At 44.1% G+C, this 922,746-nt stretch carries 714 protein-coding genes, 11 tRNA genes, 3 rRNA genes, 1 other RNA gene, 260 pseudogenes and 1 other annotated feature (1 of these 990 only partly in view); of the genes and pseudogenes, 451 read left to right on the top strand and 538 right to left on the bottom strand.

Going from position 1 to position 922,746, the window contains the following annotated elements:
* Positions 1-174 precede the first annotated feature (174 nt).
* A complete protein-coding gene (locus PKHYL_RS08285; RefSeq protein ID WP_240366446.1) occupies positions 175-411 on the bottom strand; it encodes a hypothetical protein in 237 nt (78 codons plus the stop codon).
* Positions 412-683: 272 nt separating this feature from the next.
* Complete coding sequence (locus PKHYL_RS08290) at positions 684-965, bottom strand: hypothetical protein (protein ID WP_240366447.1); 282 nt, start codon at positions 963-965, stop codon at positions 684-686.
* Between the two features lie 259 nt (positions 966-1,224).
* Here PKHYL_RS08290 and PKHYL_RS08295 point away from each other — a divergent pair.
* The 6 genes and pseudogenes from PKHYL_RS08295 to PKHYL_RS08320 all read left to right on the top strand — a co-directional run bounded on the left by PKHYL_RS08295 (position 1,225) and on the right by PKHYL_RS08320 (position 5,347).
* Positions 1,225-2,388, top strand: a pseudogene (locus PKHYL_RS08295) (IS3 family transposase).
* The gene (locus PKHYL_RS08300; RefSeq protein ID WP_240366448.1) at positions 2,388-2,678 is read left to right on the top strand and encodes a hypothetical protein; all 291 of its coding nucleotides are present in this window, start codon (positions 2,388-2,390) and stop codon (positions 2,676-2,678) included. Before PKHYL_RS08295 ends, PKHYL_RS08300 begins: the two are co-directional and overlap by 1 nt.
* 122 nt (positions 2,679-2,800) lie before the next feature.
* Positions 2,801-3,034: a hypothetical protein gene (locus PKHYL_RS08305; RefSeq protein WP_240366449.1), complete on the top strand. Its 234-nt coding sequence runs from the start codon at positions 2,801-2,803 to the stop codon at positions 3,032-3,034.
* A 93-nt stretch (positions 3,035-3,127) separates the two neighbouring features.
* Entirely contained in the window at positions 3,128-4,054 is a 927-nt protein-coding gene (locus PKHYL_RS08310) for an IS30 family transposase (protein ID WP_025643743.1), read from the top strand.
* 391 nt (positions 4,055-4,445) lie between these two features.
* Positions 4,446-4,847 carry a PepSY domain-containing protein gene (locus tag PKHYL_RS08315; RefSeq protein WP_240366450.1) on the top strand — a complete coding sequence of 134 codons (402 nt, stop codon included), beginning with the start codon at positions 4,446-4,448 and terminating at the stop codon, positions 4,845-4,847.
* 149 nt (positions 4,848-4,996) lie between these two features.
* On the top strand, positions 4,997-5,347 hold the full coding sequence (locus PKHYL_RS08320) for a response regulator (protein WP_240366451.1): 351 nt from the start codon (positions 4,997-4,999) through the stop codon (positions 5,345-5,347).
* 36 nt (positions 5,348-5,383) lie between these two features.
* Here the strand turns inward: PKHYL_RS08320 and PKHYL_RS08325 are convergent.
* A pseudogene (locus PKHYL_RS08325) lies at positions 5,384-6,458 on the bottom strand (IS3 family transposase).
* Positions 6,459-6,565: 107 nt separating this feature from the next.
* Here PKHYL_RS08325 and PKHYL_RS08330 point away from each other — a divergent pair.
* From PKHYL_RS08330 to PKHYL_RS08345, 4 genes are all read left to right on the top strand, one after another.
* Positions 6,566-6,706, top strand: coding sequence for a hypothetical protein (locus PKHYL_RS08330; protein WP_240366452.1), 141 nt, complete (start codon positions 6,566-6,568; stop codon positions 6,704-6,706).
* A 133-nt stretch (positions 6,707-6,839) separates the two neighbouring features.
* The gene (locus PKHYL_RS08335) at positions 6,840-7,160 is read left to right on the top strand and encodes a hypothetical protein (protein WP_240366453.1); all 321 of its coding nucleotides are present in this window, start codon (positions 6,840-6,842) and stop codon (positions 7,158-7,160) included.
* Between the two features lie 64 nt (positions 7,161-7,224).
* On the top strand, positions 7,225-8,496 hold the full coding sequence (locus tag PKHYL_RS08340) for a sensor histidine kinase (protein ID WP_240366454.1): 1,272 nt from the start codon (positions 7,225-7,227) through the stop codon (positions 8,494-8,496).
* A gap of 205 nt (positions 8,497-8,701) precedes the next feature.
* Positions 8,702-9,154 (top strand): transposase, encoded by a 453-nt coding sequence (locus tag PKHYL_RS08345; RefSeq protein ID WP_093071340.1) that lies wholly within the window; start codon positions 8,702-8,704, stop codon positions 9,152-9,154.
* Here PKHYL_RS08345 and PKHYL_RS08350 read toward each other — a convergent pair.
* Positions 9,118-10,337, bottom strand: a protein-coding gene (locus PKHYL_RS08350; protein ID WP_093071339.1) for an IS3 family transposase whose coding sequence is annotated in 2 segments (ribosomal slippage) — positions 9,118-10,055 and positions 10,055-10,337 — 1,221 coding nt in all. Because the reading frame shifts where the segments join, the coding sequence is not laid out codon by codon here. The genes PKHYL_RS08345 and PKHYL_RS08350 overlap by 37 nt on opposite strands.
* Positions 9,946-10,062: a sequence feature (AL1L pseudoknot), on the bottom strand. Its footprint overlaps the gene before it by 117 nt.
* A gap of 130 nt (positions 10,338-10,467) precedes the next feature.
* Here PKHYL_RS08350 and PKHYL_RS08355 point away from each other — a divergent pair.
* The 7 genes from PKHYL_RS08355 (at position 10,468) to PKHYL_RS18765 (ending at position 15,467) form a co-directional block, all read left to right on the top strand.
* Positions 10,468-10,731, top strand: a complete 264-nt coding sequence (locus tag PKHYL_RS08355; RefSeq protein ID WP_240366455.1) for a patatin-like phospholipase family protein — start codon at positions 10,468-10,470, stop codon at positions 10,729-10,731.
* Between the two features lie 133 nt (positions 10,732-10,864).
* A protein-coding gene (locus PKHYL_RS08360) for an IS3 family transposase (protein WP_240366456.1) occupies positions 10,865-12,029 on the top strand; the annotation gives its coding sequence in 2 pieces (ribosomal slippage) (positions 10,865-11,127 and positions 11,126-12,029; 1,167 coding nt in all).
* Positions 12,030-12,111: 82 nt separating this feature from the next.
* A complete protein-coding gene (locus PKHYL_RS08365) occupies positions 12,112-12,753 on the top strand; it encodes a CBASS cGAMP-activated phospholipase (RefSeq protein WP_269778317.1) in 642 nt (213 codons plus the stop codon).
* Entirely contained in the window at positions 12,746-13,030 is a 285-nt protein-coding gene (locus PKHYL_RS08370) for a cyclic GMP-AMP synthase DncV-like nucleotidyltransferase (RefSeq protein WP_240366458.1), read from the top strand. Before PKHYL_RS08365 ends, PKHYL_RS08370 begins: the two co-directional genes overlap by 8 nt.
* Positions 13,021-14,091 (top strand): CBASS cGAMP synthase, encoded by a 1,071-nt coding sequence (locus PKHYL_RS08375; RefSeq protein WP_240366459.1) that lies wholly within the window; start codon positions 13,021-13,023, stop codon positions 14,089-14,091. Before PKHYL_RS08370 ends, PKHYL_RS08375 begins: the two co-directional genes overlap by 10 nt.
* A 221-nt stretch (positions 14,092-14,312) precedes the next feature.
* Positions 14,313-15,125 (top strand): hypothetical protein, encoded by an 813-nt coding sequence (locus tag PKHYL_RS08380; protein WP_240366460.1) that lies wholly within the window; start codon positions 14,313-14,315, stop codon positions 15,123-15,125.
* A 93-nt stretch (positions 15,126-15,218) separates the two neighbouring features.
* Complete coding sequence (locus PKHYL_RS18765) at positions 15,219-15,467, top strand: ThiF family adenylyltransferase (RefSeq protein ID WP_442966151.1); 249 nt, start codon at positions 15,219-15,221, stop codon at positions 15,465-15,467.
* Between the two features lie 456 nt (positions 15,468-15,923).
* On the opposite strand, the pseudogene PKHYL_RS08385 reads toward PKHYL_RS18765, so the two are convergent.
* Positions 15,924-16,998 (bottom strand): annotated as a pseudogene (locus tag PKHYL_RS08385) (IS3 family transposase).
* A 40-nt stretch (positions 16,999-17,038) separates the two neighbouring features.
* Here PKHYL_RS08385 and PKHYL_RS08390 point away from each other — a divergent pair.
* Both PKHYL_RS08390 and PKHYL_RS08395 read left to right on the top strand, forming a co-directional pair.
* A complete protein-coding gene (locus tag PKHYL_RS08390) occupies positions 17,039-17,446 on the top strand; it encodes a Mov34/MPN/PAD-1 family protein (RefSeq protein WP_240366461.1) in 408 nt (135 codons plus the stop codon).
* A gap of 230 nt (positions 17,447-17,676) precedes the next feature.
* Positions 17,677-18,318: pseudogene (locus PKHYL_RS08395) on the top strand (IS5 family transposase); the annotation flags it as partial.
* Positions 18,319-19,172: 854 nt separating this feature from the next.
* On the opposite strand, the gene PKHYL_RS08400 reads toward PKHYL_RS08395, so the two are convergent.
* From PKHYL_RS08400 to PKHYL_RS08415, 3 genes and pseudogenes are all read right to left on the bottom strand, one after another.
* Positions 19,173-19,616, bottom strand: a complete 444-nt coding sequence (locus PKHYL_RS08400; protein ID WP_240366462.1) for a type II toxin-antitoxin system death-on-curing family toxin — start codon at positions 19,614-19,616, stop codon at positions 19,173-19,175.
* Between the two features lie 46 nt (positions 19,617-19,662).
* A pseudogene (rhuM, locus tag PKHYL_RS18770) lies at positions 19,663-20,027 on the bottom strand (RhuM family protein).
* Positions 20,028-20,236: 209 nt separating this feature from the next.
* A complete protein-coding gene (locus PKHYL_RS08415; RefSeq protein ID WP_156770951.1) occupies positions 20,237-20,410 on the bottom strand; it encodes a hypothetical protein in 174 nt (57 codons plus the stop codon).
* A 238-nt stretch (positions 20,411-20,648) separates the two neighbouring features.
* Here PKHYL_RS08415 and PKHYL_RS08420 point away from each other — a divergent pair, with 238 nt between their 5' ends.
* A complete protein-coding gene (locus PKHYL_RS08420) occupies positions 20,649-20,846 on the top strand; it encodes an HPP family protein (RefSeq protein WP_227517172.1) in 198 nt (65 codons plus the stop codon).
* Positions 20,847-20,941: 95 nt separating this feature from the next.
* On the opposite strand, the gene PKHYL_RS08425 is transcribed toward PKHYL_RS08420, so the two are convergent.
* Entirely contained in the window at positions 20,942-21,490 is a 549-nt protein-coding gene (locus PKHYL_RS08425) for an aminotransferase class I/II-fold pyridoxal phosphate-dependent enzyme (protein ID WP_240366464.1), read from the bottom strand.
* Positions 21,480-22,343, bottom strand: a complete 864-nt coding sequence (locus tag PKHYL_RS08430; RefSeq protein ID WP_240366465.1) for an aminotransferase-like domain-containing protein — start codon at positions 22,341-22,343, stop codon at positions 21,480-21,482. Before PKHYL_RS08430 ends, PKHYL_RS08425 begins: the two co-directional genes overlap by 11 nt.
* 211 nt (positions 22,344-22,554) lie before the next feature.
* On the opposite strand from PKHYL_RS08430, the gene PKHYL_RS08435 reads away from it, so the two are divergent.
* Together PKHYL_RS08435 and PKHYL_RS08440 are read left to right on the top strand one after the other, a co-directional pair.
* Positions 22,555-23,145 carry an EamA family transporter gene (locus tag PKHYL_RS08435; RefSeq protein ID WP_240366512.1) on the top strand — a complete coding sequence of 197 codons (591 nt, stop codon included), beginning with the start codon at positions 22,555-22,557 and terminating at the stop codon, positions 23,143-23,145.
* Positions 23,120-23,461, top strand: coding sequence for an EamA family transporter (locus PKHYL_RS08440; RefSeq protein ID WP_240366466.1), 342 nt, complete (start codon positions 23,120-23,122; stop codon positions 23,459-23,461). The genes PKHYL_RS08435 and PKHYL_RS08440 overlap by 26 nt, the downstream gene beginning before the upstream one ends.
* Here PKHYL_RS08440 and PKHYL_RS08445 read toward each other — a convergent pair.
* Positions 23,458-23,709: a DarT1-associated NADAR antitoxin family protein gene (locus tag PKHYL_RS08445; RefSeq protein ID WP_240366467.1), complete on the bottom strand. Its 252-nt coding sequence runs from the start codon at positions 23,707-23,709 to the stop codon at positions 23,458-23,460. The genes PKHYL_RS08440 and PKHYL_RS08445 overlap by 4 nt on opposite strands.
* Positions 23,710-24,445: 736 nt before the next feature.
* Here PKHYL_RS08445 and PKHYL_RS08450 point away from each other — a divergent pair.
* The 5 genes and pseudogenes from PKHYL_RS08450 to PKHYL_RS17475 all read left to right on the top strand — a co-directional run bounded on the left by PKHYL_RS08450 (position 24,446) and on the right by PKHYL_RS17475 (position 28,739).
* The gene (locus PKHYL_RS08450; RefSeq protein WP_240366468.1) at positions 24,446-24,616 is read left to right on the top strand and encodes a hypothetical protein; all 171 of its coding nucleotides are present in this window, start codon (positions 24,446-24,448) and stop codon (positions 24,614-24,616) included.
* Entirely contained in the window at positions 24,613-25,719 is a 1,107-nt protein-coding gene (locus tag PKHYL_RS08455) for a tyrosine-type recombinase/integrase (RefSeq protein WP_240366469.1), read from the top strand. The genes PKHYL_RS08450 and PKHYL_RS08455 overlap by 4 nt, the downstream gene beginning before the upstream one ends.
* A gap of 233 nt (positions 25,720-25,952) precedes the next feature.
* Positions 25,953-27,077: pseudogene (locus PKHYL_RS17465) on the top strand (phosphoenolpyruvate carboxylase).
* Positions 27,078-27,091: 14 nt separating this feature from the next.
* Positions 27,092-28,465, top strand: coding sequence for a phosphoenolpyruvate carboxylase (locus tag PKHYL_RS17470; protein WP_269778318.1), 1,374 nt, complete (start codon positions 27,092-27,094; stop codon positions 28,463-28,465).
* Positions 28,431-28,739 carry a phosphoenolpyruvate carboxylase gene (locus PKHYL_RS17475; protein ID WP_269778309.1) on the top strand — a complete coding sequence of 103 codons (309 nt, stop codon included), beginning with the start codon at positions 28,431-28,433 and terminating at the stop codon, positions 28,737-28,739. The genes PKHYL_RS17470 and PKHYL_RS17475 overlap by 35 nt, the downstream gene beginning before the upstream one ends.
* 181 nt (positions 28,740-28,920) lie before the next feature.
* Here PKHYL_RS17475 and PKHYL_RS08465 read toward each other — a convergent pair whose 3' ends face one another.
* Positions 28,921-29,895 (bottom strand): hypothetical protein, encoded by a 975-nt coding sequence (locus PKHYL_RS08465; RefSeq protein ID WP_071001560.1) that lies wholly within the window; start codon positions 29,893-29,895, stop codon positions 28,921-28,923.
* A gap of 240 nt (positions 29,896-30,135) precedes the next feature.
* Here PKHYL_RS08465 and PKHYL_RS08470 point away from each other — a divergent pair, with 240 nt between their 5' ends.
* From PKHYL_RS08470 to PKHYL_RS08495, 6 genes and pseudogenes are all read left to right on the top strand, one after another.
* Complete coding sequence (locus PKHYL_RS08470) at positions 30,136-31,149, top strand: LysR family transcriptional regulator (RefSeq protein ID WP_071001559.1); 1,014 nt, start codon at positions 30,136-30,138, stop codon at positions 31,147-31,149.
* A gap of 350 nt (positions 31,150-31,499) precedes the next feature.
* Positions 31,500-32,752: pseudogene (locus tag PKHYL_RS08475) on the top strand (NRAMP family divalent metal transporter).
* 360 nt (positions 32,753-33,112) lie between these two features.
* A complete protein-coding gene (gene prpB / locus PKHYL_RS08480; protein WP_071001557.1) occupies positions 33,113-34,006 on the top strand; it encodes a methylisocitrate lyase in 894 nt (297 codons plus the stop codon).
* A gap of 61 nt (positions 34,007-34,067) precedes the next feature.
* A pseudogene (gene prpC / locus PKHYL_RS08485) lies at positions 34,068-35,196 on the top strand (bifunctional 2-methylcitrate synthase/citrate synthase).
* 310 nt (positions 35,197-35,506) lie between these two features.
* Positions 35,507-38,115: pseudogene (gene acnD / locus PKHYL_RS08490) on the top strand (Fe/S-dependent 2-methylisocitrate dehydratase AcnD); the annotation flags it as partial.
* A gap of 201 nt (positions 38,116-38,316) precedes the next feature.
* Positions 38,317-38,556, top strand: coding sequence for a type II toxin-antitoxin system Phd/YefM family antitoxin (locus tag PKHYL_RS08495; RefSeq protein WP_093070906.1), 240 nt, complete (start codon positions 38,317-38,319; stop codon positions 38,554-38,556).
* A gap of 101 nt (positions 38,557-38,657) precedes the next feature.
* Here the strand turns inward: PKHYL_RS08495 and PKHYL_RS08500 are convergent, their stop codons facing one another.
* Positions 38,658-39,503: a hypothetical protein gene (locus tag PKHYL_RS08500; RefSeq protein WP_240364928.1), complete on the bottom strand. Its 846-nt coding sequence runs from the start codon at positions 39,501-39,503 to the stop codon at positions 38,658-38,660.
* Positions 39,504-39,572: 69 nt separating this feature from the next.
* Between PKHYL_RS08500 and prpF the strand changes: the two are divergent.
* The 5 genes and pseudogenes from prpF to PKHYL_RS17480 all read left to right on the top strand — a co-directional run bounded on the left by prpF (position 39,573) and on the right by PKHYL_RS17480 (position 45,089).
* A pseudogene (gene prpF / locus PKHYL_RS08505) lies at positions 39,573-40,807 on the top strand (2-methylaconitate cis-trans isomerase PrpF).
* Positions 40,808-40,926: 119 nt separating this feature from the next.
* A pseudogene (locus tag PKHYL_RS08510) lies at positions 40,927-42,698 on the top strand (ABC transporter ATP-binding protein).
* 72 nt (positions 42,699-42,770) lie between these two features.
* Positions 42,771-43,397, top strand: coding sequence for a GNAT family N-acetyltransferase (locus PKHYL_RS08515; protein WP_093070929.1), 627 nt, complete (start codon positions 42,771-42,773; stop codon positions 43,395-43,397).
* Positions 43,398-43,549: 152 nt separating this feature from the next.
* Positions 43,550-44,599, top strand: a complete 1,050-nt coding sequence (gene prpD / locus PKHYL_RS08520) for a 2-methylcitrate dehydratase (RefSeq protein ID WP_269778125.1) — start codon at positions 43,550-43,552, stop codon at positions 44,597-44,599.
* Positions 44,600-44,625: 26 nt separating this feature from the next.
* Positions 44,626-45,089 (top strand): annotated as a pseudogene (locus PKHYL_RS17480) (hypothetical protein).
* A 39-nt stretch (positions 45,090-45,128) separates the two neighbouring features.
* On the opposite strand, the gene PKHYL_RS08525 reads toward PKHYL_RS17480, so the two are convergent.
* The 3 genes from PKHYL_RS08525 to PKHYL_RS08535 are packed head-to-tail and all read right to left on the bottom strand — an operon-like array spanning position 45,129 to position 45,908.
* On the bottom strand, positions 45,129-45,368 hold the full coding sequence (locus tag PKHYL_RS08525; protein WP_240364930.1) for a hypothetical protein: 240 nt from the start codon (positions 45,366-45,368) through the stop codon (positions 45,129-45,131).
* Between the two features lie 41 nt (positions 45,369-45,409).
* Entirely contained in the window at positions 45,410-45,586 is a 177-nt protein-coding gene (locus tag PKHYL_RS08530; RefSeq protein WP_240364931.1) for a hypothetical protein, read from the bottom strand.
* Positions 45,573-45,908: a KR domain-containing protein gene (locus tag PKHYL_RS08535; RefSeq protein WP_240364932.1), complete on the bottom strand. Its 336-nt coding sequence runs from the start codon at positions 45,906-45,908 to the stop codon at positions 45,573-45,575. The genes PKHYL_RS08530 and PKHYL_RS08535 overlap by 14 nt, the downstream gene beginning before the upstream one ends.
* 203 nt (positions 45,909-46,111) lie before the next feature.
* Between PKHYL_RS08535 and PKHYL_RS08540 the strand changes: the two genes are divergently transcribed.
* From PKHYL_RS08540 to PKHYL_RS08550, 3 genes and pseudogenes are all read left to right on the top strand, one after another.
* On the top strand, positions 46,112-47,500 hold the full coding sequence (locus tag PKHYL_RS08540) for a DUF2868 domain-containing protein (protein ID WP_071001547.1): 1,389 nt from the start codon (positions 46,112-46,114) through the stop codon (positions 47,498-47,500).
* A gap of 121 nt (positions 47,501-47,621) precedes the next feature.
* Entirely contained in the window at positions 47,622-48,560 is a 939-nt protein-coding gene (locus PKHYL_RS08545; protein ID WP_240364933.1) for a sterol desaturase family protein, read from the top strand.
* A 417-nt stretch (positions 48,561-48,977) separates the two neighbouring features.
* A pseudogene (locus PKHYL_RS08550) lies at positions 48,978-50,296 on the top strand (DUF3482 domain-containing protein).
* A gap of 156 nt (positions 50,297-50,452) precedes the next feature.
* Here the strand turns inward: PKHYL_RS08550 and PKHYL_RS08555 are convergent.
* The 3 genes and pseudogenes from PKHYL_RS08555 to PKHYL_RS08565 all read right to left on the bottom strand — a co-directional run bounded on the left by PKHYL_RS08555 (position 50,453) and on the right by PKHYL_RS08565 (position 53,639).
* A complete protein-coding gene (locus PKHYL_RS08555; RefSeq protein ID WP_240364934.1) occupies positions 50,453-51,478 on the bottom strand; it encodes an ArsA family ATPase in 1,026 nt (341 codons plus the stop codon).
* Positions 51,479-51,530: 52 nt separating this feature from the next.
* Entirely contained in the window at positions 51,531-51,842 is a 312-nt protein-coding gene (locus PKHYL_RS08560; protein WP_093070887.1) for a cory-CC-star protein, read from the bottom strand.
* Positions 51,843-51,957: 115 nt separating this feature from the next.
* Positions 51,958-53,639: pseudogene (locus PKHYL_RS08565) on the bottom strand (carbon starvation CstA family protein).
* A 307-nt stretch (positions 53,640-53,946) separates the two neighbouring features.
* Here PKHYL_RS08565 and PKHYL_RS08570 point away from each other — a divergent pair.
* Entirely contained in the window at positions 53,947-54,615 is a 669-nt protein-coding gene (locus PKHYL_RS08570; RefSeq protein ID WP_071001543.1) for a hypothetical protein, read from the top strand.
* Positions 54,616-54,707: 92 nt separating this feature from the next.
* A pseudogene (locus PKHYL_RS08575) lies at positions 54,708-55,272 on the top strand (hypoxanthine-guanine phosphoribosyltransferase).
* Between the two features lie 81 nt (positions 55,273-55,353).
* Here PKHYL_RS08575 and PKHYL_RS08580 read toward each other — a convergent pair.
* The 9 genes and pseudogenes from PKHYL_RS08580 to PKHYL_RS08655 form a co-directional block, all read right to left on the bottom strand.
* Positions 55,354-55,653: an ATP-binding domain-containing protein gene (locus PKHYL_RS08580; protein ID WP_240364936.1), complete on the bottom strand. Its 300-nt coding sequence runs from the start codon at positions 55,651-55,653 to the stop codon at positions 55,354-55,356.
* Positions 55,590-56,792, bottom strand: coding sequence for an AAA family ATPase (locus PKHYL_RS08585; RefSeq protein WP_240364937.1), 1,203 nt, complete (start codon positions 56,790-56,792; stop codon positions 55,590-55,592). The genes PKHYL_RS08580 and PKHYL_RS08585 overlap by 64 nt, the downstream gene beginning before the upstream one ends.
* 199 nt (positions 56,793-56,991) lie before the next feature.
* Positions 56,992-57,552, bottom strand: a complete 561-nt coding sequence (locus tag PKHYL_RS08590; protein ID WP_240364938.1) for a hypothetical protein — start codon at positions 57,550-57,552, stop codon at positions 56,992-56,994.
* Positions 57,553-57,626: 74 nt separating this feature from the next.
* Positions 57,627-62,159: pseudogene (locus PKHYL_RS18775) on the bottom strand (UvrD-helicase domain-containing protein).
* 175 nt (positions 62,160-62,334) lie between these two features.
* A pseudogene (locus PKHYL_RS18780) lies at positions 62,335-65,654 on the bottom strand (hypothetical protein); the annotation flags it as partial.
* Between the two features lie 176 nt (positions 65,655-65,830).
* Entirely contained in the window at positions 65,831-66,055 is a 225-nt protein-coding gene (locus PKHYL_RS17495; RefSeq protein WP_269778129.1) for an exodeoxyribonuclease V subunit gamma, read from the bottom strand.
* 29 nt (positions 66,056-66,084) lie between these two features.
* Positions 66,085-66,318, bottom strand: coding sequence for a hypothetical protein (locus PKHYL_RS08645; RefSeq protein WP_240364942.1), 234 nt, complete (start codon positions 66,316-66,318; stop codon positions 66,085-66,087).
* The gene (locus PKHYL_RS08650; RefSeq protein ID WP_240366568.1) at positions 66,287-66,427 is read right to left on the bottom strand and encodes a hypothetical protein; all 141 of its coding nucleotides are present in this window, start codon (positions 66,425-66,427) and stop codon (positions 66,287-66,289) included. The genes PKHYL_RS08645 and PKHYL_RS08650 overlap by 32 nt, the downstream gene beginning before the upstream one ends.
* Positions 66,393-66,836 carry an exodeoxyribonuclease V subunit gamma gene (locus tag PKHYL_RS08655; RefSeq protein ID WP_240364943.1) on the bottom strand — a complete coding sequence of 148 codons (444 nt, stop codon included), beginning with the start codon at positions 66,834-66,836 and terminating at the stop codon, positions 66,393-66,395. Before PKHYL_RS08655 ends, PKHYL_RS08650 begins: the two co-directional genes overlap by 35 nt.
* A 411-nt stretch (positions 66,837-67,247) precedes the next feature.
* On the opposite strand from PKHYL_RS08655, the gene PKHYL_RS08660 reads away from it, so the two are divergent.
* From PKHYL_RS08660 to PKHYL_RS18785, 5 genes and pseudogenes are all read left to right on the top strand, one after another.
* On the top strand, positions 67,248-67,748 hold the full coding sequence (locus PKHYL_RS08660) for a hypothetical protein (protein WP_071001538.1): 501 nt from the start codon (positions 67,248-67,250) through the stop codon (positions 67,746-67,748).
* Between the two features lie 73 nt (positions 67,749-67,821).
* On the top strand, positions 67,822-68,655 hold the full coding sequence (locus PKHYL_RS08665) for a hypothetical protein (protein ID WP_071001537.1): 834 nt from the start codon (positions 67,822-67,824) through the stop codon (positions 68,653-68,655).
* Between the two features lie 70 nt (positions 68,656-68,725).
* Positions 68,726-68,801 (top strand) — tRNA-Arg (locus PKHYL_RS08670).
* Between the two features lie 166 nt (positions 68,802-68,967).
* A complete protein-coding gene (locus PKHYL_RS08675; RefSeq protein ID WP_240364944.1) occupies positions 68,968-69,402 on the top strand; it encodes a tyrosine-type recombinase/integrase in 435 nt (144 codons plus the stop codon).
* 109 nt (positions 69,403-69,511) lie between these two features.
* Positions 69,512-70,152: pseudogene (locus tag PKHYL_RS18785) on the top strand (transposase); the annotation flags it as partial.
* Here PKHYL_RS18785 and PKHYL_RS08690 read toward each other — a convergent pair.
* From PKHYL_RS08690 to PKHYL_RS17510, 8 genes and pseudogenes are all read right to left on the bottom strand, one after another.
* Positions 70,133-70,618: a DUF305 domain-containing protein gene (locus tag PKHYL_RS08690; protein WP_058025818.1), complete on the bottom strand. Its 486-nt coding sequence runs from the start codon at positions 70,616-70,618 to the stop codon at positions 70,133-70,135. The pseudogene PKHYL_RS18785 and the gene PKHYL_RS08690 sit on opposite strands and share 20 nt — an antisense overlap.
* Before the next feature lie 27 nt (positions 70,619-70,645).
* Positions 70,646-71,341 (bottom strand): annotated as a pseudogene (locus PKHYL_RS08695) (copper resistance protein B).
* Positions 71,289-71,669 carry a hypothetical protein gene (locus tag PKHYL_RS17500; RefSeq protein WP_269778130.1) on the bottom strand — a complete coding sequence of 127 codons (381 nt, stop codon included), beginning with the start codon at positions 71,667-71,669 and terminating at the stop codon, positions 71,289-71,291. Before PKHYL_RS17500 ends, PKHYL_RS08695 begins: the two are co-directional and overlap by 53 nt.
* Positions 71,670-71,694: 25 nt before the next feature.
* Entirely contained in the window at positions 71,695-72,360 is a 666-nt protein-coding gene (locus PKHYL_RS17505) for a multicopper oxidase domain-containing protein (protein ID WP_269778131.1), read from the bottom strand.
* Positions 72,266-73,396, bottom strand: a complete 1,131-nt coding sequence (locus PKHYL_RS08705; protein WP_269778132.1) for a multicopper oxidase domain-containing protein — start codon at positions 73,394-73,396, stop codon at positions 72,266-72,268. Before PKHYL_RS08705 ends, PKHYL_RS17505 begins: the two co-directional genes overlap by 95 nt.
* Positions 73,397-73,513: 117 nt before the next feature.
* Positions 73,514-74,087, bottom strand: a pseudogene (locus tag PKHYL_RS08710) (DUF411 domain-containing protein).
* A gap of 200 nt (positions 74,088-74,287) precedes the next feature.
* Positions 74,288-74,881, bottom strand: coding sequence for a c-type cytochrome (locus tag PKHYL_RS08715; RefSeq protein WP_071001532.1), 594 nt, complete (start codon positions 74,879-74,881; stop codon positions 74,288-74,290).
* A gap of 230 nt (positions 74,882-75,111) precedes the next feature.
* Positions 75,112-75,246 carry a hypothetical protein gene (locus PKHYL_RS17510; RefSeq protein ID WP_269778133.1) on the bottom strand — a complete coding sequence of 45 codons (135 nt, stop codon included), beginning with the start codon at positions 75,244-75,246 and terminating at the stop codon, positions 75,112-75,114.
* 189 nt (positions 75,247-75,435) lie between these two features.
* On the opposite strand from PKHYL_RS17510, the pseudogene PKHYL_RS08720 reads away from it, so the two are divergent.
* Together PKHYL_RS08720 and PKHYL_RS08725 are read left to right on the top strand one after the other, a co-directional pair.
* Positions 75,436-76,157: pseudogene (locus tag PKHYL_RS08720) on the top strand (heavy metal response regulator transcription factor).
* A gap of 1 nt (position 76,158) precedes the next feature.
* Positions 76,159-77,629, top strand: a pseudogene (locus tag PKHYL_RS08725) (ATP-binding protein).
* Positions 77,630-77,935: 306 nt separating this feature from the next.
* On the opposite strand, the pseudogene PKHYL_RS08735 reads toward PKHYL_RS08725, so the two are convergent.
* Positions 77,936-78,082: pseudogene (locus PKHYL_RS08735) on the bottom strand (IS3-like element ISPar2 family transposase); the annotation flags it as partial.
* 245 nt (positions 78,083-78,327) lie between these two features.
* On the opposite strand from PKHYL_RS08735, the gene pqqA reads away from it, so the two are divergent.
* The 6 genes and pseudogenes from pqqA to PKHYL_RS08765 all read left to right on the top strand — a co-directional run bounded on the left by pqqA (position 78,328) and on the right by PKHYL_RS08765 (position 82,680).
* On the top strand, positions 78,328-78,402 hold the full coding sequence (gene pqqA, locus PKHYL_RS08740; protein ID WP_143007430.1) for a pyrroloquinoline quinone precursor peptide PqqA: 75 nt from the start codon (positions 78,328-78,330) through the stop codon (positions 78,400-78,402).
* 77 nt (positions 78,403-78,479) lie between these two features.
* Entirely contained in the window at positions 78,480-79,391 is a 912-nt protein-coding gene (gene pqqB / locus PKHYL_RS08745) for a pyrroloquinoline quinone biosynthesis protein PqqB (RefSeq protein WP_071001528.1), read from the top strand.
* 21 nt (positions 79,392-79,412) lie between these two features.
* The gene (pqqC, locus tag PKHYL_RS08750; RefSeq protein ID WP_290127425.1) at positions 79,413-80,180 is read left to right on the top strand and encodes a pyrroloquinoline-quinone synthase PqqC; all 768 of its coding nucleotides are present in this window, start codon (positions 79,413-79,415) and stop codon (positions 80,178-80,180) included.
* A pseudogene (pqqD, locus tag PKHYL_RS08755) lies at positions 80,177-80,474 on the top strand (pyrroloquinoline quinone biosynthesis peptide chaperone PqqD). The gene pqqC and the pseudogene pqqD overlap by 4 nt, the downstream one beginning before the upstream one ends.
* Positions 80,471-81,622 carry a pyrroloquinoline quinone biosynthesis protein PqqE gene (gene pqqE / locus PKHYL_RS08760; protein WP_071001526.1) on the top strand — a complete coding sequence of 384 codons (1,152 nt, stop codon included), beginning with the start codon at positions 80,471-80,473 and terminating at the stop codon, positions 81,620-81,622. Before pqqD ends, pqqE begins: the two are co-directional and overlap by 4 nt.
* 11 nt (positions 81,623-81,633) lie before the next feature.
* Positions 81,634-82,680 carry a dipeptidase gene (locus PKHYL_RS08765; protein ID WP_197496708.1) on the top strand — a complete coding sequence of 349 codons (1,047 nt, stop codon included), beginning with the start codon at positions 81,634-81,636 and terminating at the stop codon, positions 82,678-82,680.
* Positions 82,681-83,158: 478 nt separating this feature from the next.
* On the opposite strand, the pseudogene PKHYL_RS08770 reads toward PKHYL_RS08765, so the two are convergent.
* The 8 genes and pseudogenes from PKHYL_RS08770 to PKHYL_RS08800 form a co-directional block, all read right to left on the bottom strand.
* A pseudogene (locus tag PKHYL_RS08770) lies at positions 83,159-83,739 on the bottom strand (IS1595 family transposase).
* Between the two features lie 45 nt (positions 83,740-83,784).
* Positions 83,785-84,639 carry an SDR family NAD(P)-dependent oxidoreductase gene (locus PKHYL_RS08775; protein WP_156770949.1) on the bottom strand — a complete coding sequence of 285 codons (855 nt, stop codon included), beginning with the start codon at positions 84,637-84,639 and terminating at the stop codon, positions 83,785-83,787.
* Between the two features lie 286 nt (positions 84,640-84,925).
* Positions 84,926-85,108 carry a hypothetical protein gene (locus PKHYL_RS08780; RefSeq protein ID WP_240364946.1) on the bottom strand — a complete coding sequence of 61 codons (183 nt, stop codon included), beginning with the start codon at positions 85,106-85,108 and terminating at the stop codon, positions 84,926-84,928.
* Complete coding sequence (locus PKHYL_RS08785) at positions 85,080-85,769, bottom strand: M14 family metallopeptidase (RefSeq protein WP_442966152.1); 690 nt, start codon at positions 85,767-85,769, stop codon at positions 85,080-85,082. The genes PKHYL_RS08780 and PKHYL_RS08785 overlap by 29 nt, the downstream gene beginning before the upstream one ends.
* Before the next feature lie 18 nt (positions 85,770-85,787).
* Positions 85,788-86,107, bottom strand: a pseudogene (locus tag PKHYL_RS18790) (M14-type cytosolic carboxypeptidase); the annotation flags it as partial.
* Between the two features lie 269 nt (positions 86,108-86,376).
* Positions 86,377-86,796 carry a DODA-type extradiol aromatic ring-opening family dioxygenase gene (locus tag PKHYL_RS18795; protein ID WP_442966063.1) on the bottom strand — a complete coding sequence of 140 codons (420 nt, stop codon included), beginning with the start codon at positions 86,794-86,796 and terminating at the stop codon, positions 86,377-86,379.
* 5 nt (positions 86,797-86,801) lie between these two features.
* A complete protein-coding gene (locus tag PKHYL_RS18800) occupies positions 86,802-87,200 on the bottom strand; it encodes a DODA-type extradiol aromatic ring-opening family dioxygenase (RefSeq protein WP_442966064.1) in 399 nt (132 codons plus the stop codon).
* Between the two features lie 135 nt (positions 87,201-87,335).
* Positions 87,336-87,701, bottom strand: a complete 366-nt coding sequence (locus tag PKHYL_RS08800; protein WP_240366518.1) for a DoxX family protein — start codon at positions 87,699-87,701, stop codon at positions 87,336-87,338.
* Positions 87,702-88,174: 473 nt separating this feature from the next.
* Between PKHYL_RS08800 and PKHYL_RS08805 the strand changes: the two genes are divergently transcribed.
* Positions 88,175-88,531 (top strand): hypothetical protein, encoded by a 357-nt coding sequence (locus PKHYL_RS08805; protein ID WP_240364948.1) that lies wholly within the window; start codon positions 88,175-88,177, stop codon positions 88,529-88,531.
* Positions 88,500-89,171: a phosphatase PAP2 family protein gene (locus tag PKHYL_RS08810; RefSeq protein WP_240366519.1), complete on the top strand. Its 672-nt coding sequence runs from the start codon at positions 88,500-88,502 to the stop codon at positions 89,169-89,171. The genes PKHYL_RS08805 and PKHYL_RS08810 overlap by 32 nt, the downstream gene beginning before the upstream one ends.
* 811 nt (positions 89,172-89,982) lie before the next feature.
* On the opposite strand, the pseudogene PKHYL_RS08815 reads toward PKHYL_RS08810, so the two are convergent.
* Positions 89,983-90,579, bottom strand: a pseudogene (locus PKHYL_RS08815) (IS1595 family transposase).
* A 190-nt stretch (positions 90,580-90,769) separates the two neighbouring features.
* Between PKHYL_RS08815 and PKHYL_RS17515 the strand changes: the two are divergent.
* Together PKHYL_RS17515 and PKHYL_RS17520 are read left to right on the top strand one after the other, a co-directional pair.
* Positions 90,770-91,315 carry a LysR family transcriptional regulator gene (locus PKHYL_RS17515; protein ID WP_269778134.1) on the top strand — a complete coding sequence of 182 codons (546 nt, stop codon included), beginning with the start codon at positions 90,770-90,772 and terminating at the stop codon, positions 91,313-91,315.
* Positions 91,299-91,685 carry a LysR substrate-binding domain-containing protein gene (locus tag PKHYL_RS17520; protein ID WP_269778135.1) on the top strand — a complete coding sequence of 129 codons (387 nt, stop codon included), beginning with the start codon at positions 91,299-91,301 and terminating at the stop codon, positions 91,683-91,685. Before PKHYL_RS17515 ends, PKHYL_RS17520 begins: the two co-directional genes overlap by 17 nt.
* 145 nt (positions 91,686-91,830) lie before the next feature.
* On the opposite strand, the gene PKHYL_RS08825 is transcribed toward PKHYL_RS17520, so the two are convergent.
* From PKHYL_RS08825 to PKHYL_RS08855, 7 genes and pseudogenes are all read right to left on the bottom strand, one after another.
* Complete coding sequence (locus PKHYL_RS08825) at positions 91,831-92,478, bottom strand: hypothetical protein (RefSeq protein WP_240364949.1); 648 nt, start codon at positions 92,476-92,478, stop codon at positions 91,831-91,833.
* A complete protein-coding gene (locus tag PKHYL_RS08830; RefSeq protein WP_240364950.1) occupies positions 92,475-92,825 on the bottom strand; it encodes a porin in 351 nt (116 codons plus the stop codon). The genes PKHYL_RS08825 and PKHYL_RS08830 overlap by 4 nt, the downstream gene beginning before the upstream one ends.
* Before the next feature lie 222 nt (positions 92,826-93,047).
* Complete coding sequence (locus PKHYL_RS08835) at positions 93,048-93,503, bottom strand: acyl-CoA thioesterase (protein ID WP_240364951.1); 456 nt, start codon at positions 93,501-93,503, stop codon at positions 93,048-93,050.
* A 128-nt stretch (positions 93,504-93,631) separates the two neighbouring features.
* A complete protein-coding gene (locus PKHYL_RS08840) occupies positions 93,632-95,356 on the bottom strand; it encodes a fatty acid--CoA ligase (protein ID WP_240364952.1) in 1,725 nt (574 codons plus the stop codon).
* 61 nt (positions 95,357-95,417) lie between these two features.
* The gene (locus PKHYL_RS08845; RefSeq protein ID WP_240364953.1) at positions 95,418-96,620 is read right to left on the bottom strand and encodes a 3-oxoadipyl-CoA thiolase; all 1,203 of its coding nucleotides are present in this window, start codon (positions 96,618-96,620) and stop codon (positions 95,418-95,420) included.
* A gap of 66 nt (positions 96,621-96,686) precedes the next feature.
* Entirely contained in the window at positions 96,687-98,273 is a 1,587-nt protein-coding gene (locus tag PKHYL_RS08850; protein ID WP_240364954.1) for a 3-hydroxyacyl-CoA dehydrogenase, read from the bottom strand.
* Between the two features lie 69 nt (positions 98,274-98,342).
* Positions 98,343-99,119: pseudogene (locus tag PKHYL_RS08855) on the bottom strand (enoyl-CoA hydratase).
* Positions 99,120-99,502: 383 nt separating this feature from the next.
* Between PKHYL_RS08855 and PKHYL_RS08860 the strand changes: the two are divergent.
* The 6 genes and pseudogenes from PKHYL_RS08860 to PKHYL_RS18810 form a co-directional block, all read left to right on the top strand.
* A pseudogene (locus tag PKHYL_RS08860) lies at positions 99,503-100,656 on the top strand (acyl-CoA dehydrogenase family protein).
* 116 nt (positions 100,657-100,772) lie between these two features.
* Positions 100,773-102,041, top strand: coding sequence for an MFS transporter (locus PKHYL_RS08865; protein ID WP_201571644.1), 1,269 nt, complete (start codon positions 100,773-100,775; stop codon positions 102,039-102,041).
* Between the two features lie 280 nt (positions 102,042-102,321).
* Complete coding sequence (locus tag PKHYL_RS08870; RefSeq protein ID WP_240364955.1) at positions 102,322-103,167, top strand: IclR family transcriptional regulator; 846 nt, start codon at positions 102,322-102,324, stop codon at positions 103,165-103,167.
* A 131-nt stretch (positions 103,168-103,298) separates the two neighbouring features.
* Positions 103,299-104,399, top strand: a pseudogene (locus tag PKHYL_RS08875) (NADH:flavin oxidoreductase/NADH oxidase).
* A 385-nt stretch (positions 104,400-104,784) separates the two neighbouring features.
* A pseudogene (locus tag PKHYL_RS18805) lies at positions 104,785-104,955 on the top strand (transposase); the annotation flags it as partial.
* Positions 104,956-105,015: 60 nt separating this feature from the next.
* Positions 105,016-105,209, top strand: a pseudogene (locus tag PKHYL_RS18810) (IS3 family transposase); the annotation flags it as partial.
* Positions 105,210-105,469: 260 nt separating this feature from the next.
* On the opposite strand, the gene PKHYL_RS08885 reads toward PKHYL_RS18810, so the two are convergent.
* Positions 105,470-106,117, bottom strand: coding sequence for a glutathione S-transferase (locus PKHYL_RS08885; protein WP_083328808.1), 648 nt, complete (start codon positions 106,115-106,117; stop codon positions 105,470-105,472).
* A 200-nt stretch (positions 106,118-106,317) separates the two neighbouring features.
* Here PKHYL_RS08885 and PKHYL_RS17525 point away from each other — a divergent pair, with 200 nt between their 5' ends.
* The 7 genes from PKHYL_RS17525 (at position 106,318) to PKHYL_RS08905 (ending at position 110,802) form a co-directional block, all read left to right on the top strand.
* Positions 106,318-106,866 (top strand): thermostable hemolysin, encoded by a 549-nt coding sequence (locus PKHYL_RS17525; RefSeq protein ID WP_269778136.1) that lies wholly within the window; start codon positions 106,318-106,320, stop codon positions 106,864-106,866.
* Positions 106,867-106,907: 41 nt separating this feature from the next.
* Complete coding sequence (locus tag PKHYL_RS17530; protein WP_269778137.1) at positions 106,908-107,168, top strand: thermostable hemolysin; 261 nt, start codon at positions 106,908-106,910, stop codon at positions 107,166-107,168.
* 56 nt (positions 107,169-107,224) lie between these two features.
* A complete protein-coding gene (locus tag PKHYL_RS17535; RefSeq protein ID WP_269778138.1) occupies positions 107,225-108,247 on the top strand; it encodes an AMP-binding protein in 1,023 nt (340 codons plus the stop codon).
* A complete protein-coding gene (locus PKHYL_RS17540; protein WP_269778139.1) occupies positions 108,234-108,851 on the top strand; it encodes an AMP-binding protein in 618 nt (205 codons plus the stop codon). The genes PKHYL_RS17535 and PKHYL_RS17540 overlap by 14 nt, the downstream gene beginning before the upstream one ends.
* Positions 108,852-109,184: 333 nt before the next feature.
* A complete protein-coding gene (locus tag PKHYL_RS08900; protein WP_240364957.1) occupies positions 109,185-109,874 on the top strand; it encodes a TauD/TfdA family dioxygenase in 690 nt (229 codons plus the stop codon).
* 77 nt (positions 109,875-109,951) lie between these two features.
* Positions 109,952-110,224, top strand: a complete 273-nt coding sequence (locus tag PKHYL_RS17545; protein WP_269778140.1) for an SDR family NAD(P)-dependent oxidoreductase — start codon at positions 109,952-109,954, stop codon at positions 110,222-110,224.
* Complete coding sequence (locus PKHYL_RS08905; RefSeq protein ID WP_269778141.1) at positions 110,221-110,802, top strand: SDR family oxidoreductase; 582 nt, start codon at positions 110,221-110,223, stop codon at positions 110,800-110,802. The genes PKHYL_RS17545 and PKHYL_RS08905 overlap by 4 nt, the downstream gene beginning before the upstream one ends.
* Positions 110,803-110,840: 38 nt before the next feature.
* Here the strand turns inward: PKHYL_RS08905 and PKHYL_RS08910 are convergent, their stop codons facing one another.
* The 6 genes and pseudogenes from PKHYL_RS08910 to PKHYL_RS08935 all read right to left on the bottom strand — a co-directional run bounded on the left by PKHYL_RS08910 (position 110,841) and on the right by PKHYL_RS08935 (position 114,435).
* On the bottom strand, positions 110,841-111,539 hold the full coding sequence (locus PKHYL_RS08910) for a VIT1/CCC1 transporter family protein (RefSeq protein WP_071001507.1): 699 nt from the start codon (positions 111,537-111,539) through the stop codon (positions 110,841-110,843).
* Positions 111,540-111,617: 78 nt separating this feature from the next.
* Positions 111,618-112,151 carry an ATP-binding protein gene (locus tag PKHYL_RS08915; RefSeq protein ID WP_240364958.1) on the bottom strand — a complete coding sequence of 178 codons (534 nt, stop codon included), beginning with the start codon at positions 112,149-112,151 and terminating at the stop codon, positions 111,618-111,620.
* 13 nt (positions 112,152-112,164) lie between these two features.
* Positions 112,165-112,659: a histidine kinase dimerization/phospho-acceptor domain-containing protein gene (locus tag PKHYL_RS08920; protein WP_240364959.1), complete on the bottom strand. Its 495-nt coding sequence runs from the start codon at positions 112,657-112,659 to the stop codon at positions 112,165-112,167.
* 54 nt (positions 112,660-112,713) lie between these two features.
* Positions 112,714-113,103 (bottom strand): hypothetical protein, encoded by a 390-nt coding sequence (locus PKHYL_RS08925; protein WP_240364960.1) that lies wholly within the window; start codon positions 113,101-113,103, stop codon positions 112,714-112,716.
* Positions 113,104-113,163: 60 nt separating this feature from the next.
* A pseudogene (locus PKHYL_RS08930) lies at positions 113,164-113,836 on the bottom strand (response regulator).
* Positions 113,837-113,874: 38 nt separating this feature from the next.
* A complete protein-coding gene (locus PKHYL_RS08935; RefSeq protein WP_071003598.1) occupies positions 113,875-114,435 on the bottom strand; it encodes a cytochrome b/b6 domain-containing protein in 561 nt (186 codons plus the stop codon).
* 720 nt (positions 114,436-115,155) lie between these two features.
* Here PKHYL_RS08935 and PKHYL_RS08940 point away from each other — a divergent pair.
* From PKHYL_RS08940 to PKHYL_RS08970, 7 genes are all read left to right on the top strand, one after another.
* Positions 115,156-115,350, top strand: coding sequence for a hypothetical protein (locus PKHYL_RS08940; RefSeq protein WP_240364961.1), 195 nt, complete (start codon positions 115,156-115,158; stop codon positions 115,348-115,350).
* Positions 115,351-115,383: 33 nt separating this feature from the next.
* On the top strand, positions 115,384-115,860 hold the full coding sequence (locus PKHYL_RS08945) for a TonB-dependent receptor plug domain-containing protein (RefSeq protein ID WP_240364962.1): 477 nt from the start codon (positions 115,384-115,386) through the stop codon (positions 115,858-115,860).
* Positions 115,861-115,913: 53 nt separating this feature from the next.
* Entirely contained in the window at positions 115,914-117,254 is a 1,341-nt protein-coding gene (locus PKHYL_RS08950; RefSeq protein WP_240364963.1) for a TonB-dependent receptor, read from the top strand.
* Between the two features lie 211 nt (positions 117,255-117,465).
* On the top strand, positions 117,466-119,013 hold the full coding sequence (locus tag PKHYL_RS08955) for an ATP-binding cassette domain-containing protein (protein ID WP_240364964.1): 1,548 nt from the start codon (positions 117,466-117,468) through the stop codon (positions 119,011-119,013).
* Complete coding sequence (locus PKHYL_RS08960; RefSeq protein WP_240364965.1) at positions 118,994-119,260, top strand: hypothetical protein; 267 nt, start codon at positions 118,994-118,996, stop codon at positions 119,258-119,260. The genes PKHYL_RS08955 and PKHYL_RS08960 overlap by 20 nt, the downstream gene beginning before the upstream one ends.
* A gap of 124 nt (positions 119,261-119,384) precedes the next feature.
* The gene (locus PKHYL_RS08965; RefSeq protein ID WP_240364966.1) at positions 119,385-121,628 is read left to right on the top strand and encodes a TonB-dependent siderophore receptor; all 2,244 of its coding nucleotides are present in this window, start codon (positions 119,385-119,387) and stop codon (positions 121,626-121,628) included.
* A 198-nt stretch (positions 121,629-121,826) separates the two neighbouring features.
* On the top strand, positions 121,827-122,573 hold the full coding sequence (locus PKHYL_RS08970; RefSeq protein WP_071001503.1) for a siderophore-interacting protein: 747 nt from the start codon (positions 121,827-121,829) through the stop codon (positions 122,571-122,573).
* A 75-nt stretch (positions 122,574-122,648) separates the two neighbouring features.
* Here PKHYL_RS08970 and PKHYL_RS08975 read toward each other — a convergent pair.
* From PKHYL_RS08975 to hppD, 4 genes and pseudogenes are all read right to left on the bottom strand, one after another.
* Positions 122,649-124,055: pseudogene (locus PKHYL_RS08975) on the bottom strand (Na+/H+ antiporter NhaC family protein).
* A 102-nt stretch (positions 124,056-124,157) separates the two neighbouring features.
* Complete coding sequence (locus PKHYL_RS08980; RefSeq protein ID WP_442966065.1) at positions 124,158-124,460, bottom strand: 4a-hydroxytetrahydrobiopterin dehydratase; 303 nt, start codon at positions 124,458-124,460, stop codon at positions 124,158-124,160.
* Between the two features lie 155 nt (positions 124,461-124,615).
* Positions 124,616-125,557: a phenylalanine 4-monooxygenase gene (phhA, locus tag PKHYL_RS08985; protein ID WP_083328803.1), complete on the bottom strand. Its 942-nt coding sequence runs from the start codon at positions 125,555-125,557 to the stop codon at positions 124,616-124,618.
* 140 nt (positions 125,558-125,697) lie between these two features.
* A pseudogene (gene hppD, locus PKHYL_RS08990) lies at positions 125,698-126,812 on the bottom strand (4-hydroxyphenylpyruvate dioxygenase).
* Positions 126,813-126,974: 162 nt separating this feature from the next.
* Between hppD and PKHYL_RS08995 the strand changes: the two are divergent.
* The 5 genes and pseudogenes from PKHYL_RS08995 to PKHYL_RS09015 all read left to right on the top strand — a co-directional run bounded on the left by PKHYL_RS08995 (position 126,975) and on the right by PKHYL_RS09015 (position 132,016).
* Positions 126,975-127,921: pseudogene (locus PKHYL_RS08995) on the top strand (LysR substrate-binding domain-containing protein).
* A gap of 157 nt (positions 127,922-128,078) precedes the next feature.
* Positions 128,079-129,274, top strand: a pseudogene (locus PKHYL_RS09000) (amino acid aminotransferase).
* Between the two features lie 199 nt (positions 129,275-129,473).
* Positions 129,474-130,764, top strand: a pseudogene (gene fahA / locus PKHYL_RS09005) (fumarylacetoacetase).
* A 96-nt stretch (positions 130,765-130,860) separates the two neighbouring features.
* Positions 130,861-131,436 carry a VOC family protein gene (locus tag PKHYL_RS09010; protein ID WP_071001498.1) on the top strand — a complete coding sequence of 192 codons (576 nt, stop codon included), beginning with the start codon at positions 130,861-130,863 and terminating at the stop codon, positions 131,434-131,436.
* A gap of 244 nt (positions 131,437-131,680) precedes the next feature.
* The gene (locus tag PKHYL_RS09015) at positions 131,681-132,016 is read left to right on the top strand and encodes a hypothetical protein (protein ID WP_240364967.1); all 336 of its coding nucleotides are present in this window, start codon (positions 131,681-131,683) and stop codon (positions 132,014-132,016) included.
* Positions 132,017-132,024: 8 nt separating this feature from the next.
* Here the strand turns inward: PKHYL_RS09015 and PKHYL_RS09020 are convergent, their stop codons facing one another.
* Complete coding sequence (locus tag PKHYL_RS09020) at positions 132,025-132,882, bottom strand: IclR family transcriptional regulator (RefSeq protein WP_071001496.1); 858 nt, start codon at positions 132,880-132,882, stop codon at positions 132,025-132,027.
* 139 nt (positions 132,883-133,021) lie between these two features.
* Here PKHYL_RS09020 and maiA point away from each other — a divergent pair, with 139 nt between their 5' ends.
* A complete protein-coding gene (gene maiA, locus PKHYL_RS09025) occupies positions 133,022-133,669 on the top strand; it encodes a maleylacetoacetate isomerase (RefSeq protein WP_197496765.1) in 648 nt (215 codons plus the stop codon).
* 135 nt (positions 133,670-133,804) lie between these two features.
* Here maiA and PKHYL_RS09030 read toward each other — a convergent pair whose 3' ends face one another.
* The 6 genes from PKHYL_RS09030 to PKHYL_RS09055 form a co-directional block, all read right to left on the bottom strand.
* A complete protein-coding gene (locus PKHYL_RS09030; RefSeq protein WP_156770947.1) occupies positions 133,805-134,044 on the bottom strand; it encodes a hypothetical protein in 240 nt (79 codons plus the stop codon).
* Positions 133,974-134,183, bottom strand: coding sequence for a hypothetical protein (locus tag PKHYL_RS09035; protein ID WP_071001494.1), 210 nt, complete (start codon positions 134,181-134,183; stop codon positions 133,974-133,976). The genes PKHYL_RS09030 and PKHYL_RS09035 overlap by 71 nt, the downstream gene beginning before the upstream one ends.
* Positions 134,184-134,227: 44 nt before the next feature.
* The gene (locus PKHYL_RS09040; RefSeq protein WP_071001493.1) at positions 134,228-134,431 is read right to left on the bottom strand and encodes an ESPR domain-containing protein; all 204 of its coding nucleotides are present in this window, start codon (positions 134,429-134,431) and stop codon (positions 134,228-134,230) included.
* 244 nt (positions 134,432-134,675) lie between these two features.
* Positions 134,676-136,109, bottom strand: a complete 1,434-nt coding sequence (locus PKHYL_RS09045) for a sensor histidine kinase (protein WP_240364968.1) — start codon at positions 136,107-136,109, stop codon at positions 134,676-134,678.
* Between the two features lie 198 nt (positions 136,110-136,307).
* Positions 136,308-136,670 carry a response regulator transcription factor gene (locus PKHYL_RS09050; protein ID WP_240364969.1) on the bottom strand — a complete coding sequence of 121 codons (363 nt, stop codon included), beginning with the start codon at positions 136,668-136,670 and terminating at the stop codon, positions 136,308-136,310.
* Positions 136,671-136,692: 22 nt separating this feature from the next.
* Positions 136,693-136,956, bottom strand: a complete 264-nt coding sequence (locus tag PKHYL_RS09055; protein ID WP_240364970.1) for a response regulator — start codon at positions 136,954-136,956, stop codon at positions 136,693-136,695.
* 275 nt (positions 136,957-137,231) lie between these two features.
* Between PKHYL_RS09055 and PKHYL_RS09060 the strand changes: the two genes are divergently transcribed.
* Complete coding sequence (locus tag PKHYL_RS09060) at positions 137,232-137,747, top strand: Spy/CpxP family protein refolding chaperone (RefSeq protein WP_240364971.1); 516 nt, start codon at positions 137,232-137,234, stop codon at positions 137,745-137,747.
* A 111-nt stretch (positions 137,748-137,858) separates the two neighbouring features.
* Here PKHYL_RS09060 and PKHYL_RS09065 read toward each other — a convergent pair whose 3' ends face one another.
* From PKHYL_RS09065 to PKHYL_RS09080, 4 genes are all read right to left on the bottom strand, one after another.
* Positions 137,859-139,442 carry a hypothetical protein gene (locus PKHYL_RS09065; RefSeq protein WP_240364972.1) on the bottom strand — a complete coding sequence of 528 codons (1,584 nt, stop codon included), beginning with the start codon at positions 139,440-139,442 and terminating at the stop codon, positions 137,859-137,861.
* 55 nt (positions 139,443-139,497) lie between these two features.
* Entirely contained in the window at positions 139,498-139,677 is a 180-nt protein-coding gene (locus PKHYL_RS09070; RefSeq protein WP_240364973.1) for a hypothetical protein, read from the bottom strand.
* On the bottom strand, positions 139,596-141,614 hold the full coding sequence (locus tag PKHYL_RS09075; protein ID WP_240364974.1) for a hypothetical protein: 2,019 nt from the start codon (positions 141,612-141,614) through the stop codon (positions 139,596-139,598). The genes PKHYL_RS09070 and PKHYL_RS09075 overlap by 82 nt, the downstream gene beginning before the upstream one ends.
* Before the next feature lie 418 nt (positions 141,615-142,032).
* Positions 142,033-142,206: a hypothetical protein gene (locus tag PKHYL_RS09080; RefSeq protein WP_240364975.1), complete on the bottom strand. Its 174-nt coding sequence runs from the start codon at positions 142,204-142,206 to the stop codon at positions 142,033-142,035.
* A gap of 60 nt (positions 142,207-142,266) precedes the next feature.
* On the opposite strand from PKHYL_RS09080, the gene ggt reads away from it, so the two are divergent.
* The 5 genes and pseudogenes from ggt to cysE all read left to right on the top strand — a co-directional run bounded on the left by ggt (position 142,267) and on the right by cysE (position 150,303).
* Positions 142,267-143,862, top strand: coding sequence for a gamma-glutamyltransferase (ggt, locus tag PKHYL_RS09085; RefSeq protein WP_240364976.1), 1,596 nt, complete (start codon positions 142,267-142,269; stop codon positions 143,860-143,862).
* A 296-nt stretch (positions 143,863-144,158) separates the two neighbouring features.
* Positions 144,159-147,874: pseudogene (gene dnaE / locus PKHYL_RS09090) on the top strand (DNA polymerase III subunit alpha).
* Between the two features lie 71 nt (positions 147,875-147,945).
* The gene (locus PKHYL_RS09095) at positions 147,946-148,326 is read left to right on the top strand and encodes an Hpt domain-containing protein (RefSeq protein ID WP_071001485.1); all 381 of its coding nucleotides are present in this window, start codon (positions 147,946-147,948) and stop codon (positions 148,324-148,326) included.
* A pseudogene (locus PKHYL_RS09100) lies at positions 148,326-149,203 on the top strand (RNA methyltransferase). The gene PKHYL_RS09095 and the pseudogene PKHYL_RS09100 overlap by 1 nt, the downstream one beginning before the upstream one ends.
* Positions 149,204-149,391: 188 nt before the next feature.
* On the top strand, positions 149,392-150,303 hold the full coding sequence (gene cysE / locus PKHYL_RS09105; RefSeq protein ID WP_093069160.1) for a serine O-acetyltransferase: 912 nt from the start codon (positions 149,392-149,394) through the stop codon (positions 150,301-150,303).
* A 377-nt stretch (positions 150,304-150,680) separates the two neighbouring features.
* Here cysE and PKHYL_RS09110 read toward each other — a convergent pair whose 3' ends face one another.
* From PKHYL_RS09110 to pheA, 6 genes and pseudogenes are all read right to left on the bottom strand, one after another.
* Entirely contained in the window at positions 150,681-151,058 is a 378-nt protein-coding gene (locus PKHYL_RS09110) for a hypothetical protein (protein ID WP_240364977.1), read from the bottom strand.
* On the bottom strand, positions 151,055-151,435 hold the full coding sequence (gene folB / locus PKHYL_RS09115; protein WP_240364978.1) for a dihydroneopterin aldolase: 381 nt from the start codon (positions 151,433-151,435) through the stop codon (positions 151,055-151,057). Before folB ends, PKHYL_RS09110 begins: the two co-directional genes overlap by 4 nt.
* A gap of 57 nt (positions 151,436-151,492) precedes the next feature.
* Positions 151,493-152,444, bottom strand: a pseudogene (gene rarD / locus PKHYL_RS09120) (EamA family transporter RarD).
* 225 nt (positions 152,445-152,669) lie between these two features.
* Positions 152,670-154,956: pseudogene (locus tag PKHYL_RS09125) on the bottom strand (bifunctional prephenate dehydrogenase/3-phosphoshikimate 1-carboxyvinyltransferase).
* Positions 154,957-155,176: 220 nt separating this feature from the next.
* Positions 155,177-156,317 (bottom strand): annotated as a pseudogene (hisC, locus tag PKHYL_RS09130) (histidinol-phosphate transaminase).
* A 95-nt stretch (positions 156,318-156,412) separates the two neighbouring features.
* On the bottom strand, positions 156,413-157,585 hold the full coding sequence (gene pheA / locus PKHYL_RS09135; RefSeq protein ID WP_186474609.1) for a prephenate dehydratase: 1,173 nt from the start codon (positions 157,583-157,585) through the stop codon (positions 156,413-156,415).
* 779 nt (positions 157,586-158,364) lie between these two features.
* On the opposite strand from pheA, the pseudogene PKHYL_RS18125 reads away from it, so the two are divergent.
* From PKHYL_RS18125 to PKHYL_RS09150, 3 genes and pseudogenes are all read left to right on the top strand, one after another.
* Positions 158,365-159,306, top strand: a pseudogene (locus PKHYL_RS18125) (transaldolase).
* Positions 159,307-159,408: 102 nt separating this feature from the next.
* Positions 159,409-159,630 carry a hypothetical protein gene (locus PKHYL_RS09145; RefSeq protein WP_240364979.1) on the top strand — a complete coding sequence of 74 codons (222 nt, stop codon included), beginning with the start codon at positions 159,409-159,411 and terminating at the stop codon, positions 159,628-159,630.
* Positions 159,627-159,860, top strand: a complete 234-nt coding sequence (locus PKHYL_RS09150; RefSeq protein ID WP_240364980.1) for a hypothetical protein — start codon at positions 159,627-159,629, stop codon at positions 159,858-159,860. The genes PKHYL_RS09145 and PKHYL_RS09150 overlap by 4 nt, the downstream gene beginning before the upstream one ends.
* 85 nt (positions 159,861-159,945) lie before the next feature.
* On the opposite strand, the gene PKHYL_RS09155 is transcribed toward PKHYL_RS09150, so the two are convergent.
* A complete protein-coding gene (locus PKHYL_RS09155; RefSeq protein ID WP_083328800.1) occupies positions 159,946-160,512 on the bottom strand; it encodes an adenine phosphoribosyltransferase in 567 nt (188 codons plus the stop codon).
* Between the two features lie 349 nt (positions 160,513-160,861).
* Between PKHYL_RS09155 and PKHYL_RS09160 the strand changes: the two genes are divergently transcribed.
* Entirely contained in the window at positions 160,862-161,026 is a 165-nt protein-coding gene (locus PKHYL_RS09160; protein ID WP_057759803.1) for a rubredoxin, read from the top strand.
* Between the two features lie 27 nt (positions 161,027-161,053).
* Positions 161,054-162,102, top strand: a pseudogene (locus tag PKHYL_RS09165) (alpha/beta fold hydrolase).
* A 14-nt stretch (positions 162,103-162,116) separates the two neighbouring features.
* Here the strand turns inward: PKHYL_RS09165 and PKHYL_RS09170 are convergent.
* A complete protein-coding gene (locus PKHYL_RS09170; RefSeq protein WP_240364981.1) occupies positions 162,117-162,704 on the bottom strand; it encodes a WG repeat-containing protein in 588 nt (195 codons plus the stop codon).
* The gene (locus PKHYL_RS09175) at positions 162,655-162,918 is read right to left on the bottom strand and encodes a WG repeat-containing protein (protein ID WP_240364982.1); all 264 of its coding nucleotides are present in this window, start codon (positions 162,916-162,918) and stop codon (positions 162,655-162,657) included. Before PKHYL_RS09175 ends, PKHYL_RS09170 begins: the two co-directional genes overlap by 50 nt.
* 685 nt (positions 162,919-163,603) lie before the next feature.
* Here PKHYL_RS09175 and PKHYL_RS09180 point away from each other — a divergent pair.
* Positions 163,604-164,530: pseudogene (locus tag PKHYL_RS09180) on the top strand (DMT family transporter).
* Positions 164,531-164,674: 144 nt separating this feature from the next.
* On the opposite strand, the pseudogene PKHYL_RS09185 reads toward PKHYL_RS09180, so the two are convergent.
* Positions 164,675-165,999: pseudogene (locus PKHYL_RS09185) on the bottom strand (solute carrier family 23 protein).
* Between the two features lie 643 nt (positions 166,000-166,642).
* On the opposite strand from PKHYL_RS09185, the pseudogene PKHYL_RS09190 reads away from it, so the two are divergent.
* Positions 166,643-168,079, top strand: a pseudogene (locus tag PKHYL_RS09190) (L-serine ammonia-lyase).
* 118 nt (positions 168,080-168,197) lie between these two features.
* Here the strand turns inward: PKHYL_RS09190 and PKHYL_RS09195 are convergent.
* The 3 genes and pseudogenes from PKHYL_RS09195 to xthA all read right to left on the bottom strand — a co-directional run bounded on the left by PKHYL_RS09195 (position 168,198) and on the right by xthA (position 171,214).
* Positions 168,198-168,596 (bottom strand): DUF4377 domain-containing protein, encoded by a 399-nt coding sequence (locus tag PKHYL_RS09195; protein ID WP_058024290.1) that lies wholly within the window; start codon positions 168,594-168,596, stop codon positions 168,198-168,200.
* Between the two features lie 397 nt (positions 168,597-168,993).
* Positions 168,994-170,217 carry a bifunctional glutamate N-acetyltransferase/amino-acid acetyltransferase ArgJ gene (gene argJ, locus PKHYL_RS09200; protein WP_240364983.1) on the bottom strand — a complete coding sequence of 408 codons (1,224 nt, stop codon included), beginning with the start codon at positions 170,215-170,217 and terminating at the stop codon, positions 168,994-168,996.
* 173 nt (positions 170,218-170,390) lie between these two features.
* Positions 170,391-171,214: pseudogene (gene xthA / locus PKHYL_RS09205) on the bottom strand (exodeoxyribonuclease III).
* A 230-nt stretch (positions 171,215-171,444) separates the two neighbouring features.
* Here xthA and PKHYL_RS09210 point away from each other — a divergent pair.
* The 6 genes and pseudogenes from PKHYL_RS09210 to PKHYL_RS09235 all read left to right on the top strand — a co-directional run bounded on the left by PKHYL_RS09210 (position 171,445) and on the right by PKHYL_RS09235 (position 178,268).
* On the top strand, positions 171,445-171,624 hold the full coding sequence (locus PKHYL_RS09210) for a hypothetical protein (protein ID WP_240364984.1): 180 nt from the start codon (positions 171,445-171,447) through the stop codon (positions 171,622-171,624).
* A gap of 10 nt (positions 171,625-171,634) precedes the next feature.
* Positions 171,635-172,030 (top strand): acyl-CoA thioesterase, encoded by a 396-nt coding sequence (locus tag PKHYL_RS09215; protein WP_240364985.1) that lies wholly within the window; start codon positions 171,635-171,637, stop codon positions 172,028-172,030.
* 205 nt (positions 172,031-172,235) lie between these two features.
* The gene (locus PKHYL_RS09220) at positions 172,236-172,871 is read left to right on the top strand and encodes an ABC transporter ATP-binding protein (RefSeq protein ID WP_240364986.1); all 636 of its coding nucleotides are present in this window, start codon (positions 172,236-172,238) and stop codon (positions 172,869-172,871) included.
* A 103-nt stretch (positions 172,872-172,974) separates the two neighbouring features.
* Complete coding sequence (locus PKHYL_RS09225) at positions 172,975-173,751, top strand: ABC transporter permease (protein WP_240364987.1); 777 nt, start codon at positions 172,975-172,977, stop codon at positions 173,749-173,751.
* Positions 173,752-174,319: 568 nt separating this feature from the next.
* Positions 174,320-176,017 (top strand): AMP-binding protein, encoded by a 1,698-nt coding sequence (locus PKHYL_RS09230; RefSeq protein ID WP_240364988.1) that lies wholly within the window; start codon positions 174,320-174,322, stop codon positions 176,015-176,017.
* 560 nt (positions 176,018-176,577) lie between these two features.
* Positions 176,578-178,268, top strand: a pseudogene (locus PKHYL_RS09235) (AMP-binding protein).
* Between the two features lie 93 nt (positions 178,269-178,361).
* Here PKHYL_RS09235 and PKHYL_RS09240 read toward each other — a convergent pair.
* The 5 genes and pseudogenes from PKHYL_RS09240 to sohB form a co-directional block, all read right to left on the bottom strand.
* The gene (locus PKHYL_RS09240; RefSeq protein ID WP_186474628.1) at positions 178,362-179,231 is read right to left on the bottom strand and encodes an SDR family oxidoreductase; all 870 of its coding nucleotides are present in this window, start codon (positions 179,229-179,231) and stop codon (positions 178,362-178,364) included.
* Positions 179,232-179,390: 159 nt separating this feature from the next.
* Complete coding sequence (locus PKHYL_RS09245) at positions 179,391-180,152, bottom strand: histidine phosphatase family protein (protein ID WP_071001466.1); 762 nt, start codon at positions 180,150-180,152, stop codon at positions 179,391-179,393.
* Between the two features lie 42 nt (positions 180,153-180,194).
* Positions 180,195-181,437 (bottom strand): annotated as a pseudogene (locus PKHYL_RS09250) (phosphotransferase family protein).
* A 189-nt stretch (positions 181,438-181,626) separates the two neighbouring features.
* Positions 181,627-182,891 (bottom strand): annotated as a pseudogene (locus tag PKHYL_RS09255) (acyl-CoA dehydrogenase family protein).
* A gap of 251 nt (positions 182,892-183,142) precedes the next feature.
* A pseudogene (gene sohB / locus PKHYL_RS09260) lies at positions 183,143-184,123 on the bottom strand (protease SohB).
* 359 nt (positions 184,124-184,482) lie between these two features.
* Here sohB and aspS point away from each other — a divergent pair.
* The 4 genes and pseudogenes from aspS to PKHYL_RS09280 form a co-directional block, all read left to right on the top strand.
* Positions 184,483-186,297 (top strand): annotated as a pseudogene (gene aspS, locus PKHYL_RS09265) (aspartate--tRNA ligase); the annotation flags it as partial.
* A 93-nt stretch (positions 186,298-186,390) separates the two neighbouring features.
* On the top strand, positions 186,391-187,392 hold the full coding sequence (locus PKHYL_RS09270) for a lysophospholipid acyltransferase family protein (protein ID WP_240364990.1): 1,002 nt from the start codon (positions 186,391-186,393) through the stop codon (positions 187,390-187,392).
* A 108-nt stretch (positions 187,393-187,500) separates the two neighbouring features.
* A complete protein-coding gene (locus tag PKHYL_RS09275) occupies positions 187,501-188,295 on the top strand; it encodes a glycosyltransferase (protein WP_212563590.1) in 795 nt (264 codons plus the stop codon).
* A gap of 117 nt (positions 188,296-188,412) precedes the next feature.
* The gene (locus PKHYL_RS09280; protein ID WP_240364991.1) at positions 188,413-189,258 is read left to right on the top strand and encodes a hypothetical protein; all 846 of its coding nucleotides are present in this window, start codon (positions 188,413-188,415) and stop codon (positions 189,256-189,258) included.
* A gap of 10 nt (positions 189,259-189,268) precedes the next feature.
* Here the strand turns inward: PKHYL_RS09280 and PKHYL_RS17560 are convergent, their stop codons facing one another.
* Together PKHYL_RS17560 and PKHYL_RS09285 are read right to left on the bottom strand one after the other, a co-directional pair.
* The gene (locus PKHYL_RS17560) at positions 189,269-189,400 is read right to left on the bottom strand and encodes a hypothetical protein (protein ID WP_269778143.1); all 132 of its coding nucleotides are present in this window, start codon (positions 189,398-189,400) and stop codon (positions 189,269-189,271) included.
* Between the two features lie 29 nt (positions 189,401-189,429).
* Positions 189,430-190,389, bottom strand: coding sequence for a glycosyltransferase (locus PKHYL_RS09285; RefSeq protein ID WP_240364992.1), 960 nt, complete (start codon positions 190,387-190,389; stop codon positions 189,430-189,432).
* 289 nt (positions 190,390-190,678) lie between these two features.
* Here PKHYL_RS09285 and PKHYL_RS09290 point away from each other — a divergent pair.
* The 4 genes and pseudogenes from PKHYL_RS09290 (at position 190,679) to PKHYL_RS09305 (ending at position 194,640) form a co-directional block, all read left to right on the top strand.
* Positions 190,679-191,677: pseudogene (locus PKHYL_RS09290) on the top strand (Stealth CR1 domain-containing protein).
* Positions 191,678-191,770: 93 nt separating this feature from the next.
* Positions 191,771-192,936 (top strand): annotated as a pseudogene (locus PKHYL_RS09295) (nucleotide sugar dehydrogenase).
* Positions 192,936-193,949 (top strand): NAD-dependent epimerase, encoded by a 1,014-nt coding sequence (locus tag PKHYL_RS09300; RefSeq protein ID WP_240364993.1) that lies wholly within the window; start codon positions 192,936-192,938, stop codon positions 193,947-193,949. The pseudogene PKHYL_RS09295 and the gene PKHYL_RS09300 overlap by 1 nt, the downstream one beginning before the upstream one ends.
* A gap of 100 nt (positions 193,950-194,049) precedes the next feature.
* Positions 194,050-194,640 (top strand): hypothetical protein, encoded by a 591-nt coding sequence (locus PKHYL_RS09305; RefSeq protein ID WP_240364994.1) that lies wholly within the window; start codon positions 194,050-194,052, stop codon positions 194,638-194,640.
* 224 nt (positions 194,641-194,864) lie between these two features.
* Here PKHYL_RS09305 and PKHYL_RS18815 read toward each other — a convergent pair whose 3' ends face one another.
* The 9 genes and pseudogenes from PKHYL_RS18815 to glnE form a co-directional block, all read right to left on the bottom strand.
* Positions 194,865-195,119: a glycosyltransferase gene (locus PKHYL_RS18815; protein WP_442966066.1), complete on the bottom strand. Its 255-nt coding sequence runs from the start codon at positions 195,117-195,119 to the stop codon at positions 194,865-194,867.
* 63 nt (positions 195,120-195,182) lie between these two features.
* Positions 195,183-195,395, bottom strand: coding sequence for a hypothetical protein (locus tag PKHYL_RS09310; protein ID WP_240364995.1), 213 nt, complete (start codon positions 195,393-195,395; stop codon positions 195,183-195,185).
* Between the two features lie 122 nt (positions 195,396-195,517).
* Positions 195,518-195,901 carry a hypothetical protein gene (locus PKHYL_RS09315; RefSeq protein WP_240364996.1) on the bottom strand — a complete coding sequence of 128 codons (384 nt, stop codon included), beginning with the start codon at positions 195,899-195,901 and terminating at the stop codon, positions 195,518-195,520.
* A 135-nt stretch (positions 195,902-196,036) separates the two neighbouring features.
* Complete coding sequence (locus tag PKHYL_RS09320; RefSeq protein ID WP_240364997.1) at positions 196,037-196,345, bottom strand: glycosyltransferase; 309 nt, start codon at positions 196,343-196,345, stop codon at positions 196,037-196,039.
* Positions 196,305-196,514, bottom strand: a complete 210-nt coding sequence (locus PKHYL_RS18820) for a glycosyltransferase (RefSeq protein WP_442966067.1) — start codon at positions 196,512-196,514, stop codon at positions 196,305-196,307. Before PKHYL_RS18820 ends, PKHYL_RS09320 begins: the two co-directional genes overlap by 41 nt.
* Positions 196,515-197,181: 667 nt before the next feature.
* Positions 197,182-198,045 (bottom strand): annotated as a pseudogene (locus tag PKHYL_RS09325) (glycosyltransferase).
* Positions 198,046-198,207: 162 nt separating this feature from the next.
* Positions 198,208-198,954, bottom strand: coding sequence for a glycosyl transferase (locus PKHYL_RS09330; RefSeq protein WP_240364998.1), 747 nt, complete (start codon positions 198,952-198,954; stop codon positions 198,208-198,210).
* Between the two features lie 105 nt (positions 198,955-199,059).
* Positions 199,060-199,987 (bottom strand): annotated as a pseudogene (locus PKHYL_RS09335) (branched-chain amino acid transaminase).
* 312 nt (positions 199,988-200,299) lie between these two features.
* Positions 200,300-203,163 (bottom strand): annotated as a pseudogene (glnE, locus tag PKHYL_RS09340) (bifunctional [glutamate--ammonia ligase]-adenylyl-L-tyrosine phosphorylase/[glutamate--ammonia-ligase] adenylyltransferase).
* Positions 203,164-203,561: 398 nt separating this feature from the next.
* On the opposite strand from glnE, the gene tusD reads away from it, so the two are divergent.
* Genes tusD through PKHYL_RS09360 form a run of 4 tightly spaced genes read left to right on the top strand, consistent with a single transcriptional unit; the run spans position 203,562 to position 205,141 of the window.
* Positions 203,562-204,026 (top strand): sulfurtransferase complex subunit TusD, encoded by a 465-nt coding sequence (gene tusD / locus PKHYL_RS09345; RefSeq protein WP_212563599.1) that lies wholly within the window; start codon positions 203,562-203,564, stop codon positions 204,024-204,026.
* Between the two features lie 52 nt (positions 204,027-204,078).
* Positions 204,079-204,402, top strand: coding sequence for a hypothetical protein (locus PKHYL_RS09350; RefSeq protein WP_071001450.1), 324 nt, complete (start codon positions 204,079-204,081; stop codon positions 204,400-204,402).
* A 53-nt stretch (positions 204,403-204,455) separates the two neighbouring features.
* The gene (locus PKHYL_RS09355; RefSeq protein WP_071001449.1) at positions 204,456-204,785 is read left to right on the top strand and encodes a hypothetical protein; all 330 of its coding nucleotides are present in this window, start codon (positions 204,456-204,458) and stop codon (positions 204,783-204,785) included.
* Positions 204,782-205,141, top strand: coding sequence for a TusE/DsrC/DsvC family sulfur relay protein (locus PKHYL_RS09360; protein WP_240365000.1), 360 nt, complete (start codon positions 204,782-204,784; stop codon positions 205,139-205,141). The genes PKHYL_RS09355 and PKHYL_RS09360 overlap by 4 nt, the downstream gene beginning before the upstream one ends.
* Positions 205,142-205,233: 92 nt before the next feature.
* On the opposite strand, the gene PKHYL_RS09365 is transcribed toward PKHYL_RS09360, so the two are convergent.
* The gene (locus tag PKHYL_RS09365) at positions 205,234-205,794 is read right to left on the bottom strand and encodes a tRNA (cytidine(34)-2'-O)-methyltransferase (protein WP_240365001.1); all 561 of its coding nucleotides are present in this window, start codon (positions 205,792-205,794) and stop codon (positions 205,234-205,236) included.
* 293 nt (positions 205,795-206,087) lie between these two features.
* Here PKHYL_RS09365 and PKHYL_RS09370 point away from each other — a divergent pair, with 293 nt between their 5' ends.
* On the top strand, positions 206,088-206,195 hold the full coding sequence (locus tag PKHYL_RS09370; RefSeq protein ID WP_240365002.1) for an entericidin A/B family lipoprotein: 108 nt from the start codon (positions 206,088-206,090) through the stop codon (positions 206,193-206,195).
* A gap of 101 nt (positions 206,196-206,296) precedes the next feature.
* On the opposite strand, the pseudogene hemW reads toward PKHYL_RS09370, so the two are convergent.
* Positions 206,297-207,568, bottom strand: a pseudogene (gene hemW, locus PKHYL_RS09375) (radical SAM family heme chaperone HemW).
* Positions 207,569-208,088: 520 nt separating this feature from the next.
* On the opposite strand from hemW, the gene PKHYL_RS09380 reads away from it, so the two are divergent.
* The 4 genes and pseudogenes from PKHYL_RS09380 to accC all read left to right on the top strand — a co-directional run bounded on the left by PKHYL_RS09380 (position 208,089) and on the right by accC (position 212,449).
* The gene (locus PKHYL_RS09380; protein WP_240365003.1) at positions 208,089-208,577 is read left to right on the top strand and encodes an EVE domain-containing protein; all 489 of its coding nucleotides are present in this window, start codon (positions 208,089-208,091) and stop codon (positions 208,575-208,577) included.
* A 345-nt stretch (positions 208,578-208,922) separates the two neighbouring features.
* Positions 208,923-210,293 (top strand): annotated as a pseudogene (locus PKHYL_RS09385) (MATE family efflux transporter).
* 276 nt (positions 210,294-210,569) lie between these two features.
* Entirely contained in the window at positions 210,570-210,962 is a 393-nt protein-coding gene (locus tag PKHYL_RS09390; RefSeq protein WP_240365004.1) for an acetyl-CoA carboxylase biotin carboxyl carrier protein, read from the top strand.
* 125 nt (positions 210,963-211,087) lie between these two features.
* Complete coding sequence (accC, locus tag PKHYL_RS09395; RefSeq protein ID WP_071001443.1) at positions 211,088-212,449, top strand: acetyl-CoA carboxylase biotin carboxylase subunit; 1,362 nt, start codon at positions 211,088-211,090, stop codon at positions 212,447-212,449.
* A 238-nt stretch (positions 212,450-212,687) separates the two neighbouring features.
* Here the strand turns inward: accC and PKHYL_RS09400 are convergent, their stop codons facing one another.
* Positions 212,688-213,233, bottom strand: a complete 546-nt coding sequence (locus tag PKHYL_RS09400; RefSeq protein ID WP_240365005.1) for a hypothetical protein — start codon at positions 213,231-213,233, stop codon at positions 212,688-212,690.
* Positions 213,234-213,512: 279 nt separating this feature from the next.
* A pseudogene (leuA, locus tag PKHYL_RS09405) lies at positions 213,513-215,296 on the bottom strand (2-isopropylmalate synthase).
* A 221-nt stretch (positions 215,297-215,517) separates the two neighbouring features.
* Here leuA and PKHYL_RS09410 point away from each other — a divergent pair.
* A pseudogene (locus tag PKHYL_RS09410) lies at positions 215,518-216,004 on the top strand (Lrp/AsnC family transcriptional regulator).
* A gap of 22 nt (positions 216,005-216,026) precedes the next feature.
* Here PKHYL_RS09410 and PKHYL_RS09415 read toward each other — a convergent pair.
* The 5 genes and pseudogenes from PKHYL_RS09415 to PKHYL_RS09435 form a co-directional block, all read right to left on the bottom strand.
* Positions 216,027-217,283: a YbfB/YjiJ family MFS transporter gene (locus PKHYL_RS09415; protein ID WP_240365006.1), complete on the bottom strand. Its 1,257-nt coding sequence runs from the start codon at positions 217,281-217,283 to the stop codon at positions 216,027-216,029.
* A 127-nt stretch (positions 217,284-217,410) separates the two neighbouring features.
* Positions 217,411-218,753: pseudogene (locus PKHYL_RS09420) on the bottom strand (ABC1 kinase family protein).
* An 81-nt stretch (positions 218,754-218,834) separates the two neighbouring features.
* Positions 218,835-219,625 (bottom strand): annotated as a pseudogene (locus PKHYL_RS09425) (HesA/MoeB/ThiF family protein).
* Positions 219,626-219,669: 44 nt separating this feature from the next.
* Positions 219,670-220,542 carry a peptide chain release factor N(5)-glutamine methyltransferase gene (gene prmC / locus PKHYL_RS09430; RefSeq protein WP_240365007.1) on the bottom strand — a complete coding sequence of 291 codons (873 nt, stop codon included), beginning with the start codon at positions 220,540-220,542 and terminating at the stop codon, positions 219,670-219,672.
* Positions 220,543-220,590: 48 nt separating this feature from the next.
* A pseudogene (locus PKHYL_RS09435) lies at positions 220,591-222,128 on the bottom strand (AmpG family muropeptide MFS transporter).
* Positions 222,129-222,984: 856 nt separating this feature from the next.
* On the opposite strand from PKHYL_RS09435, the pseudogene katG reads away from it, so the two are divergent.
* The 8 genes and pseudogenes from katG (at position 222,985) to PKHYL_RS09475 (ending at position 230,723) form a co-directional block, all read left to right on the top strand.
* Positions 222,985-225,174 (top strand): annotated as a pseudogene (gene katG, locus PKHYL_RS09445) (catalase/peroxidase HPI).
* Between the two features lie 328 nt (positions 225,175-225,502).
* Positions 225,503-226,432 (top strand): LysR substrate-binding domain-containing protein, encoded by a 930-nt coding sequence (locus PKHYL_RS09450; protein ID WP_240365009.1) that lies wholly within the window; start codon positions 225,503-225,505, stop codon positions 226,430-226,432.
* A gap of 313 nt (positions 226,433-226,745) precedes the next feature.
* On the top strand, positions 226,746-227,765 hold the full coding sequence (locus PKHYL_RS09455; RefSeq protein WP_240365010.1) for a hypothetical protein: 1,020 nt from the start codon (positions 226,746-226,748) through the stop codon (positions 227,763-227,765).
* Positions 227,719-228,720: a hypothetical protein gene (locus PKHYL_RS09460; RefSeq protein WP_240365011.1), complete on the top strand. Its 1,002-nt coding sequence runs from the start codon at positions 227,719-227,721 to the stop codon at positions 228,718-228,720. Before PKHYL_RS09455 ends, PKHYL_RS09460 begins: the two co-directional genes overlap by 47 nt.
* A complete protein-coding gene (locus PKHYL_RS09465; protein WP_240365012.1) occupies positions 228,704-229,075 on the top strand; it encodes a hypothetical protein in 372 nt (123 codons plus the stop codon). Before PKHYL_RS09460 ends, PKHYL_RS09465 begins: the two co-directional genes overlap by 17 nt.
* Positions 229,072-229,194, top strand: coding sequence for a hypothetical protein (locus PKHYL_RS17565; protein WP_269778144.1), 123 nt, complete (start codon positions 229,072-229,074; stop codon positions 229,192-229,194). The genes PKHYL_RS09465 and PKHYL_RS17565 overlap by 4 nt, the downstream gene beginning before the upstream one ends.
* A 281-nt stretch (positions 229,195-229,475) precedes the next feature.
* Positions 229,476-230,495: an LLM class flavin-dependent oxidoreductase gene (locus PKHYL_RS09470; RefSeq protein ID WP_240365013.1), complete on the top strand. Its 1,020-nt coding sequence runs from the start codon at positions 229,476-229,478 to the stop codon at positions 230,493-230,495.
* Positions 230,496-230,525: 30 nt separating this feature from the next.
* Complete coding sequence (locus PKHYL_RS09475) at positions 230,526-230,723, top strand: hypothetical protein (protein ID WP_240365014.1); 198 nt, start codon at positions 230,526-230,528, stop codon at positions 230,721-230,723.
* Positions 230,724-230,780: 57 nt separating this feature from the next.
* On the opposite strand, the pseudogene PKHYL_RS09480 reads toward PKHYL_RS09475, so the two are convergent.
* From PKHYL_RS09480 to ispF, 5 genes and pseudogenes are all read right to left on the bottom strand, one after another.
* Positions 230,781-231,740, bottom strand: a pseudogene (locus PKHYL_RS09480) (AEC family transporter).
* Between the two features lie 240 nt (positions 231,741-231,980).
* Entirely contained in the window at positions 231,981-233,876 is a 1,896-nt protein-coding gene (gene mnmG / locus PKHYL_RS09485) for a tRNA uridine-5-carboxymethylaminomethyl(34) synthesis enzyme MnmG (protein WP_223332893.1), read from the bottom strand.
* A 400-nt stretch (positions 233,877-234,276) separates the two neighbouring features.
* Positions 234,277-234,675 (bottom strand): hypothetical protein, encoded by a 399-nt coding sequence (locus PKHYL_RS09490; protein WP_240365015.1) that lies wholly within the window; start codon positions 234,673-234,675, stop codon positions 234,277-234,279.
* Positions 234,676-234,954: 279 nt separating this feature from the next.
* Positions 234,955-235,305: a Grx4 family monothiol glutaredoxin gene (grxD, locus tag PKHYL_RS09495; protein ID WP_071001428.1), complete on the bottom strand. Its 351-nt coding sequence runs from the start codon at positions 235,303-235,305 to the stop codon at positions 234,955-234,957.
* A gap of 117 nt (positions 235,306-235,422) precedes the next feature.
* Entirely contained in the window at positions 235,423-235,926 is a 504-nt protein-coding gene (ispF, locus tag PKHYL_RS09500; RefSeq protein WP_058025333.1) for a 2-C-methyl-D-erythritol 2,4-cyclodiphosphate synthase, read from the bottom strand.
* 374 nt (positions 235,927-236,300) lie between these two features.
* Here ispF and mnmA point away from each other — a divergent pair.
* A pseudogene (mnmA, locus tag PKHYL_RS09505) lies at positions 236,301-237,414 on the top strand (tRNA 2-thiouridine(34) synthase MnmA).
* 237 nt (positions 237,415-237,651) lie between these two features.
* Complete coding sequence (purB, locus tag PKHYL_RS09510; RefSeq protein WP_240366520.1) at positions 237,652-239,016, top strand: adenylosuccinate lyase; 1,365 nt, start codon at positions 237,652-237,654, stop codon at positions 239,014-239,016.
* A gap of 152 nt (positions 239,017-239,168) precedes the next feature.
* Here purB and PKHYL_RS09515 read toward each other — a convergent pair whose 3' ends face one another.
* On the bottom strand, positions 239,169-239,390 hold the full coding sequence (locus tag PKHYL_RS09515; protein ID WP_240365016.1) for an NF038104 family lipoprotein: 222 nt from the start codon (positions 239,388-239,390) through the stop codon (positions 239,169-239,171).
* A 131-nt stretch (positions 239,391-239,521) separates the two neighbouring features.
* Here PKHYL_RS09515 and PKHYL_RS09520 point away from each other — a divergent pair.
* Positions 239,522-240,695, top strand: a pseudogene (locus tag PKHYL_RS09520) (JmjC domain-containing protein).
* A 188-nt stretch (positions 240,696-240,883) separates the two neighbouring features.
* Here the strand turns inward: PKHYL_RS09520 and PKHYL_RS09525 are convergent.
* The 3 genes and pseudogenes from PKHYL_RS09525 to PKHYL_RS09545 form a co-directional block, all read right to left on the bottom strand.
* On the bottom strand, positions 240,884-241,576 hold the full coding sequence (locus PKHYL_RS09525; protein ID WP_071001423.1) for a 1-pyrroline-5-carboxylate dehydrogenase: 693 nt from the start codon (positions 241,574-241,576) through the stop codon (positions 240,884-240,886).
* Positions 241,577-241,587: 11 nt separating this feature from the next.
* Positions 241,588-244,836: pseudogene (gene putA, locus PKHYL_RS18825) on the bottom strand (bifunctional proline dehydrogenase/L-glutamate gamma-semialdehyde dehydrogenase PutA).
* Between the two features lie 706 nt (positions 244,837-245,542).
* Positions 245,543-246,838, bottom strand: a complete 1,296-nt coding sequence (locus tag PKHYL_RS09545; protein ID WP_093069039.1) for an NCS2 family permease — start codon at positions 246,836-246,838, stop codon at positions 245,543-245,545.
* Between the two features lie 547 nt (positions 246,839-247,385).
* Here PKHYL_RS09545 and tolQ point away from each other — a divergent pair.
* The 8 genes and pseudogenes from tolQ (at position 247,386) to PKHYL_RS17570 (ending at position 253,104) form a co-directional block, all read left to right on the top strand.
* On the top strand, positions 247,386-248,108 hold the full coding sequence (gene tolQ / locus PKHYL_RS09550) for a protein TolQ (RefSeq protein ID WP_058025342.1): 723 nt from the start codon (positions 247,386-247,388) through the stop codon (positions 248,106-248,108).
* A pseudogene (tolR, locus tag PKHYL_RS09555) lies at positions 248,105-248,565 on the top strand (protein TolR). The gene tolQ and the pseudogene tolR overlap by 4 nt, the downstream one beginning before the upstream one ends.
* Before the next feature lie 57 nt (positions 248,566-248,622).
* Positions 248,623-249,417 (top strand): hypothetical protein, encoded by a 795-nt coding sequence (locus PKHYL_RS09560; RefSeq protein WP_240365020.1) that lies wholly within the window; start codon positions 248,623-248,625, stop codon positions 249,415-249,417.
* Positions 249,417-249,647, top strand: a complete 231-nt coding sequence (locus PKHYL_RS09565) for a cell envelope integrity protein TolA (RefSeq protein WP_240366521.1) — start codon at positions 249,417-249,419, stop codon at positions 249,645-249,647. The genes PKHYL_RS09560 and PKHYL_RS09565 overlap by 1 nt, the downstream gene beginning before the upstream one ends.
* 277 nt (positions 249,648-249,924) lie before the next feature.
* The gene (locus tag PKHYL_RS09570) at positions 249,925-250,674 is read left to right on the top strand and encodes a hypothetical protein (protein WP_240365021.1); all 750 of its coding nucleotides are present in this window, start codon (positions 249,925-249,927) and stop codon (positions 250,672-250,674) included.
* 332 nt (positions 250,675-251,006) lie between these two features.
* On the top strand, positions 251,007-251,219 hold the full coding sequence (locus tag PKHYL_RS09575) for a hypothetical protein (protein WP_240365022.1): 213 nt from the start codon (positions 251,007-251,009) through the stop codon (positions 251,217-251,219).
* Between the two features lie 479 nt (positions 251,220-251,698).
* A complete protein-coding gene (locus PKHYL_RS09580) occupies positions 251,699-252,613 on the top strand; it encodes a uracil-xanthine permease family protein (protein ID WP_269778145.1) in 915 nt (304 codons plus the stop codon).
* Positions 252,589-253,104, top strand: coding sequence for a solute carrier family 23 protein (locus PKHYL_RS17570; protein ID WP_269778146.1), 516 nt, complete (start codon positions 252,589-252,591; stop codon positions 253,102-253,104). Before PKHYL_RS09580 ends, PKHYL_RS17570 begins: the two co-directional genes overlap by 25 nt.
* A 106-nt stretch (positions 253,105-253,210) precedes the next feature.
* Here PKHYL_RS17570 and PKHYL_RS09585 read toward each other — a convergent pair whose 3' ends face one another.
* Positions 253,211-253,834, bottom strand: coding sequence for a TetR/AcrR family transcriptional regulator (locus tag PKHYL_RS09585; RefSeq protein WP_240365023.1), 624 nt, complete (start codon positions 253,832-253,834; stop codon positions 253,211-253,213).
* Between the two features lie 504 nt (positions 253,835-254,338).
* On the opposite strand from PKHYL_RS09585, the gene uraD reads away from it, so the two are divergent.
* The 7 genes and pseudogenes from uraD to PKHYL_RS09620 all read left to right on the top strand — a co-directional run bounded on the left by uraD (position 254,339) and on the right by PKHYL_RS09620 (position 259,569).
* A complete protein-coding gene (gene uraD, locus PKHYL_RS09590) occupies positions 254,339-254,860 on the top strand; it encodes a 2-oxo-4-hydroxy-4-carboxy-5-ureidoimidazoline decarboxylase (RefSeq protein ID WP_093069023.1) in 522 nt (173 codons plus the stop codon).
* Positions 254,861-254,978: 118 nt separating this feature from the next.
* Positions 254,979-255,347: a hydroxyisourate hydrolase gene (uraH, locus tag PKHYL_RS09595; RefSeq protein WP_093069021.1), complete on the top strand. Its 369-nt coding sequence runs from the start codon at positions 254,979-254,981 to the stop codon at positions 255,345-255,347.
* Positions 255,348-255,440: 93 nt separating this feature from the next.
* Positions 255,441-256,275, top strand: a pseudogene (locus tag PKHYL_RS09600) (urate hydroxylase PuuD).
* Complete coding sequence (locus PKHYL_RS09605; protein ID WP_240366569.1) at positions 256,209-256,760, top strand: hypothetical protein; 552 nt, start codon at positions 256,209-256,211, stop codon at positions 256,758-256,760. Before PKHYL_RS09600 ends, PKHYL_RS09605 begins: the two are co-directional and overlap by 67 nt.
* Before the next feature lie 82 nt (positions 256,761-256,842).
* A pseudogene (gene puuE / locus PKHYL_RS09610) lies at positions 256,843-257,822 on the top strand (allantoinase PuuE).
* Positions 257,823-257,968: 146 nt separating this feature from the next.
* Positions 257,969-259,042 (top strand): annotated as a pseudogene (gene alc / locus PKHYL_RS09615) (allantoicase).
* Positions 259,042-259,569: an ureidoglycolate lyase gene (locus PKHYL_RS09620; RefSeq protein WP_093069012.1), complete on the top strand. Its 528-nt coding sequence runs from the start codon at positions 259,042-259,044 to the stop codon at positions 259,567-259,569. The pseudogene alc and the gene PKHYL_RS09620 overlap by 1 nt, the downstream one beginning before the upstream one ends.
* 141 nt (positions 259,570-259,710) lie before the next feature.
* Here PKHYL_RS09620 and PKHYL_RS17575 read toward each other — a convergent pair whose 3' ends face one another.
* The 11 genes and pseudogenes from PKHYL_RS17575 to PKHYL_RS09670 form a co-directional block, all read right to left on the bottom strand.
* The gene (locus PKHYL_RS17575; protein ID WP_269778147.1) at positions 259,711-260,250 is read right to left on the bottom strand and encodes an amidohydrolase family protein; all 540 of its coding nucleotides are present in this window, start codon (positions 260,248-260,250) and stop codon (positions 259,711-259,713) included.
* On the bottom strand, positions 260,192-261,004 hold the full coding sequence (locus tag PKHYL_RS17580; RefSeq protein WP_269778148.1) for a guanine deaminase: 813 nt from the start codon (positions 261,002-261,004) through the stop codon (positions 260,192-260,194). Before PKHYL_RS17580 ends, PKHYL_RS17575 begins: the two co-directional genes overlap by 59 nt.
* Positions 261,005-261,229: 225 nt before the next feature.
* Positions 261,230-261,373: an XdhC family protein gene (locus PKHYL_RS09630; protein ID WP_240365024.1), complete on the bottom strand. Its 144-nt coding sequence runs from the start codon at positions 261,371-261,373 to the stop codon at positions 261,230-261,232.
* 7 nt (positions 261,374-261,380) lie between these two features.
* Entirely contained in the window at positions 261,381-261,767 is a 387-nt protein-coding gene (locus PKHYL_RS09635) for an XdhC family protein (RefSeq protein ID WP_240365025.1), read from the bottom strand.
* 1 nt (position 261,768) lies between these two features.
* Positions 261,769-264,816 (bottom strand): xanthine dehydrogenase molybdopterin binding subunit, encoded by a 3,048-nt coding sequence (gene xdhB, locus PKHYL_RS09640; RefSeq protein ID WP_240365026.1) that lies wholly within the window; start codon positions 264,814-264,816, stop codon positions 261,769-261,771.
* 97 nt (positions 264,817-264,913) lie between these two features.
* Positions 264,914-266,287 (bottom strand): annotated as a pseudogene (locus tag PKHYL_RS09645) (FAD binding domain-containing protein); the annotation flags it as partial.
* A gap of 68 nt (positions 266,288-266,355) precedes the next feature.
* Positions 266,356-266,619 carry a 2Fe-2S iron-sulfur cluster-binding protein gene (locus PKHYL_RS09650; RefSeq protein ID WP_240365028.1) on the bottom strand — a complete coding sequence of 88 codons (264 nt, stop codon included), beginning with the start codon at positions 266,617-266,619 and terminating at the stop codon, positions 266,356-266,358.
* A gap of 977 nt (positions 266,620-267,596) precedes the next feature.
* Entirely contained in the window at positions 267,597-268,208 is a 612-nt protein-coding gene (locus tag PKHYL_RS09655) for a flavodoxin family protein (protein WP_240365029.1), read from the bottom strand.
* A gap of 103 nt (positions 268,209-268,311) precedes the next feature.
* Positions 268,312-268,812: a laccase domain-containing protein gene (locus PKHYL_RS09660; RefSeq protein WP_240365030.1), complete on the bottom strand. Its 501-nt coding sequence runs from the start codon at positions 268,810-268,812 to the stop codon at positions 268,312-268,314.
* Positions 268,697-269,308 (bottom strand): laccase domain-containing protein, encoded by a 612-nt coding sequence (locus PKHYL_RS09665; RefSeq protein WP_240365031.1) that lies wholly within the window; start codon positions 269,306-269,308, stop codon positions 268,697-268,699. The genes PKHYL_RS09660 and PKHYL_RS09665 overlap by 116 nt, the downstream gene beginning before the upstream one ends.
* 113 nt (positions 269,309-269,421) lie before the next feature.
* Positions 269,422-270,537 (bottom strand): RluA family pseudouridine synthase, encoded by a 1,116-nt coding sequence (locus PKHYL_RS09670; RefSeq protein WP_406947891.1) that lies wholly within the window; start codon positions 270,535-270,537, stop codon positions 269,422-269,424.
* Positions 270,538-271,561: 1,024 nt separating this feature from the next.
* Here PKHYL_RS09670 and PKHYL_RS09675 point away from each other — a divergent pair.
* The 5 genes and pseudogenes from PKHYL_RS09675 to rpoD all read left to right on the top strand — a co-directional run bounded on the left by PKHYL_RS09675 (position 271,562) and on the right by rpoD (position 277,372).
* Positions 271,562-272,569 (top strand): outer membrane protein assembly factor BamD, encoded by a 1,008-nt coding sequence (locus PKHYL_RS09675; protein ID WP_240366522.1) that lies wholly within the window; start codon positions 271,562-271,564, stop codon positions 272,567-272,569.
* A gap of 138 nt (positions 272,570-272,707) precedes the next feature.
* A pseudogene (locus tag PKHYL_RS18830) lies at positions 272,708-272,995 on the top strand (CHC2 zinc finger domain-containing protein); the annotation flags it as partial.
* A 424-nt stretch (positions 272,996-273,419) separates the two neighbouring features.
* Positions 273,420-274,339 (top strand): annotated as a pseudogene (locus tag PKHYL_RS18835) (DNA primase); the annotation flags it as partial.
* Between the two features lie 312 nt (positions 274,340-274,651).
* On the top strand, positions 274,652-274,861 hold the full coding sequence (locus PKHYL_RS18840) for a hypothetical protein (RefSeq protein ID WP_240365034.1): 210 nt from the start codon (positions 274,652-274,654) through the stop codon (positions 274,859-274,861).
* Positions 274,862-275,446: 585 nt separating this feature from the next.
* Positions 275,447-277,372, top strand: a pseudogene (gene rpoD, locus PKHYL_RS09705) (RNA polymerase sigma factor RpoD).
* A gap of 201 nt (positions 277,373-277,573) precedes the next feature.
* Here rpoD and PKHYL_RS09710 read toward each other — a convergent pair.
* Together PKHYL_RS09710 and PKHYL_RS09715 are read right to left on the bottom strand one after the other, a co-directional pair.
* Positions 277,574-278,647: pseudogene (locus tag PKHYL_RS09710) on the bottom strand (IS3 family transposase).
* A gap of 69 nt (positions 278,648-278,716) precedes the next feature.
* Positions 278,717-278,878: pseudogene (locus tag PKHYL_RS09715) on the bottom strand (STAS domain-containing protein); the annotation flags it as partial.
* 174 nt (positions 278,879-279,052) lie between these two features.
* On the opposite strand from PKHYL_RS09715, the gene PKHYL_RS17590 reads away from it, so the two are divergent.
* From PKHYL_RS17590 to yfaE, 13 genes and pseudogenes are all read left to right on the top strand, one after another.
* Entirely contained in the window at positions 279,053-279,535 is a 483-nt protein-coding gene (locus PKHYL_RS17590) for a bestrophin family ion channel (RefSeq protein WP_269778149.1), read from the top strand.
* A 16-nt stretch (positions 279,536-279,551) separates the two neighbouring features.
* The gene (locus PKHYL_RS17595) at positions 279,552-279,977 is read left to right on the top strand and encodes a bestrophin family protein (protein ID WP_269778150.1); all 426 of its coding nucleotides are present in this window, start codon (positions 279,552-279,554) and stop codon (positions 279,975-279,977) included.
* 276 nt (positions 279,978-280,253) lie between these two features.
* Positions 280,254-280,544: a YbeD family protein gene (locus tag PKHYL_RS09725; protein ID WP_058024867.1), complete on the top strand. Its 291-nt coding sequence runs from the start codon at positions 280,254-280,256 to the stop codon at positions 280,542-280,544.
* A gap of 496 nt (positions 280,545-281,040) precedes the next feature.
* Positions 281,041-283,001, top strand: a pseudogene (nrdA, locus tag PKHYL_RS09730) (class 1a ribonucleoside-diphosphate reductase subunit alpha).
* A gap of 8 nt (positions 283,002-283,009) precedes the next feature.
* Positions 283,010-283,315 (top strand): hypothetical protein, encoded by a 306-nt coding sequence (locus PKHYL_RS18130; RefSeq protein ID WP_332835871.1) that lies wholly within the window; start codon positions 283,010-283,012, stop codon positions 283,313-283,315.
* A 131-nt stretch (positions 283,316-283,446) separates the two neighbouring features.
* On the top strand, positions 283,447-283,638 hold the full coding sequence (locus tag PKHYL_RS09735; RefSeq protein ID WP_240365035.1) for a hypothetical protein: 192 nt from the start codon (positions 283,447-283,449) through the stop codon (positions 283,636-283,638).
* A gap of 507 nt (positions 283,639-284,145) precedes the next feature.
* Positions 284,146-285,033 (top strand): hypothetical protein, encoded by an 888-nt coding sequence (locus PKHYL_RS09740; protein WP_093070956.1) that lies wholly within the window; start codon positions 284,146-284,148, stop codon positions 285,031-285,033.
* Positions 285,034-285,099: 66 nt separating this feature from the next.
* The gene (locus tag PKHYL_RS09745) at positions 285,100-285,348 is read left to right on the top strand and encodes a hypothetical protein (protein ID WP_240365036.1); all 249 of its coding nucleotides are present in this window, start codon (positions 285,100-285,102) and stop codon (positions 285,346-285,348) included.
* Positions 285,349-285,497: 149 nt separating this feature from the next.
* A complete protein-coding gene (locus PKHYL_RS09750; RefSeq protein WP_240365037.1) occupies positions 285,498-285,686 on the top strand; it encodes a type II toxin-antitoxin system Phd/YefM family antitoxin in 189 nt (62 codons plus the stop codon).
* Positions 285,676-285,983, top strand: a pseudogene (locus PKHYL_RS09755) (type II toxin-antitoxin system RelE family toxin). Before PKHYL_RS09750 ends, PKHYL_RS09755 begins: the two are co-directional and overlap by 11 nt.
* Before the next feature lie 15 nt (positions 285,984-285,998).
* Positions 285,999-286,370 carry a hypothetical protein gene (locus PKHYL_RS09760; protein WP_071001398.1) on the top strand — a complete coding sequence of 124 codons (372 nt, stop codon included), beginning with the start codon at positions 285,999-286,001 and terminating at the stop codon, positions 286,368-286,370.
* A gap of 87 nt (positions 286,371-286,457) precedes the next feature.
* Positions 286,458-287,591, top strand: a complete 1,134-nt coding sequence (nrdB, locus tag PKHYL_RS09765; RefSeq protein ID WP_071001397.1) for a class Ia ribonucleoside-diphosphate reductase subunit beta — start codon at positions 286,458-286,460, stop codon at positions 287,589-287,591.
* Between the two features lie 136 nt (positions 287,592-287,727).
* Complete coding sequence (gene yfaE / locus PKHYL_RS09770; RefSeq protein WP_240365038.1) at positions 287,728-287,961, top strand: class I ribonucleotide reductase maintenance protein YfaE; 234 nt, start codon at positions 287,728-287,730, stop codon at positions 287,959-287,961.
* Between the two features lie 159 nt (positions 287,962-288,120).
* Here the strand turns inward: yfaE and PKHYL_RS09775 are convergent.
* Positions 288,121-289,453, bottom strand: a pseudogene (locus tag PKHYL_RS09775) (S1C family serine protease).
* 391 nt (positions 289,454-289,844) lie between these two features.
* Here PKHYL_RS09775 and PKHYL_RS09780 point away from each other — a divergent pair.
* The 3 genes and pseudogenes from PKHYL_RS09780 (at position 289,845) to PKHYL_RS09790 (ending at position 292,893) form a co-directional block, all read left to right on the top strand.
* A pseudogene (locus PKHYL_RS09780) lies at positions 289,845-290,679 on the top strand (Nif3-like dinuclear metal center hexameric protein).
* Between the two features lie 1,007 nt (positions 290,680-291,686).
* Positions 291,687-292,304 (top strand): hypothetical protein, encoded by a 618-nt coding sequence (locus tag PKHYL_RS09785; RefSeq protein WP_240365040.1) that lies wholly within the window; start codon positions 291,687-291,689, stop codon positions 292,302-292,304.
* On the top strand, positions 292,261-292,893 hold the full coding sequence (locus PKHYL_RS09790) for a transglycosylase SLT domain-containing protein (RefSeq protein WP_240365041.1): 633 nt from the start codon (positions 292,261-292,263) through the stop codon (positions 292,891-292,893). The genes PKHYL_RS09785 and PKHYL_RS09790 overlap by 44 nt, the downstream gene beginning before the upstream one ends.
* Here PKHYL_RS09790 and PKHYL_RS17600 read toward each other — a convergent pair.
* The 4 genes and pseudogenes from PKHYL_RS17600 to PKHYL_RS09825 form a co-directional block, all read right to left on the bottom strand.
* Positions 292,894-295,940, bottom strand: a pseudogene (locus PKHYL_RS17600) (LysM peptidoglycan-binding domain-containing protein).
* 145 nt (positions 295,941-296,085) lie between these two features.
* Entirely contained in the window at positions 296,086-296,544 is a 459-nt protein-coding gene (locus PKHYL_RS09820) for a nuclear transport factor 2 family protein (protein ID WP_442966153.1), read from the bottom strand.
* 309 nt (positions 296,545-296,853) lie between these two features.
* Positions 296,854-297,096 carry a hypothetical protein gene (locus tag PKHYL_RS18845; protein ID WP_442966068.1) on the bottom strand — a complete coding sequence of 81 codons (243 nt, stop codon included), beginning with the start codon at positions 297,094-297,096 and terminating at the stop codon, positions 296,854-296,856.
* Between the two features lie 13 nt (positions 297,097-297,109).
* The gene (locus tag PKHYL_RS09825; RefSeq protein WP_442966069.1) at positions 297,110-298,036 is read right to left on the bottom strand and encodes a CNNM domain-containing protein; all 927 of its coding nucleotides are present in this window, start codon (positions 298,034-298,036) and stop codon (positions 297,110-297,112) included.
* A gap of 610 nt (positions 298,037-298,646) precedes the next feature.
* Here PKHYL_RS09825 and yajC point away from each other — a divergent pair.
* From yajC to PKHYL_RS09880, 11 genes and pseudogenes are all read left to right on the top strand, one after another.
* On the top strand, positions 298,647-298,976 hold the full coding sequence (gene yajC / locus PKHYL_RS09830; protein WP_071001390.1) for a preprotein translocase subunit YajC: 330 nt from the start codon (positions 298,647-298,649) through the stop codon (positions 298,974-298,976).
* A 234-nt stretch (positions 298,977-299,210) separates the two neighbouring features.
* Positions 299,211-301,040, top strand: a pseudogene (gene secD / locus PKHYL_RS09835) (protein translocase subunit SecD); the annotation flags it as partial.
* Between the two features lie 15 nt (positions 301,041-301,055).
* A pseudogene (secF, locus tag PKHYL_RS09840) lies at positions 301,056-302,308 on the top strand (protein translocase subunit SecF).
* Positions 302,309-302,541: 233 nt separating this feature from the next.
* A complete protein-coding gene (locus tag PKHYL_RS09845; protein WP_240365045.1) occupies positions 302,542-302,796 on the top strand; it encodes a hypothetical protein in 255 nt (84 codons plus the stop codon).
* Positions 302,797-302,906: 110 nt separating this feature from the next.
* Complete coding sequence (locus tag PKHYL_RS09850) at positions 302,907-303,149, top strand: MATE family efflux transporter (RefSeq protein ID WP_240365046.1); 243 nt, start codon at positions 302,907-302,909, stop codon at positions 303,147-303,149.
* A 145-nt stretch (positions 303,150-303,294) separates the two neighbouring features.
* Positions 303,295-303,528: a hypothetical protein gene (locus PKHYL_RS09855; protein ID WP_240365047.1), complete on the top strand. Its 234-nt coding sequence runs from the start codon at positions 303,295-303,297 to the stop codon at positions 303,526-303,528.
* Positions 303,525-303,734 carry a hypothetical protein gene (locus PKHYL_RS09860; RefSeq protein ID WP_240365048.1) on the top strand — a complete coding sequence of 70 codons (210 nt, stop codon included), beginning with the start codon at positions 303,525-303,527 and terminating at the stop codon, positions 303,732-303,734. Before PKHYL_RS09855 ends, PKHYL_RS09860 begins: the two co-directional genes overlap by 4 nt.
* Positions 303,731-303,940, top strand: a complete 210-nt coding sequence (locus tag PKHYL_RS09865; protein WP_240365049.1) for a hypothetical protein — start codon at positions 303,731-303,733, stop codon at positions 303,938-303,940. The genes PKHYL_RS09860 and PKHYL_RS09865 overlap by 4 nt, the downstream gene beginning before the upstream one ends.
* Before the next feature lie 215 nt (positions 303,941-304,155).
* Positions 304,156-304,431: an AzlC family ABC transporter permease gene (locus PKHYL_RS09870; protein ID WP_240365050.1), complete on the top strand. Its 276-nt coding sequence runs from the start codon at positions 304,156-304,158 to the stop codon at positions 304,429-304,431.
* 16 nt (positions 304,432-304,447) lie between these two features.
* Positions 304,448-304,804, top strand: a complete 357-nt coding sequence (locus PKHYL_RS09875; RefSeq protein WP_240365051.1) for a hypothetical protein — start codon at positions 304,448-304,450, stop codon at positions 304,802-304,804.
* A pseudogene (locus PKHYL_RS09880) lies at positions 304,794-305,146 on the top strand (AzlD domain-containing protein). Before PKHYL_RS09875 ends, PKHYL_RS09880 begins: the two are co-directional and overlap by 11 nt.
* Positions 305,147-305,271: 125 nt before the next feature.
* On the opposite strand, the pseudogene purF reads toward PKHYL_RS09880, so the two are convergent.
* The 11 genes and pseudogenes from purF to PKHYL_RS09940 all read right to left on the bottom strand — a co-directional run bounded on the left by purF (position 305,272) and on the right by PKHYL_RS09940 (position 316,135).
* Positions 305,272-306,807 (bottom strand): annotated as a pseudogene (gene purF, locus PKHYL_RS09885) (amidophosphoribosyltransferase).
* Between the two features lie 287 nt (positions 306,808-307,094).
* Positions 307,095-307,510 (bottom strand): annotated as a pseudogene (locus PKHYL_RS18850) (CvpA family protein).
* A 30-nt stretch (positions 307,511-307,540) separates the two neighbouring features.
* A complete protein-coding gene (locus PKHYL_RS09900; RefSeq protein WP_058024983.1) occupies positions 307,541-308,575 on the bottom strand; it encodes a quinone-dependent dihydroorotate dehydrogenase in 1,035 nt (344 codons plus the stop codon).
* A 224-nt stretch (positions 308,576-308,799) separates the two neighbouring features.
* Positions 308,800-309,201, bottom strand: coding sequence for a DUF4870 family protein (locus PKHYL_RS09905; RefSeq protein ID WP_093070974.1), 402 nt, complete (start codon positions 309,199-309,201; stop codon positions 308,800-308,802).
* 281 nt (positions 309,202-309,482) lie between these two features.
* Positions 309,483-310,052 carry a type II secretion system protein GspM gene (gene gspM, locus PKHYL_RS09910; protein WP_071001383.1) on the bottom strand — a complete coding sequence of 190 codons (570 nt, stop codon included), beginning with the start codon at positions 310,050-310,052 and terminating at the stop codon, positions 309,483-309,485.
* Positions 310,053-310,085: 33 nt separating this feature from the next.
* The gene (gene gspL / locus PKHYL_RS09915; protein ID WP_071001382.1) at positions 310,086-311,381 is read right to left on the bottom strand and encodes a type II secretion system protein GspL; all 1,296 of its coding nucleotides are present in this window, start codon (positions 311,379-311,381) and stop codon (positions 310,086-310,088) included.
* Between the two features lie 160 nt (positions 311,382-311,541).
* A complete protein-coding gene (locus PKHYL_RS09920; protein ID WP_058024979.1) occupies positions 311,542-312,000 on the bottom strand; it encodes a SixA phosphatase family protein in 459 nt (152 codons plus the stop codon).
* 60 nt (positions 312,001-312,060) lie between these two features.
* Complete coding sequence (locus tag PKHYL_RS09925) at positions 312,061-313,224, bottom strand: NAD(P)H-dependent glycerol-3-phosphate dehydrogenase (RefSeq protein ID WP_442966070.1); 1,164 nt, start codon at positions 313,222-313,224, stop codon at positions 312,061-312,063.
* Between the two features lie 277 nt (positions 313,225-313,501).
* Positions 313,502-314,161: pseudogene (locus PKHYL_RS09930) on the bottom strand (nitroreductase family protein).
* Positions 314,162-314,295: 134 nt separating this feature from the next.
* Positions 314,296-315,395 (bottom strand): annotated as a pseudogene (zapE, locus tag PKHYL_RS09935) (cell division protein ZapE).
* Between the two features lie 90 nt (positions 315,396-315,485).
* A pseudogene (locus tag PKHYL_RS09940) lies at positions 315,486-316,135 on the bottom strand (alpha/beta hydrolase).
* Positions 316,136-316,425: 290 nt separating this feature from the next.
* Here PKHYL_RS09940 and PKHYL_RS09945 point away from each other — a divergent pair.
* From PKHYL_RS09945 to xseB, 3 genes are all read left to right on the top strand, one after another.
* Positions 316,426-316,794, top strand: a complete 369-nt coding sequence (locus PKHYL_RS09945; protein WP_071001377.1) for a hypothetical protein — start codon at positions 316,426-316,428, stop codon at positions 316,792-316,794.
* A gap of 227 nt (positions 316,795-317,021) precedes the next feature.
* Positions 317,022-318,554, top strand: coding sequence for an exodeoxyribonuclease VII large subunit (gene xseA, locus PKHYL_RS09950; protein ID WP_240365053.1), 1,533 nt, complete (start codon positions 317,022-317,024; stop codon positions 318,552-318,554).
* Positions 318,555-318,612: 58 nt separating this feature from the next.
* Positions 318,613-318,858 (top strand): exodeoxyribonuclease VII small subunit, encoded by a 246-nt coding sequence (gene xseB / locus PKHYL_RS09955; RefSeq protein ID WP_071001376.1) that lies wholly within the window; start codon positions 318,613-318,615, stop codon positions 318,856-318,858.
* Position 318,859: 1 nt separating this feature from the next.
* Here xseB and pncB read toward each other — a convergent pair.
* The 6 genes and pseudogenes from pncB to PKHYL_RS09995 all read right to left on the bottom strand — a co-directional run bounded on the left by pncB (position 318,860) and on the right by PKHYL_RS09995 (position 327,091).
* A pseudogene (gene pncB, locus PKHYL_RS09960) lies at positions 318,860-320,085 on the bottom strand (nicotinate phosphoribosyltransferase).
* Between the two features lie 295 nt (positions 320,086-320,380).
* Positions 320,381-322,128: pseudogene (gene msrAB / locus PKHYL_RS09965) on the bottom strand (bifunctional peptide-methionine (S)-S-oxide reductase MsrA/peptide-methionine (R)-S-oxide reductase MsrB).
* A 314-nt stretch (positions 322,129-322,442) separates the two neighbouring features.
* On the bottom strand, positions 322,443-323,336 hold the full coding sequence (locus tag PKHYL_RS09970; protein ID WP_071001373.1) for an ATP-binding cassette domain-containing protein: 894 nt from the start codon (positions 323,334-323,336) through the stop codon (positions 322,443-322,445).
* Between the two features lie 63 nt (positions 323,337-323,399).
* A pseudogene (locus PKHYL_RS18855) lies at positions 323,400-325,326 on the bottom strand (glycine betaine ABC transporter substrate-binding protein).
* Between the two features lie 345 nt (positions 325,327-325,671).
* Positions 325,672-326,778, bottom strand: a pseudogene (locus tag PKHYL_RS09990) (aldehyde dehydrogenase family protein).
* Positions 326,762-327,091 carry a hypothetical protein gene (locus PKHYL_RS09995; protein WP_240365057.1) on the bottom strand — a complete coding sequence of 110 codons (330 nt, stop codon included), beginning with the start codon at positions 327,089-327,091 and terminating at the stop codon, positions 326,762-326,764. Before PKHYL_RS09995 ends, PKHYL_RS09990 begins: the two are co-directional and overlap by 17 nt.
* Before the next feature lie 460 nt (positions 327,092-327,551).
* Between PKHYL_RS09995 and lipB the strand changes: the two are divergent.
* The 3 genes and pseudogenes from lipB to PKHYL_RS10010 all read left to right on the top strand — a co-directional run.
* Positions 327,552-328,261: pseudogene (lipB, locus tag PKHYL_RS10000) on the top strand (lipoyl(octanoyl) transferase LipB); the annotation flags it as partial.
* Between the two features lie 335 nt (positions 328,262-328,596).
* A pseudogene (locus tag PKHYL_RS10005) lies at positions 328,597-329,126 on the top strand (inorganic diphosphatase).
* Positions 329,127-329,361: 235 nt separating this feature from the next.
* On the top strand, positions 329,362-329,541 hold the full coding sequence (locus tag PKHYL_RS10010) for a hypothetical protein (RefSeq protein WP_240365058.1): 180 nt from the start codon (positions 329,362-329,364) through the stop codon (positions 329,539-329,541).
* A gap of 442 nt (positions 329,542-329,983) precedes the next feature.
* On the opposite strand, the gene PKHYL_RS10015 is transcribed toward PKHYL_RS10010, so the two are convergent.
* The 7 genes from PKHYL_RS10015 to PKHYL_RS10045 form a co-directional block, all read right to left on the bottom strand.
* Entirely contained in the window at positions 329,984-330,556 is a 573-nt protein-coding gene (locus PKHYL_RS10015) for an MFS transporter (RefSeq protein WP_240365059.1), read from the bottom strand.
* A gap of 17 nt (positions 330,557-330,573) precedes the next feature.
* Positions 330,574-330,951 (bottom strand): hypothetical protein, encoded by a 378-nt coding sequence (locus PKHYL_RS10020; RefSeq protein WP_240365060.1) that lies wholly within the window; start codon positions 330,949-330,951, stop codon positions 330,574-330,576.
* Positions 330,929-331,201 (bottom strand): hypothetical protein, encoded by a 273-nt coding sequence (locus PKHYL_RS10025; protein WP_240365061.1) that lies wholly within the window; start codon positions 331,199-331,201, stop codon positions 330,929-330,931. The genes PKHYL_RS10020 and PKHYL_RS10025 overlap by 23 nt, the downstream gene beginning before the upstream one ends.
* A 151-nt stretch (positions 331,202-331,352) precedes the next feature.
* On the bottom strand, positions 331,353-332,009 hold the full coding sequence (locus PKHYL_RS10030) for an amidohydrolase (RefSeq protein ID WP_240365062.1): 657 nt from the start codon (positions 332,007-332,009) through the stop codon (positions 331,353-331,355).
* Positions 331,999-332,433 (bottom strand): M20 metallopeptidase family protein, encoded by a 435-nt coding sequence (locus PKHYL_RS10035; RefSeq protein ID WP_240365063.1) that lies wholly within the window; start codon positions 332,431-332,433, stop codon positions 331,999-332,001. The genes PKHYL_RS10030 and PKHYL_RS10035 overlap by 11 nt, the downstream gene beginning before the upstream one ends.
* Before the next feature lie 10 nt (positions 332,434-332,443).
* Entirely contained in the window at positions 332,444-332,917 is a 474-nt protein-coding gene (locus PKHYL_RS10040) for a pyridoxal-phosphate dependent enzyme (RefSeq protein ID WP_240366525.1), read from the bottom strand.
* The gene (locus PKHYL_RS10045; protein ID WP_240365064.1) at positions 332,844-333,488 is read right to left on the bottom strand and encodes a pyridoxal-phosphate dependent enzyme; all 645 of its coding nucleotides are present in this window, start codon (positions 333,486-333,488) and stop codon (positions 332,844-332,846) included. Before PKHYL_RS10045 ends, PKHYL_RS10040 begins: the two co-directional genes overlap by 74 nt.
* Before the next feature lie 235 nt (positions 333,489-333,723).
* Here PKHYL_RS10045 and PKHYL_RS10050 point away from each other — a divergent pair, with 235 nt between their 5' ends.
* A complete protein-coding gene (locus PKHYL_RS10050) occupies positions 333,724-334,650 on the top strand; it encodes an IS30 family transposase (protein WP_025643743.1) in 927 nt (308 codons plus the stop codon).
* A 67-nt stretch (positions 334,651-334,717) separates the two neighbouring features.
* Here PKHYL_RS10050 and PKHYL_RS10055 read toward each other — a convergent pair whose 3' ends face one another.
* From PKHYL_RS10055 to PKHYL_RS10065, 3 genes are read right to left on the bottom strand one after another with little or no spacing between them, the layout of a single operon-like run.
* On the bottom strand, positions 334,718-335,212 hold the full coding sequence (locus PKHYL_RS10055) for a M20/M25/M40 family metallo-hydrolase (protein ID WP_240365065.1): 495 nt from the start codon (positions 335,210-335,212) through the stop codon (positions 334,718-334,720).
* Positions 335,213-335,231: 19 nt separating this feature from the next.
* Positions 335,232-335,498 carry a hypothetical protein gene (locus tag PKHYL_RS10060; protein WP_240366571.1) on the bottom strand — a complete coding sequence of 89 codons (267 nt, stop codon included), beginning with the start codon at positions 335,496-335,498 and terminating at the stop codon, positions 335,232-335,234.
* Entirely contained in the window at positions 335,458-335,961 is a 504-nt protein-coding gene (locus PKHYL_RS10065) for a M20/M25/M40 family metallo-hydrolase (RefSeq protein ID WP_240365066.1), read from the bottom strand. Before PKHYL_RS10065 ends, PKHYL_RS10060 begins: the two co-directional genes overlap by 41 nt.
* Positions 335,962-336,247: 286 nt before the next feature.
* Between PKHYL_RS10065 and PKHYL_RS18860 the strand changes: the two genes are divergently transcribed.
* The 3 genes from PKHYL_RS18860 (at position 336,248) to PKHYL_RS10075 (ending at position 337,080) form a co-directional block, all read left to right on the top strand.
* Positions 336,248-336,322 (top strand): AsnC family transcriptional regulator, encoded by a 75-nt coding sequence (locus tag PKHYL_RS18860; protein WP_442966154.1) that lies wholly within the window; start codon positions 336,248-336,250, stop codon positions 336,320-336,322.
* A gap of 19 nt (positions 336,323-336,341) precedes the next feature.
* Positions 336,342-336,710, top strand: a complete 369-nt coding sequence (locus PKHYL_RS10070) for an Lrp/AsnC family transcriptional regulator (RefSeq protein ID WP_240365067.1) — start codon at positions 336,342-336,344, stop codon at positions 336,708-336,710.
* Between the two features lie 232 nt (positions 336,711-336,942).
* A complete protein-coding gene (locus PKHYL_RS10075) occupies positions 336,943-337,080 on the top strand; it encodes a hypothetical protein (RefSeq protein ID WP_201568295.1) in 138 nt (45 codons plus the stop codon).
* A 407-nt stretch (positions 337,081-337,487) separates the two neighbouring features.
* Here PKHYL_RS10075 and PKHYL_RS10080 read toward each other — a convergent pair.
* Positions 337,488-338,323 (bottom strand): annotated as a pseudogene (locus tag PKHYL_RS10080) (SDR family NAD(P)-dependent oxidoreductase).
* Positions 338,324-338,573: 250 nt separating this feature from the next.
* Here PKHYL_RS10080 and PKHYL_RS10085 point away from each other — a divergent pair.
* A complete protein-coding gene (locus PKHYL_RS10085) occupies positions 338,574-338,981 on the top strand; it encodes a DUF1622 domain-containing protein (RefSeq protein ID WP_240365068.1) in 408 nt (135 codons plus the stop codon).
* A gap of 27 nt (positions 338,982-339,008) precedes the next feature.
* Here PKHYL_RS10085 and dusB read toward each other — a convergent pair.
* The 4 genes and pseudogenes from dusB to PKHYL_RS18870 all read right to left on the bottom strand — a co-directional run.
* Positions 339,009-339,988 (bottom strand): annotated as a pseudogene (gene dusB / locus PKHYL_RS10090) (tRNA dihydrouridine synthase DusB).
* 223 nt (positions 339,989-340,211) lie between these two features.
* Positions 340,212-342,258 (bottom strand): annotated as a pseudogene (locus tag PKHYL_RS18135) (BCCT family transporter).
* Between the two features lie 318 nt (positions 342,259-342,576).
* Positions 342,577-342,741: an HIT family protein gene (locus PKHYL_RS18865; protein ID WP_442966172.1), complete on the bottom strand. Its 165-nt coding sequence runs from the start codon at positions 342,739-342,741 to the stop codon at positions 342,577-342,579.
* A pseudogene (locus PKHYL_RS18870) lies at positions 342,736-343,019 on the bottom strand (HIT domain-containing protein); the annotation flags it as partial. The pseudogene PKHYL_RS18870 and the gene PKHYL_RS18865, both read right to left, overlap by 6 nt.
* 224 nt (positions 343,020-343,243) lie before the next feature.
* Here PKHYL_RS18870 and PKHYL_RS10120 point away from each other — a divergent pair.
* The 5 genes and pseudogenes from PKHYL_RS10120 to PKHYL_RS17610 all read left to right on the top strand — a co-directional run bounded on the left by PKHYL_RS10120 (position 343,244) and on the right by PKHYL_RS17610 (position 347,578).
* Entirely contained in the window at positions 343,244-343,489 is a 246-nt protein-coding gene (locus PKHYL_RS10120) for a hypothetical protein (RefSeq protein WP_240365073.1), read from the top strand.
* A complete protein-coding gene (locus tag PKHYL_RS10125; protein ID WP_240365074.1) occupies positions 343,453-343,998 on the top strand; it encodes a hypothetical protein in 546 nt (181 codons plus the stop codon). Before PKHYL_RS10120 ends, PKHYL_RS10125 begins: the two co-directional genes overlap by 37 nt.
* 193 nt (positions 343,999-344,191) lie before the next feature.
* Positions 344,192-346,077 (top strand): annotated as a pseudogene (ilvD, locus tag PKHYL_RS10130) (dihydroxy-acid dehydratase).
* 255 nt (positions 346,078-346,332) lie between these two features.
* Positions 346,333-346,866, top strand: coding sequence for a cation:proton antiporter domain-containing protein (locus PKHYL_RS17605; RefSeq protein ID WP_269778151.1), 534 nt, complete (start codon positions 346,333-346,335; stop codon positions 346,864-346,866).
* Positions 346,835-347,578: a cation:proton antiporter domain-containing protein gene (locus tag PKHYL_RS17610; RefSeq protein ID WP_269778152.1), complete on the top strand. Its 744-nt coding sequence runs from the start codon at positions 346,835-346,837 to the stop codon at positions 347,576-347,578. Before PKHYL_RS17605 ends, PKHYL_RS17610 begins: the two co-directional genes overlap by 32 nt.
* Positions 347,579-347,634: 56 nt before the next feature.
* Here PKHYL_RS17610 and PKHYL_RS10140 read toward each other — a convergent pair whose 3' ends face one another.
* From PKHYL_RS10140 to PKHYL_RS10155, 5 genes and pseudogenes are all read right to left on the bottom strand, one after another.
* A complete protein-coding gene (locus tag PKHYL_RS10140; RefSeq protein ID WP_422631358.1) occupies positions 347,635-349,074 on the bottom strand; it encodes a serine hydrolase domain-containing protein in 1,440 nt (479 codons plus the stop codon).
* 201 nt (positions 349,075-349,275) lie between these two features.
* Entirely contained in the window at positions 349,276-349,602 is a 327-nt protein-coding gene (locus PKHYL_RS18140; protein WP_332835872.1) for a beta-lactamase hydrolase domain-containing protein, read from the bottom strand.
* A complete protein-coding gene (locus tag PKHYL_RS18145) occupies positions 349,562-349,816 on the bottom strand; it encodes a hypothetical protein (RefSeq protein WP_332835873.1) in 255 nt (84 codons plus the stop codon). The genes PKHYL_RS18140 and PKHYL_RS18145 overlap by 41 nt, the downstream gene beginning before the upstream one ends.
* 66 nt (positions 349,817-349,882) lie before the next feature.
* A pseudogene (locus PKHYL_RS10150) lies at positions 349,883-350,795 on the bottom strand (MaoC family dehydratase).
* 305 nt (positions 350,796-351,100) lie between these two features.
* Positions 351,101-352,502, bottom strand: a pseudogene (locus PKHYL_RS10155) (3-oxoacyl-ACP reductase).
* Between the two features lie 568 nt (positions 352,503-353,070).
* Between PKHYL_RS10155 and PKHYL_RS10160 the strand changes: the two are divergent.
* The 3 genes and pseudogenes from PKHYL_RS10160 to PKHYL_RS10165 all read left to right on the top strand — a co-directional run bounded on the left by PKHYL_RS10160 (position 353,071) and on the right by PKHYL_RS10165 (position 355,973).
* Positions 353,071-354,694 (top strand): annotated as a pseudogene (locus tag PKHYL_RS10160) (acetyl-CoA C-acetyltransferase).
* A gap of 229 nt (positions 354,695-354,923) precedes the next feature.
* A complete protein-coding gene (locus tag PKHYL_RS17615; protein WP_269778153.1) occupies positions 354,924-355,409 on the top strand; it encodes a hypothetical protein in 486 nt (161 codons plus the stop codon).
* Positions 355,381-355,973 (top strand): annotated as a pseudogene (locus tag PKHYL_RS10165) (hypothetical protein). Before PKHYL_RS17615 ends, PKHYL_RS10165 begins: the two are co-directional and overlap by 29 nt.
* Positions 355,974-356,096: 123 nt before the next feature.
* Here PKHYL_RS10165 and PKHYL_RS10170 read toward each other — a convergent pair.
* The 11 genes and pseudogenes from PKHYL_RS10170 to rsmG all read right to left on the bottom strand — a co-directional run bounded on the left by PKHYL_RS10170 (position 356,097) and on the right by rsmG (position 366,024).
* Positions 356,097-356,342, bottom strand: a complete 246-nt coding sequence (locus PKHYL_RS10170; protein ID WP_240365075.1) for a PilZ domain-containing protein — start codon at positions 356,340-356,342, stop codon at positions 356,097-356,099.
* A 219-nt stretch (positions 356,343-356,561) separates the two neighbouring features.
* Positions 356,562-357,530 (bottom strand): DNA polymerase III subunit delta', encoded by a 969-nt coding sequence (locus tag PKHYL_RS10175; RefSeq protein WP_442966071.1) that lies wholly within the window; start codon positions 357,528-357,530, stop codon positions 356,562-356,564.
* Entirely contained in the window at positions 357,523-357,693 is a 171-nt protein-coding gene (locus PKHYL_RS18875) for a hypothetical protein (protein ID WP_442966072.1), read from the bottom strand. Before PKHYL_RS18875 ends, PKHYL_RS10175 begins: the two co-directional genes overlap by 8 nt.
* 86 nt (positions 357,694-357,779) lie before the next feature.
* Entirely contained in the window at positions 357,780-358,592 is an 813-nt protein-coding gene (gene kdsB / locus PKHYL_RS10180) for a 3-deoxy-manno-octulosonate cytidylyltransferase (protein ID WP_071001357.1), read from the bottom strand.
* A gap of 45 nt (positions 358,593-358,637) precedes the next feature.
* Positions 358,638-359,771: pseudogene (gene lpxK, locus PKHYL_RS10185) on the bottom strand (tetraacyldisaccharide 4'-kinase).
* 66 nt (positions 359,772-359,837) lie between these two features.
* Positions 359,838-361,626: pseudogene (msbA, locus tag PKHYL_RS10190) on the bottom strand (lipid A export permease/ATP-binding protein MsbA).
* A 76-nt stretch (positions 361,627-361,702) separates the two neighbouring features.
* Positions 361,703-362,134 carry an ExbD/TolR family protein gene (locus PKHYL_RS10195; RefSeq protein ID WP_058024949.1) on the bottom strand — a complete coding sequence of 144 codons (432 nt, stop codon included), beginning with the start codon at positions 362,132-362,134 and terminating at the stop codon, positions 361,703-361,705.
* A 72-nt stretch (positions 362,135-362,206) separates the two neighbouring features.
* Positions 362,207-362,919, bottom strand: a pseudogene (locus tag PKHYL_RS10200) (MotA/TolQ/ExbB proton channel family protein).
* A 102-nt stretch (positions 362,920-363,021) separates the two neighbouring features.
* A pseudogene (locus tag PKHYL_RS18880) lies at positions 363,022-364,164 on the bottom strand (ParB/RepB/Spo0J family partition protein).
* Between the two features lie 104 nt (positions 364,165-364,268).
* A pseudogene (locus PKHYL_RS10210) lies at positions 364,269-365,049 on the bottom strand (ParA family protein).
* Between the two features lie 259 nt (positions 365,050-365,308).
* A pseudogene (gene rsmG / locus PKHYL_RS10215) lies at positions 365,309-366,024 on the bottom strand (16S rRNA (guanine(527)-N(7))-methyltransferase RsmG).
* 404 nt (positions 366,025-366,428) lie between these two features.
* Here rsmG and PKHYL_RS10220 point away from each other — a divergent pair.
* From PKHYL_RS10220 to PKHYL_RS17620, 4 genes and pseudogenes are all read left to right on the top strand, one after another.
* A pseudogene (locus PKHYL_RS10220) lies at positions 366,429-369,157 on the top strand (AAA family ATPase).
* Between the two features lie 183 nt (positions 369,158-369,340).
* Positions 369,341-370,467: pseudogene (locus PKHYL_RS10225) on the top strand (helix-turn-helix transcriptional regulator).
* Between the two features lie 105 nt (positions 370,468-370,572).
* On the top strand, positions 370,573-370,935 hold the full coding sequence (locus tag PKHYL_RS10230; protein ID WP_240365076.1) for a TerD family protein: 363 nt from the start codon (positions 370,573-370,575) through the stop codon (positions 370,933-370,935).
* Between the two features lie 101 nt (positions 370,936-371,036).
* Complete coding sequence (locus tag PKHYL_RS17620; RefSeq protein ID WP_269778154.1) at positions 371,037-371,168, top strand: hypothetical protein; 132 nt, start codon at positions 371,037-371,039, stop codon at positions 371,166-371,168.
* Between the two features lie 109 nt (positions 371,169-371,277).
* Here PKHYL_RS17620 and PKHYL_RS10235 read toward each other — a convergent pair.
* Together PKHYL_RS10235 and PKHYL_RS10240 are read right to left on the bottom strand one after the other, a co-directional pair.
* Positions 371,278-372,283 (bottom strand): annotated as a pseudogene (locus PKHYL_RS10235) (ion transporter).
* Between the two features lie 308 nt (positions 372,284-372,591).
* Positions 372,592-372,819 carry a hypothetical protein gene (locus tag PKHYL_RS10240; RefSeq protein WP_143007428.1) on the bottom strand — a complete coding sequence of 76 codons (228 nt, stop codon included), beginning with the start codon at positions 372,817-372,819 and terminating at the stop codon, positions 372,592-372,594.
* 484 nt (positions 372,820-373,303) lie between these two features.
* On the opposite strand from PKHYL_RS10240, the gene PKHYL_RS10245 reads away from it, so the two are divergent.
* Entirely contained in the window at positions 373,304-373,930 is a 627-nt protein-coding gene (locus PKHYL_RS10245; RefSeq protein WP_071001346.1) for an OmpW/AlkL family protein, read from the top strand.
* Positions 373,931-374,091: 161 nt separating this feature from the next.
* On the opposite strand, the pseudogene PKHYL_RS18885 reads toward PKHYL_RS10245, so the two are convergent.
* Both PKHYL_RS18885 and aceE read right to left on the bottom strand, forming a co-directional pair.
* A pseudogene (locus tag PKHYL_RS18885) lies at positions 374,092-375,786 on the bottom strand (2-oxo acid dehydrogenase subunit E2).
* A 25-nt stretch (positions 375,787-375,811) separates the two neighbouring features.
* A pseudogene (gene aceE, locus PKHYL_RS10260) lies at positions 375,812-378,616 on the bottom strand (pyruvate dehydrogenase (acetyl-transferring), homodimeric type).
* 600 nt (positions 378,617-379,216) lie between these two features.
* Between aceE and PKHYL_RS10265 the strand changes: the two are divergent.
* The 7 genes from PKHYL_RS10265 (at position 379,217) to PKHYL_RS10295 (ending at position 390,517) form a co-directional block, all read left to right on the top strand.
* The gene (locus PKHYL_RS10265; protein ID WP_240365078.1) at positions 379,217-381,175 is read left to right on the top strand and encodes a hypothetical protein; all 1,959 of its coding nucleotides are present in this window, start codon (positions 379,217-379,219) and stop codon (positions 381,173-381,175) included.
* Positions 381,176-381,495: 320 nt separating this feature from the next.
* Positions 381,496-381,960, top strand: a complete 465-nt coding sequence (locus tag PKHYL_RS10270) for a hypothetical protein (protein ID WP_093070858.1) — start codon at positions 381,496-381,498, stop codon at positions 381,958-381,960.
* Between the two features lie 66 nt (positions 381,961-382,026).
* A complete protein-coding gene (locus PKHYL_RS10275) occupies positions 382,027-384,132 on the top strand; it encodes a beta strand repeat-containing protein (RefSeq protein ID WP_240365079.1) in 2,106 nt (701 codons plus the stop codon).
* Between the two features lie 139 nt (positions 384,133-384,271).
* Entirely contained in the window at positions 384,272-384,556 is a 285-nt protein-coding gene (locus tag PKHYL_RS10280) for a hypothetical protein (RefSeq protein WP_240365080.1), read from the top strand.
* Complete coding sequence (locus tag PKHYL_RS10285) at positions 384,553-384,807, top strand: hypothetical protein (RefSeq protein ID WP_240365081.1); 255 nt, start codon at positions 384,553-384,555, stop codon at positions 384,805-384,807. Before PKHYL_RS10280 ends, PKHYL_RS10285 begins: the two co-directional genes overlap by 4 nt.
* Entirely contained in the window at positions 384,782-389,608 is a 4,827-nt protein-coding gene (locus tag PKHYL_RS10290) for an SdrD B-like domain-containing protein (RefSeq protein WP_240365082.1), read from the top strand. Before PKHYL_RS10285 ends, PKHYL_RS10290 begins: the two co-directional genes overlap by 26 nt.
* A 123-nt stretch (positions 389,609-389,731) precedes the next feature.
* Positions 389,732-390,517: a hypothetical protein gene (locus tag PKHYL_RS10295; protein WP_093070864.1), complete on the top strand. Its 786-nt coding sequence runs from the start codon at positions 389,732-389,734 to the stop codon at positions 390,515-390,517.
* Between the two features lie 70 nt (positions 390,518-390,587).
* Here PKHYL_RS10295 and PKHYL_RS10300 read toward each other — a convergent pair.
* From PKHYL_RS10300 to glpK, 6 genes and pseudogenes are all read right to left on the bottom strand, one after another.
* Positions 390,588-391,277: pseudogene (locus tag PKHYL_RS10300) on the bottom strand (TetR/AcrR family transcriptional regulator).
* Positions 391,278-391,514: 237 nt separating this feature from the next.
* Positions 391,515-391,724 carry a hypothetical protein gene (locus PKHYL_RS10305; RefSeq protein WP_240365083.1) on the bottom strand — a complete coding sequence of 70 codons (210 nt, stop codon included), beginning with the start codon at positions 391,722-391,724 and terminating at the stop codon, positions 391,515-391,517.
* Positions 391,721-391,984, bottom strand: coding sequence for a hypothetical protein (locus PKHYL_RS10310; protein WP_240365084.1), 264 nt, complete (start codon positions 391,982-391,984; stop codon positions 391,721-391,723). Before PKHYL_RS10310 ends, PKHYL_RS10305 begins: the two co-directional genes overlap by 4 nt.
* Before the next feature lie 46 nt (positions 391,985-392,030).
* Positions 392,031-392,534: an endonuclease/exonuclease/phosphatase family protein gene (locus tag PKHYL_RS10315; RefSeq protein WP_240365085.1), complete on the bottom strand. Its 504-nt coding sequence runs from the start codon at positions 392,532-392,534 to the stop codon at positions 392,031-392,033.
* A 299-nt stretch (positions 392,535-392,833) separates the two neighbouring features.
* A complete protein-coding gene (locus PKHYL_RS10320) occupies positions 392,834-393,346 on the bottom strand; it encodes a hypothetical protein (RefSeq protein ID WP_071001334.1) in 513 nt (170 codons plus the stop codon).
* Positions 393,347-393,594: 248 nt separating this feature from the next.
* Positions 393,595-395,202: pseudogene (glpK, locus tag PKHYL_RS10325) on the bottom strand (glycerol kinase GlpK).
* 804 nt (positions 395,203-396,006) lie between these two features.
* Here glpK and PKHYL_RS17625 point away from each other — a divergent pair.
* The 9 genes from PKHYL_RS17625 to PKHYL_RS10360 all read left to right on the top strand — a co-directional run bounded on the left by PKHYL_RS17625 (position 396,007) and on the right by PKHYL_RS10360 (position 402,335).
* Positions 396,007-396,888, top strand: a complete 882-nt coding sequence (locus PKHYL_RS17625; protein ID WP_269778155.1) for a TolC family protein — start codon at positions 396,007-396,009, stop codon at positions 396,886-396,888.
* On the top strand, positions 396,851-397,372 hold the full coding sequence (locus PKHYL_RS17630) for a TolC family protein (RefSeq protein WP_269778156.1): 522 nt from the start codon (positions 396,851-396,853) through the stop codon (positions 397,370-397,372). The genes PKHYL_RS17625 and PKHYL_RS17630 overlap by 38 nt, the downstream gene beginning before the upstream one ends.
* Positions 397,276-397,674 (top strand): TolC family protein, encoded by a 399-nt coding sequence (locus tag PKHYL_RS10335; protein WP_240366526.1) that lies wholly within the window; start codon positions 397,276-397,278, stop codon positions 397,672-397,674. The genes PKHYL_RS17630 and PKHYL_RS10335 overlap by 97 nt, the downstream gene beginning before the upstream one ends.
* 210 nt (positions 397,675-397,884) lie before the next feature.
* Positions 397,885-398,370 carry a YihY/virulence factor BrkB family protein gene (locus PKHYL_RS17635; RefSeq protein ID WP_269778157.1) on the top strand — a complete coding sequence of 162 codons (486 nt, stop codon included), beginning with the start codon at positions 397,885-397,887 and terminating at the stop codon, positions 398,368-398,370.
* Between the two features lie 31 nt (positions 398,371-398,401).
* Positions 398,402-398,707 carry a YihY/virulence factor BrkB family protein gene (locus PKHYL_RS17640; protein WP_269778158.1) on the top strand — a complete coding sequence of 102 codons (306 nt, stop codon included), beginning with the start codon at positions 398,402-398,404 and terminating at the stop codon, positions 398,705-398,707.
* A 245-nt stretch (positions 398,708-398,952) separates the two neighbouring features.
* The gene (locus PKHYL_RS10345) at positions 398,953-399,954 is read left to right on the top strand and encodes an HlyD family secretion protein (RefSeq protein ID WP_240365086.1); all 1,002 of its coding nucleotides are present in this window, start codon (positions 398,953-398,955) and stop codon (positions 399,952-399,954) included.
* A gap of 9 nt (positions 399,955-399,963) precedes the next feature.
* On the top strand, positions 399,964-400,398 hold the full coding sequence (locus PKHYL_RS10350; RefSeq protein ID WP_240365087.1) for an ABC transporter permease: 435 nt from the start codon (positions 399,964-399,966) through the stop codon (positions 400,396-400,398).
* 31 nt (positions 400,399-400,429) lie between these two features.
* Complete coding sequence (locus tag PKHYL_RS10355) at positions 400,430-401,251, top strand: ABC transporter permease (protein ID WP_240365088.1); 822 nt, start codon at positions 400,430-400,432, stop codon at positions 401,249-401,251.
* Complete coding sequence (locus tag PKHYL_RS10360; RefSeq protein WP_240365089.1) at positions 401,196-402,335, top strand: ABC transporter permease; 1,140 nt, start codon at positions 401,196-401,198, stop codon at positions 402,333-402,335. The genes PKHYL_RS10355 and PKHYL_RS10360 overlap by 56 nt, the downstream gene beginning before the upstream one ends.
* A 231-nt stretch (positions 402,336-402,566) precedes the next feature.
* On the opposite strand, the pseudogene sthA reads toward PKHYL_RS10360, so the two are convergent.
* Both sthA and ppsR read right to left on the bottom strand, forming a co-directional pair.
* Positions 402,567-404,215: pseudogene (gene sthA / locus PKHYL_RS10365) on the bottom strand (Si-specific NAD(P)(+) transhydrogenase).
* Positions 404,216-404,373: 158 nt separating this feature from the next.
* Positions 404,374-405,270: a posphoenolpyruvate synthetase regulatory kinase/phosphorylase PpsR gene (gene ppsR, locus PKHYL_RS10370; RefSeq protein ID WP_071001320.1), complete on the bottom strand. Its 897-nt coding sequence runs from the start codon at positions 405,268-405,270 to the stop codon at positions 404,374-404,376.
* 598 nt (positions 405,271-405,868) lie between these two features.
* On the opposite strand from ppsR, the pseudogene ppsA reads away from it, so the two are divergent.
* From ppsA to PKHYL_RS10410, 8 genes and pseudogenes are all read left to right on the top strand, one after another.
* Positions 405,869-408,249: pseudogene (gene ppsA / locus PKHYL_RS10375) on the top strand (phosphoenolpyruvate synthase).
* A gap of 113 nt (positions 408,250-408,362) precedes the next feature.
* Entirely contained in the window at positions 408,363-409,343 is a 981-nt protein-coding gene (locus PKHYL_RS10380; RefSeq protein WP_093070994.1) for an RDD family protein, read from the top strand.
* Between the two features lie 265 nt (positions 409,344-409,608).
* Positions 409,609-410,013: a 30S ribosomal protein S6 gene (gene rpsF, locus PKHYL_RS10385; protein WP_071001316.1), complete on the top strand. Its 405-nt coding sequence runs from the start codon at positions 409,609-409,611 to the stop codon at positions 410,011-410,013.
* 16 nt (positions 410,014-410,029) lie between these two features.
* Positions 410,030-410,260: a 30S ribosomal protein S18 gene (rpsR, locus tag PKHYL_RS10390; protein ID WP_010198808.1), complete on the top strand. Its 231-nt coding sequence runs from the start codon at positions 410,030-410,032 to the stop codon at positions 410,258-410,260.
* A 20-nt stretch (positions 410,261-410,280) separates the two neighbouring features.
* Positions 410,281-410,787: a 50S ribosomal protein L9 gene (gene rplI, locus PKHYL_RS10395; RefSeq protein WP_093070991.1), complete on the top strand. Its 507-nt coding sequence runs from the start codon at positions 410,281-410,283 to the stop codon at positions 410,785-410,787.
* 322 nt (positions 410,788-411,109) lie between these two features.
* Positions 411,110-411,349, top strand: a complete 240-nt coding sequence (locus PKHYL_RS10400; RefSeq protein ID WP_093070989.1) for a hypothetical protein — start codon at positions 411,110-411,112, stop codon at positions 411,347-411,349.
* A gap of 404 nt (positions 411,350-411,753) precedes the next feature.
* Positions 411,754-412,893: pseudogene (locus tag PKHYL_RS10405) on the top strand (GntP family permease).
* Positions 412,894-413,139: 246 nt separating this feature from the next.
* Entirely contained in the window at positions 413,140-414,192 is a 1,053-nt protein-coding gene (locus tag PKHYL_RS10410; RefSeq protein WP_240365090.1) for a glycerate kinase, read from the top strand.
* 169 nt (positions 414,193-414,361) lie between these two features.
* On the opposite strand, the gene PKHYL_RS10415 is transcribed toward PKHYL_RS10410, so the two are convergent.
* Together PKHYL_RS10415 and PKHYL_RS10420 are read right to left on the bottom strand one after the other, a co-directional pair.
* Positions 414,362-414,523 (bottom strand): hypothetical protein, encoded by a 162-nt coding sequence (locus tag PKHYL_RS10415; protein WP_240365091.1) that lies wholly within the window; start codon positions 414,521-414,523, stop codon positions 414,362-414,364.
* A 71-nt stretch (positions 414,524-414,594) separates the two neighbouring features.
* Positions 414,595-415,233: a LysR family transcriptional regulator gene (locus PKHYL_RS10420; RefSeq protein ID WP_240365092.1), complete on the bottom strand. Its 639-nt coding sequence runs from the start codon at positions 415,231-415,233 to the stop codon at positions 414,595-414,597.
* Positions 415,234-415,341: 108 nt separating this feature from the next.
* Between PKHYL_RS10420 and PKHYL_RS10425 the strand changes: the two genes are divergently transcribed.
* Both PKHYL_RS10425 and PKHYL_RS17645 read left to right on the top strand, forming a co-directional pair.
* A complete protein-coding gene (locus tag PKHYL_RS10425) occupies positions 415,342-415,842 on the top strand; it encodes a lactoylglutathione lyase family protein (protein ID WP_071001310.1) in 501 nt (166 codons plus the stop codon).
* A gap of 259 nt (positions 415,843-416,101) precedes the next feature.
* A complete protein-coding gene (locus PKHYL_RS17645) occupies positions 416,102-416,227 on the top strand; it encodes a hypothetical protein (RefSeq protein ID WP_257785220.1) in 126 nt (41 codons plus the stop codon).
* A gap of 188 nt (positions 416,228-416,415) precedes the next feature.
* Here the strand turns inward: PKHYL_RS17645 and PKHYL_RS10430 are convergent, their stop codons facing one another.
* From PKHYL_RS10430 to PKHYL_RS10445, 4 genes and pseudogenes are all read right to left on the bottom strand, one after another.
* Positions 416,416-416,637 carry a RidA family protein gene (locus tag PKHYL_RS10430; protein ID WP_240365093.1) on the bottom strand — a complete coding sequence of 74 codons (222 nt, stop codon included), beginning with the start codon at positions 416,635-416,637 and terminating at the stop codon, positions 416,416-416,418.
* Positions 416,610-416,756, bottom strand: coding sequence for a hypothetical protein (locus PKHYL_RS10435; RefSeq protein WP_240365094.1), 147 nt, complete (start codon positions 416,754-416,756; stop codon positions 416,610-416,612). Before PKHYL_RS10435 ends, PKHYL_RS10430 begins: the two co-directional genes overlap by 28 nt.
* 51 nt (positions 416,757-416,807) lie before the next feature.
* Positions 416,808-418,054 (bottom strand): annotated as a pseudogene (locus PKHYL_RS10440) (NAD(P)/FAD-dependent oxidoreductase).
* A gap of 264 nt (positions 418,055-418,318) precedes the next feature.
* Positions 418,319-420,517: an ATP-dependent helicase gene (locus PKHYL_RS10445; RefSeq protein ID WP_071001308.1), complete on the bottom strand. Its 2,199-nt coding sequence runs from the start codon at positions 420,515-420,517 to the stop codon at positions 418,319-418,321.
* A 442-nt stretch (positions 420,518-420,959) separates the two neighbouring features.
* Here PKHYL_RS10445 and ychF point away from each other — a divergent pair.
* The 4 genes and pseudogenes from ychF to PKHYL_RS10465 all read left to right on the top strand — a co-directional run bounded on the left by ychF (position 420,960) and on the right by PKHYL_RS10465 (position 425,029).
* Positions 420,960-422,052, top strand: a pseudogene (gene ychF / locus PKHYL_RS10450) (redox-regulated ATPase YchF).
* A gap of 183 nt (positions 422,053-422,235) precedes the next feature.
* Positions 422,236-422,748 carry a hypothetical protein gene (locus tag PKHYL_RS10455; RefSeq protein WP_071001306.1) on the top strand — a complete coding sequence of 171 codons (513 nt, stop codon included), beginning with the start codon at positions 422,236-422,238 and terminating at the stop codon, positions 422,746-422,748.
* A gap of 78 nt (positions 422,749-422,826) precedes the next feature.
* Positions 422,827-424,243: pseudogene (locus PKHYL_RS10460) on the top strand (deoxyguanosinetriphosphate triphosphohydrolase).
* Positions 424,244-424,347: 104 nt separating this feature from the next.
* Positions 424,348-425,029: pseudogene (locus PKHYL_RS10465) on the top strand (TetR family transcriptional regulator).
* Between the two features lie 21 nt (positions 425,030-425,050).
* Here the strand turns inward: PKHYL_RS10465 and gspK are convergent.
* The 8 genes and pseudogenes from gspK to tsaA all read right to left on the bottom strand — a co-directional run bounded on the left by gspK (position 425,051) and on the right by tsaA (position 433,053).
* Positions 425,051-426,097, bottom strand: coding sequence for a type II secretion system minor pseudopilin GspK (gene gspK / locus PKHYL_RS10470; protein WP_071001304.1), 1,047 nt, complete (start codon positions 426,095-426,097; stop codon positions 425,051-425,053).
* A 48-nt stretch (positions 426,098-426,145) separates the two neighbouring features.
* Positions 426,146-426,973 (bottom strand): type II secretion system minor pseudopilin GspJ, encoded by an 828-nt coding sequence (gene gspJ / locus PKHYL_RS10475; RefSeq protein WP_071001303.1) that lies wholly within the window; start codon positions 426,971-426,973, stop codon positions 426,146-426,148.
* A gap of 2 nt (positions 426,974-426,975) precedes the next feature.
* On the bottom strand, positions 426,976-427,479 hold the full coding sequence (gene gspI, locus PKHYL_RS10480) for a type II secretion system minor pseudopilin GspI (protein WP_227517161.1): 504 nt from the start codon (positions 427,477-427,479) through the stop codon (positions 426,976-426,978).
* Positions 427,479-428,168, bottom strand: a complete 690-nt coding sequence (locus tag PKHYL_RS10485; RefSeq protein ID WP_240365096.1) for a prepilin-type N-terminal cleavage/methylation domain-containing protein — start codon at positions 428,166-428,168, stop codon at positions 427,479-427,481. The genes gspI and PKHYL_RS10485 overlap by 1 nt, the downstream gene beginning before the upstream one ends.
* A 303-nt stretch (positions 428,169-428,471) precedes the next feature.
* Positions 428,472-429,155: a TetR/AcrR family transcriptional regulator gene (locus PKHYL_RS10490; RefSeq protein ID WP_071001302.1), complete on the bottom strand. Its 684-nt coding sequence runs from the start codon at positions 429,153-429,155 to the stop codon at positions 428,472-428,474.
* 234 nt (positions 429,156-429,389) lie between these two features.
* Positions 429,390-430,178: pseudogene (locus PKHYL_RS10495) on the bottom strand (TatD family hydrolase).
* A 174-nt stretch (positions 430,179-430,352) separates the two neighbouring features.
* Positions 430,353-432,137: pseudogene (locus PKHYL_RS10500) on the bottom strand (GspE/PulE family protein).
* A 58-nt stretch (positions 432,138-432,195) separates the two neighbouring features.
* Positions 432,196-433,053: a tRNA (N6-threonylcarbamoyladenosine(37)-N6)-methyltransferase TrmO gene (tsaA, locus tag PKHYL_RS10505; protein ID WP_071001299.1), complete on the bottom strand. Its 858-nt coding sequence runs from the start codon at positions 433,051-433,053 to the stop codon at positions 432,196-432,198.
* A 427-nt stretch (positions 433,054-433,480) separates the two neighbouring features.
* On the opposite strand from tsaA, the gene PKHYL_RS10510 reads away from it, so the two are divergent.
* Together PKHYL_RS10510 and PKHYL_RS10515 are read left to right on the top strand one after the other, a co-directional pair.
* A complete protein-coding gene (locus PKHYL_RS10510) occupies positions 433,481-434,269 on the top strand; it encodes a ferredoxin--NADP reductase (protein ID WP_240365097.1) in 789 nt (262 codons plus the stop codon).
* A gap of 124 nt (positions 434,270-434,393) precedes the next feature.
* Positions 434,394-434,480: transfer RNA gene (locus tag PKHYL_RS10515), tRNA-Leu, on the top strand.
* Positions 434,481-434,592: 112 nt separating this feature from the next.
* Here the strand turns inward: PKHYL_RS10515 and PKHYL_RS10520 are convergent.
* Positions 434,593-434,802 (bottom strand): hypothetical protein, encoded by a 210-nt coding sequence (locus PKHYL_RS10520; RefSeq protein ID WP_240365098.1) that lies wholly within the window; start codon positions 434,800-434,802, stop codon positions 434,593-434,595.
* Between the two features lie 508 nt (positions 434,803-435,310).
* Between PKHYL_RS10520 and dinB the strand changes: the two genes are divergently transcribed.
* The 10 genes and pseudogenes from dinB to infA all read left to right on the top strand — a co-directional run bounded on the left by dinB (position 435,311) and on the right by infA (position 443,898).
* The gene (dinB, locus tag PKHYL_RS10525; protein WP_075107379.1) at positions 435,311-436,396 is read left to right on the top strand and encodes a DNA polymerase IV; all 1,086 of its coding nucleotides are present in this window, start codon (positions 435,311-435,313) and stop codon (positions 436,394-436,396) included.
* Between the two features lie 268 nt (positions 436,397-436,664).
* A pseudogene (queA, locus tag PKHYL_RS10530) lies at positions 436,665-437,789 on the top strand (tRNA preQ1(34) S-adenosylmethionine ribosyltransferase-isomerase QueA).
* Positions 437,790-437,927: 138 nt separating this feature from the next.
* The gene (locus tag PKHYL_RS10535) at positions 437,928-438,998 is read left to right on the top strand and encodes a type IV pilus assembly protein FimV (RefSeq protein WP_240365099.1); all 1,071 of its coding nucleotides are present in this window, start codon (positions 437,928-437,930) and stop codon (positions 438,996-438,998) included.
* 23 nt (positions 438,999-439,021) lie between these two features.
* Positions 439,022-439,360: a type IV pilus assembly protein FimV gene (locus tag PKHYL_RS10540; RefSeq protein ID WP_240365100.1), complete on the top strand. Its 339-nt coding sequence runs from the start codon at positions 439,022-439,024 to the stop codon at positions 439,358-439,360.
* On the top strand, positions 439,290-439,652 hold the full coding sequence (locus PKHYL_RS10545) for a hypothetical protein (RefSeq protein ID WP_240365101.1): 363 nt from the start codon (positions 439,290-439,292) through the stop codon (positions 439,650-439,652). The genes PKHYL_RS10540 and PKHYL_RS10545 overlap by 71 nt, the downstream gene beginning before the upstream one ends.
* An 88-nt stretch (positions 439,653-439,740) precedes the next feature.
* Entirely contained in the window at positions 439,741-441,423 is a 1,683-nt protein-coding gene (locus PKHYL_RS10550; RefSeq protein WP_071001293.1) for a FimV/HubP family polar landmark protein, read from the top strand.
* Between the two features lie 185 nt (positions 441,424-441,608).
* Positions 441,609-442,196 carry an asparaginase domain-containing protein gene (locus tag PKHYL_RS10555; RefSeq protein ID WP_240365102.1) on the top strand — a complete coding sequence of 196 codons (588 nt, stop codon included), beginning with the start codon at positions 441,609-441,611 and terminating at the stop codon, positions 442,194-442,196.
* Positions 442,145-442,681 (top strand): hypothetical protein, encoded by a 537-nt coding sequence (locus tag PKHYL_RS10560; RefSeq protein WP_240365103.1) that lies wholly within the window; start codon positions 442,145-442,147, stop codon positions 442,679-442,681. The genes PKHYL_RS10555 and PKHYL_RS10560 overlap by 52 nt, the downstream gene beginning before the upstream one ends.
* A 43-nt stretch (positions 442,682-442,724) precedes the next feature.
* A pseudogene (gene truA, locus PKHYL_RS10565) lies at positions 442,725-443,565 on the top strand (tRNA pseudouridine(38-40) synthase TruA).
* Between the two features lie 111 nt (positions 443,566-443,676).
* Positions 443,677-443,898: a translation initiation factor IF-1 gene (gene infA, locus PKHYL_RS10570; RefSeq protein ID WP_021814850.1), complete on the top strand. Its 222-nt coding sequence runs from the start codon at positions 443,677-443,679 to the stop codon at positions 443,896-443,898.
* Positions 443,899-444,154: 256 nt separating this feature from the next.
* On the opposite strand, the gene PKHYL_RS17650 is transcribed toward infA, so the two are convergent.
* The 6 genes and pseudogenes from PKHYL_RS17650 to leuC form a co-directional block, all read right to left on the bottom strand.
* On the bottom strand, positions 444,155-444,319 hold the full coding sequence (locus PKHYL_RS17650) for a L,D-transpeptidase (protein ID WP_269778159.1): 165 nt from the start codon (positions 444,317-444,319) through the stop codon (positions 444,155-444,157).
* A 101-nt stretch (positions 444,320-444,420) separates the two neighbouring features.
* A pseudogene (locus PKHYL_RS10575) lies at positions 444,421-445,419 on the bottom strand (peptidoglycan-binding protein); the annotation flags it as partial.
* Positions 445,420-445,713: 294 nt separating this feature from the next.
* Positions 445,714-446,817 (bottom strand): 3-isopropylmalate dehydrogenase, encoded by a 1,104-nt coding sequence (gene leuB / locus PKHYL_RS10580; RefSeq protein WP_071001290.1) that lies wholly within the window; start codon positions 446,815-446,817, stop codon positions 445,714-445,716.
* Between the two features lie 39 nt (positions 446,818-446,856).
* Entirely contained in the window at positions 446,857-447,519 is a 663-nt protein-coding gene (locus tag PKHYL_RS10585) for a hypothetical protein (protein WP_240365104.1), read from the bottom strand.
* A 210-nt stretch (positions 447,520-447,729) separates the two neighbouring features.
* Positions 447,730-448,378, bottom strand: a pseudogene (gene leuD / locus PKHYL_RS10590) (3-isopropylmalate dehydratase small subunit).
* A 141-nt stretch (positions 448,379-448,519) separates the two neighbouring features.
* Positions 448,520-449,935 (bottom strand): annotated as a pseudogene (gene leuC / locus PKHYL_RS10595) (3-isopropylmalate dehydratase large subunit).
* A gap of 472 nt (positions 449,936-450,407) precedes the next feature.
* Between leuC and PKHYL_RS10600 the strand changes: the two are divergent.
* Positions 450,408-451,280, top strand: a complete 873-nt coding sequence (locus tag PKHYL_RS10600) for a LysR family transcriptional regulator (protein ID WP_071001286.1) — start codon at positions 450,408-450,410, stop codon at positions 451,278-451,280.
* A 472-nt stretch (positions 451,281-451,752) separates the two neighbouring features.
* Positions 451,753-453,251, top strand: a pseudogene (putP, locus tag PKHYL_RS10605) (sodium/proline symporter PutP).
* 464 nt (positions 453,252-453,715) lie between these two features.
* Here putP and PKHYL_RS10610 read toward each other — a convergent pair.
* From PKHYL_RS10610 to PKHYL_RS10620, 3 genes and pseudogenes are all read right to left on the bottom strand, one after another.
* Positions 453,716-455,070, bottom strand: a pseudogene (locus tag PKHYL_RS10610) (outer membrane protein transport protein).
* Between the two features lie 369 nt (positions 455,071-455,439).
* Complete coding sequence (locus tag PKHYL_RS10615; protein ID WP_071001280.1) at positions 455,440-456,651, bottom strand: OmpP1/FadL family transporter; 1,212 nt, start codon at positions 456,649-456,651, stop codon at positions 455,440-455,442.
* A gap of 219 nt (positions 456,652-456,870) precedes the next feature.
* Entirely contained in the window at positions 456,871-457,128 is a 258-nt protein-coding gene (locus tag PKHYL_RS10620) for a SlyX family protein (RefSeq protein WP_058024131.1), read from the bottom strand.
* Between the two features lie 241 nt (positions 457,129-457,369).
* Here PKHYL_RS10620 and PKHYL_RS10625 point away from each other — a divergent pair.
* From PKHYL_RS10625 to PKHYL_RS10655, 6 genes and pseudogenes are all read left to right on the top strand, one after another.
* Positions 457,370-459,309, top strand: a pseudogene (locus PKHYL_RS10625) (ATP-binding cassette domain-containing protein).
* Positions 459,310-459,824: 515 nt separating this feature from the next.
* Positions 459,825-460,410, top strand: a pseudogene (petA, locus tag PKHYL_RS10630) (ubiquinol-cytochrome c reductase iron-sulfur subunit).
* A 22-nt stretch (positions 460,411-460,432) separates the two neighbouring features.
* Positions 460,433-461,639: pseudogene (locus PKHYL_RS17655) on the top strand (cytochrome b).
* Positions 461,639-462,353, top strand: a pseudogene (locus PKHYL_RS10645) (cytochrome c1). Before PKHYL_RS17655 ends, PKHYL_RS10645 begins: the two co-directional pseudogenes overlap by 1 nt.
* A 196-nt stretch (positions 462,354-462,549) precedes the next feature.
* Positions 462,550-463,164, top strand: a complete 615-nt coding sequence (locus tag PKHYL_RS10650) for a glutathione S-transferase N-terminal domain-containing protein (RefSeq protein WP_071001275.1) — start codon at positions 462,550-462,552, stop codon at positions 463,162-463,164.
* A 132-nt stretch (positions 463,165-463,296) separates the two neighbouring features.
* A pseudogene (locus tag PKHYL_RS10655) lies at positions 463,297-463,730 on the top strand (ClpXP protease specificity-enhancing factor).
* Between the two features lie 105 nt (positions 463,731-463,835).
* On the opposite strand, the gene dcd reads toward PKHYL_RS10655, so the two are convergent.
* The 8 genes and pseudogenes from dcd to PKHYL_RS10700 form a co-directional block, all read right to left on the bottom strand.
* Positions 463,836-464,411, bottom strand: coding sequence for a dCTP deaminase (gene dcd / locus PKHYL_RS10660; protein WP_058024138.1), 576 nt, complete (start codon positions 464,409-464,411; stop codon positions 463,836-463,838).
* Positions 464,412-464,523: 112 nt separating this feature from the next.
* Positions 464,524-464,859 (bottom strand): DUF2804 family protein, encoded by a 336-nt coding sequence (locus PKHYL_RS10665; protein ID WP_240365105.1) that lies wholly within the window; start codon positions 464,857-464,859, stop codon positions 464,524-464,526.
* An 8-nt stretch (positions 464,860-464,867) separates the two neighbouring features.
* On the bottom strand, positions 464,868-465,644 hold the full coding sequence (locus tag PKHYL_RS10670) for a DUF2804 family protein (protein WP_240365106.1): 777 nt from the start codon (positions 465,642-465,644) through the stop codon (positions 464,868-464,870).
* 71 nt (positions 465,645-465,715) lie between these two features.
* Positions 465,716-466,096 carry a hypothetical protein gene (locus tag PKHYL_RS10675; protein ID WP_240365107.1) on the bottom strand — a complete coding sequence of 127 codons (381 nt, stop codon included), beginning with the start codon at positions 466,094-466,096 and terminating at the stop codon, positions 465,716-465,718.
* A gap of 93 nt (positions 466,097-466,189) precedes the next feature.
* Positions 466,190-467,422 (bottom strand): iron-sulfur cluster carrier protein ApbC, encoded by a 1,233-nt coding sequence (apbC, locus tag PKHYL_RS10680; protein WP_071001272.1) that lies wholly within the window; start codon positions 467,420-467,422, stop codon positions 466,190-466,192.
* Between the two features lie 209 nt (positions 467,423-467,631).
* Positions 467,632-468,431, bottom strand: a pseudogene (locus PKHYL_RS18890) (3-hydroxybutyrate dehydrogenase).
* 42 nt (positions 468,432-468,473) lie between these two features.
* Positions 468,474-469,104: pseudogene (locus tag PKHYL_RS10695) on the bottom strand (3-oxoacid CoA-transferase subunit B).
* Positions 469,105-469,229: 125 nt separating this feature from the next.
* Positions 469,230-469,943, bottom strand: coding sequence for a CoA transferase subunit A (locus PKHYL_RS10700; RefSeq protein ID WP_071001269.1), 714 nt, complete (start codon positions 469,941-469,943; stop codon positions 469,230-469,232).
* 357 nt (positions 469,944-470,300) lie between these two features.
* Between PKHYL_RS10700 and PKHYL_RS10705 the strand changes: the two are divergent.
* The 9 genes and pseudogenes from PKHYL_RS10705 to PKHYL_RS10765 all read left to right on the top strand — a co-directional run bounded on the left by PKHYL_RS10705 (position 470,301) and on the right by PKHYL_RS10765 (position 486,019).
* Positions 470,301-471,717: pseudogene (locus PKHYL_RS10705) on the top strand (GntP family permease).
* A 363-nt stretch (positions 471,718-472,080) separates the two neighbouring features.
* Positions 472,081-474,179 (top strand): annotated as a pseudogene (gene metG, locus PKHYL_RS10710) (methionine--tRNA ligase).
* 1,256 nt (positions 474,180-475,435) lie between these two features.
* A pseudogene (locus PKHYL_RS10715) lies at positions 475,436-476,498 on the top strand (ABC transporter substrate-binding protein).
* 132 nt (positions 476,499-476,630) lie between these two features.
* Positions 476,631-477,663: pseudogene (locus PKHYL_RS10720) on the top strand (ABC transporter substrate-binding protein).
* 441 nt (positions 477,664-478,104) lie between these two features.
* A pseudogene (locus PKHYL_RS10725) lies at positions 478,105-479,005 on the top strand (ABC transporter permease).
* A 64-nt stretch (positions 479,006-479,069) separates the two neighbouring features.
* Positions 479,070-479,863, top strand: a pseudogene (locus PKHYL_RS10730) (ABC transporter ATP-binding protein).
* Between the two features lie 189 nt (positions 479,864-480,052).
* A pseudogene (locus tag PKHYL_RS18895) lies at positions 480,053-482,386 on the top strand (FdhF/YdeP family oxidoreductase).
* Positions 482,387-482,476: 90 nt separating this feature from the next.
* The gene (locus PKHYL_RS10760) at positions 482,477-483,439 is read left to right on the top strand and encodes a formate dehydrogenase accessory sulfurtransferase FdhD (protein WP_071003567.1); all 963 of its coding nucleotides are present in this window, start codon (positions 482,477-482,479) and stop codon (positions 483,437-483,439) included.
* Positions 483,440-484,351: 912 nt separating this feature from the next.
* Entirely contained in the window at positions 484,352-486,019 is a 1,668-nt protein-coding gene (locus PKHYL_RS10765; RefSeq protein ID WP_093068989.1) for a sodium:solute symporter family protein, read from the top strand.
* Positions 486,020-486,220: 201 nt separating this feature from the next.
* On the opposite strand, the gene PKHYL_RS10770 is transcribed toward PKHYL_RS10765, so the two are convergent.
* From PKHYL_RS10770 to PKHYL_RS10980, 44 genes are all read right to left on the bottom strand, one after another.
* On the bottom strand, positions 486,221-486,865 hold the full coding sequence (locus tag PKHYL_RS10770; protein ID WP_240365115.1) for a phage baseplate protein: 645 nt from the start codon (positions 486,863-486,865) through the stop codon (positions 486,221-486,223).
* Positions 486,856-487,299, bottom strand: coding sequence for a phage tail protein (locus PKHYL_RS10775; protein ID WP_332835969.1), 444 nt, complete (start codon positions 487,297-487,299; stop codon positions 486,856-486,858). The genes PKHYL_RS10770 and PKHYL_RS10775 overlap by 10 nt, the downstream gene beginning before the upstream one ends.
* Positions 487,218-487,439 carry a hypothetical protein gene (locus PKHYL_RS10780; RefSeq protein ID WP_240365116.1) on the bottom strand — a complete coding sequence of 74 codons (222 nt, stop codon included), beginning with the start codon at positions 487,437-487,439 and terminating at the stop codon, positions 487,218-487,220. Before PKHYL_RS10780 ends, PKHYL_RS10775 begins: the two co-directional genes overlap by 82 nt.
* Complete coding sequence (locus PKHYL_RS10785; RefSeq protein ID WP_240365117.1) at positions 487,432-488,241, bottom strand: baseplate assembly protein; 810 nt, start codon at positions 488,239-488,241, stop codon at positions 487,432-487,434. The genes PKHYL_RS10780 and PKHYL_RS10785 overlap by 8 nt, the downstream gene beginning before the upstream one ends.
* A gap of 19 nt (positions 488,242-488,260) precedes the next feature.
* Positions 488,261-488,626, bottom strand: coding sequence for a GPW/gp25 family protein (locus PKHYL_RS10790; RefSeq protein WP_240365118.1), 366 nt, complete (start codon positions 488,624-488,626; stop codon positions 488,261-488,263).
* A 163-nt stretch (positions 488,627-488,789) separates the two neighbouring features.
* The gene (locus tag PKHYL_RS10795; protein ID WP_240365119.1) at positions 488,790-489,113 is read right to left on the bottom strand and encodes a hypothetical protein; all 324 of its coding nucleotides are present in this window, start codon (positions 489,111-489,113) and stop codon (positions 488,790-488,792) included.
* Positions 489,114-489,168: 55 nt separating this feature from the next.
* A complete protein-coding gene (locus PKHYL_RS10800; RefSeq protein WP_240365120.1) occupies positions 489,169-489,327 on the bottom strand; it encodes a hypothetical protein in 159 nt (52 codons plus the stop codon).
* The gene (locus PKHYL_RS10805; protein ID WP_240365121.1) at positions 489,324-490,304 is read right to left on the bottom strand and encodes a phage late control D family protein; all 981 of its coding nucleotides are present in this window, start codon (positions 490,302-490,304) and stop codon (positions 489,324-489,326) included. Before PKHYL_RS10805 ends, PKHYL_RS10800 begins: the two co-directional genes overlap by 4 nt.
* Entirely contained in the window at positions 490,297-490,554 is a 258-nt protein-coding gene (locus PKHYL_RS10810; RefSeq protein WP_240365122.1) for a tail protein X, read from the bottom strand. The genes PKHYL_RS10805 and PKHYL_RS10810 overlap by 8 nt, the downstream gene beginning before the upstream one ends.
* Positions 490,551-491,321, bottom strand: a complete 771-nt coding sequence (locus PKHYL_RS10815) for a phage tail protein (protein WP_240365123.1) — start codon at positions 491,319-491,321, stop codon at positions 490,551-490,553. Before PKHYL_RS10815 ends, PKHYL_RS10810 begins: the two co-directional genes overlap by 4 nt.
* Positions 491,318-492,703, bottom strand: a complete 1,386-nt coding sequence (locus PKHYL_RS10820; protein WP_269778161.1) for a phage tail tape measure protein — start codon at positions 492,701-492,703, stop codon at positions 491,318-491,320. Before PKHYL_RS10820 ends, PKHYL_RS10815 begins: the two co-directional genes overlap by 4 nt.
* Positions 492,704-492,707: 4 nt before the next feature.
* On the bottom strand, positions 492,708-493,640 hold the full coding sequence (locus PKHYL_RS17665) for a phage tail tape measure protein (protein ID WP_269778162.1): 933 nt from the start codon (positions 493,638-493,640) through the stop codon (positions 492,708-492,710).
* Between the two features lie 10 nt (positions 493,641-493,650).
* Positions 493,651-493,809 (bottom strand): GpE family phage tail protein, encoded by a 159-nt coding sequence (locus tag PKHYL_RS10825; RefSeq protein WP_240365124.1) that lies wholly within the window; start codon positions 493,807-493,809, stop codon positions 493,651-493,653.
* Positions 493,766-494,083, bottom strand: coding sequence for a phage tail assembly protein (locus PKHYL_RS10830; protein ID WP_240365125.1), 318 nt, complete (start codon positions 494,081-494,083; stop codon positions 493,766-493,768). Before PKHYL_RS10830 ends, PKHYL_RS10825 begins: the two co-directional genes overlap by 44 nt.
* Positions 494,084-494,223: 140 nt before the next feature.
* Positions 494,224-494,748 (bottom strand): phage major tail tube protein, encoded by a 525-nt coding sequence (locus tag PKHYL_RS10835; protein ID WP_240365126.1) that lies wholly within the window; start codon positions 494,746-494,748, stop codon positions 494,224-494,226.
* Between the two features lies 1 nt (position 494,749).
* On the bottom strand, positions 494,750-495,400 hold the full coding sequence (locus PKHYL_RS10840; protein ID WP_240365127.1) for a phage tail sheath family protein: 651 nt from the start codon (positions 495,398-495,400) through the stop codon (positions 494,750-494,752).
* Positions 495,382-495,633 (bottom strand): hypothetical protein, encoded by a 252-nt coding sequence (locus PKHYL_RS10845; RefSeq protein ID WP_240365128.1) that lies wholly within the window; start codon positions 495,631-495,633, stop codon positions 495,382-495,384. Before PKHYL_RS10845 ends, PKHYL_RS10840 begins: the two co-directional genes overlap by 19 nt.
* The gene (locus PKHYL_RS10850; protein ID WP_240365129.1) at positions 495,602-495,964 is read right to left on the bottom strand and encodes a hypothetical protein; all 363 of its coding nucleotides are present in this window, start codon (positions 495,962-495,964) and stop codon (positions 495,602-495,604) included. The genes PKHYL_RS10845 and PKHYL_RS10850 overlap by 32 nt, the downstream gene beginning before the upstream one ends.
* Positions 495,965-495,978: 14 nt before the next feature.
* Positions 495,979-496,332 carry a hypothetical protein gene (locus PKHYL_RS10855; protein ID WP_240365130.1) on the bottom strand — a complete coding sequence of 118 codons (354 nt, stop codon included), beginning with the start codon at positions 496,330-496,332 and terminating at the stop codon, positions 495,979-495,981.
* Between the two features lie 23 nt (positions 496,333-496,355).
* Entirely contained in the window at positions 496,356-496,562 is a 207-nt protein-coding gene (locus PKHYL_RS10860; protein WP_240365131.1) for a hypothetical protein, read from the bottom strand.
* Positions 496,562-497,536: a hypothetical protein gene (locus PKHYL_RS10865; protein ID WP_240365132.1), complete on the bottom strand. Its 975-nt coding sequence runs from the start codon at positions 497,534-497,536 to the stop codon at positions 496,562-496,564. The genes PKHYL_RS10860 and PKHYL_RS10865 overlap by 1 nt, the downstream gene beginning before the upstream one ends.
* Position 497,537: 1 nt before the next feature.
* On the bottom strand, positions 497,538-498,116 hold the full coding sequence (locus tag PKHYL_RS10870) for a hypothetical protein (protein WP_240365133.1): 579 nt from the start codon (positions 498,114-498,116) through the stop codon (positions 497,538-497,540).
* 9 nt (positions 498,117-498,125) lie between these two features.
* On the bottom strand, positions 498,126-498,575 hold the full coding sequence (locus PKHYL_RS10875; RefSeq protein ID WP_240365134.1) for a Gp37 family protein: 450 nt from the start codon (positions 498,573-498,575) through the stop codon (positions 498,126-498,128).
* Positions 498,576-498,600: 25 nt separating this feature from the next.
* Positions 498,601-499,062 (bottom strand): gp436 family protein, encoded by a 462-nt coding sequence (locus PKHYL_RS10880; protein ID WP_240365135.1) that lies wholly within the window; start codon positions 499,060-499,062, stop codon positions 498,601-498,603.
* Positions 499,062-499,622 (bottom strand): hypothetical protein, encoded by a 561-nt coding sequence (locus tag PKHYL_RS10885; RefSeq protein WP_240365136.1) that lies wholly within the window; start codon positions 499,620-499,622, stop codon positions 499,062-499,064. The genes PKHYL_RS10880 and PKHYL_RS10885 overlap by 1 nt, the downstream gene beginning before the upstream one ends.
* A gap of 81 nt (positions 499,623-499,703) precedes the next feature.
* A complete protein-coding gene (locus PKHYL_RS10890; RefSeq protein WP_240365137.1) occupies positions 499,704-500,627 on the bottom strand; it encodes a major capsid protein in 924 nt (307 codons plus the stop codon).
* A gap of 60 nt (positions 500,628-500,687) precedes the next feature.
* Positions 500,688-501,053 (bottom strand): capsid cement protein, encoded by a 366-nt coding sequence (locus PKHYL_RS10895; protein WP_240365138.1) that lies wholly within the window; start codon positions 501,051-501,053, stop codon positions 500,688-500,690.
* A 44-nt stretch (positions 501,054-501,097) separates the two neighbouring features.
* Positions 501,098-502,213, bottom strand: coding sequence for a hypothetical protein (locus PKHYL_RS10900; RefSeq protein ID WP_240365139.1), 1,116 nt, complete (start codon positions 502,211-502,213; stop codon positions 501,098-501,100).
* Between the two features lie 239 nt (positions 502,214-502,452).
* Complete coding sequence (locus PKHYL_RS10905; protein ID WP_240365140.1) at positions 502,453-502,953, bottom strand: phage virion morphogenesis protein; 501 nt, start codon at positions 502,951-502,953, stop codon at positions 502,453-502,455.
* An 8-nt stretch (positions 502,954-502,961) separates the two neighbouring features.
* Positions 502,962-503,708, bottom strand: a complete 747-nt coding sequence (locus PKHYL_RS10910) for a phage head morphogenesis protein (protein ID WP_240365141.1) — start codon at positions 503,706-503,708, stop codon at positions 502,962-502,964.
* Positions 503,705-504,118 (bottom strand): phage portal protein family protein, encoded by a 414-nt coding sequence (locus PKHYL_RS10915; protein ID WP_240365142.1) that lies wholly within the window; start codon positions 504,116-504,118, stop codon positions 503,705-503,707. Before PKHYL_RS10915 ends, PKHYL_RS10910 begins: the two co-directional genes overlap by 4 nt.
* Entirely contained in the window at positions 504,096-505,235 is a 1,140-nt protein-coding gene (locus PKHYL_RS10920; RefSeq protein WP_240365143.1) for a phage portal protein family protein, read from the bottom strand. The genes PKHYL_RS10915 and PKHYL_RS10920 overlap by 23 nt, the downstream gene beginning before the upstream one ends.
* Positions 505,236-505,553 (bottom strand): hypothetical protein, encoded by a 318-nt coding sequence (locus PKHYL_RS10925; RefSeq protein ID WP_240365144.1) that lies wholly within the window; start codon positions 505,551-505,553, stop codon positions 505,236-505,238. It abuts the gene before it with no gap.
* 69 nt (positions 505,554-505,622) lie between these two features.
* A complete protein-coding gene (locus tag PKHYL_RS10930) occupies positions 505,623-507,506 on the bottom strand; it encodes a phage protein Gp27 family protein (RefSeq protein ID WP_240366529.1) in 1,884 nt (627 codons plus the stop codon).
* Positions 507,404-507,838 carry a hypothetical protein gene (locus PKHYL_RS10935; protein ID WP_240365145.1) on the bottom strand — a complete coding sequence of 145 codons (435 nt, stop codon included), beginning with the start codon at positions 507,836-507,838 and terminating at the stop codon, positions 507,404-507,406. Before PKHYL_RS10935 ends, PKHYL_RS10930 begins: the two co-directional genes overlap by 103 nt.
* Positions 507,839-507,841: 3 nt before the next feature.
* Positions 507,842-508,171 carry a hypothetical protein gene (locus PKHYL_RS10940; RefSeq protein ID WP_240365146.1) on the bottom strand — a complete coding sequence of 110 codons (330 nt, stop codon included), beginning with the start codon at positions 508,169-508,171 and terminating at the stop codon, positions 507,842-507,844.
* Positions 508,155-508,367 (bottom strand): hypothetical protein, encoded by a 213-nt coding sequence (locus tag PKHYL_RS10945; protein WP_240365147.1) that lies wholly within the window; start codon positions 508,365-508,367, stop codon positions 508,155-508,157. Before PKHYL_RS10945 ends, PKHYL_RS10940 begins: the two co-directional genes overlap by 17 nt.
* Complete coding sequence (locus PKHYL_RS10950) at positions 508,360-508,668, bottom strand: hypothetical protein (protein WP_240365148.1); 309 nt, start codon at positions 508,666-508,668, stop codon at positions 508,360-508,362. Before PKHYL_RS10950 ends, PKHYL_RS10945 begins: the two co-directional genes overlap by 8 nt.
* Positions 508,668-509,165 carry an N-acetylmuramidase family protein gene (locus PKHYL_RS10955; RefSeq protein WP_240365149.1) on the bottom strand — a complete coding sequence of 166 codons (498 nt, stop codon included), beginning with the start codon at positions 509,163-509,165 and terminating at the stop codon, positions 508,668-508,670. The genes PKHYL_RS10950 and PKHYL_RS10955 overlap by 1 nt, the downstream gene beginning before the upstream one ends.
* An 84-nt stretch (positions 509,166-509,249) precedes the next feature.
* Positions 509,250-509,420 carry a hypothetical protein gene (locus tag PKHYL_RS10960; protein WP_240365150.1) on the bottom strand — a complete coding sequence of 57 codons (171 nt, stop codon included), beginning with the start codon at positions 509,418-509,420 and terminating at the stop codon, positions 509,250-509,252.
* 258 nt (positions 509,421-509,678) lie between these two features.
* Positions 509,679-510,458 carry a hypothetical protein gene (locus PKHYL_RS10965; RefSeq protein WP_240365151.1) on the bottom strand — a complete coding sequence of 260 codons (780 nt, stop codon included), beginning with the start codon at positions 510,456-510,458 and terminating at the stop codon, positions 509,679-509,681.
* 54 nt (positions 510,459-510,512) lie between these two features.
* Positions 510,513-510,728 carry an excalibur calcium-binding domain-containing protein gene (locus PKHYL_RS10970; protein WP_240366530.1) on the bottom strand — a complete coding sequence of 72 codons (216 nt, stop codon included), beginning with the start codon at positions 510,726-510,728 and terminating at the stop codon, positions 510,513-510,515.
* A gap of 73 nt (positions 510,729-510,801) precedes the next feature.
* Positions 510,802-511,302 (bottom strand): hypothetical protein, encoded by a 501-nt coding sequence (locus tag PKHYL_RS10975; RefSeq protein ID WP_240365152.1) that lies wholly within the window; start codon positions 511,300-511,302, stop codon positions 510,802-510,804.
* 420 nt (positions 511,303-511,722) lie between these two features.
* Complete coding sequence (locus PKHYL_RS10980; protein WP_240365153.1) at positions 511,723-512,142, bottom strand: helix-turn-helix domain-containing protein; 420 nt, start codon at positions 512,140-512,142, stop codon at positions 511,723-511,725.
* Between the two features lie 153 nt (positions 512,143-512,295).
* Between PKHYL_RS10980 and PKHYL_RS10985 the strand changes: the two genes are divergently transcribed.
* The 20 genes from PKHYL_RS10985 to PKHYL_RS11070 all read left to right on the top strand — a co-directional run bounded on the left by PKHYL_RS10985 (position 512,296) and on the right by PKHYL_RS11070 (position 521,285).
* Positions 512,296-512,547, top strand: a complete 252-nt coding sequence (locus tag PKHYL_RS10985) for a DNA-binding protein (RefSeq protein WP_240365154.1) — start codon at positions 512,296-512,298, stop codon at positions 512,545-512,547.
* The gene (locus PKHYL_RS10990; protein WP_240365155.1) at positions 512,544-512,696 is read left to right on the top strand and encodes a hypothetical protein; all 153 of its coding nucleotides are present in this window, start codon (positions 512,544-512,546) and stop codon (positions 512,694-512,696) included. Before PKHYL_RS10985 ends, PKHYL_RS10990 begins: the two co-directional genes overlap by 4 nt.
* Positions 512,693-512,911: a hypothetical protein gene (locus tag PKHYL_RS10995; protein ID WP_240365156.1), complete on the top strand. Its 219-nt coding sequence runs from the start codon at positions 512,693-512,695 to the stop codon at positions 512,909-512,911. Before PKHYL_RS10990 ends, PKHYL_RS10995 begins: the two co-directional genes overlap by 4 nt.
* On the top strand, positions 512,895-513,179 hold the full coding sequence (locus tag PKHYL_RS11000) for an HVO_A0114 family putative DNA-binding protein (RefSeq protein ID WP_240365157.1): 285 nt from the start codon (positions 512,895-512,897) through the stop codon (positions 513,177-513,179). The genes PKHYL_RS10995 and PKHYL_RS11000 overlap by 17 nt, the downstream gene beginning before the upstream one ends.
* Positions 513,180-513,186: 7 nt before the next feature.
* On the top strand, positions 513,187-513,873 hold the full coding sequence (locus PKHYL_RS11005; RefSeq protein WP_240365158.1) for a DUF3102 domain-containing protein: 687 nt from the start codon (positions 513,187-513,189) through the stop codon (positions 513,871-513,873).
* 10 nt (positions 513,874-513,883) lie between these two features.
* A complete protein-coding gene (locus PKHYL_RS11010) occupies positions 513,884-514,198 on the top strand; it encodes a hypothetical protein (protein ID WP_240365159.1) in 315 nt (104 codons plus the stop codon).
* A gap of 34 nt (positions 514,199-514,232) precedes the next feature.
* Positions 514,233-515,966: a transposase gene (locus PKHYL_RS11015; protein WP_240365160.1), complete on the top strand. Its 1,734-nt coding sequence runs from the start codon at positions 514,233-514,235 to the stop codon at positions 515,964-515,966.
* A gap of 11 nt (positions 515,967-515,977) precedes the next feature.
* Positions 515,978-517,165 carry an ExeA family protein gene (locus PKHYL_RS11020; protein ID WP_240365161.1) on the top strand — a complete coding sequence of 396 codons (1,188 nt, stop codon included), beginning with the start codon at positions 515,978-515,980 and terminating at the stop codon, positions 517,163-517,165.
* A 21-nt stretch (positions 517,166-517,186) separates the two neighbouring features.
* Positions 517,187-517,468, top strand: a complete 282-nt coding sequence (locus tag PKHYL_RS17670) for a DUF3164 family protein (RefSeq protein ID WP_269778163.1) — start codon at positions 517,187-517,189, stop codon at positions 517,466-517,468.
* Positions 517,449-517,820, top strand: a complete 372-nt coding sequence (locus PKHYL_RS17675) for a DUF3164 family protein (RefSeq protein ID WP_269778164.1) — start codon at positions 517,449-517,451, stop codon at positions 517,818-517,820. The genes PKHYL_RS17670 and PKHYL_RS17675 overlap by 20 nt, the downstream gene beginning before the upstream one ends.
* Before the next feature lie 10 nt (positions 517,821-517,830).
* Entirely contained in the window at positions 517,831-518,103 is a 273-nt protein-coding gene (locus PKHYL_RS11030) for a hypothetical protein (RefSeq protein ID WP_240365162.1), read from the top strand.
* A 50-nt stretch (positions 518,104-518,153) separates the two neighbouring features.
* Positions 518,154-518,375: an HU family DNA-binding protein gene (locus PKHYL_RS11035; protein ID WP_442966073.1), complete on the top strand. Its 222-nt coding sequence runs from the start codon at positions 518,154-518,156 to the stop codon at positions 518,373-518,375.
* Positions 518,365-518,427 (top strand): hypothetical protein, encoded by a 63-nt coding sequence (locus PKHYL_RS18900; protein WP_442966155.1) that lies wholly within the window; start codon positions 518,365-518,367, stop codon positions 518,425-518,427. The genes PKHYL_RS11035 and PKHYL_RS18900 overlap by 11 nt, the downstream gene beginning before the upstream one ends.
* Before the next feature lie 44 nt (positions 518,428-518,471).
* The gene (locus PKHYL_RS11040) at positions 518,472-518,753 is read left to right on the top strand and encodes a Gp49 family protein (RefSeq protein ID WP_240365163.1); all 282 of its coding nucleotides are present in this window, start codon (positions 518,472-518,474) and stop codon (positions 518,751-518,753) included.
* An 87-nt stretch (positions 518,754-518,840) separates the two neighbouring features.
* Entirely contained in the window at positions 518,841-519,551 is a 711-nt protein-coding gene (locus PKHYL_RS11045) for a DUF2786 domain-containing protein (RefSeq protein ID WP_240365164.1), read from the top strand.
* A gap of 10 nt (positions 519,552-519,561) precedes the next feature.
* A complete protein-coding gene (locus PKHYL_RS11050) occupies positions 519,562-520,011 on the top strand; it encodes a gp16 family protein (protein WP_240365165.1) in 450 nt (149 codons plus the stop codon).
* A gap of 97 nt (positions 520,012-520,108) precedes the next feature.
* Positions 520,109-520,477 (top strand): Mor transcription activator family protein, encoded by a 369-nt coding sequence (locus PKHYL_RS11055; protein WP_240365166.1) that lies wholly within the window; start codon positions 520,109-520,111, stop codon positions 520,475-520,477.
* 212 nt (positions 520,478-520,689) lie between these two features.
* Complete coding sequence (locus PKHYL_RS11060) at positions 520,690-520,824, top strand: putative transporter small subunit (protein ID WP_208855952.1); 135 nt, start codon at positions 520,690-520,692, stop codon at positions 520,822-520,824.
* Between the two features lie 176 nt (positions 520,825-521,000).
* Positions 521,001-521,074: transfer RNA gene (locus PKHYL_RS11065), tRNA-Cys, on the top strand.
* A gap of 124 nt (positions 521,075-521,198) precedes the next feature.
* A tRNA-Leu gene (locus PKHYL_RS11070) sits at positions 521,199-521,285 on the top strand.
* A gap of 83 nt (positions 521,286-521,368) precedes the next feature.
* Here PKHYL_RS11070 and PKHYL_RS11075 read toward each other — a convergent pair.
* The 12 genes and pseudogenes from PKHYL_RS11075 to PKHYL_RS11135 form a co-directional block, all read right to left on the bottom strand.
* Positions 521,369-521,668 (bottom strand): AtuA-related protein, encoded by a 300-nt coding sequence (locus PKHYL_RS11075; RefSeq protein ID WP_071003550.1) that lies wholly within the window; start codon positions 521,666-521,668, stop codon positions 521,369-521,371.
* Positions 521,665-522,861, bottom strand: a pseudogene (locus tag PKHYL_RS18905) (acyclic terpene utilization AtuA family protein). The gene PKHYL_RS11075 and the pseudogene PKHYL_RS18905 overlap by 4 nt, the downstream one beginning before the upstream one ends.
* Positions 522,836-523,009, bottom strand: a complete 174-nt coding sequence (locus PKHYL_RS18910) for an acyclic terpene utilization AtuA family protein (RefSeq protein ID WP_442966074.1) — start codon at positions 523,007-523,009, stop codon at positions 522,836-522,838. Before PKHYL_RS18910 ends, PKHYL_RS18905 begins: the two are co-directional and overlap by 26 nt.
* A 22-nt stretch (positions 523,010-523,031) precedes the next feature.
* Positions 523,032-524,320, bottom strand: a pseudogene (locus tag PKHYL_RS11095) (CitMHS family transporter).
* A gap of 513 nt (positions 524,321-524,833) precedes the next feature.
* Complete coding sequence (locus PKHYL_RS11100; RefSeq protein ID WP_240365169.1) at positions 524,834-525,277, bottom strand: aminotransferase class I/II-fold pyridoxal phosphate-dependent enzyme; 444 nt, start codon at positions 525,275-525,277, stop codon at positions 524,834-524,836.
* A complete protein-coding gene (locus tag PKHYL_RS11105) occupies positions 525,243-525,848 on the bottom strand; it encodes an aminotransferase class I/II-fold pyridoxal phosphate-dependent enzyme (protein WP_240365170.1) in 606 nt (201 codons plus the stop codon). Before PKHYL_RS11105 ends, PKHYL_RS11100 begins: the two co-directional genes overlap by 35 nt.
* A complete protein-coding gene (locus tag PKHYL_RS11110) occupies positions 525,799-526,110 on the bottom strand; it encodes a GntR family transcriptional regulator (RefSeq protein WP_240365171.1) in 312 nt (103 codons plus the stop codon). The genes PKHYL_RS11105 and PKHYL_RS11110 overlap by 50 nt, the downstream gene beginning before the upstream one ends.
* Positions 526,111-526,441: 331 nt before the next feature.
* Positions 526,442-528,071, bottom strand: a pseudogene (locus tag PKHYL_RS11115) (long-chain fatty acid--CoA ligase).
* 664 nt (positions 528,072-528,735) lie between these two features.
* On the bottom strand, positions 528,736-528,981 hold the full coding sequence (locus PKHYL_RS11120; protein ID WP_093068926.1) for a hypothetical protein: 246 nt from the start codon (positions 528,979-528,981) through the stop codon (positions 528,736-528,738).
* 67 nt (positions 528,982-529,048) lie between these two features.
* A complete protein-coding gene (locus tag PKHYL_RS11125) occupies positions 529,049-529,300 on the bottom strand; it encodes a hypothetical protein (protein WP_058024156.1) in 252 nt (83 codons plus the stop codon).
* Between the two features lie 376 nt (positions 529,301-529,676).
* Positions 529,677-530,036: a transfer-messenger RNA gene (gene ssrA, locus PKHYL_RS11130) on the bottom strand.
* A gap of 85 nt (positions 530,037-530,121) precedes the next feature.
* The gene (locus PKHYL_RS11135; RefSeq protein WP_071003544.1) at positions 530,122-530,793 is read right to left on the bottom strand and encodes an alpha/beta hydrolase; all 672 of its coding nucleotides are present in this window, start codon (positions 530,791-530,793) and stop codon (positions 530,122-530,124) included.
* A gap of 420 nt (positions 530,794-531,213) precedes the next feature.
* On the opposite strand from PKHYL_RS11135, the gene PKHYL_RS11140 reads away from it, so the two are divergent.
* The 5 genes from PKHYL_RS11140 to PKHYL_RS11160 all read left to right on the top strand — a co-directional run bounded on the left by PKHYL_RS11140 (position 531,214) and on the right by PKHYL_RS11160 (position 535,709).
* Positions 531,214-532,584, top strand: a complete 1,371-nt coding sequence (locus PKHYL_RS11140) for a glycerophosphodiester phosphodiesterase family protein (RefSeq protein ID WP_071003543.1) — start codon at positions 531,214-531,216, stop codon at positions 532,582-532,584.
* 226 nt (positions 532,585-532,810) lie between these two features.
* Complete coding sequence (locus PKHYL_RS11145) at positions 532,811-533,590, top strand: response regulator (protein ID WP_071003542.1); 780 nt, start codon at positions 532,811-532,813, stop codon at positions 533,588-533,590.
* A 16-nt stretch (positions 533,591-533,606) separates the two neighbouring features.
* A complete protein-coding gene (creC, locus tag PKHYL_RS11150; RefSeq protein WP_240365172.1) occupies positions 533,607-535,232 on the top strand; it encodes a two-component system sensor histidine kinase CreC in 1,626 nt (541 codons plus the stop codon).
* A complete protein-coding gene (locus tag PKHYL_RS11155; protein ID WP_240365173.1) occupies positions 535,232-535,378 on the top strand; it encodes a hypothetical protein in 147 nt (48 codons plus the stop codon). Before creC ends, PKHYL_RS11155 begins: the two co-directional genes overlap by 1 nt.
* Positions 535,379-535,508: 130 nt before the next feature.
* Entirely contained in the window at positions 535,509-535,709 is a 201-nt protein-coding gene (locus tag PKHYL_RS11160) for a hypothetical protein (protein ID WP_212563687.1), read from the top strand.
* Positions 535,710-535,842: 133 nt separating this feature from the next.
* On the opposite strand, the gene aroC is transcribed toward PKHYL_RS11160, so the two are convergent.
* The gene (gene aroC / locus PKHYL_RS11165; protein WP_071003539.1) at positions 535,843-536,946 is read right to left on the bottom strand and encodes a chorismate synthase; all 1,104 of its coding nucleotides are present in this window, start codon (positions 536,944-536,946) and stop codon (positions 535,843-535,845) included.
* 103 nt (positions 536,947-537,049) lie between these two features.
* Complete coding sequence (gene prmB, locus PKHYL_RS11170; protein WP_071003538.1) at positions 537,050-538,225, bottom strand: 50S ribosomal protein L3 N(5)-glutamine methyltransferase; 1,176 nt, start codon at positions 538,223-538,225, stop codon at positions 537,050-537,052.
* Between the two features lie 339 nt (positions 538,226-538,564).
* Between prmB and PKHYL_RS11175 the strand changes: the two genes are divergently transcribed.
* Genes PKHYL_RS11175 through PKHYL_RS11185 form a run of 3 tightly spaced genes read left to right on the top strand, consistent with a single transcriptional unit; the run spans position 538,565 to position 539,968 of the window.
* Positions 538,565-539,260 carry a hypothetical protein gene (locus PKHYL_RS11175; RefSeq protein WP_240365174.1) on the top strand — a complete coding sequence of 232 codons (696 nt, stop codon included), beginning with the start codon at positions 538,565-538,567 and terminating at the stop codon, positions 539,258-539,260.
* Positions 539,261-539,265: 5 nt separating this feature from the next.
* Entirely contained in the window at positions 539,266-539,466 is a 201-nt protein-coding gene (locus PKHYL_RS11180) for a hypothetical protein (RefSeq protein WP_240365175.1), read from the top strand.
* Positions 539,456-539,968 carry a L,D-transpeptidase gene (locus PKHYL_RS11185; RefSeq protein ID WP_240365176.1) on the top strand — a complete coding sequence of 171 codons (513 nt, stop codon included), beginning with the start codon at positions 539,456-539,458 and terminating at the stop codon, positions 539,966-539,968. Before PKHYL_RS11180 ends, PKHYL_RS11185 begins: the two co-directional genes overlap by 11 nt.
* Before the next feature lie 160 nt (positions 539,969-540,128).
* Here the strand turns inward: PKHYL_RS11185 and PKHYL_RS11190 are convergent, their stop codons facing one another.
* Positions 540,129-540,341, bottom strand: coding sequence for a hypothetical protein (locus PKHYL_RS11190; protein ID WP_071003537.1), 213 nt, complete (start codon positions 540,339-540,341; stop codon positions 540,129-540,131).
* A 365-nt stretch (positions 540,342-540,706) separates the two neighbouring features.
* Between PKHYL_RS11190 and PKHYL_RS11195 the strand changes: the two genes are divergently transcribed.
* The 7 genes and pseudogenes from PKHYL_RS11195 (at position 540,707) to PKHYL_RS11225 (ending at position 547,884) form a co-directional block, all read left to right on the top strand.
* Positions 540,707-541,264: a hypothetical protein gene (locus PKHYL_RS11195; RefSeq protein WP_240365177.1), complete on the top strand. Its 558-nt coding sequence runs from the start codon at positions 540,707-540,709 to the stop codon at positions 541,262-541,264.
* 17 nt (positions 541,265-541,281) lie between these two features.
* A complete protein-coding gene (locus PKHYL_RS11200; RefSeq protein ID WP_240365178.1) occupies positions 541,282-541,863 on the top strand; it encodes a DUF389 domain-containing protein in 582 nt (193 codons plus the stop codon).
* On the top strand, positions 541,826-542,344 hold the full coding sequence (locus PKHYL_RS11205) for a hypothetical protein (protein WP_240365179.1): 519 nt from the start codon (positions 541,826-541,828) through the stop codon (positions 542,342-542,344). Before PKHYL_RS11200 ends, PKHYL_RS11205 begins: the two co-directional genes overlap by 38 nt.
* Before the next feature lie 146 nt (positions 542,345-542,490).
* Positions 542,491-545,163 (top strand): annotated as a pseudogene (gene alaS, locus PKHYL_RS11210) (alanine--tRNA ligase).
* A 316-nt stretch (positions 545,164-545,479) separates the two neighbouring features.
* Entirely contained in the window at positions 545,480-546,766 is a 1,287-nt protein-coding gene (locus tag PKHYL_RS11215) for an aspartate kinase (protein ID WP_058024167.1), read from the top strand.
* 411 nt (positions 546,767-547,177) lie between these two features.
* Positions 547,178-547,345, top strand: a pseudogene (gene csrA, locus PKHYL_RS11220) (carbon storage regulator CsrA); the annotation flags it as partial.
* Between the two features lie 164 nt (positions 547,346-547,509).
* Positions 547,510-547,884, top strand: coding sequence for a HopJ type III effector protein (locus tag PKHYL_RS11225; protein WP_071003534.1), 375 nt, complete (start codon positions 547,510-547,512; stop codon positions 547,882-547,884).
* Positions 547,885-547,964: 80 nt separating this feature from the next.
* On the opposite strand, the gene PKHYL_RS11230 is transcribed toward PKHYL_RS11225, so the two are convergent.
* Positions 547,965-548,276 (bottom strand): YeaC family protein, encoded by a 312-nt coding sequence (locus PKHYL_RS11230; RefSeq protein WP_240365180.1) that lies wholly within the window; start codon positions 548,274-548,276, stop codon positions 547,965-547,967.
* Between the two features lie 83 nt (positions 548,277-548,359).
* Positions 548,360-549,268, bottom strand: coding sequence for an NAD(+) kinase (locus PKHYL_RS11235; protein ID WP_237182806.1), 909 nt, complete (start codon positions 549,266-549,268; stop codon positions 548,360-548,362).
* A gap of 368 nt (positions 549,269-549,636) precedes the next feature.
* On the opposite strand from PKHYL_RS11235, the pseudogene PKHYL_RS11240 reads away from it, so the two are divergent.
* A pseudogene (locus PKHYL_RS11240) lies at positions 549,637-550,359 on the top strand (Bax inhibitor-1/YccA family protein).
* 100 nt (positions 550,360-550,459) lie between these two features.
* Here the strand turns inward: PKHYL_RS11240 and PKHYL_RS18180 are convergent.
* Positions 550,460-553,256 (bottom strand): annotated as a pseudogene (locus tag PKHYL_RS18180) (heavy metal translocating P-type ATPase).
* A 437-nt stretch (positions 553,257-553,693) separates the two neighbouring features.
* On the opposite strand from PKHYL_RS18180, the pseudogene mrcB reads away from it, so the two are divergent.
* From mrcB to purH, 7 genes and pseudogenes are all read left to right on the top strand, one after another.
* Positions 553,694-556,199: pseudogene (mrcB, locus tag PKHYL_RS18185) on the top strand (penicillin-binding protein 1B).
* Between the two features lie 45 nt (positions 556,200-556,244).
* On the top strand, positions 556,245-557,195 hold the full coding sequence (locus PKHYL_RS11285) for a tetratricopeptide repeat protein (protein WP_240365188.1): 951 nt from the start codon (positions 556,245-556,247) through the stop codon (positions 557,193-557,195).
* Entirely contained in the window at positions 557,126-558,052 is a 927-nt protein-coding gene (gene prmA / locus PKHYL_RS11290) for a 50S ribosomal protein L11 methyltransferase (RefSeq protein WP_071003526.1), read from the top strand. The genes PKHYL_RS11285 and prmA overlap by 70 nt, the downstream gene beginning before the upstream one ends.
* Positions 558,053-558,262: 210 nt before the next feature.
* Positions 558,263-558,820, top strand: a complete 558-nt coding sequence (locus PKHYL_RS11295; RefSeq protein WP_240365189.1) for a hypothetical protein — start codon at positions 558,263-558,265, stop codon at positions 558,818-558,820.
* A gap of 64 nt (positions 558,821-558,884) precedes the next feature.
* Positions 558,885-559,439 carry a DUF3426 domain-containing protein gene (locus PKHYL_RS11300; protein WP_240365190.1) on the top strand — a complete coding sequence of 185 codons (555 nt, stop codon included), beginning with the start codon at positions 558,885-558,887 and terminating at the stop codon, positions 559,437-559,439.
* A gap of 247 nt (positions 559,440-559,686) precedes the next feature.
* The gene (gene fis, locus PKHYL_RS11305) at positions 559,687-559,950 is read left to right on the top strand and encodes a DNA-binding transcriptional regulator Fis (protein ID WP_227674247.1); all 264 of its coding nucleotides are present in this window, start codon (positions 559,687-559,689) and stop codon (positions 559,948-559,950) included.
* A gap of 149 nt (positions 559,951-560,099) precedes the next feature.
* A pseudogene (gene purH, locus PKHYL_RS11310) lies at positions 560,100-561,682 on the top strand (bifunctional phosphoribosylaminoimidazolecarboxamide formyltransferase/IMP cyclohydrolase).
* Between the two features lie 463 nt (positions 561,683-562,145).
* On the opposite strand, the gene PKHYL_RS11315 reads toward purH, so the two are convergent.
* From PKHYL_RS11315 to PKHYL_RS11325, 3 genes are all read right to left on the bottom strand, one after another.
* The gene (locus PKHYL_RS11315) at positions 562,146-562,916 is read right to left on the bottom strand and encodes a hypothetical protein (protein WP_240365191.1); all 771 of its coding nucleotides are present in this window, start codon (positions 562,914-562,916) and stop codon (positions 562,146-562,148) included.
* Between the two features lie 27 nt (positions 562,917-562,943).
* On the bottom strand, positions 562,944-563,972 hold the full coding sequence (locus PKHYL_RS11320; RefSeq protein ID WP_240365192.1) for a SurA N-terminal domain-containing protein: 1,029 nt from the start codon (positions 563,970-563,972) through the stop codon (positions 562,944-562,946).
* A 386-nt stretch (positions 563,973-564,358) separates the two neighbouring features.
* Complete coding sequence (locus PKHYL_RS11325; protein WP_045445077.1) at positions 564,359-564,631, bottom strand: HU family DNA-binding protein; 273 nt, start codon at positions 564,629-564,631, stop codon at positions 564,359-564,361.
* Between the two features lie 505 nt (positions 564,632-565,136).
* Here PKHYL_RS11325 and PKHYL_RS11330 point away from each other — a divergent pair.
* The 11 genes and pseudogenes from PKHYL_RS11330 to fdx all read left to right on the top strand — a co-directional run bounded on the left by PKHYL_RS11330 (position 565,137) and on the right by fdx (position 572,347).
* Positions 565,137-565,322, top strand: a complete 186-nt coding sequence (locus tag PKHYL_RS11330; RefSeq protein WP_240365193.1) for a hypothetical protein — start codon at positions 565,137-565,139, stop codon at positions 565,320-565,322.
* A gap of 16 nt (positions 565,323-565,338) precedes the next feature.
* Positions 565,339-565,782: a hypothetical protein gene (locus PKHYL_RS11335; RefSeq protein ID WP_240365194.1), complete on the top strand. Its 444-nt coding sequence runs from the start codon at positions 565,339-565,341 to the stop codon at positions 565,780-565,782.
* 469 nt (positions 565,783-566,251) lie between these two features.
* Complete coding sequence (locus PKHYL_RS11340; RefSeq protein WP_071003521.1) at positions 566,252-566,761, top strand: Rrf2 family transcriptional regulator; 510 nt, start codon at positions 566,252-566,254, stop codon at positions 566,759-566,761.
* Positions 566,758-567,984 carry an IscS subfamily cysteine desulfurase gene (locus PKHYL_RS11345; RefSeq protein ID WP_071003520.1) on the top strand — a complete coding sequence of 409 codons (1,227 nt, stop codon included), beginning with the start codon at positions 566,758-566,760 and terminating at the stop codon, positions 567,982-567,984. Before PKHYL_RS11340 ends, PKHYL_RS11345 begins: the two co-directional genes overlap by 4 nt.
* A 169-nt stretch (positions 567,985-568,153) precedes the next feature.
* Positions 568,154-568,564 (top strand): Fe-S cluster assembly scaffold IscU, encoded by a 411-nt coding sequence (gene iscU / locus PKHYL_RS11350; RefSeq protein ID WP_058024183.1) that lies wholly within the window; start codon positions 568,154-568,156, stop codon positions 568,562-568,564.
* 222 nt (positions 568,565-568,786) lie between these two features.
* A pseudogene (gene iscA / locus PKHYL_RS11355) lies at positions 568,787-569,106 on the top strand (iron-sulfur cluster assembly protein IscA).
* A 139-nt stretch (positions 569,107-569,245) separates the two neighbouring features.
* Positions 569,246-569,377, top strand: coding sequence for a hypothetical protein (locus PKHYL_RS17680; RefSeq protein ID WP_269778165.1), 132 nt, complete (start codon positions 569,246-569,248; stop codon positions 569,375-569,377).
* Positions 569,313-569,594, top strand: coding sequence for a hypothetical protein (locus tag PKHYL_RS11360; RefSeq protein ID WP_240365195.1), 282 nt, complete (start codon positions 569,313-569,315; stop codon positions 569,592-569,594). Before PKHYL_RS17680 ends, PKHYL_RS11360 begins: the two co-directional genes overlap by 65 nt.
* Positions 569,581-569,829, top strand: a complete 249-nt coding sequence (locus PKHYL_RS11365; protein ID WP_240365196.1) for an iron-sulfur cluster co-chaperone HscB C-terminal domain-containing protein — start codon at positions 569,581-569,583, stop codon at positions 569,827-569,829. The genes PKHYL_RS11360 and PKHYL_RS11365 overlap by 14 nt, the downstream gene beginning before the upstream one ends.
* 219 nt (positions 569,830-570,048) lie before the next feature.
* A pseudogene (gene hscA, locus PKHYL_RS11370) lies at positions 570,049-571,921 on the top strand (Fe-S protein assembly chaperone HscA).
* A gap of 86 nt (positions 571,922-572,007) precedes the next feature.
* Positions 572,008-572,347 (top strand): annotated as a pseudogene (gene fdx / locus PKHYL_RS11375) (ISC system 2Fe-2S type ferredoxin).
* Positions 572,348-572,447: 100 nt separating this feature from the next.
* On the opposite strand, the gene PKHYL_RS11380 reads toward fdx, so the two are convergent.
* The 5 genes and pseudogenes from PKHYL_RS11380 to PKHYL_RS11400 all read right to left on the bottom strand — a co-directional run bounded on the left by PKHYL_RS11380 (position 572,448) and on the right by PKHYL_RS11400 (position 580,036).
* A complete protein-coding gene (locus tag PKHYL_RS11380; protein ID WP_240365197.1) occupies positions 572,448-573,647 on the bottom strand; it encodes an adenylate/guanylate cyclase domain-containing protein in 1,200 nt (399 codons plus the stop codon).
* 558 nt (positions 573,648-574,205) lie between these two features.
* Complete coding sequence (locus PKHYL_RS11385) at positions 574,206-574,637, bottom strand: HIT domain-containing protein (RefSeq protein WP_057759208.1); 432 nt, start codon at positions 574,635-574,637, stop codon at positions 574,206-574,208.
* A gap of 168 nt (positions 574,638-574,805) precedes the next feature.
* Positions 574,806-578,516: pseudogene (gene mfd / locus PKHYL_RS11390) on the bottom strand (transcription-repair coupling factor).
* A gap of 206 nt (positions 578,517-578,722) precedes the next feature.
* A complete protein-coding gene (gene rraA, locus PKHYL_RS11395; RefSeq protein ID WP_240366531.1) occupies positions 578,723-579,205 on the bottom strand; it encodes a ribonuclease E activity regulator RraA in 483 nt (160 codons plus the stop codon).
* 128 nt (positions 579,206-579,333) lie between these two features.
* Positions 579,334-580,036: pseudogene (locus PKHYL_RS11400) on the bottom strand (NAD-dependent epimerase/dehydratase family protein).
* Between the two features lie 464 nt (positions 580,037-580,500).
* On the opposite strand from PKHYL_RS11400, the gene rpsT reads away from it, so the two are divergent.
* Positions 580,501-580,767, top strand: a complete 267-nt coding sequence (gene rpsT, locus PKHYL_RS11405) for a 30S ribosomal protein S20 (RefSeq protein ID WP_071003512.1) — start codon at positions 580,501-580,503, stop codon at positions 580,765-580,767.
* Positions 580,768-580,908: 141 nt separating this feature from the next.
* Here rpsT and PKHYL_RS11410 read toward each other — a convergent pair.
* From PKHYL_RS11410 to PKHYL_RS11505, 20 genes and pseudogenes are all read right to left on the bottom strand, one after another.
* Positions 580,909-581,744, bottom strand: a pseudogene (locus PKHYL_RS11410) (histidine phosphatase family protein).
* 154 nt (positions 581,745-581,898) lie between these two features.
* Positions 581,899-582,480, bottom strand: coding sequence for a metallophosphoesterase (locus PKHYL_RS11415; RefSeq protein WP_240365199.1), 582 nt, complete (start codon positions 582,478-582,480; stop codon positions 581,899-581,901).
* Positions 582,481-582,502: 22 nt separating this feature from the next.
* The gene (locus PKHYL_RS11420) at positions 582,503-582,697 is read right to left on the bottom strand and encodes a hypothetical protein (RefSeq protein ID WP_240365200.1); all 195 of its coding nucleotides are present in this window, start codon (positions 582,695-582,697) and stop codon (positions 582,503-582,505) included.
* A gap of 212 nt (positions 582,698-582,909) precedes the next feature.
* Positions 582,910-583,608, bottom strand: a complete 699-nt coding sequence (gene pyrF, locus PKHYL_RS11425; protein ID WP_093068898.1) for an orotidine-5'-phosphate decarboxylase — start codon at positions 583,606-583,608, stop codon at positions 582,910-582,912.
* A 73-nt stretch (positions 583,609-583,681) separates the two neighbouring features.
* Positions 583,682-584,089, bottom strand: a complete 408-nt coding sequence (locus tag PKHYL_RS11430; RefSeq protein WP_093068896.1) for a lipopolysaccharide assembly protein LapA domain-containing protein — start codon at positions 584,087-584,089, stop codon at positions 583,682-583,684.
* Positions 584,090-584,157: 68 nt separating this feature from the next.
* Complete coding sequence (locus PKHYL_RS11435) at positions 584,158-584,451, bottom strand: HU family DNA-binding protein (protein WP_442966075.1); 294 nt, start codon at positions 584,449-584,451, stop codon at positions 584,158-584,160.
* 308 nt (positions 584,452-584,759) lie between these two features.
* Positions 584,760-586,447 (bottom strand): annotated as a pseudogene (gene rpsA / locus PKHYL_RS11440) (30S ribosomal protein S1).
* A gap of 299 nt (positions 586,448-586,746) precedes the next feature.
* Complete coding sequence (cmk, locus tag PKHYL_RS11445) at positions 586,747-587,514, bottom strand: (d)CMP kinase (RefSeq protein ID WP_093068892.1); 768 nt, start codon at positions 587,512-587,514, stop codon at positions 586,747-586,749.
* Between the two features lie 188 nt (positions 587,515-587,702).
* Complete coding sequence (gene tadA / locus PKHYL_RS11450; RefSeq protein ID WP_227674246.1) at positions 587,703-588,194, bottom strand: tRNA adenosine(34) deaminase TadA; 492 nt, start codon at positions 588,192-588,194, stop codon at positions 587,703-587,705.
* An 81-nt stretch (positions 588,195-588,275) separates the two neighbouring features.
* Positions 588,276-589,015 (bottom strand): annotated as a pseudogene (locus PKHYL_RS11455) (uracil-DNA glycosylase).
* Positions 589,016-589,330: 315 nt separating this feature from the next.
* Positions 589,331-591,726, bottom strand: a pseudogene (gene clpA / locus PKHYL_RS11460) (ATP-dependent Clp protease ATP-binding subunit ClpA).
* 779 nt (positions 591,727-592,505) lie between these two features.
* Complete coding sequence (locus tag PKHYL_RS11465) at positions 592,506-592,835, bottom strand: ATP-dependent Clp protease adaptor ClpS (protein ID WP_442966076.1); 330 nt, start codon at positions 592,833-592,835, stop codon at positions 592,506-592,508.
* A 160-nt stretch (positions 592,836-592,995) separates the two neighbouring features.
* Entirely contained in the window at positions 592,996-593,745 is a 750-nt protein-coding gene (locus tag PKHYL_RS11470) for a hypothetical protein (protein ID WP_240365201.1), read from the bottom strand.
* 220 nt (positions 593,746-593,965) lie between these two features.
* A pseudogene (gene argC, locus PKHYL_RS11475) lies at positions 593,966-595,032 on the bottom strand (N-acetyl-gamma-glutamyl-phosphate reductase).
* A gap of 215 nt (positions 595,033-595,247) precedes the next feature.
* A pseudogene (hemE, locus tag PKHYL_RS11480) lies at positions 595,248-596,383 on the bottom strand (uroporphyrinogen decarboxylase).
* A gap of 129 nt (positions 596,384-596,512) precedes the next feature.
* A pseudogene (proB, locus tag PKHYL_RS11485) lies at positions 596,513-597,684 on the bottom strand (glutamate 5-kinase).
* Positions 597,685-597,762: 78 nt separating this feature from the next.
* A pseudogene (cgtA, locus tag PKHYL_RS11490) lies at positions 597,763-598,968 on the bottom strand (Obg family GTPase CgtA).
* A 289-nt stretch (positions 598,969-599,257) separates the two neighbouring features.
* Positions 599,258-600,699: pseudogene (locus PKHYL_RS11495) on the bottom strand (glyceraldehyde-3-phosphate dehydrogenase).
* A gap of 344 nt (positions 600,700-601,043) precedes the next feature.
* Positions 601,044-602,227, bottom strand: a pseudogene (locus PKHYL_RS18195) (lipocalin family protein).
* A 433-nt stretch (positions 602,228-602,660) separates the two neighbouring features.
* Positions 602,661-603,773 carry an NUDIX domain-containing protein gene (locus tag PKHYL_RS11505; protein WP_240365202.1) on the bottom strand — a complete coding sequence of 371 codons (1,113 nt, stop codon included), beginning with the start codon at positions 603,771-603,773 and terminating at the stop codon, positions 602,661-602,663.
* 327 nt (positions 603,774-604,100) lie between these two features.
* On the opposite strand from PKHYL_RS11505, the gene hemP reads away from it, so the two are divergent.
* Positions 604,101-604,259 (top strand): hemin uptake protein HemP, encoded by a 159-nt coding sequence (gene hemP, locus PKHYL_RS11510; RefSeq protein ID WP_379542873.1) that lies wholly within the window; start codon positions 604,101-604,103, stop codon positions 604,257-604,259.
* 133 nt (positions 604,260-604,392) lie between these two features.
* Here hemP and PKHYL_RS18915 read toward each other — a convergent pair.
* The 4 genes and pseudogenes from PKHYL_RS18915 to PKHYL_RS11540 all read right to left on the bottom strand — a co-directional run bounded on the left by PKHYL_RS18915 (position 604,393) and on the right by PKHYL_RS11540 (position 612,919).
* Positions 604,393-609,385: pseudogene (locus PKHYL_RS18915) on the bottom strand (translocation/assembly module TamB domain-containing protein).
* Between the two features lie 100 nt (positions 609,386-609,485).
* The gene (locus PKHYL_RS11530) at positions 609,486-610,538 is read right to left on the bottom strand and encodes an autotransporter assembly complex protein TamA (protein ID WP_240365206.1); all 1,053 of its coding nucleotides are present in this window, start codon (positions 610,536-610,538) and stop codon (positions 609,486-609,488) included.
* Positions 610,492-612,573: a hypothetical protein gene (locus PKHYL_RS11535; RefSeq protein WP_240365207.1), complete on the bottom strand. Its 2,082-nt coding sequence runs from the start codon at positions 612,571-612,573 to the stop codon at positions 610,492-610,494. The genes PKHYL_RS11530 and PKHYL_RS11535 overlap by 47 nt, the downstream gene beginning before the upstream one ends.
* Positions 612,554-612,919 carry a hypothetical protein gene (locus PKHYL_RS11540; RefSeq protein ID WP_240365208.1) on the bottom strand — a complete coding sequence of 122 codons (366 nt, stop codon included), beginning with the start codon at positions 612,917-612,919 and terminating at the stop codon, positions 612,554-612,556. The genes PKHYL_RS11535 and PKHYL_RS11540 overlap by 20 nt, the downstream gene beginning before the upstream one ends.
* Positions 612,920-613,371: 452 nt before the next feature.
* Between PKHYL_RS11540 and PKHYL_RS11545 the strand changes: the two are divergent.
* The 7 genes and pseudogenes from PKHYL_RS11545 to cydB all read left to right on the top strand — a co-directional run bounded on the left by PKHYL_RS11545 (position 613,372) and on the right by cydB (position 622,715).
* Positions 613,372-614,704: pseudogene (locus PKHYL_RS11545) on the top strand (MFS transporter).
* Positions 614,705-614,893: 189 nt separating this feature from the next.
* Positions 614,894-615,531: pseudogene (gene coq7, locus PKHYL_RS11550) on the top strand (2-polyprenyl-3-methyl-6-methoxy-1,4-benzoquinone monooxygenase).
* Between the two features lie 198 nt (positions 615,532-615,729).
* On the top strand, positions 615,730-616,908 hold the full coding sequence (locus tag PKHYL_RS11555) for a tetratricopeptide repeat protein (protein ID WP_071003489.1): 1,179 nt from the start codon (positions 615,730-615,732) through the stop codon (positions 616,906-616,908).
* 370 nt (positions 616,909-617,278) lie between these two features.
* The gene (locus PKHYL_RS11560; protein ID WP_240365209.1) at positions 617,279-617,998 is read left to right on the top strand and encodes a hypothetical protein; all 720 of its coding nucleotides are present in this window, start codon (positions 617,279-617,281) and stop codon (positions 617,996-617,998) included.
* Between the two features lie 101 nt (positions 617,999-618,099).
* Positions 618,100-619,746, top strand: coding sequence for an esterase/lipase family protein (locus tag PKHYL_RS11565; protein WP_240365210.1), 1,647 nt, complete (start codon positions 618,100-618,102; stop codon positions 619,744-619,746).
* A 467-nt stretch (positions 619,747-620,213) separates the two neighbouring features.
* Positions 620,214-621,699: pseudogene (locus PKHYL_RS11570) on the top strand (cytochrome ubiquinol oxidase subunit I).
* Complete coding sequence (cydB, locus tag PKHYL_RS11575) at positions 621,699-622,715, top strand: cytochrome d ubiquinol oxidase subunit II (protein WP_071003483.1); 1,017 nt, start codon at positions 621,699-621,701, stop codon at positions 622,713-622,715. Before PKHYL_RS11570 ends, cydB begins: the two are co-directional and overlap by 1 nt.
* A 429-nt stretch (positions 622,716-623,144) precedes the next feature.
* Here the strand turns inward: cydB and murU are convergent.
* A pseudogene (murU, locus tag PKHYL_RS11580) lies at positions 623,145-623,878 on the bottom strand (N-acetylmuramate alpha-1-phosphate uridylyltransferase MurU).
* 49 nt (positions 623,879-623,927) lie between these two features.
* Positions 623,928-625,043: an aminoglycoside phosphotransferase family protein gene (locus tag PKHYL_RS11585; RefSeq protein ID WP_442966077.1), complete on the bottom strand. Its 1,116-nt coding sequence runs from the start codon at positions 625,041-625,043 to the stop codon at positions 623,928-623,930.
* A gap of 379 nt (positions 625,044-625,422) precedes the next feature.
* Here PKHYL_RS11585 and PKHYL_RS11590 point away from each other — a divergent pair, with 379 nt between their 5' ends.
* The 4 genes and pseudogenes from PKHYL_RS11590 (at position 625,423) to PKHYL_RS11610 (ending at position 630,020) form a co-directional block, all read left to right on the top strand.
* Complete coding sequence (locus PKHYL_RS11590) at positions 625,423-625,971, top strand: hypothetical protein (RefSeq protein WP_240365212.1); 549 nt, start codon at positions 625,423-625,425, stop codon at positions 625,969-625,971.
* A 154-nt stretch (positions 625,972-626,125) separates the two neighbouring features.
* Positions 626,126-628,469 (top strand): annotated as a pseudogene (locus tag PKHYL_RS11600) (LPS-assembly protein LptD); the annotation flags it as partial.
* 156 nt (positions 628,470-628,625) lie between these two features.
* A complete protein-coding gene (locus PKHYL_RS11605; protein WP_240365215.1) occupies positions 628,626-629,234 on the top strand; it encodes a SurA N-terminal domain-containing protein in 609 nt (202 codons plus the stop codon).
* Between the two features lie 135 nt (positions 629,235-629,369).
* Positions 629,370-630,020 (top strand): peptidylprolyl isomerase, encoded by a 651-nt coding sequence (locus PKHYL_RS11610; protein WP_240365216.1) that lies wholly within the window; start codon positions 629,370-629,372, stop codon positions 630,018-630,020.
* A 531-nt stretch (positions 630,021-630,551) separates the two neighbouring features.
* On the opposite strand, the pseudogene PKHYL_RS11615 reads toward PKHYL_RS11610, so the two are convergent.
* Positions 630,552-631,681 (bottom strand): annotated as a pseudogene (locus PKHYL_RS11615) (endonuclease/exonuclease/phosphatase family protein).
* Between the two features lie 455 nt (positions 631,682-632,136).
* Between PKHYL_RS11615 and asd the strand changes: the two are divergent.
* Positions 632,137-633,268 (top strand): annotated as a pseudogene (gene asd, locus PKHYL_RS11620) (aspartate-semialdehyde dehydrogenase).
* 101 nt (positions 633,269-633,369) lie between these two features.
* Here the strand turns inward: asd and PKHYL_RS11625 are convergent.
* Positions 633,370-633,681: an SOUL family heme-binding protein gene (locus PKHYL_RS11625; RefSeq protein WP_071003469.1), complete on the bottom strand. Its 312-nt coding sequence runs from the start codon at positions 633,679-633,681 to the stop codon at positions 633,370-633,372.
* Positions 633,682-633,781: 100 nt separating this feature from the next.
* Here PKHYL_RS11625 and tgt point away from each other — a divergent pair, with 100 nt between their 5' ends.
* Positions 633,782-634,933 carry a tRNA guanosine(34) transglycosylase Tgt gene (tgt, locus tag PKHYL_RS11630; RefSeq protein WP_071003467.1) on the top strand — a complete coding sequence of 384 codons (1,152 nt, stop codon included), beginning with the start codon at positions 633,782-633,784 and terminating at the stop codon, positions 634,931-634,933.
* Between the two features lie 122 nt (positions 634,934-635,055).
* Here tgt and PKHYL_RS11635 read toward each other — a convergent pair.
* From PKHYL_RS11635 to rimO, 12 genes and pseudogenes are all read right to left on the bottom strand, one after another.
* Positions 635,056-636,407: pseudogene (locus tag PKHYL_RS11635) on the bottom strand (sodium-dependent transporter).
* 316 nt (positions 636,408-636,723) lie between these two features.
* A pseudogene (lpxA, locus tag PKHYL_RS11640) lies at positions 636,724-637,504 on the bottom strand (acyl-ACP--UDP-N-acetylglucosamine O-acyltransferase).
* A gap of 173 nt (positions 637,505-637,677) precedes the next feature.
* A pseudogene (gene fabZ / locus PKHYL_RS11645) lies at positions 637,678-638,215 on the bottom strand (3-hydroxyacyl-ACP dehydratase FabZ).
* A gap of 52 nt (positions 638,216-638,267) precedes the next feature.
* Positions 638,268-639,283 (bottom strand): annotated as a pseudogene (gene lpxD / locus PKHYL_RS11650) (UDP-3-O-(3-hydroxymyristoyl)glucosamine N-acyltransferase).
* 146 nt (positions 639,284-639,429) lie between these two features.
* Positions 639,430-641,845 (bottom strand): annotated as a pseudogene (gene bamA / locus PKHYL_RS11655) (outer membrane protein assembly factor BamA).
* 262 nt (positions 641,846-642,107) lie between these two features.
* Positions 642,108-643,483: pseudogene (gene rseP, locus PKHYL_RS11660) on the bottom strand (RIP metalloprotease RseP).
* A 147-nt stretch (positions 643,484-643,630) separates the two neighbouring features.
* Positions 643,631-644,839: a 1-deoxy-D-xylulose-5-phosphate reductoisomerase gene (gene ispC, locus PKHYL_RS11665; RefSeq protein WP_071003456.1), complete on the bottom strand. Its 1,209-nt coding sequence runs from the start codon at positions 644,837-644,839 to the stop codon at positions 643,631-643,633.
* Between the two features lie 170 nt (positions 644,840-645,009).
* Positions 645,010-645,819, bottom strand: coding sequence for a phosphatidate cytidylyltransferase (locus PKHYL_RS11670; protein WP_071003455.1), 810 nt, complete (start codon positions 645,817-645,819; stop codon positions 645,010-645,012).
* Between the two features lie 176 nt (positions 645,820-645,995).
* A complete protein-coding gene (uppS, locus tag PKHYL_RS11675) occupies positions 645,996-646,754 on the bottom strand; it encodes a polyprenyl diphosphate synthase (protein WP_240365217.1) in 759 nt (252 codons plus the stop codon).
* Positions 646,755-647,027: 273 nt separating this feature from the next.
* Positions 647,028-647,579, bottom strand: a pseudogene (gene frr / locus PKHYL_RS11680) (ribosome recycling factor).
* 128 nt (positions 647,580-647,707) lie between these two features.
* Entirely contained in the window at positions 647,708-648,433 is a 726-nt protein-coding gene (gene pyrH, locus PKHYL_RS11685; protein ID WP_071003450.1) for a UMP kinase, read from the bottom strand.
* A 172-nt stretch (positions 648,434-648,605) separates the two neighbouring features.
* Positions 648,606-650,201 (bottom strand): 30S ribosomal protein S12 methylthiotransferase RimO, encoded by a 1,596-nt coding sequence (gene rimO / locus PKHYL_RS11690; protein ID WP_240365218.1) that lies wholly within the window; start codon positions 650,199-650,201, stop codon positions 648,606-648,608.
* A 135-nt stretch (positions 650,202-650,336) separates the two neighbouring features.
* Here rimO and PKHYL_RS11695 point away from each other — a divergent pair, with 135 nt between their 5' ends.
* The 3 genes and pseudogenes from PKHYL_RS11695 to PKHYL_RS11705 all read left to right on the top strand — a co-directional run bounded on the left by PKHYL_RS11695 (position 650,337) and on the right by PKHYL_RS11705 (position 653,849).
* Complete coding sequence (locus PKHYL_RS11695) at positions 650,337-651,707, top strand: two-component system sensor histidine kinase NtrB (RefSeq protein WP_240365219.1); 1,371 nt, start codon at positions 650,337-650,339, stop codon at positions 651,705-651,707.
* 208 nt (positions 651,708-651,915) lie between these two features.
* Positions 651,916-653,544, top strand: a pseudogene (locus PKHYL_RS11700) (sigma 54-interacting transcriptional regulator).
* Between the two features lie 220 nt (positions 653,545-653,764).
* A tRNA-Leu gene (locus tag PKHYL_RS11705) sits at positions 653,765-653,849 on the top strand.
* Between the two features lie 405 nt (positions 653,850-654,254).
* Here the strand turns inward: PKHYL_RS11705 and PKHYL_RS11710 are convergent.
* From PKHYL_RS11710 to PKHYL_RS11720, 3 genes are read right to left on the bottom strand one after another with little or no spacing between them, the layout of a single operon-like run.
* Entirely contained in the window at positions 654,255-655,268 is a 1,014-nt protein-coding gene (locus PKHYL_RS11710; protein WP_240365220.1) for a phage portal protein, read from the bottom strand.
* Positions 655,261-656,847 carry a terminase large subunit domain-containing protein gene (locus tag PKHYL_RS11715; protein ID WP_240365221.1) on the bottom strand — a complete coding sequence of 529 codons (1,587 nt, stop codon included), beginning with the start codon at positions 656,845-656,847 and terminating at the stop codon, positions 655,261-655,263. The genes PKHYL_RS11710 and PKHYL_RS11715 overlap by 8 nt, the downstream gene beginning before the upstream one ends.
* Positions 656,831-656,950 (bottom strand): hypothetical protein, encoded by a 120-nt coding sequence (locus PKHYL_RS11720; protein ID WP_240365222.1) that lies wholly within the window; start codon positions 656,948-656,950, stop codon positions 656,831-656,833. Before PKHYL_RS11720 ends, PKHYL_RS11715 begins: the two co-directional genes overlap by 17 nt.
* A gap of 270 nt (positions 656,951-657,220) precedes the next feature.
* Between PKHYL_RS11720 and PKHYL_RS11725 the strand changes: the two genes are divergently transcribed.
* From PKHYL_RS11725 to PKHYL_RS11855, 29 genes and pseudogenes are all read left to right on the top strand, one after another.
* On the top strand, positions 657,221-658,057 hold the full coding sequence (locus PKHYL_RS11725) for a GPO family capsid scaffolding protein (protein ID WP_240365223.1): 837 nt from the start codon (positions 657,221-657,223) through the stop codon (positions 658,055-658,057).
* A gap of 54 nt (positions 658,058-658,111) precedes the next feature.
* A pseudogene (locus tag PKHYL_RS17685) lies at positions 658,112-658,756 on the top strand (P2 family phage major capsid protein).
* Entirely contained in the window at positions 658,753-659,127 is a 375-nt protein-coding gene (locus tag PKHYL_RS17690) for a P2 family phage major capsid protein (RefSeq protein ID WP_269778166.1), read from the top strand. The pseudogene PKHYL_RS17685 and the gene PKHYL_RS17690 overlap by 4 nt, the downstream one beginning before the upstream one ends.
* 45 nt (positions 659,128-659,172) lie before the next feature.
* A complete protein-coding gene (gpM, locus tag PKHYL_RS11735; protein ID WP_240365224.1) occupies positions 659,173-659,928 on the top strand; it encodes a phage terminase small subunit in 756 nt (251 codons plus the stop codon).
* Between the two features lie 2 nt (positions 659,929-659,930).
* Entirely contained in the window at positions 659,931-660,227 is a 297-nt protein-coding gene (locus PKHYL_RS11740) for a Gp49 family protein (protein WP_093071410.1), read from the top strand.
* A gap of 106 nt (positions 660,228-660,333) precedes the next feature.
* The gene (locus PKHYL_RS11745) at positions 660,334-660,786 is read left to right on the top strand and encodes a head completion/stabilization protein (RefSeq protein WP_240365225.1); all 453 of its coding nucleotides are present in this window, start codon (positions 660,334-660,336) and stop codon (positions 660,784-660,786) included.
* On the top strand, positions 660,786-660,992 hold the full coding sequence (locus PKHYL_RS11750) for a tail protein X (RefSeq protein ID WP_093071408.1): 207 nt from the start codon (positions 660,786-660,788) through the stop codon (positions 660,990-660,992). Before PKHYL_RS11745 ends, PKHYL_RS11750 begins: the two co-directional genes overlap by 1 nt.
* A complete protein-coding gene (locus tag PKHYL_RS11755; RefSeq protein WP_240365226.1) occupies positions 660,983-661,390 on the top strand; it encodes a hypothetical protein in 408 nt (135 codons plus the stop codon). Before PKHYL_RS11750 ends, PKHYL_RS11755 begins: the two co-directional genes overlap by 10 nt.
* Positions 661,377-661,706 carry a hypothetical protein gene (locus PKHYL_RS11760; protein WP_240365227.1) on the top strand — a complete coding sequence of 110 codons (330 nt, stop codon included), beginning with the start codon at positions 661,377-661,379 and terminating at the stop codon, positions 661,704-661,706. Before PKHYL_RS11755 ends, PKHYL_RS11760 begins: the two co-directional genes overlap by 14 nt.
* The gene (locus PKHYL_RS11765; protein ID WP_240365228.1) at positions 661,703-662,311 is read left to right on the top strand and encodes an N-acetylmuramidase family protein; all 609 of its coding nucleotides are present in this window, start codon (positions 661,703-661,705) and stop codon (positions 662,309-662,311) included. Before PKHYL_RS11760 ends, PKHYL_RS11765 begins: the two co-directional genes overlap by 4 nt.
* Entirely contained in the window at positions 662,308-662,739 is a 432-nt protein-coding gene (locus PKHYL_RS11770; RefSeq protein WP_240365229.1) for a phage tail protein, read from the top strand. Before PKHYL_RS11765 ends, PKHYL_RS11770 begins: the two co-directional genes overlap by 4 nt.
* A 2-nt stretch (positions 662,740-662,741) precedes the next feature.
* Complete coding sequence (locus tag PKHYL_RS11775; protein WP_240365230.1) at positions 662,742-663,185, top strand: phage virion morphogenesis protein; 444 nt, start codon at positions 662,742-662,744, stop codon at positions 663,183-663,185.
* 85 nt (positions 663,186-663,270) lie between these two features.
* A complete protein-coding gene (locus PKHYL_RS11780) occupies positions 663,271-663,879 on the top strand; it encodes a phage baseplate assembly protein V (RefSeq protein WP_240365231.1) in 609 nt (202 codons plus the stop codon).
* Entirely contained in the window at positions 663,872-664,261 is a 390-nt protein-coding gene (locus PKHYL_RS11785; protein ID WP_240365232.1) for a GPW/gp25 family protein, read from the top strand. The genes PKHYL_RS11780 and PKHYL_RS11785 overlap by 8 nt, the downstream gene beginning before the upstream one ends.
* A 55-nt stretch (positions 664,262-664,316) precedes the next feature.
* Complete coding sequence (locus PKHYL_RS17695) at positions 664,317-664,769, top strand: baseplate J/gp47 family protein (protein ID WP_269778167.1); 453 nt, start codon at positions 664,317-664,319, stop codon at positions 664,767-664,769.
* A complete protein-coding gene (locus PKHYL_RS11790) occupies positions 664,696-665,151 on the top strand; it encodes a baseplate J/gp47 family protein (protein ID WP_269778168.1) in 456 nt (151 codons plus the stop codon). Before PKHYL_RS17695 ends, PKHYL_RS11790 begins: the two co-directional genes overlap by 74 nt.
* Positions 665,144-665,674 (top strand): phage tail protein I, encoded by a 531-nt coding sequence (locus PKHYL_RS11795; RefSeq protein ID WP_240365233.1) that lies wholly within the window; start codon positions 665,144-665,146, stop codon positions 665,672-665,674. The genes PKHYL_RS11790 and PKHYL_RS11795 overlap by 8 nt, the downstream gene beginning before the upstream one ends.
* Before the next feature lie 21 nt (positions 665,675-665,695).
* Positions 665,696-666,685, top strand: coding sequence for a phage tail-collar fiber domain-containing protein (locus PKHYL_RS11800; protein ID WP_240365234.1), 990 nt, complete (start codon positions 665,696-665,698; stop codon positions 666,683-666,685).
* A 36-nt stretch (positions 666,686-666,721) separates the two neighbouring features.
* The gene (locus tag PKHYL_RS11805) at positions 666,722-667,357 is read left to right on the top strand and encodes a hypothetical protein (RefSeq protein WP_240365235.1); all 636 of its coding nucleotides are present in this window, start codon (positions 666,722-666,724) and stop codon (positions 667,355-667,357) included.
* A gap of 17 nt (positions 667,358-667,374) precedes the next feature.
* The gene (locus PKHYL_RS11810; protein WP_240365236.1) at positions 667,375-667,683 is read left to right on the top strand and encodes a hypothetical protein; all 309 of its coding nucleotides are present in this window, start codon (positions 667,375-667,377) and stop codon (positions 667,681-667,683) included.
* 10 nt (positions 667,684-667,693) lie between these two features.
* On the top strand, positions 667,694-668,671 hold the full coding sequence (locus PKHYL_RS11815; RefSeq protein ID WP_240365237.1) for a hypothetical protein: 978 nt from the start codon (positions 667,694-667,696) through the stop codon (positions 668,669-668,671).
* A gap of 43 nt (positions 668,672-668,714) precedes the next feature.
* The gene (locus PKHYL_RS11820; RefSeq protein ID WP_240365238.1) at positions 668,715-669,254 is read left to right on the top strand and encodes a hypothetical protein; all 540 of its coding nucleotides are present in this window, start codon (positions 668,715-668,717) and stop codon (positions 669,252-669,254) included.
* A gap of 12 nt (positions 669,255-669,266) precedes the next feature.
* Complete coding sequence (locus PKHYL_RS11825) at positions 669,267-669,866, top strand: phage tail sheath C-terminal domain-containing protein (RefSeq protein WP_240365239.1); 600 nt, start codon at positions 669,267-669,269, stop codon at positions 669,864-669,866.
* 38 nt (positions 669,867-669,904) lie between these two features.
* Positions 669,905-670,432 carry a phage major tail tube protein gene (locus PKHYL_RS11830; protein WP_240365240.1) on the top strand — a complete coding sequence of 176 codons (528 nt, stop codon included), beginning with the start codon at positions 669,905-669,907 and terminating at the stop codon, positions 670,430-670,432.
* 82 nt (positions 670,433-670,514) lie between these two features.
* Complete coding sequence (locus PKHYL_RS11835) at positions 670,515-670,841, top strand: phage tail assembly protein (protein ID WP_240365241.1); 327 nt, start codon at positions 670,515-670,517, stop codon at positions 670,839-670,841.
* 8 nt (positions 670,842-670,849) lie between these two features.
* Positions 670,850-670,966 carry a GpE family phage tail protein gene (locus PKHYL_RS11840; RefSeq protein ID WP_075106269.1) on the top strand — a complete coding sequence of 39 codons (117 nt, stop codon included), beginning with the start codon at positions 670,850-670,852 and terminating at the stop codon, positions 670,964-670,966.
* A 79-nt stretch (positions 670,967-671,045) separates the two neighbouring features.
* Entirely contained in the window at positions 671,046-673,586 is a 2,541-nt protein-coding gene (locus PKHYL_RS11845; RefSeq protein WP_240365242.1) for a phage tail tape measure protein, read from the top strand.
* 20 nt (positions 673,587-673,606) lie between these two features.
* A complete protein-coding gene (locus tag PKHYL_RS11850) occupies positions 673,607-674,032 on the top strand; it encodes a phage tail protein (protein WP_240365243.1) in 426 nt (141 codons plus the stop codon).
* 289 nt (positions 674,033-674,321) lie between these two features.
* Positions 674,322-675,329: a contractile injection system protein, VgrG/Pvc8 family gene (locus PKHYL_RS11855; RefSeq protein ID WP_240365244.1), complete on the top strand. Its 1,008-nt coding sequence runs from the start codon at positions 674,322-674,324 to the stop codon at positions 675,327-675,329.
* A gap of 1 nt (position 675,330) precedes the next feature.
* Here the strand turns inward: PKHYL_RS11855 and PKHYL_RS11860 are convergent, their stop codons facing one another.
* Genes PKHYL_RS11860 through PKHYL_RS11870 form a run of 3 tightly spaced genes read right to left on the bottom strand, consistent with a single transcriptional unit; the run spans position 675,331 to position 676,505 of the window.
* Positions 675,331-675,819, bottom strand: a complete 489-nt coding sequence (locus tag PKHYL_RS11860; protein WP_240365245.1) for a WYL domain-containing protein — start codon at positions 675,817-675,819, stop codon at positions 675,331-675,333.
* 44 nt (positions 675,820-675,863) lie between these two features.
* On the bottom strand, positions 675,864-676,202 hold the full coding sequence (locus PKHYL_RS11865; RefSeq protein ID WP_240365246.1) for a DUF2511 domain-containing protein: 339 nt from the start codon (positions 676,200-676,202) through the stop codon (positions 675,864-675,866).
* A 27-nt stretch (positions 676,203-676,229) separates the two neighbouring features.
* Positions 676,230-676,505 (bottom strand): Arc family DNA-binding protein, encoded by a 276-nt coding sequence (locus PKHYL_RS11870; RefSeq protein ID WP_240365247.1) that lies wholly within the window; start codon positions 676,503-676,505, stop codon positions 676,230-676,232.
* 127 nt (positions 676,506-676,632) lie between these two features.
* On the opposite strand from PKHYL_RS11870, the gene PKHYL_RS11875 reads away from it, so the two are divergent.
* The 4 genes from PKHYL_RS11875 to PKHYL_RS11890 are packed head-to-tail and all read left to right on the top strand — an operon-like array spanning position 676,633 to position 678,650.
* The gene (locus PKHYL_RS11875; protein WP_240365248.1) at positions 676,633-676,803 is read left to right on the top strand and encodes an Arc family DNA-binding protein; all 171 of its coding nucleotides are present in this window, start codon (positions 676,633-676,635) and stop codon (positions 676,801-676,803) included.
* Positions 676,804-676,805: 2 nt separating this feature from the next.
* On the top strand, positions 676,806-677,141 hold the full coding sequence (locus PKHYL_RS11880) for a hypothetical protein (protein ID WP_240365249.1): 336 nt from the start codon (positions 676,806-676,808) through the stop codon (positions 677,139-677,141).
* 1 nt (position 677,142) lies between these two features.
* Positions 677,143-678,000: a BRO-N domain-containing protein gene (locus PKHYL_RS11885; protein WP_240365250.1), complete on the top strand. Its 858-nt coding sequence runs from the start codon at positions 677,143-677,145 to the stop codon at positions 677,998-678,000.
* An 11-nt stretch (positions 678,001-678,011) separates the two neighbouring features.
* Entirely contained in the window at positions 678,012-678,650 is a 639-nt protein-coding gene (locus tag PKHYL_RS11890) for a hypothetical protein (RefSeq protein WP_240365251.1), read from the top strand.
* A 55-nt stretch (positions 678,651-678,705) separates the two neighbouring features.
* Here the strand turns inward: PKHYL_RS11890 and PKHYL_RS11895 are convergent, their stop codons facing one another.
* A complete protein-coding gene (locus PKHYL_RS11895; RefSeq protein ID WP_240365252.1) occupies positions 678,706-679,158 on the bottom strand; it encodes a helix-turn-helix domain-containing protein in 453 nt (150 codons plus the stop codon).
* Positions 679,159-679,277: 119 nt separating this feature from the next.
* On the opposite strand from PKHYL_RS11895, the gene PKHYL_RS11900 reads away from it, so the two are divergent.
* The 15 genes from PKHYL_RS11900 (at position 679,278) to PKHYL_RS11970 (ending at position 686,475) form a co-directional block, all read left to right on the top strand.
* Positions 679,278-679,478 carry a hypothetical protein gene (locus PKHYL_RS11900; protein WP_240365253.1) on the top strand — a complete coding sequence of 67 codons (201 nt, stop codon included), beginning with the start codon at positions 679,278-679,280 and terminating at the stop codon, positions 679,476-679,478.
* 24 nt (positions 679,479-679,502) lie between these two features.
* Positions 679,503-679,736 carry a hypothetical protein gene (locus tag PKHYL_RS11905; protein ID WP_240365254.1) on the top strand — a complete coding sequence of 78 codons (234 nt, stop codon included), beginning with the start codon at positions 679,503-679,505 and terminating at the stop codon, positions 679,734-679,736.
* A 36-nt stretch (positions 679,737-679,772) separates the two neighbouring features.
* Positions 679,773-679,934 (top strand): hypothetical protein, encoded by a 162-nt coding sequence (locus PKHYL_RS11910; protein WP_240365255.1) that lies wholly within the window; start codon positions 679,773-679,775, stop codon positions 679,932-679,934.
* A gap of 12 nt (positions 679,935-679,946) precedes the next feature.
* Complete coding sequence (locus tag PKHYL_RS11915) at positions 679,947-680,138, top strand: ogr/Delta-like zinc finger family protein (RefSeq protein WP_075106284.1); 192 nt, start codon at positions 679,947-679,949, stop codon at positions 680,136-680,138.
* A 29-nt stretch (positions 680,139-680,167) separates the two neighbouring features.
* A complete protein-coding gene (locus tag PKHYL_RS11920) occupies positions 680,168-680,767 on the top strand; it encodes a hypothetical protein (protein ID WP_240365256.1) in 600 nt (199 codons plus the stop codon).
* Positions 680,758-682,914, top strand: a complete 2,157-nt coding sequence (locus tag PKHYL_RS11925; protein WP_240365257.1) for a toprim domain-containing protein — start codon at positions 680,758-680,760, stop codon at positions 682,912-682,914. The genes PKHYL_RS11920 and PKHYL_RS11925 overlap by 10 nt, the downstream gene beginning before the upstream one ends.
* A 19-nt stretch (positions 682,915-682,933) precedes the next feature.
* Positions 682,934-683,209, top strand: coding sequence for a hypothetical protein (locus tag PKHYL_RS11930; RefSeq protein WP_240365258.1), 276 nt, complete (start codon positions 682,934-682,936; stop codon positions 683,207-683,209).
* 60 nt (positions 683,210-683,269) lie between these two features.
* Positions 683,270-683,443: a hypothetical protein gene (locus PKHYL_RS11935; RefSeq protein ID WP_240365259.1), complete on the top strand. Its 174-nt coding sequence runs from the start codon at positions 683,270-683,272 to the stop codon at positions 683,441-683,443.
* Positions 683,444-683,454: 11 nt separating this feature from the next.
* Positions 683,455-683,640 (top strand): hypothetical protein, encoded by a 186-nt coding sequence (locus PKHYL_RS11940; RefSeq protein ID WP_240365260.1) that lies wholly within the window; start codon positions 683,455-683,457, stop codon positions 683,638-683,640.
* On the top strand, positions 683,641-683,880 hold the full coding sequence (locus PKHYL_RS11945) for a hypothetical protein (RefSeq protein ID WP_240365261.1): 240 nt from the start codon (positions 683,641-683,643) through the stop codon (positions 683,878-683,880).
* A 34-nt stretch (positions 683,881-683,914) separates the two neighbouring features.
* Positions 683,915-684,172 carry a hypothetical protein gene (locus PKHYL_RS11950; protein ID WP_240365262.1) on the top strand — a complete coding sequence of 86 codons (258 nt, stop codon included), beginning with the start codon at positions 683,915-683,917 and terminating at the stop codon, positions 684,170-684,172.
* 202 nt (positions 684,173-684,374) lie between these two features.
* Positions 684,375-684,632, top strand: a complete 258-nt coding sequence (locus PKHYL_RS11955; RefSeq protein WP_240365263.1) for a hypothetical protein — start codon at positions 684,375-684,377, stop codon at positions 684,630-684,632.
* Between the two features lies 1 nt (position 684,633).
* The gene (locus PKHYL_RS11960) at positions 684,634-684,831 is read left to right on the top strand and encodes a TraR/DksA C4-type zinc finger protein (RefSeq protein ID WP_093071453.1); all 198 of its coding nucleotides are present in this window, start codon (positions 684,634-684,636) and stop codon (positions 684,829-684,831) included.
* Positions 684,832-684,833: 2 nt separating this feature from the next.
* Complete coding sequence (locus tag PKHYL_RS11965; protein WP_240365264.1) at positions 684,834-685,073, top strand: hypothetical protein; 240 nt, start codon at positions 684,834-684,836, stop codon at positions 685,071-685,073.
* Between the two features lie 391 nt (positions 685,074-685,464).
* On the top strand, positions 685,465-686,475 hold the full coding sequence (locus tag PKHYL_RS11970) for a tyrosine-type recombinase/integrase (protein ID WP_240365265.1): 1,011 nt from the start codon (positions 685,465-685,467) through the stop codon (positions 686,473-686,475).
* A gap of 633 nt (positions 686,476-687,108) precedes the next feature.
* Here the strand turns inward: PKHYL_RS11970 and PKHYL_RS11975 are convergent.
* Together PKHYL_RS11975 and PKHYL_RS11980 are read right to left on the bottom strand one after the other, a co-directional pair.
* Entirely contained in the window at positions 687,109-687,804 is a 696-nt protein-coding gene (locus PKHYL_RS11975) for a serine/threonine-protein kinase (RefSeq protein ID WP_240365266.1), read from the bottom strand.
* Positions 687,805-687,958: 154 nt separating this feature from the next.
* Positions 687,959-688,129, bottom strand: a complete 171-nt coding sequence (locus PKHYL_RS11980; protein ID WP_240365267.1) for a hypothetical protein — start codon at positions 688,127-688,129, stop codon at positions 687,959-687,961.
* Between the two features lie 81 nt (positions 688,130-688,210).
* Here PKHYL_RS11980 and PKHYL_RS11985 point away from each other — a divergent pair, with 81 nt between their 5' ends.
* A complete protein-coding gene (locus tag PKHYL_RS11985; protein ID WP_240365268.1) occupies positions 688,211-689,155 on the top strand; it encodes an ATP-binding protein in 945 nt (314 codons plus the stop codon).
* A gap of 96 nt (positions 689,156-689,251) precedes the next feature.
* On the opposite strand, the gene PKHYL_RS11990 is transcribed toward PKHYL_RS11985, so the two are convergent.
* From PKHYL_RS11990 to gyrA, 8 genes are all read right to left on the bottom strand, one after another.
* A complete protein-coding gene (locus PKHYL_RS11990) occupies positions 689,252-690,382 on the bottom strand; it encodes a ribonuclease Z (RefSeq protein ID WP_240365269.1) in 1,131 nt (376 codons plus the stop codon).
* A gap of 398 nt (positions 690,383-690,780) precedes the next feature.
* Positions 690,781-690,924: a hypothetical protein gene (locus tag PKHYL_RS11995; protein WP_240365270.1), complete on the bottom strand. Its 144-nt coding sequence runs from the start codon at positions 690,922-690,924 to the stop codon at positions 690,781-690,783.
* 7 nt (positions 690,925-690,931) lie between these two features.
* A complete protein-coding gene (locus PKHYL_RS12000; RefSeq protein ID WP_240365271.1) occupies positions 690,932-691,132 on the bottom strand; it encodes a hypothetical protein in 201 nt (66 codons plus the stop codon).
* Complete coding sequence (locus PKHYL_RS12005) at positions 691,120-691,449, bottom strand: glutathione S-transferase N-terminal domain-containing protein (protein ID WP_240365272.1); 330 nt, start codon at positions 691,447-691,449, stop codon at positions 691,120-691,122. Before PKHYL_RS12005 ends, PKHYL_RS12000 begins: the two co-directional genes overlap by 13 nt.
* 296 nt (positions 691,450-691,745) lie before the next feature.
* On the bottom strand, positions 691,746-692,303 hold the full coding sequence (locus tag PKHYL_RS12010) for a hypothetical protein (RefSeq protein ID WP_240365273.1): 558 nt from the start codon (positions 692,301-692,303) through the stop codon (positions 691,746-691,748).
* A 207-nt stretch (positions 692,304-692,510) separates the two neighbouring features.
* Positions 692,511-693,224 (bottom strand): hypothetical protein, encoded by a 714-nt coding sequence (locus tag PKHYL_RS12015; protein ID WP_240365274.1) that lies wholly within the window; start codon positions 693,222-693,224, stop codon positions 692,511-692,513.
* On the bottom strand, positions 693,202-693,582 hold the full coding sequence (locus PKHYL_RS12020) for a hypothetical protein (protein WP_240365275.1): 381 nt from the start codon (positions 693,580-693,582) through the stop codon (positions 693,202-693,204). The genes PKHYL_RS12015 and PKHYL_RS12020 overlap by 23 nt, the downstream gene beginning before the upstream one ends.
* A gap of 140 nt (positions 693,583-693,722) precedes the next feature.
* Positions 693,723-696,464: a DNA gyrase subunit A gene (gene gyrA / locus PKHYL_RS12025; RefSeq protein WP_071003431.1), complete on the bottom strand. Its 2,742-nt coding sequence runs from the start codon at positions 696,462-696,464 to the stop codon at positions 693,723-693,725.
* 573 nt (positions 696,465-697,037) lie between these two features.
* On the opposite strand from gyrA, the gene PKHYL_RS12030 reads away from it, so the two are divergent.
* Together PKHYL_RS12030 and PKHYL_RS12035 are read left to right on the top strand one after the other, a co-directional pair.
* Complete coding sequence (locus PKHYL_RS12030) at positions 697,038-697,319, top strand: hypothetical protein (RefSeq protein WP_058025545.1); 282 nt, start codon at positions 697,038-697,040, stop codon at positions 697,317-697,319.
* Positions 697,320-697,375: 56 nt separating this feature from the next.
* Complete coding sequence (locus PKHYL_RS12035) at positions 697,376-698,227, top strand: methyltransferase domain-containing protein (RefSeq protein ID WP_071003429.1); 852 nt, start codon at positions 697,376-697,378, stop codon at positions 698,225-698,227.
* 33 nt (positions 698,228-698,260) lie between these two features.
* On the opposite strand, the gene PKHYL_RS18920 is transcribed toward PKHYL_RS12035, so the two are convergent.
* The 13 genes and pseudogenes from PKHYL_RS18920 to PKHYL_RS12090 all read right to left on the bottom strand — a co-directional run bounded on the left by PKHYL_RS18920 (position 698,261) and on the right by PKHYL_RS12090 (position 708,809).
* Positions 698,261-698,872, bottom strand: coding sequence for a TOBE domain-containing protein (locus PKHYL_RS18920; RefSeq protein WP_442966156.1), 612 nt, complete (start codon positions 698,870-698,872; stop codon positions 698,261-698,263).
* Positions 698,873-698,968: 96 nt separating this feature from the next.
* Positions 698,969-699,666 (bottom strand): annotated as a pseudogene (locus PKHYL_RS18925) (ABC transporter ATP-binding protein); the annotation flags it as partial.
* A 33-nt stretch (positions 699,667-699,699) separates the two neighbouring features.
* A pseudogene (locus tag PKHYL_RS18930) lies at positions 699,700-701,377 on the bottom strand (ABC transporter permease).
* 161 nt (positions 701,378-701,538) lie between these two features.
* Positions 701,539-702,670: pseudogene (locus PKHYL_RS17705) on the bottom strand (extracellular solute-binding protein).
* 557 nt (positions 702,671-703,227) lie between these two features.
* Entirely contained in the window at positions 703,228-703,950 is a 723-nt protein-coding gene (locus PKHYL_RS12060) for a 16S rRNA (uracil(1498)-N(3))-methyltransferase (protein WP_071003423.1), read from the bottom strand.
* The gene (locus PKHYL_RS12065; protein ID WP_269778171.1) at positions 703,947-704,972 is read right to left on the bottom strand and encodes a 3-deoxy-D-manno-octulosonic acid transferase; all 1,026 of its coding nucleotides are present in this window, start codon (positions 704,970-704,972) and stop codon (positions 703,947-703,949) included. The genes PKHYL_RS12060 and PKHYL_RS12065 overlap by 4 nt, the downstream gene beginning before the upstream one ends.
* A gap of 19 nt (positions 704,973-704,991) precedes the next feature.
* A pseudogene (locus tag PKHYL_RS17710) lies at positions 704,992-705,114 on the bottom strand (glycosyltransferase N-terminal domain-containing protein); the annotation flags it as partial.
* Positions 705,092-705,265 (bottom strand): glycosyltransferase N-terminal domain-containing protein, encoded by a 174-nt coding sequence (locus PKHYL_RS17715; RefSeq protein ID WP_269778172.1) that lies wholly within the window; start codon positions 705,263-705,265, stop codon positions 705,092-705,094. The gene PKHYL_RS17715 and the pseudogene PKHYL_RS17710, both read right to left, overlap by 23 nt.
* Positions 705,266-705,285: 20 nt before the next feature.
* Positions 705,286-705,549, bottom strand: a complete 264-nt coding sequence (locus PKHYL_RS12070) for a hypothetical protein (RefSeq protein WP_240365277.1) — start codon at positions 705,547-705,549, stop codon at positions 705,286-705,288.
* Positions 705,550-705,668: 119 nt separating this feature from the next.
* Positions 705,669-705,950, bottom strand: coding sequence for a hypothetical protein (locus tag PKHYL_RS12075; protein ID WP_240365278.1), 282 nt, complete (start codon positions 705,948-705,950; stop codon positions 705,669-705,671).
* Entirely contained in the window at positions 705,934-706,623 is a 690-nt protein-coding gene (locus PKHYL_RS12080) for a hypothetical protein (RefSeq protein WP_240365279.1), read from the bottom strand. Before PKHYL_RS12080 ends, PKHYL_RS12075 begins: the two co-directional genes overlap by 17 nt.
* A complete protein-coding gene (locus PKHYL_RS12085) occupies positions 706,598-707,170 on the bottom strand; it encodes a hypothetical protein (protein WP_240365280.1) in 573 nt (190 codons plus the stop codon). The genes PKHYL_RS12080 and PKHYL_RS12085 overlap by 26 nt, the downstream gene beginning before the upstream one ends.
* Positions 707,171-707,279: 109 nt before the next feature.
* Complete coding sequence (locus PKHYL_RS12090) at positions 707,280-708,809, bottom strand: cardiolipin synthase (RefSeq protein WP_227517156.1); 1,530 nt, start codon at positions 708,807-708,809, stop codon at positions 707,280-707,282.
* Positions 708,810-709,340: 531 nt separating this feature from the next.
* Here PKHYL_RS12090 and PKHYL_RS12095 point away from each other — a divergent pair.
* A tRNA-Val gene (locus tag PKHYL_RS12095) sits at positions 709,341-709,416 on the top strand.
* Positions 709,417-709,469: 53 nt separating this feature from the next.
* Positions 709,470-709,546: transfer RNA gene (locus PKHYL_RS12100), tRNA-Asp, on the top strand.
* Positions 709,547-709,871: 325 nt separating this feature from the next.
* Here the strand turns inward: PKHYL_RS12100 and PKHYL_RS18935 are convergent.
* From PKHYL_RS18935 to PKHYL_RS12120, 5 genes are read right to left on the bottom strand one after another with little or no spacing between them, the layout of a single operon-like run.
* Positions 709,872-710,180, bottom strand: a complete 309-nt coding sequence (locus PKHYL_RS18935; protein ID WP_442966157.1) for a 5-methylcytosine restriction system specificity protein McrC — start codon at positions 710,178-710,180, stop codon at positions 709,872-709,874.
* Between the two features lie 32 nt (positions 710,181-710,212).
* Complete coding sequence (locus tag PKHYL_RS12105) at positions 710,213-711,145, bottom strand: 5-methylcytosine restriction system specificity protein McrC (RefSeq protein ID WP_269778173.1); 933 nt, start codon at positions 711,143-711,145, stop codon at positions 710,213-710,215.
* The gene (locus PKHYL_RS12110) at positions 711,142-712,521 is read right to left on the bottom strand and encodes an AAA family ATPase (RefSeq protein WP_071003414.1); all 1,380 of its coding nucleotides are present in this window, start codon (positions 712,519-712,521) and stop codon (positions 711,142-711,144) included. Before PKHYL_RS12110 ends, PKHYL_RS12105 begins: the two co-directional genes overlap by 4 nt.
* The gene (locus PKHYL_RS12115) at positions 712,500-713,261 is read right to left on the bottom strand and encodes a hypothetical protein (RefSeq protein WP_240365281.1); all 762 of its coding nucleotides are present in this window, start codon (positions 713,259-713,261) and stop codon (positions 712,500-712,502) included. Before PKHYL_RS12115 ends, PKHYL_RS12110 begins: the two co-directional genes overlap by 22 nt.
* Positions 713,245-713,490, bottom strand: coding sequence for a hypothetical protein (locus PKHYL_RS12120; protein WP_240365282.1), 246 nt, complete (start codon positions 713,488-713,490; stop codon positions 713,245-713,247). Before PKHYL_RS12120 ends, PKHYL_RS12115 begins: the two co-directional genes overlap by 17 nt.
* A gap of 732 nt (positions 713,491-714,222) precedes the next feature.
* Between PKHYL_RS12120 and PKHYL_RS12125 the strand changes: the two genes are divergently transcribed.
* From PKHYL_RS12125 to PKHYL_RS12150, 6 genes are all read left to right on the top strand, one after another.
* On the top strand, positions 714,223-714,618 hold the full coding sequence (locus tag PKHYL_RS12125) for a hypothetical protein (RefSeq protein ID WP_240365283.1): 396 nt from the start codon (positions 714,223-714,225) through the stop codon (positions 714,616-714,618).
* Between the two features lie 137 nt (positions 714,619-714,755).
* On the top strand, positions 714,756-715,250 hold the full coding sequence (locus PKHYL_RS12130; protein ID WP_240365284.1) for a hypothetical protein: 495 nt from the start codon (positions 714,756-714,758) through the stop codon (positions 715,248-715,250).
* On the top strand, positions 715,228-715,650 hold the full coding sequence (locus PKHYL_RS12135) for a hypothetical protein (protein WP_240365285.1): 423 nt from the start codon (positions 715,228-715,230) through the stop codon (positions 715,648-715,650). The genes PKHYL_RS12130 and PKHYL_RS12135 overlap by 23 nt, the downstream gene beginning before the upstream one ends.
* Before the next feature lie 71 nt (positions 715,651-715,721).
* A complete protein-coding gene (locus PKHYL_RS12140; RefSeq protein ID WP_240365286.1) occupies positions 715,722-715,997 on the top strand; it encodes a hypothetical protein in 276 nt (91 codons plus the stop codon).
* Between the two features lie 10 nt (positions 715,998-716,007).
* Positions 716,008-716,934: an IS30 family transposase gene (locus tag PKHYL_RS12145; RefSeq protein ID WP_025643743.1), complete on the top strand. Its 927-nt coding sequence runs from the start codon at positions 716,008-716,010 to the stop codon at positions 716,932-716,934.
* A 62-nt stretch (positions 716,935-716,996) separates the two neighbouring features.
* Positions 716,997-717,314 carry an ankyrin repeat domain-containing protein gene (locus PKHYL_RS12150; RefSeq protein WP_240365288.1) on the top strand — a complete coding sequence of 106 codons (318 nt, stop codon included), beginning with the start codon at positions 716,997-716,999 and terminating at the stop codon, positions 717,312-717,314.
* A 91-nt stretch (positions 717,315-717,405) separates the two neighbouring features.
* Here PKHYL_RS12150 and PKHYL_RS12155 read toward each other — a convergent pair whose 3' ends face one another.
* The 6 genes from PKHYL_RS12155 to PKHYL_RS12180 all read right to left on the bottom strand — a co-directional run bounded on the left by PKHYL_RS12155 (position 717,406) and on the right by PKHYL_RS12180 (position 722,245).
* Positions 717,406-719,025, bottom strand: coding sequence for an SAVED domain-containing protein (locus PKHYL_RS12155; protein ID WP_240365289.1), 1,620 nt, complete (start codon positions 719,023-719,025; stop codon positions 717,406-717,408).
* 3 nt (positions 719,026-719,028) lie between these two features.
* Positions 719,029-719,541, bottom strand: a complete 513-nt coding sequence (locus PKHYL_RS12160) for a Mov34/MPN/PAD-1 family protein (RefSeq protein ID WP_240365290.1) — start codon at positions 719,539-719,541, stop codon at positions 719,029-719,031.
* Positions 719,526-720,413, bottom strand: coding sequence for a ThiF family adenylyltransferase (locus PKHYL_RS12165; protein WP_240365291.1), 888 nt, complete (start codon positions 720,411-720,413; stop codon positions 719,526-719,528). The genes PKHYL_RS12160 and PKHYL_RS12165 overlap by 16 nt, the downstream gene beginning before the upstream one ends.
* Positions 720,414-720,529: 116 nt before the next feature.
* Positions 720,530-721,216, bottom strand: coding sequence for a hypothetical protein (locus tag PKHYL_RS12170; RefSeq protein ID WP_240365292.1), 687 nt, complete (start codon positions 721,214-721,216; stop codon positions 720,530-720,532).
* Positions 721,206-721,586 (bottom strand): hypothetical protein, encoded by a 381-nt coding sequence (locus tag PKHYL_RS12175; RefSeq protein ID WP_240365293.1) that lies wholly within the window; start codon positions 721,584-721,586, stop codon positions 721,206-721,208. The genes PKHYL_RS12170 and PKHYL_RS12175 overlap by 11 nt, the downstream gene beginning before the upstream one ends.
* 2 nt (positions 721,587-721,588) lie before the next feature.
* Positions 721,589-722,245, bottom strand: coding sequence for a nucleotidyltransferase domain-containing protein (locus PKHYL_RS12180; RefSeq protein ID WP_240365294.1), 657 nt, complete (start codon positions 722,243-722,245; stop codon positions 721,589-721,591).
* Between the two features lie 295 nt (positions 722,246-722,540).
* Between PKHYL_RS12180 and PKHYL_RS12185 the strand changes: the two genes are divergently transcribed.
* Positions 722,541-723,896 (top strand): site-specific DNA-methyltransferase, encoded by a 1,356-nt coding sequence (locus PKHYL_RS12185; protein ID WP_332835883.1) that lies wholly within the window; start codon positions 722,541-722,543, stop codon positions 723,894-723,896.
* Positions 723,897-724,134: 238 nt separating this feature from the next.
* Positions 724,135-725,209 (top strand): IS3 family transposase gene (locus PKHYL_RS12190; RefSeq protein ID WP_240365295.1). Its coding sequence is split into 2 segments (ribosomal slippage): positions 724,135-724,830 and positions 724,832-725,209, totalling 1,074 coding nucleotides; the frame shifts between segments, so codons are not numbered across the junction.
* A gap of 519 nt (positions 725,210-725,728) precedes the next feature.
* Here the strand turns inward: PKHYL_RS12190 and modB are convergent.
* The 12 genes and pseudogenes from modB to surE all read right to left on the bottom strand — a co-directional run bounded on the left by modB (position 725,729) and on the right by surE (position 736,500).
* Positions 725,729-726,430, bottom strand: coding sequence for a molybdate ABC transporter permease subunit (gene modB, locus PKHYL_RS12195; protein WP_071003402.1), 702 nt, complete (start codon positions 726,428-726,430; stop codon positions 725,729-725,731).
* Between the two features lie 46 nt (positions 726,431-726,476).
* Positions 726,477-727,316, bottom strand: a complete 840-nt coding sequence (gene modA, locus PKHYL_RS12200; RefSeq protein ID WP_071003400.1) for a molybdate ABC transporter substrate-binding protein — start codon at positions 727,314-727,316, stop codon at positions 726,477-726,479.
* Positions 727,309-727,797 carry a molybdenum cofactor biosynthesis protein MoaE gene (locus PKHYL_RS12205; RefSeq protein WP_240365296.1) on the bottom strand — a complete coding sequence of 163 codons (489 nt, stop codon included), beginning with the start codon at positions 727,795-727,797 and terminating at the stop codon, positions 727,309-727,311. Before PKHYL_RS12205 ends, modA begins: the two co-directional genes overlap by 8 nt.
* Before the next feature lie 52 nt (positions 727,798-727,849).
* Positions 727,850-728,131: a MoaD/ThiS family protein gene (locus PKHYL_RS12210; protein ID WP_071003397.1), complete on the bottom strand. Its 282-nt coding sequence runs from the start codon at positions 728,129-728,131 to the stop codon at positions 727,850-727,852.
* A gap of 76 nt (positions 728,132-728,207) precedes the next feature.
* Positions 728,208-728,713 (bottom strand): annotated as a pseudogene (gene moaC, locus PKHYL_RS12215) (cyclic pyranopterin monophosphate synthase MoaC).
* Between the two features lie 42 nt (positions 728,714-728,755).
* Positions 728,756-729,385, bottom strand: coding sequence for a molybdenum cofactor guanylyltransferase (gene mobA, locus PKHYL_RS12220; protein WP_240365297.1), 630 nt, complete (start codon positions 729,383-729,385; stop codon positions 728,756-728,758).
* 416 nt (positions 729,386-729,801) lie between these two features.
* Positions 729,802-730,331: pseudogene (gene moaB, locus PKHYL_RS12225) on the bottom strand (molybdenum cofactor biosynthesis protein B).
* Between the two features lie 111 nt (positions 730,332-730,442).
* Positions 730,443-731,542: pseudogene (gene moaA / locus PKHYL_RS12230) on the bottom strand (GTP 3',8-cyclase MoaA).
* 122 nt (positions 731,543-731,664) lie between these two features.
* A pseudogene (locus PKHYL_RS12235) lies at positions 731,665-732,960 on the bottom strand (molybdopterin molybdotransferase MoeA).
* Between the two features lie 355 nt (positions 732,961-733,315).
* On the bottom strand, positions 733,316-734,614 hold the full coding sequence (locus PKHYL_RS12240; protein ID WP_240365299.1) for a lytic murein transglycosylase: 1,299 nt from the start codon (positions 734,612-734,614) through the stop codon (positions 733,316-733,318).
* A 68-nt stretch (positions 734,615-734,682) separates the two neighbouring features.
* Positions 734,683-735,472 (bottom strand): annotated as a pseudogene (locus PKHYL_RS18940) (M23 family metallopeptidase).
* Between the two features lie 191 nt (positions 735,473-735,663).
* A complete protein-coding gene (surE, locus tag PKHYL_RS12250; protein ID WP_240365300.1) occupies positions 735,664-736,500 on the bottom strand; it encodes a 5'/3'-nucleotidase SurE in 837 nt (278 codons plus the stop codon).
* A gap of 786 nt (positions 736,501-737,286) precedes the next feature.
* On the opposite strand from surE, the gene PKHYL_RS12255 reads away from it, so the two are divergent.
* Positions 737,287-737,721: an MCR_0457 family protein gene (locus PKHYL_RS12255; RefSeq protein WP_058025084.1), complete on the top strand. Its 435-nt coding sequence runs from the start codon at positions 737,287-737,289 to the stop codon at positions 737,719-737,721.
* Positions 737,722-738,231: 510 nt separating this feature from the next.
* Positions 738,232-739,397, top strand: a pseudogene (locus PKHYL_RS12260) (D-alanyl-D-alanine carboxypeptidase family protein).
* 362 nt (positions 739,398-739,759) lie between these two features.
* Here PKHYL_RS12260 and PKHYL_RS12265 read toward each other — a convergent pair.
* From PKHYL_RS12265 to ndk, 12 genes and pseudogenes are all read right to left on the bottom strand, one after another.
* Positions 739,760-740,005 (bottom strand): hypothetical protein, encoded by a 246-nt coding sequence (locus PKHYL_RS12265; protein WP_240365301.1) that lies wholly within the window; start codon positions 740,003-740,005, stop codon positions 739,760-739,762.
* 8 nt (positions 740,006-740,013) lie between these two features.
* A complete protein-coding gene (locus PKHYL_RS12270) occupies positions 740,014-740,265 on the bottom strand; it encodes an ATP-binding protein (RefSeq protein ID WP_240365302.1) in 252 nt (83 codons plus the stop codon).
* A gap of 207 nt (positions 740,266-740,472) precedes the next feature.
* Positions 740,473-741,540, bottom strand: coding sequence for a histidine kinase dimerization/phospho-acceptor domain-containing protein (locus tag PKHYL_RS12275; protein ID WP_240365303.1), 1,068 nt, complete (start codon positions 741,538-741,540; stop codon positions 740,473-740,475).
* Between the two features lie 181 nt (positions 741,541-741,721).
* Positions 741,722-743,144, bottom strand: a pseudogene (der, locus tag PKHYL_RS12280) (ribosome biogenesis GTPase Der).
* Between the two features lie 397 nt (positions 743,145-743,541).
* Positions 743,542-744,681: an outer membrane protein assembly factor BamB gene (gene bamB / locus PKHYL_RS12285; protein ID WP_240365304.1), complete on the bottom strand. Its 1,140-nt coding sequence runs from the start codon at positions 744,679-744,681 to the stop codon at positions 743,542-743,544.
* 158 nt (positions 744,682-744,839) lie between these two features.
* Positions 744,840-745,634 (bottom strand): YfgM family protein, encoded by a 795-nt coding sequence (locus PKHYL_RS12290; RefSeq protein WP_240365305.1) that lies wholly within the window; start codon positions 745,632-745,634, stop codon positions 744,840-744,842.
* Positions 745,635-745,704: 70 nt separating this feature from the next.
* Positions 745,705-747,005, bottom strand: a pseudogene (hisS, locus tag PKHYL_RS12295) (histidine--tRNA ligase).
* 122 nt (positions 747,006-747,127) lie between these two features.
* Positions 747,128-748,244, bottom strand: a pseudogene (gene ispG, locus PKHYL_RS12300) (flavodoxin-dependent (E)-4-hydroxy-3-methylbut-2-enyl-diphosphate synthase).
* A gap of 117 nt (positions 748,245-748,361) precedes the next feature.
* Entirely contained in the window at positions 748,362-749,183 is an 822-nt protein-coding gene (locus PKHYL_RS12305; RefSeq protein ID WP_320157875.1) for a helix-turn-helix domain-containing protein, read from the bottom strand.
* Positions 749,174-750,109 (bottom strand): tetratricopeptide repeat protein, encoded by a 936-nt coding sequence (locus tag PKHYL_RS12310; protein WP_240365306.1) that lies wholly within the window; start codon positions 750,107-750,109, stop codon positions 749,174-749,176. Before PKHYL_RS12310 ends, PKHYL_RS12305 begins: the two co-directional genes overlap by 10 nt.
* Positions 750,110-750,324: 215 nt before the next feature.
* A pseudogene (gene rlmN, locus PKHYL_RS12315) lies at positions 750,325-751,555 on the bottom strand (23S rRNA (adenine(2503)-C(2))-methyltransferase RlmN).
* Positions 751,556-751,855: 300 nt separating this feature from the next.
* Entirely contained in the window at positions 751,856-752,287 is a 432-nt protein-coding gene (ndk, locus tag PKHYL_RS12320; RefSeq protein WP_058025095.1) for a nucleoside-diphosphate kinase, read from the bottom strand.
* A gap of 346 nt (positions 752,288-752,633) precedes the next feature.
* Here ndk and PKHYL_RS18215 point away from each other — a divergent pair.
* From PKHYL_RS18215 to PKHYL_RS12355, 6 genes and pseudogenes are all read left to right on the top strand, one after another.
* Positions 752,634-753,694, top strand: a pseudogene (locus tag PKHYL_RS18215) (RNA-guided endonuclease InsQ/TnpB family protein); the annotation flags it as partial.
* 83 nt (positions 753,695-753,777) lie between these two features.
* A pseudogene (locus PKHYL_RS12335) lies at positions 753,778-754,386 on the top strand (IS607 family transposase).
* Entirely contained in the window at positions 754,383-754,490 is a 108-nt protein-coding gene (locus tag PKHYL_RS12340) for a helix-turn-helix domain-containing protein (protein ID WP_240365309.1), read from the top strand. Before PKHYL_RS12335 ends, PKHYL_RS12340 begins: the two are co-directional and overlap by 4 nt.
* Entirely contained in the window at positions 754,450-754,692 is a 243-nt protein-coding gene (locus tag PKHYL_RS12345; protein WP_240365310.1) for a hypothetical protein, read from the top strand. Before PKHYL_RS12340 ends, PKHYL_RS12345 begins: the two co-directional genes overlap by 41 nt.
* The gene (locus tag PKHYL_RS12350) at positions 754,679-755,539 is read left to right on the top strand and encodes an RNA-guided endonuclease InsQ/TnpB family protein (protein ID WP_240365311.1); all 861 of its coding nucleotides are present in this window, start codon (positions 754,679-754,681) and stop codon (positions 755,537-755,539) included. Before PKHYL_RS12345 ends, PKHYL_RS12350 begins: the two co-directional genes overlap by 14 nt.
* Before the next feature lie 166 nt (positions 755,540-755,705).
* Entirely contained in the window at positions 755,706-755,903 is a 198-nt protein-coding gene (locus tag PKHYL_RS12355) for a transposase (RefSeq protein ID WP_240366532.1), read from the top strand.
* Between the two features lie 280 nt (positions 755,904-756,183).
* Here the strand turns inward: PKHYL_RS12355 and PKHYL_RS12360 are convergent.
* Together PKHYL_RS12360 and PKHYL_RS12365 are read right to left on the bottom strand one after the other, a co-directional pair.
* A pseudogene (locus PKHYL_RS12360) lies at positions 756,184-757,473 on the bottom strand (adenylosuccinate synthase).
* 147 nt (positions 757,474-757,620) lie between these two features.
* Positions 757,621-758,820: an ATP phosphoribosyltransferase regulatory subunit gene (locus PKHYL_RS12365; protein WP_442966158.1), complete on the bottom strand. Its 1,200-nt coding sequence runs from the start codon at positions 758,818-758,820 to the stop codon at positions 757,621-757,623.
* A gap of 585 nt (positions 758,821-759,405) precedes the next feature.
* On the opposite strand from PKHYL_RS12365, the gene PKHYL_RS12370 reads away from it, so the two are divergent.
* Together PKHYL_RS12370 and corA are read left to right on the top strand one after the other, a co-directional pair.
* A complete protein-coding gene (locus PKHYL_RS12370) occupies positions 759,406-759,795 on the top strand; it encodes a DUF2237 family protein (protein WP_058024362.1) in 390 nt (129 codons plus the stop codon).
* A 155-nt stretch (positions 759,796-759,950) separates the two neighbouring features.
* A pseudogene (corA, locus tag PKHYL_RS12375) lies at positions 759,951-761,106 on the top strand (magnesium/cobalt transporter CorA).
* 64 nt (positions 761,107-761,170) lie between these two features.
* On the opposite strand, the gene PKHYL_RS12380 reads toward corA, so the two are convergent.
* The 30 genes and pseudogenes from PKHYL_RS12380 to PKHYL_RS12520 all read right to left on the bottom strand — a co-directional run bounded on the left by PKHYL_RS12380 (position 761,171) and on the right by PKHYL_RS12520 (position 788,177).
* Complete coding sequence (locus tag PKHYL_RS12380; protein WP_240365313.1) at positions 761,171-761,689, bottom strand: phosphate-starvation-inducible protein PsiE; 519 nt, start codon at positions 761,687-761,689, stop codon at positions 761,171-761,173.
* Between the two features lie 96 nt (positions 761,690-761,785).
* Positions 761,786-762,665 (bottom strand): annotated as a pseudogene (gene folD / locus PKHYL_RS12385) (bifunctional methylenetetrahydrofolate dehydrogenase/methenyltetrahydrofolate cyclohydrolase FolD).
* A 230-nt stretch (positions 762,666-762,895) separates the two neighbouring features.
* Positions 762,896-764,321, bottom strand: a pseudogene (locus PKHYL_RS12390) (capsule assembly Wzi family protein).
* A 111-nt stretch (positions 764,322-764,432) separates the two neighbouring features.
* Positions 764,433-764,618, bottom strand: coding sequence for a hypothetical protein (locus PKHYL_RS12395; protein ID WP_240365314.1), 186 nt, complete (start codon positions 764,616-764,618; stop codon positions 764,433-764,435).
* Positions 764,596-765,456: pseudogene (locus tag PKHYL_RS12400) on the bottom strand (DegT/DnrJ/EryC1/StrS family aminotransferase); the annotation flags it as partial. The pseudogene PKHYL_RS12400 and the gene PKHYL_RS12395, both read right to left, overlap by 23 nt.
* Before the next feature lie 291 nt (positions 765,457-765,747).
* Complete coding sequence (locus PKHYL_RS12405; RefSeq protein WP_240365316.1) at positions 765,748-766,401, bottom strand: NAD-dependent epimerase/dehydratase family protein; 654 nt, start codon at positions 766,399-766,401, stop codon at positions 765,748-765,750.
* Positions 766,402-766,567: 166 nt separating this feature from the next.
* Positions 766,568-766,870, bottom strand: a complete 303-nt coding sequence (locus PKHYL_RS18945) for an ATP-grasp domain-containing protein (RefSeq protein ID WP_442966159.1) — start codon at positions 766,868-766,870, stop codon at positions 766,568-766,570.
* Entirely contained in the window at positions 766,851-767,411 is a 561-nt protein-coding gene (locus PKHYL_RS12410) for an ATP-grasp domain-containing protein (protein WP_240365317.1), read from the bottom strand. Before PKHYL_RS12410 ends, PKHYL_RS18945 begins: the two co-directional genes overlap by 20 nt.
* 374 nt (positions 767,412-767,785) lie before the next feature.
* On the bottom strand, positions 767,786-768,124 hold the full coding sequence (locus PKHYL_RS12415; RefSeq protein WP_240365318.1) for a metallophosphoesterase: 339 nt from the start codon (positions 768,122-768,124) through the stop codon (positions 767,786-767,788).
* A gap of 120 nt (positions 768,125-768,244) precedes the next feature.
* Positions 768,245-768,771, bottom strand: a pseudogene (locus tag PKHYL_RS12420) (sugar transferase); the annotation flags it as partial.
* Positions 768,768-769,905, bottom strand: a pseudogene (locus PKHYL_RS12425) (glycosyltransferase family 4 protein). The pseudogenes PKHYL_RS12425 and PKHYL_RS12420, both read right to left, overlap by 4 nt.
* 192 nt (positions 769,906-770,097) lie before the next feature.
* Positions 770,098-770,277, bottom strand: coding sequence for a hypothetical protein (locus PKHYL_RS12430; protein ID WP_240365319.1), 180 nt, complete (start codon positions 770,275-770,277; stop codon positions 770,098-770,100).
* A gap of 954 nt (positions 770,278-771,231) precedes the next feature.
* Positions 771,232-771,462, bottom strand: coding sequence for a glycosyltransferase (locus PKHYL_RS17720; protein WP_269778174.1), 231 nt, complete (start codon positions 771,460-771,462; stop codon positions 771,232-771,234).
* A gap of 61 nt (positions 771,463-771,523) precedes the next feature.
* Positions 771,524-771,667 carry a glycosyltransferase gene (locus PKHYL_RS18950; protein ID WP_442966078.1) on the bottom strand — a complete coding sequence of 48 codons (144 nt, stop codon included), beginning with the start codon at positions 771,665-771,667 and terminating at the stop codon, positions 771,524-771,526.
* A 258-nt stretch (positions 771,668-771,925) separates the two neighbouring features.
* On the bottom strand, positions 771,926-772,255 hold the full coding sequence (locus PKHYL_RS12440; RefSeq protein WP_240365320.1) for a hypothetical protein: 330 nt from the start codon (positions 772,253-772,255) through the stop codon (positions 771,926-771,928).
* A 43-nt stretch (positions 772,256-772,298) separates the two neighbouring features.
* A pseudogene (locus PKHYL_RS17725) lies at positions 772,299-773,307 on the bottom strand (NAD-dependent epimerase).
* Positions 773,304-774,472: pseudogene (locus tag PKHYL_RS12455) on the bottom strand (nucleotide sugar dehydrogenase). Before PKHYL_RS12455 ends, PKHYL_RS17725 begins: the two co-directional pseudogenes overlap by 4 nt.
* A 294-nt stretch (positions 774,473-774,766) precedes the next feature.
* Positions 774,767-775,524, bottom strand: a protein-coding gene (locus tag PKHYL_RS12460; protein ID WP_240365322.1) for an IS5 family transposase whose coding sequence is annotated in 2 segments (ribosomal slippage) — positions 774,767-774,858 and positions 774,858-775,524 — 759 coding nt in all. Because the reading frame shifts where the segments join, the coding sequence is not laid out codon by codon here.
* Between the two features lie 757 nt (positions 775,525-776,281).
* Complete coding sequence (locus tag PKHYL_RS12465; protein WP_240366533.1) at positions 776,282-776,851, bottom strand: glycosyltransferase; 570 nt, start codon at positions 776,849-776,851, stop codon at positions 776,282-776,284.
* Between the two features lie 502 nt (positions 776,852-777,353).
* Positions 777,354-777,761: a polysaccharide pyruvyl transferase family protein gene (locus PKHYL_RS12470; protein WP_240365323.1), complete on the bottom strand. Its 408-nt coding sequence runs from the start codon at positions 777,759-777,761 to the stop codon at positions 777,354-777,356.
* Between the two features lie 266 nt (positions 777,762-778,027).
* Positions 778,028-778,549, bottom strand: a complete 522-nt coding sequence (locus PKHYL_RS12475) for a polysaccharide pyruvyl transferase family protein (RefSeq protein WP_240365324.1) — start codon at positions 778,547-778,549, stop codon at positions 778,028-778,030.
* A gap of 298 nt (positions 778,550-778,847) precedes the next feature.
* The gene (locus PKHYL_RS12480; protein ID WP_240365325.1) at positions 778,848-779,141 is read right to left on the bottom strand and encodes a hypothetical protein; all 294 of its coding nucleotides are present in this window, start codon (positions 779,139-779,141) and stop codon (positions 778,848-778,850) included.
* Positions 779,142-779,516: 375 nt separating this feature from the next.
* The gene (locus PKHYL_RS18955; protein WP_442966079.1) at positions 779,517-779,813 is read right to left on the bottom strand and encodes an oligosaccharide flippase family protein; all 297 of its coding nucleotides are present in this window, start codon (positions 779,811-779,813) and stop codon (positions 779,517-779,519) included.
* Positions 779,814-779,898: 85 nt separating this feature from the next.
* Complete coding sequence (locus tag PKHYL_RS12485; protein WP_240365326.1) at positions 779,899-780,933, bottom strand: NAD-dependent epimerase/dehydratase family protein; 1,035 nt, start codon at positions 780,931-780,933, stop codon at positions 779,899-779,901.
* A gap of 39 nt (positions 780,934-780,972) precedes the next feature.
* Positions 780,973-782,250, bottom strand: coding sequence for a Vi polysaccharide biosynthesis UDP-N-acetylglucosamine C-6 dehydrogenase TviB (tviB, locus tag PKHYL_RS12490; protein ID WP_240365327.1), 1,278 nt, complete (start codon positions 782,248-782,250; stop codon positions 780,973-780,975).
* 40 nt (positions 782,251-782,290) lie between these two features.
* Positions 782,291-783,808: a polysaccharide biosynthesis protein gene (locus PKHYL_RS12495; RefSeq protein ID WP_240365328.1), complete on the bottom strand. Its 1,518-nt coding sequence runs from the start codon at positions 783,806-783,808 to the stop codon at positions 782,291-782,293.
* Between the two features lie 7 nt (positions 783,809-783,815).
* Positions 783,816-784,268 (bottom strand): hypothetical protein, encoded by a 453-nt coding sequence (locus tag PKHYL_RS12500; RefSeq protein WP_240365329.1) that lies wholly within the window; start codon positions 784,266-784,268, stop codon positions 783,816-783,818.
* Positions 784,269-784,324: 56 nt separating this feature from the next.
* Positions 784,325-786,603, bottom strand: a pseudogene (locus tag PKHYL_RS18960) (GNVR domain-containing protein).
* Positions 786,604-786,648: 45 nt separating this feature from the next.
* Positions 786,649-787,079 (bottom strand): annotated as a pseudogene (locus tag PKHYL_RS12515) (low molecular weight protein-tyrosine-phosphatase).
* 12 nt (positions 787,080-787,091) lie between these two features.
* Positions 787,092-788,177 carry a polysaccharide biosynthesis/export family protein gene (locus PKHYL_RS12520; RefSeq protein WP_058024345.1) on the bottom strand — a complete coding sequence of 362 codons (1,086 nt, stop codon included), beginning with the start codon at positions 788,175-788,177 and terminating at the stop codon, positions 787,092-787,094.
* Positions 788,178-788,763: 586 nt separating this feature from the next.
* Here PKHYL_RS12520 and rluB point away from each other — a divergent pair.
* A pseudogene (gene rluB, locus PKHYL_RS12525) lies at positions 788,764-789,653 on the top strand (23S rRNA pseudouridine(2605) synthase RluB).
* Positions 789,654-789,791: 138 nt separating this feature from the next.
* Here rluB and PKHYL_RS12530 read toward each other — a convergent pair.
* The 3 genes from PKHYL_RS12530 to PKHYL_RS12540 form a co-directional block, all read right to left on the bottom strand.
* On the bottom strand, positions 789,792-790,343 hold the full coding sequence (locus PKHYL_RS12530; protein ID WP_186474894.1) for a hypothetical protein: 552 nt from the start codon (positions 790,341-790,343) through the stop codon (positions 789,792-789,794).
* A 67-nt stretch (positions 790,344-790,410) separates the two neighbouring features.
* Positions 790,411-791,079, bottom strand: a complete 669-nt coding sequence (locus PKHYL_RS12535) for a hypothetical protein (RefSeq protein ID WP_240365332.1) — start codon at positions 791,077-791,079, stop codon at positions 790,411-790,413.
* Between the two features lie 208 nt (positions 791,080-791,287).
* A complete protein-coding gene (locus tag PKHYL_RS12540; protein WP_186475400.1) occupies positions 791,288-792,037 on the bottom strand; it encodes a hypothetical protein in 750 nt (249 codons plus the stop codon).
* 180 nt (positions 792,038-792,217) lie between these two features.
* Here PKHYL_RS12540 and PKHYL_RS12545 point away from each other — a divergent pair.
* A pseudogene (locus tag PKHYL_RS12545) lies at positions 792,218-792,819 on the top strand (LysE/ArgO family amino acid transporter).
* 119 nt (positions 792,820-792,938) lie between these two features.
* Here the strand turns inward: PKHYL_RS12545 and PKHYL_RS12550 are convergent.
* From PKHYL_RS12550 to PKHYL_RS12560, 3 genes and pseudogenes are all read right to left on the bottom strand, one after another.
* Positions 792,939-793,545: pseudogene (locus PKHYL_RS12550) on the bottom strand (MarC family protein).
* A gap of 253 nt (positions 793,546-793,798) precedes the next feature.
* A complete protein-coding gene (gene nadC, locus PKHYL_RS12555) occupies positions 793,799-794,659 on the bottom strand; it encodes a carboxylating nicotinate-nucleotide diphosphorylase (protein ID WP_186474897.1) in 861 nt (286 codons plus the stop codon).
* A gap of 170 nt (positions 794,660-794,829) precedes the next feature.
* Positions 794,830-795,859 (bottom strand): annotated as a pseudogene (locus PKHYL_RS12560) (NUDIX hydrolase).
* 351 nt (positions 795,860-796,210) lie between these two features.
* On the opposite strand from PKHYL_RS12560, the pseudogene nadA reads away from it, so the two are divergent.
* The 5 genes and pseudogenes from nadA to PKHYL_RS18970 all read left to right on the top strand — a co-directional run bounded on the left by nadA (position 796,211) and on the right by PKHYL_RS18970 (position 800,418).
* Positions 796,211-797,349: pseudogene (gene nadA, locus PKHYL_RS12565) on the top strand (quinolinate synthase NadA).
* Positions 797,350-797,432: 83 nt separating this feature from the next.
* Positions 797,433-797,816: an FAD-dependent oxidoreductase gene (locus tag PKHYL_RS17730; RefSeq protein WP_269778175.1), complete on the top strand. Its 384-nt coding sequence runs from the start codon at positions 797,433-797,435 to the stop codon at positions 797,814-797,816.
* Positions 797,717-799,312, top strand: a complete 1,596-nt coding sequence (locus PKHYL_RS17735) for an L-aspartate oxidase (protein ID WP_269778176.1) — start codon at positions 797,717-797,719, stop codon at positions 799,310-799,312. The genes PKHYL_RS17730 and PKHYL_RS17735 overlap by 100 nt, the downstream gene beginning before the upstream one ends.
* Positions 799,313-799,508: 196 nt before the next feature.
* Positions 799,509-799,859, top strand: a complete 351-nt coding sequence (locus PKHYL_RS18965) for a hypothetical protein (protein ID WP_240365333.1) — start codon at positions 799,509-799,511, stop codon at positions 799,857-799,859.
* A 38-nt stretch (positions 799,860-799,897) separates the two neighbouring features.
* Positions 799,898-800,418, top strand: a pseudogene (locus tag PKHYL_RS18970) (lysine exporter LysO family protein).
* Between the two features lie 43 nt (positions 800,419-800,461).
* On the opposite strand, the gene PKHYL_RS12590 reads toward PKHYL_RS18970, so the two are convergent.
* The 5 genes from PKHYL_RS12590 to PKHYL_RS12605 form a co-directional block, all read right to left on the bottom strand.
* Positions 800,462-801,076, bottom strand: coding sequence for an OmpA family protein (locus PKHYL_RS12590; RefSeq protein WP_240365334.1), 615 nt, complete (start codon positions 801,074-801,076; stop codon positions 800,462-800,464).
* Positions 801,061-801,342, bottom strand: coding sequence for an OmpA family protein (locus PKHYL_RS18975; RefSeq protein WP_442966160.1), 282 nt, complete (start codon positions 801,340-801,342; stop codon positions 801,061-801,063). Before PKHYL_RS18975 ends, PKHYL_RS12590 begins: the two co-directional genes overlap by 16 nt.
* The gene (locus PKHYL_RS12595; RefSeq protein ID WP_240365335.1) at positions 801,338-801,679 is read right to left on the bottom strand and encodes a hypothetical protein; all 342 of its coding nucleotides are present in this window, start codon (positions 801,677-801,679) and stop codon (positions 801,338-801,340) included. Before PKHYL_RS12595 ends, PKHYL_RS18975 begins: the two co-directional genes overlap by 5 nt.
* Positions 801,680-801,760: 81 nt before the next feature.
* Positions 801,761-803,020 (bottom strand): FAD-dependent oxidoreductase, encoded by a 1,260-nt coding sequence (locus PKHYL_RS12600; protein ID WP_186474903.1) that lies wholly within the window; start codon positions 803,018-803,020, stop codon positions 801,761-801,763.
* Positions 803,021-803,185: 165 nt separating this feature from the next.
* The gene (locus PKHYL_RS12605) at positions 803,186-804,493 is read right to left on the bottom strand and encodes a UbiH/UbiF/VisC/COQ6 family ubiquinone biosynthesis hydroxylase (protein ID WP_186474904.1); all 1,308 of its coding nucleotides are present in this window, start codon (positions 804,491-804,493) and stop codon (positions 803,186-803,188) included.
* A 587-nt stretch (positions 804,494-805,080) separates the two neighbouring features.
* Here PKHYL_RS12605 and PKHYL_RS12610 point away from each other — a divergent pair.
* The 3 genes and pseudogenes from PKHYL_RS12610 (at position 805,081) to ybeY (ending at position 807,070) form a co-directional block, all read left to right on the top strand.
* Positions 805,081-806,178 (top strand): annotated as a pseudogene (locus tag PKHYL_RS12610) (PhoH family protein).
* A 285-nt stretch (positions 806,179-806,463) separates the two neighbouring features.
* The gene (locus tag PKHYL_RS18225) at positions 806,464-806,781 is read left to right on the top strand and encodes a hypothetical protein (RefSeq protein WP_332835887.1); all 318 of its coding nucleotides are present in this window, start codon (positions 806,464-806,466) and stop codon (positions 806,779-806,781) included.
* Positions 806,738-807,070 carry an rRNA maturation RNase YbeY gene (ybeY, locus tag PKHYL_RS18230; RefSeq protein WP_332835888.1) on the top strand — a complete coding sequence of 111 codons (333 nt, stop codon included), beginning with the start codon at positions 806,738-806,740 and terminating at the stop codon, positions 807,068-807,070. The genes PKHYL_RS18225 and ybeY overlap by 44 nt, the downstream gene beginning before the upstream one ends.
* 11 nt (positions 807,071-807,081) lie before the next feature.
* Here the strand turns inward: ybeY and PKHYL_RS12620 are convergent, their stop codons facing one another.
* The 3 genes from PKHYL_RS12620 to PKHYL_RS12630 all read right to left on the bottom strand — a co-directional run bounded on the left by PKHYL_RS12620 (position 807,082) and on the right by PKHYL_RS12630 (position 809,022).
* Complete coding sequence (locus PKHYL_RS12620; protein WP_240365336.1) at positions 807,082-807,747, bottom strand: mechanosensitive ion channel family protein; 666 nt, start codon at positions 807,745-807,747, stop codon at positions 807,082-807,084.
* On the bottom strand, positions 807,719-807,958 hold the full coding sequence (locus tag PKHYL_RS18980) for a mechanosensitive ion channel family protein (protein WP_240365337.1): 240 nt from the start codon (positions 807,956-807,958) through the stop codon (positions 807,719-807,721). The genes PKHYL_RS12620 and PKHYL_RS18980 overlap by 29 nt, the downstream gene beginning before the upstream one ends.
* A gap of 176 nt (positions 807,959-808,134) precedes the next feature.
* Positions 808,135-809,022, bottom strand: coding sequence for an energy transducer TonB (locus tag PKHYL_RS12630; protein ID WP_227517151.1), 888 nt, complete (start codon positions 809,020-809,022; stop codon positions 808,135-808,137).
* A gap of 332 nt (positions 809,023-809,354) precedes the next feature.
* Between PKHYL_RS12630 and PKHYL_RS12635 the strand changes: the two genes are divergently transcribed.
* A complete protein-coding gene (locus PKHYL_RS12635; RefSeq protein WP_227517150.1) occupies positions 809,355-810,134 on the top strand; it encodes a hypothetical protein in 780 nt (259 codons plus the stop codon).
* 99 nt (positions 810,135-810,233) lie between these two features.
* On the opposite strand, the gene PKHYL_RS12640 is transcribed toward PKHYL_RS12635, so the two are convergent.
* The 15 genes and pseudogenes from PKHYL_RS12640 to ndhC all read right to left on the bottom strand — a co-directional run bounded on the left by PKHYL_RS12640 (position 810,234) and on the right by ndhC (position 827,537).
* Entirely contained in the window at positions 810,234-811,061 is an 828-nt protein-coding gene (locus PKHYL_RS12640; protein ID WP_058024558.1) for a ferredoxin--NADP reductase, read from the bottom strand.
* Positions 811,062-811,236: 175 nt separating this feature from the next.
* A pseudogene (nuoN, locus tag PKHYL_RS12645) lies at positions 811,237-812,716 on the bottom strand (NADH-quinone oxidoreductase subunit NuoN).
* Positions 812,717-812,719: 3 nt separating this feature from the next.
* A pseudogene (gene nuoM, locus PKHYL_RS12650) lies at positions 812,720-814,343 on the bottom strand (NADH-quinone oxidoreductase subunit M).
* Between the two features lie 5 nt (positions 814,344-814,348).
* Positions 814,349-816,223, bottom strand: a complete 1,875-nt coding sequence (gene nuoL / locus PKHYL_RS12655) for an NADH-quinone oxidoreductase subunit L (RefSeq protein ID WP_240365338.1) — start codon at positions 816,221-816,223, stop codon at positions 814,349-814,351.
* A gap of 4 nt (positions 816,224-816,227) precedes the next feature.
* Positions 816,228-816,536 (bottom strand): NADH-quinone oxidoreductase subunit NuoK, encoded by a 309-nt coding sequence (gene nuoK / locus PKHYL_RS12660; protein ID WP_025653102.1) that lies wholly within the window; start codon positions 816,534-816,536, stop codon positions 816,228-816,230.
* Between the two features lie 98 nt (positions 816,537-816,634).
* Entirely contained in the window at positions 816,635-817,366 is a 732-nt protein-coding gene (nuoJ, locus tag PKHYL_RS12665; RefSeq protein ID WP_240365339.1) for an NADH-quinone oxidoreductase subunit J, read from the bottom strand.
* Positions 817,363-817,910, bottom strand: a pseudogene (nuoI, locus tag PKHYL_RS12670) (NADH-quinone oxidoreductase subunit NuoI). The gene nuoJ and the pseudogene nuoI overlap by 4 nt, the downstream one beginning before the upstream one ends.
* A gap of 55 nt (positions 817,911-817,965) precedes the next feature.
* A pseudogene (nuoH, locus tag PKHYL_RS12675) lies at positions 817,966-818,959 on the bottom strand (NADH-quinone oxidoreductase subunit NuoH).
* Between the two features lie 53 nt (positions 818,960-819,012).
* Complete coding sequence (locus PKHYL_RS12680) at positions 819,013-820,941, bottom strand: molybdopterin-dependent oxidoreductase (RefSeq protein ID WP_240365340.1); 1,929 nt, start codon at positions 820,939-820,941, stop codon at positions 819,013-819,015.
* On the bottom strand, positions 820,829-822,079 hold the full coding sequence (nuoG, locus tag PKHYL_RS12685; protein ID WP_240365341.1) for an NADH-quinone oxidoreductase subunit NuoG: 1,251 nt from the start codon (positions 822,077-822,079) through the stop codon (positions 820,829-820,831). The genes PKHYL_RS12680 and nuoG overlap by 113 nt, the downstream gene beginning before the upstream one ends.
* A gap of 10 nt (positions 822,080-822,089) precedes the next feature.
* Entirely contained in the window at positions 822,090-823,514 is a 1,425-nt protein-coding gene (gene nuoF / locus PKHYL_RS12690; protein ID WP_071003281.1) for an NADH-quinone oxidoreductase subunit NuoF, read from the bottom strand.
* A complete protein-coding gene (gene nuoE, locus PKHYL_RS12695; protein ID WP_058024550.1) occupies positions 823,511-824,020 on the bottom strand; it encodes an NADH-quinone oxidoreductase subunit NuoE in 510 nt (169 codons plus the stop codon). The genes nuoF and nuoE overlap by 4 nt, the downstream gene beginning before the upstream one ends.
* Positions 824,021-824,187: 167 nt before the next feature.
* Positions 824,188-825,964: pseudogene (gene nuoC, locus PKHYL_RS12700) on the bottom strand (NADH-quinone oxidoreductase subunit C/D).
* Between the two features lie 143 nt (positions 825,965-826,107).
* Positions 826,108-826,776, bottom strand: coding sequence for a NuoB/complex I 20 kDa subunit family protein (locus PKHYL_RS12705; RefSeq protein ID WP_058024548.1), 669 nt, complete (start codon positions 826,774-826,776; stop codon positions 826,108-826,110).
* Between the two features lie 137 nt (positions 826,777-826,913).
* Positions 826,914-827,537, bottom strand: a complete 624-nt coding sequence (ndhC, locus tag PKHYL_RS12710; protein ID WP_093070712.1) for an NADH-quinone oxidoreductase subunit A — start codon at positions 827,535-827,537, stop codon at positions 826,914-826,916.
* Between the two features lie 762 nt (positions 827,538-828,299).
* On the opposite strand from ndhC, the pseudogene PKHYL_RS12715 reads away from it, so the two are divergent.
* The 6 genes and pseudogenes from PKHYL_RS12715 (at position 828,300) to PKHYL_RS12740 (ending at position 835,642) form a co-directional block, all read left to right on the top strand.
* Positions 828,300-830,333: pseudogene (locus tag PKHYL_RS12715) on the top strand (UvrD-helicase domain-containing protein).
* A 119-nt stretch (positions 830,334-830,452) separates the two neighbouring features.
* Complete coding sequence (mgtE, locus tag PKHYL_RS12720) at positions 830,453-831,844, top strand: magnesium transporter (protein WP_167669402.1); 1,392 nt, start codon at positions 830,453-830,455, stop codon at positions 831,842-831,844.
* Positions 831,845-831,970: 126 nt separating this feature from the next.
* A complete protein-coding gene (gene dut / locus PKHYL_RS12725) occupies positions 831,971-832,435 on the top strand; it encodes a dUTP diphosphatase (RefSeq protein ID WP_071003269.1) in 465 nt (154 codons plus the stop codon).
* A gap of 177 nt (positions 832,436-832,612) precedes the next feature.
* Positions 832,613-834,469 (top strand): phosphomannomutase, encoded by a 1,857-nt coding sequence (locus PKHYL_RS12730; RefSeq protein ID WP_071003267.1) that lies wholly within the window; start codon positions 832,613-832,615, stop codon positions 834,467-834,469.
* Positions 834,470-834,543: 74 nt separating this feature from the next.
* A pseudogene (gene argB, locus PKHYL_RS12735) lies at positions 834,544-835,444 on the top strand (acetylglutamate kinase).
* Between the two features lie 24 nt (positions 835,445-835,468).
* Entirely contained in the window at positions 835,469-835,642 is a 174-nt protein-coding gene (locus PKHYL_RS12740; RefSeq protein ID WP_197496697.1) for a hypothetical protein, read from the top strand.
* 85 nt (positions 835,643-835,727) lie between these two features.
* On the opposite strand, the gene PKHYL_RS12745 is transcribed toward PKHYL_RS12740, so the two are convergent.
* Positions 835,728-836,099, bottom strand: a complete 372-nt coding sequence (locus PKHYL_RS12745) for an arsenate reductase (RefSeq protein ID WP_240365342.1) — start codon at positions 836,097-836,099, stop codon at positions 835,728-835,730.
* A gap of 236 nt (positions 836,100-836,335) precedes the next feature.
* Here PKHYL_RS12745 and leuS point away from each other — a divergent pair.
* The 7 genes and pseudogenes from leuS to PKHYL_RS12780 all read left to right on the top strand — a co-directional run bounded on the left by leuS (position 836,336) and on the right by PKHYL_RS12780 (position 845,358).
* A pseudogene (gene leuS / locus PKHYL_RS12750) lies at positions 836,336-839,023 on the top strand (leucine--tRNA ligase).
* A gap of 50 nt (positions 839,024-839,073) precedes the next feature.
* The gene (locus PKHYL_RS12755) at positions 839,074-839,787 is read left to right on the top strand and encodes an LPS-assembly lipoprotein LptE (RefSeq protein ID WP_240365343.1); all 714 of its coding nucleotides are present in this window, start codon (positions 839,074-839,076) and stop codon (positions 839,785-839,787) included.
* A 161-nt stretch (positions 839,788-839,948) separates the two neighbouring features.
* Positions 839,949-841,033 (top strand): annotated as a pseudogene (locus PKHYL_RS12760) (DNA polymerase III subunit delta).
* A 258-nt stretch (positions 841,034-841,291) separates the two neighbouring features.
* Positions 841,292-842,611: an efflux RND transporter periplasmic adaptor subunit gene (locus PKHYL_RS12765; protein WP_093070736.1), complete on the top strand. Its 1,320-nt coding sequence runs from the start codon at positions 841,292-841,294 to the stop codon at positions 842,609-842,611.
* Positions 842,612-842,861: 250 nt separating this feature from the next.
* On the top strand, positions 842,862-844,811 hold the full coding sequence (locus PKHYL_RS12770; RefSeq protein WP_228724661.1) for a MacB family efflux pump subunit: 1,950 nt from the start codon (positions 842,862-842,864) through the stop codon (positions 844,809-844,811).
* A 193-nt stretch (positions 844,812-845,004) separates the two neighbouring features.
* A tRNA-Lys gene (locus tag PKHYL_RS12775) sits at positions 845,005-845,080 on the top strand.
* A gap of 202 nt (positions 845,081-845,282) precedes the next feature.
* Positions 845,283-845,358 (top strand) — tRNA-Lys (locus PKHYL_RS12780).
* 92 nt (positions 845,359-845,450) lie between these two features.
* Here the strand turns inward: PKHYL_RS12780 and PKHYL_RS12785 are convergent.
* A complete protein-coding gene (locus tag PKHYL_RS12785; RefSeq protein WP_240365344.1) occupies positions 845,451-846,221 on the bottom strand; it encodes an MBL fold metallo-hydrolase in 771 nt (256 codons plus the stop codon).
* Positions 846,222-846,476: 255 nt separating this feature from the next.
* Positions 846,477-848,562 (bottom strand): annotated as a pseudogene (locus PKHYL_RS12790) (catalase).
* A 424-nt stretch (positions 848,563-848,986) separates the two neighbouring features.
* Between PKHYL_RS12790 and PKHYL_RS12795 the strand changes: the two are divergent.
* Both PKHYL_RS12795 and PKHYL_RS12800 read left to right on the top strand, forming a co-directional pair.
* On the top strand, positions 848,987-849,187 hold the full coding sequence (locus PKHYL_RS12795; RefSeq protein WP_240365345.1) for a hypothetical protein: 201 nt from the start codon (positions 848,987-848,989) through the stop codon (positions 849,185-849,187).
* Positions 849,181-849,777, top strand: a complete 597-nt coding sequence (locus PKHYL_RS12800) for a dienelactone hydrolase family protein (protein WP_240365346.1) — start codon at positions 849,181-849,183, stop codon at positions 849,775-849,777. The genes PKHYL_RS12795 and PKHYL_RS12800 overlap by 7 nt, the downstream gene beginning before the upstream one ends.
* A 99-nt stretch (positions 849,778-849,876) precedes the next feature.
* Here the strand turns inward: PKHYL_RS12800 and PKHYL_RS12805 are convergent, their stop codons facing one another.
* The 3 genes from PKHYL_RS12805 to PKHYL_RS12815 all read right to left on the bottom strand — a co-directional run bounded on the left by PKHYL_RS12805 (position 849,877) and on the right by PKHYL_RS12815 (position 851,483).
* Positions 849,877-850,536 (bottom strand): DUF938 domain-containing protein, encoded by a 660-nt coding sequence (locus PKHYL_RS12805; RefSeq protein WP_240365347.1) that lies wholly within the window; start codon positions 850,534-850,536, stop codon positions 849,877-849,879.
* A gap of 67 nt (positions 850,537-850,603) precedes the next feature.
* Positions 850,604-851,065 carry a flavodoxin family protein gene (locus PKHYL_RS12810; protein WP_240365348.1) on the bottom strand — a complete coding sequence of 154 codons (462 nt, stop codon included), beginning with the start codon at positions 851,063-851,065 and terminating at the stop codon, positions 850,604-850,606.
* Between the two features lie 4 nt (positions 851,066-851,069).
* Complete coding sequence (locus PKHYL_RS12815; protein WP_212563808.1) at positions 851,070-851,483, bottom strand: OsmC family protein; 414 nt, start codon at positions 851,481-851,483, stop codon at positions 851,070-851,072.
* 146 nt (positions 851,484-851,629) lie between these two features.
* Between PKHYL_RS12815 and PKHYL_RS12820 the strand changes: the two genes are divergently transcribed.
* Positions 851,630-852,370: an IS630 family transposase gene (locus PKHYL_RS12820; RefSeq protein ID WP_240365349.1), complete on the top strand. Its 741-nt coding sequence runs from the start codon at positions 851,630-851,632 to the stop codon at positions 852,368-852,370.
* Between the two features lie 110 nt (positions 852,371-852,480).
* On the opposite strand, the gene PKHYL_RS12825 is transcribed toward PKHYL_RS12820, so the two are convergent.
* From PKHYL_RS12825 to PKHYL_RS18985, 8 genes and pseudogenes are all read right to left on the bottom strand, one after another.
* On the bottom strand, positions 852,481-852,879 hold the full coding sequence (locus tag PKHYL_RS12825) for a hypothetical protein (protein ID WP_240365350.1): 399 nt from the start codon (positions 852,877-852,879) through the stop codon (positions 852,481-852,483).
* Between the two features lie 270 nt (positions 852,880-853,149).
* Positions 853,150-853,264 (bottom strand): 5S ribosomal RNA (gene rrf / locus PKHYL_RS12830).
* Positions 853,265-853,426: 162 nt separating this feature from the next.
* Positions 853,427-856,283 (bottom strand): 23S ribosomal RNA (locus PKHYL_RS12835).
* Between the two features lie 351 nt (positions 856,284-856,634).
* Positions 856,635-856,710: transfer RNA gene (locus PKHYL_RS12840), tRNA-Ala, on the bottom strand.
* Between the two features lie 97 nt (positions 856,711-856,807).
* Positions 856,808-856,884 (bottom strand) — tRNA-Ile (locus tag PKHYL_RS12845).
* Between the two features lie 73 nt (positions 856,885-856,957).
* Positions 856,958-858,496 (bottom strand): 16S ribosomal RNA (locus tag PKHYL_RS12850).
* The 16S, 23S and 5S rRNA genes sit together here with 2 tRNA genes alongside, the layout of an rRNA operon.
* A 1,002-nt stretch (positions 858,497-859,498) precedes the next feature.
* Complete coding sequence (gene pssA / locus PKHYL_RS12855; RefSeq protein ID WP_240366535.1) at positions 859,499-860,302, bottom strand: CDP-diacylglycerol--serine O-phosphatidyltransferase; 804 nt, start codon at positions 860,300-860,302, stop codon at positions 859,499-859,501.
* 148 nt (positions 860,303-860,450) lie between these two features.
* Positions 860,451-861,340 (bottom strand): annotated as a pseudogene (locus PKHYL_RS18985) (23S rRNA (adenine(2030)-N(6))-methyltransferase RlmJ).
* A 140-nt stretch (positions 861,341-861,480) separates the two neighbouring features.
* Between PKHYL_RS18985 and PKHYL_RS12875 the strand changes: the two are divergent.
* The 3 genes and pseudogenes from PKHYL_RS12875 to PKHYL_RS12885 all read left to right on the top strand — a co-directional run bounded on the left by PKHYL_RS12875 (position 861,481) and on the right by PKHYL_RS12885 (position 865,975).
* A complete protein-coding gene (locus tag PKHYL_RS12875; protein WP_186474999.1) occupies positions 861,481-862,236 on the top strand; it encodes a 2OG-Fe(II) oxygenase in 756 nt (251 codons plus the stop codon).
* 61 nt (positions 862,237-862,297) lie between these two features.
* A pseudogene (gene dapE / locus PKHYL_RS12880) lies at positions 862,298-863,511 on the top strand (succinyl-diaminopimelate desuccinylase).
* Positions 863,512-863,788: 277 nt separating this feature from the next.
* Entirely contained in the window at positions 863,789-865,975 is a 2,187-nt protein-coding gene (locus PKHYL_RS12885; RefSeq protein WP_071003240.1) for a TonB-dependent receptor family protein, read from the top strand.
* Positions 865,976-866,357: 382 nt separating this feature from the next.
* On the opposite strand, the gene PKHYL_RS12890 is transcribed toward PKHYL_RS12885, so the two are convergent.
* The 6 genes and pseudogenes from PKHYL_RS12890 to PKHYL_RS12915 form a co-directional block, all read right to left on the bottom strand.
* Positions 866,358-866,861, bottom strand: coding sequence for a GyrI-like domain-containing protein (locus PKHYL_RS12890; protein ID WP_186475001.1), 504 nt, complete (start codon positions 866,859-866,861; stop codon positions 866,358-866,360).
* A 62-nt stretch (positions 866,862-866,923) separates the two neighbouring features.
* Complete coding sequence (gene iscX, locus PKHYL_RS12895; protein ID WP_011279849.1) at positions 866,924-867,133, bottom strand: Fe-S cluster assembly protein IscX; 210 nt, start codon at positions 867,131-867,133, stop codon at positions 866,924-866,926.
* Between the two features lie 283 nt (positions 867,134-867,416).
* Positions 867,417-867,818 carry a thioesterase family protein gene (locus PKHYL_RS12900; protein WP_240365354.1) on the bottom strand — a complete coding sequence of 134 codons (402 nt, stop codon included), beginning with the start codon at positions 867,816-867,818 and terminating at the stop codon, positions 867,417-867,419.
* Between the two features lie 175 nt (positions 867,819-867,993).
* A pseudogene (locus PKHYL_RS12905) lies at positions 867,994-869,393 on the bottom strand (NAD(P)(+) transhydrogenase (Re/Si-specific) subunit beta).
* Positions 869,394-869,408: 15 nt separating this feature from the next.
* The gene (locus PKHYL_RS12910) at positions 869,409-869,771 is read right to left on the bottom strand and encodes a proton-translocating transhydrogenase family protein (RefSeq protein ID WP_442966080.1); all 363 of its coding nucleotides are present in this window, start codon (positions 869,769-869,771) and stop codon (positions 869,409-869,411) included.
* Between the two features lie 55 nt (positions 869,772-869,826).
* Positions 869,827-870,981 carry an NAD(P) transhydrogenase subunit alpha gene (locus PKHYL_RS12915; protein WP_240365355.1) on the bottom strand — a complete coding sequence of 385 codons (1,155 nt, stop codon included), beginning with the start codon at positions 870,979-870,981 and terminating at the stop codon, positions 869,827-869,829.
* A 478-nt stretch (positions 870,982-871,459) separates the two neighbouring features.
* Here PKHYL_RS12915 and yaaA point away from each other — a divergent pair.
* Positions 871,460-872,271 (top strand): annotated as a pseudogene (yaaA, locus tag PKHYL_RS12920) (peroxide stress protein YaaA).
* Between the two features lie 209 nt (positions 872,272-872,480).
* Here the strand turns inward: yaaA and groL are convergent.
* Together groL and groES are read right to left on the bottom strand one after the other, a co-directional pair.
* Positions 872,481-874,085 (bottom strand): annotated as a pseudogene (gene groL, locus PKHYL_RS12925) (chaperonin GroEL); the annotation flags it as partial.
* A gap of 164 nt (positions 874,086-874,249) precedes the next feature.
* Positions 874,250-874,540, bottom strand: a complete 291-nt coding sequence (gene groES / locus PKHYL_RS12930; RefSeq protein WP_058024926.1) for a co-chaperone GroES — start codon at positions 874,538-874,540, stop codon at positions 874,250-874,252.
* Positions 874,541-874,997: 457 nt separating this feature from the next.
* On the opposite strand from groES, the gene PKHYL_RS12935 reads away from it, so the two are divergent.
* Positions 874,998-875,753 carry a DUF3108 domain-containing protein gene (locus tag PKHYL_RS12935; protein WP_071003777.1) on the top strand — a complete coding sequence of 252 codons (756 nt, stop codon included), beginning with the start codon at positions 874,998-875,000 and terminating at the stop codon, positions 875,751-875,753.
* A gap of 112 nt (positions 875,754-875,865) precedes the next feature.
* Here PKHYL_RS12935 and PKHYL_RS12940 read toward each other — a convergent pair whose 3' ends face one another.
* Entirely contained in the window at positions 875,866-876,318 is a 453-nt protein-coding gene (locus PKHYL_RS12940; RefSeq protein WP_223334802.1) for a hypothetical protein, read from the bottom strand.
* 127 nt (positions 876,319-876,445) lie between these two features.
* Positions 876,446-877,063, bottom strand: coding sequence for an NAD(P)H:quinone oxidoreductase (wrbA, locus tag PKHYL_RS12945; protein ID WP_075106955.1), 618 nt, complete (start codon positions 877,061-877,063; stop codon positions 876,446-876,448).
* A gap of 256 nt (positions 877,064-877,319) precedes the next feature.
* On the opposite strand from wrbA, the pseudogene PKHYL_RS18990 reads away from it, so the two are divergent.
* The 6 genes and pseudogenes from PKHYL_RS18990 to PKHYL_RS17745 all read left to right on the top strand — a co-directional run bounded on the left by PKHYL_RS18990 (position 877,320) and on the right by PKHYL_RS17745 (position 885,220).
* Positions 877,320-878,924 (top strand): annotated as a pseudogene (locus tag PKHYL_RS18990) (YihY/virulence factor BrkB family protein).
* Positions 878,925-879,090: 166 nt separating this feature from the next.
* Positions 879,091-881,780 (top strand): annotated as a pseudogene (locus PKHYL_RS12960) (M66 family metalloprotease); the annotation flags it as partial.
* A gap of 456 nt (positions 881,781-882,236) precedes the next feature.
* Positions 882,237-883,529, top strand: coding sequence for a DUF2254 domain-containing protein (locus PKHYL_RS12965; RefSeq protein WP_240365357.1), 1,293 nt, complete (start codon positions 882,237-882,239; stop codon positions 883,527-883,529).
* Between the two features lie 4 nt (positions 883,530-883,533).
* Positions 883,534-883,806 carry a hypothetical protein gene (locus tag PKHYL_RS12970; RefSeq protein ID WP_240365358.1) on the top strand — a complete coding sequence of 91 codons (273 nt, stop codon included), beginning with the start codon at positions 883,534-883,536 and terminating at the stop codon, positions 883,804-883,806.
* 138 nt (positions 883,807-883,944) lie between these two features.
* Positions 883,945-884,655, top strand: a complete 711-nt coding sequence (locus PKHYL_RS17740) for a cation:proton antiporter domain-containing protein (protein ID WP_269778177.1) — start codon at positions 883,945-883,947, stop codon at positions 884,653-884,655.
* On the top strand, positions 884,600-885,220 hold the full coding sequence (locus PKHYL_RS17745; RefSeq protein WP_269778178.1) for a cation:proton antiporter domain-containing protein: 621 nt from the start codon (positions 884,600-884,602) through the stop codon (positions 885,218-885,220). The genes PKHYL_RS17740 and PKHYL_RS17745 overlap by 56 nt, the downstream gene beginning before the upstream one ends.
* A gap of 87 nt (positions 885,221-885,307) precedes the next feature.
* On the opposite strand, the gene PKHYL_RS12980 is transcribed toward PKHYL_RS17745, so the two are convergent.
* From PKHYL_RS12980 to PKHYL_RS12990, 3 genes and pseudogenes are all read right to left on the bottom strand, one after another.
* Complete coding sequence (locus PKHYL_RS12980) at positions 885,308-885,793, bottom strand: DUF2127 domain-containing protein (RefSeq protein WP_227517148.1); 486 nt, start codon at positions 885,791-885,793, stop codon at positions 885,308-885,310.
* Between the two features lie 56 nt (positions 885,794-885,849).
* Entirely contained in the window at positions 885,850-886,944 is a 1,095-nt protein-coding gene (locus tag PKHYL_RS12985; protein ID WP_240366537.1) for a dihydroorotase, read from the bottom strand.
* 175 nt (positions 886,945-887,119) lie between these two features.
* Positions 887,120-888,192, bottom strand: a pseudogene (locus PKHYL_RS12990) (aspartate carbamoyltransferase catalytic subunit).
* A gap of 385 nt (positions 888,193-888,577) precedes the next feature.
* Between PKHYL_RS12990 and PKHYL_RS12995 the strand changes: the two are divergent.
* Together PKHYL_RS12995 and PKHYL_RS13000 are read left to right on the top strand one after the other, a co-directional pair.
* Positions 888,578-889,561: a class 1 fructose-bisphosphatase gene (locus PKHYL_RS12995; RefSeq protein ID WP_240365359.1), complete on the top strand. Its 984-nt coding sequence runs from the start codon at positions 888,578-888,580 to the stop codon at positions 889,559-889,561.
* A 93-nt stretch (positions 889,562-889,654) separates the two neighbouring features.
* A pseudogene (locus PKHYL_RS13000) lies at positions 889,655-890,448 on the top strand (TrmH family RNA methyltransferase).
* 259 nt (positions 890,449-890,707) lie between these two features.
* Here PKHYL_RS13000 and PKHYL_RS18995 read toward each other — a convergent pair.
* The 9 genes and pseudogenes from PKHYL_RS18995 to PKHYL_RS13040 form a co-directional block, all read right to left on the bottom strand.
* Positions 890,708-891,046 carry an electron transfer flavoprotein subunit alpha/FixB family protein gene (locus PKHYL_RS18995; protein WP_442966161.1) on the bottom strand — a complete coding sequence of 113 codons (339 nt, stop codon included), beginning with the start codon at positions 891,044-891,046 and terminating at the stop codon, positions 890,708-890,710.
* Between the two features lie 99 nt (positions 891,047-891,145).
* Positions 891,146-891,538 (bottom strand): annotated as a pseudogene (locus tag PKHYL_RS19000) (electron transfer flavoprotein subunit alpha/FixB family protein); the annotation flags it as partial.
* Positions 891,539-891,742: 204 nt separating this feature from the next.
* Positions 891,743-892,491, bottom strand: a pseudogene (locus tag PKHYL_RS13010) (electron transfer flavoprotein subunit beta/FixA family protein).
* A 457-nt stretch (positions 892,492-892,948) separates the two neighbouring features.
* Positions 892,949-893,512 carry a DUF421 domain-containing protein gene (locus tag PKHYL_RS13015; RefSeq protein ID WP_240365360.1) on the bottom strand — a complete coding sequence of 188 codons (564 nt, stop codon included), beginning with the start codon at positions 893,510-893,512 and terminating at the stop codon, positions 892,949-892,951.
* 239 nt (positions 893,513-893,751) lie between these two features.
* Positions 893,752-893,963: pseudogene (locus tag PKHYL_RS13020) on the bottom strand (cold-shock protein).
* A 488-nt stretch (positions 893,964-894,451) separates the two neighbouring features.
* Positions 894,452-894,664, bottom strand: coding sequence for a hypothetical protein (locus PKHYL_RS13025; protein WP_240365362.1), 213 nt, complete (start codon positions 894,662-894,664; stop codon positions 894,452-894,454).
* 352 nt (positions 894,665-895,016) lie between these two features.
* Positions 895,017-895,978: pseudogene (gene ilvC, locus PKHYL_RS13030) on the bottom strand (ketol-acid reductoisomerase).
* Positions 895,979-896,170: 192 nt separating this feature from the next.
* Positions 896,171-896,668, bottom strand: a complete 498-nt coding sequence (ilvN, locus tag PKHYL_RS13035; protein WP_071003178.1) for an acetolactate synthase small subunit — start codon at positions 896,666-896,668, stop codon at positions 896,171-896,173.
* 12 nt (positions 896,669-896,680) lie between these two features.
* Positions 896,681-898,380: pseudogene (locus PKHYL_RS13040) on the bottom strand (acetolactate synthase 3 large subunit); the annotation flags it as partial.
* Between the two features lie 964 nt (positions 898,381-899,344).
* Here PKHYL_RS13040 and PKHYL_RS13045 point away from each other — a divergent pair.
* A complete protein-coding gene (locus tag PKHYL_RS13045; protein ID WP_240365363.1) occupies positions 899,345-899,842 on the top strand; it encodes a DUF4124 domain-containing protein in 498 nt (165 codons plus the stop codon).
* Between the two features lie 18 nt (positions 899,843-899,860).
* On the opposite strand, the gene PKHYL_RS13050 is transcribed toward PKHYL_RS13045, so the two are convergent.
* Positions 899,861-901,684 (bottom strand): NAD(P)H-hydrate dehydratase, encoded by a 1,824-nt coding sequence (locus PKHYL_RS13050; RefSeq protein ID WP_240365364.1) that lies wholly within the window; start codon positions 901,682-901,684, stop codon positions 899,861-899,863.
* Positions 901,685-901,920: 236 nt separating this feature from the next.
* Here PKHYL_RS13050 and queG point away from each other — a divergent pair.
* Positions 901,921-903,083, top strand: a pseudogene (gene queG, locus PKHYL_RS13055) (tRNA epoxyqueuosine(34) reductase QueG).
* Between the two features lie 138 nt (positions 903,084-903,221).
* On the opposite strand, the gene lysM reads toward queG, so the two are convergent.
* The 6 genes from lysM to PKHYL_RS13085 form a co-directional block, all read right to left on the bottom strand.
* Positions 903,222-903,731, bottom strand: a complete 510-nt coding sequence (lysM, locus tag PKHYL_RS13060) for a peptidoglycan-binding protein LysM (RefSeq protein ID WP_071003170.1) — start codon at positions 903,729-903,731, stop codon at positions 903,222-903,224.
* Positions 903,732-903,989: 258 nt separating this feature from the next.
* On the bottom strand, positions 903,990-904,226 hold the full coding sequence (gene acpP, locus PKHYL_RS13065) for an acyl carrier protein (protein WP_071003168.1): 237 nt from the start codon (positions 904,224-904,226) through the stop codon (positions 903,990-903,992).
* Positions 904,227-904,490: 264 nt separating this feature from the next.
* On the bottom strand, positions 904,491-905,219 hold the full coding sequence (gene fabG / locus PKHYL_RS13070) for a 3-oxoacyl-ACP reductase FabG (RefSeq protein ID WP_058025367.1): 729 nt from the start codon (positions 905,217-905,219) through the stop codon (positions 904,491-904,493).
* A complete protein-coding gene (gene fabD, locus PKHYL_RS13075; protein WP_240365365.1) occupies positions 905,216-906,100 on the bottom strand; it encodes an ACP S-malonyltransferase in 885 nt (294 codons plus the stop codon). Before fabD ends, fabG begins: the two co-directional genes overlap by 4 nt.
* Positions 906,101-906,605: 505 nt before the next feature.
* Positions 906,606-906,746, bottom strand: coding sequence for a 50S ribosomal protein L32 (rpmF, locus tag PKHYL_RS13080; protein ID WP_240365366.1), 141 nt, complete (start codon positions 906,744-906,746; stop codon positions 906,606-906,608).
* 357 nt (positions 906,747-907,103) lie between these two features.
* A complete protein-coding gene (locus PKHYL_RS13085) occupies positions 907,104-907,697 on the bottom strand; it encodes a YceD family protein (protein ID WP_071003164.1) in 594 nt (197 codons plus the stop codon).
* Between the two features lie 182 nt (positions 907,698-907,879).
* Here PKHYL_RS13085 and PKHYL_RS13090 point away from each other — a divergent pair, with 182 nt between their 5' ends.
* Together PKHYL_RS13090 and PKHYL_RS13095 are read left to right on the top strand one after the other, a co-directional pair.
* Positions 907,880-908,623, top strand: coding sequence for an elongation factor P hydroxylase (locus tag PKHYL_RS13090; protein ID WP_071003162.1), 744 nt, complete (start codon positions 907,880-907,882; stop codon positions 908,621-908,623).
* Between the two features lie 232 nt (positions 908,624-908,855).
* Positions 908,856-909,476 carry an L-threonylcarbamoyladenylate synthase gene (locus PKHYL_RS13095; RefSeq protein ID WP_071003160.1) on the top strand — a complete coding sequence of 207 codons (621 nt, stop codon included), beginning with the start codon at positions 908,856-908,858 and terminating at the stop codon, positions 909,474-909,476.
* Positions 909,477-909,678: 202 nt separating this feature from the next.
* Here PKHYL_RS13095 and rplQ read toward each other — a convergent pair whose 3' ends face one another.
* The 26 genes and pseudogenes from rplQ to rplD all read right to left on the bottom strand — a co-directional run.
* Positions 909,679-910,038 carry a 50S ribosomal protein L17 gene (rplQ, locus tag PKHYL_RS13100; RefSeq protein WP_025644362.1) on the bottom strand — a complete coding sequence of 120 codons (360 nt, stop codon included), beginning with the start codon at positions 910,036-910,038 and terminating at the stop codon, positions 909,679-909,681.
* A gap of 19 nt (positions 910,039-910,057) precedes the next feature.
* A complete protein-coding gene (locus PKHYL_RS13105) occupies positions 910,058-911,065 on the bottom strand; it encodes a DNA-directed RNA polymerase subunit alpha (protein ID WP_071003158.1) in 1,008 nt (335 codons plus the stop codon).
* A gap of 81 nt (positions 911,066-911,146) precedes the next feature.
* Positions 911,147-911,788 (bottom strand): 30S ribosomal protein S4, encoded by a 642-nt coding sequence (gene rpsD / locus PKHYL_RS13110; RefSeq protein WP_025644367.1) that lies wholly within the window; start codon positions 911,786-911,788, stop codon positions 911,147-911,149.
* A gap of 48 nt (positions 911,789-911,836) precedes the next feature.
* Positions 911,837-912,226 (bottom strand): 30S ribosomal protein S11, encoded by a 390-nt coding sequence (gene rpsK / locus PKHYL_RS13115; RefSeq protein ID WP_025644368.1) that lies wholly within the window; start codon positions 912,224-912,226, stop codon positions 911,837-911,839.
* Positions 912,227-912,246: 20 nt separating this feature from the next.
* A complete protein-coding gene (gene rpsM, locus PKHYL_RS13120) occupies positions 912,247-912,603 on the bottom strand; it encodes a 30S ribosomal protein S13 (protein ID WP_025644369.1) in 357 nt (118 codons plus the stop codon).
* Between the two features lie 263 nt (positions 912,604-912,866).
* Complete coding sequence (gene rpmJ / locus PKHYL_RS13125) at positions 912,867-912,983, bottom strand: 50S ribosomal protein L36 (RefSeq protein ID WP_025644371.1); 117 nt, start codon at positions 912,981-912,983, stop codon at positions 912,867-912,869.
* 31 nt (positions 912,984-913,014) lie between these two features.
* Positions 913,015-914,345, bottom strand: a pseudogene (secY, locus tag PKHYL_RS13130) (preprotein translocase subunit SecY).
* A 19-nt stretch (positions 914,346-914,364) separates the two neighbouring features.
* Positions 914,365-914,806 (bottom strand): annotated as a pseudogene (rplO, locus tag PKHYL_RS13135) (50S ribosomal protein L15).
* Positions 914,806-914,976: a 50S ribosomal protein L30 gene (rpmD, locus tag PKHYL_RS13140; RefSeq protein ID WP_240365367.1), complete on the bottom strand. Its 171-nt coding sequence runs from the start codon at positions 914,974-914,976 to the stop codon at positions 914,806-914,808. The pseudogene rplO and the gene rpmD overlap by 1 nt, the downstream one beginning before the upstream one ends.
* Before the next feature lie 28 nt (positions 914,977-915,004).
* Positions 915,005-915,520, bottom strand: a complete 516-nt coding sequence (rpsE, locus tag PKHYL_RS13145; protein WP_071003153.1) for a 30S ribosomal protein S5 — start codon at positions 915,518-915,520, stop codon at positions 915,005-915,007.
* 2 nt (positions 915,521-915,522) lie between these two features.
* Positions 915,523-915,874 (bottom strand): annotated as a pseudogene (gene rplR, locus PKHYL_RS13150) (50S ribosomal protein L18).
* Between the two features lie 11 nt (positions 915,875-915,885).
* Positions 915,886-916,420, bottom strand: a pseudogene (rplF, locus tag PKHYL_RS13155) (50S ribosomal protein L6).
* 176 nt (positions 916,421-916,596) lie between these two features.
* Positions 916,597-916,995, bottom strand: a complete 399-nt coding sequence (rpsH, locus tag PKHYL_RS13160) for a 30S ribosomal protein S8 (RefSeq protein WP_058025570.1) — start codon at positions 916,993-916,995, stop codon at positions 916,597-916,599.
* Positions 916,996-917,006: 11 nt separating this feature from the next.
* Positions 917,007-917,313, bottom strand: a pseudogene (rpsN, locus tag PKHYL_RS13165) (30S ribosomal protein S14).
* Between the two features lie 12 nt (positions 917,314-917,325).
* Entirely contained in the window at positions 917,326-917,862 is a 537-nt protein-coding gene (gene rplE / locus PKHYL_RS13170; RefSeq protein WP_057758706.1) for a 50S ribosomal protein L5, read from the bottom strand.
* A 21-nt stretch (positions 917,863-917,883) separates the two neighbouring features.
* Positions 917,884-918,201, bottom strand: coding sequence for a 50S ribosomal protein L24 (gene rplX / locus PKHYL_RS13175; RefSeq protein ID WP_058025572.1), 318 nt, complete (start codon positions 918,199-918,201; stop codon positions 917,884-917,886).
* An 8-nt stretch (positions 918,202-918,209) separates the two neighbouring features.
* A complete protein-coding gene (gene rplN / locus PKHYL_RS13180; protein WP_010196702.1) occupies positions 918,210-918,578 on the bottom strand; it encodes a 50S ribosomal protein L14 in 369 nt (122 codons plus the stop codon).
* Positions 918,579-918,761: 183 nt separating this feature from the next.
* Positions 918,762-919,037, bottom strand: coding sequence for a 30S ribosomal protein S17 (rpsQ, locus tag PKHYL_RS13185; RefSeq protein WP_021813375.1), 276 nt, complete (start codon positions 919,035-919,037; stop codon positions 918,762-918,764).
* Positions 919,034-919,231, bottom strand: a complete 198-nt coding sequence (gene rpmC, locus PKHYL_RS13190) for a 50S ribosomal protein L29 (RefSeq protein ID WP_025644397.1) — start codon at positions 919,229-919,231, stop codon at positions 919,034-919,036. Before rpmC ends, rpsQ begins: the two co-directional genes overlap by 4 nt.
* Positions 919,231-919,645, bottom strand: a pseudogene (gene rplP / locus PKHYL_RS13195) (50S ribosomal protein L16). The gene rpmC and the pseudogene rplP overlap by 1 nt, the downstream one beginning before the upstream one ends.
* 3 nt (positions 919,646-919,648) lie before the next feature.
* Positions 919,649-920,377, bottom strand: a complete 729-nt coding sequence (gene rpsC, locus PKHYL_RS13200) for a 30S ribosomal protein S3 (protein ID WP_240365368.1) — start codon at positions 920,375-920,377, stop codon at positions 919,649-919,651.
* A gap of 3 nt (positions 920,378-920,380) precedes the next feature.
* Positions 920,381-920,718 (bottom strand): annotated as a pseudogene (rplV, locus tag PKHYL_RS13205) (50S ribosomal protein L22).
* Positions 920,719-920,721: 3 nt separating this feature from the next.
* Positions 920,722-920,993 (bottom strand): annotated as a pseudogene (gene rpsS, locus PKHYL_RS13210) (30S ribosomal protein S19); the annotation flags it as partial.
* A 12-nt stretch (positions 920,994-921,005) separates the two neighbouring features.
* Positions 921,006-921,833, bottom strand: coding sequence for a 50S ribosomal protein L2 (gene rplB / locus PKHYL_RS13215; RefSeq protein ID WP_058025575.1), 828 nt, complete (start codon positions 921,831-921,833; stop codon positions 921,006-921,008).
* A gap of 11 nt (positions 921,834-921,844) precedes the next feature.
* Positions 921,845-922,195 carry a 50S ribosomal protein L23 gene (gene rplW, locus PKHYL_RS13220; protein WP_071003149.1) on the bottom strand — a complete coding sequence of 117 codons (351 nt, stop codon included), beginning with the start codon at positions 922,193-922,195 and terminating at the stop codon, positions 921,845-921,847.
* Positions 922,192-922,746, bottom strand: the 3' portion of a protein-coding gene (gene rplD / locus PKHYL_RS13225) for a 50S ribosomal protein L4 (protein WP_058025577.1). 48 nt of this gene lie beyond the right edge of the window; the window shows 555 of its 603 coding nt (coding positions 49-603); the start codon falls outside the window, past its right edge — the gene reads right to left on this strand; its stop codon occupies positions 922,192-922,194. Before rplD ends, rplW begins: the two co-directional genes overlap by 4 nt.

Below are 922,746 nucleotides of genomic sequence, written 5' to 3' on the forward strand. Positions count from 1 at the left end.
ACTAGTTTTTCATCATGAGTCTATGTAAACATCCCTCAAATAACTCCGAACACATGGGCTTTCTAGATTTTTTCATCTTCGCTTATGCTCTGTTCTACAGGCAATATTGGGAATTGAGTCGGCAGGACTAATAATAGTATTTAGTTTTACACGATCCTTTAATTTTTTTTTGTGCTAAAAAGCAAAAGATTTACCTGTTCGCTCAGCTTCCAGCTGTATTTGATATATCTCTTCACCAGAAATTGGGTTATCTCTTGCATCTATCATCGTCGAAAAATGATAAGTAGCTTCCTCTTCATTATCTGAACGACACGTATGCTCAAGTATATCGTCAAAATCGACACTTACAGCATCTTGCATGCCTGAGCCAATGGCCCCAAAATCATGTTTAAACCAGTCGCTTTGTTCCATAGTATTTTTTTAATACGAATAGATCTTGATCAGTGAATGGGACATGAAATTCGTTGAAGTTGATGAATTGCCTACCATCAATTCTCATTTGAAAATGATAATGAGGGTAGTCAATTGAGGTTCCTATGTGTCCTTCAAAATCATTCTTAGAACAGTCAAACGTCCATTCAATGTTTTTCCACTTAACTGTATATGACAGAATCTTCCTATCTGACCTTTCTTCTTCAAGATCATTAATATTCGAAATTAAACGCTCTTGATTTGCGCACCATCTAATAAATGCAGCGATACTCCCATAGCCGTATTTTTCGTAGATTTTTGGGAAGTCTTTTTCTTAAACTTGCATTGTCGTAGTAACCAATGTAGACATGGATCATCTTTGCTGATAGTTTTGAAGGGCTTATTACATAGATAGCAAATATCCTTTTATAACCAACCTTAAAAGCCTGCGCTTGCCTTTGATGTTCTTCATCATTCAAACGATTTATCTCTTCTATTTTCTCAGAAGACATCTTTTCAAAAACGTTTCTATATTTTTCAGTATCATGCTTCATAAGACTTACCTTTGATATTTAATTATATACTGTCAAATCACTACTCGTCTCATCCAGCACTTCGATCAGTGATGTGAGTTTATTACTAGTAATGTTATACCCAAAGCGATACACCTCCTGAGAAAGTAACTCCTGTTGTTTCCATGTGATAATATCTTGATCAATACCATCCACTTTTTCAAGCAGCGCATATAATGATGTATGCTGAAAAAACGGACAAAAATATTTGGTAAACTTGTAATCTAAACAGGAGTTTACCATGAGTAAGAAAAGAGTAGAATACAGCGACACCTTCAAAGCCGAAGCCATCGCCAAAATCAAAGAAAATAACGGCAACATCAGTCAAACGGCTAAGGAGCTAGGGATACCCATGAACACACTAGCGAACTGGCACAGGAAAGCAGAAAGCGGCGTACTTGCAGGCACACAAAACTATAACCCTGAACTCATAGCCGCCTTGGATGAAATCAAAGACCTTAAAAAACAACTAAAAATCGCTCAAGAAGAACGAGAAATTCTAAAAAGGCAACGGCGTACTTTGCCAAGAACCAGTAGCCAAGTACGCCTTTATGCAAGAGAATCGATTAAAATACTGCATACAACGTATGGCGACCCTATTTGAAGTCAGCCTATCAGGCTACTATGACTGGCTAAAGCGAGGCATCAGCAAGCGAAAACAGCACCACAACCGCTGTGAATTACTGGTCAAATCCGCTCACATGGATACCAAAGAAAGCTACGGTCATGAACGCTTACATCAGCATTTAACTAACCAAGGACATGACATCAGCCTTTACATGGTGCGACAAATTAAGCAAGAACATAGTATTTACTGCAAGCGTCACAAGCGATTTAAAACGACTACTGACTCAAATCACAACAAGCCTGTTTATCCAAACTTGCTAGAACAGCAATTTGACGTGGTAGCACCCAATATTGCCTGGGTCAGCGATATAACGTATATCTGGACCAATGAAGGCTGGTTATATCTAGCAGCGGTCAAAGACTTGTATAGCAAAGAAATCGTGGGCTATGCCCTAAATAAACGCATGACCTCTGATTTAGTATGCCAAGCGTTAAACAATGCCATCAAGTATAAACGACCCGCTAAAGGGCTTATCGTGCATTCTGATAGGGGTAGCCAATATTGCAGTTATCAGTACCGCCAAATCATTCAAAAGCATGGCTTAGCTGGCTCTATGAGCCGAAAAGGCAATTGCTACGATAATGCCCCGATTGAGAGTTTCTGGGGTCAGCTAAAAAATGAGCTGATTTACCACAAGGTCTATGAAACTCGTCAGCAAGCCATCGCTGATGTTACAAGATATATTGAGATTTTTTACAACCGTCAACGGATACAAAAGGGTTAGGATTTAAGTCGCCTGCTCAAGTATTCCAAGACTTTTACCGTCAGGCTGCCTGATGAAATCTACCAAGTGTTTTTCTCCGTTGTTGACAGCAGAGGTCATTGTTTGCAATGATCAATTTACTAAATATTTTTTAGAGATCGCTGCTAATATTTGCTGTGGAAAAAGCACTTTTGACAGCAAAGTGCGTAAGGAGTTTCGGGGGCTTTCAAGCAATATAGCTGATACGCCAAATGACGTTGATATTCCTAACAATGAAAAGCTGGAGCTGCGATTAGTGCTAAAGCACCAGCATCATAGTTATATTGACTTAGCCGCTCAAGCAAAAACAAGATATATATTATAAGTGACTTTATAAACACCTCACCTATAAGGCCTATATTTGATGCTTTAAAAAAGTCGGAAGCTAAAAAATATTATTATTACTCTAAGAAATCAAGTTATATCGATCATTCAGAAATTGTTGAGATGCATGATGATCTGAAGTCTGCCGACTCTCTATCTCAATTGGGTGCGCATCATTCCAATAGTCATGCCAAGGTATTAGCTTGGGATAATAATGACTTGCTGATTACTAGCTTAAATTGGCTGTCTGCAAGTGCCCCTAATAACCTTGTAGAGATTTACCATGAAATAGGTGTTTATGTTCAAGGTTGGGATGTAGCTAAAGATTTTATTAAAGTATTTAGAAGCTTAGATTAACACATGAAGTGCAATACCAAATGCAAGGTGAAAAAAGACCTAGATGCGCTAGCATCAAAGTTTTTATCCACCGACCAAAGTGAGATTGCAACCATGAGCTATACACATCTAAGCCTAGGTGAACGATACCAGATTTATGCCCTTAAAGGGGCAAAACATAGTATTAATTTTATAGCGAGGGTGTTAAACAGAAGTCCCAGTACCATATCAAGAGAGCTTAGGCGTAATAAAAGCCTACGAGGTTACCGAGCAAAGCATGCTAATAACAAGGCTTGTGACAGACGGGCTAACAACGCCACAACTATTGTGACTGACCTCTGGGCATGGGTGACAGACAAGCTTAAAGAGAACTGGAGTCCTGAGCAAATATCTGGCGTTCATGCTGGTATCAGTCATATGAGCATTTATCGCTATATTTGGCGTGATAAGAGGCAGGGCGGTACATTGTGGCAGTGTCTCAGACGTAAAGGAAAACCATACCGGCAGCGTCTAACCGCTGAGACTCGAGGCCGTATCAATGACAGAGTCTCGATTCATGAGCGCCCTTGTATTGTTGAAGAACGCTCACGTATTGGAGATTGGGAAGCGGATACCGTTATCGGTCAGCATCACAAGCAAGCGATTGTCACGCTCGTTGAACGTAAAACGGGGCTGCTGAAGATGAAGCGTGTGGGTCATAAAACAGCACAGCAAGTATCAGAGGCAATGATAGAACTCTTAGCGCCAGTGAGGTTGCAGGTTAAGACCATTACCTCTGACAATGGTAAAGAGTTTGCTCAGCATAAGAAGGTGAAACAAAAGCTCTTTAGCCCTTTCTTCTTTGCCGATGCTTATGCGTCATGGCAGCGAGGAACCAACGAGAATACCAATGGCCTTATCAGAGAGTACTTGCCTAAGGGTTGTGACTTTAGACAAGTCTCTGATAATGAAATACAGGACATTGAGAACAAACTAAACAACAGACCAAGAAAACGATTAGGGTTTAAAACGCCTATGCAGGCGTTCTATAATATTAATTAGCGTTGCACTTGGTGTGTTAATCTAAGTAATAAAATATTACTCTGTATAAGGATTATCGAAAGAGCAACAGCATTATAGCCCAAAAATATGAGTAGCTAACTGAACGCTTATTCTACGCTAAGCTTCTTCTATGTCTTGTTTTGTATGATGGACTCATATCGACACTTCTGACAACTTTGATAATGAGTCGTCAGACATGAACCTTAAATACGGAGTAAACACGATGAAAAACTATCAACCCTAAGCAAATCCCTACTTATTGCTCTTAGCGTTCTAGGTATTGGTACTCTCGCTGTTGCCTCAGGTCAAATACCTGCTATTTCAGGCGCAAAGACGAGTGACGCAGTCGCGATAGCACAGAGTAAAATCAGTCTAGAGCAAGCCGTCGCTATTGCACAAAAAAACAGTCAAAGGAGACTTAATTAGCGCTGAGTTTGACCAAAACGATTATATGGCAAGTGGCGAGTATGAAATCAAGCTTATCAATGATGGAGTGGAGCATGAAGTAAAAATTGACGCCAGTAGCGGCAAAGTTCTAAAATCTAAGCAGGAAAAAATAGATCAAGACGACTTAGCAGAATATAACGCTATGAGGCAAGCCCAAATAACCCTAACCCAAGCCATGCAAAAAGCAACGCAAAGTGTTGGTGGCAAAATTACTGAAGCAGAGTTTGATTTTGATAACGGTATACCCGCTTATGAGATTGAAATAGCTAAAGGGATGGACATAAATAAACTGATAATCGATAGCATGAATGGTCAGGTTGTCAGCAGTCAGTTAGATGATGATTAATATTTTAAAACTTGGTTGAATATAGCTTAACAACGGCTCTACTCTGTACACTAGTATCGATTAGAGCTTTTTAGTTTGAGGACGCTATAAAAAGTGTCACTATAGATAAATATTTTTTAATCCTACTAGTCACATAATAAGGATATCCCATGCGCGTATTGGTAGTCGAAGATGACTTGATGATTGGCGAGAGTCTGAGCGAAGCCTTGCAAGATGAGGCTTATACGGTTGATTGGGTCAAAGACGGTCGTCAAGCCATACTGACATTAAGGGTGCAACCTTATGACATCATCTTATTAGACTTAGGTCTTCCAGAAGTTGATGGCATGGGCGTGTTGACTGCTATTCGCGATGCCAAGATTGAAACACCAGTGTTGATACTCACCGCGCGTGATCAATTAAAAGATAGAATTGCAGGCTTAGACTCAGGGGCTGATGATTATGTCGTCAAGCCTTTTGAGTTAGGAGAAGTCTTTGCACGCATGAGAGTACTTATGTAAATACCCCATTCTTAACACAACATCATCGTAGAATTATTAAGCCACCTGCCTGTACTCAGCAGGTGTCATATCATTAAGTGAATCATGGGGTCTTTCGTTGTTATAAACCTTGATCCAGTCTTCAGTCAGCATATTGACCTCGTTTAAATTGTTGAAAAGGTAGCAATCTAAAACCTCATTGCGATAACTGCGATTAAACCGTTCAATATAAGCGTTCTGATAAGGACAGCCAGGCTCGATATAATCAATATAGATGCCATGAGCTGATGCCCAATCAGTGAATACCCTGGATGTAAACTCACTGCCGTTATCCACACGAATTTGCTTAGGATAACCATGCCACTCAGCCAGCTGATCAAGGTAGCGAATCACTCGGAGTGAGGGAATACTGGTACCAATATCAATGCCTAATACCCTCACGGTTATAATCATCAATCACATTAAAGGTTCGAAAGCGAATATTGTTGTGTAGTCTGTCGCTCATGAAGTCCATTGACCATGTATGCCCCAATGCATTTGGCACACTTAGCGGCTGAGGGTTACGTGTTGGTAAGCGTTTTTAGACTTGCGGCGTAGGTTTAAGTTTAACGCTGTATAAACTCGATGTACGCGCTTATGATTCCATGAATAGCCAAGCTTACGTATACGTTTAAAGCACTTTGGAAAGCCCCAGCGATTGTGCTTGTCAGTAAGCTCATTTAAGACATCAACAATCTCACTATCATCAAATAGCTTAGGCTTATAGTAGTAAGCGGTTCGACTCATGCAGACCACCTGACAACTCACTGCAATGCTGACATCATACTGCGCCTGTAATTCTTGCGCCCAGACTTTGCGCTCGGGTACAGGCGCTATAGCTTTTTATGATCTCTTCCTGCATTTGCGCTTTGAGGCTTAAATCAGCATACATCTGTTTGAGCCTACGGTTTTCTTCTTCAAGCTCTTTTAATCGCTTAACATCAGAAGCTTCCATACCACCGTACTTGGAGCGCCATTTATAGAAAGTCGAGCTAGCAATCCCGTATTTACGGCACAGCTCTTTAGCAGGTATTCCAGCTTCTGCTTCTTTTAAAATGGATACTATTTGGGTCTCAGTCATTCGTTTGCTCATATCAAAACTCCTTATGGGTATTTTATAAGAAATTCTACGTTTGAGCTGTGTTATTTTAGGGGATAGTTACACTTATTCGCCGTGCCCAAGGCAAGGCTGATAATCAAGTGACGGTTGGCAATTTAAGTTTAGATACCGCGCACAAACGGGTCATGATGGATGGTAGCCCTATCGATTTAACCGCAAAGGAGTACATGCTTCTCACTACCTTTATGCTATCGCCTGAAAAAGTCATGTCCAAAAAATGAGCTTGAGGATTCGTTATATGGCTGGGGCGGCGAAGTTGAAAGTAACGCCATTGAGTTTTTGATTCATAGTTTACGCAAAAGGTCGGACAAGATAGAATCAAAAATGTTCGTGGCCTTGGATGGTATATCAGCAATGCCTAAATTTCGTAAGCCCTTTAACTCATTACAGTTCCAACTTATCTTTTGGTCTGTTGTGTCATTATTACTACTGGCAATAGTGGCTGGTGGTTATGGATTTTGGTACAGCTATAACGAGATAAATGACTTTCAGGATGATAACTTAAAAAATACTGCTGCCTTATTAGAGCAGTCGCTTAATATTAGTGGTTTAAATAATAATGCTGCTTATTCATACAGTGACGAGCATGCCCGCAGCAACATTCACTTTGATACCGATGACGATGATGGTGCGATCACCGTTGATATAGTCATACTCTCCGCCCTCACTCAATAACGGGGTAGAAGATTATCAGAACGTTCAAAGCGATGATGAGCATGATTACTCAGAACCTATACCGTTGGCATTAGTAAATAGCGTTCCACAAGGGATAAGCGATCAAAACATTGACGGTCATTCTTGGCGAACCTATAGAAATGATGTCAAGATTGAGTCTTTAGATACTGATGAAGAAGTGGCTCTAATTTTGCGCCAACAGACAGATTTACAGGATGATTTAGCCAAAGCTAGTGCCTTACAGTCTTTTTTACCCCTTATTATCGGTATAGCATTATTACTGCTTTTACTGCCTTTTATCATGTGGCGCATGATGAAACCTGTGCGTCAATTGCATCATGAGATAAGCGCACGTAATGAGAATGACCTAAGTCCTTTATCGATTGGTAGACTGCCCTCTGAATTGCTGCCACTAGCCGAATCGTTAAATAGATTATTGGCTATAGTCAAAATTAGTATTGAACGTCAGCAACGCTTTATCGCTGATGCTGCCCATGAACTGCGCTCGCCGCTGACTGCCATCTCACTACAATTACAACGATTACAGCGTATTAGTAATGATAACGTTATGTCGGAAGGCCTCGATAAACTGGCTATTCGCTTGAGGCGTAATCAAAGTTTGGTTGAGCAATTATTAACGCTCGCTCGTGCTGGTAATATCAATACCGAGCTTGGTACCGAGACAACAGCAACCAATGTTAAATCTATTATCGAACAAGTCATAGGGTTACTCATTCCTATTGCTGATAATAAGAACATCGAACTAACTGTCGACTTACAGTCAAGTAGCAAAGTAAAGATAGATGAGACATCATTATTAATGCTCATAAAAAACCTGATTCAAAACGCTATTATTTATACGCTAGATAATGGTCAAGTCATGGTTAAACTCTATCAACTTGAGCAAAACTCAGGCAGTTTGGATAAATCGGCTTTAAATGCTCAATATAATTTTGGCTCACATGTGATTCAATCTGGGAAATTAAATGATATATCCAAGACGCTAGATAACAAATTAGTATTACAGATCATAGATTCAGGCGCAGGCATTGACCCTAGTGATTATGAGAAAGCTTTTGAACCCTTTATACGGCTTAATCAAGTGATTAGTGCAGCTGATCAATTTAGCGACAGTAAACTTAACAATAGTATAAGCGCTTCAAGATCAGATAGCGCAAGTAAGCAATCACAGGAAATAGAAGGTACAGGACTTGGGCTCTCTATTGTTAAATCAATCTGTGAGCAGGCAGGTATCGATGTCTTTATGAAGGACTCTAATTCTGAGATTTTAAACTTACATGATAATCGAGGACTTTGTATAACTTTGATCTTTTAAACTCATACATAGAAATTTTAATAGATCTAAATAGTTGCATCTTCACACTTTCTTAACATCTCTATTGATAATTTAGTGACATCTACAACGTAACATTAAATTTGTTTACTAATAGAGTGAATCTAACGTAAGCATCCGACCATCCCATCTTTTCCTCACTTAAAATGCGAGATAGTGTCCACGATTAATAATCGTGGACACTAACATGACAACACAACCACCTAACAAACCCAAACGTAGAACTTACAGTGCTGAGTTTAAAGAACTTTTAGTACAAGAAGCTGAAGGTTCAGGGCGATCAATTGCCAGTATCGCTCGAGACCATGGCATCAACCAGAACCTTCTCCATAACTGGAAACGTCAGCATCACCGCAACAAGACTGAAACTGGCATATTACCTGCTGCCATAAACAGTCCTGCTGATCCAAACTCCTGCTTTATCCCAATCCGCCTTGAACCTCAAGCAACTCATCTGTCCTCACCCTCCGTCATACAAAACATCAAGCTGCAAATCAGAGCCCCAGGACCTGGGTCCATAAGCCTTACTATTGCCCAAATAGACACCCAAAGTTTGATTGACCTTGAACCGCCCCGACTTTATCGGAGGCTGATTTACTTTAGTCAGGCAGCAATGCCTGACAGGATTAAATTATCATAATACCGCTTTTCAAACTCAAAGGGCGACACATATCCAATCGTGCTATGCAGTCGTGTTTTGTTAAACCAATCGACCCATTCAAGGGTTGCCAGTTCAACATCGTTCACACTAGACCAGCTCTCTTTCAAATAATGAATCACCTCAGACTTGTACAGCCCATTGACCGTTTCAGCCAGTGCGTTGTCATAAGAATCACCCGTAGTGCCAACAGAGGCAATCACACCGCAGTCAGCCATCTTATCTGTGTAGCGAATGGATAAATACTGAACCCCTCGATCACTGTGATGAATCACATCTTTGGGATTATTCCTATCTGCTACCACTTGATTGAGCGCGGCCATCACCATATCGGTGTTCATGCGATTGGATACTTTCCAGCCCACAATGGCACGAGCGAACACATCAATAATAAAAGCAGTATAAACCCAGCCACTCAGTGTCTTGATATAGGTAAAATCTGCAACCCAAAGCTGATTAGGACGATGGGCATTAAAGTTACGATTGACCAAGTCGTCAGCACGCTTTTGGTCGTCACGGCTGTTGGTGGTAATCTTACCCTTACCGCGCCAGATGCCTTGCATACCATACTGCTTCATTAAACGCTCGACGGTGCAACGAGCAACCTTTACGCCATCAGCCTTCATCTGCTGCCAGACTTTACGAACACCGTAACGGCATTTACTGTCTTGCCAAATACGTTTAATCTCTCTGAGATAATAGTCATCATGCTGACTGCGTAATGAGCGCTTCTCAGGGCGGTCCTCTAAGTCTTTAGCACGGTAGTAGGTTGATGGGGCAATCGGTAGTACTCTACAAATCAGCTCGACCCCATAACTACCTCTATAGTCATCAATAAACTGAACCATTATCTGGGTGGACGGCCCTTCTCCGCCTGGGCTTCAAGACCAGCAGCCTTACGTATAATCTCATTGGCTTGCTTGAGCTCTTTGTTCTCTCGTTCAAGCTCTTTGATACGCTCTTTGTCACTTTGAGCTTGTACTGAGGCAGGAATAGTTTGATCTATGTGCTTTTTATGCCATGACCGCAGGGTTTCAGGCGTACAGCCAATCTTAGGTGCAATTGCTTGAATAGCTGACCAGGTGGAAGGATAGTCGCTTAATGCTTCAATCAGCATGCGAACGGCGCGGTCTTTAATCTCGGGGGTGTAGTGTCGTGTTTTCATCGTTGTATTCTCTCAGAATGTTGAGTCTCCGACAATACCGGGGCGGTTCATTATGTAGCGAAATATTGTTGGTAATACCTTGAAAATTTAAAAGATAAACCAATATATATAAATTATAAGGAGATTACGTATGGTCCATGATGATTCATTTCGAATACTAACTTTAACTGGTGGAGGTTTTCGAGGTTTGTACACCGCTAAAGTTCTAGAAGAGCTGGAAAACGAGTATGGTTATCCTATAGGTAGATTTTTTAACTTAATCGCCGGTACTTCTATAGGTGGAATCCTAGCTCTTGCAGTTGCTGCTGAAATACCCATGTCAGATGTGGTTAAGCTTTTGAACAACATGGTGATAAGATTTTTAAGAAAAGAAAGGCTAATCTATTTTCGATAAAACGTTCTACTTATAGCATTGATGTGTTGAAAGAGCAGCTAGAGATAATGTTTAAGGAAGACAAGCTATGAGCTATGCTGAAGAAACCGTAGAGGTAAACTTGGTAAACTAAGCGTATTAATCGGAGTTTACCATGACCAAGAAAGTAAGAACCTACAGTGACGAATTTAAAGCAGAAGCCGTTAAGAAGATAGCAGACAATAACGGTAATGTTTCAGCCACAGCCAAGCAACTTGGCATAGCGATGCAAACGTTATCGAACTGGCAGAACAAAGCCAATCAAGGCAAGCTTATTGGCACAGAACAATATGATCCTGATCTTATGAGTGCTCTTCAAGAAATAAAGCAGCTCAAGCGGCAGCTTAAAGTAGCCGAAGAGGAGCGCGAAATTCTAAAAAGGCGACGGCGTACTTCGCGAGAAACAGTTAGTCAGGTACGCCTTTATCAAAGACAACCAGTTCCTCTTTCGCATCATCACTATGTGCCGTGTGTTAAGGGTTAAGCCATCAAGCTATTACGACTGGCTAAGTCGTGATCTCAGCGACCAACAGATACATCGCAACCAATCTGAATTACTGGTTAAAGCGGCTCACAATGAAACGAAAGAACGTTATGGCGCAGATCGACTGCATGCTCATCTAAGCGAGCAAGGCCATAACATTAGCCTGTATATGATAAGAAGCATCAAAGAGCAACACGGCATTAAATGTCGTAGTCATAAGCGCTTTAAAGTCACCACCGACTCCAATCACAACAAGCTGGTCTATCCAAACGTACTGGATCAGAAGTTTGATGCTAAGCGCCCTAACGAGTCGTGGGTCAGCGACATCACCTATATCTGGACGAATGAGGGTTGGCTGTACTTAGCAGGGGTCAAAGACTTATACACCAAAGAGCTGGTCGGTTACGCTATTAACAAGCGTATGACCGCAGATTTAGTTTGCAAAGCACTAAATATGGCCATCAAGAATAAACGTCCAAACAAAGGGCTAATCGTTCACTCTGACAGAGGCAGCCAGTATTGCAGTCACGCCTACCACAAGACCATTAAGCAGCATCAATTTATAGGCTCAATGAGCGGCAAAGGCAACTGTTTCGATAACGCTCCGATAGAAAGCTTCTGGGGCGTATTAAAGAATGAATTAGTATATCATCAAGACTATAAAACAAGGTTCACAGCCATCAATGATATTATCAGTTATATCGAGCTGTACTACAATCAGACGAGGATTCAAAAGGGTTTGGGCTATCAATCGCCAAGACAGGTGTGGTTTGATTATTATCGTCAGGCTGCGTAATTAAAATCTCCCAAGTTTATGTGTACGGATTTGACGGCAGGGGTCACTAGGCAGTCTTAAACATAACGTTATTATACCAGCCATCAACTTTTCTGTAGGTAAGCCAGTAGTATTTAAAACTCCCCATCATCATACATTCAAGCGTGATAAGCATCATTTAATTGTTGATGTGGCATTGGCTACTTCAGCTGCTCCCATATACTTTCCTAAGTACGTATTCGACAATACTCAATATGTAGACGGTGGACTGTTTGCCAATAATTCAAGCATGTTAGCAATTCACGAAGCGCAGTATTTCCTAAATGCTAAGCAAGAGAATATTCTACTTCTTAATGTTGGCACCCTATCTTCACGTATTTCAGCAAACCCCAAAACAAACAAATTAGGTGGAATGTTAGACTGGGCACATGGTAAAAATTTGAGCAATGCACCGAAAAATATTATCGAACTCACCTTGTCCACACAACAGCAAATGATGACATTTATTACCCAGCATCTGCTAAAAGAAAGGTACTTAAGTATTGACGAAAATTTAACAAACGAAGCTGCCAACTATGTATCACTAGATAGAGCGGATGCTGCTGCTAAAGAAGTACTGTTATCAACAGCTATGCAAAATTCAAAAGAAGCTCTTGGTAAAGAACTTATAAAAACAATTTTCTTGAAACCAGTCGAACTTCACAACACAGCCATACAACCAAATACTGAGGATTCAAATGAGTGATAACCTTAAAACAAACAACTTACATAGTGTTTTCAAAAACGATACTGATGGTTTTTTCAAGAAGCTTTTACCTAAAGGCGAGCAGTTCCAAGTGTTCAAAGACTGCAAAGATCAGATTAAGGCTGTTATAGAAATACAAGTTGAAAAAGTATATGGTGTCAGACCAAAATTTAGACTCCAAGGTTCCTGGGCGTATGGTGTATGTAATGCCCCAGCACTCCCTGAGCAAGAAATGGATTTTGATTACGGTTGTTATCTACCAGAGTCATGTTTTTAGAAGGTCAAAGCGCTGAAGTGGCTAATAAGCTCTTTGAAACTGTAGAAGAATGTCTGGATATACTATGTAATGATAATGGTTGGGAATTGGATAAAGAACATAAAAATTGCATTCGAATTAGAGGCTTTATGCCTCAAGGTCAACCCAAAGCACATTTTGATATTCCGTTGTATGCTCTACCAAACGAGATGTTTGATGATTTAACAGATGCTAGCGTTAAGCAAGACTCTTCAACAGTTAGTAAAGAAGAGGCTTCTTACGATAGTATCCAAGAAAGCAGAAGCTTTGATTTTTCAGAGGATGTAGATCCTAATAACTTATCATTATTCTTTAATGAAAGTACATTTAGTGGTACAACTTTATCTGCCAACTTATCTTACTCTCCCTCTTATGATTCTATGATCACTGAAGATTCTAGTAAGGCTAATGCAAAGAATATTAAGAAGCGTTCAAAAATAAAAAACGTAAGTCTAATACAACGAGATGAAGATGAATGGCTCGTTTCAGACTGTGAAAAGGTACGTGAATGGTTTTTAGCAGAATGTGAAAAATATCCCAATACTGGACAACAACTTCGTGCAGTCATTAGGTATTTAAAGTCATGGCGTGATTATAATCAATATCAAAAGGCTCCTAGCTCTGTTTCATTGATGATAATTGCTACTGAACACTATCAGCATTTGCAGCAAAGAGATGATAGAGCGCTTTTTGAAATACTTTTGAATTTAGAACATGCACTTAAAAACGATATAAAATGCAAGTATATTGAAGGACATTCTACAGAAGACTTTAATAGAGCAAATAATGAACAACGAGAAGAGAATGCTGAGCTGGCATCAGAGCTTTGTAGTGGCTTTGATAGAGTTCTTCATAAATCCCAAAATGAGAATACCTGCCTCAACATATTAGAAAGCTTGTTTGGTGAGAGAATACCATCTAACAGACCTGATTTAGTAACGATTAATGTCGATACCAAGGCTTCAGTCGCAACCGTTGTTGACAATGCACCTGTACAGGTTGCTGCTGAGTCTGCATCAATAAAGCCTCAAATCGGTGGGTAGAGCATTGCAAAAACAGATGTCTTTGTACGATATAATCTCTGGTATAAATGACAATTTTTGTAATTGGAGATACACAAAAGGTAGGCGACCATCATCGGCTAATAGTCGTGATAAATCAATGTATGATGGTTGGTTTACTTCTTTTGAAACTAAGGATAATACAAACTTTCAAATACTGATTCAGGTAGAAGATTGGGACTTCGTTAGTTTGCCAAACGTGTATGTTAAAGCTCCTCTTCCTGATTATATTCAAAACCTTTTACCCCTTGCTCATTTTTCTCATTGATAAACGCGAGTATAAAGGCGATTGGTATTATTCAGTTTGCTATAGTTTACATGATGCTTATGAGCTTAAAATTTCAGACCCTTTAGGAGTTTTAGGCTGGGTTCTAGATAAAACTAAAATTATTATAGAAGCGCTTATTAAGAACAAGCGTCATAGGTCTGATGAGTTTCTAAGAGAGTTGACCCCGATATGGCAAAGTATAGCAAGTTACCATTCTAGTAATTTAATTAAATCTAACGATGCAGCTGTACAGTCGATCCACGATCTTTTGTTGCCTGTAATTTATGACTTGAAGCAAGGGTGGCATCTTGTTCCTTGGATAGTTAAAGACGGGCATATAGAAGCAAATACGTTAATTATTCATATTCCTAGTAAACAACTTGCTAAAATACCTTCTATGCCTTCTGTATTTATTGATGTGAAAAGTAGCAAAGGTATACCACTCAAGTATTTCTTACTATGGCTCAAACAGTGGAGTCATGTAGCCTTTAGACTGATAGTCAGTGAAATTGCATCCAATATTGAGCGACATAGAGAGACAACATTATATTTTCCAGTGTGTCTTGTCGTCGATAAACAATTACTGTCATTGTGCATAGAGCTAGAAAATCTAAAAGAGTTAGTATCTGGTAGCGCTAGTAAGCACTTAAAATTAGCAAACCATTCCAAGCTACTCTCTAATTCTAAAGTAGTTTTTAGCAGTGCTGTAAACCTTACTCCCAATTTTTTTATTTACGAGGAACCTTGACAATTTGGAACAACCAAACTTAATAGGTAAGAATATTGCCCTACTAGGGATGCGGGAGCGATTGGTGGTTATTTAGGATTATCTTTAGCACGCCTGGGCGCTGGTGCGAGTGGTGGAAAACTCACGTTGATAGACAGCGACATCTTCCAAGAGGAGAATATTGGTAGACATGCACTTGGTAAAGCGTATCTTCATAGAATGAAAGCTAGCGCGTTAAAGCAAGAAATAGCTCAGCAGATACCTGACCTAAATATCGAGGTACATAATATCAACGCTTGTAATAGGAGTATTTTAAAAATATTTCAAACTATGATCTTATTATCGATGCTACTGCCAAAATAGAAGCATCTGAAACAATCAATAAGTTTTTCTTTGATTCAGACGGCAAGACACCCCCATTGATTCATAGTTGGATTAGAGGCAATGGAGAGTGTGTTCAAGCTTTGTATAATGATAAAGATACAAATTATGCCTGTCGGTCCTGTATAAATAAAAGTGGTAATTCGATACGTGAAGAATATGACGCCCTAAAAGGTATGACTGCTGCAAGGTCTTTCATGGCATGTGCCGATTTTACACCTTTGCTGTATCAGCAAGTATGTCAGCTGCTGCTTTAACAATTGATATGATTTTGGACTGGCTACAAGGAGATGTTAGTCCAAGATATCGAACTCGTTATACTGAGAAATGGATGGGGAGAAAATAGAAAGTAAAGATTACGCTCCTTCTCTTGAATGCCATATATGTAAAATTAACTTGTAAATACCCCATTCTTAACACAACATCATCGTAGAATTATTAAGCCACCTGCCTGTACTCAGCAGGTGTCATATCATTAAGTGAATCATGGGGTCTTTCGTTGTTATAAACCTTGATCCAGTCTTCAGTCAGCATATTGACCTCGTTTAAATTGTTGAAAAGGTAGCAATCTAAAACCCTCATTGCGATAACTGCGATTAAACCGTTCAATATAAGCGTTCTGATAAGGACAGCCAGGCTCGATATAATCAATATAGATGCCATGAGCTGATGCCCAATCAGTGAATACCCTGGATGTAAACTCACCGCCGTTATCCACACGAATTTGCTTAGGATAACCATGCCACTCAGCCAGCTGATCAAGGTAGCGAATCACTCGGAGTGAGGGAATACTGGTACCAATATCAATGCCTAATACCCTCACGGTTATAATCATCAATCACATTAAAGGTTCGAAAGCGAATATTGTTGTGTAGTCTGTCGCTCATGAAGTCCATTGACCATGTATGCCCCAATGCATTTGGCACACTTAGCGGCTGAGGGTTACGTGTTGGTAAGCGTTTTTAGACTTGCGGCGTAGGTTTAAGTTTAACGCTGTATAAACTCGATGTACGCGCTTATGATTCCATGAATAGCCAAGCTTACGTATACGTTTAAAGCACTTTGGAAAGCCCCAGCGATTGTGCTTGTCAGTAAGCTCATTTAAGACATCAACAATCTCACTATCATCAAATAGCTTAGGCTTATAGTAGTAAGCGGTTCGACTCATGCAGACCACCTGACAACTCACTGCAATGCTGACATCATACTGCGCCTGTAATTCTTGCGCCCAGACTTTGCGCTCGGGTACAGGCGCTATAGCTTTTATGATCTCTTCCTGCATTTGCGCTTTGAGGCTTAAATCAGCATACATCTGTTTGAGCCTACGGTTTTCTTCTTCAAGCTCTTTTAATCGCTTAACATCAGAAGCTTCCATACCACCGTACTTGGAGCGCCATTTATAGAAAGTCGAGCTAGCAATCCCGTATTTACGGCACAGCTCTTTAGCAGGTATTCCAGCTTCTGCTTCTTTTAAAATGGATACTATTTGGGTCTCAGTCATTCGTTTGCTCATATCAAAACTCCTTATGGGTATTTTATAAGAAATTCTACGTTTGAGCTGTGTTATTTTAGGGGATAGTTACAAACTGATTTGGTTCCATATGTTTAATAATTCTTGGGAATTTTCTAGTACTTCTCCCGTAAATGCTGTTTTGATGCAGCCTTCGGTACTTGAAAAAATAGATCAATGGAGACAAAAGGGTTTTCTGAGTCAGGCGGAAGCTTGTGGTATCTTACTTGGTGAGCGAAAAGGTTTTAAGGGAAAAGAACAATATCTGAATATCACAGATATAACGTTACCTTATAACACTGATATTAGAAAACCAACAGCGTACATAAGGAATACTGAAGGTCATCAAGCTTATCTAGATGAGTTACATAAACAAAGTAAAGGTAGAATACAGTATTTAGGCGAGTGGCATAGTCACCCTCAAAACGTAGCAACTCCCCTCTTCGATTGACTATAGAGAATGGCATAAAACCTGCTTAAATTTTCCCAATCTACCTTTAGTGTTCTATATAGCAGGAGTAACAGAAGACTGGATGGGTATCCAAGCTGATCAATCAATATATCTGCCTAAAACTTTGTAGTAATAATTTCTGATGTTGTTACCATCACTAAGACCTATTTGCTATTTTTAATTTATTAGGGTGTGTTGACATATATAGAATAATTGATAATCATAGTGTTATGACTAGATTAACACTAAGTGATGCCCAGTGGGCAAAGATAGCACCGTATTGTGCAGGTAAAGAGACCGATGTTGGTAGAACAGCGGTAAATAATCGACTATTTATCGAAGCTGTTCTATGGATTGTCCGAACAGGTAGTCCGTGGCGAGACTTACCCCCTGAATTTGGTAACTGGAACAGTGTTTATAAGCGCTACCGTCGATGGGTAAAAAGCGATAGATTCAGCAAGCTATTTAATGCTCTGAATGACTCAGATTTAGAGTATGCCATGATTGATGGCACTATTGTTAAGGTACATCGTCATGGACAAGGCGCAAAAGGGGGCTTGTCATCAGGCAATTGGCAAATCAAGAGGCGGTATGACCACTAAAATCATGGCAATGGTTGATGCATTAGGCAACCTTGTTGATTTTACTTTATTGAAAGGACAACAGCATGACATGGCTGGCGTTAAACCTTTAATTAAAGACAAAGAGTTTGGTGCATTGCTTGCTGATAGAGCCTTTGACACGGATTGGCTACTGCTAGACTTAGAAGAGCGTGGTAGCAAAGCGGTCATACCCCTAAACGCTCTCGTTTAAAGCAACGAGATTTCGATAAAGAAATGTACAAGTGGCGTCACTTAATCGAGAACTTCTTCTGACGGTAATTGTCAACACACCCTAGTTTGCATCAATATTTATTTTACTCTCTTATACTTCATAAATTTATTTCTATTATTTGTAATTAACTCTGTATCATTGTTTTGGAGTATTTATAGTGAATCGCACAGGGATAGTCGCTCGCTGCTTCAATTAGCATGTGAACGGTGCGTTCTTTAATCTCAGGAGTGTAGGTTTGTCTTTTAATTGTCGTAATCTCTCAGAAGTTGAGTCTCCGACAATCCCGGTGAGGTTCATTCTACCTTAAATAATAATATCAGAGCTCTTATCACGCGCACCTACGAAAGTTTATCAAAGCTATTGAACTGGCAAAATATCACTCTATCTTTTGGGTGATCATCGAAAAATTCTTGATAAGTAGACTCAAGTCTTCGAATACTTATCTACTTTCATATACACTCTATAATAAATGAGAATTGTGGTACACAGTCTAAGTCAGATATTAAGGTTCATGAACCATTTATTTTCCTCCTCACTATAGAGCATTGTTTTTACTAGCTAATCATCTCTGTTAACTCGTGAACCTGACTTTAGGTACGCATAAGTTAAATAAGACATCTCGAGTAATTTATTTATGGAACCCATGATACTATCACAGCATAAATAAACTCTTATTTGATTAAGTTGTTAGCTATTAGAATTTAAAGATATTCTATCTAGCACTGCTCAATAGAATACTTTCTTGCTCCACATAAACAATCACCGTATAGAAAGACAGACACTATCCTTAATATCTGTCTTTCTATACGATGATACGAATCACAAAATAAAGCCAATCATAGTTATAATCGTTATCAGTTTTCTAACGACAGCATATTCATAATTAGCTTGATCAAAGTTTCTTTTGACTGGGGTCAGACTCAGCAACCAATAAGGTTAACGCGGCAAGTCCAGTATCATTAATCACTGTATCGCCTTTACTGTCAAGTAGGCGCTGATTGCGATGCAAAAAGTCGATAAATAAAAATGCGCCGCTACGCTTATTACCATCAGTAAAGACGTGATTTTTGACCATAAAATAGAGTAAATGCGCCGCCTTGCTCTCAATTGTCGGATAAGCTGGCTCACCAAACACCGTTTGCTCTAATGTCGCCAAGATACTGTCCAAGCCATCGCCGCGCGGTTTGGCAAACAATACTGTCGCCTCACCTCGTGCTATCAGCTGCGCCTTTAGATGCGTGAGCGCTGCCATGGCCTCAACTGTACTGGGCAGAATACCGCCTGCCTGTCCTACTGGCGCATTGAGCAAGCCTTCGTCATAACGCTGTAACCACAAAAACGTCTGTGTGTAGCGGCTGATAATCTCAATGAGTCCGCGCCCTTCATCGGTGTGTAGCTCGGGGCTTTGGGCAGTTTTTTTTGATGAGGGCTAGGGCTTGCTGTAGCTCGGCGGCGTTTTTGTCAAAGCGTTGTTCATTGATGGCATAGCCTTGTAGTAAGTACTCACGCAAACGCTGAGTCGCCCATATCCGAAACTGCGTGCCTTTTTGGAATTGACCCGATAACCCACCGAGATAATGGCATCTAGATTATAAAAACGAATCTTACGGCGTACTTGGCGCGACCCTTCTTGGCGAACTACCGAGGATTCCTCGGTAGTTGCTGTTTGATCTAATTCGCCTTCTTTGTAAATGTTTTTTAGATGTAGTCCTATGGTATCTGAATCTTTGTCAAACAAGGTTGCCATTTGCGCTTGCGACAGCCACAGCGTCTCCTGCTCTAGGCGAATCTCAATCTGCGTTTGCCCATCATCGGTGGTGTATATTTCAAACTGATTGTCAGTGTTGGTGATGTCCAATTATGCCTCCTTTACCATGGCGACAGCATCTGTTCTAATACCGATACTACCAGCCAATACCTAAGACAAGCTATTTTATTAATTCTATAAAAAGCTCATTATTCAGTGGCAGTGGTTTTTTGATCGGTTTGCGCTGTCACAATAAGGCCTTCACCCCATACAAATAAAGTATCGGCTTTCTGCTGAGGGTGATGAGCGCCTACTCGCTCAAACTGAGCAAATAACCATTGTCTAACCTCCCTTTTGTGTTGATTGGCGATTTGATGCGGCATAGACTCAGCAGCTTAATATTCGGCGCACGCATTGATAAACATACATCCGTGAAAACCCTCTGATGAGCTCCAGTCGGTCAAAAATCCCAAACAGCTCCTAGCAACGTCTTCTGCTGGTTTGACATCCCATTTCTCACAATAACCTTTTAATTGCATCATAAACATCTGGTGATGATAGTGGCTTGGTGGCACACTTGCTACTGCATCCCTTGCAGTGGTACGCAATAGTTTAGCACTGATGATGTTTCTAGGATCATTCGGTGCCAGCTATTTACTTATCTTTGCCTATTCTGCCAGCCCCTTTGCATGGCCAAGAAATGTCATCGGTGGACATGTTATCGCAACCTTTACAGGGCTTGTATTTATGACACTATTTGGTATTCAATGGTGGAGTATGGCAATGGCGGTCGGTACGGCCATTGCCATAACAACCTAGGTAAGAATAGCCAGTATCCAACCTATTGGTGGTAAATATTCACTGTAAGTAAAGACATCGTAGGCTGAACAGACATAGCAGGCAGGCTGGTATTGTCAATGATTCAAATAATCGCCCAGCCAAGCCAAAAATGCATCACTGCTCGTCGATACGTTCAGGCGCAGATAGGTTGAGGCACTGGCATCTGGATGAAATAAATGCCCCGGTGCCACTAGCCAGCCATCGCTATAGGCATCTAGTGCCAGCTGGCTGGTGTCTTGATGCGTATCCACCCACACAAAGAGGCCTGCCTGCGTATGCTCAGGATAGACAAGTCCGATCTTAGGCAATGCTATGCGCATCCGCTCATGCGCACGATATAACTGCTGCTGGCCTTTTTTGATTTGCCTGCGGTATTCACCATGCGTCCATAAGTGGTGAATCACGCGCTCACCAAACTCTGGCGTACTCATATTACTCAAGGTTTTGATACGCAGCACATCATCAATGAAATGATCGGGACAGACCAGTAAGCCAACGCGCCAGCCTGATGACATCGACTTTGAAAATCCTGTCGCATAAAACACGCGCTCGAACTGGTCAAGACTAGCATAACGCAGGACTTGACCACTCGGCAAAAACGCGGCGTATAAGTCATCCCTCAAAAATATACGCGTCGTATTGATGAATAAGATTAAGCACTTGATGCGCCCGCGCAGGATGCAGATTATAAGAGGTGGGATTGTGTAGCACGCTGTTGGTCAAATACAGCTTTGGATGATACGTTTCAAACAGCTGTTGCATCTGCTCAATATCGGGGCCTTGGTGATCGCGCTCGACCGCGACAACATTGAGTCCCTGCTGTTGTAGACAGCTCGATAACCAAAACCAGCCCGGCCCATCGACCATCACCGTATCACCGACCTCAGTCAATAGTTGGGCAATCATAGTAATGGCGTGTGATATGCCTGCGGTGGTCATGACATTGTCTGTATAGGTCTGCATACCTAGCACATTCAGCTGCTGCACCAGTTGCTGACGCAGCGGCAAATAGCCTTGCACCGCGCTATAGTCATAGATGAAGCCGTCTGCTTGCTGGGTGACCTGCCGTATCGCCCACTCCATCTTGTCATTACGTATCCAGTCTCTAGGTAGCGTGCCCACGCCTGGGGATCGGTGATGCGGAATATCGCTCGACACTTGCTGTACCAGCCAGCGAGTATCTATGACTGGCTGCTTGGGGGCAACTTTTTTGTCACGGTTGGGCGGTACTAGTCTTGTCTGCTCATTCACATAATAGCCTGAGCTTGGCTTGGCGACCAAGACATTGGTTGCCACCAGTTGCTCATAAGCTTGCACAACGGTGAAGCTCGATATACCCATGAGTTTGGATAGTTTTCGCACCGATGGCACACGCTGGTTGGGCAAGTAAATTTGCCAATCAATGCGCTGCTTTAGCCATTCAGCGACGGCAGCAGTCTTTGTTAAGTTAGGATTGAGCTTGTAGTTTTCGACCATGATAAAAGTACTTATCGTTGATAATAAAAATCTAAAAATTGTCACGCTAAGAGCGACTATACACTTTGTTCATCATAAGTGAAACTGTATCGGGTTTGTTGTGGTCATATAAACTATAGTTGAGACATTCCATATGGATCGTCATTATTTAGGATGACACTATGAACCCGATATACACTGCACTGGCTGTACTGGTTACCTTTATTTGGGTGTGAACTTCACCTTTATTGCATGGGGATTAGAGAGCTTCCCGCCACTAATGCTCACTGCCCTACGCTTTTTCTTTACCGCAGTGCCCTTGGTGTTTTTTCTTAAACCGCCTACCTTTAACCGTACCTTACTCATCTATGCTATCGGTACCTTTGTCATGCAATATGCCTTTGTATTTACGGCCATGCATCTAGGTGCGTCACCGGGTTTGACGGCGTTGTTGCTACAAATGCAAATTTTTATCACTGTGTTGTTGGCGTACTTTATCTTGGGTGAAGCAGTCAGTCGCATGCAAGTCATCGGTATGATGGTTGGGGTATTGGGCCTTGGTGTGATTGCGCTCAATCTCGGCGGAGATATGCCTGTGGCTGGATTTGTCTGCATTTTGATTGCCGCAGTGGGCTGGAGCTTTGGCAACATTGCATCCAAGCAAGCCTCAGCACAAGCGACCTTAAAAGCGGCACAACAAAAAACAGCAACAGCACCTACCACCGTTAAAAACAAAACCTCTGCTTTGTCTGCTCTTGCACTGGTCGCATGGGGCGCTCTGATCGCTTGCGTGTTTTTTGACGTTATCTTCGCTTATATTTGAGACCGATGCATGGCAGCTGGCAACCTTTACCGAAGCGTCGATGAAGTCGTGGCTGTCGCTTGGGTTTATCGTGTATATCTCAACCCTAGTCGGCTTCGGACTCTGGGCACATCTACTCAGTCAAAATACTGCCTCCAAGGTTATGCCATTTGCTCTATTAGTGCCGGTATTCGGTATGACAACGTCCGTAGTGCTTACGGGCGAAGTTGTAACGTGGTGGAAAATGCTGGCAATGATATTGATATTGTCGGGGTTATTACTAGCAAATGTGAAATTTGGGATAAGGAAAAAACCTGCTCATAAGTACGGAGTCTAATAGTTCACTCTTAGATAAATGGATAAACGATAGTTAGTGATCTTTAAACTAAACGGACTCAGCGGAAAGCTCAGCTTATTGCCAGATTTACTGGATAACTCCAAAACATGCTTAAAACCGTATTTTTTACGAATGACTTGATGCATATCATTGGTAGATTTTTTCTTTTGTCTGGTCGCAAATCCCACATGGCGTTCAAATCTGACCATGTCTGTTTTTACTAGATTGTCGCTGTTGACTCTCGGCATAAAGACAGGCTTATGCTCTACCCCATTTTGTCTGTGTGCCATAGGGTGATTTTTTTTGCTCCATAATAGGCTGCCTTATATCCATCGTCTTTTATAAATTTTCAGTTATCTTTTCGGTCATCGCTACTTGGTTTATAGATGCTAAATCCAAACGCCGCGCGCACAACGAGAACGAGGCAGTTTATCTTATTATGCATCATTTATCTGCCCTATTTTAAATTTACCAATAGACTTGCTGAGTTTTGTTTTTATGAATACTTAGAAAATTGGCTTTTAGTCGTTTTACGTGCCTGCACTGATATTAGACCTTAAAACAGTACCTTCCAGATTTGCACAGAATAGTACTATGACCCTGATTTTTATATTCTGTGCGTGTACGCGACCGTGTTTTTTTTAATAAATCCGCGCTATCGTTTACCAAATGGACGATTCGCCTTATAAATCCCTCCAAGTATGTGCCGAAATGATGAGCAAAAAAACGGTGCTCAACCCAATAAGCGCGCGGTCTACTCCTTATTTCCTCAATATGCTACAATTATCCCCAAGTGAGCCTTGGGGATAAATTAACATTGTATGCCTTTAGAATAAGGACTTATTTTGTGTATTAATAAATATCAGTGTCCATCGCGGTGTCCAAGTATTATGTAGATAATTGCCCCACTAAACAAAGCAGTTATCACTGATTATATTTTTATCGTATCTCTCATTTTTTATTATAGTAATTACGGATAAGAACATGGCTGTCGACAACATAAATGATATCAATAAACTTGAATGTCGAGATAAGGATTACTCGGTCAGTGTTTCAGGTATCGCGGGTCTAAGTCTACGTGTCTATCCAAACGGTAAAAAGAATACTATCTGCGCTACTCTCATCCACATATCGATGGCAAGCGGCCCAGAATGATGCTCGGCAAGGTTGAGGACATCAGTCTATATGAGGTCAAGTACAAAGCAGAGACCATACTTAATACAGTCGCAAACGGCTCTGACCCTAAAGCCATACAGCAAAAAGAGCAAGTGAATAAGTATGCTCACCTAAAGAACGCCACGTTCGCTGACATTGCGCAAGCATGGCGAGATCACAAAACATCCAGTCGTCAGCAAAGCAAATCAAAAAAACCTGCGTTTAGTGAGTCGACACTCAAATTTTGGGATTTGTGCTTGGGATACATGTGCCGTGATATTGGCGATTTAAGGATGAATGATATCACCAGTGAGATGATATTAAGTGTGTGTGAAGCAATCCAACATAACGACAATCAAGCGACCTTCGTTGGCGCCAGTACTCGGCTGTATACGGAAAAAGTATTTTCATTCGCTGTCGCACGAGGATTATGCGATAAAAATGTAGCGATTGACACCCGTGGCGAGTTGGCACCTGCCAATTCAGGCAATCACTTGCCAGCTATTACCAAGCCCGATCAGTTTGCGACGCTGTTACATGATATGTCCAATTTTAAAGGGGCAAACAAGCTTACATTAGAAGCCATGAATTTATTGCCTTATGTGTTTGTCCGTAGTATTGATTTGCGCTCTATGCGCTGGCAGGATATCGACTGGGATAATGATACATGGGCATTCTCCCCGACCAAAGGCGAAGGTCGCGACGACATGGTATCGCACTTAGTCGTGCCATTAGCGACGCAAGTGATTGCGCGATTACGAAACATTCAATCTATCACAGGACATAAAGAGTATGTCTTTGCCTCAATGCGCGGTTCAAGCAATGCTTATATCAGCAAAGCCACAATGGTACAGATATTTCACCGGCTTGGATACAAAGACGTGCAATGCGCGCATGGCTTTCGGGCCTCGGCCAAAACCTTGCTTATGGAACAGCCAGAGTTACGCTACTCAGACATCGTTACAGAATTACAGCTGGGTCACAGGATAAAAGACACGCACGGCGGGGCTTACAACAGACTTGATGAAATCGATACCAGGGTACAGATGATGCAAGATTGGGCGGATTATATAGATAAGCTGCGAGATTACGCTAAGACGTAAGCCAAGTGAACTTGCGCTAAGAATCGTTTGAAAAATAGACGGAGCGTTAAATACACTATAATATGACGAACATCAATTGATAAAAAATTGCTTTGAGCGTCAGACATAACTACCCATTCATGTTAAATTGTAAAAAACGGTAAGGATGTCTGTAGAGATAAAAAATCTATGATAGCCCTAATATTATACTCGTTAACACTGTACTCACTCATTTAATAAGAAGGTTGTTAAGGATGACTTTAGATAATAACGTACTACGTAAACGCACCAGCTTATTGGGTTCATTGCTAGGCGATGCCATTTCTCGCCAATCTGGAGAGCAGACAATAGAGACCATTGAGACCCTGCGTAAAGGTTTCATTCAACAGCGCCGTGAGCCAAATGAGGCACATAAACAGCAGCTTATCGACTTTATTGCGTCTTTGGACAATCAAACTTTAAAAAACGTCATACGTGGATTTTCTATCTATTTTTTCCCTAGCCAATCTAAGCGAAGAAAACTACTTGCGTGAGCAGCGTCATGAGCTGCGTATGCAATCGGAGCAAAGCTGGAGGGGTCATTTCGCCGTACTTTACTTGAATGTCGTGAACGCAATATCGAGCCGGCTCAAATGCAAGAGCTTATTGATCAGCTCAAATTTATACCTGTATTTACGGCGCATCCTACCGAAGCGCGTCGCCGTACCACAATGAATATCTTACAAAGTCTATTCACGCACAGCGAAGCTTTAAACAATGTGTCTGAAAACAGTTTCGCCTACGAACAAGCCAAAGAGCAAACCGCACAGACGATTGATCTACTATGGTCATCAGATGAGGTGCGCACCCGCAAGCCGCTGGTCTATGACGAGATTAACAACGGCCTGCATTACTTTAACGCCAGCTTATTTAATGCCATTCCCAAAGTATATCGCAATATCAAAAAAGCCATTGTCGATATCTATCCAGAGCTCACCGACTATCCACTGCCTGCCTTTATGAGCTTTGGTTCATGGATTGGCGGTGATAGAGATGGCAATCCTTTTGTGACGTTTGAGACCACAGAGCTTGCCGTCTTAATGCATGCGGATACCGTACTGCGTCACTATCAAGTACTACTCAAAAAACTGCGCCGCCAGCTCATTCATAGTGACACTATTGTCACCGTGTCTCCCGACGTATATGCCAAGATCAAAAGTTATGATGAGCTCGATCAGCGTGTATTTGATTACAACCTCGATGATTACGGCAACGAGCCATACCGCCGTCTGCTTTCTTTAATACTCACTAAGGTCAATGCCACCAATCGCCGCATTCAAAGCAAAGGGACTGACATCGAGGCTGAAAAGACGCATACGCCAATCCAGAAGAGCTGCTAGAGGACTTACGTATTATCCGCCAAAGTGTCGCTACTCACGACAAGGCGCATGCAGATGGGTTGTTGCTCGATGTGATTCGCCTGGTAAAAACTTGCGGCTTTCATTTGGCGGCGCTCGATATCCGTCAAGAGTCGTCTTATCATGGTGAAGTGATTGCAGATATCTTTGCGAGTGCTTCCAACCTGCCTGATTATCAAACGCTAAGCGAAACCGAACGTCAAGAGTGGCTCACACGCTTGTTAGAAAAACCGGGTACGCCGCTCATCTATACTGATAACCTAACAGACAAAACGCGTGAGCAATTGTCATTGATGAATTCGGTCGCCACCTTACGCAAATTGGTGGGACAGGCGACTTTTGGCAGCTATGTTATCTCAATGACGAACAATGCCAGCCAGCTACTAGAAGTGTTGCTGTTAATGCGATTTGCAGGCTTATGTACGATTGATGCTGACGGTCAATTGTCTGCTGATCTACCTGTCGCACCGTTGTTCGAAACCATCGAAGATCTTAAAAACATCGATAAAATCTTGCCTGCTGTGTTAGACAATCCACTATATCGCGGATTGCTACAGAATACAGATAATACGCAAGAGATCATGCTAGGTTATTCGGACTCATCAAAAGATGGCGGTATCATCACCTCGGCTTGGCAGCTGTATAGTGCGCAGCAAACCATTAATAGTATTGCTGAGCAATATGGTATAAAAACACGGTTATTCCATGGTCGCGGCGGTTCGGTGAGTCGCGGCGGCGGATCAACGCACAAAGCCATTGCGGCACAGCCGGCTGGCACGTTACATGGTCAGATTAAAGTGACCGAACAAGGCGAAGTGCTTTATGCCAAATATGCCAATACGGATACTGCCGTGTTTGAGCTGACCATGGCAATCACGGGTACACTCAAAGCCTGCTCGACAAGATTTGTCGTGCAACCGACTGAGTTACCAGAGTATGAAGCCTTGTTTGCACGGTTAGCAGAAGCAGGCGAACAACGTTATCGAGAGCTGACCGATCATACGGAAGGGTTTTATAAATTCTACTCACAAGTGACCCCAGTACAAGAAATCTCCTTACTGAACATTGGCTCACGTCCTGCCCATCGCAAAAAAGGCTTGCCAAGTAAAACCACATTGCGAGCGATTCCTTGGGTATTTGGCTGGTCGTTAGCACGCTTTACCCTACCTGCTTGGTATGGCGTTGGTAGTGCTCTGCATAGTGTCAGAGACAACGAGATTTTGATGAAAGAGATGAATGCGCGCTGGCCATTTTTTAGTGTCTTTATCAGTAATATCGAGATGGCTTTTACCAAATCTGAGATGAATATTGCACAAGCATATAGCCAGTTGTGTGATGACGAGGGCGCTACGCGAACAGATCATGAGTGAGGTGCTCGATGAGCATGAGCTGACTTCTTCCGGTCTGAATTCTTTGCTAGATCAAGAAACGCTTTTATCTGGTCAGCGAAACCTTGCGGCATCTCTGCAGTGGCGAGATGCTTATTTGGATCCTATCAACTATATCCAAATCGAGCTGTTGAAGCGTGCTAGACAACAAAATGAAGATACGACAGATAACCACAAAGATGGCGATCTCAATGTAGAAGACCCATTAATCCGTAGTATTAACGCACTGGCAGCGGGTTTACGTAATACGGGGTAAGAGACGATACGACTGACCAACGAGAATATTCTGATAGATTGCTACTGTCATAGTTATTTTCAGTGTGCTTGCCAGCACGATGGTGATAAAAAAATGTACCGTCGCCCATTATTTTTCCGTGGCACGGTACAAGGTACTATATGCCTCTGCTGTAATTAAAATGCGCCTAAACCTAACTATTCTAATCGTTAGTCTCACGATATAACGTGGTTTGTGACTCTTGCCTAAAGTCTTCATAGGTAATGGCAGCATCACTCTCTGGAGCTGGAGAGGGTTCTATAGGCTCAACTTCAGCTGCGGGCACGTTTTGTTCGCTATTGTCTGCATTAATCGATTGTGCTGACACTAACGGCTCCTCGACCGTATTGGCGTCATTAGGTAATGGATCGTCATCGCTATTTACTACAGGTTCGGCGCCGACCACTGGCGTGCTAGTGGTAGCCGCAGGCGCTGTCCCATTTAAGCCACTATCATTGCTAACAGTAGTATCAGAAATAGAAGTCGATAAAAATCCTGTAAAAATAAGGATAAGTACGACAATAGCAATAAGTAGTGAACCAAAAATCATACCAATAATGAGAGGTTTTTTACTACTGACCACTTTCTTTTGTGGTTTTATAGCATCCCTATGATCTGGTTCCAATGGGTTGGATTTAGTATCTAAAGGATCATCGATCGTTGTGTTAGATAAAGGCATCGCTTGATCGAGAACGACAGAAGATGGCTTTTTTTCTTCATTATTCTTACTTAAATCACTATTTAAGTTATGGTCAACACCAGCATAATTATCCATTCGTGTATCTGACACCTTGTTTTGTGTCGATGCATTTTGACCTAAAAAATCAAAAGTAGCGTTTGTTGTGCCGATGTCGACAAACTCTAATCTTGGCTCTTTATCGTTATTTTCATCTTCGAATAGTTGCAACTCTTCTACGCTTAGAGGCTCAAAAGCAGGTAACTTACTTGCCGTTTTTAAGGATGTTGAATCATCACTGTCATTATGGGTGTCATTTTGGGTATCATTTTCAGCGCTTTGGACTCGACTGATAAAACGTTCGTAAATATTGTTTTTGACACGCTTACGCGATTTTTTATGAACGAGTTGAGACAACTCTTCGTCAAAATCAGTACCGATGTCTTTTTTTTCGTCGTTCATAAAATAAAACCAAGCCAGTTTATACTACTGACAGTAAATGACTGATAAAATGAAGTTGTGATTTTTATTGCTAAAATGTAACAGCATCACTAGTCCCCAATATAGTTGCTCACACCCCTATCTTCAAGCACAATTTATTTTAGGTCGCTAATATTTGCACAGCTCGTCTTAAGTAATGAGGTAGAAGCTTATTAAAAAGGTTTGTATAGAGACAACATATACCATAACAGGCTTAATAACATGGATTTAAAACAGCTCAATGCATTTATTGCTGTCGCGAATTTGCGCAGCTTTAGTGCAGCCGCAGAAAAGACAGGACTGTCACAGCCAAGTTTGAGCCGCCTGCTGAAACAGCTTGAGACCGATATGGATGTCGTGCTTATCGATCGTTACCACAGGCCATTACATCTGACTGAAGCGGGCGAATTTTTTTACGATAAGATAAGCACCATACTGACAGAAATCGAGACCGTCACGAGTATGACCCAGCGTTTATCAGCGCCAAGTAGTGCGCTAAACATCGGCTTTGTGCCGTCAGTATTATATGGGTTACTCCCTGAAATCATCGCCATGCTCAAGCAGTCCAATTCTGATATAGAGGTCAACCTCAAAGATATCAGCTCTTATCAGCAAATGGAGGCACTCAAATCTGGTGAGATTGATATCGGTTTTGGGCGTTTTGCCCATCAAGATCCATGGATTCAACAAATATTACTGCGTCATGAGCGCTACGTGGTGGCCTTACCAAAGTCGCATCCTCTTGCCCATGTAAAGGAGCAGCGTTTGATAGATTTGGCAAATAATCGCTTGATTTTATACCATCAAACGCATTTGCCGATTGCCACCACACTACCAACATCAGAGTCCATCAAAGCAAAGCAGGAAGCCAATACAAAAACCAGACGTGTCATCAATGAAAAATCTGCACTTAGCGAGCCGATTACGGAGCCGTTGTTACATTTGTTTGCACAATACGGTATCTCACCCTTTGTGACCACCACGGTGAGTGACTTGCAAGTAGCTCTAGGCTTAGTCGCTGCGGGCGAAGGTATCACGCTTGTACCTGCCAGCTTAACCACCGTACGTACAGAACAAATCAGCTATCAGCGTTTGGTACACGAAAACGTCACCTCTCCTATTTATTTGCATACTCTCAAAGACTTTGTGCATCCAAGTATCTCTGAGTTATTGAATGCTATCTATCAGGTCTATGAAGAACGAGGCATCACCTACCGGCGACAAAAATTTGTGTAACGTCCTTAAATGACCAGATATTGCGTGGATATTGTGTTATAAAGAAACGCCAAAAATAATCTGCCCTAATACTTGATATTATCAGATTAATATGCCAACCAAAAAGAATGGCAATGCAAACAAATAGTAATAACTATCACTGTTAATAAATAGAATAATCATTCTCCTGAATCGTATTGGTGTGCTAAAGTCGATACAAGATTAATCGTTTTATAAAAAAGCACGTATAAACATGTCTAAAGCGGTTGTCTAGTGATCACTGGCAAACTGACACAGGTAAGTGATGTTTTGCCGTTTTAACCATTTCGAGGTATTCATGTCCACACAACCACTCAACAACCCAAGTACCACTGACGATATCGTTACTGAGCAACAAGAAGGCTTTTAGTTGGCGTATCTTTGGCCCCGGTATTTTGATGGCGACCGCTGCAATCGGTGGCTCGCATCTGATTTCATCGACGCAGGCTGGTGCTATATATGGCTGGCAGTTGGCGATTATGATTGTTTTAGCCAACGTATTTAAATATCCGTTTTTCGCTTTGCAACCGATTATGTTTACGATACGGGCGGAGAGCTTGATTGCAGGCTACGCCAAGCGCTCAAAAGTGTATCTTTGGGTATATTTTATCCTCTCTATCTTATCAGCGGTCATCAGTACGGGTGCGGTCTCGCTAATTGCAGCGGTGATTTTAGGCTTTATGCTACCCGCCTCTCTTGAGTTATCGACGATGGTGCTGTCTATGATCATCGTAGCCGTCTCTTGGTTCTTTTGATAGCCGGTCATTATAAATTGCTCGATGGCGTGACTAAATGGATTATGATTGCTTTGACGGCAGCTACCGTTGCCGCAGTCATGATTGCCGCTGGCAAGCCCACGGTTATGGCAGCAGATTTTATTGCTGTGTCTCCTTGGAACCTAGCGACACTCGGTTTCATCGTCGCACTCATGGGCTGGATGCCAGCACCGCTTGAGTTTGCCGCGATTACTTCTATGTGGACCTCTGCCAAAGTCAAAACCGATCACACCACGCACAAGCAAGGCTTGCTCGACTTTAATGTCGGTTATGCCGTTTCAGCGATTCTAGCCTTGTTTTTCTTATCGCTTGGTGTGTTTGTCCAGTATGGTTCAGGACAAGAGATTGAGTTGGTCGGCGGCGCTTATATCAACCAGTTAATCAATATGTATACGGCAACTATCGGTGAATGGTCACGATTGCTGGTAGCGTTCGTCGCCTTCATGTGTATGTTTGGCACCACGATTACTTGTGCCGACGGCTACGGCCGTGCCAATGCTGAGTGCTGGCGTTTGCTAAAAGGCGAAAGCGAAATCAATAAAAAGCAAATCGCTTTTTGGACGACATACGCTATCGGTGGCGGGCTTGTGATTATTACGTTCTTCACGGGACAATTGGGTGCAATGCTTAAGTTTGCCATGATATCGGCGTTTGTCTCTGCGCCTATCTTTGGCTGGCTCAACTACTCATTGGTTAAGAAACATAAAAAACTGTCCGCCGGTATGAACGCTCTGTCTATCGCAGGCTTGATATTCTTGGCAGGATTTGCCTTATTGTTCTTAGCCAATTTGGCAGGTTTATTTGCTTAAACTTAGTCTTTTTTTAAGCTCATGATAAATAAAGCCCTAATAGCTCAGCTGTTAGGGCTTTTTGGTAGGAACAGGACAATTTGTAGAGCAATATGCCCGTTATAATTGTAACTAAATGTAAATTATAAAGCCTCTTAATATTTGAATATTTGGCTAATATGAATACTTATGATAGCGAAGTATTGAAAAATACATAATGCTATTTGTTTTATGAATAATATTAAATTAACTACAATTAATCATTAAATATAATAAACAATAATCTACAAGCTAACCTTTGCAGACGTGGATAATTGGGTATAATCAGTGACAACAACGAGATTATTTTATATCCATACAAGCTCATGAAAGGATACTCACATGACCTCACTCTCAGCAGGTGCACGCTTTCGCAGTGCGCTTAAACAAAAAAATGATAATAACCAGCCACTACAAATTGCAGGCGCGATCAATGCCTACACCGCGATGATGGCGACCCAAGTCGGTCACCAAGCGCTGTATCTCTCTGGTGGCGGTGTGGCAAACGCGTCATTTGGTTTACCTGACTTGGGTATGACCAGCCTTGATAACGTGCTAGAAGACGCTCGCCGTATTACGGATGCAGTCGATACCCCGCTACTTGTCGATATTGATACCGGCTTTGGCGGTGCGTTCAACATTGCTCAAACCATCAAAAAAATGGAAAAGGCAGGCGTGGCAGCCGTCCATATCGAAGACCAAGTCGCGCAAAAGCGCTGTGGTCACCGTCCTAACAAAGAAATCGTCAGTATCTCAGAAATGGTTGATCGCCTAAAGGCGGCATTGGATGCGAAAACGGATTCTGATTTTGTGGTGATGGCTCGTACTGATGCGTTATCAGTCGAGGGCTTAGACGCTGCTGTTGAACGTGCCGTTGCCTTTGCCGAAGCAGGTGCAGACATGATCTTTGCAGAAGCGCTGACCGATATCGAGATGTATCGTAAATTTACCGATGTACTCGACATTCCCGTCCTCGCCAATATGACCGAGTTTGGTCAAACCGATCTGTATACCACTGACCAGCTGTACGGTGTGGGCGTCGATATGGTGCTGTACCCACTATCCGCTTTCCGCGCCATGAATAAAGCGGCATTGAATGTCTATCAGCACTTGCTCGATGACGGTACGCAAGAAAAAGTCGTCGATACCATGCAGACGCGCATGGAGCTTTATGATTTCTTAAACTATCACGAGTTTGAGCAAACCTTAGACAAGCTGTTTGCGGACAATAAATAATCATAATAAGCAGTATTTTCACTTAACAATATAAAAAGCTACCCACAAAAGGAATGTAGACATGGCAGCACAGAAAGAACTTTCAGGTGCAGGACTTCGCGGACAAGTCGCTGGCAAGACAGCATTATCGACCGTTGGCAAATCGGGCTCTGGTCTGACCTATCGCGGCTATGACGTATCAGAGCTGGCGGATAAATGTATTTTTGAAGAAGTCGCGTATTTACTGCTATACGGTAATTTACCTACGCAAAGCGAGCTTGAGAATTATCAAGCTAAGCTCAAAAGCCTGCGCGGCCTACCACAAGCATTAAAAGACGTGCTTGAACGTATTCCAAGCGATGCGCATCCAATGGATGTGCTACGTACTGGTTGCTCAATGCTGGGCAACCTTGAGAGCGAAACGGATTTCGCTCAGCAAAACGATAAAACTGATCGTATGCTTGCCGCATTCCCCCTCAATCATCAACTACTGGTACCGCTTTAGCCATGATAACGTGCGTATCGAGACTGAGACGGATGATGCGACCATCGGCGGTCATTTTTTGCATCTGCTCAAAGGTGAAAAACCAAACGAGCTGCACGAAAAGGTCATGAACGTGTCGCTTATCTTGTATGCAGAGCACGAGTTCAACGCCTCGACCTTTACTGCGCGTGTCTGTGCGTCTACTTTATCTGATATCCATTCTTGTATCACTGGCGCAATCGGTTCACTACGTGGTCCATTGCATGGCGGCGCGAATGAAGCGGCGATGGATATGATTGAGGGCTTTAGCTCAGCTGATGAAGCCGAGACAGAGATGATGGCCATGCTAGCACGTAAAGACAAAATCATGGGCTTTGGTCATGCCATCTATAGCGAATCAGATCCACGTAACGTCGTCATCAAACAATGGTCTGAAAAACTGGCCGCTGATGTTGGTGACGAGGTGCTCTACCCTGTGTCTGTGCGTGTTGAAGACGTGATGTGGCGCGAGAAAAAATTGTTTGCCAATGCTGACTTTTTCCATGCATCAGCCTATCACTTTATGGGTATCCCAACCAAACTCTTCACGCCAATATTTGTCTGTTCACGCTTGACTGGCTGGGCCGCTCACGTATTTGAGCAACGTGCCAACAACCGTATCATTCGCCCAAGTGCCGAATATACGGGTGAAGAGCTGCGTCCTGTACCAGATATGAGTGCGCGTTAAGTTGATTTCTTTTAAGTAGCTATTGTTACGTACTTATTATCAGCTAGCGGCAGTGCTAGCTGATACAGGTATGTCGATTGAGCCTAGCTATGATATTTTTAGGTTTGATCGTCATACGCTATTTTTTTATAGATCATGCCATCTTAACTTTCAATATCGATTCTTTAGCAAAGCCTGCAATAACGAACGATGATTTTGCTAAAGGAATGAATTTTTATCTAATATCGACGTTTAACTACTTATCAAAATTAGCCAACAGCCAAAGGTGACTTATGGACAACGCCCTCGTACAACCCATGAACGATGAGTTCAAAAACCACTTCCTGATACTGACCTTTACTACTTTGACACTCGCGAAGCGGTCGAGCGCATCGAAGCAGGTGCTTATGACAAGCTACCGTTCTGCTCAAAAGTATTGTGTGAGAACCTAGTGCGCCGTTGCCCACCAGAGGATTTAACGGCAGCGTTAAAGCAGCATATCGAGGGTAAGCAAGATTTAGATTTTCCTTGGTACCCTGCCCGCGTCGTTTGTCATGATATCTTGGGTCAGACGGCCTTTGTTGATTTAGCAGGCTTGCGTGATGCCATCGCTGAGCAAGGCGGTGATCCGTCTAAGGTAAACCCTATCGTGCCCACTCAGCTGATCGTTGACCATTCATTGGCCGTTGAGCACGCAGGCTTTGAAGAAGACGCCTTTGAGAAAAACCGTGCGATTGAAGAGCGCCGTAACGATGACCGTTTTCACTTCATCAACTGGTGCCAGTATGCCTTTGACAATGTCAACGTCGTACCACCGGGTAACGGCATCATGCACCAGATCAACCTAGAGAAAATGTCACCTGTTGTACAAATCGTACACAATAAAGCGGGTGAAAAAGTCGCATTCGCTGATACGTTGGTCGGTACGGATAGCCACACGCCGATGGTCGATGCCCTAGGTGTGATCTCAATCGGTGTGGGCGGTCTAGAAGCCGAAAGCGTCATGCTAGGTAACCCCTCTTATATGCGCCTGCCTGATTATGTGGGTGTTAAATTAACAGGCAAGCTGCAAAAGGCATTACTGGTACGGATCTCGTACTGGCGATGACGGAGTTCTTGCGTGATGCAGGTGTGGTCTCTACCTATATTGAGTTCTTTGGTGACGGTGCACGCCAGCTAAGTGTCGGTGACCGCGCCTCTATCTCCAACATGACGCCTGAATATGGCGCCACTGCTGCGATGTTCTATATCGATGAGCAAACCATTGACTATCTACGTCTGACGGGTCGTTCTGAGGAACAGATTAAACTGGTTGAGCAGTATGCTAAGCAAACGGGTCTATGGGCTGATGGCATGGAAAAGCCGAATACGCACGCGTCCTTGAGTTTGATTTGTCATCAGTCGGTCGTAACATGGCAGGCCCGTCGCGTCCCCATGCCCGTGTATCTACTGATGATTTGGTAGCCAAAGGCATCGCCCACGCGCCTGATCAAAAACTCCCTGAACCAAAAGATGGTCTCATGCCAGATGGCGCAGTGATTATCGCGGCGATTACCAGCTGTACCAATACCTCAAATCCACGAAACATGGTGGCCGCAGGTCTTGTCGCTCGTAACGCGAATGCCAAAGGACTATTGCGTAAACCGTGGGTTAAGTCCTCACTCGCACCCGGCTCAAAAACGGTCAAAATGTATTTAGAAGAAGCAGGTCTAATGCCAGAGCTACAAGAAATCGGTTTTGATGTAGTAGGCTTTGCCTGTACGACGTGTAACGGTATGAGCGGTGCACTTGACCCTGACATCGAGCAAGAAATCATCGACAATGATTTGTTCACCACGGCAGTGCTATCTGGTAACCGTAACTTTGACGGTCGTATCCATCCGTATGCCAAGCAAGCATTTTTAGCATCGCCGCCACTGGTTATCGCTTATGCCATCGCTGGTAACATCCGTTTTGATATTGAAAAGACTCGTTGGGTAAAGACCAAGACGGCAATGATGTCTATCTAAAAGACATCTGGTTTGATGACGAAGAAGTGGATGCCATTGTTGCTTCTGCTGTTAAGCCTGTGCAGTTTAATGCCGTATATATCCCCATGTTTGATGAGGCCAAAAAGATACGGGCAAAGCGTTAAGCCCATTGTACGACTGGCGTGAAATGACCACGTATATTCGCCGTCCGCCGTATTGGGAAGGTCAAATGGCAGCGATGAACAAACTAAAAGGTATGCGTCCGCTTGCCGTATTAGGTGATAACATCACAACCGATCATATGTCGCCATCAAATGCTATTCTTGGTACGTCCGCAGCTGGCGAGTATTTGGACACTATGGGCTTGCCTGCCGAAGACTATAACTCATACGCGACCCATCGCGGCGACCATTTAACCGCGCAACGTGCCACCTTTGCCAACCCTAAACTATTGAACGAAATGGTACGCGATGAAGATGGTGAAGTTATCCAAGGCTCACTGGCGCGTGTTGAGCCAGAAGGTCAAGTCATGCGCATGTGGGAGGCGATTGAAACCTACATGAACCGTGAGCAGCCGCTGATCATCATCGCAGGTGATGGCTATGGTCAAGGCTCAAGCCGTGACTGGGCGGCCAAAGGCGTCCGTCTCGCTGGTGTGGAAGCGGTTGTCGCTGAAGACTTTGAGCGTATTCATCGTCAAAACCTCGTTGGTATGGGCGCACTACCCGTGCAGTTTGCGCCTGGTATCAACCGTGAGACGCTCAACATCGATGGTACAGAAATCTTCGATATCGAAGGAGATGTCTCTGCTGGCGGCGATATGACACTGGTCATTCATCGCAAAGACGGCAGTGTTGATAAAGCGCCTGTTATCTGCCGATTAGATACGGCTGATGAAGTAAAAATGTACAACGCTGGCGGTATGCTACAACGCTTTGCTAAAGAGTTCTTAGCGGGTGAAGTGGCCTAAGCGTTTTGAGCGTTTAAGATTTAGCTTGTAAGTAATACAGAGCCGATGTTGTATAGAGTGTCTATATGGCATCGGTTTTTTTAAGCTTATACTCTCTAACTATTTGAGTTTGGCGTAGGCTGGGTTTTTAACCCAGCATCACAATTTTGCAGAGTTACTATAGATTGTATTTTATTAAAATTTTATATTAAGAAAAATATTATGAAAGTTATCAGCTTTACAGACGCTAATAAAGACTTTAAAGCCGTTTTAGATACGGTGAATGATGGTACCGATGCAGTAGTCATAAATCGTCAAAACGATAATGATGCGGTTGTTATGTCGAGTGCTCATTACAATGGTTTGATGGAGACACTGTATTTATTAAAGTCATCTGCTAATGCTGCCCATTTGGCTAAATCTATTGAGCAATATCGGTCTAAAAGTCGCATCACTGACTAATGTAATAATAAAAATTCGTCAACGGAAAGTACTTTTAGTTTTAGGAGCCAACGAAAGCGTAACAGGCTTTCGTTTTTGCCTAAATTTGTAATCCTCTGAAATTATATAGTCAAAGTGCCAAGCAGTTCCAGCATGAGCTGCATCACGCATAGAGGCAGCGTGGAAACCTTTTTTATTAGTATCGTTTTGGAACTTATCAGAATAATAACCGATCCAATTAAGGAAGTTAAAAAGAATTCAATCTTAGTTTCTATATTATTTGCATCAAATTGAAATATATTTATGAAGTGAGGGTCATAATCACACAAAGCTTTAATGATAACGAACATAGCTTGTTCAGGTTCTATTGACTTAATTTCAGTATCTATTTTGATACATTCTCTAAAATTAACTGGATCAAAATCTGGCAGCTCATTGCTCATGCTAGAAAAATAATTGATTGTAAATTCGACTGCTTTTTTTGAAAAATATTTATTTGCTTTCCTCAGAATGGGTATTTTATTATCTAAGTATGAGAAAGGTATACTGACAGCTTCGCCAAGCATACTATTAAAACTATCTTTGGTAGTTATTCCAATATCTATACCATTGATTCTTTTAATAAATTTTTCCTTACTAGTGTGAAGACTTCTAGAAAACTTACCTTCATGCACTTTGACAAAATTTTTATATATAACATTCACATTGTGTTCATTGGGTGTGAACAGCCTGTCCCAATAAATTGCGTTTAGTAGCTTGAGAGCTTTTAGGTGTTCATCTATATAAATATCGTTATCTATATTATAGATTTCCATTAAAGTTACACGTGAGTAAACTACGGTGTATTTATTAGAAGTCAATAGTTTTAATATTTGGATATACTTCAAATCATTTGTATAAAGCTTATCAACTCTTAACTCTGTTAAAACATTTTGATCTAAATAGATTGTTTTCTTAGTTTCAACCATAGTTAAATCACTTCAATATAATTAAATAATTAATATCACTATTGTAACATCATTAAAAGGACTCTCAAAATGACCAAATCAAAATTTGCCCCGCAAATCCCCGTCCCTGCCACCTATATGCGCGGCGGTACCTCAAAGGGTACGTTTTTTAAATTATCTGATTTACCTGAGCGATGCCAAGTTGCTGGCGAGTCACGTGATAAGTTTTTGCTGCGCGTCGTCGGTAGCCCAGATCCTTACGGTAAGCAGATCGATGGCTTAGGCAATGGCAGCTCTAGTACCTCAAAGACCGTTATCTTATCGGCCTCAGACAGACCAGATCATGACGTGAATTATCTGTTTGGACAAGTTAATATCGCAAAGCCCATGATTGATTGGGCGGGTAACTGTGGTAACTTAACTGCAGCCGTCGGTGCCTGTGCCATTAATATGGGTCTAGTTGATGCCGACAAAATTGCTAATAGTATCGATGACAATGCTGAAAGTGGAATTTGTGAAGTGCGTATCTGGCAAGAAAATATTGGTAAAACCATTATTGCCCATGTGCCAGTCTATAAAGATGCAAATGACAAAGTACAGGTTCAAGAGACGGGCGATTTTGAATTAGACGGTGTCACCTTCCCAGCAGCTGAAGTCAAAATTGAGTTTATCGATCCGGTTGATGCCACCAGCGACATGTTCCCGACGGGCAATTTGGTCGATGATTTCGATGTATCAGGCTGCGGTCTAAATGCTGATAGCATCAAAGCGACCTTCATTAGTGCAGGTATCCCAACCATCTTTATAAACGCAGAAGATTTGGGCTTTACGGGTACTGAGCTACAAGGCGACATTAATAGTGATAGTGAGCTACTTACCAAGCTTGAAAAATCCGTGCCACAGGCGGCGTGGCGATGGGATTATTTAAAGATGTGAGCGAGGCGCAAACCAGCCAACACATTCCTAAAATCGCATGGGTTGGTAACGCACAGAGCTATAGCGCCTCTAGTGGTAAATCGGTCGATGCAGACGAGATTGATCTAGTCGTCCGTGCCATGAGTATGGGTCAACTGCATCACGCCATGATGGGGACAGCAGCAGTCGCTATTGCTGCAGCAGCAACCACGCAAGGCACGCTTGTTAACAAAGCTGCTGGTGGTGGCGACTTGTCAGAGGTACGTTTTGGTCATCCATCAGGGACATTGCTCGTTGGCGGAAAAACCGAACTGGTCGATGGGCGCTGGCAAGCCAAAAAAGTGTCGATGAGTCGTTCAGCAAGGCGTATCATGGTTGGTGAAGTTTTTGTGCCTGCGGATGCATTTTAAGCGTCGTCATGGCTTATTTCAATTTGTGATAGAGTTTTATGCCGACATCTCCCCAACCTCGCCGCGCACAGTTAGACAAAAAACCGCCAGTCGAGAAAAAAAGAACGGCGGGCGCTGCTGTGGGATATCCTCAAAAACTGGCGGTATTTGCTAAGCCTTATCGCTTACTTATTATCGCCACCTTAGCGCTGACTGCTCTAGGCTCCTTTACCGCGCAGGTCAATGCTTTTGTGTTGCGTTATGCTGTCGATACTTTGACTGAGATTGCCACGCTTGCCGAGCCATGGCAGGCAGGTCTGCGTATGCTGACCATTATCAGTGCGGTACTCTTAACCAAAGAGATATTATCGATATTCATCTCGTTTGGGCAAAGCTTCTTCGGCGAAAAGATTCGTATCAATCTATCACGTGATTTATCGCAAAAAATCATTGAGCGCATCTTGACCTATCGGATGGCATTTTATACCAGTAGCGAAAACGACAGCGGCAAGTTGCAAACCCGTATTGATTATGGCGTCAGCAGCTTAACCAGTTTAGTGCAAAACTTCTTTATCGATATGCTACCGCTGTTTGCCAATGCAATCGTGGCGCTTATCATCATGTTTTCGACCAATTTTTGGATAGGCTTGGTCGGTCTTATTATCATTCCCATTTACTTTTCATCAGCCAAAAACAAGCCAAGCGCCTACAAGGGTTTCGTCGGCAAATGCGCGGGTTTCGCGAAGCCAAAAGCGGACTGGTTATCTCGCTTATCAACTCAATTAGTGTGGTGAAATCCTTTGTCCGTGAGTCGATAGAAGCAGAAAAGCACTTAGCCATTCAAAAGGAAATGACCGATAATCAGCTGCGTATTCGCAGTATTGGTTTTGTTTATGATGCCATCAAAACCTTTATCGAGCAGATTGGTGTGGTGGTTATTATCTTGCTCACCGCGTATTTTGTCCTACAAGGTGAGATGACCATTGGTATGATTTTGTTTCATGTCATGCTGTTTCAAAATGTCGCCGCCCCTATCCGTCAATTACACCGCATCTACGACCAGATAAATAATGCATTGACCTATGCCGAAGGTTTTTTTGATATTTTAGAAGATGACAGCCAAGTCGAGAGCATCGCTGGTATCAGTAGCGACAACCTAAAAGGTCATATCGAGCTTAAACATGTCGACTTTACTTATCCGAATGGGACGCAAGCGCTCAAAGACGTCAGCTTCACTATTAGGCCCAACCGTATCACGGCGCTGGTTGGCCTCTCTGGCGCTGGCAAGAGCACGATTATCAATCTATTGGTCAAATTCTACGCCCCAGACGCTGGCACGATCTGCCTAGACGGGCATGATTTGGCTGACTGTGATACTCATGAGCTGCGTCAAAACATTGGTCTGGTGCTACAAAGCAATCATATATTTTCGGGCACGATCAGTGAAAATATCCGCTATGGCGATATGAACGCTAGCATTGATGACATCATTGCAGCGGCAAAAAAAGCTTCGATACACGATCAAATTATGGGGTTAGCTGATGGCTACGAGAGTACTGCCAAGTCGTTATCAGGTGGGCAGCAGCAGCGTATCGCGCTGGCAAGGATGTTTTTAAAAGATCCACCGATTGTGTTTTTGGACGAGCCGACCGCCAGTCTCGATGCTATCGCCAGTCAGCAAGTCAAAAAAAGCCTTGATCTGATCAAAAAAGATCGTACCGTTATTATGGTTTCGCACAATATTGCTCAGATTATCGACGCCGATGATCTGGTAGTCATAGAGAATGGCGAAGTGGTTGAGACAGGTACCCATGAGGTACTTTATGCCCAACGCGGCAAATACTTTGAGATATTTAGTGCCATGTCTGATAGCTTAAATTTAGACAAAATCAGTCAGACCCTACAGGGTTAGGGAATGGTTAATGACTGCCTAAATCGTTATAATGCCCCTATTTTACCGCCTATTGCCAGAAGCTTGCCCATTATGAATTGTGAATTTTCTATCAAAACCTTTGATGAGCTGACCTCAGTTGACCTTTACCATATCCTAAAAGCACGCTCGCAAGTGTTCGTCGTCGAACAAAACTGTGCTTATCAAGATATGGATGAGGTCGATTTTGATTGCTTGCATTTGATTGCTCATCAAAACGCTGCATTGGTCGGATATTGCCGTATCATTCCACCTGAATTCAATAAACTAAAATCCAATCTATCGGTCGCCGACCCAGCCGCGAAGACCAACCACACTGCCATGCCTGCCATCGGTAGAGTGCTTGTGTTATCAGAGCACAGAGGTGATGGCCTAGCGCGGCAAATAATGACGCAAGCTATTGCTCATTGCCGCAAAAAATACGGTAAAAAGCGTCCGATTATTATCTCGGCACAGGCCTACCTGCTCAGTTTTTATGAGTCTTTGGGTTTTGTACCTGAAGGTGAGCATTATCTTGAAGATAATATTGAGCACGTGAAGATGGTGCTATACGTTGCTAAGAAAAACAAAGTAAGAAAAGAAAGTGTGGATACTGCGTCAACCACAACCAAAGTTTTAAGCTTCCTGCTGTTTATTATAGCAGCGCTGTTTATTTTAGGTCTGCTCTATTTGATGATTTAAACGGCCTACAAAGTTTTACTTCTTAACACGATTCAGTCTGGTTGTTCCATATTGAGTATGCTACTTTTGAATGATAACCGCTTTAAAAGGATGACTGCGAGCATGGGTCAACAAAGCGAAAAGTTAGCACACTCAAGGAAGAGGAAACAACCATGTCAAATACCCATTCAGATACAGCCCATTCAAATACAAATGAGGCAACGGTAGAGAGCAATATCCGTCCAGAATATGACGATGAAATCCAAAAAATCGCCGATTATGTGCTCAATTATTCCATAGATAACGAGTCACCAAGCCCCACTGATGCATGGCGTACTGCTCGCCACTGTCTCATGGATACCATCGGCTGCGGACTACTGGCACTGCGCTTCCCTGAGTGTACCAAGCACTTGGGGCCTGATTGCCCTGATCAAATAACGCCGCATGGCGCTCGCGTCCCTGGCACATCCTATAGACTAGACCCCATCAAAGCCGCTTTTGACATCGGCTGTATGGTACGCTGGCTTGACTATAATGATACGTGGCTCGCTGCTGAGTGGGGTCATCCGTCTGATAACTTGGGCGGCATCTTGGCGGTCACCGACTATATCAGTCAAAAAAACATCAGCCAAGGGCAAGCACCTCTGACCATGAAAGCCGTGCTCGAGGCGATGATCATGGCGCATGAAATTCAAGGCGTCATGGCACTCGAAAACTCATTCAACCGCGTGGGTCTTGATCATGTGTTTTTGGTAAAATTAGCCTCAACTGCGGTCGTCGCCAAACTATATCAGCTGCCACGCGAGCGCATCATGGCCGCCATCTCACAAGCCATTGTCGATGGTCAGGCACTGCGCACCTATCGTCATGCACCCAACGCGGGCAGCCGAAAATCATGGGCGGCAGGTGATGCAACCAGCCGCGCGGTTCGGCTGGTAGATATCACTGCACGTGGTGAAATGGGTATCCCTGGCGCACTAACCGCACCGCAATGGGGGTTTTATGATGTGCTGTTTAGCCATACCAATAAGGATCTTGCGACCAAACCCGAAGACGAGCGTCGATTTACCTTTCAACGTGACTTTGGCAGTTATGTGATGGAGAATATCTTATTTAAAATCAGCTTTCCCGCTGAATTTCATGCGCAGACTGCTTGTGAAGCGGCGGTTATTTTGCACCCACATGTGAGAGGTCGAATTGATGAGATCGAAAAATTGTTCTAACCACGCATGATTCAGCAATTCGCATCATCTCAAAAGAGGGCGCGCTTGCTAACCCAGCTGATCGGGATCACTGCTTACAATATATGGTGGCTGTTCCCTTATTGACAGGCGATCTGATGGCGGAGAACTATGAAGATGACTATCATGAAGAGCATTTATCAATCGATGAGCTACGCGAAAAATGGTGGTAGAAGAAGACGCACAGTATTCAAAAGATTACCATGACCCCAGTAAGCGCTCTATTGCCAATGCCATTCAAATATTCTTCAAAGATGGTAGTAGCACAGAAAAAGTCGCCATCGAGTATCCTATCGGTCATAAACGCCGCCGTGCCGAGGGCATTCCTATACTTGAGGCAAAGTTCCGAGCCAGTCTGGCCACCCGCTTTATCGACAGTCGTTGTCAGCAAATCATTGAGCTGTGTAACGATCAAGAAAAATTGGAGCAAACGCCAGTGAATGAGTTTATGGACTTATTTATGGCTTACTAATGACTCAGTGACTAATATCTCATTCTGTTGACGTATTGACTACCAAGGTATCGACTCTCCTGCCCAATCGACAAAACTGCCTGATTGGGCAGCCTTCATCCCTGATAGCACTTCCAATAAACACTCGGCGCTATACGCTGGCGAGAATAGATGTCCTTCAGCGACATTGCCTTGAAACGGCGCGGACAGTTGAGTATTCACGGTTCCCGGTTGCATAACGACTACGCACACCTCTTTGAGTGATCGGCCCCATTCGATACTCAAGTTTTTCATCCCCATATTGAGCGCCGCCTTGCTCATTCTATAACTATACCAGCCGCCTAGCTGATTGTCCGTGATACTACCGACACGAGCTGATATGGTCGCAAAATAGCTGGATGCTCAGCGCTGCGTTCAGCTTTGGCGAGCAACGGTTTGATATGCTTGGCTATCAGCAAGCTTGCTAGTGCATTGATTTGCATGTTCTGTAAAAAGAACTCCGTTTCAATCTGCCTCAAGGCCTTTTCTGGCTGCGCCGTCTTGGTATGGAGTAATCCCACGCAGTTGATTACCCAATCGACATGACCCATTGTCTGCTTGATGGTGTCGGCCGCTTTTTTGGATGCTGTCTTCGTCACTGATATTCATGGGTATCCAGTGTAGATTTTCTGCTTCAAAGTTCGGCTCACTGCGATGATAAGTGGCGAATACTTGTGTACTATGTCTTTTAGCAGATGCGCCGTCAGTTTGATCGGCAGCTGACTCTTGTACCAGCTGCTTGACCATGGCCTGACCAATACCGCCCGTTCCGCCGATGATAAGATAGGTTTTATTATTCATATGCTACCCTCACTCTTTTTATACAGCTCTTAGCACGTGTTGGTTTGTTTATTCATTTTGGCTGATTTTACGAGTGTTTACTATGATAAAAATCATAGACATTATTCTCATTCTATATACGCTACAATACTTTTTAGCGATTAAACCCGCATTTTTGCTTTCCATTATTTATATTGACGTTCTTATACGGATATCAGCGCCTTATGCTATCACCCCAAGACCAACTGACCGAGCTAGTACGTGCCTTAGAGACTGATCAGCACGTCTTTGCCACTGACCCGTTACTGATCACGGAAAAGCTACAGAGTGAGGATGGCACACCTATCCAAAAGCTGCATCGACGGGCCTCACGCATCGATAGCAATGGCGCGCTTGCGCGGGTACTGGGCAAAATAGATGGCCGCATAAAAGGCATCATGATCGTCATGAGTGTGGTGTGGTGCATCTCGGGATTTTTGGGACTGTTCACGCTATTGCAGTCCAATGTGGTGAACTTCTTTTATGTCTTGGTTTGCTTGCTTGGTTTTCATACTATTATGCTTGGTGGCTGGCTGGTGATGACACTCATCAATCGAGACCAGCGAGACCAGCAAGCGCCCAGTTGGTTTGCCAGCTTTGTCAGTCCCAGCTATCTCATACGCGGCAAAGACGATGTGACCAAAGCGGCCGTCGATCTGTATGAGCGCCAATTACAGCATAGCGGTATGCGCTGGTATTTGGGCCGGTTTAGCCATCAGTTATGGCTTGCGACGTTGACTGGCATGCTGCTTGCGATTATATTTTTATTGATTGTGCGTCAGTATAGCTTTAGCTGGGAGTCGACCCTACTCTCTGATCAGGCGCTGGTGAGCTTAACGCAAATACTCGGCTGGCTACCAGGCATGGTTGGTTTTGATGTGCCAGATAGTACAGCGATTGCGCAAAGCAGGTTGGTCACAGAAGCGATGCCATTGTCTGTGGCGCGGCAGTGGGCAGGATTGCTAGTCGGTAGCTTGCTGATGTACGGTATTGTCCCGCGTGCGATAGCGTGGGTATTTTGTGCTTTGATGTTCCGCCGCAAAAAAATGCGCTTGGATATCAAGCAACCGTATTATCAAAAGATCATAAATTTTTGGCAGCGTCAGGTGGTTGATGCAGATGACTTTACGGAAGCACCCGCACCTGTCGCGCCCAAAGCGGCGGTAAGTGCAGGCAAGAAACTGGTCGCCTTGCTTGAATATCCTTCAAATCAGGATAAATGGTGGCAGTCAGGGTTGACTAATGACCGTCATGATTTTTCAGAATCAAGTGAGATTGAGAATTTTGGTATCGTTGATGATCGTGAGGATATGGCACGGCTAAAAAACTACTTAGACGAGCACCCTGTGCAAGTCCTATTAGGTATCCATAGCAAAGCGCTGCCTGACCGCGGTACGCTACGCAAACTTGATCAAATCGCCGCTCATGCAAAAGATGGTCTTATTGTACAGCTGCTTAGTGATGCTGATTTGACACATGAGGATGAACCAGTGGATAAGCAAGCTGTACGCTATCAGCAGTGGCAAACAGCGCTCTCTGCGCGAAAAATTGGCTTGGTAGATATTGATTCTTAAAGTTTTTGAATGCGATACTTAATAAAAATTATTTTTATAAAAAGGACAAAATAAATCAGTAATATAGAAAATAGTTATCTCTTGGGTAACAAGGATGTTTTATAGTGGCTAGGAGCCAAATATGTCAACAGACAACACCCTCTTAACATCAGGTGAGTATGGTCAGATATTGGATAATTACAAAGAGGCGTTAAACCAAAGTATCTTAACCGCTGCACCAGAGTCATGGCAGCCAATGCTGGCAAGTATCTTACCTGCTCACTGGCAAGAATGGCTGTTACCGCTAGCTGGTGGCCCATTTTTCTTATTGTTTTTGGCAGAGTGGTTTTATCAGTCTAAGCGTGGGAAAAATGAAAGCTTTAGCTGGCGCCGTGCGATGACCAATTTTAGCTTGGGCGGCTCTTATCTCGGATTTGAATTGATTGTCCAAGCACTTATTGTGCTGCCTATTTGCCTGTGGCTATATCAATACCGACTGTTCACTATTGAGGTGAAATGGCTGACAGCCATACCCATATTTGTCGCGGTTGAGTTCAGCTATTACTGGTTTCACCGTGCCTCACACCGCATGAATTGGTTTTGGTCAGCGCATGTCGTGCACCATTCAGATGATAAGATGAACCTATCCACTGCCATGCGTCAAAGCTTGCTGTACTCGGTGACAGGCTGGTGGTTATTTTTCGTCCCGCTGATGTTGTTGGGTGTGCATCCTATCTGGGTATTTTTCTTTTATGCGTTAGATTTGATTTATCAGTTCTTTATCCATACCGAGACGGTGGGAAAATTTCCAAAATGGGTTGAGTATATTTTTGACACCCCATCCAACCACCGCGCCCATCATGGTACTAATGACGAATATATTGACCAAAATTATGGCGGCGTTCTTATTATTTTTGATCGCTGGTTTGGCACTTATGTAGAAGAAGACGCCGTCAATAATCCCGTCAAATATGGGGCTGTTGGTGAGACCAGTCACGATAATATTATTGGTCTGATATTTGGGGTGTTTTACCGAATGTGGCAGCGGTTTTTCGTGCCAAGGGCATTAAGAAAAAATTAAGGTACTGCTGCGCCCACCTACAGCAATCTCATAGCGTATCATGGATACATAAAATACAGTTTACGATATGGACACTACGCATCCAGAACCAACATACCACCAAATTTGTATTACAATAAATGGCTAAATTTCGATCTTCAATAACAATAAGACGCGACTATGAATAATGACAATAAAAAAGAAAATTACGAGCATCACACGCCTACAGGTCTTTTTTGCAGACAAGGCGTTGCCCAGCGACTCAAATAATAACGCCAAGACCTCGCATTCGACAGTGTCAAAAACGGCCGCCCAGTCTAGGGTAACTCATGATAATCAATCCATATCAACTGAATCAGTACCGCCAGCTACAACCACAAAAAACCAAAATGTGACAAAAAAACCATCGCCAGTGGTGAGGCGCTAAAATTGGCGGTCGTGGGACACACCAATACCGGTAAGACCTCCATATTGCGCACGTTACTGCGTGATGTCTATTTTGGTGAAGTCAAAAATGAAGCGGCGACCACGCGTCACGTCGAGCAAGCCAAACTCACAGATAGCCAAACCGGTGAAGACTTGGTCATACTATATGATACCCCTGGCCTAGAGGACGCTTCAGGGCTGATGGATTGGCTAGAATACAATACGGCCAGTCGCCGTGATGGTATTGAGCGTTTGAAGCAGTTTTTGGCATCAGATATCGCTCAAGGTGCAGATAGCAGTGTTCTAGACAGCTATGATTATAGCCAAGAAGCAAAAGTGATTCGTCAGCTGCTGGCAAGTGATATGGCCATCTATGTGGTAGATGCTCGTGAGCCAGTATTGGGCAAGTATAAAGATGAGCTGGCGATTTTATCGTGGGCAGCCATTCCGGTGATGCCTGTCTTTAACTTTACCGACAGTCAGAATGCCAATATTGATGATTGGCAAACCATGCTGGCTAGACGCAATCTACATATCTCCACACGTTTTGATTCCGTTGCTTTTGAATTTGAAGATGAGATGCATCTTTGGCAAAACCTCGCCACCATGCTCACTCATTCTGAGATGCTCGAGCAATTGATGCAGCGCCGGACTGAAGATTGGGCGCAGTTGTATGATGAGGCCAATATTATTATTGCTGACTTTTTATTGAATGTCGCTTCTTTTGTACGCGAGATCAATGAAGATGACGATCCGATGCCTGTCTTAGCGCAAATGCAAGAAGCGGTGAGGCAAAGTGAGCGTGCGATGCAGCACAATTTACTTAACCTCTATAAGTTTTATGACAATGCCGTTGCAGCAACCCCGCTTGAATTGCAAGCCTATCAGCAAGACCCATTCGACCCTGAGTTACTCAAGAGCTATGGTATCCGTACCACTTCTGGCGCAGCAGCGGGTGCGCTGTTAGGGTTGGTATTGATGCAGCAGCGCTAGGTACGACATTGGGCTTGGGTGCAGCGATAGGTGGTATCGCAGGCGGGTTACTATCTAACACCAGTAGTATTGCCGATAGGATCACTGGGGTAAAACGCTTATATATCGATCCTGCGACGTTGACATTGCTAGCAACGCGAGCGATCGACTTGCTCACTGCCCTACGCCATCGCGGCCATGCTGCGACTGATGCCACCAGCTATTATATAAAGGCGAGAAAAGCAGCCTTGAGACATCGTCAGATGATGGTAGTTACCACAATGATAGCAACAGCAATACTGATGAAGATAGCAACCCGATTACCGTATGGCCTGCGAATAAATTACCTAGTGAGCTAAAAAAGGCTCGCGGCAAACCGCAATGGTCATCGCTTAGCAGTGGTAAGTCTGAACAGGCGCAGCTGCTGCGCGCAGATATGGCATGGTCGCTATCGGGTAAGCTGCAATCGTACAAGCGTGAGTCGTAGTTATTTACCGTTCTATCGTTTGCTGCATCTAGCCTAGCAATGTACTCAATGCCTCTGTGCCACGTACGTCTGTTTGCTGCAGATAAATTGGATACAGCGGATATTTAGAAAAATTGTTTTCAATATCCTGCAGCAAATCCTGCTGACGCTCAGCACGGCGGCGCCAAAACTCATCCGACTGCGTTGTTGATATCAACTGATTGACTACTATTGCTGCGGGCGTGAGCTTGCTGTCCTCTAGCTGTTCGATAGCCCGTTTGGTCTCAGCCAACGGCAACACGTCAGCCGTCATAACCAACATAATTGCTGTTTGTGTACGATCATGCAGCAGCAGTCCTGCTTGACGAAACAACTGCTTGCGCTTTTCTAGCACGGATACCGCTTGCTCCCAGCGATCAGGCTTTTTTTGCGGCAAACGGATTGGCCACATGGTTCTTTTGAGCGCTATCCGTTTGACTGCTTTTTGATTGTGACTGTCCAAATGCGTCGCTACTGAGCGCAGCTTGGCTTGCCGTCGTTGCTGAGCAAGCAGTCCATCTGTCCATGCACCCATCATCTCTGGTAGTACTAGCAACCGTAGCGTATGCCCTGTCGGTGCAGTATCAAAGATAATATGCTCATAGCCTGCATCTGCCGCTTCGACTAAATGCTGGCACATGGATTCGAGCATCGCTGCTTCTTGGGCACCGGGTGCTGATTTTGATAGTCTCAGATGCTCACGAATTTTGGGCATCATATCTGGATTGGCATAGGAATTAATCGTACGCTCAACTTGAGAAAAGTGCTCGTCAACGATTACATCAGGATTTAACTCAATGGCATCTAAATAAGGTGATATTGCTGTTTTTGCGTTATTAAGCTGTGTATCCAACACGTCGCCCAAGCTGTGTGCTGGATCGGTTGAGACAATCAGCGTCTTTTGCTGCTGGCTTGCGTAATAACTGGCAAGTGCGGCGGCAGTCGTGGTTTTTCCCACACCGCCCTTACCGCCAATAAATATAATCGGTTGTGCTTTTAGTTGTTCTACTAATGTATGTAGAGGATGTAATGCCATATTTTTATCTCATTTCTTATATTATTTTTATTTTTCAATCATAAATAAACGATTAGCAGCAGCCAACATGGTCAAATGGGCATCTATCCATACCCATGCGCGTGTGCCACTCGTGAAAGTTTTCTAAAAATAACGGCTGTAACTCTAAGGTATAAAAGCTGGCAGGATTATCAATGCCTAAGCTTTCAGCAAACATCAGCAGCATAAAGAAATCTTCTTCATCACGGGCAGCACGTGCCATCGTTTGGCGATAAGGTGCATGATAAAACTCATTGAGTCCTGCCACAAATCGTTGCCACCATGGTTGAGTACTCTCTGGTGGTTGGGCGTTTTCTATATCATTTGATGTGTTTTTATTTTCCATAATTCGCTTATACCCTACTTATTTCTTATTACCTATCATGCCTATGTGATACAAAAAACGCCAGCAATTGCTGCTAGCGTTTTTAAGTTGATAAATATTTAGTATGGTTTAGCGTTTAAATGTCACCGCTTTTGCCTTTGTGTATCGACCATTCTTTGCGTAATACAGACAGACTCTCAAACGTTACTAAGATGGTTGCTATCAAGATAATGATATCCATAATGATAAGCAGCCAATTGCCATCAGTGAAGAAAGTTTTGAGCTGAATAAGTAGTGCAAATACCGTCATGACTAGCAAGAACGACAATGGCGCTAAAGTGTACCAAACTGTTCTGCCTTTACGTAACAAGATAACCGTTACGATCATTAGTGTTAACGCCGCCATTAGCTGATTAGTCGTACCAAATAGTGGCCAGATAATCATACCACCAGCACCATCAATACCGCCCGCGCCGAATGCTAATAGCAAGCAGCTGCCGACAGCAAGCAATGTTGCGACCACGCTTTTATTGAGGACTGGCAGGTTATAAAACTCACCGAACTCTTGGAAAATATAGCGTTGCAGGCGTACACCAGTATCCATAGTGGTACCTGCAAACAAGGCAGCCATGACCGTAAGCATCGTCTGTGATAGTACCATGTCAATGCCAACACCCGCATTTAATATGGTCGCACCACCATCAATGAAGGCACCGATAGAACCGTCGCCAAATTTTTGATAGACCGCTTGCCAATCACCAAGGGTAGCAAAACCTGCGGTTGCTGCTAGAATTGCGCCGAGTGCCAGCATACCTTCACCTAGCGCACCAAAATAACCAACGAAACGCGTGTCTTCTTCTTTATCAATCTGCTTAGACGTCGTCCCTGTCGCAACCAATCCGTGGAATCCTGATATCGCCCCACAAGCAATCGTCACAAACAACAGCGGCATTATTGATGGCGTGCCAACTGGCAGTGCTGTGTTTATTGCTGGCGCGACAATATTTGGCGTGCCGATAAAGATAGCTGCATACAATAAAATCAAACCAACGAACAGCTGCAAACCATTAATATAATCACGAGGTTGCAGCAGCATCCATACGGGCAACAACGAAGCAATCGCCGCATAGGCGAATAAAATAAGAATCCATACAGCGTTATCAGGTAAGCCCATTACGGTCTCAGGTAACACAATCGGGAACATAGGGCCAAGATAGATCAGCCCATATAAAGCGCTTACCCCGAGAATAGATACCCAAACCAAATTCATCTTGTAGCGATAAATACACTGACCGATGATAAAGGCAACCACTAAGGCGCCCCAAACAGGCAGTACAGCAGATGGCGTTTTGATCATCATATTAGCGATAGCAACACCAAACACCGCGTTGACCATCAATAGTAATAAGAAAATCACAACCATCATCAAACTGCGGACACGTGTGCCCATGACTGTACCCGCAATAGAGCCAATTGACTGTCCCCTATTGCGCATACTTGCCCAAATGGCCGACATATCATGTACACCAGCCATAAAAATCGTACCGAGCACCACCCAAATGATGGCAGGTACCCAGCCCCAAATAACCGCAATTGCGGGACCGATAATCGGTGCAGCGCCTGCCACCGAGGTAAAATGGTGCCCCATAGTACATATTTATTGGTAGGAACATAATCGACCCCATCTTTCATCGTATGCGCTGGCGTGGGGCGACTGTTATCCAATGCTAAAACTTTAGTAGCAATGAATTTTGAGTAAAACACGTAGCCACAAAGCATAGCAGCAACGCCGAATATCAGTACAATAGCACTATTCATCTTATCTCTCCCTAGACAAGTAGTAGGTAGTCTTATAAGTTCAAGCTTTTTAAATCAAAATATAAAAAATATGCTAAATTAGTGTGCAGCGAGTCATTCATATAAACCGACCCGTCACCGAATAAATTGTAAAAATCATGTGTGATAAATATTAGCCAACAAATTTTCACATTGTACAATTAAGGTGCGTCACTAAGTAGCATATAGCGTGGTGAGTCTTTGTTTCAAATTCCGGTTAAATGGTAACCGATTTCACGGCAAATGTAACGCAAGTAAGACATGAAAAACAACAAATAAAGGAAGCATAATGGCACATTATTTTGGTTTCGTACCTTCAGATAAATTAAAAGTATTAATCAGCGAGGCCGAACAAGTCGTTGCTTCAAATGAGCAAGTAGAATATTACCCTTACCGAGACGCGCTCACTCATCAGACTGCACGAGATCTAACGGACAATTTGTTAGTCGGTTTGGTTGAGATTATTCCAAATCCTGAGCGTCAAGCGGCCATGCGCAAGATTGTTGCCACCATTGAACGTGCCACAGATACCCTACTCAATATCTTGTTAGGTAAAGAAAATAACGAAGATGTGCTGCCAAGCTTTCACTTTCTAAAAGATCAGGCAACTTTTATTGATAATGAAGGCGTAAAACGTATTGGCTTTAAGTTGTCAGAAGCAGATGCTAGAACTATCGTTGAAGGCTTTGCTGCTATCACACCAGAGCACGTAGATAGAGCCAAGTTTAAAACAGCGCTCGAAACCATGAATGACGCGACATTAACCCACTTCGTCAGCCGCTACGCTGAAACGTTAAAATTAGGTATGATCAAACGCAAATCAGTGCCAGTTGCCAAATCTGCGATTGATAAAGGAATGAATATGGCGCTTAACAAGCTACTACCTGATCTACCAAATGACTCTCTCAATCGTTTGGCGAATTATTACCGTCCATTTATCATTGAAAAACCAGAGTAATTGCTAAATTTTGATCAAATGGTCATATAACATTGGGAAAATTTACCAAAACTTGTTAAAATACTTGGCATTTTTCACCAAAGGTGCGCCCGATGACCCAAATCAGCAATCAAGAAATCGAAAAAACATTACGTAACTCAGAGTGCCTGATCAGCAGCATTGAAGTTGCTGCCGCTTATGAGCGCTTGGCCGCTCAGCTTAACCTACACTACGCTGGTTTGAACCCAATTGTGATGGTTGTTATGAACGGTGGATTAATTCCCGCTGGTCAATTATTGACGCATCTGACATTCTATCATCGTATGCATTATATCCATGCGACACGCTATCGTGACAACGAAGGTACTGACGATCTTGATTGGAAATTCAAGCCTGATGTGAGTATCGAAGGCGAGCATGTCTTGTTGATTGATGATATTTTTGATGAAGGCATTACTCTAAAGGCTGTTGTCGAAGAGCTAAATAAAGAAAAACCATTATCTCTCGAGGTCTTGTGTGCTGCTAAACAAGCAGCATGACCGCAAAGTTGCCGATTTTGATGTTGATTTCGTTGGTATTAATGTCGCAGATCGTTATGTCTATGGCTGTGGTATGGACTTCCATGGTTACTTGCGTCACCTGCCAGGTATCTATGCTATCAAAGAAGATAAGGTTTAAGTCTTACCTCTAAGTGACTAACAATATCTAAGTTCAAAAAAAGCATCCAATTTGGATGCTTTTTTGAACTTAGAATGATAATCATAAGTACTCAAACTGTAGGGACAAACCGGTATGTCTTTCGGTCGGTGTTTGGACAGCTTTCTCAAAAGCGTGTTTCGTACTGTATATCGTCACTTGTTTTTTGGCACGAGTCACCGCTGTATAAATAAGCTCCTTGCTTAATAATCTTGCATGACTATCATCAAACGTAATTGCGACATGATCAAATTCAGATCCCTGCGACTTATGAATCGTCATAGCGTATGCAGTAGCAACTACCTCCTCGTTGAGTAGATTGACCGCAATCCCTTGGGTCTTATTTTCAAAAAATACTTCCAATTGATTTCGTTCATCTGATGTCTGTAAGCAAAACCAATATCACCATTAAATAACCCTAATTCATAGTTATTCTGCAAAATCATAATAGGGCGACCGTGGAACCATGCGTTTTGACCCAGTGGGAGCTTTAGTTCAGTGAGATGCCATTGGGTGAGATAATTATTGATGTAATGATCGCCCCACTCACCATTGTGACCAGCAGTTAATATTCTGAACTCACTAAATATTTCCATCAATGATGCAATAGTGTTTTTTATTGATTCTGGCATAGATTTTTCTATTGGATTTCTTAGTAAATTTTTAACTATTTCTATATATGGTTGATAAATTTGGGAGATCTTTAAGATATTTTTTTCATTGCTTAGGCTATTTTTTATTTGATTGCTTGGTACAGAGTCTACTTGCAACGTATTCACGTATTGGAAACTCAAGGCATCGTCTTGCCTTAATAATTGCCAAATAGTTTGAAGATTTGTCTCTGCTCTATTGATTTGGATAGCCAGCTTGCCAATACCTGAGTCCGCGCCAAATCGGCGACTCTCAGTCAGCTCTGCATGAATGGATTGTAGCAATGGTATGCAGCATAAATCCGCCAATACCGCCCCTGCATCGACTGCTGCCAACTGGTTAGCATCACCTAACAGTATGAGCCTTGCGCCTGGTTTCACTGCACTCACCAAGTAATTAGCCAACTCAACCCCTAGCATCGACGCTTCATCAACAATGATAATATCTTCGCCAAGTGGATTATCGGCATTGTAACGAGGTCTGCCCGTCCGCCCAATACCTAGCAAACGGTGAATGGTTTTGGCTTCTTGCAGCTGCAAATTAATGCCCGCTGTATCCAAAGCAGCTTGTAAAGACTCTTGCATACGCTGTGCAGCCTTACCAGTAGGCGCTGCTAGTGCGAGACTCGCACTATCCGTACTAAATCTAATATTTTCAGAACCCTCTCCTCCACTCTCTGTCGCTTGTTGCAGTGCAATAACTAACTGAGCAACGGTGTATGTTTTACCTGTCCCTGGACCACCGGTAATGATACTAAACGCGTTGTTATTAGCGACATTAATTGCTTTTATTTGATTTTCGTGAAGGCTTTCAGGTATTGTTATTGGTAAAGGCTTTACTTTTTGATTCAAGATATTGTTAATATTTTTGCCAAATTAAATTCGGCCTGCCATGCGCGATGTAGCCAAAAAGTAATAGATTCTTTTGAATTTTGGCTGTTAGTTATGTCGTAAATGATAGGTTGGTTATTATTGCTTAGGCTATTTTCTTCATTGTTACTATTAGTGTTAGCCTTAACCTCAGCAAACAAAGCATGCTTATTAACTAGATTTATGAAAAATTAAAGTCGGTATTTTTTAGTAGCTGAAATACCTTGGCAATTGTATCAAAACGCTTGGTTAGCATGTCCTTTTCATGATTACTCAGCGCCAACTGTATCCATAGCTGATTCCGCTTATCAAATAATGTGCTTAGCAATGTAAATATCGACGTTTCGGCGGTAGATTGATCTTCTGGTTGAGTATTTGATTTGGTATCTATGAGCGCAAAGATTGGCATTGCTAGCACCTCTAATAACTGTTGCTGCCAAGTGTATAATGTGACTGACTCATTATTGATTTCACCTTGCAATACCTCTTCATGCTCAGAGGACTTAATGGTCAGTACGGTATGGCCCTCTTCTAAATGCGTCGCTAACATCATGAACAATGCGTTAAATAAATAATCGTCTTCTTTCTTATCAGCTTGTTTGCTCTCATTATTCGCTTTTGCATACGTTGCGTCGTACGCTATACGCGTTTGCTCACGGCGTAGCAAAATATAATCACTGATATTACTGGCCCAGCTTTCTTGTAAGCCCATTGCTGCACTGCTTTTATTATTATTGCTCATGATATATTTGTCTCTATTTTGACCTGTTTGATCTTTTTTAGAATCTTTGATTAATGATAGTCGTTAGGTATGATCTACCAATCAGGTACACCAAATAGCGCATCTAAACCTTTGATAAAATCGATTGGTATATCCCACGTCACAAGTCCATAACGGCCGTTATGTGGTGATTCGCTCGTCTTAATAGCCTCTTGTGATACGGTAGCAGTTGCTTGAGCGTCGGGGCTATATACCCCTCTTAGAAAGACATATTCTACCGCCCCTAAATACCTAGACTCATTGCCTACATAATCAGCAATTCTCATCGAAAGGAATCGATGCAAAGCTACTTGATAAATTGCTGCTTGTAGCCAGTAGCCTGCTTTTGTCATAGCCTTTCTGAGTGTATTTTCATTGTAATCGCTTAGGCTATTTCCTAAAAAATTACTCTTATAATCGACCACATAGTACTTGCCAGCATACTCATAAACCAAATCAATCTCACCACGCAAGTAACGATACAAGTGCGTTCTATTTTGCGGTACAAGATTGACATGCTTGTCTGTCTCATCAGGTAGATACTGTTGAAATAACTGACTGATATCCTCTGCTTTAAAGCGCTCTGACAGCCCCATATTGAACTCTAATTCAGCAAAGCGTTGCTCTTCGTTGAGAGAATAAAGTGGCTGATTGGACGCTAGCAGCGGAGTACGCAGCACTTCTTCAATCCAAGCAATCAAGGCCTCATGCTTTGTCGTATCTATTGCATCAGCGTTAAATGAGACAGAACTCTCTTCTCGGTTACCTTGTGCTCTACGGCTTTGGTGTTCAGCACTGCTATACATCAGCGGTAATTGATAACTACTGACCGCTCTATCGATCACCCCAGACCACTGGGATTTATTAGTGAAATCGATTTTTTCAAATATCTCATGTAAAAACGTACCTGCATTAGCACCTTTTACAAAGGTAAAGCGAATATCCTCTTCTGACTTGAGACTTAGCTCATCAATTTTTTCGAGAGACGTATTACTATCAAGGCTACTATTAGGATAAGGCTCTAACGACATTGCAGCGTCTGCCATATCAATGTCTATCGCATCATCAATACGCTCATCAACAACAGCCATTGCTTGTGTTGATTCGTCTAGCTGACGAGCCAAAGCTGTAAAGCTGGTCTTAGCCCAACCATAAAAATAACTCGTTTTCATGACCTCAGCAAAAGGAACATACTCAATCGCTTGTGTCGTGGGTTCGATGGTAAGTTTGGTATCTGTTGACGTTACTGTCTTAGTATAGTGACTATTATAGAACTCATTAATATTATGACCTCTAAGCATACCTATCGTGCCTTTTAGCCTATCAGGTAATTCAAACTTTGCGTCTGGAGAATCAAACCAATAAAATACCGGTTTTAGCTCAAATCCTGTTTTGTTGCTTGGATCTCGCAGCACGATATAAAGCTGCTCGCTAGCCCGCGTAAATGCCACATAACCAAGTCGGCGCAGCTCATCAAAGCCTTCTTTTGTTTCGATATCAGTATAATAGTCCTCTACCGTAGCAGAGCCTTGCAATGGTGAGAAGCGGCGCTGATTACCTATAAATTGATCCTTTGCTGATTGCTGCACTAACGCTGAAGGTGCTTGCTGAGCATTATATAGATACAGACCATACTTCTCATTATTACCTGATTTCCTACTGGCATCTCCCATACCCAGTACATAGACTATCGGAAACTCAAGCCCTTTTGATTTATGAATGGTCATGAGCTGCACGCCAGACTCTGTGGGTAGCGGATACTGCTTCGCCCAATCGCTGTTGGGTGCAGCCTCTATGTGCTGCCTAAACCAAGCTAATAGCTCATGCTCACCCATGCCTAGGCCATACTGCGCCAACACATCCATGATATGACGCAAATCCATGATATGTCGATCGCCATCTGGATGAGCGGCTAGTGCTTGCCAAACGCCTTGTGTCTGTATGGGGCTTTTATCTAGTAAGTAATGTAGCGCCGACAAAACACCAAAATGCTGCCAGCGCTGTGCCCCTTCCTTTAGATACGTAATAAAATCTTGATAGCTCTTTTTATGTTCTGTATTTTGAACATCGCTACTATTTAGATTGATACTATTAAGTCTATCGTCACTCTCAGCCACGCCTGACTCATGATCCGTCATCATGGCTTTGATATCGTTGATACTTAGGCCATATAGATGACTGGTTAAGACCCGATTAATCATGTCATGACGATACGGATAGAGCATGGCGCTCAGTAGCGCTGCGACATCTTCTGCCATAATCGTCTCGAAGATACTGACGTCACTGGTGGTCAGGGTTGGGACGCCTAGTTTGACCAACTCGTCTTCAACCTGCTTTAAATCTTTTTTGGTACGTGCCAACACTCCAATATCACTAGGCTGAATCGGCCTATCTTTTAATGTCTGACCACTACTGAGCAAGCTAGCAATATGACGAGCGGTGATTTCATACTCATCATAATCAAGCTCACCATCTTTACCATTAGGCAGGTGCAAGATGCTCACCGGCTGAGCAGAAAGCACTTCCGTCACCAAGCTACTATCTTTTGCGTCTGAATCCCTAAACCAAGATAGTTTACTCTTGGCTTCCTCACCTTCTTTTTTCTTTCCTAGCTTTCGTATGCTGGTAATAAATATCACTGCCCAACTGTGCCAGCTTGTTGTCAGCAGTCGTTGCTGTCGGCATACCAAACCAGCAGTTTAGTGCATGAATCACCCCTGCATTTGAGCGACGGTTGGTGTTGAGCGTCCAAATGGTACTTTTGTCAAACTGCCCTTTCATATAATTATAGTTGGTCACGTCACCGCCACGGAACCCATAGATCGCCTGCTTTGGGTCACCAACCAGTAGCAAAAACTCATGGCTGGATTTTTTTGGTAGTGGATTGCTTGTCATTATCCGACTGTTTACGTTTACGCTTTGGCAAATAGATACTTTCGATCATAATGGCTTGCTCGCCATTGATATCTTGCGACTCATCAATTAATGCAATGGGGTAATGGTGACGTATATAACGTGCTAGCTTATCGCCTTGCCGACCTGTTAGTGCTTGGTTTAAGCGCACCATCTGCAGACTAAAGGTGGTCTCCCCTCGCTCCTCTAAAATCACTGGCAGTCTATTGCGTACCGCAAGCACGATATGACGGTTGAGGTTGGCTAAAATCAATAAAATATACTGATTTAACCTTTCGATCATATCCAAGAGCGCCATTAATGTACTAATGGTCTCTAACTCAAAAAGGGTCTGGTGCTCTTTCTCCCTATTCTTATTAAAGTTTTTAATTTTGCCATCTTCATTTGGATATCTGGCATCCTGCAAAGACGTCAATATCTTGTTTTCACGCTCATTCAAGTAGCTGCTAAATGTCAGCTGATATTGGACTACTTTTTGATGAACATCGACAAGAGCATCAAAATGATTGGTTAAATTAGAGTTTCCACGAAACCCTTGAGATTTTCTATAATCGGGGTTTAGATAGGGCTGAATATCTGCCAAATCTAACTGGGCAAACTCATCAATCAATTTCTCATACGCATCAAAAATCAAATCCTTGCTCTAGTTTTATCTCATCAATCGGCGCAGAAATAAAATTCAGCGAGCGAGAAACAAAATTTTTATGATCACCTACTGCTGTCAGCTTACCTTGCTGATCCATAAGCGCATACAGTTTGGGCTGCTCATGATACAAACGGCTTTGAAACTGACGCAGCTCATCATGGATAATACTATCGGTAACCTGCTCGATACTACTGTCTTCTATAATCGCCATGCCTTGCTGATGACCGGTTTCACTACTGTACTCGGTCAGCCACTTTTGCGCCAAGCTATCGAGCGTCCCGACAAACAGCTTATCCAACGTGGTTAACACTAATGCAGTACGCCGGATCGCCTCCGCCATCGGATAGCTATACACATGATCTAATAGATAACCGACTAAATGTAGGTTAATGGGATCGTCCATAATAGCGTTTAAGCGTGCATGTTTGGCTTGCTCTTTTAACCAATCTTCACGCGCTTTTTTTGACTTGCGCGCGCTTTTCTCGAGCCACCTGCTGAGCATGTTTATGGTCATGGTCAATATCTTGATTAAACTCATCAGCCTCTGTTTTAGCATTTGATTCGATACTTGAGTCGTTGCTTGTTGGCTTATCCTTGTTATTCTTGTTATCGCCCCTATCAGGCAGTACCTGCAATATATTGGGATATAAGTTATCTTTGTTCTTGGTATCTGCACTCAGGTTATTGACCCATTGTAATAGCTGATAAAACTCTACCAAACGATCATGGATACGCTGACGCATCTCGGCAGCGGCGGCTCGAGTAAAGGTGGTGGCAATGATTTGCTCTGGCGCACGCCTCGCTTCAATCAGGAGACGCAGCACAATGCCTGTCAGCGTCCACGTTTTGCCTGTACCTGCTGAGGCTTCGATAAGATGCCTTCCCGTTAATGCAACAGCAACCGCCGGTGTTACTTCTTCTTTTCCTCAACTATAGCCCCTGAGTCACCCGAAACATCTGGATGATCGTCAGATAAATTTGGTTGTACAGTAGGTTCGATAATGTCGGTTGTGTCAGTAAAATCTGTCATATAAGCGCATACTTTTAATTATTATCTATAAAATCTAGAGGATAAAAGAAAACTAAAACAACTGCTATATAGTCAATCAATATTAAAAGTGGTACAAGGCAGACGAGTACAAGCACTACAGTAGTAGGCTAAACGAGTCTAACGCTGTAACACTTTAATAGTGGTTCGACTATAGCTAATTGTCTAACCCATCTAATGCGGTAAACATCGGCCTATACAGTGGTTGCGCCAAGGTGGTCAACGCTGCTGATAAGGCTCTAAAGGCATCTTGGTCACGCAGTACATATTGCCAAATAGCATGCTGAGAGCAAGTATCGTATACCGTGTCTGAGTTATAATTAGGTCTTAGCCAATCTGAGAAGTCTGCCCGTTTTGGCCAATAATTGCTATTTTCATTATCATCTGCTTGCGATTTTGAGCACTTAGCCAGATAATTGAGCGCATACTCAGGCAGTAATGTGATGGGGTTTGACCCGATAGATTGCCAAAAATCGCCCATTTCATCAGTTCTATCACTGCATCTTCATAGACGATTGGGCTTAGCTTAAATGCGATGACATTTTTGTAGGCATCTACTTTTGAGCTGGATTTATTAAAGCGCCAAATACTCACGCCATCATTTGCTGCCACTTGCTCAGCCGTGGTGCATCTGGCTACTTGCCAGTATAGATGGGACAACCAAAACTTAAGGAGATGTTTTGGACTGGCAGAATTAGGCAGTATATTTAACCATTGCTTAGGTGATTGCTCGGCATAGGTCATGCCTGCCTGAATATGAGCGTTTTTATCATCGTTATCTGATGATACTGATATTGGTGATAGCCTTGGCGTTAACAGCGGCACTAGGCCTTTTATTTTGATAGATTTGGGTAGGATTTTTAGCCATGCGTCTGTGTCTATTTGACTGTTTGCGTCGCTATTTACACGATTAAGTATAGCTGCCAGCTCTATCTGAACGGGGTGCTCTGCGGTGGGTGTCAGTAAATGCAAAGCTGGCATGTCCTCTGTTCTACCTGCATTAGGTACGACACATTCACCAAAACCATTAGTGATCAACTGCTCTTCAAACTCTAGGCACTGCTGCTGTAATTGTTGTTGCTGATTGGGCAACGTGGTTTGGCGTGCTACCCCTGCTGGTATGATTTTTGATACATCAACGTTGAGCTATCTTGCTGGACCGTATTGTCAGTACGCTTATCGGCGGCCAGCCCTTTAATCAAATGATCTTTAATCTGATAAGTTGTCAGGGTGATCCAAAAACAATGGCTCTTGATGCGTCATCGCTTCCTCACCTTGTACCACATGCACTTTTTGGAGACCGTAAAAACGCTTTGGCAGGATGGCGCACTTGATACACCAGCATACCCTCAATATCTATCCGCCAATATTAAATACGGTATCACGCACCATTCGGGTGAGCGCCTGAGTCCTATCGTTCATATCATTAGCAGCAGTAGTATCGAGTCCCAGCATATTGGCTAATGTAGACACGATTTGATGATTTATGTTCCCCAGTCCACCCAAGCGATGACCCAGCATTTGAGCAATGGCTTCGTACTGTGTTTTTGTGGGTAAGTCAATCAGTTGTGGAAGCTCGCTAGCTCTTCTTTTCTGTAGTGTCTCAAAAACAGCCTGCCATAGCGGCGCCGGAGGAAATTGTTTTTCTGAGCCAGCTTGGTTTTGCGCATGGCTTTATTTAGCAACCTATCTAGCTCATCGGCTACAGCAGTATCAGGGTTACTATCGCTAACATCATCAGACGTATTGCTAGGATCAACATTGATATTGGACGTATCAGCCTTTTGCTCAGAAGCTCCTTCAATATCTGCTTCAAACAAGCTCTTGTGAAAAGGTAGTGCTGGATGCTCAGTGACCAGCCATTGCTTTATGAGCTTTGGTAAATAACGCTTAAGGCTTTCTGCCGTTGAATCAATACTTTCAGGCAAAGTATCAAGCGAGTTGACCTGCCACTGCACCTCACCCTTGCAAAAACTGTAATAATTCACTCACAGGATTCGCTGGCAGATGCTCGTGAGTGTCAGTCAAGCTTTGACCATTGTAGAATATCCAGCATGCACTACGCGCACATAGTAGCGCATCCAAAATGCCCCATTATCATCGTCCTCGCTGACTCTATCACCGCGCCGTGAATTGGTCGCTTTCATCAAATCATATCGGTTGTCTCGGTCGCGTCCAGGAAACTCAGAGATCCATATTGAGCATGACCACCAGCTCAAAAGGGACGTTCCGTAGTGCACCAAATCGACCAAAGTAATCACGCCTGTCGGCTCAGCACTGACTTGCTGGCTTTCAAGCTCAGCTTCGATACTGTCTAGCATAAAGCTCAGCTTGAGCGGTAATTGCTCGACCCCTGCCAGCCTTTGCTCCACCCTCTACCCTACTGCTATCACCACTAGAATATTGTCTATAATGACGATTGGCACGTAAGCTTGATTTAAAGCCATTCATCGCATTATAAATAGCGCGCATCGTACGCGTTTGATCGACATCGCCAAAGTATCGATGAATCACTTGGGTCTCAATCTGATCTAGCCAATCTTCCGCTTTCATTTTTTGTGTATGGTCATCACGTCGTGCCACCAGACCAGTATAAATACGGCAAAGCGCTTCTACAATCATGGCGTCATTTAGACTCACTTGCGCGAGTGGTAAGCTCATCTCAGGTACAGCTGTACTTGGCCATTCATCTTCATGCAAAGGGTATAAACAATCACTCAGACCCGCCTCTGGCATAATTAATCCCAAAGTCAGTCTGTCTAACGCTTGTGCGAAGCTAAAGCGATAATCATAGTCGTTGACGTCTAGGGTCTGCTTTAGATGCAGCTCATCAAACCCGCGGATAAATCCAGCTTCCACCAACAAATCACAACCACGGCTCATTTGCTCATGGGTCAACCCAAAACTCTCAAATAAGGGTGGCAGCATCAGCCAGTCCAACACCTCAGCCGCTTCAAAACGAGCGCTATGACTGCCAAGCAGCTTATAAAACCCAATAATCGCTTCCCATAACTGGCGAATATCAGCATCGACAACACCAGTCACCTTCGCAGGCAAGGTCAGGCCATCTTGTCCCCCACCATTGACGAAAATAGAGCTAATTAGCGCATGATGACGCTCAACATCAGGTAGCAACACCACAATGTCTGATATATGGCGTTTTTTCTCACCAGATTTGATGGGCTCATTGAGCCAGCGTCCAATCATAATGCGCAGTACTTCAAGTTGGCGCTGTAAATTATGACAAGAATGAATGCTTAGGCTATTATCTTGAGAAGAGATAGCCCAAAAACGGTCTTTTTCAAAGCGCTTATTCTCTAGTACCTCATCGTCGTACCATGACGTTTCTTGCTCAAAGTCCAATGCTATCTGATTGCTAACAGCTTCTGAAACTTTTGCGGCTGTTGCTTGTTGGGTTGATTGCTCGTCAAGCATCAACACATCGTTTTGCAAACGGTGCAATAAACTTGGGCCGTTTTCTACTGCTTGCAACCTATCATCATCACTGTTACTGGCACTGCCATCGATGACGCTACCAGTTTCATCATCAAACCTATCACTAAAGTTATCTTGCCACTCCACCAGCGCCTCTTGGTATTGCTCATTACCTGACAAATTGGCCAACATGGCAAAAGTATCACGAGACTGCTTGCCTAAACGCGACAGCAAACTGTGCCCGTAATCACGTAAAAACACGCTTTGGGATTAATAATCTGCTGACGCTGTAGCCACGCTTTATCAACAATATCTGCCCAAAATAACTTTGAGGGATTGTAGTGTAGTAACGTGATGTCCATATATTTTGACAAGCGCTGCAAAAAATCAAGCTCAGTCTGTGGCAATTGCTGAATGGTAAAAATACGCAATACTTTGGGCAACTGCTCACGTTCATTTGCTTTGTTATCTTTTAAGGCTGACCAAAAGTATTCTCAATGGCCACGCGGTGCTGATGTACATCCGCAAATAGATGCGACCACAAAAAGCGCTGCGCAATCTCAAGCTCTACATAGTGCGCCACTAACCATTCAGGCGTACCGCGTGCATACTGATCAAACCGTAGGGACAACGCATCTTTATCTGCGATCAGCTTGTCTACATCAAGTGGCTTGTTATCCGACCATAGCGCCAGCCAGTCCCTCACGATGAGTCAAGTAACGGTTAAACACCCTTGCCAAGTCACTTGCCAGCTGCCAAATGCGCGCGTCTTGTTGCGCCTTATCTTGCTCGACCCCCTTCTTGCGGCTCGTCAATCAAAGATGCCAACAATGGGTTCACAGGATGCGTGTCATCATTGACAATCAACGCTTGATAGTAAGTTAGGTAGCCGAACAGGCGCCACTGCATCACCGTTGGCGACAGCACGGCAACTTCAGGTACATTCAAGGTTGCTGCTTCAGGATTAACCTCTAACAAATAGGCATTATGGCGAGTTAGCACATCCTGCATGAGTGTCCACTGATACTGACCCCAAAATTTGGTACGTACCAATGTACTGATACCAGCACGGCTAGCAATGGTTTTATCCAACCAGTCGCCCAATACCATTGACGGTACAATAACAATAAAAGGTTCAAAAATGTTCTGACTCTTTGACTGATATTGCACCAGTAGCTGGTCAACGAGATTTTCGGTACGATGTGACTGAATGATAGTAAACATAGACAATAATCTGATTAGAATAAGCGTAAGCGTAAGCGCTGAGGGCTACTGTTGGTTACAGCTAACCTGTCAATCACTACGCTTGTAATAAAAGTGCCACAGAAAGTAGCAATGAAGCCTGAATTGATACTCATCAATACATCTTTGGCAGTCGTCACTGTAATGCATTTCTGCTAGCATTATATGATGTACAATACGCTTTTATAAGCCACGTATATGCTCTGTCAGTGTGCCACTGATATTCGATGTTTACCAGTATAGATATCAGCATTATACTATCTTGCGACATCTAATGTCGTTTTGTGGCACTGCTTATAATTATGATAATAAAATATACATTGCCGCTCTTTTAAGTTATTTTCTATACCTTATCTAGACCTAATATCCATTATCACGAGATGATTTAACATTATGCCTTTGCGTCCTATTGATGCCGTCTTTGTTCATCCGAAACAACGTTTATACGTTGTTTACTATCGTGGTGAGCTATGGCAATTACCGCGTATGAAAATCGATGATAAATCATGGCAAAACAGACGTCCTTATACTGACGATAGTAGCTCCCTTTATCTGAGCATTCACCAAGCCATCAGCGATCCTGTATTGGCACAAAAATTACGTACATTAGATTTGCCTATTGCAGTGCGTGGTAGCACCTTATCGCGTTTTGAAGCGTGGTGGGAGGCGCATGGGTTTAAATGGCTAAAAGACAAGCTTATGATCGGTCAGTCGCCATTGGCTGCACATCAAGCGACAGCTTATACAAAAGCGATTGATAGCCAGCCTGCATCGCCCGGTCATAACCGTACTGAGAATAAAACCCCAGCGTCTATGTCTTCTTTTGTGAATACAGATGTGTTTGCAGAGATGCTGACTGAGTTAACCAATGAAGTACTCGATCAAAAGCTTTGACGCAAGCCATATATCACCTATAGTGTCTTATGTAAATTTTGAACTGAATCCATTAATAAAAGAGCGGTAATATATGAAAGACTACAAGCTGCTACTGGCTGGGCTAATTTTATTGCTGCTAGCAATTTTTATCGCTCTGATTGCATGGTTGTGGACCCACAATCGTAAAAGTATAGATCCGCTACCTATCATGGCAAGTGAGAATGAATCTGCCGCTGCCAAAGGCGATGAGACTGCCAAAACTGTGCCTGATAGCATCCTGTATGTCCGTGCAGCAAAAAGCCTGCAAGTGCCATTGGACGATATCATTGTCAGTTTTGAATCTCGTTATCCTCATATTCAAGTGTTAGCAAGCTATGTGGCACCAAACACACTTTTAACCTTATTAGATAATGATATCAATGCTAACAATGACAGCGACGCCGCTTTTAATACAGACATCATTATCGCAAATGATAGGCTATCGGCAGAACGTCTCGCGCAACTACAAGCAAAGCTGACAGCGTCTCAACACCAAGATAACCAGAGTAAGGCAAACGCCAATACAGTTATTACAGAGGATGAAACCGATAGCGAAAATACTGATAGTGAAAATGCTAATAGTGAACAGGCAGCTACCGAGAACGATAATAAAGAGGCACGTACACTAACCTCCTTTAATTATGCCTTGAAAGATAAGCAAGAACTCGAAGGCGTTATTTTGACAGACCGTACGGTTGCCGTTAGTTTTCGCAACTTCTTACTCTCAAGTACGGGCCAAGGTATTTTAGAGAAATACGATTATTATAATATTAATGGTTATGAGAATAGCGTAAACGACTTGTTTCAACCAACATCACGGGCAAAAAAAGCATCAGGCGATAATCCAGTAGATGTCGCTGATGCTCTTAGCAATGGAGATAAATGACAAATTGCCTCTATTTGTCTTTTGTTGATTGCTTTTATGACTGCTTTTTCCTACAATGTCACCCCATAATGCGCCTATAGCTCAACAGGATAGAGCAGTTGCCTCCTAAGCGATCGATCGGGGTTCGAGTCCCTGTGGGCGCACCACATGAATATACTAAAATACCCCTTAACGCCCCTCCAACAAGGCTTTTAGGGGTTTTTTATTGTCCAAACCTTGCTTTATATACCCATAATTACCCCCTGCTTACTGTAAAAATGGTAAAAAACTGTCAAGCCCCTTACCAATACTCAAGTCGATAAGGCTAAGCCTTTGGATAAACCCTATACCTTAAACGATGGCGGTGGTCTTTATTTACATATCAGTAAGGCCGGCACAAAAGCATGGCGCATTGACTATACGACACCTATCACAAGAAAGCGTGTCACAGTAACACTAGGTCAATACCCAGAGATCACTTTAGCAACTGCAAGACAGATGCGGACTGATATTAAGTATCATCTTGCTAACGGTGATGATCCACGCGATATCAAAAGAGATGAAGAGCGCAAGCAATTGCTTGAGTCTAAAAATACATTCGCTATGGTTGCTGAAGAGTACATGAGCCGCAAGACTCATATCGCCCCCCCACTATCAAAAAATAACTATAGGCAGATGAAACGGCTAAATGCATACCTTGGCACCATGCCTATAACTGATATCAAGCCAATGGATGTATTAGAAGTTTGCAGATCAGCTGAGGCGTAAGGATATATTGAGACAGCGGTAAAGATGCGCTTAAAAGTTTATTATGAGCTATGCTGAAGAAACCGTAGAGATAAACCTGGTAAACTAAGCGTATTAACCGGAGTTTATCATGACCAAGAAAGTAAGAACCTACAGTGACGAATTTAAAGCCGAAGCTGTTAAAAGATAGCAGACAACAACGGCAATATCTCAGCCACTGCAAAGCAGCTCGGCATCGCCATGCAGACCTTAACTAATTGGCATAATAAAGCTAATAAAGGCAAGCTAATCGGTACTAAAGAATATGATCCTGAGCTTATGGCTATACTAGAAGAGAATAAACGTCTTAAACGTGATCTCAAAGTTGCTCAAGAAGAGCGAGACATTCTAAATGAGAAGGGATAAAGCGAAGCACCGCTTCGCCCTGACGCAAGATGAGAGCTATGCTCGAATGAGGCGACGGCGTACTTCGCCAATGAGGAACGTTAAGAAACAGTCTGGGAGACTGTTTTAGTGACGCAAGGCGAAGGGCTATGTCCGCAGTGACAGCTAGTCAAGTACGCCTTTATCAAAGACAACCAACAAGTCTTTAGCATTAGTAGCATGTGCCGCGTACTACAGGTTAAACCCTCAAGCTACTATGACTGGCTGGGTCGTCATATCAGCTGTCAGCAGGTACATCGCAATCAGTGCGAGTTACTGGTTAAAGCCGCTCAATGTGTAAAGGTTCAAACAGCGATATCAATACCCTTTATTCCAGCTCATCAATCAACTGCTTCATTTCATCAATTTCACGCTTTTGTGCTTTTATAATATCGTCAGCAAGCTGCTGCACACGCGGATCTTCAATATCAGCACGACTACTGGTGAGAATAGCAATCGAGTGATGCGGTATCATGGCCTGCATCCAATCGACTTGATTAACCGTTGCTTGCGATCTCACGCCCCAAATGCCGACAGCAAACATCAATACGCTCAGACCGTAAATCATCAAGTTAATCTTGGTCTTCTTATACATATTAGTCATAAATGCCAACATGACGACTGCCATACCGGCACCCATGTAGAGCGCCATATAAGCCCTGGTTTCACTAAAGTAAATGTGATCCCACTGGTAGGTATTGAAGTACATCATGATATACATCACAATCGTAGACGTCACAATCATCAGAGTGAACTTTACATAAGGGTTCATGCCCTGTTGATGATTCATGTTGTTTTGATCTGAAGCATTCATAGTATATCTCCTATTATTTTAATAATATTAAAACCAGAATTTAACCCCCGTTGTCAAACTACTGCTATCAACCGGTTCATTATGTTGACGTCGTTGACCACGAGCCTTGCCAAGCGCTGTCTCATAACTCATACCGATGTAAGGCGCGAGTTGGCGACTGAATGTCTCATAAGTAAGCCTGACCTCAGTTTCCATCTCATTAAAGCCCTTGGTAATGTCATTATCATGGTCATCTTTACTAAAGGCAGTCAACCCCACCTCCGGTATAACTACCCAATGCTGATCCAAACGCTACTCGTATTCTGCGCCCAAATCAAGACGAATCTGACCATCGGTATATAAGTACGCCCTAGCGTCCGTTTCGATAAAATATGGCGCGGTACCGACAATACCTGCCATCACTGCAGATTTGTCGTTTTCAGTATCGTAAGCGACACCGGCCTCACCGTTCCAAAAGATACTCAGTGGTTTCCAATAAGCGAGCGAGCTCAAGCTATCGATTTCTTTATCATCTTTGGTCTGAGCACTACCTTCGGTACGTAGCCTTATACGATTACTATCCGTACCGTACCAACCCGTCGCTTCGAAGTTGATTTGATCGTCATCAAACTGATAGCCCAAGTCGTCTACTGACACTCCCCATAACGGCATGCTGCCCATCATCATTGGCTTACCATACTGCCCGTAGGGGAACCCCATTTGAATAGTCTGGACTACGAGCATCGGCTGGTGGTTCACCACCCTGCATGCCAGACATGTTCATACTGCTATGATCCATGCCAGACATATCCATACTGCTGTGATCCATGCCAGACATGTCCATACCGCTGTGATCCATACCAGACATATCCATACCGCTGTGATCCATATCAGACATGTCCATACCGCTGTGATCCATATCAGACATGTCCATACCGCTGTGATCCATATCAGACATGTCCATACCGCTGTGATCCATGCTCGGCATCTCAGCAGCATTTGCTAACGGTGACATTAATAACATCAAAGACGACATGCCAATAAACGGTAGACCTACTTTATATATTCTCATAATAAGGCTCATATTCGAAGGTTTATTAAACAACGGCAACTTCTCTGAACATGCCGGCTTCCATGTGATAAAGCAGATGGCAATGCCAAGCCCATCGTCCAACTTCACCCGTCACATCAAAGCTAATCTTTTGCGCTGGTTGAACCACAATCGTGTGTTTACGTACCTGAAAGTCTCCGGATGGCGTTCGTAAGTCACTCCACATTCCATGCAAATGCATAGGATGATTCATCATCGTATCATTCACTAAAGTAATGCGTACACGCTCATTAGGCTTAATATTTACAGGCGTTGCATCTTTAAACATAACCCCATCTAATGCCCAGATATAACGCTCCATGTTACCCGTTAAATGTAGCTCGATCTCTCGGGTAGGCTTGCGCTGCTCCGCAAATATTGCCTCATCGACAGAGCGCAGCTGACTGTAATTCAAAACCTCTCTGTCAATATTACGCAGGTTGATACCTGGGTCATCAAGGTTCATACGTGGACTGTCGACACGCATATCAGATTTAAAGTCATATTCGGTCTTGGCATGCTTTGCTTTGTAGCCTTTGTCACCCATCGCACCCATCATATCAGCCATGGTCAGCCATTCAACCTTGTCCATCGCAGGTATCGCAGGACGAGCGCCTTTCTTGGTCGCAAGCGTGGTCGCGACATAAGCCTGAACGATCGATATTTTGGGCAAATATCGTATGTGCATCTTGAGTAGGCGTGACGATGACATCATAGGTCTCAGCCACGCCAATGCGGAAATCATCAATTGCAACGGGTGCGACATCAATACCATCGGTTGCCACTACAGTCATTTTGAGACCTGGTATGCGCACATCAAAGATGGTTTGTGCTGAGGCATTGATAAAGCGCAGTTTAACAGGCTGTCCTGCTTTCACTAACTGCGTCCAATTGGCGGCTGTCGTCTTACCATTCATCAGGTACGTAAAGGTCTTTTCACCAGATAGATCGGTAAAATCTGTGGGCATCATGCGCATCTGATTCCACATTTTGCGCTTATCATAAGCCGCTTCTAGGTCTGTAGCTGCAATATCAGACAATAGCTTCTTAAAATCTGGTAAATGATAATTGTCAAAATCTGCACGTTGTTTTAATAGCTTGAGTAAATTATGTGGGTCACGGTGTGTCCAATCACTTAATAAGATAACATGGTCTTCTGCGACTGGGTGACGCTCACGGCCTTTTGGCTCAATGACAATAGCACCACGCATACCAGTTTGTTCTTGAAAGCCACTGTGTGAGTGATACCAATAGGTGCCTGATTGTTTAAGTTTGAATTTATAAGTAAAGGTACTGTTCGCGGGAATACCATCGAAGCTGATGCCTGGTACGCCATCCATCTCAAAAGGTACGAGCAGACCATGCCAGTGAATAGAGGTCGACTCATTCATCTGATTATGGACACGGATGGTGACAGTCTCGCCCTCTTGCATCTTTAGCGTTGGCGCTGGTAGCGAGTCATTAATCAGTGTCGCTATACTCGACTTGCCATTGACGGTAATCGGCTTTTTACTGACATAAAGGTCAAACTCATTACCGGTTAAGATGGGTACGATATGGTCGGCTTTGTCACTATTGACGGCGACGTTTTGTTGACCTTTACCGAGCGCACTATTGGCAATAGACGGCAGTGTGGACAACATGGATGCCCCTAACAAGGTAGAAGATCCTGTCAAAAAACGCCTGCGGTTAAGCATAGTTTTATTCATAATTATTCACCTGATTTATATCCATAAAGTGAGAGTTGAGTCTATATTTATCAGCGAAGTCTATGCCTTTGGCCGCTTATTAATAGAGCTTTATAAGCTATTTAAACGATAACCAAGCTAGATTTGCTGCTGCGGTGTGTCAATAGTTGCATAAATAGCTGTTGAGCCATCTTTGTTAAGCTGCATCACTTTATAGGGCATAAATTTATCTTGGTATTCCATACCTGGGCTACCGACTGGCATGCTCGGTACAGCAAGTCCGATCGCATCACTTGGCGGGTTTTTAGAACTGCGCCATATACTTAGCAGGCACATGACCTTCGAAAACGTAGCCATCAGTAGTGACGGTGGTATGGCATGAGCGCATTTGCTGGGGTACGCTATAACGGTCTTTAAATAACGATACATCTTCAACATTTTGAGCAGTTGCATTTAAGCCATAGCCTTCAGCATGACTAACCCACTCTTTGCAACAACCACAATTGGCATCTTTATAAACAGTGGCTGAAACATTGTGCAAAACCGCTGATTGAGTGTTTGAATGAACGTTAGCGGGTGCTGTTTTGCTTTCTAGCTTCACCTCTGATGTACTTTGCGTAGCACTGGCTGATTCATTTGCAGGCTTTGATTCAGCTGCAATATTAGGCTGACTGCAAGCAGCTATCGTTAATGATAATGGTAAAACAGCCATTTTGTAAGTATATGACTTGATATAAGACTATTTGTATTTATATATCTATTGATATAGCCTCTCATAAAATCACTCCTAAGCGCCTATCTAGCGATCAATCTATAAGCATTGAAGCCGTAATATTGACCAAGTTATACCGATAAATTTTAAAACTTAAATCATAAGAACAGCACTATGCAGCACTGTATACTCACGAATACTCAATGCTGCATATCAGACTCATTACCTGACATGCCCATATCACTATCAAACGACATATTTAGCGTTTCATCATCTAGCCGAGTCGTTAACATCGTGTACTGGTTTTTGTTCAAATCCGGTAGCGATCTGATAAAAGCCATCATTGCCCACATCCTATCATCATCATGAGAAGCACCCCATGCGGGCATACCTGATGCCATAATGCCGTGTTTTATTGCCCAAAAACCTTTTTTGGCACCGTCTTCACTTTGGTATCGTTTAACGACATCTGCGTCAGTAAAATTTGGTGGTTGTGGATACAGTCCTTTACTCAGGTCTGTACCCGCGACTCCCGGCGACAAGTGACAACCAGCACACATCTCTTTGTAATCTGCGCCACCTGAACTGATCATTTCTGCCTTTTGTAAGTCTGGCACCAAAATATCTTTACTGGCATGTTCAATTGAACGACTACGTGCTGTCTCTAAAAAGTTATAGACTAAGGGGCTATGGGCTTGATCAGCACCGATATTTATCACGCCGCTAGTTATTACAATAAAAATACCTATCATGATGATACAGACGGTAAAAAGTATTCCTAGTAAAAACTTCATAGGTCTGTCCTAAAAATCCATTTTTATTCATATCCGCTTATTGCTCGACCACCTTGTCCAACAACATCAACACGCTATAAACATCTTTAAGAATCATTTTTGCTAGGGGATACAATGTTTTTGGTACATCTGCTTCATTTTGCTCATATTGGTCATCATAGCTTTCATGGCCGGATCGTTCATATCCATTTTGCTATGATCCATTTCCTTCATCATTTGCATGTGCTTTGCTATTTTTCGCAATTCATTTGGTCTTTTTCGGCATGCATTTTTGGATCGTGTGCCAGTGCAGAGGTTGAAACGACCAAGGCTACAGCAGCTGCTACGATTGATTGAGACAGTGGCATTGATTTAAAAAGTGACATAACTCATCCTTGATTGGCTATGAAGTCAGTAGGACTTCAGAATATTAAGTTGCCTTAGAGCATACTGTAGCGATTCTGACAGAGACATGACGACAACATTACAATTCTGTCATCTTGGAAATTTAGATATCTAAAAAGCATTATGCTTTACTATGTTAAATAAGCTGGACAGGAGTAAGAGAAGCTACTATGAAAATATTGCTAATAGAAGATGAGCTAAAACTTGGTGAGTATATAAAAAAGGCTTAACCGAAGCTGGGTTTATTGTAGATCATCAGCTCACAGGCTTAGATGGCTATCACGCATTGATGACAGAAGAGTTTAGCGTGATATTGATGGATGTCATGCTACCAGACGTTAGCGGCTTTGAGCTGGTACGTAACTACCGAGCAGCAGGTAAGCATACACCCGTATTGTTCTTAACCGCAAAAGATGACTTGAGCGATAAGGTAAAAGGAATTGAAATTGGCGGCGATGATTATCTGACCAAACCTTTTGCTTTTGCAGAACTAATAGTGAGAATAAAAAGTCTATTAAGACGTGCCAATCAAATCGACTACCAAAGTACAACTATGCAAATAGCAGACCTCAAGATGGATATTGCCAAGCGTACGGTATATAGAGGAAATAAGGCAATTAGACTAACAGCGAAAGAGTTCGCTTTATTACAGTTTCTATTAGAACGCCAAGGTGAAGTCCTACCACGCTCAGTTATTGCTTCTCAAGTATGGGATATGAACTTTGATAATGATACGAACGTCATTGATGTGGCGATAAGACGCCTTCGCATAAAAATAGATGACGACCATGATATAAAACTTATTCATACTGTACGCGGTATGGGCTACCGGCTAGAGGCTATCGATACAGCGCTTGATAGCAATCAATCTGACGACACTGGCACTATTTAATATGAAACATCGATTAGATAATCGACGATTGCCTCTACTGTGGCGCACCGTTTTTCTACTCACTGTATTCGTGATTATCTCTCAAGTGATTATTTATGCGTGGGTGCAACGTTCTGTTAGTGGGCACTTTGAACAAATGGACTCTGAGATTCTCACGCATGCAGCTTTTAACCTGCGCAGAAGCATCAATAATGTTGATGCTCAGACAAAGTCAGCAGCAGCTTCAAAATCTCAGTCATTAACTGGCACCAATCATCTACATTCTTCTCAGCGTGATTATGACTTAAAGACTGTCATCGCAAATAAAAACGGTGCGCTATTATCTAGCGATCCAACCAGCTTTGCCAACGACCTACCTTCAGATTTCAGCTTGCCACAATTGTGGCAAGTCTATCGTGATCAACAATTCACGGTTGAGATAAAAAATAGAAATTACAGAGCCATCATCATCGAACACCAAGAGTTGTTGGCACTTATTGCCCTCCCCATCGATGTCCATCACCACTATCTCATGCACTTTAATCGTCAGCTTAGTATGATTTTTATTCGCGATCACCTTACTACTGGTGTCAGTAGCTGCATTCAGTGTGTACTGGGGTTTGCACCTTTAGCCACTATCGTACAAAAAATGAAAAGAATTAACCCTGAAAGACTGGATGAAAGAATAACCGTCAGTGATATGCCTTTAGAGCTACGATCACTAGCACAGTCTTATAACTCAATGATGGTCAAACTTGAGAGTAACTTTGAATCTTTATCTCGGTTTTCAGACAACATTGCTCACGAACTCCGTACTCCCATTGCAACGCTCAGTATGCAAACACAAGTCATGTTGAATAAACCAAGAGATGGTGATGAATATATTGAGCAACTACATCATCAACATGACACATTAGAGCAGCTATCAGCAATGATTAACAATATGTTGCTTTTAGCAAAAACTCAAAAAGGATTAAGCGACACGCAAATTAGTAATGTGGATACCGAGAGTCTCATCACAAAGTTGATAGACTATTATGAAATGATTGCCGAGGATCGTAATATAGTTTTTTAAGAAATCAGGCGATTTTAAAACAGTACTAGGGGATGAGGGTTTATTACAGCGCCTCTTCGCTAATCTGATGTCAAATGCCATCTATTACGCTGCGAGTGCCAGTACTATCACAGTATCAGCTACCATCATTACCTCAGGCATCGGCCTTGATGGTTCAAAAAAAGAGGCTCTAGCCGCAAAACAACGATTGTTAAAAATCGTCCTAACTAATCGCTTAGACAAACCACTAGAGCAGAGTGAAGCTGAAAAGCTGTTTGAACGATTCTATCGTCATGATAAGACAAGCAGTCAACATTCAGGGACAGGACTAGGATTGTCTATTGTTCGGGCTATCGCTCATGCCCATAAAGGCAAAGTAAATATTGCTATCAAAGATGAGTATTATTTTGAGGTCACTGTAGAGTTATTGCTGGCCTAGTATTGACTATCTTCTATGACGCTTGGATTTTATGAACTTTAAAGATCGATAAATTAATAGAATGTTAAGATAGTAATAACAGTACCCTAGTGAGGACTTGAATATTGAACCGCCCTGGGATTGTCGGAGACTCAACGCTCCAAGAAAATACGACAATGAAAACATGAAACTATACCCCTGAAATGAAAGAGCGCGCCGTCTGTATACTAATTGAAACTAAAGACGACTACCCATCCACTTGGTCAGCCATCAAAGCCATAGCGCCAAAGATAGGTTGCACGCCTGAGACCCTACGATGAGGCAAGTGGGCACAGCAAGCTTTTGCGGTTTGTCTCGCTTAATACGGCGTTTAGGCTTTATTCTAAGGTTTAATTCAAGCTCACGGTAGATGCGATAAACACGTTTATGGTTATAAGGCAGTCCGAGTACATTTCTTAGATATAAGAAGCACAGCTTAACGTCAACAATTTATTCAACCAAAAATATCTTGCTGGCGAAAATTTTTTGGATTAACGTATGGCGAGCCTTTAAATGTAGTCGGTAGAGTGACGTATCGCTTTTAGTCTAAATATTAGAGTGTGTTGAGTTTGAAAGTTAACATCTAACAAATTGACATTCAGGGTCGGCTTATAATACCATTGATAATTACTTTCATTCATCTCAACGATGGTCCTATAATAACTTTTTGGAGCAATCCCATGCAGTGGACTAAACCCGCTTTTCAAGACATCCGTATCGGTTTCGAAATCACTATGTATTTTGAATCACGCTAAAAACTCATAGACCTGAATACATTAAAAGCCCTAGATGATTAGGGCTTTTACTTTTTGACATTTGGAAATATTGCGCTATGTATATTCACGTTTTAGGCTCAGCAGCGGGCGGCGGTTTTCCGCAGTGGAACTGTAACTGCGAAAACTGCCACGGCGTACGTCAAGGCACCATCGAAGCAAAGACCCGTACCCAGTCCTCGATCGCCATATCAGAAAATGGTGTTGACTGGATTTTGTTTAACGCTTCACCAGACATTCGCCAGCAGCTATATGACTTTAAAGCGGCTCAGCCAGCGCGTCAATTACGAGACACAGGCATCACCGATGTGGTATTGATGGACAGTCAGCTTGACCACACCACGGGATTGTTGACCCTACGTGAAGGCTGCCCCATCTCTGTTTGGTGTACGGACATGGTGCATGACGATCTCAGCACAGGATTTCCGCTGTTCAACATGCTAAAGCACTGGAATGGCGGCCTACAGTACAATCAAATCGACCCAAAGCAAAGCTTTCAAATTGACGGCTATAGCAATTTAGAACTGACACCTTTGGTGATTAGAAGCTCAGCGCCGCCGTATTCGCCGCATCGCAATGACCCTCATGATGGCGATAATATCGCGCTGATTGTGAAAGATTTAAAAACACAAAAGCAGCTGTTCTACGCGCCAGGCTTGGGCAAAATTGATGACGACGTGATGCAAATCATGAAAGCGTCTGATTGCGTGATGATTGACGGTACACTATGGACAGACAACGAGATGCAAGAACGCGGCGTTGGCATCAAAACAGGCCAAGACATGGGGCATTTGCACATCAGTGGTGACGATGGCTCACTGCATTATCTCGATCAGCTCGACAATGCTCGCAAAGTGCTCATTCATATTAATAACACCAACCCGATATTAAACGAGCAATCAGAACAAGCCGCGACATTAAAACAGCACGGCGTTGAAGTGGCGTTCGATGGCATGCAGATAGAACTGTAAGACACACGGTAAGGCAATCCTATGACAACAATAACAGAAGACAATATCGCCTTAAGTCCAGAAGCGTTTGAACAAGCGATTATGGCAAAAGGTCAGTATTATCATATCCACCATCCTTTTCATATCATGATGCACGAAGGGCGCGCCACGCAGCAGCAAATCCAAGCGTGGGTCGCCAATCGGTTTTATTACCAAATCAATATCCCGCTAAAAGATGCGGCGATTATGGCGAACTGTCCCGATCAGCGCGTGCGGCAAGAGTGGATTCAGCGCATGATTGACCAAGACGGCGTGTATCCTGATGGTGGAGGACGTGAGGCGTGGCTCGGTCTGGCAGAAGCGGTCGGTCTGACGCGTGAGCAGGTGATTTCGGAAGAATTGGTATTACCCGGTGTGCGTTTTGCTGTTGATGCTTATGTGAACTTTGCACGCCGTACCTCATGGCGTGAGGCCGCTAGTAGCTCATTGACCGAGCTGTTTGCCCCGCAGATTCACCAATCACGCTTAGAGTCTTGGCCCAAGCACTATCCTTGGATCAAAGAAGAAGGCTATACCTATTTTCGCTCGCGCCTCAGCCAAGCGCGCCGTGATGTTGAGCATGGCCTGACCATTACCCTCGACTCATTCAAAACGGCAGAGCAGCAAGAACGCATGCTTGAGATATTACAATTTAAACTCGATATTTTGTGGACGATATTGGATGCCTTGAGCCTCGCTTATGTCCATGACCAAGCGCCTTATCAAAGCGTCACCACAGATAATGTCTGGCATAAAGGATTGTTCAAATGAGTATCCCTACTAGTTTACCTGAGCTGGATCAATCTCTGGTTCCCACATGGCGTCATGGCTATCGCTTTCAGTTTGAGCCAGCGCAAGACGCGTATGTCCTGCTCTACCCCGAGGGGGATGATAAAACTCAATGACAGCGCCAGTATCATTGGACAACATATCGATGGCACCGCATCGGTTGCTGATATTATCCAAAAGGTGCAAGCCATGTTTGGCGACGTGCCTGAAATCGAGCAAGACATTATCGAATATATGCTGGTCGCCCAGCGTGAACATTGGATTGATTTAGTATGACTGCACCCGTCGGACTGCCGCTATGGTTACTCGCTGAGTTGACCTATCGCTGCCCCTTACAATGCCCGTATTGCTCAAACCCCATTGATTATGCTCAGTATAAAGACGAGCTGACGACACAGGAGTGGTTTGATGTGTTTGATCAAGCGCGGCAAATGGGCGCGGTGCAGCTGGGGTTTTCTGGCGGTGAACCACTGGTGCGTCAAGACCTAGAAGAGCTGGTCGCTTATGCGCATAAGCAAGGTTTTTATACCAATCTCATTACTTCAGGTATGGGACTGACTGAAGCACGCATTGCCAGTTTAAAAGAAGCAGGCCTACAGCACATTCAGATCAGCTTCCAAGCCAGTGATCCATCGGTGAACAATGCCTTGGCAGGTTCAAAACATGCTTTTGAGCAAAAGTATGAGATGTCACGTCTGGTCAAACAATACGACTATCCGATGGTACTTAACTTTGTGATTCATCGGCAAAATATCGATCAGATTGACCAGATTATTGATCTGTGTTTAGAGCTGGAAGCGGATACGGTTGAATTGGCTATCTGCCAGTTTTATGGTTGGGCGTTTGAAAACATCGAAGGCCTACTACCGACCAAAGAACAAGTCGTGCGCGCCGAGCGTATCACCAACGAGTACCGCAAAAAAATCGCCGAGCTGGGCATTAAGTGCAAATTGATTTTTGTCGTCCCTGATTATTACGAAGAGCGCCCAAAAGCGTGTATGGATGGTTGGGGCAAGATTTTCTTGACCGTCGCGCCCGATGGCACCGCGCTTCCCTGTCATGCGGCAAGACAGCTGCCGATAGCATTTCCGAACGTCAAGCAAACACCGCTAAAAGACATCTGGTATGACTCGGCGAGCTTTAATCAGTATCGCGGTGATGAATGGATGCCTGACATGTGCCAAAGCTGCCCCGATAAAGAACGCGATTATGGCGGCTGCCGTTGCCAAGCGTTTATGCTGACGGGCGATGCCAAAAACGCCGATCCTGTGTGCGGCAAATCACCTTATCATTATTTAATTGAAGAGGCGCGCATCAATAGTGAAACGCCCGTCGCCTTTGAAGACTTACGCTTTAGGAACCCCAAAAACTCTAAGCTACTCAGCAAAGAGGCGCGCATCCCAACGCAGACGGTGACAGAATGAATAAAGCGACCATGACCCAGCCTATAGTCTTTGATGGACACAATGATTTATTAACCCGCCTTTGGCTCAGCTCAGCGGCTGACCCTGTGCATGATTTTATTTATGGCACACTACCGGGACATTTAGATTTAAAGCGTTGCCGACGAGCAAGATGGATGGGCGGCTTGTTTTCTATTTTCTTACCGCCCTACGCTTATGTAAAAAACAACCATCCTGATAAGTTATCCAACCCATCAAACTCAGACTTCACCGCGCAAGAAATCGTTGATATTTGCTGTGCGCAACTAGAACTTGCCCAGCAATTGCAGGCGCGATCAGACGGTCAGATTCAGATCTGTACGTCTGTTGCACAAATAAAAGCCTGTCAGCAGAACCAGCAACTGGCCATCGTTTTGCATCTTGAAGGCGCTGAGTTTTTAGCTATTGAGCCTGACTTGCTGGATGTGTTTTATGAGGCAGGACTCAGAAGCATTGGCCCACTGTGGAATAGAAAAAGCCTGTTCGGTGATGGCTTAAATGCGTCTTTTCCGCATTCGCCAGACACAGGCTCTGGACTCACCGAGGCAGGTAAAGACCTTATTTTAGCGTGCCGTGATAAGCATATGCTGATTGATGTGTCGCATATGAATGAGCGGGCGTTTTGGGATACGTTAGAGATTGCCGATCAGCCGATTGTCGCAACGCATTCCAATGCGCACGCCTTATGCGCGCAAGCAAGAAACCTGACTGATCGACAACTGGCTGCCATTAAACAAAATGGTGGTCTGGTTGGGGTGAACTTCGACGTGGCGTTTCTACGTGCGGATGGGCAGCGAGATACGCATACCTCACTTGATGTGATCGTCGATCATCTTGCTTATCTGATTGACCATTTGGGCGAAGATCACGTTGGCTTTGGCTCTGATTTCGATGGTTGTCTATTACCTGATGAATTGTCTGATATCAGTCAAATCTCTAAGCTGATTGAGCGGATGCAACAACGTCACTTCTCTGATGCGCTTATTGAAAAGATCACGTCAAAGAATTGGTTTAGGGTGTTGGATGAGATATGGGAGTGATGGTTTATATCTTTGGATACCACGAAATAAAATATCTATATCGATGCGTATTGCTCTAAGAGTTGGATATAGTCGAACCACTATTAAAGTGTTACAGCGTTAGACTCGTTTAGCCTACTACTGTAGTACTTGCACTCGTCTGCCTTGTACCACTTTTAATATTGGTTGACTATAACGGGTATGAATTTTTCCTGACTCCCAAGGTGCTTTTTCATACTATTTACTATTAAAAATATAAAGCCTAACTGATTACCTTAGGCTCTATGATAAAAATCATCGAGCGTTAAGCCTCATTTTCATCGGTCAAGTACCACTCCATAAACTCATAGAAGCTATCCCAATGCGGTAATGTACCGTCCGCTAGTTGCTGTAGCTGTCCCATCTGAAAATCCCATACACTGTCATCTTCTATATTGTACAGATATCCCCCTTCACCTTCGCCTGTACTAAATAAAATGTAAGGGGCTGTCCTAGATAACTAGTTCAAACCCTGTTTAATCCATTGTTTTAATTGTAGTAATTGCGACTTTGGGTCACTGTGATTAAAACGCCACTCACATTCCTTTAAATAGAGGTGAAAATGCTCTTTTGGAACCCCGTTAAACTTGCGTAGATGCCGTTTAGCTTGGTTCCAGAAGTTCTCTATACCATTAATATGATTCTTGTCATTAACAAAGGTTTTGGAGTGGTTGATGAGATAATGAGTAAACTCACTGACATCTAATGCGTTATAGCTTTTAAATGAGTCAGTATAAACAATGCTATCAGGCTTCACTTACGCTTTAATAGGCCAAACACGGGCACTTTGCTACCAGCACCTCGCCCTCGCTTGCCTTTACGAGTGCCACCAAAGTATGATTCATCTACTTCGATTTCGCCTTCAAATAGACCAGGGTCTTGACTATTCTCGTAAATAAGCACTCGTAGCCTATGAAAGTAATAACTGGCTGTGGTTTTATTAACACCAATTAGGCTTGCTGCTGTTCTCGCGGTAGAACCGGCAACAAATAGCTCGATGAGTCTGTTTTGTTTATACCAACTTAGTTTACTCTTTCTCATAGTACTATCCTAAATAATTTTACTTATCTAGGACAGCCCCTATTTTTAATATAACGACTGTAACACCTGCTGTGTTTGGCTTTCTAGCTCTGCAATGGCTTCTTTGTCTAACGCATCGGCATGCGGTTGACCAAATTCGCCCCTAGCATCGCCATGTGTACCATCTTTGATATCGTTGTCAAAGTATTTACCCGTGTCGTCCGCGAACTCGTCCGAGACCGCCAATGCCGTTAAGATATTTGCGCCTTTATCTGCTGATGACCAGTGATGACCGTAGGCTTCATCAACCATCTTGGTGTTCAGCAGTGAGCCTGGGTTAACAGCGATCACATTGATACCATCGCTAGCGACTCTGTCTGCCAAATCCATACTCCACATCGTGAGCGCCAGCTTACTTTGCGCATAGGCAGCTTTGTCATCGAGACGCTCTTGTCCTACAAATGCCTTATATGATATTGGTGCTTGAGCAGCCGAGCTCAGATTCACAATACGCGCTTTACTAGATTGCTTGAGTAAAGGTAATAAAGCATTGGTCAGCTCATAAGGCGCTAGGTAATTGACCACAAAGCGTACGTCCAAACCATCTTTAGTCATCGCTGATGCCGTGGTATAAATCCCTGCGTTGTTTATCAATACATCCAGCTTTGGTAGCTTTTTATTGACGTCTGTGGCCATCTTGAGTACAGCCGTTAAGTCAGAGAAATCAGCGACAAATCCATCAATATGATCTACCGCGTCGCCTGTTGCCACTGCTTGAACTTCTGCAATGACGCTGGCAAGTTTGTCAGCATCGCGGCCATGCAGGTACACTTGATGCCCAGCCTCTGCTAGCTTTAAAGCAGCCAACTTACCAATGCCATCTGTGCTACCGGTAATTAAAATTGTTTTAGTTTTACTCATGATTGCAACCATCCTGATTATTTAACTTATGGTTATATTATTAGGTACACGCTACATTTTATCCGCCGTCATGGTATCCATTGTTATGAAAGTGTTGTACTTCATACAGCCACTATTGATCATTTTTCAGTATTATTTTAAAAGTGGCGAACGCTTTATATAATTGTTTACTATAGGAAAATCATAACTATACACATAAATATCTGATAAGTAAAAAACGCTAGTAAGTGAGTACTTACTAGCGTTTGAACAACGACTGTCTATCTAAATCTTCAGTTAGCGTCAATTAACGTAAATCGTCAACGACGGCTAGCATAGCGATAAGCGATGCTTCCCCTAACTGAATAGAACGCTCTGGTGACCAGCCCATCTCTGTATCAGGTAGATTATCGTTGTCTTTAAATGGCATCTCTAACGTATTGGCAAGACAATCAAAACGCTCAGCGACCCAATGGGTTGCAAGCGTCATGTTCGCCCTCACCTGGCGCATCAATCTCATAGCCGACCTCGGTCTGAAAATCGGCATTGGCTAATTTCAATGCGTCTGAAAACCGATCACGTAGATGTGCGAGGCGCTCATTATAACTCGGCGTGCCTTGAGAGCCCGCAAGGAATGCATACGGCAATGCTTCATCGCCATGCACATCATAAAACAGATCAACGCCCGTCTCTTCCATCTTCTTAATCACATAAAACACTTCAGGGCTTTTGTCCAAGCTTGGACTTGCCCACTCACGGTTTAGATTCGTACCTGCGGCGTTCGTACGTAGATGCCCGCGTACACTGCCATCAGGATTCATATTGGGCACAATATAGAAATTGGCTTTATCTAATAACAGCCTGCTATTGGCATTGTCGCTGTCTAACAAGCTATAGAGCAAACCTTCGACCAGCCATTCCGCCATCGTTTCACCCGGATGCTGACGCGCAGTGATCCAAATATTGCGTTTATTAGTATCGCCATCACCAATTTTGACCAAAGTCAAATCACGCTTATCCAGCGTGTCACCCAAATGCTCTAGCGTCACTAGCGGATGTGTCTGTACAGCGGCTAATAAATCTTGATGACGCTCATAGCTATAAGGGGCAAAATAAGCAATTTGAATGGTCTCGCACGCCAGCTCTGCCACGATGGTTAATTTGCCATCTTGGTAAGAAGTAGGCAAACGAAACCAATGCTGACGATCGTAGGAAGCGACTGCTTGATAATTCTCCCACCCTTCGAGATAGGAAGCCTCACCTGCATTCATAATATTGAGAACGTACTTCCCTCCAACCTCGCCAGAGAGACGGAAGTTAAACCATTGAAAAATTCTTCGCCAACGTCTGGACGAATGGCGAGCTGAATATTATTTTTATCTTCTATATTAAGTACGTCAATATTACCTGCGTCAAAATTGGCAGTGATACGCATGATCGCTCCTTGATGGGTTGTGATGAGTGGATTTGATAAGCTCAATTGAGGCATAAAGACATATGATAGTCTGTTTTATGCTAGATATGGGCCAATCTAATACAGTAGAACCTCAATAAAATTGATACAGCATAGGGAAACGCGCTCGATTAAACGCTACTTTTCTTGCTTGCTGTGACTGCGTCTCCAGAGGCTGCGAAAAATAGCGTTTAATCTTGCTATACCATTTTTATAATGGTTTCACTATACAGTAGCGTATTATTTTATTGGTCATCACGCCCTCTTTTCAAGTGATCAGCTGAATGGCGCTCTCTACTTGGACTTTATCCAAACTGAAAAGCAGATAGCTGCGTTTTTAGCACTTGCTCAGAGTAAATTTTATCCCCTTTATCATTGCCTGCTGCACCTGCTGCCACCATCAGCGGTAGCAAATGCTCCTCTGCGCCTAATGGATGTGAGGCTGTTGCATAAGGGGCTTTTGACCAGTTAGCCAGTGCTGACCATCGCGTCTCCCAATCCGCTGCGACAGTATCGGTCAGCCAGTCGTCAAAAACTTCAGACGGTGCGGTGAAGTTTGCATCACCATAGCCGCGCATATTATGAAAACTCATACCGCTACCGATGATCAACACCCCTTCTTGGCGTAATGATTGCAGGGCTTGACCTGCTGCCAGATGCGCTTCTGGGTCGAGATCATTACGTAGTGACATCTGTACCACGGGAATATCTGCCTCAGGGAACATTACCTTTAACGGTATAAAGACGCCGTGATCAAATCCACGCGCCGCATCTTGCTCATTTGAATGCCTGCCGCTGTCAGCAGATTACTGACTCGCTCAGACAACGCGGGCGCACCTGATGCCGGGTAAGCCAAATCATAAGTATGCTCAGGAAAGCCATAATAATCGTAAATCAGATCAGGTTTTGCGCCAGAGGTGATACGAAATTCAGGCGTCTGCCAATGGCCGCTAATGATCAAGATAGCTTTTGGTCGCTCAGGTAATCGAGTGGTAATGCTCGCTAAAAAACTTGCCATACCGTCCCATGTATCCGCAGGTTGCCAATCCATAAAAAAACAAGGTCCTGCGCCATGCGGTATAAAGAATACAGGCAGGCTTACTGCCTCGTTAGATGTGTATATGCTCATCACTTTCTCCTTGTCACTTTTATAAGATGGTTTTATTGGTTGATATAAAGCGGTTAACGTGAGTCATGACGATCTTGAAGGTGACACTTTTTAGTGTTACTGATAGCCATTAAAGGTAACTATTACACAATCCGCTTAAGCTCGCCCTAGATTTTTTGATAATACCTTATCCATACTTATCGCACCGCCACCTTGTACCACCAGTGCCAGCAGCGCCACCATCAAGGTCAATGCATATTCGTAGCCGCCATTGGCAATGAATAAGCCACTACCGATATGGACAGAAAAAATAGCAACTAACATCGTAAAAGCGGCGATCAATGCTGCAGGTCTCGTTAATAATCCTAATACTAACGCAAGACCACCAAAAAACTCAGCACCGCCTGCTAAGATAGCCATCAGGTAGCCGGGCTCCATACCCATACTGCTCAACCAGCCTGCCGTACCTGCCAGCCCATTGCCGCCAAACCAGCCAAATAGCTTTTGCGCGCCATGTGCCATCAAAATTAGGCCCACAGGTACACGAAGGGATTAAGGCAGCTGTGCCAGCTTTCGATGTTAAAACTCTATTGAATAATGAGGATTGCATTGATGAGTACTCCATAACGTAATAGTAAGATAAAGTGTTTAGATATTGGTATAAACATACTTTACTATCATCGTTATGGAAGAGTAAGCCAAGTTATATTGAATAATTATCAACGTAGTGTTGTTAATTGGTTGGACACCAAGACTATCAAACATAGTAAGGGTCTGAAGAAAGAGTCTGGTCAGTCATCTCATCAATGGGGTTTTTCTGCATTGACACACCGTAAACAAAAGCAGACAGCAATCATCAATAGGTCTGCTACAGTAGCAGCCGCTTCTGATTTAGTATCTGGTATTTGATATTCGGCATTTATTATTTGGCGCGTTGCCAAGCCACCTCCATCTGTCCCATTTTTATGACGCACGACACAAAGGCTTCTCTGTTCATGATCGCATTTATACAAGAAAACCAGCAGTTATTCAGTTTGGCGATGGCGCTATTGTCCATCGTTGTTTTCTTGTGGGTGCTACAATATGTATTGATTCATTATGGCAAGCCCGCGCTCAGTCTGATCTCACGCGGTGAGCTGTGGCTGCGTGGACATATCGCCCGCCTACCCTTGATCACACGTTTACAGGACAAATACCCTGTATTGTTTGGCTTTATCGCCAAGCGCTTTGCCCGCGGTCATTTTTCTGGTCTGATACTCACGGTTTTAACGCTGCTCAATGTATATATTTTGGCAGTGTTTGCAGGTTTGGTTGAGGGATGTGGTGGAGGCCGACTCTATCGTGACCACTGATTTGTTTGTATCGCAGCATATGAGCGTACTGCGCGAGTCTGGCATCATAGATATCTTTGTGTTGATCACCAGTTTGGGCTCTACGCCCGTCACTTGCCTGATTGTCGTACTGACTGCCATTTTGTGTATGGTGGTGCGCCGGCCTTACGTCATTATAGGACTACTGGTCTCGACCATCGGCAGCACAGCCTTTACCTTTGTGAACAAAATGGTGTTTCAACGCGCACGCCCTGTCGATATTTTGTTGCATGAGCATACCTACTCATTCCCAAGTGGTCATGCGACGGTCAGCATCGCGCTCTATGGGTTTTTGGGTTATATGGCGATTCGTTTTAGCAGTCGCTTTGTTCGTCAAGTCCGGCTGCTCTCACTGGCTGTTTTGCTGTGTGTGCTGATTGGACTGAGTAGAATCGTGTTAAACGAGCACTATCTGAGCGATGTGCTAGGCGGGTTTTTGGTGGGGTCGCTGTGGCTGATCATTGCGATCAGTGTGACGGAGTGGCTGACCGCAAAGGGCAAGATTAATTGGCACATGTCATGGTCAAAAGGACAAATCTCACTGGTATGGCTGGGCGTCATCATGGTGTTTGTGGCCACACTGATTTATGCCAATATGTATCAGTTTCCACTGCTTGGGTAGTGGTGGAAACTAAGTTGGCTTGGAAGGTATAAAACGCTCAGCGCTTATAACTGGCTAAATGTACTCTTTGATGTCATCATGAAATAAGTTAGGCAATGATCAGAGTTATACCCACGGATCATTAAGAAAATCAAATAGCTCCTGAAATAAAAGTTAAAAAAACAGCCATTTTTTGTATATTTTAATGGCTTATTATAACGATTAGTTGAAGCCTTGATGAACACTCCCAGTAACTTCAAATTGATTTTGCTGAAACTCTACCGATGGAATATCAATATGGTCTTTTAACCAAGGCCACACTTCATTAGTTTTACCATTAGCCTGATGAGCTACGTAGAAAAATGATATTACGGGCTCTATAGTCAATCAATATTAAAAGTGGTACAAGGCAGACGAGTGCAGGTACTACAGTAGTAGGCTAAACGAGTCTAACGCTGTAACACTTTAATAGTGGTTCGACTATATGCAGTTGATAATATTAAAAATAGAGTCTTTGAAATATGCTTTATAAAACTCAGTTGCATCGATAGATTTCTGGTGGATTATCTCATTTCTGTACTCTTCAAGAGTAACAAAATGTCCCCACCATTTTGCTTTTCTACAGCCTTAGTTTCGTACAACTCAGGAAGAATGTATTTAATCTTAGTTTTTAAACTAAGCCACCGCTTAATGGCTACTTTATCGTATGACTCTATAATACCTTTTGAGTTTTTCTTAGCTTGGTAAATGTGCCCATGAGGAATACTAAGATTAGCAAGTGCTTCTAAAGCAGTATAAGCAAAGACGATTGCAGATTGAATTTCTTCAAGGATTAAATATCACACCATTTTCTCAAGGTTTTCAGCTGATTAGATGGTGAACCATAGTTGAATCTAAACTCACACTCTTTTAAAAATAAATGGAAGTGCTTCTTATCGATTCCATTATACTTTCTGAGTGTTCATTTAGACTGATTCCAAAAGTTCTCAATGCCATTGATGTGATTGTTTTTACCGCAAATAAACTCTATAGAGTGATTGACTCTGAAATGTTTAAACTCGCTCACATCCAGTGCATTGTAACTTCGATAGCTATCCGTATAAACAAAGCTGTCAGGCTTGATGTTACGCTTAATGGCAGGCATTAGCGTGGTCTGCTTGGTGTCTGCTACGACCCCGCGACCTCTTTTACCTTTGTGTACACCGCCAAAGTAACTTTCATCTAATTCGACCTCACCATCAAAAAGCTCATCAGCTTCTAATGAGAGATGGTCATCTATCACAAGTCTTATTTTATGATAAAAAGTGCAGCAGTATTAGGCTGAATATCAAGCAAATCTGCGGCTGTTCTAGCAGTCACTTCAGCTGTGAAAAACCCTAACAGCCTTCGCTGTACTTTTTTTACTTAGTTTACAACGGGTTATCTTCATAAAAGTAGTCTAGCATAGTGCTTATCTACTACAGCCCCATTATCATTTATATTAAATAGAAACATTTTAGATGAAAAATCAACGCTGCTATCCAAGGTCAATAGAACGCACGACTTTACTATCGGTGAAGCAACAGCGTAAGATGACTGACGAGAGAATATTGATAACCGCTGGAAGGAAAACCTGAATAATGGATAGAATTGATGCGATGCGGGCGTTTGTATCAGTGGTGATTGAGGGCAGTTTTAGCAATGCCGCTACAGCCATGCAACTGTCGCCGCAGTTGGTGAGCAAATATGTGTCAAAGCTAGAAGAGCGACTGGATATACGCTTACTGAACCGCACGACCCGTAAAGTCAGTCTGACGGAGGCAGGTACTCACTATTTCGAGCATGCACAGCAAGTGTTACTCAGTATCGATGATATGGAGTCCAAATTAGGTGGGTTTCAGCAGAACCCAAAAGGCACATTGAGAATAAGCGCGCCTGTGTCCTTTGCCCTCAAACATATGGCAAAATTGGTGACGGATTTTCAGACACGTTATCCTTCGGTCAATGTCGATTTGCAGCTCAACGACCGCAAAGTAGATATCGTTGAAGAAGGATTTGATGTGGCGCTGCGCATCGGTCAGCTCAAAAGCTCGTCACTGATTGCTAAGCAAGTTGCGCCTGTCCGCGTCATCTTGTGTGCTTCCCCCTGCCTATCTAGAGAAATATGGCGTGCCCAGCAAACCTGAAGACCTAAAAAACCATCGGTATTTGCATTACAGTTATATGGAAAAATACGGCAAAGAAGATATTTATCAGTGGCTAGATGCGACCAATCAGCTAAGCCCAGAGCTGAGCAGTAATAACGGAGATTTGCTTGTCAATGCGGCAGTGGCTGGCGCTGGAATAGCATTACAGCCCACGTTTATTGCAAGCGAAGCACTGAGTAAAGGGAAGCTTATGATGGTGTTACCTGATTATGAACCCGAGACATTGGGGTTGTATGCGGTGTACGCCCATCGAAAGCTGTTGCCGCACAAAATCAGATGTTTTATCGATTTTATCGAAGGGTATTACGGTTCACCGCCCTATTGGGATGAATCGATACAACACTTGTAGATAACTATTAGCGACCCTCACCAAAACACCCCATGCATTGATAAATGTCTAGGGTGTTGTTTAATGCGCTTGGTAGCATGACAAGTCTATCGTGAGCTATATTATAAATATCATTAAAAATAGCACCCCTCTCAATTCATCACTCTCAAAACTCGTATTTGGCCATTATTTCAATTTGCTGACCTGCTGGCATCCATGGAAAGGTCGTCGCACTTTGCTCTCGCCACTCAATCCCCAAGTCTAAATCTGGCAGATACTCATAGATAAGGTTGGCGCTTTTGACATTGGCAGAGGTATTTGCCGCGTCATCGACATTGACCTCACCATAACGCAAGTTGCCACGCAGTTTTTGAGAGAACTGATGCTTATAACCAACACTATAACCTGTCTGAGAGATCAGTTTGCCATCTTCAGCGTCACAATCGGCACCGCCATTCATAATAAGCGGCCCGCCCACACATATGGCAGAATAAGCACCCATGCCTTTACCATTGAACACACTACCATGGAGCGAATGCTCTCCCAAAGCCAGCTTGCCTGCTAAAGACACGCCGACGCCCACATCCGAGTCCTCTCCGTTCTCAGCCTCACGCGCCGTGACAGCGACATTATAGTCGAGATTGGCTATCTTATCTTTGTAGCTGACCACCATGTCAGGCAGGCTGGCATCGTCATACACGGGGTCTTGAGCGGTAAAACGCAGCCCCTTGTAAGTGTAATGCACCGTCAAATCTGGACGAATGTATGAGCCGCCACCGGAGGCTGTGCCGATACCTGTTCCCCCAAAAATCAAGCTGCTCGGTGGAGGGGTGCAACGGCCAAAAATTGACCGTTCCACGTTTTACCCACTGTCAGATCATCCACTTGCACATAAGCATGGCGCAAGCGCAGGTTGGATCCGCCCTTGGCATAATCCCCATAAAAATCGCCTTCAATAAAACCTGTGAGCTTTTTATCCTCCACAGACTTGGTCGTCTTCATATTAATACGTGACTGGCGTAAGTTTCCTTTAAATTCTGAATCTCCCTCATCAGGCGAATTAAATGCCCCTTCTGCTTTGATATAACCCCCGATACTCAATGTTGTATCGCCCGTTGTCACAATATCGATCGCTTGCGCAGATGCGCAGGTTGCTACCATAGCCAATCCTATAGATAGCCTTTTTGTATAAAAGCATCATTCCTCTCTTCCCTGTTATATGTTGATATCCTTATCAATGCCAATGGCGATTACGCGCTCTTTACTTCATAACCATGAATGCGTTTTTTATAAATTGCCTCCTACCTATTACCTGCTGTCTCATCAAAGAGTCAGTAACGAATTGATGTTCTATTGGGTGTTATGCTTCTTGGTCGATACTCTCTAATGCTGCAATGGCTTCTTTTGCGTCTCATCGATTGGCTTTTTTTGTCCGCTCAATTTATCGAGATAGACCAAAACCGACTCACCGATTGCAACGACTTTTTTTAGTGCGGTACTATAATAGGTGTATTCGTGCACCAGACTTGAGTTGCCGATTTTTTTGACCTTGACGCCGATCCACAACGTATCAGGATAAGCAACTGGAGTAAGGTATCGACATGACGAGGCCGCCATCACCGAAAACGTTTTTTCATTAAATAAACCAAGCCGCCTGTTGTAGTAAATACGAGCATTTTGAGAGTATTCGTAATAGACCACATTGTTGACATGACCAAAGGTATCCATATCACCCCATTCCACTTGTTGAGGGTAGATCACCGTAAAGTCGTGTAATGGATGACTGTCATCACTGGTGACAGCTTCTTGTATTTCTGGAAATGTAGGAACCGCTTCCATAGCTTGTCTCTTTTTATTAGGTAGGTTTTGTTATATAGATGATGCGTGTGACTCAGGGTACTCATGACACACACCTCCTCCATCCCTAGCATTTATGCAGATACTAGGGTTTATATACGTCTTTTCTGTTAGTAAACTCGCTGTGATGGTGACAGGTCTATTTGGCTAGATGAGGTTTTCTGAATACATCGAGCGCATGCGTTTTTATCGAGTTTACCGACGCTGGTTTTTGGCATCTCGGATAAGAACCTCACTTCACTTGGGACGCCATATTTTGGCAAATGACCTCTCTCAACCGCTTGATGACCCAGTGCCAAAATATCTGTCGACGTTGTATCGGCATAGTCTGGTTTTAGCACGACCAATGCAAGAGGGCGCTCGCCCCAGCGCGTATCTGGGACACCAATTACCGCGATATCAGCAACGCTTGGGTGAAAGGATAGAATCGTCTCAACCTCAAGCGAGGACACCCATTCGCCACCAGACTTGATAACGTCTTTTAGTCTATCGGTGATGCTCAGCGTACCATCGGCGCTTATGCAGGCAATGTCTTGCGTATGCATCCAGCCGCCTTTCCATAACGCATTGCCTGCATCGGGATTTTTAAAGTAGCTTTGCGTTAGCCACGGCGCTCGTATCACAAGCTCGCCTGTCGACTCACCATCCATCGGTTGGGGTTGACCATTTTCGTCCCAAATTTCCATCGATACCAGCATGATGGGCGAGCCTGACAGACAGCGATAATTGAGATTGTCCTCTAGGGTCATTGACTCGGTTTTGTCATCGAATACCGCTCGAGACAGCACAGGGCAGGACTCTGACATCCCAAACCCTGACATAAACTCAATACCGCACTCGATAGCGGCTTTAGCTAAGCCCTCATTGAGCTTTGAGCCCCCTAGCAGTAGTTTGAGATTCTCAAACTTACGACCGCGCGCGGCCATTTCTTTGAGGAGCATCTGCAATATGGCGGGGACGCCATGCGATAGCGTGACTTTATGCTGCTCAATCAAATCGACAAGCTTTGGAGCTAGATAGCGCCCCGGATATACTTGGTTTAGCCCTATCATTGTTGCGCCATATGGCCAGCACCACGCATGAACATGGAATAAAGGCGTCATTGGCATATAGACATCGTCGTAGCGCGCGCCTTGACCTTCGGCATTGAGCGCTGATGCCAAAGTGCTTGCCATCGTCTGTAGTACGATCTGGCGATGGGTAAAGAAAACTCCTTTTGGATCGCCTGTCGTCCCACTGGTATAAAAGGTGGTCGCGATGGTGTTTTCATCAAAATCTGGGAAGTCAAACTCGTCACTAGCAGCTGCTAATAGCGCCTCATATTCACCGTCAACATAGTCAGGCAGCTCAGCTTTCTCACTACTTGCATTGTCATCCTCTGCATCGTCTGCCCAGATGACATGCTCAATAGACGGTGCATCGTCACGATAATCTTTGATCATCGGCGCAAATTCAGCATTTAACAGCAGTGCTTTGGGTGCAGCATGGTTGACGGTGTACAGCACTTTATCTTCAGATAAGCGCACATTGACCGTTTGTAAAATCATGCCCGACATCGGCACGGCAAAGTATGCCTCAAGGTAACGATGACTGTCCCAATCCATGACCGCGACCACATCACCTGCCTGCAAACCCATGTTTTTTAAGACATTGGCCAAGCGATTGATACGCTTAAAAAACTCAGCATAAGTATAAGTCACTTTGTCCGCATAGCTAATGGTTTGGTTGGTGGAAGCGATTTTGGCACGGTTGAGTAGCTGCTTAATAATTAACGGAAACCCATACGCTTCTTCGGCCTGATGGTAGTTGTCGTGTTCGTTGAGTATGGTGGTCATAGTGTCATCCTTGATAATAAACTGTTCTTGATAATCAGTAATGTGGCGCGTGCTTTTAATATCAGACGCGCTCTATCACCATGGCAAGCCCTTGCCCGATGCCAATGCATAGGCTAACCACTGCATATTTACCGCCCGTACGCTGTAATTCTCGAGCGGTACTCAAAGCGATTCGTGCACCAGATGCGCCCAGCGGATGCCCGACCGCGATGGCGCCGCCATTAGGATTGACGCGCTTATCATCAAAATCAATATCCAACCCTTTTAGACAACCCAGTACCTGTGAGGCAAAGGCTTCATTAATCTCAATGACAGACATGTCATCTAGCGTTAAATCCGCACGCTTTAATGCCAGCTTAATCGCCTCAACAGGACCCACGCCCATGATATTGGGTTCAACACCCATCGCACCCGATGACAAAATTTTGGCAATGGGCTTAAAACCTAGCTTCTCTTCTGCTTGTTTTGAGCCGATGATAAGCGCAGCTGCGCCGTCATTGATACCGGAGGCATTACCTGCCGTAACTATGCCATTTTCATTTAAAGGTTTAAGCTTTTGTAGCGCTGCAATATCGGAGCTGGCACGAGGATGCTCATCATCGGTAACGACTTTTTCGGGCAACTTTTTACCTTGTGGGACGGTGATAGGCGTTATCTCATCGTCAAAGAATCCTGCTTGCTTGGCAGCTTGATATTTGGATTGCGATGCGGCGGCAAACTTATCGGCTTCCTCGCGCGTGATGCCATATTTATGAGCAACATTGTCACCCGTCTGCGGCATGGTATCGCTACCGAACTGCTCAATAATCTTTGGGTTAGGAAAACGGCTACCGATGGTCGTATCAAATACTTTAAAGTCACGGCTAAACGGCTTTTCTGTCTTGGCAAAGACAAAAGGCGCACGCGTCATCGACTCGACCCCACCCGCCAAAATAATATCCCCTTCATGACACGTAATACTGTGCGCAGCATCGACCACGGTAGACAGACCTGACGCACATAAGCGGTTGACGGTCTGACCCGGCGTGGTGACATCCAATCCTGCTAACAGAGCGGCATTGCGCGCGATATTGCGAGAATCCTCACCCGCTTGGTTGGCACTGCCTAGCAGCACTTCATCAAACACATCGCTCGGCAATTGATGTTTTTCGACCAGCGCTTTTATCACGGTGGCAACCAGATCATCAGGACGCACCGTTGCCAATGCACCGACATAGCGACCAAAAGGGCTTCTTAATCCATCATAAATATAGGCATCTAACATAACGTGTCCTTGTTGTATTTTTTCACTTTGAATAAATAGTTTTATAACGATATTTTGTTGTTTGTGCTAATAAATGGCCTGCTGAGTGAACAATGACACAGCCAGCTTGGCGCGGCGCTGTAACCAAGGGCTTGGGCGATAGCGTGGGTCGCCTGTGAGCGCGTAAATACGCTCTAAAATGAGCAGCACACGCGAGGCACCAAGATGATCGCCCCAAGAGATCGGACCATACGGATACCCCAGCCCAAGCTTGACGGCATTATCGATATCCTCTGGCGTGGCAATTTTTTGCATGGCGATATCACAGCCGAGATTGATTACCATGGCGACCACCCGCTGTGCCACAAAACCTGTACTTTCGGCAATCAGCGTGGCACTACCCGCCTCCTGCGCATCTGCTTCACGACTATCTGAGCCTTTATTACCCGTGCTACTGCCAAATAATGCATAAGCTTGCGCCACGAATCGTTCTTGCGTGACGATGCTTGGCATCAACGTACGATGCTTTGTAAGTTCGGTGAGCATATCAATGGCAACGGCTTGCTTGGGATCAACCTGATAACGAATCGCGGCATTGGTCGTATCTTCGCCATAGATGGCGAGTAGCACCAAACTATCAGGGTGTGGTGTGTCGTTGTCATCGATAGTGACGTCATGAGCATTTAGGTAATCGACCAGCTGCGTCTTATCTTCTGCCAAATCAGCGCCAATCCAAACTGAGCTAATAGTGGCATCAGCTATAAGCGCCGCCGCCTTAGACGATTGATTCTGAGCGCTATCTACAGAAATCTTTTGACCTTTTTCGTATTGATAAAAACCGCCGCCAACTTTACGGCCGAGCTTTTTGCCTACCAGCATTTGACGAGTTAATGGATGCGGGCGATAGCGCGCTTCATGATAAAACTGGTCGTAAATTGACTCCATCACGGGGTGTGACACATCAATGCCCGTCAGATCTAACAGCTCAAACGGCCCCATGCGAAAGCCGGCGCCCTCTCGTAAAATGCGGTCTATTTGCTCAAAACTTGCGACGCCTTCACCCAGTATTTTTAACGCTTCGGTGCCATAGGCTCTGCCACCATGGTTGACGATGAAACCCGGTGTGTCTTTTGCGACCACGCCCAGATGTCCCATCCGCTTGGCCAAATCAGTGAGCGCGTCAATAACTGATTGCTGAGTAGAAAGGCCCGGAATAATTTCTACAATTTTCATCAGTGCTACGGGGTTAAAGAAATGAAACCCTGCCACGCGCTCTGGATATTCACAGTCAGCAGCAATTGCCGTGACTGATAATGAGGAGGTGTTGGTCGCCAAAATAGTATCGGCGGTAACCACACTTTCTAACTGGGCAAAAAGCTGTTTTTTGATGTCTAGATTTTCGATAATGGCTTCAACCACTATCTCAGCGGTCGCGATTTGGCTTAACTCTTGAACGATGGTTAAACGGCTTAGCATAGCCTGTAGCTCGTCATCGCTGAATTTGCCTTTAGCGGTGAGCTTTTCGAGCATGGCTTGCAAGGAGTGTCGTCCTTGCTCAGCTGCGCCTGCTTTGGCGTCATATAAAAGGACTTGGATACCAGCTTGGGCAGCAATTTGGGCAATACCCATACCCATAATACCAGTGCCAACAATGGCAAGTGTATTCACGGTCATAATGTTTCTCTACATAGTTTGCGATAAGAGTTGGTCGGCGTGGACAAAGAGATAAGCGGCATCTGCCCCTTAATAGCCTTGATAGTCGGCTGAGCGCTTTTCCAAAAAAGCTTTGGCGCCTTCTTTTGGTCATGCGTATCAAACAGAATTTGAAAGGCTTTACGCTCCAGTGCTAACGCGCCTTCTAAAGGCATATCAGCACCCAGCGTTGCCACCTCCTTGATTTGCGCTAAGGCAATAGGAGAGTACTTTGATAGCTGCTCGGCAATCTCGATGGCACGCATAATGGCAGCCTCATCGTCGACGACTTCAGAGACCAGCCCCATTGTGTCCGCCTCATCAGCACTGATCATATCGCCCGTCAGTACCATCTTCATGGCTTTGTGTTTGCCAATGGCACGAAACAAACGCTGCGTGCCTCCCTGCTCCTGGCATGAGTCCTATTTTGATCTCGGGCTGCCCAAATTTGGCAGATTTGCCAGCGATGATGATGTCAGCATGCATGGCCAGCTCACAGCCACCGCCAAGTGCGTAACCATTGACAGCCGCGATGATGGGCTTGCGGCAATGAGTGATGGCATCCCAATAGCGCTCGCTACGACGCAAATACATATCTGCTGTGCCAGTCGTCAAAAAATCATTGATGTCGGCACCAGCGGCAAACACCTTATCACCACCCGTCAGCACGATCGCCTTGGTGTGTGGATCATCATTTAACTGAATGAACAAATCTGCCATTTGTTGGCGTAGCTCACTGTTTAGTGCATTGCGCACTTTGGGTCGATTGAGCGTGATGACACTCACGCCCTCTTTTGGTTTTTCACAAATAATGAGTTGCTCTTCCATGATCCACTCCTTAAACCTCATTCCGATATAAAGTACAAATACATAATAAAGTACAAAAACATATTAAAACGATTATTTTGAAATAAAAATATCGCTATGCGGTATTTAATATCAATATATACTGTTTATTTTGGTTTGTGAAGGGCAAAATTGGTTAAATGAGAAAAATTATAGAGAATAATTATCATATTTATAATAAAATACCGCAATGCGGTTTTTTAAACCAAAACTATTGTAATTTACTTATTCATCGATTATGCTAATCATCCAAGGACGTCACATGACTAACATCGTCAAAAAAGCCGTTATGACTATCAGGTTAAAAACCATTATGACTATCAGTCATCAATCAAACAGGCATTTATCCAACAAGGAAGACTCATATGATTAGAGATAAAGAAACCCTCGACCATATCACTCATACCATCCGCAACTTCGTTAATGACCAACTCGTTCCTCTGGAGCACTGGGTGGCAGAAAACGATCGCCTACCAGAAGAGATCATCGAGCAGATGCGCGAGCTTGGGCTGTTTGGGCTAACTATTCCTGAAGAGTACGGCGGACTGGGTGTCACGATGGAAGAAGAAGTGACCTTGGCATTTGAGCTGGGACGCACCTCCCCCGCGTTTCGCTCATTAATAGGGACAAATAATGGTATTGGCTCATCTGGTCTTGTGATTGATGGCACGGAAGCGCAAAAGCAGAAATATCTGCCTCGCCTTGCCAGCGGTGAGATCATTGGTTCATTTTGCTTGACCGAGCCTGACTCAGGCTCAGATGCGGCCTCATTAAAGACAACTGCTGTTAGAGATGGTGATACTTATATCATCAACGGTACCAAGCGCTATATCACCAACGCCCCGCAAGCGGGCATCTTCACTGTCATGGCACGTACTGACCCACAAAACAAACGCGCTGGCGGCATTTCGGCATTTATTGTGGAGAGTGACACGCCGGGTATTACCTTGGGCAAAATTGATAAAAAAATGGGTCAAAAGGCGCGCATACCTGCGATGTCATCTTTGACAACTGTGTCGTGCCAGCCGATGCGCTCATCGGCGGTGTCGAGGGTGTTGGGTTCAAAACCGCGATGAAAGTCTTAGATAAAGGACGATTGCACATTGCAGCAGCCAGTACTGGAGCTGCGACTCGCATGCTAAATGATGCATTACATTATGCCGTCGAGCGTAAGCAATTTGGGCAGCCTATTGCCAGTTTTCAGCTCATTCAAGGCATGCTCGCTGACTCAAAAGCAGAGATTTATGCTGCCAAATCCATGGTACTAGATGCGGCGCGCCTGCGTGATGAAGGCAAAGATGTCGTAACCGAATCCTCATGTGCCAAAATGTTTGCCACCGAGATGTGTGGCCGCGTGGCTGATCGAGCGGTACAGATCCACGGCGGCGCAGGCTATATCGCAGATTATGGTATTGAGCGTTTTTATCGTGATGTGCGTCTCTATCGTCTGTATGAAGGTACGACCCAAATTCAGCAAGTCATCATTGCCCGCAATATGATCAAAGAAGCCAGCGAGTAATCTATCTCGCAGGCGTGCTCACCAAAACACAAGGCGGTATTTGCTAGGATGCTGATGCCGTTCCCTTCTCTTTATAACTCAGACTTTGATTCTCACAACGATAAGGGATATACATTGTGAAAAGTGTCGCTATAACGTCAGACCCAAGCGCAAGCGCGGTCCAAAAACAGCCTTGGAAGCTGGCCTTTGTTTTTTGTTTTTTGGTATTGCTATGTGATGGCGCTGACATCGGTATTCTTGCTTTTACCCTCTCTAGTCTCAAGCAAGAATTTGGATTGACCAATGTACAAGCTGGCGCGCTGGGCAGCTGGTCATTGTTTGGCATGGCTATTGGCGGAGTTTTTGGCGGCTGGGCCTGTGACCGCTTCGGACGGGTACGCGTGATCGTTCTGGCGACGGGGATGTTTTCTATCCTATCTGGTTTTAGTGGGCTTGTGCAGAGCTATGAGCAGTTTGTGGCACTACGATTTATTGCTTGCTTAGGGCTTGGCAGCTTATATATCGCCACCAACACGTTGATGTCTGAGATGGTGCCGACGAAGCATCGAACCACGGTACTTGCCGCGCTCATGACAGGGTTTACGCTCGGGTCTTTGGTCATTACCAGCATTTCAGCATGGATCATCCCTAGCTATGGCTGGCGTACCCTATACCTTTTAACATTTTTACCCATTCTCCTTTCAGTCTCAATGTATTTTTTAGTACCGGAACCACAATCTTGGAAAGAGGCTCGTGCGCGCAAGTTAAGTGGCGAGAAAAACACACTACAAAAAGCGGAAAATCCCTACAAAGCCATATTCGAAAACCCCAAACATCGCATCATGTTTATATTGTGGTCGATGAGTTCAGGGCTTTTACTGTTTGGTTATTTTGGTGTGAGTAACTGGCTGCCGTCTTATCTAGAGACAGAGCTCGGTATCAAGTTTAAAGAAATGGCGCTATATATGGCGGGCACTTACCTAACGATGATGTTTGCTAAAGTAATAGCAGGTTTTATGGCGGATAAAATCGGTCGAAAAATAGTCTTTGCTTTTGGCACCATGGGCACCGCGCTATTCATTCCTTTCTTAGTCTATATGCATACTCCAGAAAACATTGGCTGGTTAATGATTACCTTTGGTTTTTTATACGGTATTCCTTATGCCATCAATGCTACCTATCTGACCGAGAGCTTCCCGACAGCTATTCGAGGGACAGCTATTGGCGGTGCCTTTAATATCGGGCGACTTGGCTCTGTGATTGCCCCTGTCGCTATTGGCTATATGGCCATGCATAACTCCATCGGTGCAGGTCTGCTGCTGATGGCAGGTGCTTACTTCTTATGTGGTCTGATCCCAACCTTGTTTATCAAAGAAAAGCAGTATGATCCACAAGAGGCCTCATAAAATCTTTTATAATGGCGTTGACTCCCTATATTACGACCGTTCATACCGCATAGCGAAACAATCTACCCACATCATGCTATGCTGAGAATATAAATGTACGGTAATATAGTATAATGAACAAGATAAACTGCCCTTGGCATGTGACTGTGAGTCAGTGATAAAGCCTATAATAAGTATTTGCTAAACACTTGTTCTATAGAGCAATACTGGCTCACGGTGACGCTAGGTAGTTATAATTTTACTATGCTTGTATGGACTGAATTGGGATAATAGACCGCCTATGACGAACGACACCTTTGCCAATGACGACCCTAATAATGAGATGCATATGGAGTTGTTAGAACCCATTGCAGAGATGCAGGGCAAAAACGACAGACAATTTGTCACCGCGTTGGCTCGTGGTCTTGAGCTACTGCGCTGTTTTACCCCGAAGCGACCTTATCTGGGCAATCAAGAGCTGAGTCAACTGACAGGGATTCCTAAGGGTACCATCACTCGCCTCACCTATACCCTGGTCAAATTAGGCTATCTCAAACAGTCTACTACGAGCAGTAAGTATCAGCTCTCAACCGGCGTACTTGGGTTTGGCTATACCATGATGACCAACATCTCCATCAATAACCTCGCGACCCCTTATATGGAAGAGCTGGCAGATTATGCCAATAGTGCGGTGGCCATGGCGACTCGCGATCGGTTGATGATGGTCTATCTCAATGTGGTACAGGGCGCTGGTAGCACGACCATGCAGCGCAATATCGGCTCATATCTCCCCATTCATTTAAGCTCAATGGGACGCGCTTGCCTCGCCAGCATGCCGCCTGCTGAGCAAGAATTTATCCTAAATGCGATTCGCAATAAGTACAAGGATGATTGGCTAAAGATCAGACGAGGGCTGGACAAAGCCTTTCAAGATTATGAAGATTACGGCTATTGTTTTTCTATCAGTGAATGGCAAAGGGATGTCAATGCGGTTGCCATTGCGCTGATGCACCCGACGGAAGGTTTGCTCACGTTTAACTGCGGCGCGCCAAGTTTTATCCTGAGTCGCACCAAATTAGAAGAAGACATCGCCCCTCGCCTGCTGCATATGAAAAACATGATTGAGAGTAATCTATATATCAGCTAGCCTCACTTAAATGTACCCTATAAAAAAACCATTCATCCCCATCATGTATTCAAGCGCTAATTATATAAACCATTTATATCGATTTTTCCTGTTATTTTCCATGCCTTTAAGCAAAGCGCGTTTTTTTAAGGATTTATTATGAGCCAGCTTTTTCGCCTTTACAACTTGGGCAACTTACATTAGATAACCGTATTATCATCGCCCCCATGTGCCAGTACTCTGCCAATGACGGCGCGGCAAGCGATTGGCATACGATTCATATCGGTCAGATGAGTTTGAGCGGTGCAGGGCTACTTATTTTAGAAGCGACGGCGGTCAACCCGCAAGGACGCATCAGCTATGCTGATTTGGGATTATGGGATGACAGGACGCAAGCGGCACTGGATAAAACGCTCACTGCTGTCAGACAGTACAGCCCAATGCCGATAGGCATCCAGTTAGCCCATGCTGGGCGTAAAGCGTCAACCAAAAAACCATGGGACGGCGACGGCTCGATTGCCCCTGATGAGGGTAAATGGCTGGCAAACGGTGGCACCATCAGCGCTTGCGTATGACGAAAACTCTACTGTACCCACAGCAATGGATCAAAATGACATTGATACATTCATCAGTGATTTTGTGAATGCAGCAAAACGCGCAGATACGCTGGGGCTTGACTTAATTGAGCTGCATGGTGCGCACGGCTATCTATTGCATCAGTTTTTATCGCCGCTTTCTAACAAGCGTGATGATCAATACGGCGGCAGTCTTGAAAACAGAATGCGCTTGTTACTTGACGTGTTTACAGCGGTTCGGGCTGAGTTTTCAAGTGACAAGCCAGTGGGCGTGCGGGTTTCTGCAACCGATTGGGTCGAAGGCGGCTGGGACCTTACCCAAACGATTGAGCTGGCTAAAGCCTTAGAAGCATTAGGCTGTGATTATATCCATGTGAGCACCGCAGGACTGAGCCCAGAGCAGCAAATCCCTGTAAAGGCGAGCTATCAAGTACCTTTGCCGCAGCCGTAAAAGAAGCGGTCAATATACCCGTCATTGCCGTGGGCCTAATCACCGAGGCCGAGCAGGCAGAAAGCATCATCACCGAGCAGCAAGCGGACGCGGTTGCCTTGGCACGCGGTATCCTCTATGACCCGCACTGGCCGTGGCACGCGGCGGCCGAGCTTGGCGCAACCGTCAAAGCGCCCAAACAGTACCTACGCTCAAGCCCGCACGGTAAGCCGTCTCCTATAGAATAAGTGTAATCGAACTACGAACATAGACTGAAGACAACATTACTTGCTTCAGTCTATGCATTCACCTCACTTTAATTCAAACTAAAGTAATTATGGCTTACAAGTTAGATAGTCATCAGTGTATTCAACTTGGCAAGTGGTAGTGATATCAACGCTGCCATAATTTACCGGCTGAAGTGTAGCGCAGGGAGGTCAACTTACGGTCTTGTTAGGCCTGCTAAATGTTCCATAAGCGGAATTACCTCATTGTAAATACCCCATTCTTAACACAACATCATCGTAGAATAATTAAGCCACCTGCCTGTACTCAGCAGGTGTCATTGTAGTGGCATAATGAAATAGGACAGTAGATAAGAGGTTATACTATCACCAAAACTGGAGAGAAGATATGACCACCAAACGCGGACGCTACAGCCAAGAATTTAAGCTAGAAGCCATTAAACTGGTTGAAGATCAAGGCAGGAAGATACCAGAAGTAGCCAACTCATTAGGTATCGGCAAAACCACCTTAGAGAATTGGGTATATAAATACCGTAAAGAACAGCAAGGTGTCATGCCATCAGAAGGCAAAGCCCTAACGCCTGAATTACGGCGTATACAAGAGCTTGAAAAACATGTGAGGTTCTTTAGAAGCTTTAAGACAGAGTGGATGCCAAAAACGGCTATGACAATATTGATGAGGCTTGGCAGGCAGTAAATGATTATATTTGGGGCTATTATCAAAGTGTAAGACCACACAGCTTTAATGAGTATTTAACACCGAGCAAGAAAGAGAGACTTTATTTCAACAAAAACCTCTTAAGTACTGTCTAAAAATATTTGACCACTACAAGTATACAATGTGTATTCTCCTACGTTCTTTCAAATCTATACTTTACCTACCACTCACCACTCATGTGATCATATAAATAACTTCAAATATAGTCGGTTCAATATAAAATCGATACAATAAGATTAAACGCTATTTTTCGCAGCCTCTGGAGACGTAGTCACAGCAAGCAAGAAAAATAGCGTTTAATCAAATGAATTTATTATCCTGTATCGTTTTTATTTAGACTTAACTATACTAGATATTAACAAGGAAAAATCACCACCTCATCGCCTTCTTGCCATGGTTCAAACTTAGTCATAACTTGCAAAAATAACGGATGCGCAAGCCAATCTTGTAACCACTGCTGCAATTTAGGGTATGGCAAACCATAAAACACCTCACGATCAACATGCGCAAATTGACGAACAAACGGCATGATACCAATATCCGCTGTGGTCACACTGTCTCCTAATAGATAGACATTTTTTGTCAATAGCGTCTCCAATACCTGCAAAAACACCTCGCCCCGCTGTCGATACTCGCTCTGCGTCATCCCAGGATACCGATCTGCATATTTGTATCGATCTAGCCAATATTTAAACTCATTGTCATTTTGTGCAATCAAGTCATTTGCTTGCGGTAATGTATTTTTATCAAGTAAGCCGTGTGGGTCATTCTGCGCAAGTGCCCACATCATAATCTCGTCACTTTCTTCAATGACGGTCCCATCCGCCAACTGTAAAACGGGTACTGTCCCTTTTGGGCTAATCGCTAGCATTTGCTCTGGTTTATTCTTCAGCATAACCTCCCGCAGCGCTACAGACTGCTCGGCAAATAAAAGACCGAGACGGGCACGCATGGCATAGGGACAGCGGCGAAAAGAATACAAGCGGTGAAGCGGTGAAGTCATAATTATTTTCCATAATTGAATAAAACTAAATAGCATATCAATAAGAACCAGTAGGCTCAAACACACTGATATGGTTTTTATTAGGGAGTAGGTAAATATTATTAGACGATACTATCTTAAGGTTCAGTTAAGGTTGCTCCTTTATGATGCTTTCATGATGTTAATCGTGCTAAAAGCTTTTAACCATTTGGAGACAGCTGATGTCATTATCTATTGATAGCACTCATACCTTACAGAATGTTCTAAATACGACCTTTTATATTGAAGCGGTTAAGCCAATGTCAATATTGGAAGTGCAAGGCATACCCTCCTCCCTCTATATTCGTGCCAGTACGCAAATGCCAATAGCGACATCGCCTACTTCCTATGCCCAAAACCAAGATGCCCAAGCATTTATCAAACGCATATATGCGTATATCCATCACGCCCGATTAAGCTACTTTATGCCCATTTTGTTTTCAGGTTTTGCCGATATGCCATCCTATGGCGATTGGTTATCCACTGATGATAATACTTTGCCTACATTTAAAGGCACGAGCGTTGCTATCGGTCTAAAGCCTATCTGTGAAGATAAGATATTTTTAGAGCAGTATCTGAACACGCCGATACAACATGAGATCAGCAGAGTGGCAGGCGAGCCAGTCAGTCGCCAGCGCATTTTTGAGATTGGCAATTTGGCATCAGGTTGTGCGGGTAGCGCGCGGCTTATGATAGCATTTTTGGTGTTTTATTTATCCACCCCACCCTGAATTCTACGACTCATGAACACCAAACCAAAGCAGACTGGGTCGTGTGTACTGGCACCGATGCGGTACGGCATATATTGGCACATATGGGCATTCGCAGTCATGTCATTGCCAAGGCCACGGCAGAAGCGCTAGAAGACCCTGAGCAAGTATCCTCATGGGGCCATTACTATCAGCACAATCCCTTGGTCGTCGCTATCAATGTGGCCGATGCTAAGCGGGTATGCGCCCCACATTATCGCTATACCGAAACGTTAGAGATGAATGCTACCACGCGTTTGACGCTAAATAAGATAGCCGTTTAATACGCATGCATTAGCCAACCAATAACACTGCACCACCACAAGACAGTGAGAACAACATGACCCCCATTTATACCGCGATATGTCAGCATGCCCGCCAAACTCCCAAGCAGGTAGCGATACAAACGATAGCTGACCATAACACGACCAGTCTGACCTATGGCCAGCTACAACGCACGCTATCCGCGCTTCATCAAACACTAAAGACATGGCAAGGCAAGCGTGTCGCCTTATATGCGCATAACGATATAGATTGGATCATACTCGATTTGGCATTGAGTACCGTCAGCGCGGTCGTTGTGCCAATCCCCTTATTTTTTAGTGCCGCGCAAATTGCGCACTTACTACAAGATGCGCAGATAGAGATGGTATACGTTGGCGCTGGTTTACAACTGCCAACCATAGACAATACGGATAACTGGATAATTGCTGATACACCAGAGACAAAAACCATCAAGTCTGAGCAGGCGACTCATATCACAGGTAGTTTTTATCAACTTGCTGGCACCATCACTGACCATACCTTCACCGCTCAAAATTCCTCTACTGCCAGCGATTTTTGCAAAGTGACTTACACCTCAGGCAGTACGGGCATGCCAAAAGGCGTGTGTTTGGGTCAAGAGACATTGATGCGTATTGTCGAGTCGTTATCGGGTTCGCTCGCTGATACCTTGACAGATGACGCTACTCACGCGCCAAAAGTGAGCAATGCCACAAGTAATTTTAGTCATTTAAGCGTGTTGCCTTTTGCCACTTTATTAGAAAATGTGGCAGGTATTTACGTGAGTCTATATATGGGGCGCACCTTAGTGACAGGGCACATTGATCAATTGGGTTTGTTATCCAATCAAGCATTTGATGCTAAGCGCTTGATGACAACGGTACAAACATACGACATCGCCAGCGTTATTTTATTACCGCAAATGCTAAAAGCCATTTGTGAGCACATGGCAGACAAGGGAGCAACCAAATCCAGCGCCAATGCTGCTGTGCCATCATTAAAGTTTATGGCAGTCGGCGGCGGCAAAGTCTCCCCCTCAATTACTACAAGACGCCAGTGCCTTAAGCTTGCCTGTTTATGAAGGCTATGGCCTATCTGAATGCGGCTCGGTAGTCAGTCTCAATACGCCAAAAGCAAAGCGCGAAGGCAGTGTGGGCAAACCTATGCCTCACGCCTCGGTCAGCATCGCAGATAGTGGCGAAGTAATGGTAAAGGGCAATGCGATGCAAGGCTACTTAAACCATGACAATAGTAAGGATGACAATGGCATCATTGCCACAGGGGATATCGGTCATTTAGATGACGACGGCTATTTATACATCACGGGTCGACGCAAAAACGTGCTCATCAGTAGTTTTGGCCGTAATATCTCGCCTGAATGGGTAGAAGCGCAGCTCTCAACGCAGCCCATTATTTATCAGGTCGCGGTACTCGGAGATGGTGAGCCGCATTTGTCTGCGGTGATAGTCGCCAACCCCAACATGGTCGCAACGAGCAATGATCCACAATCTGCGATTGCGCAAGCGATAGATGTCGTTAACCAAACCTTGCCCGACTATGCGCGTATCCAACAGTGGCATCTCGCCGAGCACCCTTTTAGTACGGACAATGAATTATTGACTGATAACGGCAAACTGCGACGCGCGCACATTTTTACCGCTTATCAATCGGCACTCGGCTTATAACGGACGCTTTTACCAGCAGTACAACAATAGGACCATATTATGCAAACCACTCTGATGCCAAATGATTTGATAGAAAACGACCTGATACAAAGCAACTTGATAAAAAGCGACGTTATCGAACTTGACACTTTTAAGGCACCAACCTCCCACGCGTCTGCTAGCGTATCCCTTGCCTAAAACCGCTGATATTTTAATGGAGTTGCAAACCCATGGTTGGACGTTACTTCGAGGCTATCACTACGATGTAGAGACGTTTAGCCAATTGATGAGTCAACTTTGTCAAACCTTGACCTACGATCCCGCCCGCCAAAACATCACTTCTGAAGCGCAAAAGTGGATGCAGGCACGCATGCTATTGGACTACATATCGAAAATGGCAATACGCCGATGCCGCCTGACGTCATTGCTTTTTTTAGTGAATTGAGCGCCAAAAAAGGCTCACAAACAACGATATGTGATGGGCATGCAGTGTATCAAGCGCTATCACCTGAGCTAAAAGCCACCTTTAGTCAGCCGATGCGTATCAGTCGCTATTTACCTCAGGCCATTTGGCAAAATTATGTGGCGACTGCGACCGGCAGAGCAGACGCCGATCAAATAAGCTTGGATGATTTAGAGACATTTATCACGGCGACGACGAGCAAGACGTTAACGCATCACGTAGAACCTCAGACAGACGGCGGCGTTCGGTACGTATTACAGATACCTGCAATTCGAGAAGACAACGTAAGCGGTCAACTGGCCTTTGCAAATACTTTACTTGGGCCCTCATTTAACTATGAAAAACCTGAGTTCACCCTAGCAAACGGTCAACACGTTGATGATGCGCTCCTAGATGAGCTGACTCAGCTTTGTGAAAAATACACTCAAGACATTGCGTGGCAAAATGGCGATGTGGTGATACTCGACAACAAACGCATCATGCATGGTCGTCGACAAATTGATGTGCCTTTAACAGAGCGTAAGCTGTATATTGCGATGGGGCTTGGCATTAGGCATGGCATGAATCACTCAAACGATTAGCAACAGCACATCTCACCACAATCCGTGCTTCAATAGTCCGTGCTCTAACAATCAATGTTCAACAAGGATGCGACATCATGACACCAGCTAATGGCCAATCAGATCTAGTACAAGCTACGCTCAATTACACCATACTAATCGGTGCCACGGGTGGTATCGGGCAGGAGATCGCACGGCAATTATGTGCCAATAATCAGCCTGTCATTTTGGTCGGGCGTAACAACCAGACCTTGACTCATTTGGTAGATGAGTTGACCAAAGACTATCCTGATATCCCACTTGTGTCTCATACGTGTGATTTAAGCTCGCAGACATCGCAATCGCTACTGGTAGAGGGACTGGGGAAATGACACAAGGCCATAGAAACGTCATTGATACGGTCATACTCAACGCAGGTATCAATGATTTTGCTTTGCTCACGGATCAAAATGATGACACGATTGAACAGATAATGCTCGTCAATGTGGCGTATCCACTACAGCTTATAAAAAGACTGCTACCTATCTTGATAGCGCAGCCTAGCCCGAGCCAAATTATCAGCATTGGCTCAACCTTTGGAAGTATTGGCTACCCAGGTTTTAGTGCTTATGGCGCGAGCAAGTTTGCCTTACGCGGTGCAAGTGAAGCGTTAGGCCGCGAGTATGCCGACACCTCAGTGAGGTTTCGCTATTTTGCGCCCAGAGCCACCAAAACCACCATGAATAAAGACGCAGTCGTCGCCATGAATGAGGCATTGAAAGTAAAAATGGACTCGCCTGAGACCGTCGCAAAGGCACTGATTCACTTTATATCAACCAAACAAGCGCATCAGCATTTGGGGTTTCCCGAACGGTTTTTTGCATGGCTCAATCGATTGTTTCCCAACATCGTTGGCAACGCCATTGTCAAAGACCTGCCCACCATCAAACAGTATGCTAGAAAATCATGATAATCAGTTAGGCAATCGTGGAGTGAGTGAGTTTGCCTTTAAATTGCCACACCAAATAAGCGACCAATTAACGAGGTTGCCACCATGGCAAGCACGCCCCAAACCACGATTCTGGTAGTCGCAGGGATCACAGGTGCACCGCCTAGACGAGCAGAGATGATCCCAAGTAGCATCAAACCCAATATTGTCAAAGATGACAATGACCAAACCAGTGTTTCCGCTGGTAACAGTAATATCCCAATAATGGGTAGTATCGCCCCCGCTATAAATGATAGTCCTGAAGCCACTGAGGCATGAATGGGCTTTGCTTCACTAATATCCGTCAGGCCAATCTCATCACGGGCATGGGCTTCTAACGCATTGTGCTCAGTCAAGCTCACGGCCACTTGATGCGCCAAATCATGCTCAAGTCCACGCGCCTCATAAATTTTGGTGAGCTCAAGCAGCTCACGCTCAGCATTGTGCCTCAGCTCATGTCGCTCTTTATCGAGATCCGCCTTTTCGGTATCCGCCTGTGATGAGACCGAGATATACTCGCCAGCCGCCATTGATAATGCACCTGCGGTCAGCGCCGCCATACCTGTCAGCAGCAATGTCTGACTGCTTGTACTGGCAGCAGCCACCCCAACCAATAGACTGGCGGTCGAAATCAACCCATCGTTCGCCCCCAGCACTGCTGCCCTCAACCAATGATTGCGATTGCTCAAATGTGCTTCGTCATGAATAGAATGATGCATAAAATCCTCAAAAGGTAGAAACGCGAATGGGTATGCCCTAGTGTAACTGATACAGACTAATACAGTATGCTTTATGTCTTATAACGGTTTTGAGAGTGCGTTCTTACTGCTGACCGTTACGATAAAGCCTGTTTCTGGTTGAGGGCGGTTGGCAAATGCTAAGGTAAGATTGTGCAGATCGGCAATTCGATTGGCAATTGATAGCCCCAGCCCACTACCTATTTGGGTTTGACCGGCTGGACGATAGAAGCGCTCGCTTAGCCGCGCTAGCTGCTCTGGGTCGACGCCCAAGCCATTATCCACCACTTTGATACTATCAGTATCCAACTGCAGTTCAATCTGGCAGCCCTCTGGGCAATAACGAATGGCATTGTCTAATAGGTTACGGATTAATAGTTTAAACAACACTGGATTAATAAGAATGGGTAAAATATCGGCAGAATTGTCACAGTGTACGGTACGTTTTAATTGGATGTGTTTTTCACGCGCTAAGCGGTTGACGTCGCTCAGCACAGTATCGGTGAGCATCAGCCAGTCTGGACGTTCTAATTGCTCAAAAGGCAACTGCTGTTGCGGCTCTATTTTGGCTAACACCAATAACTGATCGACCAAATGGGTGGCGCGCTCAATACCATCGCTGATTTTTTTGCGTGTGATAAAACAGTTGACTGTCGTTTTCTATACCAGACAGCTGTAATAGCTGCTGCTGCAAAAGATCGGCTTGTAGTTTGAGCGCAGCCAGTGGGCTACGCAGCTCATGAGAGGCATCAGCGGTAAAGCGCTGCTCCCGTGCTAGAGTGTCTGCCACTTTCACAAACAACACGTTTAACGCGGTCACTAAAGGCTGAATCTCTTGTGGGACGTCCGCTGTAATCGGACGATCGTCTTGCGGCTTGCGCTGTTCTACCTCAGAACTAATCTGACTTAATGGCATCAGTCCGTGTCGTATCAATCCGATAGTCAAGATCATTAAGGAAAGCAGCCCAATTAACATCGGCAGTACTTGCACAGACATCGCTTCAACAATCATTTCTCGGCGAGAGGCAAGGCTTTGACCAATGGCAATCACACGCTCCTCACCCATATCATCGCTACGATAGTCATCATGCGCATAAAACAACCGCCAGCGTTTACTAAAAGGGGTTTAGACGCTGATAAATAGCGTTGTCCTCTTCTACAAAACCGCGCTGATTGGGCAAAAAGAAAACGACTGTCCGTTCTCGTCAGCCGCTAAGAGATTCCCCTCTTTATCCCAAATAGCAAAACCCATGTAATCGTCTTCTGCATCACCCAGATCACCTGACAGCGCCTTACTTTTTAAATTATATATTTTGGCGACGGGTTTTCCATTGTGCTCTGTCTCGTTATTATTGTCGCGGTCACTTTGCTCATCGTCATTGGCGGATATGCCCATCAAGTAACGAACCACTTGGGTGATTTGTGTGTCATTCATCTCATTGATTTCGTGCCACAACCGCCAAGCAATAAAGCTCGATGTGATAAGCCACAGCAAAGGCAGACCAATGAGTAAGGAGATGAACAGTCGCTGCTGGATACTTTTCATAAGCTCATAGGTTGCTCATATATGGTTTGTATATTGAAAGCCAAATTGAATATAAACATATTAATGATTATGGGCTGGATTGAGATAGTAGCCGATGCCACGTTTGGTTAAAATAAAGTCATTGCCCAGCTTTTTGCGTAAATGATGGATATGTACTTCAATGGCATTGCTCTCAATATCCTGTTGCCAGCCGTAGAGCTTGTCCTCTAAGCTTGCGCGGCTGTGAATCTGTTTGGGATGGGTCAGCATTTGCTCGAGTATCGCCACTTCTTTGATGGTGAGCTCAACGACTTGGCCTTGATAAGAGACTCGGTGATTGTGCGGCCAATAAGCGACGTCACCATAACGAATCTCAGGCTGGCTACGTCCTTGACTGCGCCGTATCAAGGCTTGCAGGCGGGCAACCACTTCGTCTAGTGCAAATGGCTTGACCAGATAATCATCGGCGCCCGCATTGAGTCCAGCCACGCGGTTGGCAATCGCGTCACGAGCCGTAATGATCAATACCGGCGTATCTAGCTGTTTGTAGCGCCAATTTTGTAGCACCGTCATGCCATCCCCCTCTTGGCAAAGTCAAATCAAGTAGCACCGCGTCAAACATACCCTCTTGCAGTGCCATCTCACCTTGCTTGGCATCACTAAACCAATCGACCATCATACCATGGCTTTTGAGCCCAACGACCAAACCTTCAGCGATATTGCTATCGTCTTCTATTAATAGTATGCGTGCCATGACTGTCCTATTACGTTATGTACTCTATTGTCTTTTTTTTATTGTGGGCGACGCGGCGTCACCGTTTTATTACCCGTTATCATCGACTTGATCAGGTTTTGCCGCTCCCAATAGCTCATGGCAATCGCAGAGATAATATGCAGCGGCACCAGTAAGTATAAACTATTGGCCAGTATCTCATGAACTTCTTCAAGGACATCTTTACTGGCAAAAATATTGGCTTCCATCAGATAGCCACTAATACCCAAGCCAATAATCACCGCCCATAACGCAAACATCATGATGGCAGCCAATGGATTATGACCCAAATGCTGCTCGTCTGTGTGGCGAATACTCAAATCAGATAAATGGCGTTTGATACGAGATGGCGTGGGGAAAAAGTCACTGAAACGTGCATAACGTGTCCCCACAAATCCCCAAAGTAGACGGACAACCACTAGCCCCACCCCGATATAACCGACATATTGATGCAGCTCACTACCTTCTTCGGTAAACAGCAAATTGGCAGTGATACCAGCCGCGACGGCCCAGTGAGTCACTCTGACCAACATATCCCAAACTCGTACTTGTCGAGTTTTAGGAGTATTTGATAAAGACATATCAGGCTCGTGCGCCGGATTGCTTGTGCTATGTTGGTCATGACCGTCACTCCTTTAATGGTTCGTTTGTTTTTGACGACGTGATTGCTAAACATCGAATCTAGGCGAGATACCGCTAGTAGACTCGCCATCACATCGTCTGCTCTACCGCTATTACAACAAACAAACCTTAAGAGGAGCTTAGGAAACTAAGAATTCGAACTTTAAAGTAGTGAATAATCTACCTGACATTTATAGATAATTAAAAGTAGGGCGTGTTGAACATTCGCAAATAGGCACTGCTGATCGCTAAAATTGTTCCAGACAAGGCACAAAGCGACGATAATGCAGATGCCTTACATTTCAAAATAAGGAATTGAGCAGGCAAGACCACTATTGGCAATATAAATAATACATTTAGAATTTTAACCTGAAAATATATTTAGCATTAGTTCCGCAATAATATTGATAATGAAAATTATTATCAATATAATAACGATTTAAATTACATGCTGGAAATATTCATGCAACTGTCTCGCTTATCTGCTGCGTTATTTAATCTTTCGAATGCATCTGGTTCTTCTCTACGATTAGTATCTATACCTTCGAGATTGGTATCGACTAAACCCCTCTTTAAAGACCCTATGCTCAACCTGTCTATCTACTTTTGTCATCGTATTAACAACGAGTCAATCGGCATGGGCACAGGCAGATGATGTAGATGCTCAAACCACTCCTAATGTGGTACTTGATACTATCGTCGTCACTAGTAGCGCTGATGCTTCAGCGGATGGATTGCCAGATGCTTATGAAGGTGGCTGGTTGCGACCGGTAGCCGCGTCGGAATCTTGGGTAACCAAGACATCATGGATACGCCGTTCTCTACCACCTCATACACCAATGAATATATCACCAATCAGCAAGCCCAAAGTGTAGGCGATCTACTCCAAAAAGGATCCTACTGTTCGCGTGGCAAGGGGTTTTGGTAACTTTCAAGAAGCCTACTTTATGCGCGGTTTCATCACCACATCAGATGATACGATGTTTAATGGCTTATACGGTATTTTGCCCCGACAGTATATCGCCACCGAATTATTTGAGCGTGTTGAAGTCCAGCGCGGCGCTTCTGCCATGCTAAATGGTGCCGCACCTAGTGGCGGCAATGCTGGTGGTACGATTAACCTATTACCAAAACGTGCTGGCAATGACCCGCTACGTGAAGTGACGCTTGGTTATGGTCAAGGTGACCAAGGTAAGATCGCGGTAGATGTCAGTGATCGCTTTGGTAGCGATGATGCTATTGGTGTTCGTTTTAATGCTGCTTATCAAGATGGTGACAGTGCTATCGATGATGAGTCGTCGACCTTGGGTCTGGCTGCCCTTGGTTTGGACTATAGAGGGGGATCAGTATCGCCTATCAGCAGATTTAGGCTGGCAAGACAATAAGCTGTCAGAGACTCGTCCTAGTGTCAATCTTGGTGGGGTGTCTAGTGTACCAAATGCGCCAGACGGCTCAAAAAATTGGGCGCAGCCTTGGACCTACCTCAGATGAAAAGGATGTCTTTGGTACGATTCGAGGAGAATATGACTTTAATGACAATATTACCGCTTATGGTGCTTACGGCATACGACGTGGTGATGAAGACAATTCTTTATCAGACCTCACAGTAACTAATAATGATGGCAGTAGCACTACCTCTCGATTTGATAATATTCGAGAAGATAAAGTCCAAAGCGCCGAGCTCGGTCTGCGTGGTAAATGGCAAACGGGTAAAATTGGTCATGATTGGGTGTTAGCAGCTGATATATACGATCAAGAAGAAAAAGGCGCTTATGCTTTTGATAGCGCACGCCCTACTAACTTATATAGTCCCACTAAGTATCGAGATAATACCTGGTCGAATAAGGCAGGTTTTGGCGGCAACTTAGACGATCCAAAATTAACCAACGAAAAGCAACTCCAAAGCTTTGCGCTAGCAGACACCATATCACTGTTCGACGATAAGCTAAAAACTACTTTAGGCGTGCGTCATCAGAACTTAAAAACCACCAGCTATGATGCCAACACGCAGGCAGAAACGGCTCATTACGATAAGAGTGAGTGGACCCCAAGTATCGGTATTGTCTATCAACCGAATATGGACTGGTCGATTTACGGTAACTATATTGAAAGTCTAGCACCAGGTAAAAGAGCGCCTCTAACTAACGATAATGACGCTGTCACTAATGGTGGTCAAAATCTAGATCCGTACGTGAGTGAGCAAACTGAACTGGGTGTGAAATACGACAATGGCATGATTGGCAGTAGTCTCGCTGTCTTCCGAACTGATGAACCACGTGCTTATATCAACAACTCAAATACGTTTACTGCGGCTGGAGAAAACCGCCATCAAGGTGTGGAGTTGACTGTCTTTGGTAGCCCAAGTGAAAACATGCGCCTCAATGCGGGCGTCAGTTATTTAAGTGCCAAACAAAAAGACACCGGTGATAGTGCATTAGATGGCAATCGAGTGATTGGTGTGCCTACCTTGCAGAGCAATGTTAACATAGAATATGATTTAGCCGCAGTTGAAGGACTGACATTAACGGGCGATATTATCCACACAGGCTCTCGTTATTCGGATAATGCCAATACCTTAAAGGTTGATGGTTATACGACCTTAGACCTTGGTGCACGCTATCGCACTATGCTAGCAGGACAAGACGTTACTCTAAAAGGTGTGGTAACCAATGTCACGGGTGAAGATTATTGGCAGTCAGTAGGCGGTTATGCAGATTCAGGCTATCTAAATGCAGGTGAGCCAACGGCCTTAAAAGTGTCAGCCACATTCAATTTTTAACATATATCAGCTATAGTTGATTCAATTTAAAAGTAGTACAAGGCAGCCCAGTGCAGATGTATATGTAATACTTGAAGCGAGGTTAACGCTGTAATTCTTTTATAGAGAATTGACTATAAAACGTACTTATCTAACGAACTTCAGTAAAAGGGATTAGGTGTGACCTATTCCCTTTTATGCCATCAAACATCCATACTATTACTGAGTCACTATGTCCTCTCGTGCCAGCGTTTCTCTACATCATATGATTTGGGCACAGTATCGTCTGCCCTTTCTAAAAGTCATTTTACTCAACTTAATCAATGCTGCCGTCAGTGTGGGTATCATTGCTTATATCAACCAAACCTTTATCAGTCAGCCTGTGTTCAATACCTTATCGTGGTCGAGCTTAGGGCAGTTTGCTCTGCTCGTACTGCTGTTGCTGGTGACTACCTTTGTATCGCAATATGCACTCACCCGTTTGGGGCACAAGTTTGTCTATGAGCTCAGAACCAAGCTGGTCAAACAAATCATCGATACCACCGTTCCTCAGATAGATCATTTGGGTAGTGCGCGGTTACTTGCCAGTCTATCCTCAGATATTCAGTCTATTACCGTCGCCTTTGTTCGGATGCCGGAGTTGGTGCAAGGCGTTATCCTCTCTGTTGGTGTGGGGTTATATCTGGGCTGGCTGTCGCTACCATTACTGCTGATTGTCATGTTTTGGATTGCGATGACGATTTGGATAAGCACCCTATTGGTCAAGCATGTCTATACACATTTGACAAAGTTGAGAGAGATTAATGACGCCTTATATCAGGATTATCAATCGATTATAGAAGGTCGTAAAGAGCTGGCACTTAACCAACACCGAGCACAAAAACTGTATACAGATGATTTTTTGGCCCATGCTAAATCCTATGAAAAGACTGTCACCAAGTCTGATACTTTTCATTTATCAGCGGTGAACTGGTCAAATATTATGATGTTTGCATCGATTGGGGTGATATTTGCCATATCAAATTATCTCGGCATCTCGATGGGCATCGCCACCACTTTTTCTTTAACGATTCTATTTATGCAGTCGCCGCTGCTTCACGCCGTCGGTGCATATCCAACACTACAGACGGCTCAAGTTGCCCTAGACAAAATACAATCGCTAGAACTGGCTGAGTACCAACCTTTATTTAGAACGGACAACACCAGCCAACACTGGCAAACCATCTCGCTAACTGATGTTAACTATCGCTACAATGTTTCCAATAACAGTGTTTCGAATGCCAGTGATAATGCCAGTGATAATGCCAGTGATAATGCCAGTAATAGCAGTGTCAGTAATAGCAATGATACTGGTGCTCAGGCATTAATAGCTAAAGACAGCGATCACTCTGGTAATATTTTAAAAGACGTCAATCTAACGCTACGACGAGGCGATGTGGTGTTTCTGATCGGGGCGAATGGTAGCGGCAAATCGACACTTGCCAAGATTATTACAGGCATTTTCACCCCTACCACAGGTGCGGTAACCATCGACAAACAGCCCGTTAATTCACAGAATAATGCCGATTATAGACAGCTGTATTCTGCCATTTTTAGCGATCAGCATATTTTTAAGCAATTGATTGGCAGACAAGGACGGCAGCCAGACAAAGCACTGGTCAATGCGTGGCTGCATAAATTGGACTTGCAAGATAAAATAAGTGTGGCTGACAACCAGCTGTCTACCGATAAGCTCGCAGGGACAACGCAAACGCTTGGCCATGCTTATTGCTGTCGCTGAACAAAAAGACATCTTGCTACTTGATGAATGGGCCGCTGACCAAGACCCTGCGTTTCGCCGCGTGTTCTATCAAACCCTAATCCCTGAGTTAAAAGCACTCGGTAAAACGCTGTTTATTATCAGTCACGATGATGGTTACTTTGAGCATGCAGATCGACTGTTACTCATGAAAGAAGGCCGCCTCATTGAATTAAATGCTGAAGAGCGACAGCGGGCGAGTAAAGATGCCATTGCTATGTTGGCGTAAGAACGAATTTCACATCATTTGAGAGAAGATTTATTTTCAAACATTAATGATAATTATTATCATTAATGTTATTATTTATTTTCTTTTGTTTTCGACATCTAATCACAACTCACAAGGAAATATAATGCGCTTTGTCTCAACGTCCAAATCCATTCGCCAAAAACGTTTAACTTTAGCCGTCCAACTGGGCTTGGCAATGAGTCTAAGTCATTCAGTCTATGCTGAGAACAGCCCAACTAGTATCGGAAACAATACGGTCGACAATATTGAAAATAACGTGATTGAGACAAGCGTAGAAAATTCTCTTGATACTAATAAAGTGGGTAATGATACGACGGCAGCACCATCAGCTACCTTGGATACAATTACCGTTTATTCAGATGGCTATCGCAGCACCGGTACCAAGACCGCCTTAGACCCTGAAGATGCGCCCATGAGCTATACCCGCATCGATCAGGAGCTGTTACAAAAGCGCCAAGCGGATAGCGTCAACGCTGCTTTGCGTTATGAGCCAGGCGTGAGCTCTGAGAGCCGCGGTACAGTCTCTATCTTTGATGAGTACAACATTCGCGGATTTAAAACCTACTCAAACTTTTATGATGGACTCAGACTGCCCTACGATGGCGCTTGGAACCTCATGCCACAAGTAGATATCTATGCGACTGAAGCGGTCGAGGTGGTGAAAGGTTCGGCATCTTCATTATATGGTTATGCAGCACCTGGCGGTATGGTGAACCAAATCGCCAAGACCCCTAAAAGCACGCAAGAAAATGAAGTACAGCTGCGACTTGGTAATCAAAACCTAAAAGAAGTGGCCGTCGATAGCACAGGTCCTATTACAGACACCTTGAACTATCGCTTAGTCGCGCTAAAACGCCAAAAAGACGGTCAAATGCAAACCACTGAAGAAGAGCGATTGTTGATTAATCCATCGCTTGAATGGCAAGCAACTGATGATGTCTCAATACTTGCCAATCTGTTTTATCAAGACGATCCAGAAATGGTGCCCTCTACCCCATTACCTGCTGTCGGCACTGTCTACAAGGCAAGCTACGGCAAATTGGGTAGTGATGCTTATGCAGGAGATCAATGGAATCATTTTAGTAAAGAAGTACTGATGCCAGGCATTACGATAAACTGGGATATCAATGATAAGTTAACGTTTAAACATATCACGCGCTATACCGATGCCGAAGCTCAGCAGCGCAATATGTATAATGATGAAGGATTTGTAGAGGGTAGCGATAAGATCTTAAACCGCGTGGCGTATACCACTGATGAGCGCATGAAAAACTGGACCACAGACAACCAACTGGCCTATAAGTTTGATACGGCCAATACCTCACATAATCTATTGTTTGGTGTTGAGTATCAAGAGACAGACAGCACGGCAACTTATTATGACGCTTTCGCAGATGGTACACCAAACCTTGACTTATCGAATCCAGATTTTTCACAAATCAGCACCGATATTCTACCCTTAGATACCTTTAGTCGATACGATGATATCGAACAAAGCCAGCTTGGACTCTATGTGCAAGATGAAATGACGTGGCAAGACTGGACAGTGGTGGCAGGCTTACGACATGATAAATTCAAAAGTACCCTTGATCGAACCGATACATCGAAAGGTAAAACCCCTAGTGAAAAAATGATCAACAATGACGCGTCAGAAACCAGTGGACGTCTTGCTGCTATTTATAACTTTGATAATGGTCTATCACCGTTTTTGAGCTACTCACAGTCGTTTCAGCCTGTGGTTGGTAGCAACTTTATTACCAATGAACCATTTGAACCAACCACGGCCGATCAATTAGAAGCTGGTATCAAATATCTGTCTCCGGACCGTGCGACTAAAGGAACGTTTGCGGTATTTGATATTGCGCAAAAAAATGTCTTGGTGTCAGATTACGTCAACTATACAAATCAAACACAAACTGGTGAAATTGAGTCGAAAGGCTTTGAAGTTTCAGCCAGTCGTATGCTCAATGATTGGGTAGATCTCGCAGCAAGCTACAGCTATACCGATGCTGAGATCACGGAAGAAGAAGTTAATCCTGAGACTGTAGGTAATATGCCGGCGCAAATTGCTAAGCATAAAGCGACGCTGTGGGCAGACTATTACGCTACAGACAAGCTAACTTTGAATGCAGGTGTTCGCTATGAAGGTGGGATGCAGTTAGACAAACAAAATTCAGATGAGCTACCAAGTGTGACGTTAGTCGATGTCGGCGGTAGTTATCGGATCAATCCCATGCTGACTGTGGGTGCGAGTATCAACAACCTTTTGACAAAACCTATGTCGGTGCTTGTTATGATATTAACAATTGCTGGATGGGGCCTGAGCGTGAAATGTCGGTCAGCCTAAAAGCCAGTTTTTAAACCTGATTTTTTGAACTTAGCAACACGCCCTAATAAAATCATCCACTTTCTACAATCATTTTTACCCATACATTTTTAAGACAGTCGATCATCAAAGTAATATGCTAGCCTTACAAGCTATCAGATGATAACAAACCATGCTTTGCGCACTATCGTTACATGCTAAAAAAGAAGGACATAGCAAATGGCAAAACCTACCCCTAGATTACTCGATGTGATCGGTAGCAAATACCTCACCCCAAATATGTGCCGCATTACTCTTGGCGGTGCAGGTTTAATAGACTTCCCGACAGATCAAGAAAGCGCTTATATCAAACTGATATTTCCTCAAGGCGACGACATCAAGCCATTGATGCGTACCTATACCATCATCGCTCAGCGTGATGATGAGATAGACGTTGATTTTGCATTACATGAGGCTGAAGGCCCTGCGTCGATATGGGCACGCAACACTAAAGCTGGCGATCAAATATTGGTGGGCGGCCCTGGCCCAAAAAAACTCATCAACAATGACGCCGATTGGTTTTTATTGGTCGGTGATATGACAGCATTGCCAGCGATCACGGTCAATTTGGCACAATTGCCTGCCGATTCTCGCGGCTATGCCGTGCTTGAAGTGACGACTACAGCAGACCAGCAAACACTCAAAAAACCAGATAACGTCGAGATTCAATGGGTGGTCAACCCTCATCCAAATGCAGACAGCAGCCCGTTACTTGACTGCGTCAAATCACTGACTTGGCTTGAGGGACAGCCCGCGGTTTGGGCGGCTTGCGAGTTTCATAGTATGCGAGTATTGCGCCAATACTTCAAAGTTGAGCGCGACGTACCAAAGACGCATCTATATGTGTCTAGTTATTGGAAAGTCGATAGCACAGAGGATCAGCATAAAGTGGTGAAAAGTCGGGATGCCCTAACGGCAGATCTATAAAAGCTTATTTAATGAATATTTAAATGCAAAAGACGCAGCTTATATAAGCCGCGTCTTTTTATAAATCATCACCTATTATGCTTCGACGACTTTTGCTTCTTTATCCACTCGGCTAATCGTCAGCCCCGTAAAGCCAAACACCAATGTTAATAGCAATGACAAATAACAGAAGAACGCATAGGGCAAGTAATCCAGTACTGGCACCCCTAACGCCTGACTGATAAACACCCCGCACACACTCCATGGCACTAATGGATTATCACCGTCCCTGCATCCTCAATCGTCCGAGACAAATTCTTCGGATGCAGGTGCAAACGCTCAAACGTTGACCGAAATGCCGTACCGGATAATAAAATACTCAAATACTGCTCCCCGATCAGCACATTAATGCTCAGTGCCGACATGGCCGCCGCAAAGATCGCCCGTCCTGATGTCGTCAGTGTATCTTTAATACCAGACAGTAGTGCAGGTAGAATCCCTAGTGCTGTTAACAACCCGCCCAAACTCAATGCCAGTATCACAATCGCTTGGGTAAAGAACATACTCTGTACACCGCCGCGCGACAGCATACCACCCACCCTCACCCAGCTCTAATGACTCAGCAGGGACATAGCCGGCAAACAGATAACCACCTAATTGACCAAAGCTGGGTGAGCTGTGCATATAAGTAATGATCAGCGCCGCGGCAATCGTACAGATAATCGTATAAATCGCATTGACCCGAAACAATGCCAATCCAACCAATATCACAAAGGGCTGTACCGAATACCCATGCACCAAGCCACTGTCAATCAGCTGTCCTTGTAGTATGGTCACTTGACTCAGATCAGCACTGACGGTCTGACCTGAGAATATCCAGAACAAAATTACTGTCAGTATCCACGCAGGTACTGTCGTATACATCATATTGCGAATGTGCTCAAACAGATCAATACCGACCACAGAGGACGCAATGGTACAGGTATCCGACAAGGGCGACATCTTATCACCAAAGAACGCACCTGATACCACCGCCCCAGCCGCTATCGCCACATTGGCATCAAAGGCATTACTCATGCCGATAAAGGCTACACCCAAGGTAGCTGCAGTGGTCAAGCTACTGCCCAGGGCGATACCGATAATAGAGGTGAGGATAAAGGCGGAGATATAGTAATACTCAGGAGAGATGAGCTGAAAACCAAAGTACATCAAGGTGGGTATGGCCCCTGACATCATGAGGGCGGCGACCATGAGGCCAATAAAGAAGAATAGATAGATGGCGCCGATACCGCGCATGACGCCTGAGGCCATTTGTGCTTGCATGTCGTTAAAGCTCAGACCTTTGGTCATACCGATAGCCAGCAATACACAAATGGCAAGGGATAAGAGACAGGTGCGGCACTAACCAAAGCCAATCATGGTAATACCCATGATGGCGATGACGATGGCTGAGATAATAAAGGCAAGCTTGGCGCTGATCTGGGTGAGCGGTTTTGGTGGCATGACACATCCTTAAAATGCCAGCTCAAGCTGGCATTAGATTGGGTTTGAGTTTGGAAGAGTTAGAGAACTGGTTTGCTAGTGAATAACCGAATGACTGATGCGTTACTTATCAAGTAACGCATCGGTTTTAGCCGCCATGACGAAGTCATTACGATGCAACCCTTTGATACTATGTGACCACCATGTGACGGTCGCTTTGCCCCACTCTACCAATATGCCGGGATGATGCCCTTCTGCTTCAGCAATGTCTGCCAATTGATTGGCAAAATCCATCGCTGCGACGAAGTTTTTAAATTTGTACTGACGCTGCAACTGCTGAATACCCTCCACCTCAATCAATGACCAATCAGGAATTTGTGTCAATAGCTCGCGTGCCTCGGCCTCGTCGACTTTTTGGTGCGCCAATACGGCAAGCTTCGCAACTGCTTTGTGATAATACTGTCATGATAATGTCCTTTTATCGAGTTTATTGTTTTGTGATGCTGATTTGTGATACTGAGGTTTGTTGACGCCACTCCACTGCTATGTCCTTATGTAGTAGAGCGGATGTTTATAAAATTTTAATGGGATTTTTCTGGATAGGTCGGCTCAAATAACCCAAGTGACATCGCCTGCTTGACCGTCCCCATGATGTCGCTATCAACGATATCAAATAGCGTATCTAATTCGTCAATCACATAGTAAATCGGCTGTATTTGATCGATACGATAAGGCGTACGCAACACATCAAGCAAATCAAATGCGCGGTGTTCAGGCTGCTGTGTAGGCTTGGGTTGTATTTGGGTTTCTGGCTGGGCATACGATGTCTGATCAAGAGCATAGATGGTTTCAGAAGGCGAGCTTAATATACCGCCGCCGTAGATTCTACGGTCTTTAGGCTGACTACCGACCAAGCCAAACTCAATGGTAAACCAATAGAGCCGTGCCAAAAACCATCTTTCCTCTTTCGTTGCACTCAGACCCAGCTTGCCATACGTCTCATTAAATGCGGCAAAGGCTGGATGAGTCAATAGCGGGCAGTGTCCAACGATTTCGTGAAAAATATCAGGCTCTTCGATATAGTCCATATCCTCAAATCGGCGAATAAACGTTGCCACAGGAAAGGATTTATTGGCCAGTAGTTTGAAGAATTTGCCAAAGCTGATTAATGCAGGCACCGCTGCGGTTTGCCAACCGGTGGTCGCTTGCAATACCTCGTCAATATCATGCAACTGCGGGATATGCGTCGTTGGCAAGTTTAGCTTCGTCAAACCTTCTAGATAGGCAGGACAAGCGCGGTTAGGGATTTGCTCAGCTTGACGCGTAAGCAACGCCTGCCACATTGCATTTTCATCATCACTATAATGAATATGACCATGGCTATCTGACTGATGTGAGATATAGGGCTGCTTTTTATCGGTCGCATTATGATGAGCAGATGCATCACCGCCTTGCTGCTTGGCTACAGAACTATTGGCACCGATGGCTGTATTAGGAGAATCTATCTGTGAGAGGCGTTCCATGCCTGTGTTCCTTTTATCGCAGTGAATATTTGCACTCATACTGATTAGTCAGTGGCTAATATCAGTCACTCATGCAGGACAAGCCAAAATCCTTTGCCTTGTCCGTTTGTTTTTTAAATTTTTTTTAAATGTAGTGTGATCTACGGCGTTTCTGTTTCTGATTGATTGGTCTCTTGCTGACCGACCGTGCCACGACGCACTTGGTCGCGCTCTATGGATTCAAACAAGGCTTTAAAGTTACCTTCACCAAAACCGTCTGCATAATCCCCTTTACGCTGGATAAATTCAAAAAACACTGGGCTACCCAAGATGGTTTCAGAGAAAATCTGTAGTAGCAGACGCGGTGCGCCGCCCTCTGTCGTACCATCTAACAAGATACCGCGCGTTTGCAAGTCAGCAACGTTTTCACCATGGTTTGGTAAGCGCTCGCTCAGCATCTCGTAGTAGGCTGCATTTGGTGCAGTCATAAGCGGAATACCGGCGGCTTTTAGCATATCGATACTGGCAAACAGATCATCACTGGCGAGCGCAATGTGCTGAATCCCCCTCGCCATTGAAGTGCATTAAGTACTCTTCGATCTGACCACCGCCCTGCTTGGCTTCTTCGTTGAGCGGAATACGGATTTTGCCATCAGGGGCAGTCATGGCCTTACTGGTCAGCCCCGTACTCGCCTTTGATATCAAAATAGCGAATCTCGCGGAAATTAAAGATACGCTCATAGAATTTTGCCCAGTACGCCATGCGGCCGCGATAGACGTTGTGCGTGAGGTGATCGATGACTTTGAAACCATATCCGACAGGGTTTCTATCGATGTCTGCAAAAAACTCAAAGTCAACATCATAGATAGATTCACCGTCTTTATAACGGTCAATCAAATAGATCAGTGAGCCGCCGATCCCTTTAATTGCTGGCAGTCTCAGCTCCATCACGCCTGTTGGCACCTCTACTGGCTGCGCACCCATCTCCACCGCACGCTCGTAGGCTTTTTTGGCATCTTTTACCCGAAAACCCATACTGCAAGCACCAGCGCCATGCTCTTCGACGAAGTAACTGGCTGGGCTCTTTGGCTCACGGTTTAAGATTAGGTTGATGTCACCTTGGCGATATAGCGCCACATCTTTTGATCTATGATTGGCGATATGTGCAAACCCAAGCTGTTTAAACAATGCATCGACCGCATCAGGCTGCGGAGAAGCAAACTCGACGAAGTCAAACCCGTTTAGTCCCATTGGGTTGTCAAATAAATCTGCCATTGCAATCATCCTTAATGTCAATTGGTGGTAAAAAAGTCGATTAGTAATAAAATGCGATAAAACGATTGATAATCAATCTTTATTGTTGACGTTGTATTTATATTAGATTAGCTTTATTTATAAGACTAATTGTTTTTTATGATTTATTTATCAGGTTTACTTATGAATATCAGCATTCGTCAACTGACCGCTTTTATCAAAGTCGCTGACAACGGCAGCTTCACTCGTGCCAGCGAACAGATGTATCTGACCCAATCTGCTGTTAGCGGACTGATCAAAGAGCTGGAGACTGGCCTTGGCATCGTGTTGTTTGACCGTACTACCCGCCAGTTGTCGCTATCCGCTGTCGGACGCCATCTGCTGCCACAAGCGCGGCGTATCTTGAATGAGATGCAGCTGTTCGAAAATGAAGCAAGTAGCTTGACCAGCTTGGCGCAAGGTCAAGTGCGATTAGCGGTGTCGCAGTTTGCAGCATCCTCCCTGCCCGCCGTCATCGCGCAATTTGCTAAGGAATATCCAAATATCGGGGTGTCGCTATTGGATTGCTCAGCAGAAAATTTGCTCAAGCATGTTCAAGACATCGAGGTCGATTTGGGGGTTGGTACTGAACTTGGTTTTATAGAAACTGAAGATGATATCGGTGCTGATCTGTTATACAAGCTGCCGTTTTGCGTGGTTATGCCAAACGATTATGCACTGGCGCAAAAGACGAAATCACTTGGCAGGAGTTGCTTGATATTCCACTTATCACTCTACAAGGCCCGTTTCTTGAGCAGGTGACAGTCGAGCTGGATGACGCTATCGCCGCTCAGATTCAGCAAGCGCGCTACAAAGTCAACTTTATGTCCACCGCGCTTGAGATGACCCGCCAAGGGTTCGGCATTACCTTATGCCTTCCCTATATGCCTGAGGTCATTGATTGGGTCAGCGCCAATGGCTTGCAAATGCGCCCATTGACGCAGCCTATAAAAATGCGCCAGTTCTTTATCTATCAGCGTGCCTCACGGGCGCTGTCTCCTGCAACCATCGCCTTTAAGCAGTTTTTGCAGACTTACTTTGCCACCCATTATCACGACTTACATCAGCCTGAAACACTGTCGATTAAGTGATGCATCACGCCACAAACTCATCTGCCAGATAAAGAGATAAGCTATTTGGTGATTTATTTTATTAATTGCGCAAGATAACGCACTCGCGTGTTGAGTTCATCAGCAATTTGCTCTATGATTTTCGGCTGCTTGGTTTATATTCTTATAAGGAAATGGCATGTTTGAACGTATCGATTATTACGCTGGCGATCCAATCTTAGGGCTGATGGAAAAATACTCAGCGGACAATAATCCCAATAAAGTTAATTTAGGCATTGGTATTTATTATGATGAAGATGGCGTACTGCCCGTACTCGACTGTGTAAAAACAGCTGAAGCGCGTATCGCTGATCCTATCGCGCCGCGCCCCTATCTACCAATGGCAGGTTTGCCAGGACACCGCAAAGGCTGTCAGGAATTGCTGTTCGGTAAAGGCGCACAAATCTTAAAAGACGGTTTGGTTGCGACCATCGCCACTATCGGTGGTTCTGGCGCGCTAAAAGTCGGTGCTGAGTTTATCCATGAATGGTTCCCGCAGTCTAAGTGCTATGTGAGCGATCCAACATGGGGCAATCATATCGCTATCTTTGAAGGTTCTGACGTAGAAGTCGGCAAATACCCGTACTACGACAAAGCCAACAGCAGCATCAAATTTGATGAGATGATTGCGTTTTTGAAACACTGAACAAACACGATGTGATCTTGCTACATCCTTGTTGCCACAATCCAACGGGGCTGGATTTGACTCAAGCGCAATGGGACACGGTACTCAACGTCATCAAAGCACGTGAATTGATTCCATTCATGGATATCGCTTACCAAGGGTTTGGCGAAGACATGGACAGCGATGCTTACGCTATTCGTAAAGCCGTTGAGATGGGCTTGCCACTGTTTGTCAGCAACTCATTCTCTAAAAACCTATCGCTATATGGCGAGCGCGTTGGCGGTCTATCAGTCGTCTGTCTCACCGTAGACGAAGCCGAGCGCGTATTTGGTCAGCTAAATGCGATGGTACGCCGCATCTACTCAAGCCCGCCATCACATGGTGGTCATGTGGTTGATATCGTCATGAACGATGAAGCGCTACATGAGCAGTGGGTTGGCGAAGTCTATGCCATGCGTGACCGTATCAAAGCCATGCGCCTAAAGCTAAAATCGGTACTAGAAGCAAAAATCCCTAACCGTAATTTTGACTACATCACGCGTCAAAACGGTATGTTTAGCTTTACTGGATTGACGCCTGAACAGGTCGAGCGCCTACAAAGCGAGTATGGTATTTATATGGTATCTAACTCACGTATGTGTGTAGCTGGCCTAAATACCAGTAACATCGACTATGTGGCCAACGCGATGGCAGATGTTTTAAAAGACTAAATTCATCAGAAGTAAAGACTAAGAAATGAAAAAGGCTGAGCGATTGCTCGGCCTTTTTTTGTGCTTAGGGTTTGTTTCATCAATCAGCAAGCAAAAGACATGGCACAAAAAACTTGCAATCAACATATCAATAAATTACATTATACGTAAGTCATTAACTATAACGTAATTAAATTATATTTTTAGCAAGGAGCAAACCATGTCAACGACTGACAGTACTCTCACCTCTTTTATCGACATCAAAGCGGACTCTGACTTTTCCATCCACAATCTGCCTTATGGCATCTTTAGCGACACTAAAGATAGTGCTCGCCGTGCAGGGGTTGCCATTGGCGATCAAGTACTAGACTTGTCTGTGCTAGAGTCAGAAGGGTTACTGAGCCTAAATGGTGGGCCTTACTTTGATCAGTCGACGCTAAACGCTTTTATTGATTCTGGTCGAGACAATTGGACAAAAGCACGCACGACCATTCAGTCGCTACTATCTAGTGACAACAGCGACTTACGTGACAATGCCGATCTGCAAAAAAAGGCGCTGTTCAAGCAAGCAGACGTTACCATGCATCTACCTGTTCAAGTACCTGGCTTTACCGATTTTTATTCATCGAAAGAACACGCGACCAACGTCGGTACGATGTTCCGCGATCCAAACAATGCCCTGCTACCCAACTGGACGGAAATGCCAGTTGGTTATAACGGACGCGCCAGCACCGTCATCATTAGCGGGTCTGATATCATCCGCCCTTCAGGTCAGCTAAAGCCTAACCCTGATGAGCGTCCTGTTTTCACCGCCTGTAAGCGTTTGGATTTTGAGCTCGAGACCGCTTTTGTCGTTGGTAAAGGCAACCATATCGGTCAACCAATCGCCGTAGACGATGCCGCTGATCATATCTTTGGTATGGTACTGCTCAACGACTGGTCGGCTCGAGATATCCAAAAGTGGGAATATGTCCCTTTAGGCCCATTTAATGCCAAGACGTTCGCCTCGCAAGTTTCTCCGTGGATAGTGACGATGGATGCATTGGCACCATTTAGCACCGCTTGCCCAACCCAAGAGCCTGAACCACTGGCTTATCTCAATGAAAAAGACAAAGAGAGCAGCTTTGATATCAATCTGTCGGTCGAGCTACTGCCTGAAAATGCAAAAACGGCTACGGTTATTTGCGAGACCAATTTTAAATACATGTATTGGTCAATGGCGCAGCAATTGACGCATCACACCATCACTGGCTGCAAAGTTGAAGTCGGTGACATGATGGGCTCGGGCACAATCTCAGGGCCAACGCCTGATTCTTATGGCTCGATGCTAGAGATCGCTTGGAATGCCACCAAACCCGTAGCACTTGAGGGGCGGTGAGTCGCGCACCTTCATCGAAGATGGCGATACCGTCATTATGAAAGGCTATAGCGAAAAGAACGGTGTGCGCATTGGCTTTGGGGAAGTACGCGGCAAAATACTGCCCGCACTTAGCTTTGATTTTAACAAATAATAATGGCATAGAAAAAGGCGTAGTGACAGTGGATTTGAGCCGTTAGGAGCATATTTCTCATACATTCACGCTACGCCTTATCAAAAGGAGTTGGATATGAGCTTTCAAATTGAAAAAATCCATCATGTGGCTTATCGCTGCAAGGATGCCAAAGAAACGGTCGAATGGTACAAGAAAAACCTCAATATGGATTTTATCTTGGCATTTGCAGAAGACCATGTACCTTCGACCAAAGCCTTTGACCCCTATATGCACGTCTTTTTGGACGCTGGTAATGGCAACGTATTGGCGTTTTTTGAAGTGCCCAACCAGCCTGAAATGGGCTTTGACCCCAATACTCCAAACTGGGTGCAACACTTGGCGCTCAAAGTCAAAGATCGTGATGAGCTGATGGCCGCCAAAGAACAACTAGAACGTGCAGGTATTGATGTCATTGGCGTGACCAATCACGGTATCTTTCACTCGATATATTTCTTTGATCCTAATGGGCATCGTCTCGAGTTGACCTATGACGACCCGACCTCAGAGGACAAAGTCTCGATGATTACAGACGCCATCAAGCACGACATGCTAGATGAATGGTCTCGTACCAAACGCGCCCCAGCCCACACACAGTTTTTACACAGTGATGAGTTCGCTGAAGCCCGTGACATTGCGCCTGTCGGAGAGTAACTGCGTCGTCTTTCTACTTGCTACCTTTTTACATTATCTATCAATCATTACTTTGAAATTAGATAAGTAGTGATCAGTTCAAAATATAGTCAATCAATATTAAAAGTGGTACAAGGCAGACGAGTGCAAGTACTACAGTAGTAGGCTAAACGAGGCTAACGCTGTAACACTTTAATAGTGGTTCGACTATAATGAAGAGATGGCATAGCTTGCGAACCATATCTCACCATCATAAAAGGACTCAATGAGGAAAGTAACATTCCCTTTAGGCATACTCTTCGCCGCCTCAGTTGCGATGACTGGCTGTTCTAACAATGATCAAAATGAACAAGCCAAAAGCGCGGATACCAATACAGACGATGTGACGACACTGAGATTTTCACACTTTATGACCGCCAATGACAACATCAATACCGAAGCATTGGAGCCATGGGCCAAAAAAATCGAAGAAGACTCAAAGGGCCGTTTAAAGATTGAAATTTATCCGTCTGCCACTCTCAGTAAGCCGGGTGCCACCTATGATGCATATGCTGTATTAATTTTATTAAGGTTCTACTATAGCCAATCAGCTTGTAGTTAACATTTTGGCTATGCTATTTGGTAGCGCTGTGCGATTGCTAGTATTTGCTCAACCACGTTCTGTTGCTCACTCATTGGTAGTTGCTCTGTGGTGCCGATGATAGTAATGGCATATTCTAGCGGCAGAGCCTCGCTAGCGGTTTTGTCACTACTCGCGGATAGATTAGCAGTACTATTGGCAAAATGCGGCAATATCACAGGTATCGTAATGGCATTAATACCCATGAGCATATCGCCTGTCACTGTCGCATAGCCTTGAGTACGTATCTTGGCTTGCAGCTGAGCAAAATTCTGCCACCTCTCTGTCATATCTGCTGCGGCATTACTCGACTGCCATTCAGCGGTGACCAATGGCTGAATGACCGCGTCAGATTGATAGCTGGCAAACAATTGTCCTGTAGCTGATGTCGTCAAAGGCATACGTGAGCCGATGCGAGTGATGATGCTAATCGGACTGTCTGGTTCAACGGACTGAATAATAATTGGGCCTTCGCTAAACCACTTAGCAATTTGCACACCGCAATTTAGGGTATCTTTAATCTCATTGGCCACCTGCGTGAGACGCGCCAAGAGATTGTTTTGACTGAGCTCAGTATGTCCTAATGCTGCCAATGCATTTACTCTATCGCCAAGCCCATAGCGACCATCATCAAGCTTGCGAACATAGTTTTTGCGAATGAGGCTGACCAAGTAACGATGGGATTTTGCGGGATGCATCTGCATGGCCTCAGCGATATCCTTTAGCATCATAGGCTCATGGCGATCGATAAGCACATCTAGTATCGACAATCCAATCTCAAGTGACTGGATGCCACTCTGGTTTTTACTCGTGACGGATTTATCTAAAAAATTTTTATCTGCTGGCATGATAGCTCGTCTCTAGTGTATCTGTCTAGGTTAAAGGATATATGTCTTATAAAGTAAGGAGACTTGTTTTATAAAATTCAGCGGGGCAAACATACTTATCACTCACTCACAATTTCTCATAATAAGGATATAAACAATGATGACACTTTACGGCTATTTTCGCAGTGGTACTTCTCACCGTACCCGTATTGCCTTGAATTTAAAAGGCTTAGATTATGATGATATCGCGATCAATCTGGCACAAGATGAGCAGTTAGAGGACGCATTTAAAGCGATTAATCCGCAAGGACTGGTGCCAGTCTTAAGAGCGGACGATTTATTATTATACCAAAGTCCCGCTATCTTGGAGTGGTTAGAAGAGGCCTACCCTGAGCACGCTTTATTGCCCCAAGATGCCGCTGGTCGCATGCACGTGCGTGCGCTAAGTGCGATGATTGGCTGCGATATCCATCCGATTAATAACCGCCGTATTTTACAGTACTTACGTAATGAGTTGTCAGTAGATAAAGAGGCAGTCATTGCATGGTGCAATCGTTGGATTACTGAAGGGTTTGCAGCGTTAGAGACACGGTTGGCAGCAGATAAAAACCGTGGACAGTTCTGCTATGGTGACAGGCCCACTTTTGCAGATTGTTATCTGATCCCGCAGGTTTCTTCTGCGCGGCGCTTTAAGGTAGACCTGACTCCTTATCCCAATATCGTCGCTATTGATACGCATTGCCGCACACTAAAAGCTTTTGTAGATGCCGATCCTATGGTGCAGCCTGATGCGCCAAAACATGCATAAATATCAATATATTAAAACAGGACTTGATAAGGGTATTATTATGTTAACTATTGATTGTAAATGATATCGACTCTTAACCGCCCTATCACTCAAAGTTTCTTTACAAGGATTCGTATGAAACATACTACAAAAGCATTAATAGCAGCCATGGCATTTTTCGCTTGCTGAAGCACCGATGCCAAAGGCAGAAGGCGCAACACCAGATGACGATGACTGCACACCAATTGCGGTAGATAATGCACCTTTAGATAATGCCTTTGCTCCAATAGCGATGGAGGCGGCGCCGCCTGATTCGGTATTAATCTTATAGCGAGGTGTTCTGACCACTTTGACCGCTACCAATGGCAATGTCTTGCCCGCCAGTAGCACTAGCATTGCCACCCATCGCCATAGCATTGGGTCCGGTTGCGCCATCGTTGTTGACATTGCCAATAGCGGTTGAATTAACACTATAGTACTTGGTTTTGTTAGCGGCGACGCTCTTAGCTAAGTTATCTAACTGTGAGCCATTCACTGCATCTTTACTCGTAGAGTTGATTGCCCCATTAGCGACATTGATTATTTTGTTATTGCCTTCATTAGCCCAAGTGCTATGGCACTTAAGCGTAATGTCTTGATAGCAGATACATTGGATGTGGTATTGATAGTAGCGTTAGCGCTAACACTAGATTTGGAAGATTTGCCACGCCCTTTTGCGTATTCACCGACTGCGGTAAAGCAATTCAATGCTTCATTCCAGATGACTTTATAGATGCGGTTCATGATGTATACTCCCTTACAGATTTGTCAGATTTAAAAAATCAGAAATAAAATCTATGGTGCAAGAGAATCGATATGACCAAATAAAACGAGTTATGAATTAGGGATCATGCAGCCTTTTGAAGTGTTACTGGTTTCAGTTTTTGAGAAATAAGACATTTTCTTTTGGATAGAATATGAAACATCAATCCATGAAAAGCATCTACTGATACGTTGAGCTTTTTCCTCTTCCTCATGATAAATTTTACTATTTAATCGGTAATACTATCTGCACCACCAATCCTAGTACACCATCTCGTCGATTATGGGCGTTGATATACCCCTTATGCGCCATCACGACAGCATGAACAATAGCCAGCCCCAACCCATAACCGCCAGTATCACGATGACGAGCCGTGTCGAGACGGACAAAGGGTTGAAAGATACGTTCTAAGTCATTGTCAGCGACGCCGCCGCCCTCGTCCGTGATACTGATTTGAATCGCAGGCATCTTATTATCTATCTGCACCGCTTTCATCTCAGCGATGACTGTTGAGCCCGCTGCCGTATGCATAAAAGCGTTGCGAACGACATTTTCAAGTGCACTATGCAGCTGCTCTTGATTGCCTTGTACTGTCCAAGCGCTTTTTAAGTCATTGGCAAATGAATATTCAGGTGGTTGCCACTGCCATCTCACCTCTTTATGCTGAAACTCAAAACACACATCCTGCCCGATGTCACTGATAATCTCGGACAAATCGACTGCTTCGCTCTCCAAATTATCAATCGTGTATTGCTGCATTTGTAGGGATTGAATATGGATAATTTGCTCAATTAACTCATTCATCCGCGCAGACTCTTTGTCAATACGGTCTAAATAACGATGGGCGTTGGGTGCAAAATCACGAGTCAGCTCAGTTGCAACATCGAGACGCGCGAGCGGTGAGCGCAGCTCATGCGAGATATCACTGAGCATCTGCTTACGCGCCAGCTCACTATCAGCCAGTCTCGTTGACAAATGAGCCACATCTTTGGCCAGTAATCCCAGCTCATCATCACCCATTTTTGATAGCGCTGGATTGGCTTGATAGTCCCCATCAATCATACGGTGCACGGTACTCTGCACACGTCCAATACGCTGAGTCAACGTACGGCTCAGCCAGACACAAACCAATACACTAAAAGCAATAATCAATAATAAACGTATGGGAAAATTGCCATGCTGTAGCTCTACCACATCTGCAAAACGTAAATGCGGGCGCAACTGTATGATGACTGATTGTCCATCAGGCAGTTCAACCGAGATGTCTGCCAGCTCAGGACGCGCATCAATATCCGCTATCGCAGCACTGCTCGACATTATTGGTTTTAGGATCTCGTGCAAAACAGAAGGCTGTTTTATGAGCATCTCATCATTCAGATTGCTTGGTTTATTATCGTAAGCTCTAGGCGGTGGCGGCAGTGGTTGCTGCATGGCACGTTCCATCGACTGCTGGCCGCTTTGCCCACGTCCTTGCGTGCGCTCGTCTCTATCTCGATAACGCGGAAATATAATAGCGCCTTGCTCATCGTAGACTCTGATTTGACTCATGAGGCGTCGATCTTGACGATACATCTGCCTGACAGCTATCAAATCACCCACTCGCAGCGCATCGACCATCTCTTGACGCTGAATTAATAGACTCTCAATTTGTACGTCCATACGAGCCGTTAGCTCTTTTCAGCCAGCCAGCGCTCCACCATAATGGATAACAGTGAGGTAATTAGTATCGTCAGTAATAGACTCAGGAATAAACGCCAAAACAGCGTGATTCGCACTTTGAATTTCGGTGATTTGACGGGATTACTGGAAGTTTTTATCATTAGAGCACCAGTTGATAGCCTTTACCGCGCACTGCTTTTATTGGTTCGTCATGAAAAGGCTGAAGTTTTTGCGCAGGCGAGACACATGCACATCAAGGCTACGATCAAAAGGCTGCAACTCACGCTGCAAGACATTCTCTGACAGCCATGCTTTGCTAACCACATCTCCTTTTTGCTTGAGCAGCGCCACGAGTAAGTCAAACTCTGTTCCCGTCACTTGTAGCGCCACACCATCTATTTCACAAACACGCTGATTTTGATCAAGATGCAAGCGACTCTCTGGTAGCGGCGTATGCTCAGACGTGGTCGTGTTGGTACGCTTAATCACAGCATTGATACGCGCTAGTAGCTCGCGGGGGTTACAGGGCTTGGTGATATAATCGTCAGCGCCCAGCTCCAAACCAATAATACGATCAATCTCCTCACCCCTTTGCCGTCAGCATAATCACGGGCATATCACTGATATTTGGCAGTTGCCGCAGCACACTTAGCCCATCTATTTTTGGCATCATGATATCGAGGACGAGCAAATCATAAGCGGAATCATCATGCGCCACCGCTTTTAATCGTTGTATAACTGCCGCCCCATCATGGACACAGTCGCAATGAATACCATGGTTGTGCAAATACTCTTGTAGTAACTGAGTCAATTCTTCATCATCATCGCCTATCAATATATTTGGCACACTCACCTCCTTTCCATGATTTTAATTGGCTTTTATTCATTTACTTGCCCATATTATCAGGCAAGCGCGTGTCAATTCGCTATAAACGTTACCTTTCTTAATACTTCATAAATGTTCGTAACCTTTAACTGCCGTAAGATAGCTTCTATCAACCGCAAGACCTGCACTTTTAAGACGACCAATCACAACGATTAATAGCGCTTAGAATGCGATGCTTGCAAGATAAGACTTTAGTGTTTACTTAACCAAACTCACTGTAGTTAAAGGATGTCATCATGAAAAAATTATTATTGGGCTCAATATTAGCAGCTTCTAGCGTATTTACTGTGACAGCATGTTCTAGTGTCAATGCAGCCTCTGACACCGCGCCAATGAATCAAGTGCAAAAGAACCATAAAGACGGCGCCATGAGAGGCCCAATGTCAAAACTGAATCTAACAGCGACGCAGCAAGCGCAAATCAAAGCCATCATGCAAGAAAAACATGGCGACCGCGTAGCTGACCGTGAAAAACATCAGGCAGAACGCGCACAAATGGAACAACAAATACAAGCACTGACCAATGCAAGTACGTTGAACAACGCGGCGGTAAATCGTTTGGCCGATCAGCAAGCGGCAAAAGCAAAACAACGCTTTATTGAGCGCGTCCAAACGCAGCATGCCATCTCTCAGGTGTTGACCGCTGAGCAGCGTGCAAAAATGGAACAGCTCAAATCAGAAAGACAAGAAGAAGGTCGTAAGCACTTAAAAGATCGTAAAGGCCATGACAAGCCACATCATCAAGGCATGTAAAAAGTCTGTCACAACATAAGTGATGGCCATATTAAAAAAAAGCGCACCGTTTATACGATGCGCTTTTTTACGACAGTATCCTACTTAACACTCAATGATGCTATCTTCCAGTTAGTCTGTCGCCCCAAAACGTTCTTTCGCCATTGGCATCATGTTAAATATCATTTTACCCACTGCTGTGCCATTACCGTCACGATAATATTCCAGCAACTCTGACGCATAGTCTCGCAGATCAATACTGTTGCTCGCATTTGGTGTCTGAACCTCACGTGGTAGATTTGGGAATGCCTTGTCTTTGCTATTAATAACAGAATACTGCTGCAAGACATCTATTGTCATACTTTTATCTGGCGCAGTTTTGCCAGTGTTATCTAATTGGCGGTGCAGATGCTGCCATTTGAGCTGACCACTTTTGTCAAATCCATATAGCTCTTCTACTGTGGCGTTTGCAGCGACTTTAGATTCCGTCTTATCTTCATCATTTATTTGAGCATTTATCATAGCCAGTATTGTTTGCACCATCGCTTTACTAGTGAGTTCCTTTGAGCTTTGAATCGTCTCAAAGGCTGTCATAGGCTCGGCTTCTTTTACCAGCTCCGGATATTTTTGGCTAATGCGCTTGTAGAAGATTTGCAGATAATTTTGATAGTCCTCTTGATAACTCTCAAAGCTTTGTACTCGGCGAATGATTTGGGCACTTGAGAGCATTGCTGATAGCTGATGCGCCGGCAACTTGGACGAGAGCGCGGCAAGCGTATTGGGCGCGACATAATCGAACTGGCTAACAGGGGCTCCATCATACGTCAGATCTAACGCGGCAAAGTGGGCTTTGATTACCTCACGGCCGAACCCTTTGGGCAATGTTCCATCATCAATGGCTATTTTTAACCATTTGTTTCGCCATTTTGTACCGAGCTTATCGTCTAATAGCTCAGAATTGAACATCGCAACATTATCTGCCCATAAATAGATATCACCATTTTTCATGTCGATGTAGACAGGCTGATTGATACTGCTATGATGATTGCGCGCTTGATACTGGGCGCTGGCGAGCATCGTCGCCTTGCCCGCCATGGGCTGATAGATGCCTTGAGCATTGATAGATAACGGTTTTAGCAAGTACTCATCTAGCAGTTGCGCTTTTTTTATATCTAGCGGCTTTGGTTTGTCTTCATAATTATCAAACAGCGCTTGATAACCTGCTGGCACTGTCACATCGCTATCGTACTGGTGCTCCTCCCACGCATAATAAGCATCGACGCACTCAAAATAAGACTGTTTAAGAGCATCGCGCTTGTCATCATAATCTGCAGCTAAAATATCTTTGTTTTGTTTTTCTGCCTGCATGATCAATGCCGCATAGGCTTGGTCATGTGTCTCTTCGCAGTGCGCATCCACATAATCTGATGCCACGACTTGTGTGCCAGATGCTGCCGTACGTTGCTGGCGGTTACTGATCTCGATATTACTATGGTATCTGAACGATTGCCGGCGCTGTTTTTGTAATGCAGTCGCTAATGTCTTTTTAGCGGTGCTAGGTGATTGCTTAACTGTCAATGCATTTGACTGGTTCAAATTGGCAGATTGACAACCCGTTAAGAGTAATGCTCCTGACAGCAATGTACTGGTCAATAATAAGTGATTTTTCATCATAGATGACAGACGTAGTGTAAGCGTTTGATGTGCTTTTTTCATTTTTTATCCTTAATAGACATATGCGTAAATGCGATAAGCTAATGCGACGTCGTCTCTATTTTTCATTATCATCTTTAGCATCGCCAATACGGCTCTCATCAATTGATTCTGCATCATAACGATTGTCATATTCGTCACTACTATAATCAGTCTCTAAGCGGCCATCCTCATAATCGTAACGCGCATAGCGTGCCGTTTGTAGTCTGTCTTTTTCTGGCGCTGTGCTGCTATCCATGCATTGCCATCGATAGGCGCTACCGCATTTGAGCCAAATGACTCTGCCAATAGTGGCGTTAGGGCATGGTGGTCAAAGCTGGCTTTATCATAGCGGACTTGATTGAGCATGGTCGTCGTAGAGCCAAGTAAATCACCACCGATATTGACGCGCTGCTGCTTGGCAAGCAGGCGATCTGAGTTATCTAAATAATAGTAATTAATCTGATTAAAAGAGATAGGGCCAATGGCTTCGATCAGCTGTAGTAGCGAACCCACATCCGCACTTTGGTAGCCTTTGTTGTATAGCTGTGCTTTGGCAAGCGCGGCTTTTAGCATGGCTCCATTAGGATATTTTTCTGGGTTGGCATCCACATACTCTTGCAACGACTTGGTCACATATTTCAGAGTCTTACCAATCATTTCACCACTTTGCTGACTGCCAAAATAAACTTTTACTACTCGAGTCGCGCCAACTTCTTTGGCAAACGCATCACCACTGATGTCTACGGCGCTAAAATGCTCAGGTGCCAATTCTGCCATGCTGCTCTGTATGGCATTTAGCACCGCATCATAAAGCACTGCTGGTGGCAACTGCGCCGTGATACTGTCAGGCAAACCAAAGCTGACCGTATGTGAGGCCATCTGCGACGGCAGCGGGGTGTTCTCAGGATTGACGAGCGCAACGATTGGCATGATTGCCGATGGATCAAGCGTGACACTGCTGTTGTTAAAATCAAAGGCCACTGGTATCTGTATGGATGAGCTAACGGTTGGCGTGGCATAGTCGTAGCTATAGACGCTTTGTAATTGCCGCTGTTTTGGGTTGTACTGACTGACGCTATTGAATGTCAAATGCTGATATTGATAGGCGTTGGATGCAGCGATTTGCTCAGGAGTGCGGCTGAACATCGTCAGTATGTTACCAATCAAGCCAGTAGAAGACATTGATAGCTCCTCGCTATTGGTCAGCTCTGTCTGAGCACGCTGTTTTGCCATTTGCATGGCTTCATATTTTGCAGCCAATGTTTTCGGGTTTAACCCTGACATGCCGGAGAGCATGCCTTCACCACCGCTACTGTATTCATCATAATTATCATAGTCGTCACTACTGTAATCATCTGCTCCATCGTAGGCATACTCGTTATCGCTGTTAGCATCACTGCTCGTCGGCTCATTCTCCCCTGCTTCAGACAATATAGCAGCAATGGCCTTTCTTTCTGCTTCAGCTTCTGCTCTAGACTTATAATAGTCACTAGGATAGTCGGACTCTATCGAATCTTTCGCATCATCATAATCGTAGTTAATACCCTCTACCACACAGACTTCATAAGCGTCATCATCTTCGTTTTCATTGCATTTATTCGACTCTACACCTACCGCTGCTAATTCTGCTCTAGCCTCAGCTTGCGCTTCATCATCGCTACTATCGTACATTCCCTTAGGCTGATAGGCATAGGTCTCTATAATCGTTCTGAGTAAGCTGCTTGAGCCTGCATCAATACTATCGGCATCGATAAATGGTACTGCTTGGTAATTGGCTTGCGCGACGGCCACATGCTCTGTTGCCAAATGCTGGCGAATCGCTGCCAATAAATGCGCCTTGGCTTGGTGCTCAGTGTTGGGATATTTTTCTTGATTAAACAGTTGCGCGTAACGCTCAGCTTGGGCCTCTTGACTAGCCGTAAAAGCGTGACCTTGACGTTGGCTCTGAGCAGGATTTGCAGTGCTAAAATCCATAAGGGTACTGGAGGCTGCCACATCCGTTGAGGCAGTCGGATTTGATTGACAACCTGTAAGCACAAGCGACGCACTACCAACTAGCAAAGCGATAGAGGTTAATTTGCTTGTTTGAGATACATGACCATTATTATTTTTATTGTTGATGATAGGCAAATAATTACTCGCCATCTCAGAGTGGCACTGTCGATTACGGTTATTAACATGGTTTGATGACATAAGTATCTCTTTATAGCCAGTCGTTAACGGATGTACATTAGTAGTGTTATTTATATCACAAGACGTTACAATTTAGTAATATTAAGACTTATTTTTAAAGAAAATCTTCACTGGCTAGTGAGCTTCTCTGCACAATTTACATGACACTAATTATGTATGTATCGATAGAAGACCACTCATACTGCACATCATATAAAAACTCAAATGACAAAATATGATAAACAACTTTCTACTATTTGCTATTTTCGTTACTATTTAAGTGTATTTATTTGATACCCTATTTTTTCTACTTGCCCAAAAAGGACTTTTGCGATGTCACAGCCACTCTCTTATGATAAGCAAAAAAACCCAAGACTCATAACCAATTAAAATCTAGCGCAGCCCTTATTACGAGTGCGCTACTACTGTCTGTCTCTGCTCATGCACTAGAGCCAACCGTTTCAGCCAACAGCCCCACGGTCAATAACACCTCGATTGATACCAATGCCATCAATCTAGCCATTATGAGGGACAACCCAACCGTCGTATCTGAAACCAAACGCATCACACGGGCAAAAACCACTACTCTCACAACCACCTCAAACAATGCCAATAGCGATCAGGCTATCTACTCTGAAGATGCCATTCATCATCCAGTATGGGCAAAAATGGCATGGTCGCCACCCAAGAAGCGCTGGCCTCTGACATCGGTTTACAGATTTTGAAAGACGGTGGTAATGCGGTAGATGCTGGGGTTGCGGTTGGCTTTGCCCTTGCTGTGACCTTGCCACGTGCTGGTAATATCGGTGGTGGCGGTTTTATGATGATTTATGATGCCAAGCAAGACAAAACGGTGGCGCTTGATTACCGTGAAAAAGCACCAAGTAGCGCCTCTCGTGATATGTATCTCGACGATGAGGGCAACGCAGTCAGTGACTTATCTCGCTATCATGGCTTAGCCGTTGGGGTGCCGGGGACAGTAGCAGGGCTACTAAAAGCATTAGAAGAGCATGGCACCATGAACCGCGAGCAAGTCATGGCACCAGCGATCGCATTGGCAGAAGATGGCATAGAAGTCACCGCTGGTTTATCCGAATCGCTTACTGCTTTGAGTGATCGCTTGCAAAAATGGCCGAGCACCAAAAAGGTATTTTTCAAGCCTGATGGCAGCGCTTATCAACCGGGTGAGCGATTAAAGCAGCCTGAGCTTGCCCGCTCGCTAAAGCGAATCGCGGTACAAGGCGCAGACGGATTTTATAAAGGGAAAACCGCGCGTGACATCGTAAAAGCCGTCAATGAAGCAGGCGGTAGCATGAGCTTGCAGGATTTAGCCGATTACGAAGCCATCGCCCGCGTGCCTGTCAAAGGCGATTACCGTGGTTATGAGATTGTCTCTATGCCACCGCCCTCCTCTGGTGGTATTCACATTATCGAAATATTAAATATCTTAGAAGGCTATCCACTGGGGGACTATGGTCAAAACAGCGCACAGACCATTCATTTGATGGCGGAAGCGATGCAACTGGCTTATGCAGATCGTGCTGAGTACCTAGGGGATTCTGACTTTATCGACGTACCTGCTAGCGGCCTAACGTCACAAGCCTATGCGGATAACCTGCGTACACTGATTGACCCCAATAAAGCCACGCCAGCCGCGACCATCAAAGCCAACAACCCGCTCCCTTATGAGAGCGATCAAACCACGCATTTCTCTATTGTTGATAAAGACGGCAATGCCATCGCCAACACCTATACGTTGAACTTCTCTTATGGCACTGGTCTCGTGGCTGACGGCACAGGTATTTTGTTAAATAACGAAATGGATGATTTTTCTGCCAAGCCGGGCGTACCAAATGGCTATGGATTGATTGGTGGTGACGCCAATGCTGTTGAAGCCAATAAGCGTCCGCTCTCCTCGATGAGTCCAACGCTGGTATTTAAAGACAACAAACCGTATATCGTTACGGGCAGCCCAGGGGGCAGTCGTATCATCACGACTGTCACCCAGATTATCTCTAACGTCATCGACCATGATATGAATATCGCTGAGGCAACTCACGCACCGCGTATTCATGATCAGTGGCTCCCTGATGAGATTCGGATTGAAAAAGCGCTCAATGTCGATACGGTCAAAAAGCTTGAATCTATGGGGCACACGGTCAGTCCAAAGTCCGCCATGGGCTCCACGCAGTCGATTATGCTCACACCAAACGGCCTGTATGGATCTTCTGATCCCCGTATTGTGGATGCAGCGGTGGTTGGGTACTAAGTTAAATTGTCATTACTTATCAATTATATAGCCCTCCGCACTTTACCGTGTTGAGGGTTTTTTATATCATTTCTTACGTAATTAAATTGACATGATAATTCACATCCCTCAGATTAAACCCTTGCAATCAGTGGCTGCATGCCGCAAATAATGCTATTATTAACGACCCCATTTAAAGCGTATCAACATGGCTACCGAGGTCTTAACCACCTCTCGATAACACTACAAATGATTGATAATCATCCTGTATTTTATCGCTAGCTTATTTCTTTTGATCGTACTAGTAAGAGTCTTCTATGGCATTTGTACACCTTGGTATCCACAGCGAATATTCCATCACCGATTCTATCGTGCGCATCAAGCCACTCGTGAAAGCGGCGGCAGCTGACAATCAGCGGGCGCTGGCTTTGACTGATTTGTCCAATTTATATGCCACGGTGAAGTTTTATCGTGCTTGCCTAGGCGCGGGTATCAAGCCCATTATCGGCAGCGAAGTCATCATGGATAATGAAGACACACGCCTCACCCTACTTGCGATGAATAACGAAGGCTATCAAAACATTACCCGTATCGTGTCGCTTGGGTTTACCGAAGGTCGCGCTGACCCTGTCAATCATGGCACACCTGTGATTAAACGCAGTCATATTCTAGAACATGCAGCAGGCGTCATTGTCCTACTCACCGAAAAGTCAGACGTAGGCCAAGCACTGGTTGGCTCTATGCCAGAAAAAGCCGATGAGCTGCTCACCGAGTGGCAAGCGCAATTTGGCGATCGTTTATACTTTGCCATCAAGCGTACCAATCGCTCAGGCGAGGACGCTTTTATTAGAGCAGCCATTCACTCAGGTGCCAAACACAACATCCCCATCATTGCGCATAATGACGTACGTTTTTTGGCGCAAGAGGATTTTGATGCGCATGAAGCCCGCGTGTATCGCAGGCTCGTACGTACTGGCTGACCCTAACCGTCCGCGGAATTATTCTGATGAGCAGTATCTAAAAACCCAAGAGCAAATGGCGCAGCTGTTTGCCGATATTCCGCAGGTGGTTGACAACACCTTACGCTTGGCGACTCGCTGTAATGTGACTTTAACGCTGGGCATTAACGTACTGCCCGACTTCCCTGTCCCTGAAGGCGAGACGATTGAATCGTTTTTTCGGGCAGAGTCAAAGCGCGGTCTGGAAGAGCGCTTAGATAAGCTTTTCCCTGTTGAGGCCCGTACGGACAATTGGAGCGATTTCCGTCAAAGATATGACGAGCGTCTCGCCTATGAGTTGGATATTATCCTATCAATGGGTTTCCCGGGTTACTTCCCTTATCGTCATGGACTTTATCCGCTGGGCGAAAGCCAATGGCGTGCCAGTAGGCCCTGGACGTGGTTCTGGTGCAGGTTCATTGGTCGCCTACGCGCTCAATATTACCGACCTTGATCCGATTCATTACGATCTACTATTCGAGCGCTTCTTAAACCCTGAGCGGGTATCGATGCCCGATTTCGATATCGACTTTTGTATCGAAGGGCGCGATCGCGTGATTGACTATGTGGCGCAAACCTATGGTCGTGATGCCGTTTCACAGATCATCACTTTTGGTACCATGGCGGCAAAAGCGGTGGTGCGCGATGTGGCACGCGTCCAAAGTAAATCGTACTTCTTGGCCAATAAAATATCCAAGCTCATTCCCAAAACACCCGGTATCACCCTCAGCCAAGCGCTAGAGCAAGAACCACAGCTCAAAGACTTGATCTCTAACCCTGACAACATGGATTATGAAGATGCCATTGAGATTTGGGAGATGGCAGTCAAGCTCGAAGGTGTCTGCCGAAACGTCGGTAAACATGCTGGTGGTGTATTGATTGCGCCGCACAAAATCACAGACTTTAGCGCCATTTATTGTGACGATGAGGGTCACCGTGTCAGCCAGTTTGATAAAGACGATGTCGAAGCCGTAGGACTAGTGAAGTTTGACTTTTTGGGTCTACGTAACTTAACGGTCATCAACGCAGCGGTTGAGAACATCAACTTGCGCCGTGCCAAAGAAAATGTACCCGCATTGGTATTGGAAGATTTGCCGTTAGATGATGTCAAAGCCTATAAGCTGCTACAAGATGCCAAAACCACCGCCGTCTTTCAGCTAGAAAGTATGGGCATGAAAAAGTATCTGGCCAAACTGCAGCCGACCAATATCGAGGACGTCATCGCCATGTGTGCGCTCTATCGTCCCGGCCCGCTTGATGCCGGCATGGTAGAGATGTATATCGACCGTAAGCACGGTCGTGAAGAGGTCATTTATGACCATCCCAATCTTGAGCCGATTTTAGAGAATACCAATGGCGTTATCGTCTATCAAGAACAGGTGATGCAAATCTCACAGGTGATGGCAGGTTATAGTTTGGGCGGTGCTGATATGCTGCGCCGCGCCATGGGTAAGAAAAAACCTGAAGAGATGGCAAAGCAGCGCGATATCTTTGTCACTGGTGCAACTTCACAAGGCATCGATGAAGTCACGTCAGGCGGTGTGTTTGATTTGATGGAAAAGTTTGCAGGTTATGGTTTTAACCGCTCGCATTCTGCGGCTTATGGGGTACTTGCCTATCAGACGGCTTATCTCAAGCAGTACTATCCTGCTGAATTTATGGCGGCAGTATTAACCTCCGATATGAACAACACCGACAATGTGGTGTTCTTTATCAATGATTGCCGTGAAAACTTTGATTTGACTGTGGTCAATCCGTCAGTCAATCGCAGCGAGTGGCACTTTGTCGCAGACACTCCAACCAATATCATTTATGGATTGGGCGCGATTAAAGGCGTAGGTGAAGGGGCTGTCGAGTCCATCGTTAATGCTCGTCGAACGGATGGACCATTCAAAGACTTATATGATTTTTGCCGCCGTGTGGACATCAAAAAGTTAATAAGCGTACTCTCGAAGCATTGGTCAGTGCTGGCTGTTTTGATGACTTTGCTGCGACGCTACGACCCGACTTACCAGCCGACGAAGCTTACGAGATTCGCGGTGCCTTGATGAGCCAACTGCCAAGCGCGGTGCAAGCGGCTGAGCAAGATCGTCAAAATAACGAGCTTGGCATGATGGATCTGTTTGGCGAAATGGACGGTGTTGTTGCAGCGCCGCCACTCGTGATGACGCCAGAGCTGATCTGGTGATAAGCACCGCCTAAAGGCGGAAAAGAACACCTTAGGGTTGTACTTAACGGGTCATCCAATTAATGAATATTTAGATGAGTTAAAACATTACACCTCAGGCACGCGCCTCAATAAATTGACAGATACTGGTTATAACGGTAGTTGCTATTTTGCAGGACTCATTATAGACATCGCTAACTTTGGTAATCGTAATGTGATTACTTTAGATGATGGCACCTCAAGATTAGAAGTCAGCTGCTATGCTGAGCGTTTCAACCGTGTCAAAGAGCAATTGAAAATCGATGAAGTCGTCATTATCAAAGGCAGTATTCGTGAGCGTGATGGGCGCTTGTTTGCGCGTCTTGATAGTGCCATGAGCATGGTCGATGCGCGCCTGCGTTGGCTCAAAAAAATCAGTATCAAAGTCCATGGTAGCGATATCGACCTACTCACACGCTTGCAACCATTACTCAAATCTGCACAGGCTGATATCATACCTGAGCCACGCTTGGCTTATAATCAAGAGCAAGATGAGCCAGGCAATAGTGGTAGTAACACTTACGACCCTGCCATGGGCGGCAGTTTGTATGATGAAAATGGCAATGACTTATTGGCTCTAGAGAACGATATGAACCATGACGCATTTAATCAAAATAGCATGCCCCAAAGTTATGCAAACAATGCGCTCAGTAATACAGATACTTCTATCAATGATAACTGCTTGCCACTTGGTTTGAGCGTGTATGACGTTTATGGTATCGCAAACGTGGGACTATCCGAACATTGGCGGGTTTACCCGAACGATGATAACTTGCAACAACTGAAGACGTTAGTTAGTGAAGATAACTTACACTTTCATTACAGCTAAAATGCACAATCCAACCAAAAATTTACTATAGTAATTTGACTGCTTTAACTTTTAACAATTGGATAAAAGCCATGACTGACATGACGAATAATAATATGACTGGTCAGACTGATGAAGAGATTATCAATCACGAACAGTTCGAAGACATGCGTGACTTGCTAGAAGAAGATTTTGTCGAGCTGATACAAGTGTACCTCAATGACAGTCAAAAACGCGTTGCAGCACTGCGAATCGCTCAGCAAGAAGATGATAACGCCAATGGCTTTGAGACCGCTCATGCCCTAAAAGGCGCAAGTGCCAATTTGGGTACGACTCAGCTGGTTCGTCTTAGCAGCCAACTACAAGAATGCTGCCGTGAGCGCCACATTAGTGAACAAGCTGATCTTATTGAAGAGATTGCCGCCGCATTACAACGTGCTGAACAAGAAATCTATCAAAGATTGGGGCAATAATGAGTAACGACTCTTTATCATCTACTGAGCAAGCCCGTACAGTGAATGACTACCTCGACTGCTTACAAGTCATCATGGTCAATACGACGTTGCCTGCCAATATCGGCTCAGCCGCACGCGCCATGCATACAATGGGCTTGTCCCGTTTGACCGTTGTCGACCCCAAATTGCCAATTGATGAGACCAGTGTCTCTCATGCGGCAGGTGGTAGTGAGCTGCTGTCATCTGCTGTGATCGCACCTACTCTAGAGTCTGCCATTGCCGACTGTCAGCTGGTATTTGCAGCCAGCAGCCGCAGTCGTCATATGCCGCGCCCTGTTGTGACACCCACGCAAGCCGCTAAGATTATGTTTGATTTTATTGATACACAGTCGGCTTTAAGTGCAAATGATAATAACGTTGACACCTCATCAGACGCTGTTTCTAGCAAACCAAATATCGCTATATTATTTGGGCGTGAAGATCGCGGGTTGACCAATGAAGAGTTGGCTTGTGCTGATTATCACATTCAAATCGACGCCAATCCTGCTTACCCTGTACTAAATGTCGCCTCAGCAGTGCAGGTCATTGCCAGCTTTATTTTTGCTTATGCTCAAACGCATAATCAGACAGCGGACAGTTTAGACGAGAACAACGACTCCCAATCGACAATCAACGTGAATTTGCGTCAGCAATGGGATGAGCCTGCTATTAATCAGCAGCAGCTGCAACAGCTCACTCAGCGTACTACTGACCTTATGGTACAACGCGGTCTGGCAAATAGCGAACATCTAAAGTCATTGCCATCACGCTTGTCTAGACTTGGGTCACGCCTACAGCTTGATCAAAAGAGTATCAGCTATTAAGTGCTTTGATTGCAAAACTATCCAAAGACTAAAACAAGTCATTGTTTATCAGCTCGCTTTCATTTGACAGCTTTTTACTATATTTTGCGGTACAAAGCTGTTATAACTTAGAAAAAATGAGCAACAATATACTCTCATCATTATTTAACCATCATGACCATAAAATAAAACATTGCTACTTTAGCAACGCTACTTTATCGACGAATAGATAGGACGCTTTATGTCATTGCCATCCAAATTGTTCAGATCGCTTGTCAGCATCAAAAAAGATCTGAAAGAAGATATCGATGCGGTATTTAACCGCGATCCTGCAGCGCGCAATAGTCTGGAAGTCATCCTAACCTACCCAGGTATCCATGCGCTCATTCTACATCGCGGTGCGCACTGTCTGTGGAATCGTGAACAGAAACTGGCGGCTCGCGTCATCTCATATGGCTCGCGTATTATTACAGGTATTGAGATTCACCCTGCTGCCAAGATTGGTAAGCGTTTCTTTATCGATCATGGTGTTGGGGTCGTCATCGGTGAGACTGCTGAGATTGGCAACGATGTGACGTTGTATCACGGTGTGACTCTAGGCGGTGTGTCTTGGAATAATGGCAAACGCCACCCAACGCTAGAAGACGGTGTAACGGTCGGTGCTGGTGCCAAAGTCTTAGGGCCATTTACAGTCGGCAAAAACGCCAAAATTGGCTCGAATGCAGTGGTAGTCAAACCAGTACCAGCAGGCGCTACGATGGTTGGCAGTGCTGCTCGTATGATCTCAGATCATCACGATGAAAAAGGCAATCCCATCGCGACAAAAGTACAAGATGCCAAGCAACAAGAAAAAGTCGCGCAAGCTGGCGGGAGCATCAAGGATCAAGCAGCTGACACCACTTCTACCGCAAAACGCACCAATACCTTCCGTGCCTATGGTATCGATCCCTATTCACAAGATCCTGTCGCAGAAGCGTTTGCTAAAATGCTCGAACACATTCAACAATCAGAGAATCGTCTCGATCAGTTACAGTCAGCGATGTGTGATATCGATCCTAATTTTTGTAAAAAGAAATACGATAAGCTGTGCCTAGAGGATTTAGATGTGATTGGTCGTGCTGATATCGATGCAGCAGATAACGAGCAGAAGTGAATACGAGAGTTTCAGTAAAACAAATAAAACCAGGGGGCGTACAATACATTTTACGCCCCTTAGCCTTATCTACTGCAAAAATATCAGATGTTATCAGTGTGAGTTAAAATAAGTCACCCCACTAACTGTCTATTTATTATTAATTTTTTCTCAAAACGCTATTCAAACAGCTAATCAGTAAATGCAGTCAACTCTTCAATCCCTACAATTTCATGTGCTTTAAAGGGATAACGATTCGCCATTACAATCCAATCAGATATTGATTTAAATATCAATTTTTGCTTAGGCTATTTTCTATAGTAGCCAATTTAATCATCAAAATATCAATATCCATTGTCACTCGTCGCACTTGATTCGGCTTAGTCTGTCGACGTCTATTACAGTTCCCCCTCAAGCGCTTTAAAGGTTTGCTGTAGTTGCTGCAAACTCATCGGTGTATTCAGTGCTAGATGGACACATTGATTGGTATAGTCAGGCTTTGGCTGTTCCAAGGTTGCAGTAAAATCAGGGTTTTGAAAAGCAGTAGACAATCGTATCTCACCCAGCGCTGCCAAACTCTCTCGAGCAATCGGTAGATATTTTTCGGCTTGATAGTTACTACCCAGCGCTAACACCACCTCTACCAAGGACTGCGCTTGCAGAATCTCAGGTGCGCATTTTGTTAGCGTTGCCATATTCAAATCCATCGACGTTTTATGCATCATCGGCTTGGCTGTCATTAACTTCTTTGGTAACGTCTTTAGTAGCTGGCTCATTGGTTAGCGCTGGCGCATAGCGTGTTATTTGTACCCCTACCGCATCTGCTTGAGCAATAGCAGTCGGCTTGGCAATACTTAACGTGATTTTTTTGACAGTCATATTTTGCAAATAGCTTATCAGAGATCTGACCGGCCAAATGCTCAAGCAGCTTTGCCTGAATCTCTTTGCACCACACGCTCACATCATCGCAGACTTCTTTATAGCTCAGCGCATCGCTGACATCATCGGACACAGCAGCACGGCTAATATCCGTCTCAAGCGCGATATCGATCAGTAACGGCTGAGTAATGGCGCGCTCCCAATCAAACACACCAATGACCGCCTCAACCTTTAGACCTTTTACAAATACTACATCAGACTGAGTATGAAACATGCTTCCATCCTTGTTTGCTAATTTTTTGTGCGTATTTTTGATTTTTTAATTAACCGATTATAAATCCTCTTCACGGAGACGCTCAGCCTTTAACACTTTACTTGGACGATGTCGCCACAGATCAATGCTAAATAAGAGTAACCCTAACCAAATCAAACCAAATACTGCCAGACGATGTAGATCAAATGGTTCATTGTAATAAAATACCGCTAAGAAGAAAATAAAGGTCGGCGTCAGATAATTCATAAAGCTTAAGATACTATATGCCACAAGCTTGGTCGATTTATTAAATAATAACAGCGGTATCAACGTAATCGGGCCTGCGAGCATCAGTAGCCAAATGTTTGAGCTGAACCAAAAGCTTAGCTGATGGCTGACGACATCTGACTGCCAAAACCACCAAATACATAAGGGTACTAGCATGGCCGTTTCAACAAACATAGCATCGACAGCAGTCAATGGGGTTTGCCGCTGAATGGTGCCATAAGTACTAAAGCTGAATGCTAAAATCAATGATATCCACGGCAGACTACCAAGCATCACCACTTGAATGACCACAGACAGTAGTGCAAAGCCAATGGCTACCCATTGTAGCGTGCGCAGGCGCTCTTTGAATAAAATCATCGATAAGCCAACACCTACCAATGGCCCAATAAAGTATCCCAAACTGGCCTCAAGGATACGATCATGATTGACCGCCCATACATAGGTCAGCCAGTTGGTTGCGATAATTAACCCAGAGACGAGTGACAACGCGATCCATCTTGGGTTTTGTTTGAGCGTCTCTATCCACCCCCAACGCTTGGTCGCTACCAATACAATGAGTAGGCAAAAAAACGTCCAAACAATACGGTGCCCGATAATCTCTGTTGCATCATAATTGGATAATTGCTTAAAGTATAAAGGGAAACCACCCCAGATAAAAAAAGGCACCAAGGGCAGTGATAATACCGCGTCTGGTTGTGGTAATCGGGGCAACAGGTTTTTTGACGACATTTTGGGTAGTCATAATACAGGACAACTTTTTAGAGCAAAGCGCACCCTCACCTAATTCTGATTATTATTATCAATTTAGTGGGTGAAAGCGCAGGGTCACTACAGTGAAATTATAAGTTAAAAGCAATATACTCATGCCAATAGTGACATGAGTACATTGCTAACGATATTAGATTGAGCTTTTATGGATGCTTTACAGTACATGATTATAGGAAAATGTTGATCCACACTCACTCATTTATTCAGCATCAGTATCCACTTGAATAGACATACCGATTTGGTTAGCCAGCTCAGCAAAGCCTGGGAAGCTGGTATTGACCGTCTCAACCCCTTCAATGGTAATTTGCTCAGCAGCACGCAGACTCGCAACAGAGAAACTCATCGCAATACGGTGGTCATGATGCGAGACAATGTGACCACCACCAAAAACAGGCTGGCTATTATTTATATCGCCGTTCTCAGTAGCAGTGCCTTTGCCTTCAATAATCAGCCCATCATCAGTGACAGTACAATCGATGCCAAGCGTCTGTAAACCTTCAGCCATCACAGCAATACGATCCGACTCTTTGACGCGTAACTCTTTAGCACCAGTCAAGACGGTACGCCCTTTGGCACAGCTAGCCGCGACAAACAGTACAGGGAACTCATCAATTGCTAGTGGTACGAGATGCTCTGGTATCTCAATACCGACCAAGTTTGAGCTGCGAATCGTAATATCAGCCACCGGCTCGCCGCCAACATGGGCCTCATTGCTTAGGCTAATATCTGCATTCATTAATTTTAGAATATCAATAACGCCAGTACGCGTAGGATTGATACCGACTTGCGTCAAGGTCAACTCACTATTTTGGCTAATAGCAGCAGCCACCATAAAAAACGCCGCAGATGAGATATCAGCAGGAACCGCAATATCGCCACCTGTTAGTGTGCCGCCACCGGTGACACTGATACGGTTGCCTTCTACAATTACTGGATAACCAAAAGCGGATAGCATACGCTCGGTATGGTCACGGCTGATCTCAGGCTGAGTGACCGTTGTCGTACCCTCGGCCCATAGACCTGCTAGCAGCAAGCAAGATTTTACTTGTGCTGATGCCACTGGCATATCATATTCGGTGCCTTGCAATGGCTTACCAGCGGTATCACGACCCGTAATGCTAAGCGGTGCCGTACCACTATGACCTGTACTCTGGATGACGGCACCCATCGTGCGTAGCGGTGCAGCCACCCGCTCCATCGGGCGTTTGTTTAGGCTAGTATCACCTGTCAACACGCTATCAAATGATTGCGCTGCTAAGATACCAGATAGCAGACGCATGCTCGTGCCCGAGTTACCCATATACAAAGGCGTTTTGCTAGGCTTTAGGCCATTCATACCGACACCATGAATGGTCAAATTCCCATTATCAGGGCCTTCGATGGTCACACCCATATCACGGAATGCTTGCAGCGTTGCAAGGGCATCTTCCCAAGAATCCAGTAACCTGGGTTACGCCTGTGGCAAGACTGCCAAGCATAATGCTGCGATGCGAGATAGATTTGTCACCAGGAATGGCAATGGTGCCAGAGACAGTATTGCTAGGGGTAATATTATAAGAAGCTGACATGGCAGAAGTATCCGTATAAGGGGTGCTGGCTAACATATGGCCAAAATGTCGCCGTGCGGCTTGCGCGCGGCCCAAAAGTCCCATCAGGGCGGTTGAATCTTTACCAATGATGAGCTGGCGCATGGTTTGCAGATAGACACCATACTCATCAAGGGCGCTCACAATGGCGCTTTGATTGGCAAAAAATATATCATGCCACATTTTAGGGTCGCTTGCGGCAATACGCGTAAAATCGCGGAACCCACCGGCAGCATAACGAAACATATCTAAATTATCATCGTGGCTTGCCAATTGCTCAACCAAGTTAAAGGCAAGCAGATGCGGCAAATGGCTGGTATGCGCCAATATACGATCATGGTGACCTGCATCCATCGATATGACATTTGCACCCACTGATTCCCACAATAGTCGCAACTTAGTAATCGCGACATTGCTTGTGGTAGCTAGCTCACAGATGATGACACTATGATTGACAAATAAACTGGCGCGTCTGGCATGATACCCTGAATTTTCGGCCCCAGCAATTGGATGCGCGGGCACTAGACCTACCGGCAACGAACCAAACACCGCTTTGGCCGCGTCAATGATATTGACTTTAGTACTACAGACATCGGTTAAGATACAGTCAGCGGCAAGCTGTCCGTTATCCATTGCCTGTTTGATATCTACAAACACTGCTTGTACTGCCTGTACAGGCACTGCAATGATGATTAAATCACTACCGCTTATGACGTCTTGTAGGTTTGCACTACCAGCATCAAGCAGACCATGCTCGATAGCTTCTGTAATACTTGGTGCATGCCTATCGACTGCGACCAGTCGCTCACTTAAGCCATTATCTTTAATAGCTTGCGCGAAGCTAGCACCAATGAGCCCAAGTCCAATCACACAAACTTGTTCGAATATAGGTCGATGCATATTTAAAGGGGGCTGAAGATTGTTTTTTCTGACGACTCACGGCTTTTCTCGTTGAACGCGCTCGGATAAATTTCGGTAAATCCCAGCGTTATATAAGTTAATGGCTAGTTGAGATCACTTCTTACTAAATAATACCTTTGATCAAAACATATCGATGGATGTGATGAGAACATGTCCCTATTTTAAAAATGGTGATAAACGTTTGAATTGGGGACATGCTCTAGTCTTCACTGAGAATAGAACGCAAAGTATCAATCAAACGTAAATTGTCCTCAGCCACACCTACCGTAATGCGTAACCAGTTTGGCAGCCCATAAGCGCCCAATGGCCGAACAATAACGCCTTGCTCAAGAAGTGCTTGATGGATTGAAGCGGCAGTTATATCTTCCATCTCAACCTGCACTTCAACCATAATGAAATTGGCATGCGACTTCACAAAACCCAACCCCAATGTATCAAACTGCTTTTCTAACCAACGCATTTGCTCATCATTCATCTGGCGCGTTTTTCGATAAAATCTTGATCAGCAAGTGCTGCAGCGGCAGCAGCTAGGCCTACACGGCTGACATTGAATGGCTGACGAATTCGGTTCAATAACTCTGCAACAGCTACTGAGCTTAAGGCATAGCCCACACGTAAACCTGCCAGCCCATAAGCTTTAGAAAACGTACGCACAATGATGACATTATCAAACTCATCTAACAATGCGCGGTTGTTACTCTCAGGGCTATACTCGATATAAGCTTCATCCAATACAACCAAGACTGAGCTTGGCACACTGGCAACGAACTGGCGCAGCTCTTTTGCTCTAACTGCGTACCCGTTGGATTGTTGGGATTGGCAATAAAGACGATTTTGGTATTGGGATTATCTTGTACCGCTTGGCTCATGGCTTTTAGGTCATGACCAAACCGATGAGCAGGCACCTCAACATCCATCGCGCCTTGCATCTTTGCCAGCATAGAGTAGACCACAAACGCATACTGACTATAGACGATAGCATCATCAGCACCCACAAAACTACGTGCCAAAATATCGAGCAAATCATCAGAGCCATTGCCAAGCGTGATCTGCTCGACCTTGACATCATTAAAGTCAGCCAACGCTTGCTTCAGATAATAACCATTGCCATCAGGATAACGTGATAATTGACCCAGTTGCTCAGTGATGGCTAGTGTCACTCGCGGTGAGCACCCCATCGGGTTCTCATTGCTGGCCAGCTTCACCACATCTGAGACACCATATTCGCGCGTCAGCTCTTCAATTGGTTTACCTGTCTGATAAGGTGCCAACGTCAGAATACTGTCATAAGCTGGCGTTAATGGCGATAGGTTTGATGCTGTCAATTGATCAGGCTGCATGGTTTATCCTTGGAGGTTATCACTAAATGCGATCGCCCATCTATTAGGTGTCAATCTCGATAGATAAACAAGCTAATAGATGAGCCAATATATCTCTACAATACTGCTTTTGGATACGAGCCTAAGATGCGCAGATCTTTTACCAATGGGCGAATATCGTTGATAGCGGCGCTAACATTTGGATCATTGATATGACCGTTCATATCAATAAAGAACACATATGCCCACTTATTAGGACGCTCAGGACGTGTCTCGATACTGGTCATCGAGACGCCGTGATATGATAACGGTTTCAAGATTTCGATCAATGCACCAGCTCTGTCATGGGCTGAGACCACGATGGAGGTTTTGTCTTGACCAGAAGGCGCAATGGCCTCATGTCCGATGATAAGGAAACGGGTGGTGTTGCTTGGATTGTCTTCAATGTTTGAGTAAAGCTTATGCAAGCCGTACTCTGCAACCGCAACGTCGCCAGCGATTGCTGCTGAATGCCATTCGTTTTTGAGGCGACGCGCCGCTTCACCATTGCTTGATACCGCAACGCGCTCCACATTAGGGAAATTCACATCTAGCCAATGACGACACTGCGCCAATGACTGCTGGTGCGAATAAATACGGCTCAAACCATCAAGCTTAGTATGCTCAGCGACCAAGAAGTTTTGATGAATCGGTAGTTCAACTTCACCAATGATTTTTAGACTAGAAGATAAGAATCCGTCCAAAGTATGATTGACCACCCCTTCTGAAGAGTTTTCGACAGGGACAACGCCATACATCGCCGTGCCCGCTTCAACCTCACGGAATACATCGGTAATGGTCGTCATTGGCACGGTATCAGCAGCTTTACCAAAATGCTTTAATGCAGCGGCATGGGTAAAGGTGCCAACTGGTCCTAAGAAAGCAATACGCTGCGGCGCTTCTAAGTCTAAACATACCGACATAATCTCACGGAACAAACGTGCCATCTTTTCGTCAGCGATTGGACCCGTATTGCGCTCCATGACCGCTTTTAGCACCTGTGCTTCACGCTCAGGACGATAAAAGATAGGGTCACTACTGTCATCAGCGGCCGTGTGGTTTTTCTTTACCGCTGCTACTTGTTGCGCCAGCTTGGCACGATTATTGATGAGTGTTTGAATCTCGCAGTCGACCGCATCAATGTTTTGGCGAATATTATCTAAAAATTCTTTTTCAGTTGCGGTGCCGCTAGCGCCTGCGGCGGTTTGATTTAGATTATCCATGGTTTGTTCTGGTGACTGCTCGCTCATTACCGCCCATCCTTTTTAGATTTTATCACTGTTAGGTATTATTAATATTTAGATATGAATATCTGCTAAATTTTACTGTGTTTTTTAAATGCTTCGACTATCTCTATATACCGATAGTGCTTGAGAGTGTCATTATGAAGTCATTGGTAAATAGCGGTCAATGACCAAAACTATTTTAACCATCATCCAAAAACAGTCTATCAGAAATATCGCACGTCATTGGCGTTCTCTGGTATTACTGCTATATTGGTCGCCAAGTACAGCAGACCAGCGGATGACCGGCTCTACTATAGCAAAAACTCAGGTCAGTGCCCATTCGTAAATAGTGATAAGCCAGCAAATTATTATTAGGGCGTATTGAACATTCGCAAATAGGCACTGCTGATCGCTAAAATTGTTCCAGACAAGGCACAAAGCGACGATAATGCAGATGCCTTAGCGAGATTTGTGACGCAGTATGGGGCAATTTTAGCATCAGCCCCTAACGATAAAAGCAGGGGACAGGACTCTTTTTGCCGCTTCATCGTTAAAAATAAGCGCTTAGAATGACTAAACTTATTATTTTTAACATCGAATCGCCTAAAAAATAGTCGCTGTCAGTGCCATGGTCGAATGTTCAACACGCCCTAATATTATCACAGTTAAGTGATATGACAGTGGCGCATAGCACAACTATGAGCAAACACACGTAGAAAACTGTGTTACAGTTTCCATTCAGCTCCCCTACCCTGCGATATATAAGAGGAGCACCCTATCATTAATAAGAAAAAGGATATCTGATGAGCGCATTACAACAATTACGTACCATGACGACCATTGTCGCTGATACTGGCGACCTTGCTGCTATTGCCCGACTAAAACCTATCGATGCGACCACCAATCCAAGCCTCATCACCAAAGCCCTCATTCATCCTGATAACCAAGGTATGCTATCAGAAACCATGAGCCGCCATAATGGCGATGTCGATGCAGTGATTGACGCCCTGACCATTCAAGTTGGTTGTGATATTTTGGCGCTTATTGAAGGGCGCGTTTCTACCGAAGTCGATGCGCGTTTGTCTTATGATACTGGGGCGACGATCGATAAGGCCCTTGAGTTTATGGACGCTTATCAAAAGCTGGTATCGACTCAGAGCGAGTATTGATCAAAATGGCAGCAACTTGGCAGGGCATTGAAGCGGCGCGTTATCTTGAAACTCAAGGCATCCACTGCAATTTGACCCTACTATTTGGTCAGCATCAAGCAATCGCCTGCGCAGATGCGGGCGTGACGCTCATCTCTCCTTTTGTAGGGCGTATTTTAGATTGGCAAAACGTCAACAAAACCGCCAAAATGTACCAGCTTCTGAGGATATGGGCGTACAATCTGTCAAACTTATTTACCAATACTACAAGCAGCATGGCTATCATACGCAAGTCATGGGGCGAGTTTCCGCTCAACTGAGCAGATATTGGCACTTGCAGGTTGCGATTTGTTGACCATTGCGCCCAACCTAATCGATGAGCTGGCAGCCATGGATATTGATGTGCCTCGTCAGTTATCGCCGAGCATGTCCATGGACATGCAAGCGATGAGCCAAGTGAGCTTGACGCATGAAGAGTTTAGCGCGGCCTATCAGCAAGACACAGTCACACAAGACCTATTACCAAAAGGTATTGATGGTTTTATTGGGGCACGTGATGAGCTGGCAAAGACATTAGCGGCTCTGCGCGGGCAATAAAGTAGACACAGCCAATACTCATAACGCACAAAAGATATTTGCCTGCCCACAGTAAGTTGGCTATCATGAGCGACTTCAGATAACAAGAAGCAAGGCTTAAGTATGAAACGGCTATCAATGTTATTGGCAGGCAGTGTTTTAGTGACCAGCGCCCATGCGGTCAATTGGGTCGAGGTGACCGAGAGCGACTCTGGATCGACGTTTAGTTTAGATGTAGACTCTATCGAACACTCTGACATCAACATCATAGACGAAAAAGACGTCGAAAATATCACTGTCTCTTTGCTAAGAACCTATCCTACGCAAAAGATAAGAGCACAGTGAAAGAAAAACCCATCCATCATAGCGATCAGCAATTACTGATTTCTTGTAAAGATTTCAGTTACTATAAAAGAGCTTACGTCGATTATAGCGCTGATAATAAAGTCATTAAGTCGTGGCAATCAGAAAAGCCTATACTGACTACCAAAGACTTTAAGATAACCACACCAAAGACGGTTGGTCGCACGCTGATCGAGTACGCCTGTAAAAGCTATGAGCAAAACAAATCGTAATATCATTAGACTCACCACAAAAAAAGCGCCCTGATGATTTTCAGGGCGCTTTTTATACTCTATAAACTCTCTTGAACAATCAGACTTACGCTTTTAATACCGTATAGACAGGTACTGGGAACTCGCCATGTAGCTCAACCAAATCTAATAAAACTAATGCGCCGACCACAGTATGATCGGCTGACTGGCATAACTCATAAGCGGTCGTCAATGTGCCTCCAGTCGCCAAGATATCATCGACCAGTAATACACGTTCAGGTGGCAAATTATTTTGCATCTCAAGCGTGTCTTTGCCATACTCAAGCGCATATGCTTTATTAGCGACAGGTGGTGGCAGTTTACCTGGTTTGCGGAGCAAGATCATACCCTTACCCAATCTTCCTGCCAGCATACTGGCAAATACAAACCCGCGCGCCTCAACAGCTCCTAAGCAATCCACCTCATCCATTAGTCCCTCTGGCAACGCGGCAAGCAGCGCATCAATGACAGCATCAATATGACTGCGCAGTAACGGAGTAATATCATAAAAATCAATGCCGACTTTTGGAAAGTCTGGTACTGTGCGAATAATCTGCCAAAACGGATGATCTGTATTGAGCATTGGAGTCGTCTCATTTTCGGTAGTGGCAGATGTGGCGGCGTTAATACTCATGAAAACCCTTAGCTTGTATATGTTATATGGCTTGGACAATAGTTAGACACTGATAGATCAGCAGGCAATTATGGCTGACAGTGTCAATTTAGCGGCCGTTATTATAGCATGATTGGCTTTTTTGTGGCGGCTTATAGCCCAAGATCGTACTTCGCTTCGGTACAATGGTACAGATGATGGACTTGATAAAAGCCAATTTCATCTCAATATACAAGTGTAAACTTAACTATGAAAATAACGGTTATATGCTAAACTACGTGCGCTTTTACCGTCTAATATAATGACTGTAATACGAAATATAAGCGTTTATGACGCACTGTGACACTGGTAATGATCGATAGGACTATTTATGAAACGTTATGAATGTATTGTCTGCGGCTGGATCTATGACGAAGCGCTTGGCTGCCCTGAAGAAGGTATTGCCCCTGGCACCAAATGGGAAGACATCCCTGATGACTGGACCTGCCCTGAGTGCGGTGTCGGCAAGCTTGATTTTGAGATGCTTGAGCTGTAGTAGATGACCCTCTAATTAGGACACTTCATGACAACATCAAATGACATTAATAGTGCCAAATTGCCGGAAACGTCAGATACCAGTTTAGACAATACTCTAGACTTTTACCCTACTCCTGAATGGCAACGGTTTGGGGAACATCAGTGGCGCGACTCCGATCTTAGCCAACACCTTCATCAAGCGATGATTGATATTGGTGATGGTATAGAGTTGTGTGTCGAAGCGGGTGGCAACCTAATAATCCGCCCCTACTGATGATCATGGGACTGGGTTCGCAAATGATATTTTGGCCAGACAATTTTATTAAGCGCTTTATTGATGCTGGTTTTTTTGTGATCCGTTTTGACAATCGTGATATTGGCCTGTCTTCTAAAGTACAGATCGAGGGCCTACCGCGTATCAACCAGCTCAAAATGATGGTACGCCTACAAACGGGGCTATCGAACAAAAGCACTCAGGTGGCTTATAACTTGACTGACATGGCAGAAGACACCGCCCGGTTGATCAAGGCGCTCAAGCTTGGCAAAACGCATCTGCTTGGTGCCTCTATGGGCGGGATGATTGCTCAAATTGTGGCGGCACGTTATCCAAGCTTGGTGCAGCGTATGGCGCTTATGTTTACCACGACCAATCGAGCATTTTTAAAACCGCCAAGACCTAAGCAGCTATACACCCTTATCAATCGTCCAGAGAGCCACTCTGAGCGTGATATCGTACGCCATAGTGTCTGGTTTATGAAAACGGTTGGCACACCAGGTCACGTCAATGTGCGCATGGTGCGTGAAATTGCCAAAATCCGCTATCAACGCAATTTTCACCCACTCGGTACGGTGCAGCAGCTCAATGCTATCTTGGCATCAGGCTCTATCAGCCGCTTTAGTAAGCAAGTCAAAGCACCAACGATTGTCTTACATGGTAGCGCTGACGGACTACTACCGGCGTCACAAGGTCGAGTGGTGGCAAAAACCATTCCTAATGCCAAGTTTCATTTAATCGAAGGTATGGCGCATGATATTCCAGAATATTATCAGCCTTATATGGTCGATTTGATTAGCAATCATTTGTTAGAAAAATAGCTATTCGCCTATAGTCACACTAGCCATAAAAAGAGTGTAAACCCTATCGATAACGAATAGGGTTTACACTCTTTCGTTGTATACCAATTATAGATTATGGATATAACGCTAATCGCAGCTGACACCTGTGCCTTCTTTATTGATGCACATTTTATTGCCGTTTTTAAATTGCCGATCCATGCCTTACCACCTGTAAATACAAATGAGGGTTGACCCTTATAATTATCATCAGTTAATACCCCATCACTAGTGAAGCGAAAAGGAATCACTAGCTCACCGCCCAGATTGACAAAGCCCCACTCCTCTCCGATACGAACGCCCGCGAATCCTTCAGAGAATGGACGGACTTCATCGAACGAATAGGTAATCATCGTGACGTCGTTGTCGTCAACGAAGCCCCACTTTCCATCTTGCTGACGTGATTGTAATGTCGTAAAACGTGTAGGTGCAGGTTGTCTTGATTGTGATGACGTATTGTTGGTAGAAGCTGTGGATTTTTTAGTCGACTGACTCTTATCCTGAGCATTTGGATCACGCGTTGCATTACCATTTTTATCTAACCAGCTTATCACACTGTTTTTTACGGACGCGCGCTCTCCCATTACGATAATCATCGATCTCGTCAATCGATGCTGAAAACGAGACAACCGTGCTGTTGGAGGTATTGATAACACCGTAGTTACCATCTTTTTTTACGACGATACGTCCTTCAGATACTGGACGCGCCCACCCTTGATTTCCTTTGAGCATATCGTACATTGCAGGCACGACTTCACGTCCCTGCATATTGAGATAACCGACCCGACTGTTGCGCAATACAGGTAGTAACCCGCCCGATATCTTGTCGGCATCGACTTTCTGATAACGTGATAAATCAACGACCCTTTACCTTTGCTGTCAATCAGAGCGACTGGCGCACCAAAATCTTTGATTGCTAAAAAATAGCCGCTAGTAGACGTACAAGAGACGTTTTTATAGTAGCTTTTGGGGAGCTTGCAACTGGCCGCTTGGGCGCTAGGCATTAAAAAAATTGCACTAGAGACGATACCTATCGCAAAGCTAAATTGCGATATTTTTAGAGGCAAACAAGAGGTCACATTTGGTTGTATTTTTGACATAAAATGTCGGAGTATAAGCAAACCTAGGCAAATAATATAGTGGTTGATGACTGGTGATTTTATGAATACTAGACTAACAAATTGCGATATCAGAGCCAATATCATTCCTGTAAGGATGTGACTCGATTATATAAGCGCTGTTGTACAAGCATTATTGTGTGAGTAAGATCACAAGATGGTTTTACTGCCCTAATGGTTCTACTGCCTTAAAGGCTTTTTTCGTACTATTTGGTTTAATAAATTATCTATAGCAACGATCTATCTAATAACCAGAATAAATTTTGGTTTTGCCATTTTATTTTTGCTTAAAACCACGACAATAGGGTTTTGGCTAACCCTCACATTGGTCTAGGACCATAAGAATAATAATATAAGGACGTTTTATGGCGACTGCTTCTTCACGCTGCCCCTATTGGCCTAGTTATCGGTTGTATTATCTTTGGGCTGGGCAGTCTGATTGTCGCTCACGTTGATATCGGTGGCTGGGCGATGTCATTTTGGCGACTGGCCATTTCAGGTATTGTCTTTGCGATCTTAGCCAAGGTGATGCGCCAACAGATGCCACAATCAAAACGTGCTATTTTTTATGGTTTATTGTCAGGTGCATTTTTAGGATTAGACTTGGCGCTTTGGCACGAGAGCATTTATGCTGTGGGTCCTGGTATTTCGACCCTGCTCAATAGCTTACAAATCTTCTTTTAGCTGCCATTGGTTTTTATATTTTAATGAGCGCCAATCTATCGTGCAGATCATCAGTTTATTTTTAGCGATGCTGGGCGTTGCAATGATAGGCAGTCCTGAATTTGCACACAATACCGCTGCCACTTGGGGATTTGTCACGGGTATTGTGTCAGGAGCAATGCTAGGTGCGTCGATGACTTTTATTCGTAAAACACATGATACCGAACCGACACCGATATTTATGCTGATGCAGCTGATTAGTATCGGTGGCGTCTTAGCCATGATTGTGCCTATGTTTATATTCGATACAGGTCATATCTTGCCCAACACAAGGTCTGAGATTGGTTGGGTGCTTATCTACGGGACAGTGATGCAGTGTTTGGCATGGGGTCTGATTGCTTATTCTATTCCTAAGTTGTCTCTTGCATTGACGGGTCTGTTATTGTTAACTGAACCCATCGCCGCTTTGGTTATTGACTATAGCTGGCTGGACAAACCTATCAATGGCTTACAATGGGGCGGCGCCTTGTTAACCATGCTTGCTATTTATTTAGGGTCACTAAAACCAAAACCACGCGCGCTACGCCGCTATCGATTTTTCAAGATTTTATAAGCGAGACTATAAGTAATTAAGTAGTATTGATACGATTGTCTCACGCAGACATTTAATAAAAAGCGCCCATACTATTCATAGCATGGGCGCTTTTATTAGAGAAGATATACGTTTACTATTTTTATTCGATAGGCTCAAATTTTAATCTTATCAGCATTACTTATTTAACGTCAGAACTTTTATTAAATAAAGCATTCAACACAATAGCGGCTAAAGTGGCAGTACCAATACCACCCAAATCAAAACCACCTAAGTGCAAGCTAAAGTTACCTGTACCCATGATTACGGTCACTGCCGCGATGATCAGATTGCTGTTTTTACTAAAATCAATGTGGCTGTCGATCCAGATTTTTATCCCAGCGATCGTGATCAGACCGAAAACGACGATAGAAGCGCCGCCCAATAAAGCCGCTGGTATCGTTTGGATAATGGCACCAAATTTTGGTGATAACCCTAATATAATAGCGACCACACCTGCGACGACAAATATCGTTGTGCTATATACTTTGGTGACCGCCATCACCCCGATGTTTTCAGCATAGGTAGTCACACCTGTACCGCCAAATCCTGCTGAGAAAGTCGTTGCCAAGCCATCGGCAAAAAATGCTCGGCCCATATAAGGGGTCACGCGAGACTTGGTCATACCTTCCACTGCCTTAAAGTGACCTAAGTTTTCAGCGACCAAAATAAAGGCGACAGGCGCAATGAGAATAATAGCGCTCATCTCAAAGCGTGGGGTATGAATGCTGGGCAGACCAAACCATGCAGCCGCAGCGACTGCGCTAAAATCAATTGCCGTCCCAAAACCTAGGATATTGGTCAACACAAAATAAGCGATGTATGATAATACCAAACCCACGAGTAGCAGCAAACGACGTAACATGCCACGGGTAAATACCGCCACTCCACTGATGAGTAGTACGGTCAACGTAGCCATCCAAGCATCAAACTGATTGGCAGAAACCCCTTGGATAGTAACTGGTGCCAAATTAAGACCAATAATCATGACAATAGCACCAGTGACGATAGGCGGCATCAAGCGCTCAATCCAGCCAGTGCCTGTTTTCATCACTAACAGGCCAATCAGCGCATAAATGATACCGCAGGCCATGATACCGCCTAGCGCGACATTCAAATTGGCATTGAACCCTGCCCTGCATACGCAGTTACCGCAATCACTGGACCAATAAAAGCAAAGCTTGATCCCAAGTAGCTTGGCATACGCCCACCAGTGATCATAAAGAACATCACCGTACAGATACCAGACATCAAAATGGCTAAGTTAGGGTCAAATCCCATCAATAATGGCGCAAGGACGGTCGCACCAAACATGGCAAATGTATGTTGTATACCAAGTAATACACTCTTTGACGGTGGCAAATAATCATTGATACCCACTGGATCACGATCCAAATCACCTTTGTAAGGTCGCCATGTCGGAAACCAGCGACCATTTTCAAAATCTGGATTGTGCGGATAACTGATGGCTGCTGAATCAATACCTGCAGCTTCCAATGCATTGTGAGCTGACTGATTTTGAGCGCTGTTGTCTGAAGCTGATGATGGGTCTTTTGAGATGGCATGCGCGCGTGTCCTATGTGAGCTGAGGTAATAGGCTAAAATAATGGAAAAGTAAAAACGGTGCGAAATTGGGGATAGTAGCGAACGCGATAGAAGTCGTAAACAATATAAATAAGCACTATCGTCTTCTATCGATAATATGTCATCCCAATTCATTCATTTATGTTGTAATATGACAAACCAAAAGTATTATTTGGTATGATAGCCAGTTCTTGGATGGTTGTATTAGATCACTATGTATGTATAACCAAAGATACTGTATGATCAAAGCACGTTTGCTCTTCTGCCAACCAGCCTATTTAATAGAGATATTGACTTACAGGATGTTACATAGTCGTTGACTCCGAGCATGATAGCGGAGTTTCAAAACAAATAAAAGTGATTATTCAGTCACCATCTGTACTCTTTAATAGCAATATTTTTATAGACGGTCGCTCACAAGTCTTCTGTAGTGGGCCTTGAGAGTGACGACTGCCTATTATATTTTCAATAAAAGCGCTCAAGGCAATTATCACAATTGTTCAAGCCTTTGAATTTTCGGTAACTCATTATGATTAGTATTTTTGATTTATTTAAAATCGGCATTGGTCCATCGAGCTCACATACAGTGGGACCAATGGTGGCAGCCAATTTATTTTTAGCCTCATTGACCAAACAAATGGAACTGACGGCTATCGCAAAGATTGAAATCGAGCTTTATGGCTCTTTGGCGGCGACAGGAAAAGGGCACGCAACAGATACTGCCATATTGTTAGGGTTACTTGGCCATACACCTAGCACCATCGATACACGTATGACCAGCAGCTATCTTTCTCCCTATTTTTTCTGGCAAGACATTAAATGTGTCAGGTATTCACACGATTGCATTTGATACAGAGCAGGATATTTATTGGTACGACGATACTGTCCTGCCCTATCACCCTAACGCATTGACGCTTCGTGCTATATCGACTGACGGTACTCGTTATCAGCAGACCTACTATTCGATTGGTGGTGGTTTTGTCATCAATAAAGAAGATGCCACCGATCCAGATGAAGATCATGCCAGCCCAACGATCGATAGCGTTCCTTATCCCTTTTAATAATGCAGCAGAACTACTAGAACAATGTCGTCAGTATGATTTGAGCATCAGCGAATTAGTACTGGCCAATGAATGCCACTTCCATGACAAAGAGACAGTGTTTGCCTACCTAGATAGTATTTGGGAGGTCATGCAAGATTGTGTTAAGCAAGGCTGTGAAAATGGCGGTATTTTGCCAGGTGGCTTGGATGTCAAACGCCGCGCACAAGATTTGCACAGGCAGCTGTCTGCGGAAAAGACCAACCTATCACCAACAATGACAAATTGGCCGCCATGGACTGGGTAGACTTGTACGCGCTCGCCGTCAATGAAGAAAACGCCAATGGCGGCAAAGTTGTGACCGCACCCACCAATGGCGCAGCAGGTATTATTCCTGCAGTATTGCACTACTATCGTGATTTTTTACCTAACTATAGCCAAGATGGTGTCCGCAAGTTTTTATTGAACGCCACCGCTATCGGTAGCCTAATCAAGCAAAACGCTTCCATCTCTGGTGCTGAAGTCGGCTGCCAAGGCGAGGTTGGATCGGCATGTGCGATGGCAGGTTCTGCATTAGCAGAGATCATGAATGGGACACCAGCTAAATGCTTAAATGCGGCAGAAATCGGTATTGAGCATAATTTAGGTCTAACCTGCGACCCTATTGGTGGACTGGTGCAGGTGCCTTGCATCGAGCGCAATGCCATGGGGCGGTCAAAGCTATCAACGCAGCACGTTTAGCCTGTAGAGGAAATGGCCAGCACTTCGTCTCTTTGGATAAGGCTATAGAAACCATGAAGCAGACAGGTGCTGATATGTCTGATAAATATAAAGAGACCGCTCGTGGTGGCCTAGCTGTCTATGCTGATAATAGAATTCCTACTGCGATGCGCGGCGTTAGTGTTAACTACAGTCAATGTTAATGCAATTGATAAATGTTACCTTTAACCACGCTATATCATCATAGCAGCAGATATCGTATCAATAAAAGGCCGCTATATATTAGCGGCCTTTTTATTAGTTGTATACTTTCAAGCTGTACTATTCAGCAGTTTTTGAAACGACTTCGTTTAAAATCCAAACTGGTTTGACCACATTAGATCCTTCAGCAGTGACTGCTTCTTGGCGTACATCTAATACATAACGGTAGTTTGGCTCATAAGTGAAGCCTTGAATGTTACCACTTAAAGTGGTGTAGTTTTTCTGATAAGTTTGGCGATACTGTAGGCACTGTGATTCAACCATCGTACCGTCTGTTGCAGTCAGGTCACAAACTGCTTTACGCGGTGCGATTTCTACTTCAAAACTTGGAATATTTACCACTTTGACGTTCATAGGCTGTCCTTCTACAACCATTGTACGTTCATTGTCCATGTCCATAGTAGAACAACCAGTAAGAGCAAAAGTTGTCATCAATGCTGCAAGTGCTAATCTTTTCATTATTCAATCCTCAGATAATTGGTAATAATTCTTCATTTTCTATCTAAATTTATTGTTTTAAAAACTCTACTGCATTTCTTCATACAACAAAGCTTCTTTCTATCATGATGATATTTAGAGTCACGCTAATTGAAATCTCTAGCCAGCTTTACTAGCGATGTAGTGAATATCATCTGTTTACCCCAGCAAGTATAGGTCGCAATTCACCTTACTCTCTATGACTGCTTTGTAAAGTAACGTCAGCTTTTGCAACTGATGTTAATAAAGCGTATTGAATAAAAGAGTAATTTGATAACAGCTTAGTATTAGACATAAAAAAGCCAGAGCAATAATCACTCTGGCTTTTTTATAAATAGATTTAAAAAATCTGTCAAGATTGAAACTTTTAAGACTGTTTCTAACTGCGATAGTCAGCGTTTATCTTGACATAGTCGTATGACAAATCGCAGGTATACACCGTATCGCTAGCATCACCACGAGCCAAATCAATGTGAATAGTAATCTCAGCGCGGCTCATGACGGCCTTACCTGCTTCTTCTGTATAGCTGGGCGCGACACCGCCATTTTGACAAATCATCACCTCATCTAAATACACATCAACTTGCTCGGTGTCTAGGTCGTCAATACCAGCATAACCGACTGCCGCCAAGATGCGCCCCCAGTTTGCATCACTCGCAAAGAATGCCGTTTTTACCAGCGGCGAATGCGCCACAGCATAAGCCACATCGCAGCACTCTTGCGTGGTCTGCCCGCCAGTCACTTTGACGGTCATAAACTTGGTCGCCCCTTCACCGTCACGGACAATGAGCTGTGCCAAACGTACAAACACGTCGCGCAGTGCATCAAAAACGGCCTGATAATGCGGATGCGCTGGACTATCAATCACCTCTGAGCTGGCAGCGCCTGTCGCAATCAACACGCAGCAGTCGTTGGTCGATGTATCCCCATCAACGGTAATACGGTTAAACGACTGTTCATTGATAGCGCTGAGCATCTCTTGCAACAGATCAGCGGCGATATTGGCATCGGTTGCGACATAACCCAGCATAGTCGCCATATTTGGACGTATCATGCCTGAGCCTTTTGACATGCCAGTGATATGATAGCTAGTACCTGCAACGTCGACTTTTTGGCTAGCAAGCTTAGGGACAGTATCTGTCGTTCGGATACCGTTAGCAGCAGCCAACCAGTTATCAGAGGCTAAGTTTGCTAACGCATCGTCTAAACCTGCAATGACCGCGTCACTATTTAATGGTTCGCCAATCACGCCAGTAGAAAATGGCAATACTGTATTAGCCTCTACGCCAGCTTTTTCAGCCAAGGCAATACAGATTTCAGTAGCGCGGCGTTTGCCATCAGCGCCCGTCCCTGCGTTTGCATTACCTGTATTGGTTACCAGATAACGCGGACTAGCCTTGGTAAAGTGCTCACGTAATATACGTACAGGCGCGGCGCAAAATGTATTTTTGGTCGTGACAACTGCGGTCGTGGCATGTTCAGCGATTTCAATCACGACCAAATCATCACGATTTTTGTAGCGTACGCCCGCGGCAGTTGCGCTCAGCTTAATGCCATCAATGGGATAAATAATATCAGGTACTGCTACGTTTCCAACAGACATAGTAAAATCCTTATTTTTCAATTTTTATCGTTGTTTTTAGGTGATGTAATAAACACTATAATTGATCCAATTTAAGAGTGGTACAAGGCAACCGAGTGCAGATGGATATATCATACTTCAAGCAAGGTTAACGCCGTAATGCTTTTATAGTGGATTGACTATATATCTGAATATTACGGTTTTTTTAGATCGAATGCTGACCAAATGGGTGCATGATCTGAGGGTTTTTCCATCGCACGCAGCTCATAGCTGATGCCAGCACCAATGCATTCACTAACGAGGTCTGAGGTGCATAAAATATGATCAATACGTAAACCGCGCTTGGGTTCATCATTAAAGCCGCGGCTGCGATAATCAAACCAACTATATAACTCTGTACTCTCTGGATAATGCAAACGGTACGTATCGGTCAACTCACGCGACATTAATGCTGAGTACCATTCGCGTTCCTCTGGCAAAAATGAGGTTTTTCTATTTTTTAACCAGCGCTTTGCATTGACCTCACCGATACCGATATCGATGTCCTCTGGCGCAATATTCATATCACCCATGACAATGATCGAACGACCTTCTGCCTTTAGTGTATCAATATAAGCCATTAAATCTGCATAATAAGCACGCTTCATCGGAAATTTGATCGGATGGTCTTGGCTCTCTCCTTGTGGAAAATAACCATTGAGCACATCCACTTCACGCCCTTCAAGCTCATAGCGTGCATGTATAAAACGCTTTTGTGCTTCTTCGTCATCACCAGGAAAGCCTTTTTGTACAAATATAGGCGCCACTTTTGACAGTAGCGCCACGCCATAATGTCCTTTTGCCCGAAATACTCTACGTGATATCCTAGAGCTTTTATGTCATCAAGTGGAAATTGATCGTCATGGACTTTGGTCTCTTGTAGACCCATGACATCAGGATCGATTACTTCGCGCACTGCCTCAAGCTGATGCTGGCGAGCGCGGATACCATTGATATTAAAACTGACAAAACGGGTCATAAACTGTCCTATACTGATTGGTTAAAAGACTGTGCTGATATAGATGAGTCTGATACAAAAGCCTATGATAACAGACCTAGGCTGCCCTAGCTGTTGCATGGCCTTATATCTTGAGCTAGAGTAGCGCTTATTATAAATATAATAGAGACTATTTTTGTCGGGTTTCTTATTTGCCCACATATATAAATTACGTTCGCTAAACAACCTTTATCAAAAATACTGAGCCCGTTATGACGACAACTGAGCATAAAAATACAAATACAGCCGTAAATAACGACATTGAACCACTATTTGCTAAAGATTATAACGTCTACATCAACCATACGGATGCAGGCGGCATCGTTTATCATGCCAACCATCTGGTGTTTTTGAAAACTGCCGCCGTGATTGGTTTACCAAGCTGGGTCTAAACGGTTATTTTTGCAAACTGATGATGGCGACATACAGCATTTTGTCGTGAGTCAGGCGGATTTACAATACAAGAGAGCCATTCTCTTAGATGAAATCATTACTGTACGTATCGATAAAGTGGAGCTAAAGCCTGCTAGCATCATATTTTATCAAAGCATTCGCCGTAGCACATCAGATAATAGCGCTACAGACAAAACCACTAGCCAGATATTAAGTAGCACCAAAATCGTCATTGCTTGTGTACAAAACCTTGTTAAGCCAGAACCAATGGCTAATAACGAAACAAATAACGCTCAACCTGACAACGCAGTAAATACCACACCCATGCGTCCTATCCGTGTACCAAAAGAATTACGAGATGCCATTGAGCAGGCGATTAGTGAGCAAACGAACGAGCGACTGTAGAACGCTATGCGCATTGATCCTGATAGACCCTTGCTTGAATTTAATAATCTCTGGGTGCATGGCAGGCCGGTAGTCGGTAGCGATAATCCTAAGCATAGTAGTGGTGAACAGACAAAAACCTTTGTACCGCATAAACTCTATCAAAGGTGGTTAAATAAGCGACAAAAATGCGCTATCTGATGGACTATCGCCTCATAGCCGCATATTGATAAACGGTGCGAGTGGCAAGCTACTATCAGGACAAATCACCATGTTGACAGGGGCTTCTGGTAGTGGCAAATCTGTCCTCTTGCGGGTGCTGGCAGGATTGTTGCCGATGAGCACTGGTGATATTCATTTGCGTAGTGATGCCACGCCACATCAGCGAGATGAAAGCATTCACACCACATCGCCAATTACTTGGCGCAAGCAAGTGGCGCTGCTTGCTCAACAGCCACAGCTGTTAGAGGGCAATGTCCTTGATAATTTAAAGATGCCTTATGCTTTAGACGCGCATCAGACCCAAAGTTTTGATATAAACTGGCATTTGACCCAACTTGCGTCTTTGAATAAAAATGCAGACTTTTTGCAACAAGAGGCCAACCACTTATCGGGTGGTGAGCGTCAGCTGGTCAATACCTTACGCCTACTACAACTCAATCCGCGAGTACTATTACTAGATGAGCCAACCGCCGCGCTAGATATCGACACCTCAGCGCAGTTGGTCAGCTTGCTGATGAGATGGTTGCAGGCCAACAGGCAGCGCTCGTTATTATGGGTAACTCACGATACCAAAGAGATTATGTCATTAGCCAGTAGACATTGGCATATGCAAGCAGGTGTACTAACCGAAGCGCCCTAGGGCACGATATGATGCTCAAAAACTTGCTCGAAACCTTCATTACATCGTGCTCATGACATTACTGCCTTCCTTTATAATGAGCCCCATCAACGGTATGAATCATATGCAAGTATTTTTAACTTACAGTGATATTGCGCTTGCCAGTTGTATGATTATCATCGTATTACTCATCTCATGGCAACTGCGCTTAAAACTGACAAAAACGCTGTTGATAGCTGCTATTCGCACCATTGTGCAGCTTAGCTTTATCGGTCTGATACTGGCATGGATTTTTGCCCGTGAGCAGTGGTATGAAGTGTTGCTGATTTTGACCATTATGACCCTGATTGCAGGGAGTGCTGCCAAAAATCGTGTCAAACGCAGCTATAAAGGGTTGCTAACCGATACGCTAATAGCCGTCGGCACCTCAGCGACACTGGTCACTGCAATAGCGATGATCGTTATCCTAAGAGTACAGCCTTGGTATACGCCGCAATTCATTATTCCTATACTGGGGCTGATATTAGGCAATTCTTTGACTGCCATCTCATTAACGAGCAATCAGTTGATCGAAGCTTTTCATGAGCAGCAAGGGCGTATCGAGATGATGCTGAGTCTTTCTGCTCGACCATTTGAGGCCGTCCATGAGCAGATTCGTGCCGCAATCACAAATGGCATGACCCCAACGCTCAACTCTATGCTAGTCGTCGGTATTGTCAGCTTGCCCGGTATGATGACGGGGCAAATATTGGCTGGTGCCGACCCCACACAAGCGGTCCGCTATCAGATAATCACGATGTTTTTGATCTGTGTGAGTAGCACACTTGGCTGTACCATCAGCGCGCTGCTCATTTATCGACGCTTTTTTAATAAAAACAAGCAGTTTATTCTGCCTCATTGATACCATTTTCTCTTTGCATGATATTCATCTTATTGACCATCAAACGTTGCCAGCTTAGTGACTTGCACCATGAATGAGTCATATCCATTTTAATACTTACGCAATCACTTCTCTGTTTTATCAATAAATCCTTCTACCCTATTGACACGTTTGACTCACTCAAAAACTTATCTTGCGGTAGCAAATTTCTTATACATCATATACCTGCTGTAGTGTTCAGCTTTATCTATGTACTGCTCAGTCTTGCTTTCTATTATTGTCTTCAACATTATTCATGCTACTGTATTGCTTAAATGTATCGTTTTTTTGATACCGTAGTTGCAAAAACCAGATAATATCTACTTGAAATACAGCTTATTTCTTTCATTGCATTATCTAATTGTTTGATTCATTTAACTCACCCATCAGTAGTTAATTAGATTGAACAACGGCAACAACAGCAAGCAGACATGGACGTTACTGCATCCAATAGCAGGTTAATCACATTAATGCTGATTTGTGATATTGACATGCATATGACTGCTTTCTTAAAAACATTCACCTATATCAAACTGCAAGGACGCTGACTATGATGCCGAACAAACCTTGGCTTGCCAATTATCCCGATGGTGTACCTAAGACTATCAACCCTGATAGATATAGCAGCATAATGGAGCTGTACGAGGAATGCTTTGACCGCTTTCGTATGCACCCTATGAGTATCTGTATGGGTGTGACTCATACTTATCATGATGTCAATAACGCCTCGTTGGCCGTCGCCGCATGGCTACAATCTCAGGGACTACCACAAGGCAGTGTGGTGGCACTGATGATGCCAAACGTGCCGCAGTATCTGCCCACGATGATTGGTATCTTGCGGGCAGGCTATGTATGCACCCCAGTCAATCCACTCTATACAGGCCGCGAGCTGCGTCATCAGCTCAACGACTCAGGCGCACAAATTATCTTTGTGGTAGACAACTTTGCCCAAGCGCTCGAGCAGGTCATCGGCGAGACCAAAATCAAACGTATTGTCTTATCAAAAATGGGCGATATGATGGGGCTCAAAGGCATCTTGGTCAATACTATCATTCGCCAAGTCAAACGTCTGGTCCCCAAATACAAGCTCAACGACCCAAAGTATCAAGTCACCAAACTCCCTGATGTGCTCAAAAAGGCAAAAACCTTCCCTTTCAAAAAGCCAAAAATGTCACTTGATCAAAAGGCGTTTTTGCAATATACCGGCGGCACGACAGGATTATCAAAGGGTGCCATCTTGTCGCAGCGTAATATCGTGGCGGCGGCGATGCAATCAGAGGCTTGGACCCGCCCTATCACCTCTGAGATCAATGAGGTATATATCAATATGGTCATGGCGCTACCGCTGTATCATATCTTTGCCTTTATGCTCAGCTTGCTCGGCATGCGCTCAGGTTATACCTTTATTTTGATACCCAACCCGCGCGATATACCAGGGTTTATCAAAACCTTATCAAAACAGCCTTTCCATATTTTTCCAGCGGTCAATACGCTGTTTAAAGGCTTGCTAGATCATCCAGACTTTAAACACCTAGATTTTAGCTCGCTACGTATCTCGCAGGCAGGTGGTATGGCGGCGACCGAACAAACCGCCACTCGCTGGCTTGAGACCACTGGCTGTGCGATGATCGAAGGTTGGGGGATGACCGAAGGCGTGGCGGTCGGTACGGCCAACGTCATCACAGATCGTAAGTTTAACGGCACAATTGGTGTGCCCGTCCCTAGCGTCGATGCCATTGTGATTGATGATGAGGGCAAGCGCGTCGGTGTAAACCAAGCAGGCGAGCTGTGTATCAAAGGCCCTAACGTCACCTCAGGTTATTTAAACAGAGACAGCAGTGATGACTTTACCAGCGATGGTTACTTCCGTACTGGTGATATCGTTAGTATGGATGAAAAAGGCTATTTTAGACTGTTGGACCGTAAAAAAGACATGATTTTGGTCTCTGGTTTTAACGTCTTTCCTAATGAGATTGAGTCTGTCATGCTTGACTGCGACGGTATCGTTGATTGTGCGGTCATTGGTATTCCTGATGAGCGCCAAGGCGAGGCAGTCAAAATCTATGTGGTGCCTGCGGACAACAATGTCACCAAAGAAGCTATCAAAGAATTTGCGCTGGACAACTTAACGGGTTATAAATGTCCGCGCTATATTGAATTTGTGAGTGATCTGCCAAAGAGTAATGTTGGTAAAGTATTACGTCAAAAACTGCGTGAGAAACATCATGCAGACCACCCTCAACACTAAGTAGCTTCTCTTGAAAAAAGCGCCCTATATCAATAATAAGGCGCTTTTTGTTGCACCTATTTGCTTTTAATGTCTCATTGAAAGATAAATGTATCGAGCACAAATTTTTATCTACTCTGATCAATTCTGTATACCCTTCACTCTCCAACATATATTTTTTCATATATCAAACCCAAATATAAACTATCAAGTTCTCGTATGCCTGTAACGAGTTTAGTTGTAGTTATGTTAATGTAAACCCGCAATGTGTCACTAAGTTTTCTGTCGATTTAGATTAATCGAATATTGACTTTAGACACGTCAAAACTGTTGATTTGAAAGGTATTTCAATTTTAGAAACAGTAACCCGTTATTTGATCTACCCAGAAGCGTATTTATTAAGCGTTTAGTCTTGGTAGTTAAATCAAATTTTATAGAGGACTCTGTACGTTAGCAGTATGTGAAAACAAAGGATAGCACTCGACAATTTATTGCTCAAAGAGCAATGATGTATATCGTCGACATGGATGTGACTACTTTTTTATAGACCCTTAACTTATCTTAATTTAAGGACGCTTGGCATGACAGTAGAGAAACCTTGGCTTGCTCAATACCCAGAAAACGTACCCAAGACCATTAATCCCGATCAATATGAAAGCCTCATAGAGTTGTATGAAGAGTGCTTCAACCGTTTTCGTATGCATCCGATGACTATCTGCATGGGTGTGACTCATACTTATGATGACGTTGACAAAGCATCATTGGCAGTAGCAGCATGGTTACAAGCTCAAGGCTTACCTAAAGGCAGCGTCGTGGCACTCATGATGCCAAACGTTCCACAATATTTACCAATCATGATTGGTATCTTACGCGCAGGTTACGTCTGTACCCCGATCAACCCACTATATACAGGTCGTGAGCTGCGTCATCAATTGAATGACTCAGGCGCTCAGGTGATTTTTGTGGTGGATAACTTTGCTCAAGCGCTAGAGCAAGTCATTGAAGAGACCAATATCAAGCGTATTGTACTCTCAAAAATGGGCGATATGATGGGCTTAAAAGGTATTTTGGTAAATACTGTCATCCGTCAAGTCAAACGCTTAGTGCCTAAATACAATCTAAATGACCCTAAGTACAAAGTCACGAAATTCCCTGAAGTACTGAAAAAGGACGTAATCTACCGCTTCAAGCACCCAAAGCCACCTTGCAGCAAAAAGCGATTTTGCAGTACACAGGCGGCACAACGGGTCTGTCTAAGGGTGCTGTTTTGACGCAGCGTAATGTCGTCGCAGCGGCGATGCAATCAGAAGCATGGTATCGTCCAGTCACCTCAGATATCAATGAGGTATATATCAATATGGTAATGGCATTGCCGCTCTATCATATTTTTGCGTTTATGCTCAGCTTACTTGGTATGCGTTCAGGCTACACTTTTATTCTAGTACCCAATCCGCGTGATATGCCAGGGTTTATCAAAACGCTATCAAAACAACCGTTCCATATTTTCCCTGCGGTAAACACTTTGTTTAAAGGTTTACTTGATCAGCCAAATTTCAAAGATTTGGACTTTAGCTCATTGCGTATCACGCAAGCCGGTGGTATGGCGGCAACCGAGCAAACAGCAGCCCGTTGGTTAGAAGTTACTGGCTGTCCGATGGTTGAAGGTTGGGGTATGACTGAAGGTGTTGCAGCGGGTACCGCCAACGTCATTACTGATCGTAAGTTCAACGGTACAATCGGCATACCAGTTCCTAGTGTCGATATCATCGTCGTTGACGAAAATGGTGAACGTGTCGCCATGCATGAGGCAGGTGAGATGTGCATCAAAGGCCCAAACGTCATGTCAGGCTATTTCAATCGAGACAATACCAATGATTTCACAAGCGATGGTTACTTCCGTACTGGCGATATTGTGAGCATGGATGAAAAAGGCTACTTCACTTTACTAGACCGTAAAAAAGATATGATTTTGGTGTCAGGATTCAATGTATTTCCAAATGAGATTGAAGCGGTCATGCTTGACCATGAAGGTATCGTCGATTGCGCCGTGATTGGTATCCCTGATGAAAAACAAGGTGAAGCCGTCAAAATCTATATTGTGCCTGCAGACAACAATGTCACCAAAGAAGACATCAAAGAGTTTGCATTAGACAATTTAACGGGTTATAAGTGCCCGCGTCATATCGAGTTTGTCAGCGAACTACCAAAAAGTAATGTCGGTAAAGTATTGCGTCAAAAGCTACGTGAGCAGCACATATCAGACAACCCGTAAACACTATAATCTGTACATGATTATCTAGCCATAGAGACAAAAAGCCCACTGTTATTAGAGTGGGCTTTTGTTTTATTGCACGAGCGTGTTGCATCAGCTCAATCGACTCATCACTTGCAGCGGCAAACGCTTCATCGCCTGTCCCACGATTGACCATGGTAAGCTCGGTACACACGCCTCTTCTACCTCGGCCTCAATCGCGGCAACGATCGCTTTGGTACCTGTCTCAGTATCGACTTCAAACGGCAATGGCTTGGCATTCGTATTAATCTCAGTACGGATGTAACCGGGATAAATAGTAGAGACCTTAATAGGCAACTTAGTCAATAGCATATCAGCACGAATCCCTTCTGCAAGATGTGCCAAACCTGCTTTACTCGCGCCGTAAGCTGTCAGGTGCTTAGGCAGGCCACGCATCGCTGACATGCTCGACATGACGACCAGATGACCACTGTTTTGAGCCCGAAAGATATTCATCGCCGCTTCGCATTGTGCCAATGCCGAGATGAAATTAATCTCAACGGTACGGCGATTGGTATCAAAACGTCCTTTACCAATACGGCGACTATCGCCAATCCCTGCATTGACCACGATACGATCAATAGTGCCAAAGTCAGCAGCAAATGCGTCAAATACCTTAAAAACAGCATCATAATCACTGACATCTAACGCTTGGTATTCAACGCGTATATTAGGATATGCTGCTACCAGCTCTGACTGCAAGCGCTCTAAACGATCAGTACGGCGCGCACAGATAGCAAGATTATAACCAAGCTTAGCAAACAATCTTGCCATACCCTCGCCCAATCCTGAGCTTGCTCCTGTGATCAGGACGGTTTTGCCTTGACCAACCTGCTGTTTGTTTAGGTCTTTTAGATAGCGTGATGGCTGAACGGCGCTAAATACCTGAGCTTTACTTTGTTTGGCGCTTTTAGTGACTAAATTAAGCAGTTTGTGTTGCATAAGCCCTCCCTTGTATCGACTCTAAATGACACTCCAGTTTTATAGATCCTCTGTACCAACGACAAAAACTGGTTGACTAAAATCGTTTATTGTAATGGCTAATGCTCTACAAATACGTGGCGATTATGTATAAAAGCGCATCCAAACCCATTGACTCAATTATCGCCACGTCACAAACTGCTTACCTTCAGAAAATAAATGACTGTATTCATTTAAAGACAATAAATGCGCGCGCTGACTCTTTAGGGTGATCGATGTCACGCCCGTATTGACTAAGCTCTTATTTAACTGATAAGCGGTTTGACTGCCTTGGCTCAGTAGCTTTGCGGTAATGGCAGCGATGACACCGCCTGAGGTAAAGACCAATACAGTGCTATGTTGGTCTAAGTGCATATCGGCTATCTTTGTACGTACTTGTTCAAGCGCTTGCTGCGCTCGCTCATTGAACTGCGGCCAGCTTTCAATATAATCCTGATCATTGTTGCCACCATGCCAGCGCTGCATCGCTTGATCAAACAGCTCAGCAAGACGCCGATTTGGTGATTGAGCATTGGCAATTTCAGCGGATATCTCAGCTTGGTTATCAAAATCACCAGCGGATTTCACAAACACATCTTTGTGATTGAACTCGTCAAATTGTGGCAAAATATAGCTTTCATGCTCATCAAAGTTGATGGCTGTCGCAATGGCCATGTCGTCATTATTGGCCTGAGCAAACGGTTGATACCCTTGCCAAAAATGGCGAGCAGAGTCTTGTTGCCTGACCAGATTACCCGTAAATATCGCATCGATACGGCGCTGGGTATTTGCATAGTGTTGACCCAGCATTTTTGCTTGGGTTTCACCTAGCTCTGACAGCCGATCATAGTTTTCTTGACCAAAAGAAGCCTGACCATGACGGGCTAAAAGTATGGTTGTCATAAAATACTGCCTTTTATTATATTGTCCAAATTGCGGTTTTTCTTATACTTCAGCTGAATCAGAGGGCTTAGCAAAATAGCCTTTTGGTAAAATGCCTTTCACTACTTTTTGTACAGGGTCTGGCAATTTCTCAATCGTTGCCGCATCGACTCCTCTGTCTTCTAAATATGGCTGAACGTGTGTATTGAACAGCGCTTCGCCTTCATATTGTGCAATCAGTTTGAGACATTTGGCATGCATGACATGTATGGCAAGCCACGCGTTTTTAAATGCTGGATTGGTGGTTTGTTTATGATAGTAGCGATAGTAGATTTGCTGAATGATACCTGATAGACGAAACAGCCCAAACACTTCATAAAAGGTCCAGTTATCTATCTGTAGTCCAGATTTTTCTAGATAATAAGCAACCACTTCGTCACGCGTCATCATACCTTCTAAGTGAGTTGGCTGGCGACGAAACTGCTGCATGACAATATTGTCGTCTTCCTCAATCCAGTAAGCCAACGCACTACCCAAGTCCATTAGTGGATCGCCAAGGGTTGCCATCTCCCAATCGAGGACTCCGATAACTTTAGTCGGCTCGTTTGCATCGAGTATGACGTTGTCAAAGCGCCAGTCATTGTGAATAATGCACGTTTTGCTATCAGCAGGGTATGCTTTTGAGCCACTGTCTGACCAAGGCAAAGCTTGGGACGTTGGGTGTCTTTGCTTTGATATAACGCTTGTCCCAGCCACTAATTTGGCGCGCGCAGTAGCCATCACCGCGACCCAAATCAACCAAATCAGGATGCGCTGTATAATCTATTTGATGCAGCTCTACTAGCGCATCTAAAACATTGGTGCAAAGCTGACGGATTTGTTCAGGATCTAGATCGACCCCTTTTGGTAAATTGGCACGGGGAATGATCCCTTCCATACGCTCCATGACATAGAAATCAGCACCGATGACAGATTCATCTGTACATAGCGCAATCATTTCGGGCACATAAGGATAAGCATTTTTTAATGCTTTTTGAACGGTATATTCGCGTACCATGTCGTGCGCAGATTTTGCCTTGGTACCTTTTGGTGGACGGCGTAAGATAAGATCTTGGTTTTTATCATCGCCTTCATATTGTAAGCGATACGTCCAGTTAGAAGCCCCGCCTGAGAACTGAGTGACTGTAGGCTCGCCTACGACATCGACACCTTGGCTACGTAGCCATGCGCTGATAGCTTTGGCATCAAGCTCCTCACCCTCACGCACCGCGCCGCCTTTATCTAATACTCTATGGTCAGTTGACATGTGACATTCCTTATCCTGTGATCAGTTATTTTTATAACTTATGCTTATAGTAGTAAAAAATTAGTAGTAAAAAACAGTCATAGTGATGGAAAATTCACTACTAAATCGTTAATAGTGAATTTCCAATTTTTTATTTTCAGCAATAGTGGCGTGAGCAACTTAAGGTTTACTCACACCCATTGATTAATATTAGGTTTTGTTAGACTTAGAACGGCTAAAGCCCTGACGCTTTAGCTCTAGCTTGGCAATCATGGTTTTATGTACTTCATCAGGACCATCTGCCAACCGTAGCACACGAGCTTGCGCATAGAAATTTGGTAACAATGTGTCTTGGCACACACCCATGCCACCATGAATCTGAATCGCCATATCAACCACTTCTTGTAACACCGTTGGCGCAACCACTTTGATCGCAGAGATTTCAGTGAGTGCCGCTTTGGTTCCTTGAGCATCCATTTTTGCGCCGCATAAAGGGTTAGCAAGCGCGCTTGATCAATTTTGATACGCGCCTCAGAGATACGCTCAAAGTTTCCACCCAATTGTAGTAATGGTTTACCAAAGGCCGTGCGCGACATGCCGCGTTTCACCGCCAGCTCTAAAGACTTCTCAGCCGCGCCGATACAACGCATGCAGTGATGAATACGACCTGGCCCCAAGCGACCTTGCGCAATCTCAAAACCCTTACCCGGCCCACCAATAAAGTGACTGACGGGCACACGTACATTATCAAAGCTGACCTCACCATGACCGTGCGGCGCATCATAATCGCCAAACACTTTAAGCATACGTTTAATATTCACACCCGCAGTATTGACTGGTACCAGTACCATCGAGTGCTGATGATGACGATCTGCGCTTTCATCCGCGGTATAGGCCATAACAATCAAAATATCAACCGCAGGATCGCCAAGGCCCGATGACCACCATTTGCTACCATTAATGACAATTTCATCACCATCGACCACAGCAGTTGCTTGCATATTGGTGGCATCGCTTGAGGCCACATCAGGCTCAGTCATACAAAACACTGAGCGGGTCTCACCTTCTAATAGCGGCGTGAGCCATTTGTCTTGCTGTTCTTGCGTACCATAGCGCCATAATAGCTCCATATTGCCGCTGTCAGGCGCATTGCAGTTAAACACATGCGGCGCGAGCAAACTGCGACCCGTCAGCTCTGCAATTGGTGCATAATCAGTGACTGAAAGCCCTGCACCTAAAGTGTCGTCAGGTAAGAATAAGTTCCATAAACCCGCTTCACGTGCTTGTTTGCGTAGGTTGTCATAAGCGTCTGGCCATTCCCAGTTTTCCCAGTTTCCATCAGGATTTTTCTTATGACATTCTTCCCAGAATTGGGCTTCGATGGGTTCAATATGCGTTTCAATGAACGCTTTGACTTTGGCATGCATGGCTTGACCATGTTCCGTTGCGGTAAACATTAAATTGTCGCTAGACATAAATGACTTCCTTTTCTTTATTGATTGTCTAAATCAGGTTTTGACAAAAAGCTCTGCGAGATCTTTAATGCGAGCTTTAGTGTACGGACGTATACTGTTTTCTGTATCCTACATTTATAACACAGCAATTATGATTAAACAGCAAAAGGCGCGACCCGTTAGGACACGCCTTTTACAAAATACAAACAGTGTATTGCTGAACATATGACCGCTAAAATATTAGCCATCAGACATCATAATGATATCTAACACTATTTTAGAATATTCAAACGGCTGTTTAGCTCAAAACGTGCGAGCGCATCTGGCAGTTTATCCACTGCCATACTGAGCGTCGCTTCTGCGGCTTGCGCAAGACCCAGCTTCTCTGCCAGCGTCGGCTTTTGACGTGAATGTAATGCGTACACCTCATTGTCTTCCATACGCTCTAAGATGTAGCTGTCAGAGGTTTGTAAGCTGTCAATCAGGTTAAGCTTCAACGCATCTTCACCATACCAATGCTCACCTGTGGCTACTTTGGCAACATCAAGTTCTGGACGATAGGTATTGACGAAATGCTTGAATAGCTCGTGCGTCTGCTCTAGCTCTTCTTGGTATTTGGCACGATCTTCGGCATCGTTTTCGCCAAACACAGTCACCGTGCGTTTATAGTCGCCAGCCGTAAACATCTCATAATCGACATCATGGTTTTTGAGCCATTTATGAAAGTTTGGCAATTGTGACACCACGCCGATTGAGCCAATAATCGCAAATGGCGCTGCCACCACATTGTCTGCCACGCACGCCATCATGTAGCCACCACTTGCCGCCACTTTATCGACGCAGACCGTTAGCTTTAGACCAGCGTCCTTTAAGCGCACCAATTGCGCGGCTGCCAATCCATAACCATGCACCAAACCGCCACCTGATTCGAGGCGTACAATCACTTCATCGCCTTTGTTAGCCGTACTGATTAAGGTGCTGATTTCTTCGCGCAGATGCTTAACGGCAGTGGCTTTGATATCACCTTCAAAATCCAAAACAAAAACTTGCGAGGCATTGTCAGGATTTTTTTTCTGCTTTTACTTTTTACTTTTAGCGCCTGCTTGGCTTTTTTTTGCCATAGTTTTTTTGAATGCTTTAAGCGCAGCTTTGCCTTGGGTGGCTTCCATTAAATCTTCACGGCGCTGTTTTTGCGCTTCATTTAAGTGTCTTACTTTTAGCTCAACCGGGTTTTTTGGTGGATGAAATAGCATGATTACAAATCCCTCAAGTCAGTAGGTATATCACTATAGATGTTTTTATTCAGGTATGGTTGATATGCGCACGCTCGCTGGTATTTTCAAGCAAAATGACAATATTTAACCTAATATAGATATCGCTCAATAAATACAGCCGATACCAATGCATGGCTACGCTTTGATTGAACTCAGCCGGTTGTATAACAAAGGTAGATTAGGCATAATATGCGTTTATATCAAATTTTCTGCAGCCAACGTGATGACCCTTTGTCTTGATCGCGTTGTTTGTGTGTTTTTTGGCAAATCGCTTGAAACGCACAGCAATGGCTGCATTATTGTACTTCGAATTGGGCTGATAACTGGATAACAATATTATGACGCAAAGCACTATGACGCAAAGCGAATACCGAGACGAATATTGCGGAGCTGTAACCGAGAGCTTGCTTGAGCAAACCATTAGTATCGTAGGCTGGGTACATCGTCGTCGCGATCACGGTGGCGTGATTTTCTTAGACATGCGTGACCGCGCGGGTATCTTGCAGGTGGTTGTCGATCCTGATACACCAGAAGCTTTTGCAACGGCCGATGCGGTACGTCCTGAATACGTACTAAAAATCACTGGCCGCGTACGTCGTCGTTATGAAGGTACTGAAAATAACAATATGACCAGTGGCCAAATTGAGCTATTGGGCAAAGAAATTGAAGTACTGGCCAAATCTGAAACACCGCCATTTCCCTTGAATGACGAAAAAACGACTGTGTCAGAAGACTTACGTCTAAAATATCGCTATCTCGATATGCGTCGTCCGCACATGCAAGAGCGTATGGTATTCCGTGCCAAGGCAACCTCAGCGATTCGTCGTTATTTAGATGATCATGGTTTCTTGGATGTAGAGACACCTATTTTGACACGTGCAACGCCAGAAGGTGCGCGTGATTATCTTGTACCATCACGTACCCGTCCTGGTAACTTCTTTGCCCTGCCGCAATCACCACAGCTATTTAAGCAATTATTGATGGTGTCAGGTTTTGACCGTTATTATCAAATCGCGAAATGCTTCCGTGATGAAGATTTACGTGCCGATCGTCAGCCTGAATTTACACAGGTCGATATCGAGACATCTTTCTTGAACGAAGAAGAGATCATGAACATCAACGAAGGTCTGATCAAGCATTTGTTCAAGACCATGATGGATGTTGAGTTCGAGCAATTCCCTCGCATGACATATGCTGAAGCAATGCGCGACTATGCATCAGACAAGCCTGATTTACGTATTCCACTGAAACTGGTTGACGTTGCCGATTTGATGAAAGACGTTGATTTCAAGGTATTTGCCGGTCCTGCTAACGATCCTAAAGGTCGCGTCGCTGCCCTTCGCATTCCTGGTGGCGCTTCATTGAGCCGTAAGCAAATCGATGCTTATACCAAATTCGTCGGTATCTATGGTGCACGCGGCTTGGCTTATATCAAAGTCAATGACGCAAGCCTCATCACCAATGGTGTGGATAAAGAGTCTGGCCTACAATCACCAATCATCAAAAATATGACTGATGATGTACTTGTGAGCTTGATTGAGCGTACTGCTGCAGAAGATGGCGATATTATTTTCTTTGGTGCAGATAAAGCCAGTATCGTGAATGACGCAATCGGCGCATTACGCCAGAAAATCGGTCTAGACTTAGACATGACCACTTGTGAGTGGGCGCCGCTTTGGGTGACTGACTTCCCGATGTTTGAGCAAACCGATGACGGTCAATGGACGTCAATGCATCATCCATTTACCAAGCCTAGAGGCTCTGTTGAGGAGCTGAAAAACAACCCAGAGTCTGCGCTATCTATCGCTTACGACATGGTATTGAACGGCACTGAGATTGGTGGTGGTAGCTTACGTATCAATACTTATGATATGCAGCAAGCCGTCCTTGAGGCATTGGGTATCGGCGAGCAAGAGGCAGAAGACAAGTTTGGTTTCTTACTTGATGCCCTAAAATTTGGTGCACCACCGCACGGCGGTTTGGCGTTTGGTTTGGATCGCTTGATTATGCTTATGGTAGGCGCTGACTCTATCCGTGATGTGATCGCATTCCCGAAAACCAAAACTGCTGAGTGCCCACTAACTCAAGCTCCTGCTGGAGTGGATAGTAAGCAGCTACGTGATCTTGGTATCCGTGTGCGTGAAAAGCACAAGCCGACACCAACAAACCTGCTCAATAAAACATTTGATGATGTACTATTGCTGTCTACAGTGCTTGTTACGCGATTCATCGCCATGTGAGTGGTTATGAATCCGTATCATGTTTTCAAATTCGTGCCATTGTCTGTACTACAGATGCTGGCACGTTTTGTCGCTTGGGTGATCGTCAAGATACCAAGTCTTAGCATCATGCGTACCATTCATATTAATATGGCGCTGATTACTGACAAATTGTCTGAGCCGCAAAAACGCGCACTGACCAAAGACATCATCTATCATCAATGTCTGAGCAGTATTGAATCTATCAAAAGCTGGGCAATGCCACCTGAATGGAGTATTGCCCAGATTCGTGACGTCCATAATAAAGATATTCTACTAGAAGGTCTTGCCAATCCCAATGGCATGCTGGCTATCGTCCCTCATCTCGGTACATGGGAGATGATGAACGCGTGGCTCAATCAGTTTGGTTCGCCAACTATTATGTACAAGCCTGTGGACGGCAGATTCGCTAATGAGTTTATTCTTCAAGGGCGTGCGCGTCTCAATGCAACCTTGGTGCCTACCGATGGTAGCGGTGTTAAAGCCGTGTTTAAAACCCTCAAGCAAGGCGGCTTTAGTATTGTATTACCAGACCACGTCCCAGATCCGTCAGGCGGCGTAGTCGTTCCTTTCTTTGGTATCAAAACATTAACCAGTACCCTTGCCTCAAAACTGGCGAGCAAAACCAAATGTGCCTTAGTTGGCTTGTCTTGTATTCGTCGTAATGATGGACGCGGTTTTGATATTTACTGCTATAAGCTCGACGATCCAGCGCTATATGACCGCAATACCGAAGTCGCGACTCACGCACTCAATCAAGCTATGGAGCATATGATTAAAGACAACTATAGTCACTATATGTGGGGCTATCGACGTTTTAAGCGCATACCAAATCTAGGCAATCCTTACCGAAAAGATAAAGCCACTTTAGCAGCCTTTATTCGGTCTCATCACGCTAATGCTAGTCGTTCTGGTAACGATGTAAGTGGTTCTTTACTGATGACACTAACATCGATAATCGCAAGTAATAACTGTACTATCGTTTACTGATTTAGACATATCATCAATCACAGTTATGCTAATATTGGCTAAGTTCTGTACCCTCTAATTTCTATTAGCCCTTCATTTACCTCACTATTATCTCACTACGAGTGCATTATGACATCTGACGTAACTAAAACCTTACCTATAGAACCAACACAAAACCATACTGCTGAACAGCGTTATATCATTTGTATGAAATGGGGTGATAAATACGGTCCTGAATACGTCAATCGTTTGTACAATATGGTGAGCCGTCATCTGAGCTTAGATTTTCAAATGGTTTGCCTAACTGATGACAGCACAGGTATTGATCCTGCGATTGCTTGTTATCCCATACCTGACATGGATCTACCAGCAGGTCCTGAACGTGGTTGGAAAAAGCTCACGACCTTTAAACCTGAGCTATATGATTTAAAAGGTGTGGCACTATTCTTAGATATTGATATTGTGATTGTCGATAATATTGATGCGTTTTTCACTTATCAAGCGAAGCACGAAGACAGTGTGGTCATTATCCGCGACTGGAAAAAGCCGTGGCGTATGATTGGTAATAGCTCCGTGTATCGCTTCAATGTTGGCATGAATACCTATCCTGATTTGCTGGCAAACTTTGAGCGCAATTTTGAGACTATTCGTACGCAAGTGCGTCACGAGCAGGCTTACCTCTCTAACTATTTGCGCGAGCATCATCACCTAGAGTACTGGGATAAGACATGGTGCGTGAGCTTCAAGTATCAATGTATCGCGCCCATCCCTTTTAACTTTGTGCGAGCGCCTGCTCTACCTGATAATGCAAAAATCGTCATCTTTCATGGTGAGATTAACCCGCCCGATGCCATTGCTGGTAGCGGCGGTAAATGGTATCGACATGTGAAACCAAGCCCATGGTTAAAGCAATACTGGCAGTAAATATATAGCCATGAACCATGTGTATATAGTTCACCAATAGTCCAAACAATTTGCAGGCAATGCATTAGGATACAAGTTATTTGAGGTCAACGACTGGAACATAGTATGGCGTTATATTTGAGATTACCTGCTACCGCTGGGTTCAACATTGATAACGAGCTCATCGTTATTAGTGCTTTTAATGCCAATGAAGCAGAGCAAGGTTTGCTTGGACAAGACGTCAATATTATTGCCTCAGGGCCATCGGTACAACAATTAGCGTTGTCAGAACTATTAGACACGCCCACTATTTTTGTCAACGGTAGTATCAGCCTTACTGAGCACCACGCCTTCGATCATATTGCTGGTTATGTCATCAGTGATGCGCGCTTTATCAATCATCAACCTGAAATTCTACGGCAGCATTATACGGGTCAACCTTTGTATGCAACATTAGCCGTCTTTGAAGCGATGGCAACTGCTCATCCTGATATCATGCGTACGTATCATCACGCCATGCGGGTATTGTATCCAGTAGACAGACCATGGGGCGTCAAATCAAATAAGCTATCATTCAATAAGCTCATATTTAAGAAAAAACGCCTAAATAAGAAAATGCCTTTATCCTACTTTATCAATCATCCGAATTTTGTTATTGATAGCAGTCAAAGCGCAACTGAGATCGGCGTCTCACTCAATGTTACTCATGGATTTGTCGAGGCGGGTACGGTTGCTTACGTAGCCACACAGCTGGCTTTCTCACGCCATGCAGCGACCATTCACCTATATGGGATTGACTTACTCAATAGCGATCAACCACGGTTTTATGAAAACAACCACAACCGCGCGCCAAGTACGCTGAACAAAGTCATGAACGAGCGCATTGTGCCTTCGTTTAACTTATTGGGTAGAACTTATAAGACTCACGGTATCGATGTCATCAATCACTCTCCTGTCTCAAAAGCCTTATTTGATACTCTCTAATCTCTCGTCTCTACTGTCTAGCACCTTGCTTTACCAATAGACCAAACTTTAGATATTGCTGCGCGATATGATTTGGCAGTAGCTGCTGATTTAGCGGCACTATGTAATTCGTCAGATTGTCTACTGCTTGATCGATGAGCATCACCAATCCCTCAATATCACCGACGGGTATCAAGTTTTGACAGGTAACAACTCTCTTGGACCAAATGGACAATCGGTACTGATTACTGGTACGCCAAGAGCTTGCGCCTCTACAATGACATAGCCAAAACCCTCAAACTTGGAGGTAAGCACCATTAATGCCGCTGAGGCAATGATTGGATAAGGATTACTCTGAAAGCCTAAAAACCTAACACAGTCATTAATCTTAAGTTGGAACGCTAGCGCTTTAATCTCTGCTTCAAGCTTGCCTTTACCGACCAATACTAATGGCAGCTTCCGCTCTGTTTTCGCATAGGCTTGTAGCAAATCTCGATGACCTTTCATCGTATCGAATGAGGCCACATGAATAATATAGTGTTTGTCTATTAAGCCAAACTGTTCGATACGTGGTTTTTGTAACGCTTTGCTTTGGATCCAAGTGGCATCGCAAGGATTATAAATGGTTGTGGTTTTAGTGATGTCTCCTAAAATTGAGATTAAGTCCTTGCGAGCGCCATCGCTGACGCAGCTACAGGGATGAGCACCATAGACCATACGTAAGTGACTTATCGTCTGTAGTGGTTTATCAGATAATTGATACTCAAACTGCTTAGATAGCGCTGTATGCAGCACATTCACGATGTTGGGTAATTGGCTGTACGCCATAATCCAATTCACTTTATAAATATTAGCCAATATCAGATCTGGCGTCCCTATTTGGCTAAGCACATACTCATCAATGCGCTTAGCGACTGCTTCGTAAGCCTGTGCCTGCTTAGAGTTTGGCTCAATATCTTGCTCAGAAAACATCTCATCGTATGGCACGATATGATAGTGAATGTCAGCATCTAACGGCATATCCTGTGTTTCTTCTAGACATAAAATATGGACGCTATGACCCACTTTTGCATAAGCGCTTGCCAATGTAGTCACCATCCGCTCAGCACCTCGGCCTTCAAGTGCTTTTAAAATAAATAGAATGATGGGCATTGATATCTCAACTTGGTTTTTTGAATGATAGTCATACAAGGCTACCAAAGGTCATAATTATTGCAGCGTTCTGACTTTATGTGCTAGTCTCATCTACTTTTATTCACTACAGTATAAGCTAGGCTTATCAACTGACGCGTAAAAAATCATGAATATTGTTGATTTTATAAATCAGTTAACCTTTGCTAATACAGGTATCAATAAATATCATAGCTGATCTAAGTAGAAACAACATTTAAATAGAATGTATAGCCACTAAAGACACCTATTGACAAAAACAGGATCAATCATGCAGCAACTTGATGAGAAAGCAATAGACATTGTTATCGCTTGGGTGGATGGTTCAGACCCTGTACTCAAACAAAAAAGAGAGTCCTACAAGCCAAGTAACATCGTAGCGTCAGATGCCATAACTGCCACCCGCTTCGCAAGTGATGATGAGATATATTACAATATCGCCTCTATCATCAAATACGTGCCTTTTGTCGTCATATTTATGTGGTCACCGACCAACAAAAACCTGCATTCATTGATGAATTTGCCAAGCAAAATATCTGTGCAGCAGATAAAATACGTATTGTCGATCACAAGGAAATATTTTCGGGTTATGAAGAATTTTTACCGACCTTCAACACTCGATCAATTGAGACGATGATTTGGAATATCCAAGGATTGTCTGACTATTTTATCTATATGAACGATGATTTCTTTTTTAATCAACCAGTGACGATAGATGACTTTTTAGACAGTGAGAAGCTAATCATTCATGGTGAGTGGCGTAAAAGTGCTGCTTTGAATGCCAAGCTCAATTTTCGAAAATCACGCTTTAAGTTGTTTGGCACACCGATACAGCCAAGGCATACTATCGCGCAAATGTTAAGTGCTAAAATACTGGGCATGAATCAGTTTTTGAAATTCATCACTACCCTCATATTGTCGATAAAAATATCTTAAAGTCCCATTTGTTGAATCATCCGCAATTATTGACCGAGCAGATAAAATATAAATTTAGAGATGTGGCCCAAGTGAATCCTATAACGCTAATGAATCATCTAAAAATTCAAAAGGCGAAGCAAGTTTAAAACCTAACACCTCTATCAACTATTTAAAAAATGAGAATAGCGTAGAAGATTTTATTCTTGCCTTAGAAGATAAAACTATTAAATATGGCTGTATTCAAAGTTTGGATCTTCTCAAACCAGACTTATATAAAAAAATCAGCCAAGCTATGAGGCACAAATTCTTGGCTTATCTACCTGCTTCTTTGATAGCAAGCACCGATAAATAAATTTAAATATATTTAGTTTAAGATTGAATGGTGATTAATTTCACTTCCTCTTGATTTAAACCAATAAAAGCTCAAAAATCACTTGGATATATTATGAAAATAGCAGTAGTAGGTACAGGCTACGTAGGCTTATCGAATGCAATGCTGTTAGCACAGCATAATGAAGTCGTTGCTGTCGACATTGTCGCTGAAAAGGTAGAATTGCTAAATAATAAGCAGTCTCCTATCGAAGATACAGATATCGACAATTTTTTATTGAACAAAGAGCTCAATTTTTCTGCGACGCTGGATGCCAAAGAAGCTTATAAAGATGCAGATTTCATCATCGTTGCCACGCCGACTGATTATGATACCAAGACCAATTATTTCAATACCTCCACAGTAGAAGCCGTCATTGAGCAAGTGCTGTTAGTGAATCAACAAGCAACCATTATTATTAAGTCTACAGTGCCAGTAGGTTACACAACCAGTATCAAAGAACGTTATGCGACTGATCGCATTATTTTTTCGCCTGAGTTTTTGCGAGAAGGTAAGGCACTACATGACAATCTTTATCCTTCACGTATCATTGTAGGCGCACAGACTGAGCAGGCTCGAATATTTGCCAATTTATTACTTGAAGGCGCAATCAAAAAGACGTACCGCTATTGTTCGTTGAGCCAACAGAGGCAGAAGCCATTAAATTATTTTCTAATACTTATCTGGCAATGCGTGTGGCCTACTTTAATGAGCTTGATACTTATGCGCAAACTTTTGGACTCGACACCAAACAAATCATCGAAGGGATTGGCTTAGACCCTCGTATTGGCAATCATTATAATAACCCTTCCTTTGGCTATGGCGGCTACTGTCTGCCCAAAGATACTAAGCAGCTGCTCGCAAATTACGATGAAGTGCCAAGCAACCTAATAAAGGCCATTGTCGATTCTAATAGAACCCGCAAAGACTTTATTGCCGATAAAATCATCGAAAGACAGCCAAAAATCGTAGGAATACATCGTCTAGTGATGAAAAGTGGGTCAGATAACTTTAGAGCATCTGCCATACAAGGCATCATGAAACGTATCAAGGCAAAAGGTATAGAAGTCGTTGTCTACGAGCCTGTGCTAAAAGAAGACAATTTCTTTAATTCGCGTGTGATTCAAGATTTGAGCGAGTTTAAAGCGATGAGCGATGTAATCGTTGCTAATCGATTATCAACTGATATACAAGACGTAGCGGATAAAGTGTTTACTAGAGATCTATTTGGGAGCGACTAATGAAAATACTGGTCACTGGTGCGGCAGGTTTTATTGGTTTTCATTTAATCAAGGCGATACTAGAAACAGATCTATCTGCTAGGGATTACTTTATCGTTGGTATCGACAATATCAATGACTATTATGATACAGATCTAAAAGAAGCGCGTTTGAGAATATTAGGTGAGATATCAGATCCAGAAAGTTTTACATTTATTAAGTTAGACCTTGCTGATCGTGAAGCCATGTCTGAGCTTTTTTCCACCTATCAATTTGATATTGTCATCAATTTAGGTGCCCAAGCAGGTGTGCGCTATTCTATCGAAAACCCTAATGCCTATATCGACTCAAATGTGGTTGGCTTTGTTAATATTCTAGAAGGCTGTCGTCATCATGATATCAAGCATCTGATCTATGCCAGCTCCAGTTCTGTCTACGGTATGAATATTAAGCAGCCATTCACGACGTCTGACTGTGTTGATTTCCCTATTAGTCTATATGCCGCTACCAAAAAATCCAACGAGCTTATGGCACATAGCTATAGCCATTTATATAATATTCCTACGACAGGATTAAGGTTCTTCACTGTTTATGGCCCTTATGGTCGACCTGATATGGCATATTTTTCGTTCACAAAGAAAATTCTAGCTGGCGAGCCAATTAATGTTTTTAATAATGGTGATATGCAGCGTGACTTTACCTACATTGATGATATCGTCAACGGTATCATTCGCATTATGAATAAGGCCCCTTCGCCCCAGCATTCTACTATTACGACTGCAGCTGCCCCCTATAAGATTTACAACATTGGTAATAATCAGCCTGTCACTTTGCGCCGTTTTATTACTGCCATTGAAGATGCTTGCGGTAAAAAGGCACAGGAAAACTTATTGCCCATGCAAGCAGGCGACGTACCGATTACTTACGCCGATATAGATGAGTTGGTAGAGGACATTGGCTTCAAGCCTGAAACCAGTATTGAAGAAGGTATCAAACAATTTGTCGATTGGTATAGACAATATTATTCAGTTTAAACAAATAACAATGATCTCTAAGGCTTATATCATAGAGATTAAGGCGCTAATATCTTTATATATTTTTAAAGGATTTTGATAACATGGCTACACCTTCAAGTTGGCAGAGAAAATTGATATTGATCTTTCGAAGCGAAAAAGATTGAATGCGGGTAAGATTATCAAAACCTATAATGATAGAAGCTTTGATGAGATGAAAGCAACAACCATTACTGAATCAATGTGTGATATTGAAGCCTTAACTAATGAGCGTAAAAGCACAGATTTAGAAAACCATTTGAATAACTTGAAATACAAATCGCTTGGTGAGTCTGAGCTCTGCTTTTATCACAACACGCTTATTATACTAATGCGCCGTAAGTACAAAATAGATAAAACATTCGCTGAATTTGAAAGACTATGGGAAGCAGAGAGCGACTATTTATTGACACATCTGTCTTTGCGCTGGATTGTCTCTGCTTGCGATACGTTTATTGATCATTCAAACAATACTCATAGAGCAGCTATCTTGATGAATGTCGTAACTCTAATGAATACTTTACGTACTTATGAAACCAAAAACTTTCTGCAGTTATCCACTAATGCTGAATCTATGCCATTGCTAACTGAAAAACCGATATGCTTTATGCTGGTGACTTGCCTCTGTACGATGGTCTTACTTATTTTCGTATCGGCACCGATGATAGCTTGAGAAATATGCGAAAACGCTATAATAAATTTCAGAAAGTTGATAAATTGGCCACGACCATATTACTGGCAGTGTTTGAAAAACTGCAGAATAATGACAGTGCTTTTGCTACTCTACGGCAGTTGCACAGAGATGATTGGTCTAAATGGTGGTTGGATTAGTCTATCTCATATATTACTACACGACTACACCCTACACCTTTTATCAAGGCTGCAACCGAGTAATGTCTAACCATTAGTTCTCATAAAATCTATATATTGTTGAGCAATATTAATTGGTAATAACTCTTTGTCAAACGAGGACTGATATCTATCAGCCTTCTCCATTGCTTCATCCATCTTCTTAGCTAATGTATCAATATCTCCCACAGGGACGAGGTTGTGTGGTGGTAGCAACTCACTTGGACCCGATGGGCAGTCTGTACTGATAACAGGTGTCCCTAAAGCCAGTGATTCAGCAATAACCCGTCCAAATCCCCTCAAAGACTGATGACAAAACCATAAACTGTGCTTTTTGGATATAAGGATATGGATTTTTTTGAAAACCTAAAAATGTACACGGTTATCCAAACCTAAAGAAGTAACCAGCTCTCTCATTGACGCCAGCAATACACCTTCACCCAATAATAGAAGTGGCAATGTTTTCCGAGTCTTTGCATAACTTCTAATCAATACTTCATGAGCTTTTTGAGTCTTAAAACTACCAACGTGAATAATGTAACTGTCAAACTCTGGCTCAAACTCTGCTGCCAATTGCACAATCTGTCTTTAGTCAATCGGGTTGTATATTGTCGTTGTATTCATCACACCCAATGTAGCTTGAAAGTCTTTTTCGACTCCTTTACTAATACATATACAAGGATGCCGAGAATATATATTGCTTAATCTTTTATCATTTGCTTTTTGCCTTGACTTCTAAACAATTCAATTTTTTTAGAAATAGTATTTCTAATTACGTGTGCGATATTGGGCAGACTACTATGGCGCAAGACCATATCGGCTTTATCTAAATTCGCTAGCGTCAATATTGGAGTACCAATCTCTTTAAGCACGTATCTGTCTAATACTTTTGCAAAATACCAGTACCTAAGACTTTTAGTAGGTATAGAGTTATAATCATTTAGGTCTAGTTGATGATAAGTAATATCATCATTGAGCTCATAAGCTACTTTAGATTTGAAGCGTAAAATATGGACATCATAACCTAACTCGTGAAAACCTTGTCCCAGCGTCAAGACCGAACGCTCTGCACCGCCACCTTGCAAGCAGTTAATAACCAATAGCACTTTTTCTTTACTATTCGAATTTTCTTTTTTCTGTAGTATTATCAATCATTTATTAAGTATTCTTAAAAATAAATATTTAGGCTTAGAGATGTAGCGGCCCAACTGTTTTGCCAGCTAAAGATTTTGGGTAAATTCTACGTATTTTTCTGCTATTTTGGCTGGTAGCAGCGCTTCATCGAATGGCGCACGAAACGCTTGCGGATTACTCATCGCTTGCTGCATTTTTGCGGCAATGGCATCAACATCGCCCATCGGCATTAAGTTACGTTCTGGTAGTAATTCACTTGGGCCTGATGGACAGTTGGTACTGATAACAGGAGTACCTAGCACAAGAGCTTCAGCAATAACTAAAGCAAAACCCTCCCAGTCAGAGGTCAGTATCTTAAACTGCGCATTTTTTGATATAAGGGAAGGGATTATCACGAAATCCTAAAAATATTACTTTGTCTTCTAGGCTTAACTCTGTTACCAGTCGCTCTGTTTCACTTTTATGCTTTCCTTGACCCAAGAGCAGTAAAGGCATAGATTGATCTGTTTTTGCATAAGCATTTACCAATACATCATGACGCTTGGCATCTTTGAAACTACCCACATGGATAATATAGTTTTGGTAGTCAGGGACAAAAGCATCGGCTTGTTGTTGAATACTGTTTTTATCTATTGGATTATGAATGGCAATGGTTGGCGTAATATGACCAAAGCTCTTAACAAAATCTTTTGAGCACCTTCACTGACGCACACACAAGGGTGCTTGGCATATATATCTATCATTCTTTGCTTTAACTGCTCAGCGTCGTGATTTTTATTAAACTTATAGAGTAGTGATACTGTGTTATGAATAATATAAGTGATATTAGGCAATTTACTATTACTTAGAATACTATCGGCACGATCTAAGTTGGACAGTATGATGTCAGGCTGACCGATATTTTTCGACACGTATTTATCAACAGCACGTGCAAAAATCTGGTCACGTCTTTGTGCCCCCTGGTATAAGTTTATACGGCTTAAACTTAAGTACATGGTAGTTAAGATTCGGACTTAAGCCATACTGTACTAACGGCTTAAATCTTAGAATATGTACTTCATAGCCCAATTCATAAAACCCTTGCCCCAATGTTAATACGACACGTTCCGCACCACCGCCTTGTAGACAATTAATAACGAGTAACACTGTTTTTTTATGCTGCTTCATACACGATAACCTATGGAGTAATTTTTCACTTTCTTAGAAAGGCTTATCATTGCTTCATTAAAAACTAGCGTTTAAATAGCTTCGAAAAAAATGATTTAGAAGCGTGTGGACGAGTCACCTTATTACCGGTATAACCTTCTTGAGATTTTTTAGGAAAATGACCGAAAGGTTCCACCCTATAACTGTCTAAATCGTATCCAGCAGCAGTGCTTCGTCATAATATTCATCAAAAACCTTAGATAAATCCTGCCTCGGGTGCGACATTATTTCACCGTCAAACCAGTGCTCGATACCTTCTTCACTGACTCTAGGTAATGAATATTTATGACTGAACTGCGTACCCATATCTGAATAATGCAAAATCCTAATATCTTCTAACGCTAAGTTTTCGCCATCTATACAGTTGTAACTATCCTGATAAGGCTCAATGAGCTGATTATTATCTTTAAATACAGCCATCATTTCTTTATGGCTTTTGGGATCTTTCCTGAGTTTTTTAATTGGTAGGACAATGTTTTTGCCGCCTTGCAATCCCATACGCATGTACACAATCGAGTCATATCCGCATTAGTCTTAGCAGCTACAACAGACTGTCCTTCAATAGCATGGTGCCACAGCTTTGCCAAATCATCTAAAATAATGACATCAGCGTCCATGTAGATGGCACGACCAGAGTATTGACAGTACTCTGGAATTGCCCAGCGAAAGCCTGAAAAGGCGTTGACCATTTAGTGGTATTCCAACCCTCTCCAGTCTCAGGATTAGAATACCAATAGCTATTAGGATCACGTGACAGCTGCATCCATACTATCTCAACGGGTACACTGGTATGTTTATGAATACTATAATCTAATACCATCATCTGCTCTAGATCACAGTTATTTGGGTCACAACCAACAAAGACTTTAATAGTATCTTCTGTATTCATAATTTTATCCGTTCACTGACTAATGTTTATCTTTGCTAATGCAATGCGATAATACTCAAATATATAATGGGACCTATTCTTTCCAATACTTCTCAATCCATCCAACCGGCAAGATGAAATGACGCAAGTGACGTAGCGGTCTTTTTAGATTTTTGGGCTCAGCTAATCTTTTAAATGATCTTTGGCATTGTTAGCAGCATTTTTATTATATCTACCTTCGATCGCATGTGTAGGATATAAGTCGCCAGGGAAAATAACAATTCGAGCACCTTTAGGAATCTTTGGCTCTTTGATATAGTTAAGTGGGAACGGTTGACGACATTTGCGTCTAAAATGCGCAACCCATGCTTTTGGAAACAGCTTGACACCGCCTGGCGCATTACGCGTCACAAAGCGCTGCTCAAAACGATATTTGTCCGCAATGCCCTGTGGATCTGCTTTGAATTTTTCTTGTAGTGAGACAAGCGACCCTACCTGAAAGCGGAAGCAAGAAGTCTGGCCTAGGCGCTCTAGCGGGTTACTTGGGTTATAAGATAAAATAACATCGTCTGGCTCGCCATATTCGAAGAAAGGATCGAGGCTGTCTACTATGATCACATCCAAATCTACAAATAATACTGTCCCTGTCAAATCACCTAACTTCTCACCCCACAAACGTGATTTTGGCCACTTGCCAAGTGTGTTGGTTGGCATGGTGACATCTAGTGGTGGCAATTCTTGACATTCGATTTCTGGACGTACATCGGTGGTATCATCGGTAAAACAGACGAAACGAAACGGTGGCGTAATATTGCGAGATACCATGCCATACAGTTTATTGGCATAATCAGCCCCGTACTTTGTACCCCATTTAATACAAATAATTTGTTTGATATTTTTATTATCTGCTGTACTAGAATCTATTGGCATGGACTGCTCACTTTAATCTTAAGAATAAATATGATGGCTATATTAGCATAAAAAAAGACTGAACAATTATGTTCAGCCTTTTTGGTCTTTAAACTAACGACTTTATTAGTCAATAAAGCTTAACCAATCCATATATTTCTCATTACGACCATGAACCACATCAAAGTATAGGGTTTGGAGTTTCTCAGTCAATGGTCCGCGGCCGCCATTCCCGATAGTACGATCATCGTATTCGCGGATAGGTGTCACTTCAGCAGCGGTGCCTGTCATAAAGATCTCGTCTGCTAAGTAGAACTCATCACGAGTGATACGGCGCTCAACAACTTTGATGTCTAGATCAGCCGCGAACTGAATGATAGTGCGACGAGTGATACCGTCAAGCGCCGCCGCCCAGATCTGGCGTATGTAGCACGCCGTCTTTGACTAAAAACAAGTTCTCGCCAGCACCTTGGCAGACATAACCTTGTGGATCCATTAGGATGGCTTCGTCATAGCCATTGCGGGTGACTTCTTGATTGGCCATGATAGAGACAGGATAGTTGCTCGAGGCTTTGGCTTTACACATGGTCACATTGGTCATGTGGTGGGTAAATGATGAGGTTTTTACACGGATACCGTTTTTGATACCCTCTTCACCAAGATATGCGCCCCAATGCCAAGCAGCAACCATAGCATTGATACTGTTGTCACGCGAAGATAAGCCAAGCTTTTCTGCACCTACCCAAATAAGCGGACGAATATAGGCTTCTGCTAAGTTATTTTTCTTGACCACATCTTTGTGTGCTTGCTCTAGCGTGGCTGCATCAAACGGCACGTCCATTTGAAAGATTTTTGCCGAACCAAGGAGACGTTCGGTGTGTTCCTTTAGGCGAAAAATAGCGGTGCGGTTGTCCGCTGTTTGGTAAGCGCGTACGCCTTCAAACACAGCCATGCCATAATGCAAGCTATGGGTAAGCACATGAACGTTGGCATCTGGTTGTTCAATTATTGTGCCATTCATCCAAAGCTTACCATCTTGTGTTGCCATATTCATTTTATAGTCCTTATGCTAGCGCTAACGTCTAACTTTTTTTAGGTAGGTTTTATTTAACAGTAGTGATCAACATCGTATGATAATACTGCAGCGTTCATTTTTATTACTCAAATACCGCTTCATTATGACGAACACTTGACTGTATTATAATGATGTGTGACCGATTATATCACTGGCCGTGTTGGCAAATGAAATCTTTTGGTTTGAGACCCTATAGTTTTTAATTACGGCTCCCAGCTAGTATGAAGCCTTACAGTTTAAGCGCCTCTTTGGTTATCAGCAAGAATAAAAACAAATCTCAAAATTACTCTATTACTCTTTGACAGATTTTACGCCCATTAGATGCTGCCATTGCGCTTGTACCAGTGCGCGTGTCTCTTGCCAAAGAGACTCATCGACCAATAATGATTGCTCTGATAGTGCCAGTTGATGAGTCGCAGCACGTATTCTAAGATAAGCATCTGTTAATGCCTGACAGACTTGCTCCTCCCAAATACCAAGTGAAGCAACTTCTTCAAAAATACGGACATTATCACTCCATTTGGTCAAGCTTGGATGCTCATGTGAATAGGCCAATACCGCAAACTGCGCTAAGAATTCAATGTCTACAATACCGCCTGCATCTTGTTTGAGTTGAAACTTGCCCGCTTGCTGTTGCCACTGGCTGGTGCCTAAGTGCTTCTGCATTTTGATACGCATACTGGTGACCTCAGAGCGTACTTGCTCTAACGTCCGCGGCAGCGCCAGCACATCTCGGCGAATGTCACAGAAGCGTGCAGTCACTCGTCTGTCACCACAAATCGCCCGAGCGCGCACCAGTGCTTGATGCTCCCATGACCACGCTTTGTCCATTTGATAAGTTTCAAAGGCATGACAGGACACGACCATCATGCCAGCGTTGCCCGACGGACGCAGACGCATGTCAATCTCATATGCCCTACCATCTCGCGTTTGGGTATTGAGATAATTCATCAGCTTTTGTACCAGACGTGCGGCAAACTTCATGCCACTCACTGACTTCTCACCTGTGGTCATGCCCTGCTCTTTTATCTTATGTAAGAATACCAAATCCAAGTCGGAAGAATACGAGAGCTCTAAACCACCAAGCTTGCCATAACCGATAATCGCAAAACCACAGTCAGCCTCAGTGACTGGATCGCCATCTTGACCGATAGGATAGCCATAACGATTGACGATTTCGGCAAACGCTCGCTCTAGCGCGGCTTCTAGTACCACTTCAGCAATATAAGTCAGTGAGTCTGAGACTTTCATGATTGGACGCTCAGCCAACACATCGCTGGCAGCCACAGCCAACACTTGGTTTTTTCTTGAACAGTCGCAGCACACTCAGTAGCTCTTCTTCGTCATTGGGTTCGACACGCAATAGCTGTTGGCGCAGGATGTCACGCAGCTCAGGCTTATCTGGCAGGTGGCGATAGTGTTGCTGTAAAAGGTGTCTAACAATACAGGATACTGTGCCAACTCTTTGCAATCCACGGGCTCGCCGAGAGCATCGGAATCAGCTCAATCGTTGCATTGGGGTTTTCTGCAATCATGACCAAGTAGATTGAACGTCGGCAAATGGCTTCAAGCAATGCAATCAATCGCGGTAAGGCAGCATTGGCAAGTTTTTGCTGCTCTTGATGGGCTAATAGCGCGTGGACAATGACAGGATACGCATCATCTAAGCGCTCTCGGGCCTCCTCGCTGAGGTTGGCAACCATCTTTGATTGCCAAAAATTCTGCAATAACTCGCGATTTTCTTTTGTTAGTACCTCATTTAAACGCGCAATTTGCGCTTCTAAATGCTCAGGCTCTAAATCATTATCCTCGTTATCAGGTACTTGGCGCTCTGTCACCATACGTTCAAATGGCACATTAACATTGTCTCGATGAGCATTTAATTGGGTCAGTAATGCCTGCCAATCATTAAACCCAAGCGTCACTGCAAGATTATGCTGCCAATAAGCATCATGCGGCAGTCTTTGGGTTTGCTGATCGTTAATGGCTTGAATCGCATGTTCAAGTCGACGCAAAAACCGATACGCGGCTTGTAAGTTATCGTAGGTAATCTGCTCTAGATATCCAAGCTCACGCAACACTTGCATCGCCTCCAAACAAGGCTTTACCTGTAGCTGAGGATGCCGACCACCGTAGATCAGCTGAAACGCTTGTACAATAAACTCAATATCTCTGATACCGCCCGCGCCAAGCTTAATATTGTCTAGATCTTCACGCTGTGCAACTTGATTTTGAATGAGCGACTTCATCTCCCTGAGTGCTGAAAACGCGCTGTAATCCACATAATAGCGAAAGACAAATGGTTTGATTAGCGCCTGAATCGCATCATAAAATGGCTGATCTATCTGCCCAACGACTCGTGCTTTTAGCCAAGCAAAACGCTCCCACGCGCGTCCATGCAACGCAAAATATTTTTGTAACGCTGAGAGATGGATGGCCAAATCACTGCCATCACCCCATGGACGCAAGCGCATATCAACCCGAAAGACAAAGCCGTCAGCCGTTTTATTATCAAGCAGCTTAATAATCCCTTGACCCAGACGAGTCATAAAACGTTTATTGTCTATGCTACGCGTGCCCTTTGCCTTGTCACCATTGGTTTCGCCGCGCGCTTGATGTACAAATATTAGGTCAATATCGCTCGATAAATTCAGTTCCTGAGCACCAAGCTTACCCATGGCCATGATGGCCATATCATCGATCTGCACATTGCCTTGTTCATTGATAAAGGTTGGCTCACCGTATTTAGCAATCAAATGCTGATAGGTATAGTCCTTGGCAAAGGAGATACAACCGCCTGCAAACTCTGATAGCTCATCAGTCAATTGCTCAAGACTAATCATCTGCAAGGCATCTTGCCAAATCCAGCGCATCATTAACAACTTACGCAAATTACGTAAGCCACTCATGACTTTCGTTTCATCGGCGAGTTGATAGTTTTCATCTAGCGTATAATCTTGTATCAGATCATCGATTTGCTGACGAGTCAGCGTACTGTTCAGGGGGTAGCTACGCAAAAATGTTTGGCAGGAAACCGTTCGGCTCTCCCAAATTTGATAAGCAAACTCACTGGCTGTTTGCAGTACTTGCAGTTGCTCTGCTGTCGGCTGATAATCTGTACCACTGTTCATACGTGAGGGCATAGCAGGTAACATAGTGACAAAAACTCCTTACATAGAATGGTAAGACTACGTGAACCCAACTCATAAGTTTATTGTTTTTTCTTACGAGACAGTCACAGCATCAGATGAACATACTCAATATATCATTACAAAACATAAAGCCCTGTTTAGTAACAGTGACTCTATTTGCTTTGAGTCGCTTTATGGTAGCATAAACGTCTTTAATCGAAATGCTTTGAGACAGCTTCATTGCAGCGCACCTTTATACTCAATAAAAATAGCGTTTTGACTCAATGGTATTAAGAAGTATTAAAGTTCGACTATAAATCGATTAGATTACTTTACACAAAACATTTATAGCCTTTCAATAATATTGTCTCACCCTTATAACACTCTTCAAACGCTTATTTATAATATGTGATACTGTCCCTATGACTACTACCCCGCTACTACTCATTACCGCTGATCCTAGTCACCCATTAGCGCATTTAGCATTACGTTATGCGCGCGCGTATCTTAAGAGCGCATCAGCTGATCATAATATCGACAGTCACGCAGACGATATCGTCAATAAAGAAGGCATCGACAATCCTATCACCAAACGGCCATTGCTCAATGTCTTTTTTTATGGGGATTCGGCGCATCTGGCGAATCGGCTACGCTGGCAGTCCGCTGATCAAATGAATTTGACCAAAGAATGGCAAATATTGGCTGAACAATATCAGTTGCCACTGCCTGTTTGTGTTAGCACAGCTCTTAGCCGCGGTGTGAGTGACACAGACAACAGTACCCGCCATCAGCTTGATGGTGACAATCTGGCGACAGGATTTACGTTGGTGGGACTCAGTGAGCTCGCTCTGATGATGCAGGATGGCTGCCGCTTAATACAGTTTTGATAGCGTATCCATTACGACATTAGCCTGCGATAAATATATTTAGGAATACATGATGAGATTATTAATCCAGCTGCATACACCCACCGAAGCAGCAAGCTACGAAGGCTGCGCTCTGGCACTGACATTAGCGACATTCGGTCATGAAGTGCAGCTGTACTTGGATGCACCTGTTTTTGGCTTATTGATGCAGCCTGAATCACGTTTGCACGGTATGATTCAGTCGCTTGATCTTTACGACATGCCAGCGGCTTGGCTACCTGATGATGTCTTTAGTGGTTGGGTGATTGGGATGCTGCCAGTAGATCTGACTTCACAGCTCATGCTGGTGCCAGAAATGATCCGCTCGCAAGATTTTGAGCAGATTTTAACTTTTTAATTGGCAATATAATCAGACTTATAAAATAATAAAGTACACACTTGGACACTGTTATGGCAACTTTATATCAATTACACAGCACGATGGATACCCTCAGGCGCAGTGCTGAAGAGATGTCTCGCACTTGGCGTACTGGCGACAGTATTATCTTACTTGGCACCACAGCCGCTTTTATTGACTGGCTCAACGCCTATTTGAATGATAGTGAAATAGATGGTATTGCAGGTATTTATGCATTAGCGGATGATATATCGCAGCTGACAGTTAACACTGCTGGCAAGCTAAATTTAGAGAGCAAATTGACTGATATTTTAACGGATGAAGAATGGATTAGCCTATCTCAGGATAGTCAGTTTGATAAAGTGGTGACGATTGCCTTATGACGACTCATACCTCTACGACAACTCATACTGCCACAGCATCGAGCGATATTGCATTAGATCAAGATGGGCATTTGTGTGACCATACGATTTGGACACCTGATATCGCACAACAGCTAGCAGACACGCTAGATGTCAGCCTAACGAGTGAGCACTTACAAATCTTGCAGCAAGTGCGCGCGTTTTTTGTCAAATTTAATCATGCGCCAGCGACTCGCCCATTGATTAAATGGCTACAGAAAACTTTGCCTGAGCACGATATTAGCAATCAAAAACTACAGCAGCTATTTAATACAGGATTGGTTGCGCGCCATGTCAACCGTCTAGCTGGGCTACCCAAGCCGCCCAATTGCCTATAAAAGTGTCTTTTTTAACTGTAGCTATTTACCAAGTGAGCACTGATGAATGAGTCATATCATCGACTCATTTGGTACATCGCTACTTTGGATCGCTATTTCGGATCGTAGACTGTCAGCGTTTCATAACCGACACTTCGTCCTTCATCACCCAAGAATCCTTGCTGTCGCCATATTTCATACAAGCATATGGCGACACTATTGGATAAATTGAGACTGCGCGAATCAGCCAACATTGGTAATCTCAACCAATTATCAGCACCGATATCTTCCCGTATATCATCTGCCAGACCTGCTGTCTCTGAACCAAATACTAACGCGATATTGGGCATGGTTTTATTGTCAGGTTTTTCACTGTCTGCTTGCCCGCCAAAATCATAATCATAGAATGGTTTGCTCAGTTTGGTGGTCAATGCGGTGACAATATGGCAGTCCGCTGATTGCAAGGCTTGCCTCGCTGCAGCCCAATCTTCGTGCACCTGCAAATGTGCATATTCGTGATAATCAAGGCCTGCGCGGCGTAGTTTTTTGTCATCAAGCTCAAACCCTAACGGTCTGACTAAATGCAGCTGCGCGCCGCTGTTGGCACACAGTCGAATGATATTGCCAGTATTACTCGGCATTTTTGGGGCGACCAACACGATATGAATGGTCATATTTGTTTACTCCACAACTAGTCGATGCTCTGTTATTTAAATTTATGAGCGGTAGGTAATTAAAAGTTACAGTTTACTGCCAATAATTACATTTTGATACTGTGCAGGGTTTTTAACTTTCACTATGATGTCTGTAATGGATAGCGAGATAGCATTTATGCATGACTGTCTCATCCAATACCCCTTCAGTGAAGCTTGAGCAAGATACTTAGCGTCACTGTTGTTATTTATAACCATTCATTTATCTTTGAGGATACTATTATGAAAAAGTAATCATCGCATCTTTAGCTGCTATGTTTGTTCTAACTGGTTGCAACACGTTTAAAGGCCTTGGCCAAGACGTATCAAGCGCTGGAAATGCTGTAACTGACGGCGCACAAGACGTACAAAATAAAATCTAAGGTCTGCTTTTTTTAGATTTTTTGAGGGACTTACTATTTTGTAAGTCCTTTTTTTTGGTCACGAATTCTTTATTCTAAGTAGTTACTGCACATACACTTTATCAGATGCTACAAAAAGCACGCAATATCTGATTGAGATAACGCTGACCTAACAATGTTGGTTGTAACTGAGTTTTACTATCTATCAGTAGCCCTTGCTTAATCAACTTGTCTACTTGTGTGGTAACGCTTTCAAGCTTAAGCCCTGTTCTCTGCTCAAACAACGCCCAAGCAACACCGCCATGTAAGCGCAGTACATTTAACATAAACTCGCTAACCAGCTCATCTGTATCGATTGCTTGCCAACCAACCATTTTTGGTACGTTTTGAGTGCTCTTGGATGTTTCCGTCTCTATATCTCCTACATAATCTTTTTGGCAAACGTGATTTGCTAAAACGATAGATGCCAGATTCTGCTAACAAATCGTTTTCTGATTTATCACTTTCCTTTGACGGCGCGCTACCCCTGTCTGCGTGACAATCAATCGTCACTTTACCATGTGCACCAGCACCTATTGCTAGATAGTCGCCAAACTGCCAATAGTTGATATTGTGACGGCAAGGCTTATCTGACTCGCCCGCCCACGCAGACACCTCATAATTGCTGTACCCCAGTTGCTGCAACAGCGCTTGCCCCGCTTGTTCGATATCTGCCAAGTTGTCTTCATCGGGTAAAATAGGCTGGCTACGATAAAACACCGTGTTGGGCTCAATCGTTAATTGATACCAAGAGATATGCGTTGCGCCAGCATCGTGCGCCATTTGAATATCATTTAATGCTTCGTTCATGGTTTGCTGCGGCAGACCATGCATAAGATCGACATTGACTCGCGTAAATCCAGCAGCCTTAGCAGCGCGTATCGCTGATAACGCTTGTACAGGATCATGGATACGTCCAAGCACTTTGAGCTTATCAGCGTCAAAGCTCTGTACACCGATAGACAATCGATTGATACCAACCTCTAGATACTGAGCAAATGGTGCATGCTCGAGTGTTCCTGGATTGGCCTCCATCGTAATCTCAATGTCCTCTGCAAATTCAAAACATGACCGCAAACCAGAGAACAGTCGCTGATACTGAGCAATTGGCAATAGTGATGGTGTGCCACCGCCAATAAATATTGAGCTGATTTTACGGCCTTGCGCCAATGACTGTTGCATATTCGCATCCAAAAGGAGCGCATCGACATAATCATCATACATAGACAGCTGACTGTCTATAGGCAGCTCATGCGAGTTGAAGTCGCAGTAAGGACATTTTTCACACACCACGGGATATGGATATAGAGCGACAGTGGAATGCTCGTCACATCTACAACGCTAGTCTCTGTCATCTTTTCTGTGAGTTGTAACGTATCAAGGTTATTTGGCGAGCTATCAGCATTCATTTTGGACATAAATAAACTTATTGTGTAATGGGCAATAATGATCAGTATCAAAAGTATCGCTAGGATAACGGCTAGATGATATAAAGAAAAGCCTAACTGACGTAAAACTATTAACAAAGCCACGCATAAAGCCACGCACAAATTCCCTATTCACCATGGTAACTTGCAGGCAGTATATAAAAAGACTATTAACAGTACAGCATCCAAAGCGCAGCGCTGTATTCAGAATATAGTCAATCCTAAATAAAACAGATACATTATATATCAAGGTGGAACTGGTCTAAATTTTCCTTACGTGCTGTGCCTACGCTGCTCGATGCTGCGAAAAATTTATCCCAGTCACACTGTATCGTTTTTATACTGAATTCACTATATAACCGTTACATTTGCGGCGCGCTTGAAATCTGCTTAATAAAAAACCACCCTGATAATATTAAATTTAAACATGAAGCAAAGGATAAGACATATGGCTTATTGGCTAATGAAATCAAACCCAAAGTTTTTTGGTATTCACGATTTACAACGGCTCGGTACAGATAGCTGGGATGGTGTCCGTAACTACCGCGCTCGCAACTTTATGCGCGACGACATGAAGGTTGGTGATAAGGTATTCTTTTATCATTCTAGCGCAAGACCCTCTGGTGTGGCTGGTATTATGACGGTCAGTCAAGCAGGTTACCCTGACCCCACTCAGTTTCATCCTGAGCATCGTCATTACGATCCTATTGCAACCGAAGAAGAGCCACGCTGGTATATGGTGGATCTCACTTTTGAGCAAGCTTTTACAGAGGTGTTGCCATTATCAGCGCTGAAATTTTTGCCTGCGCTTGAGGACTCTTTACTGCTGAGAAAGGGCTGCGAGCAATTAACGGTCATTCCATTAGAGCCCAAACACTGGCACGCGATTATGAACATGGCCGAGACACTCGAACTCCTGCCAGAACACACCGATTAGCTCGACCCTCTATCTACTGATCATCAATACCAAGGTAAAAAAATCCTAAGATGAGTATTCACATAGTATCTCTAAATCGTTGACATCATAGTCTGGCTTCTTTACCATCTTATGTGTATATGACCTGTCAATCTACTGCTTGGATTGACGGGTTATTTTTATTTTAGTGCCTTCACTTTTATTTTCTGACTCTGTCTGTATAAGCTTGCTCATATTATTTATCGGAGTATCATCGTCGGCACGACTCTTCTCATACTGTGTCAATATTGAATTGACGACGATATTTGCTTATTCATCGTTACTACTTTCATAACAATTACCGCAAAGAATAAAAAGTTGCTTACCATGGTTTTCCCATTATCTTTCAGAGACTTTAAAAGCTACAGTTTACGCTTAGGGGTACTCGCCCTACCTATCTTGATTACTCAGTTTTGCCAAGCAGCGCTTGGGGTTGTCGATGCCATTATGGCAGGCCAAGTATCTGCGCTTGACTTGGCAGCTGTGGCAGTTGGATCTGGCATTTGGCTACCGCTGTTTTTGTTAGCAACAGGTGTGTTGATTGCCACTACCCCTCTCATTGGTGAGGCTGTCGGTCAAGATCAGCATCACCATGTTCCTCATATTACTCAGCAGTCTTTGTGGACAGCAGGCGCTCTTGGCCTTATTGGTTTTATTGTTGTCAATTTGGCACCCAATGTCCTTGGCATCATGGGTGTGCCTGAGAATATTCAGCCTATAGCAACACAATATTTGCATGGTGTGTCTTTTGGTTTCCCTGCATTAGCTGTCTATGCTGTGTTACGCAGTTATTGCGAAGCGCTTGGTCGACCTGAGCCAGTGACGGTTATTAGCATTGTCGGTCTACTCGCAGATATTCCTCTGAACTATATTTTTATCCATGGTTTATTTGGCATGCCCGAGATGGGCGGCGCAGGCTGCGGTGTGGCAACAGCACTGGTATTGTGGATAAATGTGTTGTTACTGGCGGCTTATACCAGCGTCAGCAAGCGGCGGGAATTTGCCAGCACTCGCTTTTTTTTATGGATTTGCGAGTCCAAATCGCACACAGATCAAAAAACTTCTAAAATTGGGGATTCCTATTGGTGTCTCTATCTTTTTTGAGGCAAGTTTATTTAGTTTGGGCGCTCTTGTTATCAGTCCGCTCGGAGAGCTTGCAACAGCCCTCACACCAAGTAGCGTTATCAGTGACGTCACAGCTGTTTATGATACCGATATCTGTTGCGATGGCACTCACGATTATGGTCTCAAATCGTTATGGTCAAAAAAACCTCTTAGCCTTACGTCAAGTACAAGCAACTGGACTTGTCTGGACCGTATTGATTGCGCTCACTTGTATGCTTGGTATATGGCTATTTAGACCAGAGTTGGCAGCAGCATTTACCGATAATCCAGCGGTCAGAACGGAGTCGATGCACTTGCTCATTTTTGCCCCTTGCCTATCAGTTATTTGATGGCTGGCAGGTCAATATCGCGGGTATATTACGCGGCATGCAAGACACCACCATACCGATGTGGGTCACGCTTTTTTGCTATTGGTTAGTGGCGCTACCACTAGGTATCTATTTAGTGCGTTTCACTGATGTTGGCGCTCAAGGCTTTTGGATGGCATTAATCACTGGCCTATTCTTATCTTCTATTCTATTGACCCTTCGTTTGCGCTATCAGCAAAGACGTTTAACCGCGCTGTGGGGTTGAAACTGATTGATTAAAACGTCACACCTCATAACCATTGCTAGCGATATATGGTCACATAGACTATGATAAATCGTAGATGATTTCTTGCTAAAAAGATGGCTTACGTCAAAATATGTAAAAAATCTCAGTTAACAACTGTACATTGATTGCTCATTACTCTGAATCTAGGTATCATTAGCAACTAATTAGACAATATTTAGTTACACTATTTTCGAATTTAGTACAAGGTCAGATAAAAACTATGGATATTGAAAAATACGCACCCTCATTGCCCTTATGGAAGAAAGTGAACTGGTTAATTTAGAAATCAGTTCAGACGATGAGCATATTAGCTTGACTCGTCACTATGATGCGCCTGCACCAGCCATGATGGCCGCACCAACTGCTAGCGCAGCGCCTATTGCTGCTGAAGGAAAACCTGCGGAAAAAGCGGGTAGCGTCGAAAACTCGCCAATGGTTGGTGTTTTCTATTCAGCGCCAAGTCCTAACGACCCACCATTTGTAAAAGTTGGTCAAAAAGTTCAAGCGGGTGATACTCTAGGTATTATCGAAGCGATGAAAATTATGAACCCTCTTGAAGCGACTCAAAGCGGTATTGTTGACGAAATCTTGGTAGATAATTCTGAAGTCGTACAGTTCGGCCAACCTGTCATACGTTATAAAGCGTAACGATATTTGCCATACTTTATTTCATTATGGCTGGTTTTTGATATAGGTATCGCATCAAAGTCAAATAACAGGATGCTAGATATCAAAACTTGGTCAATAACTGATGCTTCGACAAGGATGAACCCATGATAAAAAAATTGCTCATTGCCAATAGAGGTGAGATTGCCCTGCGCATCGTTCGAGCTTGTAAAGCGCTAGGTATCGAAACGGTAGGCGTCTACTCTACTGCTGATGCCAACTTGATGCACCTGCGCTTTGTTGATGAGGCAATTTGTATTGGTAAGCCTAATGCCAATCAAAGTTATCTTGATATTAATACTATCTTAACTGCCGCTGAAATCACTGGCGCGGATGCTATTCATCCGGGTTATGGTTTTTTGTCTGAAAATGCTGAGTTTGCTGAGCGCGTAGAAGAAGCAGGATTGACCTTCGTTGGCCCTAATGCAGATCACATTCGCTTGATGGGTAATAAAGTCTCTGCGATCAACGCCATGAAAAAAGCGGGCGTACCAACCGTGCCTGGCTCTGTGGGTGCCGTTACGCTACATAATGCTGAAGAACAAGCGCGCAATATCGGTTTTCCGCTATTGATCAAAGCGGCTTCTGGCGGCGGTGGACGCGGTATGCGTGTGGTTGAACGTTTTGATGAGCTGGTCGGTCAAGTGCAGGCTGCTAAGCAAGAAGCTGAGCTTTGGTTCGGTGATGATACTGTCTATATGGAGCGCTATCTTCAAAACCCGCGCCACGTAGAAGTACAGGTACTGGGTGATGGCAATGGTAATGCTATCCATCTGTATGACCGTGATTGCTCATTGCAGCGTCGTCATCAAAAGGTACTAGAAGAAGCGCCTGCGCCAGATATCCCAGATGATGTCCGCGAACCTATCCTGAAGGCCTGTGTGAGAGCCTGTGAGCTTGTGAAATACCGCGGCGCTGGTACGTTTGAGTTTTTGTTTGAGAATAATGAATTTTTCTTTATTGAGATGAATACGCGCGTACAGGTTGAACATCCAGTAACCGAGATGATTACTGGTATCGATGTCGTCGTTGAACAGCTAAAAATTGCAGCCGGCTATGGTTTATCTTATCGTCAAAGTGAGATTGAAATCCAAGGCCACGCGATTGAGTGCCGTATTAATGCTGAAGATCCAGCAACTTTTGTTCCTTGCCCTGGTACTGTCAATCAACTGTTTGCGCCAAGTGGCGCAGGTGTTCGATTCGATTCACATCTATACCCTGGCTATGAGATACCGACTTACTATGATTCACTCATTGGTAAGCTTATCTGCCATGGTCAAACTCGTCAGCAAGCGGTTGCTAAAACCTTACATGCATTAGATGAATTGATCATTGAAGGCATCAAAACCAATATACCGCTACACCGTGATGTGATTTTGTCAGATGATAATTTTGCCAAGGAAGCGCAAAACATTCATTATCTCGAAAGAGAGCTTCTAAACACAGACAAAGCCGAGAAAGAGGCATAGATCAAAACAGCGCTAAGCTGTAGTTTGCTTACTCGTACTGACTGGGACAGTAGTCATTTCCCATAAAAATCAATTTCCACAAAAAAAGCCGCTATCGATATAGCGGCTTTTTTATGCTTAGTAGATGTCGAATAACTCGTGCAATATGATACAAGCCACTTATTATGGCAATACTCTATTAAAAGTCATAAAGCACTCTGTACCGTCAGGATCAGCACACCACTGCATCTGATTGCCATCATGGTATAAAAAACGCAATCAACGCTTCGTCACTTTGATCCACTTGGTTGCCTGAGCAGTCTACTTCGTTATTATCATAAATCGTCTTGATAGCGATGACGGGCAGGCCTTCTTCGCGGTGTGTGACTAGATAGCGACCGTATGTCCACTCTTTGCCACTGACCGCCCACATCTCATTGTCCGCGCCAAAATTATATAGCTCACGGCATTGGTTTGACTTATTTACGGATGCCATTAAGTTTTTGCGGCTTGTTGGGTCAGCGTTCACGATGCGCGCTTCACTTTGAGTGATTATGCCACCGTCCATATCAGCTACCACCTTAGGCTCTGAACTGTTTTTTTGCAGACTATTCGATGATGCCGCTTGCTGAGCTTTCGCGTCTTTGGTCATGGTGATAGAACTGTTTAAATCTATCTCCCACTGTCCTGTAATGGCTGGACTAATATGCGTAGTGATTGTCGGCTCAGTAACTGTCTCACCATTCACTGGCAATGAAGCCAGAATAGATGCCAATGTAAATGAAGCAAATGATATAGGTTCCATGATTAACCTTTTATTTATAATATTTTATATACATTAGCGTAAGTCGTAGACACCAAAAACACAAGTAACATTATGCTATTGGGCAAAATACCTTAATCCAAACGATAAGCAAAACCTTAGTCAGTAGTGACGTTGGAAGTAAGATAATGCCCGATAATCTAGTCGCTTTCTACTCATAAAAAATGACACCGTAGCTTTGCTTGTTGAGTACAAAGAGCTACGGTGTTATATATTTATGAAATCAAGACCAGTAAAGTATTACGATATAGTTATCTAATACTAAGCAGCTGCTACACTCAATGCTTGAGCAAAGGCTGATAACGCCCCTTTTAGCATGGCTGAGACCGTGCTACTACATGTACCGATGCCAGAGTACACTTCGCCATCTACATTCAGCTGAATATAAGCGGCGGCATTTGCATTCGTTTTATTATCACTATTGGTATCATCATCGATACCGTTACCACTATTATGATGCGGGTTAATGGCATGCTCTGCATAGTTAATAATATGCAATGATTTACCCGTATGCTGTGCAAGACCGTCGATAAACGATGATAATGGACCATTACCCGTACCATCGATATCAATGGTGTCGTTATTCATCTGGACTTGGCCGCTGAAATACACCTCACCGCCTTTGTTACTGACACTATAATCTAGTAACTCAAACTTACCTTGCTGCAAGTAGGTATCCTCAAAGGTTTGTAAAATTTCATCATTTTGTAATTCACGGGCAACCGCTTCCGCTTGCTTTTGTACCACACGGCTAAAGTCAATCTGCATCCAACGTGGTAGGTTAAAGCCATAATTACGCTGCAAGATATACGCAACACCACCTTTGCCCGACTGACTATTGATACGTACTACATCTTGATAGCTACGACCAATGTGCGCAGGATCAATTGGCAAATATGCCACATCCCACACGTTGTCCGTTTCGCTCTGATGATTTTCATTGTAGTCGAGTGACTTCTTAATGGCATCTTGATGTGAGCCGCTAAAGGCGGTAAAGACCAATTCACCCACATAAGGATGGCGCGGGTGTAGCGGTAAGTTATTGCACTCGCTCACAACCTGTACGATTTCACTCATGTTGCTAAAATCAAGCTCGGGATCGATACCTTGGCTAAACAAGTTCATGGCCATGACCATAATGTCCATGTTACCTGTACGCTCGCCATTACCAAGCAACGTGCCCTCGATACGATCTGCACCTGCCAAAACACCCAATTCGGCCGCGGCTACAGCACAGCCACGGTCATTATGAGTATGAAGACTAATAATGACATGCTCACGCTGAGGAAGATTGCGGCAGAAATACTCTACTTGATCCGCAAAGACATTCGGCATAGAGGCTTCAACAGTCGCTGGCAAGTTAAAAATCACCTCTTGGCCTTGTTGTGGCTGCCACACATCACAAACCGCATCACAAACCTCTACTGCGTACTCAGTCTCTGTTTGACTAAAGCTCTCTGGCGAGTACTGAAACACCCACTCAGTCTCAGGGTATTTGGCCGCATACTCTTTCAATAATTTGGCGCCAGTGATAGCAATTTCTTTAATTTCGTCTTTGTTTTTGGCGTAGACTTTTTCGCGTTGCACACGGCTGGTTGAGTTGTAGACATGGACGACGGCGCGTTTGACGCCTTTTAGCGATTCAAAAGTACGGGCGATCAAATGCTCGCGCGCCTGTACCAATACTTGTAGCGTCACATCATCAGGCACATGGTTTTCTTCGATAAGTTTACGGGTAAAGTCAAATTCAACCTGCGCCGCTGATGGAAAACCAATCTCAATCTCTTTAAAACCCACCTCTACTAAGGTCTTAAAAAGCGCATTTTTTGTTCAATGGTCATTGGATCAATCAGTGCTTGGTTACCATCACGCAGATCCACACTTGCCCATATCGGCGACTTCTCAATTGTTTTGCTCGGCCACGTACGATCTGGCAGCGATGGCGCAAAGGCAAATGGACGGTATTTACGGAAGTCAAAAGCGGCATTTTTCGGTGTAATCTTTGCAGTCTTTGCGACTACCGTAGGCGTGGTTTGGTCAGACATAATCAATCCTTAGATGATATGGTTATTTGTATGTTTAGCTAGATGATTAGCTGTTGTTTAGAATTGTATTTATCATACGAGATAACGAGTAGTTACACCATAATAATAGCAAAGTTTAGCGAATAGAAACCTGCTATTTTTTACTTTATTTTCTATGATTTTAGTGAAAAAACCCAATTTAGTAGTTACAATCAACTAAATTCACTATCAAGGTACTAAAAATGCCAGAAAGTCATTTTGGAAGTATGGGCACAATAGATATAGATGACATCGATAAGCAATTATTGCGCTTGTTACAGACGCAGGCACGTATGAGTATCACGGAGCTTGCTGAGCGTGTCAATCTCTCTGCCACCCCTTGTGCCCGCCGTATTAAACGCTTAGAAGACGCTAATATCATTACAGGCTACCATACCAAAACCGATGCGCAAAACTGGGCTATCCGCTCGCCGTGTTTATCGCCGTCAGTATGGATCGTCATACGGCTGAGCGTTTTGAGCAATTTGAGCGTAGCGTTCAGAGTTTTGATGAAGTTGTCAGCTGTAGCATTGTTACAGGACGTACAGAAGACTATCTGATTAAAGTCAGAGTGCGTGATATGGCACATTATGAGGGAGTTTTTATTGCATCGCCTCAATCGTATTGAAGGCGTTGCTCAAGCATACCAGTTTTGAGCTGCGCGAGGTATTCAGCCGTAGCGTCGTATAGAGCGCTCATGGCGTTAAAAATGCTAAGCGAGCGTTGGTGACTTTCTACGAAACATTATTATCAAAATCAGTCCAATCATCAATCCAATAGCAGCGACCAGTAACCCTGCATTGAAATTGCCCTCCTCTCCTGCCAATGCTACCGTCACCAAAGGTCCCAAGAACTGCCCTAGCGCATAGGCGAGCGTCGCCAATGCAATCAGTAAATTAGAATAAGCAGGATTGATATTTTTAAACAATGTGAGGGTCATCGATACCATACCGACGAAGGTCAACCCTAGAATAATAGCATTGCCGTATAATCCAAGCGCACCATCAAACCATATAGGTAAACACATGCCAAACGCTTGTAATACCGTGAGACCCATGAGGGTTTTTACCTCACCGATGCGTTTGGCAAGCGCGCCCCATAACGGGTTTGATAGCATCGCAAAAACACCAACCACCAACCAAATCATCAATCCAGCATAGGTCTGTGTCGTTAAGCGCTGCGCTGCCATAACAGGCAGGAAAGTTGCTGAGCTGATATAGCCAAATCCTGCCAATATATAACTCATAAAAAGTAAAGCAAGCGCTTTATAGTGTCCAGAAATCGCTTCATATAAAGAGCGTTTGAAGTTCAAATAGCTCTGATGCACTGAGACGTGCTGTTTCAAATCGGTCAACTGTGACTCCAAACTATTTACTGGTTTGGGTTTTATTGCGTAGAGGAGCCATATCAGCGGTAAACTGGTACAGCCTGCAACCAGCCAAATCACATCAAAGTGATAGCCCAATGTTAGAAGCCACCACGTCACAATGGCAGAAGCACTAATACCAACGCCAATGCCTGCATAATGTACGGCCGAGAGTACAGAACGGCGTTCGGGGCTCAGGTTTTGAATCACAAACGATGAGCTCAATATCATCGCTACCCCGCTTGCAATGCCTGCGATTAGGCGAATGATATACCATAACGTGAGCGACATATTTGGTATAACGAGTAGCATTGTTGTGACAACACTGATTATTGCCCAAAGCGTCATCGCCTGCCATGTCGCACGCTGAGGCACAAACATAGCAATGAGGGCACCGATAAAATAACCGATATAGTTGATTGATGCTAGCCAGCCAGCAATCGTCGTTGATAGTGACAATTGCACCATAATATCAGGTAGAGTGGCGGTAAAGAGAAAGCGTCCATAGCCCATGACAACTGCCAAACAGTACATACCGATACAGGCAATGGCCGCTTCATTGGTGATGGTAGGAGCGACACGGCTTTTAATAGCAGTCATCATGACAGCGCCATTTTTGTGGCAATTAGCACACAATCCTTTGTGTTAGATAATTAAAAGCAATAGTAAAATAAGTAGGAGTCAAACAGTTATTAGAGCTATTGGGACATCATAAAATAAAAACAAACCCCTACAATACATCTAACGTGGTTGTCCCTATCGTATCCTGTCCTAGCATTTGTACACGCTGATCGCTAAACATATCCATGTCAGGGGCTAGCGTACGCATAAACCGATCAAAATATAACATCTGCTTGGTCAATAAAGCAAAGTCGCGTGGAAAATGGATACCATGACGTTTGCCAACTTCGACAATCTCAAGCATCATTTTATTGAGCTCGTCAGCTTGCTCTTTACTGTTAAAAGGCACACCGCTGGTAAAGGTCTTATCTTCTGCCATGATCGTTATCATCATGCGCTCTAGATCGTTACCTAAGGCAACCACATCAACTTTATTGCCACCATGCGTCATTTCCATGTCAATCATATAACGTGCCATCGCTTGATAGTCACTGTCTTGCATCGCTTGCATCATACCCATGCACGCACGCCAGCTCTCGGCTTTTAATTTACCGACAATACCAAAGTCTAAGAAACCAATACGTCCATCGGTTAATAGCATCAAGTTACCCGCATGCAGGTCAGCATGAAAACTATTGCACAGCATAAGACTGGCAAACCAGGTGTTTAATGTATCTGCCATGATTTGCGCAGGATCGCTGCAATACTGACGCATGAGCGACTCATCAACCATAGAAACCCCATATAGGCGGCTCATCGTCAATACACGCTTGGTGGTCAGATCGTCATACACTGTTGGTGCCACTACCCGAGTATTACCTGAGACGGCTAAGAACTGCTGAAAATCGCGGATGTTTTGTGCTTCAGCGATAAAATCCGTCTCGGCAAGCATACGCAGGCGAATCTCATCGATAATTGGCGCGATACTTGCGAACTTCATCGATGGCATCACTATTTCAAGCAGCTTGGTCACGCCATGCAATACGCCCAAATCGGTCTGCATAATCGTCTCGACGCCAGGCTTTTGTACCTTTAGCACCACTTCATCACCATTATGCAGACGGGCAGCATGAACCTGAGCGATAGAGGCAGAGGCTAGCGGCTCTGAGTCAATATGCGCAAACTTATCATCAAGGCTCATACCATCAGTCGCCAGCTCTTCTTTTAGCACCTGCTCGATATAAGCATAAGATAATGGCGTGGTTTGATCCAAGCAGCTCTGGAAAGCGGTGACATAATCACGTGGAAACAGCGAGGGTGTACTAGCGATAAACTGACCGATTTTGATATAAGTCGTGCCTAACTGCTCAAAGGTTTCTTTGAGTAGCATTGCATCAGGTTTCTCCCCTTTGCCACTCTTAGCGCAGACAGACCTGCCACACTCGCGGTTTGGCGAACACGGTTGACGACATTAAAGGTATGCTTTAACAAATGCGGACGATGAATTTTCATAAAAAACAACTATGGTAATAGAAAGGATTTGAAAATAGATAATTTCGAAAATAGACTAAAAATATATCAAAGACATAGTATTCAATCAGGGCTACTACAGACTGGGCATTCTGGATCTTTTCTGTAACCCATCAGCCGCTGCTGCATCTGCCTACCATCCCATATAAGCAGTTTATTTGTCAGTGGATTTTTGGTTAACCCCAGATACTGCAAGGCGGTATTGGCTTGTAGGTTACCCATAACCGCAGTGGTACTCGCAAGCACACCTGAATTGGCACAGGTACGCTCATCGGCAACCTCATCATGCACAAGCGCGCCAAACACGCAATGATAGCAACCTGTGTCTAGAGGTGGCTCAAACAGCGCCAGCTGCCCTTGCATCGCAATTGCCGAGGCAGATAATAATGGAATCCGATAATGGACGCTAATGCGATTGATGACGTCACGAGTCGCAAAATTATCCGTACAGTCTAGTAATAAGTCTGGCTTACCAGAGGCTAGATCGAGCAACTCATAAGCATTGTCTTCATCTAACCGCGCTACGGTGCCGTAAGCTTCTATCAAGGGTTGATGCGCGCCAGCATAGCCGCTGCTGTCAGCGCTTTGGACTGACCGATATCTTCTGGCAAAAACAGCGTTTGCCGTTGCAGATTGCTTGCCTCGATCGCATCATCGTCAATCAGATGCACATAACCAACCCCTGCACGCACTAGTGTCTCAGACGCTGGACAACCAAGGCCGCCTGCGCCTATTATTACCACGCGTGCTGACTTTAATCGCAGCTGAGCATCCATATCCCAACCGTCGAGTAGTATTTGCCGTGCATAACGGAGCAGCTCATCATCTGATAGCTGTGCCAAATCGTCTGCCATATTTTTGCAACCTATAATTAAAAATGTCTATCCATAAAGCCTATTTATGGATATTGCCCTACTGTGACACGATCATTACCACCGTAATCTTGTACCGTGTGTACTGACTCAAAACCATTCTCCAAAAATAACCGTCGAACCGCAACCCCTTGGTCATGGCCATGCTCGATAGCCAGCAGTCCTTTTTTGCACAAATAAGACGGTGCCTGCTGGACAATATGCTCAATATCAGCCAAACCATGATTGGGTGCACTCAGCGCGCTGATCGGTTCAGCGGTTAGACCTGCCAAATGCTCGTCTGCCTCATCAATATAAGGCGGATTTGAGACAATCACATCAAACCGACATTCGTCATCAGTAGATAGCGCTTGATACCAACTGCTTTGGATAAATTCAATATTAGTGACACCATTAAAATCCGCATTATGCCGAGCAATATCGAGCGCCTCAAGCGACAAATCAACGGCGACCACTTGCCAATTGTCTTTTTTTAATTCATGAGCCAAACTGATAGCAATACAACCTGAGCCTGTACCCAAGTCAAGTAAGCGCTTATGAGGATTAGATACTGGCTGAGCATTAATCCAATTCAATACTTGCTCGACCAATACCTCGGTATCGGGTCTGGGAATCAAAGTATGCTCATTGACCACAAAATTCAGCGACCAAAATGCTTGTTGACCCGTCAAATAAGCGAGCGGCGTCCCTTCTTGCATCTTAACCATACCAGTATAAAACCGCCTTTGCTCACTTTCTGTCAGCTGATAATCTTCGTCAGTAATCAAAAATAGTGAAGGTTTATCAATAACATATAGCAGCCAATCCGTTGGCCAAAACGACGGTATCTGACGATTTGTCTCACCATTCATCAGTTGACCAATTTGCTGCTTTATTTGACGAATGGTCAATGCGGTCATAAGTCACTCTTAAAGATATCGTAAATAAAGATAAAAGTACTGCCAATGCTACTCTGAAGCGCGCGGTGGCTCATTGGTATCGGTCAGGTTTGGATTTGCTTTCGCTAGTTTGTCATCACCATATATGTCATCATTATCACCAATCACAATGTGTTTATCGACCAAGTAGATTAAGATCAAAATTGGCATACCAATCGCAAAGGTGAAAATAAAGAAAAATGGATAGCCCATATTGTCAACGATAGCCCCAGAGTAGCCACCCATCACCTTAGGTAGCAACGTCATTAATGAGGAGAAAATAGCATACTGTACCGCGGTAAAAACGAATCGAGGTCAAGGCAGACAAGAACGCAATGAATACAGCGCTGGCAAGGCCTGCCGCTAGATTATCAAAAATCACTGCCACGTACATATGCGGCAAGCTACCAGGATGGTAAGTGAGCAGGACAAATAATAAATTCGTCACACAAGCCAAGATGGCACCGACCATCATCGCCTGCATCATACGCAGTTTTTGGAGCCAAAATACCACCCAAAAAGCCACCTGCAATAACCATGATGACACCAACCAGTTTCACAGCATTGGCAATGTCTGTCTTACTGAACCCCATGTCTTGATAAAAGACGTTCGAGATGACCCCTGCGACGATATCAGAAATCCGGTATAAACCAATCAAGGCCAGTAGCAATAATGCTTTTTTGCCATAACGACGGAAAAAATCAACGACTGGTTCGACCCAAGTGGTATAAGCCATTTCTTGTTTGACCACGCCCACTTTGACAGATAAGTAACCCACAACTGATGCCACCAGTAAGCTGGTTAACAGATGGACAACTTCAAGTAAAAAAGCAAACATCACACTGTCTGTCTCTGGCAGTAACGCACCAACATTGACAAAAGCGATGATAAAAGCGGCGACCGACAATACAAATACCAATACCAAACGGGCATAGTCAGAGGCGGGACGATCAATACGTATCTGCTCGCTCACAGGCTCCCGAATTATCAGCGTGGTCACCACACCTACGCCCATCACTGCTGCCATGATCCAATAAGTATTGCGCCACGCTTCGTAACTATAAAACTCTTCAGTCGAACCGAAATAATCTGCCAAATAGAGCGCACCTGCGCCTGCAAAAATCATCCCTAAACGGTAGCCTGCGGTATACATTGCCGACAATACTGACTGAAAACTCGCAGGGGCAAGCTCAATACGATAGGCATCGACCACAATATCTTGCGTGGCGGATGAAAAGCCTAATAGCACGGCTGCCATGGCCATATAGTGCAAACTGCTCTCATCGGTCGGATTGATGCTGGCCATCATATAAATCGCCAAAATAATTAAGAGCTGTGCAATCAAAATCCAGCTACGACGGCGGCCCAGTAATCTAGTCAATATCGGTAGCGGCACCGCATCTACTAGGGGCGCCCAAATGAACTTGAACGAATATCCCAATGCCGCCCAACTAAAGGTCGTCACTACACTGCGATCAAATCCCGCCTCACGCAGCCATAACGACAAGCTGGAGAAAATAAGCAAAATAGGAATACCAGCCGCAAAACCCAAAAACAGCATGATCATAGCACGCCGATCAAGATAGGCTTTCGCCGCCTCGCCCCATGATTTTTTTGGCGATGGGAGGTTTAGGTGGTACAGATTTGACAGCAGACATAATAACTCACCAACAATTGAGACAAATAACACAACTGCGCACAATTTTTATCAATCTTTAGAATCAGTTATCCATAAAAAGATCGATAAAAATTGCTCTACGTTGCACCAATATGATCATTACAACAAAATTCAGTTATGGTACTTGAGAACCGCTACCTTGACTAGATGTTTTGCATTAACTCATTGATTCTGGCACTTTCATAACGGCTTATATTTCGCTGCAGTAACGAAGATTATAGCAACCTTTCACTATGGTTAAACCAGTCCTTAGTTTTCTTACTACTTACTCTCATCAAAGATGTCTAACAACGCTTTCATTTATCGGCAATATGTAGATAGAGATAGCATCAGTATCAGTTTGCTTGGCTCATCACTATCTCTCCTCGTGATAAAGCAATGGCGTTAATAGCAAGCTGGATGAGGTACTACACCAAGAATTAATGATTAATAATTTAAAACATATAATTTTTATATATTAGTTTTATAAATAAACAGTACTTCGTTATGCTCTCTATATCAACAATGATTATCTTAATTGACGGTTTGTTCTTTCTATTATCATAGCCCAGGAGTTTTGCCATGTCCGATTCAACCAACACCCCAACCGACAAAAACACCACGCAAGATACCGCTGGTTGCCCGATAAACCACCAAGGTAACAGCGACACCGCAACCAATACAACTTATGATCAAGGGTGATGATAAGGGACCGACGATTCATAGTGAAAACGTTGATCAAACACACGCACCGCAGCGTCCTAGCATGGGCGGCTGTCCCGTCATGCATCAAGCGCATACTACCACCGCCTCTGCTGCGACTGACTGGTGGCCGAATAGCTTGAACCTAGACATATTGCATCAGCAAGACAAAAGACTGACCCAATGGGAGCAGACTTTGATTATGCTGAAGCTTTTAAACGACTTGATTTAGAAGCGGTCAAAACCGATTTGAAAAACCTCATGACTGAATCACAAGAGTGGTGGCCAGCAGATTGGGGTCATTATGGTGGCTTGATGATTCGTATGGCGTGGCATTCAGCGGGTACATATCGCGGTGCCGATGGTCGCGGCGGTTCTAATACTGGTAATCAACGCTTTGCGCCACTAAATAGCTGGCCGGACAACGCCAACCTAGACAAAGCGCGCCGCCTACTATGGCCCATCAAGAAAAAGTACGGCAACAAACTGTCATGGGCTGATTTGATGATTTTGGCAGGCAACATGGCTTACGAGTCTATGGGCTTTAAAACGCTAGGCTTTGCTGGTGGTCGTGCTGATATTTGGCATCCAGAAAAGACATCTACTGGGGTTCTGAACGCGAATGGCTGGCACCGACCGAAAACCGTTACGATAGCGATAAAGACCGTGCATCCCTCGAAAACCCACTAGCAGCGGTACAAATGGGCTTAATCTATGTCAACCCTGAGGGCGTTGACGGTAACCCCGACCCGTTGAAAACCGCTCAAGATATGCGTACGACGTTTGCGCGTATGTCAATGAATGATGAAGAAACGGTTGCCTTGACCGCGGGTGGTCATACCGTTGGTAAGTGTCACGGTAATGGCGATGCGACCACACTAGAAGACGAGCCAGAAGCGGCAGACGTCAAAGAGCAAGGTCTAGGCTGGCGCAATCCTAAAGGTAATGGCAATGCAGGTGATACTGTTTCAAGTGGTATTGAAGGCGCGTGGACAACCAATCCAACTCAGTGGGATCATGGCTATTTTGAATTATTATTGAACCACAATTGGGCATTAACCAAAAGTCCAGCAGGTGCATGGCAGTGGGAGCCCACAGATATTAAAGAAGAAGATCGTCCATTAGATGCTCATGATCCAAGTGTCCGCCGTAATCCGATCATGACTGATGCTGACATGGCATTGATCAAAGATCCTGTTTATCGCGAGATTTCAGAGAAATTCCATAACGACCCAGCGTATTTTGATGAGGTGTTTGCCAAAGCATGGTTCAAGCTAACTCACCGTGACCTAGGGCCTAAATCTCGTTACTTAGGGGCAGATGTACCGAGCGAAGACTTTATCTGGCAGGATCCTATTCCAGCAGGCAATGCAGACTTGAATGCTGATGATATTGCAGCGCTGAAATCGCAAATATTGGACAGTGATTTGAGCCGCCGTGAATTAATCATTACCGCATGGGACAGCGCACGTACATTCCGCGCATCAGACTATCGCGGCGGTGCAAATGGCGCACGTATCCGCTTAGCCCCGCAAAAGGACTGGGCAGGCAATGAGCCAGAGCAGCTGCAACGTGTTCTTGAGGCGTTAACCCGCATTCAGTCTGACTTTGATAAAGACGTGAGCTTGGCCGATTTGATTGTGCTTGCTGGTAATACTGCTATTGAGCAGGCAGCGAATGATGCAGGCATAGAGGTTACGGTACCATTTACCGCAGGTCGCGGTGATGCAGAAGCGGCAATGACCGATACCGAATCTTTGCAGACTTAGAGCCTTTGCATGACGGCTATCGCAACTGGGTCAAAGAAGACTATGCGGTCTCTCCTGAAGAGATGCTGCTCGATCGCACGCAGCTAATGGGATTGACAGCGCCTGAGATGGTGGTATTGATTGGCGGTATGCGCGTCCTTGATACCAACCATGGACAGAGCCAACAAGGCGTCTTCACTGACCGTGTTGGGGTCTTGACCAATGACTTCTTTGTCAACTTGACCGACATGAACTACACGTGGCATCCCGTGAAAACAGGTGACGAGCCAAGCAACACGGTCAATAGTTACGAAATACGTGAGCGTAGTACCGGTAATACCAAATGGCAAGCCAGCCGTGTGGATTTAGTATTTGGCTCAAACTCTATCTTGCGTGCTTATGCTGAGCTATATGCGCAGGACGATAACTTAGAGAAATTCGTTCGTGATTTCGTTAGCGCTTGGAGCAAAGTCATGAATGCGGATCGTTACGATATCGCCAAATAAGTCTGGTTCGCCAAACTGATTGGTCATAGATGAGCATATAGATGATGAGCAGCTGTCTTTTAGAAGGCAGCTGTTTTATGTTTGTGTCTAACACAATAGCTAGTACTATTTTGGTTGTTTTGCGTTGATAAAATAGATACTTATAACTAATATTAAAACCCTACTCCTATATTCATAATTATTATAAATTGATAGCTATTTATTATATACAAGAATAATAGCTTTGTTTTACACTACGCTCTTATGGCACATTTGTAAGTTTTTACTTTCATATACAAATCTTTCAGATATAGGTAAGGTTTGTATTGTTACACAATAGGATTCAGTGATGGCAATCGATGTAGTGGTCAATCAGCGACATTTGCAAATTCAGCTCAAACAGTTGGAAACAGTATGGCATACGGTGATTAATGGCTATAACTTAAGTCAAGCAGCGACTGTGCTACATACCAGTCAATCGAGCTTGTCAAAGCATATCGCGGCACTTGAAAACCAACTGAAGACCGAAGTATTTATTCGTCAAGGAAAGCGGCTGACAGGGCTGACCACCATGGGTACGGCGCTTATGCCACATATCGAGTCCATCTTTGCCGAGATTCGTACCATTGAAAATCTAAGCCTTGATTTTAATAATCCTAATATCGGCACATTGACCATTGCGACGACCCACACGCAGGCACGCTATGTGCTGCCGAAGGTGGTTAAAGAATTCAAAGAGCGCTTTCCCAAAGTCAATTTGATCTTGCAACAAGCCGATCCTGAGACCATCGCGCAGATGGTGATTCGTGGTCAGGCTGATATCGGCATCGCAACGGAGTCCCTACTTCACAATAACTATCTCAGATGCTACCGCTATTACGACTGGACGCATCGTGTCATCGTGCCAAGCGATCACGAGCTTGCCAAGCAAGACTCTATCGATTTGCCAACCCTTGCCAGCTATCCTATTGTGACCTATCACGGCGGCTTTACTGGACGCGGCGCGATTGATAAAACCTTTGAAGCAGCAGGTCTAGAGCCAGATATCGTAATCGCCGCGCTTGATGCCGACGTCATTAGTACCTATGTAGGACTTGGCTTAGGCATTGGTATTATTGCCGAGATGGCATTTGAACCGAGTCATTATCAGAACCTAACTGCCATACCAGTCGATCACTTCGGACGCTTTACCAGTTGGATGGCGGTGCGTGATGATGCGGAAATCCGCCAGTATGGTCGTGCCTTTATGGAGCTGTGTCAGAAGCAATTCGACAACTAAAACAAAGGGTCTAAATCGCTGGTCTTACCTTACCCCACCTTTACCGAGCTTATGCATAAGTGATAAAATACAGTCTAGAACGTTATTCAACGTTTTATTTCGTTTTTATTTCTGCATGTATTGCTGGACGCCTAGACATTTAATTGTACTGGGTGTCGATCACTGCATGTCCATTTGCTTCTATGTAACAGGTGATACCGCTCATGGAAAAACTCGTAGCGATCATTATGGCAGTTTTTGCCGTCCCCTTGATTATTGGCGGCGCTTATCTGCTCTCTTTAGGCGGTAGTCCTTACTATCTTTTGCTGGCGTTATGATGTTAACGACAGCATTTTTATTGTTCAAAAAACACTGGAGCGCTTACGGGGTGTACGCGATATTTATCGTTGTGACACTAGTATGGTCGCTTTGGGAATCTGGATTTTATTGGTGGGCGCTGGCAACTCGCTTGGGTTTCCCACTAATATTTGGTTTATTAATGCTTTTACCGTGGGTCTCTAAGAAGATGCACGGGAAACACGCTCAAGTAACAACCACCAACAACACTAAGAAAAGTCCTCTTTATTATTGGGGACTAATGGCCAGTGTGGTTGTGGGCGCACTGCTCTCTTTCGGTAGTATGGCCAATAATGCCACCGACAAATTGGGCGAGCTCGATTTAACTGCCAAAGATGACGGCGATCAAAACGCCACTTCTACCAACCTTGGCGACCCATTATCAAATGGCGAGCAAACACCAGATGGTGAGTGGAGCGCCTATGGCCGTACTGACTATGGCCAACGCTATTCTCCTTTGACTCAAATCAACACAGAGAATGTCAAAGATTTAGAACTCGCTTGGCAAATCCAAACAGGCGATATCAAAGGTCCTAATGACGTTGGTGAAACCACTTATCAAGCAACCCCACTAAAGATCGGCAACGCTCTTTATATGTGTACGCCGCATAACTGGGTGCTAGCATTAGATGCCGACTCTGGTGAGACTCTATGGAAGTTCGATCCTAAGGTTGGCGAAAACCTCCAACGTCAGCATCAAACTTGCCGCGGTGTCTCTTATTACGCTGGTCAAGCTGGTACAAACAGCACTACGCCAGCAGCTAATGCTAATACCGAGACAGCTAGCAATAGCGCCGTCAGTGACACCACTGATAATAACGTAGTAGCGGCTAATAAACCGGCTGCGACTGGCGATACATTGGTGCAAAAAATTGCTGGAAATACCTTTGAAAATCCTTCCAAGCAATGCGATGCCAAGATCTTTATCCCAACTTCTGATGCCAAGCTATATGCCCTCGATCCAAAAAACAGGACAACGCTGTCAAGACTTTGGTGAAGATGGTGCATTAGACCTCATGCACAACATGCCGTTCCAGCAAGCAGGCTACTACTACTCAACGTCTGCCCCAGTGGTTGCAGGCGGCGTTATTATTGTCGCTGGTGCTGTTAACGACAACTACGATGTAAACTCACCCTCTGGTGTGATCCGTGCTTATGACGTGAATACTGGCGAGCTTATGTGGAACTGGGATTCAGGCGATCCTGACAACACAGCCCCTTTTGATGTCAATGATCCAACTCAAGTCTATCGCACCAGCTCGCCAAACTCATGGTCGACTGCCAGTGCTGATGAAGAGCTTGGCTTGGCCTACTTCCCAATGGGCAATCGCACGCCCGATCAGCTCGGTAGCTATCGTAATGCTGCTGAAGAAAAGTATGCAACCTCTGTGGTTGCACTAGATCTGAAAACTGGTGAAGCGCGCTGGGTACAGCAGTTTGTCCATCATGATCTTTGGGATATGGATACGCCTGCTCAGCCAACATTGCTTGACTTAAATACCGCTGATGGTGTCCAGCCTGCATTGGTTATACCGACCAAACAAGGCGATGTTTATGTCTTGAACCGTGCCACAGGCGAGCCTATTGTACCTATCAAAGAACGTGATGCACCGCAAGGCTACCTCATTGCTGGTGAACATGCATCGCCTACACAGCCTTACTCTGGTCTGAGCTTTGCGCCTGAGAAACTGACTGAAAAAGATATGTGGGGCGCAAGTCTCATCGATCAGATGATGTGCCGTATTGAGTTCAACAAACTCAACTACGACGGTCGCTATACGCCGCCATCAACCAACGGTACGTTAGTCTATCCTGGTAACTTTGGTACCTTTAACTGGGGCGGTCTCGCTGTCGATCCTGAAAATGGCGTGATGTTCGGTATGCCAACTTACCTTGCCTTTACCTCAAAACTCATCCCTAAAGACACACTTGGCGATGTTGGAGACCAATAAAGGTGAACAAGGTGTGAATGCCAATGAAGGCGCAGACTATGCGGTAGAAATGGGACCATTCTTATCACCACTTGGTGTACCTTGTCAGCAGCCACCATGGGGTACGATCGCAGGTGCTGATCTGGCCACAGGCGAGATTGCGTATCAGCGCAAAAACGGTACTGTACAGGACTTATCTCCTATTCCAATCAAGTTTGAATTGGGGGTACCTGGTATTGGCGGCCCTATCATCACTAAAGGTGGCGTCGCATTCTTGTCAGCAGCAACAGAAAACAACTTCCGTGCTTATGATTTGAAAATGGCGATGTCCTATGGAATGTACGTATTCCAGCAGGTGGTCAAGCTACACCTATGACCTACTTGAACTCCAAAGGTGAGCAGATGGTGGTATTGGTAGCTGGTGGACATGGTTCAGTAGGTACGAAGATTGGTGATTATGTGGTCGCTTATAAGCTTGGCGATCAAGCCAAATAAGTGATTTAAAAAACTTACCATTTACATAATGTCATTTCAAAAAAGCAGGTAACTTAGGTTGCCTGCTTTTTTTATGTGCGACTGGTTTTGTTATACAAATACTTTTGATATAGATATGTTTGATAGCAAGCTTATCAGCAGCCTTATCTTTTGCTAGCTATACCTACTACCCACTAATGGCGCTTTGTTATGAATTATTACTGCTTGGTCACACGGCTTGAAATCGATATCAATGACAAGCATATCAAGAGAAAGTAATTAATCACTCTACTGGATAATTTATGAATAACAAAATCCCTTTATCGTTTTTGGATCTAGCACCTGTACCTGAAGGCCATACCATCGCTGAAGGCATCGCCCAAACCGTGGCAACCGCTCAACAAGCAGAGAAGTCTGGCTTAAACCGTTACTGGATGGCAGAGCATCATAATATGCCGGGTATCGCTAGTGCAGCGACCTCAGTCCTACTGTCACATATCGGTAGCCAAACCAAGCGTATCCGTATTGGTGCAGGCGGCGTGATGCTACCAAATCATGCACCGCTCGTTATCGCTGAGCAATTTGGCACATTGCAGGCATTGTACGGAGACCGCGTTGATTTAGGCTTGGGCCGCGCACCGGGGACAGATGGCGCGACGTTTCAGGCACTGCGCCGGCAAATGAAAGATGCTGAGCGCTTCCCGCAAGACGTCCAAGAGCTGATGTACTTTTTGGGCAATGATACAGATGGCAGCCCTGTACAAGCGTTCCCCGGCGCCAGATCAGGCGTCCCTATTTGGATATTGGGCTCGTCCCTATTTGGTGCGACCTTAGCCGCGCATTTAGGACTGCCCTATGTGTTTGCCTCACATTTTGCACCGCAAATGCTCGGACAAGCAATTAAAGCCTATCGTGAGCAATTCAAGCCGTCTGCCTATTTAGATAAGCCTTATGTCATGCTGGCTGCAAACTTGTTACTGGCTGACGACGATGAGACTGCTCAGTATCACTTTACCTCAGCACAGCAGAGTTTTGTACGTTTGCGCCGTGGTGAGACAGGTCAAATGCCAAAACCTACGCACGATATGGACAGCATCTGGAGCCAAGCAGAAAAAATGATGGTAGATAATGCGCTGTCAGTTTCATTCATCGGATCTGTCGAAACGGTCAAACCAAAATTGGCTGCGTTTTTGGCAACCCATCAACCAGATGAATTGATTGTAACCGCTAATGTACATAATCAAGCAGCGCGTATTCGTTCACTTGAACTTACACCGGAGCTAAACTTATTTACTTTACAATCAAATGAGACACTTGCATAATTATTGCCAAACCTTAACTGGATTTTTGACATGGAAGCAACTGCGGTTATCGGTGCATCACTTATGATTGGCTCGTCGATATTTATGTATATCTTGGCATTTCTTGCAGTCATGGTTATCGGTGGGTATCTGACCTACCGTACCAGTCCTAAGCGTAAGCAACGTCAAGAAGAAAAGCGTAACCGAGACAATATAGAATTGACATTAAAAACCCCCTTTTCAAAATAGAAAAAGGGGGTTTTTAACCAGTTGACGCTATGTCCAACAAAGCACTGACTATATAAGCTACATCAGACCAAGCGCACGTAAGGCGGCCGCACCAAACGCCATGCCAAACATACCAACCACCGTCGTAAACGCCAAGATATTTGCCGCGAGCACATCATTGCCACCCATAGCCTTCGCCATCACATAACTGGCCGCAGCAGCTGGTGAGGCCACCATCAAGAATAACACGCCCATATGAACGCCTGATAAACCAAATGCCAAGCCAATCGCAATGGCGACGAGGGGTGCAATCACAATCCGACCAATACTTGCCTGCATAGATAACCCTGAGGCACTCAGCATCGATTTCAAATCAATACTAGCACCAGCGCAAATCAGTGCCAGCGGCAATGCAACCGCTGCCAACAAATCACCAGTCGTGTGAATCACACCTGTGAGTGGTGGCAATGGCAATGCCTTATAAGCAAATGCTGATAGCAATGCCAAAATAAGTGGGTTGGTAAATACCTTTTGATGATCATAATACTGCGACTGATCAAAGTATCATCCACATTTTTAGAGACACGACTTAACGTAATGACCGCTAAAATATTGAACAATATGGTGACTACGCCCATGTAAACGGCACCAATACTTAAACCACGCTCACCATAAGCATTGGCAACGGTTGCGAGGCCAATAATAGCCATGTTGCTACGGAAAATACCTTGTACGAACACGCCTTGGTCGGCAGGACGTTTGACGAAGCGTTTGGCATACAGCTCCGCCCCAAAGAACAGGACAAATGTCACCAAAATACCAACAAAAATTAGCTTAACTTGCTGACCATAATCAACATCGCTATCGACCACGCTAAAGAATAGCAAGCAAGGCAGGCAGTAGTTAAAAACAAAGCTGGATGCCTGATCAATGAAACTTTGGCTCGCCCTCGCCACGTCTTTGCATAAAAAAACCCAACCACATCAAAGCAAGGTTGGGGAATACAATAGTAATAGCAAAAACAATAGCATCAATCATAAATAGGCTCAATTCGGTGACAAGCCCATCATGATATGAGCATCAACAAGAAAATTTAATAAGTAATAATCAGATTTTACGACCTAGTATAGAGACAAAGCAGCAAGTAAGACAAGTTTGAATGAGACTTTATTTCGATAATAGAGTGGTTTTTATTAAACAAAAGCCCGCAATAAAATATTATTACGGGCTTTTTTATATCATGGATGCGTTGTTATAAAAGGCTTTGGCATACTACCGTTACGAGTCAAGCGCAGCCTTTGCTTTTTTATGTTTTTTGACCGTCATCGCCAATAACTGTATGGCCGCAGGTGTGACACCGCTGACACGTCCAGCTTGAGCTAGCGTCGCAGGACGAACTTGCGTGAGTTTTTGTACAATCTCGTTTGATAGCCCTGATACCACCCTATAATCAAAATCTAGCGGTAGCGCCGTGTTTTCTAAGCGCTTCATTTGATCAATATCTTCTTGCTGACGATCGATATAGCCGGCATATTTGACAGAAATCTCGATCTGCTCTCCTACTTGCGCATCAACGGTTGAGTCAGTAATAGCCGCGATATCAGCAAAACGTATTTGCGGACGCTTTAACAAATCAAAGGCAGTCGATTCTTTAGAGAGTACCTCACCTGTCTGCTCAGACAGTTTCTGACCCAAGGTATTTGTCGGCGTGGCCCACATGTCTTTTAGGCGTGACGTCTCTGTCGAGATCGCTTCCATTTTTTCTTGATATGCTTGCCAGCGCACATCATCTACCAGCCCTAGCTTGCGACCCGTCTCAGTTAAGCGCTGATCGGCATTGTCTTCACGTAGCAATAAACGATACTCTGCACGGCTCGTAAACATACGATAAGGCTCGGTCGTACCATGGGTGATCAAATCATCCACAAGTACGCCAAGATACGCTTCATCACGGCGCGGTGTCCACGTGTCAAACTCGCTATTGTTAGTAGTGACCAATGCGGCATTGGTCCCTGCTAGCAAACCCTGCACGCCCGCTTCTTCGTAGCCAGTCGTACCGTTAATTTGACCAGCAAAGTACAGACGATCAATTGATTTGGTCTCAAGCGTGGGCTTGAGATTTTGCGGATCAAAATAATCATACTCGATGGCATAGCCTGGACGCGTGATATGGGCGTTCTCAAGCCCTTTCATGCTATGAATAAAATCTAACTGCACATCAAACGGCAAACTGGTTGAGATACCATTCGGATACAGCTCATGCGTGGTCAGGCCTTCTGGCTCAATAAAGATCTGATGGCTGTCTTTGTCCGCAAAACGATGAATTTTATCTTCGATAGACGGACAATAACGCGGGCCGACGCCTTCAATTTTGCCAGAGAACATCGGTGAGCGGTCAAGATTTTCACGGATGATATCGTGGGTGCGCGCATTGGTATGTGTGATATAGCAGTTAACCTGCTCAGGATGCATAGAGACATCACCCATATAGCTCATGACAGGCAGCGGCGTATCACCTGGCTGTACCGTCATCACGCTAAAATCAACGCTACGGGCGTCGATACGTGCTGGCGTGCCTGTTTTTAGACGACCGACTGGTAGCTTAAGCTCACGCAAACGATCGGCGAGCTTGATAGAAGGCTGATCCCCTGCACGGCCACCATTTGAGTTTTCTAGACCAATATGAATGACGCCGCCCAAGAAAGTGCCTGAGGTTAATACGACTGTTTCGGTCTTAAAAATAATACCTGTAGAAGTCACAACAGCTGTCGCACGGCCATTTTCTACCAAAATATCGTCAGCAGCTTGTTGGAACAAATCCAGATTGGGTTGGTTCTCTAGTGTGTGGCGAATGGCGGCTTTATACAAGATACGGTCGGCTTGCGCACGTGTGGCACGCACAGCAGCGCCTTTACGGCTGTTTAGTACACGAAACTGGATACCTGCTTTGTCCGTTGCTAGCGCCATCGCGCCGCCTAACGCGTCAATCTCACGCACTAAATGCGATTTACCGATACCGCCAATCGCGGGATTACAGCTCATCTGACCAAGCGTCTCGATATTATGGGTCAACAATAAGGTCTGAGCGCCCATACGTGCAGCCGCCAGAGCAGCTTCTGTGCCAGCATGACCACCGCCGATTACTATCACGTCGTAATGTTTTGGGTATTGCATGTGTGCCTCACTTGACTCATAACGCTGCTGATTGACGTATCTTATGTTCAAATAAGAAAACCATCAGCAAATAAACGTCAGTCGTATTTATAAAAAAGATAACGACTCAGTTAAGTCGTTCATAATTGGTTGAATAACCCATCATTATAACAATTTTTTCACGCTTAAAAAACGCTAGGATAAAAACTATTATAATTAAGCGCAAAGATACTTACGCCAGCATCACTTTGGTTGTTAGCTTTTGAGTTCGTAATGATCTCTTAGTTATTACTGTTTCCACGGCTCAAGGGTACGATCTGATCCGATTGACCGCTAGACAGCATATGATGGCTACCATACCCTTCTGGGTTTATCTGTAGATAGGCATTCATTTGACCAATCGCCTCACCATCATCACTCGCTAAAATCTGCGCTTTGATAAGCTCAACTGGCGGTAATGGTAAGTTTTGAGTAAGGCCAAGCGCTGATGGTTATCACCCTTGTTGACTACTAATTCGATAAGTTGACGAGCATCGATTGGCAAATCTGGCGTGTTTTGAGCCAACAATGCCAAGTGATAAGCACCTGCTGGATCTTGGTCCACAACAATGCGCTGTTCAATAGCGATATACGTCGCTTCAGTTGCACCGCCTGCCACACTAAGCTGATGAATACACTTCAGTGCTGAGTATGACTCATTATTAGCAATCTCAATGATCCGCGTAGATTCGTTTTTTAAACGCGCGCGACGCTTTTCAATCGCTGCTTGCGCAGCCGCTTCTCTCTGCTCATTTGACTGTTCATTGGTTTGGTTATTCATAAAGCTCTCTTAATTATCTGATAATTATTATTTATATCGCTGGTATCTTGGACACTATATGGGGGTAAATCCCATAAAAACAACGAAGCCTAATGACATAGGCGCGTGGAAATACTAGTAGGGACAAGAATAGATAGAGTATTAGTGACACTAATAGCAATATTAAAAAAACCCAAATAGCCATTAATGACTACTTGGGTTTGCTGTGCTCGTATCTTACACTCGTATCTTACAAAGACTAATTGGACATTAAAGACATCCAACTCACACTTTTAATTATTAAGCAGCAGGGCTGTTTGCTTCAACCAATGGCTTTAGCTCGCCTGATTGATACATTTGCAAGATGATGTCTGACCCGCCCATCAACTCGCCATCAATCCATAATTGTGGGAACGTTGGCCAGTTCGCAATTTTTGGCAACGTTGCACGGATTTCTGGGTTTTCTAAAATGTTTACAAACGCAAATGGACGACCAATCTGAGTCAACACTTCGATAGAGCGCGCTGAAAAACCACACTGCGGAAATTGCGGTGTGCCTTTCATGTAAATAATGACTTTATTGTCACGGATTTGATCACGGATCAATTGTTCAACGTCGTTTGCAGTAGTGTTTGGGGTTTGCTCACTCATAAAAGCTCCTATTGATAAAGCGGTTCATTAAAATGATTATTTATATAAAAATAATTGTGTAAAGACGTGGCTGATACATGGGGCAACTGCCGCTGTATTACAAGCACGAATTTCGATCTATGTAGGTTCAACAGTATTAGGGACTAATAATACCACGGCATTGGCCATGATGCCTTCTTGACGACCCGTAAATCCCAATTTTTCAGTCGTGGTGGCTTTTACACTGATATTGCTAATATCTGTTTGTAAGTCGCTCGCGATATTAGCGCGCATCGCTTTGTTGTGCGGTGCCAGCTTTGGACGTTCACACATCACCGTGATATCAGCATTGCCTAGACTATAACCAGCCTCTTGCACTTTACTATAAACATAACGCAGCAAAATCCTTGAATCCAATCCAGCATGCGCCGCATCGGTATCAGGAAAATGCTGCCCAATATCGCCAAGTGCAAGTGCGCCCAGCAGCGCATCAGCCAATGCATGCAAGACCACATCCCCATCAGAGTGTGCGAGCAAACTATGAGAATGCTCAATCGGCACGCCCGCTAGAATGACATATTGTTGCTGCTGACCATTATTATGAAAAGCATGAACGTCAATACCTTGACCAATTTTTATCATTATTATTCCAAGATGAGTTAAAGGTGATTAAAATAATTCAAAACCACTATCTGAATTTTCAAAGTGGTTTTACGAGTAGCCAGACACCATCGGTCGCCACCAGTTTCAATTAACTGGTATAATATGACGTTTATTTTATCATAATACCAGATCCAAAAGACAAGATGACGTTGTTCTGCTGAGACTACGCATTGTAGTGATTGCATAACGCTTGGCGTCGGCATGTACTTTGGATAACGTATAAATAGTTGAGCCGTTTTATGTCAGCCATACAATACACTTCAAGCACAACCGTTTCTGAGTCTTTTAATGCTCATCGCCCTTTAACACTTGCTGATGTCGAAAATCCTAGCACCAAGCATGTGATCGTCGGTATGTCAGGTGGGGTCGATTCTTCTGTATCAGCCGTATTACTTCAGCAGGCAGGCTTCAAGGTTGAAGGCCTGTTTATGAAGAACTGGGAAGAAGATGACGGCACCGAATACTGTACAGCAATGGATGACCTCGCAGACGCGCAAGCCGTATGTGACAAAATTGGCATCAAACTGCACACGGCCAACTTTGCGATGGAATATTGGGATCGCGTATTTGAGCACTTTTTGGCAGAATATAAAGCCGGCCGCACCCCTAACCCTGATATCTTGTGCAACAAAGAAATTAAGTTTAAGGCGTTTTTGGACTATGCGTTGACGCTTGGTGCAGATTATATCGCGACCGGTCACTATACGCGCCGCAGTGTGAACTATATCAATGCCGAAGGTGACGAGGTTGCGCAGCTCTTACGCGGTCTTGATAATAATAAAGACCAAAGCTACTTTTTGCATGCGGTTGGCGGTGACAAAATCGCTAAAACCTTATTCCCAGTTGGCGAGCTTGAAAAGCCAGTGGTACGTCAAATCGCTGAAGAGCATGACCTAGCGACGGCTAAGAAAAAAGACTCTACGGGTATTTGCTTTATTGGTGAGCGCCGTTTTAAAGATTTCCTACAACAGTACTTGCCTGCCCAAAAAGGCGAGATACTTACTGATGACAATAAAGTCATCGGTACTCATGATGGCCTCATGTACTACACATTGGGTCAGCGCGGTGGCATTGGCATTGGCGGTGTCAAAGACCGTCCCGAGGAGCCGTGGTTTGTATTGGCAAAAGACTTAGAGAAAAATCGTTTAATCGTCGGTCAAGGGCATGAACATCCCATGCTAATGAGCAACGAGCTAAAAGCCTATAAGCTCGATTGGATTGATGGTTTACCACCTGCGGATGTGTTTAGCGACGAAGGCTTAGCCTGTATGGAGAAGTCTCGCTATCGCCAGCCTGATCAAGCGTGCCGCGTGTTTGCGACCAATGCTGATGGCAGTGAGGTTCGAGTGGTATTTGATGAGCCGCAGCGCGCTGTCACTCCCTGGACAGTCAGCGGTATTTTATATCGATGAAGTATGTTTAGGCGGCGGCGTGATTGAATCTATCGATGCACCATGTGGATTTTAATTGATTCCTAACACCCAACTTAAAGCACAGATGTTGATGCAGCAAATAGATTTATTTTGACGAGGGTCAACATCGCTTTATTTGCATAGACCACTTTTTTAATATCATATTTCTGCTATATTACGCGCAACGATTTCGACGTCGTTTTTTATATGGTAATTTTTTATCTAGACTCTTGCAGTTTTTTATTTCATAACTACTGAGGCACAACCATGACCCCACTTACCGCTCTCTCCAATTGATGGTCGTTACGCATCAAAGGCTGACAGCTTACGTCCTTATTTATCTGAATTTGGTCTAATCAAAGCTCGCGTTACGGTAGAGATTCGCTGGTTGCAGTCTTTAGCTGACAACAGCGCAATTGGTGAATTAGCAGCATTTGATGACCAGACCAACGCTTTTTTGAATGCAATCGTTGATGATTTTGGTGAAGCCGATGCCCAAGCGATCAAAGACATCGAAGCGACGACCAATCATGATGTAAAAGCGGTTGAGTACTTTATCAAGAACAAGTTCCGGGGTCAGGACGCTTTAATTGATTCTCTTGAGTTTATTCACTTTGCCTGTACCAGTGAAGATATCAACAACTTATCGTATGCATTGATGCTCAAAGACAGCCGCAAGCTTGTCGTTGCCAAAATGCAGCAAGTGACTGATAGCATCGTTGACTTAGCGATTGCTCATGCTGATCAACCAATGCTATCACGCACCCATGGTCAGACAGCCAGTCCAACGACATTGGGTAAAGAGATGGCAAACGTGGCCTACCGCCTTGCTCGTCAAATCAAGCAAATCAATCAAGTAGAGTTATTGGGTAAAATCAATGGCGCCGTTGGCAACTACAATGCGCATTTTTCAGCGTATCCTGACGTCGACTGGCAGAGTCATGCTGAAGCATTTATCAATCAGCGTCTAGAGTTAACCTTTAACCCTTATACGACTCAAATTGAGCCACATGACTATATCGCTGAGTTGTTTGATGCTGTTAAGCGTTTCAATACCATCTTGATCGATTTTAACCGTGATATTTGGCAATATATTAGCTTAGGCTATTTTAAACAGCGCCTAAAAGACGGTGAAGTTGGCTCTTCTACCATGCCGCATAAAGTTAATCCAATTGACTTTGAAAACTCTGAAGGCAACTTAGGCGTTGCCAACGCGATGCTGGCCCATTTGGGTGAGAAGTTACCGATTTCACGTATGCAGCGTGATTTGTCAGACTCTACCGTATTACGTAATATCGGTGTTGGCCTAGCACAGAGCATGATTGCTTTTGATGCGTGCCTAAAAGGGGTGGGTAAACTTGAGCTAAATGCACAGCGTTTAAATGACGACTTGAATCAAGCGCAAGAAGTGTTGGCAGAACCGATTCAAACGGTCATGCGTCGCTACCGTGTTGAAAACCCGTATGAAAAACTAAAAGCCTTGACTCGCGGTAATGCCATGACTCGTGAAGCCATGCTAACCTTTGTTGAAAGCGATGAGCTATTGGCTGTTAGCGATGCGGATAAAGAACGCCTACGTGCATTGACGCCTGCTACTTATATCGGTAATGCCGCTGAGCAAGCACGTGCTATTAAAGAGTGGATTGCCAAGCTGTAAAGTTTGCCAAGCTGTAAAGTTTGCTAAGATGAATTGAATACCTTAAAGCAATAGAGATAAGGCACAATTGCCTCATCTCTATTTGTTCAAACTGGCTATACATTCGCCTAAGTCTATAAAAAAACAACCTTACTTTGCATGCTATGATGATCTTAAAAACTCATAGGTGATAAGTAAGGTTTTATTTTATCCTTTTTATCATCATCGTCATCACTATCGCCTGGTATGATAGCTTTACCGACCGCGACCGTGCCTTTGACTACGCCTTTGGTGGTTTTATAGGCGACTTTGGCAGGCACGGTGACGATTTTATGGACACAAGCTTGCAAGAAAAACACGCTAGCAATAATGACAACAAAATGTAATTTTTTCATAACTTTCCTACGATTTGATGGCTGCTCTGATGATAGCCATCAGATAGGTGATCATCATAAACGATTAATCCCCTTCCTATAAAGCATCCCTTACCATCAATCTTGTACGTATTTAAAATATGGATTTACCCATGACCTCTATTCCTCTTTGTCTACCCGACTCTATTACGCCTGAGCAGTTTTTGGCTGAATACTGGCAGAAAAAACCACTGCTTATCAAGCAAGGCTTACCGCAGCTGATCGATATGTTTGAGCCCGATGATATGATGGGTCTTGCCCTTGAAGAAGATGCTAGCGCACGCTTGCTAACCCAAGCAGCCAGTAAAAAAGAAGGTCAAGCGCAGTGGCAACTCAAAAAAAGCCCACTGAGCGAGACTGATTTTGAGAACCTACCAGAACAATGGACCGTATTGGTACAAAACCTAGAGCAATGGTCGCCTGAGCTTGGGCAATTGTGGCAAGCGTTTGACTATATTCCGCAGTGGCAGCGTGACGATATTATGGTCTCTTATGCCCCTAAAGGAGGATCGGTCGGTAAGCATTATGACGACTACGATGTATTTTTGGCACAAGGCTATGGTTTACGGCGCTGGCAGTTGGGCAAATTCTGTGATGAGCAGACAGAGTTTGTTGCTGATGAGCCTATTCGCTTGTTTGACGATATGGGCGACATCATCTTTGATGAGATATTAGAAGCGGGTGACGTGCTTTATGTGCCGCCCAAACTCTCGCATTTCGGCGTGGCGCAAGATGATTGTCTGACGTTTTCTTTTGGCTGCCGTCGTCCAAATTTGATGCAAATTATCGATAGCTTAGCGGATATCGCCACCAACGATAGCGATTTGTTTATTCCGCTGCTATTGCCGCAAGCACTACAGGCATCTGGCGCATTGCAATCAGAGAGTATCAGTGCGATCAAAGAGCAGCTCTTGCACATGCTACAGTCTGAGCGTGGTGATGATATGATTCGTCAAGCAGTCTCTGAGGGTGGTGAGTAAGCGCCAATACGATGCGCTGATGCCAGAGGAAACACTGGGCACCGATGAGCTTGTACAAGCATTGTCTGAAGGTGCGCTATTGCAAGCGGACTATAGCAATCGCCTACTCTATAACAAAACTGGTAATGGTATTGTGCTGTATGCCAATGGGCAGCGTCTCGATGGACTTGATGATGCAGCAATAGCAGTGTTGGTACGTTTGGCTGATGGAGAGCCATTACAATATAGTGATGTGAAGGATATCGATACAGATGATTTAAGCGAATGGTTAGAAAACGGTTGGATATGGGTCAATATGACTGAATAAAACATAATCATCAAATTTTAGCTGAATAATGCACAATAAAAAAACCGCTATCTGATAATTACTCAGATAGCGGTTTTTTCTATGCATATTACACAATTACTCGTTCAATACTCATAATGATGTATCAAACGCCGCTTAGTATTTATTAAAACCACTATAAACACTAAACGTGTTGGTCGTTAATACTATTACTCTGTACCAAGCTCAAGCAAGCTAGCATTACCACCAATCGCTGTGGTGTTAATCGTCTTAACACGCTCAGTGACAAAACGATGCAGATAATCAGGCGTTAACATCTCAGACAGTCCTTCCATATCAGTGACACTGATGACTTGAGTCAAAATACCATCTGTCTTTGCAAGCTCTTGACTGATGGCTTGTACTTCACTACGACTGCCAGAAACGGCCACCTGAGCAAGACGATCAATGTATAAAAGCGTGATGGTTTGCGAGTCATTAGCCACGCTCAATACATCTTCGCTAATACCCGTATCGTACAGGATTTTAGCGGCTTCATTGCACATCTCATTTTGGCTTGGGCAATGCAGTATGACTTCATTACCAGTCAATAATGCAGCCACAAGCTGACCTAGTACGGCCATTGCTCTGGCTGATTCGCCACCAACGACCATTGTCTTACCACGACCAGTGACGTACAAGTCGTTTGACTCACCTGTCGCACCAGTCATACGATGCGTCTCATCTAAGCTTGGCGCCGCGTTCAATAGGTGATTGAATAAACGCTTTGCTTTGTTGGCATCACCAGTCAATAGAGACAACTTTGGAATTGCCGCCTCTAGGTACGTTGCGCGATTGACCGCGCCAAGTAGTCGCCAAGATTCACAAACCTGGGCATGATTTTTTTTGAATTCAGTCGCCATGTTGCTACTCCTTATGCGAGTTCTGTTTGAGTGGTTGTTTGGGTGTTAACATTTGTTTGGTTGCTACCATTTGATTCTGAGCTAAGCTGCATCAGACGCGCAACATAGTGCGGGCCACCTGCTTTCGGGCCAGTACCAGACAGACCACAACCACCAAATGGCTGGACGTTTACGACCGCGCCGATTTGGTTACGGTTGATATAAGTGTTGCCTACAAAAGCACGGCGCTCGATATGCTCAACAGTTTTTTCGATACGGCTATGAATACCCATCGTCAAACCAAAGCCTGTGTTGTTGATAGCGTCAATCAGCTTATTCAGATCACGTGCTTGATAGCGCAATACGTGCAGGATTGGACCAAAGTGCTCACCACCAATCACATCAATACTGCTTACCTCGATTGCGGTTGGCAATACAAAGGTAGAGTTTTCTTGGCTGACAACCGAGCTTGAACTCATTGGGGTTTGAGCCAAGATAGTAGCGGTTGGCTCAGCGTCCATACGGGCGATATGCGCCTCTAAACCATTTTTGGCATCAGCATCAATCACAGGACCCACATCTGTGGCAGCGTATAGTGGATTGCCAACAGACAGCTCAGCCATATTGCCTTGTAACAGCTCAATCAAATCATCCGCCATCTCATCTTGCACGCACAATATACGACAAGCTGAACAACGCTGACCTGCTGAACCAAATGCAGATAGAACAGCGTCTTTAACGACTTGCTCTGGCAGTGCTGTTGAATCAACAATCATCGCGTTCTGACCGCCAGTTTCAGCGATAAATACAGGCAGCTCGCCACTCGCTTGAGCATGATCATTCAAGCTTTGATTGATACGCTGAGCAGTTTGGGTTGAGCCAGTAAATATCACACCTGCTATGTTATCAGCAGCCGTTAGCGCTCCGCCCACATCACCGGCACCTGTCACCAATTGTAGTGCTTCTGCTGGTACACCCGCTTGATACATGAGTTGCGCAGCAAAATGCGCAATCAAGCTGGTTTGTTCAGCAGGCTTAGCGACTACCGTATTACCTGCTGCCAGTGCCGCCACGATTTGACCCGTATAGATAGCCAATGGGAAGTTCCATGGACTAATACACACAAAAGTGCCACGTGGTTTATAAACTTGACGAGATGGCTTACCAGACAAATCTGTAAACTCATGCACGACATCGTCTAGGCGCTCTGCTTCATCAGCGTAAAAACGACAGAAATCAACGGCTTCTTTGATTTCATCGATGCTGTCTTGCATAGTCTTACCAGCTTCGACTTGGCATAGTGCCATTAGCTCAGCGTAGTTTTCTTCAAATAGCTCAGCGATTTTACGCAGTATTGCCGCACGCTTGGTCACGGCTACGTTTTGCCACATGCTTTGACCAGCGACAGCCACATCAATTGCTTGACGAGCCAATTCTGCATTGGCATATTTGACTTCACCAGCGCTTACGTCATGATTCCAAGGCGCAAGTACAGGCTGCGCATCAAGCTGATGGGTGACGCCATCTACTTCATATTCATTAATTGCTTGGCCGTTGATGATAGGTGTCGCTGACCATTTTTTATTGAGATGGCTATCAATAGCTGCTTTGAACGGTAGCCATTGTGACTCTACAAATATATTAGGGCCAAAACTTGCACGGCGCGAACCATAAATCTCTAGTGGTAGCGGAATATCTGGGTTGTGCAAGGTTGGGTTGGCAAGTAGCTTGTCATATGGATGCACAGTTAGTTTTTCAATCGGATACGACTTGTCTAATAACTGATGAACAAAGAGCTGTTGGCACCGTTCTCTAACAAACGACGTACCAAATATGGTAGCAAGTCTTTGTGCGCGCCAACTGGTGCATAGATACGTACAGGAATCTCATAAGCTTGCAAAATATGGTCATAAAGTGCATCACCCATACCGTGCAAACGCTGGAATTCAAACTCTTTATGGGTGCTCATGGTCATGATTGAAGACAGTGTGTGCGCATTATGCGTCGCAAACTGTGGCCAAATAAGACCGCGCAGATGGTCTGATAATAAGAAACGCGCACTGGCAAGATATGCGGTATCTGTACCTTCTTTGCGTGTCCAAACTGGATAGCCTGATAGACCTTTTTGCTGAGCAAGTTTGATCTCAGTATCCCAATAAGCGCCTTTTACCAGACGTACTGGAATGCGATCGCCTACTTCAGAAGACAAACGAGCAAGCCAAGCCAATACAGCAATAGCACGTTTAGAATAACCTTGTACAACGATACCTAGGCCATCCCAACTAGCTGTTGAGTTATCACGGTATAGAGACTCAAACAGTTTTAAAGAAATCTCAAGACGATCCGCTTCTTCGGCATCAATACTAAGATCAACATTGACCTCGCGTGCCGCTTCAATAAGGAGCAAGCAGCGTTGACGCAATAGACCCATAACTTGAGCTTCTTGTGTCGCTTCATAGCGAGGGATGCAGCGCAGACAATTTGATAGATACTGATGGCTTAGGCATACCTTCTTTGACTTTGACGTTGGCCGTCGCTTTGATCGCATGCAAGTAGTCATTGAAGTATTTTTCAGCATCTCTATGCGTGATAGCCGCTTCACCTAGCATATCGAATGAATAGGTATAACCTTTATTACGATATGGCTGGCTGTTTTTATTGGCGTCTTCGATGGTTTCGCCCAATACAAACTGATGGCCCATGATGCGCATGGCTTTTTGCATGGCACTACGAATGACAGGCTCACCCATCTTTTTGGTCATGCGATCCAAGAAACCTGATGCAGTAGTGCTGCTATCAATACTGACGACACGGCCTGTCATCATCATGCCCCAAGTAGAGGCATTGACCATGAAACCATTGTCATTTTTGATGTGCTTTTTCCAATCTGCCACACTCATTTTGTCATGAATCAATGCATCAGCAGTATAATTATCCGGCACTCGAATCAACGCTTCTGCCAAGCTCATGAGCAAGATACCTTCTTGGGTATCAAGGCTATACTCAAGCAATAATGAGTCAACCATCTTGACGGCTTTGCCATCGTTACGCACATGCTCAACCAGCTTGCGTGTCTGCTCAGCGGCAGCATCACGCTCCTCTGCACTAGGCTTGGCAAGTGGCAATAAATCAGCCAACCAACGCTGTTCATCAACGCTATATAGTGGCGAAATACGCTTATATAACTCTTCTATTGGCTGGGCAAGATACTCTGGCGACAGCATATCAACAGGATTGAACAAAATCGGCTCTTGCGGGGTAAACTGGTCTACTGGGTTCATAACAACTCCATAACTATCGTTTAAAAACCATAATAAATGGTGCTTTAGGAAGTCTGATCGTCCTGCATAACTGCTCGTAACCGCTATCAAAATAGAGGTTATGGAAGGATATTCACAGCAATAATCAAAAGACCAAACGGCGCCATCACAAAACTAGAAAATCCAGCACATGCTGGAGATGGTTAAGTAGGTCGTTCCACTGTTAAACGGGCTACGTTAACAATACAAAGGCAACAACGAAAAATTAAGCGGCATTAGTGCCTTCTTCTTGTTAGTAGTGAAAGGAGTGTGATGGCCAAATATCGCTTGAATGAAGTGATAAAAAACACTTAAACAAGCCCAAACATACCATCTTAAATGTGCAAATTCACTGTAAGAAAAACCTCTACGGCGTTGATTGAGGTGATGCGCTTAACTCGGCTATAATATCATGAAAAAAATTCAAACTAACGCTTTTTTTTATTTTTAAAAATTAATTTTTCTTTAAAAAACAAATATTTACAAGCAATTTTTCAGTCATGACGCTTTGGTTATATTTTTTAGTTTACTATTACTGATTAATTATTACCAAAATTTTGGGTTTTAATCGTAACAATTTTGGGCTCACTAGTAAGCTAAGTACCATCTCCAAATATTAAAAACCCTCTTTACCATCAAGTGATAAAGAGGGTTGTATGGTTAGGTCTCATACCTAGCGCAATACGCCTTATAAGAAGATAATTTTAACCAATAGCACAAGAGTCAAAAGCCATACAGCAATGCTGATATCAGCGAACTTACCAGAGATCGCTTTGACCGCGGTAAAGGTGATAAAACCAAGTGCGATGCCATCAGCGATAGAGTATGTCAGCGGCGTGAACAGCAATACAACTACAACAGGCGCCGCTTCTGTTAAGTCGCTCCAGTCGATGTCTTTTAGGGTGCCCATCATCAGTACGGCAACATAAAATATGGCACCGGCCGTCGCGTAGGCTGGGATCATACCGGCTAATGGAGAAAAGAAAATGCTTAGTAAAAATAACACACCAACAGTGACTGCCATCAATCCTGTACGGCCACCTGAGGCAATACCAGAGATACTTTCGATATAACTGGTTGTCGATGAAGTACCAAGTAAAGAGCCTGCAACTGTCGCTGTTGAGTCTGCTAATAGCGCCTTGCCCATATTAGGAATATTGCCATCTTTGTCAGTCAACTTGGCTTGGCTAGTGGTCGCAATTAGCGTACCTGCAGTATCAAATAAGTCCACAAATAAGAAAGCGAAGATCACACTGATCATACCCACATCAAATGCGCCAGCGATATCGAGCTGCATCAGTGTCGGCGCGATAGAAGGCGGTGCAGATATGATACCGGTAAACTGTGTATAGCCCATTAGCAAACTAATCAGAGCAACCAGCAAAATACCAATGGTTACCGCACCTGGGACTCTTTTATAAGACAGACCAATAATGACGACAAAACCTAGAGATGCCAATACAGGACCAAATGACGTCATATCACCAAGAGCAACCAAGGTCGCATCATGATTGACGATGATACCTGCACTCTGCAAAGCAATAAAAGCCAAGAATGCACCAATACCAGCGACCACGCCGTTTTTGAGAGAGTTTGGAATCGCATTGATGATTGCCTCACGAATCTTAAAGAGGCTTAATAGAACAAAGATACAACCTGACAAAAACACCGCACCCAGCGCGGTTTGCCATGCATACCCCATACCTAAGACCACGCCATAGGTGAAGAAAGCATTAAGTCCCATGCCTGGCGCTAATGCCACTGGTAGTCGGGCATAGATACCCATGATGAAACAACCGACTGCTGCGGCCACACAGGTTGCGACAAATACGGCCCCTTTGTCCATACCTGCATCGGCTAAGACATTAGGGTTAACAAAGATAATATAAGCCATCGTCAAAAACGTGGTTATACCAGCGACGATTTCTGTTTTGATCGTGGTATTGTCACCATTAATCCCAAAATAGCGTTCAATTGCATTCATAAGTGTTCGCCCCAACTGGCTAATAAAAAATCACCACTACCTAAAACTAAACATGACCTCAGCAAAATGGCGATGCCGCAGTAAGAATAATGTAGTAACAAAGCGTAACATATTAGACGAGTTGTCTTACAAACTCAATCGCTGATAATGTCTAACTCGTATAAAAAACAATTAAAAACACCACTTTTATAACGATAAAAAGTCTATACAAATTTGAATTTTCTTATAGTCTCTAGCTCAAATCATTTATGTATACTAGTAGGGCGTGTTGCCACTATATTGTTAAAATATTTGATGTATCGTACTTTTTGTCTGGTTAACACATTAATAATGACGTTTCTTTTATTTAGAAGTAAACTAACAGGTTATTATGTTGATGTCTCAGTGGTTGAGCGTGGTCTCAAATAGTCTCTTACTAAACCCGATTGCCGAGATCTTTACTGCGCTTAAGATTCAACGATAAAGTATGCTTATTATTTTTAGGGTTCGTTTGGTTTGGATGTCTTTATTTAAACCAGCTGTTGTCAATTATCCGTGAGTCCATTACATGCCTGAATCATTAAATATTATTGATCTTATTACCCAAGCCAGTCTATTGGTACAGATTGTGATGGCGTTATTGCTATTAGCCTCTTTGTTCAGTTGGGTCATTATTTTCCGTATGAGTGCGCGGCTCGGTACAGCCAAAAACTTTGATCAACAATTTGAGACTTGGTTTTGGTCAGGCGAAGATTTAGCAAAGCTGTATCAAGGCGTACAAGGCTCACCTGATCGCCAAGGACTTGAGCAGATTTTTTATGTGGGATTTTCAGAGTACCTGAGAATGCATAAAAAGCGTCAACCTAAAGATGACATCATCGACGGTGTTGAACGTAAACTGCGTGTCGGCTTGGGCCGTCAGCAGCAATTACTCGAGTCAGGACTGACGACGCTAGCGAGTATCGGCTCGGTGGCTCCTTACATTGGACTGTTTGGAACCGTTTGGGGCATCATGAACGCGTTTTTGGGACTGTCGCAAACCGAGCAAGCCACCCTAGCCTCTGTCGCGCCTGGTATTGCTGAGGCGCTGATTGCGACAGCCATGGGCTTGTTTGCCGCTATTCCTGCTGTATTGGCATACAATCATTTTACGGCAAAATCTAGCCGTCTTTATGATTCACGAGCACTGTTCTGTGACGAGATGACAGGCATGCTACAGCGCGAGACCAGTGTGCAAATCCCCGTTGCTAGAGAGACGCAAGTGAGTGCCACTCAGGTGAATGGGCTATGAAACCAAATCCCTATCGCCGTGAGAAAAAAGCGCTGAATGCAGAGATGAATGTCGTTCCCTACATCGACGTTATGCTGGTGCTATTGGTGATATTTATGGTGACCGCACCCATGCTCATTACGGGTGTCGATGTTGATTTGCCAAAGAGCAAACCAATACCATGAGTCAGAGCCAGTTGCCCGTCATTGTCTCATTGACTGACAAGGGTGAGATTTTTATCAGTTATGAAAATAATATCGACTTGCCTATTAGTGAGCCTGAGCTAATTAACACTTTATCCAACTTACAGTCTCAGAGCGGTAATACCAACACTGAGCCATTGCAAGTGATGATTAATGCTGATCAAAATAACCAATATGGCGCTATCATGACGCTCATGGCAACTTTGCAGCAGGCAGGTATTGAAAAAGTAGGGTTATTGACTGGTGCGCCTTTACCGACGCCATCACTCCAATAGCTATACCTTCTATATAGGTATGTCACATCATAGCAGCCAATCCGATAAACCACGTTCATGAGTATCCATATCATGCATAATGCGCCTGCCGTCTATGTCCCCACCGAACCTGAAGGCAACGGGCTAACACTGCCTACATTACTCAGTTTGCTAGCACATGGTCTTATAATCGGCATACTGATTTATAACTATCAGACCACTGAGGTTGAGACTGCTGGTAGCATCGAGACGGTCATGGTAACTCCTGAGCAGCTCGCTGAAATGCAAGGACAGATATTGGCCAATCGTGCAGCAGCCAGCGCCATGCAAATGGACAGCAGCACCAGCGACTCAGCCAGTAGCGCTCAACAAGAAACCTCAAGTAGTAGTAGCTCAAGCGCTCAAAATCCAAGCCAGCCTAACTCCCAGCGTGTCCCTGTGTTTACGCGATCTGACGAGCCTGCCAGTCAGCCTATGCTTATGAGTGAAGAGCAACATCAACGCCTGCGCGAGCAAAACCAAGAATATGAGCGCAGAATGGCTGAGTGGGCAGCGCAGCTAGACGAATCCGCGATAGAGGAGCTTGATCAAGTAGAGCAAGACAAAAGAGAGCAGATGATCGAAGAGCAAAAAGGCTTGGAGATTTTCGCCAAAAGCAAAACAATCCACCCAAGATCAGACGCCCCACGGCTAACGATCGTAATATACAGATTGATACCGATGGCTCTGGCAATGCAGGCCGAACCTTTAGTCTCTCAGATGGTCAATCAACCATCTCCGGCGAGACCTCAACCTCTAGTACTTCTAAAGGTAGTAGTCGCTCTGCCTCAAGTGGTAGTCGCGGTGCCAGCAATAGTGAAATCATCAATCTAATCAAGCGCAACTATACGCCGCCTACCGCAGCGAAAGGCTCTACCCAGCGTGCCACCTTAAACATCACCGTTAATGCCAATGGTGACGTGGTCAATGTCACCGCATCTGGTCCTGATAGCGTCGTCAATGAAGCTGCCAGACAAGCAGTGCTCAACACAGGTAGCCTACCAATCGATGCTGATGACCCAAAATATCCTACCTTTACTATACAGTTTAAAGGTAGCAATTAATCAGTTGCTAGCGTCTTGTATTATTGATAACGTGATGTTAAGCGGCTTTTATCGCATCGTTTTTCATCTAAATATAGTAAAGCCCAAATAAAACTGATATAGCATCACAAACACACTCGATTAAATACTATTTTCCTTGCTTGCTGTGACTTCGTCTCCAGAGGCTACGAAAAATAGCCTTTAATCTCGTTGTGTCATTTTTAAATTGACTTATCTATACTTGCCTCATCGACTATAAAAATGACTATCATATTAATTTTAGGAGCGCCATTGACCCATGTATACTCATAAAAAACTACTAGCCTCTTTACTTGCGGGTAGTTCAGCATTACTTATCTCGCAAAACGTGCTCGCAGCCCCTGTCGTATTAGAATTGGACTATGAGATTCCTGTCCAACAAAACCAAGTCGCGTTTGTACCATTCGCAGGCGATTCTGTTTTGTCCCCTATTATTTTAAATGATTTGAATAATACAGAACTAAAAGTCACCAGCCAAAACCTACCGCAGCAGCCACGCAGCAGTAGCGAACTGGCAGGCACACTGCCAGTATGGCAAAGTATGGGCATACCCTATCTAGTCGTCGGCAGCACTCGTACCAATCGCGGCAAAATCGTCACCGATTACGAGGTCATCGATGTCAAATCTGGTCGCGTGATAGAAGGCAAGCAAAGCCTAACCGCTGACAATAACAGAGAAAGCATGCGCTACGCCGGTCACGTCATCGCAGATAAAGTCTATGAGCTGATTACGGGCATTCCAGGGGGATTTCTCAGGGCGTATTGCTTATATAGAAGAAACAGGCACTGGCAAACAAAAGTCTCTCGTCTAAAAGTGATGGATGCTGATGGTGAAAACGCCAAAACCATCACTGAGGTAGCTGGGTCTATCTTCTCACCAGCATGGTCACCTGACGGCAATCGCATTGCCTACTCGGTACAACGTGAAAAATCATATCCTGTCATCTACATTCAAAACGTCAGCGGCGGCGGCGCCAGTGTGCTAACGCCTTTTCTGGTAGTAACTTGAGTCCGTCATTCTCCCCCTGATGGCAGCAAAATCCTATTTTCTAGTAGTTTTGAGGGTAGCGCCGATATCTATGAGATAAGCGCAAGCGGCGGTACGCCTAGACGCCTCACTAATTTGCCAAGCAGTGAGGGTGCAGCCAAGCTACGCTCCCTGATGGCAAGTCATTTGTATTTGTCAGTGACAAAGCTGGATTCAATAAACCACAAGTCTATCGTTATGAGTTTGGCTCGGGACGCACCACCAAAGTATCTAATGGTGGCTATGCAACCAGTCCGCAGTTTAGCAGCGACGGAACACAAATCGCCTTTTTAAGTGGACGCTCAGCCGCGATTATGAATAGCAATGGTTCGGTGACGACCAACCTTGGTAATACGGGTATCGATGAAGCCCCAAGCTTCTCACCCAATGGCAAGCGCGTGGTCTATGCGTCAACCCAAGGCGGCAAAGGTGTACTAACGATTAAATCATTGAATGGTGGCGAAGCGTTCGGCAAATCAGGACAAGGCATCATCCGCTCACCCGTATGGTCATCAAGTCCAAAGTAATTTAGGCAACTGAATCACAACGTTAGAATTTACTCATACAAAAGCCTTAATCATAATGAATATGATTAAGGCTTTTTTGTGTCATAAGCTGCTAGAAGAAAAGTGATAAAACCTACTTAGTAAAACCTGCCCGCCGTCTTATGCACTCTTCTTAGGTACCCTTCATTCGAACTCATTTTTCTTCCTTATTGTTAGTAATAAACCCGTAAACCGGTTAGTACCAAAAAAAACATTGCATTAACTTTCATTTTACCTATATCCTAAATAGGTCTGACTAATTGGTCAGGTTATTTAGATATTGGCCAACAAATATAAACTATTACTGTTGTCTATTTTAAGGTCGGGAACTTACCCCTATTATTTGAATCGATAAAAAACAGGTCAAGGATTGGGTTTTAATTTTTATCTAATGATTTGTTACGTTGTCTGATATATACAGCTAATTGGGTGCTAAGCAGTTATTCTAGGAGGAAACCACCATGAGTGAAAACGTTCCAGCAAATACTGATTTATTATATAGACTGCACGACCGCCCCAACCCTATCAAAGCATTCTTAGGTGCCATACAGCACGTACTTGCTGCTTTCGTTGGTATTATTACCCCTTCACTAATCATCGGTGGCACTTTAGGTTTAGGGGAACATATCCCCTATCTGCTAAGCATGTCCTTAATCGTATCTGGAGTCGCGACTTTTATTCAAACGCGAAAAGTAGGGCCCATCGGCTCTGGCCTTATGGCATTACAAGGCACCAGTTTTGGTTTTTTGGCGGCGGTATTGACCGCAGGATTTGTAGTAAAAAACCGCGGTGGTAGTCCTGAAGAGATTTTATCCGTTATCTTTGGTGTGTCGTTTCTCGGTGCATTTGTTGAGATATTTTTGAGTCAATTTATCACCAAACTCAAATCATTTATGAGCCCTATTGTTACTGGCTGTGTGATTGTCACGATTGGTTTGTCCCTAACAAAGGTAGGTCTCACTGATTTGGCAGGTGGGTTTGGTGCTGAGGATTTCGGTAGTATTCCAAACCTACTCTTAGGTGGTGGCGTACTCGTCAGTGTGGTGCTCATTAGCATTATTAACAATAAGGTTATTCGCTCAAGTGCTATCTTTATCGGTCTGATGTTAGGCTTGCTCGCTGCCGTATTTATGGGGCGCATTGATTTTTCATTGGTGTCTAAAGCGGATTTTTTCACCGTTCCCATTCCCTTCAAATATGGTTTTGGTTTTGATTGGCAGGCATTTATTCCCATTGCCTTTATGTACATCATTACCAGTATTGAGACCTCAGGCGACTTGACCGCTACCTCGATGATTTCAGGCGAACCGATCAAAGGCCTCTCTATGAGAAGCGCATTAAAGGTGGTGTGTTGGGTGATGGTGTCAACTCGCTGATTGCGGCTGTATTCAACACTTTTCCTGTGACAACCTTTAGCCAAAATAACGGCGTGATTCAGATGACGGGGATTGCCAGTCGCTATGTTGGTTTTTATGTTGGCGGTATCTTGTGCCTGATGGGTCTATTTCCTATCCTTGGTGCGATTTTCACGCAGCTGCCCAAGCCTGTCGTAGGCGGGGTCACGCTACTGATGTTTGCCACTGTCGCAACTGCGGGTATTCGTATACTATCCACCGTGGATTTTACCCATCGTAATGTCTTGATTATCGCCACGTCACTAGGATTAGCAACGGGTATTGCATTCGTTCCTGACGTACTCTCACAGACGCCGCAATTTTTCCAAAACATCTTTGGCTCAGCGGTGACGATGTCCGGTATTGTGGCAATCACGCTTGATATAATCCTACCAAAAAACTACGGTGTAGAATTTGATACGGCTGAACAACATGCCGAAGATGGCTTAAAAACAGCGCAAAAAGTGGCATAAATTTGAATGTTTAGCCCTGTCTGAAAGTAAAACGAGGTGCCATAAAATTTGTTTATGCACCTCGTCCACTGTGATCGCTTAATCACAATGACTTAACTGTATATAATCATTCAAGTCCACAGCCTCGTAAAATAAAAGGCACTAGAAAATCTGCTGCGCGCGCTTCATCTTCTGCGTCATAAGCTGTTTTGTCCATCAGGCCGACAATTTCAATCTCAAATTCAGCGTAACGCTGGGTCGTCGCCCATATCAAAATTAGTAGTTGCAAGGGATCTGTAATCCCAATCTTGCCTTGCTTATGCCACTCTTTCATGACTTGCGCTTTATCATTTACCCAATCTTTCATCGTTGTTGACATAAATTCGTGCAAGTGAGGCGCACCGCCGATGACCTCAATGGCAAACAACTTATGACGACTAGGATTGACAAAAGCTTGATGCAGCTTGGTACGGACAAACTTTTCAATGACAGTTTTTGGATCGCTGTCCACTGTCATGGTCACCAAGCCGTCATTCCATTCTTCAATAATCGAGCGTAGCACCGCCATATATAGGTTTTTTTTGTTTTTAAAATAATAGTGAACGTTGGCTTTAGGCAGTCCTGCTCGATCAGCGATGCCTTGCATCGTAGCGCCGCGATAGCTTTGGAGCACGAACTCCTCTTCAGCTGCTGCCAGTATCAACGCTTGATTGTGCGCGCGTAACTTGTTGACTACGATGCGATGGCGCATCAGTAGTCAGGATATCCTCTTCTGATTATTTTGAGTCATAACAATGGTATCTCACTCCAAGTGGCTGGTTCGACAAAATAGTCGCTATATTTTTGAATGTTTTTATATATCAATGCACAGATTTTCGCAGCATGAGCCACCAAATAAAAAAATTCTCATAAAACAGTTGACCAATTAGTCAGGTTTTAGCAGAATGGTAATTATAAATCACACGTATTACGACCAAAACTATACTGCCATGTCATTTTGCGGCTCAACTATTAGTATTTCCTCAAAAATACGTTCTGTATCGTCAATTTATCATGATTAGAAAGCTAGCAACTTAAATACGCACTGTGGGTTTGCTTAAATAACAATGCAAACGTCGAAAAACTAAAAATGAACCATAAAAACATCGATTGCTATCGCTAAGTCTAAGCAAAAAACCACCATGTATAAACCTTTATTAAACAATAGTTATCCAGTCCACATAATGGGCTGTCATATCAACAAAAGGATATCACCATGAGCTTAACCTTAGCGCAATTTAATAATTTGTCTCAGGAAGTAGCTATTGCTCAGCTTTTAATCTGCTGTACCAGTAGCGTTTGGGCAAATAAAATTGCCAATGCGCGTCCTTTTGCAGATTTCGATGCGCTCTTAGCGAATAGCGACGCTATCTGGGATGAGGTACAAACCAATGAGGCCAACTTGCTAGAAGCATTTGATGGACATCCACAAATCGGTAATGTGGCTTCTTTAAAAGAGAAATATCGCAATACACAAGATAGCGCCGCACATGAGCAGTCTGGCGCTAACGATGCGGCAGACGATGTACTCGAAGCGCTCGCTAAAGGCAATCAAGATTATCTTGATAAATTTGGTTTCATTTTTATTGTCTTTGCAACCGGCAAAAGCGCACAGCAAATGCTCGATTTGCTCTTGGCGCGCCTGCCAAACGACCGTGCCACAGAGCTGGCCAATGCCGCCGCAGAGCAAAATAAAATCACACGTTTACGTCTAAGCAAACTATTAGGTAATGCTTAGATGATCAACAGCTATCAAACCACATTATTACTATCGATGTTTGTCCGACGTTCTACTTATCAAATACGCTAGCATCATTACTCTATTTACGTCTTTACTAAATACAAAGGGAAGCCTTATGTCTGCCACCTTATCGTCACATATCTTAGACACTCATTTGGGCACGCCTGCTGCTGATATCGCCGTCCGCCTACACCGCGTACCAGACAGCGGAGACACGATACTGCTTGCGCATGGGACGACCAATCACGATGGCCGCGTGACACCAGATGCTTGGCAGTTTGAGTCAAGCATTGATGACACTGAGCGTCAGCTAGATACGGGGCGCTATACCGTGACGTTTGATACTCAGGCATATTTTGATGCCCAGCAGCTGACGGCATTCTATCCGCAGGTAGTCATCGACTTTGTGATAAAAGACGCAAGCCACTATCACGTGCCATTACTTCTGAGTGCGCATGGTTATAGTACCTACCGCGGATCATAACTGACCCTTATTATCAAAAAACTGTGAGCGAAAATCGTTATCCGCTCATAGCCATTTTATTTAGACATTGTCATATTAAAGGACACTTACCGCATGGGCGCCTATCTTCTCGAATGGTTGAGTTTATTTTTTCGCTGGTTTCATGTTATCGCAGGGGTGGCATGGATTGGTGCATCGTTTTATTTTGTGTGGCTGGATCTGAGCCTACGCAAGCCGCCACAGTGGAAAGCAGACAAAGGCATCTCAGGTGATCTGTGGGCCGTCCATGGCGGAGGGTTTTATGAGATTGCCAAATACAAGCTCGAACCAGAGGAAATGCCAAAAACGCTACATTGGTTTAAGTGGGAAGCTTACACGACTTGGCTGACGGGTGCGGCGATGATGTCGATCGTCTATTATGCCAATGCAACTGCCTATCTGATCGATCCAAGCAAAGTGCCTTTTACCAGTATCGGTGCCATTGCGACAAGCTTGCTGTTTTTATTTGGTAGTTACTTTATTTACGAAGTCATTGTGCGCAGTCATTTGGGCAAAAACGCCTTTATCTTTAGTACCCTGATTTTTATCTTGTTGGTTATCGCGAGTTGGGGTTCTTATCAGCTGTTTAGTGATCGCGCCTCGTTCATCCATATCGGGGCGATTTTGGGCACGGTGATGGTCGGTAACGTATTCTTCGGTATTATGCCAGCGCAGCGCACTCGTTGATTGTGTACGCCGCGGCGAAAAACCGGGCAAAGAAGTCGCTGAATTGGCACTGCAAGCCAAAAACCGCTCACTGATGAATAACTACTTTACTCTGCCACTCATCTTTACCATGATTAGCAACCACTATCCGATGATGTATGCTCATGAAAAGGTTGGTTGGTATTGGTCTTCGTTGGCGTTATCACTGCAACGGCACGTCATTATTTTAACCAAAAACATTTAGGGCATAAAAAACCACGCTACTTGGTTATCCCAGCCATACTGACCGTATTATTAATTATTTGGATGCGACCTGAACCAATTGATCCAGCGCCTGCAATGCCCGCTACTGCCGCAGTAACACCTACGACAACTAATAGCACCCCAACAGCTACAAGCGCGACTACTAATACTGATAACGTTAATAATAGCAGTGTTAGCAATAATGCCGCCACTGCTGCTGAAGCCGTACCAGTGAGCGCATCAGTAGATGACGCTATGATGGATGTTGTACATACACGCTGTAGCACTTGTCATGCAGTGCAGCCCACACAGCAAGGCTTTGCCGCACCGCCAGCAGGTATCATTTTGCAAACACCAGAAGATCTAAAAACACACAAAGCAAAAATCGTCACTGCGGTACAAACTGGCTATATGCCACTTGGTAATATCACTCAGTTAACAGATATAGAACGTCAGCAGCTTGTAGCGTACGCATCATCCCTGTAGTTTGTTATCAATAGAAAACTTTCCTTGGCGAGCAATATTCAATTAAATATTTAAGGCTCTACGAGATATAGGAACATAAACAATGAGCAAAAAAATCATCAGTGATTTTAATCAAAATACATACCCACGCGACCTAAAGGCTACGGTGGCAAGCCACCAAAAGCCAATTGGCCAGGCGGTGCAAAAATCGCCGTACAGTTTGTCTTGAATATCGAAGAAGGGGCAGAAAATAGCGTCATCCATGGCGATGGACAGTCCGAGCGCTTTTTGTCGGATATCTTGGGTACGCCCGAGTTTAACAACCGTCACCAGTCTATTGAGTCTGCATTTGAATACGGCAGCCGTGTTGGTGTGTGGCGGGTGTTGGATGTGTTTAAAGAGTACGGCGCTCCTATCACCACTTTTACTTGTGCTGCCGCTGCCGAAAAAACCCCGCATATTATCGAGCGCGTATTAGAAGACGGTCATGAGATTGCCAGTCACGGCCTGCGCTGGATTACTTATCAATATATGTACCGCGAGACGGAACGTGAGCACATCCGCCGTGCAACCAACATATTTGAGCGCATGCTCGGCAAGCAGCCACTCGGCTGGTATACGGGACGCGATAGCCCAAACACGCGCGAGCTGGTCGTCGAACAAGGTGGCTATCACTATGACTCTGACTCCTATGGCGATGAGCTGCCGTACTGGCTCAATGTCAAAGCCCAAGAAGGCGATCTAATCACACGCAAGCCGCATTTGGTCATCCCTTATAGCCTAGAGACCAATGACATGCGCTTTTCTTCGAGTCCAGGGTTTACCCATGCCGAGCCGTTTTATCAGTACCTCAAAGACAGCTTTGACACCCTTTATGAAGAAGGCGCAGAAACCCCCAAAATGCTGACCATCGGTTTGCATTGCCGCATTATTGGACGGGCAGGACGTATCAAAGCGTTAAAGCAGTTTTTGCAATACATCACCAATAAGCCTGACGTGTGGATATGCCGCCGTGATGAGATCGCCAAACACTGGTACGACAACCATCCTGCAACACCAGACAACACAGCCAACTGGATGTAGCTTTTGCCATTGCCTCGCTCATTGAATACATCGCAGTGTGTCGAATAAATAAAACAAGTGGCACACGATCAATTAAATCTACTATCAAATAAAAGGAATCATGATGAGTCAAAACACTTCAGAAGTGGGACAAATCATCTCAGCAAATAATCTACCTGAGAGCCTGCCAGCCTTTACTAAAAAAACCCAACGTAGCCGACAGTCGCTTGGGTGCCAAAGCGCTATTTGCGACCGATGACTTTTGCGGATAAAAGCCGCATCCTAAATCCTGATGCGCCTATTTTTGTGGTCGGCAAATTTGACGATAACGGTAAATGGATGGACGGCTGGGAGACGCGCCGTAAGCGTCATTTGGGCTATGATTATTTAGTCATTCAGCTGGCGCGTCCGACCAAAATCGCGGGCCTTGACATTGATACCAGTCACTTTACGGGTAACTTCCCCTCTTCTGCCAGTGTCGATAGCTTATACGCGCCAGAGCTACTACAGCAAGATGAAACTGAGCTTACTAGCCTCAGTAAAAAGACTGGGACAGTAAAAACTGGCAGGCGCTAGTGGATATGACGCCGCTACAAGGACACAATCATGAGTTTATCGAAACTGATAACGAGCAAACGGTCACCCATATCCGTTTGAATATTTACCCAGATGGCGGCGTGGCTCGACTGCGTGTCTATGGTGATATCCAACTTGATGCCAGCCTAAACAATCAAGGTGAAATGCTCGACTTGGCAGGCGCGTTAAATGGCGGTCGTGCAATCGCCAGTAACGACGCACATTTTGGTGCTGCCAGCAACTTACTGTTACCGACCAAAGCGCCCAATATGGGTGATGGCTGGGAGACGCGTCGCCGCCGTGAGCCAGGCAATGACTGGTGCATTATTGCCTTAGGTCAAGCAGGTATCGTGGATTCTATCGAGATAGATACCGCTCATTTTAAAGGCAACTATCCTGATAAAGTATCCATTCAAGCCGTCTACTCGCCAAATACGCCAGAGCAAACCTTGGTCACTCAAAGTATGTTTTGGGATACGTTGCTTGAGCCGCAAAAAACCAATGCGGATGACATCCATACCTTCGGTAACGACAAGCTCTTAATAGACCAGCCTATCACCCATATCCGAGTCAATATCTTCCCTGATGGTGGTATCAGCCGCGTGCGCGTGTTTGGCAAAGTAGCAGATCATGTTGGTACTACTGATAATACAGAGGTCAAATAATGAGTGTTATCTTAACGGCTCAGCCTTTGACCAAAGGCGACTTTGCCCCTTACGGCTCGGTTATCGAGCGCTATAGTGAGGAGGAGCAAACCGCTGACAACACTTATGAGATCAATAATGGCTATGCGGTTCGCCATCATGCGCTTGCTGCGAGTCAGATTGAGGGTGGCACTGTCGGTATGAGTATCTTTCGAGCCAAAAAACGTGAGAATCCGATTGCCCTCTCCGTCATGGAGTATCATCCGTTTTGCACGCAAGCATTTGTGTCGATGGAAGGTCAGGACTATGTCGTCGTCGTTGCCAAAGCAGGTACGCCGCCACAATCGCCTGATGATCTGGCCGTGTTTTATGCCAAGTCGCATCAAGGCGTACAGTATGCTGCCAACGTCTGGCATCATCCCTTATTGGCGCTTGGACGCGACAGTGACTTTTTAGTGATTGATCGTATCAATGGCGAAGGTAACAACTGCCATGAGATAGACATTACGGACTGGGGTGTGCTTATTGAGTTAGAAGACGTCAGTTAGAAAATGTCAGTTAGAAAAAAAGTCGCCAAGCTATCTCATAAGCACAGACAAAAAGCACAGAACAAAAGATACAGACCAATCAAAGCCCCGTTTATGATATATAAACGGGGCTTTTTGTGACTCATGTTTTTCGCCAGTTTATCAGACCGCAGATTTTCGATAGCGGCTCTGACCAGCAATTATCGTCTGCTCAATCACTCTATCATCACCCAGCATAATCAGCACAAATAACTGCTCTTCAAGGGTTTTGGTCTGCGCCATACGCCGCTCTAACAATGCTGTGGCCTTCATATCAATCACGACAAAGTCCGCTTCTTTACTGGGCATAAAGTTACCAATCTTATCATCTAATAGTAGCGACTGCGCATTGCCCAAAGTGATCTGATACAACCCTTGGTGTGCTGATAATTGATTACTTTGTAGTTGCTGGACTTTGTATGCCTCTGATAACGTCGTGAGCATCGATAAGCTCGTGCCTGCTCCAACGTCGGTGGCGATACTAACACCGGTATAACTTAACGTCTTTGGTAAATCGAACAGCCCACTACCCAAAAACAGATTGGACGTTGGACAATGTGATATCTGCGTGCCAGTCGCGCGTAGACGCTCGTATTCTGGTGTCTCAAGGGTAGATACCATGCGCCAAGGTGGTACGGCGGCCCAGTAATCCCATATCATCATAGACGTCGAGGTAGCCTTTATGATTGGGATACAGCTCCTGCACAAAAGCCACCTCATCACGGTTTTCTGCCAGATGCGTTTGCAAATACACACTGTCATGGCTGGCATACAACTCACCTGCCAGACGTAATTGTGTAGGGCTCGACGTAATCGCAAAGCGCGGGGTAATGGCCACATGCTGACGCCCGCGCTCATGCCAATTATCAATGATATTTTGAGTGTCACGGATACTTTGCTCAGCAGGCACACATAGCGGCTCAGGCGCATTTTGGTCCATCAAGACATTACCCGTGATCATACGCGTATTGAGCCTGTGGCTTTCAGCAAAAAACGCCTCGGCAGATAACGGATGACTGGTTGCAAAAACCATCGCACTGGTCGTGCCATTGGCAAGTAATTGGTTCAAAAAAAACTGCGCGGTATCATGCGCTATTTTTGGATCACCAAAGTTGGCTTCCGTCACAAAAGTATAATTATTGAGCCAATCAAGCAGTTGCTCACCATAAGCGGCAATCATATCTATCTGCGGATAGTGCACATGGGTATCGATAAAACCCGGCATGATGAGTTTGTGCCGATGGTCATGAATCTGTACTGGTTCTTGACTGTCATTAGTAGCGGTCAGCACATAATTTGCTAGCATCGCCTCTCGACTGCCATAATTAATAATCAGTCCAGTCTCATCATCAATAACAAGTGCACCGTCGGCAATATACTCAGGGTAAACACGCACGCCTGCAATTACTGGAAGCAACGTTGTATCTTTATCAACGGTCAGATTTACGAGAAAGTCAGGAATTCTAGTATCGGATAATTCAGCAGCCGTACGCTTAGCAAGGTCATCTTCGCTAATATAATGTAATAAATGAGCTTGATAAATATGTAGGGGTCATTTGGTAGTCTCACAATGGCGTAGTAGTACTGAGCGTTTTAATTATTTAATAAAAAATGACACGGCTTCATGAAGTAATTAGTCCCTTCAAAGAGCAACCTGATGATAACGTTGTAATAGCTGTGCCGCGATAGATACGGCCACCGCCATTGGCTCTTTGCCGCCGATGGGTAATCCGATTGGCATGATGAGCTGATTGACTAGTTGCTCACTATAGCCACGCTGAATCAAACGATCTCTAAAACGTTTGGCTTTTGGTGGATGAGGCAATACAGCCAATATAAGGTAATGAGATATCTGAGCGCTTACTATCAGCTAAGCAGATATCAGAAATAGTATCTAATGCTGCGCGCACCAGCTCAAAATCCACACTATGGTCATGCGTCATAACCAAAATAAAACGCTGACCACCTTGCTCAATAAATGGACGCACAAAATCGACAGGATCGTCATCGATATGCGGACGGATATGCCTTGGTAGCTGATAGAGTTGTGATTGATTCGGTGTGGGGTTTTGGTAGGCACTGTTGCCTGCTTGGCCCGTTTCACTGGAGTTGGTTTTATCAATCAAGTAACGCTCAAACATCTCTGGGCGACTGTCTACCCAATCTACCTGACATGGCAATTCAGCAAGGGATAGTCATGAGCGCTGATGCCACATGACCTGCTCCAAATACCAGTACTGACATCGGCGGCGTCACATTAAAGCATTCGAACATAACAGTGACGCTACCGCCGCAGCATTGGGCCAATTTCGCACCCAACGGGTAATGCTTAGTATAAACCGCGTCTCGGCGTACTGCTTTAGAAGGAGCTGACGCGCTTGTCTCATTAGCTTCAGAAATTTTTGGTTTGACTTGTTTGGATACCGTGGTGGATATCTCGCCACTTAATAGCTGACGAGCAGTAGTAATCACATCGTGCTCTAGACCGCCGCCGCCCAGCGTATCTACAATACCATCCTGCGTGATAATCATCTTTGCCTGTAGCGCACGCGGAGCCGAGCCATTCACAGCCACGACCGTTGCCAACACATGAGCCATGCCGCGCTGCTGATATCGCGCTAGACCTTCATACCAGATGTTTGGTGGAACCAATGACTCACTCACTGTGCGCAGGACCCCTTGCCCTGCGACATTTGGGTGCTCTATCGCTTCTGGCTGCTCATCAGTCTGTTTGCCGGCTACCTCTTTTGGATCAATATCTTTGGCATGGCGTACATCTTGCGGCATGACTTTGTCGTTATAGAGATCGCCCTTTTCTTCTATACCTTCAATAAGGCTATCCATCGTATCCTTGTCCGCCTTGGTCTCTAGATCCCAAGACGAACCTTCCATACGCATAACTGCTTTTAATACGGCTTCTGGGGTCGCAGGCATGGTCAATTCTGGATTTTTTTGATAATTACCAAGGCTAGCCACCGCGTTATTGAGAGCGCACCAGACACTAGCTGCCAGCATAAACGGCGGCTCACCAACGGCTTTAGAATTATAAATCGTTTGTTCTTCGTTTTTGCGATCGTATAATTTGACATTCCACTGCTTAGGCAAGTCATGCGCCGTTGGAATTTTATAATTGGCAGGACTGTCGGATGCAAGCTTTCCTTTATCATTCCAGATCAGCTCTTCTGCTGTGAGCCAGCCCATACCTTGCACAAAACCGCCCTCAATCTGACCGATGTCAATGGCAGGGTTGATCGATTGTCCTGCATCATGCAGCACATCACAGCGCAGCACTTTGTACTCACCTGTCAGCGTATCAATCTCAACCTCAGCACAAGCAGCACCTAGCGCAAAGTAGAAGAACGGACGTCCCCATGCTTTGGAGCGATCATAAAATATCTTCGGCGTTTTATAGTAGCCAGTAGACGATAGGCTGATGCGATTTTGATACGACAGCTGAATCATTTCGGCAAAGGTTAGTGTCTCTTTATCACCGATATAGACATGGTTTTGTTCAAAGCGTATGTCTTCTTGTGACACCTCAAAATGCTCAGCAGCAAATTCAACAATGCGCGCTTTGATACTTAAGCAAGCATTTTGCGCCGCTTTACCATTGATATCGGTACCTGATGACGCGGCAGTTGGTGAAGTATTAGGTACTTTATCCGTACGAGTCGCTGACACTTTTACTGTATCTAGATCCACATCGAACTCATTGGCGACAATTTGGGCGATTTTGATGTACAGACCTTGCCCCATCTCCGTACCACCGTGGTTGAGATGGATGCTGCCATCGGTATAAACGTGTACCAGCGCACCCGCCTGATTGAGCGTCTGCACCGTAAATGAAATACCAAATTTTACGGGTGTTAACGCAAGACCCAAACGCTTGTCACTACCTTCAGCGGCGGCTTGTTTATTGGCTGCTATAATTTGTTGGCGGCGTTTGTCGTAATCGCAATCCGCTGCCAGTTTGGTCATGATGTTTGCTAAATCAAAATGCTCAATGGTCTGACCGTAATGGGTGCTTTGACCATCTTGATATAAGTTTGCTAAGCGCACTTGCAGCGGATCTTGCCCTAATGTATAGGCAATATGGTCCATCATATATTCAGCGGTCATTAGCCCTTGTGGACCACCAAACCCGCGATAGGCCGTATTGGATACGGTATGCGTCTTACAGCGATGACCCGCCACACGAGCCGCTGGATAATAATAGGCATTATCACAGTGGAACATCGCTCTATCGACGATAGCATCAGACAGGTCTGGCGCATAACCACACAGACCTGCCAGTTGCATATCGACGCCCAATATACGCCCAGACTCGTCTAAGCCAACCTCATAACGATTGGCAAACTCATGACGCTTACCGGTCACGACCATATCATCTTGGCGATCTAACCGCATACTGACAGGAGCGTTATGGCGCTTGGCAACGATACCGCACAGACACGCCCACGCCGCGGCTTGCGTTTCTTTACCACCAAAACCACCACCCATACGGCGTACGACCGTATTGACCGCATGAAAGGGCAAATCCGTCACTTCGGCGACGAGCTGCTGCACTTCACTTGGATGCTGTGACGACGTGTACACTTCCAGCCCGCCATCATCACAAGGCACCACATAAGACACTTGCCCTTCAAGATAAAAGTGCTCTTGCCCGCGCATATGAATATGACCTTCAATACGAATCGGTGCACTCTCAAGCGCCGTCGCCGCATCACCACGCTTCATAAAATGACTTGGACGCACAAATAACTCTTGCTCTAGCGCTTTATCAATACTAAGTACCGCTGGCAATGGCTCATATTCTACTACTGCCTTGGTGGCGGCTTTTTTGGCAGCGCGATGGCTGGTTGCCACCACCACAAATAGCGTCTGACCGACATACTCTGTAATGTCATTCACCATCAGTGGCTCACCATCAAACACCGCACCGATATCTGTCTGCGCCGGTAAATCTTTAAAACTTAAAACATCAACGACCCCATCAGCCTCTCTGACAGCACTCAAATCCATACCTAATATACGTGCATGGGCGTGGCTGCTTTTGCCTACTGCTAGATGTAGCGTGCCTTGTGGTTTGGTAATATCATCCACATAAGTTGCCGTCCCCATGACATGGGTGATCGCACTGTCGTGCTTGGCTGACGTGCCGATCTTGTTTTTTGGCGGACGCACGCGGCGGATACTATAACTGTCAAATAAAGACGAATGATGGCTCATAGCAAATCTCTTCTATTAGTACGCATTTACTGATGCGCTTTTTTATTTCTGACAAATACACTCATGACGCAGTATTGATACTCAATTACGCTGACAGTCAAGCGCTCTCAGCCTGCCTCTCCGCTATCAATTGTTTACCGCACTTCACCAGTAGACGCTGCGCCACATGCATGCGATATTCGCGGCTGGCTCTGACATCCGCCATTGGTGTGACATCTGCAGATAGCACCTGTGCTGCTTGCTCAAAACTTGCAACATCAGTAGCTTGACCAATGAGCGCTTGCTGACAGTGCACCGCAAGCAGTGGTATCGCTGCCATGCCACCGAGCCCAAGCTTTGCATTGTCGATAATTGCACCATCTGCTGACACATCAAGCCGCGCCGCAAGTAAGCACGCTGAGATATCATCTTCGTAGCGTTTGCTAATCTTATGAATAAATAAATGCTGATGATCCTGCATCAAAGGGAATATGAATAGCGACAATATAACTACCTGCTTGCAACTTGGTCTTTTATAATCTAAGAAAAATGCTGATAACGGTATGATTTCATCCGTATAAACCGAATCACTACTATCTAAATCTTTACCTGACTCTTCACGATTCGGCGCGCAATGACGCAAATGAATTGACGCATCTAACGCCAAGAGAATCGGTGGCAAATCACCAATCGGGGATGCGTTGGCGATATTACCGCCGATGGTGCCCATATTACGAATTTGCGGAGAGGCAATGCGCTCAAACACTTGCGCAAAGCGTGGAAAATACTGCTCAAGCACAGGGAGCATTTGCTGATAGCTCATGCCAGCCCCTAGCACTAGCGACTGACTTTGAGTTTGTTCGTCAGTCGATGTGTTACTATTTGCATCTGATAGCGACCAAGACTTTAGCGCTTCAATACCTGAGAGCTGAATAATGATCTCGTGATCAACCAAATGCTGGGTTACACTCAACCCCAAATCCGTACCACCTGCCCAGATCGTCGCCTGCGGATTAGCTGCTAATATTTGATTAAGCTCGTCTAGTGACTTGGGTATATATAACCGTCGCCCAGCATCATTGAGTGCAGGGGCAATAGCTGTTGACTCTACATTGTCCGACTCGGCTTCAGCTGGCGCATTTGCAGATACTGCTGATTCCTTTGTACTACCCATCGCGTCTGTTGTGAGACTGATAGTCAAGTCTTTCACCACCGACTGCTCTTCCTCTCTTTTCTGACCGATTTCGCTCATCAGTAGGCCTGCCTCGATAATCGGACGATAGCCTGTACAGCGACATAAATTGCCCGATATTGACGCAACCACTTCATCATAGCTCAACTGCTTAGCATCACTCTGACTTGCTGATTCTGAACTTGTCTGCATACGATTATTTTCGTAAACGCAAGCAAGCGACATGACAAACCCAGGGGTACAAAAACCACACTGCGATCCGTGACACTCAACCATCGCCTGCTGTGCTGGATGCAGCAAAGCACGTTCTGGATGATGCTCAGGATTGTCCGCCAAGTAGGACGCTGTCATCAGGTGATGACCGTCCATCAGCGACAATAGCGTAATACAGGAGTTAATCGTATAGAATGGAGGCGTAGCATTTTTTCGTTGCCATTTTCATCATTAAGCGTTTGCTGGATAGTGCTAGGCAGGCGTTGAGCCATTACCGTGCAAGCACCGCAATCACCACTGCCGCAGCCTTCCTTCGTATCCGTTTGGCCTTCATGCAATCGTAGATACTCAAGCACTGTCGTATTGGGGTTAAGCTGGGTTAGCTCATGGTATTTTCCATTGAGATAAAAACTAATCATAGCAAGGCTCGGCTAAAATAATGAAAGTGAGTATAAGACTGAGAAGCATTAGTGGTTTGAGTACGAAAGGTAAACGCTTAATCTATATTTTGCTGCAACCGCTCAAGTAAGTTTATCGGCAAGTACGTTTTTAGTTTTTAATATACTTACTATTTATTCTATGTCGCATTTGCAGGATGTCGATGAGTAGGATATCGCACACTCTTTTATAGCAAATAAATCGACCATAAATAGCAGTAATTATCAGGAGCTTTTGCCAAGAATTAGTACTGCTATATACCTGACTATTTGGTCAGCTTTCAACATATTATCACTATTCTTATTTATAACACAACCCATTCAAACATCTGTCGATACTGCTAAATGATTGACCTTCAAGCCGCTATCTGATAACCGCTATCAATCCTAACAGCAGAGATAGTTTCTAAGACTCGTCATGTTAGTCATTGATATATAGTCGAACCACTATTAAAGTGTTACAGCGTTAGACTCGTTTAGCCTACTACTGTAGTACTTGCACTCGTCTGCCTCGTACCACTTTTAATATTGATTGACTATAGCTAATACAAACGCATAGTAGACAAGTTACGTCATGACTGAATAAATAATTTCTTCAAAAACAAAGCCAAGTCTTTGTACCTTTTTAAGGTTATATAACCGACCTGTTTTTATATATAATACCTAAAAGTAAACCTTACTTTTAACTGTCATCGCTTCTAACGATAGATAGACATACAAGATATATTATTGGGTAATATATCGTCTCTGAGATACCATTATGAAGTCACTTACCTCTATTTGTCTGCTGATAGCGTCGCTAATGCTGACTGGTTGTCAACATTTCCAATTTGTTGATAGCCCTATTCCTGTTAAGCCTGTACCGACTAATCTGGTTGCTCCATAACATTGACATAAAAAAAGCAGACATCAATAGTGTCTGCTTTTTTACTGGAGTAGCCTGTCACCCACTGTGTTAACTAACGCTTACTATCCGCTGGCTGATGTTTAATGATGGTTTTAGCCAAATGATCACCAAACCAAATAGCGGTATCAATATCTCCTTTCCCTGGCGTTTCTTCAGGTGGTCCGTCAAGAGATTGTGTCATCAAACCTAAGAAGCTAGATAGACGGTTGAGATCGTGCGCCTCATGACCCGTCGGCATAAGCGGCAGACCAATCCAATTCATACCATGCTGCATGGCATATAGAGAAATTTGCTGCAACACGGCAAGTTTATCACCGCTCAGACCGCCTGAGTTGGCAAAAGCTGCGGCCCATTTGCCTTCCCACGTGCGGTTGTACCAACGCTTTGAGGTTTCATCCATAAAGGTTTTGAATTCAGCGGTGACGCTGCCCATATATACCGCGCTACCGAAAACCAATAGATCTGCCTGATCTAAATAATCCCAGTCAATATCATGAATATCAACCGCTTTTGCTTGGGCCTCTGGTAATTGCTGATGCGCGCCTTGTACAATCGCTTCAACGACACGCTTAGTATGACCGTAGTTGCTATGAAAAATAACAGCAATCGATACGTTAGGCGTACTATCAGGAGATATTTTTGAGGATTCGCTAGTTGTATTCATACAGACTCTAATAATGACAATAATGGTTAAATAAAAATAATATAGTGTACGAGTGCAAAACGACTCAGCGCACTCAATAGGTTTGTTAGTTGTGAGCTGACATCTACGTAGCAGCGCGGCGCACAATCACAAGCGCCATTCTTCCCGTTGCAGGCTGCTGCATATGCGTTTGACGACGATAAGAATAGTAATGCCGATCTGCATAGCTACAGCTGATAGGTTCTTTACTATCTATCGACACGCCAGCAGCTGTTAATTGATCAGCGGCCAGTTTTGGTAAGTTTAGCTTAACTTTATGCGTGTGCACTGTAGCGCAATTCGATAGTTTATCAACTGTCTTATGTAAATGCTGAGTATCGCTATGATTTTCAAGACCACTATCTGAGCGCATCACATATAAACTGTCAAAATTATCACTATCTGACGCCGTGAGTAATTGATTATCTAAGCAACCAGCCAATAATTGGTCACGAACTTGATGACCCACTTCATAATTGGCCTGACTGATACACACCCCTATCCAAGCCTGTATAGCCCCTGAATCGGTAAAGCGCTGAGCAGTCTCTTTGATGATACCGCACGCCAATCCCTTGCCAGCCTGCATGAATGGCGGCGATTTTACCGCTAGCGGGTTGGTATAAGACAATCGGCACACAATCTGCCGTCATGATCGCCAGTCCACGACCACTTTGCTTGCTGATTATGGCGTCAGCCGCCATTGGTGCCATGCTCAAAGGCGTCGTATCAATATCATGGATCTGTTTACCATGAATCTGACTGACCCAATGTAAGCTGTGAATAGCAGTATGTTGCTCAGTTTGTGATGACTCACTTGCCATCTGTGTATTAATCGCAGCCAACAGACTCATACGATTACCTAATACCTTTGCCGCCTCATCGTTGACATGCAGGCCTAGATTTAGCGCGCCATAATTTGCTTGATGGTTTGCTTGACTGTCAAGCCCTCTTTGCTGGCTTGCGGTAGCAGGTTCGTCAATATTATTCGGCGCAAAAGCAGCCGTTTGGAAAACAGCCACGTCATCCATTTGCGCGAGCATGGTCATTGGAAAATTATCTATTATCGGAAGCTTGTTTGTCACGACTGCCCCATCCTTTTATCTTTGACTGTCTAAAAATTGGCATCACTAAATCACTACTATAAACTTGGCAATTGTCGTAAACACCTTTAGACAGCCGCTTTTCTCAATAGCGTTTACTCGTCATCATAGCCGTCGCTTAATACAGCTATTAGCTGTTGCATGTCTTCTGGCAGTGGCGTCGTCACTTCAATATCCTCACCAGTTACCGGATGCACAAACCCAAGAGTATAAGCATGCAATGCTTGGCGCGGGAAGTTGCTGATGGCTTGGCGCTGTGCTTCTGTCAAACCTGCTCGCAGTTGACGACGACCACCATAGACACGGTCCCCGACTAGCGGATGGGTCACATGGCTCAGATGGACACGGATCTGGTGCGTACGACCTGTTTCCAGTCCGACATCTAACAGACAGTAGTTGTCATTCAGTGGCGTGACATTTAATAGATGGGTTACCGCTTCACGGCCGGCAGTCATGACTGTCATTTTGGTACGCTGAGTACGATGTCGCCCTATCGGCGCATCAATACGGCGATGACGCAGCAAGCTTGCTTGATCGCCTGCTACCACACACTGATAATGACGATAAACAGATTTGTCTTTTAGTTGCTCCATCAACGCCATTTGAGCCGGTTTGGTTTTACCAATGAGTAGTAATCCAGAGGTGTCTTTGTCAATACGGTGTACCAACCCTGCACGCGGCAAGTGATGCTGCTGCGGATAATGATATAGCAAAGCATTGACCAAAGTGCCTGTCTGGTTACCCGCACCTGGATGCACCACCATACCGACAGGCTTGTTGATGACCAATACATCATCATCTTCATAGACCACATCGATATCGATATTTTCTGGTTGATCTTCACTATGCTGCTGCAATGTTGTCGATAGATGTAGCACGTCATCTGCTTTGACACGAACCTTTGGTTTTTGCACACTGCCGTTATAGAGTAAGCTACCGTCCGTGATCCAACCTTGTAGTTGCACGCGCGAAAAGTCTGCAAACACCTGTGAAGCGACTTTATCAATACGTAAGCCAGACTCATCTTCTGTGACGATATGCGTTATATCTACCACCACTGGTACCGCTTGACCTGCTACTGGCGCTTCATTGTCGTCGCCTTCATCCATGTCGCCATCGTCAATTTCTTCATCAATATCGCTATCTTCTTCGAGCAAGTCGTCATTATCAAGAGCATCAGTATGCTCGTCCATTATTTCCTGCTCATCCATCATTTCTTGATTGTCAGGCTCGTCATTATTTAAAACGTTATTTGGCATTGGTGACTCTTGTGCTGATGAATCAGTCTCTAGCGATTGATTCGGTGATAAATGGGTAGTCATGGCATCATTATTCATAGCGGATTGATACCTAGCAAAGTTGCTAACTATGTAAAGTTACTAACTATATTTTGTTAGGTGACTTCATTCAAAGATAAAATAATAAAAATTGTCGTTTTTTGACCTCTAGCAAATAATAAAAGCTATGCAGGTCAAAAAGCGGAGACAATACCGCTCTAGTGTATCATGTCACGCGTCCAAGCCCTATAAAAGTGCATACTATCTGTGAATTTTTGAGCGCTTCTGAGGTGCCAAGCTTTACTGCTTAGCTCTCTAGAACATAACATTGCTGTAATTTACTGTATATTTGTTCCTGCCAGCGATATTCGGTATCGCTCGTGATAGCCGCTCATGGTAAACTGCCTGTAAAATATAGATAGCGAAAAAATAGACGAAGCAAACGTTATTCTATAAAGTATAGCCATGTTTTGCTGTATGCTATGGCACTGTATTGCTATGCCATATTCAAATACAGTATAAAAATACCATTGGTTTTTATTGACAGTGTTTGCCATTTAAACCTTTTGAATATGATTAAATGCATTTGATCTATTACAGGCTTACTATAAAAGCTCTATGTATCAGACCCAATCTACCAGTACAATACGTCATAACAAAACTGCATTCGATGAAAAACGTGTTGCTTGTGCATCGCTGAATACTCAGCATCGTTTTTTATCACTAATTTTATATAGCATGATAGCACTGCTGCTATCATGCGTCTTGTGTCGGAGAAGAAGTATGCAAGCTGTTGGCAATACGTTTATCAAACTGTCCTCAATCACCTTACTTGCGCTTAGCGTCAATCTAGTGGGTTGCCAGACATTCAAAAACCCTCACTGGCGCCAAAGATGTCGACGCGGTAGAAACAGCGGAAAAGTCAGAGCAAGGTTACTATAACGATGCCATCGCTCAAATCGATAAAGGCCGCTATGTTCAAGGTGTTGAAGAACTGACCAATCTGCGTACCTTTTACCCAACTGGGCAATACGCTGAACAGGCATTACTTGATATGATGTATGCACAGTATCAAAGCGATAAATACGAGATGGCAGCAGCGAGTGCTGAGCAATTCATCCGTCTATATCCTTCTAATCCCCAAGTCAGCTATGCTTACTATGTACGCGGCGTTGCCAATATGGAAGGCTCGTCTGAGAGTTTGAAGCTGTTTAAATTAAACCAAGCGGAGCGTGACACTGCGTATCTACGTATTGCCTTTGCCAACTTCCAAGAACTTATTAGCAAATACCCAAATAGCCCCTATGCACCAGATGCCGCCCAGCGCATGACATTTATCTATAATCAGTTTGCTGAGAGCGAGATGAGCGCAGCCAACTGGTATATCGAGCGTGAAGCTTATGTGGCAGCTGTCAACCGTGCCAAATGGGTCTTCCAGTACTATCCACTGAGTGAGTCAGTACCAGATGCCATTGCTGTCCTAGCCTATAGCCACGAAAAACTTGGTCTAACAGATTTGGCAAATGAGTACAAAACCCTATTGCAAATCAACTATCCAAACATGCTGACGAGTAATGGCAGCGTGAAACTGAGCACCAAACGTGATCGCTCTTGGCTCAATAAGATTACCTTTGGACAGCTTGGTCGTTCAAGCACAACTGACAACTCAGTGGCAACGGGCGAATATAATGGCGCGACCAAAACCCAAATGATTGGCAACGCAGCCCAGTTGAGACTAGCAGGGACAAACACAACGCCTGCCAACACTCCAGTCGCCAACAATGCGTCTGCACGTAATGGTATTAGCGTAGGCCTAGGTCTGCCTGAAGCGTCAGCTGAGCGCGTGACCAGCCAATCAAGCACTGGCTCGACTGCACGAGAAGCCAACGTCGATCCACTAAATACCAATCCAACACGTCGCACTACGCTAAATGACGACAGTGTGAGTGATATGGATAATAATTGATTATGTGAGGTCTTTTAGCCTAGCTAACACAGTCTGTATTCATTGATAATAAGGTCAACATTACGTTGGCCTTATTTTTCTAGCAGTACCTCATTACCTCTGCCCCAACATAATCGACCTATGGTAAACTGTTTTTGTATGAGCATTCCTAACCATATTCTTGAACAACTCAATAGCCAAGCTGACCTGATCAGCATCATTGGCAAACACACCACGCTTAAACGCGCTGGTAGTGAATATAAAGGCTGCTGCCCTTTCACGGTGAAAAATCGCCTTCTTTTATGTCAATCCACAAAAAAATATCTATCACTGTTTTGGCTGTAGCGTCGGTGGCAATGCCATCAGTTTTTGCGTGATTACGAGAATCTTACCTTTATCGAAGCAGTCAATGAGCTATCTAAACAAACAGGCATTGAAGTACCAAAGAAGAGCAACAGAACGTCAGCTATCAACGCCGTACGCCAACACCTATTGCACCGCCGCCAGTTCACAATGTACCTAGCCCAACGATAGAGCACAGCAAAGTAAATCAAGACGGTGCAAACCAAGACGGCACAAACCAAGACAGCTATCGAAATAACTATCAAAACAACCGTCAAGCCAGTCATCAAAATAATGTTGACCAAAGCGACCAAAATCACATAGACCAGTCAAGTTATGATGACGCTCAGGGTTACGATAATTTCCGCCGCTAGACGCTTACGAGTCAGCATCTTATTCAATGGACTCGTATCCATCAGAGCCGTATTCTTCAAACCATGCGGACGATAGTGCCTATCCGCCAGTGTGGCTGACAGAAACTGACGCAGGCATGGATAGTATTGGTATCGATCAGACGTCTGATCAAGATGGCAATTTGTACGATCTGCTAGAGCAAATTCAGCAGTTCTATCAGCATAATCTACACACTCACCCTCATGCCAAGCAATACTTTTTGTCACGCGGACTCACTGAAGAGACTTTTGAGACTTTTGGTCTTGGCTATGCGCCATTTGGCTGGCAGCATCTTGAGCATCAGTTTCCACAAGATATTGAAGGACTTAAGGCACTAGGGCTCGTGCGCCAATCAGAGTCTGGCCGTGACTACGATCTGCTGCGTGATCGGGTTATTTTTCCTATTCGTGACAACCAAGGTCGCACCATTGGTTTTGGTGGTCGGGCGCTCGACGATGAGGTCAAGCCAAAATACATCAACTCCTCAGACTCGCCCGTCTTTCATAAGCAGCATGTACTCTATGGCTATTATGAGTCGCGCCAGCAGCGTGCTAACGACTGGCTGGTGGTCGAGGGTTACATGGATGTCATTGCTCTCTATCAAGCGGGCATCTATGGCGCGGTCGCCTCGATGGGTACGGCAATCAATGAAAGCCAAATATCGCGGCTATTGACACTCAATCCAACGCTGACTTTGAGTTTTGATGGCGACAGTGCCGGACAAAAGCCGCTTGGCGTACGCTTGAAGTTGCCTTACCTGTGCTTGCTGATGATAAAGAGTTGCGGTTTTTAACCCTGCCTAACAATCATGATCCTGATACGTTTATCAAGAGTCATGGCAGCGATGCCATGCGTGAGCAAATCAGCCAAGCCATGCCGTTATCACAGTATATTTTTGCGTACTTAAGTGAGCGCTATGACATGAGTCTGGCTGAAGGCAAAGCCAAGCTCATGTCGCAAGTACGCTCATTGACGACCGCTTTGCCAAAAGGCAGTAGCTTTCGCTATTTGCTCAATAATGACATTTATCAAAAGCTTGGCGGCAGGCGCAGTCAAAATGTCGAGGCCAAAGATGCGCTGCTAGACTTTGATGGTGATATGACCATCAGCCAACAATTGCAGCTGTGCTTTTGTTTCAGCCGCGCGCACTCATTGATGACCCTATCGAATCGATTTGGCAACAGTCTGGTATTAATGGCTTACACCTACCTGCGCATATCAAACAAAGGCTTCAGCCGATACGCTGCGTCCGCTTGCTTGGGAAGACCTGCAAGACGCGGCTCTGCTTGACATCGTGAGCACTATCAAACGCTGTCTTAATTATTTGCCAAAGATGCCAACGCAGCAGCGCATTTTATCTTATCAAATGTGAAGCCTGCGACCCAAGACATGCTGAGCCGTAATTGGGGCGGCTTTTATAAAGCGCTAACCGCACGCAATATTTTGGGGCTTGATGGCCTGATCGAAGAGCTAGTCAGTCAGCTGCTTGAGCGCAATATGAAGAAAAAAATACAAGAGCTGATAAAAACCCTGATCATATTAAGCTTGCGATCGTCCGTAAACAAACCCAATTATTGAACGATTGGCTACGGGCACAGCAGGCAGAGCAATCGGCACAGATGGTCACCGTTCAGTCTTAATGTTTAATTATCAAATCATGCCCCTTTAAAATTCTAGCCACTGCCCCCACTACTAATGATTATGCCCAGTAGCATGAGTCACTCCTAAATCATTTAGCTGACGGCAAATAAACGGCAAAAATGGTCGGTAGCTATCACTAGCTCGTGCTTGACGACGATGGTCTGTGTTAAACTGTGTCGCTGTATATTGACAGCACTGCTTGGTTAATGATTGTGAGCATGCATCTTTAAGCACAAATTTTAGGTATTATTTTACGTATCTGCTTTTAGATACTATTTTGAGTATTAAATTTTAAGTACTATATTTTTTAGGTACTGTATTGAAGTCTTTTAGCTTTTCTAATTTTTAGCTGTTTTTAGCATTGTTATTGTAGTGTTTTGAGCCTTTATTCATATCAACTCATTTTGATATTATTGACAACCTCTACGCCATATTTTGATCAATCGATTGATAAGATCAACGCAAAGAGCGAGCGATAGCGAGTCACAATATAAAATGTCCGATGCAAGTAAGCGAGTATTTATGAACGATAAGTCAGTTTCTCAGTCCACATCTCAACTGGCCACCTTAATCCAAATGGGCAAAGAGCAAGGGTATCTTACCTATGCTGAGGTGAATGACCAGCTGCCCGACTCTATTACCGAAAGCGATCAGATCGAAGATATTGTGCAGATGCTAACCGATGTTGGTATCAAAATCTTTGAGTCTGCCCCTGATGCCGATGACATCTTGATGAACGATGATTCAAGTGATGATGACATGGCAGCAGACGAAGCAGCGGCAGTACTTGCCTCTGTTGAAACCGAGCCTGGTCGTACCACTGACCCTGTCCGTATGTATATGCGTGAGATGGGTACAGTTGATCTTCTTACCCGTGAAGGTGAGATCTCCATTGCTAAGCGTATCGAAGAAGGTATTCGTGATGTACAGCATGCCATGGCTTACTGGCCTGGCACCGTACAGTTCGTCCTTGATGAATACCAAAAGTACAAGATGGCGAAAAAAAGCTATCTGACGTCATCACTGGTTTCTTAGATCCTGAAACCGAAGAAGATAAAATCGCCGCTCAAGAAGCCAAAGATGCGGTAAAAGAAGAGCGTGAGCGCATCAAAGAAGAAAAGAAAACCCGCCTATCATCAAAGCTAAAGTGAATGCCAAGGCAGCCGCACTTGATGATGACGAAGATGAAGACGAAGACGACGTTGAAGAAGAAGCTGAAGAAGAAAGCAGCGGTCTTGATCCAGAAGAAGTACGTTTGCGTCTAGAAGAGATCGAGCATCTATTTATCAAAGCCAAGCAAGCGCTGCTTGATTATGGTCGTGGTAGCGTGCAGGCGGATACTGCGTACGCGTTACTTGCTGAACGCTTTATGATGCTAAAGCTCAATAATCGCTTGTCAGACCAAGTCATGGCGATCATGCATGACGTCTACGACGACGTGCGTAAGCAAGAGCGTCAAATCATGCGCTTGGTGATTCGCCGTGGTCGTATGCCGCGTGAAGAGTTCCGTAAGACCTTCCCTAGCAATGAAACCAATGTCGATTGGCTCATTGAGCGTATCAAAGGTAAGCCTGCATTTGCGGGCACACTAGAAAAAAGTCACCGATGACGTTATTTTACTTCAGCGCCGTATTCGTGATTATGAGCAGCAGCTTGATATGAAAATCCACGACATGAAAGACGTGGCACGTCGTATGGCCGTTGGTGAAGCAAAAGCTCGCCGCGCGAAAAAAGAAATGGTTGAGGCCAACTTGCGTCTGGTTATCTCTATTGCCAAAAAATACACCAACCGCGGCCTACAGTTCTTGGATCTGATCCAAGAAGGTAATATCGGTCTGATGAAAGCGGTTGATAAGTTTGAATATCGCCGTGGTTATAAGTTCTCAACGTATGCCACATGGTGGATTCGTCAGGCAATCACGCGCTCTATCGCTGACCAAGCGCGTACCATTCGTATCCCTGTGCATATGATTGAGACGATCAACAAGATCAACCGTGTCTCACGTCAGCTGCTACAAGAAATGGGCCGCGAGCCAACGCCTGAGGAATTAGGCGAACGTCTAGAGATGGACGAAGTCAAAGTCCGTAAGGTGCTCAAGATTGCCAAAGAGCCTATCTCTATGGAGACGCCTATCGGTGATGATGAAGATTCACACTTAGGTGACTTCATCGAAGATGGTACGATCTCAAGCCCTGTCGACGATGCAACGTCTGCTGGACTACAAGAAGCCACTCGTGATGTACTCGGCAACCTGACTGAGCGTGAAGCCCGTGTATTAAAGATGCGTTTTGGTATCGACATGCCAACGGATCATACTTTAGAAGAAGTTGGTAAGCAGTTCGATGTTACCCGTGAACGTATCCGTCAGATCGAGGCAAAAGCGTTGCGTAAACTGCGTCATCCCCTCACGTTCTGAGCATTTACGTTCTTTCCTTGAAAATGACTAATATTCAATGAAGCTAATAAAAAGCCGAGTTTATCTCGGCTTTTTGTGTTTGTTAATCTATGTTATCAATGCGCGCCTAAATTTTGCTCAGCATCTGGTTTGTCGTGCACACCGAAATTGTCTATCATCGTCTGGCTTGCCTCGTTCAAACCAATAAGCTCTGTAAATACCCCATTCTTAACACAACATCATCGTAGAATTGTTAAGCCACCTGCCTGTACTCAGCAGGTGTCATATCATTAAGTGAATCATGGGGTCTTTCGTTGTTATAAACCTTGATCCAGTCTTCAGTCAGCATATTGACCTCGTTTAAATTGTTGAAAAGGTAGCAATCTAAAACCTCATTGCGATAACTGCGATTAAACCGTTCAATATAAGCGTTCTGATAAGGACAGCCAGGCTCGATATAATCAATATAGATGCCATGAGCTGATGCCCAATCAGTGAATACCCTGGATGTAAACTCACCGCCGTTATCCACACGAATTTGCTTAGGATAACCATGCCACTCAGCCAGCTGATCAAGGTAGCGAATCACTCGGAGTGAGGGAATACTGGTACCAATATCAATGCCTAATACCCTCACGGTTATAATCATCAATCACATTAAAGGTTCGAAAGCGAATATTGTTGTGTAGTCTGTCGCTCATGAAGTCCATTGACCATGTATGCCCCAATGCATTTGGCACACTTAGCGGCTGAGGGTTACGTGTTGGTAAGCGTTTTTAGACTTGCGGCGTAGGTTTAAGTTTAACGCTGTATAAACTCGATGTACGCGCTTATGATTCCATGAATAGCCAAGCTTACGTATACGTTTAAAGCACTTTGGAAAGCCCCAGCGATTGTGCTTGTCAGTAAGCTCATTTAAGACATCAACAATCTCACTATCATCAAATAGCTTAGGCTTATAGTAGTAAGCGGTTCGACTCATGCAGACCACCTGACAACTCACTGCAATGCTGACATCATACTGCGCCTGTAATTCTTGCGCCCAGACTTTGCGCTCGGGTACAGGCGCTATAGCTTTTATGATCTCTTCCTGCATTTGCGCTTTGAGGCTTAAATCAGCATACATCTGTTTGAGCCTACGGTTTTCTTCTTCAAGCTCTTTTAATCGCTTAACATCAGAAGCTTCCATACCACCGTACTTGGAGCGCCATTTATAGAAAGTCGAGCTAGCAATCCCGTATTTACGGCACAGCTCTTTAGCAGGTATTCCAGCTTCTGCTTCTTTTAAAATGGATACTATTTGGGTCTCAGTCATTCGTTTGCTCATATCAAAACTCCTTATGGGTATTTTATAAGAAATTCTACGTTTGAGCTGTGTTATTTTAGGGGATAGTTACAGCTCTACCTCAGTGCCTTCACGGCGAAATTTGATAATGACTTTATCAATCGCAGCGATTGCTGTCACATCCCAAAAATGTGCTCGTGACACGTCAATCACTCCTTTAGAGACAGACTCTTTAATATCAAAGGATTCAGTCATACGCTCTGCTGACGAAAAGCATAGGCGAGGATTTAACTTTTGGCTATCCCAATTACCGAGCTTAAGTGACCACCCTACTTCTTAGTTTGAATAAATTTATAGTCTTTTGGGCTTTACAGACTTAGATTCTGTATTAGAATCATACGGCACCTGCAATACTACGCTCACAGATTTCATCGCTAGGAAACTGACATGATTGTCCGGCAAACACCCCACCCGTTTAAGATATTTTTCGCCCTTCGCGGTTCAATCATTCCAAAAATATATCCGCAGCTGCTATTGGTTACCATCCTTAGTACAGCCATTACCATTATTCAACACTGGATTCCTGACTCTTTTCCTTATTATGGTATCGCCACTTTTACCTTATTGGGAATCGCATTATCGTTGTTTTTGGGATTTCGAAATAATGCCAGCTATCAGCGTTGGTGGGAAGCACGGATGCTATGGGGCCAGTTGGTATATGATGCTCGCAGCTTAACGCGCCAAGTCCTATCCTTTATAGATGATGACAACGAGCATGGTCGTGAGACTCAGCGCACCATGGTATATCTGACCATTGCTTTTGCACATGCTGTACGCCACAGGCTTCGTGGTACGCCACCTTGGGCGGACATAGATCCCTTGTCGCATCCATACATCATGATCGTATGCATCAAGCAAAAATGTCCCTGACCATATAATGCGCCTCATGGGTAAGCATCTCGGCGATATTCGGCGTCAAGGACTGGTCTCAGAGCAAGTCACCCAAAACATGGATGAGCGCCTGACCTCTATGACGATTGTCTTGGCAGCCTGCGAGCGTATTCATAACACACCGCTACCTTTTGCTTATATGCTGCTGGTACATCGTACGACCTACTTGTATTGCATCATGCTGCCTTTTGGCTTGGTCGCCTCGCTTGGTTGGGCAACGCCCTTGGTTTGTGCCGTGATTGCTTATACGTTTTTTGGGTTAGATGCATTGAGTGAAGAGCTAGAAGAGCCATTTGGGTTGGCGGCTAATCAGTTACCTCTGACCGCCTTGTCACGCACGATCGAGATCAATCTGCGAGAAGCGCTGGGAGAAACCAATCTGCCGACTGACATTATGCCTATTGATGGTTATTTGCCGTAAATATTGCCGTCATCGAAGCGCCATACAATAAACGAGCGGCAAACGTAACTTGAATAATCTACCGCACGCCACTATAAATAGCAGACAAAGGTACTGTAGGTAAAATCTCTACTCTAACCAGCTGATTTATTCAAAAATATTATCTATAAAAGCGAGGCTCATATCATGAGTGATGATTCAAAAAATAATAACGACAACGTCGACAACAATATAAATAACCCAACCAGCAATCAGCCATCAGTGAAAGTCACTGATTTGACGCCAAATAAAGGCGTTCTGAAAGGCAAAAAAACAGACATTCAAAACCCAGAGCTTTGGGAGTTCCCGATGAACTACCCACTCAGCATCATTGGTCATGAAGGTGAGCACGAGAGCCTGCTTAATGAAATCAAGCTGATCTTGGGTAGTCAGTTCCCTGATTTTGATTTGGCCTCTATTGAAGTGAAACCTTCTAGAACGGGTCGCTTTCATTCAGCACGGGTCAATCTGTACCTAACAGCCGCTGATCAAGTCAATACACTTTATGCCGCGCTTGATAATGCCAAGACGGTTCGCATGGTTTTGTAAATCGTTCAGACAGGTTTAGCGCCTTTGGTCCAAGTCGTCACTCGCTAGTAATAACATATGGGTGGCGATTTTTTGTGGTTTGATGTACAATCTGCGCCCGCATTATTGCCGCCATGATGATGGTTATCAGGCGACAATCACTGAGAAAATAAAAGCAAACGGCCGCACTATTTTTACAAAAATTTATGATCGACCGCATTTGCGTCTAACCCTTATCCCATCGTCCTTTGCCAAAATTTGGACTGCCTACAACCTTGTAGCAACATAGTTTTATCCTAAAATCAATATAGTATTTTCAAAATTTTCCCGCTATATTGTGCCTACCGATTAACAAACACGCTATATGTAGTACTCAGTGATTTTTGCTATCACTATGGGTAGTGGCTGCTTGTTGCCAAAAAACTACTGCTACCATCGACTACAATCGCGTCATAAAGAATGTCTGCCGCTCCTTTGGCGCGCAGCATCACTATAAGCAATCAAAATAGAGGCCAACATGACACATATTGATAAAATCCAAGTAACCAAGCGTGATGGACGTTTAGAGCCTATTAATTTAGACAAAATTCATAAGGTAATAGCGTGGGCGGCGGATGGATTGGACAACGTCTCTGTGTCGCAAGTTGAGCTAAAGTCGCACATCCAGTTTTATGAAGGCATCAAAACCCGTGATATTCACGAAACCATCATCAAATCTGCTGCCGACCTTATCTCTGAGACCACGCCTGATTATCAATATCTCGCCGCGCGCTTGGCGATCTTCCATCTACGTAAGATTGCGTATAACCAGTTTGAGCCGCCGCACCTGTATGACCATGTCAAAACGCTCACCGACGCGGGCAAATATGATAAGCATATCCTAGCGGACTATAGCCGTGCTGAATTTGACGAGTTAGAAGAATATCTGGATCATTGGCGTGATATGAACCTTGCCTATGCTGCTGTCGAGCAAATGGCAGGGAAATACCTAGTACAAGACCGTGTCACGAAGACCGTGTACGAAAGCCCGCAGTTCTTATATATGCTCGTGGGCATGTGTCTATTTGCCAATTACGACAAAGCTGAGCGCTTAAGCTACGTCAAACGCTTTTATGATGCGACCTCAGAATTCAAAATCTCACTACCGACACCGATCATGTCAGGTGTGCGTACGCCATCGCGTCAGTTTAGCTCGTGCGTACTGATCGAATGTGGTGACAGCCTAGACTCAATCAACGCGACCACCAGCGCCATCGTACGCTACGTGTCACAGCGCGCTGGTATCGGCATCAACGCTGGCCGTATCCGTGCCCTTGGTAGCCCGATCCGTGGCGGTGAAGCGCAGCATACTGGCTGTATCCCATTCTACAAACTGTTCCAAACAGCGGTGAAATGCTGCTCACAAGGGGGCGTCCGTGGCGGTGCTGCGACCCTATTTTACCCATTATGGCATTTGGAAGTTGAGTCATTACTGGTACTCAAAAACAACCGCGGCGTCGAAGACAACCGTGTCCGTCATATGGACTACGGCGTACAATTAAACAAAACGATGTACACGCGCCTCATCAAAGGTCAAGACATCTCGCTATTTTCACCAAGTGACACGCCAGGCCTATATGATGCGTTCTTTGAAGACCAAGACAAATTCGAAGCGCTATACACCAAATACGAAAATGATCCTAACATCCGTAGCCGTCAAATCCCAGCTGCTGATTTGTTCAGCCTAATGATGCAAGAGCGCGCCAGTACGGGTCGTATCTATATCCAAAACGTCGATCATTGCAACACCCATAGCCCATTTGATGCGACGGTTGCCCCGATTCGCCAGTCAAACCTATGTATGGAAATCGCGCTACCGACCAAACCACTGGATAACATCAATGACGAAGAAGGCGAAATCGCCCTTTGTACGCTATCAGCGGTCAACTTGGGTAAAGTCGAGAGCGTCAGCGACATCGAAGAGCCAGCCGAGCTAATCGTCCGTGCCCTTGATGCCCTACTCGACTATCAAGACTATCCGGTCAAAGCTGCTGAAAATGGCAGTATGCGCCGACGTACGCTTGGTGTGGGCGTGATTAACTACGCTTACTACTTGGCTAAGAATGGCGCACGCTACTCTGACGACAGCGCACTTGGTCTGACCCATCAGACGTTTGAAGCATTGCAGTTCTATCTCTTAAAAGCCTCAAACAAATTGGCAAAGAGCAAGGCGCGTGCCCTGCGTTCAATGAGACCACGTACTCACAAGGTATCTTGCCGATTGATACGTACAAAGCCGACTTGGATACAATCTGCCAAGAGCCGCTACATCTCGATTGGGAAACGCTACGTAGGGATATCACGGAACACGGTCTACGCAACTCTACCCTAACCGCCTTGATGCCGTCTGAGACCTCAAGTCAGATCGCCAACGCGACCAACGGTATCGAGCCACCACGTGGTCTGGTCTCTATCAAAGCGTCAAAGATGGCATCTTAAAGCAAGTCGTGCCTGAGATTGCTACCCTAAAAGATCAGTACGAGCTACTATGGCAAATGCCAAACAATGACGGTTACCTAAAGCTGGTCGCTATCATGCAAAAATTCGTCGATCAAAGTATCTCTGCCAACACCAACTATGACCCCGTTCGTTATGCTGGTGGCCGTGTACCGATGAAGATATTGCTAAAAGACTTGCTAAACGCTTATAAAATGGGTGTGAAGACGTTGTACTACCATAACACTCGTGATGGTGCGAACGATGCCCAAGCGGATATGGAAGATGATTGTGCTGGCGGTGCTTGTAAGATTTAAAATTTGGCCATTAGGCTCTCTGATCTAATTTAGAGAGCCTAATAGATAATTTGGTCTAGTAAAAGGAGGTGCAACTAAAATATAGATAGCATAAAACCACTAAAGCTAATTAATAGAGAGGTAATTTAATTATGGCTAAGAACACAGGCCGTAGTACTCGCAGAGGTTCGGTAAAAGCTCGAACTCAAATGAAGCATCCTAGTAACCCTAAGCATTCGCTTAAGAGAGACGCTGCTACAGGTCGATTTATGAGTGGTATGAAAGGTAGTTATAAAGGGGTAGCACAGGAGGTAGATAGAGATAAAAATGGCATAGAAGAGTAATCAACTATGCCATTGGAGATGCTAAATACGTCAATATTTAGTATCAGGAAGTTGAGACTACCGACGTCCACAAGTGATAGGCCAATAGAATGAATTTCCTTTTCAGAGCAGACATTCTAATTTAAAACTTACCACTTGTCCAAAAAAACCGTGAAAAGGTAGTCACAAATATTTCTACTCAGGAGTAATGAGTATGGAAGTTTATCGTGATATACATGGCGACTCTGGCGTAAGCGCATTCGAGGTCGGTGATGACTCTATAATTGTGCGTTTTACGAAAGGTGGTATGTATCTATATAACTATTCCAAAACTGGCACTTATCATGTCAACAATATGATAAGACTAGCTAGAACAGGAAATGGTCTTAACGGATACATAAACTTAAACGCTAAACATACTTATGCTAGAAAAATAGCATAGGTGTTTGGTCTGACCTTCATGGTTTAGTGTTAGGTGCTTCGACACCTTAGCACTATTAAGTATGAGTTGCTAAGAGGGATAAGAATTTGAATATTTCAGTGGGCAAAAAGCATTTTTTGAGAATTAATACTTGGGATGATATTTATAAAATGAGTGGATATACTGACTCATTAGATCCTAAGAAGGAAAAATTAAAGCAAGTTATTAATAAGTATGAACTTCCAAACAAGGGTAGATGCGGTTTATCAAATTGTCGCACACCTCATAATATTGGATGTATTGTTGAAACTGAATCTGGTAGGTTGACTAATTTAGGAAACGACTGTGGCAAGAAGTATTTTGGAGAAAACTTTACGTCTTTGAGCAATAAACTTAGCAAAGAGATTGATTACGCAAACAAAATCGAGAATATAAAGTTAGCTAAATTGAATATTGCTGAAAATTATAGAAAGTTAAATGAAATAGAAGCTGATTGGAAGAAGATTGAGAGAGTTTATAGAGCTATAAAGTCCGAAGGTCTTGATGGGCTATACGACAAGCTAGAACAAATGAAATATAGTAAGAGCTCCATTATTGCAATACAGCGTAGAGCTACAGAATCGGAGATTGAGCTTGAAGAGGTTAGAACAGGAAAAGACGTTCAAAATCCTTTCTATATGTCTGACAACTTAGGTGATTTAAAAGGTCTAAACTATCTTACTGATAGAATCAAAATTAAAGCCATCATTCTAAACAATAAAATAACTCTTAATCGTTTGAATGATTTTGATGAGGACAAGACAACTCTCAAAGAACTTAGCAAAATGATCAAAGAGAATGAAAAATTAAACGATAGTGTTCGTGAAGCACATAGTATTATTGCGGATGGCTTTAAGTTATTTAGTGCAGATAATATGAGACAATTTACGCCTTTGATAAGTAGTAAAAGGCATAGAAAGTTAAAAAGATTTTTAAATTGTTGTTTTGAAAGCTAATAAGCCTAGGTCAAGCGAATCTTTCTTAGTTGTAGGGTGCGCCCAGCGCACCGATGATATAAAATTGTGTTTAAAGGTGAGCGAGGCGCACCCTACAAAATATACTCAAATAGCAAGGTCGCTAAGAAAAAGAAAGACGCCCTAACAAGGTCGTTTAGCCCCGACTATAGCGATATCCTGCTGACGACGATGGCGTTGCAGTCTCTGACTGGACGTAGTATCGAGGCAACAGGAATGCGGTCAGACACGATAGACTGCACGCCAGCGGCTAAGCAGATACAAGCGGTAGGCGGGATTGGCTACCTTAATATTTAAATTTAACACAGTAACAAGTAAGACCTAATTTTCGTGCTAAAATTAGCCCCTATATTTAGAGCATAATTTTAATGGAGAATGGGGCATGCAACCGATATTTGCGACACAAACAGCCAGTATTTCAGAGCTAAAAAACAACCCCTTCTGCCTTGATCAAACAGTCAGATGGTGAGTCGATTGCGATTTTAAACCACAACAAACCCGTGGCTTACTTGGTTTCCACAGACATGTACGAGCGTATGATGGAAGCGATGGACGATATGGCACTCAGCCAAACCGTAAACGCACGGATGAATGATGGGCAAGCGCCTATCAAGGTTACGCTCGATGACTTATAGTCTTGAGTTTCACCCGTTAGCGTTAAAAGAATGGAAAAGATAGCGCCAAGCATCCAACAGCAGTTTAAGAAAAAATTACAGCAGCGACTATCCAACCCTCATGTGCCTGCGTCGAAACTTTCTGGACATACAGATACTTATAAAATTAAATTACGCACCATAGGGTATCGTTTGGTATATACCGTTAAAGATGACGTGGTGGTGGTTTATGTATTGGCAGTCGGTAAAAGAGAAAACAACAAGGTATATGACAGTCTGGCGACGCGTCAACCCCAACGAAAACTTAGAAATAACTAAAACGACGGAGGTCATGTGCACTATACCGCAATCATCAAAGACGGTGGTTTGTTTATCCCAAACGTATTTTCAGACCTAAACGATGGTGGCTCGCATATCGTACAAGTCGAGGTTGATATTGCAGCGGTGCGTCAGCAGTTAGAGATGGATGAAGCGCCAAAGGCAGCCGTCGCCAAAAAAAGCGTGGCAAAAGCAGCCAAAAAACCAGCATCGCGCGCGGCTAAAAAAGACGTAAAAACAGCAGCAGAAGCGTCTGATGTGAGTACCCTACGTAAAAGCGCACTGGATGAATTAGAAGCACTCGATGATAGTGAACTGAGCGAAATATTCAAAGCCTATATGAACGATGGCAAAGAGCCCTCACAGATATCGCTAGAGAACCTTTAACCCAAAAAAGCCATTGACCAAAATTTATAATATAATCATATCCAATTTATATAATTTCATAACCGTATCAATGATAAAGGCAGTCCCATGACTTACTCGATTTTTTCGCAAACGCCAAACAATGCGCTAACAGAGCCGATGTTCTTTGGTCAGCCCGTCAACGTGGCGCGCTATGACCAACAAAAGCACCCCATCTTTGAGCAATTGATTGAAAAGCAGTTGTCATTCTTTTGGCGTCCAGAAGAAGTCGATGTGTCACGCGACCGTATCGATTTTAGCAATCTGTCCTCGCATGAGCAGCATATATTTTTGAGCAACCTCAAGTATCAGACCCTACTCGACTCTATCCAAGGTCGTAGTCCAAACGTGGTGCTACTGCCGCTAGTGTCTATCCCTGAGCTTGAGACGTGGATTGAGACATGGTCGTTTAGCGAGACGATTCACTCGCGCAGCTATACCCATATCATTCGTAATATCGTCAATGACCCAAATATTATCTTTGATGACATTATGCAAAACGAGCACATCTTAGGCCGCGCCTCTGATATCGCTCAGTACTATGATGAGCTGTATCGCAACTCGCAGCTATATAGCTTATACGGTCCAGGTACGCATAATATAAATGGTGAGGAAGTGACCGTTGATTTACGATCGCTGAAAAAGCAAATGTATCTATGCATCATGGCGGTCAACGTCCTAGAGGCCATTCGTTTTTATGTGTCGTTTGCCTGCTCGTTTGCCTTTGCTGAGCGCAAATTGATGGAAGGCAATGCCAAAATCATCAAACTGATCGCTCGTGACGAAGCGTTGCATTTGACCGGTACGCAGCACATGCTAAATCTCATGCGTAATGGTCGTGACGATCCTGAGATGGTCGAGATTGCCGCAGAGTGTTTTGATGAAAGTATTGAGATCTTCCGCAAGGCTGCCGAGCAAGAAAAAGAATGGGCAGGCTATCTGTTCAAAGATGGCTCGATGATCGGTCTCAACGAAGATATTCTGTGCCAATATATCGAATACATCACCAACTTACGTATGGAAACCGTCGGCTTGCCAGCGGCGTTCCCGAACTCAAAATCAAACCCAATCCCGTGGATCAACACGTGGTTGTCGTCTGACAATGTGCAGGTCGCCCCACAAGAGACCGAGATTAGCTCGTACTTGGTTGGTCAGATTGACTCTGATTTATCAGACAGTGATTTTGACGACTTTGAACTATAAAGGCTCCGAATTATAAGAGCTGAGTTGTAAGAGCTTTGAGCTATAAAGGTTTTAAATTATAAAGGGTTGATCTGTAATCATTTTATCGGTTAATAGTAGGGATAGTAATAGCACAGATATCCCAATAGGATGAGCGATGACTTGGGTAATGACCAGTAAAAAGCAGTTCTATCTACATGATGACGAAAGTCTACTAGATGGACTATTACGCACCGGACACGATGTCAACTATCAATGCCGCGAGGGCTATTGTGGTAGCTGCCGAGTCAAGCGTATTGCTAGCTCGCATACGGTCGATTATCCATTTAACCCGCTTGCCATGATTGAAGAGGATGAAATCCTGCCCTGCTGTTGCCGTGTGCGGGTGTAATCTATATCAACCATGAGCTGATTGAAAAGCCTTAGCAAAATAGTAGGGACTAAAGACTGGCCTGAACATTAGCTTTTATGCTTTGATAAAATTTAACTCGACAAAAAGCGCGCTCCTTATCCAAAGGAGCGCGCTTTTTGTGTAATTTAGCAACACACTTTATTGTGCTACAGAGTCTTGCTCAAACAGTTTCATTAGCTCTTCGCGCATGCGATCACGCTCTGCTTCTGACATCATCGGTGCTTGCTGATCACCTTGGATACTGCCACCCATCCCATCCATACTCTCACCCTGTAGTACGACAGGACGCTCGATGGGCTCTTGCACTGGACGCTCTTCTAGCATTATTTTGACTTGAGCATTTTTGCCGCGGCGTAGTATCTGAGCATCCAACTCAGTGTTCGGCGGCTTACGAGCGACATATTGGATCAAGGTATTGGCATCGGTCATCTCGACACCATCGATGGTTAGGATGATATCGCCAACACGCAAACCACTCTTGGCAGCAGGACTGCCTTCGATGACGTTTAGCACTTCCACGCCCGTTGAGGTCTCAAGCTGCGTTGGGTCACGTAGCTGTGACTGGATTTCGATACCGAGCCAACCACGACTGACGCGGCCGTCTTTGATCAGCGCGTTCATCACTTGCTCGACCAATGATGTAGGAATCGCAAAGCCAATACCCATCGAGCCGCCAGAGCGCGAGAATATCACCGTATTGATACCGACTAGCTCACCACGAGCATCGACCAGCGCGCCACCTGAGTTACCTGGATTGATCGCCGCATCCGTCTGGATGAAGTCTTCGAACTTATTGACGCCCAGTCCAGTACGCCCAGTCGCTGAGATAATCCCTTGCGTCACCGTCTGACCGACCCCAAATGGATTACCAATTGCCAAAGCCAGATCCCCCACGCGAATAGGATCTTCGCGGAAACCAAGCGGCGTCAATCCTGTCATCTCAACCTTAATCACTGCTAGATCACTATCAGGGTCTGTACCGATGATTTTGGCGCGGCTCTTGCGTCCATCGTTAAATGCAACCGTGATCTCATCCGCTTTTTCGATGACATGCGCATTGGTCACGATATAGCCATCTTCTGATACGATCACACCAGAGCCTAGATTGGTATTGCCCTGCTCTTGTGATGGGCCACCATGATATTCAAAAAACCGGCGCAATACGGGATCATCCATATAAGGATGCTCTGTCATCGTTTGTGTGGTGTAGATATTGACGACCGACTGCGACGCGCGCGCAACTGCATTATGATAAGAAGAGATGGGCGCTGGTGTATCCGCAACTGGCTCTGACGCTTGCTGCTCGGCTGGCGAGGGTTCTCGGCGGCTCCCACGTGGCCTCCGATGATGACTTCATACTCGTGAACAACCAGATAAACGCTACTAACACCAGCAGCAATAAGACCCAAGGCAACCATTTTAATAAAGAAACCTTGTTACGGGTGTTATTGGTGTTCTGGGATGACGACATATAGAACCTCTATAAATGTAATGCAGACGGACAGTGAGAAATAAGGTGAGAAGACTGCGATTATTCAACCATCATGGCTTGGATTATTCAACCATTATGGCTTGACTAGGTAATTGCTTGATTAGGCAATTAATAGCCAGAGCTAGGCAGACTCACATTTATAAATTATAACCGCAATGCCGTGAAATAGTAACGTATCGTGTACCATTTCAGTTATCCATCTTGTCTACTCTTTTACAGTGCCATGTTAAAATCATCGCTATCAGATATTTGCGATAGATAATGATCAATTATTTATCTTTTATGAGTCTTTGTCTTCAAACAACTTTTTTTAAGCACTATATTTGAATAATACTGCGTTACTGCAAGGCAATAACAATAAGGAAACCTAATGAGCCAAAACACGACTACTGAACCTTCGACCAACAGCATCAGCGCAGAATCATTGACGCAATTTTGTGATGAGTATCTATCTGCTAGTGCGTTCAAAGACTACGCGCCAAATGGCCTACAAGTAGATGGCGGTCGTCCAATACAACGTATCGTCACAGGGGTGACGGCGTGCGAGGCGCTGATTGATGCGGCTATCGCTGACAATGCCGATGCGATTGTGGTGCATCATGGCTACTTTTGGAAAGGCGAACCTGCGCCTATCACAGGTCTGAAAGGTCGACGTATCCGCAAATTGATGCAACATGGCATCTCTATGATTGGCTATCATTTACCGCTCGATGCACACCCCGTGATTGGTAACAATGCCAAACTGGCAGACGTACTAGATATGACCATTACTGGCGCGCTCTACCCCAACGAAACACACCCTGTTGGTAATATCGCCACTTGCACACCGCAGAGTGCTGATAGCCTGATCGCAAAGATTACCCAAGCGCTCGGTCGTACCCCACTACATATTTCGTCTAATTATGAACATCACTCTGATAATAATGCGAAAACGACTGCCAATAGCGAGAGTGATCAAACGTGTCGGTATTTGTACAGGCGGCGCCCAAGATATGATCGAACAGGCTGCCATAATGGGCTGTGACGCCTATATCTCTGGTGAAATCTCTGAGCGTACCACGCATATCGCTCGTGAGCTGGGTATCGATTACTTTGCTTGTGGTCATCACGCAACAGAGCGCGGTGGTATTCAAGCGTTAGGAGAGATAGTCGCCCAAGAATATGGACTGCCAGTAACCTTTGTTGATATTAAAAATCCAGCATAAGATAGCCAATATAGTGGCCATCATTAGGGCAGAACTCGAGACGATTAATAAAGAATATAGGCGTTGTTATAGCCATTATCGCAAAACTCATTAATGAGTTTGTGAATATTACGCCCATAATATAGCGACATTTAACCGTTTATATCTCAATTGTTAAGTTTTATCGCTTTTTCTTAACTCTACTTGAATAATGCAAGCGATATCCGCATATTACCACCTGTAAGAAAGAACGTTTTGTCATGAAACTTCCCATTATTACAGCTTCCGGTTATGGCACTAAAATAATGCTGGCGGTTATTTGAAACTTTATCATGCTTTATGAGCAATGAAATTTTTGAACGTCGCCAGTTAAAACACGATGTATACACTCGATATTTGATTTATACCGTGTTTTTATTTGTAGTGTCGCGATGACAGTTTTGCACCACCTTTTGATAGCATATTTTATAAGCTATCAAATATGGTTGAGCTGCTTGCCCTCATTGCTGGACAATTAACTTTAGCAGCTAGCCACCTTATTACTAATCACTCAAGGTGTCGTTAGTTATTAAAGTTAGCATCACCAAAGCAGATGAATATATTGGTCTCAATGGCCAATCATTACCTCACCGCTTTGCTTGATGTCGTTGTCTCAATAACTTACTCATGACCTTACCTATGTTTGATATATAGTTGTTTGGCCATTAGCCATATTGCGTTATCGATGAAGGAATCATCTGATTTACATCCCTTCGCGTAGTCGTGCGTCCAGATTTTGAAACGACTGTTTTATGCTTTTACTTTAAGCATATGAGTAACACTTCGATAGCGGGCTGACCCACAAATCCACATCGCTAACTCTTAGAGAGAGCATGCTAGTGGCGCTATAATCAAGCAGGATGACTGATACTTATTTTATTCAAGAGTATGATGTCGTCTGAAATGCTGTATTGATATATGCCAAATGATGTGCATGTATTTTTACGCGTTTTTGCGGTAAGAAGGATGGCTAAAATCAGGAGACATCCATGCAACGTATTACTTATCGTGTCAAAGGATCTGCGCAAGGTGCCAAACGTCGTATTTCTCATTTACTACGTCCATCTAAACGCCTACTTAACACCAAAAGTAACATCGTTTCATCTACCCCTACTGCGTCGGGTCGTTTTGCCAGAACCAAGAAGCTGGCACAAGTATCCAGTATCGCTCTGCTCTCTTTGCCTGCACAGAGCCTAACGACAATGAATACAAAGGTATCAGCCTATGCCAATGTCATGCTGCAAAACACTTTGACCATTGCCGCTGTCCCAGGTGATAGTACTTATTTTGCCACTGATGGCTTCCAACATGGCTTTGGTTTTGATCTCGTGCGCACCTATGCAGACGAGCTCGGTGTGGATATCAATCTAAAAGCCTATGCCAATGAAGAGGCTGCACTCAAAGCCTTGAGATCAGGTGACGCTGATATGGCGTTGACCACGGCTAGTACCAAACTAAAAAGCCAGCTCAATCTCTCATCTGTTAATGTCAGCTGTGGCTACGACTCAAGCTTGACTAAAAACGGTCTGCATCCAAAAGTCAGTTGGACGTTCAGCTCACCTAATGATCCACTGTCCAAAAAAAGCCAGTTACTTCTTGTGCGATAGCATCAAGCTAAAAAACACACAGAAACTAGCGGCGTTCTACAATCAGAATTTGCTAAAAGACGCTTATAGTCAGGATCATTTCCAAAAAACACTGACAGAAAAACTGCCTGATTATCAGTCTTCGTTTGAAGAGCAAGCGCGCAATTACAATCATGATTGGGAATTGTTGGTTGCTATGGGTTATCAAGAGTCACATCTTGATGCCAATGCGGTATCTCCGACTGGCGTACGCGGCCTTATGATGCTGACCAATAACACTGCAAAGGCTATGGGCGTGTCAGATCGCGTTGATCCTTATCAAAGTATCGGCGGCGGTGCTCGTTATCTAGAGCAAATGAAAGCAGAGTTCGCGGATGTACCCAAGACTGATCGCGTCTGGTTTGCCCTTGCTGCTTACAACATGGGTCCAAATGCGGTGAAAAGCATTCAGCGTAAATTACGCGCCCAAGGCATTGACGACAAGAGCTGGGCGAACGTTTATGCGTATTTGGCGGACAACAAAGCATCAAACAGCCGTTATGGCCAAGCAATGCACTATGTTAGCAACATCAGAAGTTATCTTGAGTCTATCAAAACTCAAACTGTCTAGTTAATAGACTCCATTAGATATCAGATATCTTAAGATACCTAAACGATTGGGTACCGTCAGACGCTGACCACGTTGTAACATAGTATCAGCAGCGATATTATTCATCTCAGCCAATTCTTGGGTTGATACACCATATTTACGAGCTAAACCAATCAAGCTATCGCCTGAGCCAACCGTGTAGCTCACCGTCGCTTTTGGCACTTTTAGGGTTTGTCCACGCTGTAGTTGGGCATTCGTCGCCAAGTCATTGGTCGCAGCCAAATCCTCTACAGAGATACCAAACTGACGAGCTAAGGCAATCAAGCCATCGCCAGATTTGACTTTGTAATTTTCAGTATTTCCTAGCTTTTTACCGCTGCTACTACTCTGACTGCTACTGCTTTGATTACTGTTGCTTTGACTACTATTAGAAGCCGAAGAGCTTGTAGAAGCCGAAGAGCTTGCCACGCTACCGCCCGCAGGAATAGTAATAGTACGACCTAATATCAAGTTAGACGTCGTGCTCAGGTTATTTGCTGAAGCTAAATCGCTCAAGCCGATATTATAGCGTTTGGCGACACCTGTTAGCGTATCACCAGATTTTACTTTATAGCTGACGGCTTTATCATTCAGTTGGCGATCAACTAACTCTTTTGAAACCGGTACTTTAATCGTTTGCCCACGTTGCAGGCGCGCTCTTGCATCAAAGTTACTGTTTACAGCAGCGATCTCTGCTGCACTAACACCCAAGCTATTTGCAATACCGATCAAGGTATCACCTGATTTTACTTTATAACTAGTGGTCGCTACTGATCTTGTATTACTAGCACTACTAGAGCTTGTGGTGCTTGCTGCATCGAAATTAACACTAGCAGGTACTTTTAGTGTTTGACCCACATAAAGTGAGCTTGTGCTATTGATACCGTTCAGGCTAGCTAACGTGTCTGTCGATACGTTAAATTGACGCGCTAATACAATCAGACCGTCACCCGGTTTTACTTTTATAGTTCTTAGTCGCAGTGCTTGATTTACTTGGTCTGGTAGATGGTGCCGCAGGTGTTGTGGCGGGCGCTTTTACCTTACCAGGTACTAGCCAGAGCTTTTGTCCTCTGAGCAGATCAGCACGGCTACTGAGGTTATTGTAGCTGGCAAGCTGTGTGACCGATAAACCAAAACGGTTGGCCGTACCAATAAGCGTGTCGCCACCTTGTACAACATAGCTTTCAGGCTGATTGGCGGCTGGGTTACTGGCAGCGCTTAGCGGCTCGATAGTTTTGGCATTGTATAGATACAATGTGCTGCCAGATAGTAAGTTGGCACTGGCATCTATTTGGTTCCATTCTGCGATATCACGCCAATTTACCCCCTGCACGGCTTGCGATATTCGATAGCGTATCGCCACGTTTGACCGTATAAGTGGTACGCGTGCCTTGTGGTTTTGGTTTACTAACTGACGTTTTAGCAAAGCTCAGCTTTTTCTCTTCACCGCTTGCTTCTAAGATAGACTGCTGCGTCTGTACGGCTGACAGGTTGATATTACCATCCGCGTTAATAACGTTGGTCTCAGAGGTATTGCTACGGATTTGGTGGGCAATGAAGTCGCGCTCTTCTTTGCTAAGCGGTGGCTCTTGGACAATCGTATTATTCTGAGTAATCTGAGCTGAGGTAGTCGGTAGACTGTTGCTGCTCTTGAGCTCAGCATTGATCTTTTTGGTTTCTGCATTGGTTATTGGCGGCTCAGTACGTACTGAGGCATTACCACTATAGACAGAGCTGCTAGTCGTTTGAGCGGACGGTGAGATATAGCTCGTTATTTGCTGAGGTACGCTTGCGCTGGCAGCATAATCAGCCAATGCGCTACTGCTGGATGGTAATGACGATGAAGTATATGGCTTGCTATTGTAGCTTGGTGTCGTTGTAGTTGGGGTGCTTGTATTGCTAAAAGCCAATACATTGCTTGTGCCATTACCACGCAATAGACTCAGTTTGGCATCAGCGTTCAAGCTAACATCGTTAGGAATGATAACGCGCTGTGGACCAGAGGAATCCACACGACCTGAAGTCAATGCCGTGTTGAGTCGCTCTAACTCATCATAACTCACGCCTGTAAGCTGTGATACTTCAGACAAGCTCACACCGTAGTTGACCGGCACACTACGGAAATGCTGACGGTTAGCGATAGCTGGTAGATATACGCCATACTGTTCAGGCTTGGCCACGATTTCGGCTACTGCCAAAAAGCGCGGCACATAATTCATGGTTTCAGTTGGTAGTTGTAGTGACCAGTAGTCTGTTGGTAGTCCACGTGCGGCATTGGCATCAATCGCTTTTTGGATACGACCAGGTCCTGCGTTGTAGGCGGCTAGCGCCAGCTCCCAGCTACCAAACTGATTGTGTAGCGCGGTCAAAAAGTCGTAAGCGGCGCGCGTTGATTCGATAACGTCACGGCGACCATCATAGGTGCTGCTCTGATTCAGACCATAGATACGACCTGTACTTGGGATAAACTGCCATAGGCCTGCCGCTGCTGCACTACTGGTACCACTCGGATCATACGAGCTTTCGATAACTGGTAACAACGCCAGCTCTGTTGGAATGTTGCGGCGCTCAGCCTCTCGTACCGTATGGTAAATGTAGCGACTGGCACGCGCCGTCAAACGGTTTAGATAGTCTTGTCTGCTGGTAAACCAACTCTTTTGCCCTTCGATACGCTGATTATAAATCGGCTTACCACCGTTCATACGGTAGCCGGCACGCAAACGATTCCATAGATCACCATACTGCTGAATAGCAAGCTGGTTGCCCTCTACCATCGTCATGTCAGTGGCTTCTAATAGATCTGCCAATTCATCCAAGCTCTCTGCATCCAAAAACGCAGTTGAGTAATCTGCACTGCTCGTAGTCGCCCCTTGATTAGCAGGACGCTTGGTAATGATAGCTGAGCTGTTGGTTGCACCTTTATTTTTTACTGTTGAGGTGTTGCTACACGCACTGATGAGTAAAGTTGATACCGCAAGCGTCAATGGTAACGCAACAAACGAGCGAGATTTTGATAGCACAGTAGACATGATATTGGAAGTTTCCTAACGACAGAAAGTGATAAGACAAAGTTGAGAGATAGTATAGTATGCAACGTAAAGTAAAGACCAGCCTAATATAAAAGACACTAATAATCATTTTTATTAGTATCTAATAGATTGTATTGACCAGTATCTAGTTAATAGCTACTTGTGATACTGCACGTAATAATACAGCGTTACCAGTAGATACCGTCAGCGTTACACGAGATGTCGTAACAAATGATGTTTGCTGACCGTCTTTCGTCCAGCTCTCATTTGTCGTTACATTGGCTTTTGCCTGATCTCCTGTAATAACAATGTTATCTACAGAGATATCGTAGCGATAATTGGACGTATCATTCCAGCTGTTTTGCAGTAGCTTTAGATACGCATCTTTGTCTAGGCTAGTCGATTTTCCCTTTCTAGATAAAGAGATCAATGCATCATCCGATACCAGACGAGCGACCTGATTAATGCTCTTGCTATTTGCGGATGACTTCATCGCTGCTGCGTAGTTTTGCACTAACGCTTCGGTCATCGTAGCGGCTTGCGCATTGATACTAATGGTGCTGGCGACTGCTAATATCGCAGTGACGCTGGCGCCCTTTACCAATAAAGCCAAAAGCCTACTTCCCAATAATTTTTCATGATAATCCTTAGCGATATTTTTTCGTTTGCGCCGTAGTGACGATCAACGCTCTTTTATCATTTGTGTTGTTGATGTACTTATATAGTAAGTATACTCATATCATATGCCGAGCCTATCATTGAATTCTCACAGGCATGTGACACCCTGTGTAATTATTGCGAATATAAAAGCACAGGATGCTCACAAAAGCCGTTCTTTGAATCGAAGGTTATTATATCCTCTGATTTCAACAACTTTAGTCGTGATAATAGCAATAGCACTCAATCGATAACGCTAAAATTTGTTTTCGCTATTGCTATCTTCATACTGCTCATCATCACTGAGTTTCATACCCAAACGCTCTACGCGTCTGTCCATCATTTGTCGAGCCAATGCCTGCATATCTTCCACGCGATCTATTTCATCGACAATCTCAAGACCTAACAATGTCTCAAAGACATCTTCTAATGTGACCAACCCTTTGACTTCACCATATTCGCCAACGGTAATTGCGATATGAATACGATTTTTTAGCATAAGCTCCAACAGATCAAACAGTTTCATTTTTAGAGAATACAAACGTGATGTCTCTTTTGAACTGCGTCAAAGGCTTGTGCGTGGCATGGTTGACTTTTGCCAATAGCATGTCAGTTTTTAAAACAAAACCAGTAATGTTATCTAGATCACCATCATAAATGGGCAATCGAGAAAACGTGAGCTTTGGACGATCAACCAATAACTCAGCCACTGTTTTGTTTTCTTCAAATGCGAGCATCACTGAGCGCGGCGTCATGATGTCTTCAACTTTGATCGCGCCGAATGCTAGTAGATTGCGAATGATGCGCGACTCTAGTGGATCGATTTGACCCGATTCTTCACCGATGCTAGCAAGGGCTGCAAACTCACGACGGCTGAACGTTTGCGGTTCTTTACCGCGTACTAATAACTTCGTCAAACGCTCTGATACCCAAATAAGTGGGTATAAAATCATAATGATACCGCGGACAAAGTACGCCACCATACCACTTAGCTGACGCCAATAGACAGTGCCTAGTGTTTTTGGAATAATCTCAGACAGGAACAAAATAGCCAGTGTCATAATGGCTGAGAACAATCCAAACCATGCGCTACCAAATACAATGGTGGCTTGGGCACCCGCTCCGATAGAACCCAACGTGTGAGCAACGGTATTCAAGGTCAAGATAGCTGCCAGTGATTGATCGATATTGTCGACCTTTAGGCTCTTTAGCATATCCGCTTTTTTGGGATTGGTTTCTTGTACATCTGCAATAAACGATGGCGTCATGCTCAGCAAAACAGACTCAGCCAACGAGCAGGCAAAAGAGACACCAATAGCGAGGACAACAAAAATATCAATAGTCCCACGTTTAGGGCAGTTGGTGCGGCTGCCACGGCGGTTGGCGATGCAGCGCCCGCCGCCCACACAGAATGCGGCAACATCAGCGCCAACGCACAAAGCACGGCAAAGAAGGTATAACCAAATCGAGAACTAGTCGTCATTCTCGGGGAGGCTCTGCAGATGCGTCTTCACGATGAGCACGCGGACGACATAAACGAGGTACAAACATAAAAGTGGTGAACAAGTTGGGTAACCTAAAAAGAGAAAAAGGAAGATGATATAACGAGCCAATCATATACATTATCGAGGTGATATCAGATATCTACTGATCAATAGTCATAACGGCTCAATGCTGATTTAGACACCGTCTCAAAGCTAAAATAGTGCTTCGATAAATAGCATACTAAATGCATGCAGTCATTGCCATTTGATAGTAGCATTGATGATATCTTTCACAATAAGTCACTATTTTTAAGTTTTTATTTTTTGGTGACTTTTATTGTTTGGTATTGCCTCAATATTATTTGGCTCAATGGCATATGATATTGATCATTTTGGCATCATATATTTGATATAGCAAAAATATTATCCTGCTATCCGGCGGCTTATTCTCTGCCATTACATCAACAAAAACACGCTCAGCCTATGATTAACAGTTACCAAGTCTGGGATTTTTTGTTACTATGCGTCTAATTTTATTATTATCTATGAACCACTGAGAGACATTATGAGCTTATTTATTCAAGCTGCCCATGCTGCACCAGAAGCCGCTGGTGCTGGATCGCTATTCGGTCAGATTTTACTTCCTGTTGCTTTTTTTGCCATTTTTTACTTTTTGGTCATTCGCCCGCAGTCTAAGCGTACCAAAGAGCACCGTGCCATGGTGAATGCATTGACGGTTGGCAACGAAATCATCTTTGCTGGTGGTTTGATGGGTCGTATCAAAGCGATAGAAGGCGATTATGCAGTTGTGAGCTTAAATAACAACACGGATGTCAAAGTGCAACGTGCTTCTGTTATTTCAGTATTGCCTGCTGGCACAATCGAAAGCGTTTAATCGAAAACGTTTAATTATTACTGAGCTTTATCGGTAGTAATTTAATGGTCGTATCACCACTGGGTGCAATGACCAAATAATGACCGTATATCATTTACGGTCATTTTTCGCTATTAAGGTAGTCGCTATTAAGGTAGTAAGGTACGGCTGTTATATAAGCTAGCCTAGCCTGTAGATATATTGACTTTGCCTGTTTCACCAATGATATTCTTGGTGACTGGGTAAAGTGCCGTCGTGCTCATCATTGCCGGTCTATATGCTGCTCTAACTTATACCCTGACGAACCTGCCGTGCAGATTACGAGCGCAGCAGCAGGGACTCAACTGTCTGAAGGTATCTTGACCCAGTCTCAAAGCTTACTCGAAGAGGCAGGTCTAGAGAATCATAATGGTACGTTTGAGGGCAACAGTGCACTGGTACGTCTCAACAACCCAGTCGATCAGCTAAAAGCGCAAGAAGTACTACGTCAAAACTTGGGTGAGGACTATGTGGTCGCTCTCAACTTAGCACAAACGACCCCGCAGTGGCTGCGTGATATCGGTGCCAGACCGATGAAACTTGGCCTTGATTTACGCGGTGGTGTACGTTTTGTACTAGAAGTCGATATGGACAAGGCGCTTGAACAGCGCTTGAACAGCGCCAGTCGTGATATGCGACGCGAGTTACGTGCTGAGCGAGTGGCGATTAAAGGTATAAAACCGAAGACCGCGGCGTTGTACTACATTTTGCTGATACAGATACCCGTAATCGTGCGCAAAACATTTTGCAAGGCTCGATGAGCAATACCTTCAACTTGCAATCTTCAATTGATAACCAAGGTCCTGCATTGGTATTGTCATATAACGACGCAACGCTTGACGAAATCAATAGTTACGCGGTCAATCAAAACTTAACAACGCTACGTAACCGTATTGCCGAGCTGGGTGTGACTGAAGCATTGGTACAATCTCAAGGCTCGAGCCGTATCGTGGTCGAGCTGCCAGGCGTACAAGACACTGCTGAAGCAAAACGTGTCCTTGGACGTACTGCCAACCTTGAGTTCCGTATGGTGGCAGAAGACGCTGATACCTACACAGGCGGTATTCCTCCAGCAGGTACTGAAGCATTCCCATTTGAGACACTCGATGGTCCACCAGTGTTGCTAGAGCGTCAAGCCATCGTCACGGGCGATAAAGTGACCAATGCACAGACAGGCGTCGACGAAAACGGCTCGCCAGAAGTGAGCATCACGCTAGACAGTGCTGGTGGTAAGCTCATGCAAAACGCCACTCGCACCGCTGTCGGCAAGCAGATGGCTGTATTGTTCATTGAAAACAAGCAAAGAATCACTTACGAAGAAGATCCAGCGACTGGTGAGACAACTGAAGTACGTACGCCTTATGCTGAAACCAAGGTCATTAACCGTGCCAATATTCAAGCAGTACTGGGTTCATCATTCCGTATTACTGGTCTTGATAGCACAGCTGAGGCCGCTGAGCTTGCGCTACTACTGCGCTCAGGTGCACTTGCCGCACCAATGTACTTTGTAGAAGAACGCACCATTGGCCCATCGCTGGGTCAAGAGAACATTGATAAAGGCTTATTCTCTACGCAGGTCGGCTATTTATTAGTCTTCGTATTTATGATTATCTTCTATCGCCTATTTGGTGTGATTGCCAACGTGGCATTGGCGGTGAACGTTATTATTATTATTGCGATTATGTCAATTTTGGGTTCGTCACTGACGCTACCTGGTATTGCTGGTATCGTCTTGACCATTGGTATGGCGGTTGATGCCAACGTACTGATCTTTGAGCGGATACGAGAAGAGATTGCCAATGGGGTACGGCCAAAATCTGCCATCGTGGCAGGTTTTGATCGGGCATTTAGTAGTATTTTGATGCCAACATCACAACCTTATTGGTCGCGTTTATCCTATTTGCGATTGGTACGGGTCCGATTAAAGGCTTTGCGGTTACGCTAGCTATTGGTATTGTCAGCTCACTGTTTACCGCTATTTTGGTGACGCGTGCACTGGTACAAATTGCTTATGGTAAGCGTAAATCCATCAAAAGTCTGAGCATCGGTTGGGAGAACATTATGGCGATCGAAAATAATAACCCTTTAGAACAGCAGAATAATCCTGATCGAAATGGCTCGAACGGTGATGCGACTACTGCAAGTACCCGCCGCCGCAAAAACCACGCCGTGATGGCAAAGGTAGCAATACCAAAACCAATAACCCAACTACCACCAAATCTGGCAAAGTAGTGGCCGCCGTGGTGGTAAAGGCCAAGCTGGTACAGACAATCAAGCCCTCTCTACTGCTGTTGATCCTAACCTAGCAGCAAGTGACGCGGCTGATGATGCCGCAGCCATGGCTGAGGGCGGTATCAAAGCCGTTGGTAATCAGCGCATCATTCCCTTTATGAAGATAGAAAAGCCAATGGCGCTGCTATCTTTATTTATGGTGATCGGTAGTATCATTGCTATTGCCGTCAACGGTCTGAACTTGGGTCTTGATTTTACGGGCGGTGTCTCAGCAGACGTGCGTTATGAGCAGCCTGTTGGTTGCTGTTGTACAAGCACTGGCAGACAATGGTTTTGATGATGCTGTCGTTCAATATCTCGGTACACGTGAAGAGCTACTGGTACGACTACCGCCCCAGTCTGATAATGTGGATGGGCTGAATACTGACCTAACTCAAGCATTAGCATTGCCTAACAATACCGCTACTATCAGTAACGTCAATATCATTGGTAGCCAAGTGGGTAATGAGGTTTATCTAAACTCCGTTATGGCATTGGTGTTGGCATTGGTTTGTATGCTGGGCTATGTAGCGCTACGATTCCAGTTCAAATTGTCGCTTGGTGCTGTGCTGTCACTATTTCATGATGCAGTGGTGACCATTGGTGTATTTGCGCTATTTGGCTTCCGCGACTTAACGGTATTAGCTGCTGTATTAGCGTTGATTGGTTATTCATTGAACGATACGATTGTGGTTTATGACCGTATCCGCGAAAACTTCCGCCGTGTCCGTGGTATTACCCCAGAGCAGACGATTGACTTGTCTTTGACCGAAACCCTACGCCGTACCATCATGACCATCTCAACAGTCCTATTGGTCGTATTGGCCATGTTGTTCCTAGGCGGTGAAGGGCTATACTGGTTCTCAGTCGCGCTATTTATTGGTCTACTTGCAGGTACTTACTCATCGACCTATATTGCAAGCTCGATTCCATTACGCATGGGTCTATCACGCGATGATTTTATCGTAAAAGTGAAGCCAGAGTTTGAAGAAGAGATTGTCACCTTCAATGATCCAAAAATGTTTGAGCAAGACAACGTCTAGTAAGGTATATTAGAGGACATAGTACACTTATGTAGCGTACGGTTAGCCTTTGTATTATCGCTGATGAAATAGTAATAATGTTTCGACAAGAGCACCTGACTTATGAATAATGAGTCTAGGTGCTTTTGTCTTATAGCAATTTTGCCTCACTTATCAAATGCGTTGCACTGCTGCTTTGCCAAAACCAAATAATATATTGCCCTCTTTATCGCCTCAGTATAAACGAGCCACCAATGCCAGCCAATACCTCAGCATCCAACGTCATGCCGCCTATCGATACCAGCTATAAGCGTATCATTGCCATTGCCCTACCTGTCCTATTGGCCAATCTCGCCATGCCATTGCAAAGTGTGATCGACACAGCGATTGTCGGTAATATGAATGAGACGGCCAAACTGGCTGGCATGGGTTTGGCAATACAGCTGTTGTCCTTGTTGCTCGTTAGCTTTTACAATACGCCTCCTCTGGTTTATCCGCGCAAGCTTTAGGACAACTGGCCAATCATACTGATAACAATGGGCGCACTGCGACAACAGCGTCACCGTTACTGTCTATTTTACAGCGCGCGTTGTTATTAGCCTTCTTAATCGGCGCAGTTTTGCTACTGGCCAAACCGTGGCTGATCGATGTTGGGTTACAAGTGTTATCAGCCAATCCTGAAAGTGGTCGCGCTGCAAAAATCTATTTGGATGTGCGATTTTGGGGAGTGATCGCTGAGCTGATGAACTTTGCCTTTATAGGTTGGTTTGCAGGGCAAGGCAAGACACGATATATGCTGTATCAGCAGGGATTTATTGCTCTGATCAATATCGTGCTGACTTTATTTTTGTGTTCATTATGAATATGGGCTTGGTTGGTGTGGCATTGGGTACGACCATTGCGTTTTGGTTAGGTGTGTTACTAGCGTTATCACTAAGCCGCCATCATTTAAAGGTATCATGGACAGCTTTACTCAGAGCAGATAAGCAGCATTTTACAAAAATAAAATGCTTAGGCTATTTTCTTTAAATAAAGATATTTTTGTCCGTACTCTTATTTTAACGCTCAGTTTTGCTTGGATTACTCGGCTATCGGCTCAAAGTGGCGATGTGATATTGGCCGCCAATGCCATTTTACTACAGGTATTGAGCATCTCAGCTTTTGCACTTGATGGCGTTGCTGTCTCTGCTGAGACGTTAAGTGGGCAAGCTGCTGGTCGGCGTGACTGGCCACGTTTTTGATGATCATAAAACGCACGGGCATTGTCAGTTATAGCCTAGCAATCCTGCTGAGCGCTATCTGGTGGCTTGCAATGCCAAGTTATCTAGATTTTATGACCAATATTGAATCGGTGTTTGCCCTCGCCTATGAGTACCACCTATATGCCGTATTGTTACCCCTCGTGGGTGTTGGAGCCTACTGGTTAGATGGTATATTTTTGGTTTGACAGCAGGCAATGTGATTCGTAATGCTGCCCTGATACTAGCTGCTATTTTCTTTCCGTTGAGCTGGCTGCTTTATCAGCAATGGGATATGACCGGTATTTGGCTGAGTGTATGGTGCTTACTGCTATTGAGGCTAATTATCTTAGGCGGATTTTTGTACCGTGCTCATCAATCAGGTAGTTATGAGAGGCTACAGCCAGAGGCTTAAACACTTTTTATTGTACAGCCAATGATCACGCAGTCATTTATCATACAGCCATCACATACCGTTTTGACGCAATACAGTGTTTATTTTTAAGTGTAAAACAATCCGTTTATAAAAACAGTGTAAGAAAATTTAGGATGCCATGTGACCACTCATTCAAACGAACTCAGTCATCAACAAGAACGCACTCACGATTGGGCTGAGGGCTTCAAAAAAGCTTGCCCGTTGCCATGGGATATCTGCCTGCTGGTATTGCCTTTGGTGTACTGGCACAAGTTGCTGGTATTCCTGTATGGGCAACGGTTATGCTCAGCATTGTGCTCTATGCTGGAGCGGCTCAATATGCTTGTTTGCCAATGCTAAGCGCTGGTCTGCCGATCGGTAATATCGCGACCAATATCGCCGCCATTAATTTACGCCACGTGTTTTATGGTATACCACTATTGCAATATCTACCAAAACATAAACTGGCAAAAACGTATTGCCCTGACTGACGAGACCTTTTCAGTCATGACCAGTTTGCCAAACGAGGCACGACAAGCACTCATACTCCCTATTAGCTTATTTAACCAAAGCTGGTGGGTACTCGCGAGTGCCATCGGCGTGATAATTGGAAGTACGCTTAGTGACTTAATTCCACATTTGGATTTTGCCTTGGTTTGTCTGTTTGCAATTTTGGCTTATGAGCAATTCCAAAGTATTAAACGTTATTTCCCCATTGGCATCGCTGTAATTGGCTTGATTGTCGCGTCTTTATTCACTAGCGATTGGTTATTGTTGGTGGCTATCACTATCTGTATGTTGATGATTTTGGTACGTGGATTTTGGATGCAGCGTCATGAAATAGGAGAATCTTATGACCAGTAGTTATCTTATTTTTGCGACGCTTGCGATGGCGGCAGTGACGTTCATCACTCGTGCGTTACCAGCATTAATCCCTAGAAAAGTTTTAGATACGCCTTGGCTACATCGACTGAATGAGAGCTTACCGTTGTCAGTGATGGTGCTACTTATCTTAACCAGTCTGTCTTATCAAAACCTGCCAGTAGACATTGCCTTGAGTGATCCTGAGCTACATCTATTGATGGCACAGGTTTGCGCACTATACTGGTACTCTTTATTTACCATATTAGCCGCCAGCTCTTGGTCAGCATGATCGTTGGTATTGCCGCGATCAATGGTTTTGTCTGGATATTTACCAATTTTTGATCTGACAGCAGCCTATCTTATACCAACATCCAATATTGATTTTACTGGTATTTTTGGCAAAAAAGCTGGACTCTTAATAGAATCCAGCTTTTTATTTTCAAGCAATATATTTATTACTATCTGGCTTAAAGCTCTTCAACACCCATCATATCGACTGGGGTATCAGCCACTATCTGCACGCCTTTCTTGCCAGTTTTGGCCGTATCATTACGCTGCTCTTGCAGATGGTCAAGATACGCTTCATTGATCTGGCCAGTAATGTAGCAGCCATTAAATACAGCACAATCAAACCCTTCGACTCTGCTGTGCTTGGTATCCCTTGACGGCATCGATCAAATCATCTAGGTCTTGGAAGATCAGACGGTCAGCACCAATGATCTCACGTACTTCCCTCAACACTGTTGCCTGAAGCAATCAGCTCGGTACGCACTGGCATGTCAATGCCGTATACGTTTGGAAACTTGACTGGTGGCGCGGCACTCGCAAAAAACACTTTATTAGCACCTGCATCACGCGCCATTTGAATAATTTCATGACACGTCGTACCACGAACGATTGAATCATCAACCAATAGTACGTTTTGCCTTTAAACTCTAACGGCACCGCGCTTAGCTTTTGACGAACGGACTTTTGCGCTGCTGTTGACCTGGCATGATAAACGTACGACCGATATAGCGGTTTTTCATAAACCCTTCACGGTACTTGACGTTCATTTTTAGCGCTAGCTCCATCGCTGAGGTACGTGACGTATCTGGAATCGGGATGACCACGTCAATGTCATGATCTTCGCCCCACTCTGCAAGGGATTTTGTCAGCCAATTTTTCACCCATACGTAGGCGTGATTTATAAACTGAGATATTATCCATAATAGAATCTGGACGGGCAAAGTACACATATTCAAAGATACAAGGCGTGTATTCTTTTGGCGCTACGCATTGATGCGTATGTAGCTTATGGTTCAAATCAATAAAAATAGCTTCGCCTGGTTTTACATCACGAACGATAGTGAAGCCAGAACCTGTCAATGCGACTGATTCAGAGGCGACCATATATTCGGTGCCGCCGTTTTCTGCCATGCGCTTACCAAAGATAAGCGGACGGATACCGTTTGGATCGCGGAACGCTAGTAATCCATGACCAGTAATCAAGGCCACAACGCCATAAGCCCCTTCACAGCGTCTATAAACGGCTTTTACCGCTTCAAAGATGTCATCGGCTGTTGGATGCGTCTTACCTAGATTTTGCATCTCATGTGCGAGTACGTTCAGCAGCACTTCAGAATCTGAATCGGTATTGAGGTGGCGACGATCTTCGATATATAAAGATTTGGCCAAACTCTCAGCATTGGTCAAGTTGCCATTATGCGCAAGCGTGATACCATAAGGTGAGTTAACATAAAATGGCTGGGCTTCAGCGCTACTAGAAGTGCCAGCAGTTGGGTAACGAACGTGACCGATACCAAACTTACCGACCAGCTTCATCATGTGACGATTCATAAATACGTCACGTACCATACCGTTTTCTTTACGTAGGTAAAGTCGACCATCTGCAAAGTAACAATACCTGCTGCATCTTGCCCACGATGCTGTAGCATCGTTAAACCGTCATAAAGTATCTGATTGACTGGCTCATGAGCTGCAACTCCAATGACTCCACACATATAGCTATATCCTATTTAACTCATACATTAGTACGACAATAACGGCAAAACTGCTGACAGTATGTGGCTAAAATCACGCACTGTCGTCCACCGCTAACCTGATGATTTTGCAAGAAACTTCATGATAATTTTTGATCATCTGTTTTCGATGATCAGTAACACATGCAAACGTTTAGAAGTATAAAAGAATTAGAACAATAGAAAATTACGACTGATTGACTTGATCCCAAGCCATGCCCAACACATCTGATACCAATGCTTTCCCCATAGGTGCATAAGGTAGCAGCTCAGGGAGCAAGGACTGAGGTTTGCCATTGCGGCATTTGTACTAGTAGTGGCGCAGTCACACTTAACACAACCAATACCATGAGTACATTTTTGGCAGCACCAAGCACCCCGCCCGCCATTTTGTCGACCACACCCAGACGCAGTGTCTTGAGCACACCTGAGAATACAAAAGCCACCAAGTGCATAACTGCCAATATCACAATCACCACCAGCAAAAGGCCATCGCCATTTGTGGTACGGGACTTTGCACGATACCAGATAATTGAGGCGACACCGATCCTGCGAGCCGAGTCGCAGCGATAAGAGCGATAAACCAGCCTACTAAGCCAACCGCAGTTTTGATCAGGCCAACTTGAAAGCCGCGCCACAAACCAATCAAGACAACAATAGCAATCACAATATCTAGAACGCTCATATCTTGCGCCTCACCATTTTATTCACTTGACTAGCTTTCCATGGCATCATAATAGCCACCGATTGCTTGAATACAGGATTGTACTAAGCCAGGACCTCTGTAGATCAGTCCTGTATAGAGCTGTACCATGTCTGCACCTGCTTCGATTTTTTTGACGGCTTTGGCACCGCTATCGATACCGCCCACACCTATCAAAGCAACTTTACCATCTAGCTGATCAGAGAACTGTTGTAAAATCTGGGTACTAATGTGGCTCACCGGACGACCTGACAAGCCGCCCATTTGATCACCATCACGTAGGTCTTCGACACCCACACGGCTCAGTGTCGTATTGGTTGCAATCAAACCGTCAATTTCAAAGTCTAATAATTGCTGTGAGATATAGTCAACTTGCAGTGGCTCTAGATCAGGCGCAACCTTGAGCACCAATGGCACATAAAACCCATATTCAGTCGCCAGCTGACTGTGACGGTTTTTAATCGTATCCATCAGCTGGGTCAGAGCCTCACCACTTTGCAAGTCACGTAAGTTTTTGGTGTTTGGCGATGAGATATTGACCGTAATATATGAGGCATGCGGATAGACACGCTCTAAGCAATACACATAATCGTCTGCGGCTTGCTCTACCGGCGTGTCGGCATTTTTACCAATGTTGATACCGATATTGCCTTTGTATTTGCAGCGTTTGACATTGTCAATCAGATAATCAACGCCTTCATTATTAAAACCCATACGGTTGATGATGGCGTCTGCTTGCTTGATTCTAAACAGTCTTGGCCTATCGTTACCCGCTTGCGGTCTTGGCGTGACCGTACCTACTTCTATAAAACCAAAACCCAGCTCAGCTAGCGCGTCAATGTAGTCACCGTTTTTGTCCAAGCCTGCAGCAAGACCCACTGGATTAGAGAACTGTAATCCCATACAGTCAGTAGGCTGCATCGACTGACCATACGCCAAACCTAAAACACGCGCTTTATGTGCTTTATCCAATAAAGATAGCGTCATCTCATGGGCGTGTTCGGGATCCATATTAAACAAAAAAGGACGAAGTAAGGCATAAGACATAGTGATGGCAAACCCTGCTCGAAAGAAATAGTGGATAAAGAATATGAATGAAATCAGGCGGAGCGATTATATCAGCTTAACAGAAACAAGCGCAAAGTTTCACACGGTAAATTTCCACATTTAACCCGCCGTCAGCGCATATAAGCATTTATTAAATAGCCATAATAATTCACTGTCTTTTAAGCTCAGCTGAATCAACAGCGAAAGACAACTAGTATATTATATCAAGGTACTGGGCGACCGTCAGTGAGTGCAATCCAACCACGTATAATTCGATATAAATGCCAGATAAAGGTGAATGTCACAATCAACAGACCAAAGCCAGCCAGTAACGTCGAACCAATAGCAATATTGCCACTATCAGCTAGCATACTCACACCAAAACCACCTAAAGCAAAAACTGTGATGACAATACCAATAATAAACCAAACGATACTGTACCAAAACGTTTTGATTTGCCAATCAAAATGCGTGGATAACCATGTACCATCAGCATCGTGACGCTTGGCATAATTCATCACAATCGGCACGATCCACAGCAGACCAGCGGTAAAATAGCTAATCACATATAAGAAATAAGTGATGTGATTGTAAATGGTTAAAGAACGGCGCTTATCGTTGCTCATACTGTCACTCATTGGTTTGCGTTGTCCTTGCTGGTCAGTAATCTTGTCTGCTGAAAACTATGCTCATCAGTATCGTTATGAAGAAAGTGCTTTACGCTAAATATCTATCGTTAGCAGTGGCTAATAAACATTTAATGGTGACAGATAAAAGGCTTTTCAATGACATCTAACTCAAAATGCCATTTGAAAAACGAGTTACTAATAAATTGGATTGGAACATATCATGTTCTGTTACTCATATTCTACTATTAAGACCATACCTGCCACTAAACAGTATCGAGTTATAAAGTGACAGTGGCTTGCACTTGGATAGATTTATTCGTTAGGTCTTGCTGCATGGATAACTGCGTGAACTGCCAACCTTGCTGCTCTAACTTGCCAAGAGCGGTACTTACGACAGCTTGACTGGGGTGGATAAAGCTTAACTGCACCGAATCACCAGCCGCAACGACCTGAGCATCTGTAATTCCTGTGGTATTTAGCAGCGCACTAATTCGATTGGCAGGCGGCATGTCAGCCTCTCCATTAGCGTTATTGCCAGCACTTAATGCATTACTATCGATATTACCTGCTTGCGCCCGCAACCAAAAATAATCAGCCACTTGTTCCTGATAATCATTTTCGCTCTCTTTTGCCGCTTGATGAATGCTATAACCACCATAACCGCCGATAAACACCAACAAAAATACGGATAATATAGCTAACGCTAGCTGATCGCGTGGTGGTAATGCTTGCCAGCGCGTTGATAGCATATTTTGGTAACTGCTCATACGCTCAGAGAATGCGTGCGCCTTAGTATTGGTTGCAGAGACAGCTGCACTGCGTTTGGTACGGCGCTGTAATTGTTTCATGTTTTGACCTTTTCTTACCAATACACTGATGAATTATGATGCTGCCGGAGTGTTCGCCGTATCGCTGTTTTCCACCACATCCACAGTGACCTGAGCACTAAATTGACCTTGATCATTACTACTCACTTGCGCAAGCTTGGCATTCAAACCTTGCGCTATTAGCGTGCTCGTGAATTGATCCAAACTGCCACGATCAGGTGCAATGAGCGTAAAACTGAGTGCAGATGGCTGCATCACTAGCGTCTGCGCACGCAGTGAAGATTGTTTGATTAAGGGTGATATCTTTGACAGCGCTGCCATGTGTGATGCAGGTGCCTGGCTGTCGCTAAGCAGTTTTGGCTGTAATTGTACTTGGAGCTTGGTTCGAGTGCTGAGGGGCTCATCAGTGAACCAAGATTGATATTGCGCTGCTATTTCAGTCTTGGTGGCAGCTGTTGCCTCATTATACTGGTACCACTGCACCCCATCGGTTGCCATCTGTAGCACTAAGGCCGATAACGCAACCATCATTGCTACCCGTAAATACGGTGATAACTGTGAGTCGGTTGATTTGATAAAGAAGTTCAGCGCATGACGTTCTGGGTTGTCAATGGGCGCTGGTGTCGTGGGCAAGCTCGTTAATAACAGCTGGTGATCAGCGATCAGCGCTTTAGTTTGCGCCATAGAACTGGTAGTCGCTGATGTTGCTGGGATATCATTGATACCCATACTATCCATTTCATTAGTGGCTGAATCACTGGTAGCAAGGCTATTGGCTTCAATAGAAGTCAGCAACATCACTTCGCTTAAATGCGGAAAGCGCTCAAAGATCAACGGCAAATAGCTGACAGCCATACCTTGGCGCAATGATTGGCGCAATAGCAGAGTCTGCTCGTCTTGATATAATGTCACTTGCTGACCTGCACCTTCTTCTGGCGGCAGCAGTAATAGGAAATCTGGCAGTAGTGCCACTATATTCATACCCACGAGTTGAGCACTTTGCTGCCATGCCTCAATATCGCTTTGTGCCAATGCGTACAGCTGCGTCGTATCAGTATGGCTCAACTGACGAATAACCAATTGCTCAACTGGCGTTAGGGAGGTTTCTTCAAACAAATACTGCTTACCACTATTTCCCAGCTGCTTGAGCTGAGCATTATTAAGCGCTGTTTCTACTTGCAATACATGACTTGAGGGGAAATATAAACAAATTGCCTTTTGGCCATTCGATTTATGATGACCATAGATAGTTTGTAACTGTTGCCAACCATCAACCGTCTGCCATTGATGTACATCTTCGCGCCAGACAGCTAGCGGACTATGCTGCGCTCGTAACCAAACATGTAACACTAAACGTGTCCTCGATTATTGCTGCGGTTATAAAAGTACTGTGATGAAGCAGTGCTACTATTTAGAAAGGATTGAGTCATTTTATCTGCTGAGCCAGTCGCTTAATTGGCATGATTGCCTCACTCTGAATTCACCCTATCTAAGAAATGGCTAAGTCAGCCTAGTATGGTTGGTCAGGTACAAAACGATCCACTTCAGTGGCCATCCCAGTCATAACAAACTCCATTTCAAACACTCTGGCTTCTGCCAAAGAGAATGACTCAGGATAATCACCAGTCAACAAGCCTGCGATATAAGCAACGATTGACATATGACAAACAACGACCAGACATTCTGCATCAATATTCGCAATATCAATTAAAGCCTCACGGGCATCATCAGAGGGCGTGATATTATCTTGTACTGTTGAAAGTACGTTGGGCATTCGTGACTGGAATGCAGCCAGCGTCTGCTGCGCCCTATCATAAGGACTGACGATAAAACAATCTGGATGATAGTGTGTGGTCACATACTCTGCCGTCTGTGCCGCTTGCTGTTGACCAAAGTCAGTCAGCTGACGCGCACTATCCGGACGCGTCTCATCTTCGGCTTGACCATGACGTACTAATATAATTTTCATAACCTTCCTTGGTGCGCGGAGTTAGCACTGTCTCTCAATAGTACCTTTTAATAAAATATCTTACTTATCAGCATCGCTATTTTTACTTTTGGCGTCGTCTTTGGTATTGTCTTTAGCGCTGTTACTTGAGTTTTTCATATGAGCGGTAAGCGCAGCATTGCTATGATCATGCGCCATCACAAACTCAACATCACTACGGAATCCCGCTTCCATCAAATGTAGTGCCACGCCTAATGCTGCTTTATCTTCATAAATGACCGCATAGAGCGCATGGGTGATAGGCATATAGATGCCCGCTTTAGTGGCTTTTTCGTGGACTTGCTGAATCGTATTGACCCCTTCAGCAGTTTGACCCAGTTTTTTGACGGCAGCATCAATACTCATGCCGCGACCGAGCATATTACCAATACGATAGTTGCGGCTTAACTCTGAGCTACAAGTGGCATATAAATCCCCCACTCCTGACAAACCTAAAAAGGTTAGCGGATTGGCCCCCTCTTCAACACCGAAACGACTCATTTCTGCCAAGGCACGAGTAAGGATCATTGCTTTGGTATTTTCACCCACTTCATAAGCAGCTGCCATACCCATGGCGATGGCATAGATGTTTTTGAGCGCGCCGCCAAGCTCGACACCGCGTACATCGTCACTTGCAAACACCCTAAAAAAAGCACTGTGCAAAGCTGCTTGTACCGCATGACGCAATGGCTCAGACTCACTTGCAATCACCGTGGCAGACGGCATGTTTTTCATGATTTCTATGGCAAGGTTTGGCCCTGACATAACACCGAAATTCACTTCAGGCAACACTTCTTTAATAATGTCGCTCATCATGGCAAAGGTATCTTTCTCCATTCCTTTGGTCAACGATACGATAGACTGCCCACTGATCAAAGGCGCAATGTTTTTTACCGTTTCGCGAAAAGCCAATCCCGGCACGGCGATAAAGATAATATCTTTGTCTTTGACGGTAGCCGCCAAATCATGACTGTATTTCAAACGGTCATCAAGCTTGTAGCCAGGCAGATATTTTTTATTGGTTTGAGTTTTTGCCATCGCTTTTACCGTACGTTTATTACGTACCCACAGCGTAGCATCGCAGCCATTACGCGCAGCCAAGTTTGCCATTGCCGTACCAAAGCTACCACCACCTAAAAACGCCAAACGCAGCTTGGTAGGGGTTGCTGTGAATATCTGCCATGTCTTTTGCGACTGCTGACTCAACTGGACTGCGCGTTGATTTTTTTACGACCGATGCCTGACTTACTTGCACGCTCTAAGATACTTGCCAACATACCATTTTGTTTTTCAGACGTATTGTTGCCCGCCCTCATTGTTAGCGCTGTTGTTATTTTTATTGCTATCGTTAGGACTTGTCATGTTCTTTTATCCATGTTGACTGACTTATTCTCATAGGAGCTACTGTTCCCAGATATCTCCGATACTCGGGCTCGCGGTCTTTTGAGGTAATAATTTTACCAAGAGACAACACCGAGTCAAATTACGACTCGAAGCGTACTAACGGCTCGATATCAATAGGTTTGCGTTTGGATTCATCTTTTGGACTAGTGCCAGTATAAACAAAAGCGGTCACATAATCATCTGGACCCACATCAAAATAAGCTTTTACCGCAGGCTCATTACATAACAACCCAGTACGCCAAACTGTACTAAATCCCTGAGCTTTGAGTGCCAGTATCAAATTTTGCACAGCAGCACCTGCACTGAGCATTTGCTCAAAAGGTGGCACTTTTTATGCTCTTGCATTTGCGTCACGACCGTTATGATAACAGGTGCTCGGAGCGGCATGGTATGGGTTTTTTTGATGGTTTTCTCAGACAGCTCTTCGCCATCTTTGAGCGCTTTTTTCTTTTGCTGCGGCTACCAAAGCATTACCTAACTCGTGACGTGCCTCTCCTTGGGTCACAATAAAGCGCCATGGACGCAGTTTTTTGTGATCGGGCGCTGTCGCTGCACACCCAATAGCAGACTCGATTTGATCCCGTGTTGGCGCTGGTGTATCCAAATTGCCCATGCTGCGTCTTGAATTAATCCAACCAATCAGCTCTTCACTGCTAGCTGAGACATCATTTGTGGCTACATTTTTAACGGGCAGTTTATTGTCCTGTGGCGCTTGGTTATTTTCATCTGTTGTCGTCATTGCCTGTCCTTACTTATTATTATTTATTTCTTTTTACGAACTACTTTTAAATCTGATACTTGTCATTGAAAATACTAAGCACCGAATGCGAAAAAATATTTAAGCTGTAGCAATGCTGTTTTAAAAAACATCCACTACGCAGCATCTTCGACGCGGTGATCCATGCGTAGATAATCTTCTGATTGCATCTCAAGCAAGCGTGAGCGGGTACGCTCAATCTCAAACGCTAGCTTTTCCCCTTGATACAAGTCCAAAATCGATTGCTCTGCGCGTACCAACAGTTTTACACGGCGATCATAAAACTCATCGACCAGATAAATAAAACGGCGCGTTGGATCACGCAAATCATCATCTAAAGCGGGTACTGAATCAACTAATACCGTGCTGAATTGTTTTGCAAGTTCAATAAAATCAGATGCCGAGCGCGGTGCCATGCACAGATGTCGAAAATCGCAAAACAAGATATCTTCGGTACGCGCGTTGATTGGGATCTCGCGGCCATTGATAATAATCGGGTCATTGCTGATTTTTTGATTATTAGACAAGCTGGCAAAGCGGTTGGCGAGCCAGTGATGGTTGGCTTTGGTCATTGGTGATTCGTACAACTCTGCTTGCTGAAGCACGCGCAGACGATAATCAACACCGGAGTCGATATTCATCACAGTCGTATGGCTCTCAACCTCTGCAATGGCGGGTAGAAAACGGTCGCGGTGCAAACCATCTTTGTATAAACCAGAAGGCTCGATGTTTGAGGTAGCCACCAAAGTGATACCGCGATTAAACAGCATCGTAAACAAATCACCCAAAATCATCGCATCAGAGACGTTAGACACAAAAACTCATCAAAACAGATAACGACCGCTTCTTTATAAATAATATCGGCGACTTTTTCGAGTGGATCACTTTCGCCTTGAAGCTTATTCAACTCCTGATGAACACGCTGCATAAAATGATGGAAATGCAGACGCATTTTGCGCTCAATGGTCAATGAATCATAAAACATATCCATCATCCACGTCTTGCCGCGACCGACACCGCCCCACATATATAATCCAGTTGGCGCGGCAGGCTTAGATTTTAAAAACCCAAAGAACCCTTTCTTTTGCGGTGCGCTATTGATGAGCTGATGGTAGATCTCATCAAGATAGCTCATGGCCTGAAATTGCTGCTCATCCCGAGTAAACTCATCGGTACTGACGGCTTTCTCGTAACGTTGCAATGGAGATAAACTCATAATACGACTCATCGTTGGATTAAATAAATATCAAAATATTGGAGTGGCTAAGTGCTACCCTAAAACATAAATTAGCGGTTAAGGTTAAAACTACGTATTACTATGCGTTTCTAATAACTTTTTGAGCTCTGATAATCGACCGTGAAAAAGTGACCAGCACCATCGACAACGCTTACTGCAATTCCTAAACGATCTGCAAATGCCTGCATATTTTCAGGCGCGATTACTTCATCCGCATTGCCATAAATCTCAAAGGTTTTATCAGCGGGTAAATTGATATCAGTACTGTCATTTTTTTCAACTGAGGGTGCGATAAGCGCGATTTTTGACACGTCAAAATCACCCAATCCCCATATATGCGCGGCTTCAAGTACTTGCTCAGCCACGCGGGCAGTGACATAACCACCAAAAGAAAAACCGCCCAGCCATAGCTTTCGGGCATTGGTTTGTTCAGCAATCCATTGTAGCACGGTCATTGCATCGACCACTTCACCTTCCGCATAATCATGCTCGCCTGTCGATTGGCCAACACCGCGAAAATTAAAGCGCACCACATGCATACCATTGTCACGGGCAAAGCGGTACATAGTCGTGACCACTTTATTGTTCATTGTCCCATCGAACAACGGATTGGGATGACACAGCAGCGCAACGGTATCTGTATTTGGGTCGTTAGGATTGTCATTTTGCCATAGTGCGTCGACCTCGAGCACACCAGCAGGAGCAGGAATCAATTGCATAGTATTACTTATTAATAAAAATGAATGGCTCAATTATCCTAGATATGATTTTTATTTCAAGTGATTTGCTGTGTACGGGTGCGACTTGTTTTATGTTAGGCCAAAGTTGATGCCCAGCAGCTGAGTATATGATTTATTTAAGCACGCTTTTTTTGTCATAAATTGGATAGGTAATACTGCTGTAATACCGCACACAATAAGCGTCTAGACAGGTAATATCTAGATGCGCTACATTCATGAAGCTTTGCCTATCGCTAAGACGTTCTGTTTATATACATTAGGAATTATTTATGAATACCTTTAACAAAACTGCCAGTTTAGGTGCAATATTGGCCAGTGCGCTCGTTTTAAGCGCTTGTCAAAGCACGCCATCATCACCAGTGATTCAACGTGCCAACTCTATTTATGAAACCACAGGAATCGCTGATACCAAAGTCAAAGCGCAGCAAAATGCAATTGATAGTGCGCAAAAAACCTGTCGAAGCAAACAAGTCATTATTGTTGATGACAATGTCAAATATAATGGTATCTTAAATGAACGTACTGGCCGTATGGTTGGGCAAGTGGGTTCCGTGGTCGGCTCAATCTTTGGCACGGGCACGCCAGATTTGTCACGCAATGATGATTATGAATACAAGATCAATTTTCGTTGCCAGTAACTCTCTATCAGCAACTCTCTAAATGAGCGACGCCATTTGCGTTTCTCTAGCATCACCTGACATACTGTGATTGATGGAATAGCCAACAAGCCGCGATATGGATGATATATCAATCAAAGCTTGTTGGCTTTGCTTTTTGTGCGCGCCCTTTTGGGTTAAACTATCCGCTATCGTATTCAGCATATCTTCATCAGTCTTTATATTTTCATTATCTTTGGTCTTATATCATGCGCAAACCTAACCTTTCAAATATCAAACAGGCCAAAGTACTCGCACCTGCCAAAGATTTGGCCACTCTAGAGGCCGAGCTCGCTGAGCAAGAAGACCATTTAGAGGATACGGTCCTACGCCTGAGTGATTACTTATCCGCGGTTGAAATGGTCATCAAACAGACCTTGACCACCGGGTATGGGTCAAAGCTGAAATCCGTAATCTGTCGAGCAAGGGGTGGTCACTATTATTTTGAATTGGCAGAAAAAGACGATGATGGCAAAGTGGTCGCCAGCTGCCGCGGCAACCTTTGGCGCTTTAAAGCGGCTCGTGTATTAGCCAAGTTTGAGCGCGCAACGGGTATGCCGCTTGAGCGTGACTTGACCGTACTCCTTAAAGTATCGGCAGGATTCCATCCCCAGTACGGTTTTTCAATCACGATTGAGGATATCGATCCCAGCTATACCCTAGGCGACTTGGCACGGCAGTATGCAGAAATGGTTGATCGCTTAACAGGCGAAGGGCTATTACACCTCAATCAGCAGCTGCCTACCCCTTTTGATATCGAGCATGTGCTGGTCATCGCGCCTGAAAAGGCGGCTGGATTGGGTGACTTTCAAGCAGATGCGGATCGCTTAGCCAGTACAGGTGCTTGTCATTTCCACTACCATAATGCGACTTTTCAAGGCAATCATGCACCCGCTGAGATACGCCAAGCCATCGTTAGTGCTCAGCAGCAGTTTTATGAAATTTATCAGCGTTTGCCTGATTTATTGGTGATTATTCGCGGCGGCGGTGCGGTTGGTGATTTGGCTTATCTTAATGATTATGAGCTGGCAGCGTTGGTGGCTGAGCAGCCTGTGCCTGTCTGGGTGGGTATCGGTCATGAGCGTGACAAAGTCATCTTAGATGAAGTGGCGCACACCAGCTTTGATACGCCCTCAAAAGTGATTGCCGCTATCCATAGTCATTTAGCCCAGCTCGTCACTCAGACGCTACAATATCAAGCGCAAATCAAACAAGCCGCTCAGCGCCAACTCAATACGGCGGAACAACAAAGCACACGCCAGTTGAGCCAAATACAGTCGCAAACTATTGGGCAACTCACCGCTCTGCGAAAAGACAATGATTATGCGTGGCGCAGCATTCAACAAAGCGCACAGCGTCAAGTAAAGCAAGCCGCTAGACTGACGGCTGAGCGATATACACAAACGCAAACCTCGGCACGTCAACAACTGACGAAAGCCGCGACCAATAGCAAAACTCATCAAGAATCGATTATGCAAAACGTGCAGCAGCAAGTCATACAATCACAGCGTGATAGCGAACATCTACGTGATATTGTGCTATTACATCGCCCGTCTCGCGTGCTCAAACAAGGCTATGCCATGCTCACGGATGCCAAAAACAACCAAACGCTCACGACCAGCACCCAACTGTCTCCTGAGCAAACCGTCAATATCATTTTAAAAGATGGCAATGCAAAAGCGCAGATTATCGATGTCAATATCGACAAGAAAGCGACTGAAACCTCAGACATGCCCATTTAATCATATAATAATATCTAACAACTACTTATCTACTTACCTTTAACAATTAGGAAATTTTATGACCACCCCTACTCGCAGACGCAAAAAAGCCGCCCCAAAAACCTTTAAGGCGGCTTACGATATTTTAAAAACCAATGCGGCCGAATTACAGCAACAAGACGAGCCTGATATTGATAATCTGATGACCACGGTTGAAGAGTCTATTGCGGCTTATCGCGTTTGCGAAACCCGTATTAACGCGGTACAGCAAGCATTGGATGCGGCCTTCGCCGAAGAAAAATCTACTAGCAGCACGGACAGTTAGTTTATTCAGGCTCATCAACTTCAAAGACTTGGCGTAGATAGGCAAGATACGTGTCATTATTGATCATGGTCTTGCCTGGGCTATCAGACAGCTTGGCCACTGGCTGACCATTGCACTCTACTAATTTGAGCACGATATTAATCGGTGTGATGCCCATGTCATTGGTCAAATTGGTGCCAATGCCAAAGCTGGTTCTAATACGATCTTTGAAGTATTGATGCAGCTCCCAAGCCTTTTCTAAATCCAGCCCATCACTGAAAGTCAAAATCTTTGTCTTTGGATCTATTTTTAATTTTTCATAATGTGCCACTGCCTTATCACCCCAGATGTAAGGGTCGCCACTATCGTGACGCAGCCCATCAAAGAGCTTGGCAAAATACAAATCAAAGTCGCGCAAGAACGCATCCATACCAACCACGTCTGTCAATGCAATACCCAAATCACCGCGATATTCATGCACCCATGCTTCAAGCGCTGCCTTTTGTGAATCGCGCAGACGTACATCCAATGCCTGAAATGCCTGCATAAACTCATGTGCCATCGTGCCTATCGGCGTCATGCCAAGCTGCTTTGCCAGATATACATTAGAAGTACCGCCTACGATTTTTGGCGCAGCCTTGTATAGTGTCTCTACCACATGCGCCTGCCAGCGTTTGCTAAAGCGTCGACGCGTTCCAAAATCAGCGACGATAAACGGCGGCGTATTACGATCTTCTTTTTTCTGCTCTGCCGCATATTGATGCAGCAATGCCACTTTTTCATCAAGGCGGCGCTGTCCTTCTACAATCACACTATCGTCAGATAACGCATTAAAATAAAGCTCATTGACGATAGCCAGCACAAATACTTCAAAGAACATTGCCTGAATCATCGGCCCTTCGATGTCGATAGACAAACGACCTTTTTCATCGATACTGACGGTAATAAACCGGCGTTTTAACTTAAATAATTCTAGATAATCAACAAAGTCTGAGCGCATAAAGCGCAAACCACGTAGGTAGTCCAGCTCATCTGGCAAAAGCGCAGTTCACACAGACTGTCTAGTTGCTGCTCTAGATCTTTTTTGATATTGGCGAGTGGATAAGCGGTGTCTTTATGATTGCGGCAGCGAAAACGGTAGACCCCATGCGTCTGCGGAAATTGATGCAACATGGCTTGCAACATCGTAAATTTGTACAAATCATTATCAAGCAGTGAGGTAATAATAGGTGAATAAGTAGCAGTCATGCTATGGCCTTAAAAGTGCAGAAATGAGAAACAAGTGTCACCGAATCAACCAAGCGACCTTATGTCTGAATAATAAATAACATCTGGATAATAGACGCCCATAAAGTATGCGTCATCCATAAACCATCCAGTATAACGAAGTTTGGTATTGATGTCAGAGTTCGCATGAGATTGCAGCAAAATTCGTACAACTAGCGAAAATGATCATCGAATATCTAACAGTACATGGTACAAAAAAGACGCTAAGAGTGAACTTAACGTCTTTTTTATTTATTCAAAGGTGGCAATAAAACGACTATGATTTCACCAGTTTTACCAATGGTGCATAGCCCGATTGCGGCATCACATCGACTGGGATGAACTGTAGCGCCCCGCCATTGATACAATAACGCAGCCCGCCACGGTCTTTTGGACCATCAGAAAATACATGACCTAAATGTGAATCTGCTACGCGCGAGCGCACCTCAGTACGTACCATATTGAATGCCGTATCTTGATGCTGAGTAATCACTTGCATATCAATAGGCTTGGTAAAGCTGGGCCAGCCGCACCCTGACTGGTATTTATCAGTCGACAAAAACAGCGGCTCACCGCTCACCACGTCGACATAAATCCCTGGTGCAAATAAATCGTCATATTCATGACTAAAAGCACGCTCCGTCCCAGCCTCTTGCGTGATATTGTATTGCGCTTTGGTCAAGGTATTCTTTAGCGCATCTTTGTCAAATTTAGCATAGCGCTTGGGATCTAACGTCTCAGCAATAGTCTCAACTGGCGCAAGCTTGGTGCGAGCTGCCCCTTCAGGCTTATCATCAGCAAGACTCAAATCAATATGACAATAGCCATTTGGATTTTTTGCCAGATAATCCTGATGATACATCTCAGCCAAATAAAAATTATCTAAGGGTTCATTTTCGACCACGACTTTTTGCTCATATTTGCTTTGTACACGCTTGAGCGCAGCATCAATCACCGCTTTGTCTTCTTTGTCAGTGTAATACACACCTGAGCGATACTGCACACCGCGATCATTGCCTTGCTTGTTCAGACTCGTTGGATCAACCACTCGGAAATAGTATTTTAAGATGGTATCGAGGTCTGTTTTGTCGGCATCATAGGTAACTTTTACGGTTTCTGCATGACCTGAGCCACGAATGACTTGCTCATAGCTTGGATTGGCTGTATCGCCATTGGCGTAACCTGATACGGCATCGATGACGCCATCAACGCGCTCCATATAAGCTTCAACACCCCAAAAACAGCCCCCTGCAAGGGTAGATTGAGCGGGTGTTGATTGGTTTGCCGGTCTCATTGTAGTACACGCCATCTTTTTGCTTGATGGTTTCGATTTTATTGTTATCTGATGCTTGTGCATTGGCAGGTTTAGCGTTACCTGCTTTGAGCTCAGCGAAGCCATTATCTGCATTTTCGGCAAGTGCGTAGGCTTGCTCTACTGATATATTACCTTTTACCAAGTGTACTAGATTGCCATTTTTATCAAGGATAGCCCAGCTTGGATAAACTTGTACACCAAGCTTATTGATAAGTTCACCTGAAGGGTCAGTCAAGACAGGCAAGTTTGGGTGGTCCGCTTGTACGCCTGCATACCAAGTACTAAACTCACCATCCGCTTTTTCATTCAGGTGACCAGGACTGGCGACAGTCATGACATTCAGCCCTGAAAATTTAGGATCAGTGCGCCATGTCTCAGTCTCCTTTAACGTTCCCAAGCATAACGGGCACCAACTCGCCCAAAAATTTTACCAAGGTTGGCTTATTAGGATCAATCACTGCCGCACCTGTGTCGCCTAAGCCGCTCGTTAGCTGCGGCAATGCTTGCATTTGTTTGAGCATGTCGGAAGGCAACATGTCACGAGAGCTTGTGACACCAGTATTTTGACTACCTGATTTGGTACTACTGCTTGCGCTGCTTTCTGCATTACTCATCTGGCCACAGGCGACTAATATGCCTGCACTTAGCACTGTTGTCATGCTAAAGGCGCTAACATTTTTTAGCCAGCTTGGTGAGCGAGGTTTCTTAATTTCTTCATGATTACTATTTTTTTGATTGTTTTTATATGACATGACATGTCCTTGTTACGAATGGTGCGAGTTTTGGCAACCATGAGCGATAAATAGCTCAAAATTCTATTATGAGGGAACTCAAGTTAAAGAGATAAGACTTTGAAAAATGGTGGAGAGACAGTGATTCTGATGGTTGAGACGCATTAGTTCATCTTAATAGTATACAACGCTACTGGAGCCTACTTTAATAGTAAGCTGTTGATAGCTACACTTATTTAACAGGATAGTAAGAGTGCTGATAGAGAAGTATCTGACACCCTCATCAATCCCAATTAAGCTTTGGCACGCATAAACTGCTCGACATAATCATCAGCAGGATTGTGTCTTAAGTCGCTTGGTGTTCCTGTCTGTACTAAGCGTCCGCCATTTAAAATACTGATGCGCTGACCAACTTTAATAGCCTCATCGATATCATGGGTGATAAAAACGATGGTTTTGTTCAGGCGCTCTTGTAGTTCTAATAATTGATCTTGCAACTGCGCGCGAATAAGCGGATCAAGCGCAGAGAATGCCTCATCCATCAATAAGATGGGATTGTCCGTTGCTAGCGCACGAGCCAGCCCAACTCGCTGCTGCATACCGCCAGATAACTCATCAGGGTAGCTGTGCTCTAGGTTGGTCAGCCCTACTTCATTGAGCCAATAACGCGCGATCTCATGACGCTCGCTCACACTCATTTTACGGACACGCAGACCATAAGCGACGTTTTGAATCACAGTCATGTGCGGAACTAAGCCGAAATGCTGAAAAACCATGCTGACCGTTTGCTGGCGGTAGTGCTGCAATTGTTTATCATTAAGTTCTAAAATATTGATAGCGTTAGATGAGCTTTCGTCTACTGGCGCAGTGTTTGCCTGAGTATTATCCTTGGCATGCGTTTTGGTATTGACCGTCGTGTTAACCCATATCTCCCCGCTGGTTGGATCAATCAATCGATTGAGATGACGTATCAAGGTCGACTTGCCAGAGCCTGACAACCCCATGATGCAATGTAGCTCGCCTGCCTTGATATTCAAGTTGATATCGTAGAGCCCCACCGAGTAGCCAGTTTGTTCTTTAACTGCAACGCTATCCATACCCTCAGCCAGTAACGCCATTGCAGACTGGGCTTGCGTGCTATTGGCATTATAGATTTTACTGATATTTTTTAGCTGGATATGATTCATCGTGACTCTCGCTATTTGCTTGATTTTTATGCTGGCTTTACTCATTGACTATTGGACAAGTTTCTACCCAATCGGACGCCTGCCTGCTTTGATCGTTTTTTGACGAGCACGCTTTCCTTGACCAAAGGCTTGAGTAATGCGGTCAATGATAATGGCAACGATAACGATCGCCATACCCGCTTGTAAGCCTTGCCCGATATTAAGCGTTTGGATAGATTGCAATACATCTTCACCAAGGCCTGGGGCACCAATCATCGACGCCAGCACCACCATCGCAAGTGACATCATGACCGCCTGATTAATACCTGCCATAATACTGGGCAGTGCTTGTGGCAGCTTGATCCAAATGAGTAGCTGCAAATGCGTACTACCAAAAGAGCGTCCTGCCTCGACCATTTCATGATTCACTTGGGTAACACCCAACGTTGTCAGGCGAATCAGTGGTGGCAGCGCGTAAATAACCGTTGCAAAAGTGCAGGCACTTTACCAATACCAAACAGCATCAGTACCGGTATGAGATACACAAAGCTTGGCATCGTCTGCATCACATCGAGTACTGGCGTCACAATCTTGCGCAGCAGCTTGCTACCCGACATGGCAATACCGATAGGAATACCAATCACCACCGTGACCAATACTGACACGATGAGTAACGCTAAGGTATCAATCAGCGCGCCCCATAACCCAAAAGCACCAATCAAAAATAGCCCCGCGCCGCATGCCAACGCAAACCAAATCTTGCGTACACCAAACCACGCCAATACAGCCACTAAGGCGATAATCAGCCAAGGCGGAATAATCGTTAATAATCGCTCAATAGGTAAGAGCAAGTACGTAAGTGTCACCGTGCTAATAGTGCGAAATACGTCTCCGTAGTTTTGGACGACGCTTGATAAGGCATTGTTGAGCGGGGTCTCAAGTGACCATGATGGAAAACTGGATGATAATACCGACTGATCCATAGTAGAAGCAGTATCATCAATCGAGGTGGTACCGTCCAAACTGACACCTAGCTTAGTCGCAAGATTGGTAGCAGCTTCCTCAGACAACCAACCGCGCCAAACGTCTGGGTTATCACGCAAAAACACCAACGCCTGCTCATCGCCACTACGCTTACTCTCACTCATCTCCAAGATAGCGCCGTTCAGCTCATCAGGCGTAAACTGTATCTTTTGAAGACCTCTGCCAGCTCAGGATTGGTGTCGATAAATGGGGTCGATGCTGCAATACCAAGAGGCGATACGGGAAAGCCTGATACGCAATCAGACGTGCCGTCAGCGAGTAATAGGTCTTGCCAGCAGGCATCTTTGTGATCTGGGAACTCTAAAGCAGCAAAGTCATACTTTGCCATTAGGCCCGTAGGCTGCCAGTAGTAAAACAATAGTGGCTTATGCTGCTCAAAAGCAGAGGCGATTTCAGCATCGAGCGCAGCGCCCGTACCGGGATGAGCATTATTAAAAATACTATCAAGCCCCGTATTTTTTAGAAGGCGCGTATTAAAAATCTCACAGGTCCATCCAGAAGGACAATTCATAAAGCGAGATTTGCTCGGATCTTCAGGGTCTTTGAATAGATCAGCATATTTGGGCAAGTCTTGATAACGACGTAGCCCTGGGTTTTCTTCTAATACATATTTTGGGACATACCACCCTTGGGTTGCGCCACCTTTGAGTGTATCGCCAATGACAGCCACTTTGTTCTGCTCGATGGCATTTTCCATGATTGGTGAGCGTCCAATCCACTGCTCACCGATGATCTGAATATCGTTTTGAGACAATGCGGTCTCAAGCGCAGGTCCTGCTCCTGGCATTTCTTCTACCGTACAACCGTAACCCTCTTCAGCAATATATTTAAGCACCCCAGAAGTAAACTGTCCGCTCTCCCACGTCAGTGCGCCAAACTTGATCGGTGACTCACAAGCTGCGGATGCTGATAAAGGCAGCAACAACGCGCTCATACACAGTAAACTTAATGCAATCCATTGGCGCATGTTCTGTCCTATTTATTGTTTTGTACTGACATGAAAGAAGTATCACAACCACAGAGCATCACGATGCCATATTGACTCACAACATCTATGAATCATTCACTGTTGTTTAGACTTACTACAAAGTGTAGCGACTTATAGGAGTAATAACAAATGCTTATTTTTCGATTGCTGAGATGGTTAAACCTTATGCCATGCAGATATAACACTATCATTAATAAACCTTTTCCCAATGCTAACCTTTGATTTTTTGACAAAAAAATAGCACCTATTTTGATAGATGCTATAGATATAGGTATCGAATGAAGAGAGTTCAAAATCAATTTTTGAATAACTCCCATAGAGCAATTATTTCAAAAACAATGCCATCGCCTTTTTAAACAGTCCACCATAAGGCGGCAATAAGAAATTGAGACCATTAAGCTTAGTTTGTACAAAAACTGGTTTCATATGGCTCAAACGCTCAAAACCTGCTTTGCCATGGTAAGCACCTGTACCAGAATCACCAACCCCACCAAATGGCAAGTCATGCTGGGCGACATGCATGATCACTTCATTGATACATAGACCCCCAGAGACGGTATTGTTACGCACGTTTTCGATGCTGCTATAGTTGTCACTAAAGACATATAGCGCTAATGGACGTGGACGCGCGTTGACGAAAGAAATCGCATCATCCAATGTCTCATAATGCATCAGCGGCAAAATCGGAGCAAAAATCTCATTTTGCATCAGATCGCTATCAGGCGCAGGCTCGCTCACAATCACAGGTGGCATCAAGCGCGTTTCGATATTGGGCTCAACTGCAGTAAGTGCGTGTATCTCAACACCTGTTAGCGCGTCTAGGTAACCCTTGACCCGTTTAAACTGCTCACCATTGATAATGCGTGAATAGTCTGGATTGTTTTCGATATTGGGATAGTGCTTGGCCATCCACTCTTTTGCTAAATGGATAAACTGGTCATGATATTGACGCTGAATCAATACATAATCTGGGGCAATACACGTCTGACCTGCATTTAGTGTTTTACCCATCATGACACGGTTGACCACCGACTCTAGATTGGCATCATCCAATACAATCACTGGTGACTTACCACCAAGCTCAAGCGTCACTGGGGTCAAGTTAGGTGCCGCAGCCGCCATGACTTTTTGCCGACCGCAGTAGACCCAGTATAGAGTAGATGGTCAAATGGTAATTCGCTAAAGGCGGCCGCAATATCCACCCTCACCCAGCACCACACAAATCATATCGGGCGAAAAATAACGAGAAATGGCATCAGCAAATGTCTGAGCAAACTGCGGCGCAGCTTCGCTCATTTTGACCATGACCCGGTTGCCTGCGACAAGCGCATCAATCATCGGACCAATCGCCAAAAACAGCGGATAATTCCAAGGCACCATGATACCGACCACCCCCAATGGCTGCGGCTGAATCTCATTGTGAGCGGGCATATATAGGGGGTGAAATAGGCGCACGATACGTTTTCATCCACTTTTTGCCGTGTTTTTTGGCATGACTGATACCTGTGAAGCTCGGGAACAGCTCGGCAAACTGAGTCTCTGATTGGCTACGATACCCAAAGTCTGCGCTGATTGCTTTTGCAAAGCTTTCTTGATTGTCGCTCAGCATCACTTCTAAATTATCTAGCTGGGTCTCACGAGTACCCCAATCATTGATCGGCTGCTTACGGCTTAGCATTTGTAAGCGCGCAAATTGCGCTTTCATCTCATCGATGGTTTTTGCGGTACTCAGTGCTTCAGGCATACGCTGCAGCGAAAACCTGCATCGGTTGGTGCCTGCTCATGGGCGTGTTGGTTGCTATCTGTCATTTATCTTCCTTGTCGTGCTCATATGATGTCACATGCTCACTATGTTTATTGAATTATGGTGTTACTTTGTTAGTCAGACGCGCGCATCCGTTATATGCCCTGACCGTACATTTTATTCGGTTTTGCTTATCAAACTTTAATGTAGCGCATTGACTGCGCAATGAACAGCTTCTTTGGTTGACTAGTGCGTCTGTACTAGTGTTGTCTACCTATCAGCTAACTCAATGATATATAAATATTTTTATGAATCCTTCATGACTTTTCACCCTTATTATTTAACTGTCTTTTAGACTGCGTGATAGCATATAATCTTTGAGCGATACCTGCCAAAACTGCTACACTAGCCATCGGCATCCTCCGCCTTTACACTGGACAATCATAAGACAGACACGCTCATGCAAAACGACACACAACCGCTCAATGACATGCTGATCAGTAAATCTCTGTCAGCAGCCGATTATGTTCCCACTCTCGATGCCATGCTGTCACGTACTCTCGAACGTATCGATCTAAAAAAACAGCAAGGACTGCGCACGCCTGATGAGTTATGGATCGTTGATCACAACGATGTTTATACGCTTGGACAAGCAGGCAAAGAAGAACACATCTTGCAGCGCACCGACACGCCTATCATCAAGACCGACCGCGGTGGTCAGGTAACTTGGCATGGTCACGGACAGCTGGTACTTTACTGGTTGTTTGACTTAAACAGTTTGGGCTGGAGTGTACGCCATCTGGTCTCCCCATGCTGAGCAGGCGATAGAGGATGTGGTAAATGATTGTCTGCGTCACTCACCATCTGCTAGCAGTGAGCATATCAGCGCCCATGCTCGCCGTGATGCGCCTGGTGTATATCTGTATGCGGAGTCACCTGTAACGAATATGGCGGATGATGCAGATGGCATGCCAGCCAGTAGCGACTCTTTGGATGACAAGATTATGCTTGGGAAAATAGCGTCATTGGGCTTTAAGATTAAGCATGGTTTTAGCTATCATGGTATCGCAATTAACTTAGACTGTGATTTGTCAGCATTTAATGCTATCAATCCTTGCGGTTATGCGGGGATGCAGATGTTGCGCTTGTCTGATTTTGTGGCCATGCAGACAGATTCAGAGCAAAAGAGTCAGAAACACAAACGACTCAACAAATCAGCGACACATTAAACTACAAGATAGTTACTCAAAACTTATCGACAATATCGCCAAGCGTCATGCTGGACTGATTGAACTACGAGCAATAGCGCCAAAGTGAGTTTTGAGTCCATTTTGCATAATCTTTTTGCATAATATCTTGCACGCTTAGACTTAAGCATTAAGAGAAAATTTGGACCAAACTTGTTATAATCGCACCCAGTACAAATCGGGTGCGGTAAAAATTGCAGTATCCCTAGCTAAATCAATCATTCAAACCTCTAAAACAAAAGCAAATTGGAGTATTTCATGGCAGATTTTAATAAAATTTTGGACGCAGGCGACGTAGACGGCGGTATCATCAACGTAGTAGTAGAGATCCCAACTGGTAGCAGTCATAAAATTGAGTGGAATCGCGAATTGGCAGTATTTGAGCTTGATCGTATTGACCCACAGATTTTTGCTAAGCCATGTAACTATGGTTTCATCCCACAAACGCTTGACGAAGATGGTGATGAGCTAGATGCATTGATTTTGACTGAGCAGCCGCTACCGACTGGCATTTTCCTAAAAGCAAAAGTCATCGGTGTCATGAAGTTTGTTGATGATGGCGAAGTCGATGACAAAATCGTTGTCGTACCTGCTGACGACCGTGACACAGGTAATGCTTACAACAGCCTAGAAGATCTGCCAAAGCAGTTAATCAACCAACTAGAGTTCCATTTCAGCCACTATAAAGACCTGAAAAAGCGGGCACTACTGTGGTTGAGTCTTGGGGTGATGTGAGCGAAGCCAAAGAAGTCATCAAAGAATCTATCCAACGCTGGAAAGACCTATAATTTATTAAAATTGGCATAAATGCTAATCATAGATAAATACCAAAATACCGCGATCGCAATGTGATCGCGGTATTTTTGTTTGAATACTCTGTGTGTAACTTGAATACTCTGTATGTAAAATGGTTATAATAAACGCGACTACTCATTCACACGCATACGCCGTAATAAGGACAGCCATGTTTAACCCCGACCCTAGCAAAAGCCGGTCAATACCAAGTTGCCAAAAGACGTCATCATGATGGTCGAAAAAAACAACTTGGTAATGGCCATCAAAACGTTGGCGGCAGACGAAAACATCAGTATGGATGAAGCCAAAACTAGGATTGATGCCTATGAGACTGCACTCAAAGTAAAACAACAGCAAAAAGCTCAATACCATCGCCAGCAAACAAGGTATCCCCAATCAGGCCATTAGTTTCGATAGAGAGCAAGAGATCGAAGATGAGCCTGGTCCATTAGTAAAAAACCGTGTTAAATCTACTCAGCCAGGGCAAGGGTTTAAAAGCTTACAAGCGGGTGTCGACAGTCAACTCAATGACTTGGGTTATAAAAAACCTTTACTCCCTTATTGGCTAAAACGATTACTCGTTATCGCTGTCTTGATGATAGGTATATTTTGGATATTGTGGCGAGTGTTTGGTTAAGTAACGTACTGGATCGCGATACTTTTATAGAACCGTTTATCGCTGATACTGTAGCCTGCGAGTATTATTACTCACGGGCTGGACAATAGAAAAGCCTAACAAGGCCTGCTGGTTTCGCTAGTCTGTTATAAGTGGTTCCATTATACCAGTCTGTTTTAAGTGGTCTGTTAATTGATTAAGAGGTCTGTTTTGCTAGTTCCCTTGGGGTATAATTTAAACGGTTGTTTTATGCCGACTTATTCTTGTTGCAGCCAAAGTAACTACTGCCATTGCCAAAGGTATGAAAGACACCCACAACACAATAGACCAGCCATAAATACTTAGTATTCCTCCTGAAGAAAACGATCCTATAGCCATCAATCCGAATATAATAAAATCGTTGAGCGACTGAACTCGATTTCTCTCTTCGGATTGATGACATTCTAGTACCAAAGCGGAAGCGCCTAAAAGCCAAAATTCCAACCAACTCCTAACAGAATCAACATCCACCAAAAGTGAAATATCTTCTCCCATCAGTCCAATAGCTGCTGATAAACTAGTTAGAAGAATACCCAAAGCCGAAATACGCGTGGCACCAAAACGTGCGATTAATTTACCCGTAAAAAAGCTTGGCGCATACATGGCAATGACATGCCACTGGATACCTAAATTTGCTGATTCTTGGCTGTGTCCATGCATGTGCATAGCCAAAGGTGCTGCTGTCATAAGAAAGTTCATGATCATATAAGATGCTGCGCCACAAATTACCGCACAGACAAAACGTGGTTGAAGAGCAATTTCAAACAAAGGACGTCCCTTATTCATTAAGGGAATTTTAGGCGCTGGCGCATGAACACCAAAAGGATAATACCTGATAGCAACGCTACCGTTGCCTGAGCAAGGAAAGTAGCAGCAAACATCTGCTGTGGCCATAAATGCATGGTATGGGTGACAAGTTGTGGACCAATAATACCCGCAACAATGCCACCAGCCATCACAAGGGACAGAGCTTGAGCCCGCTTATTGGCTGGTAAACCATCGGCAGCGGCAAACCGAAAAGAAAGTACCACTGCCGCATAAGCACCACCAAAGAATGTGGAAACACAAAACAACCAAAACCAACCCATAAATAGGGCGGCTACAGCTAAAAGACCGGTCAGTATCCCAGCCCTGTACCGGCTAAAATGCAGTTCGTCTGCCAAATCTACTCGCTAATTCTCCAGCTGGAAATACGCAAGCTGCCATACCAACAACAAATATTGAAATAGGCAGCGTTGCTAGGACAGGTGAAGGCGCTAGTATATTTCCTACAATGGCTCCCGTTGCATATATGACAACGGAGTTAGCGCCTGATAACGCCTGAGCAATGGTTAAACGCCATATATTAGAACGATGAGTTTGTGAGTCAATGTTTTCTGCTTCATGTAATACTACTTTAGCTTCTTCAACCATTATTTTTGATTCTCTGATCAATGTTTTTTTGATGTATTTCTTACTTATTGTAAATGTTTAATGATTCAATTGATTCAATGCGTCCTTTGCAACAGTAGCAAAATATTCTGCTCCGATAAGAAGTAAGTCGTCATTAAAATCGTAATGAGCATTATGCAAAGGAGTACCACCTTGATCTTTTTGTTTTCCATTGCCGAAAAACAAAATTGCCTGATATTTTTTCTAGAAAGGCTCCAAAATCTTCTGAAATCATCATCGGTTGGATATTATCTTCAACATGGTCTCGCCCTACCACTTTCGCTGCTGCCTCTACAGCTATAGGAACATATTGTTCAGAATTTACTGTAGGTGCAAATTCATGAGTGTAACTCACAGTACCACTAGTATTGTGAGCTGCACATATACCATCAACAATCGTACGCATACGCTCTTCAAGCTGTACTTGAATAGCTTTGGAATAGCTTCGAGTATCACCTTTAATGATTACTCTCCCAGGAATGGCATTTCGCAGTCCATCGGTTAGGATTTCTGTACAAGACAATACAGCCGATTGGCTTGGATCTACATTTCTAGATACGATGGTTTGTAAAGCCAAAATTATATTTGCTGCCACTACCATCGTATCATTACCCATATGTGGCCGAGCAGCATGAGTACCATCACCCTGAATAGTGATTTCAAAATTATCCTCACTAGCCATAATGCCACCGGAGCGAGTAGAAATAGTACCTAATTGCATCCCTGGCATATTATGACCACCGAAGATTGCATTTACTGGAAAACGATCAAATACTCCGTCAGCCATCATCGCTTTTGCACCACAACCATGTTCTTCTGCAGGCTGGAAACAAGAAACGTATCGTACCATCAAAGTTAGGATTGTCAGTAAGTAGTTTTGCGGCACCCAGAACCATAGCCATATGGCCATCATGTCCGCAAGCGTGCATTTTTCCGTGATGTTGGGAAATATATTGACGCTCATTTGATGCTTCACAAATATTTAAGGCATCCATATCAGCACGAATCGCAACAGCCTTGTCACTAGCTCCTCGACTTATACTGGCTATTAGTCCCGTACCGCCAATACCAGATGTTACCTCTAATCCCATATTCGATAGAGTTTGAGTAACAAATTCAGCAGTCTTATGTTCTTCAAAACCAGTTTCTGGATACTGATGTAAATGATGGCGCCAACCCATCAACAATTTTTGTAGTGCTTGATTGGATGACATTATTCACTCCTTACTGTTTAGCAATGACTTCTTCTGCTGTCAGTCCTGTTAACTCTTTGAAGAGCTCTGGGGCGGTAGCACCTTCAGTGTTGATGATTAGAACTTCGGAGTTCGCGTTTAGCTCTAACACATCAAGCTGATCTTGTTCTACTAATTTTCTTAGCAGCGCTAGTCCTGCCACACCAGATTCGCCTCCAACAATTGGAGTATCTTCATGGTATCCTTGAGCGAGCTGTAACATGCTGTCTATGGCATCTTGATCTTCTATCAAAGCAAAATAGTCTACACTCGGTTGTAAGAACCTCCAAGCAATTTGTGAGGTTTCTCCGCATGCAAGACCCGCCATGATAGAGTCTACACTACCCGTAGCCGAAGCCGGCTTACCTTGAATAGCACTCTGATACAAGCAATCAGCTTGGCTTGGTTCGACGATAACAAATATGGGACGCTCGACTCCGTAATGTTCCCAAAAGTAACTGAACACTCCTGCTGCCAAACCACCTACGCCACCTTGAAGGGATAATATGAGTGGGTTTTTTCTGATTGTCCTCAAGCTGTTCCACTATCTCTGCAGCCATCACTCCGTAGCCTTGCATTACATCTCTTGGGATTTCCGTATAACCCTCGTACGAGGTGTCTGATACGACAGTCCAGCCATTTTCTTTGGCAATTCGATCGGCTTCTTCAACTGACTCGTCATAGTTTCCAGCGATACGCACCATAGTTGCGTCGTAAGCAGCAATCGCGTCTTCACGTTCTTTACTCACTTGTGCATGAATGACAATAGTACAAGGACAACCACTAGACTGAGACGCTGCTGCTAATGCTCGTCCGTGATTACCGTCAGTGGCGCTTACGACGGCAAAATTAGCCAATTGTTCACGGTAAGCACCTAACAAGATTTTGTCCGCTTCGAATGCTGGGAAATGTTTTAAAATCAGTTTGATCAGCGCATTGGGTGCGCCCAGAGCTTTAAAGCTACCGAGCTGGGAGCGTTTTGATTCATCTTTGATCCAAAGCGATTTGATCCCTAGAGCGTGAGCTGTACCTTTCATCGACCAAAGCGGTGTAGCATTTGGACTGAGTAAGGGCCATTTTGAAAGCCATTGTTTGCTTTTTTTGGGCAGCGTCTTGATTTAGAGTGCTGGCCAACTCGCTTGGATAGGCCATATAGGTTGCTTTTGATTTCTTAGATTAACACATGAAGTGCAATACCAAATGCAAGGTGAAAAAAGACCTAGATGCGCTAGCATCAAAGTTTTATCCACCGACCAAAGTGAGATTGCAACCATGAGCTATACACATCTAAGCCTAGGTGAACGATACCAGATTTATGCCCTTAAAGGGGCAAAACATAGTATTAATTTTATAGCGAGGGTGTTAAACAGAAGTCCCAGTACCATATCAAGAGAGCTTAGGCGTAATAAAAGCCTACGAGGTTACCGAGCAAAGCATGCTAATAACAAGGCTTGTGACAGACGGGCTAACAACGCCACAACTATTGTGACTGACCTCTGGGCATGGGTGACAGACAAGCTTAAAGAGAACTGGAGTCCTGAGCAAATATCTGGCGTTCATGCTGGTATCAGTCATATGAGCATTTATCGCTATATTTGGCGTGATAAGAGGCAGGGCGGTACATTGTGGCAGTGTCTCAGACGTAAAGGAAAACCATACCGGCAGCGTCTAACCGCTGAGACTCGAGGCCGTATCAATGACAGAGTCTCGATTCATGAGCGCCCTTGTATTGTTGAAGAACGCTCACGTATTGGAGATTGGGAAGCGGATACCGTTATCGGTCAGCATCACAAGCAAGCGATTGTCACGCTCGTTGAACGTAAAACGGGGCTGCTGAAGATGAAGCGTGTGGGTCATAAAACAGCACAGCAAGTATCAGAGGCAATGATAGAACTCTTAGCGCCAGTGAGGTTGCAGGTTAAGACCATTACCTCTGACAATGGTAAAGAGTTTGCTCAGCATAAGAAGGTGAAACAAAAGCTCTTTAGCCCTTTCTTCTTTGCCGATGCTTATGCGTCATGGCAGCGAGGAACCAACGAGAATACCAATGGCCTTATCAGAGAGTACTTGCCTAAGGGTTGTGACTTTAGACAAGTCTCTGATAATGAAATACAGGACATTGAGAACAAACTAAACAACAGACCAAGAAAACGATTAGGGTTTAAAACGCCTATGCAGGCGTTCTATAATATTAATTAGCGTTGCACTTGGTGTGTTAATCTAAGTTTTAAATAACATGATTAATTCTCTCAAAATGGAAAGTAGGTTATGGGTGAGTGATATTCAGTAATGACTCTACAGTCGCTAGCAGCACTTTGGCACCTTGGATTAAATCATAAGTTTCAGTGAATTCTTTAGGGTTGTGACTTATACCATCTTTACTTGGTACAAAAATCATTGCAGCTGGAGCAATACGAGCAATCATTTGAGCATCGTGACCTGCACCTGATGTCATGCGACGATGTGGAATATTAAGTGCATTGGCGGCCTGCTCAATAGAATGAACCAGGTCTTCGTCAAAAATAACGGGATCAAATCGAGCCAATACTTCCGTTTCTATCGTTACCCCTTCTTTTTGGCGTAATATATTCAGATGCTCAACTAACGCTTGCTCAGCAATGCCCAATTTAGCGTTATCAGGATTACGTAAATCTACGGTTAATTCAGCTGATCGAGGGATCACATTGATGGCATTTGGCTCAAATTGAATACTACCTACCGTTGCTAAAGTATCTGCGTTATTATCAGTGTGGTTACGCAAAATGCTATGATAGATGCGGCTACGTAGCCTGCATCATGCCGCATTGACATTGGTGTAGTGCCAGCGTGATTCGCTTTTCCTTTGATGAAGATTTTTGCCAAGAAATACCTTGTAAGTTAGCCACTGCACCAATCTGAATGCCTTCTTTATCTAAAACTGGGCCTTGCTCGATGTGCAATTCAAGATATTGGCTTGGTACTAAAGTTCCTAGTGGCATATCGCCATGGTAGCCTATACGTTTTAATTCATCTCCTAAACGTGTGCCATCGGAACCAATGTTGTTCAAGACTTGTTCCGCGCTTAAGCCCTGCATGAGCAAGCGAACCCATCATGTCCGGTTGATAGCGCACACCTTCTTCATTGGTGAATGCTGCCACGATAATCGGCCTTGAAGGAGTCTGTCCTAGATCCCGATAGGCTTTAGTGACTGACAATCCAGCCAATACACCATAGCAGCCATCTAATGCGCCAGCGTTGTATACGCTATCAATATGAGAACCAATCATCAAAGCATTTTCTCTTGTATTGCCTGACTGATCAGGCAAAATACCAAAGATATTGCCAATCTCATCAATATGGACTGTTAGGTCAAGTGCTTTCATCCATGTCACTACTTGGTCACGCCCAAGCTTTTCTGCATTCGTTAAGGCAATACGTGAACGACCACCATTCTGATTGTCTATACCAATATTTCCTAAGGTTTCAATATTTTGAAGGAGTGTGTTTGCATCTAAAGTAAGTACTGTCATATAAATCCCATACTTTTGAGTAAATAGTCTGTTGCGATATGACTAGTATAAGAAGGCTTTGTAGTATGATTTCTCTAAATTGACCATCTAAACGCAAATTTATTGCGTTACACTATTCTAAGAACAGCTTTTCTTTATTTATAAGTAAAATAATTTCAAAATATTTGATGAAAAGCATTTCTTAAACACAAAGGAATAAAATGCTATTTGCATGAACTAAAATAGTGAACGCCACAGAAATGTCCCAATTGGCCAAGACAACTCTTACCATTAAGTGCAAATACTTATGATTGAAGTAGATGAATTTGATCTAAAAATACTACGTGCAATTCAAAAGGATGCGCGCATACCTCAAAAGTGAACTTGGGGAGAAAGTTAGTTTGTCTACAGCTGCTATAAATCGACGATTAAAGAAGCTCAAGGCTAATGGTGTGATCAAGCAGTACACCGCGTTACTCAATCAAGAAGCATTAGGGTTTGGTTTGACTATTATTGCGAATATTGAAGTGGAGTCAGAAAAAATACATGAACTGGATGCAACGCGCCAAGATTTTGAAAACTGCCCCTTCGTTCAACAGTGCTATTACGTAACTGGGGAATGGGACTTTGTCTTAATTTTTGCAGTGAAAAGTATGGATCAATATAACGATTTAACCCGCGAGTTATTTTTTCAAAATCCTAATATCAAACGCTTTAAAACCCTTGTGACTATGTCTAAAGCTAAAATTGGAGTGGGGTTAGCACTGTAAGAAGGCAGTTTATTATAGGGGGTTACATTAGGCGTATGGTGTCAAAAAGACAGTGGATTTTTTAAATTATATACAAAATATTTTTTAAGAGCTTTACGTTCTGGTGCTGCTGAAATAGTTGATCCTCTACCGACAAGAAGTTTCATTCTTGGAGTAAAATTCGCACATGAAGTTTGGGGAGTTCCTAAGAACTATATTCTATTCAGTACAGGCGAAGGGTGAAGGGGGGTATTTGTACAACATAGAAGATGATAGTGTATGGGATTATCAGATGGGACAGCTACAGCAACTAGCCGACGGTACATTACCGCATTGGGATAGCTTCTATGAATTTATGATTTGGTATTTGAGCGATGAAGAAGATGCTTGATGATTTTTATCATAAAGCCTAACTAATTAAGTTGGATCTAATTTTTCCAACTCCTTTATTCATACCAAGATGAAGGCAAATGGAATGAAACCTTCCCTAGCTTTGAACAATCTTAGATTGTTCAACAAGTACACTGTGAAGTACACTACAGTTATCACAAGAATTCAAACTATTGATACCAGTGGTCTACAGCCAAATATTCAATTCCTCACTAGGGAACCACTCTTATTCCTATAAAGGTACATTATGGCAAATAAACTTTAACCGAAGCAGATTGCTAAGAACAAAAGGCTACTAACGCCTTACCTATCTATATTATAGGAACATTAATACAAATAGATGGGGCATTAAAAAGGATACCATCGTATCCTTTTTTTGTTTTCGTAATAATTGAGAGTAAACCTATCTTAGTGATGCTCACCAGGGAGAATTCTGGCAAAGGCACGCTGCGCAAAGTTAGGCTTGCTATCAGTCGTTTGCGCCGCTGTCGAACTTGGGAAGATACGATAACCAATTGATTGAATACCGACGTTAAATGCTGGCACCAACGAATAAGTGGCTGAGGCAAATTTGCCCATATTACTGGCAATACTGTTTGGCTTATGGACAATCGCTTTTGCGACCATTAATGCAGCTTCATCAGGCATCAAAGCTGGCATATAACGGTATAGCTTGGTGGGGGCAATCATAGGGGTACGTACCAAAGGCATAAAGATATTGGTGACCTTGATATTATCGCCTTTGACTTCCGCGGCTAAGCAACGACTAAACGCATCTAGTGCAGATTTTGACGCCACATACGCGGCAAAACGAGGGCTGTTGGCCAATACACCAATCGAAGAGATATTGACGACTTGACCCGTTTGGCGGCTAATCATCGTCGGCAAGAAACCCAAAATAATTTTGACCGCGCCAAAATAATTGATTTCCATGGTGCGCTCAAAGTCATGAAAACGGTTGACCGACTCATGGACTGAACGGCGAATCGAACGACCAGCATTATTGACCAATACATCCACATGTTTAAAATCAGCAAGAATTTGTTCGCTGATTTTTCAATCTCATCCATATTAGTGAGGTCACATGGATAATAACTGGCCCTGCCACCCAATATTTCAATATTTTCTTTGACGGTTTTTAGTTTGTCTTCAGTACGCGCCAACAAAATAACATGCGCCCCGCACTCACTTAATAAAAAAGCCGTACGCTCGCCAATACCACTTGATGCACCCGTAATGATAATATTCTTGCCTTTTACTGCTTTTTGTTATTGCTTTTTCGAGGGATTAGCCATAAAAAGTCCTTTTTGTCTGTCCTATGCCAATGAAAATTCGTTTACAGCATAGCAAAAAAATATCGCATACAGTGAACAAAACACCAATAGCTGATAGTTAACTTGACGGTTTTAGAGGTTTATAGTGATATATCATCATATAATAGTGACGATATTTAGCGCCATACTTTTTGCTGACTGATACAGAGGAGACATTATTTTGATCGGAAACCTAACCCACTATATTGACTTGATTGCCAAGATAGTCGAAGTCATTGGTGTCTTGATTATGTTCTTTGGACTCCTCTTTGCCTTTTACAAAGCATTTCGGATATCGGGCGGCCTGAACCATAATACCTATGTAGAGAGCAGGCAGACCGTTGGCAAATCCATTCTTTTGGGACTTGAGGTACTGATTGCCGCAGACATTATGGCAACGGTGGTGACAGAGCCGACATTACGCAGAGTCTTAGTATTGGGTATTATCGTGCTTATTCGTACGTTTTTGAGTTTATCACTACAAGTTGAGCTAGAAGGCCGATTCCCTTGGCAAAAAGAAAAGCCAACATCTGAGAAAAACCCTGATGCTATGCCTTTTAACGAAGCCGCTCCTGCTGATAAAATATAGCTCTAATCAATAGAGCTGAAAGAGGTATCAGTGATTTATGCTTATGATAAGCGTGATGAAACTGTACAGATCATTACTACTCATGCGTCTGCAAAAACGCTCAACCACGCGGAACTGCCCTGCTGTACTCTCCTCGCCATACATCGCTTGACGGAAAGCGTTGGAGTTGGGGATGCCTGTCGTATACCACGCAATATGCTTGCGGGCGATACGGCAGCCAGAGTACCTCGCCGTAAAAGTCATACAGCTCTTGCAAATGCGCCAGTACAACTTCCTTAATCTCGCTCACACTTGGGGCATCAAGCACATCACCTGTGCGCAAAAAGCGCTCAATATCACGAAATATCCACGGCTGCCCTTGCGCGGCTCGCCCAATCATCACCGCATCACAGCCTGTCATCTCATAAACATGCTGCGCTTTTTGCGCGCTATCGATATCGCCATTCGCAATGACAGGAATGCTAATGCTGTCTTTGACTTCGCGTATTAACTCATAACGCGCCTCGCCCGTATACATATCCTCGCGCGTACGCCCATGAATCGCAATCGCGGCAATACCTGCTTGCTCTGCCCGCTTGGCGACTCGCAGGATGTTTTCACGACCGTTTTCAAACCCCAAACGTGTTTTTTAGTGTGACAGGCGCATCAACGGCATTGACTGCAGCATCAAGCAATCTTGCTACTAAATCCTCATCTTGCAGCAGCGCTGAGCCTGCCAGCTTACGACAAACTTTTTTGGCCGGACAGCCCATATTGATATCGATAATCTGCGCACCATTATCAATCTGATAGCGAGCCGCTTCAGCCAATTTATCTGGTTCTGCACCTGCTATCTGAGCAGAGATAGGTGCTATCTCGTTATCGAAGTTCGCACGATATAGGGACTTTTTGCGCGCATAAAGTGCGGTATCAGCGATGATCATCTCACTGACGGCATGACCTGCGCCAAATGACTTACACAATCGGCGAAAAGGATTGTCCGTCACGCCCGCCATCGGCGCAACCATCAAACGGTTTTCAATCGTCAGACCACCTATATTTAAGGGTTGCAACAATGGATGGTCGGACGAAGTCGAGGATGAAGGTAACACAGGAGAATCAATAGACATAAAAAAACGGCTTGATTTGTAAGGAAAACAAGCCGTTATTCTAAGGATTCTTACATTTATTGCAAGCGATTAACGTGAATAGCTTGCATAAGCATTACTCATTTTTGATACATTCTATTCATTATTTATCAAGCACACTGCCCTGCTCTAGCGTGATAGCATCATCATGCGCTTGCATACGCCACGGTAGGCTATCAGGTGACACATTCAAGAAGTGCAAATACTTCTCAAACTGATCGATGATATCATTGATCACCGATTCAGACTTATAACCGTATAAGTCATAGGTCTGACCACCACGGCGCAGATACACCTCAGCGCGATGATAGTGTTCTTGCGGCAAGGTGTCGGCGCTGCTTTCAGTATAATAATCAGGCGCTTCATGTTCAGACAAGCGCACTTCATACCAAAACTCGACATCGTCACCACGTTGCAACTCAAGCACGGCACGGTTATTGGCTGCATCATAATTCACCTCAGTCGTCCAACCTGTTTCTGCAAATTTAGACGACACTTCCATCATCGAGGGCATCACTACTTCTTTGATGTAGTTTAGCACCTTGTCACGTGTGGGCTTGTCGGTCATATAATCAATACGCTCACGCCATGCGGACGGTTTAAGTAAGTGCGGCGGTAGTTTGTTATTTTGATCAAGGCTTTGATTACGATGTCCCTCGATACGCAATGCGCGCCACATACCGAACATGGAGATCAGAATGATAATCGCAAATGGTAGTGCACTAACGATTGCTGCCGTTTGTAGCGCTGTGAGACCGCCTGCAATCAAAAGCACCGCGGCAACGGCCCCTTCAGTCACTACCCAAAAGCTGCGCTGCCACCATGGCGTATCACTACGACCACCAGCCGCCAGCGAATCGATCACCAATGAGCCAGAATCCGATGACGTCACAAAAACGTAATAATCAACAAAATAGTCAATGACGACACAAATTCGGTAAACGGTAACCGCTCTAATAATTTAAATAAAGCAATCGCTTGGTTGTTTTGTACCTCGCTGATGAGTGAGTTATAGCCATCGACCATAATCATGTGTAGGGCAGTATCACCAAACACCGAAAACCAGAAGAACGTAAAGAACGTTGGCACCAACATCACACCGAGTACAAACTCACGGATGGTACGACCACGGCTAATCTTGGCGATAAACAGACCGACAAAAGGCGCCCATGCAATCGTCCATGCAAAGATAAACAAGGTCCAGCTACCGATCCAATCGCTATTCTCGTACGCTTGTAAGCTAAAGGTACGCTCAACGATATTACCCAAATAACTACCCGTATTTTCCATAAAGGCATTTAGGGATAAAGATCGTCGGCCCTACTACAAATACAAACACCATCAACGCGGTTGCCAATACCATATTTAGAATAGACAAGCGTTTTACCCCTTTATCCATCCCTGCCAATACGGACACCAGTGCTGCTGATGTCACTAATGCAATCGCCACGACCTGTATGGTAGTATTCACGGGGATAATATCAGGTAACAAGTAGTTTAGACCTGCATTGATTTGCGATACTGACAGACCAAGACTGGTAGCAATACCAAACATCGTACCCAATATCGCAAACACATCAACAATATGCCCAATAGGACCATGAATCTTATCACCGATGAGTGGATACAGTGTTGAGCGTATCGATAGGGGCAAACCATGGCGAAAGGCAAAATACGCTAAGGATAGACCAACAACACCATAAATCGCCCAAATATGAAAACCCCAATGGAAATACGCAATTTGCATCGCCTCTTTTGCCGCGGCGATAGTTTGCGGATCCGACATTGGCGGACTAGAAAAATGCATCACTGGTTCCGCTACTCCATAAAATAGTAGCGCAATCCCGTAGCCTGCCGAAAACAGCATGGCAAACCATTCAAGGAATCCGTATTCCGCCTCCCCATGATCAGGGCCCAGCTTGATACTGCCATAAGACGAAAACGCCAGTACAATAATGAACATCAAAAACAGGGCAACCGCCAGCATGTAAAAACCAGCCGAAGGTCTCGGTCGTAAAACTAAGCACATCACTGAACAGAGCACCCGCTGCCTCAGGATTGATGGCGGTACCGATGACCAACAGCAGCATAATCACAGCTGCGGGTATAAAGACTGGTAGTAAAATGGTAGAGCGTGAACCGTTAATCATAAGCAGTGATGTCCTCAAATCCGTAAAAATAAGTGATAAAGAATCCTATCCCTGATACTCATCAACATAATAGATATCAATCTACAAACAATAGATGTCATCAATATTAAAACAGCACGTTAGCAATAATACCGACGCATTCTGTATAGATGGGAATACTATGTAACATAAACTTTAGCCGAATCCCAAGATAAACGCGTGTTTACAACAATAACTTAACGTTTATTACACAATGATTACTGGGCGAATAAAAAAGGCAACTTGTTAGTTGCCCTTCAATCTTATATACCTATCATCCTAAAAATTTATGCCTCGATATCAGGCAGCACTAATAGCTGTAGCAAGTCGCTGAGCAATATCTGCAAGCTCACCTTGATCAGCCTGCGTTACTGCATGACGTCCTAACTCATGAATACTCGATGGAATCAAATGCACATGATAATGAAAAACCGTTTGACCGGCTTGTGAGCCATTCAACTGCATCTGAATAACGCCTTCACGCTCAAACACTTGACGCTGTGCTTGCACAACCTTTTAGAAGTCATCAGGACAGCAGCGGCATACTCTGGCTCAAGATCTACCAAGTCCACTGCCTTTTGCTTAGGTATCACCAATACATGACCTTCGGCTTGCGGCATGATATCCATAAAAGCAAGGGTCTTATCGTCTTCATAGACTTTATGACAAGGAATATCACCATCTAACATTTTGGCAAAAATATTATTGTCGTCATAAGCAGTCTTTTGATTTACTTCAGTCATTATTTTTTCCTTTGATTATTTGATTGTTGGATGCTTAACAGCTTTTAAAATGGTTTAGAGCGCTTGTCATATAGTGGACGAAATATAAGTTTAGTACAAGTTGCTATCATTTCCGTCGTTGATAAAATCAAGCTGTACACTCCCCTAGCTTATCCCACTAATTTATTGGCGGGTCATGCCTTTTAAATGTTATATTAACCCTCTACTTTAATAACGCTATGTTTATGGATTCGTCTACTTTGCCAACTCAAACAGATATGGATAATACTGCTATAACACTTGATAATAAGGAAGAACACTCTGATATTGAGAGTGAAAGCAGTACTCAAACTATCGATCCAAACGCTATCATCTTAGCAGAAGCTTTGACTGACAAGGCGATTAGCTGGCAGATACACAACTGTAAAATCATCAAAAGACCGTCACGCAAGATTTGCCACTGCCTTTTCTATATCATTATGATAGCTTAGACGATGCCGTCAAGCAGTCGCATCCGCTTACACCTGAATTACTGCTTCAATTCAATACACCTATGTCCGCTCGTGAAGCGGCTCAGTTAATTGGCATTGACGAGGAGCTGCTGACCAGTCCTTGGCATGTAAGAATTATGGGCTCATTGGTGGTATTTAGTGAGGCATTGCAGTTAGCCGTTCGTCTGCATTGGACCAATACGGGCAAAAAGACGCAGCAAATCTATACTAAGGATGCCGCCGACGCTATTATTGCCGCCTTTGAAGACTGGCAGTTTTTTGGTCGTGTAGACGTCCTTTATAAAAATAATAAGCAGATATTAATCAGTATTGATGCGCAAAATGCCAACACTCAAGCGTTAGCTGCCGAATCGCTATTGACGATTGATGCGAGTAGTGGCTATCAACAGCTTTTGGCCACCCATGCGCTGGCAGTTATTATGAAGCTAGAAGCCGATAAAGCTGAACTACCTTGGTTTGAAAAAGCCATCTTAGCGCGTCTTGAATAGTCCATTTTTACCCATCTTTTATGGTTATAACTTCATTATTATTGGCACATGATTTTTTATTATTCATATCTAATGGTATGGTAATGAATTAGTATTATTCACTAGTCCTCACCCTCTATAAAAAGCACACTATCCTTATCAGAACTGAGGGTGCAGATTTTAACAACCCCGCCTATTTGTAAGGGAATATCACATGGATTATCGCTCAAAAACCTCTACCGGCGGTCGTAATATGGCAGGCGCGCGCGCATTATGGCGTGCCACTGGCATGACTGACGGCGACTTTGGCAAGCCAATCATTGCGATTGCTAACTCTTTTACCCAGTTTGTACCCGGCCATGTGCATCTAAAAGATCTTGGACAACTGGTCGCCCGTGAGATTGAGCAAGCAGGCGGCGTTGCAAAAGAGTTCAATACCATTGCGGTCGATGATGGTATTGCGATGGGCCATAGCGGTATGTTGTACTCGCTACCAAGCCGTGATTTGATCGCTGATTCTGTCGAGTATATGGTCAATGCCCACTGTGCAGATGCGCTGGTTTGTATTTCTAACTGTGACAAAATCACCCCCGGTATGCTGATGGCGGCAATGCGTCTCAACATACCTGTGGTATTTATTTCAGGTGGCCCAATGGAAGCGGGCAAAATCCTAGCCAGTACCGTCGGTAAGAGCCACAATACCGATAGTAATGATAACAGTGCCGTTCGTAAGCTTGACCTCGTCGATGCAATGATGGACGCAGCTGATGACAGCATCAGTGATGAGGATGTGGCCACTATCGAAGCCTCAGCCTGTCCGACTTGCGGCTCGTGCTCTGGGATGTTCACAGCCAACTCGATGAACTGCTTGACCGAAGCGTTAGGCTTGGCCCTACCGGGTAATGGCTCGCTACTCGCTACTCATTCACTACGCCGTGAGCTGTTCTTAGAAGCGGGACGCACTATTGTCTCGCTTGCGAAACGTCGCTACGAGCAAGATGATGATTCAGTATTACCACGCTCAATCGCGACCAAAGCCGCTTTTGAGAACGCAATGAGCTTAGATATTGCCATGGGGGTTCAACCAATACCATCTTGCATCTACTTGCTGCGGCCAATGAAGCCGAAATTGATTTTAAAATGGCTGATATTGACCGTCTAAGCCGCGGTGTGCCTTGTCTAGCAAAAGTAGCCCCTGCCTCACAAAAATTCCATATGGAAGACGTGCATCGTGCGGGCGGTGTCTTTGCGTTGTTGGCTGAACTTGATCGTGCGGGATTGTTGAAAACTGACGTACCGACTATCCATAGTACGACAATGAAAGAAGCGATTGATAAATGGGATATCATGAATCATGATAACCATGAGGCACGCGCGCGTTTCCTTGCTGCACCGGGTGGCGTTCGCACCACCGAGGCGTTTTCACAATCAAAAGAATGGTCAAACCTTGACGTCAACCGTGAGTCAGGTTGTATCCGTAGTGCCGAACACGCCTACTCTGCAGATGGTGGATTGGCTGTATTATATGGCAATATTGCCGAGCGTGGCTGCGTGGTCAAAACCGCTGGTGTCGATGAGAGTATCTTAACCTTTACCGGTCGCGCACGTATTTTTGAATCACAAGATGCGGCTGTCGCGGCAGTTTTAGACGACAAAATCGTTGCAGGCGATGTGGTCATCATCCGCTATGAGGGCCCTAAAGGTGGCCCTGGTATGCAAGAGATGCTCTATCCAACGACGTATCTGAAGTCAAAAGGTTTGGGTAAAGAATGCGCCCTACTCACTGATGGTCGTTTTTCTGGTGGCACATCCGGTCTATCAATCGGTCATGCTAGCCCAGAAGCTGCTGAAGGCGGTGCCATTGGTCTGGTTGAAGAAGGTGATAGCATTCACATCGACATTCCAAATCGTACTATCAACATGCAAGTCAGTGATGCAGACTTGGCCGCGCGCCGAGAAGCTATGGAAGCGCGCGGTCGCGACGCATGGAAACCCGTCAGTCGTGATCGTCATGTCTCGCCGGCATTACGTGCTTATGCTGCAATGACGACCAGTGCGGACACTGGCGCTGTGCGCGACGTAAGCCAAGTTGAGCGCTAAGAACTCTATCTAAACCCTTCGTTTTCATAACTTATTTATAAAAATCTATCAAGCCTGCGCCATGCAGGCTTTTTTTCACCAAAAAACAACGCATCTGTCGTTCTGATAACTATTTCTTTCGGTAATAATTCTTTTTTATCGTTATGATAAGTCATATTGCAGGCTAGATATTAAACATCTATACCAACCATTATCAATATCGAAAGCAAACCTCTCAAAACAATTCCTTAAAATATAACAACGTGCGAAAACCTTATGATTGAGAACTACAATTTATTTTTATTAATCTGCGGTATCGCCTTTTTATTAGGGGCATTGTTTCCTGTTATCTTTAAACGCACCTCGATATCATTGCCTATGCTACAAGTGAGTTTTGGCTTGATGATGGGTTACTGGTGGACGTCTCTATCGTTTTTGGACCCTATCAATAATGGAATAATCATCGAAAAACTGACTGAAATTGTCATTTTAGTCTCATTGGTTGGTGCGGGTATCAAAATTGATACTGATTTCTCTTGGCAGCTGTGGCGACCGACGGTTAGGCTCTTACTCATTACGATGCCCATCGGTATTTTTGCGATGGCAGGGTTAGGCTATTATGCCTTTGGCTTGAGCCTTGGCGCTGCTATTTTGCTGGGTGCGGTATTAGCACCTACCGATCCTGTTCTGGCATCTAGTATTCAGGTGGGCCCCCCTAATACAGGAAGAGAAGACACCTCGCTTTACGTTGACTTCAGAAGCAGGGTTAAACGACGGATTGGCTTTTCCTTTTGTTTACTTGGCGATTAAAATTGCGGAAGCTTTTAGTGAAGGAAACGCTTTTACCAGTGAGATGCTGTGGTCATGGTTCACCCATGATGTTTTGTGGAAGATTGGCGCAGGGGTATTGGTTGGTGTGCTGGTTGGTAAGGCGATGGCCAAAGTAGTATTTTCTAAACACACCCGTGAGACCACGATATCGCAAGGATATGTAGTTATTGCTCTGACTTTGGTGGCATATGGTGTCGCAGAGTATGTGCACAGCTATGGTTTTATCGCTGTCTTCGTCGCTGCATTTGCATTTAGGCGTTCAGAATGTGAGCACTCCTACCATCAAAAACTACACGATTTTGCTGAGCAATCAGAAGGTTTGTTGATGTCGTTAGTACTGGTTATTTTTGGTATGTTCTTGGGTCAAGGTTTGCAAGCTGGTGTTGAGCTAACATGGCGTGTGTATATCGTCAGTTTTACTTTCCTACTACTCATACGCCCAATTGGCGGATTTATCGCGTTATCAGGACTTCATTTACCCCGTACTGAAAAATACGCAATTTCAGCACTAGGTATACGCGGTATTGGTACTTTGTACTATCTGTCTTATGCGCTCAACACAGATTTCTTTGCTGAGGATGATGCGCTCAAACTATGGATTGTCTGCTCGATTGTGATTCTGACCTCCATCTTCATCCATGGTCTGAGCGCAACAAGGCTACTTAAAATGACACCAAAAGAGCATCATTAACCACTCATGCTGTTATTATCATTGATAAAGTGGATTCATTTATAGAATTGCCTTTATCAGCGTACTTCATCAACCCAGCCCAGAACCGCTTCTGTCAATGCAAACTGACGAATATCGTTGAGCATGGTGGTATCAAAATTATGGATAAAGGCAAATGACAGTTGACGCGTAGGATCACACCAAGCGACTGAGCCGTTATATCCCATGTGCCCAAACCCTGATAGTGCTGGATCAATGCTATTATCGATAGTGTCGTTACCACTGCATATACTGAATAATCTGTGGTAGCCCAGTCGCCACTGCATAGGCGCTGGCATGACAGCATCTAGGCCTGTGACTTGTATTGCGGAGAGCTGCTTAAACGTAGCACTATCAATTAGCGTCTGCCCTTGCCAAACCCCACCATTGGCCAACATAGCATAGATAGTGGCTAGCGCATCCGCTGAAGCGACGCCATTAGCAGCGGGAATGATTGCCTGTAGTGTCTTGCGATTGTGATAATCAAGTGCTTGTTTTCCGGCAGGAATGAGCGCTGCTTTATAGTTTTTAAGATTGAGCTGACTGGTATTAAAATATAGGCTATTAATACGCGCAGTATTTAATACAGGTTGTATGTTATCAATATTTTTATCGTCCAGATCGTCGTTAAGGCTACTTTGCGTTTCAGCTGTACGCTCATCATTGAGCATTTTCTGTTGCCAGCAATAATAGCTAGGCAGACTTGCATAAGTATGTAAGGTGCTTGGTGAGTCGGATTTTAGGGTTGGTTTTTGGCGCTTGTTACGCAGTTGTACGCTATCCTCATTTGATGACTCAAAGTCTTTGGCAAGCTTTGCTACTTGATCTACTTTGCTATCTGGTACACCAAAATAGCAACTGTCTGCAATACCTAAAGGCTCGGTTAGATACTGACGTAAAGCTTCGGCTAATGACATATGCGTTACGGCTTCTATCACACCGCCAAGTACCCAACCATAGACCAACGCGCTATAAGCGCTGTCATATACAGCGGCGTCCTCAGGTGCTGTGATAGGCATTTCTTCAATATGATTCAGCATAACGCGCCAATCGAGCATCGTGTCACTATCGACATCGATACTGGTGATCGAAAACAAATCCGCCTGATGTGACATCACCTGTCGCAAGGTAATTTTGTCTTTACCTGTTGCGGCAAACTCTGGCCAATAGTGAGCAATAGGCACATCATAACCAAGCAGCTGCTGCGAAACCAATACATGCAGTAGCGTCGCTAAGATGCCTTTACCGGTAGAAAAATTGATGGCAAGCGTATCAGACTGCCATGATGCATCCAAACGCGCCATACCTGTACTTGCCTGTGCAATACACTCGCCTGCCTGATACACAACCACAGCACCACCAGCTGGCGCGTCATCTAGCTGTAAGTCTGTAAATAACTGCTGTAAGCGGCGTTGTAAATCTATGCTCATAGATGTATCGATATTTTTATCATTATTTTGCTTGTTGTCGTCCATCATTGCTACCTTGCTCCAGTATTGTGAACTGACCTCGTATTAAAATCAGTTGGGTACATGCGTTATAGAGATATTGGAGATCAGTATAAATGCATTGATAACCAATAAAAAAGGCCACCTATCGGTCGCCTTTTTATGCTTCAATTATTATGATAATTTAGCGCGGTACTAGCAAGCGATTATGGACTTCTTGTTCAAGCTTGGTCAAGCCGTGACTACGTCCACGCTCCATAGCCGTATCCATCTTGCGACCACGCAACCAGCCTGCGCGTAGTGCAATGGCAGCCCTACCCTGTTGCCTGAACCACAGTGTATGGCCATCTTTTTACCATGATACTGACGCAATATATTATCAAAAGCCAATATCTTAAGCTGCTTTAGCTCTTCAGCGCCATTAATAGGCAGGTGCTCATAGCTCATTCCTGCACGCTCAACGGCCGCTGATTCATTAAAACTCAACTCATCCTCTGACTGCAAATTAATCACCAACTCAACGCCAGCTTTTGCTAGAGCGGCGACTTTTTCCCTCATTTAACGCGCCGCACACAATAGTATTGGCATCCGGACGAAAATAAGGCTCAAAGACAGCGGACAAATCAACACCATTGTCAGAATCGCTATGGTCATTAATTGAGATATTAGTGACAGCGTTGTCATTAGCAGCTACTGTATCAATAGTCATTGATCTGTCAGCTTGATCCGTACTTGTCGCGCTATTTTGTGAATTCATGTTTTGTGCAGTCATAATGATAAACGTGTTGGTTAAATATGGCTATTAAGATATCGGTTTGAATACGTCGTACAATGCTTGCTACTTGCTATTTAACGTCACGACACCCGCCAAATGTGGCTTACTGTTTTTGGAGCTATATAAGCCAAAATCACAGGTATCGCCGACACTTTCAAGCTGAGCGATTGGCTGCGCAATAAGCTCCACTTCTGCTGGCAAAAAGATCGGTAACTTGAAAGAAACATCAACGGTATAAGCATCAGGCAGCTCATCCATTAGAGCAAGACACTTAGCTTTTGACCACATGCCGTGTGCAATCGCTTTAGGGAAGCCAAACGCGCGCGCTGATAGTGGGTGCAAATGAATCAGGTTAAAGTCACCTGAAACAAAAGCATAACGGCGACCGATATCTTCTGGCACTTCAAAAATACTGTGTACGTCTTTTTTACCTACTTCTGGCTTCACAGCAACTGGACGCGGTGTGCTTTTTTTATCTTTGCTGCTGGCCGTTTTTTTGCTGCGTGATAGGTAAGTTGACGTTCCTTCCCAGATCACTTTGTCCTCTGCTTTGACCGTGGTGACAAAGTCAAATTGCTGACCTTGAGCATGGTCACGCAAGTTATCAAAAGTGACCGACATGGACACCGTTTCGCGCTCACCGATAGGGACGATGCTGCGTGACGCTATTGTCTACGTGTACCAGACCCAACATCGCAAACGGAAACGGCTCTTTGACCATCATATTCATCTGTAGAGTCTGTGATAGTACTGAAAAGTACGTCGCTGGAACTTTACTATTATCAGCAAAGCCACAAATTTTACGATAGTCGTTTAGATTATCATGATCGATATGCAAATCATCGACGTAATAGGTGGCCTGTGGCAATTGATCTTTACTGACTTTGCCGCTGTTACCAATCGGTAGTAAGCTTTTGACAATATTGGCATAGGTAGTGTGCGCTTTTGGCAACGCGTCATAATGGGTGTCTGGCATAAGTAAATCCTAAATGTGGCTTGAACAAGATTTTTAACGTATCTAAAGACATTAAGCAGTCATTGACTGATACCTATTATCAATGAGTACTATATTCAATCAATTTTGCAAGTATCTTTAATAGCAAAAATAGTTTGGCTGATGGCTCTTGTGTTTTTATCATAAAAAAGCCACCCGTGGGCAGCTTTATTACAAATTATCAGCAAATATTTCGTAAGCATATGTGAGGCAAATCAAAAACAAGGGATAATACCATCACGCTACTTTCTCCTCATTTGCCACACAGTCTCACCAACAAATCAGTATTATGCGCCAAGTAAGCTTTGACCACAAACACGAACTGTGTTGCCATTTAGGCCACCCGAAGCAGGTGAAGCCAACCATGCGATGGTCTCAGCCACGTCAACTGGTAAACCGCCTTGGCTCATTGAATTCATACGACGACCCGCTTCGCGAATAGCAAACGGAATCGCTTCCGTCATTTGTGTTTCGATAAACCCTGGTGCTACTGCATTGATGGTCATGCCTTTTGCGTTGTCTTCTAACTGCTTAGCAGTCGCATTAACCAAGCCAATAACACCCGCTTTAGAAGTGGCATAATTGGTCTGACCCATGTTGCCAGCGATACCTGAAATAGATGACACACAGACGATACGGGCGTTTTCTTTTAGCACGTCATTATCAAGCAAGTAGCGATTCAGCTTAGCAATGCTGCCCAAGTTAATATCGATGACCATATCCCACTTTTTCTCATCCATTCTGGCCAATGTCTTTATCACGTGTCACGCCAGCATTATGAATGACTGAATCCAGACCACCACGCTTTTGCGCCGCATCTGCGATTTCTGCACCAGCGTCATCGCTAGTGATGTCTACTGTCAATACAGAGCCACTGATTTCGCTAGCAACTTTTTGTAGGTCAGCTTGCTGCTGCGGTACATCAAGACAGATTACATGCGCGCCCTCGCGAGCCAAGACGCGAGCAATTGCTTCGCCAATACCGCGACTTGCGCCCGTCACTAGCATCGTTTTACCGCCTAGAGGCTGATTCCAATCGACATCAACTGAGTCGCCCTTGCTCACGCGTACCACTTGTCCTGAGACATAAGCTGAACGTGCTGAAGTGAAAAAGCGTAAGGTCGAGTCTAGGTTTTGCTCAGCGCCTGTTTCTACATAGATAAGCTGAGCTGTAATGCCGCGCTTGAACTCTTTGCCTACTGATTTTACAAAGCCCTCAAGTGCCCGTTGTGCCATGGCAGTTTCGATATCAGTGATGTCCTCTGGCGTACGACCAATAACGATCACACGGCCTGATTTTTCAACGCGGCGCGCAACGCTATGAAAAAACTCGTACACTTCTTTTAGCTGATCTGCATTGCTGATATTACTTGCATCAAAAAGCAATACTTTGAACTGATCGTCACCACCTGTATTGGCTTTTGCTTCAACGCCTGCATCAGCAAGGGCGTCTTTAACATCATCACTGCTGTTTACATATACATCAGCATGCACATCTAACAAAATACGTGCAACAGATTCACTAATGCTTTTGTCCTCACCATTAGCACGGCCAACTAGTACACTGCCACGAACCAAACGCTCACCGCTTTCAAAACGATCAAGCGTCGCTGGCATTGGCAAACCTAAGTTCTTTGCGACTTTTTTACCAATAGAAGATTGAACAAAATCACCATAACGGTCTGACATAATATATTCCCTATAAATAATGAATGGTTGAAATAATAATAAACACTAAATGTAATACGCCTATTATATAGACTCATCAACATTGTAATTATTGATATTTGGTAAATCATTTTAAAACTGGCCAAACTATACACTGCCATTAAAAACATGTCCAAAAACAGACAATGTCTACAACAATCTGTAAACAAGTCAGTATACAAGCTGACGACTTTTTACCCACTTACTGACCATCATAACATGTTAAAATCTGACGTATAAGTTATGGCAAACATAATTATTGATAACAATATATTATCAAACATATCATTATGCAATGCTACTATCTGATATTCGTTGGTACTCGTCAGTCTATCAGCGCCTTAACCAGTACGCTTAAAGCTGTCATTGAACTTATACAAGCGACACATCGTTTGCTAAAGACATACATTAAACGAGCACAAAACGACTTATCATACACAGCGACACTAGGCGATAAATGATAATATTTGATTTTTGCTTAACATGACTTTGCCACTTTTTTTATTTTTACCCTTCAAATTTTCTGCCCATACTTTTTAAGGATAATATTATGAGTAATAAAAATAACCACCCTGATAGTCCAGTTGTCGAAAGCACTGTTGTTAAAGCCAGCGATGCAAAACCACAAGAAATTGCTGAAAACAATGAACCTGCTAAAACTGCTGACGTTAAAGCTGATACTAAGGCCAACGATACCAAGGCTGATAGCACACAAGCTGACAACACAAAAAAAGAAGCGCCAGCTACTAAAAAATCTGACGCTAAAGGAACTGATACCAACGACTCAGAGACTAAAAATACCACTAGCAAACAACCAGATGATGAAAAGTAGAAACCACAGCAGCTAAAAAACCAGCGACTACAACTAAAAAAGCGAGTACAACCAAACCTGCTACAAACCAGAATCGTGTGGCAATCTTAGGTGGTAACCGTATTCCATTTGCTCGCTCAAATGGCTCATACGCTGACGTCAGCAATACAGATATGTTGACTGCGGCTCTAGACGGCTTGGTTGAGCGCTACAACTTACAAGACGAAGTCATCGGCGAAGTGGTCGCTGGTGCCGTTATGAAGCTAAGCCGCGATATCAACCTGACTCGCGAAGCAACATTGAACACAGCGCTGAACCCACACACCAGCCTATGATATCTCACAAGCGTGCGGAACTGGCCTACAAGCGACCTTTGCTTCTGCGAACAAAATCGCACTGGGTATTATCGATTCAGCCATTACAGGCGGCGTAGATACTACTTCAGATGCGCCTATCGCTATTGGTGATGGTCTGCGTAAAGTACTGATCAAGCTTGGTGCCGCCAAAGACAACAAGCAACGCCTAAAGGCATTGATGGGTCTAAATCCAAAAGACTTGATTGACTCACCGCAAAATGGCGAGCCGCGCACTGGTCTATCGATGGGCGAGCACCAAGCCATCACCACGCTTGAGTGGAACATCACTCGTGAAGCTCAAGACGAGCTTGCCTTTAACAGTCACAAAAACCTAGCACGCGCTTATGACGAAGGTTTCTTTGATGACTTGATCACCCCATACAAAGGTCTGACTCGTGATAACAACTTACGTCCAGACACCACGCTAGAGAAACTGGGTAAGCTAAAGCCAGTATTTGGCAAAAGAACGCCAATCCAACGATGACTGCTGCTAACTCAACGCCACTGACTGATGGCGCATCTTGTGTCCTATTGGGTACTGATGAATGGGCAAAAGAGCATGGTCTAAAACCACTGGCTTATATCGTGCACCAAGAGACAGCAGCGGTAGACTTTATCGGTAAATCTGGTACTACCGAAGGCTTACTCATGGCACCCGCTTATGCGGTACCGCGTATGCTTGAGCGCGCTGGCCTCACGCTACAAGACTTTGATTTCTATGAGATTCATGAAGCGTTTGCCTCACAAGTGCTATCGACACTCGCCGCTTGGGAAGATGAGACATTCTGTGAAGAGCGCCTAGGTCTTGATGCGCCACTAGGCTCGATCGATCGCAGCAAGCTAAACGTGAATGGCTCATCGCTAGCAGCAGGCCATCCATTTGCCGCGACCGGTGGTCGTATCCTAGCCACCGCCGCAAAACTACTTGACCAAAAGGCTCAGGCCGTGCGCTAATCTCTATCTGCGCAGCCGGTGGTCAAGGCGTGACTTGCATCTTAGAAAAATAAGTTCGGTAAGTAACGAATGAAAATGAGTACTTGATTCATCATTTTATCAGCTCATCTATTCTCATAAAAATGCCCTTTAAATAGTTAAAGGGCATTTTTTATTGTCTGTACTTTGCTATGATAGAACCGACCTAGATAGTAGCCTCTTAAAAAAGCTGACACGCCAAACAAAGGTAATATTTATGGGTAAGACAGAATTTCTACTTAAAAAAAGTTTCTATTAAGAAAAATGAGACAAATCATTTTTGGCTCTGATAAATTGGTAATGACAAAACCCGTTACAACCACTGACTTTCAATCACTCACCACCCAGGAGCAATTAGATCAATACAACCGAGAACAAGCCATCTTGGCTGAGCGCATCGAAAAAGACATTCTTGATGATGAGCTACGTCGAAAAATGCATCAAGACCTTATCGATACCTACGATGAAGAGCTAGAAAACGAAATAGATGACTATGCACGTGACTTTCGCTTCAATGGTCGTGAGATGAGTGAGCAAGAAAAACTGGATCGGCGTACCTATTTCCATGAGTTGGTACGATTGCAGCGAGAACTTATTAAGCTGCAAGACTGGGTGGTCGCAAATGGTGAGCGTATCGTCGTTATCTTTGAAGGGCGAGACTCTGCTGGCAAAGGTGGGGCCATTAAACGTATCACTCAGCGGCTAAATCCACGCGTGTGCCGTGTTGCCGCCTTACCTGCTCCCTACTGAACGCGAGCAAACCCAGTGGTATTTTCAGCGCTATGTCGCGCATCTACCAGCCGCAGGTGAGATCGTTTTGTTTGATCGTAGTTGGTACAATCGCGGCGGTGTCGAGCGCGTCATGGGCTTTTGTACTGATGAGCAATATGAGGAATTTTTCCAGTCAGTGCCAGAGTTTGAACGCATGCTTGTGCGATCAGGCATTCGCTTGGTGAAATACTGGTTTTCTATTACTGACGATGAGCAGCATGCACGCTTTATGAGCCGAATATACGATCCGCTAAAACAGTGGAAACTCTCGCCGATGGACTTACAATCCCGTAGGCGCTGGGAGGATTATACCAAAGCAAAGAGACCATGTTTGAGCGCACTCATATCCCTGAGGCCCCATGGTGGGTGGTTGAAGGCAACAATAAGAAGCGCGCTAGGCTCAACTGTATTGCACATCTGCTCGACCAGATTCCTTATAAAGAGATACCTCGTGAGGAAGTTGAATTGCCCAGTCGCAAACGTGATGACGAATACTACCGCGAGCCTATTCCTGATGATATGTACGTACCGTCGCGCTACTAGCACTCATGGATATATATCCTAAAAAAAGCCTTATACAGTTATAAGGCTTTTTTATTAATCATACAATATAGCCATGATGACCATCGATAAAGACGCCTAGGTTTTTGGGTTAAGTGGTATGGGCTACATGGTATAAGTGGATTGCAGGCTATCTATTTTACCAGCCAATAAACGCTCAACTTCGTTCTTGATTCGTTGTCCTGCGATATCACTACCAATTTGCACAGCAAAGCCTGCTGGTCGACCGCTCTGCGTTTTGGAGTTGATCCAAACAACCTTACCATTCATTGGCAAACGCTCACTAGAGTTGGGCAGTGTAACAGCAATAAAAACTTCATTACCCAATTGCTGCGGCTGATCAGAGGGCACAAACAAAGCGCCATTGTTCACAAAAAGACAGATAGCTGGCATACAACGTTTCGATAGTCTCAATATGGCAGGTTAAAATCCCGCCGCGTCCTGGCATTGCCATAATCAGCTTCCTTTATCAATTGGGTCAAATATATTTTTATAAATGATTGTGAGATATAAACAAAAGCAATTTATATCAATAAGTTTCAATAGCTCACAAAGGCTATGTCACCACTCCTACAAGCAGGCCAATTCTTGCATTAGCTTATCATAGGCAAATTTTTCTTGCACATTTTGTTGCAGTGCAACTTTGGTTTGCTGCAAACTATCGCCGAATACTTCTAGATTGAGAGCATCGGGTTGATAAGAGGCTAATGCTTCTGATAGGTTGATATCTGTTTGTAATTCATTCAGTCCTAGGCAGATGCGCTTTATGTCTAGGAGCATCCGTTCAGACAGTTGAATAAACTCTTTAATACTCAGCTGTTTTTGCCAATAATCACTTGCCGCTACGCTACTACGTTTACCACTTCGCAGTGCCTGCCATGTGGTCAGCCACAGTGCACGTTTGCTGTACCACGGTGCCTGTGCCAATGCTACCGCAGCGAGAGGTGCGCCGTTTGCTAATTGTATCAACTGCTCAATCGCCATCTTACTGACGGCTTCACGATTGATGGTATGACCGAGCGCTTTTGTCACATAATCGATAGCAACAGCGGGCTCAATAGTCTGTAATGCCAGCTGTTGTACACGGCTCTTGATGGTCGGAAGCAGCTGAGCAGGCGTGTCACTGATTAAAAATAGATGAACTTGCGCTTGCGGCTCCTCCAAGGTTTTGAGTAACGCATTGGCAGCGGCGACGGTCATTTGCTCAGCATGATCTAACACACAGATGCGCATCCCTTGCCCGCCTTGATAAATAAAAGGCTGCAAGGCACGAATGTCATCCACTTTGATTTTAATCGCGCTGTTGCTGGTGCTCTTAGTGGCTTTTTTGTCTTTTGCGCTGCTTGATTTGTCTTGGAGGGTGTCGCTATCCGCATTGATTGGCATACTCACGATTGGCAGCACTTGCAAGCTTGGGTGAGTACCCGACTTGAGCCATTGACAACTTTCACACGTGCCGCATGCGCCTAGTGGATTCGTATCATGCTCGCGGCATAATAACCAAGCCACCAACCGCCATACAAAGGCGTGTTTACCCATTCCCCTGCATACCAGCAGCGAGCAATGCATGCGGCAAGGACTGCTGAGTCAATACTCGCTGCGTCAATTGCGACCACAATGTCTGTTGCCACGGCAATAAGGGCGCAAAATAGATACTATCTGAACGCTCTTGCGCGCCTACATTTGCTGTCAGATCATTCATAACAATAGCTCTATCACGTTTTTAGATATTTAGGATGCGGCACGCTAATGATACTCTGGATAATGTGCGAGCGCTTGCTCAGATCATTATTTAGTGGGGTTTTGAAAATCAGCCAAGCGCATGGCATTTAAACGGTTTAGATCCTCTTGGGTATCGACACCAGCCGGCAGTTGACAGGCGGCCTCTGCAATGGCGATAAGCTTACCGTTTTCTAGCACTCGTAGCTGCTCTAGGCTTTCAAGCTGCTCAAGCGGCGTCTGTGGCCATGCAACAAACTGCTGTAATAGACTAACGCGGTAAGCATATAAACCCAAATGACGATATGCGTTCTTCGGTGGCTGTCTTTGATTGTCATCCGCCAATACGATATCACGATCACAAGGAATCGGTGCTCGACTAAAATAAAGCGCGCGCTGCAAATTATTCGTATGTTGGCTGACCACTTTTACCACAGAAGGTCGCTGGAATGTATCGTAATCATCGATAGGCTCACAGAGTGTCGCCATGACGCTGGCCTCATCCGCTACCAAAAGCGCCTGTACCTGCTCGAGCAGTAAGGGCGGCACAAGAGGCTCATCACCCTGCATATTGACCACAATATCATGATCAGCCCAGCCTTTGATAGCCGCCACTTCCGCCAAGCGGTCAGTGCCTGAAGCATGCTCGCTACTTGTCATCACGACATCAAAACCGGCATCGATACAGACCTTTGCAATTTGCTCATCATCAGTCGCAATACACATATCGTCAGCAAAGGTTGCTGTTTTTGCCTTTTCAGCCACCCAAAGTATCATCGCTTTGCCATGAATGCTCAATAATGGCTTACCGGGTAACCGTGTGCTCTTAAAGCGTGCAGGAATCACAATATGGGTTTTGGCAGGTGTGGTGACAAGCGACATGGTTTATTCCTAAAAATTGTGTCAGTTTGACGTATTGACTATTATCTATGATGGCGTTTTTGTACCAACATCAGAGTCAGCCTCAATACCCAAAGCTTTTAATTGCTGGTTTAGATTATCATAACAGTTATCGGATAATACGGCCGTCACAGGCAAAACCCACAACCTGCTAACGAGCTGTGCATACTCATCACTTGATGCTTGCTCCGCCGTATAGTCTGACAGCAATGCTTTTATTTTTACCGCATCTTTACTGGTAACGACGATAGGGATAATCGCTGTATTGTAAAAGCTCAGCCAAACTAAAGTCATAGTGATCAGGGATAAGGATGCCCTATCACGTCAAAACCAAGAGACTCCAACGTATCAAAAAAAACGCTGTGGGTAGCCGATACCACTGACTGCGTGTACTCTACTATTGCTGGCAGGAACGACATTATCTATTTGCTTAATAGGTGATTGAGGACTCCATAGATGTTGCAATTCATCAGCTTGCAAATGCATGCTCAAGCGCTCAGGAGGGTGTGAATTTTTACTGCTTTCATGATAATGCGACAAGTCTGTTTTTGGCTTGTCATGATAAATCACATGAGCACCTTCTAGTCGTGACATTGGCTCACGCAAAAATCCGGTTGGTAATAATTGCTCATTACCAAACCCTCGCGCGGCATCTACCACAATCCACTCTATATCCCGCTTGAGCGCATAATGTTGCAAACCATCGTCAGCGATAATCAATTGCAAATCAGGTTCAGCATCCAACAAGGTAGTAATTGCTTGCTGACGATTCGGGCATACTGCCATGGCAACGCCTGTCATATGAACAATCAAACATGGCTCGTCGCCTACTACGTTAGGCAAACTGGTGGCATTGACCAATGCTGGCATTTGGCTCGTATCGCCACCATAACCGCGGCTGATGACGCCGACTTTTATGCCTCGTTTTTGCAAGTGATTGACCAAGGCGATAATTAACGGTGTTTTGCCGCTACCACCCACACTGATATTACCAATGACCATGACGGGTATAGGTGCGCGATAACTTGATAGCAGCCCAACTTTATAAGCGTGACGACGAAGCAAGGTGATCAGTCCATAAAGCCAGCTAATAGGTAGCAACAGCCATAACCAAGCGGCCTTACGTTGCCATGCATTAGTAATTATCGTCTCAATACTCATAAATAATTGCCATGTATCCTATCGATTCGCTGCTTAGGCGTTGACGCTTTATCAAATAAATCTATTCTACTCAAAGTCTCGAGCATACATTTGCGCATAATGGCCTTGCAGCTGCATCAGCTCATTATGGGTACCAAGCTCAACTATCTGACCACCATCCATCACAGCAATACGATCCGCAGATTCAATAGTCGTTAAGCGGTGCGCAATCACTAGCGTCGTACGGTTTTTCATGACGTTATCGAGCGCTTGCTGAATATAATACTCTGACTCATTATCAAGCGCACTGGTGGCTTCATCCAAAATCAGAATCGGCGCATCTTTTAACAACGCGCGAGCAATAGATAGTCGTTGACGCTGGCCGCCAGACAGCTGGAGCCCTTCGGCCCCAATCTCGCTTTGATAGCCGTTTGGCATTTTCATGATAAAGTCATGCGCGAAAGCCGCTTTTGCAGCCTCCTCGACCTCAGCTTGGCTCTTGTTGGCCAATCCCCCATAAGCAATGTTATTAAATACTGTGGTATTAAATAGTACAACCTGCTGATTCACCATCGCAATTTGTGCGCGCAAGCTCTCTAGCTTAATCTGGTCTATCGGCACACCATCTAAGGTAATTTGTCCTGAAGAGGTTTCTAAAGTACGCGTTAAGAGATTAACCAAGGAGGACTTGCCTGCTCCGCTTCGTCCCTACCAATGCAACCGTCTCGCCTGCTTTTTATATTTAACGTAAAATCACGTAGAGCAACTGTCGAATCTGGATATACCAAACTGATATTATCCAAAGACATCTGACCAGATAACGCCTTGCTGATAGTGCCTGTGTCTTCCTCTTCTGGCTCATCAAGTAATGCAAAAATCGACTCACCAGCAGCAATGCCTTTTTGCAGTTTTTGATTGACATCAGTCAATGAACGGACGGGCTTACTGAGCAGACCAGCTGCCGCAATATAAGAGATAAACTCTCCTGCTGAAATACCGCTAATAACTGAAGGTCTCAATGCAAGCCATACCACCACCGACATCGCTATCGCCATCAGCAGCTGTACTGCTGGGGTATTGATGCTATTGGTGACGACCACCTTCATGCCTTGACGTAAGTTCTTTTTTGAAGTCTTATCAAAGCGCTCGGCTTCATATGCTTGTCCGCCATAATTCTTTACCACCTGATAGCCACTGATGACCTCATTGGTAATATGACTGACACTACCCATCGTTTTTTGGATACCTTTAGAGAGCTTAAGATAACGCTTGGAGGCAATGCGAATGAGCCATAGTATTGGTGGCAATACGACAAATAGGATTAGAGTCAAGCGCCAGTTGCTATAAAGCAAAAACCCTATCAATGCCACAACCGTCAAACCATCACGCAGCAAGGTCTTCATTGAGTCTGTACTGGCAGCAGTGACTTGCTCAACATCAAATATCAACTTGGATGAGATCGTACCAGCAGGATTGGCCAAATAGAATGAACTTGGCAAGCGCAGTAGTTTATTAAAAACCTCGACCCGCAGCTCATAAACCAAATTACGTGAGACCAAAGCCGAGTAATAGTTACCCAAAAACTGCCCAAACCGCGTACGAAAAATAGCGCAATGATGAGTAATGGAAATAATGCCTGTTTGCTTCGATCACTTTGGTTAATGGCATCAGTAATGTATTGCAACAGCTTGGCAATCCAAATCTCAGTTCCTGCGTTGATAGCAAAGCCCAAAACAGTCAGTAGCAAAGCCCACCAATACGGTTTTAGATATTTTAATAGACGCAGTAAAGTTTTACTTTTTGGCGGATTAGACGGGGCTGCTGAAGGTTTTTTAGCAGAAGGTTTTGTAGAGTCAGGTGTATAAGCTTGGCTCATAAAAGCCTCAATGTAGGTGTCATGACATGAATGGGCTGTGCTTGATACACAGTTTATAGTAATGATGCGGCAAATATTATTGCGGCAAAGTTTGACCAAGTGGGACAACGGTGCTGATATTTAAGTTCAAAAATCCGAGTTTACCAGCAACATCCATCACCCGTACGACAGATTGATGGGTAGCGTTGGCATCCGCTGCGATGACAAATAGCATATCGCGATTGCTTCCTGCTTCTTGCTGCAACATGCTGGTCAGTTCAGCCTCGTTACTACTAGCAAGCGTAATACCATTCACCAAATAACTGCCATCTTCTTGTACAGCTACTTCTATACTATTTTTTTGCTCTGTCTGCGCCACACCTTCTGCTTCAGGAAGGATAATATTTAAACGACTAAAATGATTAAAAGAAGTAGCCAGTAGTAAAAAGACGATTAAAAACAATAAGCAATCAATCATGGGCGTCAGATTAATTTCAAGCGGCTCAACAGTCGGTTTTCTAAAGCGCATATGAATCTCTTCTACTTACCTGCTATTACGAACGTACTTTGAGCATCAAACTCAGGATCAAAACTATGACAATTATATTGTCGCCATATTGCTTTTATCTACATCTAATCGATCAGTAGCACGCTCATCAATAGTAGTCATACTATTAGCAGGTGCCGCTACGTAAGTATTGTCGAGCAATTGGTAGTCGTATAGCTCTTGAATCATCAGCCCTGCTTGAGTCTCGAACTGTGCATTGATGTCGATGATACGCCGCTGAAAGTATCGATACGCGACAAGCGCTGGGATGGCGACGATCATACCAGCAGCCGTGGTAATTAGTGCTTGTGAGACACCAGCAGCAAGCATTGTTGGATCTTGCATCGCACCATCAGTAATCGCTAAGAATGAAGAAATAATACCTAATACCGTACCTAATAATCCAAGCAATGGCGCAATGGCACCAATTGTACCCAACATATTGATATTTTTTCTAGCTGGTGGACTTGTACGCTAGCACGATTTTGCATATGCATGGTCATAGACTCTAGGCCGTACTGACGATAGAGCAGCCCCGTTGCCAAAATATCACCAAGCGCTGTCTTCTCTTTGACATTCATCAATTGTGTACGGCCGATATCGCCATTTTCGCGTAGGCGAGTGATGAGCTGCTCACGCAGTCTGCTAGGCACAGTCTTGCTAAATTGCAATGTATGACTACGCTCAATAATGATAACCAATGCCAATATAGAGCAGACGACAATAGGTGTCATTAGCCAGCCGCCTGCCTTTACTAACTCCCACATATTTGCTCTCTTCCATATTTTTTAAAAACAGTTATTACGTAGATGGATTTATACGTAAATAGTCGTTACTAATAAATCAGTCCTACTAGCTTGCGTATTGTCTTAAGCCTGTGCTTCTATGTGTTTAATCAAAGCAGCTAACTGGTCTTGACTGTGAAAAAGATCTCAACACTACCCTGCCCGTCTTTTTTTGTGCTTAAGCTTGACTTCAGCACCCAACATATCTGTCAATCTTTGCGTGAGACGCTCTTCGTCACGAGACTGTGCTTGTTCGACACGGTTAGCCTTGGGTACAGGGTTCAAAATGGATTTGACCAGCTTTTCAGCTTCTCGCACCGTCATACCGCCATCGATGATTTTTTTGTGCAATGATTGGCTGCTGCTCAGAAGACAATGCTAAAAGCGTTCGAGCGTGACCCATGTCTAGTGCGCTATTTGCCAAATGATCTTTTACCGTATCATGCAATTGATTTAGACGTAGTAAATTCGATACCGTTGTACGCGCCTTGCCTACCACTTCAGCAATCATGGCGTGACTCATACCAAACTCTGTATGAAAGCGCTGCAACGCGGCTGCCTGCTCGATCACCGATAGATCTTCACGCTGGATATTTTCAATTAAGGCCAATGCAATAGCAAGCTCATCAGATAACGCACGCTCAATCGCTGGAATAACCGACTTACCCGCCATTTTTGCCGCGCGCCAGCGACGTTCGCCAGCGATAATTTCATGAGTGACAAATACTTCACTCTTATCTTCATTGGCGAGCAATGGGCGGATAACGATGGGCTGCATCACGCCATGCTGCTCAATAGAAGATGCCAATTCTGCCAGTGCCGTTTCACTCATGTCACGGCGCGGTTGATACTACCTGCTTGTAGACGCGTGACATCGATCTGCACGAGGCTGATTTGATCCTCTGAAGCGTTTACGTCTGTGCTATTACCACGCGTTTTGTTGATAGCCGTCTTGCTTGTCACACGTGATGAACGAGTACTATTACTGACAGTAGTGTCATTATCAGTGGATTTTGCAGCCGATTTTTTACTGGCTTTGGGCGCAGCCGCATCGACGGGGGCAGTTTTCACAGGCATGTTGGTGTCTAGCGTTTCAGCTGGCACGGCCACATCGCGTGCAGCCATATCATCTTGCAAGGCAGAGGCGGTGATTTGCTTTTCTTTCTTGATTGACCCTAATAAGGCATCTAAGCCTCGATTGGCAGCCAACCCTCTTTTCTTCGCCATGATTACCTATCCTCTAACGCTAAAATAAAAGCCAATTGATTACTGCTGCGGCTTACTAAATACAATGTTAAGTGCTTTATTGTTCGAAAGCTTTTATAGAAAAACTAGCTACTTTGCTTCATCACTTCAGCGGCCAATTTTTGATAGGCGCGCGCGCCTTTTGACCATCTCTCATAAGCAATCACTGGTAGACCATGCGCGGGTGCTTCTGCTAGGCGAATGTTTCTTGGAATATGAGTCTTATACATAATATCGCCAAAGTGCGCTTCTAATTCAGCAGACACATCACGGGCAAGCGTGTTACGCGCATCAAACAGCGTTCTCACAACACCGCGAATATATAACTTAGGGTTTAATTCAGTAAGACGCTCAATCGTCTGTGATAAATCCGCTAATCCCTCTAATGCATAATATTCACACTGCATTGGGATAATCACACTATCAGTTGCAACCAAGGCATTAATCGTCAGTAGGTTCAAACTGGGTGCACAGTCTATAATCACGTAATCGTATGGCGGCTGTTGCGAGGGATGTCTGCGCATCAACCAGATTTTTCATCGCCGTTTTGAACAGCTCGTGACTGTCCGTTTTACTCATCAATGTGATGTCCATACCAGCCAAATCACGATTGGCACCGATCACATCAAACCCTGCCGGACTGGTCACAATCGCTTCTGAAAGCGCTACACCATCCAGTAAAACATCGGCTATGGTAAGCATCAGCTCGTTTTTGTCGACACCCGTACCGCTGGTTGCATTGCCCTGTGGGTCTAAGTCAATCAGTAGTACGTGCTTGCGCTTAGCAGCTAAACTGGCGGTCAAGTTTACCGCCGTCGTGGTTTTGCCCACGCCGCCTTTTTGATTCGCAATTGCTATGATTTCCATACACTCACTCAATTTTATTAAGGTCTGTTACTGACTTTTTCTTTTAATTTATTTGCCGCTCAATCTTATATGCTTATGCAGTGCTACTAAATCAGCGCTTCATGAAAGTCAGCCATTTATAAAAAAATTCTTTTATAAATCACCCAATTTTCGTTTGTATATTTTCAGTGCCTTTTAAATACTATGCCATTTAGGTACAAACGTAAACTGCGTTTCACAAAAAACGACTGCTGTTTCATGACTGAGAAGTATCTACCTTTCAGGCATTTTTAGCAGACATTTCAATCAAATGACGACTATCATGCAGACGCGGCACTGTCAGCTTAATCGTCTTAATGTGCCAATCACTATCAAGCGCTTGTAGCTCTTCATCGCTTGGCACTTTGCCTTTCATAGCACACAAATAACCGCCATCTGCCAATCTCGGCTGCGCTACTTCAACAAAATCTATCAAACTGGCAAACGCTCTAGAAGTCACCACATCATAGCTGGCTTCGTGCGCTTCAATACGCGAAGCGATCGGTTGCATATTACGTAAGCCAAGCTCACTGCTGATCTGCTTAATAAAGCGAATCTTTTTTGATTACTATCAAGGGCTGTACACGAGCGCTCAGGCTGACAAATCGCAATAATCACTGCAGGCAACCCTGCACCTGTACCGATATCAAGCAGCGACCCTGTCGGCAAATGCGTTATAATAGACAAGCAATCAATCACATGTTTGATCAGCGCTTCTTCTGGATCGGTGATGGCGGTCAGATTATACGCTTTATTCCACAACAAAAGCTGGTCTAAGTATAATAATAACGTGCGCTGCTGTTTCTCACTTAGTGATAGACTTAGCTCATTTACGGCTTGGGCTAAGATACTGGCCAGCTTTGGCAATTGTGAGCCAAGCTTCACAAAGCCAGTCGGATCAATATTGATATTACCCGTGCTAGTAGACGACGAAGAGGTTTTAGCGGAAGCTGACATACAACGAGTTATCCAGTTTTGACATGTGAACCGCCTATTTTATCATGCAGTCTGCTCATTGAATAGTTGCAGATTGCGCCAATGTGGGACATCTTATACTATCTGCACGGTTTGTGAGGCGTTATTCTACTTTAATAGCGCAAAACTTCCGCTTAATTTATGCTCCAGTCGCCTATTGCTACATAGTTATCTCACCATGATACAAAAGTATGCTCAATGATTTCGCTAAATTGTGGCCATATCTTGTAAGATATTCTGCTTGATTATAAAAATCTAAGAAGCGCTTTTTTATAATACCGTACTGCTTCTTTAACTCTGTTACTATTGCTAAGATGATCTCTTAAACGCCTATGACCGAACGACCCTACCCCCTTATGTCTCAAATATCAAAAGACGCTAATAATATGGTACCACCTACCGCTGACTCACAAGACGATAAACCAGTAATATCTAACGCCCCAAATCCTATTTTTACTGAGGTTCAAAAAAGCTGCCGTATTTCAGCTGAGCAACTAAAACGCTATAGCGACCCTGATGAGCTGCCTACAGACACACGTACTGCGCCTGACTTAGATGTTGGCTTCGGTCAACAACGTGCGCTCAAAGCCTTGCATACAGCGCTAGACATCAATGCAAGTGGCTATCATGTGTTTGCTGCTGGTGAGAACGGCTTGGGTAAGCGTACTGTCATCAGTCGCCTGTTGGCCCGTATTGCCGCCGACGCACCAACGCCTGATGATTGGGTTTATGTGCACAATTTTACCGATCCACGTACGCCACTGGCTCTGCGTCTACCTGCAGGACAAGCCGCCTTGCTACAACAGCAGGTCAATAACTTGTGGCAACAGGCAAAAAGCGACTAAGCCAACGCTTTCGTAGCGACCAATACCAAAGTAAAATCGAAGCGATTAAAAACAATACACATCAAAAAGAGAGTCATGCTTACGACGCGCTAAACGCTGAGGGCAAACAGTATGATCTAGCCTTAACGTTTCGCTCGTTTGATAACAAGGCAGTTTTCGTCCATCCCAGTCAGTTGACGACAGACAGTAGTAGCGACCCTGTAAAGGCTTCAGAATCATCTAGCAACAGTGCAAATTTATCACCAAGAAATGATAACGAAAAAGCCAATATATTGAGCAACGATAAGACTAACCATGATGAAGAGCAAAACAACGCTCAAAATTCTGAGTATGGTAACAGTGAGTACGAGGCTGAGTTAAATAACTTCGTACAGAAAAACCATATGCAAAAGCGCCTCAGTCAACTAACCATTGCGTTGGAGCAGTTAGAAGACGAAGCCAACGATGCGATAGAATCACTGCATCGCAGTATCGCACGCCGTGCACTACAGCCTTTGTTCGCGCCTGTTTATGAGCAATTTGCCACGCACCCACTTGTGGTTGACTATCTCAAAGCCATATTTGCCGATATGGTTACTCATGTAGAGCGTATCGTTAACGGCGATGACGAAGAGTTTGTGACGGCTGTATTGACCACAACACCCAGCCGTTACGCGGTCAATGTCATTGTCAGTCACGCACCAGACAGTGGCGCGCCTGTTGTCTTTGAAGACTTACCAACCCATCTAAACTTATTGGGTCATGTTGAGCAAATCACTCAATTAGGGACAGTAACGACTGATGTCAGTATGATTCGCGCAGGTGCCCTACACCGTGCCAATGGCGGCTACCTGCTGCTAGAAGCCAGCCATTTACTTGAGCATCCTTATGCATGGCAAGGTCTAAAGCGCGCACTACAGTCACGCAAAATTAAGCTCTCAAGCCTTGAGCAAATGCTAACGCTAACAGGTAGCTTGTCTTTATCACCAGCGCCCATTGATCTTGATATCAAAGTGATCTTATTAGGTGAAGCAGACTTATATTATGAGCTGCTTGAGCTTGAGCCTGAGTTTGATGCAGTGTTTAAAGTTCGCGCGGACTTTCATGATGATGTGACGCGCACCAGCGAGCATGAATTGGCACTGGTAGCGAAAATGGCAGACATCATCGATTATGCTGATCTCTATCCATTCGATAGTAGCGCGCAAGCCACGTTGCTTGAGCATTTAAGCTTGCAAGCTGAAGAGCAGGACCGTTTAAGCCTACACAGTGATTTGTTGATTAAACTGTTGCATGAATCAAACCGTCACGCTCGTTTAAATGATGAGATAATGGTGACAGCAGATCATGTCACTCAGGCAATTGACGACATGGATGAGCGCTCAGGATATTTGCGCGATCTATACTGGGACGAACTCAAAAACGGCCAGCAGCTGATTCAAACCCAAGGTAGTGCAGTTGGGCAAGTCAACGCCCTGACCGTCGTCAGCTATGCCGATAGTGAGTTTGGCATGCCAGCGCGCCTCACTGCCGTTATTCAGCCCAATATTGGCGCAGGTGAAATCCTTGATATCGAGCGTGATGTAGACTTGGGTGGTAGCTTGCACGCCAAGGGTATGTTGATCATGACCAGTTATTTGCGCGCGTTATTTAGCCAACACCATGCACTAAACTTCAGCGCTTCGCTCGCGTTTGAACAAAGCTACGCCCATATCGATGGTGATAGTGCCACCGTTAGCGAAGGTTGTGCGCTACTATCCGCTTTAGCAAATGTCCCTATTGATCAATCCTTTGCCATTACTGGTTCTATGAATCAGCTGGGCGAAGTACAAGCGGTTGGTGGTATCAATGCCAAAATCGCCGGCTTTTTTGATGCGTGCCGTGAGCAAGAGTTGACGGGCGCTCAAGGCGTGGTCATTCAATGGCCAATGTCAAACAACTCATGCTACGCGACGATATCATTGCTGCGGTAAAAGACGGCGACTTCCATATTTATGGCGTTTATACCTTGAGTGAAGCATTGACCTTGATGACAGGCCTACCCATCGATACCATGAATAAAAAAGGTCGCTACCGCAAGGACACCCTATTTGGCAAAGTCCTAAATCGTCTGATGTTATGGGATGAGAACCAAGACGGCGACGATGAGGTAGATGATAAAAGTCAAAAAAGAAAGAAGAAAAAACGCAAAGCCAAGCGCCAAAAAAAGAGGACAAAATAGAAAAGAAAATCGCAAAGGCGAAAATAACGATAGTGACGTCACTGACAACCGTGAGCACAGTGAAGCTTAAAGTGTCAATGACAACACACCAAAATGATAATTAGGACGTGTTTAGACGGTGCTTAAACGGCGCCTAAACGATGTCTAAATGTATACGAACGTCCCTAGACGCTTTGATACTTTTCTGAGATGATAAACAACCAGCCAAAATCTGTAGAACAATAACCTGTGACTTTATAAAGGGTATTTTTTGATGACTGTACATTCTACTAATGCCAATAACCTTCAAGCTCAATCAGATTCTGATGAGCAAGCAGTTACAATAGAGGCGGCAGAAAATGATGTGTTAAAAGAGACCCAGGATAATCGTTATGGGGCAGCGACAACGGCTCGTCAATGGCAAGTACTGTCACAGCTACAGCGCAATCGCTGGGTAGGTACGACTCATATTTATGAACAGCTCATGATGGCCGGTTTTGACATCAGCCTGCGTACCGTGCAACGTGATTTGAACGCATTGGCCAAACGCTTTCCTATCGAAAAAACAACGCCAATCCACAAGGTTGGCGCTGGAAGAAGATGCACCGCTGCAAAGCTTGCCGCATATGAATCTATCGCAGGCAGTTGCTTTTAATATGGTCGAGGCCAATCTCACTCAGCTATTGCCGCCTGTGATTTTTAGATGAGCTATTTCCGTGGTTTGATCTAGCAAGACGACAGCTCAAAAACAGTAAAGTCACGCATTCATGGATAGACCGTGTACGTATCGAGCCTGCGACCCAGCCACTTATTGCCCCAGATATAGATTTAGATAGCAAAGACAACATTTACCATGCATTGTTTTATCAGCTGCAAATTAATGCTTGCTACACTCGCAGCAATAAATCAGAGGCCAGCGAATATACGCTAAACCCTATTGCTATCATTCAGCGTGGCGTGATTATTTATCTACTGGCGACTCGTACCGATGACCCCGATGCCACCATTCGTACCTTTGCGCTACATCGATTTGATAGAGTCGAGATTTTAGAGAGCGCAGCAAAGACACCAGATAACTTTCAGCTCGATACGTATTTGGATGAAGGCAGTATGGGCTTTAGTCATCCATTATTTGGTGAGTTGGCTGAGCGTGGTAAAAACACAGCCGTTGAGCTAAAATTTACCCAAAAAGCAGGCCGAAGCCTCACTGAGAGCAAGCTGAGTGATGATCAAATCGTCACATCAAACGACGACGACACCCTAACAATAAAAGCGACCGTTAATTTGACCTCACAGCTGGTTTGGTGGTTACGTGGTTTTGGCAGTGGACTGTTAGACGCCAAGCCTGCACTCCTTTATCAAGCGGTATTGGACCAACCTGCAATGACAAACAACGAATAACACTCGAATGACACTAATCGTTAACCACTAAAAATTAAAAAAGGAATATTATGCCAACCGCTGCCCCATCACCGCTGCTTTCCGACAGTTTAAGAGGGACTGGGCTTGGATACGGGAACGTTATTTTTGCGCTCAACTATGAATTTACTAAGATCGAGCCAAAAGGGGTTGTTTAAACGTTTTAAAAAGGACAAAAGCGCGGTAGATATCGACTTGGCTTGTGTATTATATGATGACAATTGCATCATTAGTGATATTGTCTGGTTCAAACAATTACGTGACAAAGCTGAATCCGTCAAGCACCAAGGAGACAGTCTAAATGGCAAGGATCGCGGAGAGCAAACCATGTATTTGGCTCCGCTTGATCAAGAACAAATCAGACTAGAGCTAGCAGAAATTCCCTTACATATCACTCATATCGCTTTGATTGCCAACTCCTATCACGGGCACTCACTCTCTAGGGGTTAAAAAAGGTGAGATTCATTTGAGGTGATGATGAGGGTAACCGCTGTTTTGAAGTCAACCTAAAGCAGCTCCCACGTGATTGTAAAACGCTTTGGGTGGCTCATTTGCGCCGATCCGTTGATGACTGGCATTTAACCCTACAAAATTTACCACTGAGCGCAGAAGATCTCTCAAAAGCGGCGCAAGAAGTTGCGCATGAATTGGCACGGGCGCTACCGATTCCTCAAGGAATATAGCGTCAGTCGATCATAAAATCTAAAAAGGGTACTGCATCTCAACCACACAGTACCCTTTTATGTTTCCCTGACAAATATACTTGTTTCTAGAAATCTTAAGCATAAATTTCTATGATTGCCTGATAGATACTAAGCTATAAAACCTCCCACCGCAATGCGGGCAAAAATTCTTTGACGCACCTCCACTTCTTTTCGCGCCGCTCAAGCTCTTGCTCACGTAGCACTTGCAGTACAATATTTTGTGCTTGCTCTTTATCCAGTCCCAACTCTCGGCGAATCTTGTCAATCATCATCTGATTTTGTACCAAATCAAAATCACTATCGATCAGCTGCTCACGAAAATGCTGCTCCAGCTCTTCACGGCGTTGTACCAATTCATTTGCCAGACCTGTCGCCAGAATACCTGCAGGCAGTGCCGCCAAACCCACCAATATCGTAATAATAGCACCCAATATCTTGCCAGCATTAGTGATTGGTGTGACATCTCCATAACCCACGGTCGTGAGCGTTACTACAGCCCACCACATCGCCTTGGGTATTGACTCAAACTCTTCTGGCTGCGCATGGTTTTCGACCAAATAAATGCCACTCGAGGCAGTCACAATCATAATAATCAATATAAAAATAACCGCTTGGAACGAACCGCGCTCTTTACTGATGACCACTAGCAGGATACGCATGGACGCAAAATAGCGGGTCAGTTTGAGAATACGGAACAAACGCAAAATACGTAAGAAACGCAGATCAATATTGACGAAGAAATTTAAGAAGGCTGGAACAATGGCTACCAAGTCAATGAGTGCGGAAGGACTTCTGATCCAATCCCAACGCTGTTTCCACGTTGTATTGTCCGGTTTGGCTTCAGCAACACTCCATAGTCGCAGCAAATATTCAATAGAAAAGACCACAATAGAGAAGTTTTCAAACCAAGTAAAATAATTTTGATAAGGGTAGTACCAGCTGTCAACTGACTCAGCAATCACAGCTGCCACATTGGTCATAATCAAAAATATGAGAAAATAATCAATATAGCGGCTAAATAAAGTGTCATGTTCATCATTTTGCAACGTATCATAAACAAAATGACGTAAGCGCCTTATAGATTGGAGTAGCATGCCGTCCCTATTCGGTGAAATACCGGTATTATATAAATAAAATAAATTAACTGCCTTGCAAGGTGTTCAAGCGCTCTATCATCAAAAGCGCACGCTTTATTCAATGCGCTTTTATCAATGCACTTTGATCAATACGAAAATATCAACTATTTGACATGACCCAGCATGGCATTGGCTTATCGCCTGTTCATCAGCAGCCGCTATAGTCAATCAATATTAAAAGTGGTACAAGGCAGACGAGTGCAAGTACTACAGTAGTAGGCTAAACGAGTCTAACGCGGTAACACTTTAATAGTGGTTCGACTATATTATGTCCCATGTAGATAATAAAGATAGACTGCTATTAATAGCACCAATGCGGTGCCTACTACTGATAATCGTAAAAACTGCTCATCAGCGGGCAATTGCTGGCTGATGTCTTGAGCAGGTACTAAAAATAAATGGCACTCAGGGCAACAAGAATCTACCTGATTCAATATGTTGGTAGAACGGGCGTTCTTACAACGTAGTGGGGAGTTGCTACAATAACCAAGCATAATACGTACGCCTTTTATCAAATCATGAATATCAATTCAGTAAGCCGTCACCATTTATTTCCAATTCTACCGTTTAGACATTAGCAATAATCAATATATAGTTGATCCAATTTAAGAGTGGTACAAGGCAACCGAGTGCAGATGTATACGTCATACTTCAAGCGAGGTTAACGCTGTAACGCTTTTAATGGATTGACTATAATTCTTATCTACCTATTTTCAGAGTATCACAACAGGCTTATACCCTACCTCACAATAATCAATTTTTTAAATAATCAAAATAATTATACCGTTATCGCCTTTACTATAAATAATTAAATAAAACTTAGTAAAGCACAATTAAAACCTTACAGTAATTGTGGTTTTATACTATAATGGAGTCATAATGTTACCGCTTTATCATCCATTATAACATTATGTATCAGTGTGCAATGTCATCCCTCATTAGCACTGATAACCTTTTAATATATTAAGGAACCAAATCATGAAACTACAATCCCTAGTTTTAGCCGCTGCCACTGCCCTTACCATGACCACTGCTTTTGCCGTACCTTCTGGCACTTGGTCTATTGCGGCTGGTGCACATTATGTTGACCCTAAAAGTGATAATGGCACTCTAGATAATGGTTTGTCTGTTGATGTTGACGGCGATATACAGCCAACTATTAGTGGTGAGTATTTCATTGCCAACAATGTCGGTGTTGAGCTACTCGCAGCACTTCCATTTCATCATGATTTTGATCTAAACAGTGCGGATGGCACACAAGTTTTAACAGGTAAAACCCAACATTTACCACCAACTCTTTCTGTGCAATATCACTTTGACTCTGACAACATGCCAATGAATATCAAGCCATTCGTTGGTGTTGGCGTGAACTATACGACCTTTTTTAAAGAAAGAATCTCTACTGGTGGTGATTTAGATCTTGATGATAGTGTTGGTGTGGCTGGTCATGTCGGTTTAGACATTCCTTTCGCTCCAACTGAAGCTTTCCGTATCGATGCACGCTATATGGACATCAAAACAGATGCTACTTTAGATGGCGGTGACATCGGTGAAATCGATATCAGCCCTTGGGCATATGGCATTGCATTTGTTAAACAGTTTTAATCACAAATCGTATTAAACTCGATGATCTAAGTATAAAAAGCCAGCGCTGATGCTGGCTTTTTTTTAACTGATAGTTACTCATATCTAATACAGTACTGCTCAAAAAAAGACCACCCTTAGGCAGTCTTTTTTTTGGTTTTAATTTTAAAGTAGCGTATCAGCTATAGCAAAATACGGCGTGGATCAGCAAGCAATGTAGCAACATAGCGAGTGAATACCGCTGCATCCGCACCATTGATGACGCGGTGGTCATAAGACAATGATAATGGCAGCATCAAGCGCGGCTCAAAAGTTTGCTTAGCGTCATTCCAAACTGGCTGCATGGTCGCTTCTGATGCGCCCAAGATGCCTACTTGTGGCCAGTTGACCAGTGGCGTGAATGATGTACCGCCCAAGATACCTTGGCTTGATATGGTAAAGCTGGCACCTTGCATATCTTTAGTAGTGAGCTTTTTATCACGGGCTTTGCCTGCAAGCTCACCAATTTCAATCGCGATCTGCTTGATGCCTTTGTCCTGTGCATTTTTAATCACAGGAACCACTAGGCCGTCATCAGTCGCAACCGCAATACCATGTTGACACTCTTACGTAAGATAATTTGTGTATTATCGTCGCTCAAATGACTGTTGAAACGTGGATGCTGAGTCAAGGCGTAAGCAGTTGCTTTAACAATAAAGGCCAAAATAGTCAGGCCAATACCTTGCGCCTTCATGTCACCCTTTAGCTCACCGCGTAGTTTTTCAGTTTCGGTGATATCAGACAAATCAAACTGTGTCACTTGCGGTAGATAGGTATTGTAGTTCAGCTGCGGGATTGACACTTTTGCAAGCGGCTTAAATCTTGGGTTTCTGTTTCGCCCCAGATTTCAACATTGCTCATATCAGGTAGTTTTGGCAGACCTGAGCTAACAGCACCCTGAGCAGCTGGTGCGGCTTGTTGGGTGGTCAAACGGTTTTTAACATGCGCAAACAGATCTTCTTTTAGAATGCGATCGTTTAGTGCTGAACCCTTTACCTGTGTGATATCGACGCCAAGCTGACGAGCCAATTTACGTACAGCAGGACCTGCATATACATCAACCAACTTTTCATTGACTTCCGCTTCGCTCAATTTTTTTGCCCGCAGGTGCAGCAGTTGAGGTCGGTGCAGGCGCTTGCTCTGGCTCGCCTGTTGGGGCTGGCTGTGACTTGCTTTCAGTTTTCGGTGCAGGCTTGTCCGCTTTATCTTCAGTTTTAGCAGTATCTGCTTTCGGTTTTGCCTTAGGGTACCTGCCGCTTTAATAACGATAAAGTCTTGACCGTTGGCAACAGTGTCACCAGCATTAACCAAGATTTTTTCAACTACGCCTGCTTCTGGTGCAGGCACTTCGACTGAGGCTTTGTCTGACTCAATCAGTGGGATAGACTCATCGGCACTGACCGTGTCGCCTACACTCACCATAATCTCAGCCACTTGCGCTTCATCAACGCCTATATCTGGCGGTGCATGGGTAGTCGATGCGCCTTCGCCAGCATCATCAGTCGCTTCTTCTGCATCTGCATCATCTTCAACAGGTGCGTCTTCATTATTATCGTCTGCTTGTTCTGAATCAGTTACTTCTTCGGCAGTATCGTCATTATCATCGCTTGCGTCAGCACTCTCTACTTCGATCAATACCATGCCTTCGCTGACTTGATCGCCGATGGCGACATTGATTTTGGTGACTTTACCAGCAGCAGAGCTTGGTACTTCAACTGACGCTTTGTCAGACTCTAACAAAACGATGTTGTCATCTTTTGCGATGACATCACCCACTGCTACCATAATTTCGCTGACTTCAGCACTATCGACACCAAATCGGGGGCTTTAATGTCCATGTTTTATCTCCTAGTCTTATGATTATTATTCTTTGACATCACCGTCATTGAGCAAGGGCGCATCTGCTTGATCTTCGGCGCGGCCTTCATTGCTGATATCTTCATCGTCTTCAGCAACGAACTCAGGCACAGGACTTGGGTTGACTTTGCCTGGTGCAGGTGCATCTGGAGAATGATCATAATAAGACTGTTGGTGCCATGCAGGTGGCTGATCCGCATCGATGCCTAAGCTTGAAATCGCATCTTTTACCAAACGCATCTCGACTTCACCCTCATCCGCTAAGCGCTTAAGCGTGGCGACAACGATATGAGCCGCATCAACGTTAAAGAAGCTGCGTAGGTTCTCGCGAGTATCAGAGCGGCCATAACCATCTGTGCCAAGCGTGGTATAAGGACGGTTGTCTGGTAACCAAGCACGAATTTGCTCTGAGTAGTTACGCATGTAGTCAGTGGCTGCAACTACGATGCCTTCGTGCGGTGCTAATTGCTCAGTAACCCATGGCACTTTTTCTTCATTCATTGGATGTAGACGGTTGTAGTCGTCACAAACCATACCATCACGAGTCAACTCGTTGAAGCTGGTGACACTCAAACGTTTGATGTGATATTGAACTCATCTTTTAGGATCTGAGCCGCTTTTGTACTTCACGTAGAATCACGCCTGAACCCAATAGCTGTACCTGAGTTGAGCCGTTGTCTTCAAGCAAATACATACCGCGCTTGATACCTTCCTCGCTTCCTTCTGGCATGGCAGGCTGGTCGTAGTTTTCGTTCATTAGCGTTGGGTAATAATAAACGCGCTCGCCTTCTCCGTACATCCGGCGTAGGCCATCATGCATGATGACCGCCAACTCATAACCATAGCAAGGGTCATAGCTCACGCAGTTCGGTACGGTGTTAAACAAAATCTGCGAATGGCCATCTTGATGCTGCAAGCCTTCACCATTCAAAGTCGTACGACCCGCAGTAGCCCCTAATAAAGCCTTGTGCCTGACAGTCACCTGCTGCCCACGCCAAGTCACCTATGCGCTGGAAGCCAAACATCGAGTAATAGATGTACATCGGAATCATTGGTAGCGCGTTCACAGAGTAACTGGTTGCCAAGGCAATCCATGTACTCATCGCACCCGCTTCGTTGATACCTTCTTCTAACATATGGCCATCGATGGCTTCTTTATAGCCCATCAATGCTTCGCTATCTTCTGGCGTATATTTTTGTCCGACCGCAGAGTAAATACCCAATTGACGGAACATACCTTCTAAACCAAAGGTACGCGCTTCGTCTGGTACGATTGGTACCACGCGATCTTGGATGTCTTTGTTTTCAGCATGGCTGATAACAGACGTACAAATACCATCGTCGTTGATTGTTCTTTACCGTTACTACCCTTTAATACGCGATCAAATATCGATAGCTCAGGGATGTTCAGCGGAATATGGCCACTACGGCGGTTTGGCAGATGACCACCAATGCTTCACGGCGACCTTTTAGATACTTCATCTCTGCCGAACCTTCTTCAGGACGGTAGAATGGTAGGGTCTCTAATTGCTCATCGGTAAATGGCAAATCAAAGCGATCACGGAAATAAACAAGCGCCTCTTGATCAAGTTTCTTGATTTGATGCGATTTATTGACCGCTTGTGTTGTGCTTGACAAACCATAGCCTTTGACAGTTTTGACCAGTACGACCGTTGGCTGACCTTTGGTTTTCATCGCTTCGCTAAACGCAGCGTACACTTTTGTGGATCATGTCCACCACGGTTTAGGCGTGCAATGTCTTTATCAGTCAATGCATCTGCCATTTCTTTTAATTCAGGATATTTACCAAAGAATTCTTTGCGAGTAAATTCAGGCGTACGCGCTTCATATAGCTGGTATTCACCATCGACCACTTCTTCCATACGATGTTTGAGCACGCCAGTATCATCATTGGCAAGCAGGCTATCCCATTTACCACCCCAAATGACTTTAATCACACGCCAGCCAGCACCGCGGAATACCGACTCTAGCTCTTGAATAATTTTACCATTACCACGGACTGGGCCATCAAGACGCTGTAGATTACAGTTAACAACCCAAATTAGATTGTCCAGCTTCTCACGACCAGCAAGAGATTGCGCCCAAGCTTTCTGGCTCATCCGTCTCACCATCACCTAAGAATGCCCAAATTTTACGGCCTTCTTTTTCGAGCAAGCCACGGTTTTCCATGTAACGATGCACGTGAGCATGATGAATCGACATGATCGGACCTAAGCCCATTGATACCGTTGGGAACTGCCAATAGTCAGGCATCAAATATGGATGAGGATAGCTTGATAAGCCTTTACCACCCACTTCACGGCGGAAGTTATCAAGCTGATCTTCGGTTAGACGACCTTCTAAATAAGAACGTGCATAGATACCTGGCGCGGAGTGACCTTGATAATAAATCATATCACCACCGAAATGATCACTTGCGGCTCGAAAAAAATGGTTAAAGCCTGTCTCATACAGCGTGGCACTAGAGGCAAATGTCGCCAAATGACCACCTAAATCGTCATCGTTTTTGTTGGCACGCATCACCATCGCCAAAGCGTTATAACGAATCAGCGCACGGATCTTACGCTCAATGGTCAAGTCGCCAGGATACATCGGCTCGTCCTCGACTGCGATGGTATTGATATAAGCAGTATCAAGGCGGTTGAATGGCAGGCCTTCTTGCACCGCCATATTGTATAAGGCTTTTAGTAAAAACTGCGCGCGATCTTTGTCTGCATGTTTGATCACAGACTCAAAGGCTTCAAGCCATTCTTGGGTTTCGGTGCTGTCAGCATCCTTGTAATAATTCATTGTTGTCGATCCTTTTATATCAGTCATACCTACCTATCTAGACGGTAAGGCTTTGTTAAATACTGGTGTGAAGTGAGATATCGGTTTACTTATGACTTCCTTGATATGTCCAAGCATTCCCTTGTTTCATACGGTGAGATACAGCTAGATTATACAAAATAGTGCCACTGAGAATTGACATATGCATCAAATGGACGAAACTACAAAACAGATCATACTGTTGTCCCTGTATATTCAGTCATGAATGATTTTGATACTCTATTATAAGCGTTTGCGAGGCAATTGTTTATGGCTGTAGAGAAATGGATAAATAACAAGTATTTTTAAATAAATAATGATTAGTTTTTTTAAAAATGACTATCAATCATTTGCTAAACTATATCTATTCAACCTTGCTGAATGTATAAAAATTAATATCGTCTCTGTAGTAACAGTTTGAATTACTAAATAATTACTAAATAGATATTATTTGATTAAACTTTTATGCTATTCATACCCTATAAATAGACTTTCATCTCATTTTTGTATATTAATTGTCACTTAGACGTTATGCTTATCACAAAGCTACATCCAAATTCCATTCTTACTCTCGGAGCTATTATGAAGTCGTCTATTGAACTGTCAGCTTTTAAGTCAAGAGTAACGCGTTGGATAGCTATACCATCTTTATTAATACTGATACCTAATTATTTGGCTTTTGCAGCAATAACAACATGTCCAGCTGGTTACATTTCTGATGAGTTTTCAAGCACTGATTACAGCAACTTAGGATCGACAGCATCACCCCCTATTCTTGGTGTAAACCAACTTTTAAATGGTCTTAAAAGTGAAAGTTACACTGTTGCTTCTAACAGTTTGATTACTACTGGCAGTTTAGATGCAGGCGGCTCAAATTTTTATAGACCTAAAACGCTAGCGGGCAACCTTCAATCATTTGAATTTTTCCAGGATTTTACTAACAAGGCGTCATCTCGTACGGCCTCATATACTTTTAAAAACAGTTTTACCAACGAGTCTCAAGCCCTTACTAATGTCAGTTTAAGTATTTATGATATAGATGTGAACTATGTAGGTTCAACAAGTTCAGGAACTAGGTATTTCGAGTTTTCTGATCAAGTAACTATCACTGGTTTTACCAGTGCAGGTACTAGTGTGACGCCAACTTTAATATATAGAGGCACCGGAATAACGACTACGGCACCCTATCGTCAAACTACCACTACCAGTAGCGTTTTGTGTAGTACAGACTCTGTGGACGAAAGGTGTAAAGTATCCGTTGCTTTTAATCAACCTGTAGTTAGAGTAGATGTAACTTATGGTAATAATCCTGATTTAAACTATTATGACTTTAGCAATTTCGGTAACCCTGGTGATCAGCTAATCAACATTGTATTTGATGGTTACTGCTACTTGCCACAGCCACGCCTAACATATACTAAAGTGCTCTCTTCTTCTCGTAAAACAAATACCGATCAATTCACTGTTCAAATCAAGGACAATGCAGATAACTCCGTCGTTACCAGTGGTATTAACTCAGTTACTACAACGGGTTCAGGTAATACAGTTACTACGGGCACAGGTACTACAGGAACTTTCAAGGTTAATCCTACCAAGACTTATACATTGACAGAGGCGGTCTCAGGAACGACAAATTTAGCAGACTATACTGCGTTATATGCATGTAGAAGATCGGATGGTACAACCGTTACGACTTTAGACCCAAAGAATCTAAAGCTTACATACGGAGATAGTTGGACATGTACAATCACAAATGATAGATCTAACTATGTATTTTCAGGTACAGTATTTAACGATAACGGTAATGTTTCAAATCCATCTAAGGATGATATATCTAGCAAGTACTTAAATAATAGTCTTTATTTCAATGGCAAATACGATTCACCAACCGAATCTGGTATCCCTTTTACCACCGGTCACACCATTACTTTGAATAAATGTGCCGGTGATAGTGGTACGTTCTCACCTCAGACGGTAAACATCGGTAATGATGGAACCTATAGTTTTAGCTTGACGCCAGCACAAGTAGGTAGTTACACAAGACTCTGTGTCACTCAGAATGAACCTAGTAATTATACCTATTCTGTAGACACGACAAGCGATGTGCGACAAATAAACATCATTAATAGTCAGTACAACTATCCTAGCAATGATTTCGGTGATGTTATTCAAGCAAATGCTGCATTGGTATTGATCAAAAGTCAGTATATTCATGATTGTAGTCTAAATAACCTTGCCACAATTGGTGTTAATTATGAAGGTAGTGCTAGCAGCGCGTATAGTATAAAACCAATATCTGGTATTGTGCCAGGACAATGTATCGCTTATAGAATTGAAGCTATCAATCGAGGTAATGTTTCTCTGACAGATATTGTTATCAAGGATAAGCTACAGAGTAAAAACGACTCTAATAATTCGCTAATTACCTCTACCTTAGCTAATCCAATACCTATTGGTGAAAATAGTGGCACTCCATCATTTGCAACAAACTCAGTATCTATTGGTAACAACGGTACAGTGATCACCAATACTTTTCCTTAGGTGCTACTACAGCCACTCGCCGTCAGGCCATTCGTTTTAATACTAAATATGGTACTACCATTGGTAACTAAACACCTGTGTATCGAATTACTGAGTACTCAATCAAGCCCTGTCTTCCTAGACAGGGCTTTTACCGTTTGGTCATCTTGAAACACCATTTGTCATCTTTATAATTGATACTTGTATCGATTACGTTACAATAGCTTAAAAGGGAATGTATATTTTTTACAGACGACCCTGATAACAAATGATAGACAGTTTCACGGCAGCCCAAAGCATCAATATCCCAATGATAGTAACGGTATAAGAAAGGATTTTATATGAAACGTTTCAAGATTCTACGCAATATTCTATTAGCTACTATAGCTTCTAGCTCTTTACTAAATGTAGCACATGCTGATGATGCTCTAAAAATGGAACTAACAGCCAATCAAGTCATAAAGAATGCGGAAGGTAAAACAGTCTATAAGCCAGTACGCACCGCACCGGCAGGTACTGTGATTCAGTATAAAGCGAATTATACCAATACCATCAATAAAGATATTAACGATTTAATGGTAACGCTACCTATTCCTGCCAATATGACATTTACTGGCGATGCGATGCCTGCAAGTGCACAAGCCAGTATTGATGGTGAGAATTACGCTGATATACCACTTATGCGTAAAGTCGATGGCAAAATGGTCAAGATTCCATATTCTGAATACCGCACTCTGCGTTGGAATATTAAGTTATTGCCAGCTAAAAAGTCAGCAGCTGTTGCTCTCAATACCACCGTTAATTAATTCAATAGACATTAAACCTTCACGCTTTTAACGTTTCAATTTTTAATCTTAACTCTGGAGCATTATATGAAATCAATCACTTTTAACTATAGCCTGCTAGCTGTCGGCGTCGCCGCAGTAATGGGTGTGTCTACTGGCGCTAATGCAGCGACCCCAGCTAACGCTGTAACAGCAGGCGCTGCGCCAATTAATAACGTAGCAACTGCAAGCTACAGTATTGCTGGCGTCAGTCAGCCATCTGTAACCTCTAACACAGTAACCGTTAACGTTAGCGAAACGGCTAACTTTGCACTTACATCGACTGTTGATGATGGTAGTATTGGTGACGATACTGCTATCAATCAGACTGCTACGCCAGGTGGTACAACTACCTTTACTCATAATTTAACCAACACGGGTAACGTGACGGATACTTATACCATTAACACCACAGGTAATGACTCATCACTAGTAACGGCTACTCCAGACTACCCTTTAGGTACTGCGCCTGTTACGTTTACTATTGTACAAGCAGATGGCACTCCTCTAACTTCTGCTCAAGTCACCGCTTTAGGAACTCAAGCACAGACAGGTACCCTAACTAATGGCGGTACTATTAGACTACAGCCAGGTACTAGAGCTAACTTAAGCTACGAAGCAGCTACGCCAGACAATCGTAACGGTAATGACAAAGGTGTAGGCACATTAACAGCGACCAGTACTTTCTTTACTGCTAATAATGCACCTGGTGCGACATTGGTAAACGAAAACCAAACTATCGTGAGATTGCCTACCTTTAAAATTGTAAAAACAGCGACCAGTACTGTCGATTTGACAGTCGCCAACCCACAGATTGCTTATAGTATCGTAGTCACTAACGCGACTACTGACTATAGTGCTGCTGCGACTGATATTGTCATTCGAGATGTGCTTCCTGTAGGTTTGAGTTTACCTAATGGCACAGCATCAGACGTGACCGTAACTGGTGGTGCTGGTACCGCGACGATTTCCACTATCGGTGGTCGACAAGCTATTGATGTTGCCGTAGCAAACTTAGCCGTTGGCGCAAGTCGCACGATTACTTTCACGGTTAACGTCGATAGAGATCAGTTTACATCTGCTAATAGTTCAGTAACTAACAACGCAGAAGTCTACGATAAGTTTGTCGGTCCGGTTAGCCCGCTACCTGCTAATCCTGTACTTGGTACTGACTATGATATTTTCGATAGTACAGATGGCACTATAGGTGTTACTAGAATACCTGATGATGCGGGTGAAGGTAACGGCGCTGGTATAGATAGTCCTGGTGTGACTAGCTTTACCAGACGAGCGGTTGTGGTGAGCAATCCAACGACTAGAGAAGTTCCCCCTGCCTCAGGTACTGCTAGTCAAGCGACTCATTCAACTCTCATTACTAACAGCGGTCAAGATGGTGAAGGTACCAATGCTAATCCATTGACTTTCACTATTGCTGATGGTGGCAATAATGGGGCTGTCAGACCTGTTACTGGTCCTGTTAGTGCTACTTATACGCCGCCTGGTAATGGCGCTCCGGTTACTATAACGCTGCAACCTACCGTTGCTGGTGGTAATACATATACTCTTAATAGCACTACACTACCAACCGCTCAATTTCCAAATGGTATTGCACCTGGTGGCACATTAGCAATCAACTACAATGTGTCGTCGGGCAATGTAGCTGCTCCTGCAACTGTTGCTGATGCTGCAGCTGTTGGTAGCACTGAAACTTCTGTTGTAACGCTAACGCCTGCTGGTATTAATGCACCTGCTGCTACTACAGTGACTGATACGACTAACGTTAGAGGCTTAACTTTAGTGAAGTCTCAAGCATTAGATGCGACTTGTTCAGGTACGGTTGCTGCAAGTACTTTTGTTCAGACTGCGGTCGAGGCGAAACCTGATCAGTGTGTTATCTATCGTATTCAGGCGACTAATACTTCTTCAGCAGCGTTAGGTTTTAATCTTAACGATTTAACCATCTCGGACTTGTTGTCTAACTTTTCAGCTGGTGCGGATTTAGTAGCTAGTTCACCTGCTACTTCTGCGACTGCCTCATCTACTGCAGGCATAGCTAGTACTACCAGTACTGCAGTTCTTGGTACTAACTATACTCTAGTTCCTCAGGGCGTTGGCACCTTGACTTTTAAAATCAAAATTAAAAACGCTCGTTAATTGATATTTAACATTTCAAAGTCTATAAGCTTCACAAGACGCTTATAGACTAACGCTCCAGCTTGACCTAATTGATTTTGATGAGCCAAGCTGGAGAATTACTACCCGGCCCTTTTATGTTTTATTGGATAAGCGACATATGACTAAATCTTTAATGACACCGTCTAATCGTATTACGTTGCATACAGCGAGGATCTCTGCGCTGACGGCTGCAATGTTGCTTATGCAATCAAATATAGCGTTTGCTGCGCCCACCACTCTCGTACAAACTATCAACAATATCGCTAATGCTTCTTATGACGTCAATTCTATCAAACAGAATAGCATTTCAAACCAAGTTCAAGTCAAAGCCTCTGCCTTATCTGAATATGGTATTAACTTAACTCAGCAACCCTTGCGTACTGTCGCACCAACACACTGGTGAATTGGGTTAATGTTCTTAGTAATACTAGCTATAGTGATCAGACTGTTGAGCTGACGCTTGATGTATCGCCAACTCTATCTAATTTGAAAGTTTATCAAGACTTGAATAAAAACGGCATTGTCGATAGTGGTGATACACAACTGATTCTTGATAACATGAGTGCCCAAATCAAGCTTGGTCAGAGTGAAAACATTCAGTTTATTGTGCAAGCTCTATCAGATGCTAATGGTAAGGGATGGAGATACGGCTGACATTAAGATTGGTGCAGTTGTCTTAGAAGACCCGTCAGTGACTAGCGTGAGTGCGACCGATAGTTTAGTCATTATCGAATCTGGTATCAAATTCACCACCCCTAAATTTGATGAAAGCAAAACGATTTCACAAATTAATGATGACGTTTATGTCAGTGCCAGCTATGCGCAATGTAATGTACAAACTGACAAGCCTGATCAAGTATGGGTAACCATCAAATCACCAAAAACTGGAGATAGCTATTCACTTAAAGCTATAGAAACCGGTAATAACACAGGTAAATATCAGCTATCAGCAGCCACTCAAAATAACGCTAACGCTATTGACGATAAGCTTATCCAAACGTTGAACAACGACACATTGACTGTCAGTTTAGATGCTTGTATCGCCCCTTCGGTTGGTACTGGTGCTGATGAACTGCCGAACGCGTCTGACTTCACCGTGCGTATCAGTGACCTGAGCTCACAAATTAATATCGTCGATGACAACCCAGCTTTAGTTGTCACAAAGGAAAGTGACGTAAAAAGTGCTGAACTCGGCGATTATGTCAGCTACACCATCAATATCACGAACAATGGTAACGCTACTGCTTACGATGTACAGCTAAAAGATGCCTTACCACGTGGTTTTGACTACGTTGAGAATAGTGTACGTGTTAGTCCAACGACTGATATTGATATCAATCAAGCACAGACCACCGAGTTTAAAGCTGATGGTAAATATCAGGTATTGAACTTAGGAAACATGGAAAATGGCGAAAGTAAAAAAATTACTTATCGTGTGCTTATCGGTGCTTCATCACTAGGTGGTGATGGTATCAACCGCGCAATCGCAGTTGCTAACAATGAGCAAGGCCAAAGCTTAGTATCAAGAGAAGCACAGTGGAAAATCGACGTAGAACGCGGCGTCATGAATACTGACGGTATCATCATTGGTAAGGTCTATCACGATATCAACCGTGATGGTATTCAGCAAAAAGAAGACGGCGAGCTTGGGGTTGCTGGTGTCCGTATTTATATGGAGAACGGCAACTTCATCGTGACCGATCCTGAAGGTAAATACAACTTTTATGGGGTCAGTGCCAAAACACACGTACTAAAAGTAGATAGCACGACGATCCCTAGAGAAACAGAGCTGGTCACCCAAAGCAACCGTAATGCGGGTGATGCTGGCAGCCGTTTTGTCGATTTGAAATATGGCGAGCTACATCGTGCAGATTTTGCGATTGTGGGCGGCATGGGCGATAGTACTGAGCGTCTGAACGCCGAGTTAATCGCTCGTAGCAAATCAGTGAGTGCTAAGAATGATACGCTAGAGCAAGCGGTAAAAACAGTGCTAACATTAGAGCCAAACTACGATGCCGACACGACTGATAATGTCGATGCAAGTGGCTGCAATATCAATGGCGACCTAGACCTTGGTAACAACTGTGATTCTGCTATTGTCAACGACATGATTGGGGATGCGACCAATCGTGTAGACATGGCCGTGACAACGGTTGCACCTCCAGTAGAAAAAGAGCTCGAAGAATATCTAAAAGAAGTGGCTAACAATAATGTCACCTTCATTAACCTAAATGAAGGTCAACAGCTCAGTACTTACAAGCAGATGGTACAGGTACAAGCACCACTTGGTTCAATATTTACTCTATACGCCAATGGCAAAGCGATATCAGAGCAGCAAATCGGTAAAACTGCTGAGCAAGAAAAGCAAAATGTAATGGCTTTTGACTATTATGCGGTTGACCTAAAACGCGGACGCAATACTCTACGTGGTGTGGCAACTGACATCAATGGCAAAACTATTTCCGAGCAGACCATCACCGTATTGACACCTGATAGTCTGCAAGCGATTGATTATCGTACGCAAGCACAACTAGTCCCAGCAGATGGTATCAGCGAATATCAGGTTGTTATTAGTCTAAAAGATCGCGACAATCGCCCCTATATCGGTACTACTTCTCTTACACTTGATACTAATATCGGTCGTATCAATCTGAAAGACAGCAGCCAAGATCAAGCCGGTACCCAAGTTACTGTATCAGGGGGTGAGCTATTAATACCAGTCATCGCGCCAAGCGCACCAGGCAAAGGTGAGTTGGTCATCGATACGGGTAGTAGCAAGCAAATTATCCCACTACAGTTCACGGCTAAGCTGCGTCCACTCATTGCTGTGGGTATCGTCGAAGGTGCTATCTCTCTCAAAGACTTTGATGGCAGCAATATCACAGACGCACAAGGCGCGTTCGAGCAAGAGCTGCATGAAATCTCAGGCAATGATGATTATTCAGCCACTGGTCGTGCGGCAATGTTCTTGAAAGGCAAAGTGCGCGGAGATTACTTGCTGACGTTGGCTTATGACAGTGACAAAAAGGCGAGCGATTATTCCGTGATATCGAGCCTGGCGAATACTATCCCTGTCTATGGTGACTCATCGGCTAAGGGCTTTGATGCGCAATCAACCAGTAAGCTCTATGTGCGTCTAGACAAAGGTCGCTCGTTTGCTATGTATGGCGACCTAAAAACACAAATTGACAATGATGAAGGCATTGAGCTTGGTCAGTACAATCGCACCTTGACTGGTCTAAAGGCGCAATTTGAAGATAATAATACTCGCGTGACTACGTTTTTGGCAGAGACCAGTACTAGCCAGCGCGTTAATGAGACTCGCGGTTTAGGTATTTCAGGTCCCTACCCATTAGCTGAAGACTTCGATGCCGTGTTAGAGAACTCAGAAACTATCGAAGTGATCACTCGCGACCGTAATAACCCTGGCTTAATCGTCAACCGTGAGACGCTAACTCGTTTTGCTGATTATGAGATAGACCCGATTAGCCGCAGTTTATATCTAAAATCACCGATTGCGAGTCAAGATCTCGAAGGCAATCCTATCTACATTCGTGTCACAGTAGAAGTGGATGAAGGTGGTGAGGACTATTTGGTTGGTGGTATCGCTGCCAAACAGCAACTGACTAATAAAGTCGCTATCGGTGGTAGCTATATCAATAGCGACGACCCATTGAACAAAGAAGAGCTGGCTAGTGTCAATAGCGTTATCAAGTTCAACGATAAGCTAAAGCTGGTCGCTGAATACGCAATGAACAAAGCTGAGAACCCTAATTTTCAGCCAAGCAATCAGATCAACACCACAGAATTAGACGATAATAATGTTGAGGGCAATGCCTTACGTGTCGAGCTTGACTTTGATAATAAGAAAGACACGCGTGCCAAGGCTTATTACAATGATGCAGATGAAGGATTTGTCACTGGTGCATCACCACTGACTGCTGGACGTACGGAGTCTGGCGTAGAAGTCATCCATACATTCAACGACAAAAAAACAGCGTTGAAGTTAGAAGGTGTGCGTACCAAGGATCATACTACTGACGCGAGTCGTGAAGGCGTACAAGCCAGTATCGAGCAACGTTTGAGTGAAAATGTCGTTGGTGAAATCGGTGTGCGTTACTACAAACAAGATGCCACGGCAGCCTCACGCAATACGCAAGCGGCAACAGATGTCGTAGACGTTACTGACGATACGTTATTTAACGATGACATTATCAACCAGTCAGCATTAAATAGCGTTAGTGATGCTGACAAAGACATCGAAGGCACAACGGTTCGTGCCCGTATCACTTCTCGCCTACCCAAGCTAAATAATAGCTTGGTGTTTGCAGAGTATGAGCAAGATATCGAAAATAGCTCACGTAACGCGACGTCCATCGGTGGTGAGACGCCAATCGGTGGCTTGGGTCGTCTGTATGCACGTCATGATTTGATCAATAGCTTGTCTGGTAGCTATGGTCTTGATGATACTGATGAGCGTCAACGTACCGTTGTGGGCTTTGACGTCAATTATATGAAAGACGGTAAAGTGTATAGCGAATACCGCATGCGTGACGCGATCAGTGCGCGTGAAGCGGAAGCCGCTATCGGTCTGAAAAACAAGTGGTATGTACAAGAAGGCCTGACTCTAAATACGTTGCTTGAGCGCGTTGAGTCATTAGAAGGCGAAGAGAACAACACCGCCACGGCGGCAGGTTTTGGCGTTGAGTATCTTGCCAAAGAAAACTACAAAGCATCAGGACGTGTTGAGAAACGTTGGGGCGAGACAAGCGACACCTTACTTGGTAACGCAGGTATTGCCTATCGTTATACCGATGAGATTACCTTATTGGCCAAAGATACCTATTCGCGCATCGACTATAATGATGGTGATCGCACGATTAATCGTTTCCAACTTGGTGCCGCTTATCGTGATTACGACAGCAATCAACTAGACATGCTTGCAAAGCTTGAGTATCGTTTGGATGACAATAACACGGGTGATGATACTTATCAAAAAGACACCACTGTTTGGTCATGGAATGGTAACTACCATCCAACGCGTGCCCTAACCTTGTCTGGTCGCTATGCGGGTAAGTATACAGAATATGAAGCAGACAACATTACCAGTGACAATACTGCTCATGCCGTTTATGGTCGCGGTCTGTACGATATTAGCGAACGTTGGGATGTTGGTTTGCAAGCGGGTACTTATTGGAATAAGCAAGCAGATGATTTGTCTTATATGTTAGGTGCTGAAGTGGGCTATAGCCCAATGACCAACCTTTGGTTGTCACTTGGCTATAACTTTATGGGCTTTGAAGATGAAGACATCGCCTATGACGACAGTACTCAAGAAGGGGCTTACTTTAGATTGCGCTTTAAGTTTGATGAAAATCTATTCAAGCGTGAAGACCCACGTAAGAACAAGCGTTTAAACAGTGACTCTACGCAAGTTAATACGACTACCTTGTAAGCTAATGATAGCGTCTTAACTCCTGTCTACTGGCAATATAATAAGCGATTAGACAGGAGTCGCAGAGTCAGCCCTAATAATGGTAAATACCCACACTCATTACCTTCAGATAAGGTTTGCATCATGTTTAAAGCTGCCATCAAAACCACTGCTTATAAACAACCAGTACATACTGCACTCTCGGCACTGTTACTTTTGAGTGTCGTATCCCTTGCTTCAGCACAAGATAGCATCGCTAACGACACGGCTCAAATCGTTGATGCGAATAGTGCTGTAGACTGTCGTGATGATATTCAGGCTCAAGCCCCTTCTTATAAATATCAAAGCACGCAGCAACGTGTACTCAACTGTATGGTAGAGCAACTACAGCCCTATCAGCAAAAAGACAAAACCGCTCATCAGCAGTACCTCGCTTACAAAGCACAAGCATGGCTTACTTATGCGATCCATCAAGACAGTATGAATAACCGCTCAGCTGCGGGCATAGTTGCGGCAGAAACGGCAGAGTCTATCTTACAATCGCTAAAGAACGATACAGCGCAAAGCATCAAACTACAGCAAGATATCCCTACTACCTCTGCTCTAATGCGACCTGATCTGTGGGCGACGCTGAGTGCGCTAAAAGACAGTGGCGGTATAGAGTCAGCGCCACGTGAGATGGCATTTAGTGAAGTGGCATTAATTTGGGCGGCGACCAATCAATGTAAGCGAGGGTGGCGTGAGTCAGGCATACATTTTCGTATGGCGGACCGCTGGCTTGAGCAAGCACGCGAAGCCTATATTAATGCCCATGATGCGCAGACCAATGTGGCTTTAGAGCAATCTATCGTCAGCTACTATAAGCAGTATGCGCCTTTAGATGCCAGTGATGATATCTGCCGCGGACAAGATCTAACGCCTAATAATTAAAGCGCCTTACTAAATAACAGGGTAAAAAAGCCGACAGAGTTGTCGGCTTTTGTGTCTACTATAGATAAAATTAGCGGTTTTTACGTGGTAGTTTTTCTGGTAGATAGCAGCGTAAGTACGCGATAAATGCGGTATTTGCTTCTTGAATATAGTCATCCGTAATGGTCTGATGACGACGATAAGACAAGGTAAATATCGCATTAACAATACTATAAGCAATCAATAGCGTGTTTTGGATATCCTCAAAATTTGGCATCTCATAACGCTCTGATAAACGCTTATAGACCAAGTCAACAATTTGATGGTCCATATCTTCGCCAAATTCATCACCTTCAAAATCAGGCGTATTGGTGTCATAAATGAGTTTGGCTTTGGTCTCATCGTTATGGAAGATCGTCACGCATTGATCAATCAGCGCGGTTAGATATCCTTGCCATCTATCGTAGTTGCCGATATCAACGGTTTCTACCATCTCTAATATTTCAATCGCATTCAAAAAGCGCAATGCTAAAAATATTGCTTCAATGTTAGGGAAGAAATGATAAGCAGAAGCTCTTGGTATTCCTGCTTCTTCACACACAGCTGCTAGAGTAATATCATTAATAGCTTGTGTTTCACTCAACTTTTGGCACCAGCCAAAAGTTTTTGACGACGTGCGCGGCCCTGTTGGCTGGTAAATTTAAACTTGTTTGGTACAAGTTTTTGCCAACTCCGAATCTACTAACACATCTTCAATTTTTTCGTCTTTGTTATCACTCATTGTAAATCTCTTAATGTTACGTCCTATTTCATAAATTCAATCTTCATTGAGTAGCATTCGTCCTAAATCACTGGAGAATCAACGAGTGGCTCAAATGTAGAGCCAACGTTATCGCTACTAACCTCAATGAGGAGGCATCATAAACGCTTGTACACTATCAAGCAAGGGACATGAATGGGTTAAAAGTTAATGTATCGATTAACACTCTACTAGAGTTAACTATCTAATTTTATGAAGTTAATCATTCAGTTTAATTTTCGCTCTTATAATACCATGATCAGTCACCCTATCTGAATAATCCCACTTAAGATGGTCATTGAAATAATCAACTCTTTCAACCTGACCGAGCGAAAACTTGCTATCAGGTAAGAACTCTTCTGAAACAAATAATTGATCGATCACTTCTGGCATACCTTGATGAATATGGGTGTAAGCCACATCTTTCATCCAACCATAGCGAGCTTGAATACGAGCGGCGTCAAAAGTGCGACATCACGCATACTTTTATCATAATTAACCTCGCCAGTCTCCGTCATCAGCTGGGTTGTTACGCTACCAGTCACATCATTCATGTCGCCAAGCAGTATCAATGGCTCACGCGTGTGATGCAAACGTTCCATGATCGACATACGAATAGATGCCGCCTCTGCAGCACGCATGCACAAACTACGAAGCTTGGCACGAATACGGATATTTGGATCATCCATGTCTTCTAATAGGTTACCATTTTCGTCACGTAAGAAAAACGCACGTTTACTTTTTTAGATGCGCCGTGATGATCGTTATTGGTTGACCATATGCGTCAACACGCAATATCAAAGGTGGACGATTAAAATGCTGATGAGGCCCGATATCGGGGATATCAATCACAGCTTTTGGTGCAATCTCTTCTAATAAGGTCGTCTCTAATTGCTCAAATCGACTAATAATACCAACGGCTGGTGTATGCTGTGCGCCTCTACCTTGAGTATATGGACTTGCAGTGTCATTGCTTGCAAGCGGAATAACCACCTGCTCTGGTTTGAATCCTAGTGCGACAGCTAGTGCTTCTAGTGCATTACTATCCCATACTTCTTGTACGGCAATGATATCAGCGTGTGCTTTAGCCAGCAGATCTGTCAGACCACGTCGCTTATGCTCATAGGCTTTATTATCATAAGCTGGGGCATTCTCATAATAAATGCGATTAGGGTTAGCAAAGTTCAATAAATTAGCTGTGGCAATATAAAACTGTTTACTACCGTCATTATTAGTCATAAGTCCCCTGTTTTTCTTATATTATATTCATACATATGGATTCATAGCAAATTTTATGCCAAAAAAAACTCCCAAAGGTTGACTTTGGAAGTTTTAAAATAACATACATACTGCTGGTCAAAGTCATTAATAGAACCAATCGTACAATCAATCTATTTTCAGCAACGAAATAGTAATCTATTGTCAGCGTTTTTAAGAGACAGCTCGTCTGCTAAGTTAGCTATCTATTAAAGTCATTGAGTAAACAGTAGTCATATTCATAAGTCTTTTTAACATCTGACTTTCTTGTAAAACACGTACTACGATACACGATGCCATGCGTCACGTGATGCTAGACGCGCTTCATCCCACGCCAAACGAGAATCGCCTTTCACTTCATTCCATGAACGCTCTAAGTCGGCTTCATGATCTTCAAAACGTGCATCTACTGGATAGCGAGCGCGATTTGCATAGCCTACCGCATACGCTGGGTGTAGGTCGCGATCAAACTCGTAACCTTCTTTGTAATAATCAGCATTGGCATACTCTGCGCGCCAGTAAGCTTCCTCATGGGTTGGATCAATGGCTTCAGCTGCTGCATGACCTGCGCCGCCACCAACAACTGCACCGATTGCACCACCAATGAGCGTACCTAATGGGCCTGCCATAGTACCGATGGCTGCACCTGCTGCTGCACCGCCTACACCGCCAATACCTGTACCTACTGGATGTGAGCCTGGCTCACCTGTAATAATGTCTGCATTCAAATCTTCTTTTGTCTCTTTAGACATGTTTTTTACTTCACTGCGATCGATAGCGTCATGGTTACTCATAGTATTGTCCCTAAATTATTTATTATTTGTTGAATTATTTATTTGCTAAAAGATTAGCGATATTGCTAAATCCAACTGAAGTATAGAAACTTATAGGTAGAGACAGATAGCCTGATTATGTAAACTGTGTCCGTATTGCGATTACATTGCGTTACAGCCTGTATCTTTATGACGTCTATGTACGGTGCGCTCATACTTTGGGTAATCATAAGAGATTAGCATTGATAAATTTACTATAGAAATCAACCCTATATCTGCATTAATGACCTTGCGATGGCACGTTGCCATTTATCAAGGTGTTGCTCACGAGCATCAATCGACATACTTGGCTCAAAAATACGATCTACTTGCCATGATGCTTTCATGGTTGACTCATCGTAAAGCCCAGTCTTTAAACCAGCGAGTAGTGCTGCACCCTTTGCCGTAATCTCTGTGTCTCTTGGACGTAGCACCGGAACATCTAGCAAATCTGCCTGAAACTGCATCAGCAAATCATTATTTGCCGCGCCGCCATCTACTCTCAGCTCAGTCAAGGGATGAGGGCTGTCTTTTGCATGGCGATGAGTACATCATAAGTCTGGTAGGCAACTGCTTCCAACGCAGCACGGGCAATATGGGCTTTAGTAGTACCGCGGCTCATACCAGTGATGCTAGCACTGATATCAGAACGCCAGTAAGGCGCACCCAATCCGGTAAAAGCAGGTAATAGCACCACACCTTCGCTACTGTCTACTTGGCGAGCTAAATCTTCAACATCGCTACTTTGTTGAATCATACCCAAATTGTCACGTAGCCATTGGATGATAGCTCCTGCCATAAAAACACTACCCTCCAAGGCATAGGTAACTTCTTTTTGGGTGGCTGTAGCATTCGCTTACCTGACTGTAAGATTTGATCAAATGATAAATTGTCTGGACGAGTTGGCGATATTTTTCGCTGCCATGCGATGGTGGTTAGCAGCTTGTGCTCGCTCAGTTTTGGCTGCTGACCAATGTTCATCAGCATAAAGCACCCTGTGCCATAAGTATTTTTGGCCATGCCAGCATCGAGACAGCCTTGCCCAAAAAGCGCGGCCTGCTGATCGCCGAGCACGGCTTGAATGGGTATTTGCTTTGCAAATAGGCCTTTTTGGTTTTGCCAAAATCACCGTCAGATGGCAGTACCTTAGGCAATATAGTCATAGGAATGGCAAACCGATCGCAAAGCGTCTCTGACCAAGCCAATTTATGAATATCAAATAGCAAAGTACGAGAAGCATTGGTCACGTCGATGACATGCTCGCCGCCAGTTAGCTTGTAAATCAGCCAGCTATCGATGGTGCCAACTGCTATCTCACCTTTACTCGCACGTACGCTGAGTTTGGGATTATTTTCGAGCAGCCAAGCAATTTTACTGGCACTGAAGTACGGATCTAAGCGCAGACCTGTGATGCGCTGAACCTCATCGGCCATATTGGCGCTATCAGCACCCTGATGAACGCTATCATCCATACTATTGGTAGCGCTTTCAGCAGCGAGTGTCTTGCAATAGTTTGCCGTGCGCCTGTCTTGCCAAATGATAGCGGGTGCGAGCGGTTTCCCTGTTTGCTTGTCCCACATGACAATAGACTCGCGTTGATTGGTAATCGCGATACTGGTGACATCAGTAGCAAGCAACCCTGCCTGATTGATAACATCATGCGCACAGCTAATCTGAGTTTGCCAGATTTGCTGTGCGTCTTGCTCAACAAATCCCGCTTTTGGCGTTTGCAGCGTCGTTGGCTGTTGTGCCATCTTAATAGGCCGTGCATGATCATCGTATAATATCGCTCGACTCGACGTTGTCCCTTGATCTAACGCCAAAATATATCCTGCCATTACGCATATCCTCTACTGATATTGTTGGTTCTATTTGATAAAAACCAGTGGCTATTCATTATTTGCTGTTAATCAATCACTGTATATTTTATAAATGACTGGCCAAATTATTTAGGGCGTGTTGAACATTCGCAAATAGGCACTGCTGATCGCTAAAATGGTTCCAGACAAGGCACAAAGCGACGATAATGCAGATGCCTTAGCGAGATTTGTAACGCCGTATGGGGCAATTTTAGCATCAGCCCCAACGATAAAAGCAGGGGATAGGACTCTTTTTTGCCGCTTCATCGTTAAAAATAAGCGCTTAAAATGACTAAACTTATTATTCTTAACATCGAATCGCCTAAAAAATAGTCGCTGTCAGTGCCATGGTCGAATGTTCAAGACGCCCTAATGATAAAAATAACAGCACGTTAATTTAAATTGGTTAACTCTAAGACGTCTTATTCGCTATGATGTTACTTATAAACGAATATTTAAAAACAGCTCAAACCTCTATCATACCGCTAGGGATGACACAATAGAGAGTAGCAGAATACTGAGCATTGACCCGTCACCATTGTGGCTATACAGTGTACGCCTTGTTTTGAATGATACATTTTTAGCGCTTTCGTATTAGCACGCACTTTATTAAAAAAGCATTCTGATATTTCAGTACAAATACTTTATTTCAGCATCATTTATTCGCTTACTAGCAAATCGTTTATAATAGTATGACCGCTTTATATTCTGAGCGATAAAATCTATTAATGCTGTCCGTTATTTTATAATACCTTACATTCTAATTAATGGCTTATGTGACTTATGAAATTCACTTTATCAGCGCTACCGACTGCTATGATGACAGTTGCACTCATGAGCGGCCCTATAGTGACTTATGCGAGCACGGGCTCAGATAATATAGAATCATCAGATGACATGACACCGGTGACTGTGACAAAAATTGTGGATGCCGATGGTCAGATTAATAATCAGACAGCTCAGACAGCAATGGCACCTAGTCATACATTAGCAGAGACTCATGCTGAGCACAGTGCATTAAACACCCTTATCGATCCAATCACACACAAAGCCGTGGATAATAGCTATCCATTAGAAGTCTCTAGCTTTTTAAGCCTAGAACAAGCGCAAAAGCTTTTGGTTCAAGTCTCGCCCAAAATAGCGGCCAATCAAGCAGCCATCGCTGCCAGCGAATACCAAACTGAGGCCCTCAGAACCATCGACAACCCCCTCGTATTTGCGCGCGTCTCTGCCAGTGCTTACCATCTTGATGAGGATATAGATCTATCGTCTCTTAGAAACGGTATCGTCAACGGAGTAAATAATACCGTCGATAACGCGGTTCCTCCGATTGCAGACCTGCCAGATTTACCAAACTTTGGGGAGTTGGTCGGTGAGCGAATTCCAGACTCTTATAATATTAAGCGCTCAGGATCGACGACGGGCGCAGGTCTTGGTGTGGTCTGGCCTATTTATACAGCTGGACGTACGGACGCATTGACTGGCGCCTCAGATGCACGCACACAAGAAGCAGTCGCCGATAGCATCCTTGATAAAAACGAGCTTTATAATACGTTAATTGAACGGTATTTTAAGGCCCAATTGGCGATCATTGCCGCTTACTTACGTGAGGGATGCTTACGATACCTTGCAGCAAACGGATCATATGGCAGAACGCTTGTTTGAAGAAGGCTTTATTTCGCGCGTCGATAGACTAGAAGCACAGTCTGCGCTTGCCGATGCCAAAAGCGAATCCGTCAATGCCAATAACGACGCGCGCTTAGCCATGATTGCGCTACAGCGATTGCTACGTACTGATTATCGTATTAAGCCGACGACGCCATTATTTGTCTCTAGCCGTCCCCTACCGGATGTTAGCTATTTTCAGGATTTGGCACTGAATAATCATCCAGGATTACAAAAGGTCGCCGCCAAACGCGCGCAGGCTCAGCAGTTGCATGCATTATCAGATACTGGCTACAAGCCGACAGTCTTGCTATATGGTTATGGTCAGCTCGAAAAGACCCAAGCTGGGTCGCTGGTATCTCTGCCAGTTGGAAGCTATGGGGCGGACTGGATAAAACCGCGTCATTGGCATCAAGCAATGCTCAAATACGTCAGGCAGATCTTTCTGAGATTGAAGTCAGCGACAACCTGCTACTGCTGGTAGAAAAAAACTGGCACGATGTTAATAATGCTCAATCACGCTATCAAGCGCTACAAAGTAACGTTGATTTGGCTGCAGAAGTGTTAAGATTGCGCCGCTTAGGATTGCAAGAAGGCGTGAATACCACAGTCGATGTGGTACAAGCACAAACGCAATCGCTCAAAGCACGTACTGAGCAAGCGCAAGCAGCAAACGACTATGTACAGTCATTGGCCGCACTCATGCAAAGCTGCGGTACGCCGCTTGCTTTTAACGCTTATCTTAATGCCGCTGATATCCAGCTGCCGACTTTGTACACTGAATGATGATTGTATATGAAAGCTTATAAAGTATACGAATAAGCGCTATGTCGTCGTTTCAACTTTTAAGTGTTATAAGGCTAATGAGCGAAGATATATACCAAATCAGCATGACGCTATCAAACAATAACGCTCAATAAACCATACTATTACTATAGTGAATCACTGTTTTATGAAAAACCAACGTCCAAATCGATAAATAATTGGCTACAAACTTTGCTACAAACGTGGCCTATTGCGAATACCACTAATGTTTGGGCACATTGCGCCAGTGTCGGATTTTTTGGTTTTTTATCCATCTTTCCAGCAATGGCGGTATTTGTGCTGATTTATGGTCTCGTATTTTCACCCGTTGAGATGCAGGAGCATATCTCCATTTTGCGTCCGTTTATACCTGATACAGTGTACGAAGTCCTCAATTCGCGCCTGAGCGAGTTGGTCTCTAATACCAAATCCACGCTGACATTTAGCCTGATCATATCGACCTTACTTGCCCTTTATGCTGGTTCCAAAGGCATCAAATCTTTAATTGCCCTTGTCAATCTCGCTTTTCATATCACCCAAGAGCGCAGCTTTATACAAGGCACGGTTCGAGCAGTGAGCCTGACCTTTGGTGCAGTAGTCGTCTTGATAATAGCGGTGTCTTCTATTGCTATTATCCCTGTAGCAGCGAATTACTTCCCCCTTCCCTCAAGTGGCTGAAACGGTTGCACTGTGGGCCAGATGGCCTGTATTGGCGGGTATTATCTTTTTAAGCTTTTTAAGTCTTTATCGTCTCGCGCCAAATCGCGATGCCGTTGCACTAAAAAAACTGGTTCCAGGAGCAACGCTCGCGACCATTCTTTGGATTATATTGTCCGTACTGTTTTCGATTTATGTGCAAAACTTCAACAACTATAGTGCTGAATTTGGGGCGCTATCAGCGGCGGTGGTCATTATGCTTTGGCTATATTATTCAGCCTTTGTCGTCGCTTTTGGTGCGATTTTTAATTCTGAAGCCATAGACAATGCCAAACCTTATGCTGTTCGAGTGTACTAATCATAAATCCTTTGTTCTCAACTTTGCTGCTTTAGGAATCACACCGTCATGACTGAATTTCCAAACGAATCAGACAACTCAAATAAATCAGTTGATTCAAACGAGTCAGTGACCTCTCAAGATACAAAAGCCTCCGTCGATCCAATAGAAAATGTATCTAGTGGGTCTGACGTTCCAGAGCAATCTGTACCCGCTTATAGTCGGGGCAACGCAAAAGCTGATAAATCTGCTCGTATGAAAAGATATTGCTCGTACTGTTTGTATTAGGTGTTCTTGGCGCAATTGCATACGGTTTATATAAAAGCAATCAGCATAATGAACCAGAAGTCATTACCCTCCAAGGGCAAATGCAAATGCAGCAAACCTCTATCGCTGCAAAGGTAGCAGGCCGCATTGCTAACATTATGGTGACAGAAGGTGATACGGTTACGGTGGGTCAACAACTCATTGAGATGGATTCGCCTGAGATTAACGCTAAGATCAACCAAGCACGTGCTGGTAAGCAAATCGCACAAAGTCAATTGGACAAAGCAGAAAACGGGGCACGCCCGCAAGAGATCGCTCAAGCCAAAGCCGCTTGGCAAGCCAATAAAGCCGCGTCTGATTTGGCAGAAAACACCTATCAGCGTGTCAATCGTCTGTATGAAGAAGGATTGATGGCACGGCAAAAACGCGATGAGGCTTATGCCCAATACCTAGCCACTCAAGACCAAACTGAAGCCGCACGTTTGCAATATGATTTGGCATTAGAAGGTGCTCGCAGTGAAGACAAATCAGCGGCTACCGCTCAAGTCGCACAAGTTGATGCCCAGCTAGATGAAGCACTGGCAGCAAAAGAAGAGGCCAATCTAAAGAGCCCTATCGCTGGTGTTGTGGACAATGTCATCGTTAGTGCTGGAGAAGTCATCGGTCAAGGCGTTCCTTTGCTGACGTTGGTGGATACCAATGACCAATGGGTAGTGCTCAATGTCACTGAGTCGTATTTAAACCAGTTCGCTATCGGTCAGACATTTACAGGTACTATTCCCGCATTATCATCAGCAGATAAGCCTTATAGCAAGCAGTTTACTGTTTATGCGACATCGACCTTATCTGATTTTGCCACTTGGCGACCGACCAACAATGATGATGGTTTTGATGTGCGTACCTTTGAGGTCAAAGCACGACCATCCACGCCTGATACTCGCATTCGCTCAGGAATGAGTGTGGTTGTGCATATTAATCCTATCAATCAGAACCAAGAGTAGGCCATGCACTTGACTAAGTTAAGTGAGGCTTTTTTACGTAGCGCCGCTTATGAGCGCCGTTTTTTAGCCAAAAACCATTGGGACCTTAGTATGGTGGTATGGATACCACTAGCTACAGTGCTGCTGATTTGGTGGATATTTTCACAGACTCAGATTACTGACTTACCCATTGGAGTAATCGATCAAGACAATAGTGCTGTTGCCAATACTACCGTACGTTACTTAGAAGCCAGTCCTACGCTTACGGTTAGACAGCTTTATTATTCACCAGCGGATGCAGAGGCTGCGATCTTGCAACGTGATATTTATGCGGTTGTCATCATTCCTGAAGACTTTTCGCGTAACATTTTATCTAACAAGCCTGCCCCTTTAACCCCTACAAGTAAACGCCCAGTACGGTACGCACTCTGGCATTATTCAAACGGCTGTCCAAGCAGTTGCTAGCACCTTATCCGCAGGGGTAGAGATCAAACGATTGATAAAGCAAGGCGTAGGGCCGTCGCAAGCCATGACTGCTTACTCGCCTATCAGTATCCAGCGTATTAGTTTGTTCAATGCTGCAACCAATTATCAGCAGTTTTTGGCATCGACCGTCATACCTGCACTACTACATATATTAGCGATGGTCGTCGGGGCAACCACCATTGGTCGCGAGCTGCGCGATAAAAATATTGGTCGCTGGTATAACTTTATCAGTACAGGTACACCTGACTTAACCTTGGTTAAATCTTCTAAAAAAGCAGCTGCGTTAAACACCACACAAGATAGCAATAATAACACTGCACCATCATCAGACTCAAAAATGCCCAATTCGGTGAGTATATCAGTGTTGTTATCTGGTCTATTAGGCAAATATTTTTGGCCAATATTGGCCTATAGCTTATGGTCGGCTTTGGTATTGTGGCTTGTAACGTCGAACCAAAATATAAGCATTGGGTCAATCATCGCAGTATATATCGGCCTATTGTGTTTGATGATACTGTCATTCTGGCTGGGTGCTATTTTTACTTTGAATTCTTTCTCATTACGTATGGGTTTATCAACCACTGGTTTTATTTCAGCGCCTTCTTATGCCTTTGCCGGTGTGACCTTTCCTTATATTGCGATTAGTGATAGCGCGCAATACTGGTCAAATGCATTGCCACTGACACACTACCTCAAGCTACATATTGCCCAGTTACAAATGCAAGCGCCGCTTGCTATATCCCCTACCCATTGTCTATGGTTTAGCGGTTGCTACCATGATAGCCATACTACTGACAGCCTTATTAACCAAACGCGCATTGGCGCATCCTGAACGTTGGGGGAGCACGCTAATGTCCGCACAATCAAAGCTCAAGCGCAAAAAACCTCAATCAGATATCGCTCCAGCATCTCAAACATTTTGGACAAGCTTTATTCAAACTTTCAAAGACGTTTTTGGGGATAAAGGCGTACTTTTGATGCTGATTATTGCCCCGATTATCTATGGGTTTTTCTATCCTTGGCCCTACTCAACTGAAGTGGTCAACCATGTACCAGTGGGTATTGTTGATCATGACAATAGTAACTTGTCGCGCACGCTCGCCCGTTATGCAAGTGCCAGTCCATATCTAGATACTGAGCACTTTATCAATGAACAAGCGGCCAAAGAAGCCATATGGTCCGATCAAATTGCAGGCTATATGTTGATTCCAAGCGGCCTTGAAGAACAAGTCATGTCAGGACAGCAAGCGTATGTTAGCGTCCTCGGCAATGGCGGCTACTTTATTTTAAATAAGAACGTCCAACTGGGATTCTCTAAAGCAGTTGGTACTGTATCAGCGGGGATCAAGGTAAAGAGAAATATCGCGAAAGGCGCTTATGCACCCACCGCAGCACGGAGCGCTCAAGCAGTACCACTACAAATCATGCCACTTTATAATCAAACTGAAGGCTACGGTGCCTACGTCGTACCAGCCGTCTCCGTCATTATCTTACAACAGACACTATTGATGGCAACCGCCATGCTGATTGGCACTTGGTATGAGCAGCGGCGTCATGCTGCGAGTGTACGCGGTTGGCTCGGACGTATCACAGCGCTGAGCACGCTAAGCTTTATCATTGGCTGTTTTTATTATGGTTGGGCGTTTGAGCTACATCATTATCCACGTGGGCAAAATATGCTCGGAACGCTATTGTTTTTAGCACTGTTTTGTCCGACAGTCGCAACGCTCGGCTGTGTACTTGGGCTATGGTTCCGGCAGCGTGAGCGCAGTATGCAGATCTTAATTTTTATCTCCTTACCGATATTTTTCTTAAGCGGCTATCCATGGCCAGCAGACCAGTTGCCCCAAGTTTTGCAAGTAATACGCTGGATCGTACCAACTACCCCCTGCGATCAACACCTCTGTACAGCTTAACCAAATGGGTGCCAGTATCTCTCAAGTCGCTATAGGATTTTATGCGCTGGCTGGCTTATGGTTGCTCTATTTTGTTTTATTGCTATTTTTACGCAAGCGTATTCCGCAAAAAAGAGCCTACTTATAAATCTTCAAATCAATTAAATCTATGAGCATAAAAAAAGCGCCTACTAACATTAGCAGGCGCTTTTTTATACATATAACACTTTTACTTTGAGTCATTTTTAAACATTAAAATACTCGGTTCAAACCGTTAAGCGCAGCCACACGGTATGCTTCTGCCATCGTTGGATAGTTAAAGGTCGTATTTACAAAGTACTCAAGCGTATTGTTGCTCTTACACTTCATCACAGCCTGACCGATATGAATAATCTCCGAAGCGTGGTTCCCGTAGCAATGAATGCCTAAAATCTCCAACGTATCACGATGGAACAATATCTTTAGGACACCCGAGCGTTCACCAATGATTTGGGCACGTGCCAGATGTTTGAAGAACGCTTGACCCACTTCATACGGAACTTTCTCATCTGTTAGCTCCTGCTCTGTTTTACCGATACAAGAGATTTCAGGAATGGTATAGATACCAGTCGGTACACTAGATACTGGTTCCGCATCACTGTCACCAACCATAAAAGCAGCGGCACAGCGACCTTGGTCATAGGCAGCAGAAGCTAGTGATGGCCAACCGATTACGTCGCCCGCCGCATAGATATTGTCGACGTCCGTACAGTAAGTATCATCTACTTTTAACTGACCACGGCCGTTTGCTTTTAGCCCAATGGCGTCTAAATTCAGGCCTTCGGTGTTACCTGAGCGACCATTTGACCAAAGAATGGCATCAGATTTGATGCGCTTGCCGCTCTTTAAATGCAAAACCACATAATCATCATGAGTCTCAAGATGATCAATCTCTTCGTTACTACGGATAAGCACACCGAACTGTCTAAAGTCATGCGCGATCGCATCGCTGATTTCGCTATCCAAATAGTTCAGTAGCTGATCTTGGTTGTTAATAAGATCAACCTTATAACCAAGTCCTGTAAAAATAGAAGCATACTCACAGCCAATCACCCCTGCACCATAGATGATGATTTTTTTGACGACATAATCCATTTGCAAGATTTTGTCAGAGTCAAAAACGCGTGGATGTTTAAAGTCTAAAATATCAGGACGGTAAGGACGACTACCGACAGTAATGATGGCTTTATTGAAAGTAATAGTTTCGTAGATATTGTCGTCGACTTCAATGCGCAGCGTATGAGCGTCAATAAAACTTGCCCAACCTTGAATAACTTCGATACGGTTGCGCTCATAAAAACGGGTATGCGTACTGACTTGACGACGGATTACTTGACGCGCCTTAGCCAATACTTCATTTAGCGGAACTTGCTTATACTCCATCGCTTTGGTAAACATCGGGTCGCGACGGAAGTTAATCAAGTTAAATACTGATTGGCGCAATGCTTTACTAGGAATTGTACCGACGTGAGTAGAGTTACCTCCTACTTGATCACGCGGATCGACGACGACCACTCTTTACCAGACTTGGTCAGCTTCATGGCAGCGGCTTCACCAGCAGGACCTGCACCTAAAACCACCGCATCATACTCATACTCGTGATCGTCACTTTTTAGTCGACGAGAATCTTTGGTAAATCCAGATTTGATATCAATACGAGTGTCATCAAGCGGGTTGATGAGATCAGGGTAATGCATGATATCTTCAGTGACCTGCTCATGAGTCTGCTCGATTTTCTGTTTTGTGTCTTTACCTTCAGTATGCTCAGGATTGGGCGAACGACCATTAGTTTTATTCGATACTTCAGTATGGACGTCTTTACCAGTATCATTGGTTGCGTCACTTATATTTTTACTTACCATCATGTCCTCTTTATGTATTGTTTGCTCTATTAATATCTATGTGCACGAGTTAATATTTTTAATATCCAAGCAGCTTAGTAAAGTTGTACTCACCATAAGGTATGAATAGACTTTTTACAAACTTGATGACGATTACATATTATAAAATTAATAGTCCATTACCCAATGCGGCGTTTAAGACCTGTCATCTGTAATATACGCGTGGCGATTTCTTCAACAGACATCTCTGATACATCCAAACTTGGGATACCATGCGTGATATAAATTCCCTGTATCGCGCGCTGTTCTTGCTGGCATTGCTGATAACTTGAGTAACGACTGCCCGCACGGCGCTCTTGGCGTATTTTTACCAAGCGATCGGTATCAATGAGCAAACCAAACAGTTTGTCTTTATGGTCACGCAGAGCTTTTGGTAGTTGATTGTCGTACAAATCATCTTCGGTCAGAGGATAGTTAGCGGCGCGAATACCGAATTGTAATGCTAAGTATAGAGAAGTCGGTGTCTTACCAGAGCGTGACACACCCACCAAAATAATATCTGCTGCATTATAATGACGAGTACGTGCGCCATCATCATTGTCTAAGGCGAAATGGACTGCATCGATACGCTCTTTATATGTCTCAGAGTCGACATCATCATGCGCATGACCTGAATGACCATCTGGCTCTACGCCAGTCTCTTCTGCAACGCGGCCAATCAACCCTTCGTACATATCCAAATTACAGCTGTGTGCTGAATTGATTTTTTCACGAATCTCTGGATTGACGATCGTATCAAACACCAACGGCAACGACCCATCACGTTGATACGCCATGTTTATCTGCTCTACGGCATCATCGGCACGCTCTAAGCTATCGACGTATGGCAACACTCTTGTCTCAAAAGGGACCGAGGCAAACTGACTCAAAATAGCGCGTCCGAGGGTCTCAGCCGTAATTGCGGTGCCATCTGAGATAAAAAATGCCGTTCTGATGGCTTGTGAGCTGTCCAAGTTTAGCGCATGACGATTTTGGATAGTGGACTTGACTTGTTCAGATGGATTGCTTGAGTACATAACGTTGACACCTCGGTTGAAAGCTCAATAATGATCTTCATTTCATTTTTAGTATTGATCTAATAGCAATTATCTAACTTTGGCTGCCTTATCTCTTGTAAATGCAGAACGATGGCAGCGCTGCTATTGCATATTTATATAGCCATATGCATCACTTATCTATCCGCTACATTATACGCATATTAGCTTGTTAATAGAAATTAATGTTACAGGCGTACACTTAGCACCAACATTGTTTTTCATCTTGTCGTCATAACCAATCCACCTCTCATCAAGGCATTTTTTATAGCATTTCCTATATATAAACATAAGATTGAAACATAAATTATAAAAATACTCTAAATATGGCTTATTTGAATACGTCTATTTTATGCAGTAATTGGCTTTTGAAAGCGCATAACATCGTCACTAGCAATGATATTTTTCATCTGAGTAAATACGAAACTTGATTAGACTGGCCTTACTCTGTGTAGCAAATCCTACAATTTGTGTATTTTTAACAAGTTTTTGGTAAAACCCCTCGAATTCCCTCCCCTAATATGGCGGTATAATTCACCGTTATAATCTTTACTAAATAACCTTATTTTCTGGAGTTATCATGGCAGCGCAATCTACAGCACTTGTAATCAATCTTGATCAGCTAGGAAAAGACGACATCGAAATGGTTGGTGGCAAGAATGCCTCACTTGGCGAGATGATCAGCCATCTTTCTGATTTAGGCGTTAGTGTTCCAGGCGGCTTTGCCACCACATCAAACGCATTCAATCGCTTTTGACAGAAACAGGCTTATTAGAAAAAATCAACAACGAGCTAAACACATTGGATGTCAATGATGTTAATAAGCTTGCGGCGACTGGTAAAAAGATCCGTACTTGGATTATTGAGCAAGAATTGCCAAAAGATCTTGAGCAAGAAGTACGTCAAGCGTTCGAAACCATGAGCGGCGGCGAAGACATCGCTGTTGCTGTACGCTCTTCTGCGACTGCTGAAGATTTGCCAGATGCGTCATTTGCTGGTCAACAAGAAACCTTCTTGAACATTCGCGGTATTGATAACGTCCTAATTGCTATTAAAGAAGTATTTGCCTCGCTATATAACGACCGTGCAATCTCTTACCGTGTACACAAAGGTTTTGAGCACGAAGGTGTGGCATTGTCCGCTGCCGTACAGCGTATGGTGCGCTCAGAGACTGGTGCTGCTGGTGTTATGTTCACGCTGGATACCGAAAGCGGTTTTGATCAAGTCGTGTTCATCACGTCAAGCTATGGTCTTGGCGAAATGGTTGTACAAGGTGCGGTCAACCCAGACGAATTCTACATCTCAAAACGTCTGCTCGCTGATGGTAAGCCTGCCGTTATTCGTCGTAACCTAGGCAGCAAACACAAGAAAATGGTTTATGGTGATGAAGGCAGCACCGCAAAATCAGTGAAAACGGTCGATGTTGAAAAACAAGATCGCATGCAGTTCTCTTTGACTACCGAAGAGCTGACCTCTCTTGCCAAGCAAGCAGTAACCATCGAGCAGCATTATGGCCACGCGATGGATATCGAATGGGCAAAAGACGGTGATAGCGGTGAAATCTTTATCGTTCAAGCACGTCCTGAAACCGTTAAGAGTCGCCAAGACAGCAATGTCATGGAGCGTTATGTCATCGACACGACTGGCGCAAAAGTATTGTGTGAAGGTCGTTCAATCGGTCAGCGCATCGGTTCGGGTAAAGTACGTATCGTTACTCACCTAAACGAGATGGACAAAGTAGAAGAAGGCGATGTTCTGGTATCAGACATGACTGATCCAGATTGGGAACCAGTCATGAAGCGCGCTTCTGCCATCATCACCAACCGTGGTGGTCGTACGTGTCACGCAGCCATTATCGCGCGTGAGTTAGGTGTGCCCGCCATCGTTGGTTGTGGTAACGCCACTGAACTGCTAGTCGATGGTCAAGACGTGACTGCGTCTTGTGCTGAAGGCGACACTGGTTTTATTTATGAAGGCCAGATTGACTTTGAAGTACAGACCAACTCGGTTGAGTCTATGCCAGAGCTTGCATTCAAAGTCATGATGAACGTTGGTAACCCAGATCGCGCCTTCTCATTCACCCAGATGCCAAACGAAGGTATTGGTCTTGCGCGTTTAGAGTTTATTATCAACCGTATGATCGGTGTGCATCCAAAAGCGCTGCTAAACATGAACAGCTTGCCACGTGAGATCTCACAAGCCATTCAAGAGCGTATCGCAGGCTATGCCTCACCTGTTGACTTTTATGTTGATAAATTGGTTGAAGGTATCTCAACCCTAGCCGTTGCCTTTATGGATCAGCCAGTTATTGTTCGTATGTCAGATTTCAAATCAAACGAATATGCTAACTTGCTTGGTGGTAAGCTGTACGAGCCATCAGAAGAGAACCCAATGCTTGGTTTCCGCGGCGCTAGCCGTTATGTCTCTGACAACTTCCGTGACTGTTTTGAGCTTGAGTGTAAAGCGCTAAAACGTGTTCGTGATGAGATGGGCTTAACCAACGTTGAGATCATGATTCCATTCGTCCGCACCACTGGTGAAGCGGCGCAAGTAATCGAGTTACTTGAGAAAAATGGTCTAAAACGCGGTGAAAATGGTCTACGCATCATCATGATGTGTGAGCTACCAACCAACGCGTTACTCGCAGAAGAGTTCCTAGAGTACTTCGATGGTTTCTCAATCGGCTCTAACGATTTGACTCAGTTAACGCTTGGTCTTGATCGTGACTCAGGTATCGTCTCACATCTGTTTGATGAGCGTGACACTGCTGTTAAGAAATTGCTCACTATGGCTATCGACGCTTGCCGTAAGCAAAACAAATATGTTGGCATCTGTGGTCAGGGCCCATCAGACCATCCAGATCTAGCGTTCTGGTTAATGGAACAAGGTATCAGCTCGGTATCATTGAACCCTGATTCTGTGCTAGATACTTGGTTCTTCCTAGCTGGTGAAGAAAAGTAGACCGTTACGTTCAGTCGCAGCGGTAACTCACACAGTCATTAAAGATACCACTATTAGGGTCTATTTGATTTTTCAAATAGACCCTAATATAATGTCTTAAGACATGACTAACTATGCAGGCAACTATGCAGATTTTCCTTGCTCGAAATAACGTACAAGCTGGTCCATACAATCTGGAGCAGCTTAATATCATGCTGGCATCAGGCGAAGTATTGCTTGATGATTTAATCTGGCATGAAGGCTTAGATCAGTGGCAGCGCGTAGGAAATGTGACCAATAATCAAACGGTCTATCGACCGACTGGTGCTACTACTCCTGATGCGAATGATTCTATTATCAATAATGTGACCGTCTTCCCTGAAGATACCAGCAATACTAAAGATAATAATTCAATATCATTAGATAGACTATATGGCAAGCCTGAACGTTCTAAAAATGTGAAGGCCGATATGACGACCAATCGTCATCAAACGCCGCACAACAATGTCTCATTAAACAAAACTGCTCTCAAAAAGACGGTCGCAGATAATGATAAAGTCATTGGTGATGTGGTACTGGCGCCGATTATGTCACGCATATTGGCAACCGCGCTCAACGGCCTGCTTTACGTATTGGCCATATTGCCATTAGTAATGGCACTGACCAAAATGGATGTAGACTATACCAAGTTTCAAAACATCCAAAATATGGACGCTGCCTATCAATATTCAATGTCGTTGATGGAAAGCATTCCAAGCAGTACGCTCATGATGTCGCAAGTCATGGTTTTTGGCTTGTTTGCACTGCAGCTGGTATTTATTACCATGCGTGGTCAATCCCTAGGCAAAGTAATCACTGGTATTCGGGTTGTGGATCAGACCACACATCGTCTACCCTCGTTTATCAAGCTGGTCGGTACACGTACGTTACTGTTGTTTATTATCTATAATTTACTGTTTTCGTTTACTAGCTTTTTGGGTTTTGTGATTATTGCTATCCATTATTATATGGCATCAAAAAGCCCTGAAAATATCGGTTGGCATGACAAACTTGCCAAAACTTTAGTGGTCAAAGCAGACAGTAGCCAACTGGTAAAAAAGTCAAAATCTGAATAATATTTTATTCACCATATTGTTTCAGATAAAAACGCTGCGCAAGATCGCAGCATTTTTATTGAGTAACGCTTATTTTCCATCTTTTTATATCTTATTGGCAGCCGCTTGGTGATTACCCTTTGTGTTAAGCGCCAAGTGCTGTTATAATACGGCGCTTTATAAACTAAGCTTATTTCTTACTATATTTTTAAGAACGTGGGCTTACCTTATAAATCTCCTTGCTATTAACATAGGGTTAATAGCTACTAATCCGTAAGGAGTCATAATGCGACATTACGAACTGGTGTTACTTGTACACCCAGACCAAAGCGACCAAGTGGTCGGCATGGTTGAACGCTATATCAAGTTGGTTCAAGACAACGGTGGTACTATCCATCGCCTTGAAGATTGGGGCCGCCGTCAATTGGCTTATCCAATCAACAAGATTCACAAAGCTCACTACGTTCTTTTCAACATCGAAACTGACGGCGAGACTTTGGCTGAACTTGAAGAATTATTCCGCTATAACGACGCGATCATTCGTAGTCTAGTTATGCGCCGTGACGAAGCTATCACTGAAGAGTCGCAGTTAGCCAAGAATGCCGATGAAAAACGCGCACGCAAAGCAACTACTCGTCGTCCAGACAATCGTGAAAACGATAATGACGACAACGACAACAGTGAAGACTAATTAAAGGAGAATACTCATGGCACGTTTCTATCGCCGTCGCAAATTCTGCCGTTTCACTGCTGAAGGCATCACTCACATCGACTATAAAGATGTTGAATTGCTAAAACAGTACATTAGTGATAATGGCAAAATCGTACCAAGCCGTATTACCGGTACGTCTACTAAATATCAGCGTCAACTAGCGACTGCTATCAAGCAAGCTCGTTATTTATCGCTACTTCCATACACTGATAACCATCAAGGTTAACCGCTAACTAGGAATGACTCATGCAAATTATTTTGTTACAGCGTATCGTCAACCTTGGTAAACTCGGTGAAACTGTCGATGTAAAACCAGGTTACGGTCGTAACTTTCTTATCCCTCAAGGCCGCGCTCTACCTGCGACCAAAGCTAACATTGAAAAGTTCGAAGCACGTCGTGCTGAGCTTGAAGCTGAAGAAGCAAAAGAGATCGCTACTGCTCAAGAGCGTGCTGATGCACTAACTGACGTTAATGTTATCATGCGTGCGAAATCAGGTGACGAAGGCAAGCTATTCGGCTCTATCGGTACTCGCGATATCGCTGAAGCATTGACTAACTCAGGTTTAGAAGTAGACCGTGCTGAAATCAAGCTACCTGAAGGCACACTACGTCAAGTTGGCGAATACAATGTTGATATTCAGCTACACCATGACGTTACTGCTAGCATCTTAGTTACTATTCTTTCTGAAGATGGTAACAACGAAGATTCAGCTGACGAAGAAGAAGCTGAAGAAGATTATTCTGAAGAGTAATCTTCTAGATAATTAGACTCAGTCTATAAAAAAAGCCAGTGACCTTGTGTTGCTGGCTTTTTTTATGTCGATATTTTATACATGTGATCGTAATACTTTCGCATTACATCAGAGTTTTCTTGATGCCTTGTAAGTATCAATCGATTACTAAAAGCTGTATTCAATACTATTTGTCAGCATGATATCTTGCAGTAACCATTTGCAACAACTCACTTAAAAATGCTATACCAACCAACAAGATACTGTCTATATAATTGTATTCATCATAACGAGTAGAAAGATTTTTCTATTTTTATACTTTTCGTTGATAGAGTACTTTAATATGACTAACACTGATGAAATAAACACTGACGATAAACTACTTTGTGTCAAAGGTAACGATTTCTATTCAGAGGGTGAGATCTATACGGTAGGTAGAATCGTAAATGACAAATACTTTCAGATACTGACCAGCGGCGATGATGATCACTGGTATGCAACGCTAGATGATAAAGGTATTTACGTAAGCTTCGATTCTACGATAGCTACTGACAATAAAGCGTTCTTCGATAAGATTGCTTAGATTGGAGTTTATATAAAACTCATCTTGAACAAAAAATAAGCGATACCTTATAAAAGACTGGCCATCTATAGTGGTCAGTCTTTTTTAGTGAAAAACCTTGGTTAAATGCGGTCTGAAAATCGAAAAGCGATAACTCTGCAGGCATAAGAATGCCACTACTCTCATCAGAAAATGTTCATATCGCCATAACAAACAGCATCTCTTTGACAAATGTATTTCCTAGTGCCCCCTATTTGCTATAAAATATGCCCCTTCAAAATTTCGTATCGTTATTGATGCCTGTTTGCGTGAATAACTCATTAAGATATAAACCATATTGAGACAGTGATGATTGTATTTTGGCTTGTGCTGACCATTCTTTTTATTATTTTCGCTACCGCAAAATTGAAGTGGCATCCTTTTTAGTGTTGATTTTGTCCGCTTTTTTGGTTGCCCTTTTTTACCAAGTACCGCTCAACACTGTTGCAAAGACAATCTCTGATGGTTTCGGTGGTATTTTAGGCTACATCGGTCTTGTGATTGTGTTTGGTACGATTATTGGCTTAATCCTCGAAAAACAGGGGCGGCTATTGTAATGGCAGAGTCAGTCATCAAAGTATTGGGGCCACGCTTCCCTACTTTGACCATGTCTATCGTCGGTGCAGTGGTTTCGGTGCCTGTATTTTGTGATTCTGGCTACATTATCTTAAACTCTTTAAAAGAGTCTTTGGCTGAGCGATTACATGTATCAAGTGTCGCGATGAGTATTGCCTTGGCTACTGGTCTATACGCCACTCATACCTTCGTACCGCCTACGCCAGGCCCAATCGCGGCGGCAGGTAATTTAGGACTAGAGTCAAACTTAGGTTTGGTCATCATGGTCGGTGTGGTTGTCACGGCTGTTGCCGTATTGGCCGGCTGGTGGTGGTCGAATCGCTTTCTTAATGCCACGCCTGATAATATCAATGCCACAGATGCTCAAGCAGCGACCCTACCTGAAGGCATAAAAACACGCGATGACTACAGCAAACTGCCTTCAGCAACAATGGCGTTTTTACCTATCATTGTGCCTATCATATTAATTTGTCTGTCGTCGGTTGCCAATTTCCCAAGTGCACCGTTCGGTAGTGGTACGCTAGCAGAGGTTTTGATATTCATCGGTAATCCACTGACTGCATTGTTGATTGGTTTGTTTTTATCGTTTTTATTGATTGATTCAGAGCAAAAACGCAGCAAATCAGCGATAGTATCTCACAAGGTTTGGTAGTAGCAGCCCCTATCCTACTGATCACTGGTGCTGGTGGCGCATTTGGTGCCATGCTAAAAGTGACGCCAATTGGCGATTATCTAGGTTCAACGTTATCGGCCTTGGGTTTAGGTATTTTATGCCATTTATCGTCTCTGCTGCGCTAAAAACAGCACAAGGCTCAACCACAGTGGCATTGGTCACAACCTCTGCTATGGTTGCCCCACTGTTGAACCAAATTGGCTTGGACAGTGAGCTTGGCCGTGTATTCTGTGTGATGGCAATTGGTGCCGGTGCCATGACGATCTCACGCCAATGATAGCTTCTTTGGATCGTGAGTCAGTTTAGTCGCATGAGCGTGGCACAAGCGTACAAAGCGCACTCAATGGCCACTGGTATCCAAGGGTGACTAGCATCGTATTTATCTGGTTGTTAACCCTAGTGTTTATCTAGTTCATGAGATTGGGTACGTATATATACGTTTATTTGATTATTGCTAAGTAAACGTTTTAAAACACGACACTGTTGCGATGATCGTGTCATTAAGATATTCAAAGAGAGCCGTATGAAAATTTTGATCGCCCCTGACTCGTTTAAAGAAAGCCTAGAAGCACTCGATGTTTGCCACGCCGTTCAATCTGGCTTTAGTCAAGTGTTTCCAGATGCTGATTACAAATTATTGCCGATGGCGGATGGCGGTGAAGGCACCTCAGCGGTATTGTCTTATGTCTTGGGTGGGCGCTGGAAAGAAGTCAGAGTGCATGATCCATTGATGAGACCAATCATCGCCAAGTATCTGTTATTGCCCAATGCGACGGCGGTTATTGAAGTGGCTCAAGCCTGCGGATTGCACCTACCAACAGCTGATGAGCGTAATCCTATCGTTGCTAGCACTTATGGCGTTGGGGAGCTGATTGCTGATGCTTTGGAGGAAGGGGCTAAACGCATCATCATCGGTCTGGGTGGTAGCGCAACCAATGATGCAGGCCTTGGCATGCTAATGGCGTTAGGCATAACATTTCATGATATCAATGACAGTCTGCTCACTCATGGTGGTGGCGCACTTGCCAGCTTACATAAACTCGATAATACTAACCTTCATACAAAGATATCAGACACAGTATTTGAGGTTGCTTGTGATGTGACCAATCCGCTCTGTGGTCTGCTTGGGGCCAGCGCTGTGTTTGGCCCACAAAAGGCGCTTGTCCGGAGCAAGTCAATACCTTGGATAAAGCGCTCAGTCACTTTGCGACCATATGTGGACAGCATGGCTATGAAGACTGTCAACACGTTGCAGAGCGCTGGCGCGGCAGGCGGTCTTGGCTATGCGATGATGACGTTCTTTAAAGCTCAGCTGAAGTCAGGCTTTGATACGGTTGCCGAAGTGGCTCACCTGTCACAGCATATCGCAGAGGCTGATCTTGTCATCACAGGTGAAGGCAAGCTCGATGCGCAAACCGCCATGGGTAAGGTCGCTGGTGGTATCAGCCAAATCGCTAAGGCCAGCCGCACACCTGTTATCGCTATCTGCGGCAGTGTTGACGGACTAAAACCTGCTCAGACCAGTCAGTTCAATGTTGTGATGCCAAGTATCCAAAAAAGTAGATACGATCGATAATGTGTTGGGTTCTGCTTATAACAACATTGAAACGACTGCTGCTAATATCGCTGCAAGTATCAAACTTGGGCAGACTTTGAGATAGTCGCAATCTATCAATGAACCTTCTTCACTAAATGTACAGTTATTAAACCCTTTGTTAGCTGTACATTTATCACTCTCAACATATCTATAGCCATTTTTTTACTGCATTAATGACCGTATGCATTCTATTAGAAAGTGCCTGCTGTTGTCTGACTGCCAGATATAGCGTTTCGCTAACAGCAACTGGTAAATGATGACTGTTAATCAGCTCAGGCTTTGGATAAGCAGCCACCGCATGCGCCGGCAAGACAGTAAAACCTATTCCCCCTGCTGACGGGCTCTAAAATTAGACCAATCTGATTAGAGAAGCCTTTTTTCTCAAAAATCATTGATATGCTGGAATTGCTCGTAATTGGCAGTCAGTAGCATGCCTGCATGATGGGCACCATCCGGATGATCGATAAATCCAAGTGCCATAAGCTGCTCCCAGCTCGGCTCTACTGTAGTCGCAGGGGTTACGAGTATCAATGCTTCTTGCGCCATAGGCTTGCAGCTAATCGTTTCATCATCTGAGATGTCCGTCATAAAACCAATATCGATCTCGTGATTTGCCAATGCCTGCTCAATATCAGCATTGGGGGCAAAGCGATAATCAATCACTAGCTTTGGGTGCTGTTGCTGTAAGGTCAAAAGCTGCGGGTATAGCTTAAGTCCCACACTACCCGGTGACATCAACCGTACTAGCCCTTCGTAAGGCGGATCTTCACTGATGCGCTGCTCTAAATTTGATAATCGCTGCAATATCTCGCCTGCTTCTTTATAAAGCTGCTCACCTGCATTGGTCAATGAGAACTGCTTTCCTTGTCGAATTAACAAATCTGTGTCCAGCTGCTCTTCTAGCTTACGTATATGTTGGCTCACACCGGACTGTGTCATATATAGACGTTCAGCCGTGCGAGTAAAGTGCCCAACTTCGGCAAGCGTACAAAAAGTGCGTAGCCATGTGACATTAATCATTACGTTTCATACTTATTTTTATAATATTTGATAATTTTACATAATGACAGTGCGTTTGTATACTGGCCTCACGTCAAACAAGAGTACAGCAAACAGGGAGCACAAGCTATGAACAACGTTTATCCCAGAAGCTTTTCGCACATCGGTCTGTCAGTCCCTGACTTAGATGCTGCTGTAAAATTTTATACTGAAGTGCTGGGTTGGTACACCATCATGGAGCCTACTGAGATTATTGAAGATGACAGCCCGATTGGTAAGATGTGCACTGAAGTATTCGGTGCTGGTTGGGGCCGCTTTCGGATCGCTCACCTCTCCACTGGTGACCGTATCGGTGTTGAGATTTTTGAATTTAAAAATCAGGAAAACCCTGAAAATAACTTTGAATACTGGAAAACAGGTATTTTTCACTTCTGCGTCCAAGACCCAAACGTTGAAGCGCTGGCTGAGCGTATGGTTGCCGCAGGTGGCAAAAAACGTATGGAAAAACCACGCTACTACTACCCTGGCGAAAAGCCATATCGCATGATCTATATGGAAGACCCGTTCGGTAACATCGTCGAGATATATAGCCATAGCTACGAGCTTATCTATAGCGAAGGCGCATACTAGGTTCAGTATAAATACAGCTTAGTATGAATTTAGCTTATATTTAACTGAAAAACCAATAGCGTACTCCCTCACCTGAGTGCGCTATTTTTTTATGCGCTTTCTATGTGCTCCATCTATTGTATAGAATATGAGCCATGCTACTATTTAGTCAGCTATATATAAAACTATAAACCAACCCATTATCAAGGATGATAAATGACTCAATTAGGCACCACTCTAGATAGAGATGACCTTCTGTATGTTTTATAAGCAGCTGGATATGAGTGTCGAAGACGCTTATGACTATGCCAGTGAGGTCATGACTTGCAATATGGTGGCAGACGATGTGGGTGAAGGGATTGATGCTTTTATTGAGAAACGCCAAGCGGTATGGAAAGAATGCTAATTCCTATAATAATCATTGTATTGCTTCGCTGACGTTATACGGCGCGTGCTTGGATTAAAAAGCTAGCATATTCCTTTTCAATAATCGAGTTGGCTTATTGCTACGCATGAGAAAAGGCCATGATATCGCTATCATGGCCTTCTTTATTTCTATTTAATACATATACTACAAGTACTACGAGCCGCTTATTACTCAGCAGCGATGGCAATCATCTCAACCAATAGCTCAGGGCGTGCCAATGCTGATTCGCCGCAAGCACGCGCTGGTGGCTGTATGCCTTCAAACCACTTGTCATAGACTTCATTCATAGCAGCAAAATCCGCCATATCTTTGATCCAAACGGTGACTGATAGTAGCTTTGATTTGTCGCTGCCCACTTCTTCTAATAGCGTTTGGATTTTTCCAAACACGTCAACGTTTGCGCTTTGATATCGTCTTCTGCATTACCGACCTGACCACACAAATAGATCGTCTGGTTATGGATTACCGTTTTGCTCATGCGCTGATTGCTATGTAGCTTCTTAATCATGTCTATACCTTTTTATTAATTTGAATCTGTGTTTAGTCAGTCAAGTCGCGCTTAGTTAGAAAAACGCTGGGCACTAAATGGTGCAAGATCGACCAATGCAGGCTTATTATGAATCATCTCTTCAACCAGACGCCCTGTCATTGGTCCCAAAGTGAAGCCTTGATGGCTGTGACCAAATGCGAACCAGAGGTTGTCATGCTTATCAGCAGGACCGATGACGGGCTTCATGTCAGGCATACAAGGACGCGATCCTGCCCATGCTTCACTCTCAACCGCATCTTCTAATGGCAAAATTTTTCTTGCAAGCTTCAATACCGTTTGTAATTGACCAAAATTCTTTGGCGCATTCATGGTAGTCATCTCAGCACCCGTAGTGATACGGATACCCTGCTGCATTGGCCCCATGACAAAGCCTTTGTCCATATCAAACATACTGTGATGGATTGTGTTCTTGTCTGTCACTTTGAAATGCTGATGATAGCCGCGCATTGGGAACAATGGCAGATTGTAACCAAGTGGTCTGATCAAATCATTTGACCAAGGACCTGCTGCGATGACCAATTTATCACTATAATAGGTATCTTTATCAGTGGTGATTTTCCAGCCATCCGCCTCTTTGACGATTTCTTTGACGTCATTTTCTTTGATCGTACCTTGCATGTCTTGGAAGTTTTTTGCGTAGGCTTTTACCAGCGAGCTTGGGTTTGATACCTGCCATGAATTCAACCAATGAATAGCACCAACGAAACCGTCAAAATTGGCGCGGGGCTCCATTGCTTTTAGCTCTTCAAGGTTCAATACATTGTGCTCAACCCCTTGATTACGTGCATCAATGGCGGATGCTTGCGCTTCTTTGAAAGTCTCTTCTGAGCGATGTAATTGTAGCCAACCATCACGAGTAATGAGCTCATCAGCACCAGAGGCGCTAATCATGGTTTGGTGCTCACTGGTACAATGCTCAATCAAGGTCTGCCACTCAGATTCGATTTTTTTGACTGACGCAGGCGTTGAGTATTTCCAGTACTGTAGCAGCGCTTGGTGATAACGCAGAATTGCCGGTATGCGATAACGAATATCAGTACCTTGGTTAGGTAATACTCGGATCATCTCTGTCAGCTGACGAGGAAAAGGATGCGTATGAATGGCTTCGCGCTGAATCAAGCCGGCATTACCATATGAGGTCTCTGACCCTGGCAATTTTTGTCTAAGAGTAATACGTTTGAGTTATTTTTTTGTAGATGCCACGCGATTGACGTGCCAACCATACCTGCACCGATAACGATCACTTCGTAGCGCATAACCTATCCTTTTCTTAGGGTGTTAATACAGAGTATCAAATATAAAGGTCTTACCAAATTAGGTGGTCATAGTAACGCATTGGGATAAATTTTAAACCCTTATTTGAAAAATATTTTTGCTATTAAATACTTTTGGCTATACATTTATTTGTAGGTCATTTTCAAAAGGAATAGTTGGCGTATGAAGCCATTATTGGACGACCAAAATCCGCAAAATACACACTAAAACCCAGTATGATAGATACCATCAATATCCTCAAAAAATCACCACCATATTGGGTCATCATTTTTCTTGATAGGCGATTTTACCGTCTCTACTGTTACCTCGTCAGCCGATAGTTCCGCAATAAAGCGTGAGGCCATATCAAAGTATCCAGAGTAACTAGAGAAGTAATTCGGCGCGGTCAAATACAGCTGCGTCTTCGCACGACTACAGGCCACATAAAACAGCTTACGCTCTTCTTCTAATGCTTCAAAGTCGTCCAATGAGCGATGATGCGGCGTGATGCCATCGACCAATGAATTGACGAACACCACTGGCCACTCAAGCCCTTTTGCGCTATGAATGGTTGAGATCGTGACTTTATCATTACTTTGTCCATCGTCAGAGCTTTCCATGACCGCGACTGAGTCATTGGGCGGATCGAGCGCAAGATTTTCTAAAAAGCTATCGAGGCTCGTGTGCTCTGTCGCTAAATTCTTTAGCACCCGAAAGTCCTCGCTACGCTCACGCCAGTTGTCTTCTATCAACTTTAACACAGGGATATAAAACTCAAGAATATGCTCAATGGCTGTCTCAACCGTTTCTGCTTGCTGGGCCTTGGTAAGCGTGTGGTATAGAGGCTTTAGCTGATCGCTTTTTTTGGCAAACGATGCTGCCAGTAGCGACTCAAACGCATTATTGTCAGCGGTGATGGCTTGGGTTAAGCGCGTCGCCGTGACTGCTCCTACCCCTTTAAACAAAGTTAAAATACGATGCCAAGCAATCGTATCGTTCGGGTTATAGAGAACTTTGACAAAAGCCAACACGTCTTTGATATGGCGTCTTTCAATAAACTTGATACCGCCCACCACGATGAAGGGAATATTGCGCGCCATAAATTCTAGCTGTACATAATTGGACTGAAAAGACGTGCGGCACAATACCGCAAAGTCGTTATAATCATACTCAGGCTTTAGCGCGACTATCTTATCAGTGATATAACTCGCTTCTTTTGTCTCATCGCTGAGTCGTCGAAATATTGGCTTGTCGCCTGCTATTGGCGCATCAGAATACAGCTGCTTTTGATAGCCTAGCGTGATTTGCGCTGACAACGCGTTGATATAGTTTAGTACCGAAGGTGTACTGCGATAATTTTGCTCAAGCTTGATAAGTTTGGCATTGGGATACGTCTCACCAAATAGCAAAATATTTTCGTAATTAGCACCGCGAAAGGCATAGATGCTTTGATTGTCATCGCCAACGACCATTAGTGACACCGAATCAGGCTCACATATTAAGTCAATTAGCTGCTTTTGCGGAATATTGGTGTCTTGATATTCATCAACCATGACATAACGATATGTGTTTTGAAGTCGCTGCCTAAAGGTGTCGTTGGTTTTTAGATGACGTACCACTTGACTGATAATGTCGTCAAAATCGTATAAGTGATTGGCGCGCTTATACTCATGAAAATCAATTGCTAATTGCTCGATGATAGGAATATGTACGGCGATATCAGGATAGCTACTTTCTATTAGGTCGCGAATAGGAATGCGTCTGTTTCTAGAGGTTGAAATGATATTTTGCAATGTTTTTTTGCGCGGAAAGGCTTGGGTTTTGGTTTGGGTAGGATACTTTTTTTCTTTATGTACCAAGTCGATAGCATCCTCGCTATCGCCAGTATCTAAAATCGTAAATCGTGGATTGATACCGAGCAGACCAGAGTATTGACGCAGCAGCATATTGCAAAATGAGTGAAAGGTGCCACTGGTGATATTATTTAATGCCTTGTCAGTTGGGAGCTTATCTTCAGCCAATGCATCATCAGATAGCTCTTGATTTGAAAGACTACTTGCCAGCAAAGATTTAGCGCGATCTTTGATTTCATTTGCCGCTTTACGAGTAAAGGTTAGTAGCAAAATCTCTTTAGGTGACACGCCGTTTTCGAGCAAATAGCTGGTGCGATAGGTCAAAGTCTTGGTTTTGCCCGATCCTGCACCCGCAATCACCAACACTTTACCTTCGATAGTGGTGGCAGCCATGAGCTGATCGGGATTGAGCTCACTGGCATAGTCGACCTTCAATCCCAAATGACTATCCAACCTTTGCGTCAACAGCTTCGTATTTGCTTGATCATTAGCGTCAATGAGGTTTGTCTCGAGCTTTTTGATGGCCTGCTCAAGTCGAGCAAGTTTGGGCTTCATCTCAAGAAAATTCTGTGGATATTTATAGCGGCGTGTATCAAAAATCGAGGTTGTCATTATCGGATATTGCCTTACATTTTGTTTTGGAGCGAGCTGATTGTTTGAAAAATTAAACCAGCCAGCAAATTTCACTGACTGTTTGTGAGCTGATGCCACTATTTATCTATGATAACGTACTATAGCAAAAAATACTGAATACCAAATCGAACACCGCTTGTCTAAATAAGAAGCAACCCATTGTATTCACTTTTCAGCGTTTAACCTATCTGAGCCTTAGTACAAACACACCTGCCACCGCTGAGTAAAAACCTTAGCATATAAAGTAACAACCTCACCCCTATTCCCGTAAATTTGCTACAATGTGCCCAATTTTGATTGTCTATTTGACTAATATTTCAAACAAGCTGAGCTTTAGATGAACTCAGTTTTATCCTGACTAAATATCAAGTCTTATATTAGCTCAGTACCAACTATTTTATTAATACATTGAGAGACTGTTATGGGTTTTAATTGCGGCATCGTCGGCCTACCAAACGTGGGTAAATCCACCTTGTTTAATGCGTTGACCAAAGCGGGTATCGCCGCTGAAAACTTTCCGTTTTGTACCAAAGATCCCAACACCGGTATCGTACCAGTACCCGATCCACGCCTAAAGAAATTGGCTGATATCGTCAACCCTGAACGCGTATTGCCAACGACGATGGAGTTTGTAGACATCGCAGGTTTGGTGGCAGGCGCGTCAAAAGGCGAAGGCATGGGCAACCAGTTCCTCGCCAACATCCGTGAGACTGATGCGATTGCCCATGTCGTTCGCTGTTTTGATGATGACAACGTGGTACACGTCGATGGTCGCGTCAGTCCGATTGATGATATCGAAACCATCAATACTGAGTTGGCATTGGCAGATTTGGAAGCGGTTGAACGCGCGATACTGAACTTGACCAAAAAAAGCCAAAGGCGGTGACAAAGACGCTAGCGCCATGCTGGATGTGTTCAAAAGATTGAGCCATTATTAGCAGAAGGCAAAGCGGCGCGCGCGGCCAATCTAGACGCTGATGAGAAAAAACTCATCCGCAGCTACGGCCCTCATCACCCTAAAGCCAACCATGTATATTGCTAACGTTGCTGAAGATGGTTTTGAAAACAATCCCTATCTCGACGCTGTTCGTGATTACGCGACTGGCGAAGAATCTATCGTCATTCCTCTATGCAACCAAATCGAAGCTGAAATTGCCCAGCTAGATGAAGAGGACAAAAAAGACTTTTTGGCTGAGATGGACATGGAAGAGGCTGGTCTTGATCAAGTGATTCGCGGTGGTTATGATTTGCTTGATATGCAGACCTATTTTACCGCTGGTGTCAAAGAAGTCCGTGCATGGACCGTTGCAATTGGCGCTACTGCCCCGCAAGCCGCTGGCGTGATTCACACGGACTTTGAGCGCGGCTTTATCCGTGCTGAAGTGATCGCTTATGATGATTTCATCGAATACAACGGTGAAAAAGGCGCTGCTGCTGCTGGTAAATCACGCCTAGAAGGCAAAACTTACATCGTTCAAGATGGCGATGTCATGCACTTTAGATTTAACGTGTAGCTTTAGCTAGTCAATACTATCTGATAGCTAATCAGCCGATGTTGGATATTTTCCAGCATCGGCTTTATTCTATTACCCTTTGTTATATTATAACATATCTTATCTTGCTTATTTGAGGGCTTATACTTTGACTGACTTTTTCTCTTTTCCAAATTTGCAAGTGCTGCTCTCATAGGCAGTGTTATGACAGTTTCATTGTTAGGCTGCCAGCCAAAAACAGACGGTGAGCCAGCAGCATCTGAAGATGTGACAACCGTAGACAGTCACGCAGAGCACGATGAACATGCCCATGATGATATGGAACACGATCATGCAGGACATGACCATGAAAGTCATAATGACATGGACGTTCACGAAGGACATGATCATGAGGGTCACGACCATTCTGAGCACGCTAGCAACAGCACACCATTCTCTTGTGAGCCTACTGCTACTATCGGCGTCTACTATCATACCGATGCCACACCACAGACCGCGCACCTACTTATTGACGGTATCGAATACGATTTGACAGCTGCCTCTGGTAGCGACGCCCTTACTGACAAAACCATATACACAAGTGATATTGGATTAGATGACACTCATGGCATTATATGGCAAGTGGATGGTGACAACGCAACCTTGCTAAACAAAACACTAAATAGTGATGTGCCTATCGACGAGGAAGAGGTAATTTTTGATTGTCATAAATCTTAATTGCCATGGCGCTTAGTGGCTGTACCAAGGGCGCTATTTTGTTATGCTAGAGGCTCCCTTGGTTTCGGATGTTCCAATATGCTAAGTACCCCAACCTCTTTGTCGTCTTCTACTGCGCAATGGTCTCATCTTCTCAACTCACAGCGTCTTGGCGCTGCCAAAAAATACGGCGCTAATACAAGTACTCGCTCACAGTTTCACAAAGACTATGACAGACTGGTATTCTCTCACTCGTTTAGGCAGTTGAATCAAAAACCCAAGTTCATCCATTGACCAATCAGCTGGGTATCCATACTCGCCTGACCCATTCGCTTGAGGTCTCCTCTATTGGACGCTCTTTAGGGATGATGACCGCAGAAAAGCTCCATGATAAGCTAGGCAATGGCTTACTAGCAGGAGTCTCGCCATCTGATATTGGCGTAATTGTACAAGCAGCCTGCCTCGCTCACGATATTGGTAATCCGCCGTTTGGTCATGCTGGAGAGTACGCCATTCGTGACTGGTTTCGGCAGCCTGATCCTCAAGCAATTTTGCAAAAATTAAGCAGCAACGAGCGGTTAGACTTACTGGCCTACGAAGGCAATGCACAAGGGTTTCGGTTACTGGTGCGCAATGAGCACCATCCCGATAAAGGCGGTATGCGTCTTACCTGCGCAACGCTAGGCGCTTTTATGAAATATCCTTGGCTTGCCACTCACAGCAATGATGCAAATGACAACGCCCATAATGTACAGAAATTCGGCTGCTTTTATAGCGAGACCTCTCAGTTAGAGGAGCTGGCAGCCTGTTTGCATTTGCCGCGCTCAACACATCACGATGGCTTTGCACGCCATCCGTTGGCGTATCTGTTAGAAGCTGCAGATGATATCTGTTATGCGCTGATAGATTTAGAAGATGGTATCAATCTGAATATGCTAACCTATAGCGAGGTTGCCACGATTTTTTATGAGCTGATTGGCGAGCATCCTGATAGCGTCAGCCTGCCTGTGCATATGTCAGTCAGGCAGAGTCTGGCCTCTTGCGATCACGCGCCATGATGCGCTTGGTCAATACGATCACCGATGCTTTTGTGGCCAATAGTGAAGACTTGCTGGCAGGTACGCTCCAAGGCAGCTTGTTTGCCCATTGCGACACCACTGTACAAACTGGCATCTTGCAGGCCAAGCAATTGGCCCGCGAAAAAATATTTAATCATCCAAACAAGGTAAGAATGGAGCTAATGGCCAATCAATGCTTGCATCGTCTAATGGATGCCTTTGTACCACTGGCTTGGACGGGTACTGAGACGAGTGAGGCTACGTCATCATCTATGTCGTTTGAGCAACAGAGTCTGTTAAGATTACTACAGCCACACTTAGATGAGCATCGCCGCGTGTTATCAGACAATATTTATCACAATATATTGAATATTTTAGATTTTATTACAGGTATGAATGACCATGAAGCCTATCGATTGGCGCAAGAATTGCAAGGTCATTGGGGTACGGTGGTTTAAAAGACCAATGCAGGTTTAGTAAATTAGCACGAATTGTGCATTTTGGTCGTATTTGTGCGCTGAAATGAGTATGATAAACCTCTATCGGATAATTTTGAAATATTATGAGCAGTCGCGAACAAAAAAAACTTCAAACTCGGCACGCTTTTTTTTAATGCCGTACTCGATCTATGTATGACAGGGCAGTCTTTTAGCTCTATCAGTCTCAGACAAGTCACGCGTGAGGTTGGCGTTGTGCCGACTGCGTTTTATCGCCATTTTGATGATATGGAGTCGCTCGGTCGCGCCTTGGTCATCGAAGAGTTGGGTGGTACGCTCGCCACACTCAGCGATAGCCTACAAATTGGACGCAAGCGTAGCTTTGATCGTCAGATAGCCAAAAGCATTCAGTTGTTCTTATATATGGTCAGCGATCAGCCTTACTACTGGCAGTTTTTGGTCAGTGAGCGCTACGGTGGCTCAGAATCTGTGCGAAAAGCCATCAATGAACTGGTTAAAAAACATGCCCAAAGCTTGGCAGATGATCTGGCATTACAGCCAGCATTTACCCATATCAATGATTATGACCGTCGTCTATTGGCTGAGGCTGGCGTAAATATGTTCTTTTCTTGGATTATCGACTGGTTAGAATTGACCTACACTGAAGATCACGATGACGAAATCGATCTAAATGTCATCGAAGAAAATAAACAGTTGATGCTACATAACTGCACTCGCCAAGCGCAGATGTTGTTTTATGGGGCTTATAACTGGAAATCTAGTGAAGAGACTCGCTTGAGAGATTAATAAAAAGCGCACTACCATTCATCAAAAACTAGGACGAAACGCCCATAGTCGCTGCGTGACTACTTTGACTTCCTTGGGCTTTCCGCTAATGACATCGCTACTGCTACCACTAGTGTCGTTTGAGGTTTGACTGTCGTTCGCTGCGTTTTTACCAATCAAGACAGTGGCAAAGCGCTGTCTTGCCTGACCAACAGTTGCATTATCACTCGCGGTAATAAGCGCCATAAAGGCTTGGCTATCAACTGCCAACAAAGGCGTCAATGCTGCCCGCTGCTTTTTATCTAAGCCACTCAAAATTGGCAGTTGCCATAGCTCATCGATAGACGTGAGCGCTTGCTTACTGCGCGTGTCGACTATCCCTTGCATCTGCTGACTGCTGGCACCATCGATCAGTGCGGCAAGCAATGCGGGGCTCGCAGTATTAATATTGATAGGTAAATAATAAGGAACCGCCGTCAGATAAGGTCGTAGTGTCGCTAACACCTCTGCACTCACCCCTTGAACCTCTTGTAACTGATCAACGCTAACAAAAGGCTGGTTTGGTAGTGCGCCATCTACTGAACGGTTTAGTTGCTGAGAATATACCGCACTTTCATCACCGCCATCTAGATAGACTTCACTGTCCGTATCTTGCCAATCGAGGACGGCAATAGCAATATCTGGTTCTAAATTCAACTGTGTTAAGAGACGTTGGAACACTTCTAGCGCAGCAGTATCAACCGTGCCACCTTGATGTAAGTTATTGATATTAAAACGACCCGCCTCATCACGCAGCTCGATGCTGACACTATGATTCGCTAATGTGTACGGCAGTATCGGCTGTGCCCAGATATCTTGCTCACTATCGGTGTCGTTAAGCTTGCTATCAGCACGAATCATCGTCACTGCCAGCTGCTGACCGGCATCGATGTCTTGCAATAGCTGATTTTGATCAAACAATAATCCGCTGCGCCTAATCGCAACTTTTTGGCTAGCAAGCATCGCGCTTGCCACCACCGTGATACTCACCACCAATAGTAAGATAGTAAGCAGCGCCACACCGCGCTGAGAGTTTGCTTTCATTGTCATAGAGAGCTTATGTCGCTGAGCAAGTGATGCATGTTAAATACTACCTTCTCAATTACTGTGTCCCACACTGCTATTATCTGTATTACTACCGCTATTACTGTTGTTACTATCACTACCATTATTATTGTCGCTGCTATTATCATTACTATCGCTGCTATTAGCAGCCTTTGCGCTACTACGGGGTATTGGTTGTGGCGCTAGGGCCCACTGCCAAGTGATTGGTATCTCTTGATAAGTAAAGTTGACGGCAACCCCTTTGGGTAGCAAAACAACATCGGGGTTAGCACCCGCTGCTTGCCCCAATGCTATATTTGTATTGCTACTATTATTGACGTCATCGCTTGGAAATTTGGTGCTAAGCTCTGGCAAATAGGCTTGCCAACGCCCAGCAGTAACACCTTCTAATAACACACTGTCTAAACTGACGCTATCGCGTCCATCTTCAAGACTGGTATATTGACGACGTATCAGGCGCTCATCTGCAAAAATATATTCAATATGCTGGAGACTAGTGCTGCTTTGATAACGTGGATCAGGATCAGCAAAGCGTACAAAGCTGATATGTTCACCGTCCAAGCTCATAAATGGCTCAGGCGTATTGTCTTGAGCATTATTATTCGTATTGCCATTTATATCGCTACTCGCCGTCCCAGTATTTTGAGTATTAGGCGCTTGATACGGGATTATTTGTGCCATGTCTTGCTGTAATTGTAGATAGGCATACTGTAGTACGGCTAAATTATCCGCATGACGTTGTACGCGCTCGCGGGCGCGGTTGACACCATCAAATACTTGCCAGCCTGCCACTGCCAGCATGGCAAATATCGCCATGGCAACCATTAGCTCAAGGAGCGTGAATCCGCGCTGTAGTTTCATACTCACAAGCCGCCCCCTGCTTGTCCGATACTACTTTCACTACTTAAATCTAAACTGCCTGTATCTTGGTCGGCATTGCTTAGCATGACACTAATATCAGTGACCGACGTGCCTGCCTGTCCGTCTATGATAGGCGCCACTGCGATATTTACTTGTTTTAGTGCAGGTGTGATGGCATCACCGACAGTCATGACTATTTGCCAGTCACGCCCTTGAGCATTAATCGTTTGGGTACGGTTGGCGGTCAACCATGTGTCTTGAATACGCAAATCAGCAGCGGCATTTTGTGCGACAAAATGAGCAAGCGTGCGGGTGCGCAATATATCAACCGATTTCAAATACGCACTGCTAGCACGGCTCGCCGCGACGGCCACTACTGCCAGAATGGCTAAGGCAACCATTACCTCAATCAAGGTAAAACCACTCTCGCGCCCAGACTTAAGTGATATAGATTTGAGAGACGTAGGCTGAGCCTTCGTCGCCGAATATTTGGACAACTTATTCACTATAATCCCTGCCCTATCATCATACTACCATCGGGCATTATCGTAATCACCTCACCCACCAGACGCGAATCGTGAATTACTTCGATGTTGACAGGCGTCGCTTGGCCCGTACCAAACCATAGTACCTGCGGCACGCTTTGATCACTAAACCAAGGCTGTAGCGTTTGCGTCTGTCCTGTACTCGTTGAATTACTAGCATCCAAGCTCTGCACTCTGATACTCACGCCAGCGGGCAGCTCAGGCAAGCTAACCTCTGATTCAACCTCCCAGCTCGGTGTTGGCTGAGTCTCTCCAGTAGAGTCTGACAGACTGCTCAAATCAGCAGACAGCTCCATTGCGTTCTTTGGCTGGTTGTCCCTGTTACCTACTGAAATATCAGCCGTTTGATAGGCAATATAAGGATTCGATAAGGTAACGATTACAGGCGCTACCTGTCCCTGCTTATCTGCCTGCAAACGTAAGCCCATCGGCTGCATACGCTCAACTGATAGCAAACGGACGTAGCTCAGCGAATCAGTGAAGTGTTCATAAAAGGCGCGGTTTTTGCGAGAGTCACTACTGCCGACAGACAGACTCATCATGCCGGCAAATATAGATAGAATCACCACCACTACCACGATTTCAACCAGCGTAAAACCACTTTGCTTATGACTGCTTATTGATGAGGGTATGTTGTGAGGGACATGCATTACTTGATAGAGAGAGACAACTACAATCAGACGATGTAGCTAAAATACCAAAGCGATTTGGACAAGGCGATTGACCGACGATGGCTAAAGGGCAATTGGCTGCTGAGCTGGACTGAGTCTTGACAGTGACCGGCATATTGCACCTATAAGCCTGTAATTCAGTTTTGTATATAGGGGTGATAACGTTCATTTTTATGAACGCTAAGAAAGATACATTGAAAGATACATTTTGACGTGCTGCCATATCAGGTATGACAACACGTAACACTAAATAATCAATGACATCGAAAATCAGTCGACATTCTAATAATTGGTATTGCGATGCTCTTCTGATTCAGTATCGATCTGCTCTACTAATTCTTGCATATCCTCATCCATCACCTCTTCATCTTCGGCAGGATAATGACTCGGCAATTCTAGCATTTGCTGAACAAAGGCGTAGCGCAAGGTATCACGTCGACCCAAATAACGCTGATAAAAGCTTGAGTTTAGTAGACCCGCACCGCCTTGACCCATCGCCCAAATAGAAGATAAATAATCGCGAGTACTCAGACTACTATGCTCGTCTTTCAGATAAGCACTGATAATATCAATCAAGCGCTTCATACGCTGGCGACGAATATCATACAACTCGCCAAATAAGCGATTCAGACCAGTGACCGATGCTGCCAGACGCTCTTCGATTTGATTCAATAGCATGGCTTTTTGTGGATTAAATAGCTGCTGAAGAATCATGCGGGCAACGCCTGCCGAGGGACAGTCATCAATACGGTTGATATCAAATAGCTGCTCTTCGTAGCGGATAATAATACGCAGATAAAGCTCATCTTTGCTAGAAAAATGCTTATATAGCGTGCCTTTAGCCAAGTCGAGCTGATCTGCCAAACTGTCCAAAGTAATATCACCATCGCCTGACTCAAGTAGCAATTGCTCTGCCATCGCTAAGATATTTTCTTCTCGTGCCTTAAACTGATGCTGACGACTCATAATCTCTCCTAAAACATGACAAGATTAAGCATACAACCATCATTTACGGCAGTACATCGGCAATGAAAGTATGAGACTGTACCAAGACTGCTCGAGGACCACAAAAGGGAATATGCTTATGTTTGCTAAATAGTCATTGATAATCAGGTGGCTATATTTAGTGTGATACATACCTAAGGGGATTGAACCACAAGACTATCAAATAAATGACTGAGTGGTCATAGCATAACCATTTTAATGATACTGTGCCAGTAAATTTTCAAAGTTTTTTGCCGTCAGTGCACCGACTTCCTCGCTACTACATCCATACATGTCTGCGATACAGTTTGCCACGTAGGGAACATATGCAGGCTCGTTTGGTCTACCGCGTTTGGGGACTGGCGCCAAGTATGGACTGTCAGTTTCAATAAGTATTCTGTCTCTCGGCATTTTTTGAGCTGCATCCTTGATGTCTTGCGCGCTCTTAAAGCTCACGATACCTGAGAATGAGATATAAAACCCTAGATCTAGCGCACGCTTCGCCGTCTCCCAATCTTCAGTAAAACAATGAATGATGCCATGCTCCGCACCTTCACTTTTTAGAATATCAATCGTGTCTTCTTTGGCATCACGCATATGGATGACGAGTGGCTTTTTTAGTTGCTGACTGGCATGAATATGACGCGCAAGGCTGGCTTGCTGCGCTTTTTGTTTTCTGTTGACCAGTAATAATCGAGTCCTGTCTCTCCAATTGCCCACACATGATCCGCTTTGGCCGTTTCTATCAGACGCTCGACTGTCGCTGATTGTAATATACCAATGTCTTCACAAGGGATGAATACCGACGCTCATCCCTAGGTTTAAAGTCTCATCATTATAAGTGCTGACAATATCAGCAATCTCATCATATTCAGCAAAATCACACATGATCGCCATCGCGCGAGTGACATTAGCCGTTTTCATGGCGTCAATCGCGCCAGCCAGTTGGCCATCATATTTGGTTAGATCTAAGCGGTTAAGGTGGCAATGTGTATCTGTAAACATAAATAATCTCGTTATTGGAACAATATCAGTAAAAGTTATTGGAATTTAACATTCGTTAGTGTGTTGATTGCTCTAAAGACTTATATTTTCAAGTCGAGAAAATATCGCTATAGTCAAACACAGCAATATTTAGGTGTGGCTATTGTTGATAATCTGGTTTGTAAATACCTCATACTAATGTAGCGGCACCACACGCATCACCTCTTCTATCGTCGTCACCCCTTCACTCACGCGTTTTGCACCAGAGACACGTAAGGGTTGCACCCCTTCGCGGTATGCCTGTTGCTTAAGTACGTCTAAATTGGCATCGGCAGCGACCAATTTTTTTAACTCATTAGAGAGCGGCATAATCTCATAGAGTCCGACTCGTCCTTGATAGCCAGTATGTCGACAGTGCTCGCAGCCTTGCGCGGTATAAATCTGTGTGGGTACTGGCGCGCGCCAAGGCTGAACAAGCTCTTGCCACTGAATGGCTATTTCGCTGTCCGGCGTCACCTCTACTGCTTTTTTTGCAGTGCGGACATAGCGTCCGTAACAGGCGCTGTGCCATGACCCCTAATATAGTCGCTGAGGTCAAAAAGGCTGAATACCCAGATCGTGCAAGCGCGTAATAGAACTTGGTGCGTCATTGGTATGCAAGGTCGAGAGCACCAAATGCCCCGTCAGTGAGGCTTGTACTGCCATATTTGCTGTTTCTGCATCCCGTATCTCCCCAACCATAATGATGTCAGGATCCTGACGCATCAGGGAGCGAATACCATCCGCAAAGTACAAATCGACACCTGGATTGACCTGCATTTGGTTAAAGGCAGGCTCGATCATCTCAATGGGGTCTTCAATCGTACAAACATTCACCTGCTCAGTGGCTAGCTGCTTGAGCGTGCTATAAAGGGTGGTGGTTTTACCTGATCCGGTTGGGCCCGTGACCAAAATAATGCCGTTGGGATTTGCGGTCAGCTCATGCCACGTCTCAAGCTGCTTACCCGACAGACCAAGCTGCGCGAACGAGCGTACGAGCACTTCAGGGTCAAAGACTCGCATGACCAGCTTTTCACCAAAGGCAGTGGGCATGGTAGAGACGTAGCTCAGTCTCTAGCCCTTTCGGCGTACGCGTTTTTAGTCGACCATCTTGCGGCTTACGTTTTTCTGCAACGTTCAGACGCCCTAAGATTTTGATACGTGCCGTCACTGCCACGATAATCGCGAGTGGCATCTCGTACACAGTATGCAGCACGCCATCAATACGAAAACGCACTTTTCCTGTCTCACGGCGCGGCTCCAAATGGATATCACTGGCACGCTGCTCAAAAGCATATTGTAAGAGCCAATCAACGACTCTGACGATATGCTGGTCATTGGCATCAGGGTTGGTGTTGTCACCCAATTGCAGCAATGCTTCGACATTAGTAACATCAGCCGCAGCACGTTTGTGAACACTATTTGCCCCTGCTATTGCTTGCGTGACTTGATAGAACTCTTGGCGGTAGCGATTGATTTGCTCAGGATTGATATAGACCGTGCGATAGCTTTTGACTTGATTAGCTTTTCGATATTTGAGTGCCAATCGGTATAAAAAGGTTGATCTGTCCCGATGACCACTTCATCTAAAGTGACCTCAATGGGCAAAATATACTGTGAGCGTGCATATTCAAAAGACATCAGCTGCGTCACTGCCGGGACGTCAACTTTTAATGGATCAATACGAACGAGTGGCATGTCTGCTTTGGCCGCTAGCCACTGATTTAGCCATGCCAGCGTCAACTTATTATCAGAGTTACCATCTAGGGCATGGCCATTGGGCAAGCCAAACTCACTAATCGTCAGCAATGGATGCTGCGCTTTGTTTCGGCGGCTGGTGATTACCAAATTATAGCCACGTTGATCGATGACTTTATCTGCCAATAATTCATCTAGGCACCAGCGTAAATCAATCACTATCGAATAATTCTGAGCAGCCATATTTTTCTTCTTTTATTGTTTGGGGTACGTTGACAAACATGCTATCGATTCATATCACTTATATTGCCACTACCGCTGTTATTTGCAACTGTCCTGAGTCTATCAGCCAAAAGCTCACATCAACAGACTTATAGCGCATGATAAATGAGGTTTTTTTCTCTCTGCGGCGGTATGCAGGCCTTGGATCTTGCGCAATTAGCGCTTTGATAGCATCGATATCAGAGATTAGCAATTGACTTTGTATGTGCTCGACCATCGAAGCAACTGTAGCACTTTTCGGCACACTCTTTATAGAGCTATGGCTTGCATCATTATTACTGACTTCAGCAGGCTCTGCTACGCTTGCTAGCAGCATAAATTGTTCGTAAGCCGCCTCTGTTATGACCACATCTAGCAATGTTGGCGCAATCGGTGCAAATCCACTTTTTGCATCTAGAAGCACGTCGCTATAAGCTACGTACGGCTTTATATCGATAATTGGCGTGCCATCTATCATATCAGCACCCTTGATGATAAGTAGTACGCGACCTTGTACTATCTCAATACGCTCAAGTTTGACAACGGACAGTCCCAGTTCTGATGGACGATACATACTGCGACTGGCAAATACGCCTATCTTTTGGTTGCCACCCAGTCTTGGTGGCCGCACTTGCGCTCGAAAGCCATTATTGGCTTGTTGATTGTCTTTATCTCGATAATTATGATGAAACTGCCAACTGATCCATATATGGCTAAAGTCTTCTAAACCCTCAAACGCGGCTGGCGTATCGTAGGGCGCTAGCATTTCAATGGCACTGATCAGCGCGACCAAATTCGGCTGACGCGGCGCCCCAAATTTTTGTGAAAGCGGCGCACGATGGTAGCCAATGATTGGGGCGTGGTGAGAGTTATCTAAAGACATATTGTCATCAGACATAGCGCGGCTCCAGTAATAAAAAACGGTTCTTTTTAGACAATTTGGCCAAATGATACAAAATTACTCACTAACGATATTCCATTTTATCATGCTGGTGGGTAGCAGCTAGACGGATTTTTACTTTAAAGTTTGATATCATGTGCAAGAAATTTTTTGATGAGAGTCTTTTACATTTGGCTTATCTGTAACTCCTCTTATCAATACTGATGATTTAACATGCAAGAAAAATAGTCTACAGCCCTATCGGCTGATAGATAAACCTGATTATTGAATTTTACGGTAGGTACGTTTTAACATTCAGCTTTTTCGATAACTATTAGAATACTGATAGGTTTTTATATTTTTTAATCTATCATTGAAAATTTTGATTTAATACGTATTTAAGCCTAACGACAGCGATAACCACTTATTAATTAACGAGGACTTTATGTCAAAACTTCGCACCGAAACGGTCACAGAGGTTCATCATTGGAATGACTCTCTATTTAGCATTAAAACCACTCGTGACGATGGCCTACGCTTTCGTAATGGCGAATTTGCGATGATTGGTCTTGTTGTCGATGGTAGACCACTGCTACGTGCTTACTCGATTGCTAGTCCTAACTACGAAGAGCATTTAGAGTTTTTCTCCATCAAAGTTCAAGACGGCCCTTTAACCTCACGTTTGCAGCACATCAAAGTCGGCGATGAGCTATTGGTCAGCAAAAAACCAACAGGTACGTTGGTATTAGATGATTTATTACCTGGCAAACATTTATACATGCTCTCAACAGGTACCGGACTTGCCCCTTTCTTGGCATTGGCACGTGACCCTGAAGTATATGATCGTTTTGACAAAGTTATTTTGGTTCATGGTGTCCGCCACGTTGATGATTTGGCTTATCGCGATATGTTCGAAAATGAGCTACCGAATGATGAAATCTTTGGTGAATGGTTCCGCGAAAAGTTCATCTACTACCCGACTGTCACTCGTGAAGAGTTTAGAAACCAAGGCCGAGTCACAGACTTGATGAAGTCTGGCAAATTATTCGAAGACATCGGTTTGCCTCCAATGAATAAAGACGACGACCGCGTCATGTTATGTGGCAGCATGCCATTCAACGCCGAAGTGTCAGCCATTCTAGATGATTTTGGTCTGACTGTATCACCGCGCATGGGTGTGCAAGCAGATTACGCAGTTGAACGTGCCTTTGTAGGGATAAAAATGTTGAATTGATCGAAAATTATTTTAAATAAGTCTTGACGACCAAAAATAGGCTGCTATAATACGCAGCCTATACAGAGTTAACCCTGTAGCCCAATTCGATAATATTTATTTAATAGACATTATCTTCTAACATGCCAGTGTGATGGAATTGGTAGACATGACGGATTCAAAATCCGTTGCCTTTAAAAGCGTGTCGGTTCGAGTCCGACCACTGGTACCATATAGCAGTACAATCTAACCTCCCTTTTCGGAGGTTTTTTTGTGTCTGTTACTTTTATATCTGTGAATTCTTTGTTTACATCGCTACTTCAGATTCTCTAACAACACTTATCTTAATCGGTACGGCATAGCTCCATGGCATGCCAGCACTGCAATAAAAAAGACCCATTACGAAACGACACAATATACGCGGTAAAGTCATTACCACAATGATCCATCATAGCTTGCTCGTCGCTGTCATCGCAAACTGCACACCATACTCGTTTTTCGCCGCGTGCTAGCATTGCCCGTGTTAAATCACTCCCTTTCAATTCGTTATTCATTTTCTGCTCCTTGGTCGTTCTGAACTCTCTAGCAACGATATTTTTTTAAAGAGCTAATCTACCAGTACTCAATGCACAAGTTTGGTATGAGCGCTACAAACAACGTCTTTTTACAGTACTAAAAATATATGAGGCGTTAACTACTCTTGTTACCGTACCTATTACTGTGAATACTTATAGTTTAAAACTTTAATCTGCCAACTATAATAGATGTCCATCAAATTTATGATGAATGGCAGCTCTATTAAGATAGACGGTTTATTAAAATAAAATAACTTACCAAACCTCTTAATAAAAGATGCTGATAGAAAACAACTGTTCGCTAACATTAGCATAAGGTTTATAAAGTTGTCTTGTTTGCTGTACATAACATTACAATATATTCAATTACCAATATATATCAATAGTTAAATATTATTGCGGTTTAGTCAAAAATTTACGGAAAAGCTACTTTGGTCTCTAACAATTGATAATAGAAAAAGCCATTAATTCAGGTAAAATATTGAATATGACAGACTCTATTCAATTGAACTCCCGTAAAATCATTCATATCGATATGGATGCTTTTTATGCCAGTGTGGAGCAGCGTGACTTTCCTGAACTACGTGGTAAGCCATTGGTGGTTGGTGGTGATCCTAATGGTCGAGGTGTGGTTGCCGCTGCCAGTTATGAGGTGCGTCAATTCGGTGTACGCTCTGCAATGTCATGCTATGAAGCTCGCAAACGTTGCCCAGAAGTGATATTTGTAAGACCGCGTTTCGAGGTTTATCGAGCGGTCAGTAGTGATATTCGCCGCATTATGCATAGTTTAACGCCCCATGTGGAGCCGCTATCATTAGATGAAGCGTATCTTGATGTCACAGGGTTATCTGTACACAAAGGCTCAGCGACATTAATGGCCAATTGGTTACGTGCGCAGATATTGGAATATACAGGATTGACTGCGTCTGCTGGCGTGTCATTTAATAAAATGCTCGCCAAGATTGCCTCTGACATCAATAAGCCTAACGGTACAGCCATCATCACGCCAAAAGAGGCAGATCACTTTATTAGCACGCTACCCATTGAGCGGTTTCATGGCATAGGCAAAGCAACGGCAAAGCGCTTACATGCGATGGGTGTGAGTAATGGCGCTGATCTTCGGCGTACACCAGCTGCCGTATTGGTACAAGAATTTGGTAAACGTGGTCAGTTTTATCATGATATTGCTCATGGCCGCGATGCGCGCCCTGTAAAGTCTGAACGCACGCACAAGTCTGTTGGTTCAGAGACCACATTCAAAGATAATCTAAATGATGATGACGCGCTACTCACCCAAATATATGAGCAAAACGCCGATGCCTTTAATCAAATGCACCAAAAGCAGTTAGTCGCTCATACCATTACTCTAAAAATCAAATATTCAGACTTTACTCAAATCACTCGCTCACACACGCTTTCTACGACGTTTGATAGCGCTGAGTCTGCACATTATTGGCTAGACAAGCTATTCTTGGATATTCCACGTCAGCTGCCTATTCGGCTAGTTGGTGTGACTTTTTCTTCGTTAGCACCTGCCGCTCAGTTACTGCCTCAACTAAATCTATTCGAATAAATTAGTCTACAACTGATAAAAACTTCTTTTAAAAACTTCTTTGTAATTTGACATAGCCTATAATATTTACTTAGGCTATTTATAGGTTTGAAGCATATCTTATACATGATTACTGCTGAGCAAAGTATCCTCTCACAAAGGTATTTCTGCTACAATTGTGCCAAAATCCCTATCCATTTAAAGACTGATTATGACCGACTCTCACATTGACTCTACTGATACTGACGCGCCAACTGATACCGACAAAAACAACGACGTCTTAGATTATCTGAGCGTTGAAGATTATGACTATGAGCTGCCAGACAGTCTGATTGCACGCTACCCATTAGCGCAGCGCTCTGCTTCAAAACTTCTATACTTGCCAGCTCGTACTCAAATAAATGACACTCGTGTAGAAGATCGTTTGTTTTCTGAGTTGCCTCACTTATTAGAGGCTGGAGATCTGATTGTCTTTAATGATACCAAGGTGATGAAAGCACGCTTATTTGGTCAAAAGGATACTGGCGGTAAGCTTGAAGTACTGATTGAACGCCTAGTCGATATCTCGGACTTGGATGAAGTGCCACTGCATCTAAAAAGACACCAATGATGAAGCAGTTAATCAAGAGCATATTGCCCTTTGCCATGTAAAAGCCAGCAAAGCGCTCAAGCTTGGTCAACGCTTACAACTTGCCGATGGTCATATGAGCGCTACGATGATTGGTCGCCAAGACAACTTATTCATTTTGGCGTTTGATGCGCCGATATTGCCGCATCTAGAGCTTTATGGTGAACTGCCTATCCCGCCCTACTTTGAGCGCCATGCTGATGACACTGACAACACTCGTTATCAAACCGTTTTTCATGATCCTGCCAAGCTCGCCAGCGTGGCTGCACCAACGGCAAGCTTACACTTCGATGAATCCGTACTGAGCAAGCTTGACGAGAAAGGTATCAATACCGCTTTTGTCACATTGCACGTTGGGGCGGGTACTTTTGCTCCCGTCAAAACAGATAACCTACTCAATCACACCATGCATAGTGAATACGCGCATTTGCCGCAGACCACGGCAAACCTCATCAATCAAACGCACGCGAATGGTAAAAAGGTTATTGCGATTGGTACCACAGTGACGCGTGTTCTCGAAACGGCTTATCAAAAAACTGCCATTGACGGTCAGGCACTCTCTAGTTGGTCAGGCGATACAGATATATTTATTTACCCTGGGTTCAAATTCGGCGTTATCGATCGGTTATTGACCAATTTCCACTTACCTAAATCGACACTACTAATGCTAGTATCAGCATTCGCAGGTAAGGCATCTATTGAACACGCCTATCAACATGCTATCGAAAACAGTATCGATTCTTTAGTTATGGCGATGCCATGCTACTAGATAAAAAAGCTCAGTGAACACTACAAAGACACTTTGTGCATTGGACACAACAGTTGTGAAATAAACTGGTAAACTAAACGGTATTTTGTTATAACAGCAAAGACAACTTATTTATACTAAAGGGCTGCTCATGTCTTGTCATCTATCCTCGTCGCTTGACTACTGTACATCGCGCGGTATCGATGGCACTATTTTGTTCTGTAGGGTCCGCCGTGTTAGTGCCGAGCGTACAAGCAGCAACCATTGGTAAGACGGTGGTCACTTCGGCCCAGCATGAGCCTTTAGTAGCGAGCATCGTCGTCAGTAACATTCAATCAGCTGACTTTTCTGCCAGTTTGGCAAACTCGACCATTTACCAGCAAATGGGGTTGACCTCGACTGACTCTATGAGGGTACGCTTTCAGCCTACTTCGGCGACCAGCGGTCAAGTTTTTATTACCACATCACAGCCTGTGTCTAAGCCTTTTGCTGATGTCGTTTTAGCGATTAATGATAATGGTCGGCAAAATATGGTACCAAAAACGCTACTGATGCCATTAAAAGATAGTGTACCTATCAATACTGGTAAGAATATCGCCACAGGTGCCAAGAAGCCAAATTTGCCTAGCGTTTCTGTAAGTAATGCCATGCCTTTGACGGTCAGAAAAGGCGCGCCGCCGCCACTGATGTCGGCCCCTGCTATATCCTCGCCCAAGTTATCAAAACCAAGCAAATCAGCGACTGAATTGTTGGCTTCTACATCACCAGCACCTAATATTCAGGCGCCAACAGTGACGGCTATCTCACAGGTCAACAGTCTTACCTATACACCTAGCCGTCTCAATAATGGTCGCTTAAACAGCAATGCTGACATAAAAAATAATACCGGTCATTCAACTGCTATTGGTAACAGCCAAAGCTCGGTGAACACTTCGGATAACAGTGGATTAAGTGTAGCAAGTAGTAGTAGCGGTACCATGACACCTGATGATAAAGGCGGTACTGAGGCGCGCACTCATAACAACGTAGTTGCGGCAGATAAGCCAAGTACTGACAAGCAGCTTGATATCCTAAACATACAAGTGACGCGCCAAATACAACCAAGCAGTAAAGCAGACTCTGACCTCATGGCAAGCTCACCTGTCAAAGCAACAACCCCTAAAGCGAGAGATGACTCAAAAGTGCAATCGACTCAGACAATCGTGTTATCGCCGCAGCTCAAGGCAGTAATATACCTGCTAATATAGCATCACCTGTACCATCCAAAACTATGAATAATCCAAGTACAGCTAGCAATAAAGTAACGAGGAATGCAACAACTCAGTATCAGGTGCAACGCAATGATAGTTTGTGGATGATCGCGCAGCAGATCGCACGTGAAAACAACCTAGACACGTCGACTGTAATGAAACAAATTCAGTCACAGAACCCTGATGCTTTTATTAATCAAGATGCTGACCAACTAAAAGCAGATGCTAAGCTTCGCTTACCTAGCTACGATGTTATACCGTCACAGCAAAGCTTAGAAGCAGCCATTAGTGCTCAAAGACAATATAGCCGCCGAGCGAATACACCTGTGCCAAAAAAAGCCAGCGCAAAAGACGTCTAAAAAACCAGCTGATGTCTCTCAAGCCGCAAGTGTCTCTACAAAACCAACCACTAAGACCCAGACACTACCGCAAGCACAGTTTTCTGTCCTTGCCCCTGGTCATGATGGTAATGCAGATGGCACTCAGGCGAAATCAGCGGCAGATAAAGGCAATGGTCTAAGCACCGATATATTAGCAGCGCTAAAAGCATCAAGACAAGAGACTGCCTCACAAGCTCAGCGCTTGTCAAAACCAGCAGCGCGCTGGACAACTATACGAAAAAGCTTCAATTACAAAATCAAAACTGGCTGAGCTACAAGCTCGTCTCAAAAAACTACGCAATCAATAATTGCCTAACGGATCAACGCACGATGCTGTGATCTTAGGAGTAGGAATAACTATGGACAATATGCTATATATCATCGCTGGATTGGTGCTTATCCTGTTAGTCGCTGTTTTTTTATTGCGCAAAAATAAAGCACAAAACCAAAGTGTACAACCACCTGCAAGCTCAGTAAAAAATACCGCTGCACCAGCATCAAAAACGGATTATGGCACTGCTGCCCAAACCAATCAAAATGATAGCAATAAGTTCGATCATATTACGATTGCCCAGCGTTTCATGGATCAACAGCGCTACGACAAAGCCATTGAAACGATCAATCGTGGACTAAACGAAAAGCCTAATGACAGTCAGTTATCTATTAAGCTATTGAGCATATACGCTACGCTAGATCAGCCAGAAAACTTTCATGATGTCTATAACCGCATTAAAATGCATAACGATGCCAAAACCATTACGCTTGCTGATGAATTAAAAGATTTATACATTGGAGAGCAAAGCCCAGTAGCCGCACCAGAAGTGGTAACAGACGAGGCAACAACAGAAAACAATCAAGATGGTTTTGATAGTCTAGATTTCGATTTATCTACTACTAATCAAGCCGATGATACCGCTAACATATCTGATCGTCCTGTTATTGAAGATAATAACGATTTAGTAATAGACAAACCTATCGATAGCCCAGTGTTTTCAGGTGAGCCTACTGAAAACGTAGACGATAGCTTTGATCTGACGCTCAGTGACTTAGAAGATGATTTCAATGAGTCAAATGCTACTGATGAGACTCCTGTTACATCATTGGCCACGGATGATGATAGCCTTTATATTTCTACAAGCGACCATACTAATACCATCGAAAATAACGAGGCCAAGAATGATGAGGTCATAGAAGACAACGACCTTAGTGACTTTGAGTTCGATTTTGAATCACCTGCAGAAAACACTTTAATTGAAAATTCTGACGTATCAGATGTTCAAGACAGTGAAAGCGAAGCATTAGTATTAGAAGACGACTTCATCTTAGATTTTGATGATTTAGCAGCCGATGCAGATAAAGATGCTTCTGTTAATAAAAATGAAGAAGAAGCTTCTAGCAATGCTGTCCAAAACATTGAAGATGACTTTACTTTATCTTTAGACGATCTGGACGAATCAGACGATATTGATGCCGTTAACACTTTCGCGATTAATGAGCCATCTACTACTGACGTAAGTAACGATATTGATGGCTTTGTTTTGGAAGATATTGACTTTGAAAACGCTGATAATGACAGTAGTACTCTCGAAGATGATAGCGTTGCAAACTTAAGTTTTGAAGAACAACTGATCAACGATGACACCGACATTGATGCTTTTGAAGCATCAGATACTACGCCAGTTACGTCGTTAAGATTTGATGATGACACGCCTATAGCTGATGACTTCGATATCATAGAAACTGACTCTTTATTAGATTCTTCCGTAGCGACTCCCCCAGCCTCTACCGTTGCACCAGCAGAACCTGAAACAGATATCAGTCATGAAGCGGTTGAATCAGCAGAAGATTTTTCATCGCGCTTTGCCGCAGATTTTGACTTTGTAAAATCATTAGATAGCAATCAAGTGACGCTAGATTTAGCCAATCAGTATTTACAATTAGGCGAATATGACAGTGCCAAACGTTTGCTTAATGAAGTGATCGCTCAGGGTAATAGTGAGCAGAAACAACAAGCACAACTATTACTTGAGCGCACAGCATAATCAGTCGTTTAGATGCCTATCAGCAAGTATCTCTTATTATCGGAGGCTTGCTGATTTTTTGCATTTAATTCTGATACTATCTATTACTGACCTCTCAACCTGTCACTAATAAACGCTCTGGCGCTTCTTTTTTCATAATTGTTTACTGTGTTGATACTATGCCATCTTCTTTTATGACCAAAACTATGTCTGACCCCATTCAATTAATCTATGCTGGTGGTACCTTTGGTAGCTATGGCAAACCTCTAGCGCCGCTATCGGCAGATATCTTTTACCTACGCTACAAAAAACTATTGGCTGAGCAAGGCAATACGACTGGTTCACCAGAAATTTCATGGCTAGACAACACGCTGATCAAAGACAGTAGCCAGCTTACGCCAGTTGATTTTGTACATTTTTATCAGCTATTACTGAATGCTTATAATCAAGGTAATAAACGCTTTGTCCTGATTAGTGGCACTGACACGTTGAGTTATTTAGGTGCATTTTTAGCAGAAGCGTTTGCCGGTAGCGATATTTGTATTGTGGTCACTGGAAGTATGCGGCCGTTATTAGATAGTGAAGTGATTCACTCCTACGATATCGATGCTCATAGCGACGCTTGGGGCAACCTTAACGACTCATTGAAGCTAGCTGCGGCTGGTGAATCAGGTGTCAAGATCAGCTTTGGCGGTGAATCGTGGCCTGCACAAACGGTGCAAAAATTCACAGTCATGACCTTATGGCATTTACTGGTCACTCTCGAGCAGCGTATCCAGCCAACAGTTATATAAAAAATCTCTCAGATACCCGTAGGCAGCATTGGCTTGATGATCAGCAAGACTTACTACCCAATATCAAAGCAAGTGCTGATCAGGCCAAAATCCATGCTTTATACTGCTTACCTAATGATGTTCAGGTGCTCAATGATCAACTACAAGCGTTATTATCACAGCCGTCTTGTGGCATTATCCTATTAGGATTTGGCGCGGGGAATATTCCCTATTCGACTGCACTAGCAAAGACGCTTGATTTGGTTCACGAGCATGGACACATGGTGATATCTGCCAGTCAATGTCCGTTTGGCGGTGTGAGCGACAGCTACGCGGCAGGCAGTTGGCAATATGACTACCACGTTATTGCTGGTGGACGCTTAACCATCCCTGCTATTTATGCACGGTTGTTATGGTTGCTACTGCGCTATGACAGTCCAGCAAGGCGCCGACAGCGCTGGTTGAATAATGTCAGTCAGCCTGGCACAAGCATCAAAAAGCGATAAATGCTCCTTAATTAATTCCGACTTTATAAGCTTAGAAACCAAAATGTCTAAGATTGAAACTATCGAACCTGAACGTTCACCAACCTATACTTTGGCGATTGCGATTGAGTTTTTGGGTACGCACTATCATGGTTGGCAGCGGCAACGAGAAGTGCTGGGTGTACAAGAAGCACTAGAAACCGCTATCGGCAAGGTCGCCAATGAATCCGTCGAAGTCATCGCCGCTGGACGTACTGATGCCAGTGTCCATGCCAGCAATATGATTGCTCATTTTACCACGCATGCGTATCGCCCTACTCATAACTGGTTACGCGGTGTCAATAGCCTACTGCCTGACGATATTGCTTTGCGCTGGATTCAACCGATGCCAGCTGACTTCCATGCGCGTTTTGGTGCGATTGCTCGTCGTTATCGTTATATCACCCTTAATCAAGCGCAGCGCCCTGCGATACTCAATCATCAGGTTACCCATATCTATGAGCCTTTAGACCTAGCAGCGATGCAAAAGGCAGCTGCCGATATCGTTGGTACTCACAATTTTAGCAGCTACCGTGCGGCAGCCTGTCAATCCAATCAGCCAGTACGTACCGTCAGTCATGCCGACCTTTTCGCTCATGGTCAGTTTATAGTGTTCGATATACAGGCAGATGGATTTTTGCATCACATGGTTCGTAACTTGATGGGTACGCTATACGCGATTGGCAGACATGAGTTAGAGCCAGCAGACTTTTTAAACATTTTGAGCAAAGAGGATCGAACAATTGCGCCGCCTACGGCCCTCAGGGGGATGGCTTGTATTTCATCAATGCCTATTATCCTGAGCATTTCCAGCGACTATTGCCGCAGGCACCCTCACACCGATTTGGTTAAACTTACCTGACTAAATTAGCATACATATCACTTACATGCTGTCAAGTCAAAACCAGGTTCTGTATTGCTTTAATCCGCTAACTTACGTATAATATGGGCTTATTTTTAATTGATTGATACAAATTATGGCAAAAGACGATATTATCGAATTTGAAGGCGAAGTCATTGATACCCTTCCTAACACTTTGTTCAAGGTTCGTTTAGAAAACGGACACGAAATCATTGCACACATCTCAGGTAAGATGCGTAAGCACTATATTCGTATCTTGACAGGTGATAAAGTTAAGGTTGAAATGACCCCTTATGACCTATCTAAAGGTCGTATTACTTACCGTGGTAAAAACTAAATACTCGCCAACTCATATGGTTATAAAAGTATTTATAAAAATACAGCCAATAACCAAATAGCTACTTTATCGCTGATAGCTGATATAGACGCTTGAGTGGTTTGACTGATAATAATAATGAAAACGCTAACCTGCTCATTATTGCCTATCACTGTTTTAGCTATTTCGTGTTTGCTGTTTGTTTTACCATAAAAAATACCGCTAAATTTCAGCGGTATTTTTTTGTCTGCGTTTTATGAAATAATTAAACGATGAGTTATTTGAACTCGACAGTGGCATCGTTCTTGATAACACCTAATAGGCTCAGTGCATCCCAGTTAGTGAGGCGAACACAACCTGCTGATGCCTGACGACTGATACGTTCAGGATCGGGTGATCCATGAATGCCATACGATGGTTTGCTAAGGCCAATCCATACCACACCAACGGGATTGTTAGGGCCTGGCGGGATAATAGATTTTTGCCATTATCGCTAGTATAGGTGTAATTTGGCTCGTGAATTTTGACTTTGACTTTATGCGTACCCGTTGGTGAAGGTGTTGCTGTGCTACCTACTGTGGTTGGATAGCTGGCAACCAGATTGTCACTGTCATCGTATGCATATAGGGTTTGCGTGTCTTTATCAGCGACCACTCGGCTCACTGGTGTTGTATTAGGGTTACCTGGGTTATAGACAATGATGGTTTCGCCACTTTTAAAGCTGGCATTGGGGTTAAGCGATTTGAGATAATCACGACTGATATGAAATTTTTCGCCCAAGGCTTCAAGGACGCTTTCATAATACATACCATCTAGCTTGGCCTTGGCTTCAGCACTAGCAGGAATTTGGGTAGTTTTGACATTCACATCAGCATCTGTCAGCTGATAACTGACCAATACAGGCTGTGAAGTAAGCGTAGAATTCTTAGTTAATGCTTGCCACGTCTCTTCATTGACCGCTTCAGTTACTGGTAATCCTTGAGCCTTTTGAAAAGCTTGCATGGCTTTACGCGTGTTTTTGCCCCAATAGCCATCCACTGCACCCACACCACTATGATTCCAGTTCAGTAGCGCTTGTAATTTGGTAGCAACATTACGATCAATTTTGGTATCAGCTTTCCATGTTGCTTCATTTACCTTTTTAGCAGTTTCTGATAGATTTTCTGTACTGTATTCAATTTTGGTTAGTAATTCATTTAGCGAATTTGCGGCTTTGCTATTACCCTCTATTTGCTGACTAACACCGTTGGTTACTGGACTAATATCGTTACTATCAGTCATCGTGCTGTCCATCGTATCAGCATCGATACTGTTGCTATTAGTTTGGTTACTAGTAGATTGGTTGCTACTAGTACTCATCTTTGCTTCGGTTCCTGCATGGTTATTATTATCTGTTGTAGTACCTGTCATACCACTATTAGGCGACTTGCTGTCATTAGCCGTTTGTGCGCTATTATTAGCATTGCTACTACAACCTATTAATAATGCGGACGTTGTACCCATCGCTATAACAAGGCTGCTAACCTTAAGTAATTGAGACATAAAAAAACTCCCCTAAATAGTTACCATATATCAAAAATATCGAAAAATTTATTATAAAAATATATTGCCATAGTCTTGCCACTATTCCCTAACAGCTTTATGTTAATAACCGACTCTTCCTACTGTGCATTTGTTAAGAGAGTGAACAAACACACTGATCCGTTTACAATAAGGCATGACTCAATATCATATAACAGAAAAAACCCATAAATTGCTCAGCAACTTATGGGTATAAAATGAACGAGATTAAACTGTAAAAACTACCTTAAAATGGTCTACATTAGATTAGCTGACTTATACCAGTTTAGCCAATACCGCTTGCCCCATCTCTTGACAGCCCACTTGCTTGAGTCCAGCTTCACTGCTGTCTAAAATATCAAGCGTACGCAGACCATCATCAAGCACATCACTGACTGCTTGCTCGATCGCTTGTGCGGCTTCCTCTTGCTTAAAGGTATAACGCAGCATCATAGCGACAGACAAAATAGTGGCCAATGGATTGGCTTTATCTTGCCCAGCGATATCAGGCGCAGAACCATGACATGGCTCATACATACCTTTGCCATCCTCATCCAAGCTCGCTGATGGCAGCATACCAATAGAACCGGTCAACATTGCCGCTTCATCAGATAAGATATCACCAAACATATTGCCTGTTACCATGACATCAAACTGCTTAGGATCTTTGATCAACTGCATACAAGCATTGTCAGCATACATATGGGATAACGCCACATCGCTATACTCTGCTTGCTGCATCTGAATCATTGTTTGTTTCCACAGCTCAGTCACTTCTAAGACGTTGGCTTTGTCTACTGAACATACCTTGGCAGCTGTACCTGCGGCTTGGGCACGGGTTTTTGCTAACTCAAAAGCAACTTTACCGATACGCTGAATCTCACTGGTGCTATACACCATCGTGTTATAGCCTTGCTGCTCACCATTTTCTAGTGTGCGAATACCACGTGGCTCGCCAAAATAAATGCCACCCGTCAGTTCGCGAACAATCAGCAAATCTAAACCAGATATAATTTCAGGCTTGATACTTGACGCATTGGCTAGCTGCGGATAAAGCTTTGCCACACGTAAATTGGCAAACAAACCCAGCTCACCACGGATTTTAAGCAGACCGCGCTCAGGGCGCTTACTACGTTCAATCGTATCCCATTTAGGGCCGCCGACAGCGCCTAATAATACAGCATCTGCTGCACGTGCACGCGCTAATGTTTCATCAGGTAAAGGCTCACCTGTGGCATCAATAGCCACACCACCAATCAATCCAGACTCTAATGTCAAATCAAGTGAAAACTTCTCATTGACGGCTTTGAGCACGTCGATGGCTTGAGTCATGATTTCAGGGCCAATACCATCGCCCGCTAATGTTAAAATCGTTGCCATACTAATCCTTTTGGATATATTTTTATCAATTAATTTTTATTACGCTGTGGTCGTTTTAGGTTTAGATGCTGACGTCACTGCTTTGACCATGCCTGTCTCTACAAACTCACCTTGGTGCTCAGACTCTAACTGTTTACAGAATCGGCGCTGCACCTTATTACCTTGTAATAGATCAATACATAAAGGCTCAGGCGACGCTGTATCCAACAAACTGCCAGATTTTTCACTACTTTTCTTTTGATAAGCACGTAACTTGTAAGTACCTGCGTCCGCAAAATCATGAATCATCGCAAAACGCTCAACGTATCCCATGTTATTCTCTGGATAAAAATTGACATGGACTTCACGTTTTGCAGGCATCACCCGTGCATAATAGTTGGTCAACCCTGGCATACCAGATGCGGCTAATGGCAATATCTTTATAGAGTTTTTACTCATGAGCGGTGTCATCTCTATGCTCATTTGGGGCGTTGCAGTACCTTTATAACTTGGTAAAGCCTCTACAATCTGAGGATTAACTGGCTCATGATTATCAGGAGAAATAACCAGTGTCTTATCTATTTGCACGATTTCACAGTGGTAAGTACCCACGCACGCGATATTTACTTCGCCAGCAACGGGTTGGATCTTACCTACCCACGCTTTCGCACTTTCTGCCTCATCTATTTTTTGATAGCCCGTCAATAGCTGGCAGCCTGACAAAAATAAGCTTGCAGCAACAATCGTACTTGTCGATAGAGCATAACGTTTTTATTCATAATGGCGGCTACTGTTTATCAGAAAGATAATTTATAAGGAAGATAATAAAATGTGTCAAAACTACCCTTCATTTTAGCCAGTTCACCGCCATAACTCAACGATGCGTTGCGACTGGCCAGCAGTTTTGTGAGCAAGGCATCATAAAATCCTTACCTAAGCGCGTACGTCGTTAAAGATCCACGGCGTTTTTGCATCATTTTATGCTCGTAGTCTTTGATAGCATCGCTTTGCTGCAAGGTTAAACCGATATCATCTAGCCCATTTAACAAGCAATGTTTGCGAAAAGCATCCACTTCAAAACATACTCTTCGCCTGTTGGCGTGATGACTACCTGACGCTCAAGATCTGCCGTCAGCTCATAGCCTTCATTAGCAACAGTCGCCTTCATTAAAGTATCCACAATTGCTTCATCTAGTACAATCGGTAACATGCCATTTTTAAAGCAGTTATTGTAAAAGATATCAGCAAAGCTTGGTGCGATAACCGTACGAAAGCCATACTCAGAAAGTGCCCAAGGTGCATGCTCACGACTAGAGCCACAGCCAAAGTTTCTGCGTGCTAGCAATATAGTAGCGCCTTGATAACGGGGTTTATTCAATACAAAGTCTGGATTGATAACACGTGTGCTGGGGTCTTGGCCTGGATATCCTTCATCAAGATAGCGCCAATCATCAAATAAATTCACGCCAAAGCCTGTACGTTTAATAGACTTCAAAAACTGTTTTGCGATAATTTGATCGGTATCGACGTTTGCGCGATCAAGTGGGCAAACGATACCGGTTTGGGTGTTATAAGCTTGCATAAAATTTCCTATCAATTATATTTTTGCTGGTTGACGATCTTGATAAGCATATTAAACAGTAAATAAATTTTTACCGTTTTGACATCATGCTCATATATTTATCGTTGATATAAGCATGATGTCAGCTACTTATTATCAGTCTTAAAACGTACGAACGTCTACAAAATGACCTGCCAACGCTGCTGCAGCTGCCATTGCTGGACTGACCAAATGCGTACGACCACCATTACCCTGACGACCTTCGAAATTACGATTAGACGTCGATGCACAATGCTCTTGCGGCTCAAGTTTGTCTGCATTCATGGCAAGACACATTGAACAACCGGCTCGCGCCATTCAAAACCAGCTTCGGTAAACAAAGCATCTAAACCTTCAGCCTCTGCTTGTAGTTTTACTTGTCCAGAACCTGCAACAACGATGGCTTCTTTGATATTATCAGCCACTTTGCGTCCTTTGATCACTGCTGCAGCGTCCCGCAAATCTTCGATACGCGAATTGGTACATGAGCCAATAAATATACGATCAAGCTGAATGTCCGTGATTTTCTGACCAGCTTCTAGACCCATATAGGTATATGCGCGTAACCAACCCTCTTTTGGGCTTCATCAATGGCTTGGTCAGGTGTTGGTACCGATTGGGTGATATCAACGACCATCTCAGGCGAGGTACCCCAAGATACTTGCGGTGCTATTTGGCTACCATCGATCTCAACCACGGTATCAAATACTGCGTCATCATCTGAATATAATGTACGCCAGTAGGCTTCAGCTTGTGGCCACTGTGACTCGTTTGGCGCGTACGGGCGACCTTTAACATAGTCTATCGTCGTATCATCAACGGCAACCATACCCACGCGAGCACCAGCCTCAATTGCCATGTTACAGACAGTCATACGACCTTCCATACTCATGTCTTCAAACACTTGACCTGCAAATTCAATCGCATGTCCAGTTCCGCCTGCCGTACCGATCTTCGCAATAATGGCGAGCACGACGTCTTTTGAGGTCACGCCCGCACCAAGTTGACCAGTGACGCGGATTTGCATATTTTTGATTTCTTTTGGATCAAGCACTGCGTTGCCAATACGTGCTCAACTTCAGAGGTGCCGATACCATGTGCTAAGCAACCAAGTGCGCCATGTGTCGCTGTGTGCGAATCACCACAAACAACGGTCATACCTGGCAACACAAGACCTTGCTCAGGACCAACGACATGCAAAATTCCTTGACGCGCATCGTTGATTGTAAATTCTGCGATATCAAATTTGGTGCAGTTCTCATCCAATGTGACAACCTGCAGACGTGATACCTTGTCTTTAATACCAGTGACACCTGCTGAGCGCTCTTTGGTGACTGTTGGCACATTGTGATCAGGACTGGCGATATTGGCAGACAAACGCCATGGTGCTCTATTGGCAAGCTCCAATCCTTCAAACGCTTGTGGACTCGTCACTTCATGCAACAGATGGCGATCGATATAAATTAAGCTCGAACCGTCGTCACGCTTGGTGACTTCATGAGCATTCCAAAGTTTGTCATATAAAGTTTGACCGGCCATGATGCTATCCTTTATTAATTACTACTGACTTGATTTTCGCTTGCTCACCTGTTGGCAAGCTAAGGTTCTGTTTGTTCAATTAACGATTAGATTTATCTATAATGTCGTATTTAACTGCATGATAGCTCTTTATGATTTGTGTGAGAGCATCATTTTGCAATAACTTCTACCTAATCAATGATATTGAAATATATATTCTAGAATTGCTATATTTTGTGTAGTATAAATATTATTCATTAATAATTTTAGATTTGTGGCTATAAGCAGCGCCTAAACACGCTTGAGACTGCAAATAATCAACTTAAAAGAATAAATATGTGACAATACGCCTTGATATCTTGTGATTATAGCAGGCAAATCCTATAATAATAATTGATGATTTTTAACCAGATGCAAACTTTTATTTTTAATACGTTATCATTGGCTCAGCCCACTTTTATTTATAGCTCATAAAGTAGCTAAGGAAATCCGTTTGAACACCACAAACTTGACGACATTCGTTACCGTTATGCACACTGGCAGTATTTCAGGTGCCGCAGAAAAGCTGTTCATTACTCAGCCTGCCGTCAGTAAGCGCATCAAAAACTTAGAAGATGAGTTTAACATTACTTTATTTGATACTGTAGGCCGCGGGATTGTACCCACGCAGGCTGCTATTGAGATGCTGCCACACGCCAAACGCTGGTTGGAAGATTATGAGAACTTCAAGATTAACTTGCAGCACTCTCAGCATATCGTCTCTGGCAAGCTTGTAATTGGCACAAGCCATCATATTGGTTTACATCATCTAGCACCCGTGCTTAAGCATTTTATTCAGACTTATCCTGCTGTTCAGTTAGAAGTTCATTTTGTTGACTCAGAAAAGGCCCACAAAGCAGTACTGGACGGCGATCTGTCATTAGCGTTTGTCACGCTACCGCCTGTATACGATAAACGCTTGACCTATCACACGCTTTGGTCAGATCCCCTGTATTTTATGACGGGTACTTTGTCACCTCTAGCGACCAAATCTAATGTCACTTTAGAGCAGTTAGCACGCTATCCTGCTATTCTACCGTCTGCCAATACCTTTACCAGTCAGATTACTTTGGCTGAGTTTGCTAAGCATAACCTAAAACCTTATGCCACGATGAGTACCAATCCGCTTGAATCTATTCGGATGCTGGTTTCTGTTGGACTGGGTTGGTCAGTCCTTCCGCAAACTATGGTCAGTCAAGATTTGGAACGTATCGATATGGCAGACAACATTGAGTTACAACGCTATTTAGGTGTGGTTATCAATCCGAAGCTAACACAATCTAGTAGCGTAACCGCACTACTAGATTTGCTGGCGCCAATTGAGTAAAAACATCCCAATACAACAATTTAGGTATTTAAGCTATTCGCATTCGTGACTCTCATACGTTATAATATGCTTGACGTTGTTTTAATAACAAAAATTTACCACAAGGACACTGATAGTCATATATTGAATACTTCTAGTAAGATATGATGGTTAACAGTAGGTTTAATGGTTTCGCTGATTGGTTATGTAGGTTGCTAATACTCATATATAAATAGCAGATGCGAGCAATAACAGCAGATAAGTGGAATGCGAGGTTCCCATTGTTCTCTATCTCTATATGAGTGCTAGCCATATAACGACATCAATCATATAAAACTACAAAGATACTGAAAAAGCCATTATGTCTTAATTAATGGCTTTTTTTGTCTTTATACATTGTTTGAGATATTTTGTTTGAGGCATCGTCTTTTAAGACAGAACTTTTATAGTTAAAAATAATTAAAGCCAACGATGTTGGTTAAGGATAACTTATATGAACGGAGTTTCTAGTGGCGTGCTTATATCACTTGGCGCCTATTTTTTAGTGATGATTGGAATTGGTGTTTATGCTTATTTTAAGCAAGCCAATGATACCGAGGGTTATCTTTTAGGAGGACGTAATCTAGGTCCAGCAGTTACTGCACTTTCAGCAGGCGCATCGGACATGTCAGGTTGGTTGCTACTCGGACTACCAGGCTATATGTATGCAGATGGTGTGGTGAGTATTTGGATCGCACTTGGTTTGACCCTTGGTGCCTTCTTAAACTATATCATCGTAGCACCGCGTCTTCGTGTTTATACCGAAGTCGCTGATAACGCTATTACTTTGCCTGACTATTTTGCCAACCGCTTCGAAGATAAATCGCATATGCTGCGTGTAATCTCCGCTTTGGTTATCATTTTATTCTTTACTGTCTACACAGCGGCAAGTCTCGTAGGCGGTGGTAAGCTTTTGAAAGCTCACTTAACCTATCTTACACCACAGGACTTTGGGTGACTGCTGGCGTCGTTGTCGGTTACACGCTATTCGGTGGTTTCTTAGCAGTATCGATGACTGACTTTGTTCAGGGTATCATCATGCTGTTTGCGATGGTCATTGTACCTCTCGTTGCCTTTACAGATCTTGGCGGTGTTTCAGCCACGACTGAAGCCGTTAGAAACATTGATCCAAGCCTACTAAATATTACTAGCGGTATGAGTATCATCGGTATCATTTCACTTATGGCATGGGGTTTAGGATATTTTGGTCAGCCGCATATTATTGTGCGTTTTATGGCAATCCGCTCAGTACGAGATGTGCCTACTGCACGTAATATCGGTATGAGCTGGATGATTGTCAGTCTTATCGGCGCATTGATGACTGGTTTTGCTGGTCGTGCTTATGTACAAAAGACAGCTATGACGTTAGATGATCCTGAGACTATCTTTTTAGTATTCACTCAGTTCCTATTCCACCCGTTGGTTTCAGGTTTCCTATTAGCAGCGATTTTAGCGGCCATCATGAGTACCATCTCATCGCAGTTATTGGTAGTATCAAGCTCATTAACCAAAGACGTTTATAAACTATTCTTTGACAGAGATGCACCAGAAGCTCGTCAAGTATTGGTTGGACGTATCTCAGTTGTCGTGGTCGCTATTGTTGCTATCTTGTTAGCTTCTGATCCAGACAGCTCAGTATTGAACCTAGTATCAAACGCATGGGCAGGATTTGGTGCAGCGTTTGGGCCGTTGGTTATTTTCAGTCTCACATGGCGCCGCATGAACCGTAATGGTGCTGTAGCTGGTATGGTTGTGGGTGCATTGACGGTTATTTTATGGATCTATGGTCCTTTCCAAATAGATGGTATGGCACTAAATAGCTGGTTATATGCTATTGTTCCAGGCTTTATCTTAAGTACCATCGCTATTTTTGTAGTCAGTATCATGACGGGCGGTCCAAGAGAATCAGTCGCCGCTAAATACAAAGAGATGGAATTAAATCTAAACAAATAAGTTTATACAGTAACTTTACCTTATCACTATAAAAAAACCTCGCCACTAATGGCGAGGGTTTTTTATTGGTAGCTATTAATTATGATGTAAGTAGCTACTATTATAAGTAGGAAGGCTGCTCTAACCTTCTATTATGAGTATCTACTCTTAATAGAATAGCTATGTACTATTGCCAAATGAATCTGTCTAAACATGCCCCTACCTATATGGATAGCTAACTATCATATAGGTAGCGACAATGGATACATTGCTTACCATTCAATCAACTGGAAGGCAGATATCACACGTATAACAACATATGAGTAGTAAGTAGGTTGTAGCTATCAGTTATTAATTTACTTTCTGTAAAACACTCTAAATATCTTTCCATATCTAAGAGTTTTTATTCACTTCAAAATATTGGAATCAATAAAAAGCGACCTATGATAGGCCGCTTTTTATTATCTAACAGTTATATAAGGAAGCTACTTTCCTTGATAAGAAATCTTTAAACCAGCAATATAACCATCATTATCTTGGAAATCACCAACGATTTTTCCACTAGGTAGACGACCTTTGCATCACCGAACCATAAGTATTTACCACCAGCCGACACGGCCCAGTTTTCCGTCACGTTGTATTTGGCACCAAGACCGACGCTGTAATAGCCATCGACAGGACCTAACGACGTTGTTGGATCACCAGCACCACTATCCCAACCCACAGTACCACTGATAGCAAGTGCTGGTGCAACACGCTTGGCAAGACCAAGCTCCACTTGCCATTGGTCATCTTCGTATTCAACCAAGTCCAAACCATCAGGGCCGTAATTACGTTTACTAACGTCATTATATAATGGTGGTGTGATGACAAAATCGCTCCAAGGTACCCAGCGTACTTTTGCCGTTGCTAGAGTTGTAGGATTAATACCAGTCTGGAAATCAAAGTTGACTGATTTAGGGGTTGTAATCTCATAATTACTGTTCCGGTTAGCAGCCGCAGCCCCTATAGCCGCTGCCTGTGCTGGAGTCGCTCCTTGCTGCAAAGCAGCTCCTTGAGCCAAAATACCTGCTATAGGATAATTCTCAGAGATATCTATATCATGGTCAATCTCAGAACGATAAGTCAACGCTGCTTTTAGAGCAATTTCAGGCTTGCTATAGGCAATACCTGCGATATAACCATAATCCATATCAGGGATTGCTGTTTGAGGTATAACCACTAGCAGGCCCATAAGCTAAGCCACGCAATTTGGTTTCAGATTGGATACGCTGAGCAACTGGACCACCATAAATTTGGAAGTTTTTATTGGCACCGAATTTCATTCCCAAAATACCAGTCAAACTTTGGCTACGAACTTCAACGTTAGTATTCTCGCCTGCAGTGGCTGACTCAGCTAATGCTATAGCACCTGCAGTCTGTGGGTCTACACCATCACCTACCAATTCGCCTCCTGAAGCTTGAGGATTATTGCTTGCCACAAAATTACTTTGCGTGTATTCAGCAGCAGCACCAAAAGGCTCATCATATAGTACACCCACACTGAACGTGTCGTTGATATCAGTTTTTACGCCATAGCGGAAGAAGTCATAAGATTCAGCAATGTCGCCCGTTTTATTGCCGCGCTCATAGTCATTTTGACCAGGGTTGACATTCGCACTATCGTAGCCGCTTACATCAGCATCAATATAAGTATAGACCGCTTCAGCGTAAGTGCCATCTTGAAAAAAGCAGTGACATCTTGACCTGAACGATCAAGACCAGCAGCGTTGGTTACGCTAGCGAAAGAAAGAGTAGCAATAGCTACTGCAAGGGTTTTCAAATGAAAGGTAGTGCGCATTGTGTATCTCCAACGATCCTTGTTGTATTAATACTTTAATAACCATTATGTAGCATTGCTATGCTCGATATTGATATTACTAAAGTTTTGTCCTAAGTTGAATACTAATGTCTTTTTGACACTAAAACAACATTAAAAGTGCTTTATTTCTCAATTATGACTGAACAGTACATATAAGATATAAATAAAATACTGTGGTTTACTTTTTGTCTTTAATGTGATTTTTACGGTAAGGTCTATAGCCAGAAAATAAATATTTTTACCTATAGTCTGTTAAATGTGATTTTTAAAACATAATAAAAAAGCGACCCTTAAAGGATCGCTTTTTTTATATTAGTAGCAAACAGTATCACATAATTTATTTGTGATTTACTGAGCTTGGTAAGATACCTTTACACCCAATACAAAACCATCGTTACTTTCGAAATCACTAACGATCGTCTTAGTTGGGATTTGACCTTTGGCATCACCGAACCATAAGTATTTACCGCCAGCAGATATCGCCCAGTTTTCGGTCACATTATATTTCGCGCCAAGACCAGCACTATAATAGCCTTCGATAGGACCTAATGAGGTGACTGGGTCACCTGCACCACTATCCCAACCAACAGTACCACTGATAGCAAGTGCTGGCGCGACACGCTTAGCCAATCCTAGCTCTACTTGCCATTGGTCGTCATCATAGCTAACTAACGCTAACCCCTTATCATCCTGAGTCGAAATCTTGCTAACATCGTTATATAGTGATGGTACGATAGCAAAATCACTCCATGGTACCCAACGTACTTTGGCAGTCGCTAGGGTTGTAGGGTTGATGCCAGTTTGAAAATCAAAGTTCACTGATTCAGGCGTAGTTATTTCAATACTATCAACTCTGTTTGTTGACAGACCAAGTGCAGAAACCACAGGAGCTGGTATAAGACCAGAACCTACAACAGGATAAATTTCAGATGCTTGAGCGTTATGTTCGATTTCCGATCGGTATGTTAATGATGCTTTTAACGCAATTTCAGGCTTGCTATAAGCTACGCCTGCGATATAACCGTAATCTTGATCAGCATTAATATTCGTAGTGTAACCGTTCGCAGCTTCATAAGCAGGACCGCGTAGCTTTACATCTGCCTTTACGCGCTGAGCAACTGGGCCACCGTATACTTGGAAGTTTTTATTTTGACCAAACTTCGCACCAAGGATACCAGTAATACTCTCTGTACGTACTTCTACGTTAGTACCCTCACCGTTTGCATTTACAAAGTTATTATCACCAGTATAGTCAGCGGCTGCGCCAAAAGGCTCATCATATAAGACGCCAACACTAAACGTGTCGTTGATGTCTGCTTTTACGCCATAACGGAAAAAGTCATAAGACTCTGCGATATCATCAATCTTATTACCTGAAGTATCTTTACCCGTCACGTCCGCATCGATATAGGTATAGACAGCTTCAGCATAAGTACCATCTTGTAGGAATGCGGTGACATCTTGGCCTGAACGGTCAAGACCAGCAGCACTAGCAGCGCTAGCGACAGATAGAGCAGCAACAGCTACTGCAAGAGTTTTTAAGTGAAAGGTGGCGCGCATTTTACATCTCCAAACATCCGCATTGTTTTACTGCTTTACTTAATTCTCTTAAGTAAGCAGCATCCGAGGTGGAAGATAGTAAAGATTTTTTAACACTAAAACAACTGCCAAAATACATTATTTCCATATTATGACTATTAAGTCACCAAAGGGTACCTTTATCTAAAAATATACATATTGCGACTATTTACTATTGGTTATCTTACTTGCTATTATTTTTCAGTAATGTGGTGGTCTATCCGCCATCACATCAAATGGGGCAATACCACTCTCTGGGTCTTGATTTTCTATTTGCTTATAAATCAGTTGTAGCTGACGCTGTAATGTCTGAATATCTTTATCTTGACGTGCGATCACCTCATCAAGCCTTTCTACTGTAATCTCAAGGTGCGCTACATTCATTTGCAGATCAATTACTTGGGTTTGCAAGTCGTCTTGTATGCTCGCAGCAGCATCTTTGTTATTAGATTGATTCATATTTTTCTCTAAAGTATCGTAAATATAAGGCTGAAAGGTTTATCAAGTAAAATAGGTGACAAAACCTAAGTGGCATCATTAAATCCATCATGCTAAACAAAAAATAGCCGCTATGAATAAAAGCTATAAATAGTACTGATAAAACGATTTACTCGCACTACAGTTGCGCGGTGGCATGTTATACTGCTGGCAATTTTGCAACAACCCCTACCCTCACTATTATATAAGCTTAAGATACTCTATGGCACTGATTCATTTAAAAGACATTCACTTAGCGTTTGGCGTCGCGCCTGTTCTTGATGGTATTGATTTTTCTATCAATTCAGGCGAGCGTGTGTGTTTGATTGGCCGCAATGGCGAAGGTAAATCCACCTTATTCAAACTGATTAATGGCTCATTGCAGCCAGATAGTGGTGAGATCATCACCAACAGCAGTATGCGTGTTGCGATGCTTGAGCAAGACGTCCCCGAGTCGAGCGGACGCATACTCGATATCGTCATGGGCGGTAGCCGCCGCACAGCTGAGCTGCTGATCAATTATAATAAGCAAGTGGAGATGTGCGCCAATGGCGACATGGACGCTTGCGAGCACATGGCGACCTTGCAGCATGATATCGACGCCGTCCATGGCTGGGACTTAGAACGTGATGCCATGCGTCTGATCACAACAATGGGACTTGATCCGGAAGATGATTTGTCATCACTCTCTGGTGGTCGTAAGCGCCGCGTATTACTTGCTCGTGCGCTGGTCACCAAACCTGATGTACTCCTACTTGATGAGCCAACCAACCATCTAGACGTTGATAGTATTGAGTGGTTAGAGCGCTTCTTGCTCGATTGGCAAGGTCTAACTCTACTGTTTGTCACCCACGATAGAGCATTCGTTGATAAGCTTGCGACTCGTATTGTAGAGCTTGACCGTGGTCAATTGACCAGCTATGACGTCACTCAAGGCGCCAAAGGCTACGCTCGTTATCAAGAGCTAAAAGAGCTACAATTACAGGCTGAAGAAAGAACAACGCCAATTTTGATAAAAAACTGGCGCAAGAAGAAGTCTGGATTCGTCAAGGCATCAAAGCTCGCCGTACCCGCAATGAGGGCCGCGTCCGTGAACTAAAAGCATTGCGTGAAGAGCGCCGCGAACGCCGTGAGCAAGTGGGTAATGTAAACATCACGATGGGTCAAGGCGAAAAAAGCGGCAAGCTCGTTTGTAAAGTCAAAAACCTGCACCTTGAATATGAGGGTAATGTACTGGTTGACAACTTTACGACCACTATTATGCGCGGCGACAAAATCGGTATTGTCGGCCCTAACGGTGCTGGTAAAACCACCCTTATCAAAGCCCTACTCGATATGTCGGATGACGAGGTCACCAAGACCGGCAGCGTCACGCTTGGCACCAATTTGCAAATTGCCTTTTTTGATCAGCTGCGTGATCAGCTAGATCTTGAAGCCAGCGTCGCGCAAAACGTCTCAGAAGGTTCTGACTTTGTCGAAGTTGGCGGTCGCAAGACACATATCATGAGCTATTTACAAGACTTCTTATTTGCACCAGAGCGTGCACGTACCCCTGTCAAAGCCTTGTCAGGTGGTGAGCGCAACCGTGTATTGCTGGCCAAGCAGTTATTAAAACCTGCCAACATATTAGTACTTGATGAGCCAACCAACGATTTGGATATGGCCACCCTTGAGCTATTAGAAGAGTCGGTCAGCAGCTTTAACGGTACCATCTTGCTGATCAGTCATGACCGCTCATTTATGGACAATGTGGTCACCTCCACCTGGGTATTTGACACGGATGAAAATGGCAATGGCATCGTCAAAGAGTATGTCGGCGGTTATCAAGAGTACTTGATACAAAAAAACCGCGAGGAAGCCGCGCGCGCCGCAAAAGCACCCGTTAGCAATACTAAAGCGTCAAAATCAGCCAATAAAGCTGACGCTGGGAAGCCAAATAAAGCCGCCAAAAAGCTCAACTTCAATGAGCAGCGCGAGCTAGATAGCTTACCCAAAGAAATCGCCGCACTCGAAGCCGAACAAACTCAACTACAAGAAAAATTGGCTGATGGCTCTTGGTTTAATACCGACTTTGATGCCGCGACAGCCGCAAGTGAGCGCTTGTTGGCCATCGAAGATGAAATGATGAGTAAGCTTGAGCGTTGGAGCGAGCTTGAAGACTAATAATGGCACTTCTCTAGCCACATTTATTAGAATATCGCATATGTACTTTGCATTGCGTATTTCGATAAACAAGTTTCTGATAGTCTGATAAAGCATTATTAATTATTCTGAAAGCATCACCACTTTATTATATATAGAGTGGTGATATTCGTTTTATCCAGTAGTGAGATGGTGAAAGTTAGTGAACATTTTCGTAATTTCAAGTATCATTCGCTATTGCTGAAAAATCCTTATTAATTATAAGGTCATGACATTTACAATCCCTATAAAAGCAAAGTTGGCGTTAAACATTGATAATCCGACTGTTTTAATATGGTTATCATATTCAACCCCTAATATGCCCCTATTAAGGTTGCTTTATTTTTAACGCAATAATTTATTTTATCACCGAAATAGCTTAGAATAGTAACAATTAGCAAAATTAGGCACAGCTAAAGTGGCTTGATATTGTATATTTTCTAAGCCACAAACCCAGTGTGGGATAATCCCATTTCATTCACCTGGAGGAAGTATTAATGAGCCAAGCCGAAGGCGTTAATGTACAACGCCGTAGAGTTCTTATTGCCTCAACTGCCGCGATTGGTGCAGCTGGGGTAGCTGCCGTGGCGACACCTTTTGTCCGTTCTTGGTACCCAAGCGCTAAAGCTGAGGCTGCAGGGGCTGCAGTAACCCAAGATATTGGTGCTATCGAAGATGGACAAATGATTGTTGTCAAATACCGTGGCAAACCTATTTATGTCGTTAAACGCACAGAAGACATGGTCGCAGGACTAGAATCAGTTACGCCTTTATTATCTGATCCTGAGTCTGATGCGTCTCTACAGCCAGAATATTGCAAAAACCCTACTCGCTCGATAGAACCAACCGTATTGGTTGTGGAAGGCGTTTGTACTCATTTAGGCTGTGCACCAAATTACCGTCCTGATGTGGGCGCGGTGGATTTAGGTGGCAATGATTGGTACGGCGGGTTTTTTCTGTCCGTGCCACGGGTCAAAATATGACTTAGCAGGCCGCGTATATAGTGGCGTTCCTGCACCGCTTAATTTACCCGTTCCAGAATATGGTATGGATGGTACCATTTTGACGGTTGGGGAGGCTTAACATGAGTATGGGTAAAAAGTTAATGCATTGGGTGGACGCGCGTTTTCCAGCGACTGAAACCTACGAATACCACATGTCAAAGTACTACGCACCAAAGAACTTTAACTTTTGGTACTTCTTTGGCGTATTGTCAATGGTCGTATTGGTCAACCAGTTGGTGACTGGTATTTGGCTGACGATGATGTACAATCCTAGTGCCGAGGGCGCATTTGCGTCTGTAGAATACATCATGCGTGATGTCAAAGGCGGTTGGCTCATCCGTTATATGCACTCGACTGGCGCCTCAGCGTTCTTTGTCGTGGTGTATTTGCATATGTTTAGAGCACTGCTCTACGGCTCATATCAAAAACCCTCGTGAGCTTATTTGGCTCATCGGTATGGGCATCTATTTGGCTCTTATGGCCGAAGGTTTCTTTGGATACCTACTCCCTTGGGGCAACATGTCATTTTGGGGTGCTCAGGTTATCTTAAACCTTCCTGCGGCGCTGCCGGTAATCGGTGACGGTCTTGCTGAGTGGGTACGTGGTGACTATATCATCTCAGGTATCACCCTAAACCGCTTCTTTGCGCTACACGTTGTCGCTATTCCATTGGTCCTTGTGGGCTTGGTCTTCATGCACATTGTCGCATTGCACCATGTAGGTTCTAACAACCCTGATGGTATCGATATTAAGAAGCTAAAAGACAAAAATGGCGTACCATTAGACGGTATCGAATTCCATCCATACTACACTGTGCATGATATGGTAGGTATTGTAGTATTCTTTATCTGTTTCTTTGCGGTGGTGTTCTTCTTCCCTGAAGGCGGCGGTTTCTTCCTTGAGCCACCAAACTTTGAGACAGCGAACTCACTGAAAACACCAGCGCATATTGCACCAGTATGGTACTACACGCCTTTCTACGCTATCTTGCGTGCGGTTCCAAGTAAGCTGGGCGGTGTCATCGCCATGGGTGCGGCCATCGCTGTACTATTCTTGATACCGTGGCTCGACAGATCACCTGTACGCTCAATACGCTACAAAGGTATCTTGTCTAAGATTGCACTAACTGTCTTTGCTATTAGCTTTATCGTACTTGGCTATTTAGGTGCGACACCTGCAACGCCAACTGCGACTATTATGGCTCGTGTATTCACGATTCTATATTTCTTATTCTTCTTACTGATGCCGTTTTACACTGCCATCGAGAAGTGTAAACAGCCACCAGAACGCGTTACCGGAGGTCACTAATGAGCACGCTAATCAAATCCCTAGCGGGTCTAGGCTTAGGCGCGGCATTGACCTTGACTGCTGGTACAGCAATGGCTGAAGGCAGTGGTTGTGGTACGTTTACTAATGCTGAAGGTGTTGATGAGCATTTGGCCTGTAGTACAGCCCCAATTGATTTTTACCAATAAAGGCTCACTACAGAACGGCGCGAAAATCTTTATGAACTACTGTGCTGGGTGCCACTCAGCCAAGTATGTTCGTCACTCGCGTATTGCACAAGATTTAGAGATACCGCCTGAGTTGGTTGAAAAGTATTTGATGGTTACCACCGATCAAATCGGTGACCACATTACTGCTGAGATAGACCCTGAGGTTCAAGCGTCTTGGTTTGGTGCTGCACCTCCTGATCTGTCACTTGAGACGAGACTGCGCGGTGATGACTGGGTATACACATACCTATTATCATTCTATGAAGATCCAAGTCGTCCTTGGGGCGCTAACAACTTAGTACTGGCCAATGCTGCTATGCCCCACGTATTGCATAATATGCAAGAAGAGCTAAGCCAAGAAGAATTTGAATCTGAAGTTGGTGACTTAGTCAACTTTATGGCTTGGATGGGTGAGCCTGCTCGTCACGACCGTCAAGTCATTGGTTTCTTTGTTATTTTATTCTTGTTAGTACTACTCATCCCAGTTTACTTGTTGAACAAAGAATTCTGGAAAGACGTCAAATAAGTAATAATTAGCAGACAGTTCTGATAATTAAAAAGGCACTACTTCGGTAGTGCCTTTTTTTGTGCTTTGACATTAAGCTGAAATACCAGATAAGCCGGAAAATAAGCCACTCAGCGCTAATGTTTACGTACACTACCTTGATAAACGTTGCGAGTTTGTTTACGATGACAACCTTCACTCTTAACATTAGGCTTTCATGATTGATGCGAATGACATTCCAAGTAGTCAGCTAATTTTATATGCTGATGACGGCTACGACAGTCATGTGGTACGCCTATTACTTGAAGAAAAAAAGCTTGCTTACTATTTGTCTCGTCTGCATTCCGAGCGCCCTGAAGATTTGACTGAGCTTAATCCCTATCATACCTTACCTGTATTGCAGCAGCGTGAGATTGCGCTTTATGAGATTAATGTTATTTTTGAATATCTTGAAGAGCGTTATCACACAAACAAACTGCTCCCTGAGACACCGCAGGAACGTGCACAGTTTCGCCAATTGGCTTGGCGCATTCAGCGTGATTGGCTCGTACTTGGCAAGCGCCTCCTCACGCATCCAGATAGTTTTAATAAAGCACAGGCTGCCGTTGCTAAAAAACAACTCAGTGATTCATTGATTACTCTGTCGCCGCTGTTCGCTCATAAGCCTTATTTTATGGCTGATAAGTTTGGTTGGTGTGACGTGTTATTAGCACCCCTATTATGGCGATTGGATGAAATGGGGATTGAGCTGCCACGTGCTATCAGCCGTCCATTGTTTGAATATCAAACGAGAGTGTTTGAGCGTAGTAGCTTCCAAAAAAGCGTACGTTAATTAGACAAGTATAAGAAGCTGCCTTAGAATAAGTATCAATATAACAGAAATTGACTTGCACTTATTGTGCGATAATTTGCTAAATAAAATATCTTTTCATTATTGAACATCATTAGTATAGGAAATCATTAGATGAGCGAAACCACCTCTATTACACCTACCCGTCCTTATATGGTACGTGCACTATATCAATGGATAGAAGACAACGCCTTGACGCCTTATCTGATGGTCGATGCTACTGCTGATAACGTACAGATACCAACCGAGCATGTGCAAGATGGTCGTATCGTATTAAACATCGCCAGCCGTGCTACAGGCAATATGAGTATGAAAAATGATTATATTCATTTTAGTGCGCGTTTTGGCGGTGTCTCGCAAGAAATTTGGGTACCCTTGCAAGCGGTACTTGGCATCTATGCTAAAGAAAACTCGCAAGGGATGTTTTTGATCCTAACGAGTACGATAACTATGAGCCTGAAGAAGAGGCTAGCGCGGTAGCGAATAAACCAAAAGCTGCGACTAAACCTAAACGCGATAACAAAGCAGGGTTGAAAGTGCTGAAATAATCAGCCATTCAAACTGATTATTTTTCACATAATAAAAAGCCAGTCATATTTGATATAACTGGCTTTTTTTATTGGCTGCTCAAAGACTTGAGACTTTATCTTTAACTAGGTTCTCGGCAAGGTCACGCCGCGCTGACCTTGGTATTTACCGCCGCGATCTTTGTAACTGGTCTCGCACACGTCATCGGCATCGCTTTGGAAAAACAGCATTTGCGCGACGCCTTCTCCGGCATAAATACGAGCTGGTAGATTGGTGGTATTACTGAACTCTAGCGTTACATGCCCTTCCCACTCAGGCTCTAGCGGCGTGACATTGACGATAATACCGCAACGTGCGTAAGTCGACTTGCCTAGGCAAATAGTCAGTACGTCGCGTGGAATACGGAAATATTCCATCGTACGTGCTAAGGCAAACGAGTTTGGCGGAATGATACACTCATCACCGACGATATCGATAAAGCTTTTATCATCGAAGTTTTTAGGATCAACAACGACTGAATGGACGTTGGTAAAGACTTTGAATTCAGGCGCACAGCGTACATCGTAACCGTAGCTTGAGGTACCGTAGCTCACCAAACGCTCGCCTGCATCATTGAAGCGCACTTGACCTGGCTCGTATGGCTCGATCATGCCGTGCTCTTCGGCCATTTTACGAATCCAGCGGTCAGACTTAATAGACATTGTTATTCCTTAGCAAATTTTTAATAGCGATGATTATACGGAATTGATGGCTCAATTTATAGGTTTTACGCGAGATAAAAGTATCCACTCGCTATTCAGCTTGAGTCAGATATTACCATTTTGCAAAGTGATCTTCCGCTAGTCCCATTACCTTATCCAAGCGTAGCACTTGCCCAGCTAAGCGTATCTCGCCGCTGTACTCCCCTAGCCACTGCTCAAAGATGCTGGCGACAACGCCGAAATTGTCTGTTTTTTTGTAGACTCTAATCGGCGTGAAAGTTAAATCGATATCGACACTGCTCCAGCCTAAGCTTCGATGATAAATGTGCCAAGTATTGGCAGAGGAGTCATTCGTATCTTTACGCTCAAATAATACAGGTGGCAGATAAAAAATCTCGCCATCGAGCCAACAAGCATTCTCACTTAGACCTGTCTCATTGACACCCATAGAGAGATTCAATAAAAATGCCGACCATCTGCTAGGTAGCTGTTGATACAAGTCCAAAACCAATTGGTCTCATGACGCATATAACCCAGTGTCCAATCTAGATTGGCTTTTGTTGTCTTGCTCAATTCAAGTTTTTGCTGCTGACTATCAGCGGTTATCTGTGCACCCGCTTTGATAATTATCTCGCCGCTAGCAGCGCTCAACGGCTCTTTTTGGGTAAACGTCCAACCGCGTCTGCCTGTTGGCGTACATATCGCAAGCGGCTGCTGCTGACGCTCTAATTTTGCATGGACTGCTAGATATTGGCTATCAAGCTCTATACTCACCTGCTCTGGGGTAAAACCTAGCGTTAGGCTAAGCTTGCTATGGGTAAAAGACATCTGCCCTTGATAGTGATCGCCGATAAATTCACTGCGGCGCGTAACTGGCTGCAAGGCTTCCCCAATCTCTAATTGTGCAGTCTCTTCATTGTAAACATAAACAAAAGCACTAGTGGCAATCTTAATCGTTGCCAGTGCGAGACATACTCTAAAAGGCGGCTCGATGATTTGGACAAAACAGAATTGATTGGCCTTGAAGTCTTTACGCCAGTTTGATAATGGTTTTTGCGAGATTAACGGACTGTAATAATCGAGATAATTGATTTGTTTAACTTGCGAGAACACCCCAAATTGTGGCTGACCATTTTGGATGAGCTGTTCGATAGCTTGTGGCTTTATATCGGTAGAAATGATATTTGCGTAAGCTACATTATCTACCTTGTCGCTTTTAATAGGTCCATGCATTGCTATGACATCCTTGTCTTGCATTTATTACTGACTAATCACTTGTCCTTGATAGCTTACTTCGGTACTTATCACTGTTCTTTTGCTTGCCTTGATGCGGCCCAAATGGCTTCTGTAATGGCTTTGACCTCTATTGCAGTGAGTCCATCGGCCAGCTCCTGCGTCACATTTGCTACGGCAAAACCATTTGTCCCAAAAGGATGCTTAGGAAACTTTAACAATAAAGCCGCCATCGCCTCTACTGCTGACAAAAAATCGGCAATCACCATTCGCCTATTACTAAAGGTTGCATTGACTTGATAGCGCTTGCTACTACCATCTTTATAGTAGCAAACGCCAATCAGTTGGTTATTTGATAGCTCAATTTCATACACGGGCGGACGCAGCATTTTTAGTAACGTGTACTGCTTGGGCGCAGCCTCTAAATGACTTTGATAAATAGATACACTCACAAAGCTTCCTTGCTTCTTTGTTAGAATAAAAATGCTTTTAACTTTATATTTGCTTAGGCTAATTTGTTATTGATAAACAATCATCATAAACGATTAAAAGATCCGCTTATCATCGACAGGCTTAGCAAATTTATCAATATTAGTCTCGATGTTTTTGGCTATATTGATATAGTAATTCGCAAACTCATCATCAGCCAATACACTTGGCTCCCCTTTATCGACTTGGGCGCGGATACCACTGGCAAGTGGTAGCTGCCCTAATAAAGGCACGTGGTAATGCTCAGCGATCATCTCGCCGCCACCTTTACCAAAAATCGCTTCGGTATGGTTGCAGTTACTACAAGTGTGCAGCGCCATGTTTTCAACAACACCAAGCACAGGAATACTGGTTTTGTTAAACATCTCAATACCTTTCTGCGCATCAAGTAGTGCAACGTGCTGCGGCGTCGTGACGATGACAGCGCCTGTCACTGGGATACGCTGTGCTAAGGTCAGCTGTATATCGCCCGTACCTGGCGGCATGTCAATCACCAAGTAATCTAGCTGTGGCCAGTTGGTTTGATTATAAAGCTGCATCAGCGCACCTGTCGCCTTTGGTCCACGCCACGCAACTGGTGTGTTCTCCCCATCGAGCAAGCTGCCGATAGAGAGCATCGCTATTCCATGCGCATCAACCGGAACGAACTGCTCGTTTTCTAATTGCGGCTTCACATCGGCAACACCTAGCATTGTCGGCATACTAGGCCCATATATATCCGCATCAAGCACGCCCACGCGATTACCCCGCTTTTGTAATGCCAGTGCGATGTTCACAGTCGTCGTTGATTTGCCAACGCCGCCCTTACCTGATGCCACAACAATAATATGGCGGATACGAGGATGCGCAGCTAATGAAGCTTGCGTAGGTGCTGCTTTGGTAATTGGCGGCTCAGCGTTAGCGTTATTGGCATTACTCACGTTGTTATTAACGCCAGATGAAGGCTGGGACTCCATCGCATTGGTTGTCTTTGGCATCTGCTTTGGTAAGCTTGAACCTGACCCTTTTTCTGGAGCAGGCAGGCGCACATTCATATGAATCGTGGTAATGCCATGCGGATGCAGCAGCTGACCAAGCTCTTGTTGGATAGCTTCAGGGTTGCTGTCTTGTGGCAGGCGCAAGTCTAGCGTCAGCGCCTCGCCGTCACGCTCAAGTCCTGTGACCATCGTCGCAATACTGACTGTTCCTATCTCATACCCAAGCAATACTTTATCAACGGCACTATCACGTTCTGCCTGCTGCTGCGGTGTTTCGGTTTTGGTGGTTTTTTTCTTCATAAAGTTGAACATAGCTATTATTATTGCCTATACAAGTGGATGAGTTTGGTACATGGCTTAATTCATATCGTCTCCTATTGAGCAAACGATAAAACCAGTGACCATTTTAGCCAAACCTTCTATCGTGACAGTGTAGCTGAATTGGACGCATAAAAAAACCACAACGCCAGTAGGTCTGACATTGTGGTTTGTTCTATTATAATAGGCGCAATATTTGTCTATTAATTCATAAACCAGCCATGACTGGCAACGATAGATTGTCCTGTAAACACATTACTGGGAAACGCCGCTAAGAATAGTGCCAACTGAGCAATATCCTCTACCGTTGTAAATTCTTTATCGACAGTATTTACTAGCATAATGTCATTAACGACAGATTCTTCACTAATACCTTTCTCGCTTGCTTGCTGCGGTATTTGTTTTTCGACCAAAGGCGTTTTGACAAACCCGGGACAGATCACATGCGAGCGCACATTATGCTCAGCACCTTCTTTTGCCAGTACGCGGCACAGTCCTAGCAGGCCGTGCTTGGCAGTGACGTAAGGTGCTTTATAAAGTGACGCTTCATGCGAGTGTACTGAGCCCATGTAGATGACCGTGCCGCCCTTATTGCCTTTATACATGTGCTTAATCGCGGCTTTAGTGGTCAAAAAAGCGCCATCTAAGTGAATAGCGAGCATTTTTTCCAGTCATCAAACGTCATTTTATGGATAGGATCGATAATTTGGATACCAGCATTAGACACCAAAATATCAATAGCGCCAAAGGTATCAACCAATTTCTGTACACCTTCGTTTACCGCATCTTCAGAGGTCACATCCATCGCAATCGCAAGAGCACGCCCGCCACCTGCTTCAATGGCATCAACCGTTTGCTGTGCTGCTTCAAGATTGATATCGGCAATACCAACCGAAGCGCCTGCTTTTGCATAAGTCTCAGCGATATCACGACCGATACCACTTGCAGAGCCAGTGATTAATGCCACTTTACCTGTCAAATCCTGCTGTAATTGGGTGGACATATAGGTTCCTTATTATGATCTATAAATATTAGGAGATAAATCCTATTGAGCAATGCTAACTGGCGTTTTTTCTTGTAGCTCGTCAAAGCTAACACCATCTGCTAATTCAACCAATTTTAGGCCACTGTCAGTAACGTCTAATACGGCAAGCTCAGTGATGATACGATCAACCACGCCCTTACCCGTCAATGGTAGCTCACAGTTGGCTAAGATTTTTGGCTCGCCATGCTTGTTGACCTGTTCCATCAATACAATCACACGCTGTACGCCTGCGACCAAATCCATCGCACCGCCCATGCCTTTGACCATTTTTTTTAGGAATCATCCAGTTAGCAAGGTCACCTTGTTCTGAGACTTCCATGGCGCCTAATATCGCTAAGTTGACATGACCACCGCGAATCATCGAAAAGGACTCTGAACTACTAAAATAACTGGCCCCTGCTTCTGCGGTCACGGTTTGCTTGCCTGCATTGATCAGATCGGCATCAACGGCGTCTTCGGTTGGAAACTCACCAATACCCAGCAAGCCGTTCTCTGATTGTAGCCATACGTCTACGCCTTCAGGAATATAGTTAGCGACTAGCGTTGGTAGACCAATGCCTAAGTTGACATAATAGCCGTCTTGTAGCTCTTTTGCCGCGCGCTGCGCCATTTGTTCTCTTGTCCATGCCATGCTGATTTCCTTATTTTTTACGATATTCTATTGCTATTCATCTAAATCGTTAGCTATCTAAACAATTAGCTATCTAAGTTATTATCAATCTAAAAACTGACGATAAGTCTCAACCATGATTTTATCTAAGCGCCTTCTACCGCTTTAGTCGTGGTTTTTTCGATACGTTTTTCAGGGCTAGCATTCAATACAATACGTTGCACAAAAATACCTGGTAGATGCACTTCATCTGGATCAAACGAACCTGTCTCGACGATTTCTTCGACTTCGACGATGGTGATTTTTCCCGCCATTGCGCAGTCTGGGTTGAAGTTGCGAGCGGTCTTATTAAATATCAAGTTACCGGCTTTATCAGCTTTTTGTGCTTTGATGAGTGCCACATCCGCACGTAATGAATGCTCTAACACATAAGTACGACCATCAAAATCACGCGTTTCTTTACCTTCGGCAACTAATGTGCCCACACCAGTCGCTGTATAGAATGCAGGAATACCCGCACCACCTGAGCGTAGCTTTTCTGCCAATGTACCTTGCGGGGTTAGCTCAACTTCTAACTCGCCTGCCAAGTACTGGCGTTCGAACTCTTTGTTTTCACCAACATATGATGAAATCATTTTCTTGATTTGGCGGGTCTGTAGTAGCAGACCAAGTCCAAAATCATCGACGCCAGCGTTGTTGCTGATACAGGTCAACTCTTTAACGCCACTATCACGTAGTGCTTCGATCAATGCTTCTGGAATGCCGCATAGACCAAAACCACCGATAGCGAGTGTTTGCCCATCGCTGACGATGCCTTTTAGCGCCTCTTCGGCACTGTTATATACTTTTGAGCGACTCATACTTATCTCCTTGCAAGTCTGTTTTTGTTATTAACGTCCATTATCTATCATGATTTATTTATTGTGCCAATCAATAGCGCATTGACTGTTTTAAATTTAAATCAATACATTTTATATCGATATATCATATATCAAATACTTATGCTAACTTAACATATAATTCTCGCAGCGAGAAGACAATAACACTAAGAACGAATGAGACAGTACAGTAGCGAGGTATGAGGCAAGTCAATATCATATTATTCCAAGATTAATATTTGATAAAAAATCAAAAATTACATATTTTGATTAATTTTATTGACCTACATCGATAATCGCGACATACACGCTGTCTTAATTTTGCCAAGGAGGGCTATCATGTTTAGTACATTTGCGATTGTCATCACCCTATTATTACTCATGTTTTTTGCTTATCGTGGTTATTCTGTGCTGATCTTAGCACCGATTATGGCGACGCTAGCAGTCTTACTATCAGGTGATTTTTTAAACACCATCCCCGCTTATACCGATGTCTTTATGGGCGCGTTAAGTGGGTTCTTACTCAAATTCTTCCCTATATTCTTGCTAGGGGCATTGTTTGGGCGTTTGATGGCCGACTCTGGTGCGGCAACCGCGATTGCCAATACCGTCGTCGAAAAGCTCGGTGCCAGCAAGGCCATTCTTGCGGTGATTTTGGTCTGTGCTATTTTGACCTATGGCGGGGTATCACTGTTTGTGGTGGCGTTTGCCATTTATCCTATTGCCAAGGACTTGTTCAGAGCAGCCGATATCCCAAAACGTTTGATTCCTGCTGCCATTGCCCTAGGGTCATTTACCTTTACAATGACTGCACTGCCAGGCACGCCAGCCATCCAAAACGCTATTCCAATTCCTTACTACAACACCAACGTATTTGCCGCGCCTATTTTGGGTATCATTGGCGGTACGATCATGTTTATTGGTGGTTGGTTGTGGCTTCAGTCACGTGCCAACAAAGCAAATGCAGCGGGGGGAAGGTTATGGTCAGCATGATGAAGAGGATGTAGGCGGCGTTGGAGCGGCTGCAAAAAAAGCTGATATATTAAACACTCATCACACTTCATTCACCGTTGCCATGATTCCGCTGATATTGGTCATTGGCTTGAACGCTATATTGACCTATGTGGTTTTCCCATCGATAGATTTCAGTAGCCTAAAAACTCAGTTTCCCGATTTAAATATAGATGGATCGCTCGGGTTATGGTCAATTATTATCTCGTTGGTCGTCGCTTGTGTGGTGTTAATTCTGCTCCGCATCGGACATTGGAATAACCTACAAAAAACCATCAACCGTGGTACTTATGACTCGATGCTGCCGATTTTTAATACTGCATCAGAAGTGGGTTATGGCGCAGTTATCGCATCATTAGCAGGCTTCCTTATCATTCGTGATAGCATTTTAAACCTTACCCCTGACAACCCTCTGATCTCAGAAGCCGTCGCGATGACCACGCTTGCTGGTATCACAGGCTCATCGTCTGGTGGTTTGAGTATTGCGCTGTCGACCTTGGGTGAAGACTATCTAAGAATGGCCGTCAATGCGGGTATCGACCCTGAGTTAATGCACCGCGTAGCCGTTATGGCGGCAGGTGGTCTTGATACGCTTCCACACAGTGGCGCTGTCATTACCTTGCTAGCGATTTGTGGTTTGACCCATAAACAGTCTTATTTGAACTTGGCGATGGTGACGATGGTCATTCCATTGGTCGCTGTGGTTGCTGTGATTATCTTAGGGACGATGTTTGGTTCATTCTAAGCTAGCTTAGTCATTTAATCATTTAGTCACTTAGCCATTTATTATTGACTACTGGTATCTAAGTGAATAATGGATAAATAAAAAACCCACTTAGCACACTGCTTGGTGGGTTTTTTATGGCTGGTTTATGACCATCAACATGCGGTGTGAACCTATCGTTCATGGCTAATAAATGCTTGCCAAATGAGAAGTAATTACCAAGGAATATCACAAAATTATCTGAATTACGGTATCATAGGCACACTTTTTGATTTTTTATTATTTTTAGAAGTTTTTAGCATTAACGATGTCGCATCGATGAGCGATGAGCCGCTTAAGATGTTCGATAACTAACCCATTTATACAAAAATATAGGTGATAAAAGTGCGTGAGATTTTAGTAACCAGTGCGCTGCCCTACGCCAATGGCGACATCCATTTGGGGCATCTTGTAGAATATATTCAGACAGACATCTGGGTACGTGCGATGAAGGCGCAAGGCCATCAGGTCACTTATGTCTGTGCCGATGACGCGCACGGTACAGCCATCATGCTCAAAGCAGAAGCCAATGGCGTCACGCCAGAGGAGCAAATTGCCTCAGTCAAAGCCTCACACGAAGCAGATTTTTCAAAGTTCCTGATCAATTTTGATAACTACCACAGCACTCATTCAGAAGAAAACAAACAGTTCTCTGAGCTGATTTATCGTCGTCTCAATGAGGCTGGTCATATCAGCACAAAAGATGTCGAGCAGCTATTTGATCCTGAAAAGCAATTGTTTTTAGCCGATCGTTTTGTCAAAGGCACTTGCCCTGAGTGCGATTCACCAGATCAATATGGTGATAACTGCGAAGTATGCGGCACCACTTATGATGCCACTGAGCTGAAAAACCCGCGCTCAACGTTATCGGATGCCACGCCTGTGCTTAAAACTTCTAAGCATTATTTCTTTGACTTGCCAGAGTTTGAGCAGTTCTTACAGGACTGGACGCGCAGTGACAATCGCTTGCAAACCTCAGTGGCTAATAAATTGCAAGAATGGTTTGAGGCAGGACTTACTAGCTGGGATATCTCGCGCGATGCGCCCTACTTCGGTTTTCAAATTCCAGACACCCCAAGCGATGAGCCAGACAAATATTTTTATGTCTGGCTTGATGCGCCAGTTGGCTACATGGCAAGCTTTAAAAACCTATGTGATAAGCGTGCGGGAACAGAGCAAGCGCTTGATTTTGACCGCTACTGGGCACAAGAAAACGAGCACAAAACCGAAGTTTATCACTTCATCGGTAAAGACATCGTGTATTTCCATGCACTGTTTTGGCCAGCCATGCTAGCCGGTAGCGAATTGCGCACGCCAACGGGCGTCTTTGCCCATGGCTTCTTGATGGTCAATGGCGAAAAAATGAGTAAGTCACGCGGCACTTTCATCAAGGCCGAGACGTATGCTGAGCATTTACACCCTGAATACTTACGTTATTACTTCGCCAGCAAACTGTCTGACAAAGTCGAAGATATCAACCTTGATTTAGAAGACTTTATGCAAAAGGTCAACTCTGACTTGGTGGGTAAAGTGGTCAATATCGCTAGTCGTAGTGCAGGATTCTTGGTTAAAAAGTACGACGGTATACTGTCTGAGACTTGCGCTGAACCGCGCCTATTAGAAGACATTACCAAAACGGGCGATGAGATTGCTGCTGCTTACGAGAATCGTGAATTCTCACGTGCTATGCGCCTCATCATGCAGTGTGCGGATAAAGCCAACGAATATATCGATGCCAAAAAACCATGGTCGCTCGCGAAATTGGAAGGCACTGAGCAAGAAGTTCAAGACGTCTGCTCGGTCGCTATCAACATTTTCCGTCAGTTGATGGTCTATCTGGCACCAGTATTGCCTGAGCTGACAGCAAATGCGAAAGAGTTTTTGAATATTGACGATTTAAGCTTTGCCAGTCGTAATGAGTGGTTATTAGGCCATAAAATCAATAAATTCAAGCCACTGATGCAACGTATCGAAGAAAAAGATATTGAAGCCATGGTAGAAGATTCTAAAGCATCATTAGCTCAAGCTGATGCGCCTGCTGTGACCGAAAATAACAAGCCTGCCGCAAAAGACAAATCACCTGCAATAGACGCTAATACTGTTGCCGAGCAAACGGATTATATTGGTATTGAAGACTTTGCTAAGGTTGAGATGAAAGTCGCTAAAGTGCTTGAGTGCAATCACGTAGAAGGCGCGGACAAGCTGCTACAGTTCACACTAGATGTTGGTGAAGAAAAGCCACGTAACGTGTTTAGCGGCATTCGTAAGTTCTATGAGCCTGAGCAACTGACGGGTAAGAAAGTCATTTGCGTGACCAACCTGCCCCGCGAAAGATGAAATTTGGTATCTCTGAGGGCATGATTTTGTCATCAGGCGATCCAAAAACTCAGCTAACGGTCGTTACGCTACCTGATAACTGTGTCATTGGTGATGTACTCGCATAAAAATATTAACTTAAGTAGTGGTGTAAGTGATAATTAAAGAAAGAACGAAAAAACGGTCTAAATAGACCGTTTTTTTATGGCTGACTTAAAAGATTAAAGTGCGCTGTTATCTACTCCAAAACATCAATAATTTCCAACGTGTTATTAATTACTGTCACAATCTTATTGTCTGGCGTACGGATACGTACGTAACGGTCATCATAACGATCTAAAATAACAGAACGATCATAATCCCTTCTATCAATCTTGCCGACTACTCTATAACCGTATTTATCAAGGTCACGCTTGAATGACGCGTTAGGGCTAGCATTGCGATACGCATTAATATTAGGGTGGGCATTGCCATTATTTTGATAATTGTTATGGTTGTAATCTTTACTAATGTGAGCAGAGTTACCCTTGCCATTTCCATGACCGTGCCCATTACCATGATTGTCTTTTTGCCATAGCAGGCAGGCAAATCAATGAGCTTGCCGTAATGCCAGCGATGGTCAATAACTTTAAATTAGCTGTATTCATAATGTTATCCTTAAAATATGCGTTTGAATAATAGTAATGAGATATTTGAATGCGTTGTATAGTCAAGTCAATTTAAAAATGACACAACGAGATTAAAGGCTATTTTTCGCAGCCTCTGGAGACGAAGTCACAGCAAGCAAGGAAAATAGTATTTAATCGAGTGTGTTTATGATGATATATCAGTTTTATTTGGGCTTTACTATATATTCAACACGTCAACATAATAATGATATGGATTTTGGACGCACCCTACTTCTCATATAAAAAATTTTTATATAAACATTAGCTTACGTTAATTATGAAGTGGATTGGTAATAGATGCGTTGCTAGCTTGTATGCTTTTTGACTATCAGTTTATTGGATAAGACAATGCCTTAAGAGGCTAATTCTTATGGTTAAATACTCAAAACCACACTTATGACAGTGGTTACGACAATGCCTAATAGTCTTACTAAGTACGCCTATGACGAATGCGCTTTAATTTTTTATTGCGATAACTTACATTGCTGTCATAATATGAACATAATAATCGACGGAACGATTACTTTAATTAATGGTTAGCCTGCTATGTTGACGTAGACGTAGTATTGACTCGGCTAATCTGCATTCTCCAATATCTTTTTTAGAACCAAAGAGAACCAAACAGATTCTTTGAGCATTGCTATTAGTAGGCTTGATCAATCTGACAGTCCTCGCTTGGTTTTTATGATTGATATAACCTATGAGTTATCCTAATAATGACTATTGCTTCTACTCTACGCTTAAGCCTATATGGCGTTGCTCTTAGTGCCATTAGCACACTTGGCCTGATAGGCTGCTCGAACTCCTCTACTGACACAGCCGCCACTACTGAAAATAGCTCTGCTGCAGATGCAGAAAAACCTGCCAAATCTATTGCGATTACCCAAATCGTTGAGCATCCATCATTGGATGACATGCGCCGCGGTATTATTGATGAGCTGGCAGACAATGGTTATGTCGAAGGCCAAAACCTAACGGTCAACTTCCAAAGTGCACAGGGCAATACAGCGACAGCAGGACAGATTGCTAAGCAGTTTGCAGGAGACAATCCGGACGCCATCGTCGCTATCTCGACGCCATCGGCCCAGTCGATTGTCGCGGCTACCACTACTATTCCTATCATTTATACGGCCGTATCAGACCCACTAGGCGCTAAGCTTATCAATGAAGATGGCAAGCCTTTTCAAAGCAATTTGACAGGATTATCGAGTCAGCTACCTCTAGAGCCGCAGTTAGATTTACTACAACAAATAAAGCCTGAGATGAAAACGATCGGCTTCGTTTACAGCCCAGGCGAAGCAAACTCAGTGTCATTGCGTGATAGCCTAAAACAAGCGCTACCAGCACGAGATCTGACATTGTTAGATATCCCTGCCAATCGTCCAACCGATATCGGCATGGCAACCCGTAGCTTGCAAGGACGCGCAGATATCATCTATACCTCATTTGACAACAACGTCGCCTCTGCTTTTGAGGCCATGACTCAAGCAGCAAACGAGTTGAAACTCCCTATTGTCGCGTCTGATGAGTTTAGCGTGAAGCGCGGCGGCAGCTGCTCTTGGCGTTAATGATTATGACTTTGGTCGTACCACTGGCAAAATGGTATATCGCGTATTAAATGGCGAGGCGATCAATAACATTGAACCTGCCGTCATGAACGATCTAACCTTATATATCAGCCCTAAGCATGCCAAAACGCAAGGCGTTAGTTTGCCAGCAGAGTTGCTAAAAAATGGCATCAATGTTGATGAACAAGCGCAAAGCACTGATAACAAATAGCACGAATAAAATAAATAGTGCTGAATAGTAATACTGAAAAATACCCTGTAGCCATCATAAGTGGCTCGCTTTACCCTTTACCCATCTATTAAATAATGTACGGACACATTATTACTTTTAGGAGTCAGAACCATGTTGTATCAAAATCGTTTTAATTTTGGCAAAGCGTTACTACTAGGCGGTGTATGCACTGCTATCTTAACGGGTTGTAATCAATCAGCCCAAGATACTAGCACGACTGATACTGCGGCTACTGGCGATACTGCCACCGAAATGAAAACTGTTGCTATCACTGCTATCGTTGAGCATCCAGCACTTGATGATGTACGCAAAGGCGTGATCGATGAGTTAAACGAAGCAGGATTCAAAGATGGTGAAAACCTAACGGTCAACTTCCAAAGCGCACAAGGTAACACTGCGACAGCCGGTCAGATTGCCAAACAGTTCGTCGCTGATGATCCAGATGTGATCGTAGCGATTGCTACCCCATCTGCACAGTCTGTGGCCGCCTCAACGAGCAGCATTCCACTGGTATTCTCTGCGGTGACTGATCCAGTCGCTGCCAAGCTGGTGCCAAGTTTGGACGGCTCTGGCACCAACGTGACAGGAGCCTCAGATGCCCTACCATATGAGCCGCAAATTGAATTGATGCGCCAAGTCATTCCTGAACTAAAAAATGTCGGTTATGTCTATAGTCCAGGTGAAGTCAACTCAACGATTATCTTACAAAATCTAAAAGAGAAATTGACCCCTCAAGGCATTAACGTGCTTGAAGCACCAGCACAGCGTAGTAATGACATCGCAATGGCAGCACGTAGCCTAGAAGGTAAGGTCGATATGATCTACACCTCAACAGACAATAACGTGGTATCCGCTTACGAGTCACTCTATCAAATCGCCAAAGAAAGCAAGATTCCACTGATCGCCTCAGATACCAGCTCAGTTGAGCGCGGTGCGGTTGCAGCATTAGGCGTAGATTATTATGAGCTTGGCCGTGAAACGGGTAAGATCGTTGTTCGTATCTTGAATGGTGAAAAAGCAGGCGCTATCCCTGTTTACACCCCCACAAGCGCTTAACCTGTATGTCAGCCCAAAACATGCTGAAGAAGAAGGCATTACTTTGTCACAAGCAGTTATCGATAAAGCAAAAGAAGTGGTAGAATAACGCACCTTTGTATTTGGCTTACCATAGCAGCCATGAGCAAAATCATAATATGAATCAGTGATTGCGCTTTTGTGCTGTCATGCTAATGTTTGACAAGAAACCCAGCTATGAGTCAGTAGGCTGGGCTTCTTGTTTCAGCAGAACCTGTTTAAATAGCTTGTTTCATATATTGCTGTAGTTAGCTTATGGCTTATCTGATACTTGTTAAGTAAAATACATTTTTGCTGTATTGGATATTGCCGTTGCTTGAATCAGCGCTTTAAACCAAGGTAACTTATGAACGTTGTTAATCGTGACCTGTTTTGGTTTACCCTAACCGCAGATTGCTTAATCTGTTAAATTCACCGCTTAGCTGTTTAGCATTTAGAGGGTTTTGGCGCTTGCCACTCACTTATCTTGGTTCCATACGCTAGACACTGAGTTATGACTTACTGATCTCTTATGTCTTTAATTGCTTTTTTTGGTGCGCTTGAAAGTGGTCTGATCTATGGCCCTCGTCGCACTTGGTGTGCTGATCTCATTTCGTACGCTTGACTTTCCTGACTTGACGGCTGACGGTAGCTTTCCGCTGGGCGGCGCGGTCGCTGGCATCTCTATCGTTGCGGGTGTCAATCCGTGGCTCGCCTGTGCTTTTGGTATGCTAGCAGGCTCAATCGCTGGTATCGTTACTGCATGGCTGCATGTCAAACTTGGCATCCTACAATTGCTTGCCAGTATCTTAGTGATGGTTGCCCTATATTCTGTCAACCTACGCATCATGGGCGCCCCAAACCTACCGCTACTTGGTGAAACGACGGTATTTAGTACCTTAGTGACTAATGGCAATGGTTATTGGATGCGCTGTCTGATTATCGGTGTGGTCGTGGCGATTGCCATGTTATTTTTAAACTGGTTTTATAGTACCGAAACTGGTTTATCAATGCGTGCTACTGGCTCAAACTTGAGAATGGCACAAGCGCAAGGTATTAATACCTCATGGATGACCATCATCGGTATGGCGATCTCTAACGGCTTGATTGCCTTGGCAGGTGCGCTATTTGTCCAGACCCAAGGCGGCGCTGATATTTCTATTGGTATCGGCACCATCGTCATCGGTCTAGCAGCAGTCATCATTGGTGAGACCATCATTCCTGCCAAGCGTATTTGGTTAATTACCTTTGCGGTTGTGGTCGGTGCAGTATTGTACAAGCTGTTTATTCAGGTCGCACTATCGAGCGATACGCTGCGTAGTATCGGCTTTGGCCCGCAAGATTTGAACTTAATCACAGCATTACTCGTGGTATTGGCGTTGGTCTTACCAAAAGCGAAAACGAAGTTTTTATCACGCAAAGTTCGCGCCTAATGACAGTTTAAGCAAGTACCAACAGCACTTGCTTTGCCCGAAGAGATAATAAGGAATAACGATTATGATGCAAGCCACCGATTTACAGTTGACCTTTAATCCAGGCACACCTATCGAAAACCCTGCCCTACGTGGTATTAGTTTGAATATCGCTGATGGTGAGTTCGTCACTGTTATTGGTACCAATGGTGCAGGTAAATCGACTTTTTGAACGCAGTCAGCGGTACCACGCGCGTCGATAGTGGTTCAATCCTGCTAAATGGCATTGATGTCACCAAAAAATCCGCCCATCAACGTGCACACTGGGTCGCGCGTGTTTTTCAGGATCCGATGGCAGGTACTTGTGAAGCGCTGACCATTGAAGAAAACATGGCCTTGGCCTATAAACGTGGCGGCAAGCGCGGTTTGAAGTTTGCACTAAATCAAAACAACCGTGACTTGTTCCGTGAAAAACTGTCTGTGTTAAAACTGGGACTAGAAAATCGCCTGACAGACCGTATGGGTCTACTCTCTGGTGGTCAACGTCAAGCGGTGAGCCTGCTGATGGCATCGCTACAGCCCTCTAAGATTTTATTGCTCGATGAGCATACTGCTGCCCTTGATCCAAAAACTGCCGCCTTTGTTTTAGAATTGACAGATAAAATTGTCACAGACAATAAGCTCACCACCATGATGGTGACCCACTCTATGCAACAAGCATTGGCACATGGTACGCGCACCGTGATGCTACACCAAGGGCAAGTGGTCTTGGACGTGTCTGGAGACATTCGTCGCGGCATGACCGTACACGATTTGTTAGATATGTTCGAGCAAACACGCGGCGAAAAGGTTGAAGACGATAGCTTAATTTTGAGCTAGACTGTCTCAACTTATTGACTCTCAAAAAGCAGACATTACTGTTTCTAATTGCTTCTAAAACCTTCAAGAAAATTGATGTTTCTTGAAGGTTTTTGTTATCTATGGTTACTACTGCTACACACGGTACAGCGGGCATTATATAGTGATGAGATACCACCATTATGCCGCCATTTATCGATGAGGTCTGTCATGCGCAAAATTCCTGTTTACTCCCACCCTGCTGCAGGTTGGCCTGCGCTGATCTCCTCGACACGCAAACTGATGGATTATCAAACCTTTTTACGCGGTAGTGTCAGCGTCCTAAAAAGCAATCAACCTCAAGGCGGATTTGACTGCCCAGGCTGCGCGTGGCCAGACCATAAGTCACATAAGCGCATCGACGTCTGCGAAAACGGCATCAAAGTCATCGCCAGCGAAACCATGACGAAAAAGGCAGATGCACAATTTTTTGCAAGGCATACCGTGACCGAGTTACAAAGATGGTCTGGCTACGAACTTGAGCATAGCGGGCGTTTGTCAGAACCGATGTACTATGATGCCGCGCAAGATCGCTACGTCCCTATTCCTTGGGAAGCGGCTTATGGCTTAATCACTGAGCAGCTTGGAAAGCTTGATTCACCCAATGAAGCACTATTTTATACCTCAGGGCGCGTGACCAACGAGCCGGCCTTTATGTATCAGCTGTTTGTTCGCAGCTTTGGCACCAACAACCTGCCTGACTGCTCGAACATGTGCCATGAGCCGACCTCAGTGATGCTCGGTAAACAGCTAGGCGTCGGCAAAGCGACAGTCATGCTAGAGGATTTTGAGCAAGCCAAACTGATATTGATGTTTGGGCAAAACCCAGCGACTAACCATCCACGAATGCTGGAGATGCTTGCCCATGCACATGAGCAAGGATGCCGAATCATCTCGATTAATCCGATGCGCGAGCAAGGCTTGAGTAGATTTAGAAATCCGCAAAAACCAATGCATATGGCCGCAGGTCAAAGTGATGATATGGTCGATGATGTCATTCAAATTCAAATCGGCGGTGATACCGCGCTATTGACGGGCATTGCTAAATGGCTGATTGAAAATGATAGAATCAACCATGACTTTATCACTACCTCATACCGCAGGTTTTGAACCGCTAAAACAATGGCTAACAGCGCAAACTTGGGAAGACATCACGCTTGGCTGCGGTATTCCTCAAATAGATATTGTCAATCTCGCTAAGCTAGTTGCTGATAGTTCAGCGACCATTTGTACTTAGGGCATGGGTATCACCCAGCATGTGCAAGGCGATGACAATGTTGCGATGATTACCAATCTATTATTATTGATGGGTATGATTGGTATTGATGGTGCGGGCGCCTCCCCCTGTTCGTGGTCACTCCAATGTTCAGGGCGATCGTACCATGGGTATCCATGAACGCCCGAGTAAAACCTTACTGGACAGTCTAGAGCGCGTCTTTGAGCGTCCTATGCCAAAAGAGCATGGCTATGATGTCGTCACAGGCGCCAAAGCGCTTATCGAAGGTGACTTAAAAGTGTTTATGGGTATGGGCGGTAATTATGCTGTGGCAGCCCCTGATACGAGCGCTATTCAACAAGCATTAACCACCACTCAGCTCAATGTATTTGTCGGTACCAAGCTCAATGAAACCATGCTATACCCAGGAGCAAACAACGTCATTCTGCCTTGTCTGGGTCGTACTGAGCGTATCCCTGACAACAAAAGGTGAGCAGTTTGCAACGATTGAAGATTCAATGTGTCAGATAGTTCCAACCCAAGGTAAGCTTAAACCTGTGAGTGATAACTTAAAGTCTGAGGCAAAGATTATAGCGGAGCTTGCGACACATGTACTTGGTGCTGACTCCTCTATTCCTTGGCTTGCAATGAGCGAAGATTTTGATCTCATTCGAGACTATATCGCCCAAGCTATTAACGGTTTTGAAAACTTCAATCAGCGCATTCGTACCAATGAGCGCGGGTTTCATTTGTATCATGCAGCGCGCCATCGTGTATGGAATACCGAGAGTGGCAAAGCTCAGTTTGAAGTACCGCATTACTCCATTACGTACGTTGCAGCCCAAATGGCGGACACACATGACATTGATCATGAGGACACAACGCAAAAGGTTTGGCAACTGACCAGCGTTCGTAGTCATGACCAGTTCAATACGATGATATTTGGATTCAAAGACCGCTATCGCCAGACCAACCGCCGAGATGTGCTATTCATGCATCCAGATGAAATCAGCCGCCTAGGCTGGCAAAAGGAGATCAGGTGATGGTATCGCGGCACGCCAGCAGCTCAAGCCACACAGCGCATAAAAACAAGCCGCGCGTACTAGGGCCTCTCATATTGACTGAGATGGATATCGCCGCCAATGCCGTCGCCGCCTATTATCCCTGAATGTAACGACCTGTTTGATTTGGATACCCATGCGCCAGACTCTCATATCCCAGCATACAAATCGACGACCGTGATCTTAGAGCGTGTGAATACAAGTGTTCAGACAGCCGAACCTGTATAAGTGGTAATGATCACTGAAAGTAATTTTGAGCAAAGTGAGTCCTCTAGCAAAATGGCTATGATGGCAGAGACAACTGAAACTAGAGTGATTATGACTGAGATATCTGAGGATAATGATAATAGCGCAGCCGAGACAATGCTCGCTCGCAAACATTTAGCGCAGAAGCATCATTATCCATCGGACAAGGCTCATGGAGCCGATATACCTCAAAGCTGTATTGAGTCTCAAACCACCAGTTTGGCAGTAGAGGCAGCGGTATCAATCGTTATTAATGGGATTCATTATGCGGTACTGATGGCCAGCCCTTACCAACTAGAGTATTTGGCTGTTGGGTTCTTATTTAGCGAGGGCTTGATTCAGCACAGTCATGAATTACTTGATTGGGAAGTGACACATCTTACAGATATTGCCAGCTACCAAAAGTTTGCTCAATCCTTAAACGATGGGGATCTTGAATTCGCCTCCATTGAGCAACGCTTAGAGCAATTTCAAGATTATGATATCTATATCGTAGAGCTGGTGCTAAACCAACGCTGCCATCAGCGCATCCAAGCCCAAAAGCGCCAACTGGCAGGGCGTACAGGCTGCGGTATGTGCGGCATCACGGGGCTGACACAGGCATTGCCCGACTTGAGCCACTACTCACAAGCAAACATACATGGTTCTAAGGCAACCGTGCCAAGCCTTGAGTATCTATTAGTACTACGTCAGCAAGTAGATGCCACACAGCATACACACCAACTGACAGGAGCTGTGCATGCAGCAGCGACGATATACAATCAGCAGTTGTACTTGTTTGAGGACGTAGGCCGTCACAATGCACTCGACAAATTAATCGGTTGGCAACTGCGACAAAAAGTAGAGGTTGATTGCGTACTCATGACCTCACGATTATCGATTGAGTTGGTACAAAAATCGATTCGGGGGCGTATCCCTTGGCTCGTTGGCATGTCTGCGCCCACCAGTACGGCCGTACGGGTCGCCCAGCGCTATGGTTTGGGACTGGCTGGGTTTTTGCGTGACAATAGAGTCACCTACTACACTGGCATTTGATGAGTATTGCCTAACCACATTTTCTAAATCCTGTCGTTATCATCGATTCGTTTACTTTGATACCCTCACATTGATCATTTAATACTGCCACCATTCAATATGTTAGCCTTATTGATACCCTCACAAACACCTTTCCATAAACCCCATTTGTGAATGCCATTTTTCTTGAGATCTGCCTCTGCCTTTTGGTCATTTATGACAGATAACTGACCGATAGATTTGAGCTTCACGGCAGAATAGGGTACTCTTAGCGCACGAGTATGTTACACATAGTTAACATAGCTGTAGTTTTATTTATAAATACTTAGCCTATGGTGCAACGCATCAGGGCTGTAGCGTGTTTGATACTTAACTACAGGTAATGCGTCAATTACCTAATCATGGGCAAAAATTCGCTCATGCTTGGGTGTATTTCAGCCGGCTATACATAATATTAGCCGATAAAGCTGTCTACACTTAGCACCGTCATCAGCAGATGGCTGAGTGCTTATTCATAATTTTGCTGTAGATACCTGCCTTGTCAGCGCTCTATAGCAGCCAGCTATTATCAAGTATGACCACTTGACAGCGTGATGGACTATCCATCAACAGACGCATGCTGATGACTCCCTGCGATTTTTTGTGAAATGTGGCTCACTGTTGCATGTGATTTTTTCAAATGACGTACAACAGTGAGTAACCGGCATGATGTCAATGGGCAGTTGTCATTTACAGGTTGCAGGATCTACCCTTAAAACACCAAGTGCGCCAGCGCGCGGCATTTGGGTCGGCGCTGACTGCTTTTTATGACGGCTAACTGTTAGCACTGTGTGATGCCTCTACATAAAACTTTTATGGGCTTTATTGTATTCTTAACAGTTTTGGATAAAGTTATACTATTAAACTTTTATTTATGTAAAATAATCGCGAGGTATGAATTTGAAAACTGAGTCACTGTTCCAATTTTCATCGTTAACCATTATTTTATTGTTGTTAGCGTTTTATGGCGGCACGTATTTGTTGTCATTGCTGATCAAAAAAGACAAAGAAACCACTTCAGGATTTATGGTGGCAGGCCATGGCGTCGGCTTTGGCATGGGTGCTGCTAGTATGACCGCTACTTGGATTTGGGCGGCATCGTTTTATGCGGCGGCGACCTCTGGCTACAAGTATGGCGTATCAGGGCCGATACATTACGGCTTTTGGGGCGCGCTGATGATCTTATTCATTTATCCTTTTGGTATGCGCTTTCGTGAGCTTGCACCCGATGGTCATACCTTAGGTGAGCTTATCCACGCCCGCCATGGCTCATCAAGCCAATTAATTTTAGCCATATCCAACCTTATGGGCAGCTTAATTAGCTTGATGGTCAACTTTACTGCAGCTGGGGCGTTGGTATCGGTATTATCGCCATTATCGTTTCAGACGGGGGTCATGATTGCAGGTATCGGGGTGCTAAGCTACACCCTAACCTCAGGGTTTCGTGCTTCCGTCTTTACAGACTTTGCGCAATTGGTCGCTTTGATGGCCATCGGTATTGTCATTATTCCAGCGGTACTGTTTGCGATGGGTGGGCCACAAGTCATGGTCGATGGCCTCGCTAACCTCACGCTTGAACAGCAGGATTTCTTTTCATCCGAAGCGTTTTTTCAGCAAGGAGCGCCCTATTTTGTCGCTGTACTTGCTTATGCGATTGGTAACCAAACCATCACGCAGCGCTTGTTTGCGATCGATAAGACTAAGATTAAACAGACCTTTATTACCGCCACGGTCGGCTATGCTGGTATCGTCATCGGTCTTGGTATGATCGGATTGATGGCTTTGACCATCGGTATCGAGCCACTAGATGGCAATATGAACAACCTCATCCCGCAGATGGTCAGCACTTACTTGCACCCTGTATTTATCGCCTTGTTCTTTATCTTGGTCATTGGCTCATTGTCATCGACAGCCGACTCAGATTTGTCGGCATTATCGACCATTATGATGGCGGATGTGTATGGCAAAAACATTGCCAAAGGCCGCGTCAAACCTAAAACCATGATGCTCGTTGGTCGTAGCACGATGATTATCGCCACCGCTGCCGGACTGATCTTTGCCAGCTTTAAGCTAGATATCTTGGTGATGCTCGTATTCGTCGGTGCATTATGGGGCGCGATTGTTTTTCCGGTCATCGCCAGTGTGTTTTGGAACCGCGTGACCAATGCCGCCTTTACCTCGGCAGTCATCATCGGCCTACTGCTATTCTGTGTGGTACGCTTTGAGCTGCTACCGATGACAGGCTTTACTGCGCTTTTCTTTGAAATACTGGCCAGTGTGGGCGCCGCAGTCGTGATTGGGCTGATGGTCTTTGGCTTTTTGGGTCGTAAAATCGGCATGGTAGCGGCAGCGATCACGCTGGTACTGATGCTCATTTTTGCCACAGGCTTCTTACGTCAGTACATGGTACTACTGGCCTCACTAACGGCCTATGGTGCTAGCACCATCGCTTGTATCATCGTTAGCCTCATGGGTGATGAACACTTTGATTTTGCTTTAATCAATCAACGTGTCGGCGATTATGATAAAAAAGCCAAGGCATCGACCTCTGAGCTTTCATGAACACAGGTAGCGAGCACCGCTTGCTGATGCGGCTCGTTATATTTTTGCCGAAATTGCGTTATAAATGCGCTAGGATATTATTGCACAGTATGCAACAGCATTACACAAATACGAATGCGTAGGCGCTTTGTATAGTTTATCAAAAAGGCTCACTGTATCATCAGTGAGCCTTTTTCGTTGTGCATGTTTATGTGAGCGCTACTATGCAGTACGAACCCACTTACCGACGACGACTGATGGTTGAACATTGTTATGCGGCTGACCGCCGCCAGTACTACCTACATAACCTTCTTCTTCGACACCTGTGGTATCTACAGTTCTATCACTTTCTTGTGAGTCATCATGAGCAATCCTTGTCCTAGTAGATATTCCCAGTGGGTGAGCGTGACTTGGGATTTGTTCAACCGTAAGTGTATTTTCATACTCACCCTCTTCAGTACCAATAACCTTAGTCCAATCTGGATCATTTATTTTGGATGATACACCAACGGTCACGCGACCTTCTGCGAACGGTTGCCACTCCCCATAACCTATTGCCGCTGCAACCTCTTGACCTGATGTATAAACCAATGTGGTCTCGAATGTTGCACCGATTGGCAAAACGGGTACGGTAATAGCAGGGGCTTCTTCTAACTCTTTAATGCGCTTTAGTAGTGATTCAAGAGTAACCTCTTCAGTCGGTTCGCCTTTAATACCTTCTATTTCCTGCTTAAGATAGGCGGTACGGTTGGCAAGTTGCTCATGTGGTACATTATCCACGCCGCCTGCGCCGCCTTGTACAGGATCGTTTGGGTCGATGAGTCGGATACTACCTTCCCAGACTGGTTTTTCGGTAACTACTGCCATTGTCCAATTACTCCATCGTAGTTGTAAGTGCCGTTATGTTTGATCGCGCCATTGTGGTTCACTGGTATGTTGATTGAGACTAATTTGCAACGAAGCGGCGCAACATCAATCAGTAGTGCGCGTATGCGTTCAGCGTCAGCATTACTCATGAGCCGTGGTGTTACCAGCTTATAATGTGTCCAGTCGCCGCCGTAGCCATATCGGTGGCTGCTGTTGTGCTTAGCAACACTGTTATGTTCTAAAAATCCTGTACGCTCTATCAACTCACAGTCGCCAAAACCTAGCAGCTTAAGTACCCGCTTAATTGCCCATGGTGTGCCTTTATGTCTGTGAATCTCAATCGCTTCTTTTATCAGTTCACGTTGGTCGTTTTCAGAGACTGCAAACTCCCAGCCATCACCAAATAAGCTAAAGTGATCTGCAAAAATGGTAATGTGTCTGCGGGATTAAGATCGGTCAGCATGATAATAGTATGCTGACTTAGTGAATCTAATCTTTTAAGTAAGCGCTCTAATAGGATGAACCGCGTTTGCTGTAACGGCATCGGTAAGACGCTATCGTCATAATCAGCCATCTTGCGCGGCTCCCAATGTGACCGTGATATCAGTAACATTTGCCCATTGCCATGGTTCTACCATTAAGGGTTTAGCAGGCGCTATTACCTCAATTTGCCAAACATTATCATCACTTAGCGCGTCTATAATTTGGCTAGGTACAATATCTTGCCCCAATTTTACTTTGAGCTTATCAGCAAACGCTTGAGCGTTGACACGAGCATTATCAAGCGCAACCTGAGGGTTAGCACTGGTAAGCGGCGTCACTTTAATTTTTAAGTGTAGGTCTAATGCTTGACCTGCGATAACGTCCACGCGATCAGATAAGGGGCGCTTTTTTTCATCGCTGGTATTGTCCAGTACTGCTTGGATAAGCTCAGGGCTAGCAGTCCCATCAGCCGTTAAAATATAGATAAAAATCTTACCACTCGTGCCACGCACTGCCTCACAGTCAATAATGGCGGCATCAGTGGATAGCGCATGAAAAATGTAAGCTTGGCGACTGCCAGTAGTGGCGTAGCTCTCTGGTGCTAAGCGAATACGTGTTCGCAGCTGCTCATCTGTCTCAGCATCCAATCGCACCACACCAAAAAAGTCACCTAGGTAGTCCAGCATGACGCCGCTTGCGAATGCGATCAGGTTTTGCTTAGCCGCTTCATTAATTGAGTTACGAATCAACATTTCACGATAGGCAATAACATCAATCATCAAGCGATCCGCTTGTGCTGGATATAATGGCTTACCGCTGAACTCCCTCATATTTGGCGACGAGTTCAGCCGTGATTTTATTTGCATCACGGTCAATAAAGTTTGGCTCGGCAAGCTTGCTAGTATCCATCGGTTACACTCTATAAGTCATATTCTGCGGGATTAAGCTATCAATCGGTGTCCATGCGATGTTAAACAGTGCGCCGCTAAAACCTTGCTGCTGCCCGAACTGCTGGGCGGTAATTTTAAGCGACTGTACACGCGGCTCATCTGCCAATATGGCATCAGTCGCACGGGCAATAAATAAAGGGGCAACATCGTTAAAGTTACCGTCAATTAAGGGCAGTACGTCACAGCCAAATTCTGGGCGGTGCGGTACGTTGCCTTTTGGTGTTGATAAAATAATGCGGATGGCTTGCTCAACATCGGCGAAGCCTTCGACAATACCGTCGCTACTCAAGCTTGACTGCCAATGTAAGCTGTTACTGATTTTTGTCATGTGCCATCCGTATTATGGGTATCTCACTTCTCGGTTTTCATTTTTAATGAGTTAAGCACTACATAGTCGCCTCCTATACCTAATGAGTAATCGTATTATCTTGGGGGAGAGGCTTTTATATTAAGGGGCTAAGCCGTTTCTTGATTTTATAGCAAATTAAGGATTAGCTGGGTTTATCGGTCTTGCTGCTGCCACGTTCGATACCAGTATGGCCGTGTAAAATAAATGAGATACCAGCAATAATTGCATTTTTTACAATAGTGGCTATACCATTAATAGTCGTGTCGCCGTTAATAGTCGTCGGTGCGTTAATAGTGGCTGATGCGGCTGTCAGATTGAAATCACCATCGCAAACGATTTGAATAGACCCCACAGCGCTAATATCTAATAAGCTCGCGGCGCTGTCATACTCGATGCACGTACCATCGTCAAATTTTTTGATATAACGGTGATCGTCGGCTGGGCTATTATCGACATCGCTCATCACAGAGCCAAGACAAATGGCTGTTTCATTATTGTCAGACAGCAGTAAAGCGACTTGTTCACCCCTTTACAGGCGGATCGTAAGTCTTTGCCCCTTGGCTACGTGCAGCAAGCACGAGTGCCCACGGGCTTAAGATATCACCCATGTCTGGTAGTACTGCCTGAATGCGTAGCGGTTTATATTCGATGTTTTCAACCAGTCCAAAGACAATATTCATGCACTAAGCCTTATAAATTCGATGCCTGTACTATAGCCACCACGCCTAGAAATAGTATGCGTGGCAGTATTGATTAAGCATTTGCCATCAAACCGTGCAAAACCTGCTAAATCAAAATTAGCGCCAGCTACAAGCAAGGTATTACCTGCACTGCTCAAGCGACCTATGGCTTTTGGGTCATTGTCTTGCGTCAAATTGGCATCAGCGCGAGCATTAGCGACTGAGGCAGTACTGGCCTGACCGCGACTGACTGATTTATCTGCTGATGTTTTGCCTTTAGATTTGGATTGTGACTTTACCAGGCGTTTGGATTTTTGGATATTGACGTGCGACAACAGCCTCCTTTTGACCGTGCGAATTTGGTCACGAAACTCCCAACCGCGATCAATTTGGTGGCGATGTAAGGTGATGACGCTGCTGTTTGTTTTAAGCTGATCTAAGCGGCTAAAGATAAGGCGCTTGCCTTTGACTTTGACGATATAGCCGTACTGCTTGGCCAGACGATAGATAAATGCAAGGTCAGTCTCACTCTGTGTCACACGCTCAATCATCAGCGGGTAAATTTTGCCCTCAACCGTATAACCCAAAGCCGCCGCTACTTGTCCGATTACATCAGCGAGCAGCACATCGTCAAATGCCGTATAGTGCACTGTGCGTAACGGACTATTAATCCCAGCTGATAGCGCGCGAATCCGTACTGTGTTTGGGCTATCAGTGATATTAATCTCGTCAATCTCAAACTGGCCGCAATCAAGTACGCTATCGCCGTCAATACCGATCTTAAAGTTAAGCGTCGCGCCTTTACTCGGATACCACGTATCCATCCACTTGCGCTCAGTGTCCTCTAGTGTGATGTCCAGCTCATCAGACTCGCCCTTTAGCGTGTCTTTATAACTGGCATCAAGCAGATGCAAGGCAATGTCGTGAGTTGCTGATTTGTTGTTATACAGCAGCTCAAACGCAGGCATATCAATCATCGCTCACCTCACTACTATCATCACGTAGCCACGGTGGTATGGTGTCCGCGCCTTTTGCTTTAGGTTTATTAATAATAGGGATAAAGACGATCTGACCTGCCGTAAGCATCGCTGTGATTGGCAGATGACGATTAGCGGTTATGATCTGCTCGTAAGCCGTAGCATCGCCATAATATTGATAAGACAAGCTATCCCATCGATCACCATCTGATGCGATATGCTGTAGATAGCCTTTGGCTACTCGACTCATAGTGATTGCCTCGTTGCTGCACTACGTGTCAGCTCAAGCATGACTGCTTGCCGATCGTTTAGTATCTGTGACAAGTCGCCATAGTTACTACTATCAATGATCGGCAGTGGTGGTACGGTATTGCCTGTCCAGTCGTTACTAGCAAAATAGCCATTCACGATAGACGTGGCATTATTAATGGCAGAAAAGTCACCACTGGACGCACTGCTTAATGTGCGTATTAGTGCTCGCGCTCGATGCTGAGCAATAAGCGCATCCTCCAAATGTTGCATCGGTTGCCGCGTGGGCAATAGCTCACTGACATTATCACTGGTAGCGGTTTGTACGGGCACAGGATTGGATAATGATTGATTGTCATCACGTACCGCAGGGGCGGTAGGTTTCGTCGTCGTGTCGCCTGTAAATTCTGATAAGGAGAGCGAGCCTGTAATCACTAGTGGCTTGCCATTGGGGGCAATCTCTTGATAGTTGACATCGACATCATCAAGCGTCACCCAGCCTTTATAGTCCACATAGTCAAACACCAGCGGCATTGGCTCGCCTTTATTGCAGGTCGTTAAAATCTTATCCAAAACCACTTGCGGATCACAAAAAGCATGGTGCAATTTAAAGCTTAGACGCCACTCATCCAGCCTTGCGCCCAGTTTTTGCTTAATGGCTTTATTTAGTGGCCGTTCGTGCTTGGCAAAGTCATAACCTGTGCGTAGAGACAGACCATGAGCACCGCGTACGTCACCTAAATTGATATCGCCTAAATGGGTAATCAAGCGAACGCCCTCCGTTGTCTATTGCCCTCGACTTGCTCAAGCATCCGCTCAAATTCTGCGTAGCTTGCTGCAAGCCCTTGTTGTACTTGACCTGATACATCGCCAGCACCCGCGGCCACTTGCACATTAATGGTTGGACTAAAGCTAATAGAGCCTGCGCTCATACCACCGCCTAAGCTCTGCGAACCCAGTACACTGTTTGAGTATTGCGTTTGCGCGAGGCGTTTTGCCATTTGTTCAGAGGCTTTTAGTGCAAGCGGTGTTTGCTGAGTAATACCGAGCGCAGCCCCTTCAGGGATGCCGCCGCCTAGTTTGGCAAATACTTTGGACGGTGAATTGATGCCCAGTTTAGATTTAAACCAGCCTGATACTGAGTCGCCCATATTGGTAATAGTGGCTTTTAATGCACCAAATTTGGCTTGAACGCCGCTGATTAACCCTTGAATAATATTGACACCGAACTGTCTAAAACGGGCGGGCAATGCGCCAAAGTAAGTAGTAACTGATGCCCATGCACGGCTAAAAAATGCCAACGGCTGAAAGCCTGCCAATGCGCCTTTAATAGCACCAACGCCGCGTGTGACCGCAGACTTAAGACCATTCCACAAGCCAATAAAGAAGGCCTTAATCGGTGCCCAGTTGCGGTAAATCAGATACGCGGCCACAGCCAGCAGCCCAATAGCGATAAATAATGGATTCGCCATCGCTGCAAGTCCGATAGCACGTAGCACACCACCGACAAACCTTAATGCACCACCAAGCTTCATCAGTATCGGTGATAACTGACCAAGTATTGCCATATTGCGTAGAACAGTGATACCCGCCCGCAATCGGTTAAATGTGGTGACCAATGACGCAATAGGACGTATGACGGATAGCACAGCAAAGCTCACACCCCAAAACGCGACTTTGGCCAATAGCAGACCGCCGACAATTTTTACCGTGCTTGCGATCAATTCAGGGTTTTGTTTCGCCCATGAAGCAAAGGACTGTATGAGCGGTGTGATAGCAGTTATGGCATCACTAAGCGCAGGTAGTAAAGCATCGCCAAGCGTGATTGCGAGTACATTGAAATTATTCTTAAATAGCTGTACTTCGTTGGCTTTAGTCGAGCTGATACTATCAAACTCTTTATTCATAGAACCAAGGTATTTGCCAGTACCATCAGCATTAGTACCCAGCAGCTCAATGTTTTTACCTAACAACTCAGTGTTATTAGCGACTGATAAAATATCGCCGCCATAGTTAAGTCCGATAATGCTAGAGACCACGCCCGTACGTTCTTCAGTCGGTAACTTATTCACTAGATCAAAAAACTCTTGCGTGGCTGCTTGTCCATCTTTCTTAAACTTGGCTGCAAACTCATCTGAGCCAATGCCCAACGTCTTAAAAAGCCGCTTTTTGGCGAGTGGTTGCCATATCTAGCGTACTAAACGTCGTAATCATCGACTCAATAGCATTAGACGTGACCGACGCATCACGCCCTTGGGCGATCAGCGCACCAGTGAGTCCAACGCTAAACTGCTCTGAGTAGCCTGCGCCCTTAACTGAACTGCCTACCATAGACAAAGCAGATACAATCTCGCGCGCTTTGGCAGGTGAGTTATTCGAGATGGTATTAATCATATCGCCGATACGATCCATCTCTTTAATGGGTATTTGCATGACGTTTGACAGCTTTGCCATCGCGTCACCCGCTTGATCGGCGGACATATCAAACGCCACACCCATCTTAGCAACGGTTGTGGTAAAGCCGATTAAGTCTTTATCAGCGACACCAAGCTGGCCACCTGAAGCAGTAATGGCGGCTAACTCGTTGACAGAGAGTGGTATCGTAAGTGACAGCTGCTTGAGTTCATCTCCAAGCTTGCCGATACTATTACCAGCGCTAAATTCAACGGTCTTACCAACCTCCGCCATAGCCGATTCAAACTCAATAGCTTGTTTGATGGGCGCTGCGATAGCCAAACCAAAACCTGCAAGCTGCGCGGTGCTGCTAGCAAGATTACTCCCTGCCTGTGATTGCGCTTCACCAATACGACGCCCACGTTCAACCGAGCGATTCAATCGCTCTTGCGCCCGCTTTGTCTCCTCAATCGCACGAGTGACGCGTTCCTGTTCACGTCTAAAGCGGGTCAAATCCATATTGCCGCGCTGCATACCGCGCTCAATGATACGATTTAAGCGCTCTTGCCGTGCGGTCAGTTGCGTGGTGGTGCTACCCAAACGATCAAAGTCACGATTGACGCCGCCCAGCACACGGTTCAGCGAGCCGTCTACGACAGCGCCGATCCGCATACTTAACGACATATCCGCCATACGTTACCCTTTATTGATTTGCTTGCTTGTTTTGCGCGGCTATCTGCGCGTTGGCTTCATCGATCCAGCCAATAAAGTCTGTTATTACCATCTCGTCAATTTCAGACGGCTGAATATGAAACCACTTAGCCAGCAGTCCCTGAAGTATCTGCCACTGATTCGTCGGCACTACCGATATTAATCTCTGAAAATCGCGCACTCACGGCTTGATAGTCAATCATGTGCATGTCGTCTAAATCTTCTAGAACCAGATCACAAGCGACCGCTACCATCGCAAGTTCAATCTCAGCGCTGTCACCGTTACCACGGCGCTGGGCTTGTTTCATCTCACGCACCTTGATGCCGCGCACATGTACTTGCTCAATTGGCGCACCAGCGGCAGTGGTAAACGGGTGTTTTAGCTTGATAGGCGCGTTAGCGATTGGAGCTTTAGCTTTGGTCATGATGGTTATCCTAATATTTGATAATGAAACGTAATTTTATAATTGACGTAAAAAAACCTTAATGCCACTTTGGACATTAAGGCTAGGATAAACAGATATAAGCTTACTTAATTTTATAGCGCATTAAGGATTAATGCAGATTACATGACGTTGCTGCGATAGTCTGCCAGCATGTCCTCACCGCCGATCTTAAAGGTATTTGCCATCGCGTCATACTCAACGATTTCGACACCATCCATCACTTGCTTAACATACGTGCAGGCAAAGTCATATTCAAAGTCGACGTTTTTGTGATCGCCTAATTTACCAAGCGGCATGTTTTTGGGAGAGATAGTTAGGAATGTTACCAGTGGCACTTCATTGGTACGCCCCATGCTGGTATGGACACTGACGCTAGAGCGTACTTGAATTTGACGGGCACGAAACGGTGTCAGTTGCCGCGATACATCCGCGTACAAGCTGTTCATTTTCATCTTGCCCTCAAGCTTATCAACGCCATTGGTAGGCAGTTCCATCTTACCGATCATACCTAGCGCTTTGAACTCTTCAAATAAGAATTTAAGCTCAGGCAGATCGACCGTTTCGCATTTGCCCAGCATACTTTTACCATCTAGATAGACGATGCCCTGTGTGATTTTATGGACTTCAATACCGTTATTGGACATATTAGATGCCTCCCATGTTGACAGATTTTAGGTCAAGCAGATACTCGCCTGTGACTTCGCGCTCGTAGGTGATACGCTCCATTGGGAATATCGGCGTGAACTTATAGCCGATACGAATATGCCCTTGGGACAGCTCGCTTGCTGGGTTACGAGCAGGGTCAAAGTACGCCGCACCGTCTACAATTGCACCCCGCATTTTTAGCACACGCAGGTAATCATCAGTAAAGCCGACCAATGCTTCAATTTGTGGCTGGCGAATATCGCTATCAACAAATGGCAAGCTGGATTGGTGAATACTGATCTCAATCATGTCCTTGGTACGCTGGACTTGCTCGAAGTTGTCAAAGCTATTGTTGACTGGATATGCCGCACTGCGATTGCCCCATGTCAGGAACCCTGTACCAAAGGATTTGAACATCGTTGAGATGCCAGCTTCGTTGAGCAAGTTGGTTTCCGTATCAGGATCATCAATACGTGCTGAGATGACACGCTCAAGCCCAAGCGTCCCGCGCATCTCTTTGTTAGATGAGCTTGTCCAGTAACCAATCTCACGGTCTACGCGAGCGCGTACGCCAGCCCATGCGATAGATGATGGCTCAAGCTTAATACCATCAGTGACAGGGATTAAATACCTTACGGTGAGGGATAGCAAATACGTACGCGTGTGGACTGGGTTTGATAAATATCAACACCAAGCGGTGCAACCCCACCACGACTGGCTACCGACTCAGTTGGGGTTAGACCGAGGGGAAGATCGATATAAGTAATGGCTTTGATTTTGCTTGCCATTACGTCTAAAGCCGCAGCAACAGCGGGCACACTACTAAAGCCTGGTGCAATTAAAATCTTGGCATCATACCCGTAGATACCGTAGCCATCGCCCATTAATTGAATACCCGTACGCGCCCCCCTCAGCGGTTGTAGTGCCAATGATATCAGCCGTAGTAATCGTATCCGTATCAGCGCCGACATTGATGACCATGACCATGCCAGCGCCTTGCTCACGTAGCGATTTCAGAGCAGCTGGGATGGTATGGTTGCTGGTAATCTCACCAAACTGAGCGTCATCAGTCGATGATAGACAGATGGTGAGCGTATTAACATCACCCAGCGGTGCAGTACCCACCAGCCCGATGATGCCCGAGCGCACTTCGCGGACGGTCGTTGTGCCTTGTGAGACGTCGATGGTCTCAGTACCGTGTAAAAATTGGGTCATGGTTTGTCCTTAAATTAATTAGTTTCAAACAAAAAACGGTTTGCCGTGCTCATGCCAATATTAAATAGCTCAAGCGGGTCCTTATCTGACTTTGTCGTGTCAGTTAGCAGTACATACTCAGCGCTATATCGCTCACGCTGTAGGCGGTAGCACAGACGATTGTAGTCAGCCACATAAGCAAAAATAATGTCACTGTTGCCGATGTTAAATTTACGCTTATCATCAAGCGACAGGCGCGGATTGGTGATATTCGGATAGAGTGTCAGCACATTTTTAGCAGCGCTTGCGTCATACCAATACAATTTGGCCACGCCATTTTCGACGTATGCAATCGTTGGTCGCATGTTCTGATCAAAGCTAAAACTCATCTCAGTGACATCACCTGCAAACGCTAATACCGCGACTGGTCAGCACCGCTACGCTGTAGGTAAATAGCTTTACCTTTGACGTAGCCGTACCAGTAGTACCGCATAGGCTCACTGGTGTCAGATAGGGCAATGCCACCAAGCTCCCAAGATGCTGTGGGCTTTTGGGGCTTATTGCGTGGTGGCAGAAATGATGCTCTATCAAGCTCAGTCAGTGTGTTGTCGGGTAACATTACAATTCACCCTCGTATCGTCCCCAACTAAACTCTAATGGAATAGATAAAGTCTCCTTGTCTGTTTTCGTTAAAGGATTATCCCCATCAACAGTACCGTATCTAATCTGGAATATCCCCATTGTTACTGGTACATAAATCGTTCTAATATCTCCATTACCTTTAGTTAGTTCAAAATTAAAAGTTACCTGCCGCTTGTTGCTTAAAGGAATGTAAGGTGCGATAACGTAATCATTAGGCGAAAGAACTCCAAGTCTATCTCTATCAGATTGTTTTGTTGTTAAGTCAACCAAACCCGATGAAAAAGTGGTAAAGTTATTATATTCGCTGTACCCGCCAGCAGGAACCGCGCCAAAAGGCATTCCAACAATAGCTCCATACTTAGAAAAGGGATGTCCAACAGCCGCAAGGCGATGGGTGGCTTTGTAAGCTACTAATCCGCCCGCTCCATCCTTAACATTGATTAACTCATCCTTATCTGTTGTATCAAATACTTGCCAAATCCTATAATGAACCTGAAGAACCTCATCCCCACTCAGGCTGATAGTGGTAGGCTCACCTAGAGCATCTTTAATAAGTGCCCGAGTGCATAGGTAATAATTACTCTCGGTAGTACCAGTGCTTGCCAAACCTATCTCTGATATATTTATGCTACCCAAACCGCTGAATTTGTAGCTACCAGTCCGATTAGTCTTGTAGGTGTTACTACCGTCTGCCACATAATCGGTTTCTTTTGCAAAACCGCTTGCGCCAGCTATAGCCAAAAAAGAATCAAGTCTGTTTTGTGTTACGACTGGCTCGCTGTTACCAGCACCAATAACGCAATTATTAAACATACTTGAACCATATCCTCCTCCAAAAAACTCTAACCCTTGGTTAAGAATTAGGTTTTTCTGAAAACCAGTATCAGTTTTTACTGTTCCGTCTGCTTTAGTGACAACACAGCGAACTTCTCCTGCTATACCTACGTGCATTTTATGCTCCTGTTTTTAGTGTAATGTCTAAAGGTTTGACGGATGGTATGTATGCATCTTTATCATCTACGATATGCTCAATTAACACTCGTTTTAGTGTAATGTCTAAAGGTTTGACGGATGGTATGTATGCATCACCGTCGATATTCTTACTCATGAGTAGCGACTTCAGCGTAATATCAAGCGGTTTGACTGACGGCATATACGCGTCATTTTCATCAATGTCTTTACGCATGAGCAGCGAGCGTAATGTGATATCGAGCGGCTTAACGCTCGGCATATACGCATCACTGTCAATCGTTGTGTCTTTTAATATCCGCTTGAGCGTGATGTTTAACGGCTTAACTGTGGGCTGATAAGCATCTTCTCTTTCAACCAAGGCTGGATATGGCTTACTTGCCCAGAATCGCTTTGGCACTACTGACTCATCTACTATCAATAGCAGTATTCCTAATAGCCGCTCGGTATAGCTGTTTTCCGAACGATTAATCGGCATTGGTATCTCTGATGGTTGTATTAGCTGCGTATTTCCATTTTCACTAAAGGCCGTGACACATCCTAAATATTTATAAGCTGGCATAAATAACCTCTAAATCTCGCGAACATGCAAGCTCTGCACATGCACTGCCTCTACATCAAAGTCCACCCCGTAGTACCATAAGCCTGACTGATACTGGATAAAGTAATCACGTACAGGCGCTAGCGTCTTATCGGTGTGCTCAGGGCGATACCCTGATAGCATTGCTAGCACCCAATCGACTAGCGGTACAGCACCATATCTGTCGTGTAGCCCGCGACTGATGATTGTCACCGTAAAGCCCATTTGCCGTGGTTTAATTATCGCCGCCGTATCATCGTGCTTTGGATAATTGGACTTAGCATAGTTGACCAGCAGCGCCCCATTGGCATGATTGAGCCGATAACTGGCAGGCTTTTCTGGATAAAACTCAACCGCCAAATCCGTGCCTACCATACTTGCCAACTGGTCAACGATAGACTGAGTAATAGATTTAGTCTGGCTGTGTTCTGGTATCGCCATGATGGAGCCGCCTTAGTGTTGATGCTTAGTATTGGTCAAGTAGATCTTTGCTGAAAGTCGATTGACGATTACGGCTGGGGCGCACATGGACTTTAAACTCACCGTCTTCCACGACTTGCTGACCTGCTAGTATTTCGCCTGCTGGTACACCCAATGTCACTTTGCCGTCTTGTATTTGCACCAGCATTTTGAGCGCGTCCGTATAGCCATCACGTACGGTCTTTGGTAATTCAAAGCCTTCAGGACGGCGCTCGTAGAGCTTATAGCGCGCGATCTGCTTGGCGATGGATGAGATGATTGTTGGTGTATTGCGAAACGGTAAACTATAGCGCCCACGTAGATAGCCATCGACTGTCTCGCAAGCTTCCATAATGACCGTTTCAACAACCCCAACATCAGCGATACCATCGGCATCGTCGTCCGCTAGCTCAATCATGACGCGATCTGGTACGAGTGACTTTTGGTCGGTAACGCTGATATAACTCATCACGACGCAGCCGTAGCTTGTACTGCATCGTCTTCGATGAGCAGCGCTTCTAGCGTGTCATTGGTAGCCGTCGCATCATGATCTATGCCGCGCTTATCCAATTCCGCATTTAGGTCTTTTTTCAGCCAGCCGTCATAAGGGTTTGCGACTGCTTCAGGCTCAGGTTGTGGCGTTTCAGGCTCAACGACTTCTACCGTTTCAGCTGGTGGCATTTTTACTGAACCAATTGTCTCGGCTTGCACTGCTTCTGGATCAGCTTCGACAACCTTCACAACTTTAGATTGCGGCGTATCAGGCTCACTATCGCTAGGCGGTTGTGGTTGTAGCCCTGCATGATCAGTATCATCAGGTTCAGTAGCGGTAACCGTCGCTAGCGTTTGGCGTTCTTCATACGCTTTGAGTTCATCTACCGTCGGTTCACGCACGTAGTTTGCCATTTTTAAGAACACCACATCTTTTTGGGATGCTTCAAATAATGCGCCTTCAGGATAGTTAATACGGTTGTGACTAATCGCCATCATTGCCACCACGATAGCGTTTAATCGTTTGGTCTGTTTCATGGGTTATCCTTAATAAGTTTGTTTTAAGTAAGACGCGCTGTGTTTAGCAACGCGTCTTGTTCAGTATCTAGCTGAACGCTACTAAGCCACGTTTTTAAATAAAAACCCTGCGCTGATACCCGCGATAACAGGCTTACGCTCATGCGTCACTGGATAAAAATACGTCTTAGAATTATCATCGTAGTACTTGGCTTCCGCATACGGATGACCCTCCATCTCATAGGTATAACCAAACGCTGGCTCTTCACGGTCAAGCTCAGACGCTTCAGGCGTGTAGGCCAAAATGGCATCATTACCCCATGCGTCCACGGTATCGTCCGCCACTTCATCAAAGTAAAGCGCTTTACCGACCACAACTTCGTCCAAGTCAAAGAGTTCTGCAAGCATGGCTGCGGTGACTGCTTTGCCATCGGCCGTGATCGTAAGACGTTTTAAAATCTTAGGATGGTTTTTGAGCGCCGTGAACGCAGCAGGGCCGAGCACCATACGATTGGCATCAACGGCACACGATGAGCGGATCACCTCACGCGCGTCATCAATATCACTGATAGGATCGCTATCAGGATTCGTCCATTGACTTGTACCAGACAGCACTTTTTTATTGCTGGCATCATAACTATCAGGATTACGCGCTAGCAGTGCTTGCTGAACTTCAAGCTCAAGCATCATGGCGTTCCACGGTTTGCGTACCGCACGCGACTCAAGCTTAATAGTTGGCGCGAGGGCATTGGCATCACGCAAATTCTCACGCGGCAGCTTGCCCTCTAAGCTATGGTTTTCTAGTACATAGTCCGCGCCTTCGAAGCCAACATCGACGCGCTTGGTATTAGAGCCTGGTGCGCGTGCGGTGTTATAAATACGGAAATCACGGTCAGTAAACATGATGACCTTGCCGCCTGTGGTTTGCACAGGGACGCGCGGAAATAAGACGTGACCGACATTGGCAGGAATGACGATACCTTGCACGACTTTGGTTAAGATGGGATCAACGACAACTGTAGCCATTAGGGTTTCCTTTCAGATTTAATGTGATTCATAGGGTTAAATATAGCGAGGCTATGAGTGTTACTTGATCAGCACTTCTGCGTGACCCGTTGCCGCTGCGTCATACAGCACAATGCCATGCACGGTGTCACTTGCAGTCAGCGCTGCCGCCGCTGTTTTGATGACCATGCTACCCGTATCGAGGCAGATAACATCACCCTGCATGACCGCACCGCTAGCGATGCCATTCATATTCATACTTGCCGTACCCAGTACGGTGACAGATACGATATCGCCCGCCGATGCTGCCTCTTGGGTCACGCCCATTGGTAGTGCATCAGCGGCCATGAGTTTGCCTGTCGCATCGACCCACGATCCTTTGGGTGTATCTTGTTGCACCGTGACGGGTAGCGCGAGGATGCTACGATGTTGAACGCTCTTATCCATGTGAGTTACCTTTTTATGTTTAATATATTGTTAAAGCATTTTGCCTAACCACTAATCGCCATTAACGCGGTGGAGTAATCAACCTTGTGTGCTTCGCTGTAAGTCAGCGCTTGCTCATGTAGCGCTAGGCGATCAGCATCTACCGCCGTACCTGCTGGTGCACCAAATGCTGTATTGGTGGTTTGAGGTTTCCCAGCAGCTTCACTGAACAAATGCGAAAACGTATTCGCATTTGCGTCAGACAGTTTTGATTTGACGGCGGCTTTTAGCGGCTGTTTGTTATCGCCTTCGCCAAACTCAACAGGGGCATGGCTACTGTCACGATCTAGCGCGTCTAGCATTGCGGTGATAATTGACTTCTCGCTAGGCGCAATCTTGCCATCTGTGACTAAAGACTCGCTAAAGTCAGCGTTTTCTTTCTCAGCTGCTTGGACTTTGGCTGTCGATTCCGCTTGGGCTTTTGCATCCAATTGCGCTTGTAGTGCCGCAATGGTGGCGTCTTTATCCGTCGTATCGGCAGGCGGTGTATTGGGTGCGGCTGGTGGCGTGGTCGGAGCAGGTGGCACTGGTGTAGCAGGAGCAGCAGGGTTAGACATAAAGTTATCCTTTTGAGTATCATGTTTAATATTTTGTTCATGAGTCGTGGTATCCGTCGTAGTGTCTTCGCCAAAAAATAGCGTACGCATGGCGGACACAAAAGTATCAAAGGCGGATTGTTTTTCAGCAAAGTCTACAGTCAGCGTCACCGCATCATCAGACTCGCTAAATTCAATCGGCTGTAGACCTTTGATGGCTGGTGGCTCAGCACCCAAAAACCCCACATGGCGTAAGTAGTACGCGCCTTTGGCAGGGTTGGCTGGAGAGTTAGGTGGGTAAAACGAGGCGGATACTTTCTTATAAGCACCGTTAGCGACTTGCTCGCTAAACTCAGTGTTGACCTGCTCAGGGGTGGCAAACAGATTGCCACCATCACCGTTCAATGACTGCACCCAGCCGTAAGCTGGATTATCAGTCTTAGGATGACCGACGACGATAGGGGCTTGATGCAGATTAGGATCGTAGGCCGCTACAGCAGCGGTAAGGTCTGCCTCACTGAATGTCAGCGTCTGGCCGTGACTGTCGGTATGCGTACCTGTTTTAAAGATGTGAATGCGTTTCATGTGTCGGTGTACCGTTTGGCATTTAGACACATGGTAGGTGATTGACGGGGCAGATTATTTTATAGCAGATTAAGGATAAGATAAGGACTAAGACAATAACTAGCAGATGATGTGATGAGTAGTATTATAATGCGTATCAAAAAGGCGTTTATAAACGTTTATAAACGAGCTGAACAACCAAGCATGAGCATTCACCGCATTGACACGCTAAAGTCGCTTAAATCGCATTTGAGCGCCTATCACTCTATTAAATGGTTCTTGATGAGATCAGTCAAAATAGTCACGTCATTGTTACTTGCGCCCAGATAATTACGTGCAGGAATATCACCCCATAAATGCGGATAATCTGCTTTTGTGCCGCCATAGTGCATCATCGCGCCATACACCATGTTTGTACCGATGGTCACACCAGCACTTGCTGCCTCATAATGAATTGACTGCATCAGCGTATGATTCATGATAAGCGGCTGCTTGCTTGCCACTTTATTTGCGCCGCGTCTGTTTAGACGACCACTTTGATTGGTATCAGATGCGCCAAGCATACTGGCAAATGTCGCCTCAGAGTTAGCCGCCCACGGCTCACCATCAGGCGACGTTGAGTTCTCAAAATTATCATGGGTGCTATTAACCATATGTTCACCCATGTCGCTAAACACAGGAGACAGATCACCGCCACGCTCTATGATGCGTAGCACATAACGCTGGGCTTGCTCAAGACCGTCTATAGTGATGGTAATCATTATTGCCCTTACAAAGCATCATCGACATCAATACCTGCATTAAGCAAACTTGTCAGTAGTGCTTGACCAATGATAGGCGCGTATTTACTAATTGTTGGCTTCCACGTACTACCTGCCGCATGTTCCCATCCTGCTGCTGCCACGCCGTCAATATCGGGTGTATCAGCAATGCTTAGACCCAATCTATCCATATCAGCCATGCTCAATACACGCACATAGCAATTGCAGCCGTAACCGTTTGGCGGGTAATTAATCGACCACCAGATATCATCCGCGCGTAGCACGGTATTATTTAAGCGCAGGTGTGATAGGCGTGGATTGCTACGCGTCACATGGCGGTACTGCCAGTAGGGACGAGATTGAAGCATCTCAGGCGTAGTCATCTGCTGCCAGCGTCCAGCAGCGTGAGAGGTGCGCATATTGGTTAAGTAGATAACACGGGTGCGCCAAGCGCGGCCAGCGGCACTATCACTGCCTGTGTAATCTTTCCAACCACGCTTTTGCACGATGTCTTTGAAGCGTTTTCGAAACGCGCCAAGGCTTTCACCATCCTCAATAGCAGCACCTACCGCATCATTCAGGTCTTGCAATAAGTCTGCTTTCATCGCACCTGCTACCGTAAACGCTTTGTCATGCTGCGCGGCTTGTATGTCTTTATATGTGGGCGTTAGTAGCAGCGTCTTCTGTTTAAAGAAGGCTATTTGTGATTGGAACTTAAGGCCAAATGCCGCTTGGGTTTTCGATAACTCACTCATAAGGTTAACTCATCAACGACTTCAGCGACTACTTCAGCACGTCCCGCCAGCGTTGCCGCTGTCATTGCCTCTGCAATCACCTCAATGAGCTGCGTATCATCCAAGTTATCAAACTCACGGGCAATCAGATCAGGTAATGCCGCCATGCTGGGTGCGATACTAATAACGGTTTCAAGACGCATAAGCCACTCATCGACCGATGACTGACTGCTTGCTGCCAGCTTATCAATATTGGCATCCGCATAGTCCAGACGCACAGGCGTAAAACCTTGCTCAGAGAAATCCGCTTTCATTCCTGATACTTGAGCGCTAGCATTAGATTTGCTAGCACGCGCAGTAGGCGTAGCTTTAACTATCTCGTCAACTTCCACCTCATCTTCAGCGAGATTATAGGCACGTTGAAAATACACTTTCGTTAGTCGTGCGCCGGCCTTTTGTAGTTTTTTCATCACGAGTGGCGAGCTTATCAGTCACGTCCTCATCTGACCACATCGACCATGTTGGCATGATCTCATTGTCACCGATGTTAAGTTGCACCGCATAACGTAGCAGCGTATTGATTGCCTCAGCGATCATCTCGCCATCAGCGTCACGGATATCATCGGTGACCTCAAGACCTGCTTGTGCACTGGCATTGGTACTGGATGAGTCAGTCGATTGGTCTTGACCGAGTAGCGCAATATTAATCTCGCTACGGCAGTACTTCAGCAGCCGCTCAAACATATCAGCGGTAGCGCCTTTACCAGCTGCTTCCAATATCTCAACTGAGCCATCATTAGGAATCGCTGCTACGCCGTCTTGCGCTAGCGTCTCAAGGCTATCAAGTATTAGGTTAACCTCACTGTCAGGCGTGCCGCGAGGATGCTTGCCCACGATAAAAGCTTGCCCATATTTATCGGCAAACCGTAGCCAAAACTTCAAGCCACCTTTACGGAATACCGCCGACCAATAGACGGCAGCAAGGTCTGCCACGCCATAAGGATTGGCATAGGTCGCATCATTACGTGCCATGATGAACTTCATATCAGGCACAGCATCGCCTGTGATATTACCCAATTGGCGAAAGCACAGCTCATTATCATGGTTAAAACTAAACCATTCAGGCGGTTTACCGATCACGCGCTCAGGCAGCCATAACCCACCTGATTTGCCAGTGCCTTTAGACCAGTACACCTCAGCAGGACTATAACCGTACAGTGCTGCGTCATGCAGCTCACGAGTGAGTCCTCGCATATTGATATTGGCCAAAGTTTGCTGGCATAGATTGAGGGTTTTATCAGAGGCATTCCCTTGCGTGAGACCGTACTCAAGACCAACCACCGATGAGCGACGACGCCGTACTGCACCTTTGATCGCGGGGTCGTTTAAGATATCACGGTACACCTCGACATCACGCCCCAGCTTTTTAAGTACCGCATCAGGATTGGGCAGCGCCATCATAAGACCGCCCATATCAAAGCCGCCATACATGGCAGCCGCACGGCTAGCGATCTCTGACGACAAGCTTTGGGTTATTTGTGTGGTCATTTAATAGCCTCGAATGATAGAGTTAAAACGCTGGCGCATACCGACACCGCGTTGGATACTTTTATCAGTGGCGGCGGGTCGGCTATTGACGGTCAGCTTGCCGCCTTTGAGATTGAGATAGGCGCAATTGGATAGACATAGCGACGGCGCAAAGTCACCATGACGGACTAAATCAGGGTCTTTTAAGTCCTTGCGGCGCAGTGTATTAACCATCTTGATACCGTTTACCTCCTCAATCTGGCGCAGGTCTTGCGTGAGGTTCTGGTCAGCAGGAATCGTTATCATGTCATCCTCAAATAGCCCCGTCATTTTGGGCATATACTCCCCATACCAGGACAGATTGATTTTTGACTTGCATGATACGCGAGTGCCCAAACTTATCAGCGGTCAGCTCAGCCGTGGTCTCACCTGTACCCGTGGCATCCATCGCACCGCCAATGAAGTTGGGTAGACCGTCGATAAATGCCCATAGGATTTGCATTTGCTGACGAGCAGGTACTTTTGCATCTCAATGACAAAGGGCACGTTACGTTGCAGGTTCTGCTCAATGCCGAGCGGGTTGATAATACTAAAATCACGGTGGCGGGCGTAATCTTGCCCAAAGTACCACGGCAGTCGCGGGTCTAGTTCTGCCAGTAGTGGCTGTAGATGCACTTTAATCCACGCATCAGCAAAGTCTTCTCGCTCCTCAACTGTCTTTTCGACGAAGTTCTCAGGCAGTATCAAGCGCAGCACAGTGCGACCTTGTACCGATGCGCGTTCAATCCATACCGTCGGTAGACTGGTACTATTACCATCACGCGGTATGGCGTCCAGCTCTTCACGCATCTGTGCCTTGCGGCTACCGTACCCACGGCGGATCTTCTTGTACCATTTTTCTTTACCTTCAGCAGTTGGTAGCTCGCCTTTAATGAGACACACGCGCTCATACAGCCCATTGGCTACTGCATCATCAAAGGTAACTTTATAGACGATGGCCGTGTCTTTATAGACATCACCCTCAATCTCTTTGATAAGCTGGTTAAAGGCATTGGTCGTGCCATTGTGGGTGCTGATAATAACAATGCGGCTACCCCAAATCAGTAGCGCTGTTGCAGCATCCAGTACCGCTTGTACGTTCCTATGAAACGCCGCTTCATCAATAATGACGTGTCCTTGTAGACCACGGATGTTTTCAGGACGGCTTGATAGCGCGACAATCTGAAAGCCACTGGCTAAGCGAATACGCCAGCTAGTGATGTATTTGGTCTTGCCGTGTTCGTCTTGGTCTTCAAACAAAAACTCTTCAATACCGCTCACGCCTTGACCCTGAGCGACTGCAATCGTACGCAGGAACTTGGCACAGTAACCAACGAACTCAAGGCCTTTTTCTTTGGTATCGCCCACGTAGTAGACGTTATCGCCGCCCGCATGGCGTTGACTGGCTGCCACCAGAGACTTATCAAGCGCCATACCAAAAGTAATACCTGTTCGCCGTCCTTTTTCTACGACCAAGATGTCATACTCATGCGACAGTGCAATGGTCTCTGATTGGTGGCGCATGAGTAACCCATCCGCCATAGGATTAAACGTATCAGGAATATCACGTACCGACTGGGGTAGCTCTTCCCATTCCACGATAGCCTTGGTGTCACGGGCAGGTTTAAGCGTACTCATAAGCTTAGCACCAGCGACGGCTGCGCTATTGGCAAAGGCTTTTATCTTGTCGCTCACGCTAACTCCCTTTTTGACACCTGATTTGACACCGAGGAACTCACGCCGCCAAAAGTCTACTTGTTCCGCACCCAGACCACCCGCTTGTGCATGTTCCTCAAGCTTTTCGGCTTGTTCAGCGAGCAGCTCCGCTCGAGCACGAGCTTTGACTTCTGTTTCCCATTTTTTTTGGGTGATGTTAGCGCGGGTCAGCTCAGCCATAGATTTACTAATTTTGGCGAGTAGCAGCAATCGCTCTTCAGGGGTCTGGTCGTCCTCAAGCTCTTTTAAGGCAACAAGGCCATTAAAGGCTTCAGTCTGCATCAACGTGATGGTGGCGTTCGATAGCGCACCCGTATCATCGGCGGCATTTTCGGCAAAGTGTATCGCCATATCGGTTGCCACTTTAGCCGCGGCCAACTTGGTTTCCAGCTTTTTACCATAGCGATGGACTGATGACTTACTGATCTCATAACCTAATCGTTGTAGCCAACCTGCCAAGTCTTCATAGCCATTAAAGCCATTGTCAAACAGCTTATCGTCGAGCTGTTTTTTGTGGTCAGCGGCCAGCTTGTCGATCGCACTTTCGCGTGCCATATTAGCTCCAATACTTTTGCAGGGCGAGCGATACCAGCGCGGCAGTCTACCGTATAGTCCACGACATCGATACCGAGTGCAGTACAGCGCCCATGCCAGTGTCCGTCTGGATTTTTAGTCAGCATTACCATCTTGCGTTTTTCAAGATAGCTAAGCTGTTGGTGCAACTCAGTGGGCGTCACCTCACCGTAGATGTCATCCATGATGGTTTTTAGCATCACATCACCGCAGCCAAGTGGTTCGGCGCGGTGCATGGCAACGAGTAGATACCAACGCATACCCTCGCGGCGGCTTTTATCAAGATCAATAGGCATCAGTTATCCTTGTTTTTGCTGGTTTAACAGCTCATAGAGCCGATCAAGTTTGGCTTCAACCACAGTAAATGTACGGTTAAAGTCCGCGCGGGTTAGATATTTTTCAGGCAGCTCAGCCTTGAGTAGAAGGAAATCTCTTTCAATTTGCCTAACCTCAGTGGTTTGCTGTTGCACCTGCTTTGATACGTTACTGATTGCATCTTCTAACGAGTCATCACGCTCACGCAGTGCCGTATCAAAGCGTGCAAAAAACGCCGAACCTGCACCCCAGATTGAGCCTGCAATAGTGAGCAAGATACCGATGGCCTGATAGGCTTCAAGTTCCAATGTCATTACTGCTCCTTGTGATATGGCTGGCATTCAATGCAGTAGGTGGCGTGAGGGGCGGCTTTTTGCGGTCAGTACCGATAGGGTCACCGCAATCGATGCAGTCCGTAATATCATTAGCGGCTTGGGTTTTGATACGGGATAGCGCGGCGTTTAGATGCACCGCCGCGATTTTGTTGGCATCATCAATAATGTCACCCATTACCACCTACCTTGCCACTGCCTTTGATGGGCTTGCCTGTGACAAGGCGCAAGATGGCATTGATAAACGCCACACCTGTTGCCAGTACACCGTAGACCTCAGGGGTCATTAGCGCTTCAAGGCTGGGCGTAGCAGCCGTTGCCAGCGTCATCGCAGTGATGATGAGATTAAACCAGATGGTTTTGGACTCGTACCATGCCTTATGCTCAGGCGTGGGTATGGGCTGATTAGTGGTTGGCGAGGTCTGGGGGAGTCCAGCATGGCTTACCTCATGAGGGAATGGTTCAACATGATCGGACATTACCAGCCCTCCTGCTTAGCTTTTTTATAGGCCGCTGCGAGCTTGGTATCGTACTTATTCGCCTTGTAGCCTTCACCGTTATAGCGCAAGGCAAACCCAGCCCAGTCATTACGCTGTAGCTCATCGACTAAGCCGTTGACCTTGATGTATCGACACATAGCATCTATCTGCGCAGCCTCCGACTCATGCATCGCATCTATGAAAGCCTTGAGCGATGGGTACTTTAGATCTTGCCAATTAAAGCCCATGACCTGACCCTTACCCCAGCTACACGCCATGTGTGCGGCGTCCCAGTCCAGCACTGCTGCAACGGCTAGCTTGTCATGTTGTGGACGCACGTTATACAGCGAGCGATCCCATGTGCGGCTTACCATGTCAGGAAATAGCGTTTGTAGCTGATCACGCTTGGTAATGATATTGGCGCGTGTGAGGTACTTGTAATAGATATGCGGCTCAAACAGGATCGTTGGACGGCCTTCATCGTCGAAGCCGTCCATTGGGCACCTCAACGTCTATGATCGATTTTAGGGCAGCGGCTTCGACGCCCAGACCCTTGGCAGACGTGACAATATCGGCACGGCTTAGCCGCTTTTAGCGGTATCTTGAGTGGCTAAGCCAGTATGAGCGCCACCCAAAATAGTAATGACTTTTTTTAGGTCAGCAGGATTGACAGGACGCAGGACTTTATTGACTTCATCCACAACATCTTGACTCAAAGTGCCGTCAGGTAGTTGTGGTTTAGCCCACCTCAAAAAATTCTTTATCGGTCATTATTGGTTTGTTATTAGACATAAAAAAACCTGTTAGCTTATTATTGCTAACAGGTTATAAAAAACAGACGTTTTTTAATTTTATGGGGGATTAAGGGTTATATAGCCGTTTTATGTATAATAATTTTTTCAGGTACATAATTTCGCTTTTCCTTATCATATTTCCTGATAAGAGTGATGTCCGCTGTTAACTTCTTACCTGCATTATGTAAAGTAAACGAATCTAATTCTTCTCCTAACTCAAATTTGACTCTTGTTTCCAAATAACTCAGGTGCAATACCAGCCCAGCCACGGCTACTACTGTCTTGATCACTGGCATAAACATACAAGTCGATATTGCTATAGTCCTCTTCTTTTCTCTCAGGTGGCTCAAAATTGGTGACTGTAGGAGTGTTCTTAACCACTTCGCTAGGTATAGTTAATGTTTCATTATCACCCAAAGAAATTGTTGCGTCTTCGTTTTTCGCAGGTTGTACAAACTCTACCGCATTAGTAGCTACCTTTTTGTTCATATTAGCTTCTACGATATTTTCAATTTGCTCACCAGTAATTCCTGCTTCTTGAGCCACATTTACAATATTAACCGAATTATAGTTATTCACAGGTTGCAACTCATTACCACTGAGTAGAGCCGATCCAGCTACAATACCAGCGCCAATGAAAGCCCCTGTCCCTAACATCACAAGGCTGTTCACTTTTCCACCGTCCTGAAGAATATCATTGAACACCTCTTCTAGTTTTTGTAAATTATCCTCGCCGATTGCTCGTGTCAAGCAAGTGACTTTTAGCCATTCATAAAGACTACCCGCTTCAATATCTTGAACATAAACATTCGTACTGACTATTTTAATATCGGGATAGGCCGCCTCTAATATTAGCGCCCCTTTTTTTATTAAATATTCTAAACTAGACAAGCTTTTGATAACGTCTTTAACACTAGGAGGATTCTCAGTATTATAAGTAACTTTGAAATCTGCTTCTATTATTCTTTCATTAGCAGCCAATGGGATTGCTTGCATTTACCTCTCCAATATTAAAATTTAGACGTTTTTTATTGTGTAGCAGGTTAAACCTTACTTTTTCTTAGGACAGTTTTTACCGCTACCACCTTTATTGCAGTCACAGGCGCGGCCGTCTTTATCACGATCTAGACTTTTCCAGCCTGTCTGTCCTGCTTTCTTACGAGCGTCGTGATAGATTTGTGCTTCTTGTTGGGTCTTAAAATCCTTACAGCTCTTAGCCTTAGCCAGTGCAGGTGTGGACGCAACAGTAAGCATTAGAGACAACATAGCGCACGAGATAATTTTCATACAATAACCCTTTTTAGTCTTATTAAATGCGAACACGTATTCGCTTTTGGTTTTACAAGCACACATTAGTATATTTAGAAGTATCATCTTGCTCGCTACACCAAGACTGCACGGCATTCTTAGCATATTTTACTTTGTAGTCCATATCAGCATAAGGTAAATAAGCTTGAAACGGTAAATCTTCACCTTGATAGACACGCTTTAAATCATCCGTATTAAAAGCCACACCAAATAGATTTGCAGTACTCAAATTGCCATGTTGATCTTGCATATTAGAGCTATACATATAGTAGACTTTACTTGCATCTATTTTTTGATTCTCTAGCAGATAGTTAAGACTATTACCCATAGTATGAAAGCTTCTAAACACCATGTTGGAATCACTTGATGAATCCATCAGCGGCATAGTAATCACTAGCTGATCACCCATAGTTTCGACTTTATCAGCATCGAACATAGCCTTTAGATCCGTTTCCATATCACCTGTTGGCTCAGGGGCAGAGCCACAACCCACCAGTGCTAACATCGTACCTAGCAATACTAACTTTTTCATAATGTCTCTATTATCAATTTAATTCATGCAACCGTTTTCTAAGACCTTCTCTACGCTGTTGAAGCTTACTAATAAAGGTGCTTAGCAAAGCACAGAGTATAAAAGAAACTACCATCAGCCACATCATATTGAGCCAAACAGCTACTAGAATGGCAATAGCAAAACAAATAAGCCATAAGCTTAGCCTGTCTATACGATGATTAATATAGCCAATTTCTCTCCTAAGACTTCTACACTCTAACTCACCTTTAATATCAGCGCCACAATGCACACAGTCAGGGAGTATTTCGCCATGTAGGCTGTTCACACTGATGACACTTTATTGCGTTTTGATGGTATGGCGGTGGTGCAGTGCGTCCAAAGTACACGTTACCCTCATGTGTGCCCTGATTGACATAACCATGGTTCTCAGGCTCATGACTACTTGCCAAACTTCACCTCACCTTTATGCCTGCCTTGATTGATATAGCCATGATTATCAGTCGTATTATTAGGAGTGTTATTGATAGTCGCTGCGCCGCCACTGACTGATCCTATGCTGCCGCCATCGACTGTTTGTTTAGCATGACTGCCAGCGCCGAGTAGTAACATCAATACTTGATTTTGAGTATTGTTATCTGCTTGATCGTACTTTTCCATTATCAGCGCTTTCTCATTACTCACACTCGCATCACGTCCATGAACCAGATAATCCAATGAGTATCCGGTCATCTCTTGCAATTTTATCAGAAAACTAATGTCTGGTGAGCGTTCATCATTCTCATAGCGCTGTAGCGTGGCTGTTCCTACGCCTGTTTTATCGGCAAAAACCTTTCTAGACTCCCTTACCTCTGATTGCAAAGATACGTTGTCCCAAAGTTAAACCAGCCATAGCTACCTACCTTTTTAATCATTTTTGATAAAATTTCATTGACTATTTAATCCGAATGGATTAAATTATATACATTGATTGGTACAAACTTGTTCCATTAACTCAAAGAAGGATTTTAGCACATGGCTACTAACACCGCAGCACCAACTGAACCTCAAACACCAAATCAATTTCGCAAGCAGCTCATTGATCAAGGATTGACACTAAAAGAATGGGCAGAAGCGCGGAACTACAATCCCGAATACTGCTCTCGTGTCCTAACTGGTCTTGTTAAAGGCACACGCGGCAAGGGGCATGATATTGCTGTTGCTATGGGTATCAAAGCTGATTTATCAGCCAAACCTCAAACAACTGTTAACGAGGTGAACGTATGAAATTGTTTACTAAACCCCAGCCAACGGGCGCAAGTCCGCTCCATCTGAACAATAAAGAGCTACGCCGTGAATTGGCTTATGCCGACACGATCATTGCCAATATTGAATCGATCATTATTGATGAGCAAAGGGTTGCCTTGAAGATATGAACGCTATCAATGCAAATGCTACTTCATCAGATCCTTTTAGAAGCGAATCACGTAAGCGAGTAATGCACCGCATTACCCCAAAGCGTGACTACCTCAAAATCATACTGATAGCGCTGTGTATTTTACTAGGTTTTGCATGGTACACCGCCCAACAAGAGCGTGATTTCTTTATGCAACAAACAGCAAAAGGAGGACAACATGGCTCAATCCACTAAACGCGCCCTAAAAATCATCAAAGCAATGCGTAGCGCCACTTTTAGCGGTATTAGCGTCACCGAACTGGCACAGTCTGTCGGTACATCAGCAGTAAATATTTGCCGCGACCTAGACGATTTAATGGATGAAGGGATGGTCGAAAAACGTGATGACGGACGCTATCAGTTATCGGTTGCCATGCTGCAAATCGCCGCTGCGTATCAGACTGACTATAACCGCATGGCGAGCCGCTTAGCTGAAATCAATAATCGCATTAACAATCATTGAGGACATTATGAAAGACATTACTCCAGAAGCCACAATAGAAACCAGTATCAATGCTGCACCAAATGCCCAGAGTCAACTAGCCGTTGCTACTGCAAGACTCGCTAACAGCTTAGGATACGAGGGTAATCTCACTATTGGCACACTTGAAGATGAGATCCGCTTTTATCAGCAGCGTACCGCCGAGGCATGTGTCGAAATGGGCAAGCGCTTATTGATACTCAAAGAGATGTGCCCGCATGGTGAATTTGCCCAGCGTCTTGAAGTATTGGGTTTCCAGCCACGCACTGCGCAAAAATTCATGCAAGCGGTACTTAAGATTTCAAATGCGAATACGTCGACGCTTTTGGACAAAGTGGGCAGTCAAAGCAAATTATTAGAGCTGGTCACACTGGATGACGACCAGCTTGACGCGCTCAGTAACGGCGACAGCATTGGCGATATCACGCTTGATGATATCGAAATGATGAGCGTACGTGAGTTAAAAAAAGCGGTCAAAGACGCTCGCGCTGATACTGCCGCCAAAGACGATTTATTGAGCAACAAAAACAAAAAAATCGACGAGCTAGACGCCAAGCTTAGCTTGCGCCGTCAGCCCGACCAGCAGCACGTTGTCAGTGCCGAACTAGAAGCGCATATCAGCAGCGAATTAGCCCAGTCCGTCACCAGCATCCCTGACCGCCATCAGCCAGTTTAATGCCAGCATCTTGACCCTACGCGAGCAAGCCGACACCGACGCGCCGCACCTAAGCGCCAAGATTGATAGTGACGTCAGCTACGCCTATGGCCGCATTGCCGAGCTTGCCGCTACCGATGGTATTGAGATTGATCTGGCGCAGATGGTCACCCCTGATTGGATGATGGACACACCATCTGTAGATATACCAGCCGCAGCGCCGCAGCCTACCAATGACCCAGCGCAAGAGGCAGCTACGTTTCAGGCGTGGCGCGAGGAGCAAGGCTATATCAGCGATGATGACTTTGAGCTGCGCGGTCAGACCCCTGACCAGCTAAACAACTAAACCCTAATAATCTTAAAAAAATAAGAGCAACACTATGGATACCGCAACTCTCGACTATTTACGCACCATTGCCAAGCGCTTAGACAGTGCTAAACATGGCGAAAAATCCCCCATCGTTGAGCTAGCAGCAGCATACCTGTGTTGCTCAAACAAACAAGTCTATCAACTGCTAAAAGATGCGGGGCTTACCACGCCGCGTAAGACCCGCACGGACAAAGGTGAGTCTATCATCACCCGCGCTCAAGCCGAGCTGATCGGCGGCATGATATTAGTCGCCACCCGTGCCAATGGCAAGCAAATCTTATCGGTCACTGACGCGGCTGAAATGCTAAAGGCGCAAGGCAAAATCCCAGACGTGGCCGTCAGCACTATACTACGAGCGCTAAAGGCCTACCACTGTCACCCAAGCCAGTTAGCAACACCGACAGCGCACGTCACTCAGCGCAGCTTACATCCCAATCATGTCTGGCAGATTGATGCCTCTGTCTGTGTGCTGTTTTATTTGCCAAAAGGTGGATTGGCAGTGATGGAGCAAAAGGAGTTCTATAAAAACAAACCTGCCAATGTCAAAAAGATTGAAAAAGAGCGCGTTATCCGCTACGTCGTCACTGACCACTATAGTGCCGCAACTTACGTGGAATACGTCATGGGCGCAGAGTCTAGTGAGAACTTAACCCAAGTCTTCTTAAACTCTATCCAGCGCCGCGATGCCAATGATCCCATGCACGGCGTCCCAAACATCCTAGTCATGGATAAAGGTAGCGCCAACTTATCAGGCTTATTTCTTAACCTACTGGATCGTTTGGGCGTCGAGCATATCGAACACGCCGCAGGCAATAGCCGCGCCAAAGGACAGGTCGAAAAACACAACGACATCGTTGAGTGTAAGTTTGAGAGTCGCTTGTCTTTTTTGAACATCAGATCACTGGATGAGCTAAACGCCTACTGCACTAAGTGGCGCGCGCACTTTAATGCTAATGCCGTGCACAGCCGCACTCGTCAGACGCGCAACGCCATATGGCTCACGATTACCAATCAGCAATTACGTTTAGCGCCGTCATTAGAGATATGCCGCGAGCTGGTCACGACCAAGCCTAAAACCGTCAAAGTGCGTGGTGATTTAACCATCACTCATACTGTCAAGGGCTATGCAAACCAAGCCTACGACCTGACGCATCTGCCTGATATCTACCCCAAAGCCGAGATCGATATCGTCGTCAACCCTTACCGCGCCCCTGATATTGATGTCACTTGGCTAGATACCGTTTACACCATTAGCCCAGTAGAGACTGACGCCGCAGGTTTTGCCATTCATGCGCCCGTCATTGGTGTACAGATGATTGCCAAGCCTGAGAGCCAAGCTGATAGCAACCGCAAAGCCATGATGAAAGCCGCTTATGGCGCGGATACCGAAAGCGAAGTCGATAAAGCCCGTAAGCAAAAACAAGCCGCTTACGTCGGTACAGTCGACGCTATGGCAGACGTAGACAATAGCTATAGCGATGGAAACGTGCCAAACGTCATTACCAAAGCTGCGCAGACCGTAGACACCAGCGCCCACGTCGCCAGCCGTGAGGTCAAGCCATATACCCATGTTGAAGCCGCCATGCAATTGCGCGGATTACTTGGTAGCCAGTGGACAAGTGACCACTTTGCCGACTTGCAAAAGCAATATCCACAAGGTGTACCACACAGCGCCATTAACGAGATTGCAGACCGCATCGTCATGGGCAAACCAGTTACCTATTTAAAAGCAGTTAATGAGTAAGGTATTAAACGATGGAAACTTTAAAGTCATTACTGATCAGCAATAACATCAGTCAAAGGAAGTTAGCTGACAACATTTCAATAAGCCCAGCAGCAATCAACCTATTTATTAATAAAGGAGTTTGTCCGAAATGGCTACCGAGAGAGTCAATAAACAGACGCATCACCAAATATCTAGTCGAGATGAGTATCGACGAGAAAATAATAGAAAAATTATTAACCGATTTGCACCTTAAAGAATACATGGACAATCCGCCTTTAAGCGAACGCCTAAACCTAAACGATCAAAACCCAGAGGAAGACCTTATGTTACTTCGCAAACAAACCTTAACCCAGCCAGCACGTAAGCAGTTCAAGTTATTTACCAACCCGTTCACCAGCGACATTCGTAGTGCGGACGAACTTTATCAGTCAAGCGATACCGCATACGTACGCGCCGCCATGCACCATACCGCAAAACATGGCGGCTTCATCGCAGTCACTGGCGAGTCGGGCGCAGGGAAAACCACGTTAAAGCGTGACCTCATTGACCGTCTCAAGCGTGAGAACCAATCCATCATCACCATTGAGCCGTACGTGTTAGCCGCTGAAGACAACGATATGAAAGGAAAAACGCTAAAAGCTGCGCATATTGCCGAAGCCATCTTGCACGCGCTAAGCCCACTCGACAACCCAAAGCGCAGCCCTGAAGCCCGTTTCCGTCAAGTGCATAACTTACTACGTGAGTCGCACAAAGCAGGCAACAGCCATGTACTGATTATTGAAGAGGCGCACAGCTTACCGATTCCAACCCTTAAGCACCTCAAACGCTTTTTTGAACTAGAAGACGGTTACGACAAGCTTTTAGGTATTGTCTTAATTGGACAAAACGAGCTGACGGTCAAAATGTCTGAACGAAACCCATCTATCCGCGAAGTGGTCCAGCGTTGTGAGATTGTCACCCTAGAGCCGATAGCGCCCAGCGAACTATCAAGCTATCTTGCCAAGCGTTTGGGCAAGCAGTCCGAGCTTAGCGGCATCATTGATGAGTCTGGCATTGACGCCATGGTAAACCGCTTGGTGCGCACCGATAACAAGGGGCGCGTCATGCAAAGCCTGCTATATCCGCTAGCTGTCGGCAACCTTATTACTGGCGCAATGAATATGGCAGCAGACCTAGGCGTACCCACTGTCACCCGCGACATCATTATGAATGTTTAACCCACCAAAGGAGCAATACCCATGACTAACCAAACCACCAGCCCCGTAACCACCATCGACGATAAAGACTACATGACCGACGACAAGGGCCGCTTAACACCTGTTGACGCCATCAAGCCTATTGACAAATTACGTGACGAAACCGTTTGCCAAGCGGCGCAAAAGGTCATCGCTTTACATCAGACAATGAAGTCCGAAAAGAAGCGCTGTTCGCATTGGTCTATGACTTTTTGGAGCTATCCGCAGCAGAGTACGACACCAAATATGGTGGCAAAAAGGCAACGTGTCCCTACCAAGTTTTGACGGCAGATACAAAGTCCAGATCGCCATGAGTGACAATATTGTCTTTGATGAGCGGCTGCAAGTTGCCAAAAATCTCATTGACGAGTGCATCAGCGAATGGAGCACAGGCAGCGCTACCGAGATTAAGACCTTAGTCAACGACGCCTTTCAGGTGGACAAAGAAGGCAAGGTATCAACGCACCGTGTTTTAGGTTTGCGTCGCCATGATTTTGATCACCCCAAATGGCTCAAAGCAATGGCAGCCATAGCAGACGCCAGCCAAACCGCCAGTACCACCGAGTACATCCGCATGTATGAGCGGGACGACAAAGGCAAATACGTCCAGATCCCGCTCGACTTTAGCAAAGTGTAAGGCGGCAAACATGAATAACATCCCACTGAATATGACAACTATTGATGAGCTAAAAATACAGGCCGCCCACACTGCTTATCAGCTCACTATCAGAGTTACGCCGCTCAATGAGCGCCTAGCAAAAATGAATATGAGCGTTTGGTGGGAGGGCGACACGTATTTTATCAACACCCATGGTCTGGATCAGATTGTCGGTACTGGCTTTTATTTAGACGACTATATCTTAGGCCACCTAATGGCCATGACAGATATCAAACTCAACACATTTTTAAAAGGTTTTTAACCGCCGCCAGTCGGACACTGGTAAATCAAACTAATTTAAGGATAGATATTATGAATAAGCAAGATTTAATCAACGTAATTGCTGAAGAGACTCAAATCACTCAAACTAAAGCTAAAGAAGTGCTTGAATGTACTTTGAGCACTATTGGTGTAGCATTGATGGACGGTGACGATGTTAGGCTCATAGGCTTTGGTACTTTCAAAACCTCCGAGCGCAAAGCCCGAACTGGTCGCAATCCAAAAGACAGGCGAGGAACTTCAAATCCCTGCTAAGACAGCGGTCACGTTTAGTGCAGGCAAAACCCTAAAAGACGCTGTTAATTAATTTGGTACCTAACTTTTCACTCATCATTATAGGACATTATAAAAATGGCAAAACTAACTCCCGAACTATTAAAAAGCAAAATCACAGGCGAAGCCTATCACCAGTTTGACGGCACGACAGTCACCATCTGCTGCCTAACCTTAGAGAATGGTTATAACACCATTGGTCAAAGCGCTTGTATTGACCAGTCAATGTTTGATGCTGAGGTAGGTAAAGATTTGGCCTACCAGGATGCCTTTAGCAAGCTATGGCAGCTTTACGGCTTTAATGCTAAGGAAGCACTATTCCAAGCCGTACAAGGCGCGGAACAAAACAAGCTGTCTTAAGCAATCATTAAGCCCTCTGGGTAAACACAAAGGTGGGTAACGCATTAGCGCTATCCACCTTTTTACTTCTCATGATAAGGAACCCATATGAGTCATCAAAGCAAACAACGCATCATGGATAAGATTATCCGCTGCTTAGCGCTTAGCAAATCAAGTAACGAACATGAGGCTGCCACAGCATTGCGTCAAGCTCATGCACTGATGCAAAAGCACGACATCAGCGTGAAAGATGTTGAATTAGCCGATATCAAGTTTAAAGCCTCAAATACACGCTCTGCAAAGCGTCCACCTATCTATCAAATTGCCCTTGCCAACATGATCGCCAAGCTTTTTGGTTGTCAGAATTATATGGGCAATGGTACTGGTGACCGTAGCCACATTCGCGTGATGTGTTTTGTAGGTTTAGAGATACACAGCGACATTGCCAGCTACTCTTACGACACGCTATTCCGTCAACTAAAGCAAGCTCGCCAGGCCTATATTAAGACTGAGTTAAAACGAGTCAGACTTGCCAAAAACAAAGCAGCCCGCGCGGATGCGTTTTGTCTTGGCTGGGTATCAACAGTGCGCCAGTTGGTCAGAAAACTAGTGCCTTTATCGACTGACATGGCACTTATAGAGCGGGCGATGCGCTCAGAGTTAGACTTAAGGTCTACAAGCGGCGTAGACCGAGTGTCCAAGAGCAAAGCCAAAACCGCAACCAATGATTTTCATAACGGCCGCATAGCAGGCAAAGACGCCCAGCTAAACCATGGCATGAACACCGACGCGCACCAAACCAAACGAATCGCCCAATAGGAGCATAACCATGTCACAGCGTACCCCAAACAAACCAAAGCTGATCCAATTCATTCACATAGCTAAGAGCCAGCTTAAGCTTGATGACGCCACTTACCGCCACATGCTCACCGAGCAAACTGGTAAGGACAGTTGTAGCAAAATGTCTAAAAGCGAACTCGTCGTCGTATTTGAGCATCTAAAATCCTTAGGCTTTAAGACCACACCTGCCAAATCAGCGGGCAAGGTCGCTCAAGCAGACGATGCCCAATCACGTAAGATACGCAGCCTATGGCTCACATTGCATGATCTAGGCGCAGTGCGTAACGCAAGCGAGCGTGCATTAGCCAAGTACGTCGAGCGTCAAACAGGCAAATCAGCACTACAGTTTTTAAGCACAAAGGGGGCAAGCGACGTCATCGAACACCTCAAAAAATGGGAAGAACGCGTTAGAGATAAGCAAGCCGAAGCTAAGAAATAAAGCGTTATAATTGCTAGACCTGCCATCTTACCTACACCTTATTTTTATCAACTATAGTAAGATTCAATTAATCAGGTCAAACTAAACGGAGCGCGTAATGTCAGACACCAAACCAAACGGCAAATTCACCTCTCTAGGTACTGCTTTCTTGCAGGACATGGTAGGTATAGGTTCTGGCATTATCGCTACTAGCGCTCAGATACCGACTGAACAAGCTCAGCAGATAGCTTATGATCTCGCTCAGTCTATGACTGCGCATTGGGGCGGCAGCATGCTCTATGTCCCCAAAACCAACCCTGAAAAGATTCTAAAACGTAATCTGGCCATTTGGAATGACTTCACAGGCAACAATCATCATCAGCTCGCTCAAAAGTATGATCTTGCCACACCAACGGTCTATCAAATCCTAGCTGACATTCAAAACACTCTCCCTAAACCACAAAAAGACCTATTCGATAACGAGTAGGTCTTTATATTCAATCTGGTTTTCTAATTACATCTAGTGTAACCTCATTACATATCTATCCCAGTATATCCCTAGCTATCCCACCTCATCCCGTATTTATAACGCTATTCTAGTATGTTTATCTAGAGTGGTATCAGCTTGCGGGTTTGGCAGTTGGTCAATATATGACCCGCTGCACAGGCAACCCTTCATAAATACTATAAGGAGATATCATGGACAACGTCTTTATCTACGGCTTATATATTTTAATTTGGCCAGCCATTACGCTCGGCGTGCTGGTATTGATTTGTACCGCGACTTATCGCGATATCAAACGAGCCAAACGTAATAACGAAGAGATATTATAAAAGTACACTCTCAATGATCAGTACTCTCATCAGTGAGTCCGGCTCGCTGATGAGCCTGAATACGCAAAAAACTAATAAAAAAGCACTAAAATCAGCACAAGTGAGCAAATAAGCTATTTTTAGCCAAAAATGACTTGTAATTTAAATTATTTTTGCTAATATAGTCCACCTTGATTGGCTGGATGGCAGAGTGGTCATGCAGCGGACTGCAACTCCGTTAACGCCGGTTCGATTCCGACTCCAGCCTCCAATTATTTATTAACTTTACGTTAATTTTGGCTTGCATTATTATCCCAACCGATTATAATAGCGACCACTTATCTAGTAACTAGACAGTCTATCAGCTAGTTTACATGTTAGATAACACAAGTTTTGCCCGGGTGGTGAAATTGGTAGACACAAGGGATTTAAAATCCCTCGCTAGCAATAGCGTGCCGGTTCAAGTCCGGCTCCGGGTACCATTACATAGTTCTATACTATCTTATAGAGTAGCCAAAGCCCCTGATATCAGGGCTTTGCTGTATCTATGATTCGCAACTCTTATCTATATGTCCAAGTCCAGCAGCTTTGAGCTTAAGCTCTTGCCATGCATATCTTGCGCCAGCGACTTGGTCACCCCGCCGCCTAATGCCCCATACAAAACAAAGTTAAAAGCTTTTAAGTTTGGCAACTCATAACGAATCACCTCTCCTGCTACAATATCTTGGAACCAGTCTTTGACCACGGCTGCGGTTACTTTATCTTTGAGCAATTCGTAATCAGTCTCCTCAAACGCGATCAGAGAAATATTGGAGATATTGCCTTTGTCACCAGTGCGAGAATGGGCAATTTCACGTAGTTTCATTTATTTGACTCCCAATATGAGACAGTAATGTCCGTATCGGTTTCTGGAATCAAGATAGAACCGATGGACACGATAGCCTGAATGTGTGAACGAATACCGCCGCCACCTGCGGGGCCATTGGTATACAGCGTCTCGACCTCTCGGGTGATGGCTTGTGCCATGGTTTTATCCGGGGTACGCGCCGCCACCCGTAGTCGCACCTCGGCCGCCTCCGCCGTGCTGGCAAACTCATTGCTATATAACGAATTGAGACCGATAAAGTCATAGCGTATCTCGATCGGTTTAATATGCTCAGCGGCTAGCCTGTTTTCAATGACCCGCTTGGCAAGCGCGGCCCTTTGACTGCCCCTGAACCGCCGTAGCTGATCTCCGCTTCTGCGATATAGCCATCTTTATAGCCGATACTGGTTTTCAATAGACCTGTTTTGGGCCTGCCTGATCCGCCAGACACTTGAACCACATCGTTATCAATGGCTTTCACAGACACGTTAGAAAAATCAGCAATCACATCTGGGGTAAGATAGCGGGCAGGATCATGAATTTCGTACAGCAACTGCTCTTTTACCGTCGCCTCAGAGACCAACCCGCCAGCATTGGGCAGCTTGGACACGGTATACTCTCCGTCCTCTGTCACCGCCAAGATAGGAAAGCCAACATTCCAAAGCTCAGGTACCTCCTTATAATCAGGATCTGCAAAATAACCACCTGTGATCTGAGCGCCGCACTCCATCAAATGACCGCCAATTGTGCCTTTGCCCATCAAATCGGTATCGTCAAAAGACCAGCCAAACTCATACACCATCGGCGCCAAAAGAGCGACGGATCGGCGGCGCGGCCCGTGATGACGATATCTGCGCCAGCGCTCAATGCTTGCACGATACCTTTGGCACCAATATATGCATTGGCCGAGACGATAGAATCGCCAAGATCTGCAATGGTGCGATCGTTTTCCAGCAGTGTCTCATTCTGATAACGCACAATGTCTGTAAACACATCATCACCTGTGACAGCAGCGATTTTTAAACCATGAAACCCTTGCTGCTCGGCGATCTGTTTGATTGTTTCGGCAGCAGCTTTGGGGTTGGCAGCCCCATATTGCTGATGACTTTGACCTTTTTTTCGACACACAGCGGCAGTACTTGCGCCATACGATACTTAAGTAAACGGTCATAACCCTCGTTTGGCTGCTGCATTTTTGCGCTGCTGGGCAATGGCAATGGTACGCTCAGCCAAGCATTCAAACACGATATAGTCCACGTCGCCGTAGGTCATAACATCAAGCGCAGGCGTCAATCTGTCATCAGCATAACCTGCGCCAGACCCAATTTTGATGGTTTTCATTCCTTACTCCTGATTATTTTATTTAAATGATCACGCCTGTGACTATCGCCACAATGGTCATGACCAGCGTGGTACCAAACGCCCATTTAAAGACAAACTTTTGATGATCGCCCAACTCCACACCCGCAAGGCCAATCAACAAGAACGTCGATGCGGTCAGCGGACTGAGCGGGAATCCTGTGGTCATTTGTCCCAGCATAGACGCTTGACCAATTTGGACAGGATCCAGCCCGTATGCACTCGCGGTCTGTGCCAAAATCGGCATCACCCCAAAATAATAGGCATCAGGGAGTAAAGACGAGGCTTAAAGGCATGCTCAAGACGGCAACGATGACGCCCATCGAACCACCCACCGCGTCTGGAATGATCTGCACCAGCGCCGTCGCCATCGCAGAAATCATCTCTGTCCCTGATAAAATGCCCGTAAAGATACCTGCCGCAAAAATGATGGACACCACGGTAATCATGCCAACCGATTGCGACTTGATCTGATCCATTTGATCATTAGGTTTGGGATAATTGATAAGCACAGCGATGGCGAATGCCAGCATAAAGACGATTGGCAGTGGTAGCCAAACTTGCACCAACGCCACAATAGTAACTATGGTCAATATCAAATTGAACCAAAATAGCTTGGGGCGACGCATATCGCGCGCTTCTTCCGTCAGCTCATCATGCAGGCTGTGCTCCATGTCTTGAACGCCCAAGCGTTTGCGCTCTTTTGCCCACAAGGTGGGCCACAAATACAATCCAAACTACACCTGCCACAAACGCAGGAATAAGCGGATTAAATAACTGCGCGGTACTCACCTCTAAAGCCGCCGCCGCACGTGCAGTTGGGCCGCCCCAAGGCGTCATGTTCATCGTACCTGCACCAAGCGCCACCAAACCCGCCAGTATGATTCGCTTCATACCCAGTTTGTCATATAGCGGTAGTAGGGCTGGAATGGTGATTAAAAACGTCGAGGCGCCCGAGCCATCCAAATGCGCCACCATGGCGATCACCACGGTGCCGATACAGATTTTGACAGGATCGCCTTTGACCAGTGTTAATACCCGCGAGATAAGCGGATCAAACAAACCTGCATTGTTCATCACGCCAAAAAACAAAATGGCAAACCCTAACATGATACCCGTTGGTGCCACACCCACGATGCCGTCTAGCATAAAGCCGCCAAGCTCTGCGCCAAAGCCGCCGATTAAAGCAAAAACGACAGGCACAAGAATCAATGCCACAATGACGGACACCCTTTTGGTCAGTATGAGCGCCAAAAATACGAAAATCGTCAAAAACCCAAGTAATGCCAACACATTCCTTCTCCCTTGTGAACGTTAATCTCTTCCATGTGATATCACGACCAGCTCACCTCTCCATCGGTGACTCACTGGCATCAGCTTTACTAGAAATATCACGGGTGCAGGAGGCTTCCAAGGGTACAGATGAACGTTTTGACAGGAAACTGTACCCGTTTTGGGCACACATTTCTGTGCTATGGCAGGCAGTTACTAGGAAAATGGGCGGTGCGATTCATCAAACAAAATGACAAAAATATCGGTCATTATCGATGCATTTTTAAGAAATACTGGCAGGTTTTGTATCATGTTATTAAACAAAAATATCTCCCACACTGTCAAAAGCAAAAGTATGCTTTGATATAACGCATCAACATAAGCGTTAATGATGGTTAAAAATAGCAGTTTTAATAAACTTAACCGTGGTTTTGTCTATATAGAATTTATTGACTCTTAAGGCAAAATAAGTCGGATCGGAGGGAAAAAACAGACTACCAGGCGCGATGAAAATATTATTATTTTTAGCGGCTTCTACCGCCTTTTATCGTCCATCGGAATACGAAACCACAAAAAATTACCACTGGGATTATGCGGATAAAGCGTCAGGCCGTCGATTTTGTTTAGCTGAGTGATGGCAGTGGCTGACTTCTCCGCAGACAGATGCTTGAGCGCTTGCAAATGATTGGTCAAAGCGCCACTGGTGATCAGATGGTTGAGGATATTTTCCATGATGGATGAGGTATTGATCACCGTAATCATCTTAAGCCGTGTGAGTGATTTGATCACCGATTTGGAGGCGACGACAAAACCACATCTGATCGACGCAGAGACGGTTTTTGAAAAACTACTGACATAAATCACAGGACAGGTTTGATTAAAAAAGTAACTGGCAGCGTCGTCTCTTGCCAATAAAAACGGGTCGTTTTCCACAATAATCACATTATATTGGGTGCATAATGCCTGAATCTCTGCCATATTCTGAGACGTCAAATCTGTACCCATCGGATTTTTGTGCAAAAGGCTGCAAAAATAAAATCTTGGGCTGAGATTTAATAATAAGGGCTTCTAAATGATTAGCGTCTATGCCCAATTTGGTTCGCTTAATGGTATTAATAGCGACTTGATGTAATTCAAGCTTACTAAATAGCGGATAATATCCGGGAGACTCAACGATGACTGGATCGCCGCTGGTCAAAAAGTGCCGAATGATCAAGTCCAAACTGTGATTGGTGCCATAGGTCAATAGAACATTTTGCGATTCAACCGTCATAGCGCGCCTGCTTAGGATGTCGACCAGCAGCCCTCGCAGTAATACATTGCCAGCAGGATCGCCATTACCACGATCAAAATGTGCCACCTCAGCGCTTTCACTCCCAAAACGGTCACTAGCCTGCCCCAAATAGCGCTCAAGGTTGAGCTTATCCATGTATTCTTTGGGATAGCGGCCCGCCCCAGGCTTATGATGCGACTGGTTGACCATTTGTTGCTCCAACAAGTCAATACCTGTATAAAACGGGGTCGCGTTTAGCATGGGTGTGTTGGACAAATCCTCTCCCACATAAAAAACCCGATTTGGGCAGCGCTTTGATCCAGTGCTGCTCAAGCAACTTGTTATAAGCCGTGATTACGGTGTTTTTGGACACCTTATGTTTTTCGGCCATCGCTCGAATGGAGGGTATTTTGTCTCCTACTTTTTTTCGACCAGCTTTGATATCGTCAATCACAATGAGACAAATTTCTTCGAACTTTTTCACCGTCACACTCCATGTTGAGCAACCACCACGCTCAGTACGTACTCGCTTTCGCAAATGCTATTTCTAAAATAGATTAGTAGCATGTGAGGAAAATATCATAACTGAAAGACCTATAGTTTATAATCTGGATATCAAAATTGATATTATTAAAGAGAGAACAGACCGAACAAGGTATCTCTTCATCTCAAGTCGCCAAGTCGCCAAGTCACTGAGCATCGCGCGATAAGGCTTATTTTGGTGACTCAGAAAAAACACACTAAAAAAGGTTGTCTACGCTATGAGCATAAACAACCTTTTGATCGTGATTACCATCATAGTATCTGATGGCTAAGATTTTTTAACACCGATCAGGGGATATCATGAATGGTATCTTAAAAGCAGAACGCTACGCCTCTAATAGCGCATCACCATACTCATCACGCAAGTCTTTTTTCACCATTTTTCCGGCACCGTTTAGTAAGATGTTCTCTACAAAAATAACTTTTGTCAGGTATCTGCCAGCTAGCAATTTTATCTTCATAAAAACTTAGCACTTGTGACTCATCGAGTTCTGCATTCTCTTCTTTTACCACAATCAGTACCGGACGTTCTCCCCATTTTTTATGTTTTGCGGCGATAGCAGCTGCCATTTTTATCTGTGGATGGCCGGCAGCGATATTTTCAAGCTCTACTGAGGAGATCCATTCTCCACCAGACTTAATTAAATCTTTTGATCGGTCACGAATATTCATATAACCATCAGCATCAATGGTTGCAATATCACCCGTGTCAAACCAGCCATCTTCTGTAATGGCATCAGGATTCTCTGTATAATAATCGTTGATAATCCAGTGACCTTTGATCTGCAAGCGACCCTGAGACACTCCATCCTCTTTGACTGGCTTAAGTGGCTCATCAGTGTCTATGAGACGTAACTGTACACCATACGGTGGACGTCCTTGAGAGTTACGTAGCTCGTCAATCTCATCTTTACTCAGTGATTTATGCTTAGCTTTTATTTGATTCATCGTTCCAAGTGGACTGGTCTCCGTCATACCCCAGCCGTGTACCGCATCGCAATTAAAGTCTTCTCTAAACGTTTTAATCACTGATGGTGGACAAGCGGCGCCACCGACAATGGTACGCGTCATACTATCAAGCTTACTGCCTCTGGCTTTAGCAGCGGTCAATAGGCTTTGCCAAATCGTGGGAACGCCTAACGCAACCGTCACCTTATAATCATCAATGAGAGATACTAGGCTATCACCATCCAGATTGGGACCTGGGAGCATCAGAGAGCAGCCAGTTAATGCAGCCGCATAAGGGGTTCCCCACGCGTTGACATGGAACATCGGTACTACAGGGAGTAGGACGTCTTGCGCAGATAAACCCGATACGTCCGGCATACAGAGTGCCATCGCATGAAGCACAGAAGAGCGGTGCGTATATAAAATCCCTTTAGGATTGCCTGTCGTTCCTGAGGTATAGCAAAGCGAGCTGGCAGTGGCTTCATCAAACTGAGGCCAATCAAAGTCAGCATTATGCTCTGCTAATAACTCATCAAAGAATAATACCTCAGGCAGTTTTGCGACGACACTGTCCTCTCGAGCGCTCAAGCAGATAAAGTGCTCAATCCCTTTAATATCTTCTTTAATCGCCATGATAAGCGGTAGGAATGTGACATCAAAAAATAGCACGCGGTCATCAGCATCATTGATAATGTAACTAAGCTGCTCAGGAAATAGACGCGGATTGATAGTGTGGCAAACCATGCCACTGCCTGAAATCGCATACCAAGCTTCTAAGTGACGGCGATTGTTCCAAGCCAATGTGGCTAAGCGCTCTGATGATTTAAGTCCGAGGGCAGCTAAGGCATTGGCCAACCGTTTTGAATTATTCGAAATCGTAAGCCAATTAGTATGAGTCATTTGTCCATCGACTTCTTTGGACAAAACTGCCGTATCGCCATGATAGCGGGCAGCGTGTTCGATTAGACCACTGATCAGCAATGGCTGATACATCATTTTTCCTAACATAGTACATTCCCTGTCGTTGTTAAAAGTTCGCTTATTTTTATTCATGTATCCTCTAATACTAAAAATAAACCACAATTAAGAATAATCAGAATTGTGTGTCAAGACAAGATAATATTATGATCGCCCTCCATTAAAATAAACGGCTGTTCATTATTTATATATTGCTGCTAATACTCTATTTTCCTTTTCCTACTAATTTACCAAACAGCTAACTACATTAATCATCAATAAAAAATCGTTGAATTGCTCTAAACTCATTAGGGCGTGTTGAACATTCGACCATGGCACTGACAGCGACTATTTTTTAGGCGATTCGATGTTAAAAATAATAAGCTTAGTCACTCTAAGCGCTTATTTTTAACGATGAAGCGGCAAAAAGAGTCCTGTCCCCTGCTTTTATCGTTGGGGCTGATGCTAAAATTGCCCCATACTGCGTTACAAATCTCGCTAAGGCATCTGCATTATCGTCGCTTTGTGCCTTGTCTGGAACAATTTTAGCGATCAGCAGTGCCTATTTGCGAATGTTCAACACGCCCTAAATTTCTTAGGTACTTTGCGCAATACCACATAATGCAAAAAACCGATCAAATTAAATGATCGGTTTTTTGTTCGTGGTGGGATAGCAAGAACTAGGGACACGCCCTAAATACTTTGATAAGTTTTTTTAAAAACCAACTTCATTTTGCGTTAGTGCACGTACCTCAATCGGTACTGCATGAAACCAACCATTATCTGCGGTGCAATAAAACTGCCCGTCCCTAAAATCTACGATACACGCTGTAAAGTCGTTCCCTACTTGATCTTCCATAGCGTCTTCATCGCTCACATCACTCACGGCACACCATATTTCTTGATGGCCATTTTCAAGCATTAAGCGAGTTAATTGACTCCCCACCATTCCACTATCCATACCACTGACTCCTACAATGAAGATGATTATTTAGGCAAACAATCAGGTTACATCCGTGTTCATTCAACTATAAGCCTACGTCATCTTGAGTAAGCTCGACCTTTTTAACGGGTACAGCGTACTGCCATAGATGGCCTTTATCACAAACAAAGCCATCATCACCCAAAGACACGATAGACACTAATAATTCGTAATAACCATTATCGATGGCTGTCATAGCATGATCGTCACTGACATTGCTCACAGCACACCATACCTGATTATCATCCCGCTCTAATATTGCCTGAGTCAATCTACTACCCTGTAGTTCGATAAGCATGTCTAATCCCTCATTTTTAGTCTGTTATTTTTATACTTTACAGATAAATTCACTTTCTACAATATATTTTTTCGACTTGAAGGTTACAAATAGACATACTGAAAAGCAATTCTAGCTTGCCTTGAGTAGTGTTTTAGCTAATTACGACGATGATAAGCACGAGATATTTCATGGTGAAATCTATGCTACGTAACGTGATATAGGTCAAGGATATCAGAGTATTTTTTGTTAATATTGAACAGCTGGAAAAGCTTCAATACCAACAATAACCCCAACATCCTATATGGTAGCCAACCTTTTATAAGGTAAGAGAAAGTCAAAAAACACGCAAAATAAAGGGCTGACAATCTGCGACTGTCAGCCCTTTATCAATATTTGGTGGAGATGGCGGGAGTTGAACCCGCGTCCGCCAGCATTACGCTCATGAATCTACATGTTTAGTTTCTGTCTTTAAATTTAATCCGCACCGATCCGACAGTCAGGGATGGATTGGACGATTCTCTACTTTTGAACCCAAGCGATTGAGACAATCCCTTGTGGCGAACCTATATGCGGACGCTTCAACTGGGCTAACCAACTATAGGTAATCGGCAGCGCAGTAAGCAGGGTTTAAGCTGCTAGAGCGTAAGTTTCGTCGTTTGCGACTATAACAATATATGTTTGATTAACGAGAGGACATACACTCTCGACATGCATCATTGAGTTTCATCACCAGCGTCGAAGCCAGAACATCCCCAATAAGACTGACTATTATATAGGATTTATTGATGGTTTTTCAACCTATACATAACCCTTATTACATTACGTTACAGCGAATCATCTTAAGCCAAGACGGTGTTTAGCCATTTGCCGATATTTTGAATCTGCGGCATACAGACTTGATGTGCCATCGAGTAAGTATGGTATTCAACGTTGTAGCCTTTGCTCGTCAATAACTGCTGCGCATGCTCGCCTAGGATGACAGGCACGACTGGATCATGCGTACCATGCTCAATCAGAATCGGCATGTCTTTATTGGCAGCACTATACTCAATATTGTCATTGGTCGCTAAGTAGGTGGAGAGCGTCATCAAGCCAGCTAAGCGCTCTGGGTAGCCAAGTGCCACGTGATACGCCACCGCCCCGCCCTGCGAAAATCCGGCAATAACGATGTGCTCTGGTGATACGCCGCGCTCAATCTCACGGCTAATCAAATCTTGTATCTGCTGAGCAGACTCTTCAATCTGAGCCACATCTACTTTGCGCTCCAGACTCATCTCTATGATGTCGTACCATGCTGGCATCACCATGCCGCCATTTACGGTTACTGGGCGTTTTGGTGCATGTGGAAAGATAAAACGTACTGCCATATCATCAGCCAAGCCAAGCTGCGGCACAACTGGCTCAAAATCATGACCGCTAGCACCTAAGCCGTGTAGCCAAATCACCGCGCGATCTATCTTTTTTTGAGAGGGATTGTGCTCAACGACGACGGCGTCTAAATAGTTACTCATAGTTATCCTTAATAATGTAGTGAGATATGCCCTAAGCATTTCTATGTTTTTGTCAAAATAATGTATGTGTCATTATATGGTCAATATCATCTGTTAGTTTGAGAATATGTCAATAGTGAGGGTACTAAATGGACAATAGCGAAAATGAGAACAGTATAAGAAGACACGTATGATTTTATGACCGATAAGCCCAGTACTATCAAGCTTATATACTGTCAACTGTCTACTCTTTAGTACATTTTCCTACAATTGTATCTGCATTAATGTTAAGTTCTTACAAAACTAAGCTCATACAAGAATGCAAGGCCTTTAGTTTCTTTTAGCAAACAGCAAGTAGCAACCAATAGTCAAACGCTAATCTTTTAATTCCCTATCCCTACGTCCGATGGGATTTTTTATAATTTTGCAGGAACATTTTACATGACAATTTCTAATAAATCAGCGCTTGAGCTGAGTAAGCACACGCTGGCTAAAGTCAATAAGATTCATCTCGCCTTACCTTTAACGCTTGTCACCTCATTACTAATAGTAGGCTGCACTACTGATAGCCGCTCAACACTCACATCAAAAGCCTCTTCATCAATAGCGCAACTGCAATCACAGCCGCAACCGTCCTCACCTGTCGCATATACCTATGGCGTGCGTCCGTTTTATCTGATAAATGATATGGATGAGGGACCACTAAAACAAGAGCTACAGGCGTGCAGGGGGCAACTACCAAGTAAGACGGACTTCTCTATTGCGCATCGAGGTGCGCCATTACAGCTACCTGAACATACTTATGATAGTTACGTGGCGTCAGCACAAATGGGTGCTGGCATCTTAGAATGTGATGTTGCATTTACCAATGACGGTGAGCTTGTCTGTCGTCATGCCCAAAACGATTTGCACACCACGACTAATATTTTGACCACGCCGCTGGCCAAGCAATGTACCGTACCGCCTGTATTGGATGCTCAGGGTAAACTTACCAATGCCGATAGTATCGAATGTCGCACCTCAGATATCAGTGCCGCTCAATTTAAAACCTTGACGGGTAAGATGGATGCTGCCAATAAAAAAGCAACCAGTATTAGCGAGTATATGAATGCAACCGCACCGTGGCGAACGGACTTGTATTCACAAAATGGTCAGGTATTGACGTTAAAAGAGCATATCGCATTGGCACGCCAGCTAGGCATGAAGCACACGCCTGAGCTAAAAGCACCAGCCGTGACCATGCCGTTTAATGGCTATCGTTTAGACGATTATCGCCAACAGCTGATAGATACTTATAAGGCAGCGGGCGTGCCTGCAAGTGATGTATTTGCCCAGTCATTCAATATAGAAGATCTGGATTACTGGATCAAAAACGAGCCAGCTTATGGGGCTAATGCCGTCTATCTGATTGATGACAGCAATGAGACCGCTGACGATAAAACTTTTAATAAAAACGACGCAAGCACTTGGAGACATTCATTGGCTGATATCAAAGCACGCGGCATCAATACCATTGCACCGGCGCTTTGGTTATTAGTCACTACTGACGGTAAAGGCAATATGCAACCATCAGAATACGCAAAACAAGCCAAAGCCAATGGTCTAAAAATCATTACGTGGTCGATAGAGCGTTCAGGACCATTAACCGACGGTGGCGATTGGTACTATAGCGGTCTTGGAGATGCTATCAACAATGATGGTGATATGATGAATTATATTGACGTACTAGCGCAGGATGTCGGTGTCCAAGGCATTTTTTCAGACTGGCCCGCTACGGTAAGCTATTACGCCAATTGCAAAGGTCTTAAATAGATTTAGTCTATTAATAGATAATCACGCTTAGTTTGTATTACCGAGGCTAGCTTATCCATTGAGCTGGCCTTTTTGTTAAATGCATTAAAATGATTACACCGAAAACCATCTACTGAGCACCCTACTTTTCCATTAACTTTTCACACCATTCGGTTCCTAGTAGCAGGAGCATCCTGCTGTTTTGTGCTACGATAATTTACTAAGATTATAAGATGATGTAGAGACTATGACCCATATTTTACTGGTAGAAGATGATCCTGCGATCGCGATGTCGCTTAAGGTTACCTGCAAGCGCGAAGGCTGGCAGATGACTTGGCTGGATAATGCCAGTAGTGTGTTACCCATGCTGCATAGTCATGAAGCACAAGATCTATCGGCGATCATTATGGATGTCGGTCTGCCAGATGGCGATGGTCTGAGTCTGTGCCAACAAATACGTCATACACCTGATATCGACGCCTTAAAAGACTTGCCTATTGTATTTTTGACTGCACGTAGCGATGAGGTCGATCGTATTTTAGGGTTGGAGATGGGTGGCGATGATTACTGTGCCAAACCCTTTAGTCCACGTGAATTGGTCGCACGCCTAAAAGCCATTTGGCGACGTGAACAGCTGATTCAACAGTCAGGCTCTCATACCGTAAGCTCAAATGACAGCACTGACAGCACCTCCTCGAATAATCTATCAGGACAAGCATTAACGTTTGAAAACCAATCCGGCGTTTGGCACTATCAGCCGCTTAATTATTCATTAACGTGGCAAGAGCAAAAGCTGGAACTTAGTAACACCGAGCGCAAAGTTTTACTCACCTTATTACAAGCACCGAATCAAGTCTTTAGCCGTGAGCAGCTGCTTAACGCAGTTAGTGATTATCCTGATCATCGCCTAGCACGCACGATAGACAGCCATATCAAGTCGATTCGTAAGCAACTTGCGACTATTGATACGAGTATTGAAGTCATTCATACACATCGTGGACTGGGTTACGCATTATGTCCAGCTTAATAATAGCTGCTAATTTATGAATCATAATGCCAATAATGCTGAGAGCGATACTCATAACGACCAAAACAATTGGTATGCCAAATTGCATCCCATTGGTACTGTGCAGCAAACTCCTAAGCGTAAACGACTGCTCAATTTAAGTATATTTTTTAGGATTTGGCTGGCGGTCGCTTTGGTACTCATCATTTGTGGCATTGTTGTTTTTACTCAATTATTTGGCTACGTTAAGCCAACCGCCCAGCAGGTCATCGAAGACACGCTATTAGACACCAGTAAATTACTAGCCGCTAGCCTGCAAGTGCCATTGGCTACGGGCGAGCTATACGATGAAGCGTATCAAGCACAGCTCGATACTGCATTTGTGGGCATACCGGCGACTAACGAGCACTTAGGCGCTGTCAATCAAACCAAAAGCTATAGTAGCTTTCGGGTATATGTAACAGACAGCAGCGGCAGGGTCATTTATGATTCGCTACCCCAACCTGATAATAATGAGGGACAAAACTATGGGCGCTGGAATGATGTCTATCTCACATTAAGAGGTCAGTACGGTGCAAGAAGTACGCTGCGGGATAACCAGCAGCGTGATGGCTCGGTCATGTATGTCGCACAGCCAATAAAGAATATGTCTGGCGAGATTATCGGCGTGGTCAGCGTCGGCAAACCTGTCGCCAGCGTGCTACCTTATTTGGACGACACACGTAACCGCATGCTGATCACAGTGCTATTTATCAGCACGGCTGCCCTCATTTTAGCAGGTCTCATCGCATGGTGGCTCAAGCAAAGTATTACCTTAGTGACTCAATATACCAGTTCGCTGGCAGAAGACACCAAAAAGCCCTATTTTTATCTGGGTCATGAGCTAAACAGCCTGACAGATACCATTGAGACTATGAAGCATCGACTAGAGAATCGTGCTTATGTCACTGATTATGTGCATACACTCACTCACGAGTTAAAAAGCCCTTTAACCGCCATTCGCGCCAGTAGTGAGCTGTTAGAAGATGATGGACTAGATGGTCATACGCTTGATAAAGAGGATCGGCAGATGCTCATTGAGACGGTTGGTGAGCAAAGCGTAAAAATGCAGCAGCTCATCGACCGACTACTGTTGCTTGCGAAAGTTGAACAGCCTACTTTTAAGCTCAGTCGTCAGCTAACGCCGCTACTGCCATTATTACAGAGTCTAATAAAAGACAATACCGCTAAGCAGCAACAGCAGAATCTACAACCTATCGATATATACATCGATGATCAGCACATGACAAACACTACAAACTTACCAGCAGAATTATTGGCCTCTACCAGTGTGTTTGCTGACCAATTTTGGTTGGTACAAGTCTTACAAAATGTGCTGGATAATGCCATTCATTTTGCTGATAACACTGTTGATATCTCGTTGCACAGCACAGCGCGAACGGTAATCATCGATATATTTAATGATGGAAAGCTATTGCCTGATTATGCTATTGAAAAAGCTTTTGAGCGTTATTTTAGCCTATCTCATCAAAGCCATTCTGTTCAGCAAGTGAAAAATCAGAATACAACCTATACGCTAGATACAGGTTCAGCACATCACAAAGCTGACTCAAAACAGTCCGATAGTATTCTCAAAAAGGTACCGGTCTTGGACTCACTTTAGTGAAGCAAGTCATTGAGCATCATGGCGGTCAGGTAACTATTGATAATATCCATGCTAATGATAATAAAATTGGCACTGATAAAAATCATACTGGTAAAAATCAGCGTTCTGGTGTGATGGTTAGTATTACCCTGCCCCTGGCTTAAGAATAAGCATTGATAACAGTTCATCAATTTTCCATCATGACTGCACAGGATTTCTACTTCTTTATTTTACGATAGCACTAAGATCTATTGAACCATCAAATTTGTAAAGCAGATTAGAAGGAGAACATTTATGTCACGTCAATTAACTGATGATCCTATGATCAAGCACCTAATCGGCCTCAGTCGTCATCACTGCGCGCAGATACTATCCAGCCAAGGTGTCGGTAGTATTGAGTTTGGACATTGGCTAGCGATTCCTAGTCAGCAATTATTACTGGTCTTTCGGCATCAGCAATGTGTAGCTATTGATGAATATCGATTGGCAGCCTGATATCTTGCTCGCTCAGCACGTTGATTGTTTTTAGGTAACCCCTGTATTTTATTGGGACATAAAAAAGCCCTTTATCATTTCTAGTATCAAACTACTGGAAACAACAAAGGGCTGATTGCTTTAGAGCAAAATACTAAGTAATCGATTGTACTGGCGGCTTCACATCCGCGTTCTGACCACGGTGACGCAGATAGTGATCGAGCACTACAATCGCTAGCATCGCTTCGGCAATAGGCGTGGCACGCACACCGACGCAAGGATCATGACGGCCTTTGGTGAGCATATCGACTGCTTCACCTTGGGTATTGATACTTTTACCAGCGGTGGTAATACTAGACGTTGGCTTAAGCGCGATACTGACACGGATATCTTGCCCTGATGAGATACCGCCTAAGACACCGCCCGCATGATTGGCTGCAAACCCATCTGGGGTCAGCTCATCACGAGCGCTATGTCCAAATTGACCTGCCACTGCCATACCATCGCCAATCTCAACCCCTTTGACCGCATTGATACTCATCATCGCATGAGCGATATCGGCATCTAAACGATCAAATACTGGCTCGCCCAGACCTACGGGTACACCGCTCGCAATGATATCAAGGCGTGCACCGCAACTGGTGCCTTCGCGGCGCAAGTTGTCAATCAAGGTCTCAAAACGGCCAATCGCTTCTTTGTCTGCGCAGAAGAACGGATTGCTATTGACAAATTCCCAGTCAATTTGACTCGGATCTAGAACGTTACTATGCTCATTGCCGATTTGGGTCACATGACCACGAATTTGTACGCCCAGCTGTTCTTGTAAGTACTTCTTAGCGATAGCACCAGCAGCCACTCGCATAGCCGTCTCACGCGCTGACGAGCGACCACCGCCACGATAATCACGAAAGCCGTATTTCATACTGTAAGTATAATCGGCATGTCCAGGACGGAAGGTATCTCTGATATCGCTATAGTCTTTTGATTTTTGATTGGTATTGCGAATCAATAGACCGATGGATGTCCCTGTGGTTTTGCCTTCAAATACGCCAGAGATAATCTCAACTTCATCAGACTCACGGCGCTGGGTTGAATACTTAGACGTACCCGGTTTGCGACGATCCAGATCTACTTGTAAATCGTCTGCAGATAATGCTAAACCTGGTGGTACGCCATCAACGATGGCCATCAGTCCTGCGCCATGTGACTCACCGCAAGTGGTGACCGTAAAAACCTGCCCAATACTATTGCCTGCCATAATTGTCCTTAAACAAGTAAACGCGACTGATGGTTGTTCGACCAACCTTTTATGATTATCGCTGATCAGTTTTTATATGCTCGATTTTGTGACCCACACTCAACTATTGCATGCTATCTAATAGTTGCACATAAGCGGCAAACAGTTGACGATTGGCTACCAATTCATCATAAGTAATCGCAAAAACCCCATGTCCGCCATGTGCAAACTTCAACCAATCAAACTGAATCTCAGGATAGGCTTGCTTTAATGCCCATTCGCTGTCGCCCACTTCGCAGACCAGCAAACCATCTGGGCTAAGGTAATCTGGCGCTTCAAATAAAATACGATGTACCAAATCCAAGCCGTCTTGACCCGCGGCTAATGCATGCTCAGGCTCATATAAAAACTCAGGTGGCAAATCTGCCATGATAGCCGCATCGACATACGGTGGATTGGTGACGATAAGCTCATACTGGTTCTCAGCAGGTATCTTGGCAAACAAATCAGACTCGATTACGTTCACTTGATGGCCAAGGTCATGATGATCGACATTGACCATTGCCACGTCCAGCGCGCCTTTATCGATATCGATAGCATCAACCAACGCATCAACGAAACGGGTAGCAAGCGCGATTGCGATACAACCAGAGCCAGTACACAAGTCTAAGATACGCTCAGGCTGCGACAACTGCTTCACATCCAAGCCATGATCATAAAATACTGCTGACTTTTCATTCGGGCTAACACCCAGTGGTTTGGCGAGTTCAGTAACTTCAAAATAAGGATGGAACTGCTGACGAATCAACTCTGCGATTGGCGAGCGCGGGATAAGCACGCGCTCATCCACATAAAAAGGCAAATCACAGAAATACGACAAGTTAATCAGATAGCTCAGCGGCTTACGTTCAGCGATGCGCTCTTCTAATAGTCCTAGCACTGCCTGCTTCTCTGACGTGGTCAAACGACAGTCTAAAATCTGCTCATTGGCTGACCAATCTAAAGACAACGAATGCAACACAATGGCTGAGGCTTCTGCAAACTCATCGGTCGTGCCTTGCGCGACAACCACATCATAGTTACGCAATTGTGTGACGGAAAAACGAATAAAGTCGCGAATACTCACTAGCTGCTCGCGTGCTTCTTCTAACTCGGCATGTAAGTTAGCAAGTTCGCCATCCTCACCAAGAAGTCCAGTTTCTAGATCATACTCCATCTCACCTTCTAAGCCCTTAGACTCATCATCACTGAAGTATTGGTTTTGAAACTCTTCTGCACTCATTGTTTGGTCTTCTGACATATCGCACCTTATGGATTAACTATTAGCAGGTTAAATGGCTTGTTGCTAACAATCGATCTATTAATAAAAAATTAATCATACATTATAGACGTAAACGCCAAATAGCGCCAATCACTGTCATTTTTACTAAAACAAAAAATAGTGAAAATAATGAGGAGTTTGCGTAAGCAGCCTGCCTGTCGCCGTACACATTTTGGCTAAAATATTACTCAACTGTAGCGAATACGTCAGCAGTTGACGTTTAACCCACTCTAAATGCAAAAGATAGACCAAAAGTTTGCGAAGCAACCAAATTATGCGCATAATAGCCGCATTAGTAGCAACCACAAGTGATTCAATATGATGAAAATAAAGCCTATTATTACTGCTATATCTATCGCTGCCATGAGTGCCAGCGTTGGCGCACTTGCCGCCACTGCCGATAATACTCGCACATTGCCAGTACGAACAGCAAACGCCATGCCAGGCCTTGCTCAAAAGGTGAGCCTCAATGTGCAAGAAAATCGTAGTCGCTCAGATGGTGCTGCTACTGTACAGTTAAATACAGAGAACGCAAAACCCGTTGATAGCATGAACCAGCTGATCAACACTAAGCAAGATGCTCAAAATAGCACGCCAGCACCCGCTGCTGACAATATGAGCGCTGCTGAGTTGACGCGTAAAGATGAGCAGTCAGATAGCACTGATGATATCAGCGAAGGCCAAGCGGTCGCTGCACCCAGCGATGTCTCCTCTATCGACTCATCTGATCCACTCGCCTTTGAGTTACCGGAGAGTGAAAAGCGTCAAGACTTCAGTGATGATCCAACCATCAAAAATATCGAAGATAAAGATGGTAAGAGATATACCACATTAAACTTGTCAAATTACGCACAACAAGTCAATAACGCTGTCTGGTCGCCTAACATGAAAGTCAACTCAGCCATGACGATCAAAATGCAAGCGTTGCTCGATTGGAACCATGCCTCTCCTGGTCCTATCGATGGTGGCTGGGGTATGAACAGCAAAAAGCCCTTACTAACTTCCAAGCGATGAAAGGCTTGCCAACCACAGGTAGAATGGATCAAAAAACGTGGGATGCCTTGGTTAAGAACATTCCTGCAACCAAACCTGTGCTTGTCACTTATACGTTGACTGATGATGATATTAATACCAACTTTGCCACCACGCCTGCTAGTGCAGAAGCCAAGTCAAAAATGAAAGGGCTGTATTATCAGGGATATCAAAGAGATGCTTGGTGAGCGCTTCCATATGGATGTGCGCTATTTGGATAAACTCAATAAGAACAAAGAATACAAAGCTGGTGAGACCATCACTGTACTAAATACCCGTGGTGCGTTAAACAAGCGAATCAACCGCGTGGTCGCTAACAAAGCTGATAAAACGTTATATGCTTATGATGGTAACCAACTGGTAGCGACTTACCCAACGACCGTTGGTAGTGATGACACGCCGTCACCACATGGTACTTATAAGATTGTCAATAAAGTCAAAATGCCGTGGTATAAAGCCACAGTCGGTGAAGGCGCTCAGAAAAAAATCCATATGTTGCCACCAGGACCAAACAATCCAGTCGGTGTGGTATGGATGGGCTTATCTAAACCGTCATATGGCCTACATGGCTCACCAAAACCTGAAGGTATCAGTCGCCAAGCCTCACATGGCTGTATCCGCTTGACCAATTGGGATGTGCTTGAGGTTTATGCCAATATCGAAAATGGCGCAACCGTTGAGCTTAAATAACGCTCTAACCTAGATCGCTATCAGCATTTATTACCAAGTCAGCACTTACTACCAAAAAAGACCTCACTATTGAGGTCTTTTTTTACGTTTAACGACGCTTTAGCGTTTTTACTACTAAAACCAACATCATCTGAGCATCAAGCCAAAATCTGATCATCCGTCATGCTTTATGACCATCTTCGTTACCAGTGATGCTACCGATTTTTTTGGCAAAGAACATGGTGATGGGAATAGACGCCGCTGCACCCACTGCGACCGCTATTTGCATATGCGCGATCTCATCGAAACCCATAATGAGCGTACCGATGATGACAATCCCTGTGGTGACAGTGCCTGCTATGATGTAAATGACAGCAAATAATGGCCAGTTCATGACTTAATCCTTACTTTATGTGTGGGTATAGTTACTTTATACGCCATATCCCCTACTAAAGGTAAGTATTTAATATAGACGCCAGCCTCATACATTTTGGCTGACTTATTCTAAAACCCATGTTAACATAAGGGTATTTCTCACTCATATTTCGCTATCTTCATTAATACTCATTTCCTATAAATTTTTACTCCGATTCCACTTTACATTCAGCCCCTCGATCATACCCTTACTACGATACCTCTTTCTATTTTGCCCAATGTCATGTCTAGCACTTTGCTTTTGCACAAAAAAAAGACAGCTTATCCCTTATTTTTCATTACAATAATGGTTTTATTTCATCTGACTAATAAAGCCCAATTGCTATGACCGCTTCTGATAATACGTCACAACAAAAAAAACCAGATACCGCTTCTCAGATTTCATCTGATATGACAAAAGAGACATCTGAGAGAAAGATCGATGATGCCCATGAACCAGAACAGACCACTGAACAGGAGTATGCAACCGAAAACAGTGAAGAGGAGTCGCTTTCTGAAACAAAAATCGTCATGACCTCACCAGAGCCTGATGTCGTCATTGCCACGCTAGACGCGCCTGATGATGACTCAGATCAATCTGAATTATCCAGCCCAAACGCAGACACAGCCGCTCACGCATCAGAGACAGCGTCTGAGGCTTTTCATCAAACACAAGAAGATCCAGACACTTCCGAAGCGCCCAACACTCATGTTAGCCAACCTGTCGAATCCATTTCGATCGATCATAGTATCCATGAAAATGATCCTGCCGTTGCTGACGTCGATGATCATCTAACCACAGAGTCTACAACGACAAACACTAGTGGTGAAAATGTGGAGAGTGATGACGACAAGCAACAGTCAGAAGAAGAAAAGATCAAAGATGAAAAGAAGCCAAGCTAGAATCCTACAAGCAATTCGTGGCCGAGCAGTTTAGCGATCAAAAGATAGACTATCCTGAAGTCCGTGTCACGATCGAGGCCAACGCCCTACCAAGTAAAATGTACTTTGTAATGAACACGCTATCAGCCATTATTGCCAGTTATGGCTTGGTGACCAATTCAGCCGCAGTGGTTATTGGCGCGATGTTGGTCGCCATGATGCTCGGTCCGATTACAGGTGTCGCCCTAGCGATTATTGACTACCGTATGCCACTGTTGCGTAAGTCGTTGCTCACCGTGTTAGCGGGGGTATTTTTGGTGATATTGGTCGGCTTTGTGGTGGGTCTATTGCATCAAGGTCAACCGCTGACCAATGAGATTTTGTCTCGTACCCAGCCCACGTCTATGGACTTGATGATTGCACTGGCTGGCGGTACGGCTGGTGCATATGCGATGGTGTCTCCGCACCTGTCCGTCGCCGTTGTTGGGGTTGCTGTAGCCACCGCCTTGGTGCCACCACTCGCGGCCAGTGGCATTTTATTTGCCAATGGCGAGGATACAGATGGGGCTAGGTGCTGCCTTATTGGCCCTGACCAACATCATTGCCATTCAGTTTACTAATGCCATGGTACTGTGGTTTTTAGGCTTCAGGCGCTTGGTCGATGATGATTATGAATCGGGCACCTATTTGATATTTTTCCGTCGAAATGCCGTCACCCTATTGTTACTGGTCGGCTTGGGCATTTATCTTACTCTAAACCTCAATAGCAATGCCAAGCAGCAGACCTTTGAAAACAATGTCAAAGAAGCAATTAATGAACATTTTATCGATCAAGGTAACGTACTGACCAACATACAATTTGATAAGAATAATGCGTTTCAAATCATTCGTGCCGTGGTACGCGGTGAGACCAGTCCAAATTCACAAGATGTGCAGCAGATAGAGGATGTGATTACCAAAGACATGGCAGAAAACTTCCCCAAATACTTGCCTATTAAATTGCAATTGCGCTACTTGCCAGTGCAGGTCATTGAGTCTGATCCATTAATCAAAGACAAGCTTGATGAGACTGATGCGGTAATTTTGACCAATTCACCATGATGCACCCTATATGAGCGGCAAATCATGAATGGACTATAACGAGCAGTTGTAACTCTTGTACCAAGAGCTTAGGCGTTTGTGCTAAAATCGCTTGCAAAATTATTTTATGTCATTTACTCAATTCTATCCGTCAGTAAGGAGCCGCTGTGAGCCAGCCATTTCGCTCAGCCGATATTCGCCAAGCCTTTATCGATTTTTTTTATAAGCAAGCAGCACACCCAAGTTTCATCGTCTAGCTTGATTCCGCATAATGATCCGACATTGTTATTCACCAATGCCGGCATGAATCAGTTTAAAGAAACCTTTTTGGGCATGGAGCCGCGCGACTACACACGTGCTGTGACCTCGCAGAAATGTGTCCGTGCTGGCGGTAAGCACAATGACTTGGACAATGTTGGCTACACTGCCCGCCATCATACGTTTTTTGAGATGCTTGGTAACTTCTCGTTTGGCGATTACTTCAAGCAAGCAGGTATCGAGTATATCTGGGAGTTTTTGACCTCAGATCAGTGGCTCGCGATTGATAAAGATCGTCTGTATGTCACCATTTATGAGACTGATGACGAAGCCTTTGATATTTGGCACAAAACCATTGGTCTGCCAAGTGAGCGCATCATTCGTATCGGTGATAACAAAGGGGCACCGTACGCCTCAGACAATTTTTGGACCATGGGCGACACCGGTCCTTGTGGCCCTTGCACCGAAGTGTTTTATGACCATGGCGCTGAGATAGAAGGCGGCTTGCCCGGTACGCCAGAAGAAGATGGCGATCGCTACATCGAGATTTGGAACTGCGTCTTTATGCAGTTCAATCGCCAAAAAGACGGCACGCTATTGCCGCTACCTGCGCCCAGTGTCGATACTGGCATGGGGCTTGAGCGTATTAGTGCTATCATGCAAGGCGTCCATGGTAACTATGAGATCGATCTGTTTACCCATTTGATGGATGCGGCAGCTGAGATCTTAGAGATTGACAATGAACAGCAGTCTTCACTAAAAGTCATTGCTGACCATATCCGTGCTGTGGCCTTTTTGATTGCTGATGGCGTCACACCGAGCAACGAAGGTCGTGGCTATGTATTGCGCCGTATCATTCGCCGTGCGGTACGTCATGGCAACAAGCTTGGCGCTGATAGTGAGTTTTTCTATAAAATGGTCGCACCGCTCGTGGCTGAAATGGGCAGTGCTTATCCAGAGCTAGTAGAAAAACAAAACGTGATCGAAAATGCGATTCAAAAGAAGAAGCGCAGTTTGCCAAAACATTGGCACAAGGTCTGCGTTTGCTTGCCAGCGAGCTTGAAGGTCTAAAAGATGGCGATACGCTATCTGGCGAAGCGGCCTTTAAACTCTACGACACCTATGGCTTCCCGATCGATTTGACCGCGGATATCACGCGTGAGCGCGGTATTGCTATTGATGAAGCGGAGTTCGATGAGCACATGCAAGCACAGCGCGAACGTGCTCGTGATGCAGGTAAGTTCGATGTCGATTACAGCAGCGTCATCCAAGTCGAGACGCCAACCGTCTTTGTTGGTTATGAGCAACTTGAAGAAGAAGGCGTGACCATCGACGCGCTTTATCAAGATGGCAACCCAGCAGATAGCTTAACGGAAGGCACAGAAGGCGTTGTGGTACTTGATCGTACGCCATTTTACGCCGAAGGCGGTGGTCAAGTGGGTGAGCTTGGTGAAATCCGTACCGAATCAGGTGTCTTTGAAGTACAAGATACCAAAAAATCTGGTCAAGCCATCATTCATTATGGTGTGGTGACCATGGGTGATATCAAACCCAAGCAAACGGCGGATGCCCACGTGCTTTCAAGCATTCGTGCAGCCAGTGCCAAAAACCACTCTGCTACTCATCTATTACATGCAGCACTAAGAGAAGTCTTGGGTGATGAAGTCACGCAGAAAGGCTCATTAGTCTCAAGCGACGTCTTACGTTTTGACTTTGCTTATGATAAGCCTGTCAGTGCTGCTGAAATCATGCGAGTAGAGCGTCTCGTCAATGAGCAAATCCAAGCCAACACTCCTGCTCGTATTGAACACATGTCGATTGATGAAGCCATGAATCAAGGCGCGATGGCATTATTTGGCGAAAAGTACGGCACTGACGTTCGCGTACTAACCATGGGTACAGATCGTATCGTCGATGGTCAGCGCAAGCCATTTTCTATCGAGCTTTGCGGCGGTTTACATGTACAGCGCACTGGTGATATCGGTATGCTAAAAATCACCAGCGAGTCAGGTATCGCTGCGGGGATTCGCCGTATTGAAGCCGTCACGGGCATGAACGCGGTCAAAAACATTCAGCAAAGCGAGCAGCAACTAAGCGAGTTGGCAAGCCAGCTAAAGGTCAAACGTCCTGAAGTTGCCCAGCGTGTGCGTACCATGGCAGATAAGCAACGCGAGCTTGAAAAACAACTAGAGCGCTTAGAGCAAAAAATCGCCAGCGCTCAAGCTGCCAACTTACTCGATAATGTGCAGACTATTGCAGATACGCCCGTACTTCTCAGCACCTTAAGCGGTATCGATGGTAAATCCATCCGTACGCTGATGGATGATATCAAATCAAAACTGCCTGATAGTGTGATTGTATTGATTGGTGATAAAGATGACCAATTAGCACTAGCCGCGAGTGTCGCAAAATCTGTTACTGCTACAATCAAAGCGGGTGATATCATTCGTCATTTAGCCAGTGAGCTTGGTGGTAAAGGTGGCGGCAAGCCTGACTACGCACAGGGCGGCGCGCCGAAGTCCGACAACAGTACTGCGGTCATCAATGCCCTACCTGCTTGGATTGAAACCCAGCTTAGCTAATCATAAAAAGCCCAGTAACTCAGCGCCTTACTCTGGTTTACTGGGTATAAGATACGTGATTGGTTATAGCAACTATAACCAATCGCCATACATCTAAGCGGTACTGATACTTAAAGTTATGCAGTAGATATGGTATAAAGGTCAACGTTTGACAATATTGCTCATTCATGACAGTTGATGCAGTACCAATAAACGAATGACACATATAGGGCATAACTCTTACAATCTGGCTTTATCTATACACGCATGGACACGTGTCGCATTGAGACTGATCCATGAGAATAAAAGGTCATTAATGAATAATAGGTAGATTTTTATGGCGTTAATAGTACAGAAATACGGCGGCACCTCGATGGGCAGTATCGACCGCATCAAAAACGTCGCCAAACGCGTCAAACGCTGGCATGACAATGGTCATCAAGTCGTGGTCGTGGTCTCAGCCATGAGCGGCGAAACCAACCGTTTGATTGATCTAGCACGCCAAATCAGTAACAACCCTGACCCACGTGAATACGACCAGATGGTCTCAACCGGTGAGCAGGTTTCTATCTCGCTACTCGCGATGGCGATAAAAGAGCTTGGTATTGGTGCGCGTTCAATGACTGGTCGTCAAGTCGCGATCAAAACCGATAACGCCCATAATAAAGCCCGTATCGAAAGCATCGATGATAAAAACATACGCGAGCAGCTAGATGCCGGCAATATCGTCATTGTGGCAGGCTTTCAAGGTATTGATGAAGAAGGCAATGCAACCACATTGGGTCGCGGCGGTTCTGATACGACAGGCGTTGCGATTGCAGCGGCTTTGGGTGCTGATGAATGTCAAATTTATACTGATGTCGATGGCGTTTATACCACTGACCCTCGCGTAACCTCAAAAGCCAAAAAGCTTGAAAAAATCACCTTTGAAGAAATGCTTGAGATGGCAAGTCTTGGCTCCAAAATCCTACAGATTCGCTCAGTAGAATTCGCTGGCAAATACGGCGTACCACTGCGCGTCCTATCTAGCTTTGATGAAAACACTGACGGTAGCTTTGACCAAGAGTTTCAAAACAACGTGGGCACCCTAATTACGATAGACGAAGGAGACAATATGGAACAGGCAATCATCTCAGGTATCGCATTCAACCGAGACGAAGCAAAAATCTTAGTACGCGGTGTACCCGATCATCCTGGTATCGCCTCTGCTATCTTAAGCCCAATTGGTCGTGCCAATATCGAAATCGATATGATTGTCCAAAACCTCTCGGATAATGGTACCACTGACTTTACATTCACGGTCAATCGTACTGACTTGGACAAGACGCTAAAAGTGCTTAATGAAGAAGTCAAAGACGAGATTGGTGCCAAAGAAATATCAGGCAACAGCGAAGTGGTCAAAGTCTCACTAGTTGGTGTTGGTATGCGCTCACACGCAGGAGTTGCCAGCCTCATGTTCCAAACATTGGCTGAGAACAATATCAATATCCAAATGATATCGACCAGCGAGATCAAAGTATCTGTTTTGATTCAAGACCAACACTTAGAAAAAGCGGTCAAATCACTGCACACTGCCTTTGGTCTTGACCGTGAAGACGGCGAGAGCAAAATCGCTGGGCTATAATGCCAAAAAACTGTTAAAATACAGCTTTAGCATTGATGGTTATCTATTAACCGCTATTGAAAACTTCGCATCGTATGTAAATAAATAGCGTTTCGTTTAAACAAATAGCCTCCAAATAAAAACAGTACTTAAATAAAATAGGATCTTTTTAGATCCTATTTTATTTTTTAGCATAGTTGAAATGAGCATTTACCTAATAGTTTTGTGAAAAACCGTGACAGTATCTGTTATGCCACCTATAATGGGCTTTCATTTGGGCTAAATGAATCTACCTATCATTGCCGTGGTTTGCACAATGTCGAGTATGGTAATTATTGATATATTACTTACTGAGTGCTGCGGTGATGTTCTGCAATTGAGAAGTAATCTGATGAGTAATAATCTGTTGATGCGACATAAGGAGTGTGACGCATGTTAATTTTGACACGCCGTGTGGGCGAAACGCTAATGATCGGCGATGAAGTCAGTGTGACGGTATTGGGCGTCAAGGGCAATCAAGTACGTATCGGTGTGAATGCACCTAAAGATATTGCCGTACATCGCGAAGAGATTTATCAACGTATCCAGCATGAGCGCTCTGTACAGTCGCACATGCAACATCTTGAGCAAGGCAATTTTTCGCCGTCGTTCGATGACGAAGACTACTTCAATCGCTAATTTATAATACTTAATGCTCAACGACTAATGAGCATACATAAGCATTATATTTTTTATTTTTTAAACTGCTCTGAGGTCATTTATTTATGAGTATCCGCCAATCAGATGTATCGGCTCTACTTAATGGTTTGAATAAAAAAGCCATTGGATTCAATGATGTTATCAGCTTTATCGATGATTTTTATCGCTATTCGCCTGCCCCGTTTGTCAACGGTATGGTCCATAATGCAGCGGGCGAAAACGAAGGCAGTGCAAAGATTTTTGGATTCGCTAAGCATCACGGTTTGAATCAACTGGACACGCTAAAACTATTCGGCGAACATTATGCCAAAGTGCAAGCAACGCCTAACGGTACTGACCATGCTAATATTCGCAACTTTTTGCATTGGGGCTGGCAAGGATTTTTAATGCAAAAAAATCCATTAACCATTCGTCCTAGTGTCGACACAACTGCAATTTAAATATGTGTCGTGATTGAATAATTAATAAAGTAAAAAAGCCACGCTCATGAGCGTGGCTTTTTTATTGACTGTTTATAGTCCTATTTATTACGAAACTTCACAGGTTGTACCGCCTCTTTCGGGTTCGGCATATTAGGATAGTGATGCTCATGCTCGACATCACACTCAGCGCCCACGATAGAACCGTCCTCTTTTACTGGTTTGTGGATATAACCCGTACGCTCGGCAAGTGGTAGGTGCTCGTGCTCCCATATCATCACCGCTTGCATGCAAGTTTCTCGCTGCTCAGCGGTAATTTTACGACCATCAGGCCACTTACCTAACTCAATCGCCATGCGGAATTTATCAACCACTTCCGGTGTTAGACTGGCTAATATTGTTTGTTTATCCATCTTGCCTACTCTCCACTACTATTTTTTCATCATATTTTTTGATGGCTATTGGACGATTTGAAAACATGCTCTAATAGATACGCTCATTCATCATCTATAATATCATCATCGACATCCAGACTGAATTCTTCGGCATGTACGTTCCAGTGCAGCTTGGTACGACAGGCTTCATAAAAGTCAAATCCAGGCGGATGCAGTAAAGTGAGCTTATCAGGATGCTTACGAATATATAAGCGCTGTTCTTGCTCAAGCGGTACGCTTGGTTTGCCATCTGCGCTGACCATCGGCTGCGTACGATTGTCTTCATGAATACGAATACAGACCTCACTATTACCACTGACAACAATCGGGCGACTAGATAACGTATGCGGATGCATGGGCACCAGACAGATGGCATCCATACTTGGATGAATGATGGGGCCACCACCAGATAGAGCATAAGCGGTTGAACCAGTCGGTGTCGCTGCTATCAGGCCATCACTATGCTGCCTATAAACATCATGTCCATCAATCTTCATCTGAAAATCGATCATATGTACCGATTTACCAGCATGCAGTACGATGTCGTTCAGCGCCATGTCTTCATGAATGATTTTACGCCCTTCTCGTATCTCCATCGTCAATAAAAACCGATGATCCAGCTGATAATCGCCCATCAATACTTGGCGTAATTTAAAAGCCGCTTCGTTGGGCTTTACATCTGCCAAAAACCCCAAACGACCACGGTTAACCCCTAATACTGGGACACGGTAGCGTGCCAATGCTTCAGCAGCATGCAATATCGACCCATCACCACCAACAACGATGACCAAATCGCAAATCTCACCAATCAAGCCACGCTTAACGATTTTGACTCTTTCTACTTCTGTGAGGTTAAGCGTTGGTAAGTTGGCTGTTTGTACATCCATGATCAACGTCAAGTTCATCTCATTGATGGTTTGCGCAATCTGTACCAGACTTCGCGTGACGCTGCGTTTACCAGCACGGCCCATCAAGCCAATACGCCTAAAAGCAGGATTTTTGATAGCGTGGAACAGCTCTGACTCGTGTAAGTGTGGCAATCTTGCTGACTGCGCTGAGTTTTCCATAAAACGACTCGGTATAACGGTGAAGTACAGGGTAATAATAGCGATAAATGCGCGCTTAGACTAGCATGTTTATGAATTATCGTTGTTAACTGTCGTAACTGGCCCCATATAAAATATATCAGATGCCTTACTCATGCTTGCTTGTCTGCTTGGGTTTTGAGACTACTAGGTTGAGCTGTAACGGCTGTCACGCAAACACAGTTGACAATAACGGCGGTTTTGCTAAAGTAGCAGCATCTCTATTTTTATATTTTATTATTAAGGACTTATGTATGGCCAATCCTATTGTCAGTCGCGCAGAACTTGCGATCGGCGGTAATCCAATGACGGTCAAAGGCGTTATTCAAAAGACCAGCCTGTTACTTGGGTTATCAGCTATTACTGGTGTGGGCTTTTTTCTTTTATGCGCTTATGGCAGGTTTATCGCAAGGTTTTATTACCATGGCAGCCTTTGGTAGCATGATTGCTGCGTTTGTTCTTGCTCTTTTATTACCTTTAAACCACAAAAAGCAAAGACGTTGGCGGTGCCTTATGCCTTGCTAGAAGGTATCTTTTTGGGCGGTATCTCATTATTTTTCATGAGAATGTATCCAACCGTCCCAGTCACGGCAATGTGTGCGACCTTCGTCACAGCAGCAGTCATGCTAGGACTGTATCGCTCAGGTTTGGTAAAAGTTACTGAAAAGTTCCGTTCTATCGTGACCTCAGCCGTTATCGCTATCATGCTAGTTTATGTAGCACAGTGGGTACTGTCTCTAGTATTTGGCTCAACCTTGCCATTCTTGTTTGAAGGTGGTGCTATCGCTATCGGCTTTAGCTTGTTTGTGATTGTTATTGCCTCTTTTACGCTATTATTAGATTTTGACAATATCGATCGCGGTGTTGCTATGGGTATCTCAGAAGACTACGAATGGTTGTTCAGCATTGGTATTCTTGCCACGCTAGTTTGGATGTATATCGAATTTATGCGTCTGCTCAGCTATCTACAAGACTAATCAAATAATTCGATAGTAAATCTGTATAAAAAAAATCGCCTTAGCTATTGATAGTTGCAGGCGGTTTTTTTATGGGCAAACTTTGAGAGCTATAGTTCAACTAAGCCCGCTTTAGGCGTAGCGCGTTTAACACCACAAACAATGAGCTAAGTGACATGCCGATAGCAGCAAGCCATGGTGGTACATACCCTAAAGCCGCTGGTATCAGCACGATACTATTATAAGCCAAGGCCCAGCGGAAGTTTTGCTTAATAATACGTTCGGTTTTATCAGAGATACGTTTGGCCGCAGTGATGGCCTCAATTTTCCCATTTAAGATAATACTGTCGCTAGATACTTGTGCCAAATCTGCAGCACCGGCAATTGAGGGTGGATACATCTGCCGCTGCCAATACTGGCGCATCATTGATGCCATCACCCACCATCAGTACGACAGCGCCTTTAGATTGCAACTGCTGGATATGGTTGACCTTGTCAGTCGGTGATAAGCCATTATAAGCGGTCTGCATGCCTAAACTCTCAGCCATCACGAGCGCTTGCGGGCTTGGATCACCCGTCAACATCACAGACTCAATCCCTAGACCTTTGAGCGTATCGAGCATCGATTGGGTACTATCACGTACCTTGTCATTAAAATAAAAGCACGCCAGCGCTTGCCATTCCTTTGTATCAGGTTTCTGGCTCGACAAGACAACGGCGGAGCTGGCACGCTGCGCCGCCAAGTCAATGTTCAAATCATTGTTCGTATTGACCTCATTGGCACTGCCACTGGTTTTATCTAACGCAAAACTCACATGACCAATGCGATATACCATGTCATCAATCATAGCTTCTACCCCGCCTGCGGGATAATGCTGCATGGCCCTCGTCGGTGGCAGATGTAACTGATAGGCAGCGGTAGTAGCGCGTGTGCAATCGGATGACGACTCCCCTACTTCTAGGGCAGCTGCGATTGCCAATAGTTTATCTTTTGTGCTGTTGATGCTGTGTTATCAGAATCAGTCTGGTTTACTGGCTCGATTACCTCAATATTTAATAAATTTGGCTTCCCATAAGTAAGCGTACCTGTTTTATCAAAAGCAACATGTGTAATTTCAGCCAATGTTTGCAGCGTATGCCCGCGCGTCGTCAAAAAACCATAGCTGGCTAAACGATTGGTTGAAACAGTCAAGGCAATTGGCGTCGCCAATGACAAGGCGCAAGGACAAGTGGCAACCAATACTGCCACCGTTGCCCAAATAGCTTGGCTTGGATCGACAATGTACCAGCCAACAAACACTAAAACTGATAGCACTAAGATACGCGCCACAAACCAACGTGCCAGTTTATCTGCTTGCTGTGCAAGTTTAGGCTTTTCGCTCATGGCGCGGTTCATCAGTCTATCAATCAGCCCTATTTGACTGTCTTTTGGTAATGCCGTCACTAACATCTCAAACGGCTGACTATCGTTTTGCGCACCGCCAACAATATAATCGCCTTGGGACTTAATGATTAAATCACCTTCGCCTGTCAGTAGGCTTTGCGAGACTGTTGCAGTAGGACTTAACAAAATACCGTCACTGATAATCTCAGAACCCGCTTCAACCAAAATAATGTCACCCACTTGCAAGCTATGAGCCGTCACCATCTGCTTTGATGCTATATTTTCCTCTACCTGTGATAACGCATTTTGTTGATTACGTGACTGCTGCCAATCTTGAGCAATACCCGATGTGAGCTGATGAACATTGGCATCAACACCCTTCATAAAGTTAGGCATCATTTCTGTCGTCGCATCTGATGCCTTTTTGCCTCATTTTCGATGGCGTCACCTTGTTGAGAGTCACTTTCTTTCAGCAGTTGTAAAATACGCTCTGCTGCTGATTTGTCTTCAGCCACTTTTTGTACCAATACTGGCTCTACTACGACCAGATCATTGGCCATGGTCGCAGCTTTTAGACGGGCATTATGTTCGATATAGCGTCCTGCCAGCAAAAGAAAATAAACATACTGACGGAGTCATAGTATGTCTCCCCCTGCCCAGTAATGGTGGCATATAAACTGGCAAAGAAGGTGATAATCAAAGCAAGGCTAACAGGCACATCCATATTGACCTGGCGCGCACGAATCGCTGACCATGCGGAGGTAAAGAAAGGAATACCGGCATAAAAGAAAACAGGCGTACTAACAAATAAAGACACCCAACGCAAAAAGTCACGCTGAAATATCAACATGTCGCTATATTCACCAAAATAAAGCGCAACGGCATACATCATTGCCTGCATTGAACCGAGTGCCGCGATACCAAGACGCAATAGCATTTGGTTGTTATGACGCGCCAGCATGGCTTCATGGGTATCTTGCCGATAAGGCTTGGCATCATAGCCAATCTCATTGATGACCGCTAAAATGCGGCTAATCGGTAACTTGTCTTCATTCCAAATGACCCGCATACGCTGGTTGGTCAAATTCACCTGACACTTACTAATGCCTTCTAGCTCATCGAGACGCGACTCAATCAACCATGTACAGGCCGCACAGCGCAAATTATTAACAGACAGCTCCGCCACCGACAGCCCATCTTGCGCATATACGAACTGCGACTTTATCTCGTCATGATCATATATCTCAAGACGCGTCAGCTGGGTCGGTAAGCTTGCTGTACGGTTAATCTCCGAACGGTCAAGATAATATTGCTCAAGACCAGCCTCTACGATGCTCTGAGCTGCTAACTGACAGCCCATACAACACATCTCACGCGACTTGCCTAGAATCTCAGTATGAAACGGCGGCTTGGGCACTGGATCACCGCAATGGAAGCAGTGATCAGCAAGGGGTAGCACCAAGCCATCAGTGATGGAGTTGTCTTTATAAGGATGATTGGTAGCAGATGATACTGATGATGGGATACTAGACATAGTCGCGCTTACTTCCTTTGACAGGCTTGCTCAAAATGCATTCATTTAAGGCAAACTTGCTCTGATTGACTGTACTGTACGTCGTGCAACAGAGCCACTTTTCATCACATGAATATCACTATTGTTAGTAGCACAATATTGATAACAAATGGCTAATAGCAAATAACTAGCAACGGCGGATTCATACAAAATACATCATGGTACTTATCATAGATTGTTATCTTACATGGCGTTTATTAGCCCAATTGAAAGATGCTGATACTTGATTACAAGTATCAGTATTTTAGTAGAGATTATACTACAAGCAATCACCCTAGGCAGTACCAATGCTTATGGTCTAATACCAATGAATGCCCTCGCTAACGATGATAGATTGAAAAATTTGTCAATTTGCGTCATTATGAGGCAGTTTTTTATCCAAAAATGGTGCGACATCCGTGCAAAAATCCAATTTTAAGTTACCAAATACCAAGCTATCACCATCATCTAAGCCTGCTATAAATGCCTTACCTTCACATCAGCGCGGCTTGGTATTTAGTAGTCTTCTCTTAATTACCATCATCGCTGGCATGGTGCTATTTGCACTGTATTTGGTCAAGCTTGATCGCACCATTACCCATAAGTTTGAAGGCAAGCGCTGGGACATTCCAGCTAAAGTGTACTCACAGCCACTTGAGCTATATCAGGGGTGCCAATATCGATAGAGATACGATGAAAACGTGGCTAGAGTTGCTTAATTATCAAAGCAACAAGTCTTATGATCGTACTGGCACTTATCATAGATCGGGTAATACTTATTTTATCCATACGCGCGGCTTTACCTATAGCTCAAGCGATATAGATGCTGAGCAAGTCATCAAAATGACCCTTGCTGGCAATAAAGTTGACTCTATTCAAAGCACCTTACCTGCCAAAAGTGGCATCATTCGTCTAGAGCCAGTGAGTATCGGTGGTATCTATCCAGACAGTAACGAAGATCGAATGGTTGTCTCTTTAGATGACGTGCCTCAGCCACTGATTGATGCATTGATTGCCACCGAGGATCGCGCGTTTTATGAGCATAAAGGCGTCTCGATACGCGGTATCGCCCGTGCCGTAATCAATAACTTTACTGGTGGTGCTAGGCAAGGTGGCTCGACCATCACCCAGCAGCTGATCAAAAACTTTTACCTCAACTCTGATCGCACCCTCAAACGCAAAGCCAATGAGGCGTTGATGGCGATACTGCTTGAGCTGCATTATAGTAAAGATGAAATTTTACAGACTTATTTGAACGAAATTTATCTGGGTCAAAACGGCAATCGCTCTATCAATGGTTTTGGTTTGGCCTCACAGTTCTATTTTGATAAACCACTTAACGAGCTGCGTATAGATCAGCAAGCCATGCTAGTTGGTATGGCAAAAGGCCCAAGTATTTACAACCCACGTCGTAATCCAAATGATTCAAAAGCTCGTCGTGACGTGGTGCTTGGTAACATGCTCGCAATGGGCACGCTCAGTCAAGAGGACTATGACAAAGCCTTAAAACAGCCGCTCGGTATCGTGGACAAGCCTGCTGAGGGCAAGAGCCAGTTCCCTGACTTTTTGGACATCGTCAAACGTGAGCTCAATGATGTCTATTACTCTGATGATCTCAAAAATGAAGGTCTAATCATCATTAGTACCCTAGACCCCATTGCTCAGTTGGCAGCAGATAAGGCGGTTGATAGAAAACTGGGCGAGCTGCGCCGTAGCGGTAGCAAGACTAAAGACTTACAAGGCGCGCTCGTCAGTGCCAATCCTGAGACTGGCGAATTGGTCTCTGTCGTTGGTAGTGGCAGTGAGTTCACGGGCTTTAACCGCGCCGTCGATGCCAAGCGTCAAGTCGGCTCTTTATTGAAGCCAATCATTTATATGACCGCGCTTGAGAGTGGTCGTTATAACTTAGCAAGCTCGGTGGATGACTCACCTATCACAGTCAATCTGAATGATGGTACCGATTGGAGTCCTAAGAATTATGACAACCGTGATCATGGCTATGTACCACTGACCACAGGACTTTCGCAATCTTATAACCAAGCGGCGGTACGCTTAGGTATGGAATTTGGGGTTGATACTTTTGCCAAACAGCTAAAACGCATGGGGGTTAAAGAAGAAATACCAGCATACCCATCGGCGCTATTAGGGTCTGTCAATCTGAGCCCGATGGACATGTTAGGTATTTACCAAGTCTTTGCGACTGGCGGTTTCCGCACACCTATTCATAGTATTCGCACGGTTATTGATGATCGCGGTCGTATTTTGCAGCGTACCGGACTCAATACTCAGCGCAGTATTCCACCTGAGACCAACTTTTGACCAACTATGCGCTACAACAAGTGGTGTCAAACGGTAGCGCCAGACGGGCTCAATCACTTGGCAGCAATCTGAATCTCGCCGGCAAAACGGGCACGACAAACGACTACCGTGATGCTTGGTTTGCAGGCTACAGTGGCAACTACGTCAGTGTTGTTTGGGTTGGTCGTGATGACAACAAGCCCATTGGCTTGAGCGGTGGTACTGGTGCTCTACCGGTTTGGGTCGATTATATGAAACGCCTCAAACTCACTCCAGTGGCGCTACCAGAGCCAGAAGGTATCGAATGGTTGTGGCTCGAGAACAACTCAGGCAAGCTGTCTAACGAACGTTGTGCCAATGCTCGCTACTTACCTGTCATGTCAGCACATTTACCAGAGGGAAGCCAGTAGCTGCGCGCTTAGCTTGTATCAACAAGACCGTGCTCGCGAGCAATCTCAATTCCAAAATCAGCAGAGCGCGATCAATGAGCAACGTCGTCGCGAAGGTTTAGATATCCCAAACGGTGAAGCGGTTGATGCTGGTGATTCAGAGGACAGTAATGGACAAAATAATGAAGGTCAAGACCGCGCTGACACATGGTATGACCGTGCTATTGAATGGTTTTAACATTATTTTTAAAATGTAGCGTCTGATATTTAAAAAGGTCTCAATATGGTCTCATTTCTACAGCAGTCTGCCTCTGTGACACAAACAATGTCTTGGTGGCAGAAAAAATTTGCGTCAGTGAATACTCTAGTTGTAGGTGGCATTGTTTGTAGCATGCTAAGCCTCAGCGCATGCCAGACTGCGCCAGATAGCTCAGCTGCGATGAAAACAACACCTATTCAAACAACCCCATCATCACAGCCGCCAGTGACATCGACCACCACTGTGACTCAGGCACCCATCGTTGAAGCAGATGATGAGAACGAATACCCTATTGAGCCTTATACTCCACCCGAAAAGCTCGAGTCGCCGAACCCATTGACCCAAGAAACGCCTGTATTTGAGCCGCCTACTCCAGTGGTGACAGAGCCTAATCTGGGTATTGCCATACCATCGCGCAATGACTATATCATCTCTGAGCCCTCAGCACCGTCACACAATGATCTACTAGAGCAGGCAAGAAAAAACTCACAGCAACGCTCTCAACAATCAGCAAGTAATAACAGTAACTTGCCTGCATTTCGTAACTTGATGCAGGTAGGCGTTAATCAACTGAAATCAGGACAATTAACGAATGCTGAAAACAGCTTTACCCGTGCACAGCGCTTGGCCCCCAAGTCGTCTGCCGTATATTTTTATCTGGCGCAAGTGGCATTGAAAAGAACCAACCTCGTAAGGCAGAAGCGATGGCACGTCGTGGCCTTAGTGTTTCTAAAAATGCCAGTCGCAGACGAGCGCTGTGGCAAATCATTTTACAATCAGGGCAAGCTCAAGGTAACTCACGCGTCGTTAGTGAAGCAAGACGAGCTTTACGCTAATAACCGCTCACTACAGTTATCATTTATCCAAAACATACATTTATTTTTTTTTAGCTTAGGGTTATCGTTATGGCATGGCAACAACTGCATTTACAATGTGAAAAATCAAACGTCGATTTGGCTGAAGCGCTTTTATTAGAAGCTGGCGCACTAGCTATTGCCTTAGATGATGCAGGTGATCAGCCTTTGTTTGAACCACTTCCCGGTGAGTCACCGCTATGGGATGAAGTCATACTGACAGGGCTATTTGATGCCACCACTGATGATGGTAGCCGTCAAGCAGTTGAGCAGCTGAGTCATGAAATTGCCGCACAAGTACAGGCTACTCGTATCTGGCTAACGGCTGTTGATGACAAGGATTGGGAGCGCGAATGGATGAGTAACTACCATCCTATCGAATGCGCTAATGACTTGTGGATTGTGCCAGACTGGCTCACACCGCCCAACCCAGAGGCGACCAATATCATTATGGATCCAGGCTTAGCTTTCGGTACTGGCTATCATGCCACGACTCGTCTTTGTCTTGACTGGTTAACAGAGCAAGACCTGACAGATAAAGTGGTCATCGACTATGGCTGCGGCTCAGGCATCTTGGGTATCGCCGCTCTATTATTAGGTGCACGCCAAGTGTATGCAGTCGATATCGATCCACAAGCTGTACTCGCAACCAATCAAAATGCAGTGCGTAATCATGTCGGTGACCGTCTGCAAGCGTTCTTGCCCGAAGAGTTCACAGATTACTGCTCACAACATGATGTTTTGCCTGTAGAAGTGATTGTCGCCAATATTTTGGCCAAACCCTTAATTGGCTTAGCACCTTACTTTTCGACATTGATTGCATCGAAAGGTCGCATCGTATTGGCAGGTTTAATCGAGTCACAGACTGAACAAGTCATGGAAGCTTATCAACCCTATTTTGCACTCGATCCAAAGCATGCCTTTACCGCGCAAGAGGACCAGCATTGGCAGCGTTTATCTGGTACATTTACTAGCTAGCAACATTTAATTACATCTGTTACGATAGAGGGCAGTCAAACGTCACAGGTTTGGCGCCACTCTGTCGTTGCTCATGATTTATAGAATTTCAAAAAGCATGGTAGCTGTTGGTGAGTGGCTAAGCGGTATAGATAACCATACTTTTTTGGATTCGACCCTATGACCACCCCAATGAAAACCCAGTGCCCTCATTGCCAAGCTTGCTTTAAAGTGCAACAGAATCAACTAAATAAAGCCAATGCTACTATTAACTGTACTCAGTGCCAAAAAAGTTTTTCGGTCAATCAACACCTTATTGTAACCCCTGATACCTCCAACAGCTTCTCCTCTCAACATAATACTGCTACAGCACATCACGAGACTCAATCCAAGCTGAGTAATAGACCTGAAAGCTCCACCAATAGTCGTAATCAAGCATCTAATATATCAAATACTGCAAAGTCCTCACTCCATAAAAAACGTTCAGCTGATATATTGATTCATGATGACTTAATCTATGATGATATGGATATCGATGAGCCAGAAGACAGCATTGTAGAATACGACTCACTAGACAGCATGGATGCTTGGTTGACGCAAGTGAGCGATACCAATGCTGCGACGACAACTGACAACGCGACAAACACACTTTCTAAAACCAATACCGATCGTATTGCAACAGAACATTCCTCAATGACTCAAGAAGTACTGAGCTCAACTGCTGCCAATGATATTCATGCGAGTATCAACGACACAGCTGATGACTCATGGCTAGAAAACACTTCTTGAGGAACAAAATAAACGCGAAGCCAAATCAGTAGATAGCACAGATTTATCACAACTACTGATAGATATGGGTGTACCTCTTAGGGAAGAAGAAAATTCTGTTACAGAACGTGCAAACAAGGCGCAAGCACAGTTTGCGCCAACAGCCACAACCCATTCAATTGCATCTATCCTCTGGATACTGGGATGCTTAGTATTAGCACTATTACTTGCCGCGCAGTATGTTATGTTTAACCTAGAGACGTTAGTCAAAAACCCTGCCAATGCGCAGCGCCTCCAAACGGTATGCTCTATTGCGGCATGTAGCTTACCAAGCGCTGATCTGACAGCTTTGACTATTACCAATCCAAGTCATCGATCAAGTCAAATTAAAACCACAGGTACATTTAGCGATATCAGCGCGATATTGAACAACCAAAGCACAAAAGCACAGCTCTATCCAAATATAAAAGTCAGCGTTTATGGGACAGACAATCTCATTGGAGAGTTTATAGCAGCGCCTAACGACTATTTATTGGGTAAGCCAAGCCAGCTAGCTGCTAGTAATAACAGACAACTACTATTTACCATACCCGTTGACAATGCACAAATTCGCGAAATTACGATGACACCACTTTATTGAATGTTATTTTTAGTAATAGAATGAGCCTGACATATCGCTGACTTTAAGATAGCCGTCAATCTGTCAGCGCTAGACGATATTAATTTGATATACTATTATTCTGACATCTTATGGTTTGACTCTTTTTTCATTTCAAGGATATTATCTTATGGCACCTCATGCACAGCATCATGCCCATCATTTTGCTAAGAGCTCTGAGCATCCTGCCGACTATAATAAAGAAGATCATCACCTTGTCGCTCACGATATTGAGTTCCCGTTAGAAAGTGCTGCGAGTAGCGCACAGCAGCCTTTGCGTGTACATGTTGAGCGCGTCGTTCGCCAGTATTTCGCTATGCTAGGTGATGAGATGCCTACCGACTTGTACGAGCTTATCTTAAAGCAAGTCGAAGAGCCTCTATTGTCAGTGGTTCTAGAGAAAACTCGCGGCAATCAAACCAAGTGTGCACAAATCTTAGGCCTCAATCGTGGCACTTTACGCAAAAAACTCAAAACTTACGACTTAATGTAGCACTGCTATATGTGCTCACCCATTATTGCTAATCATCATGCATGGCAATTCAATGTGCATGGCTTTATCTATCGCGATATAGTCTACCGTTGTTGCCATCATCACCTTGCCAGACGTTTACGTCAGGCTTTTTTTATGGAAGATTTTTTATGAGTACAACCCCACTTGCCCTACTCTCGGTCTCTGATAAATCCAATATCGTTGAGTTTGCTCAAGGCCTTATTAAAGCAGGTTTTGGCTTACTCTCTACTGGCGGTACCTATCGATTACTTACAGAAAATAATGTCGCTGTGACGGAAGTGTCTGACTATACGGGCTTTCCTGAGATGATGGATGGCCGTGTTAAGACCCTGCATCCTAAAATTCATGGTGGTATCTTGGGACGTCGTGGTACAGACGATGCTGTCATGAATGAGCACGCAATCGAACGTATTGACTTGGTTGTTGTGAATTTATATCCATTTGCTGAAACGATTGCACGTGCTGACGTGACGATGAACGATGCTATCGAAAATATCGATATTGGTGGCCCTACCATGGTACGATCAGCAGCAAAAAATCATGCCCATGTAGGCATCGTGACCGATCCTGCTGATTATGATCGCGTACTGACTGCTTTAAATGGTGGCACTGAATTGACAACGGCTCTACGTTATGATTTAGCGGTTAAAGCCTTTGAGCATACTGCGCAGTACGATGGTATGATTGCCAACTTCTTAGGCAGCCGTGTCAATGAGACGCAGGAACCAGAAAACTTCCCACGCACATTTAATGTACAACTAGAAAAAGCGCAAGATCTGCGCTATGGCGAAAACCCACATCAAAACGCTGCTTTCTACACTGAAAATCATCCTTTAAAAAAGCCAGCAAGCTTCTATTGCAACGGCTAAGCAACTGCAAGGTAAGGCGCTATCATACAATAATATCGCTGATACTGACGCAGCCCTTGAGTGTGTTAAAGCCTTTAGTGCACCAGCTTGCGTTATCGTTAAGCACGCCAATCCTTGCGGTGTCGCGGTAGATAATGACCAAGTAGCTGCTTATCGCACTGCTTTTAGCACCGATCCTGAGTCATCTTTTTGGCGGCATTATCGCCTTCAACCGTCCACTGACGCTTGCTGCTGCAAAAGCCATTATCGATAATCAATTTGTAGAAGTCATCATTGCACCCAGCATTGAAGACGGTGTACTTGAAGCGACTGCTACTAAGAAAAACGTACGCGTATTAGTATGTGGTGAACTACCAGCACCAGATCAGCGTGATAGTCAGCTTGATTACAAACGCGTCAATGGCGGCCTACTCGTACAAGAGCAAGACCTTGGTTTGATTACGGCAAACGATCTAAAAATCGTCACTGACGTACAACCAACTGAAGCGCAAGTGGCAGATCTGTTGTTCAGCTGGAACGTGGCAAAATATGTCAAATCGAATGCCATTGTTTATGCGAAAGGTCAACGTACTATCGGTGTTGGTGCAGGTCAAATGAGCCGCGTTAACTCAGCACGTATCGCTGCTATCAAAGCCGAGCATGCTGGACTGGCCACTGAAGGTGCCGTTATGGCCTCAGATGCCTTCTTCCCATTCCGTGATGGCATCGATAATGCTGCTGAAGTAGGTATCTCAGCCATCATTCAGCCAGGTGGCTCTATGCGTGATGATGAGACCATTGCAGCCGCTAATGAGCACGGTATTGCGATGGTATTCACTGGCATGCGTCATTTCCGCCACTAAACAATCATCTATTAGTTTAAGACTGGAATTAGGGCGTGTTGAACATTCGACCATGGCACTGACAGCGACTATTTTTAGGCGATTCGATGTTAAAAATAATAAGTTTAGTCATTCTAAGCGCTTATTTTTAACGATGAAGCGGCAAAAAGAGTCCTGTCCCCTGCTTTTATCGTTGGGGCTGATGCTAAAATTGCCCCATACTGCGTTACAAATCTCGCTAAGGCATCTGCATTATCGTCGCTTTGTGCCTTGTCTGGAACCATTTTAGCGATCAGCAGTGCCTATTTGCGAATGTTCAACACGCCCTAGTCGCAGCAATTGTATTTGTTACTGCTCCTAATTTCCAGTCTCTTATAATATTCGTGGTCACTACAGTTAAAGTATTACCAAATAAAAAAAGCCACTGCATCGCTACAGTGGCTTTTTTGCGTTTAATAATTAAGAGTAACCATACAGCGAACGCTTAGCGCCCTTGTGCATTTGCCATGTTGGCTTCGTTAATCTCAACTTGATAGACCATACGTAGATAATCTAAGTAGTCTTGCAGCTGATCTTGACCTAAATTGTCACGAATGATGCTGGCCGTTTGCGCTCTTTGCATATCAGATAGTGGTGACTGCTGCTCAGTCTTGATGCGATCACCAACCAATAGCGTTGCACCTGCTTCAGTCTCACTAGCGAGCGCGACTACGCCATCATTGGCAGCTTGCTTGCTAAAGGCCAATCCACGCTCTTTATCAGTTAGCAACGTTGTTTGACGATTAATCTCACCCAAAGATTGCAAACTTACTGACTGCTTAGCAATATCAGCTGGCGTTTTGATACCAGCAGCGACAGCTTTCGCTTCTTTTAGCGCCAAGGCTGTGGCTTTTTGCTGACGCAATATCTGAGTGATTCTTGGCGTTGCTCTAGATAAGCTCAGTGTGGTCGTAGGACGATAGTTGCTTGGTTGTACCCATACCGTACCGTTACCAACTTCTATACCTGCCGTCACGGCCTGATCTTGAATCGTAAATTCGTCAAAGGCCTGTTTGATCACTGCTGGTTGCGATAATACTGATTTGTTATTTTCTTTACGATAATCTTTGATACGTTTTAGCGTGACATTCTCTTGCTGCGCAATATCTTCGATACTAAAGCCATCTGCTGCCAAATCATTAATCGAGGTTACTTTATCCGCGTAGACTTCTTGACGCTTGTACTCTTTTGCCTTAGCAGTCAGCTCTGCACGCATACTCTCGAGACTTGGAATCTTTTGCCATTATCTTCGGTGACTGTGAATATCTGATAGCCAAAGCTGGTCTTGATAGGGGCTGTCACATCTCCAACGCTCAAGCCTTCTAGTGCTTTTTTCAACAGCATCGGCGTCACCACCAAATACTGACGGATTAAAGCGACCAATGTCACCGCCTGCTTCTCCTGAAGGATCATCCGATTCTGCTTTGGCCACAGCAGCAAAAGACTCGCCTTTAGCCAAGCGAGCTTTAACTTTATCTGCTCTTGCCTTAGCATCATCACCTGTTAACAGTATTTGACTCACTCTACGCTCATCATCAGCAGCCAGACTTTGCTTATACGCTTCGTACTGCTGCTGCAACTCTTCTGTTGTCACATCATCGACTTTGATGGTCTGCGGGCTAAGCTGAATATAAGCCAAGTTGACCATTGCCGCGCTTTTTAGCGTGTCTTTATTGGCATCATAATATGCTTGAATATCATTTTTGCTTAGTTTGACCTGATCAGCATAGTCCTGCCAATCAAAACGATGTACCCAGACGTTACGTGATTCTAGTTGCAAGTCGATCAATTGGCTAACTGCCTGCATTGGATAGACGGCTGTACCAACGATGCTCGCATTCAACTGATCCAAGCTTAACTGATTGCGAAACTCTGCAAACAACTGATTTTTGGTCATGCCACGCTGACGCAAAAAGTTTGCAAACTGATCGTTAGAAAAGTTTCCATCGGCATCTTTGAATATTTCTTCTTCACGCAGCAAACGATTGATCGTGTCATCAGAGACTGTCATACCAAGCTTACCTGCTTGCTGCTCTAGTAATGTACGATCAATCAGACCTTTTAGTACCTGCTCGTGCAGTACGTCTTCATTCAATAAACTGGCATCATCAACTTGCTCTAGTATTTCGCTACGACGGTTATTGACGGCATTCTGATACTCGGACAACCCTACGCTTGCCTCACCCACCTGAGCGATTTGGTTGGGATCAACCCCGCCGCCAAAATAGCTTTCGACACCCAATAGAGCCAGTGGCGATAGGCATAAAATCAATAAAATGCGACCTGGCCAGCTTTTTTAAGAAATCGCGCAATTTATCCATAGTTATCTCTGCTTTATTAACCTATATTGATGAAAAACCATTGTAATACTGTTAGGAGCTGTCGAGTGCGACCTGCTAATATCAATGCTATTTAAGCCGGCAATGGTAAGAGGGAAGAACGTGTACATTTTATTAGGGAAAACAAGGTTCAGTGACAATACCTTATTTAAACAACGCATCTATCGCGCGCCCTATGATACGTGATTTTTCGTATATACTCAAAATATTCACGTTGTATGAGATAAACTATAGCGACAAAAAAAGCACCTAATATTTAGGTGCTTTTTCGGTGCTTAGCTTATGACATCAGCCAAAGCGACCATCTACCATAGAGCGGTTAGTTCAAACGCTCTTTTAGGTTTTTACCAGCTTTGAAGCTTGGTACTTTGCTTGCAGGGATGCTTAGCTCTTCACCAGTCTTAGGGTTACGGCCAGTACGTGCTTTGCGGTCTTTTACGCTAAAAGTACCGAAACCAACCAAAGAGATGCTATCGCCAGCTTCTAAAGCTTCGCCAACACTTTCCATAACAGCATTCAAAGCATCACCAGCTTGAGTCTTATTTAGACCACTTTTGTCTGCGATGCTATCAATTAATTCTGACTTATTCATAAAATTTCCTTCAAGTTTAAGGGGGTAATAAACGCTCACGCCAAGCATTGTAACGCTCTCGTGGTACTTACGCAATAAAAACTACCTGACTGGCGTATTAACAGGTTTCGCTTTGTTATCGTCTTTATATCAAGGCAGCATAAGGAGTGCAAGCGATTTTACATCTTTTGTGCCATCAACTACTTATTTGACACCCAATGTTACGCAAAACATCTGCAACCTATATACAGGCAAACTGTCCTCATTCAAACAATGAATCAGCTTATTTGTTTACTCTTTAAAACAGTTGTGAGTTGGTGTCTGTGCATTACCAGTCATAAATTTTAATGTCTTTATCAACTGCTAGATTGTACTGTAATAATTTTACCACTGACAGAAACTAGCGTTACTTTTTTATTATAAAGGCGTTACTATAAACAAAATACCACTGCAAATTTCGGGTAAAAATAAACTTAAGTTTATTACATAACTTTGATTTGCTAAATAAAAAAAATGGATTATTTACATGAAGCGTTCTACGTTGTCTCACTCTCTTCTTAATATTATTCTGGTGTTCATCGAGTCGGCGCTGACACTATTGTTACGTTTGGATCCTGAACTACGTAAAGCCGCTTATCCACTTGCCAAGCAAGGTACGGTCGTAGCGTTGCGCTTATATTTGCCTCATGTTGAGGGTTTTTGCCACCTTTAGTACCAAAGGTGTACTCTTGGATGCCGAGTTGCCTGTTGGTCGTAGCGAACCTGATGTCGTTATCAATGCTTATAGCATTCAAGTGATTAATGCCATCACCACTCACGATAGAGAGACGACCGAAAAATTACAGATGCGCGGTGAATCTGTTCAAGTACAGCTGGTCAAACAATTTATCATGCAGCTTGGTCTTGGTAGCCTGATTCAGGGTCTGATCAGAAAAATCAAAGGTGGTAAAGGTAAAACCAAGCCATCTGATGCTGAAATGGCGGAAAAGAAAGACCATTATAAAGAGCGTATCAAAGAACAGCAGGCCCAAATCAACACATTAACCATCAAGAACCGCGAACTTGAAACCACAGTTAAAGAGCTACAGAGTAAGCAAAAGACCTTTATGATTGTGACCGTAGTGGCATTGGTCGTCGCGGTAGTCTCGATCATAGCCCTCTTAATGAATTAATTGGTGCTAGATTTGGTTTTATTTAACGGTGCTACCAGTCATAGATAAGTGTGTGACATTTACCATAGGTGTTGCACGCTTAGTGACTATTCATATGGATCACAGTATATGAGTCACACCATATAACTATAATTTGTATTCAGCGCCCCTACATCTGTCGTTTATATATCACATCCCACCTGTTTTCCCATTTATCCCCCCTTTTTAACCACCATTGTTTTTATCAATCATAGCGATAAGCTCGATTAACCATTTAATCACACTTTAATCTTGACCAAATTACTCAGGATTAAGTATAATTGACTTAATCGTTGCACACATCGGGTTAACCATCTGTTGTTTAATAACGATAAGACACAACTTGAACGGATATGATTGACAGCTTTTATATTGATCTATTATTGACTGTATCTATCCCTTTCCAAGATCGTTATTAAATAAAAATGACCTAAAAGTTTGGAGATAACACATGCGTTTAACTACTCGAGGCAGATATGCCGTTACTGCTTTACTAGACTTGGCATTACAGACCAGTCAACAAGAGAGCGCAGTATCTCTATCTGATATCGCTAAACGGCAGTCAATTTCTATCTCCTACCTTGAACAGTTATTCTCCAAGCTACGCAAACGTGGCCTTGTGACCAGTATTCGCGGTGCAGCTGGTGGTTATAACCTAGCCAAGCCATTGAACGAGATAGATGTGATGAGCATCATATCTGCTGTCGATGAATCCGTTAATGCGATGCAGTGTGAAGGACGCGGCGACTGTCAAGGTGGTACAATGTGCCTGACCCATGACCTGTGGTGTGCACTATCAAATCATATTGAACAGTACTTGAAAAATATAACATTAGCGCAATTATTAGATATGGAAAATGTGCAGTCAGTATCAGAACGTCAGCACACCTCTACAAAAGATATTTCCATAAAAGACATCAATACTATTACTCTATCGAACAGCGAGGCAAACCCAGCATGAGCCAACATAACAACCTTATATACTTAGATTATGCCGCCACCACACCAGTTGCAAAATCAGTAGCGGCTAAGATGAGCGAATATCTGACAGTAGATGGCATCTTTGGTAATCCAGCCTCGCGCTCTCACGGCTATGGCTGGCAAGCAGAAGAAGCCGTAGAAACTGCTCGCGGACAAGTGGCTGAAGTCATCAACGCTGATCCACGCGAAATCGTCTTTACTTCTGGTGCAACTGAATCTGACAACCTAGCCATTAAAGGCGCAGCTCACTTTTATCAGTCTCGTGGTAAACACATCATCACCAGCAAAATTGAGCACAAAGCCGTGCTAGATACGTGCCGTGAGCTTGAGCAAGAAGGTTTTGAAATTACGTATCTTGAGCCGCAACCAAGCACAGGGCTTATCTTGCCAGAGCAAGTGAAAGAAGCGCTACGTGAGGATACAATTTTGGTATCACTGATGATGGTAAATAATGAGCTTGGTACGATTACTGATGTTACAGCGATTGGTGAAATCACTCGTGAAGCCGGTGTGGTTTTCCATGTTGATGGCGCACAGTCTGTTGGTAAAGTAAAAATCAATCTTGAAGAGATGAAGATCGATTTGATGAGCTTTTCAGGCCATAAAGCCTATGGTCCTAAAGGTATCGGTGCCTTATTTGTTCGCCGTAAGCCACGTATTCGCCTAAAAGCTGAGCAACACGGCGGTGGTCATGAGCGCGGTATGCGTTCAGGTACATTACCTACGCATCAGATCGTTGGTCTTGGCGCAGCATTTGCTCTAGCCAATGAGAGCTTTGAAGCAGATCATGCCCATGTTGCAAAATTGCGTCAAAAACTCTGGGATGGCCTACAAGATATCGAAGAGATCTATCTGAACGGCGATCTTGAGAACAGCGTACCAAACATTGTGAACATCAGCTTTAACTTTGTTGAAGGCGAGTCATTGATGATGTCGCTAAAAGACTTAGCGGTATCATCAGGGTCAGCCTGTACATCAGCGACGCTTGAGCCATCATATGTACTACGTGCTATCGGTCGCCCAGACGAATTGGCGCATAGCTCAATCCGCTTCAGCTTTGGTCGTTATACGACTGAAGAAGACATCGACACTGTTATCAAGCAACTGCATGAAGCTGTTGATAAACTACGTGCCCTATCGCCACTTTGGGATATGTACCAAGAAGGTGTTGATTTGAATTCAGTCGAATGGGCTGAGCATTAATATTAAGCGCCGTTAGCTAGTAATACATTTTATATATTTATTAAACGATTGATCAGACAATTAAAAATCCAGTTTTTATTAACTAAATGTTTGACCCCAATTATCGATGAGTAGTTAGATATTTAAAGTTAATATGCGACTACTCATCATCTAACTAGGAGAAAACCCCATGGCCTATAGTGACCAAGTTATTGATCATTACGAAAACCCACGCAACGTTGGTAATCTTGACAAAAACGCCAAAAACGTTGGTACCGGTATGGTCGGTGCCCCAGCCTGTGGCGATGTAATGCGTCTACAAATCCAAGTCGATGATAACGGTATTATCGAAGATGCACGCTTTAAAACTTATGGCTGCGGTTCAGCAATTGCTTCAAGCTCGCTCGTTACTGAGTGGCTAAAAGGCAAAAGCTTGGATCAAGCTGGCGAAATCAAAAACAACGATATCGCTAAAGAACTAGCGTTACCACCAGTAAAAGTGCATTGCTCTGTACTTGCAGAAGATGCCATTAAAGCCGCTATTAGCGACTATAAAGGTAAGCATGGCGTAGCAGCAGCGGCAGAAGAAGCCACTATCTAAGCCAAACCTACTAGCGTCTGCGCTGTGTTTTGTTAGCAATGCTAAAGTAGTAATACATCAGATGGTTACTAACGCTAAAAGGTGACAATGACACTTATGTAATTGTCACCTTTTATTTTCTAAAAACTATTAGCATATTATTTTGGCAAACTCGTAACTTCGCTTGCCAGTTTACATAGTTTATTTATTGATATTTACGATTAATAGTCAATGGGAGTTGGCATGATTGAAATGACAGAACGCGCCGCTCAGCATGTTCAAGACTTTTTGGACAATCGCGGCAAAGGTGAAGGTATTCGAGTGGGTATCCGTACAGCGGGTTGCTCAGGCCTTGCTTATGTTTTAGAGTTTGTAGATATACCTGATGAAAATGACACGCGCTATGAAAGCCGCGGCGTTAGCATTTTTATTGATCCTAAAAGCTTGGTCTATTTAGATGGCCTGTTGATGGATTATGAAAAGAAGGTCTAAACGAAGGTTTCAAGTTCACTAACCCTAACCAAAAAGGTGAATGTGGCTGCGGTGAGTCTTTTACTGTTTAATGGTTCAATCAACTGATTATTCAGTGATTGATGCACCCGTTGTGATGAATCAATACAAAAGATATAAATGCACTAATATATTTGGTAGAAGCACCAGATTAAGACTTTAAAAACAAATAAAAAAAGCAAGGCGTAAGATATGACAGATACGATTCCAGAAACACAATTTGATAACTTCTTTGCCCTATTTGAGCAACCTGTACAATTTGAAGTCAATCAAGACAGTCTCGATCAGCATCTACGTCTGCTACAAAAACGCTATCATCCCTGATAATGTTGCAAAGAATCTAGCAGATACTAAGCAAGCCAAGCAGCAATCAGAGCAGTATTCTGCCGTCATCAATCAAGCCTACCAAACATTGAGTGCACCTGATAGCCGTGCTGGTTACCTACTAGGTATGGCTGATCAAGCGCAAAATCTAGAACACTCCATCGCAGACTTGGATTTTTTTAGAAGATGCGATGGAAATGCGTATGGATTTAGATGACGCTATTGTAGGCAAAGACCTTTTAGCCTTGCAGCAGCTACATCCTCAGATTACATCGCGCTTGGCAAACCAGTCTCAGCGTTTTGAGACTGCTTACCAAGAGCAAGATTGGCCAACGGCGATTGATGCGACACAGAAATTGAAGTTTTTGGTCAAATTGAATGCTGATGTTACAACGGGGCTTGATGACGTCGCCACTGCTGCACATTCAGATGACGATGACCTATACGTCTAGATAGCTGTGCATGATGTATCTTACTTGAAAGCTAGATTCTAAATATTTGGTTAAATTAGTATCAACTATACCGTATAATCTCTGATTTTGAGCATGCTTAACTGCCAAATTCCTCTATTTTGAGAATAAATAGATAGCGGTTAAGCAGTCATACTGAACATGCCATATTTGCCTCATTACACTTATTCATTTTATCTCTGAGTTATTCTTATGTCTTTAATGCAAATTGCCGAACCCAATCAAAGCGCTCAACCTCATCAACATCGTTTTGGCCTAGGTATTGACCTTGGTACGACACGCTCACTGGTCGCTGTAGTACGTTCAGGCAAGGCGCAAGTCTTAGAAGCAGGCGCAGCATCAGATACCTTGCTGCCTTCTGTGGTTTATTATCCAGCGACAGGTAATCCATCGGTCGGCTATGATGCCCTAGCGCATTTAGCAGACGATCCCAAAAATACGATCGTCTCGGCTAAGCGTTTTATGGGTCGCAGTCAAGCAGATATCAAATTCTCGCATCCTTATGAGTTGTCTGGTAGTACAGATGATATGCCAGCATTTGTCACGGCTCAAGGTGAAGTGTCACCTGTCGAAGTATCAGCGCGTATATTAGCCGCGCTTGAGCAACGTGCAGCGAGCGCACTGCCTGCAGACAGCATTGAGGGTGCCGTCATTACTGTGCCAGCTTATTTTGATGAGGCACAGCGCCAAGCCACTAAAGATGCTGCGCAAGCGGCTGGTATCAACGTACTTCGTCTATTGAATGAACCAACGGCGGCGGCGGTCGCTTATGGTCTTGACCAATCATCAGAAGACAACAATAAAGAAAATTACTATCTTATTTATGATTTGGGCGGCGGTACTTTTGATGTATCTATTCTGAAGTTGAATGATGGTGTCTTTGAAGTATTGGCAACTGGCGGTAATAGCGCACTGGGCGGCGATGATATTGATCGTCTGATTACCAACTGGATTATTAAACAGTTAAATATAGATCCAAAAGACGTAAGCCTGCATAACAAATCAGTACTCGCACAAGAAGCTAAAGCTTACAAGCAAGCGCTGACTGATGCTGAGCAATTGGATATCAATGTCACTGTCAACGGACAAACCTATCAAGGTGTATTGCGCCGTGAAGACATCCTTAATATCGTAGAGCCTGTTAGTCGTCGCACGTTAAGCGTATGTGAACAAGTCCTGCGTGATGCCAAGCTGACTGCCACAGATTTAGACGAAGTGATCTTAGTAGGCGGCTCAACGCGTATGCCTGCCATACAACAAGTCGTGACTGAATTTTTTGCCAAGCAGCCTCTTTGCCGTCTGAATCCAGATGAGGTTGTTGCCTTAGGCGCTGCTCAAACTGCTCACCAACTGGTGAATGGTGATAGTAACAACAATTTGTTGTTATTGGACGTAACGCCATTATCATTAGGTCTTGAGACCATGGGTGGTTTGGTTGAAGTACTCATCCCACGCAACACGCCTATCCCCTGTCAAAAAACGTCAAGTGTTTACCACCTATCAAGATGGTCAAACAGGCATGGTGATACACGTCGTGCAAGGTGAGCGCGAAACAGTAGAAAACTGTCGCTCGCTTGGCCGCTTTGAGCTGTACGGTATTCCGCCAATGAAAGCTGGGTTTGCTCGTATCGAGGTCACCTTTAGCATCGATGCCAATGGTCAGCTGACTGTTAGTGCACAAGAAACCACGACCAAAACAGAAAGCAAGATCGAGATCGTGCCTTCTTATGGTTTGTCTGATGAGCAAAAAGAGCAGTTGCTTGTTGCCGGATTTAAACATGCAGAGGAAGATAAAAACGCACGCTCTTTAATCGAAACAAAAGTAGAAGCCGAGCGTGAAGTGTTGGCTCTAGAATCTGCACTCAATGAGTTTGCAGCACTGCTTTCTTCTGATGAGCAGCACACTTTAGCGGAGCATATACAAGCCCTGCGTTCTGCTCTTAGCACTAATGACTTGGCACTTATCGAAGCACAGCAAGCACAGCTTAAGCCGCATAGTGATGCCTTTGCTGCTCGCATTATGAACCAAAGCGTTCAAACCAGCATGGCAGGTACCAGCGCACAAGATTGGTAAAATCCATACTCAAAATGATAGCTTAGTTATGATACTAAGCTACTTTCTCTTATTTTTTAGATTGATTAGCATTGGACAAATAATTTATGCCAAAAGTTACCGTACTACCCCATCACGAAATCTGCCCAGAGGGCGCAGAAGTTGAGCTACAAGCTGGTCAGAATTTGTGCAAAGCGTTATTAGAAAAAGGCATCAAAATCGAGCATGCCTGTGAGATGTCAAAAGCTTGTACTACTTGTCACGTTGTCGTACGCAAAGGGTTCAATAGTCTAGATGAGATGGATGATGTAGAAGCTGATCTACTTGATCGTGCTTTGGGGCTTAGAGCCTGACTCACGTCTGTCTTGTCAGGTCATGCTTGATGATGAAGATCTAACCATCGAGGTTCCAAAATACACATTGAATCATGCAAAAGAAAATCATTAATATGATCAGTACAAACTACTTATAAGTTACAAAAAGCCAGCTATTAAAATATAATAGCTGGCTTTTTTTACCTCAATATTTCACGATATGACTTCCCAAATCATGACTTTTTGTTAGCACTATGACGTTTGCTTTCTTCAGCGATGCTCTGTGCCAATTTTTCTTCTTCTTGTTCGATACGCTCAAGCGCAAAGTTTAGACGACTCCTGATATCTTGATAGTCATTGTCTTTCATGTCTTTAAAATTTAGATGCAAGTTAAACCCTGGCAAGGTGTGATCTACCCATTTAGACAAATGACCTTTATTAGCATCAGGGTCAAGTACTTGCCATGCATTTACCTTGTCATCAAAGCCTTTTAGCTGAAGCGCTCCAACATGTTGACACTCATAGTTATGGCAAACATAATCATAAGTGCTTTCACTGACCAATATCTCATCTTTGCCAGCATTCGATTCGAGTCTTGACGCCAGATTAGCCTCTTTACCAATCAGTGTGTAACTAAGACGATTGTTGCTACCAAAATTGCCCACGTGGCAATAACCAGTTGTGATACCAATACGTATATATAACCCCTCAAACCCCATCAGCCGCCATTTTTGACGCAATGTACGCATCTCGCGGCGCATATCTATCGCCATTGCCACACAATCCAGAGCATCTTGACGTGAGCCACGGCTATTAGGCTCACCGAAGAAGCACACCATGCCATCACCAATAAATTTATCAAGTACGGCACCATGTCTGTCAGCAATTAACGTCATGCAATGCATATAAGTGTTCAAAATATCAGCCACGTTGTCAGCACTCAGACTATCAGACAGATCGGTAAAGCCCACAATATCTGAAAACATAATAGTCAGCTTGACACGTTTATTCGACACACTAACAGGGCTATCAGATCTAACAATTGGCTCCCAGATTTGCGGCGGTACAAAGCGAGTCAACTTATTGATGACCGACACCATGGTACTCAAACGTCCTCCGGCTTTAGAGGCACTTTCTTTATAACCAATATACTCTTGATACGTACTGCGAAACTGATACAAAATAACCATTATGCTTGCTAGCAATACGGTGGGAGGCACCCAACCTTCATTACAGTTCAATCCTTCGTTGTCTAGTATTGTACTGACATAATAAAATACAATAGATGTCACCAATGCTACAGTAAATAATCTTAGACCGTTATCGACACCACTGACGATCATACGTACGCCGATTAAGGCTACCAAACTGAGCGATATCACCGTACAAAACTGTATTGACCCAATAACGACCGCAAATAAAATAACGACCATATTAGACGTCCAAAGACTGGTTTGGCGTCGATAGTTATAAATCAGAATCATCAGGCTAGGTAGTAGAACGACAACCAATAATGCCATTGAGGTAGGGACGAAAATTGTAATGCGGGGCGAGTAATATGACAGTAAGAATTAAAACAAAAACTTCTGGATAGTCGAATTGATAGATTCCACTACCTTTTGACAATAGTTTTGGCTTTAACATCCCTATAAAAGGCATATTGAATTTCACTTAAATGAGATAAGCTATCAGAGAGATAAAGATATATAAGAACAACACACGCAAATTACCTATCTTAATGATAAATAATTACAAAAATATATTATACTTTCTAAATTAAATGAAACCTAGGTCAGTGGTAGCTAAAAAATACCATCTATCATTTATCAAGATAACAAATCTTCTGGATAAACAACTGATAATGTTTGATTATTACAAAAAAAGCCAGATATGACGAATATCTGGCTTTTTTCTGTCGCAATAGTTTATGAGAGAGGCTTCATAAATAATGCTTTATAGATGAGGTAAAGCAATCCAAAGTTAAAAACGGATTACATCTGCCAATCAAAAGGCATTTGATGATGACCACGTAGCGCCATCATTAACGTCTGCTGCATTTGTGCCAAGACTTCTTTGGTATAAGGAACCGCAGGAACTCCCCATACTGGATTTGGCCATTGCATATCATTTTGATAACGAACAATATGATGAAAATGAAGCTGCGGGACTTGATTACCAAGCGCGGCCACATTCATTTTATCTGCTTGAAAGGTTTTGGCTAGCTGACTCGATAACCAGCTTGACTCACGCAAGAACTGCGTTTGGTCTGCCTCAGACAACTCGTAAAGCTCTTTGATACCCGATACGCGCGGTACTAATATCAGCCAAGGGAATTGACAGTCATTGATCAAACGACAAGTAGATAATGGAAAATCACCCACTAAGAAACTATCAGCAGCAAGTTTATGATGAAGTTGGAACATAATGACGGTTCTCTTGTTGTTTAATGCAAATAAAAGTACGTAAAAAATATCGAAGAAGAAGCAATCCGGTTATTTTATCAGTTATCCCTGCGATAAAATAGCACCATACACTATTGCATTTGTGTTGATTGTCTTAGAAACCCCGATGATGGCTCTCACTGATCGACTCTAGGCCGCTTCTGTCACCATATGCTCACTAAAATAACGTAGAAGATCTTGGATAACAGAGACTCGCTGTTGCGGTGTCGCCAACTTCTCGCTATGTTGATAACGAATACCAGATGCTCCATTCATGCGGTAGTGCTGTCCATCTGACTGGATCAGTTTGATAATAGCCAAAGCATCAACAGGGGTATCAGGTGCAAACTCCAGCGTCATACTATTACTATTGGCATCAATTTTGTTAATCTTCAGCGGTTCTGCTTGCAAGCGCAGTCCATGAATGGCAAATAGCTGCTTGGTCTGGTCTGGCAATGCACCGAAACGGTCTATCATTTCGGTACGAATATCCGTCAACGCTTCTTTATCATCTGTATTGCTTATACGTTTGTAAAACAATAGGCGCTGATGTACGTCATGTAGATAGTCTTCTGGAATAAGAGCAGAGCTATGCAAGTTAATCTCACTGGTCAGCGATAGTGGCGTATTCAAGTCAGGCTCTTTACCAGCCTTGATCGCCTTAGTTGCACGCTCCAGCATATCCATATATAAGCTAAAGCCAATCGCCTGCATATTACCGCTTTGCTGCTTACCCAGTATCTCACCTGCCCCGCGAATCTCTAGATCTTCACTCGCCAGCATAAAACCTGCGCCGAGTGTATTGGCGCGTTCAATTGCATGTAGACGACGCTTGGCATCGCCTTTGAGACCTTTGAGAGAAGGCACCAATAGGTAACAATATGCCTGATGATGACTGCGACCTACGCGGCCTCGTAGCTGATGCAGTTGCGCCAGACCAAACTTATCCGCACGCTCAATGATAATAGTATTGGCATTTGGTACGTCGATACCTGTCTCAATAATAGTAGAGCACACCAACACGTTGAATTTTTTATGATAAAACTGCTGCATGATTTGCTCAAGCTGGCGTTCTTGCATCTGCCCATGGGCGACCCCTACTCGCGCTTCAGGTACCAGATCACGAATAGTTTCTGCCATACGCTCAATACTAGCCACATCATTGTGGAGCAGATAAACCTGCCCACCACGTAACAGCTCGCGCAAGATAGCTTCTTTCATCAAGGCATCTGTCTTTTGCATGACAAAGGTTTTAATAGCCAACCGGCGTGCAGGCGGTGTGGCAATGATTGACATATCACGCATGCCTGAGAGCGCCATATTAAGCGTTCTAGGGATGGGCGTCGCGGTCATAGACATACTGTCTACATCTGTCTGAATCGCCTTGATACGCTCTTTATGACGCACCCCAAAACGGTGCTCCTCATCGACAATCATTAGCCCAAGATTGGCAAACTTCACGTCAGGCTGCAATAGTTTATGAGTACCGATCACAATATCGACTTTGCCATCAGCCAAGTCCGTCAAGACCATGTCTTGATGTTTTTGCCGCCAAAGCGTGACAGGCTCTCAATACGCACTGGCCAATCAGCAAATCGATCGCGGAAATTGTCTTCGTGCTGTCCTGCGAGCAATGTGGTGGGCACTAATACAGCAACTTGATAGCCAGCACTGACGGCAATAAAGGCCGCTCGCATCGCTACTTCTGTTTTACCAAAGCCAACATCACCGCAGATGAGGCGATCCATTGGCTGGTTTTGTCTCATGTCTTCCATAACCGCATGAATGGCATTGGCTTGGTCAGCGGTCTCTTCAAACGCAAACTGACTGGCAAACAGCTCGTATTGCGACGGATCTATTTTAAAATGAATACCAACTTTGGCCTCACGACGCGCTTGCATATTGAGCAGCTCTGCGGCGACATCGTGAATTTGCTCCAAGGCCTTTTGCTTGGCTCTATCCCATTTGCCACTGCCGATCTTATGTAATGGCGCTAACGCTGGATCGCCGCCACTATAGCGACTGATCATTTGTAGATTGGCGACTGGCACATAGATACTGGCATCATCGTCATATTTTAAATGAATGAACTCTTGCTCACCATCGCCCACATCTAGCGTGATTAGGCCGTTATAACGACCAATACCATGCTCGATATGAACGACTGGGCTGCCATCTGTTATCTCAGTGACGCTCTTAACCAAGAACTCCTCTGATACACCGCTTTGGCGACGACGACGCGTCTGTAAGACTTGACGACCAAACAGCTGCGTTTCACTAATCAACACCAAACGTTCAGGCACGTATACGCCGCGCTCAATCGGTGCCACAGTCAGACCGACATGTGGTAGTCGAGCATTATTCATAGCGCTCGTCTTATCTGCTGCTAAAAATGCTTCAAAGCTATCATATGCTTTGATATCGATTTTTCCCTTAAACAGCTCAATAAGAATCTCACGGCGACCAGCAGTCTCTGCCACAACTAATACTGGCGTTGCTGTTTGTTGTTGAACGTGTAAAAAGTCGAGCAATTCAGTTAATGGCTCAGATTTCTGATGATTGACTGCCAGCTCTGGCGGTTCTTCGGCGCTTAATGTCACCAAGCCTTGCTGCTTAGTAGGCGTTAATGGCAGTTGCGGCTGAGATGGGTCGTTACCTTCTAGCGCTGCTACGTCATTTGTCGTAGCCAGCTCATCGCGTGCGCTTAATATCACTCGTGGATATTGATTGAGCTGCTCGTTAAGAGCGTTGGATAATAAGTATAAGAGCGCAGGTTCGACGATAGGCTTGTCAATATCATGGCGACGCTCTTCATAGCGGCGCTGGATTTGTGACCAATAGTCCGCCTGCTTTTCGTGGATCAGCTCATCCGTGATAAACAACGCATCGCTTGGCAAATAAGAAAACAATGTACTTTCTTCTTGCCAATCTTTTAAGTCAAAAAATAGTGGCTGATAATACTCCAGTCCGCTACTCGCGATACCTGCCATTACATCTTTATGCAACTCAGACTTGCGGCTACTGGCATTAGGGAACATCGCCGCAAAATTCGTGCGAAATGTCTCTCCGCCCTTCATCCAGCGGAAACTCCTTTGCTGGTAATATTTGGAACTGTTCGATAGGTTTAGAGATATCTGGCAATTTGTGCAGCAGCGACAGTGACTCTTTGCCCATGCTGGTATCATTGCCTGTCAACATCGCTTTGAGGTCATCAGCGGTCAACGTGCGCTGGGTTTGCGGATGAAAAAACGAATTGTCTCAATTTCATCGTCAAATAAGTCTAAACGCAGCGGAAAAGGCTGACCCATAGCAAAGATATCGATAATGCTGCCACGTACAGCGAACTCACCAGGCTCAAAGACATTATCAACCGCTCTATAACCCGCCTTTGCCAAAAGCCCACGTTGCGTATTGATATCAAAACGATCACCAACGCTCAAATCAAAATGCTGTCCGATCAACCAACTGGGCGGTGCGACGCGTTGCATCAATGTCTGTATTGAGATGAGTAGCACGCCTGATCTCGGCATATCCGTCAATAGGTTGATGCGTTCACTAACGATGTCTTGGTGCGGAGACAGCTCATCATATGTCAGTGTCTCCCAGTCAGGGGAATACGTAAGCATCGACGCCGCAAAATGCCAGCTCAGTTTCTATCTGATTGAGCTGATTTTGGTCGCGTGCCACCACGACCTTTAGGCGCTTGGCAACATTCCACATAGGCGTTTGAAACAAGCTTGCCAGCCATAAGCTACTGACCGCACCATGGACAGGCGCAAGCCAACGCCGCTCGGCATTTTGTATAGGGAACAACTGCTGGTTAATGGGATCAAACGCGTCAGTCAAAGCAGTGATAGGCATAAAGAATAGGATCACAGTTAAGGAGTCAGAAAGCTATTATACGAATATTTGAGCAATTACCAAAACTTATGCCGTAACGGTTTGTCACGTAAAAGCTCACTCATTCATGATCGAGAATTGATAACGGTTATTAAGCTTTAACTATCATTACATAAAAAACCCCAACTGATAGGCTGAGGTTCTCATTCACACTGGTTAAACCAAGTTCAAATTAACGGTTTATCACTAGCGATAATGCCATTGTTGTCAGCATAGACAAACATTCCCGAGTTCAATGTCAAATCACCAAAGCGGATTTCGATATCCGTTTGACCTTCATCACGGCGAGTTGATTTGCGCGGGATGCAACCAAGTGCCATCACACCAAGATCCATCGCTGCCATGTCATCAACATCTCGGACACAGCCATATACGATAACACCCGCCCAGCCATTGTCGATGGCCGACTGTGCAATCATATCGCCGAGCAAAGCACAGCGCATAGAGCCGCCACCATCGACGACCAACACCTTACCATCGCCAGCTTTGTCTTTGCCATCACTATTCAATAGTGATTTGACGCGGCTATTGTCTTCAAAGCACTTCACCGTCACGATTTCACCGCAGAATTTATCTTTTGCACCAAAACGACGAAATGCCTTACCTTCAATATTTGGTAGACATACTTGCGACTCAGGATTGGCGTCCAGTAAATCACATGTGACAAAGTTCTTTTATTCATCTCCATCGTTTTTACTCCTTATTATGAGTGATTAAGCTGCTTGATCTTGTAATACATGGTCATACTTGGCTGTAGTCTTGACTCAAAAATAATACTTTATTTTTTCACGCGAGTCATTGCAAGCATCTTCTTATTTTCAATGATCTCTGTATGTTCAATCTGGGGTTCTGTACGGTATTTACGACGATGATAAATGTCATGAGCACTCATCGCCATTGCACTAGCGACGCGCTTAGCCGAGATAGGATGTAATGAGAGTGACTCTGAGACTAAAGGCGAGGATAAGCTTAAAAGCTTTTTGACCAATGCTCTCGAGTGGACGCCCTTTATGCTTGCCTAGTAATAACGACGGTCGAAATATCACCAGTTGTCCAAACCCTAATGCCGTAATAGATTGCTCCGTCTCTGCCTTGACTCGATTGTACAAAAAGCGGCTGTCAATATCGGCATTCATGGATGAAAGTAGAAAAAAGTTTTCTACCCCTTTATCACGGCATAGCTTAGCAAAGTTAACATTGTAATCATGGTCTATCTTTCGAAAAGCCTCATCACTGCCCGCTTGCTTTTTGGTGGTGCCAAGACAACTAAAGGCATCTGTCGTTCGATCCGCACCAACGCTCGCAAACACTTCAGAGAGATTATCAAAGTCATTGAGCTGATAAAAACGCATGCTGGCATTGATATAACGTGGCGGGCGCCGAGCGATCACAATCAATGTATCATAGAGCTCACTCAGCTGTTTTACCAAATGCTGCCCTACCAATCCTGTTGCGCCAATCACAATTGCTTTTCGCTGCATACCCTATCCACTTATATAACGTTAGAGGTTCTATATTGATGAAAAGTAACCTATATCAAAGCCTACCATTAGGATATCATACCTAAATTCATGAATAACTGACGCTATTATGTATGATATATTGTAAGAGATTTTAACCGCTGTCTATGTCTTTTGGTATTTGACAGGGCATTAGATGCCCTATTGAGTCCACTTCTATAAGTTTACGTTACTTCTTTGGGTATTGATAATCAAATATATTGTCCTTAGTGCAATAATTTGCTAAAATAACCGGCTTTACACGTCAACGCTGTTTAATTATTCCAAACAGTTCTGGCGCTTGCGATGATCTATTTGTATTAGATACTTTAATATTAGACATCGACATCATGTTTGACGAGACGGCTGCTCGTCACCGATGATTGTTAAACCCATTATTGCAATCAACATTCATATTTTTATCTGTCTTTATCAAGGAGATACGCGTGGCTAATACTGCACAAGCTCGTAAACGCGCCCGTCAAAACACCAAACGTCGTCAGAACTCTGCGTCACAACGCTCTATGGTTCGTACTTACTTAAAACGTGTTGATGCGGCTATCGAAGCTAAAGATTATGACGCGGCTACCGAAGCTTACAACAGAGCGGTACCAGTTATTGATCGTATGGCTGACAAAGGTATTATTCATAAGAATAAAGCTGCTCGTCGTAAGAGCCGCCTAAACAAAACAATCAAAGGCCTACAAGCTTAAGATTTGTCTTGTCTAGACCGCATGACGCTTTTATAGCGTCATGACTAAAACTCTGCTACTGGTTCTCATACTGGGGCAAGGTTTTTTATGCCTACCTCGATATATATCTAGTGGATCGTCATTACCATTTTTGATGAAATCTTATGTCCATTGCACCCCTGGTGGTAATAGCAGTTTACTTGGGTGATACCCTGCTGCACGATACCCATTCAACAATGAACTAATCGGACGTGTATATACTTGACCACGCCAGATAAAATGCGCATTTGCCTGATCAAAAGGTTTATCATCAAACCACAAGAACACCCCTTCCATCATTTTTGGCCAATCATTCCAATCGATCTCTTCCACATCGAACATCACGGCTAAGAATGCAGACAACAAAGTATCATGACTGACAGCCAGCATCAGATGCCCATGCTGTGGCTGGTTTTGATAAAGAGCGAGAGAATATCAAGGCCACCTTGATAAGCATTTTTGGTGCCTTCAAGATTGCCTTGCAAAAAGCGATTGATAAAATTGAGTACACCAATCTCTTTAAATATTGGGTTCGCTATTTCAGGTTCAGTAACGAGGCTACCAGGCTCAACCAGCAGTGACTGATGCGTAATATCACGCTTTAGACCTGCTCCTTCCTGCATGAGCTGCGCCGTATCGATACAGCGTTTAATGGGGCTTGAGATGCTATCAACATCGAGTGAGTATGGGAGGTGACCTGCTAACCAACGACCCCAAGACTTAGCTAGTACGCGGCCTTTAGGCGTCAGCGGCAACTGATAGCTGGCAAAACCATTGCCGTCAGAACGCTCACGCAAAGAGTGTCTGGTAAATAAAATCAGCCGCTCATTTTCAGGTAATAGTCTGACCGAAGAAATCATACTATCTGGCAGATGTGAAGGCGCAGGCGCACTTGGTGTGTGACTCGCAAGCTTGTCAGCAGAGACTTTTGATAAGGTGCTATTAAGATATTTACTCATAGTAGCAAGCGTAGCAGATTTTTTGATAGGAATGAACAACTGACAAGTCTAGTTGCACTATATCTTGTAAATATCTTGTCATACAAGGAGTGAGCTTGTTTTTAAGAGAACTAAGCGAAGATAAGTAACATGGCTTATCTACATAGATCCTCAACTAACCGATATCAATAACTTTATCCCACGCAAATGCTAACGCCGTACTGCTAATCTCATTAGGATAAGCCCTAGGATTGACAATCACTCGCGTATTACCTATTCGATAATCGAATGCTTCATGGGTATGACCATGCACCCACAAAGTCGGTGCCCAGTCCTCATGCATCCACCCAGATAAATCACTAACAAAGGCAGCATTGCTTGGTAAATTAGCATATTTTTCAGACACCGATAATGCACTGACACTATGATGACTCATGACGACCGTTTTTTTGCCCAGTGCTTTGGCAGTGATTAGTGCTTGCTGCAACCACTGACGATGCTCTGAGTGAATTTGCATGGAAACTTCAGGTGAGAACATCTCTTTACCTGCATATATCTGCTTATAATCACGCATAAAATGCCTAGCAGCAGCCATAGTATCTTCATTGGCATGATATTGATAATCCGTCCACAGTGTGCAACCTAAGATTCGTATATCACCAATATCAATATACTGGCACTGTAAGACACAAACCCCTTTGTTAGAGGCAGCATCATAATTGTCCCAAGTCGCCAACTTTTGGTCAAAACTTAGCACATCTTCGTCAAAATATTCGTGATTACCTGAGATTGTGATCAGAGGGAACTTGTAAGCGTGCTGCCTGCTCTTGTAACCACGGCATCCCTCTATCGCTGTTGGCAGTGTCTCCCGCTACTAACACGATATCTGCGTCAGTTTTAGGAATATGCCCAATAGGGCGTGACTGGCGTGCATAACTATCAATATGTAAGTCACTTAGTATTTGTAATTTCATATAATTCAATATCGTCCAATAGTATCATTATCAGCCAATCGGTAACGTTAGCGTATTTTAATAGGCCAGCACTCCTTTTAATAGGCTGCATAATTGGTTGCAGATCAGCCTACTTATAAAACCTCTCAGGTAGTGTAACAGCTTTTTCTGTCTGAAAAAGTAAAAAAAGACAGCGATTTAGGCTGTCTTTTTTATTGTATTGCTATTAAAACTTAAATGCTTTGTAATATTCTATTTAGCTTCTCGGCAGGGTTTTTGGCTTGAGTGATTGAGCGTCCAATCACCAAATAATCAGAACCATCTAACAATGCTTGACTTGGCGTACAGATACGCTTTTGATCATCAGCATTGTCGTCTGCTAGTCGAATGCCTGGTGTGACCAATTTAAAATCTTGACCGCATAACGCTTTAAGCGTTTTCGCTTCTTGAGCAGAGCATACTACCCCATCTAACCCAGCTTGCTTGGTCAATTGTGCCAATCGGCTCACCTGTACGTCTAAGCTATCAGTGATACCCGTTTGCATCAATGCGTCACTGTCCATAGAGGTCAATACAGTCACCGCGATGAGTAATGTATCAAGGTTATTATCTATTAAACGCTGTTTTGCCAAAGACATAGCCTCTAGACCTGCACTAGCATGAACATTGACCATCCATACACCAAGCTCGGCAGCAACTAGTACCGCTTGAGCAGTAGTGTTAGGAATATCGTGAAACTTCAGGTCTAAGAATACCTCAAAGTTACGCTGATGCAGTGCCTTTACAATATCGGGACCACAGCGTGTAAATAGCTCTTTACCTACTTTGAGCCGGCATAACGCTGGATCCAATTGATCAGCTAATGCCAACGATGCTTGCAGAGTCATATTGTCTAAAGCAACAATGACGGGAGAGTTAATCATATTATTCATGGTTTTGCCGCATATCAGAATTATTCGAGCACTGTATTTTCAAAATCAACAACCATTTCTATGGCCGAGCAATTTAATCTCGCTTGCGCTTAGACAACGTACCACCTTCATTTAGATGTGTGTCTGTATTGTCTTGTATATCAATCGATCTGGCACCATAGACAGCCTCATCTACGGTTGGCGCATTGGCCTGACGGTCAATCACCACATTGGCTTGATTCAATTGCTCTTGTAGATTTGCATTTGCCTTTTGCAAACGTGAGATTTCCCACTTATTCTGTAGTACGCGGAATATAAGCAATGATAATAGAATACCAATAATGATGCCGAGTATTAAACATAGAATGAGCAGTAGTCCCAAATTCATTGTAGGCGCTTGCGAAAACAGTAAATTGACCCCGACCTCGGTATTATTTGCCAATACCAGACCAAGCGAGTAAGCAAAGCTCAAAAACAGCAATACGAATAATAAAAAGCGCATGAGACAGTTACCTCAGGTTGGAATGATAGTTTTTGGTCAGTCAATCATTAATGAATATTAGCTGTGTGCTACTTTATCATTGACTGCTTCACGTAATGCTTTACCTGGCTTAAAGTGTGGAATCGCTTTAGCAGGAACTGGTACGCTCTCCCCGTTTTAGGATTGCGTCCGACACGAGCGCGGCGATGATGTAGACAAAAACTGCCAAACCCACGAACCTCGACTCGGCCATCATTGGCTAAAGTATGGGTCATCAAATTTAATATTTCGCGAACGGCATCATCAACGATGGTATCTGCCATGTTGTCACAATTCGCACTCAAATTACTGATAAATTCGGATTTGTTAATCGCTTGCTGCATTATTACGCTTGCCTTGTTGATTGATGGATAAACTGATAATAAGTCAAAACAGTATTATCAACAGAAACACTAATAGCTCATATCAGAATAGTCTATTTGCACGAGTCATATCGCAACTCTAAATACACTGTCGCTCACATCTCGTTACTCAATGTTGCAAATGATAGCGGATATTGAGGAAAATAGGAATAAGAGTTTCCTTATTTAGCTAAAAACCTTACCTATTAATACAAATATCAAAACTTAATCATAAAAAAAGCGACCGAAGTCGCTTTTTTTATATTACTTTTATATCAATAACTTACAACTTACTGCATTTGCTCTTTGATCAAATCACCAATCGTTTTTGGCTGTGCATCAGAACCTGCAGCGGCAGTTGTGTTCGTGCTACCAAGATCTTTAATCGCTTGACGCTCTTCAGCTTCGTCTTTCGCTTTGATAGACAAGTTGATGTTGCGTGTTTACGATCAACGCTGATGATTTTTGCTTCAACGTCATCACCAACAGACAGATGCTTAGTTGCATCTTCAACGCGGTCACGTTGAATTTCAGAAGCGCGTAGATAAGCTTCAACTTCGTCAGCAAGCTCAATAGTAGCGCCTTTAGCGTCTACTTCTTTCACTTTACCATTAACGATAGCACCGCGGTCATTAGCGACTAGGTATTCGTTAAATGGATCAGAGCTCAACTGCTTAATGCCTAGGCTGATACGGTTAGCTTCTGCATCTACAGACAATACCATTGCTTCAACGGTGTCGCCTTTGTTGTAATTACGGATAGCATCTTCGCCAGTTTCGTTCCAAGAGATATCAGATAAATGAACCAGACCATCGATACCACCGTCTAGACCAATAAAGATACCAAAATCAGTGATTGATTTGATCGTACCAGTGATTTTATCACCGCGCTCATGTTTCTTATCAAACTCATCCCATGGGTTAGCTAGAGTCTGTTTGATACCTAGGCTAATACGACGACGTTCTTCATCGATATCAAGGATCATTACTTCAACTTCATCGCCCACTTGAACTACTTTAGATGGGTGGATGTTTTTGTTGGTGTGATCCATTTCTGATACGTGTACTAGACCTTCGATACCTTCAGAAATCTCAGCGAAACAACCATAATCAGTCAAGTTGGTTACGCGAGCTTTAACAACACTACCCACTGGGTAAGTACCGCTAACGTTGTCCCAAGGATCAGTACCAAGTTGTTTTAGACCTAGGCTTACGCGATTGCGTTCACGGTCAAACTTCAATACTTTAACTTTTAGGTCTTGACCAACTTCAACAACTTCAGATGGATGCTTGATACGGCGCCATGCCATGTCAGTGATGTGCAATAGACCATCGATACCACCTAGATCAACGAACGCGCCGTAATCAGTAAGGTTCTTAACGATACCTTCGATCTCGATGCCTTCTTCAAGCTTGTTCAATAGCTCTTCGCGCTCAGCTGAGTTTTCAGCTTCCATAACTGCACGGCGACTAACGACAACGTTATTACGCTTTTGATCAAGTTTGATGACTTTGAATTCTAGCTCTTTGCCTTCAAGATGCGTTGTATCACGGATAGGACGTACATCTACCAATGAACCTGGTAAGAACGCGCGTACTGAACCGATATCTACAGTGAAACCGCCTTTAACTTTGCTTGAGATGATACCTTTTACGATCTCATCATTGTCAGCGATTTTTTCAAGGAAGTTCCAAGTTTCAACACGCTTAGCTTTTTCACGTGACAGCAAGGTTTGACCCATGCCGTTATCAACCGCTTCAACTACGACATCAACACTATCGCCAACTTCAACTTCAAGTTCGCCTTCTTCGCTTAAAAACTCTTCACGAGCGACGATACCTTCAGATTTTAGACCAGTATCTACTGTGATCCAATCGCTATCGATGGCCACAACAGTACCGTTAATCACCGAGCCACGCTCGATATCTAGGCCTGTTTCTTCGATGCTCGCTTCAAATAGTTCAGCAAATGATTCCATTATGTCTACCTTTGTATAGCCGTATCCTGTCCAGCACAGTACGGATCAAATTTATGATTGCATAAAACGAGAATACTGGTTTTATATCTTATGCAATCATATATAAAAACGTTTGTTGTTAATAAGCGCATATTTAAACTTACTAACAACAACTGTCTTACTTTATTCTACCAAACAAAATTTTATCAACCTAGCCTAATAAATAATTAATCGTTAAAAACACTAACTTCCAACTGTACAATTCTACATTAAAAACAGGGACTATAGGAAATTTTTTAGTACTTAATATGTTGTTTTTATTAACTATTAAAAAACAGCCCTTTATCTTGACAATGTCTTTTTACTTGCTCGTAAACCGCATCAGCATCGAGCATTGAGCTATCAAGTAACAAAGCATCTGCTGCAGGTTTCGATGGTGCGGTGCTACGGTTCTCATCACGATCATCACGTTCTTTAATCGTCGCCAAAATCGAGTCAAAATCTGCTGCTTGCCCAGCGTTAACTAGCTGGGTCACGCGGCGCTCAGCACGCGCTTCCGCGCTCGCCGTCAAATATACTTTCACATCGGCATCTGGGAATACAACGGTTCCCATGTCACGACCATCAGCGACAAGCCCTGAGCGTGTCGCCATATCTTGTTGCAACGTAAGCAGCGCTTGACGGACTGTTGGAAACACCGCGATTTGTGAAGCATAGCCACCTACGGTCTCGTTACGTACCTGATCACCTACCGCTTGTCCATTCACAATGATGTCTACACGTCCAGAATCATTATTTGGTAAAAACGCTATCTCCAAACTTTTCGTGAGCGCTAGCACTGCCGACTCATCGATTAGATGGCTGGCATCTGCTGTGATCAATCCAGCTTCGAATGCTTTGAGTCCTACGATTCTATATAGCGCCCCAGAGTCTAATAGCTGATAGCCCAACACTTGAGCTAAACGCCATGTGACCGTACCTTTACCAGCGCCACTAGGCCCATCGATACAGATAACCGGATAGCGTGCTGAATGGTTTACACTATCGTTTTTATTGAGTAGATCGTTATCAGATACGGAGACGGTCATAATACTTACTCAATAATAGTTGTTACCCTATAGCTGTCATGCAATAGCAATGAAGCAATATTTACTGGTATATCAAATGTTTGATAGCAGGCTAAAAAATTCGCTAACAAATAGGGGCGATATTATAGCAAAAAATCATCGCTACCACTAGCGCCCAAACTGATATCTTATTTATTAATCATTTTGGATTAAACGCTGTTTTTATTCTGTTTCGCTAATCGCCTACGCTCACGAAAAAACGTCTTTAGCAATTGACTACTATGCTCACTGCACAATCCTCTATGAACTTGGATATTATGATTATAAAAAGGCTGCATTGATAAGTCCATCTGGCTGCCTACCATGCCAGCACGTGGCTCACTCGCCGCATATACTAGCCTATCAACACGTGCATGAATGAGCGCGCCAATACACATCGTACAAGGCTCTAGTGTCACGTACAAAGTTGTCTGTAGTGGCAGACGATAATTTTGTAGACGCTGACAGGCCTCTCTTAACGCAACTATCTCAGCATGTGCCGTCGCATCATGGCAGCCAATCGGTTGATTGAACCCTTGACCAATGATCTGCTGATCGTGCACCAATATAGCGCCTACCGGCACTTCACCCAGTTTAGCGCCTTGGCTTGCTAGTCTAAGAGCCTTCTGCATCCATTTACCATCTTGCAGTGTCCAAAACATAAGGGATGCAAATGATATACCCTCAAGTTCGCTCAGCGCTAAAAAATAAGATGCTAAACCTGTATTCATAGTATTTAGCATTTATTGCGGTAGCTGCCAGTCAATGGGCGTTTGACCATACTGCACCAAGTAGTCATTGGTTTTAGAAAATGGCTTTGTCCCAAAAAATCCACCGCGGTTCGCAGCCAACGGCGAAGGGATGCACGGCGGTCAAAATAAGATGTTTGTCGGTATCGATATACTTACCTTTTTTTTGTGCTTTACTGCCCCACAAAATAAATACGGTATGTTCTGTCTGCTCGTTGACCGCGTCAATGACTGCATCGGTAAACTGCTCCCAGCCTTTATTTTGATGACTGTTTGGCTCGCCTTCTCGCACAGTTAGTGAGCTGTTTAGTAGCAAAACACCTTGCTGCGCCCAGTAAGTTAGGTCACCATGTTTTGAAGGTGCGATACCGATGTCATCTGCCATCTCCTTAAGCAAGTTGTTTAATGATGGCGGCTTAGGAATCGCTTTAGGAACAGAGAATGACAATCCCATGGCCTGCCCTGGCCCATGATAAGGGTCCTGACCTAAAATCACCACTTTAACTTGCGATAAAGGCGTGAGATTAAGCGCATTAAACATCAACGGCGCGGGCGGATAAATGCTATCCCCCTGACTGATAGGCTTCTTTTAAAAATGCACGCAGGTTGTCCATATTTTCGGATGTTAACTCATCTGCTAATGCCGCCTTCCAGTCCTCTGGCAGACGGACATTGTCTAAAATGGCTTGTTTTTGCTCTGGTGTTTTGGTTGTCTGCTCGTCAAACAGCTCCATGGTATATCCTTTTATATTTATTATGAAATGAATGCTTAGTGATTGGCTTATTTTAAAGACTAATAGTAACAAAAAACCGTATGAGCTTTGTTGATGAATTATAGCAACAAAAAAACGGCTACCGTAATGTTACGATAGCCGTTACTCTTATATTCAAACTAAATGTTTTAGCTAGCCACTGACTCAGAGTCTGAACGTGGCTCATGAGTCTCGACCACAGTCAAAACAATCCGACTATCCGGTGAACCTTTTGCGAAGATTTATCTAACTTCACTGTATCATCGTCTTGCGTATTGTCGGCTTTAGGGGCTAAAGTCAAATGAACAACGCCCCATTTACCAAGTCACCGAATAAAATCATACTTGCCAGTGGCTTTTGATCTCATCCTGAATCAGGCGCTGCATTGGACGTGCACCCATAAGGCGATCGTATCCTTTATCAGCCAGATAATCACGCACATCATCATCAATCTCTAACGTCACTTGCTTATCATCAAGCTGTACTTGTAGCTCAACCAAGAACTTGTCAACAACTGACACAACCACTGACGTATCTAGTGGATTGAACTGAATAATCGCGTCTAGACGATTTCGGAACTCTGGCGTAAAGACGCGCTTGAGCGCCTCAGTGTTGTCGCGGCTATGATCTTGCTGAGTAAAGCCCATAGAAGAGCGACTGATACTATCAGCACCAACGTTGGTTGTCATAATAATGATGACTTGCTTAAAGATAGCAACACGGCCATTGTTATCAGTCAATGTACCATGATCCATCACCTGCAATAGCAAGTTGAAGACATCAGGATGCGCTTTTTCAATCTCATCAAGTAGCAGTACGCAATGCGGATGTTGATTGATCTTTTCAGTCAACAATCCACCTTGATCGTAACCAACGTAGCCCGGAGGCGCACCGATCAGACGTGATGCCGTATGGGCTTCCATGTACTCTGACATATCAAAGCGTACCAGTTCTACACCCAACAGATTGGCCAGCTGACGAGAGACCTCCGTTTTACCCACCCCTGTCGGCCCTGCAAACATAAACGAGCCAATCGGTTTATCTGGTGCTTTTAGTCCTGCACGAGACAGCTTAATTGCATCAGCAAGCGTGGCAATCGCTTCATCTTGACCAAACACTAAGTGCTTAAGATCACGATCCAAGTGCTCAAGAATGCTCTTGTCATCACTCGATACCGACTTGGGCGGAATGCGTGCCAGTTTAGCGATAATGGCTTCGATATCAGCGACATCGATTTTCATCGGTGGCTTTTGCGCTTTAGCAGATTTTAGGCCATCGGCAGACTGAGCACGGTCGTTTGCCTTTGCCGTCTCTGCTTCGTCTTGCATCTCATTATCACTGTCTGCATCGCTATCGATACCTTCGACATCAGCATCAATCTGTACATCAAAGTCTTGCTCTAAATCTGCAATAAAGCTCTCTTCAGCTTCAATATCCTCTACATCAGGTACCACACCCAGACGTTTGTACGCACCTGCCTCATCGATCACATCAATGGCTTTATCGGGTAAAAAACGCTCATGAATGTGCTTGGCTGATAACTGTACAGCGGTCACTAATGCCTCATCCGTGTATTCCACATTATGAAACTCTTCGTAGCGAGGCTTGAGGCCACGCAAGATATCGACGGCATCATCTACACTTGGTTCTTTCACATCGATTTTTTTGGAAGCGACGTGATAGCGCATGGTCTTTTTCAAACACTTGACGGTACTCAGTAAAGGTCGTTGAACCAATGCAGCGCAGCTCACCATTAGCCAAGGCAGGTTTGATAAGGTTAGATACGTCCATATTGCTGCTCATTGACGAGCCTGCGCCAATGATCATATGAATCTCATCAATAAATAAAATAGCATTTGGCTTTTTCTTCAGCGCATCAAGCAATGACTTCATACGCTTTTCAAAATCACCACGATATTTCGTCCCAGCAATAAGCGAGCCGATATCAAGGCTATAAATCACGCAACCATTAAGTGGCTTGGGTGCCTTATCATTGATAATCAACCACGCCAAACCTTCGGCGATAGAGGTTTTACCAACGCCTGGTTCACCGACCAATAACGGATTATTTTTGCGGCGGCGGCATAAAACTTGAGCGGCACGTTCAATTTCAGAAGCGCGGCCAATCAATGGGTCTGTTTCGCCTTCAGCAGCACGCTGATTTAAATTGGTTGCAAACTCAACCAGTGGATCTTTGCTGGTTTTTTCAGACGCACTGCGGCGCTCACCAGTCATAGAAGCACGTTGCTCAGATGGCTCTTCTTTGTCTTGACCATGTGATAAATATTGGGTCAGCTCAAGACGGCTAATACCTTGTTTTTGAGCAGATAAACGGCATAAGTATCATGCTCTGAGAACATAGAAACCAAAATATCAGAGCCTTCTACCAATCGACCACCGCCTATAGACTGCACATGAAAAATAGCGCGTTGCAAAATACGATCAAAGCTTTGCGTTGGCTGCGGTGACTGATCTGTATCTGCATCAACAGTTGGCGTGTGCTTATTGATATAAGCTTCAAGCTCAGTACGCAGTGCCGATATATTGGCATTACAGGCAGTTAGGGTATTGGCAGCGTGAGTATTTTCTAATAGCGCCAATAATAAATGTTCAACAGTAAGATACTCATGCGATTTTTGGCGCGCAAGCGTCATTGCTAAACGTAGAGAAACTTCAAGATGACGACTTAACATAACAACTTCCTACGGTTATATCTATCTTTATAATTGATAGTTTTATGAATGAGTTAGTAAGTAAATCAGGGCGATAGATCGATTGTTCAAGGGTAAGATTCGTATAATTAAAAAATCATGGATATATCATTTGGACCATAGACTGTGTGACGAATGCTGTAATCTATCTATCAGTTAGCAGTGATTGTGATAATTCATAGTCGCTTTTCTTTATATCAACACGATACTTCGACAGAGTCAATCTATTAACGCAGACTAAAGTGTATCAAAGCATACTACGAGTACATAACGAAGAATGTGAGAGCGACGAGAAGCTTAAAGAGCTAATGTGGATAAAAAATAAGCAGATGAACGAGGATATTAATAACGAGTGATCGAAAGGTTGTAAAAATTATTGAGAAGCCTAGTTAGTATATAAGGATATATTACAATAAAATCAAGACTACAAGACTACAAGACTACAAGACTACAAGACTACAAGACTACAAGACTACAAGACTACAAGACTACAAGACTACAAGACTATAAGACTATAAGAGCGATATAATCACTGACATGCTTAATCAAATATGGGTATCTAAAGCGAGGCTGTAAAAATAGATGGCTTAGCTCACTTTGAAAGTGAGCTGCTATAACAACTGGATGAGAACAAAAACGATTAGGTATGGCAATGAGAGCTGATGTGAGAATAAGATATAGTGTCTTGCTATCCTTTTACTCGCCTTGATGTGGCTCAATTTGGGTTAATAGTGGATAGCCCTCACGATGTGCCAGACTATTTACTTTTTGGCCTTCGTCTCAGCGATATCCTTGGGATAGATGCCCGCAATACCTTTGCTACTATTGTGAATCGTTAGCATAATTTCGACCGCAGAGTCCATACTATGGCGGAACTCTGACTGCAAAATATAGACGACAAACTCCATTGGCGTGTAATTGTCATTATACATAACCACCGCATACATAGGCGGTTTAGCAATTTCTGGCTCAGCAACCAGCACATCTGCTTGCGGTGACGTTTCACCTTCTGTATCACCGTCCTGTGCGCGATGAGCAGGCATATTTGGAAAATGCCAATCAGCAACCGTTGGCGTAGCTTGTAATATCATTTTTTCATCATAATCAAAGTATAATTATAAGGTAAGTGTGGAATAAGAGAGGGTTAGCTAGGCAGGCGATGAAACATCAAGCACTATGACTATATATAGACATGGTGCTTTGTTTTCAACTATATCATCGCTGTTTGGTATTTATTAAGACTTGTATTTACTAGGGAACAATCGGGCTTTCATCAACTTCTGGCAAGTCTAAAAGTGATGGTAGCATGTTATCAACCTTTTCACCGAGCTTCCAATCGTACAATTGCTCTACTGTTTGGCCACCTGCTTGCAAGCTTAGTTTTGCTTGTAAAGGTTTAAAACCTGAGGGCATCATAAAACGACCGCGTATACGAACAATACCTTCGATCGCATAGCTTGCAGGATCTAAGGGCACTTCTACAAGGTCATCATTATTGAGTAACGTCAAGGTTGGCCGGAGTCGTTTGGCTTGACCGTCGCTACTGAGCATACCAATATCAAAACCATACTCAAAAGCATTTTCGGGCAGCGGCTCAATCTTAGCGCCCAATATTTGTAGCGGCATGCCACCTTTCTCAGCAATCACATCAGCATATATCTCATTAAGCTGTGAGACCTGCCTGTTTTCTACCGTCAGAGCTTGTTGATTTTCACGCAGCTCTTTCAAGTTTGCAAGGCTGATGGCAAGCTCCTGCTTGGCTGTCGCGGCTTGATTGGACGCGATTTTATTACTAAGACGCAAATCTTCTAGCGCTTTTGTCGCTTCTGTACCATCGATAATCGCTTGCTGAGCTTGCGTTTCCATCGAATGAAAACCACGCTGATAGCCCAGCTTATGTCCGAATAGCAATCCAGCCACGGCAGTCACTAATATCACTACTACAAATAAAGCCAATACTAATGTAGACGCGCCTCGTTGAGTGCTACCGATATCACTCATAAAGCCATTACTATTTTTATCGGAATGCGTTTTGCACGCCAAACCATATAGAACAGAATCTTGACACGATAGACGTGATGACTTTAAAAAAAAGCGTCGTTCAAGTTTAACACGCATTTAGATGGTATCTCTTAAGAGTAAAGGCAAGTTATTATAGCGGAATTTATAATCAATACCTAGTACCATAAATATGAATGACTTAGCGACAAAAAAGCCAGCATTAAGGTACGATAGGTGCAAAATTGAGTCCCATCGACTCATCAAAGCCGAACATCACATTCATATTCTGGACAGCTTGCCCTGCGGCACCTTTTACCAAATTGTCTTGCACCACAATGACCGTCAGCTCAGCACGCTCGTTGTCTTGATGTACTGCGATACGTAGACGATTACTAGCACGCACACTGCGCGTGTCTGGATAAACACCTTTGGCATGACATCAACAAAACCTTCTGATGCATAGCTGTCTTCAAACACTTGCTGCCAATCGATAGCCGCACCTGCATCGGTCAGCTCCATGTGAATTGAGCTCAGCATACCGCGTATCATAGGCACTAAGTGCGGTAAAAAGCGAATACGATGTGTAAACTGACTGTCTAGTAACTGCGCCACACCCTGCTCAATCTCCGGCAAGTGGCGATGACCTTCAACGCTATAGGCTTTAAAATTATCCGTAGTTTCCGCATAATTAAGTGCCAGTGACGCTTGACGACCAGCACCTGATACACCAGATTTGGCATCGATGACAATACGAGACTCGACTAGTCTTTCTGCTTGCTCATTTTGTGCTTCGATAACAGGTTTTAAACCCAAAATCGCAGTAGTCGGATAGCAGCCAGGGTTACCGACCAATAAAGCGCTGGCAAGCTTATCACGATTGATTTCAGGCAAACCGTAAACTGCTGTCTTCAACAGCTCAGGACAAGTATGAGATTGTTTGTACCAGTGCTCAAACTCCGTCAATGATTGCAGGCGAAAATCAGCTGCCAAATCGATGACTTTTACGCCAGCTTGGGTCAGCGCTTCTGCTTGCTTCATCGCAACACCATGCGGCGTCGCAAAAAATACAACATCACATTTTTGCAATGCCCCAAGCGTATTGTCACCTAAGTCACTGAAAACAATATCTGAGATACCGCGTAAGCTTGGGAAGATCTCATCAGCGCGAGTGCCAGCTTCGCTACGCGAGGTTAGCAAATCAATAGACACTTCAGGGTGAGCAGATAGTAAGCGAATAAGCTCAATACCTGTGTAACCTGTACCACCGACAATCGCTGCTGAAATCATAAATTATCCTTATTCTTAGTAAGCACTCATTATATCTAATAAATTCTATATTTTTATCTAGCTTACAAAGCCATATAGACATAAAACCAGTCTGTCAATCCTACCGTCTCTGAATACCATAGCTTTGAATACCGTAGCTTTAAATACCGTAGCTTTAAATACCGTAGCTTTAAATACCGTAGCTTTAAATACCGTGGCTTTAAATACCGTGGCTTTTAGATCTTGTAGTCATGTACCGCATCAACAAAGACTTTGGCATTGTCAGGATTCACCCACTGGGTAATACCATGACCTAAGTTTGCAATATAACCTGTCTTTTCGCCATTAGCATAGGCGCGATCAAGCATCGCATTCACTTCAGAGCGGATAGTGGCGGGTGATCCGTATAACGTTGCCGGATCTAAATTGCCTTGAATGGCTTTGCTGCTTTGTAGCTTCTTATGCTTTTTGGTCAACTCGCGCTGACTCTCAGTCAGTACTTGACGCGCGCGGTCAAGCGGCATCGTCCAATCTAAACCTAAAGCATCAGCTTCGCTATCAGCCTGAATATCAAGCCATAACCCGCCACCTTTGGTAAATAATACCACTGGTACTTGTGGATGGCGTTGCTTTAGTTCAGCCACGATACGCTTGTTGTAATTGTGCGAAAACTCGATAAATTGACGATGACCAAGCGCCCCGCCCCAACTGTCAAATATTTGTACGATCTGAGCTCCGGCCACAATTTGTGCATCGAGATAGTCAATGACCGAAGTCGCAAGCTTATCTAATAACTGATGTAAAAGCTGGGATCGCTATACAAAAAGCCTTTGGTATAACGATAATCCTTTGAACTACCCCCTTCTATCATATACGTCGCGAGCGTCCACGGGCTACCAGAAAATCCAAACAATGGTACTTGACCATTTAGTGCCGTGCGGATACTGGTTACAGCACGCATCACATAATCGAGTGAATCATTCGGCTCAAGAACTGGCAGTCTATCGAGATCCGCCTGCTTGCGAATCGGGTACTTGAATTTAGGGCCTTCGCCAGCCTCAAAATACAAACCCAATCCCAGGGCATCAGGAATGGTCAAGATATCACTAAATAAGATCGCGGCATCTAAGTCATAACGACGTAACGGTTGGAGCGTCACTTCAGTGGCACGAGCCGTGTCTTTACAAAGACTCATAAAGTCGCCGGCTTCAGCACGAGTGGCTTTGTACTCTGGTAAGTAACGACCAGCTTGGCGCATCATCCAAACTGGCGTGGTATCGATGGGCTCAAAGCGTAATGCACGTAGCAGTCTGTCATTCTTTAGTGGTGCAAATTGCTGCTGAATCGAGTCACTCTTGTCTGAAGCACTCATGTACAAATCTCCAAAACAACATAGTATCCATATTTATAAATAGATACTGTGCTGGATAAAATAGGTTAAATAAAATAACAATAAATATTTATAAGCTATAAAAAACAGCCGTGCTATATCATGAATACGTTATACAGTTATCGCAAGATTGTCACGATGCACCATCACCACACGGTCTTCGTTACTACCAAAGATTTTGTCAAACTTCTCTGTACGCTCACGGGCAACACGGTGCGCCTCATGCGATGAGAAGTTTACTTGCCCAACGGCTATACGCTCACCAGTGTCTTGATGAACAATTTCTACCACATCACCTTCATCAAAGCCGCCACGAACTTCTACAACGCCCACAGGTAGCAGGCTTCTATTGTGTTCAGTCAATGCTTTTGCGGCACCTGCATCAACGACCAAGCTACCTGACATACGCAAATGCGCGGCAAGCCATTGTTTCCGAGCAATGATTTTATCTTCTTCGTTGGTGGTCAATAATGTACCGACTGCCTCACCTGAGACAACACGAGTGATCACATCATCGATAGCACCGCTCACAATAACGGTTGGGCAACCACCCATTGCTGCAAGACGACCCGCACGAATTTTAGTTAACATACCACCGCGCCCAAGCTTGCCACCGTCACCTGCAATATCAAATAAATAATCAGCCATGGCACGTTCTTGACGAATCATCTTGGCATCAGGATTGTCACGTGGGTTATCAGTGAACACGCCTTCTTGATCCGTTAAAATAATGTACAAATCTGCATTAACCATCGCGGCTGCCATCGCACCCAACGTGTCATTATCGCCAAATTTAATCTCATCAATGGTAATGGTGTCATTTTCGTTAATGACCGGTAACACACGCCATTCTAATAGTTGCGTGAGCGCGCCTGTAGTATTGAGATAACGGCTACGATTGGACAAGTCATCATGAGTCAATAAGAGCTGTGAGCTTTGAATTCCATGCTGAATCAGTGCTGACCACCATGTTTCAATCAGTCCCATTTGGCCAATAGAAGCGCAGGCTTGTAATGCTGCCAGTTTTTAGGGCGTTCCTCAAGGTCCATACGTACCACACCTTCAGCAACGGCACCTGACGATACCAGCAGCACTTCAACACCTTTTTTGTGCAGCTTAGCAATCTGCTTTGCCCACTCATATATGGCAGTACGATCCAACCCTCGACCATTATTTGTCAATAATGATGAGCCAATCTTGACAATAACGCGCTGAATATCAAAGTTGCGAGATTGTTTAACAAATCTTGCTTCTTCGGTCGTGTTTGCTATGCCATCTGCCATATAAACTCCTTTTTTTCATATCAATTGATTGTAGGGATTAAATTCACAATTCAAGTATAACCGCTTAAGCATACTAGCTTAAGGAACGTACATTACCTCAACACCATCGTCGTCATCGTCATTATAATCAGACGAGTCCAAACCTTCACGTGCTGCTTTTTTAGCAGCGCGATACGCTTCACGCTGGGCTTCAGTGTTGAGACGCACTTCGGCTTCTAAACGCTCAAAACGTTCTTTTGTGCTTCAGCGAATATAGGATCTTCTATTTCACGCTCGCGCTCAAGTTCAATATCATTCATTAAATGATATTTTACTGCATCAACACCTTCACCAGTCAGCGTTGCTGTACGGAAAACCATACCTGTCCAACCAAGCTCTGCCACGATATGTGTACAAAGCGCGTTCAAGTCTTCATCATTGACCTGATCGATTTTGTTCAATACCAAAATTTGTGGTAAGTTGGCCAATTCAGGTGAAAAACGCTCAAGCTCATTTAGGATAACGCGGACGTTCTCGACCGGGTCGCTACCATCGACGGGCTTGACATCGACTAAGTGTAGCAGACGACGCGTACGAGCCACGTGCTTTAAAAAAGCGAATACCAAGTCCTGCGCCTTCTGATGCGCCTTCAATAAGACCAGGGATATCTGCCATCACAAACGAACGATGACGACCAATATCGACAACGCCCAAGTTTGGCACAAGTGTTGTGAACGGATAATCAGCCACTTTTGGTTTGGCGGCAGAAACTTGACGGATAAAGGTCGATTTACCCGCATTAGGCAAACCAATCAAGCCAACATCAGCCACAACTTTTAGCTCAAACTTAAGAACTTTTAACTCACCCTCAAAACCAGACGTGGCTTTACGCGGTGCTTGGTTGGTTGAGCTTTTGAAATGGGTATTACCCAGACCACCGTCACCACCTTTAGCGACCAATAGCGTCTGGCCAACTTCAATCAAATCACCGAGCACTTCATCAGTTTCGGTATCCACGACCGTCGTACCAACTGGTACTGGTAAATAAAGATCATCAGAGCCCTTGCCTGAGCAGTTTCTGCTGTGGCCATTCTCAGCGCGCATGGCATCATGACGACGGGTATAGCGATAGTCAACTAGAGTATTGGTGTTGTCCTCTGCAATGACATAAATATCTCCGCCTTTACCGCCATCGCCACCATCCGGTCCACCACGTGGGACATATTTTTCTCGGCGAAAACTGGCGATTCCGTTACCACCGTCACCTGCTTTTACCGTTACGACGGCTTCATCAATAAATCGCATCTTACGTTCCTTAATTCACAATCCAGTCGATAAACTGGTGACAACCAGCGGTTGTATTTTGAGGTTTTGCTATATCGTTCTGACAAAATGAGCAATCTATAGAAGCTATGTTACGTCATGCCCATTATGACAATAACACCCGATAATCAATCGGACTATCGGGTGTTTAAGTATGACAGTTAAAGTGATACCAAGCTATGCAAAGTAGAGTCTATTGCAGCATAATCTTTAAAGTGACCATGCTTTGAGAGGCTTAGTATAACGTTATTGCGCTACTGTATTTAGTAATCTATGCTGGAATCTGAGCGTAGCTGATTCCTGCCATCTGCGTCGCCAAACGCAATACCTGAGTACTATAACCTACTTCATTATCATACCAAACATAAACGATAGCTTGGTTGTCAGTCAAAATAGTCGCTTGGGCATCAACGATACCAACATGGGTCGTACCAACAAAGTCAGTAGATACCGCTTCTGTAGAATCGGTATAAGCAATTTGCGACTGCCATGTGCTGCTGTTAGCAATCTTACGTAAAAACTCATTCAACGCATCAGCGCTTGTTGGTGCAGTCTTTAGATTCAAGTTCAAGATTGCTAGGCTGACATTTGGTGTCGGTACACGGATAGCATTACCCGTTAGCTTACCGTTCAATTCTGGTAATGCTTTACCAACGGCTTTTGCAGCACCAGTACTAGTGATAACCATGTTCATCACCGCACTACGACCACGGCGGTCTGCTTTGTGATAGTTATCAACCAAGTTCTGATCATTGGTAAATGAGTGAATAGTCTCTACATGACCGTTTACGATACCGTATTCGTCGTTTAGTACATTTAACGTCGGTGTAATGGCATTGGTCGTACAACTCGCAGCACTCACGATTGTGTCATCACCAACGGTGTCGTTATTCACACCATAAACGACGTTTTTGATATCGCCACCAGCAGGTGCTGTTAGGAGTACTTTTTCACGCCAGTAGACTGTAGGTGCTTACCAAGGCCCGCTTCGTCTTTCCAAATACCGGTGTTATCGATAACTAGCGCATTGTCAATACCATAAGCAGTATAATCGATTTCGCTTGGGTCTTTGGCATAGATGACTTGTACGAAACGACCATTAACGATCATGCCGTTATTGTCTTCATCGATACTGATGCCACCTAAGAATCTACCATGGATTGAGTCGCGCTCAAGCAATGAGATACGCTTAGCCAAGTCACCAGCAGCGGCTGGACGTACCACGATTGCCTTTAGCTGCAAACCTTTTGCGCTTGATGCTTGTGACAATAACAGACGAGTCAAAATACGACCGATACGACCAAAACCATACAGTACAACGTCCGTTGCGCCATTCACGGCACCAGCGTTGTTGATAGACTGTAGAGCGACTTGTACATCAGTACCATTAGCAATCAATTGGCCAACGTCGATACGAGTCGCTTGAATCTCTTTGTTTTCGGCGATGACTTTTACCATTGCCAACGTGTCAGCGATATCAATGGCTTTAGCACCGTTATCACGTAATGCTGCTTTTTGATGTAGCGCAATTATTTGACCAACTGAAGTAGCGTCTAGCGTTTCGCCAAACAAAGTCACTTGTACGTCTTGCTCATTATAGAGCTTGCTCAATAGCCCCATCAGCTCAATGGCTTGTTGCTCTTGATTGTTGTAGTTTTTTAAGTGGTCTTGATGTAATTGGCGTAAGGTATCAGCGTTGCTCACGAGAAACATCCTTATGGTCAGTAATGTATGATCGATAAAATATGAAGAGATATAAATAAGATAGGTCGCGTATGCTCTAGGTGGTGACTGTAATAGGATAATCGACCACTATCAATATCAGTTCTTGACGTCAGAGTATTCAAATCGCCTAGATTTTAGCCTAAAATGCCTCATTTTGCCAGTAATAACCGATTAGCTAGTGTGCATAATAGGTTTTGTCGTCATATACAGACTCATATATAAATAAGGGATAAAAATAAAGGCAGCCATATATGCTGCCTTATTAGGACGTCATTTACATGATAATTGCCATAGCACTTAATTAATTGAACCAATAATTTTCATTATATCTATTATGGTGCTAGATTCACTGTTTGATTGCTCTGCGACGTCAATGTAAACTCTTTCAAATCATATCCTTGCTGCTGAGCAACCTGACGATATTTAGTATACGTTTCTTGACTGATATTCGGCGACCGTGCTAGGAGCCATAAGTATTTTTATCAGGTGTCCCTACTAGCGCAGTTTTATAATCTGCATCACGTGCTAGTACCCAATAATCAGCACGGCCGACTGGGATCCAGCGAATCCACTTCGGTAAAAACGTCACTTTTAGTTTGCTACCATTTTCATCGACTGGCTTAGCCAAACCTTCGGCCGTAATACCTGAACCATCCTCGCTCACGCATTTGTTAGTGACGATGATGCCTGACCCATCGGTCTTTTGCGTATAGTTTGCCGTGACATCGCCTGCACATTTACGCTGGAAATACATCGGTAGACGTCCAATCTCATACCATGTCCCAGCGTATTCATTGAGATCGACACTATCCACTGTCGTTGGTATGCTTGCAGGCTTATAGATAATATCGCTTGGCTTAACTGATAGCATATCGGTCGTAATCTTCTCGCTCATCACATTATCTTGCATATTACTGGTAGTAGCCATATTAATGGGCGGCGTTGCAGCATAGGCTGAAAATGCCGCTAGCGGTATGATGATCGCTAACGCAATGCCTGTATGCTTGATAAGTCCATTCATAAATATACGCTCCGGTATGTCTTTGTATGACGAGTTGATAGCGGTTGATGAAGTATCAAGGATTTGCTTGGTGCTGTCTTGCAAATTACTTGCTTGGTCATCTGCAAGCTCAGAGATTAGCGGCTCGTCTTTATTCAATGTTGCTGATCGCTTATATCCATTAGCAATGTTGAATTGTTCTTTATCACTATTTTTCAGATGTTGACTGTTACTCATAGCGGACTCTTTGACCTTAGTAAGGCTTTTGTCGGCGCTTTTGTATCCAAAATAGCTGTCTTGTGAAGGCATAGCTTCTGCCAGATGGTGCGAATATTCGCTGTTCAGGTTTTCATTGCTCAGTTTTTTATGGCTATAGTTTGCATCATTACTGGCATTTATTGTTTGTTGCGCATGACGACTATTGTTATAGCTGTTTGACTGTATAGTCTCCTGAGATTGAGAACCAGCTGCCTGTGAGTCAGTCCATGCTGACTCAGATAACTTATTGGTTTTCATAGGGATACCGTTATTAATAGTGACTGTTAAAATACTTTATCTGCATCATTTATTTGAGTTGATTTTATAATGATCCTGAGTTTCAGAGTTAATTATCGACCCAAACTCTACTGCTACAAACGCTCTTTTTTATTATAAATTTTGGTAAATGCGTTAATAGTTAGTTCACTGATAAAAATTAGAATTAATGCGTTGTAGATATGGAATATATATTAAGGGCAGCTGGACTATTAAAACAGTAGTGCAATGTATGAAAACGCAACGGTTTGTAAGTAACGATGGGTTTATGCGTTAGTACACACACATCATAATCACATAGTTACCGACTAGATAAATAACTTAAAAATCAGTTATTTATACTTACCTATCTTAATAAGCAAACATAGTCAAGTGAATGATATTACTGCTTAATGAGCACTCATTTTCTAGTTTTTTATTCGTGGAACTGACGAATGCCTGCGACACTGACACCGCCGTGCGCCAATGCTTGATCTATCATACTAGGTACCAAGCCGCCCAGACCAATGACTGGCATGTCAGCTAACTGTGCCAAAGCCGACCACGCCTCCCAGCCAAGTGGCACCGTCTCAGGATGCGTCTGAGTTGTAAGTACAGGGAGACAAAAAGCGCCAATCACTGGCGACAACTGCTGCTGTATGCGCATACTCGCAAGTTTATTAGCGGCACGAATGCTGGCAATATCATGACAGCTGACTATTAGTGGATGCTCACTCGAGATGTCGGCCAATTGCTCAGACTCTGTAATATCTTGAGTACCATTGAACCATGCCATTAATACCGAATGCGTCAGGTGTCTAGCGACAATCGAACCAGTCGTTTTTGCCTCTATCATTGCCTCTGTAATTGTCGTCTTGGAGCGCTGACAGTCATTGTCGTATGGCAAAATCGCTAGAATATCTAGACGCACATCCAGTAGCTGCTCAGCAATGTATGCCGCCTCCGTCTCTTTTAAGCGGATGTACACCCAAGCGGCTGGTGGCAGATTGTCTTGATGATAGTGCACCCATGCTGCTGCTGAATTTGGCTGGGCAGAAAAATGCGCAAGTGGATACGTAATCGCTATTTTTGTAGGAAGCTTTAGCCATTCTAAAATAGTGCTATTGGCAGCGGGCAAATGATACGCTCCTGCTAGTAGCTTAGATTTTTCAACCCACGTCATTGCTTGGCCTTCTAATCCATACTCACAATGCTTGTGCTGTTCATACTGCTGTGCGGTCAGTTCAACCTGATAAACCTGCAAGCTCACCTGCTTGTCACCATAGTCGTGATGCAAACGCCCAAGCTTCACCATCATATTTTGATGAATATCGATCCCTGTTTCTTCAGCAACCTCCCGAATCAATGCCTGCTCTGCTGACTCATCAGCCTCTATTTTGCCGCCTACAAATTCATAGCGATTGCCTTGATGCTGAGCTGCATCTCGGAATCCAAGCAAAAACTTGGTTTTATAATAAATAACGGCAACTGCAACATTGACGATGGTGATGTTTTTCGTTTTTGATTGGCCACTCATCTCATTTGGCATAACTCTACCTTTCACTTCTCTCTTCATTATGACTTTTTAATCGCCTGATTCTGCGTATATAACTTGGCAGCTGTAACAACGTGGCGACTGTCTTTATGGTCCCTATCGTTTTTATACATCTTATAAATTCTGTGTTTCTACAAGGAGAAAGCCCCTATTCTCACTTTGGGACAGTAGCCTTAGATAAATTTACACAATAACTGCATTTTATTTTATCAATTACCTTGCAAATTCATTCAATCTAAATGATAATGATTATCGTTAAGGTTCATTAGAACATAGCTAATTTATTAAGCCACTTCTTATCAAAAGGAATTTACCATGAGTATGGTTATCTCTCGTTATCTAAACTGCCGTGAAAACCGTCTGCCAACGCTACAGTCGCAGCATCTATTTGCCCTGACCAAAGAAGTACGTATCGAGCATCAAGGCGAAGAGTATCGACTACGTTTGACTCGTAACAATCGGTTGATTCTGACCAAATAACTGTATGAGTAGACTACATTTTTTACAAAAAAAACGCCTTCATTACGAGGCGTTTTTTTTGTAAAGCAATAATTATAAGAATCCGTCTCAATCCATACCACTGATCAGATACCCACTCGGTCAAGTAAGAGCGTTAGAATTGCCAACTATAGACCACGTCTACCGCATTTTCAGCAGCCGAGCTGGCTTCTACGTAAATACGACGAGTCAATTGATAGCGAACAGACAGACTGTTTTGCGCATTGAAAACACCTACGCCGTAGCGGATATACAAGTCAGGGGTCACGTAACCGGTGACATTGACATTGGTATCTTCACTACTACCTGAGGCATCCACCGTCAAGCTCTGTAAACCAAAGGCCTGTCCGATTTGATTGGTCAGACTGCGCGTACCACTCAGACCAAAGCTTAATCCAGCAGCGGCTAGGTTATTGGTCACTTGTGATTTAAACCCTTGCTCACTGATTTGAGTGGCGCTCTTATTATTGATTCGTCCTGTCACCAGCGCATTCATCGCTTGCTGCTGGGTCAATCCTGCATTATTAAAGACGATGATATTTGGACTTTCAGTCGTACCTTTCACACGCAGACCCACTGTTTTACCATCAATGGTTTTTGCCGCTTCAATACTCAAGTTGGGCTTCATGACATCGCCATTAAAGCGTACTTGACCATAATTTAGCTCTAGGCTTTGACCAAAAGCATTGATATTGGTACGACGTGATACTTGAACCACGCCTTTGGCACGCATGATGCCCGTGCCATTTTGGTTGATGTTAATCGCACCAGCCAATGGAATAACGGCACCAAAACCACGGAAATTGATGTCATCACCCAAATCAACACCGATATCAGCATTGATAGACCAAGGTTTTGATATTGCCAATACCTCATCGATGTTGCCGATCAAACGCCGATCCAGCACTACCACATCTTCTGATTGAGTCACAATGTCTTCGCTGGCCTCTGGTGGACGAATGGTAGCGGTTGGCACGCTGATAGCGCCTTTAATATCCACATAGCGATCCGTTGGGCGTACGATGATGTCGATATCAGGATTGATCTCGGCCACGAGCAGTGGCGGCTGCGTAATCACGAGCCTTTCACCAACAATACTCAATTTGGCTTGTAGCTTTTGCTGCCAATTGACCGTGCCTGTCAGTGTGCCTGTTCCTGTACCGCTTTTGAACGTACCATCAATGGTCGCCTGCGTACCGCGAATTTTGGCCTGTGTGTTGACATTGGTCAGGTTCACTGGCAAGTCTAACATGGCGATGCGACCATCAGAGAGTTTCACATCACCATAGAACTGCGGCTTATCTAGCGTACCGCCCAGTCCTCCTGCCATTGTAACGTTGCCTTTTAGTACTCTCATACCTGGGAAGAAAGGCTTAAATATCGCCAAATCAAGCTCATTTAACACGAGTGCACCAGAGATGGGTTTCGGTGTTTTGTAAGGATCAACAACGACTTCAGCATAACCGCGAGCACCGCGACCCGTATTGATGTCGGTACGCAGCTTGATACCTTCTGGCACCGACAAGGCGATTAGTGAAACACGCTTATAAGGCAGTGTCACAGGCGTGCTATCCCCGTCTTGAATCAAGCCGATTTTGCCATTGTCTGAATAGAGTGTCGTGTTAATAGTTGGCGGACGACCACGTTGCCAACCGACAATGGCTTTACCATTAATCTTGCCGTGCCAATCAATATCCTTTGGTAAAAATACTGAAAATAATGACGTATCTAAATTCTGCAATGCCACATCGACTTCACCACTGGCTGGAGAAGCCACTAAGTTCTTGCGTAAGCATAGCTTGCCCGTTTGGTCCGTGGCTTGCCAACAATGTGCAGCCAACTGTACTTTGAGATCTGTATTATTGCCATTTTGATTATTGGGCAAATTCACAATCAGCTGTGCTGGCTGTAATTGATTTAAGGTAGCGTATCTGGATTTAACGCGGCCTTTACCGATGACTCCTGACCAACGAAGCTTGTCGCGATCAAACCCACCTTTAAGCCTAGCGCCAACATCAAGCTGCTGATTGGCTACATTTAGATCAACGATATGAGATTGCTCAGTCCCATTAAAGGAGGCTTTTACACTATCGAAGCTTTGTCCCGCAGCATCCAGACCTTCAGCGCTGACGATAAGCTGGCTTGGACTATTGGCTAGATTAACCAGCTTGCCACGTATACGACCTTGACGCAAAATAAAGCCCGGTAGTGCAATCCGTTCACCGACCAAGTCGATATAGATCGTCGGTAAAGCCTGACCTACTGGTTGAGACAAAGTCGCTCCACCAGTGACTTTGCCAGCAAGCTTATCTGACAGTTGATCTAGGCTTGTGATATTGATTTTGGTCTGTAGCTGTTTGGCATTGCCATTAGCAGTCACATAGTTGTCACCCCAGCGTAGTATCAAGTTGTCAGCATTCAAACTGTCTACCAAGGCATTCACTTGCTTATACTGTGCTTGGGCATCTTGTGTTTGTAGACGCTTAAAATAGCTGGCTAAGTCTTTTGGCAAGCGCAGTTTTGCAGCCAAGCTGCCTTTGGCACTGAGCGGCTGGCCTTTTAGCATACCACTCAGATTGATTTGTCTGATATTGACGGTCTGCTGCGTATCGCCCCAACGTCCATCCGTATCGATGTTACCCGTGATACGGCTTGGTGTATCCTTTAAGAAATATCCGATATTGAAGCGATCCATCACGGCACTAATGTCCCATGCAATGCCTTGACGCACATCAACCGTTCCTTTGGCATCAATACTACCTGCCGCGCCCACATGCCGCAGACGGTTGATACGGATCAGCTGACTATCGCCGCTCGCGTTAATATTCAGCTTACCTGCTGGTAACTGCTCGGCATCCAAAACCCCATCGAAATTCACAGCAAAACGCTGTAATTTACCTGCGGTATTTGGGCTGTTTTTAGGCGCAGCCTGCCACTCGCCACTGGTTTTTAAGTCACCTGTGATGATTGCTGAATTATTTGGCAAAAATACCCTAAATTAAACTGATCGAAACGTCCATCGACCGTCCAGCCAATATTACGACGCAAGTCAATGACACCTTTGGCATTCACCGCACCAGCTTCACCATCATAATTCAATTTACGGATACTAATTAATTTTGGCGTACCCGCTGCGTCGATTGATAGACGACCTTTTGGTACATCCGCTGTATCGATCTGACCATCAAAACGTGCATCAAATACGGACAACTCACCACCCACGATATCGACACTGGCATCACCGCTACCTGTTATACCGATTGCGCGACCGTTTTGCGTGGCATCAAGCTGTGCCTGTAAGTCGGTATTATTGACAGTAATCACATGGCGCTGACCACTAACGCCGTTTTTGGTGATATTTAACAGGCGACCACGAGCACTCACACGCCCTCTTAGACGCTCAAGTGGTAAGTCACTACGGTACTCTTTAGGCAATAAACCTTTGGTCACTGCATCGATTTTCCACGTCAGTGGGCGGTTTTTATTTGCTAGCCGAATCTGCCCAGTTCCTGATAGGTCGCCTACGATGCCATCATAATTGAGTCGATTGATATCAATAACGTCACCTGCTTTACGCAAGCGCACGTCATAGTTGCCTTTAGGTGCAGCATTGAGTTCATTGATAATGGCATTGGCATCGACGGATAGGTTTGAACCACGAACGATGACATCTGCTTGACCGCGAGGACTATCAATATTGCCTATGTTAGGCACATCACGGCGGGTCAAGTTTTGCCATCTTGCATCAATATACCAAGGCGCTGTGTGTTGAGATTTAGCAGACGTCTTGCCGCGCACTAGGTTGGCATTGACATATTCGCCGTCACGCTGACGTAGGTCTACATCAATCTCTGTATTACCTGTACTGTTTTGCTGCTGATAGCGTAACGATAATCTACCATTGAGCGTTTGCGGAGCATACGCTTTAAAATCAGCATACTCATCAGGAATCGCACGTCGAATGTCAAAGTTACTACCAGCTGCACGCACTGTCGCATTAAAGCTCTCTTTCCAGCCTAAGATGCCCTGAAGCAGCAAACGTCCAGAGGGAACGTCGGCTTCTAAGCGATCAATACGCAATTGACTGTCTGCAATGACGCCGCGCCCTTGATAATGACCGGATGGAATGTCTTTGGCAGTCAATTCTGTGTTGATGCGCAGTTGTATCTCAGAGATAACCCCTGATGCAGTCGCCATACCGCTTTTTAGATGAATATTTTGGTCATCTGCATAAGGCACCAAAATATCATCCCACTTCAGTTTTGCCTGAAACGGTGCGCCTGCATCTAGGCCTTGAACCACAAAATCGCCGCTAACGTCGCTGTCGTTATAGCGACTACGCACCTGCCCAACCGTACGTTTTAGCGTACCAGTTGCCGTAATATTCAATGGATCGATATAAGCTTTTTCAAGTGCACTCACCTCTACAATCGCGCTCAGATCCAGTGGGTAGTCGCCTTGTAAATCTGCCTCACCTTGTAAGGCACTGACTTTTACAATATCAGCATATTGCAAGCTGCCGCGACCGACCGTCACAGTGCTGCCAACCCATGTCAGATCGCGAGCCGTAGTATTGTTGATAACAATAGGCTCTTTGGTCACTTGCTTATAAATAATTTTATTGATTTTTGCGTGATCAAAACGTAGATTGACTGGTAGCTTTAGCGTCTTATAATCAAACGGTTCACCAGTCGGTGGTTTTTTATTGAGGATCTCGATGGTTTGAATGTCAGCATCGCTTAGATGTACTTCTTTGCAAATACCGCACGCCAACCTATTTTGACATAGGCTTTGTCCACCAAAATCTCAAGATCTTCAGTGGCTTCAATATCGATATCTGTCACCCAAATACCATCACGCAAATTACCGCGCCCATATTTGAAACCGATACCCGTCTCAGCACTGATTTTTTCTAAAATAAACTTGGTGCCAGAGTCCGTGCCTGCAGCATAAAAAAATATCGCAAACATAATCGCTAGTACGATAATGACCAGCACCAGCAGCTTGAGTAAAAATGATAGCGGATACCAGCGCCTAACGGCACGAGCATCGCGCTGTGCTGGGTCTTCATCTGGTGCATTGTTAGGCGGGGTATTTTTTGTCTGCATGACACTCAACTACGTTAAAAAGTGATGACCAGCAATCGGTACGATAAGTAATGAATAAAACGGTTCAAGCGATCTGTGTTCATATGTAGGAAGTAAGCTTTTACAATGGCGAGCCAATAAAGAAATGTAATCGCACAGGAATATTGTCTTCTGTCACCCCTGCGGCGACATCGACACGCACCATCCCAACAGGAGAGGCCCAGCGCACACCGACGCCGACGCCAACTTTGGTTTCAGCATCAAAGTCTTTGTCGTACGCATTACCAACATCGGTAAAGAATGCGCCACGAAAGCCCGGTTTGAACTCATAGTTATACTCTGCACTACCAACCGCTAGTACTTGCCCGCCTGTCAGATAGCCTTTATCGTTTAGTGGCGATAAGCTCTCGTAGTCATAGCCACGGATGCTTTGGTCACCACCTGCGAAAAAGCGCAATTTATAAGGCACATCATAGAAATCATCTGCCCAAATATAACCACCATTCAAACTACCAAGCACTTGATGTTTTTTGTCATCGCCAAAGCTATAAATACCGCTAACACCAGCACGCACGATGGCCAAATCAGTATCACTCAGCGCTTTGTCAGCACCTGCTTCAATCGAATAATACTGACGCATACCACGCGTTGGATTGGTCGCACTATCCGTGTCGGTTTTATTCATACCATAGCCAAACAGCAATGCTTGCTGCTTGGGGTTTGACGAGGTAAAGCGGATAGGTAAATCATCCCGCGCAGCGCCGTCAACGCCAGTCTCTAGCTCATCTAAACGATAACGCATAGAGTAGCTACGATTCCAACCACTATCACGGCGAATATTACGTGCCAAAGCCGCTTTTAAAGTGGTGGTAGATAAATCAAAGTTACCTTTGCCTTGGTCAATGACTTCTTCTTCATAAGTAAGACGCCCATCTAATTTATCATTGAGTGGATGATTCCAAGGGCGGCTCGCATAGACAGCGACGTTTTTGCTGATTCTGGACACTTCGGTTTCTGCGCCTGCTTGATAGCCCTGACGGTTAAGCAAATTATAATCGATCTTGGCGGTTGCTCGCACGCCTGTGTCAGTACCGTAACCCAAACCAACCTGAGCATCACGCGGCTTATCAGCGTATACAAAGACATACAACGGTACTTTTTTTGCTTGTGGCAACGTCTTGCGGTGTTTTACGTCCTGCGAGCGTTGGCGGTACGAAATCCTCATCAACGGTGAAGTCTGCATCATCAGGGAATATTTTTTGGGCCACATTACTGATAGAGTCACTGATTTTGCCTAATAAGTTATCCGCTTCTTGGTCTTTTTCATCCAGCACGCGGTCATCCGGCAGGCGGCTTAGACGCTCTGCTTTTTGCTTAACCGCTTGTAGCTTATCAAGCGTTTCTTCATCAACCTCAAACTCGATAGCAGCAATATCAGCTTCATTGACCGTCTCGCCACTACCATTGCTAAGCGCACTTTCACGCTCTACGCCAGTACTACTACCCGTATCTTCTGTACTAGCCAAACGATTATTGGATGCTGCTAGAGTAGCATTATCTCCAGTCATATCTGAGATGCCATCCTTATCAACATCCTCATCCAATATAGCATTGCTATTGGTAGGTGCATTATCAAATGCCAATGTACTGGCCTCACTCCGGTCATCTGGCGGTAATATCGATTCAACGTTGACAGCGTTGAAATAGCGAGTCGCTGATAAGTCATTACTAAACTTTGTCACTGATGGACGATAGAATGGGTCACCCGGCGCAAACTCATACAACTGCTGCAATAACGACAATTCTACTGGGAGTTTGTCAGGGTCTTGTGTCAGCGTGTTGGTTTCTTTGTCATAGGTAAAGAAAACAACATCATCAAACTCGTAGCGGTCGCCTGTGTTGTAGACCAAAGACATGTCCGCTTTGTTGTCTGGTAAGATAATATCGACAGATTTGTTTAACCAATACTGATCAAAATACCCATAGGTATTACTCAAAGACTCAAGCGCCGCTTTACTACTTTTGTAGACACGATGATTAAAGACATCCCCCTTCTTGCGGCGGTAATTCTTTTCAAGCGCGACAAACTCTGCTTGCTCACCGCCCTCACCGCGGATATCAACGATACGGCTGTCTACAATAACAGGCTCGCCCAGCTCTTCGATCACCACATTGATCGTATCACGCGTAGGCTGACGCAGGCTGAGAGTCACATCATAGTAACCCACTGCTTTGGCAGCATCCAATGCCGTTTGACGCAAACGTGGTAGCGCTGCGGTAAAATCAATGACCGACTGTACTGTCGTATCATCAAGGGCCGCTTTAATATTCTTCATTGGCTGAATATCGTCGTCAGCTTTGATGAGTTTTGGTTGACCATTAGCCGTGTCTTCGGCGCCAGCTTGTTGTATATAAACTGTGGTCTCCACACTTGGTAACGCCATCACACCACCATTGAAAAAGCGATTATAGAGACGCTTGACAATGTTGCTTTTATTACGTGCAAGTGGTTTTGACTGGTCAGCTTGCTCGATGCTTTGATTGACGGCCTGAGTATCATTCTGATAATCCGGTAGGTAGTCTTCAGGATCAATCACATCTGAGGGCATGTTACCGCCATCAGTTATATCGCTATTACCTGCTATTATCTCATCATTAATGCCATTTGCCGCATTGACATTGCCACTGCTGACAGAGTCACTCACGTTAATGGGACGTGACATAATTTCAGCTGTGGCTGCCTGTTCTGCTGCGGCCTCACTTCTACCCAGTGTGTCAAGATTGCTAGGCATAGGCAAGTTGGTCGCATCTAAGTCAACATCTAAGCCGATGGGCGGCGCTGTGTCGTTCAATGTGGCAATTGGCGCATCAAAGGCACTGTCGTTGTTAATGCTGTCGATATCTTGGGTGTTTTGTAAATCGAGCGCCGCCAGCTCACGATCAATCTGCTCAGGCGTCATCATCTGATAGCCTTGCTGCTGTATCGCTGTTGCTTGCTGCAACAAATCATCATTAGATAGATCTGCCTGCATGCCTTCTACGTACATATCCTCGTCGAAACGATTTGAATCTTGCAGGCCACTATTGTGATTATTATTTCGGGCACTGTCATTCTGAGAAGATGACGAGTTAGCGCCTGATTTTTTGATACCTAGTGTTTGTTCGCTATAGTCGTCCAAGACCGACTGATCAATAATGCCTTGCTCCACTGCTTTTTTTTAGACGTAGTGCATCTAGGGCAGCATCGAGCTGGGTATCATCGTCTGATAGTGCGCCTGATGTATTATTGGCTGTTTGATTGTTAGCTGATTGAGTCTTAGCGACTTGATTACTGGTCGATGCATTGGTGATATTTGTGTTGATTGTCTCAGCCAATGCCGCAGGTGCGACACTAACTAGACTAGTAGCTAGCGCGGTACAGAGCGCTGAGCGCTTAAAATGAATACGGGGAGTACCGACATGAGTGCTTTGGATGCTGATATCGTTCTGAATACTCACGCTGTCACGCTGCCTCATTAATATGTTGCGTGCTCGAGTTGAAGGCGGCTGGGTCATGTTTACGTCCTATCCCTTCACGCGGCATACTATTATTAACGATTGATTATCGCCAAGTCTGACCGGTGAATAAACTTATAGCAGTGGGCTGAAATTAATGGTTTACTACGTTGCTTGTCATGATGGAAGTCTCTGGTGCATATTATTCAGCACTCGATGGGTGACACCATACAAACAGTCTTGATTGATAGCAAGCCTTCACCTTTACCGTCGCTCGCACCTTTTAATGCAACCATATAAAATTTACAAATCATAACTTAGTTAATTATGAAATCATAGCGCAGGTTTCATGTATTTTTACCTAAGCCTTGCTATTATACGGCTTAATATTGATAAAACCTATGCTGTATTTCGATAAGTTTTTGATAATATTGATAATTGCTATCGCATTATAAGCTGCGTTCAGCGCCTCTTCTTACTTTATCAGCCGCTTCTCATCTGTAGGAACATTCATGTCCAATCAGTTTCAGCTATTTAAGCGCCGCCGTTTTAGCGCCATGTTTTTCACTCAGTTTTTGGGTGCGTTTAATGACAATATCTTTAAACAAGCACTTATACTGGTTCTGACTTATACCGCTGCCAGTCAATTGGGTGTGGAAGTCAGTATTTTAAATAATTTGGCCGCGATGTTATTCATACTGCCCTACTTTTTGTTTTCGGCATTGGCAGGACAAATCGCTGATAAGTATGAAAAATCCAAGCTCACGCAGTTTATCAAAGTACTTGAGCTAGTCATCATGGCAATCGCTGCGGTTGGTTTTGTTTTTGAATGGTACACCCTTTTATTTGTCGCGTTGTTTTTGATGGGCACGCATTCGACCTTTTTTGGACCGATTAAGTACGCTTATCTACCACAGGCGATGAAAGAAGATGAGCTGGTCGGTGCCAACGGTCTGTTTCAAATGGGCACTTCTCTAGCCATTCTTGTTGGTATGATTGTCGCTGGTATCTTAACTCAGCTGTCACACTCCTTATATTGGATTAGCGCTACCGTATTGGTCGTTGCTGTGCTGGGTTATCTGGCAGCGCGCTATATCCCTAACATGCCAGCCATGCAGCCTGATCTTAAGATTAACTGGAATATTATCACCATCAGCTTGTCTACGGTACGCTATCTCTACTCTCTGCCATTCTTGTTTTTTGTCATTCTTGGCAACAGCTGGTTTTGGTTTTATGGGGCGACGTTTTTGACTCAAGTGCCAGAGTTCAGCAAAGTCATTTTGCACGGTGATGAGTCGGTGGTGATTTTTCTATTGACGCTATTTTCAGTAGGGGGTATCGATAGGTTCGCTCCTATGCAAATCATTGACCAAAAACCAAGTCAGCCTGCGCCTATTGCCTTTTGGTATTGCTGGATTGAGTATCTTTGCTATTGATTTGTACTTTTCACTTTCAAGCCTAAACATAAATGTGAATAATGACACATTGCTTGGTATCAGTGATTTATTTGGTACGAGCGGTAGCTGGCGCGTTTTTGCTGATTTGTTCTTATTGGGATTCAGTGGCGGTTTATATATTGTGCCTTTATATGCCTCAATGCAGGCCTATGCGCCAAAGAGCCATCGCGCGCGTATCGTGGGTGCCAACAATATATTCAATGCGATATTTATGGTCACATCAGCGATTTTTGCGATTGTCATCTTAAATGCATTAGGGCTAAGTCTACCGCAGCTATTTTTGGTAACAGGTGTGCTCAATATTGTTTTTGGTATCTTCTTATACCTTAAGCTAAATAGGCATATCAAACAGGCGGTTATCCAAACCAATGATGATGTGGTTATATAAATAAGCCATATTGAGCTTAAATAACGATAGCAATCGATAGGTTATCAAGGCAATAATATTGATGCCGATAATTTGGATTGTTTGCTATAGTAATGTATATAAGAGCTGTGCACAGGATTATTGCCCTAGAGCAGTCACTAGTCTTATTTTATTGATAGAATTTAACGCCATCAGGAGTGAACCATGGCCCTGCGTCCTTTATCCAAAATCGATCAGCTATTGCTTGGGGTCGACAAAGCATTACGAGCTGTCGTGCCAAACTCAAACCCCAGTACGCGCCCATTGCCAGTGAGTAGTGACGAGATTCCTGAACTGACCATCACAGAGGCACGCCATGTCGCAGGGCTGATGCGTATCAATCATACCGGTGAAGTGTGCGCGCAAGGTCTCTACCATGGACAAGCATTTGCTGCCAAAGACAGTGGCGTCAAGCAAGCTATGCAGAACTCTGCTGAAGAAGAAGTCGATCATCTGGTCTGGTGCGAGACGCGCTTAAATGAGCTGGGTAGCCATGCGAGTGTGTTTACCCGCTTTGGTATGGGATGTCTTTTGGCCTAGGTGCAGTCGCAGGCGCCATCTCAAATGAGTTTAGTTTGGGGTTTGTCGCGGAGACAGAAGCACAAGTTAGCGAGCACCTGCAAGATCATATCAATCAACTACCCGAACATGATCAACGCTCAAGAGAAATACTGGCACAAATGGATATCGAAGAGCAACATCATCGCGAGCTAGCACTGGCAAGTGGCGGCGCTGCGTTGTCACCACCTGTACGTCAGACAATGCGCTGGATGGCCAACCGTATGAAGGCGACCGCTTATCATTTATAAAGGCAAATAGCAATTTGATGTCTGAGATGACGAGCAATACTCGATTTGCTCAGCCCAAGCGAGTAACAATCCTACCACAGATAGCGCAAAGCTTAATTTGCTAGGGTATTAAAAATTTGTACGATTTTGCAGCAAACATATATCCTGACTATCAACCGATTAATAAATAAATAACGACTAAATAAGGTAATGATTTTTATGAAAGCAACTCTCTCTAATAGCGCGTCTTCCAAGTCGCCAAAGCTTGCAACCTTGACTGCGCTCGCGGCCGCCTGTGCAATGATGCTTTCTGCGCCTGTGAATGCTGCAGAAGCTGACACTGCTGCTACATCAGCACCTGCTGTACCGAGCGCTGTAGATTCCAGTAAACGCGTGATTCGTCTAGCAAGGCCAGGTGCAACGACCAGCACAGCTCAAAGCACAACAGATGCTACGCCTGCTAATAGCGCTCAGTCAGTTAATACTCAGCCAATGATGCCGTCAAGCAACACTCAGTCTAACCGTACCCCTTTGAGCACGGCACAGGCAGCACAGATGATGCAATCAAGCAATGCTCAACCAAATCGTGTACCTATCAGCCCCGCTCAGCCACCAGCATCGCAAATGATGAATCCAGCTAACGCCCCTGTGATGAGCGGTACTACTCGCATCTATGAGCCAGGTCCGATGACCGCGACTGGTATTGATCTGCGCAGTGGTCAGCTCTCAAATATTCCAACGCCACAAGTACAGCTCTCAGATGTGAGCTTTATCAAAACCGTCTTGATTCCACAACAAAAAGGCCTAGGTACTGATAAGCTTGACGTCAGCTTGCTTGATGATTTTATCGCAGACGTCTCACCGAATGCTCGTCACTATCCACCAAACTTCCCTAACCGCACTCAGCGCCATTACACTCGCGAAAAAATCAAAGTATTGGCCGATTGGATTGAGCCTTACGCCAAATCACCAAATGCGTCTTATGATGTATTGATGCGCGCAGCCAAGCTAAATGGTATGGGTCGTAATCTAGACTTGGGCTCAGACTACACGGTACGCGGCGGCCAGTATGTTGATCGTGCGCTCAAAATCCAGCCAGATAGCGGTGAAGCCAACTTCTTATATGGCATGATGCTATCAGAAGGTGGCGGGTTTAAAGAAGGCCAAAAATATCTAGACCGAGCCGTATCTCTGGGTTATACCGAAGCAGAGCAAAGCTTGGCACAGTCAGACCTACTCAGTGATCGCCGTGCTAACGCCCTAGAGCGCCTACGTCGTCTTGAAGCAAAATACCCTAACAACACCGTTATTCCTCAGCAAATCAAACTGGTTGAAGATGGCAAATTCTACATTTGGGATATCCCTGCACCGGATATCAATGTCAAACCAGGTGCCTAAATTGGTACTGTTTGTCTATACTAAAGATAAACAAATAGTTTGATAGCCTGAGAATACCTAGCGCCTTTGTTTTTATGAATATAAAGCCAAGGCGCTTTTTTATGTCTGGCTTTTTTGTGCCTAATAGCAAGCTGCTTGCGCAGAACCCTGTCTTTTCCTACTTTGTCTAAATGAATGCCCTTTTTACCCAAAAATTTAAGTGTATCTCAAAACAATAACCATCCTTTAAAAAAGTCATTCGATATATAGCGCTTGGTTATAACCCTTCAAATAAAATAGTCTAATATCAAAAGTTACGCTAAACTCTACCATAACCAATAGCACTTCCATTGCTGGTTTTCTCATCACTACTTTTTTACCGGACTGACCTATGACTTCTGCTAGCCCTAGCAAAAACACGGTAACGCAAGCCAATAAAAAAATGCCTATCGCCTCAGTTGCATTATTGACAGCGGCAATGCTGCTACCAGCCTGTAGTGTCGTCTCGGTAGAAAAACAAGCATCGGCCAAGACCATCTCAGCACAGCGCGGTAATATCGTCACTGATAATCAACTAAGCAGCGATACGGCATCTGCCTTGCTATCAGCAGGTCTTGATGAGCAAGCTTGTATGCAGCAATTCGACTTGTGCTTGACTCAGCTCACGGACAGTATTTTAAATAAACACTATCGACCTGCACTGGCAATTTTTGCAGAACTGCACTACGCAAAAGCGCGCCAGCTTGCTGACTCACAAAACTGCCGCAATGCACTTGCCCGTCCACCACTTGACCCATACTATGCCAATGCGCCTTTGAGCGACGACGATGCCAAAACGCAGCAAGAAGAGACCACTCTTTGCTTAAACAATTATCAGGACAGACTGTTTGATGCGATTAAATATAGCTATACCTATTTGTTTTATGACAGTCTGACTCATGATTTTGAGGGTGCTGATGAAAGCTATAGTAGTGCTCACACGCAAACCCGCATCCCAACTGACAACGATATTCAGACCCAAGATATCTATAACGCTGCCAGCAATGATGTCATCACGCAGCTTTATCGATCGACCGAAAACTCAGATAAATTGATGAATGGCAAAAAGTAGAATACTTAACCATCCCTTCTGCTAGGCGCGATAGTAGCGATCAAGCAGCGATTGCCAACCGAGCCCCGCTAAAAGGTAAAGCGACCGACCAAGTCAAGGTCATGAAAGTACAAGTAGATGATTATGACCTCGGCATCTATTTGCCCAATGAAAACAACTATTTGCAAAATGCTCATAAGCAAGACTCTGCGCTTGCTGACTTAGTTTCTACTTACGAGCTACGTCTCTCTGGGCTGAATTCTGTTAGCAAACGTCCCGGTTTAGGTATCAGCTTAGTCGCTTCTCTCGATGATCGTTACACCATCACGATTCGCCAATTATTATCATCATCACTATCGGGTCGATTAACCAATGAGAGTGACAATACAAAAGATAGCGAGCCAAGCTCACGCATTTATCCTACTGGTCATCTCCTGCTAACTGGTTTGATCAAACCAAGTGGTGATAGCGTGCTGGATGTGCTGAGCAGTCGCCAGCTCGATATCCATCTATACAATCCATATCAAACTGAAACCGTCAATATTCTTAACGATAACTATCCATTAGCAGCCAATTTCTCAGCAGGTTATGGAATGTGGCTGGCAGAAAACCAGTTGGATAGTGTGGGTTATTTGAACCTCATCACACGCCAGCCAGATGCTCGTCTGCCCAAACTGTTTATGCTCGAACCTTATGACCCTGACAAGCGTGTCATCATTATGCTACATGGTTTGGCCTCTAGCCCAGCCACGTGGGTCAATCTCACCAACGATATTCTCAATGATGACAAACTGCGCGACAATTACCAGGTTTGGCAAATATTTTATCCAACCAATTTGCCTATTTTAGAAAACCGCTATCAGATTCAGCAATTAATCAACACGACTTACGAGCAGACGGACCCAACAGGACAAAATCGCGCCAGTAAAAACAGCGTGATCATTAGCCACAGCATGGGTGCCCTTATCGCGCGCATGATGCTGTCCGATGATAATTTGGTCGATGATTTGGACAGACTTGATGATCAAGACATTCTCTCTAGTAGTGAAAAACGGCAAATCCGCGATGCACTAAAAGAATCGTTTGGTGAAAAGGAATTAAAAAAACGGTTTGAGCTACAATCCTTGCCACAAGTAGACACCGCTGTCTTTTTATCTGCACCTTTTCGCGGCACTGACTATGCAGACCGCTGGTTTACGCGGGCGCTGCGCCGCATTGTCTATCTGCCAGTCGGTTTGGTAAAAACAGTGACTGACAACTTGGCAACGATTGCCACGCAAGGCGATCTGGCACAAAACCCGTTGGGCGCTTTGTATTTGCAAAACGGTGCCAGCCAGCTAAGCGATGACTCTTCTTTTATTGAGCTGACCAAAGATCTGACGATCAATAGTCGTGTCACTTATCATTCGATTATTGCCAATAATGATGCTGATATCACCAAAGGACTGGCCCAAGCACAGCCTGACGGTGCCAAAATTGATTTATCGCAAGCGCTAGAAGAAGACGCTAAAGACGAACGCGCAAGTGCCCGCGTGTCAGATGACACATCAGAGCTGCCTCCTGAGCCACTGGTCGCTGCCGTCACTGTTGATAAAAATATCAGTCAAGCCCTAACCCAACGTTTATCAGACGGTATTGTGCCTTATACCAGTGCGCACTTAGATGGCGCGGCGTCTGAGACCATTATCAATGGCGGTCATAGTATTCAAACCAATCCACAAACGATTTTGACACTGCGACGGATTTTGCATAAACAGTTACAAGAATGATGTATGTTTTTGTTATTGGGGAACATTTTAATGCATGGGAAAGCAAGTAATAAACAAAACAGATGTTTTATAAAAAAATACTCGCTATTCCCAAGTCATTGTTATTCATAAAATTAATTTTATTTTCAAGGGTGTTTTATGTTTGTTTTTCTGACTCCTAGGTATGCAGCTGTCTAACCGCACGGGTTGCGTCACTATCTAGGGAAGCGCATAATATATGCATAGCACATACCTGTAGTATATGAGTTTATAGGGACATAAATTATTCAATTCAGCTAAACAGTGAATCGTAACCTTAGCCACAATTTATGCCTGATGTCGTTAAAGTTTTACGCCACTAAGAGCCATTGCCCGTAATCATTGTCACCTTGATTTATGTACCGTTACGGACAGTTACTTGAGCGTTGTACGGAAGACAGCGCTATGAAGCTAACAGATAAGAGTAACCATTTATGTTTGCTACGTTTATGATTGACCAGCTCGATGCGCTGACACTCGCGCGTATCCAGTTTGCTTTTGTTGTCTCCTTTCATATTGTCTTTCCCGCTTTTTCTATTGGACTTGCTAGCTGGCTGACCGTACTTGAGTTTCGCTGGTTAAGAACAGGCAATCCTGTTTTTGCGGAAGTCTACAAACACTGGGTAAAAATATTTGCCGTGGTGTTTGGTATGGGTGTGGTTTCAGGGGTAGTAATGTCTTACCAGTTTGGGACCAACTGGGCAGTCTTTTCAGATAAGGCGGGTAACGTCTTAGGCCCACTCCTCGCTTATGAAGTACTGACTGCATTTTTCTTAGAAGCCTCCTTTTTGGGTATCATGCTCTTCGGTTGGGGCCGCGTTAGTAAGCGCATGCACTTTGTCGCCACTGCAACCGTCGCTATCGGTACGTTGATCTCAGGGTTTTGGATCTTGGCCGCCAACAGCTTTATGCAGACGCCGCAAGGATTCATGGTCGGTGCTGATGGTCTGCTTTATCCAACCAACTGGCTTGAGATTATTTTTAATCCCTCATTTCCCTACCGCTACGCACACATGATGACCGCTGCTTTCTTGACGACTGCTTTTGTGGTTGGTGGTATTGGTGCTTATTATCTACAATCCAAAAAGCACATCGAACACCGAAAACATGGCCGCGTGATGTTGGGCATGGCGATGATTATGGCGATTTTTGTGGCACCTGCGCAGGTATTAATCGGTGATGAGCACGGGCTAAATACGCTTGAGCATCAGCCTGCCAAAGTCGCAGCCATGGAAGGTATCTGGGAAGATGAGCGCGGGGCAGCATTACGTCTCTTTGCGATTCCTGATCAAGAAAATCAAACCAATAAATACGAAGTAAAAATCCCTTATGTCACAGGTTTGATTCTCACTCACTCTTTAGATGGTGAAGTGAAGGGGTCTTAAAAACTGGGCAACAGAAGACCAACCACACGTTATTATTGTATTTTGGGCCTTCCGTATTATGGTTGCCATTGGTATGTTAATGGTGCTTGTGGGTCTATTTAGTGTCTATAAATACTTCAAAAAACAGCAGTTCAGTCCTGACAGCAAGCTGTTCCACCGTGCATGGATGATGATGACGCCGCTTGGCTTTATCGCGCTACTTGCCGGTTGGTTTGTCACCGAAACAGGGCGTCAGCCATGGACAGTCTATGGTGTAATCCGTACAGCTGAAAGTATGTCACCCTTAGCAGCCCAACAGGTTGCCACTACATTGATCGGCTTTATTATCGTCTATACCTTTGTTTTTGGTGCAGGTAGCTTTTATATCTTGCGCTTGATTGGTCAAGGGCCAAAACCTTATACCGATCCTGCCGAAGACAATTTCTACGAGCATTCAGTAACCGAAGGTCAAGGTCGTACGCTGAGCGGAGATAATGATCCTGCTGGTCACACGACCAAGCAAGATATCGACACACCAGCAGATGACATCGATGATGGAGGGTTACGCTAATGTTTAATTTCGGTGATGTATTAGACTTACCCTTAATTTGGGGTGGATTGATTGCGCTTGCAGTCTTCATTTATGTCCTGCTTGATGGCTTTGATTTAGGCTGTGGTATTTTATTTCCGTTTGCAGGCTCAGACAAAAACCGTAGTCGCATGATGAACTCTATCGCCCCATTCTGGGATGGTAACGAGACGTGGCTGGTATTGGGTGGCGGCGGTCTATTCGCAGCTTTCCCAGTCGCTTATGGCATTATCATGACAGGCTTGTATCTGCCGGTCATCTTTATGCTGTTTGGCCTGATCTTGCGTGGCGTGGCGTTTGAGTTTCGCTTTAAATCGAGCACCCATCGCTACATTTGGGACGGCTTCTTTTTCTTTGGCTCATTGCTGGCCGCTTTCTTCCAAGGCGTGATGCTCGGCTCTTTAGTACATGGTCTTGAGGCGAGCAATCGCTTGTATACTGGCGGCCCATTTGATTGGTTGACCCCATTTTCTATGGTCAGCGGGGTGGCTTTGATTATCGGCTACTCACTGCTTGGCTCAACGTGGCTCATTTTAAAGACCGAGCACGATTTGCAAGTGTGGGCGCGTAAGGTTTCAGGCTGGCTGTTGATGGCGTTGGTTGCTGCGATGATTGTTGTGACCATCTTTATGTATTTTTCAGACATCGATGCGCTAGAAGATTGGTTTACACTCGGACGCTTGCCTTATCTGGCGCCGATGCCAATTATTGCGCTGATTGTGTTCTTTATTATGCGTAAAGACTTGACCACTGAGCGTGAATATCGTCCTTTCTTATTGACGGTATTGCTCTTTTTATTGGGTTATATTGGTGTGTGTATCGCCATATTCCCATACATTGTGCCGTATCAGATGACGGTTTACGAGGCGGCAGCGACTGATACATCGCTATCATTTATGCTGGTGGGTGCGGTAATCATGTTACCTATCATCTTAAGTTATACTGCTTATGCGTACTATGTGTTCAAGGGTAAAACTGATCACGAACATATGTACTAGTCATTGTAAATGACAAGCAGCTAGTAGTGAGATAAGCAGGTGCTACACATTTTTGTGGCACCTGTGCTCAATTTGTCAGATAAGAGGTCTTTATGAAAAATCTCAGTAAAAAACATTTGAGTAAAAAAGCAAAGACTGAGTAAAAAGCAAAGACAATGGGCTTGGTTTTTGGGCTTATATGCCGCAGGATTTTTGACGATCTTTACGATTGCGCAATTGATTAAGCTGGCAATGGGCGTTTAACACGGTTATCAGACAGTGTCGTTACCTATGTGCTACGCGCTCAATTTACCAGCCCTTGTATTCACTCTTCATTTCTATTGGTAAAGATTGAACAAGATATAGAAATCATCTGTGGTAAAAAAGCAGCGTTGAACGATCAACGCTGCTTTTTGTGTTTACCAGTGTATTTTTGCTTATCTTATGAATTTATTCGACCTTGATGATTATCGATATCGTTTTTTCAATAAATTCATTCACTTGTGCCAAGCGCTCGGCTGTACCGACGTCGATCCAGTTATCAGTAATCACTTCAGCAGTAATCTGGAATTTGATCATTGCTTGCTTAAGTAGTGGCGCCAATGCGGCAGGCTGTCCTGATACCAATCCCTCTACCAACGTAGGAGACATCACGCTAATACCAGCGAAAGTAAACTTGTCCGCATCGCCAACTGGCTGCTCGCTGGCAAGACCATTATTAATAGCGAAATCACCACCATCATTGTGCTCTGGATTGTCAATCAACAACAGGTGCGCGCGCTGATCCGCGCCTAATGTATAGTCTCGCAACTGAGCAAAATCATAGGTCGTCCAAACATCAGAGTTGACGAGAATAAATGGCTCGTCTCGCAGCTTGCCTGACTGTAATGCCTGAAAAATACCACCTGCCGTCTCTAACGGCTCATCACCTCTACTGACCAATGTAGTTTGACTCCATATTGCGCACCGTCGCCCAAGGTATCCATCAGCTTATCTGCCAGCCATGACGCATTGATCGTGATATCGGTAATACCTGCGGCTTGTAGTGCTTTAATATGCCAGACAATAAGTGGCTGACCGCCCACTTCGACCAAAGGCTTGGGCGTATCTAGTGTCAATGGTCGCAGACGTGTGCCCTTGCCAGCAGCCAAAATCATGGCTTGTGTAATCGTCGAGCTAGACATGCTTACTCCTATTTTTATTATTTAGTTTATCAATTTGATTAAGCATCATCTAGGCTGAAGCAAACTTACCTTTGTATGCAGGTAGAACAGCATCTTTTAGCCATTGATTAAAAGGTGGGACGGCATGCTTGATCGCATCATTACCTTGTTCAGCCAGCCAGTTTAATTCAATAATTAAATCACGCATGACTTTGGGAATATCACCCAAATAGCGATCTTTGCCATCGCGTTCAGATAATCGAATAAAAATCCCTAGTACTTTTAAATGACGCTGCACGCCCATTACATTAACGTCGTTTTCAAGCTGAACCACATTATCGGCTGTGGTTAGCAATTGTTGCTTTTGTAGCTGCCAAAAGTCGTTAATCCATGCAGATACTTGGTGCTCTGGCCATTCAACATAAGCATCGCGTACCAATGATACTAAATCATAAGCATAAGAGCCGATGACGGCATCCTGAAAATCAATCACACCTAAGCGCGATGTGTCCGCTTGGTCTTGCATGAGGTTACGACTATGATAGTCGCGATGCACAATGACTTGTGGCTGTAGCAGGATTTCATTGATGAGTGCCGATTTTAAGTTTTCCCACACCTCCTCATTCAGCTCTACGCCGATATAAGGGATAAACCACTCACTAAACAGATTCATTTCGCGATCTAATAACGCCGTATCGTAATCTGGGAGCTGATACTGAGATTTTGCAGTCTCGACTGGTACCGTTTGCAGCGCTACTAACGTCTGCATGGCGAGCTGATAATAGTCATTGATTTGCTCTGGTGTTGCATCATTCAGCAAATGAGCAAACTCTACTGCACCAAAGTCTTGTAGCACCAAAAAACCTTTTTCTAAATTTTGTGCGATGAGCGTCGGCACATTGATTGCAGGCGACATGAGCTTGGCAACATTGATGAACTGCCGCATGGCATCTTGCTCATCAGCAGAATCCATGACGATATGACGCGTATCTCCTGATCCGTCAGCCTCTAGCAGTTGAATGCGATGATAGCGGCGCGCACTCGCGTCACCCGGTAAACTGTCTAGATCAAAGGGCTTATCTACAAATACTTGCTGCAACCAATGCTCGAGTTGTTGTTGGCGATTGTCGTTATTGTTATCGGTCATGTCAGGCTCTATAGTGGTTTTATCAGTCATAATGGGCATCACAGGTTAAATATAAATCATAAATAATTAAAGTAGTGATAAGTCAGGCAAATACTTGCTAAAATGGTCATATCTTAAGCCGCAACAACTGCGTTAGTAGACATATCAAGATATCATTCAGTAATTTAACGATAAGCTGAAATTTTTAGCTCATTTAAAAACAGCTTGGCTATATTATAAATTTTGGTAAATAGTGTAGCTGATTTGGTTTTTTTTGACTATGATTAGTCGTCATTATATGTAAAACAGCCAAATTCTTGAGATGACGCTATCGATGAGTGATTTTTTAGCCGTTCATTAACAACTTGGTCTTGTTGAATAATACGACTATGCAATTCAGTATCGCAATCCAATAGGCTCTGCAATCATAGGTGTGCCCTTGTTATATTCTCCGCTTTACCAAAGCATTCGTTTAATCTTATTTGGTGCCTTAGGCTTATCTAGCCTAACGGTTAATGCTGCCATCAACGATGCTGACACACAGACAACTGAGCCATCAAGTGCTGGTAGTACGAGCAGCTACCTTCCTGATACCAATAACAGTAATGTGACTCAAAGCAGTGATTACAACGATATCCGTTATAAAGACGCGCGCTCACAGATCGATAATTCTCAAAGAGCGACTCCTGCCTCTGATTTTGATGACACCCGTTTCGCAAGCGATGCTAAGTTAGAAGACAGCGCCTCCGATGATGTTTTGAATATCACAGAGATTAATGAGTCTTCTGATACCGCCTCAATACAACCATCAAATATGCCAGATAGCGATCAGGTAAGCCGCGACACACGCGCTAATGCTATAGCTACACCTGAAAATACCGTAGCGGATAACCGTCGGCTAGATATCAGTGATGAGAGCATTCAAGACAGCTTAGTGCGTTTGGCAGAATTCTATGAGCTTACACCAGAGACTCCTGTCTCCAAATGACGTGGATAATATAGAAGATGCTGAGTCAGATAACATACAGAGTACTTTAGCGCCTACAGCGCAGACCATTACAAAAGTCGGTAAAAACTTACGATTATTGCCAAACGCTATAGATAGTGCACAACGCTGTGAAGGTCAATGGGTCTATCCAAAGAGCAACCCTAATTATCAGCGTGCTGTGAATGAAGCTGGCGGTGCAAATGGACAACCCGTACCTGATGTCGACAGTATTCCCAACAATCAAGCACCTTTATTCACAGAGTCAGACTACGGTTATTACAATAATATCAACTATGCTGAGCTATCAGGTAATGTGAAAGTCGATCAGGGCACCCAGCATATCGAAGCAGAGAAAGTTGTGATTAATCTAAGCAATGGCGTGGCTGCTGCACAAGGTAGAGTCATGTTTACCGATCAGGCGACAGGACAATCACTGCAACGTAGCAATGCACCAAGCAACGCTCAAGCCAGCTTTAATGAAAGAGCAAAAAAAGATGGTTTGATTGGGGTTGCAGACAGCTTAAATTATAATACTGAAACTGGACAATCAACAGCCAACGATGTGGCTTTTTGCTAGTGTTGGGCTACAAGCACACGGCTACGCTAAACGCTTGAATAAGCCCAATGATAGTGAGTACGAGTTGGACGAGGTGATGTTTAGCACCTGTCCACCCACCAACCGTAAATGGCAATTTGATGCCAAAAGTATCGATTTGAATACTGATACAGGGCGCGGTGAAGCCTATAATACGACTTTTCGCATTGCTGACGTACCGGTCTTTTATCTGCCCTACTTTAACTTCCCAATAGACAGTCGTCGTAGTAGCGGATTTTTGTTACCAAGTGCGAGCGTGAGTAGTAAGAGCGGTGTTGAGATTGATGTTCCTTATTACTTCAACCTAGCGCCCAACTACGATGCCACGCTCAATACGCATGTATATACTGATCGTAATCCTATGCTCTCAGGTGAGTTTCGTTATTTGACCGAAAACTATGGAGAAGGCATTTTTAACGGTTCATACTTGCCTAATGACAAAGAATATAATGACGAAGATCGTAAAAGCTTTTTTTATGATCATTATTGGTCATCGAAAAGTATTCCGCGATTAAGTGGTGATGCCAAATATAGCTATGTATCAGATGCAGACTATCTTGATGATTTTGATACCTTAGGTTTATCAGATAACACCATCAACCTACCAAGGCGTGCTCGAGTTAATTATTATAATGATTACGTCGATGGTGAGTTAAAAGTAGAAACCTTTCAAACGTTAGATGCGTTTACTGATAATGGTGAGGCTCTAGAGGATAAAGACAAACCCTATTCACGCCTACCACAACTAAAGCTCAACTATCGACTGCCGTGGGCGAAGAACTTTGACATCACTGGTGTACATGATTCTGCCTATTTTAAGAAGTCTATTGATGATGGCTCTGAGGATGAAAAGAGCGGCGCACGCATTTATAACAAAATAAGTGCCGTCTATCCGATGGAGAAGTCTTGGGGCTATATTAGACCGAAGCTAAGCCTACAGCACCTTTATACTTCCTATGATGAAGACAGCTTGGCAGACAATAACATCAGTGAAGAAGATGGTAGCCAATCCGTATTTGTGCCACAAGCCAGTATTGATGCAGGTCTGAATTTCTACCAAGCAGGCTCACCCTTTGGCGCTTTTGATGACACCATGGGTGGCTATCGTCTGCTTAGCCCGCGGGTGAAATACACGTATTCACCGTACAAAAACCAAAATGATATTCCTAACTTCAATACTCGTATTGCGTCTATTAACTATGAGCAGCTATTTTCAGACAGTTGGTTTTTAGGCCATGACCGCTTGCAGGATCTGCACTCTATTACGCCTGGTGTCAATTATCGTTACATCGATGCAACGGGTGTGACACGTTTTGATGGTAGCATTGCAGAACAGTTCTATATAGATGATGGTCGTGTCACGCTTGATGATGAACAACGAGTTTTCAACTCTTCTTCCTCAGGCATGGTATGGGATACCAGCACCCAACCTTACAATAATTTTTGGGTTGATGTGAGTGGTGCGCTGACTAACGACTATGATTTGAGCTATATCACGACTGAGCTACGTTATCAGCCATCAGACAATAGCTTGTTCAATGTGGGCTATGTCAAGCGTCAGCGTGATGAAAATACGGATCAGTTGCCATTGTCCGCATTTACCGCCTCTGCTGTTTTCCCTATCAACAATAGCTGGCGGATATTGGCTCAAGGTCAATATGACTATAATAGTAATAAGATGCTCGACTCACTTATCGGCGTTGATTATGAAGATTGCTGCTTTGGTTTTGCAGTTTATGGTCGTCGTTACTATAATGACTTAAACGTCAAAGATGAACCAACACAAGCGGTTATGGCAGAGATACGGTTGAATGGGCTTGGTAGTGGCAGTAGCCGCTTAACACGATTGCTCTCTGATAAGATATTAGGCTTTGAACCTGTCCAAACTGCATGGAAAGACTAACGAGATTTTTTGAAGTAAAATATTATTTATATAAAAATGTATAAAGCACTATCTACAATCCAATTATGGACAACACTGTCGGGTATTTAATGATTAAAAGTATTGGATCGTGTTGACCAACTACCATCCGATGCGATGATATTGATGAGGAGCATCATGAGATTTTTTTCTTTACGTCAAACCAGCCGCGCTGTACTACTGTCTATAGGGGTCAGCCTTACGCTCACTTTGAGCGCTCAAGCAGCCACGGTGGCACCTGCAGTAGCACAAACGTCGAATCCGGCTGGACAAAATACCGTCGATCGTTTGACACCTGCCAATAGTACTGATGGCATCGTGGCTTTGGTCAATGAAAACGCTATCTTGAAGAGCGAATTGGTTGATGCCATTACACAAACCCAAGCCCGTGCACAAGCGGCAGGCGAGCCAATTGCAAACTCAGCACAACTACAGTCTGAGGTACTAAACGCGCTTATCTTGCGTGAATTGCAACTATCAATGGTAAAACGTGTCGGCCTATCTCCTGATGAGACCGAGATCAATCAACGCCTTGCTCAAATTGCTCAATCTCAAGGGCTTAATAGCATCTCAGCATTACAGCAACGCTTAGATGCCGCGCGTCTTGGTAGTTATGCCGCATTACGTGCTCAACTGATCGAAGATGCTGCTATTCAAGAGCTGCAGCAGCGTCAAATCAGTCGCCGAGTACGCATTAGCGAGCAAGATATTGATGCATTTTGGCGTCGCCTGAAGCAAAACGTTTGAACCAAAGTGAATACCAAACTGTGCATGTACGCGTTCCTTATATAGATGACTACAGCCGTCTGTCAGCAGCTCAACGTGAGGAAGCGCTAAAAGTTGCACAGGATTTGCGTACTCGTTTACTTGAACCAAATGTCAATGTCTCTGAAGCTGTTGCTGCAAGCCAAGGTAGCTATCCTATCCCCTATTCAAGGTGGCGATATGGGCTTTCACAAAGCGGCCTCCCTGCCGACAGAGCTATCAAGCAAAATTACCAATCTCGATATTGGTGCAGTTAGTGAGCCGTTACTAACGCCTGAAGGTATCGATATCGTTAAGCTGGCTGATAAAAAAGCCAGTGATACCATGCTAATTCCGCAGTGGCACACTCGTCATATCTTAGTAAAAGTCGATGAGTTACAGACAGATGCACTGGCTGAACAGAAAATTAATGATTTGTATGAGCAACTGCGTAATGGCGCTGATTTTGCTGCCTTAGCATCAACCTATTCAGACGATCCAGGATCGGCTGGACGCGGTGGTGATCTTGATTGGGTCAGTGAAGAAGATATGGTGGCTCCATTTGAAGCCACAATGAAAAACACAGCCGTTGGTGACTACTCTGCTCCATTCAAAACTCAATTCGGCTGGCATATTTTAAAGGTTGACGGTAAGCGTCAGCAGGATGTGAGCGAGCAATATCGTCGCAATATGGCACGCCAAGCTTTGTATCAACGCCTAGCGCCTCAAGCACAAGAAGACTGGTTGCAAGAATTGCGTGCAGGTGCTTACATCCAAGTACTCGGTTAAAGACTTACGTTCAACTGCTTGGTCATAAGTTAATACACTGAACGCTAATAATACTAATTAGCTTGCACAGAAAAAGGGTATATGCCAATGCATATGCCCTTTTTTTATTTAGAAATTGACTGCCAGTTAATTAGAATAATGGATAGCAAACCGCCTAAGTACAATTAACTTAACAGACGGTTAAACCAATCTATTTAGCTGTTTATAGCAAGAATATTACAAACCGATAAAGGATGCACGAAAAGCCCCGAACCTAGGGCGATTGGTTCGGGGCTTCAGTGCTTCATGTTATTGTTATTATCTCTCTTCCATGTTGACTCATCCTAAGTCATAAACAGTAACGTATAAGACAGCGGGCTGACCTGTTCTTTTATTGATACCGTCTCAACACTGCATCCTTGCGTATCCTTGTGTTGATGAATGTATTATAGGACAATCAATTTGGTACGAATAGAAGCTAAAGACCTTATTTGACGTAAGCATATGCTTACGTTATAAGAGTAAACTTTAACCTATACGTCGCACTTCTTATCAACTAAAACTGCCTTGCGCTTGTTTGCGTTCATCTGACATTTTCTTGCCTTCTTTTTTACCTTCTTCAATCTTGCTATCTGCTTCTGCTACATCTTCTGCTTCTGCAGTAGGCGCATTGCCTTCTTGCTTACTCGTTTCTTCTGGCTCATATTGTAAAGTCGTCATGACAGGAAAATGATCAGATCCTATAGACGGCATACGTTTGATATCAACTACTGTAAAGCAAGCACTATGGAAAATATGATCCAATGCCCAACGCAGAAACGGATATTTGACATGAAAGGTGTTGATAAAGTGTCGACCAATACGAGGATCTAGCAGCCCAGAAATACGCTGAAAGCGGCGCGTGGTTTTTGACCATGCCACATCGTTGAGATCACCAGCCAATATCGCGGTTTGCTTATTTTCTTTGATGTGTTTGCCAACCATCAACAGCTCAGCATCACGCGTGGTAGATTTATCAGCCTCAGTTGGACTTGGAGGCATAGGATGCAAGCAGTATAGCCAAATCACTCGACCACCTTGCAAGCGTAACTGCGTATGAATAGAAGGTATGTCATCAATCATTAGGTACTTCACTTCAGGATCTATGAGCTCAAGCTTAGAGTACAGGTGCATACCGTATAGATTATCCAGCGGAACCTTCACTGTATATGGATAATCAGACTCAATTTGCTGTAAGGCTTTCTCCCATTTTTTATCAGTTTCAAGCGTAATTAAAATATCGGGCTGTCTATGCTTGACCAAATCAACCAATTTTTGTGTTTCATTATTGGGTGTTAATACATTTGACACCATGATTTTTAATTGATGTGCTTCCCCTTCTGGCTTATTTTTCGCTTTTTGAACTTCTTTTTCCACAACCTTGTATAGGGCAATACCATTCTGAGTTGAAACGCTAACGTGATACTAAGCACTATAAATAACAACCATTGTCCCAGTTGCCACTCTGAGAAAAACATGATCATGCCAATCCAAGCAATAATGCCCAGTACCATTATCTGAATGCGTGGGAATTCGACGCCACGTACCCACCAATTATCCAGTGGCACCCAACCCCAGATCGTTACAAATGCGATGAATCCTGCGAGCCATTGTAAGCTGTAATATAATAGTGAGAGATCCATAGTATGTGATAACCGTTTATTGAGATGATAATGGGGCCAATAATGACATGTGCTGTGCCATTCATTCCATGACAACGCACATCATTATCTTAACTGAACTGAGTTTTAAATGAACTGACGTCAAGTATGAATGCTAGAAGCTTACTTTAGCATTTCATAAGATTTTCGCCTATATATGAGTCGCGATTCTGCAACAACTGCCATAAAAATTTACAATACCTACCCAATCAAAATAATAATTATTTTATCGAAAGCCTTATTCTTTATAGGCAACCAAATATATTTTGCCAATACCTAAGCGCGACTCTAATAATAACGTAAAGTTATAGTACACATAGTTAATAGTGTATGGAAAACGAGTAAATAATAGCCAAAACGCCTTGCTTTTTTGTACCATTCACGGCATTGTTATCGGTTGGTGATGCAACAAATAATTGTAAATAGGACTGAATTTCATGAGTAATTTAACAGTAGGCTTGGTAGGCTGGCGCGGCATGGTAGGGTCAGTATTGATTCAACGTATGCAAGAAGAAAATGACTTTAACGGTATTACGCCTGTCTTTTTTTCAACCAGTAATGCTGGTGGTGATGCGCCAAAATTCGACGGTATTAAAACTGGCCAACTAAAAGACGCTCATGATATTGAAGCACTCGCTGCCTGTGATGTGATTATTACTTGCCAAGGTGGTGATTATACGTCAAAAGTTCACCAACCACTACGTGATAGCGGCTGGACTGGCTATTGGGTTGATGCGGCAAGTACGCTACGCATGCGAGACGATAGCATCATCATTCTTGATCCAGTCAATCGCAGCGTCATTGATGACGCCCTAGCCAGTGGCAAAAAGACTTTATCGGTGGCAACTGTACGGTATCACTGATGTTGATGGCGATTGGTGAGCTGTTCAATAAAGGTTGGGTCGAATGGGTCAGCGCGATGACCTATCAGGCGGCTAGTGGCTCTGGTGCCAATAATATGCGTGAGCTTATCTCAGGTATGGGTGTTTTGCATGACGCGGTACAAGATGAGCTGGCTAACCCTGCTAGCGCCATTCTTGATATTGATAAAAAAATCGCTCAGACACAGCGTTCAGCAGACTTCCCTACACAGTACTTTGGTGTGCCGCTTGCCGGTAGCTTGATTCCTTATATCGATGTACAGTTAGAAAATAAGCAGTCAAAAGAGGAATGGAAAGGCGGCGTTGAGACTAATAAGATTCTTGGTAATGACGAAGCTAGCACGATTCCTATCGATGGTATGTGTGTACGTGTCGGGGCAATGCGTTGCCATGCGCAAGGTCTAACCATCAAGCTCAAAAAGATATCCCTCTAGAAGAGATTGAAGCCGCCCTAAAAAATAGCGGCAACGAGTGGTTAGACTTGGTCGAAGACGACAAAGAAGCCACTATTAATCGCTTAACGCCAGTCGCGGTGACTGGCACATTAACAGTTGCATTAGGCCGCTTACGTAAGCTCAAAATGGGTCCTGAGTATTTAGGTGCCTTTACCGTTGGTGATCAGCTACTGTGGGGCGCAGCAGAACCATTGCGCCGTATGCTAAATATCATTCGTGAGCAAAACAACTAAATCGAGTAACCAAAATATCAGATAAAAAAGACAGCAAGTGCTGTCTTTTTTGTGTGGTCAAGAACCTAAATGGCTAAGAACAATGACTATATGCCCTAGTATTACTTTTGCTCATACGCAATCATTACCTCGTTACGACGTAAAAATGGCAATGCCCATGGCTCATCGTAACGTGCCAATTCTGGCTCACCTGTAGGCGTTAAATGTTTGCTTTGCATCCAATTTCGCAGTTCTTGTGTCTTTTTATCTACTTTATTACTTCCAGTAAATCCTGAGAATTTGATAATGTCATAATTTTGAGCTCGTACTTCGACGATTTCGACTTCTGGGTTATTTGGTTTTGCTGACGTCTCCATCGTATATTTACTGGGCATCGCGAATTGTACGCGCCACTTTCCGTCATCTTGCTGCATACTGACTGACTATATTGACAGAATGAATATCAATATCCAAAAAATCCCCTAACAATGCTATAATTAGCGCCATTTTCATAGCTCATATATCGGTTAACATATGCAATTTGTCTTACATAAAACAGCCAGCGGTGCAACGCGTGCACGCCGCGGCACCGTTCATCTCAATCATGGCGACGTGCAGACGCCTGCCTTTATGCCTGTTGGGACTTATGGTACGGTCAAAGGTATGCTGCCACGTGATATCGAAGCCATTGGTGCTGATATCATTTTAGGCAACACTTTTCACCTCTGGTTACGCCCAGGTACGGAAGTGATTGATAAATTTGGCGGCTTGCATAAGTTCATGCATTGGGACAAGCCTATTTTGACGGATTCAGGCGGCTTCCAAGTATTCAGTCTGGGGGCCATGCGTAAAATTACCGAAGAAGGTGTTAACTTCAAATCGCCTATCGATGGTGCCAAAGTATTTCTTTCTCCTGAAAAATCCATGCAAATCCAGTATAGCTTGAACTCAGACATCGTCATGCAGTTCGATGAATGCACCCCTTATCCAGCGACTCACGATGAAGCAAAGAAATCTCTAGAGCTATCACTACGCTGGGGACAACGCTGCGTTGATGAGCACAATAGACTGGGTAGCACCAACGCATTATTCGGTATCGTACAAGGCAGTATGTATCCCGATTTGCGCCAGCAATCACTCGAAGGTTTGCTAGATATCGGCTTTGATGGTTATGCTATCGGCGGTCTTTCAGTTGGTGAGCCAAAAGATGAGATGATGGACGTCCTAGACTACCTGCCTGATGATATGCCAGCAGATAAGCCGCGCTATCTAATGGGCGTTGGTAAGCCTGAGGATTTAGTTGAAGGCGTACGCCGCGGTGTGGACATGTTCGATTGTGTGATGCCAACTCGTAACGCGCGTAATGGCCATTACTTTGTGACGGGCGATGCAGACAATGCTGGTGTGGTACGTATCCGTAATAGCCAGTATCGTAACGACGAAGGCCCATTAGATCCTGAATGTGACTGCTACACTTGCCAAAACTTTAGCCGTGCTTATTTGTATCATCTTAATAAATGTAAAGAAATGCTTGGCGCGCAGCTTGCCACCATTCACAACTTGCGCTATTACCAACGTTTGATGCAAGGTATCAGAGACGCCATTGAGCAAGATCAGTTTGATGAATTCGTTAGCGAATTTTATAATAAGCGTGGACAAACCATTCCTGAGTTAAACTTGCGTTAATCCATTTTAGTATTTATTGATATTATTAGACATAAAAAGGGCTTAAGATAATTCTTAAGCCCTTTTTATGTGTTGTTTTTATCACTCAATGATTTGCATGTCTAAATCATTGTAAATAACTATTAGCCCATCAGTGAGGTAACAAATACCACGATCACAGCGATTGGCGCGATGAATTTTGCAACAATTTGCCAAAGCTGCCATGTCGCATTAGATAAACCAAGCTCTTGCTGAATACTACGCTGATCCATTTTCCAACCAACAAATACGATAGCCGCAAGACCTGTTAGAGGTAACAGGAACTTACTGGTAATCTTGTCTAGGGCATCAAAGATACCGTTACCCATAATAGTAAATTCAGACCATAGGTTAAACGATAGCAATGCGGCAATGCCTAATAGCCAAATCACAGTACTGGCAACGATAGTCGATACGGTACGGCTCATCGACGTACGCTCTTCTAGTAGCTCAACCGTTGGCTCTAGTAATGAGATAGATGAGGTGACAGCTGCAAAGGTAATAAGCAAAAGAACAATGCACCAATGATAATACCCGCACTCATGCTACCAAAAGCAATCGGTAAGCTGACGAAGATCAGACCAGGACCTGACGCAGGATCTAGACCGTTACTAAAGATAATTGGGAAAATGGCTAAACCAGCCGCCAAAGCGATAACCGTATCCAAAATAACAACGGTACGTGCAGTTTTTAGCAAGTTCACTTCGCGGCCCAAATACGAACCATAAGCAACCATGATGCCCATACCAATCGATAGCGTGAAGAAGGCATGACCTAATGCTGCAAGCATAACGTCAGCCGTCAGCTTGCTCATGTCTGGCGTGAACAAATAAGCAACTGCCTCACCAAAACCGCCATTCATTATGTTATAACCAACGATAACGAAAAGGATCACACCCAATAGTGGCATCAAAATCTTGGCTGCTTTTTCGATACCACTCGTTACACCAATACCAACGATAACGGCCGTTAAAATCATGAATACAGTGTGCCAAATCGTCAATGTACCGGCTGATGCTAGCATCGCATCAAAGGTCGCAGCCACAGAATCACTATCTTGACCTGTAAAGCTGCCTGACGCCACTTTGGTGATATAGTTAAGTGCCCAACCACCGATCACACTATAGAAGGATAGAATTAAAAAGCCACCCAAAATACCAGTAGCACCAACGATGGTCCAGCTACGAGATTTACCTTCGCTAGCAGCCACATCCGCAAACGTGTTGACTGGGTTTTTTTGTCCACGGCGACCAATGAGCCATTCAGCAACTAATATTGGAAAACCGACTAGCGCGATACAGAATAAATAAGCGATAACGAAAGCTGAACCACCGCTCTCACCCACCATATATGGAAACTTCCATATATTTCCCAAACCTACTGCTGAACCTACTGCCGCTAACACGAAGCCAAAACTTGAGCTCCATTGCGCATGTTCTTGTTTATTGATAGCCATTTTTGCGTCCTCGTACTTCAAATAACGCTACTGACAATCCTCCTTGATCATCATAAATAGTCACTACTACTATCAAACTATTTAGTAAACACTTCAATATGGAGTGCCCCGTAACATTAAGAAAGAATTGTTTACAATATCATAAACGCTCAGTTTCTGCTAAGCGACCAAAAAAGTCAAGCACTCATAAATATAAAAAGCCATAACAATTGGTTATGGCTTTTAGCAATATTATCTTTTATTAATAAAATTTAGGCAGATTAAAACTGTAAAAAACGACTATCTAGCCTAGCTTCTATCGTAGCTCAATATGCGTTTAACGCACCACCCCGCGACGACTTTTTTGTAGTGAATCAATCAACAATTGAACTTTTGGCTCTTGAGATAGTAGCTCACCTTGCAGAACCTCTAAAGCTTGCGCTGTCGTCAGACCCGATCTAAAAATAGTACGATACGCTTGGCGTAGGACATCAATGGTTTCTTTCGACCAATCTTTTCGGCGCATGCCTTCGATATTTAGACCATGAGCTTTTGCTGGATTACCAGACACCATCGTAAACGCTGCGACGTCTTTTTAAAATCAAGCTGGCGCCGCCAACCAGACTATAGTCATCTACTGTACAAAACTGATGAATGCCTGAGTTACCACCGATGATTGTATGGCTGCCGATAGTCACGTGACCTGCAACACCAACATTATTTGCCAGCACATTATGATCGCCAATCACGCAATCATGCGCCACATGAGTATTGACCATCAACAAGTTATGACTACCTATCTTGGTTAGCTCACTATCTTGTGCAGTACCGCGATGTAGGCTACAAGCTTCGCGAATCGTATTGTGATCGCCAATCTCAAGCCAAGTACGCTCACCTGCATACTTTAGATCCTGAGGATCCTCTCCAACACTCGCAAACTGATAGAATTGATTGTGTGCACCGATACGCGTTAACTTTGTGACAACGACATGCCTATGCAACACAGTATGTGGTCCAATTGACACTTCATCACCAATGATACAGTAGGGACCAATGATGGCAGTCTCATCAATCTGTGCAGATGGTGAGATGAGTGCTGTAGGGTGAATCTGACTCATGATGTGGGCCCTTGTATCATTTAATGCAAATAAATAGTCAGCCAAATACAGCCAGTTTGGCTTCATGAATGAGGCCAATATCCGCTGCTTTGTTAAATATCAATATAATAGCTCATTATAATTGTGAAGATCGATTCGATATAGCGCTTTATGAATGCTAACTTATTACAAACTTAGGCACTTTTACTGTCTTTGATTTTTTGCTGCTCTTGACGCGCAATCATGATTTGAGCACTCGCAGCAAGTTCGTCTTCGACATGCACCGTACAATCAAACTTATAAATACCGTGGCGCTGCATCACTGTCTTGGCACGAATGGTGAGTTGATCACCAGGAATGACTCGGCGCTTAAAACGCACTTTATCCACACCAGCAAACAAATACAGATAGCCATCTTTTGAAGTCAGACCTGCGGTAATGAACCCAAGTATGCCTGAAACCTGTGCCATTGCCTCTACCATCAATACCCCTGGCATGATTGGCTCGTCTGGAAAATGCCCATTAAAAAACTCTTCATTAATGGTCACATTTTTGATACCCGTAATGCACTCTCCTGGTGTACAAGCGACCACTCTATCGACCAACATAAAAGGGATAACGATGTGGTAAATAATGCTTAATCGTATGATACTTTAGTGGCAGGGTAAGACCTTGCTCAGCCAAGCTTTTGATGTCTTCATCAGTTGGGATATCTATATGGTCATTGCTCATAATGAGGCTTCCTTGCTATGTTTTGGATGTTTATTGTTTGTATGTGTTCGCATTAATCACGACCAAGCTGACGAAAGCGTACCGCTGCACGGCGCCAATTAGCAGTTGGCATAGCAGCAGTTCCAGAAGAGTAAGAACCAGCAGTTTTTATAGATTTGGTAACCATGGTCATACCTGATAAAACCACATCATCTGTAATTTCGATATGCCCTGTGATACCGACAGCACCGCCAATAATGCAGCGTTTACCTATCGTCGTACTACCGGCAATACCCGTTTGGGAGGCAATGGCAGTACCGTCACCAATACGTACGTTATGAGCAACTTGAACCAAATTATCAATGATAACATGATTGCCAATAACCGTATCATCAATGGCGCCGCGATCGACACAGGTGTGACTACCAATGCGTACATGATCACCAATAATCACACGGCCTAGCTGAGCGATCCGCTCCCAGCCTGAAACACTAGGGTTGTTGGTAGGAGCAAAGCCAAACCCTTCGGCACCAATGCTCGCACCCACATGCAATCTTGCGTAGTTACCAATGACACAATCATGACCAATAACCACTTGCGATTTGATAACACTGTCAGTACCGATCTCAGAATGCGCCTCGATCACTACATGGGCATCAAGTGAGCTACGCGCTCCTATCTGCACATAGTCGCCAATGACACAAAAAGGACCAATATTAACCTCATCACCAATCACAGCGCTATCAGAGATCACAGCACTAGGATGGATTCCAGCAGATAGTGACTGACGGGCAAATAGTTGGCTAGCGCTGGCATAAGCTAGGTATGGGTCAGAGACAACCAACGCTAAGGCCGAGTCAGGTACTTGGTCACGATACGCTTGGGTGATCAATACTGCACCTGCTTGGCTACCGGACAAACTAGAGATATAGTGAGGGTCTGCCAAAAGCTTAGCTGCTTTTGGTCAGCAGTAGTTAAACTTCCAACACTGTTAAATGGGTGACGTAACTGCTCAGCACTAATATCAGCCTTATTGATAATGGGCTGACGCTGCTCAATCCGAGTGATAAGTTGCTCAATCGTTATCATAATGACTATTAATAGACTATTGTTATATATAAAACGGTCGTCAAAATAACAATGTGTTTTGACGACCTACTGGAAACTAATGACATTCTAACTTACTTAGACAAATATTTGAGAACGATTAGATATATTTAGATAATATTAGCGATCTAGAATGTATTACCGATCTGGAATTGGACTTTTTCAGTTTCGTCCCCTTCTTTATCACCAAAAGGTACGGCATAACTGAGTGAAATTGGACCAATTGGTGTATACCATGTCACGCCCGCACCTGCACTAAAGCGGAATTCGTTGTCTTGGGTCAATAGTGGTACACCTGTATCCTCACCAGTGCCAGGATTAACGAAGGTACGGTCTTCTTTGTCACTTGTATCAAATACCTGACCACCTTCAGCAAATAGTACTGGACGTACTTGGTCTGCCCAATCGCCTTTAAACGGCATCGGTAAAATCAATTCGGTACCAAAAGTAACTAACGCATTACCACCTACTTTTTCGTCCCTTATAACGAACACTATCATTGATGGCATCATTATAGCTTTGCGACTTAGGACCCAATCTTGATGATTTATAACCACGAACCGAACCATAACCACCAGCATAGAAGTTTTCATAGAATGGCAAATCATTACCATAGCCAAGCTTGGTATAACCACGCGCCACCCAATCTTTATAAATCGGATAGTAGATATTGCCGCGATAAACCAGTTTCTGATAACTGGCATCACCAAGACCAATGGTCGCATCGACCGTATGGCTCATGCCTTTATTTGGAAATACAGGGCGATCTAAGGTGCTATAATCCCAGCCCAGTAATAAGTTGTAGGTCTGATAATCATTTTTAAAGCCAGTACGACCTTCGAAATCTCCAGTGAAGTCTTCAACAGTACCGCCATCATCGATGATTTCTTGTGCGTTTGATATGCCGAGGAAACGACCACCACGTACTGTCGTGTTGTCGACATTTAGACCAGCACTGACACGCTTGGTTTCATCAACAGGATAGCTGTAGTTCAGCGTGGCACCATAAGCGTCGGTGACATATTTACTAACGTTTCTGTCGTCGTATTTGGTTTCGCGATAATAAGCACTCACCCCTTGTGAGACGCCATTTTCTGTAAAGTATGGATCGGTGTAACCCAAGCTATACGAATCACGTGTCTCTGAACGTGATAGTGCGGCTTTAACGCGGTTACCAGTGCCCATAAAGTTATTTTGGGTCAAATCCAACTGAAAAGTAACACCGCCGCTCTGCGAGTAACCTGCTGCAATCGTTGAACTACCAGAAGGTTGCTCTTCTACTGTATAGTTGACATCTACTTGATCTGGCTGATTGGGTACTGGTTTTACATCAACGTTAACTGCTTTGAAGAAACCGGTACGCATAAGGCGTGTACGTGAAAGCTGAATCTTTTCACTAGAGGCAAGAGACCCTTCCAATTGACGCATCTCACGGCGCAATACTTCATCTTGAGTTTTTAGATTGCCTGTGAAGTTGATACGGCGAACATAAATAGGACGTGCAGGATCGATATAATAATCCACGTCAACCATCTTGGTATCGTCATTAATGCGTGGTACGGGTCTAACTTGGGCTAAATAATATCCTTCGTTACCATAGCGTCTCTTGAGCGCGGCTGTTGTTTCATCCAGTTTGGCTTGTGAATATTTTTCATTAGGCGCAAAAGTAACCAGCTCTTTTAGTTCGTTGTTATCAAAAGTCGGCTTACCTAAGAAATTGACGTCACCAAACTGATATTGCTCACCTTCACTCAAACTGACTTCGATGAACACACTACGTTTATCTTCACTAATATTGAGTACCGCGTTATCTACTGCGAAACGCACATAACCATCGTTTTGATACAATGCTTTTAAGTTGTCTAAACTGGCGGCCAGTTTTTCTTGTGCATATCGATCAGATTTTGATAGCAAGCGTGTCCATGATGATTCTTTTACAGCAAAGACATCTTTGATTTCTTCATCACTAAAATGTTTGTTACCAATCACATTGATATCAACAACTTTAGCAGGCTTACCTTCGATGAAGCGCACATCAAGCTTGACGCGATTACCATCAAGTACCGTCTGATCTACTTCAATATTACTGTTGTAATAGCCTTGACTGATATACTGCTGTTGTAGCTCATTAGCAACGCCTTGCAGGGTCGATTGCTTCAGTACATTACCGACAGACAGCCCAGCATTCCCAAGGCCTTGCTCAAGCCCTTCTTTAGGAATGAGCTTATTACCTTCAAAATTCACTTCGGCAATGGTTGGACGTTCAATAACATCAAACCTTAGATTGCCACCTTCGACACGGCTTTGAATATCAGCAAAGTTTTCAGTCGCATACAGTGCCTTGATACTGGCAGCTAAGCTACTGTCATTTACCGTATCTCCTACCGTAATAGGTAGAACCGGATAGAGGCTATCAGGGGTTAGGCGTTGCAAGCCATTGAAACCGATGTCAGTCACTACAAATTCTGCAGCCTGTACCGGCATACTCATCATCGCTACAACTAACGGCAACCCAGCCGCGCTCATAAATAAAGGCGTACGCATAAACACTATCCGTCAATAAAAAACTTGCTAAAGTTAAGGTAAAAAGCATATGTTGTCCAGCCCATTTGCACAAAGTCGCAACTCCATGCATGGCTAACTCAGAACACTTTATATAAAAAGAATCACAAAATAAACTAAAAATTACGATTAGTACAGAGGCGATGACACAAAGTATCTTGCGTATAATAGCAACAATCAAAGCGTAAGAGCCATTAAACCATTAGTATATCGTGCTTTATTGATTATATTACTCATTAACCGATCAAAACAGCCGACTGATGTCATTACCAATTGCTAACACCATGAAACTTGCCAGTAAGAGTAAACCGATATTTAACCCCACCATTTGCACCCTTTCAGAGAGCGGCTTACCGCGAATCAGTTCGATGAAATGATAAACGATATGACCACCATCCAATACTGGAATCGGTAAAAGATTCAACACAGCAAGACTCAGGCTAATCAATGCAGCCGTCGATAATACCATCTGCCAACTGATATCAAAGCTTTGCTTGGCGACTTTGGCAATGGTAATCGGACCTGACAAGTTATCCAGACCAATCATACCTGAGAGCATTTTTCCCATCGAGCTTACCGTCATCACGGCGAGTTGCTCAGTCTTCTCGAACGACTTGACCAATGACTCGCCAGGGCCATAAACCACGGTGGTTTTGTAAGCATCAGGAATAACAATCTCAGTCTGATCAACCATGGCGCCAATTTGACCGTAATTATTACCCAAGTTGTCTTTTTTACCTTGCGGCATAATTTGCAATTGCACCGTTTTGTCATCACGCAATACGGTAAAATCAAGTAACACCTCGGGATTATCACGAATAATACGCGTGGCGCTAATCCAATCGTCAATGTTTTGATTATTGATGGCGGTAATACGATCGCCCACCTGTAGACCTTGACGGCTAGCCGCACCATCAGCCGCCAATTCACCGACAATCGGGGCAATCTGTGGCTGCCACGGTAACATACCAAAGCTGGTTAGCGCGTCTTTACCTTGTGCATCACCTTGCATAAATTGTGTGACTGGTGCTTGATAGGTTTTGATCGACTGATTGGGTTGAGCATCTGACTGTAGTGTAATACTCACATTGTCTGTCTCACCCATCCGTCCTGCAAGGCGATAATTGATACCTTCCCACGTCTGTACATCGTGCCCATCAATCGCAACAATCTTATCACCGACAGGTAACTGCGCCATCGCAGCTGGGGTATCTGGCAGCACTTGCCCAATTTTGGTAGCCAATTGCTCAGACGGCGTCATAAACAACACCCAAAAGAGCGCAATAGCAATGATGAAATTCATGATAGGCCCAGCGGCGACAATCGCAATCTTCTTGAGCGGATGCTGATAATTAAACGCAAGATGCTGTTCATCTTTTGCGACATTGCCTTCACGCTCATCAAGCATTTTGACATAGCCGCCCAGTGGCAATGCTGAGATACGATAATCGATGCCACTTTTTTGCTGGTCCAACCAAATAGTTTAGGGCCAAAACCGATAGAGTATGTTAATACTTTGACGCCGCACATCCGTGCCACGATATAGTGCCCCCACTCATGTAAGGCAATGAGTGGACCTAAGACAAATATTGCCGCAAGAAGCGTTAATAAAAACGTCATGATCTTTTCTCAGTATTGTTGCTTAGCATCTTTTATCAACATCAACATCAACATCAACATCAACATCAACATCAACATCTTCACTGATATCGTTTATTAGTACCATTTTTTAACCAAGAGGCTATTTATGGCTAATGATTGCTACGATTATGCCAATTTTGCCACAAGCTTATCAGTAAGGTGACGCGCTATTTTGTCAATGGCCAATATATCTTCTATGTCAGCCGTTTCGTTTAATGGTGGCAACTGTATATCGTTTAAGGCACGCTCATTGATATCAGCAATGTCAGTTAAACGAATTTGTCCATCCAAAAACGCCGCCACTGCAATTTCATTGGCTGCATTTAGTACAATAGTCGCCTGCGTACCTGCTTGCATTGCTTGACGAGCAAGGCGTAGACAGGCAAATTTTTGCAGATCAGGCTCAATGAGCTCCAAACCACTAAGTGCATATAAATCTAATGGCTGTGAGCCACTATCAATACGGCTCGGGTAACTGAGCGCATGAGCAATCGGCGTTTTCATATCTGGGCTGCCTAATTGCGCCAAAAAACTGCCATCACTATATTCTACCATTGAGTGAATGATACTTTGTGGATGAATGACCACATTTATCTTATTTTCAGGCAGATCAAACAAATGACAAGCCTCGATCAACTCAAGCCCTTTATTCATCATTGTGGCTGAGTCGACAGATATCTTCTGGCCCATTGACCAGTTAGGGTGCTTGACTGCCTCTGCAACAGTTGCTTGCTGCATCTGTTCAAAAGACTGCTGCAAAAATGGGCCACCTGAAGCCGTCAACCACAGTTTGCGTACACCATGATTTGGCTGATGAATTTGGGTGTTGTCTTGCTGAATAGCGAGTGGTAAGCACTGGAAAATAGCATTGTGCTCAGAGTCGAGGGGTAACAACGTAGCATTATGTGTTTTGACCGCATTGATCATGACCTGCCCTGCCATCACCAGCGCTTCTTTATTGGCGAGCAAAATACGCTTACCTGCGCGTGCTGCGGCTAAGGTAGAAGGCAGTCCTGCTGCGCCTACGATGGCAGCAACAACCGTATCTGTTTGGGTATCGGTTGCAATATCTATCAGACCAGCCTCGCCCCCGACCACCTCAATATCAAGCCCTGCCACACTAAGCCGCGCAGCAAAATCATCCACTGCCGATAGAGGTACGCTCACACGTTTTGGTAAAAACTGCTGACAAAGTCCAAATAGCTTATCTAAACGGTGGTAGCCTGACAATGCGTAAACTTCATAATGTTGCGGTTGCGCCGCTAATATTGCTAACGTGCTATCGCCAATCGAGCCTGTCGCGCCTAGTACGGCAATGCGTTGCGTCATAACCATTAATGCCTATGATATTTAGTATTTAGAGAAGGAGAAAAGAATAAATGAGGGTTGAACAGTATAAAAGGCAATAAAGCTATATAGCAATAAATAAGACCGTTGTAAAAGACTAGCCAAAACGGTCACTTCGCTTACTTATCACATCATAAAATCAGCTAAGTGACTTTGTCTTATACCACAATCAAACCTAGCTGCTGTATCGCCCAAAAGCCAAGTGCAAATATCGGAGTTGCAGATAGCAATGAATCAATACGATCAAGTACACCACCATGCCCTGGTAAGATGGTACCAGAGTCTTTGACATCAGCACGGCGCTTGAGCATTGATTCAAAAAGATCACCAAGCACAGAAGCCAGAATCGTTAGCGCCGATAGTGCCACAAAGGCGACTAGCGATGCGCCCGTCAGTTGTAGCTTAAACACACTGATCGCAACGACTACCAGTAGACCTGTAATCAAACCACCGGCCAATCCTTCCATACTCTTATTTGGTGAGACATTGGGTGCCATTTTTCGGCGGCCAAGCTTACGACCAACAAAATAAGCACCGCTATCAGCACACCAGACCAATAAAAACACATAAAGTAGCCACCATGCTGATAGCTGCCAGAGGTAAAAAATCGCAGTAATGGAGGCTGTCAAAATAACCACACCCAACAACGCTAGATGTTTTCCGTACCATTTTGTCTGTGTTGGGAATGCACGTACCCAAGACAATGCCATCAGCCATATGACAAGCGAGGCCGTCCACCAGAATAACCAAGTCACCTTCAACATAAGCGATACGACAGTTATCACTAAAACTAATAGCACAAAGACAATAGGTTGACGCCACTTCGGCATCAACTTCGCCCACTCATGAGCTGCGATAATGACGCCAACGGCTAAAAGCGGTGCGAATAAAATAGGGGTTTGGCTCGCAAACATTGCAATACCAACGATAATAACGAGAACTATTGCCGTTCTAATTCGTTGCCACATACTTATCGAGCCTTATAATAATGAAGAAGGTACAGTCAAAAAAAATGCATTATAACAGTTGATAGACCTGTGCCCATTAATAGCATTGACCCTCATTAAAACGGTTTATCATCTCGTAAGCAAGCGGTATTAGCGACCTAGAGAATACTGTCTGAATTTTTATGGCTACTATTGCATCAGCGACTATGCTGCTCTATCCCTACCTGCTCGCTGGTTTTACCAAAACGGCGTTGACGCTGTGCAAACTCAGCCATCATCGAAGCCAGCTCTTCTGGAACAAAATCTGGCCATAAAGTTGGCGTGAAAAACAACTCTGCATAGGCCGCTTGCCATAATAAAAAATTCGATATTCGATAATCACCACCGGTACGAACCAGCATGTCTACTGCTGGAGCGTCTGCCAGTTGTACTTGCTCACCGAGCATTTCTGCACTAATATCTTCAGCCCTCAACTCACCTGCCTGCACTTGTTGTGCCAGCTGTTTTGCTGCATGAGCAATATCCCATTGTCCACCGTAGCTAATCGCAATGACTAATGTCATGGCATCAAAGCTTGCAGTTTCTGCTTCGGCATCCGCCATTAACGCTTGTAATTTTTCACTAAGCTGACTGCGATCACCGATAAAACGTAAGCGAATACAGTATTTTTTCATACGCGGCATTTGCTCATCAATGGTCGATGCCAACAACTGCATTAATAGTGCAACTTCACTAGGTGGTCGCTGCCAATTTTCGCTAGAGAAAGCAAAAACAGTCAGTACTTCAATACCGGTCTCGACACAATATTCTACGATAGGGTCTAAAGCAGTTTTACCAGCTATGTGACCTTGACCTTTACCCAGGTTATTGGCTTTGCCATATCTGTTATTACCATCCATGATAATAGCGATATGACGAGGAAGAATGTTAGGAGCCGTAACGGCTGAAGTGGACATAGGCAAACTTGCTTATTGTTAAGGTAAAATAATAATAACGTGTGCAGTGGCGATTAAAAGCGCCATGTAAATAATTCACAAATTTATCATAATTTAGCGATCAAAATTTTTATAGCTTACAATATATTTGAGAAATATCAGTAAACTGCACTCACATTAATAAATCATATTATCCATGTCATAATAAACAGCCAATAACTACAAGGTATTGGCTGCTAAATTACAGATAATCTACCGAATTGATTCTTGCTATAAATACCAAATGGATCAGTATTAAACTTCCATCAAATCGCTTTCTTTTTTGCTGAGGCGGCTATCGATAGTTTCAATGTACTTGTCAGTGATTTTTTGGATGTCATCGTTAGCACGGCGCTCATCATCTTCTGAGATTTCTTTCTCTTTGCTAGATCTTTGATGTCATTCATCATATCACGGCGAATATTACGGATAGACACACGGCTGCTCTCTGCTTCTCCGCGAGCAAGTTTTTGCATATCGCGTCGGGTGTCTTCGGTCAACGCTGGCATGGGCACACGAATCACATCCGCTGTCATTGGGTTTAGGCCCAAATCTGCTTCGCGAATGGCTTTGTCTACTGCTTGTACCATCGTACGGTCAAACGGTTGAACCAATAACGTACGTGAGTCTTCAACGTTCACGCTGGCGACTTGGTTTAGGGGGTTGGTGCACCGTAGTAGCTGACCATCACGCCTGACAACATACCTGGTGTGCACGTCCAGTGCGAACTTTACTGAAAGTGCTCTCAAGCGCTTCCAACGTTTTTTGCATGCGTGCTTCGCCGTCTTGCTTAATCTCTTTAATCATTGTGTGTCCTTATTTATCGCTATCGACAAATTTTTTATTTGCTATTGGGATATTTGTTATTAGCTACTTTTTGTTATTAGCCACTCTCTGAAGTGACCGATCAACGCTACATCAATTCAGGGAATTAATTAATGAAAAACGCGTGTGCCTTCGTTTTCACCCATGATGACATTTAGCAATGCATTAGGTTTGGTCATATCAAACACTTGTAGCGGTACGTTATGCTCGCGGCATAGCGCGATAGCCGTCAAATCCATCACGCCAAGTTTCTGCTCTAACACTTCATCAAAGGTGAGCCCGTCGTATTTTTTGGCATCAGTATGGAGGCTTGGGTCTTTGTCATAAACGCCATCAACCTTAGTCGCTTTCAAAATCAAGCCGGCTTCAATCTCGATACCACGCAAACAAGCAGCCGTATCAGTGGTGAAGAATGGGTTGCCTGTTCCAGCAACAAAGATACACACTTCACCATTTTTGAGATAGCGAATCGCATTACGACTGCTATAGCTTTCGGTGACCTCACCAATTGGCAATGCAGACATCAAACGCGTTTTGATATTACGACGCTCAAGCGCATCACGCATCGCCAGACCATTCATGACAGTGGCTAGCATACCCATCTGATCACCCGTCACACGGCCAACCAAACCTTCTTTTTGTAATTGTGCGCCGCGATATAAGTTGCCACCGCCAACCACGATACCAACCTGAACACCTAGTCCACGCAAATGAGCGATAGACAGGCTCATTTTATCGAGCACTTCGGTATCAATACCCATGTCTTTGCTACCAGCCAAGGCTTCACCAGAGAGTTTTAGCAAGATACGGGCGTAACGCGGGTTTTTGTCAGACATGAGGTCACCTTATTATCATGAAATTATAAAGAAAATTATGGGTAAAACACAAATCAGGTTTGCCCGTAACGCTGCACTTAAAGACAAGCGTATTAAACAGGCTAAATTGCGCTAATTGTAGCAAAAACTGCCCGCTATTGGGCAATTTTCACTCGTATATCTTGTCGAACACTTAACCTTGATAACTGGCAAATAGATCATATTCGCTGGCATCATCAATCGTCACGGTCAGGAACTGCCCAACTTTGACTTGAGCAGTAATGTCATCAACATAGACATGCCCGTCAATTTCAGGCGCATCAGCATAACTGCGGCAAATAGCGATATTCTCATCACTATCAATCTCATCAACCAATACCATTAAGGTTTTGCCGACTTTTTCTTGTAGTTTTTGCGCTGAGATCTCTTGTTGCAGCGCCATCAAACGCTCGTAGCGAGATTGCTTGACGTCTTCAGGCACATGGCTTGGCAAATCATTGGCGACAGCACCTTCTACTTCTGAATACGTAAATGCCCCCACGCGGTCAAGTCGCGCCTCGACCAGCCAATCAAGCAAGCACTGAAAATCTTCTTCAGTCTCGCCTGGGAAGCCAACTACGAAAGTTGAGCGAATCACGATATCAGGGCAGATATCACGCCATGCTTTGATACGAGCCAAGGTATTTTCGCTGTGCGCAGGGCGTTTCATTGCTTTTAGAATACGATGACTGGCATGCTGAAACGGAATATCGAGATAAGGCAGCAGTTTCTTTTCGCCCATCAGCTCGACGACTTTGTCTACATGTGGGTATGGATAAACATAATGCAGACGCACCCAAATGCCTAGATCATTCAAGGCTTGGCATAAATCATAAAACTTAGACTTGAGCGGCATGCCATTCCAAAAGCTGGTCTTATATTTGAGGTCCAGCCCATAGGCTGAGGTGTCTTGCGAGATGATAAGCAACTCTTTCACGCCCGCTTTTTTGAGCGCCATGGCTTCGTTCATGACATTATCAATCGGGCGCGACACGAGATCACCGCGCAAACTTGGGATAATACAGAACGTACAGCGGTGGTTACAGCCTTCTGAGATTTTTAGATACGCATAATGACTGGGCGTCAGTTTGACCCCCGCTTCATTGATCAAGTCTATTTTTGGGTCGTAATTGGCATCCAAGCTGCGATTTGGCTTTGGCACGTGCTGTGCAACGGCTGTAATCACTTCATCATAGGCATGCGCGCCTGTCACTGCGAGTACAGCGGGATGCATCTCACGGATTTTTTCCGCTTCTTTGCCCAGACAGCCTGTGACAATTACTTTGCCGTTTTGACTAATGGCCTCGCCAATCGCATCAAGCGACTCTTGCACCGCTGACTCAATAAAACCGCAGGTGTTGACCACGACCAAATCTGCACCGTCATAGTCGCTTGCAACTTGATAGCCATCACGGCTCAGCTCAGTGATGATACGCTCACTATCCACCAAGGCCTTGGGGCAACCTAGTGACACAAACCCAATTTTTGGCGCTGCACTCACTGGCATCGTGGCAGTTGCATTAGCCGTCGAGGCTGAAGTAGCGTGGCTGCTTTGAGTAATGCTGCGGTTTTGATTGTGGTTGGCTTTATGATGATAAGGCTGGTCAGTATGTGTTTGACTGACATCTGTCTGACTCTGCTCTTGCGGTATTGATGGCTTTGCAGGATTAAAGATAGTGGCAGTGTCTTTTACGGCTGACGTAGGGGCTGTCGTTGTCGTGTTCACTGACTCGGTAGAAGTTTTGGACATGGCTGACCTTGCTAGAGATAAATTGGCTGAGCGCATTGTACGTTTTTTTTGCAAAAATCACCAGTTTTGCCGCTCTATAGTCTTGATTTATGGTTAAATATTGATTCAAATATCCTATTTTTCTGGGCAATATCCATGACTGCTGATTTTATCACCACCAAAACCAACCCTGATTTAGCATTCGTATCACAGCATCTATTCACCGCTATTTTGTGGGTCAATGATCAGTTATCGATAACCCGTTTAAATGCTCAAGCGGAGCAATTACTGGCTATTAGTAGTGGGAGGTTAATTAACCAGTCTATCTTGACGCTATTGGCACCCGATGAATTAAAACTAAAAGAAAATGCTTCTATCGACAATGTCAGTGATGATAGTGAAAACAAACCTCTGGATGAACCCCTCTACTCTTTGACAGAGCGGTTCAATCAAGCACAAAACTACCAACAGCCTTTTATTGACCATGATCATGTCATCCAAACGCCTTTGAATGGCAACTTAATACTCTCAGTCGATTATAGCGTGACGCCTGTTATCTACGAGCAGCAGTCGTATTTTATTATCGAGATGTGGGGCAAAGACCGCCAAAGTCGCATCTCAGAGGAGCAGCGCCAGCAGCAGCAATATGCGGTTGCTCGTCACATGCTACGGTCGGTCGCGCATGAAATCAAAAACCCACTTGCGGGCATTCGGGGTGCAGCGCAGTTATTACAGCGACAGTTTATTAAATTCAGTGATGCGAATACGACGGCGGCTAACAGTCACTCTAACGCGCTCAGCATCTCACAGGACACTAGCGCTGGCACAAACGATGATTTACATAAGATGAATCAAAAACTGCGCAACTATACCGATATTATCATCTCAGAAACTGACCGTTTGACACATCTGATTGCTCAACTGCTTGGCTCAAATCAGCTGCCAAACTGGCAAACGCTGAATGTCCATGAACCACTAGAGCATGTTTTGACCTTGGTAGTCAGTCAATACCCACAAGTGACGATACAGAGGGATTATGATTTGTCATTGCCTGAGTTGTGTGCTGACAAAGACCAATTGATTCAGGTATTTTTAAATATTATGAATAATGCGTGTGAGTCTATGACTGAGTTTGAGCAAACGCTACAGCAGAACAAGCTCTCTGCGTCTAAGGAGTTACCATTAACCGATGTGCAGACCGATAGAGAGACTGCTTATCAGCCAACCTTGCACATTCAAACGCGCGTTGCCTTTCAGCATACGATTGTTGGGCAGCAGCACAAGCAAGTGCTGCAAATCACTATCACTGACAATGGTTCGGGCATTGATCCGGCACTTATCGGACAAATATTTTTTCCGATGGTGACCAGCCGTGCAGCAGGTACTGGCCTTGGCTTATCTATCGTACAAGATATTATCAGCCATCATCATGGTATGATTGATGTGAGCTCTACAGAGGAGGCGAACGGCAAGCAAACACGCTTTACACTATATCTGCCTTTTACCCAGCCCGTCACTGAATCATAGAACACATGGCGGCATAAAACTGCTAAATTGTAAGACATCCAATCCCAAACCGACAATAACAATTGCTCATTAGGCCCGATACATGACCCAATACAGTGACAACCAAAACCCTAAAAGCGATGCACACTCTCCAATAGTCACCGTCAATAATGCACCCAGCGATCAGCCTGCAACGCTCTGGTTAATCGACGATGATGCAGCGCTGCGTATGGTATTGGCCGATACGTTTGAAGATGCTGGATTGACCGTTATCAGTTTTACCCAAGCGCAGGCAGCATGGACTCGGCTCAATGATGCGCTAAAACAGCAAGAATCAGCCACACAGCTGCCAGACGTAATATTGACTGATATTCGTATGCCAATGATGGATGGATTGTCATTTAGTGACTGGGTACACCAGCACTTTCCGGACATGCCGATTGTCATTATGACAGCGCACTCAGACCCTCACCTCTGCGATTAATAGCTATCAGACCGGTGCGTTTGAATACTTGCCAAAGCCCTTTGACCTAGATGATGCTGTTGCCACTATCTATAAAGCGATCAACTACCAGCCAAATATGGCGTTAGCTCATTATTCGAACGAATCTGATACCCATATCGCGACTGACGCGCGCGCCGACAGTGATATAACACCTGAAGCACCTACCAGTACAAACTCTAAACACAGCAAAAATAAAGCTGAGGTGACAACTGCCTCTAAAGCTAATAGCAATCCGAGCGGTATCATCGGTCAGTCACAAGCCATGCAAACCGTGTTTCGTGCCATTGGTAGATTGGCGCAGTCCCCCATCTCGGTCTTAATTACTGGAGAGTCAGGAACAGGTAAAGAGTTGGTTGCCAGTGCCTTGCATCAGCACTCACCGCGCAAACAGCAACCATTTATCGCACTTAATATGGCAGCCATACCACATGATTTGATTGAGTCTGAATTATTTGGTCACGAAAAGGCGCGTTCACTGGTGCAACGACAACTCGTCAAGGACGTTTTGAGCAGGCTAATGGCGGTACGTTATTTTTGGACGAAATTGGCGACATGCCCTTTAGTACCCAAACACGTCTGTTACGCGTACTGGCCAATGGCGAGTTTTATCGCGTTGGTGGACAGCAGCCGATCCAAGTAGATGTCCGTATCATCGCCGCCACTCACCAGAACTTAGAAGAATTAGTCAAACAAAATCGTTTCCGTGAAGATTTGTTTTATCGTCTCAATGTCATTCGTCTACCGCTGCCACCACTGCGTAAACGCCCCGAAGACATTCCTGCATTAGCGACCTACTTTATGCAGTCGGCAGCTGAGCAAATGAACACAACACCGAAACATTTGCATCCTGCGGCCTTACAGATGATGCAGACCTTTGACTGGCGCGGCAATGTGCGTCAACTTGAGAATGTCTGCCTATGGCTGACAGTGATGGCCACGGGCGACACCGTGATGGCCACAGACTTGCCACCAGAGCTATTAGAAAACACGCCTCTAGACTCAGAGCTAGACCAAGAACACGACTCGTCACCACAAGCAAATGCAGAAAACCCTCAACTGCAAAATAAAGACGACTTAAATAATTACAGCCAAAATAATCAAGTCACACTCCTGCCAGTCCAAATTGGCAAAAAGCTCTTGCTATCTGGGCTGAGCAGTCTCTCAATACAGGCGAAACTGATATTCTACAAACGGCCACGCCTGAGTTTGAGCGGGTCTTGCTAACAGCAGCACTCAACCATAGTGGTGGCAAAGATAGAGGCAGCAAGTTTACTTGGTTGGGGTCGCAATACCCTGACCCGTAAATTACAGCAGTTAGATATCTCTGCACCCAGAGTGCCATCCAAGGAGTAAATAAAGGCTTAAAACGCAATATTAAAAAAGCCATTAATATCAATTATTTATAAAAATACGTGAAAATAAATGCAAAATAACTAAAAATAATCGCAAATAGGGGTTGACCAGAAATTCAAACTCTATATAATAGCCAACCACTGAGACGCACTACCGAATCAGTTAACTGTCTAGATAGCGTTTGAACTTAATCGCTTTTGATGATAGAGTAACGGAAAATGGGGCTGTGGCGGAATTGGTAGACGCACCAGATTTAGGTTCTGGCGCCGCAAGGTGTGAGAGTTCGAGTCTCTCCAGCCCCACCATTTTCGGATAGTGATAAAAGTTCTCAAACCTATACTAGACCTGCTTTCGAGCAGGTTTTTTTATGTCTGCAATTTGAGTCTAATCCCACGATGGGATAGATCGTGGGATTGCACAGAACTGACCTATCACCCGCAAACCTTGTTTTTATTCACGTACAGCGCCTTAACTTCTACATCCCAGATATTTTAGCGTGGGATTGAGTATAAATATCCGTCATATCTCGTCATTTCAAACAGCTGGTTATCTGCCCTTTCCCTAGTTACGGCAAAGCCACCGCCATGATCGTCATGGTCGTCGAAAACCATGTTTTTTTATCGTGGGCGAGGCGGGCTTCGATTGCGTTTTTGAAAGCTAAAAAAATCCGCTCGATTTAGAGCGGATATATTGATCTTAAAATTGGTTATTTAATCTTCATCTTTGAGTAGCGAGTAGTCTTTGAATCTGATGACTTCTTCACCTAGCCAATCATTAATCTGTAGCATGGTCTGTTGTAGGGGCATAAGCTCATTGACTGCGAAAACTCTGGCCGCTTTGATTAGATCACCAAAGCCCGCCGCATTGGTCGGTGACGCTCCCATCAGTTGAGGTGGTACTCGATGAGCAGCTGCAATATCTATTCGACTCGCTTCTTTGATTTTAAAGAAGTCATCATTGGCACTGACTTCACTGATCGGTAAGATTTGGATTCCGTCCTTTTTACCGTTGGGCGAATACATGAATAGGTTACGAAAGTTACCAGGGCCTTTGCTATCTTTCAAAGCTTTACGGATTGCATCAATGTCTTCTTTGTTTGTTGCTGGATCATTGATGTATAAGATGTACCCCGCATGACTACCATTCAAGTAATACTTACGTCTGAATAACGTCGCTGACTCATCAAGCCATGCTGCATTCAATGCGGACAAATATTCAGGTGCGCCGTATACTTCTTGATTAACATCAGGCTCAATTATATGGCAGATGTTTTCTGCTTTATATTCATGTGGCTCTGCCCAGCTGTGCGTGGCAAAATAATATTTGTCACCATTGACGCCGACGCGCATGTATTTACCCAATGGCACGTTTAGCTTCATAGTTTTTTTTGATCGTGACTGTACTCGCTCAACGTATGCGTTGCCAAACGTCAAATGATCTAGTGCAAGCTTACTGAAATCACGATGTGATAGTAGAGGATGCGGTATAAAAGTACTGGCCAAGATATTGCGCTTAACAAAGATAGCACTACTATGATGTGGCGATGCTCTCATTGTCTTAGACAAAGCATCTGGGTCGTACGGCGGTGCATACCACAGTTGATGATTATGACATTCGCCCCAGTATAAAGTTTGCCATTGTTCCATCACTGGGATGGGATCGCCGAAGGTAAAAGCCTCCATGCCCGGCATTTCTACCACTGCATGATTTTCTGTTTCATTCATTCAAATATCTCCAGTGCGGATTCGTCTTCACCTTGAGCAATTGCCAAAGGCTCTCTATGTGCATTAATGCCCATGCTAGATCCGCATGGCCAGTATCTTCATTGCGATCGGCTTTATAAGTGACCGCTTTTTCGCTGCTAGTGATTGTTTTGTGTATCGAAGTAAACGCGCCTACTACATCCGTCCATTCGTGGTCAAAAGTTAAGCGGCCTTTTTTGATAACGTCCTTTGTCTTTAGGACAAATTGCTGCTTCAACTCTGGGCTGTAATGCAGCTTGACAGCTTGCGGATAAAACTTAATGACCGACTGATAGACACCAATACCAAGACCAGTCACGTCAATCGCTATATATTCAACGTTATACTTTTCTGTCATTTCTCTGATGACGTTTGCTTGTGCTTCGAAGTCTGGGTTTTTAAACTGCAAACGCTCAATGCCGCGTATCATGCCGTTTGGTGTACTTGGTGCTGCTAATATCACAAGTCCAGCGCTATCACGGCTCAATGACGGATCATAGCCAAGCCATACTGGCTGATTACCAAGTGGCCTTGGCGTATAAGGCTTCCAGTCATCCCATATCTCTAACGTATCGACCATGCATGACTGTAGTTCGCTGACACTAAAAGCGGATAACGTGTCATCAATAAATTCACACATCAGCAAGTTGTTGAACTCGTCCTCGCTGTATTCCATCCGCAAGTCATCAATGTCGAACAGGTCACAACCACCGTTCATAGCGTCATAAACATTGACGACTTGCCGCCATTGTTTGTCACCGCACAACTTGCCGTTTTTTAGATTATGCGGGGTGACATCAATCTCAATCCGGTCATCGCCCTTACGCCCACGGTTATACAGTTGGCCAGTCCAAAATTTATAGGCTTGATGTTGCTTGGATGATGGCGTTGATATGTATGTCTGACGCCATTTTTTGTGCATGGCCATACCTGATGCAACTTTTCTGAATTCAATAAACTTATGAATCCAAAAATATTCGTCCATATATACGTTGCCGTGATACGACTGCGCGGTACGGCTGTTTGTACCTAAAAAATACAGGCTTGCGCTGTAGTCCTTTTCTGGGCCTTCGATGTTGAGTGTAATTGGATCGCCAGTCAGCTCGATCCCTGCCGTTTCCATCGCCCATGCAATGATGTATTCGCGGAATACACGCGCTTGCGCCTTGGATGCGGATAAAAATATTTGATTACGGCCAGTCTCAATGGCATCAAGAAATGCCTCGCGTGCGAAATACCAAGTTGCGCCAATTTGGCGTGATTTTAATAGGTTACGGATACGATTAGTGAGACCTGCGCTGTACCAGACTTTTTGATAATCAAACAGGCAATCACGGAATGAGTCTTTGAATTTATCGATATCATCTATCTGTATGACGTTTGAAGGGTTTTTTTGTCCTGCTTTGCGCCCACGGTTGGATAGGTTGGGATTGAGATCCGACTGTTTGCCAGACTCTTTATATTTATGGATCTTGGCCATTCTCTCTACTTGACGACCAAGCAGGTCAATCTCTTTGAAGTCTTTACCAGTCTTATCGTCTTTGTTAATCAGCTGTACCAATCGCGCTTCGAGCGTGGACTCTACCTCGATCTAGAGGCTTTGCTTCATCCCAACCGTCTGATTTTTTCCATCCATCTACGGTCGTGCGCGGTGTACTAACCATTTCTGCAATCGCGCTAATACTCCAACCTTGCCAATAGAGACCACGGGCAACGGTTTTGGGGTTCTCTCCAGTCGGTAGGGGTGATAAGGGCAGACATTAACGCAGCTCATAAGGGTATGACGCTACTTTGGTTTATCAGCCTCTCTATATCATGCTTGTTTTGCGTGTATTTGCTCAATCCACGCTTTTTTGTTTTGTTTTTGCATATCGCAATAGGTCAAAGTAAAGCTTTAAAAATGACTTCCCTTTTATCTAACTCATGGACCGTCTATGACTACCAAAACTTTTCGAGTTGCACGCGCTGGCCAAACTACGGACGGCCGTGAAATCACTCGCGAACAGATAACTCAAATGGCCGCCAGCTATAATCCAGAAGTATACGGTGCACGGGTAAATTTAGAACATTACCGTGCAATGTTCCCAAATTCTGACTTTCGCTGTTATGGCGATGTGATATCGCTATCGACTGAAGAAGTTGATGATCATTTATATCTATTGGCAGAAGTTGATCCAACGCCTGAATTGATCGCGCTCGCCAAGTCGAAGCAAAAGGTTTATTTCTCTATTGAGTTCTATCCAGAATTTGCTGATACCAAAGAAGCCTATATGGTTGGTTTAGCTTGTACCGATAGCCCTGCCTCGCTTGGCACCAGCTATATGAAGTTTTGCCAACAGCATCCAGATGAAAGCCCTTTATCTGCTCGCAAACAAAACCCTGACACTTACATTTCCACTGCCGAAAGCGCTTGGGAATATAAAGATGAACCAAAATCAGTCTTTGCAACCGTCAAAGATATGTTTGCCGCACCTGTCACACCTAAAACAGACAAAGATAAAGAGCTGGCCACCGCACAAGCTTTTGCTGAACTACCGGCAACCATCAAAAGCTTCCAAGATGTCCTGCAAACAATGGCAAGCTCTATTGACACGATCAACGCCTCTGTTGGGCATTTAAACACGACGGTATCTGATTTTGCTGAAAAGCAAAACGAAGTTGAAACGTCTTTGAAGAGCGTGCAAGACAATCTTGATAATACACCTGAAGACAATTATACCCAGCGTCCAGCTGCAACCGGCTCATCTGATTACGTCAAATCTGACTGCTAATACTACCTAATAGCAATACATAACTGACTACTAATACATTAGGACTTCCCCAATATGAAAAATACTACCCGTCAGCAATTTAACGGCTATCTTGCAAATCAAGCAGAGCTAAATGGCGTACCAAGCGCTACCGAGCAATACACGGTCGAGCCATCAGTACAGCAAAAGTTGAAACCCGAGTTCAAGAATCAAGCGAGTTTTTGAAAAGATTAACGTCATCCCTGTTACCGATCAAAAGGTGAAGCGCTTGGGCTTGGTATTAGTGGCGGTATCGCAAGCCGTACCAACACCAAAAACGGTAAGCGCCGTGAACCGAAAAACGTTGGTGAAGTGGGCCCTATTTACACTTATGTATGTGAAAAGACAGACTTTGATACTGCTATCCCTTACAACAAGCTAGACAGTTGGGCGCGTGATCCAAAGTTCCAAGAGAAAATTCGTGACGCGGTACTAAAACAGCAAGCGCTCGATCGTATCACTGTCGGTTTTAACGGCACTCATGTCGCCGCTGATACTGACATTGATGTCAATCCGTTGTTGCAAGATGTCAATATCGGCTGGTTGCAAAAATACCGCGATAATGCCCCTGAATCTGTAATGACTGAATCAGAAGTTGGTACTGGTAAAGTCACCGTCGGTTCTGGCGCAACAAACTATAAGAATCTCGATGCTTTGGTAAAGATAGCGTCGATAACTTGATTGACCCTATCGTCCGTGATGATAGTGACTTGCGCGTTATCCTGGGTCGTGATTTAAAACAAAGCCGCGATTTCAATATGGTCAATGACAACAACACGCCAAGCGAAGTCATTGCTGTCAACTCATTGCTGATGCTGGATAAAGTGGGTGGCATTACGATTGAGCCAACGCCACCAAACTTTCCATCTGACGCTATCTTGATCACCCCACTCGACAACCTGTCTATTTACTATCAAGAAGGCAGCCGTCGCCGTAACCACAAAGACGAGCCTGAATATGATCGCGTCGCCTTTTACGAATCAGACAATGAAGCGTATGTGGTTGAAAACTACAAAGCTGGCTGCTTGATTGAAAATGTTGAGCTTGTCTAATGACAGAAGGATGGGACGGATGAAAATTAACGAAGGATGGGAATTATGAGCGACAGCATGACCCCAGCGCAGCGTCATCGTCAAGCCGCGCTGGCACAAAAAGAAGTGACCAATATCGCAGCGGGACCAAATGCTGTGTATCGCTTATTACAGTTGAAACTACGCGAAGATAAGCAGGCGTTAAAGTCTAAGCAATCTATCCAAGCCAAAATTGAGCTAAAGCGCGAATTGGTTGGTCATTATGACGAATGGATCAATGCAACTTTAACAGCCGGTAAAGGCGATCAAGACAATCTATTGACCACGCTTATGCTTTGGCATATCGATATCGGTAGCTTTGAGCGTGCGCTTGATATCGCTGAATACGCGATGAAGCATGATTTGAAAATGCCAGACGCGCATCAACGTACACTCGCTACTGTCGTCGCTGAAGAGATTGCTGACACTGCCAAAAAACTGGCTGCCAGTGGTGAGATCACTGATGAGCAAATCGCGCAAGTATTGCGAGCATCAACCATAACAGCTGAGGAAGACATGCCTGATCAGGTACGCGCAAAGCTATCACGCCAAGTCGGTGAATTGACTGAGGCTGTCAATCCAGTATTTGCATTAGATAACTTTCAAAATGCGCTGAAGTTTGACGAAAATAGTGGTGTAAAAGGCTCTATTAAACGCCTTGAGAAACAGCTTAAAGATGCTGAGCTCAAACATGAAGATGAAGCACCTCAAGAAATAGTATCAGAGCCACCTACTATTGAGCCTATTCAGTCGGATTCACCTGAAGTGCTAAAGGAATCATAATTATGCAAGTTATCACTGTTGAGTTTTTAACGTCTGAAATTGTACCTAATGGTGTTACGTTTACTCGACTAGGCGCAAAGCTTACTCACTGCCAGATTGAAACTAAGTCTGGGTTCGTCTTTACAGGTGAAAGCGCTTGTGTAGACCCTTCTCGATATAACCAAGCAATGGGTGAAAAGATCGCTTATCAAAATGCACTCGACAAGATGTGGGAGCCTTACGGACTTTGGCTTTCAAAAGTTTTGCATGACAAGAACAATCCAGATTCGCCTGAACTACTAGGCGACAACAACTCGTAGCCGCGAGCCGAGGCGGCTCATAACTGCATTCAGTTGATACTGCACATGACAATTATGACCACCGCCTCACCCTATTTTATTTTTCTTATCAATATTTGGAGTTGTTATGGGTTTTAGTGCTGTCAATCCAGTCAGTGATGATGTTGTCACTACTCCGCCATTTATGCCTAATCTGTCAGTACGTGTTTTTAGCGAAGCGATGAAGCTTGACGGTACGGTAACACCAGCACGAATGAAATATGCGTTAACTGACGCTGCAAATGACGTCTGTCGTGAGCTGAAGGGTTGGACTGCCAACGCTCTACATGAACATGGCGTCCTGACTCTAGCAGAATATGACTTGGCTCAAGACACAGATAAGTGCTTCAGCTTTAAAAAAGCTGTCTATAACTTTGCTAAAGCAAAACTCACTGAACACTACCGTGATTATGACACTGGTCGTGATGCAACCTCACGCAGCAAAGAGTTAACACCAACTATCGATAGCTGCTATCGCAATGCACGCAATGCAATTGCTGATATCAAAGATGAGCCGCATTCAACCATTGAGCTTATCTGATGCGTGTTGTATCGACATTGCAAGGCGACACAGTAGATTTGATCTGCTTACGCTATTTCAGCTTCACTGGCGGCGTTACTGAACAAGTTATGGATCTCAATCCGCATCTGGTTGGTTACGATCTTGTATTGCCTACCGGCGTTGATATCCAATTGCCAGACGCGCCCGAACGTACACAAAAGCAGGTCATTCAATTATGGACGTAACTCAAATTCAGGTATTAACGATTGATGATGTTATGAGTAACCATCTGCAATGGTTGTTGATTACTTTGCCTGTTATCTGGGCTGCTGCTGGTGGCGCTTGCATTCGTCTATTGTTGATCCGCGCCGAGCCTTTTCGGATGCGATCTCAAAATGCGACTGCGGGTGTATTGCTTGCAGTGATGCTGTCGGATATTACTGCAAAACTATTGACGGGTGGCAACTATGCCACTGGCTACGCAGTCATTTATGGCATGGTCGGACGAGAATTGTTTGTCACATTTTATGACTTTGTGAATGACAATGTACGACCCCTTCTAATGTCTGCTTTGCGTCATTTTTTCCCTTTTTTATTCAAAGATAAACCAGCCAACGAGGCGGACAATCATGATCATTCTTGAGACGTTATCGACTTTATCTATCATTGTCATTGCCATCGTTTGTGCTATGACAATCATTAAATATCATCGCGAGCTTGGCTCACTGGTTACGCTCACTATTTTATTTTTCGCGCTGAGCTGTGTCGGCTTGGCATTTGATGAGACCACTGGTCGGGACGGTGTATGGGCCCTACCCATATTTCGTATGCTTGCCGCTGCTGCAACCGCTACTACTTATTTTAAATTAAGAGCCTTTTGGGCGCGTTATGGCGTGTTCATTAGCGCTATTAATCAATCAAAAAGGATAATCTTGTATGAGCCCCTACCCAACCGATGACACTGATTGACTGTGATTATAAAGTCGCTGCTCGCCGACTGCGCTGTGATGAAGCTGCTATCCGCGCGGTCAGTGATGTTGAGTCGCGCGGCGATGGGTTCTTATTCGACAAAGATGACAACCAATGGCGTATTAAAATACTGTTTGAGCGCCATATTATGTATCGATTGCTAGACAAAAAGTTTGGCCGTGACAAAGCGCTTGATCATGTTCGTACTAGCCCTGATGTGGTCAATACTCGTACGGGTGGCTATAGTGGCGGTACTGCTGAACATGATCGACTTGCTAAAGCACGTCGCATTGATAAAGACCTAGGCTTAGAGTCAGCAAGTTGGGGCATGTTTCAGATTATGGGCTTTCATTGGGAAAGACTGGGCTACAAGTCAGCTGTTGATTTTGTGCTAACGCTATCCAAAGGCGAGCCTGAGCAGTTAGAGGCATTTTGTCGCTTTATCGAGACAGATAAACGCTTGCTCAATGCCATTCGTAGCCGTGACTGGGCCATGTTTGCAGAGATATATAACGGCCGCGATTATAAGAAGAATAAATATGACACTAAAATGCGTGACCGTGCCAAATACTGGGATAAAGAGTTGGCGAAATGATATTTGATGACAGCCTACGCCAATTTTTAACTGATAAAGTCGAGTTCTTTGCCCAGAACCCCGATCAGTTAATTATTAGCGTAGAAAAGGGCTCACTGAAATGGACTGGTCAATCATTGAGCCACCGTCAACACTATCAATTGCTAGTCGAGGTTGATGAGTTCCCCGAGAGCATTGACGCCAACTTAGTCATTGTCGCTATTTTGGCATGGTATCAAGAGAATCAAGACCCAGTCCCACCAAACGGGCCATCACCGATTGAATTTGAATCCTATATATTGAGCAACTATACGACCACCGTAGTCTTTACTATCAAAGTCGAAGAAGTTGTCCAGGTATCTACTGATGACACTGGTAACTACGTGTTTAATGCTTGTCCACGTCCAATCCTACACCCGCCAAAACCTTTACATAACCCGCACAAATAACTATGAGCGATTTAACTGAACTGGCCACTGCATTACCTGAATGGGCGACCGCAATAGCGAGTCAGCTAGATAATAAACAGTTAAAAAAAGTCAATCGTGCCCTAGCTATGGAAATGCGAGCGGTCAATCGAGAGCGTATCCGCGCACAAACCGATCCTGATGGTAGCGATTTTGTAAATCCACTGAAAGCCTCTAACAACCCCATGTTTCGTGAGCTGACCAAAGCGCGTCATCTTAAATTTAATGCAACCAGCCGCTATGCACAGATAGGCTTTAAAGGCAGCGCCGCTAAGATCGCACGCATCCATCACGAGGGCCAACGCAGTACTGTCCGTCCTGATAGTTCTAAGAAATTCCCCTACCCCAAACGCGAGCTGATCGGTATCTCTCGTGCTGACAGACATATCATTATTCGAGTACTACGCGAGTCATTAGCCGCTGATTAGATGCCCTGCTCTTTTTTTGCGTGTATTTACTCAATCCACGCTTTTTTGTTTTGTATCAAAAATCGCAATGAGTGACGATAACGTCATGAATACATCCCCTATCGAAAACGAGCGCCGGCTCCAAAGTTTTATCAATCGAGGCATTGTCACAGACGTTGATCATGCTAATGCTCGTTGCCGAGTACAGATAGATGGGTTAGAGACCGACTGGCTAAAGTTTGCAGCAGCTCGCATCGGTAAGGTCAAAATCTGGAATCCACCGTGTGTTGGTGAGCAAGTCTTAGTTATTAGCGAGACCGGTGAGCTGTCGACTGGACTGGTAACGACATCGTTTGATTATGATGATCAGCCAATGCCGTCCGCCAATGCTGATACGTTTGAGCTTCATTGTGATGATGGCGCGACATTTATCTATAACCACGCGACACATAACCTAGAGGTTACTTTACTTGATGATTCTACTACTACGCTTATTTCCAACCGCGTGCAAATATCTGCTCGCGATGTCAGTTTTGATTGTAATAACTTTGATGTTAATTGCGAGTCCTATTCTATTGGTTGCCAGTCTTATACCGTAAACGGTCAAACCATCAATCAAAACGGAAAATTAATTATTAATGACCAACCGTATTTAGACCACGGTCATAAAAACGTTAAGTCTGGCTCAGACACTACTGGGGGCGTTAATGCTTAATCAAGATAACAACGTCACTGTGATCAATGTCAAAGGCATGTCACGCAGTACTGGTCAGCGTATTGACCAAACCAACCATATCTTACAAAGCGTCCGGGATATATTAATGACGCCTATCGGTAGTCGTGTCATGCGCCGTGATTACGGCTCATTGCTACCATTCTTAATTGATGCACCTATTAATGCCTATTTTATTATGCAGCTTCGTGCCTCTGTTATTCATGCGCTCATGCGCTGGGAAACTCGTGTCACACCAACTCGCATTGAACTGATAACTGACGACAGTGCCTCACAAGGCGTGGCCAGTTTAATGATTGAATATCGTTATGTGATTAGTAAAAAGATTGAACGTACTTATCTGTCATTAGGCGGTGCGCTATGAGTCGTATTGATCTATCTGGCCTACCTGCCCCTGATATTTTAACGCCTTTAGATTTTTGGAAGCAGAGCTTGCCGATCTTAAAGCTGAATTGAAAGCCAAAGATCCACAGCTCGCCGCTGCATTAACGCTTGAAAGCGAGCCATTGACCAAGATCCTTGAACTGTTTGCTTATCGTCTGATGTCTAAGACCAATCATATCAACCAGACAGCCAAATCAATGCTGCTTGCTTATACCACTGGCACAACGCTTGATCATCTTGCCGCTGGTGTTGGTGTGACTCGTCTATTAGTTAAGCCTGGTAATCCCAATGCTGTCCCACCGATCTCTGATGTCATGGAATCTGACACTGCCTTACGTCGCCGTGTCCAATTAGAACCAGAACGAGCCTCTGCAGGTAGTAAAGGCGCTTATTTATTTTGGGCACTGTCTGCTGATGGTGATGTTCGTGATGCAAGTGTTGTCACAGCCTCCCCCTGGTCGCGTGACGGTCTATGTTCAAAGCCATAATGATGCTATCGCTAGCGATGCACTACGTGAACAAGTAAGACTGGCCGTTGATACGGATGAGCGCCGGCCTTTTACCGATAGCGTGCGTATTGCGGCTGGTCAGCCAGAAGATTGGAGCCTACAAGCGGAACTGACACTCTATCCGGGCCCAGATAAAGACGTGGTGATTGCTGCAGCCCGTGCACAGCTTGATAAATATATCGAGCAAGTCCGCTACTTAGGTTATGACGTCACGTTATCTGGTTTATATCACGCATTACATCAAGCGGGTGTCCAACGTGTCAGCCTTTTACAACCTACTGCTGATATCAGTTTGCCAGATGGCAAATATGCCAACTGTATCGACGTGTCGATCAGTGCTGTGGAGTACCGTGATGTCTAATGCGCTACTACCAAAAAACAGCACCAAGCTTGAGCAAGCGCTTGATACTCAAACTCAGCGTATTGATGCGTTACCTGTTACTTTTGCCAGTCTGATCGATGCTGATAGCTGTCCTGAAGCTTTTTTACCGTGGCTTGCTTGGTCACGCCGCGTCGAGTACTGGGATGGTCAATGGCCAGAGTCAAAAAAGCGCGACGTTGTAAAAGGCGCAAGAGCTTTTAATGCGCAGCGCGGTACTAAAAACACGCTGACGCAAGCAATGGAAAACCTAGGCATAGGTCATAGTTTGCTTGCATGGCATGAGCTATATCCAAAAGGTACGCCTTATACCTTTACAGTAAAAATCACTAGCGGTCGTGTGAGTGTTCAACAGCAACAAGAGATCTATACCGCGCTAGATAGTGTTAAATCTGCCCGTGATCAGTTCTCTATTGATGCCAGTGTCGTGAATGGCTCTCAATTTTATGTTGCCGGCGCTTGTCGGACTGGCAATGTCACTTATCTATCAACTCCAAACGCTTAGGTAACTATTTAGGTAACAATAATGGCCAACTACTATGTATTACTCACTGACCACGGAAAATCTTTTATTGCCAATGCACAAGCGAACTCACAACTTGCATTGACGCATGTGGTGTTGGGTGATGCAAACGATCAGCCATATCTGCCTGATTCGCGTTTGACTCAGACTAGCTTGGTGAATCAAAGAGCAAAAGTAGCCGTAACCTCTATCAAGATAGTCAATGACACGACAGCTGAAGTATCTGCAGTTGTCCCATCCAATGTAGGCGGCTTTAACCTGCATGAAGTGGGAATTACCGATAGTAGTGGCAAGCTTGTCTACGTGGGTAACTTTCACGGTGGCTATCGCCCAACGCTGACTGAAGGTGCAGGCGGTGACATGGAGCTTATATTTACGATTACTGCAGACAACCTTGCGACTGTTGTCATTGAAACGGACAGCAACGTGGTCATCGCTACTCGCGATTGGGTTGCCGACCGTTTTGCTTTGAAATCTTTAGTGAGTGAACTACACGATATTATCAATCAATTACAGGATGAGCTTATGGCTACCCAGTTTCAATTACTGTCAAATCGTATAGACGATATAGAGAAAGGCATCGCGGGGCTTTTAGATTTGCAGCCATATAAAGTTGGCGATATCTACCAGACAACCATTAATCATTTAGATGCGGCTGCGGTGGCGGCTCATCATGGCTATGGTACGTGGGAGCGATTCGCAGAAGGTCGCACGCTAGTAGGCCTATCAACCAACACTGACGATCCATCTGACTATAAAACTATCGGTAATGAGTTTGGTAAAAATGAGGAAACTCTGACGCTTGCACAGATTCCAAATCATGATCATACCGTTGATATGCATAGTGGCAGTATTGATGGTGGTACTCGCGCCGGTACTCAGAACACCAGTTCCAGCGCTGCAAATATCAAGACTAACGCTGTAGGTGGCGGTGAAGCTCACAACAACATTCAGCCATCAAAAGTGGTTGGCATGTGGTTACGTACTGCTTAAAACACTATTTATTTTAGACAAAAAAGGATCTAGACCATGGCATTAACAACGTACCACCACGGCATTACTGCCACCGAGACCAGCAACATCACACCGATTATCAAATCGGTCAGTATGAGCACTATTGCACTGGTGAGCACCAGTATTGATGCTGATGATGCTAAATACCCGCTTGATACCCCTGTATTGCTGACAGGCATCACGACAGATGATGTCACCAAAGCTGGCGCTAAAGATACTTTGCTCAGCCAATGCTTGCAGACAATCAAATCTATCCAGAATACAAGTGTGGTCGTGTTGCGACTGTCAGAGCCAGTCGATATCGCTACCGTTGATACCTTGCTTAGCTCTCAATCACGCCTTGGTGTGACGCCAAAGATTTTGATCGCGCCTGAAATTGATACGCCAGATATGACCCGCAAGCTGGTCGAAATTGCCAAGAAACGCCGCGCTTTTGTGTATGCGTCCCCGCGAGCGGAAGATGGTACGTTGATTACAGTCAAAGAAGATATTGCCGCTTATCGCGATACGTTCGCGGCTCGTGAGTTGATGTTGATTGAAGGCGAATGGGGCGTTCCAGCGGGGAAAGTAACACGGCGGCTATGGGCAAGTAAGCCATATCCTACGCTGGTCGAAAAGAAGATGCTTATCAGCCCACAGTTAAGCCGTTAAACATCACAATTAGGCAGGTGTTAAAAGACACAAAGGTTGACAGTGATGCGTATGAATCAACCGTCAAGCCATTAGATATTACCTTTAGAGCACTGTTGCAGAGTAAATTTTTTGACGGTAAAGAATCTTATATAAGTAATGCAAAGCCTTTAAGCGTAGAAATGAAGTCATTGTTAAGAAGCCTTATTATAGAAGATAACAGCACCTACGAAGCCATTGTTAAACCTTTAACGATTAATATCAAAAAAACTTTAATCAGTTACAGCACTGAAAAAGATACCGTTTATACAACTGAAGCTAAACCTCTAAGCATTAAATTAAATTAAGGAGTTATAAATGTTAGCTCAAATGGCAGGTGAGTTTCGCTGCATTGTTAAAAACGCTGATGGGACTACAAAAGTTAGACACAGGTTTTCAAAAAACTTAATACTCAACCAAGGATTAGATTACTTTGGGGGTGGAAATGGCACTGATATGCGTGCTCATTGTTTATTGGGTTCTGGGAATAGTATCCCTGCACCAACTCAAACCTCTTTGGATGATTTCATTGCTGCAAACAATAGTATATTGGCTGTTACTAACTCTCACGACTACGATGCCGCTAGGGATGGTGACTTATATAAAAATAGCTCTACTTACACTTATCAATTTTTGAATTTAGAAAGTGTAAATATCTCAGAGATTGGTCTTGCTAGTCAATATGGCAGTGCTAATGAATACTATCTATGCACAAGAGCTTTGATAAAAGATGTAAATGGCGCACCGACTACCATATCAATAAATGAAGGTGAAACTTTACAAGTCCAATATAAAATATGGCGAGTGTTTTCTCTTATTGATAAAACTGGAAAAATCAATCTCACCGATGGGGACGGAGTTTCTACTGAGTACAACTATACAGTTAGGATGGCAGGTGTTGGTGGCACCAGCTTAGGCGGTAGTAATTCATATAAAAATGATGTTGGTGAAGTCATACGTACCAATGCAGGTAATGCTGGACATGCAATATACAACGGGTCATTAGGTGATTTCACAGCTAGCCCTAATGGGTCAAGTATTTGGTATGCAGGCGATGGACGAACACTACCAATAGATACCTATGTACAAGGCAGTTATAAGGCTGTTATACGTTGCGCCTTACCTCTTGATGCCGCAAACGGGATTATAAAAACGTTTCTACTGTTAACCAGCATGGGATTCTTCCAAATTGAATACAGTAAAGTCTCAGATAATTCGGGAATTTCAAAGAACAACACGCAAGTTGCTGAGTTGGTATTTGAAGTTAGCTGGGGACGCTATGAGGGCGAATTGTAATGTTGCCCGACAATACGCTGACTGAGCTTGATAGAGCGTCATTTTGCCGCCACGCAGCAAACCCCAAAAGCCTACAGCATCTTGGGAGCTAGGCGGTATCGCCCTATCCGATACCAGTGAGCCTATGCAGTACTACTGGTACGGCTACGTCAAAGGTAAAGCTATCTATCTACAGCGTAGCGGTGCTGAGCCAGTCGCGGTATTAGCGTTTGCAGGTGATGTCACTGAGATGAGTTTTAGCTTTGACCAAAACATGCGCCCAACAATTGCATACGTCGAAAATGGCGTAGCTAAGCTGTACTGGTATGACGCAAGCGTGGCTAAAAACGTGCTGACACTATACCCGAATATCACCAATCCGCGCTTGTCACTTGATGATAAGCGCAAGTTTAACATCGGTAACAGTGACATTATTTTTGCTTATGTGACTGATCACAATCGTCTGTGCTACCGCTTACAGCGCGAGCGTTACAGTGCTGAGCATGTACTTTTAACTGACACAACAAAGTCAGTAGATGAACCTTTAAAACTGAACGTAATCGGCATGAGTACTGCAAATCGATTTTTATTCCTAACCAATTAATAAGGGAAAATTATGGCTCAAGTAACCCCAATCATCGCCGTGGCCGCAGCATTACGCGCTCACCTAGACAAGACGCACCAGTATAGCTTCGTCAAGTCGCTGTCCAACGTTGCCATTGATACTGTTAGTGGTATCAAACATCCACGTACATGGGATTTAGAAGATCCTGATACCGAGGTCGGCTACTTAAACTCGCATGACGTGACCAGCCTCATACAGCACAACGGCTTTCGATTTTGGGGCAGTCATACCTGCTCTGACAAGCCTGAGTATATGTTTGAGCCAGTCGTGCGTACCTCGCAGTTTTTGCTCGATACCATCATCAATGGCTGCTTTCAGTTTATTGATCAACCGCTATCACCGACGACTGTGCGTGACATCATTCGTGCCATCAATGCCAAGCTGCAGGAGATGGTCAACTTCGACTATTTAATCGGTGCAAAGTGCTGGTACAACAACGAGCTAAACAGCGAAACGCTGCTCATGCAAGGCAAGCTGTATCTAGATTATGACTTTACTCCAGTGCCTAACTTAGAGAACCTTAACCTGAATCAGACGATCACTGATACATACCTGGTCAACTTTGCCGACTTGGTAGCAGCAGCGGCCTAATAGCCACCTGACGACCCTATTACTAAAAAGGAACCCCTATGTTACCTCGTAAATTAAAGAACTTCATGGCTTACAAAGGCCTTGGTAACCAAAAACGCTATCAAGGTCAGATCCCAGAGATTGAGCTACCCAAACTGACTCGCGTGCTTGAAGAGTATCGTGCTGGTGGTATGGATATGCCGGTCAAAGTTGACTTGGGCCAAGAAGCTATGGAAATGACTATCAAATGCGGTGGTCACGAAGCAGATTTATACCGCGACTTTGCGCGTGCTGGTATTGACAAGGTTGTATTGTCGTATTCAGGTGCGTATCAGCGTGATGATGACTGCAGTGTGTCAGCGGTCGATATTTATTGCCGTGGTCGCTTAGAAGAGATCGACCCTGGTAGTGCCAAGCTAGGTGATGACACAGAAGAGTCATTCAAGTATTCATTGGCGTATTACAAGCTGGTCGTAGACGGTGAAGACATCATTGAAATCGATGCAATGGCGATGAAGTGTATCGTCAATGGTGAAGACCGCCTAAAAGAGATCCGTGAAGCCATGGGAATGTTTACCACCGTCTAAACTGATCATGCAAATTAAGTGGCCAAACCAGACACCTATTTGATTAAAACATCGACTAAAAATTACTGATTAAGGATACACCATGAACAACAATGATATGCCAACTATCGAACTAGACTACCCTATCATTCGCGGTACTGGCGATAAGGCCAAAGAGATTAAAGAGTTTACCCTGCGTCGTCCAATGGGCGGCGACTTACGTGGCCAGTCACTCATTGACATTTCAATGGCCAAAGTCGATGCCCTAGCAGTAGTACTCCCTCGTATCAGCAACCCAGTCATCCATGAGCATGAAGTCAAAAACATGGATGCCGCTGATTTGATGGATGTGGGGTTAACTATTGCCAGTTTTTTTACCAAGGCGAAACATCAGTTGCAAGCAGAAACCGCAGCTATCCCAACCGTGTAGAAGACTGTATGGCAGACATCGCCTTGGTGTTCGGCTGGACACCAGATGCGATGTATCACATGACGATCGAAGAGCTTGCCGATTGGCGCGAACGAGCGCGTATCCGTAATAACCCTGATGAATGATAACTTGGTTCCCTCACGAATGAGGAAACCAGGACAACATCAGCATCATTGATATCAACAATAAAGTGGGCGCAAATACATGGCAGACCTAAGCTTTCGAGCACAGATAGAACTTATCGACCGTATGACTGCGCCAATGCGCTCAATCTCTAGCCAAGCAGACCGCTTAGGGCGGCAATTTGGTGAGATGACTCAAGAAACTAGGAAGTTACAAAACCAACAACGTTTGATTGATAGCTTTAAGCAACAAGAGCAAGCACTGGCTGAAACTTCAGAAGCGGCACAGCGCAGCCGCGATCGTTTGCAGCAGTTAGAGCAGCAAATGCGCGATACGGCCAATCCTAGCGCTACATTGATTCGTCAATTTGAGGCTGCAGGGCGTGAGTCACAGCGCTTGAATGCTCGCCTTGATAGTCAACGGCAGCATTTACAGCAGCTACGTGGCCGCTTATCAGATGCAGGTATTAGCACCAATAATCTATCTGATCATGAGCGTGAGCTTGCGCGTAATATCGAGCGCACCAATCAGCAGCTGGCAGAGCAGCGGCGGCGGATGAACGAGGTTCGACAGCTTGAACGTCAATCACAGCAAATGGGTGATATGCGAAACAAAGCTCTAGGACTGGCCGTAGGCGGTGCAGCAGCAACCTATGCTGGTGCACGGTTCATTCAACCAGGCTTAGACCTAGAGCAGAACCTGAGTAAAGTTCAAGCGGTTACTCGTCTGGATAAAAACAGCCCTCAATACCAAGCGCTGGTAGAACAAGCTAAAGAGCTAGGCGCGTCGACTCAGTTCACATCAGCCGATGCCGCGGCTGGACAGACGTTCTTAGCGATGGCTGGTTTTACACCTGAGTCTGTGAAAGCTGCTATGCCGGGGATGCTTGATCTTGCTTTAGCTGGTGGCATGGAGTTAGACCGCACAGCTGATATCGCCTCAAATATTCTTTCAGGTATGAAAATTGACCCATCTAAGATGAGTAAGCTTGGCGATGTATTGGCAGGTACTTTCACCCGTTCTAACACGAACATTGAGATGCTAGGCGAAACGATGAAGTATGCAGCGCCTGGTGCTGCATTACTAGGCGTATCACTTGAGCAATCAGCAGCAATGGCGGGTAAGTTGGGCGATGCAGGTATCCAAGCTAGTATGGCCGGTACGGCGATGCGTGCCATTATGTCTAGAATGGCAGCAGGTCCAAAAGCAACGATAGAGGCACTTGATAGGTTAGGTGTCAAGACCTCTGACGCGAACGGCAATCTGCGCCAAATGCCAGATATATTAAAAGAGATTCACGATAAAAGTAAAAATTTGGGTAATGCAGAACAATCAGAGTTGTTCAAAGGCATTGCAGGAGAAGAAGCCGGTGGTGCTTTAGCCATTCTCGTTGATCAAGCTGGTAGCGGTGCGCTACAAAATCTCATTGGTGAGTTACAAAACGCCCAAGGCGAAGCTGGTAACTTAGCGAAAACCATGAGCGACAATACCGTTGGTGACTTTAAGTCAATGACCTCAGCCATTGATGCCCTTAGAACCTCTATTTTTGATGCAAACGGTGGTGCGCTACGGGAGTTTATTCAGACGATCACTATCATGACCCAACGCATGACCGCTTTTGCTAATGAAAATCCTAAGCTCATGGCTGTGCTGGGTCAGCTATTTGCTATTTTGGCCATTGGTGCGGTCATCATTGGCGGCTTAGGCGCAGTCATGCTAACTATTTTAGGCCCTATGGCACTATTGAGAGCATCATTGGTTACGCTAGGGCTACCCACAACTCTAACGCCATTATCAATGTTGGCTAAATCATTTGGCATGATTGGCGGTGCTGTCAGAGCATTGACGCTGACGCTAATGGCCAACCCTATTTTGGCACTCTGCTTAGCACTGGCAGTACTGGCCTTTACCATTTATAAGAACTGGGACACCCTAGGGCCGATGTTTGCGGCGCTGTGGGAACGTATCAAAGCCATATTCAATACGGGTATTCAGGCGCTTAAATCTTTTATATCTAATTTCAATCCAGTCGCATCATTCATGACGGCATTCGCTACAGTTTGGGGTTACTTGGCTGGACTGGGTGCGACCTTCAGGCAGTACGGCGTTAATATGCTCGAAGGGCTAAAAAACGGCATTTTAGGCAGAGCGCAAGCGGTTATTAATTCTATTAGTAGTGTCGTAGGGCGTATCAAAGGAGCATTTACGGGTTCAAAAGGCATGGACATTCACAGTCCGAGCCGTGTATTTACCCGCTATGGTAGTTTCATGATGGAAGGTTTAGGCGATGGTGTATTAGCCAATGCAAATCGAGCAATCAATGCGGTCAAAAACGTTACTGGTCGTATTCGTAATTCAGCGCCTGGACAGATGGTTGGGTCAGTTGTCAGCAAAGTATCTGATTATATTCCCATGCAAATTGACAGCCGCAAGTCTATCTTACCGCCTCGTGGCCAGTCTAGTATTGCGATGATGGGCGGTATGAGTAGTGGCAATATTACCATCAACATCAATGGCGCAACCGATCCGCAAGCCGTGGCGCGTGAAGTCCAGCGTGTACTGGCTGGTGAGCAACGCAATCAAATGGCGCGTCAACGTAGCCGCTTATCTGATATTGATTAAGGGCATATAAGGATTATTTTATGTTAGCCAGTTTAGGATTGTTTGTATTTGAGACCACCAGCGCGGCATTTGATGAGATATCGCGCAAGTCTGGTTATCGTTTTGGCACCGGCAACGCTGTCGGTACCAGACCACATATGCAGTATATCGGCCAAGATAACGACGACATATCGCTATCAGGCACACTATATCCAGAGATCACCAACGGTATTGTGTCGTTAGATGAATTACGTGATATGGCCGCCACTGGTAAGACCTACGCGCTCATGAATGGCAATGGTTACTACTATGGCATGTGCTACATCACTGACATCAGTGAGACTCAATCACACTTATTGTCAGATGGAACTGCTCGCAAAATTAGCTTTAGCTTAGCACTAAAACTGGCAGATGATAGCGAGCGTGAGCAAGTGGCCATCTTAGATCAGGATCGAGCGGACGTATAACACATATTCAAATAACTCATACCCCCTTGTTCCAAGAGAGAAATAGGGAGAAATAGCGCTGGAACACCCCTAAAGCAGCTTTTCCGAACTGATTTAAATTAATCCTATGACAAACTAGATAGGACTTAAATCATGACAGAAGTTATCGCTACTATAATTTTAGAGATTATACGCCTTTGTATTCAAAATTATGGATTATCCAAAACAATTGCAGGTCTCGTACTTTTCATATTAATGGCCATCGTTTTATGGCAGCTACCAAATCTTATAATTGCATGGAAAAGCTAACATGAACCTATTCAAACTCACAATCGAAGGTATTGATCGCACAGCGCAGGTTGAGAAGCGTCTGATTAGTCTCTCAATGACAGACAAGCGTGGTACTGAAGCGGATGAGCTATCACTGACACTATCTGATCATGACGCGGCGCTGCCCTTACCCACCAATGGCAATGAGATAAGGCTATGGCTCGCGATGCCTGATACTGGCGATATGATAGACAAAGGCACATTTACCATTGATCAAGCCGAGCACAGTGGCACACCTGACCAGCTGCAGATACGCGCCAAGTCAGCCGATTTCAAGTCATCTCTGAAGGTAAAGCGCAGTGACAGCTATCATCAGCACAAGCTTGGGGAAATAGCGTCGAGTGTGGCCAAACGTCATGACTTGATATTGGCTATTGATAGTGCAGTATCAGCAATAATGATCGATCATATCGATCAGCACCGCGAGAGTGATATCAATCTATTGACCAGGCTTTGTGAGGACCATGATTTGATGTGTACGATTAAGGCTGGACGGCTGATTATCAAACCGATTGCCAATGCCAGATCACCTTCAGGGGTGGCGTTGGGAGAAGTCACTATCACTCGTCAGTCTGGGGACAGTCATCGCTATAGCCGTGCTGACCGTACCAGCGACTATGACGAGACGACAGCAAGCTATCATGATGATAAAACTGGTAAGACTAAGCATATCAGTGTCAAAGATGGTAAGTCCAAACCGATGGATGCCCTACCCAATGACAAGTCTCATGTACTGACCAAACCTGCCAAGAGTAAATCAGAGGCAGTCTCTAAGGCAAAAGCGAGCGCCAACAAAAAAGCCCGCCAAGTGGCGAGCTTTGATTTGACGTTAGCAGTAGCGCGTCCTGATATTATTGCTGATAGCCCTGCGACAGTGAGAGGTTTTAGACCGTATATCGATCAACATCAATGGACGGTCGTAGAAGTGACACATGACCTATCTGGTAGTGGTTATAGTACTGGTATTAAGTGTGAGGCTGGGGTTTAGGTTATTCATAAGACTTAATATGTTCACGGATCATATTAGGCGCAGTGTAAACATTACCATCAATAAAATCTTCTAATTGTGAGATGCTTTCAACAGCAAACGTCCTAACCTCACCGCGCTGATAACAGTACGCATCAATATACCAACGCTTACTACGACGATAAGCGCGAACCATACCAATATCACGAGTGCTGGAAATGCCATCTCGATTGGTATAAGTCATACAGTGCGTCATTGGATAGATGGTTGTGTCATCTGACGTATCTTCAAAACCGTCATAACTGTAACGGTCGCGATTAAACTGAGAATTAGTGTTAGCTGATGATGTTGGCGAATTATCATGTTGTGGTTGTAAAGATAATCGTTCTCTGTCTAGTTTGGCCTGCTTTTTATCTAATTTGACCTGTTTACGGGCAGCCGTGTCTGCCTCTAATTTTTCATTGTAGCGTCTGCCGCTCTTAGTATATTTAAGCCATAAATTAAAAATCACAACAAAGACGATAAACCAAAAACATAAATCACTGCTTATCCCCTTTACTTATCACAAAGCTTTAAGGCATCAGAAGTCATATTACCAACGCTAATCTTAGTCCCTTCTATATCCGGATTATCCAACCAAAACGGCTGTTCAGGTGTGACAGGTATCCACCCAAGTCCCTTATTATCAGAATAAGCACGACTAAAGCCGTTTAGCGCATAAGTTTCATTGCCAGCATCAAAATAAGCGGCCTTATCAATACAGCCCAGCACACCGCTATTATCAGTAAACGGCCAGTCACCAGCATAGCTGTCACGGCTTACCGCGCGTTCATTATCCGCTACAACCTCAGATTGAGGTTCAGGGTTACTACATCCAATTAATCCAATCGCCAACAACCCTATCAGGAACCCTTTTTAATCTCAATCATCCTTCTTATCTACCTTATATTGAGAAACACCACTATGCACGGCCATTTTTACGAAGCTGCCAAACTCCTCTTTGGTTAATCCAGTAGCTTCAAACCAATCATCATCGAACATTACATTCATAGGAACGGACAGCTCTTCTTGAATAAAACTTCTCTCCATACGATAGACAGCCTCAGCGTTAATAGATCGTCCGCTTTCTGCTGAAGCCTTATCTATCTTATCTTTCAGTTCTTTGGGAACTCGCAAATTAAACTGAATTGTACTCATAGAAATAACCCAATTAAAAATTACTAGCATTATGCTAGTAAAAACTATTGACTTCAATACTAGCATTATACTAACATAGCAATACGCTAACATAGCGTTTTACCAACATGCATAGGAATATATGAAGATGGCAAACCAAGATAAGCAGTTAAATGTCCGCATACCAGATGATTTAGCGAGCTGGATCAAACAGTACGCAAAAGATAATTGTCGATCAATAACATCGCAGTTAATTGTAATAATCAGAGAGCAAGCCCGTGCCAATTTAAGCGATGCTCAAACAACAACGGGAAGATAACAATGCCAAATAACGCCAAACATCAAACGATTAAAGAACCCTCATACATAACGCTCTACCTATCAGCAGAGCAAGAAAGACAGCTTATAGCAATGGCGATTCGTAAATGTTTAAAAGAAAAAATACAGGAGATGGCAAAGATGCTAAACAGGCCTAACACCACCCAGCAGATTAACACCTATATCCGCAGTCAGCAGTTGCTATATCGCCACCTGCAATTATGTCAGCGCATAAAAAAGGCAGACCGCACCCGCCAAGATGTATCTGCCTTCACCACAAAAGAAATTAACTTGATTAAAGTTAACTCTTTTAACCAATCAGCTCAAGGAGCTAATTAGTATGTCACAGTATAACACAACCAATAAAGGTAACAACGAAGTCATGGCGCTTAGCTTTGAAAACCAAGCCTTGGACACTCAAGTCATTAACAATGAGTTATGGATAGCAGCCACCAGTCTGGCCAAGATGCTAGGTTTTGGTAATCCACATCAAGCCATTAAAACTCACGTTGAGTATGTGACCTCCAGAAATTGGAGGTCACATCAAAGGGGTGTCCAGAATCTGGACGGTACATCAAAAGCGCGTAAAACTCAAAAACTTAACTTCGTCAATGAAAGTGGGATGTACGCACTCATATTTGGCAGCACCAAAGCCGAAGCAAAACGGTTTAAGCACTGGGTAACGTCTAAAGTACTGCCTCAAATTCGTAAGACTGGTAGCTATGGCAAACCCGAGCAGCCACCCGCCATCACCGATGCCGACTGGGTGCGCTACTCCCGCTCGATGACCATTCCCGAGATGGCACAGTTTACAGGGCACAGCGAGCAGCAAGTCATTAACGCCTTGCATAAGGTAATGGGCAGTAAAGTACACACTACCAACCCAGCACCAGTCATGACGCCTGAGATGCAATACGCCCTTGACCAGTTTTGGGGCTTTATCGCCACACAAAACATCGCGGCGCTCAACCACAGTCACAAGCCGCATGAGCTAGCGATTAGCATCCCCGAGGTTTATGAGTTAGCAGAGCCGTGGCAGCTACCAGATACCAGCCTGTTATATAAGGCGCTACGCCTGAGCGACACGCCACGCTTTCATCGTGCCAATGCTGTCATAGCGAGCGAGCGAACGAATAAATCACGCCGTGTTTGGATATTTATCAAATCGTTTGGCCAAACCGCCATTGCAAAAGTATAAGGGGCACTATCATGACTACTCAATCAAATAAAAGTCTGCGTGACTACACAATGAAAGCCGACATCAGCCAACATCACGAGCGCATCATACGCAATTTATTTAATGCGCTATTTGTTAGCGAACGTCAGCACAGTATCCAAACCGACCATACACCCAGTCACCCAACCATTATGACGCTCGATATCTATCAGATACAGCAGCTCATACAGTCACACTGTGACAAGCACTATAGTAAAAGATCAATTACAGGCGCACTGTCTAGCCTAGAAGAGCCGAGGCTATTGGAGCATTATGTAGTTAATGGAATATCAGAAATAGATGGAAAGCGCATAGATGCAATACGTTTAGACTATAGCAAACCAGCAAAGACTGACGAGCTGGCCGAAGAGCTGGCTCAGATTGACCTTGGAGGGTCACCAGCAGATGAAATTGACAAATGTGATGCTAGTCGGCGGTGGATAAAAAGAGCTGTGCATCTTGAAGAAGTGTACATAGAGCAGCAAGACACCATTCAATCACTGCGTAGTATCATCATTGATATGGCAGAGACACTGCACGTAGCAGACCCGAATGCCCGTATCAGCATGACCAGCAGCGACCTACTGGACTTGGTGCACAGTCAAAAAGATATGTCAGACAATGCGTTCTAATAATTTAATTGCACAAAAAACCAGTCCGAGTGACTGGTTTTTTTGTGCCTGCTTCTTATGGATTGCCTCGTTTGACTGTATCGATCATACCAAGACCCAGCGTCGCTAATGTCTTGTAATCGTAGTCCTCGTTAGCACTTGCCCCAGCTTGCACCAATGCTTCTTCTGCGTGATACATCGCACCCAATAGCCTATCCGATGGATTATCCAAGTCCATAATTTCAGGTAAATGAATTAGACGCTGATGATAGCTTGGGACGTAGCTTTCACCGTTGTTTATCACGTCTGCTGCCACATCACCGATTCTCTGCCCCGTCAATATATACATCGCATCAAACCCAGCATCCCAGAGCTTAGCTAAATAAGACGTTGGTAAGTCACTTTTACCAGACTCATAGTTTCGAAAGGTATTTTGATGAATACCTAAAGTGTTTGCGGTGTCGATGGACTTCATGCCTAAACGAGTACGCTCGTCAATAATACGTTGCCCTATCTTTGCAGAATCCATAAAAAACCCCTTAAAAATCAAAAAATATAGTGACATCACAATATTATGTGATAATATGTCCCTGTTATCAGTGATATATAACAATCTAATTCACTTCGTAAACATAGGATACCACCAAAATGAACCAAACCACATTATCAGCCACTCAAAAAGGCCAGCTGAAGAAAACCAAGCGCATTAGCATCCCTGTCCGCTTAGAAGTTGAAGACCATGCTGAGCTGAGTCAAGTCGCCGACAGTGAACAACGTTCCATGAGTTTTATAACTATGCGCCGTTATTTAAAAGGTCGTGAAATAGAACTAGCCGAACAGAATCAATAATCAAACCCAGAAGGAAACCAAACCATGAACCCAAACACCAAAAAACTACGCGATAACGCCATCAAAGTCAGTGTCGATCATTATGACTATCAAATCTTACTGGCCCATGCCGAACGCTCAGGTGTGGAGCTCGCTACCCTCGTCCGCCAGTTAGCGATGAGCAAGATCCATGACCTGATGTTCCGCGAACAACCTATCGCCATGATACTGCCATCACAAAACACAGTCGAGATGCCATTAGGTCACTTTTGGCGATGACGGCGGCACCAGTCAGTGCCTCAGGAGTCACCAGCCATGCCTAACGATATCTATATCCACCCAACCCCTGCAGAGCAGCGCTTACTTGAACGTAAGGCTGCCGGGTATGGAGTAAGCGTCGATGAGTTTGTCGCTTGGGCACTGAGACAAGCACTCGCTAAAACAGATAAAGAGCTACAACTCATCATCAAACACTAAAAGAGGTCATATATGCGCTGTCCAGCTTGTCATTCCAACTGTTTAATCCTGCGTACCCGCGTCATTACTGACTACTTACGCGATATAGAACACCGCTGCAAAAACGATGAATGCGGACATATATTCGTCACTCAGCAAGAGTATGTACGCTCGATAGTCAAGCCAGACGTGCAGAAAGACAAACCAATCAGCGCAAATGCCTAACCAAACTACCAAACCAGACGAGCAATATTATGCAAACCATGCAAGATGATACCCGTAGCGAGCTAATCACTCGCCTCGTACAAGATTATGGTCTCAAATTCTCAAGCGACCGTCAAGTTTTTGCGTTATGGCCGCTGCCCGTCATGCGGCAAAAGGAGTTGTTCACCGGTGCTGATGCGCCGTGGACGATTCAGTGTGGCCGCACTAATAAATGCAATTACCAAGCATCTACTCGCGATATTTACCCAGACATATTCGCCAATTGGACGAAGAAAAACCCACCAACGCCTAGCAATCCAAATGCCACCGCCGATGCTTATCTTCAGTCGGGACGTGGCTTTGATATTGTCAAATGGCAAGGCAGCTATAGCCAGGAAGTATTCAAGGATTATGAGACAGGTTTTACTTGTCCAACTGTGCGCTTTAACGTTACTAGCGAAGGAAGCACTATTGGTTATTGGCAGCGCCTGATTGAACCCGCTGTAGGAATAAAAAAAGCAAGAGTTCAAGACGGTTTTAAGTTTGAGGTCACGCATGGCTACCGCCAAAGCTGCACTTACAGCATGGCGTCTGGCCGTATGTCAAAGAACTATGGATCACTGAGGGTATCTTTGACGCCATGGCATTGACTGAGAACGGCTTACATGCCATTAGCAATATCACCGCCGGTAACTTCCCAGCGCACACCTTAGCGCAAATAAAGACGCGAATGGTAGAGCTTGGTAAGCCACTGCCCAAGCTTATCATTGCACTCGATAGCGACCATGCGGGACGCAAAGCCACTGACAAGCTAGTGGCCACCGCACGCCAAAACGGCTGGGAAGTCACCGCCGCTCAGTCAAGTGAGTACAGCGACGGTGCAGACTGGAACGACCTACACAAAGCGGGAAAACTCACCAAGACAGACCTTGAACGCTACCGCTTTTATGGTGAGCTGCTTATTGCTGAGACAGCAAAGGACAAGGCGCTACTGACGTACAACCAGTATGGCACCACTAGCTTTTATATGTTTTTCAACAGTTGCACCTACTGGGTAAAAGTAGACAGCGAAAGCTTTGATAAAGCCAAGCAAATGGACGCAGACAGCGAACCGACAGAGGATCTATTCAATACTGAAGAAGAGTTAAAAGAAGCCGTACAGCTTTGGCATGACGATCTAATGCAGTCTTGCATGACTGTCACCCAAATCATGAACTGTCAGCCGCAAGCACTCTATTATCAGCAAAACTTAGTGACAGATGAGAGCTGGTACTTCTTTCGTATTCGCACATCACAAGGCGACACTAAAAATACCTTTACTGGCAGTCAACTGTCGGCCGCTGGTGAGTTTAAAAAGCGCCTATTATCAGTCGCGCCTGGCGTCATTTATCAAGGCAATTCAAAGCAGCTCGACATTATGTTGGGACGCATGATTAACGGTATCAAAACCGTTGAGACCATCGACTTTATAGGCTACAGCAAAGACCACCAGACCTATATTTTCAATGACACCGCAATCCGTCATGGTGTGACTTACGCGCTCAATAAAGACGACTATTTTGACCTGCCCAATAATAAGAGCCTAAAGACATTAGCGGCCAGTCCAAATATTCGCATAGGCGACAAACCCAAAGAACCTGCAAATTGGCTAGCGGACATCATAACTGGCTGGGGCGTCCAAGGTGTCATTAGTCTGGTCGGCTTCATGGGCAGCTTGTTTGCCCAGCAAGTACGTGATCGTCAAAAGTCCTTTCCTTTTTTAGAAATTGTAGGTGAGCCTGGTACTGGTAAATCAACCTTACTTAGCTTTTTCTGGCGCTTGATAGGTCGTGATGGCTACGAGGGTATCGATCCCAACAAAACCACCAAAGCCGGTCGTCTGCGCTCATTATCACAAACCTCAAATATGCCTAGTGTCTTTATTGAGTCTGACCGTGATGGTGCCGGCACTGGTCGCAACAGTCAGTTCAATTGGGACGAACTAAAAAACCTATATGACGGCGGCACGATTGGTACACGCGGCGTCAAGTCAGCCGGCAACGAAGTCTATGAGCCACCGTTTCGTGGCACTATCGTCATCAGTCAGAATTTGCCCGTGGTAGCGTCCAAGGCAGTGCTAAGCCGTATCTGCCACCTATTCTTTGCATTGGACAACCAGACCCGCGATTCTGAAGCAGCGGCCAGACGCATTGAGGCACTACAGACCGAAGATGTCAGTCATTTCTTGGTCGATATCCTCAAGATGGAAGACAAGATACTGCAGGTGTTTTTTGATACCAAAATAGCGCATGAGAACTGGTTAAAAGACAGCGGTGTCAAAGCTTTCCGTGTTGCTCATTGCCACGCGCAGATACTCGCCATGTTTGATGCGATGAAACTGGTATTGCCAGATTTGCAGCGCTTGGACGGGGCCGTTAAGCAGGAAGTATTTAACATGGCAACCGAACGCGATCAGACGCTTGATACCGAGCACCCGCTCAATATCCAGTTCTTTGATGTACTCGAACGATTGAATGCAGCGCCCAACACAATCGAAGGTGCTGGTCATCATATCCGCCGTTTGCATATCAACCACAGCAAAAACCCAGATCTATTGGCGATCAGTATGCCAGAGATCTATCAGCTTGCGAATGAGTACCGCTATGACCTACCGCCACAATCCGATATGCATCACGCGCTGCGCCAGTCTAGGCAGTTCAAGTTTGTGGCAGCAAACAAGACCGTAGCGTCTCAAATCACGGGCCGTAGCATTCGTTGCTGGGTGTTTGAAATGCCTAAAAACCTAAGTCTCACTTAATCACAAAGGAATAAACATCATGACATTACAAACTTCAAAAAACGAGATTAAAGGCAGTGATCTGACTAGAGCAATGCTTAAGAAATATGAAGGTGGCGGAGTGCATTGCGTAATATCAGATGAGAGCGATGAAGCTGCTCTTAACTGGTGTACCTATGTAAATAGTCCTGCAGGAGTGACGCTCATTATTAAAGAAGATGAAAACGGCATATTTGTCTGTAAAGACGGTAATAAATGGGAATTTGCTGTACCTGTGGACCTAATCCCCTTATCCCAAAAGAAAGCCAATCTTTGATATCAGAACAAAAAGGAACCCAAACCATGAACCCATTTAAAAATAGCGAAGGCGATTGCGATGAATAATGAGTACCGCTATGACCTACCGCCACAATCCGATATGCATCACGCGCTGCGCCAGTCTAGGCAGTTCAAGTTTGTGGCAGCAAACAAGACCGTAGCGTCTCAAATCACGGGCCGTAGCATTCGTTGCTGGGTATTTGAAATGCCTAAAAACCTAAGTCTCACTTAAAAGGAAATGATATGAGCAGATTATTTGTATGTCCACATTGCAAACACGGTATGAGCACAGAGCGCTGGAGTGACGAGGGCATCCACGACTTCAAAACATGGGATGAGCAATGCCCAGAATGCGAGAAAGTCTTTGAGGTGGTGGCAATGATTGACGTTCGCTTTGAGCTATCAAAACAATATAAGGAAACCAATTAAATGGACTTAAACAAATTAATGCAAATGGCCATAGAACATCAGCAGCAGCAAGAAGCATCGAAGCTCCAACATAACGCAACTTTTGAACTATTGGCTTTAACCTTTATCCGAACCGTTCCACCAGTCCAACGTGAGCAAGAATTATCTCTGTCCATGAAAGAAGTCATCGACAACGCCGGCTATCTTGATGACGAGCAAGAAGAGATATTCCTTGAGCTGATGGGTAATGCAAAAACATAGTTATTGATATGGCAATAACCATGGAGACAAGTCGATGAACCTAGTCCGCGCCCTATTCCCTTACAACCGTGAAAGCCCTTTACATTGGCTGACCTTCGATACCGTGAGCGGTCAGATGATTGACTGCTCGATGCACCCAACGCACAAGCAGCGAGATCTCTATCAAGGCAAGCATTACAGTATCAACAAAGACAAAATTGAAATGCGCTGCAAGGTCGAAGTCTACCAAGAACGTAAATTTGAATCGCTCACTAAAATTAAGATTGGAGAAAGCAATGACTTACACCTTTGATATTCCAATAGACACAGTTTTCTTTTTGTTTTTTGCCCTTGGTTTTGTTGTAGGTTTTGCAACGCTTTATATGATTGTGGACTACGCGAGAATGAGGGCGGAGCATGCAAAAAAATATAATTGCATGGGCATAAGAAGACCGACACCGAGTAGAACACCACCACCATTGCTAAAGAAACCTAAGAAATAAGGACCAACAGAAATGAGCAACAACTTAACGTTCGATGACCATAAATCAAATTTATTTAAAGCAATGAATGGAATGAGGAAAACATTGGAGCCACTGAACGAAAGATTAAAACCTTTGGGAATGATGCTTTGGGTAGCGGATGGCCTCGTGTGGATTAATAGACATGCAGCAAATGATGATTCAGGCGGTGGGTTCTTCATCGATAACATCAGAATTGAAGAAATGCTAGCAATGACTGACGAACAACTAATCAAAAAACTAAGGAACTAACATGAGCGACATTATCGACCGCGCCAACGACCAGGCGCAAGAAGAGTTAGAACGTAACTTAGCCAAGGCTGCACGTTTTGATCAGCCATCACTAGCTGAATGCGTCGAATGCGGTGAAGATATTCCCGAGCGCCGTCGGCGTTTGGGAGGCGTCACCCGCTGCATTGATTGCCAAAGTGTCATTGAGCGGCGGAGATAGTCATGCCTCTACCATTAAACTTATATCGTTGTCGTGACAAAGTTTGCATAGCAACTGATGAAAGTATGGTCAATGAGCATCTAAACCGTGATCGCATGGGCAGAAAATCACCCATCAAAAAGATGCCAGAGGGTAGCGTCATCTTACATAACAATAAACCCTACGATATAGACGAACTGACCAGACTAGCGCACAAAAAAGCCAAGACAATGAAGCTCAACATAGACAACCCTTTTCAATAATTATTGATGACAGGTTTATCAAATGAAAGCAGTACAATCGGTATAAAAAAACAGCCCTCACCATTGTGAAGGCTGTTTTATCAAACAGTTAGAGCCAAAAGCCCCAAACCAAGAACTTTTCAGTGGCTCTATAGTTACCAAACCAGACCTTTATTATAGCGCGAAAATGTTGTAAAAGCTAGGTATATCAGGTGTTTAAGCCTATTAAACAGCATGTAAGCGCAAGGATTAACGACATAATGGCAAGTATTGAACCACTCAAAACCAGTATTCGCATTATTTGGTACATAAACGGTGAAAAGACAGCGAAACCTTATTAAACACGCCACCAACCGCAGCAAACAAGGCTAACGCCCAAAAAATAGCGGATATGGTTGAGCAACAGATACAAATGGGTATATTTAACCGTGACGCCGTATTCCCATCATCACCAAAGCGACAAGCATCATATTTTGGCTATTACATCCCAGTTTGGGAGAATGCCGAGCAAAGTACAGTCTCCCCAACGACTTGGACGACCTACACCAGCAAAGTGGCCAACCACATCACACCATATTGGAAAAATAAGCAAATCAGCAAAATCAGTGCTGAAGATGTCGAATATTGGGTATATAAAGTGCTTAGAGCCAATCTATCACCGAAAACGATTGTCGATATACTAGGTTTATGGCGATCAATATGGAGTTATTGGGCACGTCATCAAAACAACCCTAACGACCCAAGCCAGTACATTAAGCTTAACGCAAAAGATCCCAAAGACATCGAGCCATTCACTCGTAAAGAAATCGCCTTGATCATCAATACTGAAACGGACACGACCTTTCGGAACTTATGGACGGTCATGTTATGGTCAGGTCTATCCAGTCATGAGCTAATGCCACTGGCCGTAGAAGATATTGATTTTGATCAGGCAACAGCATATATCAGACGTGGCTTTGTGAAAGGCATTCATAAGGCGACTAAAAACCGACGACGCAAACGGCAAATTGAACTACTACCGATCGTAGCAAATGCCTTGGACAATCAACGCCAATTACTAACTGATAAAACCCCACACGCAGTCAAAGTACTTGAGCGAGACAACCACACCTATGAAGAACAGTATCTAACGTGGCTTTGGTACAACCCGCGCACCGGTAGCCATTACACATACCCACAGCTTGAAAAACGCTGGAAACGCCACCTTGATAAATGCGACATACCCTATCGCGCTTTAAACAATGGTCGCCATACTTATGCAAGCCAAGTACTATCGACAGGCATTATCAGCGCCGAATGGTTAGCCAACCAACTGGGCCACGTAAATACAGACATGATCCACAAACACTACGGCAAATTCATTCCCAGTGACACGCGCCATATCATCCGTAACTTAGCCAATGCACTAGACAACAGCCAATAATGCAATCAGCAAAAAGCCCTAAATATAGGGCTTTTTTTATACCCTCATTTATAGGTTTAAGTAATAAAATACCACAGGGGTAGCAATATGAGGTAATCATAGTAATAGCTTAATAAATCAGATATAAGTATTTGATATTATTATTATTTATAAATACCTTAATATAGTAATCAAAAGTAATTATTATTACATCTATAGTATAAGTATATGATTTATATACATTTTATAGTTTCTCAATTAATACCTTTTAGCTGTGTATTTGATTACTTAATAATTACCTCTAAATTACATAAAAAACCTAATAAAATCAATATGATTACCTATATTACCTAGTTTGCATACCACCCCAAAAAATTTAAAAACATCAAAATAAGATGGTGCGCTGGACACGCTCAGGATCTGCTTATATCTTACGTGGGATTCCTATGGGATAGCTCTTCCTGCCTAACCCAACACTACATTCTAACAATATCATGTACTTAGCAACCCCAAAACCCTGCAATTAATAATCATAGAGGTTTCGAGTCTCTCCAGCCCCACCATTTTCGGATAGTACATCTTAGACCAAATATTAAAGCCTGCTTTTTAGCAGGTTTTTTTGTGTCTGTCATTTAGCATTTCTAGTTATAACCTTTATAAATTTGCTATCACCTCATCCATACTTTGATACCTTTTCTCTATTCGCTTTGCCAATGCTTTATCAACAATACTTTGATAGCGAACATACTCTAGCGGTAATTTTGGAATAGACTGCTGGCAGTGCTGAATGGCCCAATCTGTCATGGACTGATTACTTTGAGGGTCTATATTAAATGGTCGCTTCCCTACCAATATTTCAACCATCATGATACCGAAGGCATAGATGTCACTTTGTATCGTTGCTCTTTGTCCTTGCCAGCGCTCAGGTGCCAAATATGCTGGTGTTCCGCCAGAAAAATTTATTGCGTTTGGTCGATCATTTCTTTGGGCTAATGCAAAATCTGTCAATAGTAAGTCAGGCACTATACAATCACTATCGGCGTGACTTGTTAGATTATCACTGAGCAAAATATTACTGGGTTTAATATCATTATGAAGCCAGCCAGCGTTGTGTAGGTTGCAGACTAAATGAGCAGACTCTTTGATCAAATCATGTTTTTGCTTGTCTGTTAATGACACATGGTGATTCAACAGCTTAGCTAAGCTGCTGCTTTCATAATAAGGCATGACCAATACCATTAACTGCTGGCTCTGTTCTAATGTGTCGACCTCTACATTATGATAGGCCAATAGAGGTGGCGTAATAGAGCTAACTTGGGTTTTCTGCGAAGTATATAACGCTTGCAACACGCTTATTTCATGAGTTAAATCTGAGACACTTTGAAGTCTAACTGAAGTGGCACGTAGCTCCCATTTAATTATCACGCTACCATACTCTACATGGCGTGCACGCGTTATACCTTGATAGCAGCTTTGCTTGCTGCGTTGTTTGGTAATTTGCGTTTTACTCTCTTGGGTTTGCTCTGTGCTTCCCTCTGTATTGTTGACTGATACGCTGATGCACTATTTGGGTATATTGTAACTCTGACAATGCTTGGGTAATGACTGGCAATAGTTGTCCAGATTGCGCTTGCAAGGCTTGTGTAATAGGCAAATTACTGGCACTATTTTTCACAGTGTTATCTCTCATCATATTATAGAGTCGCAATCGCACACTATCGTTTTACCCAACCGCCACTTTACCGCTAGAGTCATTATGTCACAGTCTAACAATTATGCCCTGCCCGCCCCTTTATTAGCATTGCTTAGCCAGTATCTGCAAGAGCACGTCACACCAACCATTGAGATTGACCCAAGCCAGCTTGCGTATCGCTGGGTCGGCGGACGTACTGGTCACCTACAGCCTTTGTCTGTCAATTTATTTTTGAGTTTGGATGATTTGCAAGGTATTGATGTGCAAAAAGCAAAACTGGTACAAAACACCCGCCAGTTTCTCAAAGGCTATCCTGCCAATCACGTCCTGATGACAGGGACACGTGGTGCCGGCAAATCCTCGCTGATTCGCGCCCTACTGCAAGAATATCACAGTGAAGGGTTACGCATTATCGAGATTGCGCGTGATGATCTACAGGTGCTAGACAAGATTCGTGCCGCGATTAATGCGCTGCCAGCGGACTGCGCTTGTCGCTATATCGTCTACTGTGATGATTTGGCATTTAACGGTCAAGATGAGAGTTATCGGGCGCTAAAAAGCGTGCTTGATGGCGCGCTTGATTCTGAGCAAGACAAGCTACTGGTCTATGCCACCAGTAATCGCCGTCGCTTGCTACCACAAATGATGAAGGACAATCTTGATATTTATAATGGGCAGACGGATGAAGTCAATCCTTACGAGACCATTGACGAGACCGTGTCATTATCAGATCGATTTGGCTTGACCTTGACCTTTCATCCTATGGATCAGCAGACTTACTTACAGATTGTGCAGCATTATCTAAATTTAGAGCAACGGAAAATTTCAGCTCGCATTGATACTGATATTGAAATGGATGTGGACGGTGAAAATCTACCTGACAAAATCAGAATGGACGCCTTGCGCTGGGCATCTGAACGCGGTGGACGCTCAGGTCGAGTGGCTTATCAATTCAGTCGTTACTGGAGCGGCAAAACACAATTGGCTATTGAAGACCGTAAATCATAGCCGCTAAGCCATATCAGCCGCTAAGCCATATTAGCCGCTAAGCCATATCTTTGAAACTATCTCTTTACAGTTATGCCTAATTGCTGCGTGCAGAGCCTACATACTGCACGCGACTCTCCTTTGACTACCCGCTTGATTATCTGCCAAGTCGATAGCCCCATTGACGCTATATTGAGCAAAATCTTCTGCCAGCCATATATTGCCTTGGTAGACACTTTGCGCATCTAAGCGAATATAGGCCATATTTGGCGTTTCGCTATCTGGATTATCAAAGCTCTGATAACGAGCGCTAAAGTGAGTCAAAATGATGTTTTTCAAGCTCATCTTTTGCGCGAATGTGCCCACTATGTGCGCGCTACTATGCATAGGATCAAAGTCAGGGTTGCGGGCTTGAATGGCCATCATGACCTCATGCGTATAAGTGGCCTCATGCACCAACAAATCCGCATCCATAACTGCTTCACTCAAACACTCTGGCGTGTCATTGTCCCCTGCTATTACTACCTTTGTCCGCTGCACATCATCATGAACATAGTCTGCTGAATGTAAGTGCTGACCATCCTCAGTGATGACATTTTCACCTTGTTGTAGCTTGCCCCAAAGCGCGCTTGCTGGAACACCATCCGCTATAAGTTTACCTGTATTGAGCGTGCGACGGCTGATGGTCTGCGTGATACCAAATCCATGAGATGGCACGCGATGTGATAACGGATAAATCTCTATTATCAGCTGATGTTGATTATCCAAGTCGATTTTTACTGTACCTTTATTAACATTAACTTCTTGCGACAACAGATCCTCTATCGACACAAAGTTGAGGGTAAATGGCAGATATAATTCAGTATGTAAGATAAAGGCATCAAGCAGCGCCGAGATGGCTTTTGGTGCAATGAGCGTCAATGGCTCACGGCGACCTGACATCGCGGCACTCGCCAGCAGCCCTGGCAGGCCATAACAGTGGTCGCCATGGACGTGGGTAATACAAATCGCCGTCAATTGACGTAAGGAGAGTTTGGTATGCAGTAATTGCTGCTGTGTGCCTTCGCCACAATCGATGAGTAGCCACGGGCGCGACTTTTTATTTTGACTGTTACTATGCGGCTGGTTGCCTTTTGATGAACCAGACGCATGAGGATTCAAGCACTCGATTGCCAATGCCGTTACATTACGCTGCTTGGTCGGCACGCCTGCGGAGGTGCCCAAAAGGTTAATTTCAGCATAGGTCATGTCTTTTATTTATTAGAGGCACGGGTTAGGACCGTTGGCATATCATGGTTTTTTGACCGTCAACCATTTGCCCACCATTGGCCGTACATTCATTAACCATATTAGATTCATAAGATTTCCAGCCACCATAAAAACTAGCGGCGCACAAAATTACAACCAGTAGTTTTTGTGACCAAGATTTGATAGATACTTGCTGGTTATCAACCGGTTGCCTATTTTGCAAGTTATGATCTAGCGACTGCTTAGCATCTGTGTCTTTCTTTGTTTTTGCATGATGCGATGTATTCAAGTCTGTCATTATTTTATCCTAAAAAGGCTTTGCTTATGAATAAACAAAACCTTTTATCTAATATCACCTCAAGTATTGAGAGGTGTTTAAGTGTTTATACAAGTATCTTTTAAAACTGCGGTGTTCCGCCCTTTGCCTCAGCACGTTTGAAAGCGGGGCGTTCTTGACAGCGTTTGAGCCAATTTAATAGATTAGCGTATTTAGATTGATCCATACCTGCACGCGCATTAGAGGCGGCTACCACAATATACATTTGAATATCAGCGGCACTGAACGTCTCCCCCTGCAAACCAATGACTGTCTTGGAGATGCTGCTCCATCAGATTTAGGTTGTTGATAATATTATTGTTGATCATGCCATCTTCAACTTGTTTGCGAATACCTTTACTGATCGGTTTGATCAGCATAGGCGATCGTTCAACGACTTTACTAAATACCAGACGCATAACTAACTGTGGCATCGCCGTGGCTTCGGCAAAATGCAACCAAAAGTATAATCTTCCCACGCCGCTTCATTATCATCAGCCGGCTTAAACTGATGCTCTTTATCATAGTGTCTGAGCAGGTATTCAATGATAAAACCGGACTCAGCCAAAGCGCGATCACCCACTTCAAGCACCGGCGTGTGTCCCAACGGATGCACTTTTTTTAAGCTCTCAGGTGCAAGATACGCCTTCGTACGCTCATAGGTTGTCAGCTCATAATCCAGCTCCAACTCTTCTAGTAGCCATAAAATACGAAACGAGCGCGAATTGTTTAAATGATGCAGAGTTAACATAAACCGTCCTAGTTATATATTGTTTTAAATCAGCCATAATCTCTTAAATATGGCGCCACGTTTTGAATTAAACATGACACCACTGTGCTCGATAATAGCGTAATTTATGCCCCTTTGACACTGCAATTTTGTAGGACAATGACCAAGATACTGCCTTGTAAGTCAGGTTTATGTAAACCTAGGAGGCACCAGTTTTAGTCACAATCACAGACAGTGCTTCAATCTTGCGCGTCATCTTATCGATCTTTTGCTGATATTTTTTGATTTGGCGAAAGCGGTGCGCCATTAGCACGCCCTTAATACGGCGATTTTTGAGACGGCGGCGTGGCGGATAACCCAAGCACACAAACAAAAGTCGCCCAAGAGATCGCACCATATTCAAAGATATCATAAGCGATACCGAGACCTGAGCATATAATCGCAGCCCACTGTAGCAAGCTCATACTCTCATTATAAAAAAATCGACCAACCACGATCATGATCATCGGATATAAGAAGTAACCCAACGTCACCTCAAGACCCAAACCATTGACTGGCGCCCACATAAACATCCAAGTTTGCGCCCCCAAAATCGGAGTGGGTAGTATGAATAAAAACCACTCTTTGGCATTTTTTAAGGTTTTTAGATAATCAAAAATATGCTGCCACTGTTTTAGCACACCCACCAGCAGCACCAGACCAAAAAACATCGTGAGCACACGCCACGAAGCAACTTGCGTACCTGATAACGGTTGCAACAGCAAACCAAATAGGAATAGCAATGAGTATAAAAAATTTGCAGCCACAGCAGTGATCGCACCCTGAGAAGTTTGGTTAGTAATCAACATCACAACAGCCTTTAGAGATTGGGACACATCCTTTGCAATTTTAAAATAAAAGCCTCAGACGATAACGTCTGAGGCTTTTTTATATAGGGTGGTCGCGCAATCTAAGATAAACGCTATTAATGTATCCTGCTACATTATGGGCGGCATTATGTCAAAGTCAAAATAGATAAGCAATACCAGTGTGCATCTAGTATCTCAATGTCGTTATCAAGCAAATTTAATGCTCGTAAGTCCTTATTTTGCATCAAGTTGTTCGAGTTTTTGCTGTATCTTATCCATCTTTTTTTGATAACGACGAATCTTACGAAAGCGATGCGCTTTTAGCACACCATCGATACGCTGATTGATAAAATGACGACGCGGTGGAAAGCCTCCTACCTGCGGCTCTCTATATCCATGCAAGCGGTCATTACGCTGACGAACGAGATAGCCTATCGCACTATCGATTATCATGACCACTAGGGCAAGTGTAATCATGCCGTACATAAAGAGCGAGCCACCTTCATCAAGACTTTGACTCAGAACGGTAATAGACAACACAAATAACAGTAGCGGCTCTATGTAGCTCAGCGCCCCAAATAGCGAGACCGGCAACTTGCTACTCGCAATCATCGTTAGCGACATTGCCAGTGCACTAAAGGCACCCAGCAATGGCAGTAGGTACCAAAACTTCATATTTTGTGCCGCCACACTAAAACCACCAGTGAGATAAAGCATGATCAATACCACGGGCGTCAGCAATGTCAAATCAAACAACAAGCCAGTAATGGGCGGTACAGCAAGCGTGCGGCGCAATAGATAATACGGCGGATAGCCCAAACATACAAATAGCGTCACCCAAGACACCGAACCATATTGAACAATGTCGTAGCCAATACCGAGCGCTGCCAGTATTGCTGCCGCATACTGCAAGACACTCATATCCTCACGATAAAAAAAACCGACCAAGCACAATCATCACAAGTGGCAATAAAAAATAGCCCAAGGTGACATCCAGTCCAAATCCATTCACAGGTGCCCACATAAACAACCAAATCTGGCCGCCTAAGATCGGTGCAGGCAATATAAATATCAGCCATTCTTTCAAGGTCTTAAGCGTCTTTATATAATCAAAGACATGCTGCCATTGCTTAGTCAAACTGAGCAAGATGACCAAACTTAACAACATCATCAGCACGCGCCATGAGGCTACCTGTGTCCCCGTTAAGGGCAGCATAAACAGTCCAAACAAAAACATCATCGAGAATAAAAAGCTCGACGATACCGCTGCGACAGTTCCCTGAAAAGTTTGATTGGTTGTAAGCATAACAACAGCCTTAAAAGTAAAATCCTATGTACATTATTAAGAAAAAGTGAATAAAAATAAAAGCCTCCGACGACAACGTCAGAGGCTTTTTTCTAGGACAATGATCAGAAACTAGACTGAAAAGCTAACTACCAAGACTATTACTCGTCATCGTCTACTGCATCATTATCCAATGTGTAATCGTTGGCAATATCGATAGCGTCGTTGGCATCGCTCAAAGCAGTATTGTCAGTTGCGGTATCGATATCTATCTGCTCCTGACTTTCCACCTCAAACGTGCCATCTTCTTTCATCGCATCGATTAATTCATCATCACCCTCTTCGTGCTCAACACGCGCCATAGCGACCAATTTTTCATCTTTTGGCAGACGAATGAGCGTGACACCCTGAGTGTTACGACCAGAGCTCGCAACGTGCTCAACTGGCGTACGTACTAGCGTTCCTTTGTCAGAGATTAAAATAATATCATCGGTAGCGTCAACCTTAGTCGCTCGCACCAATGCGCCATTACGCTCACTGGTCTTAATGGCGATAACACCGCCACCGCCACGGTTTTGCGTATTAAACTCTTCGATAAGGGTACGCTTACCAAAGCCGTTTTCACAAGCAATTAGGATTTCATGTACATCATCTTCGATAACGACCAATGATTTGATAAATTCATCAGTAGCCAAACGCATACCGCGGACGCCTTTCGCTGTACGGCCCATCGCACGAGCATCATTCTCATCAAAACGAATCGCTTTACCACTTGAAGCAAATAGCATCACTTCTTGATTGCCGTTGGTAATACGAGCGCTGACCAATTTATCACCCTCTTCTAGACCAACCGCGATCAAGCCGTTCGAGCGAATATTGGCAAACTGTTCAAGCTCAACACGCTTGACTGTGCCATTGGCGGTTGCAAAGAAGACAAAGCGGCCGCTAACTTCCTCAGACATTTGCGGAATCGGCAATATCGTCGTAACGGTTTCGTCGCTATTTAAACCAATTAGATTGACCAACGGACGACCACGAGCACCGCGGCTGGCAATCGGCACTTCAAACCCACGTAAGCTAAAGACGCGGCCACTGTCTGTGAAGCACAATACCGTAGAGTGCGTTGAGGTCACGACCAGATGATCAATCACATCATCTTCTTTCATTGCCGTTGCAGACTTACCTTTGCCGCCGCGCTTTTGTGCGACGTAGTCATCAATTGGCTGAGTCTTGGCATAGCCAGTACGCGACACCGTCATCACAACGGTTTGCTCAGGAATCAGGTCTTCACGGCTGAGATCCATGCGTGAGTCGATGATGTCGGTGCGACGCTCATCACCAAAGTTATCACGAATCTCGATCATCTCATTAGAGATAATACTCATCAGCTTATCAAAATCACCAAGAATAGACTCTAAATGAGTGATTTCGCGTAGTAAGTCTTGGTATTCCTCGGTCAATTTATCTTGCTCAAGGCCCGTCAAACGATGTAATTGCATGTCTAAAATCGCATTGACCTGCTCAAGTGACAAGCGATAACGCTCTTCGCCTTCGATCAGACCAAACGGCGCTTTAGGATCTTCGCCATCGATAAACTCAGGACGTACTGACTGACTACCAGCAGCCGTGAGCATCGCAACGACACTGCCTGAACCCCATGTATTATTCAATAAGCTTTCGCGGGCGAGTCCACGGTTTGCAGAGGCTTTAATCGTCGCAATAATCTCATCGATGTTGGCTAATGCAACCGTTAAACCTTCTAGCAAATGACCACGGACGCGGGCTTTGTTCAATTCATAAATCGTACGGCGCGTCACCACTTCTTGACGATGACGGACAAATGCAGCGATAAGCTGACGCAAGGTCAATAGCTTTGGCTGACCATTGTCTAGCGCGACCATATTGATGCTAAAGCTAGACTCAAGCGGCGTCTGCAAGAACAAGTTATTGACAATAACTTCGGCAGTCTCGCCGCGACGCAAGTCAATAGCGATACGCATACCGTCTTTGTCAGACTCATCACGAATCTCACTGATGCCCTCGATTTTTTTATCACGAACAAGCTCTGCGATACGCTCAATCAATTTGGCTTTATTCGCCTGATAAGGGATTTCGGTAAATACGATGCGCTCACGATCGCGGTTGACGCCAGTATTGCTCATCGGCTCAATATGATAACGACCACGAATATGCAAACGGCCTTTACCCGTGCGGTAAGCATCTAAGATACCTGCACGGCCATAGATAATACCGCCTGTAGGGAAATCAGGACCTGAAATATGTGACATCAGCTCTTCGGCTGAAACTTGTGGGTTTTCGGCATACGCCAAACAAGCATTGATCACTTCGGTCAAGTTATGCGGTGCCATATTGGTCGCCATACCAACAGCAATACCTGTCGCGCCATTGACCAATAGGTTAGGGATACGCGCTGGCATCACGCTTGGCATGCGCTCAGAGCCGTCGTAGTTGTCTTCCCAATCGACCGTATCTTTGTCCAAATCTGCCAGCATCTGATGAGTCAGCTTGGTCATACGTACTTCGGTATAACGCATCGCTGCCGGAGGATCATCATCGATCGAACCAAAGTTACCTTGACCATCAACCATTGGGTAGCGCAAGCTAAAATCCTGCGCCATACGGACGATGGCATCATAGACAGCACTATCGCCATGTGGATGGTACTTACCGATCACATCACCAACCACACGGGCAGACTTTTTGTACGGCTTATTATAATCATTAGACAACACGTGCATGGCATACATCACACGGCGGTGTACAGGTTTGAACCCATCACGCACATCAGGCAGCGCACGCGAGACGATCACGCTCATCGCATAATCCAGATAGGATTGCTTTAGTTCATCTACGATGCCAATAGGACTGACCGATTCGCTCATATACACTCCTTCACTCACATTTTTTTCTAACGTTGACACATCGCTTATGGCACCCACAGATCATATAAAAATACTGCCACATAAATGGGCAGTCATGATCAAAATACATACCATAAAAAAACACTGCTACACATGCAAAACAATAGGAAAATAGTGATACGGTTTTTGTTAAAAACAATGTTTAATAAAAGAAGCTATTTTAGCACAAATTTGCTGATTTAGGGGGTTCTGACCACCATTAAAAATCAAGCTAGGCGGTTCATTTGCAGTGATATTTTGAATTACCCATACACTCTAAAATAATTCTAATGACAGGTTTTTTTTGATTGGCTGATTTTGCCATTTTTACAGACGAACTTACAACCTGCTGAGCAAAGAGATACTCCGTCCATCTTAGCTGAACAGAGCCTACCAATTGTTCTAACATGAGCTAATGGGTTTCATAAGTATATGATGATTTAAATTAGGTCAATGAGGCTATTTTTTTAGTGACGCTGGACAAAAAAATCCTAAGCGTTACACTAACTCATCTTTTATAGAACTCGAATAACGACCTAACAGGCTACTTTTATTATGGATATCATTCTTGCGATTGTTTGGATTTTAGCAATGGTGCTATATAGCTTTTCGAGCGATTATGTTGCTAGTTTTCCTAACCATAACAATCGCGCTGTACCCTATGTCCGTTGGGGAGCACTTTTAGTCGCCATGGCTTTGTCAGCATATTTAGCAAAAGCCTATCAAGAAAACCTACAAGGCAACGGTATGTGGGTATTTGTTATCGTCGTATTTGTCATTATTGTTTTAGCCAAGATCGTCTTTAAATGGGTCATTAATAGACGTTTGAAACGCTAAGCTATACTGAATATTTTTGTTGCTCTCAACCTCTCCGCTATTGATCTGAACGCCTTATGACCACTGAACATCAAAACAACCAACTTGGCCTAAACCAAGCCACCGCACCAGAAGACACACGAGCAGATCGTAGCTTCGATACCATTGCCGATCATTTTGAAAAAAAGGTCTATGGCGGTTTAAAAGGTGAAATCCGATTGGCGGTATTACGCCGTGATATTGTTGAATATAGTACACAAATGAGTGAAGCGCTTGGACGACCGCTGCGTATCTTAGATGTGGGTGCAGGGCTTGCACAAATTGCCATAGAGCTTGCTACTCAAGGTCATAGCGTCGTCATCAACGATATCTCAGCAAATATGCTTGAGAAGGCAAAAGCAAACGCTGAACAAATCGATCAAGCGCTGGATATCACATGGTACGTCTGTCCATACCAAACACTTGAAGAAACGCTAGGTAAAGAAGAAAACGATAAGTTTGATTTGATCCTATCGCACGCGCTACTTGAATGGTTGGCAGAGCCTGCTGCCGTCATGGACTTCTTTGATCAATATCTAACCGATGATGGCGCGCTATCTTTGTGCTTTTATAACCCTGCAAGCTTTGATTATCGCAACCTCATCATGGGAAATTTTAATTTACTCGATAATACGGACTATAAGGCGGACAATAAGAAAAGCCTCACACCCAATCATCCCGTTGCTAAAGAAGAAGTGGAGTCTTGGTTGAAGGCGCATGACTATCAGACGGTACGTAGCAGTGGTCTACGGGTATTTCATGACTATGCACCGCTCAAGCGTGGCGGGCATAACGATCCAGAGGCGGTGATAAGGATGGAGCTGCGCTACTCACAATTAGAGCCATACAAATGGCTTGGACGGTATTTGCATATTCTGGCTAAACGGTAAACTTAGACAACCGCTCAAAAGCTGTGAAGGCTGCTAAACGTCTTCATCAACTCTCGATGATCTGTCATATTCTGACCAAGTGGTGGCATTGACCTCTTTTTCGTCAAACACGACCACATGCTCCAATAACGGCAAGATACCAATATGTGAACCAATTTCATGATTATGATGGCTAGCAACCAGTGATAATATGGACTGTCCGTCATCTAACTGTAGACGGTACAAATAGTTGGCACCGCGGAACACTCGCCCAATCACCAAGGCTGTCTGCGTACTATCATCATCATGAATGATGTCATCAGGGCGCACGAGTACCTTGATTGGGGTACCATTTGGATAATCATATTCGCAGTACTGTGGTTGTCCTGATTGATCATAGACTTCCATGCGGCGATAGATATTGCCAAGCGCCGTCTCTACACGACCTTCTTTGATGATACCGTCTATCATCGCGCCTTCGCCGACGAACTCAGCGACAAAAGGACTGACAGGCTCATGATACAGCTCGCTTGGTGTTGCCCATTGTACCAATCTGCCCTTATCCATTACCCCGACTTTATCTGCTAACGCAAACGCTTCGTTTTGGTCATGAGTGACCAAGATTGCCGTAGTATTGGTACGTTTGAGAATGTCACGGACATTCATTGCCAAGGATTCACGTAATACCACGTCCAGATTAGAAAATGGCTCATCAAGTAGTAGTAATTTAGGCTTCGGTGCAAGCGCCCTTGCAAGTGCCACACGCTGCTGCTGACCACCGGACAGCTCATTTGGACGTTTATCCGCATGCTCCGTCAGTTCGACCAGGCTTAGCATCTCAGCCACACGAGCTTTTTTGTCAGCCGCTGACCATTTATTGAGGCCAAAGGCAATGTTTTTGCCACGCTCAAATGACCAAAAAGCGCATAATCTTGAAACACCATCCCCATGCCGCGCTTGGCTGGTGCCACGGCAAAAGAGTCCCGAGCTGTTTTTTCCGTTAGACGTTGATTGTTTAAATGGATAGTACCGCCGCGGCTTTGCTCCAGTCCTGCAATCGCTCGCAATGCCGTGGTCTTGCCGCAGCCACTATAGCCCAAGAAGCAACCAATCTCTCCTTGCTCAAGCATCAACGACATGCCATTAACTACAATAGTATCGTCATAGCCGACAATTAGGTTTTGTACACTAAAATATGGATTGGTCGCGATAGTGCTCTCAGTATCTTGGCGCGCAGTATCGGCTTGTTCTACAGGCTTGCTACATTGAGACTGGGTTGTCCGAGTTTGCACGACTGGTGATTTTTTGACAGGAGTACTACGTGCTCCAGTCTTTACTGACTGAGCGTCTGACGAGTCGTTCATTGAATCAGTGTACATAGACAATCCCAGTTCGCTATTAGTAAATACAATGTTGGATAAAGCAGTAAAAATGATAATATAAGTTGGATCAAGCACCATTAAACATGACACATTTATAAGCAGCAATGGCGGTTAGCTGTGTTTGTCACTTTGACGCAATAGTATCCAAACAGGAAGCAATCCGACCAGTACAATCAATAAACTTGGTAATGCTGCCCGCCCCCACATGCCTTCGCTTGTCATCTCAAACACGCGCACCGCCAGTGTATCCCAGCCCTGCCTGCGTGTCATCAATGTGATCGGCATCTCTTTCATCACTTCGACAAATCCCATTAACAATGCCGTTAGTACCCCAGGGCTAAGCACAGGTAGCATCACATGACGCCAACGCTGGTACGCACTGTCACTAAGCAGTTTCGCTGCGGCCTCTTGATTGACGGTCAATCGTTGTAACTGCCGATCCACTGGCTGAAAACTCACCGTCATAAAACGCGTCGACAATGCCAATAGCATAACGATCACACTGCCTGAGAGCACCTGCTGCGAGGTGATACCAAAAGCAATCATTTGATTGTCTAGCCACGCAATAGGAATAAAAATACCCACTGCCAATACTGTACCTGGCACGACGTAGCCTAAATTAGCGAGCGTGGTCATCAGTTTAGTCGATTTATCAGGATATTGCCGCTTGATCCACGCAATAATCACTGCCAAAAAGGCAATAAAAACTGTGGTCATACTAGCAATCATGAGGCTGTTAGTCACAAAATCAATATAGCGCGCATCAAAATCTTGGCGAAAATTCAGTGCAGTCCAATAAATCAGCTGCAAGAACGGTATTAGAAAAGCCAGCAAAAATACAAACGTACATAGCAAGCTCATCCCTATTTTGGCAGGGAGTACTGGCGTCGAAACGCTGGTTGCTGCCTTGCGTAATCGAGTTGCCGCGCTTGGCCTGCCAATACTGCTCAAACAGTACTACGATAAAGATCACACCGATGAGCAAGGCTGCTAACTGAGCCGCTGTGGTCAAACTAAAAAAGCCAAACCACGCCTTATAAATAGCGGTGGTAAACGTATCGACATTGAATACCGAAACCGCGCCAAAATCTGCCAATGTCTCCATACTTGCCAGCAATAAGCCACCGATAATCCAAGGCAGTGCTTGCGGTAATGCCAACCGAAAAAACACGCGGCTACGGCTCAAACCTAGCATCTGCCCTGCTTCAATCGCCCGCCGACCTTGTGACAAAAACGCCTGACGCGCCAGCAAATACACATAGGGATAAAATGCCAACGATAAAATTAAGCCAGCGCCCCAGACATTGCGTATTGAGGGAATCGCTGTCGTGATACCAAAATCGCGCAGTCCTGTCTGTAACGGCCCACTAAAATCCACAATACCAATGGTGACAAACGCCAATACGTAAGCCGGTATGGCAAGCGGCAACATGAGCGCCCACGAAAAAAACCGCTGACCAGGGAAGCGGTACATGCTGGTTACCCAAGCGAGAACGGTACCGATAGTGCCCGATATAACCGTCACCATAAACAGTAGAATCGCCGTATTTTTGAGCACTTGCGGCAGGACATACTCTGCCATATGCGTCCAAATGTCTGCGACTGGTTGCGTCCACGACAACAACACGATCAAAATCGGCACCAGCATAAACAACGAAATCAGCCCTAAGACTGATTTCGAGATAATACGTTTACGAAGGGCATGGTCTTGACTGACCGTCTGATTGTCATCAGCTCTGCTACTGATTGGATCTTGCTCGCTAACAGACGCATCTGGCGTTGTGATCATAGTATCATTACCGTGTCATACTCACTCATCGAGACTTTTTAAGCGCCTACCAAACTCAAAACGTTCATTGTTTCATGACTAAACATTTCATCATCAGATTTTAGCAAATTGTCTTTAAAAAAGATGATGTTGAGCTTGGTATCACGATGACTGGCAGTCTTTTATTTATAACCCGCTTTGTCCATCATTTGAATGGCTTGAGTTTGTAGCTCACCAAATTTCTGTACGTTGATATCGTCTTTTTGAACTCGCCCCAAGATCTGAGCATTTCTGACTCATCCACCCCTTCTTTGACTGGGAATTCTTTGTCTGAGCTGGCGTAAAGGCCTTGCGCCTCATCAGATGACAACCACTCAATCAGTTTAAGCGTACCGTCTGGATTATCTGACCCTGTAACCACGCCCGCGCCTGAAACGTTTACATGTGTACCAGTGGTGCCTTGGTTTGCCCAGAATATTTTCACAGGGAAGTTTGGTTTTTCGTCTAATAGGCGGCCATAGTAGTAACTGTTGGCGATACCAACTTCACACTGACCAGCAGCAATCGCCTCTAGCATGGCGGTATCATCACTGAACACGTCAGTGGCAAGATTATCAACCCAACCACGGATGACAGCTTCTGTTTTTCTTCACCCAAATGCTCTATCATGCTGGCCACAAGTGACTGGTTGTATACCTTTTTAGAAGTACGCAAGCATAGTTTGCCTTTCCATTTTGGATCCGCCAAATCTGCATAAGTCGATAATTGATCGGCGCTAACTTTGCTTGGGTCATAAAAAATCGTACGCGCGCGCAGTGATAGACCTGTCCACTGACCTTTTGGATCGCGATACTTTGCAGGGACATTGGCCTCTAGCACAGACGACGCTACTGGCTGTAGCAACCCTTGCTGAGCCGCTTGCCATAAGTTACCCGCGTCCACCGTCAGTAGCATGTCAGCTGGAGTGTTTTGACCTTCCGCTTGCAAGCGCGCCATCAGTGGGCCAGTTTTGTCTGTGACAAGTTCAATCTTGACACCAGTCTGTTCAGTATAGCGATCTAGCAATGGTTTAATCAGCTGCTCATTACGTGAAGAATAAATAGTAATTGTTTGACCATCTGCACTGGTCGCACCGTCATCATTAGCTGCTTGCTGTTCAGTTTCAGTACCAGCCTCTGTTGTCTCTGTCTCCACGCTGTCTTCGGTTGTAGAAGAATTGCTACAGCCAACCATTCCCAACATCAGGCCAAATATGGCAGCAGACAATACAGGCTTGGTGGTGAATAGATTAGTGCGGATGGTGTTCAGTGGCATGGTTTTCCCCATAGTAATGCGATAAAAAAGAGACGGCAAATAGTGAGATAAAATGGTCAAAGCCCCTATTTGTTGGGATTCGTTGGACCATAATCATGGAAACAACATACTAATAGAAATGAGATTAACTATCAATACATTTATCTAACCCAAGATGCTGAAATTATTTGGCTTATTAGGGCGTGTTGAACATTCGACCATGGCACTGACAGCAACTATTTTTTAGGCGATTCGATGTTAAAAATAATAAGCTTAGTCACTCTAAGCGCTTATTTTTAACGATGAAGCGGCAAAAAAGAATCCTGTCCCCTACTTTTTATCGTTGGGGCTGATGCTAAAATTGCCCCATACTGCGTTACAAATCTCGCTAAGGCATCTGCATTATCGTCGCTTTGTGCCTTATCTGGACCAATTTTAGCGATCAGCAGTGCCTATTTGCGAATGTTCAACACGCCCTAGTCATTTTCTAAAGCTAAGTTGTACCCAAAACGGCTCTTGTGTTTTTGTACTCCTGCACTCTTGGGAATGGCAAATATATTAACGAATACCACACCAATTTAGAGCAGCCATTGCCCTAACATAACATTGACCGCCGCTTCTGTACGCAATATACGCGGCCCTATATGTACTGGCGTGCACCCGTGTGCGGCGAGTAGCGCTATCTCATAATCGATCCAACCGCCTTCAGCACCGATGCAGACCAAACTGGGCAATTCTAATGTTGTATCTAATTGTCGAAATTCAGAAAATGACTGCTCAGCATAAGGGTGTGCAACGATGGCTTGATTACTCACCAAACTGGTAAGCGTATCCTCGACAAATGGCTTAAAACGTTTTTGTAGCGTAATACGAGGTGCAATCGTATCAACCCCTTGTTGCAAGCCTTCTAATACAAACTCATCAAGACGCTCAAGCAGCGGACTTTGCCAATAGCTTTTTTGCGTGCGATAGCTGTTAACAAGCACAATATCGCATACGCCAAGCGCCGTCATATCCATGATCAAACGCCGCAATACTTTGGGACGAGGTAAGGCTAAAACCACTGTCAGGTCCAGTTTGGCTGGCGGGGTAATACCGAGCTGAACATCGTATAACTGAATACTATCAGCAGCAATGTCCTCAATGACAGCCGTACCAAGATTGCCATCTAGCTGCCCAATTTTGAGCGTGTCACCGACTTTTGCGCCCAGTATGTTATTGACATGATCGACTTGCACCACATCATTGATTTGCGCTTTACTTGTGGAGAAATTTTCAACGGGCAGTAATATACAATTCATAATATCTCTTGGTCTAACTTTTTAGGATAATACCGTTCAATAACATCCTCAATCATAGCCAGTTGACGAGTCAACACTGCTTGCTGTTGTACGGTTATTGTCTCACCCGCCTGTCCTGCCTGCGTCGCTAATGGTAAATCACTTAACCACACCTCTAGCTGCTGATAAATAAGTGCGATGTCATCAGCGCTATCAGTACCGTACTGATGATTTACTGTACTTTTAGCGCACTCATTTGAGCCATCTATCGTCATTGGACGATAAAACTCATTGTTTGGTTGATATAAAGCGCCCACCTCGGCCAGTTTATCGACCACACTTTGGCACGATTGGGTGTAACGACCCATGATAATAGGCGTTGCCACGCTCGCAGGTTCAACGGGATTGTGTCCGCCTATGTCTACTAGCGACCCTCCAACCAATGCGACATTTGCCAGTGTATACCAAGTCATCATCTCACCCATGCTGTCCGCCAGATAGACTTGCGTGTCTCCATTGATGGCCTCATCAAGACTGCGCCGTGCCATTGTTAGACCAGTCTTTTCGATCAATGCTGCAACTTCATCAAAACGCTCAGGATGCCTAGGCACGATGATCAGCAACGTATTGGCTAGTGCTGTCTGCGACAATAGCTGCTGATGTAGCGATAGCGCCGTCTCTTCTTCGCCGTTATGAGTGCTTGCTGCCACCCAAACTGGTCGGTCTGCTATCGCAAACGCTTTTGCCAGCGCATTTTTTTTAGCGAGCGCATTTTTTTTAGAGGGTATCTGCGCACTTGCATCTTTTGCATCAACAGCTAAATTATCGGAATCGATAGCTTCCACATCAATTTTAGGCGTATTGATGACCCACTTTAGCGACCCTGCTACGCGGATCTGTGCGCTATCCGCCCCTAATTGACGAAAGCGTTTGGCAGAATCGCTGTCTTGCGCAATGATGAGCGCAAGGTTTTTCATCATGCTGCTGCTCACCGCACCGATTTTTTGATAACTTTTTAAAAGAAGACGCCGAGAGACGACCATTGACTAAGATACTTGGTATCTGATGCTCAGCAAGCTTGGTCAAGATATTCGCCCATAGTTCAGTTTCGACAAACAGTGCGGCGATAGGCTGTACATGCGTCAAAAATGTCTCAATCACGTCAGGGAGTATCAACGGGGACATAACTGTGGCTCATGCGGTTTTGAGCGATTGCATCTGCAAACCGACTGGCACCGCGAGCAAAACCTGTCTGCGTGGTGTTGGTCAACCATATCTGATAGCCACTAGCCAGTAATGCGTCTAATAAAGGTGCAACCGTATTGGTTTCACCCAACGATACCGCATGACACCAAATCACACCTTTATTACTGTGACCAGTAATCGCTGGACGCGGTGGATATTTTTGCCAAAACGCTGCGCCACTTCTTGCTGATAATTGTCACGTTTGTGAGAGCGCCGCCATACTTGCAGGCGATATAATGGTTTTAGCACACCGATCAGAAATTGATAATAAAATGGTGTCTGATACACCGCACGATCAGTCAATGAATTATGACCTGACAACCTAGTGTCAGTCGAATGGGAAGAGGTGTCAGATGGAGTATGAGATGATGGCATGGAGTAGCCCAGATTAGTAATGAATCAAACAGCAGAAGGGTAAAAGTAAAAACGCGCCAATTCTACCTGAAATCAGCGCGTAACCATAAACTTTTAAAAGTTTACTGAGTCAATAGCGCCTAGACAACAATCAGTATCATCAATGCGATCAAAATCACAGCGCCAAACAATAACTGATAACGCTTAGTATTGCTTTGCTCTTGTTTTTGCGTCGTGATCAGCGCTTGCGCTTGCTCCCATTGAGACACAAGGTTTGCCGCCTCTATATGACCATTATCTGCCGCTTGCTCTAGCCAGTATTTACCACTATCAATATCTTGCGGCATGCCTACCCCTTGATAGTACAGCTTGCTAAGTAAACGCTGGGCACGGCTGTCGTTTTTGCTAGCGGCTTGTTTCACCCATTCCACGCCAGATTTTTTTAGCGTCCTTGTCATCTGCCGTGAGTCCTTCGCCAAGCAGCTCATACATCGCCAAGCGTAGCATGGCAGCCGTATTACCCGCTTCTGCAGCCACCTGTAATGCTAGCAATGCTTTATTTTTTGCTGCTATATGATTGTCTGAAAACACAACTTGGCCACGCGGTTTGTCCTGCTTGGCAATGTGCTGCTCAAACTGATCGAGGACTTTGCAAGCTTGCTGATATTCAGTCACGCCTGCTGTTTGCGGCACCTCAATCTCATCTAGCTCTATGAGCAGCTGGGTAAACATTTCTGGTGTCGGTGGGGTTTTTACAGGCGCCATAGGCTTGGTGGCTGGCGACTCTGTCTTCGTTTTCTCAGGTTTTATTTGAAGCTCTGGTTGGCGCGGCGCGGTACTCACTAATGGTTTAGATACAGTAGTTGCAGCAGAAGGGCGCTCGATATTGGCTGATACTATATTAACATCAGCCAATTCATTATTTACCGGTACGTCCTCTGATGCCTCATAATGACTAGCAGGTTGACTTGTACTGATAGTCGTACTCGAATCTGTCGTTGAGTGAATGCTTTGGGTCGTATTATGCGTTGCTGATTCAGTCTTTAAATAACTAAGAGTATCTGTATTATTAGCTTGATCCGTTAAATCTGGCAATCTTGCGCTGACTGCTTGGTATAGTCCACTCGCCGCCTGTCCCCCCTTGTAGCGCTTCAAATGGCCGATCAATATTGCCAAATAGACGCAGCCCTATTGGCTCTAAAGGAAAAAATAAAGGCAGCGCATCAGTAGCCGCATTATTATCACCATAGCCAACGGCCATATGCTGATAAAAGTCATCGGTAATCAATGACAGCTCAGGGTAGCGTTTGCGTAGCTCAAACTGCCCATACCAATGGGGCTTATTTTGCCACTGCTGTGCCAATACGCGACCTGCATAAAACGCCAAAAACACCATAAAGTTGCGATAGTGCTCATCGACTAATAACGTCGCCTCGTTCCATATACCGCCTTTTATCATGTCACGGCGCACCTGAGACAATAGTGTATCAATACGCTGTAAGCTCTCAAGCGACTCATCTAGCGCACAATTATGTAGCTCTGTCTCATATGCGATACCACCTGCGATAGGACGCCCAGCTAAAAAATCTTGCCAGTAGCCTTCTGCAATATAGTCAAGTGGTGTTAAGGGCGAGGCAGACATAGACAAGCGTGTCCTTTTCTAGATAAGTTGATTATAGAGACAATGATAATGATTAAAAATATGAGCATCAAAAACACGGACAGGTTACCTTAACCTAAAATTGAGCGTGCTACAATAAAGGACTAAACAAGCGTACAACATTATCAAATAAGCGTTTTGATCCATGGCGCTGCTGCCACTCTTCATTGCCCAAAATACGGCAACTTTGTAAATATATTTCTTGACAGTCAGCCACTTGAGCGACCATCTCTGGCGTATAAATCGCCAAGCTGACTTCCATATTTAAATAAAAACTGCGCATATCAATATTGACCGTGCCAAACAGACAATAGTCGTCATCGATCACCACGGTTTTTGCATGTAGCAACCCCCCTCGAAATAGCGCAATGGTCACGCCAGCATCCAGCAGCTCTTGATAATAAGCTTGTGAAGCATGTTGCACCAAAAACGAATCGACTTTTTCAGGAACAATAATCGTCACCTCAACGCCGCGCTTTGCCGCTATCGTCAGTGCACCTGATAGCGACTCATCGGGTACAAAGTATGGGGTGGTAATACGAATACGCTTATTGGCACGGTGAATCACAGTCACTAACGTATTGTAAATCACATGCGCTGTCAGCTGCGGTGCTGACGGTATGAGCTGTGCCATCACCTTGTCTACGACAGGCATCTTTGGTATCACAATTGAAGTGCTACCGATACCTGGCTGCTCGTGATAATCAATGTGATCGCTCAATACTTTTACGCGACTGTTTAAGTCGTTGATGGTCGGATCCATCACATAGAGCTTTCGCGTATAGTTATTGATTCGCTGATTGAGCGCATCTAGGTTTTCGTTGTTTTCGGCGCCGATATCAGTAACAATAACTTTGGCCATGGCGGTATTGATACTAATAGAGTGCTGGCTGGTGGTTCTAATCGCCACATCAATCCACTGTCCGACATTTTTATTTTGCTTAAAAAACCGTGGATCAACCAAATTAAAGCTACCGATATAGCCAATATATTCGTCAATGACCACCATCTTACGGTGATTACGCAAATCCGAGCGCTTAAATAGTGTCTTAAGCAGTCCCACTGGCAGCGACTGATGGACAAACACACCGGCTTTTTCTAATTTACGATGGGCACTACTATTAATAAAACTAAAGCTACCTACACTATCAGCCAATATGTGACACTCAACGCCGCGCTGAGCGGCTACTGACAACGCCTCTATCACATCGAGTACTTTTCCTCTGGGATATACAATATAAAACTCCATAAAGACAATGCGCTGCGCTGCATGGATATCCTCAATCAAACGCTGAAAAATCGATGCAGGATCTGTTAACAACTGCATTTGATGATCGGGAAATACTCCTAGCCCTGTCCAGCGCGTTCCTATTTGGCTCACACCGCGGTATTTGATGGGTAGCAGATCTTGTCCTTTATCAAACACCAGATGCTCGCGCCGTGCCATGTCATTCATTATGATGCTTGCTTGATCCACGCGCTCACGGTAGCGTCGTCCAATCATCGGCTCGCCTAGTAGTATGTATGCAATCAGACCGAACACGGGCACGGTATAAAGCACTGCAATCCAAGCAATGGATACACCAATATTACGCTGCACTGACACAACGCGTAACGTCATAACAATCATCAGTATAATATGAAATATCAGACCTAGACCTGCGTACTCTCCCACGTCCAGTTAGTAAAGATCTGCCCAATCGTAAAAATATCTATGCTGGCCTCCCTCAATCATGCTCAAAAACAAAGTATCCGTAGTATAGTAGCTTTTCACCATCAAACAACTGCTAACAATCATAACCTGCCTCTAAAAAATACAAGTAAGTATCTACCATATATTACTGTTTTTAATACCATTAAAAATTTATTTCCGATTATTTCATAAAATAGTCAAAATAACGTTTGACAGCCAAGTGTAAATCTATATAATACACACCCACAGCAAGGGGGACTTACTTAGATAAGCCCAGCTGATTAAGTTAACGTTAAGTGTGACAGCTAATGTTAATGAAGCAATACAGAAGTTCTATTTAAAGAATTTCTCTTGTAGTAGAAGTTATACCTTATATTGGGTACTGAGCTTCTAGAATTTACGAAAATGTAAATTCTCTTGCGCTCGGACGAAGCAGTGCTTCGTTTGCTCCCTCGCTCAGGGTGATTAGCTCAGTTGGTAGAGCGTCTGCCTTACACGCAGAATGTCGGCGGTTCGAATCCGTCATCACCCACCACTTTTTTAGCAAGTGGGCTCTTTAAATAAGAGTAAGAAGCTAAGACGACCTAAGCAGCGGTAGTTCAGTTGGTTAGAATACCGGCCTGTCACGCCGGGGGTCGCGGGTTCGAGTCCCGTCCGCTGCGCCATATTTAAAACTTAAGTTTTATACAAGTTTCGCCTCAAACATTAGATTGTTTGGGGTTTTTTGTGTTTGAATTTCGTCGTTAAGCCTTTATCTATAAGGTGTGTATATTTTACCCCTACTAATTATTTATAATTGGCATAATCTTTGATAATGTATGAATGACAAGTTTTTTTGCATGCGCCCTATCTTCTGAAAAACGGTGACCAAGTACTCGGTGACCAAACGGTGACCATTTTGTGACCAAGGTTATTAAAGTTGCTGACTGTAACTGATCCTTAAAGTTCATGCTTACTGATAAGTCTAGTAGCTTAAATGTGAAGCTCAAACTAAGCTTTAGATAAAGACGGAAACCTTTCTACCCATTCACCGATAACCACTTTGTCAGTTTCAATACAAAATGGTATAGCCCACAATCTCAATTCTTCTGCTAAATAAAAACACTCCAAAGGTATTTCGAACTGATGATGCTTAGGATAAATAAGCATCATGTCCCCACCGTTCAAATATTTATAACCATAAGCAAATAACTGATAAATATCCGACTGACTGATATTGAAATTGTTATCACTGTTATTGAAGCTTATTAACTTCCACTTAGTATCAAGTACATGGTGATTTCTTCTTTCTTTACTGATTAATAGATCAGGTTTTAATTGAAAGCGCGGTTTTAAACCTTTTGGTTATTCACCATGTGCTTACTAGAAGCTTGTGTTGTTAGTTGCCAGGGCGCCTTAATATCTCGTCGTAGGCATCTTGCTACATACTTCTCGAACAAAATTTCCATTGGAAATAACAATGCAATACCCCGATGCTCTCCCTTTTGAAAGTTTGGATTAAGCTTTTCAAGTATTAGTTGGCACCATGGCTTTATCGCTCGGTAGGATTGCAATATTTTGATGTCTGACCACTTATGCATTGAGTTTAGAGGCTCTCTAAGACTCGCTATAGGGTCTAAGATGTGTGAGAACTCATTAGCCAGTCGCCAGTTCTCAGAACTTCTACAGTGCTGCTGTACGTAATCCAATGCCGTTTTAATTAATTGGTTCTCAAGTCGATTGGAATGATAGACATCATGACGAATATGAAAAAGATGAGCTCTACCAACCGTTTGCCTTTGTTGAACTGTAATATCAAGCTGGCCGCGAATAAATCTACTTTCTTCTTCGACTCGCTGATAGTCAAATCTGAGCCCAGACGCTACCAGCTCCTTTAGCAAATATAAAAACTGGTAGTATATCCATTCGTGAATAGGTAGGTTCATTCGATTGAGATTGGCAGATTGAGCCTCTTTATAGGACAATTGCAAAACGGAGCTCAACATTTTGCATAAGACGGCTCTGCTATTATCTGGTTCCTGTAAACCTAACCCTGTCTTTGGTAGTACCTCAATACCTTCGCCGCAAGGACTTTCTAAATAGCCCACATAAGAGTGCAGCTGTAAGTATTGTGGACGCTTATAAGTAATAAACCGTCCATAGCTCTCTTTTTCGCTTAATTGCACTAACCAATCAAAAGTTTCTTGCTTGATAATAGCTAAATCTAAGCTAGGACATGCTGTCTTATCTGTTGTCAGCTGAGCATATTCTCTGACTTGAATCATGCTTCGCTATCCAAAATTTTAGACTCAGTCTGGATTAGTATTTTCTTATAGGATTCAGGATTGTTAAAAGCAGTCTTATTAATATGATAACGACGGTCGTTTAGACCTGTAATACTACTATGAAATAACTCGCTAACGGTCGGAGTTATCTCCCTAGTTTGAACAAACTGTTCTGATGTATGTTTACTAGGATCATTCAACACCCAGCCAATACGCTCCCAATCTGAAAAGAAATATTCCTGAAGTAACGGGATAATCCGTCTCTTAAAAATGTTACCTAATTCAATTTCTCTTTCGTCATCTGAATCTAAGTCTTTCAAGGACCAAAAATACGAGTGCCCTATGACGTGTTCACGATCTAACAGGACTTCAATACGCTGATTCATTACTGTCAGAATTTTAGATACAGCAATGCCATGAACTTTTATGCCATCTAATAGTTTAGGTTGAGGTAATAGCTCAACAAAATCAAATCGACGGCGTAATGCTAAATCTAGCTGTGCAAGAGATTTATCAGCGGTATTCATAGTGCCTAGTATGTAGAGATTTGAGGGTACTGAGAACGGTAGTTTTGAATAAGGCAGTATAACTTCACGCGCATCTGTACCGCCTTTACGCTTATCAGGCTCAAGTAATGTAATAAGCTCACCAAAAATACGGGATATGTTGCCGCGGTTGATTTCATCAATAATAATTAAATGTGGTAACTCTCTAGAATTGGTAGTAGGTTCTGGAGTAAGCAAATGTTTTAATTTTTCTCGATCAATGGTTGTGTCACGTAACTGATAAATAGCCATCTGAGACAATGACTTATCAAATAAACGTTCTTTTGGAAGACTCGGGCTATATATACGCAGCCACTTAACCTTTCTTAATTGCTGAAATCCATAGCGCTCTTTCGTGTCTAAAAATTCATAGTCGTCTGTAATCTCAGCAATAGCACGGAACTTATGGTTACCATTAGATATGATTACTAGATCACCAATACTAACCGCATTTTTGAAAATATTAACAGCTGTAGCTTTATAGTTACTAGGATCATCAGCTAAAGAAATGTTATGCGATTGCTCTATCTTTGCAACTACTTCTCTACGATTACTACAGTTCGAAAAGTCGATGTCATCACCCCAACCTAGAAGCACATAATTGTTATCAATGCATTCATTAAATATCTCATTTTCATCGGAGATATTAGTATTTCCTAAAGAAAGCTTCCATATATTCTTACCTTCAATATTGACTGTTTGTGTAGAGCCCGTCTGTTCTGTTGTTATGGCATTAGTACATAATTGCTTGAAAACACCATCAACCACTTCATAGCTAATGTTTGAATTATTATCGTTTCCTTCTACAACTACAGGTCTAATACCTTCCACGAAGTCCTCATAAGAAAAACTTTGATGAAAAGTTGTAAATGCAACACGCCCTTTGCCGTTAGTTCATCATACTTATCTTTGATCTTTTGACGCTTGAATTTGTCATTGCTTAGAGACTCATACCAATCGGGAGCAACGCACTGTACAGCGAGTTCTGTAGTACAGTAGGTCTTACCTGTGCCTGGAGGGCCATACAAAATGCGATTAAGGTTAGCCATATTTGGTTCTCTACTTTTTGTTTTAATGTTATACCCACTCTGTTGTGACGCAACTTTCTTATCAGTATTTTTATACCATGCTTCATATGATATTTGCCAAAATGGCATGTCAGTTTTTACCTTCAATTTTTCCAGAAGATTTTGGTAATCAGACCAACTTTCTTGAGGTAAAGTGAACCCTTGTTGTTCAAGCCACGGCTCAGTTTGTGCATCTATTGGTAGATACTGTGATGGGTTTATATAAAATAAGTATTGGGTAAGTTTCGTAAATCCTGTACCAAGTATTTTTAATGCTGAATTAAAGTCTTGCTCTTTAATATCACCATTACGAGCTTGCCGAAATAACTCCCAAAGCAAAGGGATGGAGTCATCAGAACGTATATATTTATATGGAAACAACCAGAACTTTAGTGCCTGAGCTGTGGGTACGCCATCAAAATCTTTAGGAAGAGAAATATCTTTCCCAATTACATTTATTAATTTACTAATTAGTTTTTCTCTATTTTTAACTCCAAATTTCATAAAAGCAGCAAAAAAAAGTAAAAGGATCTATCTCTTTCAATGCTTCTTTTTTTTCTTCTTCTATGTATTCATCTTCTAATCCTTTAGTAATACCAGTTTTAGCGAGTATGTTGACTAACTCTTCCTGCTTGTCCTCGTAGTCAACTATCCAATCCGCAATAGCTTTAAAAGCCGGAATCCATGTGTACTGCTCATTACGCTGTCTGACATCCATTAAACAATCTTCCATATAATTTTTTCTAACTATTAAAAAATAAAAATTTTTACGGCATTAACCCAGTGGGAGATTGCCCAAGTATTTGAGACTATACTCATGCCACTAAAGGCATACACAAAATAGGAGCAACACCATGAGTAAGTCTACGCAATCAAAACCAACTTCAAACCAAGGCAACGGTGGGAATTGGCCAACTAAGAACGGTTCAAGCAATTCGTCGGGATCAAATCGCGGAAATGCAAAGCCTAAATAAATTCAAATATAATCAATTTGGAGAGGCAGATGCGGTAGCAAGCCACATCTGCTTTCAAAAATATGAGATATTCAAGCAACAAAGATTTTAATCATCATATAAAGCGCCTAATAAAGCAAGGCTGGTTATTTAGAAAGAAACGAAAACACAATCAGATCGTTGCACCATGTGGACAGTCTGTTACTTTTTCTAAAACGCCGAGCGATCATAGGGCACTTAAGAATTTTATCAATGATATTAAACATGCAAAAGAAGGATATGTGTAATGAGCAATACAAGCATTAAGAAAACCCCTTATTTCCTCCCCTGCTGAAGTAGTAAGAGCGATTGCTAGAGCTATTGATAGCAAGAATGATAGTGAATCGTTAGATAACAAATGTCATGATCTATATCTAAGTAAGAATGAGCTTGACCAGCTTATCAATATACATATACATAAAGTTATCGAACGAGTTGAGCTAAAAAGATCAGTTGAGAACGAGCTTAAGTCTTTGATTGCCCAAATGTTTGACGATTACCTGAAGGTAATAGCAAACTACGGTCTATCAGAGCGAAATAGAGATGATATTGGACCTTGGATAATTGAAGCCTTCTTTTGCCCTCACTTAATTAATATTGTCTCTTTTTTAGGGGTAAGAACAAAACCCTTTCAAAAATCTGACTATATTGAGCTAATGACCGATACCTCTACAAGTTTGGAGCTTGCTTTTAAAATAGTTAAAAAACGGGTTAAAGGTTGGAGTGCCTTTTATGCAGGTTTACCTAAGGGTGATAAGGATAAAATTACGGCCTGGCGTCGCGGCGATGATCTACCCAGTTATGGCAGTTTGCTGTCGATTCTCAACCCTAAGCGCCATGATATCTCAAAAATATCCTCGTCTTCTTAATAACGGCTCGTGCTATTGGTTACTTTAAAAGACATAATGATTTTGAATTATTAACTCAATATTTCAAGTCGCCTAAATCTCTTGAAGCTCTAATGGTTCAATTTGAAGACTTACTATTAGCACTAAACGAGAGTGATATGCAATATGTAGCCACTCTATATCAGAAGAAAGATGAGCAGTTTCTTCATCGACCTTCTACTATTATTTTAGAACTGCTAACTTATAGTTTAAGCAGTTTTTCGAAGGATGAAATAAAACAGGCCAAAGAATATTTTTTTAATGCATTTGAGCTGAGCCTATATCGGTCAGGACATTTATGCGAGCGAATTATTGAAGTTGGTTTCGTTATTGCTAGCTGGCAAGAAACCCCTGATATGAGCTTAATATCCAAGCTAAAAAGTGTCCAAAATCTATATGGCTACACTCTACCTACGATAGTGACTGGGGATACCAAACGGAAGAAAGAAAACCTAGTTGAAGACTGGGAGATCAATATGTGGCGGAGCAACGCGCAAAGGGTGTTCAGTAATTTCAAGGTTGAACTACCAGAAAAATATCAAGTGAGCTCAGCTATTCTACCTATACATTTAAACGCAAAAGAGCTAGCGCTTGACATCAAAAAAGCCCAATAAGAAAGTAAAGCTAAATGACAATAGCAAGCTCCATAGAGATAAGAATAAGAAGAAGCAAGTAACGACACAGCTCATCTGGAATACGTTGCTTGAAGACCTAAATGCTGTTAATAAACTCTTGCAAGCTGGTGCTGACATCAATATCCTCTCTGATAACAATGAATCAGCTTTATTAATTGCTTTGCAGTATATGAATTTAACAGAGCCTCATGAACCAGACGATAGCTTTTATCAAGCGCTTAAAGGTTTGGAGTATACGCCAAAGACAATCAACGCGGTAACCGCTAAAAAGCATCTTTTCCCATTATTAAGTGCCGTGCAGACGGGACGACCTGATGTCGTCGAACATATTGTAAACTTAGGGGCAGATGTCAATCAAAAGGTGGTGGCAGCCATCTAGACGCACTAACCATGTGTATATCTCTAATCGGAACAATTAAGAACTCAAAACTGCTACTTAACCAGTTTAATATGATGGCTAAAGACCCAAAAGTCGTAATAGAAAAAATGAGCGACTTTGAGTTTTCTACCTTCATCAGAGATACACAAGGTAGTTTTGGTGTTAATAGACAGCAAGTGAAACGCTATCTTGCCCAAAGTAGGGAAAGTTCGGATGCAACGGCTATTCTTAAAGATGTATCTAACTTTTTCCAACTTAGATTAACACATGAAGTGCAATACCAAATGCAAGGTGAAAAAAGACCTAGATGCGCTAGCATCAAAGTTTTTATCCACCGACCAAAGTGAGATTGCAACCATGAGCTATACACATCTAAGCCTAGGTGAACGATACCAGATTTATGCCCTTAAAGGGGCAAAACATAGTATTAATTTTATAGCGAGGGTGTTAAACAGAAGTCCCAGTACCATATCAAGAGAGCTTAGGCGTAATAAAAGCCTACGAGGTTACCGAGCAAAGCATGCTAATAACAAGGCTTGTGACAGACGGGCTAACAACGCCACAACTATTGTGACTGACCTCTGGGCATGGGTGACAGACAAGCTTAAAGAGAACTGGAGTCCTGAGCAAATATCTGGCGTTCATGCTGGTATCAGTCATATGAGCATTTATCGCTATATTTGGCGTGATAAGAGGCAGGGCGGTACATTGTGGCAGTGTCTCAGACGTAAAGGAAAACCATACCGGCAGCGTCTAACCGCTGAGACTCGAGGCCGTATCAATGACAGAGTCTCGATTCATGAGCGCCCTTGTATTGTTGAAGAACGCTCACGTATTGGAGATTGGGAAGCGGATACCGTTATCGGTCAGCATCACAAGCAAGCGATTGTCACGCTCGTTGAACGTAAAACGGGGCTGCTGAAGATGAAGCGTGTGGGTCATAAAACAGCACAGCAAGTATCAGAGGCAATGATAGAACTCTTAGCGCCAGTGAGGTTGCAGGTTAAGACCATTACCTCTGACAATGGTAAAGAGTTTGCTCAGCATAAGAAGGTGAAACAAAAGCTCTTTAGCCCTTTCTTCTTTGCCGATGCTTATGCGTCATGGCAGCGAGGAACCAACGAGAATACCAATGGCCTTATCAGAGAGTACTTGCCTAAGGGTTGTGACTTTAGACAAGTCTCTGATAATGAAATACAGGACATTGAGAACAAACTAAACAACAGACCAAGAAAACGATTAGGGTTTAAAACGCCTATGCAGGCGTTCTATAATATTAATTAGCGTTGCACTTGGTGTGTTAATCTAAGCAAGAGAAAATTCAGGCAAACTACGAGATATTCGATTTGAGCGAAATGCGAAAAATAGCAAAGCTACTAATTGATCGAGGTGCAAATCCTAGCGCTAGATATGACTGGCATGGCATCGATGGGTACACTCCATTTTTATTAGCTTGTGAGATTAATGAAGCTGAACTGGTCTCTTATATGTTGGATAACGCTAATGAGTACTCAAAAGATGACATTATCAATACGGTATATAGAGATCGTAGAGATGGTCAAGCTATTGGCTATGAGAGAGTTTGTAAGTATTTTAAATCAGACGATGTGCTGGAAGTCATAGATAGGCATTTAACTTTAGCTAGTAGTGATGAAGTGAATTAACTTCATTAGCGTAATCTTTAATACAACCTGATAGCCATAAGAAAGTATTATTGCTTTCAGGTTATATTAGATCAAATATACGTATAGCAATCTATGGCATACCTTCAACGACCGTAGTATTCTCATCATTGTATATTCTAAGTTTGGGCTCCATCATCTCGGTTCCATAGTCGTAGACTATAAATTCAGGCTGAAATCTATCTACAGCTTGGCCAATATATACACAGGCCGCATTTGAGGCACAAACCAATAGATGTATTTTTTTAATACCATGCTTCTGATTTAAGTTAGTGAAAATTTCCTTAAGCCTATTAGCTAGTTTTTCACCTTCAAGTGGATGTGCTATTGCGCCATTACCGTACCCATAAGTTTTAGGAGGATATATATTTATTACTGGAAGCTTGTCTTGGACCTGTTGATTAAGATGCTCAATTGTTGCATCAATCATTGCAGCATCTGCGGTTAGTTTGACGCTAACAATAACCTCAGATTGCCCTGAGTCAATCTCTGGCTCGTCAATAATAAATGCATCTTCTCTAGGCTGCACCCCAGGCCACATCCAACTACTAGCATCTCTGTAACGCAGCATTGGCATTAATTTAGACTTATTACCAAACTTCGCACCAAAACCTATTAAAGCAAAAGTCGGACCTAAGACGAATACTGCAGCACCAGATCCTTCAGTTCGATCATGAATTTTATTAACACATTTCTCGATATTCCTTGAAGCATTCTCTTCAAAACTATTATCAGTATCCATTGACTCACTTGCACCAGAATTCACACTAATAATATGGTCTGATGCTCTATGTTCAAACACACTTAGGGACTTTGATATTGCCACCGAACTGGGCTTTTCTACATGTTGACTGTTTACGCCCCAAGGAATAAAGAAAATATCAACTGGCGTATAATTTAGAGCATCAAGTAACTTGTTGCATAAGCAGACGTGTTCTTCACGCATTTTAGTTAATAATGGTGCTGGATAATATGAGCTTGCAATCCTATCTACTAAGCGATGATGTATATCACACAGCAGCAAAATATTACTAGCATCATTGGATAATAAACGTGATAGATATAGTGCTCCTCTAGGGCCCTTAGTAGAGGACGCAATATTATGAGCCAAATAACCGTAGTTACCCTCATAACCAGTTAAACCATCAACATCTAAGCGTTGTCCACACCCTCTGAACATACATCGTCCATGACTATCATCCATAACTTTACGCTTAAGATAGACATCAAAATTTTCCCCTCTACCACCATCATTAATTTTCAAAATTAGATCATTTACAAAATCTTTTAACGACTCGTTAGTTACAGGGTATGAGCTTTGCAGACAATTAGACCATAAAGACATAACATCATTTTTCTGCTTCATACTCTTAGCTTCAAAAACTTCAACTTCCGAGATTTTATAATCCGTTTTTATTTCAAAATTTTCACTTAGGTATTGAATGAATAAGTAATTATGGTCATCTATCAGAGAAAATCTAAAAACATCAATCAACTCACCATTACTGAACAACAATGTCAGTAAGTTATGGTGGCTTGCGTCTGAAAGGAAGCCAACATGATCCCATTGTAGTCCTATACCTTTGAGATGGTCGAAATATTGTTTGGCCGACTCAAGGTCGGTAAATATAGTTTTATTTAAGGATTGATCATGCACAGTCTGAGTTACTGCAGATAGGTTATTCGTAGTCATTTTTTAATCGTCCTCATCACAAAAAGGTAAATAGCCTAAAAATATTCTAGAGGTTTGAGAGTAGGCAATCCAAAAGCCAATATGACTCGTACCAACGATGACATAAAAAATACGTTCTGATAGGTATTTAGAGCTAGTGAATTGACTGGCTAAATCATTTAAGTCGGTATTAGATGGATTAGGTTTTGGCTCAGGATGTGTATGCCATAGCCCTAGAAGACCACCAAAACCTTTAGTGTCTTTCCAATATTTTTTCAGAGCTGTATCGTGAGATTTGGAACGAAAGAAAGTAGTGCGAGTACGCTTATCTCTAAACATGGGCGTCGTTAAGTCGTCTACCAATATCGTATGACTATCTGGATAATATCTACCTAATAATATACCGCCAGCTTCCTTAGATTTGGCTTGTAATTGTCTAAAGTCGAACCAAATGCCTATGACAGACTCAGCTATTACGCCCTCATATGCTTTATCATTTTCTTTCCACACGATGCGATTATTTAGGTACTGCAACATGAGCAACCTGCAACTTTGATATAGCTTAATGGCTGTGAATAATAACCACCGTTTTGTAGAGCTGCCTCATGGTGCTTAGTAGCTTCTAAGCCATAGTCAATCGGTAATTTATTGGTAGCGCACCACGATTGTAATCCAGTTTTAAGTTCAATCACGAACTCAGCTATAATCACTGCTGTTTTCATAGCGTGGACTGAACCATATGCTGTGAACGCTCCAGCACATCCAGTAATATTTTTTGATAAAACTATGCCAGAAGGATTACTAAACAAACTGGTCTTTATATAATTTGAAGGATTGCCATCACCATCATAGTAAAGACACTTCAAACAGGCATCCTTATTACTTTTGAATCCTAAAACATGACCACCCAATCCGTAAGCTTCTAGCCAACCAGATGCAACATGAACACTGGTATCATATGTATATAAGCGTCGGCACACTTCGAGTTCTGTTGGTGGGTGACCTGTAGCTAACACTATAGAATGAATTTCAGATAGCTGTTCACTGTTTTGACTAATGAGCCAGTTTAAGATATTAGTCTTGTAAGCTACTATCTCTAACTCAGGTATGTTTTGCTGGAGACGATTTTTAAGAGCGCCAACTTTAGACTGGTTGACATCTTGTACTCCAAGGTAATGCCGCATAATATTGTCAGTTTTCATATCATCATTATCGATAAGTATTAGTTTATCGACGTCTGACTCAGCCAGCATTTCTGCAACTCTTGAACCAACTGAACCGCAGCCAGCTATCACAACGGTTTTTTTATTTGATAATTGAGACTCAATCCCAGTACGATTAAGTAAGTACTCACGCCAGCCACGCTGTAAAGTTTGAACCTTGAAATTACGATACTTATTCGAAGCCATATCCTGATAATAGGAGATGACCAAGTAAGTATGCATTTTAGGCGTAGGTATCTCTAAGAGAACGATTTTAAACTTACTTTTCTTGTTTAAGCTGTCTAACTGTTGGGTACTGAAGTTTAAGGTTTGTTGTTCCCACCAGTGTTCATCAAAGGATGTGAAAAGATTAGAATAACAAAATCCTCGATACGAGGTAAGGATATCTTAGTTACTTTTATAGCAGTATAAGGGCTAGAGCTAGGTGGATGTTGACTAGCACCATCTACTAAGTATTTAATGTGATAAAACTGAGGTGTATTACGTTGTCTCGAGCAATTAATACACCACGCATATAAACTGTCAGATTGATTTGGATTGTGTGTCGCAACGATAACTGGTGCATCTGACACGATTGTCTGGTTATAACCATCAATTTCTTCGTATAGAGCAATCCTGTTACCAGCTTGATATGACTTAAGAGAGTTCGTAAGAATGTCTATAGCCGCATCTACAGTGTATTTAAAAAGACCAAATAAGTCAGCGCTATCAAACATTTCACCTTGATGATCTTTAACACATATCAAGCCGTTATTACCTACATGATCTAATGCTGGTAAGTTGCATTGAGTAACTGATACGGTAGGCAGCAATAGCCAGCGCTTTTGATCAATATATTTGACTGATAAAGGGATTGTCTGTCCATGAATATTTAAATCAAAGCCTATGGCTATAAAACCATCTTTTCTATCCTCACTCTCAATATTCTTGCCATTAAGAGACTGAATGTGTTGTTCAAAGCTTTGCTGTACGCCATCGCTAATTGTCATGACATTCCCTACGCTGATGAACCAGTGCTGACGTATGGCGCTTCGATACTCTTTTAGCTTTATCGCTTTTATTAACCTCTGGAAAGTCATCACCAAAACTTTTCCTCAATATCTTACTGGCTTCATGCGCATCTGGCTCATCGATAGCTGACTGTAAATTATCTCTTAGTGTCTCAAGACGCTCCTTAATAATAGCCATATCCTCATCACTGACAGACTTAAGTAAGTCTCCATGGGGAACTACCGGTAGATCAATAGAAAGACGATCACACCAGTCAAAATTACTAAGTATAGAGTTGACTAAATTCAATAAGACCTCTCCATCATTTTTAACATCTACTTCGGGCTTTAACCAATGATACGCTGCCATAGTCAATCCAATGCTATGAACCCCCACGTATTTATGGTTACGCCATCTTTTAAGTAGCGTACGCATCTACGAAACTGTTTGCGTTGATCAGCCCCGTTATTTTCATAGTTGTCATTACCTTTGTATAAGCCATTGATTATTGAATTGATACCTTCAGGATCCGCTGCCTGCCAAACTCGCTTATCTTCAGCTAAACTTTTTCTACCTTTAGCTAGATAGTATGTATCATCGTATACGTTGCTAGACTTTGCATATATTGGCAAATCAACATGATAATCTGGTTTGCCATCCTTCATATATGTCACTGTCACACATGAACGACTCACTTCTACAGTCCGATTATTGTGTTTGATACAATCTGCGACTAACTCTTTTAATTCGACCGGTTTATAGTCTTCTTTATGGCAGTCCAGTAATACACCAACATCAATATCGTAATCACCAGTTCTGACAGGTTTAATACCTGTATTTAAAGCGTAGCTTCCTTGGTTGAAGCTTCTTTCATACTGAGGATAGCCATCGTCTTTTCTTTCTGCCAATTTACTCTTAAGCTTATCGATGATTAGGTCGCGTTTTTCACGTAAAAAGTCGTTTTCTTCATAAGTGCCTAATTTAATAGCATTATGGAATTCTAAGAACTGTTTCTGCAAATCTGCCATATTACACCTCTCAATAATTGTTAAGTTTTAATAGTTATAGAATATATCAAGTCTCTACCAACATTGATAGGTACAGAACATTTGCATACGACAAATAATGTCGCATCCATCCAAATCAACGCTGAAAAAAATCCAACAATAGCTTAAAGTAGCTCTACCAAAGCAAAAGCTTAAGATATTGCATTACTAGTCGATACCCGGTGAGAGCTATCGCGTTATATGATAAATTACCACTCAGGATATCAAGCACTAAATAAGCCTTTAATGGCTGACAAAAAAGAGGAAGTAAGGCGATATGCCTATATTGAACTGGTTAAATAAAGAGCAAGCGTTGACCACAGCGCGTGACTGTCCGTATCGTTTGCTAGAGCTAGTGCCAGAATTATCGTATGGCGAGTCAGATACTGACAATATGCTCATTCAAGGCGATAACCTCGATGCATTAAAGGCGCTCATTCCGACGCATTCAGGGAAGGTGAAGTGCATCTTTATTGACCCGCCTTACAACACTAAAAGTGCCTTTGAACACTATGACGACAATCTCGAGCACAGCAAATGGCTGTCGATGATGTACCCACGCTTAGAGCTATTGCATCAGCTACTATCTGAAGATGGTTCTATTTGGATTACGCTTGATGATAATGAAGCACATTATGCCAAAGTTATTTTAGATGAAATATTTGGACGCAAAAACTTTATATCGAATTGTATTTGGCAGAAAGTATACACAATCAAAAACTCAGCAAAATATTTTTCCGAAATGCATGATCATTGCCTCGTGTATGCAAAATCTAAAGATCGATGGCTTATTAACTCTTTACCAAGAACTGAAAAACAGAATAAAGCTTATAAAAATTATGATAACGATCCTAGAGGTCCTTGGAAAGCTACGCCAATCCAAGCTAGAAATTTTTATAGTAAAGGTCTATATGAGGTTAAGTCTCCTTCTGGAAGAGTTATCGATGGCCCACCAAAAGGATCTTATTGGCGTATTTCTGAAGAGTCATTTAAAGCTTTGGAAAAAGATAATAGAATTTGGTGGGGAAAGAAAGGCGATAATGTTCCAGCACAAAAACGCTTCTTATCAGAAATTGAAGGAGGTGTAGTACCATCTACTATTTGGTTCTATGATGAAGCAGGTCATAATGCTGAGTCTAAAAATGAAGTTAGAGCCGTCTTTGAAGGTCTAGAAGATGAGCTATTTATTACACCTAAGCCAGAGAGACTAATACAAAGAATTCTTCATCTAGCTACAAAAGAAGGAGATCTAGTGTTAGATTCGTTTTTAGGGTCTGGAACGAGCGCTGCTGTAGCTTTGAAAATGAATCGTAAGTTTATAGGTGTAGAACTTGGAGAGCACGCAGAAAACCAATGTGTGTACAGACTAAAAAAAGTAGTTGATGGTGAGCAAGGCGGTATCTCAGAAGACGTCAACTGGGCAGGTGGTAGCGGCTTTAAATTTTACCGCTTAGGTGATGTGATCTTTAATGAAAACGGTTCGCTAAAAGAAGGTATTAGCTTTGATGCGCTCGCCGCGCACATCTGGTATGGCGATACTCGGCAATCGCTCCAGCAGTCTACCAAATCACCGCTACTTGGCGTGCATAATGGTGTCGCTTATTACCTACTTTATAATGGTATTTTTAGGTGATAGGCGTCCTAACGGTGGTAACGTACTCACATCAAAAGTGTTAGCTATATTACCTCCCTCATCCTGAAGACCCCAAAAACGGTAAAAAAGTCATCTATGGTGAGACGAGCCGAATGGGAGACGCTCGCCTCAAGAGTGAAAATATTATATTTAAGCAAATACCATACTGTAACTATCCCCTAAAATAACACAGCTCAAACGTAGAATTTCTTATAAAATACCCATAAGGAGTTTTGATATGAGCAAACGAATGACTGAGACCCAAATAGTATCCATTTTAAAAGAAGCAGAAGCTGGAATACCTGCTAAAGAGCTGTGCCGTAAATACGGGATTGCTAGCTCGACTTTCTATAAATGGCGCTCCAAGTACGGTGGTATGGAAGCTTCTGATGTTAAGCGATTAAAAGAGCTTGAAGAAGAAAACCGTAGGCTCAAACAGATGTATGCTGATTTAAGCCTCAAAGCGCAAATGCAGGAAGAGATCATAAAAGCTATAGCGCCTGTACCCGAGCGCAAAGTCTGGGCGCAAGAATTACAGGCGCAGTATGATGTCAGCATTGCAGTGAGTTGTCAGGTGGTCTGCATGAGTCGAACCGCTTACTACTATAAGCCTAAGCTATTTGATGATAGTGAGATTGTTGATGTCTTAAATGAGCTTACTGACAAGCACAATCGCTGGGGCTTTCCAAAGTGCTTTAAACGTATACGTAAGCTTGGCTATTCATGGAATCATAAGCGCGTACATCGAGTTTATACAGCGTTAAACTTAAACCTACGCCGCAAGTCTAAAAAACGCTTACCAACACGTAACCCTCAGCCGCTAAGTGTGCCAAATGCATTGGGGCATACATGGTCAATGGACTTCATGAGCGACAGACTACACAACAATATTCGCTTTCGAACCTTTAATGTGATTGATGATTATAACCGTGAGGGTATTAGGCATTGATATTGGTACCAGTATTCCCTCACTCCGAGTGATTCGCTACCTTGATCAGCTGGCTGAGTGGCATGGTTATCCTAAGCAAATTCGTGTGGATAACGGCAGTGAGTTTACATCCAGGGTATTCACTGATTGGGCATCAGCTCATGGCATCTATATTGATTATATCGAGCCTGGCTGTCCTTATCAGAACGCTTATATTGAACGGTTTAATCGCAGTTATCGCAATGAGGTTTTAGATTGCTACCTTTTCAACAATTTAAACGAGGTCAATATGCTGACTGAAGACTGGATCAAGGTTTATAACAACGAAAGACCCCATGATTCACTTAATGATATGACACCTGCTGAGTACAGGCAGGTGGCTTAACAATTCTACGATGATGTTGTGTTAAGAATGGGGTATTTACAGGATAATTACATCAAGGATAGAGTATTGAGAAAAACTCTTAAATATAAGTATAAATACTATACTTAATTTACCTTGATGTAAGTATAATATTTATACTTATTAGGTGACCAAAACAAGCTTATTAATCAGTATAAAATGTATTAAAGTATGCTAAACGTCTTAACATAATAATCTCTATAGCCCTTGCTACATAAGTCTTTACAGGTTGACATAGATTAAAGTAATTTAATGAAATATGGTGGGTCTAGCCTGTCACGCCGGGGGTCGCGGGTTCGAGTCCCGTCCGCTGCGCCATATTTAAAACGAATTTAGACTGTAAAGTCTAAGCAAGTTTCGCCTCAAACATTACATTGTTTGGGGTTTTTTTGTGTTTGTGTTTTTGTCTATGTTCTTTCTAATATAACTACCTCTCAATAAGCATCTATTTTGTATTCGCAATAGTTATAATCATTCAACGGACGTGCAGGTATTTTAGTACTATGGACGCTGACTCATGCGACTCACACTAGCAATCAACGCCACCATTACTACGCCCATGATAATCAAAATACCAGACATCATATGCGCTGCCTCATAGTTGAGCGCTTCAACTTGCTCATATATCGCAATCGACACTACCTTGGTCTCACCTGAGATACTCCCCCCTATCATTAACACCACACCAAACTCACCAATGGTATGAGCAAAACTTATCAAACTACCCAAAATAATACCCACGCGCGCTTGCGGTAAGGCTACCTTGACGAAGCGGCGCAGGCGACTGGGTTCTAACAGATGCGCGACTTCTGTGACACTTTGCGGAATACGCAAAAACTGTGCATACACTGGCTGTATATAAAAAGGCAGTGAGTAAATAATAGACCCAACCACTAGACCTTCAAAGGTAAAAATAAGCGGACTAATATTGTGCTCAATCAGCCATTGACCGATACCCATACTTGGACTTAGCAGTAATAATAAATAAAAGCCAATAACCGTAGGCGGGAGCACCAGAGGCATGGCAATGATGCCCATGAGCAGAATTTTGAAACGCCCAACTGCCTTCTTTTGACTTGGCTTGGCAAGCCAATAAGCCATAGGAGTTGCAAACAACAGTAAGCACAAGGTCGTGATAGAAGCGAGCTTAATACTTACCCAAAATGGACTGAGCATATCTGACATAAGAGACTGGTCGATCATATAATGTCACGGCTCGTTTTATAGGTAGCGTGTCTAGGCTAACGGATTACTGAATGGGCAGGTAGCCTGCTTGCGCGAAGTGCTGTTGTCCTGCATCCGAGCGCAAGTAATCAGTAAACGCCGCTGCTAGGACTGTATTATTGATAACGATACCATCTTGTAAGATGGCTGGATAGGATGCTTTTGGCACAGTAATAAACTGCTCAGGTTTGGCTTTTATCGCAACGAGTTGAGACTGCGCCACAAACCCATAATCCACGCTACCTGTATGGGCGTACTGAAATACTTGACCAATATTTTCTGCCTGTATCAGATTCTTCTGAGCGCTTAATTTGTCATATAGCTTTTGTGATTGTAGATAAGCTTTTGCAGATGCACCATAAGGAGCAAGTTCAGGATTGGCAATAGAAATCTTGCTATCATCTGTGAAACTAGCACTTGTAAACGCGTCAAGAAGCGATGCTGGCGTAAAATCATTCAAAGGTTTTGTGACACTATAGAGTGCAAGCTGACCTCTAGTATAGGTAAACGGTTGTACAGATTTATCACGCTTGTCATCAGACAGCTTTGCCGGAAACTCTTGATTGGCAGACAAGAATATATCATAAGGGGCTCCTGCCTTGATTTGAGCATATAGCTTGCCAGAAGACGCGTAAGTGACTTCGATATCTAAGTTACCTTGATTCGACATATTGCTATCTGTTTGATAGCTATCAATGATATTAGGTAGGACATCAGATAAGTTGGCTGCCGCAGCGATACGTAGTGTTTGGTGCTCAGTTGTAGCAGTCGCCCATTCTGCATTCGTACTGTTATCTGCTGTACAAGCATTTAATGCCAGTAGCAAACACGCAGAGGTACTAATAGCAGCTAGTGACCTACCCATTGTTGCTGAGCCATTTAGATGAAGCATCTTCGTAATATTCTTGCTTCCACACAGGAATGTCGGCTTTGATAGTATCTAGTATCCAGCGACACGCATCAAATGCTGGATAGCGATGCGCTGACACTACCACCCACACCGCCACATCACCAATCTCTAACGCTCCGATGCGGTGTATGGCAATAGCGTGAGTGATCTCAAAGCGCTTTTTGGCTTCTTCTATAATGGCGCGGCCTTGGTTGATTGCTAAGTCTTCATAACCGTAATACGTAAGACGATCAACGCTCGTGGCATTATTATGGTTGCGCACTCGCCCTTCAAAGCAAACAAACGCACCGCAGCTGTCATTGTCTAACGTACTTTTGAGCTTATTTTCGTCAATTGCAATATCGAGTAACGCAAAACCGTCGCGCTCAGCAATAAGATAGGCTTCATCGGTACTACGTTTGATGGTCATTGAATGGTTATGGATATTATCTGTCATTTTTTCTCTATTTACACTAATTGTGGCGCTATAGCCGCTTATAAATATATACCTAACCACCAGCGACTGGCGTGATAAATACTACGCTATCGCCGTCATTGATTTGATCTGTCCATTTGGCGAAGTAATCATTGACTGCCACCCGTAGCTCTGCTTGCGGACGGCTAAAACGATGCTTTTGGCTAAGCTGTTCATATAGTTCAGTCAATGAGGTGTCTTGGGGTAGTTTGACAGTCTCTTGCTGACAGTTAGCCTCATCTGCCAAACTGGCGAAATACATGACATTGATATCCATCGTTGATTCGATATCAGCTTTTGTCTCAATAACACTCATAAACTTCTCCTTTTTTTGCAAGCGTCCTTGCTTGATATCCAATATATCTTTAGTCATTGATTAGGTTTTTATCACACTAAGCATGAGTATAGTCTGACTTGCCACCTGTTTTTTTAATCAGGTGAATATCATTTATAACGATGTCATGTGATAGTGCTTTAGTCATATCATAGATGGTCAAGCAGGCAACGCTCACGGCGGTTAGCGCTTCCATCTCAACCCCTGTTTTGTGCGTGACTTTGACTACAGCGCTGACGGTGATACTGCTCAGCGCATCATTATACACAAAGGTGAGGCCGATCTTATCTAGTGGCAGCGGATGACAAAGCGGTATCATATCATGCGTGCGTTTGGCAGCCATAATACCGGCAATATGTGCCGTTTGCGTAATGCTGCCTTTTTGGTCATCCCATCAGCCGCTTTGATCTGCGCATAAATCTCGCTCGGAAAACGAACTTGCCCAGTCGCGTTCGCTTCTCGCGTCGTTGCGGTCTTGCCACTGACATCAACCATCGTGATGTCACCATTACCATCTAAGTGTGATAAAGCAGATTGATGATTTGTCTGAACGCTGTTACTCATTGATATCGCCTTTTCTTAGTAATCTCTTTATTAGTATTTTTATTATGTTGGTAGCGCGGCACACGCCTGTTCAAACTCTTGAGGCGTATTAAAATTGGTCAAATGCTGCCAGTCCTGAGTAAATGGCACGGTTTTTACCATCGGCTGAATAAAGGGCATGACTCGGCGCTGACCACTATCAATATAAGCTTTCAAATCGGGTTCAATAGCTAAATGATACAGCCCTAGTAACGGATATAAATGACTGGCATCTTTTAAGCAAATGACGCGCTTATTAGCCGCTGTATTAATCGCTTGTTGCAATTTCTGCCATAGATCAGTGGCGGATATTAAGCTGTCACAACTCATCACCAGTAGCCACGATGCACGCTGATTGTTAGTTGTAAACAGATTATTCGAGCCAGTCAATGTTTGCAATGCTGATTCGATAGCAACCAACGCACCGCCTGTACGAATCTGCTCATTATTATCCGCGTCAAAATCAGAAACGTAGTCAGCAATAGGCATAACGGGCGAACTGGGTTTGTCCAAAGTAGCATCTGAATCAACATAAAAGCCTAGCCCATTATCCGCAATCAAAATAGGAACTTGCAACTCGCTGGCATGACGAACATGATAATTTAGCAGCTGCTCACCTGTCGGCAGAGTGAGCGTCGCCTTTGGTGTTCCCATACGTTTGGATGCTCCGCCAGCTAAAATAACTATACCTACCAAGTTGTCCGAACTATTTGAGCAACCCATCATTATGCCATTGCCTGTCATTTTTGGTTAAATAGCCGTTATGGCTTAGGGCGTGTTGAACATTCGCAAATAGGCACTGCTGATCGCTAAAATTGTTCCAGACAAGGCACAAAGCGATGATAATGCAGATGCCTTAGCGAGATTGGTAACGCAGTATGGGGCAATTTTAGCATTAGCCCGCAGGGACAGGACTCTTTTGCCGCTTCATCGTTAAAAATAAGCGCTTAGAATGATAGAATGACTAAACTTATTATTTTTAACATCGAATCGCCTAAAAAATAGTCGCTGTCAGTGCCATGGTCGAATGTTCAACACGCCCTAATTATTTATCATCAATTATTTATAAATCAGTCATGACTGGGGTTTTGTGCCAAAAATGCGGCACAAAGTTACACGGACGAGTACGGCTATCAAACTGCTCTTTTAGGATATTTTCCCACCCTGTACGGCACGCGCCCGATGAACCTGGTAGACAAAAGATACCGGTACCATTGGCCATACCAGCCACTGCCCGCGACTGCACCGTAGACATACCAATCTCGTCTTTTGAGATCAAACGGAACATCTCACCAAAACCATCAATCGACTTATCAAATAGTACGCTGACAGCTTCTGGCATGCTATCTCTAATAAAGAACCCTGTACCACCTGTTGTGATGACCGCGTGCACGTCTGGACTGGCAATCCAGCCACTAATGACCGCTCTAATCTGATAGATATCATCAGTGATCAGCTGACGGTCTGCCAAATGATGTCCAGCCTCGGTCAAGCTATCGGCTAGATATTGACCTGACGTGTCTTCTGCCAGCGTACGGCTATCAGAAACAGTCAATACCGCAATATTAAGAGGGGTAAACGGTGCAGCAGGCTTACTCATAAAAGATCCTTTATAGATATAATTTTATAAATGTATTAAAAAAAGCTTATGTCGGAAAAGCGATAGCAAAAACAGCATCAGTTATCATCAGAATTAGAGACTCAGAATGCCTTAACCACCGATTATCGAGAGATTGTGCATGATACCACTGTTCGAGTCATGCAGATGATGATGCTCAGGCTTAATCGGCATAAAGCTATGTAAAGTGTTTACCAGTCCTTGGATATCGTTTTGTTGTAAGTATGGACGAATATCGTAATTACCTTGGTCAAATAAGCACAGATGCACCTTGCCCTGACTACTGACTCGCAAGCGGTTACAAGTATCACAAAAGTGCGCCGCATAAGGGCAATCATACCAACACGGCCGACATAATCAGGGTGACTGTACTCGACCGCTGGACCATCGGCACTGCCACGCTCGTGTGGCTGCCAACCATGGTCTAACAAATAATCCGTGATGATATCAGACTGAGCATGTTGGGCAAAAAACAAGTCGCTATTGTCACTGGTCTGCATAAACTCAATAAAACGATACGTTACTTGCCTGTCTTTGACGTAGTCGATCGCGGCGATCAGGTTTTCAAAGGCAGTCTCTGCCATCAAGACGCTATTTATTTTAAGTTTGATATCCGTCGTTTCTAGCAAGGTATCCATATCTGCCAGTATCTGCGGTAAAGTATCAAAACCTGTCATTTTGTGAAAAGTGGCCGCATCAAAACTGTCCATACTGATATTGAGCTGATCAAGTCCAGCCGCTTGCCAGCTGGCTAAGCGTTTACCCAACTTATAAGCATTGCTGGTCATCGCTACTGTTTCAATACCGTCCGTTTGCTTGATCGTTTCGATAATCTCGACAACATCACGGCGAATAGATGGCTCACCGCCTGTAATTCTCACTTTTTTGGTACCTACTTGGGCAAAGCCGTGCACCAATGTCGCAATTTCAGAAACGCTCAACTCATCGTCAGGACGTTTGCCCTGATAACCATTTGGCAAGCAGTACTCACAGCGAAAATTACAAAAATCCGTAATAGATAGACGCAGATATGTCAGACGCCGTGCAAACCCATCCGTTAAGGGCTGATGGATTTGGGTTGCCTGATCAATCGGCATCACTAAATTAGACGGTATATAGCTGTCAGACAGCACAGGTGCTGACGCAGGAGAATACAGTTTTGGGCTGTCTATTTTGATATTGTTGTCATTCATATATTACTGCCATCAGTATTGCTTGCCATAAGCGTTACTTTATTATTCGTGTTTAGCATCCCATTGCTAGATTGCTTTTTAATTTAGTTCCATCATTTTATAGCAGATTGGCAAACGGTGAATTAGCGATGCAACCAAGGAAACGGCTGTACGGTAACCTCACCACCAGATACTACGTTGCCACTGTCTTTGTCTAATACAATAAAGCAATTGGCGCGGCTCAGCTGTTTTATTCTGTGTGATTGTTGACTTGAAAAGCATTCAACTTGGTAATGACCCGCCTTATCTTGTGACAATACGCCGCGCTGAAAGTCTTTGCGGCCAGGGAACTTTTGATGTCATTTGTGAGTTTAGCGTTGATCGTTAGCGGCATCGGCTGCTCGGACACACTCGCACCTGACATTTGCCATAATGCGGGTATCACAAACTGTAGCGCGCCCACAACTGTGGAGAGCGGATTACCCGGTAGACCAAAAATACAATACGGGCTTATCGAGATTTTTATTTAACTCGCCAAATACGAAAGGCTTACCAGGTTTCATCGCCACTTTATAGTGGTTGATTTGCCCAAGCGTTTCGATCACCCTCGTCAGAAAATCATAATCGCCGACTGAGACGCCTGCTGTCGATATGAGCACATCACAGTCTTGCATGGCTTCGTTGACCGCAGCTGTCGTCTTATCCAAATCATCAGGAATGATGCCATAGTCACGAATGATTATAGGTAAACCAGACAGTAAGCTTTTGAGCGTTGGGGTGTTTGAATTATATATTTGGGCTAGATGTTCCAGCTCATCGCCAATAGCGACGAGCTCATCGCCTGTCGCGAGCACACCGACGACGAGTGGTTGAAACACGCTCACTTCGCTGATGCCTAAATTTGCCAGCAAGCTGATATCGGCGGGATTAATTCGTTTTCCTATCTTTAGCACAGCTTCGCCAGACTCAACCTCTTCGCCTTGCGCACGGATATTATCGTTGGTTTCGGCCGTTTGCGTGAGAGTGATGCTGTACGGCTGAGTCTTATCAATGGTCGCTTTGATATCAGCAAAGTTGGTATTTTCTTGCATGATGATTGTATCACAACAGTCAGGGACGACCGCGCCAGTAAAAATACGCACACCCTGCCCTGCTTTTGTCTCACCAGCATAGGCACTGCCTGCTTGAGACTCACCAATGATTTCAATCGTCTTGCCTTCTGACAGCTCACTTCCTTTTGCAATGGCATAACCATCCATAGCAGATAGATTCTGTCTTGGCACATCAAAAGGTGATGCAATATCTTGCGCGAGTATGTGGTTACGGCTGTCTAATAGATCACAGATATTGACGGCTCTTTTGTGCAGCGGAAAATCCATATCATTATAATCATTGATACGCAGCTTTATTGCCGCTTGTAATTCTTCCATAGTAATCATAAAGGTATGCTCTTTTGATCGTTCTCATTATTTGTGATTGAATCTTTATTATTAAAAGCTGTCCTTAGAGTCTATCATTCACAGTGTCGATTTTGTTGTATTAACCTTGTTCTGATAAGTTTTGAAGATTGCGAGATCAAGCCAACTCAAATATTTGATGATTATCACAATATTTATCCATTCAATAAATTTCAGCAAAATCAGACATAGCCTGAGGCAAAAAAAGCACCTTGGCAAGGTGCTTTTTGTAGAGCAAGGTAACATGCTTAATTGATGATTAATGACTGATTTATAATAGCTAAAAGCGTTTATGAATCGTGACCTTCATACGGTGTATAAATACCGTCAGCTTACCTCACCAGCCAGCCAATGAAGAGGCGCTATTTTGAGTGATAAACCCATCTGGCGTTTGCCCATTATCTGCTTGCCAGCGCTGAAATGCCATGCGCGTGTTGGTGCCCACGATACCATCAGCCCCTTTGGTATCGTAACCCATGCTCGTCAGACGGCGCTGTAAGTTGGTCACTTGCGTGGTTGATAACGGACGCTCATAGCGGGGCCATGATTTTCGCAGACCACTTTGTCCATCAATCGTTTTGCCCAATAGGCTCACCCCTAGCGCATAACTCGACGAGTTATTGTAAACCTTGATAACATCAAAGTTTGGGCTTAGCAGCAATACGGGACCATCTTTACCCGCTGGCAACCAAAGCTCCATCTGAGTATTGGCATCTAAATAGACGTCATCTATCGTATCGACACCCATCGCCGCCCATCTGGCTGCAGGTTGCTTACTCCCCATCAGTGAATAATCAAACGAAGCAGGTACAGTCGCCTCATAAAAAGGTGCTAGACCGCGCACCCAGCCTGAGTTGCTCAGATAGTTGGCGGTAGAGGCGAGTGCATCACCTGTGGCCCAAGGGTTACGGTGACCGTTGCCATCACCATCAACGCCTTGCTTGAGCCAAGTCTCAGGAATAAACTGCGTTTGTCCCATGCCGCCTGCCCAAGAACCATCTAATTGCGACCATGATACGTCGCCACGCTGGAGTAGCGTCGCTAAGGATAATAGCTGAGCTTCTGCAAATTCTTGACGACGACCATCGTAGGCGAGACTGGCAAGCGAACTTGGCAAATCACTGTTACCTGTGACCGCGCCATATGACGACTCCATACCCCATATCGCTGCGATCACCTCTGCATCAACGCCATACTGCGACTCTAATTGAGACAAAAACGCACGCTGCTCTGCAAACTTGCGCTTACCTACGCTCACACGCCCACTAGAGACAGCGGAGTCCACATACTCCCATGGCATCTTAGAAAACTCAGGCTGTCCTGAATCCAATGAGATCACTTGCTGATTCAGATAAGCGGAATCGAGTAATCGGCGAATGACTCCCGCATCATAGCCTGAAGATATTGCACGCATAGAAAAGTCTGACTTCCAATCAGAAAAACTGCTATAGCTTGGCTTTGGGGCGGGCTGCGGCTTAATAACTGGCGCTGGTGTTGGCTTGACCTGCACGGTTTGGGTTTGAGTAATCTCAACGCCACCTTGACGCACAGGCTTTTTTTGCATGGCTTGCTGACTTGTACACCCGACCATCACTAATGCCGGCATAAGAGTGAAGTATTGTTTTTTTAATCTCATAAAAAATCTCAAACATAAATAAATAAAATGGACCAAAGCCGCCCAGCCATCAGCGACATGGCTCAATACTAACGCCCAAGTACCGTACGTGGATCAATCGGATTGCCATTTAAGCGAACTTGGAACTCCAGCCCCACTTGATTGGTCTGACCACTGCTACCCATCGTCGCGATACGCTGGCCACGCTGTACCATATCCCCTTCTTTTACCAGCAATTGGCTATTGTGTGCGTAGGCCGTGATGTAATCATCACTATGGCGGATCATAATCAAGTTGCCATATTCTGGTAGACCGTTGCCTGAGTAAAGCACCGTTCCTGATTGGCTAGCAAGTACTGGATCACCGACATTACCAGCAAACCACATGCCCATATTGCCCGCCGCTGGATCAATGTTACGCGTCACTGGATTGCGAGTAGGGATAATCATAACCAGAGGTCGAATTGGCCGTTGCCTCGTATGCTGGCGTTCGAGACTGGGTTACAGGTGGGGTATAAGTTGGTTGCGACTGTGCTGGTCTGCTATAGCTGTTGTTACTCGCTGTGGTCGCTGCACCGCCCTGCCATAGTTTGAGCCATTGCCCACTATAAATCGTATATTTACTGTCCAGATTATTTAGTGCGCCAATCTGACGATAGTTAAGACGATAGCGCGCCGCAATTTGGCTGACCGTATCGCCACGCTGTACGCGATGGTAGTTAGGGACGCCTTGTGCGTTGGTAATAATCTTAGGACCTGCTTGGTTTGGTGATTGATAAGTAGGCTTGGTTGCACAGCCGACTACAGACAAGGTAGCAACTGCCATAGTGCCAATCAACGCCGCCTTAGCAAGGTGCGATCCGGTCATGATTCTTTTCATACAAGGTTCCTGTTCTTTGTGTTGCTTATCTATTGTTTTATCATCCAAAAGCGCTTGATATCACTCAAAAGCCTCCAGATATTGTTACTACAATTAGCGATCTAGCAGATGATTTATATCACTCGTACAGCAGGCGATATAGTGACTATCACCTATGTCATTGATAATCATATCCTATCGAACTTATAAATCTAGTGCCAAAAGCTTATCCAATGCCCCCGCTGGGTATGGTGTAGACGTACTGGCGACAAACTGATGTATCCTCCCGCCACTGCTTGATCATCCGTCATGCCCGATGTTAATACAACATTTTTTTGATTGGTTGATTTAGCTGAACTGTCTAAGGGTCGCTCATTTTTGTGCTTGCTGTTTTTACATTTTCGTAGAGACAGCCAGTACGCATCTCGGCCGCGCGGGTCAATCATATGACGCACGGGCCGGGCGATCTGCTTGTGTCCCAACGAGGTAACCTTTCGCCCTTTGATATCACTGCTGCTATCCACATCAGGAATATTAACGTTTAATACATGATAGGGCAAACTTTTGAGAAACTCTAAAATCGAGGTATCAGTGAGCAATTTGACAATTTCATTTGCCACCACTTGATAATCACTGGCTGATTCTTGTCCACCATTTTTTACGCCGCCACCTACCAAAGACGTGGCAATAGCAGGTATGCCCAATAACTGCGCGGTCAATGCCGCGCCAAAGGTACCAGAAAACATCACGTCCTGTCCTAAGTTTGCACCTGAATTGATACCTGTAATGACACAGTCAAAATCCACGTCACGGTATAGCTCATGCAGCGCCAAATGAACGCAATCAGCTGGTGAACCATTAACCGCTATAAATCCCGATGGCAATTGATGCGTATGCAATGGCTTTGATACACTCAATGCACTAGCATAGCCACTCTGCTCCTCGTTTGGTGCGACTACCACGACCTCACCGATGGTCGATAGTGCTTGAGACAGTGCCAATAATCCTGGCGCATACACCCCATCATCATTACTAATTAAAATCTTCATGTCAGCTCAGTATGTTTGTGTCAAACCGTCTTTCTAGTAGAAATTTTTGCTACCGTACCATATCTTTATTCGTATAAAAATAGCAACCAAAGGCTAGGGCGTGTTGAACATTCGCAAATAGGCACTGCTGATCGCTAAAATTGTTCCAGACAAGGCACAAAGCGACGATAATGCAGATGCCTTAGCGAGATTTGTAACGCAGTATGGGGCAATTTTAGCATCAGCCCCAACGATAAAAGCAGGGGACAGGACTCTTTTTTGCCGCTTCATCGTTAAAAATAAGCGCTTAGAGTGACTAAACTTATTATTTTTAACATCGAATCGCCTAAAAAATAGTCGCTGTCAGTGCCATGGTCGAATGTTCAACACGCCCTAGTATATAAAATAAAAAATTTGGCGATTACTCTTGAAAGCCTTGTGATATCAGTACATTAAAACTAAATTATCTTGATAGCCCGAGCGATTATACCTGAACAATAGATAATCCCGAACTCAGTCTTTGACCAAAAACTGTCTGGCATTTTTGTCTATTGTTATATTATTTGCCTCAAACGGAGTCGAAATGAGAGAAATAAGGCAACGCGTTACAATATGCAACACCGTACAACAATACAAACTGATGCGTTTATACTGATGTGACTTCATTGGTATATGCTACTGATATGTTGCTGTAAAATGCCTTTGGCTCACAAGATATCTACACATAAATCAATATTTTATGTGACTTTTGTTTTTTTACCCATTAACATATCACCATCAAATAAAGATAAGCGAGTGTAATACTGAATGAAGAATCAATCGATATTATCTATAGCTTCTGTGATAGCAAAGACCGCCTCAAAAATCGGGCTGGCAGGACTGATAACGTCTGTTGCCATGCTGTCTCAAGCGTCTAATGCTGCAAACAATCCTGCGACTACTATTCCGCTAGATATGTCTGGCATTAATATCACAAAGCATGAAATTGCTGTGATGCAGGTACTATCAGAGATCTGTCCATCAATGCTGAACGGCAATCAAAAACAACGTTTTTATAAGTCTTATACCGTGCAATTGCATGAGCTGATGCCTTCGTTAGAAGATCCAAAAGCAGCGATTCAATATCTGTCAACGCAGCAAGACTATCGTCAGATACTGCAAGGTATTCGTAGCTGGACAATGGGCTTTTCAAAGCAAGAAAATAAAGCGCTATGCGAAGATCTTGCAAACGCAGAATATTAATCGCTAAAAAGCGTGTAAGCGTAGAGAGCCGTCTTGAGCGCTAGAAAAGCCCGTCATAATTAACGACAATAAACCATGGCCTTGTTCTTTCTGGAGCTCTACTCTCATCATCGTTAAGAACAATACTCTACACTTACCCATTAAGTTTAATGAACAAAAAGCTTGCTGTCATTGCGCTTATAAACCACAAGCGGTACAGCAGGCTTTTTTGTGGTCGTTAATTTATACTGATCAAAAGCTATCTATAGGTTAGTAAGAGCAAACACTTAATACCTACTCGCTTTTCTTTTTATTCATGCCTTACTTTTTTGCATTTATCGATTCCCCATCGGTTGGCATTTTGCTAAGATAAGGCGTTAATTTTATGTCTATCGTACAGTCGTTCTTGTTTTGATTAATACATTATTTTAGACATGATGTTTAAGGCATGCTGCTTAAAATAATGTATGAAAATTGACAGTGAATACAAGCGATAGATACATTTGGTTCCATGATGCGGTGTAATGATATATGACAGTAAAGCGTGTAAAAAATCAGCTAGTACAGCTGGTCGTTGGTGTAAGTATCTCAATGAGTGCAGTGATGGCAAACGCAGCCATACAACCACCTGAGATGGATAATACCGCCTATGTATTGATGGACTATAATACTGGTGAGATCTTGGCTCAAAAAAATGCGAATGAGTCATTACCGCCAGCGTCTCTGACGAAAATGATGACCAGTTATATCATCGAACAGCGCTTAGCATCAGGCGACCTCAAAGAAGACGACCAAGTACTCATGAGCCAAAATGCATGGTGCCGTGGTAGCAGCAGTCAGTCTTGCATGTATGTGCCAGTCAATAAGACCGCTAGTGTCATCGATATGCTACGCGGTATCATCATTCAATCAGGTAATGATGCGTCAAAAGCCATGGCTGAGCATATCGCGGGTAGCGAAGCATCATTTGCAATATTGATGAATGAGCAAGCGCAAAAGCTTGGTATGGAAAACTCTCATTTCGTCAACTCTACTGGCATGCCTGCTGAAGGGCATGAGGCATCAGCGCTGGATCTGGCCAAACTTGCTCGCGCTATTGTCAAAAACAGCGGTGATTACTACAGTATTTATTCCGAAAAGAGTTTACCTATAATGGTATCACTCAGGGCAACCGCAACGCCCTACTCGCAACCGATCCTACCGTTGATGGTCTAAAAACGGGCCATACTGATGCGGCAGGTTATTGCTTAGTCGCTTCGAGTAACCGCGACGGTATGCGCCTCATCTCTGTCATCATGGGCACCAAGAGCCAGCAGGCTCGTGCTGATCAGTCGCGTGAACTACTCAACTGGGGCTTTGGCCACTTCACCACAGTGACCAAAGCACCTGCTGGTCAGTTCGTTAGCAAAGTTCCAGTATGGTTCGGAGAAGCCGATGAGGTAGAACTGGCAACAGGTGATAACTTACAAATCCTAACCAGTAAAACGCAGAAGAATAAAATCACGACCGTGGTTGATATTCCTGACAGCCTAGAAGCACCGATTAAGAAAGGTCAAGAAATCGGCAAGATGATGGCCGTTATTGATGGTAAAGCTGTCGCATCTGTTCCTATTATTGCCACCAATGATATCGAACAATCAGGATTCTTGAGCCGTACTTGGCAACATATCGTACGCTGGGCAAAAAACCTGTTCTAAAAAATTTTAGAGCGTATGTTTTTTCAGCCTAACTCAATTCAAGAAACAAAAAAGACGCCTTAAAATTGGGCGTCTTTTTTATTTGTTGTAAAAAAATCCTGGCTTGTTTGTGCTTTTTATCAGGAAATTACATCTAACGGGCTAGGCGATTTTAAAAAAGCCAAATGTATTTTTTTATAGTGTTTTAGATCCATACTAGCCAACGTTTTAACAAGTCACTCAAAGCCTTGTGCTCATAAGTCGTACTATGACAGTAATCGATGCCAGCTGCTTTTAAACCATACTCGAAATTATCGACATAACGCGCTTGATGTTGGGGGTACCAATATATCAATAACGCACGTTGCACGCTTTCTTCGTTTTCATGTTGGCGAATAAGCGGCTAACAGCTCAGCTTTGTCCGCGAGCACGTCCTCAGCGAACATCACCATATCGACCTTCTGTGCTCTTATCTCATTCATCACTTGCTGTACGTCCTGGTGACAGATCACCGTAGCGCCCAGATACTCTAGCTCATTGAATAACGCACCCGTCTCTTGATCATAATAATAAATAATCGTTAGCCCATTTAAGAGCCGCTGCTGGCGAGATTGTTGTTGGTTTGGCATTACTAACGTCAACGTAAACTGCGTCCCTGATCCCAAGGTACTATCAACTTCGATGGTCGCCCCATGAGCTGCACCAATTGCTTAACCACAGGCAAGCCCACACCTGAGCCTTCATACTGGCGCGTTTGTGACGAATCCACCTGAAAGAAAGGATTGAAAATATCATCAATATGATTGCTATCAATACCGATGCCCGTATCTTTGACACTGATTTTCCAACGATTACTTTTATCAAAATGCGTCAGTTGTGACGTGATCACTACCTGTCCAGTAGGGAGTAAATTTAATGGCATTACTGACTAATATGGATAATATTTGTTGAATTTTTGCTGAGTCGCCATAAAGACTGTAATCTACATGATGAATATTACTGGTTAACGCTAAGCCTTGTTGATTGGCTATAGGTTCAAACTTTATCAAAAGATCAGATATCAACTGTAGCGGATTAAATTCATTGTTATGAATTTTTATTTGTCCTTTTGTATCTGATTTAATTGAATAATATGATCCAGTGATAGCACCAGTTTATCACTGCCGTTGCTAATAATTTCGACAGCGTCTTTTTGCTCTCTAGTTAAGGTTTCGTAGTCCAATAACTGTAGCCCGCCCACGATAGCATTGAGCGATGTTTTTAGTTCATGGGTAATCATGCTTTGAAAATTATGCAACTGCACATCAAGCGAGACATCTTTGTTATGTAGTTGCTGCTCAAAGGCAGCAAGCGTATCATATCCTTGCTTGGCTTCTTGCAGTCGATCAAACAAGATAGCCAAGGCCTTTTTTATTTGTGTCAGCTCTTGAAAGTTAAAGCGCTGCGGAATAATAGGTAGCTGCTCTAGCTCTGCGTTTTTGATGATAATACCGCAGACACCATTTAATGCTTCGATATCTTTGACCGGCCAATTCAGCTTTCGAAAAATATATATACCTGAAATAATAGTCAGTAGTAACGTGGTCAGCCATAACGGAATAATGCTACGAAACCAATGTAAACGCAGTACTTTCACATCCATAGTGATGTTGATATAGCCAATCAGCCTGTTATTCCTATTCGTGTTACCGATCGATTCATCCGTAACTGATGACGCGCTCATACTCTCAGACAGATCTGTCGCTAACTGCTGATTAGATGTGGGCTTATTGGGTCTGACACTCACAAAATCTTCGTACTTACTAACGACAGGATGGTTGAAGCTGACCGTATCGGCAAATAAAGCATTTTTCCAGTCATCTAGTGATTGGCTGATATCGTTGATAGGCTGGGATGTGGAATAAAACACGATACTCTGAATGCTCGGCTCATTTTCTAATAAAACATTCACTTGCTCAGCGACGACGTCAGCGCCGTCTGGCGTCGATGCACTGGTTGTTAGTAACGAGGCTAACTGCTGGACATGCTGATGTTTTTCTTGGTAATGATGCACCAAACCATAAATAAAAGGCAATACAAAACCTGCCAGCAGAGCCAAAATTACGGCCTGTCCAACAGAGCGCCAAATGAGCATAGAAATGGTTTGAGACGAACGATTGTTCATATCACTCTACTGAGTCAAGAAAAGTTTTACTTATATTACAGGTATTTGAGAGATGTGATAAGCGAAAGATTGAGGTAATTAGCGAGTATACTGAACTGCTAAAAAAAGCACTATATGATTATAGTGCTTTTTTATTTTACCCTGAGCTGCACGATAAAATAAGTCATAGCAAATCATGTGATTAACGAGACTTTTTATCTTTGGTAGTGAATTTTTTTGCACGATTGCGCTCACGCTGACGCAATTGCTGTGTTTTTGCCTTGGTTGGCGTGTCGCTCTTATTGGCGTATGGGTTGTCATTTTGTTTAAAGATGACATTGAGCGGCGTACCTTCAAGCTTAAATACTTGACGGAACTGGTTCTCTAAGTAACGCTGATAGCTCTTAGGAAGCGCACTGGTTTGATTGCCATGGATTACGATAACAGGTGGGTTGTGACCACCGATATGTGCATAACGTAGCTTAATACGGCGACCAGCAATAGTTGGTGGCGGATTGGCAGTGACAGCATCTTGCAAGATTTGCGTCAAGCGATTGGTAGAGACTTCAAACATTGAAGACTTATAAGCACGCAAGATAGATGGGTATAAATTACCCACACCAGTCCCATGTAGTGCTGATATCAAATGTACTTTTACATATGGGATAAAGTTAAAACGACGATCCATCTCAAGCTTAATATAGTCCCTTTGATCTGGCGTCAAACCATCCCATTTGTTGATCGCGACGACTAGAGCACGACCAGCATCAAGTGCATAGCCAATCATATGCAAATCTTGGTCAACAATACCTTCATGCGCATCAATGACAATGACAGTTACATTAGAGTCTTCAATCGCTTGCAAGGTTTTGATAACAGAGAATTTTTCTACTTTTTCATCGATTTTACCGCGGCGACGTACACCAGCCGTATCAATCAATACGTAGTCTCTGCCCTCACGCTGATAAGGGGATATAAATACTATCACGCGTCGTACCAGGCATATCGAATACCACCACTCGATCTTCGCCCAACAGACGGTTAACCAGAGTTGATTTACCAACGTTTGGACGACCGATAATCGCAAGCTTCAAACCGTTTGGCTCAACTATATTCTCTTGCTCAGGCATATCAGCCGTTAAGACTTCAAGCAAGTTGCCCACACCGCGACCATGACTGGCCGCCATCGGATACGGCTCGCCCAATCCTAACGCGTAAAACTCTGCTGGCGCTGCCTCGTGGACACCATCAACTTTATTGGCAACGACATAAACCGGTTTGCCTAGGGTATGCAAAAACTTGCCAATCTCAGCATCAGCACCAATCATACCAGCACGAGCATCAACGACAAATACAATGATATCTGCTTCGTGAATCGCAGTATGCGACTGCTCAGACATATAGTCATCGATATTACCGCTGCCGTCATCTGCTTCACCAATACCACCCGTATCCACAACGATGAATGACTTATCTTCATAAGTTGCATCACCGTATTGACGGTCACGAGTCAATCCCGACAAATCAGCAACCAATGCCTGCCGACTTTTTGTGAACTGATTGAATAAGGTGGATTTACCGACGTTTGGACGACCAATTAAGGCGACCACAGGCTTGATACTCATGGGTTACTCTCAGTGAAAGGCACAATGACGGACAGTACAATTATTCTTATGACCATTGATATAACAATAGTAACGAATAGGGCTGCACTTAACCGCAAATTAAAATGAATGATAAAACAATAGCAAAAATAGTAGCTAGCTATTTTTTGGCTAAAAAATAATTGGGACGACTAAATTATATATAGTATATATGGTTAACACATCGGTCGCATAGAGTACGCGAAAGCCTGTACTTAAACAAGCGATTTACACAAAGCACTAAACGCTGACTAAGCAGCGTTTGTGTTTTGTAGATAAAAACTCAGTGTACTGTTTTATCAGCGCGTTAACTGCCAGATAGCAACTTGTCCTGACGTGCTTTGAGTCATCAGGCGATTGCCTTGTACTTGCAAGTTCGTCAACGTCCCTTTGTCTGCACGCGGCTAACAATATTGCCAGTAGCAGGGTCAAATAAATGTACCACACCGTCAAAATCACCGACTGCAATATAATTGCCAATCATGACAGGATTGGTTAGGTCACGATAAGCCAGTGCCTCACTTTCCCACAATGTCTCGCCACTATTGCGATCATAGGCAACCACTTTACCATCTAGGCTAGTAGCAATCACTTGCTGAGGGTTGACAGCAAGTGCTTTTAAACTAGCAAGCTCATTGACAAACATCACTTGACGTGAGGCCAAATCAATACCCAATAGCTGACCACTATAACTAATCGCAAACAGCTGATTTTTATCCACGATAGGCTTGCCATCGACATCGCTCATGCGCTCAACTTCGCTGCTTCCAGACCCAATGCCAACACGTCTTGACCACTTTGGTAAGCCATTATCAACGGTGACTGCATGCAAACGACCATCAGCAGTCGCCAACAATGCCGTTTCATTATCTAGCAAAGTTGGTGCCGCACTACCGCGCACGCTGATCGCTGGTACTTGTGTCGCAAACTGCCACACTGATTCACCAGTCTGTAGTGATAAGCCATGCAAGAAGCCATCATTCGCTGATAATACCACACGATTATTACTGATAAGCGCTGGGGATAAAACCGACCCTGACAACTGCTGCTGCCAGCGTTTTGCGCCAGTCATAGTATCAAACGCCATTACTTGACCATTGCGAGTACTCACAACCGCTGTCTGACTCAGCGCATCCAACGCCACACCGCCTGTGATCTGATCACCGACGTTAACCGACCATAAGCGCTCGCCTGTCTGATTAAACCCTATCAGATCACCACCGCGTGATGCCGTAACGATTTGCCCATTGGCGTAACCAACTTGCAAATCTAGAGGGTCTTTCTTACTGGCTTTTTTGTTACCTACATCGGTACTAAATACTGGCTGGAGCACGTTGATCGGTTGCGCAATCTGTACCAATTTTACTGGGTCATTAACCACTGGCTTGATGCCGCGGTTACACCCAATCACTGCAGTGCTCATTACGGCAAGTACTGCCACATGCATGACTGTCTTCTTGATAGTCTGACTACTTAACGTAGTTTTTAACATTTTGCTAGAGCGAATAGATTGAGTCATTATATGTTCTCACTACAAATGAATTATTATTAATTGGTACATTGGCCAACAGCACATTAGTCATTATGACGTCGTATCAAAAAGCATTTAATCGATTGCTACTGCTCAATACTAGCTTAGTGATTTACCGAGCTTAGTAATTTACTGAACTTAGTGACTTACTGAGCAGCTTCAACGCTCGTATTTTCTGAGTTTTCAACCACTAATGGCTGCTCAGGAGTCGCTGATTCTTGGATAAGACTGGTGGGCTCAGCAATTGGCTCAGGAGTGATACCCAAGCTTTCCATCTTTAAGGCCAATACTGCACGCGTTTCTTGGCGGCTACGTAATAGCTCCCAAGCATTATTGTAAGACTTAATCGCTGATTCTTTGTTGTCTTGTGCCAAGTAGATATCACCCAGCAGCTCTTGCTGACTGGCTTCAAACGAGCTTGGCATATCGTTGTTGGCTTCTGACAAGGCCGCATCTGCATCGCCTGTCGCCAGTAACGTCTTGGCATAACGCAGCTGAGTGATTGCCTTTAGACCGGCATCGCCCAGATCGATTGCTAGCGCTTGCTTAAATGTCTCAGCTGCCGCCGTAAAATCATCATTATCGACCTGTTGGCGAGCTTTTATCATCAGCGCTTGCCAGGCATAAACTGATTCACCATGCGTACTGACTAAAGCATCAATATCTTTGTCTAGCTGTGTACGGCTCTGTACCAGCGACTCTTGTGCGTCGGCTTCTAGATCTGGATTTTGCGAAGCCAAGCTGACTTCTTCATTCAGTCGTTGGATATCGGCATATTGATCAGCGGCGACAGTATCTACTCGCGCATGGTTGTTCTGCCAGTATGTCCAGCCAAAATAAGCAGCCAGTGCCAACAAAATCGCAGTGACAATATAACTACCATACTGCTTTAACGCTTGCATGGAGTTGTCTGCATTCGGCGAATTGGGGGTCAGAGCCATATATATTTACCTGATAAAATGTACATTAAATTGCTGATGCCAAAATCAAAACTGCGGCGTTGCAAGACGATTATTTACGAGAAAAGTTATCTTTACTCGATAGCCAGTCTTGTGTGACAGTCTGCTGCTCACCCGTCTGCATGTCTTTAATACTGACGGTATTATCATCCAGCTCTTGCTGTGCGATGATGACTGTCAATGCTGCGCCGGACTTATCTGCCTTTTTCATTTGCGCTTTTAGACTCGTTGCACTTGCCATCTTCACGCGTACATCTGGACGACTATAACGTAGGTTTTGTGCGTAGCTGATACCTGCACTATAAACGTCAGGATGCGCCACGACAAAGACATCACAAGCGGGTTTGTCAGCAATCGGTGCCACGGCTTCCATCAGTAGCAATAAGCGCTCGAGCCCCATCGCAAAACCAATAGCCGGTTCAGATTTTACAGGTTTTTTATCTGACTTATCATCGTTTGTACCTATGGACTTTAATTGTCCAACCAGACCGTCATAACGACCACCAGCGCATACCGTCGCTTGACTGCCAAGCTTATCCGTTACCCACTCAAAGACCGTTTTATTATAATAATCAAGACCGCGCACCAGATGTGGATTAATCTCAAAATCGATACCAAGCGCAGTCAGATAAGCTTGAACTTGTTCAAAATGCGCCACACTCTCTGTACCCAAGAAGTCAGCAAGCTTTGGTGCGTCTGCTAATACTGCCTGCGTACTTGCCTCTTTACTATCTAAGATACGTAATGGGTTGGTCGTCAAGCGACGTTTGCTGTCTTCGTCTAATTGATCTTTTTTGTCCGTCAAATAGGCAACCAGCGCTTCGCGATAGGCATGGCGTTCATCAAGCTCACCTAGGCTGTTTAACTGTAAGTGCATCTCATCTTTTAGGCCCAGTTCTTGCCACATCAGATGCGTCATTGCAATCAGCTCAGCATCAGCGTCTGGTAGCGCACTACCAAAGCTTTCAACACCTAGCTGATGAAACTGACGATAGCGGCCTTTTGCGGACGCTCATAGCGGAACATTGGACCAACGTACCAAAGCTTCGGCGTGTCCCCACGCAATAAGTTATGCTCGATAACGGCACGTACTGCTCCTGCTGTACCTTCAGGACGCAAGGCCAAAGGCGTGGGTGGCTCAGATTTATCAGTGAAGCTGTACATCTCTTTTTCAACGATATCTGTCGCACCGCCAATCGCACGTGCGAATAGATCAGTTTGCTCAACGATAGGCAAGCGAATATGCTCATAACCATATCTACCAAGTACATCAGCCAATATCGCTTCTAGATGCAGCCACTTTGCTGATTGGTCAGGCAAAATATCATTAAACCCTTTAATAGCTTTAATCATGATACGGTCATGTCCTTAAAATTTAACAATTATGTCTATTATTGTTATCTACGTATTAACAAAAAAAATGTGCTGCCTACCCTTTGTTTTACACAGCAAAAAGCAGATACTTGCATTGCGACTTATTTTACGCGAATAATCTCGTTCTCACGCTTTTTCGCCAAATCTTCTGCATGGGCGCGAACCATACTTTCTATTTCATCGACTACATTGTCGGTATCGATAAGATGACTTTTTTGACCCATACGGTATACCAGTGATCTTGGTGCGGCACCAACGATACCGATATCTGCTTCTTTTGCTTCGCCTGGACCATTCACTTTACAGCCAATCACGGATAAATCCATTGGTTCACGGATGTCTTCCAAACGTGATTCTAAGGCCGTCATCACTTTAATCACGTCAAACTCTTGACGCGAGCAGCTTGGGCAAGCGATAAAGTTTACGCCATTTGAGCGGATATTAAGCGACTTTAAAATATCAAAGCCAATTTTGATTTCTTCTTCAGGCTCAGCCGCTAACGAGATACGAATCGTATCGCCAATACCGTCTAATAACAGACCACCAAGCGCAATGGCAGATTTGACAGCACCAGTACGGTAGACACCTGCTTCAGTGACACCTAAATGCAGTGGGTTATCAATCTGCGCTGATAGCAGGCGATACGCATCCAATGTCAAAAACACATTACTGGCTTTGACAGACACTTTGTATTGGTCAAAATTAAGACGCTCTAAAATGTCGATATGACGCATTGCTGACTCAAGCATCGCCTCCCCAGTCGGCTCAGTATACTTACGCTGAATGTCTTTTTCTAAAGAGCCTGCATTGACGCCGATACGAATAGGAATATTGTGATACTTAGCACAAGCAACCACTTCACGCACCTTGGCATCGCTACCGATGTTACCAGGATTGATACGCAAACAATCAGCGCCGGCTTCAGCCACTGCTAAGGCAATCTTATGATCAAAATGCACGTCTGCAACCAAAGGTACGCTCACCAATTTACGAATCTCGCCAAAGGCTTTGACGGTATCCATCGTCGGCGTTGATACGCGCATCAAATCAGCGCCGGCTTCTACGCAGCGCTCGATTTGGGCGACGGTTGCCGCCACATCGCAAGTGTCAGTGTTGGTCATGCTCTGTACGCTAATTGGCGCATCACCACCAATCGCAACATCGCCGACATAGATTTTTTTTGGTCAAACGGCGGTTAATAGGCGATGGCATTGACATAGATAAATCCTTAAATCAAAAATAGAAAAACCACAGGCTTGTATATATAAATGAGCTTAGACGTATAGTAGTTTTATTAAACGCTAGTAATCATGCTCGATAAGAGGCCAATGATGACTAAGGTACTAGCTCAAAGGTAGCTTGCTTATCCGTTGCATAAGTATCTAAAGCAACCGTTTCTTGATTGAGCATCAAGCTAACATTATCGATATTATCAATTTGTACACTAAATGGTGGCACGCCTGTTAGGTCATAGTCACCTGCCGTCTGTGAACCACTGATGAGACTATTACCCGATGCATCCGTGATGCTAACCACAGCATCATCGGTCAACTTCACGTTTAAAAAAGCCGTATCTGCACTGGCAGCACCTAAATTCAACGCAGAGCCAGACGCACCGATATCACTTGCATCATTGCTAATCGCAGCCCCTTGCGCTTGCTCAATAGCAGATACATCTTCAACAGTAGAGACAGGCTCTTGGCTATTTTCTTTACTCGCATTACTCACCATACGGAATAAAAATACTGCCAAGATAATGAGTCCAATCACACCGATGATCAATAGCGGATTAAAACGAATGCGATTGTGTGTATCGCGTTGCAGCGTGCCCATTGGTTGCAATGGTGTATCAGTATTATTGACCGATTTGGCTTTGAGTTCACTGGGGTAAGCGGCATCAAAACTACTCGCGATTTTGGCTGAGTCTAGGCCCAAATATTTGGCATAGTTAATAGCGAAGCCACGAGCAAATGCCGCTTGCGGTAATTCAGCAAAGTTTTCGCTCTCTAGTGCTTCTAGATGACGTTTTAAGATAAATAACTCGGCGGCTGCCTCTTCTAAACTGACTTGCTTCGTTTTACGGGCTTGCTGCAACGTGGCACCAAATGATCCCTGAGCGTTAGATTGAGTGTTTGATGATGGGGTGATCATTTCCATGGTGCCTCTGGATTGTTAAGCCAAGTCTTAAGTTGTTTCGCTTCGTCGCTCAATGGATAAGCGGATAAAAGCTGCTGTGCCAATTGCTGGCGAGTTGTAATGTTGTTTTGTGCTGCCGCAAGTTTGATACCTTGTAGGAGCAATCTAGGACTGATGCCCTGCCCTTGTACCAATATCAAGGTCTCGTCATACAAGCGCTGAGCCTGCGGTACTCGCTGCTGCTCAAGCAATAAATCTACCAGCTCAATATGAGCAATAATACTATTGCGATTGCCATCTAGGGCCCGCAAAAACGCTTTAGCAGCGGCACTATTGTCACCCAACTGAAGGTATGTACGCCCTAAATTCTCTAACGCACCGATACGGCCTTCATAACCTAATGAGGCGCCTGCAATCTCAAACTGCTCTGCCGCCTCACGATAGCGCTTCATCTGTGATAAATAAACACCGTAATTATTGTGTGCTTGCACAAAGTCTTTATCCAGCGCGATGGCTTTTTTAAAGTACTGATCGGCTTTTGCAAGATTGATGCGGCTGCCTTCTTGCTGCAACAAAACGCCCATCATATCATAGGCTGGCGCGTAACGGCTATCAGCAGCAAAGGCTTTTTTCGAGTTGACGCTGCGCCGTATCGAGCTCATTTTGCGGATATATTGTGCAGCAAGTGAGGTACGTACACGAGCAATTTCTTGCTGATCTAAGTTGCGGTCACCGCTGGGCTTCGTGGATGTCTGATAAGGCGCGATGCCTGACAAGTCATTGTTTGGTGTACTCTGACAGCCACTTAGCAATGATAATGCGAGTGCGGCAGCCAGTAATGCGCACTTCGGTGCAGTGACTCGGTTCGTCACCACACCTGCCTTTTTATAAAGGTTAAAAAATGGTTTTTGCTCTACCAACTGATAAAAATTTTTAGAAGTCATCATAGCCGCCATCATAAAACTGTGGTTCAATGCATTCGATCTTCGAGGCATCAGTTTAATAGATTTAGCCCCTATAAGTACAATTTAGTTGTTATTAATTGCTATGTTCTTCAATCTTGACCGTTATTGATACATTTTCATTACCGTTGCGACAGATAAAAGACAGCTAAGCTTCTTTTAGAACAGACGGATATTTATCCTGTCATATGCAAAACGTATCAAACATTTTCACGATCTTTGATGCTTTGTTGCCATGCAGCCGAGCGTCTGGTACGGTCAGCCACTTGTCCGACCAATTGACCACAAGCGGCATCAATATCATCACCGCGTGTTTGACGAATGGTGCAAACAAACCCAGCTTCACTCAGTATATTGCTAAACGCATGAATGCGGTTGTTGCTTGACTTATCGTACGACGCATGTGGGAACGGATTGAACGGAATAAGATTTATCTTACTTGGTAGCCCTTCTAATAGCACGACCAACTGATGAGCATGCTCATTGCTATCATTGACACCATCAAGCATCACATACTCAATCGTGACGTGCTTTTTATGACGCGGATTGACATCATAGACGTAGTTTTTTGCAGCGGCAATCAGCTCTTCTAGCGGGTACTTTTTATTAATTGGCACCAGCTCATTACGCAGTTCATCATTGGGGGCATGCAGTGAGATAGCCAGTGCTACATCGATATCTTGTGCTAGTTGGTACATTTTAGGTACCACGCCTGAGGTTGACAAGGTCACTCGACGTTTTGATAGTCCATAAGCGTGATCGCTCAGCATCAGCTCCATTGAGCCAACCACTGGTTTATAGTTTAATAATGGTTCACCCATGCCCATCATGACCACGTTGGTGACATTGTTTTCCCACAGGCTATGATCAACGTGTTCTAGACTATCATTGTTATCAGTCATATAAGAGGCATTGGCCACCCACAGCTGACCGATAATCTCAGCAGCGCTTAAATCACGCTCAAAGCCCTGCTTACCAGTACTGCAAAAACTACAATCTAGCGCACAGCCCACTTGTGAAGACACACACAAAGTCTTACGACCATTTAATTTACTGTCATCCGCTGGAATCAATACCGTCTCAACCAATGAGCCGCCCGTCACTTCAAACACCCATTTACGCGTACCATCATCACTATATTGACGATGAATCACTTTTGGTGGCGTAACGCAGGCATTGGCTGATAACTTATCCCGCAATGATTTGCTCAGATTGGTCATCTGCTCAAAGTCAGTGACTCCGTGCTGATATATCCATTTAATCACTTGCGTCGAGCGAAATGGCTTTTCACCGATACTTTTAAAGTAATCGGCAAGTTGCGACTGCGTCATCCCCTAATAGATTGGTCTTGGCCTGCGCCTCATCTACTATCTTGATACTAGCCGTCTTGTTGGTGGGTGTGTGTTGGATCGGTGATTGAACAGTGGACATAATAGGTAACCTTTTGGCATAAGCCATGAACGTCGTTATACAATTAAATGATGCATTGAGCAATCCGTTATGAGCGCAAAATTTGTCCTATATAGAATGCAAATAATTATCTATATTGACAATGTGCTGATAAAGGATTGATAACGCTAGTAAATCTAATAATGAGGCAAGCGCCTATGAATTTCAATAAGCAACGACACTGTTATTACATATAACAGCTAAAACGGCTTATACCCATAAGATATAAGCCGTCTCGCGATACTATTTATTAACAATCAATATTGCAAATAATAGCTGCTATTAACGCGTACGTGCACAAACTTCGTCTTCATTGAAGAAGTAGCTGATTTCACGTGCCGCTGATTCAGCTGAATCTGAACCATGTACCGCGTTTTCATCGATGCTGCTAGCGAAGTCAGCACGGATAGTGCCTTCAGCAGCTTCTTTAGGATTGGTTGCGCCCATGATTTCACGGTGCTTAGCGATAGCATTTTCGCCTTCTAGTACTGATACCAATACTGGACCTGAAGTCATGAATGATACTAGGTCGTTGTAAAATGGACGCTCAGCGTGCTCAGCGTAGAAACCGCCTGCTTTTTCGTCATCAAGTTGTAGCATTTTAGCGGCAACAATTTTTAGACCAGCTTGCTCAAAACGATCATAGATAGCACCAATGTGGTTGCCAGCAACTGCGTCAGGTTTGATGATAGATAAAGTACGTTCGTTAGCCATGAAAAGCTCCTAATGGATGAGTGGGTTAAAAAATTGAACTAAAATAAGAAATGAAATAGCAAAGAAGTCGCCTTATCACGAACCTCTCATTTTATCTCCGACTACTATATTGGCTTAGACTTATTGAAATGGTTCATGATTTATCAATATAAATATAAATTCAAGACAGACCAAAACAGAATTATTGCTTATCAAAACGTGAAAAGGACTCCACCTGATGTTAGGGTGGAATTGAATTTCGCCTAGCGTTTCGTTTATTATATTATATCTTTACACAAATAATATATTGAAATAAATTATTGTAAACTTTAGAGTTTATATTATATCAAAAAAATGAATCGGCGTTATGAAAATCAACAAAGCGTATAAATTTAGGCTTGAGCCTAATGCAGAGCAACAGATTATTCTAAATAATCTTGTCGGCTCTGCACGCTTTGTTTGGAATCAAATGCTAGCGATCTCATTTGAGATGTTTGCCAAAAATGAATTTATTAATGCCACCAACTTGGTTAATAAAATCATGGTTCTAAAGAACAATCCTGATTTTGACTTCTTAAGAACCCATGCCAATGCTGTGTCTTTACAACAAAAAGTACGTGATCTTGCCTCTGCTTGGTCACGATTTTTCGACCCTAAAGTTCATGCTAGGCTCAAAGAAAACAAAAGAAGTTTCGAAAACCCAAGTTTTTTAAGCTAAGTGATGGCACAGAGATTCAACTACGACAACTGATGCCAAGATTTAAACGTAAATCCGATGGCTGCGACTCAATCAGGCTTGTTCAGTTTGATAAATATTGCCGTGTTGAAGGTAATCGCGTCAAACTACCTAATGGCGTGGGCTTTGTAAAATTTAAAAAATCACAAGATATCATCGGCACCATTAAAAACGTCACCATCAGCAAGAAATCAGGTCACTGGTACGTGTCGTTTGGCACTGAGCGAGCATTATCTGAGAACCCAACTCACCCCTCCAAAAGCGCCATAGGTATTGATTTAGGTATCACTAAACTCATTACCACCTCAGACGGTCAATACATCAAACCCAAAAACAGCTTTAAAGCCAATCAAATTAAACTTGCCAAATTGCAGCGTCAATTAAGTAAGAAAGTAAAATTCAGTGAAAACTGGAAAAGGCAAAACCGTAAGATTCAAAAATTACACAATCACATCGCCAATATTCGCCATGACTACTTGCATAAAATCACCACCACAATCAGCAAAAACCACGCCATGATTGCCTGTGAAGATTTAAAAGTCGCCAATATGTCGAGATCAGCTAGCGGTACGATGGAGAAAAAAGGTCGGCATGTCAAAGCTAAATCAGCATTAAACAAATCAATCTTAGATCAAGGCTGGGGCATGATGGTTAATATGCTTGAGTACAAGCAACAATGGCAAGGCGGGTTGCAAACAGTTAAATAAAATATATACAAACCTACCTATTTATTACTATGATAGATAGATTATATCTATAATATAGAGAGCAAGTTATGGGGAAACTGGTTGGTATTGGGAGGCTGCCAAACATTTCGGGGTTGCTCAATCCACATTAAGACGTTGGGATGAGGATGGTACGTTAGTCGCCAAGCGAACCGAAAACGGGCATAGGCGATATGATTTAAGTGAAATCAGACCGCATTCCTTGAATACACCACCTAAATTAGACCGAAAAACCATTGCTTATGCTCGTGTGTCGAGTCGTGATCAAAAGACGACTTACTTCGCCAGTCTCAAGTTTTGGAACTTTATTGTGCCAGGCAAGGCTGGACTTTTGAGACGATTACCGATCTTGGTAGTGGAATGAATTATAAAAGAAAGGCTTAAAAGACCTGCTTGATGACATACTGAGCAATAAAGTTGAACGGCTGGTAATTACCCATCAAGACAGGCTTTTACGATTTGGTGCAGAACTGGTTTTCATGTTGTGTGAGGCTCGTGACGTTGAAGTGGTAATAATCAATCAAGGTGAAGAGTTGAGTTTTGAGCAAGAATTAGCCCAAGATTTATTGGAGATTATCACCGTATTTTCAGCGAGGCTATACGGCTCTTGCAGCAAGAAAAACCAACAATTAATAGAGGCGGTTAAAAAAGCATTATGATCCGTGGACACATTATCGAACTCAAGCCAAACAACGTACAGGCAAATCACCTTGCTCGTGCTTGTGGCGTGGCGAGAAAAAGCCTACAACTGGGCTTTGCATGAGTGGCAGCGGCAGTATGCGCTTGACAAAGCGTACCGTGATGCGTGTTTGGCCGCAGGCGTTGAGGTTGATACTAAAAATCTAAACAAGCCCTCACAGGCGAAGCTCAGACGCGAATTGAACGCCATTAAGCGTGAATTATTCCCCCTATATGCTGGAAGTGACCAAATGCGCTCCGCAGGCGGCAATCATGCAGTTGGGTGATGCTTATAACAACTTCTTTAAAGGCTTAGCGAAATACCCAACCGCTCGTAAAAAAGGCCGTGACGATAGATTCAGTTTATCCAACGACCAATTTGCCATTAAAGGTAAATCCATTCGTATCCCAAACTTGGGCTGGGTTCGCTTAAAAGAAGCTTTACGTTTTGACGGCAAGATCATGTCAGCCACCATCTCTAAACGTGGCGGTAAGTGGTTTGTTAGTGTGGCTGTTGAAATACAAAAAGCTGTAATTCCTACTAAAAAGACAGGTAAAAGCGTTGGTGTTGATCTTGGTATTACCGACTTACTGGTTTTATCAGACGGCACTAAAATTAAAGCGCCAAAACCACTTCAAGCAAACCTTAAAAAACTAAGAACGCTAAACAAAGCGCTCAGTCGCACTAAAAAAGGCAGTAAAAACAGAGAAAAAGCGAAAACCAAGCTCTCTCGTTTGCACTATAAGATCAGGTGTATTAGGCAAGATTCTCTCCATCAAATCACAACAAGTCTGGTTAATGAGTTCGATGTGATTGCGATTGAGGATTTGAATGTCAAAGGTATGGTTAAGAACAGGCGGCTATCAAGAGCTATCAGTGACTTGGGTTTCTTTGAGTTTAAGCGACAGCTTATCTACAAAGCCACTGAGCAAGGCAAGGTTGTGAAATCAGTCGGACCCTTCTACCCAAGCTCAAAAACCTGTTCAAACTGCAATCATATCCTTGGTAAAGATGAGCTAACATTGAAAATGCGTGAGTGGTTGTGCCCTAACTGTCAGGTTTCTCATGACCGTGACCTCAACGCCAGCATCAATATTTTAAATAACGCGACTGTTATTTTAACAGCTGCATAATCCTGTTTATTGGACGGTGAGTTCCATCGCCAATTAAAAAAGTCTGTGGAGTCGTGGTCAGTCTAAATCTCAAATGAGAAATAGCGCGTGACAATGAAGCAGAAAGAAAACGTCAAACCTATCTAATAGTCAATATTGGCTAGGTTTGAGTAAGATTTTGGAACGGTTGCTCATTAAGGTAAACCCACGTTACACCAGCCAAACCTGCTTTGAATGCAAGCATATTGCCAGGAGAAATAGACGCACTCAAGCAAACTTTGAGTGCGTCGAATGCAGGTATGTTACGAACGCAGATGTTAATGCGGCTCGTAATATATTAGCGGCAGGACATGCCGTTTTGTCTGCGGAGGGAGGGATGCGTTAAAGGTCGCCCTTTGAAACAGAAAACTTGTGACCTTCGTGAGAAAGCCACCTAAGAGCTTATGCTTTTAGAATTCCCCACTTGAGCTTGGCGAAAGTGGTGGAAGTATGTCAATATAATGATTAAGCGTATAAATGATAGGATTAATTTATGGCGATAACTTACACAAAGATAAATTGAGCAAGGTTTTACCGCTCATCAATCTTCTTATTTACCAAAAATAAAACCCCAATGTTTGGCATCAGGGTTTTGTAAATAAAACAGACAATATCTTTATAACCAATTAAGCATCATACGGATCGCGTAATACAATCGTTTCTTCACGGTCAGGACCGGTCGAGATGATATCAACTGGGCAACCAATCAATTCTTCGATACGTTTGATGTAAATTTTAGCGTTTTCTGGTAGGTCATCATAGCTTGTGATACCAACGGTTGACTCGCTCCAGCCTTGTAGGGTTTCGTACTTAGGCGTTACTGACTCATAGAACTCAGCATCATGTGCGCCTGCACACTCAGTCTCAGGCAGGTTGTAGCCCACACCAATGAGCAACTCTTCAAGACCATCTAGTACGTCAAGCTTGGTCAGGCAGATACCTGACATAGAGTTCAGTACCACTGCACGGCGTAATGCCTCAGCATCAAACCAGCCACAGCGACGCGCACGACCAGTTGTTGCACCAAATTCGTGACCGACTTTGGCTAAGTGAGCACCAACATCATCGAACAATTCGGTTGGGAATGGACCACTACCAACACGCGTGGTATAAGCCTTGGTGATGCCCAATACATAATCTAAGTACAATGGACCGATACCTGTCCCCGTTGATACGCCACCAGCGGTTACGCTTGAGCTGGTCACAAACGGATAAGTACCATGATCGATATCAAGTAGGGTACCTTGCGCACCTTCAAACATTAGGTTTTTGCCAGCCAGACGCAATTGGTTAAGGTCTTCGGTGACATCAGTAACCATGCCATTAATCTCATCGCGCCACTCTTGGCAAAGCTTGTACGTCTCATCAAAGTCAATCGCGTCAACTTTGTAATACTCAGTTAATTGAAAGTTGTGATACTCAATCAAGTTACGTAGTTTTTCTTCTAGATCTTCACGGAACAAGTCAGCAAGCTTGATAGCACGGCGTGCGACTTTGTCTTCGTAGGCAGGGCCGATACCGCGACCTGTTGTACCAATTTTGCCGCTGCCGCGCTTGGCTTCACGAGCTTGGTCAAGGGCCACATGATAAGGCATGATAAGTGGGCAGTTGGAGAGATACGTAGACGCTCACGTACTGGTACGTTGTTGTCTTCCAACTCTTTCATCTCTTTGAGCAATGCATCAGGCGCTAACACTACGCCATTACCGATAAAGCAAGTAACGCCTTCACGCAAGATACCTGATGGAATCAAATGCAAGACCGTGGTTTTGCCATCGACAACTCAACGTGTGACCAGCATTATGACCGCCTTGGAAGCGAGCTACTGCTGAGGCTTTTTCGGTAAGTAAATCAACGATTTTACCCTTACCTTCGTCGCCCCATTGGCTACCCAAGACTACAACATTCTTACCCATGATCAATCCTTACCTTTATGTATTGAGGTGTGTGCAATAAAAGCTAAAAAATTAAAGTGACTTTATTGACTGTATCTTTTTATCTAACGAACAACATAGCGTTTTAATAACTGGTGCTTGATGCGCGTGTGTTTCACAAATGACTCATTAAACCGTTTGTAGCTGCCACTGATTGTCAGCAAAACTTAAGCGATGAGTGACGTCATTTGGGATGTCCTGTGCGTCTAGTGGCATGGTGACGCGATAGCCTTGCTGACGTAGACTCTCAACTTGTTGTAAGAGTGTCTGCATCTCATCTTCGTTGGCATTGTTTATAGCAGCAAAATCAACTAGTACTGTGGTTGGTGCATCAAGCTGCGTATTCGCCAGCAAGCGACTAACATCCATACTAAAGCCTGTGGCAGCACGAAGTGTTTGCGTCTGGCTTTGCATACCGTCAAAACGTCCGCCGCGTACTAGTGGCTGCGTCTCACTATTAATATAACCGTTGAACACGATACCTGTATGATAGTGGTAGCCTGACAACTCTGTCACATCGATACTGACTGGGCACTGCCAGTGATTTTCTAAATAAGATTTGAGGCGTTGTAACTCATCGACAGCGGCCGCGATTTGATCGTCTTGTTGAGCTGTGTCTGACAATTTAGATAATAAGTTTGCAATATCATGACCAAAGCGTGCCAACACATAAAAATCATCGCCCATCGGCAAGTCTCGGCAGAGACGCTTAAGCTCTGGTAGGTTTTTATTGGCGTACAAGTACATCAATTGCTCAGTGGCGCTGTCTGGCAACTCAGCCAATTCGGCTAAACGCTTAAATATCGCCACATGACCCAAATCAATATGGAGCGCTGCACTTATATTGAGTTTATTGACCATGGTAAACAACACATCGATCAACTCAATATCTGCTGCCAGTGATGCACAGCCAAATATCTCAGCACCTAGCTGCAATGGTGTGCGTGAGCCAAACAATCCTGATGGCAGGGTATGAATCACATCACCGACATAGCAATAACGAGCAATCCCCGTACCGCCATGATGCGCATCAATACGCAAGATCTGCGGAGTAATATCAGCACGCACGCCCATTAGACGGCCCGTCAACTGATCGATAATCTTAAAGGTTTGACGTTTCAGATCTTCTGATGCATCACTCAGCAAAGATTCAGTAAACTCAATCATCGGCGGACAAACCAGCTGATAACCATGAGTGATAAGCTGCTCAATCAGTTGATGTCTAAGCACTTCTTGCTTATGGGCATCTTCAAACAGGACATCGACCACCCCATCAGGCAACAGCCAGCTATTGGCAACATCGCTGCCAAAGTTACTCAAGTACGGCATGCTATTAGATGCAGTACTGCTTTTGGCAGACTGAGTCACTGTTTCACTTGGAGGGTTTTTGCTGGGCAGGTTTTGCAGAATCAGAACTAACAGACACAATAAATCCTTGTTTGGCGTATCGCTTACCAAAAACGCGGTACTGATGCGGTACTCAAAGGTTGTTTTACCAAGTATTGACGCCGAGTGTTTTTATTTTTAACGCGCAACATCATTGACCCAATTATTTATAAACAAACCAGGTGACTTTAAGAGGGGTGAGTAATAAGTATAATTTGGAATGATAAGACGAGTATCTTCATGCGCTAAAAAATTGCGACCAATAATCAAGGCACTTTATGCTTTAGTTTAGCATAGCACTCAAGGTTCGCCTAGTGACAATTAGCCACAATCCGCATCTAATTACTGTCTAAATGCTTCTCATTAGTACGGTAGAGGCAGCCGTTGACACTCATATATTCAGCTCGGCATTGACTGACCACAATAGCGTTTATTTTTTGTTATACATACACTGATGAGCGTGATTACGGCAGCGTTATCAATACCGACTCATGGTACACTAACACATATTTTTATCTCGGAAGCCTTATGTCATCTGATTACCACCCAAACCCTGCCATCAACCAAACCAATGTCTTAGGTACAGCGCTTGCCAGCTGTTGCTTCGACCCTATCACTGGCTATTATCGCAATGGCTTTTGTCATACGGGCAACCATGATGTTGGTCAACATACCGTTTGTGCCAAGATGACCAGTGAGTTTTTAAACTTCTCAGCCAGTCGTGGCAATGACCTTATCACCCCGCTACCTGAATATAACTTTGCCGGTCTCAAGCCTGGTGATTACTGGTGTATCTGCGCCCTGCGTTGGGTCGAAGCACTAGATTTTGACATTGCTCCGCAGATAAAACTAGAAGCTTGCCACGAGAGCCTATTGGCATTGGTAGATATCGACACGCTAAAAAGCTATGCATTGTAAAAGGTTGTTCATAGATAGTGCGATCAAATGATAATGGCTTTGCTTAAGACAAGTTTTGATTCTTGCAGCTGTTTATTATATGACAGGGAGGGTGTGTGGAAAACGACAACAACCAATTAATCAAAAAAACGGCTCACATTGCACCTGACTCTAATATGAGCCACATTTATGCCAATATGAATGACAGGCATCTCTACCTAGATGACGATGACAGCTATATCTACGGCGATGCTGAAGCCACGACTCAGGATACCATCGAGACCATGACGGTCTACGATCCTGACTCTGAGCGCTATGAAGATATTGATTCATCAAGTAAAGACGAAGTGGTTAATTGCTATGCGTATTCGCGAAAAACAGGCGAAAATCTAGACAAAATCGCCCTTACTGATGTGAGCCGTGCGCTGAGTAATAATGGTCAGTTTATTTGGCTCGGTCTTTACGACCCCAGCCTAGAGACCATGGTCAAGGTGAAAGACGCCTTTGATCTACACGAATTGGCGATTGAGGATGCCTTTGCTGACCACCAGCGAGCCAAGGTAGAGAACTATGACAATGATATGGTCTTTGTCGTGATACGTACGGCCAAACTCGAAGACAACGTCATTCGTTATGGTACGACTGCGATATTTATGGGCAAAAACTACCTAATTACGATTCGTAATGGTCCGTCAAACTCCTATGCGCCTGTACGCGAGCACTGTCATCGTCGCCCAGAAAAGCTACGCATGGGTCCCATATTTGTACTCCATGCCATCCTCGATTTTATCGTTGATAACTATATGCCGATCACTGATCGATTGGGACGATATTTGCGTGAGCAAGAGCGTTATGTCTTCACCTATGAATTTGATAAAGGCACATTAAAAAATCTGTATCAGCTCAAATCACAGCTGGTACATATGCGCGCTATCATCCTACCCGTGCAAGACATCTGTAGCTTCTTTATCAATCATAAAAAAAAGCGAGATAGTCTCAGGGTTTTCTCAAGCAGCCAAGCCATATTTTCGCGATGTCAATGATCATCTCCTGCACTCATTGGATGCCATTAATGGTCTTAATGAGATGCTAAGCGTGGTCATGAACACTTATATGGCCATGGTCAATATGGGACAGAACGAAGTCGTTCGTAAACTTGCCGCCTGGGCGGGTATCCTTACCGTCCCAACCGCTATCGCTGGTATTTACGGTATGAACTTTGATTTTATGCCCGAGCTGCATTGGAAATACGCTTACTTCGTTATTATGATAATCATCATCGCTCTTTGTAGCTTCTTGTATTACAACTTTAAGCGACTCAAATGGCTGTGATAACTCATTCATGCATAAAAAAAGGCTACCACTGGTAGCCCTTTTTTATGCTGATCGTCAATCATTATTCACGGCGGTGCTTGGTATGGCTGTCTGGATCTTGCGCATTATCAGGCAGTATAGCCTTGACCGTTAAATTTGCATACTGTCTATCAAGATTGTCTTCTGGGCGACCAAATGTTTTTGCCGTCCAAGTGAGTATGACAATAGCCCCACTCAATAGCATGATTGCCACAGAAATGGTGGCCAGCAACCATAGATGAAAATAATCTGACACTGCCTGCACATCAACCACTAGATGTCGTGATAAAGCCGTTATGGCAATAAATATCAAAAACTGTACGGGCAGACGATGGGTTTTAAAGTAAATCCCTATCATAGCCAGCAGCTCAAGATAAATGAATAGCATCAAAATATCTTTTAAATCCGCTGAGCCTTTTTGGACAATATAGATAAACTCTTTACCTGCCGTCCAGACCACCACCACGCTGATTAAAAATAAGATAACGTAATGACAGACATCGACAAACTCTCTACCAATACCTTGTAGTCGCTCATGAATACCTACATCTTTTTTAGCCATTTTTAGGTCCTATCAACGAAGAGGGTGGTTGATTTGCCTGACTCTATCAATCAGGCCCCTTTATCTATCGGCAATCAGCACTCACATGGCTATTTTCTAGCTAATACCCAAACCTGCTGATTTTTCAGCCGCATCGACTGTCTGGCGAATAAGCGTGTTGATGGTCATTGGGCCGACACCGCCTGGCACTGGTGTATACGCACTAGCAATGTTTTCCATGCCTTGCATTTCGATATCGCCAACACCGCCGTTATCCGTTGGATGGAAACCAGCATCAACAACTACCGCACCTTTTTTGATCCAAGCGGCTTTGATCAGCTCAGGCACACCTACAGCACCAACTACAATATCGGCGCGCTTAATATGAGACTCTAAGTCTTGCGTTCTTGAATGACAGATAGTCACCGTACAGTTCGCATTCAATAGCATCATTGCCATTGGTTTACCCAAAATAGCACTACGTCCTACGACCACAGCCTCCAAACCCGCAAGCTCGATATTATGATGCGCGAGTAAATGCATAATGCCTTGCGGTGTGCATGAGCCGTAAGCGGATTGCTGCATCGCCATACGACCAAAACCAAGACAAGTCACACCATCGACGTCTTTTGCCAAATCGATTTGCTCAAAGCAAGCACGTTCATCGATATGCTCAGGGACAGGGATGCTGTAACAAAATACCGTGTACGTCTGGATTGCTGTTTAGCTCATTTATCTTTGCCATGAGCTGCTCAGTGGTCGTGGCGCTTGGCATCTCAACACGTATAGAGTCCATGCCAACACGCTTGCAAGCGTTGCCTTTCATACGGACATAAGTGGCAGAGGCTGGATCGTCACCAACCAATATCGTCGCTAAGCTTGGGGTGCGTCCCGTTTTATCTTTGATCGCATCCACGCGCGTGCGTAGATCCTGTTCTATTTGTTTGGCAAGTGCTTTGCCGTCCAAAACGGTGGCGGACTCGTGGGCAATAGACATAGTAACTCCAATAGAGGATACGATATAAAAAAATAAAGACAGCGCGTGCAAGTACTTTGCATGCCTGTCTTTTAACTTCGTCAACCTTTGACTGATAATAATATTGTACCTGTGTACGCTGCAAAATCCTAGCGTGTATTGGGATACAATAAAAAAGTGGCCTACTATCATTTAGTAGACCATTTGACTCTCATGTATTCACGTTATTTATTAGCCGCTATAGGCCTGGGCTAATAAGTCTGAAACTCTAGCCCAACGCCTGCTCCAATATCACTTGACTGAGTATCAGAGTCTACGCCCCATAAGCGAGATGTCACTAAAGTTTTTGGATTCAACTGATGCGCCCATGATATGTCAATAGCGGTCAGTTTATCTTTCATTGGAAAGGCTTGGTTATCAGACTTTCCAGTGCGACGATCCAACTCTCCTGACTGATTAACCTTAGCATATTGCAGTTTTGTATTGACAAAGTTTCGACTATCTAGCCATAGCTTGCCACCTACTGATATGCTCTCTGCATCGCCGCCCAAAGAATGCCCGAGTGGATAGCCTTGCTGGTAGTAACCATCGGTATATGTACTATGATCATGGGATACGCCTCGGACTTTACCACTAGTACGTGTGTCTGCATATTCTGTATACAATTGATATGGCATACCATAAGCTTCCGAAGCGTAGTCAGCACCGGCAAGGTACATGTTCTTCGCTGGTAGCCCGCCCGCCTCATCTTCGCCCACATATTGTGCGTATACTGTGGCTGGGATATTTACCAAAGGCGCAAGATTCATACGCGCATCAAAACCACCTAATTGATTAGCAGGGTCTTCACCAATCGTCGCACCATTGTCACCATTATCTTTAGTGCCTAAAATAGCATCACCAAAGGAGCTAAAACTCTCTGGACGACCTTCCCCGCCCCACATAAAGGTTCGAGACGCACCAACTTCTAGCCATGGTAAAGGACTGGCCGTCAGACGAGCACCAAATAGCTTAGCATCTGGTACGGCATCATAATCTTCAAGCTGACCTGCAAATAATTGATACTGCCATGGACCAACCCATGAAAGATAAGGCGAGGTTGGTGCATTTTGCTCATCACGTTGCATGGTGATACCTGCAACAGGGCGACTGGCATCGCCACGAATCAAACTGCCGTCAGTACCAGGACCCCACCATGTCGGGATCTGACCGGCAATCAACCATTGATTGGCAGCAGAGCCAGCAATATATGAGCCTTCAAAACTCAAGTCGTTACTGTCTTCGAGCAAACTATCGTTTTTAGATTGGCTTGAAGTTTCATTTCCCAATTTTCTTCACTCAAACTGAGCGCTGCTGAAACCTCTTGACCTGCTAAATGGTCATCAGCAAAAGTTTGCGGCAACTGCTGACGATCGGTCTGTACATAAGCGTCTACTTCAGCCTTCACCAAGGAGTTGGGGTTTTTAGCAAGTGTGGCACGGACTGACTGTAGTACTTTTGCTGCGCGTCGGTACTCACCTGAGCCGTGGTGATTGCTTTTGTAATTTCATTAGCAGTTAAAGGCCATGTACTGGTACTAATGTGAGTGACGCCTTGCGCATTTAACCATTCTAGCTCTGACTTGAGCTTCATATCATTCATATACAAATTCTGTGCTGAGGCCAGCATGGATATCATACCAACCCTACTAACACACTCAGCTGCTTGTACTTTCTTTGTTTAGACATAATTATCTACTCTTTATAAAGTGTACTTATCCAGAATAGATAAGTTTTAATGAATCATTATTTATTTAGCATCCGCATCGATACGGGCAAGAACTTTGTCTAAAGCCTGAACAGTTTGCGTAATCTCTGCTTCTGTCAAGGTCGGATGCACCAAAAACATCAAACTGGTTTCACCCAATTGTTTGGCTATTGGCAGCCTGATTTCTGGACGCAGACCTGTATCATCAAAGGCTTTTTCTAAATACACTTCCGACGCCGAGCCTGAAAAGCACGGCACGCCTTGCCTCATTAATCGCTGCAATAATAGCATCTCGTGTCCAGCCTTCAGGGAGATTGTCAGGCTTTACATAAACATAAAGCTTATAGTAAGCGTGTTTGGCATCAGCAAAGTCGGCGCTGGTTTCTAGACGGGGTACAGACAGATAGCCTTTTTCTGCCCAGCGTGTACACGCATCCAAAATTGCTTGGGCATTTTGTGTACGTTTCTCAGTCCAATCGCTCATGCGCGTCAGCTGAATACGCCCGATTGCCGATTGCATCTCAGGCATACGCCAGTTGGTACCAAAGCTTTCATGCAGCCAGCGGTAACCAGGTGGGTGCTTGGTTTCATAGACAGCGGCGTAGCTTTTGCCGTGGTCTTTGTACGCCCACATTTTGCGCCACAAGTTTTCATCATTGGTGGTGACCATGCCGCCTTCACCGCCTGTGGTCATGATTTTGTCTTGGCAAAAGCTCCATGCGCCTACGTGACCGATACTGCCGACACTGCGTCCTTTATAGGTTGCGCCATGTGCCTGCGCGCAGTCTTCAATAACGTATAAATTATGCGCGTCTGCCAATGCCATGATACCATCCATGTCGCACGGCCAGCCAGCCAAATGCACGCAAATGACGGCTTTGGTCTTATCGGTCAATACGGCTTTGATGGTCTCAGGCGGATATTGCCAGTCTCGGCATCCACATCTGCAAATACAGGCGTCGCGCCTGCATTGACCACAAGAGATACTGGCGATAAAAGTGCGCGGCGTGACAATCACTTCATCACCTGCGCCGATATCCAGCGCTTTTAATGCTACATCCAATGCTAAGGTGCCATTAGCAACGGCTACTGCGTGTTGGCTGTCTGCCCACGCTGCAAATTCTTTTCAAACTCGCGCCCTTCTTGACCTGTCCAGTAGTTTACCTTATTAGATAATGGGACTTGACTGACAGCATCGGCCTCTCGCTGGGTGAAGCTTGGCCATGGTGAAAGGGAGTGTTTAACATAGTTTGTAAATCTCGTTTAAAAATGGTTATTTTAAAAAATAAAAACCTTAATAGTAGGTGTAAAACTAAGCAAACTTATTATTTAGATAAAGACTCAAGCAAATCTGGCATTATATGATAAACTCCATTATCGAGTAATGTTCTATCAATAACTTCACCTTCAATAATATAGCTAGCGTCAATTCTTCTAATAACTTCGTCATACAAATCTTTTTCTCATATAAATCAGTTATTTTAATATTGTCATTCTCGGTAATCATATCTTTAACAAAATAAGCGACGCTCTTAAAGCTCATATAATTATATTTTAGTCTATAAACTTTCGGCATTAATCCAGCCGATGCTGAGCCAACAATCTTTTCAATAAGAGAGTCATCTTCTAAAGTAGGCAAAGGTAGGATAGTCAAACCCTTAAGAATGTGAGAGTTTATCAACAATAGGCTATTTGCCATCATTTTTGACAACTGATAAAAATCACTCTTATACAACTCACTGAAAGTTGAAAAGTGTATAAAGGTCTTACCTTTGGAGTATTTCAATAAGTTCTGTAAAAAAACAATATTTCCATCTAAATACTGATTTTTAGTTATACTATTAGATGGTATAACAGCAGCACAATTAACTATCACTGTGATATCAGACCAGTCTAATTCTGAAAGTTGCATAGAATGACTATAAGGAATCACCTCCAATCCATGTGAGCGTAAACACTGAACAATTTCGCGCCCGAGTTGACCTCTCGCCCCAGTAACTAGAATTCTCATAATAAATTTGAAACCTGTAAAGCAGAGACTTTGCCTTGGAGATTTTCTTTGAGATCATCTAGACTACATTTTTCGACCATAACCTCTGCCCAATGCCTCAAAACAACCTTTTCATAGTTAATACTTGACTGGTACTTAATACCTAATTTAGCCTTCAAACAAAACTCTACTGGATTAAACCCCAAATAAGAACAAAAGGAGTTGTACCAGAAAACCTACTATTAATTTCAAATAATTTAGGTTCACCAGAGCTTGTTAGTCTGAGTTGAAAATTACAGGAACCTAGAATACCAATTTTCACTGCTATCTTTCTTACATAGCTTTCTATAACTTCAGATTTCACAGGAAAAGCTCTAAAGGTGTCTCCTGATCTTAAGTCTCTTCTTAAACATAACACATCTGATATGACACCATTATAAATGGCTGCCGTACACGTATATTCACTACCTTCAATATACTCTTGTACAATAGGGGTCTTCTAAAGAGTTAACCGCTTCTTTAGCTTCATTTATATTATTAACAAAATGCACGCCAATAGAGCGACAACCTACTCGAGGTTTGATAATTAGTGGGAATTTAATCTGCTCCCAATCTACTTCATTAGGCAGAAAAGTTTCAGGGTGGGAAAAATCATTTTCTTTCAAAAAATTAACTGTTTTATATTTATCATCTGCTATTTCAATAACATTAACTGGCGAAATTATTATATCAACATTAAATTTATCTTTAAGCTCACTAGAGTAAGTAGCACAATTGATTAGTTCCACATCAGTACCAGGAAAATAAAAATCAATATTTTGCTCAATACAAATCTGCTTAATTCTATCAAAATACAGCTCGTCGCTAGCAGCAGGAACTAAATAGCTATAGTCACCACCATATAAACCTGATGCTAACTCACTCATATCAGCAGTGACAATATAAATATCTAAATCATTTATTAATTTTAGAGACTTTACTATTCCCTGACCAACGCCACCACCCATACCTGTAACGAGAACTCTAATCATGGTAAGACCTTATCGTAATATTTTAGTAACTTTTCTTTGGTACTAGCTGTAGATTTGACTCAGTAATTGATTGACAATGTAAAGCTATATCATAGCTTAGAGGGATCGAAGTAATCGCAACTTCAGTGCTATTAATATCGCATGTTAGGAAGGAGGTACAGACCCCTTGGCTGCCCTAAACTACCGTTAGTGACCAAAAATGTCATTTGAACTAAATGAAAGAGTTTGGTGTATTGGCAATTCTAAAATATTAGAATCTACAACCCCGCCTTTATATTTCTTGTATTTTGCTCTGTGCGTATGACCAAATATAGCGCCGCGCAGTTTGCTACTAACCAAAATATTATAGTTTGATTGAAAATCTGTTTCTGTATTTAAATACGACCAGTTGCTATATTCAAATAAATTAGCATGTGAAAAGATGACGCCTTCATAACAAAACTATTAACCCATTCAAACTCATCTTCTAGTATAAAACTTAACTGCTCTGCACTATGCAATATTGATTCTAGAAGGAAGTTAGGAAATCTCTTGTATTGGTAGTTTTCATTATTTTGATGGTCGAAATATATTTGTTCATGATTACCTTTAATAAAAACACAATCATATTTTTCTTCTAGCCGATGCAATAAATCTATAGTTTCTTTTACATCTACCCCATATGTTAAAGCGTCACCAAGAAATATCAACTTATCAAAGTTGATATTTCGCAAACCATAAACTCTTTTAATGCTACACTATTTGCATGTATATCATTAACGACAACAAATTTCATTTATTTCCCTTGAACCTTGAGTTAAACTCTGTATCTATATGTTCAACACTTTCTTTCATAAAAACTTTTTCACTGTTTTAAGTAAAATATTAATATCTAACCATAATGACTGATTATCCACATACCAAGTATCGAGCGCAAACCTCTTATCCCAGCCAATCGCATTACGTCCATTAACCTGCGCATAGCCTGTAATACCAGGACGCACGTGATGGCGGCGTTTTACTCATCATTGTATAGCGGCAGATATTCCATTAATAACGGGCGTGGTCCGACTAAGCTCATATCGCCTTTAATCACATTCCAAAGCTCTGGCAGCTCATCTAAGCTGCTGTCACGCAGACGCTTGCCAAAATCTGTTAGGCGCTCACTATCAGGCGGTACATTGCCCTCAGCATCCACAGCATCTTTCATAGAGCGAAACTTGAGCATCTCAAACGGCTGACCATGCAAACCAGGACGAACTTGACGAAATAAGACAGGTGAGCCTAGATTCTTTTACTTTATAAGCGGTCACTGCATAGACAGGGCTAAGACCACGAGCGCGCTGGACGCCGCTGCAATATCAAACAGTCGTTTTATCATTGTATTCCCATCTCCGTTAACATCATCTGGTTGACCGCATTGACATCAAATTTATCCATAGCCACTTGGCGAGCAGCACAACCATCTTAGCAATTAACTCAGGCTCATCGATGAATTTTTGCATAGCTTCAGCCAAGGCGTCTGCATCCTTGACGGGTACCAGATAGCCATTATGCCCATTAATGACCGTTTCGCGGCAACCTGGCGCATCGGTTGTGATGACCGCGCGACCCATGGCCATTGCCTCTAGCACAGTACGCGGCGTCCCCTCACGATAAGAGGGCAACACATAGACGGAGCTGTCTGCGATGGCAGGCTTGACATCTGTAAGCTTGCCCAAAAAGTTAAACAGTCCATCATCAATCCACGTATCCAGCTCACGCTGCTCAATCGCATCAGGGTTGTCATCGACCCAGCCTACCAAGTCAAACTGCACGTTGGGATGACGCGATTTGATAATGGCTGCGGCCTGAGCATACTCGCGCACCCCTTTGCGCCAAGCAAACGCGCAATGAGCAAAAATCGCGGTACAGGCACGTCGTTTTCTGTCGGCAGTGGCGCAACGCTGTATTCTGATACATTGACGCCTGAGCCATTGACCACCGTACTGGGTGTTGATGGTTTTAAAATACCATTTTTTAAATAGCGCTTGATCATCAGGATTTTGGAAAAGACTTTATCTGCTGTCATCAATGCTGCGGCATATAACTGATGCATCACTTTTTGTAAATTGGACTTTTGTACCCTACCTCTTCTGCCCCACTAAAGGCGTAGCCAAGCCCTGTTATCAGCGCAAAAATATGCGGCACACGGGCAAGCTTAGCAGCGAGCGAACCATAAATAACCGGTTTGATGGTATAGCCAAGCACATAATCAGGTTTAACTTTCGTCATCAAGCGATACAGCTCAATAATGGTTTTTAAGTCTTTTTTGGGATTTGGTGCCTGTACGCTGCATAGTTATGTCATGCACATAATAGCCCAAATCTTTTAACACTTGGTGCTCATCAGGATAGGCGCCAAAGTCAGGCGCAACGACATGCACTTCAAACCCTGTATCTTTGATAGCAGCAATGAGAGCGCCACGGAATCTCAAAATAGAGGCTGGATAGCTAGCTATGAATAAAAATTTCATTAGTTATTATGACCTTGCTTCTTTACGAAAGAATTAATATCTGAACCATCTTTATTTTTAATTGTTAATTTTCTTCTGTCTTTTCCAATCACAGAAATTAATAAAAATATAAGTATGGGTGCAAACATCCATTTTGACGTATAGCAATACCTAAGTTTGCCGTAGTCATAGATAAAACTAGCCATGCTAATATTACGTATACCCACATGAACTTACGGTTTTCAGTAAAGTTTTGCCTTTTTTCTTGATTAATGCATAGAAACCAATAACAAATAAATAAAGCAAAATCAAGTTATCAATAGCTGCTGCTAAAGTAGTTACAGATCTAGCCTCAAAAATAAGTGGACGGAACATATAGGTAAATAATTGCATCGGTAAACTCATATTAGCAATATCTACTCCCCACCTTCCATATTATAGGATTGACGTTGTTCCACATAATCTATCAATGCTTCAGAACTGCTTGGATCTGACACGCCAGCATATTCCAATGCAAAGGGCACCATTACTGCTGCACCAGCAATCGCTACTGCCCCCTAAAAATATACGCTTAAGAGGACTACTCTTCTTATCGAACATAACTGACATAGCCAATGCTATTATCATCATACCTGCCATATGTGGACGAACCATAAGCATCAAAAGATAGCAAATATCATAAGCCATACACGCTTATTAAGCTGTAGAGCTGCCCACAATGCTAGGCCCATTGCTAAAAACGAGATTGCATCCTTACCAATGGCTGATGACCAAAAAAACTAACAGAAGGCAAAAATACAATTAGGGTTGCCAATCTTTTTAAAATTTACTTTTGTACTGAGTTGCTTGCTTTAAAGCACCATCAAAAGCAAGTAAACCCACAGCACCGAAAATATTAAATACTAAAAACAACTTAATATACCAAAGCCAAATCCATGAACTAATATACTTGTTAAGCCATCAACTGCTGCAGTCCCAAATTCAAAATCAAATCCTTAGATACTGCTTTTTTCATAGTAAGCCGTTGAATCAGCCGGGTTCTTTAAAGAGTATAAGAAATACAGAAGACAAAATATTGTATGCCACAAATATAGTCCCAAGCCGCGCTTGACTTTTAAACTAAAGTAACGGCTAAAATTAGTTATAAACAGAATACCTGTTAAGAATACTAAGAAAGCGCTGATAAGTGACCATGAATTTTCAAACATATACTTCAACTTTCAGAAATGTCTTAATAGCATTTAATACATAAGTAGTCACTTTACTTCTTCCAAACATTATTATACTTCTCAACCATAATCTCTATGTCGAAATTATCTAAAATCCTTTTTCGTGCAGACTTTATTTTTATAGCCCATTTTTGTTCATTTTCTTTTCTTGAAAACCTTTAATAATCGCATTAGCTAGTTCTTCTGAGTTATTCTCTGAAACTATCCAACCTGAATCGCCAATTATCACGGCAGAATCCCCTATATCAGTTGCTATACATGGTGTACCACAAGCCATAGCTTCGGCTATAACATTTGGAAAACCTTCCCCGTAAGAAGAACTTAATATATGGATATCTAAAGCGTTCATAATATTTGGAATATCACTTCTTTGATCTAATAAATGTACTTGGTCATATGAATCTAATTTTTTATTTTATGTAAGAGTTCTTTATTTTTTCATTTAAATCTCTACCTACAAGTACAAGATCAAAATTATAACCTTGTTTTTTTATGAGGCTTAGTGCTTCTAATAATCCCTCATGATTCTTTTGAGGATCATACCTGCCTACCATACCTAGTACAGGATGCTTACCAATATTTAGCTCTTCTCTAATAGCACTTCGACTATTACTGTTGATATTGAATGTACTTAAGTCATAACCATTGCCAATAACAACGATTTTTCTCTGTCATAACCTAGATCAGTATGAGCTTTAATAGCACCTTGTGCGCAAGATATAATTTTTGGAATTACCTTACTTAATCTTGCATTTATTTTGCAATTTTTATAGTGCTAGCTTTCGTATGATTTTCATCAAAATTGCTATGTCTTATGTTCCAAAAATCTTCTTAATACCTAATGATTTTGCAACAATGCCACCAATTAAATCTGCATGATACATCCACGTTTGTACTACATCTGGATCAATTCTTCTTAAGTATCTACGTAGTTTATATATAGATGCTAATGATATTCCTCCTGCCTTCATATTTAGACAGTATACGTCAAGGCCTCTTTCCAACAATAATGGACCATATTTTCCAAGGTCCATCATTGAAATAATGATATGTTCATTTTCTTCATCATGAGTGATCAAACGGTATAAAACGCCTTCAGCTCCTCCATTATTTAATCCTGTTATTATGTGTACTACTTTCATATACAAACCTTATAATTTTTATCTAATAAATGATACGTCCATACTAAACTGAATAGTATTTTCTATACCATTTAACGAATTTGGATATACCTTCTTCAATAGTAGTAGCAGGCTTAAAATCTATATCATTCACAAGCTCATCTACGTTTGCGTAAGTTATAGGTACATCACCTGCTTGCATTGGTAACAAGGTTTCTTGAGCTTTTTCCACAGGCATCTTCAATAGCAGTGATAAATCGACGCAATGTAACAGGTTGGTTGTTACCTATATTATATACTTTATAAGGCGCTTTAGCCTTACTGACATCAGAGCTTTGGGGAATTGGTACTTTATAAATGATACGAGTAATACCTTCTACAATATCGTCAATATAAGTGAAATCACGTTGCATTTCACCATTGTTGAAGACATCTATATTCTCACCATCAAGAATCTTTTTAGTGAAGAAAAATATGCCATATCAGGACGACCATAAGGACCATAAACGGTAAAAATCGGAGACCTGTAGTTGGTATATTATATAAATGACTGTAAGTATGTGCCATTAGCTCATTAGATTTTTTGGTTGCCGCATATAAGCTAATTGGATAGTCTACGATATCATCAGTACTGAACGGCTGTTTTACATTCATACCGTATACTGAACTAGAACTTGCGTATACTAAATGCTTGATATTGTGGTGACGGCATCCTTCTAGAATATTTACAAACCCTACAACGTTTGAATCAACGTATGCATGTGGGTTTTCTATAGAGTAACGAACCCCAGCTTGAGCTCCAAGATTAATGACAATATCAAAATTGTTTTCAGCAAACAAATTTGATATAGCGTCTGGTCAGCAAGATCTAGTTTAATAAACCTAAAATTACCTATAGAAGACATCTCATTCAATATCTGAAGACGACTATTTTTTAAATTTGGGTCATAATAGTCATTTATATTATCAATACCAACAATAGTTTCTTCGTTTTCTAATGAGGGTGCTTCCAAAAGAGCTTTGATTAGATGGAAACCGATAAATCCTGCTGCACCTGTAACGAGTATTTTCATTCGTCACCTCCAAAAATATCTCTACTATAAACCTTATGCATAACATCAGTTAGATCATTAGATAACCTATTGGTGACAATCACATCGCTTAGACTCTTGAACTCTTCTATATCTTTGAACACTTTTGAGTTAAAAACTCTGGTTTATCTAAAACAGGTTCATATACGATTACTTCAATACCTTTTGCTTTGATGCGTTTCATTACCCCTTGAATAGCGGAAGCTCTGAAATTATCTGAACCTTCTTTCATTACTAGTCTATATATGCCGACTGTCTTCGGACTCATTGCTATAATTGAATCTGCAATAAAGTCTTTTCTTGTACGATTTGAGTCTACAATAGCTCTTATAATATTATTAGGAACTTCATCATAATTGGCTAACAACTGCTTTTGTATCTTTGGGCAAACAATAGCCACCATATCCTAGTGAAGGATTATTGTAATGGCTACCAATACGATCATCTAAGCAAACACCTTCTATTATTTGACGGGTATCCAATCCAAATGATTGAGCATAGGTGTCAAGCTCATTGAAATAAGCAACTCTCATCGCTAAGTAGGTATTGGAAAAAGTTTAATCGCTTCTGCCTCTGTAGAATCAGTAAATAATATAGGACTATCTTTCTTAATCGCTCCTTCTATAAGCATATCTGCAAACGCTTGAGCTCTATCAGACTTTTCTCCCACAATAATCCTCGAAGGGTATAAGTTGTCATAAAGCGCCTTACCCTCACGCAAGAACTCTGGAGAGAAGATAATATTATCTGTGCCTAATTGCTTTTTATATTCTCAGTAAAGCCAACTGGAACGGTTGATTTGATAATCATTATAGCTGACTGGTTAATTTCTTTAACTTGATTGATGACTGACTCAACACTATCAGTATTAAAATAGTTGGTCTTAACATCATAGTTGGTAGGTGTCGCTATAATGACAAAATCAGCATTCTGATATGCTTCATTTGGATCGAGAGTCGCTCTAAAATTTAGGTGTTTTTCACTTAGAAATTGCGATATTTCTACATCTTGAATAGGGAGAAATACGACTGTTTAATAATTCAACTTTCTCAGGCAATATATCGATAGCAACAACTTCATTATGTTGTGCGAATATTATTGCGTTGGATAGCCCAACGTACCCAGTACCGGCTACTGCTATTTTCATCCTCTACCTTCACTATGTTATAGAATACCTACCAGGGCATATCCCCGATTTGGTTTCCAATGAATAATATTGCAAACAAGACATAATGTAACTCAAGATGTCGAGCCAATTTTCATCGCTAATTGTAATACTACGATCGTTTTGTGCAAACTTACTTTTGATGATCTTACAAAGATCCTGCTGCTGGAAAAACTATAGAAGAGGTTCTTACCTCATTATCTGGTTCAAAATAATTCAAAACATTAAAAATTATTCGGATTTTAATTAACAGTTTTCTTAGGGTGTGTATAGAATTCAAATCAGGGGCAACCAGATAAAGACACAAGCGAGCATTACCGCCGCTGCATAGCTATCTTTGAGCTTATCATATCGCGTGGCAATGCCCTAAAATGTTTCAATCTAGCAAAAGCGTTTTCTACCAAATGACGGCAACGATACAAATACCAATCTAGTGTGTCGTTACAGCTTTTAGAGTTCGACTTAACAGGTATGACTGACTGAGCACAGTGCGTGAAGATACACTCTCTAATATCGCTACTATCGTAGCCCCTGTCTGCAATCACCGCTTTAGTCTGGTTATTAATCGTGCTAAATATCAACGCCTTTGCCATCTTAGAGTCATGTACTTGCCCACCTGACAGCTCAACATGTATAGGGTTGCCACAAGCATCGACCACTAAGTGCAGTTTGCTGCTATTACCTGCAACGCTTTTACCAATGGCCTCATCAAGATGACTGGCTGCGCCTGTACTATGCTGATGAGCTTTGACCACGCTACCGTCTATAAATAACCATTCACTATCATAGTTTGCTGTGACTATCTTCATGAGCTTTTGCCATTTACCGGTTTTACGCCAGTAACGGTATTGATGATATATGCTAGACCAATGACCAAAATAAGAAGGTAAGTCTCGCCATGGACAGCCTACTCGTATGCGGTACAACATGCCTTCAACGGTACGTCTTAGATTGGGCTTGTTATATACGTTAATTTGTCGCAATATAATAAATAGCTTGTGCCAATGTTCATCGTTGAGCTTGGTGCGAGCCATAAGTGACGCCTTGTTTCTTTGTTGTGGTAAACATTAGAGTAAGGCGTTGCTTATTTTTCAATGTTTTCTCAATTCTATACAGCCCCTAATAAACCACAAATTTTCTAGCTGAGCTAGCCTACTAGCTCAGCTAGCCTAAAGCAACCTTTAAACACCAAGCAGGAACAAACAAAGCAAAATTCATCCCAATATCGCTATAACATTTTCATAGTAGGTTCACTATAGTATAAAGCGTTATAAAGATTAACTTATAAAAGCGAACTTAGCTCGGATGATACCTGATTATACTATAGTCAGTTCTAGATAAATCAACACATTATTAGTCATGTAATAATATTCAGAGACTATAAAAAATTTATTCTAGTAGCAATATATTATTTTTAAAGTAAATCAACTACAGTATAGAATCATTGGTGTGAATAACTAAATCTTAGTTTATAATCTTTGCAGAATATCTATTAAGATCTCTAATTATGTGTACGACATTCATATTATTATCCCGACTTATAACAGCCCATGTCATGAAATAGTTTAGGAGATTATTCTCTATCTAGCCTTGGCATAGGAGTTTAGCCTGAGCCCACATTTTATTAAAGAAGAGTCATTAAACACATCTATCGATAGAATTTTAAAGTTAGCAAGTCAGTAAATCATAATACTTATCTACAGATTCTCTTACACTGAAAAAGAAGCTCTTGTCTGTATGTCTTTTTGCATTGGATCATCTAATGACTTTATTATAGCTTTAGCTAATAGATCAGCACTGTATGGGGTACCAATTCTCCCAAAGGCCTCCTTCTAATATCTCACTTGGCCCACTGGGACAATCTGTACTTACAACTGGAGTTCCACATGCCATAGCTTCAACTATTACGTTGCCAAAGCCTTCGGATACTGACGATACAACAAATAGATCAGCATGAGACATCCACGCATAAGGGTTATCAACAAATCCTAGTAATTGTACACTGTCATTTAAATCCAAAATATTAATTAAATGCTCTAGATCAGCTCTAAGTTTACCCTCACCCAGAATTATCAGGTTACAACCTCTCTTTTCACGAACTTTCTTAAAAGCATAGATTAATTTTTCAAAATCTTTTTCAGGAGTCAGCCTACCTACTGCTAAGATCAAGGGTGGTAAACTCTTTCTAATCCAAGGATGTGAAATCAAACCTTTTGAGCGCTTGATAAGATCTTCGGAGAAAATAGGGTTGTAAATTGTCGTAATTTTATTCCGTTCAATATTAATTTCACTAACTAAAGCATCTGCGACCCCGTTTGAGACAGCTACGATCTCATGAGATTTCTTGTAAGCCCAACGCATTAACAAAGTAAGAACTAAACCCTTTGCACGTCCGAAGTGCTTTTTGATGCTGTTAAATTATTATGTTCACTTAGAACGACCTTTGTATCAGACTTACTAATCAACTTGGCTAATACGGTGGCAATATTAACATAATTCATAGCTGATAAAATGGCATCAGGGTTTTCTTTGTTTAAGTATTTAGATAAAGGAAAGATACCATTTAGCACTCTCGATGTATCTAAATTGACGATATTAACTTTTGGAGGCATCCTTTAGATAGGGCCCTTCTGCTTTATTTAAGACTAAATCTACCTGAATATCTTTTCAGCTAAACCATTAGCAAGAGCTAGCATAACTCGCTCAGCACCTCCACCTCTCATTGACGGAATATATAAGGCGACTTTTTCATTTGATATCCTATTAGCTTTTCTTTGTCTGCTGATGTTTTATTAACTGCATAAAGAGTCTGAGTTTTATTCTGATAGATAGCTGTATTTGATAAATAGATGTTGCTTATCGTTTAGGCATAAACTACTTTCAAACATTTATCTACACTAATAGATATTTTTCTATGTAAATCAGACAATTGAATATTGTTAGAAGCTTCAAATGCTGACTTCACTTCATTCCAAGGGTGAGGGTTTAGGATGATGTCGCTATTAATAGCTACCCGTTTATCACCAGCTTCCTGCCATACCCCAGGGATCTTATCATCCCAAATTAAGGTTGATACTGATTTACCATAGGCTTTACCAATTATTCCAGCATGCATACGCATCGTAATCAAATAGTCTACATTAGATATTTGATCATATAAGTCGAGAGGAGATAAAGGCCTGTCTAGTAATATTGCATCAATTCCTTCTGATAGCATCGAACTATATATAGATTCTGCTTGTTCATAGTCTTGAATACTGCCGTTAGTCATGATATGAATTCGAATATTTTCTTTTTAGCTTTATAAGCCAGCCGCTTCCAAAAATCAATATATGTATCGGAGTCAACGTCTTTTAAATTTGGATTATATTTTTTAAAAGCATTTAAAGGCATAACATTAAAACCACAGACCTTTTTTCTGCTCTAAAATTTTTTATCTAAATCGTTATTAGCGGATGAACTAAGTGAAAATGCTAGATCAGGATAGACATTCAGTGAAATATCGTTTTTATGAGCGATTTGAGTCTATCTGAGGAATCAGAATCTCTCAAAGAAACAAATTTTGCAGAATTCAGAACTTTTTAACATTTTTTGCGCCTTGCTACTAAGCTCACTTCCAACGCCACAGCCTAATATACAGATAGGTTTATTAAACTCGTTGGCTATATCAGTTATTAGTGCTAATTTAGTGAGAAAACCAGCGCTAGTATCTGTTAATAATTGACCACCTCCAATTATTACCGCATCAGAACTACTAATTAATTCGCTCCAGTAGTTTGTAATGTCCTGTCGATGTACTAAATACCACATAGCATGAGTTATCATATACTGGGTGAGCTTATGATGCTTTATCTTCTTTGGTATTAACGATTTCCAACTACTATTGGTCAACTTTGACTTCGAGTCAGTGGAGCTTACAGGAAAACCACGTCTGAAAGATATGTCTAGAGGTATAGCTTCAATATCTCTTGATGAAAGAAGTGTGCTCAAGCTATCATAAATAGCATAGTCTCCAAGGTTAGAGCTAAAGACCTCTGCTGCTATTACTATCTTTTTCATTTTCAAGCTATCCTTCTAATTAAACCAAAGAAAGTACAATCTATATTTAATTGTTTTTTATTACTATCCAAAGATAAATATTCCAAACTAGCAGAGCTGTAGTGGCCCCTAAAGCTGCCCCATCTATGCCAAGATGTGGTATTAAAGCTAGATTTAATACCACATTTATTATGGTAGATAATGACATACCTTTAATTACGAATTTTTCATTACCTGACATTGTCAAGATTGAGATGGAAGAGCCAAAAAGCATTTACCGCTTGTCCCAATGAAATTATTAGTAGTGCACGATAGCCAACTACATATTCACTACCAAAAATAAGACCCAATATTTCTGTACCAAAAAATAAAAGACCAATACTACTGGAAAAGTGAGACCAAAACTTAGAATTGAGCCAAGAGAGGCTGTTTTTGAAGGTATCCTTTGGGCAAAAGCACTTGCCAGTCTAGGTGTAATAACCATATTTACGACTTGTAATCCAAAGACAGCTAGAGCAGCACCAGATACAACAATTTTATATACACCTACATCTGAAGCTATTCCCATACTACCTAGCATTAAGATATCTACTTGTGAGCTCAGCGACTGCATTCCTGTCATTAAAGCTAGTGGTAGAATAGTAAATAACCAAGGCCTGTTGAAAAAACAGGCTTAGTAACCTTTTAACTCTGGAGGTCTAGCTTTTAGTAGTAGTCCTGCTCCTACGATAAATGCTATCAACGCTGCTACTAGGTGGACGCCCATGGAATACGCTGGATCTAAAGTAATATCTAGCTGTATTAGTATTAACAAAATACTGCAAAAGGATAGGTCTTATTAAGCTCTCAGGAAGTTGACCTTGGATTATGAGCCCTAATCCTCTAAGGGCGGCTCCTCTCACATTTCCCATTGCCATGATAAGAGACATAGCTAGGCCTAAAGCGAAAGTTTTATACTCTATAAATACCTTAGCTCCCTCAAAGAAGTTCAAAATCGCCAAAGTAGAAAAGAATATATTACGAGTGATAGTGTCATTATTACAAAACCACTCCATAACCATATACCCTTCATCTTACCCCAATCATTTAGAGCTTTAGTACTAGCAGTTTCTCTAAGTACTAAGGTCGGCATCCCTGCCGTCGCAGGTAAAGCTAAAAGACTAACTATAGCTAGGATATAAGAATAAATCCCAAAATGCTCAGCTCCTAAGGTTCTAGCAAGTAATACAGAACATAGGAAAGTAGCTCCTACAGACAATACTCGTACTAAAAAAAGTTCCTGCAAGCAACCTAGATAGTTTAGATGTCAGGAGGCTTTGTTTACTCATATTTTAATTAGCCTGAGTTAAAAGATTCTAATAATATAATTATTACTTATTAGTTAAGGACTTTACATACCAAGGCATCGCTTTCTCAATACCTTGAATAATATCGAACTGTGGCTCATAGCCTAATGCATTTTGTATCTTAGTAATATCAGCCTGACTATGACGCACATCCCCTGCTCTAAAATCTCGATAGACTGCTGCTTGAGTATAGCTAACGCCATTAGCGCTTAAATGCTCTTTAAGTGCTGAAAACAGCGTATTCAGGGTCGTACGTCCACCTACTGCCACGTTATACACCTGATTTTTAGCTTCTCCAGTAGCCGTCGCTGCTAATATATTAGCCTGTACGGCATTTTCAATAAAATTAAAGTCGCGACTGGTATCACCATCGCCATTAATGAATACTTCATCACCTGCGATCATAGCGGCCGTCCATTTCGGTATCACCGCCGCATAGGCACCATCAGGGGTTTGACGCTTACCAAAGATATTGAAATACCGCAGACCGATCGTCTTAAAGCCATATGTACGTGAGAACACATCTGCATATAGCTCATTGACATATTTAGTCACCGCATATGGCGATAAAGGATTACCAATATTTTCCTCAACTTTTGGCAGTGCCGGATGATCACCATATGTTGAGCTACTAGCAGCATAGGTGAAGCTAGCTACATCGGCATCGCGAGCGGCTACCAGCATATTTAAAAAGCCTGAGATATTAGTATCATTGGTTGCGATAGGATCAGCGATAGAGCGCGGTACTGAGCCTAGCGCTGCTTGGTGCAGCACGTAATCAACACCTTGACAGGCTTTCGAGCAATCAGTTAACTGACGAATATCACCCTCTATAAAAGTAAAATTTTCCCACTGTTCAGCGCTTACTAAACTTTTCACTTCGTCCAAGTTATGCTGAAAACCTGTAGCGAAATTGTCTAACCCCACCACTTTTTGATCAAGCAATAATAGTGTCTCAAGCAAATTAGAGCCAATAAAGCCCGCTACTCCTGTGATAAGCCAAGTTTTAGGCGTCTGTACTAATGTTTCTTTCACTTTATTGTAGGTTGTTACTGTCATAGTATTGCTCGCATGCTGTTATTGTAAGACTATATAGGCTTATAGACGGATATCTGTGTCTTCTTTGGCGAACACATACTTCAGATCATATAGCACATGATTATGTTTACCTAAACTTCTTATATGCGCTACGCCCATATCGACAAACTCACTGTGAGCTACTGCTAAAATAATACTATCATAGCTATTGGCTGTAGGCTCATTGACAGGCTTAACACCGTACTCTCTTTGGGCCTCTACAGCATCTACCCATGGGTCGTACACATCGACATCGATATTATATTCTTGCAGCTCGTGTACGATATCGATGACTTTGGTATTACGCACGTCTGGGCAGTTCTCTTTAAAGCTCAATCCCAAAATCAGTACCTTAGCGCCCTCTACCTGAATGCGCTTTTTGATCATGGTTTTAATAAGCTGCGTGGTGACGTATTCGCCCATACTATCATTGAGGCGACGACCTGCCAAGATAATCTCAGGGTTATAACCGATTGCTTGAGCCTTATGCGTCAAGTAATACGGATCGACACCGATGCAGTGACCACCGACCAGACCTGGGCGGAACGGTAAGAAATTCCATTTAGTACCAGCAGCTTCTAGTACTGCCTGCGTATCGATACCCATCTTATTAAAGATAACGGCAAGCTCATTGATAAGGGCAATATTCACGTCACGTTGAGTATTTTCAATCACCTTTGCAGCTTCAGCAACCTTGATAGACGCCGCTTTATGCGTACCCGCAGTAATCACAAGGTTATAGACTTCGTCGACAAAGTCCGCAATCTCAGGCGTTGAACCAGCTGTTACTTTCAGGATGTTAGTAACACGGTGCTCTTTATCACCTGGGTTAATACGCTCAGGGCTATAACCTGCATAAAAGTCTTGGTTAAAGCTCAATCCTGACACTTTCTCTAGCACAGGGATACACACTTCCTCAGTTGCGCCAGGATAGACGGTCGACTCATAGACGACGATATCCCCTTGCTTTAACACGCCGCCGATGGCCTCTGAAGCTTTGATAAGTGGCGTGAGATCTGGCTGCTTATACGCATCAATCGGTGTCGGTACAGTCACAATAAAGAAGTTACAGTCCTTTAACTCATTGATATCTGAGCTATATCTTAAATGTGTAGCTTCTGCCAGCTCCTCTTCACCGACTTCTAAGGTATGATCAATACCTGTATTGAGTGCTGAAATACGTTCAGCATTGATATCAAAGCCTATAACCGAGTGATTTTTACCGAACTCTACTGCTAATGGTAGCCCCACGTAACCAAGACCAATAACGGCAATTTTGATATTATCAATATTTAGCATAGTATCTATCAACCAACCTTATCAATGAGTGTTTTCCAAATTAGGAGTGAACTGTAGTATCTTCTTTATATCCATCTACAAAATGTTTGAACTGCAACTTTAACCATATAACGTCGTATAATTGAGATTTTTCTGGTAATTTCTCTAATACCCGTTCAAGATCTGTTAAAGAAAACCTATGCTCCATAGCTTGCATAATAAGAGGATGAGCAGTTTCTTCAACATTGTCATCACCGATTATGAGCTCTTCATAGAGCTTCTCACCAGGGCGAAGACCTGTAAAGACAATTTCGATATCACCATTAGGATGCTTATCGTCTTTGACCTCATGCCCACTTAGGTGAATCATACGCTGAGCCAGATCGACAATCTTTACTGGCTCTCCCATGTTAAGAACAAAAACCTCACCACCTTGCGCCATAGCACCTGCCTGTATTACTAGATTAGCAGCCTCTGGAATAGTCATAAAATAACGGGTTACATCAGGATGGGTGACAGTGATAGGTAAACCTTGTTCGATTTGTTTGGTAAAAACAGGTACTACAGATCCTGATGAGCCTAGTACGTTGCCGAATCGAACCATACTGATACAGGTTTTGCTATCTGGCTTTATTGAGGTAGCTTCATGACTCAATGCCTGGCATACAAGTTCTGCCAAACGCTTTGTGGCACCCATCACATTAGTAGGTCTAACAGCTTTGTCAGTAGATATCAAAACAAAGGTTTCTACATCTGTTTGAATAGCAGCACGCGCACAGTGGTAAGTACCTCGAGTATTATTAATAACCCCTTGAAACGGATTGTGCTCGACCATAGGCACATGTTTATATGCTGCTGCATGGTAGACTGTTTGTACATGATAAGTCTGAAATATCCTCATAAGGTTATGCTCATCAGTCACATTACCAATAATGGATACGATTTGAATGTCCTGATATTCATTACTACTAGCCTGTTTTGCCAAAAGCTCTTGGTGAATACTATAAAGGGCAAACTCTGATAGCTCGTATAACACCAGACAAGTTGGTTTATTTTTGATGATTTGACGGCACAACTCACTACCGATAGAGCCACCCGCTCCAGTTACCAAGACAGATTTATGAGCGATATTTTTCTTCAGCAACTCTTCGTCAGGCTCTACAGTTTGGCGATCTAATACGTCTAATATATCGATCTTGCGCATATGGCTAACCGTGACTTTTTCGTCAGCCAATTCTTTTAGACTGGGTAGCTCTTTTATCTTGATAGAGATATGTGAAAGCTTCTCAATAATTTTGCGCTTACGAGCACGGCTAATCGAGGGTACTGCCAAAAATACTTGGGCAATATCAAGGGTATTTACGATATCCAATAAGTTATCAGTATGGTAGATCTTTTTACCCATAATATGGGCACCTGTTAGCTGACGATCATCATCAACAAAAGCAACCACACTATATTTATGTGAGTTACTCAAACCTTTCATCAACTCCTGCCCTGCTTCACCTGCACCATAAATCAAAATATTATCGTAATCTATAAGCTCACCCTCAAAACGCTTACCTTGCCATCGCTTCAATAATTCTTTAATTGTCAGACGACTGTTCCACAGCCAGATATAAAGCAAAAACAGAAACAAAATAGGGGGTCGATCGAGGGATTTGTGGCAGTACATCAAAGTAGATAATCAGTTCATAAAAAACAATCAGCACAAAAAACAGCTGCAATACACCACTCATAACCGTATCAAGAAACCCTCTAGATACGCCATGATAAAAGCCTACAAGGTATAAACCAATGACAGGAATTAAGGCATATAAACTTAATGTCCATAAACTAATATGAAGCTCGATATAACCATATCGCAATAATAGTGACAAAAACAGACAGGCAATAGCCATTATAAAGTCTGCGCTAATCAAAATCAGACGCTTGACATATCTTGGCAGCGACAACAGGTACTGAGCGATAGATTGCAACACATTTCCACCTATAAGCTTCGGCTTACGTTTGACACTATGTAAAGACTTTTCAACCATATGGATTGTCTATTCATCCCACATCGTTTTTAAGAACTAAGTTAGTTAATAGCATACTACTGGTTGTTACCATAGGCATAACTATAATGATAGCTGTATTTGCTCATGATACCCTGCTGTACGTCATTTAAGATAATTCCATCTACTTCTATATTTGCCTTATTCATCTGATTGACCGCATAGACCAGTTGTCCCTCAATTGAGTTATCGTATCTAGTTACCATCAATACTTTATTAGCATATTGCGCCAGTATCATTGCATCGGAAGCTGCGAGGATCGGCGGTGAATCAATAATGATATAGTCATAATGTAGACTCAACTCTGTCATTAGGTTATTGAGCCTGCTATCAGACAACAGTGATGCAGGATTGCGTGGATACTCACCTCTTGGCATAAAATCAATATTATCTATATTGGTCGGATGGATAAAGCTCGCTAGATTACTGATCTTTTGGGTGGTGATAGCTTCTGGGACTTGAGCGTTATTCTGCGCAAAATTAGTCATATTTTGTGATGATTTATCTTGCGATAGATAGTCGGCCAAACCGTTATCTTGGGTCATACCAAATATTTTATGCAGCTCACCCAAGCGCATATCTGCGTCCATAATCAGCACCTTCTTGTCTAACTGAGCAAAAACTTCCGTTAGATTGGCCGAGATAAATGATTTACCAACGCCAGGACTCTCACCAGTGATAAGTATAACTTTCGCCCTTTGGCCCGCTTGCTCTGGTGTCGTCATACCGAACATCAGGCTCGTTCTTAAGCTTTTGATGGCTTCATAACTCAAGCTGTTACTATCAACATAGGCCAGCAAACGATTAGGCGCTTTCTTATCTTTACGTAATCTGGTCAGTAGAGGTGAACGAGGAATCGTTGCGACCACAGGTACACCCGTTTTTGCTTCGATACGTTCAGGGTCTTTAACCACATTTCTAAGCATGTTTTTCAGGAGTACGAGCAATACACCTACCATAGTGCTTAGTAGCGTTGCTAACACCCAAATTTGTGGCTTATTTGGCGCAATAGCATTGAAAGTATTGATAGGCAAATCAATAATACGAGCGTAGCCGATCTGACCAGCTCTCACGACTTTTAGCTGTTCATAATTTTTTAGCAGTGTTAGGTATATTTCTCTATTAATCGCTGTATCTTCAGACAACTGTAAGAACTCCCTTTGTATTTCCGGCAATCCTTCAATGGTGTCATCTATATTTTGTTTTCTACGATTAAGTACGTCGAGTTGTTCGTTGATCTGGATGACTAATGGATGCTCTTCCGTATAATAGGTAGTCAAATCAGCTTTTTCAGCTTGAGCTCATTAATCTGTGTATCAATTTGAGAGTTCTCTGATAATAAAAGTTCAGCTTCTTTGCTAACGTCAATAGTACCGTTATTTTCACGGAATTTATTAAATGCTGCTTCAGAATCTTCTAACTTTTTCTTCAAGTCTGGAATCTGTGTTTCCATAAACTTGATTGTTCTGGTTGTTTCTTCAGTGCCCCGCGTTTGGTTCTGATCTACATAAGACAGAATTATTTCTTTCAATATCAAACTGACTTGCTGTTGGTTAGACCCTGTCATAGACAGCTCAACAATACCAGTCTGTTGCCCTTGCTCAACTACGGATAGCTTGCTGTTTATTGAATCAGTAGTAGTCTGTAGAGATTGCTTGGCTAAGTTGATAGGATGAGAGTTGTCAGGTAAATCAGTCACAGTAATCTGAATCTGACCATCTACACCCTTAAATAAATGCGGTTTATTCAACTGGCCTTTAAAATCATCGAACCCATTGCTCAAGACAAAACCTGTTTCGGATTTGGTCAGAGTAAATGTTTGATTAAGATAAGCTTGCGATACATTGAACTGGCTAATCTGAGCATCGCCGTCTTCTGTTTGTAACGATACACCATCAGGAGTATTAATTTGGGTAGCGACGCGATCACTTTTGATCCGATCAATATAGCCGATAGAAGGATCCATTAGACGTATACGCAAGTTTAACTTATCTACTACAGGCTCAAGTATCATACGAGATCTTATCAGCTCGGACTCTGTCTGAGCTTTGCTCGATTGTGGAGCGATGAGCTCTGATGCAGTTGTACCTAATGCTGATATACCTTGAGAGTTTTCCTCTATTTGTATCAAAGCATCGGATTTGAAAGTGGGGTTCACATAGCGCCCGTACAGCACACCAATCAATAAGCCAATTAATGCGAAAAACAATACAGTTTTCCAGCCACGCAAAATGGCAAATAGCAGCGCCATAAGATCAATGTCATCATTATTTTCTTTCGAAACAGGGTTTGATAAATTTTTCGAATCTGTACTCATAACTATAGGTCTACCACTTCAGCTTGTTCATCGGATAAGCATTACTTAGTTAATTTTATCGGCCCACTGATCGAGACCATCAACAATATCTTGATATGCTGTCTCAAAAGCGCTCATTTCATGTTTATATGGGTCAGCAATATCCTTATTTTGCCAGTGACCAAGCTTAAAGGTTTTACCACGGCAAAATGGCCAACGTTCCTCAATCCATTTAGTCTGACTATCTGACATGGTAAAAATAAGATCAGCCTTTTTACTAATTTTTCGTCGATTTGTTTGGCTATATGGTCTGTAATATCTATCTGCTGTTCAGTCATAATTTTGAGAGCAGATGAATCTGCAGGATGCCCAATTAAAGCGCCAACGCCTGCGGAGTCAATTACTTTGTTAGGATAACGCTTTTTTAGCAAAGCTTCTGCCATTGGGCTACGGCAAATATTACCTACACAAACAACCAAAATATTATCAAAAGCCATGCTTATCACTTCCTATAAAGTTGAAAAACTTCTGATTGCTGAAGTTGATGGTAACAAAGCACTGATAACACGGTTCCAGCGCGTCAGACCAGTTGGGTCGACATAGACAATATCATTAGGCAACATCTCAAACCGGCTAGTCAGTGGAAAGCTAGTGAGCGCCTGCATATCTACATAGTATATATTTGTACGCTGATATTCAGGTTGATCACGTACTACGTAGATCTTAGCCGCATTAGCCGTATTAGAATTCAGACCAGCTGACTCCCCAATCACCTGCGCTAAGCTCAACCCCTGGTCAATAATAGGTACAGGTGCAACTTTGCCAAACTCTCCCAAAACATACACTTTATTGATGTCTTCGCTACTGACACGAATAGAGTCACCATCTTGTACATAAATTTGATTGGCTGATAATCCCGCCTGCTGCAGAGACTGTAATCCCATACGATAATCAATACCATTTCTTCTCAATACAATACTGTTTGAGTTACCTTCTCTCGTCGTACCACCAGCCATAGATATTGCACTGTACAATGACACAGGTTCGTCAGCAATATTGAATTGACCAGGCTTGTTAACCTCACCATCGATAAAAAACTTATTGCCTCGATACTCAGCAACTTTCACTTGCGGATCTGCATACTTTAGGTAGCGTTGCAATCTTGAACTTAGGTTTGCGGTGAACTGTGGAACACTTAGCCCGCCAGCTTGTATACGACCTATCAACGGAAACTGTATAAACCCCTGCTGATCAACAGGATAACCAGATGCTCCTGCAGCATTAATATCAGGATAATCTACCAAAATAATACTTAATACATCAGAGGATGCAATACGGTAATTCATCCTATTAGACGATCGTACTAGGTCAGATAGGTTGGCACTCATTTGTGAGCGAGCGATTTGTTTAGGTGGCAGTGTGGCGAGAGTCAATGGCAGTACATTGAAATTAATACCATTCTCTGCAGTAAAAGATCCACTGGGCGGTAACTGACCAGCTTGAAGCCCAGAATTGATGGTTGTAGTAGCACATCCATAGAGCATACTACTGGCTAACAAACACGCTGCACTCAACAACTTAGTTGTCTGTCTCATATCAAAAAGCCTCTTCTATTACTGCAATCACATAAAACGACTAAAAACAGTTTTGTATTAATAAATTTGTATCGATGTTATTTTTTTACATCTTTCACAAAAATAATCGGCATCATAACATAAGTTATCTGTTATACAGTAATGTTCTTATTGATTGATACAAAAAGCTATTTTTAAACTAATTACTCCATGTAGCATATAAATTCTTTTATCAATTACAATTAAATATATTACGTATATTAATAATTGATTGAATTTATATTAAATTCTTACACTGCTATGTTGCTGCATATGTACGACTACCTAAAAGCTGTTAAACATTCTTAGTAAAAATATGCAAGATTTTGTTCAAATTGGCTTGAGTACAGTTGCGAGGTGTATAAGTCAAAGAAATAAGTCAAAAAATACAGTATAAGCAGTCTTTTACTAGTATAATGCTGCTCACAGCAAACAATGCATTTTCTTACCTATTATCATTTATAATCTAGTATAAACAATTGTGAATCATTATACATTGAGAAATGTAAACCCACCGACTCAAGGACATTAAGATGAAAGACGAAAAATTGCAAAAGCACTCGCCCGTATGGGCCTTGGCTCACGCCGTCAAATGGAAGAAGTGATTAAAGCAGGTCGCGTATCTGTTAATAACGGTCCAGCAACGATTGGTGATCGTGTATCGCAAGGCGATGAAATACGTGTGGATGGTCGTCAGATCAAATATACCGCCGAAAATGAAAAGCGTCGCCGAGTGATCGCTTATTACAAGCCAGAAGGCGAAGTCTGCTCAGCCAAGGATCCAGAAGGTCGTCCGACTGTGTTTGAGCGCTTGCCAAAGCTCACTCATGATCGTTGGGTCATGGTTGGACGTTTGGATATCAATTCAACTGGCTTACTATTATTTACCAATGATGGTGAGATGGCGCATCGCCTGATGCATCCTTCTAGCGAAGTGACGCGTGAATATGCCGTTCGTGTGTTGGGTGAAGTCACTCCCGATATCGCCCGCAACTTGACTGCTGGTGTCATGTTAGAAGACGGCATGGCGCAGTTTGACGACATCAAAGAAGGCGGCGGTGAAGGCGTTAATAAGTGGTATCACGTTCAGCTCAAAGAAGGTCGTAACCGTGAAGTACGCCGCTTGTTTGAGTCACAAGGTCTGAAAGTTAGCCGCCTATTGCGTACACGTTACGGTACGATTGCCTTGCCAAAAGAGTTACGTACAGGTCGTTTCTTAGAGCTCGATAAAAAGAGATCAATACATTGACCGATTTGGTGAGCTTACGCCCACGTTATGGCACAGGTCTACATGGTGCGGCTAAAAAAAAGCAAGAGCGTATCAGAAACAAGCCGCTTAAAGCGCGTCGCACGGACACTCGTAATGACAATCGCAACAGCAGCGCGAAGCCTAAAAGCAGTGCTAGCCCTGCCAGCCGCGGTACGCGTAATAGTCGTGACCGCAATGATAAGCGCTAATTCAATTGATTTAACATTATTCTAAGTTTTTGATAGATTTAGAATAAACATAAAAAGGGGTCAATGACTATTCATCATTGACCCCTTTTTTTATGTATTTTACAGGCCCTCACAGTGACTCAGTATAAAAATAACGGCTCAGCTATCGTGGGTATTAATATAATGCGTCATGACTCGCAGCTCTTTTAGCTGCTCCTCGTCCATTTGTGCCAGTAGTCTATCCAAACGCTGTTCGATGTTATCTAAAACACTTTGCAATAACTCACTAGCCTCTAACCTCTTTTCACTATTCTCATTAGTGACATTTATATTTGTTAATTGGTAGTGAGTGGCTAGCATTTCGGGTAGCCGAGTTTGCAACATTTTGTTCAACACAAACTGCGCTTCTGTTATAGCAGGTGTTTTATGTTGAGCTTGTAATGCTGCCTGATAAGCTTGATAGCCACTCACTTTGTTATCGATACGTTTTAATTGCCGTAGCTGCTGATCTGACAAGCTTTTTAAGTGCTTTTTATTTAAGTTAAGCTGCTCCCAACTTAACGTAGCCAGTGACAATGGCGCATGATCATCTTGATATATAAGCACACCTGGAGTAATACCGACCGCTTTGTGCAATGCATGCCAGCCTTTTCTACCTAGATAAAAAGTTGTGACGGTCGTTACAATACCGATGCCTATTAATATACTCATAACTGCTCGCTACTCATCACTCAATTCTATGTATGACTACTTATCGTTGGCACTTAGCATTTAGCATTTAGCGTTTAATATCTTCTGCTACTGGATTTTTCACATCCGCGCTACTCAAAGTAGGTGACTCAATAGCCTCTGTTTTCTTACTGAGATTACTCAGCGGCTGCATTGTTGAATCCATATTTGGATGATCAAAGCGTGTTTGCAGATAGCGATTGGTCGCGAGCAGTTTTTGCCCATCTTGATGGTATGAGGCATTGAGTAAATCGTCAAACTGGGTATTGATCGTTTTAAGCACTTCTAACAATGCTTGTTTACCAGTGACATCTGAATGTTTGATTTTGGTGGTATCAGCACGCGCCCCATCTGTCACATCTAAGTCATATAAGCGGCGATAGTCTGCCACAGCTTGCGGAATGTGTCGGTCCATCAGATTTTGGATCATAATATAAGTTTCATTGATGGTGTCTTTATCGTCAATTTTGCCGTCATTATTGGTATCACCATAAATCAAGCGGAGTTTTTTGCCTTTTCGATTGATTTGCTCAAGTGCTGTTTTGACTTCAACAGGTAGGCTTTTCTCTGGTATATATCCCAGTTGCGGCATGGCAGTATATTCCAGCATTTTGGGCGCGGTAACTTTCTTAATACCACGATACCCCAAATATAACCCAGCGGCCGGCAGCACTCCGTATAATACAAACATCACTAACATAGCAGTCACTTGGGTCATCGGGTTTTCCTTATTGTTTTGACAGAATAGTTTGGCAGATTTCTTGTTATTTTTAATCAGTATTTTAAGCTAGGCGGTTTTAGTGTCGTCAACTTTATTGCTTAGCACTGCTTTTATTAAACAAAAAAATAAGGCTCTATGAAAGCCTTATATTGTTATACATTGAGTCTGTTATGTTTTTGGATAATCTTTTATTTTATAAAATACGCTAGCTTTGCGTGCGGCTCTTGACATAACGATGGGTTGAGGCAAGACGATTTAAAACGGTTTGATGCAACTCATCCAATAGCTCATCAAGCTCATAATCGATTTCTAAAAACAAATCGGTCAACATATCACCTGCGGTCATTTTTCCCTGAACCATATTGTTTTTGGTGCGATGCGGACTAAAGCGCTGCAACTGCTCATAATGATGTAGCGCTTCAGGGATGCTCTCGGACACCAGCTTATCAATGACAAACTGGCGCTCATTATGTTGCTGCTGCTGTTGCTCGTTTAGCTCACTACTCCACTCACGATAGCGTTTTAGCTTACCATTGATACGATCTAATATCGCAACGGCTTCGATAGGCATCGCATTTAGGGTGGCCTCATCGACCACATCAACAAGCTCAGTCATAATCGGACAACGTCCATGTTTGAGATACCACAAGGTATCGGGGTCAAAAGGTGGTCTATTGGTCGGTTGCATTTGGGCGCGATTGGACAAATAGCGATCAGTCAGCGGGGTTGATGAGTGAATATCGTTCACTTGCGCTAGTGCATCACGTATACGGTGTACCCGCTCAGGTGGCGTTAATGCAGCACGCTCGTGATTTGATTGAGTGCCGTCATTATTATGATGGATATCGATATTATCACTATTGTCATTTAAATTATGGTTAACACCCATCTCCTGCGCATTGTTGGCAGCTAACGTTGGTAGGTCATCTTGCGCTTGCCCAAATGACTTTAGCATTCTTGTCAAACTGACTACCATGACTTGCTCTGCCCCTCATCCAGTACACACACGTTGTGCTCGTATTGCATACGTTCATTCAATAGCTTATCTTAACAGGTTTTTGCTGACCTGCCAGTACGCAAAGTGTCAACATTCCTACTCTCTCCGCTCACTTCCCTAAATGCTAAGCGACTTGTTATGAATGCTCCCGATTATATTTCTGGTTTCCTGCTTGGGTTATCGCTCATCATCGCCATTGGCTCACAAAATGCCTTTGTACTCAAACAAGGTCTCAAACGTGAGCACATATTTTTGTTTGCCTGTTTTGCGCAGTGAGCGACGCGCTGTTGATATCAGCAGGCGTTGGTGGATTTGGTGCGGTCACCGCACGCTATCCGCATGTGATAGATATCGCAAAAATAGCAGGCGTTTTATTTTTGTTGGGTTATGGCTTACAAAGTTTGTATGCCAGTATCCGTGTATCACACGCTTTGAACGTTGATGGGCAAGTAGTGACCAGCTTAAAAAAAGCGCTACTACTCTGCTTTGGTTTCACTTGGCTCAATCCGCACGTCTACTTAGATACATTGGTGCTCGTTGGGATGGTTTCAACAGGCGCTGCTAGCAAACTTACCTTTGCCATTGGGGCAATTAGCGCCTCATTCTTTTTCTTTTTTGCGCTCGGTTACGGTGCACGCCTGCTCAGGCCGTTATTTGAAAAGCCAAAAGCTTGGAACATACTCGATGCGTTGGTAGGACTGCTGATGTTGTATCTGGCTTGGCATTTATACCAAAGCTAAACACAACATTAGGCGTTAAATCTAGATAAACTAAGATGCCATTATCAGCTATCTGATAAGGCCTCTTAATTCAATTATTAGGATTTTAAGTGCTCAATATTAGAGACAGAATAAATAGCTTAGATTAAAGCAGGAAACAGTGTGCGCAGACCGCTAACGATAATCTCGATAGACACGGCTGCTAATAGCATACCCATGATCCGGCTCATAATATTCAGACCAGTATCACCGAGCAAGCGGCTGATACGACCAGCAGCCATCAATGCCAGGTAGCAAAATAGACTAATAAAGAGACCAGCAATGATGATGGCAGATACCTGCAAAATGCCTGAGACTTGCGATGAATAAATAATAACGGTAGAAATACCACCTGGTCCAATCATCATCGGTATCGCAATGGGGACCACTGCTGAGGCCATCGTCGGCGGTGCATCTTGCACGTGGTCGACATCGAAGTTCTCTTGATCAGGCTTAACAGGGTTGCCTTCACCGTTCATCATATTTAGTGAAATCAAGAACACCAATATTCCACCAGCCAGCTGAAACGAGCCAATAGAAATACCTAGTGCTTTTAGTAAGGTCTCACCCGCCACCGTAAAAAAAACTGATGGTGATAAAAATGGTCAGACAAGCAACACGCGCAACTTTGCGTCGATTGTTCATCGAATAGCCGCGAGTCAAATCCAAGAACAACGTCAATGCGCTAAATGGATTGATCAATACCATAAAGGCTAGGATTATCTTGATAATTTCAGTATTCACTGAGCGCTCGCTTGTCTATTGATACCACTGGTGCAAAGATAAGGCCATCGTGCGAGTGCAACGATGACCCAATAGGCAATTCATAGTAGCATTGTAACATAGGCAGATAAGCGAGTTAAATCATTAACTTTGCTCGGTTACCCTTCTATGTCATCTTGGCGAGAAATCCAGCGAATATAAAAGCTATGAATCAGATGAAGCTGAAATACTTGATGGCCTATGCACTAAAATCTAAGCCAATATCCAGCGCAGTAGTACTGTGCGTTAGGTAGCCCATCGCGATAAAATCAACCCCTGTACTGGCGGCGGCTCGTACCGTTTCAGGCGTAATACCACCGGATGCTTCAGTCTTTGCGCGACCTTTACACATAGCAACCGCTTGCGATAGCGTTTCTGGCGACATATTGTCTAGCAATACCAAACTCACACCCGCCTCTAGCGCCTGCTCTAATTGCTCTAGCGTATCGACTTCAACCTCAATCGGAATCAGATGCCCAGCAAAGTGTTGCGCTTGCTCGATAGCCGTCTTTATATCACCTGCGATGGCAATGTGATTGTCTTTGATTAAGATCGCATCATCCAGTCCCAAACGATGATTGCGACCGCCACCGCAGCGTACCGCGTATTTTTGTACAATACGCAGACCTGGGATGGTTTTACGCGTACAAGTAATCTGCGCTGGATATTGCGCCACGCTATCGACGATCTGGCGGGTCGCAGTCGCAATACCGCTAAGATGCGTCATGAAGTTCAATGCTGTACGTTCTGCTGTTAGCAGATGGCGTGCATTACCTTTTACAGTAGCCAATACGGCACCAGCGGCGACTGTTTCGCCATCCTGCACTTGAGCCACAAACTCAATGTTTGCATCAACTAAGGCAAAAGACAACCGCGCCAAATCCATACCGCATATCACACCTGATTGTCGCGCCTTGATTTGTAGCTGGGCTTGCATATCTGCTGGGATAGTGGCTTGCGAGGTGACATCTCCACGCCTGCCCAAATCTTCCGCTAGCGCATCTTCTACCAAAGGTTTAAGCAATACGTCATCCAATACTGGCTCTTTTTCAATTGTCATGTTTGACCCTTATGTAGGCGTAATATGAATAAAAACGTCTAAATATTTAAACTCAAAATGAGCATAAATATAGCGTAAAGTTGACGCTCCTGCAAGGGAAGGTGAAACAGTTTTTATTGAGCAAGTCGATTTCTATATGAAATTGACCTAGCTGTATTTGTTAGTAGCAATTATTTACGCTTAGGAAGTTTGCTGTCCATCAATAAGCTTTGTAGCTCGATATCATGGCGAAAACGATAGAGTTTGGCGGGGCGACCACGCTGAGCACTACTACTCTCCTGTCTCCATCACAAGATTCTGAGATTCCAGCAAACGGCGAAAGTTTTGTTTGTGCAAGCGTATGCCTGATAAGGCCTCAACACTCTGCTGCAACTGGGATAAAGTAAACACATCTGGCATCAACCCAAAGATAAGCGGTCGATATTCAATCTTGGCGCGTAGTCTGGAGATAGCGGTGGCAATCACGCGGCGATGATCGTAATACATCGGTATGCCGATACGCTGAGACCAGTCGCTTGGCAATTGAACCGTTTGGTAATTAGGCGGATAATTGGGCGCTTCTGGTATCAGTCCTGCTTCATACAGCATCTCGTAGCGCAGCAGCACATGCTCTGCGATCCATTCTCTGCTTTCATCAGCCTTATCGCCAACTGGTTCAGTTTCTATGAACTCGCTATCTGTCAAAAACTCTTCGCTAAGTCCCCAGCACAAACCAATACGTTGACGCCTGCGCTGCCGGGCAACTGAATCTTCAGCGCTACTCGCCCACTCCAATAGCATAGGGATGATAAAGTCCATAATGATACTAGGCATACCATCTAGATGGTTCTCCCATGGGAAATAATCATACCAATTTCGCCATAGCGCTTGGCTTTGCAATGCCTGCATTTGAGTTTCTTGTACCAAACCAAGGTAGCTGACGTACACCAATGCATGACCATCAACGTTACGTCTGTTGGTATCAACAAAGGTATATAGCTGCTCTAAATATCCGAGCGGCTGCTGCGTCTGCTCTTCTACCCATTGACGTACGCCTGCCTGTAGCGAGCGATGTAGCGGCATAAGCGGCCCATTTGGCAGCAGCTTACCTTGATCAACGGTTAGGACACGAGCGATATGATCGGTAATCGCGACCAATACGGCGACCACTTCTGTCGTGCCGCTACCTTGCTGGTGCGCATGTGAATAAGACAACGTCATAATTTAGGGGGTTATCCTATCTGTATAAAGTGTGATGAGTGGACTATCAATGCTGATAATAATAAGACTCAGTATAACGTGAATCTAAAAATATCATAGTCTGCCGTTGCAATCAGACAACATCAAAATGGTCCTTCTACTATCAAGGATGGTGCAGAGAAATGCTAGAGAATCTCTATCACATAACCAAGAATAAATGATGACAACAGAGGAAATAAATCAGTAAACCTATAAAAAACACTTGTATTTATACTCAAAATGAGCATAATTAAAGACCAATTAAATTTATTTAACCAAATATCTTGTTTTAGCACACCATTTATCACTATAGCGCCAACAGAGGTTGCCATTATGAAAATTTATCCTTACGACGCACCCATCATGAGTACCGACAATCGCATCGCCACTCAGATGAACATCGAATATGCCAGAGCAAAAATGCCAGCAGACTTGCCTCGTGCTGAACGACTCGTGGTTGAAGAAAACATCAAAAAATTATTGAAAGATAATAACGCGGTACTCGTTGCACACTACTATGTCGATCCTTTTATCCAAGACTTAGCACTTGCGACAGGTGGCTGCGTCGGTGACTCGCTTGAGATGGCTCGGTTTGGACAAGCCCATAGCGCCCAGACCCTAGTCGTCGCTGGTGTACGCTTTATGGGCGAATCAGCAAAGATTTTAAGTATGGAAAAACCGTGCTTATGCCAGATTTGGAGGCGGAATGTTCGCTCGATTTGGGTTGTCCTGCTGATGAGTTTTCCGCATTTTGTGATGCCCACCCTGAACGTACCGTCGTCGTTTATGCCAATACCAGCGCCGCGGTGAAAGCCCGCGCTGACTGGGTTGTGACATCATCGGTCGGTATCGATATCGTCCGTCATTTGCATGCACAAGGTGAGCCGATCATCTGGGGGCCTGACCGTCATTTGGGCAAATACATCGCTCGTGAGACGGGTGCAGATATGCTGCTTTGGCAAGGGTCTTGCCTCGTGCATAATGAGTTTAAAGCCACTGAATTGCTGCAATTAAAAGCCGAGTACCCAGAAGCCAAAGTCTTGGTACATCCTGAGTCGCCCGATAGCGTGGTGGCACTCGCTGATGTCGTTGGTTCAACCAGTAAACTGTTGCAATCAACGTATGAGATGGATGCTGACACCTTTATCGTTGCAACTGACCTCGGCATATTGCATGAAATGCAAAAACGCTCGCCGAACAAACGCTTTTTGGCAGCGCCTACCGCTGGTGAAAGCGCAAGCTGTAAAAGCTGTGCCTTTTGTCCTTGGATGGCGATGAATGGCCTAAAAGGTATCGAGCAATGCTTGACCAATAACAGCGGTGAGGTACTAATGACGCCTGAGCTTGCCGCCGCCGCTAGAAAACCCTTACAACGTATGCTTGATTTTGCTGAATCGCAAAAGCAACGTGTGGCCGCCAGTGGCGATATCGTTCAAGACCGTGCATTGTTTGCCAATGTTGGGGCAGCCTAGCATGAGTCAGCCGCGCTCAGCCAATCAAACCCGTACCACCATCCCCTGATAACTGTATTCCTGATAACTGTAGGAGTAGTCGCATGAGCCATATTGTCAACACTGACGTCCTTATCATTGGCGCTGGACTGGCAGGCTTGAGTACAGCGTTATCGCTACCAAAGTCACTGAATATCACGGTTTTGAGTAAAGCGGCACTTGAGGTTTGCTCAAGTCACTATGCTCAAGGTGGCATTGCCGCTAGTCTAGACAAAGATGACTCTGTGTCTGACCATGTTGCTGATACCTTAGTGGCTGGTGCCGGGCTTTGCACACCCGATAATACTGCCCGTATCTTGGGTGCAGGACAGCAAGCGGTTCAGTGGCTATGCGCGCAAGGTGTCCCTTTACGCAGAACTCACCTAACGCTTTGGATAATACAAGCGCACAGGAATTTTCTCAGTTACAGACTAGCGACTTGCATTTAACAAAAGAAGGCGGTCACGGCTGTAGACGCGTCGCCCATGCGGACGATGCGACGGGTCGACACGTGATGGACGCATTAACCATCAAAGCGCAAGCTGCTACCAATATCACTATTTTGCCTTATCATGAAGCGCTTGAGTTACTGACACTGCCTATAGCGAGCGACAAGCCTTTTTTTACAGATAATAGCGATGCTAAGCATTGCCGAGGGGTGCTTGTCTTTGATCATATCAATGGGCGCCCGCTCACCTTTCATAGTCGTGCAGTGGTACTGGCTAGTGGCGGCTTAGGTCAATTATTCAAGCGTGCCAGCGCGCCTAACGTCTGCGTCGGTGATGGCGTGATGATGGCATGGCAAGCAGGCTGCCGCTTGGCAAACTTGGAGTTCATTCAGTTTCACCCAACAGGCTTAGCGCTAGATGACAGCAGCTTTTTGATATCTGAGGCACTGCGCGGTGAAGGTGGACGGTTATATTGTCCAAAGACGGGTGTCCGCTTTATGTTGGACGTGGATGCCCGTGCTGAATTGGCACCGCGCGATATCGTCGCTCGGGCGATAGCCGCGCAGATTGATAACAACGGGCTTGGCTACGTGCATCTTGATGTCAGTCACTTAGCCACTGACTTTATAAAAGCGCATTTCCCGCAGATTTACCAAACGCTATTAACGCTCGGGATTGATATCACGACAGATCCTATTCCAGTTGCCCCGACTGCGCATTATAGCTGTGGCGGTGTGGTGACTGATGCCAATGGATTGACGGATGTACCAGGACTTTATGCGGCTGGTGAAGTCGCTTATACAGGGCTACATGGGGCGAACCGCTTAGCAAGTAATTCGTTGTTGGAGTGCGTGGTGGTTGGTCGTAATATCGCAGACCATTTGCCTCAGTATGTCACCCGTTTAGCAAACGCAGAGAAGATAGGTAATGATGCTTATCGTGACATAAATCAATCCGTCATTGAATCTTGGTCAGTGCCTACGCTCACAGATGCGCAGTCAATTATTTTGACTGATACGTTATTTACAGCGTCCGAATATGACAATGATGACAAGCTATCTGGCGCTGAGGCGGACATGACCAAAATCACTGCCGCACTAAAAGTGCTCATGACCACTAACATGGGTATCACCCGTAGCGCGGGACAATTAGAACAAGCATTAACCCAAATACAAAAGTGGCAAGTTTCGCTTGCCAGTACTGAGCTTGGACAACAAAATATCATTAAAAATGACAGCCCCACGAACATACATGAGCTGGCATATTTTCAATTAACCAGACAGCTTGCTTTAGCGACCTTAATTATTCAGTCTGCTTATCAGCGTATGGAGAGTCGCGGCGGACATTATCGCCATGATTATCCAAAGCTATCGGATATACCTCGGGCAAGTGTGGTTGAGCCGCAGCGTGAGCCATATCAGCAACATATCTCCTCTGCTCAATCTATAAATATATCGAAAACGCTAAACAATATGTGGAAAACGTTGATTGCTTGACGGAGCAGTGTGCACATCAACGTTCTAGAAAAAGTCAGCCAATAGCAGAGATTGATTGACTTGTCGCAAGTCCTATCAGCTCACAAAATATCAATCAATGTAGGCTACCTAGTGGGTTTTTAGTATTCGGTCAGGGTTATGGTACAATCGCAAGCTTCCTAAAATGTCTTGTTAAAATCGCTGCGAGCTGACCACCATGCAAAGCCTAATTACCCTCGTTTTGGTCTTGATGCCAATGTTTATTGGCTTTGCCATTCCGTCTAACCCAACCATGACCAAACTAGCCGATACAGGCTTGTCTTATTTAGTCTATCTTATCTTGGCACTGATCGGTATTGAGCTATCACAGGTAGAAGGGCTGGGTAATCAAGTTGGCGAAATTGCACTGTACGTGACTGTCTTATCCATATTGACGATTGGCACAGGATTGTTTGCACTGATGGTATTTGATCATGTACGACCATGGCATGCCAAAAACCAAGCGTCAAATCTAAAGAGCACCGCGTCAGTATCCGCGGTAGCTTGGCACAAGTGGTTTGTGTCGTGATTGGCATGGTGATTGGTTATTTTTTACCGGCAGGTTATATGCCGCCTGAAAACTCTATGACGGTCATGCTGATGATTTTGATTTTGCTGGTCGGTATCGGTCTCAAAGGCTCAGGCATTACCTTAAAAGAAGTCATGCTCAATAAGCGCGGCGTCGAGATGAGCGTTATTTTTACGCTATCGGTGTTGGTTGGTGGGCTTGTGTTTGCCTTACTATTTACCGATGTGTCGTGGACGAAAGGCTTGGCTATGGCATCAGGGTTTGGTTGGTATTCACTATCCGCGATTGTCATGACTGATGCTTACGGCGCGGTATGGGGCAGTGTCGCGCTATTTAATGATTTGATACGGGAATTTTTGCGCTGCTATTCATTCCTGTATTTATGCGCAAATATCCTTCTGCTGCGGTGGGGCTTGGCGGCGCGACGAGTCTCGATTTTACCTTACCGATTATTCAGCAATCAGGCGGTCTCAAGGTCGTGCCACTGGCAATTAGCTTTGGCTTTTTGATTAATATCATCTCGCCCGTACTGATGGTGGTGTTTTCGGCTTTGGGGTAGCATTTGATAAATTTACTTTTTTAATTTTCAAACGCTGAATACACTATTCAACATTGCTAATAAGCACATAAATACGCTGATTGAGCCAACTGTTTTCAGCATCATTAGGCGCAATCGGTCGCTCCGATCCATAATAGGACGTTTCGATACGAGCGGGATCTATATTGTATTTCATAACGATATAATTTTTGATTCCTTCTACACGGTATCTTGATAGTGTTTGGTTGCCGCGACTGTCTTCACGCTTGGATATATGCCCTTCAACACGCATGATAGCGTCCAAATGATCTTGCATTTTCTTGCCTGCGTTATCTAGCTGTTCATAATACTCACTTTTTATCTCACTGCTATTTTCATCATAATAGGCTCTAGCTTCCATTCTGAATTCATTTTCAGCAAAAAGTAAGGAGTGCGGACAGCCTCTTTCATCTATTACCATATTATGTGGCGTCCTTGGGCATTCGTCCATAGCATCAAGTACGCCATCACCGTCGCTATCTAAAAATAACTTTAGCAACTGGAGCATTAATATTTTGAGTTGCTTGATTTTTGTGAAACAGATGTTTGGCAGGCTGATAACGCCAAAGCACTTACCAAAATTAAAAATGCATTTCCCAATTGAGTTTTCATAATATTTTTCCTTTAAAACTCTCTGCATTCGAGTAACATTTGATCATACCTATCTCGCGCTGATATCCAACCGAACGCTCGCTGATTCATAATAGCTCCCTCCTCGGTATCATTAGGAGCAATAGGATTATTAGCGCTACAATCAAAGGTGCGAATTCTATACGCTGGCAGGTCAAGATTAACCAAATAATTTTTGATACTTTGTGCACGAGCACTCGCTAATGAGATAAAGTCCAGTGGCTGAGACGAGCCTTTGAGATGTAGAGCTTTCTCGTCAATGGCTTGCTGTTCAATTTTGGAGGTATGCCCTTGGACAAAAAAAAGTCAGGTTAGAACAGCGATCCGCGAACGCTATGATCTTATTTAATTCCGGAGTATATTGTTCCTTTAATTCGGCACTATCTTTATCAAAAAATACTCGTAACTCCATAGACAATGTATCGTCCAAATCTACTGGCATAGGTTTGCCATTTTCATCAACAGGTGGCGGTTCAACCACGCAAATGGAGGGCTTTAAAACCTCTTGTGCTATGTTACTTGTGACTGGAGTCACTGATTGGCAGCCTGCTATTACCACAGCTCCTATCATCCATAAGGCAGTAGAGAATTTTGTTTTCTTAAACTTTGTCATAGTGAATGCCTTACTGGTTATGATAGGTCATACTTATACTCATGCTATGCCACTAACTCTGTGTCACTAAGAACAAGCAAACTAAACCCCACTAGCCTGCTTCGCAAACAGCCGCATTAAAGGTTTAATCTTGCCAACGCGGTACATGCCTTCGCTACGCAGTTGCTGCATAGGACGAGTTTGTGCAAGCGACCCTGCAAACAACCAATTCAGTGCCGAAAAGCTGTGCATCATCAGGCTATTATGCGGACGACGCGAGCGCTCATAATGACGCAGCGTTTGATTACTGCCCCACAGCGTGCCGCCACTACGGGTAAAGTCATGCATCAACTGCTCACACAACACTTTTACATCTAGCATACCGAGGTTCAACCCTTGGCCTGCTAGCGGATGCACGCCATGGGCGGCATCACCGATGAGTACCAAGTTATCAGCGACGTAGTTTTTTGCTTGTTGTGCTGCTAAAGGAAAACTGGCGATGGACTCAATCTGCTTTATAGCACCCAGCTCGTAATGACTTGCCGCTGCGAGTTTATCTGCGATAAAGCGGTCGTCTTCCTCTATCAATGCCAATGCCTGATTGCGCGGCAAGGTCCATACGATAGATTGCCAATGTTGTGGATTTGCCTTATCGTCATCAGTAATATCCGCTAGCGGCAAGAGCGCTAGCGTCCCCGTTGGCAACATGGCTTGACGAGCAGTCGCTTGATGTGGTTTCTCTGTTTGAATCGCACAGCAAATCGCGGTTTGATTGTAATCAAGCGTATCAAGTCCAATCCCTGCTTGACGACGCACAAACGAGCCACGACCATCAGCCCCAACTAACAGACGCGCGTCAATCGCTGTTCCATCATCCAAGGTCACACGGTAGCCTTGCTGCGCGCCTAGCCAGTCCATATTGACCACTTTATGCCCAGCGATAACCGTCAGATAGTCGCTGACATCCTCCTCAGACAGACGCTGCCATAAGGCGTGCTCAATAACGGCTGGCTCCACCATACTACCGAGTATCTCAGGCGCAGCGCTCTGGTCATGACTATCACCAAATAATAGCTCGCCCATGCCGTTCAACTGCCAAACCTGCATTTGTGAATAGTCGGCTTTACGCTTGGATGCGGTAATGTGTTGCCACGCGCCAACCTCTGTAAGCAGGTTAATACTCGCCAAACTAAGCGCATAGACACGCGCGTCACGTTTGCTTAGCACCGCTTGCCATGCAGACTCATCTCGAGCAGGACGGGCATCAACCAAGGTCACTGGCATTTTGTGCTGCGCAAGCTTTAGCGCGAGCGTCGCCCCAACGATACCGCCACCGATAATCAGCGTATGATTGTTTTTCATAAGGTGTCTCTCAATATTGCTCAATATTAGAATACTTATTATCAATCTCAATTACATATAGTTGATTCAGTTTAAAAGAGAGACAAGGCAACCGAGTGCAGATGTATAGGCAATACTGCAAGCGAGGTTAACGCTGTCACTCTTTAAAGAGGATTAACTATAGCGCTATGACTTTAAACCCATCGCGTAGGTTGCCACCAATGGCTTAATGTTTGGCAATTTATCAAAGGCCAGTAATGCCATATTACGTACAAACTTAATGGCGGGATTAGGATGCGTGAAGCCATGTACCACGGCATCACAGAATCGAATCACCCGCTTTTGATCCGTTTGACGCGCTTTTTCATAGCGCTTTAGTAGTTGTGCATTACCGATGTCCTCGCCTTTGAGCACTTGTGCGCTCATCATTTGCGCCAATACATGAGCATCTCGCATACAAAGATTAAAGCCTTGACCCGCGACAGGATGCAAAGTATGAGCGGCATTGCCCATGATAACGCAGCGACCCTCGACCTGCTTATCTGCTAGCACACGCGATAACGGATACGCGCCGCGGCGACCAGCAGCAACGAATTTGCCAGCGCGTTGTCCAAACGCTTGCTGTAGCGTCTGCAAGAAATGCGCGTCGTCTTCTAGATATTTGGTTTCTTCACCTGTTGGACAGACCCAAACCACAGATCGTCTATAACCGTGTTGATATTTATCATTGCCGTCGCCCTCTGGATCTGTCAGTGGCAGCACAGCTAGCGGCCCTGCTGGACTAAAGCGCTCAATGGCGACATGCTCATGCGGTCTATCGGTCTCTACCACACCAACGATAGCGGTTTGCTGATAGTCATAGGTTGTGGTGCCGATATTTAACAACTGACGTACCGTAGAATCGCGCCCATCACAAGCGACTAACACGCTGGCTTGTAGCTGTTGCTCGTTTTCTGCTGCGTCATCGTTGCTAAAGCTCAGCATCACGCCATCCGCTTGTTGGGCAACGGCGTTGACACTGGCATTATCAATCAAGGTAATAAGTGGCGACTGCTGCGCGGCTAATAAAAGCTTACGCCCGAGCCACGCGTTTTCAATGACTTGTCCAAAAGACTCTACTTTCTCCTCGGCTTTGTTGAGCTGTGCGCGACCAAAGCTACCTTGCTCGCTAATCTGCACGCTATCAATTCGGCACGCATGGCTTTGCAATTCATCCCACAATCCAATCTCTTGATAGATCTGTACCGTACGCCGAGATAACGCTGTATTACGACTGTCCAAATAATGACTGCGCGTACGGTCATCGGTCGGACTGATGGTTGGATAACGGTTTTTTTCTAATAGCGTGCTAGCAATGCCGTGATGCGCCAGTAGTAAGGCAAAAGACAAACCGACATGACCGCCACCGACGATAAGCACTTGCTGGTCGGTGATTGCTTCTCTTCTTTCAGGTAGGCTTTTAGAATTGGATAAAGGTGAACCTGTCTCTTGCATCGTTGTTGTTCCTATTATAATTGTTGGGCAGACACGTCTTTAGCGATTGATAGTCGTTTTATTGGATAGCCTTTATCTGGTAAAGGCCGCTTCTGACTCAATCGTAAAGTGCTGTAATATCGCTCATAGATTACCACAAATTGCCTATCATGCTGCGCTCTTAACCGTAGACAAATCGTTCGTCCATCCCTCATCGCAAGAAGGTTTATATCGGTAAAAACTCAACTTATCAATATCTCAATGCGAGCGTTACTTTTCCCTGATGATGTTATCTAACTGATAAATGAACTTAATAGACATGCTGTTGACTCGATTTGGAGTAGGCCTGTATGTTGATTGCAATCGACATACAAAAACAACGCTATATGCTCAATGTATCGCTTGAATTTTAAAAATTCTCTACCATAATGAAGGCAAGACTTTTATTTATTATCTTCCACAAAACCAACAATAATATTACCGTTATTTTTAGTATTTACTATAACTACTCAACACCCATATAACGCTACTAACTACTTTATCTCTGAAACCCGTGACGCTATCAAAATGAAATCACAGCGCCGGGCATACAATACAAGGATAATCGCTTGACTGATACCATGAGCCGCCGTATAAAGTTCGAATCCCTAACGCCAGCACAGCTCAAAACCGTGCTTGGCGAATATAACAACCACATGAAATACATCCAAGAACGCCTCGATATCAAAATCATGCAACGCCAAGGCGATTTTTGCTTAAGTGGCGATGTGACCGCTGTCGAGCGCGGTGAACGTATCATCTATAAGATGGTCGATGAAGCCCAAAACACCAAAGATATCAGCGCAGAAGAGCTGCATCTGATTATTCAATCTAGCATCTCGCGTGATGAGGGATATGGACGACGATGAGCAGGATGATGATATTGAGGATGCAGAATCAGATGAGGCTAATGAGTTTACGCCCGTCAGTCTGCGTACGCGCAAAGGTCGCATCATACCGCGCGGTGGCAACCAGCAGCGCTATGTAAAAAACGTCTTAAGCTCTGATGTGTCGTTTGGTATTGGCCCTGCTGGTACTGGTAAAACCTATCTTGCGGTCGCTTGTGCAGTCGATATGCTAGAGCGTAACGAGATTGAGCGTATCTTGCTCGTACGTCCAGCCGTAGAAGCTGGCGAAAAACTAGGCTTCTTGCCTGGTGATTTGACGCAAAAATTGACCCTTACTTGCGTCCATTGTATGACGCGCTCTATGAGATGATAGGTTTTGAGAAAGTTGGCAAGATGATCGAAAAACAAATCATCGAAATCGCCCCGCTTGCGTATATGCGTGGTCGTACGCTCAATAACTCCTTTGTCATTTTGGATGAAGCACAGAACACCACGCCTGAACAGATGAAAATGTTTTTGACACGTTTGGGCTTTGGCTCACGGGCTGTGATTACTGGTGACATCACGCAGGTCGATTTGCCGCGCGGTCATAAGTCAGGTCTCGCGCAGGCGATGGATATCTTGAAAGACATCGAAGAAATTCATATCACCAAATTTGATTCAAAAGACGTGGTACGCCATCAGTTGGTACAACAAATCGTTGAAGCGTATGACGTGTACGATGAAGCGCAAATGGCTCTAGAAGAAAAACGTAAGTTTGAACGTATCAAAGAACAAGAACGTAGACAAGCTGTGGCTAATGCTGCTGCCAAACTATAATATAGTCAATCCACTATAAAAGCGTTATAGCGTTAACCTCGCTTGAAGTATGACATATACATCTGCACTCGGTTGCCTTGTACCGCTCTTAAATTGGATCAACTATAATAACGCTAGAACAATTTACTATAAAGATTTATATTGCATAGAAAAACCGGATTACTAAAGTAGTCCGGTTTTTTCTTGACAGAGATTGCTTAGGTTTAGCATTACTTGGGTGAGGCATGGTCTAGATTGAGTATAGCCAACTAAACACGCCCATTTATAATAAAACAGGACACCGATATGAACCAATTTGACAGTAATAATAGCCACCAAGATCATAGTACCACTAATGATGATGACAGCTTGGTAGCACTGGATATTAATGCAGCCGATAGTATCGATGATGAGACGCTTGATACGTTTTATGATCGTAAGTATCTATTATCTGTCATGATGGCAACTTTAGATTATATGAACGCGCGCATCAATGAAGGTCTGACACTACCCTACTTTGCAGATATCGGTTCTGAGCTGTGGCAAGAAAAACCTAAAACCTTGGATATATATATTACAGATGAAATCGAAGGCCAAGCCCCTCAATTTAGAGGCACGCGGTAAGGACTATGCGACCAATATTTTGTCTTATCCAAGTGAGTTGCCTGTCGCCATCATCGGACTAATGCCAACACTGTCTCTTGGTGAGCTTATTATCTGTCATGAGGTCATGGTACGTGAGGCACAAGAGCAAGACAAAACCGTGGCACAGCACATCAGTCATTTACTGATACATGGCGTGCTGCACCTACTGGGTTTTGATCATGAGCTCGGAGAGGCCGAGCAAGATGAGATGGAGCGCTTTGAGATTGAGATTTTGGCAGGCCTAAACCTACCAAACCCTTATCTTTGATTCGGTCTTAATCAATCTTTAGTGGTCGGCAGCTTTTGTGCTTGACCCATTTGATTGATCATTTGATCCAAGCCTTTGACATGGATACTGCGCTGCGGGAATGGAATCTCAATATTCTCATCATCCAATGCGTGTTTGAACTGCTCAAGCAACTGGCACTGCATGGTCCACCAGTCAGCATTGGTTGTCCACACGTTCAATGTCAAATCAACTGAATTGTCACCAAGATTGGTCACTCGTACAATAGGCTCAGGATCGGTGAAAGACAACGGGTTATTTCTGGCGAGGCTCAGCATCAGATCTTTGGCCGTTTTGATATCTGCATCATAGCCAATGCCCACGGTGATATCGACGCGGCGATTGGGTAGTGCTGTATAGTTGACCACCGCTGAGGTTGTGATGTCGCTGTTAGGAATAATGATGTCATGATTGTTAATGGTCGTTAGATGCGTGTTGACCAAGGTAATCTCGGTCACTGTACCCGTATAGCTGCTGATTTGCACATAATCACCGCGTACAAATGGGCGAAAAGTCACGATCATAATGCCAGCGGCAAAATTTGATAATTGATCCTTTAGTGACAAACCAACTGCAACCGCGGCACCGCCCAAGATAGCAACGACCGAGGTGGTCTGTACGCCAACTTTGCTAAGTGCGGCTAAGACTACGACAACCAATAGCACGCCATACAACAGACGGCTTAAAAAAGCCAGAGACTGTTTCATCTAAATGACTACGCGCCATGAGACGGCCAAAAAAGTCGACGGCTTTTTTGGCAAGCCAGCGCCCAACGATAAATATAAGTATTGCCAAAGCCACCTTGATGACTATCTCTAATGCATTGCTGGTGAGCGTTGCAACATCTACTGTAAAACCTAAAAATTCCATACTAACTCTTTACTCGATAGCGGTGTGTTATAAATTTGGGTGTCGATTAATCTTAATTGCCGATTAATCTTAATTATTGTCGTCAAATATTATGACGTATTCGTTGATATTCTATGTTTATTTATCGTGTCACTGATTTTTTATCGCTTTAGTTTTGTAGTTTTCGTTTTGTGGCGTCAGTAGGTGACATCCACTTCGTCGCTATAGCGATAAGTACGTATCAGTCGTAACTCGACAATATCACTCATCTCTTTGGTAAATTGTCCAAAAGGTGCTGCTTGTCGTACTGACTGTTTTGCGGCCTCATCCAGTATCGTCGAATTTGAGCTTTCTAGCAGACGAATGGCTTTGATATTGCCATTATTACTAATAATGACCATGAGCCGCACTTCACCCGTAATGCCTTGCGCCCGTGCTTGCACAGGATAATGCAGATTGCCGACACGCTCGACATGCTCACGGAAGGTATTGATATAGTCAGCTGCTGCCCCGCGCGTGGTCGAGTTACTATCCATAGTGACCACTTTGGATTTGGTCGCATAGACTTGCTGACGTTGAGACAATTGCGCTTCTAAAGTAGCGATTTGCTTACGCAGACGCGCTTCTTGTGCCATGATGTCATCTTGTGCTTGTTTGCTATCATTATCCGACTCTACGCTCGCCTGACGCCAGCTTAACGTGGTGCGCAGATAGCTCTCTTGGTAGCGCTGCTGTCGAACTTGGCGCTGTAGATTGATGACGTCTTGTGTCTCGCTCATTTGCTCAGCAGACAATGGACTCATTTGGTCATTCTCTTGTCTTAGTCGCTCCTCTATGGTGCCGCCGCCTTCTTGTGAGGCGTTGGCAATAAAATGCGCGTCTTCGTTTGGCTGCATATTATCGGTGAGCGCCTTTGCCACATCCTGCATCATGGCAGCCGGGTCTTTACCCATCGAAAAGCTGATGCCAAAAATAATCAATACGTGTATGGCGACCGCAATGACAATCGCTACAGGTAAGCTCACATCACGCTTGGGAGGCTGCGCCGAAAAATGGTAGCTCTGTGAGTCTTTGATATAGGCCACAATGGGTCTCCAGCTGATAGGTAAGGGTATGGTTTATAAATGAGCATGTAGTGATATGCACGATATATGTCGGCGCTATCATAACATGACATAGAATTAAGTCGCTAGCCCAACCGATAGTGTCGAGAGATGGCGCTAATCAGTCATTGTTTACAACCTTTCATCTACTTAAAACAAATCTCTATCACTAAAAATGTTATAAAACAGGTATCGTCTTTATGATATCAAATGAATTGTCATAAAACGCATGTGTCCATTTTGAAGCCACGGTATTTGTTATATACTGTTTTAGAATGGTAGTGCTAAGCCCTATAATTATAAGGATAATAAGTTTGAGCGACTTTGATAACGTGAATAATTCAGACAGTTTTGACGAGCTCTTTGAGAACATCGGCTATCGTTTTGACGAGTCACTTGATAGTGGTTGGGAGCGTATCGCTCAATCGGTTAAAGACATCTATCATAAAACGACAGACAAACTCGAAGATGAGATATCCCTACCAGTCGCACAAAAATACGTCAACGAGGCGCTACAAAGCTTTGTAACGGATAATGTAAAAGCCATACTAGAGCTGCGCGTTGAAATGCATGATGATTGGTTTCGCTTATACTGCACGGTTAATGCTGGCGGTATTTACGCTGAAGTGGCCAGTAATTTTAGTTTGGTCCATGTGCAGCTAGATCGTAATGTCCAACGTTTTGTGTTTGGTCAGCAGACGTATACCGATATATTAAATCTACGCTGCGAGTCTTTTGTTAAGCGCCAAGGGATCAAGCTTGCTATTTGGTTTTATCATAGCGTCCTTAAAAAAGACCCATTGGGCTTTATTCTCTCCTACGTCAATATTGCTCGCCCAAAAGACGAAGTGATTTACCTCGATATTAACCGCTGGCTAAAAAACAACAAAAAGATCATGAGTACGTTGTATAAAGTACAGGTCAACTATGGAAAGCTTGAAGAAGAGCAAATGGTTTTGAAGGCGCAGATTAACTATCGTGACTTATTGGCCTCAAGCAATAACGAAGATATCATTAGCGACGATGATGAGCCGCAATTGATGCAAGGCCCCATCAACCCTGTAGACGATGCCACCGAACCCAGCCAAGAATAACGATCCATAAACGATGTCTCCAAAAAACGCTACATCTCACAGGTTATTAGCCTGATAGATGTAGCGTTTTTTATTAAATAAGACAATCGTCAGCTGCCCCTACCAATAGTTCTCAACAGCGATATTACCCTCACCTCGGCGATTCATCACCAATCCTAGTGTCTTCAATGCCTCTTTGGTATCATCCACCATATCTGGGTTACCACATAGCATGACATGCGTCGTATCGACATCCAAATCGATACCCGCGCGCGCTTGCAACGTGCCTTCTAATAACAGCTTTGGTAGTCGCTCTGATAACGCGCCGTCGACAGACTCACGGGTGACGATAGGAATGAAAATCAGCTTTGCAGGATTATCAACCAGCGAGCCAAAATCGTCTTGCAAGCGCTCGATTTGCTCAACGTACGCAAGCTCATCCGTCGAGCGTGCGCTATAGGCTAGCACGATATGCTCGTAATCTTCCCATGTCTTTAGGTCTTGTAGCATCGATAAAAATGGTGCAAGACCAGTGCCTGTGGCAAGCAGCCACAAGTCCTTAGGCAGGGGTTTTTGGTAACGCGCCAAGGTCAAAAACCCAAATGGCATGGTATTAAGTAATAGCTCATCGCCCACTTGTAGATGCTGCAACTGTGAGGTAAAAGCACCGTCAGGAATAACAATAGAAAAAAACTCTAGTACCTCATCAAAGGGCGAAGACACAATCGAATACGCTCGAAAGATATCTTCATTCAATGCTTCATTAGAGACTTCATCACTTGCCTTAACCTGTTGGTAATATTTTAATTGACTCGGATTGACACCCAAGCGCACAAACTGTCCGGCAGTAAACTTAAAACTATCAGGACGGCTGACGGTAAAGCTAAATAAATTTGGCGTCCATGTGGTTTTGCTGAGCACCGTTACCGTTTGAATATTATCACTCATAACTGTTCATCACTCATATTTTATTAAATGGTATTTTTATAAGATAAGTTTGCCAAAGACAAAAATTAAGCAAAAAGATGCGCCAAGCTTATCATAAAGCGGGCGCATCTTGGTTTTTTAACCGTAACAACAGATAAGCAACAAATGGCTTATCTTATCGCATAAATCATTGAATCTACCAAATACGAGCCAAGCTTGCCCATTCGATCATACTATTTGGCAAAATACCAAAGAACAGGATAATGGCCGTCACCGCAATAACCATAATACCGCCGGTACGAATACCCCATTGTCCGGACACGTCAAACTCGATGAACTGCTTAGGACGCTTGAACAGTGTGAGTAACACGCGCAAGTAGTAGAATAGACCAATCGCACTACCTAGGATAATCATCGCAGCTAAGAACCAGTTGGTTCCTTGTACAGCAGCCAATATCGCAAATAGTTTGGTGATAAAGCCTGCGGTCAATGGAATACCAGCCAGTGATAACATCATGATAGTCATCACTGCCGTCAATACTGGACGACGCCAGAATAGCCCTTGATAATGTGTCAGCTCATCGGCCTCACCAGATAGGCGATATGGACTCGACATCAATGTCACCACACCAAAGGCACCGATAGACGTAAAGGCATACACCGCCATATACATACTAGAAATGCTATCAGCAGCAGCGCCAATACTGACGATGACGATCATCACATAACCCATATGGGCAATGGATGAATAACCCAATAGACGTTTGAGGCTGGTCTGACGCACAGCTAACAAGTTACCTACCAAGATAGACAAGGTTGCCATCACCATTAATAACATTTGCACCGATGGCAATGCCAATAAAGAGGTATCGATTAAGAATCGAACCGCTAGCGCCATCATGGCAACTTTTGAGACAGACGCCAAAAAGGTCGCGATAGGGACAGGCGCGCCTTCATAAACATCTGGTGTCCACATATGAAAGGGGAGCTGCAGAAAGCTTAAAGGCGATACCAAACATCATCATCGCCGCACCCAATATCAGTAGTGGCGATTCAAAAATATTGCCCAATACCATGCTGATTGGCTTAAATGCCAACGAGCCAACCTCTGCATAAATAAAGGCCATACCCATGAGTAAAGTCGCTGACGCTGTCGCCGACAGTACTAGATATTTTAGTCCTGACTCAAGCGAGCGGTTACGCATATAAGTATAAGCGAGCAAACCATATAAAGGCACTGACAGCATCTCAAGACTCATAAAGAATGATGCCATATGCTGCGCGCTTACCATGAGTAATGCACCAATGGTCGATAGCAGCATGAGCAAGTATAGCTCTTCTTTATTGTCTTTTAGATCGGCCAGATACGCATACGATAGCGTACAACACGCCAAGGCACAAACTAGAACTATCACCATATTGAACTGTGCAAAGTTATCAATCACAAATAACTGCTCAGCATTTGGCGCAATAGCACCGCTTTCAATAAAGCCCGTCATTTGCCCAAGTAACGTAACCAGAGCAATATTCAAACCGACTACGGTGATTGTACCAGTGACCATATGCGAGCGCTTGATAGTGATGGCAATCATCACCACGAGTACCGTAATCACTACGGCGATAATCGGTGCGTAAGGCACAAGCCCTATCAAATCATTCATTGTAATCTCATTCATGACTTAACGTGCCTCCATTACATCAAGCAGTTGCGACGCATCTACCTGTGTCACTTGACTGTATATATATGCATTGTTGATCCACTGCATCGCGTGACTTGAGGTATCAAGGAACGGCTGTGGATATAATCCGAGCCAGACCAAACCAGCCGCTAACATCAATAGTAATGACAGCTCGCGCTTGCCCAAATCTTTTAATCTACGTGCAGGCAAACCATGTGACTTAGTCTCTCGCTCTGCCAATGCAGCGATGTTGTTTTCACCAAATAACGCGCGATAAATCAAAATAAGCGAGTATAGACCTGCAAGCACCAAGCTGAATGTCGCAAATACCACAAACACAGGATACTGAGCAAAGGAGCCAAATAAAATCATAAACTCGCCAATGAAGTTACCTGTACCTGGAATACCAAGCAACGCCGCACAGAAGAACATCAATATCGGTGCGTAGTAACGGAACTGTCCCCACATACCACCCATCAAGGTCAAATCACGTGTATGCAGACGCTCATATAGCTGCCCTGCCATGATAAATAGTGCGGCTGAGCTAAGCCCGTGCGCAAGCATCTGAATCATCAGACCTTGTAAGCTGAGCAATGTTCCAGCATAGATTGCTAATACCACAAAGCCCATATGCGAGATACTGGTATACGCTAGCAAACGCTTCATGTCGGTCTGCATAAACGCGAGCCAAGCACCGTAGAAGATACCAATCGTCCCCAAGGTAATGGCAATCGGTGCAAACTCTTGTGACGCTACTGGGAATAACGGCAACACAAAACGAATCAAACCATAGGCGGCAGTTTTAATGAGCACACCTGCCAAATCCACCGAACCTGCCGTTGGTGCCTGCGCATGCGCATCTGGCAACCAGCCATGAAAAGGTACAATAGGCAACTTCACCGCAAAACCAATGAAGAAGCACAGCATGATGGGATATTCCCAGCCGCCAAGTGACGTACCGAGTAAGTCATTATAGTTAAAGCTGACCACCCCAGTTTGGGCGTAGCTGATAATGACCAATACCAAAATACCGATGAGCATGATAAGCCCAGACGCTTGGGTATAGATAAAGAATTTGGTTGCGGCATATTCTTTGGTTTTGCCAACCACATCATGACCCCAAAGCGCGATCAAGAAATAGATAGGAACCAGCATCATCTCCCAAAAGAAGAAGAATAAGAACAGATCAATCGCTAAGAAAACCCCGATAACGCCGCCCAAACTCCATAGCAAGTTTAGGTGGAAAAAGCCAACGCGGCGCTGAATCTCATTCCACGAACAGGCAACAGCTGCCACACCAAGCAAACCTGTTAAGGCTACCATCATCAGTGACAAACCATCTAGCGCCAAGTGAAAGCTAATACCAAAGCTCGGTATCCACGGCACACTAAATTCTGCGACCCAAGGCACGGCAGCATCTGGCGCGATGACCTGCTTACTCATACCGCTAAAATCACCCTGCTGCCAAAGTATTAATGACAAAGCAAAGGTCAACATCATACCGATCAAGGCAATCCAGCGCGGCAGACGTTTATTAAATCGCTCCACCAACCAGCATAGCAATCCTGCAATAAAAGGGAATTGCGATTAATGCTGGTAGCATCCACGTTTGTTGTAACTCCATCATCTTTACACCACCGTTATCATTACCAGCACCAGCAATACAGCCATACCCAAGCCAAAGCTTGTGGCATAACCTCGAAGAGACCCTGTTTGCGTCGCAGACAATACTTTATTACCTGCCGAAGCCAGCTTAGGCAAGAATAGCCACGTTTTATCGATAGGGTCGGCTTTTAATAAGCGGCCGATGAACAAAAAGGGTTTTACAAAAATTATATCGTATAGCGCATCAAAACCTAGACCGTGATAGCACCAATGATATAGCGCCCCGCCAATACGTGAGCGCTTAAAGCTCATGAGCATGCGACCTTTATTGACGACATATAATAGTGCTGCCAATATCAAACCGGCCACCATCGCACCCATCGCGATATACTCTGCGGTGTGCTTAGCATGGTCTTGACCCGCGACTTCTAATAAGTGACCTACGCTCTCTGGCAATACACCTTGTAGTGGCGGCGTAATCCATGCACCAACAGCGGTAGACAATACAAGTAATACCGTTAAAGGTAACCAGTACGACACCCCTGATAGCTTGTGCGCATGGGTTTTTTCTTCACCGAAGAATATGATCCAAATCATACGGAATGTATAGATTGCTGTTAGGAACGCACCAAATACACCCATATAGAATAGTACTAAGTGACCTGTGGCATAAGTTTCCCAAAGAATCGCTTCTTTAGAATAAAAACCAACGGTAACCCAAGGTATCGCCGCGAGCGCACCGCCACCAATGATATAACACCAAAATACCAATGGTATCTTTTTACGCAGACCGCCCATTTTAAAGATATCTTGCTCGTGATGTACCGCAAGAATAACCGCACCTGATGATAAGAATAGCAATGCTTTAAAGAAAGCATGGGTCATCAAATGGAAGATTGCCCCTTGCCACGCACCCACGCCAAGCGCTAAGAACATATAGCCAATTTGACTCATGGTTGAATACGCAAGGATACGTTTGATGTCTGTTTGCGCGAGCGCACAGAATCCAGCAACGACCAGCGTCAATGCCCCGACGCCACCAACCCAATATAATAAGATGCCTGGGGTCAACTCAAATAATGGATGCAAGCGGGCAATCAGATAAACGCCAGCCGTTACCATTGTTGCCGCGTGAATCAATGCCGATACGGGTGTTGGACCTGCCATCGCATCAGCAAGCCATGTGTGTAGTGGCAACTGCGCTGATTTACCCATCGCGCCGCCGACCAACATCATCGTGGTAAGCATCATCGTTGGGTTATTTACATCGAACACTTCTGGCGCGCGCGTAATAATCTCTTGAATATTAAGCGTACCGAATTCGCGGAATAATAAGAACAAACCAAAGGCTAAGAACACATCACCAACACGTGTGACGGTAAAGGCTTTCATCGCGGCGCGACCGTTGGCTCTGTCATGGTAATAATAACCAATCAATAAGTACGAACAGATACCCACGCCTTCCCAGCCAAGATATAGCAAGAACAAATCATCTGCGAGTACCAGTAACAGCATGCTGGCCACGAACAAATTCATATAGCTAAAGAAACGGGCAAAGCCAGTGTCGCCTTTCATATACCAAGAGGCAAACAGATGAATCAAAAAGCCAATCCCAGTAATGACGCCTGTCATAGTCAATGCCAAACCGTCAAAGCTCAAACCGAAATGCGGCGCAAAGTCGCCAACTTGGAACCACGTCCATAGCGGAACTTCAATTACCGTTCCAGCTGGATTGGTGGTCAAAAAGGTATAGCTAACGACTAGCGTACATAATGCTGATAACAGCATGCTACCCACGCCAACAATCGCTGCGACCGTCTCTGATAATTTGTCGCGCATAAAGGCTAAAATCAAAAAGCCAATGAGCGGGAATATAAAGGTTAATGGTAATAAACTCATGACATCATCCTTTCATCTCATTGGCGCTATCGACATCGAGATGCCCACGCTGATGATAAAAACGCAATAATATTGCCAGACCAATCGACGCTTCAGCCGCAGCCAAGGTCAAAATAAAGATAAACATAATCTGCCCGTCTGGATCGACCCAGCGACTACCTGCCACGACAAATGCTAGTGCTGCCGCATTCATCATGATCTCAAGACTCATGAGCATAAATAAGAAGTTACGTCGTACCATGACGCCGCACAGACCAATAGCAAATAAAATACCTGCCAAAATCAGTCCATGGCTCATGGGTATCATACCCAGTACATTTTGCGCCTCAGCAACTGGCTGTACTAAGCCTGCCACCTCGTGGGCAAACGGCACGTTTGACACCTCTTGTGCCACGCTTGCTGCTAGTACCATTAGTCTGCCTCCTTGCGCGTCACTTTGTTCGCACCTGTTTTCATGCCTACCTTCATACCAACATAGTCATGCGGGTCAACATCTTTATATTCGTAGGGCTTAGCCATTTTTACGCCATCATGCTGTGTAAGCGCACTGTCATTGTCGTATTGTTTGATACTGCCTACACTTGGCTGAACGTCTTGACTCGCATGACCGACGATCTCTTCATCAATCGACTCTTTACCTAAGTGATATGCCGCCACCAAAGCCGCTAGTAGTAACAAAGCTGCAATTTCAACCAGCATGATATATTTGGTAAATAGCACCGTACCGACTGCTTTGGCAGAGATAGTCGTGCCACCCATCATAACGGCTTCATCATGACCCATACCAATCATTGCATAGAGCACAACGGCAATGATTATCGTCAATCCTGTCGGTATCGCCCAAGTACCAGCATCGAGCCAACGCTCTTCGCGCTCGTCATTACTCATGCCCAAGTTCAGCATCATGATAACGAAAACAAATAGCACCATAATGGCACCAGCATAAACAACAATCTCTAGCGCACCTGCAAACGGCGCTCCTAATACAAAGAATATCCCAGCAATTGCCAGCAACGATACAATCATCGATAAGATAGCATGCACTGGATTGGCCTGAGTCACGACGCGCAGACTGGCAAATATCGCCACTGCTGCAAGTGAATAAAACCCAGCCAGTTCAGGATGGTTCAAAATATTCATCATGGTAGCAAGCTCCTTAGATCAATCGGTGCAGACTCATTTTGTGCTGCACCTTTTGGTTTATCTGCTACCGCCATACCTGTCACACGATAATAGTTATAATCAGGGTATTTACCTGGTCCTGAAATGAGCAAATGCTCTTTTCATAGACCAAATCTTGGCGCTTATATTCACCCAGCTCAAAATCTGGGGTCATTTGAATCGCTGTCGTTGGACAGGCTTCTTCACACAATCCACAAAAGATACAGCGTGAGAAGTTAATTCTAAAAAACTCTGGATACCAGCGTCCATCTTCACGCTCGGCTTTTTGTAATGAGATACACCCTACCGGACATGCCACCGCACACAAGTTACAAGCCACGCAGCGCTCGTCTCCATCAGGATCACGCGTAAGGACAATACGTCCACGAAAACGCGGCGGCACAGGTACCGGCTCTTCAGGATAAAGGATGGTGTCACGCGGTCTGAGTGCATGACTATTGACCATCCACATGCTGCGGACAATGGTAAATATACCAATGACGGTCTTTTTTATGGTAGTAAACATGGGATTATTATCCTTATCAGCTTTACCCTAGTTCATCAGTGATGGCTAGTAATGACTATAACGTTGGGGAAAAGATCAAAATGACCGCAGCAGTGATTAATAGATTAATCAGCGTTACTGGCAGACATACTTTCCAGCCAAAGTTCATCACCTGATCATAACGCGGACGCATGAGTGAGCCTCGAGCCAAAATAAACATGGTCATAAAGAACAGCGTTTTAATCATGAACCAAAAAACTGGTGGAATAAATGGGATATCTAAATTGAACGGCGCAAGCCAACCGCCAAAGAACAAGCAAGTCATCAAGGCAGAAATCAAGACAACGTTGACATACTCACCAATGAAGAACATACCAAACTTCATGCCCGAATATTCGACATGATAGCCTTCAGCCAGTTCTTGCTCTGCTTCTGGTTGGTCAAATGGATGTCTGTGCGTAACCGCCACACCCGCGACCACAAAGGTCAAAAAATCCAAAAAACTGCGGAATGATATACCAGCCGTCGACTTGTGACTCAACAATAGCGCGTAAGTTAAATGAACCTGTTAGTGCAACAACGCCCATCAACGACAAACCTAAAAACACTTCGTAACTGATCGTCTGTGCAGCTGAGCGCAAACCACCGAGTAGCGAGAATTTGTTAGCAGATGCCCAACCACCGAACATCACGGCATATACCGCAATACCCGCCATGGCAAAGAAAAACAAAATACCAATATCCCAATCAACCACGCCAAGTGTTGGCGAGATAGGAATAATGGCAAATGAAGCCAGTGCCGTGAACATCGCGACCGCAGGTGCCAAGGTGAACATAAACTTGTCAGTAAAGTTTGGTGTCCAGTCTTCTTTAAAGAAGATTTTGAGCATGTCAGCGACTAACTGCAACGAACCAAAAGGCCCTACGCGGTTTGGACCATAACGATCTTGCCATAATGCCAGCATGCGGCGCTCATAGACAATCATCATTGCGGCAACCAATACCACGACCAAAAAGATGACTAGCGATTGACCCACCAAAAACAGAATAGACCAAGTATCAAAGCTCATGCTACCCGCCAAAAAGCTTGGCACATCAGGGGATAATACGGGTAACTTGCATATTACACCTCCTGTGTGGTGGTCGGCGCTGCGTTCATTTGCGCTGTGTCGTTATTGTTCATCATATCGTTAGCCATGCTACCCATCATCGTTACTGGCGCATCTACTTTACGTACCGACGCTGGCATTGATGGGTGAATGATACTCACCTGCCCGACTGGGTAACCGATACAGCCTTCTGCCAAATAACCAACCAGCTGTACTGGCAAGGTGATTTGTTGCTTGTCAATTTCAATCGCCAAGTAATCACCAGCAGCAATATTCCAGTCTTTGGCATCATCTATACCGATACGCCATGCTGCAACTGGCAGCTGCTCTGCGACGATTGGGCTACGTGATGCCATCATTGAGCTGGCATAGATGTTATGAATCGGTACTAGCTTCGCTTGGCCTTGTTGTAAGTCAGTTGTATTCGAAGACATGGCTTCTGGCGCCACATATTGACGAGTGGCTAGACGCTCTAGCTGATCGAACAAACGCACCCCTGGATCACCATTTTTCAGATGTCCGCCGACTTTGTCTTGGTATTTGTTCCATGCCTGCGGGGAGTTCCAACCTGCCGCATTGGCAAAAGGAATCATCGAGCTTGGTGCTTCTTTACCGCTATAACCTTCCATTGAGAAGGTCAAACCAGTGTCCAAATCTTTTGGCTGCATCGGCTCATGCACTGAGATTGGCGCACGCATAGCAGTACGACCTGAGTAACGGCGCGGTTGACGCGCGATTTTCAGACCAGTCATACGGTAGTCCGCTTCAGGCGCAGCGCCTTTGATACCTGCAAGCTTAGGATGGGTGGCAATCAATGCATTGATAACATCATCTAGCTGCGTCCAGTCGACATCACGACCTTCAATACTGCTATGCACAGCATGTATCCAGCGCCAGCCTTCTTTAATACTGCTCATCGGATGGTAGTATTCGTTGTCATAAACTTGGAAGAAACGCTGCGCACGACCTTCAGCTGATATCAATGTGCCATCCGCTTCTGCAAAGCTAGCCGCTGGCAATACAATATCGACGTCCTTATGCCAATCAAGCAGCTGATGATCTAACGCAATGACCGTTTTATCAGTCAGTAGCTGTGTCAATTTATTGGCATCAATCGCATCTGTTAGCTGGTTTTCTGCAACCACAACCACATCGTAATCAGTGGCTAGCAGCTCTTCAACTGACTGACCGCCAAGCATACAAACGCCCATGCTGTTGGCATCAGGAACCGTTAGATAGATACCGGCTTGCGCATGATAGCTATCATTCACTTCTTTTAGCTCAAGCTTGGTTGCAGGCTCACGCTCGACATCGTCTTGTGCTTCTGTATCAACGCCCGTTTCCGGTTTGTTGGGTTTAGCAGACAAGTCTTTGTCTTCGCTTTGCTGAGCAGTTGCTGTTTGTGCTTCAGCGGCGCGAACCTGCTCATTATGTGCCTCAACTTGCTGCTGTTCCGTTGCTTTAATCGCAGCACGTTTTTGTGTTAATGCTTGAGTAATCTGTGCCGCCGCTTCTATTAATGCGGTAGACGACAGGCTAGTACCAGAGATGATTAATGGCTTATCCGCTTGAACCAAATCATAAGCGATCTGCTGAGCCAATGCTTGCATCGCATCCACATTAGCGTCTTGTTCAGCCGCTTGTGGGTCCGCTACTTCTGCTAAATCATCAGCGAAGTTAGCAATTTCATCAGCGACTTTAAAACCAAGTTTAGTGATGTCTTCAGGTGTCGCGACTACGCTCACTTTACTGATGTCTTCTAGCTTGGTTTGGGTCACATCAATGACATAAACTGGGCTTAATGCATCTTGCGCGATACGCTTAACTGGTTCAGCAAGCCAAGGCTGCGTTTGCAGCGCCGCCGCCATTTTTAGGCCTTCGTTCTTTGCGGCTTGGCGTACTGATAGCGCCACTCGTGATGAGGGTTTGCGTGATGTCCTCACCTAATACGAGCACTGCATCATGCGTTTCGATATCGGTCATGCTAGGGTTATAAATGCCTTCCGTGCTAAGCACTTCGATGCATTTATTGACCAGTGCTTGTTGCTGATGATTCAGACCTGTTGAGAAGTTATCAAAGCCAACGAGGTTTTTTAGGGCAAAGTTAGTCTCAAGGCTGGCGCGGCGAGCCAATACCAATGACTTTTTTATCTTTGATACGTTTGATGGTTTCATCAAGAGCATAGTCGATATTGATTTTGACATGTTTATCATTGATGCGCTCAAACGCTTGGTTGGACGATCAGCGCGGTTGACATAACCGTAACCAAAGCGACCACGGTCACATAAGAAGTAACGGTTTACTTCGCCGTTATAGCGGTTTTCGATGCGGCGCAATTCACCATATCTCTCACCCGGTGAGATATTACAACCTGCTGAGCAACCATGACAGATGCTTGGTGCGTACTGCATATCCCATTTGCGGTTATAGCGTTCAGAATGCGTTTTATCGGTAAATACACCCGTTGGGCATACTTCGGTTAAGTTGCCTGAGAACTCGCTTTCAAACTGACCATCTTTATCACGGCCAAAGTAGACGCGATTGTTTGAGCCATAAACACCCAAATCTTCGCCGCCTGCGTAGTCTTTATAAAAACGGACACAACGATAGCAAGCGATGCAACGGTTCATCTCATGGGCGATAAATGGCCCAAGCTCTTGGTTATGATGGGTGCGTTTGGTAAAGCGATAGCGACGACGGCTATGACCTGACATATAAGTCATGTCCTGCAAATGACAATGTCCGCCTTCTTCACAAGTTGGACAGTCATGTGGATGGTTGGTCATGAGTAGCTCAACCATCGACTTGCGGAATGCTTTGGCTTCATCGTCAGTCACGGAGATGTACATATCATCGCCAGGGGCGACCATACATGACATGACGAGACGACCACGACCTGCTTCCATATCGTCTTTATTCTGGAATTGCTTGACCGCGCACTGACGGCACGAGCCTACTGAGCCTAGGGCTGGATGATAACAAAAATACGGCACATCAATGCCGAGTGATAAGCAGGCTTGTAGTAAGTTGTCGCTGCTATCTACTTCGACAGTGGTTCCATCAATATGTATGACTGCCATGCCGCTCTCCTTATTTCACTGCTGGCTGTTGGTTGGCTGCCGCATCAATCACATCGACACCAACCGCCTGCGCGATTTTTTGATCAAACTCTGGACGGAAATATTTAATCGCACTCATTAGTGGTTCCATCGCACCTGGTGCATGGGCACAAAACGTCTTGCCAATCCATAAGTCACGCGTCAGGCCCTCTAGTTTTTCGACATCGCCCACTTGTCCCTCACCGTTATTGATAGCGGTCAGCAATTTGACGCCCCACGGTAAGCCATCACGACACGGTGTACACCAGCCGCACGACTCGCGTTGAAAGAAAATCTCAAGGTTACGAAGTAACGGCACCATATCTTGCGACTCATCGACGACCATGATAAGCCCAGTACCCATACGGCTACCCGCTTCTTGAATGGTGTCAAAATCTACGACCACATCCAAATAATCGGCGGTTAAAAAGTCCGTCGAGGCGCCGCCCGGTAACCAAGCCTTCAGCGTTTTACCATCTTTCATACCACCGGCTAAATCTTCAATGATTTCGCGAGCCGTATAACCAAAGGGTAACTCCCAGAGGCCTGGATCATTGACCAAGCCTGAACAGCCAAATAATTTGGTGCCTGGCGTTTTACTTTTACCTTTAATCTCGGATAGTGATTGATACCACTCTACGCCGTGATTCAAGATGGCTGGCATATTGCATAAGGTCTCAACGTTATTGACAACCGTTGGTCTGCCCCATGCACCAGAGATTTGCGGGAAAGGGGGTTTGGTACGTGGGTTAGCACGGCGACCTTCTAAGCTGTTAATCAATGCGGTTTCTTCACCGCAAATATAACGTCCAGCGCCAGTATGCACATGCAGATTAAAACTAAAATCTGAGCCTAAAATATTGTCGCCCATGAGATTGTTGGCCAAACATTCTTCGATAGCAGCGACCAAACGTTCAGCGGCCAAGATATACTCACCGCGGATAAAGATATAACCGTCAGTGGCACCAATCGCATGCGCGGTAATAAGCATACCTTCAATCAACTGAAACGGTAAACGCTCCATTAATAGACGGTCTTTAAAAGTACCCGGCTCCATTTCATCAGCATTACAGATAAGATAACGCGGCAAACCGTCCGGCGGCGACATAAACGACCACTTTAGACCCGCGTTAAAACCTGCACCGCCGCGACCTCGGACATTGGCGGCTTTAATCATATTGCCGACGTCTTTTGGCGATTTAGATAGCGCTTCTTTTAGACCAGTGAAGCCTTTTAGAGACTCATAAGTGGCTAAATCAAGCACCGCATCATGATGCGCCAAACGCCAAGTCAATGGCTTGGTTTCGCTAGTGGCTGTCGCTTTATCGCCATAAATTGGAACACGCTGTGCATTTAGCTGGCTTGGCGCTTGGCCTTGACCGCGACGAGCAATCTGCTCTGAAATCGTTAAACTCATGCGTATAGCTCCAATAATTGCGCGACCTCGGAGGGCTGGACAGGGCCGTAAGTGTCTTCATCAATTAGTACCGCTGGCCCCTTATCACAGTTGCCCAAGCAGCAAATTGGCAATAGCGTAAAACGTCCATCAGCAGTTGTCTGACCATACTCAATACCCAGCTGTGATCTGATCTCAGCTGACAACGCTTCATAACCTGTCAAATAACAAGCCACGGAGTCACAGATGAGAATCACATGGCGACCGACAGGCTGGCGATAGATACGGTTAAAGAAAGTGGCGACCCCATCCATGTCTGACATCGGGATGTCTAGGATGTTGGCAATAGCGTTTGCTTGCGCATCATCGACCCAGCCGTTGCGCTTTTGCACAATTTTTAGCGCATCTAATGAGGCAGCACGCGCCTGTGGGTAATGGTGCATAAACTCATGAATGGCAGCGATTTCCTCAGTGGTGAGGATGCTTTCCACATCTACTTTTGGCATTTTGTCGGAAACAATTTTCATAATCTTCTGTCTTTCCTCACTCATCCTGCTCTATCACAAGCCAATATCAGTCTACTTAAAACCGTGGTTATATCGACAAGCGACAGCATTTTGGTGTGCCATCAGGCAATAATATATTGATGAACAAATACTTTTTAAGCAGCGGTTTAACCTTAAAGATCAAAATCTTAACGATCGCAGTCCGCCATCACAATATCAATCGATGCCAAATACATAATGGCATCAGAAACCAGTGAGCCATTAATGACCGATGGCATCTGCTGTATATGAGCAAACGTTGGCGTACGGATACGCGTACGATAGCTCATTGTGGCTTTGTCTGAGGTAATATAATAACTGTTCAGACCTTTGGTCGCCTCGACAATCGTCGTACACTCACCCGCTGGCATTACAGGACCCCATGATACGGAGATAAAGTGGTTAATCAGCGTTTCGATATCGTTCAGTGTACGGTCTTTCGGCGGTGGTACGGCCAGTGGATGATCTGCCTTATAAGGGCCTTGTGGCATGTTGTCCATACATTGACGAATGATACGTAATGACTGACGCATCTCCTCAACTTTGACCATACAGCGATCATAAGCGTCACCGTTGTAACCAACTGGCACTGCAAAATCGTAATTCTCATAGCCCATGTAAGGACGCGCTTTACGCATATCGAAATCCACGCCTGTCGCGCGCAGACCAGCGCCCGTCACGCCCCAAAGCCAATGCTTGCTTGGCATTGTACTGAGCGACGCCTTGGGTACGACCTTTGAGCACGCTGTTTTGTAGTGCTGCTTTGACATACTCGTCCAGGCGCTTAGGCATCCAATCTAAGAACTCACGCACCAAACGCTGCCAGCCACGTGGCAGATCAGCCGCCGTACCACCGATACGGAACCAAGCCGGATGCATACGGTAGCCTGTCACGGCTTCGATGACGTCATAGGCTTTTTGGCGATCGGTAAACATATAAAATACAGGGGTCATACCACCTGCATCCTGAATGAATGTACCGACGTATAGCAAATTGTTGGTAATACGGAAAAACTCGCTCATCATCACACGGATAGTCTCGGCGCGAGGGTGGGACGGTAATCCCAGCGAGCTTTTCGACTGACATGATATAAGGCAGCTCATTCATCACACCGCCTAAATAATCGATACGGTCGGTATAAGGAATAAATGAGTGCCATGTTTGACGCTCAGCCATCTTTTCTGCGCCGCGATGGTGATAGCCAATATCAGGGATACAGTCGACGACTTCCTCGCCATCCAACTGTAGTACCAAACGAAACGCACCGTGAGCGGAGGGTGGTTAGGACCGATGTTCAAGAACATAAAGTCTTCATCACGACCTGAGCGCTTCATGCCCCACTCTTCTGGGACAAAACGTAGGTTTTCTTGCTCGTATTGCTGCTTGGCGGTATTCAAGAAATACGGGGTAAATTCAGTCGCACGCGCATGATATTCTTTACGCAGTGGATGACCTTCCCAGTATTTTGGCAATAAAATACGGGTCAAATGCGGATGATCTGTAAAGACAATACCGAACATGTCCCACACTTCGCGCTCATACCAGTTGGCATTTGGCCAAATATTGGTCGCGCTTGGGACATTGAGGTCATCTTCGCTCAGTGCGACCTTGACACGTATATCACTATTGCGCTCAAGCGACATCAGGTGATAAAACACCGTAAAGTCACTGTCAGGCAACCCTGCGCGATGCTGACGCAGACGCTCATCTATCGCTGACAAGTCAAATAGCATGACGTGGGGCTTGGGCAGTTTGCGCAAAAATAAAAGCACGTCTAATAAATCTGCACGCGCCACCCAGACTGTTGGAATCTCATCCACAGTGTGCTGTACGACAAATTTACCAGCATACTTTTGCTCCAGCTCTGTAATGACGGCTGGGACGGGCTTGATCTTAGGATCTGTGTTTTCGACTACCGTGACCATGAATGATGTATTCCTTCATTAATCATAACTGAGCGATGTCAATCAAAGTGAGGCTATGTCAGTCATAACCAAACCATGATGAGCGCATAAAATATTGAGGTTGCTAAATCTACATGCTATCTAAATTTAGATACTGTCTAAACTTAGATGCTGTCTGGGCTACGCAAGTTTTTGACAGCGATACGATCTGCTTGCTTACGGTCACGCTCAGGCGTCATTTGCGGCTGATAGATACCCTGCTCATTGACATGGATGCCCAGCGGACGACGCTCTTTGGTGATAGATTCTTGCAATAACATCAAGCCTTGAATCAATGCTTCTGGACGCGGCGGACAGCCTGGCACATACACATCGACAGGGATCACTTTATCCACCCCTTGTACGACCGAGTAGATATCATACATGCCGCCTGAATTGGCACAAGCACCCATAGAGATGACCCATTTTGGCTCAAGCATTTGCTCATAAAGACGCTGAATAACAGGGGCCATTTTGACAAAACATGTACCAGCAACGATCATCACATCTGCCTGACGGGGTGAGGCGCGGATAACTTCGGCCCCAAAGCGTGACAAATCATGAACGGCGGTTAAGGTAGTGGCGTATTCAACATAACAGCAAGACGTACCAAAGTTAAATGGCCAGAGCGAGTGCTTGCGCCCCCAGTTTGCTGTCGAATGAACGAGGTCTTCGAGACGACCCATAAAGACGTTTTTATTGACTTCATCTTCGATAGGATCATTGACCGTTTGGCGGGTCTGTGCAGGGTAGGTATCTGCATCAGGGTTGGCTTTTGTTAATGTGTATTTCATAACATACAACCTTTATATTAAGCTTGGCGTCATACTCATCTTGTATACGCTGTCGCCAAAAATTTCGTTATTAATAAGGGGCCAATCACAAGCAATCGTTGCAACAAAATGCGATCAGCGAAAGCCAGCAGTACTCACTAGTGCGCAGGCTTGTCGTTTTGTGCAGACGTCGCAAAGTCCACAGACGTCACATTACCTGTGGTATTGATATGATCAATGTTTTGTAGATGGCGACGGTTGGCTTCGATATTGTTTGAGACATTGATTTGACCGGATGATTGCGCGGGTACTTTACCAGTAGGATCGACCATCAGCTCATGAGCACCATCAAACTTGGTGATGTCTGCCAAATTAAAACCAGCTGGCGCAGCATGTAGCCGAGGTTTTTTGCGGCGCTTGTCAGCAGGTGCCCAGTTCATCGCACCCAAGCTCAGCTCATAAATCAAACCGATAATCAGAATAGTGATAAAGGTAGCAGCAGCGGCAAAACCAAGCCAGCCGGCCTCTCGCACTGACACAGAATACGCGTAGAGATACAGCGCCTCTAAATCGAAAATCACAAAGAAAATCGCGACCAAATAGAATTTAGCAGACAAACGAATACGGGCGTTGCCAGATCCGACAACACCCGCTTCAAATATCTCTTCTTTTTGTAAGCCTTGAGAGCGACCACCAAGTAAACGCGGTACCACCAGCATAAAGACAACTAGCCCAATGGCGGCTAAGATAAAAGCAACTGCTGACCAATTAAAAGCAGACATGATAATACGTGCTCCTCACCCAATCGAGTGTTAGACACAGCGCAGGCACTGACCCATTAAGGCCGCCTCACGACAGGTATAACGCAGACGAAAACACAAAGCAGTTGTCATTCACTGACACTGTGTTTAAGTAACTGTCATTGAGTCACATGTTAGGTATTTTGCTGGTAATAACCAATTATCAAGCTTATTAACGACGATGTCAGACCTGACCAACGGTAGAGATTCCGGTATGCACGCGGATAAAGGCTGGTCGCCCAACGCATCTTCTAACAACGTAAGATCAACGTATTAAATCAATATCATATCTGACTGCGTACTTAATTGATTTAATAGCTCATTACACGTGGTTAATAATGACGTGACAACTGGCATAAATTATTTATGTACTATACGCATATCAGTGCCTAAAAGCTAGTTTTTAACTGTATTCGACGGTCATTTTCTATGAAACAAAATGTGTTTTTTTTACCAAAAATTATGATATAGACGTTACCTTATATTAACCCCAAATCCATGCTTTGTTCGATGCGCAAACGCTGTCACGCTATTTATCAAAAATCAAGCGCGCTCATACCCTATTTTCATCACCCAACTCCTCCCCAAAAGTGACCGTTTTTGCTTTATAATGACCCACCTAATTTTACGATATGTCATCATCAAACCTTAAATTCTATTATCCTTATAACAAACATTATTAAGATATCAATTGTGCTATATCAGCGCTACCCTCTTTTTGCTTTTTGTCTTACAGGTCACGTTATGAGTCAACTCAATCCCAAACAACAAGAAGCCATGCTCTACGTATCCGGCCCACTACTTGTGCTCGCAGGTGCTGGCTCCGGTAAGACCTCGGTGATCACGCGTAAAATTGCGTATCTGATTCAAGAGTGCGACATGCCAGCCGAGCGCATCACAGCGGTGACCTTTACTAATAAGGCGGCACGTGAAATGAAAGCCCGTGTGAGCAAACTGCTCCCAAGCGAAAAAACGCGCGGCTTGACTGTATCGACCTTTCACCAATTTGGCCTGCAGTTTTTGCGCTATGAGCTGATGCATACGCCACTAAAAGGCAACTTCTCTATCATGGACAGCGATGACAGTAAGCGCCTCTTGATGGAGCTGATGATGCGCGACAACTTGAGTGGCGCTGAAAGTCGTGAGCTGGTTGGTAAAGCCATCAAGATGATCTCTGATTGGAAAAACGATTTGATTGAGCCTGACAAGGCGATGGAGACGTTAGACGATCCAGAAGACATGATTTTTGCGACCTTGTATGCGCTTTATGAGCGTAACTTGCGTGCGTATAATGCCGTCGATTTTGATGACTTGATTGTACTGCCGACCAAAATCTTGCGTGAAAATAGAGAGCTGCGAGACAAATGGCAAAACCGTATTCGTTATCTATTGGTCGATGAGTATCAAGATACCAATACCGCCCAGTATGAAATGATTAAGCATCTGGTTGGTCCGCAAGGTCGTTTTACCGTGGTAGGTGATGATGACCAATCTATCTATGCGTGGCGCGGGGCGAAGCCTGAAAACATGGCACTGCTAAAAGAAGATTTCCCAAAACTAAAAATCGTCATGCTTGAGCAAAATTATCGCTCAACCACCCGTATCTTGACCTCTGCCAATGCCGTTATTCTGAACAACGAGCATTTATTTGAAAAAAACTGTGGTCAGATAAAGGTCAAGGCGAAAAAATTCGGATTATCAACTGCCGTAATGATGATGATGAATCTGAGCGCGTCGCCAAAGAAATCGTCACGCACAAATTGCGTTTTGGTAATGAGTGGGAGCAGTATGCAGTACTCTACCGCAGTAACTTTCAGGCACGAATGCTTGAGGCACAATTGCGCCAGCTACAAGTCCCTTATAAGCTATCAGGCGGTCAATCGTTCTTTGCGCGTAGTGAAATCAAAGACATCATGGGCTATCTACGCTTGATTTTGAACCCTGAAGATGACAGCGCGTTTTTACGTATTATCAATACACCCAAGCGCGGTATGGGACCTGCTACGCTAGAAAAGCTTGGCTTATTTGCTCAAGAGCATAGTATCTCGCTACTGGCTTCTTGTACTCATGCCGGCTTGGCTCATGTGTTGCCGTCAAAAGCGTATGGCACGATCAAAGAGTTTGGCGAGTTCATCGAGCACTATACACGTGAGCTCGATCAACACCCTGATCCTGTGCCAATCGTACGCCAAATGATTGATGAGACGGGTTATATAGATTTTGTCCGTAGCGATGCCAAAACCCCGCAGCAAGAAAAAAACCGTATTGATAATATCGATATGCTCTATACCAGTATCCAATCTCTCATTAATCGCGCAGAAGAAGACGAAGACCGCACGATTGATACCATCATTCGTAAGCTGGTCTTGCTCGATATGCTCGAGCAGCAGCAAGAAGAAGAGAACACCAACAAAGTCAATCTAATGACCTTGCATGCTGCAAAAGGTTTGGAGTTTGATTTTGTTTATATCATGGGGCTTGAAGAAGAGATGCTACCGCATCGTAACTCTATTATGAGTGAGACGATCGAAGAAGAGCGTCGTCTGATGTACGTAGGCATCACCCGCGCGCGTCGTGAGCTGACTTTGACGCTTGCGGCCCAGCGCCGTGCCGGTGGTCAGATGCGCGTGACCTCAGAGTCCAGATTTTTGGACGAGCTACCTGAAGATCATGTTGACTGGCCCGCCAAGGCCAAAAAGAAAAAAAGCCATCAAAGACCCAGAAGCGGTCGCTGATGAGTACTTAGCCAATATTCGCGCTTTATTGGGTAAGCGCTAACATCAATATTGACAGTGCTGATGCCAAAAGAACTGACTCGGCAAACGCTAACCCGACGTTTTGCCATTTGCTATTATTAACACTTTATAAAAGATATTGGAATCCTTATGCCTACCTCGATGCCCGATCAGGAACGACCATCAGTGCTACCAGGAGATTATAATCCGGCTGAATACAGTGCCGAATATAAACTGCTGTATTTGCAGGATTTGGTTGCTGATAAAGCATATGAGGCGATTACAGAGTTTTTAGAAAAGCAGTCTGAGTATGAAATTGCAAGCCTACTAGAGTCTTTCCCGACTCAAAACCGCCTACTCATCTGGGAGCAAGTACCAGAGAGCATTAAAGGTGAGGTACTTGCTGAGCTCGAGTACGATACCCGCCAGCCATTATTAGAGAATATTTCTTCTCAAGAAATCTCGCTATTTACCCAAGATCTTGATGCCCAAGACATCTCTGAGATTTTGGATACTGTCACTGAGAGCGTACGTACCTCAGTCATGGCAACGCTCGATGAAGAAACGCGCGTCCAAGTCAATAAACTTGATACGTATGATGACTGGGAAGTTGGGAGCTACATGGATCCCGATATTATCCAAATACGGGATGATATCTGTCTGGCGGATGTACAGGATTGGCTACGCGAAAACGAGGATCTGCTCGATGACGAAAGCCAAGAACTGCTTGTTGTCGATCAAAGCCAGCAATTACTTGGGCTATTGAGTCTGGTAGATCTGATTAAACATGATCAAAACACCCTAGTCTCAGAACTGATTGATACGGCTATCACCATCAATGATCGCCTAGATATCCAAGATGCTGCAGCGATTTTTCGTTCAGAAGACATTCGTTTCGCCCCCGTGACAAATAGCTATGGCGAGCTGGTTGGACAGCTAAATGGCGAGGACATCATGGAGATTATCCAAGATGATGTCGATAGCACTATGAAAAATCTTGCTGGTGTCAGTCAAGACGAAGAGCTGTTTGCGCCTATTTTGACCAGTGCCAAAAGCCGTAGTGTTTGGCTGGGTATCAATCTATGTACCGCGCTCTTGGCAGCCGCGGTGATTGGACAATTCGAGGAAGTCTTGGCACAAGTGGTGGCGCTGGCGATATTGATGCCTGTGGTCGCCAGCATGGGCGGTATTGCAGGCTCGCAAACCTTGACCGTCGTTATCCGCGGGATGGCAATGGGTCAAATCGGTGGTTCTAACCGAGTCTGGCTCCTTAATAAAGAGCTGTGGGTTGGCGCGATAAACGGTATCATTTGGGCGATCATCATGGCATTTATTGCCCAATTATGGTTTCATGACATCGAAATTAGTGCTGTCATTGGCTTTGCCATTGCGATCAACATGACGGCGGCGAATGTCTCGGGAATTAGTATACCGCTGTTACTTAAGCGCATGAACATTGACCCAGCCTTGTCTGCCTCGGTGATTTTGACCACCGTGACGGATATTGTTGGTTTTATGTCATTTTTAGGCTTGGCGAGTGTGTTAATACTCTAGTGAATTGCTAAATAATAAAGTATCCAATAAAAACACAGCATTGCTATTCATATATCATTGTTGTTTATAAAATATTGTTAAATAGTCTTAATTTATAAAACTTCTAAATCGTTAAGTGAGTGTGTTATGCAAGCTGTACAAGTGAAAGTAGTCAATCCTAAAATTATTGAAGATGAAGCATTTTCTCTACCGACTCGCGCTACCGATGGCAGTGCTGGTATCGATCTGCGCGCTTGTATTGATGAGCCTTTAACGATCAAAGCAGGCGAAACCCACTTGATCGGTACGGGCCTTGCTGTTTATATTCAAGACCCTAATTATGCCGGTATGATATTGCCACGCTCAGGCCTTGGCCATAAGCACGGCATCGTCTTGGGTAACTTGGTTGGGCTGATTGATGCCGACTATCAAGGTGAGCTGATGGTCAGTATTTGGAATCGCAGTAACGAAGACTTTGTTCTCAACCCAAGCGATCGCATGGCACAGTATATCGTGGTGCCTGTTGCCCGTCCTGAGTTTGAAGTGGTTGCAGAATTCAGTGATGAAAGCGTGCGCGGTGCTGGCGGATTTGGACATTCAGGCCGTCAGTAATTATTCGCTCAATTAATGATCGTTGAGGTGGCGATTTCAGGTTAGCAGTGCCAGTTTAGTGGCTAAAATAATTATTGGGATGGCGACTAAGAGTAATTGTTTACATTAATAGAATGTTACGCTACCCGTTTTGTATTCATAATTACCTATTTACCACGTCAATAAGGAGAATAAGCCATGCCATCTTTTGCGGCGCAGCAATCCTTATTTCGTGCTTATGACATCCGTGGTACAAACACGCATTTCACCGATGAGTTTGTACAAGCGCTGGGCCATCGTTTTGCTCAGCTCTATAGCGCTGAGTCACACCACCTGACACAAGCGCTAACCCAAGATATCGATGCCAATACTGCTGATGTTACTTATTCTCCCGATAGCACCATGAATGTTCAAGAGGATACAGTAGCCGAAACTATCGTGGTGATCGGCTACGATATGCGTCATGGCAGCGAATCGATTGCACGTACACTCTCTACTGTATTAGCCCAACAGGGTTTATGCGTTATCCAGCTCGGTCTTGTTACCACACCCATGATGGCGTTTTGGGCAAAGCAGTATCAAGGTCATGGCATTATTGTAACCGCCAGCCACTCTGCCAAAGACGTATTGGGTATCAAGTGGTTGGTCAATCATAAATCTCCTAGTAGCTTAGAGATACAAGCCCTTTATCAACAATTAATCTCTCATACTCATTACTTATCTAAAAATCAGGTCGAGCAAGCAACCTTAGACTCAGAACCAGACTCACACTATATAAATATTAGCAGCAATACTGAATTGTCTAGAGCTTTGCTTAAAGAGCTGCTTGCCAAGCAAGTAGCAGATGTCTATATCGCGGCTATTGAGCAAGTCTTTTGCCAGTTGACTCAGGATAATCAGACAGCACCTACAAACAACCGAAAAACAGCGTCTAAGCTTGATTTGGTTGTGGTTATTGATTGTATGCACGGTGCCACTGGCAACATCACTCAGCGCTTATTTGACCGTTTTTGCCAGCATGTCATTGTGCTCAATGACACGCCAGATGGCAGTTTTCCTCTTGGTAATCCTGATCCAGCCGAGCCCAACCGTCTAACAGCGCTGCAGCAAGCTGTTGCTTTTCATTGTGCCGATATTGGTTTAGCATTTGATGGTGATGGTGATCGTTTGATGATCGTTGATAATAACGGCAAAGTGGTCATGCCTGATCACCTACTCTACTTGTTAGCACGCATTGCCATAACAGAACGTCCGGATTCTTTGACCAGCTCCTTAGCGTCTGAGGTGCTATTTGATATTAAATGCGCGCATCATCTGCCAAAGCTACTGGCGGATCTTGGCGCGATGCCAGTGATTAGCAAAACCGGTAGCAGCTTTATGCGCCAACAGGTACAGCATCCTGATAGTCAAATTGTCTTTGCAGGTGAGCTATCAGGGCATTTTATTTTTAATGATGGCCGCTTTATCCCTTATGATGATGCCATATATGCTGCATTGCGCTTACTGCATTGGTTTGTCAAGTCTCGTAATATCTTAGATGATAAAAATGCACTATCAGATATTCTCCAACGCTTGCCCGCCATGGTCAGTACAGCAGATCATTATCTGCCGATGCCGCAGACTGCTAGGACAGATTGCTCAATCATGGAGCAATTAACGAGGGTTTGTACCTACTTGCAGCAGCTAGCGAGCGTGACGACTCATGCTGATTCGTTTGATATTTCTGATTACCGACTAGACGCCGCCAATCTACCAACGGCTTTATGTGCGTCACCAGTCTGTACTTGCTCCACTATCAGATCCCATATAGCTGTCGAACAAGCCAAGTCTTTATTGCCAGCAGGCACTAGACTTAGCTGCATTGATGGTGTGCGCTTGGATTTTGCGCACGGATTTGGCGTGTTGCGTCAATCAAATACCAGTAATAGCCTGACTGCGCGCTTCGCTGGTGACAGCATGGATGATCTAAAAGACATTCAAGCGACCTTTGCCGCGTTGTGTCGCCCATTTGATGCAGAGCTGGCAACACAGATTATCGCCATGCCTGCTGAATAACGGCATTAAACCTGTATCGATTAAATATGCTAAAAAGAACAACCCATTTAAAACCCGCCCTTTAGGAGTTAGGAATGACACTTAATTTAGATGACGCCAAAAACACCGCTGAAGTATTAACCACTGCCCTGCCCTATATTCAGCGCTTTGTTGATAAACTCATCGTGGTGAAATATGGCGGCAATGCCATGACCGATCCTGAACTCGAAAGCTCATTTGCTCGTGATATTGTCTTGCTGAAAACGGTCGGTATACATCCAGTCGTTGTACATGGTGGTGGCCCACAAGTTGATAACTTGTTAAAGAGCTGGGTCGTCAGTCTGATCGTATCGATGGGATGCGTGTGACTGACAAAAGCACGATGGATATCGTAGAAATGGTGCTTGGCGGCAGTGTCAACAAATCGATTGTTAGCTTGATTAACAAGCACGGCGGTCGCGCAATTGGCCTCACGGGTAAAGACGCCAATTTGATTCGTGCCAAAAAACTGATGATGGAAAAATCGGTAACGACGGTGTCGTGGTGCCTGTCGATTTAGGATTTGTGGGCGACGTAGTCAGTGTCAATAAAGACGTCATCAATATGCTCATCTCCTCTGATTTCATTCCCGTTATCGCACCACTTGGTGTCGATAAAGAAGGCAATACTTATAATATCAATGCAGACCTAGTCGCTGGTAAGGTGGCGGAGTTTTTACAAGCAGAGAAGCTGATGCTATTGACCAATATCAAAGGCGTATTGGGCCGTGACGGCGAGGTAGTGACTGGGCTAACACCCAAGAAAGTCGATGCTTTAATCGAAGATGGGACGATCTCAGGCGGTATGATTCCCAAAATACAGTGTGCGCTTGATGCCGTGCGTAGCGGTGTTAAAAGTGCCGTTATCGTTGATGGCCGTGTGCCTCATGCCACGTTACTGGAAATTTTCACTAACGAAGGGGTTGGTACACTGATTAGCCGTGAGATAGAGGCCTAATTCAGCTAAAAACAGGAATCAGTCATGTCTCTTCCGCTATGGTTTCTGCTATTTATCTTAGAAAGTATCTACTGCTGGTGGGTCATTGGCTATGGCGGCGCAAAGTGGATAGAGGGCTGGAAGTCGTTTTTTATGATTGACTGGTTTGCCCTTGATTGGACAGCGGAGCAAATCCGCCTCTATGTGCTCATTATTTAGGGCTTTAGTGTAATTTGGTTTATTGTTGGCGTTATCAAGCCCGAGCTAAGATTTAATTATTAGCTCAGGCGTTTTATGACCGTTTTTAACCAAACACACGCTCAAACTCCGCTTCATCAAAACCGCACAGCAGTATCGGCTGATCTTTATCTGCTAATTGACCTTCTACAATCGGACGTTTGATCATACTGGTGTTTTCAACCAATAGCTCAATGGCATTGTCCACACTGGCGTCAGCTGCTTGCTTTTGCTCATCGGTCAGCTTGCGCCATGTTGTGCCGCGCTTATTGAGCACTTTATCAATCCCTAACGCATTCACCCAGCGCTGTACTGTATCTTTATCGACACCTTGTTTTTTATAATCATGAAACTCATAGCTAACGCCTAGCTCGTCAAGCTTATTGAACGCCTTTTTCATCGTGCTACATGATTTGATACCGTAAATGGTGATGGTCATGATGACTCCTTATCATTACTCATAAATACTGGTGAACGTTTCTATTATACCGGAGGCTGATTGGATATAAAAAATACCTCACTTTTAATCGTCAAACCTGATGAGCAAATGCATCATATCGTCGCAATTTTTGCCAAATTACGCTATGCTATGGCATTGTCAAATTCCACCTATTTTGAACAGTATTAAACAAATCCGTATTAAATAAATCAGTATCAACCAATTTCGAGCCGACTATGAGCAACGCCGTGACAGCAGACCAAACCGACAACCATCATTATAACCCGCAAGCGATCGAAGCCGCTCAGCAGACCAAATGGGCCACTGACAAGCGCTTTGAAGTCAGCAATGAGCCAAGCGACAAGCCAAGTCGTTACATGCTGTCGATGTTCCCTTACCCAAGCGGCAAGCTGCATATGGGCCACGTACGTAACTATACGATTTCTGACGTCTTAAGCCGTTATTATCGCCTAAAAGGGTATGAGGTCATGCAGCCAATGGGCTGGGATGGTTTTGGCTTGCCAGCTGAGAACGCCGCGATTGCCAATCAAACGCCACCTGCTGCATGGACGTTTGCCAATATCGACAATATGCGCGCGCAGCTTTAAATTGTTAGGCCTGTCTATTGATTGGTCACGCGAGTTTGCCACTTGTAGCCCTGAATACTATCAGTGGGAGCAGTGGCTATTCTTGCAGTTGTACAAAAAAGGCCTAGTGTACAAAAAGCTATCGACGGTCAACTGGGATCCCGTTGATAATACTGTCTTAGCAAACGAGCAAGTCATTGATGGTAAAGGCTGGCGTAGTGGTGCGGCAGTCGAAAAACGTGACATCCCCATGTATTACTTCAACATCACTGACTATGCCGATGAATTGCTCGACGATTTGGATCAACTAGAAGGTCACTGGCCTTCTGAAGTATTGACCATGCAGCGCAACTGGATTGGTCGTAGTGCCGGTATGGAAGTACATTTCCCTTATGAGATTGCTGGCGAAGAAAACACCTTAGATGTGTTCACCACTCGTCCTGATACTTTGATGGGCGTGACTTATGTCGCCGTTGCCGCAGAACACCCACTCGCACAGTACGCTGCTGAAAAAGACGACATGATTGCCCAATTCTGTGCGATGTGCAAAAAGGTTCAGTGGCTGAGGCCGATCTCGCCAAAGCCGAGAAAATCGGTATGGATACCGGCCTGACCGTCACTCATCCACTGACTGGTGAAGAAGTGCCTGTTTGGGTCGCCAACTATGTACTGATGAGCTACGGCTCAGGTGCAGTGATGGCCGTGCCTGCTCACGATGAGCGTGATTATGAATTTGCGGTAAAGTACAACCTACCGATTAAACAAGTCATCAATACCCCTGATGGCTATTTTGATGATTTAAAAGCAGATGCTAAGGCAAATGATAGTGAAGTCAATCTTGCTTATACCGAGCGCAACACTCTGGTCAATTCAGGTGAGTTTGACGGTTTAGATTTTGAGCAGGCGTTTGATGCCATGCTTGCCAAACTTGAGCCAAAATCGCTTGCCAAGAAAAAAATCCAATACCGCCTGCGGGATTGGGGCGTGTCGCGCCAGCGCTATTGGGGCTGCCCTATCCCAATGATCAACTGTGAGCATTGTGGTACGGTTCCTGTCGAAGAGCAAGACTTGCCCGTTGTGTTGCCAACCGACGTCGTACCTGATGGTCGTGGTAATCCACTCAAGAATATACCAGAGTTTGTCAATACCACTTGTCCTAAATGTGGTAATCCTGCTGAGCGTGAGACCGATACCTTTGACACATTCGTGGAGTCAAGCTGGTATTACGCCCGCTTTGCTAGTCCAACTGACACACAAAACATGGTCAACAAGTCTGCTGCCAATAAATGGCTGCCAGTCGATCAATACGTGGGCGGTGTTGAGCATGCAGTGATGCATCTGTTGTATGCGCGCTTCTTCCATAAGCTCATGCGAGATGAAAACTTGGTCACTGGCGACGAGCCATTTGCCAACCTAATGACGCAAGGTATGGTACTCGCTGGCACCTTCTACCGTGTCAACGCGGATGGCAGTACCACTTACTACTTTGCAGAAGACATCGATATCGACTACAACGACCGTGGACAGCCGATCAAAGCGACCTTAAAGCTGGATGGTCAGCCAGTCACGATTGGCAAAATCGAAAAAATGTCTAAATCAAAAAACAACGGTGTCGATCCACAGCTGACTATTGATAAATACGGTGCGGACACGGTTCGTCTATATACACTATTTACCGCACCTGCCGATCAGACGCTTGAATGGTCAGATGACGCGCTAAAAGGCCCTTACAACTTTGTGAAAAAAGTATGGCGCATCGCTAATGATCACATGCAAGCGCTAACGGCCGCCAATATCAGCATTGATACGCTGAACGGTGCGACATTGAACACAGAGGGATTGAGCAAAGAAGCCAAAAACTTACGCCGTAAAACGCACGAAACCATCGCCAAGATTGATAGTGATTTGGGTGATCGTTTAGCACTCAACACACCTGTATCAAGCCTGATGGAACTTGCCAACGAGTTGACTGCCTTTAACGCCAGTAGTGAGCAAGAGCTACACGTTAAAAACGAAGCGTTGACCAATCTGCTGATTATGCTGTCTGTCTATGCGCCGCACGTTGGTGAGCATTTACTTGAGCAGCTCGGCCTTGATACTTTAACCTTAGATTACCCGACTGTTGATGAAAGTGCGCTGGTACAGGACATGATTACGATGGTCGTTCAGGTCAATGGTAAAATGCGTGGTAAGATGGATGTCGCACCGAACAGCGATCCTGAGCAGCTAAAAGCACAAGCTCGAACGATGGAAAGCGTAGCAAAGTTCATCACAGGCGAGATCAAAAAAGAAATCGTCGTACCCAACAAGCTGGTTAATATCGTGGTTGCAGGCTAGTCGCCTAGGCTTAGTGCTCTAAGCCTTTTTATCATATGAGGATAGCGTTTATGTCGTATAAGCATCGAGCTTGGCAATCACAACCAACGCCAAGCGCACGGCACGTTGGTACAAAACAATCTGGTGGAAAGAAGCTTGCGACGGCATTGCTCACAGCATTACCTATGTTTGCGATATTGGGTACAACGGCAGGTCTAAGTGGTTGCGGTTTTCAGCTACGCGGCTATGATTCGCCAATGCTGCTCAATGCCAACAAAACAGCCGTCATTATCGAAGACAATCGCACCTCATTTCCTCTAAAATTGCCATTGACACGCCGCCTAACCACATTAGGTGTCGATGTCATTGGCAATATGACAGTTGATGATGTGATTCGCAGCAATCAACAAGCTGGTGCTAAACCGATTGCAGCGATCGATATCAGTAACGTGCGTTTTAAACGTTACGAGTTGGTGGGTGTATTGACAGAGATTCGCTTGGTACTCTCTGCTGATGTCAGCTACCAGACGATCGAGAATGGCAAGCCCGTCACGCTTACCAATCCCATTCAAGTCGAGCGTAGCTATCAATACAATGAAGCATCCGTCAGTACTGATGACCAGCAAGGCGACCAAATTCGTGATTGGCTCTATGACAGCTTAGCACGCCGTATCACGGATCAATATGTGGCGATCTCCTTACCAAAAGTTGCACCTGCTGCCAAGCAGTCTGTACTGATGAATAAAGGCACAACGCCAACGGTTGTTGTCTTACCTGAGAAGTAACTTTTAACAAATATTGTTATTAAGCTCTATCATTTGCAGCCATTTAAGTATGAAGAACAACGAGCGTACGCACTAACTTAGTCAGCTAAGCAAGTTCGACAGCGCTCGTCATATTTCTACAAATGCTATCATCTGTTTACCAACCTGTGTCCTACCACGCTATGCAACACACCTTTATACAAGCTTATCCCAAACTCCTGCAATCTTCGGTTGCGGTAGCTGGCTTGTGGCTGGCGCATGGTGACGAGCCATTACTCAGTCAATGGCTCATCGATGCACTACGTCCCCATTGGCGCGCGCAAAACTACGCCATCAAACGTATAGAGCTGATATCGGTGAAGAGTTGGCAAGAAGTATTGTCAGAGCTTGGCAGCCAGTCTCTATTTGATGATGCGAGTGCGGTAATCGTGACTGGCAATCATAAACCTGATAAAGCAGTTATTGCTGAGCTTGAGCGCTTTGCTGTTGAGGCGCAAACAGGTGCGCACAGTCATAGCGTATTATGGCTAACACCTAAGCAAGACAAACGCAGTCAGAGCAGCAAGTGGTTTGCCCCTTTGCTCAATACGGCACTGTCATTGATTGCAATTTATACAACGAGCAGCAGCGCCAGCAGTTGTTGCAAATACAGGCGCAGAAGTTTGGATTACGACTGTCACAAGAAGCGTGGCAACTTCTTATGTCACACACTGAGCATCATCTACTCAGTGCTTATCAAACGCTATGGCGCCTGTCTTATCTGTTTGCACCGCAATTAGCTACTAGCAATAGTGATAATAATGAAGATAACGAGCACTCTAATAGTTTTACACAGCCGGTAAATAATGTGACATTGGATATTGCAGACTTACAAGCAGCCTTAGTCAGCGACGCGCAATTTAGCGTGTTTGATTTGTCTGATGCGATGCTCGCGGGTAATAGCACGCAGGTTGCCAAAATCATGTTTCAGCTAAAGTCGACCGATGAGCCTACTACTTTAGTACTCTGGGCTATTAGCAAAGACATGCGTCAAATTATCCAACTGCTGGATGGTCAAGACCCTCAAGCATTAGGCATTTGGCGTAGTAAGCAAGGGTTATACCAACAAGCATGCCGCCGTCAGTCAAAAGAACAAACGAGCGAATGGCCTGCTCTGCTCTATCGCTGTGACCAAGCCATCAAAGGCCTTATTCGCCAACCAGCATGGGAGCTGTTATTGCAAGCAGCATTGGAGCTGGCAGGCAAGCGTTTATTTACCATACGATAGTACTTCGTGATAGCCAGTCATCATTCACTATCACACCCTATGCCTTATTTTACCAAGTAGTATTTTAAAGGCCTCTCCCTTACTACCTCTTATCATGTCCACCCTTTCCTCATATTTATCCATTAACAGCCGCTTACTTGCTGTTATGTAAACTGTACTACATAGGCCTTAACCTTTCGTAAACTAATTATCATTCCCTTTCGTACATGAAGTCTCTACTATATCTACACTTGATTTAATTGTGATTGGATTGTTGTCATGCGCAAAATAAGCAGAAAATCTGCTATTAAATGGGGTGTCATCACCTTAATTATCGTAGCATTAGGGGCTTTGGCCTATACTTTTTTAAAACCAGAAGAAACCACACCTAACTATTTAACCGCAACCGTTGAAGTCGGTGATATTGAAAACAATGTCATGGCCTCTGGTAAAGTAAAAGCGTTAAATACCGTTGATGTCGGCGCGCAGGTATCTGGCGAGGTAAAACGCCTATACGTTGAAGTCGGTGATGAAGTCAAGCAAGGCGACTTGATTGCACAGATTGACCAAGTGACCCAAAAAAACAACCTGAGCAACGAACAAGCCAGCCTTGAGCAAAGTGAAGCCGCGCTACAAAGTGCGCAAGCAGAATTGCTCAGCAAACAGGCAGCACTAAAAAGTGCCTATTCCGATCTTGCTAGCCGCCAATCTGAGCTCAAACAAGCACAGTCTGATTTTGCGCGTTTGCAAGACTTAGTCGCTATCGATGCTATCTCACAACAAGAATATGACACGCAGGCGACCAGTGTCGAGACAGCAAAAGCAGCCGTTGCCAATGCACGTGCGGCTATCGACACAGCTAAAGCCGCGATTGCGACCACAGAAGCCAATATCAACAGTCAGCAAGCAGCATTACGCAAATCACGAACTAACGTCAGTACTGCTGAAGAAGATCTAAGCTATACCACGATTCGTGCACCAATATCAGGTACAGTCGTTTCTATTACGACTGAGCAAGGTACTACGGTCAATGCTAACCAAACGGCGCCCACATTGGTGACGTTAGCAGATTTATCGACCGTACGTATCAACGCGCAAATCTCAGAAGCTGATGTCATTAACGTCAGTGCTGGTATGCCTGCTTATTTCAATATTATCGGTAATCCAGACAAACAGTATGATGCGACATTAACCGCTATCGAACCTGCCCCAGAGCAGATCAGTAGCACCAGCTCGACAGACGCTGCTATCTATTACGTCGGCTACGTAGAAGTACCAAACCCTGACCGCTTGTTCCGAATCGATATGACGGCACAGATATATATCATCGTCAACGAAGCCAAAAATACTCTATTAGTACCATCAACAGTGATCCAAGAAAAGCGAGCTAAAGAAAAAGGCAAATCAACAACGGGCAAGTTTGTACGTGTATTAAAAGATGACGGAACCGTAGAAGAGCGTACTGTAGAAGTCGGTATTGATAACCGAGTAAATGCGCAAATCTTAAGTGGTTTGAAAGAAGGGGAAGAAGTAATCATCAGTGAAGAGAGCGGTAAGAAATCAGATAGCGGCCGCGTACCTGGCGGACCTCGAATGTAACTTGTGCTTTGACTATGTTGAGTAAGAAAGGCTTGCTAAACATAGCAGCCCTTTCATAACAACACTATAACGCTTATTAGCCTTTATTAAAGACACTGCTATGACTATATCTCAATCTCCTAAACCGTCGACTGAAGATAGCTCTGAAAGTAGCACGGCTCAAAACTTAGGGTCACACACTTCTGCTAATCGCTCAAACAACTCAGCAAAAACCAATACCGCTACCCACTCTGCATCAGGCAAGCCCATTATGGAACTATCTGGCATTATCAGAGAGTTCCCTGCTGGTGAGCAAACCATTCGCGTCTTGCATGATATCAGTCTGACGATTCACCAAGGTGAGATGGTCGCTATCATTGGACAGTCAGGCTCTGGTAAGTCCACCTTGATGAATATCTTAGGTTGTCTAGATCAAGCCACTGCTGGTGATTATAAGATTTATGGTCAATCCGCCCGTAAGCTTGATGCCGATCAGCTAGCAGAACTGCGCCGTGAGCACTTTGGTTTTATTTTTCAGCGCTATCATTTGCTTGGTGATATCAGTGCCAAAGACAACGTCGCCGTCCCTGCCGTGTATGCGGGCATGGATACCGAGGCACGCACCAATCGTGCTGAGAAGCTACTAACTGACCTCGGCCTTGGCAATAAGGTCAACAATCGTCCCAATCAGCTCTCAGGTGGACAGCAGCAGCGTGTTTCTGTCGCTCGTGCACTGATGAATGGTGGCGATGTTATCTTAGCAGATGAGCCAACTGGTGCCCTAGACAGTAAGTCTGGCGAAGATGTCATGGCGATTTTGCATGACCTCAGCGCACAAGGTCATACCATTATCATGGTCACTCATGATCCAAAACTAGCAGCACAAGCAGAGCGTGTGATTGAGCTCAAAGATGGCCATATCATCGCTGACTATCAAACTGAGCATTATAAGCACACAGACAAAAAACCAGAATCTATCCTTGGCGAGCATCGCAAAAGTGCCTTTGGTAGTTTTATTGATCGACTGCTTGAAGCGTTCAAAATGTCTTTGCTTGCCATGCGCGCGCATAAGATGCGTACTCTACTAACGATGCTCGGCATTATCATCGGTATTGCCGCAGTCGTATCTATCGTAGGTCTTGGACAAGGCTCTCAGCAGCAAATCCTTGCCAATATCAGCTCATTAGGTACCAATACCATTACCGTCAATGATGGCTACCCTAGAGGCGATCCTAGACGCCGCTATAACGATGACAATTTGACACCAGAAGATGCAGAGGCGGTCGGCAATCAGCCCTATATTATCAGTGTCAGCCCTCAGGTAAGTGCCAGCTCTAGTGTCCGCTATCGTAATATACAAGAGGATGCTACCGTCAATGGCGTTGGTGAAGACTATCTAACCGTCACTGGTGAGACATTAGCACTTGGCCAAGGGTTTGATGCAAAAAGCATTACTTTACGTAGTCAAGATATCATCATCGATGACAACGCTAAACAGACCTTTTTCTCAGATATTGATAACCCTGTTGGCGAGGTAATATTGGTTGGTAGTGTGCCTGGACGCGTGATTGGCGTACTTGAAGAGAGCGATGGTGGCTTTGGTCCCAGTGTAACGACGCCTACTATCTATATGCCTTATACGACAGTGATGTCGCGCGTCACCGGTAGTACCAATATCGACCGCTTTGTGGCGTTGTTAGATGATAGTATCTCTTCTAGTGCCGCAGAGACGGCCATCTCTGACTTGATAGAGAGTCGCCATGGCAAAGATGACTTTGAGCTACGAAATTCAGATTCTATCCGTCAAACCATTGAGTCGACGACAGGTACGATGACCCTACTTATCTCATCAGTTGCAGTTATTTCGTTAATTGTTGGTGGTATTGGGGTCATGAACATCATGCTAGTCTCTGTCACCGAGCGCACTAATGAAATTGGTGTTCGTATGGCAGTAGGTGCGCGTCAAAGCGATATCATGCAGCAATTTCTCATTGAGGCCGTTCTAGTCTGTATCCTAGGGGGACTGATTGGTATTGGAATGGCATTTGCCATTGGTGAGCTGATTAATAGTGTGGGCGGTGATAGTTTCAAAGTCATCTACTCACCGACTTCTATTATTGCCGCGTTTGTTTGCTCGACATTGATTGGCGTAGTATTTGGATTCTTGCCAGCACGTAATGCTGCCAAACTAGATCCTGTTGAGGCGCTTTCTCGAGACTAATAATTGATTATTGGCTCGCTTTAGCCAAATAGAGCAGTCAATATCGATATAATGGCAAAAATTTAAAGAAACTGGAATAAATTGGCAATTTTATAAGAGAATTACACTTTTTTTATCATGTGGGGTTGTAATTGTCAGAATTATATATATAATGTGCTCTCACGTTTAGGGGATACAAATACTTTAAACGTTAGGGCTGTTAGCTCAGTTGGTAGAGCAGTTGACTTTTAATCAATTGGTCCCGCGTTCGAGTCGCGGACAGCCCACCATATTTTAGTTTAACCTTTATTCATCGTTCTACCCTATCCGGTAGTTGTTTAATAAAGTTAAGTTTAAAAAGCTCTTTTTTAAATGAATTACTCTTGTTGGCAATAATATACATTTATTGTTAGCATAACTTTTAGAAAATTCTATTTAAAGAATTTTCTCTTGCGAAGCTAAAATTGCAGTGTCATTTTTATACGCTTCTCAGGGCTGTTAGCTCAGTTGGTAGAGCAGTTGACTTTTAATCAATTGGTCCCGCGTTCGAGTCGCGGACAGCCCACCATATTTGAAAAGCCCAGTTACTATCATAGTAACTGGGCTTTTTTCGTCTGCACTTTCTATCCTTTATTTTATATCTACTTATGATGTCGCCGTTTAAAAAAGTCGGAAGCTGCCTTTCTTACGCCATAGCAGTTTATGTCTGATCGTATCTTTAATCGTGCGCGGATACTTGGGTGCTTGAGCGATGAACGCATCAAACTCTACCTCACTCATTGCACGCTCTCGGCCATGAGCCATCATTACCATTGATGGTTTTAAATCTCTGATTTTTTTTAACGATTGCTTATAAGCTTTGGGATCATAGACAGGAAATGGCGCCACAAACTTATGACGCAATTTAATGATGAGATCAGCCGTATATACCTGACGACTGGGCAAATGAAATAAAGACAGATCGCGATCGGTATGCCCAGGCGTCTCTAACACTTGCCATTCATCAAACTCTGGGACAAAGTCACCATCGGTGACAGTGATGTCTGGCTGAAGACTTGCTGGATAATATAAGTTTTTAAATGGGCGACCTTGCCGCCTCGCCACATAGTACGCAAGATTCATATCGACCAGATGCATCGCTCGTCCACCAATACCGCCGTACCACTGACTTTTCTTATCAGCAGAGATAATGCGGCATCCAGTCTCTTGGCGAAACCTGCGCGCACCACCCGCATGATCCGGATGCATATGGGTGACCACCACCACTTTTAGGTCTGTTATCGGCCTATTTAGAGTATCTTTGATATACCCAAGTACCATTGGCACATCGGCACGGCAACAGCCGTCTAGTAACATGATTTTATCTGGATATACTGCCAAGTAGCTACTTTGGATATAGCCCTCTAGACGTACAATTTCACACGAACTCATTTATCATCCCCTGATCATTTGATCCTAGTGTCTCTGTATTTTTAGTATAGCGATAATCAATACAAAACAAATTGTTTTCAGTGAACGCTTGTGACTATAGATACGGTTGATAATAGTCGCATAATGCGTAACATCATTAATGACAACGTTTATACTTCCAGTAAAAACGCAAAAAACCCAGCGCTTAGGCTGGGTTTTCTACATTAAGTATTTACTTTATAGATTTAAAGCTGATACCATCAATTATGCTAGCGATTACGCAAGGTCACGAACCTTAGGCTCACGCTCCCATAGACGAGATTTTGCATTTTCTACAAAGCTGTCAAGCTTAGCGAGCGGTGTGACAAACTCATCTTTTTCTACAGGAAGTTTACTTAAGATAAACTCATCCGTTGCACCGCAATAAGCAATGGCTTTACAGTGTACATAAGCATCAGTGAACCAATCTAGCGTTGAGCTATCCTCCGCCAGTTTCTTAGCTTGATCCGGCATAATGATACTCACTACCGCATCGAAGAATACAGAGGGTGCGCCAGCAACACGCTCATCTGCTTGGATACGCGTATTGTCGTCAAGCTTGACTTCTTTGCTAGGAGCAACAATTTTGACCATACCGCCTTGAGCATTAATAGCATCTTCAAACTTCTTAACTTGCTCATGGTTTGATCCTTCAGCCACTAAGATACCAACCAAACGGCCTTTTAGTGATTTAGGCGTACGACCAATCGTTTGCAGAGGCTTAGAGGTGTCCATATCTTGTACTGGTGCTGCTGGTTCTGCCGCTTCTGGTAGCTCCATACCTAAGGCATTGGCAACACGATTAGCTAGATCTTCATCAATATTGATAAGGTGACTGAGCACGCGAGTACGAACATGCGCAGTATCTACTTTACCCAGCTCAAACGCGTAGGCTGATGCAATGTGTGCTTGTTCAGCAGGGGTTTGGCTACGATAGAACATACGTGGCTGACTATAGTGATCAGCGAAGCTCTCAGCACGGATACGACCTTTTACGCCATCGTCCAGTTTTTCATGAAACGAGTTAAAACCTTTTGAGGACTTTCACGTGGACGGTCTAGATCTAGACTTTGAGGCTCATAAAGCACACGAGTCTTAGGCACTTGCATTTGCATATGACCGTCTTGCTGGTTATTTGCAAACGGACATTTAGGCGCATTGATAGGAATCTGAACAAAGTTTGGTGAGCCCAATCGTGACAACTGAGTATCTAAGTAACTAAATAGACGGCCTTGCAGTAAGGGATCGTTACTAAAGTCGATACCAGGTGGTATATGCGATGGACAGAAGGCTACCTGCTCAGTTTCTGCAAAGAAATTATCTGGGTTACGGTTTAGTACCATTTTACCGATGATTTTAACTGGCACTAGCTCTTCTGGAATCAGCTTAGTGGCATCTAAGTGGTCAAATGGAAACTCATTGGCCTCTTCTTCGGTAAAGAGCTGTACACCAAGCTCCCACTCAAAATACATACCATTTTCAATCGCTTCATACATGTCACGGCGGTTATAATCAGGGTCAGCACCAGATATTTTTACAGCTTCATCCCAAATAAGCGACTGTACACCTGCTACTGGTTTCCAATGATAACGGAAGAAAGTACTCTTACCTTCTTTGTTGAGCAAACGGTAGGTATGAATACCAAAACCTTCCATCATGCTAAAGCTACGCGGCAATGCACGATCACTCATCAGCCAAATCAGGTTATGCATCGTCTCTGGGCTTAGCGAGACAAAGTCCCAAAAGGTATCGTGTGCAGAGGCCGCTTGCGGAAACCCGCGATCCGGCTCCGGCTTGACTGCATGAATGAGATCAGGAAACTTAATGGCATCTTGAATAAAGAAGATCGGCATATTATTACCGACTAAATCCCAATTACCTTCTTCGGTATAAATCTTTACCGCAAAGCCGCGGACATCACGCGGCGTATCTTTTGAGCCTTTATTACCGGCAACGGTCGAAAAACGGGTAAAAAGTGGTGTTTGTTTACCAGTCTCAGTCAAAATTTTGGCCGTTGTATACTCTTCTAATGATTCGGTCAGCTCAAAATAACCGTGTGCCGCACTACCACGCGCATGGACAATACGCTCAGGAATACGCTCATGGTCAAAGTGGTTGATCTTTTCACGTAGTACAAAATCTTCTAATAGCGTAGGACCACGTGCGCCTGCTTTTAATGAGTTTTGATTGTCGCTGATAGCCACGCCTTGTTGGGTGGTCAATACTTTGGTGTCATCGTCTGCGCGCTGATGGGTTTCGCCCCATTGCCGCGTTTAGTATTCATGTCTTTTGCTGGGTCGGTATGATCGATATTATTATTCATAAAACATCCTAGCTAATGAGTAAAATAGTCTCTTCCAAGACCATTAAAAATGTGCTTACACAGGTGTTGTATCCTTTGGGATAATACTGACTTCATCTGTCGATTATTTGTCTGTGCTGCTGCATGACCAATTATTAAAAAAGATAAAGGAATAAAAGGCATACGGCTTATCTTATCCAAAAACTAAGTCGCTTATAGTTACGTACATAGTGAAACTTGTTGATGTTTGGTTAAAGTTTACGTGCGCAGTCACTCAACCGCTTGACGGCTTTTGAGCCAGCCTAAACGTTAACAACCCAATCTTGTAATTTAGTTATTCTTTAAGGTATGCTTTATGGCGTACTAGAGATCATCGATAAATAACATTGGCATGGTTTTTAGCCATATATTTATCTCTTTTTATATAACTATAAGGCTATCGACTATGTTACCAACTTCGAATTTCTCGTCCAAAAAACCTTACCGCTCATTATTGGCGGGTGCATCAATGGGGCTCCTGGCATTGACCATCAGCCAAACCGCTGCCGCTATCACGACCAAGAACGTCACTTATACGGTGGATAACCAAGCATACGAGGGCTATTACGCTAAAGCAAATAAGCCCTATGCTCCTTTATCTTGTTGATTCATGACTGGGATGGTCTCACCGACTATGAACGCAAACGCGCTGATATGCTAGCGAATGAAGGTTACAACGTACTGGCCGCAGATATGTTTGGACAAGGTATTCGTCCCACCTCTATCGAAGAAAATAAGCGTTTAACAGGCGAATTGTATGACGATCGCAACAAAATGCGCCGCATACTACAAGGTGCGTTAAATGCTGGACGACTGGAGGGCAATGATGTGCGCAACGGCACGACCATGGGATATTGTTTCGGTGGTACGGTTGCATTAGAGTTAGCACGTTCAGGCTTCCCGCAAAAAGCCTTTGTCCCCTTCCATGGTGCCTTTGATACTCCGACCGGTCAAAGTTATGACAAGACCACTGGCGAGATATTGGTGTTCCACGGCTCAGCTGACCAGTCTGTCTCTCTAGAGAGCTTTGCGACTCTGGGCAAAACGCTAGAAGCGGCAAAAGTTCCTCATGAAATGGTCACTTACAGCGGCGCACCACATGCCTTTAGCGTATTTGGCAGTGACAGATATGATGCACGCGCCGATGAGCGCTCTTGGAAACGTTATTTGGACTTCTTAGCAGATGAGTATAAATAATCTAATCGTATAAAAATATCAGTCACCATATAAGCAATGCAAAAAAAGACACCTCAACGAATCATCAGTGAGGGTGTCTTTTTTTGACGTTCTAATCATTTAATACTTCTGAAAGACCAACAGCTGATTATTGGCAGGCATCGCGTACGTTCTGCTAAGCGTTAGATGATGCATATTTGCTAAATTTACAATGTCTTCTTTATGACGGATACCACTGTCAGAATTACCTTGCCTTAACATCGCATCAAATCGCTGGTTGCCCGCACTGGTATAGTTACCATGTTCGTTAAATGGGCCATAGACAATCAGCTTACCATCCACAGGTAACGCATCACCAGCCAGTGCAAATAATTTTTCGACCAACGCCCAACTGATGATATGTAGCGTATTTGCCGTAAATATCGCATCATAGGGCTTGGCTATATTGCTATTTACTGACTGACTATTAATAGGTACAGAATCGTAAGCCAAATCAAACGTTAATGGTAGAGATAGATTGGGCGCAGGATAAGCATGATACCAAGCCGCTATATGACGATGATTGCTCGTGACATCGCTGGTTTGCCACTGTATCTTAGGTAAACGAGGAGCAAAGTAAACACTATGCTGACCCGTTCCAGAGCCGATTTCTAAGACATGAGTATGCTCTTGTAGCTCGTTTTGCAATACTTCTAGGATAGGCTGCTTATTGTTCTCGCACGCTTGAGAGAATGGCAACGCGTCGATATCCAATTGGCTGTTTAGATGATCGATTTGCATGGATACTCTCCTCAGACTGCCCGTTACCTTTGCAGTATCTTTCGCGAATTATTGGCAAAATATACTACTAGTAAATACCCGCTTCAACGCCAGCGGCTAACGTCATGGCAAGCTCTTTTACTTGGTCAGCAAAGCTGTCTTGCCACTCACCTTGTAGTATCATTGCCTCTTGAATCCACGACCAACGCAGCCCCGTCGTGATCGTCTTTATTGCAAGCTTGGTACCCGTACCATCATGCCCTGCACGTATATATAGTGCAAATGGCATGCCTTGCTTTTCTTCTAGCACAGGATAATAACAGCGATCAAAGAAGTCTTTGGTCAGCCCTGCCATATATGCCAGATTTTCAGTCGTGCCTAATAGCAAAGCATCAGCAGCCAACACATCTTCAGGCTGCGTGTCCTGCGGCGACTTCAAAATGACAGTGATATCTAGATCAGGATGATTGGCACCACCATACGCCGCTTGCGCCAACTTCTCAGTATTGGGTGACGGCGCATGAGCGACAATCAATAACGTTTTTGCCATGGCATTAAAGGCCACGAGCAATACGGAACGTTAAGTTCTGCGTGATATCAGGGTGGAGGCTGTTGGCGACTGGACAAGTCAATGCGGTGTTATAAAAGATCGTTTGCGTTCTATCATCAAGCTCCTTATTAAAGGTCACGATGATATGGATCTCGCTCACGCGTCTTGGATCAGCGGCCATGACTTTGGTCACTTCAGCTGTGGTGCCTGCAAGGTCAATCTCCATGTCACGGGCTTTGATACCAATAATGGTCAACATACAACTGGCCAAACTGGTGGCTAGCAAATCAGTCGGTGAAAACGCTTCGCCCTTGCCTTGATTGTCAGTCGGTGCATCGGTAATAATTTCATTGTTTGATTGCAAATGAATAGCGGTAGTGCGCAAGTCGCCTTGGTATTGAACGGTTGATGTAGTCATAGGTTCTTTCCTAAGCTAAAATTCAGAAGTATACAATCCACTATAAGGTTCAAATAGTGGTTTTATAATGAATCACCAAACTATAGTCAATTCCACCTAAAAGTGTTATAAACTAATTATCAAATTCAATTGTTATTATAAAGACCATGACTTACTCACTAGATTTTCGTATGCAAGTACTAAAAAGCTTAGACGAGGGTATGACCTTTGCCGAGGCGGCTGAGTTTTATAATCTGAGCCCAACCACCATACAGAACTGGAAGCGGCGTATTCATAGCAAAACAACCAGGCAAACCAAACCCTATAAAATACCAGATGACGTGCTACTTAATGATGTCAAAGAACATCCCGACGATTACCAGTATGAGCGAGCACGTCGTTTGAACTGTAGTAAAACAGGCATTCATCATGCCCTAAAACGGCTTGGTATCAGTCAAAAAAAGACCTTAGAACATCCAAAAGCCTGTCCGATTAAAAGAGCGATATATCACAGTAAGCTTGATATCTTTAAACAACAAGGCTATCCCATTGTTTACATGGATGAAAGCGGCTTTGAGTACGAGACTATTCGCTCTCATGGGTACACATTAATTGGTACACCTTGTATTGATAGCTACAATTGGCAAGGTAAAAAGCGAACCAACGTTATCGGTGCTCTCTATGAAAAGATGCTGTTTGCACTAGATTACTTTAAGCACAACATTAACAGCAGCATATTCTACAACTGGTGCAAACAAACCCTAATCCCAAGTCTTAAAACCAAATGCGTGATTGTGATGGATAACGCTCGATTTCATAAGAAGAAGCGCATTCAAAAGCTACTGAATAGGCATGGTCATCGTATTCTATGGCTGCCACCGTACAGCCCTGATTTGAACCCCTATTGAAAAGAAATGGGCACAAGTAAAGTTTCTACGCCAAGGCTGGTTGGAAAACGACTTATCCAAGTTGTTTTATGATGTTTGTCCCTAACCATAACAATTTTATTTTGAACTGACTATATATTATCAGTATAAGGTAGGTTTTTATACTTCATAAAATCTGAAATTTTAAATAAGGACTTATTAGAAACTGTTAATTCCCATATAGCACTGTATTGGAACCATGGATCTAATAATATTTGAATAGTATTTTCATTGATTAACCTTAGTCTTTCTATCCAGCAAAACTGTTCTGTTTCAAATTTTGTGAGCTTATTATTTCCCTCATAACAGTCCCAAAGAGTTAAATGCTTACCAGCTACGATTGCATATTTGTTATTTGGGTCAATTAAAGCACAAGATGGACCACCGTAAAAACTATCAGTAAACAAGATATCCCTGCTTTCTTTATCGATGAGATATGCATCTCCATAGCTGTCATATAAATACAATTTATCCGTTTCTTCTAATATCATTAGATTATCTCAATAAACTTTCAGTTGACCATCTATAGTTATAAATTATTATCAATAATAAGCCAATAAAAAAACCCTCTTTCGAGTGAGCGGGGGCTTTTAGGTATAAGAGGCTAGTGATGATTTGGGCAAGGAAAGAGTTGAAGAACTGCTTTGATGCGAGCGAAAGATAAAACCATTTAAATAAAGAGATTTTCTAGGGAAGTCAGATAAGTTTAAGATAAAGAAAGCCCCCTAACGGTTAAGTTAGGGGGCTAATCAGGAATAAGGAGCTGACGATGACCTACTCTCACATGGGCGAACCACACTACCATTGGCGCAACGATGTTTCACTTCTGAGTTCGGGAAGGGGATCAGGTGGTGCCATCGCGCTATTGTCGTCAGCAAAGGGGGTTAGATATGAGTCTGTTTGTGTGACTTTTGATAAGTACCACTTACCCTAACTGAATCAAGGTTAACGGTGATATCGAAATATTCTGTCTGTTTCTATAGCCTGAGCTATATAAGATAGATTAATTAGACTTGTATACAAACCACTTGGTGTTGTATGGTCAAGCCAAACGAGCAATTAGTACAGGTTAGCTACACGCATCGCTGCGCTTCCACACCCTGCCTATCAACGTCCTAGTCTTGAACGGCTCTTTAGGGAAATCTAATCTTGAGGTGGGCTTCCCGCTTAGATGCTTTCAGCGGTTATCCCATCCGAACGTAGCTACCGGGCAATGCCATTGGCATGACAACCCGAACACCAGTGGTTCGTCCACTCTGGTCCTCTCGTACTAGGAGCAGATCCTCTCAAATTTCCAACGCCCACGGTAGATAGGGGACCGAACTGTCTCACGACGTTCTAAACCCAGCTCGCGTACCTCTTTAAATGGCGAACAGCCATACCCTTAGGACCTGCTTCAGCCCTAGGATGAGATGAGCCGACATCGAGGTGCCAAACACCGCCGTCGATATGAACTCTTGGGCGGTATCAGCCTGTTATCCCCAGAGTACCTTTTATCCGTTGAGCGATGGCCCTTCCATACAGAACCACCGGATCACTAAGACCTACTTTCGTACCTGCTCGACTTGTGGGTCTCGCAGTTAAGCGCGCTTTTGCCTTTATACTCTTCGACCGATTTCCGACCGGTCTGAGCGCACCTTCGTACTCCTCCGTTACTCTTTAGGAGGAGACCGCCCCAGTCAAACTACCCACCATACATTGTCCTCGGTATTGTGATACCTGAGTTAGAACCCCAACATGACCAGGGTGGTATTTCAAGATTGGCTCCACCAAGACTGGCGTCTCGGTTTCAAAGCCTCCCACCTATCCTGCACAAGTCAGGTCAAAGTTCAATGTAAAGCTGTAGTAAAGGTTCACGGGGTCTTTCCGTCTAGCCGCGGGTACACAGCATCTTCACTGCGATTTCGATTTCACTGAGTCTCTGCTGGAGACAGCGCTGCCATCATTATGTCATTCGTGCAGGTCGGAACTTACCCGACAAGGAATTTCGCTACCTTAGGACCGTTATAGTTACGGCCGCCGTTTACTGGGGCTTCGATCAAGACCTTCGCTTACGCTAAGCCCATCAATTAACCTTCCAGCACCGGGCAGACATCACACCCTATACGTCCACTTTCGTGTTTGCAGAGTGCTGTGTTTTTAATAAACAGTTGCAGCAGCCTGGTATCTGCGACTGCCAGCAGCTCAAGGAGCAAGTCCTATCACCACCAACAGCGTACCTTCTCCCGAAGTTACGGTACCATTTTGCCTAGTTCCTTCAGCAGAGTTCTCTCAAGCGCCTTGGTATTCTCTACCTGATCACCTGTGTCGGTTTAGGGTACGATTCGTTTATAACTATTGCTTAGAAGCTTTTCCTGGAAGCATGGTATTTGCCACTTCGCTGTACAAGTACAGCTTGCTATCAGATCTCGGTATAGAATAGCCCGGATTTACCTAAGCTATAAACCTACATCCTTTCACCTGGACAACCAACGCCAGGCTGACATAACCTTCTCCGTCCCTCCATCGCATTATAAACAAGTATCGGAATATTAACCGATTTCCCATCGACTACGCCTTTCGGCCTCGCCTTAGGGGTCGACTCACCCAGCCCCGATTAACGTTGGACTGGAACCCTTGATCTTCCGGCGTGGATGCTTTTCACACCCATTATCGTTACTCACGTCAGCATTCGCTCTTGTGATACCTCCAGCATGCTTTACAACACACCTTCACAGGCTTACACAACGCTCCCCTACCACTTGAAAACAAATTCAAATCCGCAGCTTCGGCTCCTAGTTTGAGCCCCGTTACATCTTCCGCGCGGGCCGACTCGACTAGTGAGCTATTACGCTTTCTTTAAAGGATGGCTGCTTCTAAGCCAACCTCCTAGCTGTCTATGCCTTCCCACCTCGTTTCCCACTTAACTAGGAATTTGGGGCCTTAGCTGGCGGTCTGGGTTGTTTCCCTCTCCACGATGGACGTTAGCACCCACCGTGTGTCTCCCGGATATCACTCATCGGTATTCGGAGTTTGCATCGGTTTGGTAAGTCGGTATGACCCCCTAGCCGAAACAGTGCTCTACCCCCAATGGTGTTCGTCCGAGGCGCTACCTAAATAGCTTTCGGGGAGAACCAGCTATCACCGAGTTTGATTAGCCTTTCACCCCTATCCACAAGTCATCCCCTGGCTTTTCAACGACAGTGGGTTCGGTCCTCCGGTGCCTGTTACGGCACTTTCAACCTGCTCATGGATAGATCACTCGGTTTCGGGTCTATACCCTGCAACTAGTCGCCCTATTAAGACTCGGTTTCCCTACGGCTCCCCTAAACGGTTAACCTTGCTACAGAATATAAGTCGCTGACCCATTATACAAAGGTACGCGGTCACCACGCATGGTGGCTCCCACTGCTTGTACGCACACGGTTTCAGGTTCTATTTCACTCCCCCTCACAGGGGTTCTTTTCGCCTTTCCCTCACGGTACTGGTTCACTATCGGTCAGTCAGGAGTATTTAGCCTTGGAGGATGGTCCCCCATCTTCAAACAGGATTTCTCGTGCCCCGCTCTACTTAATATGTTAACGCTAATGTTTCGAATACAGGACTATCACCTACTATGGTCAGCTTTCCCACGCTGTTCTTCTACATTAGCATTAATCGGCTTCTCCCCGTTCGCTCGCCGCTACTAGGGGAATCTCAATTGATGTCTTTTCCTAAGGGTACTGAGATGTTTCACTTCCCCTCGTTCGCTTCCCTAATAAATTAGGATACCTACCTTATGGTAAGTGGGTTTCCCCATTCAGAAATCTCCGGATCACAGGATATTGCCGCCTCCCCGAAGCTTATCGCAGGCTGTCACGTCTTTCATCGCCTCTGACTGCCAAGGCATCCACCATGTGCGCTTCATTACTTGACCATACAACCCCAAGTAGTCTTTCGACTTCTATGTGTCATACAATCTAATTATGATAACGATATCACCTATGTTTATACGCTTGATTCAGTTCTCTTTACTTTTTTAATAACTCACCCCTGGGATAACAAATAATGTCGTTAAGAGGGTGAGGTTATTAAGGTTAATGACGACACGTGAAATGTCATCACTAACCCAGACTCATATCTATGTTTTTAAATAGTTCCTATGCTCTCGTCGAGTCATAAGTTCTGTATAAAACAGAAAGAAGTAATCGTGTCTTTATTCAAGATGAATCACTTGTTTCTATTTGATACCTATTTTATTTAGCACGCTAAGCTTAGCTGTATGTAGTGGTGGAGCCAAACGGAGTCGAACCGTTGACCTCCTGCGTGCAAGGCAGGCGCTCTACCAACTGAGCTATGGCCCCTGAGCGAGGATGCAATCGAAGCATTGTTTCGATCCGAGCGCAAGAGGAAATCCCTTGAAGGGGGATTTACTTAGGGCTCTTTCACCTACATTAATAATGGTGGGTCTAAGTGGACTCGAACCACTGACCCCCGCGTTATCAACACGGTGCTCTAACCAGCTGAGCTACAGACCCTAATACGTCCTAAAACGTAAGCTTAAACTAAAGAACAACTTGTTGTGAATTCTTGCTGAGCGAATGCTGTCTATAAGGAGGTGATCCAGCCGCAGGTTCCCCTACGGCTACCTTGTTACGACTTCACCCCAGTCATCAACCACACCGTGGTGATCGCCCTCACTAAGTTAGGCTAACCACTTCTGGTGCAATCAACTCCCATGGTGTGACGGGCGGTGTGTACAAGGCCCGGGAACGTATTCACCGCGGCATTCTGATCCGCGATTACTAGCGATTCCTACTTCATGGAGTCGAGTTGCAGACTCCAATCTGGACTACGATAGGCTTTTTGAGATTCGCATCACATCGCTGTGTAGCTGCCCTCTGTACCTACCATTGTAGCACGTGTGTAGCCCTGGTCGTAAGGGCCATGATGACTTGACGTCGTCCCCGCCTTCCTCCAGTTTGTCACTGGCAGTATCCTTAGAGTTCCCGGCTTAACCCGCTGGTAACTAAGGACAAGGGTTGCGCTCGTTGCGGGACTTAACCCAACATCTCACGACACGAGCTGACGACAGCCATGCAGCACCTGTATCACAATTCCCGAAGGCACTCTCGTATCTCTACAAGATTCTGTGTATGTCAAGACCAGGTAAGGTTCTTCGCGTTGCATCGAATTAAACCACATGCTCCACCGCTTGTGCGGGCCCCCGTCAATTCATTTGAGTTTTAACCTTGCGGCCGTACTCCCCAGGCGGTCTACTTATTGCGTTAGCTGCGTCACTAAGTCCTCAAGGGACCCAACGACTAGTAGACATCGTTTACGGCGTGGACTACCAGGGTATCTAATCCTGTTTGCTACCCACGCTTTCGAGCCTCAGTGTCAGTATGATGCCAGGAAGCTGCCTTCGCCATCGGTATTCCTTCAGATCTCTACGCATTTCACCGCTACACCTGAAATTCTACTTCCCTCTCACCTACTCTAGCCTAACAGTTTCAGATGCAGTTCCCAGGTTAAGCCCGGGGATTTCACATCTGACTTATCAAGCCACCTACGCTCGCTTTACGCCCAGTAATTCCGATTAACGCTTGCACCCTCTGTATTACCGCGGCTGCTGGCACAGAGTTAGCCGGTGCTTATTCTGCAGCTAATGTCATCGTCCCCGGGTATTAACCGAAGAGTCTTCTTCACTGCTTAAAGTGCTTTACAACCAAAAGGCCTTCTTCACACACGCGGCATGGCTGGATCAGGGTTCCCCCATTGTCCAATATTCCCCACTGCTGCCTCCCGTAGGAGTCCGGGCCGTGTCTCAGTCCCGGTGTGGCTGATCATCCTCTCAGACCAGCTACAGATCGTCGCCATGGTAGGCCTTTACCCCACCATCTAGCTAATCCGACTTAGGCTCATCTAATAGCGCAAGGTCTAATGATCCCCTGCTTTCTCCCGTAGGACGTATGCGGTATTAATTCGAGTTTCCCCGAGCTATCCCCCACTACTAGGTAGATTCCTAAGTATTACTCACCCGTCCGCCGCTCGACGCCTGGGAGCAAGCTCCCATCGTTTCCGCTCGACTTGCATGTGTTAAGCCTGCCGCCAGCGTTCAATCTGAGCCATGATCAAACTCTTCAGTTTAATCTTGCTTGAAGTCTTCACTATAAATAGTAAGACGACTTCTAATCTTGGCTCATCTAATCTAGCAAATCGCTCGTAATTATGTTCGTAATGAATTAACTTTGAGTTTTCTGCTGAGTAAATGATAATTTTTATAGTTGGTGTTCTACCGTAAAGATAGTCGACCAACTTTATTTTTTAGCATTCTGAATCAGCAAAAATCCACACAAGTTGTTCTTTAGTTATGCTTTTAAATAGTTTCAATCACTGTCGTCCAGTCATCGATATATAGGGTATTACTAACGCTATCTGCCTTTTCCGTTGCCGGTTAAGCTATCTAGCGAGCCGACTATCTTATCATATTGATTTGAATTGTCAAGACTTTTTATAATTTGTTTCGCCAGGTTAACTGGGTTATTAATGTGTAATCTGCACATCTCTCACTGCCAGTCCGTCTGATGAGGGCGTATTATAGACCCTTTATTTATTTAGTCAAGAAGTATTTTTAATTAGTTTGAAATAACTTAATCGCTTAAGCTTCCTCACCACTTCCCTTTCGACTGGGACGCATTATACGCAGGTTTAAGGCTGGGTCAAGGATTATTTCGAGGGTCTTGCTCACTGCCTTGGCAAACATCAAATTGTAGAGATATTCCAATGGTTTATGCACTTCAATGATTTTACTTATTTGACAATAGTTACGCAAAATAGGGTTTGCACTAGTTATCTAAGACCCCCCTTAGTTTGGATGTACATTTCGTTCAGAAACATAATGAATGGCTATTATGCAAGGGATAAAACGTATCTGATAGTAGGATATTCTTCAATATAGTTGATCCAATTTAAGAGTGGTACAAGGCGACCGAGTGCAGATGTATACGTCATACTTCAAGCGAGGTTAACGCTGTAACGCTTTTTAGTGGATTGACTATAACACCATGTTTTTATAGTAATAACGTATAAAAAAGGGACTCACCTATTGGCAAGTCCCTTTTTTTATCTCAGTAACGTTCATATTTACACTTACATCTTTGCTTTGATCGTAGTCACAATACCAGATAACGCATAAATGATACCGATCGCCAAGATACCAACAGGTATATCATAAAGCATAATACTCATGACCAGTACGCCAATGATAAGCACCACAAAGGGTACTTTCTTTTTATCAAACTCTTTAAAGCTGTAGTACTTAACATTACTGACCATAAGCAGACCACAAATGACCACCCACGCTGCGAACAAAAACATGATCGCCGTATCGTACTGACCAATCCATTCGTTATGATCAACTGCCACCATAACAGCAGAGGTTACTAGAATGGCGGCAAGCGGACTGGCCAAACCAACGAAGTATTTTTTATCGACAATGCCCACCTGCACATTGAAGCGTGCAAGACGAAAGGCAGCACAGGCAGTAAAGACGAACGCACAACCAATCCCAATACGACCCAGCGGCTCTAGCGCAAAGCTATAAACCAACATAGCAGGGGCCACACCAAATGCGAGCATATCTGCTAATGAATCATATTGCTCGCCAAACGGGCTTTGGGCATTCAGCATACGGGCAACGCGGCCGTCGGCACCATCTAGAATACCTGATAAAAAGATAGCCAAAGCCGCCTTGTAAAACTCGCCTTGCGTACTTGCCAAAATTGAATAAAATCCTGATAGCAGTGACAAAGTGGTAATCAAATTAGGCGCTAAATAGACACCGCGACTGACCACACGCTTACCTTCCGCAACCTCTGCCTCGACGACCTCAAAGGTCAAACCATCATAATTGTCATTGTCTGCTAGACGAATATTAAACTCATGCTCATCCATGTATGGAGGCTGGGTCGCTGCATTGTCCTGCAACGCTCCCTCTTTTGGTGACATGTTATTTGGTTCGCCTTCAGGTGGCTGCATATTCGTCATCTTGATATCCTTATTGGCCAATATTGCTGTTCACTGACATCATCTACTGACGTCACTATTCACCAACCAGCCAGCGTACATTGGTCGCACTGTCAGGTGTTAAGTCTGGCGCATCTTCTACTTTTAGTACTGGCTGCAAGAAACGTAATATCTCGCGAGCATGATTATCAAACTGCCATGGCGGATTGATAACCAGTAGACCTGTACCGTTCAGACCGACGGCCACATCATTAGGGATAAATATTTAGCTCACAAACCAGTTGACGACGCATCTCGGTACGCTTGAGCTTTTTATAAAACAACTCAACCGCTTCGATATTTTTGATTGGGAACCACAGCGCATAAGTACCTTGTGGCCATTTTTTATAAGCCGAGACTAATAAATCGATCAGGCGCGTAAAGTCTTTATGCTCTTGCTCAAAAGGAGGATCAAGGAAAATCAAACCGCGCTTTTCCTTTGGAGGAATAACAGCGGTGATACCTTCAAAAGCATCACGATGCTGGATACCAATTGGCAACTTATATAGCTGATAGTTCAATGCATCATATTCAGTCGCTTTGGCTTCAAAAGCTTCGGCGCGTACTCTAGCATCAGGTTTTTTAGCGGCGGTTTTTTCGACATGATGAGCAATCCACCACGGCGAACCCGGATAGACTTTATTGTCGTAAGTGAATTTGGCTTGTTTAATGCCTTCCATATAATCTTTGACAGCGGCTGGTGCTTTTTCAGTATCTGCTTTCAAAAAAGCCTGAATACCGCCTTTGGCCTCCCCCTGTCTTGCGCGCTTCTTCACTGCTTAGTGAATACAGTCCGCGGCCACCATAAGCGTCAAGCACATAAAACGGTTTGTTTTTTTGCCCCAATTGATTGAGCAGTTGTACCAATAAAATGTGTTTAACCACATCAGCAAAGTTACCAGCGTGGTAGGCGTGTTTATAGTTCATAATCTCAAAAGTTTAAATAAGAAAAATTGCATCTATGGTAGCATAGGCGGAGTAAAATATAATGTGGTTTTGGTAAGCCTTTCGATAAAAACGCATTGAATGGCGGTATATTGACCATTGATTGATAAGAATGAGATGAAATGACGCAGATTATTAGCAACCTGAACAAGACAGCGTTGGTGGTTGATCATCCGATAGGACAGGACAATCCTCCGTTACTATCTCCAGCCAGTCATAACGACGCCCCAAACGCGCCTACCCAGCAGGTATTGCAACTGTCTGATTTTGCAGTCAGCTGGGAAGATAGGCTGACGGATAAGCAGCTTGATACCTTTGTCACTGATGGCTGGCTCACTATTGATAATGTATTTAATAAGACCGCATTACTTGCGCTACAGGCTGAAAGTGGTTTTATTGACTATCGTGATGCGGCGCTAACCGCTGGCATTCGTATCAGTGATATTCGCGGTGATAGAATACGCTGGATCACCGAGAACTTCTTTGCAGGCTACTATTATCTGCAAAGTATCAACGCGCTGGCCGCTCTGTTTAATCGTAGCTTATTCGCGGGTATTCGTCATAGCGAAGCGCATTATGCGTGCTATCCGATTGGCTTTGGCTATCAATGGCATAGCGATAACCCTGCTGGGCGCGATGAACGGGTGATCTCAGCCGTGTTTTATCTCAATGATGATTGGGGAGCGACTGACGGCGGTGCGCTAGAAGTCGTTGATAAGCATGGCACGCACCATGAAGTGATGCCAGTTGCCAATAGATTGATTATTTTTGATAGCGACCTACAGCATCAAGTGCAGATCGCGCATCGTCAGCGTTACTCTATTGCTACGTGGATGCGCCGTGACGGTCTTGTACCCTTTGTCGAAGTAGACGCTTAGCACTTATTACTCATTATCTATTTATATTTAACATTTTCATTATTATACAAAAGGCTAACCCATGTCTGACTCTCACCAACAGCCCACCCACCAGCAAGCAACCTTAGATTTGAGTATTGCCCTACTCGAACGCCCATCTGTCACACCAGACGATGATGGTTGCCAAGATATATTGTCAGAGCGTTTGGAGCAAGCGGGCTTTGACTGCGAGTTTATGTACTATGGTGACAGACAAGCAAAAGGCGAACATGCTGAAGTCAAAAACTTGTGGGCACGCCGTGGCACGACGGATCCCGTAATTTGCTTTGCCGGTCATACAGACGTGGTACCAACGGGTGATGAAAAAAACTGGACGTATCCACCATTTACGCCAACCATTGCTGATGGCTATCTATGGGCGCGCGGTGCCGCCGATATGAAGACAGGCATTGCTGCCTTTACTATCGCCGCCGAACGCTTCGTTGCCAATCATCCTGAGCACAATGGTTCGATTGCTTTTTGCTCACTTCAGATGAAGAAGGTCCATCAATCAACGGTACGGTCAAAGTCATCGAAACCTTAGAGGCTCGTCAAGAAAAAATTACTTATTGTCTTGTGGGTGAACCATCGAGCACGGATACGTTAGGCGATATTATCAAAAACGGTCGTCGTGGCTCGCTAGGCGCAGAGCTGACGGTCACAGGTAAGCAAGGTCATGTTGCCTATCCACATTTGGCCTGTAATCCTATTCATGCAGCGATGTCTGCCCTTGCTGAATTGACATCTACCGCATGGGATACTGGTAATGATTACTTCCCTGCCACTTCCTTGCAAATATCAAATATCAATGGCGGCACAGGTGCAACCAACGTCATTCCTGAAACGCTAAACGTTGTCTTTAACTTTCGCTTTTCGACAGAGACGACTGAAGATGAGCTAAAGGCAAAAACCCACGCTATCTTTGATAAGCACTTTGCTAATAGCCAAGTTTCAGAGAATAAAGCCAGTTACGACATCAATTGGAAGTTATCTGGTCAGCCGTTTTTGACCCCTGAAGGGAAACTGGTCTCGGCATGCCAAAACGCCATCAAAAAAGTCACCGATGTCGACACCACCTTATCAACCTCTGGCGGTACGTCCGATGGACGCTTTATTGCCCCGACTGGTGCGCAGGTTGTTGAATTAGGCGTACGTAACGCCACCATTCACCAGGTCGATGAAAAGGTTGAAGTTGATGATTTGGGCAGGTTAGCGCAGATTTATGAGGGAATTTTGAAGAATTTGTTGCTTGATTAGGCTCTACCGTATCAATGACGTTAATAAAACAGCAACAATAAAGGCAGCGCTTAAATGTTTAGCGCTGCCTTTATTTGTTTTAAGTATTATTGTAGCCTAATAAATAACCTGTATTAACAGTCACTTAAGATGATAACCACTAAAATTTGGGTAGATCCATTAAAAATAGGATATATAAATGTTGCTTACTGCTTGCAAACGATAATCATTATTGTTAATATTCGTTTTTACAAAAATGCAGCATTAATTTTTATGTTTTCGTTTTGGAGCCCGTGCGATGTCTCATCCTTATAAGTCTGTTACTATATTTTTATTGTCCACTTTAGCCTTGTCCATGCAGGCAGTTTATGCGCAAAGCGTTGATACCCAGCAAGGTAATCTCGAAGAATCAGCAGTCTCGGTAACCTTAGACGAAATTACTGTTATCGGTAGTAAAGACAATGTGCCCTTGATGACGGGTTCTGGTTATTACGTCGATAACGAACAGTTAGAAAATGAGTACATTACAGATATTAACCAAGTTTTAAAGACCGTGCCAGGGGTTTACGTCTCTGAAGAAGATGGGTTGGGCTTACGTCCTAACATCAGTATTCGTGCTGGTATCGGTGGACGTAGTAGTAAAGTGCATTTAATGGAGGACGGTATTCCTATCGCACCCGCTCCTTATGCTGCCCCTGCCGCCTACTATCATCCGACAGCGCTGCGTATGTCAGGTGTTGAGATTCTAAAAGGCGCGCCGCTGCTACGTTATGGGCCGCAAACGACTGGTGGCGTTATTAACTATTTATCAACCCCTATTCCTGCCACTAATGGCGGTCAAGCGATGACCTCAATCAACGACCGTGGCGGTGTGGATGTTCATGCTTATGCTGGTGGACGCGAAGGCGACTTTGCAGGCTCAATTGAAACTGTGCAACAACGAGGCAAAGGCTTTAAAGAAATTGATGGTAAAGACATTGGCGACTATGACAATCAAGATTATGTCCTAAAGGGTCGTTATCAGATCAATCCTGCGCATAGTTTGTTTGCCAAAGCACAGTATTCTGATAGATCTAGTGATGAGACTTACTTAGGTTTAACAGATGCTGACTTCAATAAAAATCCTAACAGACGCTACCCGATGTCTGCGCTTGATAACATACAAGACGAACATACCGGACTTAACTTGACGCACAACTGGATCACGGATAATAATAGCGAGCTACGTACTACCGCTTATTACAATAAAACCCATCGTAACTGGTATAAGCTCAATGATAACAAAATCAATGATTTTTATGAAGGCAATATCACCCAAGGGCAGCTAGATGGTACCGAGGATTTAGCAGGTATCGAATTAAAAGCCAATGATCGCACTTATTATAGTACCGGTGTTCAGACGAACTTCAATACTGACATTTTAAGTGCCTATGGCGATCACAATATTGATGTAGGTGCTCGCTATCACCGTGACAAAGTTGAGCGCTATCAGCCAAGCGATATTTTTAATCAGGTAGACGGTAATTTAATTTATCAAAGCACCAAAGTCCCTAATGGCAGTAATAACCGCGAAGAAAGAGCCAACGCAACTAGTCTTTGGCTAACTGATAAGTGGCAAGTGACTGACCCCTTACTTCTAAACCTAGCCATGCGTTACGAGTATATTGATACTGAAGAGACACGCGGTGTTGATACTGATAATCAAGCACGCGTGAGCAATACTCAGTCTATATTTTTGCCAGGTTTATCCGCAAGCTATCAACTCAATGATGAAGTACAGCTTATAGGTGGGGTCCACAAAGGCTTCAGCCCATTAGGTGCTGGAGTGTCCGAAGATGACAACACGGATCCTGAAGAAAGTATCAACTATGAAATCGGTACGCGCTATATTGATGGTAACAATTATATTGAGGCCGTTGGGTTTTATAGTGACTTTGATTCTGTAATCAGAAACTGCACAGAAAACGTGCCTTGCGGCAGTGGCTCAGATGCCATAACGTCAGGTACCGAAAAAGAGAGTGGTTCTGCGGTGATCGCAGGGCTTGAGTTAATGGCTGGCACTCGCTTTGATGGAGATGGATTCAGTATTCCGCTGCATGCCACTTATACTTACACCCAAGCTGAGCTTGCCGAGGACTACAAAGACACTTTAGATGGCGATCGCTTAACGCTAGTGCCCAAAAATCAAGCCAGTGTACGCGCCGGAATCGAGATGGATTCAGGTTGGGATACTTACTTGACTGCCAAATATGCTGGCGGCATTTGTGAATCAGTGGGCTGCAATCGTACTAATGAGCCGCGTAGCGAGACTGACTCGTTATTCACTTTTGATGCTATTACCCACTACCCTATCGGTTATGATGCTAAGGTCTTTGGTAAGGTTGAAAACATCGCTGACAAACAAGTTATTGTGAGCCGTACGCCATACGGTGCTAGACCAAACCTACCACGTACCTTTACCATTGGCGTGACTAAAGCTTTTTAACTAGCATTGAATAGATAACCTTGATACATTACTCTAATGGAAAAATCCCCAGCTATAATAAAAATATAGCTGGGGATTTTTTATGACTGTATCAATAAGCATAAATAATGCTTCGTCGGCCTCATTGATCCAACTTACCTGAATAAATGCTTCTATCGTAGAGTAGCTACCTATTAAACAATACGCGCATAAGCTACACGCCTAAGCATCTTAAAAATCACTCATCTGATAGCTCAATTGATGCCGCGGCGCAGATTATTAGACCTCTTGCAAAAGTACCAGTTCATTGACTTTTACTGACGGAGTTACAAGGGCTAGCGATGACTTATCCAAGAGGTCTATTATAGTAAAGTAGACTTCTTATAGTGTTGATATGATAGCCTCACTCAATACCAATATAAAGATCCAATTGCCCATATTCTAAATTACCCCCAATATAATGCTCAAAATCGACATTATAAGTGCGAGTATGCTCGCAATCACGATCATGGAAGTACTCCCAAGCCTTCTCCCATGCATTCATGACCGTGTTAGGCATTCTGCCCTCTTCGGTGAATACTAAATACTTACCTTCGGGGATTATGACGCTGACCACATCGCTCATATTAGCCGCAATTTTACTGCCTGATTGCTCATCCTTCTCACTGGCTGTTTTCCAGCTAGCGACAACATCAAACGCGCCTGCTAAATCATCACTCTCATAGTTATGATAAATACCGTAAATATCTTCGCCTTCAGGCAACTGTCCTGCGTAATTCTGGTAAAACTTCTGCCACAATCTACCAAGCTTGGCAGTGTCGTGGCTAATCTCAGCGTGATTGGTGGTGCGAACACTGATACCGCGACACGCTATCGCTTCTGGCAGCTCTTTAGTTTGTGATGTCATGATGCGGCCTTTTTGATTTATTGAATTTTTATTGATAACACTGCTCAACGTTATAGAGTCGATTAGTCGGCTTCATCGATCCAATTCATTTGAATGGCTTCTAAGATACCTTCGTTTGAGCGCTGCGGATCATCATCAAAGCCTTCAAGCTCCGTCACCCAGCGATGCAAATCGGTAAAGCGTATGTACTGCGGATCAGTCTCTGGAAATTTTTCATAAAGCTCAATGGCGATATCTAAGCTGTCTGTCCATTTTAATTTTTGTGGGGTCATAACGGTACCTTTTTTTAGTCGTTTTAGAAATAGTAGTCTCGCCTTAGTATTGGCGATTTGATGGACTCTATCCTACCAAAATTTAGCAAATGATTATAGCCAAGTTATTATAGGGCGCTATTTTTTAATACTGGGTTTCCAATGTGGTTTAGGCTGACTTGGTAGATTTCACAGCAACTTGGTGGTTATTCCATGTGTTAATCACTTCCGTCAACCGCTCCCCCTGTCATATCCAACACCTCTGGCGTACGCATACCGGTATCATCGGTAAATACAAACTTGGTCATACCAACGCCCATGAGCTGATTTTTGACAAAAATCGATGCTCAAAATACACATATTTGTGATCCCAGCCTGCAACCGCACTGCTAAGCGTCATTTTATCCAAAAACTTGATTTGTTTGAGATAAACCATCTCTTGCATGGCAATGACCCAGTTCAGAGGCTTGATGCCTTTTTCATGACAGCGTGCCATCACCCAGCGTGTCACGTTTAGCTCAATAAATGACAAGTAACGATAATTGGGCAGATGATCGCGAAACCCCATGTCATGCGGTAATACCCGATAGTTACGGACAGTCGGTGCGATCAAGGTCTCAAGACTAATCGTCTCACTCATGGGCTCATGCTTGAGCTGCTGCTTAAGCAAACTGACCATAATAAAAAAGCGCAGTAACATATTCATAAATAGTACTCTTACTTTGTTGTGTTTATGACTGAAGGTTGAACGGCTCAACGATATTTTTTTATCGTTGTTTCCGAAACGTTGATCACTTTAACGCAAAAAAAGCCACCTCAGTGACTTTCCTTGTTCAAAATCTTACGGGCGAGAGTCCTTTATTAACATCCTATTTTAAATGTTAGTGACCACCACCATTGATACTACGCACCATCTCTTCGACCATTTTCTTGGCATCACCAAAGATCATCATGGTTTTGTCCATATAGAAGAGGCTGTTATCAAGACCTGCATAGCCGGTGCTCATCGAACGCTTGATGACCATCACCGTTTGCGCTTTGTTGGCTTCTAAAATGGGCATACCAAAGATAGGAGATGTCGGATCGTCTTTTGCTGACGGATTGACGACGTCGTTGGCACCGATGACCAAGACCACATCGGTACTGGCAAAGTCGGAATTAATCTCATCCATCTCTAGAATATCATCATAAGGCACGTCGGCTTCTGCCAATAGTACGTTCATGTGCCCTGGCATACGACCAGCAACAGGATGAATGGCAAAGCGAACGTTGACACCTTCGTCTTTTAATAGCTCGTACAATTCTTTTACCGCGTTTTGCGCGCGGCCTTGTGCCATACCGTAACCTGGTACGATGACCACGTTGCTGGCATTGGACATAAGGAACCCTGCGTCTTCTGCTGAGCCTGATTTGTATGTTTTTGGTGCGCCATCATCACCGCCTGCAGCGGCCGCTGACGTGCCCATACCGCCAAACAAAACGTTTAGTAGAGAGCGGTTCATGGCTTTACACATGATATAAGATAAAATCGCACCTGAGGAGCCAACAAGCGAACCTGCGATAATGAGCATCGAGTTGCCAAGGGTAAAGCCAATACCTGCTGCCGCCCAACCTGAAAATGAGTTCAGTAGCGACACGACCACTGGCATATCACCGCCGCCGATAGGCGCAATCCACATCCAGCCAAAAATCACTGCAATCACTGTCATCGCATAAAACGCAGGCAAGGGAATCCGTGACAAAATACACGCCGCCAAACCCAATCATCGCTATAAATAGCAAGGCTTGAACAGGTTTTACCCAGCCGCCAGTGACTGTTTTTGCCCAGCTTTTTGCCGCAAGCTTACCAAAAGCAAAGACAGAGGCAGAAAAAGTAATCGCACCGATAAAGCAACCGATAAATAGCTCAACACGGGCAACCGCGCCATGTTCTTGCTCAGTGTGTAATACCGTCGCAAGGGCAATCGCAACCGCTGCCAAACCGACAAATGAATGCATCAACGCTACGGTTTCTGGCATCTGCGTCATGGCAACGGTTTTTGCCTTCCACATACCAACCAGCGCACCTAAAATCATCGCGCCAATAATGAGCCAAAGGACAGGACCTTCTGCTAAAAGAACGTCGTCACGACGGCAATCGCCATCGCTACCATACCAAAGCGGTTGCCACGAATCGCTGTCTTTGGACTCGACAATCCGCGTAACGTTAAAACAAAAGGATCGCACCAACCAGATAGAACCAATCCGCATTCGCCGCAATCATCGCTGATAAATCATTCATGCGTTGCCTCCATTATCAGTGCTTGCTGCTGGGGCTTTTTTTTACTTTGGGTTTGAACATCGCGAGCATACGTTCAGTCACCGCAAAACCACCAAAGATATTGATACTGGCCAAAAATACCGCAAAAGCACCAAGCAAACTGGTCGGTGTAAACATCGAGCCGTCGATATGGACAGTCTGTAGCATCGCACCGACGATCACGATACTTGATAAGGCGTTGGTCACCGCCATCAATGGCGTATGTAGCGCTGGGGTCACGCCCCAGACGACGTAGTATCCGACAAAGATAGCGAGTACAAATACGGTAAAAATCGCGACAAATGGTGTGCTACTCATGGCTGCACCGGCAGGCGCTGCCGCTAAAATGATGGCGATCATCTCATCCTCCTAAAAATTTATTCGTGTCTGGCAAATGTATGGCGACCAGCAAGGGCTAGCGTTTGGCCAAGCGCACTTGGTTGTCGTGGGTCACTGCCAGTGCACCCTGAATCTCATCTTCCATATCTAAGTTAAGCGAAAGGTCGTTTGCTGCTGCATCGTCGCCAGCAGGTGCAATCAAAGTCGTGATAAAGTTAACCAAGTTATTGGCGTATAGATCTGACGACTGTGCGGCTAGCATAGATGGGATATTGGCGGCACCAACGATACGTACGCCGTTTTCTGTGGTGATGGTCTCATTTGGCGCACTGCCTTCGACGTTACCACCGGTACCAGCAGCCATATCGATCAGGACAGAACCTGCTTTCATTTTGGCAGGGGTTGCCGCGTGCACGAGACGCGGGGCATTACGACCAGGAATCTGTGCTGTGGTAATGACAATGTCAGCATTGCTGAGTGCCTTGTCAACCACAGCAGCTTGGTCTTTGATATATTGTTCTGATGGCGTCCACGCATAGCCGCCCGTTGCTTTGGCTTTTTGTGCTTCGTCATCACTCATCGGCACATCCAGCCATTTACCACCAAGTGATTCGACCTGCTCTTTTGCCGCAGGACGCAAATCACTCGCTTCTACAACCGCGCCTAGACGCTTTGCCGTTGCAATCGCTTGCAGACCTGCCACGCCTACGCCCAAAATAACCACTTTGGCTGGCTTGACTGTACCCGCAGATGTCATAAACATAGGAAAAGGACGAGAGTATTCGTTAGCCGCGAGCAATACCGCTTTATAACCAGCAAGGTTAGCCTGCGATGACAATACGTCCATGTTTTGCGCACGTGATAATGTGCGCGGTAATAACTCCATTGCAAAAGCCGTCGCACCTTTGGCCGCATAAGTGTCAAGCTGAGTGTTGCGATACGGGTCTAGCATACCGACGACGATTTGGCCTGCACTCAAATGCTCTGCCACTTCGGCGGGCAAGTCGTGAATGGTGGTAATAATTTGAGACTGGGCAATCACCTCGGCGCTGCTGCTGGCAATGTCGGCTCCTGCCGCCTGATACAACGCATCAGCATAATACGCTGCTTGACCTGCACCTGACTGAATGACGACTTCAAACCCAAGCTTGCGCAATTTTTTGACTGCGTCTGGGGTTAGTGCGACACGGCTTTCACTCGCGATATCTGCACTGATTACACCGATTTTCATATCGTCTCCTTACTTATATAGAATGACTTACCCTTAATACCCTCAACGCATTTTCAAAAGCATAGGGGACAAAAATCCTTAACCATGATTTATCCAATATCATAAATAAAGACTATCAATTTAATAAATGATGTATTGTTTACCATCATGCCTTTTTATTATAGAGATATAATCTGCCAACTTTCATTGTCTAATGATGACCAACAAGTAAGATAAAAAGTTAGGTATTGATACCATCTGCATAACTTTTGTTGTTATATTAAAGTTTTTTATTTTTTCAAAAAACCTCTACCCCTTATATAACAAGGTCTCGCTTCGATAGAAGCTAACTGTATGGACATTTACGCATTGCCATATCCCCTTAAAAAAAACATAAAACACTCAAGGTCAAGTCAAGTTAAACCCTCAGCTGTCGTATAATAAGAATGCTTGACACCTGAACAGGTCGGTCATTGATTCACGATAATAAGGACTCACCATGTATTTTTTACTCTCTCCTGCCAAATCTTTGAATGAAACAGACGCTATACCAGTGAACTTGGGCAACTACTATAGTCAGCCTGAACTGATCGCGCACTCACAGTCACTCATGAAAGTATTGAAGTCCAAAGAGCCCGTTGATCTGCAAGAGCTGATGAGCATCTCTGATGATCTTGCGCAACTCAATGCCACGCGCAATCAACAATGGCATTGGAGCGAAGATAAGCCGTTTACTGATGATGAGTCTGGTAATGCAGCAAAGCCGGCGGGCTACTTGTTCGACGGTGATGTTTATACCGGTCTTGATATGTATCACATGGATAAAGAAACCGCTGTCTATGTCAATGAACATCTGGGTATTTTGTCAGGTCTTTATGGGGTATTAAAACCGCTCGATTTGATTCAGCCTTATCGTTTAGAGATGGGTACAAAGCTAAAAAACGCGCGCGGTGATAATCTTTATGAGTTTTGGGAGAAGAAATAACTGACGTTATCAATGCTCGTATGGCAGATAGTGAGGACAAGGTCTTGATCAATCTGGCGTCGAACGAGTATTTTAAAGCGGTGAAAAAGAAAGCACTGAAGGCGGATATCATCACGCCACGGTTCGAAGACGAAAAAAATGGTCAATATAAAGTCATTAGCTTTTATGCCAAAAAAGCACGCGGACTGATGGTCAAGTACGCAGCAGACAATAAGCTGACCAGTGCTGAGCAGCTAAAGCAGTTTGATTTGGCGGGTTATTACTATGTCGATGAGCTGTCTGACGACAAAACGTGGACATTTCGTCGTGATGAGGCAGATGCGTAATCTTTTAGCCAAAACATACTTATCTTACATAAAAAACCCCCGATAAGCTCAGTCTATCGGGGGTTTTATTGGACTAGATTTTACAGGTACGTGATATTATTCATACTTTCAGCGAAAAGCGGTTTATCGAGGAAGACAAGCGAAATAGTACTTATTGTACATTGAGCGTGTCTGACAAAGACAAACCGCTTTGCAGCGACAGTAAAATACATCATGCCGCCCATACCACCCATACCGCCCATTCCACCAGCAGCGCCCATACCTGCCATTGCGTCTTCTTTTTCTGGTATGTCAGTGATCATGGCTTCAGTCGTTAGCATGAGACCTGCTACTGACGCTGCATTCTCTAGCGCTGAACGTGATACTTTTGCTGGATCAAGGATACCCATCTCAAGCATATCACCGTACTCACCAGAGGCAGCATTGTAGCCGTAGTTGCCCGTGCCGTTTTTCACTGCGTTAACCACCACTGATGCTTCTTCGCCAGCGTTGGTAACGATTTGACGTAATGGTGCTTCCATCGCGCGGCGTAGGATGTTGATACCAGCGTCTTGGTCGTCGTTGTCGCCTTTTAGCTCAGACAATGCATTCATCGCACGAACTAATGCAACGCCGCCGCCAGGTACAACGCCTTCTTCAACCGCGGCACGAGTGGCATGTAGCGCATCGTCAACACGGTCTTTCTTCTCTTTCATTTCAGTTTCAGTCGCTGCGCCAACTTTGATTACTGCTACGCCGCCTGCCAGTTTTGCAACACGCTCTTGTAGCTTTTCTTTATCGTAATCAGAAGTAGACTCTGCGATCTGACGGTTGATAGACTCAACACGGTTTTCGATGTCAGCTTTGTTACCAGCGCCATCAACGATCACGGTGTTTTCTTTACCAACAGTGACTTTTTTCGCAGTACCCAATTGCTCAAGGGTCGCCGTCTCTAGGCTTAGTCCAATCTCTTCAGAGATTACCGTGCCGCCCGTTAGCGTTGCGATGTCTTCTAGCATGGCTTTACGACGATCGCCAAAACCTGGTGCTTTAACGGCACAAGTTTTTAGGCCGCCACGCATGTTGTTTACAACTAAGGTTGCCAATGCTTCGTTTTCTACGTCTTCAGCGATGATTAGCAATGGCTTGCTTTGCTGCATGACTTGCTCAAGTAATGGCACGATCTCACGGATATTGCTGATTTTTTTGTCAACCAATAGGATATATGGGTTTTCAAATTCAGCAGTCAGGCTGTCTTGCTTGTTGGCAAAGTATGGGCTGATATAACCACGGTCAAACTGCATACCTTCGACCACTTCTAAGGTATCTTCAAAGCTTGACCCTTCTTCAACGGTGATAACGCCTTGTTTACCCACTTTTTGCATCGCTTGCGAGATCAATTCACCGATTTTGGTATCTGAGTTGGCAGAGATAGACCCTACTTGCGCGATGGCTTTTTCATCATCAGCGGGCGTTGATAGGTTATGGATTTCTTGAACTGCTGCGCGAACGGCTTTGTCGATACCGCGCTTAAGATCCATTGGGTTCATGCCAGCAGCGACTGATTTCATGCCTTCTTGCAAGATTGACTGAGCCAATACGGTCGCAGTGGTCGTACCATCACCAGCGACATCATTAGTGCGGCTAGCAACTTCACGAACGAGCTGAGCACCCATGTTTTCAAATTTGTTTTCAAGCTCGATTTCTTTGGCAACTGATACACCATCTTTGGTGATGGTTGGCGCGCCAAAAGATTTATCGATAACGACGTTACGACCTTTAGGGCCTAGGGTGACACGTACTGCGTTTGCTAGAACGTTGACACCGTCCATCATTTGTTTACGGGCATCTATGCCGAATTTTACGTCTTTGCCATGTTAAATTACTCCACTATTATAAGTATGAGAATACAATTGAATGATTTGATAGTTGCTTATCAAAAGCGGTTATCAGAACCTGTGGTCAAGATGTGCTGAGTATAAAACGATACTCGAGAGGACTAGCCTTCTAGCACACCTAGTACATCAGACTCTTTCATAATCAATAGTTCTTCACCGTCAACCTTCACGGTTTGACCAGCATATTGACCGAACAAAACTTTGTCGCCAGCTTTTACATCTAACGCACGAGTTTCGCCATTGTCACGAACTTGGCCATTACCAACTGCAATGACTTCACCTTGTGAAGGTTTCTCTTGAGCAGAACCCGGCAATAAAATACCACCAGCAGTTTTTGTCTCTTCTTCTATGCGGCGGACGACGATACGGTCATGTAAAGGACGAATATTCATCGATATGACTCCAAAAATTGGTTGTTTGAATAAAGGGTTTATTTGAATTAATAGTCTCAATACCAGTATCTATAAGAGTCGCCATTCAATCATAGCAATCTAAAGATACGCTTTGAGCTTGTAACAAAAAGTGGGGGCAAGATAGGTTGGCTTCAAGTGTAAAGCCCAAAAATTTACAAGATTATTCTGACGGAATTTGATAGAGATGAGGCTTAATAGAGGCCATACGTTTTATTTACCCTCTATTGCTGGCTTTACAGCACGTTACCCTCGATGGTCGTATCAGATGTCATAGCAACATTCGCTACAATCGTCACACGTGCCGGTCGATTGTTACTCTTGAAAATGTAACAGAGTATGACCATTATAAGCGTTGTGAACATAATAAGAATGACGATAGATGCTGCTATATCAGCATCTTATTAACTACTAAGAGGTATCTATGAGTTTTTTATCAATGCATAATAAATCACTGCCCAACGCTTCTAATAATACGAAACGCAGTCCATCTAAGTTTTTATCTGCCTTAATCACAGGTATCAGTATTTCTACCATTGGAGCCTTGAGTATGACCGCACCCACCCTCGCTAGCGCCAAAACCGTCCGACCCTCTAGTGCCAATTATAGCTTTACGGTAGAAGACAAATACAAAGGCACCGCCACCCGTACGCTAGGCAAATCGGGCAATACTTGGAAGTATAATGTCAAAGCACGGGTGGCAGGTGTTGCCAATGCGTCGCAAAGCAGTACCTTTACCATCAAAGGCAATAACGTCATTCCGACGCAGGCCAGCACTACTTATAAACTGCTGGGTCTTGGCCGTACGCACAAGCTAAGCTTTAACCCAAGCAGCAAAAAAGTCACCAGTACCTATAAAGGCAAAACTATGACCATGGATATGGCGCAGCAAGCCTTTGATGACTTAAGTCTTGAAGTGCAAATTCGTCAAGATTTACTAAACGGTAAGTTCTCTGGTAACTACTACATGGCCAAAAAAGACAAGGTAGAAAAAACACCATTTAAAAAATCGGGCAATACCAAAATCACGGTGCCAGCCGGTACCTTTGATACTGTCCGTATTGACCGTATTCATGACGACAATGACCGCTCAACCAGTTTTTGGTTAGCGCCGAGCTTGGATTATTTGCCCATAAAAGTCAGTCAGATCAATGATGGTAAGAAGATGGATTTGGAATTGACCAAGGTTAACTAATCCAAGTATGTAAACAGAAGCGTTGAAAAGTAATACTGCAACAAAAAAGCGGCGTCCTATTTGGAACGCCGCTTTTTTATATCTTAAGATTAATGACTATTATTACAGCCTACTAATGAGAACGCGGTTTTTTAACAACATTATTCATCGACGGCAAGCGTTTTAGCAAAATAAAGAGCCAGACATTAATAGCAAGTAACAGTACAAAGTCGGTCAAGTACACTGCTATCTCAGCCCAACTACTGCCATACGCGCGCGTAAACAGCACCACGCCACTTGCGCCCAAATATACTAGAGTAAACATACTACCGACCAATAACGCATAAGGCGAGCGCCCGCGCACGATCCATGGCGTCAGTATAAAAGCTGGCAAAAGCCATAGTGCTTGCCAGGCGATACCGCCCACAATATCAGGGCTGCTTGGATTAAAAATACTGATAAAAATAGGCAGTCCCATTAATCTATAAACCAGCCAAATCAGCCAAGTGACCATCAAGCGCTGCGCAATAGGTGCGATAGGCTTGGTAACTTTAGGAGACTTACTGTTAGAGTGGTTTGTAGCCATTAGAGATTTTTACTTCCTAAATGAATAGCATAGATATATCGCTATTAGCGATTAATAATCAGTATTTGAGTGCAAAGAGTGTTTAAGTATCAAGCTTGAGCTATAACACCGGTTACATGAGACTCGATTAGCGACCCCAGTTTGCTTGTGCTAAAGCAGTAGCGGTGATTGCCAAGCGGCGACCTTGTGCAATACCTAGGTCACGCTCGTCTGCCGATACTGGCTGATCATGCGCCGCACCACTGACATGACTGGCACCATAAGGCGTCCCGCCGCGATGCGTCCGATTTAATGCAGGCTCAGCATACGGTACCCCAACGATGACCATCCCGTGATGCATCAATGGTAACATCATCGTCAGCAATGTGGACTCTTGGCCACCATGCATAGAGCCTGTCGCTGTAAATACCGAGGCTGGCTTATTTTGTAGGTTTCCCGCCAGCCAGAGCGTGACCGTATTGTCCCAAAAATACTTCATGGGCGCGGCCATATTGCCAAAGTGCGTCGGGCTACCCAATGCCAGACCGCTACAGTCTTTTAGATCATCCATCGTACAATACAAGTCACCTTCATCAGGTATTGCAGGCTTGCTCAATGTGGTTTCAGGTGCCACCGTCGGGACAGTACGAATACGTGCGGTCATGCCAGCATCTTCGATCCCTTGAGCGATAGCATATGCCAATGTCTTTGTCGTGCCATAATTTGAATAATAAAGCACCAAAACGTAAGGGTTGGCCTGACTCATTAACCGTCCTTCCTCATAAAATCATTGATAGTATTATTTATATATCATTATTTATCGATCAATAACGATACCGCCCGCGATAGGCGATGCGATGATGTGCTCATTATGCCCCAGTCATTCACCGACATGCAAACCAGCTGACGACTATTTTACGACCACTTACGCCAGCCACGCCTACTTGATGCCTTATCAAATAGCCGCTGTGCATTTTGACACAATTAAACCGCAGATGTGAGCAGCGCATGTTTGTTACACTATTATCACTCTTACTTTTGCTAACTGGTCGACATGGAAAAATTCTCACAAAACTGCCATTTCTACAACAACGCTGGTTTCAATTCTTGCGATTTTTGGTTCGACATTTTTTTGAAGACAACTGTCAGCAAAAAGCAGCATCGCTAACCTACACGACTATGCTGTCGATTGTGCCTGTGCTAACAGTATTATTGATGATTTTATCTTCGGTACCAGCACTCGCCTCTGTAAGAGCACAGATATATGAGGTCATTTATAGCAACCTATTGCCGCAATCGAGCATGCAAGTCAGTGAGTATATCAATGACTTCGCCGAAAAATCATCGAACCTTACCATCATCGGCGCCATGGTGCTATTTTTACCACCATCATGACCTTGACCACCATTGAGCGTGCCTTTAATCAAATCTGGCGGGTGGAGAGCCGCTCAGGTGGTATAAAGAGTCTGCTGCGCTATTGGACAATTGTGACCTTAGGGCCTATGGTGCTGGGTACGGCGTTTATCGCTTCAAGCACGGTACAAAGCTTGAGTTTTTTAAATCGCCAAATAGCAGGCTACGGTATTGATTGGGGGTTTTGGGTACAGGCCGTATCGATTGGTATCACTGTCGCAGGTTTTATTGGCATGTATTGGTTCATTCCTAAGGCGCGTGTACCGCTAAAAAATGCAGCGATCGCGGGTGTGTTTGTCGCAATAGTCTTTGAGCTGATGAAGCATCTGTTTGGCACAGTGATGGCAAACTTTACCAGCTACGAGGCCATTTACGGAGCCTTTGCCGCCTTGCCTATCTTTTTGTTATGGATATACCTGTCTTGGAATTTGATTTTTGTTAGGCGTTGAGATCAGCTATACCTTAACCATTTTTGGAAACAGAAGAGGTCTATCCTCGCCATCCCCTACTTAGCTTGCTGGACATGCTAAACTTGGTATATACCCATCATTTAAAAGGTGAGTCCGTCAGCGAACAAGCGCTGCGTAATGTGCTGGGACGCAAAGAGCTACCCAAATGGTACACCTATATCAACTACCTCCAAGACAGCAACCTCATCACCATGACCGAAGATGAGGACTATGTACTCAAAAAAGACTTGAGCAAGATGACATTATGGGATTTTTATCGCACCTTGCCTTATCCATTGCCTATTAAGGATGAGCTTGATGAGATGAGGCTAGAAGACCAAAAACCTTGGCTCAGCTTACTGGTAGATCGTTTTGAGCACACAGAAGCCTATGCTAAGCAGCAGCTAGACTTGCCGTTGAACGTTATCTTTACCAACGCCGAACCGCGCAAAAACCCCTGATGATAAAGGCACGAATAAAAACACCCAACACCCTTTATTTAAAAAACCTGAATTTAGAAAAACATCGCAAGCCGCTCCTAACAGCTTAGCTCGACAGTCAACTGATACAACAGCGACACCGCACTTTGATCCAGCCGCTTATGAAAAGGACAGTAAGGTTGAGTGTGATGCACATGATAATGAAATCATCATTCCTATAGACCCAAAAACGCCGCCGTCTCCACAAACCAGCAGATGGGGACACAAAAGCACAATCATCACCGAAGCGGACAACCCTAAACACGGCTCTAGCAATAAAAATTAGTTTGCTAAAGTAGATAAAAGAAAGCTAATTGGAAACAAGAAAACAAATGTAGTACAGTTTATTAATATAGCTGTTATATTCCCAGCAGCACATTTGTTGGGGTATTCTTTTGACACATAGCACAGTATTTCCATTAAAAACCATAAGTATCGGCATCATCTCTATAATGCTATCTGCATGCGGTGAAGGTAGTGATGATAATACACAGCCTGCACCATCTGATAAGCCGCCTGTAGTGGTTCCACCTGATACAAGTGAGCCACTGACACCGCTGGAACCAAGCACGCCGACCAAATATCGAGAACCACAAAAGACCGTGCTGATTATTATCAATTAGGCTTCTTTGACTATGACGGTGCAGGTGAAACACGAGAGATCCGTTCTGACTTGACTGGCTCTTTTCAAGCCATGATTCAATTTGGGCAGAATCATACGGTAGATCCTCAGGGCAACGAAGCAAAAAACATGCCACGCCTAACTGCAGAAAAAGAGGCGTTATTACTGGTTACGCCTACGCTTGAGATGGGAGCAGTCAATCAGCTGGTTGCTGAGATTTATCAAGATGGTCTACTATTACGCAGGGTCACTTTAGACGACCCGACCCAAATCCCACCATCTGACCAAAACAACAGCGATGATAGACCACGGGTCGCCTATAGTAAGCGCGCTTGGTCAACCAAACTCAACTGGGATGAAGTACAAAGCGGCCTTAAGATTCGTATTGTCGATGAACAAAATCGTAGCGGTGAATTACTAGAGAATAAAATAGACTTTGCGGCGCCAGGTGAGCTGGTCTTAACCAATATTCGTCTTGGTCTTTTGAGCCCAGTGACTGTAAACAACAATGGTCATTATATGCTGCTACAGCCAGAAAAGGCGGGCGCAGATTATTTCCAAACCATTCCAGCAGCAAAGATGACCGTCGCTAAATACGATGACGTCGTGCTTGATCGGGTGATGGTAGCGAACGGTACTATTTATGATACGGCTTCAGGTAGCAGCTCAGATGGCAGCGTATACAGGGGTGATATGCGCGAAAACACAGGCAAATCAACCTTTGGCGTCGGTATTAACCTTGCCAACTGGGGCGTCACTAGCGCATCGATGTTAAGCCAAGAGCAGCCGCAGCTCACCCAAAATGTCAATGCACACCATGCCCGTGGCAAATACGCCAACGGTACATTCAACCACGGCTTAAGCGGTGGCAATGGTATGCTGACTTTGATTGACTCGGTCGGTAATGAGTTTAGTCATGAAATTGGCCATCATTATGGATTGGGGCATTATCCAGGTAAAGTTGGTGATAAAAAATTCTGGTCAGAGCACCATGCCGATAGTGGTTGGGGTTACATGCCCCTTAGACATAGAATGCGGGGTAACTTTGAATGGTGGCGAAAAGATGTCGGTGCCGGCACTGAAGACTCACCTACTTTCTTAGGTCAATACGGCTATGGTCGTGACGCTATGTCTGGTGGCTCTAATAACAGTGACATCTCGCGCTATACTCATTACACCGGCTATAGTACAAAAACCAAAAATCCAGCCAGCATTTGATCGTTATATGTTTGCCAGTGACTCACCGACTGGCTATAAAAAATGGGATGCTGAGCGTCAAAGAATGCAGATCGCACAACCAAAAGTACCACGATCTAATAATGTTTGGTACAACAGCGCCGATGGCAACTATTTAAGACCGCGTTTGCAAGGCGTGCCTGTTTATACTATTTTAAGCGGTTATGACCCTGTCACCCAAAAGGGTATTATCTATCCAGCAGCTCGTGGTAACTGGGGTAACGTCTTTGACTTACCGGCGGCGAGTAGTTCAGCTGACGTCGCTAGCTGCTGGCTGACCGTTACTTACAGTAACAACATGGTCAATAACATTGCCCTTGCCCCTCATCGCATGAATGGCAATAGCAATGCCAATAAATTTCACGTCAATTTAGCGATTTCTGAAAACCCTAACAAAGTCGATTTGTATTGTAAAAAAAGCCAACGAAGCACAGGTATTATTATCATCAACCGCTATTGGCCCCTATAGCGATATCATTAAGCCAGCCGTTACCTTTGGTAAAGAGCATGGCTTTAGCGCCTTAAGAAAAATCGAATTACCACTATTAGCGCAGCAACTTATCGATCAATCGGCCAACCCGACTATCAATTTGGACGCCGAGGGTGAGCTGATATACCACTCTTATAAAGATGATCGTGATGCGCTCAGTCAAGCATTCAGCCCGCTTGCCTTTCAGGTACTCGAGCGTTATGAGCAGCAACAACAGACCATGCATCGCCTAAATCGTTGGGTCAATGTGTATCGTGATGATTTAATCGAGGGGCGGGCCGGAGGTCATCACTGCCTTTCATAAGTTTGTCAACGAATTAGAACTGCAAGATGATCAGCCTCTAGCAAATGTCAGCCCACTCATGAATGGTAACAACTGTCTTAAGGTTGAAACATTAGAAGATGGTAAGCTCAATACTTTTATCAGCGGACCAAGTGCTTGCACAGGAGATGACTCTGAGCAATGGATTCAAGACAGCAAAGGTCGTATCCACAATAAAATGTCACTAGATCAGTGCCTAATGCCGAAAGGTGGCAATGTCATTAACCTAGCCCCTTGTGATGATCAAGCAAGCTTGCAAGTTTGGCAAATGGATGTATCCGCCAACGCCATCAAGCAAGGCAATCAATGCTTTGACTTAGAAAGTGGCTATATAAGTAATAATCGCGCTCGACTCATTCGCTATAGCTGTACAGGTGGCGGCAACCAAAGATGGACGATGCTTACGCAAAACTCTAGTTTGATATTATCTGGCGCTGGCAAAAATCTACCGCTGATAATAGAGAGTATGCAAAAACAAGCAGTGACGACAGACATCATGCAAATGCAGTTGGCAAGCACCAATAGTAATCATCAGCAACCCTCTACACTAGCAAAAGTAAGCAACGCGATAAGCACTTGGTTTTATAGTCTCATCAGCTAATTGAAAATACCTAATAATGATAAAAATAAGCTCCTATGATAGGGGCTTATTTTTACTAAATTTTCATCGTTATTATTTATATGATAAGGTAATAAATAGTCAAAGATTACTCCAGCGTTACGCTTAAATTTATCACCATTTTATTTTTGAACCGGCTATAGTGCGTAGACGCAGCACGCAAGGACAATGAATCCCTGTAGGACGGTACCTGTTTTAAAATAGATTCACTATAGACGATCTCGTCAGTCATTTTTGGAGCGCGAACATTGGACAAACACCCTGAAAATGGCTTTTTTAAACGACTACTCTTATTTTCAGGGCAGAGGGATGAAGGCGTTTTCGCAGCTTTGGTCGTTACAGACATTGGCTGACCTGCCCGATCGTTTAAGAAACTTGTGGCAGGAGTTGATCGGCTCTTACTGGTTTATTCCGACTGCTTGCGTCATCGCCGGCATCTTACTGGCGCCAGTATTGGTGACGATAGATCAGCACTTTGACCGCGAGACCGTTCGAGAGATTACCTTTGCTTTTACGGGTGATGACGATGCGGCGCGCGCTATCATGACCGCTATTGCTGGCGCTGTATTGGGCGTTGCTGGTACGACGTTCTCAATTACCATCGCCGTCCTTTCGATGGCCTCCTCCCAGTTTGGCCCACGGCTATTACGCAACTTTTTGACAGACACACCAAACCAGTTTGTCTTAGGGGCGTTTATTGGTACCTTTAGCTATAGCTTGTTGGTACTCAAGTCGATTCATAAGTATGATGTGGCCTTTGGCGTACCGCAACTGGCGGTGACCTTTGGGATTATCATGGCGATCATCTGTGCGCTGTTATTGGTCTATTTTGTCCAGCATATGGTCCACGCTATTCAGGCCTCGCACGTCATTCAAAACGCCAGTAACGATGCCATTAATAATATTCACTACTGGTATGGGGATTATTGTGATATTCAGCATCAGCGCGATGTCGAGCAGCACGATGTCGAGCAGTTTCGCCAGTGGCAGGCAACGCCGATTTATCCGCCGCAATCCGGCTACCTGCAGCACATTTATTTGGAGTCATTAATCACACTGACTCAAGAGTATGGCGGCGTGGTGCATCTACAGAGTAACCTCGGTGATTATGTCACTGACAACAACGTCATTGGGCATTTTTATCAACGTCCGACAGACCATCCTAATAATCGGCAAAAAACCGCAACGCCGCAGCTGGCCGTGTTGCCACGTACCCCTGATGGTATGTTTTGGCAGCGCTTTGCCGGTTGTATTCGTATCGAGCAGCGACTGGCACACTCCAATGATATCGCCTATAGTCTGGGGCAGATGACCGAGATTGCGGTGCGCGCCCTCTCACCTGGTATCAATGACCCAAAAACAGCCGTCAACTGCGTACAATCGCTCACCAGTTGCCTGAGCATTATGATGCGTCGTCAGCCGCCTAGCCCCTATCATTTTTATATACCTGCCGAGCACCGTGACAAACCGCCGTATACTGCCACACCAAAACAAGTGGTGGCGCAGCAGCGCGTGGCTATCTTGGCCGTGGTGACTTATACGCCCAAAATATCAGAATTCATCAATACCTCACTTGGAGATTCGGCGCTATGCCGCAGCTGATGCCATGGTCCTAAAGGCGCTGTGTCAAGCGATGGTCAATCTCAACTATGCATGTATCAATCAAGCACAGCAGCAGACCTTGCTGCATGAGCTACAGCTAATTGAGCGCGCAGGAGAAGAAAACCTAAGCTACCAAGAACTGATAGATGACCTTGTCGCTATGTGTGAGCAAGCCAAGCAGTTTATTCTTGATGAAGACGCACAGCATCAACATTTTAATTATGTCAGCGAATTTGCTGCCAATATCCGTGAAGCACTACAGTCACAGTCGAGTTAGTAATATGACAATTGGATCGCATAGCATATTGGTAATACACAGTCCCTATCATTTCAATATTTATAGCTCAAAATCTTTACGTAACTCTCATAAGTCATAGGCTTAGGGTTAATTTTATATTCATACGAGATCTGCTTTATGGCATCTGCAACCAGCCTAACCATACTTGAAATCAGCGCCATATTTTTATCGATTACGGCCTCACTGACCTATGTCAATCATCGCTTTATCGGTCTGCCCACGACCATTGGCGTCATGGTCATCTCGATTGTCCTATCTATCGGTGCGATTTTTTTGGGATTTTTGGGGTTTGATCAGCTCATTGATTATGAAGTCAGTCTATTAGAGCAGCTTGATTTTACCGAGGTGCTATTGGACGGTATGCTCTCGATGTTGCTATTTGCAGGTGCCTTGCATGTCAATATTGGTGATTTGAGGCGCTATAAACTGCCTATCGGTATCCTAGCTGGACTCGGTACTATCGTATCAGCCATGCTCATTGCCACCGCTGTTTATTTTATGCTGCCTATATTCGGTTTTGGACTACCGTTTCTTTGGTGCCTACTTTTTGGAGCACTCATCTCCCCTACTGATCCCATTGCCGTCATGGGGATTCTTGCATCAGCAGGCGCGCCAAAAAGCATTGAGACTGTCATCGCTGGTGAGTCATTGTTTAACGACGGTATCGGCGTTGTGATTTTTGTTCTATTACTGGGGATTTTATCTAGTGGCGATATTCCAACCATTAACTATGTGGCGCATACCTTGGCTGTCGAGGGCGGGTGGCGGTGTGATGTTTGGTTTGGTATTGGGTGCGATTTTGTACTATTTGCTAAAGAGCATCGATAGTTATCAAGAAGAAGTACTTTTGACATTAGCAGGCGTCATCGGCGGCTATGCGCTTGCTAGTCATTGGCATTTGTCAGGGCCGCTCGCTATGGTCATGATGGGACTGATGGTGGGTAACCGCGGGCGGGCGCTTGCGATGAGTGATCAGACGCGTCATTACATTGATCTGTTTTGGGAGCTGGTTGATGAAATCTTAAATGCTATTTTATTCGTCCTTATCGGTCTAGAAGTAGTGATGATTGCTTATTCGGGCAATTTATTTATTGCAGGTGGTCTAACTATTGTTATTGCTCTAGTAGCTCGTTTTATCGTGGTTGGGATGACGACCAAGACCTTTCATCGCCAGCTTGATTTGCCCACTGGTGCATGGAAAGTACTAACATGGGGTGGATTGCGCGGCGGTATCTCAGTCGCTTTAGTATTACAGCTACCCATCGGTACCGAGCGCGATATTTTATTGGCACTCACTTATGCGGTAGTGATATTTTCTATCTTGGTACAGGGCCTCAGTGTTGGCAGAGTCGCCAAGAGCATTCGTAAGGATAAAGAAATAACAGAGGCATAAACCACAAATACAGCACGTATAAAAAAGCCAGCCTGAGACATGATGTCTTAGGATGGCTTTGGCTGGCTTTTTGAGCAGTTTCAATGGTTATATCAAACCCTTTCTTTTCATATTACGATAAACCACGATAATAATAAGCAGATTAGAAACCAATATTCCCAGTTTAAACCAATCAAATGGACTGGTTATCAGATAATAAACCTCTATAGGAATAAAGACACCATAGCCCAGCACACCAAACCAATACGCCCATGTCTTATCGCGCCATAATCCATAGGCTTCTAGGAAGCGCAAACTGGCATAAGCAAATATCAACAATAAAAACACTGGCCAGTTTTTGCTGGCCTGTTGGGCAATACTTACTACACTGTCGATTTGCGGTGCAAGTAGGTGGCCAAAGGTATGGCGCCAAGAGCCAGTCGCGGTCGTCAGCCAATGCTCAAGATCGGTATGCCACGACCACAATGCACCTGCACCTAATAATGCCCCCACACCTTTGACGACTTCATAGATGGCCACTGCTTTGATAGACTCACTGGCTGTGCTGTGCGTTTTTTCTAGAGGGTCAATCATTTCACCCCCTTTATCCCTTCGAGGATAGCGGTAGACTATCATCCTGTCGGGGCAAATTAGCCAAAGAACGTCTCCACAACACGTCCTTGCAACTGCTGATTAAAAAATGGTGTGTTTTTACCATTCGATAGCATAGATTGCGCAGTCACTTGCCACTCAAGATTCGGGTCAACCAATACCGCGCCGCCGATCGCTTCATACTGCTCATGAATACCCGCAATCTTTGCCGGATTAAGACAGATTTTATCAACCAGCTCTGAGAGTGTTAGTACCTCATCATTGACCAGCTGACAGGCCAGCGCCATAAAAGTATCAAAATTCGAGATACCTGGCGTACTCTCAGCAAATGGCGCTTTTTTCGCCGTACTGTTCAGTGGCTCGTGATGACTACAGATGGCATCGATAGTGCCATCTTTTAAGCCACGGCGGATTGCCTGCTGGTCGGTATTACTACGTAGCGGTGGCAAGACATATGCCTGAGCATTAAAGCCTTCAAGATTGTCATCAGTTAAATACAGCTGATGCATCGCAACATCACACGTAACAGGCAAGCCTTTATCTTTTGCCCAGCGCATGAGCTCAATCGAAGACTTGCAAGACAGCTGGCTAAAGTGAGCGGCTGTCCCCGTCTCTTCAACCATTAACAGCTGCGTAGACAGTGCAACCGTTTCCGCAATCCAAGGGATGCCCTGCAGACCATGATAAGAGGCGATATAACCCTCATGCGCCACGCCATCTCCAGACAGACTTGGCTCATCAGGATAAAAGAATACTTTCATACCAAAAGTCGCCGCGTACTCTAGTGTTCTTAGCAATACTAAGTCATTGCGAAAAGGTCTACGCGCATTGGATACTGCGATACAGCCGCCCTTTTTAAGCCCTGCAATATTAGACGGTCGTTCGCCCTCTAACCCTGTGGTCAATGCGCCCAAAATATGCAAGTAAATACCGCCATCATTCAAGGCGCGCTCACGCAAGCCCTTTAAGAGGGAGCCATTTTCTAAAATAGGATTGGTGTCAGGTGGCGTGACTACATGCAAAAACCCGTTACCACGAGCTGCCCTACCTTCTGATTCCAGTGTACCGTGTTGCTGTTGGCCCGGCTCACGTAGGCGTGCGCACAGATCGACCAATGGTGGTAATAGCCACATCTCATGTTCAGCATCAAGCGTAGACAATTTTTCTTTGGCAGTTTGTGACAGCGTGTCTTTGAACGCTTTTGGTAAATGGTCAAAGATGGGTGCATCCGTATTAAGCATGGTAGACATAACGTTATTACCGTATCAATAAAATGAAATAAATGAGAATAAGTCGCGCGGCAAGCTGTTACTTGCCAGCCGCTTGATGAGCACGTTGACCTTCCATCGCAAGCGACAAGACCGCCATTCGTATGGCAATACCGTTATTTACCTGCTTTAAGATCACCGATTGCGCGCCATCAGCCACACTAGAGGCAATCTCAACACCGCGGTTCATTGGCCCTGGATGCATAACTAGCGCATCAGGCTTGGCCAATGCCACTCGCTCTGGCGTGATCCCATAATGCTTATAGTATTCACTTGACGATGCCAATAGCGGCGAACCGATACGCTCATTTTGTATTCTTAATCCCATAATCACATCACAATCAGTGACACACTCATCCATATTTTCATATACTTTTACGCCAAAACGCTCAATACCTTTCGGCAATAAAGTACGCGGCGCACACACGGATATCTGTCACACCTAGGGTTTGCAAGGCGCTAATATCAGAACGGGCGACGCGTGAGTGCTTAATATCACCAACGATTGCGATAGAAAGCTCTTCAAATGGGCGCGGTGCCTCACGGTGAATGGTCAACATGTCGAGCATTCCCTGAGTAGGATGCGCATGCCAGCCATCACCACCATTGATGATAGCAATATCAGGGGTCACTTCTGTCGCCATAAAATGCGCGGCACCTGATGCTGAATGTCGAACTACAAAAATATCTGCGGTCATCGCCTGTAGATTCCACAAGGTATCGCGTAGACTCTCGCCTTTTTTGGTACTAGAGCGTTCGATATCGATATTGAGTACATTAGCACCCAAGCGTTTTTCTGCTACTTCAAAAGTCGTCCGGGTACGAGTCGATGGTTCAAAGAACAAATTCATGACCGTATAGCCATCTAACTCAGGACGATTGATGAGCTGCCCGTTTTCATCAAAGAAAGTCTCTGCTTTTGCGATAATAGCTTTGAGCTGTGCTTTATTAAGACCTTCAACACCCAAGAAATGCCTGATACTGCCATCGGTGTTGAGGCTGCGGACGACTCAATGAGGTATTGAGTCTTTGATGAATTGTATTGGGATCAAATTTTGCATAATCAGTCGGTGAGACTGGTTGGGTAGCGCTACTATCGAGAGAATTTGACATAATGGCGAGTCTTTATTGTGGGTTTATATGAGTCTGTCGTAATCGCTTATTCATCTTTGTTCAATCATTTAGCACCGATAGGCACAGAGACGAGGACATTTTGACGCTTATTTGCTACAATTTACCGTAGTCAAACTCGACCAAAAACCGCCTCAGCAGACAATCAGAAAGCGTAAATAGACATGCTATATTCTCATAGAGAATAATTCTGACAAATCTATAAATGAATAACAATAGATATAGTGTAGCCGATTTTGTGGTCAGGACAAAGATACCGTATAAGCTATTTAAAAATTCACCCCTTTAAGGTGTGCCAAATGCCGTCTATGACCTGACTCTAAGACCATCCATTTTTTACTTTCCATACCCTCTATTAGGAAGCGTTATGACGACCTTAGCAGATTATCTAAACCAACATGCCTCTAGTCCTGCACTCAACGACGTAATTACCACGGTCACTAATGTTGGTAAAACCATCTCACAACTACTTAGAAAAGGTGCTCTGGCAGATATTTTAGGCGAGGCTGGCAATCAAAACGTCCAAGGCGAAGATCAGAAAAAACTAGATGTACTGGCCAATGACTTACTGCTAGATGCATTGGCAAAGAATACCCATTGTGCCGGCGTTGCATCAGAAGAGCTTGATGATGCCACCCCTGCTAATGACGATGGCAGTCTATTGGTTTTGTTTGACCCACTAGATGGCTCATCAAATATTGATATCAATATGGCGGTAGGTACGATTTTTTCTGTTCTGCCGTACGAGCGTCAAGGTCAAACCAGTGAAAACAGCGACTATCTACAGGCAGGTAACAAACAGCTAGCAGCAGGGTACTTGTTATATGGCACCTCTACGGTACTGGCGTTGACCATCGCAGATAAGGTCGTGATGTTTAGCCTAGATCCAGAAACTGAAGACTATGTGCTAATAGAAGACAACGTGCAAATCGATGCCGATACGAGTGAATATGCGATCAATAGCTCAAATTATCGCTACTGGCGCGCACCGATGCAACAGTACATCGATGAGTTAATCGCTGGCGAGACAGGCGTACGTGAACGCGATTTCAATACGCGTTGGGTCGCCGCTATGGTTGGTGACGTCCATCGTATCTTATGCCGCGGTGGTCTCTTCACTTATCCGTTTGATACCAAATACGCGCATAAAGCAGGTAAACTACGCTTGATGTATGAAGCCAATCCAATGAGCTTATTGATTGAACGCGCGGGTGGCGGTGCGACAGACGCTGTCAATCGCATCTTAGATATCGAGCCCACTGACATTCATCAGCGTGTTCCTGTGGTGCTCGGTAGCAAAAACGAAGTCAATTATGTTAGAGACTTACACGTCAATTATTCTGAGCAGTAATTGATATAAGTACTTTCTAAAAATAACCAGCTTACAGCGAGATTATAAGCTCGATGCTGGTTATCCCTCCTACTCTTCTCTAAGCGACCCACTATGGTACTAAATCCCACCGAGCTGATTACCTCAGATAAGAACACCACCGTCAAGCTTGTAAAAGCCCTATTGGCACAAGCACGTCAACGCAAAAAGCATGGTCAGACCGTCATAGAAGGTGTTCATCTGATAGATGCTGCGCTGCGTAGCGACTATCCTTTGCCCAGATACTACTGTCTGAGTCAGCGCGTAGTCATCCTGAAGTTCAGCAGGTATTAACTCGCCTGCCGACTTATACGCCTATTCTTATTTTATCCAATTCACTGTACGAGAGTATTCGTAGCTTAGGTACTGGTATCGATATCATGGCGATTATCAACGTACCAACGCCTAACTTATCAATGATTGATGAAGATTGCTTGATCTTAAATGATGTACAGGACAGCGGAAATGTCGGCACACTCCTGCGTACAGCAGCAGCCGTTGGTATTCGCAACATCTTATGTACCAGTGCTACCGCGCAAGCTTGGTCTCCCAAGACGCTACGAGCAGGTATGGGTGCACAGTTTGCACTGACTATTTATGAAGGCTTGAGTACGCAAGATATTTTAGATCACGTAAAAGTTCCACTGTTGGCGACCAGCTCACATACCGATACTATCATTTACGATCACGATTTATCTGCGCCTGTGGCGTGGATTATGGGTCATGAAGGTCAAGGCGTCAGCGATGATTTGATGCAATGTGCCACCCCTATCGCTTTACCGCAGCCAAATGGTCAAGAGAGCTTAAATGTTGCGATTGCAGGATCTTTATGTCTGTACGAAACCTTGCGCCAAAGACAGTACTCTTAGCGTCCATTTATAACTACAATTAAAATCTTCTCTATCAAGCAATAAAAAAACCCACTACCGATTGATAGTGGGTTTTTGTTATCTGTCTACTACTAATATAGTCAAAGAAATCTAAAACGGATACAAGGCAGCCGACTGCAGATTGTACAAGTAGCACCTCTAAGGAGGGTAACGCCGTAGCCGTTTAGTAGTTCTGTGACTATACATTAACATTAAACCTTGCTAGTTAGCTCAGGCAGTGCTTCAAATAGATCAGCTTCTAAGAAATAATCAGCAACGCTAGCGATAGGCGCTTCTGGGTCATTGTTGATCGCAACGATGACTTTAGAATCTTCATACCAGCCAAATGCTGAATCGCACCTGAGATACCAGCGGCGATATATAGCTGCGGTGCAACGATTTTACCGGTTTGACCAACCTGCATATCGTTTGGTACATAACCTGCGTCGACAGCGGCACGTGATGCGCCAACAGCAGCGCCTAGTTTGTCAGCCAATGGCTCAATATATTTGGTGAAGTTTTCACCATTTGCCAAGGCACGACCACCAGAAACCACGATACCAGCTGAGGTCAATTCTGGACGATCAGACTTAGCCATTTCTTCGTTCACGAAGCTAGCTTTGCCAGTTTCTTGTACATTATCGATCGTTTCAACAGTCGCTGAACCACCTTCGCTTGCTACTGGATCAAACGCGGTCGTACGTACGGTTAGCACAACTTTATCTTCAGAGGTTTTGACGGTTGCCGTTGCATTGCCTGCATAAATTGGACGCTCAAACGTTTGCGCATCTACTACGCCTGAGATCTCTGACAACATGCTGACGTCAAGTAACGCGGCAACGCGTGGCATAAAGTTTTACCAGTCGTAGTCGCAGCTGCTAGGGATATGGCTATAATCACCAGCCACATCAGCAACCAATAGTGCCACATTGCCCGCCAATTGATGCTCATAGACCGCGTTATCAGCTAAGAGTACTTTTGTCACGCCTTCTGCTTTTGCTGCTTCATCAGCAACGGCCTGCGCGCCACTACCTGCCACTAATACATGGATGTCATCACCGATTTGCTTAGCAGCAGCGATGGTGTTCAAAGTTGCCTTTTTAGACTGGCATTGTCATGTTCTGCATATACCAAAATTGCCATGGTTTTAATCCTTTATTTATTCGTATTATCTATTCATGCGGTTGTTTGTGTACAAAGCCCTTTGAGCAACTATCGTTTAATATAAATAAAGCAGTCAAATTCTTAGCTTTGTACAGGATATGCCGTAGCGAAGTATCTAATCATTGAAAAATTAAATGACTTTTGCTTCGTTTCTTAGCTTATCAACCAACTCATCAACTGACCCTACTGTAATACCAGCTTTACGTTCAGCAGGTGGCACGACCTTAATAATCTCTTGCTTAGACGCCATATCGACACCGAAATCTGCTGGCGTTTTCTCATCAAGCGGCTTTTTCTTCGCTTTCATAATGTTAGGCAGTTTCGCATAACGTGGCTCATTCAAACGTAGATCAGTTGTGATGACTGCTGGCAAATCAAGCGCAACGGTTTGCAGACCGCCATCGATTTCACGCGTGACGTTGACTTTGTCACCTTCAACCTTCACTTCTGATGCAAACGTACCCTGACCGATACCCATCAATGCCGCTAACATCTGACCCGTTTGGTTATTGTCATCATCAATCGCCTGTTTACCCAGCAAGATAATATCAGTGCTTTCTGTTTCAGCGATATTTTTTAGAATTTTGGCAACTTGCAATGGATATGGTTTTTCGTCACTCACGACTAAAATACCACGATCAGCACCAATGCTAGAGCTGCACGAATTTGCTCTTGTGACTCTTTTGGACCGATAGACGCGACGATGATTTCATCAATGACGCCAGCTTCTTTTAGACGAACGGCTTCTTCTACTGCGATTTCGTCAAAAGGGTTAATCGACATTTTGGTGTTTGATAGATCAACGCCAGAGTTATCGGCTTTTACACGTACTTTTACGTTATAATCAATGACACGCTTGACCGCTACTAATGCTTTCATACGTTCCTCGTTTATTAATGTTATGAATTAAAAAATATCAGTTAAGAACCAAATTTTCGTTGTGGTTCAAATCGTCGTTCAAAATACTACTCAAGGTTATTACTATATCAACAGATGTATAACTAATTAAGAAAAATACGCCAATATTCGAAATTATATTAGCATTGCACTTCTTACGGATAAAATCTGCTAAAGCTAAGCCAACCGTTCTTATCAGACCTATGTATCTTGCGTCAGCCTGCAGATAAGGTCAAGACAACGCCGTGAATAATGCGTCATAAATTTGTCACTATTCTATAATAAATAGTTTATAAGCACGTAATCTAGTGATTTTTCTTTGACAATAGCCTTAAGAGTCCTCCCTCTTTATAGCACTCTCAATGGTATGTTTATTTAATATTTTGTTATTATTTATTTCCTAGGGTTTAACTAATAGTAGTCGCGAAGAACCCAACAGCTATATGTCGCTGTCTTTGTTAGAGCTCATTAACAACTCACTATCACGTATGTCATCAAACAACGCCCAGTCAGGAGTTACATCATTGTTTTTGATGACGCTCATGTCTCCTGTCGTCTCCATAATGACCGCAAATATTTCAGTTTTGGCTTTGATGCCATTTTTGCGCAGCACTTCCTGAACATCGCTGGTCGTAAGATTCGCTTCTTTTAAGTTATCTGAGAAGTATTCGCCATGTGCCATGAGTATGATGGCACGATTGTCTATCAGCGCTTTTAGAGGTTTAATCTTGCGCCTCACTATTGAGATAGCACCTTGAATCAAAAACAACATGGCAACTGCAAACAGTCCTTGCAACAGAGACGGCTTGTCAGCCAATACCGTCGACGCTAATATACTACCAATACCAACTGTCATAGCAAAATCATGACTTGATAGTTTGGAAAAGCTGCGCAGACCCATCAGTCGGGTAAAAAGCATCAAACCTATATAGAAACCCACCGCAGACAATGAAATGCCTAACAGCTGTTGCCAGTCAATTGAAAACCAAGTTTCCCATTTCATAATAGAGCCTTATTTATTATTGAGTCAGTACCTATTATGAACTGATAATTATTAAGAAAAATCAATCAAACGCTACTTCAGATAAAATGATATAAAAAAAGCAACCTGATAAGAGGTTGCTTTTTTTTAAAGTCTAAACAGTATTTTTATTGTTTTTATAAACAAAAATTTTATGCATAATCGTCACTCTCACTGTCATCAAGCCTACTAAACATCAGTGTGCCCAAACAGCAAAGAGATTATAGTGCTTCGATTTGCTCAGCTTGTGGACCTTTTTGCCCTCACCTAAGATGAACGACACTTTTTGGCCTTCGGCTAGCGTTTTGAAACCGCTACCTTGGATAGCGCTGTAGTGAGCGAATACGTCTTGTCCGCCGTTGTCTTGAGCGATAAAACCAAAACCTTTAGCTTCATTAAACCACTTTACAGTGCCTTCAACTTTATCTGACATAAATTTTCCTGACTCTTTAACTGTTGGCGAGACTTGTGTCATCACCGATTAATTGATATATACCCATGCATCTTTTGCTGAACGCTACGGTTCAAAATTGCAAATAATCTAAGAGAAAACCTGAATTTTTTACCTCAAATACTTTGAGTACAATCTGATTATAACAGTTTTCTATACAGGTAACAGTCTAAATTGATGTTTTTGTAAATAAATTCCAGCTATTAAAACCCATCAAAATAGCTAGCATTTTTGCCGTTATCATATTGATATTGAATAAATTTCCAACATATGAATATTAGGCTACAATTACGAAGCCATCGTTAAATACGACAAGACAGACCCTTATAGGCCAAAAACTCATTCATTACCTATTGCAATATCGGTAACCATGGTGAACTTAATACAAGCAAACATAGCCCAAAAATATCAACGAAAACGACTGACTATAAGCAATATATTTGGCCGGTATGACCAAGTCTTTAGGAGAGTCAGGGGATACCTTTGCGCTTTAGTAGTCGCGTACCGTAGACCCAACCAAAGGTCGTGTAAATGCCATAAGCGGCAGGTACAGCAATCGCGAGCGGTGCCAAATCAATCACGTATAGGACAACAACAGAGATAAAGAACCAGATGGTATCTAAGATTGAGCTGATTTGGAAAAACTTAGATTTAGGCAGTTTACCATCGGTTTTCTTAAGCATTTCTCCTTCTATCCAAATTAAAACTGCTACGACAGCGCTAAGAGTAATATACACGAATTGCGGCGTTAGCCAGTCTGGATAAGATATTTGCACAACATACAACCTGTAATCTATAGAAAATATGAATGAGGACTCATCTACTTTGATCAATCAAAGATAAATAAGCACAGTAAAAGCCCACTGGCTAATGTGAAGATGCCTGCCTATATTGGGCAGTTTTTACTGGTTTTCAACCAACACATATAGCGGTGTAACCCTATGTCAAAAGTAGGATATAAAAAACCCCGTGCTATCAGGTGATAACACGGGTTACTTAATAAACTACCAAATACTCTATTTAAGTAGTATCGAATTAGTTTTTGTCTTTATCGATGATTTTGTTACCACCGATCCAAGGCATCATAGCGCGCAATTTGGCACCTGTGGTTTCGATCTCATGCGCTGCATTGTTACGACGACGAGCTGTCATTGATGGATAGTTGGTTGCACCTTCAGAGATGAACATTTTTGCGTACTCACCAGACTGGATGCGTTTTAGCGCGTTACGCATGGCTTCACGTGACTGCTCATTGATGACTTCAGGACCAGTGACATATTCGCCGTATTCAGCGTTGTTACTGATTGAATAGTTCATGTCAGCGATACCGCCTTCATACATTAAGTCAACGATAAGCTTTAGCTCATGTAAACACTCAAAGTAAGCCATTTCTGGCGCGTAGCCTGCTTCAGTAAGGGTTTCAAAGCCCATTTTTACCAATTCAACCGCGCCGCCACAAAGAACCGCTTGCTCACCGAATAGATCGGTTTCAGTCTCATCTTTAAATGTGGTTTCGATGATACCTGAACGACCACCACCAACGCCAGCAGCGTAGGATAATGCTAATTGCTTAGCTTGACCTGAAGCATCTTGGTAGATGGCGATTAAGTCAGGAATACCGCCACCTTTGGTGAACTCTGAACGTACGGTGTGACCTGGTGCTTTTGGTGCTACCATGATAACGTCAAGGTCGCTACGTGGCACTACTTGGTTATAATGGATAGCAAAACCGTGGGCAAATGCAAGGGTCGCGCCTTCTTTGATGTTTGGCTCAATGACATCGTTGTAAAGCTCTTTTGGAACTCATCAGGTGTCAAAATCATGATAACGTCAGCAGCTTTTACCGCTTCTTCGACTTCAGCAACTTTTAGGCCTGCATTTTCAGCTTTTTTCCATGAGCCTGAGTTGGCACGTAGACCAACCGTTACATCAACGTCTGAGTCTTGTAAGTTAAGCGCGTGCGCATGGCCTTGTGAACCATAACCGATAATGGCCACTTTTTACCTTGGATAATGGATGAATCACAATCTTTGTCATAAAAAACGTTCATAAATAGAGTCCTTGTCCTCAATCATGGCTTACCATGGATAGTAGACGCTTATACTGTAATCAAGATAGTGATTAAGATAAGCGCTTTGTTGATTTAGATAAATAGTTCTTCAATAAAATAGGATATTTGGGCATTAATTCTAGGTGCTAAGGGTTTTCTCACCGCGGGCAATACCAATCACACCCGAGCGAACCACTTCCATAATACGGTCACGTCCAAGCACATCGATAAAACCGTCAAGCTTGGCTTTGTCACCAACGATTTGAATCGTATATAAGTTGGCATTCACATCGACAATCTGCGCACGGAAGATATCTGCGCTGCGTTTCACCTCTTCACGTACGCTGCCAGTTGCTCGTACTTTGATGAGCATCAATTCACGCTCAACGTGTACATTCTCTGTCAGATTATGCACTTTAACTACTTCAATCAATTTATGCAATTGTTTGGTGATTTGTTCAATTCTTTCTGGTGAGGTAATGGTCGTTAAGGTCAAGCGTGAAATGCTTGGGTCATCAGTAGGCGCGACGTTGAGCGTTTCGATATTGTAGCCACGTTGTGAGAACAAACCGACTAGACGCGACAACGAACCCGCTTCGTTTTCCATCAATACCGAAATCAGATGTTGTTGTTGCATTAGGTACGCTCCCCCTTTTGTTAACCACATATCACGCATGGCTTGTCCAGCGATTTGCATCGGATATACATGCTCATTACGATCGACATAAACATCGATAAATACCAACTTGTCCTTCATGGCCATCGCTTCAGCCAACTGCTCTTCCATCGTATCAGGGTCAGTAATCTTGATACCAACATGACCATAGCTTTCAGCCAATTTGACAAAATCTGGCAAGGGAGTTCATATAAGACTGTGCATGGCGTCCTTCATATAGCATGTCCTGCCACTGCTTCACCATACCTAGCTGTGCGTTATTTAAATTTAGAATTTTAACTGGCAAGTCATACTGCAAGCAAGTTGACAGCTCTTGGATATTCATCTGAATAGAGCCTTCGCCTGTGATACACACCACATCACGCTCTGGATTAGCAAGCTTGGCTGCCATGGCATACGGCAAGCCAACGCCCATCGTACCTAGGCCGCCTGAGTTCAGCCATTGGCGAGGCTCATTATAAGTATAGTAAAGGGCTGCAAACATCTGATGCTGACCGACGTCACTTGTGATAATAGCGTTACTGTTAGTCACTTTATCTAGAGCTTGTACGACACTTTGTGGCTTAATGCCATTATCTGTGCTGGTGTCATAACGCAAACCATGGCGCTTACGCCACTCATTAATTTGTGACCACCAATCGAGCAATGCGTGTTGCTCTAATTGCTTATCTTCTCCAACGATCTCTAGCATATCGGTTAAGACAGATTTTACATCGCCAACGATAGGGAATATGCGCAAGGATGGTCTTTGAAATCGACGCAGGATCGATATCGATATGGATAATCGTCGCGTTCGGACAGAATTTTTTGACATTATTGGTGACGCGATCATCGAAACGCGCACCCACTGCCAAAATAACATCGGCATGATGCATAGTCATGTTGGCTTCATAAGTACCATGCATACCAAGCATACCTAGGAACTGACGATCAGAGCCAGGAAATGCACCAAGACCCATCAATGTATTGGTCACTGGTAAATTAAGACGGTGAGCCAGATCAGTCAACTCTTCGTGAGCATTGCTCCAAATAACGCCGCCACCTGCATATACGACAGGACGCTGGGCAGATAATAATGTCTCGACCGCTTTTTGATCTGACCACTATGGCCTTTGAGCGAAGGCTGGTAAGAGCGTATAAATACCTCTTCTGGATATTTATAGGCAAACTTTTCACTAGGCGCAGTCATGTCTTTTGGCACATCAATAACGACAGGACCTGGTCGGCCAGACTGTGCAATGTGAAATGCCTTTTGACAATCATCGGAATTTCGCTAGCATGGCGCACTTGGAAGCTATGCTTAACGATCGGACGTGATACCCCCACCATATCCGTTTCTTGGAAAGCGTCTTCACCGATTAGGCTACTTGGCACCTGACCTGAAATCACGACCATCGGTACTGAATCCATAAAAGCTGTCGCAATAGCGGTAACCGTATTGGTTGCACCAGGTCCTGAGGTTGCCAGTACAACCCCGTCTCACCAGTAACTCGTGAATAAGCATCTGCCATGTGTCCTGCCGCCTGCTCATGACGCACCAAGATATGCTCAATGGCTTCTTGCTGAAACAGCGCATCATAGATGTGTAGAACGGCACCGCCTGGATAACCAAAGATATATTTGACACCTTCGTCTGTCAGCGCTTGTACCAGCATTTCAGCGCCCGATAGCATCACAGGCTGAACGCTGCCTTCTGCAAGACGTTGTTGTTTTTCTTCAAAATTTTTGGCGGCATTACCCGTTTGGGTATGTCCCGTCATATTCGGACTTTGCGTGGTTTGCGTCACTGTCATCACCTTTTTTTGCGGCGAGGATTTGCGGTATTCTATGATAAGAGATAACCCCATATAGGTATTACTTCAAAACTCATAAAATGATCGCTAATCCTTGTCCATATCAAGAATATTTGCTTATCATATTTAAGTAACGTTGTTTTTTTAAGACAGCAAATTACTCAAACATAGCAATGTATGTAAGGTCAGTTTTGTGATGGATGTTTATCGATATACAGTGACAAGATGCGGACGCACCTATGAAAGAAGCTTATTATTGAGTCTTTCTATAAATAAGTACTGATAATAAATTCATGGGTGCAAAGACGTAGAGATAACAGGATATTTATACCCAAATACTATGCATAAGTTACTAAAACTTATAACAGAGGCTTTGGCGTACTTTTTTATAACCAGTACTGTATCGTATTTTGCACAATTGCCAGAATTACATTTAGCACAGTTCAAATAATAAGTTTATCTTAGTCATTGTAGACAGATAAGTCCGGAGACAATGTATAGTTATGAGTAGCCAATGCTACGTGTGCTATATCATCATCACAAAGAAAATAACACTGCATAAACTACCGATAAGTAGCTCGTAGTGATCATTTTCAAGTGCCACGGCAATATCATAAAAGCCGTTCACTGACCAATCAACTTCTATTATATTCGATGGTTTGCCCGCTATTGTCAAGAAAAACTTCTAAAGCCTATCCCAAACTATTAGTTATTAAATAATACACATTGATAAGTATTATTTGCTAAAATTGGAAGTCGATACATTAGTGCTGCCAATAAAGTGCTCAAATGTTATATTTACCCTTATACAAATTTGCTTTTATCAAACAAAAGGATTGCTGCTATGGCATATGCGTCTAAAATAGCGACTGCTGCTAAATGGCTAACGAGTACCACCTGTATGCTAATGCTATCCATGAATGCCAGTCAGGCTATTCAAGTTTACAAATCCATTGGCGCATATGGCGAAGTTAAATATAGCCAGCACGCACCGCAAAATGGTAAAAACGTTGAGTTGATTGAATTTCGTAGCGACGGTAGACAAAACAACGCCGGACAAATGGCTGGCAAAACAGACCCCAGACAAAGCAATAATACTCAAACGGCAGAAGAACAGCGCGTAGCCGCACTTGAAGCACGTATCAAAGAGCAAGAAGCGCAAGCCAATGCCCAGCGCTGCCAATCGCTACGTAACAATTTAACGAATCTAAACGTTGGCGGACGTATCTATGAGATGGATGCAAATGGCAAGCGTCAGTACTTAGATGGCCGTGAGATTGAGCTAAAGCGTGAACGCGTACAACAGGCGATCGACCAGTATTGTAGCGGCTCTACAACCTAGTCGACCCAATAGTGAGGGTTAGTCGACCATCACTAGCTGCATAACATGGCGAATGGCTGCTGGCATATCTTGCGCTTGTAGCCCTCGTTGTCCAATCAATAGCTTATTGTCACGATGATATTCATTACCTTGATTAACCAGTGTGTCCCCTGAAAATCCATGAATAAGCGCTGCCTGAGATAAACTGTACGACTCTGCTGCTAAGTCTTGTTGTGCTAATAATCCAGCAATCACTCCAGATAGAATATCGCCCATGCCAGCAGTTGCCATACCAGCATTGCCCGCATCACAGACATATACTCGCGCTGGTCCTGATTTTTGCTCCAAAACTAGCGACCCTGCTCCCTTTAATACCCAGTCACCACCATAAACTGCAGCGCATTGTTTTATGGATCGCAATCTATCACTTTCTACCTCGCTTATTTTTTGATCGAGCAATCTAGCCGCTTCGCCGCTATGCGGTGTTAAGCAAACCTGATGGCTCATGCTATATTCACGCAGCGCTGTCACCAATTGGTGATTGTCCGCTTGTAACGATGCCAAATGGTAAAGTCCATCTGCATCGATCACTATTGATTTTTCATGAGCTATGGCAGCCTGTATATAGTCGATAAATAACATTTTTGCTTTTTCGTCACGGCCCAATCCCATACCAATCGCGATAACACTGGCTTGTTTGATAAGTGCCTTTACGCCATCTGTATCGTGCAGATTGATAGTCATCGCATCAGGCAATGAAGTTAATAATGCACCATGAAAAGCCTCATGACAGGCAACAGTTATTTTACCAGTGCCAGTTGCCATGGTGCTTGAGGCAGACAGTATCGCAGCACCGCCCATCCCTTGAGAGCCATCAACGCGATTTCCACCAATGATTAGCGCATGACCGTAGCTACCTTTGTAACTGTTTTGGCGGCGCGGCTTCATACTATGTGCAGCCGTCAGCAGTATGGCAACAGGTTCAAATGCTTCAATAGTATTTTGCTTGGTATTTTTATCAGATATTTTGTGAGGTCTAGCTGTTTGATAAGGTATTAACGGTATATCGATTATGTCTCCGCTATAATCCGTACCGTCTTTGGTGTGCAAACCAAATTTGCGCGCAATCAGACATAAGGTGACATCAGCTTGTACTGCTATACGATCAAATACCGCACCAGTAGAAGCCACCAATCCACTTGGAATATCGACGGCGACTGCTAGTGCGTTTTGTTGCTGAGTAGTACGATTAAAAGCGCTAATAGCCTCTTTATAGACACCTTCTGGCGCACGATCTAGCCCAATTCCAAACAGTGCGTCAATATAAATGTCAGCTAATAAAGCCATTTTCTCTGACTCATTGTGACTGCTATGAATCTCTTCGAAGCGTTGATAATGACAGTTGGCAGATATTGCTATCTGTCGCGCTTTGTCAGCATCAGTTATATGGTCATTATTGTGGTCTTTCTTATTAGAAATGGCCGACTGAGTACGAGTATCAAAATCATTGACATCAAAACCGACAGTGACCACTTCTACTTGCCAGCCTGCTTGCTGCAAGTAATAAGCAATGAGCCAACCGTCCCCGCCATTATTACCCTTACCTACCCAGACACTTACTCGGCGCAAACGCTCCGTACGATGATAAACGTTGGTATTAGCAGAATGATTAGCATTGAGACATTTTTGTTCATAAAGCAATTCTATCTGCTGTGCCATTTGCCAAGCTGCTTGCTGCATTAAGCCAAAACTATCATATCCTTGAGCAAACCACGCTTGCTCCATGGCATAAATTTGCTCACTACTATAAAGCGCAATAGGTTTTGTATTTTTTATAGGTGATAAATTGGTAAAATTCTTCATTTATTATCCTCGGCCATGTTTTTCTGATATTTTTATAGGGTTGAAAGTCTAGTTTCTAAACTTTGGTATCAGCTTAGCAAAAGCTCATGTCTACTTATGTATCAATATGAATGTGAGTTTATTTTCTTTTCTACTTGCGCTCTATGCTCACTGTCTTATCATAATGGTGCTCACACTGCCACTGATTGTGAGAAAATACCGTTTTAAAAATAGACCGCCAATAAGCACCTATCTCTATGCCTACCGATAACAATAGTATTGCCGTTAGTAACTCACCTATATTTGCGACAACAGCAGATGTTAAACAATGGATCAAAACGCAAGCGCAAACATTAGGATTTGCTGACTGTGGGTTTTTATCTGTCCATCATCCACTGTTTACTAAGCAAATCGAACAGCTACAGAAGTGGCTGGATAAAGGCTATGAGGGTCAATTGCAGTTCATGCACAACAACCATCATCTGCGCGCTCATCCCGAGCAGTTAGTGGATGGCGCAAAGACCATTATTAGTGTAAGGATGGACTACCTAACCAAAGCCCCAACACCGCGTGCTGTCACAGACAACGACCATCCCAACCAAGGCATCATTGCGCGTTATGCAAGAGGTCGTGATTATCATAAGACAATGCGTAGCCGTTTAAAGCAATTGGCTCTGAATATCGAGGCCATGCTTCCTGAATGGCAACATCTCGATATTGGTTCAGATAAAGAGTTTGTTTTTAGACCCTTTAGTGATTCTGCGCCTATCTTTGAGCGGCCTATTGCCGATGCTGTTGGTCTGGGCTGGACAGGTAAGCATACGTTATTAATCAACAAACAAGCTGGCTCATTTTTTGTGCTAGGTGAGCTGTTTTTAAGCTTAGAGCTGCCCGATGACCAGCCTGTTAAAGAGCATTGTGGCAGTTGTAGCGCTTGCATTAATGTATGCCCTACCCAAGCGATTGTAGCGCCTTATGAGCTCAATGCCTCTGCCTGTATCTCTTATTTGACGATTGAACACGATGGTATTATTGATACCAAGTATCGACGCGCGATTGGTAATCGGGTGTTTGGCTGCGATGACTGTCAGCTGATCTGTCCATGGAATCGTTATGCCAATCTGACTACCGTTGAGGACTTCGCACCAAGGCATGGTCTCGATAACAGCAGTTTGCTTGAATTATGGCAATGGCAAGAAGCAGATTTTTGAACAACACACAAGGAAGCCCGCTCAGACGCACAGGCTATATCAATTTCTTACGTAATATTGCTATTGGTCTTGGCAATGCCAATGCCAGTTTGGACGTGGTTGAACAGTTAAAATCCAAGCTCACTATACACAATGCTATGCTCGACGAGCATATCGAGTGGGCCTTGGATGAGCAGCAAAAAAAGCTGAAAGACAGCACCCAAGTCTAAATACTTCAAGTATTCGCCACTATTAGAACTTCATATCCATTGCTATATCATTTTAAATAATAAAAAAGCCTCTTATAAAAGAGGCTTTTTTATCATCGATTTTTGTACAAATTATTTATTGCTTATACCATCAATTTGTTATGGCTTAGGAATGCGTAACACTTGACCTGGATAAATCTTATCTGGATCAGATAGCATTGGCTTATTGGCTTCAAATATCTTCATATAATCGCCAGACTCACCGTAAACATCTTTAGCAATCTTAGATAAGCTATCGCCAGATTTTACCGTATACATCGTTGACTCAGGTGCATCTTCTTCGATATCGATATTATCAATAACCTTTGCAACATTTTGTACGTTACCAATAGCAATAATTGCTTTTTCACGATCAGCTTGAGTTTTCGCGTTACCGCTGATTTCTGCTGTATCTGTAGAGCCGTTATATTTGATTTTTAAATTACTGATGTTTAGATTCTGTTGTTGTATACGACGCAACAAAATATTAGCAACGGATTGTGCTGAAGGTTCGCTACTTTGTACTGGTGTATTGGCATCTGCCTTGGTCTCTGATTTGGCATCATGTTTCTCGTCATCACGATTAAAAATTTTATCGCCGATATCTTTTGCAAAACTGAACATACCCATATAATTGCTCCTTGGAATATTGTTATTTATTATTCATATTTATTTTCGGTGGTGTGTTATTGAACATCACCGTGCTTTGTACTGTCTACCATGATGAGTATAGACAAACGAACCAAACGTGAATAGTAATAGTATGTTGAGTAATGTTAATTGACGTAGCTTATGTTAATGCAACCGATCAATTAAATCACCCTCATAAAAAAACCGCCTATCTATTAAGATAAGCGGTATTATAAAATTTGCTAAACAAATGGCAAATTATAGCTGGGCTTGTACGTAATCAATTGCTTTTTGAACAGTAGTCAATTCTGCAGAGTCTTCGTCAGGAATAGTGATACCAAAATCACTTTCAAAAGACATCACCAATTCAACTAGGTCCAACGAGTCCGCACCTAGGTCTTCCATGAATGAAGCATCGTTATTGATGTCTTCAACGTTCATACCTAGTTGCTCAGCAACTGCTGATTTTACTCTTAGCTCGATATCATTACTCATATAGATTACTCCATTATCATCTATTATTTTTAATAAACTGCTATTGTGCCTTATTTAAGCTCTATAGCATGATATATAAAATGTATTTGCCAGATCAGCATTGCTGTCTGAGTACTCTATGACTTGTTACACAGTCTGTCTAATAAAGCCCTGTTATCATACAGGGCTTTGACTCAAAAGTATTCGTAATTATAGCACCCTTTATTATAGTTTACACTCGTTCACACAGTTTTTTATTATAACTATGTAACGTTCGTGTATTGACTACATATACATGCCACCATTGACCGGAATGACCGCGCCGGTGATATAGCTGGCTTCATCACTGGCTAAGAAATGTACTGCTGCTGCGATGTCTTCTGGTTGACCAAGACGGCTGATAGGAACGGCATCTAGCATAGAATTCAATAGGCGCTCGTCGAGCTCATCTGTCATATCAGTCTCGATTAAACCTGGTGCCACGCAATTGATAGTCACTTGGCGTGAACCGATTTCACGTGCAAGCGTACGACTGAAACCTTCTACACCAGCTTTAGTCGCGGCATAGTTAGATTGACCTGCATTACCCATTTGAGCAACAACAGAGGTGATATTAATAATACGACCACGGCGCGCTTTCATCATACCGCGTACTGCGCGTTTGCTCATGCGGTAAACTGAGGTCAAATTCGTATCGATGACATTTGACCAGTCATCGTCTTTCATACGCATTAGCAGACCGTCTTGCGTGATACCTGCATTGTTAACCAATACTTGTACCGCTCCATAGACGCTTTCGATCTCTTCAAACAATTTATCAATTTGAGTAGTATCACGTACGTCTAAGACGCGACCGATACCACCACTATCATGAAGATAGTCATCAATAAGTTCAGCACCTTTTTCAGTGGTTGCTGTTCCAATGACAAAATGTCCTTCTTTAGCAAAGCGTTTGGCAACTGCCTTTCCGATACCGCGACTCGCGCCAGTTACTAATGTAATCGTACGGCTCATGATAACACCTCTAATAATTTCTCTAGACGGGCAGGCTTGTCTGTAGGATAGCTTGCGATTGGCTGCGCTTGACGCTTAGCCAAATTGCTTAATACGTTGCCACTGCCACATTCGATTAATAGATTAATTTGCTTATCGGCCAGTTCCTGCATGGTTTTTGACCACAGTACTGGCTCACTCAGCTGTTCAGTCAATGCTTGTTTGATACCTACTGCACTGGTTTCAACACGCGCATAGCGATTTTGAATCACAGGAATGGTCGCTTGATCAAATTGAATACCTGCTAATATCTCAGCTAAGGCATTACTTGCAGGCTCCATTAATGCACAATGAGATGGCACACTCACTTTTAAGGGCACAGATTTTTTGCCCGTATTTTTGACTTTGTCGATGACAGCGTTAACGCCAGCTGCGTTACCCGAGATCACTACCTGTCCTGGGCTGTTGAAGTTAGCAGCGCCAACAATGGCACCCTCGACATGCTCTGTTGCTTGCTCACACAGATTTTCGACTCGGTTGTCTTCTAGTCCTAACACGGCAGCCATAGCAGTATCGACACCTACAACGGCCTCTTGCATCAACTGACCACGCTTATGCACTAGGGTGACGGCATCACCAAGCGATATCACATTGGCAGCACACAGGGCGCTGTACTCGCCCAGAGAGTGACCAGCTAAATAGCAAGGCGTCTCTTCTATTTTTTGTTGTAAGACACGCCAAATGGCAATGCTAGCTGTCAGTAGCGCTGGCTGAGTATACTCGGTTTGATTGAGTTTTTCTTCATCCTGACAGATTGCCCACAAATCCTCACCAAGCGCCTCACTCGCTTCGGTAAATGTATCGCGTATCTCTGGGTAGATTTCAGCAAGCTCACTCGTCATCGCGACTGCTTGAGATCCTTGTCCAGGAAAAATGACCGCGATACGAGCGGGTTGCTTTTTACCATATCGGGTACAGAAGCCATAACCAATATCCCTTATCTGATTAGAAATATCCCTAAAATAATGGGGTGTATTATATTATTAGATGTGATACAAAGCCGCTAGTTCAATTATTTATCTAAGAAAACGGATTGCCAGTAAACTATACACTGACACACACTATTATTATAGCGGATGCAGACCAAACAACGATAGGAAAACACAGTACCAATCAAAAGCACTAACGATTGAGTACGCGTTTCTATCTGCTAAAAACAAAAAGTCATCTAAGCAATGAGTTTAGTGATAAATAACAAAAGCCAAGTTATCCAGCCACATAATATATGATAGCGAAATAACTTGGCTTTTTTTAGCTCAAAGCTTATTGACTAATGATAGCCAGGTAAATACAACAACAGTCACCAGTACTGTCACTATTTTACCTAGCTATCATACGGCCAATGTCTTAGGCATCTTGACTAACTTTGAATAGCTGACGACCACGGTAGAAACCATCTTTAGTCATGTGATGACGACGATGTTTTTCACCAGTAGTAGCATCTACGCTTAGTTCAGCAATTTCCATACGGTGATGTGAACGGCGCATGTCACGACGAGAACGGCTTTTACGACTTTTTGAACAGCCATGATATAGCTCCTATACTTAAAAGGGATAAGCTTGAAATTCAGCTTAGTCGATACTGACAGAGGCTATATAATCACAACAACCTAAGTCTGAAGCATCATTAGTTAAATAGATTGTTACTTACATAAAGCGCTAACTATGTCTGAAATTTATGAAAAATTTACCTAGTCAGCTTCTATCAGCACGCAACAGGTTGCTCGAATGCAATAAACCGGACATTATACGCATGTTTATTAGATTAATAAAGCCCTGCCTTGCACTCTTCTGTACAAAGCAGATAGAAGGCTTCTCAAATACTTGAATAAATAAATTTGGCTCTTATAGCTTACCTTTTAAGGAGGCTAAAGCAGCGAATGGATTTTCATTCTCTTCTTCTTCTGGTATCTCGCCAAACTGCTCAACTGACATTTCACAATCATCATGCTTCGGCGCCATTGGTATTTTGAGCAATATCTCATCTTCTACCAGTTTTTTAAATGGTAATAGACGCTCCGGAGACTGCTCAGTGACGATTTCATCAAGTAATAAATAATCTTGCTCTTCATCAATCAAGCGTACTTGGCTATCATTCTCTAGTAATGCAATATTATAATCATCAGATAAGTCTATCGCAATTGGTTGTAAACAGCGTTGACACGTTAGCCAAACATCACCTGTCAACGTAAATGCCAAATGCAAAACATTATTACGGCGATAGAGTTCAGCATTTAGTTGAGTGTTTGACTGATCATGCTCGGCGCTCAACGTCGCGGCAAGACGTTCAAAAGAGTTTGGATCAACTTCTCCTGACCACTCAAAACCCGTGTCTGCCCATTTGTCCAAAGAAATGTGCTCAGGCATGCTAGTAGATACAGGCGCTTTTTTATTGTCAGCGTAAGGTGCTGACGGTTTAGTTTCTGGAGTGCTTGACATGCGCGGCCTCATTCATAAAAACGGTGTATAATATTGCCTGCCATACTAACGGAAAGTGCCATATTCTGCTAGCGCTAGTATGTTAAGATTTTTTGATAGCAAATATGTTCAAGCTTTTTTACTACTTACTTTTTTACCTAAAATTTTTTGCCTTTAATATTTATTAAGTCAATGTCTTCTCTATGAATCTACCTGATAATAAAATTAATTTTTCTGATTTACTTTCTCCTGCTACAGCAAGTTCGTTGCTGCAATATCTTACTCAACTAGATCGTCATACTGAAAATGCTCTTAGCAATAGACTGTGCCTCGATGAAGATGAGTATTTAAGAGAATGGAGAAGTCAGTGGCAAAAGTTATCTACTACTCAGCCTGACAATACTTACTCAGCAGGATTGATAATTGATAGCGAACGATTAGCCACTGATTGGCTCATACAGCTATTTAATACTTTATTTACTAACCAGCAAGTGATATTGGTTCGTAGTGAGGGTGAGCCAGAGTATTTCCCTGCTCAAGACAATGAGCCTGCCAGAATTGAATTCGCTCATGGATTTTTTGCCAGTGCCCTGCACGAGATCAGTCATTGGTGCCTGGCTGGTGACGCTCGTAGACAATTACCTGACTTTGGCTACTGGTATGCTCCAGACGGTCGGACAGAAGCTCAGCAGCAAGCATTTGAGCGCGTAGAGATCAAACCACAGGCATTAGAATGTTTATTCACCTTAGCGTGTGGTCGAAACTTCCAAGTCTCACAAGATAACTTGTTTGCCGACTTCGACACTAGCAGTAGCACCTTTGCTAGTGATGTCTACCAGCAAGTAGAAAGCTATATAACCAAACCTTATACTCTGCCGCGTGACGCTAAGACTTTACTGACTGCTTTAATTAGCGTTTGTACTCCTTCATCTGAAATCAACGCTTAATTCAAATTACTAAGTGTTCCTACTTATTAACGATTTTCTACGGTTGGTAACGCCTTGCCACTAAACTTATATTTGCTTTAAGCTATACTGATAACTAAAGTAGTATATTAAAAATACAGATTTGCTTAATTTTTAAAATAACTTTTTTAATATGTCTAATGATTGAACTACATCTAATTAATGAAAAAATTGTCTCAATTAAAAACCAATAATTATAAAATAAGGAACCATTATGGAAGTTTTCTATATTCATCCCGATAACCCTCAGCCACGTCTCATTGAACAAGCCGCTGACTTACTGCGCAAAGACCAGTTAATCATTTACCCAACCGATACCAGTTATGCTTTTGGTTGTCGACTAGGTGCAAAAGACGCTTTGACTAAGCTCAAGCAAATTCGTGAGCTTGACGATAAGCATCAATTTACACTGTTGTGCCGCGATCTAAGTGAGATTGCCACTTATGCTACGGTCGATAATGTCCAATTCAAACAACTAAAAGCGCATACTCCTGCGCCGATTACTTTTATTTTGAATGCCACCAAAGATGTCCCAAAAAAGCTCGCTCATGCTAAGAAAAAGACCATCGGTATTCGCGTACCGAGCAATCCTATCGCACAAGCACTATTAGAAGCGATGGACGAGCCTATCTTGACCAGCTCACTTATTTTACCTGATCGTGACGATATTTTAGATGATCCTTTCGATATCGAAGAGCTATTAGATAATCAAGTTGATGGTCTGATAAATGCTGGTATTAAGACTACTAAGCTGACTACTATCGTCGATATGACCAGTAGTCAACCTGAGGTTATCCGGCAGGGCGCGGCGGATGTCAGCGACTTGTTACTATAAAGGCTTTACGTTATTTGTATTTTCAACTGCTCACTAAACGTAGGGTGCGTTCCATATGCCGATTGCCTTTAAGAACCACTTAAATATTAAAGCATAAAATGCAACTTACAAACAATGTAATAGTTTTAGATCTAAATTTCAGACATAAAAAAAGCGCCAATAAATTGGCGCTTTTTTGTATAAAACCTAAACGGCTTATAGACTAGTCGCGGTCAACTAATTCTACATAAGCCATAGGTGCGTTATCACCATCACGGTGACCACACTTAACGATACGCAGATAACCACCTGGACGCGTTTGGTAACGAGGACCTAACGTGCTAAATAGTTTACCTACCATAGCTTTGCTGCGCATACGGCTAAATGCCAAGCGACGGTTAGCAACGCTATCTTCTTTTGCTAGAGTAATTAATGGCTCGGCAACGCGGCGTAATTCTTTAGCTTTTGGTAAAGTTGTTTTAATCAGTTCATGCTCAAACAATGAGTTGGTCATGTTCTGGAACATTGCTTTACGATGACTGCCGGTACGACCCAGCTTGACTCCACTCTTACGATGGCGCATAGTCAAATATCCTTAATGTTTAACGGCTGCGATAAGAGAAGCGATCATCAACCCGCAGGTCAGCTGGTGGCCAGTTATCTAGGCGCATACCAAGCTCTAAATCTTTAGACGCCAAAACGTCTTTGATTTCGGTTAATGACTTCTTACCAAGATTTGGGGTTTTTAGAAGTTCAGTCTCTGAACGCTGTACCAAATCACCGATATAGTAAATGTTTTCAGCTTTTAAGCAGTTGGCTGAGCGAACCGTTAGTTCAAGATCGTCCACAGGGCGTAATAGCACAGGATCGACCTCTTCTTTCTCTTTCACAGGCTCAGGCGCTTCTTCAGCTTCTAAATCAACAAAGATTGAAATCTGTTGTTGTAAAATAGTGGCCGCTTTACGAATTGCTTCTTCTGGATCTATAGTGCCATTAGTTTCAAGCTCAATGATAAGACGATCAAGGTCAGTACGCTGTTCAACACGAGCGTTCTCTACTTGATAAGCAACCCGCAGTACTGGGCTAAAGCTTGCATCAAGCTTTAAGCGGCCAATCGCTTTGGTATCACCATCTTCACGGCGCTGATTTGCTGGCTCATATCCACGACCCATCACTACGCGCAGACGCATCTTAAGATGACCGCGCTCACTCAACGTACCCAATACTAACTCTGGGTTAATAATGTCTACGTTGTGCGGCAATTCAATATCTGCAGCAGTAATGGTGCCTGGACCTTGTTTATCCAAGGTCAAGAATACTTCATTTTGGTCATGAAGTGTAATTGCCAAGCCTTTTAGATTCAAAAGCAGGTCAAGGACATCTTCTTGCAGACCCTCTAAAGTTGAGTATTCATGGTCAACACCATCAATCTCAGCTTCGATGACTGCAGCACCAGGTAATGAAGATAACAAGATGCGACGCAGGGCATTCCCTAAGGTATGACCAAAGCCGCGTTCTAACGGTTCGAGCGTGACTTTCGCAATCGTCTCGTTAACCGTATCCACGTTAATGGCATTCGGCGTTAGAAACTCAGTTGCATTTAGCATCATGATGTCACCTCGATTTGTTTATCTGGATTAATTAACGTTAATGGCTCAATGCTATAAGCATAACATTGAGCAGTACGTTACTTACTTAGAGTATAGCTCAACGATCAAGCTTTCGTTGATTTCAGCAGGTAGATCAATACGATCTGGAGCATGTTTAAACGTGCCCTGTAGTTTGCTGTTGTCAACATCAAGCCATTCTGGAATACCACGTTGTGATGCTAGTTCCATAGCGTTTTTAATACGTAGCTGTTCGCGAGACTTCTCTTGAATAGCAATGACATCACCATCTTGCAACTGGATTGATGGAATGTTCACACGAACAAACTCATCACGGCCAGCTTTTTTTACCATAACAGTGCGATGGCTGACTAGCTGACGTGCTTCAGCGCGAGTTGAGCCAAAGCCCATGCGGTATACCACGTTGTCCAAACGACTCTCAAGCATAGCTAGTAGGTTCTCACCCGTAGCACCGCGCTTACGCGCCGCTTCTTTGTAGTAGTTTGCAAATTGACGCTCAAGTACGCCATAGATACGCTTAACTTTTTGTTTTTCGCGTAGCTGTAGAGAATACTCTGAGCTCTTGTTACGGCTTACACCGTGCTGACCGGGTGGACGACCAGCTTTCTTTGTTTTAACATCATACGGCTTAACACCAGACTTAAGGCCTAAGTCAGTGCCTTCGCGACGTGATAATTTGAGTTTTGGTCCAATATAACGGGCCATTGTTCTGTCTCCTTTAAGCTCTTATTATTAAAAGCTTCGTCTCTAATATTAGACGCGGCGCTTTTTCGGCGCACGGCAACCATTGTGTGGGATTGGGGTTACATCAGAGATGCTGTTAATTTTATAACCCAATGCACCTAGTGCTCTTACCGCAGACTCACGACCCGGTCCTGGTCCTTTGACCAAAACGTCGACATTCTTAACACCATATTCTTGAGCCGCTTTACCAGCGACTTCAGCTGCAACCTGAGCGGCAAATGGTGTAGATTTACGTGAACCACGGAAGCCTTGTCCACCTGAAGTGGCCCAAGCCAATGCATTACCTTGACGATCGGTAATCGTTACAATGGTGTTATTAAAAGACGCATGGATATGGGCAACGCCCTCCGATACTGAACGACGAGTCACCTTTTTGCGACTACGAGTGTCTTTAGCCATCTTTTAGCTTCCTAAGTTAATTATCTTTTGAGAGGGCGTGTCGGACCCTTACGAGTACGAGCGTTGTTTTTGGTATTTTGACCACGAACAGGTAGGTTACGGCGATGGCGAATGCCACGGTAACAACCTAAGTCAACCAAACGCTTGATATTCATTGACACTTCACGACGAAGATCACCTTCAGTCATGTATTCTGCAACTTGTGCACGGATAGCATCTAACTGTGTATCATCTAACTGACTAACTTTAGTTGTAGGGGCAATGCCAACTGCTTCTAGAATTTTCTGAGCAGTGGTACGACCTATACCAAAGATGTAAGTTAGTGAAATCACAGCATGCTTATTATCCGGAATGTTTACGCCGGCAATACGAGCCATTGATTTCTCTCCATTAAAGAAAAATATGCATTATTTATTATAAATAGCGCATTTTTCAGATTTGTTGCTGTTAATACCTCACTTCTATCTCTCTACTTTGAAGCTTTTATTATCATTAGCAGATAATAAGAGTGCTACTAAAGCAGAAGTATACAATTTTTTGGTATGAACTACGGCAAGTGGCGGATGATATCGCATCCGCCACTTTTTTCAAGTATTAATTTAATAAACTGTTTAGGCTTAACGCCATGATCAGTTTTTAATTAACCTTGGCGTTGCTTGTGGCGCGGTTCAGCTGTGCAGATAACATGTACACGACCTTTACGGCGTACAATCTTGCAGCTACCACAAATCTTTTTTACTGAGGCTTGAACTTTCATGGAATGCTCCTTGAATAACCACCACACTCGCTTATGGCTGAGTGGGTGATTGAATTAACGTCTGATCATGGTATTGATGGGTCATCAAATGCGCTTGAATTTGCGAGATGAAGTCCATTACCACAACCACCATAATCAGTAGCGACGTACCACCAAGTTGGAACGGCACACCAAATGAGGATTGAACGACCATCGGCATCAAACAAATAACCGTTATGTACATCGCGCCAATAAAGGTTAGTCGATTTAACACATGGTCAAGATAACGCTGAGTTTGTTGTCCGGGGCGAATACCTGGAATATACGCTCCACTACGTTTAAGGTTCTCTGCTACTTCACGTGGACTAAATACTAGTGCCGTATAAAAATAACAGAAGAAAATAATCATTGCGCCAAACAGTACTAAATACAGCGGTTGCCCTGGAGACAATACCAATGCCATATTTTGTAGTATTTTTTGTACGAAGGTAGGATCTGTTGATTGACCAACCCACTGTCCTAAACTCGCTGGAAACAGTAATAAGGAGCTAGCAAAAATAGCGGGAATAACCCCTGCCATATTTAATTTCAGCGGCAAATGTGACTGCTGCTGAGCATAAATTTTGCGACCTTGTTGCTGCTTTTGCGCATAGTTTACTGGGACACGGCGCTGCGCACGTTCGATATAAACGATACCGGCGGTTACCGCAATGCCTAATATTACAAAGATAAAGAGTACAATCAAGTTCATCTGACCTTGATTGACCTGTTCGATCGATTGCGAAATCATACCTGGCGTACCGGCGACAATGCTTGCAAAAATAAGCATTGAGATACCGTTACCTACGCCGCGCTCTGTAATCTGCTCACCAAGCCACATCAAGAACATAGCGCCTGCAACCAACGAGGTTACAGCAGGAATATAAAAGGTCAGACCGGAAGATAAAGTCAGATTCTGACTGATCAAACCGGCACACATCCCTAATGACTGCACCAAAGCCAAAGCAAGCGTCCCTTGACGGGTATACTTGTTCAGCGTACGTCGACCTGCTTCACCCTCTTTTTGAGAGCTTCAAGCGAAGGTACGACTGCCGACATCATCTGTACAATAATTGACGCTGAGATGTACGGCATGATACCTAGTGCCATAATTGACATACGCTCAAGCGCACCACCTGAGAACATATTAAACATGCTCAAAATAGTGTTTTCGTTGCGCGAGAACAGATCAGCCAGATTAACCGGATTAATACCCGGGACTGGAATGTGCGACCCTAAACGATAAACAATCAATGCGCCGATTAAGAATAATAAACGCGACCATAGCTCATCATACTTACGTATAAAAGCGAAAGGATTGAGCGGAATACCACTTGAGGTCATTGATTGTTTTGACACGTTACTACTCCTCGATGCTACCACCAGCAGCTTCGATTGCTTGTTTGGCGCCTTTAGTTACTTTGATACCTTTAAAGGTATAAGCTTTAGTAACTTCGCCTGATAGCATAACACGGGCACGTTTCATGTCGTGACGGATAAGGTTAGCTGCTTTTAGAGTCTCTAAGCTAATTACATCGCCTTCAACTTTATTCAGCTCAGACAAACGTACCTCAGCGGTAGTCATTGCCATTTTACTGGTAAAGCCAAATTTTGGTAGACGACGATATAAAGGCATTTGACCACCTTCAAATCCCTGAACGAACGCTAGAACCTGAACGTGATTTTTGACCTTTTACACCGCGGCCACCTGTCTTACCAAGACCTGAACCGATACCACGACCACGACGTTGGGCAGTTTTCTTCGCGCCAACACCTGGTGATAATTCGTTTAATCTAAGTCCCATTACGCTTCCTCCACTTTTACCATGTAGTTGACGCGATTGACCATACCACGAGTTGAAGGAGTATCTTCAACGACCACACTATGACCAATACGGCGTAAACCCAATCCTTTCAAGCTAGCTTTGTGGCTCTTGAGGCGATGGGCACCTGATTTAAATTGAGTGACTTTCATTTTTTCATCGTAACTCACCTAGTCTAAGTTAACCCAAAATTTCGTCTACAGATTTACCACGTTTAGCTGCCATCCTCTCTGGAGTTGACATATCACGTAAACCGTTAAACGTTGCACGAACAACGTTAGCAGTATTGGTAGAACCATAACATTTAGTCAAAACATCTTTGACACCAGCAACTTCTAATACAGCACGCATTGCACCACCAGCGATTACGCCAGTACCTTCAGATGCAGGTTGCATGTAGACTTTACTAGCACCATGACTTGCTTTGATCGGATGATACAAAGTTGCATCATTTAGCTCAACAGTAATCATATTACGTTTGGCAGCTTCTAGTGCTTTTTGGATAGCAGCAGGCACTTCACGCGCTTTACCACGACCAAAACCAACACGACCATTACCGTCACCCACTACAGTCAACGCAGTGAAAGAGAAAATACGACCACCTTTAACAACTTTTGCAACGCGATCAACGGTAACTAAGCGTTCTACTAGACCGTCAGTCTGTTCATTTTTATCATTTTTATCATTTCTAGCCATGATTAAAACTCCAATCCGTTTTCGCGAGCAGCTTCTGCTAAAGCTTTAACTCGACCATGATATTTGGAAACCACTACGGTCAAAGGCAACTTTAGTAATGCCAGCTGCTTTTGCACGTTCTGCGATCATTTGGCCTACAGACGTTGCTGAATCAGCGTTACCAGTCGCGCCTGAACGCAAGCTGCTGTCTAAGGTAGATGCCTGAGCAATCACTTCACCACCATTTGGAGAGATAATCTGGGCATAAATATGTTTTGACGTGCGGTTAACCGTTAAGCGATGAACGCCTAGATGACGGATATGTGCACGTGTTTTCTTAGCTCGACGCAGACGAGCTGCTTTTTTATCAAACATTTCAACTCACCTTATTTTTTCTTAGCTTCTTTGCGAATCACATGCTCGTCACTATAACGAATACCTTTACCTTTATAAGGCTCAGGTGGACGGAAACCACGGATATCAGCCGCTGCTTGACCAAGCTGCTGTTTATTGTTTGATTTCAAAACAATTTCAGTTTGCGTTGGGGTTTCAGCCGATACACCTTCAGGTAGCGTGTATTCTACTGGATGAGAGTAGCCAACGTTCAAGGTTACTTTGTTACCAGCAACTTGTGCGCGATAACCAACACCAATCAATTGAAGACGCTTTTCAAACCCCTTCATTTACGCCAGTAACATAGTTGTTAACAAGAGCGCGCATGGTGCCAGTGTGCATCATAGCTTCTTGTGAATCGACTGCAGGTGAGAAAATGATAGCATCATCTTCCTGTTTCAGCTCGACCAATTCATGCAGGTGTAAAGACATAGTACCGTTCTTGCCTTTAACTTCGACCTGCCGATCGTTCAAAGTAACGCTTACGCCATTTGGCAGCGTTACTGGGGCTTTAACCACACGAGACATAGGAATATTCCTTAAAAAATTTAACTTGCTTTTATTAGCGAAAAAACTAACAGGCTAAAAAGCGTGTTAGTTTAGCATAGTTGATTGTGTTAGACACCTATCAATTTGAAATAATTAAACACTCCTCAATCGATAGAAGCCTAACAACCATCAAATAGACTTCATCGTCGTATAGCTTACGCTACAAATGCAACGATTTCACCACCGATACCAGCAGCGCGTGCAGCACGATCGCTCATGATACCTTGGCTTGTAGATACGATAGCAACACCCATACCTTGCTTAACAGTAGGGATTTCGTCTTTACCGCGGAACTGGCGTAGACCAGGGCGGCTATAACGTTGAATAGTTTCGATAACCGCACGGCCTTCGAAATATTTTAATTCAATAGTAAGGGTTGCTTTGTTGTTTTCTTCTTCAGTAACAACAGCGCTCGCCACATAACCTTCGCTAACTAGCAAATCAGCAATTGATTTACGTAATTTAGAGCTCGGCATTGCTACCGATACTTTGTTAGCCATTTGTGCGTTACGGATACGGGTTAGCATATCCCCAACGGTATCTTGCATACTCATATAGTTACTCCTTACCAGCTTGCTTTACGAACACCAGGCACATCGCCTTGCATGACACGCTCACGCAGCATATTGCGTGATAAGCCAAACTTGCGGAAGTAACCGTGAGGGACGACCGGTGATAGCACAACGATTACGCAGACGTACTGGTGATGAGTTGCGTGGAAGAGCTTGTAGCTCTAACATCGCGTCCATACGCTCTTCGTCTGATGCGTTGATATCACTGATAGTTTCTTTTAGCTTGATACGCTTTTCAGCATATTTAGCAACCATTTTTTCGCGCTTTAATTCGCGGTTAATCATGCTCTTCTTTGCCATAACGTCTTTACCTTATTTAAATGGGAAGCCGAATGCTTTAAGCAACGCACGACCTTCTTCATCAGATTGAGCTGACGTGGTGATTGTCACATCCATACCACGGATACGGTCAATCTTGTCAAAATCTACTTCTGGGAATACGATCTGTTCTTTGATACCCAATGAGTAGTTACCACGTCCGTCAAAGGCTTTAGGTGAAAAACCGCGGAAATCACGAATACGAGGAATTGCAATGGCAACGAGACGATCTAAAAATTCGTACATTTGCTCACCGCGTAGCGTTACTTTACAGCCAATTGGCCATTCTTCACGAATCTTAAAGCCAGCAACTGATTTACGCGCTTTGGTGACAACAGGTTTTTGACCAGCAATCGCGGTCATGTCAGCTACAGCACCTTCAAGCAATTTCTTGTCTTGAGACGCGCCGCCTACACCCATGTTAAGTGTGATTTTAGTGATTTTAGGCACTTGCATCACATTGTCCAAACCAAGATCTTCTTTGATTTGCTGCTTTAATTTATCGTTATATAAAGATTTTAATCTTGCCATTACCATTACACCCTTAGTGTCTTACGCAGTCGCCACTACTTCACCGTTTGAACGATAGACGCGTTGTTTCTTGCCATCTTCGCCAAACTGATAAGTAATACGGTCTGCTTTTTGGGTTTGCGCATTTAAGATTGCGACATTTGAGATATGCATAAAAGCTTCTTGCTTAAGAATGCCACCTTCAACGCCAGTCGCCTGATTTGGCTTCTGATGTTTAGTAACAATATTAACGCCTTCAACTTTAATACGATCGTTTTTTACAGCTTGTACAGTACCTTGCTTGCCTTTGTCTTTCCCAGCAATCACAATAACTGTATCGCCTTTACGTAATTTTGACATGGATTACCTCACAATACTTCTGGTGCTAGTGATACAATTTTCATAAACTGATCACCACGTAGTTCACGAGTTACCGGTCCAAAAATACGAGTTGCAATCGGCGCTTTGTTTTGGTTCAACAATACCGCAGCATTGTCATCAAAACGTAACACAGAACCATCTGGACGACGAACGCCTTTTTTGGTGCGTACAACTACTGCATTCATCACGTCGCCTTTTTTGACACGACCACGAGGAATGGCTTCTTTAACCGTTACTTTAATAATGTCGCCAACTGATGCATAACGACGATGAGAACCACCCAGTACTTTAATGCACTGAACTCGCCTTGCACCGCTATTGTCTGCAACTTCCAGCATTGACTCAACCTGAATCATAGCGTTACTCCACACGTATGAGCAATAAAAACCAGTTGCTGCCGCTAGCACAGAATGAGCAAGGCGGCATTTTAATATAAATAACCGCAGCTTACTCTTAATGTGAGTGATATGCGACGGGCGCAATCAGCATCCTTAAAAAGGCGGCTATTTTAACAGCTTCTGGCTTTTAATGCAATTTACTTAGATTTTTTCTACTTTTTCAACCACATCAACTAAAGTCCAAGACTTAGTTTTTGAGATTGGACGCGTTTCTTTGATGCGGACAAGGTCGCCTTGTTGACAAACATTGTTCTCATCATGTGCTTTGATTTTAGTAGAACGACGAAGCTGCTTGCCATACAAAGGATGACGAACCAGACGCTCAATCAAAACTGTGATGGACTTGTCCATCTTGTCGCTGACAACTCGTCCTGTCAATACGCTAGCATTGGTAGCTGTTTGATTGTTATCGCTCATGAGTCGCCTCGTTGTTTCTCGTTAATCAAAGTCTGAAGCTGAGCAATCGTACGACGATTGGCACGTACTTCATGGGTATTACCCAACTGACCAGTTGCTTTAGCCATACGAATACGGAAAGCATCAAGCTGCTTTTCATCAAGTAACTGGGTCAGTTCTTCTAATGATTTATCACGTAATTCACTGATCTTCATTACATTATCGTCCGCTTAACAATGGTAGTTTTAAAGGGCAGTTTTGCTGCAGCAAGCGTTAATGCATCGCGAGCAAGCTCTTCAGATACCCCTTCAATTTCATATAGCACTTTACCAGGCTTGATTTCGCATACCCAGTACTCAACTGGACCTTTACCTTTACCCATACGTACTTCTAATGGTTTGTTGGTAATAGGCTTGTCTGGGAATACACGAATCCAAATCTTACCGCCACGCTTGATTTTTACGAGTGATGGTACGACGTGCTGCTTCGATTTGACGGGCTGTCATACGACCACGCGTCAATGATTTTAGACCAATTTGTCCGAATGCAACGGTGCTTCCACGATGAGCTAGCCCAGTGTTACGACCTTTATGCATTTTACGAAACTTGGTACGTTTTGGCTGTAACATAGTTTAACCTCTGTCTGAGTTTCGACGGTTTCCGTTTCCGCGACCACGGCGTTTTGGCGCACGAGTCTGCTCTTCTTTGACGGGATTATAAACACTGTTCATACCGTCAAGGATCTCTCCGCGGAAAATCCAAACTTTAACACCGATGGTGCCGTAAGTTGTCTCTGCACGAATTGACGCATAGTCAATATCAGCACGAAGTGTATGCAAGGGCACACGGCCTTCACGATACCATTCGCTACGAGCAATCTCAGCACCGCCAAGACGACCAGACAGCTCAACTTTAATACCTTTAGCACCAGAACGCATGCTGTTCTGTACAGCGCGTTTCATCGCACGGCGGAACATGACACGGCGCTCAAGCTGGCTTGCGATACCGTCTGCTACCAAACGTGCATCAAGATCAGGTGACGTGATTTCTTCAATGTTGACCTGAGCAGGTACGCCCATAATTTTGGTCAATTCTTTTTGAAGTCTTTCGATATCTTCGCCTTTCTTACCGATAACGATACCAGGGCGCGCAGTGGCGATAGTAATCTTAGCAGCGCCAGTAGGACGCTCGATCATGATGTTGCTGATCATTGCGTTATCTAGCTTTTTGCGTAGATATTCACGGACTTGGATATCGTTGATTAGGTATTCTGAGTATTGTTTAGGATCAGCATACCAGTTTGCGTTATGCTTTTTTACAACACCAAGACGAATTCCGATTGGATGTACTTTTTGACCCATAACTTATTCTCCTACCTTTATAGTGATGTGACAAGTACGCTTGCTGATACGATCAGCGCGACCTTTGGCACGTGGTAGGATACGTTTTAGCGTAATGCCTTCATCAACATAGATAGTAGCGACTTTTAGGTCGTCAATATCTAGGCCGTGATTATGTTCGGCATTGGCGATGGCTGAGTTAAGACATTTCTTAACAAAGATAGCGCCTTTTTATTGCTATACGTTAGGATATCCAAAGCACGCTCAATAGATTTGCCACGAACTTCATCAGCAACGAGTCTAACTTTTTGTGCCGATATGGCGGCACCGCGTAATTTTGCAGTTACTTCCATGGTAAGCACCTTATCTCTTAGCTTTTTGTCAATGCCATGACCACGATACGTACGAGTCGGGGCAAATTCACCTAGTTTATGACCAACCATCTGCTCACTGACGATAACCGGTACGTGAGTACGGCCGTTGTGGACAGATAAAGTTAGGCCAACCATTTGTGGTAGGATCATCGAGCGGCGCGACCAAGTTTTAATTGGCTTGCGTGAGTTGGTGTCTAATGCATTCTCAACTTTAGCAAATAAGTGCGCGTCTATGAATGGACCTTTTTCAATGAACGAGGCATGAAATTCTTCCTTTATTTCTTCTTGGCGCGGCGGCGGATGATCATGTTGTCAGTACGCTTATTATGACGCGTTTTAAGTCCTTTAGACTTCTGACCCCAAGGGCTAGTTGGATGGCGACCTTTGTTACGACCTTCACCACCACCATGTGGGTGATCAACCGGGTTCATCGCGACACCACGAACTGAAGGACGAACACCACGCCAACGTGAAGCACCAGCTTTACCAAGTGATTTCAAGTTGTTTTCAGTGTTAGAAACTTCGCCAATAACAGCACGGCAGTTTACGTGTACACGGCGAGTTTCGCCTGAACGTAGACGTAAAATAGCGTAGATACCGTCACGGCCTAATAACTGAACGCTAGCACCCGCAGAACGAGCCATCTGTGCACCTTTACCGATTTTAAGTTCGATATTATGAATCACAGTACCCAATGGGATGTTTTTTAGCGGTAGGCAGTTACCTGGACGTATTGGAGATGTTTCGCCTGACATTACTGTATCGCCAACTGCTTGTTTTTTAGCAGCGATGATGTAACGACGTTCGCCATCAGCATACTTAAGTAATGCAATATGTGCAGTACGGTTAGGATCGTATTCAATACGCTCTACCACAGCAGGGATATTGTCTTTAGTACGTTTGAAGTCGATAATGCGATAATGTTGCTTATGACCACCGCCAATGTGGCGAGTAGTAATACGACCATTATTGTTACGACCACCTGACTTACTTTTTGATTCTAGAAGCGCTGCATAAGGACGACCTTTATAAAGGTGTGGATGCACCACTTTTTCAACAAAACGACGGCCTGGTGATGTTGGCTTTGCTCTTACGATAGGCATGAGTGTAATCCTTATTCGTTATTCGCTGTTTCACTAGTAGAGGCAGTCGTGTTTGCGACTTCTTCACCAGCATCAGCCATTTGTACATCTTGACCAGCTTTTAAGGTAACATAGGCTTTTTTATAGTCGTTACGACGGCCGATGCTTTTACCAAAACGCTTTGTCTTACCTTTAACATTCAAAGTGTTTACTTTAGTAACTTCAACACCTTCAAACATCAACTCAACTGCTTTTTTGACTTCAAGCTTAGTAGCGTTAGAGTCAACTTTAAATACCTGCACACCAAGTGAGTCGCCAAGCATTTGAGATTTTTCTGAGAATACAGGCCCTCTTAAGACCTGATAAAGTCTTGCGTTGTTCATGCTAGTGCTTCCTCAAATTGTTTCGCAGCTTCAACTGACATGATCACTTTATCAAATGCGATCAAGCTCACTGGATCCACTTCGTTTGTACCAAGTACATTGACGTGCGGAATGTTGCGAGCAGCTAAGTATAAGTTTTCGTCAACTTCTTTGGTGACGATCAATGCACGTGGTGCATCAAGCTCATTTAGCTTTGCAATCAGTTCTTTAGTTTTCGGCCCAGAAACGCTCAACTCTTCTACCAAAATCAGACGCTCTTGACGAATCAATTCTGCTAGGATGCACTGCATCGCACCGCGATACATTTTACGGTTTACTTTCTGTGACCAATCTTGTGGTTTTGCAGCGAATGCACGACCACCTGAACGCCAGATTGGGCTACGAATAGAGCCCGCACGAGCGCGACCAGTACCTTTTTGGCGCCATGGCTTGATACCACCGCCAGAAACTTCGGCACGGGTTTTTTGAGCGCGTGTACCTTGGCGAGCACCAGCTAGATAAGCGGTGACGACTTGGTGCACTAATGCTTCATTGAATTCACGACCAAAAGC

Origin of the sequence: Psychrobacter sp. KH172YL61 (assembly GCF_007182895.1) — a bacterium.
Taxonomy (GTDB): Bacteria; Pseudomonadota; Gammaproteobacteria; order Pseudomonadales; family Moraxellaceae; genus Psychrobacter; species Psychrobacter pacificensis.

Excerpts from the sequence above, each read along its gene's own strand:
- PKHYL_RS08285 (WP_240366446.1), bottom strand. The coding sequence starts at position 411 with ATGGAACAAAGCGACTGGTTTAAACATGATTTTGGGGCCATTGGCTCA.
- yfaE (WP_240365038.1), top strand. The coding sequence starts at position 287,728 with ATGACTTGGGTAATGACCAGTAAAAAGCAGTTCTATCTACATGATGAC.
- PKHYL_RS10240 (WP_143007428.1), bottom strand. The coding sequence starts at position 372,819 with ATGCTTGGTTATTGTAGCAACTCCCCACTACGTTGTAAGAACGCCCGT.
- PKHYL_RS12785 (WP_240365344.1), bottom strand. The coding sequence starts at position 846,221 with ATGAGTTCGTGTGAAATTGTACGTCTAGAGGGCTATATCCAAAGTAGC.
- PKHYL_RS08660 (WP_071001538.1), top strand. The coding sequence starts at position 67,248 with ATGCCTTTGCGTCCTATTGATGCCGTCTTTGTTCATCCGAAACAACGT.
- PKHYL_RS11900 (WP_240365253.1), top strand. The coding sequence starts at position 679,278 with ATGAACCAAACCACATTATCAGCCACTCAAAAAGGCCAGCTGAAGAAA.
- PKHYL_RS11465 (WP_442966076.1), bottom strand. The coding sequence starts at position 592,835 with ATGATATTACAAGCTACGCCAACGGTTGCTGATTGGCATTTTCCAAAT.
- PKHYL_RS10305 (WP_240365083.1), bottom strand. The coding sequence starts at position 391,724 with ATGAAAGATGTGGCTTACACCCATATTCATCAAGGTATGCCAGAAGTG.
- PKHYL_RS12935 (WP_071003777.1), top strand. The coding sequence starts at position 874,998 with ATGCATAATAAATCACTGCCCAACGCTTCTAATAATACGAAACGCAGT.
- aroC (WP_071003539.1), bottom strand. The coding sequence starts at position 536,946 with ATGGCAGGCAATAGTATTGGGCAGGTTTTTACGGTCACCACTTGCGGT.
- iscX (WP_011279849.1), bottom strand. The coding sequence starts at position 867,133 with ATGACCCCACAAAAATTAAAATGGACAGACAGCTTAGATATCGCCATT.
- PKHYL_RS10380 (WP_093070994.1), top strand. The coding sequence starts at position 408,363 with ATGCAGGCAACTATGCAGATTTTCCTTGCTCGAAATAACGTACAAGCT.
- PKHYL_RS09515 (WP_240365016.1), bottom strand. The coding sequence starts at position 239,390 with ATGAAAAAATTACATTTTGTTGTCATTATTGCTAGCGTGTTTTTCTTG.
- PKHYL_RS08950 (WP_240364963.1), top strand. The coding sequence starts at position 115,914 with ATGCGCCAGACGGCTCAAAAAATTGGGCGCAGCCTTGGACCTACCTCA.
- PKHYL_RS11060 (WP_208855952.1), top strand. The coding sequence starts at position 520,690 with ATGGACAACGTCTTTATCTACGGCTTATATATTTTAATTTGGCCAGCC.
- PKHYL_RS12965 (WP_240365357.1), top strand. The coding sequence starts at position 882,237 with ATGAAGGCGTTTTCGCAGCTTTGGTCGTTACAGACATTGGCTGACCTG.
- PKHYL_RS11560 (WP_240365209.1), top strand. The coding sequence starts at position 617,279 with ATGACTTCTGCTAGCCCTAGCAAAAACACGGTAACGCAAGCCAATAAA.
- PKHYL_RS08910 (WP_071001507.1), bottom strand. The coding sequence starts at position 111,539 with ATGCATCATTCTATTCATGACGAAGCACATTTGAGCAATCGCAATCAT.
- nuoF (WP_071003281.1), bottom strand. The coding sequence starts at position 823,514 with ATGAGTTTAACGATTTCAGAGCAGATTGCTCGTCGCGGTCAAGGCCAA.
- PKHYL_RS08840 (WP_240364952.1), bottom strand. The coding sequence starts at position 95,356 with ATGACCACCATACTCAACGAACACGACAACTACCATCAGGCCGAAGAA.
- PKHYL_RS10035 (WP_240365063.1), bottom strand. The coding sequence starts at position 332,433 with ATGTCATCCAATCAAGCACTACAAAAATTGTTGATGGGTTGGCGCCAT.
- wrbA (WP_075106955.1), bottom strand. The coding sequence starts at position 877,063 with ATGAGTCAGGCCAACCCTTACGTTTTGGTGCTTTATTATTCAAATTAT.
- PKHYL_RS11565 (WP_240365210.1), top strand. The coding sequence starts at position 618,100 with ATGAAAGTACAAGTAGATGATTATGACCTCGGCATCTATTTGCCCAAT.
- PKHYL_RS12875 (WP_186474999.1), top strand. The coding sequence starts at position 861,481 with ATGACGCAGATTATTAGCAACCTGAACAAGACAGCGTTGGTGGTTGAT.
- PKHYL_RS10245 (WP_071001346.1), top strand. The coding sequence starts at position 373,304 with ATGAAACTACAATCCCTAGTTTTAGCCGCTGCCACTGCCCTTACCATG.
- PKHYL_RS09905 (WP_093070974.1), bottom strand. The coding sequence starts at position 309,201 with ATGAGCAACGATAAGCGCCGTTCTTTAACCATTTACAATCACATCACT.
- PKHYL_RS10965 (WP_240365151.1), bottom strand. The coding sequence starts at position 510,458 with ATGCAAGCAATCCCATTGGCTGCTAATGAAAGAATAATAGAAGCAGAT.
- PKHYL_RS09970 (WP_071001373.1), bottom strand. The coding sequence starts at position 323,336 with ATGAATCATATCCAGCTAAAAAATATCAGTAAAATCTATAATGCCAAT.
- PKHYL_RS17745 (WP_269778178.1), top strand. The coding sequence starts at position 884,600 with ATGTTTGGTTTGGTATTGGGTGCGATTTTGTACTATTTGCTAAAGAGC.
- PKHYL_RS09455 (WP_240365010.1), top strand. The coding sequence starts at position 226,746 with ATGATGTTAACGACAGCATTTTTATTGTTCAAAAAACACTGGAGCGCT.
- phhA (WP_083328803.1), bottom strand. The coding sequence starts at position 125,557 with ATGGAACGCCTCTCACAGATAGATTCTCCTAATACAGCCATCGGTGCC.
- PKHYL_RS12765 (WP_093070736.1), top strand. The coding sequence starts at position 841,292 with ATGCGCAAAATAAGCAGAAAATCTGCTATTAAATGGGGTGTCATCACC.
- PKHYL_RS11020 (WP_240365161.1), top strand. The coding sequence starts at position 515,978 with ATGGAAACTTTAAAGTCATTACTGATCAGCAATAACATCAGTCAAAGG.
- PKHYL_RS08525 (WP_240364930.1), bottom strand. The coding sequence starts at position 45,368 with ATGGGGATGAAAAACTTGAGTATCGAATGGGGCCGATCACTCAAAGAG.
- PKHYL_RS09030 (WP_156770947.1), bottom strand. The coding sequence starts at position 134,044 with ATGCTAGTGCTACTGGCGGGCAAGACATTGCCATTGGTAGCGGTCAAA.
- rpsF (WP_071001316.1), top strand. The coding sequence starts at position 409,609 with ATGCGACATTACGAACTGGTGTTACTTGTACACCCAGACCAAAGCGAC.
- PKHYL_RS11775 (WP_240365230.1), top strand. The coding sequence starts at position 662,742 with ATGAGCGATTTAACTGAACTGGCCACTGCATTACCTGAATGGGCGACC.
- PKHYL_RS11750 (WP_093071408.1), top strand. The coding sequence starts at position 660,786 with ATGCGTGTTGTATCGACATTGCAAGGCGACACAGTAGATTTGATCTGC.
- PKHYL_RS10950 (WP_240365148.1), bottom strand. The coding sequence starts at position 508,668 with ATGTCCGATCATGTTGAACCATTCCCTCATGAGGTAAGCCATGCTGGA.
- PKHYL_RS08345 (WP_093071340.1), top strand. The coding sequence starts at position 8,702 with ATGACAACACAACCACCTAACAAACCCAAACGTAGAACTTACAGTGCT.
- uppS (WP_240365217.1), bottom strand. The coding sequence starts at position 646,754 with ATGTCCACTTCAGCCGTTACGGCTCCTAACATTCTTCCTCGTCATATC.
- ndhC (WP_093070712.1), bottom strand. The coding sequence starts at position 827,537 with ATGTCTGCTTTTAATTGGTCAGCAGTTGCTTTTATCTTAGCCGCCATT.
- PKHYL_RS09300 (WP_240364993.1), top strand. The coding sequence starts at position 192,936 with ATGAAAATACTGGTCACTGGTGCGGCAGGTTTTATTGGTTTTCATTTA.
- nadC (WP_186474897.1), bottom strand. The coding sequence starts at position 794,659 with ATGACAATTGAAAAAGAGCCAGTATTGGATGACGTATTGCTTAAACCT.
- PKHYL_RS17720 (WP_269778174.1), bottom strand. The coding sequence starts at position 771,462 with ATGAACGCTTTAGATATCCATATATTAAGTTCTTCTTACGGGGAAGGT.
- PKHYL_RS11880 (WP_240365249.1), top strand. The coding sequence starts at position 676,806 with ATGCCAAATAACGCCAAACATCAAACGATTAAAGAACCCTCATACATA.
- PKHYL_RS09650 (WP_240365028.1), bottom strand. The coding sequence starts at position 266,619 with ATGATTAGTTTTTATCTCAATGGAAAATACCATGAGCTAACCCAGCTT.
- PKHYL_RS10510 (WP_240365097.1), top strand. The coding sequence starts at position 433,481 with ATGTCAAAACTTCGCACCGAAACGGTCACAGAGGTTCATCATTGGAAT.
- PKHYL_RS11030 (WP_240365162.1), top strand. The coding sequence starts at position 517,831 with ATGAATAACATCCCACTGAATATGACAACTATTGATGAGCTAAAAATA.
- PKHYL_RS11985 (WP_240365268.1), top strand. The coding sequence starts at position 688,211 with ATGTCACAGTCTAACAATTATGCCCTGCCCGCCCCTTTATTAGCATTG.
- PKHYL_RS12290 (WP_240365305.1), bottom strand. The coding sequence starts at position 745,634 with ATGGCTCTGACCCCCAATTCGCCGAATGCAGACAACTCCATGCAAGCG.
- PKHYL_RS12885 (WP_071003240.1), top strand. The coding sequence starts at position 863,789 with ATGTCTCATCCTTATAAGTCTGTTACTATATTTTTATTGTCCACTTTA.
- PKHYL_RS09065 (WP_240364972.1), bottom strand. The coding sequence starts at position 139,442 with ATGAAAAAAGCACATCAAACGCTTACACTACGTCTGTCATCTATGATG.
- PKHYL_RS08960 (WP_240364965.1), top strand. The coding sequence starts at position 118,994 with ATGCTTATTGCTGTCGCTGAACAAAAAGACATCTTGCTACTTGATGAA.
- PKHYL_RS09230 (WP_240364988.1), top strand. The coding sequence starts at position 174,320 with ATGATGCCGAACAAACCTTGGCTTGCCAATTATCCCGATGGTGTACCT.
- PKHYL_RS11825 (WP_240365239.1), top strand. The coding sequence starts at position 669,267 with ATGGCTCAAGTAACCCCAATCATCGCCGTGGCCGCAGCATTACGCGCT.
- PKHYL_RS11835 (WP_240365241.1), top strand. The coding sequence starts at position 670,515 with ATGAACAACAATGATATGCCAACTATCGAACTAGACTACCCTATCATT.
- apbC (WP_071001272.1), bottom strand. The coding sequence starts at position 467,422 with ATGTTCAACTTTATGAAGAAAAAAACCACCAAAACCGAAACACCGCAG.
- PKHYL_RS09400 (WP_240365005.1), bottom strand. The coding sequence starts at position 213,233 with ATGGAACCTATATCATTTGCTTCATTTACATTGGCATCTATTCTGGCT.
- groES (WP_058024926.1), bottom strand. The coding sequence starts at position 874,540 with ATGAATATTCGTCCTTTACATGACCGTATCGTCGTCCGCCGCATAGAA.
- PKHYL_RS13045 (WP_240365363.1), top strand. The coding sequence starts at position 899,345 with ATGGCATATGCGTCTAAAATAGCGACTGCTGCTAAATGGCTAACGAGT.
- rpsQ (WP_021813375.1), bottom strand. The coding sequence starts at position 919,037 with ATGAGCGATAACAATCAAACAGCTACCAATGCTAGCGTATTGACAGGA.
- PKHYL_RS13015 (WP_240365360.1), bottom strand. The coding sequence starts at position 893,512 with ATGAAATGGGAAACTTGGTTTTCAATTGACTGGCAACAGCTGTTAGGC.
- PKHYL_RS10280 (WP_240365080.1), top strand. The coding sequence starts at position 384,272 with ATGACTAAATCTTTAATGACACCGTCTAATCGTATTACGTTGCATACA.
- PKHYL_RS08290 (WP_240366447.1), bottom strand. The coding sequence starts at position 965 with ATGAAGCATGATACTGAAAAATATAGAAACGTTTTTGAAAAGATGTCT.
- PKHYL_RS11555 (WP_071003489.1), top strand. The coding sequence starts at position 615,730 with ATGAAAGCAACTCTCTCTAATAGCGCGTCTTCCAAGTCGCCAAAGCTT.
- PKHYL_RS11625 (WP_071003469.1), bottom strand. The coding sequence starts at position 633,681 with ATGCAGCAAGATGACGGAAAGTGGCGCGTACAATTCGCGATGCCCAGT.
- PKHYL_RS09620 (WP_093069012.1), top strand. The coding sequence starts at position 259,042 with ATGAGTGTTATCTTAACGGCTCAGCCTTTGACCAAAGGCGACTTTGCC.
- dinB (WP_075107379.1), top strand. The coding sequence starts at position 435,311 with ATGACAGACTCTATTCAATTGAACTCCCGTAAAATCATTCATATCGAT.
- PKHYL_RS17500 (WP_269778130.1), bottom strand. The coding sequence starts at position 71,669 with ATGAGAATATATAAAGTAGGTCTACCGTTTATTGGCATGTCGTCTTTG.
- pqqE (WP_071001526.1), top strand. The coding sequence starts at position 80,471 with ATGACTGCACCCGTCGGACTGCCGCTATGGTTACTCGCTGAGTTGACC.
- PKHYL_RS09045 (WP_240364968.1), bottom strand. The coding sequence starts at position 136,109 with ATGGACGTACAAATTGAGAGTCTATTAATTCAGCGTCAAGAGATGGTC.
- PKHYL_RS08465 (WP_071001560.1), bottom strand. The coding sequence starts at position 29,895 with ATGAACGACGAAAAAAAAGACATCGGTACTGATTTTGACGAAGAGTTG.
- PKHYL_RS12705 (WP_058024548.1), bottom strand. The coding sequence starts at position 826,776 with ATGAAATACACATTAACAAAAGCCAACCCTGATGCAGATACCTACCCT.
- PKHYL_RS10425 (WP_071001310.1), top strand. The coding sequence starts at position 415,342 with ATGAACAACGTTTATCCCAGAAGCTTTTCGCACATCGGTCTGTCAGTC.
- PKHYL_RS12310 (WP_240365306.1), bottom strand. The coding sequence starts at position 750,109 with ATGATGACTTCTAAAAATTTTTATCAGTTGGTAGAGCAAAAACCATTT.
- PKHYL_RS09170 (WP_240364981.1), bottom strand. The coding sequence starts at position 162,704 with ATGGGAGAGCGCGCGTCCGTAAAAAACAGTGTGATAAGCTGGTTAGAT.
- PKHYL_RS11720 (WP_240365222.1), bottom strand. The coding sequence starts at position 656,950 with ATGGTTAGTACACCGCGCACGACCGTAGATGGATGGAAAAAATCAGAC.
- PKHYL_RS17525 (WP_269778136.1), top strand. The coding sequence starts at position 106,318 with ATGTCATTATCTATTGATAGCACTCATACCTTACAGAATGTTCTAAAT.
- PKHYL_RS17615 (WP_269778153.1), top strand. The coding sequence starts at position 354,924 with ATGAGACAAATCATTTTTGGCTCTGATAAATTGGTAATGACAAAACCC.
- PKHYL_RS12105 (WP_269778173.1), bottom strand. The coding sequence starts at position 711,145 with ATGATTCAAGTCAGAGAATATGCTCAGCTGACAACAGATAAGACAGCA.
- PKHYL_RS10995 (WP_240365156.1), top strand. The coding sequence starts at position 512,693 with ATGAACGCTATCAATGCAAATGCTACTTCATCAGATCCTTTTAGAAGC.
- PKHYL_RS12530 (WP_186474894.1), bottom strand. The coding sequence starts at position 790,343 with ATGAGTATATTAATAGGCATCGGTATTGTAACGACCGTCACAACTTTT.
- PKHYL_RS09390 (WP_240365004.1), top strand. The coding sequence starts at position 210,570 with ATGGAAGAAAGTGAACTGGTTAATTTAGAAATCAGTTCAGACGATGAG.
- tusD (WP_212563599.1), top strand. The coding sequence starts at position 203,562 with ATGACTACTACCCCGCTACTACTCATTACCGCTGATCCTAGTCACCCA.
- PKHYL_RS18965 (WP_240365333.1), top strand. The coding sequence starts at position 799,509 with ATGCAAAGCCTAATTACCCTCGTTTTGGTCTTGATGCCAATGTTTATT.
- PKHYL_RS10940 (WP_240365146.1), bottom strand. The coding sequence starts at position 508,171 with ATGACATTGGAACTTGAAGCCTATCAGGCCATCGGTATCTTGCTCACT.
- PKHYL_RS11285 (WP_240365188.1), top strand. The coding sequence starts at position 556,245 with ATGGTCTCATTTCTACAGCAGTCTGCCTCTGTGACACAAACAATGTCT.
- PKHYL_RS10290 (WP_240365082.1), top strand. The coding sequence starts at position 384,782 with ATGGTAAGGGATGGAGATACGGCTGACATTAAGATTGGTGCAGTTGTC.
- PKHYL_RS10410 (WP_240365090.1), top strand. The coding sequence starts at position 413,140 with ATGAAAATTTTGATCGCCCCTGACTCGTTTAAAGAAAGCCTAGAAGCA.
- iscU (WP_058024183.1), top strand. The coding sequence starts at position 568,154 with ATGGCCTATAGTGACCAAGTTATTGATCATTACGAAAACCCACGCAAC.
- PKHYL_RS08545 (WP_240364933.1), top strand. The coding sequence starts at position 47,622 with ATGTCAACAGACAACACCCTCTTAACATCAGGTGAGTATGGTCAGATA.
- PKHYL_RS08830 (WP_240364950.1), bottom strand. The coding sequence starts at position 92,825 with ATGGTAGCAACCTGCGCATCTGCGCAAGCGATCGATATTGTGACAACG.
- pheA (WP_186474609.1), bottom strand. The coding sequence starts at position 157,585 with ATGAGCGAGCAGTCACCAGAACAAACCATGGATAATCTAAATCAAACC.
- rplI (WP_093070991.1), top strand. The coding sequence starts at position 410,281 with ATGCAAATTATTTTGTTACAGCGTATCGTCAACCTTGGTAAACTCGGT.
- PKHYL_RS12265 (WP_240365301.1), bottom strand. The coding sequence starts at position 740,005 with ATGCCAAACCAACAACAATCTCGCCAGCAGCGGCTCTTAAATGGGCTA.
- PKHYL_RS12485 (WP_240365326.1), bottom strand. The coding sequence starts at position 780,933 with ATGACAGTAACAACCTACAATAAAGTGAAAGAAACATTAGTACAGACG.
- PKHYL_RS11190 (WP_071003537.1), bottom strand. The coding sequence starts at position 540,341 with ATGAACTGGCCATTATTTGCTGTCATTTACATCATAGCAGGCACTGTC.
- PKHYL_RS08665 (WP_071001537.1), top strand. The coding sequence starts at position 67,822 with ATGAAAGACTACAAGCTGCTACTGGCTGGGCTAATTTTATTGCTGCTA.
- pqqB (WP_071001528.1), top strand. The coding sequence starts at position 78,480 with ATGTATATTCACGTTTTAGGCTCAGCAGCGGGCGGCGGTTTTCCGCAG.
- mgtE (WP_167669402.1), top strand. The coding sequence starts at position 830,453 with ATGCCCGATCAGGAACGACCATCAGTGCTACCAGGAGATTATAATCCG.
- PKHYL_RS13095 (WP_071003160.1), top strand. The coding sequence starts at position 908,856 with ATGGAAGTTTTCTATATTCATCCCGATAACCCTCAGCCACGTCTCATT.
- PKHYL_RS10400 (WP_093070989.1), top strand. The coding sequence starts at position 411,110 with ATGACTAACACTGATGAAATAAACACTGACGATAAACTACTTTGTGTC.
- PKHYL_RS12730 (WP_071003267.1), top strand. The coding sequence starts at position 832,613 with ATGCCATCTTTTGCGGCGCAGCAATCCTTATTTCGTGCTTATGACATC.
- rpsE (WP_071003153.1), bottom strand. The coding sequence starts at position 915,520 with ATGGCTAGAAATGATAAAAATGATAAAAATGAACAGACTGACGGTCTA.
- PKHYL_RS12380 (WP_240365313.1), bottom strand. The coding sequence starts at position 761,689 with ATGGCTAAAAAAGATGTAGGTATTCATGAGCGACTACAAGGTATTGGT.
- PKHYL_RS11540 (WP_240365208.1), bottom strand. The coding sequence starts at position 612,919 with ATGACCCAGCCGCCTTCAACTCGAGCACGCAACATATTAATGAGGCAG.
- PKHYL_RS08455 (WP_240366469.1), top strand. The coding sequence starts at position 24,613 with ATGATGCTCGGCAAGGTTGAGGACATCAGTCTATATGAGGTCAAGTAC.
- PKHYL_RS13105 (WP_071003158.1), bottom strand. The coding sequence starts at position 911,065 with ATGATGCTAAATGCAACTGAGTTTCTAACGCCGAATGCCATTAACGTG.
- PKHYL_RS12640 (WP_058024558.1), bottom strand. The coding sequence starts at position 811,061 with ATGAGTGATAATATTCAAACGGTAACGGTGCTCAGCAAAACCACATGG.
- PKHYL_RS10550 (WP_071001293.1), top strand. The coding sequence starts at position 439,741 with ATGGACAATATGCTATATATCATCGCTGGATTGGTGCTTATCCTGTTA.
- yajC (WP_071001390.1), top strand. The coding sequence starts at position 298,647 with ATGAGCTTATTTATTCAAGCTGCCCATGCTGCACCAGAAGCCGCTGGT.
- PKHYL_RS08450 (WP_240366468.1), top strand. The coding sequence starts at position 24,446 with ATGGCTGTCGACAACATAAATGATATCAATAAACTTGAATGTCGAGAT.
- rpmD (WP_240365367.1), bottom strand. The coding sequence starts at position 914,976 with ATGAAAGTCACTCAATTTAAATCAGGTGCCCATCGCCTCAAGAGCCAC.
- maiA (WP_197496765.1), top strand. The coding sequence starts at position 133,022 with ATGACACTTTACGGCTATTTTCGCAGTGGTACTTCTCACCGTACCCGT.
- PKHYL_RS11225 (WP_071003534.1), top strand. The coding sequence starts at position 547,510 with ATGAGTATCCGCCAATCAGATGTATCGGCTCTACTTAATGGTTTGAAT.
- PKHYL_RS11800 (WP_240365234.1), top strand. The coding sequence starts at position 665,696 with ATGGCCAACTACTATGTATTACTCACTGACCACGGAAAATCTTTTATT.
- PKHYL_RS10175 (WP_442966071.1), bottom strand. The coding sequence starts at position 357,530 with ATGGGTAAACACGCCTTTGTATGGCGGTTGGTGGCTTGGTTATTATGC.
- PKHYL_RS12600 (WP_186474903.1), bottom strand. The coding sequence starts at position 803,020 with ATGAAAAACAATCATACGCTGATTATCGGTGGCGGTATCGTTGGGGCG.
- PKHYL_RS10275 (WP_240365079.1), top strand. The coding sequence starts at position 382,027 with ATGAAATCAATCACTTTTAACTATAGCCTGCTAGCTGTCGGCGTCGCC.
- uraD (WP_093069023.1), top strand. The coding sequence starts at position 254,339 with ATGAGCTTAACCTTAGCGCAATTTAATAATTTGTCTCAGGAAGTAGCT.
- PKHYL_RS08850 (WP_240364954.1), bottom strand. The coding sequence starts at position 98,273 with ATGACCGTGAATACACTTGCCATTGTTGGCACTGGTATTATGGGTATG.
- PKHYL_RS08705 (WP_269778132.1), bottom strand. The coding sequence starts at position 73,396 with ATGAATAAAACTATGCTTAACCGCAGGCGTTTTTTGACAGGATCTTCT.
- PKHYL_RS11935 (WP_240365259.1), top strand. The coding sequence starts at position 683,270 with ATGAATAATGAGTACCGCTATGACCTACCGCCACAATCCGATATGCAT.
- nuoL (WP_240365338.1), bottom strand. The coding sequence starts at position 816,223 with ATGAGTTTATTACCATTAACCTTTATATTCCCGCTCATTGGCTTTTTG.
- PKHYL_RS12500 (WP_240365329.1), bottom strand. The coding sequence starts at position 784,268 with ATGGTTGAAAAGTCTTTACATAGTGTCAAACGTAAGCCGAAGCTTATA.
- pyrF (WP_093068898.1), bottom strand. The coding sequence starts at position 583,608 with ATGAATAATATGATTAACTCTCCCGTCATTGTTGCTTTAGACAATATG.
- PKHYL_RS11920 (WP_240365256.1), top strand. The coding sequence starts at position 680,168 with ATGCAAACCATGCAAGATGATACCCGTAGCGAGCTAATCACTCGCCTC.
- PKHYL_RS10850 (WP_240365129.1), bottom strand. The coding sequence starts at position 495,964 with ATGACCCAATTTTTACACGGTACTGAGACCATCGACGTCTCACAAGGC.
- nuoJ (WP_240365339.1), bottom strand. The coding sequence starts at position 817,366 with ATGATGAATATTTTGAACCATCCTGAACTGGCTGGGTTTTATTCACTT.
- PKHYL_RS10030 (WP_240365062.1), bottom strand. The coding sequence starts at position 332,009 with ATGATGGCTGACGGAGTATTTGATCGTTTTCCAGTAAATGCAATCTTC.
- PKHYL_RS12070 (WP_240365277.1), bottom strand. The coding sequence starts at position 705,549 with ATGCCATCATCTCATACTCCATCTGACACCTCTTCCCATTCGACTGAC.
- PKHYL_RS08560 (WP_093070887.1), bottom strand. The coding sequence starts at position 51,842 with ATGGAAAATAAAAACACATCAAATGATATAGAAAACGCCCAACCACCA.
- PKHYL_RS12770 (WP_228724661.1), top strand. The coding sequence starts at position 842,862 with ATGGAACTATCTGGCATTATCAGAGAGTTCCCTGCTGGTGAGCAAACC.
- PKHYL_RS08535 (WP_240364932.1), bottom strand. The coding sequence starts at position 45,908 with ATGAATAATAAAACCTATCTTATCATCGGCGGAACGGGCGGTATTGGT.
- modB (WP_071003402.1), bottom strand. The coding sequence starts at position 726,430 with ATGATCGACCAGTCTCTTATGTCAGATATGCTCAGTCCATTTTGGGTA.
- PKHYL_RS12605 (WP_186474904.1), bottom strand. The coding sequence starts at position 804,493 with ATGCAAGAGACAGGTTCACCTTTATCCAATTCTAAAAGCCTACCTGAA.
- PKHYL_RS17560 (WP_269778143.1), bottom strand. The coding sequence starts at position 189,400 with ATGCTCATCGATCAAGCAGTAGACAATCTGACGAATTACATAGTGCCG.
- tolQ (WP_058025342.1), top strand. The coding sequence starts at position 247,386 with ATGCCTGAATCATTAAATATTATTGATCTTATTACCCAAGCCAGTCTA.
- PKHYL_RS10970 (WP_240366530.1), bottom strand. The coding sequence starts at position 510,728 with ATGTTGTCTCTAATGCTTACTGTTGCGTCCACACCTGCACTGGCTAAG.
- PKHYL_RS11035 (WP_442966073.1), top strand. The coding sequence starts at position 518,154 with ATGAATAAGCAAGATTTAATCAACGTAATTGCTGAAGAGACTCAAATC.
- PKHYL_RS10555 (WP_240365102.1), top strand. The coding sequence starts at position 441,609 with ATGTCTGACCCCATTCAATTAATCTATGCTGGTGGTACCTTTGGTAGC.
- PKHYL_RS18140 (WP_332835872.1), bottom strand. The coding sequence starts at position 349,602 with ATGAGGGAAAAAGTCGCCGCTCTAGCAAAAGCTGGCGTTGAGTTGGTG.
- PKHYL_RS08305 (WP_240366449.1), top strand. The coding sequence starts at position 2,801 with ATGCATGATGATCTGAAGTCTGCCGACTCTCTATCTCAATTGGGTGCG.
- PKHYL_RS10875 (WP_240365134.1), bottom strand. The coding sequence starts at position 498,575 with ATGGCGATACCAGAACACAGCCAGACTAAATCTATTACTCAGTCTATC.
- PKHYL_RS08845 (WP_240364953.1), bottom strand. The coding sequence starts at position 96,620 with ATGTTAGATGCCTATATTTATGATGGATTAAGAAGCCCTTTTGGTCGC.
- PKHYL_RS12145 (WP_025643743.1), top strand. The coding sequence starts at position 716,008 with ATGAGCTATACACATCTAAGCCTAGGTGAACGATACCAGATTTATGCC.
- PKHYL_RS09370 (WP_240365002.1), top strand. The coding sequence starts at position 206,088 with ATGTTTGTTCTAACTGGTTGCAACACGTTTAAAGGCCTTGGCCAAGAC.
- PKHYL_RS10445 (WP_071001308.1), bottom strand. The coding sequence starts at position 420,517 with ATGACAACCTCGATTTTTGATACACGCCGCTATAAATATCCACAGAAT.
- PKHYL_RS17515 (WP_269778134.1), top strand. The coding sequence starts at position 90,770 with ATGGATAGAATTGATGCGATGCGGGCGTTTGTATCAGTGGTGATTGAG.
- PKHYL_RS10435 (WP_240365094.1), bottom strand. The coding sequence starts at position 416,756 with ATGATTAAGAAGCTACATAGCAATCAGCGCATGAGCAAAACGGTAATC.
- PKHYL_RS09350 (WP_071001450.1), top strand. The coding sequence starts at position 204,079 with ATGAGATTATTAATCCAGCTGCATACACCCACCGAAGCAGCAAGCTAC.
- PKHYL_RS11015 (WP_240365160.1), top strand. The coding sequence starts at position 514,233 with ATGGATACCGCAACTCTCGACTATTTACGCACCATTGCCAAGCGCTTA.
- xseB (WP_071001376.1), top strand. The coding sequence starts at position 318,613 with ATGACCACCCCTACTCGCAGACGCAAAAAAGCCGCCCCAAAAACCTTT.
- ispF (WP_058025333.1), bottom strand. The coding sequence starts at position 235,926 with ATGATAAAAATTGGTCAAGGTATTGACGTTCATGCTTTTCATAATAAT.
- PKHYL_RS11055 (WP_240365166.1), top strand. The coding sequence starts at position 520,109 with ATGTCAGACACCAAACCAAACGGCAAATTCACCTCTCTAGGTACTGCT.
- PKHYL_RS08415 (WP_156770951.1), bottom strand. The coding sequence starts at position 20,410 with ATGCCGCATCAAATCGCCAATCAACACAAAAGGGAGGTTAGACAATGG.
- PKHYL_RS18795 (WP_442966063.1), bottom strand. The coding sequence starts at position 86,796 with ATGTTCCCTGAGGCAGATATTCCCGTGGTACAGATGTCACTACGTAAT.
- PKHYL_RS11740 (WP_093071410.1), top strand. The coding sequence starts at position 659,931 with ATGCAAGTTATCACTGTTGAGTTTTTAACGTCTGAAATTGTACCTAAT.
- PKHYL_RS10945 (WP_240365147.1), bottom strand. The coding sequence starts at position 508,367 with ATGGGTGACATTATTGATGATGCCAACAAAATCGCGGCGGTGCATCTA.
- PKHYL_RS12805 (WP_240365347.1), bottom strand. The coding sequence starts at position 850,536 with ATGCAAATCGATCATCTAAACAGCCAATTGGATATCGACGCGTTGCCA.
- PKHYL_RS12595 (WP_240365335.1), bottom strand. The coding sequence starts at position 801,679 with ATGACAAAGTTTAAGAAAACAAAATTCTCTACTGCCTTATGGATGATA.
- PKHYL_RS17545 (WP_269778140.1), top strand. The coding sequence starts at position 109,952 with ATGACACCAGCTAATGGCCAATCAGATCTAGTACAAGCTACGCTCAAT.
- PKHYL_RS17475 (WP_269778309.1), top strand. The coding sequence starts at position 28,431 with ATGACGAGGGCGCTACGCGAACAGATCATGAGTGAGGTGCTCGATGAG.
- PKHYL_RS10665 (WP_240365105.1), bottom strand. The coding sequence starts at position 464,859 with ATGGGTGTCAATGAGACAGGTCTAAGTGAGAATGCTTGTTGGCTCGAT.
- ispC (WP_071003456.1), bottom strand. The coding sequence starts at position 644,839 with ATGGTTATGACGCAACGCATTGCCGTACTAGGCGCGACAGGCTCGATT.
- PKHYL_RS08690 (WP_058025818.1), bottom strand. The coding sequence starts at position 70,618 with ATGAATGCTTCAGATCAAAACAACATGAATCATCAACAGGGCATGAAC.
- PKHYL_RS12745 (WP_240365342.1), bottom strand. The coding sequence starts at position 836,099 with ATGACCATCACCATTTACGGTATCAAATCATGTAGCACGATGAAAAAG.
- PKHYL_RS12350 (WP_240365311.1), top strand. The coding sequence starts at position 754,679 with ATGCAGTTGGGTGATGCTTATAACAACTTCTTTAAAGGCTTAGCGAAA.
- PKHYL_RS11925 (WP_240365257.1), top strand. The coding sequence starts at position 680,758 with ATGGCATTGACTGAGAACGGCTTACATGCCATTAGCAATATCACCGCC.
- PKHYL_RS08905 (WP_269778141.1), top strand. The coding sequence starts at position 110,221 with ATGACACAAGGCCATAGAAACGTCATTGATACGGTCATACTCAACGCA.
- PKHYL_RS10045 (WP_240365064.1), bottom strand. The coding sequence starts at position 333,488 with ATGAAAGGTACAGCTCACGCTCTAGGGATCAAATCGCTTTGGATCAAA.
- PKHYL_RS08370 (WP_240366458.1), top strand. The coding sequence starts at position 12,746 with ATGAGTGATAACCTTAAAACAAACAACTTACATAGTGTTTTCAAAAAC.
- rplQ (WP_025644362.1), bottom strand. The coding sequence starts at position 910,038 with ATGCGCCATCGTAAGAGTGGAGTCAAGCTGGGTCGTACCGGCAGTCAT.
- PKHYL_RS13085 (WP_071003164.1), bottom strand. The coding sequence starts at position 907,697 with ATGTCAAGCACTCCAGAAACTAAACCGTCAGCACCTTACGCTGACAAT.
- PKHYL_RS08380 (WP_240366460.1), top strand. The coding sequence starts at position 14,313 with ATGTTAAAGCTCCTCTTCCTGATTATATTCAAAACCTTTTACCCCTTG.
- PKHYL_RS18145 (WP_332835873.1), bottom strand. The coding sequence starts at position 349,816 with ATGACTGCACAAAACATGAATTCACAAAATAGCGCGACAAGTACGGAT.
- PKHYL_RS12815 (WP_212563808.1), bottom strand. The coding sequence starts at position 851,483 with ATGACTACATCAACCGTTCAATACCAAGGCGACTTGCGCACTACCGCT.
- PKHYL_RS11385 (WP_057759208.1), bottom strand. The coding sequence starts at position 574,637 with ATGTTCCAACTTCATCATAAACTTGCTGCTGATAGTTTCTTAGTGGGT.
- PKHYL_RS11325 (WP_045445077.1), bottom strand. The coding sequence starts at position 564,631 with ATGAATAAGTCAGAATTAATTGATAGCATCGCAGACAAAAGTGGTCTA.
- PKHYL_RS11745 (WP_240365225.1), top strand. The coding sequence starts at position 660,334 with ATGGGTTTTAGTGCTGTCAATCCAGTCAGTGATGATGTTGTCACTACT.
- PKHYL_RS09015 (WP_240364967.1), top strand. The coding sequence starts at position 131,681 with ATGAGGAAAGTAACATTCCCTTTAGGCATACTCTTCGCCGCCTCAGTT.
- PKHYL_RS17730 (WP_269778175.1), top strand. The coding sequence starts at position 797,433 with ATGAGCCATATTGTCAACACTGACGTCCTTATCATTGGCGCTGGACTG.
- creC (WP_240365172.1), top strand. The coding sequence starts at position 533,607 with ATGAATCATAATGCCAATAATGCTGAGAGCGATACTCATAACGACCAA.
- nrdB (WP_071001397.1), top strand. The coding sequence starts at position 286,458 with ATGACTTACTCGATTTTTTCGCAAACGCCAAACAATGCGCTAACAGAG.
- PKHYL_RS11790 (WP_269778168.1), top strand. The coding sequence starts at position 664,696 with ATGGTGATGTTCGTGATGCAAGTGTTGTCACAGCCTCCCCCTGGTCGC.
- PKHYL_RS09330 (WP_240364998.1), bottom strand. The coding sequence starts at position 198,954 with ATGCCAATAGATTCTAGTACAGCAGATAATAAAAATATCAAACAAATT.
- PKHYL_RS11915 (WP_075106284.1), top strand. The coding sequence starts at position 679,947 with ATGCGCTGTCCAGCTTGTCATTCCAACTGTTTAATCCTGCGTACCCGC.
- mnmG (WP_223332893.1), bottom strand. The coding sequence starts at position 233,876 with ATGCAATACCCAAAACATTACGACGTGATAGTAATCGGCGGTGGTCAT.
- PKHYL_RS11870 (WP_240365247.1), bottom strand. The coding sequence starts at position 676,505 with ATGAGTACAATTCAGTTTAATTTGCGAGTTCCCAAAGAACTGAAAGAT.
- PKHYL_RS11780 (WP_240365231.1), top strand. The coding sequence starts at position 663,271 with ATGAATACATCCCCTATCGAAAACGAGCGCCGGCTCCAAAGTTTTATC.
- infA (WP_021814850.1), top strand. The coding sequence starts at position 443,677 with ATGGCAAAAGACGATATTATCGAATTTGAAGGCGAAGTCATTGATACC.
- PKHYL_RS11695 (WP_240365219.1), top strand. The coding sequence starts at position 650,337 with ATGACTGCTGATTTTATCACCACCAAAACCAACCCTGATTTAGCATTC.
- PKHYL_RS10895 (WP_240365138.1), bottom strand. The coding sequence starts at position 501,053 with ATGGATAAGAGCGTTCAACATCGTAGCATCCTCGCGCTACCCGTCACG.
- PKHYL_RS10835 (WP_240365126.1), bottom strand. The coding sequence starts at position 494,748 with ATGTCCAATAACGGTATTGAAGTCCATAAAATCACACAGGGCATCGTC.
- PKHYL_RS18910 (WP_442966074.1), bottom strand. The coding sequence starts at position 523,009 with ATGAAAACCATCAAAATTGGGTCTGGCGCAGGTTATGCTGATGACAGA.
- PKHYL_RS10830 (WP_240365125.1), bottom strand. The coding sequence starts at position 494,083 with ATGACCAAAGCTAAAGCTCCAATCGCTAACGCGCCTATCAAGCTAAAA.
- PKHYL_RS09415 (WP_240365006.1), bottom strand. The coding sequence starts at position 217,283 with ATGATGACTGCTATTAAAAGCCGTGTCGCTCCTACCATCACCAATGAA.
- PKHYL_RS12890 (WP_186475001.1), bottom strand. The coding sequence starts at position 866,861 with ATGACATCACAAACTAAAGAGCTGCCAGAAGCGATAGCGTGTCGCGGT.
- PKHYL_RS11670 (WP_071003455.1), bottom strand. The coding sequence starts at position 645,819 with ATGTGGCAACGAATTAGAACGGCAATAGTTCTCGTTATTATCGTTGGT.
- PKHYL_RS10860 (WP_240365131.1), bottom strand. The coding sequence starts at position 496,562 with ATGTTACCCGACAACACACTGACTGAGCTTGATAGAGCATCATTTCTG.
- PKHYL_RS12995 (WP_240365359.1), top strand. The coding sequence starts at position 888,578 with ATGACGACCTTAGCAGATTATCTAAACCAACATGCCTCTAGTCCTGCA.
- PKHYL_RS12165 (WP_240365291.1), bottom strand. The coding sequence starts at position 720,413 with ATGGCTTCGAATAAGTATCGTAATTTCAAGGTTCAAACTTTACAGCGT.
- dcd (WP_058024138.1), bottom strand. The coding sequence starts at position 464,411 with ATGTCTATTAAGTCTGACCGCTGGATTCGTAAAATGGCCGAAGAGCAC.
- PKHYL_RS12985 (WP_240366537.1), bottom strand. The coding sequence starts at position 886,944 with ATGTGGCTATTACCACCATTGGTCGATCTGTGCGCACGCCTACGTGAG.
- gyrA (WP_071003431.1), bottom strand. The coding sequence starts at position 696,464 with ATGAGCGAATCGGTCAGTCCTATTGGCATCGTAGATGAACTAAAGCAA.
- PKHYL_RS08310 (WP_025643743.1), top strand. The coding sequence starts at position 3,128 with ATGAGCTATACACATCTAAGCCTAGGTGAACGATACCAGATTTATGCC.
- PKHYL_RS10025 (WP_240365061.1), bottom strand. The coding sequence starts at position 331,201 with ATGGTTGAAGAAGCTAAAGTAGTATTACATGAAGCAGAAAACATTGAC.
- PKHYL_RS11905 (WP_240365254.1), top strand. The coding sequence starts at position 679,503 with ATGAACCCAAACACCAAAAAACTACGCGATAACGCCATCAAAGTCAGT.
- PKHYL_RS12755 (WP_240365343.1), top strand. The coding sequence starts at position 839,074 with ATGTCGTATAAGCATCGAGCTTGGCAATCACAACCAACGCCAAGCGCA.
- PKHYL_RS17665 (WP_269778162.1), bottom strand. The coding sequence starts at position 493,640 with ATGGCGGATATGTCGTTAAGTATGCGGATCGGCGCTGTCGTAGACGGC.
- PKHYL_RS10925 (WP_240365144.1), bottom strand. The coding sequence starts at position 505,553 with ATGCCCAAAATGACGGGGCTATTTGAGGATGACATGATAACGATTCCT.
- PKHYL_RS08870 (WP_240364955.1), top strand. The coding sequence starts at position 102,322 with ATGACGAACGACACCTTTGCCAATGACGACCCTAATAATGAGATGCAT.
- PKHYL_RS09380 (WP_240365003.1), top strand. The coding sequence starts at position 208,089 with ATGGCTTATTGGCTAATGAAATCAAACCCAAAGTTTTTTGGTATTCAC.
- PKHYL_RS11125 (WP_058024156.1), bottom strand. The coding sequence starts at position 529,300 with ATGCTTATCGAACTACAGGGTAGTAGATTGACTCAGGCAATATTAGAG.
- PKHYL_RS12305 (WP_320157875.1), bottom strand. The coding sequence starts at position 749,183 with ATGGAAATGATCACCCCATCATCAAACACTCAATCTAACGCTCAGGGA.
- PKHYL_RS09270 (WP_240364990.1), top strand. The coding sequence starts at position 186,391 with ATGAATCCGTATCATGTTTTCAAATTCGTGCCATTGTCTGTACTACAG.
- PKHYL_RS08555 (WP_240364934.1), bottom strand. The coding sequence starts at position 51,478 with ATGGCATTACATCCTCTACATACATTAGTAGAACAACTAAAAGCACAA.
- PKHYL_RS09155 (WP_083328800.1), bottom strand. The coding sequence starts at position 160,512 with ATGAGTATTAACGCCGCCACATCTGCCACTACCGAAAATGAGACGACT.
- PKHYL_RS11895 (WP_240365252.1), bottom strand. The coding sequence starts at position 679,158 with ATGGATTCTGCAAAGATAGGGCAACGTATTATTGACGAGCGTACTCGT.
- PKHYL_RS08540 (WP_071001547.1), top strand. The coding sequence starts at position 46,112 with ATGCTATCACCCCAAGACCAACTGACCGAGCTAGTACGTGCCTTAGAG.
- pyrH (WP_071003450.1), bottom strand. The coding sequence starts at position 648,433 with ATGTCTGACAAAAACCCGCGTTACGCCCGTATCTTGCTAAAACTCTCT.
- PKHYL_RS11890 (WP_240365251.1), top strand. The coding sequence starts at position 678,012 with ATGACTACTCAATCAAATAAAAGTCTGCGTGACTACACAATGAAAGCC.
- PKHYL_RS11930 (WP_240365258.1), top strand. The coding sequence starts at position 682,934 with ATGACATTACAAACTTCAAAAAACGAGATTAAAGGCAGTGATCTGACT.
- PKHYL_RS11470 (WP_240365201.1), bottom strand. The coding sequence starts at position 593,745 with ATGAGTGATATCGGTAGCACTCAACGAGGCGCGTCTACATTAGTATTG.
- PKHYL_RS08955 (WP_240364964.1), top strand. The coding sequence starts at position 117,466 with ATGTCCTCTCGTGCCAGCGTTTCTCTACATCATATGATTTGGGCACAG.
- PKHYL_RS17735 (WP_269778176.1), top strand. The coding sequence starts at position 797,717 with ATGCGCGCAAGGTGTCCCTTTACGCAGAACTCACCTAACGCTTTGGAT.
- PKHYL_RS09075 (WP_240364974.1), bottom strand. The coding sequence starts at position 141,614 with ATGTCATCAAACCATGTTAATAACCGTAATCGACAGTGCCACTCTGAG.
- PKHYL_RS10700 (WP_071001269.1), bottom strand. The coding sequence starts at position 469,943 with ATGAGTCGCTCAAAAGTATATAACAGTGCCGAAGAGGCGCTAAAAGGC.
- PKHYL_RS18845 (WP_442966068.1), bottom strand. The coding sequence starts at position 297,096 with ATGCTAAAAAATCGTATTCATATCGCAATTACCGTTGGCGAATATGGT.
- PKHYL_RS10805 (WP_240365121.1), bottom strand. The coding sequence starts at position 490,304 with ATGATTGATATGCCTGCGTTTGAGCTGCTGTATAACAACAAATCAGCA.
- PKHYL_RS17645 (WP_257785220.1), top strand. The coding sequence starts at position 416,102 with ATGAGTGTCGAAGACGCTTATGACTATGCCAGTGAGGTCATGACTTGC.
- PKHYL_RS08935 (WP_071003598.1), bottom strand. The coding sequence starts at position 114,435 with ATGTCTTTATCAAATACTCCTAAAACTCGACAAGTACGAGTTTGGGAT.
- bamB (WP_240365304.1), bottom strand. The coding sequence starts at position 744,681 with ATGACTCAATCTATTCGCTCTAGCAAAATGTTAAAAACTACGTTAAGT.
- PKHYL_RS09465 (WP_240365012.1), top strand. The coding sequence starts at position 228,704 with ATGTTGGAGACCAATAAAGGTGAACAAGGTGTGAATGCCAATGAAGGC.
- PKHYL_RS09245 (WP_071001466.1), bottom strand. The coding sequence starts at position 180,152 with ATGACAACCATACTTTTAGCCCGTCATGGTCAGGCTTCTTTTGGTCAA.
- PKHYL_RS17575 (WP_269778147.1), bottom strand. The coding sequence starts at position 260,250 with ATGATGATATGGGATTACTGGGCCGCCGTACCACCTTGGCGCATGGTA.
- PKHYL_RS12005 (WP_240365272.1), bottom strand. The coding sequence starts at position 691,449 with ATGTTAACTCTGCATCATTTAAACAATTCGCGCTCGTTTCGTATTTTA.
- rpmJ (WP_025644371.1), bottom strand. The coding sequence starts at position 912,983 with ATGAAAGTTCAAGCCTCAGTAAAAAAGATTTGTGGTAGCTGCAAGATT.
- PKHYL_RS10270 (WP_093070858.1), top strand. The coding sequence starts at position 381,496 with ATGAAACGTTTCAAGATTCTACGCAATATTCTATTAGCTACTATAGCT.
- gpM (WP_240365224.1), top strand. The coding sequence starts at position 659,173 with ATGAGCGACAGCATGACCCCAGCGCAGCGTCATCGTCAAGCCGCGCTG.
- PKHYL_RS10295 (WP_093070864.1), top strand. The coding sequence starts at position 389,732 with ATGTTTAAAGCTGCCATCAAAACCACTGCTTATAAACAACCAGTACAT.
- PKHYL_RS10485 (WP_240365096.1), bottom strand. The coding sequence starts at position 428,168 with ATGCATGTCCCTCACAACATACCCTCATCAATAAGCAGTCATAAGCAA.
- PKHYL_RS11195 (WP_240365177.1), top strand. The coding sequence starts at position 540,707 with ATGACCGCTTCTGATAATACGTCACAACAAAAAAAACCAGATACCGCT.
- PKHYL_RS12940 (WP_223334802.1), bottom strand. The coding sequence starts at position 876,318 with ATGGCTACAAACCACTCTAACAGTAAGTCTCCTAAAGTTACCAAGCCT.
- PKHYL_RS11585 (WP_442966077.1), bottom strand. The coding sequence starts at position 625,043 with ATGCCCATTATGACTGATAAAACCACTATAGAGCCTGACATGACCGAT.
- PKHYL_RS08500 (WP_240364928.1), bottom strand. The coding sequence starts at position 39,503 with ATGGTTGAAACTAAGAAAACAATCTATTTAGATCAAAATGTTTTAACA.
- PKHYL_RS12210 (WP_071003397.1), bottom strand. The coding sequence starts at position 728,131 with ATGAGTGTTATTGAGACAAAAGCTGATATCGAATCAACGATGGATATC.
- prpD (WP_269778125.1), top strand. The coding sequence starts at position 43,550 with ATGTCAAATACCCATTCAGATACAGCCCATTCAAATACAAATGAGGCA.
- PKHYL_RS11420 (WP_240365200.1), bottom strand. The coding sequence starts at position 582,697 with ATGAAATTACAAATACTAAGTGACTTACATATTGATAGTTATGCACGC.
- PKHYL_RS08570 (WP_071001543.1), top strand. The coding sequence starts at position 53,947 with ATGGCACATTATTTTGGTTTCGTACCTTCAGATAAATTAAAAGTATTA.
- rpsH (WP_058025570.1), bottom strand. The coding sequence starts at position 916,995 with ATGAGTATGCAAGATACCGTTGGGGATATGCTAACCCGTATCCGTAAC.
- PKHYL_RS11995 (WP_240365270.1), bottom strand. The coding sequence starts at position 690,924 with ATGTATATTGTGGTAGCCGCCTCTAATGCGCGTGCAGGTATGGATCAA.
- PKHYL_RS09145 (WP_240364979.1), top strand. The coding sequence starts at position 159,409 with ATGAAACGGCTATCAATGTTATTGGCAGGCAGTGTTTTAGTGACCAGC.
- PKHYL_RS12030 (WP_058025545.1), top strand. The coding sequence starts at position 697,038 with ATGGATATCATTCTTGCGATTGTTTGGATTTTAGCAATGGTGCTATAT.
- PKHYL_RS12810 (WP_240365348.1), bottom strand. The coding sequence starts at position 851,065 with ATGGCAAAAACGTTATTGATTGTCGCTCATGCGCCGTCACCCAATACT.
- PKHYL_RS10360 (WP_240365089.1), top strand. The coding sequence starts at position 401,196 with ATGATAGCCATACTACTGACAGCCTTATTAACCAAACGCGCATTGGCG.
- fabG (WP_058025367.1), bottom strand. The coding sequence starts at position 905,219 with ATGAGCCGTACGATTACATTAGTAACTGGCGCGAGTCGCGGTATCGGA.
- ppsR (WP_071001320.1), bottom strand. The coding sequence starts at position 405,270 with ATGTACTCAAGCAATCCATCTGAACAAGTCAAGTCCACTATCCAAAAT.
- PKHYL_RS11330 (WP_240365193.1), top strand. The coding sequence starts at position 565,137 with ATGAAGCGTTCTACGTTGTCTCACTCTCTTCTTAATATTATTCTGGTG.
- PKHYL_RS10455 (WP_071001306.1), top strand. The coding sequence starts at position 422,236 with ATGACAGTTTCATTGTTAGGCTGCCAGCCAAAAACAGACGGTGAGCCA.
- PKHYL_RS11840 (WP_075106269.1), top strand. The coding sequence starts at position 670,850 with ATGGCAGACATCGCCTTGGTGTTCGGCTGGACACCAGATGCGATGTAT.
- PKHYL_RS09575 (WP_240365022.1), top strand. The coding sequence starts at position 251,007 with ATGAATAGCAATGGTTCGGTGACGACCAACCTTGGTAATACGGGTATC.
- PKHYL_RS10050 (WP_025643743.1), top strand. The coding sequence starts at position 333,724 with ATGAGCTATACACATCTAAGCCTAGGTGAACGATACCAGATTTATGCC.
- PKHYL_RS09240 (WP_186474628.1), bottom strand. The coding sequence starts at position 179,231 with ATGCAACACAAACTGCTTAATTTAGTCACTAAAAGCGCCAAACAAAGT.
- PKHYL_RS09735 (WP_240365035.1), top strand. The coding sequence starts at position 283,447 with ATGGCTAAGAACACAGGCCGTAGTACTCGCAGAGGTTCGGTAAAAGCT.
- PKHYL_RS09875 (WP_240365051.1), top strand. The coding sequence starts at position 304,448 with ATGACCAGTTTGCCAAACGAGGCACGACAAGCACTCATACTCCCTATT.
- folB (WP_240364978.1), bottom strand. The coding sequence starts at position 151,435 with ATGTTTCATACTCAGTCTGATGTAGTATTTGTAAAAGGTCTAAAGGTT.
- PKHYL_RS09285 (WP_240364992.1), bottom strand. The coding sequence starts at position 190,389 with ATGCCCATCATTCTATTTATTTTAAAAGCACTTGAAGGCCGAGGTGCT.
- grxD (WP_071001428.1), bottom strand. The coding sequence starts at position 235,305 with ATGAGTGAGCAAACCCCAAACACTACTGCAAACGACGTTGAACAATTG.
- rpsC (WP_240365368.1), bottom strand. The coding sequence starts at position 920,377 with ATGGGTCAAAAAGTACATCCAATCGGAATTCGTCTTGGTGTTGTAAAA.
- modA (WP_071003400.1), bottom strand. The coding sequence starts at position 727,316 with ATGGGTAGGTCACTAGCTGCTATTAGTACCTCTGCGTGTTTGCTACTG.
- PKHYL_RS10420 (WP_240365092.1), bottom strand. The coding sequence starts at position 415,233 with ATGATTAATGTCACATGGCTACGCACTTTTTGTACGCTTGCCGAAGTT.
- PKHYL_RS12090 (WP_227517156.1), bottom strand. The coding sequence starts at position 708,809 with ATGACGTTACGCGTTGTGTCAGTGCAGCGTAATATTGGTGTATCCATT.
- PKHYL_RS11950 (WP_240365262.1), top strand. The coding sequence starts at position 683,915 with ATGAACCTAGTCCGCGCCCTATTCCCTTACAACCGTGAAAGCCCTTTA.
- PKHYL_RS10120 (WP_240365073.1), top strand. The coding sequence starts at position 343,244 with ATGGATTCGTCTACTTTGCCAACTCAAACAGATATGGATAATACTGCT.
- PKHYL_RS11725 (WP_240365223.1), top strand. The coding sequence starts at position 657,221 with ATGACTACCAAAACTTTTCGAGTTGCACGCGCTGGCCAAACTACGGAC.
- rpsR (WP_010198808.1), top strand. The coding sequence starts at position 410,030 with ATGGCACGTTTCTATCGCCGTCGCAAATTCTGCCGTTTCACTGCTGAA.
- PKHYL_RS10870 (WP_240365133.1), bottom strand. The coding sequence starts at position 498,116 with ATGCCAGCTTATAAATATTTAGGATGTGTCACGGCCTTTAGTGAAAAT.
- PKHYL_RS12255 (WP_058025084.1), top strand. The coding sequence starts at position 737,287 with ATGAAGAATCAATCGATATTATCTATAGCTTCTGTGATAGCAAAGACC.
- PKHYL_RS12820 (WP_240365349.1), top strand. The coding sequence starts at position 851,630 with ATGACTTACTCACTAGATTTTCGTATGCAAGTACTAAAAAGCTTAGAC.
- rplN (WP_010196702.1), bottom strand. The coding sequence starts at position 918,578 with ATGATTCAGGTTGAGTCAATGCTGGAAGTTGCAGACAATAGCGGTGCA.
- PKHYL_RS12140 (WP_240365286.1), top strand. The coding sequence starts at position 715,722 with ATGATGGCTAAAGACCCAAAAGTCGTAATAGAAAAAATGAGCGACTTT.
- PKHYL_RS09275 (WP_212563590.1), top strand. The coding sequence starts at position 187,501 with ATGACATCTGACGTAACTAAAACCTTACCTATAGAACCAACACAAAAC.
- PKHYL_RS10865 (WP_240365132.1), bottom strand. The coding sequence starts at position 497,536 with ATGCACGTAGGTATAGCAGGAGAAGTTCGCTGTGTTGTCACTAAAGCA.
- PKHYL_RS12540 (WP_186475400.1), bottom strand. The coding sequence starts at position 792,037 with ATGCTAAAGTCATTTGGGCAAGCGCAAGATGACCTACCAACGTTAGCT.
- PKHYL_RS09660 (WP_240365030.1), bottom strand. The coding sequence starts at position 268,812 with ATGCAGGCTGGCAAGGGATTGGCGTGCGGTATCATCAAAGAGACTGCT.
- PKHYL_RS10320 (WP_071001334.1), bottom strand. The coding sequence starts at position 393,346 with ATGAGTAACCATGACGCTATCGATCGCAGTGAAGTAAAAAACATGTCT.
- PKHYL_RS09355 (WP_071001449.1), top strand. The coding sequence starts at position 204,456 with ATGGCAACTTTATATCAATTACACAGCACGATGGATACCCTCAGGCGC.
- PKHYL_RS08445 (WP_240366467.1), bottom strand. The coding sequence starts at position 23,709 with ATGCCGAGAGTCAACAGCGACAATCTAGTAAAAACAGACATGGTCAGA.
- PKHYL_RS10880 (WP_240365135.1), bottom strand. The coding sequence starts at position 499,062 with ATGAGTTATATCAGCGTTACCGACCAAAAGTCACTCGTACCAGATCGC.
- cysE (WP_093069160.1), top strand. The coding sequence starts at position 149,392 with ATGTCATTGCCATCCAAATTGTTCAGATCGCTTGTCAGCATCAAAAAA.
- PKHYL_RS09490 (WP_240365015.1), bottom strand. The coding sequence starts at position 234,675 with ATGAATAACCAAACCAATGAACAGTCAAATGAGCAGAGAGAAGCGGCT.
- xdhB (WP_240365026.1), bottom strand. The coding sequence starts at position 264,816 with ATGAGCCATCATTCGTCTTTATTTGACAGTTATAGTATCCGCCGCGTG.
- PKHYL_RS08835 (WP_240364951.1), bottom strand. The coding sequence starts at position 93,503 with ATGGAAGCGGTTCCTACATTTCCAGAAATACAAGAAGCTGTCACCAGT.
- PKHYL_RS08965 (WP_240364966.1), top strand. The coding sequence starts at position 119,385 with ATGCGCTTTGTCTCAACGTCCAAATCCATTCGCCAAAAACGTTTAACT.
- PKHYL_RS11850 (WP_240365243.1), top strand. The coding sequence starts at position 673,607 with ATGTTAGCCAGTTTAGGATTGTTTGTATTTGAGACCACCAGCGCGGCA.
- PKHYL_RS11845 (WP_240365242.1), top strand. The coding sequence starts at position 671,046 with ATGGCAGACCTAAGCTTTCGAGCACAGATAGAACTTATCGACCGTATG.
- PKHYL_RS09855 (WP_240365047.1), top strand. The coding sequence starts at position 303,295 with ATGCTTAGGCTATTTTCTTTAAATAAAGATATTTTTGTCCGTACTCTT.
- PKHYL_RS10985 (WP_240365154.1), top strand. The coding sequence starts at position 512,296 with ATGGCTACTAACACCGCAGCACCAACTGAACCTCAAACACCAAATCAA.
- PKHYL_RS12035 (WP_071003429.1), top strand. The coding sequence starts at position 697,376 with ATGACCACTGAACATCAAAACAACCAACTTGGCCTAAACCAAGCCACC.
- PKHYL_RS11005 (WP_240365158.1), top strand. The coding sequence starts at position 513,187 with ATGAAAGACATTACTCCAGAAGCCACAATAGAAACCAGTATCAATGCT.
- PKHYL_RS17625 (WP_269778155.1), top strand. The coding sequence starts at position 396,007 with ATGAAATTCACTTTATCAGCGCTACCGACTGCTATGATGACAGTTGCA.
- PKHYL_RS09900 (WP_058024983.1), bottom strand. The coding sequence starts at position 308,575 with ATGTCTTATGCCTTACTTCGTCCTTTTTTGTTTAATATGGATCCCGAA.
- kdsB (WP_071001357.1), bottom strand. The coding sequence starts at position 358,592 with ATGTCGCTTGTCACCACACCTGCCAAAACCCATATTGTGATTCCTGCA.
- rpmF (WP_240365366.1), bottom strand. The coding sequence starts at position 906,746 with ATGCGCCGTTCACATCACCGTATGGAAATTGCTGAACTAAGCGTAGAT.
- PKHYL_RS11345 (WP_071003520.1), top strand. The coding sequence starts at position 566,758 with ATGAGCCAACATAACAACCTTATATACTTAGATTATGCCGCCACCACA.
- PKHYL_RS11940 (WP_240365260.1), top strand. The coding sequence starts at position 683,455 with ATGAGCAGATTATTTGTATGTCCACATTGCAAACACGGTATGAGCACA.
- PKHYL_RS10140 (WP_422631358.1), bottom strand. The coding sequence starts at position 349,074 with ATGATGGACGACAACAAGCAAAATAATGATAAAAATATCGATACATCT.
- PKHYL_RS10310 (WP_240365084.1), bottom strand. The coding sequence starts at position 391,984 with ATGGATGATCCAAATATCCGTATTCGTGCCAAGCTTCGTAGTTTGTGC.
- PKHYL_RS09070 (WP_240364973.1), bottom strand. The coding sequence starts at position 139,677 with ATGGATAGCAGCACAGCGCCAGAAAAAGACAGACTACAAACGGCACGC.
- PKHYL_RS11315 (WP_240365191.1), bottom strand. The coding sequence starts at position 562,916 with ATGCGTGCAGAGCTGACTGCTAAGGCAAAAGAGTACAAGCGTCAAGAA.
- PKHYL_RS09475 (WP_240365014.1), top strand. The coding sequence starts at position 230,526 with ATGGAAGCAACTGCGGTTATCGGTGCATCACTTATGATTGGCTCGTCG.
- PKHYL_RS12825 (WP_240365350.1), bottom strand. The coding sequence starts at position 852,879 with ATGATATTAGAAGAAACGGATAAATTGTATTTATATGACAGCTATGGA.
- PKHYL_RS17670 (WP_269778163.1), top strand. The coding sequence starts at position 517,187 with ATGACTAACCAAACCACCAGCCCCGTAACCACCATCGACGATAAAGAC.
- PKHYL_RS11885 (WP_240365250.1), top strand. The coding sequence starts at position 677,143 with ATGTCACAGTATAACACAACCAATAAAGGTAACAACGAAGTCATGGCG.
- PKHYL_RS12465 (WP_240366533.1), bottom strand. The coding sequence starts at position 776,851 with ATGCGTTGGGCTTACAAGAAATCTCATGAGATCGTAGCTGTCTCAAAC.
- PKHYL_RS09585 (WP_240365023.1), bottom strand. The coding sequence starts at position 253,834 with ATGCGCCATCGCATCGTAGTCAACAAGTTACGCGCGCACAATCAAGCG.
- PKHYL_RS12900 (WP_240365354.1), bottom strand. The coding sequence starts at position 867,818 with ATGAATATGTTACTGCGCTTTTTTATTATGGTCAGTTTGCTTAAGCAG.
- PKHYL_RS09110 (WP_240364977.1), bottom strand. The coding sequence starts at position 151,058 with ATGAGCCAGCTACTAAAGACGTTACCAAAGAAGTTAATGACAGCCAAG.
- mobA (WP_240365297.1), bottom strand. The coding sequence starts at position 729,385 with ATGGGAACACCAAAGGCGACGCTCACTCTGCCGACAGGTGAGCAGCTG.
- PKHYL_RS11230 (WP_240365180.1), bottom strand. The coding sequence starts at position 548,276 with ATGGATAAACAAACAATATTAGCCAGTCTAACACCGGAAGTGGTTGAT.
- PKHYL_RS12160 (WP_240365290.1), bottom strand. The coding sequence starts at position 719,541 with ATGTTGCAGTACCTAAATAATCGCATCGTGTGGAAAGAAAATGATAAA.
- PKHYL_RS10905 (WP_240365140.1), bottom strand. The coding sequence starts at position 502,953 with ATGATTACCATCACTATAGACGGTCTTGAGCAAGCCCAGCGTTATGTG.
- PKHYL_RS09160 (WP_057759803.1), top strand. The coding sequence starts at position 160,862 with ATGAAACGTTATGAATGTATTGTCTGCGGCTGGATCTATGACGAAGCG.
- PKHYL_RS17740 (WP_269778177.1), top strand. The coding sequence starts at position 883,945 with ATGGCATCTGCAACCAGCCTAACCATACTTGAAATCAGCGCCATATTT.
- PKHYL_RS12205 (WP_240365296.1), bottom strand. The coding sequence starts at position 727,797 with ATGACAGATAATATCCATAACCATTCAATGACCATCAAACGTAGTACC.
- rplB (WP_058025575.1), bottom strand. The coding sequence starts at position 921,833 with ATGCCTATCGTAAGAGCAAAGCCAACATCACCAGGCCGTCGTTTTGTT.
- PKHYL_RS12475 (WP_240365324.1), bottom strand. The coding sequence starts at position 778,549 with ATGAAAAAGATAGTAATAGCAGCAGAGGTCTTTAGCTCTAACCTTGGA.
- PKHYL_RS11140 (WP_071003543.1), top strand. The coding sequence starts at position 531,214 with ATGACAATTTCTAATAAATCAGCGCTTGAGCTGAGTAAGCACACGCTG.
- rplE (WP_057758706.1), bottom strand. The coding sequence starts at position 917,862 with ATGGCAAGATTAAAATCTTTATATAACGATAAATTAAAGCAGCAAATC.
- PKHYL_RS11045 (WP_240365164.1), top strand. The coding sequence starts at position 518,841 with ATGAGTCATCAAAGCAAACAACGCATCATGGATAAGATTATCCGCTGC.
- PKHYL_RS10650 (WP_071001275.1), top strand. The coding sequence starts at position 462,550 with ATGATTGATGCGAATGACATTCCAAGTAGTCAGCTAATTTTATATGCT.
- PKHYL_RS10975 (WP_240365152.1), bottom strand. The coding sequence starts at position 511,302 with ATGAAAAAGTTAGTATTGCTAGGTACGATGTTAGCACTGGTGGGTTGT.
- rplX (WP_058025572.1), bottom strand. The coding sequence starts at position 918,201 with ATGTCAAAATTACGTAAAGGCGATACAGTTATTGTGATTGCTGGGAAA.
- PKHYL_RS09450 (WP_240365009.1), top strand. The coding sequence starts at position 225,503 with ATGGCAATCGATGTAGTGGTCAATCAGCGACATTTGCAAATTCAGCTC.
- PKHYL_RS11610 (WP_240365216.1), top strand. The coding sequence starts at position 629,370 with ATGTCTCTGAAGCTGTTGCTGCAAGCCAAGGTAGCTATCCTATCCCCT.
- PKHYL_RS12795 (WP_240365345.1), top strand. The coding sequence starts at position 848,987 with ATGTTACCAACTTCGAATTTCTCGTCCAAAAAACCTTACCGCTCATTA.
- PKHYL_RS11340 (WP_071003521.1), top strand. The coding sequence starts at position 566,252 with ATGCGTTTAACTACTCGAGGCAGATATGCCGTTACTGCTTTACTAGAC.
- PKHYL_RS08495 (WP_093070906.1), top strand. The coding sequence starts at position 38,317 with ATGAAAGTTATCAGCTTTACAGACGCTAATAAAGACTTTAAAGCCGTT.
- PKHYL_RS08300 (WP_240366448.1), top strand. The coding sequence starts at position 2,388 with ATGAAATCTACCAAGTGTTTTTCTCCGTTGTTGACAGCAGAGGTCATT.
- PKHYL_RS09010 (WP_071001498.1), top strand. The coding sequence starts at position 130,861 with ATGAGCTTTCAAATTGAAAAAATCCATCATGTGGCTTATCGCTGCAAG.
- tviB (WP_240365327.1), bottom strand. The coding sequence starts at position 782,250 with ATGCTAAATATTGATAATATCAAAATTGCCGTTATTGGTCTTGGTTAC.
- prmC (WP_240365007.1), bottom strand. The coding sequence starts at position 220,542 with ATGACCGCATTGACCATTCGTCAAATAAAGCAGCAAATTGGTCAACTG.
- PKHYL_RS12020 (WP_240365275.1), bottom strand. The coding sequence starts at position 693,582 with ATGCTTACAACCAATCAAACTTTTCAGGGAACTGTCGCAGCGGTATCG.
- pqqC (WP_290127425.1), top strand. The coding sequence starts at position 79,413 with ATGACAACAATAACAGAAGACAATATCGCCTTAAGTCCAGAAGCGTTT.
- PKHYL_RS10520 (WP_240365098.1), bottom strand. The coding sequence starts at position 434,802 with ATGAATAACGAATTGAAAGGGAGTGATTTAACACGGGCAATGCTAGCA.
- surE (WP_240365300.1), bottom strand. The coding sequence starts at position 736,500 with ATGAAGATTTTAATTAGTAATGATGATGGGGTGTATGCGCCAGGATTA.
- PKHYL_RS11145 (WP_071003542.1), top strand. The coding sequence starts at position 532,811 with ATGACCCATATTTTACTGGTAGAAGATGATCCTGCGATCGCGATGTCG.
- PKHYL_RS10760 (WP_071003567.1), top strand. The coding sequence starts at position 482,477 with ATGACTGAGATATCTGAGGATAATGATAATAGCGCAGCCGAGACAATG.
- PKHYL_RS08335 (WP_240366453.1), top strand. The coding sequence starts at position 6,840 with ATGCCTAAATTTCGTAAGCCCTTTAACTCATTACAGTTCCAACTTATC.
- PKHYL_RS11970 (WP_240365265.1), top strand. The coding sequence starts at position 685,465 with ATGGGTATATTTAACCGTGACGCCGTATTCCCATCATCACCAAAGCGA.
- PKHYL_RS10560 (WP_240365103.1), top strand. The coding sequence starts at position 442,145 with ATGGCATTTACTGGTCACTCTCGAGCAGCGTATCCAGCCAACAGTTAT.
- PKHYL_RS11785 (WP_240365232.1), top strand. The coding sequence starts at position 663,872 with ATGCTTAATCAAGATAACAACGTCACTGTGATCAATGTCAAAGGCATG.
- PKHYL_RS08515 (WP_093070929.1), top strand. The coding sequence starts at position 42,771 with ATGAATTGTGAATTTTCTATCAAAACCTTTGATGAGCTGACCTCAGTT.
- PKHYL_RS11910 (WP_240365255.1), top strand. The coding sequence starts at position 679,773 with ATGCCTAACGATATCTATATCCACCCAACCCCTGCAGAGCAGCGCTTA.
- PKHYL_RS11000 (WP_240365157.1), top strand. The coding sequence starts at position 512,895 with ATGGCTCAATCCACTAAACGCGCCCTAAAAATCATCAAAGCAATGCGT.
- PKHYL_RS12740 (WP_197496697.1), top strand. The coding sequence starts at position 835,469 with ATGTCTCTTCCGCTATGGTTTCTGCTATTTATCTTAGAAAGTATCTAC.
- PKHYL_RS09655 (WP_240365029.1), bottom strand. The coding sequence starts at position 268,208 with ATGAATACAACTAGCGAATCCTCAAAAATATCTCCTGATAGTACGCCT.
- fabD (WP_240365365.1), bottom strand. The coding sequence starts at position 906,100 with ATGACGAGTGAGCTTGCTGAAATCTACCCAGAGATACGCGATACATTT.
- PKHYL_RS12065 (WP_269778171.1), bottom strand. The coding sequence starts at position 704,972 with ATGGTCGTCTCTCGGCGTCTTCTTTTAAAAAGTTATCAAAAAATCGGT.
- PKHYL_RS08470 (WP_071001559.1), top strand. The coding sequence starts at position 30,136 with ATGGATTTAAAACAGCTCAATGCATTTATTGCTGTCGCGAATTTGCGC.
- PKHYL_RS11100 (WP_240365169.1), bottom strand. The coding sequence starts at position 525,277 with ATGGCAGAGATTCAGGCATTATGCACCCAATATAATGTGATTATTGTG.
- PKHYL_RS17680 (WP_269778165.1), top strand. The coding sequence starts at position 569,246 with ATGACAGATACGATTCCAGAAACACAATTTGATAACTTCTTTGCCCTA.
- PKHYL_RS10780 (WP_240365116.1), bottom strand. The coding sequence starts at position 487,439 with ATGGCTGATTATGACGATAGCGTCTTACCGATGCCGTTACAGCAAACG.
- PKHYL_RS12000 (WP_240365271.1), bottom strand. The coding sequence starts at position 691,132 with ATGCCACAGTTAGTTATGCGTCTGGTATTTAGTAAAGTCGTTGAACGA.
- rpsD (WP_025644367.1), bottom strand. The coding sequence starts at position 911,788 with ATGGCCCGTTATATTGGACCAAAACTCAAATTATCACGTCGCGAAGGC.
- PKHYL_RS12430 (WP_240365319.1), bottom strand. The coding sequence starts at position 770,277 with ATGCAATTATTTACCTATATGTTCCGTCCACTTATTTTTGAGGCTAGA.
- PKHYL_RS11710 (WP_240365220.1), bottom strand. The coding sequence starts at position 655,268 with ATGAATGAAACAGAAAATCATGCAGTGGTAGAAATGCCGGGCATGGAG.
- PKHYL_RS08420 (WP_227517172.1), top strand. The coding sequence starts at position 20,649 with ATGATGTTTCTAGGATCATTCGGTGCCAGCTATTTACTTATCTTTGCC.
- dut (WP_071003269.1), top strand. The coding sequence starts at position 831,971 with ATGCAAGCTGTACAAGTGAAAGTAGTCAATCCTAAAATTATTGAAGAT.
- ndk (WP_058025095.1), bottom strand. The coding sequence starts at position 752,287 with ATGGCTAACGAACGTACTTTATCTATCATCAAACCTGACGCAGTTGCT.
- PKHYL_RS11760 (WP_240365227.1), top strand. The coding sequence starts at position 661,377 with ATGATCATTCTTGAGACGTTATCGACTTTATCTATCATTGTCATTGCC.
- PKHYL_RS08590 (WP_240364938.1), bottom strand. The coding sequence starts at position 57,552 with ATGAGCAATAATAATAAAAGCAGTGCAGCAATGGGCTTACAAGAAAGC.
- PKHYL_RS18980 (WP_240365337.1), bottom strand. The coding sequence starts at position 807,958 with ATGGAATTTTTAGGTTTTACAGTAGATGTTGCAACGCTCACCAGCAAT.
- PKHYL_RS08715 (WP_071001532.1), bottom strand. The coding sequence starts at position 74,881 with ATGAAGTTTTTACTAGGAATACTTTTTACCGTCTGTATCATCATGATA.
- PKHYL_RS09365 (WP_240365001.1), bottom strand. The coding sequence starts at position 205,794 with ATGACCATTCATATCGTGTTGGTCGCCCCAAAAATGCCGAGTAATACT.
- PKHYL_RS09095 (WP_071001485.1), top strand. The coding sequence starts at position 147,946 with ATGACTGACATGACGAATAATAATATGACTGGTCAGACTGATGAAGAG.
- ggt (WP_240364976.1), top strand. The coding sequence starts at position 142,267 with ATGGTCGCCACCCAAGAAGCGCTGGCCTCTGACATCGGTTTACAGATT.
- PKHYL_RS09845 (WP_240365045.1), top strand. The coding sequence starts at position 302,542 with ATGCCAGCCAATACCTCAGCATCCAACGTCATGCCGCCTATCGATACC.
- PKHYL_RS11755 (WP_240365226.1), top strand. The coding sequence starts at position 660,983 with ATGGACGTAACTCAAATTCAGGTATTAACGATTGATGATGTTATGAGT.
- PKHYL_RS12240 (WP_240365299.1), bottom strand. The coding sequence starts at position 734,614 with ATGAGATTAAAAAAACAATACTTCACTCTTATGCCGGCATTAGTGATG.
- PKHYL_RS17510 (WP_269778133.1), bottom strand. The coding sequence starts at position 75,246 with ATGTCACTTTTTAAATCAATGCCACTGTCTCAATCAATCGTAGCAGCT.
- PKHYL_RS11300 (WP_240365190.1), top strand. The coding sequence starts at position 558,885 with ATGGGTGTACCTCTTAGGGAAGAAGAAAATTCTGTTACAGAACGTGCA.
- PKHYL_RS13090 (WP_071003162.1), top strand. The coding sequence starts at position 907,880 with ATGAATCTACCTGATAATAAAATTAATTTTTCTGATTTACTTTCTCCT.
- PKHYL_RS12440 (WP_240365320.1), bottom strand. The coding sequence starts at position 772,255 with ATGAAAGTAGTACACATAATAACAGGATTAAATAATGGAGGAGCTGAA.
- PKHYL_RS10770 (WP_240365115.1), bottom strand. The coding sequence starts at position 486,865 with ATGGCAGTAGTTACCGAAAAACCAGTCTGGGAAGGTAGTATCCGACTC.
- PKHYL_RS08765 (WP_197496708.1), top strand. The coding sequence starts at position 81,634 with ATGACCCAGCCTATAGTCTTTGATGGACACAATGATTTATTAACCCGC.
- PKHYL_RS09945 (WP_071001377.1), top strand. The coding sequence starts at position 316,426 with ATGAATACCTTTAACAAAACTGCCAGTTTAGGTGCAATATTGGCCAGT.
- PKHYL_RS11875 (WP_240365248.1), top strand. The coding sequence starts at position 676,633 with ATGGCAAACCAAGATAAGCAGTTAAATGTCCGCATACCAGATGATTTA.
- PKHYL_RS10900 (WP_240365139.1), bottom strand. The coding sequence starts at position 502,213 with ATGAAACGCATTCACATCTTTAAAACAGGTACGCATACCGACAGTCAC.
- PKHYL_RS11185 (WP_240365176.1), top strand. The coding sequence starts at position 539,456 with ATGCTTGGTGAGCGCTTCCATATGGATGTGCGCTATTTGGATAAACTC.
- PKHYL_RS10065 (WP_240365066.1), bottom strand. The coding sequence starts at position 335,961 with ATGACAGTACTTACTTTAGATGCAAACACACTCCTTCAAAATATTGAA.
- PKHYL_RS11160 (WP_212563687.1), top strand. The coding sequence starts at position 535,509 with ATGTCACGTCAATTAACTGATGATCCTATGATCAAGCACCTAATCGGC.
- PKHYL_RS10845 (WP_240365128.1), bottom strand. The coding sequence starts at position 495,633 with ATGGGCGATGGCTACGGTATCTACGGGTATGATGCCAAGATTTTAATT.
- PKHYL_RS12410 (WP_240365317.1), bottom strand. The coding sequence starts at position 767,411 with ATGATTAGAGTTCTCGTTACAGGTATGGGTGGTGGCGTTGGTCAGGGA.
- prpB (WP_071001557.1), top strand. The coding sequence starts at position 33,113 with ATGACCTCACTCTCAGCAGGTGCACGCTTTCGCAGTGCGCTTAAACAA.
- PKHYL_RS08655 (WP_240364943.1), bottom strand. The coding sequence starts at position 66,836 with ATGTTTACTATCATTCAGTCACATCGTACCGAAAATCTCGTTGACCAG.
- PKHYL_RS11050 (WP_240365165.1), top strand. The coding sequence starts at position 519,562 with ATGTCACAGCGTACCCCAAACAAACCAAAGCTGATCCAATTCATTCAC.
- cydB (WP_071003483.1), top strand. The coding sequence starts at position 621,699 with ATGTTTAATTTCGGTGATGTATTAGACTTACCCTTAATTTGGGGTGGA.
- PKHYL_RS10010 (WP_240365058.1), top strand. The coding sequence starts at position 329,362 with ATGATGGTCGAAAAAAACAACTTGGTAATGGCCATCAAAACGTTGGCG.
- tgt (WP_071003467.1), top strand. The coding sequence starts at position 633,782 with ATGCAATTTGTCTTACATAAAACAGCCAGCGGTGCAACGCGTGCACGC.
- PKHYL_RS12470 (WP_240365323.1), bottom strand. The coding sequence starts at position 777,761 with ATGACTAACGGCAGTATTCAAGACTATGAACAAGCAGAATCTATATAT.
- PKHYL_RS11235 (WP_237182806.1), bottom strand. The coding sequence starts at position 549,268 with ATGGGCCGTGCTGGTAAACGCAGCGTCACGCGAAGTCTGGTACAGATT.
- PKHYL_RS18865 (WP_442966172.1), bottom strand. The coding sequence starts at position 342,741 with ATGCAGTTGAATGGCTCACAAGCCGGTCAAACGGTTTTTCATTATCAT.
- PKHYL_RS10910 (WP_240365141.1), bottom strand. The coding sequence starts at position 503,708 with ATGAGTGAGTTATCGAAAACCCAAGCGGCATTTGGCCTTAAGTTCCAA.
- PKHYL_RS08885 (WP_083328808.1), bottom strand. The coding sequence starts at position 106,117 with ATGACTTCACCGCTTCACCGCTTGTATTCTTTTCGCCGCTGTCCCTAT.
- PKHYL_RS09210 (WP_240364984.1), top strand. The coding sequence starts at position 171,445 with ATGACGACAACTGAGCATAAAAATACAAATACAGCCGTAAATAACGAC.
- PKHYL_RS11215 (WP_058024167.1), top strand. The coding sequence starts at position 545,480 with ATGGCGTTAATAGTACAGAAATACGGCGGCACCTCGATGGGCAGTATC.
- tsaA (WP_071001299.1), bottom strand. The coding sequence starts at position 433,053 with ATGTCTGATGACAATATGTCTTTAGATAACTCTCACCACGCCCCAATC.
- PKHYL_RS10670 (WP_240365106.1), bottom strand. The coding sequence starts at position 465,644 with ATGCATGGACCTATTAAAAGCGACAAGGTAGATAATGTAGCTTACGCA.
- cmk (WP_093068892.1), bottom strand. The coding sequence starts at position 587,514 with ATGACCGTCTCCGTATCTGATAACGATCTACTCAATAAAAACGATAGT.
- PKHYL_RS18995 (WP_442966161.1), bottom strand. The coding sequence starts at position 891,046 with ATGGCTAAGTCTGATCGTCCAGAATTGACCTCAGCTGGTATCGTGGTT.
- PKHYL_RS08320 (WP_240366451.1), top strand. The coding sequence starts at position 4,997 with ATGCGCGTATTGGTAGTCGAAGATGACTTGATGATTGGCGAGAGTCTG.
- lysM (WP_071003170.1), bottom strand. The coding sequence starts at position 903,731 with ATGGGTATGTTCAGTTTTGCAAAAGATATCGGCGATAAAATTTTTAAT.
- PKHYL_RS12370 (WP_058024362.1), top strand. The coding sequence starts at position 759,406 with ATGTCATCTGATTACCACCCAAACCCTGCCATCAACCAAACCAATGTC.
- PKHYL_RS08970 (WP_071001503.1), top strand. The coding sequence starts at position 121,827 with ATGGCAAAACCTACCCCTAGATTACTCGATGTGATCGGTAGCAAATAC.
- PKHYL_RS17565 (WP_269778144.1), top strand. The coding sequence starts at position 229,072 with ATGACCTACTTGAACTCCAAAGGTGAGCAGATGGTGGTATTGGTAGCT.
- PKHYL_RS09060 (WP_240364971.1), top strand. The coding sequence starts at position 137,232 with ATGAAAAAATTATTATTGGGCTCAATATTAGCAGCTTCTAGCGTATTT.
- PKHYL_RS09995 (WP_240365057.1), bottom strand. The coding sequence starts at position 327,091 with ATGCCTGAAGCACTGAGTACCGCAAAAACCATCGATGAGATGAAAGCG.
- PKHYL_RS11765 (WP_240365228.1), top strand. The coding sequence starts at position 661,703 with ATGACACTGATTGACTGTGATTATAAAGTCGCTGCTCGCCGACTGCGC.
- PKHYL_RS12130 (WP_240365284.1), top strand. The coding sequence starts at position 714,756 with ATGCAATATGTAGCCACTCTATATCAGAAGAAAGATGAGCAGTTTCTT.
- PKHYL_RS09460 (WP_240365011.1), top strand. The coding sequence starts at position 227,719 with ATGCCCTCGATCCAAAAAACAGGACAACGCTGTCAAGACTTTGGTGAA.
- rimO (WP_240365218.1), bottom strand. The coding sequence starts at position 650,201 with ATGTCCAAAACTTCTACCGAGTCAGTGAACACGACAACGACAGCCCCT.
- PKHYL_RS10810 (WP_240365122.1), bottom strand. The coding sequence starts at position 490,554 with ATGAGTCGAGTAGCCAAAGGCTATCTACAGCATATCGCATCAGATGGT.
- PKHYL_RS11435 (WP_442966075.1), bottom strand. The coding sequence starts at position 584,451 with ATGCAGCAAGCGATTAACAAATCCGAATTTATCAGTAATTTGAGTGCG.
- PKHYL_RS09580 (WP_269778145.1), top strand. The coding sequence starts at position 251,699 with ATGAGTGAAAACGTTCCAGCAAATACTGATTTATTATATAGACTGCAC.
- PKHYL_RS11955 (WP_240365263.1), top strand. The coding sequence starts at position 684,375 with ATGAGCAACAACTTAACGTTCGATGACCATAAATCAAATTTATTTAAA.
- PKHYL_RS11960 (WP_093071453.1), top strand. The coding sequence starts at position 684,634 with ATGAGCGACATTATCGACCGCGCCAACGACCAGGCGCAAGAAGAGTTA.
- PKHYL_RS12180 (WP_240365294.1), bottom strand. The coding sequence starts at position 722,245 with ATGGCAGATTTGCAGAAACAGTTCTTAGAATTCCATAATGCTATTAAA.
- uraH (WP_093069021.1), top strand. The coding sequence starts at position 254,979 with ATGTCTGCCACCTTATCGTCACATATCTTAGACACTCATTTGGGCACG.
- PKHYL_RS12185 (WP_332835883.1), top strand. The coding sequence starts at position 722,541 with ATGCCTATATTGAACTGGTTAAATAAAGAGCAAGCGTTGACCACAGCG.
- PKHYL_RS12175 (WP_240365293.1), bottom strand. The coding sequence starts at position 721,586 with ATGGCAGCGTATCATTGGTTAAAGCCCGAAGTAGATGTTAAAAATGAT.
- PKHYL_RS09560 (WP_240365020.1), top strand. The coding sequence starts at position 248,623 with ATGAGTATCCATATCATGCATAATGCGCCTGCCGTCTATGTCCCCACC.
- gspJ (WP_071001303.1), bottom strand. The coding sequence starts at position 426,973 with ATGAAACTACAGCGCGGATTCACGCTCCTTGAGCTAATGGTTGCCATG.
- PKHYL_RS18920 (WP_442966156.1), bottom strand. The coding sequence starts at position 698,872 with ATGAATGTCCGTGACATTCTCAAACGTACCAATACTACGGCAATCTTG.
- pssA (WP_240366535.1), bottom strand. The coding sequence starts at position 860,302 with ATGGATGAGCATGAGTTTAATATTCGTCTAGCAGACAATGACAATTAT.
- PKHYL_RS09360 (WP_240365000.1), top strand. The coding sequence starts at position 204,782 with ATGACGACTCATACCTCTACGACAACTCATACTGCCACAGCATCGAGC.
- PKHYL_RS11855 (WP_240365244.1), top strand. The coding sequence starts at position 674,322 with ATGAACCTATTCAAACTCACAATCGAAGGTATTGATCGCACAGCGCAG.
- PKHYL_RS10920 (WP_240365143.1), bottom strand. The coding sequence starts at position 505,235 with ATGACCACACAAATAACCCAAAGCTTGTCGTCAGAGATCGCTAGCCGT.
- PKHYL_RS08355 (WP_240366455.1), top strand. The coding sequence starts at position 10,468 with ATGGTCCATGATGATTCATTTCGAATACTAACTTTAACTGGTGGAGGT.
- PKHYL_RS10885 (WP_240365136.1), bottom strand. The coding sequence starts at position 499,622 with ATGAAACAGACCAAACGATTAAACGCTATCGTGGTGGCAATGATGGCG.
- PKHYL_RS09670 (WP_406947891.1), bottom strand. The coding sequence starts at position 270,537 with ATGGATGAGCAGGAAATAATGGACGAGCATACTGATGCTCTTGATAAT.
- PKHYL_RS13025 (WP_240365362.1), bottom strand. The coding sequence starts at position 894,664 with ATGCTTAAGAAAACCGATGGTAAACTGCCTAAATCTAAGTTTTTCCAA.
- PKHYL_RS08805 (WP_240364948.1), top strand. The coding sequence starts at position 88,175 with ATGATCGCATTTATACAAGAAAACCAGCAGTTATTCAGTTTGGCGATG.
- PKHYL_RS18875 (WP_442966072.1), bottom strand. The coding sequence starts at position 357,693 with ATGAATGATCTGACAGCAAATGTAGGCGCGCAAGAGCGTTCAGATAGT.
- PKHYL_RS09020 (WP_071001496.1), bottom strand. The coding sequence starts at position 132,882 with ATGCCAGCAGATAAAAATTTTTTAGATAAATCCGTCACGAGTAAAAAC.
- prmB (WP_071003538.1), bottom strand. The coding sequence starts at position 538,225 with ATGTCAGAAGACCAAACAATGAGTGCAGAAGAGTTTCAAAACCAATAC.
- PKHYL_RS12535 (WP_240365332.1), bottom strand. The coding sequence starts at position 791,079 with ATGACCCAAGTGACTGCTATGTTAGTGATGTTTGTATTATACGGAGTG.
- PKHYL_RS13050 (WP_240365364.1), bottom strand. The coding sequence starts at position 901,684 with ATGAAGAATTTTACCAATTTATCACCTATAAAAAATACAAAACCTATT.
- PKHYL_RS11365 (WP_240365196.1), top strand. The coding sequence starts at position 569,581 with ATGGATTTAGATGACGCTATTGTAGGCAAAGACCTTTTAGCCTTGCAG.
- PKHYL_RS11805 (WP_240365235.1), top strand. The coding sequence starts at position 666,722 with ATGGCATTAACAACGTACCACCACGGCATTACTGCCACCGAGACCAGC.
- PKHYL_RS11770 (WP_240365229.1), top strand. The coding sequence starts at position 662,308 with ATGATATTTGATGACAGCCTACGCCAATTTTTAACTGATAAAGTCGAG.
- xseA (WP_240365053.1), top strand. The coding sequence starts at position 317,022 with ATGCGCAAACCTAACCTTTCAAATATCAAACAGGCCAAAGTACTCGCA.
- PKHYL_RS09225 (WP_240364987.1), top strand. The coding sequence starts at position 172,975 with ATGCAAGTATTTTTAACTTACAGTGATATTGCGCTTGCCAGTTGTATG.
- PKHYL_RS10195 (WP_058024949.1), bottom strand. The coding sequence starts at position 362,134 with ATGCGCTTTAGAAAACCGACTGTTGAGCCGCTTGAAATTAATCTGACG.
- PKHYL_RS08780 (WP_240364946.1), bottom strand. The coding sequence starts at position 85,108 with ATGACGCTTGCAACCCATTGGGTCGCTGAGCGTTTTGATTGTCTTGCC.
- PKHYL_RS12520 (WP_058024345.1), bottom strand. The coding sequence starts at position 788,177 with ATGAGACAGACAACTAAGTTGTTGAGTGCAGCGTGTTTGTTAGCCAGT.
- PKHYL_RS10620 (WP_058024131.1), bottom strand. The coding sequence starts at position 457,128 with ATGAATCAATCTAATAACAAAGATGCTGCTGCGAGCATACAAGACGAC.
- ybeY (WP_332835888.1), top strand. The coding sequence starts at position 806,738 with ATGAAATCGAAGGCCAAGCCCCTCAATTTAGAGGCACGCGGTAAGGAC.
- PKHYL_RS12365 (WP_442966158.1), bottom strand. The coding sequence starts at position 758,820 with ATGCCGTACTTGAGTAACTTTGGCAGCGATGTTGCCAATAGCTGGCTG.
- PKHYL_RS10800 (WP_240365120.1), bottom strand. The coding sequence starts at position 489,327 with ATGAATATTGTCTTTGGACTGGTTGAAAACATCGAATATAAACCGCTA.
- rpsM (WP_025644369.1), bottom strand. The coding sequence starts at position 912,603 with ATGGCTCGTATTGCCGGCGTAAACATTCCGGATAATAAGCATGCTGTG.
- nuoG (WP_240365341.1), bottom strand. The coding sequence starts at position 822,079 with ATGGCAGTCATACATATTGATGGAACCACTGTCGAAGTAGATAGCAGC.
- PKHYL_RS12115 (WP_240365281.1), bottom strand. The coding sequence starts at position 713,261 with ATGAAATTTGGAGTTAAAAATAGAGAAAAACTAATTAGTAAATTAATA.
- PKHYL_RS11135 (WP_071003544.1), bottom strand. The coding sequence starts at position 530,793 with ATGAGTAACTATTTAGACGCCGTCGTCGTTGAGCACAATCCCTCTCAA.
- PKHYL_RS17605 (WP_269778151.1), top strand. The coding sequence starts at position 346,333 with ATGATTGAGAACTACAATTTATTTTTATTAATCTGCGGTATCGCCTTT.
- PKHYL_RS12405 (WP_240365316.1), bottom strand. The coding sequence starts at position 766,401 with ATGAGAATTCTAGTTACTGGGGCGAGAGGTCAACTCGGGCGCGAAATT.
- PKHYL_RS10315 (WP_240365085.1), bottom strand. The coding sequence starts at position 392,534 with ATGACTAATAATGACGGTAGTAAACAGTTTTATATTGCCACAGCTAAT.
- PKHYL_RS10540 (WP_240365100.1), top strand. The coding sequence starts at position 439,022 with ATGAATAATCCAAGTACAGCTAGCAATAAAGTAACGAGGAATGCAACA.
- argJ (WP_240364983.1), bottom strand. The coding sequence starts at position 170,217 with ATGTCTGTTGGAAACGTAGCAGTACCTGATATTATTTATCCCATTGAT.
- PKHYL_RS10890 (WP_240365137.1), bottom strand. The coding sequence starts at position 500,627 with ATGGCTACAGTTGTCGTTGATCCCATCTTAACCAAAGTCGTGCAAGGT.
- nuoE (WP_058024550.1), bottom strand. The coding sequence starts at position 824,020 with ATGAAAATTGTTTCCGACAAAATGCCAAAAGTAGATGTGGAAAGCATC.
- PKHYL_RS11430 (WP_093068896.1), bottom strand. The coding sequence starts at position 584,089 with ATGCGCTTTTTATTATTCGTATTGCTGTTTTTGAGCTTTGCTTACTCG.
- PKHYL_RS08800 (WP_240366518.1), bottom strand. The coding sequence starts at position 87,701 with ATGGCACATGGCGCGCAAAAGCTATTTGGCTGGTTTGGCGGCAATGGG.
- PKHYL_RS17535 (WP_269778138.1), top strand. The coding sequence starts at position 107,225 with ATGACCCCCATTTATACCGCGATATGTCAGCATGCCCGCCAAACTCCC.
- PKHYL_RS12480 (WP_240365325.1), bottom strand. The coding sequence starts at position 779,141 with ATGCAGTCGCTGAGCTCACAAGTAGATATCTTAATGCTAGGTAGTATG.
- PKHYL_RS12970 (WP_240365358.1), top strand. The coding sequence starts at position 883,534 with ATGGTCCTAAAGGCGCTGTGTCAAGCGATGGTCAATCTCAACTATGCA.
- PKHYL_RS10490 (WP_071001302.1), bottom strand. The coding sequence starts at position 429,155 with ATGAGTCGTCAGCATCAGTTTAAGGCACGAGAAGAAAATATCTTAGCG.
- PKHYL_RS09195 (WP_058024290.1), bottom strand. The coding sequence starts at position 168,596 with ATGAAAAGATTAGCACTTGCAGCATTGATGACAACTTTTGCTCTTACT.
- PKHYL_RS11945 (WP_240365261.1), top strand. The coding sequence starts at position 683,641 with ATGGACTTAAACAAATTAATGCAAATGGCCATAGAACATCAGCAGCAG.
- accC (WP_071001443.1), top strand. The coding sequence starts at position 211,088 with ATGATAAAAAAATTGCTCATTGCCAATAGAGGTGAGATTGCCCTGCGC.
- PKHYL_RS12910 (WP_442966080.1), bottom strand. The coding sequence starts at position 869,771 with ATGATCGCCATCATTTTAGCGGCAGCGCCTGCCGGTGCAGCCATGAGT.
- PKHYL_RS11075 (WP_071003550.1), bottom strand. The coding sequence starts at position 521,668 with ATGAAACTACGTGAAATTGCCCATTCTCGCACTGGTGACAAAGGCAAT.
- gspK (WP_071001304.1), bottom strand. The coding sequence starts at position 426,097 with ATGACAATGAAAGCAAACTCTCAGCGCGGTGTGGCGCTGCTTACTATC.
- gspM (WP_071001383.1), bottom strand. The coding sequence starts at position 310,052 with ATGAAACAATTACAGCGCCGTACCAAACGCAGTGCAGCTGTCTCTGCA.
- PKHYL_RS17590 (WP_269778149.1), top strand. The coding sequence starts at position 279,053 with ATGATTGTCCGGCAAACACCCCACCCGTTTAAGATATTTTTCGCCCTT.
- PKHYL_RS09470 (WP_240365013.1), top strand. The coding sequence starts at position 229,476 with ATGAATAACAAAATCCCTTTATCGTTTTTGGATCTAGCACCTGTACCT.
- PKHYL_RS18950 (WP_442966078.1), bottom strand. The coding sequence starts at position 771,667 with ATGGTAGGCAGGTATGATCCTCAAAAGAATCATGAGGGATTATTAGAA.
- PKHYL_RS08775 (WP_156770949.1), bottom strand. The coding sequence starts at position 84,639 with ATGAGTAAAACTAAAACAATTTTAATTACCGGTAGCACAGATGGCATT.
- PKHYL_RS11380 (WP_240365197.1), bottom strand. The coding sequence starts at position 573,647 with ATGGTCGTTATTTTATTTGCGGTCGTTATTGGGTCAATACAGTTTTGT.
- PKHYL_RS11175 (WP_240365174.1), top strand. The coding sequence starts at position 538,565 with ATGATGAAAATAAAGCCTATTATTACTGCTATATCTATCGCTGCCATG.
- PKHYL_RS10855 (WP_240365130.1), bottom strand. The coding sequence starts at position 496,332 with ATGAGTTTTAGCTTTGATCAGAACATGCGACCAACGATTGCATACGTC.
- PKHYL_RS09040 (WP_071001493.1), bottom strand. The coding sequence starts at position 134,431 with ATGAACCGCATCTATAAAGTCATCTGGAATGAAGCATTGAATTGCTTT.
- PKHYL_RS11505 (WP_240365202.1), bottom strand. The coding sequence starts at position 603,773 with ATGCCAAATGAGATGAGTGGCCAATCAAAAACGAAAAACATCACCATC.
- rplW (WP_071003149.1), bottom strand. The coding sequence starts at position 922,195 with ATGAACAACGCAAGACTTTATCAGGTCTTAAGAGGGCCTGTATTCTCA.
- PKHYL_RS12915 (WP_240365355.1), bottom strand. The coding sequence starts at position 870,981 with ATGAAAATCGGTGTAATCAGTGCAGATATCGCGAGTGAAAGCCGTGTC.
- tadA (WP_227674246.1), bottom strand. The coding sequence starts at position 588,194 with ATGTTTTGGACACTGCAAGATGGTAAATGGATGCAGAAGGCTCTTAGA.
- ilvN (WP_071003178.1), bottom strand. The coding sequence starts at position 896,668 with ATGCAACAACAACATCTGATTTCGGTATTGATGGAAAACGAAGCGGGT.
- PKHYL_RS09570 (WP_240365021.1), top strand. The coding sequence starts at position 249,925 with ATGTATACTCATAAAAAACTACTAGCCTCTTTACTTGCGGGTAGTTCA.
- PKHYL_RS10790 (WP_240365118.1), bottom strand. The coding sequence starts at position 488,626 with ATGACAAAAATCAGTAACAGCTTACATTGGCAGTCAAGCTTGAGTAGC.
- PKHYL_RS11815 (WP_240365237.1), top strand. The coding sequence starts at position 667,694 with ATGTTAGCTCAAATGGCAGGTGAGTTTCGCTGCATTGTTAAAAACGCT.
- PKHYL_RS08430 (WP_240366465.1), bottom strand. The coding sequence starts at position 22,343 with ATGGTCGAAAACTACAAGCTCAATCCTAACTTAACAAAGACTGCTGCC.
- PKHYL_RS10935 (WP_240365145.1), bottom strand. The coding sequence starts at position 507,838 with ATGCCTATTGATCTTGATAAAAGCCGCCGCGAGGGTATGCGTTGGTAT.
- leuB (WP_071001290.1), bottom strand. The coding sequence starts at position 446,817 with ATGGCAACGATTTTAACATTAGCGGGCGATGGTATTGGCCCTGAAATC.
- PKHYL_RS09790 (WP_240365041.1), top strand. The coding sequence starts at position 292,261 with ATGATCCACTGTCCAAAAAAAGCCAGTTACTTCTTGTGCGATAGCATC.
- PKHYL_RS11795 (WP_240365233.1), top strand. The coding sequence starts at position 665,144 with ATGTCTAATGCGCTACTACCAAAAAACAGCACCAAGCTTGAGCAAGCG.
- PKHYL_RS12340 (WP_240365309.1), top strand. The coding sequence starts at position 754,383 with ATGATCCGTGGACACATTATCGAACTCAAGCCAAACAACGTACAGGCA.
- PKHYL_RS12170 (WP_240365292.1), bottom strand. The coding sequence starts at position 721,216 with ATGACAATTAGCGATGGCGTACAGCAAAGCTTTGAACAACACATTCAG.
- PKHYL_RS09545 (WP_093069039.1), bottom strand. The coding sequence starts at position 246,838 with ATGAATGCAATTGAACGCTATTTTGGGATTAATGGTGACAATACCACG.
- rpsK (WP_025644368.1), bottom strand. The coding sequence starts at position 912,226 with ATGGCTAAAGACACTCGTAGTCGCAAAAAGGTGACTCGTCGTTCAGTA.
- PKHYL_RS18225 (WP_332835887.1), top strand. The coding sequence starts at position 806,464 with ATGAACCAATTTGACAGTAATAATAGCCACCAAGATCATAGTACCACT.
- PKHYL_RS12085 (WP_240365280.1), bottom strand. The coding sequence starts at position 707,170 with ATGTCTGCCTCGCCCTTAACACCACTTGACTATATTGCAGAAGGCTAC.
- PKHYL_RS11040 (WP_240365163.1), top strand. The coding sequence starts at position 518,472 with ATGGCAAAACTAACTCCCGAACTATTAAAAAGCAAAATCACAGGCGAA.
- prmA (WP_071003526.1), top strand. The coding sequence starts at position 557,126 with ATGGCATGGCAACAACTGCATTTACAATGTGAAAAATCAAACGTCGAT.
- PKHYL_RS12275 (WP_240365303.1), bottom strand. The coding sequence starts at position 741,540 with ATGAACAATCGTTCGTCTCAAACCATTTCTATGCTCATTTGGCGCTCT.
- PKHYL_RS10615 (WP_071001280.1), bottom strand. The coding sequence starts at position 456,651 with ATGCGCGCCACCTTTCACTTAAAAACTCTTGCAGTAGCTGTTGCTGCT.
- rpmC (WP_025644397.1), bottom strand. The coding sequence starts at position 919,231 with ATGAAGATCAGTGAATTACGTGATAAATCATTAGAAGAACTGACCCAG.
- PKHYL_RS12155 (WP_240365289.1), bottom strand. The coding sequence starts at position 719,025 with ATGACTACGAATAACCTATCTGCAGTAACTCAGACTGTGCATGATCAA.
- PKHYL_RS10955 (WP_240365149.1), bottom strand. The coding sequence starts at position 509,165 with ATGGACGGCTTCGACGATGAAGGCCGTCCAACGATCCTGTTTGAGCCG.
- PKHYL_RS10765 (WP_093068989.1), top strand. The coding sequence starts at position 484,352 with ATGAATTTGAAAACTGAGTCACTGTTCCAATTTTCATCGTTAACCATT.
- PKHYL_RS10990 (WP_240365155.1), top strand. The coding sequence starts at position 512,544 with ATGAAATTGTTTACTAAACCCCAGCCAACGGGCGCAAGTCCGCTCCAT.
- acpP (WP_071003168.1), bottom strand. The coding sequence starts at position 904,226 with ATGAGTAATGATATCGAGCTAAGAGTAAAATCAGCAGTTGCTGAGCAA.
- PKHYL_RS11605 (WP_240365215.1), top strand. The coding sequence starts at position 628,626 with ATGAGATTTTTTTCTTTACGTCAAACCAGCCGCGCTGTACTACTGTCT.
- PKHYL_RS11120 (WP_093068926.1), bottom strand. The coding sequence starts at position 528,981 with ATGGATAGTGGAATGGTGGGGAGTCAATTAACTCGCTTAATGCTTGAA.
- PKHYL_RS08925 (WP_240364960.1), bottom strand. The coding sequence starts at position 113,103 with ATGAAAAGTATCCAGCAGCGACTGTTCATCTCCTTACTCATTGGTCTG.
- PKHYL_RS12120 (WP_240365282.1), bottom strand. The coding sequence starts at position 713,490 with ATGGAAGATTGTTTAATGGATGTCAGACAGCGTAATGAGCAGTACACA.
- PKHYL_RS10265 (WP_240365078.1), top strand. The coding sequence starts at position 379,217 with ATGAAGTCGTCTATTGAACTGTCAGCTTTTAAGTCAAGAGTAACGCGT.
- PKHYL_RS12060 (WP_071003423.1), bottom strand. The coding sequence starts at position 703,950 with ATGAATTGTATATTACTGCCCGTTGAAAATTTCTCCACAAGTAAAGCG.
- PKHYL_RS11965 (WP_240365264.1), top strand. The coding sequence starts at position 684,834 with ATGCCTCTACCATTAAACTTATATCGTTGTCGTGACAAAGTTTGCATA.
- PKHYL_RS12590 (WP_240365334.1), bottom strand. The coding sequence starts at position 801,076 with ATGCAGAGAGTTTTAAAGGAAAAATATTATGAAAACTCAATTGGGAAA.
- PKHYL_RS12980 (WP_227517148.1), bottom strand. The coding sequence starts at position 885,793 with ATGATTGACCCTCTAGAAAAAACGCACAGCACAGCCAGTGAGTCTATC.
- PKHYL_RS11990 (WP_240365269.1), bottom strand. The coding sequence starts at position 690,382 with ATGACCTATGCTGAAATTAACCTTTTGGGCACCTCCGCAGGCGTGCCG.
- PKHYL_RS08375 (WP_240366459.1), top strand. The coding sequence starts at position 13,021 with ATGTTTTTAGAAGGTCAAAGCGCTGAAGTGGCTAATAAGCTCTTTGAA.
- PKHYL_RS17595 (WP_269778150.1), top strand. The coding sequence starts at position 279,552 with ATGGGTAAGCATCTCGGCGATATTCGGCGTCAAGGACTGGTCTCAGAG.
- PKHYL_RS09785 (WP_240365040.1), top strand. The coding sequence starts at position 291,687 with ATGCAACGTATTACTTATCGTGTCAAAGGATCTGCGCAAGGTGCCAAA.
- PKHYL_RS09920 (WP_058024979.1), bottom strand. The coding sequence starts at position 312,000 with ATGAAAATTATATTAGTACGTCATGGTCAAGCCGAAGATGAGACGCGT.
- PKHYL_RS11830 (WP_240365240.1), top strand. The coding sequence starts at position 669,905 with ATGTTACCTCGTAAATTAAAGAACTTCATGGCTTACAAAGGCCTTGGT.
- PKHYL_RS09525 (WP_071001423.1), bottom strand. The coding sequence starts at position 241,576 with ATGGCGACTGAATTCAAAAAAAATCATGCCCAGGTTTGTGAATCTTGG.
- PKHYL_RS18800 (WP_442966064.1), bottom strand. The coding sequence starts at position 87,200 with ATGAGCATATACACATCTAACGAGGCAGTAAGCCTGCCTGTATTCTTT.
- hemP (WP_379542873.1), top strand. The coding sequence starts at position 604,101 with ATGGTTATCTCTCGTTATCTAAACTGCCGTGAAAACCGTCTGCCAACG.